Origin of the sequence: Methylococcus sp. ANG (assembly GCF_040730495.1) — a bacterium.
Taxonomy (GTDB): domain Bacteria; phylum Pseudomonadota; class Gammaproteobacteria; order Methylococcales; family Methylococcaceae; genus Methylococcus.
In genome coordinates this window covers 2,689,006-3,603,408 of the sequence record NZ_CP160399.1, presented here as the reverse complement: position 1 = coordinate 3,603,408, position 914,403 = coordinate 2,689,006, and the positions used below count along the sequence as shown (strand labels likewise).

Genomic DNA, 914,403 nt, shown 5'->3' with positions numbered 1-914,403 from the left:
CGGCTCTATCTGCGGGTCGCCGGAAAGCTCGAACGCCAGGGACTCGTCCGCGCGCCCGCCGAAGGCATGCGCGATTTCGCGGCCCGCGTCGCCCAAACCCGGCCCGACCTGGCCGAACCCTTCGGCCGGTTCACGGCGCTGTTCCTGGCCATCCGCTACGGCGGCCCAGCGCAAGCCGCCGCGCTCGAGCGCCTGAAGGCGCTGGGGCGGGAAATCCCGTCACGCCAGCGCGGCGGCCACCAGCACCGCGGCTTCGGCGATCTCGATGCCGGCGCCGAGGGTGTCGCCGGTACAACCGCCGAGGCGCCGCAGCATCATGACCCGCAGTATCCAGGCGACCGCCGCGGCCACGAGTAGCGGCCAGGGCCCGAGCGCCGCCAGCGTCGCCGCCGCCGCGAACAGCACGGCGAAGAGGGCCGGCCGCCGCGGCAGATGCTCCGCCAAAGGACTGCCCAGCCCGCCTTCGCGCACATAGGGCGTGGTGAGCAAGAGGGCCGGAACCAGGCCGCGCGCGGCCAACGGGGCGATGAGCAGCGGCAACCCGCCGGACAGCTCGGCGAGGGCGCCGAATTTCACCAGCAGCAACAGGACGACGGCGGCGACGGCGATCGGCCCGGCGCGGGGATCCTTCATGATCTCCAGGCTGCGCTCCGCGTCGCCGTGGCCGCCCACCCAGGCGTCGGCACTGTCGGCGAGCCCGTCGATGTGCAGCCCGCCGGTGACGAGTACCCAGACCAGCAATACCAAGGCCGAAGCCAGTGCGGGACCGGCACCCTGCAGCAGCAGCCGGACGGCCAGCAGGATCGCGCCGATCAACAGCCCCACCGCGGGATAGAACACGACCGACCGGCCCAGAGCGCGCGGGGTGAAGTCCACAGCGCGCGGCACCGGCAGACGGGTCAGGAACTGCACCGCCAGCCAGAAAGGCGAGAGGTTCAAGGCCGGCCTCCGTGGAACACCAGCCGCGGCGAATCCTCGCCGTCGCGGACGATGCGGCTCAGGCAGGCAGGGGGAACGTCGATCCCGAACAGGCGAGTCGTGGGGAACTCCAGCACCCGGCACAGGATGGCGCGGATGGTGCCGGCGTGGGTCACCACCAGCCAGTGGCGCTCGCCGGGCAGGCCCAGCAATTCCTCCCAGGCCGCGGCCACGCGGCGCTCGAAATCCGGGTAATGCTCGCCGTCCAGAGCGGGGTTCCAGTCCGGGCGGCGCTGGAAATCCAACAATTGCTCGCCGTGGCGATCGTACAATTCCGACCAGGGCCTGCCTTCCCATTCGCCGAAGCCCAGTTCGCTGAAGCGCTCGTCGACCCGGAGCTCCAGGCCGAGCCGTCCGGCCAGCTCGCCGGCGAATTCGACACACCGCCGGAGCGGCGATGTGGCGATGCCTGTCCAGGGCGGACGCTCCGGCAGCATCGCTCGCAACTGCAACCAGCCCCGGGCATTGAGGGGGACGTCGCATCCCCGGCCCAGGCACAGGCCGCCATCGACCTCCCCGTGCCGCAGCAGATCGATGGTGACGCGGCTCATCCGCCCGACACCCCGGCCTCGGCGAAAGTCGCCATCTCGTTGTGCAGGGCGCAGGCCGCCCGCAAGAGCGGCACGGCCACCGCCGCCCCGCTGCCTTCGCCCAGCCGCATGCCCAGATCGATCAGCGGCTCCCCGCCCAGCGCCTCCAGCACCAGGCGATGGCCCGGCTCGGCCGAGCGGTGGGCGTAGAGGAACCAGTCCGCGCAGGCCGGCTGCATGCGGACCGCCAGCAGGGCGGCGACCGTGGTGATGAAACCGTCGACCAGCACCGGAATCGAGGCCGCGGCGGCAGCGAGATAGGCGCCGATCAGCGCGGCGATCTCGAATCCCCCCAGGCGGCGGAGGATTTCCGCCGGATCGCGCAACGCTTCCCCGTGCAGCCGCAGGGCCGTTTCGATCACCTCGCATTTGTGGCGGACGCCGGCGCCGTCGAGCCCGGTGCCGGGACCGGCCAGCCGCTCCGGCCCGACGCCGAGCAGGGCGCAGGCGAGAGCCGCGGCGGAGGTGGTATTGGCGATGCCCATCTCGCCGCCGATGAAAAGCTGCGCCCCGTAACGCTTTGCGCGCGAGGCCGCTTCCGCGCCGGCCGCCAGCGCCCTGTCGCGCTGGGATTCCGACATGGCGGCCGCGCGGGTGAAATTGGCGGTGCCAGACCCGGCGCGGCCGTCGACGATGCCGGGACTTGCGAGCGGCCCGGCGACACCGGCGTCGACCACCTCCAGCACCGCGCCGATCTGCCGCGCCAAGACGCTGATGGCGGCGCCTCCCGCCACGAACACACGGCACATCTCCCGCGTGACCGACTGGGGATAGGCGGAAACGCCCTCCTCGGCGACGCCATGGTCGCCGGCGAACACGCTGATCCAGATCCGCTCCAGCGACGGACGCTCGCTCCCCTGCATGGCGGCCAGGCGTACCGCCAGGTTTTCCAGACGCCCCAGCGATCCCGGCGGCTTGGTGAGTTCGGCCTGGCGCCGCAAGGCCCGGTGGAAGGTTTCGGCGCAGGGCGGCGCGAAATCGGGGACTATCCGGCTCATGAGGTCCCCTTCAGCACCTGGGGCAGGCCGGCGGCAATCCATACCACCCGGTCGCACTGCGCGGCGAGTTCCTGATGCAGCCAGCCGGCCTCGTCGACGAAACGGCGCGCCAGCGGATTGACGGGCACGATGCCGTGGCCGACTTCGTTGCTGACGAGGCAGACCGGGCCCGGCAAACCCGGCAGCACCCGCAGCAGCGCCTGCCGTTCGCGCCGGAACACGTCCTCGCCCTCGGCCAGCAGATTGCTGAGCCAGAGCGTCAGGCAGTCCACCAGGACGAACCGGCCGGGGCCGGCGTTCTCCTCCAGGCTGGCGGCGAGCGCCAGCGGCTCCTCCACGGTCAGCCAGGATTCGGGACGCCTCGCCCGGTGGCCGCCGATACGCGCCGCCATTTCGGCATCGCCCGCCATGGCGGTCGCGAGATACACGACCTCCAGTCCCGACAGCAAGGCGCGCTGTTCGGCGTGGCGGCTCTTCCCCGAGCGCGCGCCGCCCAGTATCAATTCCTTCATGCGTTCGTCTTATTTTCCGATCCGGCGGCGATGCCCGCCGCATGGCCCATTGTAAGGGCTCAGGCGGACTGGGACCGCGGACGACGCTCAGATGGACCGGGAATTTTCGAACCAGCGCGCGAAATCCTCCGCGGTGAGCGGCTCCGACAGCCGGAAGCCCTGGTATTCGCTGCAACCGCTGCGTTTGATGCGCTCCAGTTCCTCCGCGGTTTCCACGCCTTCGGCGATGACGTCCAGTCCCAAGCTCCCGCCCAGCGCGACGATGGCCTTGACGATGAGTTCATTGGCGGCGATCCGCTCGATCCCGCTGACGAAGGAGCGGTCGATCTTGAGACGGTCGAGCGGAAACCTCCTGAGATAGCTCAGGCTCGAATAGCCGGTGCCGAAATCGTCGATGGCGAGGCGAATGCCGGAATCGCGCAGCTCCCGGAGGATGCCGACCGAGTTTTCCGCGTCCGCCATCACCGCGCTCTCGGTCAGTTCCAGTTCCAGGTGCTCCGGGCGGATGCCGGTCTTTTGCACGATCGCGCGGACCTGGTCACAGAAATCCCGGTTCCTGAACTGCAAGGCCGAGATGTTCACGGCCATCCGCAAAGGCGGCAGCCCCTGGGAAAGCCACCGGACCTGCTGCGCACAGGCCGTCTCGAGCACCCACAGGCCGAGTGGGAGAATCAGGCCGGTCTCCTCCGCCACCGGAATGAATTTCACGGGTGGCACTACCCCCAGCGTGGGATTGATCCAGCGCAGCAGCACCTCGACGCCGACGAGGCGGTTGTCCGCCGTCGCCATCTGGGGCTGGAAATAGCAGTGGAACTCTCCCTTTTCCAGCGCCGTATTCAGGCATGACTCGAGCGTGACGCGCTCGACCACGGTCGAATTCATTTCCTCCGTGAACAGCGCGAGCCGGTTACGCCCTTCGCGCTTGGCGTGGTACATGGCCGCGTCGGCCTTGCGCATCAAGCCTTCGACCGTCGTGTCGTGTTCGGGGAACAGGACGACGCCGATGCTTGCCGAAGTCGTAATCTCCTGGTTCTGGATCTGGAACGGCCGTTCGAGGCTCTGCACCAGCTTGGATGCCGCCGCCAGCGCTTCGTCCCACCCCTGCACCGGCTCCAGCAACACCGTGAATTCGTCTCCGCCGAGGCGCGCCACGGTATCCACTTTGCGCACGCAGGCAGAGAAACGGCCGGCCACCCCTTGCAGCAACTGGTCGCCCGCCGCATGCCCCAGGGTATCGTTGACCAGCTTGAAACGGTCGAGGTCGATGAACAGCAGCGCGATCCGGTATCCCCCGCGCTCACCCCGCAGACAGGCGCGCTTGAGACGGTCGTTCAACAGCAGACGGTTCGGCAGGCCGGTGAGCTGGTCGTAATGCGCCAGATAGTGCAGATGGTTCTGCTTGCGGTTGGCGACCTCCTCGAACAGGTCGTGCCCGCTGCCGATGCCCAGATAGACGCCGCCCTCGGTGACGATGAAACCGCTGACCATGTGCCGCATGCCGGCGTCGATGATGATCCGGGAGAGGTCGTCGATGCTGGAATCGGCATCCACGATGACCGGCCTGGGATCCATGAACGCGGCGATGGAGCGCTTGTGGTAGAGGTCCCGGCTGTACGGATGGAGGAACTGCTCCACCAGCGAATAGCGGTCGATCAGGCCCACCGGCCGCATGTCGTCGTCGACCACCGCCGCGGCCGCCAGCGCGGGATCGTGCAGAAAGCGGTCGAGGATGGCGAGGCAGGGAGAATCGCGATGATAGGGCGGGAAGCGCCGGGCGAGTACCCGGACCCGGGCGTCGACGGGGAACCGGCCGGCGTAGAGATCGGAGTGGCCCTGGCCCGCTCCCGCCTCGATGGCACTGGAGTCCGACATGGCTAGGACGCTCCCTGCTTCGATTCACTCGGGAAACCCAACATAGCGGCCGACCGTTACCGTAATGTGACAAGCCGGGGCACGCCCAATGCCGTTACCATGCTCTGCCGGAGCTCGCCCCTTCGCCGCCTGGCCGGAGTCGCGCTGGCCGAGCGGAGTCGAAGCCAGCTCGTTCGCTTCGACTCCGCTCAGCGAACGGCTCAACTTAACGGCATTGGAGGGACGCCTAGGCGCGCTCGGTCTGGCCGGTGTTCAGTTCGACGAACTTCCTGTACAAAGTGTCGTGGTCTTCCCGGTAATCGGGATCGGGATGGATGCATTCCACCGGACACACTTCCACGCACTGCGGCCGCTCGAAGTGGCCCACGCATTCGGTGCAGCGGCCGGGGTCGATCACATAGATGTCCTCCCCTTGCGAGATGGCCCCGTTGGGGCACTCCGGCTCGCAAACGTCGCAGTTGATGCATTCGTCGGTGATGATCAGCGCCATTTCGCTTCCATAGTCGGTGACGACGGTGCTCAGCCTTTCCGGTAGAGCGTACGGATCTCGGGTTTGCCGCATTCCGCGGCGTGCCGGTTGAGGTGTTCCGTGACCTGTATCAAGTGGGCGTTCAGGGCGATGATGTCTTCCAGCAGCATGCGCGCGGTCTCGTGATCGAACAGCGTCAGGACATCATGGTTCCGCTCCATGCTGTGGCTGAGCATCCGGCACAGATCGCCGGACAGGCGATGGCGCTTGGACGAGAGTTCGTTGAACGTCTCCAGGCTCGCGTAATAGCGGCCAAGCGCTTCATAATCCGGTTCCATCAACATCCCCTCCACGCTTCGGGTGAGGTGATTTTATGGCCGGAGGCACCGTATATGTCAACGTACACCGCACTTGCCGACGCTGGAAACCGGGTGCATAGTGCGGTTTTCGGGCATGGCGTTCGTCACGAGACGGTCACATCCGGATTGTAACGTCGTTCCGGAGCCTCGCCCGGCAAGCATCCCGTTACCGCAATCAGGAACCCCTCCTAAGGAGAAGGAATACCATGCGCTCGATCGCAAGCAATACCGGCATCGGCAGGCTGAAGCGCATCGCTTTGCTCGTCTTTCTCGCCGGCGCCTGGGCGGTCCCCGGCCACGCTGCGCCGCATCCTCTGCCCTGCTCGGATGAAATCGCCAGATACTGCAAGAACCTCGGCCTCGGCGGCGGACGCATACAGAACTGTCTCAAGGAGCATCAGGCACGGCTCTCGCCGGCATGCCGCTCCGGCCTGGAATCCGCTCTCGCCAGGCACCGGGAGATACAGGCCGCCTGCGGGGCCGACGTCGAGCGCCTGTGCGGGGACGTCCGGCCAGGCAAGGGCCGGGTGGCCGCCTGCCTGAGGGAACATCACCGCCAGGTTTCCTCCGCCTGCAAGGACACGCTGGCTGCCGCCCGCAAGGGCGGGAGCCGGACCAAACCCACCCCCTGAACTTAAGGAATCCACGCATGAACATGGCGTTTTCGACACCATCGCGCCGTGCCGGCATCAAGGGTTTTCTGCGTCGCCTGGGCATGGCATCCCTGCTCGCGCTGGGCGCCGCCCCCACCGTCCAGGCCTGGGAAGAATGGGAAGACGAAGCGGACAACCCCATCCAGGTGCAGTGCTACCGGGTGGAGCGCTGGGGCGACGGTTACAACCTCGAGCAGGTCGGGAACGTCACCGTGCACAGCAATCAGCAGGCCGCTCTCATCTGCAACAACATGGAATATGCCTGCAGGGGACGCTGCATCGCCTGCGCTCACGATTACGACTACTACGAAGACATCTGCGTGGACATGTCCGGACGGCAATTCGTCAAGCCGTGACCTCTTCCGGCGCCGACCCGAAGCCCGCCGCGGCCGCTTCCGCCGGATCGAACGGAGGCGGAACGGCTCCTCACGACGCTCCAGGGGGCTGAAGCCGTGCTGGCCGACTGCTTCGCCCGTCCGCGGTTCGTATCGGCATTCGCCATCGTCATTTTCCTGCTGATCGCGGCATTCGGCGAGTATGTCGTCAGGATCGAGGCGGAACGGCTGCGGGTCATCTCTCAAAGCCAGGTGCTCGCCGAGGCGTCGACGATAAGGGCGCGGCTGGAGGGGGAACTGTACTCAACGCTCTACCTCGCCAACGGCCTGAGCGGCTACGTATCGGCCCACAAGACCCTCGACCCGGCATCGGTCAAGGTCATCCTGAGCACCGTCTTCGGCTATGGACGGCATTTGCGCAACATCGTGCTGGCGCCGGGAAACGAGGTCCGGTTCAGCTATCCGCTCAAGGGCAACGAAAAAGTGATCGGCTTCCGTTACCAGGACAACCCCGAGCAATGGGCGGCGGTCAAGCGGGCCATGGAAACCCGCACCACCGTACTCAGTGGCCCCGTGGACCTGATCCAGGGCGGCCGCGGCCTCATCAGCCGGACCCCGGTTTATCTGCTGAACGGCGATTACTGGGGAATCGTCGCCCTGGTGATCAATTTCGACTCGCTGTTCGCCGCGATCAACAAGGACCGCCGTCCGGCCAAGATCGCCTGGGCCTTGCGCAGCAAGGACGAGGCCGGGGAGAAAGGCCGGATCATCCTCGGCGACGCCTGGCTGTTCGACCACGACCACGTGGATTTGTCGATCGCCGTCCCCGGCGGCTCCTGGGAGCTCGCCGCCACTCCCGCCGAAGGCTGGCAGACCAAGGGGAAACGCCTGGTCATTCTGCGCATCGCCACTTTGCTGCTGTCGGGCCTGATCGCCGCCCTGGTGTTTCTGGTGCTTTTCGAGCGCATCCGCATCCAGCACCTGGCATTGCACGACTCCCTCACCGACCTGCCGAACCGGCGCCTGCTGGACGACCGGCTCGAACGGACCATCGCCCAGGCCCGGCGCCACCGTGACGGCTTTTCCCTGCTCTATATCGATCTCGACGACTTCAAGCCCATCAACGCCCGTTTCGGCCACCGGGCCGGCGACCAGGTACTCGTGGAAATCGCCAGGCGGCTGCGCGGTGCGCTGCGCAGCAACGATACCGTCGCCCGTGTCGGCGGCGATGAATTCATGCTGATTCTTCCCGGTGCCCGGGGGCACCATGGCGCGATGACCGTCGCGGAAAAGCTCGCCGGCATCATCTCACAATCGATCGGCTATAAGGGCCAGCGCCTCCATGTCAGCGCATCGATAGGCGTCTCCACCTATCCCGAAAACGGCGTGACCGCGGACGCATTGATCGCCCATGCCGACGGCTCCATGTACAGATTCAAGCAAAACCGGAAATCCCCGGCCGACTCGAACGGCGTTCAACAATCCGGCATGGCCTAGTTTGAAGTTTTCTGACATCCGTCCCTGATAACTATCTAACATCCATTATCTTTTACAGGGCTGAAATCTCCCGGTCATTTTTCCGGACGACAATCCGTAGAGATACTTCCTCCCGGGATACCGTTCTCTATGGCAAGATTCGAAACTCACAGGTCCCGCCGGCTCGTGGCACCCGGCGGGAATGAATCTCAGAAAGCCCTCCGTTCGATGCTATCGCGCTGGCTGGCCGCCGGCATCGGGCTGGGAACCATCATGCTTGGCGCCCCAGGCCATGCGGATACGAGCGGCGCCTACTATGAGAGTTTCGGAGATTTCCTGCAACAAACCAAGTTCCACGGCAACCTCCGCAGCTACTATTTTTCCCGCACATATACGGGCGAAGCGACGAACCAATACGCGTACTCCTTGGGTGGCTATGCCGGTCTGCTTACCGCGCCGCTTTATCATTTTCAGGCCGGCCTGACCCTGGGAGCCGGCAACAGCCTCGGCCTCAACCCGGTCAATCCGGCCCAGGTCGATACAACCCTGCCGGGCGGCACCGTCTGGGTACTGACCGAAGCCTTCCTGCAATACAAACACAAATACTTTACCTTGCGCGGCCCGGACCAGATTCTGGACACCCCTTGGATAAACCCGTCCGATTCGCGCATAAAGCCGTCAGCATACCGCGCTGTCTATGGTGAGCTCACTCCGTTCTCCGATTACGCCCCGCTGAAGGATTTGAGTTTTGTCGGCCTGCGTGTGTTCGAATTCAACGGGCGTGCGGAAGGATCGTTCACTCCGACCAATCTTTATTTTCCAGGACACGCCGGAGGCTCACCGGTCTCGGCATTATACGGCAAGAGCACGCCGGGCGCTTTGGCATTCGGGCTGAAATACGGTAGCCCAGGGAAGCCGCTGACGGCCCATCTCTGGTATAACAAATTCATTGACTTCTCCCAGCTCTTATGGTTTGACGGCAGTTTTGTCCACAAAACCGGCACCGGCTTCGATCCACTCTTCGGTTTTCAGTTCGGGAGCCAGTGGAGCGATGGGGACAACCTGCTGGCGCAGGTGGGACAAGGCGCGGCCGGAAATAGTCAGATCTACGGTGTCCTGGCAGGCATCGATACCCCCTCTGTGCGCCTGACCGCAGCTTACAATGGCATTACCAGGCAAAACGGGGCCTTCGGCAACGGTGCACTGCTTTCGCCGTACACTACCGGCTATGCAACCGACTATCTGTACACCACGCAGATGATAGGCGGCATGATCGAAATGCAATCCCCAGGGAGCGCGTTCAAGGTGGCTGCGACCTCATATTTCATGGATAAGCAGATCAAGGCCATGGTGTCTTATGGCGGCTATTACATCACGCCCACCAGCACCTTCACCTCCAATCCCTATGAAACCGATGTCGACGTAACCTATAGCTTTTCAAAATCATCCGGCCTGGACGGATTGTCCATCCGAAATCGGTTCGGCTGGCAGAATGGCAACATCCAAAGGCAGGATTTCTTTTATAACCGCCTCCAGATCCAATACCAGTTCTAACAGAGATGGCCGCAATGTCGCCTAAAAAGAATCACGCTCTGATTGCCTGTCTCCTGAGCGCCGGCTTGGGACTCATCGGATGCGCGGAGCCCCCCCCAAAACCCGCCACCAGCGCGTACCCGGCGGCCCTACCCACCGCAGCGGCCGGGGACGATACCGCCAGAACCCTTCCCGCTCCCACTGGAAAGTCCGCGCCGAAATCGGCCCTCATCCGAGCGCGGGCCTTCGAGGGAACGGTCAAGGCCATTCACCCTGCCGACCGCCAAGTGGTATTCCTGCTCGCCGATGGAAAGCGGGTCACCGTAAAGGTCGGCCCCCGGGCGGGCAGCCTCGCGGACCTGCGTGTCGGCGATCTAGCCACATTTGAATTGGCCGAGACGGTGGAAATCGTGAGAAACGACAATCATCATCCGGAAACCGGAGAAATCGTCATGCACCCCGTTCCTGGCAGCATGCAAGAACGCGAGTATTTCAATCCCTACTACCACCGGGATGGCCTATCCGCCGCCAAGCGTCACGAACTTTACTGGAGCGGAATCATCGAGATTCCCGCTTGGGTGGTCTCCTCCGATCCCCAATCGCGCCTAATCACCCTCAAAAGCCGTGAAGGCCGGGTCTTCAGCGTACGCATGGCTCCGGAAGCCGGAAGGCTTGACGAATATGAACCTGGAGAAGCCGTCGTCGCCCGCTTCAAGGAAGTCGACGACATCACCGTGATCAGTCCACGCTGATGCCGGCCCCGTCGATCCAGGTCAGAACATGAACGCAGGTGGACCCGCCATGAAACCGCTCCATATACTCTTTTTCCTGCTCGGTTTATCCGCTTGCGCGCCGCGGGATACCTTCAGGACAGCGATACCGCCTGAAGAGCTGGAAAAAGTCGGTGAAGAAAAGCCCGCGCACCATGCTCAAAACGTCGACGGCGTCGACATATGGACCACGGGCGCGCCCGACAGGAAATACAAGGTACTGGGTATGATCCACGACGTCCGGCGGAACATCCCCTGGCGAACCCAAAGCTATCTCGGGGATATCGCACACCTCACGAAAAAAGCGGGCGGGGATGCCGCGATCGTCATCATCGCCGACAGCAGGCTGATCTACAAAATGGGGATGGGTTGCGATGCGTCGGTGGAAGCCACCGAAAAATGTGAACATGCCGAAGGCGCATCGCTCAGCGGCGCGGCTCCCGGCGAGGAAGCCACCGTTTACAGCGAGAATATCGAATCCACGTCCGTCCCCCTCGAGTACAAGGACTCGAGGATTCTGGTAATCCGATATCTGGACGCAAAATAAGCTTGGGGAAGAGCCGCCGGTTCCTGGGACATCACGAGCCGTCCAGCTTTCCCCAGATGCCGGATGGCGGCTTCCGCGCCGGGCGCGAACGGCCGAATTTCGGCTGGTACGACTTCGGCCCGCCGGCACCCTCCGCAACGACGTAACCCCGCTTCTCCAGCGCGTCCAATCGGCTGCCTGCCTCCTCCTCCGGCATTTCCAACCACTCGGCGACTTCGCGGACGGAACCCGAGCCGCGCCGCATCAGCCACTGGAGAACGCGACGCTCGGCGGGCGACAGCATGAGCAGGTCGCTGGCCCTGAAACCGGCGGATGAAGGACGCTCCGGCGCCATCTCGGATACCTCTCTGCGAAACCGGCAGCGACTCGTCAAGCGGCGTCGATCCGCTGCGCCGCCGCTTCCAGTACGGAAGTCACGGGGTGTTCCGGATTCGCCAGGGCGAAGATGCCGCCGCTGCCCAGAATGGCGACGTCGCCCGAGAGGGGCAGGACGCCGAGCACCGGCACATGATAGGTCGACTCGACCCGCTGCTTCAACGCGCCGAAATCCTGCGGGTTGATCGCCTTGTTGACCAGCATGAACATCTGCTCCACCTCGAGTTGGCGCGCCAGTTCGACCGTGATCGCCGTGCCCTGGTAGTCCTGCTGATCGGGGCGCAGAATCAGCAGCAGGATGTCGGAGATGGCGATCGACAGCAGGGTTTCCTCGTTGACGCCGGGATGGGTGTCGATCAGCAGATGGGTGAGTTCCAGCCGCTCCATCAGCTCCTGGAATCCGCTGTTGAGCAGGCCGACATCGTAGCCGTCACGCAGGATCCGGGTGATCTCGCCGGTACGCATGCTGCCCGGTATCAGGTGCAGGGAACCGCCCTCCTTCAGCCGATGTCCTTCCAGCACGCCGCTGACGTCATAGGCGGCCTCCTCGATCCGGCATTTCCCCCACAGGTAATCGTTCAAGGCGTAGCGGAACCGCTCGGGCGAGAGGTTGAACAGCACATGGATGCCAGGTGACTGGATGTCCGTGTCGACGATGCCGACCCGTTTGCCGCGGCGGGCAAGCAGGGCGGCGAGGTTCGCCGTCACGTTGGACTTGCCGGTGCCGCCGCGAAAGGAATGTACGGATATGATTTTTCCCACGACTCGAGTCCTCGAAGGTACACGCTGTTTGCGGCGGCCCGATGCCGCCGCCGTCAAATGTCAAGGTTCATGCTCGACGAAAGCCCGCACCGGCGGTTCCGCGGCGCGCTTCCGCTCGTCCCGAATGCGCCTGGCCTTGCTTTTCAAATCGGCGAAAAACTCGCTGTCGGTGATCTGCTTGATCTTGGCCTGCGTGCCGGTCTCGTCGATGTTGACCCGAAGCTGCTCCAACTGAGCCTCGAGCAGGTCGTGACGGGCCCGCACTTCCTGGACCATGCGCAGAAAAATGCGAGCCAGTTCGCCGAATTCGTTGCGCCGGCGGGCGTCGCGCTCGAGCTGGCGGATGTCGAGGTGCCGCGCGTCGAGTTCGTCTTTTTCCAGGGCCGCCGCCACCTTACCCAAGGTGAGGATGGGACGGATCATCCAGGCTCCGGTCCACAAACCCACGGCGATGGCCAGCACCAGCAGACCCAGCGACAGCCAGGCGGCCGAATGGATGCCGGTGATGAGATTTTCGATCAAGTCGCTTTCCGCGATCACCACGGCCAGTCTCCAGTCCAGGCCGAGACCGGCGAACTGCCGGTCGGTGAGGAGATGGTCGGTGTACACATAATTGTGCTGGTCGCCGCGCACGTATTTGAACGATTCGGCGTCCGGAACCTCGAGAAAGCCGAAGCGCTCGCCGATGTACCCGGCCGTGCTGCGAATGACGGAATCCGTGCTTTCGGCCGCAAGCAGCAGCCGCCCCGGCGTCGAGGCCGAGCCGCGCGAGGCGGCGATCAGGTGGCCTTCGGCGTCGAAGAGGAAAGCGATGGAGGAATTCGGCAGATGGAGGTTCTGAAGATAACGGCTGATGCCGGCCAGATAGATGTCGGACGAGACCACCGCCCTGGGCCTGCCGTCCGCCGCATAGACCGGCTCGGCCACCGTCACGACGGGCGCCGAACCTTGCAGAACCGGGCTGAAATGGATCGGCGAGATGACCAGGCCGCCCTTGGCCAGCGCATCCTGGTAGTACGCCTCGGTACGGGGATCGTAGGCGACCTCCTGCACCTCCAGCGGCGCATCGCCTTTCCCGTAATTCTCCAGCAAACGCCATTCGACGGCGCCGCCCCGCCGGATGTCGGACACCTTGACCACCTTCTTGCCGTACTCCCTGCGGTCGAACCTGAGGTTCTGCCCGGCGGGATTGGCGATGCTGAGATTCGCCCAACGCGTCATCCGGGCCTGGGTCCAGACGCAGTTCGAGAGCCTCTTCACCAGCCGTGGCTCCAGCAGATCGCCGAGCGGCAGATCCGGCTGGCTTCTGAGGCCATCCGCGTAAAACTGGGTCACATCGATGGGCAGGGACAGAAAGCGGTAGAGCTGGTCGTCGATCGTATTCCCGATCAATTCGAGGATCTCCTCGGCGGTGTCCTGCGCCTCCCTCATGTGGCTGACATAGGCGATGGCCCCCGTCAGTCCCACGGCGACGAATATCTGCAAAGCAAAAATAAAGGGGAATACGACCCTGATCGATATCATTCGCACTCTTCCTGCAGCCGCCGGCGGCTGGCGGAACATTGTGCCCGTGCCGGCCGCCGACGGCTAGGCCGGCTCGGCGTGTCCCGAATGGCCGCCGAGGATGCCATCGACGCCGGCGCGGCCGCGTTTGCGCCAGGGAATGCCCAGCAGGCTTTCGTCGTCCCGAAGCGTGGTCCGCTGTATTTCCGGGTCCCTGCGCTCGCCCGCATAAAGCGGCCGCATGCCGTTGAGGCAGGCCAGAAGCGCCGCCCCGTTGTTGACGACGACCGCGCTCACCGTGCTCAGATTGAAGAAAACCCCGCCGGCCACCACGGCGATGTTCGCGGCCGTGACCGCCACGATGTTCTGGTGCACCAGCCGCATCGCCTCGCGGGCGGTCTCGATGCCGTAGCACAGCCCCTGGAGGCCGTCGTCGAGCAGCACCACGTCCGCCGTCTCCCGGGCGAGATCGGTCGCCTGCTGGAAGGAGACCGCCACGTCGGCATGGCTCATGGCGGGCGCGTCGTTGATCCCGTCGCCCACATAGGCGATCGCCCTGTGTTTCCGGCGCAATCTGCTCAGCACTTCCACCTTGTGTTCGGGAGAAGCTTCCGCGAAAGTGCAGCCCGGCCTGATGCCGAGCTTGTACGCCACCGCGTTTGCGGACTTGCTGGTGTCCCCGGTCAGCAGGTAACACGATATGCCCATGCGCCTCAAAGTCTCGATGGTGACCGCGCTTTCCCGCCGCAGGGCGTTGCTGAAGAAAATCGCGCCCAGGACTTCACGGTCGCGGGCGACGTAGCGGATCGAGCGATTGAGGATGACGCCATCGTGCCTGCGGTGATATTCGGCGTCCACCGGAATGCCGCGCGACTCCAGGAACTGGAACGTCCCGACGACGATTTCGCGCCCGTCCACGTGGGACACGACGGCGGAGTCGGAGTAGTCCAGCGGATCACTGGCCGTCAGCGCCACGCCTCTTCCTTCGGCATACGCGACCAGCGCGGCGCTGAACGGCCGCAGGACGTAGCGGTTCGCCGATGCCGCCCAGTACAGCAGTTCGTCTTCGGAGACCGAAGACAGGGAGGTTTCCACCGAGCCGACCTCCACACCGCGCTCGGTCAGCGTTCCGGTCTTGTCGAACACCACGGCATCCACCTTCGCCAACTGCTCCAGCGCGTGGCCGCTGCGGATGAGAATCCGGTTCTGAGCGGCGTGATGGAGCGAGGCCAGCACCGGGACCGGCGCGCTGACGCCGATGCCCTGGGCGAAGTCCAATTGAAGCGGCGCGACGGCCCTGGGCAGACTGGCGGTCACCGCGAACACCAGCGCGCTGGCCCCGATCGCCGGCATCACCGCCTGGTTGCCGATCTCTTCCATGTAGTTGCTGATCCGGGTTTCCTTCCAGGGCCGCTCCTTGACCGTTTCGGCCATCTGCGCCATCCGCGTTTCCGCCCCCAGCCGGCGCATCTCCACCACCAGGCGTCCCTGGGTCAGGAGGGACGCCGCATAGACTTCGTCGAGAGCCGTGCGCGGCACCAGCTTGGCGCCGCCCAGCAGGTCGTGCTCGTCGATCAGCCCGTCGCCGCCCACCACGACGCCATCGCCCGGCACCCGGTCGCCGGGTCCGAGGAAAACGTGATCGTCCTTCCGCAAGTCCTTCGCCAGGACCAGCCGTCTTCTGCCCTTGCGCTCGATCCAGTACTGCCGGTTGGGAACCATGTCGGGCTTGCGCCGCTCGCCGGTGATGGCGGTCAGATCCCTGAGCACGCGGGCGGTCTCGGTGAGGCAGATGGCCAGGGCGGGCGCGAACATTTCGCCCGTCGCGCCGTGGACCAGAACCCATAGCGAATCCAGGAGGTCGGCGTTGGGGCGTCCGGTCTTTTTCAGGTTGGCGAGGGTGCGCTTCCACAAGGGAAAAGCGGCGCGCGCGAGGACGATGCCGACGACGGCGGGCGCGAACGGCAATTCCAAGGGCGTCGCGGCCACCGACGCGCCCAGCGCCAGAACGGGATATTTGAACCGCTCGCCGTAATCGATCCTGTGCTGTGCCGCCGCCGTCTCGCCCCAAGCGGCGGAGGCCGCTCCGCTCTGGCGCCGAGGAAGCACGCTCAGTCGCCCGCCAGCAGATCCGCCTTGTCCGTCCGCTCCCACGGCAGGGCAGTGAAAGAAGCCCCGAAATGGCCGTAGGCCGGCAGCATGCGGTAGAAGCTGCCCCGGTACTCGGAAGGCAGCCGCCGCAGATTGAAATCACGGACGATGGCGCCCAGCCGGAAATCGAAGCGCTTCTCCAGACGCTGCTTGATGACGTCCTCGCCCACGCTGCCGGTGCCGAAAGTCGATACCTGCACGCTCACCGGGCGGGCCTGGCCTATGGTGTAGCTGAGCTGGACCTCGCACTCCTCGGCCAGCCCCGCCGCGACCACGTTCTTCGCCGCGTGGCGGGCGGCATAGGCGGCCACCCGGTCGATCCGCAGCGGCCCCTTGCCGCTCAGGGCCGAACCGGAATGGCGGGCATAGCCGCCGTAGGTGTCGCTCGCGCTCTTGCGTCCGGTCATCCCGGAATGCGCCGCCGGGCCGCTGCGGTGCAGCATGCCGCGCGGGTTGACGAAGATTTCGGTGTTCTCGTCGGGCCGCACCGCCTCGCCTTCGAACGCCGGCGCGATCACCCATTTGTCGAGATCGCCGCGCAGTTCCTCCACCCCCAGCTCCGGCACGCCGTGGGTGCCCGCGATCAGGGTGATGCTGTGGATGCGCGCCGGCTTGCCCTTGTCGAATTCGACGCCGACCTGGGTCGTGCAGTCCGGGGAAAGATAGGGCACCTCGCCGCGCCGCCTGGCTCCGGTCAACTGCCGCGCCAGGCGGCGGGCCAGCACGATGGGCAGCGGCAGCAGCTCGGGCGTCTGGCTGCAGGCGAAACCGAACTGGGTCACCTGGTTCTTGACGGTGAGCTTATCCAGTTCCTTGTCGGTCATTTCCGCCTCGTCGCGCTCGGCGCGACCTTCCAGCGACTGCACGATGAAGCTGGTCACCACGGTGGACTCCGGCGCGGAGAATTCCTCCGGATGGTAGCCGATGTCCTCGATGGTGCGCCGCGCCAGCTCGGGGATGTCCACCACCGCGGTCGAAGCGAAGCGCGCCGCCAGGAAGATGACGCTCTTCGACAAGGCGCACTCGGTCACGATCCGGGCGTAAGGATCCTGCTGCAGGAACCGGTCGACCACCGCGTCGCTGATGATGTCGCACACGCAGTCCGGATGGCCCTCGGTAACTGCCTCGGACGTGAAGAGGAATGTCTTTTTCATGCACGGTTCTCGCTTTCGGGTTCCTTGGAAGGGAGCAGTTTGATGGCTTCATTGGCCACGAACGGCAACACCGAGCCGGCCGCGATCGCCGCCCAGTCCGCCGGGCTGATCGGCGTCAGCCGCAACAAGCCCCGCAGCGGCGGGAACACCGCCGCGAATGCCTGCAGCGCCACGGTCGCGGCGACGCCGGACACCAGCACCGGGTTGCCCGCCCTTTTATCCAGCACGGTCGTCCGCTCGGACCGGCAACTGACGGCGTGAAACATCTGTCCCACGGTCAGCGTCAGAAAGGCATTCGTCGAAGCCGCGGGCCCCAGGCCGTAGCGGGCCAGGCTGTAGCCGTAGACGCCGAGCGTGCCGGCCGAGACCACCAGGGACTGGCGCAGCAGCCGGAGCAAATCCTCGCGCCGGAAGATCTTTTCCTTCGGATCGCGCGGCTTCTCCTTGAGCACGTCGCTCTCCGGCGGCTCCAGGGACAGGCCGACGGCCGGCAAGATATCCGTGACGAGGTTGATCCACAAGAGCTGCATCGGATTCAGGGCTTCGCCGGCGCCGATCGCCGTCGCGACCACCATGACCTCGATCTCGGCGAGGTTGCCGCTGAGCAGGTACGCCAGGCTCTTGCGGATGTTGCGGTAGATCGTCCGGCCCTGCTGCACCGCGGTGATCATGGTGTGCAGGTTGTCGTCCTCCAGCACCACGTCGGCGACGGAGCGCGCCACGTCGCTGCCGTTGCCCAGCGCGACGCCGACGTCGGACGCCTTCAGCGCGGGGCCGTCGTTGATCCCGTCGCCGGTCATGGCGACCACCCGGCCGTTGGCCTGCAGGGCCTGGACGATGCGGAGCTTCTGCGCAGGCGCCACCCGCGCGAACACCGTGGTGTCGCGCACGATGCCCTTCAGCACGTCCGGGTCGAGCTCGTCGAGGTTGGTCGAATCGACGATTTCCAGCGGCTTCTTGTAGTTGAGATTGAGCCGCGAACCGAAGGCGAAAGCGGTGGCGCTCTGATCGCCGGTGATCATCACGGTATCGATGCCGGCGTCGTGGAACTGGGCCATCAGCTCGGCCATGCCCGGCCGCATGGTGTCCTCCATGCCCACCATGCCGAGCCAGATGAGCTTTTCGGAAATCGCCGCGGTCGAGGTCTCCCTGGAATAGCCGTAGGCCATGCCCAGCACCCGCAGCGCCTGGCCGGCCATGAGTTCATTCTGCTCCACGATGGCCGCCCGCGCGTCTTCGTCGAGCGGCACCGGCACCCCGCCTTCCATGCGCCGGTCGCACAGCGCCAACACGTGAGTGGGACTGCCCTTGACCGCGATCAGGTGCTCCTCGCCGCCGGTGTCGTGGACGGTCAGCATGTAAGGCCGCCCTTCGGCCCGGTGCACGGTCTTGACCAGCGGCAGGCTCCGGCGCAAGGCCGCGACGTCCTCGCCGGAGTGTATCGCCATCTCCACCAGCGCCATTTCCGTCGGCGAGCCGTCAAGGCCCGGCCGGCACGAATCGCCGTTGAGCTGCACCTCGCTGCACAGGCACACCACCTGCATCAGGCGCCGCAGGTCTTCGGCCTCGGCGGGCCGGACCGTCTGCCCGTTCGAGCGGAATTCGCCCGAAGGAGACAAGCCGATGTCCTGGTCTGGCGTCTTGAGGCTGACGACCCGCATGCAGTTCTCGGTCAGCGTGCCGGTCTTGTCCAGGCACAGCGTCTGCACCGAGCCCAAACTTTCCACCGAAGGCAGTTGACGGATCAGGACGTGGCGCTTCTTCATCTCGCGGATGCCGAGCGCCAGCGTGGACGTCGCCACCGTGGGCAAGCCTTCGGGAACGGCGGCCACCGCCAGCGAAATCGCCGTCTTCAGCATCTGCAGCGCCGGAGCGCCGCGCAGGACGCCCAACCCGAACACGAACACGCAGATGCCGCTGGAGGCCAGCGCGAGCTGCTTGCCCATTTCGTCGAGCTGGCGCTGCAAGGGGGTTTCCGGCGTTTTCACCTCGCCCACGAGGGACTGGATCAGGCCGATCTCGGTGTGGCGGCCTGTCGCCACCACGATCGCCTGGCCGCTCCCCCCCGTCACGATGGTGCCCATGTGCAACATGTTCTTGCGGTCGCCCAGGGGCGTGTCCTTGGTGCCGACGAAGGCATGGCGCTTGCTCACCGGCAGGCTCTCGCCCGTCAGTGCCGATTCGTCGACGGTTAGCTGGTTGCTCCCCAGCAGGCGGGCGTCCGCGGCGATGTAGGAGCCGGGCGAGAGCACCAGGATGTCGCCGGGCACCACGTCTTCCAGGGCCACCGACCGCTTGACGCCGTCGCGCATGACGAGGGCCTGGGTCGGGCCGATCTTGCCCAGGGCGTCGATCGTCTTCTGCGCCTGTGCCTCCGTCACGTAGCCGATCACGGCGTTGATCAGCACCACGCCGACGATCACCACCGCATCGGCCATGCCGCCGGTGGCGATGGATACGGCGGCGGAAAGCCCCAGCAGGGCGACGGGGGGGCTGGCGAACTGCTCCAGGAACATCGCCACCGCCGAACGCGGCTTGATCTCGGTCAGCACGTTGTGCCCGTACTGCAGCAGCCTGTCCGCGGCCACGGCGGAACTGAGGCCGTCCCGGTTCGCCGACAGACGGGAAAGCACGTCCTCGGCGTCCAGGGTATGCCAGCTCTCCTTGCTTCTTACGGTGTCCCCGACGACGGCGGCCAGCTTAGGACGAGGGGCGGCGGCGGGGCGCTTGCCCCGTCCGCGCTTCGGCTCGGCCGAGCTCCGGCCCGATACCGGCCTGGACCTGGGGACGGGAAAAGGCGCGCCATGAATCAGCGCGCATCGTTCCAGCGCTGTGAGCACCGCGGCCAGAGGGCATTGCGGATCGAAGACGACCAGGGCGTTGCCCGTGACCGGATTGGCGCTGACCATGCGCAGCGCCTGCGCCTCCGACGGCAAGGCTTCGAGCGCCCGCTGCATGTCGTCGCAGCGGTACAGGCCCACCACCTTGACGCGCAGCCGGCCGGGAGCGGGCACCCGCAGCACGCTGACCCGAGTCTCGCCGGAAGGCCGGGAGCTCATGATCGTATCGGCCGCATAGAGGTTCTTTTCCATTGTGTTCATTTCCACACCAAAGTCCTGGCGGTCATCACAAATGCTGGCCGGCGGAAGCGGGTCGTTCGATTAGCGGAAAGGGCGTGGCATACGGAGGCGTCCATCGTCCGGAAGATTAAAGGCGGTTCGTTACACTTTCGTGACTCGCCGGGAACCGCTGCCAGACGAGCGGAAACAGCATTTGCGCGGGGCGTCGAGCCGACGCACAATGCGGTCCCGCAAGGTTTCCCAGCCCGGAGCACGCCGTGACTCATCACATCATAGTACGGATATTGGCGGCCTCCACCCTGTCCGGCGCGTCCCTCATATCTGCCGCCCGTCTCTACGCGGCGCCTGATCCCACGGTTGCATCAGACGGCAAGCCGGCCATCGCAGTCAAGATCATCGCGATCAACGATTTCCACGGCAACCTGCGCCCACCCGGCGACCTCATGCTGAACGGCGCCCCCGTCAGCGCCGGCGGGGCGGCTCATCTCGCTGGCCACGTCCGCGAGCTCCGGGCCGCCAATCCGGACAACGTCCTGGTTTCCGCCGGTGACCTGATCGGCGCCAGCCCGCTCATTTCCGCCAATTTCCAGGACGAGCCCACCATCGAGGCCATGAATCTGCTCGGCCTGGACTTCAACGCGGTGGGGAACCACGAATTCGACGAAGGCCGCGACGAACTTCTGCGCATGCAGCGGGGAGGATGCCACCCCCGGCTGGAAAGAGCGGGCCGGTCGTGCCGGGAAAAGGGACTCAGCCCCATGATCCGCTCGAAAGTCGGCAGGAAATTCAAAGGCGCCGATTTCCGCTTCCTGGCCGCCAACGTCTTCGACCGGAAGAGCGGCGGGACGCTGTTCCCGGCCTATGGCGTCAAGCAGTTCCACGGCCGGAAAATCGGCTTCATCGGCCTGACCCTGAAAGACACGCCGAAGCTGGTCAAGCCGAGCGGCGTCAAAGACCTCGAATTTCGCGACGAGGCCGACACCGTCAACGCCCTGGTTCCCGTCCTGCGCTCCCAGGGAATCGAAGCCATCGTCGTGCTGATCCACGAAGGGGGACATCCCGGCGGCGGCCCCGACGGCTGCGCCGGCATCTCCGGACCGATCGCCGGCATCGTGCGCCGGCTCGACCCGGAAGTCGACCTGGTCGTCAGCGGCCACACCCATGAGACGTATGCCTGCCGCCTGCCCAACGCCGCCGGCGAACCGGTGCTCGTCACCAGCGCCCACGACTACGGCCGCCTGGTCAGCGACATCGACCTGGTGCTGGACGCGAAGACCGGCGAGGTGATTTCGACGGCGGCGCGCAACCTGGTGGTAAGCCGCGATATCCGGCCGGAGCCGCTGCTGACCCGGCTGGTCGAAGACTATGGCCGGCTTTCCCGGCCGATCGAGGAACGGATCGTCGGCCGCATCACCGCGACCTTCAGCCGGACGCCCAACGAAGCCGGCGAATCCGCCCTGGGGGACCTCATCGCCGACGCCCAGTTGGAAGCGACGCGCAGCCGCAGATACGGCGCCGCCGCCATCGCCTTCATGAACAGCGGCGGCATGCGGGCGGATTTCTCCTACGCCCCGGGAAAGAAAGGACGGGTGAGCTACCGCGAGGCGTTCGACGTCCAGCCGTTCGGCGGCACGCTGGTCACGATGACGTTGACGGGCGCGCAGATCGAGCAGCTCCTGGAGCAGCAGTTCCCGGGCTGCCCGAACGGCCAGCCGGCCAACCGGATTCTGCAGGTCTCCGCCGGTTTCGAATACGCGTGGAACGCCGGCGGAAAAGCCTGCGACAAGGTCGATCCGGCGTCCATCAGGCTCGGCGGCAAACCGATCGCCGCCGGGAAGATCTACCGGATCGTCACCAACGATTTCCTGGCCGATGGCGGCGACGGCTTCACGCTGTTCACCCAGGGCGCGAACCGCATGGCCGCCCTACCGGAGCTGTCGGCGCTGGAGCGCTATTTCGGCCGGCACTCGCCGCTGACACCGGGGACGCCCCGCCGGATCATCCGTCTTCCCTGACCGGCCGCCCGGGAATCAGTCGATGCCGTATTTCTGGATACGGTAGTTGAGCTGGTCGCGGGTGAGGCCGAGCAGCCTGGCGGTGCGGCTCCGGTTGCCGTGGGTCCGCTGCAGCGCCTGCCGGATGAAGTCGATTTCCATCTGTTCCAGCTCGAGCCCTTCGTCCGGAAGCGTGAACAGCGGCTTGGCCCGTGGCACGGAGCGGAGGGCTTCTTCCGGGAGGTCCTGCTCTTCGATCACCCGGCCGGGCATCAGGATGGCCAGGCGCTCACAGAAATTCCGCAATTCCCGGATGTTTCCCGGCCAGGGATAAGCATTCAGACGCCGCACCGCCCCCCGGCCGAACACCGCCGGCGGAATATCGTAGGCTTGCGCGAAATGGCGCATGAAGTGGTGCAGAAGCAGTTCCACGTCGCCGCCCCGCTCGCGCAAGGGGGGAATTTCGAGCGGAACCACGCTCAGCCGGTAGTAGAGGTCGCGGCGGAATTCCCCGGCGTCGATCTTGTCGGCCAGCTTCGCATTGGTCGCCGCGATGATGCGGACGTCCACCCGTTGCGGCGAACGCGCGCCGACCGGCTGGATTTCCCCGGAATCCAGGAATCTCAGGAGCTTGGCCTGAACCGGCAAAGGCAGCGAATTGATCTCGTCCAGGAACAGGGTGCCGCCGTCCGCGGTCTCGAGCCGCCCCGAGAAATCCGAAACCGCACCCGTGAAAGCCCCGCGGCGATGGCCGAACAGCTCGGATTCCGCGACCGATGCCGGAAGCGCGGCGCAGTTGAGCGTGACGAACGGCCTTTCGGCGCGCAGGCTGTGGCCCTGCAGGGCCTGGGCCAGGAGCTCCTTGCCGGTGCCGGTTTCGCCCACGATGAGGACGGTCACGTCAGTCGCGGCCACCAGCCGCGCGCTGCGGATGAGCGCCTCGAAACCGGGGGACCGGCCGATGAGCACTTCGAACATGGACGCTTTTCCTTATTTTCCGTCGACGGTCGAGCCTGTCTCGACCGCGCTCGCCGCGCACTTCGAAGCATCAGGCGTGCCATGCGGGGAAATCCGGATATCCGTCTTCGAGACCCGAAGTCTCACCCCCGCTGCAACCCCACGGAACGGAAATGCGGTTTCGCTCCAAGAGCAAAGTGAGCGATTAGCCGCATTGATTGAGGCATTTCACACACAATCGAACGGACCCACCCGCGGAACGCCGGAATTCCGCCGCCCATCCCTTGGCCTGCATATTGCGTGTATCAGGGCCGGATAATATGTTCCCGAACACTCTCGTCATGAGGAAACGATGACCTACCGCAAACTGCTGATTTCGATGACGGCCGCCGCCGGCATCGCAGGTATCGCCGGCAACGCCCTGGCCGGCGACGTCTACCCGAGCTATGGCATCCGGTACGCCGCCAAGCTGATCTTCGACAAGAAGGACACCAAGACCGGCGCAGCCGCCGCCTCCCTTCATTCGGGCCAGGCTTTCAACACCCCGAACGATGACGGCAATGCGACGATGATCCCGCAGACCAAGTCGATGGCTTATTGCGATCCGGCCGTCACCCCCGCCGGCTACGAGACCAACGGCTGCTACGGCTGGGGTATGCACGCCAACTGGTACCTGATCGACCTGAGCAAACTCAAGGGCCAGGGCCTGGGCGCCGTCTGGGTCACGGTGAGTGTCGAACGCCACGCGGGCAGCGACCCCAAGAACAATGACATCATTCCCGCCCTTACCGTCTACCGCGGCAACCAGACGCTGGGACCGCAAATGCACTGGTATCCGAGCGAACTCCAGGGCGTGCCGGAATTCTGGGGCTGGCTGCTGCAACGCGCTACTTTCGTCAAGGGCGATGTGATCAGCTACAACAGCGCCTATGCGACCCCCGCGCAGAACTTCGCCTCGGTCATGGGGAAGTTCAAGCTCAAGGGCGGTACTCAGGATTATCTGACGGTCGCGGTGGGCGGCGACGCCAAGGATCCCAACACCAAACACAGCGTCAATTACCAGTTGACCGTCGACGTAAAGCAGAAGCAGCCGGCGCAGTGAGACCACCCGTGCCGCGAATTCAGCCGTCCGCCAACCTTCCAGTCCGACCCGTTTAGGATTCACGATGAAAAGAATTTTCAACGCCCTTGCCCTGGGCCTCGTCTACGCCGCAACCCCGGCGGGAGCCGTCGAAATCGTCCCCGCCGACGGCATCACCTACGCCGCGAAATTCGTCTTCCAGAAAAAGGACACCAAGTCCGGCGCCCCGGCGCTCTCGGTCCATTCCGGCCAGACCATCGGCACCCCCGGCGACGGCGGCTCGCCCGCCAGCATCCCGACCACCAAGTCCATGGCTTGGTGCGACCCGGCGACCAATCCGCCGGCCGGCGCCGTACCCGGAACCTGCTATGGCTGGGCCATGCATTCGCAATGGTTCCTCATCGACCTGAGCGGCCTGAAGGCGCAGGGCCTGACCAAGCTCAACGTCACCATCAACGCCAAGCGCTATATCGGCAGCGACCCGGCCAAGAGCGACCTGATCCCGGCGCTCACTGTCTGGCGCGGCAACCAGAACCAGGGGCCGCACCTGCACTGGTATCCGAACCAGTTCCAGACCACACCTCCGTTCTGGGGCTGGCTGCTCAGCCCGTGGACCGACAAAACGAACCCGGGCTACATGTCGGCTAACGGTGTCGGTCCGCAGACCGTGGCCAGCGTCAACGGTGTTTTCAAACTCAAGGGCAGGAAAGAAGACTGGCTGACCGTGGCCGTGGGCGGAGACGCCCAGCACGGCGACCCCAGCCAGAAGCACGACGTCTATTTCCAGCTCGAGGTGGACGTCAAGCAGGCCTCGAGCGGCGGTGGCGGCGGCACTGTCATCGACCCCAACGGCTGCACCGTTGGCAAGACCTGCTGGCATCCGCCGATGAGCCATTGCATGAACGTGGACCTGTGCAACCTGCCGCAGTATCAAGGCCAGTGCCAGTGCTACTGAGGCCGTAAGTTTTCGGGATACATGGACGTATCCCACCTTGAGAAGCGGCCCGCCGCTTCCTCCAGACAGGCAAGAATAAGCCTGAACCGCCACCTCCCGGACCAAACCGGCCCGACCCGGGCCATTCCCGGCCGCCTGCGCGCATCGAGCCCGCCGGCGGGTCTGTCCGCTATCAATGGTACAATGCCGTGCTTTCATCCTCTCGACACCTTGCCTCGCTCGCCGCCGCCCTTGCGCTGGCGGCGGCGCTGAACACCGCCTTTTTCGACGAACCCGCGCCGGATTCCCCGATGCTCGGCCACGGGGACGTTGCCGCCCTCCGTTCCGTCCTGGACCGATGGAAAACCCGGCATGAGCGGCGGGGCGACGCGGAGACACTGAAGGTTTCCCTGGTCCATTCCCCCGCGCTCTCGGCCGGCGGGGCGCAGGCCCGCGGCGAGCTGCGCCTCGACATGCTGACGGGCGCCCTGGAGGTGAAGGCACGCGGCTTGCCGGCGGAGGGAAATTACGAGGTCTGGCTGGCGGACAACCGCGGCGGCGCCAGCCAGGCGGTGACGCCCGAGGCCGGCGATCGCCTGATCGGGCTGGGCACGCTGGCGCGGACGGCGGACGGCTGGGCGGTGCTGCGCACCACCCTCGATCGGGCGTCCCTTGCCGGCTTCGAACTCGACCAGGCCATCATCGCCCGCGGCGGGGAAGCCCCGGGACGCGGCGGCCTCCTGTTCGGCGCCCCGAATCTCATGCAGCGCGCCTATTTTTCCTCCCAGCCCTGGAGCCTGACGGCGAAGGGGGACGAGCCGCGGCCGGCCGCCGGCCCCGCCCTGCCCTTCGCCTTCCTGCTGCCGAAGGCCGCGGTCGCGCAAACTTCGGCGGCGGACGCGGCCAGCCTGGAACTGCTCATCGCCCGCGGCCGGCAAATCTTCGTCGAGGAAACCTTCGACGGCAACGGCCGCACCTGCGCGACCTGCCACCGGCCGGACAACAACCACACCATCGATCCGCGCTACATCGCCAAGCTGCCCCCCTCCGACCCGCTGTTCGTCGCCGAGTACAACCCGGATCTCAAGGAACTGGAGAAACCCGCCCTGCTGCGGCAGATGGGCCTGATCCTGGCCAACGTCGACGGTTTCGACAAACCGGGCGTCATGCGCAGCGTCCCCTATCTGCTGGGCCTTGCCACGTCCATGGAGGTCGAGGTCTGCGCCGAACACGGCGGCAAGGGCGAATTCTGCGAGGACGAGGCCTTCGCCCATGCCCTGGGCTGGTCCGGCGACGGCTCGCCGGGCACCGGTTCGCTGCGGGAATTCGCCCTGGGCGCCATCACCCAGCACATGCCGAAGACCCTGAACCGCATTCCGCAGGTCGATTTCCGCCTTCCCACGGACGAGGAACTGACCGCGCTGGAAGCCTACATGCTGTCCTTGGGACGCAGCGAGGACATCGATCTTTCCAAGCTCAGCTTCAACTCCCCCCTGGTCCAGCAGGGCAAGCTGCTGTTCGACGTCAAGGAGAACCCCGTGAGGAACGGCGAAGTGATCCTGGGAGAAACGGCCAACTGCAACGGCTGCCACCAGAACGCCGGCGCCAACAGTTCGACCACCAAGGCCAACCCGACCCGCGACACGGGGGTGGAGAACATGCGCAGTCCCCCCGCCTTCCTGCTCGACCCCGGCCTCGCCGTGGACGGCGGTTTCGGCAAGAACGAGCAGGTCAGTTGCGGCTTCAGCCAGGACCACCCCTGTTACGGCACCGGCCGCTTCAACACCCCCCCGCTGATCGAGGCCGCCGACACCGCGCCGTTCTTCCACAACAACAGCGTGAACACGCTGGAAGAAGCGATCGCCTCCTACAACGGCGACTCCTTCAACCTCTCGCCGGGCGCGAAGACCTCGTCCGGAAAGGACCGGCGGGTCAAGCTCGAATCGTCCCAGGTCACCGCCATCGCGCTGTTCCTGCGCACACTGAACGCCGTGGAGAACATCCGCAGTTCGAACAGCCTGTCCAGGAAATCCATGGCCCTGCGCGGCAAGAAAGCCAAGGAAACGCTGAAACTCGCCATGGCCGACACCGAGGATGCCATCGAAGTCCTGCAAGGCGGGGTACTGCTCCCCTACCCCGAAGCCCTGGCCCGGCTGGAAGAGGCACTGGCCCTGGAAAAGAAGGCGCTGCACACGGAAATCGGCCCGATGCGGAACCTGCGCCTGCACAAGGCGATCGCGCTCAAGCTGCAGGCCAAGGCGTTGATGGTGACGGAGCAGCCTTGAGGATTAAGCGCGGTTGGGAAACGTCGGCATACTCTTGCATTTCAAGGGGAGATTTCAGATGGCTCCGCATCAGACTATGATCTTCTGAAGCGCGATTCAGCGATGCAAGAGTAAGCTTTGAACCATGCCCGAAATTTCCCGTTTTCTTGGCATCGTGATAGGGATGTACTGGAGCGATCACGCGCCCCCTCGCTTTCATGCCAAATACAGCGGCTATGAAATTACCGTTGACATCGAAACCGGGATCGTTCGAGGCGAGTTTCCGAAACGGGCATTGCGCGCAGTATTGGATTGGCTCGACCTGCATCAGGACGAATTGCTGGCCGACTGGGAACTGGCGCAGCGCGATGAGCCGCTGAACCCCATCCAGCCCTTGGAGTAACCGATATGTTCCTGCATACGAAGGAAGTCAGAGCATTGGACAACTTCCGGTTGTACGTCGCTTTCAATAATGGAGAAGCGGGCGAAATCGACTTGCGGCATCGCCTGACCGGAACGATGTTCTCCCCCTTGAGAGACCCAAAACTTTTTGCCACGGCTCACCAGCACCCGGATTTGGAAACCGTGGCTTGGGCGAACGGTGCCGACCTGGCACCGGAGTATTTGTTGGAACTGCTTAGACAGCAGAGAGGCAAAGCTGCTTAAGCCCGGACCCGGAATGCCGAGCCGGCGAGCATGTTTCGCAGTAGATTGAAGAATGTAGGGTGGATAAGCGAAGCGCATCCACCCAACCCCATCGATTCATGAAATCCGGCGATGCTCCCTCGTCCCCATCATTCCAATTCCAGACCTGAAATGTGCGGCTCGTCACTGCCCCACGCCGGTTCATACCAGCCTTTTGCCACCGCCTTCTTGAAACTGGACCAAGGCCAATCGATCGGCCGTCGAGCCAAACCATGTTTGACGGGGTTGTAATGGACGTAATCCATGTGCCGGCGTCAATCTTCTTCGTCACGGATGACATGTTCCCAGAATCGGCGCTGCCATACCGGGCGTTTGTTGCGGAGATTGGTGACCGGGTCTAACTGCCGCGATGCGATTTTCTTGATCTCCCGCCAGCGTCCGGAATAGTCGTCATCTCCTGTCGGCAGGCGCCAGATGCAATGGAGGTGATCCGGCATGACGACGATGGCCTCGATCTCGAAGGGACGGGCAGTTTTCACCTTCGCAAATGCGGCCCGCAGGATTTGGATGGCAGACTCATCGGCGAAATACGGCGTTCTGTCGTGCGTGACCACGGTGAAGAAGAAGGTTCCTCCGGCGATTTTGGCTCTTCGGTAGTTGCTCATCGGTGTTTGTCTGGTGGATGCGCTTCGCTTATCCACCCTACCTGCTGACCGGCGAGCCTGTTCCGCAGCATCTACTCCTGAACCGTCGCCAGAGACAGCCGGTTGACCCCGGCCTTGTGGGCGGTGGCGAGCACCTTGGCGACGACGGCATAGGACACCGCCTGGTCGGCGTGGACGATGTACAGGCCTTCCGGATTCTGCTGCACCTGATCCCGGAGCTTGGCTTCCAACTGCGCCAGGTCGGCGATCTCGGTCTTGTCCAGCACGATGCGTCCCTGGGCGTCGATGCCGATCGGGGTCGATTGGTTGTCGTCCGAGGCGGCCACCGCGCCGGTCTTGGGCAGGTTGACGTTCATGCTCTGGGTCAGCAGCGGCGCCGTCACCAGGAACACGATCACCAGCACCAGCATGACGTCGACCAGCGGGGTGACGTTGATCTCGCTCATCACTTCGTCGTTGTCGCCCCCGGTTTTCATGGCCATGGCGTCTCTCCTTCACTCGCCCTGAGCGTAGCCGAAGGGGCTCAGCGCTTGGGCAAGACCGCGAAGCCAGCATGGATCTTCTCGGAAGTATGCAGCGTCAACACCACGGTCTCGTCGACAAACAGAACGGCGGTGCCGCGATACCCGGCATTTCCGGAAAAGGCCTGTAGGCTCGGATGCTTTTCCGCGGATCGACGGAGCACTTCGCAAACACACCCACCGTATTGTGACGGTTGGCGGCATGAACCTGGACGTGCAATAGATTACCCAACACATCGACCACGATGTGGCATTCTTTTCGACTGCACTCAGGGCAGGTGCACCCATTCACTTTTTTTGCCGCCATTGATCCCGCGGTCTTCGCTGTCGTATTGGGCTTTGACGCTTTGCGCGTCAATGATGCCGTAGCTGGGGCGAAGGCCTCTGCCGTTCTTTTCCGCCACTGCCGATTCAAGTCGTCCAACGCGCGCTCCCATACACTTTGGTTCCGGCGGCTGACATGGTCGCACACCGTTTTCCAAGGGGGAAATTGTGGGGCAGTTGCCGCCATTGGACACCCGTTTTTACCAAGTACAGAATGACATCTATGATCCGTTTACGCGACTGCCTGCTTCCACTACTGCGCCGAACGTTGGGCTGGAAATAGCGTTCAATCCGCCCCCCCAATTTGTGCTCGTTCAAATCACTCGGATAACTCAACGGCTTCATCTCTTTGTCCAGATGTATTGACTATACTACATCTTATTTTTCAAGACAGGTTCGAAGCCTTGGTCAGGGGCAGGCTTCCGCGGGATCGCGTATTGACTCCCAGAGATTTGACAGTTAGTAAGGACAGCTTGCAAAATGGTCAAATTGCCTCAATACTGGCGTCCCTAGCCCGGGCCACGAAAACCTCCGAGGAAGACCGCGAGATCAAAAACTTCCTACAGACGGAGATGTATCCAGCGTCGGCCGCGGCCGGGCTTGTCGAAGTGCTGCGGCCTCGCCTGGCCGCTGGGCCATCACGCTGGAACCACAAACGGGTGTAGCGGACCTCCACGGACCTCTGATTGAATAAGCGCAAGGTGCGCCATCGGGTGCCTCAGCGAAAATGGCACACTAATCGCGCCTACGTGCCCCAACAGGGCTCGATCATGGAGTTAACGGCAATAGAGTTGCTTCCGTTGAACTAAATGGATTTGCTGTGATATAAAATGATTAACAACAATCGAATGATGTCAGCCAATGATTTTTGAAAAGTTCATGGAAGAAACCAGTGAGCGTACCGTCAGAGCCCTGATCGGAATGAGTAAGGCTCAATTCGCCAAGCTTTGCCCTATCTTTGAGGAGGCCTATGCGGAGATTCAGCAAGAACGCGTTCAGCAAGGCGAAATAAAACGGGTACCCAAAGGTGGTCATGTGGGCTATCTCGATCGGATAGATAAGAAGCTGTTCTTCATTTTGCATTACCTCAAGACCTACTGTACCTTCGATGTCCTGGGCTTTCATTTTGGCTTCAGCTCGGGACACGCGCATCGCCATGTGGCGCAACTTCTGCCCGTGTTACGGCGCAGCCTGGCGAAACTTGATCTGCTGCCCGAGCGGGAGCTGACGACCCCGGGAGAGATGATGAAGCTGATTGAAAAATATGGAGATATCATCATTGACGGGGTGGAATGCAGTTGCGTCGGGCCGCAGGATGACGATCAGCAGAAAGCCCACTATAGCGGTAAAAAAAACGCCATACGGTTAAAACCCTAATCATTTCGACCCTTGCACGGCAAATTTTGTTCGTTGGAAATATCGTGGCCGGCAGTGTTCATGATTATGCGCTGATGAAGCGATGGTTCGATCCTGCCTTATCATGGTTTGACGGTGCCGATGTCTGGTTGGATTTGGGGTTCTTGGGGGCCGCTTCCGATTATGGGAATAAAGCCAGAATTCACCTGCCTCATAAGAAACCCAGAGCCTCCAAGAACAATCCTCATCCCGCGTTGGCAGATCAACAAAGGCGCGAGAACAAAAAGCAAGCGCGAACTCGCATCTCCGTCGAACACTCCATTGGAGGAATGAAGACCTTTCATTGCTTGATGCATCGCATTAGAAACCGACTCAGTATATTCATAGATAGCTTTTTCGGGCTTGGTGCTGGCCTTTGGAATCTAAAAATTTCTTTGTAATCATGCGGTTATCATCGGAAACAACTCTAATATGCTAAGCAACTGGCGCGTAGTTCCAACTCTAAATCTCACCGATGAATTCCATAGGAAGGCGCTCGCCCTCGAAGTGGACATATCGTTACCTACCACCAGAGTAATTTTAGTTTTTTGACCAAATCAAAATCCACCCAAAGCTGACCGGCTGAAAGCCGGTGGTTTGAACCGCATGACGGAAAATCAACGTACACAACTCTAATGCTGCTCCTAAAAAATGCAATACCCCAAAGATATCGCGCCGATATCGACGGGCTGCGCGCCGTCGCAGTACTATCTGTTGTCGGATTCCATATCTTTCCAGAACGCGTTACGGGCGGATTTGTCGGCGTCGACATTTTCTACGTTATATCTGGATATCTAATTTCCACCATAATATTCTCCGCTATCCAAACTGACAAATTCAGTTTTGTCGAGTTTTACAGTCGCCGCATCCGACGAATATTCCCTGCATTGCTAGTAGTATTATCTGCGTCATTTGCTATTGGTTGGCATATATTGCTAGCAGACGAATACAAGCAACTAGGGAAACACATTGCTGGTGCTGCGGCATTTATATCAAACTTCATACTATGGCGCGAAAGCGGCTATTTTGATACCTCCACAACAACGAAGCCATTACTACACTTATGGAGCCTTGGAATAGAAGAACAGTTCTACATCGCATGGCCTCTCTTACTTGTATTGACATCGAAAAAAAGGATCAATCCTCAGTTAATAATCATTTTAACCACAACGATTTCATTTTCATTCAACATCGCCATATATCAAAGCAGCCCTGTAGAAGACTTTTACTCCCCCAAAACTAGATTTTGGGAGTTGGCGAGCGGTTCTCTCCTTGCTTCCTCTGCATTCTATAAAAACCCATTTTCCGAGCGCTTCTACTGTGCGTTAGAGGGCCACCTTAACAAGGCTCTTCACTTACCCCAAAAACATACAGCACGAGGAGCATTGCGCAATTTTCAATCTATTCTCGGGGTAACGCTAATCGTCATTAGTGTATTCAATATCACCAAACAAAATGAATTCCCTGGCATCTTAGCGACAATACCTGTTATTGGTACCATATTTGTTATTTCAGCAGGGGCGGATACATGGCTAAATCGCTTTCTTTTGTCAAACCGAGTTGCGGTTTGGTTCGGCACAATAAGTTATCCCCTATATTTGTGGCATTGGCCACTACTGGCGTTTACGTACATCGTAGAGAACTCTATCCCGGGATATTTTGTCCGAATCGCGACGGCCGTGATCTCTATCGCACTAGCTTGGGCTACATACACGATAATTGAACGACCGATACGCTTCGGAACACAACCCAAGAAAAAAACAATCGTCTTGTTTTCGCTGATGAGCCTTGTTGGCTTTACAGGATGTCTAACATACTTGACAGAAGGGATACCAGATAGGTTATTTGTAGAACAGCACAATACGATTTCGGAGGCAGTAAGCGATTGGAAATGGCCGGCAGGCCTGAACAAATTTGAAAATGATGGGCTCGTTCTTTACGGGAATTCTACACAACCCCCAAAGATACTAATTGTCGGTGACTCCCATGTTATGCAATTCGGCCCCAGAGTTGTGCATCTCGGACAAAATACTAAGATGCCGCCCGTAGCGTTCATGACAGACATAGGATGCCCGCTAGTGCCTTTTGTATTTGATGACGAGAGACATCAACACTGTAGACCTTTTGTGGACAAATTTCGTGAGCTCTTGAAGAAATCGCTCGATATACGAAAGATCGTTATAGGGGGATGCTGGAATTGCTACTTCATTGATCAAACCAAGCCATCCGGACTAGTACACCACCCCCAAACTTTTAAACTTGTCAATGACCCACAAAATTTCTACTACGAAAAGAGCGGGGCTAGGTTCCTATTTAGAGGCTCCGACGGCAAGAAATTAGCGATCGCCTCGCTCAAGGAAATGCTTGCAGATCTCTCAAAAAACTATTCTGTCTATTTGCTCCTTGATAATCCCAATGGTGAATTCTTCAATCCGCGCAATATATTACGGAACAGACTAAATATTACAAGACGCATTGAGACTGATACAATCAACCTTTCTCAGGAACAACTCAACCTAAATAATGAGCTGCGGTCAATTGCTCTAGGCGCTGGCGCAAGAGTTGTTGACCAGATCCGCGATTTATGCCCCAATAATAAGTGTTTCCGGCTCGACAAATTTGGGCGCCCAATTTACAAAGATGAAAATCATCTTCGATCCAGCTTTGTAATTGAAACCAAGAGTAGGCTCGACGATGTCTTTCTGGAATAATTTATCCATAGATCAAAATGTAACTACAAATATTAACTTTTCCCACATCCAAAGGCAGATGAAATACATTATACGTTATAATAGATACACAGCATAGCCGGCAACATAATCTATTATGTAGACTGCACAAACTTTTTTTACCAAGAAAAATGATGGGGCAAATGGCCCCGAGTTATTCGTTGAGCGCATCACGAAGATAACTTGACATCATTAGAGTTGTTTCCGATGATAACCGCATAATTACAAATAAATTTTAGATTCCAAAGGCCGGCGCCAAGCCCGAAAAAGCTATCTATGAATATACTGAGTCGGTTTCTAATGCGATGCATCAAGCAATGAAAGGTCTTCATTCCTCCAATGGAGTGTTCGACGGAGATGCGAGTTCGCGCTTGCTTTTTGTTCTCGCGCCTTTGTTGATCTGCCAACGCGGGATGAGGATTGTTCTTGGAGGCTCTGGGTTTCTTATGAGGCAGGTGAATTCTGGCTTTATTCCCATAATCGGAAGCGGCCCCCAAGAACCCCAAATCCAACCAGACATCGGCACCGTCAAACCATGATAAGGCAGGATCGAACCATCGCTTCATCAGCGCATAATCATGAACACTGCCGGCCACGATACTTCCAACGAACAAAATTTGCCGTGCAAGGGTCGAAATGACTAGGGTTTTAACCGTATGGCGTTTTTTTTACCGCTATAGTGGGCTTTCTGCTGATCGTCATCCTGCGGCCCGACGCAACTGCATTCCACCCCGTCAATGATGATATCTCCATGTTTTTCAATCAGCTTCATCATCTCTCCCGGGGTCGTCAGCTCCCGCTCGGGCAGCAGATCAAGTTTCGCCAGGCTGCGCCGTAACACGGGCAGAAGTTGCGCCACATGGCAATGCGCGTGTCCCGAGCTGAAGCCAAAATGAAAGCCCAGGACATCGAAGGTACAGTAGGTCTTGAGGTAATGCAAAATGAAGAACAGCTTCTTATCTATCCGATCGAGATAGCCCACATGGCCACCTTTGGGTACCCGTTTTATTTCGCCTTGCTGAACGCGTTCTTGCGGAATCTCCGCATGGGCCTCCTCAAAGATAGGGCAAAGCTTGGCGAATTGAGCCTTACTCATTCCGATCAGGGCTCTGACGGTACGCTCACTGGTTTCTTCCATGAACTTTTCAAAAATCATTGGCTGACATCATTTTATACGACAGCAAATCCATTTAGTTCAACGGAAGCAACTCTATTAACACAACCATTAGCTACGCTTAAATTAGAATGACATTAAAAGTATTCCACGTCGATCTAGACTATCCTTTAAGTGCTCACCCTAGATACGAATTAGGAAAAAAACCGCATCCAGGGCTCTTAGCGGTATTGGAACGACAGCGTAAACACTATGAGGATGTTATACACTCCTTCAGCAAGTTTGCAGAGCCGCTGTCTAAACTAAACAGACTCCCTCAATCTGTCCAGCTTTCACCCCATGACCTAACCCAACTCTCGCTTAGATATTCCCAAGCAATTCAAGGAAGTCATGAGGCCAACGAATGGTTTATGCCAATAGCAGGGGAAGTTGCTCGGGAAATTAGCCCTTGCTGGTTAAACGGCTGGATTCCAGGATTAGACGGAATGGCTCTTTATGCTTTTATGGCGCTTCAAAAGCCTCAAACTTACATAGAAATTGGTTCGGGGGCCTCCACTAAATTTGTTCACCAAGCTGCTTCGGATTATGGGCTCTCTACCCGAATTATCTCAATCGATCCTCACCCAAGGAGTGAAATCGACAAATTATGTGACACAATAATCCGAACATCGCTCGAAGAAACCGATCTTGTGATATTTGACAATCTCAACGCTGGGGATATGCTTTTTTTTGACGGAACCCATCGATGCTTCGCTAACTCCGATGTCACCGTTTTCTTCTTAGAGGTATTGCCGCGCTTGAAGCCAGGTGTATTGGTCGGAATTCACGATATCTTTTTACCTTATGATTATCCAACGGAATGGGTAAGGAAGGGCTATTCGGAACAATATCTCCTAGCCGCATTGTTACTCGCTAACACATCCATGTTTACCATTGAATTTCCTGCATTATTTATTAGTTACGACAAGCGTTTGAGCCAGCGCATGGAGTCGCTGTGGGAGCAGATTCCTAATGTATTCGAAAAGCACGGCGGAGCGTTTTGGATACGGACCCGTAAACCATGAATAGTTTCAACCACTTCACCAACAGAAGCTATGACCGGATGGCTGAATTGTGACCTCATAGAACATCCACAACTGGGCATCTCGAAAAACCGAGGTCATGTGACAATGCCGCCCCTGAACAACCTGCCTGAGGCGCCCTGATCAGAGAGAGCCTATTCGCCGCGGAGGGACGTGAGGCCAAGCTGGACCGCTTGCCCCCCACGTCAAGATAGTTGCCGCCTCGATAGCTCTGTAACCTAAGGGGGCTGAGAGGTGAAAAATGGCACTATACGGACGAGCATTCAAAGAGCGTGCGGTGGCGCGATTGCTGCCGCCGGAGAGTTCTTCGGTGGAAACGGTATCCCGGGAGATTGGAGTGAGTGTTGATACGCTGGAGCGCTGGCGGTCCGAGGCGTGCCTTCCGTCAGCGCATTTTCCGCTCCGTATGCGAGCTGGCTCCTTCCGGGGAACCGGAATCCGCGCTTCGAGGGCCGTATCCGCTTGCCATCATCCCGAGGACGCCGCCGCCCACAGCCGATTCTGAAGCATCACGAACACGGCTACGTTTGCCGCCACGCCACGGCCGAAATCGAGGATCAGCCGGCGGGCATGGGCGACGAACTTCGCCGCCCGGTACATGATCTCCTGCAGCACGGTCCGGATGCGGCGGCGCTTGGCCGGATGACGGATCGGCGCAATCTCGCCGGTCAGGCCGATCTGTCCCAAGAGACGCAGGCAGTTGTAGGCGAAGGCCGCCAGATGCAGGATCACGTCGTTGGTGTCGAACTTGCCCGAGGGCAGCCGCTCCAGATCGAGGTCGGTCTTGAACTCGGAGTGGAACTGCTCATGCATGCCGTGGTGCTGGTAGAGTTCGATCACTTCCTCGGCGGAACAGGAGAGCGTCGTCCACCAGCCTTCCAGTTCGACCTCCGGGGCCAGCAGGTGTTGGCCCTTCTTGTCGATGGTGCGCTCGACGACCCTGACGATCAGCCGGAAGCTGCGCTTCTCCTTGTGCCAGGCGCGCTCGATGTCCAGCGACAGGAGGGCCTCGCGCTTACCGGGGCGAGTCTCGACCCAGGCCTTCGCCTCCTCGGCGCGCTTGACCCAGGCCGCCTTGTCCTGCTTGCGGGGGTTCCACTTGCAGATGAAGTCGAGGCTTCGCCCCAGCGCGGCTTGCCGGTCTCGCTCCGCGGCCTTGGCGAACAGAAGCTGTGCGCCGTCGAAACCGCTGTCCTCGCGCAGCAGCACGGGCTGATCCGGTTTGACCAGGCGTTCGATGCGCGGAAACAGCCGCTCGTAGAAGTAGTGCGTCTCGAACGCCGAGTGGCGGGACCCTGGCCTCAGTTCCAGCCCGGTGTTCCAGCCTTCGTTGCCGAGATAGGCGGCAATCGGCGTGTAACCGTCGAAGCCCTGATAGGTGCGCGACACCGCTTCCTTCTTCGTGCCACTATTGTCCATGGCGAAGGTATCGATGTCGCAGCAGACATAGCCCTTGTGCGGCGTGATCGGCGCCTCGGTTCGCTCCAGCAGCCTCAGGGAAAGCTCATCGGCCAGATCGCGGATGGCTTCCGCCTTGGCATTCAGACGCTGGCGCAGCCACACGGCTCCGGGCACCTTCGTCAGCCCCAGCGACTCCTTGAAGAAGCGATCATTCCGGAATGGCTCGATGGCTTCGAAGTCGCTCTTGCCCAGACTCAACAGCCCGACCACGCTCTTGACGATGTCCGAGGTACGCATGCCTTGCGACACCGGGATCTTCGGGTCAATGACCGCCTCCACCTGCGCCGCCTGGCAGCACTGGCCAATCAGCGCCAGGCCGGAATACGAGGTCAGGTTGAGCTTGCCGGTCTGGCGTACTTCAAATCGGGGCATGATCAGTTGGGTGAAGAACAATGACGCATCATTGTCTCAATAAATCATACGGTTGGAATTGATCGTGAACAAGCGGAACACGGATTCAGGTACTTTATTCTCGCCTTGTCTAAAGGCAAGCCTGCTGAACCCCTATGACCATGTATCCAAGGGATTCAGCTGACCTTACAGACCATGAGATTACTCTAAAACTCCACACCTATTTTTAGAAGCTTGTCCATGGAAATCCTACGCATTTATTATAGGCCCGGAACTGACGTGGTATATAATATGGAGCCCAGGTGTTACCAATGGCGTAACCTTGCGCGCTATTGGATGTAGCCAAAGCAAGGGCAGAATTAAACTCGCTTAAAGATATTTGCCTTATATCAACATCATTACTCGACGCCCCCCAAAATATTTGCGGACTTCCCCAGTCATATATAGCATCTGCGCCATAAAGAATATCGCCGTCTGCCGACGCTCCAGTGAATGAAAACTGCCCTGTTAGGCCCGGCATGTTCCCAGACAACGTACCGATCTCGTGAAAAAACATCACGCCTCGTTCTACGAGAACTGTGCTCTGCGCTGGATACGTGATTGGTGGTGGGCTTGAAGGCTTTGACATATAATTCCCCGCTGTAGCAGCACCGAAGAACCTCCATGCCCCCAACACACTGTCCCAAGTGCGACTGTTCATCGCTGGCCAGATGTTACATTCTTGATCAAAATGCCAGCATACCCCGTTATAAACTGTTCCGGACGAATTTCTATACTCGTGACATGCACCCCAAACACGATCTTGTGGCGGTCCATTTTCCGCTATGGCCCAGTAGGTCATACCGGCATCAACGCTTGCGTACGCAACTTGCCCCCCGATAACCAAGCCCCCAAAAATAAGAGCAATGTATTTTCGCATCTCGATACCTTTCAAAAATCCCAGTTTAAAAGAGCCGTACACGCACCAGTTGGCGCACTCGTTTTTGCTGAATTTAAAGCGGACGCCCATTGGCTAGCTGATATAACTTTGAATGTTCCTCCAAATTGCTGATCAATAGTGACGCTGTCGCTAGCCCATTGAGAATCAATGCGACCACTATATGTTCCATTTGTTGAGTCAGTCATTATTACGGTTGGATATGCAATAGCTAGCTTGCGCCCTGGATATCCATTCGCCTTAAATGTATTCCCGCGCTGGGCCCATACATATATTTGAGAACCAGGATCACTCGGACCCTGGTAAATGTAGGTGGCGCTAGGATTTAGATTGCATCCAGCATCAAAATCCCAGCATTCTCCATATGAATCTGTCTGACTATTTGTGTTACGCCAGATGCGGCATTTGCTATATATGGTCTGCTTATTACGTCCAGATGTGTCTACATACTTGTAATAAGTATATCCGGAGTCGGCGAAATTTGCAGGTATTGCTTTGCAATTTACAGCGAATACAACCAAGCATAAAAATAATGAAACACAATGGAATGATTTAAACATTTGCGCTCCTGTATCATAAGTTGTCGCTTTCAGACTAAACCCTCAAAATACCGTTCATGCCTTCTCTCAAGCAAGAACAACATAACTAGATAGATATTGACCATTCGAAATACAAATGGGAACCGCAAAACACTGTTACCACAGTAGCATGACCCCGCCAGATGTCAATATTTTCCATAGACGCGCCTTATTAGCCAACCCCTAAGTCGTCTCTATTTGGTTTAAGGGAACCTCTAAAAATCCGAATTCCATGCTCTCCGATTCGTTCGTACCGGAAAAATTCAGGTTTTCGCGCCCAGGACGGCAAAATTCGGGGTTGATCCGGTCCGCAACGGCCTGTTGCGGGGGTATTTCCCCCGTTTCAGGCCACAGCGGGCAGACCGATCCCGTCCGGGCTTGCCGCCCGGCGGGCCTGCCTTCTGACTTCGTTCGCCGTCAACTGCACCAGACGCTTCATGTTGTAAGCCAGGTTCAGCAGGCCCACCTTCACCCGTGCTCGCTCCAGGCCGATGGTCCGGACGATGTGTCCGTCCATGGCGGCCTGGGCGCCGAAGATGTGTTCCACCCGCGCCCGTACCTTGGATTTGTTGCGGTTCGACGCGGTTTGTTCTTCCGTCAGCGGGGCGGCGCGGGTGCCTTTTTCGTGGATTTGGCTGACCATCCCCGCTTCGGCCAGACGCTCTTCGTGTTTTTCCGAGCGGTAGGCGCTGTCGGCATACACCGGGCGCTTATGGCCTTCGGCATCGGTGGTTTCCGTATCCAGCAGGTCTTCGAAAACCTGGCTGTCGTGGACGTGGGCGGGCGTGACGCTGTAGTCCTGGATCAGCTTGGTGGCCGCGTCGGCGTTGATGTGGTTTTTGTAGCCGTAATGGGTCTCGTGGTTCTTCTTGGTCCAGCGGGCCTCCGTGTCCTTTTGCCGCCGCATGGGGGCGTTCTCGTCATCGTCCCAGCCCTCGGGAATCTCTCCCGCCTTGATCCGGGCGTTCTCTTCCCGGCTGTTGCGCTGGCGCGGCGCTTCGATGAAGGTCGCGTCGATCATCTGCCCGGTTTTGGCCACATAGCCGCGCCGCGCCAGTTGCTCGTTAAAACGGCCAAACAGCACCTCGACCAGACCCAAGGCTTTCAGCCGTTCGCGGAACAGCCACACGGTCTTGGCATCCGGCACCCGGTGTTCCATCCGCAGCCCCAGGAAACGCATGAAGCTCAGCCGATCGCGGATCTGATATTCCAGTCCGTCGTCGGAGAGGTTGTAGAGATGTTGCAGGATCAGTACCTTGAACATCAGCACCCCGTCAAAGGGTTTGGCCCCGGCGTTACTCTTGCGCTCCTTCTCGTGAACCCGGTTGAGATCGGCCCGAAAATCCTCAAAGTCGATTTCCGCCTTGAGCTTGACCAAAGGATCGCCCAAGGCGGTGAGTTGGGCGGCACGCTCGTCGAGATCAAACAGGCCGGGCTGGCGGTGGAAGTTCATGCGGCAATCTCAGTGGCAGGGCTATCCCGGTATTTTCTCAAAGGGACGGTGCAAGGGGGAATTTTTAGAGGTGCCCTTAATGGATCTGAGTCCGCGCTCATCGCCATGAGCCTCAATTGAAATCATGCACATAGCCGCTGTTCGATAATCATTCTGGTTGAACTGTATTCTTTGATATCTGATTGCTTTATATGGTAACCCGCGAACATTCGGCGGGTTCACGTGATAGTTAAAAAAAGAATTCCACTGTTTACTTGCCCTCACCCAACTCTCTCCCAAAGGTAGATGGCTCGTTGTATGAAATTATTTTCTCTATGCTTACTTAGTAAACCCGAGCCAGAAATGCTGACCGGCGAGCATGTTCCGCAGCATCTACTCCTGAACCGTCGCCAGAGACAGCCGGTTGACCCCGGCCTTGTGGGCGGTGGCGAGCACCTTGGCGACGACGGCATAGGACACCGCCTGGTCGGCGTGGACGATGTACAGGCCTTCCGGATTCTGCTGCACCTGATCCCGGAGCCTGGCTTCCAACTGCGCCAGGTCAGCGATCTCGCTCTTGTCCAGCACGATGCGTCCCTGGGCGTCGATGCCGATCGGGGTCGATTGGTTGTCGTCCGAGGCGGCCACCGCGCCGGTCTTGGGCAGGTTGACGTTCATGCTCTGGGTCAGCAGCGGCGCCGTCACCAGGAACACGATCACCAGCACCAGCATGACGTCGACCAGCGGGGTGACGTTGATCTCGCTCATCACTTCGTCGTTGTCGCCCCCGGTTTTCATGGCCATGGCGTCTCTCCTTCACTCGCCCTGAGCGTAGCCGAAGGGGCGGCCGGCGGTTTCGGCGGCGACCAGGTGCAGGAAGTCTTCGGCGAAGATTTCCAGCGCCTGCTGTCGGCGGCGCGATTGCCGCATCAGGAAGTTGTAGGCCAGCACCGCGGGCACCGCGACGGCGATGCCGATGGCGGTGGCGATCAGCGCTTCGCCGATCGGGCCGGCCACCACGTCCAGGCTGGCCTTGCCGCTTTTGCTGATGTCCTGCAGGGCATGCATGATGCCCCAGACGGTGCCGAACAGCCCCACGAAAGGCGCCGTCGAACCGATGCTCGCGAGTACGGTGAGCCCCAGATCCGACAGGCGGGACTCGCGCTCCAGTTGCCGTTTCAGTTTCCGCTCCAGGGTCGCCACCAGATCCCCGCGGTGCTTCAAACTGGGGGCGCCGTTCCCGTTGCCGCTGTCGAACACCTGGAAACCCGCGCTCGCCAGCCTGTGCAAGGGACAGATGCCGGCCTCCCCCATCCTCAGCCGCGCCTCGTCGAGCGTGGCCGCACTCCAGAATTTCTCCTCGAACAGGCGGTTGCCCACCGCGTGCCGCCAGTATTGCCCCCCTTTCAGCAGGATGACGGTCCAGGTCAGGACGGAAAACGAGATCAGCACCCAGAGGGTGATGTTGATGATGAGGGTGGAAGTATCGGTGACCATGATTCCTGCCAGTGCTGTCAACGAGTCAGAGAGAATTCGAGCGGCACCACGACCCAACTGGCCACCGCCTTGCCGCCCTTGGTGGCCGGGACGAAGCGCCAGCGGCGGACCGTTTCCATCGCGGACTCGTCGAGGATGTCGTGGCCGCTGCTGTTTTGCAGCTCGACTTCCGCAGGAAGGCCGGTGGGCATGACGTGAACCTTCATCGTCACCTTCCCCTGCCAGCGCTGCTTCCTGGCGAATGCCGGGTAGTCGGGTACGGGATTGTGCAGATAGTTCGCGCTGAAATTCGCGGGAGTCGATGCGGGTACGGACGTACCGCTCCCGCTTGCCACGCCTTCGCCGCGCGCGGCGGACGAGGTTTCGGAAGACGGCGCGGCAGACTCGCTCCGCGGCGCGGCGTCCCCCACCGTCCGCTCGGGCTGGACCGGGAGCGGCTTGGGCAGGGTCCTGGCCACGGGCTTCGGCTTGGCGACGGGCTTGGGTTTGGGCGGGGTGACCGGCTTGGGCGGCGCGGTCGGCGCCGGCGCGGGCTGGGCGGCGGGCTCCGCCGGCTTCGGCGCCGGGGCGATCATTTCCAGCGACACCTCGATGGGCTGCGACGGCCGCGCTTCCGGTTCCAGCAGCTTCAACTGCCGGTAACTCCACCAAACACCCAGATGCGCCAGGCACACGATCAGCAGAATCGCAACGCCGGGGCGATACAGGGAGTCAGCTCCGCTGCTATTCGAGTCGGTCTGGGCAAGGGGAACTGCGGCCATGGCTGCTGCGGCGAGACGCCCGCTCAGAACTCCAAGTTCAACGAGATGTATACCGACCGGCCGATGGCCGGGAGCCTGACCACGGCTTTCGCCTTATCGCTTTCGACGATGTCCACGCCGCCCAGCGGATGGTAGTAGAGTTTGTTGAGCAGGTTGTCGGCGCCCACGTCCACTCTCAGGTGCTCGCGCTGGTAGCTGGTCCGCAGGTTGAGCAGCACATAGCCCGGCGTGGTCGGTTCCGCATAGCTCTGGGCCACCGCCGTCTTGCTGTCCACCAGGTTCACCGAAATCGCGCTATCCACCACGGCCGAACCGGCGGGGATGCTGTGCTCCAGCGACACGGTCGCGTTCAGCGGCATCATGTGGTAGAGGTTGACCGAATTCGGCGCCAGAAAGCCGTTGACCGGCCAGAATTGCTGATTGTTATTGCACAAGCTCGCCAGTGAGGTCCCCACGTAGGGGCAGCCCATGGAACGCTGGCCGTCGTTGCCCACGCCGCGCACGTAGGCCGCGACCACCTTCGCCGCGAAGCTGCCGGCGGGCGATTCCGGCAGGAAGGCGTAGCGGGCCGAGAAGTCGCCGCCGTACATGTCGGCATGGCTCAGATTGACGAACTGCATGCCGTGGAAGCCGTTGGCCTGCTGCGTGATCTGTTGGCCGTAGATGTAGTCGTTCACCCGCGTGTAATAGGGCGTCAGAGTCACGCTCCAGACCTGCTGCTGTTCGTCGTGCCAGTTGGCGGTGAAAGTCGCCGTGTAGGCCGCCTCGGGATTGAGGTTCAGATTCCCCAAGTAGCCGTTGCCGTCGCCGAACCAGGTGATCATCGAGTTGGTGCCCCACCAGGCGTACCGCTCGTACAGGTTGGGGGAGCGCTGCTTACGCGAGAGGCCCAGTTCGTAGCGGCTGTTGGCATCCGGCGTGAAAGCGGCCGTGGCGGTGGCGTCGAAGTTGTGATCGACCCGCGAGCGGTTGGCGGCGTTGAAGGGCGTGGCCCAGATGGTGTAAATGGGATCGTTGTCATAGCCCTGGACCCGGCCAGTGTTCATCCACACCATGTCGTTGCGCACGCCGAGCTGGGTCAGCCATTCCTTGTTCCAGTTCGCCTCCCACTCGGCGAAAGTGCCGAGGCGGTTGCGCTGGCCGTTGTTGATGCTCAAGAAATCCTGCGGCTGAAAGACCGGCTGGCCCGGCCACCAGTCCTGCAGACCTTGCTGGAAGTATTCGCTGCCGACCCGCACGGTATGGACGTCATCCACCGGCAGATGCGCCCGCAGCCGGTAACCCAGGTCGGACCCGTCGGCCTTCATTGGCATGAAACCGCCGCGTTCCGGCAGCATATCCATCAGATGCCAGGTGGAATGGTAGTAAACCCGCGCATCCAGCTTGCCCCAGTCGAAGCTGTTCTCGTAGCTGAAGCCGCCGAGCAGGCCGGTGTTCTCGGCCATGTCCATGCGCTGGTTCGGGAAGCCTTGGTAGGGAATGTACTGGCCGGTCACGTCCGCCGAGAAGAAGCCGTTGTCGAGCCTGGTCGAAGCCCGCAGGTTCATGTTGGTGCTCAGGTACCGGGTCGGCAATACCGTCGGACCGCCGTTGCCCGCCATGTAATTGTTGCCCTTGGCCCAGGAACCGCCGTAGTCGAAAGCGAAGTCTTCGCTGGAGATGGAGCCGCTGAAGTTGTTGCCGAAGGTGTCGCTGTTGCTGCGGAACATGCCGCCCAGTTTGCCGGTATAGGCCATCTGCCCAGCCTTGGCGAAACCCGGCGCCACCGGATCGACCGAAATGGTTCCGCCGATGGAGTCGCCGCCCTGGCTGACCGGCGTGACCCCGGCCATGATCGAGGCCTTGCCGACCGAAGCCGGCGCGACGTAGGACAGCGGCGGGTTCATGTGATTGGCGCAGGCGGAGGTGATGTTCATGCCGTTGACCAGCACCTTCACCCGGTCGTCCGCCATGCCGTGGATCGCCGGCAGACTGGAGACGCCGCCGCCGGTGTACAGGCTCACCCCCGGCACGTCCTTGAACATGCTGGCGGTGTCCGTGGTCTGCGCCTTCTTTTCCTCCAGCTCCTCCTCGGGAAGATCCGTCGTTTCCGGAGAAACCTCGTCCTCTTCGCCGTAGACGGTGATCTTGTCGAGTTCCACGACGTCCTCCGCCGCCTCGGCGAAGCCGACTCGAAGAGCAGCGGAGCTGAAAGCGAAGAGGAGCGGCGCCAGCACCCACGCATCACGGCGAAGCCGGGAACGGCGAGCGCCGGCTGCCGGCAAACCTGAATCTGAATGCGTATTCATGTGTTTCCTGGACCTGATGACGAATCGGCTTCAATGCTTTACAAGTTCCGCGCCACTCACACCCCAGGGTCCCACGCGGCACCCGCGGCCGCTCGCGAGCCGCCGCCAAGCCGCCGAACCTTCCGACCTTCGGGACGGCGAGGACGGATGCAAATCAGCGGTTTGCGTTCCCACCGCCAGTTTCCACCCCTTGCCGTCCGGGCGGGCCGGAGCGGCGGGCGATGGCTCGTCTCGGCTCTGGCCCCGCAAAAGTGCGCCATATCGCGCACAAAACTGTGTGATTTAACCCACCCCGTTTTCGAAATACAGAACACCCTGTATTTGCTACGGTTTCGCCGGGGAGGGATAGGCGGGGAGAGACCGCCCGGTCCCATGGCTCGCGGATCGTACCCTGGAACCAAGCGGCCTCTCCCTCATCCGGCCCTTCGGGCGAGCTTCGCTCGACCAAAACCGCTCCCGGCGTTCTTTGTCCCAGAGATGGAGCCGGCTACGGCATGTCGGGTTGCCAGGGATCGATCAGCGCAAGCTCCGCGATTTCCTGGAAGTCCCGGAGATTGCGGGTCGCCAGGGTCAAGCCGTGACGCAAAGCGATCGCGGCGATTTGTGCATCCTCGACCGTGATCGGCCGGCCAACGCGGGTGCGATGCGCTACCAGCATCGCGTAATGCCTGGCCGCGCCCGCATCAAAAGGCAAGACGGCGCCGGCAAAGTCTTCCGCGAACATGGCATCTGCCGCCGATGCGAGGGCAGCGCGACGCTTGCCGTCGGGTAACAGGGCGATGCCCAGTTCGATTTCGGCCTGGGTGATGGCACTGGTGAACAGATCGCTCCGGGATTGCCCATCCAGCCAGCCGAGGACGATTGCATCCGGCTTCGCTTTCATCAACTCCGATACGACATTGGTGTCCACCAAGATCATGGATCGTCCACGCCCGAAAAGTCCGGCGGCTGACGGGCCGCTGTCCGATCGGGGAGGGTAAGCTCCGCTCCGCCGATGGCGGCAAAGCGCCTGTGAATGCGGGTGCCCAGGCCGGTCTCGGCCGCGGACGCCTGCACCGCTTGCCTGAGGATTTGCCGCACTTCTTCTTCCATCGAGTGGCCGTGGCTGGCGGCGCGGAGACGTAAGCCGGCCTTGATGGCTTCATCGAGATTGCGGATGGTGAGCGTGGCCATGTCGAATGCCTTGTATTCAATGCAAGCATCGAAATCGTAAGGCTCTGGGAACGGGAGTGTCAAACGGCCCGCAATGGTGTATTCGCTTGGTTCAATGCCGCTCCAAACTCAAGGTGGCTTGCCGATTCCGCGTCCGCATACCCGACCCGCCGCGTGCCATCCAGTGGTCGACCGAGAGGACCCCGCCGCCGCGCGCCATCAGGTACAGCAGCACGGTCGCCCACACGCCGTGGGTGGGATAGGCGTCGGGATAGACGAACACCTGGATGACCAGGGTCATGAACAGCAAAGCCGCGGCGGAAAAGCGGGTCGCAAGGCCCAGCAGGAGCAGTACCGGGAACAGGTATTCGGCGAACGCGGCGAGCGGGGCGGCGAATTCCGGGCTCATGAACGGCAACCGGTATTCGTCGCGGAACAGGTTGACGGCCGATTCCGACGGCCGCGGCCAGGGGGCCGCTGGTCATCGACAAGGCCGCGCCGAGCGCCGTGGCGAGGGCAATGGTGGAAATGGCGTGTTGGGTGTGAGATTTGTTCGTCATTTTGCTACTCCTAACTTTTCAGGTTTCCAAGGGAAGCGACGGGGCGTGACCCCGCGCAGGGCCGGTTTACACCGGATTCTTGCGGTGCCCGAACCGGGCGCATGGCGCGTTTGGCTTGGCACCTTCACGGATTAGTCGCGGCTTAGGTCCGGCTCCTTACAGGAGACGGTTCAATCGCCCAAGGCCGCCATGATTTCCCGGATGCGTGCCTCGACATCGATCGGCAGATAGCCCGTGACGTCCAGGGCACGGTCCTCGTACACGGCCGCTCCGGGATGATCCTTCTGCCTGCGAGCCACCACCGCATGAAGGTATGGAAATGTCCGTGCTCGCCCGAATCGGGGCGATGGGCGTGGTAGTAATACTGGCAACGGCTCTCGTCGTCGAACACGTCGTCTTTCGGATAGTGATCGAGTTCGTAGAACGTGCCCTGATCGCGCAGCACCTCGCCGACGATGTTGAGCCCGCCCTTGCGCAGCACGCGGTAGCATTCCAGGATGCGCGCGCCGGCCTCGGCCATGGTTTCGAGGCGGGCCGGGTCCAGGCCCGCCGGATCGAAGCGGGGCAAGGCATCCGGCGTGTCGACTGCGAGTGAATTCGGTGTGTTTGCCATGGTCCGGAGAGTCATCGAGATGGCCGGCGGCCAACGTGCCGCCGGCCGCTTCGGTCCGGCTTATTTCGCGGCGCAGGGGTTTTTTGCCGCACAAGGGTTCTTTTGCGTCGACCGGGTTTTCGGTGCGCAGGGACTGCACATCATGGCGCAGCCGCCGGTTCCCAGGGTCAGGGTGAGCAGACCGGCGGAGAGCAGGGATTTTTTCGGGTTCATGGTCGAATCCTCCGTGGAAGAAAAGTTTAAGGTTGATGGCGGACGCCTCACCGAAGGGTCGGAAAAGCGTTATCCGTCGATTGGTCGGTGCAAGAAGCCATTCCTTACCGCCGGTCTCTCCACGCCTCCGAGCGGATATCGAAAACGCCGGATAATCCTGCCCGGCGCTCCGGGGACCGATCCGCTTTCCCACCCATCCGCTCAGATGGAGATGGTCAGCCGCGTCAGCCATTCGGGGGCCTGGGTCAGTACCCAGGCTTCAAGCGCCTTGTCGTAGCCGGTGACGATCAGCAGCCCCAGGATCAGGAGCAACGCGCCGAGCAGGGTTTTGCCGGTCTTGCCGGTGGCCGACAGCTTGCTCTTGAAGCGCAGCATGGCCCGATGGGACAGGGTCCCCAGCGCGATCAGCGGGAGTCCGGCGCCGATGCCGAACAGCGCCATGACCGCAGCGGCATGACCCAGGCTTTCGCCCTGACTGGCCAAGGTGATGGTGGCACCCAAGGTCGGGCCGACGCAGGGGCTCCACACCACGCCCAACAGCAGGCCGAGCAGGAACTGACCGGTCAGACTGTCGCCGGAGATACGTTCGAGCAGTGGTTGCCCGGCGCCGCTCAAACCCGAGGTCGCAGCCGCTCATCGAAGTCCACCCGCAGCAGTTGAATGCGGCGGTAGGGATTCTGTTCCAGCAGGCTCTGGACGATCGGCGCCTGCGCCCGGCAGGTCGGGCACCAGTCGGCATGGATCGACACCAGGATCGGCGTACCTTCCTTTTGGAGTCGTTCGAAAGCCGTTTGCGTGCACGGCTCGGCGCCGGCCCCGAGCGGGACGGCGAGAAGCAGGGACAGTAAAAAGTTACGGATCAAAAGAGACATGGGAGGTTCCTTGTGGGGTAATGGAGTCGAACGGAAGCCGCGAATGTGGCTACAACGATTTGTTTGTCGCCGAATGCAGCCAGTCCTTACATCTGGGTCGCTGGGCCGACCGCATCCACGGACTTGCAAGTGATCGAGGCGATTGAGCGACTAAGGGTCGTCAATCCCGGCGGCTTCGTCGGGATGAGGGCCACCCGAGGGCCCCGGCCGAAAACCACTCCCGCGACCAACACTCACGGAACAGAAGCGGCACCGAGCCGGGGCAAACGAATAACACCGTCAGCCGCGCTGACGGCACGAGGAGTAGCATCATGAACACGACACTTGCACTCACCCTGTTGGCCGCCGTGCTACTGCTGTGGGTCGGACACACCTACTGCTGGCAGCGACGCGCATTGCGCGGGCTCCCGTTGCGACCAAAACCCAGGAACCATCCCTCCATCACTGTAATTCGCCCGATCAAGGCCCTCGATACCGGTCTCGAAGCGAACGTCCGCGCCGCGCTGGACCACGGCTATCCCGGTCCGGTCGAAACGCTGTTCGTGTTCGACGACGAGCGGGAGCCGGCCTGGCCGGTGGTGGAAAAAGCCCTTGCCGAGCGCGGCCATGCGGACGACACTCGAGTGCTGTTCTGCGGCCGCCCCGCCGGGAATCGTACCGGCAAGCTCAATGCGATGATCGCCGGCTTGCGCAAAGCGCGGGGCGAGTTGGTCGCATTCGTGGATTCCGATGTGCGACAGGACCGTGACGCGCTGCGTACGCTGGTGGACACTTTACTGGGGACGGCCTGCGCCGGCGCGGCCTTTGCGCCGGTGGTTGCCACGGCACCGCCGCTGACCGTCGGTGATGCCGGTTACGCTCTGATGATCAACGGCTTGTACGAGCCGGCCGCGATCGCCGCCGCGGCAGACCGGGGTGGCGAGCTCCCGTTCATCATGGGGGAATTCATGGCCTTCAAACGCGAGGCGATCGCAGCCATCGGCGGCTTGGAGACTGCCGACGGGCAGCTGGTCGACGACATGTTCCTCGGCCACCGTCTGAACGAGTACGGCTACCGCAACGTGATGTCGTCGCATCCGGTCGCGATCATCCAGCAAGGCGCGTCGCTGCATGAATTCTTACCGATCCTCGTGCGCTGGCTCGCTTTCTCCCGCTCGGGTCTGCCGGTATTGGCGTTCAAGCTGCATCACTGGCTGGTCGGGGGCGCGTTCTGGGCTGGCCTGGCGATCGCGCTGGTGGCAGCGGGCCGCAGCCTGCCGCTGGTGGCGGTTCTGTCCGGCAGCGTGCCGATCGCGGTCGGTTGGATGATCCACGACCTGCATGTGCGCCTGGGCGGCGCGCCTTTGCCGTGGTCGCTGCGGTGGGTCGGATTCGCGCTTTGGCTGACGGCGCCGTTGATTTACGCCCGGGCACTCACCCGCACCGAGATCGATTGGCGCGGACGGCGCTATCGGCTCGACCCATGTGGCCGTCTGGATTGCACCCCGGCGACACTCGTACCCCGCGGAGGTCGATGATGGCCGCCGCGCGCTGGTTACTACTGTGTTCTGCCTTGGCCACACTCGGCGTGCCGGGGGCGGCTAGGGCGAGCGCGGGCTGCGCAGGCGCCGCGCTGGCCGTGCAGATCCTCGGTTCCGGCGGTCCGGCCGCCGAGCCGGGCCGCGCGTCCTCGGGCTACCTGCTGTGGCAGGGCGGCCGCTCGCGCGTGCTGGTGGACGCGGGCGGCGGCGTGTTCGTGCGCTTCGGCGAAGCCGGCGCGCGGATCGAGGATCTCGAGCTGATCGCGATCACGCACCTCCATGTCGACCACGTGGCCGACTTGCCGGCGATTCTGAAGACCGGGTTCTTCTCCGGCCGCAACCGCCCGTTGCCACTGGCGGGTCCCGACGGCAACGAGGTGATGCCCGCCATGGACGAGTTCGTCCGTATCCTGTTCGATCCGGCGAAGGGCGCTTTCCGTTATCTGTCGGGCTTCCTGGACGGCAGTGGTGGCTTGTTCCGGCTGGATGTCCACCCCGTTCCGTCCCGCAGCGGGACGCCGCGCACCGTCTTCGAGCATGCGGCCTTTCGCGTCGACGCCGTCGGCGTTCGGCACGGGCCACTGCCGGCACTCGCCTACCGCATCATCAGCGAAGGCAAGCGGATCGTCTTCAGCGGTGATCTAAACGGCGACAACCCGGCATTCGCACGTCTGGCCCGAGGTGCCGACGTGTTGGTGATGGATCACGCGGTCCCGGACGATGCCGATCCGGTCGCGCGCCGACTGCACGCGACGCCGCGGGAGATCGGCCGGATGGCCGGCGAAGCGGGGGTCAAGATGCTGCTGCTCAGCCATCGCATGGGCCGCACGCTGGGGCGGGAGGATGAAAGTCTGACGGCGATCCGACAGCACTACCAGGGCCCGGTGCGGTTCGCCGAGGACCTGCAGTGCGCTCGGATTCCACTGGCGAGCGATGAATCGATGCGATGACTGTTCGGCCCACGTCGTTTGACCGGGCAACCACTCCAAAGAACTGGATCGGCCTTCGATTCGGCGGGGACCGGTTCATTGCTGACGATGTCCGAAATGGCCACCCGGCCGCCGGGTCTTATCGCCCGGAATATCTCAGGGTCGCACTTTGTAGCGGGCAGGGCCGAATGGCGCCGGCAAGGTGTAAGGATGTCCTTCGGCCGACGACTAAGAGTAAGTAAACCCACGATGGTGGGGGGCGTGTCCTCGGAACGGGAGCCACGCGTGCATAAACGGGATAAGCGGGCCCGCGCCGCTGGCGGCAGCCCCGCCTTGATTTCCCGAATGAGTGAATTAGCCCGTGCGAACGCCTCGCGGCGGACGCACCTTACCGAGGATTGGTCATGATCACGATAATCGGGTGCGGTAAGCGCGCTGTCAGCCGGATACAGGCAGGATTCATCGCATCGGTGAGGGTCGTACCGCGGGCATCGAGGAATACGGGTAAGGCGGGTATCGGCGCCGCTGCCGTGCTCGCCCTCCCCCCGATGTTCATGTTCGCCGCCAGCACCAGCGTCCGCGCCGATCACGGCGGACTGGGCGTCGGTCTCGGTATCGCTTCACCTATCGTCACCGACAGCGCGATCACTTTGCCCGACGGTAAGTGGGTCGTGGGAGAACGAACACAGTGGGTTCAATTCAACCGCTTCTCGAACCCGCAGATGCTTCGAATCAAGAATGCCTTCGGCGACGGTCCGCGTGCCGATGTGCACAGCTTGACCGGCATCCTGAATCCAGCACTCTTTGCCGCGTACGGCGTCACCGATACGCTGAGCGTCGGCCTGCGGCTTCCGGCCGTGGCCCGATTCAACGTGCGCGCGCCCGCGGAGGACGGGGATCACGTCGACGTGCTCGGGGATGCCACCGGTTTCGGGGACATCACTGCGTTCGGGCAGTATCGATTCTGGCATACCAAGGACAATTCGACCCATGCCTCTCTCTTGTTCGGCCTCCAGATGCCTACGGGCATGGACCATGTGAAGACCAAACAGGGCGAGCCATTCGACCCCCATTTCCAGCCGGGGACCGGCGCCTGGAGCCCGTTTGTGGGGGCGGCCTTTACCCATGGGTTCGGTCAATGGTCGGTGGATACCAGCTATCAGTATCAATTCCAAGGCACCGGGGTGGCGGGCTCCGACCAGGGCGATGACTTTTTGTACAACGTCGCTGTTTCATATGCTTTGTCGGATAGCGCTCCGAACCCCTTGTACGCCGAAACCAACAGCGCCACGTGGGTGCTGGTGGCGGAAATCAATGGTGAGTGGCGTGCGAGTCAAAATACGCACGGGGTCGTCGATCCAAACACCGGTGGTAACACTATTTATTTGTCCCCGGGGTTTCGCTATGCCGGGGGGGCAAACTGGAATGTCTCATTCTCTTTCGGTGCACCGATTGTTCGCAACGAATATGGCCACCAGAACATACCCGATTACCGAATCGTCAACCGCATATCCATCACCTTCTAACGCGGGAGAACCCGGCCCCGATCCGGTCGGGAGTCTTTCCGGCGCAAGGGCGGCGGTCCCTCTGACGTTGAGCTTTGGGATCGTTCTGACTTTGTGCGCGTTGCTGGCTGCTTGCGCGACCGGTTCGCCCATTCCGGCGACCGGCGCCAGACCCCGGCCGGAAAAGCGCGGCCTGCCCATGTCTGCAACTTTCGACCAGCGAGGCGGGCTCTGGCGAGTCTCCATTTCGGACTCACTGGTCCTGATCGACCGGTCGTCGGATTTCGGCAAGACGTTTAGTGTTCCGACGGTCGTCAATCCAGACGGACAACGCCTGAAAGCACAATCGGAGGACCGGCCGTCGATTGCCGTTGATAGGGCCGGCAGGGTGCTGGTCACCTATCCGGCGGAAGGGCGTCAGGCGATGACCACCTATCTTGCGGTATCCGGGGACGGGGGGCGCCATTTCTCCGAACCCAAGCCCGTCAGCGAGCGCTGGGAGGAGGTGAAAGACTACCAGAGCAAGCTGGTGGTTGATGGCGATAGTCGCCCTTATGTCTACTGGCATGATGAACGCGACCGCCGAGACTATCGCGAGGTCGGTCTTCCGATGTATTACGCGCTCCTCGAATCTTCGGATACGCCGAATCTTGTCAATCGCAAGGTGGTGAACGATACCTGCGAATGCTGCCGGATCGCTGCCGCCTTCGAGCCGGATGGAACGCCGGTGGTCTTGAGTCGGATGATTTATCCGGGAGGAGTACGCGACCACGGCCTGATCCGCCGCGATGCTGGCGACTGGAAGACATGGCGCGTTACGTTCGATGATTGGAAGATCGATGCCTGTCCCGAGCACGGGCCGGCGTTGTCGATCGGTGACAGGGGCACTTACCATATCGTCTGGTTCACTCAGGGCGACAAACGGCAAGGGCTGTTCTACGCCCGGTCGCCGGACCGGGGCAGGACTTTCTCCGCGCCCGTCCCTGTCGGTAGCCGGGAAGACCTGGCCGGTCACGCCGATGTGGTCGCGGTCGGCCCTCGGGTGGTGCTGATTTGGCTGGAATTCGACGGCACCCGCCATAGGTTGCGCCTCAGATCGTCTGAAGACGACGGTGGCACATGGAGCGCCGACCGCACGGTTGCCGAAACGGTCGGGCCGGCTGACTATCCTCTGCTGCTCAATCATGGCGGTTCCTTGTTTGTGTCGTGGAACACGAAAAGCGACGGCTATCGATTGCTGCATCTGCCTTGAACACGGTCGGTACGTGCCGGCGGAAATGAGCCGCCCGTATTTGAAATTTTATAATAGGCCTTGCGAGAGAATTGCTATGTGGCGTTGTGCGCTCAGGTGGTTGACTTTGGCAGCCTTCGCAGCGATAGGCGTAAACCCCGCCTTGGCCGACACGCGCCAGTTCGTGTCAGGCAGTCTCGCCGAGATCGAAAAGGCCCAAAGGGGGCGTCCGTTCTTGCTGATCGTGTGGTCATTGGACTGCACGGCGTGCCTACGGGAGCTGGACATGCTGGCTGCGGAGGCCAAGCGCCATCCCGAAATGGCCTTGATTATGGTATCGACCGACGAACTATCTCGGCAGCCGGACGTGGAACGCATGCTCGCCAGACATGGCCTCGACCCGATGCAGTCTTGGATCTTCGCGGAAGATGACGCGCAGCGTCTGCGCCATGAGATCGACCGGGCCTGGTATGGCGAAATGCCGCGCGCCTATTTCTACGACCATCGGCATCAACGCGTCTCGCGGAGTGGCGCCCTCACCGCGGAGTATATCGACGCGTGGCTCGCCCGATCGAAGCCCAAGTTCGAATAGCCTGAACCGCTTGCTTCCCGTTGCCGGTTCGTCTCCCGCCAGCGCGAGACGCTGCGGGCCATGTCCGAGGACTGTTCCTGCAAATCCGGCCGCAGTCGGCGCGTCTCGCAGGTTTGGCGGCTTACCTCAAAAGCCTGCATGATCCAGGCAGGGCGATCCCGCTATATGGTGTCGCTAACCTATTGATTCGCTGACGACGACGGACTTGTAATCCTGTGTGATTTGTGACCCCCGAGAGCAAGAGTCTTCACGCTCCCGGAGTTTGGCTTCCCGCGAAGCAAAATGGTGGTCGGCAACGTGCAGATCGCCTAAAACCAAAATTTATCTTATTGATTTGTCGCTAAACATAGCGCGATCGCCCTTCTTACCCGGTTAGAAACGTAAAAAAAGGCTATGTCTGCGTTAACCGTTGAAAATTACTGGCTGACTTGCAACTCATTGAAATATCAAGTGATTGCAAAGCCATGAAAACCCCGAGGTGCGGGTTCCAGGACTTATCAACTGTTAACGCAGACATAGCCTAAAAAAAAACCGTGAGCCGGCCAGGACGCCGACCTGCCTCAGCCCTGTGGCGCCCCGAAGCACTTCGGAATTTTGATCCTGGCCACCGCCGACACCACCTCCGCCGCCGCCGAAATCAGGGCGAACAGCAAACCGCCGAGAAACGTCCGCCAAAACGGATGCATCTCCTGGACTGGGTCAAGGAAATTCATGGTTCCTCCGGACTCTTGTTACGTGCGGCCGCCACCGCGGGAAAACCATACGAGCAATACGATGTTTAGCAACAATCGCGCCAAGAAGAAAACCACCATAAAACCAGAGACATATATGAAGACGAACTTATAGCAGCGTCGTGATTTCACGCATCCGGTGCGTGTCTTCACTCACCACTCCATTCCGGATGGGAGGTACGGACGGGCCGCTTGTCTTTGCAAAATGAGGACGGACATTGGACACTGAAATGCAACGAAACCCTGTAAAAAGGGGCGCCGAAGCGCCCCATGAGAGGGTTGTCCGTTCCGGTTCACATGCACTTGCCCTGATCGGTGTGCCAGGTTTTCGGCAACCTGCATACGATGGCGACGACGGTCTGGGTGGCGCTGCCGCCCTGGCCGTCCTCGGCTTTCACCGTGAAAAAGAGATTCCTAACGAACTGGGGCGTCCCCCGCTTTCCGGGGGTCGCTGTAAGCAAACCCGTTTTTGAGTCAACACTGTAATCCGAAGCCTTGAGATTGTACGGCGGCGCGTTTGGAGCCGTCGGCACGGCCACGCTATAAGTCAAAGGCAAGCCCTTGTCGCTGACGGCGGTCACCTGATAGGTGTAGGTCTCGCCTTCCGTCACTCCCAGGACCGGCCGCGAAGTGATGGTCACGCCGGTGTCGGTCACGCAGGTGCCCCGTAGCGCCGGACCGTGATCATGACCTCCGGCTCCCCCGCCCGGGAAATTGCCGAACTCCCAGTGCTGGCCATCCGGACAGCGGAGGTTCATGGTGATGGTCTGTGTGGCGTAACCGCCCTTGCCGTCCTTGACCGTGATGGTATAGGGGAAGGCGAAGGGAGCCTGGCGGTAGCCGCCGAATGTGTCGATCGGCCAGTCGGTGGTCACCAGGCCCTGATCGCTGATGGTCATGGAACCCGGCTTGAGCCCCAGGCTATAGGTCAAGGGATCGCCATCCGGATCGCTGGCGATGACCTGATAGCTGTAGGGCTGGCCCATGACGGCGGTGGTCACGCCCGGCGTCGAGGTGATGACCGGATCGTGGTTGGGCTTATCGGGCACGAAGTCCGAGGCCACCCCGCACTGGCTGCCGGCGGGCGAGCCGATGCAGGAGGTCTCGATGCTGTGGCAGGTGTCGCAGCCGATCGGCGTGCCGGCGGCCACTTTCACGACCTTCGACTTGAACCCGGCCTTCTTCAGCTTCTTGCCGTCGAAGCCCCGGAAGTCGAATACCCGGTCCACCGGCGTCTTGGACAGACGGGTTCCCTTGTGGTCGTTGCCGTGGCAGGCCGCGCACTGGTCTTCGCCGTCTTTGCCGGGCTTTTTGGCGTAGTTGTTGTGCCAGCCGCCATAAGTCGTGCCGTCGGCGTTGGGTTTGTCGCCTTCACTCGATTTCCACCAATAGGGATCGTCGACCGGATGCAGGTTGTGCGGACCGCCCAGAATACCGGGTATGGGATCACCGCTGTACTGGCCGCCGTCCAAGTCCATCTCGTTCTTGAAGGCATCGGCGGTATGGCAGACGTTGCATTCGAGAATGTGGCCGGCATGGCCCTGTAACTGCATCGCCGTGACGTTGTCGTTGGCCTTGGGATCGCGGTTGGGCCAGACTTCGTGGGCGCCGCCGTGGCAGACCGCGCAGGCGACGTCGCCGTGGGTGTCGCGGCTGTTGCGGTAGAGCGGGCTGGACAAGCTGAGGATGCTGCTGCGCTCACCTGGGTTCGCAGCGGTATCCACCCAGTTCCGGTAGTAGACGTCCGTAGTCGGACTGGGCTGCACGGCAAACCTTAGCGACGGCGGTGTGCGCGGGGCCGCGGAGGGGTCTGATGCTTCGAAGGCCCGTTTCATCACCCCGGCGCTGTAGAACCCGTTGGTTCCGTCCTTGCCGCGGTTGGCGTTGCCGGTATGGCAGGAGCCGCAGTCCGGCTGCTCGTACCAAGGCACGCGAATGGCGAAGCCTTCCGGTCCCGGTTTGGGCTTGTTGTAAGTCTGGCCCACCGCCAGCATGTCGCCGTGGCAGTCGTAGCAGGTCACGCCCGCCGTGGACATCCGGTCGCGGTACAGCGGTTCGCGGTGACCGGCATGGCAGCGCAGGCAGTTTTGTTCCTGCGGCAAGGAATTGCCCTGCGCGTCCACGGTCGGGAACAGGGTATTCGGATTGGGGCCCTTGCTCGGATCCCAGCGCAGCGGCCGGCCGTCGGTACCCCGCAAGATTTTGCCGGGATCGTTCGGATCGCGTTGCAACACCGCATGGAAGTGGTGCATGGTGGGCGTGTAGTCGGGATAAAAGTGATCGTCTCCATAACGATTCCCGAGAAATTTAATGACGGGCCGCGCTCTCAGTTCCGCTTCCACCATGGAGTGATGGCACAGAGTACAGGTATCCGGCCTGTCGAAATTGTGGGCGCCGTTCGACAGCCCCAAATGCCCATCCATATGTTCGATGAGATATAAAGCATCGTACCAGTCGTGGAGACTGGAAGCGTTCTTCACGGCGGCGTATTCCTGATCGAACAGGTTCTGGCTCGGCTGGCCATTACGGTCGACAGCGTCGTAGAACGTAGGTGGCGCAAATGTGTCGCTGCAGTAGGTACGCGCCGGCGGGCACGCCGGGTATTCCCAGGTGGAATGAAAGGCTTGGCTGTATTGCGACCAATCCAGCCGATCGTTCGCGGCGATCTTGCCCTTGGCATGGCATTCCCGGCAGTGGAAATCTTTGCCGGTGCTCAACACCGCGTCGGTGGCGGCCAGGGACTGGCCGGTGTTCTTGTCGACGGCTTCCGCCCTCATCAGAGGGAACGGGTTGGCCCGCCCGCCGTCATCGACGTCGGTCACGGGAATGAAGCGGGCGGTATGTCGACGCTGCTCCTCGAAATAGGCAGTGAAGTCCTGCTGGGCATTGGCGGCATAGGGTTGATCACGTCCAGGCATATAGCGGCCATGATCGTCGGCGTAAACCGCCGGCGGTGTTCCTCCCCAAAAGAAATAACCTTTGGCAAATGGCGGCTTTCCAACGATCAAACCTTCATCGGGAGCGACCGGCGTCGTTGCTCCCACAATCCAATCCAGCCAGTTGAGGCTGGCATAGGAAGGCGCCAACGGCTCGGAGGCCGGGCGCACCAGAAATTCCCACTGGTCGGTTTTCTGGATCGTCGCCTCCGCTAGCGGAGCTGGCTTGCGGATATCGCTGGCAAGCGGCCAGTTCTGGCTGGTGGCGTTGATGGAATCGGCACCCACCGGGTCGTCCGGATTGCTGGCCGCCGAGTACTTCATCTGCACGTCCTGCCCGGTCAATTGCACGGGCAGGCGGTCCTTCCGGTAAACCTGAGCGTTGAGGCTGGTGAAAGGTCCCAGGGGCGCGGCGACATACAAGCTGGGGGTATAACGGGCGTCGCCGGCGTTCTGGAAAGTCAGGTCGGGAAACGGCAACACCACCACCTCGCCCTTGTTCCCCGCCAACTGGCTGCCGAACCTGGGCGCGCTGTCCTGGGCCTGCTTCGCCAGCGCCGAGACGTCGGGCAGGTTGGCCGGCGGGTTGCCGACGTGCACCATGACGCTGTCTTCGCAGTAGCGGTTTTTCCGGTCCCAGGCGGTGAAGCGCACTTTGTAGCTGGCGTTGTCGCGCACAAACTGGACGGTGGTGGTTTCGGTGTCGGGTCGCTTGTAGGCGGTGGGGTGGGTGTTGGGCATGGGCTCGCCCATGCTTCCGCCGGCGAAGTCCCATTCGAGCTTGAGGGGCTGGGCTTCGGGGTCGTTGAGGCTGGCCGTACCGGCGAAGCTGACGTCGGTGTTGGCGCCGACGTGGATTTCCTGAGCCGGGGTGAGGATCTGGCAGGCCGGGGCTTTCCTGCAGTCGGCGGGGCTGCCTTTGACGGCCTTGACGGCTTCCGTGCCGCCGGCCTGAACCCGCACGGCGCACGGGACGGCGGCGAGGCTGCCGCGATCGAGCTTCAGGACGAAGGAGGGACCGGGGCTCGAGCCCAGCAGGCGGCCGGCGAGGTCGTGGATTTCGATGGGGCCGGCGGCGTTCTTGGCGCTGCCTTTCACCACCAGCATCCCGGTCTTGTCCGACCAGGCCGCCTTGGCGATCTTGAGCTTGGCGGCGGCGAGCCCATATTCCGGGGCCAGCGCCGCGATGAGTGCGAACATGAGGGTTGCGACAAGCTGCCGTGTCAACGATATGGCCGGCGGCGCATGGCTTGCGATCTGCATGGTTCCTCCTTCTTCTTGGTTCTTATCGCCCGGACGGCGGTGTCTTCCGGTCCCAATGAATCCAAGGCTCTTCAATGCAGCACTCGAGCCAAGAAAAAAAACCGTTACAGAACATAACGATAAATGTCGTCGAGGAAATATCGCCAGGGAAATTCGCGTGGTTTCACACGACTCCGTGGCATATCGCGCACGGCGCCAACCGGCGGAAGCGGGCAGGCGGCGGAATGCCGGCCCCGCCCTAACGCCGCATGAGCCTGAACTCCATCGTCAGCATCGCCCGTTGCTCCACGGCCCGGCCGTCCTTGAAAGCCGGCTTGAAACGCCAGTGCCGGATCGCTTCGAGCGCGGCCTCGTCGAACGTGTGCCGGGGGCTGGCATCCACGACTCGGGCGTCGCCGAGGAGGCCTGTCGCCGTCACTGTCACTTCGAGCCGGACCCAGCCTTCTATTCCCCTGCGGCGGGCCGCGGCCGGATATTTAGGCACGACCCGGAATATGACGGTCAACGGATTGTTGCCGGCCCCGCCTTCGCCTTCCGCGCCGCGGTCCAAATCTCCAGCGCCTGCCGGCTTCTTCCCGGGATTCCACTGTGCCGGAGGCGCCGTCAGCCGCGAATCGCCCCCCGGAACGGCCGGGAATTCCGCGCCGGTTCCCCGCGCGGGAATATCCAGCCGGGGAGCGGCCACGCCGGGAGTTTTCGTCTCCCGCTTCGAACCGGGAGATTCTTTGCTGCGGGACAAACGCTGCGCCGATGGCGTGGAGGACTTCGCGGAATCGGACCGCGCGTCTGACGGCCTGCTCTCGGTGGGCGGTTCGATCCCGGTCTTCCGTGTCTGCGGCGGTGGCGGCCTGGACTCGGCGGGTTTGGGAGGGAGCCGGACGAAGTCCACGGGCACCGGCTGCGGCTCGGACTCTCCGATAAAGTCTTGCCGGCGGACCAGCGCGGCGATCAACAGGAGCAAGGCCAGATTGACGACCAGCGCGCCGACGCAGCGTCCCGACAGCGCCCGAAACGCGCGGAGCGGTGCGCTGAGACCCGCTGCGTTCACGGGGTGTCGGGGGAGGAACTGGCCGCCACCGAAATATTGGTGAAGCCGGCCAACCGGAGCTGGTCCATGACCTTCACCAGCAGCCCCGTCGTCGTGCGGCTGTCGGCCAGGATGATGGCCGAGCGCGCGGGGTTGCCGAGCCCCAAACCTTCGAGGCGGGCACGCAACAGGCGGACGTCCACCGAGACGTTGTTGAGCCAGACCTGTTCGTCCGCGCTGATCGTGACGACGACTTCGACGTTGCGCGGGAGCGTCGCCGTCGCGGCCTTGGGGCGCTGCACCGCAATGGACGACTCGCGGATGAAGGAGGTCGTCACCAGGAAGAAGATCAGCAGGATGAACACCATGTCGATCAGGGGCGTGAGATTGATGGCGTCGGCGCTGTCTTCGGCGCCGCCGGTCCGCGACCTGAACAAACCGCGCCTTTTCATGGCGCCCGGCTCCCGGCCATGGCCCGCTCGCCCGCCTCCGCCCGCCGGTTCAGGTCGTAACCCGCGCCCACGCCGGAGAGCCCCATGACCAGGCCGGTCAGCGTCGTGATCAATGCCTGGGACACGCCGCGGGCGACGATGCGGGTCTCGGCGGTGCCGAACACCCGGATCAGGTCGAAAGTCTCCACGATGCCGGTGACCGTTCCCAGCAGGCCCAGCATGGGAAGGATCCCGGACAAGGTCCTGATGAGGCGGAGGTGGCGCCACAACGCGATGCGGACCTCGGCGGTCTCCACGGCCGAACGGTGTCTCCCCCGCGCCTTGGGCAAGGTATGGAGGAAATACCAGTAGCGGTCCAGGATCAGTCCCCACAGCAGCAGCGAAACACCCAGCAGCGGCCACATCACCGGACCGCCCGAGGCCATCAGCTCCTGGATGCCCTGAGCCGCGGCCAGCATGGCGTCCGCCAGAGATCGAAACCCGAGCGCCGCCATCTTGCCGTCACCGGTCGGGGGTTTGCGGCCCGCCGGCTGCCGGAACCGCTCCGTTCCCCCGGCTTGCGGTTTGCCTGCGTTCGAGGCGCCCGGACAGGGCGGCGGCAGCATGCGCCTCCAGCATCGTGCCGAGCGCCTGGCTCTTGCCCGCCAGCAGGCTGTGCAGCAACAGGACCGGTATGGCGGTCACCAGGCCTTCGACGGTGGTCACCAGCGCCTCGGAGATCCCGCCCGACATCAGTTTCGGGTCCCCCGAACCGTGCAGGGCTATGGCTTGAAATGTCTTGATCATGCCGGTCACCGTGCCGAGCAGCCCCAGCATGGGCGCGATGGCCGCGACCAGTTTCAGGAGCCCCAGGGCACGCTCCAAACGCATACGCTCGCCGGCCAAGGCTTCCTCCACCGTCAGGTAAAGCGCTTCCTCGTCATCGGTCTTCGTTTGCTCCAGCCGGGCGAGCACCCGGCCCAGGGGATTGTCGGGCCGCGCTTCGAACGATTCCAACTGCCGCCGGATGCGCTGCCCCACCAGCGACAGTTCGGCGAAACGGTAGCCGCTGAGGAACAGCGCGAACACGGCCAGAGCCAGAATGAGGTAACCGACCGCGCCACCCTGGGCGATGCGCTCCCGCAGCTCCGGTATCTGCACCAGCAGTTGCAAGGTCTGGCCGCCGGAGGGGTCGATGGCGACCGGCGCCAGCGATTTCGCGTCCGCCTGGGCGAAGCGTCGCGCCAGATCGACGAGGGCCGAAGACGGCTGGCGCGCCAGCTCCACCAGCCTGCCGACCTCGGGAGCGTAAACCAGATAGTGGCCGTCGGCGAGAAGACTGAAACCGCCGAGCCGGAGCACCTCCCGCTCCGCCATCCGCCCATCCGGGGCATAGACCGGGGCCCGGAAGGTCGAAACGCGTCCGAGGGCGTCCAACTGGGTCCGCAAGCTGGCGAACAGGTCCTCCAGTTCGTTCGCGGCGGGCAGGTGCTCGGGATCGGCCAGCCGATCGAGGAGTCTCCGCTGTCCGGGTCCGTCACCGGCCAGGCAATTCTGCTCGTAGAAGAGCTTGAGATTCGCCGCGCTTTCCCGAATCGCGAGGAACAGCGCTTCGTGTGCGGCGAGCGCGGCGGTCAACGCCGCATCGGGGGCGGCCCCGAGGGACGGCTCCGGCGAAGGCGCCGGAAAGCCGGGCCGGGCCGCCGCGACGAGCGCGACCCAAACGGCGGCGCAGGCCAGGCTCCGGAAGCTGGAAAGCCCCTTCATGGCGATCTCGGCCCCGGCAGGGGCAAGGGGAGGAGCTGCGGGGGTTCCAGCTTGCGGGCGGCGCGCAGCCCGAGCGCGATTGCGCGGTTGTATTCGGGGGAGAGCCTGCGCCATTGCTTCTCGCGGTCGCGCCAGATGCCCGACTCGCGGCCGTCCAGGGTCTGGTAATACAGCGCCAGGCGGCCGATGCTCAGGAAATCCACCAAGCGTTCGCCGTCCTCCGTCCGCAGCAGGTCACGGTATGCCTCCACGGTTTTCCCATAGTCGAGCTCCGCCCGGTAAGCCTCCAGAACGCGGCGGTATTTCTCGGCGACGTCGACATTGGGCTCGCCCAGCAGCTTTTCCAGCCGGGCGATGCGGCTTCTCCGCTCGGTCAGCGAAAACGGCGGGCCATTCTCGATTCCCTGCCTCAATGCGGCAACCGCGCCATCCAAGAGCGCGGGAACCGCCGACTCGGAGAGCAGCGGAGCTGAATCGAGACGGGCGAGCGCTTCGAGCTGCCGCCCTTTGTCGGCAACGTCCGCAGACGGCGCCGGATCCTCCGGGCGCCGGTCGGCAGCCGGCGAAACGGCCGGCAGGCCCAAGGAAGATCCGAGGGCGAGCAAGACGCCGGCGAGAAAAGGCCGGGAGAAACCGATGCCCGCGGATCGAACGGGAGAGCCCCGGCCATTGCGCCGCCGCGCGACGGCCACGCGGGTTGATTCCAGCAGGTTCATGGCCACCTCGCCCTGTTTGTATCACTCAACGTGAAAGTCGCAGCAACCTTGCTCACCCTCTCCCTCCGGGCCGGGGTGAGGGGCCGGACCGGCCAGGGCGGCTTGCATCGCGGTCCAGACCTCCCAGGTCAACCTGCCGACATGACGGTAGCGGACGATGTTGCCGCCGTCCACCGCATAGGTCTCGGGCGCCCCCATGACCTGGAACTCCGAACCGAGGGTACCGCGTTCGTCGAACAGGACCGCGGCGTAGGGATCGCCGAGGCGGTCCAGCCAGTCCAGCGCCGCTTCCCGCCGATCCACATAGTCGATGCCGTAGATCGTGACGCCGGCGTTGCGGGCGAGGTCCAGCAGCAGCGCGTGCTCATCGCGGCATGCGGCGCACCAGCTTGCCCAGAAGTTGACCAGCGCGGGTCCCTTGATTTCCTTGTCCGAGATCACCCTGGAGGGATCGCGCAGCGCGGGCAGTTCGAACGCCGGCAAGGGCTTGCCCAGCAGCGGTGAGGGGAGCGTATTGGGATCGAGGTTCATGCCCTGGAAAAACAGGAAGCCCAGAATGGAAAAGATCAGCAGCGGAAGAAGGAGAAAGAGACGGGGCATGTCCGGGCTCATTAACGTGAAAGTCGCTCAACCTTGCTCACCCTTTGGGAGAGGGCCGGAGATGAGGGGAACGATCATGGCGAGCGGTTGCTTTCATCATCCAGGGCAGCTGGTCGCCATGATCGTTAGCGTATGACACGAGTCGGCGCAATTCGTGGACTGTAGCCCACTCCGGTAGGCGCCGGGCGTCGATTCATTCCAAATAATCCACACCACCGTTACGGGCGCGCCTGGCGTCGTGATAGTACTTGTACTTCACCAGGGTCCCGAGGCCGTGACAATCGACGCAGAACACCTTGTCGGCATCCTTCGCCCGGAGGAACGCGTCGCGGTTGCTGCCTTCCAGGTTTTCCCTGTTGGCGGACAGTGCGATCGTCCCGTCCTTGCCGGGCGGCGGGATCCTGTCGGCATCCCAGACGTGCGGTTCATGGCAGGTGATGCAGGCGATGCCGCCGAAGTCCTCGGGCTCTTCCTTGGCGCCCAGCAGCGGCAGGACCTTCTGGTCGGAGCGCAGCACCAGATCCTTTCGCGGGTGGCTGAAATGATGGACCACCTTCTTCTCGCCGATCCCGCCCTTCCGGTGGCAGTTCAGGCACAGTCCATCCCGCTTGAAAGGCGTCTCGTCCATCACCGGGCCGGGCTGCGGCTCCACCTTCCTCGCCGCGAACAGGAAGCGGCGGTCGCCCTTGCCGCGGTGCAGGGTATGGCAGCTTCCGCAGACGCCGGTTTCGGACGGCAGCTTGCCCAGGGCGTTCTTCTCGTCCTTGGCGGTGATGCGCAGGTCGTGATCGGTGCCCACGACGGTCTGCTTCTGTTTGTGGCAATGGCTGCACAGCTCGCCGTCGCGGTCCGTCTCCACCAGGGCGGCGGTATGGGGTTTGCCGCCGTGCACGGAGTGGCAACTGAGGCAGCCCACTGTCCTGACTTCCTTGCCGCCGATCCGCACCGGCTCGTCCAGCTCGGCGTTGACCGGATGCACGCCCTTCTTCCTGGCGTCCTTCTCGTCCTCGGCGTGCTGGCGTTCGTGGCAGTTCTTGCACAGGCTTTCCGCGTTCGCGACCCCTTCGGGCAGAAGCGGGGTCCGCGCGCCGCCGTCGTGGACGCGGTGGCAGGTCTGACAGCCGACCTCGGTGATTTCCGGCTTGCCTTTCCACAACACGGGCCTTGCGCCGGACTCGTCCGGTTCGCGCTTGACGTTGACGGGGTGGACGCCCTTCTCGTGGGCCTCCTCCTTGCTCTTGGTGAACTGGCGCCGATGGCAGGCGGCGCACAGCTCGCCCTTGGCGGTTTCCAGGACCGTGGTCTTGCCGTCGCCGTGACCGCCGTGGACCTGGTGACAGGTCTGGCAGATCAGTTCCTCGTGATCGCCGAGCGCCGCGCCTCCGGCGGTCAGGCGCTCCGGCAGCCCTTTGCGCAATTCGGTCTCGGAAGGGTAGCCCTTCGCCTCCGGATGCGGCGGCGGCACGAAGCGTATCCCCAAGGGATGGTTGAGGCCCTTGGGGCCTTTCTTCCCTTCGGCGGACCCGGGCTGCACCGGCGCGTCGAGGCGAGCGCCCTTGACCTTGGATTCGTGGCAGCGCTCGCACAGATCGCCGCCCCGGTTCGGTATTCGCAGCCAGGCGTTGCCGTGGGCCGGATACAGCGTCTGCGCCTTTTCCGCGTCGGTATGCGGGGTATGGCAGGAGGTGCAGAGCAGCTGCTTGTCCCGGGTGACCGGAAACTTGTCGGGAAGCTTGTCCTTGCGCGGCTCGAGTCCCGCATGGCGTTTTTTCTCCTTGGGGCTTTCGTAAACCGTGGGATGCTGCGCGCCCCGATGGATGGCCAGGCGCGAATCCATGACCGCGCCGTTGTGGCAACTGTAGCACATGCGGTAGGAGGCCTCCGGCAGCGCTCCTTCCGCATCGGCGGCGCGGACCTCTGGCGGCGCATCGCCGGCCCAGGACAGATGGCACAGCAGGCAATTCTTTTGCGACAGCTCGGTGCGCACGCCGCTTTCCTCGGCTGACGCGGCACGCTCGGGATAGCTCACCCGGTAGCGCCACACCCGGCTGGCGCCGGTTTCGGCGACGTAAAGCCGGCCGTCGCGGAAATGGAGGCCGGTGGGCGAATCCAGCTTGACCGGCTGGCCGTCCGGCGTCCGCAGCAGTCCCAGGAACTCGCCCTTGCGGAACACCGAGATGGTCCCGAAATAGCCGTCGCTGACGAAAAACGCGTCCTGCTCCCGGTCGATGGCGAGGCCGTTGGGGCGGAACAGTTCGCCTTCGTCGAGGCCGAACCGGCCGATCTGGGAAAACGCGCGCCCGCTCTTGTCGAACACCTGGACGCGGGCATTGACGACGTCCACGACGTTGAAATAACCGTCGCGGTCCTGAGCGATCTGGAACGGGTATTGGAACTGCCCCGGCTCTTCCCCGCGCCCGCCGAAACAGCCCAAGTCCCGGCCGTCCGCCAGCCGGGTCCGGCACACGCGGTGGCTGCGCCGGTCGGCCCAGAAGGCGATGCCGTCCTGCACGCTGACGGCCACCGGCTCCGGCGGCAGCCTCGGCGGGGGGCTGGTTTGCGGCGACGCTTCCGGCTTCGGCGAGGGCTCCGGCAAGGACTCGCTGGGCAGGTCCAGCGTCTTTTGCAACGTGCCGTCGGGGCGGAACAGCACCAGCCGGTGATGTCCGGTATTGGCGACCGCCAGCCCTTCCTCGGAGAGAGCGAAGTCCATCGGCAGCTTCAGCAGCTCAGCGCCGCCGAGGGTTCGAAGGATTCCCCCGTCCGGCGTGAGCACCACGATCCGGTGGTGGGCGCCGTCGAGCACGTAGACCCGGCCCGCGCCATCCGCGGCCACGGACGAAGGCTGCTCGAAGCCGGCCTCGTACCTGACCGGATCGGACGCCACCACCGCCTGGAGGGCACCGGCCGCTGCCGGCCACAGCCCGATCAGGCCGGCGGCGATCGCGGCGGCACAGCGCAGCACGAGTGCTCCCGCAAGATTGTTCGCCATGATCGCTTCAGCGCAGGATGTCGATGATCTTCAGCCGTTCGTCGTCGGACTGGTAACGGTCGAAGAACTGCGGGATGACGTGCCTGCGGATGGCCGCGGCTTGGCGGGCATCCGCGCCGAGGGCCGCGAGATCCAGCATGGGAGCGTCTTCGGTATGGCACTTCGCGCAGGCCGGACCTTCCTTGCTCAATGGCGCATGCAGACGGGCCTTGAGCCGCGCCCTGGCGGAAAGATCGCCCTCCTTCCACTCGCGGCCGACCCGTTCGGCGAACGCCGTTCCGGGCAAGGCGAACGCGGGCTCGCCCCGGTAGAACGGCGCGATCTTGAAGTCGCCGTCGATCAGCACCGAATTGTCGAGGTTCCGCCCGGTCCGGAACCGGCTGCCATCGGGAGCAGCCGGCTGGCGAGCGGCATAGTCGAACCAGCGGTAATCCAGCCGCACGTCCTCGGGCCGGAAGTGGCAGGTCTCGCAGGCGACGTAACGGCTGTGCATGTTGAGGAAACTGCGGGTACGGAGCTTCTTGCCGTGCGGCTGGGGACGGTGACAGCCCTGGCAGTAGGTTTCGCCCTCGCGCAGCGGCGGCTCCACCCGTTTGTGGAACGGCGGCACGGCCATCTTTTCCCGGAGCTTCACGTCCTTGTGCTCGCGTACCTGCTCCTCCGCCTTGCCGATGGCTTCCTGCGTCGGCACGGCCGACTCGACCCGCTGGACGAACAGCGGCTCGCCGGCGAAGGACGAGCCGCCGTTCGCCCAGCACGAGAGGAACAGCACCAGACCCGCGGGTCCCAACCTCAGCTTACCCTTCAACTTCATCTCCAAGCACCGTTCAGCGAAGCCGGCTCAATACACGTCGCGCAGATAGCGCCGGGAGGCGGCCATGGCCTCGAGGTATTCCTCGGCCTGTGCCTGCGTCCTCCCGCCCTCCTGCATCACGATCGTCAGCAGCGCCTGGTGGACGTCCTGGGCCATGCGCGAGGCGTCGCCGCAGACGTAGAAACAGGCGCCCTCCTCGAGCCAGGCGTACATCTCCCCGGCGTTTTCCAGCATCCGGGTCTGCACGTAAACCTTCCACTCCTGGTCGCGCGAGAAGGCGAGATCCAGCCGGGTCAGCACGCCGCGCGCGAGCTTGTCCTCCCATTCCTCCCGGTAGAGGTAATCGGTGGCGCGGCGCTGGTCGCCGAAATACAGCCAGTTCCGGCCGCTGGCGCCGGTGGCCTCGCGTTCCTCCACGAACCCCCGGAACGGCGCGATGCCGGTGCCCGGCCCGACCATGATCAGCGGCGTCGCCGGGTCTTCGGGCAGGCGGAAATGCTTGTTCGGCTGCACGAAGATGGAAAGCCGCTCGTCCGCGCCGACACGGCCGGCGAGGTAGGTGGAGCAGACCCCTTCCCGGTCCCGGCCATGGGCGTGGTAGCGCACTGCGCCGACGGTGAGATGCACCTGGCCGGGATGGGCCTTCATGCTCGAGGCGATCGAATACAGCCGGGGCGGCATGCGCCGCAGGACGTTGACGAAAACCTGTGGCGGAACGTCCTCGAGCGGGAAATCCTCGACCAGGTCGATGAGCTGCCGGCCCCACATATAGCCCTCCAGCCGGGTGGGGTCGGCATCCGCCAGCAGCCCGGCCAGGACCCGGCTGTCGCACAGTTCCGCGTATTTCTCGACCAGCACCCGGCTCAGGCCGGTGATGTCGAGATGCCTGTAGAACGCTTCCCGCAGCGTGAGGGTCTCCTTGCCCAGGCTCACTTCGGCGTAGCCGTCGGCCCGCAAGGCGGCCAGCAGGGCTTCGACGTAAACGGGGTTGTTCTTCGGATAGACTCCCAGGGCATCCCCCGGCTCGTAGCTCAGGCCGGAATCGCCGAGGTCGATTTCGATGTGGCGGGTTTCCTTGGCGGAGCCCTCCCCGTTGAGATTGACGTTGCGCCGGACCTCCGCCGGGTAGGGATTGGTCTTGCCGTAGCCGGCCCTGGCCGCCTGATCGGCCGGCTCGGCCTCAAGAGGCTGCTCGATGCCGGTGTCGCCGATGATGGCGCGGCAGCAGCCGAGGACCGCCTCGATCCAGGCCGCCGCTGGTTCCTCGAAATCGGCATCGGCGTCCACCCGGTCGAGCACCCGGCTCGCCCCCATGCGCTGCAGGAAGGCGTCGAAATCCTTGCCGGCCTTGCAGAAATGCTTGTAGCTGCTGTCGCCGAGGGCGAATACGGCGAATTTGAGATGCTCCAGCCGCGGCGCGGTTTCGGCATAGAGATAGCCGTGCAGCTTCTCCGCCGGGATCGGCGGCTGGCCCTCGCCGTGGGTGCTGACGATGACGAACAGCAGCCTTTCGTTGACGATTTCGTGCGGATCGTAGTGCGCCATGTCGGCCAGCTTGACGCTGTAGCCCCAGGACTTGGCCCTCGCCTCGAGATCGGCGGCGACGCCTTCGCCGTTGCCGGTCTGGGAGCCGAACAGGATGGTCAGCGAGGTGACGGGGGCGTCGGGTTCGACCGCCGGCGCGGAGGCCGGAGCGGCGGAGGGCACCCGTCCGGCCAGCCGCGGCAGGATGCGCCGCCACAGGCCGGTCTTGGCGGAAGTGCTGCCGATCATCACGCGCTGGAAGTGGTCGTAACCCACGACCTCGGTGACCGGCGAATTCCGGGAATGGGACAAGGGCGAGAGGAAGCTGGACACCAGGAAGATCAGGCCGAGCGGACCCAGCACCCATGCGGCGACGTACCAGGCCGAATCGAGGCGGGAGAAGTCCAGGGCGAAGGACGAATCCTCCATGCGCAGGAAATCCAGGTCATGCAGGTCGGTGTTGAGGAATCCGAGATTGAGCGGGCTCTTCGCATAGCCGTGGCATCCCGCCTGCGAGCAGGTCTCGCCGAGCCGGTCCGGGTGGGTCGAGGCGGCCTTCGACTCGTCCCGCAGGACGCCGTGGCGGAAACCGTCGGGCGCGTGGCAGTCGATGCAGCTCGCGCCGGCTTCGTCGTCGACCGCGAGGAACCTGCCATGCAGCGTCTTCGCGTAACTGTCGGCGGCGTGGGCGAAGCGGTAGCTGGCCTTTTTCCTTTCCTTGGTTTCCGGGTCCTGGATTTCGACCTTGGCCATGGCTTCAGGATTGCCGTGGCAGTCCACGCACATGGCGTTGGCTTCCATCTTGTTGTAGTTCTTGCCGACCAGGCGGCGCAGGATGTGGCCGCTGAACTGGTTGCGCCAGGTTTCGCCCTGGTGGCAGGTGCCGCACTCGGTCTCGGTGTGGTGCAGCTCCTGCTTGAACCGCTCCAGGTTGGCGTCCTTGATGTACGGGGTGTTGGAATGGCAGCGCCGGCAGGAGGGATTCTGCTGGCCGGTCTCCTCCTCGAGGCGGTTGCCGCCGTGGAAATCCGTGGTCGCTCCCGGCGCATGGCCGGCGCCGTGGACCGATTTCTTGAACTCGTCGACCACCGGCTTGTGGGTGAAGGCCTTGTCCTTGGACGGCTCCTTCAAATGGCAGGACTCGGAGCAGTCCACATAGCCTTCCTCCGGCTTGTGCGGATAGCGCTCGATCTTGCGGTGGCAGTCCTTGCAGGGCACGCTGCCATGCAGCGATCCGTAATAGTCGCTCTTGAGGATGGTGGCGACCCGCAGCACGCCGTGGTCGTCCAGGTATTCGAGCCCCGGCAGGCCATGGCAGGAGAAACAGCCGTCGGGATCGCTGTGCCGCTCCGCGGCCAGGACGGAACCGCACGCGGCCAGCATCAGCCACGCGAGACACAGAGAACAGGCGTACCGCATCGTCTTCGAATTCAAAAATCGCTGCCGCATCGGTGCGGATTCAAGTTCCTCGAGCTCAGTGCAGCCACACCGCGGTCGCGAACAGGAACAGGGAAAAGCCCGCCACGATCACGCCATTGACCACCCGCCCCCAGTGGATGACCGGCGCGGTCGGCGCCGGCTTCGGCTGCATCCTCACCACCGCCTGCCATTGCGGCTCCGGATGGATCTGGATGCCGCGCTTGACCCGCTTGGGCGTCTTGTTCCTGGGCGCCGTGGTCCATTCGATGGCATTCCAGTCGCAGGCGTCGACGCAGTCGTGGCAGGACATGCAGGAGAACTGATCGACCACGGCGACCTTGTCGACCATCTTGATGGCGCCGCACATGCACTTCTTCGCGCAATCGGTGCAGCCGGTGCAGCGCTGCTTGTCGACCCGGATGTGGTGGGTGAAGCGGAATTTCGCGCCCAGGCGGTTGACCAGCCCGTCGATGGCGCCGATCGGGCAGAGGAACTGGCAGTAGGCGCGCCCCTTGCTGGCGAAGAAGCCGAGCAGGAACAACAGGGACAGGTTGACCAGGCCGACGGTGGAGAAGATGAAGGCCAGGCCGACGAAGCCCCCGCTCAGGGCCTCGACGAAGCGCGGCACGGTGATGAAGTTGCACAGGGTGCAGGCGCTGACCCCGAGCAGCGGCAGCAGGCCCATGTAGACCGCGAGGTAACCGTAACGGATCTGGACCTGGGGCAGCCCGCGGTATTCGATCTTCCAGCGGTCGTTCAGCATCCGGCTGACCAGCTCCGAGAACCCGCCGACCGGGCAGATGAAGGAACACCAGATGCGCCCGAAGAAGAAGGTGAAGGTGATGATGACGAAGAAGGCCACCACGCCGATCAGGGCCACCGAGACGTGCATGAACAGGTCGTCCCAGTTCATGCCGGGGAAATACAGATAGAAGCGGCGCATGCACAGCTTGCCGCACAGATCGGTGTTGCCGGCCAGCCCCGGCAGCACCGCCAGCGGCCCCAGGAACATCGCGCAGGACACGGCGATCCAGAAATAGCGGTAACGCTGGATCTTCGGCACGGATCGGAGTTTTTCGGAAAATTTCGCGGTCAGGGCATTCATGGTCTTGCTCCTCGCGGTTGGGTTGGTGTCATTCGTCGAACTGATGGCAGGCCAGGCACAGTTGTCCGTCCTTCGCCGGCAGCCTCAGCAACACTTCCTTGTCGATCCGCCGGTATCCCAGCTCGAATCGTTGTCCGCTTTGTTCGCTCAAGGCCTCCAGCCGCGCCTTCTTGTCTTCCCGCACCACCGCATCCCAGGGGTGCTCGCGGTAGCTGACGCCGGTTTCCAGATCGGCGTCGTCCACCCGGCCGGCGGCGGTGTTGAGCGCATCGATGACGCCCGGCTGGTGAGGGGCGTGGCAGGTCGGGCACATGACCTTGCCCTCCCGGCTCAGGGGCAGAATGATGCCGTAACGCTCCTTCGAGTCTTTCATGTGGAGCTTCATCCGGGCGTCGGGCTTCGAATCCTGGTGCTCCAGCGCATTGAAATGCGGCGTCTTCAGATGGCAGCCGTAGCAGAGGCGTTCCGGCGGCAGCCGCAGCCTGTAGTCCGCCGCGCGCAGCGGCCGGTCCCGCTCCCGGTGCACCTCCTCGTGGCAGTAGGTGCAGTGCTCCTCCTGGAGCTTGCCGTTCTTGTCCAGCATGATGTGGACGTTGGGGCGCTTGAACTTGTCTTCCTCGTGGCATTCGTAACAGAAGGTCTCCAGCTTGTCGTAAGGCCCGCCCCGCAGGAAATCCGGCAGGCTGCGGTCGATCCGGCGGTACGGCACCTTGTCGATGTCCTCGATGCCGTGGCAGGTCGGACAGCGCAGCTCGCGGTCCTCCCGCAGCGGCAGGCGTTTCGGCGTCTTCATCTCCTCGGGCAGCACGACGCCGATGACGTGGTGCAGGGGGGGCAGCTTCTTCGTCGTCGCGTAGCTGTCGTCGGCGCCCGCAGCCGCGATGCCGGTGCCGAGCACCCACAGCAGCATTCCCGCCAGCCACCTGCTCGATTCCGGCCACGCGCTCCGCCCTCCCCTCACAATCAATGATGTTGAAATAAGTTTTGGCCCGTCGTTCCGGCATGGACTCACGGCAGGCTGTCCTGCCTGCCGCCCTGCGGGTAAATGCAAATCCGCTCCCGGCGGATTTGTGCCGGAACCCAGTGGCCAGGGATGGCCGGCGCGAATCACATCCTTGTGGCCTGGATGCCGGCAATCCATGCCGGCATGACGGCTTAATTCAACAGTATTGCCCCTCACAACCCCCCCTTCACCGGCTCCCCGTGGGTGTGGCACTGGGTACAGTCCGAGGTGACGTCGTGCACGCCGGACAGACCGTTGCCCGCGTCATACGCGCCTTCCTCGACCGAAGGGTCCTCCATCCGGTGGCACAGCACGCAGAATTGGGCGTAGTTGCCGCCGTGGACCCGGGCCTTGTAAGGCTTGGGCAGCGTCTTCAGCAGCCGGTTGGAGCCCTTGCGGGTGTCGTCCAGGATGAGCTTGGGGTTGCGGGTTCCATGCATGACGTGGCAGTCGGTGCAGGCGACCTCGTCGGCATAGTGGAATTTCTTGCCGCGCAAGCCGGGGTACGGCCCCGTACCGCCATTGACCCAGCCGTGGCGGTCGATGAGCGTGTAGTCATCCTCGATGGCCACCAGCGGATCGTTGAGCCCGTAGCTCGGCCTGGACTTGATGCGGACGCCGGCCGGCTGATGGTCGCGGTTGTGGCAGCGCAGGCAGAAGTCGGTATCGCGGGTGTACGGCGAGAAGCCGCCGGAGGCGTCGCGGATCGCGGTCAGATCCACGTCGCGCTCGAACTGGCCGTCCATGTCCGGCTTGACGTGGCAGGTCAGGCAGTCGCCGTCGCCGAGCGCGCGGACCTTCTTGACCGAAAAGTCGTGCTTGTGGGCGCCGCCTTGCCGGGGCGAGGTGGCCAGATCGGTGGCGTTGTGGCAGATGATGCAGCGCCGCGGCGCGTTGGTCCCGTTGGTGCCGTGGCAGCCGGTGCAGGTGGCCGTGCCTTTGTAGAGCACCCAGTTGCGGATGTTGGGGGCCTTCTTGTGGATGTTCTGCAGAAAATGGCAACTGGCGCATTTGGTCCTGCCCCAGGCGGTGCCGTCGCCGCCATGCTTCGGCGTCAGCAGCAGGTTGCCGGTCACGGTCGACACCGTGTAGGCACCGGCCATCGCGGGATAGAGCACCGCAAACCCGACCATGCACAGCCATGTCGCCAGACGCTTCGGGGTCGTTTTCATCGGAATCGGGTCCTCGCGTGGCAGGTCTCGCAATAGACCTGGTTGTGGCAGCGTCCGCAGTCCAGCGTGTCGACCCGCACCGACAGGCCGTGCAGGGTGCGGTATCCCAGCGGATGGTAGCCGGTGCCCATGGTGTCCCTGCGGAAATGGCAGTTGGTGCAGAAGGCCAGGTCGAGATGGCACTCCTTGCAGGCGGCCTCGTCCCGACGCGCGGCCTCACCATGATGGTCGATATAGCCGAAGCGGTGGTCTTCCGGCCAGATCTTGGTCTTGTCGTCGTGGCACAGGTTGCAGCGCCAGGGGCCGCGCTGCTCGGTCACGTGGCAGTCGTGGCAGACCGCCTTGAGCGGTTCGTTGGAGATCGTGGTGAGCGGCTTGAGCTTGCTCTCGTCGGTCATCGCGTTGGGGGCGAAGGAATGGCACAGCATGCAACTGTCGCCCTCCTCGTCCATCACCTCCATGTGGGCGTTGTGCGGATAGCGGATGTCCGTGCGTTTCTCCCGCTTCTCCCACCACTTGGGGTCCTTGACCGCATCGGGCAGGTCACCGGCGCCGACGAGGGGAGCGAGGACCACGGCCCAGAGCAGAACCAGTATCAGCCGCGCCATCACATCCCCTTCGGTTTGAAGTTGTCGAAGTAATAGATCACCTGGACCGCCCCCAGGTACTCGTCGAGGATGCGGGTATACCAGACGTAGCTCCCCGCGACGTTGAGCACGAGATTGTTGCGCAGCATGTAGAAAGCCTCGATTTCCGCGCCCACCGCCCGGTTGAACCCGTACAGGATCTTGTCCTCGAACCGCAGCGCGGTGTTCACCCGCATCTGCAGCCGGGAATTCACGGTGTGCGTGCTGCTGAGGTAAAAGCTACTCGCAGTTTCCGGCCCCAGGGACATGTAGTCGAACTCGCCGATCAGACCGAAGTTGGGATTGAAAACGTAGTTCGCCCCGAGCTCGCCGCCGTAGCCGTCGTAACCCTGGCGGCTCGAAGCCAGGCCGCCGACGTAGTAGTTGAAATTCTTCACCGGCTCGTGCTGGATGCGGGTCCGCGCCAGGGTCTGCTCGCCCAGCGCATAGGCGCTGTAGAACTTTTCGCGGAAGGTCAGGATGGGATCGCGCGGCTGGAAGTATTCGTAGGAACCGCGGACGCGTACCGCATTGGTCAGGTCGAGCTGGCCGTTGAGGCGGATGTTCTCGAACGCCTCCCGGTCGGCCCGGTAGGTTCCCAGCACCCCCATTTCGTAATCGCTGTTCCGCCAAAGCCCCAGCCTGCCCGCGCCGGTGGTGGCGAAATACAGGCGCTGCAGAGAGCTTCCCCAGGGCTTGGAACCGCCGTAAGCCAAATAACTGCTAGCGACCGCGCCTTGCAGGCCGGTATCGCCGATCAGCGCCCCCGAATTCACGTTTCCGCTGGCGGATCCCCCATATCCCGTATACGGGGAATAGTCGAACGCGCTCTGGGACAGATCGCGCCAGAAATACTGGTAGCCGCCGCGTACGTCGATCCGGCTCAGCGACGGCCCGTCGCTCCCCCAGCCCCAGTCCGGCGTCCATTGCGCGCGCCCCTCCAGGCCGCCGACGAACTTTCCTTCCACGCTGATCACGTGGTCGTAACGGCTGGGATGGCCGGCATAGGCGTCGAAGCCCCATCCCTTGTCGTCGGAGGCATAGGCGACGGCGCCGCCGTCGACCAGGTACAGGCCCAGGTTGTCGGTGCGTTGGAAACGCCCCAGCTTGACGCGGGTGTTCAGCGAATCGAAACCCTTTTCGACGAAAGCCTGGTACAGCCCCGCCACGCCGCCTCCGTCGGGCTGATAGCCTGTGCGCGTCACGAATTCCACGGCGCCGTGCAGATCCTCCTGGCTGTTGTCATAAAACCCCTGGCCCCACAGCTCGCCGAACACGTGCGCATTCCGCAGGGTATAACGGTTGTCGACCTGGACCTTGCTGCGCACCGAACCATGCCAGTTGTCGCAGCGGCCGGGGGAGGAACCCAGGCCGCACAGCACCAGGCAAGCCATCGGCAGGGCGGCGCCTCCCCGACGCAACGCCAAGGCACGCCGGAGGCGCACCTCTTTCCCAAAACAGCAACGCCTCCGGACCATCAGGACTTGCTTCCCGCCTTGCCCGTGAACGCCAGAGATGCGACGGGGCGCTTCAGGCGCAACAGGACGTAGCCCGGCGCGCCGCCGGTGCCGGCCTTGAAGGCGGCGATCCGTTCGCGCGGCAGCATGCGCCAGTTCTTCCCATCCTCGGAATACGCGACCTTGACGCCCTTGAGCCGGGTCGCGGCGCCCGAATACGGCAGTTTGACCCAGCCGTTGCCGCTGCCGAAATTCTTCACCGTCTTGCCGCCGCTCCGGGTCAGGCTCAGGCCGTAGACGTCCGACGCGAGGGCGCCTGCGCCCAGCTTGCCGACCTTGCGGCGCTCGGCGGCGGTGGGCTCTTTGCTGCTCAGTTCCGCCCGGACGCCGTCCAGCAGCAGTTGGTTCAGCGAGGAGCCGGGGATGAAAAGCGCAGCCCCCTGAACGGAGGCATGGCCGACCTTGGCGGAAAAGGTCAGCGACAGACCGCTGCCCCACTGCGCGGTGAGCTTTGCGGCGGCGTCTTCGTCCAGCGAAGCCAGCGTCACGGCCTCGGCGGCCGGCAGTTTTCTCAGCGGACCGCCGACGGCGCGGCTGGTCGCCGCCTTGAGGATCGACATGTCCGGCGCCTTTTCGGTGGCCTTGAGCACCTCCGCAACGGTCTCGGTGATCCTGCCGTCGGACTGCAGCTTGTGGTAGCCCGATGTCAGCTCCACCACGCCTTCGTCGACGAGGCGGGAATCCGGGATTCTCGCGACCTCGATGACGCGGTTGGCGCCCATCAGGCCGTTGGCCGCGACCGCGCCGTTGATCGAGCCGTCCGCCCTGCGGGTATGGCACTCCTCGCAGGCTACCGCCTGCTCCGCCGGCCGGGTCTGGTGGGTGAAGATGTATTCGTTGCTCTCGGCATAGACGAAGCGCACGTCGGCGCTGGCGTAGCCTTTGCCCTTGAGCAGGCCGTCGTAGGCCTGCTTGAGCGCCTTGAAGTCGTTGTAGGTGGAGGGCGGATCGAACTGGCCGCCGGTGACGGTGACCGACCCGGTTTCCTGCCCGCCGACCGGATCGACGATGGCCGCCTGGCCGTCGTTCTTCTGGCGGAACACCGACTGTCTTTCGTAGCGGTACAGCACCCGCCCGCTGCTGCGGTCCTGGACGAAGAAGCGGGCGTTGGGCAGGTAGGGAATGACCCGCAGCGCCCCGTCCGCACGCGCCCGGTAGCGGTAGTGCATGGGCAGGGTCTTGCCGTTGTACACCGCCTTGTGATTGTGGCAGGCCTGGCAGGCGAGGTCGTCGAAATGCACCTGCACCACCCGGTTGTACGAGTTCGCGGCATAGCCGCGCATGAAACCCGAGGACTTCCAGCGCTCGCGGTGGGCATCGAGCAGGGTGGGCTGGCCCGACGGCAGGGCCGGCGCCTTGGCGGTGCTGTGGCAATACTCGCAGTCCGCCGGACCGGGCTGGTAATCGAGGTCGTTGCGGACGTCGGCGTCGCCGTTGCCCTTGGGGAAGTCGTGATCGGCGTCGAGGTCGATGTTGGCGTAGGCCGGCTTGTAGTACTGCTTGGCATGGCAGGCGTTGCAGTTGTCGATGATCCGGGTCTCGCCGGTGTCGTCGGTCCAGCTCTTCCCCTTGTGGACGTCGTCCTTGTAGTCGTCGACGGGCTTTCCATCCTCGCCCGGGGTCTCCGCGGCCTCCGCGCCGAAACCGTAGAACCCGCGCCGGCTGCTCTTCACCTCGGCATCGATGCGATTGATGCCGGCCCCCGCCAGATGGCACAGCATGCAGTTGTCGTTGCCGGGGAAGCGGCGCATGGGGATCTGCACCTTGCCTCTGTCGTCGAAGGCGTCCCGGTTCCAGTGCAGGACGGGTTCGCCAGAGTCGTCCAGCACCAGGTCGTAATCCGGCTTGGCGGTTCCCGGCTTGACGGTCCGCTCCACCGTCAGCAACTGAGCCCCTCCGGCCAGATCGGGCCGGACGTCGAGAAACTCGAACATCGCCGAATTCGCATAGCGGAAGAAGCCTTGGGCCACGAACTTTCCGTCCTGCAGCAAGCCCCAGTGTTCCTGGGCGCCGGCCGTGCCGTCGCCGCCGAGTCCGCTGGCGGGAAATTTTTTCAAGAGCGAAAAATCGGCATGGCAGATCATGCAGTCGGCCTCGCGCACGCCGCTCTTCTTCCAGTCCCACGGGACCACCTGGCCGTCGCCGTTGCGGTCGTAGTAATCGCCGTCCCAGGCCGGGATCGAACCGGCCGGCATCTGGTCGTAGCGCGTGCCGCCGCGGTCGGACTCCTCCCAGCCGCCGCCCAGATGGCAGGTGCTGCAGGCTTTGACATAGCCCGCCGCGCCGTAATCGCCGAATTCCGCCTCGTTGGGATTCGCTTTCCGGGCGAGCGCGGCGGCGGCATTGCCCTGCATGCAGTTGAAACCGCCGAAATAGCCGGGGCCGACCAGATGGGGCAGGCCGCGCTTGGCGCCGTAGTCGTCGCGGGTTTCGTCACGCCCCTGCTCGAAATGGTAGGCGTGGTTCATCGCGTCGTAGTCGTGGCAGCCGCCGCCGCTGCCGTTGCCGCAGCTCATCCGGACGCTGTAGGGCTTGCCGCTCTCCAGCACGTGCCGGCCGTCCTCGTCCACCAGCGGGATGGCTGGGTGCATGACGGTGCGGTCGAAGGCGTTGGCGGCCTCTCCCGCCACCGCGCTGGACGCGAATCCGATCAGCAGCGACCAGCACCACGCAGCGATCCGCCGTCCCCGCCCGCTCGGCTCCCTCATGCCCGATCTCCCCGGTATCGGCCAATTCCGACGACGGCCGCAGCGCTCCTCACCGCCCGCTCTCCTCGTAGAACGCGCCCTGTCCCTTTTTTCTGGACAACGCCCAGGCGGCCAACGAGCCGACCACCAGGATGCAACTGCCGCAACTGCTGCAGCGTCCCTGCTGGGGGACGGTGCAGCTGGACGCCACCGCCGCATGCCCCAGCCCCATTCCCGCCCCGGCGAGCCAGGGCAGGATCTTCCGCACCAGCGGATGGCCAAGCATTCCCGATGCCCGCGGCAATTCGGCCGCGTCTTCGGCGACCAGCGGACTCGAAGAGCAGCGGAGCTGACTCCGGCGAGACTTGGTATGCATGTCATGACTCCTCGTATGATCGTTACCGTGAAAACGTCGCGTAGCGACTCCTTCGATCCCGGCTTCGCCCCCCTCGCTGCGCTCTCCCCGCGGGCGGGAGAGACCGATGTGCGCAATGCGCACCGGCTCGTTCCCCGGAACCTACAGGTAAGGTGGATAAGCGTAGCGCATCCACCTCCGCGCCGACTCGAAGAGCAGCGGAGCTGCATTTGGCGGATGCGCTGCCGCTTATCCGCCCGATCCCGATAGGTTCCTGGGTAGGGAAACCGTGCAGGCCGAACCCCTCGGCCTTGGCTCAGCCCGCCTTGTCGGCGATGGTCAGATAGACGGCGGGCTGCCTGATCCGGACCACCACGTAGCCGTCCACTTCGCCGCGCGGGCGGAACACCAGCAGGTTTTTCCCCCCGACCCTTTGCCAGCTCTTGCCGTTCTTCGAAATCAACACGTTCATCTGGCCGCGCGCCTTGGCCTTGCCCCGGTAGGGCAGCCTGACCAGCGCGGTACCTTCGATGAGCCCCTGCAGCGTTTTGCCGCTGGCGTCCATGACGGCCAATGAATAGATGTCCGCGACCGGATTGCCGAACCCTTGGCTGACGATCCGCGTACGGTCCTTGGCCTTCGCCTGGCGGCTCTCCACCCGCCCCTTGAGGATTCCGCCGTAGGCCACGGTGCGGGTTCCCCGCGCCTGGATCAGGGCGAATCCGCGCAGGGAGCTGTGTCCGACCTTCGAACCGAACAGCAGCGCCTCCCCGGAAGCAAGGTCCGCCGCAAGCTTTTGTCCCGCCGCCTCGTCCAGGTCCGCGTAGGACAGCGTCTCGGCATTGCTCAGGGGCTTGAACTCGTTCTCGACGGTCCGGGCGGTCTCCGACTTGAGAATCGACATGGACGGATCGAGGCGGCTGGCGTATAGCACATCGGCCACGTTCTCGACGATGCGTCCGTCGTCCTGCACCCGGAAATATGGCATGCCGAGTTCGACGATGCCGGCGTCCACCAGCCTGCGGTCCGGCAGCTTCGCGACTTCGGCCAGGTTGGCCTCGCCCAGCAGCCCTTCCGCGGAAATCAGCGCGCTGAAGGCCCCGCTCTGCTTGCGCGCGTGACAGTCCTCGCACTGCACCGCCTGGGGCGATGGCCGCGTCGCGTGGCTCAGCGCGTATTCGTTGGATTCGATGTAGACGAAGCGGACGTCGGGCGCGGCGTATCCCTTCCTCCCCAGCAGAGCGTCGTAGGCCCGTTTCAGCGCCTTGTAGTCGGCGAAAGTCGGCGGCTCTCCGAACTCGTCCCCGTTCATGGCCACCTGTCCCACTTCCTTGCCGCTGGCGGGATCGAGGATCGCTCCGTACTTTCCGCCGTCCGAACCGCTCCGCTCCTCGATCACGGAGAAGCGCTCGTAGCGGTTCAGCACCCGCCCGCTGGTCCGGTCCTGGACGAAATAGCGGTAGGCCGGCTTGTAGGGGAAGATCTTCAGCCGCCCGCCATAGCCGACCCGGTAGCGGTAGCGCATGGGGAAGGCCTTGCCGTTGTCGGCCAGCTTGGAAATGTGGCAGGTCTGGCAGGCGACGACGTTGAGGTGCGTCTGGGTGATCCGGTTCAGCGTGTTTTCCGGATAGCCCCGCATGTCGCCGTTGGCCTTCCAGATTTCACGGTGGGCATCCAGCACGTTTTTGTGCCCGGACGGCAATGCCGGCTTCGCCGCCTTATCATGGCAATGCTCGCAGGCCGTCGCCGACGGCATGTTGTCGAGGTCGTTGCGGATGTCGTTGTCGCCGTTGCCCTTCGGAAAATTGTGGTCGGCATCCAGGTCGACGTTGGCTGAAGGCGACTTGTAGTACTGCTTGGCATGGCAGGCGTTGCAGTTTTCGATGGCCCGCGCCTGGCCGTTGTCCTCGGTCCAGACGGAGCCTTTGTGCACGTCGGTGCGGAAGTCGGTGATCGCGACGCCATCGACCCCGGTCCTCATCCTGACTTCCGACCCGAAGCCGTAGAATCCGCGCCGAGCATTGCCGGTCTTGTGGCAATACATGCAGTTGTCGCTGGCGGGAAACCGCAGCATGGGAACCTGAATCTTACCGGACTCGTCGAAAGCCTCCCGGTTCCAGTGCAGCCTGGGGTTGCCCTGGTCGTCCAGGACGAGCCGGTAATCCGGCGCCGCCGTGCCGGCGATCGGGCTGCGCGCCACTGCCAAGAGCGCGGCGCCTCCTTCCGTATCGGGCCGCACGTCGAGGAACTCCCAGATCGCCGATGCGGCATAGCGGAAAAAACCGCCCGCGATGAATTTCTCGTCGCGCAGACGGGCGAACTGCAGGGCTGCAGAGTCCGAACCGTCGGCAGCCCCTAGCCGGCTGGCGGGAAATTTCTTCAGGCGGGAGAAATCGGCATGGCAAAGCATGCAGTCGGCTTCCCGGACCCCGCTTTTCTTCCAGTCCCATGCCACCACTTCGGAAGGTCCGGAACCGCCGTACTGCCCCGTCTTGACGGCATCCTGGAACTGGCGGCTGAAATAATCGCCGTCGAAAGCCTTGACCGCCTCGGCGGACTGCTCGTCGTAGCGCACGCCGCTGCGGTCGAGTTCGCCCCAGCCGCCGCCGGCATGGCAGGAGCCGCAGTACCTGACGAGATCGGGCGCGCCGAAATCGGCGAACTCCGCCGCGCCGCCGTTGCTCTTCCTGGCCAGCCAGCCCGGCGCATTGCCGGACATGCAGTTGTAACCGCCGAAATAGCCGGGGCCGGCCAGTTGCGGCAGCCCCAGCTTCTTGCCGAAGCCGTCACGGGTTTCGTCGCGGCCCTGCTCGAAGTGGTAGCCGCGGGTGATCCTGGCGTAGTCGTGGCAGCCGCTGCCCGAGCCGTTGCCGCAACTGGTCTTGGGACTATAAGGCAAGCCGCTGTCCACGACGTGGCGTCCGCTCTCGTCCAGGAGCGGGATGGCGGGATGGAGGACGGCTCGGTCGAAACCGTTGTCGGCCGGCGCCTCTCCGCCATACGACGGAAGAATTCCGGCGAGAAGACAGACCGCCCACAGCCATGGGCGGATCTGTAGCCGGTGAATCCGCATTCGTTGTGCCTCTCTCATTCGTCCAACGCCGTGGGCGCCGTTGCCGGCTCGCGGCGGCGTCTCATCCCATCGCCCAGGGATGCCGGCGATGCCGTTTTCCGGGGGGTGCGAGGAGCTAAAGCAAAATGCGAACCATTCCAAATTATGTTTCAAAATCAGACATCGCGGCGGCCCGGAGAACACCCCACGCCGGCCATCTAAGTGATTTCACACGCCATTGCGTGAAATCCCGCACACGCCGGCGGGAGGACGGAAGCTCGGTCGGCGACGGCCGCTTGCCCGCGCCGAAACCTCACCGGAGGAAAAGAGAAGCCCCTTTGAAGAAGGCCGCGGTACTGCGTCCGCGCCCCATCGCACCCGATACAAATGATATTGATTCGTATTTCGTAAGTAAACCAAATCTCATCGGCTTTTGAAAGAAAGAAGCCGGCGCCGTTTCCGGCGCCGGCTTGCGGAGCCCCGGGCAGGCCCGACCGGACCGCCCGGAGAGTTGAACAGGAAAGCTCAGTGGTTGTGTCCGCCGCCACCTCCGCCGCCGCCTCCATGGATCGGCGAGGGCGTCGGGGGCGGATAGGCCCGCGGCTGTCCCGTGGGAACACCCGTGAAGCTCTTCTGCAGACTGTGGCAGAGATTGCAGCCGATCGGGGTATTGGCGGCCACTTTCACCACCTTGCCCTTCTCGTTCACGAACTCGCGGGCCGTCAAAGTCTTCGACAACCGCGTACCCTTGTGGTCGCTGCCGTGGCAGGCGGCGCACTGGTCTTCGCCGAACGGCCCCGGCTTCTTGGCGAAGTCGTTGTGCCAGCCGCCCTTGCGGGTGCCGCTGCCGTTGGGTGCGGAAGCCGCGGCCTCCTTCCACCAGTACGGGTCATTGACCGGGTGCATGCCGTGGGGACCTGCCAGGTAGGCCCGCGCGCTGGTGGCGTCGACCACCTTGCCTTCGCGCACGCCCTGCGCCACGCCCTTGTTGCTGGCGCCGCCGTCGGTCGCCACCAGGCCTTCCTTGAAGTCGTCCTTGACGTGGCAGACCGAGCACTCGGCGATGTTGCCGTCGTAGCCTTGCAACTGCCTGGCCGTCACGTTGTCGTTGGCGTCCGGATCGGCGTTCGGCCAGATGGCGTGCGATCCGCCGTGGCAGGCCGAACAGGCGATGGCGCCGCCCGATCCGGTGCCGTGCACGTCCTTGCTCTTGCGGAACAGCGCGACCGACACCTGCTTGTCGACATAAACCGTGTTGCCGTCGTGGTCGGTCGATTTTTCCTTGCGCGTCTCGACGATGGGCATGACCGCGAAGCGGGCGTCGTCCGGGAAAACGCTGGCCTTGGCCGGATCGTTCGCCTGCCAGGCGGTTTTCTTCACGCCGGCGCTGAAGAACCCCTGATTCGGATCCTTCCGGTTGCCGTCGCCGACGTGGCACGAGCCGCAATCCGGCTCGTCCAGCCAGGGCCTTCTGAAGTGGATGGAGTCGCCGACATAGGCGCCGGCGCCGCTCAGGTTGGCATCGTAGCGATGGCTGGGGTACGCGTTGCCGACCGCCAGCATGTCGCCGTGGCAGTTGTCGCACTTGAGACCCGACGCGTAGTGGATGTCGCGGTAGGCCTTCTCGGTATGGCCGGTGTGGCACTTCGCGCAGTTCTCCTCCTGCGCCACGCTCTCGCCGAACCGGTACAGCAGTTCGCCCCTGGCGTGCATCGGGAACTGGTCCGGCGCCCAGTCGTTCTTGCCCGTATCCCAGGCGTAGCTGGTCGCCGAACCATCCGACTTGATCGGAACCCCGTTGTTGTCGTTGTGCTGCGAATCCCAGCCGCGGCCGCCGAACATCAGCGGATGGCCGCGCCCGTCGCGGATCAGGTCACCCTTCTTGTGTTCCTGGCCGTCGGCGCTTTCGGAAGACGTGACGTCCTGGGCATAGACCTGCATCTTGCCGTGGAAGGCGTGGAAAGCCCGCGAATAGTCGGAACGGTTGGAAGGATAGGAACGGCCCGCGACGCCGGCGTCGAACTTCAACTGGCTGGTGTGATGCGAGGAACAGAAGTACATCGCCTGCCCACGTGAGCTGTTGAGCTTGTCTTCGACGTAGTCGGCGACCTGAGAAGAAATGGTGCCGGTCGGGCTGTACTTCACCATGTAGTCGTGCAGCACCAGGGTGTTGAACAGCGCCGCCTTTTCCTGCGCCACCCAGTCGTCCGGATCGCCGTACTCCGACGCATCCTTGAACTTCAGCCGGATCTGCAGCTTGCCGTCCGCGCCGATGCGCGACTCGGCCACCCGGTCGGTGCGCAAGCCGGAAGCATCCGCCGGCACCGCGCCGCTCAACAGGTAGGTCGCCGGCTTGTTCGGCGGCAGGGGGTCGTAGGCGTTAACGTTGAACACGTTATGGATCGCCGGCGGCCAGATGCCGTTGTACCCGGTGTTACCGGCCGAGAAACTCCCCGCGCCGGTGGCCGGCCCCGGACTCCCGTCGGCATTGACCAACTCGGTTTCCTGCACCGGCGTTCTCCAGACGGTATCGTCCGCGGCTATATTTCCCTTGGCGTGGCATTCGCGGCAGCGGGTTTCCGAAGCGGTGGAGAACACCGCATCGGTCTTGGCCACCACGTTGCCGCCCTTCTCCTTGGCTTCGACCCGGAATAGCGGATAGGGATTGACTCGCCCCTTGTCGTCGACGTCGCTCGCCGGGATGAACTGGGCGAGGAAGGTCTTGGACGCGTTGTCGTAGGCGGCGATCGGCTGCGGGTCGTTGGCCTGGTAGGGATTCGCCGCGCCCGGCATCTTGCGGGCGCCAACGCCTTCGTCGGCGTTGCCGCGGATGCCCTCGTCCAACTGCATCATGGGTTTGGCGGGCTTGAACGTGTTCTGCTGCTCCGCCATGGACTTGCCGCTCTTGGGCTTGCCGGAAAGGTCCGAGTTGGGCTGGTCGATCTTGTCCCACATCTCGGTCTTGCGCAACGTGGCTTCGGCGAAGTTGCGGCCGCCGATCAGGACGGTCTGGCTGCCGGTGGTCTGGGCGGGATCCCAGTTGGCACCGGATTCCCCGGTCGAAAACCGGTTCTGGCTGGTCGAGTTGATGGAGTCGCTCCCCACCGGGTCTTTCGGGTTGGAAGCCGCCGAGTAGAAGACGTCGAGCTCGCTGGGATCGACGACCGCCGGCTTCTGTTTCACCTTCCTGAACACCTGCGCGTTCAGCGTGTTGTAGGGAATGAGGGGGTTGTACGGCAGCGTGACCTGGCTGCCGCCCTGCATGCCGGTTTCCTCGAACGGCATCACGACGTAGGCGCCGTCCGCCGCGTTGAGCGCTTCGGCGGTCGCGGGCGCGGGGCGCTCGGAAACCTTGGGATAAGGATTAGCGTTCGGCGGCACCACCCGGACGACCACGTCGTCCGCACACTGGTTGCCGGTGGAGTCGGCGACGTTCAGCATCACCCGGTACTGGCCGGCGTGGTTGAACTGATGCGAGAAGTTCGAGGTCTTGGAAGGTTCCGAACCGTCGCTCACGGTCCAAAGGTAATCCAGGGTCACCTTCTTCTTCGCCTTGGCCGCGGCGGCGAACTCGACCGACTGGCCTTCGCTGATTTCCACGTCGCCCGCCGGACTCTGGATGGAACAGGCCGCCGCCTTCTTGCACGAGGCATCGGCTCCGCCGACGGGGATCAGCAGCTTGCCGCCGTCGCCCGTCTCAAGGCGCAGCCGGCAAGGCACCCCGCCGTTCTGCAGCGTGACGTTGAATTTCCGTTTGCCGTCGGTCTTGGCCGTATAAAGGCGGATGTTGCTGTCGGCATCGTAGATCGATACCCAGGAGCCCGGCGCAAGGCCCGCGGCCTTGCCCTTGACGCTCACTTTGCCCAGCCCGGCATCGACCTTGGCCGAGCCGCTGACGGAAGCGGCCTGCGCCCCTCCGCCCGCAAGCGCGAGCACCAGCGCCGCGACGCCTGTCGCAACGCCCAGCGGCCCGCCGGGTTTATGAAGATATTTCGAGTTCATTTACCTACCCTCTATGTGACGCGTGTTGTTGTTTTGGATTTTTCCAATCCCGCGAGAGCGGTTCCCCCTAAATGCGGGGTGCCATTGCGATGATCCAAGGGCGTAATGCAAGACACGTACCCGGTTGCATTTCCGCAGTTCCATTGGGCAAGGTTTCCTCCCGCCACCCCCGCGCCGAGGACACGACGCCAGAACCACTCAATTGATTTCGATTCACTTTTTCATCATCAGCGAAAGGGGGACGGCGCTTGAGGAAATCCAGGACAGTCGCCAGATCGAGAAAATCGAAAGGCCGCGCCCCGGCACCCACCCCCGGAGCGCGAGTGAAATCCCATGCTTTCTGAGGCAAATGACGCAGACCAGCCGGAAGCGAATGGACTCGGGGGAACACGTCCCCACGAAAAATTGACGGACAAAAAAGCGGGGCACTCTGTGCCCCGCCTATCGCCGCCCTCCCTGGCGCCGATTCCTTGAGACGCCGTCAGTGTCCGGGCGAGCCGATGAAGCTGGTCTCCAGGCTGTGGCAGGTGTCGCAGCCGATCGACGTACCCGCGGCCACTTTGACGACCTTGGTCTTGAACCCGGCCTTCTTCAGCTTCTTGCCGTCGTAGCCCCGGAAGTCGAACACCCGGTCCACCGGCGTCTTCGACAACCGGGTGCCCTTGTGATCGTTGCCGTGGCAGGCCGCGCACTGGTCTTCGCCTTTCATCCCCGGCAGCTTGGCGTAGTCGTTGTGCCAGCCGCCGTAGGTGGTGCCGTCGCCGTTGGCTCCGTCGCCCTGGGCGCCTTTCCACCAGTACGGGTCGTTGACGGGATGCATGTCGTGCGGTCCGCCCAGGATGCCGGTCTGCGCGTCGCCGCTGTACTGGCCGCCGTCCAGGTCTTCCTTCTTGGCGAAGGAATCCGCGGTGTGGCAGACGTTGCATTCCAGGATGGTGCCGGTATGGCCCTGGAGCTGCAGCGCGGTGACGTTGTCATTGGCGCTAGGATCGCTGTTGGGCCAGATCGAATGGGCGGCACCGTGGCAGGCCGCGCAAGGCACATTGCCGTGGCGGTCTTTGCCGAAGCGGAAGACCGGGGCATCGACCTGCTTGTCCACCATGGTGTCGGTCATCTCCATGGTGACCGGATCCATCGTCATGACATCCGTCGTGAAAGTGGCTTGGTAATTTTTCAACGGTGCGGCGGAGAATCGGCGCGAATTCGGATCGCTACGGTCCACGGCCCGAGTAGTCGCCGACAGATCCACCTCGTCGAAGGCCCGCTTCATCACGCCGGCACTGAAGAAGCCATTGGTCTTGTCTGCGCCTTTGTTAGCGTCGCCGACATGGCAGGAACCGCAGTCCGGATTGTCGAACCAGCCGAGGCGGTAATCCCTCAAGTCGGTCGAACCGAGCTTGTCCTTGTGATTGGGATAATCCATGGGGAAGGCCTCGCCCACCGCGAGCATGTCGCCGTGGCAGTCGTAGCAGGTCACGCCCGCCGTAGCCATGCGGTCGCGGTAGTGCTGCTCCCGCTGACCGGAGTGGCATTTCAGGCAGTTTTCCTCCATCGGCAACTCGTTACCCTGATCGTCGAAGATCGGGAACAGGGTCCTGGTGTTGCGGCCCTTGGTCTTCCAGTCCCAGCGTTCGTAAATTCCGTTGGGCTTGCGGACGATGTCGGTCTTGGCATCGTTCCATTGCAGCTCGCCGTGGAAGCGGTGCATGGATATCGTGTAATTGGGGTCGTAGTCCATGCTGGTCGGGTCGAAATCGCCCATGGCCCACCAGCCTTCGTCGAAGGGAACGGACCGCATGCCCGTGTTGTGACAGCCGGTGCACTGTGTAGGCCCGTTCACATTCACCTTGTCGGTCAGGAACGTGCTGCTGTACATGTCGTCCTTGTTGCCGTACAGCATGTACTTGAGGAAGAACTCGCCGTCGTAGAATTCGTGCAAGCTGGAGAAGTTCAGCGCCGCTGCGTGCTCCTGGTCATAAATGCTGTCGCTCTCCGCCTCGAAAAACTCTGGCTTATCCAGCGGCGTCTGCGGTCGATTTTGTTGCTGCATTTGGCCATCCGGCGTTGCAGCGAATGCATCCTTGGTATAAGGCGCATTGGGATTGGCCGCGATCTTGCCCTTGGCGTGGCAGCCCCGGCACTGGAAATCCCGGCCTGCGGTCATGACCGCATCGGTCGCCGCTTGCACGGCGCCATTCTGCTTGGCCTGCACCCGGAACAATGGGTAGGAATTCACCCGTCCCTTGTCATCGACACCGGAAAGCGGCAGCAAGCTGGCTTCGTGCTGATTTTCTTCCTTGCTGAATTTGCCGAAGACTTGCGGGTCATTGGATGAATAGGGATTGTTCTTTCCCGGCATCACGCTGCCGGTCAAGTCGTCCTGTTGGCCGAAACCGATGATGTACCCCATGTCCGGTGGCGGATTGATGGATTCGGGAAACGGGCTGAACGGATAATTTGAGCCGAACGCGGCCCAGAAATGCCGCTTGTATTTCGCCGATTTGTCGCTGTCCGGTAGACCGGTGTATTTCTCCCACAGCTGCGACTTTTGGACGGTCGCCGTCATCATCGGGGAAAACACCGTGATATCGGGATTGAGCGGCCAGTTCTGACTGGTGGAATTGATGGAACCGGAGCCGACCGGATCGGAAGGATTGGAAGCGGCGGAATAGACGACCTGCGCATCGTCCTGCGTCACCACCACCGGGAGCCTGTCTTTGCGGTAGACCACCGCCTTCAGGTTGTGGATGGTCGGCGACATCGAGTTGTACAGGTTCGGCATGAAGTCGGCGTCGCTGTCGCCCTGCATGGTCCAGTCGTCGAAAGGCAGCACGACCAGATCGCCCTTGCTTCCGTCCAGTTCCGCCCCCAGCTTCGGCGCCGGTTGTTCCGAAACCTTGGCCGGCAAACCCGAAGGCGGACTGCCGACGGCGATTTCCACCGCGTCCTCGCAGCGCCGTCCCTTGGCGTCGGTGGCAATGAAGCGTACCCGGTGGGTGGTGTTGTCCAGCACAAAGGAAACCGAGGCAGCCAGCGCGTCCGCCTTTTTGTGAACGGCGACCGGACTGCCGCCGCTGGTCTCCACGCCGAGGGAGCCGCCGGCAAAATCCCATTCATACTTGAGCGGCTGCGCCGCCGGGTCCTTGGCTGTAGCGGTGGCTTCGAAGGCGGTTTCGGCACCGGCCTGTATGGCCTTGCCCTGCACGGGATTCACGATGCTGCAGGTGGGAGCGCCGCTGCAGGATTTGGGTGCGCCCTTCACCGCCTTGATGACCTCAGCCTCGCCGGACTGCACCCGCACCGCGCAGGGGACGCCCGCCAGGTCCTGGCGGCTCAGCGTCACCGCGAAACTGCCGCCCTGGCCGTTGCCCAGGCGGCGGCCATTGATGTCGTAGATCTCGACGGCGCCGGTTCCGCCCTTGGCTTTGCCGGTGATCGTCAATGCGCCGGCCTTTTCCGACCAGGCCGCTTTGGCAATCTTGATCTTGGCCGCGGCCGAGACCGCTTGCGGCGCCAGCAGCACGGCCAGGGCGAGCAGCGGGACTCCGAGGAGGAGGCGCCGGGCGGGACGCGTCTCCGTAGCAGGGCGAAGGGTATTCATGGTTCCTCCAGGATTCTTGTTGTCGTGCGAGGCGCCGTGGGAAAGACAGCGCGGCCGAAACGAGAAGGGGCAACAATCGGGCCAGCAAAAAATCCCGATTAAAACAATCTGATAAGAATTTACCGCCGATACAATCCGTGTGATTGCCCACAACTAAGCGGGATATCACGCAATAGCCGGGAGCAGGACCGGCTTGCCCAATTACTAAGCGTAAAGGTGGAAATCCTTCATCTCCACGCCACCGTCGAAGCGGACGACGTCGCCTTTCCTGACTTCCACGGACGGCCCGGCGATCCACTGGGATCGGCTGTCCTGCTTCACTTCGAGGTAGGTGTACTGGGGCACGTTTATCACGTCGATCACCCTGAACTCTTGTGCCGTTTGAGCTGGCGCCTGGGATCATGCGTTTCGACCGGACAAAAAAACGGGGCGCCGAAGCGCCCCTAAGCGGCTTGCCCCCTATTGCCTGCATGCATATCCATGGTCGGCGCGCCGGATCCGCAATGGTTTGCACGATCTACCGATGGCGAACTGTCCCGCGCTGCCGCGCAGGACGAGTCCCCTGATAAAGCAGAGATCGGGCCAACACCTAACCCTCTGATAGATATAGCCTTGGTCAGCCCGGAAAAATTGCCGCTCCGGGTTTTCACGGGGGTACTAAGTCATTTGACACGCCGGATGGCAGAAACCGCGGGCATCCCGACGGCACTGGAAGTTGCTCGCCCAGCCATGCCGGATGTGGACCCGGCGGCGGAAAATCGCCATGATGGACGGCGTCGCCCAACCCGGAAGTCCTCCCATGAGCCGCCCCGCCGAACGCCTGGCCGAATACCGCGACCTGTTCGACCTACCCGAGCACGTCATCGGCGAAATCCTGAACGGCCAGCTCATCACCCAGCCCCGTCCCGCGCCGAAACACGTGCTCGCAACATCCATCCTTGGCGACGAACTGGTCGGCCCATTTCAGCGAGGGCGAGGCGGTCCCGGCGGCTGGTGGATTCTCGACGAACCGGAATTGCATCTGGGACCGCACATCCTGGTGCCCGACCTGGCCGGCTGGCGACGCGAGCGGATGCCGGCCTTGCCCGACGAGGCCTATTTCATCCTGGCGCCGGATTGGGTGTGCGAGGTGCTCTCCCCCGGCACGGCGCGCATCGACCGCGTGGTCAAGATGCCGATCTACGCCGGACAAGCCGTGCAATGGCTGTGGCTGGTCGAGCCGGATCTGCACACGCTGGAGGTCTTCCGCCTCCACGACGGCCATTGGCTGCTGGAAGGCGCCTGGCAGGAAGCCGATGAGGTGCGCGCTCTGCCTTTCGCCGAACTGGTTTTCTCCCTGGCCGATCTTTGGGCTTAGACGATGGCGATGAGGTAGACCGGGCGGCGGAAAATCGCCATGATGGACGGCATCGCCCAGCCCGGAAGTCTTTCCATGAGCCGCCCCGCCGAACGCCTGGCCGAATACCGCGACCTGTTCGACCTACCCGAGCACGTCATCGGCGAAATCCTGAACGGCCAAGTCATTACACAACCCCGCCCCGCGCCGAAACACGCCCGCGCATCGTCGATCGTCGGCGGTGAACTGATCGGACCTTATGACCAAGGCCGCGGTGGTCCCGGCGGCTGGTGGATCCTCGACAAACCCGAAATGCATCTGGGACCGCACATCCTGGTGCCCGACCTGGCCGGCTGGCGGCGCGAGCGGATGCCGGCCTTGCCCGACGAGGCCTATTTCACCCTGGCGCCGGATTGGGTGTGCGAGGTGCTCTCCCCCGGCACGGCGCGCATCGACCGCGTGGTCAAAATGCCGATCTACGCCGGACAAGCCGTGCAATGGCTGTGGCTGGTCGAGCCGGATCTGCACACGCTGGAGGTCTTCCGCCTCCACGACGGCCATTGGCTGCTGGAAGGCGCCTGGCAGGAAGCCGATGAGGTGCGCGCTCTGCCTTTCGCCGAACTGGCGTTCTCCCTGGCCGATCTTTGGGCTTAGACGATGGCGATGAGGTAGACCGGGCGGCGGAAAATCGCCATGATGGACGGCGTCGCCCAACCCGGAAGTCTTTCCATGAGCCGCCCCGCCGAACGCCTGGCCGAATACCGCGACCTGTTCGATCTGCCCGAGCACGTCATCGGTGAAATCCTGAACGGCCAGCTCGTCACCCAGCCCCGCCCCGCGCCTAGACACGCGCAGGCCACCTCCATTCTGACCGGTGAAATCGTTCCACCCTATCATCAGGGGCGTGGCGGTCCCGGCGGGTGGTGGATATTGTTCGAACCCGAAATGCATCTGGGACCGCACATCCTGGTGCCCGACCTGGCCGGCTGGCGGCGCGAGCGGATGCCGGCCTTGCCCGACGAGGCCTATTTCACCCTGGCGCCGGATTGGGTGTGCGAGGTGCTCTCCCCCGGCACGGCGCGCATCGACCGCGTGGTCAAGATGCCGATCTACGCCGGACAAGCCGTGCAATGGCTGTGGCTGGTCGAGCCGGATCTGCACACGCTGGAGGTCTTCCGCCTCCACGACGGCCATTGGCTGCTGGAAGGCGCCTGGCAGGAAGCCGACGAGGTGCGCGCTCCGCCTTTCGCCGAACTGGCGTTCTCCCTGGCCGATCTTTGGGCGTCCACGGCGGGCCAGCAGGGTGAAGGGGAACAGGGAACGGGCTGATCGAATACCGGAACGACATGGGGGCCGGCAATTTCACGCACGACTTGCGTGACATGCCACATCGCTCGAAATCCCTCGCCCGGATTTCAATCCAAACACAACCTCACCGGCTCCTCGACGACGGTCGGAGCGTGAGGACGCGCCATACTCGCCGACGCATCAACGCTCGGCACAGTCCCTGCTTGGCGGGAAGTACGTTGAACGGCCCTGTCCCCGCCTTCCTCCGACCGTCCCCATGCATCCCTTTACTTCCCCCGCAGCACTCATCTTCATCCTTTTGTTATTGGCCGGAAACACGGCGACTGCCGCGGACGCGCCTCCGGCGGCCGCCCAGCAGCGCTGCATCGCGGCACTCCAGAAAGCCGGGGCCGGCGTGGCCAGCGCGGCGGCCCGCGCCGCGCTCCATTGCGTCAAAGCCTCGGTACGGGGAAAACTCGCGGCGGACGGAATCGGCGCCTGCCTTGCCGCCCGGAATCCCGACATCGAGCACGCCCGCGACGCAACCCTCGCCGCCGCGGCACGGGAATGCGGCGAGACGCCGGCATTCGGTCCGGCGAATCCGGAGGACGTCAACGCCGCATTTTCCGAGGCATCCGAGATGACCGCCCTGTTCGGCGCCGAGCTTGCCGACGTGCTGGATTCGGGCGGCGGAGACCGCGCCACGGCGCGCTGCCAACTGACGCTCGCGCAGTCTTTCGCCACCTTCGTCAGGACCGAACTGGCCGAATATCACCTCTGCGTCCGAAAACGCCTGAAGGGGAACCAAGCGAGTACGGCGGCCGATCTGGAAGCCTGCATCGGCGTCGACTCTCCGCGCCTGCGGGACACGGAACGAAAAGCCGAGAGCCGCATTGCCCGCCGCTGTGAAGGGATCGCCGGACGCACCGCTTTTCCCGGCCTCTGCGCCAGCCTGCCCGGCGGGGAACCCGGCGCCTGTCTGGTCGCCCAGGCGCATTGCAGCGCTTGCACCGCGGTCAACCGGGCCGACCGCCTCTCCGCCGACTGCCGCAAGCGCGGCAACTATTTTGCGGCCCCCTATTGCGACAGCCGTCCGCAGCGTCATTGGTCGGTCGCGCGGCAATGGAACGAGGAAATCCTGGATGCCATCCGGCTGGACAATCCCCGTCCCGGCGTCCACGCACGCAACCTTTTCCATCTCTCGCTCGCGATGTACGACGCCTGGACGGCCTATGGCGGCGGGTCGAAGCCCTATCTCACGGCTGAACATCCGGCGTCGGCGGACATCGAGCATGACCGCAGGATTGCCATCAGCTACGCGGCCTACCGGGTCCTGTCCCGGCGCTACTCGGAAAAACTCGCCCTGGGCTCTGCGGCTTCGCAGGCCCGCTTCGGTTCCCGCATGGCCCGGCTGGGCCTGGACCCCGGCGTCACCGACACCACCGGAAACACGCCTGCTTCGGTCGGAAACCGGATCGCCGCGGCGGTGCTCGCCTTCGGCGACCGGGACGGCGCCGGCGAAGCCGCCAACTACCAGGACCCCACCTATACGCCGGTGAACAAACCCCTGGTCGTGAAGCTGCCGGGGATAGACCTCACCGATCCCTCGGACCCCGGCTACCACCTCGATCCCAATCGCTGGCAGCCGCTCGCCCTGGACAAGACCGTTTCCCAGAACGGAATTCCGTTGCCCGGCAAGGTCCAGACGTTCATCGGATCGCAATGGGGCGGAGTGATCCCCTTCGCTCTCCCGGATATCGCCACGGCGGAAGCGCTTTACGATCCCGGCCCGCCGCCGCGGCTCGGCGGCGAGGGAGACGCGGAATACAAGGCGCAGGCGCTCCGCGTGATCGAGCTGGCCAGCCAACTGGCGGCGGACGACGGGGCGACGATGGACGTCTCGCCCGCATCCCTGGGCAACAACCCGCTCGGCTCGAACGAGGGAACCGGCCATCCCGTCAATCCGGCGACCGGCCAGCCCTACCCGCCGCAGGTCGTCCCGCGCGGCGATTTCGGGCGGGTGGTCGCCGAATTCTGGGCGGACGGACCGCATTCGGAGACCCCGCCCGGCCACTGGAACACCATCGCCAACGCCGTTGCCGACTCGCCCGGCTTCCAACGCCGTATCGGCGGCGGCGGCCCGGAACTGGCCCCGCTGGAATGGGACGTGAAGACCTATTTCGCCCTCAACGGCGCGCTTCACGACGCGGCCATCGCTTGCTGGGGCAGCAAGCGGAAATACGACGGCGTGCGCCCGATCACGATGATCCGCTATATGGCCAGGAACGGTCAGTCGTCCGACCCGTCCCTGCCCTCCTACAGCCCGCGGGGACTGCCGCTCAACCCCGGCCTGGTCGAACTCGTCACCCCGGAAACCGCGGCTCCGGGCGGACGCCATGCGGAACTGGTCTCCGCCGAAGCCGGCGGCAGGATCGGCGACGTCGCGCTGCTGTCATGGCCGGGCAGCCCGGCCGATCCTCAAACCCAGGTCAGCGGGGTGCGCTGGGGCCTGGGCACCGCCTGGGTTCCTTATCAGCGCAGGACTTTCGTCACACCCGCCTTCCCCGGCTACATTTCGGGCCACAGCACCTTCAGCCGGGCGGCTGCCGAAGTGCTGGCGGCGCTCACCGGCAGCCCCTACTTTCCAGGCGGACTGATGGAGTTCACCGCACGAAAAGACGACTATCTCATCCACGAGCGCGGACCTTCCGTCGACCTGCGGCTGCAATGGGCCAGCTACTTCGACGCCGCCGACCAGGCCGGCCAGTCCAGGCTGTGGGGCGGCATCCACGTCGAGGCCGATGACTTCGCCGGACGCAGGATAGGTCAACAGGTCGGGCGCGGCGCCTTAGCCAGGGCGATGGAATATTTCGGCGGGGCGGCAGACCGGTAGGCCCGCCCCAAACGGATGACACAGGCCGCTTCCCGGATCGAAACCTGGGTACCCCGCAAACCCGCCGTGGGGAGGGACCGATAGCCCGGAGGGACTATCCTCCTTGGCTGAGTACCGCTCAGGGGGGTTGAGAATACACAACGTTGGCGGTGAGCAACGCCCGGCGGTCCGTATGGCATCTCGCCGGCCACCTCCGGGATTTGCCGAATCTCCACTTTCCGCAGGTCCGGCTGGAAAGCGGGGAGGCGGTTGAGAATCCGGCCTCCCCATGCAAGACTGTATTCCTGTCCGTTTCTTTTATTGGCGACCGCTAGAGCGATGGAAGCCCCGGAATTCTCTTTATCGCGACTTACCCACGCGCAAAAACTCGAACTCATGGAACGCCTCTGGGCGGATCTGACTCAAGAAGACCCGTCCTTCGATTCCCCCCATTGGCATGAGCCCATCCTGCGGGATCGTGAAGCGGCTTTGGCCGGGGGGACAATGGGCGTGTCCGATTGGGAAGAGGCCAAGGAAAGAATCCGCCGAAACGTCGCGTGCAAGTAAAAATCCTCGCCGCTGCCGCAAGCGATCTCGAAGAAGGGTATCGCTTCTACGAGGGGCGTTCGCCGGGTCTGGGACCGTACTTTCTCGACTCGCTCTATGCGGATATCGACTCCCTGGTTTTTTACGGGGGCATGCATCGCATCGTGTTCGGCTATCACAGGCTCATTGCCAAGCGATTTCCGTTTGCCGTCTATTATCGGCTCATCGAGGAAACCGTCCTGGTCATGGCGGTATTGGATTGTCGCCGCGATCCCAATTGGACAAGAAAGCGGCTCGCGCCGAACTGAGGCCGGGTCGTGCTACAAAAACCTGTAGTCCTAAATCCAGCAGTTGCGGGGAGTATGAAAGACCGCTAACCCTCATCCCTGGCCCTTCTCCCGCGGGGAGAAGGGAGCAGAACCCCTCTCCCACTGGGGGAGGGGTAGGGGTGAGGGTGCAACCACGGTGGACTTGGGTTTGAAATTGCTCACACTCATCCAACTGCTTGTTCTAGGATTGCCGGCTGTTCCGTCTCGCGAATCGCAACGAAGGATGGGAGAGGTCCGCAAGACAAGCGGGGCATCACTGCCCCGCTATTGACCTGGAATCGAATCGCCGGTGGATTTTAATGCCCCGGCGCCCCCTTGAAGCTGGTCTCCAGGCTATGGCAGGTGTCGCAGCCGATCGGCGTGCCGGCGGCCACCTTGACGACCTTGGCCTTGAACCCGGCCTTCTTCAGCTTCTTGCCGTCGAAGCCGCGGAAGTCGAACACCCGGTCCACCGGCGTCTTGGACAGACGGGTGCCCTTGTGGTCGCTGCCGTGGCAGGCCGCGCACTGGTCTTCGCCGTTGGCTCCGGGCAGCTTGGCGTAGTTGTTGTGCCAGCCACCGTAGTTACTGCCGTCGCTGTTGGCGACGTCACCATCGGCCTGCTTCCACCAGTACGGATCGTCGATCGGATGGGTGTTGTGCGGGCCGCCCAGGATGCCGGGTTTGGCGTCGCCGCTGTACTGGCCGCCGTCCAGGTCGTCCAGCTTGGCGAAGGAATCCGCCGTGTGGCAGACGTTGCATTCCAGGATGGGGCCGGTATGGCCCTGCAACTGGAGGGAGGTCACGTTCTCGTTGGCGCCGGGCTCCTTGATCGGCCAGATCGCATGGGTGGAGCCATGGCAGGCCGCGCAAGGGACCTTCCCGTGGGTGTCCAGGCTCTTACGGAACAAGGGCAGATCGTAGCTCTTGTCCACCCGGTTCATGTCCCAGTCGACATAATTGAACGCGATCTTCGCGCTGTTGACGGCGAACCGCGGATTCTCCGGCAACAACGGCGTGGCCGCGGGGTCGGCAGGATCGTAGGCCAGCTTGCGCACGGGTTCGTTTCCGTTGCCGGTATGGCAGGATCCGCAGTTCGGCTGGTCGAGATAGTCGACCCGATGCACAGGCGTCGGATTGCCCTGCTCGTCGAGCTTGTCGGGATCGACCAGTTCGCCCTTGGCGTTCCTCGGCTGATCCCCCTGGGCTTTCTTGGGGAAGACGTCGCCCACGGCCAGCATGTCGCCGTGGCAGTCCGCGCACTGGATGCCGGCGCTGTACATGGGGTCGTGATAGCCCTTCTGGCTGGCGCCCACGTGACACTTCAGGCAGTTCTGCTCCATCGGAACCTTGTTGCCCTGCTTGTCCACGACCGGGAACAGCGAGTTGGGGTTGGTCTTGCCCGTCCCCTGGTCGTCCCACATCAGCGGCCGGCCCTCAGCGTCGCGGATCACCTTGCCCTGCCCGTCCACCTGGATACGGCCGTGGAAGCGGTGCTCCGAGGGGCCGTATTCCAGGCCGTCCCAGTTGGTGGTGGCATAGCCGCATTCGTTCAGATAGGCGGACTGATGGCACCATTGGCAGGGTTCGGGCGCCTTGAACTGCTTGATGTAGCGCAAGCCGTTCTCCCAGGGGTGATGGTCTCCTTCGCCGGCGATGCCATCGCCGTCGGGATCCCAATCGTCCAGAAGTGCGCCGGTGCGGTCCTGCAACTCCATGAAGGGATGGATCGCATAGGTATTCCAGAAGGCTTCCTTCTCCTTTTCTTCCAGAGTCTTGGGATTGGAATTCATGTAGTCGGGAAAATACTCGACGCGGGTATTCTTCTCTCCAGCCAGCAATACCTTGTTGCCATAGCCGTCGAACATCGGATTGCCCTGGGCGTCCTTCTTCTGCGGGCGCAGATAGCGTTTCACGGTGGGATCGGCGCCGATGCCGCCATAGACGTGACATTCGCTGCAGCGTACGTCCTTGGCGGTATTGAACGCGACGTCCGCGGCCGCGGCGGTCTGTCCGGTGGACTTGCTCCTGGCTTCCACCCGCATCACCGGGAAGGGATTGACCCGGCCCTGGTCGTCCATGTCGGTCAAAGGTATTCCCAGCGCCAGGAAAGCCTGGGTATCCGCCTCCCGGGTCGGGAACGCCTGCGGTGTATTGGCTTGGTAGGGATTGTCCTTGCCCGGCATCAGGCCGCCCTTGAAATTGTCCTTGTCGGCAGGGTCGCCGGTCATCCGGGTCTCGAACTTGCCGGTGAGATAGCCTTCGTCCGGCACCGAATTGCGGGCCAGGTACCAGGTCCAATCGGCCCCCTGTCCCCACATGTCGGGAAAGGCCGCGTTCAATATCTTGGTGATGGTGGGCGGCTCCTTCCACAAGGGCGAAACCGTCGGCGTGCTCTCGTCGACCTGCCAGAACGGCTCGTAGCCCGCCGTGGTCTCCCAGCCTTCCTGAGCCTCCCACATGTCGGTCTTCCTGATCTGGGCGTCACGGAACGAGGCATCCACCGGGTAATTCCGGCTGGTGGTGTTGATGGAATCCGCCCCCACCGGATCGGCGGGATTCACCGCGGCGGAATAGAACAGCTCGAAGGCGTCGGCTTCCACGTTCAAGGGCTGGCGCGCCTTGGTATACGCGATGGCGTTCAAGTGAAAAAAACCGGGCCAGGGGTTGCCCGCATCCAGGTTCATCACGCCCTGCCCCATCGCCGCGCTGTGGGCGAAGGGAAGGACCACGACGTCGCCGGCCTTGCCCTCCAGCTCGCTGCCAAACTTGGGGGCTGCCTGCACCGAGGCCGCCGCAAGGGACGCCGCCGCCGGCGGGGCGGCCGGCGCCTGGCCGACGCTGACGGCTATCGAATCCTCGCATCGGCGCCCCAGGGCGTCGGTCGCCACGAAGCGGACCCGATAAACGCCGTGATCGCGGACGAAGGCCACGTGTTCGCCGACCGAACCGGACTGGGCCAGGGTGCCGGACGGGAAGCCCATGGCGCCGCCGCCGAAGTCCCACTCGTATTTGAACGGCAAGGCGGCCGGGGCTTTCGCCGTGGCTTTGGCTTCGAAATGGGTTTCCACGCCCATCTGAAGGACCGTGCCGTCGCCCGGGCTGACGATACTGCAGACAGGCACGCCAGCGCAGGATTTGGGCGCACCCTTCACCGGCTTGATGATCTCGGTGTCGCCGGATTGAACCCGCACCGCGCAAGGGATGCCCGCCAGGTCCTGGCGGTTCAGCGTCACCGCGAAACTGCCGCCCTGGCTGCTGCCCAGGCGGCGGCCATTGATGTCGTAGATCTCGACGGCGCCGGTTCCGCCCTTGGCTTTGCCGGTGATCGTCAGCGTGCCGGCCTTTTCCGACCAGGCCGCTTTGGCAATCTTGATCTTGGCGGCGGCCGAGACCGCTTGCGGAGCCAGCAGCACGGCCAGGGCGAGCAGCGGGCCTCCGAGGAGGAGACGCCGAGAGGGACGCGTCTCCGTAGCAGGGCGAAGGGTATTCATGGTTCCTCCAGGATTCTTGTTGTCGTGCACGGCGCCGCGGGAAAGACGCGCGGCCGAAACGAGAGGGGGCAACAATCGAGCCAGCGGAAAAACCAAGCCAAAACAATGAGGAACGCCAGTATCGGTATCGCCGATCGCGCGATTTCACGAACCGTATGAGTTATTTCGCGCACGAGATCGCCGACAAGGCGGGGCGAGGGTGGAACTCGCGGGATGCGGCATTTGACGCGGCTCTCAGGGCAGATCACACACATTGGAAACCGTCGCACCTGTCCGCTCGATCTCGATGAGGCCGTGACACCACCGGCGCAAACCAAAAAGTGTAAACCCGATTCACCTCGCGGCGCGATTTGTGCTTTATTGTTGGACGGTCCATCGACCGCATAACTCCCGGCCGCTCGGGAAAGGAACGACGCCATCCTCCGCTGTTCCATTTCTCCGGTAGCCGCTGAAGTCGCCATTGCCGTAACATATCGTGTCGATCCCAATCACCCCTCCATCCGAGGCCTTCCCCAAGCACATGAATTTCCAAGAGTTCTTCCATATGGGCGGCTATGCCGTCTACGTATGGACTTCCTACGGCCTGTGTTTGGCCGTGCTCGTCTTCAACCTGATCGCTCCGCTGCGCCGGAAAAACGAAATGCTGAAAAGCCTTCGCCGCCAGTTGAAGCAGGAGTCCCGCCCATGATGACGCCGCGCCGCAGACGCATGATGTGGGTAGCGCTGATGGTCGCCGGCGTGTGCATCGCCGCCTTCTTCGCCCTCACCGCCTTCCAGAAGAATCTCCTTTATTTCTATACGCCTTCTCAGGTGGCCTCCGGCGAAGCGCCGAAGGGCTACCCGTTCCGCATCGGCGGGCTGGTGGTCAAGGAAAGCGTCAAACGCGAACCGGACAGCCTGAGCGTGCGCTTCGAGGTCTCCGACGGCCCGAACGCCGTACCGGTGCTCTATACCGGCATCCTTCCCGACCTGTTCCGGGAAGGCCAGGGCATCATCGCCGTGGGCCAGGTCGACGATGCCGGCACTTTCCAGGCGACTGAAGTGCTGGCCAAGCACGACGAGAACTACATGCCGCCCGAAGTCGCCGATTCGCTGAAGAAGAACGGCCAACTCCCCGCCGACTACTCGGAGTACCAGAAAAAATGATCGCCGAACTCGGCCACATCGCCCTGGTCATGGCCCTCCTGATGGCCTTGCTGCAGGGCACTTTCCCGCTCCTGGGCGCATCCCAGGGCGTGGGCATCTGGATGAGCGTCGCGAAGCCCGCCGGCCGCGCGCAGTTCCTGTTTCTGCTGGCATCCTTCGGCGCCCTGACGGCCTGCTTCATCAACAACGATTTTTCCGTGGAGTACGTCGCGCGCAACTCGAACTCGGCCTTGCCGCTGTACTATCGCATCGCCGCAGTCTGGGGCTCGCATGAGGGCTCGATGCTGCTGTGGGCCACGATTCTCGGGCTTTGGACGGCGGCGGTGACGGTGTTCAGCCGCAGCCTGTCCGAAGACTTCCTGGCCCGCGTGCTCGGCGTCATGGGGTTGGTGAGCGTCGGCATCCTGCTGTTCATCCTGTTCACCTCGAACCCGTTCGAGCGGCTGGTGCCGGTGCCGCCCGACGGCAACGACCTGAATCCGCTGCTGCAGGATTTCGGCATGACGGTGCATCCGCCCATGCTGTACATGGGCTACGTGGGCCTCAGCGTGGCTTTCGCGTTCGCCATCGCCGCCCTGCTCGGCGGCTCGCTGGACTCGGCCTGGGCGCGCTGGTCGCGGCCCTGGACCCTGGTGGCCTGGCTGTTCCTGACCGGCGGCATCACCCTCGGTTCCTGGTGGGCCTATTACGAGTTGGGCTGGGGCGGCTGGTGGTTCTGGGATCCGGTGGAAAACGCCTCTTTCATGCCCTGGCTGGTCGCCACCGCGCTGATACACTCGCTGGCGGTCACCGAGAAGCGCGGCGCCTTCAAGGCCTGGACCGTGCTGCTGGCGATCTTCGCCTTTTCCCTGAGCCTCCTCGGCACCTTCCTGGTCCGGTCCGGGGTGCTGACGTCCGTGCACGCCTTCGCCTCCGACCCCACCCGCGGCCTGTTCATCCTGATCCTGCTGGCCATCGTGGTGGGCGGTTCGCTGCTGGTATACACCGTGAAGGCCCCGGGGGTCCGCGATGTGGCGCGCTATAGCCTGGTGTCCAAGGAAAACCTGCTGCTGCTCAACAACATCCTGCTGGTGACCGCCTCGGGCAGTATCCTGCTCGGCACCCTCTACCCGCTGATCCTGGATGCGCTGAAGCTCGGCAAGATTTCGGTCGGCCCGCCGTATTTCGGCACGGTGTTCGCCCCGCTGATGGCGCCGATCTTCCTGCTGGCCGGCATCGGCCCGATGTTCGCCTGGCGTGAAAGCCCCATCGGCCGAATTCTTCACCGGGTCCGCTACCTGTTCCCGGCGAGCTTCGCGGCCGGCATGGCGCTCGCCGCCTGGGCCTGGGACGAGGCCGATTTCAAGATGATGGCCGGGCTGGGCTGCGCGTTCTGGCTGGCGGCGAGCGCCTGCCTGAGCCTGTGGACCCGGATCCGGCTGCGCGACGGCTGGCTCGATGGCCTGCGCGCCCAGTCGCCCAGCGTCTACGGCATGACCGCTGCGCATCTCGGCGCCGCGGTGTTCCTGGTCGGCGCCGTGCTGTCCGACCGCCTGAGCCAGGAAAAGCTGGTGCGCATGGCGCCCGGCGACAGCGTGACGCTGTCCGGCTACACCTTCCACTTCCTCGGCACGGAGACCGTGCAGGGCCCCAACTTCTCGGCCCAGCGAGCCACGTTCCGGGTGGAGCGGGACGGCGAGAGCCTGGAACTCAGGCCCGAGAAGCGGAACTACAAGGTCCAGCGCAACATGATGACCGAAGCGGCCATCGACGCCGGCCTGTCCCGCGATCTCTACGTCGCCCTCGGCGAACCGCTGGACAAGACCGCCTGGAGCGTGCGGCTTTACGTCAAGCCGTTCATCCGCTGGATCTGGGCCGGCGGCCTGTTCATGATCGCAGGAGGCCTCCTGTCCGTCGGCGACCGGCGCTACCGGCTGCCGCTGCGCGAAGCCCGCGCCGTTCCCGAACGCGCCGCGGCCCGCGCAACCTGATACCCTTCGAACGCAACCCATGGTGACATCACGCATGCGTTTCGCCATTCCTCTCGTCATTTTCGTCCTGCTGGTCGTCCTCCTGGGCGTGGGTCTGACCCTGGACCCGCGCGAAGTGCCTTCCCCCCTCATCGGCAAGCCGGCCCCGGCGTTCTCGCTGCCCGAGGTGGCCGCGGCCGACCGCACCCTGAGCCTGGACCAACTCAAGGGCCAGGTGTTCCTGCTCAACGTCTGGGCGTCCTGGTGCGTCTCCTGCCGCCAGGAACATCCGGTGCTGGTGGACTTCGCCAAGCGCGGCATCGTCCCGATCTACGGCCTCAACTATAAGGACACCCGCGACGACGCCCTGGCCTGGCTGAAGCGCTTCGGCGATCCTTACCGGGCCAGTGCTTTCGACGAGGACGGCAAGATGGGCATCGAGTGGGGCGTCTACGGCGTGCCGGAAACCTTCCTGGTCGACAAGCACGGCGTGATCCGCTACAAGCAGACCGGTCCCGTGACTCCCGAAGACCTCGAAAACAAGATACTGCCGCTGATCCGCGAATTGCAGGGCGCCGCATGAAACGATTGATTCTCTGCCTGTGCGGCCTCCTGGCCATTCCCGCCGCGGATGCCATGGAAGTCCGCCAGTTCGACGATCCCGCCAAACAGGAGCGCTACGAAACGCTCATCAAGGACGTGCGCTGCCTGGTCTGCCAGAACCAGTCGCTGGCCGAATCGGACGCCGAACTGGCCAAGGACCTGCGCACGGAGGTCTACAACATCATCCAGAGCGGCAAGTCGAGCGAGGAAGCCGTGCAGTTCCTGACCGACCGCTACGGCGACTTCGTGCTCTACCGCCCGCCGTTCAAGAGCGTCACGCTGCTGCTCTGGCTCGGGCCGTTCCTGCTGCTGGCCGGCGGCGCCGTCTTCCTGTGGAAGCAGGCCAAGCGGCGCGCCGACCCGGTCCGGCCGGAAGAAGCGCTTTCCGCGGAAGAGCGCCGGCGCCTCCAGCAGTTGAAAGACCGATTCCAGGGGTAATCACATGACATCGTTTTGGGTGCTGGCGGCGGCCCTGCTGCTGGCCGGCTACGGCTTTTTCCTTCCCGCCCTGCTGGGGCGGAAATCCGCCCCCGGCGTCGACCGCGCGAAGCTCAACTGGCTGATCAACCGGCAGAAGCGGGAAGAACTCGCGGCCGAGACGGGCGACGACAAGGCGGCGGAACGGTTCGGCGACGAATTCGACCGCGATCTCCTGGCCGACCTCGCCGCCGCCGAGACCAAGCTCCCCCGGCAGGCGCCGGAGGCAGGGAAGACCGCTCTCATCGTCGTGCTGACGGCCTTGCCGCTGGCGATTCTGGCGCTGTACGGGGGGCTGGGCCGGATGGACCTGATCGCCCACCCGGCCACCGTGGCCGCCGCCGAGCCGGACATGGCCGCGGGGGATTTGCAGGCCAGGATCGAGCAGCTCTCCAAGCGCCTCCAGCAGCAGCCCAACGATCTGGACGGCTGGCTCCTGCTCGGCCGGTCGCTCCTGGCCGTCCAGCAGATGGACAAGGCGGTGCAGGCCTACGAGTTCGCGCTGAAGCTGGCGCCCGGCAATCCCGATGTGGAGGCGCTGTATGCCCAGGCGCTGGGCGAGACGAACCAGGGCAGCCTCGTGGGCAAGCCCACCGAAATCATTGCCGGCGTCCTCCAGCGCAATCCGGATCACATGCACAGCCTCTGGCTGGCCGGCCTCGCCGCGGTGGAACGGGAGGACAAAGCCAAGGCCCTGGAATACTGGAAGAAGCTCCGATCGCTGCTGCCCGCGGACGGCGAGCAGACCCGGCAACTGGACGGCTATATCGCCGAGCTGGAGGGCACGGCCCCGCCCCAGGCCAAGACGGCGGACACGGTTCCCGCAGCCACCGAAACAGGCAAGAGCATCCGGGTGAAAGTCAGCCTCGACGACAAACTGAAAGGACAGGCGGGCCCCAACGACGTCGTATTCGTCTTCGCCCGCGCGGCGGAAGGCCCGCCCATGCCCCTGGCCATCAGCCGCAAGAAGGTCAGCGACCTGCCGGCCGAAATCACCCTGAACGACGGCATGGCGATGGCGCCCGGTATGAAGTTGTCGTCCTTCCCGCGCATCGTCATCGGCGCCCGCGTCTCCAAGACCGGCAACGCCATGCCCTCCCCGGGCGACCTGCAGGGGCTGACCTCCGCGGTGGAGGCGCAGGATGGCGGCAGCTATTCGGTGGAAATCGGCCAGGTCGTGAACTGACGGCAACGGCAGCACAAGCGCCGCCGATAGGCTATATTGACGGCTACGGCGGAGGTCGGTTCACCCGCCCCCCGTCTTGCATGCCGTCATCGCATTTTCCGACATCGTTGCCGGGAGAGAACAACAACATGAACACGAAGCGCGGCCTAGCCGTCACCCTGGTCCTGATCGCCACCTTGGCAAGCGGGTGCGCCAGTATCCGTGCCCGCAACGACGTATTGCCCAGGAAGGGCTGGACCGTCTACCCCGGCGCCCAGCAAGGGGTGAAGGACATCGACGCGGCCATCAACGGCAAACTGCCCTATCCCGGCTGGATGCACGTGCTGCTGTTCCCCGCGTTCGTGCTGGACCTGCCCGTGGGCGCCGTCTTCGACACCCTGGCCCTGCCCTACGACCTCTACCGCATCCACCACCCGGAAGACTTCCCCGGAAGAAAGCGCAAGTGATTCCCGGAGCGGCGTGGGATACACTCCGGCCATGCCGTCCCGCCATTCCTTACTGACGTTCCTCATCCTGTCGACCGCGCTGGCGCTCGGCTCCGCCGCGTCGGCTTATGTGCGTCCCCCGGAAATCCCCAAGGGGCACTTCGATACCTCCGGCCAATTTCTGGTCGCGCATCCGAAGATGCCGGCGAACATCTTCGCGCACAGCGTCATCTACGTCGTGAGCCACAGCGAGGGAGGGGCCATGGGCCTCATCGTCAACCGCCTCGCCGGGGCGGGTCCGCTGGCGAAGCTGCTGGAAGCCTTCGGACTGTCTTCCAAAGAGCAGCGCGAAATCAAACTGTATCTGGGCGGCCCGGTGGGAGTCGGCCAGGGCTTCGTACTCCATTCGGACGATTACGCCGGCGCCAGCACGCGCGCGCTGAAGAAGGGGCTGTCCCTGTCAACCGGGCCGGATGTCCTGGAAGCCCTCGCGCGCGGCCGCGGCCCCCGGCAGGTGCGTATGCTGTTCGGCTATGCCGGCTGGTCGCCCGGCCAGCTCGACGGAGAGATCGCCCGCGGCGACTGGCTGCTCGCACCGGCCGACACTTCCCTCATCTTCTCCGAGGAGCCGGACAAGGTCTGGGAAGAGGCGCTCAAGCACGCCGGCATGCCCCTGTGACTCGGCCTCACCGGCCGGCCTGCGCCGGAGGCTTCGCCCCCGCGACACGCATCGAATCGGTGGGCGGACGTACTTCGGCGTCGAGTTCCAGGTCGATCTTCAAACGCTTCGCCGCCATTTTGGCGGCCTTGCCGTCCTTGAACGGCCCCGCCAGCACCTCGAAGCCGTCGCCGGCCTTTACCGCCCGCGCGGGGATCGGCGGTCCCTGGTGGTTGAGCACCGCGGCGACGCGGCGGGCACTCAGCTCTTCCCGCGTCGCCGCCGCCTTCACCAGCCAGCCGCTCGCATCCTCGGCGGGAAGCTCCGGCCGGCCGAACCAGGCGGCGGGCCGCCGCAGCTCGGTCGCCTGGGCCACTACGGCCGACGCCGCCGGTGAATTCGCCTGGATCGGCACGGGAATGCCCCGAGCCTCGGAAAGAACCTGCTCCACCTTGGGCCAGTCCAGCGCGATGCCTTCCTTTTTTTCCAGACGCTTCAGCCTGGCGGTCAGCTCGGCTTTCAGCCGCGCCTGGTTCAGCTCCTCGTAGGGCTCATGCGCCTCCAGGTAGACCTGGCCTCCCTTGCGGCCCACCAGATACGGCTGGTTGACGATGCGCACGGCGGCCCCCGTCTTCACTTGGGGGAACACGGCGGCGATGTCTTCGGGGTACAGCCGGATGCAGCCGTTGCTGGCGCGGAACCCGATGCTGTAAGGCTTGTTGGTACCGTGGATCAGGTACTGCGGCCGGCTGAGATACATCGCAAAATCGCCCAGCGGGTTGTCGGGGCCGGGCGACACCGCCGCCGGCAGCGGGTCGCCCTTCAACGCATGATCCTTGCGGATGTTCTCGGTGGGATACCAGGTCGGAAACTCGGTCTTGCGGACCACGGTCATGTAGCCGGTGGGCGTCGAACGTCCTTCCTTGCCGATGCCTACCGGATAGGTGGACACGGCGCCTTCCGCAGCCTTCGGCGGAAAATGGTACAGGCGCATCGTCGCCAAATTGACGACCATGCCTTTACGCGGCGCGTCCGGCAGAGTGAACTGCAAGGGCAGCACCAAGCGGCGGCCGGCCTCCGGCACCCACGGGTCGACGCCCGGATTGGCTGTGGTAAGCTCCTGAAATCCCAGGCCGTAATGGCGGGCCATGTCCGACAGCGTGTCGCCGTCGCGGGTCTCGACCGATGCAAGCTGGCCGACCACGCTTTCGTCTCCGGCCACGCTGAACTGGTGTTTCTCGACCGCGACCGGAAGCGGCGGCGGACTCGGAGGCGCCTCCCGCGGCGGAGGCGTGAAGGCACAGCCTCCGAGCAGGGCGCTGGCCGCAGCCACGAACAGCAGCCGCTGCGGCAGACGGATGGAGAAATTGCCGCACAGGCGGCGAGCCGAAACAAAGACGGGGAAAAGTAAGGCGTTCATGCCGAATGCCGCAAGCAGCATGCATGCCACTCACGACACATGCTCTCCGCCCGGCGAATCATTCGACGCGGTAATCCCACCCCTTCAGGCAGGCGCCCGCCATGGGCTCGCAGATAGTCGCCGAACTGCGGGGACCGGGTCTGGGCTTGCCGAGCCTGGGCTTTCTGTTCGGCCTGCTGCTGGCGGCGGCGCTTCGCGGCGCTGAGCACGCCGCCGCCCTCCGCGCCGATCGCAACGCCTTTGCCGGCATCGCCCACGATCGCGCCGACCACGTTCACGGCCTCTCTTGCGGCCAGGGAGACATAGCCCCGAATCCGGGGCGAGGTTCTTGACGCAGGCCAGCGTTCGGAAACAACTCAGACCTTCTGCTTGACTTTCACTGTCCGCGCGTGCCGCTCCGCTGGGTTAAATTACCCGCGGCGAGGCTGGGGCTTACCACTGAGCGGCAACCCATTTATCGACTCAGCGGTCCTTTTCTTCCGCTTGCTGGCAACCCAAAATCCAGGGTCTTCATCTCATGCCTTGAGGAAGGACCATCGCCAATCGCCAAATGAATTTTTAGGTGCTCCGGTTCAAATATCATGGTCTGAATTGTCAAGTCACCTTGATTAACCGAATGAAGCCGTTGTTGCATTTCTTTAATCCCAAGTTTTTCGCCCGGCGCGATGTTCTGGAGTTTCTCTTGCCGATCGAGAGTTCTATAAACATTGTCCTGCTTCTTTGCAGAAAGCTGTTTCGATGTAAAGTGGTTAGTACAGGTACAGAAGCCGTTAACCATAGATCGCCTGATAACGTTATCTGGCGTCAATTCCAACGTAGCACCGCCCTCCTTATCACAAAGAACCAAGAGCGTGCTTGTGGTACGTTCCATCTTCTTCAGCAATTCGATTGCTTCATCCACACTGCAGCATTCCTCGAGCAGCCTACGATAACATAAAGCAAATGGCGTCCCATTGGGATTGAATTTCCGATCCGGTGTAGGGGTGAAAACATCGTGACTAGCAAGGCACAAACCTGCGTCGTTCATGCCAGAAATACAGCCGATGAATCCTGGGAACCCTATGCATACAAATGCCTTCTTGTCCTTTTGCCGGTAGACAGTTACCAGGCTGTATGCATGGAGGTAGCCGCAGGAAAAAAAATCGAGATTTCGTCCGAACAAGGGCTTGCCGGTTGCGGTATGTTCGGCATTCACAATCAGACTGGAGCAGCCGAATAACTCGCGCAGCCCCACATTTTTGAGGTCAAACATGGTGTTCGCTGCCAACAGAGGGTCGCGGTCCATGTTGAAATTGGCAAGGGCGTCAAATTCTGCACGATGATGCTCAGGAAAGTTGAGAAGTAACAACCTTCCTTTTTGAACGAGTTTTTCGAAGACTTTTTGTCTCAGCTTGTCCCCGATGGGAAGGCGCCGCCTGAGGACATCCATCGGATAGCCCAATAGAATTTGAGCCGGTAGTAGGGCAAGAACGGCAACCTGCTCACCGATCTCCCGTGGAAGGCCCTCGACGGCGAGCACCGGGATATCATGGATATATGCTAACTCCCCCCTCTCGTACTTGCCCTCGGGGTAACGAAAGGGAATATTCGGCTGCGAAGCGCAAAGACCCAAGCGATTGGCGCTCCTGGAAAGAATCATCTCCAACCGAAAGCCTGGCATCGATGCAACTCCAGGAGCAGGGTGAAGGAACGAACCGGAAAGAGTTCCGATACACCCAGGTTCACGCACCCGTTCATACCCCCCGCTTTTTTTGCCGGGATCGCGGCCGTCTTGGCCGCATTTTCAGGGGGCGGGACGCCCGCGCTCCCAGGAAACTGAACGGTTACAAGTTCACAGCGTTGGGGGAGACGTCCCTGAACCTTGTCTATTGAACCGGAATAAGCTCCGGTTTCCGCGCTTCGCCCCCGGCAGAAGCCCGCTCACCATGGTTCCTGTGCCAGGCTCAAGGCACATTGTTGTCGATCTTTTCCTCAAAGCTCTGCTCCTTGGGGCTGGAGGCGAACGAGCCCGTCGTCCGGCAGTTCACCAGCCGCCGCGCTCCCCGCTCGCCCCAGGACTTGAACGCCTCTTTCACGTCATCCCATTCGTGGAAATCGCGGACGTCGAGCTTGCCGACCCGCTTGTCCGCGGCGGCATACAGGCGCTGGCCGGTCCGGGAATCCAGGAGCTCCAGCTCGAACGCCGCGTCTCCCGTGAACAAGGCCTGGCCCGTGGTTTCCGAGTAAAGCGCGGCGGGCGCGGTGACATAAGGCGCCAGGACGGCACCCTCTTTCAGCAGCACGTTGGCCTTGTCGGCCTCGGTCAGCGCCATGCGCACCCGCATCACATCCGGGCCCGGCTGGGTCACGACCTCGAACCGGGCCTTGTTCATGACGTCCTGCACGGTCTCGGTACCGAGCTTGCGCAGCATGTCGCGGTCCTTGGGCTCGAGCTTCTGCAGCCAGGAATCGCCCGGTTTCGCCCATAGCGTCACCGGATCGATCATCACTTTCGTGTACTTCCGACAGTCGGCGGCCGGATCGGCGTACATCAGCAGGGGCTCGTCGCCGTTGCCCTTGCGCAGGCTGGAATAGCTTCCCAGGAATCCGGAACGTTCGACCTCCCTTGCCTGCTTGGTCGCGCTGCAGCCGCAGAGAAACGACACGGCCACGGCTGCCAGCAGAGCACGGGAGCGGCCGTGACCATTGCGAAATGACGGCATCCGGCCGCGCCCCTTTTCCCTGTTCGAGATCCTCACCGCGGCTCTCCTCAAAATGAGGGGGCTTTTAGGCATTCGGACTGTTGACGACCTGGTAGACCACGTCGCTGCCGCTGTAGAACGGACGGTACCAGATCCCGCCGAACTCGTAGTACCTGACGCCGTTGACGGTATGGGTCGCCGCGCCGCCGGGGAGCGAACTCACGGTCAGGCCGGGGGGCGGCGTGACCACCGTATAGCCGCCGCCGGACGGTGTATAGAACGCCCCGCCGCAGTCGGAATAAGGCTGCTGGCCGCTGTAGACCGTGACGCAGGATGGCGGCAGGCTGGTCACGGTCGCCCCCAGCGGCGGAGGCGTCACCACATAACCCGAGCCCTGCGGCAGATAATAGGCGCCGTTCGAGTAGTAGTAGGTGTTGTTCTCGACCACGACGGGCTGCGAGTTGCGCGGCACCGAAGCGACCATTTCGCCGATCATGAGGCCCTCCATCATGCCCATCATCGCCATGCCGCTGTAATAGCCGCCCCAGGTGCCGCCGATGAACACCGGCCCGTAGTAGTTGCCGCCGCCGTAATAGTCGTAGCGGTTCCTCTGGAGCTGCTCCGCTTGTTGATAGTGGTACTGCGCCATGGCGTCCTGCTGCTTGTAGGCATTCTGCTGGACGGTGTTTATCTCCTTGTCGCGATTCTGCTGAGCCGTGTTGACCTCATTGTCCCGATCCTGTTGACGCTGGGCCGGCGTCGCCTCCTGGCGGTCTTCCGGGCGCTGGAAGCCCTGGCCTCCAGTCCCGAAATCGCGGTTCGCGCTCTGCCGCCAGTCGTGGCCGGCGCCGTCCGCGCCGTCGGACGCCCGCACACTGCCCAAGCCGCCGCCGCCGAAACTGCCGCCGCCTATCCCGGTCCCGCCGTAGCGTTGGCCCTCGTCACCGCGGTCATCCCCCGCGCGCTGGCCGAAACCGCCGCCCCCGACATGGCCGCCGAATTCCCCACCGCCGAAATGGCCGCCTCCGAATCCCCCGCCAAATCCGCCATGCGCGCCGGCAATCCGGGGCAGCCCCGCACCGGCCAGCAGCAATCCCAATACGGCGATGCCCAGACGGTTCTCAAATCCGGTATTTCGATTCATCAGTTTGTCCTCCACTCGCGTCACGGCGTTTTCTTTGCCTGCTCTTTCCTGGCAGAAGCCGCGGCTTTCAAGAACCCTATGCGCTCGGCCTTCGGCGGGAGCGCGGCACTGAACGCCGAATCCGGCAGATGGCTGGCGAAGTCCCAATCGGACAGCACCGCCATGTACTGCGGCGCGCCGGGAAGCGTCTTGTAGGTGATGACGAATTTCCGTGGCAGCGGCAGTTTGCCGTCTTCGATCCAGAGCTGCCAGTCGACGTTCTTGCCGACGAAGGCGAGATGATGGCACGGCATCCCCCCCACTTCGCTCATTCCGGCATGGAAACCGAATACCGCATGCTGCTTCAGGATGGCATAGGGGTCACTGTACAGCAGGTCCGACAATGGCGGCGTGAAACCGAGCTGGGAAATCAGATAGTCCAGCGTGGCGTCGATGCCCGCCGGCGTCTGCTCGGTGGCATAGGTGCCGTGCGCCTCGTCCAGCAGGGTGGAGGTCTTGCCGTCGTACCAGAAGCGTTTTCCGCCCGTGTCGGTGCGGTACCGGATCCGGAAACGGTCGGGGCGGCGGACCGCGATGTCGTCGGACGCCGCGAGCTGGATCTTCTGGCCGGAAGCGAGAAGATCGTCGTACAACACATCCACGTGCACCGAAAATTCCTTGGCGGACTTGAGGTAGTCCCCCATCTGCCGCAGCAACTGGTCCACCTGCGCACCGATCGCCGCTTCCGGCGCGCTTTCGGCGGCGGCCTTGGGTGCCGGCTTGTCGGCCCCGGTGGCCCAGCCGCCACCGGCGCAAATCAGCAGGCCGGCGAGCGCCAGGGCGCCGCGACGGCGTGTCCGTCGATTCTGTTTCACCACGTCCTCCGTTTGTCGAAGTGGGACAAGGCGCCGATGGCGCCGGTCCGAAAGATACCGCCGCCAATCCCGCAGACCAGCGCCGGCGTCTGCCCAGTCAGGGAATCAGTGACCTCGTCCGTCGCTGGGCGGTGCCAACGAGGGAAATGGTACCGGTGGCCAGTTAGTCGAGATTGCAATGCATATGTGCCTGCAAGACGGTCATCGATACCGATCGCAGCATAGGCACCGCACATTCGGCATCGGCCCAGGCTGGGAAAAGCGCACATCCGGAATCGATCGAGTCGGCAACCGAAGCTTCGCTCCACGCATCTTCTCCTTGAATCGAACAACCTAAGGACAAATCGGGCCAACTGCCGACAAAACCAGCCATCGCGAAAATGACGCCGCGCAGTGACACTGCGCGAATAAGCCTACAACATCGAAGTGAGAGCGCAAACCATGAGCGGGCGCTTGTTCTAGCGGGGCGCGCGTGCCGGCGGAAAGGCCGCGAACATCTTCGCTATCGCCTGCCCGGCCAGCGCCTCGTTCTCGGCCGGATCCTCGGAGAGGGTTTCATGCGCCACACCTCGCCAGATGGGACGCCCCGACCGCCCATCGAGGACGTTCACGATCAGCGTCCCTTCCCGGAAGGTGGTGACCACCGTTTGGGCGGGACCGACATTCTGGTTGAGCGCCCAACCATCGTAGTAGGTATCGTTGCGCTCCTCCTCTTCGGTCAGGACTTCAGCGTCCAGAGCGGCGTCCCCCTTGCCCTCGGCGACCCTGTGCCAGCCTTTGGAACGCAATGCGGCGTCGATCAGCTCGACGATCCTGCGGTCCACCGACGCGTTGCCGGACGCCGGCCGGCTGAGCCAAAAGTAGGTCTTGTACCGCGAAAAATCGGCGTTCCGGTCGAAACCGGTATCCACCTGGATCGCGGCGCAAGCCAAAAGCAGCGCAAGAACGAGCGAGCCAGCCACTGCCGACATCCACCTCCATTTCGTATTCGAATGCACGGTTTCTCCTCCGATGCGTTTAATCTCTGGATTGGGACAATTGCATGCCGACCAGCCGGGCCACCAGGATCGCCACGTACATCTGGCCGGCGATCGCCTCCATGTAGGCCAGCATGCCCGCCACCCGGCTCAAGGGGACGATGTCGCCGTAGCCCACGGTCGCAAGCGTGACGAAGCTGAAATACAGATAGGCGGGCGATACCGGATCCTGATGACACTGCGGCGCGCCGCACTGGTAGGAGCCCGGCGCGACGGTCTCCAGCAGGAAATGGGCGTTGGCGAAGGTGAATCCCATGAGCAGATAGACGCTGACGGCGCCGTACAGCAGGCTGGCGGAAACATGCGCCCGGCTGGAGAAGATGTCCCAGGCCAGCGCGAGTGTGACGCGGGAGAAAAACAGGAAGCTGAATATCAGCCAGACGACCGTGAGCCAGTAGGTTTCCGGCACGAACAGACGGGCCCAGCCGGCCACGAACATGACGAAGGCTGCAGTAACCGTAAGCGCGATCTGGATGGGCGTCCTGCCGGTGGCCAGGGTGCCGGAAATGAGGGTGCCGATCATGATCAGCTGCTCCACGATCCGGACCACCAGCCGTTCCGTCACGGCGCTGATGATGAGGAGCACGATCAAAGTGGCCAGCAGATAGACGTAATAGTGCGGCCCGCGGCCGAAGCCGAGAAGGTGACCCGGCGTGACACGCCGCGGAGGAGATTTGCCGCGAACAGGTTCCTTCATGAGAGAAGACTGGGCATGGTCGATCCCGGATTACGCTCCTGACACGGCGCTCTATCGGGAAGTTTACCTGCTATTTCGAGGATTTCTTGCGAGCGCGGCCACCTCCGGCGCGCTTTTTTCCCTTCCCGCTGGAAGGCTTGTCCGCTTTATCCTCTGCCGAGGGCTTCGCCGCCTTGAGCTGCGCCTCCCGCCACTCGCCGACCCGCTGCAAGGCTTCGCCGATCTCGCCCGGCGTCATTTCGTCCACGAGGGTGGCGCGCGCCTCCAGCGCATCCGTCTGACCGCCGTCTGCAGCCAGCGTGTACCAGTAGTAAGCCTTCACGTTGTCGCGGATCACGCCCTCGCCTTCGGCATACATCGAACCCAGCACTGCCGCCGCGCCGGGTTCGCCCTGGTCCGCGGCTTTGGCAAACCAGCGGGCGGCTTCGTCGGTATTCTTGTCCACGCCGAGACCGTAGTAATAGAGGATGCCCAGCTTGCTCTGCCCGATGGGGTCGCCATGCTCGGCGGCCTGGCGGTACCAGCGCTCGGCAGCCGCATAGTCCTGCTCGACCCCCAACCCCTTCATGTAGAGATTGCCGAGATTCACCTGGGCCGCGGGCTCACCTCGCTCAGCCGCCTGCTTGAATTCCCGCAGTGCGGCCGGGTAATCGCCCCGCTCGACGGCCTTCACTCCGGCGTCCCCGTCGGCGTACGCCGCACCGCAAAGAAAAACCGTGAGAAGCCATGCCACGGGACGCATTAGGGATGCGTGGCAAGGATGAGCTTGGCGTTGGAGCCTGCGTGGGAAAAACATCTTTGGATTCGGATTGCATCAAGTAAGATCGAACACGCACAGCATACCGTACGTCATTCGCACGATTCACACTCGGTCGAATGCCGATTCCAGCCGATCGTCTTCCTCCCCGAGATCCACGCCGATCAGCCGGAACTGCTCCCGTAATCCGCCCGCAGTTCCTCGACCTTCAGCTCCCCGCTCATCCGTACACCCCGTCATGGCTACCGATGTCGAGCAGGAGGATTTGATGTTCGGTAATTCGCAAGGTGAGTGTGATGCGGTAGCGGTAGCGGTAGCGGTAGCTGTAGGTGAGGCTGACAACCTGCAGGCCCTGTAGCTTACCGCCGAGGGGATGCAGGCGCAGGCTGGGTTCGAAAGGGTCCGCGCGCAGTTTTTCCAATGTTTCGATGAAGCGAGCCCGGAGGTCAGGATGTTTGGTCAGAAACTTCCTCGCGCGCCGTTCGAAGAAGGCCGTGGTGGCGAGAGTCCATGTCATGCGGCGGGTTCGCTGTCCAGGCGTTGCATGAGGGCTTCGACGTTGTCATGCCGCGTGACGCGGCCGGCCTTGGCGTCCTCCAGCGAGGCCTTGATGCGGGCTAGAGCAGCTTCTTCCTGGGCTTCGAGCAGTTCCTGGTAGCTCTCTTCCGTCAGCACCACGTATTGCGGGCGGTTGTTCTTGATGATGTGCACCGGGCCTTGGGCCAGCGCTTCGTCCACGGCGGCGATGCCGCGGCGCTTGATTTCCTGGGCGGGGATGGCGTTCATTGAGGCTCCTGTACCGAATTGGATACCCATTCAAGCACCGAACATGGCATCTATCAAGCAGCATACGTGTGGCTGCGCTGGCTTATCCACTCTAACGCCGGTAGGGTCACCCGCCAGAGTTGGTGGATGCGCTTCGCTTATCCACCCTACGATGGGACGTTGATAAAAACAGCGTTGGTAGGGTGGATAAGCGAAGCGCATCCACCCAACCCCATCGATTCATGAAATCCGGCGATGCTCCCTCATCCCCATCATTCCAATTCCAAACCCGCAATGTGTGCCGGCTCGTCACTGCCCCACGCCGGTTCATACCAGCCTTTCGCCACCGCCTTCTTGAAACTGGACCAGGGCCAATCGATCGGCCGTCGAGCCAGACCATGTTTGACGGGGTTGTAATGGACGTAATCCATGTGCCGGCGGCAATCTTCTTGGTCACGGATGGCATGTTCCCAGAATCGGCGCTGCCATACCGGGCGTTCGTTTCGGAGATTGGTGACCGGGTCTAACTGCCGCGATGCGATTTTCTTGATCTCCCGCCAGCGTCCGGAATAGTCGTCATCTCCTGTCGGCAGGCGCCAGATGCAATGGAGGTGATCCGGCATGACGACGATGGCCTCGATCTCGAAGGGACGGGCGGTTTTCACCTTCGCAAATGCGGCCCGCAGGATTTGGATGGCAGACTCATCGGCGAAATACGGCGTTCTGTCGTGCGTGACCACGGTGAAGAAGAAGGTTCCTCCGGCGATTTTGGCTCTTCGGTAGTTGCTCATCGGTGTTTGTCTGGTGGATGCGCTTCGCTTATCCACCCTTCGGCTGTCTCATGCAGCCAACGTCTCGTTCAATTCTTCAATGATCGAGTTCAACTTATCGCCGAACAGCTGATGCAGCTTGCCGAGGCCGCCATGTTGCGGGAACGGCGCGTACTCGAAGTCATCCGGCTCGATGCCCAGATTTGCGGCGATGTGGTCGCAGATCATTTCCAGCCACGCCTTGAAGTTGGCGTTGACGCGCTCGGGGAAGGGGATGAGTTCGTTGTCCTGGTGGATGGCAAATCTGACCAGCGAGACGAGGTCGGTGAGGATGCGGCGGCCAGAGGCGCCTCTGACCTTGGATTTTTCCAGCGCGGCGTAGGCGTTCCAGAGCTGGGATTCGTTCAACAGGTAGGGCGGCTTTTCGATTGTCTCCGCGAGTTCCTTCACGGCCTCATCAGCCATCTGATTCGAAGGCCCCTTTGCCAACTGAAAGTGCGATTTCGCCGAACTGCGGCGCTTAACCCGCCGCGAGCCATAGCCGCAGACGCAGCATCCACTCCGGTGTGAAACCCACGCTGCGGGAACGGATCGTGCCGTCCGGGGCGAGGACGAAGAACGCCGGCACGCCGCGGATACCGTAACCTGCGCCTACGACGCCATCCGGATCGGGTACGATCCGCCAATCCAGGCGCCGCTCCGCGACATGACGCGCGACCTCCGCAACATCCCCGGACTGGTACGCGACCGTGATGACCGCGTGGTCGCGGGCGAGGCTTCCGATCTTGTCTTCCATCGCGCCGCAGATCGGGCACCAGCTTGCCCAGAAGTAGACGAGCGCGGGCCGGCCGCGCAAGCTGTCCAGCGAAACGGGGGAACCGTCCAGGAAGCGGCCCTCGATGGCGGGAGCGGGCCCGGAAGCCATGTCACGGTTGAGAAACCCTTGCACGGCGAAGAACAGGGCGACGACCGCACCCCACCCCAGCACCCTGCGCCAGCGGACGGCCATCACGGGAACGCCGGATCGAAGCGCTGGATCAGGCCGCCGCCATGGGTCTTGAGCCACTGGCGTTCCTGCCGCCAGTCCGGCAGATGGGCCGCCACCAGTTCCCAGAAATCACCCGAGTGGTTGCGGTGGCGGATATGGCAGAGTTCATGCACCACCACGTACTCCAGGACCGAAAGCGGCGCCAGCCCCAGCAGCCAGTTGAGATTCACGTCGTTCGCCGGGCCGCAGCTTCCCCAGCGGGTGCGCATGCTCTTGATCCGCAATTGGCGCGGATAAAGCCCGTGCAGCGGCGCATGCCGCTGGATCAGTTCGGTCACACGGCCCGGCAACCGGCGCTTCATCCAGCCGAACAAAGCGTCGCGCACGTAACGGTCCCGTTCGGCACCGCAGGTCTGGGGCAGGATCAGGCGCAGCCCCCGCTCCTCCAAGGAAATCCGGACGCGGTTGCCGCCGGTTTCCTCGATGAACAGCGGCGTTTCCCGGCCCTCCAGCGGCACGCTGCCGCCTTCCGCCGGGAAACGCTCCACCCGGCCCTGCCGCAGCTTGGCCAGCCGCGCCTGCATTTCTTCCAGCTTCGCCTGGGCCCAGCCGCTATGCTGGCGGACGAAGGCCAGCACCGTGGATTCGGGCAGCCCCTCGGGCGCCACCACCTCGATGCCCTCGGGGCGTATCAGCAGCCGCAGGTACTTGGCGCGGGTGCTGCGGCGAAGGCGGTAGGGTGGCAGTGGGTGCACGATAGCGACTGCTAGCGAGAAGGATGGATGGCGAGGATATGAAGCTCCTTGTCGCCGGCGGGACGCTTCCAGGTGACCGTATCGCCGGCCTCGGCGTTCAGCAGCGCCTTGGCCAGCGGCGACACCCAGCTGATCTTGCCGTGGGCCGCGTCCGCCTCGTCTTCGCCGACGATGGAATAACGCAGTGCATTGCCGGCCTCGTCCTCCAGCTCGACCGTCGCTCCGAAATGGACCCTGTCGCAGGCTTGGGCCGCGGTATCGACCGGGATGGCGCTGACGACCCGCTCGTCGTAATAGCGCAGTTCGCGCTCGACGTGGCGGAGCTGCTGTTTCGCACCGACCGACTCGTCGCCCAACAGGCGCTGCCGTTCGGCCGAAAGCTCCGCGACCCTGGCCTGGAGCTGGGCCAGCCCCGCCGGTGTCACGTAGTTCGGATGCGGGCTGACGGGGCGCTCCGGCGCGCCGTCGTCCAGCTCGTCGCCGTCGGTTTCCTTGACGAATGCACGGCTCATGGGTTCGTTTCGGGTTGGGTGAAAAACGGCTTGCGAGAATACTCTTGCAGGCACCGGGAAACAAATGTGCCGCTACCGGGCGGACACCCCAAGCAATTCCGCCGTCAGTTCGGCCAGGCGCCGCGAACCGCCGCCTTCGCCCAGCGTGGTCCTGACCTCGGCCAGATCGTCCCGGACCCGCAAGGCGTAGGCCGGGTCGTTCAGGATGCGCAGTATCTCGCCGCCGACCGCTTCCGCATCGGCTTCGTGCTGGATGAACTCCTGCACGATCTTGCGCCCCGCCAGGATGTTGGGCAGGCCGATGAAAGGAATGGTCACCAGCAGCCTGCCGAGCCAATAGCTCAGCGGCGCCAGCTTGTAGACGATGGCCATGGGCACGCCGAGCAGGGCCACTTCCAGGGTCGCGGTGCCCGAGGTGGTGATGACGGCATCGCAGCAGCCCAAGGCGTCGTGCCGCCGTTCCTTGACCACCTCGACCGGCACCGGCGCCGCCTCCAGTTCGGCGGCCAACAGCTCGTCGGCGACCGACGGCGCCTGGATCAGCACGAAACGGGCGTCCGGCCGCTCCCCGGCGATTCGCATCGCGGCCCGCAGCATCATCGGCAGCAGGCGGCGGATTTCATTGCCTCGGCTGCCCGGCAGCAGGCCGACCAGGGGGCCGGATTCGTCCAGCCCCAGCTCCCGCCTCATCCTCCCCGCATCGGCGACCGGCGCGATCTTCCCGGCCAGGGGATGGCCGACATAGGTCACGGGGATGCCGTGCCGCTCGTAGAACGGCACTTCGAACGGGAAGATCACCGCCATGTGGTCGATCGCCCGGCCGTAGTCCTTGACCCGTCCCGGCCGCCACGCCCACACCTGCGGGCTGACGTAGAACAGCACCTCGATGCCGGCCGCCTTGGCGGCGCGGGCCAGGCGGAAATTGAATTCCTTGTAGTCGACGCAGATCAGCAGATCGGGCCGCTCGGTGCGGGCCAGCGCCTTCATGGCCTCGAGCGCACGGCTGATCTCGCCGTAGTGGCGGGCGATTTCGGCCAGCCCGATGACGCCGAGGCCGGTAGAGTCGACCCGGATGTCGATGCCGGCCTCGCGCATGGCGGAACCGCCCATGCCGATGCCGCGGACTTGCGGAATCAGGGCCCGGAGTTCGCGGAACATCGCGGCGGCATGCTGGTCGCCGGAGGCTTCCCCGGCGACCAGCATGACCAGCGGAGCACGCTCAGCCATTCACCGCCTGGCGCACCACGTCCGCGATCTTGCGGATATCCGCTTCCGCCAGCTCGGGGAAGATCGGCAGCGAAACGCAGCGCGCCGCCACCGCCTCGCAGACCGGCAGGCTGACGTCGGCGTAGTCCTGCGCGAACACGTTTTGCCGGTGCAGCGGCACGGGGTAGTAGATCGCACAGCCGATGCCGGCTTTCTGCAGCGCTTCCAGGATGGCGTCGCGGCGGTCGCTCAGCAGGGTGTACTGGTGGTAGACGTGCACGCCGATGCCGTCCTCGTAAGGCACTTCGGCGATGTCGGCCATCAGTTCCGAATACCGATGGGCGACGCGGCGGCGGTCGGCGTTGAATTCGTCGATGTATTTGAGCTTGACCCGCAGCACCACCGCCTGCAGTTCGTCCAGCCGGCTGTTGTAGCCGATCACGTCGTGGTAGTAGCGCACCTTCGAGCCGTGGTTGCGCAGCGTCTTGACCTGTTCCGCCACCTCGTCCGAGTCGGTCGTCACCAGGCCGCCGTCGCCGTAGCAGCCGAGGTTCTTGCTGGGGAAGAAACTGAAACCGGAGCTTAGCCCTAAACTTCCGGTCTGCCGCCCGCCGACGGTGGCGCCGAAGGATTGCGCGCAGTCTTCGACGATCTTGAGGCCATGACGGTCGGCGACGGCCTGGAGCCGCGGCATGTCGGCCGGTTGGCCGAACAGGTGGACCGGCATGATGGCGCGGGTCCTGGCCGTCACCGCGGCTTCGACAGCCACGGGGCAGAGATTGAAGGTCCTGGCGTCGATGTCGACGAACACCGGCTTGGCGCCGACGTAGCGGATCGCCTCCGCCGTCGCGATGAAGGTGAAGGGCGAGGTGATGACCTCGTCGCCCTCGCCGATGCCGGCGGCCAAGAGGGCCAGATGCAGGGCGTCGGTGCCCGAGGCCACCCCGATGGCATGCTTCACGCCCAGGTATTCGGCGGCCTCCTTCTCGAAGGCCTGCACGTTCGGCCCCAGCACGAAGGCGCAGGATTCCAGCGCATCCGCCAGGCCCTTGTCGATTTCCGGCTTCAGGCGGGCGTACTGGGTCTTGAGGTCAACCATGGGGATCATGCGGCAAAACTCCTGAATATCTTTAAGACTTGAGCAGATGGGTGATTTCGATGGCTGTCGCCAGAGCGCGGCGACCAGCCTGGCCGGATACCAGCGGCTCGCGGTTTTCGCGGATGCAGTCGAGGAAATGGCGGATCTCCTCCATCAGAGCGTCGCCGTTCTCGAACACCGACTCCTCGCTGAGGATTTCCGGCACGCCGGGGAACATCTCGCCCTCGCCCTTGCAGTGGCGGGCCAGCACGCGGTTCTGGAAATCGACCGAGACATAGGCGTTGGGCATGAACAGGCGCATCTTGCGCTCGACCTTCAGGCTCACCCGGCTGGCGGTGACGTTGGCGACGCAGCCGCTCGTGAACTGGAGCCGGGCGTTGGCGATGTCGATGTCGCCGGTGAGCACGGCCACGCCCTTGGCGTCGATCCGCTCGACCTCGGAGTCAACCATGTCGAGGATGATGTCGATGTCGTGGATCATCAGGTCCAGCACCACGCTGACGTCGTTGGCGCGGGGCTTGAACGGCGCCAGCCGGTGCGATTCGATGAACAGCGGCTTGTGGTGGTCGAGGTCCAACCCCAGCACGGCAGCGTTGAAGCGCTCCAGATGGCCGACCATGAGAACGCGCTGCTTTTCCTTGGCGATCCGGATCAGCTCGTCGGCCTCCTCCACCGTCACGGTGATGGGTTTTTCCACCAGCACGTGCGCGCCGGCTTCGAGAAAATCCCGGGCAACGCGATGGTGCAGGCTGGTCGGCACCACGATGCTGACCGCATCCACCTTGCCCAGGAGGGCCCGGTAGTCGGTCAGACCTTCGACGCCCAGGCGGTCGCCGATCTCCGCAGCGGTCAGGGGATCGGCATCGACCACGGCGACCAGTTCGCAGCCCGGCAGGGCGGCATATTTTTCCGCGTGGAACTTGCCGAGATAGCCCACGCCGATCACGGCGCATTTCAAAGGATTCATGGGAGCAACCTTGGGTTTTTCTGGATTATTCCGGATCGCGCGATTCCAGCTCGAAGAAAGCGAGGGTGCCGCGCTTGGAGCCCGCGCCGCACCAGGCGCGGAGATAGGCCAGTTCCGGCGTGTCGGGCAGGCCGTCGAGCGCGGCGCGGATCCGCAGGCGGCGGAAAGCGGCCGAGACGGCCTTGAGCCGGTCGCTGTCGATGCCGGCGCGGCGCATGCCGACCAGATTGAGACGATAGTGCTTGCCGGGACGGCCGCCGACCATGGTGTAGGGAATCACGTCCTTGTTGATGCCGGCCAACCCCTGCAGCATCGCGAGGGTCCCGATCCGGCAGAACTGGTGCACCATCACCCCGCCGCCGAAGAATACCCGGTCGTCCACCCGGCAGTGGCCGCCCAGCGTGGCGCCGCTGGCCAGGATGTTGTGGTCGCCCAGCACGCAATCGTGGCCGACGTGGGTGTTGTTCATGAGGTAGTTGTTCGATCCCAACCGGGTCGAGCCGCCCGCCTTGGTGGCGCGGCTGACCGTCACGCCTTCGCGCAGCACATTGCCGTCACCAAGCTCGACATAAGTTTCCGTAGCAGGATCGAAGCCCAGGTCCTGCGGCAGGCCGCCGAGCACGGCATGGGGATGGACCACGTTCGCCCGCCCCATCCGGACATAGGAATGAATCACGGCGTGCGCGCCGATCCGGCAGCCGTCACCGATCTCGACATGGTCCTCGATGGCGGCGAAAGGGCCGACGGAGACGTCGGCGCCGAGCTTGGCCGTCGGCGCGACACAGGCGGTGGGATGGATGCTGGGCATTCTCTTGCTTTCCTCTTTAACGTGAAACAACGCGAAGCGTTTCCTTGTCCCCCTCTCCCGCAAGCGGGAGAGGGCCCGGGTGAGGGGAACGATCATGGCGACCAGCCGCCCTGGATGATGAAAGCGACTGCTCGCCATGATCGTTAGCCCCGCGGATGAAAGCGGGTATGCAATTCCTTGAGCCGCTCCTGGGCGACATGGGTATAGATCTGGGTGGTCGACAGATCGCTGTGTCCGAGCAGCATCTGCACGACGCGGAGATCCGCGCCGTGGTTCAGCAGATGGGTGGCGAAGGCGTGGCGCAGGGTATGCGGTGACAACGGCTTGGAAATCCCGGCCTGCACGGCGTAGCGCTTGATGAGATGCCAGAAGGCCTGACGCGTCATCGGGCCGCCGCGGTCGGTGACGAACAGGAAATCGCTCTGCCTGCCCTTCAGGGTGGCCGGCCGCACCTTGTCGAGATAGCGCTCCAGCCAGTCCAGGGCCTCCTCGCCGACGGGCACCAGCCGGTCCTTGTCTCCCTTGCCGCTGACCCGGACCACCCCCTGGCGCAGGCTGATCTGGCCGAAGCTCAAACCAACCAGCTCGGTGACGCGCAAACCGGTGGCATAGAGCATTTCCAGCATGGCCCGGTCGCGGAAGCCCAGCGGAGCGTCGACATCCGGCGCGGCCAGCAGGGCTTCCACCTCCGATTCCGTCAGCGTGTTGGGCAGGGACCGGCCCAGCTTCGGCGCATCTATCAAGGCGCAGGGATCGCTGGCGGTTTCACCCCGCCGCAGCCGGTAGGCGCAGAAATGCCGGATGGAGGAAAGCACGCGCGCAGAGGTCCGGCTCGTGCTTTTCCGGCTGTGCCGCCAGCCCAGATAGGCCTCGACGTCTTCCCCGGTCAGCGCAGCCAGCTCCGGGCGCCGGTTCCTCGCCAGCCAGACCGCGAAGAGGCTGAGATCGCTTCCGTAGGCCTTGAGGGTGTTGTGGCTCAAACCCTCTTCCACCCAGAGCGACTCGACGAAGCGCCGGATCATCAAACGGTCGGCCTCGCGGATTTCCCCGGCATCGGGCAGAGCCTCGTTCACCGTCTCCCCATCAAAAACAAAGGGCGGAAAAACCGCCCTTCATTCTCAGTGACCGATCGAGCTGCGCAAACGACCCGCGATCCGTCAGATCTTTTCCTTGATGCGGGCCGCCTTGCCGGCACGGTCACGCAGGTAGTACAGCTTCGCGCGCCGCACGTCGCCGCGCCGCTTGACCTGGATTTCCTCGACCTGCGGACTGTAGGTCTGGAACACGCGCTCCACGCCTTCGCCGTGGGAGACCTTGCGCACAGTGAAAGCGGAATTGTAGCCACGGTTGCGCTTGGCGATGACCACGCCTTCGAAGGCCTGCAGACGCTCGCGGTTGCCTTCCTTCACCTTCACCTGCACCACGACGGTATCGCCGGGGCCGAACGCCGGAATGGTCTTGCCGCTCATCCATTCGGATTCGAGCTGTTGAATGATGTTCATGAAACTAACCTCTGTTCTTTTGAGTTTCAAATTCCCGCTTGAATTCGTCCAGGAGCGCCATCTGCTCCGGAGTCATCACCCGGCAGGCCAGCAAATCCGGCCGCTTGAGCCATGTCTTCCCCAGCGCCTGCTTCAGGCGCCAGCGCCCGATCGCGGCATGGTTGCCGCTCTGCAACACCGCGGGAACGTCCCGCCCCGCCACCCGCTCCGGCCGGGTGTAATGCGGATGATCCAGCAGCCCCTCGGTGTGAGAATCCTGCTCCGCCGATTCCGCGTCGCCCAGCACGCCCGGCAGGAGGCGCACCACCGCGTCGAATACGACCAGGGCCGGCAGCTCACCGCCGCTCAGCACGTAATCGCCGATCGACCATTCTTCATCGATCTCGGTCTCGATCAGGCGCTCGTCCACGCCTTCATAGCGCGCGGCCACCAGGATCAGACCCGGCACCGTCGCGAAACTGCGTACCGCCGCCTGATCGAGCCTGCTGCCCTGCGGGCTCATGAGTACGACCCGCGCACCCGGCGCCGCCTGTTCCTTCGCCGCATGGATGGCATCCCGCAGTGGCTCCACCTTCATCACCATGCCGGGGCCGCCGCCGTAAGGTCGGTCGTCGACGGTGCGATGGCGGTCGCTGGTGAAATCCCGCGGATTCCAGACCTCCAAGGAGACCTTGCCGGCGGCGAGCGCCCGCCCAGTGACGCCGTACCGCGCCGCGTCCCGGACCATCTCCGGGAACAGGGTCACGATGTCGAAACGCATGCAGGCACCCGACGCTTCAGAACTCGGGGTCCCAGTCGACCACCATCCGCGACTCGGCCAGATTCACGGACTTGACGAATTCGCCCAGCACGAACGGCACCAGCCGCTCGCGGTCGCCCCGCACCACGAGCACATCGTTGGCACCGGTTTCCATCACATCGACGACTTCGCCCAACTCGGCCCCTTCCAGGTTGATCACCCTCAGGCCGATCAGATCGACGCGGTAATACTCCCCCGGCGCCGGCGGAGGCAACTGGCTCCGAAGGACGGTCACCTCGAAGCCTTTCAGGGCCTCGGCCTGTTCGCGCGTATCGACGCCTTGCAGGCGCACGACCACCGCACTGCCATGTTCACGGCCTTCCAGCACGTCGACCCGGTGCTCGGCATCGCCCCGCCGCAATGTCCAAGGGCGGTAACCGACCAAATTGACGGGAGGATCGGTGAAGGAAACCGCCTTGACCCAGCCTCTCACGCCGAAGGCACCGGAAACCCGGCCCACCACGACGGCCGGGTCGCTGCCGGAGTTCCCCGGCATCAAACCTGTTGCTGCTTCTTGAATTCCTTGATCAGCGAAACCACGCGATCCGAAGCCTTGGCGCCGGTGCCGATCCAGTATTCGATGCGGCCTTCATCCAGCCGCAGCCGCTCTTCCTGGCCCCGTGCAATCGGATTGAAGAACCCCACGCGCTCGATGTAACGGCCATCCCGCTTGCTGCGGCTCTCCGCAACCACCACGTGATAAAAAGGACGCTTTTTTGCGCCGCCGCGCGCCAACCGAATGCTTACCATGCCTTTGCCTCTAGTCAAACCGTACGGAGAAAAGCGCGTATTGTATGCGATCCTGAGAAATTGTGAAGCCCTGCCCCTCTTGACCCGCTGCAAAATACAAGGGCGGGAAAGAAAAAACCCGGACACCATCCGGCACCGGGTTTATCCTGAAATGGCGGAGAGAGAGGGATTCGAACCCTCGATGCAGCTTTTGACCGCATACTCCCTTAGCAGGGGAGCGCCTTCAGCCTCTCGGCCATCTCTCCAGAAAAACGGGGGGAAGGAATCAATCGCTGTCGTGCTCAGGGCCTGCCTGCTGCTCTTTCTTGATTCTTTCGTAAATCTCTTCGCGATGAACGGACACGTCCTTGGGCGCATTGACTCCGATGCGCACTTGATTTCCCTTCACACCCAAAACAGTGACGGTCACTTCATCACCAATCATCAGGGTTTCACCCACTCTACGAGTCAAAATCAGCATAAACCCTTCCTTTGTCCATTGCCCACACCAAGTTGACAAGAGCCGTAGCGGCCGCGCTGCCAACCCCCACCGATCAGGCGCGATCAATCTACCAGATGGTGAATCTTAGCAGTTTTCGGCCAAAGGATAAAGGCTCGGCTGATTCGGTGCTCAAACCACGTCCGGCTCGCGATCGAGATTGAATGCCTCGTGCAGGGTCCGCACCGCAAGCTCGAGGTACTTTTCGTCCACGACGATGGAAATCTTGATTTCGGAGGTCGAGATCATCCGGATGTTGATGCCCTCCCGCGCCAGGGCTTCGAACATCTGGGCGGCAATCCCTGCATGCGAGCGCATCCCCACACCCACCAGCGAAACTTTCACGATCTTGTCGTCTCCCGCCACTTCGCGCGCGCCCAGGGCGGTGCAAGTCGCCTGCAGGATGTCGAGCGCCTTGCGGTAATCGTTGCGATGCACGGTGAAAGTGAAATCGGTCGTCGCATCCTCCGCGACGTTCTGGACGATCATGTCCACCTCGATGTTGGCATGGGCGACGGGCCCCAGGATCTGGTATGCCACGCCCGGTTTGTCCGGCACCCCCTTGACGGTCAGTTTCGCTTCGTCGCGATTGAAGGCGATACCGGAGATCAAAGGTTTTTCCACACTCGCTTCCTCGTAGGTAATCAATGTGCCGGGACCGGCCGCGAAACTGGACAAGACCCTGAGGGGGACGTTGTACTTGCCGGCAAATTCGACCGAACGGATCTGCAGCACCTTGGAACCCAGGCTCGCCATTTCGAGCATTTCTTCGAAAGTGATGCGGTCCAGCCGGCGCGCCTTCGGTTCGATCCTCGGATCGGTGGTGTAGACGCCGTCCACGTCAGTATAAATCAGGCATTCGTCCGCCTTGAGCGCGGCGGCCAGGGCGACCGCGGTGGTATCGGACCCGCCCCGGCCCAGGGTCGTGATGTCGCCTGCCTCGGTGATCCCCTGAAAGCCTGCCACCACGACCACCCGTCCCGCCGCGAGATCGCTGCGGATACGGTCGGTATCGATATCGAGGATGCGCGCCTTGGTATGCGCATCGTCGGTGAGTATCCGCACCTGCCCGCCGGTGTAGGAACAAGCCGGGTACCCTGCCGCCTCCAGCGCCATGCTCAGCAGCGCGATCGTGACCTGCTCGCCGGTGGACAGCAGAACATCCATTTCACGGGTGCTGGGCCTTTCGTGCATTTCATGCGCCAGCGCCACCAGCCGGTTGGTCTCGCCGCTCATTGCCGACACCACGACGATGATGTCGTCGCCCCGGCTGCGCGCCTGGATGACGTTCTTCGCCACGTTCTTGATGCGCTCCGGCGAGCCGACCGAGGTGCCGCCGTACTTGTGTACAAATAGAGCCATGATCGATGTCTGTTACGTTCGAATCCTTAAGAGGCTAGGCATCGAGCGTCCGCCGCACCCACTCCGGGACGCCGTCGAGGGCACCCTGCAATTCTGCCGGCCGGTTGCCGCCCGCCTGGGCCAGGTCGGGCCGGCCGCCGCCCTTGCCGCCGACGCGGGTCGCCACGCTGTTGACCAGATCGCCGGCACGGATGCGCCCGGTCTGGTCCTTGGTCACGCCGGCGATGAGGCTGACCTTCTCGCCTTCCACCGCAGCCAGGACGATCGCGGCGCTGCCCAGCTTGTCTTTGAGCTGGTCCACCAGTTCGCGCAGCGTCTTAGCATCCGTGTCGTCGACGCGCGCCGCCAGCACCTTGACGCCCGCGATGTCGACCGCCCGGGACACCAGGTCGGAGCCGGCCGCGCCGGCCGCCTTGGCTTTCAGCCGTTCCAGCTCCTTCTCCAGCGCCCGGTTCTTCTCGAACACCTGCTCGAGCCGTTCTTCCAGCGCATCGCGGCCGGCTTTCATGCGGTCGGCCAGCCGCTGCAGCAAGCGCTCCGTCGCTTCGACCGCTTCCACCGCGGCCGCCCCGGTGACGGCTTCGATGCGGCGCACGCCGGCGGCGACGCCGGTTTCGCTCACGATCTTGAACAGGCCGATGTCGCCCGCGCGGCGGGCATGGATGCCGCCGCACAGCTCGGTGGAAAAATCGCCGATCTTGAGCACCCGCACCTCGTCGCCGTATTTTTCACCGAACAGCGCCATCGCGCCGAGCTTCATCGCGGCGTCCTTGGCCATGACCTCGGCGGTGACTTCGGTATTGCGGCGGATTTCCCGGTTGACCAGGCGCTCGATTTCGTCGAGCTGAGCGGGGCTGACAGGCTCGAAATGCGAAAAATCGAATCGCAGCCGTTCGGGGTTGACCAGGGATCCTTTCTGCGCGACGTGCTCGCCGAGCACCCGGCGCAGCGCCGCGTGCAGGAGGTGCGTGGCCGAATGGTTCAGGGCGGTGGCCTGGCGCAGGGACTGATCCACTTCCGCCCGGCAGACCGCATCCCGGCGCAAAACCCCATCCCGCAGCTTCCCCCGATGCAGGATGAGGTCGCTGCCCTGCTTGCGGGTATCTGCCACCTCGAACACCGCCGAGTCGCTGCGGATCACGCCGCGGTCGCCCACCTGGCCGCCGGATTCGGCGTAGAACGGCGTCTTTTCCAGCACCACCACGCCGTCCTCGCCGGCCTCCAGCCGGTCCACGGCCTGGCCGTCGCGCAGCAGCGCCACGATCCGCGTGTTCTCGACGGCGCTCCGGTAGCCGGTGAACTCGCACGCCACGTCGAGATGGACCTCCTGCGAGTAGTCCACGCTGAAATGGCTCGCCGCCCGCGCCCGCTCGCGCTGGGCCTCCATGGCCCGCTCGAATCCGGCCATGTCGACCTGCAGGCCGTGTTCGCGCGCCACGTCCGCGGTCAGGTCGACCGGGAAGCCGTAGGTGTCGTAAAGCTGGAACGCGGTGCCGCCCGGTATCACCTTGCCGCCCAGGTCGCGCATGGCGACGTCGAGTATCCTCATGCCCTGTTCCAGCGTCTCGGCGAAGCGCTCCTCCTCCTTGTTGAGGACCTGTTCGACCCGCTGGCGGGCCTCGACCAGTTCGGGGTAGGCCTGGCCCATTTCCGCACAAAGCGGACCGACCAGCTTGTGGAAGAACGGCTCGCGGATGCCGAGCTTGTAACCGTGGCGGATCGCCCGGCGGATGATCCGGCGCAGGACGTAACCGCGCCCCTCGTTCGACGGCAGCACGCCGTCGGTGACCAGGAAGGCGCAGGAGCGGATGTGGTCGGCGATCACCCGCAGCGAACTTTGGGCAAGGTCGGTCGTGCCGGCCAGTTCGGCCGCCGCCTTGACCAGGTTGCGGAACAGGTCGATGTCGTAATTGTTGTGCACCCGCTGCATCACCGCGGCGAGCCGCTCCAGCCCCATGCCGGTATCCACCGAGGGCTTGGGCAAGGGCGTCAGCGTGCCGTCGGCCGCCCGGTCGTACTGCATGAACACCAGGTTCCAGATCTCGACATAGCGGTCGCCGTCTTCTTCCGGCGTTCCGGGAGGCCCGCCGGCGATGGACGGGCCATGGTCGTAGAAAATCTCGGTGCAAGGGCCGCAGGGGCCGGTGTCGCCCATGGACCAGAAATTGTCGGCAGTGGCGATCCGGGTGAAGCGACTCGGGTCGGCGCCGACCTCGTCCAGCCAGATCCGCTCCGCCTCCTTGTCCTCGGCGTACACCGTGACCCACAGCCGCTCGGGCGGCAGCATGAGCACCTCGGTCAGGAACTCCCAGGCGTAGACGATCGCATCGCGCTTGAAGTAATCGCCGAAGCTGAAATTGCCCAGCATCTCGAAGAAGGTGTGATGCCGGGCGGTGTAGCCGACGTTCTCCAGGTCGTTGTGCTTGCCGCCGGCGCGCACGCAGCGCTGCGCCGTCGCGGCGCGCACGTAGGGGCGTTGCTCACGGCCGAGGAACACGTCCTTGAACTGCACCATGCCGGCGTTGGTGAACAGCAAGGTGGGATCGTTGGCCGGCACCAGGGGGCTGGAGGCAACGACGCTGTGGCCGCGGTCTTCGAAGAATTTCAGGAATCGGGCGCGTAATTCCGCACTGGTCATGCTCGGTTTACCAAGGTCTTCAATCGATGTCCGGGTATTCGCCGGCCGCTCCCAGACGCTTGAAAAAATCCTGGATCTGGGAGGAGGTGAAACCACGTTGCGCGAGAAATCTCGCCCGCGACGCCCGCTCCTGCGGTGTCGTCATCGCAAGCTTTCCGCGATATTTTTTTGTGTAGACACGATCCATGTCGGTCATCCAGTCCGGCGAATCCGCAAGGTCCGCATCGACGCCGTGCTGGCGCAGCTCCTGCCGAATCCGGTTGACGCCGTACCCTCTCGCCTTACGGGCACGGACGAAGCTTTCGGCGAAGCGGTCGTCGCTCTGCCACCCCTGGTCCGAGCATTCGGCCAGAACGGATTCTATCGTCGGGGAGTCAAAACCGCGGGCGGCGAGCTTGCGTTTAAGTTCGAGCCGGCTGTGCTCGCGCCGCGCCAGCAGCCGCAGGCAAACCGCGCGCGCGGTTTCGAGCGTGTCTCGGGTTTCGTTCAGAACCCGCTCTCTTCCACCGCCGCGCGCCCGGCAGGCGCCGAGTGCTGAAACCCGGCCAGCGCCTTCTCGCGGACGGCCGCCTCGATGGCGGCCGCAACCTCCGGATGCTCCTTGAGATAGATCCGGACGTTGTCCTTGCCCTGGCCGATGCGGTCGCCGCCGTAGCTGTACCAGGAGCCGGACTTCTGCACGATGTCGTGACTCACGCCGAGGTCGATCAGCTCGCCCTCTCGCGAGACGCCCTCGCCGTACAGAATCTCGAAATCGGCGACGCGGAACGGCGGGGCCACCTTGTTCTTGACGACCTTGACGCGGGTTTCGTTCCCGATCACCTCGTCGCCGTTCTTGATCGCGCCCGAACGGCGGATGTCCAGCCGCACCGAGGCGTAGAACTTGAGCGCGTTGCCGCCGGTGGTGGTCTCCGGGTTGCCGAACATCACGCCGATCTTCATGCGGATCTGGTTGATGAAGATCACCAGCGTATTGGAGCGCTTGATGTTGGCGGTCAGCTTGCGCAAAGCCTGCGACATCAGCCGGGCCTGCAGGCCCATGTGGGAATCGCCCATCTCGCCTTCGAGTTCGGCCTTGGGCGTCAGCGCCGCCACCGAGTCGATCACCACCACGTCCACGCCGCCGGAACGCACCAGCATGTCGGCGATCTCCAGCGCCTGCTCGCCGGTATCCGGCTGCGACACCAGGAGCTCGTCGAGGTTCACCCCGATCTTTTCGGCGTAGACCGGGTCCAGCGCATGCTCCGCGTCCACGAACGCCGCCACGCCGCCGGTCTTCTGCGCCTGGGCGATGACCTCCAGGGTCAACGTGGTTTTGCCCGAGGATTCCGGGCCGTAAATCTCGACGATGCGGCCGCGCGGCAAACCGCCGCAGCCCAACGCGATGTCCAGCGCCAGCGAGCCGGTGGACACCACATCGATGTCCCGGACCGCCGCGACATCGCCCATGCGCATCACCGATCCCTTGCCGAACTGTTTCTCGATCTGGGAAAGAGCGGCACCCAAGGCCTTGCGTTTGTTCTCGTCCATCCGGGTTACTGCGTCGAAAGTGGAAACCAACATTATTTCATAGCGGCCATTTCGGGCATAGCCCGCAGCCGCTTTTCGGCATGTACGAGATAGCCCGGATGTTTCATAAAAATGCCCCCTGCGCCCGATAGCTTGGCCAGCTGCCTATTTTTTTAGTCCACCGAACTGACCTACGCCCCCCATGAGGCATGGGCAGCCCCTCGACCTGCCTCTTTTCGCGGGGGTGGTGGCCGGAATCCAGACACTGGACGCAATCAACCCTCCGAGTCCTGCCGGATCCTCCTCGGTTGAGGGTGACGGCGCGCTTCAGGCCATGGCCGGTGGTCGGACGAGATAGAGTATCTCGGTGACCCGGTGCAACAGCGCCTTCACCGGACAGGCGCTCGGCAAGTGCAACTTGATCCGGTCCTTGTACTGCACCACCCGCACCGCCAGCTTGAACAGCTTCAGGATGAGGGTCATGGGCTGCGCCTTGGCCAGTTCGGTGTGGCACAGGGTGTGCTCCCGCAGGCTGTGGATCAGGCTGTAGGCGGCACAGGCATAGAACAGGCGCAGGTGGTTGGCGAGGAAGGCATGGTCGGCGGTGCGATCACTGGCCAGATCGTTCTTCACCGCCTTGATGAAGTTCTCGTCCTGGCCGCGTGCGCAGTACAGATCCCGGTACAGCGCCTCCGGCGTCGGGTCGGCGAGCGAGGTCACGACGAAGCGCGGGTTGTCCCCCAGGCCCATGACCTCGGCCTTGAGCACCACCCGATAGGCCTTGGGCCAGGAACCGGCCTGGTAGGCCACCTCGTCATACAAACGGGTCGCCGCCGGCTCGGGCTGTTCGGCGCGGCGAGCGAAATCACAGCGTTGCGCATGCAAGGCGCGCGTCTTGGCAAGCAGCGGCTCGGCCTTGGGCGTCAGCACCTGGTTGCCGGCCAGGCCGAAGAGGAAATCCATCCGTGCATCGGCTTCGCACAGGGCCATCAACTCCGGGTTGGCGAAATGGCCATCCCCGCGCAGGACGAGGTGGGTATCCGGCCAGGCCTGGCGCAGGCGGCGCACGACCCGCTGGAGGATGGCGGCGTTCTCGCGCCCGGTGGGGCGTTTGCCGGGCCGCAGCACGGCGGTGATGAACTTGCCGGAGAGGCCCTCGAACAAGAACAGCGGCAGATAGCAGTGGCTGCCGTAGTGGTGATTGTAGAAGGCCAGTTCCTGCTGCCCGTGGGTGCGGTCTTCGGAGTGGTCCATGTCCAAGACGATGACCGCGGGCGGGGTGGTGTAGCTGGCGATGAAGGCATCGACGAAGGCGCGGGCCAGGCGGTAGATGTCCTTGCGGGAGACTCCGTTCTCCAAGCGCGAGAAGGTGGGGCCGGAAGCCAGGGCGTTGTCGGCATCCAACGGCGCCCGCTCGGCCGCCAGCTTGAACACGGGATCGTGGCGCAGGCTGTTGGCGTCGTTGCCGTCGGCATAGCCGCAGGCGGTCTGGAAGATGCGCTGACGCAGGAGGTCGGCCAAGCTGTGGGCGATGTAGGAAGGGTGCCGGCGATCCTGAATGGCCGAGGCCAGACGGGCGATCAATCCGGTCTGCCGATCCACGCCCTGCAGGAGGAGGGCGCCGAAGTCGCTGGACACCGCGCCGCCTTCGAAGTCGGCACGGACGGTGAAGCCGGCGACGGTGGGAAAACGGAGCTGGGTCGGGATAGAATCACTCATTGGGCGGTCTCGTTTAGGCTTCGTACGAAGCGTTATTGGCGCAACTCCAATTATATCAATTGGTTAAGCGAGATTCGCCCACTTTCTTGAAATATCCGGGATAGACCGAACCGGCACTGGAAGGGCGCGATTCGACGAGGGTGACGCACTCCACGGGCCAGATCACAGGCGCTTTCAACGGCATGGCGGACCAATCGGCCTCGGCCTTGCGCGCCAGCGTCAGATGCGCGCGGAAGGGACGCTGCTCGACCGGAAAGCCCGCCTGGCTCAGCTTCGAATTCAGGACCCGGACCAGCTCGAGCAGAAGCGGAGGCGTCACGCTCGCTCCCAGGCACAGTACCCGGTTGTGCCGCCAGCATTCCAGCCGGTCCAGCACCAGATCGAACCTCGGCGGGTCCAAACACTGGACCATCGCGGCCAGCTCCGGCAGACGTCCGGGCGGCACAGCCCCCAGGAATGCCAGGGTGAGATGGAGCTTATCGGCCTCCACCCAGCGCCCCCGGACCGTTCGGCGCAAAGACCGGAGCAGTTTGCCTAAGGTCTCGCGAACGCCGGCGTCCGGCCAGAGCGCGAAAAACAGGCGCAGCGGCGGCGGTTCAGGCGGCGCCGGCACAGACATCGATCAATCCTTCCAGGGCCGCCATCACGGCGTGCCGGCGCACCGCCTCCCGGTCGCCCTCGAACCGGAAACGCCGCGTGACGGGTGCCGCGCCTTTCAACTGCCAGGCAAGCCATACCGTGCCCACCGGCTTGTCCGGAGTACCACCCTCGGGGCCGGCGATGCCGCTGACCGCCACCGCGCAGTCGGCCCGGCTGTGGGCCAGCGCCCCGCCGGCCATGGCCGCCACGGTCTCCGCACTCACCGCGCCGTGCGTGGCGATCACCTCGGCCGGCACGCCGAGCAGCTCCTGCTTGGATTCGTTGCTGTAAGTCACGAAGCCGCGCTCGAACCAGCGCGAGCTGCCGGGGATGGACGTCACGCACTGGGCGATCCAGCCGCCGGTGCAGGATTCGGCCGTGACCAGACGGCGGCCTTCGCCTCCCAGCAACTCGCCCAGGCGCCCCGCCAGATCGTACATCTCCCGATTGCCATATGTGTCCACGGCGCTCCTCCCGCCTCGCCAAACGGTGACCGAAACATGACCATTTGCTGACGACTCAGGAACGGCCACCGAAATAGCCTACGCCGAATGGGCGCGAGCTCACACCCCCGGCCGTGCGCAGCGTCGAAAAGCGCGCCATCCGGTCGGGTCGGATGGCAGGACCGAAGACGTCTACAGAACCTCCCGCCACGACGCCGAGGCCGCATACTCGCCCTTCACTTCGCAGTAGAGACCTTCGCGCTCCGCCACGATTTCCTTCCCGCTCTTCAAGGTCCCGTGATACTGGCGGCACGGATAAGGGCCGATCGGATGGTCACCGGTCGCCTGGACCGTGCCGGAGTAGCGGGCGCCTTTCCAACTCAGGCTCTGGCCCGGCTCGAGAGCGATCAGCATCGGTGTGAACTTTTCGTGGCTGTTGCCCCCTTTCACCAGAAAGAAATGCGCCCAGGCGTCAAAGGAGTAGCCGCCCTCGCAATCCGAACAGGGTACCTTGCTGGCATCCTCAAAGGCCTTTTTCTGGACACGCGCCACGTCGAATTTCAGATCGCTGAATTTGTAGTAGTCGCACGCGCTCTCTTCCGGCCACAGCACCGCCGGCTCATAGCTGGCCGGGCGCGGGCCGAGCGGCGGCAACGGCGTCGCGCGCGTCCTGGGACAGCCGGCTTTCGGAGCGGTGTGGCTGGAGGACGCAGATGATGGCGCCGCCTGCGCCGTACCGGCCGCTGCCGTACCGCCGCTCCGCTGGGGAGAATCGTTGGCGACCGAGCGCACGACTTCGTTGGCGGCGTCCCTGATCAGGGACTCCAACGGGAAATCGGCCAGCGCGATGGATGGTCCGGCGATGCCGATGGAGAATGCGAAAAAGGCTTTCCTCATGGATATGGCTCTCATGCTGTCAAAGAGGGGATCAAAAAACAGACGACGCTTCGAGCGGACCGATAAGGGCACGAAACCGCGTAATCCGGATGGATGAAGTAAAAAAGGGCGGAACTCTAACGTTCGGCGATGAGAAGGGAATTGGAGAAATCGGTCACGCGGCACGCCCCTCACTCAACCGGCCTTGCCCCCGGAGGCGCCTGACTGCTGCAGACTGGGCGCGCATGACCATAATGAAATACTCATCAATCGGCTACTCTTGTTACATAATTACAAGATGAGATCGATTCCTTGTGCCCCGGCTCACGACGTCCGCGGGCCGTGCCCGCGCCCGTGAGCGAGCTGTATTCGTTTCCGCCATCGCCGCTGCTCGCGCCGTTCGTATCGGCGCTATGGGTCCACGACGACCTCATGAAGCCGGAGCTGGGGGCGTGCACCGTACTGCCCGACACGGCGACCTATATCTGCTTTCTGTGCGGCGATCATCCCATCCGGGCAACGCACAGGCACCGGACCTACACGACGCTGAGCGGTGTGTCGGGCTTTCAGACATACCGCTTCGACCTCGAAAGCCAGGGAGTGATGACGGGGGTGACCGTGCGCCTGACGCCGTGGGGACTGAACGCCTTCCTGGGGGATGCGGTGGGCGCCGTGGCGGAAATCCGGGCGGACTGCTGCGATCTGTTTCCGCCGGCGGCGGTCCGTGAACTGGAGGACCGCCTGTTCCGCCTGAATTCCCCCAAGGGCCGCGCGCAATGCGTGGAAAATTTCCTGCTGGCCCGGCTGCGCAACCCTTGTGTGGACGAGTTGGCGCGGGCCGCCTGCCTCGCCCTGGCGAGGACCAGCGGCGCACTGCCGATCAAGAAACTGGCGCGCGACCTCGATATGGGCGAACGCACGCTGGTGCGGCGCTTCCAGAACGCCGTCGGCACGACCCCCAAGAAATACGCACGCGTGCTGCGCCTGCGCGACGCGGTGTACCTGCACAACAAATTCTCGTCCTGGACCGAAATCGCCCATGTGGCGGGCTATTGTGACCAAAGCCACCTCATCCGGGAGTGCCAGGACATATTCGGCGCTTCGCCGGAAACGCTGTTTCCCATACCCCGCGGCGGCGATACGGGCAAATCCGCGGAGCCGGAACAGTCCGATCCGTCCAATTCCCGCCTGGTGATAGCCCGTTAAACCATTGCTCACCGGAAACGCCCCCCTTGCCGGAGAGCGGGTGGAGACTGCGGGGCAGCGGTCCGGACGCCGGCGGAACGCGCCACGCGTCCCGGCTCATCGCCTCCATGGAATCGCCCCATGCCAAAATCGACCATACGCTATTGGAATCCCCTGACCCAATCCGCCGGCGCCGGCTGGACGGCCGTGCCCGGTCTGGAAGGCATGGCCGAGCATCTGACCCTGAGCCTGGACGAGACGACCGGCGAATACACACGGCTGACCCGTTTCTTCCCCGGCGCGGACACCGGCGCACTGGGCGGCAAGAGCCACGACTATCCGGAGGAAATCTTCATCGTCTCAGGAAGGCTGTACGATCAGGCCTTCGACCTGTGGCTGGAAACCGGCCACTACGCCAGCCGCCCGCCGGGCGAAATCCATGGGCCGTTCCGCACCGACGCCGGGTGTGTGGTATTGGAGATTTCGTTTCCGCAGAGAACTGCCGGATGAGGCAACGGATGCGGGACGCCGGGGGAAAGGAGCCGGGCCGGTCGGCACCGGCCGCCCGATCCGCGGCTATGGCCGGTGCGCGGACCATGGAATGCGGCGAAGGGCTACTGCCGCCGTGACCGAAAAATGACCGCTGCCTGACGGATCGACGCCGAGACTCGACCAGCCTTCGAGTCTGCCTTGAAAAAGAAAATGGAGGATCGTGGCGGATAAGCGGCAGCGCATCCGCCAAATTCGGCTCCGCCGCTCTTCGAGTCAGCTTCGCTGCTCTTCGAGTCAGGCCCGCTGCTCTTCGAGTCAGCGCGGAGGTGGATGCGCTACGCTTATCCACCCTACTTGAGCGGAGAATTTTCCTGATTTCAACTGATTGACTTTGCTTGAATAATTTTTCAAGACAGGTCCTTAGCCGTTGGCGGCGGAAATCAGCCGCACGAAGCCGATCGCCCTTGCGGCCCGGTCTCCAGCCAGGCCAAAACGGCTTCGATCGTCCAGGCCGGATCATCCAGCGGAAGATCGTGCCCCGCGTCCGGATGCATTTTCAGCGGCAAACCCCAGTGCCGCGCGATGGCTTCTGAACATTCCGGGCCGACCAGCCGGTCGCCCCGGCTGCCGAGTAGCAGCACGGGGACGGCGGGCGCTTCCGCAGGCGGGCGGTAGCTGGCCGCGGCCCAGAGCTGCCGGAATACGTTGGCCCGGCGGATCGGATGCTCCCGGTAGGCGTCGACACGCGCCTGGACGCGGGACGGATCGTCCGCGGCAGAACGGCTGGTGAGGCGGAGTATCGCCCGCTCTCTGTCGGCGATGTCGGCTGTCAGCAGGGCGCCGACGACCTCCGGCCAGGCGCGCCAGCTCAGGCGACGGTGCAGCGGGCTCAAGCTGCTCAGGCTGGTGTTGATCAGCACGGCGCCGGCGATTTCACGGGGATGGCGCGCGATCCATTCGAGGGCGACCATCGCCCCGAGGGACAGGGCAAGGAGATAGCGCGGCATGCCGGCACTGGTTCCGAGTTCGGCGCGGGCGAACTCCATCGTCTCCCGGATGGAAAGCGGGCTGTCGAGACGCCAGTGCCGGCCGTTGCCGGGCAGGTCGACCGTACGCACGCGTGCACCCGGCACGGCGCGGGCGAACGTTTGCGGAAACCCGTCCCAGTGCGCGCTTTCCCGGACCAGGCCGCGGAGGAACACCCATTCCGCCGGACCGGGTCCCTCAGACATACCAGAAGTCCAGGCCCTGCTGCATCAGCCGGTGGCGCTCCCCGTTGTCCAGCCTGGTCCACGGGTCCGGCGAACGCACGGCACGGTAGAGCAGGTCGAACAGGAACAGGTGGCGGCGCAAGGTGCGGCGCACGCGGTGCGGCATGCGCGGATTGAACACGCCCAGGATGGAGAACAACTGGCTCCAGTTCTTCCGGATCCAGGCCCAGGAGCCCAGTTCCAGCGTGAAGGGGATGAACTGCCCGCCCGGCTGCTCTTCCCGGTAGCAGTCGTACAGGTAATCCCACAGATCCCCGTGTGCGAGGTACTGGCGGGACTGCGGCTCCATGCAATAGACATGGTTGGGATGGCTGCGGTCGAGCAAGTGCTTGAGCGCCACCGCTTCCGGCAGGTTCGGAAACGGCTCCCGCGTCTTCGCATAGGGAAACCAGAGCCGGTCGACCCGGCCATAGCCGGAGTGGACGTCCACGCTCAGGGCGATGCGCGCCGGAAAGATTTCCCGCCGCACGAAATCGCACAATGCCTGCGCTTCGGCCTGCATCGGCGCATCGGCGGCGCCTTGATACCAGGGCAGACTCGGAGACAGCCTTTGCCCCGCGAACAGATGCCAGGGCGAAAGGCCCTCCGCCTGCACCGGCGCGTTGCGCATGAGGTCCACGAACTCGCCATTGGAGCGGCGCTTCAAATACATCCCGACCGGGTTCACCAGCGGCACCATCAAGAGCCGGGTCTTCCGCAGCATCTCCCGGGTTACCTCGTCCCAGCGGGCGAGTTCCAGGATGGTGCGCAGATAGGCGATCACCACGCGGGTGCCGATGCGCTCGAGGCCGTGCACGCCGCCGAACAGCGCCAGCACCGGCGCGGCCGGGTCGGCGGGACCGAAACTTATCGCAAGCAGCGGAAAGCTGTCTTCGCCGTGCCGCAGCCGCGCCAGGGTTTCCACCCGGCCGAGTTCGGGGAACTCCTTCAGATGCTCCACCAGCAGCAGGATCTCGCGCAGCTCCGGCAAGCCGCGTAGCAGGTTGCGCGTAAGCGGCTGGGACTCGTTTTCGGCCCGGAAGAGGTGCTCGTGGGATGCGATCATGGCGCGGGCATTGTAGCCGTCCGGAGGCGGGGGTCAACCGGATGGCTGGATCGGGCTTCATGGCATGCCGGAGCGGCTGACGTTAGAATCGGCATCCCGCCACGACCCTGCTCCCCACAACCTTGCATCCTTCCCTGTTCGAGCCGGGGCGAAGCCCCCTCCTTTTGGTCATCTTCCTGCTGCTGCCGCTCACGGTTCGCGCCGGAGATGCGACGCGCGAATCCGGGCTGCCGGCAGCGATCGACAACGAACTCGCCTATCTGCTGGATTTCGTCGGCAAGAACCGGCTCGATCCCCACCGGTTCGATACCGCCCGCATCGGCCGGCTCCTCGATTTCGTCGAAAGCCCGAAGGACGAAGCCAGGCTCTACCGCGCCGGGGAACGCGACGGCGCCGCGTCGGCCTACTACGAGTCGGACCTCCAGCACAGCCTGGACCACCTGCTCCGCCTCACTTACAGCAACGACATCCCTTCGGTGTTCACCGCCCCGTCCACCGTGCGCACCGAACGCTGGACCGCGGTCGACGCACCCGGACAGAAGCTACCCGAACTCTGGACCCAGCCGGCCGCCCCGGACACGCCGGTCGTGGTCACCGGGATGGAACATCTGGTCAATTCGCCGGACAGCCACTCCGGCGCCTATTACGAATACGACCTGTACCGCACACTCATCTTGACCGGGGTGCGCGGGCGCAAGCTCCTGGTCAGCCTCTCCAGCCAGACCGGAGAGTCCAGGGTCGGGCGCAAGGGCATCATCGTGGGACCGGACGACAACTGGGACTACCTCTACACCGACCAGACCGGCCTGAACCGCATGGGGCTCGGCTGGGCCAGCACCCATATGTACGGCTCGCAATCGGTAGCGTTCTACCTCGAGACCGGCGGCGCCTCCCCGAAAACGCGCTTCGGGGTGTTCAAATGGATACGGGCGGGCTGGGCCGGTATCAACGTGGTCAATAGCCAGCACATCTTCAGTGGCCTCCGGCGCTTCGGCGAGGTGTTCAAGCGGATCGCAGAGCATCCGCGCACCGACGACACCGCGGCGCTGGCCCGGAGCTTCCGCGAAGTGTCGCGCATGCCGCAGCCGCGCCTGAAACGGATCGCGCAGGACTATCTCGCCGGATTGCGGAAGCGCTGCGAGGAAGTGGGGCTGCTCGCCGACGGCGACGTGCAGGCGTTGTTTCGCGACGGGCGCTACCTCGGCTCACTGAGCCGGGAAGACATGGAGTCCATCCTGGCCGTCGAATACGCCAAAGAGATACTCGGCAAACCGCATTACGTCGAGCTTTCGGATGAATTCGCGCAGGTGGAATAACGCACATCGCATTGTTATCGCTGCAAGAAAGCATTTTTCATCCTCCCGCAATCAGCATGTAACAGTCGGCTGCTAGTTTTCCCGGTTTCCTCCACCCAAGGTGACCACCCCATGACCAAGAAAACGCAGTTGTCGACCCTCGCCGCGGCCCTGTTCGCCGCGAGCGCCTGCCATGCCGGCGTAGACCTCATCGCGATCGGCACCGCCGATCCGGCGTCCTCCGACCGGGCCGCCAGAACCCACGCCCCGTTGGAAAACGGCGTCAGCGGCAACATCCTCGGCGGCCTCGGCTCCGGACTGGCCTGGGCCGGCGGCTCCATGTTCCTCGCGCTGCCCGATCGCGGCCCGAACGCCACGCCCTACAACCCGCTGGTGGACGACACCGCCTCGTACATCCCCCGTTTCCAGACCTTCCATTTCCAGCTCAAGCGCAACAACGGGGAATCGAGCCTCCCCTTCACCCTGAAACCCGTGCTGCTCTCGACCACCCTCTTCCACAGTGCCACGCCGCTCGTCTACGGAACCGGCGCCCTCGGCACCGACGGCACGCACACCCTGGGAAGCGGCGCGCCGGCCTTGAACGGCAGACGCAGCTTCTATTTCAGCGGCCGTTCGGACAATTTCGACGCCGCCGCCCCTTCGACCAACCCCGACAACGGCAGGCTGGACCCGGAAGGCATCCGGCTCTCCAATGACGGACGCAGCGTGTTCGTCTCCGACGAATACGGCCCGTACGTCTACCAGTTCGACCGTTTCACGGGCAAGCGGATCAAGTCGTTCACGCTGCCGGACCACTTCGCCGCCACGAACCTGAGCCCGAAGGGGAGCGACGAGATCGCCGGCAACGCGGTCGGCCGCGTCGCCAACAAGGGCATGGAAGGCCTGGCCATCACGCCGGACGGCAAGACCCTGGTGGGCGTCATGCAGACCAACCTGGCGCAGGACAAGAAGAACAGCGTCCGCATCGTCACCGTCAGCATCGCGACCGGCATGACCCACGAATACGCTTACCTGCTGACGGAAGGCTCGGGCGTCAGCGAGATCCTCGCGATCAACGATCACGAATTCCTGGTGGACGAACGCGACGGCAAGGGATTGGGCGACGACAGCGCCGCCAAGGTCAAGAAGCTGTTCAAGATCGACCTCGCCGGCGCCGCCGAAGTGAGCGGGATAAGCGGCAACCTGTCCGCCTACGCGGTCCCCAAGACCCTGTTCCTGGACTTCAAGGCGGCCCTGGTCAACGCCGGCATCAGCGCCTACGACGTCCCGTCCAAGATCGAAGGCATCGCGTTCGGCCCGGATGTCACGATCGACGGCCGGAAGCGGCACACGCTGTTCGTCGCCAACGACAACGACTTCCTGCCCAGCGTCACCGACTCCAATCACCCCAACGGCGTCGCCAATCCGAACAACTTCTACGTGTTCGCCTTCGACGATGCGGACCTGGGCACCGATGCGGAAGAAAACCCGACGGTGTTCCAGAAACAGAAAATCCTCGAAGCTTCCTTCAGGTAATCCCGCGGAAGCAGGAGACGCACCGCTGCCGGGCGGCGCGTCTCCTCGGCTTGGCTCCGGACCCGGTCGGGTCCGGCTTGCGTGATCAGCCTCGGCTCAGACCCCTTACCGCTTCGGCCACATCCCGGCTGAACCGGGCCAGCGCCCGGCTCATGGCGGCCACGGTCGCGCGGTAGTCCGTCCCGGCGGCAGGCTCCGCGTAGCGGGATTCGCGGACCAGGAGCTCGGTCTTGCCGTCGCCGCTGGACACCGACCAGCGCACATCGTGAAAACGGGATCAGACAACATTAGTTCTGGCAAAGGTACGGTCCGGTCCTTCTGCCCTTTCCCATCATGCACGGTCAGGTGATACTCAAGGTGGCGAATCACTTGATCCACTTCCTGGCGCGACAGCACGACCGGAATGTAAGGCCGGCGCTTGGCCCTCACCACCCCTTCGACCCTGCCAAAATCCTTCTCCAGCACATGTCTGAACAGAAATAGCAAGGCATTGAATGCCTGGTTCTGGCTGGAAGCCGCGAGATGCCTGTCGATCGCCAGAAAACTCAAAAATCCCTTGACATCTTCCACGGACACCAGGCGTGCGTCCTTGCTGCGGGTATAGGTCTGGAATTGCTGTATCCATATCTTATAGGCCTGTAGTGTCTTGCTGGAGTAGTGCCGCACCTTGATGGCCGAATACAATTTCTCGTAAACCCATACCCAGTTGGCTCCCGTTGATTTCGAATCACTTTCGCCCGCCGCCCCCGAGGACAGAATCGGCGGGCGTGGTGCCTCCTGAAGACGTGGCGCATCACGTGGGGTCGGGCTCTCCGCACGGGACGCTGCGCCTGCCGGGGTTGGCCGGTTCATCGGCGTGGGTGAGCGTAGCGGCACGGTCTCCTGCAGTCTCGTAACCACGGAACCACGGGGTCAGGTCTTGTCTTTTGCCATGCTGCACAATAGCCTTGCTGTATGTCCAGACCTTTACGAATCGAGTTTGCCGGTGGCCTGTACCACGTAACGTCCCGCGGCGACGGGCGCGAGGCGATTTTCCTGGCCGAGGAAGACAGGCCTTTATTTCTGGACGTGCTGTCCGAGGTGGTCCAGAACTTCAACTGGGCGGTGCATGCTTACTGTTTGATGGACAATCACTATCACCTCCTGGTCGAAACCCCGGATGGCAATCTCTCCAGAGGCATGCGGCAGTTGAACGGAGTCTACACACAGCGCTTCAATCGTCGGCACAGCCGTGTCGGGCATGTTTTTCAGGGCCGTTACAAAGCGATCATCGTGCAGAAGGACTCGTACCCCTTGGAACTGGCCCGCTATGTCGTCCTCAACCCGGTCAGGGCGGGCATGGTCCGAAGCCCGGCCGAATGGCCGTGGAGTAGTTACCGAGCCACCGCCGGCCTGTGCGACGCGCCGCTCTGGTTGACGACCGGGTGGCTTCTGTCTGCCTTTTCCGCAGAACCTAGCGAGGCAAGGGCGCGTTATGCGGCGTTCGTGTCGGACGGGAAGCATCAGCCGGGGCCTTGGGAACACCTGAAAAACCAGATTTTCCTGGGGTCTGAAACTTTCGTGACGAACCTCCTCCGCAGTATCAAGGCCGATACCGCACTCCGGGAAATTCCTGTCATCCAGCGCCGACCATTACCCCAACCACTGGCTCAGATTGCCCAGAACCATGAACGCGACGCGGCAATCTTCCTCGCCTATGCCAGCGGTGGGTACAGTTTGAAGGAAATCGGCGACCATTTCGGGCTGCACTACTCCCGGGTCAGTCGCATCCTGAAAAAACAATATGAGGCAAAAGGAAAGACCTGAACCCTTTGTCCTTGACCCCTTTGTCTCTGCGGGAAGGCCGGCTGATCCGGTCAGCTCAGCTTTTCGTACAAGCTCAGCGCAATCTCCACGAAGATCAGGATGACGATGTACCACTCGACCCGCAACGCCTGGCGGTGGTTTACCAGGTCCAGATAGGTCTCCGCGGTACGCGAGATGAGTTCGAGCTTGCGCGACAGCGCCCGGTCCCGGTCGCGCAGTTCGTATTCGGTCGCCAGTCGCTCGTAAAGCTGGTCGAGCTGGGGATCGTCCCAGACGATCTCCGGCTTTTCAGCGACCTCGACCCGCCCCACCATGCGCCCCATGATGGAGAGGGCCTTGCCGATTTCGTTGAGGATTTCCCGCTTGCCCCGCGGCGGTCCGGCGGCGCGGGTCAGGCGCTGGGCGATCTGTTCGATGCGGTCGAACTCTTCCGCCACGTTGCGCTCGTAGTAGGACAGGACGCAGCTCTTGGCCAGCACGTGGGCGACGACCTGCAGGCGGGCGACCGACGCCTCGCGCAGGACCAGGCGGCCTTCGCTGTCCAGCCGCTCCGGCAGTTCCGGGTGGATCAGGAGGTCGACCTCCTCCAGCTCCGGTTCCGGCAAAGGGTTGTGGACGGTCGGACGCAGACCCTGGAGGACCTCCGCTTCCTGCTCGGCGCTGAGACCGACCAGGACGACGACGCCGAACCGGAACGTGATCCGGTAACCTTCGCGTCCGACCACCAGAGTCAGGGGCCCCAGCGCGACCGCTCCGCCCCGTTCGATCTCGCGGTAGTCGATGCGGCTGCCGAGAAACCAGGCACGGGTACGGATCACCCGTTCGGTGCCGGCGGCCATGGCGGGAAAATCAGCGTGCCAGCGGCCGGATGCCCACCGATTCCCGGATCCGCTGCATGAAGGGGACGGCATGGGCCCGCGCCTTGGCCGCACCGGCCCGGAGTTCCTGTTCGATCCGTTCCGGCTCCTGGATCAGCGCTTCGTAACGCTCGCGGGCCGTTGCGAGGTGATCGTTCAAGTATTCGTACAGCTTGTTCTTCATCTCGCCCCAGCCGATGCCCTCGGCGTACCAGCGCCTGGCCTCCTCGACCTCGTGCTTGGTGGCAAAGGCCTGGTAGATCGAGAACAGCGTACAACCGGCGGGATCCTTGGGTTCGCCCGGAAGCTGGGAGTTGGTCTTGATTTTCATGATGAGCTTGCGCAACTGCTTTTCCGGCGCGAACAGCGGAATGGTGTTGTCGTAGCTCTTGCTCATCTTGCGGCCGTCCAGACCCTGGAGCACCGCGGTTTCCTCGCTGACCACGGCCTCCGGCAGCACGAAATGCTCGCCGAAGATGTGGTTGAAGCGCTGGCCGATGTCACGGGCCATCTCGATGTGCTGCACCTGGTCCCGGCCTACCGGCACCTTGTGGGCATTGAACATGAGGATGTCCGCCGCCATGAGCACGGGATAGTTGAAAAGTCCCATGGTGACGCCCTTGTCGGGATCGGCCTCATCGGCCTCCTGGTTGGCCTGAACCGCGGCCTTGTAGGCATGGGCACGGTTCATCAGGCCCTTGGCGGTCACACAGGTCAGCATCCAGGTCAGTTCGACGATTTCCGGAACGTCCGACTGGCGGTAGAACACGGCGTTCTGGGTATCCAGCCCCAGGGCCAGCCAGCTCGCGGCGATCTCCAGCGTCGATTGCCGCACCCGCTCCGGATCGTGGCATTTGATCAAGGCGTGATAATCGGCCAGAAAATAATAGGGCTGCACGCTCTGGTCCCGGCTCGCCTCGATCGCGGGCCGGATGGCGCCGACGTAATTGCCGAGATGGGGAGTCCCGGTGGTGGTGATGCCGGTCAGGACGACTGATTTGGTGCTCATACGGACGAAGTGGTGAAAAAGACGGCAGGAAACGGCGCGCCGGCCGGCGCGGGCGGCACTATGACACAAATCCCCCGGCGCCGCCACAATCGTCCGAGGCTCAAAACCCCCATACCGCGCACCATTCGTTTAGAATACGCCCCCGAGACAATCATGAGGGGGCGAGCCTATGCCGGATTTCATCGAGAGACGCCGCTCTCGACGCGTACCAGTCAGCTATCCGATCAAATACAGGATCGCGGGAGAGGACGAGGAACGCGCCGGTGTCTGCGTCAACATCAGCGGCTCCGGCATCCTGTTCCGGACCGATGAAATCATCGAGCCGGGCCGCGCCCTGGAAATCCGCATCGAGCCGGACAACCGGCTCGCCCCTCCCCTGACGGCCAACATCGAAGTGGTGCGCTGCACCCCGGCGCCGGAGCCCGGTTTCAACCATGTGGCCGGCGCCATCAAGGGAATCAAGAGCGAATAAACCCGCATGTACAGCGTCACCAAAGAGGTTTTTTTCTGCTACGGCCACCGCCTGATGCACCATGCCGGCAAGTGCCGCCATCTGCACGGCCACAGCGTTCGGGCGGCCATCACCGTGTCCGCCGCGGACCTGGACTCCCAGGGCATAGTTTGCGATTTCGCGGACATCTCGGCCGCCGCCCATGCCTTCATCGATACCCAGCTCGACCACAACCTGCTGCTGCACCGGGACGATCCTTTGCTGCCCTTGCTGCGGCAGGCCGGCGAGCGGGTCCTCGTGCTCGAGCAGCATCCCACGGCGGAAGCCCTGGCGGAAATGATCTACCGGGATTTGCGGCAGAAAGGATTCGCGGTGCAGAGCGTCACCCTCTGGGAAACTTCGAGCGCCTGCGCAAGCTACCGCGAGGAGGGCCAGCCGTGAGCCGGTTCCTGCCCCGCAACCGCTCCTACTGGCTGGCAAAGCTGTGCGAGGCGAATTACGAACGGCTGGTGGCGCTGGTGCCGGATCTCGATCAGATCCGGCCGGTTCTGAAGGCATCGGTGCACGGCAAACCCACCTTGCACATCCGCCTGCTCGAGCGGTCCCCCTATACCCTGACGCTGGAGCTGACGCATGCATTCGACCGCGCCATGGAAGAGCTGCGCAAGCCCGCCGTCAGGATCCGGGTCTATCTCGACGCCCGTTCCGTCGAAGTGCTCAGCGACCACTGCCGCCCCGAGGTGCGCGACGCCCTGCGGGACGAAGCGACGCCGCAGCGGGTGCTGGACTACAAATGGTCGTTGAACTATTTCCTGGCACGCTGGCTGGATTACTGCGTCGACAGCCGCTACCGGCTGTCGGCCGGCCCGGCCGACCTGTACCCTTGGATGGACAGTTCGGCGCCGGCCTAACTTCAACGCCGCAGGGCGCGCTTGAGCGCCTCCGCCTTCTCCAGGGCCGCGTCGGCGGTTTCGGCCAGCACGTTGAAATGGCCCATCTTCCTTCCCGCCCTGGCACTGGCCTTGCCGTAGAGATGCAGCAGCGCGGCGGGCTCGCTCAGAACCAGGTCCCAGGCCGGTTCGTCGTCGCGCCAGATGTCTCCCAAGAGGTTCACCATGACGACGGGGCTGAGCAGGCGCGTGTCCGCGGGAGGGAGCCCGCACAGGGTGCGGACCTGCTGCCCGAACTGGCTCACGGCGCAGGCGTCGAGGGTGTAATGGCCGCTGTTGTGGGGCCGCGGCGCGATTTCGTTGATGACTACGCCGCCGTCCCGCAGCACGAAAAACTCCACCGCCAGCACGCCGACGTAGTCCATCGCCTCCGCCAGGGCACAGGCCATCTCGCAAGCCCGTGCGGCAACGTCGGGCGCCACCCGCGCCGGCACGATGCTGATGTCGAGGATGCCCGCCTCGTGCCGGTTTTCCGCGACGGGGAAGGTTCTGACGAGATCCGCCGAAGTCCGAGCCACGATCACGGAGATTTCGGTCTGGAGGTCCAGCCTCTTCTCCAGCACGCAGGGGCGGCAGCCGAACGCTTCGAAGGCGCCGCGGACCTCCTCCGGGGTAGCGACCCGCGCCTGCCCCTTGCCGTCGTAACCGAAGCGCGCCGTCTTGAGAATCCCCGGCAGCAGCGGGCCGAGGTCGCCGGACAGGTCTTGCGCGGCTTCCACCGCCTTAAACGGCGCCACGGCCAGACCGGCGCCCGCGATATAGCGTTTTTCGGCGATCCGGTCCTGGGCGATGGCCACGCAGGCCGAGGAAGGCGAAACCCGCGTCCTGGACTCCAGGAATCGCAGGCTGTCGGCGGGAACGTTCTCGAATTCGGTGGTCACCGCCGCGCAGCCCGACGCGAGCTCCTCGAGCGCGCCCTCGTCATCGTAGCCGGCGCGGATATGGCGATCCGCCACCATTCCCGCGGGGCTCTGGACATCGGGGTCCAGCACGGTCACCCGGTAGCCCATGGAACGGGCGGCCATCGTGAACATGCGCCCCAACTGGCCGCCGCCGAGAATCCCGAGCATCGCGGGCGGCAGGATGTGCGCCATCAGCGCGCCTCCGGCAATTGCGCCGCCAACACGGATTCGGTCTGATGCCGGCGGAACTCGTCGAGACGAAGCTGCAGGGCCGGGTCGCCGTTCGCCAGCAGGGCCACCGCGAACAGCGCGGCGTTGACCGCTCCCGCCTCCCCGATGGCGAACGTCGCCACGGGCACGCCCTTGGGCATCTGCACGATCGAATACAGCGAATCCTGTCCGCCGAGATGCCTGCTGGGCACCGGCACTCCCAGCACCGGCACGGTGGTCTTGGCCGCCATCATCCCGGGCAGATGCGCCGCTCCGCCCGCGCCGGCGATGATGCACTTGATGCCGCGCGCTCGCGCGCGCTCGGCATAGTCGAACAACAGGTCCGGTGTTCGATGGGCTGACACCACTTTGGCCTCGCACGGGATGCCGAACTCCTCGAGCTTGCGGACAGCGTGCTGCATGACCTCCCAGTCGCTGGTACTCCCCATCACGATACCGACCTGAACCATTAGGGTACTCGTTGCCGTTGAAAAAAGTTCCTATGATACCCCACAGCATCGACACCTCCCAAATGCCGTCACGATCCTCGCCCAGGAACGATCCCGTCGCCGTAAATATCCGCCGAATCGGATCGCGGCCGATCTCCTTTTCTGACGCCCTTCCCGGGCAAGAATCCGGTGATGCCGGCCGGGAAGACCCGAACGATCCGGTCCGTCGTGATCTGGTAAAATTCCATGTTTTTGTTCCGAAACCCTCTGGACGGCGATCCCTTTATGCCTGAACCCCTTCACACACTCCGTTCCGGACAACGCTGGATCAGCGACACGGAGCCGGAATTGGGGCTCGGCACCGTGCTCGGCGTCGAGTACAACAGGATCACCGTCTCGTTCATCGCCAGCGGCGAACGGCGAATCTACGCCGTCGGCAATGCTCCGCTGACGCGGGTCCGGTTCGCGTCCGGCGACCGGGTGGAAAGCGTGGACGGCTGGTCGATGCGGGTCGACGAAGTCGAGGAGAAGGACGGCCTGCTGGTCTATGTCGGCAAGGACGCGGACGGAAGGCGGCGTGCGCTGGAAGAGATCGAGCTCAACCCGTTTCTCCAGTTCAACAAGCCGCAGGACCGGCTGTTCTCTGGCCAGATCGATCCCGGCGACGTGTTCCGCCTGCGCATCGAAACCGGCGAAAAGCTCGCGCGTCTCGAGCAGTCCCCGGTGCTGGGCCTCGTCGGCGCCCGCACCAGCCCGATTCCCCACCAGCTCTACATCGCCCACGAAGTCGCATCCCGGCATGCGCCGCGGGTGCTGCTGGCGGACGAAGTCGGCCTCGGCAAGACCATCGAGGCCGGCCTGATCGTCCACCACCGCCTCCTCACGGGACGGACCGAAAAAGTGCTGATCCTGGTGCCAAACATGCTGCTTCACCAGTGGCTGGTGGAGATGCTGCGGCGGTTCAACCTGCGTTTCAGCCTGATCGGCGACGACGCCTACGAGGACGCCGCCGAAGAAGGCAGCCCGTTCACCGACGTGAACCTAGCCCTGAGCAGCCTCGATTTCATCCTCAAAGACCCCGAGCGCCACCGCTACGTGCTGGACGTCGCCTGGGACATGATCGTCATCGACGAGGCCCATCATCTGGAGTGGACGCCGGAAGGGCCGAGCCCCGCCTATGCCTTCGTCGAAACGCTGGCCCGGCGCACGCCCGGCCTGCTGCTCTTGACCGCCACGCCGGAACAGCTCGGCAAGCTCGGCCACTTCGCCCGTCTGCGGCTGCTCGATCCGGACCGTTTCTTCGATTTCGAGCAGTTCCGGCAGGAGGAGCAGGAATACACGGCGCTGGCCGAGGTCATCAACAAGCTGCTCGACAGCCCCCGGCTCGATGCCGAGACCTTCGGACAACTGCAGCGTTTCTTGCGCCACGACCGCGCCGATGCGCTGGTGGGAGACCTGGACGACCCGGAGCACGCCGCGGCGGCCCGCGATGCACTGATCCAGCTCCTGCTGGACCGCCACGGCACCGGCCGCGTGCTGTTCCGCAACACCCGAAACACCGTCCACGGCTTCCCTTCCCGCCTGCTGCACGGCCGCCCCCTCCCCCCGCCGGAACATTACCGGTCGCGGACGGAGTCTATCGAAGCTCGGTTGTGGCCAGAATCGTCCGGCGCGGACCCGGAGTGGTGGCGCCACGATCCGCGCGTGCACTGGCTGCTCGACACCGTCCAGCGCCTCAAGCCGTCGCGCTCGAAGCTTCTGGTCATCTGCCATCGGCAGCAGACGGCGGTGGACCTGGAAAACGCCCTGAGAACGCTGGGCGGCGTCCGCGCCGCGGTGTTCCACGAGGACATGTCGATCATCGCCCGCGACCGCGCCGCGGCATGGTTCGCGGAGGAGGAGGAAGGCGCCCAGGTGCTCGTCTGCTCGGAGATCGGCAGCGAAGGGCGAAATTTCCAGTTCGCCCACCATCTCGTGCTGTTCGATCTGCCCCTGGACCCGAACCTGCTGGAGCAGCGGATCGGCCGCCTGGACCGTATCGGCCAGCGCCACAGCATCGACATCCATGTGCCCTATTTCGAGGACACGGCCCAGGAAATCCTGTTCCGCTGGTACCACGAAGGCCTGGACGCCTTCCATCGCCCCGCCGCGGCCGGGGCCGCGGTGTTCGCCCGGATCGGCGACGAGCTCGGGCGAGTCCTGCTGGCACTGGACGCCGCCGCGGGCGAAGCCCTGATCCGGAATACCCGGAAACTGGCCGAAACCATAGAAGCCGAACTCCACGCCGGCCGGGACCGCTTGCTGGAACTCAACTCCTGCCGGCCGGGGCCGGCCAACCGCCTGGTCGAAGCCGTCGGCGCCTGGGACCGGGACGCCGCCTTGTGGCCCTGGCTGGAAACGGTGTGCGACGCCTACGGCGTCGTCGTCGAGGAGCATTCCACCGACTGTTACATCCTCCGTCCCGGCGAACACCTGCGGGTCCCCAAGTTCCCGGAGCTGCCGGAAGACGGCGTCACCGTCACCCTCAGCCGGGACGTCGCACTGGCGCGCGAAGACATGCTGTTCCTGAGCTGGGAACACCCGCTGGTGCGGGGCGCCATGGACCTGATCCTGAACGGCGAGCACGGCAGCGCTTCGCTCGGCTTCGTATCGCACCCCGCACTCGCCCCCGGCCAGATGCTGCTGGAAACCTTCCACCGGATCGAATGCACGGCACCGCGCCGACTGCAACTCTTCCGATTCCTTCCGACGACGCTGATGCGCACGCTGCTCGACCATCGCGGCCAGGACCTCGGCCGGATCGCGGCGGCGGAATTCCACGAGCGTCCCCACGCCTTCGAGCCCGAGAAGGTCCGCGCGTTCGTGCGGAGCCAGAAACCGAATCTGGAAAAGCTACTGGCCCTGGCCGAAGCCCGGACAAGGGCTCTCCTTCCTGAAGTCGTGGCCGAGAGCAGCCGGCGCATGCTCGATGAGATGGGGGACGAACTCAAGCGGCTGGCCGCGCTCCGGAGCATCAACCCCAGCGTCCGCCAGGAGGAGCTGGACAGGCTCAAGGACGATGCCGTCGAGATGCACGAATACCTTCAGGCCGCGCAGCTGCGGCTCGATGCGGTCCGGCTCCTCATCACCGTGTAGCGCCCATGAAAAAGGGAAGCGAGGCTCCCCTTTTTCCACCCGCCGCCTGGCGTCAATCGGCGCTCACGACGATTCGCCGCGGCTGAATCGCCGCTTTCTTGGGAATCACGATCTCCAGCACGCCGTTGTTGTAGCGCGCGGATATGCCGTCGGCGTCGGCGGTATCCGGCAGCGAAAACCGGCGGTAGAAGCTGCCGTAGACCCGCTCGATGCGCTTGTAGCCGGAACGCTCCGTACGGGCTTCGGTATTCCGCTCGCCGCGCAGCGTCAGAACGCCCTGCTCCATCGACACATCGATGTTCTCCGTGCTGACGCCGGGAAGATCGGCGAGGAGGACGTAACGATCGGCTTCCTCCTTGATGTCCACGGCCGGCGTCCATTCGGCCGTCGCAGCGGAGTCCGGACCCGGACGTCCCTCGAAGGAACGCTCCAGCTCCCGCTGCAGTTGATTCAACAAACTCCACGGCTCATTGCGGCTGATTGTCATGGCGCATCTCCTGTCTGGTTTGGCCTGTCTGCGTTATGGCGCGCTGCCCCGCCGATTTCAATGGGAGATATCGGGCGCTTTGCCGGAAACGCCGTCGTGATCAGTTCTTGAAGCCGTTCTTGTGCACGATGTTGATGCCCTTGAGCAGATTGAGCGCTTCGTTCAGCGGATAATCCTGCAGGGCGAGCGCCTCGTCGAGCTTTTCCGAGTCCTTGTCCTTCGCATCGCCACCTTTCTTGGCTTTGTCGTTGCTCAGATGGCCGGTGAGATCGGCCTCCTTGATGGGGGCGAACTCCGACTTCGCCGCCATTTCCAGCTTGATCCGGGAAATCGACACGTCCGGCGTGATGCCCTCGGCCTGGATCGAACGCCCCGACGGCGTGTAGTAGCGCGCCGTGGTGAGCTTGACCGCGCCGCCGTTGCTGGTCGGGAGGATGGTCTGCACCGAGCCCTTGCCGAAGGTCTTCTCGCCCATGATGACCGCCCGCTTGTGGTCCTGCAGCGCGCCCGCGACGATCTCCGAGGCCGAGGCCGAACCGCCGTTGATCAACACCACGATGGGCGCGCCGCCGATGATGTCGTTGGGCGTGGCGGAGAAGCGCATCTTGGCGTCCTCCACCCGGCCATCGGTGTAGACGATCAGGCCGCTTTCGAGGAAGGCGTCGCTGACCGCCACGGCGGCGTTGAGCACACCGCCCGGATTGTTGCGCAGGTCGAGGACGAGGCCTTTCAGGGCGCCCTTCTTCTTCATCTCGTCGATGGCCTCGACCATGTTGTCCCCGGTCTTGGACTGGAAACTGGTGATGCGCAGATAGCCGTAGCCGTCTTCGAGTATCCGGCTCTTGACGCTCTTGATCTTGATGATGTCGCGGGTGATGGTGATCTTGAGCGGCTGCTCGACGCCTTCGCGGACCACGGTCAGCACGATCGGGCTGCCCGGTTCGCCGCGCATCATCTTGACCGCATCGTTGAGGGACATGCCTTTCACCGGCTTGTCGTCCAGGCGGATGATCAGGTCGCCCGCCTTGATGCCCGCATGGAACGCCGGCGTGTCGTCGATCGGTGCGATCACTTTGACGAAGCCGTTCTCCATCCCGACTTCGATGCCCAGCCCGCCGAACTGGCCGGTGGTACCGACCTTCAGTTCGTTGTACTGCTCCTGGTCCAGGTAGGTGGAGTGCGGATCGAGGCCCGACAGCATCCCCCGGATGGCGTCTTCCAGCAGTTTGTCGTCCGGTACCGGCTCCACGTAATCCTGCTGGATGCGACCGTAGACTTCTGAAAATGTCTTCAACCCTTCGAACGGGATATTGACCGCCCCCGCGGGGGTCTGTTTATCCTCCGCCCAACTTGCCGCCGACACCACACCGAGTAACAAACCAATCTTGAGCGCACGCATGCCCGTCACTTTCACCCTATATTCAAAGATTCCGCAATAAATACCGCCACAAACCACATCCCCGGCGCCGCTCAATCCTTGCACCACTGCGACGGATCCATGGGCTGGCCCTTCTCCCGGATGCCGAAATACAGGCCCGGCTCCGGTTGTCCGCCGCTGGAACCGACACTGGCGATGACCTCTCCGGAGTCCACCCAGTCGCCGACGTTCTTGTAAACGCTCTGATTGAATGCGTACAAGCTCATGTAGCCGTCACCGTGATCGACGATGGTAAGCAAACCGTAGCCGCGAAGCCAATCGGAAAAAACCACCCGCCCTTCCGAAACCGCCTTGACCGGCGCGCCCTCCGGCGCCCGGATCACCACGCCGTCCCAGCGCCCCGACATCCGCTGGCCGCCGAATTGCTCCGCCCGCTCCCCCGCCGCCGGCCAGCTCAATTGCCCCTTGCGCAGCGCGAAGGATCGCGGCGCGGCGAGCGAAGCGGTGAAACCCATGACGATTTCGCGCAGGGAGGATACCAGAGCTTCCAGCCGATGCTCGCTTTCCTTGAGCCGGGCCAGTTCGGCATCCTTTCCCTGGCGCTCCTGGCGAAGCCGGGCCAGCACATCGAGCCGCTCCCGCCGGGTTTCATCCAGTTCGACCTTTTCATGCTCGACGCGTTCCCGCAGCGCCTCGAGACGGCCGGCATCGGCCGCCGCCTCGTCCTGCAGCGCCCGGACCTGGGCGACGTCCTTTTGCAGTGCCTCGAGACGGGCGTAACGGTCACGGTTCAGGTAACCGTGGTACGCCATCATGCGGGCGAGCCGCCCCGGCTCATCGATGTTCAGCACGAGCTTGAGCCATTGCCGATCGCCGAGCGCGTAGGCGGACCGGGCCAGCGAGGCCAGCGCCTTGTGCTGCTTGAGCACCGCCTGCTGCAACTCGGCGAGACGGCGGTTCGACTCCGCCGCGCGCCTGGACTGAACGGCAGTCTTGTCCTCCAGCAGCCGGAGCGTGTGTACCAGATCGCCATAACGCTCCTCGACCCGCCTCAACTCGGCGGAAACGCTGCCCTGGCGGGCTTCGATCGTTTCCAGCTCCTTCTCCGCGGACTCGATCCGGTCGCGTACCGCCTTCAGCCGCTCGGCGGCGTCGCCGTCGTCGGCAGGAATCGCCTGCCAGGGCGCCGACAACATCAGGAATCCGGAGAAGACGAACGCCTTCACAGGCCGCAGCATCCCGAACGGGTCCCATTCGGCCCCGGCAGCGCCCGCCGGACCGGCGCTGGCTCGAGAGAAAAAACAAGACCTTCGCGAGGCGGCTTTCACGTCGAAAGATCACTGGCAGGCACACGGGGGCGCCGGTTCAACGTATAATTTTCCGATTGGACGACCGCCGCGGACGAAGTCTGGCCCGATAGCCTGATAGAATGCGGGATGCGTACGAAACTAGAGACATTAGTCTAACCAATTTTTGGGGTTGCGTCGTGCCTGTCCATATGCAGATGGCCGGGAAACATGCCACTCGGGTGCGAATAACATGCAAACTGACCTCATCACCGACGAATCGGAGATCCGCCTCGCCGCCCACAGCCTGAAGGCCATGGCGCATCCCTTGCGGCTCAAGATTCTATGCACCTTGAGCACGGGGCGCATCAGCGTCCAGGACCTGGTGGAACAAGTCGGGACGACGCAGAGCAATGTCTCTCAGCACCTCGCCATCCTGCGGGACAAGGGCATCCTGAATTTCCACCGGGACGCCAACAAGGTCTACTACTTCGTGGAAGACGAAAGGATGCTGCAGCTCGTCCGCATGATCAAGGAAGTATTCTGCAAACACTAAGTAACCTAGCAGAAATAACTTGAACAATAGCCTTTTAGCCGCCGAGATCGCGAGGCTTGAGCCGATAGTTCCACTCGCCATGGAACTCGTCGCGTTCAATGGCCAGTTCCGCGAGTTCCTGGTCGGAGACTTTAACTCCTGCCGGATAATCCCGGTCGTCGAGTTGTGCCTGGATGCGCAGCCCTTCGGTGGTCGTCGTGTTGCCAATCAGGTTCACGACAACCTCCCGACTGACCAAAGGACGACCACGCCAGTTCTGGGTGATGTGACAGAACATCCGGTGCTCGATTTTGTTCCACTTGCTAGTGCCGGGCGGAAAGTGACAGACCTGGATCACCATCCCCAGTTCGTCGGCCAGTTGCTGCAGCTCAACCTTCCAGAGCCGCACACGATAGCCGTTACTGCCGCCGCAGTCGGCGGTGATCAGCAGGCGACGCGCGGCCGGATAGAGTGGCTGGCCCATCTCGCGCCACCACCGGCGGATACTCTCAACCGCAAATGCCGCCGTGTCGTGGGTGATCCCAACACTGACCCAGCCCTGGTTGGCGCCCACGTCATACACGCCATAGGGCGCGACTTTACCCAGTTGCGGATCGATGAAGTCGTAGACGCGTACGCCCTCCGGACGACCTTTCGGCTGCCATTCGCGCCCGCCATTCTTGAAGTCCCCGACCAGTTCTTTCTTTTTGGTATCAACCGAGACCACCGGATCGCCCGCCGCCTGATACTGCGCCGCCGTCGCGGCAATGTGGCTGAACTGCGCATCACGATCGGCCTGCTGACCCCCTTCGTGAATCTTCCGGGTCGCTTGCAGACTGTAGTCCAACTGCGCCAGCAAATCACACACGGTGCGCTGGCTCACCTGATGACCTTGGGCCACCAATTCCTTGGCCAAACGCGGCGTACTCTTGCAGGTCCAACGCAACGGCGACTGCGGGTCCCCACGCGTCGTCGGTTCGACCAACGCATCCAGGTCGCGCAACAGCGTTGGGTCTTTGGCCGTCAGCTTCTTGCGCCCACCACCCTTGGCCCGAACACGGCCCATCCTCGCCGTGACTGGCTCGCCACCGGATGGCGCCATAGCGAGCTCGCGCAGACCGGCATAGATCGTCGTGCGCGACAAACCCACCGCGCTCGCTACGGTACTGACGCCCCCATGGCCGAGGGTAAGCGCCTCAACCGCTGCCCACAACCGCAGCGTTGCTTCGTCCAGACGGCCGGAAAGCGCCAGAAATTTTTCCTCAATCACCTTGGTGGCGTCCATGCACAAAGCGTAGGCACAGACCGCTCACTGTTCAAGTTATTTCTGCTAGGCTCCTAAGACGCCAGAACAGCCGGCGGTTTTTTCGCCGGAACAAGACCAACGAATCCCAATTCTAGAAAGTGAGGAAGAAATGACCCGGTTGCTCGAATTTCTCGGCAATCACTGGATGATGGCCAGCGCCCTGCTCGTCGTCACCGTCCTGCTGATGCAAGACCTCCTGGAATCGCTGTTCCGCAAGCACAAGGTGCTGACTCCGGCCGGCGCCGTGCAGCTCATGAATACGGAAGAGGCTCTGGTGGTCGACGTCCGCGAGCCGGCGGAGTTCGCCGAAGGCCACATCGAGGGCGCCTACCACATCCCCTTGGGAAAGCTCGAAGAGCGCGCCTCCGAAATCGCCCGGCACAAGGACACACCGGTCATCGTCACCTGCCAGCAGGGCAGCCGTTCGCCCTCTGCCTGCAAGACCCTGACCAAACAAGGCTTCAGCCGGGTCTACGAGATGCGCGGAGGCATGGCGGCCTGGGGAGACGCCCATTATCCCGTGACCAAGAAACGCAAGAAGTCCTGATACCTCATCCTTTCACCACTCGGCCATTGCCAAAACCATGAGCGAAGAAAACCAACAGCCCGAAAGACAGTTCGCCATCCAGAAGCTTTACGTCAAGGATGTTTCCTTCGAGACCCCCAACTCGCCCGGCATATTCACCCAGACCTGGGAACCGAAAGTCGAGTTCAACCTCGGCTCCAAGGTCCAGCAACTCCAGGAGGGCCTGTTCGAAGTCAGCCTCTCGGTCACGATCACCGTGAAGCTGGAAGAGAAGACCGCCTACCTGGTCGAAATCTGCCAGGCCGGCATTTTCACGATCAGCGGTTTTCCGGAACAGGAAATGGGCCCCTTGCTCGGCAGCTATTGCCCCAACATCCTGTTCCCCTATGTCCGCGAGGCGGTCTCCGACCTCGTGAACAAAGGCGGCTTCCCGCCGCTGCTGCTGGCGCCGATCAATTTCGACGCGCTGTACATGCAGCAGGTCCAGATGGCGCAGCAGCAGGCCCAGCAGGCCACGCCGCACTGAAGCCGGTAGTTGCGCGCATGACGCCCCGCATCACCGTTCTCGGCGCCGGCTCCTGGGGAACGGCGCTGGCCCTGCTCGTCGCGAGGAACGGCGTTCCCACCCTGTTGTGGAGCCACCGTCGGGAACACGCCGAAGAAATGGCGGCAGAGCGCCGCAACACGCGCTATCTGCCCCATGCCGCATTCCCCGAAACCCTGGCGGTGACGCCGGACCTGGCCGAGGCGGTCGCCAAGGCCAGCGACGCCGTGCTCGTCGCCGTCCCCAGCCATGCCTTCCGCGACACCCTCGAGCGGTGCCAGCCCCATCTGCAGGCGGGAGCCGGTCTCATGTGGGCCACCAAGGGGCTGGACCGCACCCGCGGCTGCCTGCTGCACGAAACCGCCCGCGAAATCCTCGGCCCGGAGCGGGAGCTCGCCGTGCTGTCGGGACCGACCTTTGCCGCCGAAGTGGTCGCGGAGCTGCCCAGCGCCATCACCGTCGGCGCCAGCAGTGAAGCCTTCGGCGCCAAGATCGTCTCCTGGCTGCACAACGCCTATTTCCGCGCCTATACCACCGACGACATCATCGGCGCCCAGTTGGGCGGCGCCTGCAAGAACGTGCTGGCGATCGCCGCCGGCATTTCCGACGGCTTGGGGTTCGGCGCCAACGCCCGGGCCGCCCTCATCACCCGAGGGCTGGCCGAGATGATGCGGCTGAGCCTCGCCCTGGGCGCCAGGAGCGAAACGCTCATGGGCCTGGCCGGGGTCGGCGACCTGGTGCTCACGGCCACCGACAACCAGAGCCGCAATCGCCGCTTCGGCCTGGGGGTGGGCAAAGGCAAGCCGCGCGAGGAAATCCACGCGGAGATCGGTCAGGAAATCGAAGGCATCCTGGCGGCCCGGCTGATCCACGAACTCGCCGGCAGGAAGGGCGTGGACATGCCGATCACCGCCCAGACCTACCGCGTGCTGTACGAAGGCCTGCCGCCGGAGGAAGCGGTGCGCAATCTGCTGCTGCGGGAACCCAAGCCGGAGTGGGGCTGCTAGCGGCCTGAGGCGGGCGCCGCGCCCTCGAAGCCGCATTGACGCCAGGCTTCGAAACACACCACGGCGACGGCGTTGGACAGGTTCAGGCTGCGCGAGCCCGGCCGCATCGGCAGCCGGATCCGCCGGCCGGGGTCGAACCGGGCGAGCATCGCCGCCGGCAGGCCGCGCGACTCCGGGCCGAACAGGAAGACATCGCCGGGCCGGTAAGCCACGTCGGCATGGTCTACCTCGCCCTTGGTGGTCAGCGCAAACATCCGCTCCGGCGCGACCGCCGCCACGAAGCCGTCCCAGTCCCGATGCCGGGCCACCTCGGCCCATTCCCGGTAATCCAGCCCCGCCCGGCGCAGACGCGCATCGTCCATCTCGAACCCCAGCGGCTCGATGAGGTGCAGGCGGGCGCCGGTGTTGGCGCAGAGCCGGATGACGTTGCCGGTATTCGGCGGAATCTCCGGCTCGTACAGCACGATGTGAAACATCTCCTTCGACTGTGCTCAGGACGGGGCTCGAGCGTCACTTCACCGGGAGGGCCGGTATGGGAGTCAGCTTCCAGATGTCGCGGTTGTACTCGGCGATGGTGCGGTCGGTGGAGAACTTGCCGCTGGCAGCGGTGTTCAGGATGCTCATCCGGGCCCAGCGCTCCTTGTCGCTGAACGCGGCGGCGGCGGCCTTCTGCGCCTCGACGTAGCCGGGAAAGTCGGCGGCCGTCATCCAGGGGTCGTGGGAGCTGCGGATCGATTCGACGATGGGATCGAAGATGCCGGGCTCGAAGCGGTTGAAAAACCCGCCTTCCAGGAGACCCATGACCCGCTTCAAGTCTTCATTGGCCTCGATGATGGCGCCGGGGTCGTAGCTGCCGCGGCGACGTTCGACTTCCTCGGCGGTCAAGCCGAACAGGAAGAAGTTTTCCTCACCCACCTCCTCCCGGATCTCGATGTTGGCGCCGTCCAGCGTTCCGATCGTCAGGGCACCGTTCATCATGAACTTCATGTTGCCGGTGCCCGAAGCCTCCTTGCCCGCCGTGGAAATCTGCTCCGACAGATCGGTGCCGGGACAGATCACCTCCATGGCAGTGACCCGGTAGTTCGGCAGGAATACCACGCTCAGGCGGTCGCTCATTTCGGGATCGCCGTTGATCGTTCCGGCCACGTTGTTGATGAGCTTGATGATGCGCTTCGCCATCACGTAGCCCGGCGCCGCCTTGCCGCCGAACAGGACACAGCGGGGCGTCCAGTCCTGGACATCGCCCCGCTTGATCCGGTCGAACAGGTGGATCACGTGCAGCACGTTGAGCAGTTGGCGCTTGTATTCGTGGATGCGCTTGACCTGGATGTCGAACATCAGGTCGGGATTCACCAGATTCAACCCCAGCTCGCGGTTCTTGAAGTCGAGCAGCTTCTCCTTGTTGCGCCGCTTGATCGCCATCCACCGTTCCCGGAACGCCGCATCCTCGGCGAACGGACGGAGATCGGTCAGACGGGTCAGATCGGCGGTCCACTTGTCGCCGATGGCCTCGGTGATGAGTCCGGCCAGCGCCGGATTGCAGGCGGCCAGCCAGCGCCGGGGGGTGATGCCGTTGGTCTTGTTGTTGAAGCGCTCCGGCCACAGCTCGTGGAAATCCCTGAACATGCCTTCCTTCAGCAGATCGGAATGCAGGGCCGCGACGCCGTTGACCGAGAAGCTGCCGACGATGGCGAGATAGGCCATCCGCACCTGCTGTTCGTAGCCCTCTTCGATCAACGACATCCGCGCCAGCCGGTCGACGTCGCCGGGCCAGCGCGCCGCGACCTCGCCCAGGAAGCGCGCGTTGATCTCGAAGATGATTTCCAGCAGCCGCGGCAGCATCTGCCGGAACAGCCGCACCGGCCATTTTTCCAGTGCCTCGGGCAGCAGGGTATGGTTGGTGTAGGCCATGGTGCGGCTGGTGATGGCCCAGGCATCGTTCCAGGCCAGGCCGTGCTCGTCGATGAAGAGGCGCATCAGCTCGGCCACCGCGATGGTCGGGTGGGTATCGTTGAGCTGGAAGCAGTTCTTCGCGGCGAATTCCGAGAAATCCTCGCCGTGGTCCGCCACCCACCGGCGCATGACGTCCTGCAGGCTGGCCGAGGCCAGGAAATACTGCTGGCGCAGCCGCAGTTCCTTGCCGTTCTCGCTGGCGTCGTTCGGATACAGCACCATCGAGATGTTTTCCGCCAGGTTCTTGGCCCGGACCGATTCGGCGTAGTCGCCGGCGTTGAATTCGCCCAGCTTGAACTCGTCGGTGGCGGCGGATTTCCACAGCCTCAGGGTATTGACCGTGCCGTTCCGGTACCCCGGCACCGGGAGATCGAAAGGCACGGCCAGCACGTCGTCGGTGTCGAGCCAGACCACCTGGCCGGGGCGCGAAGCATCGTTCGACAATTCGGTCCGGCCGCCGAATTTGACCCGCACCGTCAGCTCCGGGCGCTCCTGCTCCCATACGTGGCCGTTCCGCAACCAGTGGTCCGGTTCCTCGACCTGGTAGCCGTTGATCACCAGTTGCCGGAACATGCCGTATTCATAACGGATGCCGTAACCCATGACCGGGAGTTGCAGCGTGGCGCAACTGTCGATGAAGCAGGCCGCGAGCCGTCCGAGCCCGCCGTTGCCCAGGCCGGCATCGAACTCGGAATCCGCCAGTTCCTCCAGCTCCAGTCCCAGCTCGTTGAGCGCCTGATGGATGGGCTCCTCGATACCGAGGTTAAGCATCGCGTTGCTCAAGGCGCGGCCGAGCAGGAATTCCAGCGAGAGGTAATAGGTCCTGCGGCAATCCTCCCGGTCGTAGGCATATTCGGTGTTCTTCCAGCGCTCCATCAGGCGGTCGCGCACCGTCAGCGCCAGCGCCGAGTACGCATAGTGCACCGAGCGGCAATTCCGGTCCCGACCCAGGGTGCAGTTGAAATGCCGGCGGATGTCGGCGCTCAGGTTTTTTGCCTTCATTCCCAGACCGGGCATTTCGGTCAGGAGTGCGGTCGGGTTGCTGGTCTTGAACTTGCGCGTGAGCATGAGCGGTCACCTCCCGTGTGAGGATTGGATGCGGACTTTCCCGGCCGCTGAACGGGGCGGGAAAGTCCGGTGGATGGTGCCGACAGTCTGAGGGAGACCGGTTACAGCCGTTCAGACGTCGAGATTCAACTCGCTTATTTTACGCGTCAAGGTGTTCCTGCCGTAACCCAGCAGTTTGGCCGCCTCCTGACGGCGGCCCCGGGTGAACTGCAAGGCGGTGCTGATGAGGATGCCTTCGGCCGAATCGATGGCCTCCTTCGCCACGTTGCGGTCGCCGCGCCGCAGGCGGGCATCGATCCACTGGGTGAAGCTGTCCTGCCATTCGCTGGAGACGGCGACCGGCTCCGGCCGGGCCTTCAGCAGCTCCGGCGGCAGATCGTCGAGGTGCACGTCCTTGCCGGCCGCCATGACCGTGATCCAGCGGCAGGTGTTCTCCAGTTGCCGGACGTTGCCCGGCCAGTCCAGCCGGCACAGGTAGGTCTCGACTTCGGGCAGCAGGGTCTTGGTCTCGACGTTGAGTTCCTGGCTGGCCTCCTTCAGGAAATGCTTGAGCAGCAGGATGATGTCCTGGCGCCGTTCCCGCAGCGGCGGAATGTGGATGCGGATGACGTTGAGGCGGTGGAACAAATCCTCCCGGAACCGCCCCTCGGCCACCAACTGCTCCAGGTTCTGGTGCGTCGCCGCGATGATCCGCACGTCCACCTTGACCGGGGCGTGGGCGCCGACCGGGAAAAACTCGCCTTCGGCCAGCACGCGCAGCAGGCGGGTCTGCAATTCCGCCGGCATGTCGCCGATCTCGTCCAGGAACAGGGTGCCGCCGTCGGCCTGTTCGAAACGTCCGGCGCGGCGGGCCTGGGCACCGGTGAAAGCGCCGCGCTCGTGGCCGAACAACTCGGACTCCAGCAGGTCCCGCGGAATGGCGGCCATGTTGAGCGCGATGAACGGCTTGTCCGCACGCGGGCTGTGGCGGTGCAGGGCGCGGGCGACCAGCTCCTTGCCGGTCCCGGACTCGCCGTTGATCAGCACGGTGATGTTCGAACGCGCAAGCCGGGCGATGGCGCGGAACACCTCCTGCATCGCCGGCGCCTCTCCGATGATTTCCGGGGTCTTTTCCGGCAAGCCCTTGTCGGCCGCCTCCTCGGTCGCAGCCCGCTGGCTATGGGTACAGGCGCGCGCGACCAGGTCCACCGCCTCGTCCACGTCGAAGGGTTTCGGCAGGTACTCGAACGCGCCGCCGCTGAACGCGGAAACCGCGCTCTCCAGGTCGGAATGCGCGGTCATGATCACCACCGGCAGGTCGGGATACTTGGCCTGCAGTTGCTTCAGCAGCTCGATGCCGTCCAGACCCGGCATGCGGATATCGGTGAGCACCGCATCCGGCCGGTCCCGGCTCAGCGCTTCCATCATGCTGTTGGCGGTGGAGAAGGCGCGGGTCTGTATCGACGCCTTCTGCAGGGCCTTTTCCAAGACCCAGCGGATAGACCGGTCGTCATCGACCACCCAAACCTGGAACGCTCGTTTCATGGTCCTCCTCCAGAGGCAAAAATATGGAAAAAACGGTGTTTCCGGGCACGCTGCTGCACTCGATCAGGCCGCCGTGCTGGCTGATCAGGCCCTGCGCGATCGACAGCCCCAGGCCGGTGCCGTCGGCCCGGCCGGTGACCATCGGATAGAAAATATGGTTCAAGAGTTCCGGCTTGATGCCGGGGCCGTCGTCGATGATGTCGACCTTCACCGCCATGCGGTGGCGCCGCTCGCCGATCGTCACCTGCCGGTCGATGCGGGTGCGGATGACGATCCGGCCGTGCATCCCCAAGGCCTGGGCGGCATTGCGCACGATGTTGAGTATGGCCTGGATCAGTTGATCGGCGTCGCCGAAGATTTCCGGGATGCTCGGGTCGTAGTCGCGGACGATCCGGACGCCGGCGGGCACTTCCACCTGCACCAGTTGGGTCACCCGGTCCAGCACCCGGTGGATATTGAGCCAGGTTTTCTGCGGCAGCTTGTTCGGCCCGAGCATGCGGTCCAGCAGGGACTGCAGGCGGTCGGATTCCTCGATGATGATCTGGGTGTATTCGCGCAGCTCGTCCTGCAGCTCCTGCTCCAGGAGCTGCGCCGCGCCGCGCAGCCCCCCGAGCGGATTCTTGATCTCGTGCGCCAGCCCCCGTAGCAGCGACCTGGCCGCATTCTGCTGCGCCAGCAACTGCTCCTCCATGGAAATCCGGAGGTGGCGGTCCACCTGCTGAACCTGGACCAGCACCCCGGTGGCCTCGTCCTCGGTCATCGGCGTGACGTGCAGGTTCACCGTGATCACGTGGAGGGGATGGACCAGGGTGACGTTGCGCTTGGTCAGCGAGATGCCGGTCTCCATGGCATGCCGCAAGTCCGGCTCGATCGGCTGTTCGCCGCACGGCAGCACCAGGCGCGCACGCGCGCCCAGGACCTGGCGGGCGCTTACGGCGAGCAGCATTTCGCCGGGCATGTTGATGTAGGTCAGGGTCAGCTTTTTATCGAACAGCAGCACGCCGTCCCCGAGGTTGTCGAGGATGCGCCGGTAGAAGGAAAGGGTGTCCGATGCCGTCATGCCAGGACCCGCAGCAAGTAATGCGCCATGCAAAAGGATTCGCCGGAGCCGGATTTTTCGCGCATTTCCGCGCCCCGCATAGGGTTGGGCTGGGTCGCGTGCACGACATGCGCGACTTGGCGCACCGATATGGTGCACTATTCCCCGGGGCTTGTCGCGTCTCGCCGGGAATTCGTCCTGTTTCCTGATTGCGACCTGCCTGCATTGCCGCACCGGACCGGCGCGCTTACCATGCCGGCATTCCGCCGCAATCCGGAGTTTTTCCGTGGATCCCCAACCCATTTCCCTCGAAGTCTTGCTGGAGAAATACGCCAAGCACGGCGAAACCAGCGCCGAGGAAATTTTCGCGCGAGTAGCGGAAGCCCTCGCCGCTCCGGAGAAGTCACCGGACGCATGGCGGCCTCGGTTCCTGTCGGCGCTCAAGTCGGGCTTCATCCCTGCCGGCAGGATCATGTCCGCGGCCGGTACCGGTATGCAGGCGACCCTGATCAACTGCTTCGTGCAGCCGGTGGGCGATTCGGTTTCGGAAGAAGTGGACGGCAGACCGGGCATTTACACGGCCCTGGCGGAAGCCGCCGAAACCATGCGGCGCGGCGGCGGCGTGGGCTACGATTTCTCGGCCATCCGCCCCAAAGGGGCGCGCGTCCACACGACGGAATCGCGGGCTTCCGGGCCGGTGTCGTACATGCGCGTTTTCGACCGCTCCTGCGAGACGGTGGAGTCCGCCGGTGCCCGCCGCGGCGCGCAGATGGGGATGCTGCGCTGCGAGCACCCGGATATCTTCGAATTCGTCCGCGCCAAGGACCGCGCGGGCGAATTGACCAACTTCAATCTCTCGGTCGCGTTGAGCGAGCACTTCATGCAGGCCGTGGAAACCGATGGCCTCTGGGACCTGACGCACCGCGCCGAACCCTCGCCCGAACAGCAGTGCGAAGGCGCCCACCTGCGCGAGGATGGACTATGGGTTTACCGCAGCGTCCCGGCGCGCGAGCTGTGGGACCTCATCATGCGCTCGACCTACGACCACGCCGAACCCGGCGTGCTGTTCATCGACCGGATGAGCCGGGAAAACAACCTGGGCTATTGCGAACGCATCGAAGCCACCAACCCTTGCGTCACGGCCGACACCTGGGTGATGACCGCCAAAGGCGCCCGGCAGGTGCGTGACCTGATCGATCGACCTTTCGAGGCTGTCGTAGACGGTAAATGCTATCCGACCGAATCGCAGGGCTTCTTCTTCACGGGCAATAAACCGGTACTGCGCTTGAATACTGCTGAAGGGCATGCCCTCCGCCTGACCGACGACCACCCCGTGCTGCGCGTTTCAAAAATGACTCGCTACCTGCGCGAAACGGAATGGGTGAAGGCTGGGGAACTCCGCCCCCATGACAAGATCGTGCTGCACGACCATCGCGCCCTGCCCGCCTGGGATGGCGCGCATACCGAAGCGGAAGGCTACCTGATCGGATTGCTGATCGGCGACGGTACACTCAAGCAGAACAAAGCCGTGTTGAGCGTCTGGGATGCGACCGCATTGAAGGTCGCCAATGGCGGCGAGAGCGTCCCCTCCTCCGGCGTAGCCGGTGTCATGCGCGCCGCGGAACAAGCCGCACGCAGATTGCCGCACCGTGCCGACTTCAATGGCTGGCAAACGACCATAGAGGGACGCGGTGAATACCGCATGGCGACCGGCGCCCTGCGCACGCTGGCGCTGGAACTGGGGCTGACACCCGGCAACAAGCGCTTCACCCCCGCGATGGAAACCGCATCGTCCGCCTTCTATCGCGGCGTGCTGCGCGGCATGTTCGATGCCGACGGCTCGGTGCAGGGCTCGCAGCAGAAAGGTATCAGCATCCGCCTGACGCAGACCGACCTCGGCAACCTGCAAGCCATGCAACGCATGCTGCTGCGCCTCGGCATCGCCGCCACCATCTATCAGAACCGCCGACCTGGCGGGATGAAGGTGCTGCCGGACGGCAAGGGCGGCGCGAAGGAATATGCCTGCCAAGCGCTGCATGAAATCATCATCGGCAACGAGAACATCGTGCGTTATGCCGAGCTGATCGGCTTCGCAGACAGCGACAAGATGGATCGGCTGACCGCTTTGATGCAGCGATACCAACGCAAACCGAATGCGGAACGTTTCGTCGCCACCGTACAGGCGCTCGAAGACGATGGCGTGGAAGCGGTCTACGACGTCACCGTTGCTGACATGCATGCTTTCGACGCCAACGGCCTGTATGTGCACAACTGCGCCGAGCAGCCCCTGCCCGCCTACGGCTGCTGCTGCCTGGGCAGCCTGGACCTGACCCGCTTCGTCGCCCACCCTTTCACACCGGATGCCACCTTCGAGGCCGAGCGCTTCGCCGAAGTCGCCGCCATCGCCGTGCGCATGCTGGACAACGTCCTGGATGCGACCTACTGGCCGCTGGAGCGACAACGGGAAGAGGCGAAAGCCAAGCGCAGGATCGGTCTGGGCTTCACCGGCTTAGGGGATGCACTCGCCATGCTGGGGGTACGCTACGACAGCGCCGAGGCGCGCGACGTGGCGGCCGGCATCGCCCGGTCGCTGCGCGATGCGGCCTATCTCGCCTCGGCCGAGCTGGCGCTGGAGAAAGGCGCATTCCCCTGCTTCGAGGCCGAACCCTATCTCGCATCGCCCTTCATCGCCGGCCTGCCCGAGCCACTGCGCGCCCGGATCCGGGAATCAGGGATCCGCAACAGCCACCTGCTCAGCATCGCTCCGACCGGCACCATCTCGCTGGCCTTCGCCGACAATGCCAGCAACGGCATCGAGCCGCCTTACGCCTGGACCTACGTCCGCAAGAAACGCGAACCCGACGGTTCCACCCGCGAATATCCGGTCGAGGACCACGCCTACCGGCTGTATCGGGCGACGGCGGGCGACCAGCCCCTGCCGCCGGCATTCGTCACGGCGCTGGACATTTCGGCGCTCGATCACATGCGCATGCTCGCGGCGGTCCAGCCTTTTGTGGACTCGTCCATCTCCAAAACGGTCAACGTCCCCGCCGACTACCCTTACGCGGATTTCCAGCACCTCTATCTCGAAGCCTGGAAAGCCGGGCTCAAGGGCCTCGCCACGTACCGCCCCAACCCGGTCACGGGAGCGGTCCTGGAAGCGGCACCGGCAACCGGCGTATCGCGCCCCGAATTCGACGAATCCGACCCCGACCGCAGGCTCCGCCTGGACGAAGTCCCCACGCCGGCCCTGGCCTCCTTGCGCTGGCGCCGCCGGCCCCGGCCAGCGGGCGGCAATCCGGCCTGGAGCTATCTGATCGACCACCCCCTGGGATCGTTCGCCGTGTTCATCGGCCATGTCGAAGACCACGGCGGCCATCCCTTCGAGGTGTGGGTCAACGGCGCGGAACAGCCGCGTGGCCTCGGCGCCCTGGCCAAGTCACTGTCGATGGACATGCGCTCCAACGACCGCGGCTGGCTCAAGACCAAGCTGGAGAGCCTGATGAAGGCGCACGGAGACGACGGTTTCGAACTGCCCTTCCCGCCCGACGGACGGCCCGTCCGCGTCCCCAGCCTGGTGGCGGGATTCGCCCGGCTGATCTACTACCGCTGCGCGGAACTCGGCGCCTTCGACACGCTCACCGACACCCCGGTACTGGACGCCCTGATGTCGCCCAAGGAACCCAAGACCGGTCCCGACGGCACGCTGTCCTGGACCGTCGACATCCTCAACGTCGCCACCGGCGACGACTTCGTCATGGGCCTCAAGGAACTGGTCCTCCCCAACGGCCAGCGGCGGCCCTACTCCATCTGGCTGTCCGGCGAGTACCCCCGAGTACTCGACGGCCTGTGCAAGAGCCTGTCCTTCGACATGCGCGTCATCGACCCCGCCTGGATCGGCGCGAAGCTGCGCCAATTGCTCGACTTTCCGGAACCGCGCGGCGATTTCCTGGCCCGAATCCCCGGCAGCGGTCGTCAGCGGAACTATCCTTCGACCGTCGCCTACATGGCGCGGCTGGCGATACACCGCTACGCCATGCTGGGGCTCCTGGACGAAGAAGGACAGCCGCTGCAGGACATGGGGCTGATGGACTACGAAACCCCCGGCCCGGAGATCGGGCGGGCCAAAACGCCCGTCCTGAAAGGCGCCCGCTGCCCGGAATGCGGCAACGATGCGGTGATACGCCGGGACGGCTGCGATTTCTGCACGGCTTGCGGGGCATTGGGCGGATGCGGGTAACTGGGCGCTTGCAGAAAACCATTTATGCCGCCCCTTTCCTACCGCGTCGATATTCCGCAATGAATCACCTGCCAGCAAAATCGCACCCAACCATCGATACCGTAGCACGAGTGTCCACTCTGCGGCCTCTTCATTTCGCCATATTGGTGGGAATCTTTTATGCCGGATTGGCGTATCTGATTGGATCGAGCTATTTTTTCATATACGATGACACGGCCCTCATCGACGTCGCGAGCGGCAACTCCGTCGCGCATATTCTCCAGACATCGTTCACAGGCTTCTTCCGCCCGCTGACTCTCTTATTGGTAAAACTCGAGACGATAGGCTTCGGCTGGACCCGGCCTTACGGGTACATCCTTGTTTCGCTGCTGATGCACAGCCTGAACGCCATACTTCTGTACGCCATATTACGCAGGCTCGATTTCAGCATCGGCGCATTTTTCGCGGGGGCTTTTTTTCTGTTATCGCCATTTGCAACGGAAACTTTTTTCTGGTTCAGCAGCCAGTTCGACCTGCTTTCAGCGCTGCTGACGCTGTTGAGTACCTGGATGCTGCTGCTATATCGGGATTCCGGAAAAACGAGGCATGCAATATGCGCCGTCCTATCCTACACGGGCGCCTTGTTCTCGAAAGAAAATGCCATCATTTTTGTTACGGTGCTTCCTTTGCTGATTATATGGCAACGGAAAAAGGCGCCGGCGGCCAGAACGGCCTGGTTGATCTCTGCTTTTCTTGTCCCGGCCGCCGGCTATCTTGCCATTCGCTCCATGCTGGTCGGAGCGTTCCATAGCCCTTACGGAAACATGCTGTCCCTGGTGCAGAATGCAGACATTGTGTCGCATCTCGCCTCCTACGCGAGGACATTCTCAGACCTTTCCCTGAAAATGCCGGAAGCTTTCTCCTGGGTCGGTATCTCTTACACGGGGGCGTTGATTGCATTCCTTGCAACCGCTCTTTATTGTCGTCCCAAACTCACGGTCACTACGCTGCTCCTATTCTGTCTGGCCTTGTCTCCCGTCATCTGGACCGCACCCACTCATGCGGGGACTGCCGATACCCGTTTTCTATACGTCCCGGCAATCTTCCCGATAATTGCCATCTCGATCGGAGTCGAAACCAGCCTTCGACAGCCGGTCCTCAGCGACGGCTGGACTCGCATCGCAAGGAACGCCGGCATCGCCGGCACTGGTGTCCTGCTGTCCGCCGCCGCTCTCAGCACGTCGGAACAGGCGGCGATATGGCGTTTCGCCTACGAAACCGCTCACAGCGCCGTGCTCGATGTCCTGCACACCGCATGGCAAAACCCCGGCTCCACCTTGCATGTCCGAAACCTTCCGCTCCGCCTCACGGAGGGGCCTTATCTTGTCAAGCCATATAACTTGATTCATTACGCCAAAGCGCTCGACAATCCCATTTCCAACCGCATCGTCTGTGATTCCGCAATACTATCCTACCGCGACCCGGAAATGCTCACGCCAGCCGAGCGCTCCGAATTGGGTCCCAGCGGCAACGAAAACGGTGCAATCAAGGACATAGTTATCGGCAGCCCTGCCAGGGCTCGATTCCTGCCAACGAACTAAACGAGCCCCCTTGATCGAAGCGGGACGTTTCTCATGTCCTGGAACTGATATTACGGGACGGCCCACTGCCTGCGGCCGGAACGGAACCATCGGGTAATCCATGCCGGATGGGCGTCGGAAAGCACGAACGACAAGGTAATGTGCGCGTAAGACCAGAAAATGAACTGCTGATAATACAAACTCTCGGAAACGGCGCCACCCGCCACGCCAGCCGGAGAAAACAGGATAAACCCGGCGACCATCACCACGGACATGGCGGCATAGCGCCACAAAGCCCCGTCCCCCAGCCTCTTGAACTTTTCTATCGGGTATAACGACCAGAAAATGAAGTGATATAAGACTATATGATTCAGATCAAACCTGACAAAGAAGGAAGACAGAACCAGCAACAGGCCGAACACCTCAAAAATACTACTGTCGATCATGCCCTTTACGCCCAACACCGGACGCATCTGGTTCAGCCGGTAAAAAAACAGTCCGTAGAAAAAAAACAAGCCGCCGAACAAAAAGGCCGGCCCGATCCAAGCCAACTCGGAATAATGACGAAGAAGGGCAGCGTAAATGGCGGCATTGAGAAGAACGGCGGCGACACGCAAACCTCGACGTTGCTCGCCTTCCGTCACCGGAAACTTCCGGTCCAGCAGATAAACCTCATTGAATACGTGGTGAACTCCGAAATACACCAAAAGGGAAAATTGACTCGCATATAACGCCAGCCCGCCGGACAAAACCGCCAGCGCCGGAGCGAGAGAGCTGGCATCCTTTGCGACGGCAAGAATGCGGTGTCTCGAGTAATAAAGCGCGAGCCCATAATGCACGAAGGCAATGCTCCAGAAGAGAGAAGACCAGAGGACACCGGTCGTCTGACTTGCGATCAGTGCGGTAATGAAAACAGCGGTGATTCTTGTCAATGCATGGATAGGCATCAGAGTCGTTCCATTTCAGCGAAAACCGGAGCGGCGTTTTTCTCCAGAACCGCGGTGTAGCCAAGAGTGATCGGGCTGAATTTTCCCGTAAACAGCTCATCGCAAGCCCCCGTATCACTTTGGCCGGGACGCGTTTTCCATAATCCGAGGTAGATTTTTTGTGGCAGGACGATGGTCAAATACGTCAACAGTGAACCCGAAAAAGACGACGCCTTTCCGAACCGCTCCAGCAGTTTCAGCCAGAGCCTCAGCCACAGATAGGTCAGGTACATCAAGGCAAACGCCCCCTCGCCCCCCTTCTCGCCGATGGATACGGCACGCAGCCCCGAGCAAGCCGCGATATGCTTTATCGCGAATGGCGTATAACGATAGTAATCGTGCGGAATCTCGTGTAACGGATTGAAAAAAGGCGTGCTCATGAACAGGCTGCCACCAGGTTTCAAGACGCGGCTGCATTCCTTCATCGCGAGGAGGGGATCGTGGAGGTGCTCGAATACCTCCGTGCAGAGGATGCAGTCGAATTCCCCATCGCGAAAAGGAAGGCGGTGCAGGGTCCCAGCCACATCCAGGCCGGCAATACCGTGAGGAGAGCCGGGCATGTCTATGCTCACGACCGACGCGAAAAATTCCTCGTAAACGGGCAGATAGGGCCGGCTGCCCGCCCCAGCGTCCAGAAGCCTCCCGCCACCGCCCTTTTCGAAGTTTCGTTCGAGAAAACGCACCAATTCCTGGAGAATGATCTCGTCGATGAGCAAGCTGTCCGGGCGTTGCCGCTCGTCGACACGAAAGCGGCCGTTCGCCGCTTTGATCACCAGATCACCCATCTATGCTCGAACCTCCCAAACTATCGAAACGGGCGCCGGTCAGTATCTCGTTCAAATAGCCGTCAAACGCCGCCAGCATTTTACCGACACTGAATTGGTTCGCCCTGTCGAGCCCGGAACGTACCATGGCAGAACGGCGCTCATCGTCGGACAGCAGGGTGGCACAGCGGTCCGCGAGTGCATGGGCATCCCCTACCGGCACCAGGAATCCATTTTCCCCGTCGCTGATGATCTCCCCTGGCCCCGACGGGCAATCGGTCGCCACCACCGGTACCCCCAACGCCATGGCTTCGACGATCACGTTGCCGAAACCTTCGAAAAAAGAGGAAAGAACGAAAATATCAGCTTGCGCCATGTAGGGGAAGGGATTCTCCCGGAATCCCACCAGAACGACATGCTCCCTTATTCCAAACTCGGAGGCGACTCTTTCGATGTCTCGGCGGAGTTCCCCGTCTCCCACCAGAACGAGCTTGGCGGGCCGGTGCGCTAGAACGTCCTTGAATGCCGCGAGGAGCGTGGGGAAGTCCTTCTGGCTGCCGAATCGGCTGGCGGAAACGATCCAGGTGCGGTCCTTGGCCAACTCGATCGGCTGTCCGGCTTTGCGCCTGACGTCGTCGATGTCGATGCCATTGTAGATGACCTCGAGCCTGCCGGGCGCCGCACCATAGGCGTCGACCAAATCTTCGAATACGCCGCGCGAGGGCACGATCACCCGATTCGGCAGAGTCAGGCAGCAGTGAATGACCCAACGCTCCAGCAACGTCGGCCCCCTGCCGACACTGGTGAAATAGCCGGTCAAGCTTCCCAAAATGGTTCCCGCCAACGGGATGTCGGGAAAGAACAACCGTTTCGCCAGGGCGGCGAACAGCGTGCCGTTATGCATGATCGAAAGCACCAGTTGAGGCCTTTCGCGCCGCACGACCGATCGGATCGCCCAGGCGTAACGCAGGCTGTTATCCACCGACAACCGGTAGGGCTGGCCAGACCGCCAGTCGTCGAACAGGTAAAGCCGGATGTCGCATCGGCGGTAGAACTCCGCGATGGCTGACTGGGTCAGCAAGGCGCAGTCGAATCCCCGCAGCCCCGTCAGCAGGTTGAAAACGACCGTCTCGGCGCCACCGATCACATCGGCGGGCAGTATCACCAGCAGCCGAGGCTTTACCGCCGGCACGTCGGGAGTCATAAGAAATCCGTATCGCCCATCATCAGCCACCAGCGATCTTTCAGGCGTTCGACGCTGCGGGCGTCGGTCCAGACGTTCGCCGGAATACGGACGTCGGTGTCGGCTGCCACACCTCCGCCATGAACCAGATACCGGGCATAGGGGGCGGAAATCCAGGCGGTGAGGGCGGACGATGAGCGACGGGCGGCGGCAGTCCTGGCCGCATCGACGATCAGAGGGATGTTGTTCAACGGTGCCAGCATATCCAGGAGCTTGTATTCGTTATTGTCACGCCGAAGTATCGCCACACCCTGGGGACGCCCCGTCAGCCGGTCGCGCACCAGCAGAGCCTCGTAGCGATGCACCGGGTGGCGCTGGTAGCGGTATCGGATATAGGCGGGGTCCCTGAGCACGAGCGCCGCATCCTGAAGATCCGCGGCCATCTGGCTCCACAACATCGCAAGCAGACCGTCGTCGAGTTCGGAAACGTCGATCAAGGTGGCCGCATATCTGACTCGGAAACGCTGGTCCGAGGGAGTCCAGCGCACTTCCGAAATTCGTCCGACTTCGCCGTAAAGCCCCAGCCGCTCGGCGATCCGCATGGCACGGTGGTTTGGAAAACCGAAGGCCAGCTCGTGCTCGTCGTAATAGCCGAAATAGGCCTCCAGGAATGCGCTGGCAACCTCGAAAAATACACCCTTTTTCGTCATCAGCCCCCGCTCGCCCGGGGCGACCATCACATCGCATACCTGCAATCCCCGAACGGTTCGCCCGTTGACGGCAACACGGCGGGACGTTGCCCCATAATGCGCGACGATGCGTCCATTCCGGCGGGCGATGACGGCTCGGCCCCGGCCTTCGCCGTATTTCCAGTGCCATAAGTCGGGACTCATTTCGGCTGCGAAAGTCTCTTTGAAAAGCGACATACAGCCCGGCAGGTCTTCGGGCGCGAATTCACTGAGCCGCCAACGCGCCGCCGCCGTCTTCGCCAGGACGACTTGCAAAGGACCGGCGCCGTCGCCGATGGGGCCGGCATGACCGGAGAACCCCGAATGCGCGGCCAGCGCCTCCAGGTAAAAGGCCTTTTCACGGCATCGCGCAGGACTGCCGCCCTCTTCGGCATCGAGTTCGAAAATCAGCGAACCTTCCTCCCGCAACAGCGAGTGCGCGTGCGCGAGGAGCCTTAAAGGCTGCGGACGCCATCCCCGCATGTCGATCCATAGACGCGAAGCGCGATCCGCGTCTTGCGATTCCGACTGAATGGGCGAGTACCCGAAGAATTCGGTGGGAGAGAAATGGCGGACGCCAGCCCGCGGCAGCGCATTACATCTGATGCGCCGCTCCGGCGCGTGCCCGACCCGCCAAAAGGGACCGGCGGGGAGACAGGCCGGGGACGAAGACTCTTCCCTGGGTGTACACATGATCGATGGCGAGCCCGGCCGGGGGCGCACGAGGTTCGGGGTTTATCGCGCCGCGACGGGCTGCTTCGCCGGTTCGCGCCCGGCAACCGGACCGCCCTTTACCGACCACCGCCGGGGAAGGCTCACCACGCCCTGTTCCAAGCCGTCCTGCACCACCTGCAGCTCCGCCGCGTGCTCGACGCGGTCGTAAAGGTGGATGCCCTGCTCGCAAAGCAGGAAGACATTCACCCAATACGCCCCCTTCAGCAGCGAAAAATGGGGAAACACCAGCATGACCTCCCCGCTGCCGTCCGAGCGACGGTCGAGCGCCAGACCGTCATTCGAAGTGGAAGCGCTGGTGACGGCCCAGCCGTTGGATCCCGTGATGGTCAGCCCGACGCTAGGGGGTGGCAGAGCGGGATCCGACTCGAATCCGATGGCAACCTCCAAATCCGTCCGGCCGCTTCGCACCGCCAGTTTGCGATCCGTGACCCCATCCGCGGTCACTTCGACTTTCGTGAGCCGTCCTCCGCCGCTGGCCGCCGCGGGAGCGAGCGCCGGCTGGTCCGGGGCGCCACCCCCGTTTTCCGCCCCGCTCAGGAACTCGGCATAAGCGCTGACCACCCGTCCCGGATCTCCGTCCATGACGACCCGGCCATGATCCAGCCAAAGCACCCGGCTGCAGATCGCCTCCACCTGATACAGGGAATGAGAACAGAACAGGATCGTCTTACCGGCGTTCTTGTACCCGATGATCCGCTCGAACGACTTCCTGGCAAACGCGCCGTCACCGACCGAAAGCGTTTCGTCGAGAATCAGCACGTCCGGATCGGCGGCCGTTGCCACCGCGAACGCCAGACGCATGTACATCCCGGAGGAGTAGGTCTTCACCGGCTGGTCCATGAAATCCTCCAAGCCGGAGAACTCGACGATCCCATCGTACAGTTGCCCGACCCGGTCATTGGACAATCCCATCACGGACGCACCCAGGTATACGTTCTCCCGGCCGGTCATCTCCGGGTGGAATCCCGCCCCGAGCTCCAGCAGAGCCGCCACATGCCCGTTCACGCGGATGTCCCCCGCGGACGGAATCAAGGTGCCGGCGATCAGCTTGAGCAAAGTACTCTTGCCGGCACCGTTCGTGCCGACGATACCGACGACTTCACCTTGGGAGATTTCCAGGCTCAGAGGATGCAGCGCCGTCCACTCGCGATGGCGTCTGGTCTTCGTGAGGACCTCCCACAACGTCTCCCAGGGGTGGTCATAGGAGCGGTAGCTCTTGGCCACGTTGCGAAGGGAAATGGCCGTCATACCGCCTCACGTATGTGGGGCTCGCCACGATGGAACAACACCCAGGCGGGTCCGAGCGACAGGAACCAGAGCAACAGGGGCCGGATGAAGTTCCCGGCGGTCACCGGCAAACCGTGCACGGCGGACTCGATGACCGCCATGACATCCGCCAGCGGATTGACCGCCAGCAGTTCCTGAAACTCCTGCGGCAGCATTCCCGGAAGATACAGAATGGGTGTCAGATACAGCAGCATATTGAGCATGAAGGGGAACGCCTGGCGCAAATCCTTCACGAAACAACCGAGCACCGCAAGGAGATAGCAGGCGGGCATCAGCAAGACGAGCAACCCCGCCATCAGCAGAACACCTTGGATCGCGGCGCCGGGCCCTGCCAGCAACCCCATGGTGACCGCATAGATCGGCGTATAAACGAGGCAAGCCGAAAATCCCGGCAGCAACGGAAGCACCTTCAGCGGAAAAACCGTGCGCTTATAGAGGCTGCTGAATTCTGTGAGGACCGCCAGACAGCGATTCAGCGTGTCGCTGATGAACAGCCAGGGCAACATGGCGGTGAGGAAGTAGTCGATGAACACGACTTTGCCCGGAACCCTGACCTGGAGGACAAAATCCAGCAGAAACCAAAACGCCAGGATCTGCAGCGCCGGCTGGGCAAGCATCCATACCCAGCCCAGCACCGTCCCCCGGGTACGGCCGATGATGTCTCGGCGCACCAGCAGACTCAGCAGCTCGCGCTCCCGTGCAAGAACTTGAAAAGGGCCGAGCAGACCTGCCCAGGTCACGGCCCCAAAACGGGTAAACATCTGAAGCGGCTCTACAACCGACATTGCGTCTGCAGTAACGCTTATACCGAGCAATCGCGGGTCTGGAACCGGCTCAGGGGCTCGGCGATGGCGAACTCCCGCTCTTTGCAGGCTTGGAACGTTCGCCGTGGTACCACTTGCCGTCCATGAAGGTCCAATAATCGACGATGGAAGGCCCGACCAGGGCCTTGCCCTCGATGGCGGGGTGCATCACTTCCGTATCCAGCTTGATTTCAGCCTTATCCCCGGTGATCTTTACATCCGTGATGTTGTAACCGACGATTCGCAGCGTCGAAAACTGAGTCCGTGACATCTGGTCCGGCCTCAGCCGTCCCTCCAAGGTCGCGGTTTCCATCGAATACAGCGTTTGCAGGTCATTGATCTTCCTGGCATCCCAATAGACCTTGGCCCTTTCGCGCAGCGCGGCCTCACCTTCCACCCCAACCGCAGCGCTTGCCAACGTCGTAACCGCCAGCCATGCCCCGATTACCCACACAGCCCATTTACGTACCATAACCATTCCTCTCAGCAAAGATTACTGACTATCGGGAAAGTAACGCCCTATACAAACCGCCTCTCCCCCGCCCAATCTTGCCGGACCATCCTGCCCGACACCTTTCGGGTAAATACACAAATCGGCTTGGCTACCGATTTAACGTGAAACAACGCGAAGCGTTTCGTTGTCCCCCTCTCCCGCAAGCGGGAGATGGCTGCGGTGAGGGTAACGCTCATGCGACAAAACCTGTGCAACTGCAGGGAGCAAATTTGAACATGCGGAGCATGGCCCGCCGGTCACCGGCCCCACCCTCAAGCCCTGGAAACGCACTTAGCGTAAAAGAAATAATGTCGCTACCGTCCGTCATTCTGGGTGGGAACCCGGAATCCAGCGTCCAGAGCCTGCCCCGGACTCGATCCGGGGGATGGCGAGGCTTTCACGTCCTTGTGACTGGATGCCGCAGCCCATACGGCATGACGATCTGACATTCTTTTCGTTACGCTTAGTAAGTGTTTCCGAACTCGATCAGGGGAACACTCCTTTCGGGAACAGAGGCTTCAGCTCCTCTTGAACGATTTCGATCTTGGCATGCTTGGCAAGATCCTTGATATAGGCGTCGCGCAACTTGGCCTGCTCGGCGCCGCGCATACGTTGAATCACCTTGTCCCGGACATTGACATAAGGCGTGATCAGCGCCTTGCGCACATCCGTCAACATCAGAATTTCGTAACCAGCCGGCGACTCGATCACTTTGGTGCGCTCGCCAACCTTCAAATTGCGCACGGCTTCCGTCAGCCAGGGGTCACCCTCGCGAGGCAGAAAACCAATGTCCCCTTGAGGGGGTTTCGCCGCAGGATTCTCGGTCAGCTCCCCCGCCAACTTCGGAAAAGGCTCACCCGCATCCAACCGGCGCAAGGCGGCCTCGGCTCGCTGGCGTGCGGCCACCTTCTGCTCGGGGGTCGCGTTATCCGGGATGCGGAACTGGATCTGGCTGATCCGCACCATTTCCGGAATCCCGTAATCATTCTGGTGATCGAGATAATATTTGTATACCGCGTCTTCTTCCGGCATCGGCGGCAGCGGGAAATGCTCCTTGGCAAGCTTCTGGAAAGCCTCGCCCAGCTCGGCGGCCGTAGCTTCCTTCTTGGCCAAGCCCTTCTTGATGATGTCGTCCTTGAGCAACTGATTGCCGATGATCTCGCGGATCACTTCCGCCTTGCCTTCGTCCGTCATCGACTTCTGGACGTAAGCCTGGTTCCGCTGGAGGAAATTCACATAGTCCTGAACGGTCACTTCCACCCCGTTGGTCTTGAACATGACGACCCGCGGAGGCTTGGTCGGCGCGCTCTGTTCGGCGGCGGCTTTATCCGACTTTGCCGCCGGCGCCGACTTTGCGGCTGCGCCGGCGTACGATGCCGCGGTCAAGCCAAGCCCCGCCAGCAAAATGCCCAATGCAATTTTCACCATCTTTGCTCCTTCGAATCAGTTCAACACAAACCGCGCAGCGGAAAGCTCTTCAAAACGTTCCCACAAGGGTCCGTAGACGATCCACGCGCCCGGGGGGCCTTTGCCGCGTCCAACGATGCCATCCAACCAACCGTCACCGTCCAAATCCTGAAGAACGATATCCTGACTACCCTCGCTGGAACCGACGGGGACGCTGCGCATTGGCACAGGTGCTTTCCCGTCCCAGTTATTGGGAAAACGATAAATCGCAATCGCGCCGTAGCCGACACCGAACAAATAATTGAACCCGTCCTTGTCCTTGCTCCAGGCGAACCGTCTCAAGCCCATGTCCGTCGGAAACGGCAGCGCCGTCGTCTCCTGGAAATTCCCGTGGCCGTCGTTCAACAAAACGTGAATCACAAAAGGCCTCGATTGGTTTGGCACCAGCAGATCAAGCGCACCGTCGCCGTTGAGGTCCGCCGTGAGAACGTCCCATGGTGCGCCCGAACGGAATTTTGCGACGAGCTTCGGCTTGATCGCCCCGTCGGGGCCGGGATATTTGAGCATCAATACTTCCTGCGTCGTATTGCTGGCAAACAGCAACTCATCGACACCATCGCCATCGACGTCCGCCGGACGCACCCACTCCGCCCGGCGTATCGTGTGCTCCTTTTCACTGAGCGCGACCTGGAGCCGCTCCGATGCTTGCCCTTTGACTGGATCGAAGTTTTTCAGCAATACCAGGAAATCCTGCCCGAAAGGGCTCACCACCACGCTGTCTCCCCATCCTGGCCAACGGAACGATGCGGCGTGACGGGGTACCGGCACCTTCAATTCCGCAGCCTGGCGGAGACTGCCATTCGGGCCTGGCTCGAGGACAAGGACCTTATTCTGTCCTTCCGCCGCGGCCAGATAACGCGGACGGTCGGTTGACAAGCGAATGAGGTCGCCCGGATGAAATCCGACGATCGGCTGGCGCTCGCCGGCTATGAACGTACGCGCATCCTGTTGCAGAAATACCTGAGCGTAATTGTCGCCGTGGGAAACGAGTGCAACGTCAGCACGTCCATTGCCATCCATGTCATCCACCAGAATGTCGAACGGAGAGTCCGCGAACGGCAGCGATTGGTGAAACGAACTCGTATCCTCGATATTGACCGGCGCAACCTTTCTCGAGGCGCAGCCACTCAATGCGAATACGCTTAGAGCGATCCCTAAGGCCAAGATAATACGGGACATATCGCAACTACATACCCTATGTTCGTGAGTAAGAAGCGACCGGCACCGGCGCTTTATCGACCATCGATGAACCTTCGACACGACGCGGCGATCGCGAATTTTACCGGAAGGAACTCGGGAAATTGAATTCTGACCCATAGCGACGAAGGTCAAACCGAGAAATTCAATCGAACTGGAGAGCCCGGGTCACGGGCAGATGACGTTCTTCGAGGAAGAATAAAGAACGGCGTGCGGCAAGCCGCACGCCGTTTTCTTTCTCAGCCGCCGGGGACCGGCTCACACCGGCCCCGACCCCGCTAGATTACGGAGCCTGGCTGAAGAGGCCGCGATCGTGACCCAGCGCGGTCTCGAACGGAATCACACTGATGTCCGTCGGGACCCAGTCGCCGTTGGTCGGATCGGTTTCCAGCGTCACGAAGTACTGCAGCGGGACCGAGAAGGCAACGGCTGCCGACTCGGGCGCGCCGATACCGGTATCGACCGGCTCCGGCAGATACAGCTTCATGAAGCCGCCCTGCAGCAGGTTCTCGAGCGCGATGGCGCCAGTCGGATCGGTGACCGGGGTTTCCTGGTACGGCGGTACGCAGAAGATCCGGTTGAAGCCATGGTTCTTGATGAACTTCGGAACCGGCCACTTGAACGGAATCTGCGCGTTCTTACCAGCGGTGACGTCGGTCTGCGCCCATACCAGGTTCAGCTGATAGGGAAGATCGATGTTGTCAGAGCACTTCTGTTCCTTGTCGTTGTAGACGTCGACGCCGAGGCCCGTCCAAGATCCCGCGTTGCGGTCGTTCCACACCACCATCAGGGTCGGAACCTGCAGGATGTTGATGAGGTTGGCGTTGCCGATCGGCACGTTGCGGTTGCCCAGGGTCAGATCGACCACGGTCACATCGCTGCCGTTGCCATCCGACCAGTTGGTGCGGATGCCGGCGATCAGCGGAGAGGCGATGACGTTCTGGTTCACACCGGCCTCGATGACGCCGTTCTCGACGGTGGGCTTCTTGCTGCCGTTGTCCGCGCCGTCGCTCATCGGCATGACCGGGATCTTGGCGTCGATGAGGCCGATGACGCCACCGGTATCCGGATTGGCACCCGCGCGAACGCCGGCGAACATCCAGGCTTCCGCGAAGAAGCTGAAGTCGGCGTCGTCGCCGCCTGCGCCTGCTTCCGTGACCAGCACCATGTAGCCGGGGAAGCCATCGAACTCGCCCTGCTTGCCGTTCTTACGAACGAAAGCACCCCAGTCGATCACGGCCACGTCTTCCGGCGTGACATCGATCGTACCGTTCAGACGGTGGACGCTCTTCTTGTCCAGGAAGTACCAGTGAATGGTGTTCGACGGCATCAGATCCGGGTCCGCGGGCTTCTGCTTGCCCGGCTTGATGAGGGTGCCATTGGTCGGGGAAGTGTGGATCGCGGTGTAGAAGTTCGGGATCACGTCGTTACCGACCGACATCGGCACCGTGATCTTGATGACGGTGTTGATGCCCAGAATAGTCGGATTCTCATCGACCCAGCTGCTGGACCACAGAACGAACGGGACGAGGTTGGCTTCACCCGCTTCGGTTTCACGCATCGCGTTGGCCGACATGCTCGTCGCGGCCAGAGCCGTGAACATGCCCGCTGCGATAGCGGTCTTTTTGAAGTTCATACTCATTAGGGAACCTCTAAAAATCCGAATTCCATGCTCTCCGATTCGTTCGTACCGGAAAAATTCAGGTTTTCGCGCCCAGGACGGCAAAATTCGGGGTTGATCCGGTCCGCAACGGCCTGTTGCGGGGGTATTTCCCCCGTTTCAGGCCACAGCGGGCAGACCGATCCCGTCCGGGCTTGCCGCCCGGCGGGCCTGCCTTCTGACTTCGTTCGCCGTCAACTGCACCAGACGCTTCATGTTGTAAGCCAGGTTCAGCAGGCCCACCTTCACCCGTGCTCGCTCCAGGCCGATGGTCCGGACGATGTGTCCGTCCATGGCGGCCTGGGCGCCGAAGATGTGTTCCACCCGCGCCCGTACCTTGGATTTGTTGCGGTTCGACGCGGTTTGTTCTTCCGTCAGCGGGGCGGCGCGGGTGCCTTTTTCGTGGATTTGGCTGACCATCCCCGCTTCGGCCAGACGCTCTTCGTGTTTTTCCGAGCGGTAGGCGCTGTCGGCATACACCGGGCGCTTATGGCCTTCGGCATCGGTGGTTTCCGTATCCAGCAGGTCTTCGAAAACCTGGCTGTCGTGGACGTGGGCGGGCGTGACGCTGTAGTCCTGGATCAGCTTGGTGGCCGCGTCGGCGTTGATGTGGTTTTTGTAGCCGTAATGGGTCTCGTGGTTCTTCTTGGTCCAGCGGGCCTCCGTGTCCTTTTGCCGCCGCATGGGGGCGTTCTCGTCATCGTCCCAGCCCTCGGGAATCTCTCCCGCCTTGATCCGGGCGTTCTCTTCCCGGCTGTTGCGCTGGCGCGGCGCTTCGATGAAGGTCGCGTCGATCATCTGCCCGGTTTTGGCCACATAGCCGCGCCGCGCCAGTTGCTCGTTAAAACGGCCAAACAGCACCTCGACCAGACCCAAGGCTTTCAGCCGTTCGCGGAACAGCCACACGGTCTTGGCATCCGGCACCCGGTGTTCCATCCGCAGCCCCAGGAAACGCATGAAGCTCAGCCGATCGCGGATCTGATATTCCAGTCCGTCGTCGGAGAGGTTGTAGAGATGTTGCAGGATCAGTACCTTGAACATCAGCACCCCGTCAAAGGGTTTGGCCCCGGCGTTACTCTTGCGCTCCTTCTCGTGAACCCGGTTGAGATCGGCCCGAAAATCCTCAAAGTCGATTTCCGCCTTGAGCTTGACCAAAGGATCGCCCAAGGCGGTGAGTTGGGCGGCACGCTCGTCGAGATCAAACAGGCCGGGCTGGCGGTGGAAGTTCATGCGGCAATCTCAGTGGCAGGGCTATCCCGGTATTTTCTCAAAGGGACGGTGCAAGGGGGAATTTTTAGAGGTGCCCATTAGAAGATCTCCCTTTGAAGTCGACAGTTAACCCAGGAAATGGAGCACCCCAATCCTTTGCCCTAAAACTGCTTGAGACCAGGGCCAAGCCAGACGTCCAGGACGTCCTCCGGGAATTATGAACGTTTCGCCGCTTTTTGCCAAACGCGACAGGTGCTCACGCATTCCCGCAGCTCCATGCGAGAGATAAGCTAAGCCGCGCCGCGCGCGATGTCAAGCTTTTTTGTAGCTAAACTATTACTGTTTTGTTGTAAAAACGAGATAAGCGGAACGGCATTTCCGCACCTGGCCACCGCACTGCTCGCGGATCGCGAACAAACGCTCGCCGGCCCACCGGATTGTCCACACGCTTCACGTGCCGCCGAAAAGCCAGCCGGGCGCGCATCCCTCCGCACACCCGACGGGCGGTGGCCATGTCGGCGCCGCTCTGCCAGCAGCAAGGGAGCCCTGCTGGCTCAGGGAGGCCACCTTATGGATGATAGGTATGCGCGCGAATGCGCTGCGACGGGCGTGACACCTCGCCTCCTTGAAGCAGCCATCCCCAACAAGCTGAAATTCAATTGTTTTCACACTCTTAGGCATGAACCCCAATTTTAACGCGCCGCCCGAGGTGCTAGCATTTGCTTTCGTTGCGACGGGAACGCCGCCAAGCCGCAGGCCAAGACCGGAAGGCCAGCCGATCCGCGCCGAAGAAACCCAATCCTGAAATCACTCAGTTCGTTCATGCAATCCTGCGAACAAGACTTTATTCCCTATGCCGCGATTTCTTCCATCGGGCCAGGGCCGGCCATCGTTTTCGCGCCGCACCCGGACGACGAAGTGTTCGGGTGCGGGGGAGCCATCATGCGCCACGTCTCCTCCGGCGATCCGGTGCGTGTCGTCATAGTCACCGACGGCGCCTACGGCGCTCCCACGGATTCCGAAGAGTACGCTCGGACACGCCGGAAGGAGAGCGCGCAGGCTGCGGCAATCCTGGGATACGGGGTTCCTGAGTTCTGGAACCTGCCCGACCGGGGGCTGGAATACGGTGAGCGGCTGATCCAACGCATTCTCGCCACTATAGAAGAATGTGCGGTAAAACTCGTCTACACGCCTTCCTGGTGGGAAATTCATCCCGACCACCGCGTGGCGGCGCTGGCAGTCGCCGAAGCAGTGCGCCGCTGCGCCCGGCCGATCCACCTGGCGATGTACGAGGTCGGCGTGCCATTGCAACCCAATGCCCTTCTGGACATTACCGACCTGACCGTGCGCAAGGCCTCCGCCGTAGCCTGTTTCTCCAGCCAACTGGCGCAGCAAGATTACGACGAGCAGATCGCTGCGCTCAACCGTTTCCGCACCTATACGCTGCCTCGAACCGTTCAGGCGGCCGAAGGCTATCTCGTCCTGTCCGCGGAAGAACTGAGAAACGGCATCCCCGGCATGATGACTCACAAAGACCGTCTGGCCGTACGCGGTGAAACCGGCGACATGGCCACTGCTCCCTTGGTCTCGGTCATCGTACGCAGCATGGACCGAGTACGACTGAAAGAAGCCCTCGACTCGGTCGCGCTGCAGACCTACCCTCGCATCGAAGTCATCGTGGTCAATGCCAAAGGGGACGGCCATACGCCGCTAGCGCCGTGGTGCGGCCGCTTCCCGCTTCGGTTCGTTCCCTCGGATGTCCCACTGCCACGCAGCCGGGCCGCCAATATCGGGCTCGATCGCGCCGATGGCGAGTACATCGTTGTTCTCGACGACGATCACGTCTTTCAACCAGACCACATCACTTCTCTGGTCGATGCCCTCCACGGCCAGAGCGCCGTCCGCTGCGCCTATGCCGGCCCGCGGGTGGATTTTTTTTCGGCGGAACAACACCCAGGCGAAAGCGTTTTCCATGAACCGCCCCAGGTGGAAAAACCGGGGAAACCCGATATCGTCCCGGTCCACGCGGTCCTGTTTCATCGGTCGCTGCTCGACTTGCAATGCCGCTTCGACGAAAATCTGAACATGCTGGAAGATTGGGATTTCTGGCTTCAGGCGATGCGGCACACGGCTTTTATCCATGTAGACAAAATCGGTCTCTGTCATCACACCGGCAGACACCCTCGCGAAAGGGATACCGAACTCCATCGATTTCCCGACCGTCTGTCCAAATGCGAAACCGAGCTTGCGAACTACCGGTCCCTGGTCGAAGCAAAACATGCTGAGATGGAAGTACGCGACATCGAGCTCGAACGCCTGCGACGGTCGATAGACGCGCTCCTGGCCGCTCGGCTCAAGACTCAGGGACAATTGGACTCGGCAACCGCATCGGCCAACCGGTTGCGGCTTGGCCACGATGCCGTCCACGAATCGCCATCACGGGCCATTTCCGCGCCATCACGCTTCGGCGCCCACTTGGTTCGAGGCCGATACGGCGAAGCATGGGACGCATTGCGCCGAGGGATTCGGCCTGCAGGGCGGACAATATACAAGACCCTGCCCCGCCATTTAGCCGATACTTTAGTCCACACGATATATCGCCATTTCGGGCCGATTTTCGTCGGATTTGATGATTATGAGCGATGGAGACGTGAACCAAGCCCCTCCCCGGAAGAAACATCCGAGCACCACCCGAGAGAGACTGACAACTATCGACGGTGTTCCGGCCCCGGCTAATCCGACGAATGGGCGTATCGCCGTTCATGGGCATTTTTCTTACTCGGGTCTCGCTAAAGAAATGGCGAAACACCTGTCCCGGCTCCCTTCCCGTTGGACTTGATCGCGACGGCGAAATCGCACGCCGATGGCAAAGCCTGCCACGATGTGCTGGCAGAGTTGCCGCAACTTGGAACGCTTGCGATCTCCGGCGTGCCTGATCGGGACAAGGCCGTCCAATGCTGAAAAATCCCAATACGGCAGAAGACCATCTAGCGAAGACAACTCGAGTAGGGGGGAACAGCAGATCGTTCCGCGCACAAACCATTAGATCACTTGCTACCCAACCAAAGATAGGACGACGGCATCATCTCCTCGGCCGGAAGATTTCTCCTTCTTCCCAAGAACTTTGCCGCACCTATCGCTGGAAACCTCGTCCGCACCGTCATGCCGCAAATTAGCATTAAGGTACCGCAAAATATGTCCACCGCCTCTCCAGGCCGCATTCACATCGTTTCGAGCCGACCATTATTTTTTAGATATCCAAAGCCTGAACCGGAAACGTCGCCAAGCTATCGGCACGACGAATCCTGCCCGGATATAATCCACACCACTCAACAATAAAACTCCGGCGGATCAGCGGCCACCCATTAGCGCCAATGCCATCCAAGAAAGGCTGATTTTGGCATATATATTGACATCCGATCATCGAAAGCATAATGAACAATACTCCTGCTGAACCGGCTCACCTGAGCCATGAGAACCCACTGGTCTCAGTGGTGATCCGAACGAAAGACCGCCCCAAACGCCTGGCAGATGCGGTACGAAGTGTACGCGAGCAGACTCACAGACCGTTGGAGGTGATCGTCGTCAACGACGGTGGATGGACCTTACCCGAGGAAGCGCTCAAGGAGCATGCCGGCGATGTCGAACTTGTCCTGATTCAACTCGAGCAGAACCAAGGCCGTGCCAAAGCAGCCAATACGGGCCTGCAAGCAGCAACGGGGCGGTATCTATGCTTTCTCGACGACGACGATAGATTCTTGCCTGAGCATATAGAGCTTTTGGCCTCTTGCCTCGAGCACATCGAGCACCGGGTCTGCTACTCGGATGCCGAGCTGTGCTGGCAGGTTTACAACGTAGAAACAGGCGAGTTTGAGATCGTCAATCGCCAGGTATTCGGCTCCAGAGACTTCAACCTCGCCGAACTGCTCTGCGGTAACTACATTCCCCTAAACACCCTGCTTTTCGATCGACAAGTGCTGCTGGAGGTCGAGGGGTTCGATCCCCAGTTTGATATTTACGAGGACTGGGACCTCCTACTGCGCGTCGGCAGCCGCTATCCCTTCTATCACCTGCCTCGCGTGACCGCCCAATACAACCAGTGGAGCAGGGATCATCAGAATTTCTACGATCATTTTGCGCAAACCGGTCATGCCCCCCTCTTGCATATCACCGGCTACGACAAGCTCATCGAAAAGAACCGGCATCTCTTCAACGCCGACGTGGCAAGACATCTGTTGGCCGCGGTTAATCGCCTGAGGGCGGTCGAAACGGAGCTTGCTCACCGGGATGCCGCGCCACCGGAATCCCCCTTTACACAACTGAAAACACAACTGGACCAGATACTCGCAACCATCGGTCCGTCATTTGCCGAACTCGAAGGGCGTATAGCCGATCTCGACGAGAGCCACCGCGATGTCATCGTTTCGGCTGCCTCCAGACTTGATGCGGGTGTCGGCGATCTGGACAGGCTCCGGTCCGACGTCAGCCGCCTTCTCACGGACACAGAGGCTGCATGGCAGCAAATAGGCGCGCGTGAGCTCGACCTTGAAAAGGTTGGAACAGATCTGATAAAGGCTCAGAAGGTGTTTGAGGAATGCCGATCAGAGGTCGTCCACTTAACCACGCTCAACCAGATCATTTCCGAGCGTGACAGCCAAATCGTGGCCCTTCAGCAAGTAATGGCTCAGCGTGAAACGCTGCTCACAGCCCTCTACAGCTCCACTAGCTGGCGCGTTACCGCACCGCTCCGCGCCATCTCGCGCCCCTTGAGATGGCTTCTACGGAATACCCGCCGCGCACTAATGCTGAGCTGGTGGCTTGGCACAGGACAGTTCAGCCGCGCGATCGGCGCAGCATTTCCTTACTTCTGGCGCTATGTGCCACCACCGATAAAAATAATAATCCCGAGCCATGTAAGCGAAACTGTGAAACACCGGCTCAAATTGACTGACGTAAAGCCACCGCAAAGCCCTAAAGATCACGGCGACCACGGCATCGCAGCGGCACACAGTGCAGATGCCACATCGCTAGAACTTCCAGAGAAGTATTACTTTGACCTTTCCGCTGAACCCGTCGCCCATAGTCCAGTCAAGGCTATTGCATTTTACCTTCCCCAGTTCCATGCCATTCCCGAGAATGACGAATGGTGGGGCAAAGGATTTACCGAATGGACCAATACTCGGAGGGGGGAACCTCTGTTTGAAGGGCACCATCAGCCACGCGTTCCATTGCATCTTGGCTATTATAATTTGGATGATGTCGGCGTTTATGAAGAACAAGTCAAGCTCGCGAAGAAAGCAGGCGTCTACGGCTTCTGTTTTTATTTTTACTGGTTTGCAGGCAAGACATTACTTGAAAAGCCTTTACGTAACATGCTTGCCAACACGCAGATCAACCAACCGTTTTGCCTTTGCTGGGCAAACGAGAACTGGACCCGCCGCTGGGACGGGCTTGATGACGAGATACTGATCGCACAACGGCATAGCGAAAAAGATGCACTAGCTTTTCTCAATTATGTCAACGAATATTTCTGCGACGACAGATATATAAAAATCGATGGAAGACCCTTGCTCATAGTCTATAGACCAGGAATCATTCCCGAGATCACGCGTATTCAGGACCTATGGCGAAGGCGAGCAATGGAACTTGGCTGGCCCGGACTTTACCTGGTTTCCGCACAGACTTTTGGTCAAATGGACCCACGGGACTTCCATTTCGATGCCGCGGTACAGTTTCCCCCTCATTCTCCCAACCCTTTGCCCTCGATTAACGGTCAAACACCCAAGCTCCTGCAAGACTTTGAAGGATCTGTCGTTGATTATGACAATACTGCGCACCTTTTCTGTGACAGTTTGGCCACGGACTATAAGCTCTTCCCCGGCATCACACTTGGATGGGACAACACGGGCAGACGCGGCAAGCGTGCGACTGTCTTTCGAAATTTTTCCCTGACCAGTTATTCACAATGGCTGCTGACAGCCTGTAAAACCACTTCCGCAAACCCGAAATTGGCTGATAATGAAAAACTCGTCTTTATCAATGCATGGAATGAATGGGGCGAAGGCACGTATCTAGAACCCGATACCAAATATGGCTTTGGATACCTCGAGGCGACAAAAAAGGCATTAAACGCCTGCGCCGACAACAAGCCACGCATAACAGTAATTGTACCGAACTACAACCATGCTGAGTTTCTTGAACGGAGACTCACATCTATTATTCAGCAGAGCCAGAAACCAGAAGAAATCATCTTTCTTGACGACGCTTCTTCTGATAACAGCATAACAATCGCACGCGAGATCCTATCAAAGTCAAACATAAGGTATGTCATCCTTACAAATTCCAGCAATTCTGGCAATGTGTTCAAGCAATGGATAAAAGGACTAGAACATGCGACTGGGGATTTGATTTGGATAGCCGAAAGTGACGACGACGCCCCGCACGATTTCCTCGCCAATATCCTCCCTGAATTCGACCAAGAGGATGTTCTTCTGGCATACGGCGATATTAGTTATATCGATACGAAGGGCATGCCGGATCCGGGCCTCCTGCACTATTACGACGATCTGAATGACCTCAATTGGGATCACTCCCATGTTGTTCCTGCCTACCGCGCTTTTTCCGGTGCTTTCGCCATCAAGAACATCATTCCAAATGTTTCAGGCGCGGTATTCCGAAAGCCGATTCTCACAGAAACCGAAAAGAACCGCCTGACTTCATATACTTTTGCGGGCGACTGGTATTTTTATGCCATGATTGCGCGAGGAGGTTCAATTGCCTTCCGCAAGGAAGCCAAGTCGTATTTCCGCATCAATCATGGGGGGACGTCGCGGAAGGCATTCTTCTCTGACAGGCATCTTTTAGAACATGAGATGATCCTTCAAGACCTGCGCAAATTGTATGGGATAACAAAGGAAGTCACTCAAGACCATATCGAGGCGCTTCAAAAAGTATTTGAATACGAATTATCCGATAGTTCAGCGATCGATATGGCGCATGTACAAGATGTCCACGCATCAAAGAATGAAAGCTTGCGCATCTGCATAGCGAGCTACGGCTTTACTGTGGGAGGCGGGGAGATCGTACCTGTCGACATCGCAAACGCACTCCGTGCACGCGGGCATCATATTACATTTCTGGCGCTGGTAAAGAATTCTCCAGACGATCCCCCGGTGCTTCGCCACCGCTTGCGTAACGATATCCCTGTCGTCTATTGGGATGACGTCAAGCATTGTTTTCAATATTTCTTGGATCAGTACGGAATCGAAATTATCAATTCTCATAATTTCGGTGTCGAATATTGCCTTTCTCACACCGGCGTTGATATTAGACGCCCTTATATCGCTTCCCTTCATGGCGGCTATGAATCAGTAGACGAAAAACTTCTAACAAAGGATTTCATGGCATACATTGGAAAGAATGTAAACGAATGGCTGTATTTGTCCAACAAGAACACCGCACCTCTAAAAATCCGCGGACTGCGGCATGCGCGCTTTACCAAGTCATTCAACGCAATTACCTTACGTCCGCCAAACGCTGGCTTGGACCTCAATATTCGAAAAAGCCTTAATGCAAACAAGGACACGGTTCTTCTTGTCATCGCTTCGCGCGCGGTCTACGAAAAAGGGTGGCAGATGGCAATTGAGGCTACAAGACGAGTGCGACACCAAATCGAACGCGACTGCAGACTATTGCTCATCGGCGATGGGCGTGATTTCGAAGCGATCAAATCCGCCAATCTGGATAAGGATTATTTGTACTTCCTGGGGCGCCTCGATAATCCTTTCCCAGTCATAAAGGAATGTGATATTGGAGTTTTCCCAAGCACTTATCCTGGAGAATCGTTCCCTCTTTTCGTTTTGGAATGCCTTCAGAGCGGTCTTCCTGTCGTCGCAACAGATATCGGAGAAATCCCAAATATAATGAGCATAGCCAAGGAAGAGATGCCTGGATTTGTCGTCTCCAGGAACCATAACGAGGAAGCGCTTATCGATGAGATGGCGCAAGCCATAGGCGCATTAATAAAAGACGAGCGAAGAATGAATTCTGCGAGGCAGCAGGCCCGCATGGCCGGAGAGCGTTTCTGCATTGAAAGGCTCGTGGATTTTTATCTTGATATGTTTGAAAAACATATCGATCCCACCTTAAATTGATCTATCCGGCCGTTTCATTCGCACACCGAGGCTTCACGTGCTTGACGACTCTAAACCCGGCGATTGGATAATTCGAGACACGGCACCCAAATGAAGTACCCCCATTTTTTGAAAAAAATCGCTTCAAATACGCCAATCCTCGGACGAATCGTCTCTGAGCGGGATCAAATGCGGTCCGAGATTAGTGTGCTTTCTCGTGAGCATAATCGGCTCCTCGAAGAATTGTCATTGATCTCATCAGAGCGTGACCAATTCAAAAAATTGCTCGAAGCCAGTAATCATGGATATTGCCACTGTTGCAGACAGAAAACGGTGTTTAGGTTAGACGGCGACTGGCTGAGGGATCAATACGTTTGCGTTAATTGCCTTTCGCTTCCGCGTCAACGCCACATTCAATACATCCTTGACACTCACTTCGAAGGCTGGGAGCGTCAGGAGATTCATGAATCATCCCCGTCAAATGATTTCATCTCTCGATACTGCAATTCCTACTCATTCTCTCAATATTTTGACTCCGAAGAGAGGGGCGCAATTATTGAGGGAGTCCGCTGCGAAAATCTAGAGTCCCTCACATTTCCGGACAACAGCTTTGATTTATTCATAACCCAAGATGTATTCGAGCACATTTTTCACCCATCCCTTGCATTCAAGGAAATAATTAGAGTATTAAAACCCGGCGGAACTCATATATTTACCGTACCCAAAGAAAAAAATCTGCCTTTTAGCAGCCCCAGGGCGAAGCTTATTGGGTCACAAATTGAATATGTCAAGGAGCCCGTCTATCATGGAAACCCCGTAGGAGACGGAAGATCGCTTGTCACCTGGGATTATGGAGCTGATTTCGAAGCTTTAATCAGCATTTGGTCGGGGGCCATGACCACCACCTATCTCACCAGGGACAGAACTTTGGGCATTGACGGCGAATATATTGAAGTCTTTGCGACAAAAAAGCCGCAATGATGACTTATGCTTCGACGAAATCTTCGACCGAAGACCACCGAAATGTAACCGTTCAGCCCCCTGAGAGCGTGGGCGTCCCGCCCGCTGAAAAAGCGGCCAGGACGGCCCCGTTCCCAGCAAAAAAGTGTGGGGCTGAACGGATACATTCAGCCTCGTTTAGCGGGACGCAGAAGATCGGTTTCGACCGCCAAAGATGATCTAAGGACACTAACTTATGACCATGATATATGCGGAAGGCATATTGAAGCATGCAGGGAAGACATGTGCCCGACTGGAAAACAGCATGACGCTCAGGATTGAAGGCTTAATTCAGCAATATAGCTCGGCCTTTGGCTTCTTGATGCTATTGCAAGTCGCCGGTTACAGTTATTTTTATACCCTACCCATATTCAATAATCACATATTCCCTCATTCTTGGTCCATGCCATATCCAAGTTTCAAGACATGGGGTGAGGGGCGTTGGTTTGCGGATATGATAATTTTGGCTCAAGGCAGTTCCGGAGTCCAATCATTCCAGATGATCTGCGCCACGATGCTTCAGGCCGTGAACGGCATCCTTCTGGCGAAACTGGTTGGGCTGACTAGCAGGCGTGCAGTCCTGTGTGTAGCCGGCGTGCTTTGCATGTTCCCTGCTTTCCTTGATTACTATTCATTTTCGATCGACCACCTGAGCTTCGTGCTGGGTGACACGTTTGCGTTACTTGGCGCGTGGAACCTGATGCGGGCTAAGACCTACTGGGGACGGGTCATCGGCGGCGCCTTCTTTTTTCTGCTTGAAATCGCCGCTTATCAACCGAAGATCGGCGTGGTCAGTTTCCTGGCCTGCGGTGTGGTGCTGCTGCAGTTGACCCAAGATCGCCCGTTGACGCGCAGTGCGGCGCCGTTACGGGGGGCACTAGTGGATCTGTCCGCCGCTTTCCTTGCGGTCGTTGGCGCTGTGGCGCTCTATTGGGCGATAACAAAGCTGTTCATAACTACCGATTTTAGTGCTGCAAACGCAAATACCATTAAGTATTATGGCAGCAGGACACATATCAATACATTCCAAGAAGCGATGATCGAAAGTTCAGCGGCTTACAGAAAAACGTGGGCCTACTTCACCGCTGGCATGGCCGGCATTCCGGCCGATCTCAAGTTTTTGCCCGCTCTGGCACTCGGTTTCGGCGTTGCTGGAACATTGTCCGCGGCTTGGAGAAAAGGATCCATCATATTACTTCTGGCACTTTTCATAGCCGGGCTGACGCCGTTAGCCATACACGCACCCTACGTCATTAACAACCACTCTCCGTCTGAAGCCGGAAGAATTCTCGCGGCGTATGGCTACTGCTTTGCCTTCTTTGTTGCCATGGGGCTTGTGACAAGATTTACTAGGGCGGTTTGTACAATAGGCGCCACCGTCTGCCTGTATTTTTTTGTAATTCTCGCGACTCAGGAAAGCAATGCTGCCGCAATGAAGACTATGTACGACATCAATACGATCAATCGCATAGTGGCGCGTGCGGAATTGGTTGCCGGACGGGAGGACGCTAGCCAACCACTACCTGTAGTAATTGCTGGACAATATTCATCTTTTGATCGTGCCAAGTATGTCAATAACTTCACTGGCCCACTGACGCCCCATATTACATCTTACGCTTTCAAAAACTATCGCCAAGTCCAGATGTTGAATTTTTTCGTTGGCAAAGATGTTTTCCGCAGCCCCACAAAGGCGGAAGTCGCCACGGCTGTCGAATCCATGACGTCGAAAACCCCTTGGCCATCGGATGACTCCGTCTACATGGTTAATGGGATACTCGTCATATTGCTTGAGCAATACCGAACCGATCTGCCCCTTACCTGGACAGAGGATTAGCACGCTATGATCCAACCTCCCGGCCAACGGTGGGTTTACCAAGATTTCAGGTTCATGACATCCCACGAACCGGTGAAGCCCCCGCTAGCACCTTCCGGCAGAGCCGTGGGCTTACCTCAATGAATCAGCCAAGCAACCGCTATTCCTGCCAAGATACCGACGCTGATTTCGGCTTTTGTATGCCCCATTCGCTCTCGCAGCGGCTCGGTGTCTTTATCAAGTCCCGCGAGGCGGTTAATTGCCGTTGCATGTTTGCCGACTTGGCGACGCAAGCTGTTGGCATCCATGATTACGACGAAAGCAATAGTGACTGCGACCCCAAAGGCTGGATGGCTCATACCTTCTCGAAAAGCGATGAGCGCGGCTGTGCTGCTGACTATGGCACTGTGATTGCTTGGCAGGCCGCCGTAGCCGATCTGGCCGAATGCCAGACGGCGGGCGCGGCAACTGTTGATGATGAATTTCAAGGTGCCAGCGGCGAACCAAGCCAGAAAAGGGGTGATTGCGTATGCGATGTCCATAGAACTACACGATGGTCGGCCAAAGCGCCCAGATACAAGTGCCGATCCAGAGCAACACTGTCAAAGCAAGCTGCCAGTCGCTGAGTAGAGCATCCGTGGGGGACTCGCCGCCGTCCAGCACTTCGATCACATACCAGTAGCGGAACAACCCGAACAGCACGAAGGGTATGGTGACCACCATCCCGGGCTTGGCCGATATCACGAACAAACTGTAGAACACGAGTGCGCCGGTCGCCGCCATTTCGGCGTAGCGGTCCACCAGCGCCACGCTATAGCGCTCGAGCACCCTGCGTCCACCGGTGCCGCTGAAGGCGAGTTCCTGGCGGCGTTTGGCGGCGGCGAGATAGAGGGCGAGACACAGGGTGGTGACGAACATCCACGGGGAAACCGGAACGGCGAGGGCCTGGGCGCCGGCATAAACGCGCAGCACAAAACCGATGGCAATCGTGAAGATGTCTATCACCGGCTGATGTTTGAGCACAAGCGTGTACAGGAGATTCAGCACCAAGTACGCCGCGATGACCTGAACCACGCCGGGCATGACAAAATATGCCCAGATCAGCGCACCGTAGAGACCGGCGAGCAGCAGACCGGCCTGAGACGGTGAAACGATACCCGCGGCGAGGGGACGGGTCCTGGATTTGGTGGGATGCAGACGGTCACGCTCGATGTCGTGGAGGTCGTTGACCACATAGGTGGCAGAAGCCGCGAGGCTGAACAACAACGCGGCGAGCAGCGACTGGCCGATGGCAGACAAGTTGAGAAACTCGCCGGAAAATACCAGAGGGGCCAGGACGAAGGCGTTCTTGACCCATTGGCGGGGCCGCAGCAGCATGAGCAACCCGACGAGACTGGATTTACCCGTGTTGCGCGCCGTGGCAGAATTGGAGGCCGTCACAGCCCTTCCCCTTGACGGAAACCTGTAAAACCCTCCCTCACCCCAGCCCAGTCATGCCGGGCCGTCCTGCCCGGCACCCTTCGGGTCCACGCACAAATCGGCAGGAAAGCCGATTGACAGGTCCCGTCCTTGGGATCTGCCCTCCGGGCCATGCTCCGCATGTTCAAATTTGCTCCCTGCAAATTTGTGCACGCGGAGCGCCCGAAGGGTGCGGCATAGGGATGTGCCGCATAAAATCCGCTCCTGGCGGATTTGTCCCAGAGGGAGAGGGGGCAAAAAGCTTTGTGGTTTCGGTTGCATACTGCGCTTCGAGTAACTGTCATATACAGGAATAGGAAATTGGATGAAGGGTATGAAGACGGCGCTATGGTATTCATTTTTCGCGCTTATCGCCACCGCAGCCAATATCGGCAGCCAGGATGTCGCCGTCCGGCTTTATCAGGGGATTTATAGCGTGACGGCCTCCGTATTGGTAGGCACGGCGGTCGGATTGGTAGTCAAGTACGTGCTCGACAAGAAATACATCTTCCGTTTCAAGGTGAAGGGACTGGGACACGACACCCGCACCTTTGCCTTGTATACGCTGATGGGGCTGGTGACGACCGGGGTTTTCTGGGGATTCGAGTTCGGGTTCGATTACCTGTTCCAAACCAAGACGCTGCGGTACGCGGGCGGGGTCATCGGCCTCGCCCTGGGATATTTGATGAAATACCACATGGACAAACGCTTCGTGTTCCGGCAGCGGGGAATCTGAATGCGGCTGACAGGATGGGGGCGGAAACCCGCCGTCGACGCCGAAGTGTTCGCGCCGCTCTCGATTCCGGACCTTCAGTCGCGGTTTCCGCGGGCTCAATTCCGCGGCATCCCGCGCGGAAACGGCCGCAGCTACGGAGACAGCGCCCTGGCGCCGCAGGTGTTGAGCAGCCGCCGGCTGGACCGGTTCCTGGCGTTCGATCCGGCCACCGGCGTGCTGCGGTGCGAAGCCGGCGTGCTGCTGGCCGACATCCTCGACGTGTTCGTGCCGCGCGGCTGGTTCCTGCATGCGACGCCCGGCACCAAGCTGATCAGCGTCGGCGGCGCCATCGGCAGCGACGTGCACGGCAAGAGCCATCACCTCGAAGGCTGTTTCAGCCGGCATCTGGAGCGCTTTTCGCTCATGCTGGCCGACGGCCGGATCGTCGAATGCTCGAAGACGCAGCATGCGGATCTGTTCCGGGCCACCTGCGGCGGCATGGGTCTGACCGGTTTCATCCTGGAAGCCTCGCTCCGGCTCAAGCCCATAGAGAGCGCCTATCTGCGGGAAACCACCTTCACGGCCGAAAATCTCGATCACGCCTTATCCCTGTTTTCAGAGCATGCCGGCGCCCCCTACTCGGTCGCCTGGATCGACTGCCTCTCCACCGGTCCGAGACTGGGCCGCTCGCTCGTCATGACCGGCGACTTCATCGACGACGGCCGCCTGCAGGGGACCGTAAAAAAACCGCTTTCGGTTCCCGTCGATGCGCCGGGTTTCGTTTTGAACCGGTACAGCGTGGCTGCGTTCAATGCGCTTTATTACCACAGGGTAAGGGCGCCGCAACGCGAACGCGTCGTGCATTTCGATCCGTTCTTCTATCCGCTGGACGGCGTAGGCCACTGGAACCGGATTTACGGCAAGTCGGGTTTCACCCAGTACCAGTTCGTGATCCCGAAGGTGTCGGGAGCGGCAGGCATCACGGCGGTCCTGCAGCGGATCGCGGCATCCAAGAGAGGTTCGTTCCTGGCCGTGCTCAAGACCTTCGGCCCCGCCAACGACAACCCTCTGTCCTTTCCCATGGAAGGCTACACCCTGGCGCTGGATTTCAAGCTGGAGCCGGGACTGTTGCCGTTTCTCGAGGAACTGGACCGCATCGTTCTGGATCACGGCGGGCGGATCTATCTGACCAAGGACGTGCGCATGAGTGGAGAAACCTTTCGCGCCGGTTACCCGCGTTGGGAGGAATTCCAGGATTTGCGCCGAAAATATGGGGCGGATGGAGTTTTCCGCTCGTTGCAATCGGAACGTTTGGGACTTTGAGCATGCAGAAAATATTGATCGTCGGCGCCACTTCCGCCATCGCCCAAGCCACCGCCAGGCGCTTCGCCCGGCGCGGCGACCGGCTCTACCTGCTCGGCCGCGACCCCGACAGGCTGGAGGCGCTGGCGCAGGACCTCCGCATCCGCGGCGCCGAGTCGGTGGGCTGCGCGAGCTTCGAGGCGGAAGACTTCGCCAGCCATCCCGCTTTACTCGACCAGGCGTACGAGGCCCTCGGCGGCATCGACGTGGCCTTGATCGCCCACGGCACCCTGCCCGACCAGCGGGCTTGCGAGCAGAGTTTCGACGAGGCGCTGCGGGAGCTCAACGTCAACGCCATCGGCACGCTGTCGCTGCTGACCCACCTCGCCAACCGGATGGAGACCCAAGGGAGCGGAACACTGGCCGTGATCAGCTCACCGGCCGGCGATCGCGGCAGGCAGAGCAATTACGTCTACGGCGCGGCCAAGGCCATGGTCACGGTGTTCTGCCAGGGACTGCGCAACCGGCTGTTCCGCAGCGGCGTGCGGGTCCTCACCATCAAACCCGGCTTCGTCGACACGCCGATGACCGCGGCCTTCGACAAGGGCATGCTATGGGCGCAGCCGGAGCAGATCGCCGCAGGCATCGAAAAGGCCATCGGCAAAGGCAGGGATTCGGTTTACCTGCCGGGATTCTGGGCATTCATCATGCTGGCGATCAAACACATCCCGGAGGGAATCTTCAAGCGCCTGAAACTTTGATCCCGACGGCGGAACACGCCGTTGGCGCGCGGCGCTTACCCGGAAAGGCAAGCGCTGTAGGTCACGGTCCCGTTTTCCTCCACCACGGCGATATCGTCCTTGACCGACAGGCCGGTCACGCCGTCGGAGTAATAGTCTCCGCTTTCGGACGCGGTAACCTTGGGCAGCGAAACCGACCTATCGCCCAGGTCCACGACCGCCGTCGCGCGGTCCCGCTGAAACCAGACCCTGAACTTCCTGCCGCCGTCGCAGTAATAACGGACATAACGGTCGGACTGTATTTCGTACTGCCCCATGCCGACGCAGGCGGAAACCAGAACGCCGATCGCCGCACCGACTACCTGCCGCATAACATCTCTGGAATTCACGAAAACGTTTCCTTCTTTCCTTATTGTCAACTCGTGGGTCCGTGAAACCACCCGCAAGCACTCACTTCTGCTCCGAAAGTTCGTCCTGCTCGATCGTTTCCCTGAAGCGGCACAGCCCGCGATAGACCATGTAGCCGACCCAGGGCACGCTGAGGCCGGTCATGAATTCCACGTTCACAAAGTGCAGGCCGGCGGCTTTCAAGCCCTTGAACAGTTCGTTGGCCAGCGACACGCCGTAGTAGGTGATGGCGACCGCCGACAGCCCTTCCACGGTCTGCTGCAGCCGCAGTTGCAGCTTCGCGCGGCGGTTCATGGACTGCAGCAGAGACTGGTTCTGCTGGGCCAGTTTGACGTCGATGCGGGTGGTCAGCAACTGGTTGGCGTTGGCGATGCGGCGGGAAAGCTGCTCCAGCCCGTGAGCGACCGCGTTGCAGGTCTGCATGGCGGGCGACAGGCGCCGCGTCAGGTATTCGGTGAAGGTCGGAAAGCCCGGAATGCGCTCTTCGCGCAACTGCTCGAGCCGGGTATTGACGATCGCGTGGTAGGCACGGGAGGCGTCGAATCTCGAATAGCTCGCCGACAGCAGGTTCTCGACCTTCGCGGCCAGTTCGGTCAATTCGGCCTGGATCGCCTCGTCCGTCTCGCCGCCGCCCCGCGCCAGCCCCGCCGTAAGGTGCAGGAGGCCACGGTCTGCGGTGCGCAGTTGCGGGATCAGCTTGCGCGCTTCCGGAAACGCCATGAGCGCGAGCATCCGGTAGGTCTCGATCTCCAGCAGACGCTGCACGGTCCGGCCCGCCTGCCCCGGCGAAAGCGACTCGTCCACGACCAGGAAGCGGCTGTAGCCGTCCCCGTGGATGCGGAAATCGGTGTAGGCGCGGCCGGCGCCCCCGGCGATCTTCGCCGCGATCACCCGGTTCCCTTCGAAAACGCGGCTCAAGTCCTCTTCGGTCCGGAAGCGGCTTTCCTCCTGCTTGGACACCAGTTCGACGTGCGCGGCGACCAGCAAGGTGCCCGGCAATTTGTTGAGCCAGTCGTGCGGCAAAGCGTTGCACAGGGAATTCTCGAACGGTCCGACGCCGTCGATGCGCCGGCCGAACCAGTAGCGGGTGAATTCCTGGTGACGCTCGATCTGTACCCGCACCTCGCCGTTGTCGAAATAGATCCGCCCGCCCGATTCCGGCGCGGCGATCCTCCAGGCGCGGCATAGTTTCGCGACGTGCGCATGCTCGTTCGCCCGGTCTTCGGGCGTCACCAGCATGATCAGTTGCGACACCTGTTCCGGAGCGAACAGGTTCTCGTAGGCCCGCGCATGAACTTCGTCGTTCAGCTCCCTGCGGTCCGCATGGCTGTGAGTCGGTAGCATAAGCCTCGATTCTCGTTGTGATTGTTCGAATTCCGCCATCGAGCCGACTTCAGGGAGTGATCCTGACCGCCAGCCCGCGTTCCCGGATCGCGGCGCCGAACGCCTCCAGAGCCTCCGCCGGCAATCGCGCCAGCCGGGACGACTCCGGCTGCAGGGAGGGCCGCGCCAGACCGTACAGCAATACGCCGCGCAAAGCGACGCCGTCGCAAACCAGACCGGACAGGAAGGCCAGATAGGCCTCCCGTTCCGGGGCGGAAGGCGGCGCACCGTCCATCGCAAACATGCAGGTCTGGAGCCAGGTCGGGCAAAGCTTCGCGCAGGCCGCGATGCGGCGCCTCACGGTTTGGGGCTTGAGATGCACGTTGTTGATCCGGCGGATGCCCTCCTCGGTGGCGCTGTCCAGCTTGAACCAGACCTCGCCGCCCAGGGCGGCCCAGTGCTTCAGGCCCTGCTGGACGGGCAAGCGCTCGACGCCGCTGCCGTTGGTGATCAGCACGAACCCGATCCGTCCGGGCAAGCCGAATCGCTCCGCCACCTTCCCGATGGTTGCGATGACCTGCTCGAACTCCGCCACACTGGTCGGCTCGCCGTTGCCGGAAATGGCGACGTCACGAATCCGCCGTTGGTCGTCCGGTACGCCGTAACGCTCGAAAAAATCCCCCTCGAGCACATCGGCCAGAAAGCCCTCCAGCTCTTGAGCGAGCAGAACGACATCGACGGCCGGCGCGCCGCCGCGGCGCAGGTCAGGCACCTGGCAGTAGACGCAGCGCCAGTTGCAGGCATTGTTCGGGTTGAGATTGATGCCGACCGACAAGCCGCCGGAGCGCCTGGACAAGACCGGATAGACGTAGCGCAGACCGGCGCTGTCGCGGCTGTGGTCGGAAACGGAAAGTCGATGGGATGCGGACACGCTCGAAAATACCAGGCTGGTTCCGGTCAGAACCCTTGAAACAGAAAATCCAGCGCCTGGGTAATTTCCGGGCGGCAGGCGGATAGCGAAGTCACCGGCACTTTCAGGATTCGCACGGGAACGGCGGCGAGCTTGGGAATTTCCAGAATGCATTCGTCGCCCTCGACCGTCACCATCGGCATCAGATTAGCCGGAACGATGGATGCCGGAAAACGGCTGCGTCGGCGCAATGGAACCACGACGCGGGTGTCCAGCCCGCTCAACACTTCGGTTTGCACATCGAGCAAATAGGGCACGTCGGCGGCTCGAGGACCGCTGTTGCGGTAGACGTCGAAACGCGCCATTTCAGAACATCCGCCACTGTTCCAGCGGCAACCCTTCCTGCTCCACCAAGCGGTTATAGGCCGCGACAAACTCGGCTTGCTCGCTTTGCCAGCGCCGTTCCCGTTCGGCACGCACCAAGTCGCGCAAGAACTGGTCGCAGGCTTGAGAAATGTTGATCCCTAAGGCTTTCGCTTCGGCCAGAACGTCGGCGGAAAGGGTGATGTTGGTCGCCTTCTTGGCGTGGGTCTCGGTAATCGCCATGACGCGGCGTCCTCATGGTAGCATCGTATGCGCATGATAGGCCAACATCAAAACTGGCGCCATTGCCATTAAACCGCTGCTACCCGCAGCCCCGCGCGCTCCGCCGCCTCGAGCTGCCGGCCGTCAGCGGAGACGAATACATCGGCCTTCAGCGCCACGGCACTGCCGATATGAATGGCATCCATACCTCGCAATACATTGTTCTCCAAACAGGAAATTGCACTTCCCAATACAGCCGGATTCAGATCACACACGGCGACATCTTGAATGTCGAGCAGCAGCAACGACTTGATCTGCCGATATTGCTCCTCCGTGATCCGATTTTCCCGACGCAAACGGCGGAACGCCGAAACGATCTCCGGCAATGCAATCCCGGAAAGTCCGATCTCGTCTGCGCGATCGCACCAAGCGAGAACCGAGTCGGTGCCCGTCTCGCGAACATAACGTTTCGCGAAGGCCGAAGAGTCGAAAAAAACCCGCATCGCAACGCTCCCCTCACCGCCCGGCTTCACGCTCCTCCAGAATCATGCGGCTGAGGGCGATACCATCAAGCACTAGAGGCTGCACGTTGCGGCGTTTCCACGACGGAAGTTCGGCCATCACCGGCACGATGTCGGCGATAGGCTTGCCGTTACGCAAAACCCGAACCGATTCTCCCGCCTCAACGAGGTCGAAATACTGCTTGGCATGATTGCGAACCTCGGTAAACGTGGCTTGTTTCACGGCAACTTCCTCCAGATGTACAAAATGGCATAATTATAAATGTACATTCGCGGAAACCGCCAAGCACTCGCTTCTGCCGCAGTACTTGAGATGGCTGCCACAGCCGCTGCGGCAGTCGCTGGCGCCGAAACCCGGCGCGACGACGACGCCTTCGGTCACCCGGTTCACCGCGCATTCGCCGTCCTCGAACAAACGGGCGCCCACCACCTCGGCCTCTCCGGCCATCAGCAGGTAATCGATGTGCCAGCGCAACCGCTTGTCCCGGCTCAGGTGGCGATCGATGCGCGCCGCCAGGTTGCGGCGGGCGCTGCCGGTGTAGACGTAACGGCCGGCCGGAAACAGGAACTCGCCCAGCCGGCCGACCGCGATCATGCGGTCGGCCGTCAGCACGATGTCGAGCTGGTAGACCGTCGCCGCTTGCGCGTCAATGGGCCTCATCCCAGTTGTCGCCCGTGCCGATGTCGACGACCAGCGGCACGGCGAGTTCTGCGGCGCGGCTCATGTGCTTAGCGATGGCCGTGGCGGCTTCGGGCACGAAGTCCTCGGCCACTTCGAACACCAGTTCGTCGTGGACCTGCATGATCATGCGCAGCGGCGCGCGGCTGGCCTCGATCCAGGCGTCCACCGCGAGCATCGCCCGCTTGATGATGTCGGCGGCCGTCCCCTGCATGGGCGCGTTGATGGCGGTGCGCTCGGCGTACTGACGGCGCTGGGCGTTGCGGGACTGGATGTCCGGCACATGCAGCCGGCGGCCGAACAGGGTTTCCACGTAGCCCAGCTCGCGGGCCGATTCGCGGGTGCGGTCCATGTAGGCGCGCACGCCGGGATAGCGGGTGAAATACAGGTCGATGTAGCCCTGCGCCAGCTTCTGCTGGATGCCGAGCTGCTTCGCCAGTCCGAAGGCGGACATGCCGTAGATCAGCCCGAAGTTGATGGCCTTGGCGGAACGGCGCTGGTTGAGCGTGACCTCTTCCAGCGGCACGCCGAACACTTCCGATGCGGTGGCACGGTGGATGTCGGCATCCTCGGCGAAGGCGGCGAGCAGGTTCGCATCGCCCGACAGATGCGCCATGATCCGCAGCTCGATCTGCGAGTAGTCCGCCGCCAGCAGCTTGTGGCCGGGCGGCGCGATGAAGGCCTGGCGGATGCGGCGGCCTTCCTCGGTCCGCACCGGGATGTTCTGCAAATTGGGATCGGAGGACGACAGCCGCCCGGTCGCCGCCACCGCCTGGTGATAGGAGGTGTGGACCCGACCGCTGCGGGGATTCACCTGCTGCGGCAGCTTGTCGGTGTAGGTGGACTTGAGCTTGGACAGCGAGCGGTATTCCAGGATCAGCCGCGGCAGTTCGAAGGTCTCGGCCAGGTCCTGCAGCACCGATTCGTCGGTGGACGGCTGACCGGTGGGCGTCTTCTTGATGACCGGGAGCCCCAGCTTGTCGTACAGGATGGTCTGGATCTGCTTGGGCGATGCGAGATTGAAGATCTCCCCGGCCACGGTCTGGGCCTCGGTCTCGACCTCCGCCATGCGTACTTCCAGCTCGCGGCTCTGCTCCGCCAGCTTGTACACGTCCACCAGCACGCCGGCGCGCTCGATGCGGGACAGCACCGGCACCAGCGGAATCTCGATGGTTTCGTACACCGCCCGCAGCGCGGGTATGCGCTCCAGTTGCGGCCAGAGCGCCCGGTGCAGGCACAGCGTGATGTCGGCGTCCTCGGCGGCATAGCGGCAAGCGTCCTCGACCGAGACCTGGGCGAACGGGATCTGCTTGGCGCCCTTGCCGGCGACATCTTCGTAATGGAGGGTCTTGCGGTCCAGGTAGCGCGCGGCCAGCGAATCCATGTCGTGCCGGGTGGCCGTGCTGTTCAGCACGTAGGACTCGAGCATGGTGTCGTGGCGGATGCCGCGCAGCGCGACGCCATGGTTGAGCAGCACGTTGGCGTCGTACTTGAGGTGCTGGCCCAGTTTAGGTTTGGTTTCGTCCTCCAGCAGCGGACGCAGGCGCTCCAGCACCATGGCGCGGTCGAGCTGGGGCGGCGCGCCGGCATAGTCGTGCGCCAGCGGCACATAGGCCGCCTCGCCCGGCTCGACCGCGAAGGACACGCCGACGATCTCGGCACGCATGTAGTCCAGGCTGCTGGTCTCGGTGTCGAAGGCGAACAGTTCGGCGGCCTTCAGCTTGTCCAGCCAGTGATCCAACGCCGCCTGGTCCGTGACCGCCTCGTAGCGCGTCTCGGCCTTCGGCGCCGGGGCGACGGCAGGACCGGCCTTCGGATCATCCGGTTCGGCGTCCAGTTGCCGCAGCAAGGTCTTGAACTCCAGCCGGGCGTACAGATCGCGCAAGGCCGCCTTGTCCGGCGGCTGCCGCTCCAGCGACTCCGGCGCCAGCGGCAGCGGGATGTCGCAGCGGATGGTGGCCAGCTCGCGCGAGAGGGGGATCAACTCCAAGCTGGCGCGGAGGTTCTCGCCGATCTTGCCGCCGACTTCGCCGGCCCGTGCGATCAGCGCATCGAGCGAGCCGTATTCGGCCAGCCATTTCGCCGCGGTCTTGGGGCCGACCTTGGGCACGCCGGGGATGTTGTCCGAGGTGTCTCCGACCAAGGCCAGGTAATCGACGATGCGCTGGGGTGGGACGCCGAACTTGGCGATCACGCCCTCGACGTCGAGCCGGCTGTCGAACATGGTGTTCTCCAGGGTCACGCCGTCGCACACCAGTTGCGCCATGTCCTTGTCGCCGGTCGAGATCAGCACCCGGAAGCCCCGCGCTACCGCCTGTTTGGCCAGGGTGCCGATGACGTCGTCCGCCTCCACCCCCGGCTCGATCAGCATCGGCAGGCCCAGCGCCCGCACCGCCTGGTGCAGCGGCTCGATCTGGCTCCTCAGATCGTCCGGCATGGGCGGCCGGTGCGCCTTGTAATGCTCGAACAGCTCGTCGCGGAAATTCCGGCCCGGCGCGTCGAACACCACGGCGATATGGGCGCCGTCGTAGGACTGCACCAGCTTGCGCAGCATGTTGATGACGCCGTAGACGGCCCCGGTCGGCTCGCCGCGGGAGTTGGTCAAGGGCGGCAGGGCGAAAAAGGCGCGGTACAGAAAGGAGGAGCCGTCGACGAGGACGAGGAGCGGGGAGGTGTCGGACACGGGCATGCTCAAGAACGGTCGGAGGGCAAAGGATAAACGATCTGTCCATCCAGGCTAACGATCATGGCGACCAGCCACCCTGGATGATGACAAATCGGCAGGAAGGCCGATTGACAGGTCCCGTCCTTGGGACCTGCCCTCCGGGCCATGCTCCGCATGTTCAAATTTGCTCCCTGCAAATTTGTGCACGCTTTGCGCCCGAAGGGTGCGATACAGGGAGGTATCGCATGAGCGCGACTGCCCCCCGCCATGATCGTTCCCCTCACCCCGTCCCAATCATGCCGGGCTCTCCTGCCCGGCACCCTTCGGGTAAACGCAAATCTGCTCCCGGCAGATTTGTCCCAGAGGGAGAGGGTGAGCAAGGTTGCCGTGACTTTCACGTTACCTCCGAGGTAGTCGCCCGACACGCAATTTGCAACCGCCCGGTGCTACACTCCGGACGGTTCCGCCTGCCTGAAAATCTCCGGGGCACGGCCACTCCACCTCATTCTTTGCCGATCAAGGAGGACCCATGTCTGGTTTGCGCATTCTGGCACTCTTGCTGAGTCTGGGTTCCGCGGCCGCGCTGGCGGCCGACGAAGACTACGCCCTGGCGAGAAAGCGCCTGATCGAGAGCAACCTGCAGCTCTCTCCCGAGGAAGCCGCCCGCTTCTGGCCGCTCTACGAGCGCTACTGGAGCGAACTCTCGGCCCTGACCGCCCGGCGCGAATACTATTACAGCGAGTTCGGCAACAATTTCGACGACATGACCGACGAACTGGCGAAGAAAATCACGCTGGGCTACATCGCGGTGGAGGAGGACCGTTACCGCATCCTGAAATCCCTTTTCCCGAAGTTCGTCTCCGCCATATCCGCCAAGAAGGCTGCGCGCTATTACCAGATCGAAGCCAAGATCCACTCCGCGGTCAACTCGGAAATCGCGGCCCGGATTCCCTTGATCAAATAACCGGGAACCCTCCTTAGGAACGCACGCCCATGCGAGCGTCGCCACGATCCGCCGGACTCCTTGCGATGGTCCTCGCCGCGGCGGGGTGCGCCTCCGCCGGCAAGACCTCCGTGCCCGCGGCGCCGACGTCCCCGGCCACGGCACAGCCCCCGAAGACGGAATCGTCATCCGCCGCCAACGTATCTCAGCCGGCCGTGGCGAACGCCGACTTCGAGTCTTCCTACCGGGAATTCCAGGCGCTGGCCAGAAAGCGGGTGGAAACCATGCAAACACATTTGCAAACCCGGAGCCAGGAGGGAGCAAGAATGCCGCCACCACGACCGATACCGGAACCGCAGGCAGCCTACCAGCAATTTCGGGCCTACGGCACCGAACGTGCGATCGACGTGGCCGAAGCCTTTTTCAAAGGCCGCTACAACCGTTCCCGCGCCCGGCTGCCCGAAAACGTCGAAAAATGGCGCTCGCGGCCCGATATCGGCAACCCCGGACCGGATCTGGCCAACTTCCCCAACAGCGCATTCACGCTTCCGTCCGGGCGTGCCTATGTGGAATTCGTGCCGTTCACCTATTACGGGACTTCGCAATCGAGCCCGGCGCAATACAACACCGAATTCCTGCTGCGGTACGGCCTGACCGACGACATCGAGCTGCGTTTGTTCGGCAACGGCGTGGCCTGGCAGGGCGGCAGCAATTCCGGCTGGGGCTTTTCACCCATCGCCTTCGACACCAAGATCAACGTCTGGCTCGAAAAGCCGGACTATTTCCTCCCGGCTCTGGGGATCGAGGCCTACATCCAGACCCAGTGGCTGGGCAGCGCGCCCTTCGACTCGGGCACCCAGCCTTCGATCAGCTTCAATTTCGACCAGTCGCTGCCGTTCGACATCGACCTGGAATACAACCTGGGCGCGACGCGCACCCAGCAGACGCCGGGCCAGAACGAATGGGAGTTCGTGTTCCAGTGGGCCTTGCAGCGCGACCTCTTCGACAAGGACTTCGCCGCCTTCATCCACGGCTATTACAACGCCACGACCCTGCCGCGGCTCCCCAGTTCCCAGGCTCCCGTGACCAACGACCTGACCCAGGACGCGGTCGGCGCCGGCCTGATCTGGACGGTCAACAGCCGTTTCGCCATGTGGGCACAGAGCGCCGCCGGCACCACCCGGAACTCCCCCTCCCTGATCGGTTCACTGGGACTCGCCCTCGCCTTCTGACCCCTATAGCCGAGCCGTGCCGCCGTTCCGACCCGCTCTTGCCCTGCTGTCAGTCTCCTGCCTGGCAGGCTGTGCTGCGCGAGACCGGCCGGCGGTCCCAATGAATGCGGAAGCGCCGAGCCGGCCGGCCGGCGAGAGGGATCGGGCGGGCGAACCCGACATCCGCAGCCCCGGCCCGGACCTGGCCAATTTCTCCAACAGCGCCTACACCCTGCCGCAGGGACGCGCCTACATCGAGTTCGCGCCATTCACCTATTACGGCACGGCGGCGGCGACGCCGGCCCAGTACAACACCGAATACCTGCTGCGCTACGGGCTGCTCGACAAACTGGAACTCCGGGTGTTCGGCAACGGCGTGACCTGGATCGGCGGCGCCCAGCCGACCTGGGGCTTCTCCCCCATCGCGATCGACGCCAAGGTCAATCTCTGGCTGGAAAACCGGGACTATTTCCTTCCCGCCGCCGGCATCGAGGCCTACGTGCAGACCGAATGGCTGGGCAGCACGGCATTCAATTCCGGCACCCAGCCCTCGATCGCGGCGAACTTCGACCAGACCTTGCCGTTCGAAATCGAATTCGAATACAACATCGGCACCACCCGCATGCTGAAGCCTTCCGGCCAGCAACAATGGGAGCTTACCTTCGAATGGTCGCTGCAGCGCGACATCGTCCAGGACACCCTCGCCGCCTTCGTCCACGGCTATTTCAACAACATGAGCCTGCCACGGGCGCCGCATGGACACAGGGACCCGACCCAGCCCGACCACATGCCGCAGAACGCCGTCGGCTTGGGTTTACTGTGGACGCTCAACGACCGCGTCGCCATGTGGGCCCAGAACGCCGTCGGCACCACCCGCTGGACGCCCGGCCTGCTCAGCACCGTCGGCGTCGACGTCGCATTCTGAAACCCGCGCCGGGGCCGTCCGGTGAGACGAACGCATGCCTTGCCCCGACTCAGGTCGAAATGACAGAATAGCCGGTCAGACCGCATCGAAGCGGTGAACACCCCGCGCAGACCGTGAAGTCCAACGGCCTGCGCTTTCGTTGAGTCCCAAGGAAAACCATTGCCATGAACGAATTCTGGATCGCCCCCTCGATTCTCTCCGCCGATTTCGCCCGCCTGGGGGAAGAAGTGGACAACGTCCTCAAGTCGGGCGCCGACATCGTCCATTTCGACGTGATGGACAACCACTACGTCCCGAACCTGACCATCGGCCCGCTGGTGTGCGAGGCGCTGCGCAAGCACGGCGTGACCGCGCCGATCGACGTACACCTGATGGTGAAGCCGGTGGACCGCATCATTCCCGATTTCGCCAAGGCCGGGGCCAGCTATATCACCTTCCATCCGGAAGCCTCCGAGCACATCGACCGCAGCCTGCAGCTCGCCAAGGACTCCGGCTGCAAGACCGGGCTGGTGTTCAATCCGGCTACGCCGCTCAATTATCTGGATCACGTCATGGACAAGCTCGACATGATCCTGCTGATGTCGGTGAATCCCGGCTTCGGCGGCCAGTCCTTCATCCCCTACGTGCTGGACAAGGTCCGCGAGTGCCGCCGCCGCATCGACGCCAGCGGACGCAACATCCGCCTGGAGATCGACGGCGGCGTCAACGCCAAGAACATCCGCGAGATCGCCGCGGCGGGCTGCGACACCTTCGTGGCCGGTTCGGCGGTGTTCGGTGCGGGTAAGACCGAAGACCCGAACCGCTACGACTCCATCATCCGCGCCCTGCGCGACGAACTCGCCCAAGCACGCACATGATCGGATTCCGGCCCGAGCTGATCGCCTTCGACCTCGACGGCACCCTGGTCGACAGCGCGCCCGACCTGGCCTGGGCGGTGGACGCCATGTTGGAACGGCTGGGCCATGCCCCGGTCGGCCTGGAGCGGGCGCGGGGCTGGATCGGCAACGGCGTGGACATGCTGATCAAGCGAGCCATGACCGGGCGGATGTGGCCGGAATCGGAACCCGAGGAGTTCCAGGAAGGCATGCGCCTGTTCCTGGAATTCCACGAGGCCCATCTGTGCGAGCGGGGCGGCCTGTTTCCGGGGGTGCTGGAAGGCCTCGAGGGCCTGAAGGCCGAAGGCTATGCCACGGCCGTCATCACCAACAAGCTGGCCCGCTTCACCGAACCGCTGCTGGAACGGCTCGGGGTGACCGAGTATCTCGACTTCATCGGCTCGGGCGACCAGTTCGAACGCCTCAAGCCGGACCCGCTGCCGCTGCTGAAGACGGCGGAGCGGTTCGGCGCCCGCCCCGAGCGCTGCCTGATGGTCGGCGATTCCAGCAACGACGTGCGGGCCGCGCGCGCCGCCGGTTATGCGATACTGTGCGTCCCCTACGGCTACCGGGGGGAGGTCGCCACGCCCGAGGCGCTGGGCGCGGACGGCATCCTGGATTCCATCGGCGAACTTCCCGCCATTTTGAAACGACCGACATGACGGCCTTATTCGGATTCGATCAGCAGGAACGATGGCGCGGCGCGGCCTGAGCACAGACGTTCGACCGCCACGGCCATGCGCCGTGCATCGTTTTCGCATCGAACACCTCAAGTTCTCATGACCCCCGAACAATTCCAGGCTCATGCCGCGCAAGGCTACAACCGCGTCCCGCTGGCGCGGCGCGTGCTCGCCGATCTCGACACCCCCTTGAGCGCCTATCTCAAGCTCGCCGACGGGCCTTATTCCTATCTGTTCGAATCCGTCCACGGCGGCGAGCAGTGGGGCCGCTATTCCATCATCGGCCTGCCCTGCCGCACCTGCATCGAGGTGCGCGGCCACACCATCGCCGTGCTGAAGGACGGCGCCCGCGCCGAAACCCTGACGGTCGAAAAGCCGCTGGAATGGATCAAGACCTACGGCGCCCAATTCAAGGTACCGGACATCGAAGGCCTGCCGCGCTTCACCGGCGGCCTGGTCGGCTATTTCGGCTACGAGACCATGGGCTACATCGAGCCGCGCCTCGCCAAGGCCAAGCCCGATCCGATCGGCTCGCCCGACATCCTGCTGATGGTGTCGGAAGAAGTGCTGGTGTTCGACAATCTCACCGGCAAGCTGCTGGTCATCGTCCACGCCGATCCGAACGAGGCCGGCGCCTACGACCAGGCCCAGGCCCGGCTGGACGAACTGGTCCGGGAACTGCGCAGCCGCCAGGTTCCCGCCGCAACGCCGCGCGCGCCGCGCAAGGTGGACGAAACCGACTTCGTCTCGGGCTTCACCCAGGAAGGCTTCGAGAACGCGGTGCGGCGGGTCAAGGACTACATCGTCGAGGGCGACGTGATGCAGGTGGTGCTGTCGCAGCGGCTGAGCATCCCCTACGCCGCCTCGCCCCTGGACCTCTACCGCGCCCTGCGCTGCCTCAACCCCTCGCCCTACATGTACCAGCTCAACCTGGGGGATTTCCACGTGGTCGGCTCCTCGCCGGAAATCCTGGTGCGGCTGGAGGACGGCACGGTCACGGTGCGCCCCATCGCCGGCACTCGCCGCCGCGGCCGCAGCCCGGAAGAGGATCAGGCGCTGGAGCGGGAGCTCCTGGCCGATCCCAAGGAACTCGCCGAGCATCTGATGCTGATCGACCTGGGCCGCAACGACACCGGCCGCATCTCCGAGACCGGCAGCGTACGCCTCACCGACAAGATGGTCGTCGAGCGCTATTCCCACGTCATGCACATCGTCTCCAACGTGACCGGCAAGCTCCAGACCGGCAAGGACGCCTACGACGTGCTGGCGGCCACCTTCCCCGCCGGCACCGTCAGCGGCGCGCCGAAGATCCGGGCCATGGAGATCATCGCCGAGCTGGAGCCGGTCAAGCGCGGGGTCTATTCCGGCGCGGTGGGCTACATCGGCTGGTCCGGCAACATGGACACGGCGATCGCCATCCGCACCGCCGTCATCAAGGACGGGCAGCTCCACATCCAGGCCGGCGCCGGCATCGTCTACGACTCGGTGCCGCGCAGCGAATGGGAGGAAACCATGAACAAGGGCCGGGCCATTTTCCGGGCGGTCGCCATGGCCGAAGCCGGCATCGAAGGAGGCGAGAACGTATGAGCACCCGCGTCCTGATGATCGACAACTACGATTCGTTCACCTACAACCTGGTGCAGTACCTGGCCGAGCTGGGCGCGGACGTCCAGGTGGTGCGGAACGACCAGATCGCGGTGGAGGAGATCGAGCGTATCCACCCCGACAAGATCGTGATTTCGCCCGGCCCCTGCACGCCGAAGGAAGCCGGCATCTCGGTGGAGACGATCCACCGCTACGCCGGACGCTATCCCATCCTCGGGGTCTGTCTCGGCCACCAGAGCATCGGCCACGCCTTCGGCGGCAACATCATCCACGCCAAGCGCATCATGCACGGCAAGGTATCGATGGTGCGCCACCGCGACGTCGGCGTGTTCCACGGCCTGAGCAACCCGTTCCAAGCCACCCGTTACCATTCGCTGGTGATCGAGCAATCCACCCTGCCCGAGTGCCTGGAAGTCACGGCCTGGACCGAGGACGATGACGGCGGCATCGAGGAAATCATGGGCGTGCGCCACAAGACCCTGGACGTCGAAGGCGTGCAGTTCCATCCCGAATCGATCATGACCGAGCAGGGCCACGACCTGCTCCGCAACTTCCTGCACCGGTAACAGCCCATGGAAATCCCCGAAATCCTGGAAACCCTGCTGGCCGGCAAGGACTTGAGCCCCAGCGCGATGCGCGCCGCCATGCGCACGATCATGAGCGGCGGCGCCACACCGGCCCAGATCGGCGCCTTTCTGATCGCCCTGCGCTGCAAGGGCGAGACCGTCGACGAAGTGGCCGCCGCGGCCCAGGTGCTGCGGGAAATGGCGACCAAGGTGCCGGTATCCGGCCCCCATCTGCTCGACACCTGCGGCACCGGAGGCGATGCCAGCAAGACCTTCAACATTTCCACCACCGCGGCCTTCGTGGTCGCGGCGGCGGGCGGACGGGTGGCCAAGCACGGCAGCCGCTCGGTGTCCGGCCGCTCGGGCAGCGCCGACGTGCTGGAAGCCGCCGGCGTCAACCTCGAACTCACCCCGGACCAGGTCAAGACCTGCATCGAAACCTTGGGCGTCGGCTTCCTGTTCGCCCAGCGCCACCACGGCGCGATGAAGTACGCCATCGGCCCGCGCCGCGAACTCGGCGTCCGCACCCTGTTCAACCTCTTGGGCCCCCTGACCAATCCCGCCGGCGCGCCGAACCAACTGGTCGGCGTCTACACCGACCAGTGGGTGGAAGGCCTCGCCCGCGTCCTGCAGAAACTGGGCAGCTCGCACGTCCTGGTCGTGCATGCCGAGGACGGGCTGGACGAGATCAGCATTGCCGCCCCTACCCACGTCGCCGAGTTGAAGGACGGCCTGATCACGAACTATTACGTGCAGCCGGAGCAGTTCGGCTTCAAACGCGCGCCCTTGAGCGAGCTCGCCATCGACACCGTCGCGGCCAGCCTGAGAATGATGCTGGGCGTGCTGGACAACGTGCCGGGCCCCGCCCGCGACATCGTCGCGCTGAACGCCGGCGCCGCCCTCTATGCCGCCGACGTGACCGACTCCCTGGAAGCCGGCGTCCGCCGCGCCGAGACCGTCATCGCCGACGGTTCGGCCCGCGCCAAGCTCGAAGCGCTGGCCGCCCTTTCCCGCCAATTCGCCGCCGTCTCAACGCCATGAGCGACACCCCCGACATTTTGAAAAAAATCCTGGCCCGCAAGGCCGAGGAGATCGCCGACCGCACGAAAGCGCTGCCGCTGTCCGAGGTGCGCGCCAAGGCCGAACGGGCCGATCCGGTGCGCGGCTTCGTCCGTTCGCTCCGGGCCAAGATCGAAGCCGGCCAGGCCGGGGTGATCGCCGAGATCAAGAAGGCCTCGCCCAGCAAGGGCGTGATGCGGGAGGATTTCCAGCCGGCGACGATCGCCCGGAGTTATGCCGCGGGCGGAGCGGCCTGTCTGTCCGTGCTGACCGACCGGGACTTCTTCCAGGGCTGCGAGGACTACCTACGGCAGGCCCGCGCCGCCTGCGCACTGCCGGTGTTGCGCAAGGACTTCACCGTCGACCCTTACCAGGTCTACGAGGCGCGGGCGATCGGCGCGGACTGCATCCTGCTCATCGCCGCCGCGCTGGACGACGCGCAGATGCGCGATCTGGCCCGGCTTGCCACCTCGCTCGGCATGGACGTGCTGGTGGAAGTGCACGACCGGGCCGAACTGGAACGATCGCTGCCGCTGGAGCTGCCGCTGGTCGGCATCAACAACCGCAACCTGCGCAGCTTCGACGTCAGCCTCCAGACCACCCTGGACCTGCTGCCGCTGATCCCGGAAGGCCGCACGGTGGTCACCGAAAGCGGCATCCTGGCGCCGCCGGACGTCGCCCTGATGCGTAGTCACGGGGTCCATGCCTTCCTGGTCGGCGAAGCCTTCATGCGCGCCCCCGAGCCCGGCGTCGAACTGCAGCGGCTGTTCGCCGCCTAGGCGGCCCTCACCCCGAATCATTCCGGCCATCGAAGAGGACTCACCATGCACGTCACCGTTTCGGAAATCCTCGAACGCTTCCAGCCGGAAGGGCTGATCACGAACCGGCTCGGCCCCGATGCCGTCATTACCCAGGTCGCGCCGATCGAGGACTGCGCCCCCGGCGACCTGGTGTTCATCGACAAGCCCAAGTACGTCAACGACGTGCTCGAACGCAAACCGGCAGCCGTCATCGCCACGGCGGCCATCGCCGCCGAATTCGGCGAATCGCCGGCACTGGCCGTACTGGTCGCACCCAACGTCCGCCTCGCCATCGCGCTGATCAAACAGGCCTACGCCGACCGCGACGTGCGCGACACCGAATGGCCGCGCATCCATCCTTCCGCCGTGATCCACGACAGCGTGGAAGTGCCCGACGATGCCATCATCGGTCCGGGCGTGGTGATCGGCGCCGATGTCGTACTGGGCCGCGGCGTGGTGCTGATGGCCAATGTGGTGATCGAGCGCGGCGCCCGGATCGGCGCGGAAACCGTGCTACATCCCGGCGTCACCGTCTGCATCGACTGCGAAATCGGCGCCAACTGCATCCTCAAACCCGGCTGCGTCATCGGCTCGGAAGGCTTCGGCTTCGCCCAGGACGCCCAGCGCCGCAACTACCGCATTCCGCATACCGGCAGGGTCGTCATCGAAGACCGCGTGGTGATCGGCGCCAACACCACCATCGACCGCGGCACCTACGGCGCGACCCGCGTCCGCGGCGGCACCATCATCGACGCACTGGTGCACCTCGGCCACAACGTCGAGATCGGGGAAGACTGCATCCTCTGCGCCCATACCGGGCTGTCCGGCTCCACCCGTTTCGGCAAGCGCGTCGTCGCCACCGGCCAGACAGGCACCATCGACCACATCACGGTCGCCGACGACAGCGTGCTGCTGCACCGCGCCGGCCTCAACACCAGTATCAAGCAGCCGGGCATGTACGCCGGCGGCCCCGCCCAGCCCTTGCAGCAATACCTCAAGAACATGGCGGTGATGCCGCGCCTGCACGAGATCTGGAGCCGGTTGAAGAAGCTGGAAAAAGCCGTCGCCGAGCTCGGCTCAGCCAAATAAAGTTCCCCCGCCGCAAGGCGACGGGGATTCCCTACCGATCAGGGCACGAATCGGACCGGCACCAGCCAGGCTGCTTACAGCAGTACATGGCTCCCCACCTTGACCATGTCGACCGCATTGTGGCTGACGCCATTCCGATAGGGCTGGGCAGCTTCACTGCCGTCGCGGCGGAGCCGCTCCCACATTTCAAAACGCCTCATAGGCAGCTCGAAAGTGCAGGCTGCGGGGCAAATCCCAAAAACGCAAAAGCCCCCGCAGCGGGCGCTGCGAGGGCTCTGATGTGCCGATTTTTTTGGGTCTACGGCTTGGAGATCGTGATGTTGACCCAGGCGCCCTTGGCCGGCACTTCCCAGACTTCGCCGGTGGTGGTTAGCTTGCCGTCGGCGCCGATGCCCCAGTCGTCCACTTCCAGGACGTTGGCGACATACAGCATGTAATAGCCCGTCTTAGGCAGGGTGATGGACTTGCTGAACGCCCCGGCGGTGCCGTCGTTCAGGGCCATCCCTTTGAACGCCGTGGGGTGCATGATGAGCTTCTTCGATGCCTCGTACTTGTCGGCGTCATAACCGGAATCGACGTAGTACATCGTGTAGCTGTCCGTCTTCATCGGATAGAGCTCGGCATCCACGCCCGCGGGTGCGGTATGGTCGGCCTTGGCCGGCAAACCCTGTACGGTCCAGTCGGCGTGCTGCACGATCACGTGGCCGACGACGGTGTCGGAGTCGGCGGGCAGCGCGGTCTGGCCCTCATCGAGATCCTGGGTGCCGGCCCAGAACAGCGGACCGCCCTCGGGCCGCCAGAACAGGATGAAGCCCGGATGGGCGCCTCTCAGGGTGGCTTCCTGCGCATCACGCTGTACGTTGAGGGTGATCTTGTCGCCGGCGTTGCCGTTGAAGAAGGACCATTTGCCGGTATGGGTCCAGCCGCGCCAGATGTCCTGGCCGTCGCTGACCGGCGTGGTGGTGTCGTCGTTCCACTTGATGCCGGTGGTCGGATCGTAATACGAGGTCTTGCCGATCGCCAGCGAGTAGCTCTTGTTGTAGCCGGAGAAATCGCGCGGCTCCCCGTAGACGGGCGTTCCCGGCCCTGGCGGAGAGGCGATCTTGAAGTTGATGACCGGGCTGGAATAGGTGCCCGGATTCTTGAAGGTCTCGACGACTTCCGCCACGCCGGAGTCGCGCCCGTCGCAGTTGGAGTCCACGCCGTCCAGCGTCGCTTCGGCGGCGCCCGGATGGATGGTGGGCGCGAAGTCGTTGCAATCGACGTCGGCGGTGTAGCTGTCGCCGTCCCGGTCCAGCGCATCCAGGCCTGCGGAGTTCGCGCTGCCTTTCAAGGCGATCTTGGACAGCACGACGCCATTCTTGGTCTTGGCCTTGGCCTGGCCGGTGACCGGAACGTTGAAATAGCCGTGCAGGCTGCCGATCGCGATGTCGACCGGGAATTGCGGCAGGTTGATGCTGGTGGTCTGGTCCTTGTAGAGCCGCGCCAAGGCGGGTTCGCCTTTCCATTTCAGCTTGAGCATGATGGCCTTGGCGTTCCAGGTGAATTTCAGCGTGCCGCCGCCGGGCACGTTGATCACCGCCATGCCACCCTTGGCGCCGAATTTCTTCTTGGTGGCGTCCCCCAGCTTGCCGGTCGCCAGGGTCTGGCCCTGAACGGCGGCCGACCAGGTCGTTTCAGGGGTGATGTCGGCCATGCCGACGTGTTCGTTGAATTCGAAGTGCCCGTCCAGCACCAGCTGTTCGGTGCCGACTTCCTGGCCCTTCTTGAGCTTTTCGGAATAGGCTTCCGAATAGCTCAGGTGGGCAACCGCGGTGACGTCGTGAGTGCCGCTATGGGCGGCAGCCAGTTGCGGCATGGCCGCAAAGAGGCCGGCAGCCAGTAGGGAATAACGATTCGTTTTGTTCATGGTGTCTCTCTTAAAGGTGTTGCAATAGTCCTGAGGTATTAAGGCATACCGTTGGATCCCTCGATGCTTCCCTGCAGGGCCTGAATCGGCCCCAGCCCCTGGGCGGTGCGGCCTTTCCTGCCCACCGCCGGGATTTCCAGAAATTCGTCGTCGGCCAGACCGTCCCCGTCGGCATCGCTGACCGACTGATGATCGCCGGCATGGCCGTTCGGCACCTGGAGCGCCGGATGGTCGAAAGGCGCCGCTTCGTCCCGCACCCGTTCGTCGGTCAGGGACTTGAGGAAGGCGACGATGTCGTCCTTCGGACCTTGCTCGTTGCCGATGATGTCGCTCAAGGTGGGCATCTCGACCACCTTGTCGCGGCTGGCGTAGTTGCCGACCCTGATATAGAAGTCGATGACCTGATTCAGGGTGAGAACGGAGCCGTTGTGGAAATACGGCGCCGTCAGCTCCACGTTGCGCAGCGTGGGAATCTTGAACGTACCCTGGACGCCGGCCCGCAGCAGGCTGCTGCTCCCGGCCTCGGCCTTGGCCGCTTCCGCGGCGGCCGCCGCCTGGGTCGGGATCATGGCCAGCTTGGAAAGAACACAGCCCTCGCTGCCCAGCGGATCGGGCTGCAGCTGGTCATCCGGGAAGCCGTAGGGGTCGGACTTCGAGGTCTTCACGAACGGCGCAGTGAACAGGCACGGCCGGACTTTCAGCTCGTCGAAAACGCCGCCGCCGTTCCCCACCAGCTCCGCCAGATACTGCTTGGCAAACGACAGCGGCTGCGAGGGATTGCTCGCACTGTTGTTTCCGAGTCCGGGGTCGAACGAATAATGGGTGACGCCGGTGTTGACGAAACCCGCGTCCATCAGCCGCGTATTCCCCAGGGGATCGTTGGTGCGGTCCACCAGGGTGTAGCCGTTCGGGTCGACCTTGACCGCCTTGCCGTTCGCCAGCCTCACGATCTCCGGACTGGCTGCCGTCGATGCCAGCGGTCCGGTATGGCAGAGGATGCAGTGGGCGTTGATGAAATGCTGCAGACCCCGGAGCTGGGCGGCGGTCATGGCCTGCGGGGCATCGATCAGATAGTCGGAATTGGGACAGCCCGCCACCGGATGCAGTTCCTGCCCGTCGAAACAGACCTGAACCTTGCCGGAGTCCACGGGGGCCTGGTCGGAAATCAGCGTACGCATGTAGGCCTGTACCGCCACGCCGAAATACAGGGCGAAATTGGCTTCCATCTGGGTGTACGGCTCGGAGGACCCGGCCGGCGTACCGAAGATCGCCCGGTTCTTGCGGGGCGCCTTGCCCGCCCAGTATTTGCTGCGGAAAGCCTTCTTGATCAGCTCTGCGTAGGTCTGCGCCAGGCCCTGGCCTTGCGCGGAGCGGGAGCCGGCGAGCACGCCGTCTTCGGCGTGGACTGCCTGCCGTTCCAGTGCTCGGCGCTGCAGCAGTTTGCGGCCGACGTCCGGGAAAGTGCGGCCGTTGCAGGACATCTCCTGGTTGTTGGTCGGCGGCCCCACGGCCTGGGAGGCGAGCGAGGAGTTCTCCAGCCGGAACGGCTTTTTCTTCGGCTTGCCGTTCACCACGACCCAGACGCCGGCACCGGTATCGCGGAGCCCGTCGCCGTTGACGCCATTGAACACGCTGTTGGCCCGGCCGTCCCAGAACTGGCGGTGAAACAATGCCGCATTGATGACGGTCGGCGTATTGCGCGGCTCGACCTGCCGGGTGCGGATGCCGCCGACGTGATAGACGCCGTCATGCCCGGCGCGGTCGCAGTCGTCGAGGGAATTGCCGGTCTTGCTTACCCCCTTGAACTCACCGGCATAGGTACCGGAAGACGACATGACGTTGTCGGTTTCCGCCGTGAAGCCGGAATCGTTGTCGTTGGGATCGGCGAAGCGGACGAAGGGAAAATCGTCGGCGGTAAGGTCGTAGTTCGGCCCGCCGGCGCCGCCGGAAGCCGTAGGCTTGAACCCCGCAGCCAGCGTCGGATACAGGGGATTGCCGCCGGCATCGGTCAAATGCCGCTTGCCGCCCGGATTCAGCGCGTTTTTCGTCCGTACGTCCGCGCCTGCGTGGAAATGGCAGCTCGCACAGGCCATGCCGTCGCTGCCGACGTTCATGTCCCAGAACAGCGCCTTGCCGAGCACCAGCAGCGCCTTTTCGTTCTTCACGACCTTGCCGAGGCCCGGAATGGGCGGCGGCTGGACGTTCTTCAGGGAAAAGGGGAAAACCAGCGCCCCGTGCGCGGACGCGGCCGGGGGGTAGATGGCGGCAGCCAGGAGGAGGGTGAGCAGGGTTGCCGACCCGATGGCCAGAAGCCTCGAGGAAACGGAGCGCATGGGATGATGGCGGAAAAGTTTGAACATGCCTCGCTCTAAGGCAAGTTCGATACCATCATGAAAAAATGCTGATAAACAGCGCCTTACGCGGTTCCGACCAAAAGACGGAGGCGATCAACCGCGTAAAATCACACGATCAGTGCGTGATATGACACACACCATCCACTCGTATCCATTCACCCTGGATGGATGGGAATTTAGGAAATATGCCGGCTAAATCCGTCCAAAGGCGATCCAGTGCCGGTCGCTGACGACGGAAACCCGGCAGGAACCAAGCCCAGCGTCATCCAGTTGCGCCCGTACCTCGTCCGGGCGGTAGGCGGCGTGCAGGGAACTGCGGAAGTCCCGCCGCAGGACGGGCGGGGCATCGGCCGCATGGCGCTCGACCAGTTCGTCGAGGCGTGCCGGCGTATCGGGCCTCAACAGGTCCATCACGAACAGCGCCGCGCCCGGCCGCCCATGGCGTTTCGCGGTCTCCCACAGAACCGACGGCGCCGCCAGATGGTGCAGCAGAGAATTGGAGATGACGGCGTCGTAGTCCCGGCAGGGCAACTCGACGCCGGGGAGGTATCCCCGAATCAGCCGGACACGGTCTCGCAGGTGTGCGGCTTCCACCGCCCGCTGCGCCAGCGCCAGCATCGCCGCGGCTCCGTCCACGCCGTCGATCCGGCATCCGGGATGGGCCCTGGCGAACCGCACCAGCACGTCGGCCGCCCCGCAGCCGAGATCCAGGCAGATGCCGGAACCCGGCTCGCCGGGAAAGCATTCGGTGAACAGGGCGACGAAACGGTCGTGCGCTTCGGAAAAGTCCGCTTGCGCATAGGCCAATGCCTGCGCCTCGTCGTCCATCAGTTCGGGTTCCGGTCTTCGTTCCATGAGGGTTCCTGCTCGTCTGGCCGCGGCTTGGAGGATGCCTTATTCTTGCGCGCCCCAGGAAGATTCGCCATGTCGACCGAAACCTTCAAGCGCCTATTGCCGGAGACCCCGGCTTTCATTTACGACCAGACCGCCATCGACCGGACCCTGTTGCACTTCAAAGAGGCGACCGGGGAGTCTGGCCCGAAGCTGCTGTATTCGGTCAAGTCGTTTCCGTTCCTGCCGCTGTTGCGGCGAATCGCGCCACGCGTCGACGGCTTTTCGGCCAGCTCGCTGTTCGAAGCGAAGCTCTGTGCCGAGGCGCTGGATGGGCGGGGCAGCCTGCACATCACGACGCCGGGATTTCGGCCCGGCGAGATCGATGAGATCGGCAGGCTCTGCGATTTCGTCAGCTTCAACTCGCTGGAACAGTTCGACCGCTGGGCGGGACGAATGGAAGGCACGGCCAGCGTGGGACTGCGGGTGAATCCGCAGCGGTCCTTCCTGCCGGACCCCCGTTACGACCCCTGCCGCCCGCATTCGAAACTCGGGGTTCCGCTCGACCGGCTGGTCCTGGCCGGCGCCGGGCGGACGGAACGGCTGCAAGGCATCCAATTCCATACCGTCTTCGACTGCGCGGGTTTCGGACCCCTCATGGAAACCCTGGCCGAGCTGGAAAATAAGCTGGGAGAACATTTCAAACGGTTGCAGTGGATCAACCTGGGCGGGGGCTACCGGCTGGACCGGAGCATGGACCTGGAACGCCTGGCCGGCCTTTCCGCCCGGCTGCAACGCGATTACGGCTTAGAGGTCTATTTCGAGCCGGGCAAGGCGGTGACGGGGCCTGCCGGCTATCTGGTCGCCAGCGTCCTCGACGTGTTCGGCAGCGGAGGAAAAACGGTCGCCGTCCTGGACACCAGCATCAACCACCATCCGGAGGTGTTCGAATACCAGCGCAGCGCCCGCCTGGCCGAATCCTGCGAAGAGGGACCAGCGAGTGCGATCCTTGCCGGCGGCACCTGCCTGGCGGGAGACCTGTTCGGAGAATACCCGCTACCTGCCCGGCCCCATGTCGGCGACCGCCTGGTCTTCAAGAACGTCGGGGCCTACACCCTGGTCAAGGCCAACCGTTTCAACGGCCATAACCTGCCTTCGATCTACCGCTGGGACGGGGAAGCATTGCACCTCGAACAAAGCTATGGCTACGAAGACTACCGGAGGCAGTGGGCAGGGGGGCCTGCCGCTCAGTAAAAATCCACCGGATCGACGTCCAGCGACCACCGCACGCGCCGCTCGGGTGCCTCCTGCAGCCGGGCCAGGGCATCCGTCAAAACGGCGTGCAATGCCTCCCGCCGGCCGCTCTTGAGCCAGAGCTGGGCCCGGTAGCGCCCGGCCTGCTTCGGCATCGGCGCGGGCGCCGGCCCCAGCCAGTGCACCGCGCCGTTCTTTCCACCGGCCTCCTCCCGCAGGCGCGCGAGGAAATCCATCGACAGCGCGAGTTCCTTCGACTCCGCCCGCCACAAAGCCTGATAACCGAAGGGCGGCAGGCAAGCCGCCTCGCGTTCGGCGAGCTCCGCGGCGGCGAAGCCGGGATAGCCTTCGCGCAACAGGCGCTGCAGCAAAGGATGATCCGGATGGCGGGTCTGGAGCAGCACCGTGCCGGGCTTTTCGCCCCGCCCGGCGCGGCCGGCCACCTGCACGATCAGCTGGGCGGTATGCTCGGCCGCACGGAAATCGGTGCTGTAGAAACCCGCGTCCACGTCGAGGATTCCGACCAGAGTCACGCCGGGGAAATGATGCCCCTTGGCCAGCATCTGGGTGCCCAACAGGATCCGCACCTCGCCCTGCCGCACCCGCTCCAGTATCCGCTCCAGGCTGCGGCGACCGCGGGTGCTGTCGCGGTCTATCCTCGCCACGCCGACGTCCGGAAACAGCCGCTGCAAAGCCTGGTCGACCCTTTCGGTACCGACCCCCAAGGGCCGCAGATCCTCCTGTCCGCAGGCCGGACAGCGCGGCGGCAAGCCATGCTCGGCGGCGCAGTGATGGCAGCGCAGCCGGCTTTCCCTGGCGTGCAGCACCAGGTTGGCATCGCAGCGCCGGCATTGCGCGACCCAGCCGCAACCATGACAGACCAGCGCCGGGGCGAAACCTCGGCGGTTGAGGAACAGCAGAACCTGGCCGCCCTCGGCCAGACTATCGCGCATTGCCGCGATCAGGGCCTCCGACAACCCGTCCTGTAAACGGCGCGAGCGGATGTCGAGCACGCGGCAGCGCGGATCGATCGCGGCGCCGGCCCGGGCCGGCAAGACCAGCCGGGCGTAGCGCCCGCACTGGGCATTGCGGATCGACTCCAGTGAAGGTGTAGCAGATCCGGCGACCAGGGGGATGTCCGCCATGCGTGCACGCATCACGGCCACGTCCCGCGCCGAAAAGCGGAATCCCTCCTGCTGCTTGAACGAGCGGTCGTGTTCCTCGTCCAGAATGATGACTCCCGGCCGCCGCATCGGAGCGAACACCGCGGAACGGGTCCCGAGCAGCACTCCGACCTCCCCCTTCTGAAAACCCAGCCAGGCGGCGGCGCGCTCGGTTTCGTTCAAGCCGGAATGGAACACGGCCAGCGGCGCCTCGATGCGCTCGCGCAGCCGCCGCTCCAACTGCGGCGTGAGGCTGATCTCGGGTACCAGGACGAGCGCCTGCCCGCCCCGGGCGATGACCCGGTGGATCACCTCGAGATAGACCTCGGTCTTGCCGCTCCCGGTCACCCCTTCGAGCAGGAAGGCGCCATATCGGCCGAGGTTCGCCGATACCGCATCGACCGCGGCAAGCTGGGCCGGATTGAGCTGCATAGGCGGCCTGGCAGCGGCGGGAATCCGGCCCTCCGGCAAATCCACCCATTCCGCCCAGCCGCGCTCGACCAGACGCCGGGCGGCGTCCCGCACCGTCCGGGCCGAGCCTGCCGCCTCCGCCAGACGCGATGCCGGCAACGGATTCTCCCGGCCGCGCAAGGCTTCGAACAGCATCCGCTGAACCGGAGCGCGCCTGAGCATCAGCGGATCGACGGCGGCGCCGGCCGGCGTGAGGGCCAGCCCCTGCGGGCGGACGAGCTCCGCCGCCCCCCCTTCCCGCAGATGCACCGGAAACGCGGACTGGATGACCTCCCCCAGCGGATGATGGTAATAGCGCGCGGCCCATCGCAGCAGCTTCAGGTCGGTCTCGGACAGCAGCGGCTCGTCGTCCAGCACCGCCTCGGCAGGGCGCAGCCGCTCGACGTCGCAGCCGGGCGTGTCCGCAACCGCGATGAGATAGCCCACGCGGGTGCGGTTGCCGAAAGGGACGCTCAGACGGACGCCGGGGAGCAAACTTTCGAGGGGGACGCCCGCCGGCGCGAGGTAGTCGAAACAGCGGTAGGCCGGGATGGGAACGGCGACTCTGACGACTCTTTCCATGCGGCTGATCGTCATAATCCATCGTTAGGCTTGAGCCCGGGCGTGATTCGCCGACGAAACGAACTTATCCACAAATCCTGTGGATAAGTCTGTGCAACGGGGCCGGGATAAGCCCGCGAGCCCGCAATTTTTCTGGGGTGCGGTCAAACTGTCGAGGTCTTGACCAGCCGGGCATAGACATCGCAAAAACAAAGGCTTAGATAAATCCTGAATGAACTTGCCAGTGCGATCGGCAAAGCAATTTCAACTTCACCGGGCATTTCTGTACACTGTGCATAAGTCGTTGCAGAAACACCCCCATTTGGGCCTGATTTGTCAAGATTCATGAACAATTTTTGAAAGCACTTGAGCCGCAGGAGAAGCCATGCACCACCGCCACCTTCAGGTACTGCGCACGGATGCCTCGGGAATGCCGCTTGAATGGATAGGCTACCAGGAAGCCGCCAAGCTCTACTATCTGGAACAGGTCGCCTACGGCTGCGGCAGCATTCTGTTCCGGCTGCGCGGCGGCATCAACGCCAAGACGGGGCAGCGCAGCCGGATCGAGGTGAATTCGATCGTGGCGACCTTCGGCCATGCCAACAGCGGCTACAAGATCGACATGGGCTACGTGCCGCCGCTCAACAACACGGCCCTGTTCCGCCGTGACGGCCACATCTGCCTCTATTGCGGCAATCTGTTCCGCCACAGCGAGCTGTCCCGCGACCACATCCAGCCCACCAGCCGCGGCGGTTCGGACACCTGGAACAACGTGGTGACCGCCTGCAAGCGCTGCAACAACCACAAGGCTGGCAGGACGCCGGAGGAGGCGAAGATGCAGTTGCTCGCCATCCCCTTCATGCCGACTCACGCCGAATACATCTACCTGCAGGGCCGCCGGGTACTCGCCGACCAGATGGAATTCCTCAAGGCGCATTTCCCCCGCAAGAGCCCGTTGCACGAACGGGCGAGCTGAAACCGCCGGCGCCTCAAGGCGCGGCGGCGATCACGTCGCTGATGCGCGATATCTTCAGGGCGTTGGTGCCGCCGGTACGGCCGGTCAGATCGCCCTTGGTCATGATGACCAGATCGTCCATCTTCACCAGGTTGCGTTTGAGGAATTCCTCGGCGATCGCCCGGTTGAGCACGTGGTGATCCGAGATGTCCTTCTCGCTGAAAAAGATCGGATAGACTCCCCGGAACAGCGTCACCCGCCGGCAGACGGTCTCATGCGGCGTCAGGGCGAAGATGGGAATGCCGGAACTGATGCGCGACATCCACAGGGGCGTCGACCCCGATTCCGTCAGTGCGCCGATGGCCCGGACCGGCAGGTGGTTGGCGATGTACATCGCCGACATGGCGATGGCCTCGTCGATGCGGTGGAATTTCTCGTCCATCCGGTGGCTCGACTGGCGCGTCCGCGGATATTTTTCCGCCTCCTTGCAAACCCGCACCATCGCGGCCACGGTGCGGTCCGGAAACTTGCCCGCCGCGGTTTCGGCGGACAGCATCACGGCATCGGTACCGTCGATCACCGCGTTGGCCACGTCCGAGACTTCGGCCCGCGTCGGCAAGGGATTCTCGATCATCGACTCCATCATCTGGGTCGCGGTGATGACGACCTTGTTGCGGGAGCGCGCCAAGCGGATCAGCTTCTTCTGCTCATGCGGCAGGCGGGCGTCGCCGATCTCCACGCCCAGGTCACCGCGCGCCACCATGATGGCATCGGAGGCGTCGATGATGCCTTCGATCACGCCGTCCCTGATCGCCTCCGCACGCTCGATCTTGGCCACCAGCCCCATGTTGCCGCCGGCCCGTCGCAGCAGTTCACGGGCTTCCAGCATGTCTTCCTTCGAGCGCGGGAAGGAAATCGCCAGATAGTCGGCCCCGATCTCCACGGCGGTGACCAGGTCCGCCTTGTCCTTTTCGGTCAGGGCCGGGGCCGAAAGGCCGCCGCCCTGCTTGTTGATGCCTTTGTGGTTGGACAGCACGCCGCCCACGCTGACGACGCATCTGACCCGGGTTCCCTCGACCGATTTGACCTTGAGCTCAATCAGGCCGTCGTTGAGCAGCAGGGTGTCGCCCGCTTCGACGTCCGTCGGCAGCGCCTCGTAGGCGCAGCCGACCTGGGTTTCATCGCCCTGGTCGGGCGGGAACGCGGTATCCAGGTCGAAAGGCTGGCCGGCTTCCAGCACGACCTTGCGATCGTCCTTGAAGCGGGCGATGCGGATCTTGGGCCCCTGCAGGTCGGCCAGGATGGCGACGTAGCGCTCCATCCGCCGGCTGATTTCCCGCACCCGCTCGGCGCGGGCGCGGTGTTCGTCCGCCGTGCCATGGGAGAAATTCAGCCGGACCACGTCGGCGCCGGCCTTCAGGATTCTCTCGAGCATCTCCGGGGACTCGGAAGCCGGTCCCAGCGTGGCGATGATCTTGGTACGGCGAATGCTGGTTTTCATCGGGCGCTAGCGGGCAGTCATCAGGGCGACCGTGGTGTCCAGCATGCGGTTGCTGAAACCCCACTCGTTGTCGTACCAGCTCAGCACTTTCACCAGATTGCCGACCACCTTGGTCTGGGTCGAGTCGAAATTGGAGGAGGTCGTCGTATGGTTGAAATCGCTGGAGACCAGCGGCTGGTCGTTGTAGGCGAGGATGCCCTTCAGTTCGTTTTCGGAGGCGGCCTTGAGGATGGCGTTGATCTCGTCCTTGCCGGTCTCCCGGGCCGCGATGAAGGTCAGGTCCACGACCGATACGTTGGCGGTCGGAACGCGGATGGCGAAACCGGACAGTTTGCCGTTCAGCTCCGGCAGCACCAGGCCCACGGCCTGCGCCGCGCCGGTCTTGGTCGGGATCATGTTCAGGGCCGCCGCCCGCGCCCGGTACAGGTCCTTGTGATAGACGTCGGTGAGCACCTGGTCGTTGGTGTAGGAATGCACGGTGGTCATCAGGCCGGACACGATGCCGATCTTTTCCATCAGCGGCTTGACCAACGGCGCCAGGCAGTTGGTGGTGCACGAGGCGTTCGAAATGACGGTATGGACGGCCTTCAGCGTGTGGTCGTTGACCCCGTAGACGATGGTCGCGTCGCACTCGTTCTTGTCGGCCGGCGCGGAAATGATCACCTTCTTGGCGCCGGCATCGAGGTGCGGCTGGCATTTGGCCTTGGTGCGGAACACCCCGGTACATTCATGCACGACGTCGACGCCCAGCGTCCCCCAGGGCAGCTTGGAAGGATCCTTCTCGGAGAAAACCTTGATGCGGTCGCCATTGATGATGATTTCGCCCTCGCCGACCTCAACGGTCCCCCGGAACGGCCCGTGCACGGTATCGTGGCGGGTGAGGTGGGCGTTGATCTGGGCATCGCCCAGGTCGTTGATGGCGACGATCTCGACATCCTTGCGCCCGGTTTCGTAAATCGCCCGCAGGATGTTGCGGCCGATGCGTCCATATCCATTGATTGCAATCTTAATCGTCATTGCCCTGCTCCAGAATTTGCTGAAAAGTGAGGAATTGTCGTTATGCGCGAGAGCCCTCGAACCCTTGGCGGCCGGCGGAGTGGTGTGGGGAGAGCATTCGAGGCCGTCCCGGCCTGACCGGACGCCTGCGGGCTTTCGGCGAGGGAGAATCGAGCATTCTCCGGGGAATCTGCCAAAACAAAGCGCGGCCAATATAGCAAAGCGCCGGGCCGAGCGTCCAGTTCTTGCCCTCCGCGCGCCAAGGCTGATAGCTTAACCTGGAACCAGCAAGCGGCGCCGATCCAGATGCAGGAAACCTTCTATCGTTCGCGCGAACTCAGACGCGAGGCGCGCCTGCTCGGCGGAGCGACCTACAACCTCAGCCGGGTTCTGCTCGGACGCCGCCGACCCGATCCGCTGTTCGTCCCCATCCGCAGCATGCTTTACCTGGCCGTGGCCGATGATCTCGAGATCGTGTTCGTCGACGGCGCCGGTCCCCGCCACATCCAGATGGCCTGGCAAGCGTTCCGGCCCGGCCGGCGGAGCAGCCTGGACGCTCCGGTACCCTTCGAGGTGGTGTACTACACGGCCGAGTCGCTCCGGCTCCTGCCTCGCCTGCAGAGTGAATTCCAGCGCGCGCTGGCTCAACTGAAAAGCCGGGACGACCGGGGGCTGCGAAGCGCGGAAGTCGTGCCCTTGGCCACGCACCGCTGATTCCGCCGGCCCGATTCCTCAGCCGACATCCATGTCCAGACCACCGAATTCATTGCCCGCCGCTGCCCTGAAAACCGTCATTTCGCCGGACGACCTGCCCTTCGCTTCGACCGCCGAACTGGAACCGCTCGACCACATCCTGGGGCAGCAGCGGGCGCAGGAAGCCATCGACGTCGGCCTGGCCATGCGCCGCCCCGGCTACAACCTCTATGTCATGGGCGATCCGGGCACCGGCCGCCTGTCGCTGGTGAAACGGCTGCTCGAACGCCGGGCCGCCGGACAGCCCGCCCCCAGCGACTGGCTGTACCTCAACCGGTTCGACAATCCGCGTGAACCGGTCGCCGTATCCCTTCCCGCCGGCATGGGCCGCCGCTTCGCCGCCGACATCGAAACCTTCGTCGACAGTCTTCTGGCAACCTTTCCGGCGGCATTCGACAACCCGGCCTACCAGCGCCGCCGTACGGCGATCGACCGGGAATTTTCCCGGCGCTTCGACGAAGCCGTGGAGGCGGTGGGCAGGAAGGCGGAGCAGCGGGGCATCCTGCTGTTCCGCGACGGCGACGACATCTCCTTCACGCCGAGGGGGGACGGCGCACCGCTCGACGAAGCGGCTTTCGCCGCCCTCCCGGAGGCAAAGAAGGCGGAGTTCCACGTTCAGGTACGGGAACTCGAGGACGACCTGCACGAAGCCCTGCTGGAACTCCCCCAGTGGAAGCGGGAGGCCACCGAATCGCTGCGGGCGCTGAACCGGGAGACCATCGAGCAGGCGGCGGCGCCCTTGCTGTCGCGCCTGAGCGCGCCCTACGCCGGCTGCGCGGCCCTCATCGCCCATATCGCCGTCCTGGGCGAGCATCTGGACCGCACCGTGGCGGAATACCTGCTCGACGACCGCGGCCAGGATCCGCGCGAGGAGGCGAACCGCCGCAACCAACTGCTGGACCGCTACGCCCCCTGCCTCCTGGTCGGCCACGACCGTCAAGGCGGAACGCCGGTGCTGTTCGCCCCCAACCCGAGCTATCCCAACCTGTTCGGCCGGATCGAACCGCCCGGCGAACAGGATGCCTCACACGCCCATGCGCGGCTGATCTTTCCCGGCCTCCTGCACCAGGCCAACGGCGGTTGCCTGATCGTGGAAGCCGAACAACTGGTCGGCGATGCCGAGGCCTGGCCGGCGCTCAAGCGGGCGCTCAAGACCGGCCAGCTCCGCATCGAACCGCTCCCGGCCGACGCTGCCGGCGGGGCCAGGGTGCAGACCCTGCTGCCCGCCCCCATTCCGCTCGAGGTCAAGCTGGCCCTGGTGGGCACGAGGGATCTGTATTACCTGCTGGAAGCGGCCGACCCCGATTTCAAGGAGCTGTTCCGGCTCCCCGTGGATTTCGACGATCACTTCCCCCTCACCCCGGAGTCGATGCTGGACTTCGCCCGTCTGATCAAGAGCCAGGTGGCGCCGGCCGGGCACGGCGAGGTTTCCGCCTGCGGCATCGCGGCGCTGCTGGAATACGGCGCCCGCCTGGCCGAACACCAGAGCCGGGTGTCGGCACGCATGGGCGATATCTGCGAAATCCTGGCCGAAGCCGACCTGGAGCGGCGCCGGGAGGCGGCCGGCACCATCCGGGCCGAGCATGTCCGCCGCGCACTGGCGGCGCGCGAACGGCGCCTGGACCGGCTGAACCAAGAACTGCTGGACGACGTGATGGAAGGTGTCCTGCTCATCGCGACGGAGGGTGAGAAGATCGGTTGCGTCAACGGCCTGACCGTGCTGGAAGCGGGCGAGACCTGCTTCGCCACCCCGGCCCGCATCACCGCCACGGTTTCCCCCGGCGAGCGCGGTGTGGTGGACATCGAACGCGAGGTCGAACTGGGCCAGGCCATCCATTCCAAGGGCGTGCTGATCCTTTCCGGCTACCTGGCCTTCCGCTATGCCTGCGACTTCCCGCTGGCGCTCTCGGCCCACCTCGCCATCGAACAGTCCTACGGCTACATCGACGGCGACAGCGCCTCGCTCGGGGAGTTCTGCGCCTTGGTGTCGGCCCTGACGGGCGTCCCGATCCGGCAGAGTCTGGCGGTCACCGGCTCGATGAACCAGCACGGCGACGTGCAGGCCGTGGGCGGCGTCAACGAGAAGATCGAGGGCTTTTTCCGGCTATGCCGGGCGCGCGGCTTCACCGGAGGACAGGGAGTCATCATCCCGGCCGGGAACGTCCGCAATCTGATGCTGAAGACCGAGGTGGTCGATGCCGTGAGCGAAGAGAGGTTCGTGGTGTATGCGGTTCACACCGTGGACGAGGCCCTCGAACTGATGACCGGAAAGGCGGCGCGCACCGTGAACCGGCTGGCCGTTTCCCGCCTCAAGGCCTTTGCCGACTATTCGGAAAAGAAGGCCTGAGAGCGCCTCAGGCTGCCTGCCTCGCCTGGCGGATATGCGCCAGCGCGTCCGGCAGCACCACTTCCATCGACACCGGCAGATGGTCGGAACAGGCGAAGTCGACCACTTCCAACCGGTTGACCTGCAGCGATGGCGTGACCAGGATGTGGTCGAGCATCTTGTGCGGCCGCCAGCTCGGGAAGGTCTTCAGGCGGCAGACCGGGTCGCTCAGGTGCGTCGCCTCCAGCAGCAGATCGAGTTCCGGCGTATTCGGCTCGCAGTTGAGATCCCCCATCATCACCACATAGGGCAGATGGCCGATGAGATCGCTGATGAAGCGCAGTTGCTTGAGGCGCGCCCGGCGGCTCAAGGCCAGGTGCGCCACGCAGACGTACAGCGCATTACGGGGATCGGGGCCGAAACGGGCCAGCAGGGCGCCGCGCCCCGGCATGCCGGGAAGCGGGTAGTCATGAATGAAGTCGGGCCGGACCCGGCTGAGCAGGCCGTTGCTGTGCAGCGCCAGATTGCCGATCCGGCGGTTGACCTGATTGTGCCAGTAGGCGAAGCCCGCGTGTTCGGCCAAGTACTGGGTCTGGACGATGTTGTGGCTGCGCATTCCGCCGCCGTCCACCTCTTGCAGGCCGGCGATGTCGAACGGCTTGAGAAGCTGGGCGATGCGGTTCAGGTTCGGCAGGCGCTTGGTCGAAGGCCACACGTGCCGCCAGCCTCCCGTGACGTAATCACGGTAGCTGGAAGTGGAAATTCCGGTCTGGATATTGAAGCTGGCCAGACGGAGTACGACCGGCGCCGTATCCGCGTTCGCCGGCTCGGGGAACGCGTCCTCGACGCGTTCTCGGACTGCCAGAGCTCCTCCCATGGACATCCCCCTTATTTTGCCGGCTTGCCGCTTTCCTTGGCGATCAGGTAGTTGGTGATGGCGATCATGTTGGGGTAGGACTTGGCGAGCGAACCGGACACGCGGTACTTGCCGTTCACCACCAGCGTCGGCGTGCCGCTGATGCCGTAACGCGCCCCCATGCCCTCGGCCTGCCGCATCTTGGCGTCCACCGCAAACGACTTGTAGGTCTTCTGGAAGGCATCCTTGGCGACGCCGTGCTCGGCGAAGAATTTGGCCTGCTCGTCTTCGCTGGCGAGCGCCAGTTTCTTGACCTGGATGGCCTCGTAGAACTGCGGATGCAGCTTGTCCAGAACGCCCAATGCTTCAGCCGTGTAGAACATCTTGGCGTGCGCCGCCCAGCGTTCGTTGAAAACCGCCGGCTGGCGGACGAAGGCCACGTCGTCCGGCTTGGTCTTCAGCCAGGCGTTCAGATCCGGCTCGAAGTGATAGCAATGCGGGCAGCCGTACCAGAAGAATTCGAGGACTTCGACCTTGGACGGATCCGAGGTCGGCTGGGGCGGATTGATCACCTCGTAGTCCTTGCCCGCGGTGTACTCCTTGGTTTCCGCGGGAGCCGCAGACAGTAATGAGGAAAACAGCGCCAGAAACGCCAGCCCCAAACCGGTACGCAACATGTGGATGCCTGTGTTCACGAATTCTCCTCCGAGCCGGTCCGCACCGCGGCCCGAAACTCACACGATCGATAAGTCTTGAAAAGGCCCGGCGATGCCTGGCCTTGAGATCATTTCAGAACCGAAACGAAATCCGAAACCGCGCCGATGTCCTCATCGCTCAGTTTCGCCGCGATGTCGCGCATCATCTGGTTCCGGTCGTTGCGGCGCTCGCCGGCCTTGAACTCGCGCAGGGCCTTGGCGGCATAGGCCGAATACTGGCCCCGCACCGCCGGGAAACCGGCTTCCCCATTGCCCTCGCCGTGCGGGCCATGGCAAGCCGAACAGGCGGGAATGCCCTTCGCCAGGTCCCCGGCGCGGTAAAGGCGCTCGCCGGCGGTGTAATCGCCTTCTTCCTCTTCGATATGCACGGTGCCCTGGGCGAACCAGGCACCGAGGTCGGCGATGTCCTCATCGCTCAGCGGCTCGGCGATGGCCGCCATGGTGGATTCGCCCCGGCTCTGGGACCTGAACTCCTGCAACTGCTTGGTCAGATAGGCGGCATGCTGGCCGGCAAGCTTCGGAAAAATCGGGGCGTTGCTGTTGCCGTCCTCGCCGTGGCAGCCGGAGCAGGTCTCGGCCTTCTTTTTGCCCGCCGTGGGATTCCCCTCCGCATGCGCCCAGGGGCCCGCCCCCAGCGCCACCAGGCCGAGACCGAACGCCAGCGCCTTGATCGTCATTGTTTTCATCAGCGAATTATCTCAAAAAATAGCGGGCCATGATCGGCCGGCCGCACTCATGACAAAACACGCGAATCAAATAGGGATCGTCCCGAAAAGTCAACACCGGAGTGCGCGCACCGTGGGAACCGCAGTGTAGAATGTCCCGATGACAACAGCCCACTCCCTCGTGAAAATCCCACCCGTATCCATACGCTACCTGCGCAGCATCCTCGAATTGAAGGACGCCCCGCCGGATCAGGGCTGCGAAGTCGCTTTCGCCGGCCGTTCCAACGCCGGCAAGTCCAGCGCGATCAACACCCTGGCCAATATCGGCCGGCTGGCCCGGGTCAGCAAGACGCCCGGCCGGACCCAGATGATCAACTTCTTCACCATCGACGACGAGCGCCGGCTGGTCGATCTGCCGGGCTACGGCTACGCCAAGGTGCCCGGCGAAGTCCACCGCCGCTGGGAGGCGGCGCTGGAGCGGTATCTCCGCCACCGGCAGTCGCTGCGCGGCGTGTTCCTGCTGATGGACATCCGCCACCCGTTCACCGAGATGGACGAAATCATGATCGAATGGTGCGCCCACCGGGGCATCGCCCTGCATGTGGCGCTGACGAAGAGCGACAAGCTGAGCCGGGGCGCGGCGAAGAACACCTGGCTCCTGGCGAAAACCCGGCTTGCGAGCTACGGTGCGCCGGACTTCAGCGTTCAGCTTTTTTCCTCTCTCAAGAAAACCGGCACCGAAGAAGCCTGGGAAGTGCTGGGCAGGTGGCTCGACCTGCCGCGGGAGGACGAAGAAAAAGCCTCCGGAGCCTAGAGGGGGGGACGCTCCGGAGGGCGTGATTGCCCGGCTAGGGGGAGCCGGGGTTGCATAGGCTACTCACAAGGGAGACGATGAGTAGAGTGCGCGTCGAATCCAGACGACTTGTACATATGGATCATGGCGGCGCGAAAAAGTTCACTCCGTTCCGGTCACCATGACCCGCCCCATGCCTGGTGCGAGTTCGAACTCGAACGGCGCCGGGACGTAATCGAGCCGCCATTCCGGCGAAAGGTCCCGCAGCGGCGTCCTTCCCTGGATGTACTGGTAAATGTCGTCGGCCTGGAAATATTGGCGGTTCCAGGGATCCTTGTTGAACACCAGCAATGCCTCCTCCCCCTGCTTCCGCCCGGCCTTCCACATCAGCAGGATCGCCGGATTCGGGTGCGGCAGGAGCTGCGTGATGCTGTCTTCCTGGAACACCGGGCAGCGGGCCTTGACCTCGTTGACCGCCCGGATGAAGCCGGTGAGATCGCAGGCCGGCGGTTCCCAATCCTCGGGCCGGGTCTCGACCACATGCAGCGGCCGCCGGAATCCGAATTCGTATCCGACCGGCATCATCACCCCGCCGGAGAACAGCGCGGCGAACAGGTAGCGCTGCTTCAAGACGTCCACGTTGCCGTGCGCCTCCTCCATGAGCCTGGGCGTATCGTGGCTCTCGGGAAAGCCGATCGAGGGCGCGACCTCGCGGGTGAGCTGGTACTGCTCCAACAGCCAGGGACTGGAGAAATCCCACCACTTGGAGCTGTTGAAGATGGCGTCGAAACCGGCCTGGGCGGTCCGCCGGGTCTGGTCGGGGGAACACCCCAGGGTCTCGGCGACGAACACGGTTTCCGGCCATTCCCGCTTGATCTCCCGGATCAGGCGCTCCCAGACTTCCGGCGGCAACTGGTAAGCCGCGTCGCAGCGGAACCCGCTGAAGCCCAACCGACACAGGAAGCGGACGATTTCGACGCAATAGCGCACCAATGCCTCGCGCTCCGCCCCCTGGGCGAAATCGAACTGGGCGAGGTCCTCCCACACCACCCGCTGGCCGTCCTGGTCGCAGGAGGGATGGGCGATTTGTCCGTTTTCCCTGACGAACCACTCCGGGTGGGCGCCGGGCAACGGCGAGTCGTAGGCGCAGTGATTGATGACCAGGTCCACCATCACCTTCATGCCGAGCCCGTTCGCGGCCCGGACCATCGCTTTCACCTGCTCTTCCGCGGGAGGTTGAGCCTCGAGAAAAGCCGGATTGATGCCGAAATAGTCCTTGATCGAATACAGGCTGCCCGAACGGCCGGTCCGTTGGATCGGATTGACGAAGATCCAGTCGAAACCCATGGCCGCGGCCCGTTCGAGATGAGGCGTCCATTGCGGGAGGCGGCCCGCCAGCAGGGGGAACAGATTGTAGATCCTCATGGCCGGCTACTTCTCCCGGATATAGTCGTAAATGTTGAGGTAGTCCTGCCCCGGATGGTTCCAGGAATAGTCGTAGCGCATGGCATTTTTCATCAACTCGCGGAAGTGGTCCGGGTACTGGTAGTAGCAGGCGATCGCCCGCCCCAACGCCGACTCCAGCCCGCGTTCGTCATAGTCTCGGAACACGTAGCCGTTGCGCTCGTGCAATGCGCGGTGCGAGAAGTCCTTGTCGATCACGGTGTCGGCCAAGCCGCCGATTTCGCGCACCACCGGGATGGTGCCGTAGCGCATGGCGATGAGCTGGGTCAGTCCGCAGGGCTCGAAGCGGCTGGGCACCACCATGATGTCCGAGCCGGCGTAGACCAGATGCGCCAGCTCCTCGTTGTAGCCGATCTCCAGATGGCAATCCGGGTTGTCGTTGAACTGCCGCTTGAGACCCCAGAAATAGCCGTTGATCGCCCCGTCGGGGCTGGAGCCGAGCAGCACGAACTGGCCGCCCTGGCCCAGCGTGTAGAACAAGGCATGGCGGATCAGCTCGATGCCCTTCTGCGGATCGAGCCGGCCGACGAAGGACACGATGGGCTTCTCGTTGTCGGCGAGCAGCAGCCGGTCGCGCAGCGCCTTCTTGTCGGCATATTTGCCTTCGATCGTGTCCACGCCGAAATGCACGGGGATGTGCGGGTCGCTCTCCGGATTCCAGACGTCGTAGTCGATCCCGTTCACCACCCCGCCGTATTTCATGTGGTGGATGTGCAGGGTCGGCTCCAGTCCGAAGCCCTGGCCCCGGTCCTTGGCCTCCATCGCATAGCGCGGCGACACCGTGGTCACGAAATTGGCATAGACGATGCCGCCCTTCATCAGGTTGATGGCGTGCGGCTTGTGGTTGTCGCGGAGGCGGTCGTAGTGGAAATAGTATTCCGGGCGGTTGAGTCCGGAGGCGTGCAGCACCTGAGCCCCGGTGACGCCCTGGTGCTTGAAGTTATGGATGGTGAAGCAGACCCGCGGATGGCCCATCCCCATCGGCTGATAGATTTCGTACAGATACACCGGTACCAGCGCCGTCTGCCAGTCGTGGCAGTGGATGATGTCGGGATGCTTGCCGGACTTCCACAGAAACTCCATCGCCGCCCGCGAAAAGAAGGCGAAACGGAGAATGTCGTCGTGGAAACCGTACACCGCACCGCGGTTGAAAAAATTGTCCTGGGAGTGCGGTTCGATGAAGAAGCACTTGCGCCCGTGCACGAAGCCGAAATAGACGGAACAGTGGATGGCCCCGCCATACCACGGCACCCAAAGGTCGTCGAAGGTGCGCTGCAGACCCCAGATTTGGTCGTGGCGCATGCAGTCGTACTTGGGCAGGATGATCTCGACGTGGTTGCCGCGGATCTCCAGCTCCCGCCCCAGCCCGAACACCACGTCCGCCAGCCCGCCGACCTTCGCCACCGGCGCCAGTTCCGGCGTAATGTGGACCACGAACAGCGAGGGCCGGTGCTGGATGTGAGGCTGGGGCGATGGCTCCGCCTGAGTCTCGGGTTGGATTTCCGGCATCTCCGCGGCGACCGGCGGCGACCATTCGGGGGCATGGGGGGATTCGGCCAGAGCCTCCTCGGCCGCCTCCGCGTCGTTCGGGGGGAGCGGGGTTTCGGGTCCCGTCGCACCGGTGCCGGTTTCGACCCACACGTCCGCGGCCGTCCCGAACGCTTCGGCCGGTTCCGGCACAACCGCGGCCGCCGACGGGCCCGCTTCACGCACCGGGTCGACCGGAGCCGCCGGCGTTTCGGACACTGCGGGGACCGAATGGCCGGCGGCCTCGGGAGCCGGGGTCCTGGCTGTTGCCGGCGGCGGTAACGGAATGGCCGCGGCGGCACGATCCTCCGTCCCCCGGTGTTCGGGCGAAGCGCTCCCGGTGCCGAGCTCCGCCTTGCCGCCCGCCGCCGCAGTCGCGGTGCCGGCGACCCCCGGCTTCGGCTTGGCCGGCTTCTCCGGTACCGGCGGCGGAGCCTGGACCGGCTTGCCTCCTTTGGCGGATGCTTTCGTCGACCCCGACTCTGGGGCCGTTGGCGCTTTAGGCTTGCGAGCCATGTGTGTCCTCCGGATGGGCTCTCTCGAATTCATTCAGGCAGGCGTGCGCTCCAATGCCGCTGGCGCCTACCTCGACCGCTCGTCGACTGTGCATAATACGCTGCTCCCGCGCCGAACCTTCACCGGATTCCTGAAGAATCCGGGCGAATGGACAATCAACAAGGAAACACACCATGCCCCCTCGCAATCTCACAGCCATCCTGATCTGGTCCGCCGCCGTGCTGCTCGGCGCATCCGCGCTGGGAGGAATCGCACTCAACCGCGGCGAATCGGTCAGCAGCCTCTGGTTCGTGACCGCGGCGGTCTGCGTCTATGCCCTGAGTTATAGATTCTACAGCGCCTTTGTTGCAAGCCGCGTGCTGCTGCTCGACGCCGGCCGCGCCACGCCCGCGGAACGCTTCAACGACGGCCGCGACTTCGTGCCCACCAACCGCTGGGTCGTGTTCGGCCACCATTTCGCCGCGATCGCCGGCCCCGGCCCGCTGATCGGCCCGACGCTGGCGGCACAGTTCGGCTATTTGCCCGGCACCCTGTGGATATTGATCGGCGCAGTGTTCGGCGGCTGCGTGCAGGATTTCGTGGTGCTGGTGTGCTCAGTCCGCCGCGACGGTCGCTCGCTGGGCCAGATGGCCCGTGACGAACTGGGCCCCATCGGCGGCTCGGCGGCACTCGTCGGCGTCATGGCGATCATGATCATCCTGATCGCGGTCCTCGGCCTGGTCGTGGTCAACGCCATGAAGCACAGCCCCTGGGCGACTTCGACGGTGGCGGCGACGATTCCCATCGCGGTGCTGATCGGCCTGTACATGCGCGAGATCCGCCCGGGACGGGTGATCGAAGCGACGCTGATCGGCGTCAGCCTGCTGATCCTCTCGGTCGCCGGCGGCGGCTGGATCGACCATCACCCGGCCCTGCGCGCCTGGTTCGACTACGACGCCCCCACCCTGGCGCTGATGATCATCGCCTACGGCTTCGCCGCCGCGGTGTTGCCGGTGTGGCTGCTGCTGGCCCCGCGCGATTACCTGTCCACCTTCATGAAGCTGGGCACCATCGCCGCCCTCGCCGTCGCCATCCTGATCCTGCATCCCGACATCAAGATGCCGGCACTCACGACCTTCATCGACGGCACCGGACCGATCTTCGGCGGCAAGGTGTTCCCGTTCGTGTTCATCACCATCGCCTGCGGCGCGGTGTCCGGCTTCCACGCCCTGATCTCGTCCGGCACCACGCCCAAACTGCTGGCCAACGAGGCCGACGCGCGCTTCATCGGCTATGGCGCGATGATGATGGAATCCTTCGTGGCCATCATGGCCATGATCGCGGCGACCGTGCTCGACCCCGGCGTCTATTTCGCCATCAACAGCCCGGCCGGCGTGGTCGGCAAGGAAGCCGCCGACGCGGTGGCGACGATCTCGTCCTGGGGCTTCCCGGTCGATGTCGGGCAAATGGCGGCCCTGGCGCGCGAGATGGGCGAGGCGAGCCTGTTCGCCCGCACCGGCGGCGCCCCTTCATTGGCCGTGGGCATGGCCAGCCTGTTCGCCAGCGCTTTCGGCGACGGCCTGCTGTCGCTGTGGTACCACTTCGCCATCATGTTCGAGGCGCTGTTCATCCTGACCACGCTGGACGCCGGCACCCGGGTCGCCCGCTTCATGCTGCAGGATCTGCTGGGCAACTGGCATCCCGCGCTGGGCCGGACGGGCTGGTATCCCGGCGTGCTGTTCACCTCGGCGCTGGTCGTCGCCGGCTGGGGCTATTTCCTGTACATGGGCACCATCGACCCGCTGGGCGGCATCAACAGCCTGTGGCCGCTGTTCGGCATCGCCAACCAGATGCTGGCGGCCATCGCCCTCTGTGTCGTCACCACCATACTGGTCAAGACCGGCAAGGCTTCCCACGCATGGATCACCGCCCTGCCACTGTCCTGGCTGGTCGTGGTCACCAGCGGCGCGGCCTGGGACAAGCTGTTCAGCCCCGAACTTCGGGTCGGCTTCCTGGCCCACGCCCGCGACCTGAGCGACAAGCTGGCGGCAGGCCTGCTTTCGGCGGATCAAGCCGCCAAGGCCCCACAGCTGATCTTCAACGATTATCTCGATGCCGCCCTGACCGCGGCCTTCCTGGGGCTGAGCTGGATCCTGGTGGCGGACACGCTGAAGGTCTGCTACTGCGTGTTCGCCGGGCGCCCGCATCCGCCCAGCAGCGAGTCGCCCCACATTCCGAGCCGGCTGGCCGAAAACTGGGTCAGGGACTGATCGGGCGCGGCGCTTGCTGAGTGTCGAGTCCCCGGGGAAATCAATGCAAGCTTACGGTAACGATGATCCATACATGCTCGAACAAATTCCACCTCGTCCTCTCTCTGCTTCTGGCAATGGCCGCGGTTTTCGCGCCCGTTTGCGTCCCCGCCCAGGAACCGGCGGGGGAGAAGCCGCTGGCCGCCCGGGTCAAGGACTGGCACGCGCTGCTCGACCGTTACGAAAAAACCCTCGCCAAAGGCGACCTTGACGACGACCGGCTGGTCGAAATCCGTACCGAGCTGGCCTCTCTGCGTTTAGCGGCCCGCTCGGCCGCCGATCTGGCCCAGCCACTGGTGCAGTCCGCGCGGGACGAACTGGCGGCGCTCGGGCCGCCTCCGGGCGAGGGGGAACCGCCGGAAGCGGCGGGCGTCGCCGCCAAGCGCAAGGCCATCGCCGAACGCCTGACGAACATGGAAGGCAGCATGAAAGAGGCCGGTCTGGTCATCACCCGCGCCGATGGCCTGACCGAACGGCTCCAGGCCCTGCGCCGCTCGCGCTTTACGGAACGGGTACTGACCCGCGGCCCCTCGCCGCTCTCCCCGTCCGTATGGCGCAAGGGATTTCAGGAAATGGCGGAAGCGGCGGCGGCGCTGCACCAGGATTTCACGGCCTGGCTGGCCGGCGACGCCGCCGCCGCCAAACTCGACCAGATGCGCTGGCAATTGCCCATCGCCGTGCTGACGGCCGTGCTCATCGCCTGGCCGCTGCGGCTGTGGTTCATCCGGCGCTTCGGTTACGTCGAGCTTGCCGCCGAACCGACCTATGGCCAGCGGCTCCGGACCGCCCTGGTCACCGGCATCATCCGCACTCTTATCCCGTCGGCGGCCGTCCTGGCGCTCTATCTGGGATTCACCGCCGGCGATCTGGTTTCGGACCGCGTTCAGAACATCGTGGAGCCGTTGGCGGCCATGCTGGTGATGTTCTTCTTCGTCGTGGCTTTCTGCCGGGCGGCACTGGCGCCCGGGGAGCCGCTATGGCGGCTGGTCGCGCTCGGCGATCACGGCGCCAAGGTCATCGCCCGCATCGTTACCGCCATGACGGCGGTGTTCGCCATCGACGCGGTCGTCAATGCCTGGGGCAAACGGTTCGAGTGGTCCGTGGAACTCATGGCCTTGCACAACTTCGTGACCGGCCTGTCGATCGCGCTGCTGCTGCTGGTGATCCTCCGGCGGCGGATTTGGGAGTCCGAGGCCGGCACCGCGCGGTGGCCGGGACTGCGCTACGCGCTGACCCTGCTCGTCTACGCCATTCCCATCGCCGCCTTGCCGGGCTACGTGGTGCTGTCGCGGCTCCTCGCCATCCAGCTCGTGCTGTCGATCGGCCTCTACGTGCTGGTCACCGTATTGGCCAAGATCGGCGACGAGTTCGTCAACCATACGCTGAGCGAACACGCCATCGTCGGCAGGCATCTGCGCAGCAACCTGGAAGTCTCGCCCGAAGGCATCGATGCTCTGAGTTTCTGGCTCACCGGACTGGTCCGGCTGAGCATCGGCCTGGCCGGCATCCTGGCGCTGCTGGTCTTGTGGGGCGCGGGCGGCAGCGACCTCAGCGCCTGGCTGTACGAAGCGGTCTTTGGATTCAAGATCGGGAACATCACCGTGTCCCTGGCCGATCTGGCATTCGGCCTGCTCATGTTCGGCGGGATGCTGGTTCTGACCCGCTTCGTCCAGCGGACGCTGGAACACCGCATCCTGCCTCGCACCCGCATCGATCCGGGCCTGCAGCACAGCATCCGCACCGCCGTCGGCTACCTGGGATTCACCCTGGCCCTGATCACGCTGATCTCGGCAGCCGGCTTCGATGTGTCGCAGCTCGCCATCATCGCCGGCGCGCTATCGGTCGGCATCGGCATGGGACTCCAGAACGTGGTCAACAACTTCGTGTCCGGACTGATCCTGCTGGCCGAGCGGCCGATCAAGGTGGGCGACTGGATCGTGGTGGGCGAAACTCAGGGCTATGTGAAGAAGATCAGCGTGCGCGCCACCGAAGTGCTCACCTTCGACAGCGCTTCGGTATTCATCCCCAACTCCGAACTCATCGCCCACCCGGTGACGAACCGGACCTACGCCGACAAGGTGGGGCGAATCGTGATCCCGGTGAGCTTCACCTACGGCACCGACGCGCGGAAGGTCTGCGAAACCTTGATGCAGGTGGCCACGGCCCACCCCAAAGTGCTGCGCCACCCCGGTCCCTTCGTCTTCTTCAAGGAGTTCGGCCCCAGTTCGATGAACTTCGAAGTCATCGCCTTCGTCGCCGACGTCGACACCATGAAGTCGATGACCAGCGAACTCTGCATCGAGATCGATGCAGCCTGCCGCCGCGAAGGATTGTCGATGCCCTACCCGCAGCGCGACGTGCACCTGGACTTCGACCAGGAGCAGCTGGCCCGGCTGCTGGCGAGGCTGGGTACGCCGCAGCTCAGCCCGGCTGCGCCCGGAGCGCTTCCGTCAGATGGGGCCTGATGGCTTCCAGCATGCACTGATGCAGGCGCGGGCTGGCGGTCAGCACGTTGCCGCTGTCCATGTAGCCCTCGCCGCCGTCGAGATCGGTGACGATCCCGCCGGCTTCCTTGATCAGCAGAACGCCCGCCGCGATGTCCCATTTCTGCAGCCCCAGCTCCCAGAAGCCGTCGAGACGGCCGGCCGCCACATAGGCGAGATCGAGCGCCGCCGAACCGGCCCGGCGGATGCCGGCGGTGTCGCGGATCAGCGCCTTCAGCATGCCCAGATAGGCGTCGAGGTGGGTCTGGTCCTTGAAAGGGATGCCGGTGCCGAGCAAGGCGCCGGTCAGGCTGTTCAACTTGGTCACCCGGATGCGCCGGCTGTTCAGGGTGGCGCCGCCGCCCCGTTTGGCGGTGAAGAGGTCCTGCCGCATGGGGTCGTAGATCACCCCGGCTTCCGGAACGCCGCGGTGCAGCAAGGCGATGGAGACGGCGAACTGGGGGAATCCGTGCAGGAAGTTGGTGGTGCCGTCGAGCGGATCGACGACCCAGACGTATTCGTTGCCCCCCCCGCCCTGCCAGCCGCTTTCCTCGCCCAGGAACACATGGGTGGGATAGGCCTTGCGCAGAATCTGCATGATTTCCTGCTCGGCCTGGCGGTCCACCTCGCTGACGAAATCGTTCCGGCTCTTGGGCGCGATCTTCAGCGTGTCGACCCGATCGACGTAGCGGACGATCAAATCGCCGGCGGCGCGTGCCGCGCGAATGGCAATGTTCAGCATGGGATCCATAGCGACCTGCCCTAGTTCTGTCGAAAAGCCGGATAGCCTACCAAAATTCTGATACTATTTTCCGTTCTCAAAAAATCCCGAGCGCAAAAACTCGACCGTGCTCTCCGATATACGCATCGTACTGGTCGAAACCACCCATCCCGGCAACATCGGCGGCGTCGCCCGTGCCATGAAGAACATGGGCCTGAGCGACCTGGCCCTGGTCTCGCCGAAAATCTTCCCCAGTGAACAGGCCACCGCCCGCGCCTCCGGCGCCGACGACCTGCTGGCGGGCGCTCGGGTGGTCGGCTCGCTGGAGAACGCCATCGCGGACTGCCAGGTCGTCATCGGCGCCAGCGCACGCCTTAGAACCATCGCGTGGCCGGAGCTCGACCCCAGAACGGCCGCGGCGAAGATAGCCGGCCTGCCGGAGGGCACCGCCACCGCCATCGTGTTCGGGCGCGAGCATTCGGGGCTGACCAACGAGGAACTGGAGCGCTGCCACTACCTGCTGCACATCGCCGCCAACCCGGAATTCAGTTCACTCAACCTCGCCTGCGCGGTCCAGGTCGTCGCCTACGAGCTCTACCTCGCCGCCGGGCAGGGCAGCTCCGGCCGTTCCGGGGCAGCATTGGCGGACGGCGAACAGATGGCCTCATTCTTCGATCATCTGGAGCGGACGCTGTACGACATAAGGTTCCTGCACCAGCGCAGGTCATCGCCCTCGATCATGCGCAGACTCCGCCGCATCTTCAACAGCGCGCAGATCGAAGCCCAGGAAATCCACCTGCTGCGGGGCATCCTCACCGCGGCCCAGCACAGCGCCGCCGGCGCCGGAATCCGCAATGCTGAAGAAAATTAGAGAAGAGTTCAGCTGCATCTTCGCCCGGGACCCCGCGGCCCAGTCGTTTTTCGAGATACTGACCGTCTATCCCGGCGTCCACGCGGTGCTGATCCACCGCTTCAGCCACTGGCTCTGGAACCACGGCTTGCGCTGGCCCGCGCGGGCCCTGTCCTATCTCGCGCGCTGGGCGACCGGCATCGAGATCCATCCCGGCGCGACGCTGGGCCGCCGCCTGTTCATCGACCACGGCATGGGAGTCGTCATCGGAGAAACCGCGGTGATCGGGGACGATTGCACGCTCTACCACGGGGTGACCCTGGGCGGCACCAGTTGGCAGAAAGGCAAACGCCATCCGACTCTGGGCGACGGGGTGGTGATCGGCGCCGGCGCCAAGGTGCTCGGCCCCATCAGCGTGGGCGACGGCGCGCGCATCGGTTCCAATTCGGTCGTGCTGCGCACCGTGCCCGCCGGCGCCACGGTGGTCGGGATTCCGGGCCACATCATCAACCCGGACCGCAGGGCCCAGGAGGCGCAGCGCTTGGCCATCGCCAGCAAGCTCGGCTTCGACGCCTACGGCATGACGCCGGACATGCCGGACCCGGTCGCCCACGCCGTCAACCACATGCTCGACCACATCCAGGCGCTGGATCAGCAGCTCGCAAGCCTCAAGCAGGCGCTGCGGGAACGCGGGATCGACCTGGAGGAAGCCCCCCTGCCCGAGTTGGACGACTGCCAGCTCGACCCCGGCGACCCGCGTTAACCCGTAATCGTCAACAGCTCCCGCAAGGGGCGAGCTTGTGGCCCTCCGCGCTCCAGACCTGCAAGCCCTTCTCCAGATGGTAGACGCGCTCGTAGCCCAGCTCCTGCGTGAGCATCTTTCCGACCGTGGCGGTGCGGTTGCCTGAACGGCAGACCAGCACCACCGGCCGGGCGGCATCGGAGACGATCGTCTTGAACTGCCGCATCCAGGCGGTGGCGTCGTAAGCACCTTTGGAATCGAAGAACGTCAGCGGCTTGCTTCCCTCGATGACGCCGGTCTTGCGCCATTCCTCGGGCGTCCGGACGTCCACCACCGGAACGCCCTGAGCTTTCAGCGTTTCCAGTTCGTCGGGAGTGATGCCGAGGAGCTCACCGCCGAGAGTCGGCGCACTCGGTAACGATATCGCCAGCGTGACGGCTCGCAGCCATTTGTTCATGTTCGCCTCGTGGGTTCCGGGGATACTGACCGGGTTGGTTTGACCGAAGTGAATCACGAATTTCTAATTTTTCCAAGCTGTGGACAAAATGCATTTTTACGGGCCGGAATCGGCGAAAGGACCGGTTGGGAACGTATCCTCGGAGCGGCGGGAAACAATGGCCGCGATCGACTACACATTGGCACCCGCAGAACGCATCGAATTGTTTCATAACGACTTTGATTTCACTCTTCGCGGCTCTTTACCCACACGGAACCAGGAAATCAAGGTCTTGACGAGAATAAAAGCCGATGCTGATGCAGCCCGCGATATCCACAGAATCTGTGGATAACTTTGTGCGCAGTTTGTCGGCGACCGGCTGCAACGCGGGCTGTTCAACCCGTCCGGCGATTTGCGAAAATCTCGGTCATCCCCCTGTCACACTGCCTTTCCGGAACCCTTTCCATGTCCGATTCCCCATTTGATTTCGACCGCGCCGTCATCGAGGCCAGCTTCACCATCCCGGTGCTGGTGGATTTCTGGGCGCCTTGGTGCGCGCCCTGCCGCGCCCTCACGCCCGCGTTGGAAGCCGTCGCCGCGCGCTTGGCCGGCCGCTTCGAACTGGTCAAGGTGAACACCGAGGAACACCCCGAAATCGCCCAGCAATACGGCGTGCGCGGGATTCCCAACGTCAAGCTTTTCGTCGACGGCGCCGTCGCCGACGAATTCACCGGCGCCTTGCCCGAATCGGCCCTGGAAGACTGGCTGAAGGGCGCCCTGCCCAGCCCTCACCGGGGCCAGTTGAAGCTGGCCGAGGGACTGATCGGCGCCGGCCGGGCGGCAGAAGCGGAACCGGTGCTGCGCCAAGTCCTTGCTGCCGAGCCGGCCAACGGCCGAGCCGCCGTGCTGCTGGCCCACCTGCTCCTCAAGACCCAGCCGGACGAAGCCCTGGAGGCACTCAAACCCATCGGGCCGGACTCCGACCAGAGCGATGCCGCCGAGGCCCTGCGCACGCTGGCCCGGCTGTTCGGGCTGCTGGAGCACCCGGAACGGCTGGCGGAGGCGGACGCCAAATCCGCCTACCTGGACGCGATCGGAAAGATTCGGGAAGAGGATTACGAGCCGGCGCTGGATCAGCTGATCGAACTCGTGCGCAAGGCCCGCGGCTACGACGAGGACGGCGCCCGCAAAGCCTGCGTCGCCATTTTCCGGCTGCTGGGCGACGGCCATGAACTCACTCGCCGCTACCGCGGCCAGCTTTCCAACGCCCTCTATGTTTAAGCTGGGCGGGCTCATGACCACCGTAATCTTGATGAGCGCCGCGGCCACCGCAGCCCCGCTCCGGCCGCCCGTGGAAACCGGTCCGTTCCGGACGCCGGAGCTGATCGAAGTCACACCGCTGGACCCCACGATCAAGCTGGACGTGCGCTACGCCACACCCAACAACTTCGTCCACAAGCCGGTTTACGCCGAACCGCGGGTGTTCCTGCAGCGGCCGGCGGCCGAAGCCGTCGCCCGAGTCAACGCCCGGCTGAAGCCGCAGGGCTACGGCCTGATCCTGTTCGACGGCTACCGCCCCTGGTCGGTGACGCGTCTGTTCTGGGAATCGACCAGCGGCACCCAGCGGATGTTCGTGGCCGATCCCCGCGAGGGCTCGCGCCACAATCGCGGCTGCGCTGTCGACTTGAGCCTCTACGATCTGAAGACCGGTCACGAGGTAGCCATGCCATCCGATTACGACGAGATGACCGAACGCGCCTACCCCGCCTATGAAGGCGGCACGGCGGCGGCCCGCGAGCACCGCGACCGGCTGCGGGTGGCGATGGAAGCCGAAGGCTTCAGCGTTCATCCCCGGGAATGGTGGCATTACGACTATGCCTTATGGCAGGAATATGCCATCCTCGACGTACCGTTTTCCGACATCGGGCACTGAACACCCTTCAGTCGCGCCGCCCGAGCCCCGCGGGGAAAGGAATCGGGGCAACGGAGTCCAGGGATGGCCCTACACACTCACCCGGCACCTTTCCCGGTGGGAAGTGCCCGACGAGCCCACGGCTGGGCACTGACCATCACTCGAACCGACCCAGGGGGCCATCATGTTTCCGCTGCGCGACATCAACCCGGCCCTGCGCCGCCCCATCGCCGTCCTGCTGATCCTGCTGATCAACGTCGGCGCCTGGGCCATCGTACAGGGGCTCGGACAGGACCAACCCCTGGCGCAATCGCTTTGCGAGTATGCGCTCATACCCGGCGAACTGCTCAGGCTGGCGCCGGTCGGCACCATCATCCCGGTCAGCCAGAATTTCGGCTGCCAGCTCGACGGCGACGCGTCGGCCTGGACCCTCGTGACCCACATGTTCCTGCACGGCGGCTGGTTCCACATCATCGGCAACATGTGGTTCCTGTGGGTGTTCGGCGACAATGTGGAAGACGTGATGGGACCGGTGCGCTTCGTCGGCTTCTATGTGCTGTGCGGCCTGGCGGCGGCAGCGGCGCAGATCGCCTCGGACCCGACCGCCGCCGTGCCGATGGTCGGCGCTTCCGGCGCCATCGGCGGCGTCATGGGCGCTTACGCCCGCCTCTACCCCCGCACCCAGGTCATCACCCTGATATTCCTGGGCTTCTACTGGACCACCGTCGCCGTCCCGGCCTTCGCCATGCTCGGCTACTGGTTTTTCATCCAGCTCATCAGCGGCCTACCGGCCCTGGGCGGCGCCAGCGGCGGAGTGGCATTCTGGGCCCATGTCGGCGGCTTCCTCGCCGGCCTCCTTCTGGTCGGGCCGATGCACCGGCCGGATTACCTCGCCCAGCATGCGCGGTTCGCGGCACGCCGGTATTTCGATTCCGGACCGGTCTGAAATTTCCGGAGACGGAAGAGTCGTGCAGGCGCGCGACTCCCCGGCGAAGGCAGACCAGCCGCGCGCCTGCCGGGCCGGCGCGTCCTCAGATGCCCATGTTGCTCAGCGTCACCATCAGGTCGTTGAGTATGCCGGTCAGGCGCGGGTGCTCGACTTCGAAATGCGAGATCGCCTCCTTGAGTTCCGCCACCAGATGCACATGGTGCTCTTCGCTGCCGGCGCCTTGCAGCCGCTGCTCCAGCGTTCCGATCAAAGACTCCAGACGCGCCTTGGAAGCTTTATCCGCCTCCAGCGCCGCAACCTGCGCCCGCAACTGCTCCAAGGTTTCCAAGAGGTCTTTCTCGCTCATTTCCGTCTCCAGCTCCATGATGTGGTGCACGATGCCGGGCTAGTTTACGGTCGCCACGCCCCTTCTGCCAGGGGGACGAAACCGCATCCGGGCGTTAGCGCCTGTATTTACAACAGATGTAGGTCTTGGGTATTCTGACTCGCGCTCTTTGGCAGCAAACATCCGGGATTTTTTCCCTTGGCGGGCCTGTCGGCGGACTGTCATCCTATCCGCCGCCGTACCCGCCATGGCAGACGATGAAAAACTCCCGGTCAATACCCGAAAACAAACAGAGAAACGCAATGGATCACAAGAAGACGTCTATCCGGACAACCGCTCTGGCCACCCTGGTGCTCGGCGCCGTGGCCGCCCCCGCCTTCTCGGCTCCCGTCGACCAGGCCACCTACAATGGCTTCAAGATCTACAAGCAGCAGCGTTGCGAAACCTGCCACGGCGCCACCGGCGAAGGCAGCGCAGCATTCCCCAACCTGCTGAACAGCCTCAAGAACCTGAGCAAGGACCAGTTCACGGAAGTGGTTCTGAAGGGCCGCAACGCCATGCCCCCATTCGAAGCCAACAAGAAGGTGGCAGAAGGCATCGACGACCTCTACACCTACATCAAGGGCCGTTCCGACGGCACCGTGCCGGCGGGCGAACTCGAGAAAGCGCCGTAAGCTCGCTTCCGCATTACCCGCTCCGCCAAGCTGCGCCCCGCACGTCGGGGCGCCGCTCGTTCAGGCTCTCTCCAAATCCTCGTCCGTCGTCCGCCTCAACGCTTCGCCGTGGCCGAAGTCTTCGAAGACTTGGCGCGCACGGGAGAAGATTTCGCCGCGGCCGGCTTGCGTTTGGCGTGCGTGGGCGGCCCCTTCTGCTTCCCAGGGGAAGCGCGCGCAACCGCCGCTTTGGAACGATCTCCGTTCTTCTTACCTGCGGCCGCACGCCCGGCTTTCTTCGGAGCGGCGGAAGCCCGGCTCTCTCCGGAACGCGTCAACAAACGCGGTACGTATCCCTGGTCGAAACCGGCGAACCGCACGCTGGGCTCGCGGCCTTCGATCTGGGCGAATCCGTCGTCGAGAATGTCGCGCATGTGGGCATCCCGGCGGAATGACGAATTGCCGCCGAACACCACGCCTACCAGACGGACGCCGTTGCGGCGGGCCGATGCCACCAGGTTGAAGCCCGAGGCGTTGACGAAGCCGGTCTTGATGCCGTCCGCGCCGTAATAGTTCTCGAGCAGATGATTGTGATTGTGGAAGCTCCGCCCCCGGTACTGGAAGCGCGAAGTGGAGAAATACGGATAGTACTGGGGAAAACGCTTCAGCAGCGCCTTGCCGAGCCGGTACATGTCGCGGGCCGTCGTGACCTGCTCGGGATCGGGCAGCCCCGAGGCATTGCGGAAGACGGTCTGGCTCATGCCCAGCTCGCGCGCTTTTCGCGTCATCATGGCGGCGAAAGCCGGCTCCGAGCCGGCCAGCCCTTCGCCCAGCGTCGCCGCGGCGTCGTTGGCGGAGCAGGTGACCAGGGCCAGGATGCCCTCTTCCACCGTCAGCGGATCGCCCGGCCTGAGACCGATGCGGGAGGGGGACCTGGAGGCGGAATAGCTGGAAGCGTAGAAGGTGTCATGCAACGAAGCTCTGCCCTGCTCGAGCGCCTCGAACACCAGATAGAGGGTCATCATCTTGGTCAGGGAGGCGGGATGCCTGATCTCGTCGGCGTTCCGCTCGTACAGCACCCGATCCGATTCGATCTCCATGACCAGCGCCGAATAGGGGCCGGCAACGGCTTCCCCGGCGACCCAACCCATTGCAGCGGCAACGATAATCCATACAAAGCGACAAAGACGGCGCGACATCACTAAGATTTCCGATGAACTGACGAAACATTCCCTATTATTTTCATTGTCGCCCCCGCCGTGAAAAGGGCAAGAGGCAAAATGAGGCTCAACCCCGCCTCATGACCCGCTGTTTCTCCCGCTCCCAGTCGCGCTCCTTCTCGGTAGCGCGCTTGTCGTGCTGCTTTTTCCCGCGCGCCAGGCCGATTTCGAGCTTCGCGCGGCCCTGCTTCCAATACAGCGACAACGGCACCAGAGTATAGCCCTTGCGTTCCACCTGCCCGATCAGACGGCTGAGCTCCTCCGCATGCAAGAGGAGCTTGCGGCTGCGGGTGGGATCGGGCTGGACGTGGGTGGAAGCCGACGGCAGGGGCGAGAAATGCGCGCCGAACAACCATGCCTCGCCATTCTTCAATACGACGTAGCTTTCCTTGAGCTGCGCCTTGCCCGCCCGCAGACTCTTGACCTCCCAGCCTTCCAGCACCAGGCCCGCTTCGAAGCGTTCCTCGATGAAATATTCATGGGTCGCCTGGCGGTTCTGGGCGATGTTGGCGCTTCCTGCGGCGCTTTTCTTGCTGCTCATGACGGCGGGATTTCTTCGGTCCGGTTCGGTTTGTTATGCTGTGACGATTTTACCCTACTGGCGGCCATGCTCCGAACTTGTGCGAGCGTGTGTCGACAACACGGAGCCATACCCTCGAGGATACCCATGACCGATCAACGATTCGTCCACGTGCAGTGGTCGTCGCGACTGGCCTTCATTCTGGCCGCGAGCGGTTCGGCCATCGGCCTGGGCAACATCTGGAAATTTCCCTATCTCACCGGCGCAAACGGCGGCGGCGCCTTCGTGCTGGTGTACCTGCTGTGCGTCGCGGCCATCGGCATCCCGATCATGATCGCCGAAACCCTGCTCGGACGGCGCGGGCGGCAGAGCCCGATCAACGCCATGCTGAGTCTGGCCGAGGCGGCCAATGCCAGCCCGGCCTGGCGGTATGCGGGCTGGCTGGGCGTGGTGTCGGGTTTCCTGATCCTGTCCTACTACAGCGTCATCGCCGGCTGGGCCATGGCGTACATCTTCAAGATGAACAGCGCGCTGTTCACCCACATCACCCCCGAAACGGCGGCGCGCTACTTCGACGAATTCCGCACCGATCCCCAGATCCAGGTGATCTGGCACACCCTGTTCATGGCGGCCACCATGGCCATCGTGAGCCGCGGCGTGAGCGGCGGCCTGGAGAAAGGCACGCGCTACCTGATGCCGGCGCTGCTGGTCATGCTGGTCGTCCTGGTCCTCTATGCGGGGGGCACCGAAGGCTTCGGCCGGGCCATCGCTTTTCTGTTCCTGCCCGATTTTTCCCGGCTGAGCGGGGAAAGCGTGCTGACCGCCATGGGGCAAGCCTTCTTCTCGCTGGGGCTGGGCATGGGCTCGATCATGGTCTATGGCTCCTATCTGCCCGGCCATGTTTCCATCGCCCGATCCACGCTATTCATTGCGGCTGCCGATACTGCGGTCGCCCTGTTTGCAGGCCTGGCGATTTTCCCCATCGTGTTCAGCAACCATCTGGAACCCGGCATGGGACCGGGCCTGATTTTCCAGACCCTGCCGATCGCTTTCGGCGCCATGCCGGGCGGATCGTTCTTCGGCGCCCTGTTTTTCGTCCTGGTCTTTTTCGCCGCGCTGACTTCGTCGATCGCCATGATCGAACCGGCGGTCGCCTGGCTGACCGAGAACCGAGGGCTGAGCCGGGAAGCCGCCAGCGCCTGGAGTGGCTTGGCCTGCTGGGGGCTGGGCCTGGGCACCCTGTTGTCTTTCAGTTCCTGGTCGGACGTCCGATTCTTCGACAGGAACCTGTTCGAACTGCTCGACTTCCTGACCGCGGACGTCATGCTTCCCGCCGGCGGCGTCTTGGTCGCCGTATTCGCCGGCTGGGTGCTGAGCCGCCGGGACACCGCTGAGGAGCTGGAAATGGCCGACCCCCGCGGTTATGAGACCTGGAGGTTCCTGGTGCGCTACGTCGCCCCCGCCGGCATGGGCATCATCTTCCTGAAGGCGATGGAGCTGATCTGATGACCGGCGCGCCAGAACCGATCCGCGTGGAAGTGGCTTACGCCCGGCCCGACGTCCAGGTCATCGTGCCGCTCGGCGTCGCAGAGGAGACCTCCGCGGCGGCCGCCATCGAGGCATCCGGGCTGCTGGAAAAATTCCCGGAAATCGACCTGGCGGTCAACAAGATCGGCATCTTCGGCAAGGCCTGCGGGGTCGATCAGCCTTTGCGGCAAGGCGACCGGGTGGAGATCTACCGGCCTTTGATCGCCGACCCCAAGGAATCGCGCCGCCAGCGGGCGGCCAAGAAGGGCGAGGAAAAAGCCTAGCCGTTGCCGAACCAGCTCTTGATGTGTCCCCAAAGGCTCTGGTCGCGCTCGATCTTGGGGATGTCGACGTTCACGTCCTTGCTGGCGTCCAGGGAGGGCAGTTCGCCCGGCTTGAAGTCGCCCTGCAGCCCCACCAGTTCGTCCTGGTCGAACATGAGCGAAATCCGGCGCTGGACGCGCTCCTCGCCGCCCGGCTGATTGGAATAGACGTAGTCCCAGCGGTCGTCGTGGAACGGGCTCACCGTGAGCGGCGACCCCATGATGAACGTCACCTGGCGCCTGTTCATGCCCGGCTTCAGCTGGTCCACCATTTCCTGCGAGACGATGTTCCCCTGATGAATGTCCAGGTGATAAAGAAAGGGAATTCGGTCGACGTAGGTGCAGGCGGCCAACGGGAGAGTGGCGATCAGGGAGAGTATGGTACGATGTGGGTGCATGACGGGATGAAATCGCAGCCGGGTTCGAGCGGCACCATGCCGCATAATACCCGATCGAGGATTTTGAAGACATAGCGCGCTCGAACTCCATGGAAACGCAAGACATACGCAACGCCGGCCTCAAGGTCACCCTGCCCCGGATCAAGATCCTGGAAATGCTCGAGGAGCAGTCCGACCAGGAACGGCATCTGACCGCGGAAGACGTGTACAAGCGGCTGATCCAGCAGGGCGAGGAAATCGGGCTGGCGACCGTGTACCGCGTGCTGACCCAGTTCGAGGCGGCCGGCCTCGTCAAGCGCCATCATTTCGAAGGCGGCAATTCGATCTTCGAGTTCAACCGCGGCGAGCACCACGATCACATCGTCTGCGTCAAATGCGGGCGGGTCGAGGAATTCAGCGACGAGATGATCGAAAGCCGGCAAAAGGAAATCGCGAAAAACCTTGATTTTTCCCTGACCGACCACTCGCTCTGCCTCTACGGCATCTGCGCGCATTGCCGCACGGCCGCCCCCCATCCCTGACCTTTCCTCAAGGCTTCTCGGCCCCTCCATGTTCAAGCCGCTCGTCCTGTTCATCGGTCTGCGCTATACGCGCGCCAAACGGCGCACCCGCTTCATTTCCTTCATCACGCTGACGTCGGTACTGGGCATCGCGCTGGGGGTCACCGCGCTGATCACCGTGCTTTCGGTCATGAACGGCTTCGAGGCGGAGCTGCGCGAACGCATCCTCGGCATGACCTCGCACGCGTCCATTTCCGGCCCGGGCGGCGCTCTGGGCGAATGGCGGGTACTCGAGCCGGCGCTTTCGGAAGATTCCCGTATCCTGGGGTGGGCGCCCTACATCGAAGGCCAGGCCATGCTCAGTTCCGAACGGCGCGCCAGCGGCGCGATGCTGCGGGGCGTCCTGCCGGACTACGAGCCCCGGGTCTCGGACGTGGCGAACCATATGCAGCTCGGCAAGCTCGCCGACCTGGAGCCCGGCCAGTTCGGCATCATCCTGGGCGCGGAACTGGCGGCTTATCTCGGCGTATCCACCGGCGACAAGGTCACGGTCATCACGCCGCAGGTCACCGCGACGCCGGCGGGCATCCTCCCCAGGCTCAAGCGCTTCACCGTGATCGGCACGTTCCAGGTCGGCATGTTCGAATACGACCGGAACCTCGCCCTGATCCAGCTCGACGACGCGGCCCGCCTGCTGCACATGGAGGGCGAGATCAGCGGACTGCGGCTCAAACTCGACGACCTGTTCAACGCCCACCGCATCGCCCGCGACCTGGGGCCGAAGCTGCCCGGCGACTACTACGTCACCGACTGGACCCAGGCGCACACCAACTTCTTCCGCGCCATCAAGACCGAGAAGCGGGTGATGTTCATGATCCTCCTGCTGATCGTCGCCGTGGCCGCGTTCAACATCGTTTCGACCCTGGTCATGGTGGTGACGGACAAGCGCGCCGACATCGCCATCCTCCGCACCCAGGGCATGACGCCCGCCAGCGTGATGGGCATCTTCATGGTGCTCGGCACCGTGATCGGCGCGGTGGGCACCCTGATCGGCGGCGTCGGCGGCGTGCTCCTGGCCTTGAACGTCTCCGAGATCGTGAACTGGATCGAAAGCCAGCTCAGCATGAAATTCCTGTCCGCCGACGTCTATTACATCAGCGACCTGCCGTCCAAGCTGAACTGGACCGACGTGTTCCAGATCACGAGCATGGCCTTCCTGCTGTCCTTGCTGGCCACGATCTATCCGGCCTGGCAGGCTTCGCGGGTGCGCCCGGCGGAGGAGCTGCGCTATGAATGAGCCCGTCCTCGAATGCCGCGCTCTGCACAAGCGCTTCGTCCAGGGCATCCTCGACGTCGAGGTTCTACACGGGGTAGACCTGCGCATCCGGCGGGGCCAGCGCTTGGCCATCATGGGTGCTTCCGGCTCCGGCAAGAGCACTCTCCTGCATCTCCTGGGCGGGCTGGACAGTCCCACCAGCGGGAAGGTCCTGATGGACGGGATCGACCTGGCCTCGCTGAACGAACGCCGGCTGGCCGGCCTGCGCAACAGGACGCTGGGATTCGTCTACCAGTTCCATCACCTGCTGGGCGAATTCACCGTGCTGGAGAACGTCGCCATGCCGCTCCTGATCGGCGGCTCGTCCGTTACCGAAGCGAGGGGAAGCGCCGCGGCGCTATTGCAGAGGGTGGGCCTGGGGAATCGCCTGGAACACAAGCCGGGAGAGCTTTCCGGCGGCGAACGGCAGCGGGCGGCGATCGCCCGGGCGCTGGTGACGCGCCCGAAATGCGTCTTGGCGGACGAGCCTACCGGCAACCTGGACAGTAAGACCGCGGAGCAGGTCTATCAGCTCATGCTCGAACTCAACCAGGAATTCGGAGTCAGCTTCGTCATCGTGACCCACGACGCGGCACTGGCCCACAAGATGGATGAGGTCCTCCACATGGAGGACGGGCGGCTGGTCCGGCCCTGAGCGGGCTCAGAGCTTGTCGGCGTGATGGAGGTGCAACAGCTTCCAGTACGCCCGGCAGCTCAGGTTCACCAGATAATGGCTGTTGAGCGGCTTGGACCGCAGCTTGCGGAACTCCCAATGCTGCCGCACCGAGCGCCGCCATAGCCAGCGGATGGAGAAATAGCCCAGCACGGCCCCCAGGTTCATGAGCGTGAAACAGCCGACCAGGAGCGGCGCCCCGAGGTTCCATGCGGTTTCGATGCTGAAGAACGAGGAAAACTCGGTAAAGGTGAACGAATCCAGGCCCAGGATCCAGGTCCCGACCAGGTAGGCGAAATAGTACATCGGCACCCAGGTCAGGGGGTTGGTGATCCACACCAGCGCCACCGCCAGAGGCACGTTGGCGTCGAAATAGATCGAAAGGATCGCCGCGATGATCATCTGCCAGGGCAGCGGCGGGGTATACATCGCCCACAGCCCGACGGCGAATGCCCGCGATACCGAACGCCGGTTCAGATGCCAAAGATTCGGGGCGTGCAGTTTTTCCCCCAGGAACTCGAGGCTCTTGATCTCCCTGATCCGTTGCCGGTCCGGCATGTAACGCTTGAGAATCTTCTTGGGCATGAGGCGTCTTGTACTGATGAGGCTGTCGGCCGGGGCGGCTATTGTACGTGCTCCGTTTGCAAAGATGAAAGCGAGCGCCAGGGCGGGCCGCAACGGCATCCCGGCGCTGCTGGCCTTCGTGTGCGGCGGCATCGCGGTGCAGACGCTGCCGGAACTGCCGTCGCCGATGCTGCTGACCGGCCTCGCCGTCGCCGCCCCGATCCTGTTCCTCTGCCGCCGGTCTCTCGCCTGCGCGCTGCTGCTGGGCTTTGCCTGGGCCTCGGCCTTCGCCCTCCTCCGCCTGCATGACGAACTGCCCCGCAATCTCGAAGGGCGGGACATCATTGTCGAAGGCACCATCGCCAGCCTGCCGGAACCGAATGAAAGGGGCGTGCGCTTCGAATTCGACGTCGGCCGGATCGTCAGTCCGGAGGGTGGCCGAGCCCCCGGACATCTCCGCCTGACCTGGTACGACACCGACCGCACCCTCCGCGCGGGAGAGCACTGGCGCCTGACCGTCCGGCTCAAACGCCCGCACGGCATGCTCAATCCCGGCGGGATGGACTACGAACTCTGGCTGTTCTCCCGGAACATCCGTGCCCTCGGCTACGTGCGCGAATCCCCCGGCAACGCGCTGCTGAGGCCGGCGAATCCCTGGCTGCCCGGCGCTTGGCGCCAAACCCTGTCGGATCGCATCCATGCCGCCCTGGCCGACAGCCCGTTCGACGGCGTGATCCAGGCATTGGTCATGGGCGCCGAAGATGCCATCACCCCGTCCCAGTGGGAGGTGTTGAGGCGCACCGGCACCGCCCATCTGATCGCCATTTCCGGCTCCCACATCAGCCTGGTTGCCCTCCTCGCCTACGGCATCGCGGCAGGGGCCGCCGCCCTGCTGCAAGTGATGCGCTGGCCGCCTCCGGCCCTGGCCGCCTCGACGGCGGTCGCCGCGGCAGCCGGCTATTCCGCCCTCACCGGCTTCGCAATACCGACACGGCGGGCGCTGATCATGATCGCGATCGCCATGGGCGGCATCATCGCCCAGCGCCATCTCCGCCCGGTCCATACGCTGACATGGGCGCTCGCAGCCGTCGTCCTGCTCGATCCGCTCGCCGTGACCTCGCCGGGGTTCTGGCTGTCCTTCCTGGCGGTCGGGTTCATTCTCTATCTGCTGACCTGCCGGCTGCATCGCGCCGGATTCGTGCGGGGGCTGGCCTGGACCAACTGGGCCACCAGCCTCGGCCTCGCGCCGGTGCTGCTGTTCTTCTTCGGCCAGATCTCACTGATATCGCCCCTGGCGAATCTGTTCGCCGTCCCGGTGCTGGGCTTGGCGATCACGCCTCTGGCGCTGTTCGGCGCCCTGGTGCTCTTGGTCTGGCCCGCGGCAGGGATCGTCTTGATGGGATTCACGGAAACGCTTGTCGCCTGGACCTGGAAAGCGCTCGAATGGCTCTCCGCCCTCCCCTGGGCACAATGGCAGCATGCCGCCCCACCGTTACCGATGGCGCTGCTCGCGGCCTTTGGCGCAGCGGTGCTGATGATTCCGCGCGGCATTCCCGGACGCTGGCTGGGCCTGTTCCTGCTGCTGCCGGCTGCGACCTATGCCCCCGGCCCGCCGCCCGAAGGCAGCTACCGGCTCACCGTGCTGGACGTCGGCCAGGCGCTGGCCAGCGTGGTGGAAACCCATGCCCATACGCTGGTGTTCGACACCGGCGCACGCCTGAGCGACAGCTTCGACATGGGCACGGCGGTGCTGGAGCCTTATCTTCGCGCCCGCGGCATCTCGGCCATCGATACCCTCGTGGTCAGTCATGGCGACAACGACCACATCGGAGGAGCCGCCGCCCTGCTGCAGCGCTTCCCGGTCGCCGCGGCACTGAGCAGCGTGCCGGACAAACTTTCACATCCCGCCGCGAAAAGCTGCCGGGCCGGGCAAAGCTGGGAATGGGACGGAGTGCGGTTCGAGATGCTGTGGCCGCCCACCCCGGAGGGAGCCGAGGGGGAAGGCACCACGGCCGACGATGACAACGACACGTCCTGTGTGCTGAAGATCAGCGCCACTCAGGGCGGCGCCCTGCTGACCGGCGACATCGAACGCAGCGCCGAGTCCGGCCTGGTAACGCGCTATGCCGCGGCACTGGCCAGCACGGTACTGGTCGCGCCGCATCACGGCAGCAAGACCTCGTCCACCCCGGAATTCTTGAGCGAAGTGCGGCCGTCCACCGTTCTGGTTTCGGCCGGCTATCGCAACCGCTGGGGATTTCCGAGTCCTCAGGTGATGGAACGCTACCGGCGCCTCGGCATCCGGGTATTCGACACCGCCAGCGGCGGCGCATTGACCGTCCGGCCCGGTGCCGATGGTGCGGGACCCGAACTCATTCCCTACCGCCTGAGCCATCGCCGCTACTGGCACGATACCGCGCCTAGGACAGAATCCCCTGCTGGCGCAGCGCCTCGATGAGCTCGGCCACGTCCCGTCCGTCCACGGACAGCACCACCCGCCCCTCGCCCGAACCGAGCTCGCCATGCGCCAGTGGGCACAAACAGATCAGCCCTGCGTGGTTGACGAGTTGCGCCGCCCGGATCAGCTCGGCACCGAAGGCCTCATCCTCGAGCACCGTCGCCGGATGGCCGATATCGAACAGCGCCCGCTCGAGCCGATAAGCCATCTCATGACGCTGGGGTCCGGTGAGCCAGACGGTGAGGGCCTTCTGGCCGAAGCGGGCGGCGCGCTCCTCGGCGGTGACCTTGCGGAAGCCGGTTTCGCCCTGGACCGGACCTGAAATCATGCCGGCGCCGACGGTGACGTTGGTCAGCCGGTCGATGACGATGAAGGCGCCGGTATCCTTGCAGCGGGCATAGGCGTCGAATGCCAGCGGAGCGCTCAATGCCAGCTCGCACAAACCGATCTCGTTGAGATTGAGCTGGCCGGCCGGGTGCTGTTCCAAGGTGTTGACGTCGATCCGGTGGCGGATGGTGGCCACCGAGCCGGTGAGGGTCCGGGTGGCGTGCTTGAGGAGGTATTGCTTCCCCGGAATCAGCGGGGCTTCGGTCATCCACACCAGATGCGCCTCGAAGCGGCTGTCGAGGTGCGGCAGGCGGTCGGGGTGCACCAGGAGGTCGCCGCGGCTGACGTCGATCTCGTCCTCCAGGGTGAGGGTGACGGCCTGGGGCGGGAAGGCTGCCTCCAGTTCGCCGTCGTAGGTGACGATGGACTGGATCCGGCTGGTCGTCCTGGCCGGCAGCACCAGGACCGGGTCGCCCGGTTTGAACACCCCGGCGGCGACGGTGCCGCTGTAGCCGCGGAAGTCGAGGTGGGGCCGGTTGACGTACTGCACCGGGAATCGCGGGTCGTCGAAGTTCCGGTCCTGGGCGATCTCGAGGGTGTTGAGCAGCGCGATCAGGGACGGCCCGCCGTACCAGGGCATGGCCGCGCTCTTGTGCACCACGTTGTCGCCGTTCAAGGCGGAGATGGGGATGAAGCGCACGTCGTGCAGCTCGAGCTTGTCGGCGAAGGCCAGGTAGTCGGCGCGGATGCGGTCGAACACGGCTTCGCTGTGGTCCACCAGGTCCATCTTGTTGATGGCGACCAGGACGTGCTTGATCCCCAGCAGCGAGACGATGTAGCTGTGGCGCCGGGTCTGCACCTGCACCCCGTGGCGGGCGTCGATCAGGATGATGGCCAGGTCGCAGGTGGAGGCGCCGGTGGCCATGTTGCGGGTGTACTGCTCATGGCCGGGGGTGTCGGCGATGATGAACTTGCGCTGGGCCGTGGAGAAGTAGCGGTAGGCCACGTCGATGGTGATGCCCTGCTCGCGCTCGGCCTGCAGGCCGTCGACCAGGAGGGCCAGGTCGAGCTCGCCGCCGGTGGTGCCGGACTTGAGGCTGTCGCGCCGCACCGCGCTGAGCTGGTCCTCGTAGATCATCTGGGAGTCGTGCAGCAGCCGCCCGATCAGGGTGCTCTTGCCGTCGTCGACGCTGCCGCAGGTCAGGAGCCGCAAGAGCTCCTTCTGCTCGTGCTGGGCCAGGTAGGCGTGGATGTCGGTGCCGATGAGGTCGGATTGGTGTGACATGATTTTAAAAATACCCTTCCTTCTTCTTTTCTTCCATGGACCCGGCCTGGTCGTGGTCGATGAGCCGGCCCTGGCGTTCGGAGGTCTTGGTCAGCAGCATTTCCTGGATGATCTCGGGCAGGGTGGCGGCGTCGGATTCGACGGCGCCGGTGAGGGGATAGCAGCCCAGGGTGCGGAACCGCACCTTCTTCAGCATCGGCACCTCGCCCGGCTCGAGCGGCATGCGCTCGTCGTCGACCATGATGAGCATGCCGTCCCTTTCGACCACCGGCCGCTCGGCGGCGTAGTAGAGCGGGACGATGGGGATATTCTCGAGATAGATGTACTGCCAGACGTCGAGCTCGGTCCAGTTGGACAGGGGGAACACGCGGATGCTCTCGCCCTTGTTGATCTTGCCGTTGTACAAATTCCACAGTTCGGGACGCTGGCTCTTGGGGTCCCAGCGGTGGTGCTTGTCGCGGAACGAGTACACCCGTTCCTTGGCGCGGGATTTCTCCTCGTCCCGGCGGGCCCCGCCGAAGGCGGCGTCGAAGCGGTACTTGTCCAGGGCCTGCTTGAGCCCTTCGGTCTTCATGATGTCGGTGTGCTTCTTGCTGCCGTGGACGAAGGGATTGATGCCCTGGCGCACCCCGTCTTCGTTGACGTGGATGATGAGGTCCAGCCCCAGTTCCTGCGCCCGCCGGTCGCGGAAGGCGATCATGTCGCGGAACTTCCAGGTGGTGTCCACGTGCATCAAGGGAAACGGCGGCTTGCCCGGATGGAACGCCTTCATCGCCAAATGCAGCATCACCGCCGAGTCCTTCCCAATCGAATACAGCATCACCGGCCGCTCGAATTCGCTCACCACTTCGCGCAGTATGTGGATGCTCTCGGATTCCAGGTGCTTCAGGTGGGTCAATTTATGGGCGTTCATGCGGTACAGCCGAGGAAAGATGGGTTCGATAAAATCGGTAGAGAATACCATAAGCCCCCTCTTTACTCACGTTGCGTATTCCCGCCGATCAGCCAGGCCATTGACTCAACCTCGCCGAAGCGCTATATGGCCGTTTGAGGAGCCGGACTTCACTGTCGCGGCCCCGTGGCACTAACCCTGATATTTTGGTAGACCAAAGCAGAAAGCCGAGGCGACCTACAGCACGGAGGATGGCATCATGAGAAACTTCGAACAGGTCAGGGATGTTCTGGATCATGGCAAAGCGCTCCACGATCAGATACGGGACTACTACGAAACCTTGAAAAAGCAGGCGGATCACTCGGAAATCCCACTGAAAATGGCTCTCGACTACCTGAGCCGGCATGAAGACGAACAGAAGGAAATGCTGGAGCGATTCGAGGAAAACGCCCGCAGCGCAATCCTCAATACTTGGCTGCAGTTCGCCCCCAGCGACCGCGTCGAAGGGCTGCTGGCAAGCGCGGCGACCCGCCCCGGCATGAGTGTCGACGAAGTGGTGCAGATCGCCTGCGCTTTCGACGACGCCCTCGTGACACTATATAAGGAAGCAGCGGCGGAAATGGACGACCCCAAGGCCCGGAACGTCTTCAACAATCTGGCCGAAGCGAGCGAGAAGGAAAAACAGCGCATCGTCCGCGACACGCAGCAGATGCTTCACGAAATCTGAAGCCGCGGGCGGAGGGTGCCGCGCACCCTCCGCCCGAGCCGACGGCATTTCTGGTATGATTCGCTCCCAATCGGCCGCCCGGGAAACTTTCTCTGATCCGCGCGGTCTGATCTGTTAACTCGGGGGGCGACATGGCTTCGACGTGGATCGCGAAACCTGAGGTGCATGCCGAGGTGCAGATAACCTCGTAAATCAATCTGCAAACCAAATAAACGCCAACGACGACGTTTACGCACTGGCCGCTTAAGCCGGCCGGCCTCTGATCAGCAGCTCGCTTACAAGCGGCTGGTTGGGGGTAACCCAATTGTAAGCTCGCGCTGAAGCCTGTCCGGAGCCGAAGCGCTAAAACCTAACGGAATCGCCGTCCGTCTTCCCCGCCACTCGGGTAGCGTCCGGTTAAATCAATAGAGTGGATACGCATGTAGAGCCGATGGCAGAGGATTTGCGGACGCGGGTTCAATCCCCGCCGCCTCCACCAATACACCAAGGTCAACCGTTCTCGGTTGGCCTTTTTCTTTGCGCGCTCGCGCGTGTTCGCGGGGACTCCTGCGGATTCCTGCGGACTTCCTTCCTTCGGTCGTCTCGCCCATCTCAGACCTATTTCGCTCTCTCCTGGCCATTCTTCTCTCCGGCCTCGCTCCCCTTTGAGGCGCCGAAGTCCGCAAAGGCAATCGTCGGATCCAATTAATATCAACAGGTTACGTGCTGACCGTTCAAGTAGTTGGATGAAGGCATCGCCCGACCGTGAAGAAAGTCATCACCAGGCGAGTCCGTGTTCGAGCGGCAATCATCACCCTCGCAGGCCCATGAATCCTTCCGCCACCGGACCGGTTTCACGCCCACACGCCCACAAAATTTTTCGTGCGGCGTTGTCGAAATTGCCGTCGCCCGCACGTCGTAGGGATGAGCGGGTCAATCCCGACCGCTCTGACATTTCACTCTCAAGGAGCCTGACATGAACATCAACCCCTATGTCTTCTTCAACGGCCGCTGCGAAGAGGCGATCAACTTTTACCGGCGCGCCTTCGGCGCTGACGAGGTCTTTCTCATGCGCTACAAGGAAAGCCCCGAGCAGCCGCCGATGCCGCTGCCGCCCGGCTGGGAAGACAAGGTCATGCACGCCTCACTCAAGGTCGGCACGACGCTGCTCATGGGCTCGGACGGCTGCGGCGCCCCAGAATCATCCTCAGCGCCGGCCTTTCAGGGCTTCGCGCTCTCGGTCGAGATGCCGGATCAGCAGGCCGCGGAACGCGCATTCCATGCGCTGGCCGAAGGTGGCAAGGTGCAGATGCCGCTCGGCAAGACCTTCTTTGCGCCCTGCTTCGGCATGCTCACCGACCGTTTCGGCCTGGGATGGATGGTCATCGTCAACGAAAAGCCCGAATAGGAGAACGTCATGCGCTACATGATCATCGTCAAGGCAACCAAGGACTCCGAAGCGGGCGTGATGCCGAGCGAGGAACTGCTCGCCCGTATGGGCGCCTATCACGAAGAACTCGCGCGCGCGGGCGTGCTGCTCGACGGTTCGGGCCTGAAGCCCAGCCGCGAGGGCTGGCGCATCCGCTACGAGGGCGACTCGCGCCGCGTGACCGACGGCCCGTTCACCGAGACCAAGGAGCTCATCGCGGGCTATACGCTGATCCAGGTTCGCGATCGCGACGAGGCGATGGAATGGACGCGCCGCTTTCCCAACCCCGCAGGGGACGGCGGCGCGGCCGAGATCGAGGTGCGGCCGTTGTTCGAGCTGGAAGACTTCGGCCCCTCCGAGGCCGTCGCGCGCATGCACGAGATCGGCATCGGCGGCCCGAAGAAGTGAGCTCACCCGATCGCGTCATTTCAATCCCTTTGGAGAAACACCATGACGAACGCAGCAAAGAACACCGTATGCCTGTGGTTTGACCGGGACGCCGAGGACGCGGCCCGTTTTTACGCCGCGACCTTTCCGGATTCTTCCGTCGGCGCCGTGTATCGCGCGCCGGGGGATTTTCCGTCCGGCAAGCAGGGGGATGTGTTGACCGTCGCCTTCACCGTGATGGGCATTCCGTGCCTCGGACTCAACGGCGGGCCCGCCTTCAAACACAGCGAAGCGTTCTCGTTCCAGGTCGCAACCGCCGACCAGGCCGAAACGGATCGCTATTGGAACGCGATCGTCGGCAATGGCGGTCAGGAGAGTGAGTGCGGCTGGTGCAAGGACAGATGGGGCTTGTCGTGGCAGATCACGCCGCAGGCTCTCCTGGAAGCGATCGCCGACCCCGATCCCGCAGCCGCCAGACGCGCGTTCGATGCGATGATGACGATGCGAAAGATCGACATCGCCGCGATCGAGGCGGCGCGCCGTGGCTGAGATGGAGAGGGCAAGTCCGATGGAATTTCTGCTGATGATCATCGAGCGCCGCGAGGACCGCGCATCCCGCGGCGAAGCCGAGGGCCGGGCACTGTATGACGAAATGGTCCGCTTCGGCGAGGAACTCACCCGGCGCGGGCAGTTGCTCGCCAGCCGCTCGCTGCGACCGGACAAACATGGCGTGCGCGTGCAACAGGCCCAGGGCAAGTCCGTGCTCCGCGACGGCCCGTTCGCCGAGGCGAAGGAAATGGTGGGCGGCTTCTACCTCATCCAGTGCGCGAGTCGCGACGAGGCCCTTGCCATCGCCGCGCGCTGCCCCGCCGCGCGCTTCGCGAGCGTCGAGGTGCGCGAGTGCGCACCGTGTTATGTGGGCTGAAGGGCCACCCGATGACCATCACCATTACCGCCTTCGAACGCTCCCCCGATCGCGGGAAGGGGCTCGCGCGCGACATGCGCGTGCGCTGGGCGCTGGAAGAAGTGGGGCAGCCTTACGCGGTGCGCCTGCTTTCGTTCTCCGCGATGAAGGAACCCGCGCATCTTGCGCTGCATCCCTTCGGTCAGATTCCGACCTATGAGGAAGGCGATCTCGCCCTGTTCGAGACCGGCGCGATCGTGCTCCATATCGCCGAACGCCACGCGGGCCTGCTGCCGATGGATGCCAACGCCCGGGCACGCGCGATCATGTGGATGTTTGCCGCACTCAACACGGTCGAGCCACCGATCCTCGAACTCGCCACGGCTACCTTGCTGGAGAGCGGGAAGCCCTGGTCGGCGCAGCGCCTGCCGCTGGTCAAGGATCGCGTCCGCGAGCGGCTCGGCCAACTCTCGAACCGCCTCGGCGATGCCGACTGGCTCGATGGCGCCTTCAGTGCGGGCGATCTGATGATGGTGCACGCGCTGCAACGACTGAAGCCCTCGGGCCTGTTGGCTGAGTATCCGAACCTCGCCGCCTATGTCGCCCGCGGCGAGGCGCGGCCCGCCTACCAACGGGCTTTCGCCGCGCAGTTGGCGGTGTACAAGTCATCCGTCGAGGTTGACACGCGATGAGGATCCGGGCGCCATTTTGGCGAGGCAGCCGAGCCATCCGCATTTCTACCTTGGTTTTTTTTGCGTTCACGGGTGTGACGCCGCTCGCCTACCTGAGAGCCGCGCCGCGCGAGGCGAACCATCTCCCCATGGACCTGCGCCGCGCCGGCGGCAAGGTCACTTCTTCAATACCGGGACGGTCGAGCAGGCGACAATTGACACTCCGCAACCATTGAAGGAGCCATGCCATGAAAATCGAAGAGGTCTTTGCCTATCTCTGCGTATCCGATGCCGCCGCGGCAATAGACTTTTACCGGCGTGCCTTCGGTGTGGAGGAGAAGTTCCGCCTCACCGAGCCGGGCGGGCGCATCGGCCACGCCGAGCTCGCGTTCGGCGCGATGACGGTCATGTTGAGCGACGAGTTTCCGGAGTGCGGCATCCGCTCGGCCTCCACGATTGGCGCGACAGCGGTCACGATCCATCTGCATGTGGATGACGCCGACGCCATGATCGCCCAGGCCGTGCAGGCCGGCGCGACACTGGAGCGCGCGCCGCGGGACGAGTTCTACGGCGAGCGATCGGGTGTCATCCGCGACCCCTTCGGCCACCGTTGGCTCATCGGCCATCACATCGAGGACGTCGGTACGGACGAGATGCAGCGGCGGTACGACGACGCAAACAAGTCCTGAGCCGATGTCGCGTCATGAGCAACAACCAAACTGGCGGTGTGCAGGCGTTTATGCTTCCTATGCCAACGCGCAAAGGCTCTCCTTCTCCATGCTGCCATCACCGTTGACATGTCGGAAATATCCGACATATTATTCGGGCCATGCCAGTTACCGATATTTTTGGTGCCCTGTCCAATCCGGTCAGACGACGCATCCTCGAATTGTTGCGTGACAGCCCGCGCGCCGCAGGCGACATTGCCTCGGAGTTCGACCTGAACCGACCTGCCGTTTCCGAGCACCTGCAGGTGTTGAGGAATGTGGGGCTTGTCTCGGAAGAGATACGCGGCCGTCAGCGTGTCTACCACTTGAATGCGCCCCCTCTGTCCGAGATCCGTGACTGGTTGCATCCATTTGAGCGGTACTGGCAACAGCGCCTGCGCGCCCTCAACGAAGCACTCGACAAGGAGAAACAGAAATGATCGAACCCGGTCTGATCCAACTCACACAGTTCATTCCGCACCCTCCGGCCAAGGTATGGGCGGCGCTGACAGACCCTGTGCTCCATGCCCAATGGTGGGCTGCCGGGGACGTTCGGCCGGTCGTCGGCCATCACTTCACGCTGGATATGGGGCAATGGGGTCGGCAACCCTGTGAGGTTCTTGCAGTGGAACATGAGAAGCTTCTCTCTTATTCATTCGCGCCAGGAACCCTGAACACGACCATTACCTGGCGACTCCAAGCCGAAGGCGAAGGCACCCGCTTGTCGCTGGAACACAAGGGCTTCGACCTTGACTCACCCATTGGAAAAAACGCATTCCAAGGTATGGGTGGCGGGTGGCCTAAAGTGCTTACACGGATAGAGTCAGTCCTCACAGAGTCCGCGGCCGTATGATGAGGCGGCCAGACCAACATCAATCTCCAAAGGAAATAGCAACATGGCCCGTAGCCTGATTCCCATTCTGGGGATAGCCATGTTGCTATCTATCGCCGGTTGCACCTGTACTCGTCCTTTTACCGACACGGAGGGGCGCGTCGTTCCCGGCAGCATTGCGACCATGGAGATGCTGGCGATCGGCGGCATCTCGCAGAGCGTCTGGTTTCGCGGCGTGGACACGCGCAACCCGGCCGTCATCCTCCTGCACGGCGGCCCCGGCGTTAGCGAGTCGGCGTTGTTTCGCCACTACGATGCCGCGCTGGAACAACACTTCCTCATGGTCTATTGGGAGCAACGCGGTACGGGACGCTCCTATCATTCCGACATCCACCGCGACTCCATGACCCTTGCACAGTTCGAGCGCGACCTCGATGAACTGGTTGACCTCGTCCGGCGGCGTTTCGGCCACGACAAGGTCATCCTCTTGGCGCACTCCTGGGGTACCGAGCTAGGGACGATTTACGCTTACCAACACCCTGAGAAGGTCGCCGCATACGTGGGCATCGGTCAGGTCGCCAACTTCGCCGATGACGAGCGCGTCTCTTATCAATGGGCGCTGGAGCAGGCCATCGAGCGCGACAACCGCCGTGCGATCGCGCAATTGCGTGCCATGGGTCCCGGACCGAAGTCGGTCGACGACGAGTTGAACCTGGGCGAGTGGGTGGAGAAATTCGGCGGTTCCCTGCGCCAGGGCCTTTCCACCGGGAAACTGATCTGGGCCGCCTTGAGCACTGACGAGGCCGATCTCTCGGACCTGGTGAGGTTCGGGCGAGGCAACCGGTTCTCGCTGGAGAACCTGCGGACCGAGTATTCGAAGCTCGACCTCACGCATTACCGCCGCTTCCAGGTGCCGGTCGTCTTTCTTCTCGGCCGCCACGACTGGCACGTTCCGTCTATCCTCGCAGAGCAGTATTTCAATACAATCGACGCCCCATGCAAGCGGCTTATATGGTTCGAGCGGTCGGCGCACAATCCGCCTTTTGAGGAACCAGAGCGATTCGTCCACGTCATGGTTGACGAGGTTCTTCCCTTGGCAGCAGGACCGTCGAATGTTTGTACCGAATCGGTGGGCGTAACGAAGCACTCCAGCCGACCGGCTATGCCGTCGGTTGAGTTCGGTCATTAGGCCGCACACTCGCTCCACGACCGACATCAATCTCCAAAGGAAATAGCATCATGGCCAAGTACCTGATCTCCTTTCCCAGCGCTGCGATGGTCGTGCCCGAAGACGAGTGGGAGGCGGTGAGTCGCGACGCGCATGCCGTGATCGACGAGGCGAAGGCCGCAGGCGTCTACGTCTTCGGCGGCGGCATCGACGAAGGCGTGCCGCCCGTTCTTGTCGCAGCAGACGGAGCAGTCGCCGAGGGCGGCTACCCATGGGCACCCCCTCTTGACGGCGGCTTCACTGTACTCGAACTACCCTCACGCGAGGAGGCCGTCGCGTGGGCCGCGCGCATCGCGAAGGCCTGTCGTTGTGATCAAGAGCTACGCGTCTTCGGGTTCGACCCGCAGTCTTGATGTCAGGATGTTGTGGCTCGGCGCGGAACCGCCCCGCGCAACCCACGTTAACTCCCGAGGTGGGCCACCTCACGGCAAACCATGACTTGATTACCAACGAGCCGCAGCTGACCTTTCTATCTGGCGCTGCGTGTCTGCGGCGGGCTGGCGCTGACGGTTTGTGGCTTACTGTCGCTGATCGGCATGGCTCCGCCGCCTGCGCTGCGGTAGCTACCTGTCGGGGCAACCATCCATGCGATCCCACGACTCGCGCCCCATGGCCCATCCATCCCAATTCTTTTCGTCGCAGGCAACCTGCGGAAGCATCCATGACCAAGCCCATCGTCAACATCGCCGACATCGCCCTGGAGCCGCGGCCACCGGCCTTCGCGCCGACGGGCGCGGCGGCGGAACGCTATGAAGCGAAGATGGGGTTCATCGCCCCGCTCATCGGCGCCCGGAAACTCGGGTACAACATCACGGCCGTGCCGCCCGGCAAGCGCGCATTCCCGGCGCACAACCATCATGCGAACGAAGAGATGTTCTTCGTCCTGCAAGGCACTGGCGAGCTTCACGTCGGCGCGAATACCTAGCCTATCCGCGCGGGCGACGTGATCGCGTGCCCCGCGGGCGGCAAGGAAACGGCGCACCAGATCGTCAATACCGGCGCCGAGGAATTGCGGTACCTGGCCGTGAGCACGAAACTCTCGCCGGAACTCGTCGAGTATCCGGACTCCGGCAAGTTCGGCGTGCTGGCCGAGCTGCCCGCAAGCGCCGAAGGCAAGCCACAACGCTTCATGTTCATCGGGCGTGAAAGCCAGTGCCTCGGCTATTGGGACGGCGAATGACGGACGAGCGGCCTTTGGACGCTCGATGAGGCAAATGGGCGGCGACAGCGCTGCACATCGCGTCGTCGCAAGGGCTGCTGAACCATGAAGGACACCGAGCAACAAGTCAGCAGCGCCGTCGCCGCCATCTGGCGCATCGAGTCGGCGAAGGTCGTCGGCGCCGTCGCGCGCCTGACGCGCAACCTGAGCCTTGCCGAAGACTGCGCGCAGGACGCGCTCGTCGCGGCGCTCGAAACCTGGCCCGCCACGGGCATTCCCGACAACCCCGGCGCCTGGCTCACGACCGCGGCCAGGCGCCGCGCGCTCGACCGGATTCGCCACGCGCGGCTGGCCGACACCAAACACGCCGAGCTCGCGCTCGAACTCGACGCGGCGCACGCGGCGCGCGAGGCGGAACTTGCCGACGCGCGCGATGCGGCGCTCGATGACGACATCGGCGACGACGTGCTCCGGCTCATCTTCGCGGCGTGCCACCCGCTGCTCGCGCCGGAGGCGCGCGCCGCGCTCACGCTCAAGGTGGTCGGCGGCCTGTCCACCGAGGAGATCGCCCGCGCCTATCTCAAGCCCGAAGCGACTGTCGCCCAGCGCATCGTGCGCGCGAAGCGCACGCTCGCCGCGGCGCACGTGCCCTTCGAAGTGCCACGCGGTGTGGAGCTCGGCGCACGCCTCGCCTCGGTGCTGGAGGTCGTTTATCTCATCTTCAACGAGGGCTACGCCGCCACCGCCGGCGACGACTGGATGCGGCCGGCGCTCTGCGATGAGGCGCTACGGCTCGGGCAGGTGCTCGCCCGACGCATGCCCGATACCACCGAGGTTCTCGGGCTTGCGGCGCTCATGGACATCCAGGCCTCGCGCCTCGCCGCGCGCGCGGATGCCGAGGGCAATCCCGTGCTGCTCCTCGACCAGGACCGCGGCCGCTGGGATCGCGCGCTCATTCGCCGCGGGCTTGCCGCGCTCGCGCGCGCCGAGGCGCTGCCCGGCGCCTTCGGCCCTTATACCCTTCAGGCCGCGATCGCCGCCTGCCATGCGCGCGCCGCGACCGCCGCCGACACCGACTGGACGCGCATCGTGGCGCTCTATGATGCCCTCGAAGCACTCGCGCCCTCGCCGGTCGTCGCCCTCAACCGGGCGGTGGCGGTCGGCATGGCCTTCGGGCCCGCGGCAGCGCTCGAGCTGGTGAATGAGCTCGTGAACGAGCCCGCGCTCGAAAACTACCATCTGCTGCCGAGCGTGCGCGGCGATCTCCTCGCGAAGCTCGACCGCCTCGACGAGGCGCGCGCCGAATTCGAACGCGCCGCGACGCTGGCCCGCAATGCCCGCGAACGCGCGCTGCTCTATGCGCGCGCGGCGGCGTGCCGGATGGAGCAGTGAGCGTCGATTGATCGAAAAACGTGCCAGCCGCAACCTTGGCCTGCGGCGCCTCGACCAGCGTCAGCACCATGGACAGGACGATGGGGAGAAGTACCGCGTCGCCGCCGGGGCAAATAGATCAGATCCGTCTCGCCATAGTCGTAGCCGAGCTGCGAGATCAGCGTCGTGATCTGGCCGCGGTGGTGGGTCTGGTGATGGAACAGATGGGTCAGGATCAGACCGAGGGGAAGCGTCACCGACTCCTGCTTCACGAATGAGATGTACGTCACCGGCTCGGCGAGGCGCGCCGGCTGTAGCCCGGCAATGAATCCTGCAATCACGGCATCGGTGTCCGCACGTTCGCGTTGGAGCATGTCGAAGTCCGCGTACAACTCCTGATCGAGCGACCGAATCGGAAAGGGTTTGCCGGTGATGCGACCGAGCCAGAGCCGGTCCACGAGCAGGAGATGATTGAGCGTGCCGTGGATGGAGCGGAAGAAGGCGCCGAGGTCGCGTTTACGCGCTTCGTCCGGTATACCGGCGCAGACCGCGTAGAGCTTGTCGTTCATCCAGCGGTTGTGGTCGGCCATCAGGCTTAACATGGGCTTGTCGTACATCGGGAACACCTCTCTTTGGTTTGGGAACGCTTCCCCATTCCCCCTCATGACCAGAACAGCACCACGGTGGCAGCGGCAAGCAGCGCCATGACGCGATTGATTCGCCGCAGGGTGGCGGAGTTGTGTATCCAGCTTCGTATCAGACTGCCGCTGGCCGCCCACAGCGTGATGCACGGGACGGCCACGGCGATAAACAGCAGTGCGGCTGTGACGACACGTTGCGCATACTGATCACCGGCGGGCACGAAGGCGGCGATCACGGTCGTGGCCATCATCCAGACCTTGGGGTTCACGATCTGGAACACGGCCGCCTCAAAGAACCGGATCGGCCGTTGCGCGTTGGCAGTCGGCAACGCGTCCGCGTTCCAGAGCTGGCGCGCGAGCCACAGCATGTAGGCACTGCCCGCGAGTTTCAAAACCGTCTGGGCCGTGGGGACGGCAATGAACAGGGTCCCCAGTCCGGCGCCCACCAGACAGATCATCAGCCAGGTGCCCGCCAGCACACCGGCCAGATGCCATCCGGTGCGACGCAGCCCGAAAGCGAGCCCTGAAGCCAACAACAAGACATTGTTAGGCCCCGGCGTGATCGTCATCACGAAGGCGTAGGCCGCCAGCGACAACAGCATTTCCAGCGACGGTAACAACATGTATGCATCCTCAGCGATCCGGGGTGATCAGGGCCACCCGCGGTCTGCGCCAGACCATGACGGCGATGAGCGCGAGACAGGCCGCCGCCATAGCGGCCGGGAACAGCACGGTGACAGTCGTATGGCGGTCTAGCACTGCAATGACTAGGGCATTACGTATCACCAGCAACACCAGAAATCCCATCGACTCTGAGAACGGCTGCGCCCAGGTCTTGCGGAAGGTCGGCGCGAAGCCCAGCAGCTCGATCACCGTGATCAGCCAGACCGCCCAGAGCGGATCGTCTGCCCAATGCCATAGCGGCATGGCGGCCAGCGCCATGATGAAAAACAGCCGATCGGAGGTCGTGACGCTTACATCCGCACGCTTTAGATAGGCCAGCACGGCAATGAACAGTGTCACGCCAGCGGAAAAACCGATCACCCCGGCCCCGAACAGCCCCCCGCCTGCGTGCAGGGTCGCGAGAAAGGCCACGCTGGTGTTCATGCCCCAGACCACCCAGGAGAAGACATGCGGCCGCGTCTGGCCGCGAAAGGTCGACAGGATGTACGGCAGGAAGGCAATCCAGGTGAGGATGACCGCCACCGCACTCAGCCAGGATTGGTACGAACCTGTTTCCATACCCGCTTGTCGCCCGCTCAGCCCGCGTACAGCGCCTGGCCGCGCCGCACTTGACCGTTCGCATCGAATTCGAAGACCTCCGCCGCCAGGCCGCGATGCCCCCGGTACAGGATGAGCAGTCCATCGATGCCGGCCAGCACCTCGACGAGTTCGAAGCGTAAATCCGGCAGACGCGCGAGCGCGGCGCTCCAATACGCGCGCACGGCCTCCTTGCCCACGAGCCGGCCGGAGGCTTCACCAGCGAACTGGCGAATCAGCGGCGATGAGAATTCGAAGTCGTCGCTGTAGTGCGCAAGCACGGCATCGAGATCATGGCGATTCCAGGCGCTGATCCAGCTCTCGGCGAAGTGCCGAGGGTGTTGTGTGCCAAATGAAGTCATTGCGCTTTCCCCTTTCTTTCGTTGAAGACCCCCAAGGCAAGACGATCGGTCAGAACATCTTTTATCTTCCAACGCGATACGGTCAGCCCGACCTCGCTGTCGGCGGCTATCGTCCCGAAAGTACTTTCCGCTGACGATGGCTGGAATATCGCTGCGCGAAATACCGATGTCGTGCAGGGCGCGATCGTCCAATGCATTCAGTTCCGTCTCCGTCGAGACGCGCCGCCATAACCGTGCAAGTCGACGAATCAAAATACGCAGCCAACGGTGAATGAACCGAGAGCGCAACAGGCGCGCGCGTTGTTCGTAGTACTCGATATCGATGGCGCCGTTGCCGACTCGACGGATTTCCGGCCAAGTCGACTTGTCGGCTTCCGGTGCCGTGGTCGGTGGGAACGCGTGCGCTGCGGAATCGGGTATAAGTCGGCTCTCAGTACGACGTGCCATCTTTGTGTGTGAACACCCAGGCACCGCCGACGAAACGGGCACAGAGGTCGTCATCCGGATAAGTCACTTCGTCGCCATCCGTTCGATCGCCGACTTCCAGATAGACGACGTCCTCGGTGGTCTCGTTGATCAAGGAATGGGCGTTTCCGCTACCGGCCTTGAACCCCGCGCACATGCCGGGCGAGAGCCGTTGTTTGCCCTCGTCGGTATGCAGCGTCGGGCACCCCTCGAGGACATAAATGAACTCGTCCTGTTTGGTGTGCGCATGCCGCAGCGACGAGGCCGCGCCGGGCGGCAAGCGCGTCAGGTTGACGCCGAAATGGGTCAGCCCGAACAAATCACCCAGCGGGCGTTTTTCGCGCCCCTTCACCCGCGCCGCCAGCATCGGCGGATAGACCGTGGGCTTGGCACGCAGCGGCGCTTCAGCCGCATGCAGGGCGGCAAATTGGGTGTCGGTCATTGAATCGTCTCCGTTTCTGCGCTTGACAAGAGGCAGTTTAAGGAGGAACCTGCGCACATTACAGTTTCAGTAAATGTTTTTTACACCGGTACAGTTTGTACTTTAATAAAATCTGTACCGCTCCAGTGCGGTCGAACTGTACCGGAGGGAATCGATCATGAGTCTGCTGTACCGACAGGTCGCCGAAGAGATCGCACAGGGCATTGCTGCAGGCCGGTATGTTCCGGGCGAGCGTCTGCCCGGCGTGCGCAGCCATGCGCAAAACCGCAAGGTGAGCGTGGCCACGGTGGTCGCCGCCTATCAGGCGCTCGCGGATCGGGGCTACATCGAGGCAAGGCCGCGTTCCGGCTTTTACGTTCGGGCGCGCCAGCCCATTCAAGTCCTCGAGGCCGAACCCGCAGCCAAGGCGACCCCGCCGCGGCTCGTGACCGGCCAGTCCATGGCGATGGCTTTGATCAAGGCGGCGAATGATTCTGGCATCGTGCAGCTCGGTGCCGCCGTGCCCGATTCGACCTTTCTTCCCACTCAGGCAATCAGCCGTGCGTTGGCGCAGGTTGTGCGCACCCGACGCGCCGAGACCGCCGGCTACATGATGCCGCCGGGCGCACTGGAGCTACGCCGCCAGATCGCGCGGCGCATGAGCGAAACGGGCGGTGCGGTGTCCGCCGACGACATCGTCATCACCACCGGTTGCCAGGAAGCGCTGAGTCTGGCTTTGCGCGCGGTGACGGTACCGGGCGACATCGTGGCGGTTGAGTCACCCACCTTCTACGGGTTGCTACACGTCATGGAATCACTTGGGTTGGAGGCTCTGGAAATTCCCACCCATCCGCGCGACGGCTTGGCGCTCGACGCCCTGGCCTTCGCCCTGGAACGCTGGAAGGTCGCGGCCTGTGTGGTTTCCCCGAACTTCAGCAATCCGCTCGGCTCCTGTATGCCGGATGAAAAAAAGCGTGCGCTGGTGCGCCTGTTGGACAAGCACCGGATTCCGCTCATCGAAGACGATGTCTATGGCGATTTGGGATTCGCCCCGCAACGGCCGTCGACCTGCAAGGGACTGGCGCCGCATGCCGACATCTTGTATTGCAGCTCATTCTCCAAGACGCTGGCGCCCGGATTACGCATCGGATGGATCGCTGCAACCGGGGAGCGGCGTGAACGCATCGAGTACCTCAAGTATGTGACCAGCATCGCGAGCCCCACCGTACCGCAGCTCGCAGTCGCGGATCTGCTGGGAACGGGTCGTTATGAACGTTACCTGCGCGAAGTGCGCGGGCGCTACGCCAGCGCCGTGGCGCGCATGAGTGACGCCGTTATGAAGACCTTTCCGGAAGAAACCCGTATTTCTCAACCGCAAGGCGGATTCGTTCTCTGGCTGGAACTACCGGAAGGCGTGGACAGCTTTACCCTGGCACGCCGGGCGCTACGCAAAGGGGTGAGCATCGCCCCCGGCCCACTCTTTTCTGCGAGCGGCAAGTTCGGTAATTTCATTCGCCTATCCAGCGCACGTGTCTGGGACTCGCGCATGGAACGGGCACTCGTAGAACTGGCGAAGCTCATTTGACCACTTATTAAGTTGGGTCACGCCGACACCGGCATCGCCCGCTTCCGTTGCTCCTCCCACAACAACGGCGTCCCCGACGCCAGATCGAACAACGTCACCTCCAGCGGCAGGGTCTCGTCGAGGATGGCGGCGACAATGTCCGGTGCCAGGGTGGTAAGGTTCACCATCCGGCTCACATAGGCCCGATCCATCCCCTCGCGTTCGGCCACCTCCGACAGCGTGCGCGCCTCGCCGGATTGTTCGCCCCATCCCTGGGGCTCACCCCTTCCGGGGCCAGCCTTCGGCTGTCCAAAATCGCTCCCGGCGATTTTGTCCACCATCGCCAGCCAGCGGTGGCCGCGGGCGAGCGCGAACTGGATCGGCGTCGGCGTGTCATCCCACGGGCGTGGTTGCACGGCACCACCGTCCGGCAGCATCACGGCCTTGCGGCTGCCGCGGCGCTTGATCCGGATCGGCACGGTAACGGTAAGGCTGCCGTCGCTCGCGGTGATCACCTCGGCCTGGCCGGTCTTGTCGATCAAGATTTCGCTGCGGGCTCCACCCCTGGAGGCCTCGCTGATACTCCAGCGGGCGGCCAGTTGTTTTTGGTTGAGGTGAGCGACTTCCATCTTGGTCTCCTTCCGAATGAATGAGTTGGCAGGAGTCCATGAAGGCGCTGTTTCGCACGCGAGCCAAGCGATATGTTGCGCCGATCTATTCGCCGCAGTTTTTGCGGAGATTGATGCCGTTATTCTCCGCAAGAATAGGTAGTGGCGCAGTTCGGGCAGCGACAGGCGAACTGCGCCAAATTGGGCGTAAATGGGTGTCAATTTGGAATCGAGAGCCCTCATTGTTTCCCGATCGGGAAATATACGACCAATTCATGACCTGACCACACTAAACATTCCCGATCGGGAAATGTCGTTTGCACATAGCCCATTTGTGGCTGATAATTTCCCGAACGGGAAACTGAGCAAGCTATGACATCCATTCGATCACCTCAACAACTCGGCGATGCACTGCGTGCCGCTCGCAAGCAGCTCGGGCTGACTCAGCCTCAGTTGGCGCTGGCGGCAGGGGTTGGTGTGCGCTTCATTGTCGACCTTGAATCAGGCAAGCCCACCTTGCGACTGGAAAACGTGCTGCGGGTCATTGATGCCCTGGGTGGTGAGGTCCAGTTGAGTGGATTGCCATCGGTTGCTGCCGACGAACAACGTGAGGGAGGCGACCATGGCGCATGAGCTGGAAGTCTGGCTTTTCACCGATCGTGTCGGCACGTTGGCCCTGGTCGATGGACGACTAAACTTTTGCTACGCACCCGATTGGCTGTCACACAAAGACGCCGTTGCCTTGTCCGCCTCGCTGCCCTTGCAAGCGGAGCCATTCGACGATCGCAAAACGCGTCCTTTCTTTGCGGGTCTGCTGCCAGAGGGGCAGATGCGCCGCCTGATTGCGCAGCAGTTCCAGGTTTCGGGCCAGAACGACTTTGCGCTGCTGGACCATATCGGCGGCGAATGCGCCGGAGCCGTGACGTTCCTTGAACCGGGGCAGGCTTTGCCTGTGCCGACCCGCAACGATGACGTTCAATGGCTGAGCGACGACGAAGTCGTTGCCATCCTGGATGAATTGCCGCGTCGCCCCATGTTGGCAGGCAAAGACGGCTTGCGACTTTCCTTGGCTGGTGCCCAAGACAAGTTGCCAGTGGTTTTCGATGGTGCCCGCATTGGGCTGCCTCTCAACGGCACGCCGAGCTCCCACATCTTGAAACCCGCCATTCACGCTGTTGAAGACAGCGTGATCAACGAAGGGTTTTGCATGGCACTGGCTGACGCCATGCAGCTCAAGCCAGCGAAATCAAAAGTTCACCAGGTATTGGATCGCTCGTTCCTGCTGGTTGAACGCTACGACCGACTGATCGATGCCCAGGGGCACCGGCAACGCCTTCATCAAGAGGATTTCTGCCAGGCGATGGGCGTAGTGCCTGAAATGAAATACCAGAATGAAGGTGGTCCGGATCTGGCTCAGTGCTTTGACCTGGTACGCAGTGCGACACGCCCCAGTGCACCGCAGGTTCTGCGACTGCTCGACTACGTAATCTTCAATGCGCTGATCGGCAATCATGATGCGCACGCCAAGAATTTCTCTCTGCTGTACGCAGGCAAGGCCCCCGTTCTGGCACCGTTTTACGACACGCTCTCGACAGCGGTGTATCCAACAATGACACCGAAGATGGCGATGAAAATCGGCAGCAAGTACAAGTTCAGCGAAGTCCAGGCGCGGCACTGGGAGCAGTTTGCCGAAGGCGTAGGCTTTACCAAGGCTCAGGCCAAAAGGCGCATTCTGGAATTGGCAAAGTCACTACCAGCCACTGCGCGCAAGCTCCAGTCTGCCCCTGAACGAGGCTTTGCCGGGAATGCCGTAGTTGAGCGAATCACCGCACTGATTGAACAACGCTGCGCCCTGACGATTCGGCGGCTCACCGACCCTGCCGCCGAAAACGACGCACCCGACGAACCCTCTGTCTGAACCACTACGCGGACGCGGGTTCGATTCCGGATTTGGGAATTGAACTGACATCGGATCGCAGACGAGTTTGATGCCTATTCCCGGCGACCGGCATGAACAGAAAACCTGCTTGCAGGCCTACAATCCGACAGGCTTTTCACTCGGGCCATCCATGGCCCTCGCCCTGCGCGCGGCTGCGCCGTGCCAATGCGTTCCCACGCATTGGTCGATGGAGTTCGCAATGGTTCGCAGCAGTCCGCAGCGCTTCGATTGCGTACTTTCAATAGTCGTTTGATGCGGGGTATCATCCCACCACCAATATATAAAGGTCAACCGTTCTCGGTTGGCCTTTTTTTCTTGCGCACTCGCGCGTGTTCGCGGGGACTCCTGCGGATTCCTGCGGACTTCCTTCCTCCGGTCGTCTCGCCCATCTCGGACCCATTTCGCTCTCTCCTGGCCGTTCTTCTCTCCAGCCTCGCTCCCCGGCTAAGGAGCCTAGCAGAAATAACTTGAACAGTGAGCGGTCTGTGTCTACGCTTTGTGCATGGACGCCACCAAGGTGATTGAGGAAAAATTTCTGGCGCTTTCCGGCCGTCTGGACGAAGCAACGCTGCGGTTGTGGGCAGCGGTTGAGGCGCTTACCCTCGGCCATGGGGGCGTCAGTACCGTAGCGAGCGCGGTGGGTTTGTCGCGCACGACGATCTATGCCGGTCTGCGCGAGCTCGCTATGGCGCCATCCGGTGGCGAGCCAGTCACGGCGAGGATGGGCCGTGTTCGGGCCAAGGGTGGTGGGCGCAAGAAGCTGACGGCCAAAGACCCAACGCTGTTGCGCGACCTGGATGCGTTGGTCGAACCGACGACGCGTGGGGACCCGCAGTCGCCGTTGCGTTGGACCTGCAAGAGTACGCCGCGTTTGGCCAAGGAATTGGTGGCCCAAGGTCATCAGGTGAGCCAGCGCACCGTGTGTGATTTGCTGGCGCAGTTGGACTACAGTCTGCAAGCGACCCGGAAGATTCACGAAGGGGGTCAGCAGGCCGATCGTGATGCGCAGTTCAGCCACATTGCCGCGACGGCGGCGCAGTATCAGGCGGCGGGCGATCCGGTGGTCTCGGTTGATACCAAAAAGAAAGAACTGGTCGGGGACTTCAAGAATGGCGGGCGCGAATGGCAGCCGAAAGGTCGTCCGGAGGGCGTACGCGTCTACGACTTCATCGATCCGCAACTGGGTAAAGTCGCGCCCTATGGCGTGTATGACGTGGGCGCCAACCAGGGCTGGGTCAGTGTTGGGATCACCCACGACACGGCGGCATTTGCGGTTGAGAGTATCCGCCGGTGGTGGCGCGAGATGGGCCAGCCACTCTATCCGGCCGCGCGTCGCCTGCTGATCACCGCCGACTGCGGCGGCAGTAACGGCTATCGTGTGCGGCTCTGGAAGGTTGAGCTGCAGCAACTGGCCGACGAACTGGGGATGGTGATCCAGGTCTGTCACTTTCCGCCCGGCACTAGCAAGTGGAACAAAATCGAGCACCGGATGTTCTGTCACATCACCCAGAACTGGCGTGGTCGTCCTTTGGTCAGTCGGGAGGTTGTCGTGAACCTGATTGGCAACACGACGACCACCGAAGGGCTGCGCATCCAGGCACAACTCGACGACCGGGATTATCCGGCAGGAGTTAAAGTCTCCGACCAGGAACTCGCGGAACTGGCCATTGAACGCGACGAGTTCCATGGCGAGTGGAACTATCGGCTCAAGCCTCGCGATCTCGGCGGCTAAAAGGCTATTGTTCAAGTTATTTCTGCTAGGTTACTTAGGGCCGAAGTCCGCAGAGGCCGCAATCGCCACGCTGACAAATCAACGAGTTACGCGCGGACGAATCAAGCGGTTGGATCGAAGCATCGCCCGACCAAGGAAAACCACACCGTTCATGCCGACGCCGAGGCAGTTTGAAAGATGTCAGAAACAGATATAACTTCTGACAAACGGAGACCACTCCATGAGCCACCTCAGCGAAGCCATTCTGTCCGCCGCCCAGGCCCTCCCGGAGGGAGGCTTGATCTCGCCCAAGGAATTCCTGCATCTGGCGTCCAGGGCCGACTGGAGCGCGCCTTGCTCGCTCTGGCGAAGCTGCTTTAATCCAGCCCACCTGTCCGCAGCTCGAATCGGGTCTCGATCGAAGACGCAGTTCCTCTAGGGGCAATGGTGAGCCAGACGCCAAACCGACCCGCATCGCCAGTGACGAAAGATTCGCAGGCCGCCGCCTATCCCTTGGTGAGCGCCCGCAGCGCTGTATCGGCTACCACGACCCCGAGACCGGCAAGCACTACGTGTTCCTCACCAACAACACCCGCCTGGCGGGCGGAATCATCGCCGCGATCTACAAGGACCGCTGGCAGATCGAACTGTTCTTCAAATGGATCAAGCAGAAGCAGCCGATCCCGCGCCTGCTGCAACTCAATCTGTTCGAGCGCCGCGACCTGATGGCGCTGCTCAGCGACGATCCGCCCGAACCTACGGCATCGCCACTTCAAACCCGGTTGCTGTTCGCGTAATGTTTATGGGACAACAGTGATATGTTCTATACCTTACATCCCTCAAGTCGCACCATTCCTGCCAAGCCCGGCCCGCTTTGTACGGTAAATCCCTGTGCCTCCATCAGCGCCTTTATCCACTCAGGCGATAAGCGTTGCTTGTTATATGCGCTGATGCGGAAGTTCCATGCGCCGTCTCGTCTCTCGTACAGCAAGTCACTGACTGTCACCTCCGCATCTGAATATTCGAGAAAACATGTGAGGATCCGATTCTCGTCCGAACGGACCGGGATGAATCTGGACTCGTTCTGCAGCGGCACCGAGTAGTCGCGGAAACTGGTTATGAAGCGCCCACCGGCACAAAGCGTTTCCGCGATCTCGCCAATGAGCCTTTCGACGGACTTCTTGCTGTCGAGATGGGTGAGGGTATCCCCCATGCAGAGGATGAGTTCCGGGGTACACTTCATGCAGTACTGCTTGAAGTTGAGCAGATCATCTTTTACGCACTCGATTGGCAACGTGCCCGCGGCTTGCCGAAGCTCATCCAGCAACCCGGCGCAGAAATCGATGGCCAGCACATTGTAGCCGTTCTGCGCGAGCGGGATCGCATGCATACCGAACCCCGCACCCAGATTCAACCGCTATGCCTGTCGAAGCAGGAAAGGCGGCCAGCGCTGCCAACTCGTCGCTGCCGCGCTGCAACGACGCGTCGATCCCTCCGCTCGACCAGGCATAGATGGGGCCGAGATGATCCTCGTAATGGTGTTGCGAAATCGTCATGGGTATCCTCCGGGCGATGGCGACGATAATGCCTTTCCGATCATCGATTGTAGTGTCATCCCCTCGGTTCCTAAGTCTCGCAGTCGTCCACTGCGCGACGCGCCCAATTCGTTTTGGAGGTCTGCGTAGGGCATGAAATAGCTGTGCAGGCGCTCGAAGCCGGCCTCGTCCTTGAGCAGATCGAAGGCGGCGAAGTACGGCAGCTCGATACCCTCGTGATAGATCAGCGTGGTCTCCAGGCCGCCGTCGGTCAGAAACGGCTTGTCGTCCAACTGCGGAAGGTTGTGGCGGTATTTGCTCATGGCGTGACTCCTTGGGTTCAGGCTGAAGCTTGCGAGGTGACAGGCGGCGCCGCGCGCGGCCGCGACACGTCGCGCCACAGCAGCATGTCGCCGAGGCGGTACGAGGCGCCGTGGTAGAAGCCCGCGGCGGGCGCGAAGTCGCGCGGGTTGTAGAAAGTGCCGAACAGCAGGTCGAACACCGGCAGGTCCGAGTAGTTGCGCGCGTGCACATCGCGCTCGTGGTGGTGCGAGTGGCTCTCGGGGCGCTGCACGATGAACCCGAGCCAGCGCGGTGTGCGGATGTTGCTGTGCTGGAAGACGCTGAAAAAGGTGGTCACGTACAGCACCAGCGTCGCGGCCTCGGGGGTTACGCCGATCACGACGGTGAGACACAGGCTCGAAAGCGCCGTCCAGCCGAGCATGTCGAGCGGGCTGAACCAGAACGCACCGTACGTGTCGATGCGCTCGGCGCTGTGGTGCAGCTGGTGGAACGTGCGCCACAACCGGTTCGAGGTGTGCATGCCGCGATGCCAGAAATAGACGCCGGCCTCGTACACCAGCAGTCCCGCAGCCGCGCCGCCCCACTTGCCGAGGCCGGTCAAGTCAAAGAGCTGGAACCGCGCCAGGTGTTCGCCCCAGAGCAGCGGCAGGTATGAAGACAAAAAGAAAAACGCGACGAACGCGGCCAGCCCCATCAGTCGCCAGCCGTGCACGCGGGGCAGGGGCCGGGCCGGCGCCACGGCCTCCCAGAGCATGAGCGTGCCGTAGATGGCGAACACGACGAGGGACACGGGATCAAGGAGCAGTTCGACAGGGGTAGGCATGGTAGGTCTCCTGATAAAATTGACGATGCACAGCCTAGGCCCCCCAAGCCCGATCCGCTAAAGCCGAATACGCCACCAACCGGACAAACCGGCCATGACCGCCCTGCCAGCCCCCGTCACCGTCGCGATCCTCGCCGTCCTCGAGAGCAGCGGCTCGGTGGTCTACGGCATGTACGACTTGTTCCTGTCTGCCGGTCGCGACTGGGGGCTCATCGCGGAAGGCCGCCCCGGCCCGCAGCTCATGCAGCCGCTGCTGGTGGCAAGAGCGAGCGGAATCATGCAGCTCAGTAACGGGGTGCCGCTCACGCCCCATGCCACGCTCGCCGACTGCCCGCCCGCGGCTATCGTCTGCGTACCGGAGGTCAACCTGCCGCCCGGCACCCCGCTTGGCGAGCGTTTCGCGCCCGAGATCGAGTGGCTGCGCCGGCGCCACGCCGAGGGTGCGGTGCTCGCCACCGCCTGCTCGGGCGCGATGCTGCTCGCCGAGGCCGGCCTGCTCGACGGCCTCGAGGCCACCACCCACTGGGCCTGGTGCGATGTGCTGCGCGCGCGCTTTCCGCGCGTGCGGGTGCACGAACAGCGCGCCCTGGTGGTGACCGGCGAAGGCCAGCGCCTGGTGATGGCGGGCGGCGGCACGTCCTGGCTGGATCTGTCGCTCTATCTCATTGCCCGTAGCGTGGGTGTCGAGGCGGCCATGCAGGTCGCGCGCCTCAATCTCATCGACTGGCATGCGATCGGCCAACAGCCCTTCGCACGCCTGGCGCGCACGCGCCAGGTCGAAGACGCCGTCATCGGCCGCTGCCAGACCTGGATCGCCGAGCACTACGCGGAGCCCAATCCGGTGCGCCAGATGGTGCGCCTGTCGGGCCTGGCCGAGCGCACCTTCAAGCGCCGCTTCCAGCACGCGACCGGCATGTCGCCGCTCGAATATGTGCACGCCCTTCGCATCGAGGAGGCCAAGCAGATGCTGGAGGCGGGCGATGCGCCCATCGAGGCCATCGCGGGCGAGGCCGGCTACGAGGACGCGGGTTACTTCAGCCGGCTGTTCCGGCGCAGGGTGAACCTCACGCCGGCCCAGTACCGCAAGCGCTTCGGGGCGCTGCGAAGATCGCTCGCGCGCGGCGGGACTCCGTGACGATCTGCTGGCCCGGAAAGCCGGGCGCAACAGCGATCACCGCAGCGGACCTTGGCACGGCGAGGGTCCGTGTCAGGGAACAGCACGATGGTCATGGCGATGGGGATAAGCAGCGCGTCGCCGCCGCAGGCATGTAGATCATGTCCGTCTCGCCGAAGTCGTAGCCGAGCTGCGAGATCAGCGTCGTGATCTGGCCGCGGTGGTGGGTCTGGTGATGGAACAGATGGGTCAGCACGGGGCCGAGTGGTAAGGTCACCGGCTGATTCTCGGCTGCTCAAGGCCTCCGGCTGGTCTCTCGACAAGTAATCCGACCCGAAGGATGTCCGTGCGACTGTAATTCGCGATTGATGATGGCCCGCTGCTCCTCCCACAACAACGGCGTCCCCGACGCCAGATCGAACAGCGTCACCTCCGGCGGCAGGGTCTCGTCGAGGATCGCAGCCACGATATCCGGCGCCAGGGTGGTGAGGTTCACCATCCGGCTCACATAGGCCCGATCCATCCCCTCGCGCTCGGCCACCTCGGACAGCGTGCGCGCCTCGCCGGATTGTTCGCCCCATCCCTGGGGCTCACCCCTTCCGGGGCCAGCCTTCGGCTGTCCAAAATCGCTCCCGGCGAATTTGTCCACCATCGCCAGCCAACGGTGGCCAAGGGCGAGTGCGAGCTGGATCGGCGTCGGCGTGTCATCCCACGGGCGCGGCTGCATGGTCTCGCCATCCGGCAGGGTCACCGCCTTGCGGCTGCCGCGCCGCTTGATCCGGATCGGCACCGAGACGGTGAGGCTGCCGTCGCTCGCGGTGATCACCTCTGGCTGACCGGTCTTGTCGATCAAGATTTCGCTGCGGGCTCCATCCCTGGAGCCCGCCCCTGCGGGGCCAGCCTTGCGGCTGTCCAAATTGTTCGCCCCATCCCTGGGGTTCACCCCTTGGGGGCCGGCTGCGCCGTCCAAAATCGCTCCCAGCGATTTTGTCGTTCCCGACGAATTTGTCATGCCACGGCCTCCTCGAGGGATTCCGGGGCGGGTTCACGGCGCACATCCTGTGCTCCGCCCTGCGGGCAGCCTTCGGCTGTGCAAATCGGCAATCCTGCCGATTTGTCGGGGCGCAGCTCCAGGGCCGACACCTCGATGCCGTTCGGCCGGAACCGCACCTCGATGTCGTTCGGCGAGACGATCACCTTGTCGACGAGGAGCCGCACGATGCGCTGCTGCTCGGCCGGAAAGAGCTGATCCCAGATCGCATCCAGCCGGGTCATGGCCACGGTGACCTGGGCCTCGTCCAGGGAGGGGTCGAGCCGGGTGGCACGCTCGGCCACCCCGGCGACCATGGGAGGTAGCCGCAGCACCCGGCGCATCTGCGTAAGCCAAGCAGCCTCCAGCTCACCGGCCGGCAGGCGCGGCAGCCCGGAGGCACCGGCGTGCTCCTTGTTCTCCCGCGTCGGCAGGTAGTAGCGGTAGATGCGCCCGTTCTTCTTGCGCGTGGACCAGGGCGTGAGCGCCCGGCCGTCGATCCCCGCGACGATCCCCTTGAGCAGGAACGGCACCCGGGCGCGGGTGTTGTTGCCCCGCACACGCGAGTTCTGCGCGAGGATCGCCTGGGCGGCGTCCCACAGCTTGCGCTCGACGATGGTCGGGTGCTCGCCCGGATACCACTGATCGCGATGGCGGATCTCGCCCAGGTAGACCCGGTTGTTGAGCAGCTTGTAGACGAGGCTCTTGTCGATGGGCTTGCCCTCGCGCACCCGCCCGTCCTGGGTAGTCCAGGCCTTGGAGGTCACGCCGTCGAGACGCAGCTCCTTCACGAGCATGGTCGAGGACCCGAGTTCGACGAAGCGCTGGAAGATGTGGCGGACGATCTTGGCCTCGCGCTCGTTGGGCACCAGCCTCCGGTTGTCGACGTCGTAGCCGAGCGGCGGCACGCCGCCCATCCACATACCCTTGCGCTTGCTGGCGGCGATCTTGTCGCGGATGCGCTCGCGTGCGAGCAGTACTCGCACCCTCGCGCTCGAACTGCGCGAAGGAGAGCAGCACGTTGAGCATCAACCGCCCCATCGAGGTGGCCGAGTTGATCTGCTGGGTGACGGCGCTGAAGCTTACGCCGTGCCGGTCGAAGAGCTCGACCATCTTGGCGAAGTCGGTCAGCGATCGCGTCAGGCGGTCGATCTTGTAGACCACCACGATGTCGATCCTGCCGGCCTCGATGTCGGCGAGCAGCCGCTTGAGCGCCGGCCGCTCCATGTTGCCGCCGGAGAAACCGCCGTCGTCGTAGTCGTCGGCCACCGAGATCCAGCCCTCGTGACTCTGGCTCTTGATGAAGGCGTGACCCGCCTCGCGCTGTGCGTCGACGGAATTGAAGGACTGGTCGAGGCGTTCGTCGCTGGAGACGCGGCAATAGACCGCGCAGCGCTTGGGCGAGGTCAGGATGGGTGCGTTCATCGCTGGCCTCCCTTGCCCGCCTTCAGCCCGAAGAACTTGGGCCCGGACCACTGTGTACCGGTGATGTGCCGCGCCGCCGCCGACAGACTCTTGAAGCGCTGGCCCTCGAGCTCATAGAGGCCTTCGGCGGTCACGGTCACCCGGTACTCGCGCTCGTCCCACTCGCGCACCAGCACCGTTCCGGGCATCAGGTGGCATTCCGTGCCGCGCCCGGCCTGCTGGATCTTCGAGAACAGCGCGCCGCGCTCCACCAGATAGCGGCGCACGCCCGCCGGCAGTGGCCCATACGTCTGCACCTGCAGCCGGTAGGCCAGGCGCGATTCCACGTAGTGGCGGTTGGTGTGGGCGGGACGGCGCGGGAAGTGGGCGTCCCAGAGCGCCCAGAGCTCTTTCATGGGCAGGCCGGGCAGCGCCGCCAGCTGCGCGCTGATGCTGTCTTTCGTTGGGGTACCGGTCATCGTTTGGACTCCTGTGGTTGAGACCGGTCGATGAACGCGCTGTGGCGGGCAGAAGCCAAGTCCATAAACGGGCTCAGAGCGCGGGAAGCTCGGCGTCCAGCGCGGTAGCGGCAGCCTCCAGGGCCTCCTCGGGAATCTCGATCGCGTAGCGGTCCCGTTCGCGGCAGAAACCCGCCCGGTGCGCCGCCACGGCGGCCTGGGCGATGAGGCCGATGAAGGCCGGCAACTGCTCCTGCAGTTCGATCTCGGCCACGGTCGCCCGCGCCCCGAGCCACTGGTCCCGGACACGGCGGATGGACTCGGGCAGGGCCTCGCGCTCAGCCTCCAGTGCCTCGATGCGCCGGCCGACCTCCTCCAGCGTCTGCCGGGTGGCGATCAGTTCGGCCTGCTGTGTGGTCAGCTCCGCCGGAATCGGCGCCAGCTCTCCCGCGTCGATCAAGCGCTGGGCGGTGGATCGGGTCTCGTCCGTGAGCTGCCGCCGCAACTCGTCGATGCGCGCTTCGAGCTTACCGCGCAGCGCAGCGGCCTTCTGCACCTCGGCGCTGAGCGCGGCCCGGCGGGCGGCGAGCCGCTCCAATTCGGCCTTCGCCTCTTCCAACTGGTGGGGCGCAGTCACCAGCCGTTCGAGTCGGGCGTGTTCCTCGCGCAACGGATACAGCGCCTCCCGGCAGCGCGCGGCTTCGGCCTCGGCCTGGTTCTTCTCGCGATAGAGGCGCTGCTCGGCCGTGGATCAGGTGGTGGACGGGGACCGCTCCTCCAGCTCCCGATAGGCGCGGCGCTTGTGCTCGGCCTCGGTCTGCGCGGCGGTGGCGGCGCGTTCGGCCTCGGACAGCTGACGGCTCAGCACCTCGAACTCGGCGCGGAGCTGCTGGAGGTAGCCGCTGGGTCGGTGCTTGATCGACGCCATCGAGGTGCACGAACGGCGCCACAGCCGCCGCTGCACGGCGGGAAGCGAAACAGCGGGGATCTGCCGGTGAAGAGTCGCGGTCATCGGAACCTGCGTAAGCGTCTCGCCCGGCAACTGCGCGCGCAGATCGCCAAGCACGGCATCGAGCCGGTGCTCGACCGGATGTTCGGTCCCGGCTCCTGGCGCTACGACGAACGCGAGCGGCTCTGGATCGTGCCGGACACCCAAGACAGCGGGCCGGGACGTGCCTACTACTGCATCAACGCCGACGGCGACTGGTTCAAGGCGCGGCTCGACGGGGCGCACACCCAATGAGCACCGCCGCCATAGACGCGGTCTGCATTCCGCCCCATCCCTTCTTCGACTTCAACGACGCGCCCGACCACATCGAGCGCCGCCACGACAAGGACGATCTGCGCAACCGTTTGCTCGATCAGCTCGAAGCGGTCCTGAGCTACCTGTTTCCGCGCGGCAGGCGCCAGGGAACGCGCTTCGTGATCGGTAACCTGCAGGGCGATGCCGGCGACAGCCTGGTGATCGAACTCGAAGGGCCGAAGCGCGGGGTGTGGATCGACTTCGCCACCGGCGAATCCGGGGACGTGCTGGCGCTGTGGGCGGCGGATCGGGGCTTCACGCTGCCGTGGGATTTCGGTGAGCTGCTCGATGACGTCAGTGATTGGCTGCTGGTGCCGCCGCCGCTTGTTTCGCTGCCGCCCAGTGGAACCGTCATCCATGACGATCTCGGCCCCTTCACCGCAAAGTGGGACTACTTCGCGGCGGACGGTCGACTCATCGCCTGCGTCTACCGCTACGACCCGCCCACCGGCAAGGAGTACCGCCCCTGGGACGTCAGAAGCCGCACATTCCGCATGCCCGAGCCGCGCCCCTCTACAACCTCCCCGCACTCCATCCCACCGATACCGTGGTGCTGGTCGAGGGCGAGAAGTGCGCCGATGCGCTGATGTCACTGGGGATCGTCGCCACCACCGCCATGGGCGGTGCCGCCACGACCATCGACAAGACCGACTGGTCGCCGCTCACCAGCAAGACCGTCATCCTCTGGCCCGACCACGACGAAGCCGGGGCGAAGTACGCCGATAGGGTCGCACCCAAGCTGCACGCTATCGGCGCCGAGGTGCGGCGGGTCGCCATCCCGGCGGACAAGCCCCGCAAGTGGGATGCCGCCGATGCCGTGGCCGAAGGCGTCGATGTGCACGCCTTGCTGGCCGGGGCGATGCCAGTTACCGACGACCAACCCCGACGCCGATTCGACGTCACGCAATGGCGGGCCCGCGAACGCTTTACCGGCGAGCCGCAACCCCGGCGCTGGCTGGTCGAAGGTGTGTTCCCGCTGGCACAGACCGCGCTGGTAGCCGCCGCCGGCGGTGTCGGCAAATCCTTCCTGCTGCTGGCACTGGCGCGGGAAGTGGCTGCCTTCGATGGCGTCTGGGCCAACGCGCCCACTCTGTTCGGCGGCCCGCTCGCCGGCCATGGCCTTGCCGTCTATATCACGGCCGAGGACGACGGCATCGAGGTGCACAACCGCCTCAATGCTCTGGGTCCGATCCCGGACCGGCTCTACGTGCTACCGCTGCCAGACGCCGGTGGCGCCGTGCCGCCTTTCGCGCCCGATCCGGCAACCCGCGGCCCATCGACCACGCCGGCATGGCTGGCGCTGGAGCAGCAACTCTCCACCCTGGCCGGTCTGCGACTGATCATCCTCGATCCGCTGCAGCCGCTGTGCGCCCTGGATCTGAACGTGCCCGAGAACGCCCAGTTCGTCTGCTCACGGCTGGCGGCGCTGGCCGCCAGCACCGGCGCCTCGGTGATCGTGTCGCACCACTTCGCCAAGCGCGAGGCCTCTACACCCGAGCAGGCCCGCGAAGCGATCCGCGGCACCGGGGGCCTGGTCGATGGGGTGCGCTCGGTCTACGCCCTCTGGAACCCGAAGGAAGACCAGGCCAAGGCAATCTGCAAGGCGCTGGGTGAACCCTTCGATCGCGGTCGCGTCGCCATGGGCGGCGTGGTCGAGGCCAACGGCCATGCCAACCTGCGGGTGACCACCTTCCTGCGCGATAGGCGAGGACTGCTGGTGGATCGCAGCGAGGAGTTGGTTCGGTCCAATCGGACCGACGTGGACCTGCTGCCCGAGCTCAAAGCGGCCATCGCGCGGGCCGCCCTTGAGGGCAAGCCCTACACCAAGACCGGCGGCAACGGCGTCTACGAACGCCGGCACGAACTGCCCGAACCCTTCCACGGAATCGGCAAGCACCGCCTCGCCGACTGGGTGGGCACGCTGCTGGATCGGGGCGAGCTGGTCATGGCCATGGCCGCAGGCTCGAAGCTGGTCAAATGGCTCGATGTGCCCGACGGCCCGGTGGCGCGCGGTGAGGCGGTGTTCGTGACCGGGCATCTGGGGCGCTCCACACCGGAGGGCCGGGATGCCAAGTGAGCGTTCCCGGCTTCCCGCTTCCCGACCGGGAACGCAGGGTCGGGTGGGAAGGCAAAACACCAGCAACGACAAGGGCTTGAAGCTTTCCCGGCCGCAAGCCTTCCCGGACCGAGGCGGGAACGCGCAAACCCAGCAACGGCGGGACTTTCCCGGTTTCCCGGTCTTTCCTCTCTAAGAGAGAGGGTGAGCATGGGGAATGCTCACCCCCATCGCTCTTGTTCCGGCATTGACGAGCATGGCGTGCACTGCTGTAATAACTTGCTGTAATAACTGTTGTTAACAGATAGGAGACGTGCCATGCCAACCAGCGTCGCCCTGGGCCGCCACTTCGAGACCTTCATCCGCGAGCAACTGCAAAGCGGTCGTTTCAACAATGCCAGCGAAGTCGTCCGCGCCGGCCTGCGTCTGCTGGAGGAGCGCGAACAACGCCATCAGGCCGAGCTGCAGGCCCTGCGTGCCGACATCGCGGCGGGCAAGGCCAGCGGCACGCCCAAGCCTGCCGACGAGGTGTTCGCACGGCTCGAAGCCGAGTACAGCAATCAGTGAATGTCGTCTCTTGCCAAATTTTGCCAAGGCGACTAATCTTGCGGCATGAGCACGATGAATATTTCCCTGCCCGAAACGCTGAAAACCTTCGTTGACGAACAGGTCAGCCAGCGCGGCTACGGCACCAGCAGCGAGTATGTGCGCGAGCTGATCCGCAAGGATCAGGATCGCATGCGCCTGCGCGAACTGCTCCTGGCGGGAGCCTCTTCCTCACCCGGCGCGCCATCCGATGCCACCTACTTTGAAGGTCTGCGTCATCGGGTACGCCAGAGCGCAAAGCCCGGCGCCAAGGGGTGACGGTCAAGCCTGTCATTCCGCGCGAACAGGCCAACCGGGATGTAAACGATGCGGTCGCCTACTACCTGAGCGAAGGTGCTGAAACAGCCGCATTCGGGTTGATTGACGCGCTCGAGCAGGCCTACGAGCACATCAGCCGTCACCCCGCTACCGGCTCTGCACGTTACGCCCACGAACTGAACCTGCCCGGCCTGCGTGTCTGGCCTCTAACCCGCTATCCCTACCTCGTGTTCTACGTCGAGCAGCCGGATCACATCGACGTCTGGCGCGTACTGCAAGGCCAACGCGACATACCCGCGTGGATGCAGGAGCTGGACGCCAGCGTCTGAAGGCTCGCCAACGGCCTGACGGGTCCCGTCCTGGCCGGATTCGTATACGGGGGGCGCGAGCGCGCTACTCGTCTACCGTTCAGGGTGCAAACCGAGGTTTGCAGGGTTTGCGGTTTGCAGGCCCCATCCCTGGGGCCTGCCGCTTCGCGGCCAGCCTCCGGCTGTCCAAAATCGCTCCAGGCGATTTTGTGCACCTCGAAATCCGACGGTAACGATGACGGATACTATGCTTGCGTGATAGCATCTCGGCATCACAACGGGGAATCCAGGCATGCGCACAGTGATTGGCATCCGTCCGGCCAAACCCGGCCATCGGACGGTCGATGACGCCAATGGCCCCACGCCCACCGTCTGGTTCGATTCCTGGCGGCAGTTGGCCGGTCTGCTGTCGGACGAAAACCGCGCGCTGCTGCGCCTGATGCAGGAGCGGCAACCGCGCACGGTGTTGGAGCTGGCCGAATGGTCAGGCCGCGCGGCCAGCAATCTGTCGCGCACCCTGCGTCACCTGGAGCGTCACGGCCTGGTCAAGCTGCACCGCAGCCCGGACACCCGTGCCGTGCGCCCGGAGGCGCTGGCCACCGAGTTTCTGATTGTGCTGGATTGAGCTGAGAGGAGCAGAGATGACGTTCGAGGTGTATTGCAACAAAGCCAATCTGGATACACCGACATCCGCCAATTGGCGTGCGCGACATCTCTTGACCGGAAACCCCTGTTTTTGGGCGGCGCCGCGCCACCGGCGGGGAGCTTGCTCGTGATGGTCGTCCAGAACGAACGAAGGCCGCTGATTCGCTAGGCGGGTTCAGCGGCCGAGACCTCGATAGATTCAAAGCCGATAGGCAGTGAATTCAACGTCAGAGCCTATCCTAAACTGCTCGACAGTCAAGGCGGCCGGGATTTGGCTCAATCCCTGGCGTATCTGTCCGACTTGCGCCAGACCGGCGAGCCAAACAGCCGGCCGCATTCTGTAACGCACTGTCTTAACAGGCATTCCATCTTGCCTCACGCCCTCACAATGAGCCAAAGCGGCGAGTTGAGGCGCTGGTTGAAGATTACGCCGCTCACCCTCCGGACTGGCCCTCGGGTCGCCCTACAAGAACAGCAACGAGACCCTGCATGCCTACATTGAACTGGATCGGCAAGGAAGCCGTCGTCAAACACCACAAAGAAGTGCCGTTCCGGCTGGTGGAGCCGGTGCCGGAGCTTTCGCTCCCCTCGCCCGCCGGGAGAGGGGCCGGGGGTGAGGGCGACTACAGCGGCAACCTGATCGTGCAGGGCGACAACCTGCATGCGCTCAAGGCGCTGTTGCCGCGCTATGCCGGGCAGGTGAAGTGCATCTACATCGACCCGCCCTACAACACCGGCAACGAGGGCTGGATGTACAACGACAACGTCAACAGCCCCGAGATCCGCAAGTGGCTGGGCGAGGTTGTCGGCAAGGAGGGCGAGACGCTGGATCGGCACGACCGCTGGTTGTCAATGATGTACCCGCGCTTGGTGTTGCTGAAGCAGTTTCTGCGCGAGGACGGGGCGATCTTCGTGTCCATCGATGACAACGAGGTGGCGACGCTGCGCTTGTTGATGGATGAGATTTTCGGGGCGAAGAATTTCGTCGCCACTGTGCTGTGGCAGAAGGTCTATTCGCCGAAGAACTCGGCACGTCATCTATCCGAAGATCACGACTACATCGTCATCTACGCAGCCAAGGCCGATGCGTGGAAACCGAATCTCTTGCCGCGCACGGAAGAGCAGAACGCTGCGTACAAAAATCCGGACAAGGACACGCGCGGAGTCTGGAAAACAAGTGATTTGTCGGCGCGCAACTATTACTCGGCGGGAACGTACTCGATCACCTGCCCCTCTGGGCGAGTAATTGAAGCCCCACCAAAGGGAATGTATTGGCGGGTTTCAAAGGAAAAGTTCGAGGAACTGGACCGCGACAACAGAATCTGGTGGGGCAAGGATGGCAATGCCATTCCGCAGATCAAACGGTTCCTGCACGAAGTCAAGGACGGTCGGGTGCCGCAGACTATGTGGTTTTATCAAGAGGTCGGCCATACGCAGGAAGGCAAGAAAGAACTGCTCGAACTGGTCGATTTCGACACGTCTGACGACGTTTTCGTCACGCCGAAGCCCACCCGTCTCATTCAGCGCATCCTGCAGATTGCCACCGACAAGGACTCCATCGTCCTCGACAGCTTTGCCGGTTCCGGCACGACTGGCCACGCCGTGCTCAAGCAGAACGTCGAGGACGGCGGCAACCGCCGCTTCATCCTCGTGGAGATGGACGAGGGCATCGCTCAAAACGTCACCGCGGAGCGGATGCGGCGCGTCTGCACCGGCTACACCAAAGGCGCCCTCACCCCCGGCCCCTCTCCCGCCAGCGGGCGAGGGGAGAAGGTTGTCGAAGGCCTCGGTGGCGGCTTCCAGTTCTGCCGCCTCTCCAGTGAACCGCTGTTCAAGGCCGACGGCCCCATCCGCCCCGATGTGACTTTCGCGCAACTGGCGGAGTTCGTCTGGTTCATGGAGACGGGCACCGGGCTTGCGCAATCGGCGCTTTCGCCCTCACCCCCGGCCCCTCTCCCAAAGGGAGATGGGAGAAAGGCGGCGACGCCGTTTCTCGGCATGTACAAGGACCGCGCCGTCTTTCTACTCTACAACGGCGTCCTCAAGGACAAATCGGATAGGGGCGGCAACGTGCTCAACGGCCGCACGCTTGAGGTGCTTGAAAAGGCCCTGCCCGACTTCGACGGCCCGCGCGTGGTCTACGGGGCGCGCTCGCGCTTCGACAAGGCCAAGCTCGCCAAGCTGGGCATCACCTTCCACCAACTCCCCTACGAACTGGCGGTGAAGACATGGTTTTGAATGGATTGAAACAGTATCAGGAAGCCTTGCTCGACGCCTTCGCCGCCTATCTCGCCCGCTGCCGCGAGTTGAAGGACCCAGGCTTGGCCTTCGCCGAATCGACCCAGGCCCACTTCGGCCATGCCCTGCCCTACCACCCGCTGCCGGGGGCCGATGCGGTGCCCTATGTCTGCCTGCGCGTGCCGACCGGCGGCGGCAAGACGCGCCTCGCCGGGCAGGCGATCAAGCGGGTGAACGATGCGTTTCTCGCCACCGAACACGCCCTGGTGCTGTGGCTGGTGCCGTCGGACCCGATCCGCGAACAGACCCTGCGGGCGCTGAAGACGCCGGGGGAGCTGCTGCATCAGGACATGCGCGACCTCTTTGGCGCGGTGCATGTGCTGGACATCAACGAGGCGCTCTACCTGCAACCGGCGACGCTCAACACCGGTAACACCCTCATCGTCGCCACCATGCAGAGCTTCAAGCGCGACACCGCCGAGGGCTTGCGCGTCTATCGCCAGAACGGCGCCTTGATGCCGCACTTCGATGGTGTGTCGCCGGAACAGCGGGGCGAACACTCGCTGGTGGATGTGATCCGGCTGCGCCGCCCCTTCGTCATCGTGGACGAGGCGCACAACCAGGGCACGCCGCTGGCGGTCGATACCCTCACCCGCTTCAACCCGGCCTGCATTCTGGAGCTGACCGCGACGCCGGACCGCGCCAACCAGCCCTCCAACGTGCTGCGCAGCGTCTCCGCCGCCACCCTGCAGGCGGAGGACATGCTCAAGCTGCCGCTGGAGCTGGCGATTCACCCCGAGTGGCGGGTGTCGCTGACCGAGGCCATCGCCCGTTTACGCCAGTTGGAGAAAGAAGCGGAACTGGAAAAACAGCAGACCGGCGAAACCATCAAGCCGGTGGTGATGCTGATCCAGGCCGAGCGCAAGGCCGGTGACAAGGAGACCTTCACCCCGGAGCGGGTCAGGCAGCACCTGATCGAGGATTTCAACATCCCGGCGGAGACCATCGCCATCGCCACGGGGGCGGTGGACGAACTGACCGGCAAGACCCTCGACGACCCGGACTACCCGCAGTTCATCATCACCGTGGACAAGCTGCGCGAGGGGTGGGACTGCCCCTATGCCTATGTGCTGTTCTCCTTCCGCAACACCACCTCCGCCACGGCGGTGGAGCAGGTGTTGGGTAGGGTGCTGCGCATGCCCCACGTCACCCGCAAGCAGCAAGAGGCACTGAACCGCAGTTACGCCTATGTGGTGTCGTCGGAACTGGCCGCCACGGTGCAGGGGCTGCGCGACGGGCTGGTGCAGAGCGGCTTCGAGCGGCTGGAAACCAAAGACCTCATACGCGCCGCCGACGACACCGCGCCGATGGGTGATCTGTTCGCGCCGCAGGGGGATCTGGTGATCCCGCTGCCGGCGGTGAACGATGCGGTGGCCGTGCCGGATGAAACGGCGCTGTTGTCGCTGCCCAAGGCACTGCGCGACAAGGTGGAGGTTTCGCCGGAGAGCGGCACGCTGACGGTGAAGGGCGGCGCATCACCAAAACAGATTCAGCAACTGGCAGAAACGTTCAAAGAGCCAGAGACGGCGAAGGTGGTGCGTGAGCGACTCGACACCGCCCAGGCCGTTGCCACGGCCCCGCCAGCCCGTATGCCCACGCCGGCGGAACGGGGCGAGAAGGCTACGGTGCCGCTGTTGGGCTACACCCAGTACGGCTTCTTCGACGTGTTCGACGAAACGCCCCTGCTGGACGCCGATTGGGAGATTACGGATTTCGATCCGAAACTGACCGAGAGCGAGTTTGCCCACGACGTGGAGGCGATGCGCCGCGCCTCGCTCTCGATCTCGCAACTGGAGAAGATCGAGTGCGATGTGTACGACCGGCTCGACAGTCAGTTGGCGCTTTTTGGCGCAGAAGACGGCTGGACGGTGAACGACCTGATCTACTGGCTGGATCGTAATTTGTATTTCCCGTACTCGGAACGGGATCAGAAGGTGGCCTGGCTCGGCGCGGCCTTGGACCACCTGCTGCAACAGCGCGGTTTTTCCCTGGATGAGCTGGCCTATCGCAAGTTCCGCCTGCGCGGGGCCTTGCAACGCAAGATAGCAGCGGGACTGGTGCAGGCGAAACAGCGGGTGTTCGACGGGCTGTTTGCCGACGAATCGGGGTTCGCGGTGCGTGACGAACACAGCATCGTGCTGGAACAGGGACGTTACGCCTACGACTTCCAGTACACCGGGTTCATCCCCCTCAAGCGCCACTTCTTCCCGGTGATCGGCAACCTGAAGAACAGCGGCGAAGAGTTCGAGTGCGCCGAGTTCATCGCCAACCAGCTGGAAGGCGTGGCGTGGTGGGTGCGCAACGTGGAGCGCAAGCCGACCTCGTTCTGGCTGCAAACCGCCTCGGACCGTTTCTATCCCGATTTCCTCGTGCAGATGGCGAACGGCCCGCTGGTCGCCATCGAGTACAAGGGGGCCCATATCGCCGACGGCCGAGATAGCCAAGAAAAGCAGCGCATCGGCGATTTGTGGGCGCGGCGCAGTGAAGGGCGGTGTCGGTTTGTGTGGGTGGAGAACAGGCAATGGCAGCGGATCGAGGAGCATCTGAAATGACAAGCCGCAGCAAGCCCACCTGGTCCGACGTCAAGGGCAAGCTCGCCGGCTTCGACCGCCAGAGCCTGATAGGACTGGTGCAGGACCTCTACGCGGCCAGCAAGGACAACCAGGCCTTCCTGCATGCGCGCTTCGCGCTGGGCGGCGACGTGCTAAAGCCGTACAAGGCCACGATAGACCGCTGGCTCTGGCCGGATGTGTTCAAGAACCAGGACACCTCGGTGTCCAAGGCCAAGAAAGCGATCTCGGACTACAAGAAGGCCATCGGCCAGCCGGAGGGGCTGGCCGAACTCATGGTGTTCTACTGCGAGCGCGCAGCCGGCTTCAGCAACGATATCGGCTTGCAGGACGAGGGTTACTTCGACGCGCTGGTCCGGATGTTCGGGCAGGCGCTGAAGACTATCGATGCCTTGCCTGAAGATTGCAAACCCGCATTGATGGCGCGCCTGGATGCCGTGCGCCACATCAGCCGCAACTTCGGCTATGGCGTTGGCGACGACATGGACGATCTCCTCGCCGAGTATGGGCTCGATGGCCGATAGCGATGAACTCGCTGCACTGCGCGCCGAGAACGCTCGCCTGATCTCGCTGCTCGAATCGCACGGCATCGAATGGCGTGCGCGGCAGCAGCCATCACCGCTGCCCGTCGAGCCGTCGAGACTGTCCACCGACGAGAAGGTCGACCTGTTTCGACGCCTCTTTCGCGGCCGCACCGACGTGTTCCCAGTCCGATGGGAAAGCAAGACCACGGGCAAGTCGGGCTACGCGCCGGCCTGCGCCAACGACAAATTTGCACGGAGTGCGCATTCCGGCGAACGTGACCGTTGATTCCGGTGATCGTGACCGCCGGGGATCTCATGCCGCGCTGGAGGTTGGTTTTTTACTTGGACCGGTCACGTTGGGTCAAGCCGGCGGTGGTTTTGCGCATCGACTCGCCGGTCAGGGGTAGCCGGTGGGCGTTGTGCAGGAGGCGGTCGAGGATGGCATCGGCGAGGGTGGGCTCGCCGAGGTAGTCGTGCCAGTGCTCGACCGGCAGCTGGCTGGCGATGAGGGTGGAGCGCAGGCCGTGGCGGTCTTCGATCAACTCCATGAGGTCGTTGCGCTGAGAGGCGGTGAGCGGCTGGATGCCCCAGTCGTCGAGGATGAGCAGGTCGGTGCGGGCGAGCTGGTTCATGAGCCGGGAATAGGAGCCGTCGCCGCGGGCGACGGCGAGCTGTTCGAGCAGCCGAGGCAGGCGCAGGTAACGGACGGCTAGTCCCTGGCGGCAGGCCTGATTGCCGAGGGCGCAGGCGAGATAGGTCTTGCCGGTGCCGGTGGGGCCGGTGAGGCAGAGATTGTGATGGGCGCGCAGCCAAGAGCCTTCGGCGAGCGCGGCCATTGGGGGACGATGCAGGCCGCGGGGGTGGCGATAGTCGATATCCTCGATGCAGGCGGCAAGGCGCAGCTTGGCGTCCTTGAGCAAACGGCTGAGGCGGCGGTTGTCGCGGTAGAGCAGCTCCCGGTCGACGAGCAGCGCGAAGCGCTCGTCGAAGGAGAGATCGTGGGTGGCGGGCTGTTCGAGCTGTTGTTCGAAGGCCTCGCGCATGCCGGTGAGGCGCAGGGTGTGGAGCTTGTCCAGGGTTTGCTGGGTGAGCATGGTTTTGTCTCCTGTTGTAACGGGTTTCAGTTGTAGTAGTCGGGACCGCGCACGTTGCCGTGGGCCGGCAGCGCCGCGGCGGTCTCGTCATGGGCCTCATGCGGCTGGCGGTCGAGCCCCTTGTCGAGGATGGAGCTGACGGAGCGATAGGACGGTGATTGGATGGCCAAGGCCCGCGCACAGGCCGCCTCCAGCCGCGCTCGGCTGTAGCGCCGAGCGAGATTGAGCAGGCCCAGGCAGGCGCGGTAGCCGTGCTCGGGATGGGGCCGGTTGTTGAGCTGGTGTTCGACCACGTGCAGCGTCGCTACGCCGATGTCTTTGGCCCAGTTCATGAAGCGCCCCGGTGACCACTGGCGGTGCTCGCGGTGGGACTTGGGCATGTGCTCGGGGAGGGTGGAGAAGCGGCCGGCGCCCTGGCGCGGGTGCGCGGCGACGCGGTGTCCCCGGTGCAGCACCTCGATGCTGGTGGCGGTGGCGCGCAGCTCCAGCACCTGGCCGACCAGCGCATGGGGCACGCTGTAGAGGCGACCGCCGAACTCGACGTGGTAGTCGATGCCGGGCTTGACCTGTTTCCACTCGGCGTACTCGTAAGGCACCAGCGGCAGGGGTTTGAGGGCCGGCCGGTCGAGGGACTCGAACAGGTCGCGGCGGCTGTCGGGCTGGCGCTGGAAGGGGCGGCCGTTGAGTGACTCCAGCAGCTCGTGTATGGCCTGGTTGAGGGCCGCCAGGGAGTGGAAGGTGCGATGGCGCAGCCGGGCCAGAATCCACCGTTCCACGACTTGCACGGCCACCTCCACCTTGGCCTTGTCCTTCGGCTGGTAAGGGCGCGCCGGCAGGATGGCGGCGCCGTAGTGGCGGGCCAGCTCGGCGTAGGTGGCGTTGGGCTCGGGGGCGTAGCGGCAGGGCTGGCTCACCGCCGCGCGCAGGTTGTCCGGCACCCACAGCGCGGGGGTGCCGCCGAAGTAGCGCAGGGCGCGCTGATGGGAGGCGATCCAGTCCGGCAGCGCCTGGGTCCAGGTGGCCTCGGCGTAGGTGTAGCTGGAGGCGCCGAGCACGGCGACGAACACCTGCGCCTGGCGCAGCTCGCCGGTGGCGGGGTCGATCACCGGAACGGTGGGGCCGCAGTAGTCGAGAAAGAGCTTCTCGCCGGCGTGGTGAACCTGGCGCATGCTGCGCCGCTGCTGGCCCTGCCAGAGCCGGTAACGGTGGCAGAACTGGCTGTAACGGTAAGCGGCCTCGCCGTGGGTCGCCACGTACTCGGCCCACAGCAGCTGCAGGGTCACCCCCTTGCGCTTGAGCTCGTGGTGAAGGCGCGGCAGGTCCGGCTCCACGAAGCGCGCCGGGGCCGTGGGGGCGGGGAACAGCAACCGCTCCAGGGCCGCCTCGTCCATCGCCCCGGGCAGCGGCCAAGCAACGCCCTTCGCCTGGGCGAGGCTCACGTACTTGCTGACCACGCCCTTGGAGACGCCCAGCGCCCGGGCGATCTTCTCGTGGCTGAGCTTCGCCTCGTGCTTGAGGCGCAGAATCTCGGTGATGTGTCGCATGGAACTCCTCTTTGCCGGCATGTCGCCCCCTTCGAAAGTAAAAGGGCGGCTCTATGCCTGTTGGGGTTGAGAAATTCCAGCGCGGCTGAGGTGATTCCGGGAACGTGACCGCGATTTCCGGCATCGTGACCACCGATTCCGGCCGGAAGGCCAAAATCGGTCACGATCAAACGGAATCGCCGGTCACGTTCACCCGGCATGGGCGGTCACGATCAAACGGAATCGGCGGTCACGTTGGGCCGGAATACGCACGGAGAGCAATTTTGCACAGCGAAGCAGCCCGTAGGGCGAGGGCCATGGATGGCCCGAGTGAATGGCGTGCTGGCGTCTGCGAAAAGCCTCGCATCAAGTGTGCAGACTGCAGCAATCGCCTGCTGATTCCGCTGTCGGACGCGGTGATCTACAAGCATCTGGCCGGCGAGCACACGGTTGGGGTGTATCCGCTGCTGGAGGACGACGGCTGCCACTTCCTGGCCGTCGACTTCGATGAGGCGGAATGGCGGGACGACGCGCGAGCGTTCATGCAGTCCTGCGACGAGCTCGGCGTACCGGCGGCGCTGGAAGTTTCGCGCTCCGGAAAAGGTGCGCACGCATGGGTGTTCTTCGCCAACCGAGTCTCGGCCCGTGATGCGCGACGGTTGGGCACGGCCATCATCAGCCATGCCTGTACACGCACGCGGCAACTCCAACTCACCTCCTACGACAGGCTGTTCCCCAACCAGGACACGATGCCCAAGGGCGGCTTCGGCAACCTGATCGCCCTGCCGCTGCAGAAGGGCCCGAGGGAAAAGGGCTTCAGCGTGTTCGTCGACGCCGAGCTGCGCCCCTACCCGGACCAGTGGGCATTCCTGGCCTCCATCCAGCCGATGACCGCGCACGACATCGAGCCGACCATCCTGAGGGCCACGGGTGGCACCCATCCTTTGGATGTTACTTTCATCGACGACGAGGACTTGGCGACGCCCTGGAAGCGCAAGAACGTATCGACCAGGAAGCTGGCCGGGCCGATGCCAAAGTCGCTGAACGTGACGCTGGCCAATTTCATCTATTTCGAGAAGGCGCAATTGCCGCAGGCACTCGCCAATCGGCTGATCCGGCTGGCCGCTTTCCAGAACCCCGAGTTCTACAAGGCCCAGGCGATGCGGATGTCCGTGTGGGACAAGCCGCGCGTCATCGGCTGCGCCGAGAACTACCCGCAGCACATTGCCCTGCCTCGCGGGTGCCTGGATGCCGCCCTGTCATTGCTCCGCGACAACGGCATCGCCTGCGATCTGGAAGACGAGCGTTTCGCCGGTGCACCTCTGGAGGTGACCTTCGTCGGCACCCTGCGCCTCGACCAGGAGGCTGCCATCGCAGGAATGCTCCCCCACGATGCCGGCGTGCTGTGCGCGCCGACGGCATTCGGCAAAACGGTCACGGCCGCCGCGATGATTGCCCGGCGGGGAGTGAACACCTTGGTTCTGGTGCATCGCACGGAACTGCTCAAGCAGTGGCAGGAGCGCCTGCAAGCCTTTCTTGGCGCCGGCAAAGGCGTGGTAGGAACCATCGGCGGCGGCGGCAAGGCCAAGCCCACCGGCAAGATCGATATCGCGGTGATGCAGTCTTTGTCCCGCCAGGGCGAGGTGAACCCGCTGGTCGAAGACTACGGACAGGTCATCGTCGACGAGTGCCACCACGTCGGTGCGGTGTCCTTCGACGCCATCCTGAAGAGAACCAGGGCGAAATACGTGCTCGGCCTGACGGCAACGCCGATCCGCCGCGATGGCCAGCAGCCGATCATCTTCATGCAGTGCGGGCCGATCCGCCACACGGCGGCTGGGCCCGCAGGCGCTCCCCAGGATTTGGAGGTCGCGCCACGGTCACGCTTCGCGCGGATCGATCTGCCATCCGAAGCCGGGATTCAGGACGTGTTTCGTCACTTGGCCAACGATCAGGACCGTACCGACGCTATCACGGCAGAAATTCAGGGGGTTTTCGCACAAGGCCGCAAGGTTCTGGTGCTGACCGAGCGGACCGAGCACCTCGACGCCATCCACGCCGCGCTGGATGGGTATGAGCCGGCCCTCTTTGTGCTACATGGCCGAATGTCGAAAAAACAGCGAGGCGCCCTCATTGCTCAGCTGGATGCCTTGCCGGCCGAAGCGCCGCGCATCCTGCTGGCGACTGGTAAGCTGGTCGGAGAGGGTTTCGACCATCCCCCTCTCGATACACTGGTACTGGCGATGCCGGTTTCCTGGAAGGGAACGCTGCAGCAGTACGCCGGCCGCCTGCACCGGGAGCACGCATCCAAGACCGGCGTTCGGATCATTGATTTCGTCGATACCGGCCATCCAGCCTTGCTGCGGATGTGGGAAAAACGTCAGCGTGGATACCGGGCGATGGGTTACCGGGTCGCTGCGGAAGTGGTCGATTCATGAGCCGGCCTTTACGACATTCCGCGGGCTTTTGCACCGGTCCGAAATGGCTGACCGAGGAACCATTCCTGCCGTCAACCATCCGCCACCAAATACATAAAGGTCAACCGTTCTCGGTTGGCCTTTTTCTTGCGAACTCGCGCGTGTCCGCGGGGACTCCTGCGAATTCCTGCGGACTCCCTCCCCCGGCCGTCTTGGCCACCTCGGACCGCATTTCACTCACTCCGTGCCGTTTTTCTCTCCGGCCTCGCTCCCCGGCGAAGGGGCGAAGTCCGCAAGGGCTGCAGGTCCAGAAGGTGCAGGTGTTCGATTCTTTCCGCAGGAACCCGCAAGAGTTCGAAATCGTCCGCACGGCCTGATGGTAGGTTGTTGATTTTGAACAAACCGCTCGATCGGTCCGCGCTTGCGGACTGCGGACTTTCAGTACGCTGGCAATCCGGCTTGTAACGTGGTCGGGATGTCGTTGCGTTGCGAAACGTCTGGTTGTCTACATCTACCGACGGACCGGAACACTTCTCAGCCGGCACCACCCCGAGCCGCGGCGGTTTTGGTCGATGTGGCCAAACACGACTCCTCATAGGCCTCGATATCGACCTGGCGGTACAGCACCCGACCGCAGATCTTCAGGAACTTGGGCCCTATCCCCTCGCTGCGCCAGCGTTCGAGGCTGGCCTCGCTGATGTTCCAGCGGGCAGCCAGTTGCTTCTGGTCGAGGTGAACGACGTCCATCTTGGTCTCCTTGCGCATGAGCTGGCAGGAGTCCATGAAGGCCCCGTTTCGCCGACGAGCCAAGTCAATTCCAGGAGACGCAGCTACTCCGGGAGATCGTTCAGCTCATAGCTGGTGCTTCGGCCACCCGCATCCGTTTTCCGCAGCACGCCCCGCGCAAGCAGATCGGTGATGTCGCGCAGGGCCGTGTCCGGCGAGCACTTTGCAATGGCCGCCCACTTGCTGCTGGTGAGTTTGCCGTCGAAGCCGTCGAGTAGTCGATTGAGCAGCTTCACCTGCCGCTCGTTCAATGGGGTGGTCGCCCAGCGCTGCCAGAACCGCGCCTTGGTCAGCACGGCATCTAGCGTGTGCTGTGCCTGATCGACGGCGCGATGGAGCGTGTCGAGGAACCATGCGAGCCACTCGGTGACATCCAGCGACCTCTTCTGGTTCCGCTCCAGGATGTCGTAGTAGGCCTTGCGTTCGCGCTGGATCTGCGCCGACAAGCTGTAGAAGCGCTGCGGGCTGCCATCGGCGCGCGCCAGCAGTAGATCGCCAATGGCCCGGGCGATACGGCCATTGCCGTCATCAAACGGGTGCAAGGTGACGAACCACAGATGGCCGAGGCCGGCTTTGAGCAGCGACGGTTCGTTCGACGCGCCATTCAGCCAGTCGAGGAAGCGGCTGGTTTCCGCCTCCAGGCGATCGGCTGGAGGCGCCTCGAAATGCACCCGCTGACGACCGATGGGGCCGGACACCACCTGCATTGGGCCGGTAGCATCGTCGCGCCAGCCGCCCACCTTGATCTTGGCAAGGCCGGAGTAACCGGTAGGAAACAGCGCGGCATGCCAACCGAACAGACGCTCCCGCGACACCGGCGCAAGACAGTTGGCGGTGGCATCGAGCACCATCTCGACCACGCCTTCGACGTGCCGATCCACCGGGGCCAGGGCACCGATGTCGACGCCCAGCCTGCGTGCGACGGACGAGCGCACGGATTCGACGTTGAGCTGCTCACCTTCGATCTCGCTGGTCTTGACCACGTCCTCGGTGAGAGCGGCCAGGCTAGCCTGATCGCGCAGCCCCATGCCCACGTCGGCCAGCCGGCCCATCAGAAGTCCTTGGGCGCGACTGACCTCAGCCATAGGCCCAGCCAGCGCTGCCAGGTCGAAGCGCCAGTTCGGCCAGTCGTTGGACTGCCAGATGTATTTGTAATCGCCGCCATTCATGGGGAGAGTATGGGCTGCATTCTCCGGCCATGCAAGTCATTCGCCGCATTTAATGCGGTGAATGTGACCGCTATTCGCCGCACGGGCAAGGAACCTGCCGACACCGCACCAGAACGGGTGTACAGGTATCCGCCCGGTTTATCAAAGCCTTCGAGACCGGCGAGCCCCCTCCCAGGAGGCTCGAATCAACTTCGAGAGCGAAGAACAGCTCCAGAAGACCCCTAAGCGCTGGGACATCCTCAAGAAATGACCGGCGCCGCACCGATGACCCTACGCGAAGTCTCACGGCGGGCGAGCGACGTCAAAGCCGTGCACGGTGACGTCAACGCCCTCCGCAACGCCGGCTTGCTCGACAAAGCCGAAAACGGCCGGGTCGTCTTCCCTTATGATTCCATGCATGTCGACAACATCATGAAGGCGGCCAGAATCTTGACGGTGCGCTTGATTCTTCGGCGCCCTATCGATCTGACCACTTCGCCGAACAGGAAGCCATCCCGTGACGGGCAGAGTCATGATTTGGTCACGCAAGAGATCTAGGAGTCTGTCGGACTATGGATTTACTCGGGTCGGGATTCTTGGAATCGAGAATTTTTCGGGGGCATTGGCGGGGTAGTCACCAGCGTTTCGCGTCGATAACTAGACCAAGATGTGCCCCGCCTCCCCCATGGCGGCGCTATTGGTGTGTAACGCTTGGTTTTTACGTGAAGCCTGTCACGCTGCCGCCAACACGTGCATCCGCCTCAGATTGAACGCCATCGCCACCAGCTTCCATTCTCCGGCCACTGCCTCCAAGCCGCGCAGAGAGAACTGGCGGAATCCCAAGACCTGTTTGATGATGCCGAACACCGGCTCCACCGTGGATTTGCGCTTGGCGTAGCGGGCCTTCCCTGCCTTCGTTTTGAGTTTCCAGGCCATCTTCTCCACGGGATCGGTGGTTTCCGGTTCCGGGGCATCCGGAGCCAGGCGTTCCGCCAGCGGCACGTGATGGCTGTCCCGTCCCATCGCGATCAGCGGTTCGATCTGCTGTTCGCAGCAGGCGTGCACGTTGCCGGCGCTGAAGTAGCCCGTGTCGGCCAGCAGGGCTTCGGGCTTCCCCCAGGCTTCCGGCAGCTTCTCGATCTCGGCCAGCATCGGTTCGACCTGCTGCTTGTCGTTGGTCTGCTGACTGACGGTGGTGGCGACGATCAACATCGTCTCCACATCCACCGCAGCCTGGCTGTTATAGCCCTGGAGGAAACCCGCGTGGCTCGGCATGATGCGGGATTCCTCGTCGGTCAGATTGATCTGGTCGCTGGCCTTCGGCCCGGTTTCCGGCGGCTTCGGCTCCTGCCCACGTGGCTTCTTGCCCGCCTGCCGCTGGCCTTCGCGACGGGCTACCTTGGCTTCATAGTCCTGCTGCGCCCGGGCATCGCGCTCCGCGACCCGCTCCACGATCTTGGCCTTCGCCTCCGCCAGGGCCTTCAGCCGATCCTGCCGCCGCGCCAACTCCTCTGGCAGGTCGATGCCGTCCGGCTCCTCCGCCCCGTCGGCCTCCGCCGCCTTCTGCAACAAGGCCTGCACCTCCTCCCGCAACTGCGCTTCCAACTTCTCGATGTGGCCATGAGACAAGGCCTTGTGCTTGGAGGCGTTGGCCTTAATCTTGGTCCCGTCCAGGGAAATCTGCCCGAGCCTCACCAGCTTCATCGCCTGCGCCAGGCTCAAGACCTGAACGAACAGGTCCTCCAGCTCCCCCAGAAAGGTCTTGCGAAAGTGGGCCAGGGTGTCATGATCGGGATGGGTTTCCGCCGACAGAAAGCGGAAGGCCACCGAATCGTAGGTGGCCCGCTCAATCTTGCGGCTGGAGAACACCCCGGTGGCATAACCATAAACCAGCAGGGCCAGTAGTACCGACGGATGGTGCGCCGCCGACCCGCGCCCCGAGTAGCGGCTCGTCAGTCGACTTAAATCCAGCTGATCGATGACCTCGACGAGGAACCGTGCCAGGTGGTTGGCTGGCAGCCATTCGTCAACCGAGGGCGGTAGCAGATACTGCTGGTGGCGATTGACGGGGATGAAGCGGCTCATCGGGTCTCACCTTGTCGCGATCTATCCGGAATAGGCCGCTATGTTAACGGAAACAGCGGACTTCCGCCCCTCCAATCCGGTTCGAACCAGAACCGGAAAGTCCGACAGACTCCTAGCGTTGAACGAGTTGCTCAGGGATGATGAAGCGGCTTCCGCAGAAGACGGATAATTCCCTTTCAAATTGAAATCAACAGAATTTTACGATGACAGACCGAGGTAAACGAAAATGCATGGCAGATCCTTCCTGATGTGGCGTATCACCCCGACACGATTTCACGCCGCCGCCCGGTTTCCATCGCGCACTCCCTCTGCCCTGCGGAGAGGGGCGCTTCTCGTCGCCACACTTGTATCTCTCGCTGGTCTCGGCAGCGGCGCTGCTGACGTCGAAGCGGCCGATTTTTCCCTCGGCGCGCCCGGTCAATTTGCCGCCGGACCTTCCAAGCCGTCACTCTATGTGCATCAAGCCGAGCACGGTTTGCTGCGACGCCATGGGGAACGGTGGGTGCTGACGCTGCGTGGCTCCGCTCCCAGGCTCCCCGGTTTTGGCAACTCACCAGAGCCGGTCGTCGACTCTCGGGAACTGGTATCGTTCGTCTCCGGCTGGAAAGATATCTTCGGGGATGCGAAAGCGGTCGCCGCACTGGAAATCACGGACGCACCGGCCAGCCGCGATGTCATCCTGCTCGAACTGGCAGCACCCCAATTCCGCGGAAGATCCGACACGGTAAGCTACGAAGCGTACCCGGTGACGCAGACTTCCCGCACCTCGCTCGCCACCCTGGCAGCGCGTGCGGACGGCAGCGTCTCGACGCGCTTCGGGCGCGCCTCGCTGTATATCGACGCGACGGGTGGTACGGTTCCCCTCGCTATCTCCTGGACCTCGAATGGCGGGACTTTCGGTTTGTCCTTCGATAATGCCACCCTGTCCCAGGGGTCGCTGATGACCGAATTCACGGAGGGCAATTACATCTTCATCGGGACGACGGGTATCGATGGGCAAAGCTTCAATCCGACGGGCTTGTTCCAGGGCTCCATCCAAGTCAGAGTGACCCTGCCGGCTTCAGGCCCGATCACGGGGAGCGCCGATTTGCCATCGGGATTTTCAGTGCAAGCTTCCTTTTGCGGCAGTACCTCCTGGGTGACACTGCCGAACGGTCCGTTTTCCATTGCTCCGCCGTCTGGCGGTTGCTAATCGCGATGAACGCCCTAACGGGTGTCAGTGCCTCTTGTTTCGGCAAGGCCCACTGCTACCGGAATTCATGGCTCGAAAGAATGACGTCCATCCGCCCCTCGCAACGGTCTTCGAGTGTCGGAATTGCTTCACGATTGTAACCGTTCAGTCCTCTGGGAGCGCGGACGTCCCGCTGAAGGAGCGGCCAGGATGGCCGCGATCCCAGCAAAAAAAGCGGGGGGGTATGAATGCTTACTCGTCGTCTGTACCGGAGCCGAATTCGGAAATATCCCCGGATTGGATCGACGAAATTGGAAATTCCGTTGGCGATGATTCCGTAGCGTCATTCCTCGTCGTGCCAGCAGAATCCGTCTCGCGACAACAACTCCGCCGAGGCGGCAGGCCCCCAGGTGCCGGCCGCATACAGCCTGGGTCCGGCCGGGTCGGACGCCCAAGCATTCAGGATCGGCTCCACCCAGCGCCAAGCCTGCTCCAATTCGTCTTGCCGCACGAACAGTGACTGGTTGCCCCGGATAATGTCCATCAGCAGACGTTCGTACCCTTCCGCCCGCCGTGTTTTGTTCTTGAAAGCACCGGCGAAATTCAGGTCGAGATATACCGGCTGCAGCTCCATCGTGTCGCCCGGCTGCTTCGCATACAGGTAAAGACGTATGTATTCGTCGGGCTGCAGACGGATCACCAGCTTCGCCGGCGCCCCCGCGGCACCCGGCGCCAAAGGGAATATCTGGTGAGGAACATCGCGGAAATTGATCACGATTTCCGCCAGCCGCGTCGGCAGGCGTTTGCCGGTGAAAAGGTAAAACGGCACCCCTGCCCAGCGCCAATTGGCGATCTCCGCTTTGATCGCCACGAAGGTTTCGGTCTTGCTGTCTGGCGGTATGCCGGCTTCTTCGGTATACGCCACTACCGGTTTTCCGTGCAACTTGCCGGCGCGATATTGTCCACGCACGGTTTTCTTGAATACATCTTCATCCTTAAACGGTATCAAGGATTCCAGGACCTTGAGCTTTTCATCGCGGATCGCGTTGGAATCGAGGCTGACAGGGGGTTCCATGGCTATGAAGCAAAGCAGTTGCAGCAGATGGTTTTGCACCATGTCTCGCAGTGCACCCGTGCCTTCGTAAAACCCGCCGCGGCTGCCGATCCCGACCTCTTCGGCAATGGTAATCTGTACGTTGCTGATCCATTCCCGCCGCCACAACGGCTCGAACAGCGCGTTGCCAAACCGCAGCGCCATCAGGTTCTGCACCGACTCCTTGCCCAGGTAATGGTCTATCCGGTAGATCTGGTTTTCCCGATAATGCTTGCCGACCGCCTCGGTAATCGCGTTGCTGGAGGCGAGATCGTGCCCCAAAGGCTTCTCCAGCACTACCCGGCAGTCCGGCCGGCTGAGGCCCTGCCGGGCCAGATTGTCACATACGGTGGTAAAAAACGAGGGCGCCACGGACAGGAAGAACACGTTCACTTCGGCCGGGTTCCGCTCCAGAACCTCCTTCAGTACTGCATACTCGGCGGGCTCGCCGGCATCCACCCGGACATATTGCAAGCGGGAGAGGAAAGCCGACCACACTCTGTCATCCCAGTCCGCCTTCGGAATGAACTCCCGGGCTTTTTCCTCGATCTTCGCCAGATACATCTCCTGCGTCAGGTCCTGCCGACCGAGACAGTAGATACGCCCATCCGGAACCAACAGACCGTTCCTGTCGCACTGATACATTCCAGGCAGGAGCTTGCGGGTGACCAGATCGCCGGTACCGCCAAAAAACACCAGGTTGAATGACTTGGGAAGTTGGAGCTGACTCATCGCTTGATCCTCTTGTTATTGAGAGACCGATCATCAGCCGGCCTCGTTCGGGTGACATCCGATGACCTCCCCGGGAAACGGGGCTCCTTTCGACCTCAAATGCTATTCGCCCCCATCCCGTACGTCCAATCGAATCGATGCCATCGGTCTCAGCGACGGCTTGTATGAAACGAGCACAGACCGCGGCCGGATATTCCGAGACGTACCCCTCGTGGCCGACCTTTTCGCTGCAGGCCAATAGGCCGCATGCCGAACCACGGCCCCTGCGGTCGTTACCGAGACGGCACCAGCGTGGTTGCAGTTTCCACTACCGTCGGGTTCTTACGCCCCGACTGTTTTGGCATCGGTTCTGCCTGCCTCGAGGCGTCGATGGCCGCGGTGGTGTAACCTTACGTAATATTGGATCGTTGGAATAAGGAAAACTGCAGCAAGACTCTCTCCTTCCGGAAGCGGCTCAACCATGCACTCTCCGATCACTGCCTTCGCCACCGCATTCGTAATACTCCAATTCGTAAAAATCGTTGTTCCGGCGCTGCTCACATCTTTTCGGATCACTCGAAATCGCAGGCGGCACAGGGAGCCTTTTGAACCCAAAGCCACGGTCATCGTTCCCTGCAAAGGGAGTGAACCCGGCCTCGAGGACAATATTCGCGCCTTCCTGAATCAGGAATATCGGGACTACTCGTTGCTATTTGTGACCGAGAGCGGGAGCGACGCGGCATACGCCATCATAAAACGCATCATCTCACAGCACTCCCGGCCCGCTCGGATGATCGTGGCGGGACTGGCGAAGGAATGCGGTCAGAAGGCACATAATCTTTGCGCGGCGGTTCAATCCGTGGAGCAAGACGCGGAAGTTCTGGTATTTGCGGATTCAGACGCACATCCGCGATCGAGTTGGCTGGCCGAGCTATGCGCCCCGCTGTCGGATCCGGCGGTCGGGGCGACCACGGGTTTCCGCTGGTATATCCCCATCGCAAGCAACTTCTGGTCGATTCTTCTGTCCAGCTGGAACGCGCAAGGGCTCGTTATGCTGCATGAACGATCCCTGTTTGCATGGGGCGGCTCCATGGCGGTGCGAACCGAGGATTTCAGGCGGCTTGGGATCGAACGGATATGGAGGACTGCGCTGAGCGATGATCTGTCCCTGTCGAAAGCCATTCGTGGCAGCGGGCTCAAGATCACCTTCGTCCCCCAGTGTCTAGTCGCAACGTATGCCGATCTGAACATGAGGCAGGTCCTGGAATTCACGACCCGCCAGATCAGTATTACCCGGTTTTATCGGCGCGACATGTGGTGGCAGGTCGTGGCGGCCCACTCCTTGTATACCGCGGTATTTTGGGGAGGATTGGCGGTTGCCGTTTCGGAAATTCCGTCGGCAACCTTTGATGGCCGCCTGATAATCCCGTTGGCGGCGATCATGACGCTGTCGGCCTGTCACCTCTGGTCAAGGCTCGCTCTGGCGATACATTGCCTGCCCGAGGATTACAGCGCCAACCTGATCCGGACGCGCCTGGCCTTCGTGTCCACCGGACCCCTCGTAACTCTCGTCTACCTGTACAATATCGTCGTCTCCTGCATGACCAGACGTATCACTTGGCGAGGCATCGTTTACGAGATGGTATCCCCCAGCGAAATCAAGGTGATCCGGCCGTCAAACCCGGCGGAATAACCCGTCCGGTCATGATCGAAACCGGCCGTTTCAAAACGGCACGTCGTCGTCGAACCCCTCGTCGAATTGGCTGCTTCCAGCGCCGCTCCCGCCGGTGCCGGTGCCGCCGCCATATCCGCCCCCCGAACTGCGCGGCCTGGAGCCGCCGCCCGCCGGAGGGGCATCCCAGTCCGGTTCGCCCGCCCCCGTTCCGCCGCCACCCATGCCCCCGCCGGCACGGTCGAGCATCTGCATTTCATTGCCGATGATTTCGGTGGTGTAGCGGTCCTGACCGGTGTTCTTGTCCTGCCACTTCCGGGTCCGAAGGCTCCCTTCGATGTAGACCTTGCTGCCTTTCTTCAGATACTCGCCGGCGATTTCCGCCAAGCGGCGGTACATCACCACGCTGTGCCATTCGGTGCGTTCCTGGAGCTGGCCGGTTTGCTGGTCCTTCCAGGATTCGCTGGTGGCGATGCGCAGATTGGCGACCGCGCCGCCGTTCGGCATGTAACGCACTTCCGGGTCCGCGCCCAGGTTGCCGATGAGTATGACTTTGTTGACGCCTCGACTGGCCATGCTTGATTCTCCGTTGTAAACCTTGAGCGGGCGGCTAGGCGCTCGCCGTTTCGTTGAGCAATGCTTCGAGCCGGCTCCGGTCCAGCCGCTCGCGTTCGATTTTGAGATAGGCCACGCCGTCGTCGGGAACGACCACGGCGTCGGCGATGCCGGGGACGCCGCGCAGGCGCGCCGAGAGATCGGCCGCCGCGGCGGCGCTGATTTCGCCCAGATTGACCATGAGGCTGCTCAGGTGCCGCGGCTTCTGCATGCCGAAGGCGACCGCCAGCCACAGCAAGGCAATGGCGGCGCAGAACAGGAACACGGCCGGAATGCCGTAATGCCCATGAATCCAGCCCGCGCCGGCGCCGCCCACGAAGGCGCCGAGGAACTGGGTGGTGGAATAAACCCCCATGGCCGTGCCCTTGAGGTCGGCCGGAGCCGCTTTGGAAACCATCGAAGGCAGGGTGGCTTCCAGCAGGTTGAAGCCGGTGAAGAACAGGTAAAGCAGCACGCCGATGCCCAGCGTCGTCGGAACGAGGCCGGCGAGACCCGCGTCGACGGCGGCGGTCAGCAGAATGAAGGCCAGGAAAACCGGCTTCATCTGCCGCTTCTTCTCGGCCACGATCACGAAAGGCACCATGCTGAACAGCGACAGCACGAACACCGGCAGATAGATCTTCCAGTGTTCCGGCGTGTCCATGTGCAACTCGTCGCGCAGGATCAGCGGCAGGGCGACGAAGGTCGCGGTCAGAATGGCGTGCAGGGCGAAGATGCCGAAATCCAGCCGCACCAGCTCGGGATTGGCCAGCACGCTGGCAAAACGCGCGGGCTGTGCCTCGGTATCGCGGTGGAAACGGACCCGCCGCGGCGTCGGGACGGCGGTATAAAGCACGGCGATGCCGAGCAGCGCCAGACCGGCGACGGCCCAGAAGATACCCTTGACGCCGATCCAGCCGGACAGCACCGGACCCGCCACCATCGAAAAGGCGAAAGAGACGCCGATGCTGATGCCGATCAGCGCCATCGCCTTGGTGCGGTGCTCCTCCTGGGTGAGGTCGGCGGCCAGCGCCATGATCACCCCGGCGACGGCGCCCGCCCCCTGCAGCGCCCGGCCCGCGACGATGCCGTAGATCGAATCGGCCGCCGCCGCCATGACGCTGCCGGCCGCGAACATCAGGAGACCGACGACGATGAGCGGCTTGCGCCCAAAGCGGTCCGACCAGATGCCGAAGGGAATCTGGAACACGGCCTGGGTCAGGCCGTAGGCGCTGATGGCCAGGCCGATCAGGGCCGGCGTCGCGTCGGGCAGGTCTCGCGCATAGATCGAGAACACCGGCAGGATCATGAACAAGCCCAGCATGCGGAACATATAGATTGCCGCAAGCGAAATGGCAGCCCGGATTTCGGTGCGGGTCATCGGGCTGTCGATGTCGATAGTGTGGCGCAAAACTGCGTCTCCTTGAGGGGCGCTTCCAAATTCATAATGGTACCAGCTTCGCCGCGCCCGGGGTGTCCGGAAACCCGCCGGCGGAACTGGCGCCTACATCAGGACACCTTTCGCCGGATCGAGCGGGGGCGGGACTTCGGCTTCGCCGAGCTGCTGCCTGAGATCGATTTCGATCGTGCGGCAAAGAGCCGACATAGGCGTGTCGTTGACATGGTTCTCGAACGGGTCACGCAGTTCCGAACCGAGCCGCTCGATGGTGACGAACACGAAAGCCAGCAGCGTCTCCATGACGATGGCCACCACGTCGAAGCGCTGGTCGGTCTGGATCAGACTGAACGGGATCAGGCTGGCGACCAGCCAGACGAAGGCATGGGTGTGAAACCGGAAACGGTCGGGAAACGCGGTGCGTTTGATGCGTTCGCAGCCGCCCTGGACGTCGTAGAACAGATTGAGGGAATCGTCGAGCTGCAACAGGATTTGCTGCTCAGTCCAGTCGGTGCCGATGATTTCGGCGAGCCTTTCGGCCTGGCGCTGGATCAGCTGCGTCGGCGCATTGCGCGCACGTCGCAAGCGCTCGATTTCGCTCTCGCCAAGCCAGCCGCCGAAAATTCGCCAGTCTTCCTCCGCCAGCCCGCCGCCGGAGCGCAGGCCGATGCGCAACGCGTTGACGTAGGCGATCTGCCGATGGAGCAGCTCCCGCTGCAACGCCTCTGCCTGAGCTTCGTCCGCGATCCCCGCGATGCGCTTTGGCGTCAGCAAGGTCGTCACCTGGCGTCCGAACGATCGGCTCACGTTGACCAACTGCCCCCACAGGCGCCGCGCCTCCCACCAGCGCTCGTAGCACTGGTTGACCTGGAATCCGAGGAAGATCGACATGGCCGTGATCAGAACGCTCAGCGGCAGCAACGGGAGCGCCGTGTGTTCCAGGTGGGTGTACTCGTAGATGAACTCAGCCAGCAGCGCCAGCGCCAGAAAATAGAGCAAGGCGGGCCAGTCGCTGCGCAAAGCCCGCCACAGGGTGGTGCCGCTTCGGACGATCATCAAAGTCTCCCGACTCGGGAAAGGCGCCGGTAAGCGAGTTTCTCCAGACCGACCGCCCAGAAGATCACGACACCGCCCGCCAGGGTCAGCAGCCATTCGTCCAGTCCGATGGGTTCGGAATGAAACAGCCAGTGCATGACCGGCGCGTAGACGAAGCCGGTCTGCGCCAGCATCATCGCCCCGATCCCGCCCCAGATCCAAGGATTGGAAAACACCCCCAGCTTCAGCATCGAATGGCTGAGGGAGCGGCAGTTGAGCAGATAGAACGCCTGGCCGACGCAAAAGAAGTTGACCGCTGCAGTACGTGCCTTGTCGACGCTCTCCTCGTGCGTCAGCTCCCATTCGAACAAGCCGAACGAGCCCGCGCACAGCAGCAGCCCCACCCAGAGGGTGCGGAACATAAGCCGGCGGGTGAGGATAGGCTGCTCGGGGTTGCGCGGCGGCCGCCGCATGATATCCGGCTCCTTGGCCTCGAAGGCCAAGGGCAGGCCGAGCAGCACGGCGGTGGTCATGTTGATCCAGAGGATCTGCCCGGGCAGGATGGGCAGGGCGATGCCCGCGAACACCGCGATCAGGATGACCAGGCCCTGGCCGATGTTGGTGGGGAGGGTCCAGGTGATGAATTTCACCAGGTTGTCGTAGACACCCCGTCCCTCCTCCACGGCAGCCGCGATCGAAGCGAAGTTGTCGTCGGTCAGGACCATGGCGGCGGCCTCCTTGGACACCTCGGTGCCGGTGATGCCCATGGCCACGCCGATGTTGGCCTGGCGCAGCGCGGGGGCGTCGTTCACCCCGTCCCCGGTCATGGCGACGATGTGACCACGGGTCTGCAGGGCTTGGACGAGGCGCAGCTTCTGCTCGGGCGCGACGCGGGCGAACACCGCCGTCCGCTCGGCGGCCTCGGGCAGCGCCGCGTCCGGAATCGCGGCCAAGGCTCTGCCGTCGATGGCGTTCACGTTCGCACCTTCGCCGTTCAGGCCGATCTGCCCGGCGATCGCGACGGCGGTGCCGATGTGGTCGCCGGTGATCATCTTCACCCCGATGCCCGCGGCGCGGCAGGAGGCGACGGCCCGGACAGCCTCCGGTCGGGGCGGGTCGATCATGCCTTGAAGGCCGAGAAAGCTCAGGCCGGCGCTCACGTGCCCGTGCTCCACCGTGGGGTCGTCGGACGGCCGTTCGCCCCGGGCGAACGCCAGGACACGCAGACCCTGGGCCGCCATGGCGTCCACTTCACGATGGATGGCCTCTGGATCGAGCGGTTCCGGCGCCAATTCTCTGCCGAAGGCCGAATCGCAGCGACTCAGAATGCTTTCCACGGAACCCTTCAGGTACACATGGCGGGTATTTTCGGCCCTGTTGTGGTGAAGGGTGGCCATGAACTGATGCACAGACTCAAAGGGAATGGCATCCAACCGCGGGTGCGACTCAGCCATGGCACCATGATGCAGGCCCGCCTTGTGGGCGCAGACCAGCAACGCCCCTTCGGTGGGATCCCCTTCGATTCGCCAGAACTCGTCCTCCCGCACCAGCCGGGCGTCGTTGCACAGCAAGCCGGCTTTCAGGGTTTCCAGCAAGACGGGATGGGCGGCGGGATCGATCTCGCCGCCTTCGCGCAGGAATTCGCCCTCGGGAGCGTACCCGGAACCGCCCACCGCGAACCGGTCTCCGCCCGCGTAGACGGCTTTGACGGTCATCTGGTTCTGGGTCAAGGTTCCCGTCTTGTCCGAACAGATGATGGTGGTGCCGCCGAGGGTCTCCACTGCCGGCAGCTTGCGGATGATGGCGTGGCGGCCGGCCATGCGCCGCACGCCGATGGCCAGCGTGATGGTCACGGCCACCGGCAATCCTTCCGGAATCGCGGCGACCGCCAGCGCCACCGAGGCGATGAAAGTCCCGGCCAGATCTTCCCCGCGCCAATAGCCGGCCAGGAAGGTGAGCGCCGCGAGCGCGACGATGAACCACATCAGTACCCGGCTGAAATGGCCTATCTTGCGGGTCAGGGGCGTTTCCAGTTCGCCGGCTTCCCGGATCATCCGGTTGATGCGCCCGATTTCCGTGGCATCGCCGGTGGCGACGACGATTCCGACGCCGGTCCCATAGCTGACCAGGGTGGAGGAATAGGCCATGTTATTGCGGTCGGCCAGCAGGGTGTCGTCCGGCAAAGGGTCGCATCCCTTCTCGACCGGCACCGATTCACCGGTCAGGGTCGATTCATCGATCTGCAGTTCCTTGTGACGCAGCAGTCGCAGGTCCGCCGGCACCTTGTCGCCGGACTGCAGAAACACGATGTCGCCCGGCACCAGATCCTCCGCCGGCACCACCCGCCGGCCCCCCTCCCGCAGGACCGCTGCGCTCTGGCTGAGCGCCCGCGCCAGCGCATCGATGGAACGCAGCGCGTTGATCTCCTGGATGAAGCCGATCACCGCATTGATGAAAACGACGCCGAAGATGACGGCGGAATCCACCCAGCTCTTGAGGAATCCGGTCACGCCGGCGGAAACCAGGAGGATGTAGACGAGCGGGTGGTGGAATTGGGACAGGAACAGGGCGATGGCGCTTTTGCCCCGCTTGGGCGTGAGACGGTTGGGACCGTGGCGCTCACGCCGCCGTTCGGCTTCGCTTTCACTGAGCCCTCGTCCGGCGTCGACGCCGAGCAGCTCCGGAACGGAGTCGGTCGGAACGTGATGCCAAGGGCGCGGAATCGGTTCGTGCATGACGTCCCTCCGGGATGCGGCGGAAAGTCGTGATGGTACACCAAGCGCCGGACGGCCGTCCGGCAAGCCCGGCCGGCTTCGGACGCCGCTGCGCCGCTTTGCCAAAGCGCCACCAAAACCCTTATATTCGGGCGTTTAACCACGCGGCGAGCGCATGGACGTCATCAGCATCCGGGGCGCCAGAACCCACAATCTCAAGAACATCGACCTCGATCTTCCTCGCGACAAGCTGATCGTGATCACCGGGCTTTCGGGCTCGGGCAAGTCCTCGCTGGCCTTCGACACGATCTACGCGGAAGGCCAGCGGCGCTACGTCGAATCGCTGTCAGCCTACGCCCGCCAGTTCCTTTCGATGATGGAAAAGCCGGACGTCGACCACATCGAGGGGCTGTCGCCGGCGATCTCCATCGAGCAGAAATCGACCTCGCACAATCCGCGCTCCACCGTCGGCACCATCACCGAAATCTACGACTACCTGCGCCTTTTGTTCGCCCGCGCCGGGATTCCGCGCTGCCCGGAGCACGGGGTGTCGCTGGAGGCGCAGACCATCAGTCAGATGGTCGACCACATCCTGGCCCAGCCGGAAGGCTCGCGCTGGATGCTGCTGGCGCCGGTGGTGAGCGAGCGCAAGGGCGAGCACGTGCAGGTGCTCGAAGATCTGCGGGGACGCGGCTTCATCCGTGCCCGTATCGACGGCGCGGTGTACGAGCTGGACGAACCGCCCAAGCTCGACCTCCGCAAGAAGCACAGCATCGAGGTGATCGTCGACCGCTTCAAGGTGCGCTCCGACCTGGCCCTGCGCATGGCCGAATCTTTCGAGACCGCGCTCAAGCTGGCCGACGGCATCGCCATCGCCGCCTCCATGGACGACGATACCTCCGAGATCGTCTATTCGGACAAGTACGCCTGCCCGCATTGCGGCTACTCGCTGAGCGAACTCGAGCCGCGGATTTTCTCGTTCAACAACCCGCGCGGCGCCTGCCCCGAATGCGACGGCCTGGGCGTCAAGCAGTATTTCGATCCCGGCCTGATCGTTCACAATCCGGAACTGAGCCTGGCCGGCGGTGCTGTGCGCGGCTGGGACCGGCGCAATGCCTATTACTACGGCATGATCCAGTCGCTGGCCGAGCACTACGGCTTCGATCCGGAGGAGCCGTTTTCCAGTCTGCCCTTGCATGTGCGGGAGGTGATCCTACACGGCAGCGGCAGCGAGGTGATTCCGTTCAAGCTGCTGTCGCCGCGTGGCACCGCGCTGGTGCAGCGCTACACCTTCGAGGGAGTGATCCCGGTGATGGAACGGCGCTACCGCGAGACCGACTCCACGCTGGTGCGAGAGGAGCTGGCCAAGTACCTGTCGAGCAAGCCCTGCCCCGCCTGCGAAGGCACCCGCCTCAACCGCGGCGCCCGCCACGTGTTCGTGGGCGATACCAATTTGCCTGGGTTGACCCATCTGCCGGTCCGGCGCGTGCTGGAGTTCTTCGACGGGCTCGAAATGAGCGGAAGGCGCGGCGAGGTGGCGGCCAAGATCGTCAAGGAAATCCGCGCCCGGCTCCAGTTCCTCATCAACGTCGGCCTAGACTACCTCAGTCTGGATCGCAGCGCCGACACCCTCTCCGGCGGCGAGGCCCAGCGCATCCGCCTGGCCAGCCAGGTCGGCGCGGGCTTGGTCGGCGTCATGTACGTGCTGGACGAGCCCTCCATCGGCCTGCACCAGCGCGACAACCAGAGGCTGCTGGATACCCTGATCCGGCTGCGCGACATCGGCAATACCGTGATCGTGGTGGAGCACGACGAGGACGCGATCCGGCTGGCCGACCACGTGGTCGACATCGGCCCCGGCGCCGGCGTGCACGGCGGCCAGATCATCGCCCAGGGCACGCCGGAAGACGTGATGGCCACCCCCGAGTCCGTGACCGGCCAGTATCTCTCCGGCCGGCGCCGCATCGCCGTGCCGGCCCAGCGCAACCCGCCCGATCCCGAACGCCGCTTGGCGGTGCGCGGCGCCAGCGCCAACAACCTCAAATCGCTCGACGTGTCGATCCCGGTCGGATTGCTGGTCTGCGTCACCGGCGTGTCGGGTTCCGGCAAGTCCACCCTGGTCAACGACACCCTCTATCCCGCCGCCGCCCGCGAACTCAACGGCGCCTCGCTGACCCCGGCGGCCTGTACCGGGATAGAAGGGCTGGAGCATTTCGACAAGGTGGTGGACATCGACCAGAGCCCGATCGGGCGGACGCCCCGCTCCAATCCGGCTACTTACACCGGATTGTTCACGCCCATCCGCGAGCTGTTCGCGGCCACCCCGGAAGCGCGCTCGCGCGGCTACACGCCCGGCCGTTTCAGCTTCAACGTCAAGGGCGGTCGCTGCGAAGCCTGCGCGGGCGACGGCGTCATCAAGGTGGAAATGCACTTCCTGCCCGACGTGTTCGTGCATTGCGACGTCTGCAAAGGCCAGCGCTACAACCGCGAAACCCTGGAAATCCGCTTCAAGGGCAAGACCATCCACGAAGTGCTGGCGATGACGGTGGAAGAGGCCGCGGCGTTCTTCTCGGCCATCCCGGCGGTGGCGCGCAAGCTCCAGATGCTGATGGAAGTCGGCCTCTCCTACGTCACCCTCGGCCAGAACGCCGTCACCCTGTCCGGGGGCGAAGCCCAGCGCGTCAAGCTCGCCCGCGAACTGTCGCGGCGCGACACCGGCAAGACCCTGTACATCCTCGACGAGCCCACCACCGGCCTGCATTTCCACGACATCCAGCAGCTCCTCAACGTCCTCCACGAACTCCGCGACCGCGGCAACACCGTCATCGTCATCGAGCACAACCTGGACGTCATCAAGACCGCCGACTGGATCATCGACCTCGGCCCCGAAGGCGGCGAAGGCGGCGGCCGCCTGGTGGCCGAGGGCACGCCCGAGCAGGTCGCGGCGAATCCGGATTCGCATACGGGGAGGTTTTTGGCGCCGTTGTTGGAACGGGGTGGCTGATGCGGCATTCAGTCCACGGCGGTCAAGCCTATAAACAAATTAGTGATGGATTCTGTTAGCCCGGATGTTTCATAAAAATGCCCCCTGCGCCCGATAGCTTGGCCAGCTGCCTATTTTTTCAGTCCACCGAACTGACCTACGCCCCCCATGAGGCATGGGCAGCCCCTCGACCTGCCTCTTTTCGCGGGGGTGGTGGCCGGAATCCAGACACTGGACGCAATCAACCCTCCGAGTCCTGCCGGATCCTCCTCGGTTGAGGGTGACGGCGCGCTTCAGGCCATGGCCGGTGGTCGGACGAGATAGAGTATCTCGGTGACCCGGTGCAACAGCGCCTTCACCGGACAGGCGCTCGGCAAGTGCAACTTGATCCGGTCCTTGTACTGCACCACCCGCACCGCCAGCTTGAACAGCTTCAGGATGAGGGTCATGGGCTGCGCCTTGGCCAGTTCGGTGTGGCACAGGGTGTGCTCCCGCAGGCTGTGGATCAGGCTGTAGGCGGCACAGGCATAGAACAGGCGCAGGTGGTTGGCGAGGAAGGCATGGTCGGCGGTGCGATCACTGGCCAGATCGTTCTTCACCGCCTTGATGAAGTTCTCGTCCTGGCCGCGTGCGCAGTACAGATCCCGGTACAGCGCCTCCGGCGTCGGGTCGGCGAGCGAGGTCACGACGAAGCGCGGGTTGTCCCCCAGGCCCATGACCTCGGCCTTGAGCACCACCCGATAGGCCTTGGGCCAGGAACCGGCCTGGTAGGCCACCTCGTCATACAAACGGGTCGCCGCCGGCTCGGGCTGTTCGGCGCGGCGAGCGAAATCACAGCGTTGCGCATGCAAGGCGCGCGTCTTGGCAAGCAGCGGCTCGGCCTTGGGCGTCAGCACCTGGTTGCCGGCCAGGCCGAAGAGGAAATCCATCCGTGCATCGGCTTCGCACAGGGCCATCAACTCCGGGTTGGCGAAATGGCCATCCCCGCGCAGGACGAGGTGGGTATCCGGCCAGGCCTGGCGCAGGCGGCGCACGACCCGCTGGAGGATGGCGGCGTTCTCGCGCCCGGTGGGGCGTTTGCCGGGCCGCAGCACGGCGGTGATGAACTTGCCGGAGAGGCCCTCGAACAAGAACAGCGGCAGATAGCAGTGGCTGCCGTAGTGGTGATTGTAGAAGGCCAGTTCCTGCTGCCCGTGGGTGCGGTCTTCGGAGTGGTCCATGTCCAAGACGATGACCGCGGGCGGGGTGGTGTAGCTGGCGATGAAGGCATCGACGAAGGCGCGGGCCAGGCGGTAGATGTCCTTGCGGGAGACTCCGTTCTCCAAGCGCGAGAAGGTGGGGCCGGAAGCCAGGGCGTTGTCGGCATCCAACGGCGCCCGCTCGGCCGCCAGCTTGAACACGGGATCGTGGCGCAGGCTGTTGGCGTCGTTGCCGTCGGCATAGCCGCAGGCGGTCTGGAAGATGCGCTGACGCAGGAGGTCGGCCAAGCTGTGGGCGATGTAGGAAGGGTGCCGGCGATCCTGAATGGCCGAGGCCAGACGGGCGATCAATCCGGTCTGCCGATCCACGCCCTGCAGGAGGAGGGCGCCGAAGTCGCTGGACACCGCGCCGCCTTCGAAGTCGGCACGGACGGTGAAGCCGGCGACGGTGGGAAAACGGAGCTGGGTCGGGATAGAATCACTCATTGGGCGGTCTCGTTTAGGCTTCGTACGAAGCGTTATTGGCGCAACTCCAATTATATCAATTGGTTAAGCGAGATTCGCCCACTTTCTTGAAATATCCGGGTTAGTAACAAAGCGGGAACCAGATAACAGCTGGCTTGAAACTTACATACAGGAACAGTCGAAATGTTCGAAAAAATTAAGAAAAATGGCTTTCAAGTCATGACGCTGCATCACGCAGAGGCGATACTAACTCACGACATGGCCGACGCGGTTACCGAACTCGAGAAGGTCCTTTTAGCTATTCAACTCCCAGCCGAGGAGTTGGTCCGAGGCGGCGGTGGAGAGGGTGAGTTGACGCAACGCTTGCGGCGGGCATTGACTGATGATTGCGGGTGGACTAAACATAATTTTGAGATTAAAAAGATCGTTGATGGCGAAGAAAAAGAGTCCATTTCACATGAAATTGATCACGTCAAGCGCTTCCCAACCGGCACGTTTGCGCTGGAGATCGAATGGAACAACAAAGATCCGTTTTTTGATCGGGACTTGGAGAATTTTAAACGATTGCACGCCGATGGTGTTATTTCAATTGGGGCAATCATTACAAGGGGTGCCAGCCTTCAAGATTCGCTCAGAGACTTTGTGGCTGAATTTGCTCGCAAGCATGGCATTAGCGAGCCCGCTGCATTATCCGAGTATTATTCACCAACCAAGCGACAGCTTGGTATAATTGAAAAAGCTGTGCAGTCAAAGGGTTCTTTCCAAGAAGGGTGGGCCCATGCCTTCGTTTCGGACAAATTCGGGGAGGCGACAACACACTGGCGAAAGCTTGAAGACCGCGTCCGGCGCGGCGTAGGAAATCCATGCCCACTTCTGTTAATTGGGATTCCCAAAGACGTCGTAGTTGTGTGAAAAGGATAAAAAACGATGACTGCTCAAATATATAGCATTGCGGAACCGAACCCATCTGAAGATTTATTAGCGAAGATAGGGGGCCAATACTCGACGATCTTGGCAGACCCACCTTGGCAATTCCAAAATCGGACAGGAAAGATGGCGCCAGAGCACAGACGACTTCTCAGATATCCGACAATGGAATTGAAAGAAATCGTGGAACTTCCAGTTGCCAGACTTGCCGCAGCAAAATCGCATCTCTATCTCTGGGTCCCTAATGCCTTGTTGCAAGAAGGCCTCAAAGTCATGGAGGCTTGGGGTTTCACTTACAAGTCAAATCTAGTTTGGTACAAGGTAAGGAAGGATGGTGGCCCCGATGGGCGCGGCGTCGGTTTCTATTTCAGAAATGTCACCGAGCTAGTATTATTCGGAGTTCGTGGAAGCATGCGCACTCTCCCCCCTGGCCGGACACAGGTTAATCTCTTTTCCAGTCGGAAGCGGGAGCATTCGCGCAAACCAGATGAAATTTACGAGCTTATTGAGGCATGCTCTCCCGGCCCCTATCTGGAGCTGTTCGCTCGTTTTCGTCGTACGGGATGGAATCAGTGGGGCAACGAAGACGTGGAAGAAAACACTTACTACGGCGTAGCGCGCCGCAAAGGCCACGTTGACCCACAACTTCGGCTTCTTGAAACACCTCGTGGTTACAACACCAAAGAGTGACCGATCCGAATGATACAAAGGACGCGGCAAAATAAAAAATAGCTCGCGTAGGACGAATGGCTGGCATCAGGCGATAACGCCTACTTCAATAGCGGAAAACGGACATGCCAAACTATCGACGCGCGTTTGTGCCTGGTGGTACTTGGTTCTTTACGGTCAATAGAGTTGTTTCCGATGATAACCGCATGATTACAAAGAAATTTTTAGATTCCAAAGGCCAGCGCCAAGCCCGAAAAAGCTATCTATGAATAGACTGAGTCGGTTTCTAATGCGATGCATCAAGCAATGAAAGGTCTTCATTCCTCCAATGGAGTGTTCGACGGAGATGCGAGTTCGCGCTTGCTTTTTGTTCTCGCGCCTTTGTTGATCTGCCAACGCGGGATGAGGATTGTTCTTGGAGGCTCTGGGTTTCTTATGAGGCAGGTGAATTCTGGCTTTATTCCCATAATCGGAAGCGGCCCCCAAGAACCCCAAATCCAACCAGACATCGGCACCGTCAAACCATGATAAGGCAGGATCGAACCATCGCTTCATCAGCGCATAATCATGAACACTGCCGGCCACGATACTTCCAACGAACAAAATTTGCCGTGCCAGGGTCGAAATGACTAGGGTTTTAACCGTATGGCGTTTTTTTTACCGCTATAGTGGGCTTTCTGCTGATCGTCATCCTGCGGCCTGACGCAACTGCATTCCACCCCGTCAATGATGATATCTCCATGTTTTTCAATCAGCTTCATCATCTCTCCCGGGGTCGTCAGCTCCCGCTCGGGCAGCAGATCAAGTTTCGCCAGGCTGCGCCGTAACACGGGCAGAAGTTGCGCCACATGGCGATGCGCGTGTCCCGAGCTGAAGCCAAAATGAAAGCCCAGGACATCGAAGGTACAGTAGGTCTTGAGGTAATGCAAAATGAAGAACAGCTTCTTATCTATCCGATCGAGATAGCCCACATGGCCACCTTTGGGTACCCGTTTTATTTCGCCTTGCTGAACGCGTTCTTGCTGAATCTCCGCATGAGCCTCCTCAAAGATAGGGCAAAGCTTGGCGAATTGCGCCTTACTCATTCCGATCAGGGCTCTGACGGTACGCTCACTGGTTTCTTCCATGAACTTTTCAAAAATCATTGGCTGACATCATTCGATTGTTGTTAATTGTTTTATACCACAACAAATCCATTTATTTCAACGGAAGCAACTCTAATCTGCTGCAACGCTACGGCAACGATCTGCTGGTCCGCGAGATCGACTTGTTACGCGCGACGGTGAGGCGGGTGCGTTCGCATCATCCGTTTCGAATCGATGCCTGGGTGGTATTGCCGGATCACCTGCATTGCGTGTGGACCTTGCCGCCCGGCGATAGCGATTTCAGCCTACGATGGCGATTGATCAAGAGCGGATTTTCGCGTGCATTACCCAAGACCGAACGCCGGTCGGATATCCGCAAGGCCGCCGGGGAGCGTGGAATCTGGCAGCGTCATTATTGGGAGCATTTGATCCGAGATGATGCCGACTATCAACGGCATGCGGATTATGTGCACGTGAATCCGCTGAAACATGGCCATGTCATGCGTGCACAGGATTGGCCCTATTCCACCTTTCACCGGTACGTTGCGAAAGGGACTTATCCGGCGGACTGGTGCGGCGATATAGGCGTTTCGGTGGGTGGCGGCGAATGACATTCGTCCGATTACGCTGCGCTAATCGGACCTACGTGAACTATCAACGGCATGTGGATTATGTGCACGTGAATCCGCTGAAACATGGCTATGTCCTGCGTGCACAGGATTGGCCTTATTCCACCTTTCACCGATACGTTGCGAAAGGGATTTATTCGGCGGACTGGTGCGGCGATATAGGCGTTTCGGTGGGTGGCGGCGAATGACATTCGTCCGATTACGCTGCGCTAATCGGACCTACGTGAATTGGCGGCATTCTCAAGGCGGTAAGAGAGGAAATCGAAAACGGCTGATCGCAAGCAATCTGCCAAGCCTGCGTCCGCAGGCGATGCATTGGGTATGAAGCTGCTGCAATCGGTTCGCGAAATGAAGGCAGCACAGGCCGCGCGCGTTACGCAAGTCGAACCTAATGAAGTGGCGCAAGCCCGGCAAAACACCGGGCTCTCGCAGGCGCAGTTCGCCCGTGCGCTCTGCATCTCCAAGCGTACGTTGCAGGAGTGGGAGCAAGGGCGTCGTTCGCCTTCGGGAGCGGCCCAGGCTCTCATCCGGATTGCCCGCCGCCATCCGGAGGTGGTTCTCGAGGCGCTGGATTGATCCGCTGGTTCAGTTCACGTAGGTCCGATTAGCGCAGCGTAATCGGACGAATGGCTGGCGTCAGGCGATAACGCCTACTCCAATAGCGGACAACGGACATGCCAAACTATCGACGCGCGTTCGTGCCTGGCGGTACTTGGTTCTTTACGGTCAATCTGCTGCAACGCTACGGCAACGATCTATTGGTCCGCGAGATCGATTTGTTACGCGAGACGGTGAGGCGGGTGCGTTCGCGTCACCCTTTCCGAATCGATGCCTGGGTGGTATTGCCGGATCACCTGCATTGCGTGTGGACCTTGCCGCCCGGCGATAGCGATTTCAGCATGCGATGGCGATTGATCAAGAGCGGATTCTCGCGCGCATTACCCAAGACCGAACGCCGGTCGGATATCCGCAAGGCCGCCGGGGAGCGTGGAATCTGGCAGCGTCATTATTGGGAGCATTTGATCCGAGATGATGCCGACTATCAACGGCATGCGGATTATGTGCACGTGAATCCGCTGAAACATGGCTATGTCCTGCGTGCACAGGATTGGCCTTATTCCACCTTTCACCGGTACGTTGCGAAAGGTATTTATTCGGCGGACTGGTGCGGCGAATGAATTTGTCCGATTACGCTGCGCTAATCGGACCTACGTGAAGTTGGCGCATGGCGATGGGTGACGCAATCCCGGACGATAGACAAGATGTCATTTGCCGCTGCAGCGGCACGACGGCCCAGCAAATCAGGCGGCAGTTCGATAAGGGCGTTACCGATATCGACGGGATATCGAGAGCGACGGGCGCATGTTCCGGTTGCGGGGCTTGCGATACCGATATTATGGCGCTGTTGGCCGAATACCTTTTAGCCGCTTCCCCCGATCCAGGCTGATGCCTGAACCGCTCTGCCTCCCTCTTGCCGGTCGAAGCAAAGAGCAGCTACAATCCGAATACCCCGTCACCCTCTATAAATTCGAGATATGAGCTACAAAGCCAGCCTCGTCAAACTCGCGATCAAGTGGACCCCGAAATTCCTGGTTTTGTGGGTCGCAAATATTATTCTCAAAGGCATCGCGGAGCTGACTTATTTTGCCTTTGACATCGATACGCGAAAACCTGAATCCGTGTTCCCCTCGGCTTACACCTTCCCATCGGGCCTGAACGCATGAATTTCGAGCGCTCTCCCTTGGGATTTGCCCTCGCTACCGGCGATCCGGGGAACGTTCGACCGGGGTTTCGGGGCCAATCTGCTTGGCGTGCGCTTATCGTCAGCTCATTTTCCGCTCCCTGCGCGAGACTGTCCCTTCCGGGGTTCCGGAATCAGGGATTCGAGGCGTGCGGCAGGCATTTCCCGTCATCCGGACGCCGCCGCCCACAGCCGATTCTGAAGCATCACGAACACGGCTACGTTTGCCGCCACGCCACGGCCGAAATCGAGGATCAGCCGGCGGGCATGGGCGACGAACTTCGCCGCCCGGTACATGATCTCCTGCAGCACGGTCCGGATGCGGCGGCGCTTGGCCGGATGACGGATCGGCGCAATCTCGCCAGTCAGGCCGATCTGTCCCAAGAGACGCAGGCAGTTGTAGGCGAAGGCCGCCAGATGCAGGATCACGTCGTGGGTGTCGAACTTGCCCGAGGGCAGCCGTTCCAGGTCGAGGTCGGTCTTGACAAGCCCGAAGGGCGCAGGACGCCACGCAGTGGCGGTCCTGAGCGAAGCGAAGGATTCGGCGGAGCCGAACAACTCGGAGTGGAACTGCTCATGCATGCCGTGGTGCTGGTAGAGTTCGATCACTTCCTCGGCGGAACAGGAGAGCGTCGTCCACCCGCCTTCCAGTTCGACCTCCGGGGCCAGCAGGTGTTGGCCCTTCTTGTCGATGGTGCGCTCGACGACCCTGGCGACCAGGCGGAAGGAGCGCTTCTCCTTGTGCCAGGCGCGCTCGATGTCCAGCGACAGGAGGGCCTCGCGCTTACCGGGGCGAGTCTCGACCCAGGCCTTCGCCTCCTCGGCGCGCTTGACCCAGGCCGCCTTGTCCTGCTTGCGGGGGTTCCACTTGCAGATGAAGTCGAGGCTTCGCCCCAGCGCGGCTTGCCGGTCTCGCTCCGCGGCCTTGGCGAACAGGAGCTGTGCGCCGTCGAAACCGCTGTCCTCGCGCAGCAGCACGGGCTGATCCGGTTTGACCAGGCGTTCGATGCGCGGAAACAGCCGCTCGTAGAAGTAGTGCGTCTCGAACGCCGAGTGGCGGGACCCTGGCCTCAGTTCCAGCCCGGTGTTCCAGCCTTCGTTGCCGAGATAGGCGGCAATCGGCGGGTAACCGTCGAAGCCCTGATAGGTGCGCGACACCGCTTCCTTCTTCGTGCCACTATTGTCCATGGCGAAGGTATCAATGTCGCAGCAGACATAGCCCTTGTGCGGCGTGATCGGCGCCTCGGCTCGCTCCAGCAACCTCAGGGAAAGCTCATCGGCCAGATCGCGGATGGCTTCCGCCTTGGCATTCAGACGCTGGCGCAGCCACACGGCTCCGGGCACCTTCGTCAGCCCCAGCGACTCCTTGAAGAAGCGGTCCTCCCGAAACGGCTCGATGGCTTCGAAGTCGCTCTTGCCCAGACTCAACAACCCGACCACGCTCTTGACGATGTCCGAGGTGCGCATGCCTTGCGACACCGGAATCTTCGGATCAATGACCGCCTCCACCTGCGCCGCCTGGCAGCACTGGCCAATCAGCGCCAGGCCGGAATACGAGGTCAGTTGCAGCTTGCTGGATTGCTTGACTTCAAAGCGCGGCATGATCAAATGGGTGACATCGAAAATGGGCTAATTATACAATGGATTCAATATGTTATGAATTATTTAGAGGGTGGGAGCACGGATTCAGGGAAAAGCATACGTCGCAATCAACCTCACCGGCGAATCGGAAACGATCGAAGTCTGGCTTGAAGATTTTTATATCATCTCCGACGAAACATCCTTTCAATTCGTCGTCCAGCAGGCCCGGTCCAACAGGCTCTGGCTGAATAACCTGCTGGCCCATGTGACGGGAAAAACCTGGAAAATCCCGGAAATACCCCAATATTCGGCTCAGCTCAAGCTTGTCGCGGAGCTGCTGGAAGCGAAAGGCTGAATCCCACCCTCATCCCCGGCCCTTCTCCCGCTGGGAGAAGGGAGCAGCCCCCTCCCGGCGTGAGTCGGAAGGACTTGCCTCCATGGCATTACCCGAGCCGGAGGCCGTTCGCACCCCGACTCCATCACGGCTATTCGCTCGCCGGTCACGCGGCGCAGGACTCGCAAACCAGGGCCGCGGCCCGTCAATCACCTGCCACCGTCATGGATTCGATCAGAATCGATCCGGTGCGGACGTTGCCGCGGAGGTCGACGTCGTTGCCGACGGCGACGATGTGGCCGAACATGTCCCTGAGATTGCCGGCGATCGTGATTTCCTCGACCGGGAACCGGATCTCGCCGTTCTCGACCCAGTAGCCCGCCGCGCCGCGCGAGTAGTCGCCGGTGACGATATTGACGCCCTGCCCCAGCAATTCGGTGACGACCAAACCGGTGCCCATGCGCCGGATCAGGGCGTCGAAGCCCTCATTGCCCGAGTCGACGATCAGATTGTGCACGCCGCCGGCGTTGCCGGTCGTCTGCATCCCCAGCTTTCGGGCCGAGTAAGTGCTCAGCACGTAGGATTCCAATACGCCGCCGCGGACCAGGTCGCGCGCCCGCGTCGCCACGCCTTCGGCATCGTAGGGGGCGCTGCCTAAGCCCCGGGGCAGGTGCGGCAGTTCGTGGATGTGGACGAACTCGGGGAAGATGCGCTGGCCCAGGGCGTCGAGCAGGAACGAGGACTTGCGGTAGAGATTGCCGCCGCGGATCGCTGCGATCAGATGGCCGATCAAGCCGGAGGCTACGTCGGCGGCGAACAGCACGGGGCATTGGCGGGTCGACAGGCCCTGCGCCCCCAGCCTGCGCACGGTGCGCTCGGCGGCCTTGCGCCCTACCGCCTCGGCGGATTCCAGTTCGGCCGGATTGCGCGCCACGGTCCACCAGTCGTCGCGCTGCATGCCGCCGTCGCTCTCGCCGATCACGGAACACGACAGGCTGTGGCGGCTGCTGGCGTAGCCGTGCAGGAAGCCCAAGCTGTTGCCCAGTACCCGGACGCCTTCGAAGGCGTTGAGGCTGGCCCCTTCCGAATTGGTGATGGCGTCGGAATAGCCCCGCGCCGCGTTTTCGCAGGCCAGGGCCAATTCGATGCCTTGCTCCGCGTCCAGCGTCCAGGGATGGTAGAGATCGAGTTCCGGGATGTCCTGGGCCAGCAGCTCGGCGTCGGGCAGACCGGCGCAGGGGTCTTCCGCGCCGTAGCGGGCGATCCGGCAGGCCGCGCCCACGGTTTCGGTCAGGGCACGCTCGCCGAGGTCCGTGGTGCTGGCCGAGCCCTTGCGCTGGCCGTAATACACGGTGATCCCGAGGCCCTGGCTGCGGTGGTGCTCGATGGTTTCCACCTCGCCCAGCCGGACGGTGAGCGAGAGGCCCTGGTCGGCGCTGCAGCCGACTTCGGCGGCGCTGGCGCCTTGCCTGGCGGCTTCGGCCAGGCAGAACCGGGTCAGCGATTCGAGCCGTTCGAGTTGAGTTCTGTTGTCAGACACGGGTGCCTCCCACCGTCAATCCGTCGATCTTCAGGGTCGGCTGGCCGACCCCCACGGGCACGCTCTGCCCGTCCTTGCCACAGGTGCCCACGCCGGGATCGAGCTCCAGGTCGTTGCCCACCATGCTGACCCGGGTCAGCACGTCCGGCCCGTTGCCGATCAAGGTGGCGCCGCGCACCGGGCGGGTGATGCGACCGTCCTCGATCAGATAAGCCTCGCTGGCGGAGAACACGAACTTGCCCGAGGTGATGTCGACCTGGCCGCCGCCGAAATTGCGGGCGTACAGGCCCTTCGGCACGGAGGCGATGATTTCCTCCGGCGCGTGCCCGCCCGGCAGCATGTAGGTGTTGGTCATGCGCGGCATGGGCAGGCACTGGTAGGATTCGCGGCGGCCGTTGCCGGTGGGCGCCACGCCCATGAGGCGAGCGTTGAGCTTGTCCTGCATGTAGCCCTTGAGGATGCCGTTTTCGATCAGCACGGTCTGGCGGGTGGGCGTGCCTTCGTCGTCGATGCTCAAGGAGCCGCGGCGGTTCGCCAGGGTGCCGTCGTCCACCACCGTGCACAGGGGCGAGGCGACCCGCTCGCCGACCCGCCCGCTGAAGGCGGACGTACCCTTGCGGTTGAAATCGCCTTCCAGGCCGTGGCCGATCGCCTCGTGCAGCAGGATGCCGGGCCAGCCGGGACCCAACACCACGGTCATGGTCCCGGCCGGGGCATCGCCGGCCTCCAGGTTGACCAGCGCCTGGCGCACCGCTTCACGCGCATAGCCCAGCGCCCGGTCCTGTTCGAAGAAGAAACCGTAGTCGGTACGTCCGCCGCCGCCCGCGCTGCCCTGTTCGCGCCGGCCGTCGCTTTCGACGATGACGCTGACGTTGAGCCGCACCATCGGCCGCACGTCGCCGTGCATCGCGCCGTCCAGGCCGAAGACCAGCACCGAGGAATAGCCGCCGGAGAGGCTGACGAACACCTGCTCGACGCGGGGATCGGCGCGGCGGGCTTCGGCGTCCAGACTGCGCAGCAGATCGATCTTGGCCTCCGCCGACAGCGAGGCCAGCGGATCGACCGGGGCGTACAGCCGCGGCGCGGCATGGCCGCCGGGTACGGCGATACGGGCGGCCTGCCCGCCGCGGGCGATGCTGCGGGCATTGCCCGCCGCCTCCAGCAGCACCGGCAGCGCCAGCTCGTCGCTGTAGGCGAAGCCGGTCTTCTCGCCGGAGACGGCGCGCAGGCCGGCCCCCTGCTCGATGCCGTAGGAACCTTCCTTGACGATGCCGTCCTCCAGCGACCAGGACTCGTAATGGCTGGACTGGAGGTAGACGTCGGCATCGTCGATCTCGCCGCCCGCCAGCCGGGCCACGACCTTTTCGATGTCCTGCGGGATCAGCCCGCAGGGTTCAAGGATCGCCCGTTCGGCGATCGCCAGGATTTCAGTTGTCATGATGACTCAAGCCATTGCTTTAGGACGTTCAGGCGCAATGCAGGCGCCGGTGTTCGAGCACGGGGAAGGAGGCGCGCACCTGCGCCAGACGTTCGCGGTCGATTTCGGCGCAGACGATGCCGGCACCCGTGGGCAACGAAGCCAGCACCTTGCCCCAGGGATCGACCACCATGCTGTGGCCGAAGGTCTCGCGCCCGTTCAGATGGAAACCGCCCTGGTTGGACGCCACGGTGTAGCAAAGATTCTCGACCGCGCGCGCCCGCACCAGGATTTCCCAGTGCGCCGCGCCGGTGCGGGCGGTAAAGGCCGCCGGCACGGCGAGGAGGTCCAGCCCTTGCTCCGCCATGCGGCGGAACAGCTCCGGGAACCGGAGGTCGTAGCAGATGGCTATCCCCAAGGCGCCGAACGGCGAATCCAGCACCAGCGGCTCGGTGCCGGCTTCGATGGTCTGGGACTCGCGATAGGTCTCCTCGGTGCCCGGAACCACGACGTCGAACAGATGGATCTTGTCGTAGCGGCCGACCCGTCGCCCGTGGTCGTCGTAGACCAGGCACGATGCCCGCACCCGGCCGTCCCCGGCACACATCGGCATGGTCCCGCCGACCAGCCAGACCTTGTGGCGCTCGGCCGCGCCCGCGAGAAACTCCTGGATCGGCCCGCTGCCGTCGGATTCCGCCACGCCGAGCTTGTCCGTTTCCGTCATGCCCATGATCGCGAAATTTTCCGGCAGCACCACCAGCTTGGCGCCGGCGGCCGCGGCCTGCTTGACCAGCCGGCCCGCCTCCAGCAGATTCGACCCGACCTGCGGTCCGGAAGCCATCTGAACCGCCGCACAAATCATTTTCTTCATTCCTTATCTCTCTACCAGTAATTCAATCGATTCTTTGCCGTTCCGGCCTCATTCCTGCGGCGTGTCGCCCGAGGCCTTGGTGATGACCGGATTGTCCAGGCTGCCCTTGACCAGATAGCGCGTCTGGGTCAGGCGCTCCACTTGTCCATTCATCATCTTGTCGGCGACGAACACGCCGGCCCCCACCGCGGCCCCCACCGCCGGCCCGAGCGGGCCGCCCATGAGCACGCCGGCGACGGGCAGGGCGATGCTGGTGTTGGGAATCACCGTCACGACCTGATCGACCTCCCGGGTCGCCAGTTTCACGCCGCCGTTGATGACGATCTTCGCCGCCACGCCATCGATTACGAAACCCTTGGTCTCCGCCCGTCCATTCGCGATGTCCAGTTTGCCGGCGATGCCGTCGTAGGCCATGCCGGCGCCGAACAGATCGGAGAAATCCAGGCTGAGGCGCCGCCACAGGGCATCGACGTTGAACAGTCCGAGAAACCGGCCTATCCCCACGTCCACCTTCAGCAGAGCTCCCTTGCCCAGTTTCATGTCGACCGTGCCCGCGAGATTGGCGGAGGAGACCCCGAACGGCGTCTCCGCCCAGTTCAGCGCGTAGTTCACGTCCGCCGGCGTATCCCGTACGAACTCCGGGTAGCCGAGCTCCGCCGCCAGCATGCCCGAATCCTTCACGTTGAGCTTGCCGCTGATGTAGGTCCTGTCGGTGCCGCCCTGGCGCGTCCATTCGCCCCGCTGGACGACGAGCTCGTGATTGTCGGAACGCAAACTGGCCGAACGCAGCACAATGCCGCGCGCCCGGCTGTCCACCTCGGCCTGCAGCCGGCCCACGTCGAAACCGTGCCAGAGCACGTGGTGGCCGACCAGGCTCAGGGACGGGAAACTGCCCGGATGCAGCGTGTCCAGCCAGGAGTCGGTCGAAGCGACCGCCTTTTCGTCCAGCCGGGACAGTTTGACGAAATCGAGGTCGGCCTTGACGCTGGACAACCGCCCCGCGGCCATGTCAGCGTCGAATCCGCCCTTGACGTAGTCCGAATCGATCACGCCGCGGAAGCCGCCCGCACGCGAGACTGCCTGCACGGCCACCGGGCCTTTCGCCTTGCCGTCCCACAGCACCTGCCCCACCTGCACGTCCAGCGCCTTGACGTCCATCCTGATGCCCTCGCGTCCGGCGCCGCCGGCGGCGGCGAAGACGTCGGCCCAGGGCGCCAGATCCAGGCTCGGCGACCGGACCACGACGCGCAAGCCGGAACCGTCGACGCTCTTCGGCAGCCCGGTTCCGATCGCGAGCTGTACGCCTTTCAGGCGGTATTCCTCGCCGGCCAGGTCGAACCGCGCCGCGACGTCCGCGCCATAGCTCAGATCGGCGCGTATGGCGGCCCCGCCCAGACGGGTATCGAGGCGGAACATCCGCCGCTCGCCCGGGGCCTTGCCCAAAGGGACCGGCAAGACCACCTTCGTGCCGACGAGGTCCGAACTCAGGCTCAACGGCACGCCGTCGCTCTGCTCCGTGCCGGCGGGCAGCTTGACGCTCACGGTCAGAGGAACGGCCCCCGCCAGATAGCGCCAAGCGGGGTTCGGAAACCTGTCCTTGAGCGCTGCCACCGGGAACTGGCCGCTGACGTCGACGTCCAGGGTATCGCCATTGCGCCGGGCCCGGGCGGACACGGCCTGGCGCAGCCATTTTCCCTGGAGCCGGCCGGATACCAGCCCGTCCTCGGTGAATCCCAGTTCGCCTTTGGCATTCTCGACCCGCTCGGTGAGCCCGGTGAGCTCGATGCTGGTCCGGCTCAGCCGCGCGGTGCCGTCCAGCTTGAACGGCGGCGCCTTGCTTTCCATCGGGACTTTCATGGCCAGATCGAGCAGGGCATCCCCATCGACCGCCATCACGGCGTCCACTTTACCGGCCACCGGCCGAAGCGGGGTCGTCCGGAAAAACTCGAGGCACTGCGCCAAGGTAGCCGACACCCGGCCCTCGATGCCGATGACCGCGTCCTTCGCCAAGTCGGCGACCTTGGCCTTGGCGCCACGTATTTCGCCACCGGCCAAACGGGCGCCGGCCGCCTCGATCTCCATCCCCGGCCCGGAGAAACGGACCGTCCCGCCGGCATCCTCCAAGGCAGGCCACTCCGGATCGTAGCGCAGGCGCACACCGGAAAACCCGACGTCGGCTTGGAATATCCCCTCGCCCTTGCGAAACGGAAACGCCGCCAGCGGCCCCTCGAAACGGAGATGCGCCCCGTCCAACCGGCCGTGCTCCAGACTCTGGCCCAGCCAGCGGCCCAGCAGCGGAAACGCCTTGGCCGGAAAATAGCGCTTGAGGCGGGACGTTTCCGCCGCCCCCGCCTCCGCCCGCAGATCGAGCCGGAGCCCCTGGCCCGCGCCCCGGCTGACACCGAACGACGCGGAAAGGGACCAGTCGCCGGTTTCCAGGCTTGCCCGATCGGCGCGTACGGCCCAGCCTTCGCCGGTCCACTGCCACGCCAGGGCCATGCCTCCCCGCCGCACCAGGAGCGGCTCGGCCAGCATTCCGGCCAGGTCCAGCACGCCATCCTGCATGCGGATCACAGCCCCGCCCCGCTCGTCGCTGCCGCAGATGTGGCCGCCGAGGCCGGCGGCGCCCGGCAGACCGTCGCGGGCCGGGAGCGCGACCCCGCCGAAGCGCGCGCACAGACCGAAGCGCCGGCGACCTGCGTTCTCGTAGCCGAGACGGAGCGCGTCGACCGTGCCCGACGGCGCGGGTCCGCGCAATCCGAGCAGGGGCCACAGCGGCTTGAGGTCGTCCAGGGCCACGGTATCGGCGGCGGCAAACGCCGATTCGACGGCGCCGCCCGAGCCGCGGTTCAGAGCCAGGGCCAGCCGGGACAGAGGCCATTCGTGCCCCGCGGACACCAGTTTCAGCCGCTGTGCGTTCATCCGCCAGCCGTTCGGTTCGCGGCGCCAGAACACGTCGCCCGCAATGGCGGCCAGTGCGAACCCCGGCGCACTCCCGTTTTCGCCCGGCAAATGCCCGAGGCGGACGTTGCGTCCGCCGAAACGCGCCGCAAGCGACCCGATGCGGCCCGCCGTAAGCTCTGCCCAGGCCCGCACGTCCGCCAGTCCGGACTCCAGACGGAAACCCGGCGGCAGTTCGTCGTCCAGGGCGGTCAGGGCCAGATCCTTGGCATCGGCATGGATGCGGCCCGACAGCGTGCTGGATTCGAACAGGTCCCCGCGCAGATCGAAGCCCGCCCGCACGGTGCCCGCCAGCGCCGCCGGCGGGTCCAGGCTGACGCTCATCCGGTGGCGGTCGCCGCGGCTGACCAGCAGCAGATCGACGTCGCCCAGTTCCAGCCTGGCGCCGCCCCGCTGGATGTCCTGCCAGTCGATCCGGCAGTCGCTGATCCGGAAAGAACCCAGAGTCCGCAGCCACTCCGGAATCGTCTCGATCGCGTGCAGGCCGACGATGCCGAAGCTGCCGTCGGCGAGGCGGCGCAGGGAGAGCGGGGTGCCGCGCAGTTCCAGCCAGGCGACGCGCAGGTCGCGCGCCATCAGCGAGGCCATGGCCGCTATGCCGAACCGTATCTCGGCGAAACGGAGGGCTTCGGCGCCCGCGTCGTCGAGAACGGTGACCTCCCGCAACACCAGTTCCAGCGTTCCGGTCCACATCGCGGCCGAAATATGGCCGATCCGGATGTTTTCGCCGCCGAGCTGGCCTATCCGCCGTTCCAACTGCCCCTTGAATTCGTCGATCCCGGGTACCAGCCACAGCCGGAACGCCGCGGACCCGGCGGCGAGCCCGAGCAGCGCGGCGAGCGCTCCGTAACGGACGGCGCGGGCGGAAACGCGAAGAATTCTTTTCAAAAGACCGGTAGCCGCATGGAAATATCGACAGGGAACGTCGCCCGAAGGCGTCGGCGGATTCTCCCACGCCGGCCGGTTGCCCGCAAAACGCCGGCGGAACGAGGGAAATGCGGGCTAGAGGATCACGACATCGTACTGTTCCTGGTTGTACTGGGACTCGGCGCGGAACTTGATCGGGACGCCGATGAAGGATTCGAGTTCGGACAGCGTGTCGGCCTCCTCGTCCAGCAGCCGCTCCACCACCTCGTTGGACGCCAGCACCAACAGCTCCTGGACCTGGTACTGGCGCACCTCGCGGATGATCTCGCGGAAAATGTCCAGGCAGGTCGTTTCCGCGGTCTTCAGCACCCCGCGCCCCCCGCAGGCGGGGCAAGGCTCGCACAGCACGTGCTCCAGGCTCTCGCGGGTGCGTTTGCGGGTCATCTCCACCAGCCCCAGCGGCGATACCTCGCTGATGGTGTTCTTGGCCGGGTCGCGCTCGAGGTGGCGGATCAAGGCCTGCAGGACCTGTGCCTTGTGGTCCTCGTCCCACATGTCGATGAAGTCGATGATGATGATGCCGCCCAGGTTCCTCAGCCGGAGTTGGCGGGCGATGGCCTGAGCGGCTTCGAGATTCGTCTTGAAGATGGTTTCCTCGAGGTTGCGCCCGCCGACGAAGGCACCGGTGTTGACGTCGACCGTGGTCATCGCCTCGGTCTGGTCGAAGATCAGGTAGCCGCCGGACTTGAGCGTCACCCGCCGCTCCAGCGCCTTCTGGATTTCCTCCTCCACGCCGTAGAGGTCGAACAGCGGCCGCTCGCCGGCGTAATGCTCGATCATCGGAGCGATCTCGGGTACGAACTCGCGGGCGAATTTCGTGAGCCGCGCATGGGTTTCCCGCGAATCCACCCGGATCTTGTCCACCCGGGTGCGGCGCAGGTCGCGCAGCACCCGCATGCTCAAGGGGAGATCCTCGTGCAGCAGCATCTTGACCCGCGCGGTCTTGATCCGCTGGGCGATGGAGTTCCAGAGCTTGAGCAGGAACAGCATGTCCGCCCGCAGCATGGCCTCGTCCACGCCCTCCGCCGAAGTCCGGGCGATGAAGCCGCCGGTGCCGTGCTCGCGCTGGAAGGCTTCCACGCAGGCGCGGAGGCGTATCCTTTCGGCCTCGCACTCGATCCGCTGCGACACGCCCGAAGTCTTGGCAAACGGCATGTAGACTTCGTAGACCGACGGCACCGAAATCTCGGTGCTCAGGCGCGCGCCCTTGGTGCCGATGGGGTCCTTGACAACCTGGACGGCGATCTCCTGGCCGTCCTTGAAGATGGCCTCGATCTTGTCGGTGCCGGCCTTTTCGCGCTCGGCCGCGCTCAGGTCGGAGATATGCAGGAAGGCCGCCCGTTCCAGGCCGATGTCGACGAACACCGCCTGCATGCCGGGCAGCACCCGGCAGATCTTGCCCTTGTAGATGTTGCCGACCAGGCCGCGGCGGCGCGTCCGCTCGATCAGGACCTCCTGCACCACGCCGTTTTCGACGAGGGCGACGCGGGTTTCCGGCGGGGTGATGTTGATGAGTATCTCGTCGCTCATGGCGCGGCTCCGGCCAGCAGGCGCGCGGTCCCCAGTCCCAGATGCTGCAGCAGGCGGGCAGTTTCCAGCAGCGGCAGGCCCATGACGCCGGAAAAGCTGCCGCGAAGCTCGGCCACGAACAGCTCGCCGCGGCCCTGGATGGCATAGGCGCCCGCCTTGTCCGCCGGTTCGCCGCTGGCCCAGTAGGCGTCGATCTCCTCGAGGCCGATGTCGCGAAACCGCACCCGGCTGACGCTCAGCGCCTCCCAGTGGCGGTCGCCCCGGCGCAGGGAGACCGCGCTGAGCACCTCGTGGGTCCGTCCCGACAGACGGCCCAGCATCTCGCGGGCGTGCTCCGGCCCCTGCGGCTTGCCGAAGATTTGGCCGTCGAGCACCACCTCGGTGTCCGCCGCCAGCACCGCCGCGTCAGCCGGCGCCATCGTCTGGCCTTGCGCGGACTTGTCGGACGCCACCCGGCGCACGTAGTCCTCGGCGGCCTCCCCGGACCGGGGCCGCTCTTCGACCTCGACGGCGAGCACTTCGAACGGGAGGCCGAAGCGGCCCAGCAGCTCGCGGCGCCTGGGCGAGGTCGAAGCGAGGATCAGGTTGAGGTCTTTGGCCTGCATGGGGTCAGCGATGATAGGGATGGTTGTTCAGGAGGCTCCAGGCCCGGTACATCTGTTCGGCCACGATGACCCGCACCAGGGGATGCGGAAAGGTCAACCGGGACAGGCTCCAGCTTTCCGCCGCGCGCTGCCGGCAGGCGTCCGACAGGCCGTCCGGTCCGCCGACCAGGAGGGCGATGTCCCGCCCTTCGCGCAGCCAGCGCGCCAAGGCTTCGGCCAGCTCGCGCGTACTCCAAGCCTTGCCGCCGACGTCCAGCGCGACGACGTGCGCACTGCCGCCCACCGCGGCCAGCATCCGCTGGCCTTCGTCGGCGACGATGCGCTGGGTGTCGCAATTGCGGGTGCGCCGGCCCGGCGCGATCTCGCGCAGCACCAGAGCGCATTCGCGCGGCAGGCGACGGGCATATTCCTCGTACCCCTCGTTGACCCAGGACGGCATGCGCTCGCCCACGCAGACCAAGTTGAGTTGCATCGGGCGGGGTCAGGCCACCTGCAGCATGTTTTCCAGCGCCTCGCGGGCCTCGGCGGCGATGGCGGCGGGCACCTCGATCCGGTTGACCACATGACCTTCGACCAGATTCTCCAGCACCCAGAGCAGATGCTGCGGGTCGGTCCGGAACATGGTCGAGCACATGCATACCGTGGGCGAGAGGAAATGCACCGATTTGCCCTGCGGCTGGACCTCGCGGGCCAAGCGGTTGACCAGGTTGAGCTCCGTGCCCACCAGCCAGCGCGTGTTCGGCTCGGCGGCCCGGACGGTGTTGAGGATGTATTCGGTGGAGCCGATGAACTGCGCCTTCTGGCAGACCTCGAAGCTGCACTCGGGATGCACGATCACCCGGGTGTCGGGGTACTGCTCCAGGAAGCGGTCGATGTGCTCGGGGCGGAACATCTGGTGCACCGAGCAGAAACCGGCCCAGAGGATCATCCGCGCCCGCCGGATCTCGTCCGCCGTCAGGCCGCCCAGGGGCTTGCCGAAATCCCAGGTGACCATCTCCTCCAGCGGGATCCCCATGCGGTAGCCGGTATTGCGGCCCAGGTGCTGGTCGGGGAAGAACAGGATTTTCTCGCGCCGGGCGAAACTCCACTCCAGGATCTTCTGCGCATTGCTGGACGTGCAGACGATGCCGCCGTGGCGCCCGCAGAACGCCTTGAGGTCGGCCGCCGAATTGATGTAGGTGACCGGTGTCACCTCGCTTTCCGGATCGAGCACCGTCGCCAGTTCGCGCCAGCAGCGCTCCACGGCGACCAAGTTCGCCATGTCCGCCATCGAGCAGCCGGCGGCCAGGTCGGGCAGGATGGCGATCTGGTCAGGCCGCGACAGGATATCCGCCACCTCCGCCATGAAATGCACGCCGCAGAAGACGATGTATTCCGCGTCCGACTGCGAGGCCAGGCGGGACAGCTTCAGCGAATCGCCGGTGAAATCGGCATGCCGGAACACCTCGTCGCGCTGGTAATGATGGCCGAGGATCACGCAGCGCTTGCCCAGCGCCGCCCGCGCCGCCCGGATGCGGGTTTCGCACTCGGCATCGTCGAGCATCGCGTAATCGTGTATGGATAAAGCGGTTTCACTCATGGACTTCGTCAGCCGGTCTGGCGGAAGGAATAACCAAGTGGACTAGTATGTTATGACAAAGCGGGCCGGCGCGGTTCATTTCGGCTTCGCCAGCTCGACCAGGATGATCTCCGCCTCGTTTTCGCCGACGTTCTCGATGCTCATCCACTGCCCGGATTCCCAGAAAACCTGCCCCGGTTCGTAGGTGTTGGACTGGCCCCCCTCCTCGACCTGCACCCGTCCCCGCACCACATAGCGCGGCCCCGGCCCTTCATGGGTGTGCAGCGGCGTCTTGTAGCCCACGGGCAGCACCACCCGCGCCACCCGCACGTCGATGCGCGGCCCGCCCGGCTCGAAGTCTTTCTCGAGCAGCTCCTGGCGGGAGAAGGACGGCTCCGCGGCAATGGCCTGGCCGCCCAGGCCGGCGGCAGCCAGCAACAGCAGCAAGCGAATGCGTGATTTCATGCTCTCCTCTGCATCAGGAACCCAGCTCTTCGACCTGAGGCACGCGCGCGCGCCTCTGCAGCCACATCACACCGAACAGGTCGACGATCCCCACCCACAGGCGGTGCCAGGTGCCGTATTTCGAGACCCCGGAGAGGCGCGGCCGGTGATTGACCTCGACCGAGATGACCGGCGCGCCGGCCCGCTGGGTCAGCGCCGGCAAGAAGCGGTGCATGTGGTCGAAATAGGGCAGCTCCAGGAACAAAGCGCGGGAAAACACCTTGAGGCCGCAGCCGGTATCCGGCGTGTTGTCCCGCAGCAAACCGCCGCGCACGGCGTTGGCGATGCGGGAGGAAAACCGGCGCCAGCCGGTGTCCTTGCGCTTCCGCCGATACCCGGCCACCATGCCGCGGCCGGTTTCCCCGCCGAGCTGGTCCAGGGCTTCGAGCAGGCGGGGGATGTCCGCCGGGTCGTTCTGGCCGTCGCCGTCCAGGGTGGCGATCCACGCCCCCCGCGCCGCCAGAATGCCGGTGCGCAGCGCCGTGCTCTGCCCGCAGCAGCGGACATGCCGGAGCACGCGCAGCGCGGGCACCGAGGCTTTCAGCGCGCGCAGCTTCTCTAGCGTCCCGTCGGTGCTGCCGTCGTCGACGTAGACGATTTCGTAATCGCCCAGCGGAGACAGCGCCTGGGTGATTTCGCCGATGAGGGATTCGAGATTGTCTATTTCGTTATGGACGGGAACGACGACCGAAAGGCGCATGGATATACCTTGGAATAGGGACGCTTAAAAGGGCTCAGACGTAATGGACGGCGGGCTCGCCGGGGACGGTTTCGCCCAGGGGAAACGCGCTCTCGCCCTGGCCGCGCAAGGTCTCCAGGGTGCGAGCTTCGTCCTCCGCCGCCACGCAAACGATCATGCCGACGCCGCAGTTGAACGTCCTGAGCATCTCGGAAGTCTCCACCCCGCCCTGCCGCTGCAGCCAGCGGAAAATCTCCGGCATCGCCCAGGCGGCGGTGTCGATCCGGGCCGCGGTTCCGGCGGGCAGCACGCGCGGCAGGTTCTCGGTGATGCCGCCGCCGGTGATGTGGGCCAGGGCGTGGACCTCCACGCATTTCAGGAGTTCGAGCAGCGGCTTGACGTAGATCCGGGTTGGCTCGAGCAGCCAGTCGCCCAAGGCGCGGCCGGCAACCGGCGCATCCAGCCCCAGGCCGGAATGATCGACGATCTTGCGGATGAGCGAATAGCCGTTGGAATGCGGCCCCGAGGACGCCAGGCCGATCAGCCGGTCACCGGGCCTGACCCGGCTGCCGTCGATGATCGCGTCCTTCTCCACCACGCCGACACAGAAGCCGGCCAGATCGTAGTCGCCCCCGGCGTACATGCCCGGCATCTCCGCCGTTTCGCCGCCGACCAGGGCGCAGCCGGCCTGCTCGCAGCCCTGGGCGATGCCGGCGATCACGGAGGCGGCGACGTCCACGTCCAGCTTGCCGGTCGCGTAGTAATCGAGGAAGAACAGCGGCTCGGCGCCCTGCACCACGATGTCGTTGGCGCACATCGCCACCAGGTCGATGCCGACGCCGCCGTGGCGGCCCGACTCGATCGCCAGCCGGAGCTTGGTACCGACCCCATCGGTTCCCGCCACCAGCACGGGCTTGCGGTAGCGATCCACCGGCAGCTCGAACAGCGAACCGAATCCCCCCAACCCCGCCAGCACGCCGGGCCGCACCGTCTTCCGCGCCGCCGGCTTGATGCGCTCCACCAGGGCATTGCCGGCCGCGATGTCGACGCCGGCGCTCTTGTAGTCGAAAGAAGGGGGATTTTCGGTTTTCAAGGAGACTCCTGCATGAAGATCGGACCGTGTGGCCCGCCGGCCGTCACTTGAGTCAAGACGGCGCCTTGTTCGGAATAAGGATGACTGGGTAGTTTATCACCATCCCCCCGCCTCCGTTACCGTCGGCTCCAGGCTTGACGGCCACCCCCCATCCGGAGATTATCGACGTCCCGTAAGGAGTGCGACCATGCGGCCAGAACACATCCCAAACATCATCAGCACCCTCCGGATATTCCTGGTCTACCCGGTCGTCCATCTGATGTTGGCGGAGCGCTACACCGGCGCCCTGGCGCTGTTCGTGGTCGCCGGCCTATCCGATGCGATCGACGGCTTCCTCGCCAAGCACTACGGCTGGCAATCCCGGCTCGGCTCCTACCTGGACCCGCTGGCGGACAAACTGCTCCTGGTCTGCTGCTTCGTCGCCGGCGCCTGGCTCGGCCTCCTCCCCGTCTGGATGGCCGCCGCCGTACTCCTCCGCGATGCCGTTATCGTCACCGGCGCCATCGCTTACTACCTGCTAGCACACCCGTTCGACGGCCAGCCCATCCTCGCCAGCAAGCTGAACACCCTGCTGCAACTGGCGTTCATCGTCGCCATCCTCTTCAACCGCGGCGTCTCCGAACTGCCCCCGTTCCTGCTCGACGCCCTCCTCGCCGCCACCCTCGCCACCACGATCGCCAGCGGAGCGATCTACGTCTACGTCTGGGGGCGGAACTACCGGCTGGAGACGGCGCAGGGGCGAAGGTGAGGTTTTCCGGATGTGCAAGGCGGGTGCTTCGAGCGGCGCCTCGGGCCGGGAACAACCGTCGAGATTCCAGCCAGAAAGGGGAGAAACCGGGTCAGACACCATCAGCCCCCTTTCCTTGCATGGCGCAGGAGCGGATCGCGGTGGCGCCCCGACAATTCTGGATACCGTGATTCAAGCAAGCGTCGTGAGGAGTGATCATCATGCAAACCGTTAAGCAGATCGTCCACGATATCGCCGACCGCCTGCCGGAGCAGGCGACCTTCAACGATACCATGTATGCCCTCTATGTGCGCCAGAAACTGGAGCGCTCGCTCCAGGCGGCGGAAGCAGGCAAGGTGACTTCGCAGGAGGAGATGGAAAAGCGATTCCTGAATGATGCGCGTTGAATGGTCGGATTTTGCGCGCAACGATCTCGATGATCTGTTGCGCTACATCGGCCGCGACTCGGCGCTTTATGCCCGGCGCTCCGGCCAAAAGGTGGTACTTGCCACCCGGCGGCTGAGGGAGCTTCCGGAAAGCGGGCGGATGATTCCGGAGGCCGAGGACAAATCACGGCGCGAGATCATCGTGCAAGGCTAGCGCGTGATGTATCACCTTGAAACTGACCGTGTGCTCATCCTTGCCGTCATGCACGGCAGCCGTGACCTGACGGGGCAGGAGAAGAAGCCGTGGGAGAATGATTGAGACAGCCCCGCAGAGCGGGGTCTGGTGTTTCAATAAGCTTCTTCCGATTCCGCAACCTTGATCTCATCAAGACGACGCTGAATTCAAGATAGGCCGGAACGTTGCCTTTGTCGGCTTAGGCGAACAGTGCGGCGAGTATGTCGGAACGTGGGGCCTCGTCCCGGTTAATCGGCGGCATAAATTCGTCCGATTACGCTACGCTAATCGGGCGCGTGCTATTCAGTATTATCGGTACTCGACGTGTACGGTTTTCCAGAACTGACGTTGCGTAGGCATTTCTCTTCCGCCAACATAATTTACATTCAACTGGTTATTGCCATTCCAGGAAATACTGATTCGAGGTTGCCCCTTACTCGTAAAAATCCAATCCTCATAGCTTTCCGAATCAAATTTTTCACCGGATTCCCGAAGACTTATAACTCGCACAAAGGGGGTAGTTGCTCCGCAATTCCTTTCGAAGACCGTTGCGACAAATTGCCCATCCGGTGACGGGTACTCGCCCACCACCTCATTGCCGCAAAGGCTGCCACCACAACCCTCTAATGCAAGTAAAAAACTACCGAGAAGTACTTTTACACAACACAGATCACTTCTCCATGCACTCACAGAAGTTGATTCCCCGCCTAATTTGTAGTTGGTCATACCAATCATCCCCATAGGGCGGCGCCCCCCAGGGACTACCGAGATTCGTCCGAGCGGGGTCAGCCTTCTGGTTAGCCCAGCCGGCGCCACGTTGTAAAACGTCTGATGGGAACCCAAACGCATTACCGGTTGCTCCGAAATTAAAATTTCCAAAGTCCTCATACAGCGATCCTTGCTGCTTATAGTCCCATGGACCTTTATTCCTTACCTGGTCATAAAACCAGAATGGATTGAAATGGCTTCGCGCATCAAACATGTTGGAATTGATGTTAACGCCGGGTGGCGCCGGCGGTATTCGCCCGCACTTCGTCTGCGTCATCTGCGAGGTGTAGTACCCACTCGGCTCAAGCGGACCTATGAAATTGTCAGGGTATTCCCTCAACCCAAAGGGATCCACAAGGTTGGTTGGGTTATTCCGGACATAGGCATAAACATTCGCATCCCCGCCCCCAAACAAAATCGGGTCTTTCGCCGTCCATCGTCCGGTTTCCGGATCATAGTCCCTCGCGCCGAACCTCACCAGCCCGGTATCGCGGTCGTAGAGGCCGCCGGCATGGCCGAAGGGCTGGAAGCCGGGGTTGCTGTCGTAGGTGACGTTGCACCAGGCGTCGTAGTCCATGCGCTGCAGGACCGTGCCGTCGGCGGTGTTGACGATCAGCGGGGACTGCCGAGGTGGTCGGAGAGGATACGGTAGGTCTGGGCGCCTTTGACGAGATAGGCGGGGACGTTGCCTTTGTCGGCGTAGACGAACAGGGTGATGACTTTGCCTTGGCCATCGAGTTCGGCGATGAGGCGCAAGGCGTACTGGTAGAGGAAGCCTTGCACGAGCTGTCCGTTCAGTTTTTTGCCGATCCTGCGGTTGCGGCCGTCCCGCGAGGTCGTAGGCGCGACCAGCGGTGTCGGTGACGCTGCCCACGGTTTCGGTCTTTTGGTTATTGATCCGATTGAAGGGGTGGAATAGCAAACCCTGATAAAACAAAGTGGAGCGCGTTATTTCCAAAGTGGATACAGTAATGGCTGGAGCACGATTCATGCGTACGATTACGCTGCGCTAATCGTACCTACGCGGGCTACGCTGGCTAGCGGGGCAGGAGAAGAAGCCGTGGGAGAATGATTGAAAAAGCCCCGCAGAGCGGGGTCTGATGTTTCAATAATCTTCTTCTGATTCCGGAACCTTGACCTCATCAAGACGATGCTGAATTCAAGATAGGCCGGGACCTTGCCTTTATCGGCGTAGGCGAACAGGGCGACGAGTATGTCGGGAAATGGGACCTCGCCCTGTTAATCGGTGGCAAGAATTCGTCCTACGCGGGCTACAGTTTTTTCACCATAGCCACTCCCCACGGAAACAGCAAAACAATCACCCATAACGCCACAGATAAATCAAAATACTGACGCGACACGATCTCCAAGTCAAAAACATTATAAGGAAAAATAGTAAACCCGCACAATAGTGCCGCAACAATTCCAAACACTAATGACAAAAAAACAGACAATCGAGTTAACGGCCAGCCGCATATGAATAGAATAAAGCAAGCAATCAAGGCGATAGTTGCCAAGGACCTGAAGCCGAATAACCACTGCAACAGATCTACTCTTCCAGCCCCAGAAAATTCGCTCAAGGGAATCAACACCGGAAGGATTTTTTGAACCAACAGGAAGGAAAGCAAAAATGCCGCAATTGAAAGTGCGCCCTTCATTGATCACACACACATCGGCGAATTGTTGGTGATTGCCCCGACCGAAAACCCCAATCATTATGAACGACTGATTGTGTGACAGCGCTAGCGGAAATTGTTCCAGGACTTCCACCATCAAGGGGCGCAAATAGTCCGACGTGACCATCATATGCAACCACGTCACCTTCTTTTGGCAGGTAAACACCTGGCATCACATAGTATCCATCGATTGCTACATGGGGATCAGCCCACTCAGAAGCACTGGGAATCCTTCCGTTTATTCGTCCCGGAGGATTTCCTCCAGCCGTAAGCATGTCGTTTACAAAAAAATTGCATTTATTGGATGCGCGCCCACCAATTAAATTATTCAGCCTACCCTGCGCATTAGGGTTTGGAGAGTTAAACCCGTAAGAAGTATCGCCAATGTGCCAAGTTGACACTAGCCATGCACCAATACCATCTAATCCAGGAGGATCAATGAAGTTTATGGGGTCATTTGAAACATAGCGATAAACATTCGCATCCCCGCCCCCAAACAAAATCGGGTCTTTCGCCGTCCATCGTCCGGTTTCCGGATCGTAGTCCCTCGCGCCGAACCTCACCAGCCCGGTGTCCCGGTCGTAGAGGCCGCCGGCATAGCCGAAGGGCTGGAAGCCGGGGTTGCTGTCATAGGTGACGTTGCCCCAGGCGTCGTAGTCCATGCGCTGCAGGACCGTGCCGTCGGCGGTGTTGACGACCAGGCGGGGACTGCCGAGGTGGTCGGAGAGGATGCGGTAGGTCTGGCCGCCTTTGACGAGATAGGCCGGGACGTTGGCTTTGTCGGCGTAGACGAATAGGGCGGCGATCCGGCCTTGGCTGTCGAGTTCGGCGAGGGGGCGCAGGGCGTCCTGGTAGAGGAAGCCTTGCACGAGCTGGCCGTTCAGTTTTTTGCCGATCCGGCGGTTGCGGCCGTCGACGAGGTAGTCGATGGCGGTGCCGCCCGGCAGGTCGACATGGCGAAGGTTGCCGAACGCATCGTAGCTGTAACGGGTCGCCGAGCCGCCGACGGTGCTGGTCTTGAGTTCGCCGCCGGGGGTGTAGTCGTAGACCCTCGCCGCTGCCCCGGTGCCGCTGGGGTCGAAGGTTTTGAGGCGGTCCTGGGTGTCGTAGCCGGCGACCGTCGCGCCGTTGACGGTGGTGCGGTTGCCGTTGGCATCATACCCATAGCTGGCCTGGACCTGGCCGTCGACCCGGACTTCGACCAGCCGGCCGGCGAGGTCGTAACGGTAGCCGCTATGGGTGGTGACGCCCTGGATCGTTTCGGTCTTGTCGGTGATACGGCCGAGAACGTCGCGGCCGTAAGCGACGGCGAAGAGGGGGCTGCCGTTGGCCCGGGCGTCGTAGCTCTGGACTTCGCCGAAGCCGTTGTAGCCCAGGCTGTCATCGACACGGCCGAGCGTGGTGCCGGTGAGAAGGCCATTCCGGGCATCGCGGTTGAGGGTGATGTCGCCGGCGCGGGTCAGCAGGCCGTCGTCGTCGTAGCCAAAGGCGATGGCGCTGCCGTTGACGCTCAGCCGTACGACGCGGAAATCGTTGTCGTAGGCGCGGGTCAAGCTGCCGGCGATGGGACCGGTGAGCGTCTCCTGGGTGAGTAGCGCTCCGTCGTAGCCGTAGCTCAGGCCGATGCCGCCCGGTGCGCTCAGGGTTTTGAGCCGCCCGGCGACGTCGTAGGCGTAGGTGGTGTCGCCGTGCGAAGCGGTGAGGGTGACAAGGCGCCCTGCGTTGTCGTAGGCGAAATCCAGGGTTTCGCCGCCGGGCCGGACGATCCGGGTGAGCTGTCTGTCGCGGTTGTACCGGTAATGGGTGGCGGGATCGGCGGTGTCTACCATGGGCGGGGTGTAGCTTTCGGCGCGGTCGACGGCGGTGTAGTCGAACAGATGGGCGGGCTGGCCGGGCGGAATCAACCCGCTGAGATTGCCGTTGGCATCGTACGAAAATTGCACGCTGCCGCCGTCCGGGCCGGTCTGCCGGATGATGCGCCCGGCCGCATCGTAGTCGTAGCGGACGCTGCGCCCCAAGGCATCGGTGACGGCGGCCGGATAGCCCTGCGCCGGTCCGCTGGCGTGGTAGTCGTAATGCAGCGTGCGGGTATCGCCGCCCTCCTGGCCCCGGCGCACGTCCTGCAGGCGTCCACGGCTGTCGTAGGCGTACTGCACCGGTTCCAGGCCGGCGACCTGGGACGAGACCGGCCTGCCCTTGGCGTCCAGCGTGGCGACGGCGCTGCGGCCGGCCGGCGAGGTGGCCGTGACGCTGCGGGCGGCGGCGTCGAACACGCTCCGCGCGCTCTTGCCGTTGACGGTAACGGTTTCGGCGAGGGTTTTCAGGCTCAAGGGGTCGGAAAGCGCCGAGAGTGTGACGGTGCGGCTTTGGGTGACCGTCGCCGTGAGCCCGGCCGGTGTCTTGGTCACGCGTTTGGACACCACCGGCGCCTGCATGCCGAAGCGCGGATCGGGTCCTTTCAGAACGGTGGTCAGCATGCCGTCCGCACTGCTGTAGCGGTTCTCGCCCGCCGTCGTGAACCACCGTTCTTCCACGCCGCCGTCGGGATAGGTGTTGACCAAATGACGGTCGCCGTTGGCGCGGACCTCGACCTGGAAATCGGTGGTCCGGCCTTCGGCGGAGGTCATGCGGGTGGTGAAGCCCAAAGCCTGTTCGGTCCGGCCCAGCGTCCAGCCGCCACCCGCAGCGTCGGCATCGCGGACCAGCCGTCCCAGGCCGTCGTATTCGAAGGCGTTGGCCTGCCCCTTGGGATCGGTGAAGCCGAGCATCAACCCGTCGGCGCTGTAGGTCATTCGATAGGTTTCGCCGGCCGGATTGGCGACGGCGGCGAGATGACCGTTGGCGTCGACGGACAGCGCGGTGCGCTGGCCGTCCGGGGCGACGATGGCGGTGGGGAGGCCGGCGCCGTCGCGCTCGATCCGGGTCAGGTTGCCGTCGACGTCCTCGATGGCGCTGAGCCGGCCTTCGCCGTCGTAGCTGAAGCTGTGGAGCTTGGCGCCGGTGCGGGTATCGCGGGTGTACAGATGCCGGCCGTCGGCGTCGAAGGCATAGAGTTCGCTGCCGTCTTCGGAAACGATGCTGATTTCCGTGCCGGAATAATAGGGAAAGCGGGAACGGATACAGCGGATTCGGTGGTTATTGCGGTCGGCGATGTAGACGCTGCCGTCGGGAGCCACGGCCACTCCCACAGGCGTATTAGAACCTGTCTTGAAAAACAAAACGTAGTAAAGTCAATGGTCCCTGGACCTGACGAGCGAAGCCATTGAGTTATCCGAGTGATTTGAAAGAGCACGAATGGGCGCGGATAGAGCGCTACTTTCAGCCCAATGATCGGCGAGGCAGCGGGTGTAAGCATTCGCGAAAACGCATCGTCGATGCCATTCTGTACTTGGTGAAAACGGGTGCCCAGTGGCGGCAGTTGCCCAACGACTTTCCTCCGTGGAAAACGGTGTACGACCATTTCAGCCGCTGGAACAAAAACGGCGTTTGGGAACGCGCGCTGGACGACTTGAATCGGCAACGGCGAAAAAAAACGGCAGAGCGCCCTGTCCCCGCTACGGCATCATTGATTCGCAAAGCGTCAAAACCCAGTACGACAGCGAAGAGCGTGGCATCGACGGCGGCAAAAAAGTGAAAGGCCGCAAACGCCATATCGTGGTCGATGTCTTGGGCAATCTGTTGCACGTCCAGGTTCATGCCGCCAACCTTCACGATACGGTGGGGGCTTGCGAGGTGCTGCGTCGAGCCGCGGAAAAGCATCCCGGTCTACAGGCCTTTTCCGGCGACGCCGGGTATCGCGGCACCGCCGTTCGGTTTGTCGACGAGACCTTGGGGTTGACGCTGCATATTTCCGAGAAGATCAAAGATGGCTTCGCAGTCCTGCCCAAGCGCTGGGTGGTCGAGCGCACCTTCGCTTGGCTCGGGTCGTTCCGCCGACTCGCCAAGGATGTCGAAATCCTCACCGCCACTGCCGAAAACATGATTCGCATCGCCATGCTCAAGCTGACTCTTGCTAAATGTGCTTAAACTTTTACCAGACAGGTTCTTAAAGCTGGCGGCTCGGGCCGGGCCACCGTCACCGCCGAACCCGGCACTGCCGTTGCCGGCCAGGGTGCGAAGAACGCCGTTTGCATTTACATGGAACAAGCGGTGGGCGTAGACGTCGGTGATGTAAAACCCACCTCTGAAATCGCTGGTGATGTCCTCGGGACCCGAAAGCCGCGCTGACGTCGCGGCGACACCGTCCGGGACTTGGTTTCCGCCTCCCGCTATCGTCCGGATGACGCCGGCGGCATCGACGCGTCTCACCCGATAGGCCAGGGTGTCGCCAATCAGCACTTCGCCGCTCGGTTCCACCGCCACACCGAACGGATTGGACAGCCCTGCGGAAACGGCGGAACCGCCGTCTCCAGAGAACTGGCGACGGCCACCGGCGAAGCGGCTGAGGGTTCCGTCGGGAGCTAGACGCTCGATCGATTCCCTACTGTTGTTCGTGACGTAAACATTCCCGTCCGACCCCGATGCGACGTGAACTGCGTCCAGACCCCGAGCAGCGGTGCGGATCGTTCCATCGGCCTCGACGAGCTTGACGGAGCTACTATTTCGAATCGCCGCGAAAATCCGTCCATCGGACTCAACATGGATCCCATAGGGTCCGCCCAGGTTAGCTGAAGTCGCCGGGACGCCGTCTGACGTGCTGTTGCCCCCGCCCGCAACGGTCCTGATAGTTCCGTCGGGCCAGATACGGCGAATGCGTCCATTTCCCGAATCGGCGACATACAAGCTGCCGTCGGCACCGACAGACACGTCCCACGGAGTGTTCAGCCGTGCGTTCGCTGCCGGCCCGCCATCGCCGCTGAATCCAGCCGTCCCATCACCCGCCACGGTCTCGATGACTTCGTCTCCTCCGCCAACTCCGCCACTGCCGCCATGGAACACCGCACCGACCGGATCGTACGCATGATGAACTGCCAGACTCCAGCCACCCAGACCCGCCGCCTTCGGTTCGAACACCCCTAAGCGCTTGTTCCAGGTTTTCCAATGGGTGTAGACGGCATTCTGCCGGTCCATCACCGAAGTCAAGACACCAGCGCCGGGGTTGTCTGAAGTTTCCCCGAACGCTCTGGCAGTGCGGTTGGCCGCTTCGTAGTACACCGGGCTGTAGACGTACCCGACCCGGACGGTCGCCGTCTGGCTGCCTTCGACATGCCGCCCGTAAGCGTCGAGGCCGTTCCAGGTATAGCTGTGGCTTTGGTTGGGGGCGGGCGGGAAGGCCTGGGTATAACGCTGTCCCGCGACCTCGACCGCCAGTTCGATGCGCTTGAGGCTCGCCGGAACCGTGGTCCCGCTCAAGGGGATGTTGAGCGTGGTGCTGGTCTTCCGCCCCGCTGTCCGGTCGCTGCGGTAATGCAAGGTATAAGGCGTGCCGGCGATGGGCAGTTCCTCACCGAGCACCTGGGATTGGCTGCCGATCAGGCAACCGCTGCGGACGTCGCCTTCGCATGACTGAGGTTGTCGCTCATCCCCGGTGGTGGGATCGCCGCCGTTGGGTGTGATGGCATCCGGCGGGAAGCCCCAAGGCCAGTTGAAATCGTGCGGCGAAAAGTGTTTGAGGGGCACGCGCCACAGGCTCTTCCCCGCGGAATAAAGCCCGGCGAGCGACGCCCTTTCGGCATCGCTGACACCGAGCGTTGCAAGCCTGGCGGCATCGTCGGCCTGGCCATCGCCGTCGCCATCGATCTGCGCGAGGCCATCGGCAATGGCGAGGATCTCGATCACCCGGCCATTGTCGGACGGTATCCAGGCGCTCTTGTCGCGGTCGTACCAGCCGGCGGGGACGATCTCGCCCACCGGGAAATCGAGGAAGTTGTCGACATAGACCGGTACGGGCCGGTCGAAGACCACCTGTCTGGCGTTCTGCGCCAGGGCTTCATCCACCGACAATTCGACGGCGTAGGTGTAGCCGGAGGCCGGCGGCAGGGGACCGGGCATGCGTTTCGGCCCGTTGGCGCCGACGGTGTATTCGGTGGCGCGGACATTGAGCGTGGAAAGCGCCTGCCGGCTGCCATCGGGCAGGGTCATGCTGGCCTGGAGGCCGGGCGGGAACAGAACGGTGGCCTGGCGGCTGCCGTCGGCGTCGCTGCTGAGACTGCCCTGGGCGGCCTGATAGCCGGCCGCCGCTCCGCTCAGATCGATGGCGGTGACCTGGGAATCGAGCGGAACCAGGACCACGTCTTCGGCGGTGGCGAAATCCTGCCAGGGCGCGCTGACCTGCCGCTGAGCGGGCAGGAAGCCAGTCTTGGCGTATTCGACGACCAGTACGCCGCCGCCGTTGACGGCAAGGTCGAACTGGCCGTCGGCCCGGCTCAGGGTCTGGCCGAATTCGGGATGGCCCTTGACGGTCAGCGTGACCCCGCTCAAGGGCGCATCGCCCGGGTCCAGCACCTTGCCGCGGATGACGGCGGCGCGCCGGGCTTCGATGGTGCCCGCCGCAACGCCGGTCTGCACCGGATGGCTGCCGGAATAGAGGAAGCGAGTGGAATCGGCGACGGTGGTGGCGACACTCGGGTCGACCGGCGGGGCGATCCGGACCGGATCAGGCGGCAGGCCGCCGTCGCCTGCCGACACCACGATCTCGAAACTTTGAGCAACAGTGGCGCCGTGCGGGTCGGTGACGACGACGGTGACGGCATAGCGGCCTGCGCTGACGGGTGTCCAGCGGATGGCGCCGCCGGCTCCGTCGATACTCATCCCGACGGGAGCCGCAGCGAGGCTGTAGGCCAGGGGATCGCCGTCGGGATCGCTGGCGACTACGAAATATTCGTAAATCTCCCCCAGGGCGGCCACGACCACCGGGGCCGAGCTGATGGCCGGCGCCCGATTCGGCGGCGAAACGGCCTGGATCAGGACGGTGTCGGGGACACTGTCCAGGCTGCCGTCGCCGACGATGAGTTGGGCGAGGTAACCGCCGGGAAGATCGGCCCGGAAATGACAGAGAGGGGCGGCGGGATCGTCCAGCATCGCGCGGCTCCCATCGGGCACGCTCAGCAGCGACCAGCGATAGCTCAGGACGTCGAGATCGGGGTCGTGGGAGGCGCTTCCGTCGAGGCTGACGGCGCTGCCGGTGACGACGCTTTGGTCGGGACCGGCGGCGGCGACGGGGCGGCTGTTGACCGTGCTGACGCTGACGGTGTCCGGCGGGCTGTCGCCCTGGCCGTCGTTGACGATGAGCTGGGCGACGTAGGTGCCGGGAAGGTCGATGCCGAAGCCGCTGAGGGCGGCATCGACCGGATCGAGCACGGCGCCGCTGCCGCCGGGCCGGCTGAGCAGGGACCAGCGGTAGCTCAAGGCATCGCCGTCAGGATCGCTGGAAGCCGAACCGTCCAGGCTCACCCGGCTGCCGACGGCCGCGCTCTGGTCCGCGCCGGCGCGGGCCACGGGCAAGCTGTTGCGGGTGGTGATGGCGACGGTGTCCGGCTCGCTGTCGGCCTGGCCGTCATTGACGATGAGCTGGGCAGCGTAGGTCCCGGGGCGGTCGACGATGAAGCCCGATTTCATTCCCGCGACCGCCGAGAGCACCGCGTTGCTGTCCGCGGGGCGAGTCACGAGGGCCCAGCGGTAGCTCAAGGGATCGCCGTCCACGTCGCTGGAGGCGCCGCCGTCGAGGTCCACGGCCTCGCCCACCAGCGCCGTCCGGTCGGGACCGGCCTGGGCGACGGGCGGGGAGTTGGTGGTGGTGAGGCTGACAGTGTCCGGATCGCTGTCGAGCTCGCCGTCGGACACGACCAATTGCGCCGCATAGCGGCCGGGACGGTCCAGGCTGATCGATGGGGTGGCGGACAGCGGGTCCGACAGCGCCGCCTGACTTCCTTCCGGCGATGCAAGGAGGGTCCAGCGGTAACCCAGGGGATCGCCGTCGGCGTCGCTGGAACCGCGCCCGTCCAACTGCGCCAGGCTGCCGAGCGTGCCGGTCTGATCCGGGCCGGCATCCGCTACCGGCGCGCTGTTGAGCGTGCTGACGGTGATACTGTCCGCTGCACTGTCCGAATGGCCATCGTTGACGACGAGTTGGATCACATAGTTGCCGGGCCGGTCCACCAGAAAGTCGGGATCGGGCACGGCGGCATCGCTCAAGGCCGTCTGGCTGCCGGGGGGTAGCGAGACGAACGTCCATCGGTAGCTCAGGACATCGCCGTCGGCGTCGCTGGAACCGCTGCCGTTCAACTGCACCCGGCCGCCGACCTTCACGCTTTGATCGGCGCCGGCCCGAGCGACGGGCGCGTGGTTCTGACTGAAGCGCCAGCGCAGCTTTTTGAGAGAGGAATGTCCGCCGGAACGCGTTTCGAGCGTGAAGGTGTCGAGGCTCACGGCGCGTTCGCGGTCAGGGACGTCGCCGAAGTCCAGGTCGCCGTCGATGACCGTAAAGTCGTCATCGTGCCCGGCTAAAACCGCGGTCAGGTGAAATGCGTCCTCCCCGCTGCGGTTCCGGACCACGGCCCGGTAGGTCTGACGGAAACGATGTCTGTCCACCCGGACTTTCTTGCCGACTTCGGCGTAAGACTCGATCACGAATGGGGTGTCGTGGGGCGAGTGGTGCTCCTCTTCACGCCCCCAGGCCCAACCGAACAGCAAACAACTCAGCCCGAAGACCGCCAGCGCCAAACGACCGATCCGTCCGACCATACCCCTACCTCACTTTAGCCAAAGCGTTGCGGAAACCAAAGTCATGAACACACAAGCAACTAACCTTAGTGGAGTTTTATGATTTGTGAAGGGTGGGATTTCGGTGAGTGAAAATACTTTCGCGAGGGAGTAGGCTTGGCGCAGCAACCGATCGATCGGCACGTCGTGAAGCCGGCATCCACTCCGAATGCGAAGCCGCGCTGAGGCGATAATGGAGTTCACGGCCAACAAAAGCCTTCAGGACTCCCTCGACGATCGGATGTTGCGTTCGGCCTACGATGCCCACGAACGATACCCCCTGGACCGCGAAGGAGGTAGAACGTGAAGCCGTCACCCCCCGCCAATTCAAGAACCCGCCTGAGCGCCACGGTCGACCGCCAGGCCCAGCGGCTGCGCCGGGCCGAGCGCGAGCGCCGCGGGGTACTTGCGTATTCCGGCCCAACGTGACCGCCGATTCCGTTTGATCGTGACCGCCCATGCCGGGTGAACGTGACCGGCGATTCCGTTTGATCGTGACCGATTTTGGCCTTCCGGCCGGAATCGGTGGTCACGATGCCGGAAATCGCGGTCACGTTCCCGGAATCACCTCAGCCGCGCTGGAATTTCTCAACCCCAACAGGCATAGAGCCGCCCTTTTACTTTCGAAGGGGGCGACATGCCGGCAAAGAGGAGTTCCATGCGACACATCACCGAGATTCTGCGCCTCAAGCACGAGGCGAAGCTCAGCCACGAGAAGATCGCCCGGGCGCTGGGCGTCTCCAAGGGCGTGGTCAGCAAGTACGTGAGCCTCGCCCAGGCGAAGGGCGTTGCTTGGCCGCTGCCCGGGGCGATGGACGAGGCGGCCCTGGAGCGGTTGCTGTTCCCCGCCCCCACGGCCCCGGCGCGCTTCGTGGAGCCGGACCTGCCGCGCCTTCACCACGAGCTCAAGCGCAAGGGGGTGACCCTGCAGCTGCTGTGGGCCGAGTACGTGGCGACCCACGGCGAGGCCGCTTACCGTTACAGCCAGTTCTGCCACCGTTACCGGCTCTGGCAGGGCCAGCAGCGGCGCAGCATGCGCCAGGTTCACCACGCCGGCGAGAAGCTCTTTCTCGACTACTGCGGCCCCACCGTTCCGGTGATCGACCCCGCCACCGGCGAGCTGCGCCAGGCGCAGGTGTTCGTCGCCGTGCTCGGCGCCTCCAGCTACACCTACGCCGAGGCCACCTGGACCCAGGCGCTGCCGGACTGGATCGCCTCCCATCAGCGCGCCCTGCGCTACTTCGGCGGCACCCCCGCGCTGTGGGTGCCGGACAACCTGCGCGCGGCGGTGAGCCAGCCCTGCCGCTACGCCCCCGAGCCCAACGCCACCTACGCCGAGCTGGCCCGCCACTACGGCGCCGCCATCCTGCCGGCGCGCCCTTACCAGCCGAAGGACAAGGCCAAGGTGGAGGTGGCCGTGCAAGTCGTGGAACGGTGGATTCTGGCCCGGCTGCGCCATCGCACCTTCCACTCCCTGGCGGCCCTCAACCAGGCCATACACGAGCTGCTGGAGTCACTCAACGGCCGCCCCTTCCAGCGCCAGCCCGACAGCCGCCGCGACCTGTTCGAGTCCCTCGACCGGCCGGCCCTCAAACCCCTGCCGCTGGTGCCTTACGAGTACGCCGAGTGGAAACAGGTCAAGCCCGGCATCGACTACCACGTCGAGTTCGGCGGTCGCCTCTACAGCGTGCCCCATGCGCTGGTCGGCCAGGTGCTGGAGCTGCGCGCCACCGCCACCAGCATCGAGGTGCTGCACCGGGGACACCGCGTCGCCGCGCACCCGCGCCAGGGCGCCGGCCGCTTCTCCACCCTCCCCGAGCACATGCCCAAGTCCCACCGCGAGCACCGCCAGTGGTCACCGGGGCGCTTCATGAACTGGGCCAAAGACATCGGCGTAGCGACGCTGCACGTGGTCGAACACCAGCTCAACAACCGGCCCCATCCCGAGCACGGCTACCGCGCCTGCCTGGGCCTGCTCAATCTCGCTCGGCGCTACAGCCGAGCGCGGCTGGAGGCGGCCTGTGCGCGGGCCTTGGCCATCCAATCACCGTCCTATCGCTCCGTCAGCTCCATCCTCGACAAGGGGCTCGACCGCCAGCCGCATGAGGCCCATGACGAGACCGCCGCGGCGCTGCCGGCCCACGGCAACGTGCGCGGTCCCGACTACTACAACTGAAACCCGTTACAACAGGAGACAAAACCATGCTCACCCAGCAAACCCTGGACAAGCTCCACACCCTGCGCCTCACCGGCATGCGCGAGGCCTTCGAACAACAGCTCGAACAGCCCGCCACCCACGATCTCTCCTTCGACGAGCGCTTCGCGCTGCTCGTCGACCGGGAGCTGCTCTACCGCGACAACCGCCGCCTCAGCCGTTTGCTCAAGGACGCCAAGCTGCGCCTTGCCGCCTGCATCGAGGATATCGACTATCGCCACCCCCGCGGCCTGCATCGTCCCCCAATGGCCGCGCTCGCCGAAGGCTCTTGGCTGCGCGCCCATCACAATCTCTGCCTCACCGGCCCCACCGGCACCGGCAAGACCTATCTCGCCTGCGCCCTCGGCAATCAGGCCTGCCGCCAGGGACTAGCCGTCCGTTACCTGCGCCTGCCTCGGCTGCTCGAACAGCTCGCCGTCGCCCGCGGCGACGGCTCCTATTCCCGGCTCATGAACCAGCTCGCCCGCACCGACCTGCTCATCCTCGACGACTGGGGCATCCAGCCGCTCACCGCCTCTCAGCGCAACGACCTCATGGAGTTGATCGAAGACCGCCACGGCCTGCGCTCCACCCTCATCGCCAGCCAGCTGCCGGTCGAGCACTGGCACGACTACCTCGGCGAGCCCACCCTCGCCGATGCCATCCTCGACCGCCTCCTGCACAACGCCCACCGGCTACCCCTGACCGGCGAGTCGATGCGCAAAACCACCGCCGGCTTGACCCAACGTGACCGGTCCAAGTAAAAAACCAACCTCCAGCGCGGCATGAGATCCCCGGCGGTCACGATCACCGGAATCAACGGTCACGTTCGCCGGAATGCGCAGGGCGAGCTTCGCTCGACCAAAACCGCTCGCGGTGTTTTTGTCCCGGAGGGCTCGCCCCCAACGATGAGGCGAACAAATCGGCTTTTCAGCCACTGTGCGCCCATCCATTGACGGTTTTCTGGGCAGACTGAGGCCCAAACTTCGGACGCGTTGAGGATCTGCCAGTGACGACTTCGCTATGGATTACGATCGTGAGCATCGCCGCCTTGGACAGCATCAACCCCACGGCGACCACCGTTCATCTTTACTTGCTTAGGCATTGGAACAAAATAAATCTGCCATATGAATGCTACGGCAGGATCGTATAATTCCATTCGCCATGGAAGGCATGGCGCTGTATTTTGAGGCCGTCCATTTCCGCGTCGGTGACCTTGATCCCTTTGGGATATTCGCTATCGTCCAGTTCGCAATAGACCCGCAAGCCTTTGCGATTGGTCGTCGAGGCAATCAAATTCACCACGACCTCGTGACTGATGAGCGGACGACCGCGCCAATTCATCGTGATAAAGGAAAATAGGCGATGCTCAATCTGGTTCCATTTGCTGGTTCCCGGCGGGAAGTGACACACCGTGATGGCCAGTCCTAACTCGGTGGCTAATGCCTGAAGCTCCCGCTTCCATAAGCGCACACGCGAGCCATTGCTCCCACCGCCATCGGCCGTAATCAACAAGTGCCGTGCCTTCGGATAACACGGTGCGCCCATGGAGTGCCACCAGCGGCGAATACTTTCCACCGCGAATTGCGCGGTGTCGTGATCCGTCCCGACATTGACCCAGCCGATATTCAACGTCGGATCGTAAATGCCATACGGTGCCACCTTCCCCAGTTCGGGGTCTTGAAAATCATACACCCGAACGGCTTCCGGCTGCCCTTCGGGGCGCCATTCCAGGCCCTGTTGCTTGAAATTCCCGACCAGTTCCTTCTTCTTGGTGTCCACCGAGATGACCGGATCGCCCCGCCCTTGGAACTGCTTCACCTGGGTGTAGATATGCTCGAACTGGGCATTGCGATCCGGATGCGAACCGCCCTCCAAGGTTTTTCGATTACCTTGCAGGCTATAGCCCAGCGCGCGGAGCAGTTCGCCCACCATCCGATGGCTGGTTCGGTGCCCCATCTCAGTGAGGGCTTCGGCCAATTGCCGCGTGCTCTTACACGTCCAACGCAACGGGGATTCCGGATCCCCGCGCGTCACCGGATCAATCAATCGCTCCAAATCGGCCTTCAGGGTGGAGTCCTGGTCAACCGTCCGTTTCCGGCCTGCCCCCTTCCGGCGAATACGGCCCTGAGGCAAGGCATTCTGTTGTTCCAACTCTTGGCAGCCTTGACGAATCGCCTCTCGACATAAACCGGTTTCCCGTGACACGGCCGAGATTCCGCCTCGGCCAATCGCCAGCGCCTCCGCCCCGGCAACCAAGCGCCGCAGACGCTCGTCCAGGTACCGATCGAGTTTCTCAAAGCGCTTCTTGATTGCGGCATGTTCCATACCGCAACTTTAAAACAAACCCCTCAGTATTTGGAAGAGTTATTTTGTTCCAATGCCTTAGCACAGCGCAGCCCCTCGCCCGCGCGACCGCTTTTTGGTGATCGGCGATGAAATCATCGAGACGCCCATGTCCTGGCGCTGTCGCTATTTCGAGGGTTTCCCCTATCGCGCCTTGTTCAAGGAGTACTTCCGACACGGCGCGAAATAGACGGCAGCGCCGAAGCCGCAATTGCTCGATGCCCTTTACGAGTCCGACTACGAGGTGCCCAAACCCGGTGAGCCGATCCGCTATCAGATCAACGACTTCGAGCCGGTGTTCGACGCCGCCGATTTCCTGCGTTGCGGCCGGGATATCTTTTATCAGCTCAGCAACGTGACCAATCGCTTCGGGGTCGATTGGCTGAAGCGACATCTGGGGGACCGTTTCCGCTTCCATGAAATCGAAAGCCTCTGCCCCGACCCCATGCACATCGACTCGACCTTCATGTTTCTGGCGCCGGGCAAGATGCTGGTCAACCCGGAATGGATCGATGTGGAGCGGCTGCCGAAGATATTGAAGTCATGGGATATCATCATCGCCCCGGCCCCCGACCCATACGCGGAATCGGAAATGATGGCCAAGTTCTTCTCGATGTGCAGCAAATGGATCAGCCTGAACGTGTTGATGCTGGACGAGAGGCGGGTCATCGTGGAAAAGACCCAGACCTCGTTGATCAAAGTGCTTGAGGAGCACGGCCTTGAGCCCATTCCCTGCGCCTTCGCGAGCTACCTACCCTTCGGGGGGGCTTTCCATTGCGCCACCCTGGACATACGCCGGCGCGGCGAGCTGCGTTCGTATTTCTAGCCCGGACAATTCGGATGTCGGAACCCGAAAAGACGGTCCCGACGCGCTGAAGCCCCGATCCTCAGGCCAGGGGGGATAATCTGAATGCAACCAGGTCGTCCTCGACCAGCGTTTCCTTTTCGAGCAGCAGCTTGGCGCCCCGTTCGAGACTATCCCGCCTTTGCTCCAGGGTCGAAGTCGCGGCATCGAAGGCCCGGGTCACGATCTCCCGCACCGCGCAGTCGATCTCCCGTGCGGTTTCCTCGCTGAATTCCCGCCGCATTTCCGGGGCCATGGGAACACCGAGGAAGGCCGGACGTTCTGCCTCATAGGCGACGTGTCCCAGCTTCTCGTACATACCGTAGCGCATCACCATGCTGCGGGCGATGTCGGTGACCTTGGCGAGATCGTCGGCGGCGCCGGTGGACAGATGTCCGAACACGATCCGTTCCGCGGCCCGCCCGCCCAACAATACCGCCATCTTGTTTTCCAGCTCTTCCCGGGTCATGAGGAAACGGTCCTCGGTGGGCCGCTGGATGGTATAGCCCAGGGCGCCGATCCCGCGCGGGATGATGGAAATCTTGTGGACGGGATCCACGCCGGGCAGGGACAGGGCGACCAAGGCATGTCCCATCTCGTGGTAGGCGACGATCTTGCGCTCCAAGGGGTTCAACAAACGGTTCTTCTTCTCCAGGCCGGCCACGATCCGCTCCACTGCCCGGGTGAAATCATCCAGGGCCACGGCGTTCGCCGCCCGTCGCGTGGCCAGCACGGCGGCCTCATTCACCAGATTGGCGAGGTCCGCCCCGGAAAAGCCCGGCGTCAGGGCGGCGATCTTTTCCGGATCCACATCCTCGGCGAGCCGCACCTTTTTCAAGTGCACATGCAGGATCTGCACCCGGCCGGTCTTGTCGGGTCTATCCACCAAAACCTGGCGGTCGAAACGGCCCGCGCGCAACAGGGCGGGGTCGAGAATCTCGGGACGGTTGGTGGCGGCGAGCAGGATCAGGCCCGCACTGGGGTCGAATCCGTCCATCTCCGAAAGCAGTTGATTGAGGGTCTGTTCCCGCTCATCATGCCCGCCCATCCCCGGAAAAGCGCCGCGCGCCCGGCCGAGCGCGTCCAACTCGTCGATGAAAATGATGGCGGGTGCCTGTTGCCGGGCCTGCTCGAATAGATCCCGCACCCGGGCGGCGCCGACGCCGACGAACATCTCGACGAATTCCGAGCCGTTGATGGAAAAGAAGGGAACCCCCGCCTCCCCCGCGACGGCACGCGCCAAGAGGGTCTTGCCCGTGCCGGGCGGCCCCACCAGCAACACGCCCTTGGGTACATGGGCGCCCAGGCGGCCGTAGTCCTTGGGCTGTTTCAGGAACAAAACGACCTCCCGCAACTCCTCCTTGGCCTCGTCCACTCCCGCCACGTCGTTGAAGCTCACCTTCGTGTCGGTCTCCATATAGACCTTGGCTTTGCTCTTGCCGATGGAGAGGAAGCCTCCAGCTCCGCCCATGCGCTCGGCGAACCGGCGCATCACGAACATCCAGATGGAAAAAAACACCAGCGCGGGAATGATCCAGGAAAGCAGATCGCGCAGCCAGGTGCTTTCCACCACCGCGCCGTACTTCACATCGTATTGCTCCAATTCCCTTGCGAGATCGGGCTCGACCTGAACCGCGACGAACTGTTTCTGACCGGCGGGCCTGGGCTGTTTGAAAGTGCCCCGGACGGTGTTGCTGAAAATCTGAACCTCCTCGATCTCGCCGTTTTTCAGCGCCTGCTGGAACTCGCTGTAGGTGATGTGCTCCACCTCTTGCCTGGCGACCCAAAGCTCGTGCAGATACATGACCGCCATCAAGGCGAGCATGAAATACCAGAGATTGAACTGTGTTTGCTTGTTCATGAACGAATCCAGTGAATTTCGAGCCGCCTTCCGGCGGCCCTCGTGATCGTCAGGGGACAACGATAAATGATTTATCTCCTCGCCAGGCCCAAACGCGATTTGGGCCGGGTTGCTATTTTCCACCGCTTGGACGGCTGAAAATGGCGGGGCCCCATGGATTTTCTAGAGATGCCCGTGTGTCGATGCGCCGTTTCCACCCTCTCCACGAAGTTCCGTCCTCTGCAACTGCAGCCACTCCCGCCACACCGCCAGCGCCATCGCCAGGATCACCGGCCCCAGGACCAGGCCGATGAAGCCGAAGCTGGCGAGTCCCCCCAGCACTCCGAACATCACCAGCACGAATGGTATATGCGTGGCGCTGCTGATCACCAGGGGACGGATGATGTTGTCGATCCAACTGATCACCAGCGTACCCCAAAGGGCCAGGGAGATGCCTGCCCAGGTTTCGCCCTGTAATAAGAGCCAGATGCTGACGGAGCCCCACGCGAATGGCGTCCCGAACGGGATCATTGCGACGAAGGTGGTCACGATCCCGAGCACGATCGGCGCCTTCACGCCGACCACCCAGTAGCCCAGCCCGGCCAGGAAACCCTGCGCCAGTGCGGTCAGGACGATGCCGTAGAGGACGGCCTTGACCGTCGCTTCGATCGTCGCGAAATACCCTTTCAGCCGTTCCCCGAGCACTCGGGTAAAAACCTGCCGGACCTCCTTAGCCAATTGCAAGCCGTCCCGGAACAGGAAAAACAGCGTGAACAGCGTCATGATCAACACGGTGGCATTCTGCACGAGGGTGGTCATGATTCCGAGTACCGGCGATCCGAGGCGCCGCACCCACTCGGGCGCATGCTGTTTCAGCAGGCCGTGCAGGTCTTCGAACTGGTCGACCACGGCCTGGAGTTCGTTTCCGAAATAAGGGATATGCGAGACGAAATGGGGCAGCCTGGGCTTTTGTTCCAGCCAGTCCGGGAGGGAGCGGATCAGTTCCGATACCTCGCCTTGCAGCAATACGGCCAGCCAGATCAAGGGCGCCAATACCACGGACCCCAGGAGCGCCGTCGTCACCAGGGCCGAAAGGGTTTCCCGACCCTTGAACCGCCGCCGGCTCCATGCATGGAGCGGCCAGGCGACGTAGGACACGAAGACCGCCCAGCCGATCGAAACCAGGAACGGCCGCACGACCGCATAGGTCAGGCCGGCCAGAACGGCGAGCATCAAGGCGATCGTGATCAGGCGGAGGCTTCGGTTCACGCTTCGGACGGCTCACTCATGCCGGATGTCGTGGTCGGTGGATGTGTGACGGCATGGCTCAATCCCAAGAGCAGCATACATCGCCGGCGACGGCGCAGTCGGCGCCAGGTTTGCGGATGCCGCCTTCACCCGGCAAACGCCGGTTTCAGCTTCGCTGCGCTTCGGGTCGGTTCCCCAGCCCTGGGAACCGGGTCCTCTACCACCGGAAGCTGGAGGATAAATCCGAAGCTGAACAAGGAGACGGCAAGCGCGAACGGAACGGAGGCCGGGGGAATGGGCACGAATGCGAAAGTCAGTATGAACACCGCCGCCATGAAAATCAGCGTGTTCCGTTTGGTGGAACGGTGCATCGCCCGGAGGATGTACCAGTCGTGCAGGACAGTACCGAAAAGCTTCGATCGCACCAGATAGTCGTTGAATGCTGGCGACGAACGCAGGGCGAAGTAACTGCTGAGAATGACGAACGGCATCGTTGGCACCAGCGGGCTCAACGCTCCGGTAGAGTCGAGATGTGGCGCGGTGGTCTAAGGCTCGGCCTATCTGTTGCCGCCCCTTTCGTCTGGCGGTGCCTCATTAGCCTGGCCATCACCCCGTTTCCACATCCCGCTCGTCAAACCGGACGTGCGGCTTTCCCGCATCCGGCTTTCTTTCGACCCTCAGGCCTTCGCATTCAGCAGGTCAGTACGCTTTAGCGGCAGTTGGTAGAGCCTCAAGGTTTCGTAGAGATACTCGTCGGGATACTGGCGATACCCCGTTCCCTTTTTTCCGCTCCGGCGCATCAACCAGATTCGCAGTCGTCGGTCCGTGTAGCCTTGCAGGTCTCGATAGATTTTCGTGACCGGTCCTTGATTGAAGTAGTTCGCCCAGCCGCGCAGCATGGGGTTGATTTCGGCAACCCGGCTTTCGACCGTGGTGGCGTTCCACCGTGACGACGTGGCGTCGTGGATACCCTGTTTTAGCCGTTTGATCGCTTTCTTGGACGGACGGGTTCCCCAGTAAGGGCGCCCATCCTTGCCATGGAACTCGCCGAATGTGTAACCGAGAAAGTCGAAGTGCTCACCCGGTAGCTTGACCAGCCGAGTCTTCTTCTCGTTGATCGTGAGTCCCAGCCGGGACATGATCTGGCGCATGGCCTCCATGGCCGCTTCCCCCCGCCCGTTCGGGCAGAGGATCACCAGGTCATCAGCGTAATTCACCACTTCCGCCCGGAGCCTTTGGCCGAAGCCCAACTTCTGCCAGGCCAGGAGAAAACGCCGGAAGTACAGATTACTCAGCAAGGGTGAGACAATCCCCCCTTGGGGCGTGCCTCGGTTCTTGTCCTTAGCTTCTGTGGTCCGTTTCTCGCTGCCTTCGCAGCGCTCGACCACAGGCACTTTCAGCCATTGTCGAATCACCGACAGCACCGTGCCATCGGCAATCCGCCGGCTGATGCAGCGCATCAGTTCGCCATGCGGAATGGTGTTGAAATAGTCGGACAAGTCCGCATCCACCACCTCCCGCTTCCCTCGTTGGGCAATGCCGAAGTGGGTCATCCTGATCGCCATCTTGGCGTCTAAGCCTGGCCGAAATCCATACTGCCGCGGCAACAGGTCCGCTTCGAAGATCGGGCCGATCACCAGCAGCATCGCCATCTGTACCACGCGATCCCGGATCGTCGGTATGCCCAAAGGACGCTGTCCGCCCTGGGCCTTGGGTATCCATACGCGCAGCAGGGGCTGAGGTCGGTATTCGCCCGCCATCAACTCCTGCCGCAATCTTTCCAGCCATCCGTCCACACCTTGGTCTTCGATCTGTTGGAAACTGATGTCGTCGTAGCCCGGCGCACCGCGATTGGCGCGGCAACGCCGATAAGCCACCCACAGCACATCGGTCCGGCAGACCTTGTCCCACAGGCTGTAGAAGCGGAAAGCCGGTTCTGCCTTGGCTTTCGCCTGCAATGAGGTCTGTAACGTCTGAACCGTGCTACTCGAAGTTGCTAGACTCACGTCAATCCCCTGGTTCTTGTCACTTTCCCCATCTCGTTTCGAAACAGGGCGCCTTCGCTCTTCCGGCATTACCCGGCCTCAGCACTACTACGCGCCCATCCGCCATCCCCGCAGGCCGGCTCTATCCCTCACGGGATCGCCGTTGCCCGGTGCCGCCGGAAACCCGCGGGGACTTCCCTTGTTGCCCATCTGATCTCTCCCATGCGTGCTGCCACCACTACCCCGGTGGAATCTTTGGGTGCCCGTTTCGCTCTCTTCCCCAAAGACAACGGCCTTCCCCGGCATTATGGTGGGTCGGCTTCCACAACGGCATTTCGAGGCCTGCTCAGTGTTCACTCGCGTTACGGCCCGCATGGCCCGCTGGTCTCCCAAGGAGACCTTTTCTCGGAGTGCTTCAGCCCGTTCGTTACCTCCCGAACCGCCCCGAGTGCTTCCGGCCGGAGCGAAAGTTGGCCGGGTCGGATTTGCACCGACGAAACAGATGCGCCTTAGCAAGGCACACATGATGCTCAGGCCGAAAAAGGCGACGCCCAAGCCCATGTAGATCCAGCGTCGCGGCCCCGTGGCGGTCGCGGGTTGCCTGGCATAAACGACGCGTCCATCTCGACGCTGCAGGATGAAGTAAGGGCAGGGCAATAAGGCTCCTGCCGCCGCCCGGTCTTCCGCAAGCTTGCTGGCGAAGCGTTCCAGGACACCGGCGAGGGAGCGGAGCCTGGGATGGACATGGACCAATGCCAAACCGCGCTCTTGGTCGATTTCCACGGAAGTGACTTCCTCCAGCTCAAAACCGCGCAACAGAAAGTCCCGGCAGTGCGCGCTGTCTTCGCGCTCGAACAGCGGGGGGTAGTCGATCTCGATTGCTTGCTTCTTTAACGTGATCACCGGCGCTTTGGCCATGGCATACCCTCAAATAAGGTGAACGTGCCTGCGGCAACAAGGGCAAGATCAGGGACTTCGGGAACCGCCGGGTCAGTTTGCGGAACAGGCCGGTGTGTTTCAAGCCCGATCGCGTCGGCTTACCTGAAGGAAACGCTGAACAGCTCCGTCCAGGACTTGTCGGTGGTCGTCACCAGAAAACAGGGCCTCCCACTGGCTCACCAAACCGATCGCTCAGGGGTCGATCTCCATCAGCACTTCGTTGGGATTGACACGTTCCCCCTTCCGCACATGGATTCTGGTGACGGTGCCGGAGATGGGGGCCTGGATCTGCGTCTCCATCTTCATCGCCTCGGTGACCAGCACGCCGTCGCCCGCCGCTACCTTGTCTCCCGTCGCCACCAGGATTTCGACGATGTTGCCGGGCATGGTGGTGACCACGTCGCCCGGCTTGCTCGGGGCCGAACGTCCACCGGTCGCGGATTCGCGCTTGTATCCGCTGAGCACTTCCAGGTCGATTTCCTGGGGCACGCCGTCCAGGGTGATGTAGAAACGCCGGTGGCGCTGGTCGCCGATGTTGGCGCCAGTAATCTGCACGTCGTAGATTTCTCCATGCACTGATACCTTGAATTCGGTGGGCGCGATGCGTTCCCCGGACGGGGCGGCGATGGCGGTCTGGGGCGATGCGAGCGGTTCGGGGCTCAACCGGCCTTCGCGGCGCTCTTTGAGGAAGGTTCTGGCCACCTCGGGGAACATGGCGAAGGACATGACGTCGGTGTCGCGTTCAGCCAGGTCGCCGATTTCACTGCGCAGGATTTCCAGCTCCGGCTTCAGCAAGTCGGCGGGGCGGGCATCGATGACCGCTTCCTGGCCGATGGCGCGGCGTCGCAGCTCCACGTCGACCGGCGCCGGCGGCTGGCCGTAGCCGCCCTGCAGGTAGCGCTTCACCTCGTTGGTGATGGTCTTGTAGCGCTCGCCGGTGACCACGTTCAACACCGCCTGGGTGCCGACGATCTGCGAGGTGGGCGTGACCAGGGGCGGATAGCCCAGATCGCGCCGTACCCTGGGAATTTCCGCGAAGACTTCCTGAATGCGATCAAGGGCACCCTGTTCCTCCAGTTGTTTGGCCAGGTTGGACATCATACCGCCCGGCACCTGGTTGACCTGCACCCGCGTATCCACGCCGGTGAACTCGCTCTCGAACTGACGGTATTTCTTGCGCACCTGAGCGAAATAGGCCGAGACTTCCTGCAGCGCCGCCAGATCCAGGCCGGTGTCGTACTCGGTGCTGCGCAGCGCCGCCACCATGCTTTCCGTGGGCGGATGGCTGGTGCCGCCGGCGAAGGCCGACAGGGCGGTGTCGATATGCCGGCAGCCGGCCTCGATCGCCTTGAGCTGACACATCTCGGCCAGGCCGGCGGTCGCGTGGCTGTGCAGGAACAAGGGGACGTCCATGTGTTCGCGCAAGTGCCGCACCAGCTCGGCGGTGGCGTGCGGCGCCAGCAGGCCCGCCATGTCCTTGATGGCGATGCTGTCCGCGCCCATCTCGACCAACTCGTTGGCCAGCTTCACGTACAGGGCGGTGGTATGCACCGGACTGACGGTGTAGCAGATCGTGCCTTGCGCATGCTTGCCCTGCTCCTTGACGGCGGTCAGTGCCGTCCGCAGGTTGCGGACGTCGTTGAGGGCGTCGAACACGCGGAACACGTCGATGCCCTCGCGCGCCGCCAGGCGCACGAATTCGCGCACCACGTCGTCGGGGTAATGGCGGTAACCGAGCAGGTTCTGTCCACGCAGCAGCATCTGCAGGCGCGTGTTGGGCAGAGCCTCGCGCAGCTTCCGCAGCCGTTCCCACGGGTCTTCCTTGAGAAATCTCAGACAGGCGTCGAAGGTGGCGCCGCCCCAGACTTCCAGCGACCAGAAGCCGATCCGGTCCAACTGCGGGCAGACCGGCAGCATGTCTTCGGTGCGCAGGCGGGTGGCGATGAGTGACTGGTGGGCATCCCGGAGGGTGGTGTCGGTCAGGTAAACCTTGGTCATCGAGCTTTCTCCGCGTCGTCAAAGTCCCACGTGCGCGGCGATGGCGGCGGCGATGGCGAGCGTGGCCTCGTCCGGGCTGCGCTTGAGGGAGTAATGGGTCAGTTCCGGGTGGGCCGCCAGGAAGCCGGTGTCGAACCGACCGGCCTGAAAGTCCGGGTGATCGAGGATTTCCTGGTAGAAGGGGATGGTGGTGCGCACGCCGCCGATCACCATGTCGTTCAGGGCTCGCCGGCCGCGGGCGACGGCCTCGGGCCAGGTGCGTCCCCAGACGATCACCTTGGCGACCATGGAGTCGTAGTGCGGGGGAATCTGGTAACCGGTGTAGATGGCGGTGTCGGTGCGCACGCCGGGGCCGCCCGGCGCGTAATAGCGGGTCAGCCGGCCGAAGCTGGGGAGAAAATCGTTTTTCGGGTCTTCCACGTTGATGCGGAACTGGATGGCGTAGCCGCGCGGCTGCACCTCTTCCGGGGTGAAGCTGAGCGGATGGCCTTCGGCGATGCGGATCTGTTCCTTGACGATGTCGATTCCGGTGATTTCCTCGGTGATGGTGTGCTCGACCTGCACGCGCGTGTTCATCTCCATGAAGTAGAACTCACCCTCGGCGGTCAGCAGGAATTCGACCGTGCCGGCGTTCTCGTAGTTCACCGCCCTGGCCGCGCGCGCCGCCAGTTCGCCGAGCCGTTCGCGCTGTTCGGAGGTCAACTGGGGCGAGGGGGCGATCTCGATCAGCTTCTGGTTACGGCGCTGGATGGAGCAGTCGCGTTCGAACAGGTGCGCCACGTTGCCGTGGCGGTCGGCCAGGATCTGCACCTCGATGTGGCGCGGGTCGACGATGCATTTCTCCAAAAACACGGAGGCCGAGCCGAAGGCCTTGGTGGCTTCGGAAATCACCCGCTGGTAGTTCTGTCTGAGCTCCTCGTCGTCGTTGCAGCGGCGGATGCCGCGTCCGCCGCCCCCCGAAGTGGCCTTGAGCATCACCGGATAGCCGACGCGCGCGGCTTCTTCCAGGGCCTCGTCGAGGCTGCCGAGGTTGCCTTCGCTGCCCGGCGTGACCGGCACGCCGGCAGCGATCATGGTTCGGCGCGCTTCGGTCTTGTCGCCCATGGCCTGGATGACCCCTGCCGCAGGACCGATGAAGCAAACGCCGCGCAGCGCGCAGATCCTGGCCAGTTCGGGATTCTCCGAGAGGAAGCCGTAGCCCGGATGGATCGCGTCGCAACCGGTTTCCACCGCCAGATTGACGATGCGATGCGGATTCAGATAACCGGCCAGTTCCTCACTGCCGATGCAGTAGGCCTCATCGGCCTTCTTCACGTGCAGCGAGAACCGGTCGGCCTCGGAGAAAATGGCCACGGAACGGATGCCCATCTCCGCGCAGGCGCGGATGATGCGCACCGCGATTTCGCCGCGGTTGGCGATCAGAATTTTCTTGATCATTCCTCATCTCTCCGCGAATGAATCGGCCACGGGGTTCTTGCTGGCGGACGGTGGAAGCCGAAGGCGGACCGAAAGACGGCTGGAAAAGCGCTCTATGTCAGGCAGTACTTGGACATTCCGAACAGCCGGAAGGCTCTGTGGGATGTCCTTCGTGCCGATGGCTGAAACGGTCCTATGTTAACGCCAGTAGCCATTAAGGATGCTTAATTGTTTTAATGGCTATCATTTAGCCAAGTATATGACCATGCATTTGAGTCTGCGTCAGTTGAAGCTGTTCGAGGCGGTGGCGAGGCATCTGAGCTTTACCCGCGCGGCGGAGGAGATACATCTGACTCAGCCGGCGGTATCGATCCAGATCAAGCAACTGGAAAGCAACATCGGTCTTCCTTTGTTCGAACAGATCGGGAAGCGGATTTTCCTGACGGATGTGGGCCAAGAGTTGTACGACGTGTGTGGCGAGATGCTGGAGGTGTTGGCCCGCTTCGAGATGAGCGTCGCGGACCACAAGGGACTGAAGCAAGGCCGCCTGAGGCTGGCCGTCACCACTACCGCCAAATATTTCGTGCCGCGCCTGCTCGGGCCTTTCTGTCAACGTCATCCCGGCATCGAGGTGTCGCTGAAGGTTTCCAACCGCGAGCGGATGTTGGAGCGTCTGGCCGGCAATCAGGATGATTTGTACATCTTCGGTCAGCCTCCCAAGCACCTGGCGGTGCGGTCACGCCCCTTTCTGGAAAATCGCCTGGTGCCGCTGGCCAGTCCGGATCACCCGCTGGCGGGCGAATCCCGCGTTCCATTGCAACGTCTCGTCGAAGAGCCGTTTCTCATGCGCGAGCTTGGTTCAGGGACCCGCATGGCGACGGAACAATTCTTCCGGGATCGGGGTGTTTCGGTTCAAGTGCGGATGGAACTGGGCAGCAACGAAGCGATCAAGCAGGCGGTGATGGGCAGGCTGGGAGTCGCCGTGCTTTCCCAGAATGCCGTGATGCTGGAAAGCGCGATGGGACAGGTCGCCATTCTCGACGTGGAAGGTTTCCCGCTCCCGCGCCACTGGTATCTGGTCTATCCCGCCGAGAAGAAACTGTCGGTCGTGGCTCAGGCCTTCTATGACTATCTGGAACAAATCGCGCCGGCCGGAGCGGCGCGGATGGCGCCCTGATGCGGGAAAACCCGGTTCAGACCGGATTCAAGGCTTCGGCGCCAAGGAGGATGACCTGGAGTTCCTCGGTGATCTCCTCCTGGCGCAGCCGATTGTTGCCGGAACGCAAGGTTTCCAGGGTGTCTTCGATGCGGCGGGTGGCGCCGTCGAGGTGACGGATCCGGTACTGGTGCTCGCTCAACAATGAGCGGTCCAGCAGCCAGTGCAGCACGGCGAACAGATAATGTTCGACGAGGTGGCGGAAGACCGCGTCCGGCGTCTGGTACAGCAGCGGCGGAAACGGGCTTCCGGGCGGGGCGGGGGCTTTGCCGAACGGCGGCACGATCCGCGTTTCCAGCACCGTTTCCGCGTCGTCGGCATGGTGGAGAGCGGTGATCCGCAGGGGGCCCCGGCTTTCGAGGAGCTGGTTGACGGCATCGATCAGGGCGGGGAGCCGCTCGGCCGTTTCGTCCGCGGTCAGCGGACCGGGCAGTTGCCGAGAGACGGCGACATCCAGGGCGGCGAATTCGGAGCCGATCCGGCTACCCACGACGATCACCGGCTCCCCCACAGACCGCCGCTGTTCCAGGGCAGTCCGCAGGCGGGTGTTGAAGTCGCCGCAGAAGCCCCGCTCGGAGCCTGCCACCAGCCAGGCAGTCCCTGGCGGCTCGACGGGCGCCAGCGCCGGATGATGGCTCAGCAGTTCCTGGGCGATGCTCCGCAGCGCCGCCTCCAGTTGGCGCTGGCATTCCACGGAACGCGTCAGTCGGTGGCTCTCGATCACCGCCAGCGTGCGCATGGAGTCGAGGATGCCGGCGATTTCGCCCAGCGTCTTCATCCGCCGCCGGAGGACATGGCGCCGGCTCATGTCCCGTCCCCTCCCGGTGCCGGCAGGTTCTGCCTCAGCCACTTCAGCCAGTCGCCGCGTGAGGCCTCCAGCGCCGGCGAGCCGCTCCGGACGGACGTGTTCAACACGTTCAAAGCGTTCTGAATCGCGGCGGGGGGGGCGGCGTCCAGCAGCCCTTCGTTGTAGGCGGTCATCCATGCAAGTTGAAACTCCGGCGGCAGCGGCTGCAGGCGCTCCTGCCGGAGGATTTCCCGCAACAGTCTTCCCCGTTGGATCCGCGCCTCCATGCCGCTTTCCAGGCGCGCGCCGAACCGGGTGAAGATCTCCAGCTCCAGGAATTGCAGATAGTCCAGTTTCATCCGCCCGGCCTCCTCCTTGATCCGTGGATGCTGGGCCTTGCCGCCGATCCGGGAGACCGAACGGGTGACGTCGATGGCTGGCTTGAAGCCTGCAGCGAACAGATCGGGGTCCAGGTAGATCTGGCCGTCGGTGATCGAGATCAGGTTGGTGGGAATATAGGCTTCGATCTCGCCCAGCCGGGTCTCGACGATCGGCAGCGCCGTCATGCTGCCGCTGCCGTTGGCGGGATTCAGCACCGTGGCGCGTTCCAGCAGCCGGGCGTGGAGGTGGAACACGTCGCCCGGATAGGCCTCCCGCCCCGGCGGGCGCCGCAGCAGCAGCGACAGTTCGCGGTAGGTCTGGGCGTGGGTGCTCAGGTCGTCATAGACCACCAGGGTATCGTGCCCCAGCGCCATCCAGCTTTCGGCGATGGCGCAGCCGGCGAACGGGGCCAGATACTTGAGGCCCGGCAAGGCGCCGGCCTCGCCCACCACGACCGTGGTGTAAGCGAGTGCGCCGTAGGTGCGCAGCAGGTCGATGGTGCCGACCACGGCGGATCGCTTCTGGCCGATCAACACGTAGACACAGCGCACATCGCGGCCCTTCTGGTTCAGGACCGCGTCGATCGCCAGGCTGCTGCGCCCGGTTCCCTCGTCGCCGATGATGAGCTGGCGCTGGCCCTTGCCGATGGGCACCAGGGTGTCGACCAGCCGGGTGCCGGTGTAGAGCGGATGCTGCACGAAGTCGCGCGCGACGATGGGGGGCGAAGGACTGTCGAGCGGGCGTCGGCTGCGGGATTCCAATGGACGCCCACCGTCCAGCGGATTCCCGATCGGGTCGATCACCCGGCCGATCAGCGCCTCGCCGACCGGAACGTCGAGGGTCCTCCCGGCCAGCCGGGCCGAGGTGCCGGCGGTCAGGCTTTCGGTCTGGTGCAGCAGCACGGCGCCGATGCGTCTGCGGGTCAGGGCGAACACCACCGCCCAGCTCCCGTCCTCGAACATCAGCACGTCGTCCATCGCCGCCGAGGGCAGGCCGGTCACCCAGGCGATGCCGTCTCCGACCGAGGCCACCGTGCCGTATTCGCCGATGCGCAGCCGGGGCCGGTAGTCGCCGATACGGATCGTTTTCGCGAGCGCGGAAGCCGGCTCAGAAATCGGGGGCGTTAAGTTCTCTGACCCAGCGTTCATAGCGGCGATCGATGGGTTGGTCATGGCTCTTGGCAGTATAGCGGACGGCCTGCAGGCCGATGGACCGTGCTTCGCTCGGACTCATGCCGAAGGCATGACGGAAGCTTCTGCTGAAATGGGCCTCGTTGCGGTAACCCACCCCGTAAGCGATCTCGCTGACACGCCTCGGGCGGGAGGCCGGTCGGGTCAGTTCCTGGAGGGCGCGCCGCAGCCGTTGCTGCTGGATGTAGCGGGTGATTCCCCCCAGTGGCTGGAACAAGGAATACAGGTAGGAACGCGACACACGGAAGTACGCCGCCAGGGATTCCGGCGTCAGCCGGGGATCGCCCAGATGGTCCGCAATGTGGCGGCGTACCGTCTCCAGCAAGGCGGCTCCGGTTTCCGGACGGTCTTCCTCGACCCGGCCTTCGCCGAAATAGGCGCCGATCAGATGGACCAGTCCCTGTGCAACGCATTGGGCCTCGTCGGAACTCACGGTCGTCGCGACCTCCCACAGCGTGCGGATGTGCTGGCCTAACAGGCGTCCGCGGGCCGAGTCACGGGCCAGCGACTGGCCATGCAGCCGCTCGGGTGCGCCAAGATGAGGGGCCAGCAAATCACGCGGCAGCATCAGCGTCAGATTGCGGAAATCGCTGGCGCAAGAATCCAGCGGCTGGGTCAGGTCGAGCAGGAAGACATCGCCCGGCTGTACGGTACTGTGCCTCTTACCCCATTGGCCGCGGGTCGTGCCGTTTTGATAAACCTGGATGATGCAATGGTCCAGCCCGTCGCGCGCGATCAGCGGAGATTTGCGCTGAAAGTACTGCCCGACGCTGGACGTATCCACCAGCAGCATGGAGCCGAGATGACAGGTCGTCAACGTTGCGGCAAAGGGCGCAGAGCCCGCCTCGACCTCCCGTTCCACGTCGAAAATGACGGAGATACTCTCCTTCCAAATCGAATAGCGGTCCTCTGCTGGAAGATTGCCCAGATCGAAGCGGGCGATCGGGACGGTGGCCGGAGGCCTTTCTGGTTCACCCTTCACGTCATTGCCCCCTTGGTGCACGTGTTTTTTCATGGCTGGCGACGGACCGTTGGATCATGCGCATTCGAATTGGCTCCCCGTGGCCGCAATACGGAAGCGAGCCGTGAGCTTTGTGGACACAGCGGCAAGAAATCGTGGACGCAGAGAACAAACCAGCGTCTCGATTTTATCTATGATGCCAGCCTTGACGCGATCTTGGCGTTCGAACCTGTTGAATGACATTGGATTTCACGAAACGCCGAAGCGTCATCGGTAAGATCAGCGGGTCACCACCTTTAGGAAAAACAGGATTTGCAATGAAAAGGCTATCGGCGGTTTCCATGGCATCGTTGTTGCTGGTCGCGGCGGGCATTTCGAGTGTGGCGGCGGATACGCCGGTCTCGATCATCGTCATGTTCAAAAGCGATGTCGGCCAGGATGAGCCCGGCGCGATGAATACGGCCGAGCTCGATCGTCTGCAGGCCGAGACCGGTTTCGATTTCAAGTGGATGGGGAACACCCGGACCAACGCCAGGATTTTGCAGACGCCCGATACGTTGACCCAGGATGAGGCGACAGCCCTGGCGCGAAGGATCGGCGTCATGGACGGTGTGCTGTGGGCCGGCGTCGATGTCCCGCAGAGCGCAGTGTCCGCCAGGTCGGCCGCTTCGGCTGTTGCCGGCATCGAGGAATTCATCATCAAATTCAAACGCGGGGCGGGTTCGCTGCCGCTGGATGTCCAGAAACTCTCGGCGGCTGCCGGAGCAGGTCTGGTCCCCACGTCGGAAACCGTAGGCGGGGCGCAGGTGTACCGCCTCGGCCATCCAGTGGGGGCGGCGGACGCGGGCGAGATCGAGCGGCGTCTCGAAGCCTTGCCGGAAGTACGCTATGCCGATCCGGTAACACGCATGAAGGCCCAGGCCGCTGCCGAGCCAGTCACGCCCAGCGACGAATATTTCCCACAGCAATGGCATCTTCAGAGCGGTCCTGGTGCGGTTGCCGGCTCGGCCAACGTGCAGGCCGCCTGGTCACTCACCCGGGGGGCGCCCGAAGTCACGGTTGCAGTGCTGGACAGCGGCGTCCTGTTCGCTCCGACCCATCCCGACCTCGAAAGCCGGCTGGAATACCGCAATACGGAGAAGACCGTGATCGTCGGCTGGGACATGATCCGGAATCCGAGATTCGCGCGGGACGGCAATGCCCGTGACAAAAAGCCGAAGGACGAGGGCGACTGGGAAGCGGCGGGCTGGTGCGGGAAACAGGATGGAAAACCCGTGCCTTCGGAGTTCAAGGCTTCCGAATGGCATGGCAGCCATGTCGCCGGCATCATCGGCGCCGCCACCGACAACGGCGTCGGCGTGAGCGGCGTCGACTGGTTCGCCCGAATCGAACCCGTGCGGGTGCTCGGCCCCTGTGATGGCAACGCCAAAGACATCATCCAGGGGATATGGTGGGCCGCGGGCCGGAAGGGGGTGGGAGGAACCCAGCCGAATCCCAGGCCGGCCAATGTCATCAACATGAGCCTGGGGCCCGATGCGCCCGGCTCTGGGCCTTGTCCGGACGCCATGCAGGAAGCCATCGACTACGCCCTCTCGCGCAACGCCGCGGTCGTCGCATCGGCCGGCAACGAAAAGGACGACACCCGCAACTATGCCCCGGCGAATTGCCGCGGCGTGATCGCAGTCAGTGCCGTGGGGCCGTCCGGTGACCTGGCCTCGTACAGCAACTTCGGGGCGGAGGTCGCCGTCGCGGCGCCCGGCGGAGACACCGGCGCGAATGGCGAACGTCCACAGGACGGCATCCTCTCGATCGTGAATGCCAGCCAGAAGCGGCCATCCGCCGAGGGCATGTCCTATGGGGCGATGGACGGTACCAGCATGGCGGCGCCCGTCGTATCCGGCGTCGTTTCGCTGATGTTGGCAGCCGATATCGAGAAAAAGCTCAATCCGCAGCGGATCGTGACCATTCTTCGGGACACAGCGCGGCCGTTTCCGGAAGGTTCGCGTTGCGCCACCGACCTCAAGGGACAGTGCGGAGCCGGGATCGTGGATGCCTTTGCGGCGGTGAAGGCCGCGATGCCGATACCGCCGGTTTGCAGAATCGAGCCCAACGCGCAATGCAACGGCGCCGATTTGTCCGGCCGGAATCTGTCGAAAGCCAACCTGACGGGGGCGGAGCTGGAGCGGGCGAATCTGGACGGCGCCAACCTCACCGAAGCGCTGTTGGGTTCGGCACGGATGAACCAAGCCTCGCTCAAGGCGGCAAACCTGTCGGGGGCCAACCTGGATTTCGCCATCGCGACGAACGCCAATTTGGATGGTGCCATTTTGACCGGCGCTCATCTGTACAACGTATTCCTCAGCGGCGGCTCATTGGTCAACGCAAAATTGGCCCAGGCCAACCTCTGGCAGGCGAGTCTGAGCCATGCCAATCTCAGCGACGCGGACCTCAGCGGGGCGCAACTGCGCGGCGCCACTCTCGCCGGAGCGGACTTATCCAGAGTGAAGATGAGTGCCGCTACGGCATATAACGCCGACCTGAGCGACACCAGACTCAACGGAGCCAATCTCACCGGCGCGAAGCTGGGCGACGCGAAAGCCTCCAGGGCCAAGTTGAGCCAGGCCGTTCTGAACGAGGCATCCATGCACCACATCGACCTCAGTGGTGCGGACCTGACCGACGCCAGCTTGATTGACGCCAGTCTATTACAAGCCAATCTGACCGATGCGAACCTGCTGGGGGCGAATCTGGCGGGCGCCCGCCTGACCGGAGCGATTTTCTGCAGGACCCGCATGCCCGATGGTTCGGTTAACAATTCTAATTGTCCGGTTCAGTAGACAGGCGACGTTGATCGCAAAATACTAATTATTCGAAATAATGTCATAGCGCTCCCTCTCTCTGCCCGGATGGAGTCCATGGACCATGCCGACGATCTGCGGGTTTTTCGTTTGGCAACCGGAGGCCGTCATGAGTTCGTCAGATGATATGGTATGAGATATATGCTCAATAACCCGACTATCACGTTGCAGCGGTTTCTGGCTGGCATCATTAGGCTTGGTATGTGTTTGCTGCTTTCGATTGCCGCCGAGGCTCACGCCGCTTCGGTGACGGTGACAAACTATGGATGGTTTGTAGCCAGTTTTGCACTGAAAGGCTGTGGCAAAGAATTTAATGCTGGCGATATCCCGGTTGAACAATATCGCACCTTCGACCTGAACGAACTGGGCTGCTCCAAGGAGCAAACGGTGAAGTTGGAAATATATTATCACTGGTGGGGATGGAAAATCCTTGATTTTCCCCCGCTCGTGGAGCTGCGTTGGGTGGGCGACCGGGTGTGGCGGGTGGTGAATGGCAAGAACATGGCGACACAAGGGAATATTTTGATTCGTTTGGACGGGCCCGCGTGGGCCCCGGAAGCACCCGATATGGCTTCTTTCAATCCCGGAAAGGATCTGTGGAAGGCCAACTTGCCTGGTGCGGATCTGGCCGATGCCGACCTGAGTATGGGGAGCCTGGAGTCTGCCAATCTGCCCAGGGCAGATTTGCGCCGAGCTAACCTGCGCAAGGCCGATCTGTCGCGGGCGAATCTGTCCAACGCGGACTTATCCGGTGCGTTGTTATACGGCGCGGACCTGAATGGAGCCGACCTTTCCGGGGCGAAGGGCGCTAATCTCGAAACTGCCATAACGACACGGGCGACGATCTGTCCTGATAAAAAACACGGACCTTGCCGCAAAGATCGGTATTGAATACTTGCCTGTTTGGAGATCCAGCATGACTAATCGCCTTGGCTGCCGCGGCCGTGTTGACCCGAATCCTGTCCTGCCGCTCAGCGTGCTGGTGGCGCTGCTGTCGGGAGGCGTTGCGGAGGCCGCCGTGCCGTCCCTCAGGGCCGTCAGTCCGCCCGTGCGGACCAGCGGCCTGCCATCGGTCAGCGCCGACGCGAGGCGTGTGGCCTACCTCACCAACGTGGTTCGGAAGCACGGCAAACAGCAGCGTGACCAGATTTTCCTGTGGGAGGATGACGCTGCCCGTCGCAGTTTGGTCAGCCGGAACAGGGGAGGACAACAGGCTGCCGGCAACAGTCTTTTTCCCTCGATCAGCGGCGATGGCTCGGTGGTGGTGTTCACGTCCGACGCCACGGATATCGATCCGGCTTGCGCCGTTCCGGGTGTCACGAATATTTTTCGGCAGAGCGCCTTGGAACGGGAAACGCCGCCCCTCTGTCTCTCTGTCCCCACCACGGGGGCGGCCGCCGACGGCGACAGCCTCTATCCGGCGGTCAGCGGCAACGGGTTGGTCGTAAGCTGGGCGTCGTCGGCCAGTAATCTGGTGGAAGGCGACGGCAATGGTCTCCCTGACGTGTTTCTCCGCGGTGCCGATGGAGTCATCCGACTCGTCAGCGTCGCGGGCAACGGCGAGCAAGGGGATGGCGTCAGTTCCCTGTCCAGCCTGAGTGGCGACGGCAGCCGCATCGCCTTCATGTCCGAGGCCACGAACCTCGTCGGCGATGACAGCAACGGCGTCAGCGACATCTTCCTGCGTGACTTGACCAGCGGTGAGACCACGCGCATCAGCCAGTCCTCGACGGGCGAGCAGGCCAATGGTCCCAGCTATGGTCCCGCCTTCAGCGCCGGAGGCCGCTACGTGGGGTTCGTTTCCTCCGCGTCCAACCTGGTTGCGGGCGATAGCAACGGCAAACGGGACATTTTCCTGCGAGACCTCGAAACCGGTACCACCGAACGGGTCAGTATCGCTACCGATGGGGGGCAAGCCGATGGCGACAGCGATTACGCCAGCGTCACTGCCGACGGACGCTGCGTCGCCTTCCAAAGCAATGCCACCAATTTGGTGGCGGACGACGGCAATGGTAAGACGGATGTCTTTGTCCACGACCGGCAGACCCGCAAGACTCTCCGCGTGAGCATGACCGGCGGGGGTGCGGAAGCGCACGGTAGGAGTTTTTTCCCGGTCATCAGCGCCGACGGCAGTGCGGTGGTTTTCACTTCCGATGCGCCGGGACTGACTCCGAACGCCGACCGTAAAGATGATCCGGATGTCTATGTGAAGCGTTTGCCATCCGGGTGGTGCCGATAGAGGCGGGAGATGACGGGAGGGGACATCTCCCGCCTCCCCGATCCGGCGTGACGAAGCAGGTTTCACCCTTTGAGCCATCAACATTCGGAGACCGTGCCTTGCCTATGTTCCGTATCGAAAGCGAAGTCCACTCCACCGGGCGCTTTGCCATTCCGCTCTTATGCGCCTTGGGGGGCTTGGCAAATCTTGTTTGCTCTCCGGCGCACGCACTGGCGGAATGGTCCTGGTCGGATCAGATCGTCGATCTCAGCGTCGCGGGCCGGACCGCTCGCAATCCCGCGGCAGCGGTGGATGCGAGCGGCAATGTGACGGTCGTGTGGGGGCTCGACAATTCGAACGAGGATACGATCCTGCAGGGCAACCACTTCGGCGCCGGTGGCTGGAGCGGGGTCGTCGATATCGATGGCACGGGCAGCAATTGGCAGCCCATTGCCGTGGCGGAGCCGGCTGGCGCCGTGACTGCCGTCTGGGAATCGAAAACCGGCGAGCAGTGGGCGGTCCGGGCCGCCCGTTTCAGCAACGGTAGTTGGAGCGGCCCGATCAGCCTCAGCGCCTCCGGTCTGGATGCGCGGTCTCCCGCCCTGGCCGTGGACCCGAGCGGCAACGTCACGGCCGTGTGGCAGCGTGGAAGCACCATCCAAAGCGCGCGGTCCAGGGGCGGGATCTGGGAGGGAGTCGTCGACCTGGGAGATGCCGGCGCCGGGACGGCGTTTCCTCGAGTGGCCGCGGACGTCAATGGCGACCTGACCGCAGTATGGGAACGCGCGGGTGACCACGGCGTAACCATTCAGAGTGCCCGGTTCAGCGAGGGACATTGGGCTGCTCCCGTCGAAATCAGCGTCCCGGGAAAAGATGCGAGGAGGCCGAACGTGGCAACTGACTCCAACGACGATGTCACGGTGGTATGGGAGCTGGCCGGCGCTGCGGATCGGACCGTCCAGAGCGCCAGATTCAGTGCAGGCGCCTGGACCGCCCCGGTGGATTTGAGTGATGCGGGCACCCATGCTGCCAAGGCGCAAGTTGCGGTCGACGGGATCGGCGATGTTACGGCGGTTTGGGGGGCCAAGGTTGGTACCGATTTGATCATCCAGAGCGCCCGCTTCAGTAATGGACGCTGGAGTCTCGCCAGCGACATCGCTGTCGCTGGAAGGCTTGAGACTTGGGGTGAGCGGGGTCTGCCTTCGCCGAAACTGGCCGTGGATTCCAAGGGAGCCGTGACGGTGGTGTGGGAGCGTGTCGACGAGCGCGGCGTGACGGTTCAGAGTTCCAGGTTCAGCGCTGGAAGCTGGGCGGCTGCTACCGAGCTTGGGGAGGCTGGAACCGCCAACGCCTTCCCCCGGGTCGTGGCTGATGTCTCCGGCAACGTCACGGCCGTGTGGCTGAACAATGGTACCGTCCAGAGCAAACGGGGCGGTGACAGCCCCCAGCCGCGCACCCACACCCTCACCGTAGCCAAGTCGGGCGACGGGACGGTCACCAGCTCACCGGAGGGCATCGACTGCGGGATGGTCTGCAACGCCGCTTTCGAGGAGGGAAGCTACGTCATTTTGTTCGCCAAGCCGGGTCCCGGCCAAGTGATAGGCGGCTGGTCGGGCGACTGCGGGCAGTGGATAGGGCCTCCGAAGGAATCGTGCATGTTGACCATGAAGGCCAACAAGACCGTAAGCGTCTCGTTCCGCCCTGCCGGCGCTAAGACAAGGACACTGCAGTTGATCAAGAAGGGCAAGGGCACCGGAACCATCGACAGCGAACCCGCCGGAATCTCCTGCCGGGAAGATTGCCGGGCCACCTTTGCCAGTTTCGAGAAAGGTGCCCGAGTGACGTTGACGGCCGCAGCGGGCGAACGCTTCCGCTTCAAGGGTTGGAGTGGCGCCTGTAGTGGTAAGAAGACAACCTGCGTGTTGAACATGGGCCAGAACAGGCGGGTTGGCGCGAAATTCGATACCTATCCAAAGAACTGAGCCCAACGGAATTGAAATTCACTTGCTAGATATTCCGCGTCGGCAGGGTAATCCAGTTTGAAAGATAATTCCATACTATCACCAGCAAAGCTATTGAAGGAAGCTATCATGGGCCGCTATGCAGGATTTATCATTTTTGTCGCTTTCGTTGGTTTCTCGCCGATAAGCGCGTTTGGTGCCATGCCTCCAGGCCAGCCCAACGAAAGGCTGATCGTGGGCGTGGACGAGGTGCCGCGCGATTTACTTTCCGCGGAAGAGGTGGAAAAGATCAGGATACTTCAAGCCGCGGCGCCGCCCCGTGTGCTCAGCGGCATCGATCCGGCCGGGAGGGTTGCTTTGGTTTTGCGCCCGAACATTGAAGATGAATTAGGTTTTCTGGATATCGATACGGGCGGTTTTACTCCAGTAGATATCGAGGAAACGCAAGAACCGGTTCTGGACGGCTCCAAGGCATTGCGTTGGACAAACGGGACGGAGATATTGACCTGGGCGAAGGGGGATGCCGGGGATGACTCGTGGGTGTTGCTTCGAATCGACCGCTTGACCGGCAAAGTCTCGCGGAGTCCGCTGATACTGGATGCGGGCGATACGCCGGCAAGCCTTTCACCCGACGGGCGGTTTCTGCTGGTGGCGGCCATACCCGATACGAAGGTTTCGGGAAAGCGGGTAGCGGCCCCGCGTTCCTCGGCAAACCGTGCCGACCCATTCGACGTCAAGGCGCCTTTGGGTCTTTATGCGGCCGAGGGTCGAGGGGAGGGCGGTGCCCACCTGATGGTAGCCAGCGAGGGGGTCACCTACTCCATTCTTGACATTTCGACCGGGAACAAGCGTCGGCTTCTCACTTTACCGGCTGGTACGGCGTTGTACGATTTCAAGGCCGCGACTCCCTATGCCTGGTCTCAGGACAGCAGCAAGCTGGGATTCGTGCGGACTATCATACCCATCGAAAGTTCGCGAGGCGAGGAAAGTGTGCTTGGTGTGCTGACCCAGTCGGCTTTGGGACGGTTTGATCCGGCAGATAATCCTTTTCTCCAGGAAAACGCGGTAGAAATATTTGACCTGAAGGACACTAAGCATTCACGGCTCCTTGCTCGAACGGCCGGCGGGGAGGTATTCAAAAGCCTATCGTGGAGTCCGGACGGCTCCTCGTTCATGGCGCTGGCGGAGCGTCCGGTAAAGCTGCGCGGACGCAAGTATCCGGTCTACTATCCAGAAAAGGCCTATACGGTTTACAGATTCTATGATTCGGCGTTGAATCCGATCGCTACGCTGGACAAGCCGGAGCTCGGCAGCTACCAGCAACAGCCGTTTTATCTTTCGTCACAGGAGGTTCTGTTTCCGGTCATCGATGGCTTGAGTGGTCGGCTTTATCGCTATAACGTCGGCGGTGGGGCGCTCGAGAAGATTACTTCCACAGAGGGGGAGTACTGGGCGGTCCAGGCTAGCGCCGTTCGGCAGCAGTTGGTGTTCGCTCACAGCTCCTTTGTCGATCCGCCGGAGTTATACCGGATGAGTCTGGACGGGTCCGCCATGACCGCTTTGACGGCGGATAATGCCCAGGCGAAGGCGCAAAATTCCGTTCAAGTTCATACGATTTCGTTCCCTGTCAAAAGCGGCGAGCAGCGTTCGGCTTATCTCATCCAGCCTGCGGGAACAGTATTTCCCCCTCGGAATGTTCCGATGGTGCTGTGGCAGCAGGGCGGTCCCGGCGGCGAGATGATCAACAGTTGGAGCGCCGCCGCCGAGTCGCCGTTCAATTTGTTGCCCAACTTCGGCATCGCCGTCCTGGTGCTGCCTTTGCAGATGCGTCCCGGCTGGGGGGAGAAACAGTGGTTCGATCTGGCAAACGGCCGCAGTTTCGGCCGGATAGATATCGATGAGGCGGCGCAGTTCGTACGTAAGCTGGTGGCCAAAGGCTACACATCCAAACAGCGGATCGGAATTGCCGGCTGTTCTTACGGCGGCTATTTTTCGAGCCAGAGCGTGGTCCGGTATCCCCGCCTTTATGCCGCGGCCAATCCGGCTTGCAGCCTCCTCGATATTCCGACCGAGTTTGCTTCCGGCTACGCCGCCTTCATAGCTTTTCTAGAAGGAAAAACCCCGTATCAGGACTTGCGGAAGTACCGCGCGGACTCCCCCGTCTATCAAGCCCATCGGGTAGTAACCCCCACGCTGGTTTTTCACGGCAGTCAGGATTTTCTGCCCGTCGGCATCGCGGCGAACTTCTACGCGGGTATCTCGGGCCAAGGCACGCCGGCTCGAATGGTGGAATTCAACGGCGAGGGTCATGGTATTCACGAGCCCAAAAATGTGTTGTATCAGGCGCAGGAGCAAATCGCCTGGTTCCGCTATTACTTGGGACAGGATCGATAGACAGACAGTACCCTGAATCCGTGTTCCCCTCGGCTTACACCTTCCCATCGGGCCTGAACGCATGAATTTCGAGCGCTCTCCCTTGGGATTTGCCCTCGCTACCGGCGATCCGGGGAACATTCGACCGGGGTTTCGGGGCCAATCTGCTTGGCGTGCGCTTATCGTCAGCTCATTTTCCGCTCCCTGCGCGAGACTGTCCCTTCCGGGGTTCCGGAATCAGGGATTCGAGGCGTGCGGCAGGCATTTCCCGTCATCCGGACGCCGCCGCCCACAGCCGATTCTGAAGCATCACGAACACGGCTACGTTTGCCGCCACGCCACGGCCGAAATCGAGGATCAGCCGGCGGGCATGGGCGACGAACTTCGCCGCCCGGTACATGATCTCCTGCAGCACGGTCCGGATGCGGCGGCGCTTGGCCGGATGACGGATCGGCGCAATCTCGCCAGTCAGGCCGATCTGTCCCAAGAGACGCAGGCAGTTGTAGGCGAAGGCCGCCAGATGCAGGATCACGTCGTGGGTGTCGAACTTGCCCGAGGGCAGCCGTTCCAGGTCGAGGTCGGTCTTGACAAGCCCGAAGGGCGCAGGACGCCACGCAGTGGCGGTCCTGAGCGAAGCGAAGGATTCGGCGGAGCCGAACAACTCGGAGTGGAACTGCTCATGCATGCCGTGGTGCTGGTAGAGTTCGATCACTTCCTCGGCGGAACAGGAGAGCGTCGTCCACCAGCCTTCCAGTTCGACCTCCGGGGCCAGCAGGTGTTGGCCCTTCTTGTCGATGGTGCGCTCGACGACCCTGGCGACCAGGCGGAAGGAGCGCTTCTCCTTGTGCCAGGCGCGCTCGATGTCCAGCGACAGGAGGGCCTCGCGCTTACCGGGGCGAGTCTCGACCCAGGCCTTCGCCTCCTCGGCGCGCTTGACCCAGGCCGCCTTGTCCTGCTTGCGGGGGTTCCACTTGCAGATGAAGTCGAGGCTTCGCCCCAGCGCGGCTTGCCGGTCTCGCTCCGCGGCCTTGGCGAACAGGAGCTGTGCGCCGTCGAAACCGCTGTCCTCGCGCAGCAGCACGGGCTGATCCGGTTTGACCAGGCGTTCGATGCGCGGAAACAGCCGCTCGTAGAAGTAGTGCGTCTCGAACGCCGAGTGGCGGGACCCTGGCCTCAGTTCCAGCCCGGTGTTCCAGCCTTCGTTGCCGAGATAGGCGGCAATCGGCGTGTAACCGTCGAAGCCCTGATAGGTGCGCGACACCGCTTCCTTCTTCGTGCCACTATTGTCCATGGCGAAGGTATCAATGTCGCAGCAGACATAGCCCTTGTGCGGCGTGATCGGCGCCTCGGCTCGCTCCAGCAGCCTCAGGGAAAGCTCATCGGCCAGATCGCGGATGGCTTCCGCCTTGGCATTCAGACGCTGGCGCAGCCACACGGCTCCGGGCACCTTCGTCAGCCCCAGCGACTCCTTGAAGAAGCGGTCCTCCCGAAACGGCTCGATGGCTTCGAAGTCGCTCTTGCCCAGACTCAACAACCCGACCACGCTCTTGACGATGTCCGAGGTGCGCATGCCTTGCGACACCGGAATCTTCGGATCAATGACCGCCTCCACCTGCGCCGCCTGGCAGCACTGGCCAATCAGCGCCAGGCCGGAATACGAGGTCAGAACCTGTCTTGAAAAACAAAACGTAGTAAAGTCAATGGTCCCTGGACCTGACGAGCGAAGCCATTGAGTTATCCGAGTGATTTGAAAGAGCACGAATGGGCGCGGATAGAGCGCTACTTTCAGCCCAATGATCGGCGAGGCAGCGGGTGTAAGCATTCGCGAAAACGCATCGTCGATGCCATTCTGTACTTGGTGAAAACGGGTGCCCAGTGGCGGCAGTTGCCCAACGACTTTCCTCCGTGGAAAACGGTGTACGACCATTTCAGCCGCTGGAACAAAAACGGCGTTTGGGAACGCGCGCTGGACGACTTGAATCGGCAACGGCGAAAAAAAACGGCAGAGCGCCCTGTCCCCGCTACGGCATCATTAGAGTTGTTTCCGATGATAACCGCATGATTACAAAGAAATTTTTAGATTCCAAAGGCCAGCGCCAAGCCCGAAAAAGCTATCTATGAATAGACTGAGTCGGTTTCTAATGCGATGCATCAAGCAATGAAAGGTCTTCATTCCTCCAATGGAGTGTTCGACGGAGATGCGAGTTCGCGCTTGCTTTTTGTTCTCGCGCCTTTGTTGATCTGCCAACGCGGGATGAGGATTGTTCTTGGAGGCTCTGGGTTTCTTATGAGGCAGGTGAATTCTGGCTTTATTCCCATAATCGGAAGCGGCCCCCAAGAACCCCAAATCCAACCAGACATCGGCACCGTCAAACCATGATAAGGCAGGATCGAACCATCGCTTCATCAGCGCATAATCATGAACACTGCCGGCCACGATACTTCCAACGAACAAAATTTGCCGTGCCAGGGTCGAAATGACTAGGGTTTTAACCGTATGGCGTTTTTTTTACCGCTATAGTGGGCTTTCTGCTGATCGTCATCCTGCGGCCTGACGCAACTGCATTCCACCCCGTCAATGATGATATCTCCATGTTTTTCAATCAGCTTCATCATCTCTCCCGGGGTCGTCAGCTCCCGCTCGGGCAGCAGATCAAGTTTCGCCAGGCTGCGCCGTAACACGGGCAGAAGTTGCGCCACATGGCGATGCGCGTGTCCCGAGCTGAAGCCAAAATGAAAGCCCAGGACATCGAAGGTACAGTAGGTCTTGAGGTAATGCAAAATGAAGAACAGCTTCTTATCTATCCGATCGAGATAGCCCACATGGCCACCTTTGGGTACCCGTTTTATTTCGCCTTGCTGAACGCGTTCTTGCTGAATCTCCGCATGAGCCTCCTCAAAGATAGGGCAAAGCTTGGCGAATTGCGCCTTACTCATTCCGATCAGGGCTCTGACGGTACGCTCACTGGTTTCTTCCATGAACTTTTCAAAAATCATTGGCTGACATCATTCGATTGTTGTTAATTGTTTTATACCACAACAAATCCATTTATTTCAACGGAAGCAACTCTATTGATTCGCAAAGCGTCAAAACCCAGTACGACAGCGAAGAGCGTGGCATCGACGGCGGCAAAAAAGTGAAAGGCCGCAAACGCCATATCGTGGTCGATGTCTTGGGCAATCTGTTGCACGTCCAGGTTCATGCCGCCAACCTTCACGATACGGTGGGGGCTTGCGAGGTGCTGCGTCGAGCCGCGGAAAAGCATCCCGGTCTACAGGCCTTTTCCGGCGACGCCGGGTATCGCGGCACCGCCGTTCGGTTTGTCGACGAGACCTTGGGGTTGACGCTGCATATTTCCGAGAAGATCAAAGATGGCTTCGCAGTCCTGCCCAAGCGCTGGGTGGTCGAGCGCACCTTCGCTTGGCTCGGGTCGTTCCGCCGACTCGCCAAGGATGTCGAAATCCTCACCGCCACTGCCGAAAACATGATTCGCATCGCCATGCTCAAGCTGACTCTTGCTAAATGTGCTTAAACTTTTACCAGACAGGTTCTCAGTTGCAGCTTGCTGGATTGCTTGACTTCAAAGCGCGGCATGATCAAATGGGTGACATCGAAAATGGGCTAATTATACAATGGATTCAATATGTTATGAATTATTTAGAGGGTGGGAGCACGGATTCAGGAGTACGTTTAGCCGGTGCCTCGGGGTACAGCGGCGTTGTGCTGATTAATCGACGAACGGCAAGCATCTTTTCTCGAAGTGCTCTTTTGGGCCACTCATATTGCTGTTAAGGAAGCGGGCTATTGTTGTCGTCTTTCGCGCTTGCGCTAAGGCCTGAAAAGTGAAACCGAATTTTGTATTGTCTGGAGTGCAGGAATGACGAAAACGCGTTTTCACAATTCTTCTATTACTGTTCTGGCCGCGCTGGCAGCTTTGCTGCTGGGAGCAGAGCCTCCCGATGCTTGGGCAGCGGATGCGCCGGCCAAGGCCTTTGTCATGCTGAAGGCGGACGTGGGGACGCAGGCGCCCCGCCCGGTCGAACCGGTTTTGCTGGACCAGTGGCAGGCGGCTACCGGCGTCGCGCTGAAATGGACCGGCAATACCCGCACCGGGGCGCAGATCCTGCAGTTCCCCTCCGGTATCTCCAGCTCGGAGGTCCAGGCGGCGGTGCGGCGCATGGGGGCGATGGAGGGTGTGCTATGGGCGGAAAGCGAAGGCGGCCAGCCGGTGCGGTCTTCGCGGCAGCAGGCCAAAGCCGCGGAGGTCCGGCCGGCGATAAGGGAATTCATCATCAAGCTGAAGAGCGGAGACGGCGAGACCGTGGAAGCCGAGATCGCGCGACTGGCGGCCATCGCCGGCATCGGGCTGGCGCCCTCGCGGTCCACGGCCGGTGCCGGGGTGTACCGGCTGGCCCGTCCGGTCGACGAAAACGAAGCCCAGGAGATCGAACGGAAGCTGGAGGAGGCGGCTGGTGTGGTGTACGCCGATCCGGTCCGGATGAAGTACGCCAGGACCGTCGTACCCGACGATCCCAAGTTCACGAAGGAGTGGCATCTGCGCAGCGGCGACGGGGCTCAGGCCGGATCGGCGAACGTTCAGGCGGCCTGGGAGCTGACGCGCGGTTCGCCGGAGGTCACGGTGGCGGTGGTGGACTCCGGGATTCTGTTCAAGCCGACGCATCCCGATCTGAAAAGCCGGCTGGTGTTCGCGGACGAAGACCGCACCGCCATCATCGGCTGGGACCTGGTGAGCGACGCCAAACTGGCGCGAGACGGCAATGGACGCGATCCCCGGCCCAAGGACGAGGGCGACTGGCGCAGGGCCGGTTACTGCGGGGATGACTCCGAAGCGCAAGCCAGTTCCTGGCACGGCAGCCACGTGGCGGGAACGGTCGGGGCGGCGACGGACAACGGCCGGGGCATCAGCGGGGTCGACTGGTTCGCGAAGATCGTACCCGTCCGCGTGCTCGCGGCCTGCGGGGGCGACGACGCGGACATCGCGGACGGCATCCATTGGGCGGCGGGGCGGCCGGATGTGCCCGGCACCGAAGCCAATCCTCTGCCCGCGCGCGTGATCAACCTGAGCCTGGGCGGGGACGGCCCCTGTTCGGACTCCTACCAGGCGGCCGTCGACTATGCGCTGTCGCGCAATGCCGTCGTGGTGGTCTCTGCCGGCAACGAGAGCGAGGACACCGCCAACAAGGCGCCGGCGAATTGCCATGGCGTCATCACCGTGGCCTCGGTCCGCCCCGACGGCAACTTGGCCGATTACAGCAATTTCGGCCGGCAAGTCGCCCTGGCCGCGCCCGGCGGGGAAACCGCCGACAGCGATTCCAACGGCATCCTGTCGACCGTCAACGCCAGCAAGAAGCGTCCCGCCGCGGACGGGATGAAATACGGCTGGGAGCAGGGAACGAGCATGGCGGCGCCGGTGGTCTCGGGCGTGGTGTCGCTGATGCTGGCGGCGGACACCGCGGGCAGGCTGAACCCCCAGAAGGTCAAAGACATCCTCATGGCGACGGCCCGTCCGTTCCCGGAGGGCACCCGGTGCGCAACCGACCTTCAGGGCGTGTGCGGTGCGGGTATCGTCGACGCCCATGCGGCCGTCAAGGCCGTGCAAGACCTGCAGTGACGCCGGAGCGGCCGGGGCTCACCCGCCGCCGAGGGAGTTGTCCGCGCCGTCCGCAAAAAACTTCAGTTCCTCCCCGACATTGGCTGCGAGCACCCGATGGCCCGCCCGCAGCCGGATGCCGCAGATGAGGGCCGGGTCCTCGCGGAAACGCCAGGCGATGGTCCGGCCGGCGCGGGTCTCGATCATCCGCGTGAGGCCGGCGCAGGATTCGGGCTTCAGCGGGAACGCGCTGGCGATTTCGGCTTCGGCGCGCTCCTGCTCCTCCAGCGCGCGGGTCAGCGCCAGCCATTGTTCTGGGCTCATGGCGGCGAGGTCCTCGCCGAACATCCGGAGCAGGGCGGCTTCCATCTCCGGCCCGGCCAGCCGTTCGAGGAAACGGGCAGCGAATTGCCGGCTCAGGCGCAGGGCCTGACGCTCGAGGTCCGATTCCATGTCGCGGCGCTGGCGCTCGATCAGCACCCGGGTCTTTTCCCGTTCGGCGTCCAGCGCCTTTTCCAGCTCGCCCAAAGCGCGCTGGCGTTCCGCTTCGAGCTCCTGTTTGAAAGCTTCGCGCGCCTGCCGTTTTTCCGTCTCCCAATCGGCCAACCGCGATTCGTACTGCATCCGCAAGGCTTCCGCCGCCGCCTGGGTGTCGCGGGCCTCGTCCGCCGTCCGGGCGATCTGCCGGCGCCGCTCCTCGATGGCCGCGCTCACCGGCTGGTACAGGAAGCGCTTGAGCAGCCACACCAGGATCAGGAAGTTGGCGACTTCCAGAACGAAGGTGGATGGGTTCAGGTCCACGCTCAGCGGCCGAGGTATTCGATCAGCGGATTGCGGAACAGCACGATCAGCACGATCACCAGCGCATAGATGGCCAGCGATTCGATCATCGCCAGCCCGATGAACAGGGTGCGCATGATGGACTTTTCCGCCTCCGGCTGACGTGCCAGGGCTTCCAGCGCCGTGGCGATGGCGCGGCCCATGGCCACCGCCGGCACCATCACCGCCACGGCGATGCCGGCCACCGCGGCCACGGTGGAGAGGCTGACGAACCCGGTCATGTCGTTCATGGGGAGCTGTTCTCCTGTTGCGGGCCGGACTGGAGGCCGCCGGCGATGTAGACCAATGCCAGAATGCCGAAAATATACGCCTGCACCAAGCCCTCCACGACGTGGAGAAGCAGGATCGGCACCGGCACGAACAGCCCGCCGATGACCAGGAGCAGCAGCCCGATCAGCTCCATGCTCATCATGTTGCCGAACAGACGGATGGCCAGGGCCAGGGTGCGAGTGATCTCGCCGATCAGATGAAAGGGCAGCAGGACGGGGTTGGGCGTCAGGTAGTGCTTCAAATAGGCGGACAAGCCCTGCTGGCGGATGCCGAACCAGTGCACGGAGAAGAATACCAGCACCGCCAGCGCGGAGGTCACCGACAGATCGCGCGTCGGCGAGTCGAAGCCGGGGACGAGGCTGATCAGGTTGGCGGTCACGAGGAATAGCCACAGGCTCATGATGAACGGCGTCACCTCGCGGTAAGCGGTGGGGATCACGTCGCGCACCGCGTTCTCGCAAGCCGACACGATGCCTTCCAGGACCACCTGGACGCGGTCCGGCAACGCCGTCCGGTGCCGGGTCAGGATTGCCGAAACCGCCGCGAGCAAACCCGTCACCAGCACGGAAGTGAGGAAGCTGTCGCTGATCGCCACCGGTCCGACGTGGCCGAGGACTCTGGCGAAAAAATCGATTTGCTCCATCCCCGCTCAATCCTCATGCCGTTTGATCAGTTGCCAAGCGTTCCAGGCGCCGACGACCAGCCCGAGGAACAACAGGCTCAGCGTCCAACGGATCGAATAGCCCGCGCTGTGCTGATCCAGCCATCGCCCCAGATACGCCCCCGCCACCAGCGGCAGCACGAACACCAGCCCCAGCGTGCCGAGATAGGCCGTCTGCGCCAGCACCCCCCGGCGCTCGCGCTCGGCCCGGCGCAGCCGCTGGGCCTGGCGGTCGACCGTGGCGCTCAGGCGGGTTCTTGAATTGGCGGGGGGTGACGGCTTCACGTTCTACCTCCTTCGCGGTCCAGGGGGGGATCGTTGGTGGATATCGCCGCCAAGCCCGCCTGGTAAGTGCGATCTATACCTATCTCCAAGGCCCGCTTCTCGATTCGAGTGTGTTCTGAAGAAGACCTCAGAGCGGTTGATGTCAGGGTGTCCCAGCTTTATCCAGTATTTCGGTTACCCTGTCGTAGAGTGTTGGCAGGGATGCCTCAATGGCGCGCCAGACTGTCAGGTCATTGACGGATGCGTAACCGTGGATCAAGAGATTGCGAAACGCGATGATCTGCGGGACATCGGGAATACGCTCTGCCCATTTAGGGTCGATTTTGCATAATTGATTCAGTGCTTCACCGATGATTTCGAATTGTCGCTCAACGGCAGAACGCAACATCCGGTCATCGAGGTAGTCTTGAAGGCTTTTGTTGGCCGTGAACTCCATTATCGCCTCAGCGGCTTCCCGTACATCCCATAGATAAGCGCGCGAATCACGCTCCATACACGACCTCACGGCTTCGGTTTACGCTGGCCTGGATATAGGGGTTGCGTATGGCAGAAGTTTCCGCGAGGTCGACGGAGAGACCGAGGATTCGGGACAGATCGGCTCGCAGCCCGAAAAACGCTCTTAAAGAGGGACCGTCGGAAGACGGCGAGAACTCGACGAGAAAGTCCGCATCGCTGGTTGCCGGATCGAAGTCGGTTCCACGCGCGGCGGAACCGAAGACCTCCAGGCGCCGTACCCGATAGCGTCGGCAAAGCTCTCTGATGGCCTGCCGGTTTTCATGGATCAATGGATGCATGTGAAGTACCTGCGGAAATTGAAGGAACGCTCGGTTTCCTGTTCGATCGGCATGAAGACAGTCTATCAGCTCTTCAGTCCGTATCCCGCCAACATTAGCGGTTCGAGTGGGTCAATCACGATCCGTGAAACGGGGCCGGCCACGATTTGAGGTGATCACTCTTCGAGTACTCGCTTGTTCAGAACTCATCGCTAGCGCTATCGCTGGTTTGTCGGTATTCATGATAAGCCTACCAACGGCAGTACGAACACCAGCCCCGGCGTGCCGAGATAGGCCGTCTGCGCCAGTACCCCGCGGCGCTCGCGCTCGGCCCGGCGCAGCCGCTGGGCCTGGCGGTCGACCGTGGCGCTCAGGCGGGTTCTTGAATTGGCGGGGGGCGGTTTCAAAAGCAGTTTCCCGTTACCAAAGTCTCACGAAATAGCTTGGCATTGTGCTCTCTTCATAGGGTGAGTAGGTCGGGGGTGGCAAGTCTCGACGAACGTCCGGCCCAAATGGTGCGAAAGCACCTTACCAACTCAAATTCGATCTAACGGGCTGACCACCCCCTGGCCACCCCGGTTCAGCACGTGAGTGTAAATCATCGTGGTACTGACATCCTTGTGCCCCAGCATTTCCTGAACGGTACGGATGTCATATCCAGCTTGTAGCAGATGAGTCGCAAAAGAATGCCGCAAGGTATGCGGCGTCGCCGGCTTGGTCAGTCCAGTATCTCGCACCGCCTGTTTCATTGCCCGCTGGATGCCTTTTTCGTCGAGATGATGGCGGCGCATTGCGCCGGAGCGCGGATCGACCGACACCTGGCTTGCCGGAAATACATACTGCCAGCCCCACTCCTTTCCGGCATTGGGATATTTACGCTCCAGGGCGTAGGGCAGATAAACGCTGCCGAACCCGGTCCGGAGATCGTTCTCGTGCTGCCGCTTGATTGCTTGCAAATGTGATTTCATCGGGTCGATCAGGACTGCGGGCAACATCGTCACTCGGTCTTTGAATCCTTTACCGTCCCGCACAATGATTTCCTTGCGCTCAAACTCGATGTCCTTGATCCGCAGCCGCATAACCTCCATCAGCCGCATTCCCGTCCCGTACAAGAGCCGGCCGATCAGGCTGTGCACCCCTTGCAAACGATCGAGCAACACCTTGACCTCGGCATGAGTTAGAACGACCGGCAGGCGGCGAGATTCCTTTGCGACTTCTACCCCTTCGAGCCAAGGCAGCTCCTGCTGCAGCACTTCCCGATAAAGGAACAAGAGCGCCGCTCGCGCCTGGTTCTGCGTCGAGGCAGCAACCCTTCCTTCGACTGCCAAGTGGGTCAGAAAAGCCTCGACCTCCGCCGCCCCCATTTCCGCCGGGTGGCGTTTGCCGTGAAAAAAGATGTAACGCCGTGCCCAGTCCACATAGGCTTGTTCGGTACGCAGGCTGTAATGCTTTAACCGAATTTTGTTGCGGAGCTGATCGAGGAGCTTTGGCTGTTGCGGCGCGGCTGATGGTGTAATCAACTTCAATCTTGGGGTGTTCATAAATGTGATGTTGCAGTTACAGAGCATGTTGTGTAGAGTTGCTGACGAATTATACACCTATAAGGCGCAAGAAGTTGCGCCTCTTAGGGTGTCCATTTGTAGTTGGGCTTTCTCTTTCGGAGTATGTTATGAATCTGAGACGCTTTCTAGTTGCAGTACTTGCGATATTCATTTTCGCTTTGGTGTGGAATGGACTTGTTCACATGTTCCTTCTCAAAGAAGCTAATTTGGCCCTAGAGAACGTGGCGAGGCCCGCAGCAGAAAGAAATATGGTGCTAGGGCTTTTTTTAACCGCTGGCGTTGCGACACTCTTCGTTTATTCGTATGTTTCGTTTGTCCACACACCCGGACTTAAGCGGGCACTTGGTCACAGCGCATTCTTTGCGCTTCTAGCTGGATTGCTTATTAGAGTTGTTTCCGATGATAACCGCATGATTACAAAGAAATTTTTAGATTCCAAAGGCCAGCGCCAAGCCCGAAAAAGCTATCTATGAATAGACTGAGTCGGTTTCTAATGCGATGCATCAAGCAATGAAAGGTCTTCATTCCTCCAATGGAGTGTTCGACGGAGATGCGAGTTCGCGCTTGCTTTTTGTTCTCGCGCCTTTGTTGATCTGCCAACGCGGGATGAGGATTGTTCTTGGAGGCTCTGGGTTTCTTATGAGGCAGGTGAATTCTGGCTTTATTCCCATAATCGGAAGCGGCCCCCAAGAACCCCAAATCCAACCAGACATCGGCACCGTCAAACCATGATAAGGCAGGATCGAACCATCGCTTCATCAGCGCATAATCATGAACACTGCCGGCCACGATACTTCCAACGAACAAAATTTGCCGTGCCAGGGTCGAAATGACTAGGGTTTTAACCGTATGGCGTTTTTTTTACCGCTATAGTGGGCTTTCTGCTGATCGTCATCCTGCGGCCTGACGCAACTGCATTCCACCCCGTCAATGATGATATCTCCATGTTTTTCAATCAGCTTCATCATCTCTCCCGGGGTCGTCAGCTCCCGCTCGGGCAGCAGATCAAGTTTCGCCAGGCTGCGCCGTAACACGGGCAGAAGTTGCGCCACATGGCGATGCGCGTGTCCCGAGCTGAAGCCAAAATGAAAGCCCAGGACATCGAAGGTACAGTAGGTCTTGAGGTAATGCAAAATGAAGAACAGCTTCTTATCTATCCGATCGAGATAGCCCACATGGCCACCTTTGGGTACCCGTTTTATTTCGCCTTGCTGAACGCGTTCTTGCTGAATCTCCGCATGAGCCTCCTCAAAGATAGGGCAAAGCTTGGCGAATTGCGCCTTACTCATTCCGATCAGGGCTCTGACGGTACGCTCACTGGTTTCTTCCATGAACTTTTCAAAAATCATTGGCTGACATCATTCGATTGTTGTTAATTGTTTTATACCACAACAAATCCATTTATTTCAACGGAAGCAACTCTATTGATTTGAATCAATTTTTTCTGTATCCAATTCCCGGTTTATTAGCCTTTACCTGGTTTCTTTTCGGTTTCATTGAATTTTGTATTTATGGTGTTCTTGTGTTCTGGCTATATCCTGTCAATACCCAACCTGCCGCTCCAAGAGATGTGCCACAAGCGACGCACCACTTACCATAACGTCGGGCTGTAAGGTTTTGAGATCAGCTTAGCTCCGTTGTGTCACTGAAGATTTGTGGTGACTGAAGGGCGGTTGCGGTAGGTTCCTGGTTTTCGGTTGAGTGGGTTTTATGTTGCCGTTTGGTGTTTCGGGTATGGCTACGTGTAGGCTGGGTTGCAGCCTGGCAAAACAGAGTGTTTTAGCGCTGTTGGGGTCTAGTGGAATCGCCAGGCCCAACAAGTCGGTCAAAGGGACGCGCCGCCCGTTGGCGGTTTTGAAGGTTGGTTTTTTATCACGGTTCGGTGGCTTCGTTTGGCGTTTGTTGGCGGCGCGCCCCTTACCGTAACGTTGGGCGCCTTCATCCATGACCCACGGAGCGCAATGAAGAACTACGCAATCTTTCTGCGCGGTGTTACTCCTACCGGCAAAAACCGAGTGCCGATGGCTGAGCTACGCGCCGCCCTCAGCAACTCTGGATTGCTGGATGTGCAAACGTACATTCAGAGCGGCAACGTCATTGCAAAGTCAACCCTGGATCAATTGTCTCTACAATCTCTCGTTCATGAAGTCATTATCCGTGAAATCGGAGCCGACATAGCCGTAATCGCCCGGACACACAACCAACTCAAACGCGTCATGGAAGGCAATCCGTTCCCCTTGAGTGCAGTATCTCGCACGTACTTTTCGCTGCTAGCGGTGCCGCCAGCAGCGTATCTTGCCGATGGCCTGTCCCAACTTGATTTCTCACCTGATACGGTAAGAGTCGGCAACGATGCGATCTACACGTTGTACGCGACTAAACATAGCGATTCGAAGTTCAACAACAATTTCTTCGAGCGAAAGCTGAAGGTTGCAGCGACAACTCGGAACTTCAACACTATGTCTCGTTGCGTCGAGCTCAGCGCGTAGGCCATGTGCGCCGAAGACGCCCAAGCCGCGCAGCGCCGGTTAGCTCTACGATGGGCCGCACACTCGCTTCACGACCGACATCAATCTCCAATGGAAATAGCACCATGGCCAAGTACCTGATCTCCTTTCCCAGCGCTGCGATGGTCGTGCCAGATGACGCATGGGAGGCGGTAGGCCGCGACGCGCACGCCGTGATCGAGGAGGCAAAAGCTGCTGGCGTCTACGTCTTCGGCGGCGGCATCGACGAAGACGTTCCGCCGGTGCTCGTAGCGGCCGACGGCGCAGTCGCCGAGGGCGGCTATCCATGGGCGCCCCCGATTGACGGCGGCTTCACTGTGCTTGAACTTCCCTCGCGTGAAGACGCCGTCGCGTGGGCCGCGCGCATCGCGAAGGCCTGTCGCTGTAGTCAAGAACTTCGTGTCTTTCAGTTCGACCCGCAGTCCTGAGGCCAGCATAGAAATGGCGCAGAAAGTGCGGCCCAACCCATCATTCCACCGGACCTTGCGCATAAAGCCGCGCAAGGCCGGTGAATTCAAACGTTGGGCAGATAGATACCTCAAGCGGAGGGATAGGTCGTGATTTCGGGGAAATTCGATTTGGTTTTGAGCCCATTGGAAACCTACGCCACCGGTGTTGATGGCGTAAAGCTCGGCAGAATGTCAATTGACAAGACATTCTTTGGTGGCTTGTCGGCTGTCAGTAAAGGCGAAATGCTCAATGCGCTTTCTCCGGTCGAAGGCTCGGCGGGCTATGTCGCGATAGAGCAGGTAACGGGAGAATTGGAAGGGAAGAAAGGCAGTTTTGTCTTGCAGCACTACGGGCTGATGGGCGGTGATCGTGGAAGGGTCCTTACTCTCGAAGTTGTTCCGAACTCGGGCACGGGTGAACTCGAAGGGCTCACCGGAAAGATGGAGATAAGAATCGAGGGTGGCCAGCATTACTATGATTTCGAATATCACCTGTAAACTTCCGTTGCCGAACAAAGCACTCCAGCCGCCCCCCTACGCGGTTCCGCATCGGCCAAGCTTCTCGTTGGCTCGCGATGGGAATTACAAAGGCCATTAACGAAGAAGAATTGAAAGAAAAACCATGTCGTACGAAACAGGGATCAAGAGGGGCGATCGCCAGCAGAGATTAAGTGGTCTGGGGTTTATCGGCGGAGCGATTCTGATTGTCGTCGGAAGCCTTCTGCTTCCGCGCGCGCCGAATCTGGGCGACATTCAAGCCATGCAAAAAGCGTATGCCGAACAGGCTGCCCTGTTACAGGCTTGCGCCCTGCTCCTTGCTTTCGGCTTTTGGGCATTGTTGATTGGAACAGCCGGCGTGTACCACTCCATTACGACCGACGGCGCAGCCTGGGCTCGCCTTGGCTTTTATTTTCACCTGGTCGGCGCCGCTCTTTGGACAATCGGCATGTCTTTGGATATCTCCTATCCCGCTGCAATTCTCAATTGGCTCGCCGCATCCGAAAGTAACCGGGAAGTCGCCTACAGTGTTGTGACTGTACTTTCCCCTCTTGGATTCGGCCGCGGAACGTTCCCCCTCAATATCATTGTCAACTGGCTTGCTTTTACCTTTTTCAGCATTGCGGTGCTTCGCAGTTTTACTTATCCGCGTTGGATTGGATGGTATGGGCTATTCTTGGGCATAGCCGGTTTGGCACTCGGGATCATCATGACATTCACGGGTCGTGAAGCTGTCATCAATCCCTTTGTCATCTTTATGTTTCTGAACCTCGTCTGGTGGTTCGCATGGGGAATCTGGATCATTCGAAAGGCATGGTAACGAGTGATGCCAGACGGGGAACGGTATCGTCCGTCGGCTTCAGGAGAGACATGTGATGCAAGAAATGTATGTGCGCTCGGGCGACAGGGAACTGTGGACCCGGAGCGATGGCGGAGAGGATGGCTCCCCTATCCTGTTCATCGCGGGGGCGAACGCCTCGGGGCTGATGTGGCCCGATGAATTCATCGAATTGTTGACTTCAGCCGGTTTCCGGGCAATTCGATATGACCACCGCGATACGGGAAAATCGACGTTCAGAACGTTTGAGGAAGATCCATATACCGTCGAGGATCTGGCGAATGACGCAATAGCCATTTTGGACGGGTGGAAGGTGGAAAAAGCGCACGTGGTCGGCCTGTCGCTCGGCGCGACCATCGGCCAGGTGCTGGCGCTGGATTACCCGGATCGGTTGCTGAGTATGACGCTCATGTGTGGCGCGGCGCTCGACGTGGATTTTGTGGGAAACATCGGACGCGCTTTCTCCGGTGAACCTGCGCCGGATGGGCTGCCTCTGCCGAAAAGATCGGCCCTGGAGGCATTGGCCCAGCGCAGTGGAAGCATTGATACCCTGGAGGCCGCTCTTGAGAGTCGCGTGAACGAGTGGCGGATACTAGCCGGAAACAAGATTCCTTTCGATGCGGAAGAGTTTCGTGAATGGGAAAGACGCAGTATCCAGCATGCAGGATCGTTGGCACATCCAGGCAACCATGCCCTGGCGAAGCCGGTGGCGCTGACCAGAGGCGAGGAGCTGCGCCGCGTGAGCGTACCGACCCTCGTGATCCAGGGGACGGAAGATCCCTTGAACCCGCCTCCGCACGGAAGACACATAGCCGATCTCATACCTTCGGCTCGATTGGTCGAGATAGAGGGGCTGGGCCACGCTCTGCCCGGTTGTTTTCATCAGTTAATTGCGCAGGAAATCATCTGCCATGCCCAACAAAGCCATGCGACCGGCATACATGCCTCGCGCGGCTGAAGGCTGGCGTTAGGCGTCTCCACACTGAGGATCATGCGTATGCAACAGTGGATTTTTCTTTCCGTAGCAATTGTTAGCGAGGTCATTGCGACTTCTGCTCTGAAGGCATCTGAAGCGTTTTCGCGTCTATGGCCTTCGACTATCGTCATCGTTGGCTACGCGGCGGCTTTCTACTTTCTCTCACTCACACTCAAAGCAATTCCGGTCGGGGTGGCCTATGCAATCTGGTCCGGCGTTGGCATCGTTCTAATTGCGCTGATTGCTTGGATTCTCTATGGGCAAGCTCTCGATCTTCCGGCAATCATAGGCATGTCGCTCATTGTGGCTGGCGTCGTCGTTCTCAATTTGTTTTCCAAGGCTATCTCTCACTCATGATTCGCCCAACCCATCATTCCACCGGACCTGCGCAAAAAGCCGCGCAGGCCGGTGAATTCAGACGTTGGGGGTGTCCAGTGCGCCACGCCTGCCGTATATCCACAAATGTCTCTGTATTCATCATTTTCCCAAGGAGCATAGATTGAAGAGCATCGACAACTGTCAGAACATCGAAGATGTCCGCACCCATATTGATCGCATCGACCGCCAGATTGTTGCGCTACTGGCAGAGCGTGGGGCCTATGTGAAACAGGCGGCCAAGTTCAAGAAAACCACCACCGACGTCAAGGCACCCCAGCGAGTTGAACAGGTCATTTCAAAGGTCACGGCCCTTTCTGTTGAGCTTGGCGCAAACCCCACCGTTACTGAACAGGTCTACCGCGCGATGATTACCGGCTTCATCAATGCTGAGTTGGCTGAGCATGCGGCTCTTCAGGGCAATGGGTAACGCCACCCCCAACCCGGCAGTCGAGCTGACCTGCGCGAAAAGCCGCGCAGGCCGCTCACTTCTACGTTAGAGAACGAATGAACATCGAGTATTTGGCAGACCACAAGGAACTTATCCCTACGCTTGCTCGGTGGTTCTATGAAGAGTGGGCGTATTTGCACCCGGAACGAACGTATGCGGATGTGGAGCACCTTATTACTGAAAGAGCGCAAACAAATAAAATTCCGGTCGCACTGGTCGCCTTCGAGGGAAACGAGCTGCTTGGAACGGTGTGCCTCAAAGTTCACGATATGGACACACGTCTTGATTTAACGCCTTGGCTCGCTGGGCTCTATATTGCGGCTCCGAGGCGGAAACAAGGCATAGGGGCAACGCTTGTCTCGGCCATAGAGAAAAAAGCTCACGAACTTGGAGTCAAAACGCTTTATTTGTACACGCCAGAATCAGAAACGTTTTATGCAAGGCATGGATGGCACGTTAAAGAAAGGACCGAATATCATGGTTGTCCCGTTACAATCATGGAGAAACAAATCGTCCTCTAACAACGCCATCAACTCGGACAGCCAAAAGCGCCGCTCCGCTCTGCTTTTGGCTGCCGGTTATGGCGAACGTTAGGCCACGTAGAAGAATGGGAGTTTTCCATGTCCTTGGAATTATGGTTTGACTTTGCCAGTCCCTACGCCTATCTGTCAGCATTTAGAATCGAGGTGCTTGCTCAGGCACGGGGTATTTCGCTTTGTTGGAAAGCCTTTTTGCTAGGCCCTATTTTTCAGGCGCAAGGGTGGAACGATTCGCCCTTCAATCTCTATCCCGCAAAAGGGCGCTACATGTGGAGAGACATGGAACGTTTATGCGAGAAATACCGACTTCCGTTCCGCCGGCCCTCGGTGTACCCGCGCAATAGCGTGTTGCCTGGGCGGGTGGCGTGTTCGGCCGAGTCCGAACCGTGGCTTCCCGAGTTCGTAAAAACGATGTTTCGCGCCAATTTTGCCGAGGATTTGGATATTTCCGATCCAGCGATTATTCAGGAGAAACTGAACGGGCTAGGAGTCTGCGGAGCTGACTACCTTGCCTTTGCTCAAAACACGGAGAATAAGGACAAGCTCCGAAAACAAACAGAAAAAGCCGGGGAATTGGGAATCTTCGGAACCCCCATGTTTATCGTGGACGGGGAGATGTTCTGGGGCAATGACCGGCTTGAAGATGCGATGGATTGGTTTCAGACCCAAGTATGCAAACATGCCTCTTGAGGCTTTTTCACACCTTACAATGGAGAATTCTATGCGCTTGTTTCTTCCGTGCCTTGTGGCGGTTCAATTGTTATTTCTGTCACCCATTACCACTCTCGCGGGTGATGCACGCGTCGCTGTTTTGGACTTTGAGCTTAATGATCTAACGCTCAATTTGACTCCTAATCCTGTTAACCCTGAAGAAGTAGAGCGTACAGCATCGATTAAGCCGTTGTTACAAAAGGCTTTAGAAGCAAAAGGCGGCTATAAAATCGTTGACATTGACTTAGAAACTCAAGACAAGGCAGACGCGGGGTTTGGTTATCTTTTCGATCACCACGATGTCGCTGCAGAACTTGGCCAGAATTTCGACGCTGACTGGATAATTGTTGGGCGCATTCATAAGGCAAGCTTTTTGTTTGTCTACTTCAAAGCCCATTTGATAAATACGAAAACTAAACGGCTTGTTGGCGATTACACGGTCGAGGTCAAGGGCCAGCAAAAGAAGATAACACCGAAAGGTGTTGAGCGTCTCGTAGAGCAAATAGACGAAACTATACGTCTTCAAATAGCTAAAAACCCTAATACATCGCTCTAACCCGCCGCTCTCCGTTTCGCTCCAAGCGACGGGTTGCTGGGGTCGGTCAATCCGGGCGCCTTGTTACGGGCAGTTTTCCAGCCTAACATGGCGCTCAAGAGGGACGCGCCGGGGCGTTGGCCGTTTGGAGGTTTGTTGCAATTTCAGCTTCGGGGTTTCGCTTGAGCGCAGTGCCCGGCGCGCCGCTTAGCTTAGTCGTTAGGATAGGACCCGGTGAAAAGCAAAAGCGGGTCCGGGTCGGATGTTGGTGGCGACGTCGACAGGCACCAACGTTGCGGCGACCCGGAATCTTGACCCCGTGGCGTCGCGCCACAGACAAAATCAGAAGCACCGCCGCGGCTCCTTCCTCCGAACTCAACCCGCGCGCCACCATGCGCAACGCTTACGCGCTGCGCCGCACTCCGCGCTCCCAGGTCACGCAGTGTCCGCACTTGCGCGCCCGCGTCGCGCGCAATCAATGACGTCGTGGTGGAGCCGCTATGTATCCTAACCCGTCGTTCAAGCCGACCGCTTTGGGCGGCACTTGATTTTCAGAGTGATTGAACCATCATTGCCCAGTGCCGCCCAAAGCGGCGGCTTAACTCTGCGTTAGGGCTCAAGACCATGACTTACGATTTACTTAAACTCGCACACATCATTGGCGCTATCTTAATCGGCGGAGGACTGATCGGCGTGTGGTTGACTGATTTGCGGTCCCGTCAGTCATGTGAAATTGTGCGCTTTTCCGAATCCGTGCGCAACATTGCAGTGTTTTACGACGGCGTTGTGGTTCCGGGCGCGATTATTCTCCTCGTCTCTGGCACTTGGTTGATTGCTGAGTTCTTCGGTGGCTGGAATTTTGTTTCCACGCCATGGCTTGCGGGCATGGTCTTCCTGTTTGTTTTCGAATTTATCGAGGGTAATACCGTTACGCGCCTCTACTTCATGCGTCTGCGCCGTTTGACCCAAGAGGCTTTGCAGGTCGGCGCATTTACGCCCGAGTTGGCGAAAGCGCGCGCCGAGAATGTGCCAACTTTTACTCACTTCCTCGATTTGCCGATGTTGTTTTTGATCGTCACATTGGGTGCGCTTAAGCCCAACAATTGGGAGTTGTTTATTTTTGGCGCCTTGGTCGCCCTGGCTCTTGCCACCGCCCTAACAATTTTCATTCCCCGTCTTTATCCATGGGCGACAAACCAATGAGCCACTATGCCGTCCTAACCACGCGCTCCAGCCGACTCCGCTAACGCTACGCGGCTGAGCTTTGCGTTGGGCATCGCAGTCAGAACGAAAGGAGTAACAGCAATGGATACGAGCAACTTGCTTTGGGTGCTTGGGCATAGGATTCGGCCACTCGATACCGATGTGTCCTACGGCATGATCGAGGTCACATCACCACCACACGTACCGGGTCCGCCGCCGCATTTCCACAAGAGCGAGAACGAGTTCTTTCTCATCGTTAAGGGCACCCTGGACGTCATGATCAACGGCGAATGGCAGCGTTGTGGGGCCGGCAGTTTCTTGGATTTGCAACCCAACACCACGCATACCTTCGTCAACAACACGGAAGAGGATGTGGTCTGGATCACAGGCTGGCGGCCGAAAGGATTTGAACGATTCTTCAGAGATTTCGGCATTCCGGCGGCCGAGCAAGACGCGGAGCACAAGTCGGTGGCAGATCAGGTCGTTCAGAAGGTCGTCCAGAACGTTGAAAATTACGGCATGTATCTGGCCAAGTGAGAGCGCCAATGCCCAACTGCCGGTTGCAGCGGACGGCGTCCCGCCGCCGCTGAACCGGAACGTTAGGTGCAAACTGAGGAGAGTAATGCCAGAAGTTCAGTCGCACGGGATACGAATCAGCTACGACGACCACGGCCAGGGAGAGCCGGCACTCCTCTTCCTGCCCGGCTGGTGTGGTAGTCGCAGGGTCTTTGACGAACTCGCCGAGCGCTGCGCCCAACGGAGGCGCACACTTACCATCGACTGGCGCGGGCATGGAAGCTCGGCGAGACCCACTGGCGATTTCGGCGCCAGTGACTTGGCTGACGATGCGCTTGCCGTCATCGATACGAGCCAAGCGGAGTTGGTGGTGCCGGTCGCGCTGTCCCACGCGGGCTGGGTCGCCGTCGAGTTGCGCCGCAGGCTGGGTGCGCGTATCCCGAAGCTCGTCCTGCTCGACTGGATCGTTCTCGAAGCGCCGCCACCATTTCTTGGGGCGCTGCAATCGCTTCAGGATTCTGCACAGTGGCAGCAAACGCGTGAACAACTCTTCTCCATGTGGCTTCAGGGACCGGATATTACTGGCTTGACCCACTATGTACGCGAGGATATGGGTTCATACCCCTTTGATATGTGGGCTCGCGCAGGCCGCGAGATCAGCCAGGCATATGCGAAGGCCGAGAGCCCCCTCCAGGCACTGGCCAGCCAAGAGCCTCCCGTGCCCGCGTTACATCTGTACGCCCAGCCAGAAGACCCGGGATACCTGGCCGCACAGAGGTCATTCGGTGCTTCGCATCCCTGGTTCCAAGTCTCGAAGCTAGAAGCGCGTAGCCACTTTCCAATGTATGAAGTACCCGACGAGATGGCAATGGCTATCGAGAGGTTTGTAGCTTGATTCATGCTTGCAGCGCCTAACAATCGCTTCCAGCCGACGGTCCTGCCTCCGCTTGCGCTGCGGCAAGCCCGCGGCTGAAGCGGGGCGTTGGACAACGCGAAAGACTGCGGATCAAAGTGACCTTCGAGGGCGATAACGTATGAAAGCAATTGTGTATGAAAGATATGGGCCGCCCGAGGTTCTTCAATTGAAGGAGGTCGAAAAGCCCACGCCCAAGAACAATGAAGTCCTGATAAAAACACATGCGACAACGGTAACATCCGGGGACTGGAGGGTGCGAAGTCTCAATGTGCCTGCCGGCTTCGGGCTCATCATGCGTTTGGTATTTGGAGTCTCAAGGCCAAGGCAACCCGTACTAGGAACTGAGCTGGCCGGGGTAGTTGAATCGGTCGGCAAAGACGTAAGCAAATTCAAGGTCGGTGACCTCGTTTTTGCGTTCAGCGATGCCTCCATGGGTTGTCATGCGGAGTACAAATGCATGCCTGAAGACGGGGCGGTGGCATTAAAACCGCCCAATCTGACCTACGATGAAGCCGCAGCACTGTCTTTTGGCGGAACAACGGCGTTGGATTTCCTCAGAAGAGGAAAACTTAAGAGCGGGGAAAGAGTGCTCGTCAATGGTGCTTCCGGGGCGGTAGGCACAGCTGCGGTGCAGCTTGCCAAACACTTCGGGGCAATTGTCACCGGGGTGTGCAGTACCGCGAACGTGGAACTGGTGATATCGCTGGGTGCCAGTCATGTTATCGACTACACCCAGGAAAACTTCACGCAGAATGGCGAAACCTATGATGTCATTGTCGATACCGTAGGCACGGCTCCGTTTTCCTGTAGCAAGGCTTCGTTGAGGGAAGGAGGACGCCTTCTTATGGTTTTAGCCGGGCTGCCAGACATGCTTCAAGCTCCATGGGTGTCGATGACGAGTAGCAAGAAAGTCATCGCTGGGCCAGCCGCCGTGCGCGTTGAAGATTTGCGTTTTCTCGCGGGTCTGGCTGAGGCGGGAGAATTCAAACCGGTCATCGATCGGCGCTATCCGTTCGAGCAGATCGCCGAGGCTCACCGCTACGTCGACACCGGACGCAAGAAGGGAAATGTCGTCATAACTCTGGAGCATGACGATTGAACCCAGGAGCACCGATCACGTATGCGACCATCTGAGAGGGCATTGTCCAACATGGCGTTCGAGAGGGACGCGCCAAAAGCGGCGCGCCCCTCAACTTTACGTTGGGCAGCAAAGGAAGAATGAATCGTGGAGAAATCAATGCAAGGTGCTGAAAGAACCATGCTGTCCAAGGGCAAGAAGGCACTCTTTGGTATTCTTGCGCCGCTCACCTTTCTTGTTGTTGCCTTTTGGGTGGTTTTGAGCACTGCCACCGGGGAAGGCCCCTCAATCGGTGGTCGAGGTATGGTGCTTGCGCTCGTTCTTTTTCCAATCGCGTTTGTCGTCACCGGTCTGCTGAATACAGGGGTTTTATTATTGTCATTGCGCAGTCGTTTCAGTGCGTTCTTTCTCGGCCTCGTAGTACCTGTGATCGTGCTCGTTCTTGCTTACGCCTACTTATGGCGCATTGGCCCCTTCCAACACTAGGCATGTTGTTGTCAAAACCGCCCAACCCGGCAGTCAAGCGGGACTGCGCAAAAGCGCGCAGCCCCTTACTTATTACGTTAGGCATCCCAGGAGAAGATAATGGCGTTTTCATCGCATGAAGAATATTTCGAGAGTATCGCGCCCGAAGTAAGGCCTCTGCTGGTATCCATCCAGACAAGGGTCGAAAAGTTGCTACCCGATGCCTCGCGCTGCATCAGTTACAACATGCCCGCGTTCAGAGCCAAGCGAGTATTCTTCTATTTCGCAGCGTTCAAGAAGCACATCGGAATCTACCCGCCAGTTACCGAGGACGCCGCGCTCGTTAAGGAGCTTGTGCCGTACCGAGGCGAAAAAGGCAATCTGTCCTTCCCACTGAATCAACCGTTACCTATTGATCTCATCGGGCGAGTGGCAGTCGCATTGAATCGGGAGTATGAGAACAAATGAATTCGTCTATCGCCAAGTGGTTGCCTAACATGGCGTTCGAGAGGGACGCCGCAAAAGCGCGGCGCCCCTCAACTTTACGTTATGCGACAACAGGCTGAGGTTGCTGAGCCATGAATGAACAGATGAAACACTATGAATCCAAACTCGCCTTCGAGACCGACTCATGGGATCTAAAAGTAGCCCTGGAATCGGGCGAGAATATTTTTGTTATTGATGCTCGCTCATCGGAGGCGTATCAGAAAGAACATATCCCGGGCGCCATCAACATTCCTCATCGAAGAATGAACGAAGAAACAACGAAACATCTCGACAAAACAGCTTTGGTGGTTACCTACTGCGATGGTATCGGGTGCAATGCCTCAACCAAGGGTGCCCTAAACATGTCGAGGCTAGGTTTCCGCGTCAAGGAACTCATCGGTGGTCTGGATTGGTGGAAAAGGGACGGACACAAAACAGAATGTGCGGGTGGTGCCAAATCGGCCGCCTGTGGCTGCGAGTAAGCAATGTCGCATAACAACGCCATCAACTCGGACGTGCAAAAGCGCCGCTTCGCTCTGCTTTTGCACGCCGGTTATGGCGAACGTTAGCCCTCAACCACGTACTTGGAGGTACACATGTCTCTAAAGGGAAGCTGCCTTTGTGGAACTGTCAAATATGAAGTCACAGGTTCACTAGACTTCGCAGGTAATTGTCACTGCTCAATTTGCAGGAAATCTCATGGCGCTGCATTCGCAACATGGGGCATCATCAAACCAGATCAATTTCGGTGGGTGTCTGGTGAGGACTTTGTCCAGCACTATGAGTCCTCACCTGGAAGGACAAGGTACTTCTGCCGTAAGTGCGGATCGCCACTAGCCAGTGCACATGCAGGGTCGGTCGGGGAAGTGGTCATGGGGACCATTGACGGTGATCCGGGCACCCGTCCGCGCGAACACATTTTTGTCGGGTCCAAGGCGCCTTGGTACGACATAACTGATTCGCTCCCGCAACACGACACGTGGCCGCCTGGATTTATGCCATGAGGCCTAACATTGCGGTCAACAGGGACGCCCCAAAAGCTGCGCTTTCGGGGCGCCCGTTACCTTAAACGTTCGGCGTCTACGGCGGGAGACCAAGCCCCCAAGGCTAGGCACGGACTGACCGGACAGCAGACTCCACACCAAGCCAGGACGATTCCCTCCAGGCGAGACCATCCAGGGGGCCGTGGCGGGGAGGTCAGGCAGGGGAGCCCCCGGCCGTCGGACAGGGCCGGGCCACGCTAGCGTTAGGATTTAAAGGAGGACTATCTTTGGACATAAAGGAAGCACTCAAATCGCTCATATCATTCGTGGAAACAAACCAAGAATTAATCGGTCCTATAAGTCTCTCACGGTATAAGAGCCCCATTGATGCGTGTAACTTTCATCTCGAATACAAGGCTTTGTCGCAGGAGCTTGGAAATCAAGACGGTAGAGTTGAGGGAATATATCTCTATTATTCAAAAGATGACGATGTTATCCTATATGTTGGGATCTCAAATGATATCTATACAAGGTTTTTAAGGCATATTGGACGAGGATTCTCTTTTGGAGAAAAATGTAGTTTTCCCAATTTTGATCTTATCGAGATGTATCAGGGTTGGTGCAGTGATGAAGCAAAGCAAATCCTCAGATCTGGAGCCTTCTTTGTTGAAGCCATACGAGTTCATCCATTTGAAGCGGCAAGGCTTTTGGAGTCGTTTATCATCTACAGAGGATTTTTTAAAGGCAGCAAGCCCGAATTAAACGTAACATTCTAACCATCCAAATTCACGGGTATCACTTCCGCCGGACAGCATGGCTGAGAGATCCACCATACAAGGTTGTGGACCAGGGGCTTTCGATCCCGCTGAGATGGTGGGAGCCCCTCGCCGAACAAGGGCATGCAGGCGACGGCAAACAGCGTCCGCTCCTACGTCGCTCCCGCTGTCTGCCGCGCCTGATGCCTGGCGTTAGGCAAAGAAAAAATGAAAACGTGGAAGCTGTATTTCACTCTTCCAAGCTGGAGCAATCGTGGTTTTTGAGGGCGGAATGCGATTCTATAGACTCGCACTTATTATGGGCATGGCGAGCTTGATAATGGCGTGCGCTACTGTTTGGTATCATCCAACGAAATCTACACAAGAACCTGAATCCGTGCTCCCACCCTCTAAATAATTCATAACATATTGAATCCATTGTATAATTAGCCCATTTTCGATGTCACCCATTTGATCATGCCGCGCTTTGAAGTCAAGCAATCCAGCAAGCTGCAACTGACCTCGTATTCCGGCCTGGCGCTGATTGGCCAGTGCTGCCAGGCGGCGCAGGTGGAGGCGGTCATTGATCCGAAGATTCCGGTGTCGCAAGGCATGCGCACCTCGGACATCGTCAAGAGCGTGGTCGGGTTGTTGAGTCTGGGCAAGAGCGACTTCGAAGCCATCGAGCCGTTTCGGGAGGACCGCTTCTTCAAGGAGTCGCTGGGGCTGACGAAGGTGCCCGGAGCCGTGTGGCTGCGCCAGCGTCTGAATGCCAAGGCGGAAGCCATCCGCGATCTGGCCGATGAGCTTTCCCTGAGGCTGCTGGAGCGAACCGAGGCGCCGATCACGCCGCACAAGGGCTATGTCTGCTGCGACATCGATACCTTCGCCATGGACAATAGTGGCACGAAGAAGGAAGCGGTGTCGCGCACCTATCAGGGCTTCGACGGTTACACGCCGATTGCCGCCTATCTCGGCAACGAAGGCTGGAACACCGGGCTGGAACTGAGGCCAGGGTCCCGCCACTCGGCGTTCGAGACGCACTACTTCTACGAGCGGCTGTTTCCGCGCATCGAACGCCTGGTCAAACCGGATCAGCCCGTGCTGCTGCGCGAGGACAGCGGTTTCGACGGCGCACAGCTCCTGTTCGCCAAGGCCGCGGAGCGAGACCGGCAAGCCGCGCTGGGGCGAAGCCTCGACTTCATCTGCAAGTGGAACCCCCGCAAGCAGGACAAGGCGGCCTGGGTGGCGCGCGCCGAGGACGCGGGCGCCTTTGCCGAGACTCGCCCCGGTAAGCGCGAGGCCCTCCTGTCGCTGGACATCGAGCGCGCCTGGCACAAGGAGAAGCGCTCCTTCCGCCTGGTCGCCAGGGTCGTCGAGCGCACCATCGACAAGAAGGGCCAACACCTGCTGGCCCCGGAGGTCGAACTGGAAGGCTGGTGGACGACGCTCTCCTGTTCCGCCGAGGAAGTGATCGAACTCTACCAGCACCACGGCATGCATGAGCAGTTCCACTCCGAGTTGTTCGGCTCCGCCGAATCCTTCGCTTCGCTCAGGACCGCCACTGCGTGGCGTCCTGCGCCCTTCGGGCTTGTCAAGACCGACCTCGACCTGGAACGGCTGCCCTCGGGCAAGTTCGACACCCACGACGTGATCCTGCATCTGGCGGCCTTCGCCTACAACTGCCTGCGTCTCTTGGGACAGATCGGCCTGACTGGCGAGATTGCGCCGATCCGTCATCCGGCCAAGCGCCGCCGCATCCGGACCGTGCTGCAGGAGATCAGGTACCGGGCGGCGAAGTTCGTCGCCCATGCCCGCCGGCTGATCCTCGATTTCGGCCGTGGCGTGGCGGCAAACGTAGCCGTGTTCGTGATGCTTCAGAATCGGCTGTGGGCGGCGGCGTCCGGATGACGGGAAATGCCTGCCGCACGCCTCGAATCCCTGATTCCGGAACCCCGGAAGGGACAGTCTCGCGCAGGGAGCGGAAAATGAGCTGACGATAAGCGCACGCCAAGCAGATTGGCCCCGAAACCCCGGTCGAATGTTCCCCGGATCGCCGGTAGCGAGGGCAAATCCCAAGGGAGAGCGCTCGAAATTCATGCGTTCAGGCCCGATGGGAAGGTGTAAGCCGAGGGGAACACGGATTCAGGATCACGCGATAGCGTTGCACGATGATCTCGCGCCGTGATTTGTCCTCGGCCTCCGGAATCATCCGCCCGCTTTCCGGAAGCTCCCTCAGCCGCCGGGTGGCAAGTACCACCTTTTGGCCGGAGCGCCGGGCATAAAGCGCCGAGTCGCGGCCGATGTAGCGCAACAGATCATCGAGATCGTTGCGCGCAAAATCCGACCATTCAACGCGCATCACTCAGGAATCGCTTTTCCATCTCCTCTTGCGAGGTCACCTTGCCTGCTTCCGCCGCCTGGAGCGAGCGCTCCAGTTTCTGGCGCACATAGAGGGCATACATGGCATCGTTGAAGGTCGCCTGCTCCGGCAGGCGGTCGGCGATATCGTGGACGATCTGCTTAACGGTTTGCATGATGATCACTCCTCACGACGCTTGCTTGAATCCGGGTATCCAGCATTTCCATCCCAAACTTGTGCCTGGCCCGTGGTAATTGACTGATCTGCTCGGTTTGCTTCTCCAGCGTTGACACCGGCCCGCGCTTATTCTTAGCCTCCTTCGGCGCATCTTCGCGCAGTTCCCCGACCATACCTCAGCGCCTTGGTCAGGAAGGTCAGGGCGCCACCGCACCAGTGCACGTGAAGAAGACCAGCACCGCCAGCGCGGAGGTCACCGACAGATCGCGCGTCGGCGAGTCGAAGCCGGGGACGAGGCTGATCAGGTTGGCGGTTGCCAGGAACAGCCACAGGCTCATGATGAACGGCGTCACCTCGCGGTAAGCGGTCGGGATCACGTCGCGCACCGCGTTCTCGCAAGCCGACACGATGCCTTCCAGGACCACCTGGACGCGGTCCGGCAACGCCGTCCTGTGCCGGGTCAGGATTGCCGAAACCGCCGCGAGCAAGCCCGTCACCAGCAAGGAAGTGAGGAAACTGTCGCTGATCGCCACCGGCCCGACGTGGCCGAGGACTCTGGCGAAAAAGTCGATTTGCTCCATCCCTGCTCAATCCTCATGCCGTTTGATCAGCTGCCAGGCGTTCCAGGCCCCAACGACCAGCCCGAGGAACAACAGGCTCAGCGTCCAGCGGATCGAATAGCCCGCGCTGTGCTGATCCAGCCATCGCCCTAGATACGCCCCCGCCACCAGCGGCAGCACGAACACCAGCCCCAGCGTGCCGAGATAGGCCGTCTGCGCCAGTACTGCGCATTCCGGCGAACGTGACCGTTGATTCCGGTGATCGTGACCGCCGGGGATCTCATGCCGCGCTGGAGGTTGGTTTTTTACTTGGACCGGTCACGTTGGGTCAAGCCGGCGGTGGTTTTGCGCATCGACTCGCCGGTCAGGGGTAGCCGGTGGGCGTTGTGCAGGAGGCGGTCGAGGATGGCATCGGCGAGGGTGGGCTCGCCGAGGTAGTCGTGCCAGTGCTCGACCGGCAGCTGGCTGGCGATGAGGGTGGAGCGCAGGCCGTGGCGGTCTTCGATCAACTCCATGAGGTCGTTGCGCTGAGAGGCGGTGAGCGGCTGGATGCCCCAGTCGTCGAGGATGAGCAGGTCGGTGCGGGCGAGCTGGTTCATGAGCCGGGAATAGGAGCCGTCGCCGCGGGCGACGGCGAGCTGTTCGAGCAGCCGAGGCAGGCGCAGGTAACGGACGGCTAGTCCCTGGCGGCAGGCCTGATTGCCGAGGGCGCAGGCGAGATAGGTCTTGCCGGTGCCGGTGGGGCCGGTGAGGCAGAGATTGTGATGGGCGCGCAGCCAAGAGCCTTCGGCGAGCGCGGCCATTGGGGGACGATGCAGGCCGCGGGGGTGGCGATAGTCGATATCCTCGATGCAGGCGGCAAGGCGCAGCTTGGCGTCCTTGAGCAAACGGCTGAGGCGGCGGTTGTCGCGGTAGAGCAGCTCCCGGTCGACGAGCAGCGCGAAGCGCTCGTCGAAGGAGAGATCGTGGGTGGCGGGCTGTTCGAGCTGTTGTTCGAAGGCCTCGCGCATGCCGGTGAGGCGCAGGGTGTGGAGCTTGTCCAGGGTTTGCTGGGTGAGCATGGTTTTGTCTCCTGTTGTAACGGGTTTCAGTTGTAGTAGTCGGGACCGCGCACGTTGCCGTGGGCCGGCAGCGCCGCGGCGGTCTCGTCATGGGCCTCATGCGGCTGGCGGTCGAGCCCCTTGTCGAGGATGGAGCTGACGGAGCGATAGGACGGTGATTGGATGGCCAAGGCCCGCGCACAGGCCGCCTCCAGCCGCGCTCGGCTGTAGCGCCGAGCGAGATTGAGCAGGCCCAGGCAGGCGCGGTAGCCGTGCTCGGGATGGGGCCGGTTGTTGAGCTGGTGTTCGACCACGTGCAGCGTCGCTACGCCGATGTCTTTGGCCCAGTTCATGAAGCGCCCCGGTGACCACTGGCGGTGCTCGCGGTGGGACTTGGGCATGTGCTCGGGGAGGGTGGAGAAGCGGCCGGCGCCCTGGCGCGGGTGCGCGGCGACGCGGTGTCCCCGGTGCAGCACCTCGATGCTGGTGGCGGTGGCGCGCAGCTCCAGCACCTGGCCGACCAGCGCATGGGGCACGCTGTAGAGGCGACCGCCGAACTCGACGTGGTAGTCGATGCCGGGCTTGACCTGTTTCCACTCGGCGTACTCGTAAGGCACCAGCGGCAGGGGTTTGAGGGCCGGCCGGTCGAGGGACTCGAACAGGTCGCGGCGGCTGTCGGGCTGGCGCTGGAAGGGGCGGCCGTTGAGTGACTCCAGCAGCTCGTGTATGGCCTGGTTGAGGGCCGCCAGGGAGTGGAAGGTGCGATGGCGCAGCCGGGCCAGAATCCACCGTTCCACGACTTGCACGGCCACCTCCACCTTGGCCTTGTCCTTCGGCTGGTAAGGGCGCGCCGGCAGGATGGCGGCGCCGTAGTGGCGGGCCAGCTCGGCGTAGGTGGCGTTGGGCTCGGGGGCGTAGCGGCAGGGCTGGCTCACCGCCGCGCGCAGGTTGTCCGGCACCCACAGCGCGGGGGTGCCGCCGAAGTAGCGCAGGGCGCGCTGATGGGAGGCGATCCAGTCCGGCAGCGCCTGGGTCCAGGTGGCCTCGGCGTAGGTGTAGCTGGAGGCGCCGAGCACGGCGACGAACACCTGCGCCTGGCGCAGCTCGCCGGTGGCGGGGTCGATCACCGGAACGGTGGGGCCGCAGTAGTCGAGAAAGAGCTTCTCGCCGGCGTGGTGAACCTGGCGCATGCTGCGCCGCTGCTGGCCCTGCCAGAGCCGGTAACGGTGGCAGAACTGGCTGTAACGGTAAGCGGCCTCGCCGTGGGTCGCCACGTACTCGGCCCACAGCAGCTGCAGGGTCACCCCCTTGCGCTTGAGCTCGTGGTGAAGGCGCGGCAGGTCCGGCTCCACGAAGCGCGCCGGGGCCGTGGGGGCGGGGAACAGCAACCGCTCCAGGGCCGCCTCGTCCATCGCCCCGGGCAGCGGCCAAGCAACGCCCTTCGCCTGGGCGAGGCTCACGTACTTGCTGACCACGCCCTTGGAGACGCCCAGCGCCCGGGCGATCTTCTCGTGGCTGAGCTTCGCCTCGTGCTTGAGGCGCAGAATCTCGGTGATGTGTCGCATGGAACTCCTCTTTGCCGGCATGTCGCCCCCTTCGAAAGTAAAAGGGCGGCTCTATGCCTGTTGGGGTTGAGAAATTCCAGCGCGGCTGAGGTGATTCCGGGAACGTGACCGCGATTTCCGGCATCGTGACCACCGATTCCGGCCGGAAGGCCAAAATCGGTCACGATCAAACGGAATCGCCGGTCACGTTCACCCGGCATGGGCGGTCACGATCAAACGGAATCGGCGGTCACGTTGGGCCGGAATACGCAGCATCGACATCGAGAATGATCGACTCCATCTCGGCCCATGTCGGAAAGAACGAATGCACCCGATTGAATTCCATCGTGTAGGCGGCGACCTTTTTGCGGCTCGGATCGGAGAAATAACGGCTGAACGCCCAGTCGTCGCTCGCCCCGGAGGTCGGATATGGCGCGCCCCAGCTCGGAAGAAAAAATGACTGGGCGACCGCATAGGTTTCACCGCGGACCCCCGTAATGGCGGCACTCACGGCGTTACCGACGTCCGCAAACTTGGCGAGGTCGCAGGCCCCTATGAATTCACCATAGGCATCTCCCGACAGCCCTCTCTGCCCGTTCCAGGCCGGATTGGTGAAGTTCTTCTCCGTAGCCGTCACCTGGTTCGCATAGTCGCCCCATGAATGCAGAATGTCGCCCCCATACGAGTGGATATCCATGAACCAGCCAATATGGGGAAACTGATCGAACAACCAGCGGACGTTTTTCGTCTCGGCCTCGGAGAAAGGCGCCGTCCCGTGAAAAATATCGCTGGCCGGATCCGCCGACGCCAATGTCCCGCCAGCCTGAGCGCCTGGGGCGAATGCGGTATTGAAGTCCCATAGAAAATCGTAGTTCCGATTGGGGTCGACGCCGATCCTGCTCGCCTGGCCACCGCTGCTGGCGGGGTTTCGGTTCTTCCGCCACATGGCATAGGAATTCTGGCTATAGTGTCGACCGGCGGGATTGACATCCGGAAAGACAATCACGTCAAGCCGCTCGACGATCGATTTGATCTCACCGGCGGAATAAGATGTCCCCCCGTAGACGAGCCCTGTGCCCAGGGTATAGGCCTCGAGTAAATCCGCAGCGAAATCGATGCAGATGTCGGGGCCACCCCACTCGCGCGCATGCGCACCACTGATGACAAGCACGCCCGTTTTCGGACACGAGGTCCCGGTACCGACGACGAGCGCATGACTTTGACGGCCCTCGGCGGTGAAATAGGGTAACGTGAGAAGTTTGGAGATGTTCGGATAGGCCGAGGCGAGGCCCATCAGCGCAGACTCGATCTCGACAACGTTCAAGAAGCTCATAGAGCCGCCCCTCCTTTGGCTTCACTGGGGGCTTTTTCGCCTAGTCCGCGAGGAGTGATCCGGCCGCCCTTGAACCGGTCGCCTTTCCCCACTTCCGCCTGGCGTTCGCGGCCCAATGCCGAGACATTCTCGCCAACCGCTATCGAATAACCTGCTGCTTGGAGCTCACGAATACGCTCCTCCGTGGCATAGAAGAGCTCATTACCTTTGCCCACAGTCGCGTGTTCGACGGCTGGTCATTTCCCTGGCCGCTGTTGGTGCTTTACGGGGTTTGCGTGGTGATCATCGTCTCCTATCCCCTGCGGCTGTCGTGGGCGGCGGAGGCGAGCCGCGCCCATGGACTGGAATATCTCGAGACCGCCCTCGCCAGAGCCAGGGCCTCGCCACCGGAAAACAACACCACCCTCGTTGCGGAACTCCAAGCGATCATCGAGGATGCGAAACGGTTGGATAAAGGAGCCTTCGCGCCATTCACCCGCCAGGATTGGGTTCAGACCTTGCTGGCTCTGGCAGGGAGCGCGTCCGCCTATACGCTGCTGGATTATTTCCAGTTCGGCTGATCCATTTATTGTTCGATCCGGTAAACCCCGTATTACAATCAGGTCTTGACAGACAGCATCGCGTGCGGGGTACGCCGGCCCCGATTTTTGACTGGAGGGGATCGCTATGAGCCAGTTTCTGAATCCCGATAGCGTGTACTTTAATCCGCTGCCAATCCAGAAGGCAGCCTAAACCGCAGAAGCCCACTTAAGCTCGGGAAAATTCTGTCCAAAAAACCGGGGCCACCGCTGTGAGTGCCCGCTTGAGTTCCTCGAGCTCCGCAAGCGGTTGCTGCGATTGCGGAGTGCCGGCACCCCCCGCGACGGCGCCACGGGGGGGCATGCCACATAAGCTAGGTTCCTTCATTTACCCTGTTCCCAGGATACGCTCGTAGATGTCTTTATCGGCCCGATAACACCCGCAAGAAGCGGCTTCCAGGCCGACCCGGTCGAGCACCGTAATATTCCCGCGGCGGTAGCGGATGAGCTTTTTCTGCTGTAGCGAATTCGCTGCCTTGGTGATGCCGACGCGGCGTACACCCAACATATAGGCCAGGAATACGTGGGTGACATGGAAGTGGTCCAAGTGCGCCCGGTCCTGAGTCATCAACAGCCAGCGGGCGAGGCGCGCCTCCACCACATGGAAGCGGTTACAGGCGGCTGTCTGCGCGAGTTGGTTCATCCGCACATAGAGGTAGCGGTTCAGCCCCCGTCGCAGTGCCAGGCTCTGTTCGAGTTCACGGCGAAACGGCGCGGCGTTCATGCGGAGCGCGGGACCCGCCCCTTGGACCAAGGCCTGAAATTGCGAAACATCGACCCCCAGCAGGAGGGGGATCCCCAACATGCCCTCGTTACCGACCATCCCCACTTCCAAGTTTGCGCTGCCACCGATGGGCGCCACCAGGGAAACGAAGCTTCCGGTCGGGAAGTAAACGTGCGGAATGAGTTCTCCGGCGTGGTAAAGCACCTCGGCAAAAATGAGCTCGATGGGTTCGCAATGTGCGAGCAACTGTTCGCGATCCGGGCGAGGCAGGGCAGCCAGCAGACGATTGGTAGCGGGAGCGGCTTGGGTGGACGGCACGGGTGTTCTCCTGCGACGTTTCCGGAAACCCAACAGGCGACACCAGGATCGATGGCGATGTAATCCCGATGTCGGAGGTGGCTAGGGAGCATGGCTCCACGCATCAGAAAAGCAAATTACCGCGGAAGCTTTCCGTCGTCTGCACGTTAGCGCACGTATATCCGTCACGGTAGCGTAGCGCTCGAATGCGCGATATCAATGGGCCACGCCGGGGGGGGAGCAGGCGATCGAATTCCGTTTTGACCACTCGGTAGCACTCGCAGACCCGCGCTTCCAATGCCGGCCGGTCCAGCACCGCGATGTGGCCGCGGCGGTAATCAATCAATCCGGCTCGCTGCAATTTCCCTGCGGCCTCGCTGACGCCCTCGCGCCGCACGCCCAGCATGTTGGCGATCAATTCCTGAGTCATGGTCAACTCGTTTCCGGGTAGCCGGTCCAGGCTTAGCAGCAGCCAGCGACAGAGTTGCTGGTCCACGGAATGATGCCGATTGCAGACCGCGGTTTGGGCCATCTGCGTAATCAGCGCCTGGGTATAACGCAGCAACAAATGGTGTAGCACCCCGTAGCGATTGAATTCCTGCATCAGTAGCCCCCCCCGCAGCCGATAGGCGTCGCCCGCGCTCTGCACGATGGCCCGATTCGGCATGGTGCCGCCACCCATGAAGAGGGCGACACCGACGATGCCCTCGTTACCGACCACGGCGATTTCGGACGACGCGCCATTCTCCATGAGATAAAGCATCGATACGATGCAGGTCGTGGGGAAATAGGCGTGAAGCAACTCGTCCCCCGACTCGTAAAGGACTTCGCCGAGCGGCATCGGGACCAGTTCCAGATGGGGGAAAAGGCGCTCGTATTCGGCGGCGGGCAGAGTGTCGAGAAGATGGTTCTGGCGAGGGCTATGAGCATCCTTCGGCATAAAAGAACTCCAAATCGAACAGTTCGAGAATGTGGTCAACTGGGAGATCCCTGGGAAAATAATACAAATCTCTGTGTGTGCCCTGAATCCGTGTTCCCCTCGGCTTACACCTTCCCATCGGGCCTGAACGCATGAATTTCGAGCGCTCTCCCTTGGGATTTGCCCTCGCTACCGGCGATCCGGGGAACATTCGACCGGGGTTTCGGGGCCAATCTGCTTGGCGTGCGCTTATCGTCAGCTCATTTTCCGCTCCCTGCGCGAGACTGTCCCTTCCGGGGTTCCGGAATCAGGGATTCGAGGCGTGCGGCAGGCATTTCCCGTCATCCGGACGCCGCCGCCCACAGCCGATTCTGAAGCATCACGAACACGGCTACGTTTGCCGCCACGCCACGGCCGAAATCGAGGATCAGCCGGCGGGCATGGGCGACGAACTTCGCCGCCCGGTACCTGATCTCCTGCAGCACGGTCCGGATGCGGCGGCGCTTGGCCGGATGACGGATCGGCGCAATCTCGCCAGTCAGGCCGATCTGTCCCAAGAGACGCAGGCAGTTGTAGGCGAAGGCCGCCAGATGCAGGATCACGTCGTGGGTGTCGAACTTGCCCGAGGGCAGCCGTTCCAGGTCGAGGTCGGTCTTGACAAGCCCGAAGGGCGCAGGACGCCACGCAGTGGCGGTCCTGAGCGAAGCGAAGGATTCGGCGGAGCCGAACAACTCGGAGTGGAACTGCTCATGCATGCCGTGGTGCTGGTAGAGTTCGATCACTTCCTCGGCGGAACAGGAGAGCGTCGTCCACCAGCCTTCCAGTTCGACCTCCGGGGCCAGCAGGTGTTGGCCCTTCTTGTCGATGGTGCGCTCGACGACCCTGGCGACCAGGCGGAAGGAGCGCTTCTCCTTGTGCCAGGCGCGCTCGATGTCCAGCGACAGGAGGGCCTCGCGCTTACCGGGGCGAGTCTCGGCAAAGGCGCCCGCGTCCTCGGCGCGCGCCACCCAGGCCGCCTTGTCCTGCTTGCGGGGGTTCCACTTGCAGATGAAGTCGAGGCTTCGCCCCAGCGCGGCTTGCCGGTCTCGCTCCGCGGCCTTGGCGAACAGGAGCTGTGCGCCGTCGAAACCGCTGTCCTCGCGCAGCAGCACGGGCTGATCCGGTTTGACCAGGCGTTCGATGCGCGGAAACAGCCGCTCGTAGAAGTCGTGCGTCTCGAACGCCGAGTGGCGGGACCCTGGCCTCAGTTCCAGCCCGGTGTTCCAGCCTTCGTTGCCGAGATAGGCGGCAATCGGCGGGTAACCGTCGAAGCCCTGATAGGTGCGCGACACCGCTTCCTTCTTCGTGCCACTATTGTCCATGGCGAAGGTATCGATGTCGCAGCAGACATAGCCCTTGTGCGGCGTGATCGGCGCCTCGGTTCGCTCCAGCAGCCTCAGGGAAAGCTCATCGGCCAGATCGCGGAGGCTTCCGCCTTGGCATTCAGACGCTGGCGCAGCCACACGGCTCCGGGCACCTTCGTCAGCCCCAGCGACTCCTTGAAGAAGCGGTCCTCCCGAAACGGCTCGATGGCTTCGAAGTCGCTCTTGCCCAGACTCAACAACCCGACCACGCTCTTGACGATGTCCGAGGTGCGCATGCCTTGCGACCCCGGAATCTTCGGATCAATGACCGCCTCCACCTGCGCCGCCTGGCAGCACTGGCCAATCAGCGCCAGGCCGGAATACGAGGTCAGTTGCAGCTTGCTGGATTGCTTGACTTCAAAGCGCGGCATGATCAAATGGGTGACATCGAAAATGGGCTAATTATACAATGGATTCAATATGTTATGAATTATTTAGAGGGTGGGAGCACGGATTCAGGGAGTTCGCCATGACGGGTATTGAGCTTCCCTTTAGTTTTAATTTTTTTGAACCGGAGATAAAGTTATGAGCCTGTTTAATGATATCGGTAACGCCCTCAGTCGGCTGGGAAATGCCATCGGCAATGCAATCACCACCGCAGTGAATGTGGTTGTCGATACAATCGAAAGAATCGTGGCTGCTTTGGTTGATCTATTCGATCGTCTCTTTCGGCAACCCGCGATTACTGGGTAAGTATCGGGTGCGATAAGGTTCCATATGTAGCAATGACCTGGTAAGCGTTCATTCGCCGCAATGCCCTCGTTGTGATCTCGTCTGTAGCGACTGTCGGCGACTTCATCTGCAGCAGGGACATGGGCTTGAACTTTAGGGCCGCTCACATTCCTGCTGCTTGTGAGTAGGAAGCTGTCTGAAAAGTCAGGAGTGTCTAAGAAACGCCGTATTGGGCGGGTGGCAATATTCAGTTGACCGATGCGGCACGAGCATATTGCATTGGTTAAACTGCTGGCCGAACTTGCCGTGAAAAATTACCTGCGCCAATCCAGGCCGTGACGTCCGCCCATGCTCGCCACCCTCTACTGCCGCTACAGCTCCGACCGCCAGCGCGAAGCCTCCATCGAGGACCAAGCGCGCAACTGCCGGCGCCGCGCGGAAACGGAAGGCTGGACCCTGGTAGCCAGCTACGAAGACCGGGCCATTTCCGGGGCAACCTCGGAGCGGCCCGGCTACCGGGCGCTGTTGACCGACGCCGAAGCCGGCCGCTTCCGCGTTCTGCTGGTCGATGACCTCTCCCGCCTCAGCCGCGACCAGGTCGAAGCCGAGCGGACCATACGCCGGCTCGAACCCTGGGGCATCGTCATCGTCGGCGTCTCCGACGGCTACGACTCCCGATCCAAATCCCGCAAAGTGCACCGGGACGTCCGCAACCTGCTCAACGAGGTCTACCTGGACGACCTCCGCGAGAAGACCCATCGCGGACTCGAAGGCCAAGCCCGCCGAGGCAACAACGCGGGCGGCCGATGCTACGGCTATCGCCACATCCCGATCGAAGACCCCACCCGCCTGGACGCGCTGGGCCGGCCGGCGGTGGTCGCCGTGCGGCGGGAGATCGACCCCGACCAAGCCAGGTGGGTGCGGTGGATCTTCGAGCGCTATGCGAATGGGAAATCCCCCGGCTGGATCGCCGCCGAACTCAACCGCCAGGGCGTTCCATCGCCGCGGGGCAGCACCTGGGCCAGCTCCGCCATTTACGGCAGCCCCGGCAAAACCACCGGCATCCTCCGGAATCCGCTCTACGTCGGCCGCTACCTCTGGAACAAATCGGCGTGGATCAAAGACCCGGATCGAGGCAAGCGCGTGCGTCGAGACCGCCCCCGGGATGAATGGATCGAAACCGAACTCCCCGAGCTCCGGATCGTGCCGCAAGGCCTGTGGGACCGTGTCGAAGCCCGTTTGACGCTGCAAACCGTCCGCAGCACAGCCGTGCGCCAAGCGCTACACGACAGCGCCAGGACCGGCGCGCCCTTGCGCCACCTGTTTTCCGGGCTGCTCAAGTGCTCAGTCTGTGGCGCACCGTTCGTGACCGTCGGCAACAATCGTTACGGCTGCTCGGCCCACAAATACCGCGGGCCGGCGGTGTGTGGCAACGCCATTTCGGTCAAACGCACCCTCGTCGAAAGCCGGCTGCTCGAAGGCATCAAACACGACCTCGGCTCCCCCGATGCCTTGGACCTGTTCACCCGCGAAACCCGGCGCCTCTTGAACGAAGCCGCGGCCCAGACGGCGCCCAGCGCAGACCGGCTGCGGCGGGAAGTGGCGGACGTGGAAACGAAGATTGGCATCCTGGTTGCGGCGATCGCGGCGGGAACGTTCTCCCCTGCCCTGCAATCAGCCATTGAGGCGGCCGAAGCAAGAAAGCTCAGTCTGAGCCAAGAACTCGATAGCCTGGAAACCCTGCAGCCAAACCGGCTGCCGGAATTCCTCCCGCGCGCCGCGGACATCTACACGGAAATGGTCGAGAAGCTGGAAACGGCGCTGGCCGAAGACACGGATCAAGCGCGCGAATGCCTCCGAGGCCTGGTAGGGGATGAAATCCTGGTGCGGCCGGCGGAGAAGGGAGACTATCTTGAGGCTGAGATAAGAGCCGGATACCTGCAACAGGCGTCCGGCCTTACTTCTAGGTCTGGTAGCGGGGGCAGGATTTGAACCTACGACCTTCGGGTTATGAGCCCGACGAGCTACCGGACTGCTCCACCCCGCGATTGAGAAAAGGAATTGTAACAGCAATTTTCAGACTTGCAAGCCCTGTTTGTCGATCCTCGCCCCCTAACGCCTAGGTCTTGCCTTCCGGTCCAAAGCCCATGCGAGCCGCATCGGCCAGCGTGTGGCGTTCGAGCGCGGCCAGGAAATCTTTCCGCGCTTCGTACAGGATGGCCTTGAGGAAACAGCCCCGGTCGATCCGGCAATGGCTGGCCTTCGGATCGAAACATTCCACCAGGTTCATGTTCGGCTCGGTCAGGCGAACCACCTCGGCGATGGTGACGGTATCAGCCGGACGCGCAAGCCTCAGTCCGCCGCCCTTGCCGCGCATCGTCACGAGCAGGCCGGCGTTGGCCAGGGTGTTCACCACCTTCACCAGGTGATTCCGCGAAATCCGATAGTACTCGGCGATTTCCGGGATCGTCGCCATGCCGGGCTCCGGCAGGCGCACCAGATAGATCAGGACCCGCAGCGAGAAATCCGTGAACTGGGTCAGTTGCATGGCTGATACCTGTTTTGGCTGCTGACGATAGAATAACACGCTCTCGGAGAAGGACTTGACACGAGCTTGTATCGACTCTAAATTTGTATTTGCAATGCATCTTATAACAGTACTCGACTCCGGTGCATCGCATTCGCATAAATCGACTAGGAGAAGATCATGACCGAAAAGAAACTCGCCGACTGGTGGACCGAATCCCATGCCTCGCTCTACGCAAAACTGGGGGGAGAAGCCGCGGTGAATGCCGCCGTGGACATTTTCTACCGCAAGGTCCTGGCGGACCCGCGCATCAACCGCTTTTTCGAAGGGGTCGACATGGAGAAGCAGGCCGCCAAGCAGAAAGCCTTCCTGACCATGGCTTTCGGTGGGCCGCACAATTACACCGGCATGGACATGCGGCGCGGCCACGCGCACCTGGTTCAGCAGGGCCTGAACGACTCCCACTTCGACGCCGTCATGGAACACCTGGGCGCCACCATGAAAGAGCTGAACGTGCCCGACGAATTGATCGCGCAGGCGGCGGCGATCGCCGAGAGCACGCGCAACGACGTGCTCGGCCGCTAACCGGGGAATCGACAGGAGCGCTGCCATGACGAACATCAAATACGGCAGAGACACCTACCCCCTCGGCAAGGACCAGTCCGTCCTGGACTGTCTCGTCGAGCGCGGCGCGCCTGTCCCTTTTTCCTGCCGGAGCGGGGTCTGCCAGACCTGCCTGATGCGAGCCGTACGCGGCGTCCCGCCGGAGGTCTCGCAGCGGGGACTGAAAGATTCGTTGAAGGTCCAGAACTATTTCCTCGCCTGTGTCTGCCACCCCACGGAGGACCTCGAAGCGGCACTCCCGCACGAAGTCCTGAGTTCGGTACCGGCGACCGTCACAGCGCTGGAACCGCTCAACGGCGAAATCATGCACGTGGCGCTTGAATGCCACGCCCCCTTGGAATACCGCGCCGGACAGTTCATCAATTTGTTCCGCGACCCCACGCTCGGACGCAGCTATTCCCTGGCCAGCGTGCCGCAGCAGGACGCGCATTTGCATCTGCACGTGCGGCGGCTGCCGCAAGGAAAAGTCAGCGGCTGGATACACGAAGAACTGCGCACCGGCCAGACCGTGGAAATTCGGGGTCCGAGCGGCGACTGTTTCTACGTTCCCGGCCGGCCGGCGCAGGAAATCGTGCTGATAGGCACCGGCTCCGGGTTGGCCCCGCTGTACGGCATCCTGCGCGACGCCCTGGATCGAGGACACAGCGGGCCGATCCGCTTGTTCCACGGCAGCCGGAACCGCGCGGGCCTTTATCTGACCGGCGAGCTGCGGGATCTGGCGAGGGAACATTCGAATTTCGACTACGTGCCCTGCGTCTCCGGTGAGGAACCGGCGCCGGGCCTGGCGGGAGGACGCGCCCACGAGATAGCTTTCCGGGAGGTCGCGGATTTCAAGGACAAGCGGCTGTTCCTCTGCGGCCATCCGGAGATGGTGAGCGCCGCGAAAAAGCGCGCCTTCCTGGCGGGCGCCGCGATGAAGGATATCTACGCCGATCCCTTCAACGTGAACGCCGCGCCCTAGGAGTCTGTCGGACTATGGATTTACTCGGGTCGGGATTCTTGGAATCGAGAATTTTTCGGGGGCATTGGCGGGGTAGTCACCAGCGTTTCGCGTCGATAACTAGACCAAGATGTGCCCCGCCTCCCCCATGGCGGCGCTATTGGTGTGTAACGCTTGGTTTTTACGTGAAGCCTGTCACGCTGCCGCCAACACGTGCATCCGCCTCAGATTGAACGCCATCGCCACCAGCTTCCATTCTCCGGCCACTGCCTCCAAGCCGCGCAGAGAGAACTGGCGGAATCCCAAGACCTGTTTGATGATGCCGAACACCGGCTCCACCGTGGATTTGCGCTTGGCGTAGCGGGCCTTCCCTGCCTTCGTTTTGAGTTTCCAGGCCATCTTCTCCACGGGATCGGTGGTTTCCGGTTCCGGGGCATCCGGAGCCAGGCGTTCCGCCAGCGGCACGTGATGGCTGTCCCGTCCCATCGCGATCAGCGGTTCGATCTGCTGTTCGCAGCAGGCGTGCACGTTGCCGGCGCTGAAGTAGCCCGTGTCGGCCAGCAGGGCTTCGGGCTTCCCCAGGCTTCCGGCAGCTTCTCGATCTCGGCCAGCATCGGTTCGACCTGCTGCTTGTCGTTGGTCTGCTGACTGACGGTGGTGGCGACGATCAACATCGTCTCCACATCCACCGCAGCCTGGCTGTTATAGCCCTGGAGGAAACCCGCGTGGCTCGGCATGATGCGGGATTCCTCGTCGGTCAGATTGATCTGGTCGCTGGCCTTCGGCCCGGTTTCCGGCGGCTTCGGCTCCTGCCCACGTGGCTTCTTGCCCGCCTGCCGCTGGCCTTCGCGACGGGCTACCTTGGCTTCATAGTCCTGCTGCGCCCGGGCATCGCGCTCCGCGACCCGCTCCACGATCTTGGCCTTCGCCTCCGCCAGGGCCTTCAGCCGATCCTGCCGCCGCGCCAACTCCTCTGGCAGGTCGATGCCGTCCGGCTCCTCCGCCCCGTCGGCCTCCGCCGCCTTCTGCAACAAGGCCTGCACCTCCTCCCGCAACTGCGCTTCCAACTTCTCGATGTGGCCATGAGACAAGGCCTTGTGCTTGGAGGCGTTGGCCTTAATCTTGGTCCCGTCCAGGGAAATCTGCCCGAGCCTCACCAGCTTCATCGCCTGCGCCAGGCTCAAGACCTGAACGAACAGGTCCTCCAGCTCCCCCAGAAAGGTCTTGCGAAAGTGGGCCAGGGTGTCATGATCGGGATGGGTTTCCGCCGACAGAAAGCGGAAGGCCACCGAATCGTAGGTGGCCCGCTCAATCTTGCGGCTGGAGAACACCCCGGTGGCATAACCATAAACCAGCAGGGCCAGTAGTACCGACGGATGGTGCGCCGCCGACCCGCGCCCCGAGTAGCGGCTCGTCAGTCGACTTAAATCCAGCTGATCGATGACCTCGACGAGGAACCGTGCCAGGTGGTTGGCTGGCAGCCATTCGTCAACCGAGGGCGGTAGCAGATACTGCTGGTGGCGATTGACGGGGATGAAGCGGCTCATCGGGTCTCACCTTGTCGCGATCTATCCGGAATAGGCCGCTATGTTAACGGAAACAGCGGACTTCCGCCCCTCCAATCCGGTTCGAACCAGAACCGGAAAGTCCGACAGACTCCTAGTCCTGCGCGGTTCCCGCTCCAGCAGCGCTTCGTAGATCGGCAGATCGTGCAGGCGGTCGGCGACCACCAGCGCCGCGAAGCAGGCCGCCAGCAGCGGCAGGATGAGCGCATAGTTGCCGGTCATTTCGATCATCAGCACCACGCCGGTGAGCGGCGCCCTCACCACACCGGTAAAAAACGCCGCCATCCCTGCCACCGCGAAAACCTCGGGCTCCACGGGCAGCAACGGTGCCATCTGCTGGATCAACATTCCGGAACCGAGCCCGAGCAGGGCGCCCAGCAGCAGTATCGGCGAGAAGATGCCGCCGGCCGCGCCGGTGGCGTAACTGCCGATGGTCAGAACGAAGCGGGCGGCGAAGTAGAGCGCCATCAGGTTCAGCGCCGGGCTGACTTCGCCGTCCAGCATCCCGCCGACCAAGCCCTGGCCCCCGCCCAACAGTTCCGGCGCCAGCCAGCCGACCAGCCCGATCGAGCCGCCCCAGCCCAGCCAGAGCGCTTTGCGCGGCCCGGGCCGGCTCGGGCGCAGCCGCTGTACCGCCAGCAAGGCGCGATTGAAAGCGACGCCGAGCAAACCGCACGCCATGCCCAGCCCGACGAATGCCGGCAGCAGCGAGAGTGGGGGGAGAACGGAAATCTCGACCCGGAACGCCGGCAGCTCGCCCAAGACCAGACGGCAGACCGTGTCCGCAATGAGGCAAGCGATCGCCGCGGCGAAAAACTCCAGAGAAGAACATTGTCCGCGCAGTTCCTCGACCACGAATATCAGTCCCGAAAGCGGCGCGTTGAAGGCGGCCGCCAGGCCGGCCCCGGCCCCAGCCGCGATCAGGGCGCGGCGTTGGTCGGGGGAGGAGGAAAACGTCGTCGCCACGCCTTCCGCGACCGCCCCGCCCATCTGCACGGTCGGCCCTTCCCGCCCCAGAGCGAGCCCGCCGCCGATGCCGATCAGGCCGCTCAGGAACTTGACGGCCAACACCCTGGCCCAACGGAACCCGTGCAAGCCCATCAGCACTGCCTTCACCTGCGGAACACCGCTGCCGGACGCTTCCGGTGCGAACCGCTCGACCAGCCAGGCCGCCAGGAATACGCACAGGGCCGAGGCCGCCGCGGCGACGGCCAGTCCCGGTGCGCCGCAGACGTGCGCGAAGTCCTGCAGCCGGGCGCGCCATGCTTCGCCGGCATCCATCCCGAGATGGAAGCCGACCGCGGCGCACCCGGCCAGCAGGCCCACCAGCAAGGCGCGCGGAAACAGGCGCCGCCGTTCCCGGTTCAGGCGGATGAACCGCTCCTCTTCAGTCGTCCGGGAAGACATAGTGAAGATCGAACTGAATGTTGTGCGTCCAGACATCGGCGGTACCCGGCGTGCCTGCCATGTATTGGCCCAGATAGCCGAAATCCACGCCGAGACGCCCTGTCAGGCGATAGGTCACGCCGGACAGGATCCGGTTCTGGCAGAATCCGGCCGGCCCGAATACGCTGTAGTTCGGACACACCATGAGCTCGTCCCCGACGTAAACGTCCACCCCATCCGCCACGAAACGCAAGGGATGGCTCCAAGTCACCGCCTCGCGGAAGCGGATACCGACTTCACCTCCCTGCTGCGCGATCCTCTCCTCGAGCCTGGTCCTGCTGACCAGCTTCCCCCCACCCGCTTCATGGGTGAACACCGCCTCCAGATACGGGCGATTTTCCTGATAAGCCGGCTGGCCCAACGGATGCAGCCAAGTGTGAGCGTAACCGATGCCGAGTAGGAAGTGGGGGTAGACCTGATAGCCCAACCCCACCCAAAGCAAATCTTCGTACATGCGCCAGGCATTCGGCGGATCGTCGTCGCGTAGACGGACCTGATCCCGCACATACCACTTGAATTTGCGCCAGTCCGGAGCCACGCTACCCAGGCTGCCCAGCAAGCTGAGCGAGGTCCAGGCGCCGGCCATGCCCTCGATTCCGTCGGCGCCGACGGGTTGGCACGATGCCATCAGCAGCGATGCTCCAAGCGGAAAGCCGACTCTCGAACGCCTCAAAACCTGCCTCTCTAAGAACCTGTCTTGAAAAACAAAACGTAGTAAAGTCAATAGAGTTGTTTCCGATGATAACCGCATGATTACAAAGAAATTTTTAGATTCCAAAGGCCAGCGCCAAGCCCGAAAAAGCTATCTATGAATAGACTGAGTCGGTTTCTAATGCGATGCATCAAGCAATGAAAGGTCTTCATTCCTCCAATGGAGTGTTCGACGGAGATGCGAGTTCGCGCTTGCTTTTTGTTCTCGCGCCTTTGTTGATCTGCCAACGCGGGATGAGGATTGTTCTTGGAGGCTCTGGGTTTCTTATGAGGCAGGTGAATTCTGGCTTTATTCCCATAATCGGAAGCGGCCCCCAAGAACCCCAAATCCAACCAGACATCGGCACCGTCAAACCATGATAAGGCAGGATCGAACCATCGCTTCATCAGCGCATAATCATGAACACTGCCGGCCACGATACTTCCAACGAACAAAATTTGCCGTGCCAGGGTCGAAATGACTAGGGTTTTAACCGTATGGCGTTTTTTTTACCGCTATAGTGGGCTTTCTGCTGATCGTCATCCTGCGGCCTGACGCAACTGCATTCCACCCCGTCAATGATGATATCTCCATGTTTTTCAATCAGCTTCATCATCTCTCCCGGGGTCGTCAGCTCCCGCTCGGGCAGCAGATCAAGTTTCGCCAGGCTGCGCCGTAACACGGGCAGAAGTTGCGCCACATGGCGATGCGCGTGTCCCGAGCTGAAGCCAAAATGAAAGCCCAGGACATCGAAGGTACAGTAGGTCTTGAGGTAATGCAAAATGAAGAACAGCTTCTTATCTATCCGATCGAGATAGCCCACATGGCCACCTTTGGGTACCCGTTTTATTTCGCCTTGCTGAACGCGTTCTTGCTGAATCTCCGCATGAGCCTCCTCAAAGATAGGGCAAAGCTTGGCGAATTGCGCCTTACTCATTCCGATCAGGGCTCTGACGGTACGCTCACTGGTTTCTTCCATGAACTTTTCAAAAATCATTGGCTGACATCATTCGATTGTTGTTAATTGTTTTATACCACAACAAATCCATTTATTTCAACGGAAGCAACTCTAATGGTCCCTGGACCTGACGAGCGAAGCCATTGAGTTATCCGAGTGATTTGAAAGAGCACGAATGGGCGCGGATAGAGCGCTACTTTCAGCCCAATGATCGGCGAGGCAGCGGGTGTAAGCATTCGCGAAAACGCATCGTCGATGCCATTCTGTACTTGGTGAAAACGGGTGCCCAGTGGCGGCAGTTGCCCAACGACTTTCCTCCGTGGAAAACGGTGTACGACCATTTCAGCCGCTGGAACAAAAACGGCGTTTGGGAACGCGCGCTGGACGACTTGAATCGGCAACGGCGAAAAAAAACGGCAGAGCGCCCTGTCCCCGCTACGGCATCATTGATTCGCAAAGCGTCAAAACCCAGTACGACAGCGAAGAGCGTGGCATCGACGGCGGCAAAAAAGTGAAAGGCCGCAAACGCCATATCGTGGTCGATGTCTTGGGCAATCTGTTGCACGTCCAGGTTCATGCCGCCAACCTTCACGATACGGTGGGGGCTTGCGAGGTGCTGCGTCGAGCCGCGGAAAAGCATCCCGGTCTACAGGCCTTTTCCGGCGACGCCGGGTATCGCGGCACCGCCGTTCGGTTTGTCGACGAGACCTTGGGGTTGACGCTGCATATTTCCGAGAAGATCAAAGATGGCTTCGCAGTCCTGCCCAAGCGCTGGGTGGTCGAGCGCACCTTCGCTTGGCTCGGGTCGTTCCGCCGACTCGCCAAGGATGTCGAAATCCTCACCGCCACTGCCGAAAACATGATTCGCATCGCCATGCTCAAGCTGACTCTTGCTAAATGTGCTTAAACTTTTACCAGACAGGTTCTAAGTTCGAACCGCTGAATCCAATGCATTCATGTTCACCCAGCGTGTTTGAATCGGGGTGGCCAATGGGCTCTACTTCGGAGTTCGCTCCGCCGTCGACACCTTCGGAAAAACGCTCAAGAAGGATAACCCACATGACCCTCTCCCAATCCAGGCCCTGGCCCCTCGCCTGCCTCATCGGCGCCCTGTTGAACTGTTGCGGCTGCAGTTCCGGGGCACAACAGGCCAAGCCCGAATCCGCGGCGGACGATGCGCTGAGCCGCATCGAGCACATCGTCGTCATCTACGCCGAAAACCGCAGCTTCGACAATCTCTACGGCCTCTTCCCCGGCGCCAACGGCATCGCCAACGCCAGCGAGGAAGCCAAGCGGCAGATCGATCATGACGGCTCGGTCCTGCCCCATCTGCCGCCGGTATGGCTGAGCGGCGACGCCAGACCCGACCCGGCTTTCCCGGTCCGGCTGCCGAACGGGCCGTTCCGGCTGGATGCGCCGCCGGTCGGCATGGCGCTGTCGCAGAAGACGCGGGACCTGGTCCATGCCTTCTACCAGAATCAGGAGCAGATCAACGGCGGCAGGATGAACCGCTTCGCCGCCGTCTCCGACGCCGGGGGTCTCGCCATGGGCTATTACGACGGATCGAAACTCCCCATGTGGGAGATCGCCAAGGAATTCACCCTGGCCGACAATTTCTTCATGGGCGCCTTCGGCGGCTCGTTCCTCAACCATTTCTGGCTGGTCTGCGCGTGCACCCCTGTGTTTCCGGATGCGCCGGCGGAGCGGGTCGCCAAGCTCGACGCTTCCGGCCGCCTGCTCCGCGCGCCCGACTCCCCGCCCAGCGCGCTGCGGGGACCGGCCAGGTACACCGCCTCGCGCATCACGCCGGACGGCTACGCGGTGCTCAACGAACAGCCACCCTACCAGCCCAGCGGCATCCCGCCCGCCGCCGGTGGCGACCGCCGCCTGGCCGATCCGTCCAAACACCCCTTGCCGCCACAGTCTTTCAAAACCATCGGCGACACCCTGAACGCAAAGGGCGTGACCTGGGCCTGGTATGCAGGCGCGTGGAACGCCGCCGTCGAAGAAGGCATGCGGCACACGCAGCCGCGCAAGGTGATTTACGGCAAGGGAGAGGGCTCACCCAATTTCCAGGCCCACCACCAGCCTTTCAACTATTTCGCGCGTTATGCGCCGGGCACGCCGGAGCGGGCCGAGCACTTGAAGGACGGCGCGGATTTCCTGGCCGCGATCGAAGCCGGCACCCTGCCCCAGGTCAGCTTCTACAAACCGCAGGGCAAGCTGAACGAACACGCGGGCTACGCCGACGTCCTCTCCGGGGACGCCCATATCGCCGAACTGGTCCGGAATATACGGGCAAGCCCGCTCTGGTCTTCGACGGCAGTGATAGTGACCTACGACGAAAACGGCGGTTTCTGGGACCACGTCACCCCGCCCAAGGGAGACCGGTGGGGCCCTGGCGTCCGCATCCCGGCGATCGTCGTGTCCCCCTTCGCCAAGCGCGGACACGTCGATCACACGCTGTACGACACGACCTCGATCATCAAATTCATCACCGGCCGCTTCGGCCTGGAACCGCTGCCAGGGGTGCGTCAGAACGCCGGGGATTTGAGCAATGCCTTCGATTTCGGCTCCTGAAGCCATGAGACGCGTGGAGATCCGCTCTTGATCTTGAATCCCGTTCAGCCGCGCTGAGGGTTGCGATAACCCCACCACCCCTGCCCGTGACGTCCCCCCACGCCTTTGGTTAAAATACCGGCATTGTCCGTGCCGCCCAGCCCATACCGATGGGCGTCCCCCGAGCCCTCCCGGACATCTCCTCACTCGCACAGATTCGAGCTTTCATGACGAAATACATCTTCATCACCGGCGGAGTCGTGTCGTCGCTGGGTAAAGGCATCGCCGCATCCTCCCTCGCCGCGATCCTCGAGGCGCGGGGGCTGAAAGTCACGTTGACGAAGCTCGATCCCTACATCAACGTCGATCCGGGCACCATGAGCCCGTTCCAGCACGGCGAGGTGTTCGTGACCGAGGACGGCGCCGAGACCGACCTCGACCTGGGCCATTACGAACGCTTCGTCCGCACCACCATGGGCAAGGCGAACAGCTTCACCACCGGCCAGATCTACGAGAACGTGATCCGTAAGGAACGCCGCGGCGAATACCTCGGCGCCACCGTGCAGGTCATTCCCCACATCACCGACGAGATCAAGCGCGGCATCCGCCTCAGCGCGGAAGGGTATGACGTGGCCCTGATCGAGATCGGCGGCACCGTGGGCGACATCGAATCCCTCCCCTTCCTGGAGGCGATCCGCCAGATGCGCGTCGACCTGGGCGAAGAGCGTTCGCTGTTCATCCACCTGACCCTGGTGCCCTACATTTCCAGCGCCGGCGAGTTGAAGACCAAGCCGACCCAGCATTCGGTCAAGGAACTGCGCACCATCGGCATCCAGCCGGACATCCTGATCTGCCGCTCCGACCGTCCCATCCCGAAGAGCGAATGCCGCAAGATCGCGCTGTTCACCAACGTGCAGGAAGACGCGGTCATCGCCTCGGTCGACGCCGACACCATCTACCGGATTCCGAGTCTCCTGCACGAGCAGCAGCTCGACGAGATCGTCGTCCGCAAGCTGCGGCTCGATGCCGGCCCCGCCGACCTGAGCGAATGGCATCACGTGGTGGACGCGCTCAAGAATCCGGAGCGCTCGGTCACCATCGCCATGGTGGGCAAGTACGTCAACCATTCCGACGCCTACAAGTCCTTGAGCGAAGCCCTGGTCCATGCCGGCATCCATACCCGCACCCGGGTCGACATCCGCTTCATCGAGTCCGAGGAAATCGAGGACCACGGGACGGACGCGCTGGAAGGGGTCGATGCCATCCTGGTACCGGGCGGCTTCGGCGAGCGCGGCATCGAAGGCAAGATCGCCACGGTGAAATACGCCCGTGAGAACCGTATCCCCTACCTCGGCATCTGCTTAGGCATGCAGGTGGCCGTGATCGAATTCGCCCGCAACGTGGCCAAGCTGGAAGGCGCGCACAGCACCGAGTTCCTGCCCTCCTCGCCGCATCCGGTCATCGCCCTCATCACCGAGTGGAAGACCGAGACCGGCGGCATCGAATACCGCAGCGGCAATTCGGACCTGGGTGGCACCATGCGTCTGGGCGGACAGAAATGCCGGCTGATTCCCGACACCCTGGCCCACGACACCTACGGCAAGGACGTGATCACCGAGCGGCACCGCCACCGCTACGAATTCAACAACCATTACCTCAAGACCCTGGAAGCGGCGGGCCTCAAGGTCTCCGGCAAATCGCTGGACGGGCGCCTGGTGGAGATGGTGGAGATTCCCGGCCATCCCTGGTTCCTGGCCTGCCAGTTCCATCCCGAATTCACTTCCACGCCGCGTAGCGGCCACCCGCTGTTCAGCGGTTTCGTCCGCGCGGCCTGCGCCCATAGCGAGGACACGGCACACCCGAAGAGCGGCGGAGCCGACCCGAAGAGCGGCGGAGCCGAATCATGAGCAACATCGAAGGATCGGCCCCGCCGTTCGAACTCTGCGGCTTCCCCGTCGGCCTGGAGCACCCGCTGTTCCTGATCGCCGGCACCTGCGTCATCGAAAGCGAGCAACTGGCGCTGGACACCGCCGGAACACTGAAAGAGCTTACCGGCGCCCTGGGTATCCCGTTCATCTACAAGTCCTCCTTCGACAAGGCCAACCGCTCCTCCCATACGAGCTACCGCGGTCCCGGCATGGAAGAGGGTTTGCGCATCCTGGCCGAGGTCAAGCGCCAGATCGGGGTGCCCGTGCTGACCGACGTCCACGAGGACACGCCGTTGCAGGAAGTCGCTTCGGTGGTGGACGTGCTGCAGACCCCAGCCTTCCTGTGCCGCCAGACCAATTTCATCCAGAACGTCGCCAACGCCGGCAAACCGGTCAACATCAAGAAGGGCCAGTTCCTGGCGCCCTGGGACATGAAGCACGTCTCCGCCAAGGCCCTGGCCACCGGCAATCGCCACATCATGGTGTGCGAACGCGGGGTGTCCTTCGGTTACAACAATCTGGTGTCGGACATGCGCTCGCTGGCCATCATGCGCGAGACCGGCTGCCCGGTGGTCTACGACGCCACCCACTCGGTGCAGCTGCCGGGCGGACAGGGCACGGCCTCCGGCGGCCAGCGCGAATTCGTGCCGGCGCTGGCGCGCGCGGCGGTGGCGGTGGGTATCTCGGGCCTGTTCATGGAAACCCATCCCGACCCCGACCGCGCCCTGAGCGACGGCCCCAATTCCTGGCCGCTGGACCGCATGAAGGCATTGCTGGAGCTGCTGGCTAGCCTCGACCGCGCCGTCAAGGCAAGCCCCCTGCTGTAATGCAGGCCGCATAACATCGGCGCCCGGGACGCGCGTCGTCGGCCCGAACAACCCAACGCATACCCATTGGTGATCCCATGAGCAAGATCGTCGACATCCTGGCCCGGGAGATTCTGGATTCCCGCGGCAACCCGACCATCCAGGCGGAAGTGATCCTGGATTCCGGCGCCGAAGGCAGCGCCATGGTGCCCTCCGGCGCCTCGACCGGCGCCCGCGAAGCCATCGAGCTGCGCGACGGCGACAAGTCACGCTATGGCGGCAAAGGCGTGCTCAAGGCCGTGGAGAACGTCCGTGGCCCGATCAAGGCCGCTCTGGCCGGCTTCGACGCAGCCGACCAGGCGGCGATCGACCGGCGCATGATCGAGCTGGACGGCAGCGACAACAAGGGCGTGCTCGGCGCCAACGCCATTCTGGCGGTGTCGCTGGCGGCCGCCCGCGCCGCCGCGGCCGATGCGAAAAAGCCGCTGTACGCCTACCTCAACCGCAGCGGCGAATTCCTGCTGCCGGTGCCGATGATGAACATCATCAACGGCGGCGCCCATGCCGACAACAGCATCGACATGCAGGAGTTCATGATCCTGCCGGTGGGCGCGCCGAGCTTCCGCGAGGCCCTGCGCTACGGCGCAGAGGTGTTCCACGCCCTGAAGAAAGTGCTGTCGGAGCGGGGACTCGCCACGGGCGTGGGCGACGAGGGAGGCTTCGCGCCGAACCTGCCGTCCAACGAGGCCGCCATCGGCATCATCCTGGAAGCCGTGGAAAAGGCCGGCTACCGGCCCGGCGAGGACATCTGCCTGGGGCTGGACGTCGCCAGCTCGGAATTCTATGCGGACGGCCTCTACACCCTGGCTTCTGAAGGCAAGCAGTTCACCTCGGAAGAGTTCTCGGACTATCTGGCCGCCTGGGTCGATAAGTATCCCATCGTCAGCATCGAGGATGGCATGGCCGAGAACGACTGGCACGGCTGGGGCGTCCATACCGACAAGCTGGGCCGGCGTATCCAACTGGTCGGCGACGACCTGTTCGTGACCAACCCGGCCATCCTTAGCCAAGGCATCGAGGCCAGGATCGCCAATTCGATCCTGATCAAGGTCAACCAGATCGGCACTTTGACCGAAACCCTGGAAGCCATCCGCATCGCCGGGGAAGCCGGCTACACCTCGGTCGTGTCCCACCGCTCGGGCGAAACCGAGGACGCCACCATCGCCGACATCGCCGTCGCCACCTGCGCCGGCCAGATCAAGACCGGCTCGCTCAGCCGCTCCGACCGCATCGCCAAATACAACCGGCTGCTCAAAATCGAGGAAGAGCTGGGCGAGGCGGCGCGCTACGGCGGCCGCGGCGTCGTCAAGAACCTTGCCTGAGCCGCGGCTGACTGCCCGGAACCGGGGTGAACAAACTGACCGCGTTCCTGCTGGTGCTGATCGCCCTGCTCCAGTACCGGCTGTGGTTCGGCGACGGCAACCTGCGGGAAATGCGCCGGCTGCAGGAACGCATCGTGGAACTCACCGAGGAGGGCGAGAAGCGGCGGCAGCGCAATGCGGCCCTGGAGGCCGAGATAGTGGACCTCAAGGAAGGCACCGATGCCATCGAGGAACATGCGCGCCGGGAACTGGGCATGATCAAGGAGGGCGAAACCCTCGTGCAGATCGTCGACGCGGCGCATCCCACGCCCAGCCCCGAACCGACGCCGCCGCCCCGCAAACGGCGAAAACCCGTAACCCCGGCTCCGGCCGCTACCGAAGCCCCGGAACATGAACGCTGACCCGAAGAGCGGCGAAGCCGACCCGAAGAGCGGCGAAGCCGAAACACGCTTCTGGATCGTGGTCCCCGCCGCCGGCGTGGGCAAACGGATGGGGACCGATATTCCCAAGCAATACCTGGAAGTGGCGGGTAAGCCGGTGCTGCAGCACACGCTCGAACGCCTGCTCTCGGTCCGCCGCGTCGCCGCGGTCATGGTCGCGCTGGGCGCGGACGACGAGTTCTGGCCGGAGCTGCCGTGCTCGCGCGAGCCGCGGGTGCTGACCACCGTAGGGGGCAGGGAACGCGCGGACTCCGTGCTGAACGCCCTGGCCGCCCTGGCCGGCCGCGCCGCGGACGGCGACTGGGTGCTGGTCCACGACGCCGCCCGGCTCTGCATCACCCGCGAGGACGTCGAGCGCCTGATGGAAGTTCTGGAAGACCACCCCGTGGGCGGCATCCTGGCGCTGCCGGTTACCGACACCCTCAAGGAAGTCGAACACGGCGCGATCCAGGGCTCCCCGGACCGCAGCCGCATCTGGCGCGCCCTTACGCCGCAGATGTTCCGCTACCGGGCGCTCAGGGAAGCGCTGGAATCGGCGGCCAAACACGGGCTGACGGTGACGGACGAGGCCAGCGCGCTGGAATTGCTCGGGCAATCCCCCAGGGTGGTCGAAGGACGGCCCGATAACATCAAGATCACCCGGCCGGAGGACCTCCCCCTGGCCGCCTTTTATCTGGAGCGACAATGTTTCGAATAGGCCAAGGTTACGACGCCCACCGCTTCAAGGAGGGCGACCACCTCGTGCTGTGCGGCGTGAAGATTCCGTTCGACCGGGGATTCGCCGCCCATTCCGACGGCGACGTGGCGCTGCACGCGCTGTGCGACGCCCTGCTGGGCGCGGCCGCCCTCGGCGACATCGGCCGCCATTTCCCGGACACCGACGCCCGCTACAAGGGCATCGACAGCCGCGTGCTGCTGCGCGAGGTGCGGCAGAAAATCGCCGGAGAGGGCTACGCCATCGGCAACGTCGACGTGACCGTCGTGGCCCAGGCGCCGCGGCTGGCCGCCCACATTCAGGCGATGCGCGAAAACGTCGCCCAGGACCTGGAAATCCCCGTCGGCTGCGTCAACGTCAAGGCGACGACCACCGAAGGCATGGGTTTCGAAGGCCGCGGCGAAGGCATTTCGGCGCACGCGGTCGCCTTGCTCGCCGGCCGATGAGCGAAACCATTTCCCGCTTCGGACTCGACGAGCTGCCGCGGGCGCACGGCGAAACGACCTGCCGTGGCCGCATCCGGTTATCCCCGGAGGACTTCCGGGTCGACGAGATCCTCGGCTTCGAACCCAGCGGCCAGGGCGAGCATGCCTTCCTGCACATCCGCAAGACCGGGGAGAACACCGACCACGTGGCGCAACGGATCGCCAGGCTGGCGGGAGTCAAGCCGATGGACGTGGGCTATGCCGGCCTCAAGGACCGCCACGCCGTCACCACCCAGTGGTTCAGCGTGGGGCTGCCCGGCAAGCCCGACCCCGACTGGAGCGCTCTGAAGAACGACGGCATCGCCGTCCTGCGCCACACCCGGCACGACCGCAAGCTCAAGCGCGGCGCCCTGGAAGGCAACCGCTTCCGCATCGTCGTGCGGGAACTCGAAGGCGCGTGCGGCGGCCTGGAAGCCCGCTGCGCCGCGATCCGCGCGGCCGGCGTGCCGAACTATTTCGGCCCGCAGCGCTTCGGCCACGGCGGCCGCAATCTGCAGGAGGCGTCGAGGCTGTTCGCCGATCCGCGCCGCCGCATCGACCGCAACAAGCGCTCGCTGTACCTGTCGGCGGCGCGCTCCTATCTGTTCAACCGCATTCTCGCCCATCGGGTCGGGAACGGTAGCTGGAACCGGGTGGTGGAGGGCGACGCCTTCATGTTCACCGGCTCCAACAGCTTCTTCAAGGCCGATGAGCTGGATGAAGACATCCGGCGGCGCATCGAAGCGCTGGCGATCCATCCCAGCGGAACGCTGTGGGGAACGGGCGATCCGGCGATTTCCGGCGCGGCCCTCGAAATGGAGCGGGCGGCCCTGGCACAATGCGCGGAATTCCGTGAAGGACTGGAACGCTGCGGGCTCGAACTCGCCCGGCGGGCCCTGCGGCTGCCGGTGCCGGACCTCGAATTCGCGCGGGTCGACGATTCGGCTTGCGAACTGGCGTTCTCCCTCCCCGCCGGCGCCTATGCCACCACGGTGTTGCGGGAGCTCGTCGAATTCGACCCGCAAGGCCTGCCGGACGCCTGATTTTTCGAAAACATCCTATCGGAGGACTCCAGCCATGTCCGTGACCATCTACCACAACCCGCGCTGCAGCAAGTCGCGGGAAACCCTGAAACTGCTGCAGGACCGCGGCATCGAACCCGCCATCGTCGAATATCTGAAAACCCCGCCCGACGCGGCGAAGCTGCGCGAGCTGGTGGGTCTTTTGGGAATCCCGCCGCGCCAGTTGCTGCGCAAGGGCGAAGCCCCGTACAAGGAGCTGGAACTGGCGAATCCGGAACTTGGCGACGATGCACTGATCGAAGCCATGGCCCGCTATCCGGTGCTGATCGAGCGCCCGATCGTCGTGGCCAACGGCAAGGCGGCGCTGGGCCGGCCGCCGGAGAACGTGCTGGCCATCCTCGACTGACCACTTTTTCCCAATTCCCCGACCTACATGACCGACTCGAAGCGCAGCAGCGCCGAAATCCTGATCCTCTATTACAGCCGCCACGGCTCCACCGCCGACATGGCGCGCATGATCGCCCGCGGCGTGGAAGAAGTGCCGGGCGCCGTCGCCAAGCTGCGCACCGTGCCGGAGGTCTCGTCCGTCGCCGAAGCGACGGCGCCGGCCGTTCCTTCCGACGGGCCTCCGTATGCCACGCTGGACGACCTCAAGCATTGCGATGGCCTGGCCCTGGGCAGCCCGACCCATTTCGGCAACATGGCCGCGCCGCTCAAGCATTTCCTGGACAACACCAGCGCCCTGTGGTTTTCCGGCGCGCTGTCGGGCAAACCGGCCGGGGTGTTCACCTCGACCGCTTCCATGCACGGCGGCCAGGAAGCGACCCTGCTGACCATGCTGCCGCCGCTCCTCCACCACGGCATGATCCTGGTCGGCATTCCCAGCAGCGAAGCCGCCCTGCACAAGACCCGCAGCGGCGGCACGCCCTACGGCCCCAGCCGCCACACCGGCGACGCCTCGCCGCTGAGCGACGACGAACGGGCCCTGTGCCGCGCCTTCGGCGCCCGCCTGGCACGGGTCGCCAAGGCGCTGAAAGACGCGGGCGAATAAGTCCCAAGGACATACGCGGCCGCCCGCATGGCCCAGCAGATTCCGTTGCATTTCGCCGTCGATCCGCTGCAGACCTTCGAAGCGTACTGCGCGGGGCCGAACGCCGAAGCGGCGGCAGCCGCGCGGCGCTGCGCCCGAGGCGAGGGCGATGCGCTGCTCTATCTCTGGGGCGAGACCGGCCTGGGCAAGACCCATCTCGTCAATGCCGCCTGCCGCGAGGCGTTCCACAGCGGACGCAGCGCCGCCTGCCTGCCGCTGGCGCTGGTCGGCGAGTACGGCCCGGCCGTGCTGGACGGGATGGAAAACCAGAACCTGGTCTGCCTGGACGACATCGAAAGGATCGCCGGGCGCGACGACTGGGAGCGGCAGTTGTTCGGCCTGTTCAACGCCTCGCGCGACGCCGGGAACACCCTCCTGGTCACCGCCGCATCGCCGCCCGCGGATCTGCCCGTCGCCCTGCCCGACCTCAAGACCCGCCTGGCCTGGGGGCTCGTTCTCCGGCTCCATCCGCTGGCGGACGAACACAAGCTGGCGGCGCTGGAACAGCGGGCCGGCATGCTGGGGCTCGAACTGAGCCCCCAGGTCGGCCGGTTCCTGCTCTCGCACTGCCGCCGCGACATGGCCTCGCTGCAAGCGCTGCTGGAAGAGCTGGACCACGCCACCCTGGCCGCCAAGCGCAGGCTCACCATCCCTTTCATCAAGAGCCACCTGGAACACATCGCATGAACCTACTCGTGATCGGCACCGGCGCCATCGGCAGCTTCTACGGCGCCCTGCTCGCCAAGACCGGCCACAGCGTGTCGGTGGTCGCCCGTTCCGACTACGAGGCCGTGAAGGCCAAGGGCATCCGCATCCGCAGCGAGACATTGGGGGACTACACCTTCCGGCCGGCCGCGGTCGTCCGCTCCGCCGCCGAGCTCGAAGCCAAGCCCGATTGCGCGCTGCTGTGCATCAAGGTGGTGGAAGGCGCCGATCGGGTCGGGCTGCTGCGCGATGCCGTCGGCCCCGGCACGAGCATCGTCCTGATTTCCAACGGCATCGACATCGAACCGGAAATCGCCGCCGCGTATCCCGACAACGAAGTCATCAGCGGCCTGGCCTTCATCGGCGTCACCCGTACCGCGCCCGGCGAAATCTGGCACCAGGCCTACGGGCGGCTGATGCTGGGCAACTACCCCGGCGGCGCCTCGGAACGGGTCAAGGCCTTGGCCGCATCGTTCGAACTGGCCGGCATCGACGGCATCGCCACCGAAAACATCACCACCGCGCGCTGGCAGAAATGCGTCTGGAACGCCGCCTTCAACCCGCTGTCGGTGCTCTCCGGCGGCCTCGACACCCAGGACATCCTGTCGACCCAGGAGGGTTTCGTCCGGGCGATCATGCAGGAAATCCGCGCAGTAGCCGCGGCCAACGGCCATCCCCTGCCGGAGGACATCGTCGAGAAGAACGTCGCCAGCACCTACAAAATGCCGCCGTACAAAACCAGCATGCTGGTCGACTTCGAAGCCGGCCAGCCGATGGAGACGGAAGCCATCCTCGGCAACGCGGTGCGCGCCGGACGGCGCAGGGGCATCGCGATTCCGCACCTGGAATCGGTCTATGCCTTGATGAAGCTCAGGGAACTACGAACCGTGAAAAGTCGTTAAGTGTAGTCGAGATGTGGCGCGGTGGTCTAAGGTTCGGCCTATCTGTTTCCGCCTCTTTCGTCCGGCGGTGCCTCACCGAACCACGCAAACCACGTAGCGAACTATGGGGTCACGAACTATGAAACTATGGGGTCATGAAACTATGGGGTCAGGTCTTGTCTTTAAACTATGGGGTCAGGTCTTGTCTTTTGCCATGCTGCACAATAGCCTTGCTGTATGTCCAGACCTTTACGAATCGAGTTTGCCGGTGGCCTGTACCACGTAACGTCCCGCGGCGACGGGCGCGAGGCGATTTTCCTGGCCGAGGAAGACAGGCCTTTATTTCTGGGGGTGCTGTCCGAGGTGGTCCAGAACTTCAACTGGGCGGTGCATGCTTACTGTTTGATGGACAATCACTATCACCTCCTGGTCGAAACCCCGGATGGCAATCTCTCCAGAGGCATGCGGCAGTTGAACGGAGTCTACACACAGCGCTTCAATCGTCGGCACGGCCGTGTCGGGCATGTTTTTCAGGGCCGTTACAAAGCGATCATCGTGCAGAAGGACTCGTACCTCGCCTACGCCAGCGGTGGGTACAGTTTGAAGGAAATCGGCGACCATTTCGGGCTGCACTACTCCCGGGTCAGTCGCATCCTGAAAAAACAATATGAGGCAAAAGGAAAGACCTGACCCCATTGTCCTTCGCGTGGGCTCGACTCCGGAGCCGGCCGGGGCCGGCTCGCGTGATCAGACTCGGCTCAGGCCCCTTACCGCTTCGGCCACGTCCCGGCTGAACCGGGCCAGCGTCCGGCTCATGGCGGCCACGGTCGCGCGGTAGTCCGTCCCCACCGCGGGCTCGGCGTAGCGGGATTCGCGGACCAGCAGCTCGGTCTTGCCGTCGCCGCCGGACACCGACCAGCGCACGTTCAGCACACTCTCGCCGCCGGCGCCTTCGAAGCGGATCACCTTCACCACGAGCTGATAGTCCACCTGGGCGGAACGCTTCCATGGATAGACCACCACTTTCCGGCTCGGAAGGTAGGCGGCGAGGTTTTCCGCGAGCACCTGGGTCACGCTGTCCTTGAGCGATTCCGCCCATTTGTCGAACTCGGCGAGCTGGAGCTCGTTCTGGCCGGTGCGCGTCACGATCTGCGGGCGGTCCAGATACTCCGGCAATTCGACCGGCCCGACGCCCAGGGCGATCTCCCGCTCCACAGCCGGACGGACCGGCTCCTGCGCGGCGGACAGCACGTAGAAGCGGGTGTCGGGGCTGGTGCCGCAGCCGCCGAGGAGGAGCGCGGCCACGCTTGCCGCCAGAAAAGTGGATCGCATCACGGGTTCCCTCATGGCTTGCCTCCCGATCCGCCCTTGCCGTGCAGCAGGGCTTCCGGATGGCGTTCGAGATAGTCGGTCAGGGCGCGGATGGAACGGGCGGAGGCGGCAAGCTCCTCCAGCGCGTTGCTGATGTCCACCGCCATCGCCGATCCCGGTTCGAGCTGTTCCAGCACCTTGGCCGTGGAACTCAGGCTCTTTTCCGCGGCCGCGGTCAAGGTCACCATTTCCCGGTCCGCGGTCTGGGCCAGATGGCGCAGGTCCTTCAGGGTGGCGTTCACGGAACCGACGGCCTCCTTGAGCTCCGGCGAATTCATGAGGCGATTGCTGCCCCGCACGGTGCCGAGCAGTTCCTGGCCGATCTTGTCCAGAGGCAGCTTTTTCAAGTTCGCCACGATCTCCGTGACGTTCCGTTGCAGCTCGTCCGCCACCGAGGGCAGGGTCGGCAACTCGGGGTGCTGGCCGCTGTAATCCAGACTTTTCGGCGGGCTCTCCGGGTAGAAATCGAGGTCGACGTAAAGCTGTCCGGTCAAGAGGTTTCCTGTCTTGAGCCGGGCACGAAGGCCGCGCTCCACCAGTTTTTCCATGAAGGGACGGCGGCCGGCCTCTATCGCCGCCTTGAATTCTTCCTTTGCGCGTTTGATGACATCCTCCGCGCCGTAGGGGATCAGCCGTTCCGGGTCGATTTCGATGACCACGGGAATCCGGATCTTGTGCGCGCCGAAATCGAGCGCGAGCTTCAGCTCGGTCACCGTGCCGACCCGGATGCCCTTGAGTTCGACCGGCGCCCCCGCGTTCAGCCCTCGGACGGAGTCGTCGAAGAACAGCAGGTAGGGCTGGCGCAGCGTGTAGGCCCCTTCCGCGATGCTGGCGAAATCCTTGTGCAGCCTGAATCGGGTATTGGGCTCGCTGGACTGCACCTTGGGATCGTTGAGCGTCGGCGTTTCGAAGGTGATGCCGCCCTGGAGCAGGGACATGATCGAACCGACTTTGAGGTTGACGCCCTGGGCGCTCATGGAGAGATCGATCCCGCTGACCTGCCAGAAGCGGGTGCTGTTGTGAACGAGTCGGTGATAGGGCGCGTCGATGAAGATTTCGACCTGGACGCTCCGGTTGTCCTCGGCCAGGCCGACGTTCACCACCTGCCCGACCTCGATGTCGCGGAAATAGACCGGCGTGCCGTATTTCAGGGGACCCGCATTGTCCGCGGCCAGGAAAAACGAACGGCCGGGGGTGTCCGCCTTGATCCGGGGCGGATGTTCGAGTCCGACGAACCTGCGGACCACCTTGCCGCCGCCGAACTCTACGGCGATGTAGTTCCCCGCCATCAGCGTGTCCAGGCCGGAGACGCCGCCCAGGCCGAGTTCCGGCTTCACCACCCAAAAGGCGGTGTTTTCGCCGAGATGGGTGGCGACGTGCTTTTCCATCTTGGCGGTGACGATGACTCCCGTCAGGTCCTCGTTCAGCACTATCGACTCGACCGTGCCGATTTCCACGTCCTTGAACTTGATCTTGCTTTTTCCCGCCTCGAGCCCCGGCGCCTCCTTGAACAGCAGGGTGATGGTCGGCCCCTCCTCGCTCAGCGTCTTGTAGGCCAGCCAGATGCCGATGCCCAGCGCCACCAGGGGAATCAGCCAGACCAGCGGCAGACCGCGGGAGGACTTGACCTCCGCCTCCCAGGCGTCGTACTCCGGGGCGTCGCCGGCGCCTTCCTTTGGGGATTCGTTCATCGCTGCATCCTGTAAGCCCCCTCGGGGCGGGAGTGGGACGAAACCTCGCCGTCTTTCGGCGCCATGCGATCCCAGATCAGGCGGGGATCGAAACTCATCGCCGCGAACATCGTCACCACGACCACGCCGCCGAACGCCACGGCGCCGGGGCCGGCCTCGATGGTCGCCAGGGCGCCGAGTTCGACCACCGCGACCAGGATGGTGATCACGAAAATGTCGATCATCGACCAGCGCCCGACCGATTCGGTGAGCCGGTAAAGCACGGTGCGCTCCCACGGCCGCCAGCGCGAACCGAACTGGACCGACAGCAGCAGGAAGGTCAACACCAAGAGCTTGAGCACCGGCACGGTGATGCTGGCGAAGAACACCAGGAGGGCCAGCGGCCACATGCCGCCCACGATCAGCTCCTTGACGCCGCTGAGGATGGTGTCGGGCTCGCCCCGGCCGGACATCGTCACGGTCATGATCGGCAGTAGATTGGCGGGAATGTAAAGGATGTAAGCCGTCAGCGTCAGCGCCCAGGTCCGCGCCAGGCTGTCGGGCTTGCGCCGGTGCAGGACCGCGCCGCAGCGCGGGCAGCGGGGACGGACCGATCCGGGCTCCGGCCGGCCGAGCAGATGGCAGCAGTGGCAGAGCAGATAGCCGGCCTCGGCGGCGGTCGTCGCGTGCTTAGTCACCGGTGGCCTCTCGGGGTGAGCGCAGCCGTTCCCAGACCTCGTGGTCGTCCAGCATGGCATCGCCCGCCGCCATGGACACCATCAGGCCGGCGAAGGAATAGAGTGCGATGCCCGGCGTGAGAGCGGCCAGATCGGCCAGTTTGACCACGGCCACCAGGATGCCCAGCATGAAAACCTCCGTCATCGCCCAGGGCGACAATTGCTCCGTCCAGCGGAACACCAGCTCCGCCTTCGGCGCCCGCAGTCCGAGCAACCGCAGCGGCAGCAGCACGTAGAAAAGGCAAAGCATCTTGGCCAGCGGCGCCAGAAAAGTGACGACGAACACCAGCGCGGAGATTTCCCAGTAGCCCTGCGAATACAGTTCCTCGATTCCGGTGAGCAACGACCCCTCCTGTACCCGTCCCGCGATGTTCATCCGCAGCAAGGGATAAGCGTTGGCCAGCATGAACAGGACCAGGCTGGTGAGCGCCAGCGCAAGCGACTGATCCATCCCGCTGCGCTTGCGCTGGAACAGGACCGCGCCGCAACGGGGGCAGCGCGCTTTCTGTCCCGGCTGCAACCGGGGTTTGCGGAACAGCAGGTCGCAGTCGTGGCAGGCGACGAGCGTGTGCTCGGCGACCGCGTACTCACCCGTGCCGGATCTTGCCGTCATGTCCGCCGCAGCCGGTCCGATCAGGCGCCGCGCCCGATGGCGCGGTGGCCGATGTCCCTGCGCCAATACGCGTCCGGCCAGTGAATCCTCCCCACCAGCCGGTAGGCGGCGGCCTGCGCCTCCGCGACGCTCTTCCCCAGCGCCGTGACGCAAAGCACTCGGCCGCCGGCCGTCAACACCTTGCCGCCATCCAGGCGGGTTCCCGCATGGAAGACCTTGGCGCCGGGCGCTATCGCCAGCCCCAGCCCTTCTATCACATCGTCTTTACGGTAATCGAACGGATAGCCGCCGGCGGCCATGACCACCCCCAGCGCGACGCGAGGGTCCCATTCCGCCCTCACCACGTCGAGCCTTCCCTCCTCCGCGGCGCAGCAAAGGTCCACCAGGTCGCTGCGCAGCCGCATCATGATGGGCTGGGTTTCCGGGTCGCCGAAACGGCAGTTGAACTCCAGCACCTTGCAGCCGCCATCCGGAGCGATCATCAATCCCGCATAGAGGAACCCGGTGTAGGGAATCCCATCCGCCTTCATACCGGCGAGCGTCGGCAGGATGATCTCGTCCATGACTCGGCGGTGGATCTCCGGCGTCACCACCGGCGCCGGGGTATAGGCCCCCATGCCGCCGGTGTTTGGCCCCCGATCGCCGTCGTCGCGGGCCTTGTGATCCTGCGAGGTGGCCATCGGGAGGGCATGCTCGCCGTCCGCCATGACGATGAAGCTGGCTTCTTCCCCTTGGAGGAACTCCTCCACCACCACCCGGTGCCCGGCGCTGCCGAAGGCGTTTCCGGCCAGCATGTCGCGCACTGCGGCGATCGCCTCGTCCTCGCTCTGCGCCACGATCACGCCCTTGCCGGCCGCCAGGCCGTCGGCCTTGACCACGATGGGCGCGCCTTTCCGGCGGATGTAGTCCTCGGCTTCGGCGGCATCGGTGAACACCTGGTATTCCGCCGTCGGAATACCATGGCGGGCAAGGAAATCCTTGCAGAAGGCCTTGGAGCCTTCGAGCTGGGCCGCCTCCCGGGTCGGCCCGAAACAGGCCAGTCCCGCGGCGCGGAAGGCGTCGACGATGCCGGCGACCAGCGGCGCCTCGGGGCCGACGATGGTGAGCGCCACGCCCTCCCCTTTCGCGAACGCCAACAGGCCCGCCACATCGTCCACCGCGATGGCCACGTTCTCCATGCCGGGCTCGGCGGCGGTACCGGCATTGCCGGGCGCCACGAACACTTTGCACACGCGGGGTGACTGCGCGGCTTTCCAGGCCAGCGCGTGTTCGCGCCCGCCGCCGCCGACGATGAGGACTTTCATGAGATGCGAGACTCCGGATCGATTTTGGAAACTGCTTGCTCACCCCGCGGAAGGGAATGGGCTTACACCCGCGATATATCGGACATCGCACTTCCACTTCGAATGGGGTGGCCGCAATTATACGCCCTGGGCCGGCCCGGACATGGCATACTGTCTGGCATCGATGATTCACGCCACGCGGACGATGATCCGACATCCACACCCCGTGCGCCGGCAGGTTGGTGAAAAAGCATGAAGTACTGCAGCCAGTGCGCCGCGCCGCTGCGCCTGGGAATTCCGGCGGGGGACGACCGGCCCCGCCACATCTGCGACGCCTGCGGCACCATCCATTACCGCAATCCCAAGGTGATCGCCGGCTGCATCCCGGTGTGGAACGGCCAGGTCCTGCTGTGCCGGCGCGCCATCGAGCCGCGCCACGGATTCTGGACCCTGCCCGCCGGCTTCATGGAACTGGAGGAGACGCTGGAGCAGGCGGCCGAGCGCGAATCCTACGAGGAAGCCACCGCCCGGGTGCGGATCGATTCGCTTTACACCCTGTTCAGCCTGCCGCATCTGTCGCAGGTCTATGCCTTCTTCCGGGCCGAACTGCTCAGCCCGGACGTGGCCGCCGGCCTGGAAAGCCTGGAGACGCGGCTGTTCGAGGAAAACGAAATCCCTTGGGATCAACTGGCTTTCGAAACCGTCCACCGATCGCTTACCCTGTTCTTCGAAGACCGGCGCAGCGGCGCCTTCGGCCTGCACGTAGAAACCCTGGGGCCAGACCACCGCCGAATCCGAAATTAGACCCCTTTGTACGACCTGCACGCCCATTCGACCGCCTCCGACGGCACACTCTCCCCTGCCGATCTGGTGCGCACCGCCGCCGCCAGCGGCATCCGCACCCTCGCGCTGACCGACCACGACTCCGTGGCGGGCCTGCCGGAAGCCGCCGGGGCAGCAGCGGATCAGGGGCTGCGCCTGATTCCCGGCGTCGAACTGTCGGTCACCTGGGAGTCCCGGACCATCCACATCGTGGGCCTAAACATCGCCCCGGATCATCCCGGCCTGGACGAAGGCATGCGCCGGCTCCAGGCCGTGCGCTTCGAACGCGCGAAAGAGATGGGCCATCGGCTGGAAAAGAAAGGCATTCCCGGCACACTGGAAATCGCGGCGGGGCTGGCCGGCGCCGGCATGGTCACCCGCACCCATTTCGCCCGCGCCCTGGTGCAACTGGGCCATGCCGCCAGCGTCCGGGACGTCTTCGACAAATTCCTGGCCCAGGGCAAGCCGGGCCATGTCCCCACCGTCTGGGCGGAAATGGCCGCCGCCGTCGGTTGGATCGTGGAGGCGGGCGGCGTGCCGGTGCTGGCGCATCCGCAACGCTACAAGATGACGGGAAGCTGGATCGGCCGCCTCGCCGGCGACTTCAAAGCCGCCGGCGGACAGGCGGTCGAGGTGATTTCCGGCAACGCCACCCTGTCCGATATCCAGACCAACGCCGGCATCGCCCGCCGCTACGGACTGCTGGCCTCGGTCGGCTCCGACTACCATGGCCCCGAGCAGGTCTGGCTGAAGCTCGGGAAGATTCCGCCGCTGCCGGCCGGCCTCACGCCGGTCTGGACCCGCTGGGAGAACGACCGATGACGTCCGTCCACCGTTGCGCCTGGGCGCTCCGCAGCCCGGAGGAAACGCTCTATCACGACACGGAGTGGGGCGTCCCCCTCCACGACGACGTCAAGCTGTTCGAATACCTGGTACTGGACGGGGCGCAGGCCGGATTGAGCTGGACCACCATCCTCAAGAAGCGGGAGGGCTATCGGGCCGCTTTCGATGGCTTCGATCCCGAACGGGTCGCCCGCTACGACGAGGCCAAGATCGCCGCCCTGCTGGCCGATCCGGGCATCGTGCGCAACCGGCTGAAAATCGAATCCGCCGTGCGCAATGCGAAGGCCTATCTGCGCATCCAGGAGGAATTCGGCAGCTTCGACGCCTACCTGTGGCGCTTCGTCGACGGCACGCCGGTGCGGAACGCCTGGCGGGAGTTGCGCGAAGTCCCGGCGAGCACCCCGCTATCGGATGCGCTCAGCCGGGACCTCAAGCAGCGCGGCTGCAACTTCGTGGGCTCCACCATCTGCTACGCCTACCTGCAGGCGGCGGGGCTGGTGAACGACCACCTGGTCGATTGCTTCCGCTGGGGCGAAGTGAGCGGAAGCTAGCCTCAGGGCAGCGTCCGCACACCGCTGGGCGAACCCAGCAGCACCACGTCCGCCGGCCGCAGGGCGAACACGCCGTTGCAGACCACGCCGGGAATATCGTTGATCCGGTGTTCCAGTTCGACCGGATCGGTGATGCTGAGGTTGTGCACGTCGAGGATCACGTTGCCGTTGTCGGTGACGCAGTTTTCCCGCCACACCGGCGTGCCCCCCAGTTCCACCAGACGGCGGGCGACCAGGCTGCGCGCCATCGGAATCACCTCGACCGGCAGCGGAAACTTGCCCAGCACGTCGACATACTTGGTCTCGTCGACGATGCAGACGAACTTGCGGCTGGCCTCCGCCACGATCTTCTCGCGGGTCAGGGCCGCGCCGCCGCCCTTGATCATCTGCTTGGCGGCATTGACTTCATCGGCGCCGTCCACGTAGACGTCCAGGGTGCCGGCGGCATTGAGGTCGAGCACCGGGATGCCGATCTTCTTCAGGCGCTCGGAGCTGGCCTGGGAGCTGGACACCGCGCCCTCGATCCCGCCTTTGAGATCGGCCAGCAAATCAATAAAATGGTTCACGGTCGAGCCGGTCCCCACCCCCAGGATGGTGACGTCCTTGACATAATCCAATGCCGCTTCGGCGACTTTCCGTTTGAGTTCGTCTTGAGTCATTGCCTTATCTGCCATCGTGTGTGATCAAACCGGTGGCGGATGATACTGGGAAAACCGCCCCGCTGCCATGATGGCCCCCTGCCCCGAACCATGCTGCAAAAATACATAGAGAAGATACTGCGCGCCCGTGTCTACGACGTGGCCCAGGAAACCCCGCTGGACTCGGCGCCCGGCCTGTCGCGGCGGCTGGACAACACGGTGCTGATCAAGCGCGAGGACCTGCAGCCAGTGTTCTCGTTCAAGCTACGCGGCGCCTACAACAAGATCGCCTCGCTCAGCCCCGAGGCGCGCGCGGCGGGCGTCATCGCCGCTTCCGCCGGCAACCACGCCCAGGGCGTGGCGCTGGCGGCGCAGCGGTTGGGCATCCGCGCCGTGATCGTGATGCCCTGCACCACCCCGCAGATCAAGGTCGACGCCGTGCGCAACCGCGGCGGCGAAACCATCCTCCACGGCGACGCCTACGACGAGGCCTACGAACACGCGCTGGAACTGGCCCGCGAACAAGGCCTGACCTTCGTCCACCCCTACGACGACCCGGAAGTCATCGCCGGGCAAGGCACCATCGGCATGGAGATCCTGCGCCAGCGCCAGGACGCCATCCACGCCATTTTCGTGCCGGTGGGCGGCGGCGGATTGATCGCCGGCATCGCCGCCTACGTCAAGTTCGTGCGCCCGGACATCCGCGTCATCGGCGTGGAACCGGAAGACGCCGACTGCCTGAACCGGGCGCTGAAAGCCAAGCGGCGGGTGATCCTGAAACAGGTCGGCCTATTCGCCGACGGCGTCGCGGTGAAACAGATCGGCAAGGAAACCTTCCATATCGCCCACCAGTGGGTGGACGAGGTCGTGACCGTCGACACCGACGAAATCTGCGCCGCCATCAAGGACATCTTCGACGACACCCGCTCCATCGCCGAGCCGGCGGGCGCGCTGGGCATCGCAGGGCTCAAGAAATACGTAGCCGAAACCGGCATCAAAAACGAATGCCTGGTGGCGATCGAAAGCGGGGCCAACATCAACTTCGACCGGCTGCGCCACGTCGCCGAGCGCGCCGAGATCGGCGAGAAACGTGAACTGCTGCTGGCGGTGACGATCCCCGAGCGGCCCGGCAGCTTCCTCGAATTCTGCCGGGTGCTGGGCCGCCGCAACATCACCGAATTCAACTACCGCTTCTTCGACGAAAAGGCCGCCCAGGTCTTCGTCGGCCTCCCCGTGGCGAGCGGCTCGGTCGACCGCGAAGGCCTAGTCCGCGAATTCGAGCGCCAAGGCTTCGGCGTGCTCGACCTGACCGGCAACGAACTCGCCATCGAACACATCCGCTACATGGTCGGCGGCCACGCGCCGAAACTGCTGGACGAACAGGTCTACAGCTTCGAATTCCCGGAACGCCCCGGCGCCCTGCTGCGCTTCCTGTCCATCATGGGCGGACGCTGGAACATCAGCCTGTTCCATTACCGCAACCACGGCGCCGCCTTCGGCCGGGTACTGATGGGCATCCAGGTGCCGAAACCCGAACGCAAGGCCTTCCGGGAATTCCTCGAAGCCATCGGCTACGCCTTCAAGGAGGAAACCCACAACCCGGCCTACCGGCTGTTCGCGGGGGGCAGCGAGCGGGGGTGATTATCCTTGCGTCAAAATATCGTCCGATTACGCTACGCTAATCGGACCTACACAGGCTGAGAGAGGTTTTCATCATGACGACGATTCAAATCGAGCTGCCGGACGCGACCGTCAAAGCGGCCCAGGCCGAGGGGCTTTTGACTTCGCAAACTCTGACGCGGCTACTGTCCGAAGAACTGTGCCGGCACCAAGCGGCGGCCCGGCTGTTGAAGATCGCCGATCGGTTGGCCGAGGCAGACGTCGCGCCGATGTCGATGGACGAGATCGACGCCGAGGTGAAGGCGGCACGCGCGGAGCGCCAGCGGCGTGCGGCTGGTCATTGATACCAATGTGATGATTTCTGGGCTGCTGTGGCACGGCGCTCCGCACAAGTTGATCGAACAAGCCCACAGCGGCACCGTCAGCGTGATAAGCAGTTCGGCTTTGCGTTAGCTCACGTAGGTCCGATTAGCGCAGCGTAATCGGACGAATGTCATTCGCCGCCACCCACCGTGACACCTACATCGCCACACCAGTCCGCTGGATAAATCCTTTTCACGCGGTCTTACAAAGTCTACCCAGCCAGGCGGAATCAGCGCTTGAGATCGCGATAGAAATTCTCGTGAGGGCCCACCGCTTCGAGGTAGACCAGACTCAGGCCGTCGTCGCGCGTGTAGCCAAGCAGGTAGAGCTGCCCTTGGCTGCGGAATTTATAGACCCACAACCGGGCCAAGTCGCCTTTCTTCTTCTCGCCGGCATTCGGATCATTGGCGATCACCTCGACGGCCGCGTCGGTATCGGCCGCTACGGAATCGGGCAATTTCTTGTAAACGCGGGCGAAACGGCGGGTCTGCAACACCTGCCATTTCATTGACGGTTGCGGGGAACGAAAGGTGTGGCTTGCTCATGCGGCTCTTTCAGCGCCATCAGGCTCTCCGCGATGAAAGAGGCGGGCAAATCCGGGTTGTCCAGCGCGGCGCGCCCGACCTTGGCCCAGAACTCGATCTGCCCCTGGACGGTACGGAACTCGGCCTTGGCTGCCGCGCGGGCTTCTTCGACCAGGCTTTCATCGATACGGACGGAGACACTCATATGCAATCCTCATGCAGTTTCCCACAATTGTAGGCAGGCCCGCCAAGCCGGGCAAGCCCGCGTAGGGTGCGCTGAAGCATGAAGCGCACCATTCACTAAGCCGCCCCCGTGTCAAGGCTTCGAGGCGGGAGCGGTTCGCTTTGACTCCCAGAGAATTGCTGCGCATTCTGAATATCCCATATAATGGTATCCGCACTAAAATCCTGATCATGCGGCCACGCAATCCCATGATGCGCCGCGCGAACCATACGAAAATATGATTCATTCAATAGCTCTTTGAATGCGCCGCCACTCAAATAAGGTTTAACGTCGAAAATACCTGAAATCCCGCTGCTCGTCTGAACCTCGATCCGATAGTCATCCAAGGGGATCGCTTTAACGATCTTGTCCATAGTTCCTCCTAGCGCAATGGCTCTATCTTAAATAATGACTCACCGGCAATCGCCAACTTCCAGTCCGCCAATAACTCATCTCTGTGTATTTCGATCCATGCCTGCACTAACTTCATCTTTGCTGGCGGCAAACTGCCGCCAAGAACAGCGCCATCCTCGATGGCAATCGTAGCCTCGTGGTCGCCATACTCCGCATGGATATGTGGTGCGCCATGCTTCTTGTTGTCGTAAAAATACATCAGGATGAGTATCCCGTAAAACATCGAAATTGTCGGCATCAGGAAACCTCCCCCTCCCTTACATACCCAATATCTTATTCGAAGACATCGGTGTCAGAGTTCACGTAGGACGAATGTCATTCGCCGCCACCCACCGTGACACCTACATCGCCACACCAGTCCGCCGGGTAAATCCTTTTCACGCGGTCTTGCAAAATCTACCCGGCCAGGCGAAATCAACGCTTGAGATCGCGATAGAAATTCTCGTGAGGGCCCACCGCTTCGAGGTAGACCAGACTCAGGCCGTCGTCGCGTGTGTAGCCAAGCAGGCAGAGCTGCCCTTGGCTTCGGAATTTATAGACCCACAACCGGGCCAGGTCGCCTTTCTTCTTCTCGCCGGCGTCCGGATCATTGGCGATCACCTCGACGGCCGCGTCGGTATCGGCCGCTACGGAATCGGGCAGTTTCTTGTAAACGCGGGCGAAACGGCGGGTCTGCAACACCTGCCATTTCATTGACGGCTGCGGGGAACGAAAGGCGTGGCTTGCTCATGCGGCTCTTTCAGCGCCATCAGGCTCTCCGCGATGAAAGAGGCGGGCAAATCCGGGTTGTCCAGCGCGGCGCGCCCGACCTTGGCCCAGAACTCGATCTGCCCCTGGACGGTACGGAACTCGGCCTTGGCTGCCGCGCGGGCTTCTTCGACCAGGCTTTCATCGATACGGACGGAGACACTCATTACGCAATCCTCATGCAATTGCCCACAATTGTAGGCAGGGCCGCCAAGCCGGGCAAGGCGAGTGGAGCCCGCCGCCTGCCCTGTAGAGATCACTCCAGGGACAGAATGAAGCTCCACTGATCCGGGCTGACCGGCATCACCGACAGCCGGTTGGCCTTACGCACCAGGGCCAGCCCTTCCAGTTCCGGCCGGTCCCTCAATTCGCTCAGGGCGATGGTGCGGCGGAGCTTGCGCACGAAACGGACGTCCACCATGAACCAGCGCGGAGCCTCCGGTTTGCTGGCCGGATCGTAGTGCTTGTTGTCGGGGTCGAAGGCCGTGAAATCCGGATAGGCTTCCCGCGCGATTTCGGCGATGCCGACCACGCCCGGCACGTCGCAGTTCGAGTGGTAGAACAGCACGCCGTCCCCTTGTTTCATTTCGTCCCGCATCATGTTGCGGGCCTGGTAGTTGCGGACCCCGTCCCAGGGTTCGGTCTGGCCCGGACGTGCCGCCAGATCGTCGATCCCGAACTCGCCGGGCTCGGTTTTCATCAACCAGTAACGCATATCAACTCCTTATCCCGCCCTGTAATATTTACGAGGGATTGTTCAGTCAGTCCGGGGAAGTCTGCCGTCGTCCCACCGGTAAAGCCGACTACCCATCCCAGCTCTGCACCCCGGGCAAGAACCAGCGGTGAAAAACCGGCCGAACGTACCGCGGTCACGTTTACCGGAGTCGAGTAGAGCATGGCAGCTGCTTCACGGCAGGTCGATTGTACCGTTACCGCTATCCTGCGCTCCCTGCGGCGCCACCATCCATGCATGCCTCAAGGGCAGCTCGGCTTTCAGATCTTCGTCAGCCGTTCGTACTGCTCGAACAACTGCTCCAGCAATTCCTTCCGCGTCCGCTGCCGCAGGAAGTCGCGTCGTCGCTATGCGCGAAAGCTGAAGGCGGCGTAAGGATGTAAACCGAGCCACCGGCCATGCCGTCTGCGATCATCGGTCGCCGCCGGACGGCAACGAACGTATGATCGTAGCCAGGGGATTCAATTGCGTTCAAGTAATGAGGTAGAAATGAACACCGTGACCATAGAGTTGCCCATCGACGGCCTGCCCTCGCCCGCCGAGCTGCCAAACAACTTTTCCGACGAGGCCCGCTATCTGCTGGCGTTGAAGCTCTTCGAGCAGGGACGGATTTCGTCCGGCAAGGCCGGACGGCTTGCCGGCATGGGGCGCGTCGAATTCCTTCTGGCCGCCGGCCGTGACGGCGTGCCGGTCGTCGAGCTGACCGAGGAAGAGATGGCCGAGGAGTTCGCCTCGTGATGCTCGACCGCGCGGTCGTCAATTCTGGGCCCTTGGTCGCGCTATCGCTGGTGGGACGGCTCGATCTGCTTGCCGCGTTGTTCAAGGAAATCTGGATACCCGAAGCAGTATATCGCGAGGTGGCCATTGCCGGCCTTGGGCGCCCCGGCGCGGTGGCTCTGACCGACGCGACCTGGACCGACCGTGTGTACCCTGCTCCCGAACCCGACCCGCTACTGGTCGCCGAACTCGATCTTGGTGAAGCCGCGGTCATCAGCTTGGCGCGTGCGTGCGCTCCATGCATGGCGATCATCGACGAAAAACGCGGACGGCGCATCGCCCGTCAGGTCTATGGCTTGCCAGTGAAAGGCACCGCCGGCTTGCTGGTTGAAGCCAAGCGGCGCGGTCAACTGAACGATCTGCGTGCGACCCTGCTGGATTTGAAGCATGCCAGCTACTACCTCTCGGATGCCGTCATCGAGGGGGCTTGCAAAGCAGCCGAGTCGGACTGCGATAGCCCCACAAATTAGACTCTGTCGGTTCCGGGCGACCCCTCGTTTGCCGCTCTCGATCACCGGGCTCAGGGAGCGTAGGGCGAGGCGACTATCTCTCATGGCCCGCAAGGGCGTAAAGTCTGATCCCGTAAACGGCGCATTGAAAGAACATGACTGGCCGACGGGAGTAGCGCGGTGGACATCGTTAGCAACGATCTTGTCGTCGCCAAGGGATTGGAAATTTTCCGGCTGATGAGCTCCGAGCCGCCGGCGGTATTCGACCGGAGATTCTGGGAAGGGAAGCTCATGCAGGCGGCAATGGAACATCCGGAACTCAAACTCCCGCTGTTCCATTTCATCGACGTGCTGCCCAGCCTCGCGACGAGCGGGCAGGTGGTGGGGCATCTCAAGGAATATTTCCTGGCCGGGGACACAAGGCTCACGGGGTTCCCGAAGTTCCTGCTTTCCAGTGCCGGCGCCGTCCTCCCTGCGGGACTGGCCGCCGGCCTCCTGCGGTGGAACGTCCGCCGTCTGGCCGCCGGTTTCATCATCGGCGAAACCCCGGAGGCGGCGCTGGGGAAGCTGAAAGCCCTATGGCGCCGGGGCGGCGGCTTCACCGTCGACCTGCTCGGTGAAGCCGCGATTTCCGAAAACGAGGCCGACAGGTACCGGGACCGGTACCTCAGGACGATCGACGTCCTGGCGGAGGAACTGCCGGGCTGGCCGGCCCACGACGCCGCGCGGGAACGGTTTTTCCCGCGCCTCAATCTGTCGATCAAGCTCAGTTCGCTCTATTCCCGCATCGGTCCGTCGAATTACGAGGACAGCCTGCTGCAGGTCAAGACGAGGCTGCGCCCGATCTGCCGCAAGCTGATGCGGGCCGGCGGCCAGGTGTTCATCGACATGGAAACCGTGAGCCTCAAGGAACTCACTTTCGAGGCGTTCACCAGCCTGCTGGAGGAACCGGAGTTCCAGGAATGGGAGCACGCGGGAATCGCGCTTCAGGCTTATTTGAAGAGCGCGGAGGACGATGTCCGGCGGCTCATCCAGTGGGCAAGACAGCGGGGACGCCGCATACATGTCCGCCTGGTCAAAGGGGCCTACTGGGAATACGAGAGAGCCATCGCCGCCCAGAAAGGCTGGCCGCTGCCGGTGTTCGAGAGGAAATCGGAGACCGACGCCTGCTATGAACGGTGCGTAGAGCTCCTGCTGACCCATCACGCGGACGTCACCCTGGCGGCGGCCACCCATAACGTGCGCTCGATCGCCTGGACCCTGGCGGCGGCCGAAACGTTGGGCGTGCCGCGGGAGCGCTTCGAGTTCCAGGCGCTCTACGGCATGGCCGGTCCGGTCCGACAGGCACTCCAGGTTCTGGGCTTTCCCGTCCGCGAATACGTGCCGATCGGCGAACTGTTGCCGGGCATGGCCTACCTGGTGCGCCGTCTGCTGGAAAACACTTCGAACGAAAGCTTCCTGCGCAAGACGTTCGCCGCCGGTTTGGCACCGGAGGTTCTGCTGGCGGATCCTCGGGCCGAGGCCGGCGCGCTCGAGGCCCCGCCCCCGGAAACCAACGCCTTCGCCAACGAACCGCCGTTGGACTTTTCCAAGCGGGAAAATCGGGAGACGTTCGCGGTAGCGATCCGGGCGGTGCGAGACCAAATGGGCCGGCATGTCTCCATCGTGTACGGCGGCAAGGAATACCAGACAGCCGAGCGCTTGATCTCGCTGAATCCGGCGGCTCCGAGCGAGGTGGTCTGCACGGCTTCCGCCATCGACCGCAACATGGCCGACCGGGCGCTAGCGGCGGCGCGGACGGCCCAGGCGGACTGGGGAAAACGCCCTCCCGCGGAGCGCGCCGAACTCCTTTTCCGGGCGGCGGCCATCGCCAGGCGAAGACGTTTCGAGCTGGCGGCCTGGGAACTGCTGGAGGTCGGCAAGAACCGGGTGGAGGCCGATGCGGACGTCTGCGAGGCGATCGATTTTCTCGAGTATTACGGCCGCGAAATGCTGCGCCTGGGCGCACCGCAGAAGCTGGGCAGGGTTCCCGGCGAGGAGAACCGCTACTGGTACGAGCCCCGCGGCGTCGGGTTGGTCGTCGCTCCGTGGAATTTCCCCATCGCCATTTCCGTGGGAATGGTCTCCGCCGCCCTCGTCACCGGCAACGCCGTGCTCTACAAGCCGTCCAGCCTGTCGCCGATGTCGGGGCGGCTGGTGTACGAGATGTTCGCCGCGGCGGGAATACCCGAAGGTGTCCTCAACTTCGTTCCCGGCTCGGGTTCCGCCGTGGGCGATTACCTGGTGGAACACCCTTCGACCGATTTCATTCTCTTTACCGGCTCGCTCCAGGTGGGCCTGGGGATTCTGGAAAAAGCCGGCAGGACCGGCCCCAGCCAGGCAGGGCCGAAAAAGGTGGTGATCGAGACCGGCGGCAAGAACGCCATCATCGTCGATGCGGACGCAGACCTCGACCAGGCGGTGCCCGGCGTCATCCAGTCCGCCTTCGGTTTCCAGGGGCAGAAATGCTCGGCCTGCTCGCGGGTAATCGTGTTGCGGGAGACCTACGACCGCTTCTGCGAACGCTTGGCCGAAGCGGTGAGGGACCTGCCCGCCGGCAGTCCCGAGGACCCGAAGAACTTCGTCGGCCCCGTGGTGGATGCTGGGGCACAGGAAAGAATCCTCGAATACCTCGAACTCGGGAAGCGGGAAGGCCGCGTGCTGGCCCAGGCGCCCGTCCCCGCCGATGGATACTACGTGCCTCCCACCGTCTTCGCCGACCTGCCGGCGGATTCCAGAATCCTTCGCGAGGAAATCTTCGGGCCCGTGCTCGCCGTGATCCGGGCCGGGAACATCGGCGAAGCCATCGCGACAGCCAATGCCTCGGCCTATGCCCTGACCGGAGGCCTGTACTCGCGCAGCCCCGGCAACATCGGGAAAACGGCCCGGGCTTTCCAGGCCGGCAACCTCTACGTCAACCGCCCTATCACCGGAGCCCTGGTCGGCCGGCAGCCCTTCGGCGGGTTCAAGATGTCGGGGGTGGGCTCGAAGGCCGGCGGCCCCGATTATCTGCAACAGTTCATGGTGCCGAGAACGCTGACCGAAAACACCTTGCGCCGCGGCTTCACGCCGGAGGATGTCGCCTAGCCCCGGCGAGGTAGCGGGACATCAGAACGCGATGCTCCGGTCGCGTTCCAGCACGGTCGCGATGTAGTCGGGCATGCCCTTGATCGTCGCCCCGCCGATCAAATCGGCTTCGCCTATCTGGCGTGCCACCGCGCAGGCGCCGCAGACCCAGATCGGGATTCCCGCCGCTTGAACGGCGGCCAACAAGTCCTTGAGAGGCATCAGGTTGACGCCGACGACGTGATCGGCGGTTCCTCTGCGGGCCAGCGTGACGGCCTCGTTCCACAGCCAAAGGACCACGTCGTGGCCTTGTTCATGGGCCGCCTTGGCGGCGATGAACGGAAGGGTCGCCATCGTCGGATCGTCGGTTCCCCGGCTGCCGGAAATGATCAAAGTCTTCATAGCTCCTCCTGCACCTTAAGATAACGTGAGTTCAAATTCTGCCGAACGCATCGGGCACGCCCGCTGCCTTCAGTCCTTGCCCTCGCCAAAGACATCCTGAGCCCAACTCAGCGCGGCGCTGACGGTCGGAAATCCGAGCGTACTGGTCAGCAAGATGATGGCATGGTTGATTTCCTCGCGCGAGGCGCCCGCTACCAACGCTCTCCTCACGTGACTGTGAACCGAGCCCTCCGAATGTATCGCGACGGCCGCCGCAAGTTGGACGAGATGTGCCGTCTTGTCGTCGATGGGACCTTGCTCCTTCAAGGCCGCTCCCAGCCGCTCCACGGCCGCAATGAAACCCGGGTATTCCTTTTGCAGCAGCACATAATTTTTCGGAAGCCTGTCTTTGTTCATAATGGTCTCCCAGTATTGGCTTGCGGACTTTGTTCGGGACGCTTCGGCGCTCGATCCTTCCCCGGCCGGCACGCCGGTGCCAATACTACGCTCCACTGAAGGAGCCCCCAACCCCGCGGCTGCGAGGACACGACACCATGGGCAAACGCACCGCACTCCACGAAGAACACCTGGCGCTGGGAGCCCGGATGACGGAGTTCTCGGGCTGGGAATTGCCGCTCCATTACGGCTCGCAGATCGCCGAACACCACGCCGTGCGCCGGGCCGCCGGCATGTTCGACGTCTCCCATCTGGGTGTGGTCGACGTCGATGGACTTCAGGCCGCCCCGTTCCTGCGCCGAATCCTCGCCAACGACGTCGCCAGGCTCGCCGAGCCGGGACGGATGCTCTACGCCTGCATGCTCAACCAGGACGGCGGCATCATCGACGACCTCGTCGCGGGCTTCGTCGACGATCGGCGCTTCCGCCTCATCCTCAATGCCGGAAGACGGGAAAAAGACCTGAGCTGGCTCCGTCGCCAGGCCACCGCCTTTTCGGCGAACGTCACTCCCCGTGACGATTTGGCCACGATAGCCCTCCAAGGCCCGGACTCCCCCCGCATCGCCGACGCCGTGATCGCCACCGGAAGCTCCGGACTGAAACCCTTCACCGCCACGCAGCGAGGCGACCGCTTCGTCGCCCGTACCGGTTATACCGGCGAGGACGGCTTCGAAATCATCCTGCCCCACGCCGAAGCACGCTCGCTGTGGCGCCAGCTCCTGACGGCCGGCGTCCAGCCCTGCGGACTCGGCGCCCGCGACACCCTCCGGCTGGAAGCCGGCATGCGCCTCTACGGGCAGGACATGGACGAGACCGTCACGCCCCTCGCCTGCGGCCTCGGCTGGACGGTCGCCTGGGAACCCGCCGAGCGCGATTTCATCGGCCGCGCCGCCCTGGAACGGGAGCGGATCGGGGGTTCGCCTTCGAAATTCGTCGGCTTGATCCTGGAGGAAGCGGGAATCCTTCGCAGCGGGCAGAAAGTGATTTTCGAGAATGTCGGCGAGGGCGTCGTGACCAGCGGCGGCTTCTCCCCCACCCTGCGGCGCTCGATCGGCCTGGCCCGGGTACCCGCGGCGACCGGGCGCGAGTGCCGGGTGGAAATCCGCGGCAGCCTCAAGCGCGCAAAGGTGGTGAAACCGCGCTTCGTCCACCGCGGCAAATCGCTGATCGATATCTGATAGCATCGCCGCGAGGGGTGCCGGTCGAAAGAGCCCCAAAGACCGGTCATCACGCGGGTACGAAACGCCTGCCGAAACAGCGAGGAGACTTCGCCATGCCATTCATCCCCCATACCGAAGCGGAAGTCCGCGACATGCTCGCGGCCATCGGCGCCGGATCGGTCGACGAGCTGTTCGACGAAATCCCGCCGGACCTGCGCTGCGGCGAGCTGAAGGACCTGCCCGAAGCGCTGTCGGAAATGGAGGTCTGCCGGCTGATGGAGGCGCGCGCGGCCGAGAACCGCAGCACCCTCTGCTTCGCGGGCGCCGGTGCCTACGAGCACTATATTCCGGCGGCGGTGTGGGAGATCGCCCTGCGGGGCGAGTTTTACAGCGCCTACACGCCTTACCAGGCCGAAGCGAGCCAGGGCAGCCTGCAGGTCTTCTACGAATACCAGTCCATGATGGCCGGCCTGATGGCCATGGACGTCTCCAATGCCTCGCTCTACGACGGTGCCTCCGCCCTGGGCGAGGCGATCCTGATGGCACTGCGCACGAATCCGGAATCCCGTTCACGCAAGATACTGCTGCCGCGAAGCCTCAACCCGGTCTACAAGCGGGTCGCCCACACCTTGACCCGCAACCAGCAGGTCGAACTGGTCGATCTGGACTACGACCGGAGCCTGGGACGGATCGCCGAAAACGTGCTGGCGGCCTTCGAGGGGGACGAGTTCGCCGCCGTGGTGATTCCGCAGCCCAACTACTTCGGCGTGCTCGAAGAGGTGGACATCCTCGCCGACTGGGCCCATCGCCACGGCGCCCGCAGCGTCGCCGTGGTCAACCCGACCGCCATGGCCCTGCTGAAACCGCCGGGGGAATGGGGCGAGCACGGCGCCGACCTTGCCTGCGGCGAAGGCCAGCCCCTGGGGATTCCGCTTTCCGCCGGGGGCCCTTACTTCGGGTTCCTCTGCAGCCGCCAGGCCTTCGTCCACCAGCTCCCCGGACGCCTGGTCGGGCGCACCGTCGACGTGGACGGCCGCGAGGGCTTCACCCTCGCGCTGCAACCCCGCGAGCAGCACATCCGCCGCGGCAAGGCGACCTCCAACATCTGCACCAACCAGGGATTGATGGTGACGGCGGCAACCCTCTATATGGCATTGATGGGCCCCACGGGGCTGCGCAACGTCGCCGCCGCCTGCCACGCCAACACCTCGGCGCTGCTCGAGCGGCTGACCCGCATCGACGGCGTCGAGCCGGTTTTCCCGGCCCCGTTCTTCCACGAAGCCGCGATCCGTCTGCCTCGGCCAGCGGACCGTGTGCTGGCCAGCCTGGCCGGGCGAGGGATACTCGGCGGCCATGTTCTTTCGGCCGATTATCCCGAACTCGGCGACGCCCTCCTGATTTGCGCCACCGAAACCCGTAGTCCGGAGGATATGGACCGCTATGCAGCCGCGCTGGCGGAGGTACTCAAATGCTGATTTTCGACCGCTCCCGCGAAGGCCGCGCCTGCGCCAGCCTGTTTCCGCCAATCCCCGCCGAAGTCCCCCGCCTGCCCGGCCACCTGCTGCGCCAGACGCCGCCGCCGTTGCCGGAAGTGACCGAGCTCGACGTCGTGAGGCACTACACCCGTTTGTCGCAAAAGAATTTCTCCATCGACACCCACTTCTACCCCTTGGGTTCCTGCACCATGAAATACAACCCCAAGGCGGCGAACCTGCTGGCGCGGCAGCCGGGCTTCGCCTCGGTCCATCCCCTCGGGGTCGAGCGCTTCGGCCAGGGTACCCTGAGCTGCCTTTACGAGTTGCAGGAATATCTGAAAACGCTCACCGGCATGGCGGCCATCAGCCTGAGTCCCGCCGCCGGCGCCCAGGGCGAATTCTGCGGCGTCGCCATGATCCGCGCCTACCATGACGCCCGCAACGACCACGAGCGCAACGAAATCCTGGTCCCCGATGCGGCCCACGGCACCAATCCCGCCTCGGCCGCCATGTGCGGCTACCTGGTCCGGGAAATCCCCACCAACCCGGACGGCGACGTCGATCTGGATGCGCTGAAGCGGGCGCTGGGACCGAAGACCGCCGGCATCATGCTCACCAACCCCTCGACCCTGGGCGTGTTCGAACGCCGCATCCCCGAGATCGCCGCGCTGGTCCACGAGGCGGGCGGCCTGCTCTATTACGACGGCGCCAACCTCAACGCCATCCTCGGCAAGGCCCTCCCCGGCGACATGGGTTTCGACGTCATCCACCTGAACCTGCACAAGACCTTCTCGACCCCGCACGGCGGCGGCGGCCCCGGTGCCGGGCCGGTCGGCGTCAACGCCAGGCTGCAGCCCTTCCTGCCGCTGCCCATGGTGGCGAGAAACGGGAACGGCTACCGCTGGCTCGCCGAAGGCGACTGCCCCCAAAGCATCGGCCGCCTCTCCGCCTTCGCCGGCAACGTCGGCGTGCTGCTGCGGGCTTATGTCTACATCCGCCTGCTTGGGTATCCAGGCCTGCGGCGAGTGGCCGAATACGCCACCCTCAACGCCAACTATTTGCAGAAGAAACTGGCGGAGGCCGGATTCGACACCGCTTTTCCGGCCCGCCGCGCCGCCCACGAATTCATCCTCAGCGTGCAGCGGCAGAAGAAGGCGCATCAGGTCACCGCCCTGGATTTCGCCAAGCGGCTGCTCGACTACGGCTTCCATGCGCCGACCGTCTATTTTCCGCTGCTGATTCCCGAGTGCCTGATGATCGAACCCACGGAAACCGAGAACAAGGAGACCCTGGACGCATTCGTCGACGCCATGGCCGCGATTTTGAAGGAAGCCGCGGAGGAGCCGGACAAGCTCAAACAGGCGCCCCGCCACACCCCCATCCGCCGGCTGGATGAAGTGCGCGCCGCCCGCCATCCGGATCTGGCCTGGAAACCGGCATCGCCGGATGCGCTTCAGCGCTGACTTCGAAACGCACCAGCAAAAAGCCCTTCCGCCTCACGGCCGGAAGGGCTCTTCAGCCAGAACGGGCGGAGCGCGATCAGCGATACATGAACTGATCGATGTCGCTGGAAGACGGGTAGAAGTACCAGGTTTCCGGCGACGTGCAGCCGTCCGGCAACGGGTTGCTGGCCGTATCGCGCACCACGGTCACAGACGGGGAGGCGCCGTTGGCATCGCCCAAGGTAGAGACGGGAAAGCTCGGGGTCCCCTCCAGCAGCCAAGCCTCGACCTTCTTCTTGCTGCAGTACTGGACTGTAGGCATGTAATACACCGCCTGGTTGACACAGGCGTCGGCGGGGAAGAGCTTCGTCTGCCAGCCGGCCTTGGCACGGAACGGGAAGCCGGCGTACTGGGTGCCGGGAAGGTTGCCTTTCTTCCATACCATCGCCCGCACACCTTCCCCGCTCGGATGAATGGGGCCGTTACGGGTTTCGACCTTGCCGAACCCGGCGGTCATCGAGGGAAGCGCGGTACCCCAGTCCCACATCATGGCGTTCTCGATGACCTGGACGGGCTGACCCGAAACCGGCTTGGCGATGCGGTTCAGGGTGTGCCCCTGCGGCGGCATCACGACGACCTCGACGACCGGGAAGTGCTTTTCGCCTTCGCTGCAGTCGTGAGGAATGATCGCCGTCGGATAGACGGTCTTGCCTTCGATGTACTTCACCGACGAACCGTCCGGGAAAGCCTGGAAACCGGCGTGGCCGTGGGCCTGGCCGGCGCTCAGTGCGATTCCCGCGCTCAGCAGGGACAATGACAGAAATTTGTTCGTATTGGACATTGTTATCTCTCTCAACTATGCGTTCTCAAAAGGGCGAAGCCCACTGAATGAGACACTAAGCGTGCCACAGCCCACCATATTGCAACCACATGATAAAACGACACATCCCTATTACCGGCCATCACGGAGTGCGGCATTTCGCTCACTTTGTGAGTCATTACACTCACTCCTCAGTGTGAATTCACTCACCATGCCAAGGCTTTTCACCTAGCCCGCGAGCCGCGGTGTCACTTGCGATTCCCATGGCCCGGCACTATCTTGGCGATTCGCCGGTTCCGCGTCGCAACCGTTCGACCGTCCCCACTCTGTTAATATCCCCGCGAACGGAAATATCGCCCGCCCATGGGCATCCTCGCCTCCCACAACGAAACCGTGTGAAACGCCCCAGCCGAGCAGCTATCGTCCGCGCCGTCTTGGCCGCTCTCGTCGTGCTGCCTGTGGCGGCACTCTGGTCCGCCCTGGACCCGAAACCGCTGGTGAACGCTCCGACCCCAACCTCCCATGCCTATGACGGACAGGAATTGCTGAATGTCCGCAAGCGTGAAGGAGAAGCAAGAACGGTCGAGTTGACGGCCAGCGACATCGAAACCGCAATCAACGATCTGATGGCCCGAAAGAAACTCGAGGGCGCCGTCCGCACCGAGATGGAAGGGAACTGCTTGACGGCGGCCGCCACCCTACGGCTCCCCTACGTGGCGGACCGGTTTCTGAACGTCCGGCTGACCGTCGAAGACGGCGATCCCTTGCCCGCCGTGACCAGCCTGCGGGTAGGGTCGCTCCCCCTGCCGTCCAAAGCGGTGAATGCCTTCGTGATTCGCCAACTGGAAAGGAAGGGGCTGCTGCGGAACGTGCCGGGCGATCAAGGCCTCATCCTGTCCGCGCATATCCGTGGCGGGAAGCTGGAACTGACTTTCGCCGGCGAATCCCGGACGACCGGGCGCCTTGGCGCGCTGATCGTCGAAACCGCCGGCCCCGAACGGATCCGAGCCTATCATGACCGGCTCGCCGGTGCGTTGAGCGAATCCAATACCCGTCATTTCGTGCGCCTGGGAATACTGATGCGGGCGCTGTTCACTCTGGCGGAACAGCGGTCCGCGGCAGCCGATCCGGCGGCGGAAAACCGGGCGGTCATTCTGCTGCTCGCGGCCTACGTGAACGGCTACGATCTGATGAGCGGCCCGGAGGGGGATGCTCCGCCGTTGCCGGTACGATCCGTGCTGCTGCAGGGGCGGCAGGACCTCGGGAGGCATTTCATGACCTCCGCCGCCTTGGCCCTGGCGGGCCAGCGCACCCTGACCGACGCCATCGGCCTGATCAAGGAATTGAACGACACGCACAGCGGCAGCGGGTTCAGCTTTACCGATCTGGCCGCCAACCGCGCCGGCACGGTGTTCGGCAAGCGCGCGGCCCAGCCGCGTTACGCCCGCCGCATCCAGGGCGTTCTGGCCGCCGGCACCGACGATGCGGTTTTCATGCCGAATGTCGGGGATTTGCCGGAACGCCTTCGCGGCGCCGAATTTTTCGAGCGGTTCCGGGACGTCTACAGCCCGGAGTTCGAACGGCTGAAACAGCTCATCGACGAGCGTATCGACCGGCTTTCACTTTACACCGACCCTTGACTCCCTGGGGCGTCCGTCACAAAAAAGCCAGCCCCGGGGGGCTGGCTCCGTACGCCGAAAACCGGACGGACCTTATCAGTTGTAGTCGAAGGTCTTGTTCGGCAAGCCGGGCAGTTGCGGCATCTGCTGCTTGGGGAATTCGCCGGTCAGGGCGTTCAGGAAGGCGACCACGTCGGCGATCTGCTGATCGCTCAAGTCCTTGTTGAGCTGCAGCTTGGCCATCACCCGCACCGCCTCGTCCAGCGTCTTGACCTTGCCGTTGTGGAAATACGGGGCGGTCAGAGCGACGTTGCGCAGGGTCGGCACCTTGAACAAATGTTCGTCCTCGGTCTTCTTCGTGACCTCGGCGCGGCCCTTGTCCTGGGTGAAGCCGTATTTGGCCTCGAACATGCCGTTCTCGAAGGTCGGGAATTTCATGAAGAACGGCGTTCCCTCCGGCAGGGTGGGACCGTTGAAGGCCGGCCCGCTGTGGCAGTTCGAGCAGCCCGTCTCGGCGAAGGTGTTCATGCCCCGCACCTGCTGCTCGGTCAGGGCGGTCTTGTCCCCGGTGACGTATTTGTCGTAGGCGCTGTTCGGCGTGATCAGGGTGCGCTCGTAGGCGGCGATGGCCTTGGCTGCGTTGTCCGCCGTCACCGCGTCCCCGCCGCCGAAGGCGGCGGCGAAAGCTTCCGGATAGCCCGGAATGGCCTTGAGCCGGACCACGACGTCGTCCCAGCTCTTCATGCCCATCTCGATGGGATTGGTCACGGGTCCTTTGGCCTGCGCTTCCAGACTGGGCGCGCGGCCGTCCCAGAACTGCACGGAGTTGAAGGCGGAATTCCAGACCGTCGGCGCGCTGCGTCCGCCGACCTGGCCGTGGACGCCGACCGATCCGCCGCGGTTGTCTTCGCCGCCGAGCATCACGTTATGGCAGGAGTTGCACGAGACCGTGCCGGTCGAGGACAGGCGCGGGTCCAGGTAAAGCATCTTGCCCAGTTCCACCTTGGCCGGGGTGCTCGGATTGGCCGCGGGCTCGGGGGCCTTGCCGGGCAGCGCCTGCCAGTCGGCAACCGCCGCCGACGCTCCGGCCAGGGCCAGGGTGCAGGTCAGCAAACGTAGAGTGAACATGGTGACTTCCTCCTCGGTGTGGTGTTGTTTTCAAACGGCGGCATCGCCGGGTCCAGCGCGTTCTTATAGGGAATTACGCGGAGGTTTGCAACCGCCCCACAGCCGAGTCAGTGCCGGGTCGGCGCCTGTCCCGCCCGCACGACCAGATCCTTGGGTATCGCGACCAGATCGAACGAGTCCAGATAGCGCGCCACCAGATCTTCGCTGACGTTGATCTCGACATGCGGCGGCGGCGCAGGCTCGCTCAGCCGCTGCATTCTCTTCTCCAGCCGCTGCGCGGACACGTTCAGGCTCACCACGACGCCCAGGCCGAAGCCGACCGCCAGAAACAGCAGATACATCGTGATTTCGATAGTCATCAGAATTCTCCTCGCCCGGAATCGCGGGCGCCTCATAGGTTTGACATGGTGCCCGAGCGGAGAATTTCAACGTCTTGCAACATTTCCTGCCGTAGACCGCGAGCGCCGTTCGGCGGATACTGCGGTTCAGGCATAATCGCCCCAAACATCCAAAGAATACGGAGAGGCGACATGCGAATCTTTCGAACCAAGGAGGTTTCCACGGACGACTGCACCGGCAGCGGCCTCAAGCGCTGCCTGGGGGCGCTCGACCTGACCCTGCTCGGGATCGGCGCCATCATCGGAACCGGCATCTTCGTGCTGACCGGCATCGCCGCCGCGACCCAAGCCGGCCCCGCCGTGGTTCTGTCTTTCGTCTTCGCCGGAACCGCATGCGCCTTCGCCGCCCTGGCGTACGCCGAGCTGGCGGCCTGCGTGGGCGGCTGCGGCAGCGCGTACGGCTACAGCTATGCGGCTTTCGGCGAACTGATCGCCTGGATCATCGGCTGGGATCTGATCCTGGAGTATGCGATCTCGGTGGCCGCGGTCGCCAACGGCTGGTCGGGCTATTTCGCCAACGCGCTGGCCGCAGTCGGTCTGGAATTGCCGGACTATCTGACCAAGGCGCCGGAAAAAGGGGGGATCATCAACTTGCCGGCCTCCGCGATCATCTTCCTGCTGATGGCCCTGCTCATCGTCGGCGTGAAGGAGAGCGCCCGCCTCAACACCGTCATGGTTTCGATCAAGGTACTGGCCATCGCCGTGTTCGTCGCCGTCGCCAGCGCCCACGTCGATCCCGCCCATTGGGACCCGTTCATGCCTTTCGGCTGGTTCGGCCACGATGTCGACGGCAAGCCGATCGGCGTGATGGCCGGGGCTTCGATCGTGTTCTTTGCCTACGTGGGATTCGATGCCGTGTCCACCGCCGCGGAGGAAGCGCGCAATCCGATGCGCGACGTGCCGATCGGCATCATCGGCTCGCTGGTGTTCTGCACCCTGATCTACATCCTGGTGGCGGGACTCCTCACCGCCATCGTGCCCTATACCGAGCTCAACGTTTCCTCGCCGGTCGCCCATGCGCTGCAATTGCTCGGCATCCGCTGGGCTTCCGGGCTGGTCGCCACGGGAGTGATCGCAGGACTGACCACGGTCATGCTGGTGCTCTACTACGCGCTGACGCGAATCATCTTCGCCATGTCCCGCGACGGGCTGATGTCTCCGTGGTTTTCCACGGTCAACCGCCGCACCCAGACGCCGGTGCGGGTCATCGTCCTGTGCGGGGTCTTCATTTCGGTGGTCGCCGGCTTCGTCCCCTTGGGCGAACTGGCCGAACTCGTCAACATCGGCACCCTGTTCGCCTTCGTCCTGGTCTGCCTTGGGGTCATCATGCTCCGCATCACCCGGCCGGATCTGGATCGGCCGTTCAAGACGCCGGTCGTGCCCTGGTTTCCGATCCTGGGCGCTTTGTCCTGCGGTGCCCTGATGGCCTTTCTGCCGACCCTGACCTGGCTGCGTTTCGTGATCTGGCTGGCGGTGGGCATCACGATCTATTTCGCCTATTCCTACCGCCATAGCAAGCTGGCGGAACAGGCGGCGGATTAACCCCGGAAACCGTCCTTCCTGCGCCGGATTTCAGCGAACACCTCGACATCCGGCGCTTGCACGAGCCCCAGCCCCTGCCTGATCTCCGGACTTTCCGGCCGCAGGAAGGGGTTGGTCGCCAGCTCCTCGTCCAGGCTCGAGGGCACCGTGGCCAGCCCGTCACGCCGCAACGTCTCGACCCGGCTCATGCGTTCCCGCAAAGCCGCATTGCCGGGCTCCATCGTGGCGGCGAAGCGGGCATTGGCGAGCGTGTATTCATGGGCGCAATAGACCCGAGCCTCCGGCGGCAGCGCGCGCAGCCGCTCCAGGGAGCGCCACATCTGCTCTGCGCTACCCTCCAACAGTCGGCCGCAGCCCAACGCGAACAGAGTGTCCCCGCAGAACAGGGCGGCATCGTCCTCGAACCAGAAGGCGACATGGCCGGAGGTATGCCCCGGGACCTCCAGCATCCGGGCCGATGCGGAACCGAGCCGGAATTCCTCGCCGTCTTTCAACGCGACATCGATTCCCGGGATGCGATGGCGATCTCCCGCCGCACCGACGATGGCGCAGCCGGTCGCCGCCTTGAGCTCGAGGTTGCCGCCGACATGGTCGCCGTGGTGATGGGTGTTGAGTACGTGGCTGAGCCGCCAGCCCCTGGCATCGAGCGCCTCCAGCACCGGCCCGGCAACGGCCGGATCCACCGCCGCGGTGGCGCCGCTGTCGGGCTCGTGGAGAAGATAGACATAGTTGTCTTCGAGCACGGGAATTTGAACGATTTCGAGCATCAGGGCTTGCCCTTCAGGTATCTGGCGATGTCTTCCTTGGAAAACCCGATCTTCCTGGCGATGCGGTCGGCATGGCTGACCCGCGACACGCCCTCGATCAATCGATAGGTCGGCTGTTCATTGCGGAATTCCACCTGCCGCGCCAGCCCGACCTTCTTCCCTTGGTAGACGTCCACCAGTTCGTGGTTGTGGGTGATGAGAACCGTGGTATTGCCCTTCTCCCGGAACCCGTCGAGGATTGCGACGGAGATGTCCATCTTTTCCTCGTTGGTCGTCCCTTCCGACAGCTCGTCCATGATGACCAGGCTGCGCGGCGTCGAGGCCAGGAAGATGTCCTTGGTCCGTTTGAGTTCGGTGCCGAAGCGGCCTTCGCCGTCCGCCAGATGGCTGATCTCGGGCACCTGGTAGAACACCCGGTCGGCGACGGTCAGCTCCGCCCGCTCCGCCGGCACGTAGCAGCCGGCCTGGGCGAGGATCTGGGCCTGCGCCAGGGTCTTGCAGAACGCGGTCTTGCCGCCGCTGTTGGGACCGGTGATGAAAGTCAGCCGGTGCTCCGTCAGATCGATGTCATTGGGCACATAGAGCGGATTGCTCTTGGCCAGCACCGGATTGCGCACCCCGCGCAGAGACATCCGGTGCCGCTCCCCGTCCAGGATGCTCGGCAGCGTCATGAAATGCCCGAAGGCCTCGCGGAACCGGATGAAGCTCATCAGTTCGTCGAGCTGGCCCAGCGTATCCAGCGTGGCCTGCACCTCCTCGGAGCGGCGGAAAACCTCGCGCAGAGGATAGATGATGCCGTCGCGGTCCATGCCGCCGACGATGGGCACATAGACGAAGCCGATCGGCAGCAGGAACAGCCAGAACACCGGCGCGATCGACGCCGCAATGTCCAGCGCAAACGGCAAAAACTCCATCGCGGCCAGAAACAGCAGCACCGTGACCGTCAGGCCGACCGGCTTGAACAGCGACGGACGGAACCGGATGCCCGGCGTGAGCCAGCCTTTCTCGGCACGGGTGCAGACCCGCTTCTCGGTCCGGTACACCGGCCCCTTCATCAGGGCGTAGGCCCGTGACCGGGCGAAATCGCGGACTTCCCGCACCAGCGCCTTGAGATAGGCGCTGTCCGGTTCGGGCAAACGGTTGGCGCGCTCGACCAGGTCGAGCATGAAGCGCGTGCCTTTGATATAGGTCGCGTAGCCGTAGCCGTCGATTTCCAGGGGATGCGCAGGTGAACTGATCAGCCCCAGGAACTGGGCGTAGAGCAGATTGTAGAACTCCCCTTCCAGCTTGGCGGCTTCGGCCAACAGGACTTCGAGTCCCGCCCGCAGCTCTCCGTTCTCCTCCAGTTCCCGCACCGCATCCTGCTTGGCGCGGATCAGCCCGGCATCGACCGGCGGCTGCGCGAGGGAGCGGTACAGGACAGCTCGCCCGATGGCCGTGGTGGCATGGTCGGCGGCCTCGAACAGCTTGTCGACCTCGATGACCCGGAAAGCCTGCTCGTCCAGCGCCGCCTCGCCGGTCCGCCCCGGCGCGACCGAAGGGATCTTGGGCGGTTCCTTGCTGTCGGACCTTAAAATCGTCGGGTAGCCCCGGACATTGATGGATTCCATTACACCGCCCTCGCTCGACTGACAAAGCGCGATTTTGAACCGGTTGGGCAAAGGAAGGCAAAAGCCGCAGGCTCAGCCATCCTCTCCGCCGTCCTTTTGTCAGATGCAGCTTACCGCCAAGCTCGGCTCAGCATCTGTTCTATGGCCCCGATGATTTGGTCTCCGACATCCGATAACGATCCTACCCGCCCTCCCAATTGGGCGACCGGCACCGACACGATCTCCAGCGGGTGAAGAACGACATCGACGCCTTCGACGGTGAAGGCCGGATTGAACCCCATATCGGGAACCGCACCGAGCCGGTCCCGACGCACCAGCGGCACCACGACCCGGCGCCGATAATCGTCGAAGAGCGACGACTGGACGATCACCACGAACGGGATGGCATCCCTGTGCGGGCCGGTATTTCGGTGGACATCGAACTGAGCCATCAGAGCGTCGAATACTCGTCGGCAAAAGAACCGTGTTTTTCCTCGAAGTCATTCCACAAGGCCACGGTCGCTTCGACGCGTCGAGATTGCTCGCGCCGGCGTTGCAACTCGCGTTCGACGAATTCGGCAAGCAGGGATTCGACGACCCCGGACAGGTTCCCGGTCAACTGACGGGCCTGGGCCACCAGCTCCTCGTTGAGACTGAGATTGACCGGGCGCTTGCGAACATGGGACGGAACGATGGTTTTCATAGAGCACCTCTGAATGCGCATTCTATGCGCAAAGTCGATGTTGCGCATCCAACCCGAAGCGCGGACCAGTCACGCCCGTCGATCCGAACTTGAGGCAACCCCCGCCTCCGCATACCATTAGCCGCCCGAATTCCCGCACCGGGCGCCGGAAAATCCGGCGAACCCTCGAAGAGCCCCTATGCAAAAAGCCTTGTTCAATCTCGTTCGGCGCGGCCTGGAAAAGCAGGTCCCGGCCACCGGCCTCGGCCTGTTCCGGATGGCGTTCGGTCTGGTCGCGTTCCAGGAAATCTGCTTCCTGTATTACTTCCGCCAACTGATCTTCGATCCGGTGCCCTACCTGGACGTCGCTTCGCCCTCGGTCCATCTGTTCCTGGTGCTGTGGGGCATCGCCGCGCTGTGCCTGGCGCTGGGGCTCTACACCCGGCTCGCCGCCATCGCCAACTACCTGTTCTGGCTGGCGTTCACGGTATTCACACCGATGTGGAAGGATTTCGATGGCGGCTTCGACCAGCTCATGCTGGGGTCGAGCCTGTTCTTGATCTTCCTCCCCTCGGAACGCGCCTGGTCGCTGGACCGGCTGCGCCTGGCCTGGCGCCATTCGACGGTGGATCGGCGCTACGCCCTGCCGCAGACGGTGCCGGTGCTGTGTTATTTCCTGCCGCTGGCGGTATCCCTCGGCTTCATCTATTTCGATTCGGTGATCCACAAGCTGTTCGCCGAATTCTGGCGCAACGGCCTGGGGCCCTGGCTGCCCTCCTCGCTGCCTTATTACATGTCGCCGCTGGACATGAGCTGGCTGCTGGAGATCGAACCGCTGCAGCGGGCGATCGGCTACACGATCATCGCGTTCCAGTTCGCCTTCCTGTTCCTGCTGTATTTCCGCCGCTTCCGCGTGCCGCTGATGCTGGCCGGCATGTCGCTGCACGCGGGTATCATCGTGTCGCTGAACATCTACCCGTTCGGTTTCGGCATGCTGGTGCATTATTTCCTGATGGTGCCGTTCCGTTGGTGGCGGACCCTCGGGCGAACCCTGCGCCCGGCGGAACCGGTGCTGCAGGTGTTCTACGACGAACGCTGCCCGCTGTGCCTGAAGACCGTCCTCGCCGTCGAGCATTTCGACGTGTTCCGCGCCGTGGAATTCCGCGGACTGCAGACCCATGCCGCGACGGCACCGGCCCTCGAGGACGTTCCCGAACAGGACTTGCTGGGCGACCTCTACGCCGTCGACCGCAAAGGACGTCGTTACTCGGGGGTGGCGACCTACGCCCACATCCTGGTCGCCATGCGCTATCCGGCACTCATCGGACTGGCGATGCTGCTGCCGGGCCTGAACGCCATCGCCGACCGGGTCTACCGGCGTATCGCCGACAGCCGCGTCCGGCTGGGCTGCGACGCGTCCTGCGCACCGGCGCCGAGCCGGACGGAGCCCGACCTGGCCCAGCGCATCGCCCTGTGGGTCGGCGGCAACCTGCGCCAGCGGGCCAACCGCATCAGCCGGATGCTGGTCGTCGTGCTGATCCTGCAGCTCAACTGCACCCTGCACTACGCCATCCTCTACCGCTTAGGCGTGGACACCAAGGCCAACGAAGCCGGACAGGTGTTGACGATGCTCAGCAATGCGCTGATTTCGGCCTCGCACACGTTCTTGGGCATCACCCCGCATCCGCTCTACCTGCACGACCATTTCCAGGGTTACGAGCACATACTGGGGATCACCTATCTCGACGCCGACGGCAAGGAACACTGGCTGCCATTCGTCGACGAGGAGGGCCGCATCGTTTCGCCGAACTGGGGACGGGTGCATTCCATGTGGGCCAACGTCGCGGTGACCAGGCACATGGATCGGCGCCGGCTCGACAAATTCGTGCGCAAGGTGACCGCCTTCTGGGGCACCCGGCTCGGACTGGACCTGAACCGGACCACGTTCGTCCTGAAGCTCAAGGCCGTGAAGGCGCCGATGGACTGGGAGCCGGGCCTGCGCCGGTACAACCTCGGCCAGCCCTGGGAAAACGTCGGCCGGGCGGTGTGGCGTAATGGCGACATGCGGCTGGAACTGGACCGGGATCTCGAGGCACTGAGCGCCGACTGAGCGCTCAGAACCTGTCTTGAAAAATCTATTCAAGCAAAGTCAATCAGTTGAAATCAGGAAAATTCTCCGCTCAGGTAGGGTGGATAAGCGTAGCGCATCCACCTCCGCGCCGACTCGAAGAGCAGCGAAGCTGACTCGAAGAGCAGCGAAGCTGAATTTGGCGGATGCGCTGCCGCTTATCCGCCCTACGATCCTCCATCTTCTTTTTCAAGACAGACGCTCAGTCCGCCGGGGCCTCATCCGCCTCCCCGGCCTGAGGCAGCAGCCATCCCGCCTCCTGCGCCGGGATGGCCTCGACGTCCTTGAGCTTGCGGGTCAGCACGCGGGTGCGGGTCTCCGCCTTGTCGATCGAGCTCGTCGCTTCCTCCAGCTTCTTGCGGGTATAGGCCAGGGCGTCACCGAACTTGGTGAACTCGGTCTTGACCGCCCCCAGGATGGTCCACACCTCCGAGGAGCGCTTCTCGATCGCCAGGGTACGGAACCCCATCTGCAGGCTGTTCAGCATGGCGGCCAGGGTGGTCGGGCCGGCCAGGGTCACCCGGTAGTCGCGCTGCAGGATCTCGGCCAGGCCCGGCCGGCGCAGGGCCTCGGCGTACAGCCCCTCGATCGGCAGGTAGAGGATGGCGAAGTCGGTGGTATGCGGCGGCTCGACGTACTTGTCGCGGATGGTGCGGGCTTCGTTCCTCAGGCGCTGCTCCAGCGCCTTGCCGTTCGCCTCGATGCCTGCATGGTCCGCGCTGTCCTGGGAATCCAGCAGCTTCTGGTAATCCTCGATGGGGAACTTGGCATCTATAGGCAGCCACACCGGCGCATCGGTCGAGTCGCGGCCGGGTAGCCGGATCGCGAACTCGACCCGTTCCGCGCCATTGGGACGGGTCGCCACGTTCTTGCCGTATTGCTCCGGAGTCAATATCTGCTCCAGCAGGGCGTCGAGCTGCACCTCGCCCCAGGTGCCGCGGGTCTTGACGTTGGTCAACACGCGCTTCAGGTCGCCCACGCCGGAAGCGAGGTTCTGCATCTCCCCCAGCCCCTTGTGCACCTGTTCCAGGCGCTCGCTGACCAGCTTGAACGACTCGCCGAGCCGCTGCTCCAGGGTGTTGTGGAGCTTCTCGTCGACGGTCTGGCGCATCTGCTCCAGCTTCTGGCCATTGTCGTTCTGCAGCGCCTGCAGCCTTTCCTCGATGGTGAGACGCAGGCGTTCGATACTCTTTTCGTTCGTCCCGGCGAGGGCATCGAGCTGGTTTTTCAGCAGCAATCCGACGCTGTCGAGCTGTTCCTTCTGCACTTCGCCGAAACGCTTCAGCCCCACACCCATTTCCTCCCGTCCCTCGCGGGCATCGGCCTGGACCCGCACGAGCTTTTCGTCCACCAGGAGCCGCATCCGTTCGGCCTGATCCTGCTGCGCCATCTGGAACCGGCCGATCGCCCCGCCGATTTCCTCGCGGTTGTCGCGGGCAGCCCGGCCGATCTCGGCGCGGAGCTGGTTCAGCTCTTCGCGCAGGAGGCGCTCCATGCGTTCGCGCTCCGATGCGATCGACGCCAGCCGCCGCCCTTGGCGCAAACAAAGAAACAGGCACAGCCACAACGGCAGAACGATCCCTGCGAGAACTGCAACAGCAACATACGAAGCAAATCCTTCAGTCAAATCAATTACCTTTTATCAATATGGAAATAGTCTAATCTTTCCAGGGCCGGCACATTGGGCTCGGGGACATCCTGTCGGCGCATCGACAACAAAAAGCGGGTACCGCCCGTTTCTCGCGGCGGCGCCCGAACGGACAAAGAAGGGGACCGCACAATGTATACGACAAACCACCGTTTCAAACAGGGGATGGCGAGCGTCCTCGCCGTCTCCATTGCCGCTCTTGCCGGCATGGTCCAGGCCAAGGACCTGACCATCACCTCGGCGTCCTGGAATGCGAAGACCAAGAGCCTGAGCCTTGCGGGGACCAGCGAAGACCGGGCCACGGTCACCCTGTCCAATGCCAGGACCAATGCGAAACTCACCTCGGCAACGGCCAACAAGAATGGCGCCTGGAGCAAGACGCTCTCGAAACCGGCGGCGGTGCCGTGCCGCGTTCGCGCGACTTCCAAGGACTCGGCGACCGAACGCGATGTGGCAAATGCTCCCGCAAACTGCTCCGGCAGCACCCCCAACCAGCCGCCGATCGCCAACGCGGGCCCCGACCAGTCCGTCACCCTCGCCCAGGGCCAGAGCAGCGTCGCCGTCACCCTCAACGGCGGCGGCTCGTCCGATCCGGATGGCAGCATCGCGGCCTACCAATGGACCGGCAACCCCGATCCCACCGACACGGTCAGCCCCAGCGTCACCCTGACCGCCGGTACGTATGTCTTCACGCTCACCGTCACCGACGACAAAGGCGCGGCCGGCGCCGCCGACACGGTACGGGTCACCGTCGCCGCGCCGCCCGCCTCCTCCGGCGGTTCGATCAATTCCACCAGCGTCGGCTCGCTGGCAAAGGTCACCACCCCGGTGCCCGAACAATCCAAGGTCACCAGCAACAGCTACAGTGTGCTGGCCGTCAACGACCTGGGCATGCACTGCGTCGATCTCGACACCCGCATCGTCAACATCCTGCCACCCTTCCAGGTGATGCTCGGACAGGTCATCCAAAAAGGCGCGAAACCGGTCATCAATCCGCAGGGGGTCGAGCTGTATTATTCGGCGGTATCGAATCCCAAAGACCCCATCCTGTCCCGGAACGACCTGTTCGACGGCATCGGCGCCGACGGCACGATCTTCAAGACCAACTTCTGGGGCAGCCTCGCCAATGGCGCCTACGATGCCTTCTATCCGCCGCTGGACCAGCCGCCGCTGAACCTTCCGGCCGGCACGAAACTGGGCGATCTGGTGCCCGCCGACAAGGGGCTGCCCGTGCCGAACGCGGAAACGCTCTATATCGGCGGTGACGGCAAGGTCAACAGCGGCGACGAGCAGCTCACCGTCGCCCAGCACGGCATGCCGGGATTTTCCGGTCCGTACGCGGCCAACGTTCCGCAGCGCGTCGAAGAGCATTACACCCACAAGCCGATGTTCGTGAACTTCCCCTTCGGCTATGTGGCGAACGGCGTCAACTGGTTCGAGGCGGCCGGTATCCCGATGGCGCCGTTCGACGACTTCGGCCGGCAGAACCCGTTCCCGCTGGTGAGGGTGCAAGCGAAGAGCGGCGATACGGTGCTTGCCACGGTGGATACGGTGCTCCCGGTATCGAGCGAAGCGAGCTGCACCAACTGCCACTCCGATCCCGCCGACGTGACGGGCAGCCGGTCGAGCTGGCCGACCGAGGCATTGCGGGGAGCCGGCCTGGAAGTCGCCACCAGCGTCCAGGACCCGGACACCAACAACCCCCGCAAGGTCAGCGTGGAGTACGCCGCCGACATCAACATCCTGCGTCTGCATGACCTCCGCCAGGGCGCGAACTACGCCGATCCCACCGGAACGAAAGCGCCCTGTGACATCCTGGCCGCCAAACCCAACGGCGACGCCAACTGCCTGACCTACAAGGCGGTGGTACAGCACAAGCCGGTGGTATGTCAGAGCTGCCACTACACCCCGGCCCTGGACCTGGCCCAGGTCGGCCCGCAAGCCGGCGCCGTCGGCAGCCCCGCCAACGGCCGCAACCAGGTGGCGCACCAGAGCAACTCGCGGGTGATGCACAACCACCACGGCTCTTTCACCAACCTGTTCACGGCCATTCCGGCGCCGGACCAGGACCCGGCGACCGGCGCCATCCGGAATCAGGCCGAACGCCTGACGGCACTGGAGCAGAACTGCTACCAGTGCCATCCAGGCAAGGAAACCAAGTGCCTGCGCGGCGCCATGTTCAACGGCGGCATGCTGTGCAGCGACTGCCACGGCGACATGAAACAGGTCGGCGCCGACTTCTCCACCGGCGTCTCCCCAAGCAATCCCGGCGCCTTCGTGCTGAACCAGGGCAACTTCTACGACCCGGCCAGCAGCCAGCCCAGGGTACCCTGGGCCAACGAACCCGGCTGCGGCTCCTGCCATACCGGCGATGCCAACGGCAACCTCGCGGGTTCGGCCAACGTGATCGCCAACAAGGTCGACAGCAAGGGCAACAAGGACGGCATCCGCCTGCGCCAGGCCTTCCGCACGGGCGATGCCAAGGCGACGCCCATCGTGCCCACCAACAAGCGTTTCGCCGAGCCGGCCGTTCCCGCCCAGTTCAACGGCTTCGACAACCCCGGCGCGGGCAACCCCAAGCTGTACCGGGTCAGCACCGGCCACGGCGGAGTGATGTGCGAAGGCTGCCACGGCGCGACCCACGCCGAGTGGCCGAACGCCACGGCGAACGCCAACGACAACCTGGCTGCCGTGCAGTTGCAGGGCCACACCGGCACGATCACCGAGTGCACGACATGCCACACCGCCGGCAGCCTGTCGAGCAGCACCCAGGGCGGCCCCCATGGCATGCATCTGGTCAACGACAAACGCTTCTACGGCGATGCCCACGGGGACTTGGCGGAAAACCAGAACGGCCAGGCCGGCGGCGGCACCTGCGGCGCCTGCCACGGCAGCGACCACCTCGGGACCGTGCTTTCGCGCGCGGCGGCCGACCGGAGCTTCTCGGTGGAAGGAAAAACCGTCAGCGTCAACGCGGGTCAGCCGGTGGCCTGCAATCTCTGCCACAGCCTGAGCAAGAGCTTCGAACGGTAGCACACCGGGACTGGCAACGCTCGCGGCCGGCCCAGAAGCCGGCCGCGAGCGGTAAGGCCTCGCACAGTCTCTGCCGGGCGTTTCCGACTCGAGGCCGGAAACGCCTTGCTTTTTTCAGGCGACGAAAAAGCCTGTCTCATCCCCCGCCAGCAGGGCGGCGATCCGCTCCGGCGGCAGCGACTCCCCGAGCAGGCAGCCTTGTCCCCGGCGGCACCCGCGTTCCAGAAGAAAAGCCACGTGCTCCGGAGTTTCCACGCCGGCGGCGACGACGTCCATCCGCAGGCTCTTGCCCATGGCGATCATCGCAGTGATGACGGCTGCATCGTCCGAATCGGGATCGAGGTCGCGGACGGATGACATATCGATCTTGAGTTCGTCGACCGGAGACCGCCGGAGACGCCGCAAGGAGGCATCGCCCGTGCCGAAGTCCCCTACCGAAAAGCGGACTCCCCAGTTGCTGAGGTCCCGCAGCACGGCCAGGGTGTGCGCGGTATTCGCCATCAGCATGCGCTCGGTGATCTCGAATTGCAGATTCTCCGCCTCCAGGCCGCAGGTCCCCAGGACGCTCATGATTCTGTCCTTGAGCTGCGGATCGTCGAGTTCGCGCGGCGACAACCTGAATGAGAGGCACAAATCGTGAAACCCTTGGGCCCGCCACACCGTCGCGTGAGCACAGGCGGTGCGAAAAACCCAGGCACCGATCTGCACGATGAGCCCGGTCTCCTCCGCCAGGGGGATGAAATCGTCCGGCGGCACGGTTCCGAGCTCGGCATTGTGCCAACACGGCGATACCTCCAGCGCTGCAATCCCGCCGCTTCGCAGATCCACGCGGGGCGCATAGCTCAGGCTGAATTCTCCCTTGGGCAGAGCGCATCGGAGGTTTCTCTCGATTTCCTGCCGCCGGTAAGCCTGGACGTTCAATTCCGGTGAAAAGAACTGGTAATTGTTCTTGCCCCGCGACTTGGCGTGATACATGGCGGTATCGGCATTGCGCAGCAACTGCTCCATCGTGTCTCCGTCGGTCGGCGAGACCGCGACGCCGATGCTGACGCTGACGACGACCTGCTGCTCTCCGAACACGAAAGGCTGCGCCAGGCCGTCGAGGATTTTTTGCGCCACCAGGGCGCCGTTGAGCGTTTCCTTCGCACCGTTCAAGAGGATGGTGAATTCGTCGCCGCCGATCCGCGCCACGATATCACTGTCGCGAACCGCGGCCCTGATCCTTTCCGCCGCCGCTCTCAGCAGCTTGTCACCGACGAGATGACCGAGGTTGTCGTTAATGGGCTTGAAGTTGTCGATGTCCAGAAACAGGAGCACGACCGGATTGCCGTCCCGCTCATGAGCGGCGATCGCCCGCAACAGGCGTTCGCAAAACAACTGGCGATTGGGCAGCCCGGTCACACTGTCATAATGCGCTTTGATGTCGAGCTGCTCGATTGCCTTCTCGGCTTCGCTCCGGATCTCCGCATTGAGTCTTCTGGCATCCTCCAGCAGCCGCCGTTCACGCTGCAGCAACACTTCGACGATGCTGTGGGGAGTCAGCACACCGACGAACGAACCGTCGCGCTCGAGCACCGCCAGGGGCATTCCAAGGGTCTGGCCGCGATCGCCGACGGCGTGGATCAACTGGTCGAGCGGCACATCGGACGCCACCGGGGGAGGCACCCGAGGATCGATCAGGTCGGCGAAAATCCGCTGGGGAAACCGGGCGATCTGGTGCTCGGTCACGAGCCCCAGAAACAGGCCGCCACCGCCCTGCTCCTCCGTGTGGAAAACCGCATAAATCGCCGGACTCCGGCGGTCTCTCGGCGGGCGGGCGTCGGCCTCGACACGAACGACGATCCTGCTGTCGCACAAAGCATCGCGGGCGCGGACAAGAGTCACAGGGTTTCATCCTCGATCAGAATTTCAGCGTTGAGATCCAGTTGCATGATCTCCTCCGATCCCATCAGGGGCTTGATCCGCTGGAGCACGAACTGGACCAGATAATCCTGGGGAACGCGGCGCAGAAACGCACGCCGGACCAGAATGTCGCCGATCACATCGTCATCCAGCTCGATGTGTTCGAACGGCGACACGACCAGAAGCTCCAGAGCCTTCCGGAAGGCCGCGCAACCGATCGGCGCCTCGCGGCCGAGCACGACGCCGTCGGAAATCGGGGGTATGTTGAACTCCTTGACCCGAACCCGAAGCAAGTGTTTGAAATTACGATCAAAGCTCATCGATTCATCTCCCCAGGAACGAATCTGACGAATTGAAGTTCTCCCAGGCGGTGGCATATAAACGCAGAGAACACCACGGCGACGGAGGGCCTTGCCGAAGGCCGTGATCCGCGGCCCCCTCTATGCGGTACGGCCTTCAACACGTTATTGTATTGACATTTCTCTCCAGGGACACTCTCGATGAACGACGACGCCATGCATGGCCTCGGCATAGCCGGTTTCCGCTACCCCGACCTCCACGAGCCCGAAAAGCTTCGGCTTCTGCACGAGGCGTTCGAAGACTGGGCACGGCAGCGGGACCCCGATCTGATCGCAGCATTCCAGGACTACCGTGCGTCGAACGGTACCGACATGGCGCCCGAGGCCATCTCGGAACTCCTGGTAAAGATGGCTCCACATGTGGGAGAGTTCGTCGCCCGCCTCTTCGGCGTGGAGGCGGAGCGCGAACGGCAGATGGCCGAAATTCGGGACAGCTTCGCTACGATCTTCGGCTTCCGTAGGGAAATCGTGGCGAAATTGCCCAGCCGCTTCAAGAACGTGACCACTGCGGACTGGGATGTCGCCGGGCTGACGGCGAAGATCGACGTTCTCGTCGACGCCTTTGCTCCGGAATACGCGGCCTCGGACCGCGAGGCGGCGGTGTCCAGGCTCGGCCTGGCGCTGCGGGATCTCCATGCGCACTACGAGGCGGAAGCGAGACAGCCGGGCAGCGGCCCGCTCACCGAGCCTGAAGTCCGCATCGCCAAACTTCGCGCCCAGATCGGCGCCCATCCGCGCGGCGCCGCCTGGAAGGATGTGGCCGCCATGGGCGATGCCGATTTCGCCGCCGGCCTGCTCGGGGAATTCGAACGCTGGTGCTTCGCCGCCAGCCGCGACGATCGGCTCAAACCCCACGTCAAGGACTGGGTGAGCTTCAAGGTTCCGGCCAGGACCGACTTCGAGCACCTGGTCCACCACGTCGTGGAAAACCGCAACGGATACGGCGTCTGGGCCGCCGAACCCGGCCACCACCGCCGCCGCGACGGCTTCGGCCTGACCGATCCGCGCTTCCCGGAGCGCAGGGTCCTGTACGAGGTCGATCACTGCATCTACTGCCACGACCGGGACACCGACTCCTGCTCCAAGGGCATGCGCAACAAGAAGGACGGCGGCTTCAAGAGCAACCCGCTGGGCGTCCACATCACCGGCTGTCCGCTGGAGGAGAAGATTTCCGAGATGCACTGGCTCAAGCGCCAGGGCGACAACATCGCGGCCCTCGCGCTGGTCACGGTGGACAACCCGCTCTGCCCCGGCACCGGCCACCGCATCTGCAACGACTGCATGAAGGGCTGCATCTACCAGAAGACCGAGCCGGTCAACATTCCGCAGATCGAGACCAACGTCCTCACCGACGTGCTGTTCATGCCCTACGGCTTCGAGATCTACAGCCTGCTGACGCGCTGGAATCCGCTCAACGTCAAGCGCCCATACGCCCTGCCCTACAACGGTAGGAACGTGCTGGTGGCCGGCATGGGACCGGCCGGCTACACCCTCTCGCACTATCTGGCGAACGAGGGCTTCGGCGTGGTGGGCATCGACGGACTCAAGATCGAGCCGCTGCCGGTGGAGCTGGTCGGCGACGAACACCGCCCGCCGGAGCCGATCCGCGACTTCGGCGCGCTCTACGAAAGGCTGGACCGGCGCATCATGCTCGGCTTCGGCGGCGTCGCGGAATACGGCATCACGGTGCGCTGGGACAAGAACTTCCTCAAGGTCATCTACCTGAACCTGCTGAGGCGCCGGAATTTCCGCTGCTACGGCGGCGTGCGCTTCGGCGGGGCGATCACGATCAACGAGGCCTGGGATCTGGGCTTCGACCACATCGCCATCGCTTCGGGCGCCGGCAAGCCCACCCTGATCGATCTGAAGCACAACCTGATCCGCGGCATCCGCAAGGCTTCCGATTTCCTGATGGCCTTGCAACTCACCGGCGCGGCCAAGGAATCCTCGCTGGCGAACCTGCAGGTCCGGCTGCCGGCCGGCGTCATCGGCGGCGGACTCACCGCCATCGACACCGCCACCGAGCTGCTGGCCTATTATCCGGTCCAGGTCGAGAAGATCCTGCACCGCTACGAGAAGCTCTGCGCCGCCTACGGAGAAGACGCGGTGCGCGCCCGCTACGACGCCGAAGAGATCGGGATACTCGACGAATTCCTGGCGCACGGCCGGGCGATCCAGGCCGAGCGGCGGCGCGCCGAGGCCGCGGGCGAGACGCCGGATTTCCTGCCGCTGCTGAATCGGTGGGGCGGCGCCACTTTGTTCTACCGCAAGGGCATCAAGGATTCGCCCGCTTACCGGCAGAACCACGAGGAAATCAAGGAAGCCATGGACGAAGGCATCGTGCTGGCGGAAGGCTTGAGCCCGCTGGTTGCGCTGGAAGACGACCACGGCCACCTCAAGGCGGTGCGCTTCGAAAAGCTGGAGGAACGGGAAGGCCGCTGGAAGCCCGTCGGAGAAATCGAGGTCCCGCTGCGGAGCCTCTTCATCGCCGCCGGCACCTCGCCCAACACCATCTACGAATCCGAGCATCCGGAAACCTTCGAGATGGACCACAAGTTCTACAAGCGCCACGAGCCCGCATGGGTGGGTGAGACGCCCGGTCTGGTACCGGTACAGGACGAGGCCTGGCCCAAGATCGGCAAGCCGGCACCATTCACGTCCTATCACCGCGGCGGCAAGTTCATCACCTTCTACGGCGACAACCATCCGGTCTATGCCGGCAACGTGGTGAAAGCCATGGCCAGCGCCAAGGACGGCTACCCCTACATCGTCCGTCTGTTCGAACAGGAGCTGAAGCGGCTCGACCCCGCGGAACAGCCCCACCGCGACCGAAACCTGCAGGCATTCCAGGCGGTCATCGACGATGCCCTGACCGCCCGTATCGTGGCGGTGAACCGGCTGACGCCGACCATCATCGAAGTGGTCGTCCGCGCCCCCGCCTCGGCCAAGCACTTCCAGCCCGGCCAGTTCTACCGGGTACAGAACTACGAGGCGCTGGCCCCGGTGGTGGAAGGCACGGTGCTCGCCACCGAGGGCATCGCCCTCACCGGCGCCTGGGTGGACAAGGACAACGGCCTGATCTCGCTGATCGCGCTGGAAATGGGCAGCTCCTCACGACTGTGCGCACAATGGAAACCCGGCGATCCGCTGGTGGTGATGGGTGTCACCGGCGCGCCGACGGAGATCCCCTCCGGCCAGACCGTCGCCCTGGTTGGCGGCGGACTGGGCAATGCGGTGCTGTTCTCGATCGGCAAGGCGTTGCGAAGCGCCGGCAACCAGGTGATCTATTTCGCCGGCTACCGCAACAGCGAGGACGTCTTCAAGATCGACGAAATCGAAGCCGCGTCGGATCTGCTGGTCTGGACCGTGGACAAGCGCGAGGGCAACACCCCCATCCCGGTGACCCGCCCGGACGACAAGTCCTTCGTGGGCAACATCGTCGAAGCCATGCTGGCCTATGCCAAGGGCGAGCTCGGCCCCACCCCCATCCATCTCGACGACGTCGACCACATGATCGTGATCGGCTCGGACCGGATGATGGAAGCGGTCAAGCATGCCCGCCACGGCCTGCTGGCGCCCTACCTCAAGCCTCACCATGCCGCCATCGGCTCCATCAATTCGCCGATGCAGTGCATGATGAAAGGCGTATGCGCGCAATGCCTGTGCAAACACGTCGACCCGGAAACGGGACGCGAGTATTTCGTGTATTCCTGCTACAACCAGGACCAGGAACTGGACCGCGTGGATTTCCCGAATCTCCAGGCGAGGCTGCGGCAGAATTCGGTGCAGGAGAAGTTGTCGGCGCTCTGGCTGGAGTGGCTCATGAACCGGTAGGTCATGGAAAGCCTCGCGGCGACGACCGCGAGGCTTTCAAGTCCGGCTGGAATCCAGCGCCAATCTCAGCAATCCCGCCGCGCTGATGGCATCGGTGATTTCCCCGGACATGACCATGCTGACCGCATCGGCCAGCGGGAGCTTCCAGATACGCAGGTCTTCGGTTTCCTCGAATTCCGGCTCGCCTTCCTCCAGGTCTTCCGCGACGAACACGAAGCCTTCCTCGTCGGTGACGGAATTCGAGGTGTGGAGCCGCATGAGGAGCCGCCAGGAGGCGGCGGAGAGGCCGGTTTCCTCCTTCAGCTCGCGCCGGGCCGATTCGAGGATGGATTCGCCTGCGGGCGAACCGCCCATCGGAATCTCCCAGAACCAGGCATCGGGTACATAGCGATACTGGCCGACCAGCCAGGTATTGCCCCGCCCGTCGAGGGGGATGATGCCGATCGCCTGGTTTTTGAAGTGGATGCGACCGTACAGGCTGATGCCGCCGCCGGGATTGACGACTTGGTCCTCGTCGAGGTGAATCCAGGGGTTGTCGTAGATTTCCCGCCGGCTCAGCAGACGCCAGGGATTCGATTCCGGCACGGGATCAAGTCCGGTGGAACGCCGGGCTGAATTCGTGCACCGCCTCGATCATCGCGCCGACGTGGTCGGGCTTGATGTCCGGCGTAACCCCGTGACCGAGGTTGAACACATGGCCGCTGCCGGTGCCGTAACGCTCCAGGATCTTCCGGACCTCCCCGCGGATGACTTCGGGTTTGGCGTAGAGCGCCACCGGATCGAGGTTGCCCTGCAAAGCCACCCGATCGCCGACCCGCCGCCTCGCCGAACCGATGTCCGTGGTCCAGTCCAGGCCGAGCGCGTCGTAACCGGCATCCGCCATCGCCTCCAGCCATTGCCCGCCGCCCTTGGTGAAGAAGATCGCGGGGATGCGGCCCCGCTCCGTCAGCCGAAGCTGCTGGCGCACGCGCTCGGCGTAGCGCAGCGAAAACTCCAGATAGTGCTCCGTATCCAGATTGCCGCCCCAGGTGTCGAACACCATCACCGCGTCGACCCCGGCGGCGATCTGGGCGTTCAAGTACAGGGCGACCGCATCGGCGAGCTTTTCCAGCAGTTCGTGCATCAGCGCCGGCTCCTCGTACATGAGGCATTTGACCTTGCGGAACTCCCGGCTGCTGCCGCCCTCCACCATGTAGGTCGCCAGGGTCCAGGGACTGCCCGAGAAGCCGATCAACGGCGCCCTGTCGCCCAGGCGCCGCTTGATCAGCCGCACCGCCGCCGGCACGTAGGCCAGCTCCGCTTCCGGATCGGGCACGCCCAGCCGGTGGATGTCGGCGGCCCCTTGGATCGGATTGCGGAACCTCGGCCCCTCGCCCTCGACGAATTCCAGCCCCAGCCCCATGGCGTCGGGAACGGTCAGGATGTCTGAGAACAGGATGGCCGCATCCAGCCGGTAGCGCTCCAGCGGCTGCAAGGTCACCTCGCAGGCCAAGTCGGGCGTGGTGCACAGGTTCATGAAGCTGCCGGCCTGTTCCCGGACCTTGCGGTATTCCGGCAGGTAGCGGCCCGCCTGGCGCATCATCCAGACGGGAGTCCTGTCGACCGGCTGGCGCAGCAGGGCGCGGATGAAACAATGACTCATGGCATGTCCTTTGTCGGTTCGATGGCCTCAACGGCCGTAGCTTTCCAGAGTGGCCCGCAGCGGGCCGGCGTCGACCGCCACCGGGAGGGTCGCCTCGCCCAGGGACTTGAGCAGAATCAGGCGCAGGCCGCCGTCGACGTTTTTCTTGTCGACCGCCATGTGTTCGAGGAAGGCATCCGCATCCAGCTCGCGCGGCGGGACGACCGGCAAGCGCGCCCGCTCCAGCAGGCGGATCACCCGCGCCACTTCATCGTCGCCGATCCAGCCCAGGCGGCGAGACAAATCGGCCGCCTGGCACATGCCGATGGCCACCGCCTCGCCATGCAGATAGACACCGTAACCCATACCGGTTTCGATGGCGTGGCCGAAGGTATGGCCCAGGTTCAGCGTCGCCCGCACCCCGGTTTCGGTCTCATCCTCCGCCACGACTTGCGCTTTGTTGAGGCAGGAACGCTCGATCGCGTAGGCCAGCGCCTCCGGATCGCGCCGCAGCAGGCTGTCCACGTTCGCGTCGAGCCAGGCCAGGAATTCCGGGTCGCGGATCAAACCGTACTTGATCACTTCCGCCAGACCCGCGCTGAGCTCCCGGTCGGCCAGGGTATTCAGGGTATCGGTATCGGCCAGGACGCAGCGCGGCTGGTAGAAGGCGCCGATCATGTTCTTGCCGCGCGGATGGTTGACCGCGGTCTTGCCGCCCACCGAGGAATCGACCTGGGACAGCAGGGTGGTCGGAACCTGGATGAAGGGCACGCCGCGCTGATAGCAGGCCGCGGCGAAGCCGGCCAGATCGCCGATCACCCCGCCGCCCAGCGCCACGATGCCGGCGTTGCGCCCGAAGCGCCGGTCCAGCAGCGCATCGAATACGGCCATCGCCGAGTCCATGGTCTTGTAGGCCTCGCCGTCCGGCAGCACGATAGACGCCGTTTCTTTCCCCGCGAGGGACGCGAGCATACGGTCGAGGTACAGCGGCGCCACCACTTCGTTGGTCACCACCATGACCTGCCTGCCCGGCAGGTGCGCCTGTATCAGGTCCGGACGGCCCAGCAGGCCGCGCCCGATGTGAATGGGGTAGCTGCGCTCCCCCAGCTCGACGTGTAAGGTCTTCATTCCGTCCGCAGTCTGGTCCTGGATTTCTCGTAAGCGTTGATGATGCGGCGGACGGCGCTGCGGCTCGAATGCTGGCCGGTATCGACGACGTAGTCGGCAAGCTCGCGGTAGATGGGGTCCCGCACCCGCAGCAGCTCTTCCAGCCTTTGCCTGGGATTCTCCGTCTGCAGCAAGGGCCGGCTGACGTCCTTGTGTGTCCGCTCGAGCTGCTTCTGGACCGAGCATTGCAAATAGATCACCAGGCCCCGCGCCGCCAGATGTTCCTGATTTTCCGGCACCAGCACCGAGCCGCCGCCGGTGGCCAGCACGATCCCCTCCTTGCCCGTCAGATCGGCGATGACTTCCGACTCGCGGCGCCGGAATCCAGCCTCGCCCTCGTATTCGAAAATCATCGGCACCGTGACCCCGGTCCGGCGTTCGATTTCCTTGTCGCTGTCCCAGAACTCCAGCCCCAGGGCCCTCGCAAGCAGGCGGCCCACGGTGGTCTTGCCCGCTCCCATCGGGCCTATCAGGAAGATGTTCCGACGGTTTCGCATCGTTTCCCGCCCCAAATCAAGCGGGAAATGATAACACGCGGCGGCACGGCATCCCCGGCGGCCTCAAGGATTCATGGTCGTCTGCTTGACGATCTTCGGCGTAATGAAGATGAGGAGTTCCTTCTTCTTGTCCTCGACAGAATTGCGCCGGAACATGAAGCCGATACCGGGGAGATCGCCGAAAAACGGAACCTTGTCGGTGTTGTTCCGCCGCGTGCCCTCGTACACGCCGCCCAGCACCACCGTTTCGCCGTTGGCCACCTGCGCCACGGTATCGATTTCGCGTTTCTCGATGGCGAAATTGCCGCTGGGCGTGAGCTCGCCCTTGTCATCCTTCTTGATCATGAGGTCCATCAGGATGTGGTCGTCCGGCGTGATGTGCGGCGTCACGTCGAGTTCCAGCACGGCCGGCTTGAAGGACACGTTCTGCACGGGCGTGCCTCCGCCGGTGCCCTGCTGGGTGATCTGATAGGGCAGTTCCACGCCCTGCATGATCTTGGCCTTGGACTGGTCGGCCGTGAGCACCCGCGGATTGGCGACGATCTCGCCGCGGCCTTCCTTCTGGGCCGCCGAGAGTTCGAGATCCAGCAGGTAATCGCCCATGGAAACCACGTACTGCGCCGTACCGTAGGGCGAGAGTGTGGTGAGCCTCGCCAGGTCGACCCCCAGATCCGTCATGCTGCCGGTGGGCGGCAGCACGCTGGAAGTCCAGTCTTTGGGCCGGAAATCCAGCTTGGCGCCCAGCTCGCGCAGGAAGTCCACGTTGGCGATCACCACCCGCGACTCGATCATCACCTGCCGCACCGGCTTGTCGAGCTGACGCACCAGCTCGCGGATGCGTTCGAGGTTCCTGGGCGTGTCCTGGACGATGAGCTGGTTGGTGCGCGGATCGGTGGTCACGTTGCCGCGGCTCGACAGGATCGACTGGGTGACGTCGTAGGCCTCGGTGGAAGTCACACCCGGCCCGCCGGTCAGCGCCTCCGGCCGCGTGATCGACTTTTCCGCCTTTTCGGTCGTGCCCATGATGACCTTCTTGATGTCGTCGGCCTTGGTGTAGTTGATCTGGATGATCTCGGTGCGCAGCGGCTCCAGGTCCTCGACGACTTTCATGGCCTCCAGCTCGTCGCGCTCGAGCCGGTTGATCTCGTCCATCGGAGCGACGCGGATGATGTTGCTGTTCGCCTCCTGCCGCTTGCCCAGTCCTTTGGCCTTGAGCACCAGGTCCAGCGCCTCGTCCCAGGGAACCTCGTTGAGCCTCAAGGTGACGTTGCCCTGCACGGAGTCCGAAGCCACGATGTTCAGATTGGTGAAATCCGCCAGGATTTGCAGGACGTTCCGCACAGGTATGTCCTGAAAGTTCAAGGAAAGACGATCGCCGGTAAACACCTGCCGCCGCTTCTTGACTTCCTCCTTCTCCGCACGGCTCAAGGGGCGCAGCTCCACGGTGAGCAGTTTTCCGGACTGGTAGGACGAGTAATCGTATTCGTCCGAAACCGGAGTGATCAGCAGCCTCGTGCCCCGGCCGACCGGCATCGCCTCGATCCATTTCACCGGCGTGGCGAAGTCGAGCACTTCCAGCCTGCGCGCCAGCCGGCCCGGCAGGCTGGTGCCGGGGAGGTCGGCGACGACGCTGCGCCCTTCTTCGCGGAGACTCACGACGGAGTTCGGATCGCTCAGCGTGACCAGCAATCTTCCCTCGCCCTTCTCGCCGCGCCGGAAGTCGACGTTCTCGACCTGCGGCCCCCCGACCACCGGTCGTTCGGTCACCACGACCGGCGCCGGCGCAAAGCCGTCGGCCCCGCTCCCGGCCTTCCCGCTCTGCAGGGTCACATACAGGTGGCGCCCCGCGACACGGGTGGTGTAGGGAACCGCGGCGGCCAGATTCAGGATCACCCGCGTCCTGCCGCCGGCCGCAATCGCCTGGACCGTTTCGACGCCGGCCTGGTGCACCGGGATCGGCTTCTTGTCCAGGCCGCTGCGGACACCGGCCAGATCCAGCGCGATCCGGGCGGGATGTTCCGTGGTGAAGGACCGAGGTTCCGGCACCGGGCCGTCGAAACTCAGGCGAAGTTGAAAGTTCTCGCCGGGCAGCGCCGTGAAATCGACGGACTGCAAAGCCGGCCCCGCCGCCACTGCCGCCCCGCCCCAGCACAAGGCGAGGAGGCCCATGATCCAGCACGGCGGAATTCGCCCCCCCGCCAAATATCGAATGACAAACCTTCTCACGCGGCCCTCTTCACTTTTTTTCACCACCCGCCTCGGTCAACGTCATCGTGGCGGCGCGCTCCAGCCATCCGCCCTGGGCATCCGGAACGATTTCGACCAGCTCCACCCCGTTTTCGCTGATGCGCGTGATCCTGCCGAAATTCCTGCCCATGTGATTGCCGGTCCGGACCCGGTGTATCGTGCCATCGGCGGCGCGGACCAGCGCCCACAAATTCCCGGACATCCTGACCGTCCCAACCATTCTCAAGGTGTCCAGCTCGTAGCTCTCGAGCTGCTCCTTCCGGCGGGACAGGTCCGGACGAATTCCGTTGTCCGCGGCCGCAGCCTCGGCTTCGTCGGGCTTTTCGATGGGTTTGAACGGGTCACGCAGCTCGGCCGGGTCGAACAGGAACGGCGACACCGTCTTGATTTCCGGCAACGGCTCGACGTTGACTTTCTGGCGCGCCTTGACATCGGCCACATAGCGCCTGAGGTCGGCCAATTCGTCCTCGGCGCAGCCGGACAAGAAACCCAGCACCGCCAGCGCCGCCGCGTACTTCATCGGCACCGCCGAACCCGCCATCAGCGCCGCCTGCGCTCAGCCGCCGAGGAGGCCGGTACGGCGCCGTCGTCGAGATAGCGATAGGTCTTCACCAGCGCCGTCATGACCAGCTCGGCGTCCCCGGGCTTGGGGCCGCCGCCATCGGCGGAGCGCGAGGCGATCTTCACGTTATGGACGGTGACGATGCGGGGAAGCGAGGCCAGGCCGCTCACGAAGGTTCCGAACTCCATGTAGGTCCCGACGACCCGGATCTCGATCGGGAGTTCGGCATAGAAATCCTTGGAAACCTCCCCGCCGGGCTTGAACAGCTCGAACTCGAGGCCGCTCGCCAGCCCGGTCTGGGAAACGTCCACCAGCAGATCGGGCACCTGGGTGCGGTCGGGAAGCTGCCGAAGGAGGTCGCCGAAGGTCTTCTCGATGTCCGCAAGCTGCAGTTTGTATTCTTCGAGGTTGACCGCCTTCTTCTGCTTGATCTCGAAGGTCTCCTTGAGTTCCTGCTCCCTGTGCTGCTGAGCATCCAGTTCGGCCAACTGGGCGCTGGTGTCGAGGTAATACCAGACGCCGGCGAGCACGGCGCTCAGCATGGCGATGACGGCGAGCTTGACCGGCGTCGGCCAGGACCCGGCATACTCGAGGTCCCAGTTGATCTTCGCGAGATTCACGGCGCCTTCTTGTCCGCCGGGAGGGAGTCTTCGCCGGTCCGGGCCTTGGGGCCCTGTTTCATCCGCAGGGTGAAACGGCTGCCCCCGTCCCTTTCCTTGCCCTTCACCTGTCCGTCCTGCTTGTTTTCGATGACCTCCAGGACCGGCTCGTACAGCCACTCCGATCCTTCCAGATTGCGCATGTAGGCGGAAACCCGGGCATTGGACTGCGCCATGCCGTTGACCGTGAGGGCACGGTCCTCCTGGGTCAGATCCCGCAACCGGACCCCTTCCGGCACCGTCCGCGCGATTTCGTCGAACAGATGCACTTCTTCCGGCCGGCTCAACTGCAATTGCTGGATGATTTCCATCTTGGCCACGAGCCGGCTTTTCTTGGTTTCCAAGTCCCGGATTTCGGCGATCTGGCGCTCCAGCGCCCCGATTTCGCCTTCGAGATACTGGTTCCGCCGGATCTGGCTGTCGATGGCGGCGCCGATCTGGGTCCGCACCAGCAGCATCACCGCCGCGGTCAGGGCAAGACCGAGCCCGGTCCAGATGGCGAACTCTTTCTGCCGTTCGCGCCGAAGAGCGGCGCGCCAGGGCAGGAGGTTGATGCGCGCCATCAGTCGAAACTCCGCAGCGCCAGGCCGCAGGCCAGCATCAGGGCCGAGGAATCGTAATTCAGGCGCTCCTGCCGGACCCTCCCCGAAAAACTCATGTTACGGAAGGGATTCGCAACGACGGTGGGAACCTGCAACGCCGCCTCTACGTAACGGTCGATTTCCGGAATCATGGCGCAGCCGCCGGCCAGCACCACCGCGTCGAAGCCGCGCTGAGCGGTGGACGACAGATAGAACTGGAACGAACGGCTGATCTGCTGAACCAAAGCGTGTTTGAACGGTTCCAGCACTTCCTCGGCATAGTTGCCGGGAAGGCTCCCTTCCTTCTTCGCCAGCCCCGCTTCCTCGTGGGTCAGGCCGTAGCGGCGCTGAATCTCGTCGGTCAACTGCATGCCGCCGAAGCCCTGTTCCCGGGTGTAGATGATGGAACCGCCGTGGATGACGTTGAGCGTGGTGGCCATGGCGCCCACATCGGCCACGGCTACCGCCCGGTCGCGGAGGGGCGGCGGAAGCTGGTCCCTGACCATCTCGAAGGCGCGTTCGATGGCGTAGGACTCCACGTCGACGATCTCGACGCCGAGGCCCGCGTTTTCCAGCACCGAAACCCGGTCTTCCACGTTTTCCCGGCGCGTAGCCACCAGAAGCACGTCCACCAGATCGGGATTCTTCGAGCTCTTTCCCAGCACCTCGAAATCCAGGCTGACCTCCTCCCTCGCATGGGGGATGTACTGGTCCGCCTCCAATTCGATTTGCGCCTCGAGTTCGTCGCCCCCCAGGCTGGCGGGCATGGTGATGCGCTTGGTGATGACCACCGAGCCGGGCACCGCGACCACCGCGTGCCGGAGCGGAGTCCCCGACTGTTTGACCACGGCCCGTACCGCCGCCGACACGTTGTCCGGCTCGGCGATCGTGTTGTCGACCACCGTGTTCCGGGGCAACGGCACGACGCCGTAACTTTCCACCTGGTAGCCGCCGTTCTTTCGGCTCAGCTCGAGCAGCTTGACCGCCGCCGCGCTGATGTCGATCCCCAGCAGGAGCGGTTTCTTTCTTCCGAAGCCCCACATGTCTGACAGTCACCGGAAAATTGAATGGGGCTCGGACAGCCGCGGTATGCTACTGGAAAATAAAATTATTGATAATCAAGGATACCCCAAAATCGGACCTGCTGGAGGATGGCGCACGGTGATCGTGCCGAAGAAGCCCGGCGGGATGGTTCGCTCCCTTCGGACAACTGGGGTATGATGCAAACCTTAATATAAAACCGTTCTTCATACAAAATCCTCTCCGGTGAACGCCCCTCGCGCGCCGACGGGCCTCGCCGCCATCGCCGAAACCAACACCGTGGCACTTTTATCCCGAAAGCCCAGAAGGCCCCGCTACTGGCTGGTGACGTTCGAAGTCCTGCTGGTCGCCGCCCTGGTCATCGGCCTGGGACTGTTCGGCCTCTACCGCCACCTCGAGCCGCAACTGCCGGACATCGCGATATTGAAGGAGGTGCGCTATCAGATCCCGATGTCGGTCTACAGCCGCGACGGCAAGCTGATAGCGCAGTTCGGCGAGAAGAAGCGCAGCCCCGTCGCCATCGGCGACGTACCCCGGGACCTGGCCCACGCGTTCATCGCCGCCGAAGACGACCGCTTCTACGACCACGTCGGCGTGGACTATCAGGGCATCCTGCGCGCCGTGCTCACCTTCGCCCGGACCGGCGAAAAACGTCAGGGCGGCAGCACGATCACCATGCAGGTCGCGCGCAACTTCTTCCTGAGCAGCGAGAAGACCTTTCTCCGCAAGGTCAAGGAAATCATGCTGGCGGTCCGGATCGATTCGGAACTGCCCAAAGACCAGATTCTCGAGCTCTATCTGAACAAGATCTATTTCGGTCAGCACGCCTACGGCATCGAGGCGGCGGCCCAGGTGTACTACGGCAAACACGTGGGGGAACTGACCCTCGGCGAGATGGCGATGATCGCAGGGCTCCCCAAGGCGCCGTCCGCCTTCAACCCCGTCGCCAATCCCGAGCGGGCGCAGATCCGGCGCAACTACGTGCTGCGCCGCATGCGCAAGCTGCGCTTCATCACCGACGAGGCCTACCAGAAAGCCCTGAACGAGCCGATCACCGCCCGCATCCACACCCGCGCCATCGAGCTGGATGCCCCCTACGTCGCCGAGATGGTGCGCGCCGAGATGTATCAACAATATGGCGAGGATGCCTACGAGAGCGGCTACGCGGTATACACCACCATCGACAGCCATGCCCAGCAGGCGGCGGAATCGGCCCTGCGGTCGGGCCTTCGGAACTACGACGAAAGGCACGGCTACCGCAAGGCCAAGGTCCACATCGATCTCAAGCAGATCAAAGCCAAGTCCGCATGGAACCAGGTGCTGGAAGACCAAGGGCCCGCAGGCGACACCGTGCCGGCGCTGGTGCTCACCGCCACCGACACGGCCGCGGGCCTCTACACGGCGAATCACGGCGAACCCGAACTGCCCTACGACGCCGTCCGCTGGGCCAAACCATTCATCAGCGTGGGCGCCCATGGGGCGCCGCCCAGATCGGTCAAGGAAGTGCTCAAGCCCGGCGACGTCATCCGGATCCGCAAGAACGCCGAAGGCCGCTGGGTGCTGACCCAGATTCCCAAGGTCCAGGGCGCGCTGGTCGAGCTGGACGCCGACAGCGGCGCCATCATCGCCGTCGCCGGCGGCTTCGACTATCGTCTCAGCAAGTTCAACCGCGCCACCCAGGGCCAGCGCCAGCCCGGCTCAGGCTTCAAGCCGGTGGTGTATTCCGCCGCCCTGGATTCGGGCTTCACCCCGGCGAGCGTGGTCAACGACTCCCCCGTCTCTTTCCCCGACCCCGCCTCGCCCGGCGGGATATGGCGGCCGCACAACTACTCGATGAAATATGCCGGCCCCACTCCTTTGCGGGAAGCCCTGGCCAAATCGCGCAATATGGTGTCCATCCGACTGCTGCGCGCGGTCGGCCTGCCCAAAGTGATCGAGCTGGCCGAGAAGTTCGGCTTCACGCCGGACGAACTGCCCCGCTCGTTCACGCTCGCGCTGGGTTCCGGCACCGCCTCCCCGCTGCGGATGGCCCAGGTCTATGCGGTTTTCGCCAACGGCGGCTACCGGGTCGACCCGTTCCTCATCAGCCGCATCGAAACCCAGAACGGCCGGCTGCTGTACCAGGCCACGCCCACCATCGCCTGCATGGACTGCGCCGACGGCCAGTCCGCGGCGAACCGGGCGAAACGGGTGATCTCGGAAGAAGTCCATTACATGATGCACTCCATGCTGCAGGACGTGGTTCGCCGGGGCACGGCCACCAAGGCTCTGGAACTCGGCCGGTCCGACCTGGCGGGCAAGACGGGCACCACCAACCAGTACCGCGACGCCTGGTTCAACGGCTACGCGCCAGGCATCGTGGCGGTGGCCTGGGTGGGATTCGATTCGTACAAGACCCTCGGCGACAAGGAAACCGGCGGACAGACCGCGCTGCCCATCTGGCTGGAGTTCATGAAGGAGATGCTGCGCGACGTTCCCGAGCGCAAATTTTCCCAGCCGGCCGGGATCATGACCGCAAGAGTGGACCCGGCGACCGGAAACAGACTGCCCGCCGGCATCCCCGGCGGGATCGTGGAAATGGTGCCAAGGCCGACACCGCAACCCAATTTCGACGCCACGATCGAGGAGCCCGAAGCGGCGCCGCCGGAGTCCCGGGCCGATGCTTCAGGCGGGACGGCGCCGGAATCGGCCCCACCGGAAGATGAAGAAGTGGATGAAACGCCGCCCCCTCCTCAGCCCGCGGAAACGCCGAAGCCGATGGAATCCTTGTTTTGAGGACCGGAACGGAACGTGAAAACCAAGCAAAAGACACGCTCTCATCTGGCATGGGCGGCTGCCCGGCTGATGGCCGAGCAGGGCATCGACAACCCCCAGCAGGCGCTGAACAAGGCAGCCGCACGGCTCGGCCAGGCCGATAGACGCCGGCTGCCGGAACCGGAGGAAGTCGACGCCGCCCTGATCGAGTACAACCGGCTGTTCCGGCCCGCCACTCAGAACGCCGAACTGGACAGGCAGCGCCTCCTGGCCCTGGAAGCCATGGAGTTTCTCGCGGAATTCGATCCGCGCCTGACGGGCGCCGCGCTGGACGGGACCGCCGGCCGGCACAGTTCGATCACGCTGCACGTGTTTGCGGACGCGCCGGAAGAAGTCATGCGCAAACTGCTCGACGCCCACCTGCCGTTCCGGGAAACCTCGTGCCGATGCCGGCTCCGGGGCGAGAACATGACGCTCCCCGCCCTGTCGTTCTACGTGGATGAAACGCCGATGGAGCTGTGCATCTTCCCGGCCACGGCGGCCGGGCGGGCGGTCTCCGCGGGAAACAGGGAGGCCGCGGCGTCGATACGCGAGCTGCGCGCCATGCTCGGGAAACCGGCCGGCACGAAAAACTAAGGGGACGGGCTGAACCGCCCCCCCGAGAAACGGCGGGCGAGCCGCCCTCGCCCCCCGCTTTATCAGCCGCGGCCGTATTTGCGGCGGAATTTGTCGACGCGGCCGGCGGTATCGACGATCTTCTGCTTGCCCGTATAGAATGGATGGCAGGCCGAGCAGACTTCGACGTGGAAGTCCTTGCCGATCGTGGATTTGGTTTCAAAGGTGTTTCCGCAACTGCAGCTTACGGTCACCGTCGCGTATTCGGGATGAATGTCAGGCTTCATGGTACGAGGCTACTCCAAGGGGCTCGATCGGACGAAATCTGGCATGGTACTGTAATCGGACCACCGCAGCAAGCCGCAATCCCCGGACGCCCGCCCGACACTCCCATATCCCGTCGAACATCCCGACTCCATCCATGAGAATCATCACGCTGAATGCGAACGGCATCCGCTCGGCCGCGCGCAAGGGCTTCTTCGACTGGCTGCCGAAGCAGAACGCCGACATCGTCTGCCTGCAGGAAATCAAGGCCCAGACCGCCCAGCTCAACGACGAGCTGTTCTGGCCGGAAGACTACGCCTGTTATTACCTGGAGGCCGAGAAGAAAGGTTACAGCGGGGTGGCCCTTTACGCCCGCAAGGAGCCCGACGAGGTGATCCAGGGCCTCGGCTGGGACGACATGGACGCGGAGGGGCGTTACCTGGAGGCCCGCTTCGGCAACCTGAGCGTGGTGTCCCTCTACATTCCGTCGGGCTCGTCCAGCGAGGAGCGCCAGGCCGTCAAGTTCAGCTTCCTCGACCGCTTCCTACCCTTTCTGGACGAATGCGCCCGCTCCGGCCGGCAGTACATTTTCTGCGGCGACTGGAACATCGCCCACAAGCCCATCGACCTGAAGAACTGGCGTTCGAACCAGAAGAACTCCGGTTTCCTGCCGGAGGAGCGTGCCTGGCTGGACCGGGTGTTCGAGGAAACGGGCTGGGTCGACGCCTTCCGCGCCGTCAATCCGGAGCCGGACCAGTACACCTGGTGGTCCAACCGCGGCCAGGCCTGGGCCAAGAACGTGGGGTGGCGCATCGACTACCACGTCGTCAGCCCCGCCCTGCGCGACCTGATCCGCTCCGTAGCGATCTACAAGGACGAGCGCTTCTCCGATCACGCACCGCTCACGATCGACTATGACCTCGCCTTCTGAACCGATCGCGCGCAGCATCCTGAGCGGCCGCATGCTGGCCGCTTTCGCCATGGGCTTCTACGGCGGCGCGCCGCTGCTCCTCACGGGCTCGGTGCTGCTGGCCTGGATGAAGGACCGCGGCGTCGACCTGACCACCATCGGCCTGTTCGCCCTGGTCGGACTGCCCTACACGCTGAAATTCCTGTGGGCACCCGTGTTCGACCGCTTCCACTGGCCCCGGCTGGGGCGGCGGCGCGGCTGGCTGCTGCTGATGCAGGTCCTGCTGGCGGCGTCTATCGCCGGGCTCGCCGTACACGGCCCCGGCGCTTCCGCCCCCGTGCTCGCGGCGCTGGCGCTGGCCGTCGCCTTCTTCTCCGCCTCCCAGGACACCCTCATCGACGCCTACCGGCGCGAAAGCCTGCACGACCGCGAACAGGGCCTGGGCGCCTCGCTCTACGTCAACGGCTACCGTCTGGGGATGCTGCTGGCCTCGGGCGGCGGCCTGATCCTGGCCGACTGGATCGGTTTTTCCGACATGTACGGCCTGATGGCGGCCGTGATGGGCACGGGCATTCTCGTCACTCTGCTGCTGCCGGAGGCCGCCGCGAGCGAGGCGCATCCGAACAGCCTGAGGGACGCGGTGGTGCTGCCTTTCGCCGAGTTCTTCCGGCGCAGCGAGGCCACGTGGATCCTGCTATTCATCCTGCTGTACAAGCTGGGCGACACCGTGGCCGGGCAGATGACCACGCCGTTCTATCTGGAGATGGGCTTCAGCAAGACCGAGATCGGCGCGGTCGTCAAGCTGTTCGGCTTCTGGGCCACGGTGCTCGGCGGCTTGGCCGGCGGCGCGCTGATCCTGCGCTACGGCATCTACCGCACGCTGTGGCAGTTCGGCCTGCTGCAGCTCCTTTCCACCGCCGCCTTCGCCGTTCTGGTGCACACCGGCCCGCAGTTGCCGGCGCTGACCGCGGTGATCAGCTTCGAGAACCTGTCCGCGGGCATGGGCACGGCAGCCTTCGTCGCCTTCATGGCCAACCAGACCGACCGCCGCTTCACCGCCACCCAATACGCGCTGCTGTCCAGCTTGATGGGCGTGCCGCGCGTGATCGCCGCCGCCCCCTCCGGCTGGCTGGCCACCACCGTCGGCTGGCAGAATTTCTTCATCCTCTGCGCCCTGTTCGCCATCCCTGGACTGCTGGTGCTGCCCCGGTTCCGGAGCTGGCTGGCCGACTGAAAACGCCTACCCCGGCCGTATCCGGAACCGCTCCAAACCGGCCATGCCGCCCCATTGCGGCAACCGGGCCTCGGGCCCCTCGATGACAGCCAAAGGCGGGTCGCGGTCCGCCAACGCGTTGATCCGCGCCCACAGGGAGATGTCGGTCCAGAACTGAGGCGGCGTATCCTGGGCTGCCGCGGCGGCGAAAATCGCCCACGGCTCATTGTTGCCGGCACGGATCGCCTCGAGGGCCAGCCGTTCCAGCCGCCCCAGCCCCGTCTCGTCCGGCTGTTCCGCGAGCCAGCGCCGCACTGCCGCCGGCACCCACGGCAGCGGCGCATCGGCTTCCCTCCCCAACGCCTCGAACGCTTGCCGGTCCTGCAGAGCAAAGGCGCGATCGACCCGCTCGGCGAAGTCGAACTGGTCCGGCGTCACGGGCCGGCGCCGGGGATAGACCGAAGCCATCTGCTCCGGAGAAAGCTGGCCGAGCCCGTGATAGGGCTCGATGCCGGGAAACGCATCGACGCAGATCAACTCCACCGCACCCACACTGGCGATCCGTAGACAGGTCAGCACATGGCAGAGCATGGACTGATCGAACAAACAGGCATCGAACCAGAGCACCAGGCGTAGGGACGACAGGGTCTTGAGCCTCGCATATTGTGTCTCCAGCGTCTGCCGGATGGATTCACGGCTCAAGCCTCCACCGGTCGCGGCTTCGAGATAGGCCGCCCTGGCAATCAGAGTCTCTTCGTCCGGCCACCCTGGCTGGCGCGGGCCGTCGTAGAGAATGTCGTGCCAGACGAAGACTTCGCCAGGGATGCCGCTCTTGGCGATCAGGTCCCCGGCGCTGTCGCCGCTGGTGATGTGAATGGTGGAATTCATGACGTATGCGGACGACTAGGACTTGTCGCGCCTTCCGGTCAGGAACACGGCCGCCAGGCCGGTGATCGCCAGGCTGGCAATCGTGCCACCGGCCCAAGGTTGGCCGTTGATGGCGGCATAGACCCCGCCGACGATGCCGGCCAAACCTATCAACAGGGCGAAAATCTGGCCGAGAAGCCGCTCGACGAAAACGAAGGTATTGACACGTCTGGTTTCCGTGCGGCGATGCTCCGCTTCGGCTTGGGTCTGATGGAAAACCCAATCGACCAGATCCGGCCGAAATTGATGGAGCCGCTCGATTTGAGCGACGGGAATGATGGGAGAGTCGGTGTCGTGCTGCTGAAGGGTGAGTTCCTTTCCGCTGCGCTCACGCACGTTCGCGGTCGTATGCCTTCCCATGCTTTTTCTTCTTCACGTTTTCGCGCAAACCGCGGGCGATGCGTTGCACATCCGCACGCAAGTTGTCGCTATCCTTGCCGAAATCCCCGCGGCTCGGCCGCACGTAATCGCTCTCCGGCCACATGACCAGCACCTGCCGCGCGCCATCGAGAAGATTTTTCAGATGCTTACCCATGGCTCGAAGTCTATCAGCCAATCAGGTTTGGGCAAAGCCGGCAAAAAGCGGCCCAGCTCTCAGCGCCCATTCCCCACCGGGGCCGCGAAGGCGTCCGAGACCAGGGTCTGATTGTCGCCGCCGGTGAGGCTGGCGAGAAACTCGACCAGGGCGTCCACTTCCTGCGCCGACAGCCCCAGCGGCCGGATCAACGGGTCGAGGTTTTCGTTGGGCTCGCCGCCCCGGTTGTAGAACTCGACGACCTCCCTCAGGCTCGAAAATGCGCCGTTGTGCATGTACGGCGGGGTGAGGGCGACGTTGCGCAGGGTGGGCGTACGGTATTTCCAGCGGTCGGCCGGGTTCTGGGTGATTTCGTAGCGCCCGAGATCGCCGGGAACGGGCTCGGCGACCTGGGCGAAGGTTTTCGCGTCCACCTCGAAGAATACGCCCGGCGCCACCTGGATGCGCCGGCCGGCGGGCTCCTTGCTCATGCTGGCGCGGTAGCCGACGCCGGTGTCGTGCAGGGCGTCATCGGTGAACAGGGCATAGCGGTCTCCCACCGTGTGGCAGGCCGCGCAGCCGGCCTTGCCGGTGAACAGTTCGAATCCCTTGCGTGCAACTTCCGACAGCGCCCCGCTTTCGTGTCCGTAGCGCCAGCGGTCGAACGGCGAGTCGCCCGATACCAGGGCGCGCTCGTAGCCGGCCAAGGCCTGGCCGACGGTTTCCATGCCCGGACCGCGCCCGAAGGCCTGTTCGAACAGACCGCGGTAATCCGGCAGCGACTTGAGCCTGTCCACCACGAAGCCGACCGAGGGGTTGCCCATCTCGTTGGCCGCCAGCAAAGGCCCCCAGACCTGGTTTTCCAGCGAGGATTCGCGGCCGTCGTGGAACAGTTTCGTCAGATAGGCGACGTTGTAGAGCGTCGGTGCATTGCGCCGGACCGTGCGCCCCTCGATGCCGATGGCCGTGGCCTGCTCCTGGCTGGTGAACCCCTGCTCGGGGATATGGCACATGGCGCAGGAGAAGGTCTGGTTGAGCGAGAGGCGGCGGTCGTAGAACAGCTTGCGCCCCAGGGCGATCCGGGCGGGGGTCAGCGGGTTGTCGGCCGGCACGGGCAGTTTCGGCAGGCCGAGCGCCGGCCGTTGCGCCCGCCGGAACAGATCGGCCGGCCGGCCACGGCGCGCGTCCAAAGCCAAGGCGTGGGTCTCATAGTCCGGGGTGGCATAGCCGGTCTTGTCATCGCCGGCGCGAAGCGGCGGGGATGCCGCCTGTCTGCCGCCGGCCACCGGCGCCGCGGTTTCCCGCAGCAGGGTCTTCACGTCGGCCAGCACCAAGTCCGGATGTAGCACCGAGACCGTATAGACGTTGCGAATCCGTTTTTGCCCATCGATCAGGAACACCCTGAGCAAATGGGAATATTTGCCGGTGAAGCGCCCTTCCGCGTCGTGTTCCTTCTGCACCGACTGGCCGTAGGCTTCCAGAATCGGCTGGAGTTCGGCTTCGGAACGGGTGGTGAGGAAACGCCAGTCCGCCCCGCCGTCGCGGAAACCCTCGCCGTAGCCGCGCATGGCCTCGGGCGTGTCGTGCGCCGGATCGAAGCTCAGGGTGAGGAGTCGGAGCCGGCCGGCCAGCTCCGGCTCCGATTTCAACGCACGCTTGAGCTTCTGGAACACCGCCGTCGCCAACGGACAGCCGTTGACGTCGTCGCAGGTGGCATAGATGAAGCCGAGCAGGACGATGCGGCCGTCGTACGAGGCATGGAGCCGGACCGGCCGCCCGTCGGAATCCAGCACCGAACCGTCCGCCGCCGCACCCAAAACCGGCAGGCTGTAGCTGCCCGGTTCCGGCACGGGGAACGGCAGGTTGCGGTAGCCCGGCGCCAGTGCGTCGGCGAGAACCGGCGCCGCCGACAGCAGCGCCGGCACCCAACAGGCCAGGAGCCGGCACGAAAGGGGGATGAGGTTCACGCCGGCACCTTCCGGTGGCGAAGACTCATTCCGCCCTGGCCTGCACCACACCGTTTCCGTCGCCCGCCGGCCCCGCATAAAGCGCCCGCGCCCCGAACCGCATCTGGTGCGGACGCCCCAGCTTCTCGGCATAGAAGTCGATGGCGAACTGTTCCTTCAACTCCTTGCCGTCCCAGTGGTAGAGCTTCAGGAATTGCTCGTTGTCCTTGCCCTTCTTGTCCCAGTTGGCGAGGAGCGAGGAGGTGTAGTACAGCCGCTTGCCGTCCCAGCTCGAGGACACCATGTTGACCTGGGCGCCGATGGTCTTTTCGTAGACCTGCCTGGGATGGTGCGGGTCGCTGATGTCGAACAAACGGGTCTTACCGTCCATGAAGGTGTTCACCCACAGCCGGGTGTCGTCGTTGGAGATGGAGATGTCGACCGGCAGCGGCACCTTGGACGGCTCGCCGATGTCGGCCACGGCCTTGGCCTGCCACTCGCCCTTGCCGTCTTCGTAGATCAGCCAGATCTGCGAGGTGAGCGCCGTGCTGGTGAAGCAGTAGTTGTGGGCATCACCCCAGGCGCAGCGGATTTCCAGCGGCGCGCCGGGCACGTCGAAGACCTTCTTCGGCTGCCTGGTGTGCAGGTCCCAGGTCACCACGGTGTTGCCGAAATGCTTCATGGCCTCGGGGTCCGCCAGCATCTTGCCGAAGTCCATCATGTAGTTGTTCCAGCCGGTGAAAGACGAGGTCACCAGCAGGTTCCTGCGGGGCAGAGCGCGGACGTCGTAATCGTAGCCGTCGGCATACTTGCCGGTCTTGACCGCGCCACGCAGGTCGCCGTCGGTCGGGATCCAGTGGGTGGCGACGTATTCGCCGGCATTGGTATATTCCACCAGCGCCGTGCGGCCGCCGTGATCCTTGTCGTTGGACAGCCCCGTGATGAGCATGCGTCCCGGCAGGGCGTAGAGGGTGTGCGGCCCGACCACGCCGCCGCTCTTTTCCACGAAGTCGGTGAGGGTCTTCGAGAGGGCGGGCTTGGCGGGATCGCTGTGCACGTCGAACACGAAGATCTTGCTGGTGTCGAGCCCGCCGGCCCAGAGATACCGGCGGTCGTCGGTGAAGTCCGAATGATGGGCCTCGTTGCGTCCGCCCACCGAAAGCGTGTTCACCACCTTGCCGTACTGGGGCGATTTCGGGTTGGCGTCGACGGTGACCAGCTTGTCCTGCTCGTCGCCCACACCTTCCGCTCCCAAGGTCCAGACGTAGACGTAATCCTCCTGGCCGGTGATTTTCTTCATGTACGGCGAAGCGCAGGTTTCATCGGCCCTCACGCCGGCCGGCGCCGCGAGCGCCAGAACCAAGCCCGAAACCAGGCCCCGCAAAGCGACACGCTCGGATGTTGCTGAAAAGATGGATGTCTTCATGGCATAACCTCATTCTTGTGTGTTATATGACCGGTCGTCTCGAAACTGCTCAAAAATTTTTCAGGCTCGGAAATATCCCTCCAACAGGTTGCGGCAACATTCTTCCAGCGGACGGGTCGACTGTTCGATCTTCATCCGCAACAAGGCCCCCTGCCAGGCGTCCACGAGGAAATCGGCCAGGTCTTCGGCGGTCTTGTCGCACCGGAACAGGCCGTCGTCCTGGGCACGGGCGATGCCTTGCGCCAGCTTGTCCCGATAACGGTGCAGCGCCTCCCGCAGCGCCTCACGGCAGGCATCGCTGGTGTCCCCGATCTCCCCCATCAGGTTGCCCAGCAGGCAGCCGCCCTTGAATTGACGGCGGCCGGCCTCTTCGATCAGCTCGCGGAAATACGCCTGCAGGGCTTGGGCGCCGTTCAGCGCGGAATTCCGGAGATGGCCGTCGAGCTGCAGGATGAACGGCTCGATGTAATGCCGGATCACCTCGGCGCCGAATTCCTCCTTGCTGGCGAAGTAGTTGTAGAACGAACCCTTCGGCACGCCCACGCTGTGCAGGATGTCCTGCAGTCCGGTGCCGTGATAGCCTTGTTCCATGAGCAAAGCCACGCCTTCGTTCAGCAGCCTTTCCCGGGTGAGTTGTTTGGTCGCGGTTTTCGCCATGCCAGAATGATACGACCGGTCGTCTAATTCCGGCAAGGACATCGATTCGACCGGAGCCGGGATTGGGTGATCTTTGCCGCCCCAACACCTCGCATGAGCCCGACGAAATGAACAAAGCTCTCAGGACCGCCCTCGAACTCAGTCTATTCCTGGCCATTGCATTGAGCACCCCCGCCCGCGCGGAGGACTTCGACCAGCTCAAAGCCACGACGCCCAGCCAGCGGGCCGCGGCCCAGACGGGTTACATGAAGAGCCATCTGGCCTTGACGGATGCCCAGATGCCCAAGATCGCCGCCATCAATCAAAAATACGCCGAACAGATGGAACCCGTGATCAAGAGCGCCGACGGAGGCCTCGGCAAGATGCTCGAGGCCAAGGCGATCCAGGAAAACAAGGATGCCGAGCTGCAGCGGATCCTGACGCCCGATCAGTTCGAGCGCTTCGCTTCATCCAAGGACGAGATGCGCGAGGCGGTGAAGCGGGTTCTGCTGAAAGACTGAACAACGCTTCGGCAAGGCTTCGCCACCGGTGCCGATTCCACGACACCCGTCATCCGGCCCATCCGGCTCTCATCGTCGCCGCTTGCGCATCAAGGCTTCCGCTCAGTCTCGATGCGCTTGAGCAGGGAAAACAGGTCGCTGCGGGTGGACAGGACGATGGTGGCGTCGCGGTCGATGATCCTGCGGTAGGTTTCCATGCTCTTGAGGAAGCGGTAGAACTCGGCGGCCTCGGGGCGCTGGGTGTAGGCTTTGGCATAGATTTCGGTGGCCTTGGCATCGGCTTCGCCGACGATCTCCTGGACCCGTTTGTAGGCGGTGGACGCGATCTCGTTGATGTCCCGCTCCTTGTTGCCGGCGATGCGGGCCGCCTCGCCTTCACCTTCGGAACGGAAACGCTGGGCGATCTGCAGGCGCTCGCTGATCATGCGCTGATGGATGCGTTCCAGCACCTCCGGGTTATAGTTGAGGCGCTTGAAGCGCACGTCGAGCAGCTCGATGCCGAATTCCGCCAGCTTGGGGGCCGCACTCTCGAACACGTCTTTCTCGATCTGCTGCCGCCCAACCCGGATCGGGCGCAGCCCCACCTCCGGCAACTGAGCGGCCAGGCCTTCGTCCCGCAAAGGCTGGCGCTCCTTGTCGCTGCGCACGACTTCGATCAGCTCGTGCCGCGCGATGGCGGTGCGGGTCTCGCTGCCGAGAATGTCTTCCAGCCGCGACTGGGCGCTGCGCTCGTCCCGCAGCCGCAGGTAGTAGCGCATGGCGTCGGTGATGCGCCAGCGGGCGAAGGTGTCGACCTGGATGTACGTCTTGTCCTTGGTGGACATTTCGACCATGGGGCCGTCCCAGGCCAGGTAGCGCTTGTCGAAACGGTTGACCTGCTGGACGAAAGGCAGCTTGAAGTGCAGTCCGGGGTCGGTGATCGGCTCGCCCACCGGACGGCCGAACTGGGTGACGATGACCTGCTGGGTCTGGTCGACGGTGTAAGCGGACAGATACAGCGCCAGCAGCACCAGCGCGGCCACGAGGGAAACCAGGTGTCTTGCGGCGATCATCGCTTTTCCTCCTGCATGGCGGCCGGCAGGGGCAGCATCGGCAATATCTGCTGCACCGTCTCGTCGACCACGATCGACTGCTTGGCCTGTGGCAGCACGTCGCCCATGGTTTCGAGGTAGAGCCGGGTGCGCGTCACCTCCGGCGCCTTGACGTACTGCTCCAGCACGGCGCTGAAGGCCGCGACGTCGCCTTCCGCCTCGTTGATCCGCTTGAAGCGGTATCCTTCCGCCGCCCGGATCTGCTGGTCGGCCTCGCCGCGGGCGCGGGGCACCGCCTTGTTGTATTCGCCGTTGGCGAGGTTGATGACGTTTTCGCGGTCCTGCTGGGCCCGGTTGACTTCGTTGAATGAGGACTGGACCGGCTCGGGCGGATTGACGTTCTTGAGCTGCACCTGGCTGATGGAGACGCCCAGGTGATAAAGCTCGGCCAGCGTGCGCATTCGCTGCAGCGAGGTCTCTTCGATCTCCTGCCGCCCGATGGTGATGATTTCGTCCACCGTCCGGTCGCCGACCACGGTGCGCATGACGGACTCGGAAATGTCGCGCAGGGTGAGGCCGGGATCGCGCACCGCGAACAGATAGTCTTGCGGCTCGGTGATACGGTATTGCACGATCCACTCGACCAATGCCGAATTCAGGTCGCCGGTGACCATGGAACGTTCCTTGCCGGGTTCACGACCCACCTGGTCCGGATTGGTCGCGCCCGTCGTGGCGAACCCGAACTCCAGCTTGAGCTGGCGCTGGGTCGGCACGGCGATGACGCTGTCGATGCCGTAGGGCAGCTTGAAATGGAGGCCCGGCGGCACCTTGCGGATGTACTTGCCGAACCGGAGCACGACGCCTTCGGATTCGGCGGGAATCGTGTAATAGGCGGTCCACAGCGCCATGACCGCCAACACGATCAGGACGATGCGGGCAGGCGAAGCCGGCAGCGATCCGGGCAGTGGCTTGGAGATGCGTCCCCAGGGAGAGTTCGAATTTTCCATACCGGCTCCTCGTCGACGAACTGAGAAAAAAGCGGGTCTCGATCAGTTTAGCTGGAGCTCGACGGTGCCGCTCACGTTCACCTCGACCTTCTGCGTGCCGGCTTCGATCGGTACCGGCGCGGCCGCCTCCACGGCCATGGCGCGCATGCCCAGCGCCATCGGCCGGACCGGCGGACCGCCGGTATCGACCCGCAGGGCGACGATCCGGTAGCGGCTGCGGCCCAGTTCGCGGGTCACCAATTCGGCACGCTGGCGGAACGCCCCCAGCGCTTCTTTGATCAAGCCGTCTTCGGCTTCTTTACGTTTCTGCGGCGAGGTTTCGTAACCGACGGATTCGAGATGAAGCTGCTGCTGAAGCTCCCCCAGCAGGCCGCCGAGCTTGCCGGCATCGAGGCTTTCCAGCCGGATCGACTGCTTCACCCGCCAGCCGCTGATGCGCTCCTTCTGGTAGACCGGCGAAGTCTGGTAACCGAGGGTCTGTACCTTGATCTCCGGCACCTGCTTGATCCGGTCGACCGCCTTGGCAATGGTCTTGTTGACCTCGACGGCCAGGGCCGCGGCCTTGGGGCCCTCCATCTCGCTGGAAAGCATGGCGACGAGGATGTCGTTCTGGACCTCGCCCTGAGCTTCGGACGATAGATCGATTCGGTCGTAAGTCAATGGCGCTCGCTCGTCCGCCTGCACGGCGGACAGGGCCGACGACGCCAGCAGAAAACCCAAAACCCGGATTCGCGCATTCAAGGCAAGTTCCCCCTCTTGGCAGGTTGCGATCACGGTGCCCCGGCTGTATAGGGCACGGGCAGTATGCTGCAAGTCACCGCGGATTGCACCGCTTGCCTCCCCGGGACCGTTTAAGGGATCATCGAACCCCATTCCTCTCCCACTTCCGGAAGTGACGATATGAAGCAACGCCTGCGTGGCATGACACGCGCCCTGCTGCCGGCCGCACTCGGGCTGATCCTGGCCGCCTGCGAAAACAAGGTGACCCGCGAGAACTACGACAAGCTCGCCATCGGCATGGAATATTCCAAGGTCGTCGAGCTGCTCGGCCAACCGGAGAACTGCCAGTCCGTGGTTTCGGTCAAGAGCTGCGTCTGGGGCAAGGACCCCAAGACCATCAGCGTGCAGTTCATGGGCGAGAAGATATTGTTCTATTCGAACACCGGCCTCTGAATGGCTAGCTCCAAAGACCCCTGGCCGGGAATCGCCCGGCCGTATCTGCTGGCATGCGCGATCTTCGGGCTGTGGCCGGCTGGCGCTGAAGCGGGCGGGCTGGCGGATCAGCTCGCCGCACTGGCGCAGGAGAACGGATTCTCGATCGAAGGGCTCGACCGCTTGAGCGCCGAACCGGGCCGCACCGCCGAAGGCGGTATCAAAGACCGCCTGAAGGCGCTATTGCAGGGTTACAACTACATTCTGGCGGAAAGCCGGCCGGGGCGGATCGAGCGGCTGGTCATCACCGGCACCGCCCGCGGCGGAGGGAAACCGCCGCCGAGCTCGACCATCCCCACCCTCCGCATCGGCGCTCATCACCAGGTGGAGGCCATTCTGGTCGGCCCGAACGGAGTTCCACGGACCGTATCCGTCCTGGTCGACACCGGCGCATCGACGGTGGTGCTGCCGACCTCGATGATCAACACCCTGGGATTCGATGCCGAAAGGCTTTCCGCCGGCATCAGCCAGACCGCGAGCGGCCAGGTCCGCACCCAGACCGGCGTGCTTCCCTCCGTCACCGTCGGCCCCGCCTCCGCCGAAAACGTCCCGGTCAGCTTCATCGCCGACAAACGACTGAACGGCGCGATGCTGCTGGGCATGAGCTATCTGAACCGGTTCCGCGTCACCATCGACGACGAACACGACGAGATCGTGCTCCTGGCGAAATAGCCCGCCTCACTGGCCGGAGCGCGCCATCGCCACCAGGGCCGCCCTCACTTCCGCCTGCGTGGAAACAGGAGCGGGAAAGGCGAAACGCACCACCCTGGAACCCACCCGGAGCTGGAATCCCTCCCCGTCGATCCCGACCAGGGCCGGCTCGCAGCCGGCCTCGAGGGCCACACCGCCCGCCTCGCAATACCGGCGCATCGCCTGGCGGTGGTCGGCGTTCATGTGCTCCAGCATCGCCCGCTCCTCCTCCGCCCGGAAGGGGTTGGGCCGCAGCACCCGTTCCGGCGACAGCCAATGGATACGCCCGAAGCCGCCGATGTAGCGCAGACGCACCGGCGCCAGCCGGTAGAAGGCGAAGGAATGGGTGTTGTGGAAACGGCGGGCGTCGGGGAAAAAGGAGAAATAACGCTCGGCGGCATCCACGTCGTCCTCGGGCACGGGCTGCGCGTCCGCGAGCAGAGTCAGCCGCCCGTTGGTCTGCACGTCCCCGACGCTGCGGTCGAGCACGATCAGCGAGACCTTGGGGTTCGCCTGGACATTCCGGGTGTGCTGGGCGATGTTGGCGATGTAGATGACGGGTACGCCGCCCCGATCCAGGCAGTACGGCATCACCGAGCCGAAGGGATATCCCGGCATGTCCGCCGAATGCGTGGAAAGCACGCCGTCATACGCCTGATTCAGCAGCGCGCGCGCTTCGATTCCGATTTCGTCCAATTCCGCCATGATCCAAGTCCTTCCTCAATCTCAACCGCTAGCCCCCTCTTTCCCTCTGGGCGAGGGCCGGGGATGAGGGAAGCGGCGGCCGGTCATAAAACGGCTTGCGCCAATACCCTCACCCTAACCCTACCCAGGAACCTATCGGAATCGTAGGGCGGATAAGCGAAGCGCATCCGCCAAACTCAGCTCCGCTGCTCTCCGAGTCGGCTCCGCCGCTCTCCGAGTCAGGGATCGTAGACCGTAGGGCGGATAAGCGACAGCGCATCCGCCAAATTCGGCTCCGCCGCTCTTCGAGTCAGCTCCGCTGCTCTCCGAGTCAGGGATCGTAGGGCGGATAAGCGACAGCGCATCCGCCAAATTCAGCTCCGCTGCTCTCCGAGTCGGCTCCGCCGCTCTTCGAGTCTGCGCGGAGGTGGATGCGCTTCGCTTATCCACCCTACAGGTTCCAGGGAACAATCCGGTGCGCATTGCGCACGTCGATCCCTCCCAGAGGGAGAGGGAACCGCGGACGGTACTTACGGCAACATGCCCCGTATCACCCGCTCATATTCGGGGAAATAACGCCCGATCACGGAAAGATCGAACCGCCGCAGGATGGCGGTGTTCGGCTCCCGTTCGAGCAGAAAATCGAAGGAGCGGCGCACCAGCGTCTCCACCGGCACCGCGGCCCCCGCGATCCTGGCCGCGTAGGACGGATCGACCGTCACGGCGTGCGAAGTCGTGGCCACACCTTCCACCACCACTTCGAAGGTCGAATCGTCGCATCGAGTCACAGTCACTTCAGCCATGCCAGCTCCGCAATCGGCCAGTTTCCCCGGATGGCCCCAAAGATAACACCTCAACCCGCCTTCCCAAAGCGCCGCCGGCCACCAACTTTCGTCACCTTCCCGGCATGACGGAGAGATTTTCCTTCACTTCGGTTAAAGTTGACGCACATTAGAGATTTTTTTACCTTTGTTTGATATAAGCAAGGCGCATCCTCCGCTCTCGCTGCGGTAAAAAATTCCCCCGAGCGGCCGGAGCCCATACGTGAACCAACAACGACAATGTAAGGAGTTAAGTCATGAACATCCTCGTTTCGAAACACGCGTTCCTCCGCCGCACCGCCGGCTTTGCGAGCCTGGCCGCCGCGATCGTTTTCGTGGCCGGCGCGGGAACCGCGGAAGCGGCGACGGCAACGGCAAACGTCGGCGTAAGCGCGGTTGTCGTGGCGGGCTGCAAGATAGAGACCCTTGCCCCCGTTGCGTTCGGCAATTACGACCCCACCGAGACGGCAGCCGTTCAGGTCAGCAATGGCCAGATCCGGGTGAAATGCACAAGATCAGCAACAGCATATCCGATCACGCTGAGCGCGGGCACCGGTTCGGGTGCAACATGCACCGGCACCCCGGTACGGAAGATGACTCTCGGAGCGAATTCGCTGGCCTACAACCTTTATCAGGGCGGCTACACCACCGTGTGGGGCTGCGACACTTCGAACGACTACGAATACACGGCGACTACCAGTGGATGGACATCTATAGACATCTACGGTGAGATTCCCGCCGAGCAGGACGTCCCGGCCGGCACCTACAACGATACCGTCGTGGCGACCGTAACCTTCTAGGCCGCCGCAAGGATGCCTTGCATCGTCTATGATTTCATTGCCATTGGCGGCCGGGCGGCTCTTGCCGGTCCTGGCCGCGCTTCTTTTCCCATCGCCCCAGCTTGTTGCGGCCCAGTTGGGGGTGTCCCCCACCCGCATCGAGCTGACCGCCGCCAAGCCCACGGCGGCCGTGACGCTGAAGAATGAAAGCGGAGACAGGCTCGTCATCCAGAACTCCATCGTCGCCTGGACCCGCGAGGGCAAAGAGGACCGCTATACCCCGACCAAGGATCTGATCGTCACCCCGCCCATCGCCACGGTGGCGCCGGGCGGGTCCCAGGTGCTCCGCGTGGGACTGCGCCGCCCCGTGGACCCCCACCGCGGACTGGCCTACCGGCTGTTCGTCCAGGAAGTTCCGCCGCCGCCCAAGGCCGGATTCGCCGGGGTACAAATCGCCCTGCGGCTGAGCCTGCCGGTACTGGTCCAGCCGGCGGCCCCCGCCCCGCCGCGGATCGTGTGGAGCGGGGCCAAGCGCCCCGACGGCGGGCTGGAAATCACCGCGCGGAACGAGGGCTCGGCCCTGCTTGCCGTCGACGAACTGACCATCCGCGGCACCGCCGGCAGACCCCAGGGACGAGGTCCGGTTTCGGTATTTCCCGGAGGCCGGCAAAGCTGGGTTTTCCCCGCCGAGGTCCTGGAGGCCGAATCCGAAACCGCCCATGTCCGGGCATCCACCAACGCCGGCGTCATCGAGAGCGACGTGGATGTGGAGATGCCTTGAATGTTCCAGCCCGGCTCTCGTCGCCGTCCTGCTGCTCCTGATGCCCGTCACGGGCCGTTCGCGGGAGCAAGCTAGCCCCCCCCCCTGCCCCGGCCGAACCCGTATCATCCCAGCCCGCGGAGCCGCAGACTCAGGCATCCGGCACGGCCGAACCTCGCGCGGACCGGGAGGAACGTCTGCTGGCGGTCGAGCTGAACGGCGAAAAGGTATCGGAAGGGGCGCTGGTGTTGCGCGGGCGGGATGGAGCGCTGTACGTGCCGGGACATGAGGCGGAAAGCTGGCGGCTGCGGCTGCCCCGCGCCAAGACCGTCCCGCACGACGGCCAGGACTACCTGCTGCTGGCGAACCCGGGCATCGTCGAGGCCCGCATCGACGATGCCCGGCAGACGCTGGTATTGAAGGTCGAACCGTCCCTGCTGGCCGGCACGGTGGTCGAGGCCGGCGGCCGCCTGGCTCGACCTAAGCCTGAGCGGAGCGGTTTCGCGGGTTTCCTGAACTACGATTTCAACATCATGCATTCACCCCAGGGCGATCTCCAGGGAGGCGCGGCGGAGCTCGGGATATCGAACCGTTACGGCCTGGGCACCTCCGCCTTCCTCGCCCGGCACACCAGTGGCCAGGCCGGCTCGGAACTCCAGCTCACCCGCCTGTACACCACATGGCTCATGGACGACCCGGCGAACATGGCCAGTCTGCAGTTGGGCGACAACATCGTGCGCCCCTGGCAGCGCGGCCACCAGGCCCGCTTCGCCGGCATCCAGTACGCCACCAATTTCGGCCTTCAGCCCCGCTTCTACCGTTATCCGCAGCCGGCCGTCATGGGCAGTCTGGCCGAAGCATCGAGCCTCGACATCTTCCTGAACGCCACCCTGGTGGACCGGCAGAACCTGCCCGCCGGCCCGTTTCAAATACGCGACCTGCCCGCCACCAACGGCAGCGGCGAAATCCGCGTCGTGGCGCGCGATCTGCTCGGGCGCGAACAGGTGATCACGCAGCCCTTCTACGTCGGCAGGTCCATGCTGAGGGAAGGGCTGGCCGATTTTTCCTACGAAGCCGGTTTCCTGCGCCGCTATTACGGCACGGACAGCATGAGCTACGGCGCGCCGTTCGGCAGCGCCACCTACCGGCGCGGCTTGAACTCCTGGCTGACCGGCGAACTGCACGGACAGGTGGTCCGCGATCAGGCCGCCGTGGCGGCCGGAGGCTCGTTCCTGATCGGCACCTACGGCGTGGTCGATGCGGCGCTGGGCGTCAGCGGCGGCCAGGGCTGGGGAGGGCTCGGCGGCCTGGGCTTCACACACCAGGGCGAGACCTTCAGCTACGGCGCCAGCTCCTATTTCACCAACCAGAACTTCACCCAGCTCGGCATCGAGCAGGGCCAGTTCGCTCCCAAGCAACTGAGCGATGCGTTCTGCGGCCTCACCGTCACCAGCGGATCGAGCGTTTCCCTCCGATACGGCTCGGCCAACTACTTCGACCGGCCCCATGTCGACACCTATGTCGCGAACTACACCCAGAACCTCTGGGGAGGCCTGACCCTGAGCGTTGCGGCGAGCTATACCAAATCGGACTTCGAGGGCGCCCAGGTCGCGGCCATTCTCACCCTGCCCTTGGGAGAGCGGACGTACGCCACGGCCAACGCCCGGGCAACCCGCTTGCAAGGCTCGCCCACGCAGTTGGAGTTCGATGCCCAGTTGATCCATACTCCCGGCTGGGGACCGGGGTGGGGTTACCGGCTGGACGCCAGCACCAACAACCGCCAGGCCGCGCAACTCACCGCGCAGACCGATTTCGGACTGTTCAGCGCCGAGGTCGCACACTTCCAGGGAGATTTCGCCGAACGCGCCTTCGGCTCCGGCGGCATCGGCCTCATCGAAGGACATCCGTTCCTGTCGCGGCGAATCCAGGACAGCTTTGCCATCGCGAAGGTGGGCAGCTACAAGGACGTCAGGGTCTATGCGGACAATCAGTTGATCGGCCGGACCGACGAAGAAGGGTACGTGGTGCTGCCGCGCCTGCGGGCCTACGACGTCAACGACGTGCGGGTCGATGATGAAGACCTGCCGATGGATGCGCAGATCGGGACCCTCTCCTTGCCGGTCACGCCTTATTTCCGCAGCGGCGTGGTGGTGGACTTCCCGATCCGGCGCTCGCGCGGGGCGACGCTGACGATTCTGCTGGAAGACGGCAAACCGATCCCCGCCGGGGCGACGGTCACCGTGGAGGGAATCGCGGATGAATTTCCCGTCGGCATGGATGGCGAGGTCTATCTGACGGGTCTGTCCGCGCGGAACGAGCTGAAGGTCGACTGGAACGGAGAGCGATGCACGATCGAGGCCGATTATCCGGAATCCGAAGATATGCTGCCGGATCTGGGAAAATTCGTTTGCGCGGGAGTCCGCCGATGAAGCGCGATGTCTGGAAAGGCCGCCAATGGAGGGCGGCAGCCATGCTTTTCTCCCTGCTGGCGTGTCCCGGAATGTCTGGCGCGGAACCGTACCAGTGCGACATCGGCAACATCGGCGTCCCGCACTCGGTCTACGATCCCACGGACTCCAACCCGAACAGCAGCGGCGTGGGCACCGTCGGGATCACTTGCCAGCTCAAGAACGAAAAGCAGACGCAGCGGGTCCAATACACGGTGGCGCTGAGCCGTGGCTTCGGCGGCAGCTACAACCCCCGGCAGATGCGGGGCGGCAAAGGATCGCTCGGCTACAACCTGTATCTGGACGCGGCCAGGGTGACGGTCTGGGGCGATGGAAGCGGCGGCACCCTGCCTCTGCGGGGCACTATGCTGTTGAGCCCTACCAGTCCCGCGCAACAGGTGATCCACAACATTTACGGTCTCATCCCGGCGCTCCAGGACGTTTACGCCGGCACCTATACCGACACGATCACCATAACGCTGACGTATTGAAACTTCGCGGACGCGAGCCGAACGCTTTCTACTGCGGCGTTTTCGCCGTTGTAGTAGGATATGCGGTTTTTCAACGGATTACCGCCATGCGCGAACTCAATCCTCTCTACAATCAGATCAAAGACCTGAAGAGCCGCCAGGATGCTCTTAGGGGGTATCTTTGACTTCGACACCAAACAGGAACGCCTGACCGAGGTCCTGCGCGAACTGGAAGACCCGAAGATCTGGGACAACCCGGAGCGCGCCCAGGCGCTCGGCAAGGAGCGGACTCAACTGGAAGGCGTGGTCAACCGGCTGAACGAGATTGCGGCCGGCGTCGGCGATGCGGAGGAACTGCTCCAGCTCGCGGTCGAGGAAGACGACGAGGAGAGCGTCGAATCGGTCGCCTCCGACTTGGCGCACTATGAAAGCGTCATCGCCGAAATGGAGTTCCGCCGCATGTTCTCCGGCGAAATGGACCCGAACAGCGCGTTCCTGGACATCCAGGCCGGTTCCGGCGGCACCGAGGCCCAGGACTGGGCCCAGATGCTGGAACGCATGTATCTGCGCTGGGGCGAGCGGAAAGGCTTCAAGACCGAACTGGTGGAAGAGTCGCCGGGCGAAGTCGCCGGCATCAAGAGCGCGACCATCCGCTTCGAAGGCGAATACGCCTACGGCTGGTTGCGCACCGAAACTGGCGTCCACCGGCTGGTGCGGAAATCGCCGTTCGACTCGGGCAACCGCCGGCATACTTCTTTTTCCTCCGTCTTCGTCTCGCCCGAGATCGACGACAACATCGACATCGACATCAATCCGGCCGATCTGCGCACCGACGTCTACCGCGCCAGCGGCGCCGGCGGGCAGCACGTCAACCGGACCGAATCGGCGGTGCGCATCACCCATGTCCCGACCGGCATCGTGGTGCAGTGTCAGAACCAGCGCTCCCAGCACGCCAACCGCGACTGGTGCATGAAGCAGTTGCGCGCCAAGCTCTACGAGCTGGAGATGCAGAAGCGCAACACCGAGAAGCAGAAACTGGAAGACTCCAAGTCCGACATCGGCTGGGGCAGCCAGATCCGCTCCTACGTGCTGGACCAGTCGCGCATCAAGGACCTGCGCACCAACGTGGAAACCGGCAACCCCCAGGCGGTGCTCGACGGCGACCTGGACCTGTTCATCGAAGCCAGCCTGAAGAGCGGCCTGTAAAGACATGAGCGAACTGCAAGACGAAAACAAACTGATCGCGCTGCGCCGCGAAAAGCTCGCCGAGCTGCGGCAAGCCGGCATCGCCTTCCCCAACGATTTCCGCCGCGACGGCGTGGCCGCCGAACTGCACGCACGCTACGGGGAGGAAACGGCGGAGGCGCTGGAGGAAATCGCCGCTTCGGTCAAGCTGGCCGGGCGGCTGATGGGCAAGCGCATCATGGGCAAGGCCAGCTTCGCCCATATCCAGGACATGTCCGGCCGCATCCAGATATTCCTGCAGCGGGACGCCCTGGCCGAAGGCGTCTACGACGATTTCAAGGGCTGGGACATCGGCGACGTGATCGGCGTGGAAGGCACGGTGTTCCGCACCAAGACCGGCGAACTGTCGGTGAAGGCCGCCGACATCCGCCTCCTCACCAAGTCGCTGCGCCCGCTGCCCGAGAAGTTCCACGGCCTGACCGATGCCGAGACCTGCTACCGCCAGCGCTACGTGGACCTCATCATGAACGAGGACTCGCGCCGGGTGTTCCAGTTGCGCAGCGCCATCGTGCGCTACATCCGCGAATTCCTGAGCGAGCGCGGCTTCATCGAGGCGGAGACGCCGATGATGCAGGTGATCCCCGGCGGCGCCCGCGCCAAGCCCTTCGTCACCCATCACAACGCCTTGGGGCTGGACCTGTACCTGCGCATCGCCCCGGAGCTCTACCTCAAGCGGCTGGTGGTGGGCGGCTTCGAGAAGGTGTTCGAGATCAACCGCAGCTTCCGCAACGAGGGGCTATCCACCCGGCACAACCCCGAATTCACGATGATCGAGTTCTATCAGGCCTATGCCGATTACCGGGACCTGATGAACCTGACCGAAGCGCTGATGCGGGGGATTGCGCTGAGCCTGCTGGGCGGCGCCGTCGTCACCCATCAGGGCAAGGATTACGACCTGGGACAGCCGTTCCGGCGCATGACGGTGCTGGAATCGATCCTCCACTACAACCCGGACATCCGGGCGGAAGAGCTGGCCGAGCGCGAAAGCGCCGCCAGGATCGCGGCCCGGTTGGGCATCCCGGTCGCCGCGGGCGACGGGCTCGGCAAGATCCAGACCGAGATCTTCGAGCAGACCGTGGAAGACCGGCTGGACGAGCCGACCTTCATCACCGCCTACCCGGCCGAGGTGTCTCCCTTGGCGCGGCGCAACGACGAGAATCCGTTCATCACCGACCGCTTCGAGTTCTTCGTGGGCGGACGCGAGCTGGCCAACGGCTTTTCCGAGCTCAACGATCCGGAAGACCAGGCCGAGCGGTTCCGGAAGCAGGTGGAGGACAAGGCCGCCGGCGACGAGGAGGCCATGCACTACGATGCCGACTACATCCGCGCCCTGGAATACGGCCTGCCGCCCACCGCCGGCGAAGGCATCGGCATCGACCGCCTGGTGATGTTCTTCACCGACTCGCCCTCCATCCGCGACGTCATCCTGTTCCCCCACATGCGGCCGGAATGAACCGCCCGGATTTCCCGAAGACCGGTTGAGTCGGGCCGCGGGCACCCACTCACGTCGTCGGCGATGATCCTAGAACCTGTCTTGAAAAATCCATTCAAGCAAAGTCAATCCGTTGAAATCAGGAAAATTCTCCGCTCAGGGCGGATGCCGAAGGCGATCCGCCAACCAATCCCCTAAGCCACACGATTTGTGGGCCCGGCTGGCATGCGTGCTGTTTCGGGATGGCGGAACCCGAAAGAGCCGGTTCCGCCCTACGTCGTCCCTGTAGGGTCGATAAGCGTAGCGCATCCACCTCCGCGCCGACTCGAAGAGCAGCGAAGCTGACTCGAAGAGCAGCGGAGCTGAATTTGGCGGATGCGCTGCCGCTTATCCGCCCTACGATCCTCCATCTCCTTTTTCAAGATAGACTCTTATAATCCAGCGCGGCTGGTCGCCATGATCGTTAACGCGCCCTGTCTGCTCAGAAAATCACTCCGGGACATACGCCGCTTGGAAAGGGCGCCTGAATATCACTATAATTCTTCTTTGATATCAGCCTATAGCAATGCGATTCATCTGATCGCAACAATAGATAAGCCAAATAACTGACTAATCTAACATCATTCTCTCCCTCCCAAAATACGTAGCCGCCCGTATTTAGCCTGTTTCAATGACGTCGTAGCCTTTGCCCCGAAAGTTGCCGAAGCCTACGACCAACGAACCAAGGTCTCGTGGAACTCGGCGGCGGAGATGGGACCGAAACCGGCTCGTTCAATACCCAAGGAACGAACGCCAATTACCGCGACAATAAGGTAGGGGGATTTCCATGATCAAATCGACCGCAAGTTCAATACTTTTTACATTCCTGATGATTCCGGCGTCGGGCGCGTTGGCCTCTGAACCCGCACCATTGGTGTTGTCCGATTCCGCGTTGGACAACATTACTGCCGGATCGTCGGCAGCAGGCGCCACAGCCGATGCCAGCGCGACTTCCATGATTTCAGGGCTCGCGATTACGACGACCCACACTGCCGCCCAACCCGGCGCGGCGAATGCAAGTGCCTTCGGATTCGGCGGTGCGCCCGGCGGCACGGCGGACGCCAATGCCGACGCTAATACCGCTGTCTCAGGCCCTTCCATTACCCACGGCTTCGATGTCAACGTCAGCGTCCCTGGCTACGACGTCGCCTACGCGGCCAGTGTTACGGTAGCAACGCCCTGAGCGTGCTCTCGTTTCACGAGGACACGGTGTTGTGAGGAAAAACGAAAGAATGCCTGAATGGTGAGGGATTACCTTTGGGCTCTTCCGACAGCCTCGAAAGCTGTCGGCGATTCTCTCAAAGGAGTGAAATCATCCACGCGACAATGGGAGATATGTTCATGAATAAACGTACTATCGGGTTTCTGATGGGTTCGTTGCTTCTTACGGGACCCGCGTTTGCGGCGAACGAAGAGGCCAATGAGCCGATCGCGCTGAACGAGAACCAGATGGATTCCGTGACGGCCGGGTATGTTACCGCCGATGCAACCGCGAATGCTGTTGCTTGGTCCTATGGATTTTCTTACGCGACCGCCACAGCATCGACGTTTGCCTATGGCGGCTACTACGCCTCAGCGGGCTCCGCTTCTTACTCGTACGCCGATTGACCTTAATAAGGAGACTTAATCATGAAAACTGTAAATTCCATCTTGGCCGGCTTCGCTGGCACCCTTCTGCTCGCGCTGGGAACCACCGTCAATGCCGAAGAGCAGCTCATTCTGAGCGATGCCGACATGGATGGCGTCACCGCGGGCTATAACTGGTCCTCGGCCGGTGCGGGCGCCAGCTTCGTAGGCATTTACGGAGGTGTCTCGACCTACTCATCCACCTACGCTGATCCGTACTACACGGGCGGCTATGCGAGCGCCTCGGCGGCTGGAATCTGGGGTACCTCGTCGGCAGGCGCTGGGTCGACGTCGGTATCGTACTAAATAGAGGCAGGGATAGACCGCTCTCTTTCCTTGACTTCCCGCGACACTAACGAAGTTACCCGGGAGAGAGCGGTTATCGCCCCACGGCGCGTGTCCCGTGAAGACCTTCACGGGACACGCTTTATGGATGGCGGAGGCGCCAGCCTTACACATGTCAAGCCACGGGCGCAAGCGAAAGTGGCATGCCTGCTCTGCAAATGCGGCTGTAAATGGTAATCCGGCTTTGTACCCAACCTTGGTTTTCACTCCTTACAGGAGAACTTCCCATGAATGCCATCTTTTTGCGCGGCGTAATTATTTTTGCAAGTACGGCCCTGTCTAGCGGCAGCGTTCTTGCCGAGGGGATCACCTTGACCGATGCGGACATGGACTCGATCACCGCGGGCTCTCCAGGGAGCGGCGGTCCGCAGAATGTATTAGGCCCAATGCATTGGCCGCTTTTCCCCGAGTTTTTGAAGCAATACTACCTTAACCTCCACGGCAAACTCGATAACGTGGCAATTGCTGTCGACAGCAAGGGATTATCAACCGCAACGGCCATTGCCGTTGCCCATGGCGCTTGGACCGCTGTCAGCGCAAATGCTGACGCATCCAACGGCATGGCCGTATCCTCCAGCACCAGTGTCAGCGCAAGTTATTAAGTATTGCCCCCTGGTCAAATAGGCAGCGGCGCCGAGGGAGTTTGCTACCCATACTAACGATTAAGAAAGCAATGTCACACAACATTCTCTCATAACCGTTCAGTCCCCTGGCCGCGTTCCCGGAAAAAAAACGGGGTATGAACGGTTGCCCTTCCCTCTCCTTCCGGGAGAGGGGAGGGCAAGGGCGATCCAACAATGACATTGCTTTCTTAACGACGAGTAAAATCCATGGCGAGCAGGAGGGGAGAGATGGATGTGCGCAATGCGCACCGGCTTGGTCCCCGGAACCTACCGGTAGGGTGGATAAGCGTAGCGCATCCACCTCCGCGCCGACTCGAAGAGCAGCGGAGCTGACTCGAAGAGCAGCGGAGCTGACTCTGCCGGATGCGCGGCTTATCCGTCTACGATCTCCACGGGAGCTTCCTCAGACTAGAACGTTTCGCTCTCATCGCCGCCCCCCACGCGACGACGGAGGTCGCCGAGCGAGGCTTACGACATGGTATACAATAATGAATAATGCATTACGCTCCGCACCTTTCTCCCTTGCCGTCTTCGCGTTTGCCTTATTGCCAGCAACACCAACGATGGGCGATCAGGCAAGAACCGTCCATTCCCTTTTGGAAATGCGCCAAGCCAACGTCGTCGTGCAGCAATGGGACATAAGTTGCGGCGCCGCCGCGCTCACAACCTTATTGAATTATCAGCATGGTGAATCCTTGACAGAAAAACAGGTCGCCACCGGGCTGATGCGCCGAGCGGAATACATTAAGAACCCAGACATTGTCCGCATAAGAGAGGGGTTCTCTCTGTTGGATCTCAAACGATTTGTGGACACGCTCAAATATACCGGAGTTGGTTTGGGTCAATTGACACTAAAGAACCTCCTCAATGAGGCGCCCATTATTGTTCCAGTCAGCATGATCGGCTATAATCATTTTGTGATTTTTAGAGGGATCCTGGGAAATCGCGTGCTGCTGGCGGATCCGGCCTGGGGCAATCGCACTATGCTCGTGGATAAATTCGAATCCAGTTGGATCGACTATCCCAAACTTGGGCACGTAGGTTTCGTTGTACGGCGCAAGGATGGGACAAAACCACCAAATCGTTTGGCACCCAAGGCGAACGAATTTCTCGTTTTAGGCTGAGGTCGCGTCCCGTACGGCGCAGGACCTTTGGCGATGGGGTCCGCCCGCGCTATCAAGCATGCAAAAGCCAGTCCATAACTGACTCGGGAACGCCCGCTCCGCGGAACCCCGTTCAGCAAGGCACTGATTTTTTAGACGACAGTTCCCAGGGAGTGACGGCAGGATTTTCGGGGTGTGCCAATGTTTCTTGCGTCACATTGCAAAAAAAGTGGCAAACAAGTCCATCCACTACTAAGATGTATTAACCGTCACGGATCTTCTATTTGCCATGAATGCTGCAACGAATTTGATTCAACGGTTCCATGTCGGGACGACGATGCCTCTGCCGCTTCGGTCGTCACCAACCACTCGCGGTTCGTGCCCAGGTTGGAAATTGCGACGATTGTTGCTGGTGATCAGCGCCGGCGTTTTGTTTGAGGGTGTCTTAGCGCATGACGCGGCGGCGGCTGGGCGGCAGGACGAGCTGCTGAAGCAGCTTCAGGAGAAGTTGGACCAACGCGACGCTATTATTCTTGATCTCCAAAAACGCGTCGCACTTCTTGAGCGACGGGGCAACGCGGAATCGGAGGCGCCTCCCCAGGCCAAGGCGGAAACTCCGGTTGCCACAAAATCACCACCAGCCAGCTCCACTGAAGCCAGACCCGAGACTCCGGTAACGAAAACGGCGATGGCAAATCGCAACGGCACCTCGACTGCTTTGGAAGTGGACGAAGAGGCTGCCCAGCGGGCCTTGGAACGGCAATTAAACCTCACGGGCGCGCTACTTGTTCCTTACAAGGTTCTTCAAATCCAACCCTATTTCACTTATACCCGTGTGGAGCGCGATTTTCCAACATTTATTACCCAGGATAGATTTCTTATTGGGGTAGGAAATCAGCGCTTCACTCAGAATCAATATCTTAGTGGAGTTTTTGGGCGACTTGGCCTCCCCTTTGATTCGCAGTTGGAATTGAACCTGCCCTATCAAGTCGTAGACCAATCCGTCGTGACCCCGGCGGTTCCGTCCGCCAACGAAACCGACCATACCGCCTCATCCTTTGGAGACATGAGTGTCGGTCTGGCCAAGACTTTATACCACGAACGAGGCTGGCTGCCGGACTTTGTGGGCCGAGTGACCTGGACTGCCCCGACGGGCAAGTGGACTAGCGGAAACGTGCTTCTTGGAAATGGCTTCAATAGGGTTAACGGTTCTCTTACATTTCTCAAACGCCAGGATCCTCTCGCCTTTTCCGGAACATTCTTCTACCAGGCCTCCTTTGAGGCGAATGGCATTGATCCGGGGGATCAATATGGAGTTACGCTGGGGACCTTCCTGGCCGCCAGCCCAGAAACGTCCCTGGGCCTGCAGATACAGCAAATATTCTTCACAGGATATGAGATTGGTGGGAATTCCGTGCTAGGGAATACCACCGCCGCGCTAGGAAAGAATCAAGCCAACAGCTCGATTATCCTTAGCGCAAACACCCGCGTCAGCAGGACCGGCTTTTTTAGCTTATCCGGCGCGATCGGCTTAACAAGCGGCGCCCCGAATTATTTTGTTAACGCGTCGCTTCCAATTAATTTCGACTTGCCATTCTAGAGTCTTTAGGTATAGAGGAACACAGGAAGCGGGAAACGTGTCAACTCATTCAAACATGGCCGGGGTATCCGTTCAGACCCCCACTTTTTTGCTGGGAACGCAGCCATCCTGGCCGCTTTTTCAGCGGGCGGCACGCCCGCCCATTCAACCCACCCAAAAACGGTGATGCCAAGCTGTTTTTTTAATAAACTGGGAGAGCGGGGTATTTATGATGACCAAGAAATCTCTAATAATGGCGTTAATGACGATGGCGAGCGCTCATGCCGTTTCGGCCCAGCCCGTTAGCTTGAAAATAAAAGGAATTTCTTACTGCGCCCCCTACAAACAGGAGGCTTTTGAGGCCGAAAGCACGTTCGAAGTCAAGGATGACGTGGGAATCCTGACCTACGGAGGGGTTGAATTTGTCGCGCCTGCCGGAGGCTATCCAATTACGCAGTCAACAAACCAGTTCATCATCGGTGGCCCACTTGCTATACGTGCGGATGACGGCACGTTGAACTATAGCGGACAAAATATCACCTTCGTTGGGAGTCTCAAACATCGACCCGATGGCTCCTTCAAGAAAGGCCAGGGGATCGTAATCATCGACCAGACTAACGTGAACGGTTGCTTCGCAAGGGGAACATTCAAACTCGTTCCGCAATGAGTACGTTGTAACCGTTCATACCCCCGCTTTTTTGATGTGAAACAACGCGAAGCGTTTCCTTGCCCCCCTCTCCCGCAAGCGGGAGAGGGCTGGGGTTAGGTGACTGAACGATCACCTACGGCTGATTCACGCGGGTATCAATCTTCGACCGCCCCCGGAGGGGGGGATCTCTTTTGGATTTACGGATTACCGGTAAGGTCGCTCTCGACCGTGGATTGCCCACACCGCAGTGTGGCTTTTGAGCCGACCTCCAGGTCGAATGTGTCCACGCCTCCAATGTCTCCGTTATTTCTGTAATGCGCTTTAACCTTGGCTTCCACAACAGCCGAGAGCATGGCCTGGGCGGTCGCCCTGGCTAACGCTTGCGCGCGCGATTTCCCAATATTGATCCCAAGCAGTTGGAAGCTCGAGTCACTTATAGCCTTCGATATCGCGTCGACGCTTACGCTGGCAAACGACGACGCCTTGAAGTCAACCAGCCCCACGAACTCGGTGATGTTCTGGCCGGTGACTTGAGCGGCCATATTTTCCTCCGTCAGAACGCCTGCAGAAGCGTCGGCGGTCGAGACGCTGTTTGCGCCCCCAAAATTTTTAGCGAGAAAAAGAGGAGGCAACTCTCCGATCCCCGACATGTTTTGGTAAAGTTCCTCCGGTACCGATAAGGGAGGAAACCGGCTCCAAACCCCACTATCGGCGGTGGATTCTGTTTCTGATCTTGCGAAAACAAGCTGACTTTGAGTCAACTCTGTCCAGAAACCAACGCCATTGACAGAACTGCTTACATCATCGCGTTCGACTACGAACTTCGCTTGCCCCCTGAAATAGAACTTGACTCCATTTTCTGCGTTAGCGAGGGCCGAAGCCATAGCCTTGGCTGATGAAAAACCATAAGTCCGCGCAAAAGTTTTGGTGTTCGTCGATGCCCATGCCCCTGCCAAGCACTCTTCGGCATCAAAGGTCGCGTATATATCTTTCGTAATCGTTTCTTGAGCGGAAAAAGCGTCCGAACTTATGAGTGCCGCAAATAGAGCAAACGCCAAAGATGCTGTCTTTTTCATTTAATATGATCCCACAGTTATAAAAAAGATTTACAGTCGCAAGTACCACCATCCGGTGGGCCATCTTTCGCTTTGACATCAGGCAAATAATATTATAGCACTGTACTTTGATGTTTCACGGATTCGAGGCAGTCCGGTGGAGACGACATCGGGCCGTTCGGAGTCATATTTCTGCCCCGTAGCGAAATTCGGCAGCCGCCGGTACAGTAGGTATAGACTATTCCTCGGCAGGGGTGAGTAGTTTTCCGTCCTTGTCCAGCAGCGGGACGTGATATTTCCTGAGCAGCGCTTCGATGTCCGCGGCCTTCTTGTCGATGAGCGCCTCCAACTGCTCTTTCCGCGCCTTGTCGGGAATCCGCACCCCCATCGACATGGCGTAGTCGAACCGCACCCCTTCCTCGGACGGCATGGGAATCAGTGCGAAGGTTCCCGGCTTGTTGTGGTAGACCAGATAGCCCGCCATCGGCCCCCACACGATGGCCATGTCTATGTTGCCGGCGAGCAGTTCCTTCTCCACCGTCTGGGTGGTGTTGACCGTCGCGTCTCCGGTCATCGACTGGTAGGGAACCCCCTGTTCCACCAGCTCATGCTTCAGCATCCAGGTCGTGGCCGGCGAGCCGTCGAACATGGCGATCCGGAGTTTCGACTTGCGCTCCGGCGGCAGGGCGTCCAGTGCCGCGGCGGAATGGACGTCGTCCCAGCCCTTCTTCTTCACGTAGACCAGGGCATAGGTCGATCGGTAGTAGGGCTTGGTGGTGGCGGCCTGGTCGTAGCCCGTCGGCAAGCCCATCACCACGTCACACTTGTATTCCTCGGAATCGGGCTCCTTGGCCTTCAAGGTGTTGCGGATAAAACCCATGCGCTGTGGAAACCAAGTGTAGACGAGTTTCTTGCCCAGTTCCTTGGCGAACAGCTCGGCGATCTTGTTCTCGAACCCGCCGCCCTTCTGATCGGAATACGGCGGGTTGTTGGGATCGGCGCAAACCTTGAAGGCGTCGCTGGCCGCCGGGGCGGCCGCAGCGGTGAGCAGCCAGGCAACCCCGGCCGAAATCAGACCTGTTTTTTTCATCATGTTCTCGTGATCCGAAACAAGCGTGGGCGACCATCCGGCCGCCAACGCAATTGTGTCACCGTTTGCGTCCTGCACAAACAAAAATGCCCCGGATCGGGCAACCGATCCGGGGCATTCATTCGCCGGTCTACGCCGGCTCTCAGCTCATGGAACCAGACCGGTTCTTACGGCAGAGTGAACACGGTGAACACGCCGCCCAGCTTGGTGTGGCTGCTCAGGCCCTTGTAGGCGCCCACCGCGCCCAGGCCTTCGGTGTCGCCTTCCAGGCCGGCCGCCATGCCCACACCGGCCCAGCCGCCGATGCCGGACAGCACGCCGAGGTACTGCTTGCCGTTGTAGGTCCAGGTGCTGACGTTGCCGATGATGCCCGACGGCGTCTTGAACCGGTACAGTTCTTCGCCGGTCTTGGCGTCACGTACCTTCAGATAGCCTTCCAGGGTGCCGTAGATCACGATGTCGCCAGCGGTCGAAACCATGCCGCTCCACAGCGAGAACGGCTCGTCGATCTGCCAGACGATGGTACCGGTCGTCGGATCCCAGGCGGTGAAGGAACCCATGTGGTTGCTCGACTCCTTCTCGCCGGTCTTCACGTTGGCCTTGGCCGGGAAGATGTTCAGCGTAGCGCCGACATACGGCTGGCCCGCGGTGTATTCGACCTCGAACGGCTCATAGTTCATGCAGGTATGGTTACCCGGAATGTAGATGAGCTTGGTCCGCGGCGAATAGGTCACCGGCGGCTCGTTCTTGGCGCCCATTGCGGAGGGGCAGATGCCTTTGGTGTCGACATCCACGCCGCCATGCTGGGTGGAATACTTCGGATTGACCTGCGGACGGCCGGTCTTCATGTCGACGTGAGTCGCCCAGTTGACGGCCTTGTCGAACTTCTCGGCCACCAGCAGCTCGCCGGTGACGCGGTCCAGGGTGTAGCCGAAGCCGTTACGGTCGAAGTGGGTCAGCAGCTTGGAGTGCTTGGAACCGTCCTTCGCGGTCATTTCCTGGTCGACCAGCATCATTTCGTTGATGCCGTCATAGTCCCATTCGTCGTGCGGGGTCATCTGGTAGACCCACTTGGCTTCGCCGGTATCGGCGTCGCGGGCCCAGATGGTCATCGACCACTTGTTGTCGCCGGGGCGCTGCACCGGGTTCCAGGTGCTCGGGTTGCCCGAACCGTAGTAGACCAGGTTCAGGTCCGGATCGTAGCTGTACCAGCCCCAGGTGGTGCCGCCGCCGATCTTCCACTGGTCGCCCTGCCAGGTCTTCAGCGAGGAATCCTTGCCGACCGGAGCCATCTTGCCGTCGGTCCAGGTCATGGTGTGCTCGGGATCCAGGCCGACTTCGTCGTCCGGGCCCATGCTGTACTTCTTCCACGCCAAGGTGCCGTCCTTGATGTTGTAAGCAGCCAGGAAGCCGCGCACGCCGAATTCACCGCCGGAGATGCCCGTCAGGACCTTGTCCTTGACGACCAGGGGGGCGTTGGTGGCGGTCATGCCGGTCTTCGGATCGCCGTTCTTGACTTTCCAGACGATCTTGCCGGTCTTGGCGTCGAGGGCCACCAGGGTGGCGTCGCCTTGGGCCAGGAAGACCTTGCCGTCGCCGTACGCCAGACCGCGGTTGACGACGTCGCAGCACATCACGGAGATGACCTGAGACTGATCGGTGCCCTTGTCGGGGGCGTAGACGTATTCCCAGATCACGGACTGGGTCGCCTGATCCAAGGCATAGACCTTGTGGGGATACCCGGTGTGAATGTAGATCACGTCGTTGACGACGAGCGGACCGCCTTCATGGCCGCGCAGCATACCGGTGGAGAACGTCCAGACCGGCTGCAGGTGCTTGGCGTTCTTGAAGTTGATCTGGTCCAGCGTGCTGTAACGCGTGCCCGCGTAGTCGCCACCCCAAGTCGCAAAGTTCTTCGGATCCTTGGTGAGTGCTTCCACTTCGGCGTTCGCGAAAGAGACCCCGGGTACTGCCAGCAACGATGCTATGGAACTTGCGATGAGCCAGCTTTTCACGGGTTTTTTCATCTTGTTTCCTCCTGGTATCTGCGTCCGCAGAATACGTCTTGTTAGTGAAAAAATTTCCGAAAACTCTAGGGAGGACGGCGGCCGGTATCGCCGGAATTTTTCCCGGTAAAAGGCATGAAAATGCCCCGTCCAGCCCGTCTGGACGCGTAAGGTGAAGGATTTCGCCATAAAAGTCAACCTGAAGACAGGGCCGGGAAATGCGCCCGGAAGCCGCGTCTTTCGTGGGTTCGACCCCCAACCAGGCCGGGCGGAGCGCGTCAATTCGCCACGCCCGGCCGAAAGCGGGACGGTTGAACATCGCGGCGCCGAAGGGGACAATGCCCTAACGTTATTCTCAGGTATTTTTCCCCCTTCCGAGGACACCCCAGTGCCCCCCCGTTTCGCCCGAACCGCCGGAGCGGCCCTCTGCGGCCTCTGGTGGGGCTTGGCCGCCGCCCGGCCGGACCTCGATCTGCGTGAAGTCGCGCAAGGCATTTTCGTCCATCAGGGCCGGCACGAGCTGCCCGACACGCACAACCGGGGGGAAATCGCCAACATCGGCTTCATCGCTGGCGAACGCTGCGTCGCCGTGATCGACAGCGGCGGAAGCCCCGAACAGGGCCGGGCGCTGAAAGCCGCGATCGCCGCCCGCACCCCGCTGCCCGTGTGTTACGTGATCAACACCCACGTCCACCCCGACCATATTTACGGCAACCGCGCCTTCAAGGCGCCCGGCGTATCGTTCATCGGCCATCACAAGCTCGCTCAGGCGATGGCGACGCGGGCGCCGTACTACATCGAAAAGGCTGCACGGGACCTGGGCTACACGCTGACCGCCGAGGACTTCGTGCCGCCGGACCGGCCGGTGCGGGAAAGGATGGAACTCGACCTCGGCAACCGAACGCTCAGTCTCACCGCCCATGGCCCCGCGCATACCGACAACGACCTGAGCGTCTATGATGCCAAGACCGGGACGTTATGGGCGGCCGACCTCCTGTTCATGGGGCACCTGCCGGTGGTGGACGGCAGCCTGACCGGCTGGCTGAAGGAGATCGACCACCTCAAAGCCGTGCCGGCCAGACTGGCCGTCCCCGGCCACGGCCCGGCCATCAGCGACTGGCCCCAGGCCATCGCCGCCGAGGAGCGCTATCTCAACGGTCTCGCAACCGAGGTCCGCGCCGCGATCAAACAGCACAGGACGATGGAACAGGCCATGGAAAGCGTGGGGACTTCGATGCGGGGCGAGTGGCGACTGTTCGACGAATTCAACAAGAGGAACGTCTCCACGGCGTTCGCCGCGCTGGAATGGGAAGACGACTAACAGTATTCTCTAATAATAAAACCCACCCGGAGGTCATCACATGCAAGCTGGAATCGCCCCGCGTATTTGGCTCCTATTGGCAGGAATCGTTCTCTCCGCCCTGGCACAGGCGGCGGACCCGCAAGACGAAGGCGCATGGACAAGCGCGCTGCGGACTCAATATTTCGGCGACGAGCCGATCGAAGAAGGCAACGGCGTCATCGAGCTGACGGCGCCCTACCGCGCCGAGGACCCCGCCCTGGTTCCGCTCCAGATCACGAGCAAGATCCCGCAGACGCCGGAGAAATACATCAGACGCATCACCCTGATCATCGACAACAATCCGGTGCCCTTCGCGGCGTCCTTCGACCTCACCCCGGCCAGCGGCAAAGCCGATCTGGCAATGCGGGTCCGCGTCAACTCCTATACCTACGTCCGCGCCATCGCCGAGACCAGCGACGGCAAGCTTTATATGAGCAAGGCCTTCGTCAAGGCCAGCGGCGGCTGTTCCGCCCCCCTGGGCGCCGACCTCGATGCCGCCATGGCGCGGCTGGGGAAGATGAAGTTCCGCATGGACGGCGACAAGGCCGCGCTGGGACAGGCCAACGCCGTCCAGCTCCTGGTCAGCCATCCGAACATCACCGGACTGCAGATGGACCAGATTTCGCGCCTGATCAAACCCGCGCATTACGTCGAGGAAGTCAAGGTGAGCTTCGACGGGACTCAGGTCCTGACCGCCAAGACGGACATCGCCATCAGCGCCGACCCCAATTTCCGCTTCTATTTCGTGCCGGACAAGGCGGGGGAACTCAAAGCGGAAATCCGCGACAACCTGGGGAAAACCTTTACCGCCAGCCAGACGGTCGCCGACTGATCAGGCACGGGCCGCGGCAGCCGCCGCGGCCCCTTCCACCAGCACCACCAGGCTGCGGTCGGGGAGGAACAGACGCCGCTGGTCCGGCAGCGGACTCCCCCCTTCGAATTCGCAGGTGTCGCCAGGCGATTCCACGGCGGTATCCACCGCCTTGCTCCAGACTCCCCCGCGGAGCGTATCCGGCAGCCGGAAGCAGAGCCCCTCCGCCGTCGGATTGAACAGCAGGCAGAGCGGCTGCTCCTGCTCCCCCACCGCCCGAATGCAGCAGCCCAAGGCGGAATCGGTCTGCCAGTCCGGCTGGCCGCCGGCCGGATTGAACCAGTGGATGTCTTCAGGCCGGTAGAACCGCTCCCGCGAAAGCACCGGATGACGGGTTCGAAACGCGATCATCTTGCGGACGAACTCGAAGAACGGCCGGTTCTCCTCCAACAAGCGCCAGTCGAACCAGGAAATCTCGTTGTCCTGGCAATAGGCATTGTTGTTCCCGAACTGCGTCCGGCAGAACTCGTCGCCGCCCAGGATCATGGGGACCCCCCTGGACAGCAGCAGCGAGGCCATGAAGTTCTTCATCTGGCGCCGCCGGATGGCGTTGATTTCATGATCGCCGGTCGGCCCTTCGCAGCCGTAATTGGCGCTGAAATTGTGATCCGAGCCGTCCCGGTTGTCCTCCCCGTTCGCGGTGTTGTGCTTGCACGCGTAGCTGACCAGGTCGTTGAGCGTGAAGCCGTCGTGGCAGGTCACGAAGTTGATGCTGTTCACCGGCGCCTTGCCGGAATGCTCGTAAATGTCCGCGCTGCCGCACAGGCGGCTGGCGAAGGCCCCCGCCATGCCCGAATCGCCGCGCCAGTAGCGGCGCACGTCGTCCCGGTACACCCCGTTCCATTCACACCAGCGTTCGCCCGGGAAACGCCCCACCAGATAGGCGCCGCCGGCATCCCAGGCCTCGGCGATGAGCTTGACGTCGCGCAGGATGGGATCCTCGGCGATCAGTTCCAGCAGCGGCGGATTGGGCACCAGATGCCCGCTGCGGTCGCGCCCGAGGATCGAGGCCAGATCGAACCGGAAGCCGTCCACGTGCATCTCGACCACCCAGTACCGCAGGCAGTCCAAAATGTAGTTGCGCACCACCGGGTGATTGCAGTTGACGGTGTTGCCGCAACCCGAATAGTTGCGGTAGCGTCGGCGGTCTTCTTCCAGCAGGTAATAGATGCTGTTGTCCAGGCCGCGGAAGTTCAGGATGGGACCGGTCTCATCCCCTTCCGCCGTATGGTTGAACACGACGTCCAGGAGAACCTCGATGTCGGCCTCGTGGAGGGCCTTGACCATGTGCTTGAACTCTTCCACCTGGCAGCCGGGGTAGGCGCCGGTTCCATAGCCCGCATGCGGCGCCTGGAAGGCGATGGTGTTGTAGCCCCAGTAGTTCCGGAGCCTCTCGCCGGTGACGGGGTTGTAGCGGGTCACTTCATAGGGGTTGAAAGCCTGCAGCGGCATCAGCTCGAGCGCGGTGATCCCGAGCTGCTTGAAATAGGGGATCTTGTCGATGACGCCGAGATAGGTGCCGGGATTCCCGACCGCCGACGAGGGATGAATGCTCAGCCCCCGCACATGGGCCTCATAGATGACCAGCTCCGACCAGTGGTGCTTGAGCGGGCGGTCGTTGCCCCAGTCGAAATGGTCCGCCGTGATCAAAGCCTTTGCGGCCACGCCCTCCGGCCCGCCGACCGCGGCCCCTGAAAACTCCCAATGCTCCGGCGTCACCAGGGCGGTGGCATAGGGGTCGAGCAGCACCGCCTGGGGGTCGAAACGATGGCCCAGATGCGGCTCATGCGGTCCGTCGACCTGAAAGGCGTAAGCCAGGCCGCGGTGTGCGCCGTGCACCGCCACGTGCCAGATATCGCCGGTGCGGTGGTGATTGGGATCGAGATCGATGACCTGGTGAGGCTGGGCATGGCTCGGATCGGCGAACAGCAGCAGGCGGACCCGCGAGCCATGCCGGCTGAACAGGGAGAAATTGGCATCCGTTCCCTGGAAATGAACCCCCAGGGGCAAGGGCGATCCCGTTGAATAATCGAATTTTGCAGGCACCGTCATCGCAGCCGGACCTCGACCCGGACCGATCTTGAAAGACAAAGAAACGCGGCGAGCCGGAAGTGTATCATTAACTTTCCGCATGCCGGTTCCAGCCGCCGGGCAATCTTCCCAGAACGGCGATCGGGAATTTTTTCCGCCGGCGCCGGTCTTACCCACTGCCACAGCCACCAAAAGAGTGGGCATGATGGCGTCAAACCAACACCGACTCAGGAGAAATCAGATGGCTACAACAACCGTGGGCGGCATCGCCGCCGCCGACCGGCCGCTACTGGACAAGAAGTGGCTGGTTTTCGCGATTGCTATCTATACCGTGTTCTACATGTGGGTGCGCTGGTACGAAGGCGTCTACGGCTGGTCCGCCGGCCTGGATTCGTTCGCGCCGGAGTTCGAAACCTACTGGATGAACTTCCTGTACACCGAGATCGTCCTGGAAATCGTGACGGCTTCGATCCTGTGGGGTTACCTCTGGAAGACCCGCGACCGCAACCTGGCCGCGCTGACCCCGCGTGAAGAGCTGCGCCGCAACTTCACCCACCTGACCTGGCTGGTGGCCTACGCCTGGGCCATCTACTGGGGCGCTTCCTACTTCACCGAGCAGGACGGCACCTGGCATCAGACGATCGTGCGCGACACCGACTTCACCCCGTCGCACATCATCGAGTTCTATCTGAGCTACCCGATCTACATCATCACCGGCTTTGCGGCGTTCATCTATGCCAAGACGCGTCTGCCGTTCTTCGCGAAGGGCATTTCGCTGCCGTACCTGGTGCTGGTGGTGGGTCCGTTCATGATTCTGCCGAACGTGGGTCTGAACGAATGGGGCCACACCTTCTGGTTCATGGAAGAGCTGTTCGTGGCGCCGCTGCACTACGGCTTCGTGATCTTCGGCTGGCTGGCGCTGGCCGTCATGGGCACGCTGACCCAGACCTTCTACAGCTTCTCGCACCTGTTCGAACGCGAACTGTGCCCGGACATCCGCTGATGCCGGCGTGAGTCCCTCCGGGCAACCGCCTCGTGAGGGATTCTGGGAAACTGAAAGACCAAGGAGCCGCTGTCCGGGCCTCGAGGCTCGGACAGCGGCTCTTTTTGATTTCCGGACTCGCCACCGCCGGCCGTGAGCGACGCCGAACGCTCGGCCAGCCATCATCATTTACATGACTATCGCCTCATTGTTACGATCGCATTTCAATGCCCCGCGGCGCTTATCGGCCAGCCGCTCCGCGAACGCGCGACGACGCAGGCCGATTCCGCTCAAAAATCGCACCGGGATGAAAAAACAAGAAAAAAAACAAGCCGCCCTGCGATGGGGGAAAGCCGTGATCGGGGGGCGCTGGGGCCTGGTGGCCTGGGGCCTCTCCGGCGCCAGCGCCATGGCGGTGGCCGTGTGGGGACTGCAAACCGTGGCCATCCCGCTCATCATGCTGAAGACCGCCTCCTGGGGAATCTGGGGTATCGGGGTCTTCAAGGAATCCCGGGACAATCTCAGGCTGGGACGCAAGGGCAAATCCGACCCGCCGCGGCGCTGACCCGCGCCGTTGTCCCTTCAAGCTGGCGGCGGCCTCGCCCGATCCGCTAGACTAGCCACCCCACTCAGGTCCTCGGCATCATGCAGCAAGCACGGGACATCTTCTCGTACCGAAAATTCTGGGCCGCCCGCTTCGGCATAGCCCCGCAACTGCCGTTGACACGCGCCGAGATGGAGCGGCTCGGCTGGGACTCCTGCGACGTGGTCCTGGTCACGGGAGACGCCTACGTCGACCACCCCAGCTTCGGCATGGCGTTGATCGGCCGCCTCCTGGAAGCCCAGGGCTTCCGGGTCGGCATCCTGGCCCAGCCGGACTGGCACTCGGCCGAGCCGTTCAAGGAATTCGGACGTCCCAACCTGTTCTTCGGCGTGACCGGCGGCAACATGGATTCCATGGTGAACCGCTACACCTCGGACCGCCGCATCCGCTCCAACGACGCCTACACCCCCGACGGCGCGGCCGACCGCCGCCCGGACCGCTGCGTGCTGGTCTATGCCCAGCGCTGCCGCGAAGCCTACAAAGACGTGCCGATCGTGCTGGGCGGCATCGAAGCCAGCCTGCGCCGTGTGGCCCATTACGACTACTGGTCGGACAAGGTCCGGCGTTCGGTGCTGGTCGACGCCAAGGCCGACCTCCTGGTCTACGGCAACGGCGAACGCCAGGTGGTCGAGATCGCCCACCGGCTCGCCACCGGCGAATCGGTCGCCGAACTCACGGACATTCGGGGCACGGTCTTCGTCCGCCGTACCCCCGCCGTCGACTGGCGCGAAATCGACTCCACCCATATCGACCGGCCAGGCGCGATCACGGCCGCTCCCAACCCCTATCAGGAAACACCTGCCGGCTGCGACTCCCCGGCGAAGGAGCCCGCCGCGGTACTTCACTTTACCCGCCCCGCCCGCGGCCATGGCAAAACGGTGATCCGCTTGCCGGATTTCGATGCGGTGCGCGACGATCCGGTGCTGTACGCCCATGCCTCGCGGGTGCTGCACCAGGAAACCAACCCGCACAATGCCCGCGCCCTGGTCCAGCGCCACGGGAGCGGCGACGTCTGGCTGAATCCGCCGGCGCTGCCGCTGACCACCAGGGAAATGGACCGGGTCTACGGCCTGCCCTACAGCCGCCTGCCCCATCGGCACTACGCCGACGCCCGCATCCCGGCCTTCGAGATGATCCAGCATTCGGTGACCATCATGCGCGGCTGCTTCGGCGGCTGCACCTTCTGCTCCATCACCGAGCACGAAGGGCGGATCATCCAGAGCCGCTCGGAAGATTCCATCATCCGCGAGGTCGAGGCCATCCGCGACACCTCCCCGGCCTTCACCGGCGTGATCTCCGATCTGGGCGGGCCGACGGCCAACATGTACCGGCTGGCCTGCAAGAGCCGCGAGATCGAGGCGAGCTGCCGCCGCCCCTCCTGCGTCTATCCCGGCATCTGCAAGAACCTCGGCACCGACCACGGCCCGCTGATCCGCCTGTACCGTCGCGCCCGCCAGCTCCCCGGCATCAAGAAGATCCTGATCGGCTCGGGGCTCCGCTATGACCTGGCCGTCAAATCGCCGGAATACGTCAAGGAACTGGTGACCCATCACGTCGGCGGCTATCTCAAGATCGCGCCCGAGCATACCGAGCCGGGGCCGCTTTCCAAGATGATGAAGCCGGGGATAGGCACCTACGACCGCTTCAAGGCGATGTTCGACCAATACTCGCGCGAGGCGGGGAAAGAGCAGTATCTCATCCCCTATTTCATCGCCGCCCATCCCGGCACCACCGACGAGGACATGCTGAACCTGGCGCTGTGGCTCAAGAAGAACGGCTTCCGGGCCGACCAGGTGCAGGCCTTCCTGCCCTCGCCCATGGCGGTGGCCACGGCCATGTACCACAGCCGCAAGAACCCGCTGCACCGGATCACGCGCACCAGCGAAACCGTCGAAACGCCCCGGAAACTCACTCAACGCCGGCTGCACAAGGCCTTTCTGCGCTACCACGATCCGGAGAACTGGCCGCTCCTGCGGGAGGCCCTGAAGCAGATGGGCCGCGCCGACCTGATCGGCAACAGCAAGCACCATCTGATCCCGGCCTGGCAACCGCAGGGGATGGGCACGGCCAAAGCCGGAGCGAGCCCGAAAGCCACTTCATTCCGAACCCAGCACACCGGATTGCCGCCGCAAGGCAGAAAGCCGGCGCTCCGCAAATTGCGAAAAGGACGCAGCTGAGCCCCCAAGCCTGAATTTCAAGCCAAAAAAAAGAAGAGGTCATCCGTCATGTGGGATTTCAATCTGCTTTCGGCCACCCGCACCCTCGAGAAGAGCATGGCCTTCGTGCTCCATCGCTGGCTCATCTACCTCGGCGTGGGCCTGGCCTACATCTTCGGCGCGGTCATCGGCGCGGGCACGACCATCGGCGTCGGCTCGCTCAGTTCCAACCCGACCGCATTCGCCGCCGCCGGCGCCTGGATCGGCATGGGCGTCGTCGGCTGGATCCTGTACAAGTTCCGCAACGGCTTCCTGACCGGCGTTCAGGCCCGCAACGCCGCGCTGCTCGGCGCGGAAACGCTGAAGCAGCCCGTTCCGAAGGGCAAGGGGCAGATCGACTTCGCCCGCGGCCGGGTCGCCGAACGCTTTCCCGCCCCACGAGAGCTAAACTCCGTCCTCGCCGCAATGCGCACCGTGCTGTTCGCCTTGCCCGGCTGGCGGGAAACGCCACCGCAAACCCAGCCGCAACGCTGGCTGCTCCAGGCGAAGGGCCTGCTTGCAACCACCGAGACGCTGACCCTGCTCGGCTATCACTTCGCCCATCCGGCAAACGGCCTTCGCCAGTCGGCAAGGGAAGGCCTGCTCATCCTGGCCGCGCATTTCCCGAAGATCCTGCGCAACCGGCTGTACCTGTTCGGCTTCGGCTGGCTGGGGTGTTTCGCGACCTTCCCGGTCCTGCTGGCGGCGGTCCAGGGCATTCTCGCGAACCTTCCGCTCGATCCCGGCATCTGGCCCTATGTGTTCGCCTTCCTGTTGGCCTGGACCATCAAGGCCGCTTTTCTGGATGCGATCGCCCTGGCCGCCATGCTCGACTTCTTCCTGAAGCTTCCCGCGCCCGAGAACGGCGCCGAACTCGCCGAGGCCTTGGCGCGGGACTTCCCCGCATTCGCCGGGATCTGCGCCCAGGCGGAAACCTGAACGGCCGCCGGCTCCGCGCATCGTTGGAATGAGGTTCGGCTTCCTCCCGCGGGGGCCTCACATCCGAAAGCCGCGGACACCCGCCGGTTTACATGGACAAAGAAAAGGTTATACTAATCAGTTTTTTACTTGCCGGGAGTATTCCATGCGTATCGAACAAGAAGCGCTGACTTTCGATGACGTCCTGCTGGTTCCTGCGTATTCGAACGTGCTCCCCCGCGACGTCTCCCTGACCACCCGGCTCACCCGGGCCATTCCGCTGAACATCCCGCTGCTGTCGGCCGCCATGGACACGGTGACCGAAGCCAGGCTCGCCATCACCATTGCCCAGGAAGGCGGCATCGGCATCATCCACAAGAACATGACGGCGGAACGCCAGGCGGCGGAAGTCAGGAGCGTCAAAAAATACGAAAGCGGCGTGATCAAGGAACCGATCACCGTGCCGCCGACCGCGACCATCCGCGAGGTCATGGAGCTGACCCGTGCCCGCAACATCTCCGGCGTTCCCGTGGTGGACGGCGACGAACTGGTCGGCATCGTCACCGCCCGGGACTTGCGTTTCGAAACCCGCTACGACGAACCCGTCACCAAGGCGATGACGCCGAAGGAACGCCTGATCACGGTGCAGGAAGGCGCCAGCAAGGAGGAGGCCATCCGACTGCTGCACCAGCACCGCATCGAGAAGATCCTGGTGGTCAACGAAGCCTTCCAGCTCCGCGGCATGATCACGGTGAAAGACATCCAGAAGTCGAAGGACTACCCGCAGGCCTGCAAGGACGAGTTCGAACGCCTGCGGGTGGGCGCAGCCGTCGGCACAGGCGCCGGCACCGAAGAGCGGGTCGAGGCACTGGTCGAAGCCGGCGTCGACGTGATCGTGGTCGACACCGCCCACGGCCACTCCCAGGGCGTGCTGGACCGGGTGCGCTGGGTCAAGAGCCGCTTCCCGCAGGTCCAGGTGATCGGCGGCAACATCGCCACCGGCACCGCCGCACGGGCGCTGGCGGAAGCCGGGGCCGACGCGGTCAAGGTCGGCATCGGCCCCGGCTCCATCTGCACCACCCGCATCATCGCCGGCGTCGGCGTACCTCAGATCACCGCAGTCTCCAATGTCGCCCAGGCCCTGGCCGGCACAGGCATTCCCGTCATCGCCGACGGCGGCATCCGCTATTCGGGCGACGTCGCCAAGGCCATCGCCGCCGGCGCCCATTGCGTGATGATCGGCGGGCTGTTCGCCGGCACCGAAGAGTCGCCCGGCGAAGTCGAGCTGTATCAGGGCCGCTCCTACAAGGCCTACCGCGGCATGGGTTCGATGGGTGCCATGGCCCAGCAGCAGGGCTCCAGCGACCGCTATTTCCAGGACAGCACCGAGGCCGAAAAACTGGTACCCGAAGGCATCGAAGGCCGGGTCCCGCACAAGGGCAGTCTCATCGCCATCCTCCACCAACTCGTGGGCGGCGTTCGCGCCTCCATGGGCTACACCGGCTGCCGTACCATCGAGGAAATGCGCGAGCACGCCAACTTCGTCCGGGTGACCACGGCCGGCATGCGCGAAAGCCATGTGCACGACGTGACCATCACCAAGGAAGCGCCGAACTACCGCCTCGACTGATCCCGGACCCCGCGAGCCCCGATGACCGACATCCACGCCCAAAAAATCCTGATCCTGGATTTCGGCTCCCAATACACCCAGCTCATCGCGCGGCGGGTGCGGGAACTCGGGGTCTACAGCGAAATTCATCCCTACGACTGCGGCGACGGTTTCATAGCCGAATTCGCCCCGCAAGGCATCATCCTGTCCGGCGGCCCCGAAAGCGTCACGGGCACGGACACGCCCCGCGCCCCGGCCTCGGTGTTCACGCGCGGCGTACCGGTGCTCGGCATCTGCTACGGCATGCAAACCATGGCGGCCCAGCTCGGCGGCAAGGTGGAAGCCGTCGAACACCGCGAATTCGGCTACGCCCAGGTCCGCGCCCGCGGCCACTCGCAGCTCCTGAACGAGATCGAGGACCACACCACCCCCGAAGGCTACGGGCTGCTCGACGTGTGGATGAGCCACGGCGACCAGGTCGTCGGCCTGCCGCCCGGCTTCAAGCTGATCGCCAGCACCGAGAGCGCGCCCATCGCCGGCATGGCGGACGAGGAACGCCGGTTCTACGCACTGCAGTTCCATCCGGAAGTGACCCACACCCGCCAGGGCAAACGCATCCTGGAACGTTTCGTGCGCAAGCTGTGCCGGTGCGAGGCCCGCTGGACCACGGGCAACATCATCGAAGACGCCATCGCCAAGGTGCGGACCAAGGTCGGCGCCGAACGCGTGGTGCTCGGCCTGTCCGGCGGCGTGGACTCGTCCGTGGTCGCCGCCCTGCTGCAGCATGCCATCGGTGAACAACTGACCTGCGTGTTCGTCGACACCGGACTGCTGCGCCTCAACGAAGGCGACCAGGTCATGGCCACTTTCGCCGAGCACATGGGCGTGCGGGTGATCCGGATCAATGCCGAAGACCGCTTCCTGAATGCCTTGCAAGGCGTTGCCGACCCCGAGGACAAACGCAAGATCATCGGCCGCCTGTTCGTGGAAATCTTCGACGAAGAGGCCGCGAAGATCGAAGACGCCCGCTGGCTGGCGCAGGGCACGATCTACCCCGACGTGATCGAATCCGCCGGCTCCAAGACCGGCAAGGCGCACGTCATCAAGTCCCACCACAATGTGGGCGGCCTGCCGGAAACCATGAACCTGCGGCTGGTCGAGCCGCTGCGCGAGCTGTTCAAGGACGAGGTCCGCCAGATCGGCCTCGAACTCGGCCTGCCGTACGAGATGGTCTACCGCCATCCCTTCCCCGGGCCAGGCCTCGGCGTGCGCATCCTCGGCGAGGTGAGGAAAGCATACGCCGACCTCCTGCGCCGCGCCGACGCCATCTTCATCGAAGAACTCTACCGCCACGACCTGTACGACAAGGTCAGCCAAGCCTTCGCCGTCTTCCTGCCGGTGAAATCGGTCGGCGTCATGGGCGACGGCCGCCGCTACGACTACGTGGTCGCGCTGCGCGCGGTGGAAACCGTCGACTTCATGACCGCCCGCTGGGCCCACCTGCCCTACGACTTCCTCGACCTCGTCTCGCGCCGCATCATCAACGAAATCCCCGGTATCTCCCGGGTCACCTACGACATCTCGGGGAAACCGCCGGCGACGATCGAGTGGGAGTGAGCAGGTCCTTCGGGGACTATCGCGACTCATCGAAAATCCATTGTAACATACTGTTTTAAATAAATATGTCGCGGCGACCACAGCTAATGCCGGACAACATGGTCGTGCCGGTGTTGAGTGCGATGGCCTGAAGCAGCGACGAGGTTGTCACTTGACAACCCAGCGAATCATTCCCATACTGGACACTGTTGATGGGCCGTCCCTCTCATCCGAAGAAAGAGGTCGAGGAAGCACTCAGGTACGCCGAAGAGCGGGGCTGGCGTGTGGAAATCGGCGGTAGTCACGCCTGGGGGCGGATTTATTGTCCGTACAACGACGCGGAGTGTCGCTGCGGCGAGTTTTGCATCACCAGCGTGTGAAGCACGCCGAAGAACCCTGGCAACCACGCGCATGCCTTGCGACGCGTCGTGGACCACTGCACCACGCACCGCAAGCAGCGGAAAGCTGCCGACGATGTCGAGGAGTAGCACGATGGAATACACATTCACCCTGAAATACCAGCTCGCCGACGATGACCGTGACCCGGATGCGCTTGTCGAGCGCCTGGGCGAGGCCGGCTGCGACGATGCCCTGGTCGGCATCGGCCAGCCGGGGCGGCTCGCGCTGGAGTTCACCCGCGAGGCGGACAGCGCGGACGCGGCTGTGCGCAGCGCGCTGGCCGACGCGCGGAGCGCTGTACCGTCGGCCAGGCTGATCGAGGTTGCCCCGGATCTGGTCGGCCTGACCGACGTGGCAGAGATGATCGGCGTGTCGCGGCAAAACATGCGCAAGCTGATGCTGGCCCATCCGGGCAGCTTCCCGGCGCCGGTGCATGAGGGTAGCGCGTCGATCTGGCACCTGGCGGATGTGCTGACCTGGCTACAGGCCAAGGGCAGCTATTCGATGGCCAGGGACGTTCTGGAGGTGGCGTGCGTGGCCTTGCAGGTCAACGTGGCAAAGGAGCGGCGGCGCCTATCGCGCTCGGCTTCCGAGGAGCTGGAAGCTCTCGTTGGATGAGACTGTCGCCAGCCTCATCCCTGAGCGGAGCCCGCCCGAACAGGGCGGGTTTTTCGTAGATGGACATCCGGCTTGGCGGCGCTGGCGCATGGAGCTCGCTTACGTTCCTCGATCCAGGCCTCTACCTCGGCCAGATACCATACCACGCAGCGCGGCGTCAGATTGAAGCGCCGCGGCAGTGCCTCGTAGGCTTCTGCCCCTGGCAATCGGAAAGACTGGCCAAGGACGGTGTGGAGAACATTGGGTCCGTGCGATTGGCTTTCCACACCTATCGGCGCATGTCACGGATGAACAGATTGATCGCCGTGCCCAGATACGTTTGATTCATGGCTTAAGTACCAGCAAGCCGTCAGCGGAGCGTGAGACCCAAGCACGGTCGCTGCCGGTCGGTAGTTGCGCAGCATCCAGCTTGGCGGCCCAAGGGAGGCCGAGTTCGCGCCCATGCTGCAGGCAGAGGCGCACCGTCTTGACACTGGTGCAGCGCTGCAGCAGATCGCGCAGTACGTCCGCACGCAGGCTGTAGGCGCCCTCGATGAGTTCACGCGCCTCCTGCAGGGATTGACGCACGCCCACTTCGCTGAGCATTTCCAGCAACGCCCGCTCTGGCACCGAGACCAGCGGCGCGCCGTCGCGCTTCTCGAACGGCCCGGCATGAAGCAGCTCGGCCGGCGGCTCGTCAAACAGGCGCTTGCGGTGGTACTCGGCCGGAAAGCGCTCGGTGAACCAGTCCGGCAGGCGAGCAGCCGTCCAGCCATAGAGCTGCACAACGGATTGCTGCGACAGGTACTGCCGCACACCGTACCAATCGAGCGCGGACTTACCGCCCACATGCAGGCCTTCGACGGATCGTTGGAGGAGGACTAAGCAAGCATGGAGATTCAGCGTATCGTTGGGGCGGCAATAGACCCCGCGCGCCAAGCGAAGCAGCCAACCGGCGCGGGCGTAGTGAACAGCCAGGTCTGCGGAGACGCCCAATGCCGCCAGATCCCCTGATGTCAGTGGCGTCCCGGACACCCAGCGGCGGTAGAGGGTGTTTAGCTTGTTTCGATCTGTCGTAGCCATGCTACGATATGTACCACCAAACAAAATTTTTGCCAAGTTTTGTTTGGTTGATTCAGTCGTAGCTGTGCTACGATAACGGCGCACAATCCAAACTCTCCCAGAGCCTGGATCGCGCTGATAGTTGACGATAGATGATGAGTTGGGGTAGCCGCGCGCAAATCGACTCCATCTCGCGCCTCAGCAAAAGCGCTCTATTTTTGACGGTAAAAGTGACGGTAAGGCGCAATGAATCAGAATATAAACCTCCGCAAGTGCGATGGTTTGCGCTCACTGGGAATCATCGAATGAGAGTGATGAGGGAACGGGAGACGGCCCAGCTACCGCACCACGGAAAATCGGAGCGACTTCGCATGGGGAACGCTCTGTCGAAAGAGAAGCATTCATGAACGACAAATCGACCAAGCCGCGAGGCAGCAGGACGACCAAGCCGCCCAAGGATCCGAGGCTGTCCCGGACGCAGGCGCCGCCGGAGCTTTCCGCCGTTGAATGGCAACGCGCATTGCGCCGCCAGTTCGGCCGCGAACAGGCGTTCGGGATGGAGAATATCGGCACGGAACCGTTTTTTTCCGAGTTCCGCGTCTCCAACCCACAGTCGAAGAGCAGCTACCGGGTGGCGATACGCGGCGGACGGCCGGGCGACAATCATTGCGCCTGTCCCGATTACGCCACCAACGAACTGGGCACCTGCAAGCACATCGAATTCGTTCTCGCGCAACTGGAAAAGAAGCGCGGCGCCAAGGCGGCTTTCGCGCGCGGCTACCATCCCCCCTTCTCCGAACTGTACCTGCGCAACGACGGCGGACGCACGGTCCATTTTCGTGCCGGAACGGATTGTCCGCCGGCCATAGCGAAGGCGGCCGCGCGGCTGTTCGACCCCGCCCAAGCTTGGGTTCTGCCGCCGGAAATGTTCGGCGAACTGGAGCGTTTCGTCACCGCCGTGGGCGAGAGCGGCCACGAGTTGCGCGCCTACGACGATGCCCTCGATTTCATCGCCGGCCGGCGCGACGCCGAACGGCGCGCGGCGGCACTGGACGACATCTTCCGTCACGGCATTGACGACCCATCGCTGAAGAAGCTGCTCAAGGTGCCGCTGTATCCGTACCAGGCGGAAGGCGCGCTGTTCGCCGTCCGTGCGGGCAGGGCGCTGATCGGCGACGAGATGGGCCTGGGCAAGACCATCCAGGCCATCGCTGCGGCCGAAATCCTGGCCCGGCATTTTGGCGTATCGAAAGTGCTGGTGATCTGTCCGACCTCGCTCAAGTACCAGTGGCAAAGCGAGATCGCGCGCTTTTCCGGGCGCGAATCGCGCGTCATGGGGGGAACGCGGGCGCAGCGCCAGAAAGACTATGGACAGGACGATTTCTGCAAAATCACCAACTATGAAAAGCTCCAGCCCGACCTCGATCTGATCACCGCCTGGGCGCCGGAACTGGTGATCGTCGACGAGGCGCAGCGGGTGAAGAACTGGAACACGATCGCCGCCCGCGCCCTGAAACGCATCGACAGTCCCTACGCCGTAGTGCTCACCGGCACGCCGCTGGAAAACAAGCTGGAGGAACTCGTCTCCATCGTCCAGTTCGTCGACCAGCATCGCCTGGGACCCACCTGGAAGCTGCTGCACGAGCACCAGGTGAAGGACGAGGGAGGGCGTGTCACCGGCTACACCGGCCTGGAAAAAGTCGGCCAGACGCTGGCGCCGATCATGATCCGCCGCCGCAAGTCCGAAGTCCTGATGCAGTTGCCCGAACGCACCGATCAGAACCTGCTGGTGCCGATGACGGAAACGCAGATGGCATACCACCAGGAAAACGCCGACATCGTGGCACAGATCGTCCACCGCTGGCGCAAGACGAAATTCCTTTCCGACAAGGACCAGCGGCGCCTCACCTGCGCCCTGCAGAACATGCGCATGTCCTGCAACAGCACCTACCTGCTGGATCGGGAGAGCGACCACGGCGTCAAGGCGGACGAACTGGCGGCGCTGTTCGGCGACCTGTTCGAGCAGCCCGACGCCAAGGCCGTGGTATTCAGCCAATGGACACGCACCCACGACATCGTGATCCGCCGGCTCGAAGCCCGCGGCATCGGCTATGTCAGCTTTCACGGCGGAGTACCCTCGGAAAAGCGTCCGGCGCTGGTGGAGCGCTTCCGGGACGATCCCGGCTGCAGAGTGTTTCTGTCCACCGATGCCGGCGCCACCGGTCTCAACCTGCAACACGCCTCGATCCTGGTGAACATGGATCTGCCGTGGAACCCGGCGCTGCTCGAACAGCGCATTGCGCGGATTCACCGCATGGGCCAGCGGCGGCCGGTGCAGATCGTCAATTTCGTCGCCAAAGGCACGATCGAAGAGGGCATGCTCTCGGTGCTGGCCTTCAAACGGTCCCTCTCGGCGGGCATACTCGACGGCGGCGCGGGGGAGATCTCGCTGGGCGGTTCACGTCTCAACCGTTTCATGAAGGAGGTCGAGAGCGTCACCGGCCAGATGGGGGAAAGCGAGGCCATGACGCCGGGCGAAGAGATGATCAACGCCGCGGCGCCGGCGACTGCGCAGGTTCCGGAAGACAGGATGGCAAACGTTGATGCTGCCGATACGGCGCAAGCACCGCCGCCTGGCGGCGCCGATCCCTGGCAAGCCTTGGCCCAGGTTGGTACCCAGTTGGTTTCCGCACTGGCGGCGGCCAGCGATCCCGACGCTCCGCCGCATCCATGGATCGAGCGGGATCCGGCAACCGGCGTGTGCAACCTCAAGGTACCGCTGCCGCCGCCAGAAACGGCGAGACGACTCGCCGATGCGTTTTCGATTCTGGCGGGCGCGTTGCCAGAGAGGGCATGAACACCTCCCCCTGCCACCGCGAACTCTTCCGCCACGTCAGCGCCGACAAGGCCGCATTTTACCGCGCCATCATGGAGGTTTTCGCCGCAGCCAAGCGCCAGTTCCGCCCCTATCTGCGGCCCGACGAGGTGTTGCGCGAAGCGGCCTGGCCGAACGATCCGCCCGCCCTGGAGGAAGTGCGGGCGGCGCTCGCGCAGTTGGTGGAGTGGGGCAACCTCGAGTCCCAGCCGGATACGGCCCGGGTCGCCAGCATCGACGACTTCTATCTGGCCCGCTTCCTCTACCGGCTCTCCCACGGCGGCGAGGCAGTGGAATCGGCGCTGGCGGCCTTCGCCCAGGCCCTCGGGCGCCGCGGCGAGTTGCAGAGCGTCGCCCTGGAGGACATCCACGCCCGCCTCGAAGCCTTGATCGCGCTGGCCGCCGACAGCGCGCCGGACGACGCCAAGGTGCACGAAGTGCTGCGCGACCTGGTGCGCGTGTTCGAGGATCTGGCCGAGAACGCCCAGGCTTTCATGGCCGGCATCGTCCGCAGCGTGGAAATCCAGCAGGCCGAGGCGCAAGCCGTGGTCGGCTTCAAGAAACGGCTGATCGACTATCTGGAGCGCTTCATCGGCGACCTGGTGAGCCGTTCCGGCGCCATCGCTCAGCGCATCAAGGCGCTCGATTCCCGCATCGACGCCTTGCTGTGGCAGGCGGCGAACCGCGAGGCGCGCGACATCGCCCCCGGCGACGTTCTTGAGCAGGCCGGCGCACTGCAGGCCCGCGTCGATGCCTGGCGTGAACGCTGGCGCGGTCTGCGCCTGTGGTTCGTCTCGGACGGACACGGTCCGGCCCAGGCGGAGGCCTTGCGCGCCAAGGCCCGGGCGGCGATTCCCCAGTTGCTCGCCGCCATCGCCGCCGTCAATGAGCGCCGCAGCGGACGCAGCGACCGTTCGGCGGACTTCCGGGTACTCGCCCGCTGGTTCGCGGATTGCGGCGACGATGGCCAGGCCCACCGCCTGGCGCGGGCCGCCTTCGCCCTCAACCCGGCGCGTCATCTGTCGCTGCTGGCCGCCACAGAGGTGCCGGCGACGACCCCCTGGGCCGATGCGCCGGCCGTGGCGATCCATCCGCGCCTGCGCGAATACGGCACGGCGGCGGTACGCGGCACCGCGCCCAAGGTTACGAACCGCGATGCCGGGCGGGCGGCGCTGGCACGCCTGGCGGCGGCCGAGCACCGCCAGGTGGAAGCGGCCCGTGCCCGGCTGGCGACGGGCACGGTCTGCCGCCTGTCGGAGCTCGGCCGGCTCGACCCGCACGAATTCGATCTGTTCCTCGCCGTGCTCGGCGAGGCGCTGGCGAGCCAGTCATCGCCGGATGAAACGGTGGCGCGCACCACATCCGACGGCCTTCTTCACATCCGCCTCGAGCCATTGGGCGAAGCGTCCCATGCCGTGATCGAAACGGATCTGGGCGTCTTTTCCGGGCGCGACCACCGGATCACCATCACCCCCGAAGGAAACGCCGGGCCTTCCCACGTTTCCTCGCCCTCTTCGGGGGACGGATTACGCCAGGTATCGAACGCATAATGCGCAAGCGGCGTTTGGAAAGCCACGCCATCGGCGACCGCCAGGCGCAGCACCGTCAGGAGGAATACCGGGACGCCGTGCGTGCACTGCTCATGCGCCCGCTGATGACCAGCGATCATCCCAATTTCTCCGCCGTGCGCCGCCATGCGGACCGCCTGCGCACCTGGTTCGCGCGCGAAACCGGCTGGCCGCTCGCCATCGAACGCGACTGCGCGCGCCTCTACAAGCGGCCGGCCGATTTGTCCGACGCCACGCGGGGACTGCCCGGCTTCGACCGCCGCCGTTACGTGCTGCTCTGTCTGGCCGCCGCCGTGCTGGAACGCGCCGAACCCCAGATCACCTTGCGCGTGCTCGGCGACCGGCTGCTCATCCTGGCGGGCGAGCCGGCGCTCGCCGAACGGGGATTCGCTTTCGGGCTGGAGAATGCCCACGAGCGCCGGGAACTCGTCGCCGTCTGCCGCGCCCTGCTCGACTGGGGCGTGATCGCGCGGGTAGCCGGTGACGAGGACGCCTATGTCCTGGGCCACGAGGGCCGCGGCGGCGACGCGCTCTACGACATCCACCGGCGCGTGCTCGCCGGGCTGCTCGCCGCGGTGCGTGGGCCATCCACCTGGGCGCCGGAAGACGCGCCGTGCGACCTCGACCAGCGCCTCGCCGCCCTCGTCGCCGAACATCAGCCGGAAAGCGACGAAGGCCGGCGCACGGCATTGCGACACCAGTTCTCGCGTAGCCTGCTCGACGACCCGGTGATCTATTTCGACGAGCTCGACGCCGAGAACCGCGCCTATTTCCTGAATCAGCGCGGCCTGCTGGCGACGCGCTTGTCCGAGGACAGCGGCCTCGTCGCCGAGCAGCGTGCCGAGGGCGTCGCGCTGGTGGATGAAACGGGTGACCTGACGGACGTCGCGCTGCCGGCCGAGGGTACCGAGTCCCACGTCACCCTGCTGGTGGCCAGGTTCCTCGCCAACCGCCGGCGCGAGAGCGGCGATGCGGTGACGGAAGCCGAAATTGTCGGCTTCATCCGTACAGCAGCGGCCCGTTATGGACAGTACTGGCGCAAATCGGCACGCGAGCCCGGCGGAGAACGGGAACTCACCGAGGCCGCCCTGAGCCGGCTGGCGATGTTGCGCCTGATCGGCCGGGAAGAGGACGCGGTGCATCCCCTGCCCGCCCTCGCCCGCATCGGCCTGGGCGAGGCGACCGTCAAGACGCAGGGCGGCGAGGAATCGATACAACTGGGCATGTTTCCATGAACGCGATCGCCCTCCCGCAACCGGCGCTTGCCCGCTGGCAGCCCCTGCGCCTGGGTCTCGTGGATCTCTACCTCTACGACAGCGAAGAATTCTGGTTCCGCAACGGCCGCCTGCTGTTGCGCGGCAACAATGGCACCGGCAAGTCGAAGGTCCTGTCGCTGACACTGCCGTTCCTCTTCGACGCCCAGATCAAGCCATCGCGCATCGAGCCCGACGGCGATCCCGGCAAGAAGATGGCCTGGAACCTGCTCATGGGCAAGCACGAGCGACGCACCGGCTACGTCTGGGCGGAGTTCGGCCGCCGCGGCGAAGACGGCCGCGCCCACTTCGTCACCCTCGGCTGCGGCCTGTCGGCGGTGGCGGCCCGGCAGCAGATCGATGCCTGGTACTTCGTTGCCGACGACACACGCGTCGGAGAAAGTCTGTGGCTCACCAGTCCGCAGGGCGTCGTGCTGAGCCGGGAACGCCTGCAGGACTCCCTCGGCGCCCGCGGCCAGGTGTTCCCCAGTGCGGAAGCCTATCGCCGGGCAGTGGACGAACGGCTGTTCCGGCTGGGCGCCGCCCGCTATCTGGCGCTCATGGACACCCTGATCCAGTTGCGGCAACCGCAGCTTTCCAAGCGCCCCGACGAGGCGAACCTGTCGGAAGCCCTCACCGAAGCGCTGCCGCCGCTGCCCGCCGAGCTGCTCGGCGACGTCGCCGATGCCTTGAACCAACTGGAGGAATACCGCCAAGAACTCGAAAGCTTCGATGCGCTCGCCAAGGCCGTCGGGCAGTTCAACCAGCGCTATCGCGTCTATGCCCGCATCAACGCCCGGCGCGAGGCGGGCAAGCTGCGCGCAGCCCAGACCGAGTTCGACAAGGCCAGCCAGGCGTTGAACGACGCCAAGGAAAAGCTGGCGGCGGCACAGGCGGAAGAGAGCCGACAGACATCCCGCCACGACGAGTTGGCGAGCAAGCTGACGCGTACCCGCGCCGCCTACGATGCCCTGCGCGAAGACCCGGCATTGCAAGACGCACGACGCCTGGACGAGGCCAAGCGCCAGGCCGAAGACCGGCGCCGCGACGCCGAACTGGCGGCAAACGCGCTGCAAGAGGCGGAGGCCAAAGTCGGGAGGGAAACCCGCGCGCTGGAGCAACGCGCCGCGCGTGCCATTGCCTCGCGGGACGCCCTCGCCGAAGCTCATGCGCGCGTTGCGGCGGCTGCCGAAGCCTGCGGCCTTGCCGCCGACCTCGCGCAGGAAGCGGCCGACCTGAACGACGCGGAAGTCCTGTCGTGCCTGGAGAATGCCGCCTGGCAAGCGGCACAGCGGCAATTGCGCGGCCTGACGGCGCGGCGCCGCACGCATCTGGGCGTCGTGCGGAGGCTCTTGCGCAATGTGGAAGATGCCCACGGCAAGCTCACCGGAGCGCAGCAGCGATGCGACGAGCGTACCGAAGCCTTCGGCACCGCGGCCGAACGGCGCCGGGCGGCCGACGAAGCCGTCGAGCTTCAGGGCGCTCTGCTCGTCGATGCCTGGCAGAGCCACTTCGATCGGCTTGAGCAATTGCGGCCGGCCGACCCCGACACCGCGCTGGCCGCACTGGCCGAATGGGTTGTCGCGCTCCAGGGCGACAACCCGGCACGCACCGCTTTGTCTTCCGCCCAGAATCTGGCCAGCGAACGTTTCGCCGGGCGCGCGGCGGCCTTGGCCCAGCGCGAAAGGGAACTTGCCGGCGAGCGCGACGACTTGTCCGCCGAAAAGCAGCGTCTTGAACAAGGCGAGGATGCTTCACCGCCGGCGCCCTATTTCCGCGACGGCGCCGCGCGGCTCGAGCTGCCGGGCGCACCCTTGTGGCAGTTGCTGGAATTCCGCGAGCCCTTGTCCGCGCCGCAACGAGCCGGTCTGGAGGCAGCCCTCGAAGCGAGCGGCCTGCTCGATGCCTGGGTGACGCCCGATGGCAGCCTGCTGGCCGCCGACGGCACATCTCCCTGGCATGACACACAAATCGTCGCGCGCCCCCGCCAGACAGCCTCGGCCGCGGACTGGCTGCTGCCGGCCGAGCATTCGGCGGTCGCGGCGCCGGTGATCGCCGCCTTGCTGGAAAGTATCGCCTGTGGCACGGCCGATGTCGCCGAAGCCGAAGCCTGGATCGCACCTGACGGGCGCTTCCGCCTCGGCCCCTTGGCCGGGGCGTGGAACAAGCCGTCCGCCGAGTACATCGGCTACGCGGCGCGCGCTGCCGCGCGGGCCCGGCGGCTGGAAGAGATCGCCCGGCGCCTGTCGGAGATCGACGCGTCCCTGAGCATCGTCGCCGATGAAAAGGACAAGCTCGGCCGCCAGCGCGAACGCGCCGCTCTCGAATGGAACACGGCGCCAAGCGATGAAGAGCTGCGCGCCGCCCACGTCGCCGCGGTGGCCGCGGCCAAGGCATTTGCCGAGGCCGAAGAGGCGCTGCGCCAGGCGCAAGCCCGCCTCGCGGAGGCCGAACAGCATTGGCGCGCCGCGCGCGAGCGCCTCGTCGCGGATGCGGCGGACCTGCATCTGGCCGTGGAGCCAGCGGCGCTCGATGCGATCGAGGCGGCCGTGAACGACTTCGGCGACCAGTTGCAGCAGTTCTTCCTCGCGGCCCAGGATGTGCGCCATGCGTTGCCCGAATGGCTGACACAGCAACGGCGCGTCACCGAAGCCCAGGGGGAGGAAGATCAGCGGCGGGAGCAGTCCGCGGAAAGGCATGCGCAGGCCGAGGACGCTCAGGCGCGCTGGCAGGCGCTCTACGACGCCGTGGGACTGAAGGTGGAAGAAATCCAGCGGCGGATCGCGGACCTGCGGCATGCGCTGGCGCAGGGAGAGAAGGAGGAGAAGGCCGCCGAGAAGGCCCTGCGCGAAGCCGGAGAAACCCGCGCCAAGGCCCAGCAGAAGGAGGAAGACTGTGTTCTCGTCCTGGAGGAACGCCGCGTCCAGCGCCAGGCCACGATCACAGTGCTGCAAGCCTTCATCGCCAGCGGGCTGATGTCCATAGCCGTACCGGACCTCGAGTGCCCCGATCCGGCGGCGCCCTGGACCATCGATCCGGCACTCACCCTGGCGCGCCGCGCCGAACAGGCGCTTGCCGGCGTGAAGGCCGACGACGAGGACTGGAACCGCATCCAGAACCAGATTTCGGAGGATTTCGGCGAGCTGCTGAGAAGCCTCGGCGCGCTCGGCCATCAGGCGCATGCGGCCACCAGCGACCACGGTCTGATCGTCAGCGTGGTCTATCGCAACCGCCCGGAGCGACCCGACCGCCTCGAGGCCATCCTGGCCGAGGAAATCGCCCAGCGCCGCGAGCTCCTCACCGCCAACGAGCGCGAGCTCCTGGAGAACCACTTACAGGCCGAGGTCGCGAGCGCCATCCAGCGCATGCTGCAGGAGGCCGATCGCCACGTCGATGGCATCAACGCCGAACTCGAAAGGCGCCCGACCTCGACGGGCGTACGCTTCCGCCTGGTCTGGGAAGCGCTGCCCGAGGGCAGTGACGGCGCACCGGTCGGGCTCGATGCGGCTCGCAGGAAGCTCCTCAACACCAGCGCCGACGCCTGGTCGGCGGAAGACCGCCGCGTCGTCGGCGACATGCTGCAAAGCCGGATCGCCGCCGAACGGGCGCGCGCCGACTCGGGTGGCGGCAGCCTGCTCGAACAACTGGGCCGCGCCCTCGACTATCGCCGCTGGCACCGCTTCCGCGTCGAACGCTGGCAAGGCGGCAAGTGGGGCCGCCTGTCGGGGCCGGCCTCCAGCGGCGAACGCGCCCTGGGACTGACCGTGCCGCTGTTCGCGGCCGTCTCCAGCCACTACAGCCAGGGCGGCCATGACGGTTACGCCGGGGCGCCGCGTCTGGTGCTGTTGGACGAGGCCTTCGCCGGCATCGACCGCGAGGCACGCGCCCATTGCATGGCGCTGATCCGCGAATTCGATCTCGACTTCGTCATGACCAGCGAAAGCGAGTGGGGCTGCTACGCCGAGCTGCCCGGGGTGTCCATCTGTCACCTCCTGCGCCGGGAAGGCATCGATGCCGTGCATGTCTCGCGCTGGACCTGGGACGGGCGTACGCGCCGGGAGGAACCCGATCCGGGGCGGCGTTTCCCCTCCGGAGATCTTCGAGTCCCGGCGGAGCCGTGAGCATGGCCGATCCGCGCCTCATGCGCCTTCTGGGCGGGGACGCGCTGGCCGGCCTGCGCCGCCGCTTGCGCCAACGTTACGAACGCTCCATGCCGGAAACGTTCCGCCTCAGCGGCCTCACCGAGGCCGAGCGCAATGCGTTGGCGGGCCTGCTTGGGCGCAAGCCAAGGCAGGCCGATTCGATGACGCTGGACGTCGCCGGGCTTGACGGGGCCCTCCAACGTGCCGGGCTCGCCGAGTCCTTGCGCGACGCCCTGGAGCGGCTCGACGGTCCCATCGTCGACCGCGCCGCGGAGCGGGCGGCACTGCAAACGCAATGGACGGCCTTGCGCGGGCGGTGCGACGACGCCCGCCTCTCTGCCTTGCTCGAGCTTCCGCGCGGCATGGCCCTGGTGAAACGGCTGGCGCGCCATCCGGCCGCCGCCGGGCAGCTCCTCGATGCGGCGCAAGCCGTCGTGCGTGCGCTTCCCGCCGCCGGCATGCCGCGCTCCAGACTGGCGGCGGAAGTGCTCGGCGACGCCCATGGGTTGGATCCGGGCCGGCCGGTCGCCAGCATCGTCCTGGCGGCATTGCGGCGGAACGCGGATGCGCCCGAAGACGTAGCGGGAGCAGAGGACAACGTCCGCGACCTCTGGGCGCAGGCGGGTGTCATGGTCAACGAACTGTCGCGGCCGGCGCTGTTTCTCAATCTGCCGGCGGGTGACGCCTCGTTTCGCATCCCGGCGCCGGGCGAGCCGGGTTATGTCTCCTTGCGCACGCTGCTGCGCCAGCCGCCGGCCTGGCAGGTGGCCGGCCGCGATATCCACGTCTGCGAGAATCCCAATCTGGTCGCCATCGTCGCCGACGCGCTCGGCGCCGATGCCGCGCCTCTCGTCTGTACCGACGGCATGCCGGCTGCCGCCCAGCGCACGCTGCTCCTCCAACTCGCGGCGGCGGGCGCGTGCCTGCATTACCACGGCGATTTCGACTGGCCCGGACTTGCCATCGGCAACTGGGTCATGCGGGCTTGCGGTGCGCGCCCCTGGCGTTTCGGTGTGGCGGACTACCTGGCCGCGCTCCGGGATGTTCCCGTCCGTGGACGCGCCTTGGGGCCGGAAAGTGTCGACGCCGATTGGGACGACGGCCTTGGTCCCGCCATGCGGGAGCATGGCCGGGCAGTCGACGAGGAGGCCGTTGCGGCGATGCTGGTGCGGGACCTCGAGTGGACCAGCCAATAAGCAGGGCCCATTTCCTGGTACAGCCTATGCCGTCTTATGCAATGGCTGCCATCCGGATTTCCAGCCGCCGGAAACGGTTGAGTGGGAATGAGCGAGCCACGCACTGACGAAACTTGGATGCGTCACGCCTTGGCGCTGGCCCGCACCGCCGAAGCGGCGGGCGAAGTCCCCATCGGAGCGGTGCTGGTCAGGGACGGCGAAATCCTGGGCGAAGGCTATAACCAACCCATTTCCACCCATGACCCCACCGCCCATGCCGAAATCGTCGCCTTGCGCGCGGCCGGCGCGCGCCTGGGCAATTATCGGCTGGTGGATACCACACTGTACGTCACGCTCGAACCCTGCGCCATGTGCATGGGCGCGATCCTGCATGCCCGTGTCGGCAGGCTGGTATTCGGCGCCGCCGATCCCAAGCGCGGTGCGGCGGTGAGCGCGCTCAGGCTGATCGACGCGGAGTTCATGAATCACCGGGTCGAACTGACGGAAGGCGTATTGGCCGAGGAATGCGGCCAGCTCCTGCGGGACTTCTTCAGGAACCGCCGTTAGCCCTGCTCCGGTGGTCCGGGCCGCTTCTTCTCGCTGAGACGCACCAGCAGGTCGTAGTAGTGCCGCACGCGGTTGACGTAATGGACCGTCAGCTTCCCCCGAGCCGAGGGATGGCGGAGACGGCCGCCTGAGCGCCTGGCGCCGACCAGCGGCAAGGTCTTCTTGACCTCCACCCATTTGTTGGGGTCGCGCCCCATGTTCTTCGCCAGCCGGCGTGCGGTCTCGACACTGCCCGGCCCCAAGTTGTAAGCGGAGAGCGCAAACCAGGTACGGTCGGGTTCGGCGATCTCTTCCGGCAAGCGCGACCACACCTTCTTGAGATAGCGCGCGCCGCCATGGATGCTCTGCCCCGCGTTGTTGCGGTCCACCCCCAGTTCGCGGGCGGTCGCGCCGGTCAGCATCATCATGCCGCGCACGCCTTCGGCCGACACCGCGTTGCCGTCCCATTGTGATTCCTGGAAAGCCACCGCGGCCAGCAGCCGCCAGTCCAGGCCGTGGCGCGCCCCTGCCTCCACGAACGTCCTGCGGTATTTGCCCAACTGCCGGCTGTAGGATTTGCGCAGGCTGCGATCCAGGGCGGCATCCGCGCCCTCTTGATGGCCGAAGTGACGGTCGGCCAACTGGTCGAAGCCTTTGCGCTCCCGCGGATCGCGCAGGAAGTGCTCAGCCGCCCTCGCCAGATATTCGCCCTCCGGCTCGGCGAACATCAACGCCAGAGCGCGCGGGCCGCGAACGCCGGCGCTTTCGGGGATGGCCCACTTCAAGGCGCGCGCACTGCGGTGGGAGTATTCCGCAAGGGCTATCCGCGGATTGAACTTCTGCGCACTCTTCTGAGCCATCCCTCTAAGGCCGCCAGCGAGCGCACCGACCCAGCCTCCAACCGGCGCCGCCTCGGCGAGCGGCGGAGACTCCCCGTCCGCCCTGCTCGTCCAGCCGACCTGAATGGCGTCGCCGGAAGCGGAATGGGAAGGAATCGCTGCAAAATCAGCCTCGCCCTGGGCCAGCCGCTCCGGTATGCCGCGGGCATGGGCCGGAATGAACCGGAGCCTTACGCCAAGGTACTCGGCGAATTTACGAAGGAGGTCGCGTTCGAAACCGGCCACCCCCGACGCCGGACGGGACGAGGCAAAACGCTTGTTGCGGACCAGCACCCGTAATTCCCCGGATGCCCTGATCCTGTCGAAGTGTGGCAGCTTACGCTGCTCCGGAACCGGATTGCCGCAGCCGTACAGCTGGAACACCAGAAGCGCCGCGACACCCGCGCCGAGACAGCGCTGGCGGGTACGGCGATTGAACTTGCGAAACAAAAGCCCGACTTGTCCGACTTTCAGAACGCCGTCCGCCATGAACCTTGAATTCATGTCACGCACCATTCGTATGTCTGTAACGAATCGGTTATAATATCATCGCTTGTGCAGGAGAGGTACCGAAGCGGTCATAACGGCGCCGACTCGAAATCGGATGGTCGGGGAAACCCGGCACGAGGGTTCGAATCCCTCCCTCTCCGCCATTTATCAGTGTCACCTCGTCTCATGACGTCTCAGAACCCGCGAGCTACAAGGCTTAGCGGGTTTTTTGTTGTCTCGTCCCATATCACCGGATGACATCGAATGCCATCAATCTTGATGGCACAGGCGACGGTATCGGGCTTCTCCGTCCGGTCGATACCATCAAACCGGAGAACTGGCGATGCTACAAGACGTTGAGGTACGCAAGGCCAAGCCGAGGGAGACGCCCTGGACGGTTTATGGGCGTCGCCAATCCGTCGCTGAGGCCTCATTGCCCGGCACCGCCGGAAAGTCCGAGCCGGAAGCGAAGTTCTTCGTGACGACATGACGGCGGTGGAATCGGATGGGCTCTCTCGGAGCTTGCGCGATTTCACGCACCAACCGCGGCAAAACACTCGGCCTTCCCGGTGAAAATCCGGAGCTCTCACCGCACAGTCGGCTGAACCATCGAGACCTTTACAAAGTGGCACTCATCTTGCGATGCGCCAGGCTGAATTCTCATCAGGAGTCATCTGTGCGCCGCTTTTCACATTCTGCCATTTGCTGTCTCTGGATAGCTTCGATTCTGATCATGTCGACTGCCCAAGCCGCGAAAAAAGACACCACGCCGGACGCGTTCAGCTTCATCGATCAAACCGGCGTACCCCTGAATACGCCGATAACCTCCAACGCCATCACCGTAACCGGCATCAATGCCGCGGCCGCCATCAGTGTCAGCGGCGGTCTTTACTCCCGAAACGGCGGCGGTTTCACCAGCGCCAGCGGAACCGTCCATAACGGCGATACCGTCCGGGTTCGGCAGACCTCCGCCTCCTCGTACGACACCAGCACCCATACCCAATTGACGATCGGCGGAGTGAAAGACACGTTCACCGTCACGACCCGGTCCTACGTAGCCGACACCACGCCGGATCCCTTCGAATTCGCGGCCCAGAGCAACGTGGCCTTGAATGCCGTCGTCACCTCGAACGCCGTCACGATTTCCGGCATCGATGCTCCGGCACCGATCAGCATCAACGGCGGAACCTATGCCATTAACGGCGGCGCATACACCAGCGCCGCGGGCAGCATCGGCAACGGCGACAGCGTGCAGGTACGGCAAACCGCCTCGGCCCAATACGCCACCACGACCACGGCTACCCTGACTATCGGCGGCGTACAGGGCGTCTTCAGCGTCACTACGCTGGCCGACGGCAATGCTTTCGTGCTGCCGCCGTCATCCGGCGGCAATCCCAATTTCGTCTCCGAGCATTTTTCCGGTTCCGGCAACTGCACCCTGTGCCACAACGGCATCAGCGACGGGCAGGGAAAGGATGTGTCCATCGAAACCGACTGGTCCTCGACCATGATGGCCAATTCGGCGCGCGACCCTTTCTGGCGGGCGAAAGTGCGCAGCGAGCTGAATCGGAATCCGCAGCTCGCGGATGTCATCAACGACAAATGCACCCGCTGCCATGCGCCGATGGCCAATTTCGAGGCCGGGACGACCGGCGAGGCGATGCAGATCCTGGACGGGGGTTTTCTGAGCGCCGAACATAACCGCCATGACGAAGCGCTGAACGGCGTGGGCTGCACCCTCTGCCATCAAATCCAGAACTCGCCCAGGCTGGGCACGCTGGACGGGTTTAGCGGTAAGTACGACATTGGCGGGGACAAGCTCATCTACGGCCCGTTCGACAATCTGTTCCCCAATCCGATGATCATGAACACCGGTTACACGCCGACCTACGGCCCGCATGTCAAGGAATCCAAGCTGTGCGGCTCCTGCCACAATCTGAAAAAGCCCTATGTGGACGCCTCCGGCAAGGTGCTCAGCACCACGCCGGAGAGCGAGTTCCCGGAGCAGATGCCTTATAGCGAATGGGAGCACAGCAGCTATGCCGGAGCCACTCCGAAAAGCTGTCAGCAGTGCCATATGAGCCGCGCCGACGGTGCGCCGATTTCCAATCGCCCGATGTGGTTGGGGCGGCGCAACGGGTTCGCCGTGCATGACCTCGTCGGCGCCAACAGGCTGATGCTGGACGTCCTCAACCGCAATAAGACCCAACTCGGCGTGCTGTCGAACAATTTCCCGGAAACCATCGCCAAGACCGAGGCCATGCTGCAAGGCGCGGCGACGATCGGGCCGGTGAGCCAATCGCTGACCGAGGACGACATCCTGGATTTCACCCTCAGAGTCGCCAGTCAAACCGGCCACAAGCTGCCCAGCGCCTATCCCTCCCGTCGGGTGATCTTGCACGTGACGGTGAAGGACTCTCAGGGCAAGGTGGTGTTCGAGTCCGGCAAGGTGAATGCGGACGGCAGCGTGGACGGCGTGGACGCGGACAGCGATCCCTATGCCTTCGAACCGCACCACGAACTGATCACCTCGCCCGAGCAGGTGCAGGTCTACGAGGCCATCATGGGGGATGACCAGGGGCAGGTCACTTACACCTTGCTGCGCGGCATGACCTATCTCAAAGACAACCGCATCCTGCCGCCGGGCTTCGACAAGGCCACCGCCTCCCGCGATATTCGCGTGGTCGGCCAGGCGTCGGCCGACGCCGACTTCGTCGGCGGCAGCGACGATGTCCGTTATCGGATCGCGGGGCTGAGCGGCTCGCACTACCAGGTCACGGCGGAACTCATCCATCAGCCCCTGGCTTACGGCTTCGCGCGTGATCTGTTCAGCGATTCCGATCCGGAAATCCGGGATTTCCAGAAAATGTTCCGGGAATCCGACGCCAAATCCACCGTGATGACCGCGAGCACGTTCAGCGTCTCACGTTGAGCCGCAGCAGGAATGGCGGGCACAGGGACGCGCCGTGTTTGAAACCGGACTGCGCCAAGGACCGGCGCAGTCCGATATCTCCCGCGAAAGCAATGAACATAGAGGCTGAAGCTTACATGAAAGATCAGTTGATCCAACCTGTTTTCCATCGTCTGATCCTGGCATCGCTCCCCCTGTTCGTCATGGCAGGCGCCGATGCCGCAACGGTGACATCGGGCGACGATCCGGCCGCTTCACTCAAGGGTGCGGCCCGTTACCGGCACATGAACAGCAATGGCATGCAAAAGGAAATCTACCTGGGCGTCCCGCCGCTGGATACCGCGGCGAACCGGAACACCGGGGATGTGAGCTGGGGAACGGGCAAACATGTCGTGCTCACTTACGATGCGTCGGCCAACAACCTGACCACGGTCGTCGGCACCGGAACTTCGGCGGTCACGGTGACCAGGAACGTCGGCAGCCTCGGTGCGCTGAATTACCTGCTGCTCAACGTCCAGCAGAACGGTATGATGGGCGGAGGAATGGGCAGCGGCATGATGAACGGCTCCATCAGTTTCAACAATGCGAAGCTCAATGGGGTATCGCTCCCCGTCGGCGCCTTCCCCGGCGCCGCGTCCGGCGCCAAGTGGAGCATTACCGGCGAGGACCTGACCCGGGGCTTCAGCCTGGAAGGCGACATCGTTCTGACCGGCATGCAACCCGGCATGGACATGAATCACGTAGAAATCAGCGTCGGCTACACCGATCAGACCGGACCGCAAATCACCGGCATCGGTGTGCAACCCAATCCCGCCATCCTGAATGGGGTGGCGACGCTCAGGGCCACAGTCGATGACTCGCTGAGCGGTAACAACAGGATCCAGAGCGCCGAATATAGCCTCAACGGTGGCGCATGGATGGCCATGGGCGCGCAAGACGGCGTCTTCGACTCGGTCTGGGAGGGCGTAGATGCGGAATTGTCCGCCTCCAAACTGGGCGTCAACGAGATTTGCGTACGCGGTACGGATGCCAAAGGCAATGTCACGGCGCCACCAAGGTGCACGACTTTCCTGGTGACCTATCAGTTCGAAGGCTTCTACGAACCCATCAACGGCGGCACGGTCAATGCGGCAAAAGCCGGGCAGACGCTCCCCGGCAAATGGCGGTTGAGCGACGCCAACGGCGTTCCCGTCGAGGAAATATCCAGCTTTGCAGGGTTCTATTCCTACGCTGTGGATTGCGAAACGTTCTCCGGCAGCACGAGCGACGCCGTCGAAGAATACGCGGCTGGCAATAGCGGTTTGCAATACGGCGGCGACGGTTACTGGCAATACAACTGGAAGACCCCGAAGAGCTACGCCGGAACCTGCCGGGCGATGTATGTGGCGTTCGATAGCGGCGCAGCGTCGCCGATCGTGACCTTCAAGTTCAAATAGATCCAAATGCTACGGTTCATCTCGCCGATGAACCGCCTATCCAAGTCCCCTGACGAAATGCGCCGCCTCCAGCTCATGATCTCTCGCTGCGTAACCGTTCGGTCCCCTGGGAACGCGGGCGTCCCGCCCGCTGAAAAAGCGGCCAGGATGGCCGCGTTCCCGGCAAAAAAGTGGGGAGTCTGAACGGATACCCCGCGACTGGCGGCGCGTTCGTGTCCTTATGCCGCAAACACGACATCGAGTCGCCAAAGGGTGCAAAGGCATCGCATAATTTTCGCCGAGTTTCATCGACTTATAGCCACGACGGACTTGGCACTACTTCTGCATGGTCAGGGTTTTAGTCACTGGATCCTGTATGCAAACACAACTCGACTGGTCGGCCTACGACAGCTACGGCGCGGGCGATGCCTATGCGGCCGTGCCTTCCGAAGGCGGCGCCTACGGCAAGGCGGCGGCGGTGTGCATCGGCAACCGGCAATGCCAGCGCACCGAAAAGGGCGTGATGTGCCCGAGCTTCCGGGTCACACATGACGCGGCGCACTCCACCCACCACCGGGCCGCGACGCTGAAGGCGGCGCTGAACGGCGAATACGGACCGAAACCCTTCGTCGGACCGGAGCTGGAAGCGGCCATGGACCTGTGCGTGGGCTGCAAGGGCTGCAAGCGGGAATGCCCCAATGGGGTGGACATGGCGCTGCTGCGGATCGAGGCTTTGGCGCAGCGCTGGAAACAGCGCGGCGGCGCGCCGCTGCGGGAACGCCTGCTGGCACACATGCCGCACTGGGCGGGAAAACTGGCACGGCTTAACTGGCTGGTGAGGCTGCGCGAACGGGTGCCGCTGCTGGCCAAGCTGGGCGAGCGTTGGCTCGGCATCGGCGCCCAACGCTCGCTGCCCCTGAGCGCACCGGCCGAGTTCCTCGCCGCGGCCCCGACCGAACCCGCCGGCAACCCCGACGGGCGCGAGGTCGTCCTGCTGGTCGACACCTTCTCCAACCATTTCGAGCCGGAAACCGCGCAGGCGGCGCTCGACGTGCTGACCGCCGCCGGCTACCGGGTCCATCTCGCCCGACCACCCGCCGGGGAACGCCCGCTGTGCTGCGGCCGCACCTTCCTTTCCCACGGCCTGGTCGAGCAGGCGCGGACGGAGGCCAAACGCATGGTGGAAGCGTTGCTGCCTTATGCCGAGCGCGGCCTGCCCGTCATCGGCCTGGAGCCGTCCTGCCTCTTGATGCTGCGCGACGAATACTACTCGCTGGGGCTGGGCGATGCCGTGGGCATCGTCGCCAAGTCCGCCCTACTGCTGGAGGAGTTCCTGGCCCGCGAACACGACGCCAAGCGGCTCGAGCTTCCGCTCCGTCCCCTGCCGCAGGCGCAGGCTCTGGTGCATGGACACTGCCACCAGAAAGCCTTCGGCGCGATGAAATCGATGCGCAAGGTGCTGGGGCTGGTGCCGGAGCTGAAGGTGGAATTCATCGAATCGAGCTGTTGCGGCATGGCCGGCGCCTTCGGACTGGAGGCCGAGCATTACGAGGTTTCCATGCAGATGGCCGAACTCGCCTTGCTGCCGCGGATACGCGAAGCGGACGAGGGCACCTTGCTGATCGCCAACGGCACCAGTTGCCGCCACCAGATCCGCGACGGCGCGCGGCGGGAGGGCGTGCACTTGGCCAGGGTATTGAAGGCGGCGTTGGCGAACGGAGAAGCGGAAGCCAACTGACCGATTTCACGTAGATCCGATTAGCGCAGCGTAATCGGACGAATGTCATTCGCCGCCACCCAGGCATCGATTCGGAAAGGGGGACGCGAACGCACCCGTCTCACCGTCTCGCGTAACAAACTGAGAACCTGTCTGGTAAAAGTTTAAGCACATTTAGCAAGAGTCAGCTTGAGCATGGCGATGCGAATCATGTTTTCGGCAGTGGCGGTGAGGATTTCGACATCCTTGGCGAGTCGGCGGAACGACCCGAGCCAAGCGAAGGTGCGCTCGACCACCCAGCGCTTGGGCAGGACTGCGAAGCCATCTTTGATCTTCTCGGAAATATGCAGCGTCAACCCCAAGGTCTCGTCGACAAACCGAACGGCGGTGCCGCGATACCCGGCGTCGCCGGAAAAGGCCTGTAGACCGGGATGCTTTTCCGCGGCTCGACGCAGCACCTCGCAAGCCCCCACCGTATCGTGAAGGTTGGCGGCATGAACCTGGACGTGCAACAGATTGCCCAAGACATCGACCACGATATGGCGTTTGCGGCCTTTCACTTTTTTGCCGCCGTCGATGCCACGCTCTTCGCTGTCGTACTGGGTTTTGACGCTTTGCGAATCAATGATGCCGTAGCGGGGACAGGGCGCTCTGCCGTTTTTTTTCGCCGTTGCCGATTCAAGTCGTCCAGCGCGCGTTCCCAAACGCCGTTTTTGTTCCAGCGGCTGAAATGGTCGTACACCGTTTTCCACGGAGGAAAGTCGTTGGGCAACTGCCGCCACTGGGCACCCGTTTTCACCAAGTACAGAATGGCATCGACGATGCGTTTTCGCGAATGCTTACACCCGCTGCCTCGCCGATCATTGGGCTGAAAGTAGCGCTCTATCCGCGCCCATTCGTGCTCTTTCAAATCACTCGGATAACTCAATGGCTTCGCTCGTCAGGTCCAGGGACCATTGACTTTACTACGTTTTGTTTTTCAAGACAGGTTCTGATCTCCAGACCCGCGGAGCGTTGCCGTATCGTTGCAGCGGATTTACCGTAAGGAACCCAATACCGCCGGGCACGAACGCGCGCCGATAGGTGGGCATGTCCTTTTCCGGTTCTTGAAGCAAGCATTATCGCTTGATGCCGGGATAGCCATTCGTCCGATTACGCTACGCTAATCGGACCTACGCGGGCTACGCGCGCTGGGAGCTGCCCGCTTTGATTCAAGGGGATTGTATTCCGCGGACCGCGCCGGGTGAACGTGCGGGGCGTGAAAATCGCCGGCCTGCAGGGGGAATCGAGGGCCGTCAGCCCTTACTCGTTCATATCGGGGAACAGGATCGCCTCGTCCGGCACTCCGTTGCCGTTCTGCTGCAGGCCGACGCCGCCGACCAAGGCATAGCCGGCATCGCCCTCGTAGAGCACGACGGCGTTTTTGGGCATTTCTTGCAGGGCTTGGATCAATTGCTCTACGGTCATCGCGGCACCCGAAGGCTCACATATCGTCCGAAATGACTTCCATCGCGATCAACTGTTCGCGCAAGGCCATGTGCGCAGGGAAGCCTTCCCGGCCCTGGTAGAACGGATCGCCGTAGAGGGCGTTCATCGCGGACTGGTCCGACAGGTAGACCCGGCAGCCCTCCAGCCCATCCGCCAAGGCGGCGACACAGGCCTCGAACTCGGAGACCGGCTCGGAGTCGTAGACGCCCTCTCCCAGGAGATCGTCGGCTCGGTACAGCTCGGTGTCCCAGCCGTGCTTTTCGGCCAGCTCGAGTATCGGGCCGTGGCTGGCCCCGGCTTCGGGCGACTCCGGCGTGAGGCCGGCGGCTTCCAGCAACCGGCGCGGGCTGGTCACGGCGAAGATCACGCGGCCGTCCTGTTCCTTGGCGGCGCGGACCTTGCGGGAAAAATCCTCCCGGTCGAACGCGAACCAGGCGTTCGCCTTGCCGGGCGAAGGAACTTCGACGACATAAATCATGATTGCTCCCGCCGCTGGCGACAGTGGAATGTGCCCAAGGCTCAATGCCTGGCTTGCAGGGCCGGAGCTTCCGCCTCGATCCTGGCTTCCGCCCGAACCGCGATCTTGATGTCGACGGCGCGGCTCAGCCAGCCCAGGGTCACCGCGCGGAAGGCGGCTTCTTCGGCCTCGTCCCAGATCAGGCACAGCAGCGCCTCTTCGCGGTTGAGCAGCTCGTCTTTCTCCAGTTTGTCCACGGCAACCTGGCAGGCCAGGGGGTCCGCCTCGTTGCGGGCGAATACTTCGCGCGCCGCCGCGATGCCGTCGGCGATCTCGTCTTCCGACGCGAGGGCGGCGTGCTCGCCTTCGATGCTGATGATGAACGACATGAGTCTCTCCGATTAAATCTACAAAAATGCAGTGGAATATCCGCGTGTATTAGCCTAGGAAAGTAGTCTTCCCTCACCCCTTCCCCTCTCCCAGAGGGAGAGGGGTTCAACTCCCTTCTCCCTCTGGGAGAAGGGACGGGGATGAGGGCTCAAGCTATAAGGGCACACCGAAAAACCATTCCTCGCTGCCGCCCCAGGCGAGATGCAGTTGGTAGGCGGCGCGCCAACGCGCCGCCTCAGCTTCGTCGGCCGGGCGGTGGCTCAGTTCCGCCTCCGGCGCGTCGGCGGTGAAATAGGCGCGGCCGTTGCGCAGGAAGCGGGCGAGATCCTTGCGGTCGTTGGGCCGGACCACGGCCTTGGGAATATCGTTGACCAGGATCGTCGTCACCTGCATGGCGGCCTCCGCTAGCCGACGGTAATGATCAGGGGCTCCAGCCCCGCGACGGTGGCTTCGATCACATCGCCCTGGACCACGGGACCTGCCAGGCCCGGCGTGCCGGTGTAGATGAGATCGCCGGGGAACAGCTCCATCCGGGTGGAAAGATAATGCACCGTCTCCGGCACCTTCCACAGCATGTCGGCCACGTTGCCGCTCTGGCGGATCTCGCCGTTGACCTTGAGCTCGATCTTGCCGCTGGCGATGTTGCCGGCGTAGAACTCCGGCGTGATCGCCGAGCACGGGGAGGAATGATCGAAGGCCTTGGCTTTCTCCCAGGGCAGGCCCTGTGCGATGGCGGCGTCGAGTGCGTCGCGCAAGGTCATGTCGAGGCCCACGGCATAGCCGAACACGTAGTCGTAATCGACCTTGTCCGCAGGAATGTTGCGGCCGCCTTTGTGCAGCGCCACCACCATTTCCACCTCGGGAAACAGTGCGCCGGTGCCGGGCGGATACGGTAGCACGGAATTGTTCTGCAGGATGGCGCCGGGCGGCTTCAGGAAGAAGCTCGGCTCGGCGGGTTTGACCGCTTCCTGGCCGGCTTCCGGATAATTGCGGGCGAGGCAAAAAATGCGGCGCACCGGAAACGGGTTGCTCGACATGGCGTCGAGGGTCACGATCGGGGCGGGTGGGAAGGCATAGTTCATGGTCGATTCAGTCCTGTTCCATTACACCAGCCGGTCCGGCCAGCGGTATCCGGCATCCACTTCGAATTCCAGGTAATAGATCCTGAAATGCTCTTCCATCTTTTCGGCTTCGGGAAGGCTGGTTTCCCGTTCCGGGTATTGCGCCAGCAAGGCGCTGCGATGCGCGGTCCAGGCTTTCAACAGCGCCTGCCGGGCCGCCTCCGCCGTTGCACCGGCCCCCCGAAACATGAAGTGATGGGTGTTCATTTCCGCGACGACGAAGCGTTCGCCCATCTCAGTCCCCGTCCGCCGTCCCCAGGTCCATGCCGCGGAAGATCGAGCAGCGCTTGAACACCTCCAGGCTGGGCGCGACCTGCTTGTGCGAGCAATACTTGGCCACCAGCTTGGCCAGTCCTTTGATGTCGCGCCCGGTGGCGGCGGGGAAGACGTCCGCCAGCTGGCCGATCAGCGCCTCGTCCACCGCCAGCGCGAACTGGTCTGTCATCACCCGCCAGATCTTGCAGCGGTCGTCGCGGTCGGGCGGATAGAACTTGATCAGGGCGATGCAGCGGGAGACGATGGCCTCGTCGATGTCGTCCACCCGGTTGGTGGTCAGGAACAGCAGGCCGTTGAAGTATTCCAGCACCCGCAGGAACACGCCGACCACGGCGTTCATGGTGATGTCGTCGTCGCGGCGCTTGATGTAGACGTCGGCCTCGTCGATCAGCATCACGGCGCCCCAGCGCTGGGCGCGGGTCAACACGTCCTTCAGCGCGCTTTCCATCGCCGCCACGCTGAGGCCGAGCTGGCCGGAATGCACCCGATACAGCGGGCGCCGGATGATCTCGGAATAGACCTCGGCGGTCAGGGTCTTGCCGACGCCCGGCGGACCGGCACAGAGCACGGTGGTACCGCCGGACTTGCCGGCGACGATGTCGTCCATCAGCACGTCCATCTCGGCGGTGAGGATGTCGATCAGGTCGGTCTGCTCCTCCGGCAGCACCAGCTTGCGCTTCAATTCCGGCTGGTAGTCGTAGGGGGCGACGTCGTCGACGTGGACCCACAGATAATGGTGCAGCTCCAGATGGAACATCAGGATGTAGGGATGCACCGGGAGCTGGGTGAACAGCCCTTCCGGCATCGCCTCCTGCAGCTCCTGGACTTCGTCCTCGGCGTCGTAGCGGTTGCTCTTGGCGGCCTTCCGCAGGTACGGCCCCAGAATGTCGCCGGTGGCGTCCAGGGTCAGCGCACGCTGGGTGAGGATGCCTTCGTCGTTCACCAGCCGGGCGCTGCCGCCGCCGGAGGACAGCACCACCACGTCCTTGCGCGACCAGTCGGTGTCGCGGTGGGTGGCGGCCGGGTCCTCGGCGTAGAAGCCGATGCCTCGCCCTGCGAACTGGGCGCCGTAACGGGCGCGCCAGTCGAAATAGCGGGCGACGGTCCGGTCGTAGGCCTCGATCAGCTCGGGCGTCTCCTTGAGGAATCCCTTGGCCGCGAAGATCTCGCCCACGGTCCGGCCGGCGACGTCGCTGGCGGTGATCCGCAGCGCGACGGTGGCGAGATTGCCCTTGGCGTTGGCCTTCAGCTCGATGATGATCTTGCCGATCTCGTCGTTCGATTCCGGAATGTAATCGAGCCGGGTGATGACGTAGGGCAAGGGCCGGTTGGTGACGTTGGCCGTGAACACCCAGCCGCGGACGGCATCGGTCGCGAGATAGCGGGCGATGGCGGGCACCGCCTGCTCCAGTTCGTTCGCCTCGAAACGCACGCCGTCGTCGTTGAGCGCCTTCTGCAGCACGGCGATCTGCACCGCCCGCTGCTTGAGGTCCGGACCGGCTTCCTCGTACAGGTTGCGCAGGAAGTTGACCTCGGCGTTCTCCAACTGGACGAAGGCGATCTCGGCCCTGTTCCCGAACCGCAGTTGCTCCTGCAACGCCGCCAGACGCGGGAACTCGGTGACCATGGCCTCGACATAAGGTTTTTCGATCTGAAGCTTCACGGCACTGCCCTCGCCCGTTCGGGGTTCAATGGGTCATTTCAAGCGCGGACGCTCGGATGGTTTGTAATTGCTGAAATGCCCTTCCTTGGCGGCCTGGGCGCGCGCCTTCTGGATCATCCCCGGCGTCTTCATGTGGGGCGCGATCTGCGCCAGCTGCTTCTCCATGTTGCCGCTGCCGCAATGCGGGCAGACCGGCGTGTCGCTGGCCTTGATGAGCAATTCGGAAGTCTGGCCACAGTCGCGGCAGTGGAAATCGTATAACGGCATGGCTCTGGCTCCTGGTTGGGCTCAAGCGGAATCGGCTTGGCGGCTCCATTCCGCCGGCGTATAGACTTTCATGCTGATGGCGTGCAAGGCGCCCGTCGACAGCGGCTCGCTGACGGTGGCCAGGACCCGCTGCTGGCGCTTCACGGGGCTGAGGCCCTCGAACGCCTCGCCGATGACCACCACGGAAAAATTGCAGCCCTCGCCTTCCACCCGGACTTCGCAGCCGGGGATACCCGATTCGATGAGGGCGCGGACTTCGGCGATTTCCATGGGCTTTAACCTTCCGCCTGGCCGGCCACGGCGGCATCGAGCATGGTCTTCAGCTCGCCGCTCGCCGAGAGTTCGCTGACGATGTCGCTGCCGCCGACCAGCTCGCCGCCGACGAAGAGCTGAGGGAAAGTCGGCCATTGCGAAACGCTCGGCAGCTTCTCGCGGATCGAGGGGGCCGCCAGGATGTTCACGTAGGCGAACGGCACGCCGGCCGCCTGCAGGCAGGACACGGCCTTGGCCGAAAAGCCGCACTGCGGCATCTCCGGCACGCCCTTCATGTAAAGAATGACCGGATGCTTGGCGATCTGGTCGCGGATGGTGTCTTCGATGGTGCTCATGGCGGTGCCTCTCGAATTGGAAGAAACTGCGCCCTCGCCTCCCCGCTCCTTCAGGGACAATGCCGTTCAGTTAAGCCGTCTTTCCGGCAGGGATTGCCGGACCAATCCGCCGGGAGCGGATTGGCGCGGACCCGCAGGGTGTCGGGCAGGACAGTCCGGCATGAATCCAGGGCACACGGATGGGTCAGCCGTGACCGTCCTTGGTTCCTGGACCCCGGCATTCCCTGCCGGGGTGACGAGACAATCCTTAATTCAACGATATTGCCCCAAGGGCGAAGGGCGAGAGCGAAACGCACGATTTACAAGCCGGAAGCGAAGCCCAGCAGCTCGACGGTGATGTCCTCGTCGCCGGTGACTTTCGCCTGGCACGCCAGGCGCGACTTGGAGCCGACGCCGACGATCGTGTCCAGCTTGGCGTTCTCTTCGGCGCCGATCCTGGACACGCTCTTGCGGCCGGCCTGGAGGAAGATGTGGCAGGAGCCGCACTGGGCGTTGCCGCCGCACTTGTGCATGATGGCCTCGCCGGCTTCCATGATGAGTTCGAGCAGGGATGCGCCCTCCCGGGTCTCGATGGTTTTTCCGGAAGGCTGGATGGTCAGGATAGACATGTAACGTCCTCTTATAGTGTGTGTCTTGGGTGGTGTAAAAAATCCAAAGGTCGATCAGGCGGCGCTCCCTTCCGCAAAGGCCCGGATCACGGAAGCGCCGACGCTGTCGCTCCGGTCCAGCTCGCCCAGCTTGGCCAACAGGCGCTCGCAGTCCTCCCTGTCGCCCCTGCGCAGCCGGATGAAGGCCAGCGCCTTGAGCGAGAACAGGTAGAAATGCTGGGGCGCGTCGTAGCGCTGCCAATCGACGGTGGCGGGCGTCAATGCCTCGACGTCGTTCGGAAAGCCGCCCTGCCGCGCCGCCGCTTCCAGCGCCATGCGCACGACCCGCTCGGCGTCGGCCAGGCGTCCCTTGTAGAAATAGAACTTGTACATCGAGAAATAGACCGACAAGGCCTCGGGCGCCTCGGCCTGCGCCTGCCGCAAGTAGGCTTCGGCCCGTTCGGTGTCGGCGTATGCGCTCATCGCCTGCTCCAGAAGGCCTCCCACCCGGGCGGGCACCTCGCCGGCATAGAACGAACGCATGGGATCGGCGCCTCTATCCATCGTCGCGCCCCGTCAGCTCCAGAGCGCGGCCGGAGCGAGCAGCCTTTCGACCGGCAGGTCGTTCTTCAGATGCTCGTCGATGATCTCGGCCACGTCGGCCGGGCTCACCTTGGAATACATCACGCCCTCCGGATAGACCAGGACGGTCGGCCCGAGATCGCAGGTGCCCAGGCAGCCGGTACTGGTCAGCGCGAACTGGCCGTAGAGCTGGCCGGCCTCGAACTGCTGCATGAAGGTCTGGAACACCGCGGTGGAGCCGAGCTGGCCGCAGGAACCGCGCGGATGGCCGGGCGGACGGGTCTGGGCGCAGACGAAGACGTGTTTACTGGGCTTTGGCATGAAAAGTCATCTCCTTTGTTGAACAGTCGTTGGCTCCCTAGCCAGGAACCTGCGGCACTCGGCCGCACACTTTCCCTTCTCCCTTTGGGAGAAGGTGGCCCGAAGGGCCGGATGAGGGACTGCAGGTCCGCCCTGTTGCGCACAGCTCGACCAGCCCCTCACCCCCACAGCCCCTCTCCCAGAGGGAGAGGGGAGAAAACCATATCTCAGGCCCGCTGGCCGCGGGTGGACAGGCTCGCCTTCATGCTGTCCAGCGATATGCTCTTGCCCTCCTGATCCTGGAACACCTTGAACACCTTTTCCTGGGCCGCCGTGGACTTCACGAAGTCGTCGTGGGCCTGTTTCAGCAGCGACTTGCAGGTCGCCATGGCGGTGGCCTCGTCCATGTCGTCCGGAATCGGGCTGCGGTTCAGATACTGGTTGAAGCGCTTCAGGATGTGCAGCCGGTTGACGTGCACCACCGAGGGTTCGTACTCGACGCCGAAGAAGTCGAGGAATTCCTCGGCCGCGGAAAAACTTTGTATGCGCTGCAACACCGGATTCATGATGAGACCCCTTCGGAAAATTAGTTTTGGAATTGTCCTCAGCCGAACAGGCCCGGACGCGGCTGGGACGACACCGAGGTTTCGGCGTAGAACAGCTTCAGCTCGGTCTCGCTGGGCGGCCGCTTGGTCTGGCTGGCATGGATGCGGATGCGCTTGAGCACCCGGCCGGCGTCCACCTCGCTGAGGTCGATCCCGAGCTGGCGGAAGCTCCGCTTCACCGCGTGGGTGCCGGAATGCTTGCCCAGCACCAGGCGGTGCTCGCGACCGAGGTCCTTCGGGTCCACACCCTGGTAGTTGAGGACGTTCTTGAGCAGGCCGTCGACATGGATGCCGGCTTCATGGGTGAACACCGCCTCGCCGACGATGCTCTTGTTCGCGGCCACCGGCCGGCCGGAAGCCGCCGCCACCAGCCCGGAAATCTCCGGGAAATGATCGACGGCGATGCCGGTGTCGATGCCGTAAAGCTGGTGCAGGGCCATCACGGTTTCCTCGATGGCCGCATTCCCGGCCCGCTCGCCCAGGCCGTTGACCGTGGTGTTCACATGGCTCGCCCCGGCCTGCACCGCCATCAGGGTGTTGGCCGTGGCCAGCCCGAAGTCGTTGTGAGCGTGCATCTCGATTTCCAGATCGGTGCCTCCGGCCAGCCGGCGGATCCGCTCGAAGGTGGACATCGGCTCCAGCAGCCCCAGGGTATCGGCGAAGCGGATGCGCCGGGCGCCGGCTTGCTGCGCCGCCTGGGCGACCCGCAGCATGAAGTCGGGATCGGCGCGCGATGCATCCTCGCAGCCGACACAGACTTCCATGCCGGTGTCCAACCCCAGCTTCACGAAACGCTCGATACTGGCCAGCACCCATTCGCGGGTCCGGTTCACCTTGTGGCGGAGATGGATGTCCGACACCGGGATCGACAGGTTCACCCGATCGGCCCCGCAGCCGGCGGCCGCCGCCAGATCGCGTTCGCACATCCGGCCCCAGACCATCAGCCGGGTCGGCAGCCCCAGGCCCGCGATCGCCCGGATCACCTCCTGCTCCTCGGCGCCCATGACCGGTATGCCCACTTCCATTTCCGGCACGCCGGCCCGAGCCAGGGCATGGGCGATGGAAAGCTTTTCCTCGGCGGTGAAAGCGACCCCGGCGGTCTGCTCGCCGTCCCTGAGGGTGGTGTCGTTGATGGTGACCGTGTGCATAACCATGGCTGACCTCACTTGAGTTCTTTTGCCAGATTACGGCTGTAGCGTGGCAGTTCGATGACCAGGTCGGCCTTGCTCACCACCGCCTGGCAGGCCAGGCGGGAATGCGGCTCGAGACCCCAGGCCCGGTCCAGCATGTCGTCCTCGGCGTCATCCGACGGATTCAGCGATTCGTAACCTTCCCGCACGATGACATGGCAGGTGGAGCAGGCGCAGGCCATTTCGCAGGCATGCTCGATCTCGATCCCGCCGTGGAGCAGCGCATCGCAGATGCTCTGGCCGTAGCTCGCCTTGATGACGGCACCTTCCGGGCACAGCTCGGCATGGGGCAACACCTTGATCTGCGGCATGCTCAGACTCCCAGGCTGTCCAGCTTCTGGCCGGTCAATGCGGCCTTGATACTGTAGTCCATCCGCCGCCCGGCGAACTCGGTGCTGGCCTCGTTCAGCGCATCGGCGGCGTTCTTGATCGCCTGCCAGTCCGTCCCCTCCATCGCAACCTTCAGCACCTGTAGACCGCCGACCAGGACTTCGAGCTCCGATTCGCTGAGCAGGCCGCCGTCCTCGGCCAATGCCGCCTCGGTGGCTTCGATCAGGCGGGAGGCTTCGACCTTTTGCTCCTGCAGCCGCCGCGCTTCCAGGTCGTCGCGAGCGTGCAGATAGGAATCCTCGATCATCCGCGCCACTTCGGCGTCGCTAAGCCCGTAGGACGGCTTGACCTCGATCCTGGCCTCGACCCCGCTGGTCTGCTCGGCTGCGGTCACGTTGAGGAGGCCGTCGGCATCGACCTGGTAGGTCACCCGGATGCGCGCCGCGCCGGCCGCCATCGGCGGGATGCCGCGCAGCTCGAAGCGCGCCAGCGAGCGGCATTCGCTCACCAATTCGCGCTCGCCCTGCACCACGTGGATGCTCATGGCGGTCTGGCCGTCTTTCCAGGTGGTGAATTCCTGGGCCCGCGCCACCGGAATCGTGGTGTTGCGCGGAACGATCTTTTCGCAGAGGCCGCCTAAGGTTTCGATGCCCAGCGACAACGGAATCACGTCGAGCAGCAGCCAGTCGCCGCCGGCGCGGTTGCCGGCCAGCATGTTGGCCTGCATGGCGGCGCCCAGCGCCACCACCTTGTCCGGATCGAGGTCGGTGAGCGGCGTTTGCCGGAAGAATTCGGCCACCGCCTCCCGGATGCAGGGCATGCGGGTCGCGCCGCCGACCAGGACCACGCCCTTGATCTCGTCGATGGCGAGCCCCGCGTCGCGCAGGGCCTTGCGTACCGGGGCGAGCGTTTTCTTCACCAAGCCGGCGGTCAGCTCCGCAAAGGTATCGCGGCTCAGAGTCAGCGCAATCCGGGAACCGTCCGACAGCTCCGTGTCGACGGCCGCCTCGGTCTGTTCTGAAAGCCGCTCCTTGGCGACGCGGGAGGCGGCCATGAGGAGACGCGCGTCGCTGCTGGAGAGGCCGCTCAGCCCGCTCTGCGCGAGCAGCCAGTCGTAGACCGCCCGGTCGAAGTCGTCGCCCCCCAGGGCCGGATCGCCGTTGGTGGCCAGCACCTCGAACACGCCGCGGGTGAGCTTCAGCACCGAGATGTCGAAGGTGCCTCCCCCTAAGTCGTAGACGGCGTACACACCCTCGGCGGCGTTGTCGAGCCCGTAGGCCACGGCCGCAGCGGTCGGCTCGTTCAGCAGCCGGAAGACTTCCAGGCCGGCGAGCTTCGCTGCGTCCTTGGTCGCCTGGCGCTGGGCCTCGTCGAAATAGGCCGGCACCGTGATGACCGCACCCGCCAGCTCACCGCCCAGTTCAGCGACCGCCCGGTCGCGCAGGACCTTGAGAATCTCTGCCGATACCTGGACCGGGCTGATGCGGCCGGCGCGGGTGTCGAACTGCACCATGCCCTCGCCTTCGACGAAATGGTAGGGCGCGCCGTGGTGCTCGGCGATGTCGTTCAGGCCCCGCCCCATGTAGCGCTTGACCGAAACGAAGGTGTTCTCGGGGTCTTCGCTCTGCCGGGCCTTGGCCTCGTAGCCGACCTCGACCGCACCGCCGTCGAGGTAACGTACCACCGAAGGCAGCAGGGTCCGGCCCTGGGCGTCGCCGAACACCACCGTCCGCTCGTCCCGGACGGTGGCCACCAGCGAATTGGTCGTGCCCAGGTCGATGCCTACCGCGAGCCGCTGTTGCGGCTTGACGCTGGCGCCGGGTTCGGAAATCTGTAGCAGCATCAGTCCTCCAGCAGGGCGTGCGCCTGATCGAGATCACGTTTGAGTTTTTCCAGGAAGGCGAGCTGGCGCACCAGCACCGCGGCATCCGGATGCGATTGCTGGACATCGAGCAGGGCGCCGAGCGATTCGATCAGATGATCCATTTCCTTCTTCAGCCGAAAGCCGAGCCGGTCCAGCGCGGCTTCGCTGCGGCCGGCGATGGCGTCCTGCATTTCCTCCCGCCATTCGATCTGCTCCAGCAGGAATTCCGCCGGCATCGCCGTGTTGTCCTCCTCCCGGGTATCCACACCGTGGATCCGGAGCAGGTAGCGCGCCCGGTCCAGTGGACGCTTCAAGGTCTGGTAGGCCTCGTTGGCGAAGGTCGCCCATTGCAGGGACAGGCGCTTTTCCACGTCGCTCAGATGGGCGGCCTTGTCCGGATGGACCCGGGCCTGCAGCTCCAGGTAGTGGCTGTCCAGCATGCTCAGGTCCAGCCGGAACATTTCGGGCAACTGGAAAAACTCGAAATAGTTACGGGGCGCCATTTCGCTCATGGCCATCGCTCCTAGACGTTGAAACTCTCGCCGCAGCCGCATTCGTTCTTGACGTTGGGATTGTTGAACTTGAAGCCTTCGTTCAAGCCTTCCCGCACGAAATCCAGCTCGGTGCCTTCCAGATAGACCAGGCTTTTCGGATCGACCAGCACGGTGACACCGAAGCTTTCGAACGACTGGTCTTCCGGCGCCGGCTCATCCACGAACTCCAGGGTATACGCGAGGCCCGAACAGCCCGAAGTCTTGACGGCGAGCCGCAGCCCGACGCCCGCACCACGCGCGCTCAAATGCTTCTGCACCTGTGCCGCCGCTTTTTCTGTCAGGGTTACTGCCATCCTGCCCTCCATTCAAAAACAGTCTCAGTGAGACGAGCAGCTCGAACCGCCGCCTTCGACGGAGAAGGAGCTGCCGCAACTGCAGGACGAGGTGGCATTCGGGTTCTTGATGACGAAACGCGAACCCTCCAGCCCCTCCTGGTAATCGATCTCGGCGCCCTGCAGATACTGCAGGCTGGTGGGGTCGACCAGCAGGGTCACGCCATCCTTCTCCACCGCCGTATCGTCCTCGTTCACGGCTTCCTCGAACGAGAAGCCGTACTGGAAGCCCGAGCAGCCGCCGCCGGAGACATAGACCCGGAGCTTTAGCGCCGGATTGCCTTCCTCGGCGATCAACTCGTTGACCTTGGCCGCCGCATTGCCGGTGAAAATCAATGCGGGGCCGGCCGGCGTTAGATCGACAATGCTGGTCATGGCTGTCATAACGGTTTCCTCGCCTTTAGGCCGCCGATTTGCAGATTTCGTAGCCTTCGCCGGCCACGCCCGATTTCGATTTGTAGTCCAAGACTGCGGCCTTGATGGCATCCTCGGCCAGTACCGAGCAATGGATCTTCACCGGCGGCAACGCCAGCGCCTCGGCGATCTCGGAATTCTTGATGGCCAGGGCTTCGTCCACGGTCTTGCCCTTGACCCATTCGGTCACCAGCGAGCTGGAGGCGATCGCCGAACCGCAGCCGTAAGTCTTGAACTTCGCGTCTTCGATCACGCCTTCGTCGTTGATCTTGATCTGTAGCTTCATCACGTCGCCGCAGGCCGGAGCGCCGACGACGCCGGTGCCTACGCCGTCTTCGTCCTTGTCGAAGGAACCGACGTTGCGGGGATTTTCGTAGTGGTCGATGACTTTATCGCTGTACGCCATGGTTGTTCTCCTGTTGGGTGGTGGGGGGCTGCGAGCGCCTTAGTGCGCGGCGGCCCATTGAACGGTGCTGAGATCGATCCCGTCCTTGTACATCTCCCACAGGGGCGACAACTCGCGCAAACGAGCGACCTTGTCCTTGAGCAGGGAGATAGCGAAATCCACGTCCTCCGCCGTGGTGTAGCGGCCCAGGGTGAAGCGGATCGAGCTATGAGCCAGCTCGTCGCTGCGCCCCAGGGCGCGCAACACATAGGAAGGCTCGAGGCTGGCCGAGGTGCAGGCCGAGCCGCTGGACACCGCCAGATCCTTGATGGCCATCATCAAAGACTCGCCCTCCACGTAATTGAAGCTGATGTTCAGGTTGTGCGGCACCCGCTGGACCAGGTCGCCGTTGACGAACACCTCTTCCATGTCCTCGAGGCCGGCCAGCAGCTTGTCGCGCAGCCCGCGGATGCGTTCGTTCTCCGCCGCCATCTCCTCGCGGGCGATGCGGAACGCCTCGCCCATGCCGACGATCTGGTGCGCGGCCAGGGTGCCGGAGCGCAGGCCCCGCTCGTGGCCGCCGCCGTGCATCTGCGCCTTGAGCCGGATGCGCGGCTTGCGCCGCACGTACAACGCGCCGATGCCCTTGGGGCCGTAGGTCTTGTGGGCGGAGAAGGACATGAGATCGACCGGCAGCTTCTCCAGGTCGATCTCGACCTTGCCGGTGGACTGGGCGGCATCGACGTGGAAGATCACGCCGTGCTCCCGGCAGATCTGCCCGATCGCCGCGATGTCCTGGATCACTCCAATCTCGTTGTTGACGTGCATGACCGAAGCCAGCACGGTGTCGGGCCGGATCGCCGCCTTGAAGGCGTCGAGGTCGATGAGGCCGTTGGCCATCGGCTCGAGATAGGTGACCTCGAAGCCGGCGGATTCCAGCTCGCGCATGGTATCCAGCACCGCCTTGTGCTCGGTCTTCACCGTGATCAAATGGCGGCCCTTGGTCTGGTAGAACTCGGCCGCGCCCTTGATGGCGAGGTTGTCCGACTCGGTCGCGCCGGAGGTCCAGACGATTTCCCGCGGATCGGCCTTGACCAGCTTCGCCACTTCCTCCCGCGCGTTTTCCACCGCCTGCTCGGCGGTCCAGCCGAAGGCGTGGGAACGGCTGGCCGGGTTGCCGAAGTTTTCCGTCAGGAACGGAATCATCTTCTCGGCAACACGTGGGTCGACCGGCGTCGTCGCCGAGTAATCGAGATAGACCGGTAGCTTCATTGCATGTTCTCCGAGTTCGCCATGAGGATGGGCGGTTTGCCTTGCTCTCTATCTTGCAAACCTCGGGCCACTCTCGAGAATCACGCTAACAATTTGATTTCATTTGCCTTAATCCGCTAGAAGACGAAAACCGGTTTGTCTCGTTGCCGACAAGGGGCGGCCGGCCCGGCGCCCTTCCAAAGCGCCCGGCACGCAAAGAGGACTTGTATGGTACGGATTACGAAGGTTTGAGCAGGAAGGATGGGTGATGCCGGTGTTTTTGTCGGATTTGCTACAACTCGACACGATGCACCGAAACGGTGAAAGCGATGCGACGATGTTATCGCCCTGGAAACGAGAAAGGCCGGGTCGCCCCGGCCCTTCCGCCCGCCTTCGCGCCTAGGCCGAAGCGCACTGCTTCTCTTCGGTCCGGTAAACCCGGTAGGGCTCGGTTTCGCCCCGGATCACCTTCGCGTCGACCACGACCTTGACGACGTCTTCGGCGGAGGGCAACTCGTACATGGTGTCGAGCAGGGCATGCTCGACGATGGTCCGCAGGCCCCGCGCACCGGTCTTGCGCTCCATGGCGCGCCGGGCGATGGCTCCCAGGGCCTCCGGCAGGATTTCCAGCTCGCAGCCCTCCATTTCGAACAGCCGGGCGTACTGTTTGACGAGGGCGTTTTTCGGCTCGGTCAGGATGCTGACCAGCGCCGCCTCGTCCAGCTCCTCGAGCGTCGCCACGACCGGCAGGCGGCCGATGAACTCCGGTATCAGGCCATAACGGATCAGATCTTCGGCTTCGACCCCCGCCAGGACCTCCCCGAGGTCGGTGTTCTCTTCCTTGCTTTTCACTTCGGCCGAGAAGCCGATGCCGCTCTTTTCCGAACGGGAGCGTATGGTCTTGTCGAGCCCGGCGAAAGCGCCGCCGCAGATGAACAGGATGTTGGCGGTGTTGACCTGCAGGAACTCCTGCTGCGGGTGCTTGCGGCCGCCTTGTGGCGGCACCGAGGCGACGGTGCCCTCCATCAGCTTGAGCAGGGCTTGCTGCACGCCTTCCCCGGACACGTCGCGGGTGATGGACGGACTGTCGGATTTGCGCGAAATCTTGTCGATCTCGTCGATGTAGACGATCCCGTGCTCGGCCTTTTCCACGTCGTAATCGCAGGCCAGCAGGAGCTTCTGGATGATGTTCTCGACGTCTTCGCCGACGTACCCGGCTTCGGTGAGAGTGGTGGCGTCGGCGATGGTGAAAGGGACGTCCAGCACCCGCGCCAGGGTCTCCGCCAGGAGGGTCTTGCCCGAACCGGTCGGACCGATCAGGAGGACGTTGCTCTTGGCCAGCTCGACGTCGTTCTTGAAGGTCCTGGCCTTGAGGCGCTTGTAATGGTTGTACACGGCGACCGAGAGGATGCGCTTGGCCTTGTCCTGGCCGATGACGTATTCGTCCAGAATCGCCTTCATTTCCTTCGGCTTGGGCAGGCCCTCCGCGGCACCGGCCTCGCCGCCCTGCAACTCTTCGCGGATGATGTCGTTGCACAGCTCGACGCATTCGTCGCAGACGAACACGGCGGGGCCTGCGATGAGTTTCCTGACTTCGTGCTGGCTCTTGCCGCAGAACGAGCAATACAGCAGCTTGCCGGACTCTTTGTTTTTCCTGTCTTCGCTCATGGCGCTTACTCCCCTGGTTAGGAACGGTGTTTGGCTGTCACTCTCCCTTTAGACTGGCAAGTTGTGCGCCAAACTGCGAGCCGGCCGCTCAGGCCGCGCGGGCCGCGCGATTCACGAGCACTTTGTCGATCAGGCCGTATTCCACTGCGTCGTTTCCTCCCATGAAATTGTCGCGATCCGTATCGACCTGGATCTTCTCGATGGGCTGGCCGGTATGCTGCGCCAGGATCTTGTTGAGGCGTTCGCGTACCGCCAGGATCTCGCGGGCATGGATGTCGATGTCGCTGGCCTGGCCCTGGAAGCCGCCCAGCGGCTGGTGGATCATGATCCGCGAATGCGGCAGCGAATAGCGCTTGCCCGCCGCGCCCCCGGCCAGCAGCAGGGCGCCCATGCTGGCGGCCTGGCCGACGCAGAGGGTGCTGACGTCGGGCTTGATGAACTGCATGGTGTCGTAGATCGCCAAGCCCGCCGTCACCAGCCCGCCGGGCGAATTGATGTAGAGATGGATGTCCTTGTCGGGATTCTCGGACTCCAGAAACAGCAATTGGGCCATGACCAGATTGGCCATGTAGTCCTCGACCGGCCCCACCAGAAAAATCACGCGTTCCTTGAGCAGGCGGGAGTAGATGTCGAAGGCCCGCTCGCCGCGCGCCGACTGCTCCACCACCACCGGAACCAGTCCGCCGGCGGCCCGTGTTGCGTTGTCCATGCCGTGCCTGTCCTTCATGAAGTTCATCGAATTCGTCCTCGCTCCTGTATGGCGGTTCAGTGCAGCCGGCGCGGGATCGCGAGGCTGAACGCTGCGATGGGCGCCTCGAACGGCATACCGTCGTCGGCGATCAGCTGGTAGCTGCCGTGCATGCTGCCGACCGGGGTGGCGATGGTCGCCGCGCTGGTGTATTCGAAGGCCTCGCCGGGACGGAGGTAGGGATGTTCCCCGACCACGCCTTCGCCGACCACTTCCACCGTCTTGCCGTTCGCGTCGGTGATGATCCAGCGCCGGCCCAGGAGCTTGGCCGGAACGGTGCCGGTATTCTCCATCGTCACGGTGTAGGCGAAGGTGTATTGGTCGGCGTCGGGCTGGGAGTGCTCCCGCAGATAGATGGCCTTTACGTCGACCTTGAGTTCATAGGGCTTACGTCTCATGGCATTGTCCTTGTGTTCACGATTCGCAAAAGTTTCAGCAGCCCGCGTCGGAAGCCGGCAGTTCATCGTCCTGGTCGGCGAAGACCAGCGCAGGACCCTCGGCACTCCCAAGGCGGATCTCGCCCAGCGCCTTCTGTTCGATCACGACCACGGCCAGCACGGCGAAGCCGTGCTCACGCCCGTCCTTCGCCGCCGACACCACGAGGCCGACGCTTTCGTCGAAACCGGGGCGGCACAGCCTGGTGCCGGGAGCAGGAACCTCGGGACAGTCCGCATAGGCCAGAAAGGCCTTGCGTTTGAGCTGGCCCCGGTAATGCAGGCGGGCAATCACCTCCTGCCCGGGGTAGCAGCCCTTCTTGTAGCTCAGGCCGCCGAGCGCTTCGAGGTCCAGCATCTGGGGGATGAACTCGCCGGCGGTATCGGTGGCGACGTGCGGGATGCCGGCCAGTATGTCCAGCAATGCCCATGCCCCCGCTCCCGCCGGCCTGGCCGCCGCTGCGAGCTTTTCCCAAAGGGCGATCATGGCCTGGGAGCTTCCGACCGCCAGCCAGCGTGGCCGCGGCTCGCTGCCCAGGGCAATCAGGGTACAGTCGCCGACCAGCGCGATCCCGCCCCGTTGCTCCGGCAAGGCCGAGCCCAGCGTTTCCGCGATCCCGGCACCGGACAGGCCGATCCGGGCCAGCGTGCCGCTGGCATCGGTGATAGTCGCCTTGGTGCGCAACAGGAACATCTTCAGCCGCGCGATCACGCCGGGCAGCAGTTCCTCCGGCAGCAGCAGGTAATAGGCGCCGTCCCGCAGGAACAGCCAGAACGTGGCCTGGATCCGGCCCTTGCCGTCGCACCAACTGGTGAACTGGCCCAAGGTCTCCGACACTAGGCGCACGTCGCCGGTCAGCATGCTGCCCAGGAATTTGCCGGCCTCCTCGCCCTTGACCTCGATCAGCCCGAAATGGGACAGATCGGCGATGATGTCCCCGCCCAGCGCGACTTCCGCGCCGTCGCCCGCGGCCGGACCGGAACGGTCCAGAAACTCCAACCATTCGGCGGGAGCGTTCGTGGCGGCGCGCCCGGCCATCTGTACTTTCAACGCTTCACCGGCTGCCATGCGTCATCCTCCTCCGGTCCGAAACAGTTCGCGTATTCGTCGCACTCCGCGCAGGTCGGCGAACGGCAGACATAGGCGCCTTCGCGTTCGCAGAGCTGCTTGTAAAAGAATTTTTTCCAGCGCATGCCGCCGGTATTGCGGGCGAACAGCGCGGGGAAATGGCACGCCAGAAGCTCTGACAGCGCCTTCCGGTCGGCCAGCCCCATGTCCTGCCAAAGGTGGTCGTCGCCCATGCAGCAGGCGGCGATGGCGTGCGCGAGCCAGCGGGATTCCACGGCATCGCTGCGGCAGTAATCGAGTAGGAGCCCCAAGAGGGAGTCGAACTCGTCGGCCGGCGCACGCCGCGCGGCGTCCGTGACGGCGGGCGCCGGCTTGATGTAGGCGCCACGCGCGCCGGGAAAATAGCGGTCGAGCAGCGCGCAGAATTCGGCATGGTCGAGTCCGAAGCCCTCGCGGCCCGCCAGCCGCGAGGAACTGCGCGCCAGTTCGATGGCCGACGCGAACGCGAGAATCAGCGGCTCCCGCGGATCCTGCGCGTAAGCCAGCAAGGGGTCATAGCTGAAAACGTCGTTTCTGGCCAGCATGGTCTGCCCTCCCCGGCACAAAGGAAAAACACGCCCGGCAAACCTTGGATCAAGCCGCCAGGGGCACGTGAGTGTAGCACTGCTTGGGGCAGATCTTGGCGCAGGACTCGCAGCCTATGCAGTTGTCGACGTTGGCGATCGACATCACCTTCTTGTCGTACTCGTCGTCGTCATCGTCCTCGTCGGCACTGATGGCCACCGCTTCGCCGTCTTCGTTGATGCCGACCATCTCCAGCACCTCGCGTCCGCAGACCTTGTAGCAGCGCCCGCAGCCGATGCACTTGTCCTGGTTGATCTCGCCGACGAACTTCGGCACCCAGACTTTCCCGCTGGGGAGGGTAACGGAAAATTCACTCATGATTTGACTCCTAACTGGCCGTGCTCTTGCGGAACTCGTCGAGCTGGCGGTATGCCTCATAGGTCTTTTCGGCGACTTCCATGATCTTCGGCCAGCCGGTGGGCAGGTCCTCGGCCAGATCGTGCAAGTCCATCTTCAGCGCCGTCGCCTGGGCGTTGAGCTTTTTCAGCTTCGCCTTCAGTTCTTCTGCTTCATCGCTCATCGGACACCTCGACTCAGCTGTAGTTCGCCACATCGGGATAGCGGGTGATCATCTCCACCCCGGCGTTCACCAGCTTCTCGCCTTCCTCGGCCAGCTTCTCCATGGAAGGGAAGCCGAAGCGGTGCACGTCCCGCAACTGCTTGTTGACCACGATCAGTCGGCCGGCGATCAGAACCATGCGGCCGAAACCCTCGTGGGACATCTTCATCATCGGCGTGACCATGACCTTGGTGGCGCGCTCGATCGACAGGCCCACGGCGTTGTAGAACAGCTCCAGCCGCCACAGGGTCTCCGGATCGGGATCGCCGATGATGGGGATTTCGGCGCGCTTGGCCTTGTCGAGGATGTACGGGTCGAGCAGTTGCTCGTCGCTCTTGCCCTCCCAGGTCCCGTAGGAATCCTGGGCACGCCACTGCTTGACCAGCTCCTTGATGAACGCCGACTCCATCGGCGAGGCGGGGGTTTCCGCCATGACTTTGGCTGCTTCAACCATGTTGCACCTCTTCGTCGTCTTCAAAATCGAATGAACGTTCCTGACCCTTGTTTTCCTTCGCCAGCACCTTGCGCAGCCAGGGCGGCGGGTTACCCCTCAGGACGTCGCGCAGCTTGTCCAGCAGCTCGGCGATCGGTTCCGGCTGGGGCACCTTGATGGGATGGATGCCCTGGGCCACGACCCGCGCCGCTCCGGAACCGCCGATGGCGGCCACGTAGAGAATGGCGCAGTCCTTGATGGCCTCCAGCTTGGGCGCCAGCTTGTCCTCGTTGCCGTCCTCCTGCAGATCGCCCTCGAACTGGATCGCCTCGATGAACTCGCCACCCTCGGTCGAGAGTTCGTAGATGGCGATGTTCTTGGCCCAGCCGAAATGGGCGTCGACGCGCTTGAGATCCTGGGTAGCGAATGCGACTTTCATGCTTCCTCCGCGATTAAACGATTCGTCCGATACATCTTGGGGCTTAATGAGCCGCAAGCGCCTTCTCGCCAACATGTCCCGTTTCCTCCGGAAGAGACCAGGTTTCAGGGGTGGGCTCGTGGCCGCTGGCGATGAACATGTTGCCGATCTCGAAGATGAGATCACGGGTGCCCCGGTAGCCGACGATGGTCTGGTGCGCCGCGCCCAGCCGGTCGAACATCGGGATGCCGATGCGGTAGAAGGGGATCGCCAGCCGTTCCGCCGCCTGCCGGCCGTGGGAATGCGTGACCAGGAGATCGCAGCCGGCGGCGCGCTTTTCCAGGTCTTCCAGGTCACCGAGCAGCACCTGGTCGGTCGCGATGCGTTCCAGCAGCGGCGATTGGGTGGTGGTCACCGCGGCCGCGACCTCGGCGCCCATTTCGCGGAACCAGCCGCTCAGCGTCCACAACAGGTCCGGTTCGGCGCCGATGGCGATGCGCTTGCCACCGAAATGGAAATGCCCGTCCAGCATGGCGTCGACCAGTTGACTGCGCTGGCGCTTGATCTTGTTCGGCACCGGCCGGCCGCTCAAACCCGCCAGCAGGGTGATGAATTCGTCGTTGGCCTCCAGCCCCGTGAGCCGGTCGAACAGGGTGTACGGGACGCCGGTCTTCTTCTCCATCGCCTCGGCGGCAGGCCGCATCTGCTCGCCCACCGCGATGGTGTGGCGCGAGTGCCCCATGCCGGCGATCTCTTCCAGCGAGATGCCGCCGATGGTGGTCGGGGTGAAATCGTCGGGCACGTGGCCGTCCAGCGAACCCGAAAGATCGGGCAGGATCACCGGCTCCAGGCCAAAGGCTTCGATCAGGTCGCGCAGTTCGTCCAGATCGCCCGGCGTCACGTGGGCGCCCGGCAGCAGGTTGACCTTGGCCGGATCGCGCGCGGCATCGGCCGGCACCGGCTCGACCAGTTGCTCGACCATCCGGGTCACGGTCTTGGCCCAGCCGTCCTGGAACGCGTCCTTGAAATCCGGCGTGGAGACGTACACCAGTTTGATGTGATCCAGCTCGGGGTGCTTTTCCCGGATCAGTTTGAGGTAGCCGTCGACGTCGTCGCCCTTGGTCTCGGTCACGCCGGTGGAGGAGATGCCGATGATCGCAGGCTTCTGCCGGTTGGCGATGGTGATGATCGCCTGCTCCACGTTCTCCAGCCCGCCCAGCACGGTGGCGACCTCGCTCATGGCGGTGGTCTGCAGCGGGATGGCTTCCTTGAAATGGCGCACGAACAGCACCAGGCCGAACGAGGTGCAGCCCTGCGAGCCGTGGAACAGCGGCATGCAGTTCTTCAGCCCCATGAAGGCCAGCGCGCTGCCGATCGGCTGGCTCATCTTCAGCGGATTGACGGTGCAGGACTTCTGCGAATGGGTGACCTTGGCCATGGCCGCCTCACGCCGCCTGTTTCGCCGGTTCGTTTATCGAGCCCGGCCGCCACTCTTCGATGCTGTCGAGGATGCCGGCGATGGTGCCCGTGCAGCCGGTGCAGCCGCTACCGGCATGGGTCCGCTCGGTGACCGCCTCGACGCTGTCCAGCCCGTGTTCGAGGATGGCGTCCTCGATGGAGCCGCGATCCACCGCCTTGCACTTGCAGATGCGGGCCGAGCGGCGCTGCGCCTTGGCCAACTCCGGATCGGCGGCCAGGGCGGCGGCCTCGGCGGCGATGGCCGCATCGGCCCGCTCCTCCCAGGTGGTTTCCTCCCAGGGCGCGCGCTTCCTCACCTGCTCCCAGACCGGATTGGACAGGGCCTTGTCGATTTCCTTGACCAGTTCGACCATGCCCACATAACCCATGTAGGCATGATGGCGTTCCTGGTTGATGTCCAGCCAGGGCATCTTGGCCTTGAGCGCCACGAATTGGGAGCGCCCGCCGGACAGCATGATGTCGGCCTTGGCCTCCTTCAGCATCTTGTACATCTCGCGCGGGCTCATGTCGTCGATCATGTGCGCGTCCTCGCCCATGAGTTCCTTGATGCGCTCCTTGTCTTCCTTGGTCGATTTCTTGACGCTGGTGCCGACCAGTTCGAGCCCCGCCTCCTGCAGCGCGGCGACCACCGACCAGGATTTCACGCCGCCGGTGATGAGCAGCACCTTCTTGCCCGCCAGGCGCTGCTTGTAGGGTTCGATGCCGGCCCAGGCGCGCGCTTCTTCGCGGGCGATCAAGGCCTCGGTGCGCTCCATCAGCTCGGCCGGCGCGCCGCGCTCGATCAGGAGCTGGGAGATCTCCCGCAGCGCGTCGCTGGTGTCCTCGATGCCGTAGAACGAGCCCTCGAAGAAGGGAATGCCGTAGCGCTCCTCCATCTTGCGGGCGATGTTGATCATGGACTTGGAGCAGACCATCATCGCCGCCTTGGCGCGATGCGAACAGGCCACGTCGTGGTATTTGGCGTCGCCCGAGATGCAGCACAGGATGCGGATGCCCAGCTCGTCCAGCAGCGGCTTGACCTGCCACAGCTCGCCGGACAGGTTGTATTCGCCGATGATGTTGATGTCGTAGGGCGTGGTGTATTCCGGCTCCTCGGTGCCGATGACGTGGTCGAGGATGGCCTCGCCGGCCAGCTTGTTGCCGAGGTTCTTGGGACCGACGAAGCCGGGCGAATTGACCGGGATCACCGGCTTGCCGAATTTCTTGGAAGCCGCCTTGCAGACCGCGTCGATGTCGTCGCCGATCATCGCCGGCACGCAGGTCTGGTAGACGAAGACCGCGGGCGGATCGTATTTTTCGATGATTTCCTTCACCGACTTGTACAGCCGCTTCTCGCCGCCGAACACCACGTCGGTTTCGTTGATGTCGGTGGTGAATCCGGTGCGCCACAGATTGGAACCGGACGATTTGGAGCCGCGGTTGTCCCAGGAGTTGCCCTCGCAGGCGATGGGGCCGTGCACCAGATGGGCCACGTCGGTGATCGGCTGCAGCGCGATCTTGGCGCCGTCGAAGGCGCAACCGCCGGCCGCCCCGCCGGGCTGGAGTTGCTTGGTGCAGCCCTTCTTGCGCTCCTTCTCGGACTTGCCCTGGTTCTTGCCGCAACCGGGCTCGTTGAAAACGTCCTGAATCTTGCTCGATAAGCTGCTCATACCCCACCTCCACGACTACGCATATCTCGTTCATGCAGAGGACGTGCCACAAGCGCATCAGATTGATCTATAACTTTTTCCCCTCCTCGAACGCGAATCATCCTGTAACCTTGTGAACAAACTGCACGGTCAATGTAAGGAAGCGCACAACGCAGGAACTCAAGCACGCCAGGTACGTCAAATTGACGTACAATAGCCCTGGTTCATTAGAGGAGCACCCCATGACCACCGAATCCGCCCGCATCAGCCTCCGCACCAGCCTCGAGGCGAAAGCCCTGATCGAGCGCGCCGCCGCGATGATGGGCACCACCGTGTCCGGCTTCATGCTGCAGAACGCCTACGAGGCCGCGCGCCGGATCGTGGCAGACAACGATACGCTGCTGCTTTCCCAGCAGGCGTTCGAGGCTTTCGTCACCGCTTGCGAAAATCCCGAGGAACCGAACGAGGCACTGCGCGCCCTGATGGCACGGCGCTGAATGGGCTTGCGCATCGAATTGCTCGATCGGCATCATCGCCGCGACGGTTTCGACTGCGGCCATGCCGCGCTCAACGATTTCCTCCGCCTGCAAGCGGGCCAACTGCAACGTCGAGGGTTCGGGAAGACCTATGTCGCGCTGGCCGAAAACAGCTTCGATGTCATCGGATTTGTCACGGTAAGCGTGGGACAAGTGGCCGCGCAGGCCCTGCCTGCCGGCCTGAAGCTACCCCGTCATCCCGCCCCCATCCTGCGGATCGGACGTCTCGCCGTCGATCGAAGGGAACAGGGCAAAGGGTATGGCCAGGACTTGCTGGCCTTTGCCTTGCATCTGGCATTGGAGTTTTCGACTCAAGTCGGCTTGTATGCCGTAGTGGTGGACGCCAAAGGCGAGGAGACGGCGGGGTTTTATCGGCGGCTGGGTTTCGTCCCGACGCTGGACGAAGCCTTGTGCCTGTTTCTGCCTTTGTCTTCGCTGGCGAAAACGAAAACGCCGCGGGGCCTCGCCTCCGGCGCGGGCAGTGAGGAAAAATCGGCGAAGTGATAATCCCCCACCGGCACGGAACGCCGGCGGCTTGACCCGCCGGCGGTGTTACCGGATGAATCCGGCTCCGCCCCTCAGACGACGCCGGGCTCGCCGCTGAATCTGACCAGGATGTCCTCGTCGCGGACGATGTACTGGCAGGCCAGGCGATAGCGCGGCGGCTTGTCGTTGACGACCGCTTCTTCGATCTCCGCCTTGGAGAGCTTTCCCGCCGCCAGCAGGGTCGCACGTTCCTTCTCGGTGAGATCCTGCGCCATGAAGGGCTTGTCCGACAGCGACACCACTTCCATCACGCAGGAACCGCAGTTGCCGTCCTCGCACTCGAAGGGCAGCGGAATCTTGTTTTTCTGAGCCACCTTCAGGAGGGTGTGGGTGTCGCCGGCCACCGCGTAGACGGTGACGTCCTTCGGCAAGAGCGGGGAGGAAAAAGTCACGTTAGCCATGTTGTTGTCCTTGATCGACCAGTTTGAAAGGAAACCGAGCCGCCTGGGTGAATCCGGCGCTCGCCGAGCAGTGTATCGGAAATAACCACACTTTTCGTGACGTATTTGCATACTGCTGCGCGGCCATTGCGCTGTCCTGCCGGGCACCGGCCAGGACAGGGCGATGGCTTGCGAACCGACCTTTTCCGGCCTGCCGCGCTGATGAAGGGGGCACCAGCGCGGACAGGAGGAAAAGACCTACGTGCCGCGAATCAGCGAATGATGTCGAAGCTGTAGTCGGTTTTGGCGGGAATGTTGGTGTTGGCGTCGATCGCGTCGAACATGCGATCGAGGATCCAGACCAGTACATTCAGTCCGCCCTGATAGCCCCACACCGGGTAGCGGTGCTTGTGGTGACGATCGAAGATCGGGAAGCCGATGCGGATCAGCGGCGTGCCGGTGTCGCGTTCCAGGTATTTGCCGTAGGTGTTGCCGATCAGGAAGTCGACCGGGTCGGTGAACAGGAGCGAGCGCATGTGCCACAGGTCGCGGCCCGGGTAGACCTTGCAGTTCTTGCCGAACGGCGAGGAATCGAACAGCGCCTGCATCTTCTTTTCCCAAGCCTTGCCGCCATTGGTGGCGAGGACGTGGGTCGGTTCCGCACCCAGCTCCAGCAGGAACTCCGCCAGGCCGTAGCACAGGTCGGGATCGCCGTAGATGGCGAACTTCTGACCGTGGATGTGGGCGGTGGAGTCGGCGATGGCGTCGACCAGGCGGCCGCGCTCCTTCTCCAGCTCGGCCGGGATCGGCTTGCCGGTCAGGCGCGAGATTTCCATCAGGAACTTGTCGGTGCCCTTCACGCCGATCGGGTGATTCAGAGCGACGACTTCCTGGCCATGCTCGGCGATGAACGGCAGGGTTTTCTCCGTGCAGAATTCCTGCATCGAGATGGTGGCCTTGGCGTGCAGGGCGTTGGCCGCCTGCTCCAGGGTCGTGCCGCCGTCGTACATGCGGAACTCGCCGTCGGTCGGGGTATCCCACACATCGCTGTTGTCGCCGATGATGGTGTAATCGATGCCGAACAAGCCGAAGATGCGCTTGATCTCGCGCAGGTTGCCCACGGTGTAGCCGTCGAAGCCGCCGAGGAAGTTGATCGACTCGTTGGGCTGGCGCACCAGCGGCTCGACGGTGCCGGCCTTGCCGTCCCAGAAGTGCTGCAGGATGCCCTTCATGACGTTGTCGTAGCCGGTGATGTGGCTGCCGACGAAGGCCGGGGTATGGGCGAACGGAACATCGAACTCGGCCGGAATGCTGCCCTTCTCCTTCGAGGTCTTGATGAAGGCGTTCAAGTCGTCGCCGATCACTTCCGCCATGCAGGTGGTGGAAACCGCGATCATCTTCGGCTTGTACATGTTGTAGGTGTTGGCCAGACCGTCGATCATGTTGTTCAGGCCGCCGAACACCGCCGCGTCTTCCGTCATGGACGAAGACACACAGGAGGTCGGCTCCTTGAAGTGGCGGCTGAAGTGCGAGCGGTAGTAAGCCACACAACCCTGCGAGCCATGAACGAAGGGAATGGTGCCTTCGAAACCGACGGCCGCGAAGACGGCGCCCAGCGGCTGGCAGGCCTTGGCGGGGTTGACGACCAGCGCTTCACGGGCGAAGTTCTTTTCCTTGTATTCCTCGGTCTTGACCCATTCCCGCACCTCCTCGACCTGTGCGTCGGGAGGCATGAATTCAAACTCTTTTCTCTTGTTCTCGAACAGGTTCGTATATTCCGGCTCGCGGAACAGGTTGAAATGATCGAGAACCTTCTCTGCATTCTGACTCATGGCTTAACTCCTAAAAACGTCGGTTGGTAGGGTGCGCCCGGCGGGCGCACCTTTGGAGCCTTGAACACGGTGCGCCAGGCGCACCCTACTGACCTTCTCTCCGGCTGCGGCTTAGGCAGCGCTCTTCCACGGGGCCTTGGTCAAACCCCAGACCGGGTTATTGATGGCCATGTCCATGTCCCTGGCGAAAATGGCGAAGCCGTCATAACCGTGGTAAGGGCCGGAATAGTCCCAGGAATGCATCTGCCGGAACGGTACGCCCATCTTCTGGAACACGTACTTTTCCTTGATGCCGGAACCGACCAGGTCAGGCTGCACGGATTCGACGAACTTCTCGAACTCGTAGCCGGTCACGTCGTCGTAGATCAGCGTGCCGTCCTTGACGTAGTGCGTGGTGCGCTGATAGTCGTCGTTGTGGCCGAACTCGTAGCCGGTGCCGACGATTTCCATGCCCAGATCTTCATAGGCGCCGATCACGTGACGGGGACGCAGGCCGCCCACGTACAGCATGACCTTCTTGCCTTCCAGACGCGGACGGTACTTGTCGATCACCGCCTGCATGAGGGGCTGGTACTTGGCGATGACGGCTTCGGCCTTTTCCTTGATGCTGTCGTCGAAGAAGCTGGCGATCTTCCGCAGCGATTCGGCGATCTTGGTGGGACCGAAGAAGTTGTACTCCACCCAAGGCACACCGTACTTCTCTTCCAGGTGGCGCGAGATGTAGTTCATCGAACGGTAGCAGTGCAGCACGTTCAGCTTGGCCTTCGGGGTATTTTCCAGCTCGGCCAGCGAGCCGTCGCCGGACCACTGGGCGATCACGCGCAGCCCCATTTCTTCCAGTAGGATGCGGGAAGACCAGGCGTCGCCGCCGATGTTGTAGTCGCCGATGATGGCGACGTCATAGGGCGTAGTCTGGAACTCGGGGTGCTTGTCGCCCGCCTTGTCGAACACCCAGTCGCGGACCGCGTCGTTGGCGATGTGATGGCCCAGCGACTGCGAGACGCCGCGGAAACCTTCGCAACGGACGGGAACGATGGTCTTGCCTTCGTATTCCTTCGATTTCTTCTTGGACACGGCTTCGATGTCGTCGCCGATGAGGCCGATCGGGCATTCGGACTGGACGGTGATGCCGTGGTTCAGCGGGAACAGCTCTTCGATTTCGTCGATGATCTTCTCCAGCTTCTTGTCGCCGCCGAAGACGATGTCCTTCTCCTGGAAGTCGGAGGTGAACTGCATGGTGACGAAGGTGTCGATGCCGGTGGTGCCGATGTAGTAGTTGCGGCGCGACGCCCAGGAATACTGGCCGCAGCCGACGGGACCGTGGCTGATGTGGATCATGTCCTTGATGGGCCCCCAGACCACACCCTTGGAACCCGCGTAGGCGCAGCCGCGGATGGTCATGACGCCGGGGATCGACTTGATGTTGGATTTGACCCCGCAGTCGGGCTTGCCTTCTTCGAAGGTGCCAAGGTGCTTGGCACGGCGCTTGGCCGTCTTGTCGGGATAAACCTCAAGCACCTCTTTGATGAGGTCCTTGTTTCTCTGTTTGACTTGCTCAACTGTGAGGCTCATTTTTAAGCTCCTGATTGAGTTGGTGAAAAACGACCGGATGGCCAAGGCGCGGTGTGCGGACCCAGCCCGCACACCGCTTGTGCCGCCAGTCTCCTTACGCTGCCAGCTCGGCTGCGGTCTTGCCGACCTGCGACTCGTCGACCTGAGCCATCACGCCGTGCTCCATCAACAGGTCTTCCAGTTCGTCCATGGTGATCGGGGTCGGGATGATGCCCTGGCCCGAGTTGTTATGGACCTTCTCGGCCAGGTTGCGGTAGTGCTGGGCCTGCTGGGAATCCGGGGCATACTCGATCACGGTCATGCGGCGGAGCTCCGCGTGCTGCACGATGTTGTCGCGCGGCACGAAGTAGATCAGCTTGGTGCCGAGCTTCTTGGCCAGCGACTCGGCCAGCTCCAGCTCCTTGTCGGTCTTGCGCTCGTTGCAGACCAGCCCGCCCAGACGCACACCGCCGGAGTTGGCGTACTTCAGAATGCCCTTGGAGATGTTGTTGGCCGCGTACATGGCCATCATTTCGCCGGACATGACGATGTAGATTTCCTGTGCCTTGTTCTCACGGATGGGCATGGCGAAACCGCCGCAGACCACGTCGCCGAGCACGTCGTAGGAGACGTAGTCGATGCCGTCATAAGCGCCTTCCTCTTCCAGGAAGTTGATCGAGGTGATCACACCCCGGCCGGCGCAGCCGACGCCCGGTTCCGGACCGCCGGATTCCACGCAACGGATGTCGCGGAAGCCGACCTTCATGACGTCTTCCAGCTCCAGGTCCTCGACGCTGCCGGCATCGGCGGCCAGGGACAGGATGGTGTCCTGGGCCTTTGCGTGCAGGATCAGACGGGTGGAGTCGGCCTTCGGGTCGCAGCCGACGATGAGGATCTTCTGGCCCATCTCGGCCAGAGCAGCCAGGGTGTTCTGGGAGGTGGTGGACTTGCCGATACCGCCTTTGCCGTAGAACGCGATTTGTCTCAGACTTGACATGGTGTTTCTCCGAATTTATCAGGATGATCGATGCTTCATGGCCAGCAGCATTCCGCCGATGTTGGAACTTCCGACCCGCCGCAGAGGATGGCGCTTTCTTTTTCTTATTCTTGCCGCCGCCACTTTCACGGCAGTGAACACTGCACGCTTATCTCCGATGCAACCGGTGTGCCACACCTTTGCATGTCCGCCTAACAGCTTGAAATACCTGTAGACGCGCCCCATAAACGAGCGCCTCGAGGGCTTCGTGGCCATGTTCACAACGCTACAAAACCTCACTGTTTGTAGGGAACGGCACAAGTGGTCAGCGCCTTTCCAAGCTCCCGCCGCAAAGCTCAAGCCTTTGAAAAAACCGGCCACCGGGAAACCGGGAAAAGAACGGCACATCGATTGCTAGATTCTGGATGAAGGTCTCCATACTCCATCGGGGCGTCGACGGCTCCGGTGGAGTTCCTAGGGACCTCGAGAGGCGCAGCCGACTCAACCGGACCGGAAACCTAAATAGGAGAAGCCCATGCAAATAGGCGTCGATACTGAAAGAGCGGTGGACGACAGGCGGGTCTTCGTCGTCGACGACGACGAGATCACCAGCGCCGCCTTGCAGTTCATGCTGCACGACGAAATCGAGACCCATGAGCTGAGCAGCCTCGAAGCCGCCTATGCCAAGGCGGTGGACTGGAAGCCTGCGGTATTGCTGCTGGGACTGGGCGTGGTCAGGAGCCGCGGCATCGGCGTACTGGAAGAAATCCGCGCGCGGCTGGAGGACATCAAGATCATCGTGGTGGCCGATGCCGCCACCGATCCCTTGGCGCAGGAATGCCTCAAGCAGGGTGCGAACTCCCTGCTTGCGAAACCCCTCACCATCGAAAAGGCTCGCCAGAAGGTGGACATGCAACTGGGCCGCAAGGTCAAGCTTGCCATCCCGGTCGTCGTCACCTGAGCGCGATTGCTCGGAACCCGAACTTTCCGCACGGTTCTGGGCAGTTCGGCCCGTTACGCGCCCTGTTTCAACGCAAAACCGTCGATTTCATCGTAAACCACCATTAAGGAGCGTCATGACCACCATTAGCGAAACTGCCCTCGCGTCCCTGGAAAACGAAAACCGGCTGTTGAGCCCGGTCTTCAAAGGCGCCACCGCCCAGCCGGGTGTCTTCGGCTTCCGCGGGATGATCGCCCTGAAGTTCGCCCAGCAGTTGAGCGACGAGGCTCGCCCGCCTGAAATCAAGTTCGATCAGGTGATGACCGTGGCGAAAGCCGGCGAATCCACCCTTCCCTTCCTGGCCGGAGTGGCGCTGTCGCTGGAACATATGGATCTGCTGATGGACGTCCTGGGCGACAAGCTGTCTCCCACCGGCAAGTATTTCTTCTTCGCCGGCAACCTGGACATTTCCAAGCGCTACCAGATCACCCACCGCGGCGCCACGTTCTGGGTGCTGCCGTTGGACGAGGCGACCGTCTACAACGAACTACTGGAGCTGTTCCGCATCGAAAAGAACGACCTGAGAAAGCTCGACACCGCCGGCAAGCTGGTTGCCGTCGCGGATGCCGCGGCCAGCTTCGACGAAAAGTTCGACGTGATCAGCTTCGAAGAGGGCCTGAAGATCATGGGCCCGATCCGGATTCCGGAAAACCGTCCGGTCTGAACCTTCAAATGGAACGCCGCCGGGGGCGGCGTTCCCCTGCCCGGTAAGAATCAGCCATGTTCACCAAAGCCTGTGACGAAAGCGAACTGAAGGAGGGCAAGTACGAGGTGGTGGCGGTCAACCGCACCCTGATGCTGGTGGTATGGCCGACCGGCGCCCGGCCTCGCGCCTTCCAGGGAATGTGCCCCCATGCCCGCGAACCGCTGGCGGATGCCCGTTTCGACGGCAAAACCCTGACCTGCGCGCACCACGATTGGGAGTTCGACAGCAACGGCGCCTGCATCAAGGGCAAGCACTGCACCCTGGCCGAATATCCGCTGAAGATCGAAAACGGCGAAGTCCTGATCGATACCGACGGGGTTTCCGCCAATTATTTGAGAGACGAAAGCTAGCCGACTTTCGCGCATCGATTACACCCACCCCAAGGAGCAAACCATGACCTACCAAGTGATCAAATCGGCCCTGAAATTGTGTACGGGCACGCGCAAGAGCAGCGGCGAACCCTGCAACGGCACGCTGTACACCTGCAAGGCTTGCGGCGCCACCGGCTGCAAGCAGTCGCGCGACGATCTCTGTTCGGACCAGGCTTTCAACGTGCTGGAACACTGCCTAAAATGCGGCGCGATCGGCCAGGCCGAGGCCGTCGCCGCCGGCGATTACCGTCCGCACCAGGCCTGGGCGAGCTGAAACCGCCGTGGCTCTCGTCCACTTCTATGAAAAACCCGGCTGCGCCAACAACGCGCGCCAGAAGCGGATGCTCCGGGAGGCCGGGCACGAGCTGATCGTGCATGACCTCCTGGCGACGCCTTGGCGCACCGGGGAATTGCGGCTGTTTTTCGGCGAGCGCCCGGTGGCCGAGTGGTTCAACCGGGCGGCGCCGCGCGTCAAGTCGGGGGAGATCGTCCCGGAAACCCTGGGCGGGGAGGAAGCGCTCGCCTTGATGATGGAAGACCGCCTGCTGATCCGGCGGCCGCTCATGCAGGTCGGAGAGCGACGCGAGGTCGGATTCGACGCCGACAGGGTGCATGCCTGGATCGGGCTGAATCCCAGCCGAGAAACTCCCCAAACCGACCTGGAAAGCTGCCGCCGGCCTCACCCTTGCCCGCCCACTGAGGATTCCGCCGGCGGATGAAAGACACCGATCTGCAGCGCATACTCGCCTATCACGAACGCACCAAACACCGGCTGGAACGCTACGCCGCGGGGCCTGAAACGCTGGACTGGAGCGCTCAGCCCGATCCGTTCCGGACTTTCGAAGGCGCCGACCGCATCCTGCTACCGTTGCTGGCGGACGGCCTCGATACCTCCTTCCCGGAGCTGCACCGGCCCGGCGCCGTCCCGCCCCGCGCCTTGACCCGGGATTCGGTCGGCCTCCTGCTCGAACTTTCCCTGGCCTTGTCGGCCTGGAAGGAATACGGCCCGGACCGCTGGTCTCTGCGCTGCAATCCGTCCAGCGGCAACCTCCATCCCACCGAAGGGTATGTGGTGTGCCGGAACGTCGAGGGGTTGGGCGACGGTATCTATCATTACCTCAGCCGCGACCAAGCGCTCGAACGCCGGGCACTGGCTGCGGCCGACACCGCAGGCGGTCCGTCCCGCCTGCTGATCGGCCTCAGCTCCATCCACTGGCGGGAAGCCTGGAAATACGGCGAGCGGGCCTTCCGTTACTGCCAGCTCGACACCGGCCACGCCGTCGGCGCCCTGCGCTATGCCGCTGCCGCCCTGGGCTGGGGCCTGCGTAGGGTGGACACGGCGGACGCCAGCGCCATCGCCCGGCTGCTGGGACTCGACCGCGCGGCCGATTTTTCCGGCGCCGAAGGAGAAGAAGCGGAACTCCTGCTCGAGGTGGTCATCGGGCCGGTCGCGCCGCCGGCCCTGCCGGTGTTCGGCGACCTGGCCTGGGCCGGCAAGGCGAACGTCCTCGACCCCCACCCGATGTACCGCTGGCCCGTCATCGACGAGGTGGCCGACGCCAGCCGCTGGCCCGGCGAAGAGACCCCGCCCCCGCCCGAGGCGGATTACCCGCCCCGCGCCGATCCGCCGGCCGTCGCCGCCGCCGCGGTGATCCGCCAGCGCCGCAGCGCCCAGCGCTTCGACCGGCGGTTCGAACTGGAGAGGGCTGATTTCTACGCCCTCCTTGACGCGCTGCTGGCCCGGCCCTGCGCGCCCTGGGACGTCTGGAACCACGCACCCGCGCTGCACCCCGTCCTGTTCGTCCATCGAGTGACGGGACTGGCGCCGGGACTGTACGCCTTGCCGCGCAGCCTGGGCGCCGAAACGAAGCTGCGCGCGGCCTTGCGGCGGGATTTCGCCTGGACGAAACCCGCAGGCTGTCCCGGACACCTGCCGTTGTTCCTGTTGGCGGAAGGCGGCTGCGGCCCGATTGCGCGCACCGTCGACTGCCATCAGGCCATCGCCGCCGACAGCGCTTTCGCCTTGGGAATGCTGGCGGAATTCGAAGACACCCTGAGCGCCGCCCCCTGGCGCTACCGCCAGCTTCACTGGGAGGCGGGACTCCTGGGCCAGACGCTCTATCTGGAAGCCGAAGCCCGTGGTCTGCGCGGCACCGGCATCGGCTGCTATTTCGACGACGCCTTCCACGAACTGTTGGGGCTGTCCGGGAAGGCGTTCCAGTCGCTGTACCACTTCACCGTGGGCAAGCCGCTGAGCGATCCGCGGATCACGACCGAGGCGCCCTACGCCCGAACCCCGGCCTGAATGCCCCGGCGCGGCTTCGGCGGCTCATCCCGTACGGATCGGCTCGGCCGCTACCTGCCGCCGAAATTGAAGATCGGCTCGGGGCGCAGGGTTTTGCTGAATATCGACACACCGTCGAGGTCCTTGAAGTCCACCGTGAGGCTCTGGTCCGCCCGGTTGATGTTGACCTCCCCGAAGAACTGCAGGCCGGCGTAGGGGGACAGGTTGACCTGTCCCGCTGGCGGAGCCTTGTAGAACACCACCTGGGGACCGAAGGTGCCATCGGTGCTGTTGGGGCCGAAGGTGCCGGCGTTTAGAGGGCCGGCGACGAACTCCCAGAACGGAGCGAAGTCCTTGCTGGCGGCACGTGCCGGGTCGTAATAGTGTGCCGCGGCGTAATGCACGTCGGCGGTCAGCCACACGATGTTCTTGATGCGCTGCTTCTTGACGAAACCGAGCAGACGGGCGATTTCCAGCTCGCGCCCGGCGGCGGGGCCGTCGTTGCCGTTGGCGATCGCCTCCCATCGGGGCCGGCCCTGGGCGTCGGTGCCGTCTCCGATGTTCAGTCCGATCGGCATGTCGGCCGCGATGACCTTCCATGTCGCCTTCGAATGCTTCAGGCCCTGTTCCAGCCATTGCACCTGGGCGTCTCCCAGGAATGCCGTCTCGGTCCCTTCCTGGTTCTGCAGGTTATAGGTATTGGGGCCCCGGTAGTTGCGCATGTCGAGGACGAAGACATCGAGCAGCGGACCGTAGGAAATCTGCCGGTACACCCGGTCGGACTCCTCCACCGAATACGGACGCATCGGCGCATACTCGTGGAATGCCTCCGAAGCCCGGGCCACCAGGAGCGGAACATCTTTGACCGTATATCGGGGATCGGCGCTCAGATCCTTGGCATCGGACCAGTTGTTGACGACCTCATGGTCGTCCCATTGCCAGACCTGCGGCACCTCGGCATTGAACCGGCGGACGTTGTCGTCGAGCAGATTGTATTTGTAGCGTCCGCGGAATTCGTCCAGCGTCTCGGCGACCTTGGCGACTTCCGGAGTGACGATGTTGGTCCAGACCTGGCCGTTCTCGGCGGTCACCGCCGGCTTGATGATGCCGTCGGAATAGACGTTGTCCCCACTGTGGATGAAGAACTGCGGCTTCACTTGGCGCATGGCCTCATAGATCTTCATGCCGCCGAAAGCGGGGTTGATGCCCCAGCCCTGACCGGCGGTGTCGCCGCCCCATACGAAACGGATGTCGTCACGCTTGCCGATCGTGTGGAAATGCCCCGTCACGGGCTCGCTCCGGCTGCGTGCGTTGGTCAGGTCCTCGAACCAGACCTTGACGTAGACGTCCTTGCCCGCAGGCAACCCGACCAGATCCTGGCGGGCGGTGTAGTCGGTACCTTCCATGGCGTAGGGGCCGCGAACGGTTTTCGAACCGGCGAAATCGGCGCTGAAGGCGTATTCCACCATCATGCGCGCGGGGCGGTCCGCCCGGCTCCAGATCACCGCCCTGCCGGGGGCCATATCCCCGATCTGAATCCCCTGTTCCACCTGCGGAACCGAGTTCTCGGCATTGACGGAAGCGCAGGCGGCCAGGGCCAGAACCAGGCCGGAAACGAGCGCTTGAACGGAATTTTTTCGGTACCCGGGTCGGAAGGCGGTAGGCGGGTGAGACGCTGGGGCGGTGGTCATGGCACTCCTCGCGGTGATCAGTCGGAGTGAGGAACCATAAGGTTGATTTGAGTCAGGGCGATGGCGGCCCAATGAAGGTTCAGTGACGGGCCGCCCGAGGGAACCCGCGAAAATTCTGCTCACTTGTCATAGTCGCTTAACAAAGATGCCTTAACTTTCCGCGCCAACGAAACACATATGCAGATGTCTAGATGAGTTTGATTGCCCTCAATCGCGATGGTGGCCAAGCGATTTACAGCCAGATCGCCGTCTTGCTGGAGAAGGAGGTCGCACATTTTTACAATCCGGGCGACCTGTTGCCGTCGGAAAAGGAGCTGGCCGAGCGCTTCGCCGTCAACCGGCACACCGTTCGTCGTGCGCTGGACGAGCTGATCGCCGCGGGGCTGGTGGAGCGGCGCCACGGCAAAGGCACCTTCGTGCTGGATCGCCCGATCGACTACACCGTCGGCAAGGGCACCCGTTTCACCGAAACCCTGGAAGCCCTGGGCAAGGCGGCGGAGAGCCGCGTGCTGCGCAAACTGATCGTACCGGCCCGCGATGGGGTGGCGGAACGGTTGCAAGTACCCGTGGAGACACCTGTGGTCTGGGTCGAGACCCTGCGTCGGGTGGACGAACGGCCCGTATGCGTGATTTCACACTTTCTGCCGCAGGCGAAATTTAACGAGGTATTCAGCGAATACGGCAGCGGTTCGCTGCATGAATTTATCCGCCGGCATTGCGGGATAAAACTGATTCGAAAGGAAAGCCTGGTAAGTGCGTTGCTCCCGCAAGGCGACGACGCAAGCTTGCTGGGTATGCCGCTGAATCAGCCCGTGCTGCGGGTAAAAAGCGTGAACGTGGACGACCGGGATGGCACCCCGGCCGAGTACGCGCTCACCCGGTTCCGCGCGGACCGGATCCAACTGCGCATATTCCCTTGACGAAGCGACACCTACGATATCGACCTTACAGGAGCGTGACCAATGTATGTAAAAAGACTGCTGACCGCAACCCTGGCGGCTTGTTTGTTCACTGTCCAGGCGGCTCACGCGGCCGGACGGGAGCTTGTGATGGGCCTGATCCCCGCCGAAAACAACGAGGAGATGGTGCAAAAGTTCGAGCCCATGCGGGCTTATCTGGAACGGAAGTTGGGCCATAAGGTAAAGGTGTTCACCGCCACCGACTACACCGGTGTCATCGAGGCCATGAAGAAAAAGCGCGTGGACATCGCCTGGTTCGGCCCCTTGTCCTACATCCTGGCGGAGCGGGAAGCGGGCGCCGAAGCCTTCGCCGTGGGCGTGCGCGACAACGGCAAATCCACCTATAAAAGCATCTTAGTGGTGCCCGGCAATTCGCCGGCCAAGACCCTGGCCGATCTGAAAGGCAAGAGCGTGGCCTTCGTCGATCCGGCCTCCACCTCGGGCGGACTGATGCCCACTTACATGGTCAAGCAGGAAACCGGCCGGATGCCGCAGGACTTCTTCGGCAAGTTCACCTATGCCGGTTCCCACGACGCCGCGGAGCTCGCGGTCAAGAACAAGACGGTGGACGCCGCCGCCGACAACGATATCACCTACGAGAAGATGCTGGGCAAGGGCCTGATCACCCAGGAAAGCAACCGCATCCTACTGGAGTCCCCCGAGTTGCCCGGTTCGCCCATGGTCTATCGCAAGGACCTGGACGCCAGGCTGAAAAAGTCCATCAAGGACGCCATCGTCAGCGCCCACGACGAAATCCAGGTAACCGGCTACGGCAATTTGTCGCGCTACGAAGAGGCTTTACCCTCGGATTATCAAAAGATCCGCGAAATGGTGACGGAACTGGGATTGAAGCGAGAACAAATGCTCAAGTGAGCCACTTGCGTTCTTAGCCTCGATCCAACTCGTTCCGCGCACCCGGCAAGGGTGCGCCCACATCCGATTTATGGGGAAAATCACCATGAAAGGGACAGTTTTGTCCAAAAAATTCGCGAGCCGCCCGTTGGCACTCGCGGTCGCCGCGAGTCTTTACCTGGGAAGCGGCACGGCGGTTGCCGACACCACGGAGGACCTGCTGAACATGCTCAAAGCCAAGGGCGTCCTGACCAAGGACGAGTACGACGTGTTGACCAAGCGCGTGCAGACGGAAAAGAAACAGCAAAGGGAAGAAGCCAAAAAGGCCGCCGTCGAGGAAAGCCAGAAGGCCGCCAAGGCCGCTATGGCGGAGGGAGGCAAAAAGCCGGATCCGACGGACGTCAAAGTAAGTTTCAAGAACGGCTTTGTTATCCAAACCGCCGATGGCAAGAATTCACTTGCGATTAAGGGACGCATCCAGGCAGATAACCGCGACTACCTCGACGGCGATGGAAAGAACACGGATGTCTTCGAGCTTCGTCGCGCCTATCTGTATGCCATGGGGAAGGTCTTCGACAAGTATGAATTCATGATGTTAGGCAATTTCTCCGGAACGCCGCAAGCGGTTTTCTGGTACATGAACGCCCACTGGTGGGACGAAGCGCAGCTCGAGTTCGGGCAATTCCGTTTTCCGTTCGGCCAGAACGAATGGACCAGCTCGCGCAACATCGACTTCATGGAGCGCGCTCTGCCCATGCAGTTCGTGACTGGCATTGACCGCGGCGTCATGCTGCATGGGCTTCCATTATCCGGAATGTACTATGGGTTAGCGGGCGTCAACGGGGGTCTCCGTACCAACGCCGGCTTGAACGGCAGCGGCCTGAGTGAAAACAACGACACGGACGGCAAGGGTTTTATCGGCCACCTTTCATTCAATGCCGCGGAACCTTTGGGTCACAAGGATAATATCTACTATCTTGGCGCCTCCTACAGTATCGGTACGGAGGCAACAGATACGTCACCCCCCACTAACAGTCCGAATTATCAGCTACAGTCTCAGACAGAAGGACGTGGACTGGTTTTTTTCCGCACGGAAAACTTCAACGAAAACGAGGTTGATTTATGGCGCGCGGGCGTCAGTAATACCCTGTCCTTCGGACCGATCAAATTTGCGGGGGAATATGTCCACAATACCTATTCAGGAAAATCCAAAGCTGGACTGCATTTCAACCGCGACATCGACGCCTATTATGTCTCGACCAACTGGCTCATCACTGGCGAGAAATATGGCCATTTCTTCGGCAAGAACGGTGCCTTCGGCATCATTGAACCGAAACAGAACTTCGACATGGCCGGTGGTTGGGGTGCTTGGGAGTTAGGTCTTCGTTACAGCCATCTCGATGCCACCGATTTCAATGCGTCAAACCCGGTTGGCACCGGTGTGCTCAGGTCGGGATTCGCTAACAGCGCAGATGCCTGGACTGTCGGTTTGAAATGGATCGTGAATCCGAACACCCGGTTCCTGCTCAACTACATTCGCACGGCGTTCAATCAGCCGGTGAAAGTAAACGCTACCACGACTACGGATGTCGAGAATGCTTTGAACTTCCGCACGCAACTCGATTTCTGAGTCTGGCGCGATACCGTTGCGCCATTTTCAAGAAAAACCTTTCACCCCAGATGGAGGCTGACATGCCCTTGATCGAATTGCACATGTTGAACAGTGGAAAAAAGCACGCGGCCGGTGCGCGTGTGTTTTCGGCACCGGAAATGACCGGCGGCGCGGCGGAGCGTCATTCCGCCGGATTGATCGTCCTGTGCGGAGCGGGCAAGCGCTACGGCAACGGCTGCCACGGGCTCAGACCTACCAGTTTGAGTATCGCCAAGGGGAGCTTCGTGGCGGTGATCGGCCCCAGCGGCGCGGGCAAGTCCACGATGCTGCGCCTGATCAACGGCTTGGAAGCGGCCAGCTGCGGGCAAATCCGCATCGATGACGAAACGCTCGGCCCGCGCAATCTGCGCCGGATACGCTCGCGGGTCGCCATGGTGTTCCAGCACTTCAATCTGGTGAACCGCCTGTCGGCCATGACCAACGTGCTCACCGGGCGGCTCGCTTATCGCTCCTGGCTGGGCAGCGTGCTTTACCTGTTCCGCGAGGAAGACATGGCCATCGCCCACGAATCCCTGGCCCGGGTCGGACTCATCGACAAGGCCTGGGAACGGGCGGACCAACTCTCCGGCGGCCAGCAGCAGCGGGTGGGCATCGCCCGCGCCCTGGCTCAGCGGCCGGAGGTGATCCTCGCCGACGAGCCGGTGGCGAGCCTGGACCCGGTCGCCAGCGAAGAGGTGCTGAGCCTGCTCCACCAAATCTGCAAGCAGGACGGTATCACCGTCGTCGTCAACCTACACCAGATCGAGCTGGCTTGCCGCTATGCCGACCGCATCCTCGGTCTCAATGGGGGCGAACTGGTGTTCGATGGCCCCGCCGAGGCATTGAATGAACAGGCTCTGAAATCCATTTATCACCGTGACGGAGTCGTTGCCGATGCAAACCCCGAACTGGCGCTGGCCCACGCCTAGCGGCTGGCCGCCCTTCGCGCCCGTCGCTCTGATCTTTGGGGTGCTCGCCCTCATGATCCTGACCGCGCCCCTGGTCGAGGTGGACATCCCTCGGCTATTGGGCTCCGCGGGACGCATGCTGTCGTTCTCCGCGCAATTGCTGGTCGAGCCGGACTGGACCTATCTGCCTCAGTTGTTCGGGAAGATGCTGGAGACCCTGGAGATGACCGTGCTGGCCACCTTCATCGCCGCCGTGATCAGCTTGCCGCTGAGCATCCTGGCGGCGCGCAACGCCAGTCCGCATCCTTGGGTGTATTTCGCCAGCCGCGACCTTTTGGGCCTGATGCGCGCTCTGCCCGAACTGGTGTGGGCCTTGGTATTCGTCTCGGCCGCGGGGCTGGGTCCTTTGCCAGGCGTGATGGCGCTGGCCTTCGTCACCGTCGGCTTCATGGCCAAGTTCTTCGCCGAGGCCATCGAAGTGGTGGACCGCAAAGCCATCGAAGGCGTGACGGCGCATGGGGCCGGCTGGTTCCAGGTGCGCACCTTCGCCATGCTACCGCAGGCCTTGCCGGACTTCATCGGCTCCCTGATGTACATCCTCGACCACAACCTGCGCGCGGCGGCCATTCTCGGGCTGGTAGGGGCCGGCGGTATCGGCTACGACCTCGTGATGGCCATGCGCCTGTTCCAGTACGACCGGCTGCTGCCCATCGCCGTCGCCATCTACGTCGTCGTGACGGCGCTCGATCGGCTCTCCGACGGTCTGCGCGCGCGAGTGATCCACGGAAAGCTGTCATGAATGCGAATACCCTGCCTCCGTTGCCGCCCAAGCCGCGCAATCTGTTCCCGGTGTGGCTGGCCCTGCTCATGGCGCTCATGTACGTCATCGTCTGGGACCTGGAAATTTCTTTCGAGACCCTGCTCTACGGTCTGGAAGACATGGAGGAGTACTTCCGCCGCTACGGCGCGCCCGATTTCTCCAACTTGTCTAGATATATAGAACTCATGGGGCAGACCCTGGCCACGGCACTGTGGGGCACGGTATTCGCCCTGCTCGTGGCCTTTTTCCTGGCACCGCTGGCGGCGCGCAACCTGGCACCGCATCCGGGGGTCTATCGGCTGGCGCGGGAACTTCTCAATTTCATGCGGGCCATGCCCGACCTGCTGCTGGCTTTGATCTTCGTCTCCGCCCTGGGGCTGGGCCCCATGCCCGGCGCCCTGGCCCTGGGCGTGCACACCGCCGGTTTTCTGGGAAAGTTCTTCGCCGAGAGCCTGGAGCGTGTGGACAAGGGCACCTACGAAGGCGTGGCCGCCACCGGAGCCAATTTTCCGCAACTCGTCATGTACGCCGGCTGGCCGTCCATTCTGCGCGAAGCGGCGGGCTACACCCTGTACATCATGGACCGCAACGTGCGCATGGCCTCGGTGCTGGGGCTGGTGGGCGCGGGCGGCATCGGCCTGGCCCTGCACGACACCCTGCGCCTGTTCGACTACGGCCAGTCGGCGGCGCTGATCCTCGTCATCCTGGTCACCATCGTGGTGATCGACCATCTATCCGCCTGGATAAGAGAGAAACTGCAATGACCGATATCGAACGAAGGCACTGGCTGCGCGCCTTGACCGCCCTTCCGCCGGAAACCCTGGCGGCCGTGGCCGGCGAGCTGGATGCGGGCTGGGCCATGACCTACAAGACGCGCCCGCAAGCCGGCTTGGGGATGCTCCAGCTCCGCGATGGGGCGCTGCACGAGGCCTATTACCTGGGCGAATTCCCCTTGGCCCACTGCTGGCTGACCCTGAGCGGACCGGACGGCGAGTCCTATCAAGGCGCGGCTCAGGTGATGGCGGACGATCCGGATCTTGCGCGTGCCTTGGCCGTGCTGGATGCCGTGCTCGCCCACAGGTTGCCAGGCTGGGAGCGCGTTTCGGAACTCGTCGAAACCGGCCAGGCCGCGCGCGCGGAGGAAGACCGGATACGGGCGCGGATACTCGCGGCCACCCGCGTCGATTTCACCCTGCTGTCCGCGACGGAGGCAGGCGATGACGATTGAAGCCCATTTTTTGCCCGCTACCCAGCAGGCGCTGTTCCGCTGCCTGTTGGACGCCATGACGCGGCCCGGGACGGTGCACGAAGCCGCCGACCTGATCGAAAGAGGCGAGTTGTATCGCGCCGTGCTGGCGGTGTTGGTGGACGGAGCAGTGACCTTGGGCGATGCATCGGGATCGCTGCCCCAGTCCGATTGGCCGTTCTTGGAGGCGCGTGAAGTCACGCCGGAGCAGGCCGACTTCGTGCTGTGCGACGGGGCGCGCGGACCCGACTTCGAGCCGCGCGTGGGCGACCTGCCCAACCCCGAGCGTGGGGCGACCCTGGTATTGCGCGTCGCTCGCGTCGGCGAAGGGCCGTTGCGGCTGCAACTCTCCGGGCCGGGGGTCGAACACCGGCGCGAACTGGCCGTCAGCGGCCTGGTTCCGGCCTGGATCGAGGCACGTCGAGGCTGGAACGCGGCTTTTCCGCTGGGCGTGGACTGGATACTCGCCGACAGCGAGCGGCTGGTGGCCTTGCCCCGCACCACGCGCGTCGTTCACATGAAGGAGGAGATTGCCTGATGGGTTACGTTGCGATCAAGGGTGGCGGGCGCGCCATCAGCGGCGCGGCCGGAGTTCTGGAGTTCCTGCGTACCCGTCAGGGCGAGTCGGGACAGCCGCTCGATGTGCACACCATCCATCACCAACTGAGCCTGCTGGAAAGCCGGGTGCTATCAGAGGGCGGACTGTATCACCCCGAACTGGCAGCCCTGGCCATCAAGCAGAGCCTGGGCGATACCCTGGAAGCGAGTTTCGCCCTCAGGGCCTATCGCTCCACGCGACCGCGATTGGTTGAAACACCACTTCTGGACACCCGCGACATGCGCCTGATCCGGCGCATCTCCGCGTCCTTCAAGGACATCCCGGGTGGGCAGATGCTGGGGCCGACCACTGACTATGCCTTGCGCCTGCTGCGTTTCGAGTTGATCGAGGAAGACCGGTCCGCCTTTCAGGCGTTCGCCCGGAGCTGGTTAAAAGAGGCGCCGCCAGCCGACTTGCCGGACAGCTTCCCCAAGGTGCTCGACAGCTTGCGCCAGGAAGGTCTGCTGCCACCCGCCCTTCCCCCCCGTCCCCTCTCCCAGGGGGGGAGGGGGGAACAGCCCTTCGACATCACCCGCGAGCCCCTGATCTTTCCGGTGCCGCGCTCGGCCGCGCTCGCCACCATGGCGCGTGCGGAAACCGGTTCGCTGCTGGCGATCGCCTATTCCAACATGCGCGGTTACGGCGATGTCCATCCGACCGTCGGGGAACTGCGGGTCGGCTACGTGCCCATCCTGCTGGCGCATCCGGTCACCGGCGAGCTCGTGGAAGCCGGTGAGGCGCTGATCACCGAATGCGAGGTGATCGCCATGTACGAAGCCGGCGACGACGGCGCCAAACCCGCCTTCAGCGTCGGCTACGGAGCCTGTTTCGGTCACAACGAGGTCAAGGCCGTCAGCATGGCCATCCTCGACCGCGCCCTGCAGAAAGGCATGAAGCATGGGCCGAGCAACCCGTCGGAAGACCCGGAATTCGTGCTGCTGCACGTGGACGGCATCGACTCCATGGGTTTCGCTTCCCATTACAAGATGCCCCATTACGTCACCTTCCAGTCGGACATGGACCGGCTGCGGACGACGCAGAAAAAGCTCGGCGAACGGGAGACCTCATGAACCACGACAACCGTTATCCCTTCGGCTTTCTCGACGAATACGCCAAGCGCGAGGTGCGCAGGGCCATGCTCAAGGCGGTGGCCATCCCGGGCTACCAGGTGCCTTACTCCTCGCGGGAAATGCCCATGGGCCGGGGCTTCGGCACCGGCGGCCTGCAGATCACCCTGTCCCTGATCGGCCCGGACGAAACCCTGAAGGTGATCGATCAGGGTGCCGACGATTCGGTGAACGCGGTCAATCTGCGCCATTTCATCGAAATGACCTGTCCCGGCATCGACACCACGACCAAGACCGAGGAAGCCAGCCTGATCCAGTCGCGCCACCGCATTCCCGAGAAACCCTTGCGCGAGGACCAGATCCTGGTGCTGCAAGTGCCCTATCCCGACCCGCTGGTGGTGGTGGAGCCTTCCGAGGACAAGCGCAAGATCATGCACGGCGAGGCCGATTATTCGCGTCTGTGGGTCAAGCTCTACGAGGACGTGGTGAAGTTCAAGGAAATCACCATCTCCCACCGCTACCCCACGCGCATCGCCGGCCATTACGTCATCGACCCCTCGCCCATTCCGCGTTACGACGTGCCCAGGCTCCATCAGTCCAGGGCACTGATCCTGTTCGGCGCGGGGCGGGAAAAGAAGATCTACGCCGTGCCTCCCTACACCTCCGCGGAACCTTTGACCTTCGAGGATGTGCCTTTCCGCGTGGAGGATTTCCGCGACGAACACGGCCTACGCCGTGCCTGCGCGCGTTGCGGCTCGACCGAGAGTTTCCTCGACGAGTTTTTGAATGAGGGCGGCGAGAAAGTCTATCAATGCTCGGACAGCGACTTCTGCGAGGAGTGTCTGGCGCTCGCGGTCCCACGGGAGGAAACCGACCATGCATAAGCTTTTGGAAGTCAAGAACCTGAGCAAGCGCTACGGCCCTGGTTGTCCGCTGTGCCTCGAGAGCACCGGCCCCGAGTTCGAAACCAATCTCTGCCCGCACTGCGGTAGCGTGGTGGCGGTGCACGACGTCTCCTTCGACCTGTACAAGGGCGAGATCCTCGGCGTCATGGGCGAGTCCGGCTCGGGCAAATCCACGGTGGTGAAGCTGCTGTACTTCGACCAGGAACCGGACTCGGGCTCGGCCGTGTTTTTCGACCAGGACAAGCAATACCCCCTGTTCGGCCTCAATGCCGCGCAGCAACGCTGGCTGCGCAACCACCGCTTCGGCATGGTCTACCAGAACCCACACCTGGGTCTGAACTTCAACGTCTCGGCCGGCGGCAACATCGCGGAGCGGCTGTTGATGAGCGATCTGTTGAACTACCGCTTGATTCGCGAGCGCGCGCGGAAACTGTTGACCCGCACCGAGGTATTGGCCGAGCGCATGGACGAGTTGCCGAAGAATTTCTCCGGCGGCATGCAGCAGCGGGTGCAGATCGCCAAGGCGCTCGCCACCGACCCGCCGCTGTTGCTCCTGGACGAGGTGACCACGGGGCTGGACCTCTCGGTGCAGGCGCGCATTCTCGATCTGATCCTGGAAATCCAGCATGAACTGGACACGGCGATGGTCGTGGTGACCCACGACCTGGGCGTGATCCGCCTTCTGGCCGGCCGCACCCTGGTCATGAAATACGGGCGGGTCATCGAGGCCGGACTCACCGACCAGATCCTGGAAGACCCCCAGCACGCCTACACCCAGCGTCTGGTGGCCTCGGCCCTGTGACCAAGGAGTGATGTGACATGCAAGACCTCATCTTGAACGTGGACGGACTGAGCAAACAATTCCTTCTGCACGAGCAACAAAAGCGGATTCCCTCGGCGAGCCACGTCAGTCTCGAGGTACGGGCCGGTCGACTGACCGCCCTGATCGGTCCCACCGGAGCGGGCAAATCCTCGGTGCTCAAGTGCATCTACCGCACCTACCTGCCGAGCTGCGGGCGGATTCTCTATTGCACCGCAGCGGGGCACGTTCTGGACCTGGCGCAAGCCTCCGAGCATCAAATCCTGGAACTGCGCCGCCGCGAGATCGGCTTCGTCACCCAGTTCCTCCACTATCTGCCGCGCCAGCCAACGCTGGACGTGGTGGCTCAGCCCTTGTACGAGCGCGGCGTGGGCCGCGAGGAGGGCCATAGCCGCGCCCGCGAACTGCTGTCCGCCCTGAAGGTGCCGGAGCGCCTGTGGAACATTTCTCCGGCCACCTTTTCCGGCGGCGAAAAGCAGCGGGTGAACCTGGCGCGCGGCGTCATCGCCAGACCGCGCCTGTTGCTGCTGGACGAACCCACCGCCAGCCTGGACCCCGAGACCACCGGCGTCGTGGTGGCGCTGCTGCAATCCCTCAAGGCGGAAGGCGTGGCGATGCTGGCCATTTTCCATCACCCGGAACTGGTGGCGCGGCTGGCGGATGCGGTGGCCGAACTGAACCCGCCTAGGCCCATTGAAGAGGTGATCGAGGAACACCCATGAGCAAGCTTTATTTGACCGGCGCGCGCCTGGTGCTCGCCGATACCGTGATCGAAGGAGGCGCCCTGTTGATCGAAGACGGCCGGATCGCCGCCGTCGAGCCGGACGGTGTATCCGGCGCATCCGAGTGCCGTCTGGACGGCCATACCCTGATGCCCGGCATGGTCGACCTGCATTGCGACGCCCTGGAAAAGGAAGTGGAACCGCGTCCCAACGTGCATTTCCCGCTGGACTACGCCGTCGCCCAGGCCGACAAGCGCAACGCCGCCGCCGGCATCACCACGGTCTTTCACGCCCTGTCCTTCGCCCACGACGAACTGGGCGTGCGCAACAACCGGATGGCCGCCGACATCGCCCGCCACGTGCATCGTTATGCGCCGCACGGGCTGGTCGACAATCGCGTGCACTGCCGCTACGAAGTGACCGACGTCGGCGGCCTACCGGTGCTGTTGCAGTTGCTGGACGAAGACGCCATGCACCTGGCCTCGGTGATGGACCACACGCCGGGTCAGGGCCAGTTCAAAAATCTTGCCGCCTACCGCGACTACATCAGCCGCACTTACGGCAAGACCGGCGCGGAAGCCGAAGCCATGGCGCGGCAGAAGCTGGCGGCGGCCGAGGGCGCGCTGGAGCGGGTGAAGACCCTGATCGCCGCGGCCACGGGCCGCGGCGTGCGCGTCGCCAGCCACGACGACGACAGCCCGGAACGGGTTCATCAGATGGCGAATCTGGGCGTCACCTTATCGGAGTTCCCCGTGAACCTGGAAACGGCGCGGGCCGCCCGCGAGCGTGGCTCCCATACGATCTTCGGCGCGCCCAACGTGCTGCGCGGGGGAAGCCAGTCCGGCTCCATGCGCGCCCTCGACGCGGTGCTGGCGAACGTGGCCGATTGCCTGTGCGCCGATTATGCGCCGGGTGCGCTGTTGCCGTCGGTCATGGCCTTGCCGGATCTTGCCGGCATCGGCCTGCCCGAGGCGGTACTTCTGGTGACGGCGAACCCGGCACGGGCGGCGGGTCTTTCCGATCGGGGCGAGATCGCCGTGGGTCTCACTGCCGATCTCATCGCGTTTCGTCCCGTGCTCGGCTTTCCCCGGGTCACCCATGTCTGGCGGGAAGGTCGGCAGGTCTATCGGGTGGGGTTCTGACATGGCGTGCGGACGGCTTTTCTACGTGATCGGCGCCTCGGGCAGCGGCAAGGACAGTCTGCTCCGTTATGCCCGCGCTTCGCTCCGCGGGCACGGACGGGTCATGTTCGCCCACCGTTACATCACCCGGCCGCCTGAACTGGCGGGTGAAAACCATGTTTCTCTGAGCCACGAAGAGTTCGCCGCGCGGTTGGCCGCGGGGTTGTTCGCCATGCATTGGGACAGCCATGGCTACCGCTACGGCATCGGCTGCGAAATCGACACATGGCTGGCCAAGGGCTACAACGTGACGGTCAACGGTTCGCGGGAATATCTCGATCAAGCCTTCGAACGTTATCCCGAGATGCTCGCGATCCTGATCGATACCCCGCCGACGCTGCTGGAGGCCAGGCTCAAGGCGCGGGGACGGGAGAGTGCCAAGGAAATCGCCGAAAGGCTCGAACGCGCCAAGGCCTTCGCTTCGCTCAGTCACCCGCGCCTGCTGCGGGTCGACAACAGTGGGACAATCGAGGAGGCGGGCGAACGCCTGGTGGCACTGTTGACGGGTGCCTGCGCCGAAGCACCATGCGCCTGACCTTGCTCGGTACCGGCGACGCCGCAGGCGTGCCCGTTTACGGCTGCGGCTGTCTGGTCTGCGCCCGGGCGCGCGTCGATGTCACCTGGCGGCGCAAGCCCTCCTGCGCCCTGCTGGAAGCGGGCGACACGCGCATTCTGATCGACGCCGGACTCCATGACCTGACCGATCGCTTCCCGCCCGGCTCGCTCGACGCCATCCTCATCACCCATTTTCATCCCGATCATGTGCAGGGTTTGTTTCCTTGGCGCTGGGGCAAGTCCGATCCTATCCCCGTTTACTGTCCGCCGGATACGCTGGGGTGCGCCGATCTTTACAAAAACCACGGCCTTTTTGATTTTCGCCCTTTGTCCAAATTCCAGTCGCTCCCCTTGGGCGCGCCGACCGTCACCCCTCTGCCCTTGATCCATTCCAAACCGACCTTCGGCTATTGGATCGACTATGAAGGCCTTAGGCTGGCCTATCTCGCCGACACGGTGGACCTGCCGCCGAAAACCGAGGGCTTCCTCCACGATACCCCTGTGGACCTCCTGGTGCTGGACTGCACCCACCCACCGCAGCACTCGCCGCCGCGCAATCACAACGACCTCGATCTGGCGCTTGCCATCACCACACGAATCAAACCCCACCACACCGTGCTCACCCACGTCGGCCACGAATTGGACGCCTGGCTGCTCGATCATCCGAATGCGTTGCCGTTCTGCGTGAAAGTCGGGCGGGACGGGCTATCGTTGGCGTTGTAGAAATGTAACGGTGTGCGCACACCTTAGGCGTTGTCCGGAATTAACTTGAACAAAATGGGGCAACGGTGTAGTTCCATTCGCCGTGAAATGAATCCGGAGTTAAATTGACCTTGCCGAGTTCTTCGTCGGTAACCTTGAGGCCGGTCGGGTAGCTAGCGGTGTCCAATTCGGCGCGGATGCGTAAGCCTTTGCGATTGGTTGTACTGCCGATTAGATTGACGATGACTTCATGACTGATCAGTGGCTTGCCACGCCAATTCAGACTGATGTAAGAGAACATGCGATGCTCGATCTTGTTCCATTTACTCGTTCCGGGCGGAAGGTGGCAGACGTGAAGCGTTAATCCAATCTCATCGGCCAAGCGCTGCAAAGCGACCTTCCAGAGACGCACACGATAGCCATTGCTGCCACCTCCATCCGCTGTGATCAGTAATTGGCTGGCGGTGGGATAGGCGAGCCCGCCCATTTTGAGCCACCAGCGGCGAATGCTCTCCACGGCGAATTCGGCGGTGTCATGATCGGTGCCGATACTCACCCATCCGGCATTCAGCGTGGGATCGTACACCCCGTACGGGTTGACCTTGCCCAGTTCACGATCAATGAAATCATGGGTCCGCACCACTTCCGGTTGTCCTTGGGGCTGCCATTCCCGACCACCATTCTTGAAGTCGCCCACCAACTCCTTCTTCTTGGTATCAACAGAGATGACCGGTTGACCGCGCAGCTGATACGCCATGACCTGCTGGTTGATGTACTCAAACTGCGCATCGCGATCCGCGTGATCCCGGCCTTCGCGCATCTTGCGATTGGCTTGCAGGCTGTACCCCAATTCACCGAGCAATTCCGACACCTTTTGTCGCCCGATCGGGTGCCCTTGACGGGTCAGTACGTCCGCGAGTTGCCGGGTACTCTTGAGCGTCCATCGCAACGGGGACATCGGGTCTCCCCGTGTCACCGGATCGACCAGCCGTTCCAAGCTTTCCAATACCTGCGGATCCTTCGCCGCCAATCGTTTGCGGCCTCCACCCGGCGCTCGCGTTCGCTCCTGCCGGAAAAACCCCGGTCCCGAGCGCTGTGCCAACTCTTCCAATCCCTGATAAATCGTCGTGCGCGACAGCCCTGTCGCCCGGGCGACCGTCGCCACACCCCCTCGTCCCAGCTGACCGGCTTCCACCGCAGCCCACAAGCGACGACCTCGCTCATCGAGAATCTCACCCAGCACCCCATACTTCTGCTGAATCGCCTGTTCCGCTTTCGCATCCATGCCTTCCATCTAGCCCGGATATTTCAAGAAAGTGGGCGAATCTCGCTTAACCAATTGATATAATTGGAGTTGCGCCAATAACGCTTCGTACGAAGCCTAAACGAGACCGCCCAATGAGTGATTCTATCCCGACCCAGCTCCGTTTTCCCACCGTCGCCGGCTTCACCGTCCGTGCCGACTTCGAAGGCGGCGCGGTGTCCAGCGACTTCGGCGCCCTCCTCCTGCAGGGCGTGGATCGGCAGACCGGATTGATCGCCCGTCTGGCCTCGGCCATTCAGGATCGCCGGCACCCTTCCTACATCGCCCACAGCTTGGCCGACCTCCTGCGTCAGCGCATCTTCCAGACCGCCTGCGGCTATGCCGACGGCAACGACGCCAACAGCCTGCGCCACGATCCCGTGTTCAAGCTGGCGGCCGAGCGGGCGCCGTTGGATGCCGACAACGCCCTGGCTTCCGGCCCCACCTTCTCGCGCTTGGAGAACGGAGTCTCCCGCAAGGACATCTACCGCCTGGCCCGCGCCTTCGTCGATGCCTTCATCGCCAGCTACACCACCCCGCCCGCGGTCATCGTCTTGGACATGGACCACTCCGAAGACCGCACCCACGGGCAGCAGGAACTGGCCTTCTACAATCACCACTACGGCAGCCACTGCTATCTGCCGCTGTTCTTGTTCGAGGGCCTCTCCGGCAAGTTCATCACCGCCGTGCTGCGGCCCGGCAAACGCCCCACCGGGCGCGAGAACGCCGCCATCCTCCAGCGGGTCGTGCGCCGCCTGCGCCAGGCCTGGCCGGATACCCACCTCGTCCTGCGCGGGGATGGCCATTTCGCCAACCCGGAGTTGATGGCCCTGTGCGAAGCCGATGCACGGATGGATTTCCTCTTCGGCCTGGCCGGCAACCAGGTGCTGACGCCCAAGGCCGAGCCGCTGCTTGCCAAGACGCGCGCCTTGCATGCGCAACGCTGTGATTTCGCTCGCCGCGCCGAACAGCCCGAGCCGGCGGCGACCCGTTTGTATGACGAGGTGGCCTACCAGGCCGGTTCCTGGCCCAAGGCCTATCGGGTGGTGCTCAAGGCCGAGGTCATGGGCCTGGGGGACAACCCGCGCTTCGTCGTGACCTCGCTCGCCGACCCGACGCCGGAGGCGCTGTACCGGGATCTGTACTGCGCACGCGGCCAGGACGAGAACTTCATCAAGGCGGTGAAGAACGATCTGGCCAGTGATCGCACCGCCGACCATGCCTTCCTCGCCAACCACCTGCGCCTGTTCTATGCCTGTGCCGCCTACAGCCTGATCCACAGCCTGCGGGAGCACACCCTGTGCCACACCGAACTGGCCAAGGCGCAGCCCATGACCCTCATCCTGAAGCTGTTCAAGCTGGCGGTGCGGGTGGTGCAGTACAAGGACCGGATCAAGTTGCACTTGCCGAGCGCCTGTCCGGTGAAGGCGCTGTTGCACCGGGTCACCGAGATACTCTATCTCGTCCGACCACCGGCCATGGCCTGAAGCGCGCCGTCACCCTCAACCGAGGAGGATCCGGCAGGACTCGGAGGGTTGATTGCGTCCAGTGTCTGGATTCCGGCCACCACCCCCGCGAAAAGAGGCAGGTCGAGGGGCTGCCCATGCCTCATGGGGGGCGTAGGTCAGTTCGGTGGACTGAAAAAATAGGCAGCTGGCCAAGCTATCGGGCGCAGGGGGCATTTTTATGAAACATCCGGGCTAGCATGAATCGGCGTAATGTTCAACTTATTTGCGGACGACGCCTTAGCCTTGATAGAGTGACACCAGTGCCGGTCGGCCGAGCGCTGTAAAACGCAACTTGTTAGTCGGCATTGAAAATTCCCAGGGATCCCGGGAAATCAGAAGACATCATTTTTTGGACGGTGAGAGCATCAGCTCGATCGCCCGCAGTCTCAAGAAGTCGCGGCCGATGGTTCGCAAGACGTTGCCGGAGGACAGGAGACCCGAGGAAAGCCGTCGGCCCAGACCCGGGGCAACACCCCCTCGGCTCTCGAACAGCCCCGGACGAATCAAGCCGTCCGGGGCCTTGCCCGTCAATGGGCCTGAACGCCGCTGTGGACGTTGACGCCAGTCTTCGGCTGTACCCAGGCGAATTCCGCATCCGGCTTGGAAGCCGAAATCGCCTGTTCCTTCATCAGCCTGTCCGCCAGCATTGCCAGGCAGTCTTCCAGGCTCTGGTTCGGATCGTTGTCCGGATCCTCGAAGCGGTCCAGGGAGATTTCCGGCCCCTCCTCGTCGTCTTCCAGCATGTAGATCAGGAACAGCTCTTCCTTGTCCGTACGCCCGTGAATCGTGGCCCTGAATCTTTCCCCGCGATACCAAAATTCGCCAACCATGTTTTTTCTCCTCGCTCCTCAGCGTGTACCCGTTGCGCCGGACACCCGGACCGGATGCCCTCGGCATAATTCTACTATAAATAGTATGGTTATTAGCCAGCCATCCCGCTATCATATGGATTTGCTGGAAAATTTTTGCGGGGGCGAAGAAGCGAATGGCGGGTCAAGACAGCGGCGATTTCGGACCCTTGTCCTTCTTCAAGGCTCTGCACCGGGCCTTTGCCGAAACGCTGAGGCAACGGCAGGGCACCGAAGGCCTCGTCGACGGCGTGCTGCTCCAGTCCTGGGACAGCTTCGACCGCAACGTCGACATCCAGGCGGAAGGGAAGCCCCCGCTGGCCTGCCACAAGGGCTGCGCGACCTGCTGCACGCTCCGGGTCACCGCCACGGCGCCGGAAGTGCTGATAATCGGCCGCTACGTCCGCTGGAGCGACGGCAGATTCAAATCCATCGGCATCGACCTCCCCGCCCGCATCGCCGACGCCGATGCCCAGACGCGCGGACTGGACGAGGCGCAGCGGGTCACGCTGCGGCTCCGCTGCCCCTACATCGAGAACGGCGTCTGCCTGATCTACCAGGTCCGCCCCCTGGCCTGCCGGGGGCACGCCTCCTACGATGTGCGCGCCTGTGTCGAAGCCGCCGCCGGCCGCGCCGGCGAGATCCCTTGTTCGGAACCCCACAGGGTGGTGCGCAGCCTGGTCCAGAACGCCATGCAGTCCTCGCTGCGCGACGCCGGGCTGGCATTCGGCCTTTATGAACTCAATCACGCCGTCTGCATCGCCCTTCGGAATGAAAACTGCTGCGCCGAATGGCTGTCCGGGGCGGATGTTTTCGCGCCGGCAGCCATCACCGACGTGGGTGCCGACGAAATGGCCCGCATGTTCGACGCAATCCAGGCAAGCTGAAAGCGCCATTGCCGCGCCAGGCGCGGTCAGACTCCGCCTCAGGCCGCCTGCCGCTCGGCTCCGCCGCCCAGCAGTTGCCGCACGAAGTCCTCAAGAGGCATGTCGATCCGCCGGATGTTCTGCTCCTCGAGGAAGCGGGCTTCGTTGCGGGTCGGCTCGTCCGGCAGGACGGCCCAGTGCAGGTCCGACGAGCGCTTCATGACCTGTCGGGCATAGGTCCGCTCCAACTGCGTGCGGAAGCGGCAGCCCAGGAACAGGAAGTGGCGTCCGCTGCGTATCTGTTTCACGGGTTCCGGAATCGGCGTCTGAATGTCGATTTCCGTCAGCACTTCGACGTAGTCCGAGTCGGACAGGATGAAGTTGGCGGCCGGCGCGATGCTGCCCAGCGGCTTGTAGAGCAGCAGTTTCCAGTTCGCTGCCTCGGACTCCTCCGCCGGGCTTCCGTCGGCATGGAAATAATGTACCCAGTCGCCGAAGTGCTCGGCGCGGCTCACCCCCTGCACCTGCCCGAAATCCGACCGCCCGGCCAGCGCCGCCGCCATGCTGGCGTCATACCAGGCGTCGACGATCAACGGCAACGGCAGCCCCGCCAGATACCGGTGCAGCCCGGTGGGCTCTGGCGCCGCGGCGAAAGCCTCCTTGAGCAGGCCGACCAGGGTCTTGCGATGCTTGAAGTTTTCGATGTACTGGCCCGCCGCGGTGAGATTCTTGCGGATCTTGTGGGGCACGGTCACCTTGGCGGTGATCAGCTCCACCAGGGTTTCCGGAGCGCTGGGTACGGCGCTGCCGCCGTCCAGGCCCAGCACGCCGGGACCGAGGTAGGGAATGACCTGGCCGCCGGCCAGTCCCGCCTGAATCTCCGTGGGTATCGTTGCCGTCATGAGAATTACCCCGCTGATGAAATGGCGGCCTTGAGCGCGTCCACTTGCGGACGCGGCAGGCGGAACATGCCGCGCCCGCCGGCCAAGGCCTGGTAGCTGTTGGAAGTGTTGTTGCTCAGATAGTTGAACCAGGTCTGCGCTTCGACGCCCTGCGGGCGCTCGCCGATTTCCATCACCGTGCCGTTGGGCGCGAAGCGGACATGGATCAAGGATTCGATTTTTTCTGTGGTCGTCATGGTGGTTATCCTCTGTTCTTAGGTTTCAGTTCGATGGTGATCTCACGGGAGCCCAGGACCGCCTGGCAGGACAGCCTGGATAGGGTTTCCGTACCTCTTATGTTTTCGAGCTTTTCCCGCTCGTCGGGGCGGATCTTGGACAAGCCGCGTCCGCCGCTTCGCACCAGCACGTGACATTCCCCGCAACGGGCATGTCCGCCGCATTTGTGGACGATCGCATCGCCCGTCAGCAGCACCGCGTCGAGCAGGCGGCTGCCGCTGCTGATTCGCACCGTCTTGCCGGAGGGCAGGACGGTCACGCAGACCTTCGCGTTTCGCCGGATTCCGGTACGCAGATAACCGGACATCGCTTCTAAGCTCACAGATAGATCGCGGCCCCGGCGCCCACGTTGATGGACGAATCCTTGGCGGTCTGCACGATGAAGCCGATCTGGTCTTCGGTGAGGTGACAATGGAACGGCAGGGCGATGGCCCGGTCCGCCAGCTTTTCCGTCACGAAGAACTGGCCCTTGCGATAACCCATGTCGACGTAATGGCGCTGGGTATGCAGGGGCGAACAGAAAGCCACCGATTCCACTTCCGCCGTCGCCAGGTCCTGGATGACCACGTCACGGCTGGAACGGGTGAAGCGCGTCCCCAGATGCACCAGGTAAACCATCCAGTGCAGTTCGTCGACCTCCGGCGCCTGATAGGCCGGCTTGATGCCTTCGAAGGACTGCATGAAGGCGTCGTAATAGGCTTCGACGTCCTTGCGCCGCTCGAGTATCCCGTCCAGCCGCTCCAGTTGGGACAGTCCGAGGGCCGCGTTGATGTCGCTCATTTCCGCCCGGTACGGCGGCAGGTCGCCCAGCACCACCGACTTGCGCTCGTCCAGGCGGCGGTTGCGGTAGCCCCGCAGGCGGACCGCCAGATCGCGGTCGTCGGTCACGACCATGCCGCCCTCGCCGGTGGTCAGGGCGCTGGGCTGGGTGAAGTCGAAAATCGAACAGTCGCCGAAGCTGCCGACCAGCTTGCCCTGATAACGCGAGCCGATGGCCTCGCTGGAATCCTCGATCAGAATCAGGCCGCGCTCGTCGGCCAGCGCCCGGAGCTGCGCCCACAGCGCCGGATGGCCATTGACGTTGCAGGCGACGATGGCCTTGGTCTGCGGCGTGACCGCCGCGGCGGCCTTGTCGGGCACGATGGTGCAGGTCCAGTAGTCGATGTCCACGAACACCGGCTTCGCTCCGGCCAGCGCGATGGCGTGGGCGGTTTCGCGGAAGCCGAAGGGCGAGGCGATGACCTCGTCCCCCGGCCCGATGCCGTAGGCTCGAAGCGCCAGCAGCAGTCCCATCGTGGCGCTGCTCACCGCCACAGCGTATTGCCGCCCGAGATATTCGGCGAAGGCAGCCTCGAAGTCCTCGACCACCGGCCCGCCGGACAGGCCGGGCGATTTCAGCACTTCCTCGACCGCCTCCAGCTCCGAGAGACTCATGTCCGGATCGGAAAACAGGATGCTCGGCTGCCCGCTCATTTCGCCGCTCCCTTGGGTTTCTCGGCCAGGATCAGGCCGGTAGCCCGGCTTAGGTCGCTAGTCACGTGGGCACAATGATCGGCGGCATCGAGCAAATACAGGTTGAACCGGGCCGTCTCGAGTACCGGGGTTTCGGTATCGATATCGCCGACGTCGCAACGGGTGATGGACAGACCGGGAAAAGCCTGGCGCAAGGCGGAGACATGCTCCACCGCCGTGGCCTCGCTAACGAGCTGGCCGCGAATCTGCTCGAGCGCTTCCGTCGTGAGCGCCATGGTCAGTCGTCGCCTCCGGCGAGCTTCTTGGCGTCGACCGTGATCGGCAGCGTCGTGCCCTCGGCCATTTCCGGAAGTACGAGCTGCCAGCCGTTGGCCAGAGTCACCGTGCCCCCCCACATTTCCGGTTTCTCCTGGGAGACGATCGGCTCCTCCAGGTCTTTCTTGGGGACATAGGCGGACAGTTCGCCAGCGGCGTTTCTACGGATCATTACCTTCATGAAGACTCCAGGTCACTGGTTGAAAAAATCGATCGATCGGTCGTTTCAAAATTGGGCAGGGTTCACGCCGCCTCGGCCAGCATGCTCCGCACGATGTCCGGCAGCAAGGCGCACACGGCGTCCACCTCGGCCGCGGTGGTGTAACGGCTCAGCGAGAAGCGGATGGTGGCCAGCGCTCCCTCCGCGCCCAGCCCCATCGCGGTCAACACGTGGGAAGGTTCCGTGCCGCCCGCGCTGCAGGCCGCTCCGGCGGAGGCGTAGACCCCCGCGCGGTCCAGCTTGTCCAGCACCAGCTCGGCCTCGACATTCCCGAGGTTGAGGCTGGACGTCCCGGGCACCCGTGGCGCGCCGGCGCCGTTGACGGAAGCCCCAGGCAACGCGGCCAGCAGCCGGCTTTCCAGGCGGTCCCGCAACTGGGCGACGCCGTCGCCGCCGGTCGCCAAATACTCCCCCGCCAGTTCCGCGGCCACGCCCAGCCCCACGATGCCCGGCACGTTCTCGGTGCTGCCGCGGCGCCCGCGTTCCTGGTGGCCGAACAGCAGCGGCGGCAGCTTGCGCCCCTTGCGCACGAACAGCGCGCCGATGCCCTTGGGACCGTGCAGCTTGTGTCCGGACAGGGACAGGAAATCCAGCGGCACGCAGCTCAGGTCGATGGGCAGCTTGCCCACGGCCTGGACCGCGTCGCAATGGAACAGCACGCCCCGGCTCGCCGCCAGCGCCGCCGCCTCTTCGACGGGGAACAGCACGCCGGTTTCGTTGTTGGCCCACATTAGGCTGAGCAAGCCGGTGTCGGGCGTGAGCGCGGCCTCCAGCGAGGCGGGGTCGAGCCGCCCTTGGCCGTCGACCGGGAGGCGAACCACCTCGAGCCCCCGCGCTTCGAGATGCCTCAGCAGCAGCAAGGTAGCGGGATGCTCCGCCACGCTGGTCACCACCCGGCGCTTGTCCGGCACCAAGGCGAGGGCGCCGAGGATGGCCTGATGGATGGATTCGGTGCCGCCGCTGGTGAACACGATCTCCGCCGGGGAGGCGCCCAGCAGCGCGGCAAGCTTGCCCCGCGCGGCGATGGCCTCCATCTTGGCGGCCTCGCCCAAGCGATGCTTGCTGGACGGATTGCCGTAATGCGTCTCGAGGCAGACCGCCATCGCCTCCACGCATTCCGGGGCAGGCTGCGTCGTGGCGTTGTTGTCCAGGTAAATCGAGGTCTCGCTCATTGCCAAAACCGCCTGTTCGGGTCTTCGTTCAGCAGCGCCAGGATCTGCCGTAGCGACTGATATTCGCCGTGCATGATCCAATGTCCGATCTCATGATCCTTGTGGTACAGCCACCAGCAGCCCCGGTTCGGCTTGAACTCCAGCCGGGCGATGTCGATGACGCCGCCCTCGGGATCGATGTTGCGCGAACAGCAGGAACTCTGGATCAGGTAGCCGTCGTCGGTCGGATGCACCTCGGGGGTGACGTAGCGGTAGCGCTTGCGGTCCTTGATGGAACGCTCGATGCGCTTGCGATCCAGCTCGTTGGGTTGAGGATTCGCCGCACCGATGCCGTCCACGACGCCGCCTCCGTACCCGATGACCCGGCCCACCGCCGTCATCCGCTAGAGCAGGCCCGCCACCTGGACGGATTTCCGCTCCGAGCTCAGCTCCTCCTCGAAGCAGCCGATGACGTAGCCACCGGGAAATTCGACCAGATACACCGGGATGTTGGCTTCCTCGTGGTGGCCGATCTGGACGATCTCGCCTTCCGTACCGGCCGCGACCAGCAGGGCCTCGGGCGCATGATCGGGGTAGCTGCCGTCGTTGAAGATGTCGACTTCGGTGGAAACCTTCTGTCCCCATTGATAGATCGGAGCGCGTTGGTCGATCATGCGGCTTCCTCCTTGGGTTCGGCCGTCTGCTTCGGCGGCGGCGGGTTGTCGACCGACTCCAGCTCCCGGCCTTTCATGCCGACCGCATAGCCCCGGTCGGGGAAGTCCACGGCGTAGATGTAGAACTGCTGGAGAAAGGTGTTGATGCTCTTGACGTAGCCGACCTCACCCTTCTTGACCAGCACTTCGCCGATTTCCGCACCGGTGAAGGTGCCGTCGTTGCGCACCACCTTCTTGGACTTGACCTTTTCGCCGAAGTTGAATTTCGGCGGGTCGTTCAATTCCATGCTATCGCTGTCGCGACTGATATCACCCATGGCTATCCCCTTGATTCATCTCTAGCAGGCTTCCGGCAAAACGCCGCCGGCCTGCGGTTCGTTAAGCCGCTGCGCCACCAGCTCCCGCACCGCCTGGTCGGGGTCGGCACGCATGGGCTCCAGGTCGGCAGGCTCCAGCCGGCTGGCGACCTCGTAACGCAAGCGCCAGTCGGGATCCTTGACGAGCTGCCTCAACTGCTTGTTATCCATGCGCCTGACCGCCGCCAGCCGGACCGGCATTTCCGTATCCGCCGCCAGCGTCGGCAGCCATTCCGGCGCGATCCGCTGCGCCACCACTTTGCGAACCTCCGGGTCGCGGTCGTGGATCATCTTCACCAGCAGGCCGGGCGGCAGGCGCCGTGCCACGATCTGCCGCACGAAATAATCCTCGTCGCCGATCATCGCAGCCAGATCGCCCGGCTCCGCCCGCTCGGCCACCCTGACCCGGACGTCCCGGTGCGGATCGCGCCGGAGGATTTCGAACTGCTTGGAGCGCACCGGCAGACGCTGGGCCACGCTCTGCCGCACGGTCTCGTCCGGGTCGCCGACCAGCCGCGGCAGATAGAACAGCTCCACGTGCTTGGCCGCCACCGCCCGGGTCTCGAAATACGGATGCTCCAGGTAGGATTTGGCCAGATCCGGATTCCACTTGAAGAACCGGTCGATGCGGCGGGCGTAGCGATCGTGCACGCAGGCGTGGCCGAGATGGCAGCGGCCTTCGGTCAGACCCTCCCGCTGCTCGCATCGGCTGCAATCCAGCAGAATGCCCTGCCAGTCTCGCGCCTCTTCGATGTCATTCGTCGTCGTCCCCATTGGCCTGCCTCTCCAGGACGCCCATCAACACCTTACCGCCGAGCTTGTCCGCCGGGTCCAGCTCCAGCAATTTCTCAACCGCGGCCCGGCCTTCTTCCAGGTTGCCCAGGCGCATCTGCAGATAGGCATAGCCCTTGAGCGTGAACAGGAAGAACCGCGGCACGATGGCCTCGAAGCTGGTGAAATTCGCATCCGCCGGCTTGGCTTCCCGCCAATCGGGGGACATGCCGTTGTCGAGCGCCGCCTTCACCAGGCACTCTTTGGCGATTTCCAGAGCGTCGGCCAGCCGGTTCTTGTAGAAGTAGAACCGGTACTTGCCGATGTAGACCGCCGCATGCCCCGGCGCAAGCTCCCAGGCCGCCTGCAGATGCCCCAGCGCCACCTCGTCCCGGTGATAGTTCTGCCCGGCCAGACGCAGATGCCGCTCCGCTTCGGCGGGCAAGCCCTCGCCCAGGCATTCCGCCACCGGATCGCCGTCGAGCGCGCCTAAGACCGGCTCCTCCGTGGCTTTGAGCGCCGCGCTGTCAGCAGCCGTGCCCATGTCCGGCTCAGGCGCTCTTGATGGGGATGCTGGAAATCCCCACGGAAACCTCGGCCGGAACGGCGCCCGGCGCGTTGGTGCCGCAGCTTCCGCAACCCGTCGCTTTCGGATCGATGAACACCAGACCGCTCTGCAAAGGAGTGTCCTTGAAATCCATGGTCACGCCCTGCAGCAGCAAGCGGCTCTCCGCGGGCAGGAACAGCTTCAGCCCCTGTACGGTGACGACGGCATCACCCGGCAAGGGCGCGGCTTCGACGCTGAATTCGGAAGCCAGGCCGGAACAGCCGCCCGGGCTGACCAGCAACCTGAAGCCGGCGTCGGGTCCGGCGCCGCCGAAACGCACCATGCGCTGAATGAACTTTTCCGCACTCGGAGTGATGGTTAGATCCATTGATGTTCCCCTTAAGCCGCTTCGTATCGCGGGTAGTTTTCGTCAAGGATGCAGGTGAGGTCGATGGGACACACCGCCACGCACTGCGGTTCGTCGTAATGGCCGATGCACTCGGTGCATTTGGCCGGGTCGATCACGAACAGCCCATTGCTCGCTTCCGAAATGGCCTGGTTCGGACATTCCGGCTCGCAGGCGCAACAGCCCGTGCAGTTTTCTTCGACTATGGTGTAAGCCATGTTTCAAACTCCTGGGTGGGATACCCTCGTTCCCAGCCTTTCCCTTCTGGGCATTGCCGTAGAGTTAAATGTGCCTCGTCACCCCGGCAGGGAATGCCGGGGTCCAGGAACCAAGGATGGTTACGGCCTAACACATCCCTGTGCCCTGGATTCATGCCGGGCTGTCCTGCCCGGCACCCTGCGGGCCGTTGCCAATCCGCTCCTGGCGGATTGGTCCGGCGATCCCTGCCGGAATGACGGCTTAACTGAATCTATTTCCCCACATCAAGCCGCAATCAAAGCGCCCTGGCGGATTTCCGCATCGCCCTTGGCGACGTGCTCAATCTCGCCGGCCGCAACCTTGTCGATGTACTCCTTGAAGTAAGCGATCGCCGACTGCTCGATGAACTGACCGGCGTACTGGTCCACCGGATCGATGCCCGCCGTCTTCAGATCGTTCTTCGGACAGCCGCCGATCTTGGCCACGAATACCGCATGGCAGTCGTTGATGGCCCGGATCACCGTGCCCAGCGCGTCCTCCTCGCCATAGCCGCCCTGGCAGTACAGGTCCACCCGGCGGTGGCCGACGAACTTGGCGCCCGAGGTCGACAGCTCGTAGATCTGGAACTCGCTGGCATGGCCAAAGTGCTCGTTGACCTTGCCGCCGCCCTTGGTCGCCACCGCGATCAGCATCTTGATGTCGGAATGCGCGCCGGCCAGGGTCTGCAGTTCTTCCTGCTTGGCCGCCACCACCGCCTGACGCTCGCTCTCCACGGCGGCCTGGTAGGCCTTGCGAGCGTCGAGGTCGTAATTGACCTCCATCTCCATGATCTTGTCGGTGGTGAACTCCGCGCTGCGGTCCTCGCCCAGCAGACCCACCGCATCGGCGCGGCACTGGCGGCAATGGCGCATCATGTTCATCTCGCCTTCGCAGCTGTCCTGCAGCGCCTTCAGTTCCTGCGCCGTCGGGCCGCGCTGGCCGGTCAGTCCGAACACGGTGCCGTGCTCCGGCGCCGAGATCAGCGGCATGATGTTGTGCAGGAAGGCCCCGCGCGACTTCACCGCCTTGTTGACCTCGACCAGATGCTGGTCGTTGATGCCCGGAATCATCACCGAATTGATCTTCGACAGGATGCCGCGCTCGGTCAGCATCTCCAGGCCCTGCAACTGGCGTTCGGTCAGGATCTTGGCCGCATCCACGCCGGTGTAGCGTTTCTTGTTGTAGTAGATCCAGGGATAGATCTTGGCGCCCACCTCCGGATCGATCATGTTGATGGTGATGGTGACGTGATCGATGTTGTACTGAGACAGCCGATCGACGTGATCGGGCAGGGCCAGGCCGTTGGTGGACACGCACAGCTTGATGTCCGGCGCGGTCTTGGCGATCAGCTCGAAGGTCTTGAAGGTCTTTTCCGGATTGGCCAGCGGATCGCCGGGACCGGCGATGCCGAGCACCGTCATCTGCGGAATGGTGGAAGCCACCGCCAGCACCTTCTTCGCCGCCTGTTCCGGAGTCAGCTTTTCGCTCACCACGCCCGGCCGGCTCTCGTTGGCACAGTCGTACTTGCGGTTGCAGTAGTTGCACTGGATGTTGCAGGCCGGAGCCACCGCCACATGCATGCGCGCGTAGTGATGGTGCGCCTCTTCGCTGTAGCAGGGATGGTTCTTCACCTTCTCCCAGATTTCCGGCGGCAGATCATTCTCGCCCGCGCCGGAACCGCAGCTCGCCTTGCCGGAGCCGCCGGAAGTGCCGCAGCCCTTGTGCTCCGCGACCTTCTGCATGATCTCGTCGACATTCGCCGCGGCGTTGACGCCCGCGGACTCCGCCCCCGTATGGTTCTGCACTGTTTGCATTGCTAGACTCCTAAATTCGTTTGCCCGTCGCTGCTTCGTCCCGACACGCCCCTTGAATTCGTTCGCTACCCACCGGTTTGAAGCATCCGGTGCGGAACATTGGTAGACACTCACGACTAGACCGAAGCAATCGGCGTACCACACCAGGATATCTAGCAAAAACAAGCCCTTGATTTAATTACCACACGAATCGAACGTGTTTAGGGGAGCACAAATCCGCCGGATTTGGTCGAGCTTGTCCGGAACGCGACAAACAAAAGTGCCTCACCGATCCTGGGTAGCCCGTGCCTACGAAGTCCCCCTGCAAGCGGGGTAATGCGTGGAAAGAAATGGCCTTGCCTCGCCATCCATAGACCCGCGATTGTCGATGCCGTCGACACATCGCCGGTTTATGTCGACAAAATAGAAAACCCTCGACACATTGGATTGATGTGTCGAGGCCATCGACATAGACTGCGGATGTGTCGAAAAAAATCGATAAACGTCATCGTGAGCCATTGGCAGCCCGACGGGCCTTATCACGATTTGCCGCCGCAGGCGGATATCGAAACCAAGGCCATCCTCAAACGCTGCATCACCGCGCGTGCTGTTCAAGGAATATCGGGCACTCGACCAGCATCCGCCGAACACCCGCACGGCGGAAGAAGTCTGCACCCAGGTCAAGGGAGTGAAAATGACCGTGCGCCGCACGCCCGGTACGGCGTTGGCCAACGATGCGACGGGCGAAGTGGTCCATACGCCGATTGACACCCTCGGGAGACACCATGAACAACCGCATTGAAATCCGCTACTGCACCCAATGCCGCTGGCTGCTGCGCGCGGCCTGGATGGCGCAGGAGCTGTTGACGACCTTCGACCAGGAGATCGGCGAACTGACCTTGAAACCCGGCACGGGCGGCATCTTCGAGGTATGGGCCGACGGCAAACTGGTCTGGTCGCGCAAGGAGCGGGGACGTTTTCCGGAAATCACCGAACTGAAACAGCTCGTGCGGGACGAGATTGCCCCGGAAAGAAGCCTGGGCCATGCCGACAGGAAAGGGGGGCCGGCACATCATTCGGCGGCATAACCGGCGCCGGCCGAACCTTAGGCCGGAGGGAGCGGCCCGGCCTTACCGCTACGACGCCTGAAGCAGCCGCCGCGCCTCCTTGCGCATGGCGCTGCGCTGGAACAGGAGCTTCCAGCGCTCACCGCCGCACTGCCGCCACAGGACCACGGCGCGGATGCCGGCCAGGAGCAGCGCGCGGATGCGGTTGGCGTTGGCGCTGTCGGTGAGATAGGACGGTTGGCCGTTCACCATGACGCGGGGCCGCAGTTGGCTCACGGTGCGCTGATAGAGATCGGCCAGATTGGCGTAGACGGTGTCGTTCAGTTCGCCGAAATACTCGGCCTGCTCCTTGACCTGCTCGACGCCGGTGCGCAGGGTTTCGAGCATGCGGGGGTCGCTGACGAGTTTGCGCTCCAGCAGAATCAGGGTGGCGCCGTAGCGCGCCAGTTCCGCATAGGGGGACTCGAAGCCCGCGAGCTGGCGGTCCAGGAGCTGCAGGCCGGTCTTGATCTTGTCCACCCCGCCGTAGACGGAAGGCACGTCGTCGGCATTGATCGCGAACACGCTGCGGACCACTGCTTCCATGTCGCCGGCATCCGCGGCGCCGCGCTGGGCGATCTGTCTGACGAGGTGGGTGGCCTGAGCCAGGCCGGCCAGAGCGATCACCTGGTTGTCGAGTGTCTTGATCATGACTCGGTTTCCTGATTTTCGTCCTCGAGGCGCGTCTTGCGCCGGTTGTATTTCACAGCATTGCCCCGCGCCAGATGCACCGGATACTTCTCCGCGTTGCGCTGCATCTTATCCTGGATGGCGGTTTCCAGGTCGATCCCCAGTTTGTCGGCCAGACGGATCAGGTAGATCGCCACGTCCGCCACCTCTTCGGCCACCGCCTGCCTGAGGTCGTCATCGCCCTCCGCGGCCAGGGACTGTTCCGGCGTCAGCCACTGGAAATGCTCCATGAGCTCCGCGCTCTCCACGGCCAGCGCCATGGCTAGATTCTTCGGCGTATGGAATTGATCCCAATGCCGCTCAGCGGCGAATTCACGCAACCGTTGCTGTATCTCGGGCAGGTTCACGACCGGCTTTCCCCTTCTTCAGTGCCTTTGCTTGATTCTGCTCAACTCGTCAAAATAACCCCGGCCGCCCCGTCCATGACCGCCTCCGTCATGGCATCATGTGGGCTGAATTTTGTGAATAAAGGCACGGGAGCTTACCGACTATGGACCGACTGATTGCCGACCTGCAGAAAACCATCCAGGCGCTCGAAACCATCAGCACCACCAAGCCGGCACTCGCGGAGCAGAGCGACGAGCTGCTGGACCAGCTTTTCCAGCAGAAGATCGACCTGGTGGCCGCCTCGCTCAATGCCGAAGCCCCCTCCTACCAGCAGGCATTACAAGCGATTTCGTCGGCGGCCGGCAAGGTGGAAAAGCTGGCCAAGAACCCGGCGGATGCCGCGGACACCTTCAAGTCCGTGGAAAACGCCATCGCCAAGCTGGCGCGTCTGCTCGATCAGGTCGTACACACGCCGTGACCGGGCGGCACCCAGCGTGTCCGCCGATCCAGGCCGACGCGTACGCGCGGCTGGAGCGGCGGATCGGCCGCTGCCATCTGAACCAGCGGCTGGGCATCGAGCACGATTTCGAAGCCCGCATCTTCGGACAGGGCCGCACCTTCTTCCATATCGAGAACTGGAACCGCCTGCACACCCTGCTGCGGCGCATGCTCAAGCTGAGCCTCCTGTACCGGCCCGGCCAGCGCGCCGCCCGCCGCATCGAGATCCGCCGCAACGAATTCAGGCTGCCGCACCTGCCGGAAGCCTTCGACGGCTACACCCTGCTGCACATCAGCGACCTGCACCTGGACATGGCCGTCGACCTTCCGGACGCCCTGATCCGCGCCATCGGCCAGGCCGGGCATTACGACGCCTGCGTACTGACCGGCGATTTCCGCGCCCGCACCTTCGGGCCCTACCGGGGCGCCATCACCGGGCTGGCGCAGGTGCGCCCTCACCTCGACAAGCCGGTGTTCGCCATCCTGGGGAATCACGACACCATCCGCATGGCGCCGGAGATCGAAGACCTTGGGGTCGGCATGCTCCTCAATGAAGCGCGTGAGATCAGCCGGGACGGCGCCTCCATCTTCCTCGCCGGCGTCGACGACCCGCATTACTACCGGGCGGACAACATCGAAAAAGCCGCCGACCCGATCCCGGAAGGCGCCGTCTCCATCCTGCTGTCCCACTCGCCCGAACTGTACCGCCATGCCGCCTACGCCGATTTCGACATCATGCTGAGCGGGCACACCCATGGCGGCCAGATCTGCCTGCCCGGCGGCATTCCGCTGACGCTGAACGCCCGCTGTCCGCGCGCGTTCGGCCGCGGCTACTGGCGCTATCACCGCATGCAGGGCTACACCTCGGCCGGCTCCGGCGTCTCCATCCTGGACGTCCGCCTGAACTGTCCCCCGGAAATCACCCTGCACCGGCTGTCGCGCCTGCCGCCTCAATAAGGGCGGTTGCGGATGCGGAGGCGGTAAAGGACGGCGGACAAGGCGAGTTCGAGGACGATGAACACGATGACGAACCAGGCGATGTAGCTCCATTCCAGGCCGAAGCGCTCCCGCACCGCCAGCAGCGGCAACAGCGACTCCGGCACCTGGTCCAGACCCAGCGCCATGCCGCTGGAGCCGATCCCGAGCCGCCGCTTGAGGAAACTGGATAAGAGGTCTCCGGCCAGCGATGCCGCGCCGACCAGCGCACCGACCTCCCAGGCCAACCCCAGCAGCGGCGCAGTGGCCGCCGCCGCACCTATGCCGCAGACCAGCCCCCGCCAGGTCTTGCTCGGCCCGAACCACGGCCGCCCATCCGGGAAGCGGCGGCCGCCGTCCACCGGCCAGCCGAAGCGGTCTCCCAACAGCTTCCGCAGCAGGATGGGGGTGCCATTCGCCATCATCAGTAGGATGAGCAGTCGCGCGGTCATTCCCGTGATTTCGGCGCCCATATCGTTGCATCCGTAAATTCGCTACGATGCCGATCATAATCCGAACCGCCTTGGGCGTATCCCTCCTATGACCGACTCAGATTCCGCCCGCTGGGAGCATTTCGAACACATGGCCGACATCGGCGTGCGCGGCTTCGGCGCCACGCCGGACGAGGCCTTCTCCCAGGCGGCACTGGCGCTGTCGGCGGTGATCTGCGACCCGGCCTCGATCCGGACAACGGAAAAAGTCGAAGTGGAATGCGAGGCCGCCGACCTGGAACTCGCCCTGGCGGACTGGCTCAATGCGCTGGTCTACGAAATGTCGGTGCGGGGGATGGTGTTCGGGCGGTTCCGGGTCGACATCGCCCATGACCGGCTGAAGGGCATCGCCTGGGGCGAGCCCCTGGACCCGCTGCGCCATCGGCCGGCGGTGGAGATCAAGGGCGCGACCTATACCGAGCTCAAGGTGGAGCGCGAAGCGGGCGGCCTGTGGCGCGCCCAGTGCGTGGTGGACGTTTGACGGGGAGGATTGCCATGAACATCGACCGTCTCGAACAGATCGACGCCTACACGTGGCGCCTGAATCCGGAAACCGGCATGCACGTGCCCGCCATCCTGTACGGCGACGAGGCCCTGGTCCGCGCCATGGACGACAAGGTGCTGGAACAGGCCGCCAACGTCGCCAGGCTGCCCGGCATCGTCCAGGCCAGCTACGCCATGCCCGACGCCCACTGGGGCTACGGCTTTCCCATCGGCGGCGTGGCTGCTTTCGATGCAGGCGCGGGCGGCGTGGTTTCGGCCGGCGGCGTCGGTTTCGACGTCTCCTGCGGTGTGCGAACCCTGCTCACCGGCCTCAAACGCCCCGCCGTCGAACCGGTGAAAACCTTACTGGCCGACGCCCTCTACGCCGACATCCCGGTCGGGCTCGGCAGTCACGGCAAGATCCGGCTGGACACCCAGGGCCTCGATGCCATGCTGAAAGGCGGCGCTCGATGGGCGGTCGAACAGGGCTGGGGCGAGGCGCGTGACCTGGCCCGCATCGAGGAACACGGGCGCATGGAGGGCGCCCGGCCGGAAAACGTCTCGGCCCGCGCCAAGGAACGCCAGCGCGCGGAGATGGGCACCCTCGGCTCCGGCAACCACTACCTGGAAGTCCAGGAAGTGGCCGAGATTTTCGACGCGGGGGCTGCTCTGGCCTTCGGCATCGCGGCGGGCGATCTGGTCGTCAGCATCCATTGCGGCTCGCGCGGCCTGGGCCACCAGATCGGGACCGAATATCTGCGCCTGATGCAGGGCGCGGCGAAGCAATATGGCATCGTCCTCCCCGACCGCGAGCTGGCCTGCGCCCCGATCGAGTCCGAAGTCGGGCAGGAGTATCTCGGCGCCATGCGCGCCGCCATCAACTGCGCCCTCGCCAACCGCCAGATCCTCACCCACCTCACCCGGCAGGTGTTCGCCCGCGTGCTGCCCGCGGCCCGGCTGGAGCTGCTGTACGACGTCTCCCACAACACCTGCAAATTCGAGGAGCACCTCGTGGACGGCGAGCGCCGCCGGCTCTATGTCCACCGAAAAGGCGCGACCCGCGCCTTCGGCCCCGGCCGTCCGGACCTGCCGGCGGCATTCGCCGAAACCGGCCAGCCCGTGCTCATCGGTGGCTCCATGGGCACGGCGTCCTACATCCTGGCCGGCACGTCGCGGAGCGAGGCGCTCTCCTTCGCCTCCGCCTGCCATGGTGCCGGCCGCAGCATGAGCCGCCACCAGGCCACCCGGACTTGGCAGGGCCGGCAAGTGATCGACCAGCTCGCCGAACGCGGCATCCTCATCCGCAGCCCTTCGTACCGGGGCGTCGCCGAGGAAGCCCCTGGCGCCTACAAGGACGTCCACGCCGTGGTGCAGGCTTCCGACCGGGCCGGGCTGGCGCGGCTGGTCGCCCGGCTGGAACCGATCGTCTGCATCAAAGGGTGACGCGGCCGTGGACTTGAAGCGTCATCAAGCCCACGTTCAAAGGATTCGCTCGGGAAAAAAAGACCCCGGCAGCGGCGTTCGCCACCAGGGTTTTGAGAGGGGCATTCCTTTCCCAGACACACACCACAGAGAAACGACGTCCCGGCAAGGAGACTGGAGCCGGAACTCGCCGACCTCGGGACTGCCAGCGATGGCCTCACCCGGAAATCTTCCAGGCTGGTCCCGACGTCGAGGACAGACTAACGCAAATGAGAATGTTTCTCAACTTATTTTTTTCACCCTCCAATGTTTAACCACAAGAAACATAGCTTAGACTTTTTATATATTGTTCACTCCGGAAGAACGGTATAGACTCCAAACCAGTTGTCATCAGGCTGGTTCCGTGTAGAGAGGTCCGTTGTATGAATACCGTTCAGGCGATTCCGTTGTTCTCACAAGCGTTTCAGGACATTTCGAGCTATATCGCCAGCATCCGCGCGCCGTATACGCTCCAGGACATCCAAGGCTTCAACACGGCGTACAAGCGGGCGTACCCCTCCCTCAGCCGGGAAGAAAAACGCAGGATCGAGGCGTTCGTGGATACGATGATCGAGCGCGTAGCCCAAAAGGAACTTGCGAGCAAGATTTTCGGCGTCGTCTAAGACCCGCCTCCTACGCTCAATCCGGCGCCGAGTTCCGAGCCGGGTCTTACTCCGTACTGGTATACTGCTTCGCCGTCCCGATGACCGAAGGGGTATCGGCCCATGCGGATCTCCCTCTCAACCGCTCTCACGGCTCCGCATGGCTCGCCCCTGCGCCGGAGCGAACCGCTGGCGTACCGTCTCGCACGCTTCCAACGTTTCCTGGCGCCGATGTCTTTCCCCAGGCGTTCGTATTGCGGAACAGCCAGCGCAACAACGTCTTGGTGCCGCGGTGCCGTTCTTGCAGCGCCTGACCGAGACTGCCGAGTCCGCGTCACGAAAACCCTGCCGGACTGCCCCCCCCCTGGAATGCATACAGAAAAACGCCACACCGACAAAGAATAAGATCAAATGAGGAGACACTTATGATGATTTTCCACGCGCTTCCATCAGGCTCTATCCGGAAAGGATTGGCGAGCACTTTATTGCTGCTGCTGAGCGCGGCCGCTCTTCTGACCGGCTGCGGCGAACAGTCGAATAGCGGCACTGCCCTCAACGAGCCAGTGCAAAAATACGAAAAAGATGCGACGCTCGCCGGAACGGTAACCGGCCAGAACGGCGCCATCACCAATGGCAAAATCCTGGCCACTGACGAAAAAGGCAACGTCATTTCCATCAGTACCCTGGAAAATACCAGCCGGTATTCCATCGTGATCCCGGCCGGTACCCTTTTGCCCATCCTGCTGCAGGTCCATCCCGACGCCGGGTCCGAAAATGGAAAACCGCTCACTCTGGCCATTGCCGATGCATCGATGACCAACTACAACATCAACCCGCTGACTACGGCGATAGCCGAAAAAGCCAAATCCCTGGGCGGCTATACACGGAAAAACCTGATGGCCGCAGCCGTACTCAGCACCTCCGTGCCGGACGAGGACAAGACCTCTTCAGGCTTCCGCGGAGATCCGACCAAAAATTACGGCGGCTGGCATTGACGCGACTGGCGTCCAACGCCGCCCCATTGTAATGCCCCTGGGCATGCCGGAATGGAAGCCGCAAACTCCTTGGCAAACCCGGAATTTGCGGCCGTCATCTTGCCGGCAAGGGGAGGCCGCAATCCTTCCTATGTGTCCGTGGCCGTCCGGCTTAGAAAGTCTCGAAACCATTTGGGATTGACCAGAATGATGTAGATAAGGAACGATTCGCTGACCGGCACGAATATGACAAGATAATGGATAAGCAGCAACACAACACATAACAGCAGACGCAATATCAACGCTGGATACGACATAGGCGGACACCGTTTTTTACCGGATCACCGATGCTTGATCCGGCCTCTTTCCATTCCATGTTAATGGCAATATGCGGCGCCAGGCCAGGACTTCTTTGAAGCAGCCCGGCTATTGACGACCGCCCCCGGTTTTCCTGCACGGACTCTCGAGGCAATAACCTTGCCGCGATGAAGTGGTCTGCCGCATCGGAACAGATGAGCACGGCTCACTACGACGTCACGGCCTTTCGGACACGGCCTATCCGACGAGTCGCTGGTGTCTACGAGGGATGAATCGTCGAAGGCAGCCTGCCGGTCGGGGCTTGATCTTCAGAAGAGAGGTACGTCCCTGCACCTCAAAAAGACAGGACTTTAAGATTGTTACTGCTGCTGCTTCGCCTTGGCAATCTGCTCGTCGATTTCCTTGGAGGTTTCCGTATAAGCCTTTTCCGGAATCGCTTCCTTATGGGTATTCTTGAAAACGAATACAAGAGCTATAACAAAAACTATCAAGCCGCCAATATAGAACCAAAAGTTATCTTTTTCTTGTTCCATTTCGACCTCCTCAAGTTGATTTCTTAGAATGGTACGGCACGCAGGACCTGCGAACCGCAGCCATCCTAACCATGCAATCGTGACATCATCATTACCATATCAATAAGGATCCGTGACGAACCGATGCTGCAGCCAGGACGCATCCGCGAGATCAGACTTCAGCCACTCTCACGGATTTCAAATGGATTATTGAGGATACCAGGCATTTCCCGACAGACGGTTTTCGGAATGCTCCTGTCCCTGACTCGCCGCGGCTAACCGTAATTTCGCTTACTCGGCTATTAAGCCCAGTGGTGACTTCCTCGACATCTCGTTCAGACCCGCGGTGTCTCGAGGGAACGTCGAACAAATTTGGCGAAATGCCGTTCCGTAATGACTCTCCACTGGTGCGCATAGGCCAGGGAGTTGCCGGTACAAACCTTCCGACCAACCGGCTCCGCGGACCGAAGTTGATGGCGAACAATCACCCGAGGAAGCTGAAACATTACAATTCTGGGAGGAGCGGTGGCGCCCCGGATACGATTCGAACGTACGACCTTCCCCTCAGGAGGGGGATCGGCCACTTTTTTTATCTATTTCAATATCAACCACTTAAAGCACCACGCCCCGTGCGAACGTGACTAAGCGTGACACCATACTGCGTCTTTTGACTACATAGCGTCACGTTTTAGTCACGTTGATTTGGTTCTCTGAAAGGTGCGTTTCATCCTTCAGCGTACCGGCTCTATGTCGGCTCGGGTGAAAATACGCTTGACGTAACGCGGAATCTGCCTCTAAAGTCACCCCATGATCATCAGCTTCCGAGACAAGCGCACCCGAGAGTTTGCCGAAGGTAAGCGGATCAAAGCCTTTGAAAGCATCGAACGCAAAGCCGGTATGAAGCTCGACCAGCTCGACGCGGCGACCTCCTTACGGGACCTCGAACTGCCAGGCAATCAGCTCGAAGCCCTCAAAGGCGACCGCCAAGGTCAGTACAGCATCCGCATCAACAAACAATGGCGGATATGCTTCGAATGGCCGCTCGACGCACTCGGTCCGGTCAACGTAGAAATCATCGATTACCACTGAGGAATACCATGGCACGCATCGCCATCCACCCTGGCGAACACCTCGCCGAACAACTTGAAGCGCTGGACATGAGCGCCGCCGAACTCGCCCGGCAAATCCAGGTGCCCACCAACCGGATAACCTCAATCCTCAACGGCCAGCGCGCCATCACCGGAGACACCGCCCTGCGCCTCGGCCACTTCTTTGGCACCAGCGCCGAATTCTGGCTAAACCTGCAAAAGCTTTACGAACTGCGCCGGGCCGAACAGAAAGCCGGCGATGCGATCGGCGCCTTACCTACCTTAGCCAAGGCATCGAACGACAATGCCGGGCAATCTCAATGGCGGCAAAACCCCGGATCGCATTGAATCCCTAGCAAGCCATGAGCACCTATCGAACGATCGGCGAAGTTGAAGAACAGTACCTCCGCGACCATCCCGAAGAAATCGACGACTACATCACCGTCCTATTCGACGAATACGCCGAAAGCGGCGACACGGCCGCCTTGATGGCCTCCCTGCGCATCGTCAGCCGAATTAAAGGCTAAGCCGTATTGCCGAAACCTCCGGCCTCAGCCGTAAAGGTGCGCAGAAAGCCCTCTCCGAAAATGGCAATCCGCAATTCGGCAGCGTGAACGCCATTCTCCCCGCCGTGGGCTACCGCCTTACGCCGCAAAAGTTGTCCAAGATACCACACGCGCGTTGATCGGTGCGCTACGCAGGCTAAGCGCACGCTATGCGGGCTCGGAACATCCCATGCTTTGGTTGTCACCCAAACCGACCGCCTAACCAGTCGAGCGATGGTTGACATACCGCGATTGAGGTTCTATTTTCAAGCTGGGCACAATGTATTTTAAGTACCGATTCGACCGGTAGCCTTCCTGCTTGAATCCATTGCGCCTCAGCGCATGAAATCACGGCACATCCAATTCGCATCATGCAGCATCGCGATTCATCATAGATATTACTTGTCGGAGGATAGATATGGAAGAATCGAGCAACGTTATTGATCCGAATCAGGCAATTGAAATACTAGGCATTCAACTCGTCGGTCTATCGGCCGACAATGGCAAACGCATACTAATAACAATAATATTCGTCGCTGCTGTCGTAGCACTCCATTACGGCCTAATGGCGTTTTCTGACTGGATTCAGCGCCGATGCAACAACGAGCGAATAATATTTTGGCTCCGTCAGACCATACGGATGATTACCACGGGGCTAATCCTGATTTGCGTAGTATCCGTGTGGTTCGACAATCCAACCAGCCTGGCTACCGTCTTTGGTCTACTGACAGCCGGACTTGCGTTTGCGATGCAACGCGTAATAACCGCGCTTGTGGGCTACTTTATCATCTTGCGGGGCAAGACCTTCAAGGTGGGCGATCGGATCAGCATCGGCGGTGTGCGAGGTGAAGTCATTGCCCTCCACTTTTTTCATACGACTCTCATGGAAATGGGACAACCGCCTTCAGGGCCGGGTGGAGAAGGAGAGTGGGTCAGGAGCAGGCAATATACCGGGCGAATTGTAACAGTAAGCAATGATAAAATATTCGATGATCCAGTTTATAACTTCTCGGGGGATTTCCCATATTTATGGGAAGAAATCAACCTCCCAATAACATACAACGCCGACCGCACCCGTGCGGAAAACATCCTATTGAGTGCAGCGCGACGTCATGCCATATCATCCACTGAAATCGATGACGACATCCTCAAAGAAATGCAGCATCGCTACAATATACTTAAGGCTGACGACATTGCGCCCAAGGTCTATTTTCGCCTAACCGATAATTGGCTTGAACTTACCGTCCGGTTTGTTACTAAAGATCACGGTATTCGTGAGCTCAAAGACACCATGAGCCGTGAAATTCTTGAAGCTTTGGATCAGGCGGGTATCGGTATCGCATCCGCAACGTTCGAAATCGTCGGGCTGCCACCATTGCAGGTCCGTTATGACGGCAATCCTCGGTGACCTCAATGGACCTCAGCCCATTTACTCGGCCTGTTCGCCTTTGCCGGCCTCTTGGAACGCTGGGAGCCTCGCCCTAGCAGCCTGTCGGACTTAAGGATCTCGCAGCGGCCAAATGCCATGTGCGAGCACGAGTTGCACTATCGTGGTGCGCATTTTGGGCTCTGATCGCGCGAATGGGCTCAAGACGAGCGAATTTCGCCCTATTTCAGGCCCACTGGGCGGATCGCGGGCGCTATACGACCATACGTTTCAAGTTCCACGCGAGGCAAACCAGCGTCCATTCGTTGCGGACATTCTCCAATCCGCGCAGCAAAAACTGGCGGAAGCCCATCACCGACTTGATGATCCCGAACACCGGTTCGACGGTCTGTTTGCGCAACCCATAGGCCGCGCGGCCGGCCTGGGTTTTGAGGGCGTGTTTCATCTGCTCGACGGCGCTGGCTGGCTCCGGCAACGGGGCCAGCTCCTCAAACCGCTCGCACCAGCGCGGATGGTGCGCATCACGCCCGACGGCGATCAGCGGCTCGATCCGGCGGCATTACAGACCTGGACATTCTTCTCGCTGAAGAAGCCGGTATCAGCCACCCTTTGGTCCGGGTGGTTCATCCCCTCGGGAAGTGACCGCAGCTTGCCCAACATCGGTTCGACTTGGTCCTTGTCGTTGGCCGCCTGGGTCACATGCGGTGCCATATAACCAGCATGGACTCGGTATCGACCGTCGCCAGGGCGTTGTAGCACTGCTCGAAGCCCCCTCCGGCCACCTTCATGATGCGGGACTCTTCGTCGGTCAGATTGAGCTGATCGTCCGCCCGCGGACCGGCCTGGGGTGGCTTCGGCGGCTTGCCTCCGGGCTTCTTGCCGGTGGCCTTTTCCTTGGCTATGTCTGCGTTAACAGTTGATACGTCCTGGAACCCGTACCTCGGGGTTTTCATGGCTTTGCAATCAATTGATATTTCAATGAGTTGCAAGTCAGCCAGTAATTTTCAACGTTTAACGCAGACATAGCCTTTTTCCTTGGCTTGCCGCTTGGCCAGCTTGGCTTCATATTTGGTCTGCTCCCGTTCGAAGCGCTCCTTGGCTTGCGCTTCGATCTTGGCCTTGGCGGCCGCAATGGCGGCCAGGCGGTCTTCGCGGCGCTTGATCTCATCCGGCAGGCTCACCCCGTCGGGGACGGTGCTTTGGTCTGCCGCCTCCGCCAGTTCCAGCATCTCTTGGACTTCAGCCCTGAGCTGGGCTTCCAGCTTCTCGGCATGCCCATAGGACAGCGCGCTGTGCGGCGAGGCGTTGGCGTGGACTTTGGTGCCGTCCAGGCTGACCGTGCCAAAGCGCGAGATCTGGTTTTCGCGGGCGACTTGCAGTACCTGCACAAAAATGGCCGCGAACTGCTCGCCGAAGCGGCGGCGGAAGCTGGCCAGGGTGTCGTGGTCCGGGTGTTGATCGCAGGCGATGAAGCGGAAGGCCAGGGAATCGTAGGTGGCCCGCTTGATCTTGCGGCTCGAATGCGTACCCGTCGCGTAGCCGGAGATCAGCAGCGACAGCAGCATCGCCGGATGATAGGCATCGCTGCCGCGGCCTGCATAGGCGCGTTCCAGCGCCGACAGGTCCAGACCTTCGACGACATCTACCACGTAACGCGCCAGGTGCGATTCCGGCAGCCAGTCCTGCACCGACGGCAGCAGCGGGTAGTCGGTCTCGCGGTCTATCGGTCGAAAACGGCTCATGCGATCAGGCTCCAAAGGCGATGCGCAATTCTACCCGGCACTGCGGGGAAAGTCCGACAGGCTGCTAGGCAAGCTCTACTGAGTCGAGCCAATTATCGGGCGCAAAATTGCCCAGCTAGCCCCTGGGTGTTTTGCTCCGAGGATGGAACGCGCATTCAGAGTGTGAAACGTTCATTCGGTACCGCATGTCGACAAGCCGGGATAGCTAAGAACCTGTCTGGTAAAAGTTTAAGCACATTTAGCAAGAGTCAGCTTGAGCATGGCGATGCGAATCATGTTTTCGGCAGTGGCGGTGAGGATTTCGACATCCTTGGCGAGTCGGCGGAACGACCCGAGCCAAGCGAAGGTGCGCTCGACCACCCAGCGCTTGGGCAGGACTGCGAAGCCATCTTTGATCTTCTCGGAAATATGCAGCGTCAACCCCAAGGTCTCGTCGACAAACCGAACGGCGGTGCCGCGATACCCGGCGTCGCCGGAAAAGGCCTGTAGACCGGGATGCTTTTCCGCGGCTCGACGCAGCACCTCGCAAGCCCCCACCGTATCGTGAAGGTTGGCGGCATGAACCTGGACGTGCAACAGATTGCCCAAGACATCGACCACGATATGGCGTTTGCGGCCTTTCACTTTTTTGCCGCCGTCGATGCCACGCTCTTCGCTGTCGTACTGGGTTTTGACGCTTTGCGAATCAATGATGCCGTAGCGGGGACAGGGCGCTCTGCCGTTTTTTTTCGCCGTTGCCGATTCAAGTCGTCCAGCGCGCGTTCCCAAACGCCGTTTTTGTTCCAGCGGCTGAAATGGTCGTACACCGTTTTCCACGGAGGAAAGTCGTTGGGCAACTGCCGCCACTGGGCACCCGTTTTCACCAAGTACAGAATGGCATCGACGATGCGTTTTCGCGAATGCTTACACCCGCTGCCTCGCCGATCATTGGGCTGAAAGTAGCGCTCTATCCGCGCCCATTCGTGCTCTTTCAAATCACTCGGATAACTCAATGGCTTCGCTCGTCAGGTCCAGGGACCATTGACTTTACTACGTTTTGTTTTTCAAGACAGGTTCTAACTTTCGAATCCACGATTGTCGCCATACCGTAGCTTCGTGGCTTGTCATGGACGGGGTCCCACTTGTCGAGGTTCGTGACGTGTTACGGCATAGCACTGTCAAGATGACGGAACGCTACGCTCATTTGCACCCGGAGAACGTTCGCGCCGTCGTTGGGGAGCTAGAGGTGTGTCACGTTTTAGTCACGTCAAAGAGCGAAGACATTGCGACGAATCGCCCGAAAATGCCGCAAGCTCTTGATTACGGAATGAAAGGTGGCGCCCCGGATACGATTCGAACGTACGACCTTCCCCTTAGGAGGGGGACGAAACGCAAAAGCAACAACTATCAGCAACACAACAAAGTAATAATAACAACGTCTTGTGATGATTGAATGATTGTTGCTTGTTGTGGATAACTGCCGTTATTTTCCGGCAAGTGCCCCACCAGTGCCCCATGGGGCAGCGCTGTAGACCGCGCAGGTCAAGGGTTCAGGCTTTGAGCTGGAACGAACGTTGAACGAACGTTGAACGAACGTTGAACGAACGTTGAACGAACGCGCACAACCGTATGCGAACGCATGCGAGCGCGCGGCCTGTCATGGGCACATCAGATTTCACACTCCCCCAAAGTGAGAACAAAAGCCACAAAACCTCCCCGGTGCTGGTGTAACGGTCATGGGCACATCAGATTTCACACTCCCCCAAAGTGAGAACAAAAGCCACAAAACCTCCCCGGTGCTGGTGTAACGGTCAGATGCAGTCTATGAGCTCGGCAAGGCGTTGGCCGATGCTATCAAGCTCCAGGTCGATTACGCTTTTTGGTTCGGTCATGGTGTGCTGTCTGGTCAGGTGATTGATGCGGTGCGCGGGTCCTTCCCCGCGCCATACTCCGGACGGGTGGGCAAACTCGCCCGGTTTGCCTAGTCGCTAGTTGCTACTAGATTTCCTACCTATGCCACGCCAAACCCGCGTGGTTGCTGGGTTTCGGCTGTCATGCAGAGGAAATTCGGCGGTTCCCATTTCCTAGGGGTGCGAAATAGTTTTCGCAACCCCCGAAGGTGAGAACAAAAGCCACAAAACCCCTTCATTCTGCCCGGTCCGGGGATAGCATGGGGTTTACCTGGTAGGTCCGGCTTGGGCGTCCGCCCATCGGGCCGGGTGGTGTGGGTGTGGGTTTGATGTGTCCCCGCTCGATTAGGACCTCGACTGCGGGCTCAAGCTCGCTTGCCCGCCTGAACCGGGACTTGTGCGCCGCGTGGCAGTCGCGGAATGTGAACGACCTGAAGCCTTGCCGCTGAATCCATCTGAGCACATGCCGCGCACCATCGAGCGCTGGGTCCGCGCCCATCAGGTCGAAGACAGCAAGCGCGTGGGCGCTCAGGGCGTCCGCTATGCGGATGGCGGCGTCCATGTCTTCGATGCCGATTTCGAGCTTCTCGGGGCCACGAAATACGTTACGCGCCACGTGGAGCAGTCCGGCAATCCGGGCCACGGCACCGGGCAGCTTGCCCGCCCAGTCGGTGCAGTGCTCGAAGGTTCCGCCGGGCCCCATACCAGCCTCGGTCTTGAGCCAGAATGCGGACCATGCCGCGTACGCCTCGGGGTTTAGGTTGAGTGTGTGCGGGCAGGGCGTGCCGTTTTCATCGGTTGCCGGCTGCGCGTTCAGGATTGCCTCGATGCGCCCGGCGTAGCCAGCGGCTAGGTACCCCGGCACCGGTTTAGTGTCACCGGTGCGTTGGCCTAGGTTCGACGGCGGCAAAGCGTACAGGAAGCGGGCCAGTAGGCCGCGTCCGCGAAAGCTCGGCTTTTCGGTCAAGCCGCGTAGAACTTCTGGCTGCGGAGATATGCCGATTGTCAGCGTCGCGTTTTGCATGAACACCGGCGGGCGGCTTCCACGGTCAACCCGCACGGCGGTCCCGGCGTGGCCCTGAAGGTAAACATCCAGGTTCGGGACGCCCCCTGAGTAGCGTCCTGCCATCATTTCAAAAAGCCCCGCCTCGTCGGACAGAATTGCCATCCGTTCGCGGTTGTCGGCCATAATGGTGCCCAGGTTTTCGGGCGTTATGTCGTCTGCCCAAACGCGCGGCGGTTTGGGTATCTCTGGCAAGCTGGCTTCAAGCTCGGCAATTTCCGCCTTCGCCTGGTCGAACTCCGGCCCCTTCGCTTTCGCCGCGACCTTGCGCAGCGCTTCAATCCGCGCCGTTTGCGTCTTGTGGTCGCTCTCGGATCTCTTGATTTCGGGTTCCATTTCCGCGCGCTGCTTGCGCTCCCAGTCGGTCAGCGGCGCGGAAATGATTGATTTGACGGCGGTTTTCCGGCTCCCCGGCGGAAGTGCGGGGCATGTCCACAAGCACAGTGGTTCCCGGTATCCCGGCTTGATTTCAACCTCGAACCGCCCTTGGGCGGCGGTAGCCAAAGCGGCCAGTGTGAACAGGGCGGGCAGCTCTACCGGGGTTTCCGTGCTTGCTGCCACGGCGTGGACAAAGTCGTCCAGCCCTTCCGAGAACGCACCGCGCGGCCAGTCTGGTAGCACGGCGGCTTCCAGGGATATCGGCTCCGGCCAGATGCAATCACCAAAGCTTTCGCCTTGCGTCCATCCTGCGGGCACCGGCTCGGCGTTGGTTTTGATGGCGGCGCGAAGCTCGGACATCAGCCGTTCCCGGTCGTCTTCGGGCACCGGGCGGAAGCCGTCCCATTTCGGGCAGCGGGATTGTATCCAGTCCGCCACGTCACCCGCCGGCGGCAAGTCTGGAAGCCGGACGATGAGCACTTCGGGCGGCGCGGGCAGCTTGGCCAGCTCCCGGCATACGTCCTTGGCGTAGCCTTCGCCGGGGCCGTCACAGTCCGGCAGCAGGTAGATTTTGACGATGCCGGAAAGCGGTGCCCAGTCGGCTTTTGATGCGGACTTGCTGCCTCCCTGCGAAGTGATGGCGGGCAACCCCAGAGATTGCAAGGCGGCAGCGCATTTTTCACCCTCGACGACCAGCGCGGCGCGGCGGTCGGAGCCGGAAAGAACGTCCAGCCCGAATAGCGGCCTCGGATCCGGGCTGGCACCGGCCGCCCATCCGCCGGTTTCGGTCTGTTTGAAAAATGGAATTACGGTTTTACCGTTCTGGTCCTCATATCTTGCCACGACGCCGAGCGTTGAGCCGTCCGGGGAGGAGTATTGCCAGGCCCATTTCAGGGGTTTGCTGTTGAAAGTTTGGGGTATGCCGGTCATGCGATACCCCACTCGTTGGATAGTTTCCGGACGGCATCCGGGAAGCTAAGGCTGTAATGCTGTTGGGTGAATGCGATAACGTCAGCGCCTTTTGAGCCACATGCGAAACAGCAGAAGGCCCCGGTTGCGAGGTTCACCCGGAAACTTCCTGGCCTGGTGTCGGTATGGAATGGGCACAAACCCCCGTCAACCCACGCGGATTCTCGGCGTGGGGTTGGCATGCCGGGGAGTTCATGAGGGTAAAACAGGCGAGGAGATACCCCGGCCTTGATGGTTTGCGCGTCGTGGCGGCGGGTCATTTTACAGACCCCCGTTTGTTAAGCCAATGCACCACGGCGCGGCGGTCGTTTGGGGTTAGGTGGTAGACGCCGCGCCGGATTTCATGCCCGTCTCGGTCAGTGTCCGGAACGCGCTCGCAAGGCAGCTCAAGGCCCTTTCGTCTAAGCTGCGCTATCAGGTCAGGCCCGTTACTGCATCCCGCACTCCTGTCCAGTATCTCGCGCGGTATGGGGCTTTTCAACAATGCGGCCAAGGCCCGCAGATGGCGAGGATTTTCAGTACCCCGAAACTTTCCCTCGGCACTCATTTTTTACCACCGTTCTGGCGGTCGATGACGGCAAAAAACTCGGCTTCGTCGAGCAATATCTTTCGCCCCACACGCTTGATGGCTGGGGCAAAGCCGTTGTGACGGGCGTTGAATATAATTGCGCGGAGCGCGGATTGAGAGAAAGCGGGATTGCGCTCGCTAAATTGACGAACGGTGAAAAGTAGTTTCTGCGACATTTTAATACCTGCATGTAGTTGATAAATGCCGCCGGTATCGCCCAGCGGTTGCAGGTATTTTTGATATATAAAATGGGTATTACTAAGGCACCCAACCCATTACCCAATTACCCAGTCTTAATCTTTTTTCTAATCGTCTCGACAGAATCAGGGAGATTCAGAGATTTCTTCACAAGCTCGGCAAGCTTGCGTTTGCTGGCTTCGCGTATGCGGCCAGCCTGAATGCGTTCCGCCTCGCTGCGCCATCGCTCCCATTCTTGCTCCCTAGCGCCCTTCACTTCAGCCGCGTTTCGTTTGGCGAACTCCGAACGCTGCGCACGGATTTGACGACCTAGCGCGGCGTCAGAGTCAGTCGCCGCATTCAGCTGAACGGGCTCGAAGCCTTCCACCCATTCGTAGAACTCGCCCACCTTCTTAAGCGCTTCAACCTCATAGGCCGGGATACGGATGTCGTCCATGCCAATCGTGCAGGTGGCAGGCCCCCAGCACAGATACACTATCCCCTCATCGTCGGTCCCGTTGTAGTCGATACCTCCCTCCACGGTCGCACGCTCTCCGCTCATCAAGGTCAGTAAGTCCCAATGGTTGAGATAAACGAGCGCGGAGCCTCCCGGCATCAGTTCGCCGCTTTCGATGATTCGGCTTTGGTCCTTACGGTCCTCCTTGTAATACCGGACCACGGTCCCGGATCCTGAAAGCCACCGAAACACGAAGCAAAGCTCAATCTGTCCGGTCTCGGCCAGGTGCAGCAGCCTGGATGTGTCAACGCCAAGTTCGGCGGCGGCGTCACTTAGCGCGTAATACGGGGCGGGTATTTTCAGCATCGGTTCAGCATTCCTCAGTCAGCAAGCCCGGTCAGTCGGCGGCCACCGTCCCGAAGCCGGTTTTGTGGGTTTTGTTCCGGGATTGGGCTATCTCCAAACCCGCACGCCGCCACCTCAAGGTGGGTTTTGTGGGTTTTGTTCCGGGATTGGGCTATCCGAAAATCTTCTTGTTCATCCGCTCCACCACGCTTGAAACATGGGCGTCGCTCAAGTGGCTATACCGCTTCACCATTGCAAGCGTCTTGTGTCCCAGCACTTCCGCAATCTCGGCCAGCGTCGCACCGTTCATGGCGAGGTAGGACGCGGCGCTATGCCTTAGGTCGTGAAACCGGAAATCCTCGATACCTGCCCGCTTCAGTGCGTTTTCCCATGGGGTGCGAAGGTCTACGGGTTCACTCGAATCAACCCGTGAGGGGAATACCAAGTCGCTGCCCAGCCTCCGCACCTTGGAAAGCGATTTCACGCAATCCAGCGCCGGACCTACCAGCGGGACAACTCGGCGCTCCCCGTTCTTGGTGGCATGAAGCACGATGCGCCTACCGTCCACGTCCACAACCCCCCACGCTCGATACTTCGGCGGATTGCGCGGCTCTCGCCAGTACAAGCCCATGACTTCGCCTTTGCGCATGCCCGTAGACAAGGCCAGCATGACGGCGGGGTATAGCTCCGTGGTCCTCGATGACCGGCATTCACTCAGTAACCGCAGGCGTTCATCATCGCTCAGGAACCGAACGCGGCCACCGGGCAGGGGTGGCTTCCTTACCCGGCTCATGGGGTTCGTTTCAATCCATCCCCATTCTTTACTCGCTGCGCTCAAGACCGCGCTCAGTGAAAGCAGGTAGCTTGCCACCGTGGCGGGCGAGCGAAGCTTTCCCCTGTGCGTCATCTCGCTAGCCATCTTGTCCCTGGCGGCAGCGATGGCCGATGGTGTCACGTCCGCCAGCAACGAGTGCCCCAGCTCATTCCGCCAGTAGGCAAGGTTGGTGGTCTTCTTTGCGCGTTCCTTGGGTTTGTGGCTGGGCAGCACGTCGCGGGTGTATCGGTCGATGGCGTCACCCAGGGTGTGCCGCTTGGCCTCAGCGGTCTTGAAGTGACGGCCTTCCCGAATGGCGCTCTCGGTGGCGGCAATCCATTTCTTTGCGTCGGTCAGCCGTTCAAAGGTCGCAGTCTGTACCGGGTATCCCTTGAGCCGGACCTTCACCCGATACGATGTCGTGCCGTCGCCGTTCTCTCGCTTTTCGATGCTTGCCATGTCGCCACCCCTTTGTATGACGGCAATAAGGTAGAACTAACGGCAAAAAATGGCAACATCCCATAGGCAATGGGTTAGCGTTATATCTCAACATCATGTAACTAAATGGATTTTTGTTATTGCCATGGCGTCATGGGGCACTCATGGGGCACTCGCGCGCCAAAAAACGCCCAAACTCGCCCGCTCCTCGCTCCCGTGACGGGCGCAAGAGTGTTGCCGTTTGTTTTGATTTAGTGTCCCACCAGTGTCCCATGAGAGCCATGGACCGGCTGGAAGTGGCGCCCCGGATACGATTCGAACGTATGACCTTCCCCTTAGGAGGGGGACGCTCTATCCTACTGAGCTACCGGGGCGTTGAGATGGCGGGAGGCCTCCGCCTCATCGAAGGCCTCGGACGCATTTTAGCCTTTATAAACATGGTTTTCCAATCGAGACCCAAGGAGGCAGGGATGCTCGCCGCGCTCTGCCGACCATCTGTTCACAAGCAATCGACACTGTGCCCAGCCGTTGGAGGATTTGCATGCACAAACGCGCTCGTCTCGTCTTGATCTGTTCCTTGGTACTGGCGGGCTGTTCCGCCAACCCCCTTCTTCCCGAAGCCCGCGCCGTCAGAATCGTCACCAGCGAGCCGGCGGGTTGCGAATATCTGGGCGAGGTCACCGGAAATCAGGGCAGCTTCTTCACCGGCGACTTTACCAGCAACGCCAACCTGGAAACCGGCGCGCGCAACGAGATGAAAAACGAGGCGGCAAGGCTGGGAGCGAATACGGTGCAGATCCTAACCAGCCGGGCGGGGGAAACCGGCAGCATGAGCATATCCAATGGCTCCGGCAGCGGCCATGTGGCCGAGACGAACGTGACCTACTCGGGGATCGCCTACAAATGTCCGGGCCGGTGATCCGGCCGGTTCAGCGGCCCAGCACCTGTTGAATCCGGGGCAGGACGCCGGAAACGGTCGCCGCGAAGGTGGCCGCATCCGCCCCCCGCCCTATCCCGAACCGGGGGATGGTGAACCGGTCGGCCGGGTCCTTCCACACGCCGGGACGGGTGAGCACGGCGCCTTCGAAACCCAGCCTCCGGCAGAGCGGGATGTGCTCCGGCGCCCATCCGCCGTTGGGGAAGCAGAAATATCCGCCATAGCCCGGCAAGGTGTTGAGGATCTCCAGCGACTGCAGCAGAGTCCGCTCCGCCTCGGCCTGGTTCAAGCGTGTGAGAATCTCGTGGCGGTGGGTGTGGGAGCCGAAGCGGACCAGGCCGCTCGCCGCCATCTCGGCGATTTCCTCCCGGCTCAAGGGCCGGTAGGCTTCGACCGCTTCCGCCGAAATCGTGCCGGCGTCGGGATGTCCTCGCAGCAGGGTGTCCACGGCATCGTCGATGCCGTGGGGGTGCGTGCCGGCCTTGAAGTCTTCCTTGATGCGCTTGAGCTCGGCGGGCGCCACGCGTCCGCCCAACGCAATCTGCAGCCGGTCGAACCAGAACAGTCGCCGGGTGCCGACCGCGCCGGTGACGAGAAAAACGGTGGCGGGAAACCCGAACTCCCGCAGGATGGGGAAGGCGACGCGGAAGTTGTTGGCATAACCGTCGTCGAAGGTCAGGGCGACCCTGGGCCGGCCATCATCTTCCCCCTCCCAGGCCCGTTCCAAGGGAACGGCGCGGTAATGCCGGCCAAGGTGTTGCATCTGGCTTCTGAATTCGGAGGCCCGGACCTGCAGCCAGTCGCCCTCCGCCAGGCCGAAATCGTCCTCCATGACGCCGTGGTACATCAGCACGGTGACGCCTTTGCGGTTGATCCGCCGCGCGATGGCATTCGCGCCGGCCAGGGCCAGACCCTGGGCTAGGACGCTCTTGAGCATGGCTTTCCTCCCTCTATGATGATTTCAGGCCCGGTCGCCTTCGGCGCGCTTGAGTTCCAAGGCCGCCCGGTACAGGTCCTCCCGGCGGGCACCGGTGATCCTGGCCGCAAGCCCAGCAGCGCTCTTGACCGAGCATTCTTCCAGCAGCAGTTTCAAGACCCTCAGGGACTCCTGCGACGGCCCGGTCTCGGCGGGCTCAGGGCTGGCGCCCTCGATCACCACCACGAATTCGCCCTTGCTGTTTTCCGGCGCCCGGTCCATGAGCGCCGGCATTTCCGCGGCGGCGCCGCACAGGAAACTCTCGTGCAGTTTGGTCAGCTCGCGCGCCACCACGACCCGGCGGTCCTCGGGAAAAACCGCGGCGACGTCGGCGATGCAATCGCGGATACGGTGGCTGGCTTCGTAGAACACCAGGGTGCGCTCGTCGGCGACCAGCGATTCGAACGAGCGCCGCCTGGCGGCTCCGGTGCGCGGCGCAAAGCCCTCGAAAGCGAAGCGCGCCGCGGACAGCCCCGAGGCGGAAAGGGCGGCAACGAGGGCGCAGGGGCCGGGCACCGGTGTTACGATGAGTCCGGCCGCACGGGCGCGGCTCACCAGCGGATAACCCGGATCGTTGATCAGCGGCGTGCCGGCGTCGCTGATCAGCGCGATGCGCTGCCCGGCGTTGAGCCGGTCCATGAGGCGATCGGATGCCTGCTGCTCATTGTGCTCATGCAGGGCGAACAGCGGGCGGTGGATGCCGTAGCGATCCAGCAAAGGCCGGCTGTGGCGGGTATCCTCGGCGGCGATCAGATCGACCGACTTGAGGATTTCCACGGCCCGAAAGCTGATATCGCCCAGATTGCCGATCGGCGTGGCAACTAGGTATAGTACTCCGTTCATCCGCTCAGACGCCTGCATTTTCTAAATGGAATCAAAGGGTTCGACATGCGCATAGTCACTCGAGTCGCCGCCCTGGCGATAACCGCCGCCCTGACCGGCTGCGCCAGCCTGAAGCCCGCGGCGAACGATCCGGCCGCCAGACTGTCGGCGGAAGCGCAAACCCGGCTGCGGGCGGGCGATTTCTCCGGTGCCGGCCAGCTTTACGAGAAGGCGGGCGGCATTTCGAACGTGCCGGACTACTTCCGTCTGCGCGCCGCCGACGCCTTCCTGCGCGCGGGCGATTCGACGGCCTCGCGGCGGCTGCTGGGATCGGTCGACCCACGGCGGTTGGACGAGGACGACCGCATTCTTTACGGGCTGCTCAGCGCCCGCATCGACCTCAACGCCGGGCGCGCCCGGGAGGCGATGACCAAGCTGGACAGGCTGGATTACTCGCAGATGACCCTGGCCCAGAAAGGGCATTATCACACGCTGCGCGCCTCGGCCTACAACCAGATGGGGAACATGGTGGAAAGCGCCCGGGAGCGCATCGCCGCCGGGCCTCTGCTGAGTTCGCCGGCTGCGGTGCAGAAGAACAACGAGGCGATCTTCGACGCCCTCAGCCGGGTTCCCGATCCGGTACTGGAACAGCAGTCCGAGGCCGCGACCGGGGTGTTCGAAGGCTGGGTGGCGCTGGCCAGGCTGGTCCGCCAAACCACGCCGGCTCAACGCGGCAAGGCCATCGCGGACTGGAACGCGCGCTACCCCACCCATCCGGCCCGCGGCGCTTTCGCCGACTCCCTGGCACGGCGCAGCGATCTGGCGGCGGCCGAACCGGTGGGCACGGCCGCGCCGGCCGCGGAAGCCAAACCCGCCGTCCAGATCACTCCGCTGGCCGAGCCTGGCGGCAGCCGCTCCGCCCCGGTCGTCGCGGTGCTGCTTCCGCTCTCCGGCACCTACGCCGCGCCGGCCGAAGCGATCCGGACCGGCATCGACGCGGCCCACGACGCGGACATCGCCCAGAACAAGCCGGCGCTGCGCTTTTACGACACCCAGGCCGGGGACGTGGCGGGCCTGTACCGGAAGGCGCTGGAAGAAGGCGCAACCCAGGTCATCGGCCCGTTGCTGAAGGAAGACGTCGCCGCCCTCGCCAACAGCGGCGAGTTGCCGACGCCGGTACTGGCACTGAACGAGAATCCCGGCGTCAGCGCCGCCCAGTTGTTCCAGTTCGGCCTCACGCCCGAGCAGGAGGTCGAGCAAGTGGCGGCGAGCGCCCGCCTGGACAATCACCGCACGGCCCTGCTGATCGCGCCGTCGTCGGCTTACGGCCAGCGGGTGGCGAACCACTTCAGCGATTACTGGCGCCGGGCCGGCGGACGCATTGCGGCGGCGAAGACCTATGCGGCCGGCAGCAACGATTATTCGACGATCCTGGAAGACGTCGCCCTGCTGGTGGGACAAGGCGGTCAAACCACGCCGGTGCCTTACGAAAACGTGGCGGACTTCATTTTCCTGGCGGCCGACGAGCACGACGGGCGCGTCATCAAGCCCTATCTCGAATCACTGGGCGTGAACCTGCCGGTTTACGCGATGTCTTCGCTCTATTCGGGAGAGCCCGACCCAGGGCTGGGCCGGGAACTGAACGGCGTGGTGTTCTGCGACATCCCCTGGCTGCTGGATGAGACCGCCGGCGACGCCTTGTCCGAGCGCGCGCTGGAAGCCAAGGTCACGCAGACCCCGCAGGACTATCGCAAGCTGATCGCCATGGGAATCGACGCTTACCGTCTCGCCGGCCGGCTCGACGATCTGCGCTCCGGCGGGCGCTTCGAGGGCGCGACCGGTATACTCACCGCGGGCGAGGGCAACCGCATCCGCCGGCAGTTGAGCTGCGCGCAGTTCGAGGGCAACACGCCGCGCCTGATCGGGCCGGCGCCGTCGCGGTAATGGGCGGAACCGCCCTGCTGACCGGCCCCCAGGCCGAAAACTGGGCGGCGGAATACCTCACGGCGCGCGGCCTGCGCCTGATCGAGCGGAACTACCGCTGCCGCTTGGGCGAAATCGATCTGGTCATGGCCGAAGGCGCCGCCGTGGTCTTCGTCGAGGTGCGCTACCGCAGCAGCAATCGGTACGGCGGCGCGCTGGAAAGCGTCGACCGCCACAAATGCCGGCGGCTCCTGGCCGCGGCGCAGCACTACATGATCGAACGCCGCGTGAAAGGCGCCGTCCGGCTGGACGTGGTCGCGGTTTCGCCGGGCGCCGCCGGTCCGGAAGCGGAATGGATCAGGAACGCAATCGAGGCGCAATGAACCCACACGAACGTATCGAGCGCCATTTCAGCGCGCACGTCGAAGCCACGCAGGAAGCTTTGACCATGCTCGGCGATCTGATCGAGATCGCCGCGGCACGGCTGGCCAACTGCCTGCTGTCCGACGGCAAGATCCTGTGCTGCGGCAACGGCGGCTCGGCCGCCCAAGCCCAGCATTTCTCCTCGGAGATGCTCAACCGCTTCGAGCGCGAGCGGCCGGGCCTGCCCGCCGTGGCGCTGACCACGGACACCTCCACCCTCACCTCCATTGCCAACGACTACCACTTCGACGAGGTGTTCGCCAAACAGGTGCGGGCGCTGGGCCATGCCGGCGATGTCCTGGTCATCTACAGCACCAGCGGCATCTCGCCCAGCGTGCTGGCGGCCGCCGTGGCGGCCCATGACCGCGACATGAGCATCATCGCCCTGAACGGCCGCGACGGCGGCACCCTGGCTCCGCTGCTGCGCGAGACCGACGTGGAAATCCGCGTCACCGCGCCCAGCACCGCCCGCATCCAGGAAGTCCACCTGCTGATCACCCATTGCCTGTGCGATCTGGTGGACCACCAATTGTTCGGCGAATAGCGGAAGGGAGCTAGACGATGACCGTGCCCGAAGGATTCCTCCGCGAACTGGAGAAGCTGTTCCCGGCCGGCAGCCGCCATACCGATCCGGCCCAGTGCTGGGCCTACGGCTATGACAACAGCAAGCGCCAAGCGCTGCCCGATGCCGTGGTGTTTCCCCGCTCGCACCAGGATGTCGTGGCCCTGGTCAGATTATGCAACCGGCACCGCGTCCCGCTCACCGCCCGCGGCCGCGGCACCGGCACCACTGGCGCCACCGTGCCCATCGCCGGCGGCGTGGTCGCCTCGCTGGAACGCATGACCCGGATCATCGAGATCTCGCCGGACAACCGCTTCGCCGTCGTCGAGCCCGGCGTCACCAATCAGGCGCTGCAGGACGCTGTGAAACCGCACGGCTTCTTCTGGCCGCCCGATCCGACTTCCGCCGAATTCTGCAGCATCGGCGGCAACCTCGCCTACAACTCCGCCGGCCCCCGCGCCGTGAAATACGGCACGCCGCGGGAGAACACCCTGGGGCTCCGGGCCGTGACCGGTGCCGGCGAGGAACTGCGCTGCGGGGTCTACACCACCAAGGGCGTGGTGGGCTACGACCTGACCCGGCTGATCATCGGTTCCGAGGGCACCCTGGCGATCATCACCGAGGCCACCCTCAAGCTCACCCCGCTGCCTTCCGCCAAGCGCACCCTGCGGGCGATCTACGTGGACGTGGCGTCCGCCGCCCGCGCCATCGCCCGGATCATGGCCCAGCCGGTGATTCCCTGCGCGCTCGAATTCATCGACGGCAACGCCATCGCCCTGGTGCGGCGCTATGCCGCCGTGGACCTGCCAGAAGACGCCGCCGCCCTGCTGATGATCGAAGTGGACGGATCGCCCGAAAGCCTGGATGCCGCCGTCGAATCCCTGCGCACAGCGGCCTCCCTGGACGGGCTGGTGGAGTTCCGCGCAGCCCGCACCGCCGCCGAAGTCGATGCGCTGTGGAGCATCCGCAAGGCGCTGTCGCCCTCGCTGCGCAAGGTCGCGCCGAAGAAACTCAACGAGGACGTGGTGGTGCCGGTGACCGAACTGCCGGCCCTGATCGCCGGCCTCGACGACCTGTCGAAGAAGCACGCCATTCCCATCGTCAACTTCGGCCATGCCGGCAACGGCAACATCCACGTCAATCTGCTGTTCGACCCGGACCGGGCCGACGAGAACGAGCGCGCCCATGCCTGCCTGCACGAGATGTTCGCGCTGGTGCTCGAACTGCGCGGCACCCTGTCGGGCGAGCACGGCGTCGGCATCGAAAAGCGGGACTACGTCGGCAAGGAACTGGACCGGACCTCGCTGGCGCTGATGCATGCCATCAAACGCCAGTTCGATCCGAACGGCATCCTCAATCCCGGCAAATCCTTCCCGGCGGAAGATCCGCCGCCGGCATGATGGCGAAGCTGCCCGGCAAGCTCACCGCCTTGTGGCGCACCATCCGGATGGCCACCGGGGACGACGCCTACGAGCGCTACCTGGAGCACTGGCGCGAACATCACGCGGGCGGAGGCCAGCCGCTGAGCCGCAAGGCGTTCTGCCGGGCCGAGCAGCAGCGCCGCTGGAGCGGCGTGCGGCGCTGCTGCTGAACCGGCTCAGAGCTTGTTCTTGATACGCTCGTAAGCGTTCTTGATCTCCTCGCCGAGCACCTGAACGCCGGCCCAGACGTCTTCCGACGCCTCCTTGGCCTCGTCCGCCGCCCCGGCCACCCTGGCCTTCAACTCCTCGAGCTGTTCCTCGGCCTTTTCCCACTCGTCGCGGATGTTCATGCGCGCCAGATCCAGTTGCACGACGATCTCGTCGCGCTGCTGCAGCAGTCCGTCGCGGAACTTTTCCATCTCGTCTTTCAGGTTCATCGTGCGTTCTCCTAATCCAGTCAGCCCTCCGGCATCGCCTCGAACGGCACCGGGTCAGCGACAACATAACAGCTTATCGCCGAGAGCCGCCAGTCTCCCCCACCGGCGGCCCGCATCGGTCGTGAAAGGGTAATGGTGCATTTCGTATCCTACGGGCGCCGGCCGGTTGCGCAGGCACAGGGTCCGCATATCTAATGGGAGCGGTTTTCATCTTCATTCAGGACATACGATGATCCATCAACACACCACGCTCGAACGTCTGCCCGAGGCCTACAAGGTCCTTTTTACCGGCTTTCTGCTGGTCATCGGCATCGGCCTGCTGATGGCGGGGGAACAGATCATGCTGACCCACGGCAAGGCGGACGGCAAACCGGGCCTTTCCATCAACGACATCATCTACAGCTATTACGGCAACCGCACGGGTTCGAAGCTGGAAACCATGCTCAAGGGGCAGATGAAGCCCATGGCCCCGGACGAGGTACGGTTCGAGTTGATCGAATGGGCGGAAGACGGCGCACCGATGACCGAATGGTCGTCCAAGATCAAGCCGCGGCTGGACCAGTACTGCGTGAGCTGCCACAACGCGGATTCGGGCCTGCCGGACTTCACCAAGCCGGAGAATGTCCAGAAGCTCGCCGAAATCGACCAAGGCGCTTCCATTACTTCGCTGACCCGCGTCTCGCACATCCATTTGTTCGGCATCGCCTTCATCTTCATGTTCGTCGGCTGGATCTTCGGCCTGGCGGAATTCCCGCGGAAATGGAAGTTGATCCTCATCGCCACGCCCTTCGCCTTCCTCATCGTCGACGTCCTGTCATGGTGGCTGACCAAGTTCTTCTCCATCTTCGCCTGGCTGACCATGGTCGGCGGCATTGGCTACAGCTTGGCCTCGACGGCGATGATTCTCACCTCCCTGGCGCAGATGTGGCTGCCCCGAGCCCGGTGGCTGAAGTACTGGACGTCGGAACAGCCGGCATCCGGCGACCAGCCCTGAGCGATACTTTGCACCGCCTGCTGAACCGGGCCGCCTGACGCGACAGGCGGCCCAAAACGCCATGGGCAATCTCACTTGAGGTGACGTGTCGCGTCCGGAAGCTGACCAAGTCAAACCGCCTTGGCACACGAGCAGGCGCTGTGGCACGATACGGCGGCTTTCGGCACATCTACGGGCAACGTCCGTCCCTGCGAGACGGACATTGCGCTTGCCGTTTCAGGCGATACCAAGGACACGACACGGACTCCGGCCCTTTTTAGCTGCAAGAATCACTCATGAACACGAACTCCCGCCGCTTTCGGCAGATGGCGGCCGATGCCGGTCATCGCCCCGCTCCCAAGCCGCACATCGGCCATGATCGCGCCGACGCCGCGATTGACCTACGCCCCATGAATCGCTCGACCGAAAGACCCGAGGCTGAATCCAATCCTCCCGACCGCAGGACGGGTTGAGTCACGCCACGGATTTATGGACATGACGTCAGTGCGGGGTTTGTGAGGCTCAGCCGGAAGACATCCCTTTTGAAAACTGTGCCCAACTAACAGAAAAACAAACCGTTTTCAGCAGGCTTCCCGCATGAACCAGATCGTCCTCATTGCCCTGCGCAGACCTTATACCTTTGTCGTTCTTTCGATCCTGATCGTATTGTTCGGGATCCTGTCGGTGCTCAAAACGGCGACCGACGTCTTTCCGCCCATCAAGATACCCGTCGTCTCCGTGGTTTGGGCCTATGCCGGGCTGCTGCCTCAGGATGTGTCGGGGCGCATCACGTATTATTACGAACGTGCCTTGACCTCGACGGTGGAAGGGATTGCGCGCATCGAAAGCAATTCCTACTACGGCATCAGCATCATCAATATCTATCTTCAGCCCGACACCAATCTCGCCGGCGCCGAGGCCGAGATCACCGCGATTTCACAGACGGTGGTCAAACAGTTGCCGCCGGACATTTCGCCGCCACTGATCATGCGCCTGGAAGCGTCCTCGGTGCCGGTGGCCATGCTGCAGGTGACTTCCGATACGCTGTCGCCGTCGGAACTCTACAATCTCGCCTACGCGCGCATCCGGACGCTGCTGGTGACGATACCGGGGGCGATCCTGCCGCAGCCCTACGGGGGCAAGCCCCAGCAGTTGCTGGTCTCGCTCGACAAGCAGAAACTGCTCGCCCACAACATCACCGCCACCGACGTGCACAATGCCTTCGGCGATCAGAGCATCGTGCTGCCCGCGGGCGACATGAAGATCAAGCAGACCGACTGGATGGTGCAGACCAATGCCACGCCGATGCAGGTCGAGGATTTCAACAACATCCCGATCAAGCGGGTCGACGCGACCAACTCCACCATCTATCTGCGCGACGTCGCCGATGTGCAGATCGCCGGCCCGCCGCAAATCAACTCCGTGCTGGTGGAGGGCAAGCAGGCGGTCATGATCGTGGTGATGAAGAGCGGCAATGCGTCGACCCTGGACGTGGTCGCCGGGATCAAAAAGATGATTCCGCGCATCGAGCAAATCGTCCCCGAGGGTGTGCAAATCAAACTTCTGAACGATGCCTCGATCTTCGTGAAGGATTCGATCAAGGACGTCCTGCATGAAATGGGAACCGCCGCCCTGCTCACTGGTCTGGTCGTGCTGCTGTTTCTCGGTTCGTGGCGGCCGACGGTCATCATCGCCACCTCCATCCCGCTCGCCATCCTGACCTCCCTCATCTGTCTGCACCTGCTGGGTGAGTCGATCAACATCATGACCCTGGGCGGTCTGGCGCTGGCGGTCGGCATCCTGGTCGACGACGCAACCGTGATGATCGAGAACATCGACACGCATCTGGAAATGGGCAAGCCGCTCGAAACCGCCATCGTCGACGCCGCCAATCAGATCGTCGTCCCGACGCTGGTGGCCACCCTTTGCATCGTCACCGTCTGGTTCCCCCTCTTCGAGCTGAGCGGCGTGTCCGGCTATCTGTTCGCGCCGATGGCCGAGGCGGTGATCTTCGCCATGCTCGCCTCCTTCATCCTGTCGCGCACGCTGGTGCCGACCATGGCGAAATACGTACTGGTGGATCACAACGCGCCGCATGGACAGCCTGAACTGGCGTTGGCCGGCGGGGGCAGCGTCCACGGCGCGGTGCCGGATTCCCTTCATCACGCGGAGAAACCGCCGGGTTTCCTGGGGCGCTTCCAGAAGGGCTTCGAGCGCGGTTTCGATCGTTTCCGCGAAAACTACAAGGCGCTGCTCGAACAGGCGATCGCCCATCGCGGCGCCTTCATCGGGATCTTTCTGGCGTTCGCGGTCGGCTCCCTCGTCCTTTATTACTTCAACGGACGCGACTTCTTCCCCGAAATCAAGTCGGGAACCATCCAGATGCACATGCGGGCACCGCTCGGCACGCGCATCGAAGTTGCCGGACGCATCGCCACGTTGGTCTCGAACGACATCGCGAAGCTGCTGCCCGGCCAGGTCGAGGGCGTCGTCAGCAACTGCGGCCTGCCGGTCGGTCCGCATAACCTGGCCTTCATTCCGACCCCGACCATCGGCTCCCAGGATTGCGATCTGACCATCAGCCTGAAAAATGAGGCGTCTCCGGTTTGGGACTACCGGCGCATACTCCGCAAGGGTTTGAAGGAACGCTATCCGGGAACCGAATTCACTTTCCAACCGGCCGATCTGACCGCGAAAATCCTCAACTTCGGTTCGCCCTCGCCGATCGATGTCCGCGTCAACGGCACCGAGATGGAGGCCAACTACGAGTACGCGCGCAAGTTGGCGAGCGAGTTGCGCAAGGTCAGCGGCGCCAGCGACGTGACGATACAGCAGACCATGCGCACGCCGACCCTGAACGTCAACGGCAATCGCAGCCTCGGACTCGGCATCGATCTGACACTGAAAGACATCACCGACAACCTGCTGATGTCGACGTCCGGCAGCCAGCAGGTCGATCAGGTCTTTTGGCTCGATCACAAGACCGGCCTGTCCTACCAGGTCAATGTCTATCTGCCGCAGCCGCAGCTCGCGAGTATCAATGATCTCTTGACCATTCCGGTCGACAAGGGCGACATGGACCCGACGGGAAAGGACATGCAACTGCTCGGCAATGTCGCCTCGCTTTCCGTGACCGGCACGCCGGGGGTGGTCACGCACATGGATATCATGCCGGTGTTCGATATCTATGTGTCCGCCGAGGGACGCGATCTCGGCGGCGTGCTGACGGATGTCGAGAAGGCCGTCAAAAGCATGGAGAAAGCGCTGCCCCGCGGCACGGCGGTCGACATCAAGGGCCAGGCCGAAACCATGGCCAGCGCTTATTTCGAACTGCTGGCCGGTCTCATCGCCGCGATCGTGCTGGTCTATCTGCTGCTCGTCATCAACTTCCAGTCCTGGCTCGATCCCTTCATCATCATCACCGCCTTGCCCGGCGCGCTGGCGGGCATCGCCTGGTCACTGTTCATCACGCACACCAATATCTCGGTGCCGGCGCTGACGGGCGCCATCATGTCGATGGGCACGGCGACCGCCAATTCGATCCTGGTCGTCTCCTACGCCCGTGAACGGCTCGAAGTGCATGGCGATGCGCTGAAGGCAGCCGTCGAGGCGGGCTACGCACGCATCCGGCCGGTGCTGATGACCGCTTCGGCCATGATCATCGGCATGCTGCCGATGTCGCTGAGTAATTCCCAGAATGCGCCGCTGGGCCGCGCCGTCATGGGCGGACTGATGCTCGCCACCTTTGCGACGCTGCTTTTCGTGCCCTGCGTTTACGCCATGATTTACAGCAAGCGAGCCGCCAGCCGGAAGGAGAAAAGCTGATGCACAAGATTCTGCGCCATCCGCGCGTAGCCATAGCGATCCTGCTTTGCGTCGTTTATGCCGGCTATCAGTTCTATGAGCGCAAACGCGACGCCGACGCCCTGCGCGAGGAAACGCTCAGGGAGGCCGTGCCGACCGTGGCCGTCACTCATGCCCGGCCGATTGCGCCGACCGCGACCGTTGCGCTTCCCGGCAATATCGACGCCTGGTATCAGGCGCCGATCTACGCCCAGATCCCGGGCTATGTGAAGATGTGGTACAAGGATTACGGCGCGCGTGTGAAGCAGGGCGAGGTGCTCGCGGAAATCAGCCAGCCGACGCTCGATGCCGAATTTTCGCAGGCCAAGGCGGATCTGGATTCGCAGCGCGCCAAATACAATCTCGCCCTGGTATCTCTGAAGCGCTGGCTGGCGCTGCGCGAATCGCATGCGGTTTCGGAGCAGTCGATTTCGGTGCAGGAAGCCAATGAGCGATCCGAAGCGGCGCTGGTCAAGGCGGCGGAGAACAACGTCAATAATTTTCTGGCGAAGATGCGCTTCAAAACCATCGTCGCCCCCTATGACGGCGTGGTGACCCAACGTAACATCAACGTCGGCGACTACATCAACAAGGACGGCTATATCAGCAGCACCAACGGCAATACGGTCAGCAATCTGTTTTCCGTGGCCGACATGCATAAGATGCGCCTCTTTATTTCCGTGCCGAGCACCTTTGCGGAAATCCTAAGACCCGGCCTCACCGCGGACGTCACCGTGCCGCAATTTACCAACCGCCATTTCACCGCCAATTTCCTGACCGCCGCCAATGGCATCGATCCGAATACCCGCACCATCATCACCGAATTCACGATCGACAATGAAGACGGCGCATTATGGCCAGGCTCGTACGCCACGGTCAGCCTCACGGTGCCGAACGATACCCATGTCCTCAGCATCCCCGCCAGCGCCCTGGTATTCCAGGAAGCCAACACGCAAGTCGCCGTGGTGACGGATGACGATCACATTCACTTCAAGCCGATCCAGGTGAGCAAAATTCTCGACGGGACGGTCGAGTTGACGGAAGGCGTTTCCCCCGACGAGCGCATCGTGAACAACCCCAGCGCCGCCTTGCTCGAAGGCGACAAGGTGCGCGTCGTCACGCCTGCGCCGGGTTATGATCTTTCCAGCCAGGAAGCGCCTCCCGCCGCCGAGGAAGCCGCGTCAGCGACCCCCACGCCGGCCGAATGATGGACAAGCGCTTGCGGACGAATCCGGAGATGTCAGGCATTTTCCGCGCGCGCATGCGGCGTAGCGGTTTGTTGCTGCTGGTGCTCAATTTATCGGCGTGTGTCGACGGCCCGGCCGTGGATCTGGCGCCCGCTTACGAGCCCGCCCAGTTCGTCGTCCCCGACTCATGGCATGGATCGAGCCCCTTCGTCGAAGCGAAGCCGTCGGATGGCGAGCTGCGCCCGGACTGGTGGAAGCTTTACAACGATCCGGTCCTGAACCGGCTCGAAGAACAGGCCATGGCGGCCAATCCCGATCTTCAGGCCGCCGCCGAGCGTTTCGTCCAGGCGCGGGACGTGATGATGAAGGTGCGCTCGCGCCTGATCCCGCAGCTCGGTCTGGAGTTCGGCGCCTCGAACAACGAGCAATCCGTCAATGCCCTGTTTCGCGCGCCCAACGCGCCGATCGAGCAGTCGGACTACTACAGCGGGGGACTCGCATCCTGGGAGCCAGACTTCTGGTCGGCGATCCGCAACCGGGTGCGCGCCGAGATTTACCAGGCGGAACAGCGCGCCGCCGAATACGGGCTCGCGCGCCTCAGCCTGCAGGCGGAAATCGCGGCGAATTATTTCACGCTGCGCGGCTACGACGCACAGGATTCGGTCTATACCCAATCCATCGCCTATTACAAAAAGTCGCTGGATATCGTCAATGCCCAGTTCCATGGCGCCATCGTGCCGCAACTCGACGTCGCCCGCGCCGAATACCTGCTGCACAGTACCGAGGCGAAAGAGCTCGATATTCAGGGCAAACGTCAGGTGACCGAACACGCGATCGCCATTCTCGTCAACAAGGCGCCGGCCGCTTTCCGTATCGCGCCGGTGGACGAGCTGCCATCGCCGAATTTCACGGTTCCGCAGAATATTCCTGCCTCCCTGCTCGAACGCCGGCCCGACATCGCCCAGATGGAGCGCCAGATGGCGCAGGCGAACCGCGCTATCGGCATCGCCCGTGCCGCTTTTTTCCCGAACGTGGTATTCAAGGCCAGCGGCGGATATGAAAACAGCAGCATGAATCTGATCGCGCTGGCCAACAGTTACTGGTCCTACGGCGCTTCCGTTTCCATGCCGCTGTTTCAGGGCGGTCTGCGCCGCGCCCAATTGCAGCAGTCCTGGTCGGCCTATCGCGAAACCGAGGACAAGTACCGTGCGACCGTGCTCAACGCCTTTCGCGAAGTCGAGAACGGTTTGAGCCTGACCAATCGGCTGACCTTAGCGGCCGATCGGCAGGACCAAGCCGTCAAGGCCGCGCTGCAGACGCAGAATCTGACCATGGAGCTTTATCTGGGCGGCCTGATCACCAGCCTCGATCTCATTTACGCACAGATCAACACACTGACGGCGCGCATCGACGCCGTGGTGCTCAAGACCGAACGGCTGAAAAATTCGGTTGCGCTCATACGCGCGCTCGGCGGCGGCTGGAACCGCAAGCAATTGCCCGCCGACGATCAGATTCAACCCTTCGGCGTTTTCGAAGAATATGGCAATGCCGGAAAACCTGTGCCCGCGGGTGGAATCGATGTTCCAGCGGACAACAACAGGCTGAATAACGATCTGACCAAGCCGTTTGTTCCGCAATAAGCAGCAGGGATTTCAGTTTGCTCCTCTCCCTACCGTTTTTGGTTAAAATCCCGCACCCTCGTGGTGCAAGCCCTGACGGTATTCCGCGAAAACAAGATGAAGGCGGATACCCGTGTGTCCGCGGCTTCGCCCCGTAAGAAATCAATACGCATTACGAAAGAAACAGGTTAGGAGGGGAAAACATGAACATGACCGCCAAGGCCACCGTTGCCACGGCTTGGCGCTACCCGGTGAAGTCCATGATGGGCGAGGAACTCAACGCGGCGGTTCTTACCGAACGCGGACTGGTGGGAGATCGCGCTTTCGCGCTGGTCGACGAGGAGACCGGCAAGGTGGTGAGCGCCAAGAATCCCCAGAAATGGCCGGATTTTTTCGCCTTCCACGCGGCCTATGTCGCACCGCCGGAAGATGCGAATTTGCCGGCGGTATGGATCAGCCTGCCGGACGGGCGGGTCGTGCGCAGCGACGATGCGTCTGCAAACGTTGAAATCTCCAAGACCTTGTCGCGCAAAGTGGCGCTGAAGCAGCTCGCGCCCGAGAGCGCTCAACTGGAGCAGTACTGGCCCGAGCACGCGGGACAGGACGACGAAGTGACCGCCGAAGCGGTGGCCGGGGACGCGCCGGCCGGCAGTTTCTTCGACTATGCCACCGTGCATCTGTTGACGACCTCCACCCTGGACGAACTCCGTGCCGCCTATCCCCAGGGGCGTTTCGAGGTACGGCGGTTCCGGCCGAACATCGTGATCGACACGGCGGGGGCCAAGGGTTTCGTCGAGAATGACTGGGTCGGCAAGACGCTGCAGATCGGCGACAGCGTCAGGCTGCAGATCACCGATCCTTGCCCGCGCTGCGTCATGACCACCCTGGCGCAGGGCGATCTGCCCAGGGACCCCGGTATTTTCAAGCATGGCATCGCGCGCAACAGCGTGCACGTGCCTTTCGCGGGCCGGGCACTCCCCAGCGTGGGCGTCTATGCCAAGGTCCTGGCCGGCGGAACGATACGCCGGGGCGATTCGATCCGCGTCCTGTAAGCCACGGTCTCCACCGGGGGAAAGCGAACGCCTCCCCGGTGCTTCGACAACGCCCAGCCCGGAAGGGCCGGACCCGCCTCACTCGTCGTAAACCCGCTTGACCAGTTCCCGGAACCAGCGCGGCCGCGCGATCACGATGTAGATGCCCACGACGCTGGTGATGGGCATCGGCCCCACGCCCAGCAGGGTGAGCAGGAGCAACACGAGGATGCAATTCCAGCGGGAAGCGTTCATGATTCAAGCCTCGGCTTGCCTGTTGAGCGATGCGATCCATGATCGTCCAATATCGGCACCTGGAAAAGCGCCCCAACCTCTTTCCTTCCGCGCGTTGAAACATGCCCTCTTCGAAAAGCTCCGCAGAAGAATCCAACCGGCCGCCACTCACGCCACCAGAATTCGCAGTGGAAAGCGGCACGGCCACCGTGCGCGGCAACTGGAACCTGCGCGGCCTGATAGCGGGCGCCCCGGACTTGCGCGAGCGGCTGCACAGCGCCGCGCGGCAGCCCGACCTGGAATGGGACCTGCGCGGAGTGAACCTGCTCGACAGCGCCGGGGCTTTCGTTCTGTGGCAGGCATGGGGAGAGCGGCCCCCCGAACGGGTATTGCTGCGTCCCGAGCAGGAATCCGCATTCCGGCGCTGGCAGGCGGGCGGGATTCCCTCGATGCGGGACGGCCAGCGGCCGCCGGTGCCGATGCGCCGGCGAATCATGGCCGCGCTGGCCGGCCTCGGCGGCCACCTGCTGGCGGTCCTCGCCCTGCTCGGCCAGTTGATCCTGGACTTGGCTCACCTCGCCCGCCATCCCGGAGACATCCCCTGGCGGGAGATCTCCGCCACCATCCATGAAACCGGCGGCCGCGCCCTCGGCATCACGGCACTGGTGGGCTTCCTGATCGGCGTGGTGGTCAGCTACCTGTCCTCGCTGCAGCTTAGGACCTTCGGCGCGCAGGTCTACATCGTCAACATCCTCGGCATGAGCATCATCCGCGAACTCGGCCCGCTGCTGGCGGCCATCCTGGTGGCGGGCCGCTCCGGTTCCTCGATGACCGCGCGGATCGGCGTGATGCGCGTGACCCAGGAGCTGGATGCCCTCGCCGCCATGGGAATTTCCCAGTCGCTGCGGCTGATCCTGCCGAAGGTCGTCGCCCTGGTGGTGGCCTTGCCGCTGCTGGTGGTCTGGACCGACGTGGTCGCCCTGGCGGGCGGCGCGGTCTCGGCCCACCTGGAGCTGGAAATCGGCTACCACCAGTTCTTCCAGAAACTGCCCGCGGCGGTCCCGGTCGCCAACTTCGCCATCGGCCTGGGCAAGGCCGCCGTGTTCGGGCTGTTCGTCGCACTGATCGCCTGCCATTACGGGCTGCGCATCGAACCCAATACCGAAAGCCTTGGCAACGAGACGACCAATTCGGTGGTGGTTTCCATTACTTTGGTGATCCTGATCGACGCCGTTTTCGCCATCCTGTTCCGGGGCGTGGGCATACGATGACGGACACCGAAGTCATACGCATGGAGCATGTGTGGACCCGTTTCGGCGAGAATCTCGTGCACCGCGACGTCAACCTCAGCCTGGCGCGCGGACAAATCCTGGGGGTGGTCGGCGCCTCCGGCTGCGGCAAGACCGTCTTGATGCGCGAAATGATCGGCCTGCAGACGCCGACCCAAGGGCAGGTCTGGCTGCTCGGCGAGCCGCTGGCGGAAGCCGACGCCCGCCGCAAGCAGCAGCTCCGCAACCGCTGCGGCGTGCTGTTCCAGGGCGGCGCCCTGTTCAGCGCGCTGAGCGTGTTCGACAACATCGCCTTTCCCCTGCGCGAACTCAAGGCCTTGGACGAGGGGCTGATCGCCCAACTGGTCTGCATGAAGCTCGCCATGGTCGGCCTGGGGGCGGCCGATGCCCTGCTGATGCCGGCGGAACTGTCCGGCGGCATGGTCAAGCGCGCCGCCCTGGCCCGCGCCCTGATCATGGAGCCCGAAGTGGTTTTCCTCGACGAGCCCACCTCCGGCCTCGATCCGGTGCTGGGCGAGGAGTTCGTCAGCCTGCTGGGGCAGTTGCACCAGGAGCTGGGCTTCACCGTCGTCATGGTGACCCACGACCTGGATACCCTCAGCGACCTGTGCACCTGCGTGGCCGTGCTCGCCGGGCAGCAACTGGTATCCTACGGCACGCTGGCCGATGCGATCGCCTGTACGCATCCTTTCGCCCGCGACTTCTTCCACGGCAAACGCGCCCAGAGAATCCTGGGAAGGTCCGACTGAAATGGTCAAGGAAACCTACGCCCTGCTGACCGGCCTGTTCGTGGTCATCCTCGGCGGCGCAGTGATCGGCATTGCCCTGTTCCTCGGCGACTACGGCGCCGAACGCGACGTCTACATCGTCTCCACTCAGGGGGCCGTGTCCGGCCTCAACCCGGAGTCGCTGGTCATCTTCCGCGGTGTCCGGGCCGGCAAGGTGACCTCGATCAGCTTCGCGCCCGACGATCCCCGCACCATCCTGGTCCGGATCGAAGTCGACAAGGGCCTTCCCATCACCCGTGGCACCTACGCCACCCTGCGGGTCCAGCCGCTCACCGGGCTGGCCCAGATCGACCTCAGCGACGAGGGCAACGACCCGGAACCCCTGCGCACCCACCCCAAGAACCCGGCGAACATCCCGCTGCACCCCTCGTTGCTGGACAAGCTGACCGGATCGGGGTCCGACATCCTCACCCAGGTCGCGCAGCTCACCAGCCGGCTGAACGCCTTTCTCGACGACGGCAACCGCCAGCGCATCGCGCATACCCTGGAAAGCCTGGACACGGCGGCGGAAGAGCTGGTGCGCCTGGAACGGCGCGTGGAGGAGGCGCTGGGACGCATCCCCGCCCTGGATGACAGGCTGCGGCAGGCGCTGGCGGACCATTCCGCCATGGCCCGCGACGTCCGCGAGACCTCCCGCCAGATCAGGGCGCTGAGCGAAAGCGCACAAAAGGTCGTGGATATCGGAGCGACCGCGGGCGATACCCTGGTCCGCAGCCGGCTGCCGGAACTGAACGCGCTGATCGACGACGCGGCCCGCACGGCGGCCAGTCTGCGCAGGCTGTCGAAAACGCTGGAACAAGACCCGCAGGCCCTGCTGCTGGGGCCGAAGCCGGGTATTCCCGGTCCTGGCGAACCGGGATTCGAGGAGCCGAAATGATGCGACGGATTCCCTGGATACTGATACTGTCCCTGGCCGCGCCCGCCTGCAGTGTGCTGCCAGAGCGCCCGCCCCAGCCCGCGCTGCACGATTTCGGCGCCGCCCCCACCGCCGCGCCGGCGCCCTGGTCTGCGGTCCAAGTCGAAGCCCCGGACTGGCTGCAGACCGACCGCCTGCAGTACCGCCTGCTCTACGCCAATCCCACCGAACTGCGCGCCTATGCCCTTGACCGCTGGATCGCTCCCCCGCCCGCCCTGCTGGCACAACGCCTGAAAGCTGAACGCAACGGCAGCGGCTACCGTTTGCGCGTCGAGCTCCAGGTCTTCGAGCAGGTGTTCGACCGCCCCGGCAGCTCTCGTGTCACGATCCGCTTCCGCGCCGAAACGCCGACCGCCACCAGGACGTTCCAACTCGACCAACCCACGGCCAGCCCTGATGCCGCCGGGGCTGTACAAGCCTTCGCGCAGACGATCGGCCGCGCCGTCGCCCAGATCCGGGCATGGCAACCGTCAAACTGATGCAGAGCGTACAGCCCTTCTCTCCCTCGGGGAACATTTGCCGCCACTTCCTGTCTGACTAGATACGTCCCCGTCCTCCCCCGTTCGGCGCGAAGCGTCCGGTACGCCGCAGCAAAAGTACCTCCCATCCACCTCGCCTTGCCGGCGCATCTTCGTCCGGAAGCGCAACCGATCCGCACAGGTCCAGTTCCCCATGTCACATGGTTTAACGCATCTTTCCTTTTGGCCGCTGTTGTTCGCGACCTTGACTTTGACACATGTCACCATCGTCAGCGTAACCATCTTCCTGCACCGTCACCAAGCCCACCGGGCACTGTCCCTGCATCCCGTAGCCAGCCATTTCTTTCGTTTCTGGCTCTGGCTGACCACGGCGACCGTGACCAAGGAATGGGTTTCCATCCATCGCAAGCATCACGCGCGCTGCGAGACCCCGGCAGACCCGCATAGCCCCCAAGTCCTCGGCATATTTACTGTCCTGCTGCGGGGTTGGATGCTGTATCGCAAGGAAGCGAGGAACGCCGCGACCCTGGCCCAGTTCGGCAACGGCACGCCGGACGACTGGCTGGAACGCAAGCTGTACAGCCGCTTTCCCGACTTGGGAATAGCGCTGATGCTGGCCTTGAACCTGCTCCTGTTCGGCGTCGCGGGCTTGGCGGTGTGGGCGGTGCAGATGCTGTGGATTCCGTTCTGGGCGGCCGGCGTCGTCAACGGTCTCGGCCATTACTTGGGCTACCGCAATTTCGAAACCCCCGATGCGTCCACCAATCTGTGGCCCATCGGCATCATCATTGGCGGCGAGGAGCTGCACAACAACCACCATGCCTACCCGTCCTCGGCAAGGTTTTCGAACCAGCGATGGGAAATCGATCTCGGCTGGATGTATATCCGGCTGATGGCCCTCTTGAAACTGGCCAAGATCAGAAATACGCCCCCCAAGACCACCATCCATGCGAAAGAGTCGTCCGTCGACATGGACACCGTCAAAGCCGTGCTGCGCAACCGCGCGCACATCCTGAGCCTGTACGGTCGCCGCGTCATCGCGCCGGTCATGCGGTTGGAGCAGGCGAAATCGCCGAGAGCCGATCGTCGACTACTCCGGCGGATGCGTCCGTTGCTGCTGCGCGAATACATCAAGGTGGACCCCGCCGCCTGGCAAAATTTCAGTCGGATGCTGGACAACAGCCAAGCCTTGGCGACGATCTACCAGTTCAAGCAACAGCTCAAGGCGGTATGGACCGACTCGCTCGCGAGCCACGAGGAGCGCCTGGAACGCTTGCGCGTCTGGTGCCTCCAAGCGAAACAAAGCGACCTCCCCTGGTTGCAACACTTCGCCGACACCTTGAGCGGTTACCGGCTGCAGCCCGCCCATTAACCACCATCCGCAAGAAAAAGCCGGGGGCGGCCGCCAACCCGCCCCCTTCACCGCCGTCTGAAAATCGCCTCCCGCAGCACGTCGAACTCGTTGAAAGCGAAGCGCAGGCTGAGCACGAGGTTGAGCACGGCGGCCAGGCTCATGCTGGCGAAGATGCAGAGCATGATGGCGATCTGGTATTTCACCGCCACCCACGGCTCGCTGCCGCCCAGAATCTGGCCGGTCATCATGCCGGGCAGCGAAACCAGGCCCAGGGTCGCCATGCTGGCCAGGGTGGGACTGACCGATGCCTCGAGCGCCTCGCGGAAATACGGGCGGACCGCTTCGCGGCGGGTCGCGCCCAGCAGCAGGTAGGTGAGATATTCGTTCTCGTATTTCCGAATCGACGAATAGAACCGCTCCAGACCGATCACGTTGCCTTGCAGGCAGTTGCCGAGGATCATGCCGGCCAGCGGCACCAGGTAACGCGCGTCGTAGAGCGGTTCCGGCCGGATCACCAGGAGCAGCAGATAGGCCACCGAGAACAGCGTTCCGGCCGCGATGGCCGCCAGGGTCGAAAGGAAAAAATGCCTGACACGGAGTCCTGCTCGGCGAAGGATGGTGAAATCGGCCACGACCAGCATGACCACGATCCACAAGACGTTGAGCGCGGGCGCATTGATCGCGAACAGGTATTTGAGATAGAGGCCGACCAGCGCCAGTTGCACGCTCATCCGGACGATGCCCAGCCACAGGTCGCGCGAGAGGCGCAACCCCGCGGCCCGCAGCAGCAGCCAGGGCAATACGGCGATGCCATAGAGCAGCATCATTCTCGCCTGGGATATATCGACCGTGTCCATCATGCCCCTCCAGCCAAATGACCGTCTTCCAGTTCGAACACGGTGTCGCAACGGGCGATCCAGTCCGGATCGTGCGCCACCGACAGCACGGTGAGGGCCGGATCGGCGAAGAAGTCCAGCACCGCCCGCTTGCTTTCCGGGTCCAGCGCGGAAGTCACCTCGTCCAGCAGATAGAGCCGCTTGCCGAGGAGCTGGGCGCGGGCCACGGCGATGCGCTGCTTCTCGCCGCCGGAAACCCGGCTGCAGTCCTGCTCCAGGATGGAAGGGGCGAGGCCAAGCCGGACCAGGGTCTCGGCCAGCTTGCCGGCGGTGGGCGCCTCGCCGCGATGGGCTTTGAACCCGAACGGCAGCAGCAGCGCCTCCCGCACCGTGTCGGCGCCCAACACGGGCTCCTGGCCGATGTAGGCGGCGCAGGCGCGAATCGCGCCGACCGCCTGCCGGTCGAGGGGCCTGCCGGCGAAATGGACATGGCCCTCCGCCACCGGATACACTCCCAGCAGGGTCTTGAGCACCGTGCTCTTGCCCGAGCCCGATTTGCCCCGGAACACCGCCTTCTCGCCTTCGCGGATTTCGAAGCTCAGTTCGCGGAGAATCGTCCTCTCTCCCGCAGCCACCGACACGCGGTCGAACCGGACCAGCACGGTCATCGGCTCACCATTCCCGGCCGTTGTTCAGAAACCATCGATACTCCCGTTTTTCGGCTTCGCCGGGCGGGTATGCCGCGGACCACTCGAAGACCGTCGCAGCAGGCGGCGATCGTGCCGGGATTATAGCGTTCGGACGCGCGGGCGCCGATGCGCTTCGCCGGAACGTCTCGCGGCAAGGGGGGAACGGCTGGTATCCTCTGTCGCCACCGTCCCCTGGAGACCCGTCCATGAAACAATCGGCACAGCGCATTCTGCATTACTTTCTGATCGGCGTGCTGGGCGTCCTGCCCATCGTCATCGTCCTGCAGGTCGTGATCTACGTGGAAAACCTGCTGAGAGACTTCGTGGTGAGTTTTTTCAGCAGCTACCGGAACCTGTTCATCCCGAGCGTGATGTTCACCGCGGCCGTGCTGTTTCTCACCTATTTCGGCTACCTGCTACAGCACGGCAAGGCCCATCTGCTCTATTTCGTGGAAAACCTGGTCATCCGCATCCCGCTCCTGGGCACCCTTTACCGGGTGACGCAGAAACTGGTGAACATCTTCCGCGGCGATGGGTCGACCAAGCTGCGGGAGGTCGTCTACATCGAATACCCGAAGGAGGGTCTCTGGGTTCCGGCCTTCGTGACCAACCGGGTCGGAGACCAGTACGTGATCTACGTACCGACCTCGCCCAATCCCACTTCCGGCTTCACCGTGATCCTCAACGAATCGAGGATCAGGCGCTCCCACATGACGATCGAGGAAGCCTCGAGCTTCGTGATCAGCCTGGGGGTGGACATGCCCAAGCCGGGCGAGGCGACCGAACTCCGGTAGGCCGGCCTCTTTTTCCTCTCCTCCACGATTGACATTGTCCCCCAAACCCCGTAGAAAGCATTTCCCATGTTTCTAGTAAGGTTTAACCGTCATCGACAACAATAAGACCGGCGAGTGAGCCGCACCAGGGCTGGCGCGTCGGATCCAAAGGCTGACTAGCTTCGAGGAGGAAGCATGGCTACGACCGCACGCCCGGAAACGTTCTACGACGTGATGCGCCGCCAAGGGGTGACCCGGCGCAGTTTTCTCAAGTTCTGCGGCTTGACCGCATCCGCCCTGGCATTGGGGCCGGAATTCATCGGCACGATTGCCCACGCCATGGAGACCAAGCCGCGCACCCCGGTGCTGTGGCTGCACGGTCTGGAATGCACCTGCTGTTCCGAGTCCTTCATCCGCTCCGCCCACCCGCTGGCCAAGGACGTGGTGCTGTCCATGCTCTCGCTGGACTACGACGACACCCTCATGGCGGCCGCCGGCTTCCAGGCCGAAGCCATGCTGGAAGACACCATGCAGAAGTACAAGGGCCGTTACATCCTGGCCGTGGAGGGCAACCCTCCGCTGAACGAGGACGGCATGTTCTGCATCGTCGGCGGCAAGCCGTTCGTCGAGCGGCTGCGCTATGCCGCCAAGGACGCCGCCGCCGTCATCGCCTGGGGCTCCTGCGCCTCCAACGGTTGCGTGCAGGCGGCCCGCCCCAATCCGACCCAGGCCACGCCGATCCACAAGGTCATCACCGACAAGCCCATCATCAAAGTGCCCGGCTGTCCGCCCATCGCCGAGGTCATGACGGGCGTGGTGACCTACATGCTGGCCTTCGACAAGATCCCGGAACTCGATGCCCAAGGCCGGCCCAAGATGTTTTACGGCCAGCGCATCCACGACAAATGCTACCGCCGCTCCCACTTCGACGCCGGCCAGTTCGTCAAGCAATGGGACGACGAGGCCGCGCGCAAGGGCTACTGTTTGTACAAGGTCGGCTGCAAGGGCCCGACCACCTACAACGCCTGCTCGACGGTGCGCTGGAACAACGGCGTCTCCTTCCCGATCCAGTCCGGCCACGGCTGCATCGGCTGCTCCGAGGAGAATTTCTGGGACAAGGGCTCGTTCTACGACCGCGTCACCGGCCTCAACGTGTTCGGCGTCGAAGCCAATGCCGACAAGGTCGGGCTGGTCGCCGCCGGCGCCGTGAGCGCAGGCATCGCGGCGCACGCGGCCGTCTCGATCGCCAAGAAGAAAGACCTGGAAAAAGAAACTCAAGAATAAGGAACGGGGAACACCATGACCGTCACTCAAACACCCAACGGTTTCACCCTCAACGACAGCGGCAAGCGGATCGTGGTCGATCCGGTCACCCGCATCGAGGGCCACATGCGCTGCGAAGTGAACGTGGACGACCACAACGTCATCAGCAACGCGGTCTCCAGCGGCACCATGTGGCGCGGGCTGGAGGTCATCCTGAAGGGCCGCGACCCGCGCGACGCCTGGGCCTTCACCGAACGGATCTGCGGCGTCTGCACCGGCACCCACGCCCTGACCTCGGTGCGGACGGTGGAGGACGCGCTGGGGATCAGCATCCCGGAGAACGCCAACTCCATCCGCAACATCATGCAGCTCACCCTGCAGGCCCATGACCATCTGGTGCATTTCTACCATCTGCACGCGCTGGACTGGGTGGACGTGATCAGCGCGCTCAAGGCCGATCCTAAAGCCACCTCCGAACTGGCGCAGAGCATTTCACCCTGGGCCAAGTCTTCGCCGGGCTATTTCCACGACATCGCCAGCCGGCTGAAGAAGTTCGTCGAGAGCGGCCAGCTCGGCCCGTTCGGCAACGGCTACTGGGGCAATCCGGCCTACCGTTTGCCGCCGGAAGCCAACCTGATGGCTGTGGCGCACTATCTCGAGGCACTGGATTTCCAGAAGGAAATCGTCAAGATCCACACCGTCTACGGCGGTAAGAACCCGCATCCGAACTGGCTGGTCGGCGGCGTGCCCTGCGCCATCAACGTCGACGGCGTGGGCGCGGTGGGCGCGGTCAACATGGAACGCCTCAACCTGGTGTCCTCCATCATCGACCAGACCATCGAGTTCATCGAGCAGGTCTACCTGCCCGACCTCCAGGCGATCGCCAGCTTCTACAAGGACTGGCTGTACGGCGGCGGGCTCTCGGCCACCAACGTGCTGTCCTACGGCGACATTCCGGAAAAGGCCAACGACCGCTCGGTGAACAACCTGCTGCTGCCGCACGGCGCCATCATCAACGGCAACCTGAAGGAAGTCCACGAGGTCGATCTGAAGGACCCGGAGCAGATCCAGGAGTTCGTCACCCATTCCTGGTACAAGTACGACGACGAGGACCGCGGCCTGCATCCGTTCGACGGCGTCACCCAGCCGAATTTCGCGCTGGGACGCAACACCAAGGGCACCCGCACCAACATCGAGAATCTGGACGAGAGCGCCAAGTATTCCTGGATCAAGGCGCCGCGCTGGCGCGGCCACGCCATGGAGGTCGGCCCGCTGGCCCGCTACATCGTCGGCTATGCCAAGGGCATCCCGGAAATCAAGGAGCCGGTGGACAAGCTGCTCACCGATCTCGGCCTGCCGCTGACCGCGCTGTTCTCCACGCTGGGCCGCACCGCCGCCCGCGGCCTGGAAGCCCAGTACTGCGCGCATCTGATGCGGCATTTCCAGGACAAACTGGTGAGCAACATCAAGGCGGGCGATCTGGCGACCGCCAACACGGCAAAATGGGAACCGGACACCTGGCCCAAGGAAGCCATGGGCGCGGGTACGACGGAGGCACCGCGCGGCGCGCTGGGGCACTGGATCAAGATCAAGGACGGCAAGATCGACAACTACCAGTGCATCGTGCCCACCACCTGGAACGGCTCGCCGCGCGACCCCAAGGGCAACATCGGCGCGTTCGAGGCCTCCTTGATGAACACCAAGGTGGAAAACCCTGACCAGCCGCTGGAAATCCTGCGCACCCTGCACAGCTTCGATCCCTGCCTGGCCTGCTCGACCCATGTCATGGACAAGGACGGGCGGGAAGTCACGCGGGTCAAGGTGCGCTGAGCGTTCAAAAAATAAGGAGAAGACCATGCATCCTGTTCGTTGGTTCGGAACGGCAAGTCTGTTGGCGCTGAGCCCCGTCGCGCTCGCGCATACCGGCGCGCATCCCGTCGAGGGCTTCGTATCCGGCTTCACCCATCCCTTCTTGGGCGCCGACCACCTCCTGGCCATGATCGCCGTGGGGCTGTGGGCGGTGGCCGTCGCGCCGCGGCGGGTGTGGCTGCTGCCCCTGGCGTTCATGGCGGTCATGGGGCTGGGCGGATGGCTGGGCGCCGCCGGCATTCCGCTGGCTTACACCGAAACCGGCATCGCCGCCTCGGTGGTCCTGTTGGGACTGCTGGTGACCGGCAAGGTCCGTGTATCCCAATTCACCGCCGTCGGCCTCGTCGGCCTGTTCGCGCTGTTCCATGGGCATGCGCACGGCACCGAGATCGGCACAGGCGTCGAGCCTTGGGCTTATGCCGCCGGCTTCCTCGCCGCTACCGGCCTGCTTCACCTGGCCGGCGTGATGCTGGGACGGCGGCTGCTGGCGAAACCGCTCTGGTACCGGGGCTGCGGCGCGGCGATGGGCGCCATGGGCCTGGCGCTGCTGACGCAAGCGTTGTGAGGGCCGCGGCCATGGCGAGCGTCGAAAGCTTTAGCGAACCGGTCTACGTCTACGAGAAGCCGGTGCGGTTGTGGCACTGGGTCAACGCCCTCGCCATCGTCGCGTTGGCGGTCACGGGCTTCCTGATCGCCTGGCCGCCCGTGGTGACCTCGGGCGAAGCCAGCGAACACTATCTTCTGGGCTACATCCGCTTCAGCCACTTCTCCGCCGGCTATGTGCTGGCGGTGGGTCTGATCGGCCGCGCCTACTGGGCGCTGGTGGGCAACCGGTATGCCCGCGAACTGTTCGCTCCGCGCGTCCACGACGCCCGCTGGTGGCAGGGGTTGGTGGACGAGGTCCGCTGGTACCTGTTCCTGGTCGAGGAGCCCCGCAAGCACGCGGGCCACAACCCGCTGGCCGGGTTGGCCATGTTCCTGTTCTACGTGCTCGGGAGCCTCTTCATGATCGCGACCGGCTTCGCCCTGTACGGCGAGGGACTCGGAGCCGGAAGCTGGGCGGCCAATGCCTTCGGCTGGGTCATATCCCTACTGGGAGGCAGCCAGCAGGTCCACAGCCTGCATCATCTGGGCATGTGGTACCTGGTGGTCTTCACCCTCATCCACGTCTACGTAGCGGTGCGGGAACACCACCTGTCGCGTCAGTCCGTCACCACCACCATGGTCGACGGCTGGCGGGTGTGGAAGGACGACCGTCCCTGAGCGTATGCCTCCTCGCGTCCTGATCTTAGGGATAGGCAATCTGCTGTGGGCGGACGAGGGCTTCGGCGTTCGCGTCGCCCAGGCGCTGCAGCGGGACTACGTCTTCCCTGAGAACGTCACCGTGATGGATGGCGGCACCCAGGGGCTGGCGCTGATCCCTTACGTCCAGGAAAGCGACGTGCTCATCATCGCCGACGCGGTGGATTTCGGCCTGGCTCCGGCCTCGCTGGTCGAAGCCCGGGACGAGGACGTGCCCGCCTACCTGCATTCGGGCAAGACCAGCCTGCACCAGGTCAGCTTCCAAGAGGTGCTGGCCTTGTGCAAGCTGATGGGGCAAGGCCCGGAGCAGCTCTACCTGGTGGGCGTGCAGCCGGTCGACATGGAGGACTACGGCGGCAGCCTGACGCCGGCGGTCAAGGCGCAGATCGAACCCGCGATCGACAAGATACTCGCCGCCTGCTCAGAACTCGGCCTGCCCGCCCTGCCCCGGCAGGAAAGCGAAAACACGATGGACGCCCTGGACATGGCGCAGTACGAGCGCCACCGGCCCTCGGCGGAAGAAGCCTGCCGCATCGGCGACGCCCGCGTTCTGCCGGGCGCTCCGAGCTAGCCGGTGACCCGCCCCGTCCGGGGCTCCGACACCTCGAAGACTCTCCCATGCAAGACGATCCCGCTTTCATAGCGACCGGAAACGCGCCGCTCATCCGCCCGCACGACGACCCCGAATGCGCCTATCCGCCCATGCCGGAAGCCATGGCGACCTTCACGCCGCCGCCCTTGCATGCGCTGAGCCCGGACGAAACCGCCGGCGGGTGTGCCGTGCTGCGGACGGTGATCGAACGGCTCGGCAGCGCTCCGGGCATCGTCGATCTCGCCTCTTGTGACCCGGCGGGCAGGCGCTTCGTCGACGAAGTGCTTGGCGAAGGCGAGGTGCTGATCCGCATCGCCGCACCGCGAGACCGGCTGACGATCCGGGAATCGGTTTTCGCCGGGGTCTGGCGCGTCCAGCATCACGTCGACGGTGAGCTGCGACGGGACGATCTGGAAACCGGGCCGGTGCCGGAGGCGGTGTACGAGTGGGCGGAACGCCTGACCGCCGATGGACCGCCACGGCGTCCTCGGGTCTTTCCGGAAGGCCTCATGAACGCGCCCGCGCTGCTGACCGAGATCTTCGACCATTCGGCGGACTGCCCGGCCGATCGCCCCCATGTCATCAACCTGTCGCTGCTGCCGCTGACGCCGGAGGACTCGAATTTCCTGATCGACACCTTGGGACTGGCCGGCCTCTCCATCCTGGCGCGGGGCTACGGCGATTGCCGTGTGAGCCTGACCCGCCTGCCGAACGTGTGGTGGGTGCAGTATTTCAACTCCCCCGGCCAACTGATCCTCAATACCCTGGAGATCACCCGCCTGCCAGCCGTCGTCCAGGCCGCGCCGGAAGACCTCGAGGACTCCCGAGAGCGGATCGCGGAGGCCTTGGCGCAGTTGAAATGAGACCACCTCGGCGGTTTGCATCCGTCGAAACCTTGACCGGCGTCAAAGAACGGCCCATGGAGTCTCTATATATTGTCAACGCTGGCTTAATACAGCGTCATTAAAACAATACGAGGAGTAACCATGAACGACGTCAAAGAAGAGAAAGATTATTTCTGGTTTTACATCGCGGGCCTGGTCATCGCGGTCGTCGTAACGCTCGCTATGGTTAAGAGCAGCGAACATGGCAAGTACGTCACTGCTGCCAAAGCCATCGAGGAAGACGCCGCCAACTCCGCTTACAAGAAAGCTCCTTGATTTCAGTCTTCCGACGCGCAGTCTCCGCGTCGGAACGCGCGCCTCGCGTGGAGCACCTTGCGACAAGCACAAGCCGCAAACGACAGGGATGTCACCTACCGTTCGGCCAAGCCGGCATTCTCCTTGGCCCTAACGAGGCTATTGCGCCCGGGCGGGTTTCTGGTATCCCCCGTGCAGCGAAGGCACGGCATATCGCTGTAACGTCTCGTCCAGCCTCAACGCAGTAAGCTCCCCGCCCCACAGACAGCCCGTATCCAGGCAGTAACAGTCCTTGCCGGCGAAATAGCCGAGCGTGGACCAGTGCCCGAACACGATCGTGGCGCCCGGCGGCGTCCTGTCCGGGACGTCGAACCACGGAACCAGGGATGCGGGTTGCCGCCCCGGCTCCCCCTTTTGCTTGAAATCCAGCCGTCCGGTCCGATCGCAATAGCGCATGCGGGTAAAGGCGTTGGTGATGAAACGGAGCCGGTCCCATCCGGCCAGATCATCGGACCAGAGGTCGGGCTTGTCGCCGTACATCTGCCGGCAGAACCCGGCGATGTCCCCGCCCGCGAGGACCGCCTCGACTTCGCCGGCCCTGGCCAAAGCCGTTTCCGCATTCCAGCAAGGGGGAATACCGGCATGGACCAGGCAATAGCCGCCCTCCAGGTGCACCAGCGGACGCGTGCGCAGCCAGTCCAGCAACTCGTCCCGATCGTCGGCCTCCAGCACGTCGCCGAAAGTGTCCTTGTGCTTGACCCGGGAGACCCCACAGGCCACCGCCAAGAGGTGCAGGTCATGGTTGCCGAGCACCGTGGCCGCCGCGGATCCCAGCGAGCGGATGAACCGCAGGGTTTCCAGCGACTGGGGCCCGCGATTGACCAGGTCGCCCGTAAACAGCAGGCGGTCCGCCGCCGGATCGAAGCGGATCAGTTCCAGGAGGCGCCGCAGCTCCGCGTAGCAGCCCTGCACGTCGCCGATGGCATAGACGGCCATGTCAGCCGGAACCTCGCCGACCGATCAAAGCGACACTCGCCTTACCGCTATGCAACGGCATCAGATGAACTCTCCACGCATGAGACCGGGAAACGCCCGGTAACCAGGGCCGGTTATTTTAGTACGTCCGCGGTCCGTTGGCGCCATGGGTGTGGCGCCTTTATCCCCCGGTCAAAGATACGGCGATATAATCGGGTCCTTCTCGATACGAATCGCCGGATGCACGCGTCCACCCACAGGCGATTCCGTCCCCACCAATCCGATGAACAAACCGAGGCCTCGATAAGTGCGTATTCACATCCTGGGTATCTGCGGCACCTTCATGGGCGGGCTCGCCATCATGGCCCGCCAGCTCGGCCACACCGTCACGGGATCGGACCAGAACGTCTACCCGCCGATGAGCACCCTGCTGGAGCAGCAGGGCATCGACCTATGCAACGGCTACAGCCCCGACAACCTCCATCCCGTTCCCGACCTCGTCATCATCGGCAATGCGCTCTCCCGCGGTAACCCGGAGGTCGAGGCGGTGCTGAACATGGGGCTGGCCTACACCTCCGGTGCGCAGTGGCTTTACAACTACGTCCTCAAGGGACGCTGGGTGCTGGCGGTCGCGGGCACCCACGGCAAGACCACGACCTCGAGCATGCTGGCCTGGATACTCGAACACGACGGCCACAAGCCGGGCTTCCTGATCGGCGGCGTGCCGCTCAATTTCGGCGTTTCCGCCCGCCTCGGCGAAGGCCGGTTCGTCGTGGTGGAGGCGGACGAATACGACACCGCATTCTTCGACAAGCGCTCCAAGTTCGTCCATTACCGCCCGCGCACCACGATCCTGAACAACCTGGAATACGACCACGCCGACATCTTCCCCGACCTCACCGCGATCCAGCGACAGTTTCACCACCTCGTGCGCAGCGTGCCCGGCAACGGTCTGCTGGTGGTTCCGGAGCGGGACGAAAACCTGGCCGACGTGCTCAGGATGGGGTGCTGGACGCCGGTCGAAAAAACCGCCCTGGGGCCGGACACCGCCGCCGACTGGCAGGCACACCCGTTGGCCGAAGACGGCGGCCGGTTCGACGTGGTGTTCCGGGACAAGCGGCTGGGCACGATCCATTGGCAGCTCTCCGGCCGCCACAACATGCTCAATGCCCTGTCCGCCATCGCCGCGGCCCACCACGCCGGGATCGAACCGGTGGCGGCCATCTCGGCCCTGAGCCGGTTCCAGAGCGTCAAACGCCGCCTCGAGGTGCGCGCCGAGATCCGCGGCATCACCCTTTACGACGATTTCGCCCATCATCCCACGGCGATCTTCACCACGCTCGAAGGATTGCGCGCGCGGGTCGATGGCGCGCGCGTCATCGCGGTCGTCGAACCGCGTTCCAACACCATGCGCATGGGCGTGCACGCCGACACGCTCGCGGCATCCCTCGCGCCCGCCGACCTCGCCATCCTTTACCAGGCGCGCGACCTGGGATGGGATGTCGCGAAAATCGCTTCCGCCTCCGACCGGATCGTCACTTGCGACAGCATCGGCGCCATCGTGGAACGCTTGCGGCAGGAATGCCGGGCGGGCGATCACGTGGTGTTCATGAGCAACGGAAGTTTCGGCGGCATCCACGAGAAGACCGAGGCCGCGCTGCGGGAAAATTGAGTTTCGGCGCTCTTGCCCCATGCCTCCGCTACGCCTAAAGTCGGGGCGACATCGGCGAGGAGCGCTCCAATGGTTCGACACATCGCATTCTGGGTCCTTCTGGCCTGCGCCGCACCCGCCTGGCCCGGCCCGCTGAACCCGCAAACCATCCCGGACGCCCTCAAACCCTGGATACCCTGGACGCTTTACGGCCACGAGGCCGATGCCTGTCCCCATTTCCTCGAGCAGCCCGGCGGGCGCCGCTGCGCCTGGCCCGGAGAACTCGATCTGGAACTCCACGATAGCGGCGGCAGTTTCCGCAGCCGCTGGCGAAGCTTCGCCGACATCTGGGTGCCCCTCCCCGGCGATCTTCGGTCCTGGCCGCTGGCGGTCGAGCTGGACGGCAAACCGGCGGCCGTCTCGGCCCGCAACGCGGTTCCCGGTGTCCGGCTACCGCCCGGCGCTCACACCGTCGCCGGGCGCTTCGCCTGGACCGCCCTGCCGGACACCCTGCGCCTTCCCGGCGAAACCGGCCTGGTCCGGCTCAGCATCGGCGGTCGCGCGATAGCGTTTCCGTCCGTCGACGAACAGGGTCGACTGTGGCTGCGCAAGCCCCCTGAAGGCTTCGCGCCCGAAACCTCGCCGCTCGAGCTCGAGGTGTTTCGTCTGCTGAAGGACGCGGTTCCGATGGAAGTCGTGACCCGGCTCGAATTCGACGTCGCGGGGGAGGCGCGCGAGGTGCTGCTGGAAGGCTCCATACTGCCCGATTTCGTGCCGCTCTCCCTGGACAGCCCGCTCCCCGCGCGCCTCGAACCGGACGGCCGCCTCCGCTTGCAACTGCGCCCCGGCCACTGGAGCGTCAGCGTCACCGGCCGCGCCAAACGAGACTTGCAGGAACTCGCCCTCCCCGTTTTCTCTGCCCCGTGGCCGGGGGAAGAACTGTGGTCGTTCGCCGCCGACCGCTCGATTCGCGTGGTCGAAGTTTCCGGCGTCCCCCTGGTCGATCCGCGGCTGACGCGGCTCCCCGAGGAATACCGGACGCTGCCGACCTACGCCATGGCCCCCGGCACCGCGTTGCGGTTCGATCAGGTCCGGCGGGGCGACCCGGAGCCGGAACCCGATGCGCTGCATATCCGCCGGACACTCTGGCTGGACTTCTCGGGGAAGGGCCTCACCATCCTGGACGACATTTCCGGCCGGATCACCCGCAACTGGCGCCTGGACGCCGCACCCGCCATGCAGCCGGGACGGGTGACGGTGGACGGCCAGCCCCAGACCATCACCCGCCTCGATGATGGTCCCGGCGGAGTGGAGCTCCGAAGAGGCGAATTGAGGCTGCAAGCGGAAAGCCGCTGGGAAGCCGGCATGTCCTCCCTGCCCGCAACGGGCTGGAACGCCGACTTCCTGAGCGCTGCCGCCGAGCTCCATTTACCGCCGGGCTGGCGCCTCTTCGCCGCGCCGGGCGCCGACCATGTGCCGGATTCCTGGGTCGGCCGCTGGTCCTTGCTCGATCTGTTCCTGGTCCTCATCACCGCCCTCGCGGCCGCGCGGCTCTGGGGATGGCCTGCCGGAACCATCACGCTTCTCACGCTCGCCCTCAGTTGGCACGAGCCGGATGCGCCGCAAAGCGTTTGGCTCTGGCTGCTCGGCGTCACCGCGCTGGGCCGGGTGATTCCTCCGGGCGGCTTCGCCTCGGCGCTACGCGTCGTCCGGATCACCGTCCTGGCCGCCTTGGCGATCGCAAGCTTGCCGTTCGCGGTGCAGCAGCTTCGCCTGAGCCTTTACCCCCAGCTCGAACCGCATGCCCTGTCCTTCGACTACGGCGACCGGGCGGCCGAGCCGGAGGCCAGCGCACCGGCGGCCCGGGCGATGACGCCGCAGCGGAAATCGGGCTCGCTTGCGGAAGCCGGCGCCCCGCCGCCCGCCGACTTGAGCCGAACCACCGATCCCGACGCCCTCACCCAGACCGGCCCAGGCCTGCCGCGATGGGAATGGAACCGGATCACGCTGAACTGGCACGGGCCGGTGCTGGGCGAGCAAAAGCTCCGGCTGCTGCTGATCCCGCCCTGGGCCAACCGCGGCCTGAACGTCCTGAGGGTGGCGCTGCTTGCCGTGACCGTTCTGCTGCTCCTGGGTTGGCGGCCGAAATCCGGCGTTTCCGGGCTGCTCCTGCTGCCGCTGGCCCTGCTCGCCGCGCCGGACAGCCGCGCCGCCGAATTCCCGCCGCCGGCACTGCTCGACGAACTCAGGGCTCGCCTCCTCGCGGCACCGGAATGCGGCACCGAATGCGCCCAGCTCCAGCGGATGGAACTTCGGCTCCGCCCCGGCGAACTGGCGATGACGCTCGAGGCGCATGCCGAGGACCGCGTCGCCATTCCGCTGCCGGCAAGGGCCGCGCAATGGATGCCGTCCAGCATCCGGGTCGACGGCGCCGCCGCCACCGGCCCCTATGCCGACACGGACGGCACCCTCTGGCTGATGCTGGACCCCGGCGTCCATCGCGTCGAGCTCTCGGGACCCTTGCCGCACATTCCCAGCATCGACCTCCCGCTGCCCTTGCGTCCGTACCGGGTAGACGTCGACGGCGCGGGATGGGAGATCATCGGAGTCGACCCGGACGGCAGACCCGAACCCCAGATCCAGCTCGTCCGCAAAGGCGGTGGAGCGTCCCCGGAGCCACGCCTCGACAACGCCCCCTTGCCCGTGTTCCTGACGGTCGAACGCACCCTGCGGCTGGGGCTGGCCTGGCGCGTCGTTACTCGTGTGACCAGACTGTCGCCCGCCGACGCCCCGGTGGCGCTGACCATTCCGCTGCTGCCCGGCGAGGCGGTCATCTCGCCGGGAATCCCGGCCGAAAAAGGGAGCGTGCGGATTCATCTGCCGCCAAACGTCCTAGACGTGAGCTGGGAATCGACCCTCGACCGAACCGGCAGCCTGGAACTGCGCGCGCCGCATACCGGCGACTGGACCGAAATCTGGCGTCTCGACGCCAGCCCGGTCTGGCACATCGAAACGAGCGGCATCGCCGCCATCCATCACCAGGACGCGAGCGGCAACTGGCTGCCCGAATGGCGCCCCTGGCCGGGCGAGACGGTCACCCTGCAGATCAGCCGCCCACCGCCCGTCCCCGGCAACGCGCTGACCATCGAAAGCAGCGCGCTTCAGACCCGGCCGGGCAGCCGTGCAACGGACGCCGAACTGGCGCTGAGCATCCGCAGCGCGAAAGGCGGCCAACACGGTGTCACCCTGCCGGAAGGCGCCGAGCTGCGGTCGGTCGAGATCGACGGCGCCGCCCAGCCCATCCGCCAGAACGGGCGCGCCGTCACCCTCCCCCTGCACCCAGGCGAACAGACCATCCGGCTGGCGTGGCGCACAACGGCCGGAATCGGGCTCAGCACGGCGGCGCCGGAGGTCGACCTGGGCAGCGCCAGTACGAACAGCCGGACCGGCATCGAACTCGGCCAAGACCGCTGGGTCCTCCTGCTCGGCGGCCCGCCATGGGGACCATCCGTGCTGTTCTGGGGAACACTGGGGGTGATCGTGAGCACCGCAGTCGCATTAGGGACGCGGCTGAGCCGGTTGCCGCTCAAGATCCGCCACTGGCTGCTGTTGCTGATCGGTCTGAGCCAGGTCCCCCTTGTGGCGAGCCTCGTCGTCGCCGGCTGGATCGTGGCGCTGGACTGGCGCCGAGGCAGGCAAATGCCGCTCAAGCCGGGGCTCTTCAACCTTGTCCAGACGGGCCTTGCCATTCTCACCGTCCTGGCGCTGAGCGTCCTGATTTCAGCCGTGCACCAGGGGCTGCTCGGCCTGCCGGACATGGGAATCACCGGCTACGACTCCGACGGGTATCGGCTCAACTGGTATACGGACCGGAGCGGCCCTGTGCTGCCCCGGCCCTGGGTCGTCTCGGTTCCGCTGCTCGCCTACCGGCTGCTCATGCTGGCCTGGGCCCTGTGGCTGGCCTACGCGCTGCTGGACTGGCTGCGCTGGGGTTGGGGATGCTTTTCCGCCGGGGGACTCTGGCGGCAGAGCCCCAAAAGGGAACCCGCCGCCAAACCGCCACGGACCGCCGATGCCGCGGGCTCGAATGACCCTTGGCAGAGTTGAACGATGCTATTGAACGGGCTTTACACCCTCGAAAATAAACTCGCGTAGAGCCGCGACCATCCTCTGGCAGGATTCCGAACCCAGGCCGTCCGGAGGCGCGAGTGTTCCGGCCTTGTCCAGCAGATGGTGAAGTTCGGCCTCCCCGTGAACGACGCTGATGCCGGAACGAGTCGTCAGCCATTTCGCGGTGAATTCCTGATGATCGTTCCGGTGCTCCCCCAGATCGGCGCGCCGCGGCATGACGATCAGAGGCTTGCCGTGCTCGGCCGCGCTGATGACGGTTCCCATCCCGGCATGCGCGACAACCACCCTCGCCCGCTTCAGGAGCTCGAGATACTCTTCCGCCTCCAGCACCTCGGCCCATCGCATCGATGCCGGCCGCCAGGCGGTACGGCCGATCTGCCCGAAGACTTCCGTCTGAGGATTCCTGGCGGCCCAAGCGTCGACGGAGCGGGACAGCCGGTCGAACGGCACCTGGGAACCCACCGTCAGAAAAATCAAAGGACAGCTCCGATGTAATGCGGCCCTTCGGGGCGCGCGAGGTGTTCCCATTGGGTCAGCCACAAATCCGCATAGCGGCGCACGAGGCGGCCGGACAACGACATTCTGCCCACGTTGGCGATGCTGTCGACCCAGATGGTACGCGCACCCAGCAGCCTGCCGAAACGCAAAGCGAAATACCCTGGCGCGGCGCCGGTCGAGATCACGACGTCGGGCCGCTCGCGGAGAATGATCCAGAACAATTCGCAGATCAGCAGCGCCACCCGCAACCAATCCTTCTTGTTGGCATCCGTTACCAGATAAAACCGCGCGCCAGGCGGGATGCTTTTCCGATAATCCGAAAAATGGGTCGCTACGAATGCCATGTCGCCGCCGAGGAGGGCATCCCGTAGCCGCATCAGCTGCATCCAGTGCCCGCCGCCGGAAGCAACCGCGAGGATGCGCGGCCGCTTGCTTCCGTTATCCATCGATTGGCTCTTGCTCCTTCAATAGAGTTGTTTCCGATGATAACCGCATGATTACAAAGAAATTTTTAGATTCCAAAGGCCAGCGCCAAGCCCGAAAAAGCTATCTATGAATAGACTGAGTCGGTTTCTAATGCGATGCATCAAGCAATGAAAGGTCTTCATTCCTCCAATGGAGTGTTCGACGGAGATGCGAGTTCGCGCTTGCTTTTTGTTCTCGCGCCTTTGTTGATCTGCCAACGCGGGATGAGGATTGTTCTTGGAGGCTCTGGGTTTCTTATGAGGCAGGTGAATTCTGGCTTTATTCCCATAATCGGAAGCGGCCCCCAAGAACCCCAAATCCAACCAGACATCGGCACCGTCAAACCATGATAAGGCAGGATCGAACCATCGCTTCATCAGCGCATAATCATGAACACTGCCGGCCACGATACTTCCAACGAACAAAATTTGCCGTGCCAGGGTCGAAATGACTAGGGTTTTAACCGTATGGCGTTTTTTTTACCGCTATAGTGGGCTTTCTGCTGATCGTCATCCTGCGGCCTGACGCAACTGCATTCCACCCCGTCAATGATGATATCTCCATGTTTTTCAATCAGCTTCATCATCTCTCCCGGGGTCGTCAGCTCCCGCTCGGGCAGCAGATCAAGTTTCGCCAGGCTGCGCCGTAACACGGGCAGAAGTTGCGCCACATGGCGATGCGCGTGTCCCGAGCTGAAGCCAAAATGAAAGCCCAGGACATCGAAGGTACAGTAGGTCTTGAGGTAATGCAAAATGAAGAACAGCTTCTTATCTATCCGATCGAGATAGCCCACATGGCCACCTTTGGGTACCCGTTTTATTTCGCCTTGCTGAACGCGTTCTTGCTGAATCTCCGCATGAGCCTCCTCAAAGATAGGGCAAAGCTTGGCGAATTGCGCCTTACTCATTCCGATCAGGGCTCTGACGGTACGCTCACTGGTTTCTTCCATGAACTTTTCAAAAATCATTGGCTGACATCATTCGATTGTTGTTAATTGTTTTATACCACAACAAATCCATTTATTTCAACGGAAGCAACTCTAATGATCCATGAAAAGAAAAGATCAGTCCGGCACTATCATCCGCGCCCGCTTCCAATACCCGAAATAATCGAACTGCAGTGGCGTGGTATCGTTCCAAAGATACATACCCATCGACCAAAGGTGCGGAGACGTAGCGTTCGGAACCAGTGTCTGTCGGACCACATTGGCGACCAGCGTGCCATTCACCCAAGCCTTGAAATATCCCTGCCCTCCGCTTGCTGCCGTCCGCTCATCGAGGAATGCATCGATCACGACGTTGATGTCCTGCTGTGGCAGCAATCCTCCAATGCTGCCAACGTCGTCATTTTTTCCCTGAGCAAAATTTCTGGCGTAGAAACTCAGAGATAGCCGCTGGCCGTTGGCCGGATCGGTATCGAGCTCCATTATCAGTGAGGGCGGCGAAGAATCCGGTTTGACCTGCCAGATGGTCGCCGGATGGACGTCATTGGGCATAAAGGTCCAGGATTTCGTCAGGTCCGCGCCGCCGAATCTGACGCTCAGATCCCAGACGAAGCGTCGGCGGGAAGGAATGTAGACGCTGTTGAGCTGGGTTCTCAGCGTGCCCTCCACCACTCCGTCGCCAGCCTTGTAGCCGACAGCCGTGTAGCCGTTGGTCTTGAATACCCGTCCGGGAATACCGGCATCGGTGACGTTCCAGCCATTGATGACCTTGGCTTTGCCCGCCGCGGCATCCCAGTAGTTGATCGTATCGAAATCGGCGATGCCGATGTTCGGATTGACGAAAGGGACCGAGCCGCCAAAGTCGAAAGTGCGTGGCTTGCCGCTCAAGTCGATGCGCTGGGTCTGGCTGCCGACGATGATGTCGTACGGATCGGAAGCCACAAAAACCGAACCGGTGATGGTAGCGTCAGGCGCCGGTGTAGGCGTCGGAGTCGGCGAAGAAACCGGGGTCGGCGTGGGAGTCGGTGTTGGCGTCGCCGTGGGTTGGGGAGTCGGCGTCGCCTTCCTGTATCTCGACGATTTGACTTTCGCCGCCGTGGCGGCTTGCAGCGACGACGCCAGCACGATGAACGCGAGGACACCGGCGATGCGCCGGAAAACGCGGCGCTGCGGCGAGGAGATGCTCCCCGAAAACAAAGAATCCGTATTCCTGCCCATGATATCCCCCTTACCTAGGTCCTAACGACTTTCGCCCGGAACTGACCCTCGGCTACCCGATCAGCGGACAAGTCGCCGTATTTTCATGTTGGAATGCATTGACCGGCCAAAATTCCGGCCTTCGCTAGCCGCTTGCCGCCCGACCGGCGCCAATGGCACCCCGGTAAACGGCATCGAGCTGGCGCACCACGCCTTGTATTGCATAATAGTTCACCACGCGGCGAAATGCACTTTCGCGCAGGCGCCGGCGCAGCCCGGCATCCTCCAGGGCGACGACCAGCGCCTCGGCCAGCGCATCCACGTCGCCCTGCGGTACCAGCAGACCGCATTCTCCGTCGGCGAGGAGCTCGGGAATGCCTCCGACCGGAGTGGCCACGACCGGAACGCCGGCCGCCATCGCTTCCAAAACGCAAACGGGCAGCCCTTCGAAGTAGGAGGGAAGGGCCAGCACCCGGGCCGCCGACAATTCGGCGTCCTTCTCGGCCTCCTTGATCCAGCCCGGCAGCCTTACGGCATCGGAGACTCCCAGGGCCACCGCAAGCCGCCTGACGGCCTCCATTTCGCCGTCGCCGGCAAGCGTGAACACGGCGTCCGGGACACGTTTCAGCACGAGGGGAATGGCCCGGACCAGATCGAAGACGCCTTTCTTCTCGCGCAAACGCCCCAGGAACAGCACCTCCGGCCGCCCCGAGTCGCGTTCCTCCGGCAGGGCATCGGGAACGGGCACCGGATTGCCTATGACCCGAACGCTCGCCCGCGGCTCGATGGCCAGCAGCACCTTGGACCAGGCTTCGGTAAGGGCGATCACGCAGGCGGCACGTCGCAGGGTCCTCCGTACCCACCATTTCGCCGCGGGGCCGCACTCGCTGCCGTAGAACACGCCGAATTCGCCGCTGTGGACATGGAAGACATAGGGGATGCCGAACAGGTCCGCCAACGCGCAAAGCACGGACTTCCGCCAGAAACTGCCGCGCGAAGCGCTATGGGCATGCACGATGGCCAGACGGCGCGCCAAGAGCCGGCCCAGCAACCGTATCCCGGCCGCCGCCATGACACGAAGCTGGGTTAGAAGGCCGGGCCCCTCATACGAGCACAGACGCTCGATTTTCCAGCGGGAGACGAAATCCGGTTGAAGACAGGCCTCGATCACCGCCGCAATGCCGCCATTCGTCCCCGGCCCGATCATCAGAACTTTGCGCATGGCTCGTCTTTCCTCAATAAACCCCTCATGCGGCAGGCGTACGCGACAACAGCCTGGCACCGCGCGGGCTCCATTCCGATACGAGCGCCGCTTCGTCGGCGCTCAAAGGCTTCGCCACAAGCGTTCCCACCGCGCCGAGGAGCAGGCAGACCGCAATGCTCGTCGGCGTATCGAAGCGGACCAGCGGCCCTGACCAGACCAGTGCGCCGGCCCATACGCCGTACCAGGCTGCCAGATGAAGCAATCCGCCCCAAGCCAATCCGAAGCGGTATCCCCGCCGCCGTAAGCCCAGAATGATGCCGAAATTGAAAAACGCTTCCGACCCGATGACGAGCACTATCAGTTCAGTCAGGCTCCCGCCCGAAGTCAAAAGGAAAACCGCCATGACCGGCACCGCGAGCAGCCAGAAGCCCCACCGGACGTACAGGTCGGTGGCCAGCACCACGTTGCAGGACAACTCGACCACCCGGCGCAACGGAGCGAAGCCCGCCGCGACCAGCATCAGCGCGACGATCGGCCCCGCCTCCCGAAAACGCTCGCCGCCCAGGAGCGTGGCGCCCATCCCGCCGAAGGCGATGAAATAGACGACGACCGGCATCAGCAGGATCATGGAAGATTTGAACCAGATCCCGACCCGCAGCATGAAGCCGCCGAAGTCCCGGCGCCGGCTGAAGAAGGCGACCAAGGTGGGCTGAATGACGCTGCGCAGGAGATCGGTCGGCAGATAGCGGCGCACCTGATCGGAAAAATTGGTGCTGAAACCGAAAACCGCGGCGGCGTCAGGCCCCAGGATGCGGACGACGATGAGGGTCAGCATCTGCGAGCCGTAGGCGAAGGCGAGGAGGTAACTGATGTAGGTATTGACCGCCAGCTTGAGCAGCTGCTTCCGGCCCGGCGGCGTCCAATCCCCCGAAGACGCCACCCGGTAACGCAGTGACCACATCTCGCGCAGCAGGAGCGAGGCGCCCAATCCCGTACTCCCGCAGGATGCCATCAGTTCGTAACGCACGGCATCCAAGGCGGTGATCTCACTCCCTGCAAACCAGTCGGATGCCAGCAGAGCGGCCAGCGTTCCCGAGCGAACCACCTGAGCCGCCTGGGCGGCACCCTGGCGCATCAAGGTGCCGAGCATCTGCTCGCGATAGAAGCGTCCGAATCCCTCCACGGCCAGGACGGCGCCGGCGAGGGACAATACCGGCGCCGCCGCCTCCATCCGCAGCAAGGCCGCGACTTGTTCGGCATGGAAGAACAAAACGGCGCCGGCGCAGGCATAGAAGGCCATTTGCATCCCGGCGAGCCGGCAGATGATGCCTAGGATCGTCCTTCCCGCGGCATGCAGACGGTACTCGGGGAGTATCCTGGCCGCCACCCAATCCAGTCCCGGCGTCGAGAGCGCAAGCCCCGTTTCCATGGCCGCCAGCGCGGCCATGTAGGTCCCGTAGGCCTCCAGCGGCAGGACCCGGGCCGCCAGCGCGAAGGCCGAAAACGTCAGCAGTGCGGAAACGGCCCGCCCCGACAGGTAAGCGAGCGCGCTGCCCCGGAGCGCGGCGGCACCGTAAGGATTGCCGGAATCGCTCATCGCGCCTCGCCGCCGACCAACTGCCGGTATTTCTCGGCGAGGTTCCGCGCGATGACCTCGTAGCTTCTGAGACCCGGTATCGCCCGCCGCCCCGCCTCGCCCATGCGGCGCGCGGCCTCGGGGTCCCGCAGCAATTGCAATATGCCGGCGGCGAAACCGGCCGGGGTCAGCGGCACGCAAAGGCCCCCGCCGGTTTCGCCTATAAGGTAGGCCTGATCGGGAAGATCGTTGGCGACCACCGGAACGCCCCAGGCCATGTACTCGATGACCTTGGTGGGCGAAGCCACTTCCAGGGACGGCGTGCGCGCGCAAGGCGACAGTCCGATCTCGGCGTTCCGCAAATAGCGGCGCGCCTCTTCCCCCGGCAGCCAGCCCGTGAACAGGACGTGGTCCTGTAACCCGAGCTCGCTCACCAGGGCGTCGAACCAGAGCCTCTCGCGCGGGTCCTCCGCATCCCCTACAAAAACCAGCAAGGCCTTCGGAAATTCCTCGCTCACGGGAGCCATGGCCTCGATCATGACTTCCGAACGGCGCGCCCGTTCCAGCGCCCCCAAATAGATGATGACGCGCCGACCCGCCAGGCGCGAATCGTCCGCTGGCGGAATGTCCTCGAGCCGCTCGGGAATCGTCGCCCCCATCGGCACCGGCGTCATGCGCGCGGCAGGAAGGCCGTGGCTCTCCAGCAGCATCCGCATGGCATCGCTCTGCACGAAAATATGGTCCGCCGCCGGCAGGACGCGGCGATACAACAGCCAGGCGGAAAAACGCCCGCGCAGCCGGAACAGCAGGCGCCGGCCGGTTCCGACCAGCCCGGACGGATCGGGCGAGCCCCGTTCCGCCCAGTACTCGGGGAAGGGGAAGGACATCCAGTAATAGAACGGCTTTCCCCGCAGCCGGGCCGCCCAAAGGCCGATCAGCGCCCCGACAATCCGGTCGCGGACTTGAACCGCGGAATAATCGGCACGCGCCAGCCGGAATAGGTCCAGTACAAGCATCAGCCGCGCCCGGATCCGCCCCCATCTGCCGCGGGCGGTCCGCGTAAACGCCCCGCCCGCCTCCCAGGCGCACTCGCCGATGTCGCCCTCCCGCACGGCGACGATGTCCGAGTACACACCGAACCCGGGCAGGTAACGGCCGAACAGCGTCGCCACGTCGACCCGGAAGGTGGGAAACGGCTCACGCGTGAGATAGAGCAGTCTGATGTTCATGGCGGTGCGATGAATTCTCCGGAGACGGTTTCGGCACGTCCGCTCGAACCAGCCAGGCGAGATAACCCAAAGTGAATGCGAACAGCAGTTCGTGGCTCGGACTGTTCATGAGGCTGTTCGAATACCATAGCGACAATACGTTGGCGGCGAGGCAGACCCTCAACGCGACCAGCCGGCCGCGTTCGGCGCCGTCCTCACAGCGGGAAAGCAGCCTTCCCGAGGCGCGCCAGGCGGTCGCGAGCACGCCCAGAAACATGGCGGCACCGACGGCGCCCGAGTCCCAAAGGAGGGTGGATGCCGTGTTCAGGTTGATGGCCATGCCCGGATATTTCCGGTTGAGATGTCCTTCGACCAGCGTACCGGCCCCCGCATAGGACGCACCCATTCCATGGCCGAACAGGGTTTCCACCGGGTTATGCAGTCCATGTTCCTGGAGCCAGAAAGTCAAGACGGTGGTGCGGTTGAGGCTGGCCTTGTTGCCATAGTAGCCCGCCGAACCGAAATTGTAGTCGATGGTGTTCTGCACCATCTGTTCCGGGGACTTCCCCTGGATGGTAAACACCGAGAAATACAGCCAGGCCAGCACGGCCGTCAAAAGCGCCCCGGTGGTCAAGGCCACCGAGGCAACCAGCGGATTGCGGCGGATTTCCCGCGAAAACACCAGGAGGAACATCATGGGAAGCAGCACCAGGGCGATCTTGGTTTCCCCCAGGAACAGCGGCACCCCCAGTTCGACCACGAATACCGATGCCCACAAGGCCGGCAACGCCCGTTCGCGCCATGCGGTCAATACATAGGCAAGGCAAACGACCAGGAAAATGACCATGGTTCCGTTCTCACCCCCGCCTTCGAAATTCGGCTCGAAAGTCCCTGAAACGATGTCGATGGGAACGATGCCTCCCCCCATCCCCACGCGCAGCGGCACCAGGACGATTCTTTCGTAAAGCGCAACCGGCAATTGCAGGCCCGCGGCGAACAGAAGAAACCCGCCCCAAGCGCGGAAATGGCGCCGCCACACCGCCGTCACCGGAGCCGCCGCCAGCACCACGGCGAGTCCCAGCATCTGGTAGGAGCGCTTGACGCCCGCCAGGATTTCCAGCGCAGATCCCTTGCCCAGCAGCGATGCGCCTGCCGATAACGCAACCAAGGCCAGGAACAGCGCGAGGAAGCCTGGCAGCCGGACCCGCTCCCGCCAGCGCCCCAGAAAGAGCGGGAACAGCCCGGCCGCCAGCAGGAAAAAACCCAGCATGGACAATGCCCAGGAAATCTTGGTCATGCGGGGAAACATCAAGAGCACCGCGCCATTGACGACCAGGATGCCGGCCAGCAACAGCCAAACCGCGAAGTCGATCCGGGACAGCAGAAAAATGCTCAGGAAACCGCCCACGAAAACGGCGAGAACGATGGGCTGGCTGATCGAGGCAAGCAAGCCCGCCAGAACGGCAACGGCCGTCACGAGGCCGATTTCCCACGGCCGGTACGCCGGCACGGCCTCCCCCGCACCGTGTGGTACGCCGGAAGCGCCGAACCGCAACCGCATGCCGCCGCCCGGTGTCATGAGGCCAGGACCGCGCCCAGCACCTCGACGCCCGCGCCGGAAAGCTGGTCCTTGACCGCCGCAGCGTCGCCGAGGCGGGTCGAATCGCGGCGGACCACGATGACACAGCCCGCGGCCCGCGTCGCCACGATTCGGGCATCGGCGCTCTGCAGCGCCGGAGGAGTGTTCAGCAGTACGATGTCGTACCGCTCGGCGGCCTCGTCCAAGAGCCGGATGAAAGACACCCGACTCAGCAATTCCTGGGGATTGGGCGGCGGCGCACCGGCCGGCAGCACGCTCAGATCCCCGAGGGCCGGAATGCTGCTGATCGCCTTCTCCGGACTGTGGCGCCCGGCAAGGACGCCCGACAAGCCGGGGTCGCCGCGCAGCTTGAAAAGGCGGTGCAGCTCCGGCTCCCGCAGGTTTGCATCGATCAACAGGATCCGCTCTCCCAACTGGGAAAACACCACGGCGAGATTCGCGGCCAACCGGCCGCAACCTTCGCCCGGCAGCCCCGAGGTCAAGGCGAGCAGCCGCCTGCGCCCCCCGAACCAGCGCAGCATCAGGGTGCTGCGCAGATCCCGCAGCGCTTCGCCTTCCGGCCCCGGCGGGCAAAAGGCCGCGATCAGATCCGTATCGACGCTGGTGTCCGAGTCGGGCAGGCAAGGATGCGCGAACTGGCGCGCCAGCGCATGGCGCAGATCGTCCTCGCCGATCAGCCCCAGACTCAGCGCCGCTTCGCCGAACCTCAGCCCATCCTCCCTCTGCTTTTCCGCGATGGCCTCGATATCCTTTTCCGACAGCTTCCCGGCATGCAGCAGGAGCTGTCCCAACTGGACGTCGCTGCGCGGCAGATCCGAGCCATCGGATGAAGGGAGATTTTTCATGGCTTTCATTCCGGCCTTTCTCGTTAGTCCTTGAATGCGGACAGCACGGCAAACTGGAAAGGGCGAGGCCGCGCTGTCCCTTCCGGAGGCAATTCGGCCAGGAGGGGCAGGCCCAGCTCGTCGATGACGTCCTCCGCGGAACGGATGCGCCTGTCCTTGAACTCGAACAGCAGGACGAAGGCCAGCCCCAGTCCTCCCCCCAGGATGACGGACAGCACCAGGTTCAGCAGCAGCTTCGGCTTGCTGGGCTTGAGCGGCGGCACCGCCGGCGACAGCACGGCGATGTTGGTCCCCTCCAGCCGGCTCTCCAACCGCAGCTGGCTCGCCCGCTGCAAGGCGGCATCGTAGACGCGCTGGGCGCTCTCCACCTCCCGCTTCAACACGCTCAGCTTGTCCTGCTCGGCGCCCAGATCGAGTATGCGCTTCCTCTGCTCGGCCACGGCGTGTTCCAGATCCGCCACGCGCTGATGGGCGAGTTCGGCGCCTCGCTCGATGGCGCCGGTGGCATTCGCCACCTCCGCCGCAAGCTTTTTCCGCAGGCTCGAGACCTCGGCCGCCACGGCTTGCCGTTGCGGATGGTTCCAGTCGTAGCGCGAACCGACTTCGGCGAGCCGGGCCTCGGCGCGTGCCAGCTCGGCCTTCAGCACCTGCAGCGCGGGGTTCTGCAGCAAATCCGGAAGTTCGTCCACTCCCCCACGGGCCGCCGCTTCCCTCATCTGCCGGGCCCGCGCCCCGCTGTCGTACATCTGGCCCTTCGCCGCCGCCAGTTGCGCGGACAGATCGGACAAGTGAGCGGTTTCGACGTCCAGCTTGTCGCCCGCTGCGAGCACGCCGTGCTCGATCTGATAGCTCGAAAGCTCGGCCTGCGCCTTTTCCAGCGCCCCCCGCAGCGCATGCGCCTGCTCGTCGAACCAGGCCGCCTGGCGCTTCACCGGCTCCAGTTTGAGTTCGACGTTGGCACGGATGCTGGTCTGGGCGAAGGCATTCGCCACATCCGTGGCGAACAGGGGATCGGACGCGGCGAAAGAGATCGTGATGACGTCGCTTTCCCGCGACGGCGACACGTCCAGGTCTTCCAACAGCTTGTCCGCCGCCCAGTCCCGGAATACCGCGCGCGCGCCCGTCTTCCTGGCGACTTTCTCGAAACGGTCGCGGTAAGCGGGAGCCTCCGAGAGCTTCAGCGTGTCCGCGACGCGTGCCGCCACGGCGTGGCTGCCGATGATGTCCACCTGGGTCGCGAGGTAACCGGCCATGAGATCGGACGGAAACGCCGAGCCGGTCAGCGGATCGCCGCCCTTGTAATCGATCACGACGGTGGTCGACGCCGTATAGGTCTTGGGCATCGCGACGCTGGCCGCCAGCGTGGTCAGCACGGTCACGGCCGACGTCCAAGCGAACACCCGCCAGCGCGCGAGGAGGATCAGGATGAGCCGGTGGGCACCCATGGATCAGAACCACCGCTCGCGCAGGTACAGCACGTCATCCGGCTGCAGGGAATAAGAACCGTCGACCGATGTTTCCTGCTCCATTCCCGCCGTGTCGCGCCGCTTGACGATCGGCGCGGGCCAGGTATCGGTCCCCCGGGGCGTCAATCCCCCGGCCGCGGAAATCGCCTGGCTGACCGTCATGCCCCGCTGGAGCCGGTAGGCGCCGGGCCGCTGAACTTCCCCGTAGACATAAAACTGCGGCGCCTTCGGAACGAAGAGGGTGTCACCGGCCGCCACCTCGGGATTCTGACCAGGACTTCCCTCGAACAAGGCCTCGAGATCGACGACGAGCTTCTCGCCGTTGGCACGCAGCAGTGTCGCCGTATCGCCCGCATCGGCCGTCGTCACCCCGCCGGCGGCGGCCAGCATGTCCATCACCCGGCTCTGCTTCTCGATCGGGTACTTGCCGGGATTCTTGACCTGTCCCATCACCGCGACCTCCCTCGCCTTGAACTGGGAGACCACCACGGTGACATGCGGATCGCTGATGTATCCGCCCTGGCGCAGCTTGCCGGCAATGCGCCCTTCCGCTTCGGCTGCCGTCAAATCGCCGATGGCGATCGGACCGGTGAGCGGAAACGTGATGTTCCCCGACTGGCTGATCCGGGTTTCGATGGCCAGCTCCGGATAGTTGAACACGCTGATCCTCACCACGTCTCCCGGCCCGAGCCGGTAGTCGCCCGCCTCGTGCAAAGGCGCATCGCCGGCCACGGCCCCCCAACCGGCCATCAGCCCCATGACCAAAGCGATGCCGCACAACGCCACCTTCACGGTGGAACTAATCTTCCCGGGCATCGCGATTCTCCTGTCTGTCAGATTGCACGTCCCGCAAATCCATCGGACCCGGCCCGTCAATAGGCATTCTTCTGCTTCAAGACCACGCCCACGGTCTTCAGCAAAATCCACATGTCCAGCCACAGCGACCAGTTGCGCAGGTACTCCAGATCGTACCTGATGCGTGCCGCCATTTTCTCGATCGTCTCGGTCTCGCCCCGCAGGCCGTTGACCTGCGCCCAGCCGGTGATGCCCGGCTTCACCTTGTGGCGCACCATGTAACCCTTGATCAGCCCCCGGTAAAGCTCGTTGTGCGCGACCGCATGGGGACGCGGTCCCACCAGGCTCATGGTGCCCTGCAACACGTTCAGTAACTGGGGCAATTCGTCCAAGGAAGTCCGTCTCAAAATCGCGCCGAGAGGCGTCACCCGGGCATCCCCCTGCTTCGCCTGGGTCACCGTGCCACCATCCTCGCAGACCGCCATGCTGCGGAACTTGTAGACGAAGATCGCCTCCCCGTCCTCGCCGTAGCGCCGCTGCTTGAACAGCGCCGGTCCCGGCGACGACAACCGCACCGCCAGAGCGATCAGCAGCATCACCGGTGCCAGCAGCACCAGCGCCGCAGTGGCGCCCGCGATGTCCATCACACGCTTGCTCAAACCCCGTATCCCGATGAAAGGCGATTCGCAGACCGCCATCACCGGAACGCCGGCCAGCGTATCCCAGCGGGCCTGGAGCAGGTCCGTCATGAACAGATCCGGAACGAAATACACGGAGACGGTCGAATCCTTCAGGTTATCCAGCAGCTCGAGAATCCGCGGCTGGCGGGCGATGGGCAAGGTGATGTAGACCGCATGCACCTCATGTTTCCGGAGAAACTCCGGCAGGTCCGCGGTACGCCCGAGAACCGGCAGATCGCCGGGATCCGCGGTGCGGTCCGCCGGCCTGTCCTCGAAAAAGCCGAGCACGTCCGTGCGCAGGAAGGTATGGCTCCGGATCGCCTCCGCCAGTTTCACCCCCATCTCGGTCACGCCAACGATCACCGCCTTGCGATGGCCGCAATACTGGCGGAAATAGATCCTGACCAACGGCCCGACGGCAAGTTGGCCGAACAGCAAGACGAAAGGCGTGGCGCCCGCCCATGCCAAAAAGCCGGGCTCGTCCAGGAAATCTTCGATACCGGCGATATAAGTCAGCAACGCGACCACCGCCAGCGTAAAAACCCAACGTGCCAGGGTATCGAACGCCGTCTCGAAAAAAGAGCGTGCGGTCAGCCTGTCGTTCAACCGCGTCACCTTGAAGGTATGGGAGACGATGATGAACACCAGAAACAACATCAGGATGTTCGCACCCTCCAGCGGATACCCTTCGAATCTCAGGCTTGCCAGGAATACCCCGGAAGCGACTACCGGCGCGAACAGCGTCTTGAGCAGAAAAACCAGAGGACTTTCAAAAACCGAAGGAGCGCTGACATGCGTCATACCCATACCTCTATCCTTGACAAGTAAATAACCGCAATACCGGACAGCCCATCATCAATGATGGCATTGAAGCCACCGATGAGTCTACCTGGGCGCTAGCGCCTGAAAAAACCGGAACCTGGCCATCACACCGCGCCACACCAAGCAGACCCTGCCAAGAAAATCGAATCTCGGATTCAACCACGTTTCAATCACAAAAAATACCCAGGGATCGCTCAGCCAAAATCTCAAGGCCTTGAGATCGGCCTTCGTAATCGTCCATGGCATCATCATCTTGGCCAAAAAAGTGTGCGGCAGACTTACGGTGAAGCCATCCGTTACCACATCGTCCGACAGGGAACATTCCGGCAGGCCCAGCGCAACAAAATTTGCTCCAGCCAGCATCGCATAATCAACGTTATACCAGAACCTGGGATTACACTCGATCAGATACAGCATCCCGGAACCGGGAGCCAATCTCGCATCAAAGCAAATGACGCCGTCGACCTGCAAATACCTCGCAACCGTCTGCGCCAAGTCCATAAGCCGCCCATGACGGCAGAACCGGTATTCGCCATTCTTGCGTTGATATGCCACCCACTGTCTGCATGCACCTTTTTCACAGAACAGACTGACGCAAATATCCTCGCCGTCGATATACTCTTGCAACAACACCGGAGAATAATCGATAGCCTGCGTGACGCTACTATCAGGCCATCGGTCGACTTTGGATACCCCCACACCACCATGGTTGTCAACAGGTTTGGCTATCAGCGGGAGCCCCATGTTTTCAACCGCCCCCCCGATGCCCCCGACATTTTTTGCCAGCATGCTCTTGGGATGCGGCAAGTTCAGTTCACGACAAAGGTCGGCAAATTTTCCCTTGTCGTTGAGACGACCGAAAGCAACAGCGGATGGCAACGGAAAACATCTGACATGGACATGATCTTTGATCCTGGCCAATATCCCCGTCGTTGTACCGTCGCCCGGAATGACCTGATCGATCACCCTTTCGCTGGTAATTCTGTTTATTTCATCCAGAATGACTGGGATACTTTCGTCAACGAAATCGACCGGACATAAAATAAATTCCCTGCAATAACGGGACAATGCCAACAGTTTCGCACGCCTGCCGCCCAGCACGATAACCTTAGCCCCCGCATGGGCCGCGCATCGGAGAACACGATAAGGGAGGGGAGTGTCCGTAGCCAGCAACAATACAACCGGAGACCGCCACCCTGAAGAAACACCCTCGCTGTTCAATGACATCATGACATCCATCCATAATCCTTTGCACATCAAAAACGCAGTACCACCCCAATCCCCAGACCATCATATTCGTAATTAAAAAACACCCGGTTCACCTTCCTTTTCTCATACCGGTACATCAGAAAAGCGTCAATATACTCGACCGGCCTGTAGGTGATACCAGCCTGCGCCGCAAAAAAATCGTCGACGCGGCGCGATACCGGAGTTTCGGAAGAATTGGCCCCGCCATCCCCGACGTAATCCCGGCTCTCCCATAAAAATTCGCCTGAAAACTCTACTTTTCGGCTCGCTTCCCATTTTGACGACAACTTGACTCCGTTGCCGACGAAATAGCTCGACGCGACATCCTGGTAGGCCTCTAGATTTTGCCAGCCGGAAATCTTTATGCTGGTTTTTTCCGTCGGCAGCCACTCCGCACCCATGCGCCAGATGCAGCCCGAGTAGTCGAACCACGGCGCCTGAGCGAAGGTCTGAGCGAGATACCCGACATAGCCGTCGAAACGGGTCTTGGCGGAAAACACATAACCGCCGACAAACTTCACAGAATCGACGTCGTATTCGTCGAAGCTGAATTTCGCCGGATTTCTCTCGGGATAAAACCCGTTGCCGTGGCGATATTCGACTCCCGCCGAGTTCCCGGCGGCGTTCTGATATATGACTTCCGCCGTCCCGCTCAGTTCCTGGACGTCGTTCTGCCTCCGGTTGCGCACGCTGTGGCTGATTTCGTCCCACCGCACCCCGGCTCCTGCCCGCCAATCGGGTGAAAACTGATATTTCACCTTTCCGAAATAAGCCATGTTGGTCAGCATGTCCTTGCGCGGGACGACGTAGTTTCCGAATGCGTTCAGGTATTGCTGATATTCGGCGCCGACCTGGCTCGACCAAGCCCTGGAAACGTCCCAGCTCCAGGACGCTTCGTTGATCGTGGATACATTCTGCAGTGCGGTGTTCCGGACAAAAACGTTGTCATCGACGCCAAGATTCATGTTCACTCGATGAGGCCCGGAATACCAGTTCACCTTGGCGCCCGCCGAAATACGGTTGATGAAATCCGACTTGCTTCCGCCTTTGGACACGTTGTCGATCAAGGCGTTCGCCTCGGCGGCGGTGAGACTCGAAGGAAGGCGGAACACATTGGTGTCGTAGCTGAAAGTATTGGATACGAACGGTTGAAACCAATCGGTCTTGTCCGCCAATGCCCAGGCCGACCCGGTCGCGCAAGCGAGCAAGCATCGCAGGAGCAGCCGGAAGGCGCTAGCCGGGCCAGGAACCATTTACGGAAATATCCATTTTGAAGAAAACCGTCCACTCGGGCGGAACGCACGGGCACAGCCCGGCGATCTCACGGCCCGGGTCTCTCGATGCAGAAATGGGGCACGCGCACCGATGCGTGGGAGAAACCTCGCCCACGGTGCGGTATGTTAATTGAGTTGGGGTGGCGGAGCCATGGCCATCGACGGCTGCGCTTGCGCCAAAGCCCTCGATGCAGGGAGACTAGCCTTTTTGCTAGCGCCGGGACCAAACCCGCCGAAGACCATGGCCAAGAGCACATTGCCGCAGCGCCCACGCACCGTGGCCGAAGCGGTGGACAGACTCCTCGAAGAGTTCGACGAGCGGCAGAAGGCCGAAGTGGCCTTGACCTTCAAGACCGCACTTTACCTTCTGCACTTCAGCCTCGGCAGCCACATACGCAAGACCTTCGGTCTGTGGGCGCCGGACAGCCCGTTGCGGCGCGATTGCGGGCACGCGTCGGGACGCGACGACCTGCCGCCGGACGAAGCGTCCGACGTCATCGTCGAAGCGCTGTGGGACCGGCTGCAGCATTACCGGGACTTCAATACCAGGCTTTGAGAAGCGTTGCGGCGCTCAGGCCGGCGGCCGGAATTGATACAGCCAGGTTTCGGTCAGGGCGTCGCCGTTGCCCTGGATGTAGAGACGCAGCTCCACTGGAGCGGCTCCGTCGGGGATCAGGTCGAAAATCGCGCGCCAGCGCCGCGTATGGGGGATCGGCTCGATGAAAGCGCCCTGAATCGCCCCGCTGGAAGCCGTGACGACGGGCGATGCCGTGACGGTGTCGCCCCACAGCGGTTCCAGCGCCGCGCCGGCGAATTCCACTGCGAATTTGTAGACGCCCCGAGGTCTGGGCTTGCCGGGCTGGCCACCGCGGCCGATGCGGGTCGCGACGCAGCGGGCGACGGCGGCCGGATAAGGCTCGTCGGCCAGCCAGTGCAAGCGATACCGCAAACGGTAGGACGCACCGGCCTTGGGCGCCTCGGCTGGACGCCAGTAAACGCCGACGTTGTCGTGGATCTCGTCGTCCGTGGGCAGCTCGATCAGTTGCACCGCGCCCCCACCCCAGCCGTCCAGCGGCTCGACCCACAGACTGGGCCGGCGTTCGTAGTTCACGCCGTCGAGGTAGTTCTCGAACACCCGGTCGCGCTGGAGCAGGCCGAACCCCTTCGGATCGTGGTCGACGAAGCTCGACGTCACTGCGTACGGCTGGTTGATCAGCGGCCGCCAGATGCGCTCCCCGGCTCCGGTCCAGATGGCAAGGCCGTCCGAATCGTGGACCTCGGGCCGCCAGTCCTCCAGCTTCCGCTTCTCCGATTCGCTGAACCAGTACATCGAAGTCAACGGCGCGAGGCCGAGCCGCTTGACGCCCCGGCGCATGAACACTGCCGCCTCGATCTCCTGCACTACGCCCTCTTTCCGCCAGGTGAGGAAGCGGTAGGCGCCGGCGACGCTGGGGCCATCCAGCAGCGCGCAGATGACGACCGGATCGGTTTCGCCAGCGGCGCCCTCGACGTAGAACTCGGTGAAATCGGGGAATTCTTCCGGGGTCGGCTCGGCCGCGTCGACGACGACCCCGCGCGCCGAAAGGCCGTACTGGTTCAGCGCACCGATGGCGCGGAAATAGGAGGCGCCCAGATAGGCGATCCAGTCCTGCGTGCGCCAATCGGAGCGGGTGCGGGCCTCCTGCAGGCGAAAGCCGGCGAATCCCGACTTTTCCGGCATTTGCCGGGCCGGGCTGTCACCCGGCATGTCGAAGTAGTCGGCGCTGTAGTAAATCTGGCGCGATTTTCCGTCCTCGACGGCGTGGATCTTGACCGGTTTCTGGAAAAACTGGCCGAGGTGGAAAAACGTGACCGGGTAAACCGACGGCCCCTCGGCGAACAAGGCGTCCTCGGTCCGGAAGCGGATCCGGCCCCAGGCTTCGTAATCCAGTTTGCGAACGACCTCGGATACCGCCGGCGGCGGGGAGTAAGGGCGCGACGCAAGCGCCTCCGCCCGCTTCACCAGCATCTCGTAGCTGAAAGGAAGGGAAGCACCGAACTTCAGCCCTTTCGGCTCCGCCCGGCTCCGCGGCGCGCCGGCCAAGAGCGGAGCGCCCAGCCCGAGCATTGCGCCCAGGCGCATGAAATCGCGTCGATTCATCTTTCCGATCATGCGTAACTCGTCCCTAGGGAAGGAAATAGAAGGCGATGGCGAGGATGACGTAAACCGCCAGCAGGTTGACCCCTTCCATCCAGTTCGACTCGCCGTCCATCGCGATCAGAACCACCGCGGCGACGGCGATCGCGACCGCAACCACCTCGAAAGTGGAAAATACCAAGTCCATCGGCTGGCCCATCACATAGCCGGCGAACACCAGGAGCGGGGCGACGAACAGGGCGATCTGGATGCTGGAGCCGATGGCGATGTTCATGGCCAGATCCATGTGGTTCCTGGCGGCCATCATGACCGCCGTGCTGTGCTCGGCCGCGTTGCCGACGATGGCGACGAGGATCACGCCGATGAAGACGTTGGTCATGCCCAGGTCGTGCGCCGCATGCTCCACCGCGCCCACCAGCAGCTCGCTCATCCAGGCGACGAGTGCGGTGGCGCCCAGCAGAATCAGCAACGATTTGCGCCGGCTCCAGGTTCCCACGCCGAGCGCCTCGTCGGTTTCGTCCGAGGACTCGCCGACGTACAGATGACGGTGGGTGCGCAGGGTGAACACCAGACTGAGGACGTAGGTGACGAACAGCACCATGGCGATTTCCAGGCTCAGTTCCTGTTCGTGAGGCTCCGGCTGCCCTTGGACGACCATGTGGAAAATCGCGGGCACCACCAGCCCGATCGCGCTGAGCGCGGCCAGGGTGACGCCAAGGCCGGCGGCGGTACGGTTGAAGTACTGGGTTTCGTGCTTCAGCCCGCCGACCACTACGCTGGCGCCCAGCACCAGTAGGATGTTACCGATGATCGAGCCGGTGATCGAGGCCTTGACCACGTCGATCAGGCCTGCCCGCAGCGCGACGAAGCCGATGATCAGTTCCGCCGCATTGCCGAACGAAGCGTTGAGCAGTCCGCCGAGGCCCGCGCCGAGATGTTCGGCGAGATATTCGGTGGCCTTCCCCATCTGGCCCGCCAGCGGGACGATCGCAAGCGCGGACGCCGCGAAAATCCAGACCGGGTCCGCATGGACCCACGCCAGCGCAATGCTGGCCGGCACGAAAACCAGCAGTAACGACATGAGATCGATTTCGAATTTCCCGACTCGCATACCTTCCAGCTTCAACCCTCTTGAACAACCCGCTCGTCTCGGACCCGGCGCTCCATGCCAAATGATCCCACAAAACGGCGGGCTTGCCGCAAGACCACCTCTGGCGGTAAGGAGCGGGAGAGCTGCGGCCGCGGGCGGCGAAAGTCAACGGGAACGCTGGTAGGTCCCGATCAGCTCGGCCTGGCCGAGCACGTGCCCGGCCATGGCATGCTCGAGTTTCGCCTTGTCCGGCCGGTGCAGATCGGGCAAGACGGTATCCAAGGCGTAGAGCTTGTGGACGTAGCGGTGGCGGCCGATCGGAGGGCAGGGGCCGCCATAGCCCGTGCGCTTCCAGTCGTTCACGCCCTGCAGCGTGCCGGCGGGCAGCGACTGGACCGCTTCGGGCAAGCCCGGCGCATCCGGGGGCAGGTTGTACAGCACCCAGTGGACCCACGTCATTCTGGGCGCTTTGGGGTCCGGCGCATCGGGGTCGTCGACGATGAGCGCTAGACTTCGGGTGCCTGGCGGCAGTCCCGACCAGCCGAGAGGTGGCGAAACGTCGCCGCCGTCACAGGTGTGCTTTCGCGGTATCTCGCCGTTCGGCGGGAAAGCCTCCGAAGTGATGATCAACGCCATGGCCGTTTCTCCCCCCGCCGCTTCGGCGGCCGCACTTCCGGTCCAGACCAGCGGAAGATGGATGAGCAGCGCGAGCATCCCGCCGCGGAAAACACAATGTTTCATCTTCGCTCCTCCGCTTGGAACGATTTCCAGAGCCGATCTTCCCACTACAAGGACGGCGGATTCAAGGCGGTTTGCATCTCTGTTACTCCACCCGCGAGATGCCCGGCGCCCGTCCGCTCTGCTGCTGCGACCAGTAGCCCCAGTCCGCCCCGCGCCAGCGGGCGGGGATCAGGTCCCAATACAGCAGCGCGCAACGGAACACGGAATGGCCGGTTTTGCGCCAAAGCCCGCTGTCCAGACGGCGATGGTCGCGTGCAAAGACCGGCAGCGCCGGCTCGAACCGGGTCCGGTAGCCGGCCCGCTTGATCCGCCAGACCAGCTCCGAGTCTTCGTTGCACACCAGCTCCGGATCGAATCCGCCCACCGCGGCCAGCGCATCCTTACGGACCAGCATGTTGGACCCGGTGGCGGCGGGAATTCCCAGCCAGTGTGAACATTGCTGGCCGTAGCCGAACCAGCGGTAATAAGCCACGAAACGGTCGCGCGACAGCTTGGGCCCATAGACCACGGCCGCGTCGGCCAAGCCCCCCAGGGAGTCGAAATAACCGTCCGGAAACACGACGTCGGCATCGGTGAACAGCAGCCAGTCGGTTTGGGCCAGCTCCGCCCCCAGTTGCCGCGCCTGGGTGATCGTGCTCCTGCGCCGGAGCACCTGCGTCCGGGCGGGACGCAGCCGCTGGATGATGTCCGGCGTTTCGTCCTCGCTGGCGTCGACTACGATCAGATGCACCGCATCGGGCAACGACGCCAGGAACGCCCCGATATTGCCGGCCTCGTTGCGGGTGGGAAGAACGACGGTGATGGATTCCAGATTCATGGCTCGCCCTCTTGGTATAGTTAATTTCCAAAATCACGATAAAGACCCGAACCCCATTGGATAACATGCCGATGTTACGAAACGGCTGACTTCGGCGGCGGGCTTTGTCTGCCCAATCCCCTGGCCTATAATTCGCCCTCAGCTTAACGTAAAACAACGCGAAGCGTCTCTTTGTCCCCCTCTCCCGCAAGCGGGAGAGGGCTGGGGTGAGGGGAGCGATCATGGCGACCAGCCGCTTTCATCATCCAGGGCGGCTGCTCGCCATGATCGTTAAACCATGCCGTTCAACCGTAGGAAGCATCATAAAGTGAGCAAATCTTTCATCTTCACTTCGGAGTCCGTCTCCGAAGGTCACCCGGACAAGATCGCAGACCAGGTTTCCGACGCGGTTCTGGATGCGATCCTGGCGCAGGATCCCAAGGCACGCGTGGCCGTGGAAACCCTGGTCAAGACCGGCATGGTCGTACTCGCCGGCGAAGTCACCACCTCCGCCTGGGTGGACACCGAGGAACTGGTGCGCAAGGTCGTGCACGACATCGGCTACGACAACCCCGAAATCGGCTTCGACTGGCAGAGCTGCGCCGTGCTGACGGCGATCGGCAAGCAGTCGCCCGACATCGCCATGGGTGTGGACGAATTCGACAGCCACGAGCAGGGTGCAGGCGACCAGGGCCTGATGTTCGGCTACGCCACCAACGAGACCGACGTGCTGATGCCGGCCCCGATCACCTACGCCCACCGGCTGGTGCAGCGTCAGGCCGAGGTCCGCAAACACAAGGTGCTGCCCTGGCTGCGGCCGGATGCCAAAAGCCAAGTCACCTTCCGCTACGAGGACGGCAAGCCGGTGGCGGTCGATGCCGTGGTGCTGTCGACCCAGCATGCGCCGGACGTGGAGCAAAAGGACATCCGCGAGGCGGTCATGGAAGAGATCATCTACCATGTCCTGCCGAGGGAGTGGCTGCACAAGGACACCAAGTATTTCATCAACCCGACCGGCAGCTTCGTCATCGGCGGCCCGGTCGGCGACTGCGGCCTGACCGGGCGCAAGATCATCGTCGACACGTACGGCGGCATGGCGCGCCACGGCGGCGGCGCCTTCAGCGGCAAGGACCCGTCCAAGGTCGACCGTTCGGCCGCCTACATGGGCCGCTACGTCGCCAAGAACGTCGTGGCCGCCGGCCTGGCCGACCGCTGTGAGATCCAGGTGTCTTACGCCATCGGCGTGGCCGAACCGACCTCGATCAGCATCGAGACCTTCGGCACCGGCAAGATTGCCGAGGAAACCCTGGTCAAGCTGGTGCGCGAACACTTCGACCTGCGTCCGAAGGGCCTGATCACCATGCTGGACCTGCTGCGGCCGATCTACCGTCCGACCGCTGCCTACGGGCACTTCGGACGCACCGAAGGCAGCTTCACCTGGGAGCGGACGGACAAGGCCGAACTGCTGCGTGAAGCGGCGGGCCTGCCGATCGCCTGATTCAACACCCAGGTTTAAGCCGCCGGTTTTCGGCGGCATTGTCTGCGCCGAGGAGCGCTGCGACGGCCCATCGAAGGGCCGCCAGGCTCGGCGGGGGCAATCGGTTTTCCAACGGCGCTCTGTTTATCTCCACCGGCCGCGGCGGCCGACGGGTAATCAGAGCCTCAGCTCCGGTGGAGAACTGACGAAGAGGAATCCATGAACGCTGTAGCAAACGCCGCATTCGACGACTACAAGGTCGCCGATCTCTCCCTGGCCGGCTGGGGCCGCAAGGAAATCGCCATCGCCGAGACCGAAATGCCGGGACTCATGGCGATCCGCGAGGAATACCGGACCGCCCAGCCGCTCAAGGGCGCCCGCATCGCCGGCTCCCTCCACATGACCATCCAGACCGCGGTGCTGATCGAAACCCTGGCCGCCCTGGGCGCCGAGGTCCGCTGGGCCTCGTGCAACATCTTCTCCACCCAGGATCATGCCGCCGCGGCCATCGCCGCCGAAGGCATCCCTGTGTTCGCCTACAAGGGCGAATCCCTGGAAGAATATTGGGAATACACTCACCGCATCCTGGAATGGCCGGGCGATGCCGGTCCCAACATGATCCTGGACGACGGCGGCGACGCCACGCTGCTAGTGACCCTCGGCGCCCGCGCCGAGAAGGACGCCTCCCTCATCGCCAACCCGACCTGTGAAGAAGAGGAGGTGCTGTTCGCCGCCATCAAAAAGTCGCTGGCGGCAAGGCCGGGCTGGTATTCGAAGATCCAGGCCGGCATCCAGGGCGTCACCGAGGAAACCACCACCGGCGTGCACCGCCTGTACCAGATGCAGGCGGAAGGGCGGCTGCCGTTCCCGGCGATCAACGTCAACGACTCGGTGACCAAGTCCAAGTTCGACAACCTGTACGGCTGCCGTGAATCGCTGGTGGACGGCATCAAGCGCGCCACCGACGTGATGATCGCCGGCAAGATCGCCGTGGTGCTGGGCTACGGCGACGTGGGCAAGGGCTGCGCCCAGTCCCTGCGTGGCCTCGGCGCCACCGTGTGGATCACCGAGATCGATCCGATCTGCGCCCTGCAGGCGGCGATGGAGGGCTACCGGGTCGTGACCATGGACGAGGCCTGCGACAAGGCCGACATCTTCGTCACCGCCACCGGCAACGTGGGCGTCATTACCCACGACCACATGGTGAAGATGAAGGACCAGGCCATCGTCTGCAACATCGGCCACTTCGACTCGGAAATCGAGGTCGCCGCCCTGAAGCGGTATACCTGGGAGAACATCAAGCCGCAGGTCGATCACATCATCTTCCCCTCAGGCCGCCGCATCATCCTGCTGGCCGAGGGTCGGCTGGTGAACCTGGGCTGCGCCACGGGACACCCCTCCTTCGTGATGTCCAACTCCTTCACCAACCAGACCCTGGCGCAGATCGAGCTGTTCTGCCACGGCGGGAAGTACGAGAACGAGGTGTACGTGTTGCCCAAGCACCTGGACGAGAAGGTGGCGCGGCTGCACCTGAAGAAGATCGGGGCGGCGCTGACGGTGCTGAGTCCGGAACAGGCGGCGTACATCGGCGTGCCGGTGGAAGGGCCATACAAGCCGGGCCACTATCGCTACTGATAGCTCAAAAGGCTATTTCGTACGCATCGAAACCCGGAATTCCCGGGTTTCGATCGGAAATTCCGAGCACCTCGATCCGAAATCCTGCCCCCTGCACGATTTCGTTTTCCTCCACATGAAAGCCGCAGCAACCTTGCTCACCCTCTCCGCTTGGGAGAGGGCCGGGGTGAGGGGGAGTGCAATGAAGACTCAACAGAAATATCCGCGGGAATTCAGCTTCGAGTTCTTTCCGCCGAAAACCGAAGAGGCGGCGGTGAACCTGCGCCGCACATTGAACAAGCTCGCGCCGCTCAAGCCGCGCTTCTGCTCGGTGACCTTCGGCGCCGGCGGCTCGACGCGCGAGAAGACCTTCGAAACGGCGCTGGAGATTCAGCAGACCACAGGCATCGAGTGCGCTCCGCACCTGTCCTGCATCGCCTCCACCCGCCAGAGCATCCGTGAGATCCTCGAAGCCTACCGTTCGCATGGCATCCGCCACATCGTGGCGCTGCGGGGAGACATGCCCTCCGGCATGCTGTCGGCGGGCGAATTCCGCTACGCCAACGAATTGGTGGAATTCATCCGTGCCGAAACGGGGAACCATTTCCACATCGAGGTGGCCTGCTACCCGGAAGTCCATCCCCAGGCGGCCAGCGCCGAGAGCGACCTGAAGAATTTCAAGCGCAAGGTGGATGCCGGCGCCGACAGCGCCATCACCCAGTATTTCTACAATCCCGAAGCCTATTTCCGGTTCGTCGACGACTGCGAACGGCTCGGTGTCGACATCCCGGTCGTGCCGGGCATCATGCCGATCACCAATTATTCGCAACTGGCGCGGTTTTCCGACATGTGCGGCGCCGACATCCCGCGCTGGATCCGCAAACGGCTGGAGGCCTTCGGCGACGACCGCAGGGCGATCCGGGCCTTCGGTCTGGAGGTGGTGACGGAGCTGTGCCGGCGGCTGCTGGAGCAAGGGGCTCCCGGCTTGCATTTCTACACGCTGAACCGGGCGGAAGCCTGCCTCGATGTCTGGAAAGCGCTGGAGCTGGGATCGGCCTGAGGGGAGGGGCGGATACGGCCGGCCGGCGCTCCCGGATCAAGTCCGGGACAGGCTCCGTCCGCCTTTTGAAAATCAAGCAGCGTCGGCGAGGGCGTTGCGCAGCTTCTTCATCGCGCTGCTCTCGAGCTGGCGGATGCGCTCGGCAGAGACGTTGTAGCGCGCCGCCAGATCGTGCAGCGTCAGCTTGTCTTCGCTGAGCCAGCGGCTGGCCACGATGTCGCGGCTGCGGTCGTCGAGCTGGCCGATGGCTTGCTGCAGTCTCTCCTGCTGGCGGTTTTCCCATTCGCTGTGCTCGATGAGCAGCGCCGGGTCCGCCCCCTCCTGCTGGAGATAATGGATGGGTGCGTGGCCCTCGCGGTCGTCGCCGTCATCCTCCCCGTGCGCCTCGAGCGCCATGTCCGGATTGTTCAGCCGGTTTTCCATCTTGTAGACGTCCTCGACGTCCACGCCCAGCTCCTCCGCAACCGCTGCGGCCTCCTCGGGGGTGAGCCAGCCCAGCCGGTTCTTCATCTTGCGCAGGTTGAAGAACAACTTGCGCTGGGCCTTGGTGGTGGCGATCTTTACGATGCGCCAGTTCTGGATGATGAATTCGTGGATCTCGGCGCGGATCCAGTGCACCGCGAACGAAACCAGCCGCACGCCGACGTCCGGATCGTAGCGCTTGACCGCCTTCATCAGACCGATGTTGCCCTCCTGGATCAGGTCGGCCAGCGGCAGGCCGTAGCCGAGATAACCCCGCGCGATGTAGGCCACGAAACGCAGGTTCGCCAGCACCAGGCGCCGGGCGGCCTCCAGGTCCTGCTCGTCGCGGAAACGGATGGCCAGTTCCCGCTCCTCGTCGGCATCCAGCCGCGGCAGGCGGTTCACCGCGGCGAAATAATCGTCGATGGAGCCGAGGGGCAAATTGGTCGGGAGAGTCAATTCGTGAGTCATGGAATGCCCTGTTGTGATGGGGATGGGTTTTAGCACTCGTCCCATTTGAGTGCCAAAACTAGCGCAAGTTCCTTGCTTCGGCAAGCCCTCGCGCCTGCCGCTCACTCGGGACGCATGTCCCGCAGGTGCTGGATGAGCACGGCGAAGGCGCCGGCTATCCCTAAGAAACAGGCGATACCGATCAGCGCCATCGTCTCCTGAAAACCGAGAAAGGCCAGGGAAAAGTCGCTGCCGTAGAGCACGTTGAGCTGGCGGATCGGCGCCCTGACGATCAGCAGCATGACGCCGACGACGATCCACGCGCCGATGCTGCCGAGGAAGCCGTACCAGAAACCGGTATAGAGAAAAGGCCGCCGGATGAACCGGTCGGTCGCGCCCAGCAGCTTCTGCACGATGATTTCCTCGCGGCGGCCGTACAGCTCCAGGCGGATGGTGTTGCCGATGATGAACACCACCGCGGCCGCCAGCAATGCCCCGAGGACGCCGAAACTGCGTTCGGCGACCTGGAGCATGGCATGGAGACGGTGCATCCACTGGATGTCGCTCTGCACCATATCGACTTCGGGCAGGGCTTTGAGTTCGGCGACGAGGCGTTCCACCTGCCCGGGCTGGGCCAGCGAATCCTTGGGACGTATGCCGATCACCACCGGCAGCGGGTTGAAATTCAAGGCCGACAAGGCTTCGCCGAAACCGCTGTAGGTCTTCAATTGCTCGATTCCGGCTTCCTTGGTGACGAGCCGCGTCTCGGCGATCTGGGCGTGGCTTTTCAGCCGGTCAGCCAGCTTGCGTCCGGCATCGTTGGACAGATCGGGCTTGAGGTAAAGCGAAATCTCGTTGGTCGCCTCCAGGTCTCCGCCGACCAGGCGGAGGTTCTTCACCAGCACGTGAAAACTGGTGGGCAGCGCCAGCGTGGCGGCGATGACCAGGAGGGTGAGCGCCATGGCGAAAGGCGTGCGCCGCATCCGCCACAGCGCCTCCTTCGCGGTCTGCACGTGCGAAACCAGGTAGCTCTGCAGCCGGTCGACCAGGGTCGGACCGCTGCGTCTCCGGGGCGCGGGCGGCGCGACCCGCCGCTGAGCACGACGGCGCTGCCGTCTCATGCCCCCACCTCCGACAGGCTTCCGCGCTGCAGGCGCAAGACCCGCCCCCCAGCCCGCGAGATCAGCTGTTCGTCGTGGCTGGCGATGAGCAGGGTCACGCCGAGATCGTTGAAATCGCGGAAGATGTCCATGACCTCCCGCGCGGCCTCCGGATCGAGGTTGCCGGTGGGCTCGTCGGCGAGGATGAAGTCCGGCTTGTGGACGATCGCCCGAGCGATGCCGACGCGCTGCTGCTCGCCCCCGGACAGGGTCTGCGGCAGCCGCTTCTCCTTGGACAAGAGCCCCACCTTGCCGAGTGCCGCACGCACCCGCCGGCTGACCTCGCCCGGGTTGAATCCGGCGATGACCAGCGGCAAAGCGACATTCTCGAACACGGAGCGGTCGTACAGCAGCTTGTAGTCCTGAAAGATCAGGCCGAGCTTGCGCCGGATATAGGGAATCTCCCGGTTGGAGGCATGGGTGATGTTCCGGCCGTCCAGCACGATCTGGCCGCGCGTGGCCCGCTCGATCACGGCGACCAGCTTGAGCAGAGTGCTCTTGCCGGCCCCCGAATGGCCGGTGAGGAACACCCGCTCGCCGCGACCGATGTGGAAGCTGACGTCGTGCAGGGCTTCGCCGAGCTCGGGATAGCGCTTGTAGACCTCTTTGAATTCCAGCACGGCCTCAATGCAAGCGGGCGGTCCCGCTCGTCTCTTCCTCGGCGAACAGGGCGTCGATGAACTGGGTGGCATCGAAGTCGCGCAGATCGTCGATGCCTTCCCCGATGCCGATGAAGCGTATGGGGATTCCGAACTGCTGCGCCAGCGCGAAGATCACCCCGCCTTTGGCGGTGCCGTCCAGCTTGGTCAATGCCAGCCCTGTCAGGCCGACCGCCTCGTTGAACAGCTTGGCCTGGGACATGGCGTTCTGGCCGGTGCCCGCGTCCAGCACCAGCAGCACCTCGTGCGGCGCGGTCTCGTCGAGACGGCCGATGATGCGCTTGATCTTGCTCAGCTCTTCCATCAGGTTCGACTTGGTGTGCAGCCGGCCCGCGGTATCGGCGATCAGCACGTCGACCCCGCGCGCCTTGGCGGCCTCCACGGCGTCGTAGATCACCGAAGCCGAATCGGCCCCGCTGTGCTGGGCGATCACCGCGATCTTGTTGCGTTCGCCCCAGGTCTGGAGCTGCTCGACGGCGGCGGCGCGGAAGGTGTCCCCGGCGGCCAGCATGACGCTGTGGCCCTCGTTCTGCAGCCGTTTGGCGAGCTTGCCGATGGTCGTGGTCTTGCCCACGCCGTTGACCCCCACCACCAGAATGACGAAGGGCCGGACCTCCGGCGGGATGACCAGCGGCACGCTGCAGGGGCGGACGATGTCGAGCAGGCGGCCGCGCAGACGGTTGCGCAGGGATTCGCCGTCGGCCAGTTCCTGCTTCTCCAGGCCCGAGCCCAGATCCGCGACGATTTCCCGCGTCACGTTGACGCCGACGTCGGCCATCAGCAATTGCTCTTCGATCTCGTCCAGCAACTCGCGGTCGATGCGGCCCCGGCCCAGGGCGGCAAGCAAGCCGGTCAGGCCGCTGCGGGTCTTGCCGAGCTGGCCGCGCAGGCGCTCGAACAAGGTCTCCGGCGCCGGCAGCGGAGGTACCGCCTCGACCGGCGGGCGCACCGGCACCACTTCGGGCACGGCGGCCGCCGCCGGCAGGCGCCGGCGCAGGTAGACGTTGATATGCGCCACGTTGAGCAGCAGCAGCGCCGCCACGGCCTGGTGCGCGACGGCGACCGCCACCGGCAGCCGCATCAGGACGCTCAGTACGCCGAGGCCGACCTGCAGCAGCAACAGGAAGCTCAGCAGCACCGCCGGCTTGCTGATCGGGGTCGCATTGCGGTTGGAACTGGCCCCCATGGCCAAGAGGCTCAGAACCAGGAACACCGCCACGGCGCCGAGCCGGTGCGCGAAATGGATGGCCGCCCGCGCCTCGACCGGCAGCACCCCTCCCGCGTAGTCGGCGGCAATGTTCGGCCAAAGCGTGAAGCCGTGCCGCCAGTCCACCTCCGGCCAGGGCTGGCCCAGGCAGGTCGGAAAGTCCGGGCAGGCGAGGCCGGCACGCTGGGCCTCGGTCCAGCCGCCCAAGGCGATTTCGGCCAGCAGCAGTACCAAGCCGACCCGCGCCAGAAGGCGCAAGCCCGGTGCTCCCCGCACGGCCGCGTCGTCCACCCCCGGCTTGACGCCCAGATACAGCCAGTAAGCGCAGCCAAGGGTCAGAAATCCGCTGAACAGGTGTGCGGCGGAAACCAGAGGCATCGGCGTGGCGTAGTGCCCCCACAAACCCAGCGCTGCCTGTACCCCCACCAATACCAGCAGTACCGCCAACAGCGACGCCGCCCTGCCGCGGTGGGCCGGCAGCCACCAAACCATGGCGATCAGGACCAACACCAGCACGCCGAAAGCGCCGCCCAGATAAAGGTGGACCCAGCCCAGCCACAGCCATTTCAGCGCCTTGCCGCCGACCGCGGCCATCATCGCGGCGGACTGCTCGTCGACGACGGGCGCACCGTAGCAGCCGGGCCAGGCCGGGCAGCCGAGGCCGGCGTCGGCGATGCGGAGGAAAGCGCCGATCAGCAGCGCGCCCAATAGGAGGATCAGACCGAGAAAAGTGAGCTTTCTGAACATGGCATGTTGTTGTGAGTTATGGGCCATCCGGCGTCAGCCGATCTGGGAGGCGCGTAGCAGGTGCTTGAGGTCCTTCAGCACGCCGTACGGATCGAAATCCGCATCGTAATACATCATCAGGTTGCCGAGCGGATCGAGCAGGAGAATCTGGCCCGGCTGCAGCGGGCCGCCGGCCGCCTTTTCCAGCTTTTCCCGTAAGGCGGGCGCGAGTCCGGCCACGGCCAGGAATTCGTCCTGCCGCAGCCAGTCGGCCAGCGGCCCCGCGGCCTCCGGATCGGCCAGCAGAAGGAGACGGCGCACCCTGGGAATTTCCTTGTTCAGCATCAGCCGCATCTGCCGGGTCTTGTACAGGTTCTGCCGGCAAACCTCGGCGCACGGGCCGTCGGCGACGCTCAGGACGATCCAGCGGCCCTTGAGCTGCTCCATCGATTCGGAGGAAGTGACCGGCGCCGCGAGCAATTCGCCGTAACCCAACGGTACGGCGGGAGTGACCAGGTGTCCGACGTTGCCCAGATCGCCCATCACCAGTTGCGGATGGCGGGCGAAATACCAGGCCGCGGCGAACGGCACGATGCAAATCAGGGCGATGATGATGATGGTACGCTGGTTGCGCCGCTGGGTCGGAGTGAGTGCCATGGCTGTGTGATAGTTCAAGAAATCAGGGAGAAACGTCTGGATCCTGCGCCGCACCCGCCCTGAATCCATGGCGGAGAAACAGTCCCAGTGCGATCGCGGCGAAGGAAAACCACTGGATGGCGTAGCCCGTGCTCTTGTCCGGGTCGACGTTGGCCGGCTTCCAATCGCGCGCGTAGCCTTCGGCCTCCCCTTGGTCCAGCAGCACCTGGTAAGGCAGCAGACGGTACCCGAGGCGCCGCTCCAACGCATCCCGCTCCAGGACCTGCACCGTCGCCGGCCAGCCGGCGGCGGGGACTTCCGCGCCTTCCAGCTTCAAGCCCACGGCGGGAAAGCGCTCCACCACGCCGGTCAGCTCGACCGCGGGCGCCCGGAGCGGCAGCTCGGGCAGCCGCCGGCGGTCGGGACCTGCGGGAATCCAGCCGCGATTGACCAGCACCGCCAGGTCCGAACCCGCGAGCCTGAGCGGAGTGAGCACGTGATAGCCGGCCTTGCCGCCGTGGATCTGGTTGTCCAGCAGGAACTGACGCCCGGCATCGTATTCCCCCTTCACCGCCACCCGCCGATAGCGTGGCGGCTCGGCCTCGGCGACGGACGGGTCGAGCCGCAGCGGCGGCTCGGCCGACTGGCTGGCAAACTGCGCCTGCAGCGCCCGCTTCTCGGCGGCCCGGTTGAGCTGCCAGCCCCCAAGGGAGCAGAACAGAGGCAATGCCAGCGCGATTCCGATGACCGCAACCCCCGCGGGTTTGAAGCTATAATGCCTCATTTCGCAACCGTGGCCGGTGCGCCGCGTCCGCCGCCCAGGAATCCGAACATGCTGCCTAAAATCCTCATCGTGCTGGTACTGGTCGTGATCGTCGCCAGCCTGGGCTCCGCCTTGTTCTATCTGGTCAAGGACGGCGACCGCCGTTCGCCCAGGACCGTGCGCGCCCTGACGCTGCGCATCGGCCTGTCGATCGCGCTGTTCCTGGCGCTGCTGCTGGGGTACGCGCTGGGCCTCCTGCGTCCCCACGGGCTGCGCCCGGACGGACCGGCCGCGTCGCCTCGAGCCACAGCCCCCGCCCAGGCAGATCCGCGCTGAACCGGCTTGTGGCGTCTCAAAGGCGGCATATGATACCCGCTAGGCGCTCCTTTTCCCACGCAAGCGCCGGCTCGAACGCCGACACCGTCCCTTAAAGAGATCAACATGATGCTTCCGATTCTGCGCCGTTGCGGCGGATTGGTACTCGGCGCCGCATTGGCCGCCTGCCAGTCCGGCGACAGCGAAACCCTGCTGTCCGGCGAAGTGCAGGGCACCACCTATCACATCAAAATGGTGCTGGACGGCCTGCAAGTGGATCAGGCCGATTTGAGGAAAGCCGTGGATGCCGTGTACAACGACATCGACCTCAAGCTTTCGAACTACCGGGAAGACTCCGAAATCTCCAGGCTCAACCGCGAAGCCACGACCGACTGGCTGACCGTCTCGCCCGAGATCGCCGAACTGGTCGACATCGCCCGCCGGGTACACGGCAAGACCGAAGGCTGTTACGACCTGACGGTCAAACCCCTGTTCGACCTGTGGGGCTTCTCGCGCCATCAGAACCGCGTGCCGACCGACACCGAAATCGCCGCTGTGCTGCCGCACATCGGCATGGACAAGCTGGAAGTGGACGTTCCCGGCCACCGCCTGCGCAAGAAAGATCCGACCCTGCGCATCGACCTGTCCTCCATCGCCCAGGGCTACACCGTCGGCCGCGTGGCCGGCCTGCTGGAAGCGAAGGGCATCCAGAACTACCTGGTCGAAGTCGGCGGCGAAATGCAGGTCAAGGGCCGCAAGGCCAACGGCAAACCCTGGCGCGTCGCCGTGGAAAAGCCGATGCCCTATACCCGCGAAATCGAACGGATACTGGATGTCCACCAGACGGATGGCACCGCCATCATGACCTCGGGCACTTACCGGAATTTCTTCGAGGAGGGCGGCAAGACCTACTCGCACATCCTCGACCCGAAGACCGGACGCCCGGTCGACCATCATTTGCTGTCAACCACGGTGCTGCATCCCGACCCCACCTGGGCCGATGCATGGTCCACCGCATTGCTTTGCCTGGGAGAGCAAAAGGGCTATGCCGTCGCCGCAGAGGAAGGACTCAAGGCGCTGCTGATCTACGGCGAAAGCGGCGAGTTGAAAGAGCGGTTTACTCCGGCACTCGGCGCGGAAATGCCGATACCGCCGGCCTCGCCTCTGCCCGCCCAATGAAAAGGCTCGCCCTTTGCCCGAGGTCGGAACCCTTCGGCAGGCCACACGTTCACATCAGCCAGTCTTCCAACCTGAGGCCCGGCACCCGGCTGAATTCCCCCGTGTTGTGAGTGACGAGGATGAGGTCATTCGCCAGTACGATGGCGGCGATCAACAGGTCGTTGGCACCGATGATCCGGCCCTCTTTCTGCAGCAAGGCCCTGATTCCCGCATAGCATTCGGCAGCTCGACGATCGAAGGGATAGCTGGCGAGATGCCTGAACTCCTCGATCCGGCTGCGGGCCCGCCCGTAATCAGCCGAAAGCTCGGCACCCAGCAACAACTCGGCCCAGACGACTTCGCAGATGCACATCTGGCCGAGAGGACGCGCAGCGACCCTTTGCCTCAAGATGGCATGACGGCCGCGTTCGAGAGCGATGCAAACGTTTGTGTCCAGAAGATAACGTTGCGTCATAAGACTTCCACCTCATCGAGAGGCGGTTGCGCCGGCCTGTCGGGAAACTCGGGGCATGCCCCCCACACCCGCTCAAGCCAGTTTTCGGTATCGCTCGGCAGCGGCGCGTTACCGGACACACCATAGCGAAACTCAAGAAACTCGACGAAATCGAGCACCTCGCGAGCGGCATGCTCCGGCAGATTCAACGTATGCCGATAAATCGTCTCAGCCAAGGTCATGGCGTTTCCTCTTCATGCGATGAGCAAAAAACACACGGGAACTCCCGCCCGGGAACCGACGCTAATCGCTGATCGGCCCCCGCAGCCTCTTGATCTCGCCGTGCCTGGACTTTTCGTCCAGACGCTTCTTCTTCGCCGCCAGCGGCGGCCGGGTCGCCTTGCGGGGCTTGCGCTGCGCCAGCGCTTGCAGGATCAGTTCGCGCAGCCGGGCGAGCGCGTCCTCCCGGTTCTTCTCCTGGGTGCGGAAGCGCTGGGCCTTGATGACGATGATCCCTTCCGCGGAAATCCGCCGGTCGCGATAATCCAGCAGCCGCGTCTTGCAGGTTTCCGGCAGTGACGACGCGGCGATGTCGAAGCGCAGGTGCGCCGCGGTGGCCAGCTTGTTGACGTTCTGTCCGCCGGCCCCCCCAGATCGGACGAACCCGATTTCGATCTCCTCCAGCGGGATCGAAACCTGCGCGTTGACGGTCAGCCGCTCCACCGGACCCTGGCCTATTCCAGGCCCTGCGACTGCAGATATTCGTCGTAGGTGCCGCTGTAGTTGACCACGCCCTGCGGCGTCAGCTCGATGATACGGGTCGCCAGGGAGGAGACGAACTCGCGGTCGTGGCTGACGAAGATCAGGGTGCCGGGATAGTGTTCCAGCGCGGTGTTGAGCGACTCGATGGATTCCATGTCCAGATGGTTGGTCGGCTCGTCCAGCACCATGACGTTGGGCTGGCGCAGTATCAGCTTGCCGAACAGCATGCGGCCCTGCTCGCCGCCCGACAACACCTTGACCGATTTCTTGATTTCGTCCGCCGAGAACAGCAGCCGTCCGAGTGTGCCGCGCACCGTCTGCTCGTCGTCGCCTTCCCGCTTCCACCGCGACATCCAGTCGAACAGATTCATGTCCTCGGCGAAATCGGCGGCGTGGTCCTGGGCGAAATAGCCGAGGTTGACGTTCTCCGACCATTTCACCGCCCCTTCCATCGGCGCCAGCTCGCCCACCAGTGTGCGCAGCAGAGTGGTCTTGCCGATGCCGTTCGGGCCGATCACCGCCACCCGTTCGCCCACCTCGACCATCAGATCCAGCCCGCTGAGCAGCGGATCGCCGCCGTAACCCTGGCTCAGCGCCTTCGCTTCCAGCGCCAGCCGGTACAGCTTCTTGTCCTGGTTGAAGCGGATGAAGGGGTTGACCCGGCTCGACGGTTTGACGTCCTCCAGCTTGATCTTCTCGATCTGCTTGGCGCGCGAGGTGGCCTGCTTGGCCTTGGACGCGTTGGCCGAGAAGCGACTGACGAAGGCCTGCAGTTCGGCGATCTGGGCCTTTTTCTTGGCGTTGTCGGCCAGGAGCCGCTCCCGCACTTGGGTGGAAGCGATCATGTAATCGTCGTAATTGCCGGGGTAAACGCGCAGTTCACCGTAGTCCATGTCCGCCACGTGGGTGCAGACGCTGTTCAGAAAATGGCGGTCATGCGAAATGATGATCATGGTGCTGTTGCGCTCGTTCAGCACGTTTTCCAGCCAGCGGATGGTATTGATGTCCAGGTTGTTGGTCGGCTCGTCCAGCAGCAGAACGTCCGGATTGGAAAACAACGCCTGGGCCAGCAGCACGCGCAGCTTCCAACCCGGCGCCACGGCGCTCATCGGGCCGTTGTGCTGATCCACCGGAATGCCCACGCCCAACAGCAGTTCGCCGGCACGGGCTTCCGCCGTATAGCCGTCATATTCGGCAAAGGCGGCTTCCAGCTCCGCCGCCCGCATGTAGTCGTCCTCGCTCGCGTCCGGACTGGCGTAGATCGCGTCGCGCTCGGACATCGCCGCCCACATCTCGGTGTGCCCCATCATCACCACATCCAGCACCCGCTGGTCCTCGTAGGCGAACTGATCCTGGCGCAGCTTGCCCAGCCGCACGTTGGGTTCCACCGAAACATTGCCGGCGGTCGGCTCCAGATCGCCGCCGAGGATTTTCATGAAGGTCGACTTGCCGCAGCCGTTGGCCCCGATCAGGCCGTAGCGGTTGCCCTCGCCGAACTTGACGGAGACGTTTTCGAACAGCGGCTTGACGCCGAACTGCATGGTGACATTGGCTGTAGAGATCAAAATGCTTACCAGGGAGAGTAGATGGTGAATAGGATTCAGCCGGAGGGCCTGGGCCGCCCGGCAAGGGAAGGGTAAAGCGCGGATGTTGCGAATTATGCCTGTGTCCGGCCGACAACGGGGGAATTTCTAGGATGCGCCGCTCAACGCGCGGCCACCCTTCACTCCGGTGCCGAGCCAGCCGCCAGCCAGCGGGCGCAATCAGGGCCCAGCCGTTCCAGCGCAAGGGATTCGTATTCCGCCACTTCCTCCGTGGTTAGACAGTCCCGCCAGCGTCCGTTCACTCCCTTGTGGAGGAAAGTCTCCGCTCCCGCATCCCAGAAGGCGCCCGCCAAGGGCACGCTCTTCGCGGAATTTTTCTTCATCCAGTCGAAGGTGCAGTACTCGACCATGGCATCCCACCGCGCCTCGTCGATCGGGATGTCCAGAAACGCGGCGATCCGGCGCATCTGGCCCGGCATGTCGCGCTTCAGATCGGCGAAATGGAGGAACATGAGATTCGGCAGATGCCGGACCTGCCACCAGCTCGAGACGTTCTCCCAGAACGGCCAGAACGGATGGCCATCCCGATCCAGCCAGTCGCGCCAATACTGACGGATGTCCGCCGGCGGCTGCTCGATCGGGGGGCCGACGCGGTCCGGCGTGTCGTTCAACGCCTCGTACCATAGCCGGTTTGCATTCGCGTGGTGGTTGTACATGCTCCAGACCACGTCGCGCCCGTCTCGCCCGATATAGAGATACTTGGCTCGCGGCGAGAAGACCAGGGCATCCACCGGCAGATGCGTCTTCAGAAACCGCCGGTGGGTCTGCGCCTCCACCACGGGGAGCTTGACCTCCTTCGGCGGCACCCGCAGATCGAGCCAGGGCGACACCTCCGCCACCGCCAGTTCCGGATCGCCCCCGAACACGAGCTGGCCGACGATCTGCTGCACCCAGGTCGTCCCCGACTTGCCGTAAGTGGCGATGACGATGTCGTCGTCGCGGAACCTGAAGTCGTTCCAGATCGTCGAGTCGAAATGATGGTTGTGCAGCTCGCGCCGCTTGCGCGGCCACCGGATCGTCTGGTCGTTCATGATAAGGGTAGCTGAGGAATCGGCTTTGTCCCCACAGCTTCATCTGCGGCTTGACCACAAATCGGGGGAGTTCGGCTCAATTTTACAGGGCCTTAGGAAGTTTGAGGGAAATGGCGATTCATGTCACGTTCGGTACGGCAGAGTCGCCGGTTAGAAATTTGAAAAGCGTTTTCAACTACTAACGAGTACATAGCCTTTTCTGAGCGGAAAAGTCATTGCCGAAGCGAGTTTTTCCAACGGCGCCAGCAAGAACCGGTCGCTCTGCCCGAACGGCACGCCCAACCAGACCGGGCCGGGCGCCGCCGATCCCACGACTTCGGCCTGCATCGAGGCTTCGGGAAATATCTGCATCCACGGCACCCATGTGGCAGGAATCGCCGCCGGTCGGGATACCGCCGGCACCGGCCAAGCGACCAATGGCATCGCCAAGGAAGGCAGCATCGTTGCCGTTCAGGTGTTCACCCGCATCGATGACGACACCCTCTGCAATAACCGCTCCCCATGCGTACTTGCATATACCTCGGACGTCCTCGCGGGCCTCAACTGGGTCTTCAGCAATCTCGCCGGGTTATCCGACAAGACCAAGATCGCCTCGGTGAACCTCAGCCTCGGCGGCGGCAAATACACAGACTACTGCGACGGCCACCCCTTGAAGCCGATCGTGGACAACCTGCGCTCGGCGGGAGTAGCCACGGTCATCGCCGCAGGCAACGACGGCTATGTCGATGCGGTGGCGAGTCCCGGCTGCATTTCCACGGCGGCGACGGTGGGATCCTCTGCCAAGCAGGACGGCATTTCCTGGTTCTCCAACATGGCGTCGATGGTCGACCTGCTGGGCTCCGGCATCGTGTCGTCCGTTCCGGACAGCGCGTACCAATCCCTGAACGGCACTTCCATGGCTACGCCCCACGTCGCCGGCGCCTTCGCGGCCATCCGCTCCCGCCTGCCGAACGCGACCGTGGCTCAGATCGAGGCCGCCCTCAAGAGCACAGGCCTTGCGATCGCCGATAAACGGGCCTCCGCCCCCCAAACGCCCAAACCACGCATCCAGGTCGATCAAGCGCTCGCCACCCAGGGAGTCGTACGCCGATCGCTGACCGTGAACCGGACCGACTCTGGCTTCATCACCAGCGAACCCGCCGGTATCGACTGCGGCAACACCTGCGCCGCGGAGTTTCCAGACAAAACCCCCGTCGTACTCACAGCCATCGGCGGCACCACTGTCGCTTTCACCGGCTGATCGGGCGATTGCCAGGGAATGGGACCGTGTTCCATCTCCAGGGACGCCGCCAAGAACCCCTCCGCGAATTTCGTAGTGCGCACCCCCTTGACCGTCGTGCTTCAAGGCAGCGGACGAGTCGTCGCCGATAACGGCAGCCTCGACTGCCAAGAAACCTACACGGCTACGGTACCAAAAGGCGCCAAGGTCCTCCTGACCGCGATGCCGGCGGAAGGCTACAAGTTCAAAGGCTGATCGGGGAGCGGCTGCAGCGGGAGGAAGCCGTGCCGGGTGAAGGTGCAAAAGGCCAAGTCGGTCAAAGCGAAATTCCAGCCGGTGCGGTAACGCGGGACTGGCATGCCACGCGGCGATTCGAAGGCAAGGGAATTGCCGCTCAGGCAGTCCCGGATTCGGTCTGCGCAAGAACGCATCGGCATCGAAAGCTTCGTCCGCCACCGTATTCTTCCCCCGGAAAGCCGAAAAGGCTGGAGACCGCCCTTGACACATACAGAGGTCGTTCTAGTCTTGCTAAGACTGTAATATCTAAATCTAAACAATGTGGCGCATTTTCTTTCTTTCGTTATCGACGCTGGATCCTTACCGGAGGGGATTTTTCATGAAATGGGGATTGCTTGCGGTCACGACCTTAATCTGGACGGTTTCGGCGGATGCCTCGCCCATCGACTGCCAGAAGGGGCAGTGCGATCTTTTGAAAAACGGCGCTTATCCGGCGGTCGTGATCGGAAAGGTCGACCATATCGGGACCGATAAGGAACTCGGTTCAGTTTACCAGTGGGCAACGCGCCACAGTTATTGGCGCAACTTGCCCAAGGGCAAATCCTCTTATCTGGCGTCGGCAAACCTGATCGCCGTCATTCCTCCGCCCTCCAACGCCCTCGCCTCTCCCAGCGCCTTGCTCATGGGGCGTGACGAATTCAACACCGTCAAGATCGAGCCCGGCGATCTGGTGCGTTATGCGCCCCACCGCAAGGCCCATGAAGCCCCTCAGGGTGACGCCACGGCCCTGGCGATCTACTGGGGCGCGACGGGATGCATCGCCGTGTTGTGCAAGGCCCAGGACAAGGGCTGTTTCGGCCGGTACCAGGAAGGGACCTTTTCGAGGGATACCGGCGAACAAATCGATGCCGTCAAAGGTACCCCGATACCAGGAGGTACGACCATCGATACGACGACCTGGCTGCCCCTGAAAAATGCCGGAGCGCCCCGATCGCCGTAGCCTCCGGCATTTTCATAGCGGCGGCCGCCAGTGTGCGGCCCCCGAATTTCTCGATTTTGCAAGAACCTGACCGATCTCATCCCCGGCAAAGGAGGGAGAAAAATGCGTGGGTTTACGAAGACGTTTGTTGCGGTTTGGATTCTGTCGGCATCTTCGATGATTGCCCCGACAGGCGCAGTCGCTGCGGATAGCCTTGTCAATATTCCAGCGATCGCGGACGCGGCCGGGTATTTCCAGGAACCCTTGGTGGCTGCCCGTCCGCCGTCGGCCGCGGAAGCAAAGGCGCTGGCATCCCTTACTTCGGCTTACCGGGCTTCCCACGAAAGCCGACGCCCCGCACTGCTGGCGGATTATCTGCGTCGTTATCCCCGCTCGCCCTGAGGGCCCTCGCTTCGAGTCGAGCAAGGGTTGGCCTATGCCCAGCAGGGCCGCATCACTCAAGCCATCGGCGCATGGGAGGCGGTCTGGCGGGATCGGGCGGACCGCGCCAATGCGGCATTCCGGCCGGTCATCGACCGGGCCCTCGCCGAACTGCTCAACATCCACAGCCGGCTGGGTCACGCAGAGCAAGTCGCGAAGCTGCTCGACGAATCCGGGGACAGGCCGGTCCCGGCGTTCATGACCGAGACGCTCACCCAGGCCCGCGAGGCGCTATGGCAGATGCGGAACCGGCCCGCCGAGGCCTTCCGCTGCGGTCCCGCCGCCCTGGCTGCCGTCGTATCGAAAACCCAAACCGCCGACGCATCCCAGGCCCTGAGTCTACTTTTCACCCCCGCGGGCCCCAAAGGGACCTCCCTCGACGCCCTGGACCAGCTGGCCCGGCAGGCCGGGCTGCCGCACCGGGCCGCCTTCCGCACCTCGGCGGGCGACATCCCGACGCCGGCTGTCGCCCACCTCAAGCAGGGCCATTACGCGGCCCTCATTGCGCGCGAAGGCCGGCGCTATCGAATCCAGGACCCCGTATTCGGCGGTGAGCACTGGGTTGAATCGGAGGTCTTGAATGAGGAAACCAGCGGCTACTTCCTCGTTCCCGAACCGGGCGCCCGAACGGGATGGCGACAGGTCGGCGCCGGCGAGGCGGGCGGCGTTCTCGGTGCAGGCTATACCAGCAACACCGACCGCAACGCGACCTCGCCGGATGACAGCAAGGATTGCGATCCGGGGTGCAGTGGCGGCGGCGGTTCGAAGGGAATGCCGCACTATAGCGTTCACTCCCTGCTGGTGAGCCTGCATATCGAAGACATGCCCCTGGGTTACCAACCCCCGAAGGGCGGGGCCGTCGAGATCCAGTTCAGCTACAACCAGCGGGAAGCCTCCCAGCCCGCCGTCTTCAACGCCTTCAATCTCGGCCCGAAATGGACGCTGAACTGGCTGTCCTACATCCAGGACAACCCCGCCAGTCCGGGGAGCCAGGTCACCCGTGCGGTGGCCGGGGGCGGATTGCGTACGTATTCCGGCTACGACGCGGCCACCGGCGCGTTCGCACCGGAAACCCGCGACGGCTCGCAACTGGTCCGGGTTTCCGCGAGCGTTTACGAGCGCAGGCTGTCCGACGGATCGAAAGAGATCTACGGCCAGCCCGACGGCAGCGCCGTCTATCCGCGCAAAGTCTTCCTGACCCAGCGGGTGGACCGGGCCGGCAACGCCGTGAGCCTGCAATACGATGCCCAGCTGCGGCTGACGGCCATCGTCGACGCCCTGGGGCAGCGCACCACGTTTCAATACCTCAACGCCAACCCCCTGCTCGTCACCGGCGTGACCGACCCGTTCGGACGCAGCGCCGTCATCGAATACGACGCCGCCGGCCGGCTCTCGGCCCTGACCGATCCCATGGGGCTGCGCTCCAGCTTCACCTACGATGCCGCGTATTTCATCACCGCCATGAACACGCCCTATGGCGAGACCCGGTTCAGCTACGGCGAGAGCGGTTCGCGCCGCTGGCTGGAGATCACCGACCCGCTGGGCGAACGGGAACGCGTCGAATACATGCAGGGCGCGCCTGGCATTCCCTACAGCGACAGCCCCGTGCCGGCCGGCATCGCCACCTTCAACGCCTACATCAACGGCCGCAACAGCTATTACTGGGACAAGCATGCCATGCGCGTCGCGGCGGGGGATTACACCCAGGCGCGCATCAAGCACTTCCTGCACGCGCTCGACACGTCGGTGACCTCGCCGATCCTGGAAAGCGTCAAATACCCTCTGGAGAACCGCATCTGGTACAACTATCCCGGCCAAAGCTGGGCGGGTGGGGAGGCCGCGACCTGGCACCTGCCTTCGGCGATCGCGCGGGTGCTGCCGGATGGGACCACGCAGATCACCCGCAAGGCCTACAACGCCGTCGGCAATCCCGTCCAGGTCATCGATCCCGCCGGGCGCGAAACCGACTACGAATACGCCGACAACGGCATCGACCTCCTGCGGGTCAAGCAGAAGACCGCCGCCGGCTTCGACGTGCTGGCGCAATATACCTACAACGCCCAGCATCTGCCGGTGACCTACACCGATGCGGCCGGTCAGCTCACCACCCTGGCCTACAACGCCGCCGGCCAGCTCACCACCGTCACCAATCCCAAGCAGGAGGTGACCCGCTACGTCTACGACGTCAGCGGTTACCTGACGCAGATCGTCAACCCCCTGGGCAAGGCGCAGATGACCTACACCTACGACGCCGCCGGGCGGATCGCCAGCACCACCGACTCGGAAGGGCTCAAGATCGGTTACGCCTACGACGCCCTCGACCGCCTCACCACCCTCACCTACCCCGACGGCACCACCCGCACCACCGCCTGGGACAAGCTCGACCCCGTGGCACAGAAGGACCGCGAAGGGCGGGTGACCCAGTACAGCTACGACGCGCTGCGCCGCCAGACCGGGGCCACCGATCCGCTCGGGCGCCTCACCCGCTACGGCTACGACGAGGACGGCCGCCTGAAAACCCTCACCGACCCGCTCGGCCAGTTGACCGCCTGGGAGCGCGACATCGAGGGGCGGGTCACCGCCAAAGTGCTGGCCGACGGCAGCCGCACCCAAATCACCTACGACAACGCCAGCCGCATCGACGGCGTCACCGACGCCCTGGGCCAGACCCGCCGCTTCCAGTACGGCATGGACGACCTGCTGACCGGGCTGAGCTACGAAAACGCCCTCAACGCGACGCCGCCGGTGAGCTTCAGCTACGACCCCTACTATCCCCGCCGTACCGCCATGCTCGACGGCACCGGCCTCACCACCTACGCCTACCATCCGGCCGGCCAGCCGGGCGCGGGCAAGCTGAGCGACGAAATCGGCCAAAGCGGTCCCGTGGCCAGCGTCCACACGGGCTACGACGTCCTGGGCCGGCCCCTCAACCGCAGCGTCGACAGCGCGACCGAAACCTACGCCTACGACGCCCTGGGCCGCCTCACCAGCCATGCCAGTCCCCTGGGCACCTTCAACTACGGGTATCTGGGCCAGACCGGCCAGCCCACCCGGCAAAGCCTCGCCGGCCAGAGCTTCACTGTCGACTACCAGTACGAAACCAACCTCAACGACCGCCAGCTCAAAGGCATTCTCAACCGGGGCTACCTCAGCCTGTGGGCCGGGCGCAGTTTCTTCTACCAGCACTCCCCCGAACACCGGGTCACCGCGGCCTCCATCATCCCCCTGCTGGTGGGGGACCGCTACGACTACGACGCCGCCGACCGGCTCACCGGCAGCAGCCGCGGCCTCATCCTCGGCGGCTGGAGCAACACCGGCAGCGCCACCGACTGGAGCCACCTGCAGACCGGCAGCGCTCTGGAAGCCTTCCAGTACGACACCGCCGACAACCTAACCGGCAAGAGCGGGCTCACCGGCAGCTGGACGGCGACGGTCGACAACGTCAACGCCATCACCAGCGCCAACGGCCAGCTGTGGGCGCGGGATGCCAACGGCAACGTGCTCGACGACGGCGCCCGGACCTACGCCTGGGACGCCGAGAACCGGCTGATCGGCATCACCGACAAGGCCAGCGGCGGCACCAGCCAGCTGAGCTACGACGGCCTGTCGCGGCGGGTCGGCGTCATCGACAGGAGCGGCCCCAGCGCCACTCCGATGGAGACCCGCTACCTCTGGTGCGGACAGGTGCTGTGCCAAGCCCGCGACGGCCAGGACCGGATCATCCGCCGCTACTACCCGCAGGGCGAGCTGCAGGGCAACACCCAGCTGTACTACGCCAGGGACCAGCTGGGCTCGGTCGCCGACGCGGTCGACGGCACCGGCTTCCCCCTGGGCTCCAGCGACTACAGCGCCTACGGCCAGACCGTGAAGCAAACCGGCACGCAAACGGACAAAGGCTATGCCGGCATGTTCCGGCATGCCCAGAGCGGGCTGTACCTGACCCTGTACCGGGCGTACGATCCGAGAACCGGCCGCTGGCTGTCGCGCGATCCGATCGGCGAGGCGGGTGGGGTGAATTTGTATGCGTATGGGGGGAATAATCCCGTGAATCGGATTGATCTGCTGGGTTTGAAACCAGGCGACCCATTCCCGACTATGGATGCAGCGGCTATTGATGCGTTAAATTGGGTATACAGTCAATATCCCCACGATCCTAAAGAATGGGCTGGCACCATGTATCGGGGCGACGATGGTCTATACTACGCAACGGTTCCAAATCGGTCTGCTTTCGACACAGAATCAATCCCCAGCTATCCTCCAGGTGGTCAGTCGAATGCCATTAGCTATTATCATACCCATGGACAATGTACCAAGGCGAATATCGAGGATGATTTTTCGAGAGGGGAGCGTTCAGATGTCTGGCAGTCAGATTTTCGTCAATTACCTAGCTATCTTGGCACACCAGGTGGCTTTGTTAAGCGATATGACCCCGATCCAAACTACTCGGGCAACGGGTCGGTAACGACTTTGCAGACGGGCCAGTGCTGTCCTGGCGAGAGTCATAAATAGGATAAGATGATGACCTTCTGGAATAGAGTGCGCTCACGTGAAGCTAGAGCCCATGTTGCCGCTGTTCTATTTTTGCTACTACCCGCAAAGCTTTTGGCAGACGAAAATAATGGCAAGACAAAGATGGAGTGCTATAAGAAAGCACTGGAATGCAATTTTGTTCTCGTTAAAGGAAATTACTTCAGGGCGATTCACGCCGTATATGAACAGGACTTTAAGAACAAACTCATGAGTCGCTCCAGAGGGAGTAGTGAGCAGGCCGAATATCTGTCTGATATTGATAATTATGATTTCTATGTAGAACTTAAGGACGGCTATTATGAGATTGCTGTTGGCGGCACAATGAGGCCAGGAGCGCCTGATGTTTTTGGGGCTCACCACTATAAGATTGACGCAAAAACTTATGAGATAATTAACAAATGGCAATCAAAATGAGCACCCGTCGGTCGGAGTGCCGCAGCGTAATCGGACGCATGAAAGCTGACGCTGATACGACACCGCCGACAACCTGACCGGTAAGAGCGGACTCACCGGCAGTTGGACCGCGACGGTCGACAACGTCAACGCCATCAGCAGCGCCAATGGCCAGCTGTGGGCGCGGGATGCCAACGGCAATGTGCTCGACGACGGCGCCCGCACCTACGCCTGGGACGCCGAAAACCGGCTGATCGGCATCGCCGACAAGGCCAGCGGCGCCACGAGCCAGTTGAGCTACGACGGCCTCTCGCGCCGGGTCGGCGTCATCGACAAGAGCGGCCCCGGCGCCACCCCGGTGGAAACCCGCTACCTCTGGTGCGGACAGGTGCTGTGCCAGGCCCGCGACGGCCAGGACCGGATCACCCGCCGCTACTACCCGCAGGGCGAGCTGCAGGGCAACACCCAGCTGTACTACGCCAGGGACCAGCTGGGCTCGGTCGCCGACGCGGTCGACGGCACCGGCTTCCCCCTGGGCTCCAGCGACTACAGCGCCTACGGCCAGACCGTGAAGCAAACCGGTACGCAAACCGACAAAGGCTACGCCGGCATGTTCCGGCACGCCCAGAGCGGGCTGTACCTGACCCTGTACCGGGCGTACGATCCGAGAACCGGCCGCTGGCTTTCGCGCGATCCGATCGGGGAAGCGGGTGGGGTCAATTTGTATGCGTATGTTCGAGATAATCCGATAAACCGAATCGATCTGCTGGGGCTCACGCAGCGCGATATTGATATTGCCAGACAAATAGCTATTGATACTCAGAAAGATCTCAAATTCCCCGATAGCTACGTGATTATAGATCTTGGCTACATAGATGGCGGAAAAAGGGAAGTTAGTGGAAATACTCTTCCCGGAGTTGGCACCCAGTTGGACGATAAATATCTAAAGCCGCTTACGGATTCTGAAGCAGCTGAACTTCTGGATACTATTATCCATGAAGCCGTGCATTTTTCGCTTGGACTATATGACCCGCGTCAACCAGATGACAACGGAAAAGGATATGCATATGACGAGGCAGCCCGGAGAACAACAAAAAGCCTTATAGCCAGATTCAACAGAGAGCGAAAGCTCAAAGGGCATATATGTCCAAAATAACGCGAGCGCTATTTTTTTTCTGGTCAGGCATGTTGCTTTTTCAGGAGTATGCATTTGCAAAACGCACCGATGAAAGTGTCCAAAACATCAGCATCCCTATCATAATAGAAGTCGCCGCCACCGTTTCCGGAGCTTTAGATAGCAAGCATGGCGTTTATTTGTTCAAAATTCATTGTGCTTTGGGAGCCTGCAGCCTAGAGCGTATCTCATTGAATGAGTGCATGCCGAACAAAGAAGGTAAACTATATTTTGTGCCAAAAACATATATCTGGACATCTCAAGCTGGTTTTTTGAAGGCTGAGCTTTCTAAAAACGTACTAGAGTTGACGGTCTTTCAAGCTACACATCACCAATTACCCGCAAGGGTCGTAGTAGTCTTTGATGTAAGCGACCCTCCCTTTACAAAACTGAAGTCATTTGAAGCTGGCGGGTTTATTGACTTCATGAAATGGCCTGATACAGATATGCGTATTCAATACACCGCCTTACCGCATGACCAGTTAAGGCAGCTTGATTGTCCGATTTTTTTGCCAGGGATTAATTAGCCCGGATGTTTCATAAAAATGCCCCCTGCGCCCGATAGCTTGGCCAGCTGCCTATTTTTTCAGTCCACCGAACTGACCTACGCCCCCCATGAGGCATGGGCAGCCCCTCGACCTGCCTCTTTTCGCGGGGGTGGTGGCCGGAATCCAGACACTGGACGCAATCAACCCTCCGAGTCCTGCCGGATCCTCCTCGGTTGAGGGTGACGGCGCGCTTCAGGCCATGGCCGGTGGTCGGACGAGATAGAGTATCTCGGTGACCCGGTGCAACAGCGCCTTCACCGGACAGGCGCTCGGCAAGTGCAACTTGATCCGGTCCTTGTACTGCACCACCCGCACCGCCAGCTTGAACAGCTTCAGGATGAGGGTCATGGGCTGCGCCTTGGCCAGTTCGGTGTGGCACAGGGTGTGCTCCCGCAGGCTGTGGATCAGGCTGTAGGCGGCACAGGCATAGAACAGGCGCAGGTGGTTGGCGAGGAAGGCATGGTCGGCGGTGCGATCACTGGCCAGATCGTTCTTCACCGCCTTGATGAAGTTCTCGTCCTGGCCGCGTGCGCAGTACAGATCCCGGTACAGCGCCTCCGGCGTCGGGTCGGCGAGCGAGGTCACGACGAAGCGCGGGTTGTCCCCCAGGCCCATGACCTCGGCCTTGAGCACCACCCGATAGGCCTTGGGCCAGGAACCGGCCTGGTAGGCCACCTCGTCATACAAACGGGTCGCCGCCGGCTCGGGCTGTTCGGCGCGGCGAGCGAAATCACAGCGTTGCGCATGCAAGGCGCGCGTCTTGGCAAGCAGCGGCTCGGCCTTGGGCGTCAGCACCTGGTTGCCGGCCAGGCCGAAGAGGAAATCCATCCGTGCATCGGCTTCGCACAGGGCCATCAACTCCGGGTTGGCGAAATGGCCATCCCCGCGCAGGACGAGGTGGGTATCCGGCCAGGCCTGGCGCAGGCGGCGCACGACCCGCTGGAGGATGGCGGCGTTCTCGCGCCCGGTGGGGCGTTTGCCGGGCCGCAGCACGGCGGTGATGAACTTGCCGGAGAGGCCCTCGAACAAGAACAGCGGCAGATAGCAGTGGCTGCCGTAGTGGTGATTGTAGAAGGCCAGTTCCTGCTGCCCGTGGGTGCGGTCTTCGGAGTGGTCCATGTCCAAGACGATGACCGCGGGCGGGGTGGTGTAGCTGGCGATGAAGGCATCGACGAAGGCGCGGGCCAGGCGGTAGATGTCCTTGCGGGAGACTCCGTTCTCCAAGCGCGAGAAGGTGGGGCCGGAAGCCAGGGCGTTGTCGGCATCCAACGGCGCCCGCTCGGCCGCCAGCTTGAACACGGGATCGTGGCGCAGGCTGTTGGCGTCGTTGCCGTCGGCATAGCCGCAGGCGGTCTGGAAGATGCGCTGACGCAGGAGGTCGGCCAAGCTGTGGGCGATGTAGGAAGGGTGCCGGCGATCCTGAATGGCCGAGGCCAGACGGGCGATCAATCCGGTCTGCCGATCCACGCCCTGCAGGAGGAGGGCGCCGAAGTCGCTGGACACCGCGCCGCCTTCGAAGTCGGCACGGACGGTGAAGCCGGCGACGGTGGGAAAACGGAGCTGGGTCGGGATAGAATCACTCATTGGGCGGTCTCGTTTAGGCTTCGTACGAAGCGTTATTGGCGCAACTCCAATTATATCAATTGGTTAAGCGAGATTCGCCCACTTTCTTGAAATATCCGGGTTAGCTACACCTGGGACGCCGAAAACCGGCTGATCGGCATCACCGACAAGGCCAGCGGCGCCACCAGCCAGCTGAGCTACGACGGCCTGTCGCGCCGGGTCGGCGTCATCGACAGGAGCGGCCCCGGCGGCGCCCCGGTGGAAACCCGCTACCTCTGGTGCGGTCAGGTGCTGTGCCAGGCCCGCGACGGCCAGGACCGGATCATCCGCCGCTACTACCCGCAGGGCGAGTTGCAGGGCAACACCAAGCTGTACTACGCCAGGGACCAGCTGGGCTCGGTCGCCGACGCGGTCGACGGCACCGGCTTCCCGCTGGGCTCCAGCGACTACAGCGCCTACGGCCAGACCGTGAAGCAAACCGGCACGCCAACGGACAGGGGCTATGCCGGCATGTTCCGACACGCCCAGAGCGGGCTGTACCTGACTTTATACCGGGCGTACGATCCGAGAACCGGACGCTGGCTGTCGCGCGACCCGATCGGCGAGGCCGGTGGGGTGAATTTGTATGCGTATGTGGGGAATAATCCTGTTACCCTAGCCGATCCTGATGGTTTACTTGCCGTTCCTGTTCCCGCCCCCACCCATTGCGGGCGTAACCCCAGGAATAGGCGGCTATGACTGGAACGCACCATTTTGGCCTAAGTGGATACGGGATCTTTTCGATCCCCATAAAAATGAGAATGCTGATGGCGGTGATTCTTGCCCTGTACCTGATACGATCCGGGACCGAATTACTAAAGGAAATACAGACATAAGAATAAAGCCTGGGAATGCGGATACAGCCAACGGGGACTTCGACTCGCTGAATCCGAGAGGTGTGTCTGACAAAGGAAACGGAGTCGGGTTGGAACCCTTCCGGATGGAAGCACTGTAATTGTAAGACCGTCCCTCGACGGTAGACCTACAATCGAAATCCAGTCAGGCGGCAGAACCAGGATCAAAATTCGATATGACCAATAGATACAAGACATATTATCCACTATCCAAAACAGTGGGGCCTTTGAGGCTTACTTATGATGATGGAGAATTGCGAATCGATGGACTGGATCGTGACAGAGCCCAAGTTGTTGAAATTCGTTTTCGCGACGTCTTGCTTACTCGCATATTGGATGAGGGAATTCGCCTGAGATTACTGCAAGAACTTGGAACGGAGCGCGCTCTTATTCTGGTAGACGAGCAGAGCGAGTTGCTTCCTTGGTTAATTGAAGAAAGCCTTCGCACTCGGGATGTAGGAAAAGCCAAGCACTTTCTCGTATTCGCAGGCGAAGAAATCGTTGATGTTGTATCTCTATCCGAACCAGAGCTTTTGAATTCGCAAAGGTAGTGCTAACCCAACCGGCCTTACGGCCAAGCTGGGCTTTCTCTTTACCATCGAAAATATGCAATCGTGCCTGATGGGAAAGGTGGATACATATGATGGAAAAAGATGGAGTTGTTAAGCCATGACCGACTCACTCAATCCAGAAATCCGCATTACTCAAGATGGTGATGAAATACCATTGGAAGAGGTTTCGAAAAATGAGGAGAATTTCCTCAGCGCGAAGGTAGATTCAGACAATGGAGATATTCTGCTGGATTTCTCTTCGCGCATAGCCATGTACGATTTTGCAAGGTCATTATTACATGAAGCAATTTACGGCATCAGTGGACAGAAGGAGTTTTATCCGCTCGGTTTTGAAGGAAAGGTTCTGGTAGTTGATGGAGTACGCCTTTCGCTAGAAAGTTCTCGCATATTTATTAGAGTTGTTTCCGATGATAACCGCATGATTACAAAGAAATTTTTAGATTCCAAAGGCCAGCGCCAAGCCCGAAAAAGCTATCTATGAATAGACTGAGTCGGTTTCTAATGCGATGCATCAAGCAATGAAAGGTCTTCATTCCTCCAATGGAGTGTTCGACGGAGATGCGAGTTCGCGCTTGCTTTTTGTTCTCGCGCCTTTGTTGATCTGCCAACGCGGGATGAGGATTGTTCTTGGAGGCTCTGGGTTTCTTATGAGGCAGGTGAATTCTGGCTTTATTCCCATAATCGGAAGCGGCCCCCAAGAACCCCAAATCCAACCAGACATCGGCACCGTCAAACCATGATAAGGCAGGATCGAACCATCGCTTCATCAGCGCATAATCATGAACACTGCCGGCCACGATACTTCCAACGAACAAAATTTGCCGTGCCAGGGTCGAAATGACTAGGGTTTTAACCGTATGGCGTTTTTTTTACCGCTATAGTGGGCTTTCTGCTGATCGTCATCCTGCGGCCTGACGCAACTGCATTCCACCCCGTCAATGATGATATCTCCATGTTTTTCAATCAGCTTCATCATCTCTCCCGGGGTCGTCAGCTCCCGCTCGGGCAGCAGATCAAGTTTCGCCAGGCTGCGCCGTAACACGGGCAGAAGTTGCGCCACATGGCGATGCGCGTGTCCCGAGCTGAAGCCAAAATGAAAGCCCAGGACATCGAAGGTACAGTAGGTCTTGAGGTAATGCAAAATGAAGAACAGCTTCTTATCTATCCGATCGAGATAGCCCACATGGCCACCTTTGGGTACCCGTTTTATTTCGCCTTGCTGAACGCGTTCTTGCTGAATCTCCGCATGAGCCTCCTCAAAGATAGGGCAAAGCTTGGCGAATTGCGCCTTACTCATTCCGATCAGGGCTCTGACGGTACGCTCACTGGTTTCTTCCATGAACTTTTCAAAAATCATTGGCTGACATCATTCGATTGTTGTTAATTGTTTTATACCACAACAAATCCATTTATTTCAACGGAAGCAACTCTATTAGCTATCCAGATAAAGATCTACCAATAGCGAAATAGCCGAAAACCGGCTGACCGGCATCACCGACAAGGCCAGCGGCGCCCCGAGGGAAACCTGCCGCGAACTTGCAACGTCTAGCATTACTCAATAAAGGAGTCCATGGGCTTTCGCCGGGAAACACCTCCGACGTTTTCTCGTTGGTTATCGTCATACACCCAGGCCATGAACAATTGATACCCCAGCGCCAGCATGACGGACCCCAGAAACAGGCCGATGATGCCGCCGGTCGCCATGCCGCCGAGCGCACCCAACAGAATCACCGGCATCGGGGCGTCCACGCCCCGCCCCAGCATGAAGGGCTTGAGTATGTTATCGACAGAGCCGGCAACGATCGTATAGATGGCGAACATGATCGCCACCATCGTGGAGTCGTTGGTCATGAAGACATAAATGACCGTCGGCAGCGATATCAAAAGGGCTGGAACTTGCATGATACCCAGCAGTAAAACCAATAATGCCAGAATCCCCGCGGCTGGAACGCCGACCAGGATAAAGCCGGCACCCAGCAACAGCGCCTGAATACAGGCGATACCGATCACGCCTTGCGCCACGGCGCGAATGGTCGTCGTCGAAAGCCTGACCAGGGCATCCCCTTGCTCGGGCCCCGCCATCCGGTTGGCGATGGCTCTTGCCGCCACATAACCGGACGAGGCGTAGGCCATCCAGACGCCCGCAAGCACCAGGGAAACCAGAAACTTCAATACCGCGGAACCGGCGCTGGCCGCGTAACCCAATATCTCTTTGGTGACGGAGCGAATCTTGGGCTCGAATTTCGCGGCCACACTACCGACATCATCGTATGCGGACGACCAGAGCGCGTACAGCTTATCTCCCAGCAAAGGCCATTCCGCAACAAAAGCGCGGGGAGCCGGCACTTTGAGGCTGCCGTCCCGGACCTGCCGTACCAGGTCGGTCGCCGAATCGGCGAAGGATACGGCAAGAAGCGCGGTGGGAATCAGCACGCACAAGAGTATCGCAAGTACCAGGACGGTCGCGGCACGGCCTTGCTTGTCCCCCATCCTTCGGGCCAACGAGACATGCATGGGATGAAACGCCACCGCCAGTATGACGGACCACAGCATCAAGCCGATAAATGGCTTGAATATCTGATAGCAATAAATGACGAGAAAACCTATCAGCCCAACCCTGATGAACAGATCTATCAGCTTGTGCGAAATCATTTTTTCCAGCATCCCGTCGGACGCCACGGTTTCACTTGTGTTCATTTGCGAGGCTCCTTTAAGGTTTCGGTTCGAGGCCGCGTCTTTGCAGCCGTCCGTCCTGGCGGTTCGGCCATGCGGCCGGAGCTCCCGACGGCCACGGGCGGACGGCCCATCCCCGGTCGGCTCAAGTCCCATTTTCTCAAGTTCACTGAAGGTAAAACCATGGACATCATGATCAGGCCCGCCGAGAGGCGTGACGTCGAAGCGATGGTGGAACTGCTCGGCACCCTGTTCTCCATCGAGGCGGATTTCGCTTTCGATCCGGACCGCCAGCGCCGGGGGCTCGCGCTATTGATCGGGAGCGGCGCGGACCGGGTGCTGGTGGCGGAATTCGAGGGACGGGTGATCGGCATGTGTTCGGTGCAGACGCTGATTTCCACGGCGGAAGGCGGCCGGGTGGGGCTGGTCGAAGACGTGGTGGTGGCGCAGGAAGTCCGCGGGAAAGGCATCGGGCAGCGGCTGCTGGACGAAATCGAGCGCTGGGCGGCAGAAACCGGCCTCACCCGCCTGCAGCTCCTGGCGGACCGGGCGAACGAACCGGCGTTGGCCTTCTACGACCGGCTGGGCTGGCAGCGGACGGCGCTGGTCGGATTGCGGAAGATGCTGCGTGATGAAGATTGATGCGGGAACCACCGGACCGTCCCAATTTTGGGCAACACCGAATGCCGACAGCCACACAGTGACACGCTCATCCCCGGTGTGCATAGTACTGCCTTACGGCACCCCGCCGAAGCCTTTCAGCGGGATATCCTCAACTCAAAATGTGTTGCACTTCAAATTTGAAACCGGCCTCTTATATTTCTCTTGATCAGCTTCCCGACAGCACTCAGGCCGTAGCGCGCAAGCTATGCGGTGGGCGGGTGTTCGCCAGCCGCCTCGGAGCCTTGGGGCTCTCTGTAGGCTCGCATCTTCAGGTATTACAGAATCTTGGGCGTGGCCCCATCCTGATCTGTGTGCACAATACGCGTATTGCGCTCGGACGCAGTGAGGCGATGAAGATCCTGGTCGAAGAAATCAGTATATGAATCGTGCTCAGAAAAAGCACGAATCCATCCTGACCGGTCTTGCCGGTCAGCCCAATGTTGGCAAGTCCACGGTATTCAACTTGCTTACTGGCCTGAGCCAGCACGTGGGCAACTGGCCGGGGAAAACGGTCGAGCGCCGCGAGGGCACGCTGAGGCACAACGGGGCCTTGCTCCACCTCATCGATCTGCCCGGTATCTATAGCCTCACCGCAAACTCTTTGGAGGAGCGCATTGCTCGCGACTTCATCCTCCACGAGCACCCGGATGTGATCATCCTGATCGCGAATGCCTCGGCCTTGGAACGCAGCCTCTATTTACTGGCCGAATTGCTTCTACTGCCGACGCCCGTCGTGCTGGGGCTCAACATGACGGATATCGCCGAGGCGGAGGGAATCGAGATCGAGCCCCATGTTCTTGAAGCGGCCTTAGGCCTTCCGGTAATTCCTCTGGTGGCGAGCCGAGCGCAGGGGGTCGCCACGCTGTTGACCGCGGCGGTGAAGTTGGCGCGCGAGCCCGAAACTTTCAACCCGGCCCGCCCGGAGATCGCGCCTCCGCACCGAGAGGCACTTACACAGGTCTATGGTTGGCTCGATGCACAAGTGCCATCCCCTTATGAAGCAAGTTGGGTTGCGCTCAAACTCCTGGAAGGCGACAGCGAGCTGACCGATCTCGTGACGACTTGGCTACCCGAGGCCTCCTGGCGAGAGATCAAACGACTCTTGATGGCGCATGAAGATGCCGTACTGGATATCGCGTCCGGGCGCTACGAATGGATTGGGCGCATGGTGCGAGCGGCGGTAAAACAGCCGCGCCTGGGACAGGTAAGCATGACCGACCGCCTTGATCGATACGCCATACACCCTGTCTGGGGCATGCTGATTCTTGCGACCGTGCTCGCGCTGGTCTTGGGCCTCACTTTCCAAGTTGGAAGCCCGCTGCAGATGTGGCTGGAGCAGACCTTCATCGAACCATCGCGCGCACGGCTCGCAGTCGCCCTTTCCACAGTGCCGTGGTGGCTTGCCGGCTTGCTAAATGACGGACTGATGGGAGGTGCGGGGACCGTCATCACGTTTCTGCCGATTCTCACCGTTTTCTTCGCTGCACTGGCCGTTCTCGAAGATACCGGTTACCTCGTGCGCGCCGCGTATCTCATGGACCGCTTCATGCACCGCATAGGCTTGCACGGTAAAAGCTTCCTCCCCCTCTTTCTCGGGTTCGGCTGCAATGTACCGGCGGTGATGGGCGCGCGGGTGATCGAGTCACAGAGCGGACGGCTGCTCACCATCCTGCTCGCGCCTTTGGTGCCATGCAGCGCCCGCCTTCAGGTGCTCGCATTTCTCACCCCAGTATTCTTCGGCCAACAGGCCGTCTTCGTCGCATCGGCCCTAATCGCGGTCAACATACTAGTGTTGGGGTTACTTGGATTATTGCTCAATTGGACCGTATTTCGCGGCCAACACATGGTTTTCATCATGGAGCTGCCCCTTTATCACAGGCCCAACTTTCGCGCCATCGGCTTGTTCGTGTGGGAGAACCTTTGGTCCTTCCTGCGTAGGGCGGCCACGGTGATCCTCCTGGTTTCCGTGGTAGTCTGGGGACTCAGTCACTTCCCCGGCCCCAGTATGGACCACAGCATCCTGGCCCAATTCGGGCGCGGACTTGCCCCCGTGGGCGAGCTGATGGGGATGGATTGGCGTATGATCGTGGCCCTATTGACCAGCTTCATCGCCAAGGAAAACGCGGTCGCCACCTTGGCGGTCTTATACACGCCCACTACCGAACCGGCGGCGCTGGCGACAACGCTCGCGGCATCCATTTCTCCCCCGGCAGGCTTGGCCTTCCTGACCGTCACCATGCTCTTCATCCCATGCGTGGCCACCGTCGCGGTCATGCTCCAGGAGACGCGAAGTTGGCTCTGGACACTCTTCGGCGTCGCTCTACTAATGTTGATCGCGACGGCCGCGGGCTTGTTGGTTTACCAAGGCGCGGTCTGGGCCGGCTTGGGAACTCGAGGTGCTTAAGAAACTGCTGTGCCTTGCAACGGAGCAGAGCGGCACCATCAACACCTACGAATTATCGCAACGGCTCAATTTGAGTCGCGAACAGGTATCCGCGATGCTGGAAGACCTGGCACGAAGGGGATACCTGAAATCCATAGTGCAGGGCTGCCCGATTTCCTGCGCCAGATGTCCGTGGCAACGTGCCTGCGACCACAAACGCCCGCCCCGGCTATGGCAGTTACCAAAGCCGTGATTCCAGAATCGCGCGAGCGGGGCCATACCGGTCTCGCCGCGCTTGGTACAATATCAAGTTTCATTGCCATGATGATTCTCGGCGTGGCGCTCGGCTGAACTGGATCGAAGTCAGCATGAATTCTCGTCGTGGCAGACAGTTTCCGCTCAGCGAAATGCTCGCTGCGGTGTTCCTATTTACCCCATTCGACACTGCGTCGCATGGATACGCCGGCAAGCGCATTTTTCCAACCACTCTCGCGATCGATGACCCGTTCGTGATGGATGAGTTCTCAGTGCTGGCAGATCACTTCAAGGAGCCTGGCACTGACGAAACCTACGCGACTCAGGCGACAACGATATCTTTTGAATATACCGCACGCCTGACCAGACGCCTGGGGCTTCTCCTAGGCGGTGCATTCGGACATCTGGAACCGGAAAGCACCGATTCAGTAAACGCTTTGGGAAATCTGGAAGTAGGGGCCAAGTATCAGTGCCTCACCGATGCCGCCCATGAGGCGATCGCCTCCGTCGGCCTGCAAACGGCGTTGGGCAGTACAGGGATCAGCGCTCAAGGGAATTCTTTCACGACACTTTTTCCAGCCGTCTATTTTGGCAAAGGGATGGGCGACTTGCCGGCCTCGGCGAAACACCTTCGACCTCTTGCCGTAACTGGCATTTTTGGCGCCGAGTTTCCAGTCGATAGCCGCACCGCCACGAGGCATACTTGGGACAACGTCGAGTTAACGGAAAAGACCCATGGGGACCCCACGATTCTGCGTTGGGGGTTTTCCGTGCAGTACAGTCTGCAATACTTGCACGCCTTCGTGAGCGATACGGGGCTGGAAGCGCCTTACAATCAGATGATCCCGGAGGTGGAGTTCGCGATGCAGAGCTGTCTCAATGCCGGTTGCCAAGGTGAAATGACTGGAACCGTCAATCCGGGTCTGATCTGGTTTGGCAGGTACGTCCAGCTGGGAATCGCGGCTCAGATCCCGATCAATGCGCGTACTGGTAACAGCGTCGGTGTCTTGGCACTATTCCATCTTTTCATGGATGATATTTTTGCCGACTTCTTTCCGAACCGGCCCTGGCCGGTCTCCTTCTCCAGTGATCAGTTGGACGGATATTAGATAAGTATGAGTAACAACCTGACGTCGCTTGTCTTCGGCCCGGTTCCCTCGCGAAGGCTCGGGCGGAGCCTTGGTATCAACCATATTCCGCCGAAATCTTGCAGCTATTCCTGCCGTTATTGCCAAGTCGGACGGACAGCCCATACGGAAATCGAGCCCCGCGCTTTCTTTCGGCCTGAAGAGATTCGGCTGACCGTTGAAACCCGAGTCGAAGAGATTCGGCGAATTGGACAGACCGTCGATTACCTGACTTTTGTGCCGGATGGAGAGCCCACGCTGGATAAGCACCTCGGCGAAGCGATCGACCTGTTGCGTCCTCTGGGCGTCCCGATTGCCGTGATCTCCAACGGATCTTTGCTTTGGCGGGAAGATGTTCGAAAACGGCTCGGCAAAGCCGATTGGGTGTCTCTAAAAGTCGATGCGGTCAATGAAAAGCTGTGGCGAAGCATCAACCGGCCCGATGATGCGCTGAGGCTTCCAGTTATACTCGACGGCATGCTCCGCTTTGCCGAACATTACGACGGCGAATTGGTCACCGAGACAATGCTCGTGGCCGACGTCAACGACCATCCCGAGGCGGTCACGGCCGTGGCCAAGTTTGTAGCTCGATTGAAACCAAACAAAGTTTTCTTAGCCATCCCCATCCGGCCTCCGTCTGAGAAGGACGTGGGCGCGCCATCCGAGAAAAAGATTGTCCAGGCTTATTCCCTATTCACAGCCGAGTTTGCGAAGGTGGAATGCCTAACCGGCTACGAAGATGACGCTTTTGCCGATACCGGCGACGCAGAAAACGATCTTCTGAGCATTACGGCCGTACATCCCATGCGCGAAGAATCCGTTCGGCAATTCCTGGCGAATGCCGGATTAGACGAGAGCTTTGTGACAAGCCTGATAGATCAAGGCAAACTGAAACAAGTCGAATTTGCCGGCAAACGTTTTTTTGTTCGCCAAGTGGGCAGGGACGCTTGAATGGACCGGCGACCCATCCTAGGGTGCCGTCGCTGTTCGGGCGTGCTGATCGAGGGGAGAGTCGACTGGCCGTTCATCCAATTCATACTTGGACGTTTTCCTGCTCTTGCCGTTCCAGATGTTGTTCGCCCGCTGGGCCGGCGGTTCGTGCCTGCCATCACCGGGATGCTCCTCCAGTATCGCATCCGCTGCTGTCTCCGCCAACACCTTAGTCAGCCGCTTCAGCTCACTCTTTGGGGCTCCGGACAACTGGGCGGGCTAGTGAGTGGCCATGGTCCGTTTACCCAGAATTCTATATAGGCCGGGCATTGGAGTACTCTCCAACGTCACTTCGCGCACTTCCTCGATCACCCGTTTGCAGCCAGGCTTGATAGGTCTGCATTCCGCCGGAAAGTACCTTTACCCGTAGACCGTATTGCTGCAATAACCGATAGGCATAATAAGCGCGTTGGCCTACACCACACATCAGCCAGATTTCCCGATCTTGAGGTAGATCCTGTAGGCGATCACGCAAGGTATCGAGAGGAAAGTTCTGCGCATTCGGGAAATGGCCGCCCGTATATTCTGCCTCGCTGCGTACGTCGACCAGCAAGGCCTTGGTGTTTTCCAGCTCACCCCAATCTGCCAGAGGCAGATCGCCCCTTAGGTGGTTGCCGGCCACCATACCGACGAGATTGACGGGGTCCTTAGCTGCGCCAAACTGGGGCGCATAGCAAAGTTCCAGTTCTTCCAGATCGAACACCCTGGCTCCCTGCATCATGGCAGTGGCAATGACGTCGATGCGTCGCGCCACACCAGCTTCACCCACAGCTTGCGCGCCTAGTATCCTGCCGTCCGTTTTGGCGAACAGCAGCTTAATGTGAATCGGCTTGGCGCCCGGAAAATAGCTCGCATGGTGGCCGGGATGCAGGTAGACCTTTTCGTAGCCTTGGCCGGCTCGTCGCAGCAGTGTTTCGCTCGGGCCGGTACAGGCAACGGTGAGTCCGAACACTTCGCACACGGCGGTGCCGAGCACGCCCTCGAAAGCCAACGGATAGATCGGATCCGCACTGCAGTTGAGTTGATGAATAATGGCGGTGGCGGCCACCCGCCCCTGCCGGTTGGCAGGCCCTGCAAGCGGCACGAGCTGCCATTCGCGGGTAATGAGATTTTTCACTTCGACCACGTCTCCCACTGCCCAGATGGAAGGATCGTCGGTGCGCATGGATTCATCGACGCGAATACCGCCAAGGGCGCCCAACTCCAAACCGGCGGCCCGCGCGAGGGCGGTATCCGGACGCACACCGATCGCTACGATGACCAGGTCGGTGTTCAGCATCGTCCCCCGCGAGGTGTACGCCCCCAGAGTGTTATCCGGTAGCCGCTCGAAGCCCGCCGCACCTTCCCCCAAGCATAGATGGACACCGTTGGCTCGCAGCCTGTCGGCGGCGTAGCCGGCCATTTCCGGGTCGAGTGGAGGCAACACCTGATCGGCCAACTCCAGCAGGGTGACGTCCAGTCCCAGCCGAACCAGATTTTCGGCCATTTCCAGGCCGATAAAACCGCCTCCGAGGATCAATGCACGCCGGGCTTGGGCTGCGGCCGCTTTTATCTTTCGGCTATCCGGTATGGTACGGAGCATGAAGATGCCTGGCAGATCAATGCCTGGCAGATCTGGGCGGACTGGTTGTGCGCCAGTGGCCAAGACTAGAGCATCGTAAGGCTCTCGTCGCCTAATCCCAGTTTTCAAATCGAGCACCTCGACAGATTTGCTTTGGCGATCGATCCGAGTAACTTCGGTTTCGGTATGCACGTCGATGTTGAAACGATGTTTGAAAGTATCCGGATTTGCCACCAGCAAATTCGCTTCCGACTCAATCACATCGCCTACGAAATAGGTGCGTATTCCGGCCCAACGTGACCGCCGATTCCGTTTGATCGTGACCGCCCATGCCGGGTGAACGTGACCGGCGATTCCGTTTGATCGTGACCGATTTTGGCCTTCCGGCCGGAATCGGTGGTCACGATGCCGGAAATCGCGGTCACGTTCCCGGAATCACCTCAGCCGCGCTGGAATTTCTCAACCCCAACAGGCATAGAGCCGCCCTTTTACTTTCGAAGGGGGCGACATGCCGGCAAAGAGGAGTTCCATGCGACACATCACCGAGATTCTGCGCCTCAAGCACGAGGCGAAGCTCAGCCACGAGAAGATCGCCCGGGCGCTGGGCGTCTCCAAGGGCGTGGTCAGCAAGTACGTGAGCCTCGCCCAGGCGAAGGGCGTTGCTTGGCCGCTGCCCGGGGCGATGGACGAGGCGGCCCTGGAGCGGTTGCTGTTCCCCGCCCCCACGGCCCCGGCGCGCTTCGTGGAGCCGGACCTGCCGCGCCTTCACCACGAGCTCAAGCGCAAGGGGGTGACCCTGCAGCTGCTGTGGGCCGAGTACGTGGCGACCCACGGCGAGGCCGCTTACCGTTACAGCCAGTTCTGCCACCGTTACCGGCTCTGGCAGGGCCAGCAGCGGCGCAGCATGCGCCAGGTTCACCACGCCGGCGAGAAGCTCTTTCTCGACTACTGCGGCCCCACCGTTCCGGTGATCGACCCCGCCACCGGCGAGCTGCGCCAGGCGCAGGTGTTCGTCGCCGTGCTCGGCGCCTCCAGCTACACCTACGCCGAGGCCACCTGGACCCAGGCGCTGCCGGACTGGATCGCCTCCCATCAGCGCGCCCTGCGCTACTTCGGCGGCACCCCCGCGCTGTGGGTGCCGGACAACCTGCGCGCGGCGGTGAGCCAGCCCTGCCGCTACGCCCCCGAGCCCAACGCCACCTACGCCGAGCTGGCCCGCCACTACGGCGCCGCCATCCTGCCGGCGCGCCCTTACCAGCCGAAGGACAAGGCCAAGGTGGAGGTGGCCGTGCAAGTCGTGGAACGGTGGATTCTGGCCCGGCTGCGCCATCGCACCTTCCACTCCCTGGCGGCCCTCAACCAGGCCATACACGAGCTGCTGGAGTCACTCAACGGCCGCCCCTTCCAGCGCCAGCCCGACAGCCGCCGCGACCTGTTCGAGTCCCTCGACCGGCCGGCCCTCAAACCCCTGCCGCTGGTGCCTTACGAGTACGCCGAGTGGAAACAGGTCAAGCCCGGCATCGACTACCACGTCGAGTTCGGCGGTCGCCTCTACAGCGTGCCCCATGCGCTGGTCGGCCAGGTGCTGGAGCTGCGCGCCACCGCCACCAGCATCGAGGTGCTGCACCGGGGACACCGCGTCGCCGCGCACCCGCGCCAGGGCGCCGGCCGCTTCTCCACCCTCCCCGAGCACATGCCCAAGTCCCACCGCGAGCACCGCCAGTGGTCACCGGGGCGCTTCATGAACTGGGCCAAAGACATCGGCGTAGCGACGCTGCACGTGGTCGAACACCAGCTCAACAACCGGCCCCATCCCGAGCACGGCTACCGCGCCTGCCTGGGCCTGCTCAATCTCGCTCGGCGCTACAGCCGAGCGCGGCTGGAGGCGGCCTGTGCGCGGGCCTTGGCCATCCAATCACCGTCCTATCGCTCCGTCAGCTCCATCCTCGACAAGGGGCTCGACCGCCAGCCGCATGAGGCCCATGACGAGACCGCCGCGGCGCTGCCGGCCCACGGCAACGTGCGCGGTCCCGACTACTACAACTGAAACCCGTTACAACAGGAGACAAAACCATGCTCACCCAGCAAACCCTGGACAAGCTCCACACCCTGCGCCTCACCGGCATGCGCGAGGCCTTCGAACAACAGCTCGAACAGCCCGCCACCCACGATCTCTCCTTCGACGAGCGCTTCGCGCTGCTCGTCGACCGGGAGCTGCTCTACCGCGACAACCGCCGCCTCAGCCGTTTGCTCAAGGACGCCAAGCTGCGCCTTGCCGCCTGCATCGAGGATATCGACTATCGCCACCCCCGCGGCCTGCATCGTCCCCCAATGGCCGCGCTCGCCGAAGGCTCTTGGCTGCGCGCCCATCACAATCTCTGCCTCACCGGCCCCACCGGCACCGGCAAGACCTATCTCGCCTGCGCCCTCGGCAATCAGGCCTGCCGCCAGGGACTAGCCGTCCGTTACCTGCGCCTGCCTCGGCTGCTCGAACAGCTCGCCGTCGCCCGCGGCGACGGCTCCTATTCCCGGCTCATGAACCAGCTCGCCCGCACCGACCTGCTCATCCTCGACGACTGGGGCATCCAGCCGCTCACCGCCTCTCAGCGCAACGACCTCATGGAGTTGATCGAAGACCGCCACGGCCTGCGCTCCACCCTCATCGCCAGCCAGCTGCCGGTCGAGCACTGGCACGACTACCTCGGCGAGCCCACCCTCGCCGATGCCATCCTCGACCGCCTCCTGCACAACGCCCACCGGCTACCCCTGACCGGCGAGTCGATGCGCAAAACCACCGCCGGCTTGACCCAACGTGACCGGTCCAAGTAAAAAACCAACCTCCAGCGCGGCATGAGATCCCCGGCGGTCACGATCACCGGAATCAACGGTCACGTTCGCCGGAATGCGCAATAGGGTAGACCGCAATTGGCAAAGGAGACATACGGTCCCTTCTCGAAGACGACGATCTCGCACCTTTCGCAGAGTCTGCGCGCACGGGCCGCGCAAGTAGCTCCGCCGGCGACGCCGCCAACGATGAGGATACGTTTCTTGGCTGGATTCATGGCCTCAGTTCTCCGTAGAGGAAAGGGGACGAGCTCGACGCCTTGAGTATCCGCGTCTTGGAAAAGGCGGTGCCTGCATATTAGGAATGCGTAAGTGCTTTTTTTACACAACCGGGTTAGGGATGGGGGGCGGTCATGGCCGGCTCGGAGGGATGCAGTTCCGCTGAGTCGCGCTGCTCCCAGCGAGAAAGGAGGGACGCTAAATCATAGCCCGATTGGATCAGTTTAAGGCCGCGATCGGCCATCATCAGTCCCATGATGATCACTAGGATGCCGGATACACGAACTAGCAGATGGATAGTGTTTCGCGACAAGATGCTCGCAAACAACCCGAAGCCGAGCAAAGGAAGCAGGGTGCCCAAACCGAAGAAGAACAGGATAGTAGCGCCTTCCCGCGGGCTGCCGGTGCCGGCGGCCATGATGTACATGGCTTGCAGAGGGCCGCAGCCGAGCAATAGGCCGGTCAACAAGCCGATGACCAGGGGATTGTGCTGCTCACGAACTTCTTTCGCCACGCCACGGACCATAAAACGCGGGAGGCGCAAGGTAAAATATCGTAAAAAGGCAAAGACATTGAGCATCTTCAGACCGTAGATCACCAAAAAAAGGCTCGCTGCGAGAGCGGCTATGCCGCGCATGTAAGCTGTGATGGTAACCAGCGAGCCCAGTAGGCCGAAACCGGCTCCGATCAGGACATAGGATGCGGTCTTGCCGAAGGCATACAACAGATGCGCAGCGGCCAACCTGGCAACAGTGCGCGGGGCGACTGCCGTTGAATAACTCACGACGAAGCCGCCGCACATACCGATGCAGTGAAAACCGGTAAGAAAACCGATCGTGAACAACATCGCGTAACCGACTTGGGCACTCATCTGCTTCATCAGGCCCGGCATCAGGCTCTTGCCCCAGAACGCCACGCCGCCTACGACCAGCAGCAGAAGGAAGAAGATCAATCCATTCAGCGCATAGTGCTTCAAGGACCGTTTGGCAATTTTGGCAACGCGATAGCCCTTTTCCTCGATGGCCCGGCGTATGCGTGGTTCGCTGATGAACGCGTCATCGAATTCGACTTCGGCCCTTGCAGTGGGATAGCTGGCCTTGGCCCACTGTATACCCGGCAGGCGACGTAAGGCCTCCTCGATGATTTGCTCGCAACCCGTGCAATGCATGTCCTCGATGCGGAGTTGGATCCGTCTGTTTGCCATGCTGCTTACCTACCTGGGTATCCAATGGACCTGCCCCTTCGGGGACCTGGCGTTCATGGCGCCAATTTTTGCACCACCACAAACGCGCCATGCAGGTCGCCTTCTCGGTAACCAGTGGCTAAGTCCTGGGGATACAACTCGCTGAGCTTGGATTTGACCGCCGGTCCGATCGCGTCGCCACGGCACCCCAGGCAGACCCCCTCGATCGGTATCGCTTTCATGAAACGGAACTCGTTGCCAACGACTTTGGCATAGCTCAAGTTCGCGGGGTTTTCACCGGCAATCTTGCGGTTCTCGAAATCGTTTAACACTTGGCTTTGCCATTCGGTCGGCGCATTGTTGATGTTGCGATATTTCAGACTGACGCGGCTGACCTGCATTCCACTCTGGGCGGAAACCTGGCTGGCGATGGCCGGCGCCTCAAGCTGGCACACACTCAGCGCGTCGACCTGTCTGCCGGCTCGCAGCGCCGCCTCCAGTGCGGCTTTCAGGGCGCTGCCGAGAGTCCGGACCGCAGCTTTGGCTTTCTCCACCAAAGCGGCCTCATCAACCGGGGAAGGTGCTCGGACAGATTCAATACGATGTGCCTGTTCGGCTTTAGGGATTATGGCGCCTGCCTGATCCTGCTTCCCGCCAGCAATGCAAGCCAACGCCACGACTGCCAAACCGATCATCAAGAACCGTTGTTGCATCCCGATTCACTCCTTCATTATGCCTAAAGCTTGCCCAAAGCCCGGTTGCGTCGATGGGCAAGCTGCGCTTTACCCGAGGCACTGTACCTCCCAGCCAGACACGCTCGACGTGCGGGATCAGGCAATCGTCGCGCCAGGCGTGCTCACAGCGCTGTGCGGGACTACGCCGCTGTGCCGCGTGGCGCCAATAGCCTGACGGGGCGATTCATTTATCCGGATGAATAAAGGAAATTTGAGGTGTCTCCATTCTGGCGCATTAGAGACTTCTAATCTAGATGCCGCCGTGAAAAATACAAGCTGTTGGTGCGCTGCAAGCGAACATTAAAAGCTCCAAAAGCCCAGTTAGGGGCCCAAGTGCTGGGAACTGAGACTCCCGAGACTCGGAATCGCCATGATGATCCTGGCCATCCAGCTCATTTCCGTTGAGAATGAAATCGCGATGCTCCGCGCCGGCGGCCTAACGTCCTGCCTGTTGCAAGCTTCGCTGGATTGCTGATCCGGTGCAGCCTGATGCTGTTGGGCTATCTAGTTCGCCTGATGTAGCGAACCGGCTTTCTTCCCTCCCATTGTCGATAGCGTCATGGACGTTCCCTACCGGCCTGGTTAGATTATCGTCTAATGGGAAATGGCGGCGGCCAAAACAACAAGGTGTCATATGGTAATTTACATGAGCTTTGAAGGTTTTTTCCGATGGTTGGACAGCGAACTGCCGAAGATCAGTCCTTTCAGGGATCCCCTCCTCTTACGACTCGTTCTCGCCGTCATTCCTGTCGTTTTCTTCGCCATCGACGCCCTATACGACATGCCCTTCTTCTATGGGCTGGCCCTGCCGTTCTATTGGCTGTGTTTAGCCCTCTATGCTCTCGGGCTGCTGCGATCCGTGGCGATTCTGCATCAAGTCTCTGCGGAGCTTCTGATCGTCTTGGTGATGATCGTGACGCTGATCGATGGGAAACCCTTAAGCGGCGCGCTGGTGGCCTGGTTCATCGGACTCGGTCTCTATGTGTCCTTTACGATCATCCGAAAGAACCGGGAAAAGATTGAAGGCCTCATCAAGCAAACCAAGACAACCGCCCTCCTTATGGTAGGGAGCGAGATTCGGGAGGTTCCAACTCATACGGTGCAAAAAGACGATGTGCTGATCGTACCCAAGGGTAGCGTTGTTCCGGTGGACGGCATCATCATCGAAGGTCGATCGTCCTTCGACGAATCGTCGATATCCGGCGAACCGTTCCCGATTCATCGAATACCAGGTGACGATATCCTATCGGGCACCTTTAACCTGTCTGCACCCATCCAGATTAAGGCCACAAAAAGCGGCGACGACTCTTTCATTAGCGTGATTACCGCAGAAATCGAGAAAACACTGCAGTACAAATCCACGCTTCAAAAAAGAGCCGACGCAATCGTCCAATATCTCCTTCTGGGCGTCAGCGGTTATTCGTTCTTGTTGCTCTTCGTCAGCGGCAGTTTGGACCTCATGGCTACGGCACTTTCCGTTCTTTGCCCCTGCGCCTGGGCCCTTGCGACACCAACGGCATTCGCTTCTGGTATTGGCCGCTCTGCCCGGCTCAATATCCTGGTGCGGGGCGGGGAGCCGCTGGAAACGATGCATGAGGTCAAGACTGTCATTCTCGATAAGACCGGCACGGTCACGCTGGCAGTGCCCGAGGTCCATCAGATCGTCGCGATGAAGACCACCGAAGCAGAGCTTCTGGAAATCGCCGCGTCCCTCGAGTCGCGATTTACCAGTCCGGTCGCGCGTTCCATTGTCAATTATTGCAAAGACCTTGGGATCACTCGGCTTAGGCCGGTGCGGGACGCCGAAGACTTACCCGGCAGAGGCGTTAGGGGCCGCCTCGATCATTGCGAAATACTGATCGGAAGTCCGGAAACTTTGGAAATGCAGGGAATCCAGCTGCCTGAGATCAAGTATGTCGGTCGGACCATCGGCCTGGCGAAGGACGGAGAGCTCATGGGGATGGTCATCATTCGTGACGTCGTCCAAACTGCCATGGAAAATCTCGCAGCAAGTATCCGTTCTTTTGGAGTCGAACGTGTCGTTCTTGCCACCGGCGACCATGAGGAATCGGAAGCCAAGCGCGTCGCCGCGCTGATCGGAGCGGACGGCTACCATTTCAATTGCAGGCCGGAAGATAAAGCGGCATTGGTTCGGCAATGGCAGTCGTTCGGAAAAGTAGCGATGATCGGCGACGGCGTGAATGACGCGCCTGCGCTGGCCGCCGCCGATGTAGGGATCGCCATCGGGGGCCACAAGAACATCGGCCTGTCTATTGCTTCGTCCGATATGGTTATTCTTGGTGAGGATGCCAACGATCTGATCCAGATTCTCCAGATAAGCCGGAAAATGCGCCAGATTATCAAGCAGAATTACACGTGGGCGATCTCCTTCAACGGGGTAGGATTGACACTGGCAACCTTTGGATTATTAAACCCTGTGCTCGCTGCGTTTCTGCACCATATCAGTTCGGTATTAGTAGTCGCCAATGCAGCTCGACTGTATTTGGGACGCTGGGAGATCGTTCCTCGACAATACATCGAGCCTATCGTGCTGACCCTGCGCGGCAGCCGCCTTTGGCGCACCGTAACGAAGATCTCCTCAAACGCGCAGCAACCCGCCGTCAGTCTAGGCGGCGAAAACACCGACTAAAAGGTATTTCGGTCTTCTAGAGCACATTTTCCCAGTGAACCAGAGAACCTTGCTTCGACATCCGCCATCTGGCAGTATCGGAGTCCCGGTTTGAAATCAGGCGAGCGGATGTCGGACATGACGGACAGCCAGAGAACCGTTCTTGAAGTACGAGATCTGTCGGTGTCTTACGGGGAAGACAGGATCATTCGCGATCTTTCCTTCTCGGTCGTACAAGGCTCCGTTTTCGTCATCCTCGGGCCCAATGGGGCTGGCAAGACGACATTGCTCCGGGCGCTTCTCAAGCTCGTCCCCTATGAAGGCGAGATCACTTGGCATACCCGTAAGCTCAGTTATCTCCCACCCCAAGAGTTCGTGCAACGGCGAGACATTCCGCCGCTCGATCTGGAAGAATTCTTCCGTTTCAAGACGCGCGACGTCGCTGCCATGAAGCGGATGTTCACTGAGGTTGGACTGGACGATGCGCTGCTTGCTCGTCCGTTTGGAACGCTTTCCACCGGTCAGTTCCAGCGGATGCTGATCGCCTGGGCGCTGGTGGACGATCCCGAGGTGCTGTTGCTGGACGAACCCACTTCTGGCATCGATATCGGCGGAGAGGAAACGATTTATACGCTGCTGCAACGCTTCCGCCAGACTAAGCCTTTGACCATTCTACTGGTCACCCACGACCTGCATGTCGTTTGGGAACACGCACAGACGGTTCTCTGCCTGAATCGGCACAAGTTGTGCTTAGGTGCCCCTCAGGAGGTGCTGACACCGCAACAGTTGCGGACACTTTACGGCACTGGCGTCAAATACTACGAGCACCAGCACCCATGAACGGCAATCTTTTCCTGGCATTCCTTCTGAGCGGCGCAATTGGGGCCCTGGCCGGATATCTTGGCTCGCTGATGCTCAGCAAACGCATGGCGCTGGTGGGTGGCGCGCTGGGTCACCTGACCTTGCCGGGCATCGCGCTCGCCCTGCTCTATGATTTCGACGTCTCCCTCGGCGCGCTGTTATTCTTGGGACTCGGGGTCTGGTTGATCTGGTATTTGGAAAAGAAGACCCACTTGCATCTCGAGAGGCCCTTACTGCGGTCGTATTTTCGACTTCCCTCGCGGTTGCGTTCCTCTTTCTTCCTCAAGAGAAAGCGGAAATCGCATTGCTCGGCGATGTTTCCCAGATCAAGGTTTCGACGGTGTTGGTCACGCTGGTATTGGCATCCGGTCTTTACCTGACGATTCGCCGCATCTATCCGAATCTGGTGCTCGTCGGCATTTCACCGGATCTCGCAGGAGCACAAGGCGTGGATGCACGCTGGCACAACACGATCTACCTCATCTGTGTCGCTTTGACCGTCGCGCTCGGCGTACGCATCGTGGGAGGATTGATGACCGCTGCGTTGCTTGCGATCCCGGCCTGCACGGCAAGAAACCTCAGCTCGAATTTGGCGCAATACGCCTTCCTCAGTATGGCGGCCGGCGGGCTCTCCGCGATGCTGGGCGTTGTTGCCTACGCCGTCACCGGCCTTTTTCCCGGCCCACTGATCATCATCGCCAGCGGGCTTCTGTTTCTGGTCTCGATTTTCCTGAAGCAACACGCCGTAACCCCCCGTTCTTAGATCGGACTCGGATCGGGATGGTAATCACGGCGAAATGGCGACCGCTTATGGAGCCGCGACAGCTATCGAAAGAGCGTCCTCATGACGAAAGCCCTATTCACAAAGTCAGTCTTATTGGCCGGTTTGCTGGTCGAGGCGATACACCGCTGGTTCGATGCTCAGCTAAGCGAACACGCCCGTCACGCCATTCCCGGCCATCCTCACTCGCGCATGCATGCATGGCAATTAACGCCTGGTCCGTCATGGGGAAATCCGGCCGGGCGTGTTCTTGCGCCACCGCGACTGCCCGCAACGGATGGCACGTGACCGGTGCCGGGTAATCAGACGAGAAAGACATCAAAGACAACGATAGCGTGGGTCGGGGTCAGTAATGAAAATCGAATATCAACCGATTGGGACTATCCATTCTACCTTCACGGAGCCCACAGGCATGCCGATTCAACCCGCCGGGGCACTGGGAATTCAGGGAACCGTGGAGATCTTTCCCGAGTATCGCGCGGGCCTTCAAGACCTCGACGGTTTCTCTCATATCATTCTCCTTTACCATTTCCACAGGAGCCACGGCTTTGATTTGCGCGTGATTCCCTTCATGGATACCGAACCTAGAGGGCTTTTCGCGACCCGTGCGCCGAACCGCCCCAATGCCTTAGGCTTGTCGGTGGTGAAGCTGCTGGACATCCAAGGTTGCACCTTGCCTATCGCCAACGTTGACATCCTTGACGGCACGCCGCTGCTGGACATTAAGTAACCTAGCAGAAATAACTTGAACAATAGCCTTTTAGCCGCCGAGATCGCGAGGCTTGAGCCGATAGTTCCACTCGCCATGGAACTCGTCGCGTTCAATGGCCAGTTCCGCGAGTTCCTGGTCGGAGACTTTAACTCCTGCCGGATAATCCCGGTCGTCGAGTTGTGCCTGGATGCGCAGCCCTTCGGTGGTCGTCGTGTTGCCAATCAGGTTCACGACAACCTCCCGACTGACCAAAGGACGACCACGCCAGTTCTGGGTGATGTGACAGAACATCCGGTGCTCGATTTTGTTCCACTTGCTAGTGCCGGGCGGAAAGTGACAGACCTGGATCACCATCCCCAGTTCGTCGGCCAGTTGCTGCAGCTCAACCTTCCAGAGCCGCACACGATAGCCGTTACTGCCGCCGCAGTCGGCGGTGATCAGCAGGCGACGCGCGGCCGGATAGAGTGGCTGGCCCATCTCGCGCCACCACCGGCGGATACTCTCAACCGCAAATGCCGCCGTGTCGTGGGTGATCCCAACACTGACCCAGCCCTGGTTGGCGCCCACGTCATACACGCCATAGGGCGCGACTTTACCCAGTTGCGGATCGATGAAGTCGTAGACGCGTACGCCCTCCGGCCGACCTTTCGGCTGCCATTCGCGCCCGCCATTCTTGAAGTCCCCGACCAGTTCTTTCTTTTTGGTATCAACCGAGACCACCGGATCGCCCGCCGCCTGATACTGCGCCGCCGTCGCGGCAATGTGGCTGAACTGCGCATCACGATCGGCCTGCTGACCCCCTTCGTGAATCTTCCGGGTCGCTTGCAGACTGTAGTCCAACTGCGCCAGCAAATCACACACGGTGCGCTGGCTCACCTGATGACCTTGGGCCACCAATTCCTTGGCCAAACGCGGCGTACTCTTGCAGGTCCAACGCAACGGCGACTGCGGGTCCCCACGCGTCGTCGGTTCGACCAACGCATCCAGGTCGCGCAACAGCGTTGGGTCTTTGGCCGTCAGCTTCTTGCGCCCACCACCCTTGGCCCGAACACGGCCCATCCTCGCCGTGACTGGCTCGCCACCGGATGGCGCCATAGCGAGCTCGCGCAGACCGGCATAGATCGTCGTGCGCGACAAACCCACCGCGCTCGCTACGGTACTGACGCCCCCATGGCCGAGGGTAAGCGCCTCAACCGCTGCCCACAACCGCAGCGTTGCTTCGTCCAGACGGCCGGAAAGCGCCAGAAATTTTTCCTCAATCACCTTGGTGGCGTCCATGCACAAAGCGTAGGCACAGACCGCTCACTGTTCAAGTTATTTCTGCTAGGCTCCTAAGCCATATGTACCGGATTTCGACGGTCCCGCGCCGGTCCGTACGGGCTGGTTCGAAGAACCCATAAAAACCATTACCCAAAGAAAATCCGACGGGCGCTTCACCGCACCGCCGTCACACAGCGGCGTTGTGATCTCGCCAGACCAGAAGACCGGAAATGACCACGGCACAGGCGACAAGCAGGAAAGCAGCCATCAAATCATTCAAAAGCTCGGGCGCGAACATCAGCAAAACGCCCAGACCCAACATCATCAACCCCGAAACGAGCTTGAGCAAACGTCCCTCCCGTTCGCCGAGCTTCTTCGTTCCCATCGTTCGGATGAACAAGGCAACGATTACGAGCAGGGGCACCACATAAATGAGGTTGTATAACAACAGATACACGTAATATTCCGGACCGTTCAAGTGGCTCAGAGTCAGAATGCGCGTATAGACCATCGGAAAACCGGCCGTGCACAAGAGTTCATAACTATTGGCGGCGATTGCCAGAACCGCGGTGCTCACCATCATGGCTGGCCATTGCCCGGCTTCCACCACATGTCGCATTTTCTCGAAGAGCCGAGGTTTGAGGCTGGCAGGAATCGAGAGACTGAAGCCACGACCGAAATAAAAATAATCCTTGATGTTGACCGCCCCTATTGCCACGGCAATCAAACCGGCTAGAAAAGTGACCACAGCCAGCTCCCCGATGAGCAGAAACAGGTTCAACCAAGCCGCCATAAAAACAAAGTACATGACGCCGGAAAAGAATACGAACAGTCCGCCGATCACCGCCATACGCTTCGGGTCCTGGCTGCGGACCAACAGGCTCATCAGAAATAGGAGCACGAAGAACGCGCACGGGTTGAAGGCGTCCAAGCCGGCGATCAGCAGGGTCAAGACCGGGAGCGAATGTTTTCCGGGCTCGATTTCGCCGAGGATGGGCAAGCTCAGCGTCGGCGAAGGCGTCGTGGGGGACACTTGGCCGCCAGCATTCTGACGGCAGGCCAAAAGCTCCGCCTCTAGCCGACGGCCGGTGCTTTCCGGACTGCCGAAACCAGTCCACATCGTCCTGCAGAACAGGAAAGCCGGTACGGAGATGGCTTGCTGTCCTAAACGCTTCGCCATCTCACCGAAGAGTTTGACGTTGTCCTCGCTTGCCGTAAGCTCGTAGCGGTGGATTCGAAGCCAAGCGTGTTTTTTTTCCAGTTGCGCGATGAACGGCAAAGCCTCCTGGCAATGCGGACAATAACGGGTCCAGAAGAAATGGAGGTGGACCACGGTTTGTCCCTTCGGGTCGGTCTCGTACCAAAGCGGATCCGGTATTTTCACCTCGGCGCCAGCCGAAGACACAGATCCCCACGCCAATAGTACGCAAAGCAAAAGAACGACCGCCCTCCGCATCACGTCACCGCTCAGGTTCGCCTGGCGAGGCAGCGTTCAAAGGCGGGAAGATGATGGTCCCGGGACGCGGATTGGAGATTTTCCAGCACGCGGCGCACATCGGGCTCAGCCGTCGTTGCGATGAGCCGCTCGTACATGCCCATGTTTTCCTTCTCCGCCTCGAGCCCCCGCCGGCAGGCCTCCTCCAGAGTGTCCGGCGCTTGCACTTTCTCTGGCCAATGATCGTCGGGAATGGCGCAACCATGGCTCCGGAATAGCGCGACGAGCGCGGCGACGTGCCGCTCCTCGGCTTCAAGGATATTGGAGAAAGGGCGGACCGCGCCGAACTTCTCGATCATCTTTTGGTACGTCGCGCGGGCCTTGTATTCGTCTTCCAGAGCCTCGTTCAGCCGATCTTGCAGGGTCGTTTCCATAGGAATACCTCGTTGCGATCCGATTTAAGGGAAAACATGCGGGTCGATGCCTTCACATTCGGCCTCCGGGTGGTGTTTCTTGATGACCTCCTCGATCTCCGTGACACGGTCCCACGGCGTATCGACCATCATGAGAATCTCGCCGTTTTCGATGGCGTCCTGGAATTTCTGGATGCGTCGGCTGCTAAAGGCGGCTCCCGCCATGCTCGACATCAAGCCGCCCACACCGGCTCCCGCCAGGGTGATGGCCAAGACGGCGCCGCCGCCCAGCACCAAGCCGGTCGGCAAGGCGAGAGCGATCAATCCGCCGACCAGCCCCACCGCTCCACCCAGGGCGATACCCTGTTCAAGCGCGGGCAAAAAGTCGGTCTTTTGCAGGAACGATGCTTCGGGCAGGTCTTGGAGCGATACATTCTGTTTGGCGATTATATGGATGTGTTTTTCCTCGATACGGGAGAGCAGCAGTTCGTCCACGATCTGCTTGGTGATCTCGATATTCGGGGTCAGGAAATAGATGCGTTTCATGATGCATTCTCCATTTGGGAGTCAACTGATAAGCTAACTGGGCACAATGCCGCTTCGGCGAGATTGCGCCGATTTTGCAAAGTTTACTCTAGCATATGCTTATAGAGCCGAATCAAAAGAGCCGCGTCGTCATCGGCCAAGGCCAGCGTAGTACCTCGCAAGCTGCTGGATTTCCTCACAACTGAGAGTTGGCCTGAGTGTCGAGGGGGCAGTCGTTCGCGCATGTTTCCGATAATTCCCGCCGATGTGATGACAGAGCGTTGACTGACGACCAGGGCTGCATTTGCTTTGGTTTATTGGTATTTCCCCAGGATTCCGGACCGGGTTGCCTGTGTATCTGAAGCGGCTTTGGCAAAAACGGACAATTCCGGGACTTCCTGCCTTTCGTCGAACACCTGGGCCTGCTGAGCGTCATCGAGAACACGTAACGGGCAGGTTCGGCACCGCCAGGGACATGAACGTGTCATCAGTTGCGTTTCCCCCGGCATCCGTGGAAACTCCCGCGCTTCTCGAACGACTGGGAAAGTATGGACACCGCAGATTCGGTTTTCGGAGGACTCGTCTTCGTGTCCGCCGCTCTCTGGAGCATCATCCTGGCGCTGCCGTGGCTCCCCTGGCTCAACCGTGAAGTGCTGCGAACCGTGTCCGGCGGGCATTTCTACGATCTGGACGATGTGACGGTGGTGATCCCGGCGCGGGACGAAGCCGAGGTGATTGGGCAAACCCTGGCCGCGCTCAAGGATCAGGGCAGCGGTCTGCGCGTGGTGCTGGTCGACGACGGCTCGACGGACGGCACCGGCGAGGTGGCCGGGCACGTGGAAGGGCTGGCCCTTACCGTCCTGCGGAATGAGTCGCTGCCGCCGGGCTGGAGCGGGAAGCTGTGGGCGCTGGAACAGGGGGTGGCGCGGGTCGGCACCGAATACACGGTACTGCTGGATGCCGACATCCTGCTGCAGCCGGGCGTACTGGGCGCACTGCGGGAAAAGATGCGCAGCGAGGGCATCCAGTTCGCGTCCCTGATGGCCTCGCTGCGGATGGAGAACTTCTGGGAAAGGCTGCTGATGCCGGCCTTCGTCTATTTCTTCAAGATGCTGTACCCGTTCGCCCTGGCCAATTCGCCGGACCGCCGCTTCGCCGCGGCGGCGGGTGGCTGCATCATGCTGGAAACCCGGCTGCTGGAACGGATCGGCGGGTTTGCCGCGATCCACGGCGCGCTCATCGACGACTGCACCCTGGCGAAAAAGGTGAAGGCGACGGGCGCGAGGACCTGGATCGGACTGTCGCGCGAGGTGGTGAGCCTGCGCCGCTACGACACCTTGGCCGACGTGTGGGACATGGTCGCCCGCACCGCCTTCACCCAGTTGCGCTATTCGGCCTGGCTGCTGGCGCTGTGCACGCTGCTCATGCTGATCCTGTTCTGGCTGCCGCCGGCGGGCCTGTTCGCATCCGGATACGGGGTAACGCTCGCCGCCGGATGGGCGGTGCTGCTGATGGCGGGCACTTATGTACCCACCCTGCGCTTCTATGGCAGAAGCGCGGCCTGGGGGTTGCTGATGCCCGTCATCGCGGGAGCTTATCTGGCCATGACCTGGAGTTCGGCGCTGCGCTACTGGCGCGGCGAGCGGAGCCGCTGGAAAGGACGCGTCTACTCGAGCGAAGACGAAACCGGCTGAGGCGGCAAGCGGCTGCTCAGCCACAGCGCATAGCCCAGGTAACCGACCACGGCCAGGTTGATGCCCAGGGTCGAGAGCTTGAGCCAGGACACGCCTTCGGCCAGTTCGTAGAGCTCGAAAGGAATGTAGATGCCGCCGCTGGCCACGCCGAACCATTCGGCCCAGCGCCGCTCGCGCCACAAGCCATAGGCCTCGATGAAGCGCAGCGCGGCATAGCCGAACGCCAGGGCGGCCAGCCCCCAGAGCCGCTGGTCCGACAGGTTCTCCAGCAGATCGAGAAAAATCCGGGGATAGCGGCTGGCCAGGTTGAGGTGGGTATGCCGCACCAGTTCGTCGACGACGGGCTCCAACCCGTGATGCAGCAGCTCGACCACCCCGAAGCCGGCCAGGAGCACGACGATGCCTTTGGCGGCTTCCATTGCGGCGACGACGCGGACACCGTGCATGCCCTGCGTCATGAAGCCTCCGCCGCATCGGTCGCCGCCACGGCCTCCCCCTGTTCGAGTTCCCAGCGGCGGAAATCTTCGAGGTCGGACTTCACCTGCCTGAAGGTCCAGGCCAGCAGGGCGGCATCGTCGGCGAAACCGAGGCTCAGGATGAAATCCGGGATCAGGTCCACCGGCATCACGAAATAGACCACGGCGGCGACGATCAGGCTGAGGCTCTGCCAAGGCAGGGAATACCGCCGCTGGCCACAGGCTTTCAACAGCCGCAGGGAGGCCAGGAGAGAATCGCGCACCTCGCTCAGCGGCCCCTTTTTTGCCTCGGCCTTCCGGGATGCCCTGTCCAAAAGCGACGAGAGTTTTCCGGGATCGCTTGCGTATTCGTTCGCCTTGGATCGCGCCTTGGCGAACGCCGCACTGTCGTGGACGGTCTTTTCGGTGAGTATCATCGGTTCGCCCTCTTGCGCGGCGGTCCCGGCTTGACAAGGCCTGAGCCCAGGAGCATCGTTCCCCGCCACTTAGGTTTTTCCAGATTCTACCCCCGATGAACGACCAGAACACCGGCCTGCGCGTGGAATGGGATCCCGCTATGATCCGCAAATACGACCGCAGCGGTCCGCGCTACACGTCCTATCCCACCGCCGACCGCTTCGTGCCGAGCTTCAACGCCGCGCGCTACGAGGAATGGCTGCACCGGCGCGCTGCCCAGCAGAATCCTTCGCCGCTGTCGCTGTATTTCCACATCCCCTTCTGCCAGACGGTCTGCTTCTACTGTGCCTGCAACAAGATCGTGACCGCCAACCGCGAGCACGCCGGCAAGTACATCGACTACCTGGAAAAGGAAATCGAACTGCAGGCAAGGCATCTGGGGCGGCATCGGGAAGTCCGCCAACTGCACTGGGGCGGCGGCACGCCGACCTTCCTGAACCACGAACAGATGCGCCGGCTGATGCAGGCCACGCGCGAGCACTTCGAGCTGGCCGAGGGCGAATATTCGATCGAGATCGACCCGCGTAAGGTGGACGAGGCCACCATCGCCCTGCTGCGCGAAATCGGCTTCAACCGGATGAGCTTAGGGGTGCAGGACTTCGACCCCGAGGTGCAGAAGTCCGTCAACCGCATCCAGAGCGAGGCGGAAACATTGCGCGTCCTCGATGCCGCCCGCGCCGAAGGTTTCTGCTCGGTCAGCATCGACCTGATCTACGGCCTGCCCAAGCAGTCGGTGAGCGGCTTCCGCCACACCCTCGACCGCATCCTGGCCGCCGATCCGGACCGGATTTCGCTCTACAACTACGCCCACCTGCCGCATCTGTTCAAGCCGCAGCGCCAGATCCGCGACGAAGACCTGCCCAGCGCCGACACCAAGCTGGAAATCCTGCAAAACGCGATCGCCCACCTGACCGGCGCCGGCTATATCTATATAGGCATGGACCATTTCGCCAAGGCGGACAACGAGCTGAACCTGGCCCAGCGCGAAGGCCGGTTGCAGCGCAACTTTCAGGGCTACTCGACCCACGCCGACTGCGACATGGTCGCCATGGGCGTCACCGCCATCGGCAAGGTCGGTCCCAGCTACAGCCAGAACTTCCGCACGCTGGAGGACTACTATGCCCGGCTCGACCAGGGCATCCTGCCCATCATGCGGGGATTGGAATGCGATGACGACGACCTGCTGCGGCGCGCCATCATCCAGGCCCTGATGTGCCAGTTCGAGCTGGACTTCGTCCGGCTCGGCCGGCAGCATGGGGTGGACTTCGCCCACTACTTCGCCACCGAACTCGGCGAGCTCGAACCGATGGCGGCGGACGGGCTGCTGGAACTGGCGCCGGACCGGCTTACTGTCACACCCAAGGGACGCCTCCTGATCCGCAACATCGCCATGGCGTTCGACCGCTACCTGCGCCAGGACCAGGAGCGGCGGGCTTATTCCAAGGTCATCTGACGCTCGATTCCGTCACACTTCGGGGTGGTATCATCAGGCCGGACCGTCTCCCTCACCCAAAGGGACAATACCGTAAGGTTAAGAAAGACTTGTCGTTCCGGCAGGGAGTGCCAGAACCCAGAAGCCAGGGATGGCGAAAGCACTTCACGTCCATGTGACCTGGGTACCGGCAGTCCATGCCGGTATGACGGCTTAACCTAGCGGCATTGCCCAAAGGAGGAGCACGGCATTCGCTGCGCGACTTTCACGTAAATGCCCGAAGGTGTGAACGATGTACGACCATCTCGAGACCGCCGACCATCCGGAGAACCTGAAGCGCGTGGTCATCGACCCGGTGACCCGCGTCGAAGGCCACGGCAAGGTCACCCTCCTATTGGACGACGACAACCACGTCCGCCAGGCCCGGCTCCACATCGTCGAATTCCGCGGCTTCGAACGCTTCATCCAGGGCCGCCCCTACTGGGAGCTGCCGGTGCTGGTCCAGCGGCTGTGCGGCATCTGCCCGGTGAGCCACCACCTCGCCGCGGCGAAAGCCATCGACCAAGTCGTCGGCGTGGACCGGCTCACGCCTGCCGCGGAAAAGCTGCGCCGGCTGATGCACTTCGGCCAGTTCCTGCAGTCGCACGCCCTGCATTTCTTCCACCTGGCGACGCCCGACCTCCTGTTCGGCTTCGACAGCCCGGCCGGTCGCCGCAACATCTTCGAGGTGCTGAAAGAGTATCCGGACGTGGGGCTGGAAGGCGTCCGCATGCGCAAATACGGCCAGGAGGTGATCCGGCTGATCTCCGGCAAGCGCATCCACGGCAGCGCCGCCATCCCCGGCGGGATGAACAAGGCCTTGACGGGGGAGGAAAGGGATTTCCTGCTCCAGGACATCGACACGGTCCTCGGCTGGTGCCGCAATGCGCTCGCGCTGATCCGCAAGGTCTACCTCGCCAACCGTGAGTATCACGAACGCTTCGGCCTGATCCGTTCCAATTTCATGGGGCTGATCCGCGACGACGGCGCTTTCGAAATCTACCACGGCGGCCTGCGGGCCAAGGACGCCTCCGGCCGGACGATCTTCGACAAGCTCGACTACCGGGGCTACACCGGCATGCTGCGCGAGGAAGTGCGGCCCTGGTCCTACATGAAATTCCCGTACATCGAAGCGCTGGGCAAGGAAGACGGCTGGTACCGGGTCGGACCGCTGGCCCGCATCAACAACTGTGACTTCATCCCCACCCCCTTGGCCGAAGAGGCTCGGCAGGATTTCCTGGCCCAAGGCGCCGGCGGACCGGTGCACGGCTCGCTGGCCTTCCACTGGGCGAGGATGATCGAAACGCTGCACTGCGCCGAGAGCATCCGCGAACTGCTGCACGACCCGGAGCTGCTGGGCACCGACCTCGTCGTCCACGGCGAGCGCCGGCCGGAAGGCGTCGGCGTGATCGAGGCGCCGCGCGGCACCCTGTTCCACCATTACCAGGTCGACGAAAACGACCTGGTCACCCGCGCCAACCTGATCGTCTCCACCACCCACAACAACCAGGCGATGAACGAGTCGATCCGCCAGGTGGCCGCCGAATACCTCGACGGCCGGACGATCACGGAAGGGCTGCTGAACCACATCGAAGTCGCGATCCGCGCCTACGACCCCTGCCTGTCCTGCGCCACCCACGCGCTGGGCAAGATGCCGCTGGTCATCGAGCTGATGGACGCCGGCGGCGGGATGCTGGACCGTCTGCAAAAGCGGGCGGACGGCACGGTATCGCGCTGAGGTGGCGGGGCTGCTGATTTTCGGCTACGGCAACCCGAGCCGGGGTGACGACGCGCTCGGGCCGCGGTTCCTCGAAGCGCTGCAAGAACGCTTAATCGGCTCGCCAGGGGCGGACATCGAATTCCTGCAGGATTTCCAGCTCCAGATCGAGCACGCGCTCGACCTCGCCGGACGGGACCGGGTGCTGTTCGTGGACGCCCATGTCGGCTGCCCGCCGCCGTTCCGGTTCGAGCGGATCACGCCCCAGCGTGACGACAGCTACACCACCCACGCCGTCAGCCCGCAAGCACTGCTGGAAGTCTACCGGCGCCTCAACAGTGAAGAACCGCCGCCCGCATATCTCCTGAGCATCCGCGGGGAGCGGTTCGGCCTGGGGGAGAGCCTGAGCCGGGCGGCGGAATCGAACCTGGACTCCGCGCTGCGTTTCGCCGAAGCGCTGGTCGGCGAAACGCCAGGCACCGGCTGGGATTCCCTTTCCCGTTGAGCGGGGTCAGAAATACGGCTTTTCCTTGGCCTGATTGTAACGCTCGATGCTGCTGGTGATTTCCAGCCGTGCCTCGTCGATGTCGCCCCAGCCGTTGATCTTCACCCACTTGCCCGGCTCGAGATCCTTGTAATGCTCGAAGAAATGGGCGATCTGAGCCAGTTGCGGCTCGGGAATGTCGCGGTAGGACTTGACCTTGGAATACAGCGAAGAAAGCTTGTCGACCGGCACGGCCAGCACCTTGGCGTCACCGCCGGCCTCGTCCTCCATCTTCAGCACGCCGATCGGCCGGCAACGCACCACCGAACCGCTGAGCAGACGGCAGGGCGCGATCACCAGGACGTCGACCGGATCGCCGTCCTCCGACAAGGAGTGGGGGACGTAGCCGTAATTGCACGGATACTGCATCGCCGTGCCCATGAAACGGTCCACGAACAGCGCCCCGGTTTCCTTGTCGACCTCGTACTTGACCGGATCGCTGAACGCCGGGATCTCGATGACGACGTGGATGTCCTCGGGCACCTGCCTGCCGGAACTGACTTTCATCAAAGCCATGACTTCTCTCCAGAAATGAGCAAATAACTCATTATATCAGTCAGGAAAAGCGATGATGGCGGCAAAAACCATGGGTGGGTCGCTCGATGCCGTCAGCCAAACGTGGCTCAACAGGGGCAGCGCAGTGTCGCATGCTCACGACGGCATGCATGATCCCAAGGCTACCTCTGCGGCGATCGAGACTTGCAGCAAATAGGAGTAATCGTCCCCAGAGGTTCGCAACTTGATGATTTTCCTTGATACGGCTCGTATGGGCACGTATGACGGTCTCCTGAAATGAGGATTCGGACGCTGTTTCCATGACAGCGGCATGACCAATGCTTGCACAACAGGTGGAACATAAATCCCCGTCGCAGGCTCAAACCTTCGAGCCCAATCCGGGTCAGCGACTTGCCCGCGATGGTGGACCCATGCTCGGCACCGACAACACCGACACTTCAAAAGGGGACTTCCCATGAAAAGCCTTAATAACAAAAACCTTCTATTGCTCGCCCTGCTCCAAACTCCCGGCTGGACCCATGCCTATTCCGTGGATAACGGGAACGTCTACGACGGCAACGGCCAAGCCGTGCAGTTGCGCGGACTCAACTGGTTCGGCTTCGAAACCGCGGACCACATTGCTCACGGCCTGTGGGCGCGCAACTGGAAGGACATGATCGCCCAGATGAAATCCCTGGGGTTCAACGCCGTGCGGCTGCCGGTCTGCCCGGCTACGCTCGAAGGCGTCGCCGTCAACAACTTCAATTCGACGCTGAATCCCGATCTCTCCGGCAAGAATTCGCTGCAAGTCCTGGATGCCGTCATCGCCGAATTCGATCACCAAGGGTTTTACATCCTGCTCGACCATCACCGGCTCGACTGCAACGACGGTATATCGGAACTTTGGTACAGCCCGGCCTACACCGAGCAGCAGTGGATCGGCGACTTGAGCTTCATGGCGAACCGCTACAAGTCCCTTCCCCATTTCCTGGGCATCGACCTGAAGAACGAACCGCACGGCGCCGCCACCTGGGGCACCGGCAACGTCGCCACCGACTGGAACAGCGCGGCGGAGAAAGCCGCCGCGGCGGTGCTCGCCGCCGCGCCGGACGTGCTGGTATTCGTGGAGGGCGTCCAGGAAAACCCTTCCTGCAGCGGCAGGATCGACCATTGGTGGGGCGGCAATCTGGAACCCCTGGCCTGCCATCCCCTGACCATCCCGGCGAACCGCTTGGTGCTGTCGCCCCATGTCTACGGGCCGGACGTCTACGCCCAGCCGTATTTCGCCACTTCCGACTTCCCGGCCAATATGCCGGCCATCTGGAACGCCCATTTTGGCCAGTTCAAAGACGAGGGCTACACCATCGCCATCGGGGAGACCGGCGGCAAATACGGCCACGGCGGCGATGCCAAAGACAAGGTGTTCCAGAACGCCCTGGTCGATTACCTCGTCGGCAAAGACATCAGGCATTTGTTCTACTGGGCTTGGAATCCCAACAGCGGGGACACCGGCGGAATCCTCCAGGACGATTGGACCCATGTCTGGCAGGACAAGGTCGACCTGCTGAGCCGCTTGTGGGGTGCTGCGACGCCCTCGCCGACGCCATCGCCGACTCCCACACCTGCGCCGGCTCCCGCCTGTGCGGACGGAATCGACAACGACGGCGACGGAGCCACCGACTATCCCGCCGATCCCGGCTGCTCCTCTGCCGCCGACACCGACGAATCCAACCCGGTCACTACGCCTGCGGAGCAGAGTCTCCCGGCTAAGCTGACGGTCAGCTCCGACTGGGGCACGGGCTATTGCACCGACGTCGCGGTGACCAACGGCACTTCCACCACGGTGAAATGGAGGACCTCTTTCGCCGTACAGGGAACGATCAACAACCTGTGGAACGCGGCTTACACTCAGACAGGAAGCCAAGTCGACGCCTCCGGCCTCGCCTGGAACGAAACGCTCCAGGCCGGCGCCACCGCCACTTTTGGATTCTGTGCCGACCGGCCCGCCCCCACGGCGGCATGTGCCGACGGTGTCGATAATGATGGCGATGGCCTCAGCGATTATCCGGCCGATCCGGGTTGCACCTCCGCCGCCGACACCGATGAAACCAATCCGGCCGCAGGCGGCCTGAAGACGACGCTGACCGTTCAATCGGATTGGGGCGCGGGCTATTGCGCTCAGGTCGACGTCCGCAACTCCGGTTCGGCACCGATCGTCTGGCAAGTCAGCCTCGCCATCGAAGGCACCATCGACAATCTCTGGAATGCCGTCTACACCCAGTCCGGAAACCTGCTAACCGCGAGCGGCGTCGACTGGAACAAGACGGTACCCGCCAACGGTACGGTTCAGTTCGGATTCTGCGCCGTGCGTTGAAGCCGGAAGGAGGGGGCCTCGCCCGGTCTGTTCCCGAGGGGACTTGGAGTCCCCTCGGGTTTCGCAATACGCTGGTGCTCTTGGAAAAACGCTAAGCGCCGAACAGGACGATGCGGGCCATCGCGTAATACCCTTTGAGCCTGGCGAACACGCCGGGCACCGGATGCAAGGGATGAACGCCGGGCATCGCCTGGCCTTTCGCCAGCCTGGCGATCTTGCGCCTCACCGGCGCGTCGAGCTGGCCGTTGGCCGCCAGTTCCATGAACAACGCCTTGACGTTGCCCAGGTCGAAGAAATCGCGCTGCCAGCTCCATTGGTAGTCGCCGCCGTAGCGGAACCACGAGCCGCCGAGCCCGGCGACCTCGTAATGGCTGCCGTCCGGCCGCCGGGCCGGGGACACCTGGCGCCAGAAGCCGATGACCTCGCCCTGTGCCTCGTCGATCAGTACGTGGTCGTACGGGTAGCGCCATTGCTCGAAACCCTCCATGTGGAAGCCGAGCGCCCAGTCCATGATCTGCTGCCGTCCGCGGGCCAGGAACTCCTGGTCCGGCCCCATGTTCCAGCCGTATTCGGCGTCCTCGGTGTACATCGCGCCGAGCGATCGGATCCAGTCGCCGGCCCGCTCCGCGTCACGATTGGCGGCCAGCCAACGCGAAACCATTTCTTCCAGCTCGGCTCGGGGGTAGGCGGGCATGCAAAGTCCTCTTCTGTCGTCGTGGTTTGTCGAAGAGACCCGCCTAGGGCGGGCCCGGTCGCGTGGAGCGAATAGTTTACGCAGTTCAGGGCGCGTCAGCTTCGGGCGTTCGCGGCCTGCTGGTCGGCATGGTAAGACGACCGCACCAGGGGGGCGCTGGCGACGCTGGCGAAACCGAGCTCCCGCGCATAAGCAGCGAGTTCGTCGAATTCGGACGGGGGAACGTAGCGCAGTACGGGCAGGTGATCCCGGCTGGGCTGGAGATACTGTCCCAGGGTCAGCATTTCGCAGCCGTGGCTGCGGAGATCGCGCAGCACCTCGCGAACCTCGTCCAGGGTCTCGCCCAGGCCGAGCATCAGCCCCGACTTGGTCGGCACACCCGGCACCCGCTCGCGGAACCGGGCCAGGAGCGCCAGCGACTGGATGTAATCGGCGCCGGGCCGCGCCTGGCGGTACAGGCGGGGGACGGTTTCGATGTTGTGGTTGAACACGTCGGGCGGGTCGGCGGCGAGCAGGTCGAGGGCAACCTCCATCCGTCCGCGGAAATCCGGGGTCAGAATCTCGATGGCAAGCGCGGGACAGCCCGAGCGCAAGGCCCGGATGCAGGCGGCGAAATGCCCCGCGCCGCCGTCGCGCAGATCGTCCCGGTCGACCGAGGTGATCACGACGTAGCGCAGCCCCAGCAGGGCGATGGTTTCCGCGAGATGTTCGGGCTCGGCCGGGTCGGGCGGCGCCGGGCGGCCGTGGGCGACGTCGCAGAACGGGCAGCGGCGGGTGCAGATGTCGCCGAGGATCATGAAGGTGGCGGTGCCGTGGCCGAAACATTCCGCCAGATTGGGGCAGGCCGCTTCTTCGCAGACGCTGTGCAGACCGCGCTCGCGCAACAACCGCTTCACGCGCTGGACGTCCTCGCCCGCTCCCGCCCGGATCCGGATCCAGCCGGGCTTGCGCAAAGGCGCCGCCGAAGGCTCGACCTTGATGGGGATGCGCGAGAGCTTTTCCGCCCCCCGCTGATGGGAAGCCGGCGTCTGGCGCGAAGGCGCCTGATTGTCGTCGAAGGTTTTCACGCCGTCCCTTCGGCTCCGCTCAGGGCAAGGATTTCCTCGTCGCCGAGCTCGACCATCAATTCGCGCACCAGCGCCGCCGCCGGCTCGAACACCTGCGCATCGACCCCGAGATCGGCCAGCCGTGTGACCGCCAAGCCGGCATGGCCGCAGGGATTGATCCGGCCGAAGGCCTCCAGTTCGGGACGGACGTTCAGCGCGACCCCGTGATAACAGCAGCCGCGCCGGACCCGCAGGCCGAGCGAGGCGATCTTGGCTCCGTCCACATACACCCCCGGCGCATCGCTGCGCGCCTGGGCCTTGAGGCCATACTGGCGCAACAGGGCGATGACGGCTTGTTCCAGCGCGCCGACCATCCGCCGCACGCCGAGCTTGCGCCGTTGCAGGTCCACCAGCGTGTAAAGCACGAGCTGGCCGGGGCCGTGGTAGGTCACCTGGCCGCCGCGGTCGGTCCGGAGCACCGGCACGTCCCTCGCATCGAGGATGTGGGCGGGATCGCCGTTCATGCCGAGTGTGTAGACGGGCGGGTGCTCCACCAGCCACAGTTCGTCGCCGGTGTCATCGGCGCGCTGCCCGGTGAACGCCTGCATGGCACGCCAGACCGGTTCGTAATCGGCGCGCCCCAGCATGCGGATACGGAAGGCCATCCGGGTTCAATTCAGCAGAAACAGGGTGGCCAGCCCCAGGAAGATGAAGAAGCCCATGCCGTCGGTGATCGCCGTGAGCAGCACGCTGGTGCCGATGGCGGGGTCCAGATCCAGCCGGGCCCGGATCAGCGGGATGAACAGCCCCGTCACGGCGGCCACCAGCAAATTCAGCGTCATGGCCGCCGCCATCACGGAAGCCAGTTCCGGATCGCGGTACAGCGCGTAGGTCAGGACGCCGATGACGCCGCCCCAGACGATCCCGTTGATCAGACCGATGGCGATCTCCTTGAGCACCAGGCGCCGCACGTTGGACGAATCGACCAGCCCCAGCGCCAGCGAGCGGACGATGAGGGTGCTGGTCTGGGTGCCGGTATTGCCGCCGATGCCGGCGACGATGGGCATGAGCGAGGCCAGCGCGACCACCCGGCTGATGGTGTCGTCGAACAGGCCGATGACGCGGGTGCTGGCGAAGGCCGTCAGCAGGTTGATGCCCAGCCACACCCAGCGGTTCCTGACGCTCTTCCAAATGCCTGCGAACAGGTCTTCCTCCTGGAGCAGGCCGGCCTGCGCCAGCGCTTCCTCGTCGGACTCCTGGCGGATGTAGTCGACGATGGCGTCGATGCTGACGCGGCCCACAAGGCGCTGCTGGTCGTCCACCACGGGCACCGAAAGCAGGCCGTAGCGCTCGAAGGCACGGGCGGCGACGGAGGCGTCGTCATCCAGATGGAACATGACGACCTCCCTGGACATGACGTCCCCCACCCGCGCGTCCGGACTCCGCAGCAGGAGGCGCTTGAGCGAGAGCACGCCCCGCAGCACCCCTTGCTTGTCTACCACGAACAGCTTGTCGGTGTTCTCGGGCAGATCGCCGCGCTGGCGCAGGTAGCGCACTACGACCCCCAGCGTCGTGTCCTCCCGGATCGCCACCATGCCGAAATCCATGATCGCGGCGACGGTATCCTCCTCGTAGGACAAGACCGATTCGAGTTGGGCGCGGGTCTGGTCGTTGAGCGACTTCAGCAGCTCCTGCATGACCTCCTCGGGGAGGTCGGGCGCCAGGTCCGCGATCTCGTCGGTGTCGAGCTGCTCGGTGGCATGGAGCAGTTCGTCCCGGTCCATGTCGGAAATCAGCGATTCGCGCACCGCATCCGAGACATGCAGCAGGATTTCGCCGTCCATCTCGGGGTCCACCAGTGCCCAAATGGCCAGACGCTGCGCCTGCGGCAGCGACTCCAGCACGTAGGCGATGTCGGCGGCATGGAGCGAATCGAGCTTTTGCTTGAGCGCGACCTGATGCTGCTTGTGCATCAGGCTCTCGATCAGCTCGTGCCGGGACATCGGCTGATGCTGAAGTATCGTCTCCTCCAGTTTCTGTTTTCCCAGCAGCTCCAGCACTTCGCGCACGAGCCGGCGCAGTCTTTCGTCGCTGGTTTCGATGATGGAATCGGACATGGCTGGAAATGGACGTCGGTGATCACGGCGCCGACGGACCTGCCGGCGGGTGGGAAGAGCGTCCGGGCTTATAACATACCCGGACGGAACTATCGTTAAAGAACCATGAGCACGCCGGGCAGCGTGCCGATGCGCTGATAGATCGCTTCGATCTGGGCCTGGCTCGAGGCGACGATCGTCACCGTCACCGCCACGAACCGCCCGCCGCCGCTGGCCCGGACGCCTACGCTGAGTTCTTCCAGCTCCGGCGCGGCCAGACGCACCGCGGCTTCGACCAAAGCGGCGAAATCGCCTTCCGCCGAACCGAAAACCTTGATCGGAAACTCGCACGGGAACTCGAGCAGGGTGTCCAGACTCATGCCGTGACGCCGATCTTGAGCCCGCGCTTGAAATCCTGGTACAGCACGCTGACCCGCTCCCAGACGCGCCCAGGGGTTCCCCGGCCGACCGGCCGGCCGTCCAGCTCGATCACCGGCAGCACTTCCCGCGTCGAACTCGTGATCCAGATTTCGTCGGCCCCGCGGAACTCCTCCAGCCCGATCCGCCGTTCCCGCGCCCGCAGACCGTCGGCCTGAGCCAGTTCCAGCACCAGGTCGCGGGTGATGCCTGGAAGCAGCTCGGGCCCCTTGGGCGGGGTGACGATCACGCCGTCGATCACCGCGAACACGTTGCTGGCCGTTCCTTCCGTGACATGGCCGTCGCGGACCAGCACGGCCTCGGCGCAGCCCTTGTCGACCGCCTCCTGCCGCAGCAGCACGTTGGGCAACAGCGTGATGGCCTTGATGTTGCACCAGCGCCAGCGGATGTCGTCCAGCGTGATCGCGCGCGCGCCGGCCGCCGGGACCTGAGCGATCGGCGACGACATGGCGAAGACGGTCGGCCATACTCCAACCGGAATCGAATGGTCGCGCCCGGGACCCGCGCCGCGCGTCACCTGCAGATAAACCGACTGATCGTTCACCCCGTCGATCAGGCGGCCGACGATTTCCGCCCACTCGGCCCGGCTCAGGGGCGAAGTCATGCGGATGCCCCGCAGGCTGTCATCCAGCCGCCGGAGATGCTCTCCCAGCCGCAGCGGCCGCCCGCCGTAGACCGGGATGACCTCGTAGACCCCGTCGCCGAACAGGAATCCCCGGTCCAGGACGGACACGCGGGCCTGATCCAGCGGCAGAAACTCGCCGTTGAGATAAACCAAAGGACCGTTCATGCGGGAAGCTGCGGATCTAACCCTGCCGCTTCAGCCAGAGCAGGACATGGTCCAGCGCCCGGCGGAAGATGCCGCCTTCCGGCACCTCCTGCAAAGCCACCAGATCCCGCTGGACGACCGTCTCGTTGTTGAAGGTGACCTGGATGCTGCCCAGCTTGCCGCCTTTCCTGACCGGCGCCATGGCATTGGCATCCACTTCCATCGCCGTCTTCAGATTCTGGAACTGTCCGCGCGGAAAGGTCGCATACAGATCCTCGTCGAGGCCGACCGGTACTTCGGTCTGCTCGCCTTTCCAGATGCGGGCCTTGGCAAGCTCTTCGCCGCCCTTGTGAACCGGTTTGGTTTCAAAGAAACGGAAACCGTAGTTGAGCAGAGCCTGATTGGCGTTGGCGCGATCGGTATCGCTCTTGGCGGCCAGGACCACCGAAATCAGCCGGTCGCCGTCGCGCTGGGCGGAAGTGATCAGGCAATAGCCGGCCCCTTGGGTGTGGCCGGTCTTGACGCCGTCCACCGTGGGATCGCGCCACAGCAGCCGGTTGCGGTTCACCTGCTTGATGTCGTTGAAGACGAATTCCTTGATGGCGTGCCACGGGTAGTACTGCGGAAACTCCTTGATCATCGCCCGGGTCAGCGTCGCGAGGTCGCGCGCGGTGGTGTAATGGTCCGGGTCGGGCAGTCCCATGCTGTTCTTGTAATGGGTGTTGGTCATCCCCAGGCGTTCCGCATTCTGGTTCATCATCTGGGCGAACACGGCCTCGTCGCCGGCGACATGCTCGGCCAGGGCGACGCTGGCGTCGTTGCCGGACTGGACGATCATGCCCTTGAGCAGGTTTTCCACCGAGATCTGGGCACCGACCTGGGCGAACATCCGGGACCCTTCCGTCCGCCAGGCCTTTTCGCTGACGGTCACCATGTCCTCCAGCTTGACGTGCCCATTGACAAGCTCACGGAACAGGATGTAGGCCGTCATGACCTTGGTCAGGCTGGCGGGCTCCAGGCGCTCGTCGGCGTTGCGCTCGGCCAGCACCCGGCCACTGTAGAAATCCTGCAGCAGATAGGCCTTGGCGGGCAGATCGGGCGGCGCGGGAATCAGCGGCGGCTCCGCCCGGAGCGGAAGGCACCATCCGGCCAGGAGGACAAGGAAAAGGAAAACATGCCATCGGGCGTGAATCAGGAGGGCTTTCACGTTCATCCGCCGTAGGGTTGGGTTGATTGCAGTTCCGCTAGTTTAACACGCCCCCCGCCGCGGGCTACCCGCGATCAGCCGCCCTTCCGGGTGGCGATGGCGCGGCCCAACTGGTAGACCGCCATCGAGTAGAGCGCACTGTGGTTGTAGCGGGAAATGACGAAGAAGTTTTCCAGGCCCAGCCAGTATTCGGGGCCGGCCTCGAGCTCGAACCGCAACAGCTTGACGGGGGAGGCGTCCGGCAGGGGAAGCTCGGGCTCGATACCGAGGCGGCGCAATTCCGCCAGGGTGCTGGCGGGCTTGAGATCCTTGCCGAGATAGGGGGCGTAGTCGCCCTCGCGTGCCGTGGCCCGGACCGCGACTTCCTCCCCGGTGCGCCAGCCGAAACGGGCGAAATAATTGCCGATGCTGCCGATGGCGTCGGCCGGATTCGACCAGATGTCGCGCCGGCCGTCGCCGTCGAGGTCGGTGGCGTAGTTGCGGAAACTGCTGGGCATGAACTGTGGCCAGCCCATCGCGCCGGCATACGAACCCTTGAGCGCGGCGGCATCCAAGCCTTCCTCGCGGCACAGGAGCAGAAACTGTTCGAGCTCGGAGCGGAAAAAGTCGGCCCGCCGCGGATAGGCGAAGGCCAGGGTGGCCAGCGCATCGATCACCCGGAAGCCGCCGGTGTTACGCCCGTAGAGGGTTTCGACCCCGACTATCGCCACGATCGTCTCGGCGGGCACGCCGTAGCGCCGCTGCACCTGGCTCAGGGTCTCGGCGTGCTGGCGCCAGAACTCCACTCCGCCCAGGATCCGGGCCTCGGTGACGAAAAGCTTGCGGTACTGGTACCAGGGCTTGGCCTCGGCGGGACGGGCCATCGCCGCCAGAATGCCTTCCTGTATCTCGACGCCGGCGAACAGCCGCTCCAGCATGGCGGGATCGAACCGGTGGCGCACCTTCATGTCATGGATGAAAGCGACGACCTCGGGCCGCTGGGCGATACCTTCCGCCCCGGCCCCGCCGGCCAGCATGGAGGAAAGGAACAGGGCGTACCGAAGTCTCATGGGCTCAGAGGTTGTGACAAAACCGTCACGAGCGGCCCGAGTGCAAGGCGCCCGGAGCGCAGGAACCGGAGTGTACACGGAGTACATGAGGATTCCGAGCACCGCGCAACGCCGCAATCGGGACGCGCAGTAGGTTTTTTCACAACCTCTCAGCCCGGCAGCAGCTTACGGTGAGTCTGGATGGACATCAGGATACCGAAGCCGGCGAGGAGGGTCACCATGGACGTCCCTCCGTAGCTCACCAGCGGCAGCGGCACGCCGACCACCGGGAGGATGCCGACGACCATGCCGGTGTTGACGAAAACATACACGAAAAACGTCAGGGTCAGGGCGCCGCTCAGCAACCGGGTGTAGGCGTCCTGCGCCTGGATCGAAATGTGGAGGCAGCGCCCGATGATGAACAGGTAAATCGCCAGCAGCCCCAGGCAGCCGATGAGACCGAACTCTTCCGCCACCACGGCGAAGATGAAATCGGTCGACTTCTCCGGCAGAAACTCCAGCTGCGCCTGGGAGCCCTGCAGCCAGCCCTTGCCGTAGAACCCGCCGGAGCCGATGGCGATCTTGGATTGGATGATGTGATAGCCGCGGCCGAGGGCATCCGCCTCGGGATTCAGGAACATCAACACCCGGTCCCGCTGATAATCGTGCAGGAAATGCCAGACCACCGGCAGCAGCCCCGCCCCGGCGCCGCCGAGCACCAGCAGGTAGAGCCAGCGGATTCCGGCGAGGAATACCACGACCGCTCCGGCCGTGCCGACCAGTATCGCGGTCCCCAGATCGGGCTGTTTGGCGATCAGCCCCACGGGTATCCCGATGAACACGCCGGCCACGGCGATATGCCGGAATGCAGGAGGAACCGGGCATTCGGACAAATACCAGGCAACCGTCATCGGCACCGCCAGCTTGAGGATTTCGGACGGCTGGAACCTGACCACGCCGAGGTCGAGCCAGCGCTGGGCGCCCTTGCCGATTTCCCCCATGACCAGCACCGCGGCGAGCAGCAGCACGCCCACCCCGTACAGCATCGGGCTGTAGAAACGGAAATGGCGCGGATGGATCTGGGCGATCGCGAGCATGACCGACATGGCCAGCAGCAGGCGGATTCCCTGCCGCAACAGCACGTCGAAGCTCTGGGCCGAAGCGGAGTACAGAATCACGAGGGCCACGCCGGACAGGGTGATCAGGCCGGCGAACAGGGGGATGTCGACGTGGATCCGCTTCATGATGCGTTCGAAGCGGGTCTCTCCGCCATTGAAACCGGGCAAGCCGGAATCGTATCTCATGGCGCACTCCCGTTCAGATAGCGTTCCATCACCGCCCTGGCGACCGGCGCGGCGACGGAGCCGCCGTGCCCGCCGTGCTCGGCGATCACGGCCACGGCGATGCGGGGCCGCTCGGCCGGCGCGAAGGCGATGAACAAGGCATGGTCTCGCATCTCCTTCTTGACCTCCGATTCCCGGTATTTCTGCCCCTGGCCGACGGAAAACACCTGCGCCGTCCCGGTCTTGCCGGCGACATGGTAGGAAAGGCCGCCGGCGATGCTCTTCGCGGTACCGCGGGCGCTATGCACGACATCGATCATCGCCTGGATCACGGTGTCCCAGTGCTCCGGCGCGATGGCCAGATGTTCCCTACCGGCCTCGGGCAGCGCAGCGCCATCCCCTCCCTGGACCGCATCCAGGAGCCGCGGAACCACCACGCGGCCCCGGTTGGCCAGGACGGCGGTGGCCCGCGCCAATTGCACCGGCGTCACCCCCACGTAGCCCTGGCCGATGCCGGTGATGACCGTCTCTCCCGGAAACCAGGGGTATTTGCTGCGCTTCTTCTTCCACTCCTTGGAGGGATAGATCCCCGGCAGCTCGCCCGGAATGTCGATCCCGGTGCGCTTGCCGAAGCCGAACCGCCCCATGAACTCGCTCAGCTTGTCTATCCCCAGGCTCAGCGCCAGCTTGTAGAAGTACACGTCGCAGGACTGGGTGATCGCCGATTTCAAATCGACCGCGCCGTGGCCGCCCTTGCGCCAGTCACGGTACTGATGGGACGAGTTGGGCAACTGGAAATAGCCGGGGCAGGACACCCTGCGGTCGGCGGGGATGTCCCCGACTTCGAGCCCCGCCAGCCCTTCGAACGGCTTCACCGTCGACCCCGGCGGATAGACCCCACGCAGGGCCCGATTGTACAGAGGACGGTCCGGCGAGGCTTGCAGCCGGTCGTAGTCCGCTTTCGGAATGCCGTAGACGAAGGGGTTGGGATCGAAGCTCGGCTTGCTGACGAAGGCCAGCACCCGGCCGGTCGCGGGCTCGATGGCCACCACTGCGCCGTTGTATCCGCCCAGGGCGTCGATCGCCGCGCGCTGCAGGGTGATGTCCAGCGAAAGGCGCAGATCGGCCCCCGGCACGGGCGGCACCGTGTTGAGAACGCCGATCGAGCGCCCCTGCACGTTGGTTTCCAATTCCTGGTGGCCGGTCCTGCCGTGGAGCAGCGTCTCATAGGCCTTTTCGATCCCGCTCTTGCCGATGTGGTAGGTGCCGCTGTAGAGCGAAGGATCGAGCGTCTTCAGGTCGGCCTCGCTGATGCGGCTGACATAGCCCACGGCGTGGGCGGTGAGTTCGCCGTAAGGGTAGGTGCGGATCATGCGCACGGCGATCTGGACACCGGGGAAAAACGGCTGCTTGACCGCGAAGCGCGCGATCTGCTCTTCGTCCAGCCGCATCTTGAGCGGGATGCTCTCGAAGCTCTTGTGCTGGCCCTTGAGCTTGCGGAAACGGCGGACGTCCTCGTCGCTCAGCCCGAGCAGGGTCTGGAGTTCCGCAAGGGTGGCATCCAGGTCGTCGATGCGCTCCGGGACCAGTTCCAGACTGTACGAAGGCACGTTGTCGGCCAGCACCTCGCCGTTGCGGTCGTAGACGATGCCCCGCGTGGGCGGCAGCGGCGCGATCTTGACGCGGTTGTCCTGCGACAGGGTCGCATAATGCTCATGGCCGACGACCTGCAAATAAACCAGACGCGCCACCAGCGCCGCCACCGCCAGCAGGAGCAGGACCACGCTGAAGGCGATGCGGGCCTGGAACACCCGGACGTCGTTCTGGAGTCTTCGGGCTGCACGGATGTTCATGGCTTCGGGCTCGCCGGCGGAAGCATCGAGCTAGGCCGCGCCGGAACGGCGCCGCAGCGCGTCGAGCACGGCACAGACGAAGGGCCAGACCAGGCCGCCGGAAAGCGCCGCGAACCAGTAGCCTTCCGGCGTGCTGGCCGAGCCCCGGATATGTCGGGTCCACAGGATGAGCAGGAGCCCCAGCCCGAGCAGCAGCACGACGGCCAAAACCTGCTGCACCATCGAATAGAGCTGAAAACGCCGGTGAAATCGCACGCCGACATAGATGACCAGACTGTACGCCAGCGCCTGCTGGCCCAGCAGCCGGCCCGTCAGCGCATCCGCCAGGAGGCCGGTCAGCCAGGCCGTTCCGACGCCGACGCGGTCGGGAGCCGCCACGGCCCAGTAGACCAGCAGCAGCAGAATCCAGTCCGGATTCCACGGCGCCCACTCCTGGGGCAAGGGGATGATCCGCATCGCCATCGCGGCAGCCAGGCTCGCGAAAATCAGGACGCGGGGGGAAGTCCGCCTAGCGGGCCGCATGCTGAGCCGCCACGCCGGCCGCCGCGGGGGATGGACCCTCCCTCGCCTTGTCCTGACTCTGGACGTCGCTGCGGGTCCAGACCAGCAAAACCTCGCGGATGCGGTCCAGCGGGGCTACCGGCTCCGCGGAGACCTTGGCCAGCGAGCTGCCGGTGCTGGAAATGTCCACCACCGTCGCCACCGGATAGCCGGCCGGAAACACGCCGCCCATGCCGGACGTCACCAGCCGGTCGCCCTCCCGGATGTCGGCGCTGCCGCTCAGGTAGGGCAGGATCAGCCGGTCGATCCGGCCGGTACCGACCGCGATCGTCCGTAGCCCGTTGCGCTCGACCTGGACGGGGATGGCGTGATTCGGATCGGTGATCAGCATCACTTCGGCGCTGACGGGCGAGACGCGCAGCACCTGCCCCACCACGCCGCGGGAATCGAACACCGGCTGGCCGACATGGACGCCGATGTTCGACCCCTTGTTGGCCAGCACCAGGTGCTCGTAGGGCACCAGGTTCACGGACAGCAGCTCGGCGATCAGGAAATGCTCGCCGATCTTGATCGACGCCCCCAGCAGCGCCCGCAGGCGGATGTTTTCCTGCTCCAGCGCGGAGAATTTCGCCAGCCTGGCTTCCAGGCGGATGCGTTCCTCCTTGAGCCTCTGGTTTTCTTCCAGAATTTCGGCGTAGCCGGACACGTTTTCCCGGACCCACCCGGCGAAGCGCACGGGCGCGCTGACGAACTGCTGCAAGGGATAGACCGCGGCGCCCAGCCCGCTGTGGAGTGCGCCGATCGCTCCGCGGCGGTCGGCCGCGAGCAGGACCAGGGAGGCAATGGCGAAAACCAGCAGCCGGAAGTTCTGGGCCGGCTTCTTGGTGAATGCGAGTTTGATGGCGCGCCCCTCTCGTCGCAACGCTGATGGGGAACGAAACTATTCGAGGAAGAAGGGGGTACCGCCTTTCTGGTCCAGCAGCTCCAGCACCTTGCCGCCGCCTCGCGCGACGCAGGTCAGCGGGTCCTCGGCCACCACCACCGGGAGCCCGGTCTCCTCGGCGATGAGCCGGTCGATGTCCTTCAACAAGGCGCCGCCCCCGGTCAGCACGATGCCCCGCTCCGCCACGTCGGCGCCCAGCTCCGGCGGGGTCTGCTCGAGCGCCTGCTTGACCGCCTCCACCACGCCCGCGAGCGGCTCCTGCAAGGCTTCGAGGATCTCGTTGCTGTTCAGCGTGAAGCTGCGCGGGATGCCTTCCGCCAGGTTCCGCCCCATCACCGCGATTTCCTTGACCTCGCTGCCGGGATACGCCGAACCGATCTCGTGCTTGATGCGCTCGGCGGTGGCCTCGCCGATCAGGGTCCCGAAGTTGCGCCGGACGTAGTTCATGATCGCCTCGTCCAGCCGGTCGCCGCCGATGCGGACCGAAGCCGCGTACACCACGCCGTTGAGCGAGATGATGGCGACTTCCGAGGTGCCGCCGCCGATGTCGATCACCATCGAGCCGCGGGCCTCGCTCACCGGCAGGCCCGCGCCGACCGCGGCGGCGATCGGCTCCTCGATCAGGTAGACCTCGCGCGCCCCGGCACCCTCGGCGGAATCCTTGATCGCCTTGCGCTCCACCTGAGTCGAGCCGCAGGGCACGCAGATCAAGACCCTGGGGCTCGGCCGCAGCAGGCGGTTCGGGTGAACCTTGTGGATGAAATACTGGAGCATCTTTTCCGTCAGGGTGAAGTCGGCGATGACGCCGTCCTTCATCGGACGGATGGCGGTGATGTTGCCCGGCGTGCGTCCGAGCATGGACTTGGCCGCGGATCCCACGGCGGCGATGGACTTGGCCCCCCGGTTCTTGTCCTCCCGGATGGCCACCACCGAGGGCTCGTTCAGGACGATGCCCTGGCCCCTGATGTAAATCAAGGTGTTGGCCGTGCCCAGATCAATCGAGAGATCGTTTGAGAAATAACCGCGCAGACGCTTAAACATCGGGAACCGGCCTGGCAAAAAAGCATACTCTAGCAACGGGCTGGGGGGGCCAGCAAGACATGCGGTATCATATGGCCGCACCGTCCATCAACAGGATACGTTCATGTCGCTCAGCGCCGCAGAAGTCAACAAAATCGCATGGCTGGCACGCCTCGCCATCGACGACGACAAGGTCGATGCCTATGCCCGCGACCTGTCGCAGATTCTCGGCTTCGTCGAACAGCTAGGCAGCGTCGACACCAGCCGGGTCGCGCCGATGGCGCACCCCTTGGACGAGGCCCAGCGCCTGCGCCCCGACACCGTCACCGAGGCCGACCAGCGCGCCTTGTTCCAGGCACACGCGCCCTTGGTCGAGGCCGGACTCTATCTGGTACCCAAGGTCATCGAATAAACCGGTTCCGCCGTCTCCCCTTTCAAAATTCGCACATTTCGGAGCCCCACCGCATGCATCGCAAGACCATCGCCGAACTGGCCGCCGGTCTCGAACGGAAAGAATTCAGCAGCGTCGAGCTGACGCAAGCCCACTTCGCACGCATCGAGCGGCTCGACCCCGCGCTCAACAGCTTCATCACGGCCACCCCGGAAATCGCCCTGGCCCAGGCCGGAGCCGCCGATGAACGCATCGCGAAAGGCGAGGCCGGCCCCCTGACGGGCATCCCCATCGCCCAAAAGGACATCTTCTGCACGAAAGGCGTGCGCACCAGCTGCGGCTCCCGGATGCTGGACAATTTCATCTCGCCCTACGACGCCTGCGTGGTCGAGCGCTTCAACGCCGCCGGCGCGGTCATGCTCGGCAAGCTGAACATGGACGAATTCGCCATGGGATCGTCCAACGAAACCAGCTACTACGGTCCGGTGAAGAATCCCTGGAACACCGGCACGGTGCCCGGCGGCTCCTCCGGCGGCTCGGCCGCGGCGGTCGCGGCACGGCTCACGCCCGGCGCGACCGGCACCGACACCGGCGGCTCGATCCGCCAGCCCGCGGCCTTCTGCGGCATCACCGGCATCAAGCCGACCTACGGCCGGATCTCCCGCTGGGGCATGATCGCCTTCGCGTCCAGCCTGGACCAGGCCGGCCCGATGGCCCGCACCGCCGAGGATTGCGCCATCATGCTCCAGGCCATGGCCGGTTTCGACGAGCGCGATTCGACCTGCGTCGACCGCCCGGTGCCGGACTACCGCGCCGCCTTGGGCAACGGCCTGGAAGGACTGCGCATCGGCTTGCCCAAGGAGTTTTTCGGCGAAGGCCTCGACCCCGCCATCGCCGGCCTGATCCAGGATGCCGTGGAGGAGTACAGAAAGCTGGGCGCCACCGTCAAGGAAGTGTCGCTGCCCAACATGCATCTGTCGGCCCCGGCCTACTACGTGGTCGCACCGGCCGAATGCTCGTCCAACCTGGCGCGTTTCGACGGCGTGCGCTTCGGCCACCGCTGCGAAAATCCCGCCGATCTGGCCGATCTGTACACCCGCTCGCGGGGCGAAGGCTTCGGCGCCGAGGTCAAGCGCCGCATCCTGATCGGCACCTACGCGCTATCGGCCGGCTACTACGACGCCTACTACCTCAAGGCCCAGAAGATCCGCCGCCTCATCAGCGAGGACTTCCGCCGCGCCTTCGAGGAGGTGGACGTCATCATGGGCCCGACCGCGCCCTCGGTCGCCTTCGAGTTCGGCGCCAAGAGCGCCGACCCGATCGCCATGTACCTGTCGGACATCTACACCATCGCGGTGAACCTGGCCGGTCTGCCCGGCATGTCGATCCCGGTGGGCTTCTCCAACGGCCTGCCCGTCGGCATGCAGATCATCGGCGGCTATTTCAGCGAAGACCGGCTGCTGAACGTCGCCCACCGCTACCAGCAGGCCACCGACTGGCACGCGCGCGCGCCGGCCGGCATCGCCGATTAACCCAAAAGCTCAGGTGTAACCGAACATGGAATGGGAAACCGTCATCGGGCTGGAGATTCACGCCCAGCTCGCCACCCGCTCGAAGATTTTCTCCGGCGCCCCCACCGCCTACGGCGCCGAACCCAACACCCAGGCCTGCGCCGTCGATCTCGGCCTGCCCGGCGTGCTGCCGGTGCTCAACCGCGAAGCGGTGCGCATGGCGGTCAAGTTCGGCCTGGCCATCAGCGCCGAGATCGCGCCGGTGTCGGTGTTCGCCCGCAAGAATTATTTCTATCCCGACCTGCCCAAGGGCTACCAGATCAGCCAGTACGACCTGCCCGTGGTCGCCCGCGGCCGCCTCGCCATCAACGTCGACGGCAAGAAACTCAGCATCGGCATCACCCGCGCCCACTTGGAGGAAGACGCCGGCAAATCGCTGCACGAGGATTTCCACGGCTACACCGGCATCGACCTGAACCGCGCCGGCACGCCTCTCTTGGAAATCGTGTCCGAACCGGACCTGCGCTCGGCCAAGGAAGCCGTGGCCTACATGAAGAAGCTGCACGCCCTCGTGCGCTATCTGGAAATCTGCGACGGCAACATGCAGGAAGGTTCGTTCCGCTGCGACGCCAACGTGTCGATCCGCCCCAAGGGCCAGGAAAAGTTCGGCACCCGCGCGGAAATCAAGAACCTCAACTCGTTCCGCTTCGTGGAAAAGGCGATCAACTACGAGATCGAACGCCAGATCGAGATCCTGGAGTCGGGCGGCGAGGTGAGCCAGGAAACCCGGCTGTACGACTCGATCAAGGACGAGACCCGCTCCATGCGCAGCAAGGAGGAGGCCAACGACTACCGCTACTTCCCCGACCCGGACCTCTTGCCGCTGGAAATCGGCAGCGGCTTCATCGAGGAGGTCAAGGCCACGCTGCCGGAGCTGCCGGACGCCAAGCGCGACCGATTCAAGGCGCAATACGGCCTGAGCGACTACGATGCCGAGGTGCTGACCGCCAGCCGGGAAATGGCCGATTTCTACGAAACCGTGGTCCGCGAAGCCGCGTCCGATCCCAAGCTGTGCGCCAACTGGGTGATGGTGGAACTGTCCAGCCTGATCAACAAGGACGGCCTGGAGATCACCGAATCGAAGATCGACGCGACCGGGCTGGCCGGCCTGATCCGCCGCATCGCCGACGATACGATTTCCGGCAAGATCGCCAAGCAGGTGCTGGAAGCGATGTGGCACGAAGGCGGCAGCGCCGACGACATCATCGAGAAACAGGGCCTCGAGCAGATCACCGACACCGGCGCGATCGAGGCGATCATCGACCAGATCATCGCCGCCAACCCCGAGCAGTTGGCCCAATACCGTGCCGGCAAGGACAAGCTGTTCGGCTTCTTCGTCGGCCAGGCCATGAAGGCCACCCAGGGCAAGGCCAACCCGGCCCAGCTCAACGAGCTGCTCAAAAAGAAACTGCAGTAAGCCGAAATTTCCGTGGGGGAGCATCGAGCCTCCCCACAGGCCCGCGCCAGACCTTCCGCCGGAGCAGCGGGCGGGCTACCCTAGGTGAACCATCCACTCCCTGCCACAGCGGATGAGACGCCGAGGACCCTCACCATGAAACGCAAGCCCCCCGTGACGCGGAAAACCCACCCGCCGGCGCACTGGCATCTGCTGGAGCCGTGGCAGACCACCGCCTGGCTCAGGGTCGATCCGCAGACGGGGTTGTCGCAACGGGAAGCCGAGCAGCGACTCGCCGAGCTGGGTCCGAACCTCATCGCCGAACAGCGGCTGCGCAGCCCGCTGGCCATGCTGCTGAGCCAGTTCGCCGATTTCATGATCGTGGTCCTGATCCTGGCCGGCGTCGTCTCCGGCCTGGTCGGCGAGATCGCCGACACCGTGACCATCATGGTGATCGTCGTCCTCAATGCGGCCATCGGCTTCGTCCAGGAATACCGGGCCGAGCGCGCCATCGCGGCATTGAAGAGCATCGCGGCGCCCACCGCGCGGGTCGTGCGGGACGGGCAGCATCACGAACTGCCGGCCCACGAGCTGGTTCCCGGCGACCTGGTGCTGCTGGAAGCCGGCAACATCGTACCCGCCGACATCCGCCTGCTGGACACCGCGCAATTCCGGGTGGAAGAGGCCGCCCTCACCGGCGAGTCGCAGCCGGTCGGCAAGTCCACCGAAGCGATACGGAATCCGGACGCCGCGCTCGGCGACCGCCGCAACATGGCCTACAAGGGCACGATCGTCACCTATGGCCGGGGCCTGGGCAGCGTGATCGCCACCGGCATGGAAACGGAACTCGGCAAGATCGCCCAGCTCCTGCGCGAGGAGAAGGAAAGCCGCACGCCGTTGCAGAACCGTCTGGCCCAGCTCGGCAAGCGGCTGGCGCTGCTGGTGCTGGCGATCTGCGCCATCATCTTCGTGGTCGGCCTGCTGCGCGGCGAACAGCCGATACTGATGTTCCTCACCGCCGTCAGCCTCGCGGTCGCCGCCATTCCGGAAGCCCTGCCGGCCGTCGCTACCGTCTCCCTCGCTTTGGGCGCGCGCAAGATGATCCGGCAGCACGTGCTGATCCGCCGGCTCCCGGCGGTCGAGACCCTGGGTTCGGTCACCTATATCTGCTCGGACAAGACCGGCACACTCACGCAGAACCGCATGCAGGCAGAAGCGTTCTATGCCGACGGCCGCACGGGCCCCGAACTGCCGGAGACAATGCTGCGGGCCATGGCGCTGAACAACGACGTCCGGCTCGACAAGGAGGGGCGCCTCATGGGCGATCCCACCGAGACCGCGCTGTACGAAGCCGCCTCCGCCGCCGGCTATCCTGGCGAACAGATTGCCGCCTCGTGTCCGCGCACCGCGGAAATTCCTTTCGATTCCGAGCGCAAGCTGATGACGACGGTCCATCGCGAAGGGGAGGGGCTGGTCTCCTATACCAAGGGCGCGCCGGAAATGCTGTTGCCGCGATGCCTGACGGCATGGAGCGGCGAAGGTCCCCGCCCCATCGAGATCGAAGATTTGCACGAGATCGCCGAACGCATGGCCGCGGACGGGCTGCGGGTCCTGGCCCTGGCTTTCCGGGAGTGGCCGGAACCGCCGGCGGATCTGCACCCCGAAACCGTCGAAACCGGGCTGTGCTTCCTCGGTTTCGTCGGGCTCATGGACCCGCCGCGGCCCGAAGCCGCGGAAGCGGTGGCCCTGTGCAAGACGGCGGGGATCAAGCCGGTCATGATCACCGGCGACCATCCGGCGACCGCACGCACCATCGCCCGCCGGCTGGGCATCGCCGACGAGGACGACTCGGTCCTGACCGGCGAGGAACTGGCCCGCCTGAGCCTGGCGGAATTCGAGAAGCAGGTGGAGGAAATCCGGGTCTACGCCCGTGTCGCCCCGGAACAGAAGATCAAGATCGTCCGCGCCCTGCAGGACAAGGGCGAGTTCGTGGCGATGACCGGGGACGGCGTGAACGACGCGCCCGCCCTCAAATGCGCCAACATCGGGGTCGCCATGGGCAAGATCGGCACCGACGTGGCCCGGGAAGCCTCGCACATGATCCTCCTGGACGACAACTTCGCCTCCATCGTCGCCGCCGTCCGGGAGGGGCGCCGCATCTTCGACAACATCCGCAAGTTCATCAAATACACGATGACGAGCAATTCGGCGGAGATATGGACGCTGTTCCTCGCGCCGTTCCTCATGCTCCCCATTCCCCTGCTCCCCATCCACATCCTGTGGATCAATCTGGTCACCGACGGCCTGCCGGGCCTGGCCCTCGCGGCCGAGCCCCAGGAACGCGGCATCATGCAGCGCCCCCCGCGTCCGCCGCAGGAAAGCATCTTCGCGCATGGCATGTGGCAGCACATTCTCTGGATCGGGCTGCTGATGGGGGGCGTCTCCCTGCTGTCCCAGGCCTGGGCCTACCATACCGGTTCGGCTCGCTGGCAAAGCATGGTGTTCACCGTGCTGACCCTGTCGCAGATGGGGCATGTCCTTGCCATCCGGTCGGAGGGGGAGTCGTTCTTCGCACAGGCTTTCTTCTCGAACAAGCCCTTGCTCGGCGCCGTGCTGCTCACGTTCCTGCTGCAGATGGCGGTGCTCTACATCCCGCCGCTGCAGCCCATCTTCAGGACGGAGGCGCTGGAACCGCACGAACTGGCGGTCTGTCTCGTCCTGTCCACCGTGGTGTTCTGGGCGGTTGAACTGGAGAAATGGATGCGTCGGCGAGGCTGGATCTACCGGGAAGACCGCCAAACCGCCGGCTGACCGCTCATTCGGACGCCAGCAGGAGCTCGACTTCGCTCAACGCCGACGCCGGTCCGATCCGGAAGCCCCGCATTTCCAGCACCCCCTTGGTATTCAAGGAGACGATGAGATGCAGCGCTTCCGGGTAGGCGGCGAATTCCAGGTCGACCGACGAGGGGACGGCCGCGGCCGTGGGATGCGAATGGAAAATCGCGAACAGCTCCTCCCCCCGCTCCCGCATCGCGCGCATGGCGTCGATCTGCCCCTTCGGATCGAGCAGGAAGCGGCATTCGGGGCGGTCGGCGACGTTGGGCACCGGATAACAGCGCATCCCCCCCCCCTCGGCGGCGCCGATGAGGCCGCAGACCTCGAGCCCCGGCGAAACCTGGGCCAAATGAAGGATCTGGTTGACCAGATGCCTGGGGATCGCGCATTGCTGCTTGGTCATTCGATGATGTCTCCTGGGGAAGGGGTTCAGGACGGTTTGCCCGGCGGAACCGTCCGGATATGCGCTTCGATGATACCGAAGCCGTCGGGGCGGTCGCAGGCCGCCTGTGTCACACGTACCCGCCGGGCCTCACCTTTGTAAGCCAGGCTGCATCCGCCCGACGTCGCCGACACGGCCACGTCGTAAATTCCGGCCCCCAGCCCGAGGAACGGCAGTTCCACCAGAACGCGCCCTCGTCCTTCGGCCAGGCATAGCCGGCGCTCCCCCGGCGCCAGGGTGGCGGCCGCGAGCAGGCCCGCCGTGTTCCAGAACTCGAGCCGCAGCTCGACGGCCTCGAAATTCCGCTCGGCCCGGTATTCCAGCTCGAATACGAGCGGCTGGCCGGGGACGGCATGCAGCGGCTCGGCCGCCGGGCCGGGGAAATCCAGCCCGGCCGAGGAATCCGGAGGCTTGGCCGGCAGGGCGCCGAGCGACCTCAGATCGCGATTGAAGTAGCCCACGGCCTCGTAATATTTCCCGAACACCGCTTCCGGCCGGCCCTCGGCCACGGTCTGGCCGTCGAACAGCAGCAGGCAGCGGTCGGCCACCTGGAGCACGTTCATCTCGGAATGGGAAACGAACACCAGTGCGCTGCCCTCGCGCTTCAGGGCATTGAGCCGCTCCAGGCAGCGCAGTTGGAATGCGACGTCGCCGACCGCCAGCACTTCGTCGATGAGCAGGACGTCGATCGGCATGCAGGTGGCGATGGCGAACTCCAGCCGGGCGTACATGCCATCGGAGTAATGCTTGACCGGCCGCTCCAGCGCCGCCTCCAGTTCCGCGAAGGCGACGATTTCGTCCAGCCTGGCGTCGGTGTCGCGCTTGGACATCCCCAGCTCCGCGCACTTGAGGTAGACGTTTTCGCGCCCGGTGTACATCGGCTGGAGCCCGCTGCCCAGGCGGATCAGCGACTTCACCGCCCCGTGCAGCTCGACCCGCCCGGCGTCCGGACGATATTCGCGGCCAAGCATCCGCAGCAGCGTGCTTTTGCCGGCACCGTTCGGGCCGATCAGAGCCAGGCATTCGCCCGCCCCAACAAAGAGGGACACGTCCCGCACCGCCCAGAATTCACCCGCGCGCAAGGCCGCCGCCGGCCGGCGTCCGATCAGACGCCGCCCCAGATCCTGTGCGGAATGCCGCAACGAATCTCCCAGGGATCGGGAAAACTTCTTGCTGACCCGGTCGGCCAGGATGCGGGGGAAACTCACGGTCGGAACGGAGGATGTCGGTTAGAATGCGCGGCTGCGCCGCTTTTCAACTTAAACCAGCCCCGGCCCCAGGTAAAGCCTTGACATCGCCATCCTCGATCCTGCTCTACTGCCGCCGCGGCTTCGAAAAGGAATGCGCGGCCGAAATCCAGGCCCAAACCCTGGCGGCGGGGATTTCCGGCTATGTCAGGGCGAAGGAGAACTCGGCCCACGCCGTCTTCGTGGCGCACGAACCGGACGTACTGGCGACGCGGGCCGCCAGCCTGTGCTTCGACGCGCTGGTCTTCGCCCGCCAGCGGATTTTCGCCATCGGCCCCTTGTCCGACCTCCCGGTCGACGACCGGATCACCCCGCTCGTCGAGGCGGCGACCGGCCTGCAGCGGCGCTATTCGACGCTCTGGCTGGAAACGGCGGACACCAACGAGGCCAAGGAACTGGCCGTTTTCACCCGCAAGTTCGAGCGTCCGTTCGCAGCGGCCGCGGCCGGCCTGCTGGGCGGCGGGCCGCAGGCCCCGCGCCTGCACGTATTCTTTCTGACTTCGACCGCCGCCTACGTCGGCTACACCCTGCCGGGCGATTCGGCCCCGTGGCCCTGCGGCATTCCCCGCCTCAAGTTCCCCCGTTCCGCCCCCAGTCGCTCCACCCTCAAGCTCGAAGAAGCCTTCCTGGTGTTCGTCGACCGTCCCGAAACCATGCTCAGGCCGGGCATGAGCGCCGTCGACCTGGGCGCCGCGCCCGGCGGCTGGACCTGGCAACTGGTGCGGCGCCACATCCGCACCACCGCCGTCGACAACGGCAACCTGGATCCAGCGCTGCTGGACTCCGGCCTGGTGACCCATCTGCGGGCCGACGGCTTCCGTTACCGCCCTTCCAAGCCGGTCGACTGGCTGGTCTGCGACATGGTGGAACAGCCCTCACGCATCGCCAGGCTAGTGGCCGACTGGGCGGCCGACGGCGGCTTCCGCTATGCCGTATTCAATCTAAAATTGCCGATGAACAAGCGCTACGAAGAAGTCAGGCGCTGCCGCGAGCTGATCGAGGAACGGCTGGCCGGGAAAGGGGTGGCCCATCGCCTGAGATTCCGCCAGCTCTACCACGACCGGGAAGAAGTCACCGGATTTCTCGATCTGGTGTCATAGCTTTGCCCCCTCTCCCAGAGAGCAACGCTGTTGAGTCGAGAAGAACTCGTCGTTCCGGCATGGGTTGCCGGAACCCGGAAGCCAAGGAAGGCGACAGCCGCACACGTCCATGTGACCTGGATGCCGGCACGAAATCCGCCGGGAGCGGATTTGAACATGCGGAGCCTGGCCTGGAGGGCAGGCCCCAAGGACGGGACCTGTAAATCGGCTTTCCCGCCGATTTGTGCATTCACCCGACGGGTGCCGGGCAGTCGCGTAGGGCGGAACCGTCTCTTCGGGTTCCGCCAAACGGGGTCTCCTGGCGTCGGAACCCGATGAAGCCGGTTCCGACCTACCTGACGGCTGAACATTCTTGCTAATCGGGTTATCTGACAAGAATTCAAACTTTTCGCACAGCCACAGAGAACCGCCGATGCGTTGCACCGCTGCCTTTACGTTGATCGAACTCATGGTCGGAATCGCGGTGGCGGCCATACTCATCACCGTGGGCATTCCCGGCTTCCGCGACCTGATCCTGGACAACCGCATGGCGGCCCAGATCAATTCGCTGGTGGCCGACTTGAGTTACGCCCGCAGCGAGGCCGTGAAGCGCAATACCTCCGTCACCGTATGCAAGCGGAACGCCGGCGGTACTGCCTGCGACGATTCGAGAAGCTGGACGGACGGATGGATCGTGTGGGCCGAGTCGACCAATACCGTCTTGCGCATCCGCGAAGCGCTGCCCGCTGGAACATCGATCCCTTTTCCCCAAAACAGGAATCGGATCGTATTCAACGGGCACGGTTTCAGCCCGGGATCGACGGCGACTTTCGTATTCTGCGACAGCAGGGGATACATGAAAGCACGCGGCTTGGTCCTGTCCAATGTCGGACGGGTTCGAACGGCGCGCGACGACGATGGCGACGGCATTTACGAATTCTCCCCTGGCAATGAGTTCGACGAGCAGACTTGTCCCTGACACCAGGCAACGACAGCGGCCCGCCGCGATGCGCCATTCGTAAGGATGAGACATGACACTACGAAATGCCCGTAAGGGAGGGATTCTGGGTGCCGCCCCCCTGTCGCCCGCATTCACCCTCATCGAAGTGCTCATCAGCGTGTTCGTCTTCGCGGTGGCGCTGCTGGGGCTCGCCGCCTTGCAGATCACCGCCCGCAAGACCGCGTTCGAATCCGCCCAGCGCAGCCTGGCCGCGGCCGTCGCCCAGGACGTGCTGGAGCGGATGCGGCTGAATACCGAAGCCCTGACCAGCTACACCGCGACCATCGACGCGAACACCACGTTCAGCGACTCGCTCGACTGCACGGGGCCGGCCAACCTCGCGGCCTGCGACCGCCGGGACGCCTGGCTCAGCCTGTTCGGCAAGACCGAAACTACGTCAGGGGACAGCGAGACTCCGGTGGGCGGGCTGGCCAACCCCACGCTGTGCGTCACCAGCAGCAACGCCGGCGGCTCCGGCCGGTACACCGTCACCATCGTCTGGCGCGGCCGCGACTCATCCTTGCCCGAAGCCGGTTCGGAAAACGCATCCGACACCTGCGGCAACGGCCAATACGGGACCCACAACGAATACCGCCGGATTTTCCGGCTCAGCACCTATATCTGCCGGGAAGGCATCAGCGGAGGATGCGTCTGAAATGAAGATTCCGACACAGGGCGGCCAGCCGGGATTTTCCACGGTGGAACTGCTGATATCGATGGTGCTGGGCCTTTTGGTGGTCGGCGCCATCGGTGGGCTGTTCGTGCAGCACAAGACGAACTATCGGCAAAACGAACAATTCGCGCTGATGCAGGAAAACGGGCGCTTCGCCCTCAATCTGCTGGCCAGCGACCTGGCGCTGGCGGGCTTCTGGGGAGGCGCCGATTGCAGCGACATGACCAACTGCCCTCCCACTATCGGCGTCCAGAACGACTGCGGAACCAACTGGACGACCACGACGACACCCTCGGCTCCGGCTATGCAATACCTCATGGCCTCGTCAGCGGACTCGGCTCCGGCCGATTGGCCCTGCTTCAACTCCACCGACTACCTCAAGCCTGGAACGAATCTGCTTGCCATCAAGCATGCAGCAGGCAAGCCGCTCTATTGCCGAACCGGATCGGAGGACTTCACCGGCCTGATCTATCTGCAAACCAGCGGCTCCACCGGCAGCCTCATCCCCGGGTCCGAGTTGCCCGCCTGTCCGGTCGCTTCCAACGCTACGGCCTTCTGGCGGTACATTGTCCATGTCTATTACATCAGCCGAGGCTACACGGCGACGCAATGCGCCAACAAACCCGCCGATCCGCGTTGCGTTCCGCGACTGGTACGGAAGACCTTGGGGCGGCGAAACGGAAACCCCATCATTTTCGAGCTGGACGACGGCGGGGAACTCGCCGAAGGCATCGAATACTTCCACATCGAATTCGGGATCGACGACGGCGACGGCAGCATGACAAACGATTCCTGCGACATGGACGGCATCCCCGACAGGTACCTCTCTTTCAAGGAGGATTTCGACGCCATCACGCCCGACGAACTCGACTGCGCCATCAGCGCCAGAATCCACGTCCTGGTCCGTAGCGCGGAATCCGATCCAAGCTACACTGATAACAAGACTTATACATTCGGCACCGGCGACGGCGCCGTGACCCGCACCTTCAACGACCACTTCCGGCGCAAAGTGTTCACGACCACGGTGCAGTTGCGCAACCAGCAAGATCGCTGAGCCTTTCGTCTCAAGGGAGAGACTCCGATGGCCCGGAAAAGAAGCACACAGCACGGCGCCGCCCTGGTCGTCGGCATGCTGTTCACCGTCGTGCTGACGGTGCTGGGCATCGCGGCCATCCACTCCAGCGGCACCAGCGTCCGCATGGCGCGCAACGCCGAGGCCCGCATCAACGGCCTGCAGCAGGCTCAGGCGGCGTCCGACTACGTCGCGGCGGAGGCGCTCGATCTCAACCTGGACCGGATGGGGAGCAAGGTGCGCTGCACCGCGAACTACCCCTACGGCGGCTGCAACGGCCTGTCGCTGCCCGCCCTTCCCTCGCCGCTGCTGACACCGCCGGTTCACGTCGGGGTCCGCGGCAGCGTCGCGTTCGGCTCGTCCAAGCGCGAGGAGAGCAACAAGGTCTTCGAACGCATCATCGACAGCGACTACGACGGCAAGACCGCCGAATCCTCCTCCGACGCCACCCGCGTCGGCGTCGTGTCCGCCGTCCGCGGCACCATCGTCTCCAGCGGCTCGGTGCGTTACGACAGCGAAACTCCCGACCCGACGCCGACACCCTCCGCAACGCCCGCGCCCACCCCATAGCACCGCCTGTCGAATTCGGAGAAGAACAATGAAAATCCAACCCGCAATCTTGGCGCTCTCGATCGCCGCTCCCTTCTGCGCCGGCCGGGCGGACGATACCGACATCTATTTCGCCGGCGGCGGCTCGGTGGGCGGGAGGCCGCTGGTGATGTTCAGCGTGGATTACCGGCCGAACCTGGGCGCGCTCGTATGCCAAGGCAGCGACGGCCGATATGGCGAAAGCAGCGCCCAAAGCGGCGACGATGACAGAGATGACGACCACGAACACGGCGACGACTGCCGCTCGCTGAAAAGGACCGTCTCGCCCAGCTCGGGAACGACCTACCTCCCATCGAGCGGCGACGTCACTCATTTCGACCTGATCCGCGCCGCACTGCGCAAGGCCATGGACGACCTCAGCACCGAACTCGCCGGCGTCCGAGTGGGGCTCATGATCAACCACGCCGATTCCACCGGTGGCCAGTGCGGCGCCGGCCCCAGCGGCCAGTGCAGCAACGGCGCCTACGTGCTGAGAGGCTTCAGCACCGACAAGGCGGGTTTCCACGACGCCCTGGCCCGGATTCCCGTGCCCCAGGGCAGCCTGGCCCACGAGTTCCAGGGGAAGGAACTCTATTTCGAGCTGTTCCGCTACCTGACGGGCCAAGGCATCTTCAATGGCCACAAGGGCTGGCAGGACTACGGCGACAACAACAAGGACGACAACCTGGATATCGACAATCCGGGCACCGAGTTCGACGACAGCCTTCTGCAATGGGACGGCACGATCGAGAACGGCGCCAATTACGTGAGCCCCCTGGTGGACAACTGCTCCAAGGTGTTCATGATCAACTTCATGTTCCAGGTTTCCAACAAGGAGAACGACTCCGACAGCGCGATCAGGCAGAGCAAAGCCTCGGGCGGCATGAATGGCCTCAATCCAGGCAACAGCAACAGCGCCTTCGCCAACGTCATCCGCTGGATGCGGGACGCCGACCTGGCGGACGGCACCTACGGCAGCGCCGGCAACCTGGAAGACGTGCAGAACGTCACCTCGTATTTCTTCGTCGCTCCCACGCACATCAACACCACGACCAACGGCTACGCGACCGCCGGCGGAACCAACGCCGCGCTGCCGCTGAGCACCGATCCCACCCTGCTGATCGCGTCGCTCAAACAGGTCTTCAAGGAAGTGCTGAGCGTCAGCGCCACCTTCGTCTCGGCCGCCTCGCCGGTCAACGTGTTCAACCGCACGGAGTCGCTGAACCACGTGTTTTTCTCCATCTTCCAGCCCGAACAGGCCCCCCGCTGGAACGGCAACCTGAAACGGCTCAAGCTGGCGTCCGATCCCACGACGCACCGGCTCCAGGTCCTGGACGCATCCAGCCCGCCGATCGAAGTGATCTCCAGCGTCGACGGCAGGATCAAGCACGAAGCGCTCACCTATTGGACCGGCGCCTCCGGCTTCGATGTGCAGACCTATGCCGACACGGCCAAGGGCGAGGTGGTGGGGAAGGACGGCCGCAGCGTGGGCCGCGGCGGCGGCGGCCAGCGGATTCCCGGATTCCTGACGAACTCGCCCGGCGACAGCAACTCCACCAGCGGCGCCCGGAAGCTCTACACCGAACCCGACGGCCTGAGCAACGGCAGCGCGACGGCCTTGCTCCCACTGAACGCCGACTCGATCACCGCGGCCGCGGTATGGAGCACGCTCCGCCTGAACGGGGCGAAAAGCGGCGACACCTGGAGCGGTGCCGCGACCTTCAGCGCCGCCACCAGCGACGATCAGGCCACGGCCGTGAAGCTCCTCAAGTTCGCCCGCGGACAAGACGCCAACGACGAAGACGGCGACGGCAACGACACCGAGGCTCACCCCTGGGCGTCCCCGGCCAACCAGCCCAAGCGCATATGGCTGATGGCCGATCCGCTGCATTCGGCCGCCGTGCCGCTCAACTACGGCGCGCGCCCCGGCTATTCGCGGGACGTTCAGGACGTCCGGGTCCTGGTTTCCGGTAACGACGGCTTCCTGCACATGTTCCGCAATTCGGCAGCTTCCTGCCCCAACCCCAACCCCAGCCCCAGCGCATCCTGCACCGAATCGCCCAGCGGCGTGGAGGACTGGGCCTTCATCCCCCGCCGGCTGCTCGGCAATCTGAAGCCGCTGTCGGACAACGGCGCGGCGACCTCCCATGTTTACGGGCTCGACGGCACCGTGGCGGTCTACGTCAACGACATGGACCGCGACGGCACCGTGAACGGCTCCGACCAGGTCATCGCCTTCATCGGCATGCGCCGGGGCGGCAAGGGCTATTACGCCCTCGACATCACCGATCCCGACACCCCCAAGATGCTCTGGACGATCGAGAAGAACGACGCCAGTGGAAACTTCAACGAACTCGGCTACACCTTCTCGGATCCCACCATCGCCCAGCTCGACTGGGGCCAGGGGCGCAAACCCGTGCTCATCTTCGGCGGCGGCTACAGCACCAACAAGGACGAATCCAGCACGGCGAACGCCCGGAATGCGGCGACCGGCACCGACGATAGCCAGGGCAACGCGATCTACATCGTCGACGCGAAGACCGGGGAGCTGGTGTGGAAGGCGGTCAAAGGATCGGGCGCCGCGTCGGCGACGACGTTCCAGCATTCCGGACTGGCCGACAGCATCCCCTCCAAGGTCACCGCGGTCGATACCGACGACAACGGTTCGGTGGACCGCTTGTACGTCGGGGACACCGGCGGGGTGCTCTGGCGCGCCGACCTGGCCTACGTGAAACAGGACGGCACCGCGTCCTACAACGAGCCCGCGCACTGGACCGTCACCCCCGTGCTTTCGGTCGGCCGCCATGCCGGACAGCCGGACCGGCGCTTCTTCCACCGCCCGGACTTCGTGCCGGCGACCGCCGGCTCAACCCGCTTCGATGCCGTGCTGATCGGCTCCGGCGACCGCGAGCACCCCCTCGACACCAACGTCCAGAACCAGTTTTATATGTTCAAGGACACCCATGTCGCCAGCGGATCACCGCCGACGGGGTCGGCCAAGACCGTGACGGACCTCGACAACCTGACGAGTTCGACGACCGTCCGTACCGACAAGTCCGGCTGGTACATCGACATCGGCAGTTCGGCCAGCGGCGAAAAAGTGCTTTCCAGCCCGCTCACTTACAACGGTTCGGTCTATTTCGGCACCTATGCGCCGCAGGGCGGGAGCGTTTCCGGACAGTGCGGGCCCAACGAAGGCGAATCGCTGACCTACGTCGTCCGTCTCGCCGACGCGTCCGGCGTCTTCAACTTCAACACGGCGACGGCGGCCAAGGAGCGTTTCACTGCCACCGGCAGGGGATTGCCCAGCGACCCCGTTACCGTCGCCGTCAACGGTAAGCTCTACGTCACGGCCGGCAACCTGCCGGCGAATCCCGACCTGTCCCTACCGGTCGGCAATTCCGGCATCAACCGGCTCTACTGGTACGAAAAGGAGTGAACGGATATGGCTGAACCGAACGGAAAGGTAAGCGTTTCTCCCGCCCTCCGGGCGGCGGAACGGCGGGGATTCTCGCTGATCGAACTGATGATCACGGTGGCCATCATCGGCATCCTCGCCGCCGTCGCCTACCCGTCCTATCAGGAGCACATCGTCCGGACCCGCCGCGCAGACGGCAAAGCCGCGCTGCTGCGGGCCGCCGCACGCGAGGAGCAGTATTTCATGGACAACAAGACGTATACGAGCGATACCACTAGGCTCGGATTCCAAGACGCATCTACAATGGATGCATGCCGACGGGTTAGCGGCGTAACCTCCGGCGCGGCGTCAGATGAGTGCCACTATGTGATCTCCGTAACGAACGCCGACAGCAACACCTTCGCTCTACAAGCCACACCTAAAGGACAGCAGGCGAACGATACAGTCTGCGGCAATCTGACCCTGAACTCCCTGGGCGTGAAAGGGAAGTCCGGCTCGGGCTCCCTAGCCGACTGCTGGAACTGGTGAAAGCGGGAAGGGCGGTCAGCCCGCCGCCGCGGAGGCGGCAGGCCTCAGTCCCTGATCCGGGCCAGCGAATCGATCACCGCTTTGGCCTCCGCCGGACGCAGACCGGTCGCCTCCCTCAGCCGCTTGACCGCTCCGCCCGGATTCCCGTCCCGGATGAGCCTGCGGATTTCCGCCGCGGTGCCGGAGGGCAGCCGGACCATTTTGCCGTTCACGACCACGTCGATGGGCTGCGCATCGGAGGGAACGCGGGCCCCACCCGTGGTTTGCCCCGGAGCGGCCCGCCCCACTCCGCCGATACGGGCCGCCAGCCAGCCGAGAAAGAAGCCGAGGCCTATCCCCAGCAGCAGGAAGGCATATTCCTTGGGGAATCCGGACAGGTTCGCGGCGGCTTCGTTCATGGGCTTCTCATGCTGCTAAAGTTCGATGGGATTCTTGGGTTCAGCCGTTCACGCTGGCCTTGAGCGCCTGGAACTTCTTGATCATTTCCTTCTCCATCTGCTTGCGTCCGATGGAATGCTTCAAGGCCTCGCCCATGCCGCTGACCTGATCGGTCGACGAGCGCGCCGAGTACAAGACCAGGGCGCCGTCCTGGTAAGGCACGGTGCCGGCGAAAATCTGGCTGACATTGTAGGAATGGCCGACGTAGAAGGCGCGCTGCAACAGCACGGCGCCGTCGTTCCGCGCGTAAATCAACCGGTGGACCAGGATGGGGGTAGGCCGGCCCTGCACCGTCCGGTTGGCCCAGCCGAACGAATCGTCCACACCCGCCGGCATCTCCGCCGGATAGCGCAGCAGGGCCTTTTGCAGCTCGGGGAACTGATCGCCGAGAAGTTTGCTGGCCCGGGCGGCGTCGGTCAGCTCGGCGGCCGGATCGGCTTTTTCGCCGTCGCCCCGGTCGTAAGCGGCGATGCCGGCCAGCCCTTTGCTCCGGTAAGCCTGCATACGGGCGGCGAGCACCGTGCGGTATTGCTTGGAAACGGCTTCGGCGACCGCCTTGTCGTCATCCGTATTCAAGCCCGCCTTCAGCGCGGCGAAGCCGGCGATTTCCTCGGTCGACAAATTGAAGTCCGGGCCCGGCCGGACGTTCAGCAGGTCGCGTGCTTCGTCCGCCTGGGCCGGCGTATAGGCGAATTTGGCGAAAGCCTCGGCGCCGGCGCCGGGAGGCACGACTCCTCGAGCCGTCACATCGGGGTCGCGGGCGATTAATTCACGGCGCTCGATGACCTCGACGATCCGGGCGGGCGCCGTCTTGAGATACATGGCGATGCCGGTCGCCAGCGACTTGCTGCCCGTTTCGGATACCGAATAGGAGACGATTTCTCCGTTCTGCAGCCGCGCCACGTCAGCCGGCGCAATGCCCACCCGGCCGATCAGGTCCTCGGCAGTCACACCGGCACGGACCGGGGATGTGGCCAGCAGCAGAAGGCTCGCAAGTGATGCGTTCCGCAACGCGATCGAGACGGAGGATGGACGGACGAGGTTCATCGCTTTCACTCCCGGCACGAAAATTGTATCCTGCCCGGAACTCGCATCCCCGGGCCACGCGCTCCAGCTTACAGGGGTTTTTTCGCGCGGAAAATGCAGTAGCGCACCATGCCTTCGTTGAACACCTTCCACTGCGCCAGAGCCACCTTGTAATTGGCGGTCTGGGCCTTCTTGCGCAGCCCCAGCCAGTGCATGGCCCATTGCATGGGGGCGGTCCAGAGCGCCGTGAGATACATTCGGCGGGACGAAGGCAGGGTTTCCCTGGTGGCTTCGGTGATGTGGACCTCGCGGAAACCGCATTCCTCCATGCCGGACTGGAACTCCTCCACGGTGGACAGGTTGGGCACCGCCCAGCCGTTCAGGCAGTCCATCACCGCCCGCCATTCGGCTTCGTCGAACTCGCGCTTGGTGGCGTAGCCGTCGCAGGCGATCAGGGTGCCGCCCGGCTTGAGCACCCGATAGGCCTCGCGGAAGAAATCGCGCTTGTCGGTGGCGTAGCAACTGCTCTCGACGGCCCAGACCACGTCGAAGGATGCGTCCGGGAACGGCGTTTTGCAGAAATCCGCCGCCCGGAATTCGGTCTTGTCTGAGACGCCATGACGACGAGCATTGCGCGTGGCGTGCTCGACCTGCCGCTCGCTGACGGTGATGCCGGTGGCTTGGGCGCCGATGTGCTTGGCCAGCCAGATGGAGCTGCCGCCGATGCCGCAGCCGGCGTCCAGGACATGGTCGCCCGCCTCGATTCCGGCGATCGCGGCCATGATCCGGTTCTTGTTGAGGAGGGCCTGGCTGTGGGTCTTGATCCCCTCCTCCCAGTAGCCGTAGTGCAGCGCCAGGTTTTCATTGTCGAACCAGGCGGTGCGGTAGTCCCAGTAGCAGTCGTCGTAATGCTTGGCGGTGTCGATGCGGATTTCGTCTTCGGAAAACCCGGCGCCCTTGCGCAGGGAATCGTTGCGGTAATCTTTGTTGGGTTCGAGGTAATACATGGGGGATTCCGCGGGTGTTCGCTTAGCGCCTGGTGCGCGCAAAAGACGGAAGTTTACCCCGGATGGGAGCGTAGCGCTCCCGCCGTAGCCCGCCTCAGGGCGGGAAGACACCGAAAGGATTCAGCAGGGCGATGCCGCAGCCTTCGAAATCCCGGGTGTTTCGGGTCACCAGAGTGAGTGCGTGAATCTGGGCGGTAGCGGCGATGAGCATGTCGGCCTGCTCCCTCGAGATGCCGCGCCCGGCGAACTCGCCCCGCAATTCACCAGCACGCCGGGCGACCGTCTCGGTAACCGGCAAGACCGTCTGCCTCCGGAAATATTGTTCCATCCACATCCGCAGCCTCTCGCTGGGCCGGCGGGCGAGCCCGTAACAGATTTCCTCGACCGTGATGACGGAGAGGCTAAGCCGTTCGACGCGCGCGGCCCAAGCCAGCACGCACGGATCGGGCCTCGGGCGGCAAAGCTCACTGATGATGTCGGTGTCAACGAGGTAACTCACCCGTTTCCTCTTCCAGCATCTGGACTAAGGCATTCGCCCGTGTGGAGCGGACTGGCAGCGGAAGCCCCTCGTACCCCTCCTCCCCCAGCATCCGCCGAAACTCCTCGAACTGCTCGGCGAGCGTACGCTGCCGGACGCTCGACTGGCGCCATTGCTCGAACGCCGCGTACTCGTCCGCGCTGACCAGGGCCGCGACCGGCTGGTTGCGGTTATAGATCAACTGCGGCTCCTTGGCGGCTTGTTTCACGACTTCGGACAGATGCTGTTTGGCTTGAGCGATGTTCCAGGCCATAGCCGACCCTCATGTCTATGCTTAAAGCCTATTATGATCACAATTAATGTACCTGGTACAGCCACGCGGGGTAACCAGTACAATATCGCGCTTTTCCCCAGCTTTGCTCCCCGATCCGAACCGCATGAAAACTCCCCAAATCGGCTTCGTCAGCCTTGGCTGTCCCAAGGCGCTCGTGGACAGCGAGCGCATCCTCACCCAGTTGCGCGCCGAGGGCTACGGCGTCGTGCCGACCTACCGGGACGCCGAGCTGGTGGTGGTGAACACCTGCGGCTTCATCGACGCGGCGGTCGAGGAGTCGCTGGAGGCGATCGGCGAGGCGCTGGCGGAGAACGGCAAGGTGATCGTCACCGGCTGTCTCGGCGAGCGTCCGGAGGAAATCCAGGCGCGCCATCCTTCGGTCTTGAAGGTGACCGGCGCCCATGCTTATGAGGAAGTCATGAGCGCGGTGCACCAGCACCTTCCGCCGCCGCACGATCCCTTCATGGACCTGGTGCCGCCGCAGGGCGTCCGGCTGACCCCGCGCCATTACGCCTACCTCAAGATCTCGGAAGGATGCAACCACCGCTGCAGCTTCTGCATCATCCCCTCGCTGCGCGGCGATCTGGTCAGCCGCCCGATCGGCGAGGTGATGACCGAGGCCGAGCGCCTGGTGGCGGCGGGCGTGAAGGAAATCCTGGTGGTGTCGCAGGACACCAGCGCCTACGGGTTGGACCTGGGCTACCGCACCGGCTTCTGGGGCGGTCGGCCGCTGCGCTCACGCTTCCAGGAACTGGCGCGGGCGCTGGGCGATCTGGGCGTGTGGGTGCGGCTGCACTACGTCTATCCCTACCCCCATGTCGACGAGGTGATCCCGCTGATGGCGGAAGGACGGATCCTGCCCTACCTCGACATCCCGTTCCAGCACGCCAGTGCGCGGGTCCTGAAAGCGATGAAACGGCCGGCGGCGGCGGAAAACACCCTCGCCGCGATCCGCCGCTGGCGCGAAACCTGTCCGGAGCTCACGCTACGCAGCACCTTCATCGTCGGCTTTCCCGGCGAGACCGAGGACGAATTCCGCGAGCTGCTCGATTTCCTGGAGGAAGCCCGGCTCGATCGGGTCGGCTGTTTCGAATATTCGCCGGTGAAGGGCGCGGCGGCCAACGCCTTGCCCGATCCGGTGCCGGAGGAGGTCAAGGTCGAGCGCCACGCCCGCTTCATGGAAGCGCAGGAGCGCATCAGCGCGGCCCGGCTACAGGCGAGGGTCGGGCGGACCGAGACGGTGCTGGTGGACGAGGTGGTGGAGGAAGGCGCGGTCGCCCGCAGCCGGGCGGATGCCCCCGACATCGACGGCCAGGTGTTCATCGACGGCGCGACCCACCTCGAGGTCGGCGAGTTTGTGGAAGTGACCTTCGAAGAAGCGGACGAGCACGATTTGTGGGCCCGCTTGGAGGACTGAAACCTTGATCGCGACCCCGCTCCCCGGCGGGGCCGCGAGCCTTGCGAAATCAGTGGTGGTGACCGCCGGGACCGTGGACGTGGCCGTGTTCGAGCTCTTCGGAGGATGCATCGCGGATGTCGGCGACTTCGACGTCGAAATGCAGGGTCATGCCGGCCATGGGATGGTTGCCGTCCAGCACCACCTCGTCTTCCAGCACTTCCAGCACGGTCACGATCTGCATGCCTTCGTTGGATTCGGCATGGAACTGCATGCCGGGCAGGATTTCGTCGACGCCCTCGAAGGCATCCCGCGGCACCGCCTGGACCAGGTTCTCGTCGTGCAGGCCATAGGCCTCCTCGGGGGGGATGGTGACCTTGAAGCTGTCGCCGACGATCCGGCCGGTCAGCGCCTCTTCGAGACCGGAAATGATGTTGCCCAAGCCATGGATGTAGGCCAGCGGCTCGTCCGCGCTGGAGCTGTCGAGGACGTCTCCCTCGTCGTTGGTTAGGGTATAGTGGATGAGAACAACCTTGTGGGGGGAGATTTGCATGGGAGTACCTGCTGAGATTGGAACCGTCATCATAGTCTTTTTCCCCGGTTGCAGACAGGTTTTCGATGTCGCAGCAGACGATCATAGCAACCAACCGTCTTGGATCATTAAAGCGACTGCTCGCCATGATCGTTTCCCTCACCCCGCCCCTCTCCCAAAGGGTGAGCAAGGTTGCAGCGACTTTCACTTCAACGGCGGCCGGTTCCCCCTGTCCTCTGCCGCCTGACCGGGATCCGGCCCTTTTCGAGAAAACACCCGGTCCTTCCCGATGCCGTATTTCCGCATGGCGCCCCGTCGGACGAGCGTGGCCGTCCTGCTCTGTTGTCTCCTTTCCGCGGTTGTGCGCACCGGTGACGAAGCCGAGGCGGCTGCCGGAAACCCGGCCCAGGGAGCCGGGGTGGTGCTCGAACCGGCGCGGCAGCGGCTCGCCGGCATCGAAACCCGCGTCCTGGAGGCCATCGAATATCGGCCCGAGACGCGGTCGCTGGGCCGGATCGTGGACATCCAGCCGCTGCTCGACCTGCGCTCGCGCTACCGCGCCGCCCAGGCCGAGGCCAAGATCACCGACGCCGCCCTGCGGCTCGCCCGCAAGAACCGCGACCGGCTCGCCAGCCTGCACAGCGAGGCGATCGTCGCCACCCGCGAACTGATCCATGCGGAATCCCAGCTCGCCGCCGACGAAGCGCGGGCCGTGACGGCGCGCCAGCATGTCCGGGAATTGCAGGAGGAAGGCCTGCAGGTTTGGGGCGCCGAACTGTTCAAGGCCGCCGTGGCCGGGGACTCCCGTTTGTTCGACGACCTGCTGCAGCGGCGCCGGGTGCTGGTCCTGGTCACCCTGCACCACGATCAGGCTCTGCCCGCGGACGCTTCCCGCATCATGGTGACGCGGGCGGGCGACCGGCAGGCGGCGCAGCCCGCCGAGCTGGTCTCGGCGGCGCCGAGCACCGACGACATCGTGCAGGGGGAAACCTGGTTCTTCCACACCGACGCCCGCAAGCTGCGCACCGGCATGCGCATCGAGGCCTGGATTCCGGTATCGGGCGAAAAGCTGAGCGGCGTCGTCATTCCCCGCTCGGCGCGGATCTGGCACGAGGGCCGGACTTGGGTCTACCTGCGGGCCGGGGAAGACCGTTTCATCCGGCGGCCGGTGGACGCCCATCGCGACTACGGTGATGCCTGGTTCGTCGAAGCGGGCATCGAGCCGGGCGAGTCGCTGGTGGTCCAGGGAGCCCAGTTGCTGCTCTCGGAGGAACAGCGCCACGCGATCCCCGAAGAGGACGATTGATGCTGGGACCGCTGGTCCGCTTCGCCGTCCGCCGCAGCGGCGTCGTGGTCGCGCTCGCCGTGCTGCTGGCGGCCTATGGCCTGTACCGTGCGGCGACGGCGAACCTGGACATCTTCCCCGAATTCTCCGCCAAGCGGGTGGTGGTGCAGACCGAGGCCCAGGGCCTCACCACCCGCCAGGTCGAGACCCTCTTGACCCTGCCCATCGAGCGCAAGCTGGCCGGCATCGTCGGGCTCGAAGCCCTGCGCTCGGAGTCGATCCAGGGCCTGTCGGTGGTGACGGCGGTGTTCGGCGAGGAGACCGACATCTACCGCGACCGGCAGCTGGTGAGCGAGCGCCTGGCGCTGCTGGCCGGGCAGCTTCCGGAGGGTTCCGGCACGCCGGTGCTGGTGCCGCTGTCCTCCTCGTCGGCGACGGTGCTGACGCTCGGCCTGACCTCCGAAACCGTCAGCCCGATGGAGCTGCGGACGCTGGCGGACTGGGTAGTGACACCGCGCGTCCTCGCCGTGCCCGGCGTCGCCGACGTCAACGTCTTCGGCGGAGCGGTGCAGCAGTTGCAGGTGGAAGTCGACCCCGCGCGGCTCAAGCGCTTCGGTCTCGACCTCAACGCCGTGAGCCTGGCGGTGCGCCAGTCGTTCCGGACCCAGGGCGCCGGCGTCGTGGAGAACGAGAACCAGCGGCTGGCCCTGCAGGTCACCGGCCTGCCGCTCGGCCCGGAAAGCCTCGGCAACGTCATCCTCAACCGCTCGCCCGGCGCCGTGCTCAAGCTGCGGGACGTCGGGACGATCGCTTTCGGCCCCAGGCCGCCGATCGGCGCGGCCGCGGTCAATGGCGCCGCCGGGATCGTCATGATGGTGATCGGGCAATACGGCGCCAACACCCTCGAAGTGTCGCGCGGCGTGGAACGCGGCCTGGCGGAACTCGCCCCGCTGCTCGCCGAAAAAGGCGTGACGCTGCATCCCAGGCTGTTCCGCCCCGCCGACTATATCGAGCGGGCGCTGGACAGCCTCGCCGGCCACCTGCTGGCGGGCGGGCTGCTGGTGATGGCGGTGCTCTACGCCTTCCTGTACAACCTTCGCACCGCCCTGATCTCCGCGGTCGCGATCCCGCTTTCGCTGCTGGGCGCCTTCGTGGTGCTCCAGGCCTTCGGCGTCAGCCTGAACCTCATGGTGTTGGGGGGACTGGCCATCGCCCTGGGCGAAGTCGTCGACGACGCCATCATCGACACCGAGAACATCTTCCGGCGGCTGCGGGAAAACCGCGCCGCCGCATCTCCCCGCCCGGCGCTCGAAGTCGTTTACGGGGCCTCCATGGAAGTCCGCGGTTCGGTGGTCTACGCCAGTTTCATCGTGGCCCTGGTGTTCGTGCCGCTGCTGGGACTGGGCGGGGTCGCCGGCCGTCTGTTCGCGCCGCTCGGCTACGCCTACATCGTCGCCATCCTGATCTCGCTCGCGACAGCGCTGACGGTCACGCCCGCGCTTTGCATCGCGCTGCTGGCGGGTTCGCAGGACACGACGCAGACGCCGCCGCTGATCCGTTGGCTGCAGCCCCTTTATGGGCGATGGCTACGGCGGACCGCGAAGCGGCCGGGAAGGCTCGCGGCCGGTGGGCTTGCGGTCTGCATCCTGGCGGTTGCCCTGGCGCCCGGATTGGGCGGGGACTTCCTGCCGCGCCTGCGCGAGGGGCATTACATCGTGCACACGGCCAGCCTCCCCGGCACCTCGCTGCAGGAGTCGCTGCGCATCGGCGGCCTGATCGTGCGCGACATCCTGCAGATCCCCGGCGTCGAATCGGCCTCGCAATGGGCGGGGCGGGCCGAGCGCGGCGCCGATACCTACGGCAGCCATTACAGCGAATACGAAGTGCGCCTCCGCCCAATGTCCGGCAGCGAACAGCAGGCCGTGCTGGAGCGGCTGCGCGGACTGCTGGAACGCTTTCCCGGGATACGCGCCGAGGTGAACACCTTCCTGACCGAGCGGGTCAACGAGACCATCTCGGGCTACACCTCACCGGTCGCGGTCAATCTGTACGGCGACGATCTGGACCTGCTGGACCGGAAAGCGCGCGAACTCGCCGCCGAAATCGGGAAGATGGCGGGAGCCGCGGACGTGCAGTTGCGCTCGCCGGCCGGTTCGCCGCTGGCGGAAATCCGGCTGCGCCCCGATCAGCTCCAGATCTGGGGGCTGCGTCCGGGAGACGTCATGGATGCCGTCGACACCGCTTTCGCCGGCCGGACCGTCGGCCGCTTCGCGCTCGGCCAACGCATCTTCGACGCCGTCGTCATCCTCCGGCCGGACCTGCGGCAATCCCTCGACAGCCTGCGCGAACTGCCGCTCAAAGGCCAGGACGGCATTCTCGTGCCCCTCGGCGAGGTGGCCGAAGTCTCGGAAACCGGGGAGCGCTATAACATCCTGCACCGTGGCGGCCGCCGCATCCAGACCGTGACCGCCGGCGTCGAGGGGCGCGATTTGGCCTCGTTCCTGGAAGAATTGCGGACCCGGCTGGCCGCGGTACTGGGACGCCCGGCCGAGATCTATGCCGAGATCGCCGGCGCCGCGGTGGAACAGGGCATCGCCCGGCGCGAACTGATCGCCCGCGCCTGCCTGGCCGGCGGCGGTGTGCTGGTGTTGGCCTATCTCGCGATAGGCAGCTTCCGGCACACCATCATCGCCCTGGCCAACCTGCCGTTCTCACTGGCCGGCGGCGTGCTGGCGGCCGCATTTTCCGGAGCCAGCCTTTCGGTGGGCGCACTCGTCGGTTTCGTGACGCTGTTCGGCATCACCATCCGCAACTCCATCATGCTGCTTTCGCATTACCGCCATCTGGTGGAGCGGGAAGGGCAGGACTGGAACCTCGACACCGCGGTGCGGGGCGCCCAGGAACGCCTGCCCTCGATTCTGATGACGGCGCTGGTGACCGCTCTGGCGATGCTGCCCATCGCCATCGGCAGCGACAATCCGGGGCGGGAGATCATGGGGCCGATGGCAGCCATCATCATCGGCGGCCTCCTCTCTTCCACCTGCCTCAATCTTGCGCTGCTGCCGGCGATGCTGCTGCGCTGGGGGCGGTTTTTTCGAAAACCAGTAGAATGTCGCCCGTGAGACCGAACCGTCCTCCTCTGCCTCAAAAATCGACCGCTCGATGATCAAAAAAATCCTGGCGGCGCTGATCGTCCTGGCCGCCGTCTTCGCTTTTTCGTGGCACATGGGAGTGCGCCAGCGCCTGGCGAACGAGGCGAAGCTCGCCCAGGCGCGGACGCCGATACCGGCGCCGGCCGCCAGTCCGGCGCCCACCCCCATACCGCTCGCCGCGCCGGAGGAGCAAGCGGCGCCCGAGCCCTCGGCCGAACCCCAGCCGCCGGTAGATCTGCTGAAAAAACCCGCGAAAATTCACACGAGCGGACAGAAAAAGGTTTGTAAGAAGGTATTCGGTCTCGAGACTTGCGCCGATACCGAATGGAACGTCGAGGTGGTGACCGACGGCCAGCCGTCCTTCACCCGCAACGGGGACCTCTTCCATGTCTCCATCCCCGTCCGGTTCACCGGCGAAGCGGCGGCCTCCAGCGAGGACTTCGAGAGCCTGAAGGTCGACAGCCGGAAATTCACCGGAGCGGTCGATGCCTGGGCCGAGGTGGGCATCGATCCCGCCGACGGCTGCACGATCAACGCGGTGTCCACCGGCATCGAATGGCGGGAAGAGCCGGAAATCGAGCTCGTGGGCGGCCTGCGGGTGAAGGTGGGCGATCTCGTGAAAAGCCATTTCGAGAAAGCCCTGCAGGAGGCGGTCGACTCGCTGAAACTCCAGGCGACCTGCGAAATGGTGAGGCAACAGATCGAACGGCTGCGCCAGGCGGGCGGAAACTGACGCCTGCTCAGAACTTGAGCGGCGCTTCCCCTTCCCGCTCCCACAGCACGTCGCAGCCGTGCTTCAGCGAATCCTTGAACAGGCCGATCAACGGGAAGGCCCGTACGCGCAGGGACAGCTTTACTTTCTTTTCCTTTTCCTCTTCCTCGTCTTCGGTCGACGCGGAAACCGGAGCCGCTTCGGCCGCCAGGGCCTGTTCGAGCTTCTCGAGCGCCGCCGGAATATCCCTGACCAGCAAGGCGCCCGGCACCGTGCCGGAGTTCCCCATCATCCTGAGCAATTGGAGTGCGACGTCGCCGAACATCGTCACCCGTCCGACTTTGCTTTCGAAGGTCACGAGCATGAAGAGGCCCGCCTTCAGCCGGTCAGCCCTTCGGCCTTCATCGCGGCCTGAACCGCCGGCCGCGCCTGGTTCCGCTCAAGGTAGGCGAGGATGCGCGGCCAGTTCGAGAGATCGATTTTGAGGTATTCGCACCAGCCCAGCACGGTGAAGAGATAAGCGTCGGCGACGCCGTAGCGGTCCCCCATCAGCCAGGGACCACCCGCCGCCAATTGGTCTTCCACGTAGTCCAGCCTCCGCGACAGCAGGGCGAGTGCGATCTTCTTGCTGGCCTCGGGAGATTCCGGATTCCAGAACGGCCCGAAGGTCTTGTGGATCTCGGTGGAGATGAAGGCCAGCCATTCCAAGAGCCGGTAGCGCTCGAACGTCCCCGCCGGCGGCATCAGCCCGGCCTCGGGCTTCAGGTCCGCGAGGTATTGCAGGATGACCTGGTCCTCGGTCAGCACCTGGCCGTCGTCCAACTGCAATGCCGGTACGTAGCCCTTGGGGTTGACCTGGAGGAAGTCGGCGCCGCCTCCGGTTTTCTTGGTGCCGAGATCGACATTCTCCAGCTCGAAATCCAGGCCCGCTTCGCGCAGCACGATGTGGGGCGCCAGGGAACAGGCGCCGGGGAAATAGTAGAGTTTCATGGGTGCATCCTCTTTACGGTGGTGATTATTGAAGGGGCTGCCGTCAGACGCGCCCGGCCATGCTGACGGGCATGCGCTTCGCGCCCCAGTCGCCCGGCTCGGCCTCGAACACGCCGGCACAGGGCGTGCCGCACCGGCTGCAGCGGCCTTCCGGCGTGAGGTTCCATTCCGACAGCTCGTACCAGTCCCGGCCGATCAGCATCTGTCCGCAATGGTGGCAATAGGTGCTGTCACCCTCCTTGTGGTGGATGTTGCCGACGTAGGCATAGCGCACGCCGTTCTTCATGGCGATTCGCCGCGCCTCGAGCAGGGTGGCGGGCGGGGTGGCGCTCTTGTTCAGCATCTTCCAGTCGGGATGGAAGGCGGAGAAATGCAGCGGCACATCCGGCCCCAGCTTCTCCACCACCCATTGCGTCAAGGCTTCCAGCTCCTGTTCGGAATCGTTTTCGTCCGGGATCAGCAGGGTGGTGATCTCCAGCCAGACGTCCGTTTCATGCCGGATGTACTCCAGCGTCTCCAGCACCGGCTGCAGATGGCCGCCGCAGATCTTGTGGTAGAAGTCTTCGGTGAAAGCCTTCAGATCGATGTTGGCGGCATCCATGTAGCGGTAGAACTCGGCGCGCGGCTCGGCGCACTGGTAGCCGGCGGAGACGGCGACCGATTTGACGCCGAGCTCGCGGCAGGCGCGCGCGGTGTCGATCGTGTATTCGTGGAAGATGACCGGGTCGTTGTAGGTGTAGGCGACGCTGCGGCAGCCGAGCGTCTTGGCGGTCTTGGCGATCGCCTCCGGGCTGGCGCGGTCCAGCAGCGAATCCATTTCGCGCGATTTGCTGATGTCCCAGTTCTGGCAGAACTTGCAGGCCAGGTTGCAGCCGGCGGTACCGAAGGAGAACACCGGCGTCCCCGGCAGGAAATGGTTCAGCGGCTTCTTCTCGATGGGGTCGACGCAGAACCCGCTCGAGCGTCCGTAGGACAGCAGCACCACCTTGCCGCCGACGTTGCCCCGCACGAAGCACAGGCCGCGCTGTCCCTCGTGCAGCTTGCAGAAGCGGGGACAGACATCACACTGGACGCGGCCGTCTTCCAGAACGTGCCAGAAACGGGTGGGAAAGGCTTCCGCGGCATCGATGTTGGTGTCCATGGCGCACCTCCGGAACGACGGGAAGTTGACAGATGAGGCTACAGTATGAATTCTGTATCCGCCAGGCAAGTGTTTCTTCTTCGCAAAGCAGGAGGGCGCCATGCGATCCGTTCGAGCCCCCGCCGTCGCCGGCCTGTTCTATCCCGCGGACCGTCGCCAGCTCCACACCATGCTGCAGGGCTTCATCGGCGAAGCGAAAACCGCCGGCACACCGCCCAAGGCCCTGATCGCTCCCCATGCCGGCTACGTCTATTCCGGCCCCATCGCCGCCAGCGCCTATGCCCTGCTGAAGCCTTTGCGGCGCCGCATCCGCCGCGTCGTGCTGCTGGGACCGTCGCACCGCGTCGCCTTCCGGGGACTCGCGTTGAGCAGCGCGCAAAGCTTTTCGACGCCCTTGGGCGAAATCCCGCTCGACCTCGAAGCCCAGGCGGCCCTGGCCGCGCTGCCTTTCGTACACGTCCTGGACCAGGCCCATGTGCTGGAGCACAGCCTCGAAGTCCACCTGCCTTTCCTGCAGGAGGTGCTCGAAGATTTCAGGCTGGTGCCGATCGTGGTCGGCGATGCGGTTCCGGCCCAGGTCGCCGAGGCGATCGACCTGTTGTGGGGCGGGGACGAAACCCTCATCGTCGTCAGCTCGGACCTGAGCCATTATCACGACTACGCCACGGCCAGGCGGATGGACCGGGCGACCTCCGACGCCATCGAATCGCTGCACCCGGAAGACATCGGCTTCGACGACGCCTGCGGAAGACTGCCGGTGGCCGGCCTCCTCATCGCCGCGCGCCGCCGCGGTTTCACCGCTAAGACCGTCGATCTGCGCAATTCCGGCGACACCGCCGGTTCCAAGGACAGCGTCGTAGGATACGGAGCCTATGTCATCGAATCAGGACACTTGCCCGCTTGAACCCGCGCACCGGCGATACCTGCTCGACCTTGCCCTCGCCTCGATCCGGCATGGCCTGACGATCGGCAAGCCCCTCCCGGTCGACCCGGCGAACCTGCCCCCACCGCTCTCGGAGCCGCGCGCGACTTTCGTCACCCTGAAGAAAGGCGGCGAACTGCGCGGCTGCATCGGCTGCCTGGAAGCGGTGAAGCCGCTGGCCATCGACGTGGCCGACAACGCCTTTTCCGCCGCTTTCCGCGACCCGCGCTTTCCGCCCGTCACGGCGGAGGAAATGGACTCTCTGGACATCCACATCGCCCTACTAACACCGCCGGAGCCCATGAGTTTCGTTTCCGAGCGCGACCTGATCGGACAACTGAGGCCCGGCATCGACGGCCTGATTCTTCAGGAAGGCCCCCTGCGCGGCACCTTCCTGCCTTCCGTGTGGGAAGCCTTGCCGCGGCCGGGGGAGTTCTTCCGCCAGCTCAAGCTCAAGGCGGGGCTGCCCGAGGATTACTGGTCCGATACCTTGAAGATTTTCCGGTACGGCACCGAAACGATCGAATGACATGGATTCGGGAACGCAATCCAGGGCTGGTGTGGATCGACTGGTCGATCAAGCAGACGTTTCGGGCCGAAAACTCAGTCAAGCACGGCGGGAAGAAAAGCAGCCCGGAGTCACCCTAACGATCATGGCGACCAGCCGCCCTGTATGCGGGCTCTGACTCCTGACCCGCTTCGCCCCGAAGGCCAAGTCTCTCCGCTTAAGCCGCTTTGCTTTCCGAACATCCCGTCCCCAACCACGTTATGCGCCCGAACGTCGCTTTCTCAGTCACCTCAGCGCGTCCGGCTGCTGATGACAAGGCGGACAGAGTTTGTCTATCATGAATTCAAGTTGTATAGAAGCGAAATACTTCGCGATCGTTTGAGGTTCGTCCGTCGTGTAACGAAAGTGCAACAAGCAGGCGCCTGACCTGCGAGGGAGGCTTGGTCGTGTCTTGTCCGATTCCGCATCGGGATTCAAGGGCACCAGCGATTGGTGGCGTTCGCCCGATCGCTGATGTGCGGCGATCTTGGGCGCCCAGCGCGACGTCCCTCGCGGCTCGACTCGGGCCCCTCGAATTCAGCCGTGGGAGAGGCGCCAAGTGAAGGCCGCCGACCCACAGCGTTCACCTGGCACTAGCGACCAGGCATCGCCGCTCAGCGCTGACGCGCACACGCCAACGATTCAATTACCCAAGGGCGGTGGTGCCATCCGCGGCATCGGCGAGAAGTTCGCCGCCAACCCGGTTACCGGCACTGGCTCGATGTCGGTGCCCATCGCCACCAGCCCAGGCCGTTCAGGCTTCGGCCCTCAACTCTCCCTGACTTACGACTCCGGCGCCGGCAACGGCCCGTTCGGCTTCGGCTGGAGTCTTTCGCTGCCGTCGATCACGCGCAAGACAGACAAAGGCCTGCCGCAGTATCTCGACGCGGTCGATTCCGACGTCTTTATCCTCTCCGGCGCGGAAGACTTGGTGCCGGTCTATCGCCAAGACCCCGACGGAACTTGGATCGCTGGCCATCCAGGTTTCCAGCGAGACGCGGACGGGTTCTGGGTGCGCGACCCTGCCGGTCAGCTGATCATTTACGAAGACAACATTGACGGTTACCGCGTGCGGCGCTACCGGCCACGCATCGAAGGGCTCATCGCCCGCATCGAGCGCTGGACGAAGATTGCCACCGGCGAGACCCACTGGCGGTCAATCACACGAGACAACGTCACGACTGTGTACGGGAAAGACAACAACTCCCGCATCTTCGACCCCGCCGACCCGTCCCCGGCCAATCCGACGCGCATCTTCAGCTGGCTGATCTGCGAGAGCTATGACGACAAGGGCAACGCCATCGTCTACGAGTATGCGAAAGAAAACGCGGACAAGGTCGATCTGAGCCAGGCCAACGAGCGCAATCGAGTGCGTACCGCCAACCGCTACCTAAAGCGCATCAAGTACGGCAATCGCGTCTCGCGTCTCGTCCAGCCGGATCTGAACACCGCCGCGTGGATGTTCGAAGTGATCTTCGACTACGACGAGGCCCATTACGAGGAGGTCGATCTCGACCCTGCCCGACCGGAGGCGGAGCAGCATCGGTTCGTCAGGGTCTCCCCGCTGGCAGAGGGCTCCTGGGCCGTCCGCCCTGACCCGTTTTCCTCCCACCGCGTCGGCTTTGAGGTGCGCACCTATCGCCGCTGCCGTCGTGTCCTGATGTTCCATCACATCCCTGACTTGCCCACGGGCGAGAAGGGGTACGAGGGTCTGGTGCGGTCCACCGAGTTCGACTATGCCGACCTCGATTACACGCAGCCCGTCACGATCGAGGACGAGCTCGCCCATCAGGGCAGCACCCGGTTCGCCTCGTTCATTCGACGCATCACGCAGTCGGGCTATGTTCGCGACGACACGCAGCCCATGGTGATCGGGAACGGCGTCTCCTATGCCACCTACCTCAAGAAGTCGCTGCCGCCGCTCGAGTTCGAGTACAGCAAGGCGGCCATTCAGGATCAGGTTCAGGAAGTCGACGCTGCGAGTCTCGAGAACCTGCCTGCCGGCCTCGACGGGTCCACGTACCAATGGGTGGACCTGCATGGCGAGGGTATCACCGGGATCCTCACGGAGCAGGCCGGCGCCTGGTTCTACAAGCGCAACATCAGTCCAATCAGCGAGCGGCCGGTCGAGTTCGCCCCGTTGCAACGCGTTGCCATCAAGCCAAACCTAAGCGTGGCCGGTGGGCAGGCACAGTTCATGGACCTCGCCGGCGATGGCCAGCCCGATCTAGTAGTGCTGGATGACCCCACGCCGGGCCTCTACGAACATGACGGCAAGGAAGGCTGGCAGCCCTTCCGCCCTTTCACCGCGCGCCTGAACCGCGATACTCGCGATCCCAACCTGAAGTTCATCGACCTCGACGGTGACGGCCATGCCGACGTCCTGATCACCGAGCAGGACGTCTTCACCTGGCATCCTTCTCTCGCTGAGGAAGGCTTCGGCCCTGCCCAGCGGGTTCGCCAGGTGCTTGACGAAGAGAGCGGACCGCGTCTCGTCTTCGCCGACGGCACGCAGTCCATCTACCTCGCCGACATGTGCGGCGACGGGCTCACCGACCTCGTGCGCATCCGCAACGGCGAGGTCTGTTACTGGCCGAACCTGGGCTACGGCCGCTTTGGCGCCAAGGTCACCATGGACAACGCGCCCTGGTTCGACAATCCAGACCAGTTCGACCAGAGGCGCGTCCGCCTGGCTGACATCGACGGCTCGGGCACCAACGACGTCATTTACCTGCGCGGCGACGGCGCGCGGATCTACTTCAATCAATCGGGAAACCGGCTGACCGAGGCGCGGCGTCTGGATCACTTCCCGCACATCGACAACGTCTCCTCGGTGATGACGGCCGATCTTCTTGGCAATGGCACGGCCTGCCTGGTCTGGTCGTCCCCGCTGCCTGCCGACGCGCGCCGGCCTTTGCGTTACATCGACCTGATGGGCGGGATCAAGCCGCACCTGCTGGTCAGGTCGGTCAACAACCTCGGCGCCGAGACGGAGGTGCACTACGCACCCTCGACCTACTTCTATCTTAAGGACAAGCGCGACGATCGGCCGTGGGTAACGCGATTGCCCTTCCCGGTGCACGTCGTCGAGCGGGTCACCACGCACGATCGCATCAGCGGCAACCGGTTCGTCACCCGCTACGCCTACCACCACGGCTACTTCGACGGCACCGAGCGCGAGTTCCGCGGCTTCGGGATGGTCGAGCAGTGGGATACCGAGGAGTTTGCCGTGCTGGCCGGCGGGCAAGCGCTTGCCGCCACGAACATCGACGCATCCTCCCACGTGCCGCCGGTCCTCACCCGGACCTGGTTCCACACCGGCGCGTACCTGGGGCGCGACCACGTCTCCGACTTCTTCGCCGGCCTGCTCGACGCAAGCGACGTCGGCGAGTACTACCGCGAGCCGGGTTTGAGCGATGTTCAGGCGCGTGCACTCCTGCTCAATGACACCGTCCTGCCCGAGGGCCTGACGGCCGAGGAGGAGCGCGAGGCGTGCCGCGCCCTCAAGGGGTCCATGCTGCGCCAGGAGGTCTACGCCCAGGACGGCACGGCCGAAGCGGAGCATCCTTATACCGTCACCGAGCAGAACTTCACCGTTCGTGTGCTGCAACCGCGGGGCAGCAACCGCCACGGCGTGTTCTTCACCCATGCCCGGGAGTCGATCAGCTACCACTACGAGCGCAATCCCGCCGACCCGCGCATCGGTCACGCGCTGACGCTGGAGGTGGACGAGTACGGCAATGTCCTCAAGTCCGCCGCCATCGGCTACGGGAGACGGCAGCCGGACCCGAACTTGGCTCCTGCGGACCAGGCCAAGCAGGCGCAGATTCTGATCACTTGGACCGAGAACCGCGTCACTAACGCAGTCGATACAGCCGACGATCACCGCACGCCGCTGCCGTGCGAGTCGCGCACCTACGAGCTGACGGGTTTGACGCTTCCGCCGGGGCGCAGCCGTTTCACTTTTGATGAAGTTCTGGAGGCTGGGGCGACGGCGATCGCTCGCACATACGAGTACAAAGTGAACCCAGCGTTCGCGGTCGTGGAGAAGCGCCTGATCGAGCACGTGCGCACCTACTACCGCCGCAACAACCTCAGCGGATCGTTGCCGCTTGGCGAACTGCAATCGCTCGCGTTGCCCTTCGAGAGCTACAAGCTCGCCTTCACGCCGGGCCTGGTCGCGGAGGTCTACGGCGGACGCGCCACCGTCGCGATGCTTGCGAACGAAGGCCGCTACGTCCACACCGAAGGCGACGCCAACTGGTGGATCCCCTCCGGGCAGATCTTCTACTCCCCCGATCCGGCACACACGGCGGCGCAGGAAGTCTTGTACGCCCGCCAGCACTTTTTCCTGCCGCACCGCTACCGCGACCCGTTCCACACCAACGCGGTTAGCACAGAGAGCTTCGTCACCTACGACACGCACGACCTCCTGGTCGAGGAGACGCGCGACGCGCTGGACAACCGAGTCACCGTCGGCGAACGCAATGCTGACCCGACGCAGCCGCTCGTACGCCGTGCGCAAGACTACCGCGTGCTACAGCCGGCGCTGGTCATGGACCCCAACCGCAACCGCTCGGCGGTGGCATTCGATGCCCTCGGCATGGTCGTCGGCACCGCGGTCATGGGGAAGCCCGCACCCGCCGCCGTCGAAGGCGATTCGCTGAACGGATTCGCCGCCGACCTCACTCAGGCCGAGATCGACCAATTCCTGGCCAATCCCAAGGGGCCGATGGCGGCCATGCTGCTCGCCGACGCCGCAACGCGTGTCGTCTATGACCTGGCCGCCTACTGGCGCGAGCCCGATCCGGCCATGAAGCCGCCCGCGGTCGCCGCGACGCTCGCCCGCGAGACCCATGTGAGCGACCTCCCGGCGGGTCAGCAGACCAAGATTCAGGTGAGCCTCTCCTATTCCGATGGCTTCGGCCGCGAGATCCAGAAGAAGATCCAGACCGAGCCGGGACCGGCGCCCCAGCGCGATGCCAATGGCAAGATCATCGTCGGCGCGGACGGCCAACCCGTGATGACGGCGAACGACGTCAGCCCGCGCTGGGTTGGCAGCGGCTGGACGGTCTTCAACAACAAAGGCAAGCCCGTTCGCCAGTACGAGCCGTTCTTCACCGACACACACCGCTTCGAGTTCGATGTCAAGATCGGCGTCAGCCCGGTGCTCTTCTACGACCCGGTCGAACGGGTGGTCGCCACCCTGCATCCCAACCACACTTGGGAGAAGGTGGTCTTCGACCCGTGGCGGCAGGAGACCTGGGACGTCAACGACACGATCCTGATCGCCGACCCGAAGACCGATGCAGATGTGGGCGACTTCTTCAGCCGCCTCTCCAACGCCGACTACCTGCCCACGTGGCACGCGCTGCGGACCGATGCGGCCCACGCCACAGCGTTCGCGGCACGCTATCCCGATATAACCGATCGCACCAACGAGACGCGGGCCGCCGAGAAAACGCGCGTCCATGCCGCGACGCCCACGGTCGCGCACGCCGACTCGCTCGGTCGCACCTTCCTCACGGTCGCCCACAACAAGGCCAAGTACAGCGACACGCCCGCGGCCGATCCGCCCGTCGAGGAGTTCCACGCGACGCGGATCGTCCTCGACATCGAGGGCAACCAGCGCGAGGTCATCGACGCCAAGGACCGCGTTGTCATGCGCTACGACTACGACATGCTCGGTAACCGCGTCCATCAGGCCAGCATGGAGGCGGGCGAGCGCTGGATGCTCAACGACGTGGCCGGCAAGCCGCTCTACGCCTGGGACAGCCGTGACCACCGCTTCCGCACCGCCTATGACCGGCTACGGCGGCCGACGGATTCGTTCCTGAGCGAAGGTGGGGGTGTGGAGATGGTCGTCGGGCGCAGCATCTACGGCGAGGGCCGCCCCAACCCGGAGGACAACAACCTGCGTGGCAAGGTGGTTGAACTCAACGACCAGGCAGGCATCGTCACGAGCGACCGCTATGACTTCAAAGGCAATCTGTTGGAAAGCCGCCGCCGTCTGGCGCAGGAGTACAAGACCACGTTGGATTGGTTCGGCGCCGTGCCGCTGGAGCCCGAGACCTACACCAGCCGCACCCGCTACGACGCCCTAAACCGCCCGATCCAGTTGATCGCCCCGCACAGCGATCAGCCGGGCGCGATGGTCAACGTCATTCAGCCGGGTTACAACGACGCCAACCTGCTGGAGCAGGTGGATGCATGGCTCAACCAGGGTGCCGAGCCTGGCAATCTCCTCGATCCCGCCACCGCGAACTTGCACGCGGTGACGGACATCGACTATGACGCCAAGGGCCAGCGCCTGCTGATCGACTACGGCAACGGCGCCAGAACCACTCACACCTACGACCCGCTGACGTTCCGCCTGACTCATCTGCTCACGCGCCGCAACGCAGCCGGTTTTCCTGGCGACTGCCCGCAGCCGCCCCCGGCCGGCTGGCCCGGCTGCCAGGTACAGAACCTGCACTACGCCTACGATCCCGCGGGCAACATCACCCACATACGCGACGACGCGCAACAAACCGTCTACTTCAAGAACACGCGCGTAGAGCCGAGCGCCGAATACAGCTACGACGCCATCTACCGATTGATCGAGGCCACAGGCCGCGAGCATTTGGGGCAAGTCGGTGGGGCGCCGATCCCGCACTCGTACAACGATGCCTCGCGCGTGGGCCTTCTCCATCCCGGCGACGGCAACGCCATGGGACGTTACCTGGAGCGTTACGTCTACGACGCCGTCGGCAACTTCCTCTCAATGCAGCATCGAGGCAGCGATCCCGTTCACCCCGGCTGGACGCGGACGTACGCCTATAACGAGACCAGCCTGCTCGAACCCGGCAAGCGGAGCAACCGGCTGACAAGCACCACAATCGGGGCAACGACCGAGACCTACAGCACAGTCGGCGACGGCTACGACGCCCATGGCAGCATGCTGCGCATGCCGCAGCTTCAGGTCATGCAGTGGGACTTCAAGGACCAACTGCAGATGACCCAACGTCAGGCCGTGAATGCCGCGGACGCGGACGGCGTCGCCCGAGACGGCGAGCGCACCTGGTACGTGTACGACTCGACCGGACAGCGCGTGCGCAAGGTGACCGAGTCGCCCAACAACGGTGGCCTGAAGGACGAGCGCATTTACCTGGGCGGCTTCGAGATCTATCGCAAGAACGGGGCGAACCCACTCGTCCGCGAGACGCTGCACATTATGGATGATAAGCAGCGCATCGCCTTGGTAGAGACACGTACGCAAGGCAACGACCCCGCGCCGCAACAACTCATCCGCTACCAGTATGGCAACCACCTCGGTTCGGCCAGCCTCGAGTTGGACGATCAGGCGCAGATCGTTGCATACGAGGAGTACACCCCTTACGGCAGCACGTCGTACCAGGCGGTTCGCAGTCAGACCGAGACGCCGAAGCGGTACCGTTATACGGGCAAGGAGCGGGACGAGGAGAGCAGCTTTTACTACCACGGAGCCCGCTACTACGCTTCATGGTTGGGGCGATGGACAAGTTGCGATCCTGCGAGCATAGGGGGCGAGGAAGGGGCGCGAGTAGACCAGCCATACGTCTATGTCCAAAACAGACCGCTCATTGCGAGCGATCCGGATGGGCGAGTGATCTGGTTCATAGTCATCGCAGCGGTTGTCATCACCACCGCCACTGCGGTCAGTCCAGCGAATGCTCCTACCAGCCCAACCTCCCCCACATACGACCGTGTCTCCGACGCCGAGTTCGCTGCGCACACAGCCGTGACCGCAGCGAGCATGGCCGTTGGCGGCGGAACCTACACGGCTCTGACCACCCGGGCGACGGTGAGACCCGTGCTCGCAAGAGGAGCGGCGGGGCTCGTTGCAGGTGGAACAGGGGCGCCCGCAAGTCTAGCCGTCTCCGACATCGCGCGAGGTCAGGCAAGCTCGCCGGCGGAATATGGGGATCGGTTTTTGACGGGTGCTGCCTTCGGCGCCGGTGTGAGCATGGCATTGCCACCGGTGGCTCGAGCTTTGCGTGGCAGGACGACTCCACGCGGTCGCGGCGGGAGCGGCCGATCGCGGCCCGCTGAACGATCTCGGCCCGCCGCGCGATCACGGTCGGAAACCAGGCCGCCGGATCCTCGGGAAATTGCGGAAGCCCGTGTGCAGGCCCGGCTCGCTGGGGAGGAGGCATCCCGGTCGGGCTCGGGAGGCGTGCGGATCAATAGATTCGGTGACGCAGACTCACTTCACGCGCGCATTGAGGTCGGGGACTCGCAGGTGACCTATCGCGTCACTGGGATCAGCGCCTACGATGAAGCCGCAGGCCGAATGGCCGCGCCGGGCCAGTCCGCGGCCAGGGCTGCGCATCGCGAGATGCTCCGCCAAGCCGCCAGGATTGCCCAAGCTCGTGGCCAGCCCGAGTTCACCATGATTGGCGAGCAGGCCAACCCAAACTTCCAGGCGCACGCCGCGCGGTTGGCAAGAACCGTAGGGGACCCCAGTTCGATACGCGTTAGCGGATCCGGGGCGGGCCATCCGAACGTCCGAGTACGGCTGCGAGTCGATGCCGTCCTAGATGGAAGCTCCCAGTGAGAGCGGTTTCAGCGCCTCACGCCTGCATGTGTCTCTACGGCAGGGGACAGCGCACGAATATGCACTTGGCTCGACGCGTTTCATCACTTGACCGGACGCTACACGCTTGATTTGCGGGTGGCAGGTTACGGTACGTCTTGCGCCCCCAGAGAAATAGGGGACGGACCACGAATATGAACAATGGCAAACAACAGGGAGGGGCATGACCACTGAGCGACAGCGATGGCAACCACTGAACACAACCTCTTCTACTACCCTTACGCGTCTTTCACCGACGCGCAGCTTCCGCTCCTGAAGGTGGCGGTGCTGTGGTTCGACAAGCTGGTTATCCTCGATCCGGTCGGCGTGAGCTGGGATACCATCGGCGCAGAATGGCTGCTCGACTGGCGCGATGGCAAGAAGGGCGTGCAGGAAAACGGACTGCACTACTTGCTGAAGGTATGAACAAGCAAACAAAGAGATAGAGCCGACGGAGGACGACCATGAACACGCAAAGAACCAATCAATCTCAGGAGCCTCGCACTTTCGTGGTGACCGGTCATGTCCGGTTTGCCGACGGCACTCCGGCCCCTCGGACCGAAGTTGTGGCATTCGATCGAGACCTTCGCCGCGAGCAGCGGTTGGGTGAGGAGAAAGAGAAACACTTCACCGACCGTACTGGAGCCTACCGCATTGAATACACAGACAGGCAGTTCCTCAACCAGGAACGAGGGACCGCAGATCTGGTCGTCAAAGCGTTCGATGCCGACGGATCGGTGCTCGCCAGCTCGACTGTCCTCTTCAACGCCCCGGCAAAGGCGGAGATCGACCTGGCGATCCCCTTGGAGCGGAAGGCGCCACCGCCCCTGTTCGAGAGAATCGGAGCGGCCGTCGCGCCGCTGCTCGGCAAGGTCAGGATCGAAGATCTGGAAGAGGATCAAGATCACCAAGACCTTACGTTCCTCGCCGGGGAGTGCAAGTTCGACAAGCGGGATCTCGCGCGCTTCGCACTCGCCCATCGCCTCGCAGACCATGGGATCGAACCGGAGTTCTGGTTCGTTTTGCTGGGCGGCTCGTTCTTCGAGTATGTCGAGACGCAGCCCCTGAAGGCACAGTTGGAAACCGTCACGAGTGCGTTGCCGTGCCTCGATGCCAGAGCGGTACGGAAGGCGCTCGTGCGCGGCTTCAACCGGCGCGAGATTGCCGAACGTTTCCGCGAACGCACGGACGATTGGGTCGAGTCATTCCTCGAGTTGGTCAGTCGCCTGGTCCTGGGTGATGAAAAGGCGCCGACGTTCGTCAGGATGGCACTCCAGCACGCCGGTATCGACAGTGCGGACAAACAAGCCAAGTTCGCGCGCCTGTTCCAGCAGCATCGGGCGGTGACGCCGGAGCTGCTGGAGGCCTTGGAGAAGGACCGCGCCTTCAAGAAGGCCGAGATCGCGGACCTGCGCACCTCGTACCAATTGGCTGACTTGACGCGGGGAGATTTCTCCGTGGTCAGGATGCTCAAGGAAGAGTTCAACATCCGCCGGCCGGAGGACATCCGCACGCTCGCCAAGCGCAGCACGCATGAATGGGTGGATCTCGTGCAGCGCAAGCACAAGGCCCGGGAAGTAACCCTGCCGCTCGGCCTCAAGGACCCGACCGGCACGGTAGAGGTTCCGGAAGCCGAGCTCTACGCGAAGATGCTGGAGCGCCAGTTTCGGGAGGCCTTCCCCACCGCATCTTTCGCCGGCGGGCTGGAGCGGGCGCTGGCCGCGGGCGGTGCGGTGGGCGTGAAGCACGCGAGAGACCTAGCGCGAATGATCGACCGGCACGTGGAGTTCGACCTGCTGCGCACGTCGGTGGACGAGTTCCTTGAGAAGCGTGGTGGTGAGCTTGGTGCGCTTGCGAAGGACCCCTCATTCCGTGTCGAACTCAAGGCAGTCCAGCGCGTATTCAAGCTGGCTCCCACCTTCGAGGCGACCGATGCACTGCTGGCGGACGGCTTGCACTCCGCGCAGATGGTGTACCGCCTGGGCGAAAGCGAGTTCGTACGACGCTACGGCAAACAGGCGGGGTTCACGCCGGAATCCGCGCGAGCGGCCTGGAACCGCGCTGCCGACACGCACGCCGCAGTGCTCACCATCGTCGGCGATCTTGCGTCGTTCGACTCCGGAGTCCTGCCGGGCGTCCTCAAGAGCAGCCACCCCGATCTCACGAAGTTCCCGAACTGGAACAACCTGTTTCAGGCCGGCGACATCTGCCACTGCGAGCACTGCAGGTCGGCCCTGAGCCCGGCGGCCTACTTCACTGACCTGCTCATGTACCTGCGCGACCGCTCCAGCCTGAGGGCCAAGGCCGGCGGCGGATTCCATTCGGTTCGCGACATCCTGTTCGACCGTCGCCCCGATCTCGGCTATCTCGAACTCAATTGCGAGAATGCGCTGACCACGTTGCCGTACGTGGACGTGGTGTGTGAGGTGCTCGAAGCGGCCGTGGACGCCGCCGGAGCCAATGACGTGGAGCTGACGGGGCTCGCCGCTATCCCGGCCGGGGCCGCAGCGGCTAAAGCGGCCGTCAAGGCGGTGCTGGATGGCCACAACGTCGCATATGGCGGCGACTTCACGTTGTCTCAGGTCGACCCGTCTAACCCCGACCGCTGGGTGGTACACGGTACCGATGCGGCGTACCTGCTCAAGAAGAAGGTGACACCCGACTTCTTCGCCCAGCTCCTGCCGAATACCAAGGCGACCAGCGCGGAACTCCGGGCCTATCCCGCTTACGTGAACGGCGATGCCTACAAGAAGCTCCGGGCGGCGAAGTATCCGCTTGCCGTGCCGCTCGATCTCTTCCCGGAAGGGGACGCGCGGCGCCAGGAACAGCGCAGTCGAGCCTTTTCGCTGCCTTTTGATCTCTTCGCCGAGGAGGTTCGCGCCGGCTTTCAGAAGAGCAATCTGCAGCGCTGGGACTTGATGCGCACGCTCAGGGGTCCCGCCGCCCCCAACAACCCCACCGACGGCGAAATCGCCGCGGAGTACTTCGGCATCAGCTGCGACCCAGCCGCCGCATTCGACGAGAAGCGTCTGATTCTGGTGGCGGACACCACGACTGCGGGTCAGCAGGAGGTCTGGGGCGAGACGGGCAATGCGGGCTGGCTCAATCTCGCGCCGGATGACGACCATTCGATAGCGAACGTCAAGACGTTCCTCCGCAAGACCGGCTTGGAGTACGAAGAGTTGCTGGCGCTGCTCGATCTGCCGTTCATCAACCCGACGGGCGACATCACCATCCAACACCTTGACGCCTCGTGCGACACGAATAAGAAGGTCATCCAGGGGCTGAACACGGCGAAGCTCGACCGCATGCACCGGTTTCTGCGATTGTGGCAGAAGCTCAGCGGCTGGAAGCTATGGGAGCTCGATCTCGCAATTCGCTGCCCCGGCGTCGGCAGCGGCACGCTCGATGAGCCGTTTCTGATCAACCTCTATTACTTGGCCCGGCTGAGGACGCGGCTCGGCGCGAAGGCGACCGTCGAGCAATTGTGCGGACTCTTCGACGACCTGAACGCCGATACGCATTTCACCAAGGCGCACGAGAAGCGCGCAGACGGGCTCTACCAGAGCCTGTTCCTCAACAAGAAGCTCATCCAGCCGCTCGATCCGGCGTTCGCGGTGGCGGCGGTCGATGTCGCGGGGCCGACGGCGGAGAAGATCTCCGGGCATCGGCCGGTCATTCTCGCAGCGCTCGGGATCCGCGAAGCCGATCTCGAATTGTTTGCCGCCCTGACTCGCGCTTCGGACGGAGCGGCGTACATCACCGATGACCTGACGCTCAACAATCTGTCCTTCCTCTGGCGGCACGCGTGGTTGGCGAAGCTGCTCAAGTTCAAGGCCGAGGAATGGAAGGTCGTGCTGAAGCTGCTTCAGCAGGACATCGTGCGGCCGGTCGGGCCGGGCGTCTCCGTTCCCAGCTTCGTAGATCCGAAGACAGCCCTGGAGTTCGTGGAGAGGACCGATCACCTGCGGAACACCGGTATCACGCCCGACCAACTCAACTGGCTCCTCGCCGCCGACCGTTCGGCGAAGGCGGCTGTCAAGGAGTCGGACGCGGCGCGCTTCCTCGGGACGCTGCGCAAGGACCTTCAGGCCATCCGCGCCGAGTTCGACCCGGCGCAGTACGAGTTCCTGGAGCCGGCATCAGACGTCGAGCGCCTGGAGGGCCTCTTGACCGGCTTGTTGCAGCAGTTGCACAGAACCGAGGCTGAGGCGCGGTTCTTCCTCGAGACGCTGCGCGACGAAGTCGTCCAGGAGATGACTGTCGTGGGTTTACCCGCCTCCTTCAGCTTCCCCGCAGCGATCACGGGTGCGCCGAACCATATCCGGATCGAGTACCAGCCGGTGCTGCGGTTTGCCGGGACGATGACGGCCGCGCAGCGCACCGTGCTGCTCAACGACGCCTCGCTCGCGGCTGTGACTGCACTCACGTCGTACCAGCAGGGGATTCAGAAGCTGTTTGATACCCCAGGGTCCGCCGCGGCCATACCCGACCTGCCCACGGGATTCACGTTCCCGGCGACGATCACGGGTGCGCCCAACAACATACCGATTCGCTACGAGCCGGTGGTGCGGTTCACGGGCCTGATGACCGCGGCGCAGCGGACGACGCTCCTAACGGACGCTACGCTCGCCGCTGTCACGGGCATCGCCGCCTATCAACAGGCGATTGACCAGTTCTTCCAGGCGCCGCGCCTCGCCCTCAAGTTCTTGGACCCGGTGTTTACGGCGCCGCTGGCCACACTTCCCGCGGCGGTTGATTTCGCGGGCCTCAGCGACACGGCCCTGGCGCAGCGGATCTCGTATGACGCCGAACAACGCCTCCTGCGGCTGGTCGGTATCCTCTCGCCTGCCGACAAGGCCGCGCTGGACGCGCTCTCCGCCGACGCGAGCTACCGCAACGCGGTCAACAGCTTGTTCACACAGCCCACAATCGGCGTGTTTCCTGCAGAGCAGCTGTGGCTGCAGGATGCCGATCTCGCTTTTCCGCTGCACGCCCCTAACCCGGCCGCCGACAACTTGGCACGCAATCTCGACAAGGCCGTCCGGAAGGGGCTCGCCTATCTTGCGAAGACGCGGGCCGAGGGCCTGGTCATTCAGCAGGCAGCGGCGCAATTCGGCATTACGGAAGCGCTCACGCGGCGGCTGCTTACCGAGTACACCGTGCTCCCGGCGACGCTGCTCGCGCACCTCACCGGGGTCTTCGCGGACACGGTTGGCGTGGTTGACTACGCCACGCTGAAGACGACATTCGACGGCTGGTTCTGGGCCACGCGCGTCGCGGCCCTGTGGTCGAAGTGGAAGATCACGTTGGTGGAGAGGGAGCGCCTCCGGAGCCTGACCGCGAACGCCCAGCTCGTGGATTTCGGCGCACTGCCACTCGACTCCGCTGCCGCCATGGCGAGCGTGGATCGCGTGCTGCGCACCAGTCGCTTGCTACGCCTGCGTGCGAGCCTGCCGGAACCGGAGACGACACTCCTCGAAGTGCTGGTCAGGCTGGACTCGGGAGCCTATGCCACTCAGGCCGACTTCGCCGCGGACGTCGAACGGCTCAACGATCAGTGGACGCGGACCAGCGTGCAGGCACTGGTCGACGCCCTCGATCTTGCCTATCCCAACCGTTATCTCCTGGCCGAGAACTGGGAGCGCGTGCGGCGGGCATTCTACTTCGTCGAGAGCCTCGGAACCGATGTCGCGACGGTCAAGACCTTCGCGTCCGCGGCAATGGGCGAGGTCCATACGAAGGCGCTCAAGTCCATTCTGCGCGCGAGGTTCGGCGCAGAGACCTGGCTCACGTTGAGCGCGGAGATTCAGGATATCCTTCGCGAGCGCAAGCGCGACGCGCTCGCGGCGTACCTGCTGACTCACCCCAAACCGGTCGACGCCCCCACGGGCAAATGGGAGAACACGAACGACCTCTACGCCTACTACTTGCTCGACGTCGAGATGGGCTCGTGTCAGCTCACCAGTCGACTGGTGCAAGCGTCCGGTTCAGTTCAGTTGTTCGTGCAGCGCTGCTTCATGGGGATCGAGCCGGAAGTCAGAGTGGAAGCCGACGGCCCCAACGGCGACAGCGCATGGCGCTGGTGGAAGTGGATGCGCAAGTACCGGGTGTGGGAGGCGAACTGGAAGGTCTGGATGTGGCCGGAGAACTGGATCCTTCCAGAGCTCAAACGCGATCGGTCGCCGTTCTTCAAGGACCTGGAGAAGGAGCTTCTCCAGAACGAGATCAACCAGTACACCGTCGAGGCGGCCTTCGCCAACTACCTCGAGAAGCTCGATGGCGTGGCGCAACTCGAAATCGCCGGCTTCTACCAAGAGGACGACGGCGACGACACGATTCTCCATGTATTCGGACGAACGACAGGGGTCGAGCCGCATCTCTACTACTACCGCCGCTACGACTATCGCCAGTGGACGCCTTGGGAGAAGGTGGACCTCGACATCCAGGGCGACTATCTGATTCCGGCGGTGGTGAACAAGCGGCTGTTCCTGTTCTGGCCAGTGTTCACCGAGGTGCCCGATGAGGCTGGAAACGACCAGGCTCAGTATCCGAATAGCGGCACATCAATGTCAGCTATGAAAGCCAAGAAGAAACTCCGGCTTCAGATGGCGGTCAGCGACTACCGCCAAGGGAAGTGGTCCCCGAAGAGAATCTCAAAGGATTTTGATGAAAGTGGTTCTTACGATGTGGAGATCGTCAAGAACAACTACTATTTTTTCCCTGTTGATCGCAGCGAGATCGATGGGCGCTTCTACATAAGGTACAACGGCTGCAGTTCAGATAGGGCCAAGCAACCTCTAGCCTGTCTTGGGAACCGGAAGCTGGGTGGAGCTTTCGCGGTAGCGGGCTGCACAGGTGTACCCGAGCTGATTAACGCCCACGACAACTTCATTCCCGCGATCCGGCCTGAGCCGGCTTCCACCGGCGATACTGCTAGTTTCCTGAAATGGCTGGAGCAAAGCGATCGTTCCGATAGGCCTGAGAACGACCTGTCGCTTGATAATGCGCTGGCCACATACGCCGATGGACATCAAAGCACTCCAGTGCTGATGCAGACACCGTGGTTGTTCCGGGTTTCACCCCCATGGCATCTGTCGTATCTCGATAGGCTAATAGCGGACGGCATAGAAGCGCTCCCGAAACTTGGCTACGAGTTCCCTGTGCCTATCGGCACGTGGCTGCCTTTCTTCTACGCGGACAAGAAGCGCACGTTTTTCGTGCTGCCGAGTTTGTGGGCCGGCGTGCGAGACGGGCGGCCGGAGGTGGGCGGAAGCCTCCGGAGCTATTACCCCGAGATCAAGCGCGAGTTTCACAAATGGGATGAATACTTCGAGGGACTGTTCCGCGCTTGGGCGGACGCGCTCGACCTAAACGCCTTGACTGCCGCGCAGCGACAGCAGGTGGAGCAGTTCCTGGCCGACCAGGTCCCAGGTGAAACGCCCCCCCCGTTTACCGATGCGGAGGTCCGGGACCGGATCGTCCGGTTCTTCATGCGCTTCGTGCACTACTACCTGGGCGCGTTCTCTTGGTGGCTGTTCCAATTCCGCCAGTTCCACTTCCTGAACTTCTACCACCCGTTCGTGTGCGACTTCGCCAAGCTCGTCCACAACCCGGTCCAGGGCATTCCCGGACTGATGCGCCGGGAAACGCAGCTCAAGAACACTGGATTCAGCTTTGCGCGCAGCTATCAGCCGACGTTGTGGGTGGTCCAGCCGGGGATTGAGACCTACTATCCCGGGGAGGTCGTGGACTTCTCCCCGGCCGGCGCCTATGCCGGCTACAACTGGGAGCTCTTCTTCCATGCGCCGCTGCTGATCGCCAACGCGTTGAGCAAGAACCAGCGTTTCGAGGAAGCGCGCGACTGGTATCATTTCATCTTCAATCCGATCGGCGTGGAGAGCTCCTTTACTGGCGGCTCTGCGATCAGTAAGTACTGGATCACCAAGCCATTCTACGAGACAACGGATCCCGCCTACGTCCAACAGCGCATCGAGAACATCATGAGCATGCTGGCCGGCGACACCAGCGTACCCGGCTATTCGGACGATGCCCTAAAGGCGCTCTTTGGTCAGGTCGAGGACTGGCGGACGAACCCATTCGAGCCGCACCGCATCGCCAACTACCGCACCGTCGCCTACCAGAAGACGGTGGTGATGAACTACCTGGACAACCTGATCGCCTGGGGGGACTACCTCTTCCGTCAGGACAGCATGGAGAGCATCAACGAGGCGACACAGTTGTACATCCTTGCCGCGGAGATCCTAGGGCCGCGGCCGAAGAGGGTCCCACCGCAGGCCGAACCACCGGTGGAGACCTTCAACGAGCTTGAGCACCAACTCGATGCCGTTCCCAACGCACTGGTCGAGATCGAGAATCTTGTGCCAGCGCCATCCGGCGGAGGGGGCGCTGCTCCCGAGGCGCCGCCACTGCCTATGCTCTACTTCTGCATCCCCCATAACGAGAAGATGCTGGGCTACTGGGATACGGTCGCCGATCGGCTCTACAAGATCCGCCACTGCATGAATATCGAGGGGGTCGTCCGCCAGCTCGCACTGTTCGAGCCGCCCATCGATCCGGGCGCACTTGTCAAGGCGGTCGCGGCAGGCATCGACATCGGCTCGGCGCTGGCCGACCTCAATGCACCGCTGCCGCTCTACCGGTTCAGTGTCCTCCTGCAAAAGGCGAACGAGGTATGCAACGATGTGAAGGCGCTCGGCGCCGCGCTGTTGTCCGCACTTGAGAAGAAGGACGCCGAGGCGTTGAGCCTGCTGCGCCAGGGCCAGGAGATCCGCGTCCTTGAAGGCGTCAAGGCCGTGCGCGAGCAGCAGATCGCAGAGGCCAAGGAAAATCTGGGTGCGCTGAAGAAGAACAAAGAGATGGTCACGATTCGGCGAGACTTCTATCGTGATATCGAGAAGATAATTGCCGGGGAACAACTCAGTCTTAATGAACAGGGAGTTGCACAGCGGCATCAAACGGCGGCTCAAAACATTAATATCGCAGCGTCTATTCTGGGCTATCTTCCGAACGTCATGATCGGAGCCGCCGGATTTGGCGGCTCTCCTACTGTCAATGTTCAGTGGGGGACCGGAAACATTATCAGTGCCTTGCAAGCCGCTTCGGGCAGTGAGCAGTTGATGTCAAGCTTGGCAAGCTACCGTGCGACCAGAGCTTCGACTCTTGCTGGATATGACCGAAGATTTAGCGATTGGAAGCTTCAAGAAAGTCTATCGAACAAGGAATTGGAGCAGCTGGACAAGTCCATCGCGGCGGCTGAAGTACGCATCGCCATCGCCGAGAAGGAGCTTGAGAACCATGTCGTTCAGATCGACAACGCCAAGGCGGTGGACGCGTTTCTGCGATCGAAGTACACAAACGAGGAGCTCTACCAGTGGCAGATCGGTCAGACTTCCTCGGTGTTTTTCCAGAGCTACAAGCTGGCCTACGACCTGGCTAAACGGGCGGAACGCTGCTTCCGGTTCGAACTTGGGCTCAACGACAGCAGCTTCATCACCTTTGGCTACTGGGACAGCCTCAAGAAAGGTCTGCTCTCGGGCGAGAAGTTGCAGTACGACTTACGGCGGTTGGAGTCTGCGTACTTGGAGCAGAATCGCCGCGAGTTCGAGCTGACCAAGCATATCTCGCTCGCTCTGCTCGACCCGTTGGCCCTGGTGAAGCTGCGGGAGACGGGTCGCTGCTTCTTCCGCCTGCCGGAGGAGTTGTTCGATCTTGACTACCCTGGTCACTACTTCCGCCGAATCAAGTCAGTGAGCCTGACGCTGCCCTGTGTGGCGGGACCATACACGACGATCTCGTGCACGCTCCGGCTTCTCAAGAACAGTATTCGCACCACCCCGGCGAGTGGCGACAACGGCTATCCCCGGAACACGGACGATGCCGGTTTGCCGGCAGACGACACGCGCTTCGTAGAGACCAATATCCCGGTCAGGGCCATCGCCGCGAGCAGCGCGCAGAACGACAGCGGCGTTTTCGAGTTGAGCTTCCGGGACGAGCGCTATCTGCCGTTCGAAGGAGCCGGCGCGATCAGCGAGTGGGCGCTCGAGCTTTTCACCGACCTGCCGGCGAACAACCCCGATCCGGCCAATCCGGACTTTGGCGCACCGCTCCGGCAACTCGACTACGGCACGATCGCAGACGCGGTGGTCCACATCAAGTACACGGCGCGAGAGGACGCCGGCGCCTTCAAGAATGGCGCGATCGCCCACCTTCGCGATTATTTCAGTGAGGACGGCACGACCCGCTCCTGGCTGGTGCTCGACCTTCGGCGCGATTTTGGGACGGCGTGGTCCCGGTTTCTCAATCCAGTGAACCCAGCCAATGGGAACGTGTTCGAACTCGAGGTGTCGACGGCGCTTTTCCAGCAGCGGGACGCGACGAAGACACTGAAGATCAACACCATCGTCTTGCTTGCCCGCTGCACGGATCCCGGGAACTACGACGTGACTCTGACGCCGCCACTTGCGGCGCCACCCCCGGCCGGTTCGAATACCATGGTACTCGCCAAGAGCAATACGTACGGAGGCCTACACTTCGGCCAGAAGGACGTGGCTGCCGCTGGCGTCGAAATCGTGCCAACCGACCAGCCAGTGGTATGGAGGGTCAAGGTCACGCGCCCGGGCGGCGGCAACCTGATAGAAGATCCGGTCAAGAAGGCGATGGAGGTCGAGGATCTCATTTTGGTACTGGGATACGAGTGGCAGTGATTGTCTCCAACCGTCTTGAGCAAAGCTGTTGGTGTGCTTTGCGTGCCGGTAGAAGTTGGTGAGCCCATCGCAGCGGGATGTTCCAGTGGGCTGCCTGAAAATCGCAAGCAGTTCAGGGGAACGAACTTGGGGCCGCTGAAGGCATGCAGCGGGCGGCGCTACGCGCCGCCGCGGCTGATGCTGAGCGGTATTGACCGCGATCAGTTGGGATTGCTACGAGAAGAGCGCCGCTTCAGCCTCCCGCCTTGCAATAAGTCCTGGTAAAGCTTTCGCTCCACCATACACCCACCGCCGCAGCTCGTACGCAGCGGCGCCCCAATCCCGCTGGTTGACCCGCCGACGCAACGTAGATGTCCGCAAACGCCCCGCGCCAAGGTTGAATGTGAAGTCGACGATGGCCGCAAGCCGCCCCTCTGGCTCGGTGGTCAGCACCGGGCAGTAGCGCAGCGTGGCGGCCAACGCCGCACCCGATGGAAGCCCCCGAAGCGCTTGGCCAGGTCGACCGCGGCCGATGGGACTTTGATCACGTCCGCACCCGATCAAATACGCGTCCGAGGAACCAGAAGTTCAGCACGCCGGCCCATAGCGCCTGGTCTGCCTCGGTCCAGGTGGAGTGAATAGCCGGAATCCACTCCACACCCGCATCGACCGCACCGACGAAGGCGGCGGTCTTGGCCGCGCAATACAGCGCCATGAACCAGTAGGTGATCACCGGCCGTACGCTGGTGGAGAGGGCGTCGGCCCACCGCACACCGGACCGCTGGTCCTGGGCGGCGACGGCTTCCCGCAGTGCCTCGACCGCACCGCTGTTCCAGGCGGCCTCACCGGCGGCGCCGATCTCGGCCATGCGCTGGGCGCCGCGCGGCTTCTCGAACTCCAGCGCCTTGTCCTGCATCGCGAGCTCGTGGCCGCGCTCGCCCTTGCGGTCGAGCCATTTGAGAATCTCGGGCGCCAGACGGAAGGCCCCGCTGAAGAGGCCACCGAGCAGGGTCTCGATCATTGGCCACCTCCGAACACCTTGAGCTTGATGGCGGCGCCCGCGACCAGGGCCAGGAGGAAGCCAGTGGTGACGAGCCGGACCACGGCCTGCCAGGCGGCGCCCTCGCCGTCGAGGCCGACGTCGGCCAGGGCGCGCCTCGCGCCGCGCTCGGCGGCGCGTGCGAGCAGTTCCTCGAATTCATCGCGCGGCATGACGACCATGCCGTCTTGCAGGTTGGGTGGGCTCATTGGCGGTCTCTCCGATGATGATGACAAATCGGGAGGAAGGCCGATTGCAGGTCCCGTCCTTGGGACCTGCCCTCCGGGCCATGCTCCGCGTGGCCAAATTTGCTCCCTGCAAATTGGTGCACGCTTTGCGCCCGAAGGGTGCGATACAGGGAGGTATCGCATGAGCGCGACTGCTCGCCATGATCGTTCCCCTCACCCCAGCCCTCTCCCGCTTGCGGGAGAGGGGGACAAAGAAACGCTTCGCGTTGTTTCACATTAAAGCACCGGCCACCGGCCTGGGAGCCAAGCTGGGGAGCAGTTTGGCGAGGTGGTGCAGCAGCCACGCGCACAGCTCGAAGTCCGTGTCCAAAATGCCGGCCTCGATGCTCTGCTCTGTTTCCAGGGCGGCCAGGCCGTCCGAATACGCCTGCCGGAGCGCTGTGATCGGCTCGCCGTGGCGGCGGGTCTGGGCGTGGAATTCGGCGATCCCGGCCATGTCCAGCGAGGCAACCGCTCCCGCCGCCAGCGCGAGCAAGCGTTCCAGCCGGGCGCGCAGAGGACCGGCCACTGCCTCGACCGGTCCGGGCAGGGCGCCGAGATGGATGGAGAACTCGGCGGAAGCTTCGGCGATATGCCGCACGATGGCGAGCGCCGTCCGGAACCGGTGCAGACGGGACGTCTCCGCCGGACCGAGGCCGTCGCGCAAGGCCAGCTTTAGGCAGAAGGTCTCGATGGCGGCGGCGAGTTGGAGGAATTCCGGCTCCAGCAGCTCGGGATCCGTGTCGGCGGGCGGCTTTCCTCCGGCCGATCTGCGCGGTGCCACCCCCACCGAACCGAGCAGCCTCCCCAGCTCCTTGGCGAGAAGATCGAGCGCGGTGGGAGGATCCGCGAGCGCATGGCTGGACAGGAAAACCGGTTCGCCCAGCGTTCTTTCCGGCGCCGGCGGCCAGAACCGGTCGAACAGGCGGGCGTAGGCGGACAGGAACGGCGAAAGCGCCAGCGCGGGCAGCAGATTCGAGAGCAGGAACGCCACGGCGAGTTGGCCGGAAGAAGAAGCCGTCAGCTCCGCCGACAAGGCGCCCACCAGCGGCACGCCGAAGCGCTCGCCGACGAACAGCGCCATCATCAGCAGTCCGCTGGCGAGGCAGAACAGGTCCTCGGTGCGGACCAGGCGGATGGCGTCGCCCTTCATGCCGAGAGCCAGCATGGCCCGCAGCGGAATCGCTCCCAAATTGGTGCCGTAAATCATCGGCAGCGCGGCGCCCGCCGGCATCGCACCCGCCCCGCACAAGGTGATCACCAGCATCGTTGCTCCCGCGTTGGACTGCAGCAGCGCCGCGGCACCGAAGCCACAGGCGAAGGCGAACCAGGGCGAAGCCAGCGCGGCCTCCAGACCTTGCCGGAACCAGGGTTCGTTCTTCAGCGGGGCGGCCCCGGCTCCCATGTTTTCCAGCGCGAACAGCAACAGGCCGACGCCGAGCAAGACCCCTGCGACCGTGCTCCAGGGCTTGGCGCGCACGGAACCCAGGGCGATGCCGGTCCCGCCCACGAAATAGGCCACCAGCGGATGGATATCGACAGTAGCGAGAAAAGCCAGGGCGGTGAGGCCGACGTTGGACCAGACCACGACGAGGCGGGCCGCCGACGGCCTGATCATCCCGCTGCCGAGCATGCTGGCCAGAATGAAGGTGACCGCTGTGGCGCTCTGGGTCAGCGCACCGCTCATGACACCGAGCATCGAAGCCAGCGGTGGGGTATGGGTGGCCGCCCTGACCGCGTGGCGGAAACCGCCGCCGCCCAGTTCGCGAAGATTCTGGCTGATCAGCCTAAGCCCCAGGAAAAACAGGCCTAGCCCGAGAACGAGGGTATCCAGAGAAGCCATGAGACGAATTCCTGCACGATCCTAAGACACCGGCTGAAACCGGTGACGACAAGGCAGACGGGAGAGGCGGACGACGCGCGACATGCAAAGCCATACCGGATACGCATTCGCCCCAGCGCTGGCACCCGTAACCGTCCGCGGGTATCGCCGTTAGGACGCCATGCCGCCCTTATCGAAATCGGCGCTGGTCACGACGCTTTCCCCGAAACCGCGACGCTCCGACCGGTCACGGTGAATACAGCGGATTACGGCAAGGGGATGTGGACGAGCGGTACGCTCGACGGACGCGGGGATTCTCCTGCCTGATCGGGCCGGAAACGGCCCGGCCATCCTCCCCTGACGGCCATTACCGCACAACATCCAAGGTTTCATAAATCCGGGGCTGGACCTTGTCAAGATAAAGGCAACATATTGTGTCCAGGTTACAACCGCATGTCCGGCTGCGGAGCAGCCGTGACGACGGCTGTTGGGCGGGTCACCCGCGCGACCGGGTCGCGGTCTCACGCGCCCTTTCCGTCAATACTCGAACTCGTAAATCACCCCGACGCTGTTGGCGCTGGATTGGGAGCCGGACGCCGAACCCGAGCCGACCGCGCCTTCCACCTTGAACCCCCGGCCGATGTCGATCCGCACCGTGGATTGCGGAGTGCCGGCGGCGCTCTGGCGGGCGCCGACGTAAACGCCGGGGGCGATGTTGCGCCCGGCTTCCAGGGCCGCCTTGCCGCCCTTGCCGGACACCACGGCGAGGCGGTCGAGACCCAACCCCTTGCGCACGCGATCCAGCGGGTCGCTGCCGGAAGGGGCAGCCCCCGTCAGCGAGGCCAGGGCCATCGCGATCTGGGCCATTTCCACCGGCCCCATGGAAGCGGCACCGGAACCGAACAGCAAATGGGCGAGCACCTGATCTTGCGGCAGCGAAGGTGAACTGGAGAAGCTGATCTTGGGCGTCTTGGCGGTGCCCGCCACGTTCAGGGTGGCGGTAACGTTGCCGCTGGTGCTCGATGCGCTGAAATCCAGGGCCGGATTGGTCAAGGTGCCGCCGTCGAACGTCACTCGGCCTTTGGAAAAGGTGATCGTCCGCCCCGCCACCGCGAGCTGCCCCCGCTTCATCCGGAAACTGCCATCGGGGTCCGGCGCCGCCAGGTTGCCTCGGACGCGGACCGAACCCTCCAGTTCGGTATCGAGTCCCCGGCCGCGCACGAAAATTCCGCCGGGTGCCTCGACGCCGAGATCGAGCTCGACGTTGGGCCCCGCGGCAGGAGACGGCAAGGGCGTAGCGCCGGGCCTACGGACGTCCAGCACGGCAACGTGCGGGGGCAAATGTTCGGGGACCCGGATTTCGGCGCGGTGGAGCCGGACGGTACCGGCCAGCTTCATCGCCTCCGCGGCGAGTCCGCGCAGGCTCACGTCCGCGTCCAAGTCGACGGTCAACTGGTCGCTGGCCAGGGGACTGGCGCGCCGCGCCGTCAGTTTAAGATCGACCGGTAGCCCCGGCGCTTTGAAGCCTAGACTGCCGCCAAGCTGGATTTTACCGGCGCCGGCGCGGCCTTCGCCGCGAACGATCCGGATCGTTCCGTCGTCGATTTCTACCCGGGCGACGATATCGGAAATCCGCGCCCCCGCGCCGAAATCCTGCACCTCGCCGCCGTCGAGCTTGAGGGTGCCCGTTATCTTCGGGTCCGGCAGGACGTCCGTGGCGGTAGCGTCGAGCGCGAGCTTGCCGCGGGCGCGACGGCCTCCGGCACCGAGCAAAGGGTCTAGGATGCTCAAATCCAAAGCGCCCGACGCATGCAAATCCAAGGGGCCGCCGGGGCTCAGCGCGGTATCGCCGCGAAGCTGCAAAGCGGCGCCTCGGCCGCCGTCGAGCCGGACGTCGACTGCCGCCGCACCGCCGCCGAGCCGGGCATGGGCGGCAATGTCGACCGCCGGCATGGCGGCCCCCGCCCGCAGCCCCTTGAGCGCCAAGTCGATGTCGCCGTCGGGGCGCGCAGGCGGGCCTTGGAGCTTGGCGTCCGCCCGCAGGCTGCCCGCCAGCGCCAGGTCCGGTACCGCGACGGACACCAAGTTCGCCGGCAGGTCGCGGATCGCCAGTTGCAGATCCAGGTTCGGCGCGGCGCGCCCCGAAGCCTCGATCACGCCCTGGCGCAGGCCGAGCTTGAGCCGGTCCAGCGTAACGCCTTCGCCGAAACCGACCTGCAGCGGCGCCATTAGCTTGAGGGTTTCTTTTTTCCAATCCACTTCTAAGGCGGACAGCGCCAGCCGTCTCTCCGGCACGTCCAGTTCACCCGCAGTGGACAGATGCAGCGGCGCGCCCTCCAGGTCCGGCAGCTCGGCGGCGAATTGGAGCTTCAGCGCGTCGGCGCGACCGGCCAGATCGAGCTTGGCCGAACCGGCGACTCGCCCGACGACGATGCCGTTCAGCGAGAGCCGCACATCCAGTAAGCGGCGAACAAACGGGTCCGCGACTTCCGCGTTGAGAACGACGTGGCCCACGGACGCGGCCCCGCCCAGACGCATCCCCGACGCTTCGGCTTTCAATGCCGCATGGTCGTGCCCGCTTCGGTACCCGGTTTCCAGCCGCGCCGTCAGCGAACCCGCCAGGGTTCGTCCCGCCAGCCGCGCGAGGTCGTCGAGCCGGGCGATGCTGAGGTCCGCCGCCCCGGCCGGCCAGCGCTCGCCTTTCGGCAGGGCAAACCGGCCTGCCAGACGGAGGCTTTTCCAGCCGGTTTGCCGGATCGTGAGTGCGAGTCCGCCGTTTCCCGCCGAAGCGAGCACCGCGCCGATGCGGAGCGGCGCGCCGTCGATCCGGCTCTCGGCGGACATCTCGCCGGACGGCGTCGCGGGCAGGCCCTTGAAATGAGCCTCGGCCCGGAAAGGCGTGCGCGCCACGCCATTCGCGGCGGCCTCGCCGGCCAGTTTCGCTTCCAAGCTCAGATCCCCGGTGGAGCCCGCTGCATGTCCCCGCAGCTCGGCGTTGCCGCGCAAAGCGGGTGCCAGCACCGCGAGATCGGACAGGCCGAGGGTCCAATTGAAATCCAGCGTGTCGCCGGCCAGCTTGCCATCGGCCGACACCTTCAATGCCTTGCCGTGCAATTCCAGCTGCCGGAGTTCGGTGCGGTCCGCGCCCACGAGAACGGAAGCGCTCACCTTTCCGTCGGCGCCCACGAGTTCGGGCAGAGGCGACATGCCGCCGGTCAGCGCAAGCTTGCCCGTCAGGTCGAACCGGGTTTGTGGACCCGATCCCCCGAAATCCAGTTTCAGCTCGGCCGAACCGCGGACGTCGACGCCAGCCGAACCCGCCAGCGGCGCGAAGTCGGGCAGCCTCAAATTGACGGCGCCGCGCAGTCCCGCGTCCGCCGTTTCGACCGAGCCGTCCGCGGCCAGCAGTGGATGTGCCAGCCGGAAACCGATCGGCCGGAAAGCCGCGTCGAGCCGGGCATCGACCCGCAGCGTCAGCGGAGTACCGCGCAGCAAGTCGCCGGACAGGCCGGCAACCCGCAGGCCCCGGACCGTCGCGTCCAGCCCCAGCCTGCCGGTATCGCCCGCCAGGGTCGCTTCCACGCCGTCGACCGCGGCGCCGGGGGCTTCCAGACGCTCGACCTTGAGCGCGGCGGTGGCGCTGGGACGGCTGAACGGCCCGCTCAGTTCAGCCTCCAGCGCCAGCTTTTGCCAGGACAGATTCGGGGCGGGATGCATGGCCGGCGCCGCCACGCGGAGTTTCAGATCCGCCGCGTTGCCGGCCAGATCGAGCGCGCCCGAGGCCTCGGCACGGAGCGGGCCGGCGTTCAGGGTCATCCGGGTGGCGACCGACGTGCGCGGGCCTTCCAGGCTGGCCTCGGCACCGAGCGGCCCCAAGTCCGGAAGCCCGGCCAGCACGGCGATCAAACCGTGGCCGGGTTCCCGCAACTGCATGTGGGCGCCGAGGCCGTCCCCGCCGATCCGGCCTGCCACGGCGTAATCGCCTTCGGCGTCGAGGCGCCGCACACCCAGGCTGAATTCACCCTGTTCCAGACTGGCCAAGTGCGCCGAGCCCTCCAGCGCCAACCGCGCTGCCACCCCGGCGACGGTCTCAGCCAAATCGAGGCTGCCGATACGAACCGTTCGCAGATCGACAGCGACGGGCAGCGTCACCGGCCCGGCATCCGCGGTTTCGGGCTTGGATTCGGACGCTGGAAGCCGGTCGACCGCGACTCGGCGGGCCTCCAAACGCTCGACCCGCAGCGCACCGCGCAGCAGCGCCGATGGCGACCATGCCAGCTCCAAACCCTCGATGCGCAGCCACGGCCCCTTGGCATCGCCGACATCCAGCCGCGCCAGACCGAAGGCGTCCGGAATACGCCCGTGCAGCCCTTGGATCGCCACGGCGCCGCCGGTCAGGCGCGGGACGAGCCGCTCCAGATTCTCGCGCCCGCGCTGCGTATTGGCGAACTGCACCAATAGCAATACGGCGCATAACAACACCAGTGCGAAGCCGCCGGCGATCCACGCTGTTCTTTTCAGCCAAACGCGCATCAAAAGGCCTGTCCGATGCCTACGTACATTTCGAACGAGCCGCTGCCGGGATGCCGGCTCAAAGGAAGCGCCACATCGACACGGATCGGCCCGATCGAAGTGTAATAGCGCCCGCCGATCCCCGCGCCCACGGACCAGTCTCCGGTAAACGGCCCGCCGTCCGGGCTGACCTGGCCGACGTCGACGAAGGCGACGGCAGCGTAATCGTCCAGAATGCGCTGCCGAAATTCAAAGGTTCCGGCGGAGACCGCGGTGCCACCGACGGGACGGTCGTTGGGAAAGCGCGGCCCGATCGACTGGTACTTGTAGCCCCTGACAGTCGCGCTGCCGCCGGCATAGAAGCGCTTGTCGGGGGGCAGGGCCATCACGCCCACGCCCACGGCGCCGCCGACCAGGCCGCGCAGTGCCAACACGCTGCGGCCCGAGCCGGTGAAATCCAGGTAAGTCGAACCGGCCAGTTGCAACAGGACGAAAGGGCTGGTCCCCGAACTTTCGGCAAGCTGGGCGGACGTCCCGCTCGCCGAGCCGCTGAACGGCTGAATCGGGGTGACGACCGCGCTGGCCCGGATACCTTCCACGGGATCCAGCGGGCTCTTCGTGCTGTCGTAATTCAAGGTCAAGGGAAGGCCGAGCAGGGTGTAGTCGCGCGCCAAGCCGTTCTGAACGATGTTCTCCTGCTCGCCGCTCAAGCCGACCGCGCCGCTCCAGCTCGCGGAAAATTTGCGCTTCAACAGGACGGCGGCCAGGACGGCTTTCTGGTCGTAAGCGTTCAAACTCGCTTTCACCGCGCCGAGGTCGGCCTGCAGCGACTGGTCGCGCTGGAAAAAATCCGGCTTCACGAACGAAGCCCCCGCGTTGTAGCCGATACCGGTGGTGCTGTTGCCGCCGAGCTGGGCCACGCCGCCGATCAAGTTCAGCGTTTCCGCCTCACCGAACAGATTGCGATGCTGCCAGGATACGGAAAGACTGCCGCCGACGTCGGTCGACCAGGCGCCGTTGAAACCGACGGCGTGCAGCGGACGCTCCGCCATCTCGAAATCCAGCGGCAGGCGTCCGTCCTCGTCGGGGCGCTCTCCCGTCCGCGCCCTGACCGAGGAAAACACGCCGGTGTTGATGAAGTCCTGTCTGGCCTTTTCGATGGCTTCCGGATCGAAACGGTCTCCCGAATGCACCAGCAGGCGGCGACGCAAAAAGTCTTCGTCCGTCCGCTCCATGCCCTTGAAGCCTATCCACCCGAGATCGAGGCGGGGGCCGGCATCCACCTTGATTTCGACCGCCAGGGTTTTCGCCGTCGTATCCAGCGTGGCGATGGGCTTGTCGACCCGCGCCAGTGCATAGCCTCGCCCTCTGAGCGCCTCCAACAAGTGCTCCTGCGCCGCCAGCACGTCCGACGCCAACGCCGCGGCTCCGGGTTTCATGCCGAGCTGGACCGGCACATCGGCCGGGACGGTGCCTTGTATGTCGATCTTGCCCAAGTGATACACAGCCCCGCGGACCACCGAGACGGTCACCGGAACAACCACGCCGGAGGGCGCCCGTTCCAATTGATCGAGCAGATACGGATCGTCCAGTTGGCGGCCGCCGACCGTGACCACGGCCATACCGTCGTAATAGCCGAAGCTGTCGAGCACGGTCTCCAGCCGGGCGGCATCGTCCCGCGCCCGCGCCACCAGGGCGAATGGCCCCACGGGCGCGGTTTCACGGAGTGCCACCAGCTGGGAGGAGTCGTTCAAAGCCCTGTCCAGCGCCTCGTCGCCGGTGCTCACGAACATCACGCCGTAGGCGAGCGGATCCGCGGCGTGTACGGACGGTTCCGTCAATAGCAGAGCAGCCAAGGCGAACGAGGCCAGGGGGCTGCGAAAGAGGAGGGGTCGTATCCGGGCGAGGCGCATCGGATAAAGTGTAACCCGCCGGCAAAGTGGCGACACACAAGTCATGGATGGATTCCGGCGGCCTCGTCAAGCAGTTTTAACAATGCTCCAGTACCGTGATTTCCAATGAGCCGCGGTTGCCGGCCAAGGGACTCCAATCTTCAACTCCATTTGCGGATACCCCGATTCATGCGCACAGAGACTTCGGAAGATGCCGGCTCCATAGAGGCGGACGCATTTCTGAACCGTGAATTAAGCTGGCTCGATTTCAACGACCGGGTCCTGCAGGAGGCGCTGGACGCACGCACGCCTCTGCTGGAGCGCTTGAAATTCGCGGCGATCTTCAGCTCCAACCTGGACGAATTTTTCATGGTCCGGGTATCGGGGCTGATCGAGCGGGAACGGGCCGGCGCCGCCGGCTCCGCGCCGGACGGCATGTCGCCCTCGCAGCAGCTCGACGCGATCCGTGCCCATCTGGCCAGACAAACCGCCCTGCAGCACCGGCTGTTCGACGGCGAACTGCGGGAACTCATGAGGCAGCACGGCATCCTTCTGCTCGACTACGCCGCGCTGGACGAGCCGCAGCGCGGCGCGCTCGAGGCGCATTTTTCCGAGCAGGTGTTTCCGGTGCTCACGCCCTTGAGCGTCGATGCGGGCCATCCGTTCCCGCAGATGTCGAACCTCAGCCTGAACCTGGCCGTCGTCGTCGAGGATCCGATAAGCGGCCTGCGGAAATTCGCCCGCATCAAGGTGCCGGACACCCTCCCAAGGTTCGTCGCATTGCCGCAAGGCCCAGACCAGGCGGTCTGGACCGGGGTCCCGCTGGAACAGCTCATCGCCGGCAACCTGGCGCGGCTGTTCCCCGGCATGATCGTCCGCGGCCACCACATGTTCCGCATCACCCGGGACGCGGATTTCACCGTCCGCGAGGACGAAGCCGAGGACCTGATGCTCGCCATCGAGGAGGAAGTCGGCAAGCGTCATCTGGACGGCTTCGTCTGCCGCCTGGAAATCGAGCGTTCGATGCCGGCCGAGCTGCGCGAGTCGCTGATGGAGGAGCTGGAGGTGTCCGGCCGGGACGTCTATGAATTCGACGGGCTGCTGAACCTCAGGGATCTGTTCTATTTCCTGTCACTCCCGCTGCCGGAACTGAAAGACGTGCCCTGGACGCCCGTGGTGCCGGCCCGCTTCCACGCCGCGCCCGATGAATCCGGAGAGCCCCGCGCCACGGTGTTCGACGAGATCAAGAGGGGGGACGTCCTGGTCCACCATCCCTACCATTCCTTCGCCGCCACGGTGCAGGAGTTCATCACTCAAGCCGCGCACGATCCCCAGGTGCTCGCGATCAAGCTGACCCTGTACCGGACTTCGGGCGATTCGCCCATCGTCCGCGCGCTGGTCGACGCCGCGGCGGCCCGCAAGCAGGTCGTCGCGCTGGTCGAGCTGAAGGCGCGGTTCGACGAAGAGAACAACATCGCCTGGGCCAACCGCCTGGAAGACGCGGGGGCGCACGTGGTCTACGGCGTCATGGGGTTGAAGACCCATACCAAGATCGCCCTGGTGGTCCGCAAGGAGGGCGACACCCTGCGCCGCTACGTGCACGTCGGCACCGGCAACTACAACCCGAAGACGGCGAACCTTTACACCGACCTCGGCCTGTTAAGTTGCCGCGACGATCTGGTGGCCGACGTCGGCGACCTCTTCAATTACCTGACCGGCTATTCCCGCCAGGACGCCTACCGCAGGCTGCTGGTCGCGCCGCTCACCCTGCGCCGCCGGATGTACGAACTCATCGCGCGGGAGATGGAGCATGCCCGCAGCGGCGCCGGCGGCCACATCGTCGCCAAGATGAACTCGCTGGTCGACCCGGACATGATCCGGCATCTGTATGAAGCTTCCCGCGCCGGCGTACGGATCGAACTGGTCGTCCGCGGCATCTGCTGCCTACGCCCCGGCGTCGCCGGACTCAGCGAAAACATCCGGGTGGTGAGCGTCGTCGGACGCTATCTGGAGCATTCGCGCATCTTCCGTTTCCGGAACGGCGGCGCCGACGAGTTCTACATCGGCAGCGCGGACTGGATGACGCGGAACCTCGACCAGCGGGTCGAAGCGGTCACGCCGGTGGAGGACTCCGCGGCCGTCAGTCACCTGGAACAGGTCCTGGCTTTCCTGCTGAACGACAACCGCCACGCCTGGGACCTGCAGCCCGACGGACGCTATCTGCAGCGGCGGCCGGCGGAAGGCGAACCCAAACGGGCGGCGCAAGCGCTGCTGATGGAAGGCGCCCGGCTGGGCGAGTTTTAGTGTAAGGTCTCCGACAAAGCTTTAGTAAGGCATTGGAACAAAATAACTCTTCCAAATACTGAGGGGTTTGTTTTAAAGTTGCGGTATGGAACATGCCGCAATCAAGAAGCGCTTTGAGAAACTCGATCGGTACCTGGACGAGCGTCTGCGGCGCTTGGTTGCCGGGGCGGAGGCGCTGGCGATTGGCCGAGGCGGAATCTCGGCCGTGTCACGGGAAACCGGTTTATGTCGAGAGGCGATTCGTCAAGGCTGCCAAGAGTTGGAACAACAGAATGCCTTGCCTCAGGGCCGTATTCGCCGGAAGGGGGCAGGCCGGAAACGGACGGTTGACCAGGACTCCACCCTGAAGGCCGATTTGGAGCGATTGATTGATCCGGTGACGCGCGGGGATCCGGAATCCCCGTTGCGTTGGACGTGTAAGAGCACGCGGCAATTGGCCGAAGCCCTCACTGAGATGGGGCACCGAACCAGCCATCGGATGGTGGGCGAACTGCTCCGCGCGCTGGGCTATAGCCTGCAAGGTAATCGAAAAACCTTGGAGGGCGGTTCGCATCCGGATCGCAATGCCCAGTTCGAGCATATCTACACCCAGGTGAAGCAGTTCCAAGGGCGGGGCGATCCGGTCATCTCGGTGGACACCAAGAAGAAGGAACTGGTCGGGAATTTCAAGCAACAGGGCCTGGAATGGCGCCCCGAAGGGCAGCCGGAAGCCGTTCGGGTGTATGATTTTCAAGACCCCGAACTGGGGAAGGTGGCACCGTATGGCATTTACGATCCGACGTTGAATATCGGCTGGGTCAATGTCGGGACGGATCACGACACCGCGCAATTCGCGGTGGAAAGTATTCGCCGCTGGTGGCACTCCATGGGCGCACCGTGTTATCCGAAGGCACGGCACTTGTTGATTACGGCCGATGGCGGTGGGAGCAATGGCTCGCGTGTGCGCTTATGGAAGCGGGAGCTTCAGGCATTAGCCACCGAGTTAGGACTGGCCATCACGGTGTGTCACTTCCCGCCGGGAACCAGCAAATGGAACCAGATTGAGCATCGCCTATTTTCCTTTATCACGATGAATTGGCGCGGTCGTCCGCTCATCAGTCACGAGGTCGTGGTGAATTTGATTGCCTCGACGACCAATCGCAAAGGCTTGCGGGTCTATTGCGAACTGGACGATAGCGAATATCCCAAAGGGATCAAGGTCACCGACGCGGAAATGGACGGCCTCAAAATACAGCGCCATGCCTTCCATGGCGAATGGAATTATACGATCCTGCCGTAGCATTCATATGGCAGATTTATTTTGTTCCAATGCCTAAAGGGAATCCCGTATGCCGCGCCCGAGTGCCAAGCCTTTTGCCGGGAATAGCCCGAAGGGGAGCCGCAGGGATGCGGCTTTCGCGATCGAGGGGAAGGAAGCCCCTTCAAATCGCCACCGCTCATAAGGCAAAGAAATGTTAGAGATGTACAACTAGGCCCGATCCTTGACAGGAACGGGCGTTTGGCCCTTTATCGGTAGAGTTGCCAACACCCTCCCCGACCCGGAGTTCCCTATGGCGAGCAAGAAATCCGAGCTGAAAAAGACCGCACCGGCACCGGACGCGCAGGAGCACACCCGCACCGGCATGAGCCCGGAGATTCTCAAGGCCGCCTTCGTCGACAACCTCAACTTCGCGGTGGGGCGCCCGGCCGAAATGGCCGTGCCGGAGGACTGGTACCAAGCCATCGCGTATTCGGTGCGCGACCGCGTGATGCAGCGCTGGGTCCGCCAGTTCGAAAAGCGGAACGCCCCCGACGTGCGCCAGGTCGCCTACCTGTCGGCGGAATTCCTGCCCGGCCCGCATCTGGGCAACAGCCTGCTCAATCTCGGCATCACCGACAATACCCGCGAGGCGCTGATCGGACAGGACCTCGACCAGTACATCGGGCTGGAGGAGGAGCCGGGCCTCGGGAACGGCGGCTTGGGACGACTCGCGGCCTGCTACCTGGATTCTTTGGCGACGCTGAGATATCCGGCGACCGGCTACGGCATCCGCTATGAATTCGGCATCTTCGACCAGTCCATCAAGAACGGCTGGCAGGTGGAGGTCACCGACAAGTGGCTGCTCCACGGCAACATCTGGGAAATCAAGCGGCCGAATTTCGCCCAGGTCGTCAAGATCGGAGGACATACCGAGACCTATACCGACGAGCACGGCGCCTTCCGGGTGCGCTGGATGCCGGACCGCGTCGTGGTCGGCGTGCCCTACGACACACCCATCGTCGGCTACCGTTCCGACTCCTGCGTCCTGCTCCGGCTGTGGAGCGCGGAGGCGGCCCAGTCGTTCGACTTCGCCGACTTCAACCGGGGCGACTATTACGGCGCGGTGGAGGAGAAGGTCTTTTCCGAGAACATCTCCAAGGTCCTTTATCCCAACGACGAGCAGCTCGAAGGCAAGCGCCTGCGGCTGGAGCAGCAATACTTCTTCGTCGCCTGCTCGATCAAGGACATGATCCGCCTGTGTCTGCGGCGCGGCTCGACCCTGGAGCGCTTCCACGAGATGTACTGCATCCAGCTCAACGACACCCATCCCGCCATCGCCGTGGCGGAGCTGATGCGGCAACTGGTGGACAAATACGCCCTGTCCTGGGAGCAGGCCTGGGACATCACCCGCAAGACCTTCTCCTACACCAACCACACCCTGCTGCCGGAAGCCCTGGAGAAATGGCCGCTGCCGCTGTTCGGCTCGGTGCTGCCCCGCCACCTGGAAATCGTCTACGAGATCAACCGCCGCTTCCTCGACGAGGTCCGCACCCAGTTTCCGGGCGATGACGGCAAGATCGCGCGGCTGTCGATCATCGACGAAAGCGGCGAGAAATACGTGCGCATGGCCAACCTGGCGATGGTCGGGAGCCACACCGTGAACGGCGTCGCCGAGCTGCATTCCGAGTTGGTGAAGACCCAGCTCTTCCCGGATTTCCACGACCTCGACCCCAAGCGTTTCCAGAACGTGACCAACGGCGTCACGCCGCGGCGCTTCCTGGGACTGAGCAATCCGGGGCTGACCCGGCTGATCGACGGCCGCATCGGCGACACCTGGCTGTCGGACCTGGACCGGCTCAGGGAGCTGGAAACGTTCGCCAACGATGCCGGCTTCCAGCAGGACTGGGCGCGGGTCAAGCTGGAAAACAAGACCCGGCTGGCCAAGATCATCCGCGACCGCACCGGTGTCGTCGTGGACCCGGCCTCGCTGTTCGACATCCAGGTCAAGCGCATCCACGAATACAAGCGCCAGCACCTCAACGTGCTGCACATCATCACGCTGTACCAGCGCCTCAAGCACGACCCCAGGCTGCAGATCACGCCGCGGACCTTCCTGTTCGGGGGCAAGGCCGCGCCCGGCTATTTCATGGCCAAGCTGATCATCAAGCTGATCAACGCCGTCGCCGAGACCGTGAACCAGGACCCGGCGGTGCGCGATCTCATCAAGATCGTGTTCCTGCCGGATTACAACGTCAAGCACGCGCAGAACATCTATCCGGCCGCCGACCTGTCGGAGCAGATATCGACCGCGGGCAAGGAAGCCTCGGGCACCGGCAACATGAAGCTGTCGCTGAACGGCGCGCTGACCATCGGCACGCTGGACGGCGCCAACGTCGAAATCAGGGAAGAGGTGGGGGCGGAGAATTTCTTCCTGTTCGGCCTGACCTGCGAACAGGCGGCCAGGCTCAGGGCGGACGGCTACAATCCCGGCGACTACTGCCACGGCGATCCGGAACTACGCGGCGTCATCGAACTGATCGACAGCGGGCTGTTCTCACACGGCGACACGGAACTGTTCCGGCCGCTCACCGCGCACCTCCTGAACCGCGACGACTACCTGCTGATGGCGGACTACCGGCCCTACGTCAACTGCCAGCAGGAAGTGGATCACGCCTACCGCGATACCCAGCACTGGACACGCATGTCCATCCTCAACGTCGCCCGCATGGGCAAGTTCTCCTCGGACCGGGCGGTGCGGGAATACGCGGAGAACATCTGGAAACTGAAGCCGTTCGCGCCCGATGCGTGAACGAAGAGGACGGGAAAAACGCTCAGCCGGAAACGGCGAACTTGCGCACCAGCGCCGCTCTCACGTGCCCCGGCACGAAGGCCGAAACATCGCCGCCGAATTTGGCGATCTCCCGGATGACCGAGGACGAGAGAAAAGCGTAGCTCTCACCGGGGGTGAGGAAGATCGTTTCGATCTCCGGTCCCAGTGAACGGTTCATGCCCGCCATCTGGAATTCGAACTCGAAATCGGATACCGCGCGCAGGCCGCGCAGGATGACGGTGGCACCGTGGGTTCGGGCGCAGTCGACCAGCAGCGAATTGAAGCCGACGACCTCGACGTTGACCAGATCGGCGACGGCTTCCCGGGCCAGCTCCAGGCGCTCGGCGAAATCGAACAGCGGGGTCTTGGCCTTGCTCTCGGCCACCGCCAGGATGACGCGGTCGAAGATGCGGCTGGCGCGGCATACCAGGTCCACGTGCCCCAGGGTGATGGGATCGAAAGTGCCGGGGTAGATCGCGGTGACGTTCAAACTCGAGGCTCCTTGAGACGCTGATACAGACGGTAGGCGACGTCGCCGCTGACTTTCTCCCGCAGCAGCATCCAGTTTGCCGGAATCCCTTCGGGCTGAGGACCGGCCTCCGTCTCCACGTAAATCCTGGCGCCGGGCTTCAGCCAACCGCCATCCTCCAGTCTCCGGCAGCACGGGCCGACCTGGCCGGTGCGGAAAGGCGGGTCGAGGAACACCAGGTCGAACGCTTCCGGCCGGCCGGCGAGGAACTTCATGGCTTCGGCGCACACCACGGTGATCTGCCCGGCATCCAGCATCGCACAGGATTGTTTCAGTACCGCGCAGACCTTGGGATTGCGTTCGACCTGGACGACGCGGGCCGCGCCCCGCGAGGCGGCCTCGAAACCCAGCGCTCCGCTGCCGGCGAAAAGGTCGAGGCAGACCGCGCCGGCTACGTGGTTCTGCAGCCAGTTGAAGACGGTTTCCCGCACCCGGTCGGGGGTCGGACGCAGACCGGGCTCCGGCGCGAACCGGATCCGGCGGCTGCGCCAGAGCCCCCCGATGATGCGCAGCTCATTGCGCACTATTGGCGGCGGAATTCGCGCCCACCAGCACCGTCTGCAGCCGGTCCGGATGAATGCGCGCCTGCCAGACCCGGCGGACGTCGTCCTTGGTCACAGCCTCGATTTTCAGGATGTAGGTCGCCAGGTAGTCGAGCGGCAGGCCGTAGAACGCCATGGTGGCGATCTGCTCGACCAGTTTCCGGTTGCTGTCGAGCCGCAGCACGAAGCCGCCGACGATGTTCTTCTTCGACGCCTCCAGCTCCTTGTCGGTCGGCCCCTTGGCGATGAAATCCCTGAGCGTCTGCAGCAGCACGTTCAAAGCCTCGTCAGCCTTCTCGTTGCGGGTCTGCAGCCCCATCAGGAACGGCCCCTCGACCCGGAACGGATAGAAGTGGCTGTGCGCGCTGTAGGACAGCCCGCGCTTCTCCCGCACCTCCTCGCTGATCCGCGACACCAGGCCGCTGCCGCCGAGGATGTGGTTGCCTACGTACAGCGGGAAATAGTCCGGATCGTTGATGCGCATGCCGGCCTGGCCGGAATACACGTGGGTCTGCTCCGAAGGGAAGGCGCGGTTGACGGTCTGCGCCGGCTTGTCCATCGGCACCGGCGGCAGGGCGGCGGGTGCCTCCCCCGGCGCGAGGCCCGATACCAGGTCTTCCGCGATCTTTTCCGCCTGAGCCCGCTCGATGTCCCCCACCAGCGCCACCACCGCGTTCCTGGCCACGTAGAACTTGCGGTAGAAGGCTTCCAGGTCGTCCCGGGTCAGCTTCTCCACGGTCGCGATATGGCCGTCCTTGGGATGGGCGTAAGGATGATCGCCGTACATCGCCTCGAAAAAGGCGATGCCGGCCAGGTCGGCGGGTGATTCCTCGCGCTGTTTCAGCGCCAGCAACACGCGGTTCTTTTCCCGCTCGAAGTCCTCCGCGGCGAAACGGGGTTTCGCCAGGATGACCTTGGCGGTTTCCAGCGCCGGTTCCAGCAGGTTCGGCTGGGTCAGGCTGCGCAGCGAGAGCGAGGCATTGTCGCGGGATATCCCGGTGCCCAGCACCGCGCCGACGCCGTCCAGGCGCTGGGCGATGGCGTCGGCGTTCCAGTCGCCGGCCCCGGTTTCCAGCACCGCGGAGGTCAGCGCGGCCAGGCCGAACTGCCCGCCGTCGCGGGCGCTGCCGGCGTCGAACAGCACGCGGACGTCCAGCAGCGGCAGGCCCTGGGTCTGGGCGAAATACACCCTGGCGCCGTTGGCCGTATTCCAGGTCTGGATTTCCGGCAGGGCGAAAACGGTCCGCAACGGCAGCAGGACGAAAAGGACGATGGCGAGGATGCGCTTAACGATCGTTTCCCCCACCCCGCCCCTCTCCCAAAAGGAGAGGGTGAACAAGGTCGCTGCGGTTTTCACATTAACGGACATGGCCGCCTCCCATGCTGTCAGCACCTTCCTGGATCTTCGCCCCTTCCGGGATCGGCTGCGGATCGAGGTGGGCGATGGTGAGCCCGTCGTCGATCAGGTATTTCCGGGCCACCTCACGCACCTGCTCCGCGGTCACGGCATTGATCTTGTCCACGTATTCCTCCACTTTGCGCCAGCCCAAGCCCACCGTTTCGGCCATGCCGAGCTGCATCGCCTGATAGAACACCGAATCGCGCTGGTAGACGTTGCTCGCCAGCACCTGGGCCTTGACCCGGGCCAGCTCGTCCTCGGCGACCGGCTCCTCGCGCAGCCGCCGGACTTCGTCCAGCAGCGCCGCCTCCAGCTCCGCCATGGTCTTTCCCTGCGCCGGAGTCCCTTCGAGAGTGAACAGCGACGACAGCCGGGCATAAAGGTCGTAGCCGGCGCCCGCATCCGTGGCGATCTGTTGTCCCCGGACCAGGCGGCTGGCCAAACGCGCGCTGTTGCCGCCGTCGAGAATGCCGGCCGCGACCTCGAGGGCATAGGCTTCCCATTCCGCGCCGGCGGTCTTGAGCGAGGGCACCTTGTAGCCCATTTCCAGATGCGGCAGCTTTGCCGGCACCTTGACCACCATCCGACGCAAGCCGAGCTGCTGCACCTCGCCCTGCGGCTTCAGCACCGGCAGCTTGCCCGGCTTGAGCGGGCCGAAGTACTTCCTGGCCTGCTCGAACACGGCCTTGGGATCGACGTCGCCGACCACCACCAGCGTGGCGTTGTTGGGCGCGTACCAGCGCTGGTACCAAGTGCTCAGATCGTCCAGGGTGAGGCCGGCCACGTCCTCGGGCCAGCCGATCACCGGGTTGCGATAGGGGCTGTTGGTGAAGGCCACCGCCTGGAAATGCTCATCCATCCGCGCATGGGGCTGATCCTCGGTGCGCAGGCGGCGCTCCTCGATCACCACCTGCTGCTCCTTGACGAATTCGTCCTGCAGCAGCTTGAGATTGCGCATCCGGTCCGCCTCCAGCTCGAGGCTCACCGGCAGCCGGCTCCGCTCCAGGGTCTGGAAATAAGCGGTGTAGTCCTGGCCGGTGAAGGCGTTTTCACTCCCCCCGTTTGCTGAGATAATGCGGGAAAACTCGCCCGGCGGATGCTTTTTCGTGCCCTTGAACATCATGTGTTCGAGCATGTGCGACACGCCGGTGATGCCGCCGTATTCGTAGCTCGAACCGACCTTGTACCAGACCTGCGACACGGCGACCGGCGCGCGGTGGTCCTCCTGAACCAGTACCTTGAGGCCGTTGGCCAGGGTGAATTCGTGCACCTGGGGCGGTGCCGCCGACGCGGCCAGAGGCAGCGCCATGAGCAATAATCCGAATCTCGGCATCGACATTGAATTGAACTCCGTTGATGAAGCGGCCGGCTTGGCCGTCGTGAAGCCGGGGGCATTTTAACCCAACAGATTCTTGAGCGATGACGACGAATTCCAGCGCCAAACCGGCTGGCGGCATCTCCTGGCGCACCTATCTGGCCCTTTGCAAGCTGAAAGTGGTCGGTCACATCGTGTTCACCGCCGTCATCGGCATGTTCCTCGCCGTGCCGGGCGTGCCGCCGCTGGACACCGCCTTCTGGGCCTCGCTCGGCATCGGCTTCGCGGCGGCCTCGGCGGCGGCGCTCAACCATTTCCTCGACCGCCACGCCGACGCCGAGATGGCCCGAACCCAGAATCGGCCGCTGCCCTCCGGCGACATCCGGCCCGCCCAGGTCGTCGGCTTCGCGCTGCTGCTGGGCATCCTCGCCATGGCGATCCTGATCGCCTTCGTGAACCTCCTGACCGCCTTCCTGACCTTCCTGTCCCTGATCGGCTACGCGGTCATCTATACCGTCTACTTGAAGCGCGCGACTCCGCAGAACATCGTGATCGGCGGCGCCGCCGGGGCCGCGCCGCCGGTGCTCGGCTGGTGCGCCATCACCGGTTCGGTGCACCCCTACGCCCTCCTGCTGTTCCTGCTGATCTTCGTCTGGACCCCGCCGCATTTCTGGGCCTACGCCATCGCCAAGCGCGACGACTACGCCAAGGTCGACATCCCGATGCTGCCGGTCACCCACGGCATCGCCTTCACCCAGCTCCATATCCTGCTGTACACCATCCTACTGTTCCTGGCCGGCCTCATGCCCTATGTCACCGGCATGAGCGGGGAAATCTATCTGGCCGCCGCGGTGGTCTTCGGCGGCATCTTCGTCTATTACGCCATCCGCCTGAAGCGCAAGGCCGAGCCCCGCCTCGCCATGCAGACCTTCGCCTATTCGCTGGTTTACCTCGTGGGAATCTTCACCGCGCTGCTGGTGGATCATTACGTGGTGCTGTGAACGGCTGACCCGCGCCAGTCCACTCGAGCCAAGAACTCTTCGCTTCACCGCTGGCAGGCGTCGGCGGTTCCCGACGCATCACGGCGACCGAGCGTTTTTCGCGCTCCCACGATTGTTGCCCATTCCCCCCCGATCCGGATTACCATTGCCGGATTCTCCCCGGCCGAGAAACGATGTACACCCAATTCTTCCGGCTCAACGATGCGCCGTTTTCGATCGCGCCGAACCCCCGGTTCCTTTACCCCAGCGCCAAACACCGCGAGGCCCTGGCCCACCTGCTTTACGGCATCAAGGAAGAGGGCGGGGGGTTCGTCGCGCTCACCGGCGAAGTCGGCACCGGCAAGACCACGCTGTGCCGCTGCCTGATCGAGCAGTTGCCGGAAAACGTCGATGTCGCCCTGATCCTGAATCCGCGCCTGGACGCCCTGGAGCTGCTGGCCGCGGTCTGCGACGAACTGCACATCACCTATCCGCGGACAGGCGCCAGTCTCAAGGTTCTGGTCGACGCACTGAACGAGCACCTGCTCGCCGCCCATGCCCAGGGACGGCGGACGGTGCTGGTCATCGACGAGGCGCAGAATCTCAGTTTCGATGTGCTGGAGCAGGTTCGCCTGCTGACCAACCTCGAAACCAGCCAGCACAAGCTGCTGCAGATCATCCTGATCGGCCAGCCGGAGCTGACCCGGCTGCTGGAACAGGAGCGGCTGCGGCAGCTCGCCCAGCGCATCACCGCGCGCTACCATCTGGCGCCCCTGACCCGCGCCGAAACCGTCGACTACGTCAGGCACCGGCTCACGGTCAGCGGCTGCCCCGCCCCGTTGTTCACACCGGCGGCGCTGGGGGCGGTTCACCGGCTGTCCGGGGGGATTCCGCGGCTGATCAACGTCATCTGCGACCGGGCGCTGCTGGGCGCCTACGCCCAAGGCAGATTCCAGGCGGACCGCGCCACGGTGCGGCGCGCTGCCCGGGAAGTCCTGCCCTCCGTCCTGCTTCCCCGGTTCTGGCGGCGGCTGGCCCTGGGGGTTGCGGTCGCGGCCTTGATCGGTACGGGCGCCTTGCTCATCGGCCGCACGCCGGGCGGCAATGCCGCATCGTCCGAGCGGGAAGCGGCGTCGCCCATGCCCGCCGTCTCGCCGCAAGCGGCTCCGGAAAAAGCCGATGCCAAAGAGGCCCTCGTGCCGGCTTTATCATCCGACCGCGCGCGCTTCGAAGACCTGCTGAAATCGAAGGGAACGGACGAGGCCGCAGCGTTCGGCCGGCTGTTCGCGCTCTGGAAAGCCGAAGGAGACGCCGGCAAGCCGTGCGAAACCGCCGAACGCCAGGGCTTGCGCTGTCTCAGCGAGGATTCCGGCTGGCCGGTCTTGCGCCTGCTGAACCACCCGGCGGTCCTGGAATTCGTCCTTCCCGACGGGGAAAAGCGCTACGGGACCCTGACCGGCATCGCCGGCGGTCTGGCGACGGTGGAATTTGGCGGCGAGCCGGCGGCCCTGCCGCTGGCGGACAACCTGCCTTTCTGGAAAGGCGGATTCACGCTGCTGTGGCGTCCGCCGGTGGCAGACGTCACCGTGCTCAGGCCGGGCCAGTCGTCGCCCGCGGTGAAATGGCTGCGCCAGCGCTTTCCCGCGAAAAAGAAGCCCGCCGATCCGCACCGCTTCGACGAGACCCTGAAAGCCCAGGTCGCGGCCTTCCAGAAACAGCACGGCCTGATTGTCGATGGTGCCGTCGGACCGCATACTTTCATCCGCCTGCTCAACGAAACGAAGCGCGCCGACAGTCCCCGCCTGGAATGACCCTTTCGCCCAGTTAGATCGATGTCCTATATCCTCGATGCGCTCCGCAAATCGGAGCGGGAACGAAAACTCAGCCAACCCGCCTCACTGGACAGCATGATCTTCTCGCCGGAACCGGCGCGGAGACGCCCCTGGCTGCCGTGGGTTCTGGGCGTGGTAGCCGTGGCCAACGTGGCGGCGTTGGGCTATTTTCTGGGGCTGACCTCGGGCACCCCCACGCAGCCCCAGGCCACGACAGACCAGTCGCCGCCGGCTCTGGCCCAGGAAAATCCTCCAATACCGGCGCCGGTGGCCGCCGCCCAGCAGTCACCCCCTCCCGCGGCGACGGTGCCGCCCTTCGCGCGGCGATTCGGCGGCGCCGACGCGCCTCCCGGAGGGCCCCATCAGCGCATGGCCGCGCCGCCGGCGGCCAAGCCGGCAGTTCCACCGCCCGCAGCGGTCCAGTCCGCCGGACGCAAGGGACCGGAAACCGAGGCCGAAGAAGCGGCGGAAGAGGGTGCCGAGGAAGAAACGATGGCGGGGGAAACCGACGATACGGCCGAAGCGGAGGGAGAGCCGGAAACCGACGAACCGGCGCGGAAAACGCCGCCGCCCGCTACGCCCGCACCGCGGCGGAATGCGGTTCCGTTGCTCAGCGAAATGCCGCCGTCATTCCAGAGCCGGGTTCCTCAGCTCAAGATCAACCTGTTCGCCTACGGTTCGCGCCCCGACGAACGCTTCGTCGTCATCAACATGAACCGGCATTCGGCGGGCGACACGGTCGCCGAAGGGGTGCGCCTGGAAAGCGTGGACGAGGACAGCCTGACCCTGGTCTTCGAGGGTCAGCGCTTCCGCCTGGAACGTCCCTGATGCCGGCCGCGACGCACCTCCAACGCGCCGCGGCCGGAACAACTCAGGCGACGAATGCGGCCACCAGCATCATGGCCGCCAGCCAACCCAGAGCCAGGCTGAAACCGGCGATCAGCCCTTCGAACACCGTGGAAAAAAGACGTGTGCCAAACATGAGAGGACCCTCCGAATCGGTCAGTGGTTTGCGGGGCTTCCAGAACCAGTCCCCCGCCCGGATGGTAGAAAAGGTTCGCGAGGGCTGTCCAGATGCCGTCAGCCCCCCCAACCGAAAGCGCACTTTTCATCCAAACGTCACCGAGTCTTAGCAAATCTGTCAATTCCGCTCCGTATCTTCTGCCGAACGTCCTTACCAAGTTCGCTGGGAGATACACCTTGGGAACACCGGAATCACGCACAGGCCGGCCGGGCCGGCTACAGGCATTCGTCGCGAGAGACGAAGCAACGATCGTCGCCGCACAGAAACTGCGCTACCGCGTCTTCGCCGAGGAAATGGGCGCGCGCCTCCACACCCCGGTCGACGGTCTCGACATCGACGAATTCGACGCCTACTGCGACCACCTCGTGGTCGTGGACAACCGCGAGAACCGCGTCATCGGCAGCACCCGCCTGCTGAGCGACAGCCAGGCCAAACGGCTGGGCCGCTTCTATTCGGAAGGCGAGTTCAGCCTGTCCGGCATCCTCGCCCTGGAGGGCCGATTCCTCGAGATCGGCCGCACCTGCGTGGACCCGAACTACCGCGGCGGCGCCGTCATCGCCTGCCTGTGGGGAGCATTGTCGGAATACGTCACGCAAGGCGGCTTCGACCACCTGATGGGCTGCGCCAGCATCCCGCCGGGCCCGAGCGGTTTCGCGGTGGACGCGGTCTACCGCAACATCGGGGAAGAACGGCTGGGTCCCGCGGAGCTGGGTGTCCAGCCCCGCCAGCCGGTTCCCGCATGGAAGCGCTGCCAGCGCGACGAGAGCGGCGTTCCGCCCCTGCTGCAGGCTTATTTGCGGCTGGGCGCCTGGGTTTTCGGCGAACCCTGCTGGGACGAGGATTTCGACGTCATGGACGTCTTCGTCCTGCTGAAAATGGAGCGCCTGCAAGGGCGCTATGAACGCCACTTCGTCGGAGGCGACCGGAATGCCGCGCTTCAGACAGGCCTATAGGGCCATCCTGGTGGCGGCAGCCTGCCTGGGCGGCATGGCGGCTGTGGTGCTGCTCTTCCCTCCGCTGCGCGTCTTGGGCGAAAACCGCGCCCAATCCCTGAGGGACAGGGTGCAGATGGCTTGGTTCCGCAGCTTCCTGCTCATCCTCGGCGTGCACGTCGAACGCCGGGGCCGATGGAACCCGAACGCGCCGCTGTGGGTAGCCAACCACATTTCCTGGCTGGACATCGTCGTCATCGGCGCCCAGGCTCCGCTGACCTTCATATCCAAGCAGGACGTCGCCGGCTGGCCCGTGTTCGGTTTTCTCGCCAGCCGCACCGGCACCCTGTTCCTCCGGCGGGGCGACCGTGACGACACCCAACGGCTCGGCGAGCGGATGACCTGGCTGCTGCGTCAAAGACGCACCCTTTTGCTGTTCCCGGAAGGCACCAGTTCCAACGGAGAGACCGTACTGCGGTTCCATCCCCGCCTGTTCCAGCCGGCGAAGCGCGCTGGCGTCGCGGTCCAGCCGGTCGCGCTGGCCTACCGGGGCGAGGCGGGCAAGATCGCGCCTTTCGTCGGCGAGGCGTCGTTTCTTCCGCATCTGCTGCAGATGCTGCGGGTTCCGCGGACCTTGGCCGAACTGAGTTTCGGCGCCGCCATCGACAGCGAGCATCTCAACCGCGACGAACTGGCCCATGCGGCCCGCCAGACCGTCGTCGGCTGCCTGGGGAAAGCCGAGGCGCGGCGGCAGGTCGCCTGAATCCGCGCCTCGGCCGGCCCTCAGGCCCCCGCCGTCTCGAAGAGGGCTTGCATCCATTACGTTTTGGCCCGAAAATGCCAGCCATCTACGCAATCACAGCCCGCTGCAGGCACGCCTTTAGTCCAGGGAGCGGGCCGGTGATCACCTACGAGGAGCCGCCCAAGTGAGCAGTGATAAAATCCTTCACGTTACCGACGCTGAATTCGAAGACAAGGTCCTCAAGGCATCCGGACCGGTGCTGGTGGACTACTGGGCCGAGTGGTGCGGCCCGTGCAAGATGATCGCGCCCATCCTCGACGAAATCGCAAACGAATACGATGGCCGCCTGACCGTGGCCAAGCTCAACATCGACGATAACCCGGCGACGCCACAGCGTTACGGCGTGCGGGGCATTCCGACCTTGATGGTGTTCAAGGACGGCGAAGTGATCGCCACCAAGGTGGGCGCATTGACCAAATCCCAGCTCGCGGCGTTCCTCGAAGGCAATCTGTAATCTCCCGGGCATTCGCCGTCATTCCCCGGAGCGAATGCCCTTTTCGTCCGAAGCATCGAGCACCCCGTTTTTCCCCTGAGCCGGCAGCTTTCTGCCGGATTGACCCTGACCCCAAGTCCAGCGGCCTTCCTGGCCAATTCTCCCGGACTTTTTTCATATCCCGATAATTCCTTAATGGAAACGCATGAACCTCACTGACCTCAAGCGCAAGCCCGTATCCGAACTGATCGAAATCGCCGAATCCCTGGACATCGAAGGCGTCGCCCGAACCCGCAAGCAGGACCTGATCTTTTCCATCCTGAAGAAGCTCGCAAAAAGCGGCGAAGACATCTACGGCGACGGGGTGCTGGAAATTTTGCAGGACGGCTTCGGATTCCTGCGCTCGCCGGACAGCTCGTTCCTCGCCGGGCCCGACGACATCTACGTCTCGCCGAGCCAGATCCGGCGCTTCAGCCTGCGCACCGGCGACACCATTTCCGGCAAGATACGGCCGCCCAAGGACAGCGAGCGCTATTTCGCCATGCTCAAGGTCGAGCAGATCAATTACGAGCCGCCGGAAAACGCCAAGCACAAGATCCTTTTCTCGAACCTGACGCCGCTGTTCCCGGTCCAGCGTTTCGTGCTGGAACTGGGCAACGGCACCACGGAGGACCTGACCGCCCGGGTCATCGACCTGGTCGCCCCCATCGGCAAGGGCCAGCGCGGACTGATCGTGTCGCCACCGAAAGCCGGCAAGACGATGATGCTGCAGAACGTCGCCCATTCCATCGCGGAAAAGAACCCCGAGTGCTATCTGATCGTGCTGCTCATCGACGAGCGGCCGGAGGAAGTCACCGAGATGCAGCGCAGCGTCAAGGGCGAGGTCGTGTCCAGCACCTTCGACGAGCCGCCGGCGCGGCATGTCCAGGTCGCCGAAATGGTCATCGAAAAGGCCAAGCGTCTGGTCGAGCACAAGCGGGACGTGGTCATCCTGCTCGATTCCATCACTCGTCTGGCTCGCGCTTACAACACCGTGGTGCCGTCCTCGGGCAAGGTGCTGACCGGCGGCGTCGACGCCAATGCCCTGGAACGCCCCAAGCGCTTCTTCGGCGCGGCGCGCAACATCGAGGAAGGCGGCAGCCTGACCATCATCGCCACCGCCCTGATCGACACCGGCTCGCGCATGGACGAAGTGATCTACGAAGAATTCAAGGGCACCGGCAACATGGAGCTGCACCTCGAACGCAAGATCGCGGAGAGGCGCATCTACCCCGCCATCAACATCAACCGTTCAGGCACCCGCCGCGAAGAATACCTGGTCGATCCGGACGAACTGCAGAAAAGCTGGATTCTGCGCAAGATCCTGCAGCCCATGGACGAAATGGCGGCCAACGAATTCCTCCTGGGCAAGCTCAAGGACTCCAAGACCAACCGCGAGTTCTTCGACATGATGAAACGCTAAAGGGCATTCGCCTTCAGCGTTCCCGGATCAGAACCGCGCCGTAGCCGGCATCCCGTACCACCGGGGTGGCGACGAGACCCCGGACGCGTTCCGGCGCCAGGAGTGCCGCGGCATCGATGCGATCCGACGCCCTCGCCTCCCGGAAATAGCCCAGGAAACCGAAGCGGTTGGCCGCTTCGAGCAGGTCGATCCTGCCCACCCAAAGCGGGACGCCGCTTTCCGCCAGGACGTACCGGCTTGGCCACAGGCGCAGCACCGCCCAGCGCCCGTCGTTTTCGGGATGCAACATCCGCAGGGCGTCTTCGCTGTCCTCGTTGAAACGCGCCAGCACCGGCCATTCCTCCGGTTTCGCCCGCGGATTGAACCACTGGAGCGCCGACATCCAGGACAATGGCACCGCCATGCGCCAGCCCAGCTTTTCGAGGTTCTCCCGGGCGGCGTCCAGGGTGGTCGCCCATTGGAGCGGAAGCGGTTGGTGCGGTCGCCCCAATGGCTGCAGCCGGTAAGCCGGCAGCCGTTTCCAGCCGTCCGCGAGCCACTCGGCGGTCGTCATCCGCCGAACGAGCGGGTCGTGGACAAATTCCGCCGGACCGTGCCGCACGGCTTCGGCGGCCAGCACCAGCGTCAGACAAGCCGTCACCAGCGATGCGGCGCCCAGCGACGCCGCCTTCGCTTCGCAATGCCTGCGGCAGGCGATTCCTAGCGGAATCAGCCACGCCAGACCGACCGCCAGGGCGAACAGGACCGCGGGTATTTCACTGCGGTCCAGGTAAATCCGGGCGAACCCCAAGGCCACGACCAGCGCCGCCGCCACGGCATACACCACCCGTCCCCCGATCTTCCGGAACGCTGGCGCCACAAGAACCGCGACAAAGCCGGATGCCACACATCCGCGCAACACATGGGTGTCGAACGGGGGGGCGGCGAAGGCATGATCTCCCATCCAGCCCATCGACAGCGCAAAGATCGCCGCGATCAGCCAGTGGGCAAGGGCGACGAACGAACGATGGGAACTCAGCCAGAGCGCCAGGACGCCGAACTCGATCAGCAGGGCGTCGCGGCTCCCCAGCGACTCCAGCACCGTGAAACCGTAATCCGCCTCCGGCGTGCGCCAGGCGGCGAACGAGACGGGCAGCGGGGGAACCGCGAACAGCCGTCCCACGGCGAAAACCGCCGCGAGGATGAGGCCGCCGACCAGCGCCAAACCGCCGTAATCCCGCCGCTCGGAATCGAGCAGCGGCAGCGTGATGCGGCCGAACAGACGGTGTTCCCCGGCAAAGCGGAACATCAGCAGGATCAGGTCGCGGGCTCTGGGCTGGAGGAAGGCATAGACCCGGGCCGTCAGCCAGACCGCCAGCCACAGCAGGGCGATGAGGCCGAGCCCGAGGCCGACCAGCCGCGCCGTCGTTCCCGAGGCCAGTTCCAGCGATGCGCCGAATAGGATGCCGGGGGCCAGGAACACCGGAACCCACAAGGCCACCGCCACGGCGCTGTAACCGACGAATCGGCCGGACGGCATGCCGGCCATGCCGGCCACCAGCGGCACGATGCCGCGGACGGCGCCGAAGAACCGGCCGAACAGGACGCTATGGCCGCCATAGCGGCGGAAGAAGCCGATGCCGCGCTCCAGCACGGCCGGGAACCGGCTGAACGGCCAGGTCGTCCGGATCCGCTGACGGTGGCTCCGCCCCAGCCAGAAGCTGATGCCGTCGCCCAGCAGGGCCCCGCTCAGCGCCCAGGCGTAAGTGGAGACGAAATCCATCGAGCCGCCGCCCACCAGCGTGCCGAAGGTGAAGATCAGGACCGTGCCGGGCAGCAGCAGGCCGACGACCGCGAGCGATTCGGCCAGGACGATGGCGAACACGGCCAGCCCCGCAAGATGCGGATGCTGACCGACCCAGAGATGAACGGCTTCCAGGCTCAAAGCCCGGCGAATACCCGCTCGGCCGCGCTGAGGGTGCGGTCCAGGATATCGTAGTCGTGGGCCGCGGACACGAAGCCCGCCTCGAACGCGGAAGGCGCGAGGTAGACGCCCTCTTCGAGCATGCCGTGGAAAAATCGGCGGAAACGCTCCTGATCGCAGGCCATGACCTGATCGAACCGGCTCACCCCCTGCTGATCGGTGAAGAACAGGCCGAACATGCCGCCGACCCAGTTGACGCTCAGGGGAATCCCCGCCTGCTCGGCCCGGACCCGCAAGCCTTCGGCCAGGTGGCGGGTCTTTTCCGCCAGATCGTCGAAAAACTTCGGCTGCGAGATCAGCTCCAGCGTCTTCAATCCGGCCGCCATGGCCACGGGGTTGCCCGACAGCGTCCCGGCCTGGTACACCGGCCCCACCGGCGCGAGCCGCTCCATGATGTCGAGCCGCCCGCCGAAAGCCCCGACCGGCATGCCGCCGCCGATGACCTTGCCCAGGGTGGTCAGGTCCGGGCAGATGCCGTAATGCGCCTGGGCGCCGCCCAGGGCCACCCGGAACCCGGTCATCACCTCGTCGAAAATCAGCACTGCGCCACTGGCGTCGCAGACGTCGCGCAGGGTCTCCAGGAAGCCGGACACCGGCGGCACGCAGTTCATGTTGCCGGCCACGGGTTCGACGATGATGCAGGCGATCTCGCCGCCGTGGCGCGCGAAGGCTTCCCGCACCGCGGCTGCGTCGTTATAGGGCAGCGTCAGGGTGTGCTCCGCCAGGCTGGCCGGCACGCCGGGAGAGCTGGGCACGCCCAGGGTGAGTGCGCCGGAACCGGCCTTGACCAGAAGCGAATCGGAATGACCGTGGTAGCAGCCCTCGAATTTCACGATCTTGTCGCGCCCGGTGTAACCCCGCGCCAGGCGGATGGCGCTCATGGTCGCCTCGGTGCCGGAACTGACCATCCGCACCCGGTCCAGGGACGGCACCAGCGCGCAAACCGTCTTGGCCATGGCCGTCTCGGCCACGGTGGGCGCCCCAAAACTCAGGCCCCGGTCGACCGCGACATGCACCGCCTTCAGCACCTCCGGATGGGCATGGCCGAGCACCATGGGCCCCCAGGAGCCGACGTAGTCGATGTAGGCCTTGCCGTCCACGCCATAGAGATAAGGGCCTTCGGCGCGTTCGACGAATACCGGTGTCCCCCCCACGCCGCGGAAGGCGCGGACCGGGGAGTTCACACCGCCGGGAATGAAGCGGTTGGCATCGGCGAAAAGAGTGGTCGAATCGAGCATGAACGGGATTCTCCGAAAATCGTTGAACTCAGGCTTTAGGGAGGGTGACGCCGGTCTGGCCCTGGTATTTGCCGCTGCGGTCGCGGTAGGAGGTTTCGCAGACGTCGTCGGCGCCGAGGAACAACACCTGGGCGACGCCTTCATTGGCGTAGATCTTGGCCGGCAAGGGGGTGGTGTTGGAAAACTCCAGCGTCACGTGCCCCTCCCATTCCGGCTCCAGAGGTGTGACGTTGACGATGATGCCGCAGCGGGCATAGGTCGACTTGCCCAGGCAGATGGTCAACACGTCGCGGGGAATGCGGAAGTATTCCACCGTCCGCGCCAGCGCGAACGAATTGGGCGGAATGATGCACACATCCGACACCAGGTCGACGAAGCTGTTCTCGTCGAAGTTCTTGGGATCGACGATGGCCGAGTTGATATTGGTGAATATCTTGAATTCGTTGGAGCAGCGGACGTCGTAGCCGTAGCTCGAGGTGCCGTAGGAGATGACGCCGGCGGAATCGCCGAGCCTGACCTGGTGCGGCTCGAACGGCTCGATCATGCCGTGCTCCATCGCCATCTTCCGTATCCAGCGGTCTGATTTGATGCCCATGTCGATGCGGTCAGGTGTTCACGATGCTGATGGTGGGGAAACGGCCGCTGTAGTCCTTGGCCTTCAGCGCCAGCCGCGCCGCGATCTTGCGGGCGATGCTCCGGTACATCCGGGCGGGCTCGCCGTCCGGGGAGGCGACCACCGTCGGCCGGCCACCGTCGGCGTTCTCGCGGATGCCGCGGTCCAGCGGCAACTGGCCGAGCAGTTCGATGCCGTATTTCTGCGCCATCTTCTCGCCGCCGCCCTCGCCGAAGATCGGTTCGGCGTGTCCGCACCGGCTGCACACATGAACGCTCATGTTCTCGATGATGCCGAGCACGGGGATGCCGACCTTCTCGAACATCTTGAGGCCCTTCTGCGCGTCCAACAGGGCGATGTCCTGGGGGGTGGTGACGATGACCGCGCCGGAGACCGGGATCTGCTGCGCCAGCGAAAGCTGGATGTCGCCGGTGCCGGGCGGCAGATCGACGACCAGGTAATCGAGGTCGTCCCACAAGGTGTCGTTCAACAATTGCTGCAAGGCGCCGACGACCATGGGACCGCGCCAGATCATCGGCGTGTCTTCGTCGATCAGGTAGCCGATGGACATGGATTGGAGGCCGTGCGCGACGATCGGGTGGATCTTCCTGCCCTCCGTTTCGGGCCGTCCGGACACGCCCAGCATCAGCGGCTGGCTGGGGCCGTGGATGTCGGCGTCGAGAATGCCCACCCGGGCGCCTTCCGCCGCGAGGGCCAGCGCCAGATTGACCGCCGTGGTCGACTTGCCCACCCCGCCCTTGCCCGAGGCGACGGCGACGATGTTCCTCACACCCGGCATCGGCTTCAGACCCTTCTGCACGGCATGGGAGACGACTTCCGAGACGATGTCGATATCGACTTCGACCGCCCCGGTCGCTGTGCGAATCGCCGCCTTCGCGGCCTGAGCCAGTTCGTCGCGACAGGAATCGGCGGGATAGCCCAGCACGATGCGCAGGCTCACGCGGCTGCCGTCCACGTTTATCTTTTTCACCGACTTCGCGGCGAGCCAGTCGACGCCGAGGTTGGGATCGACGAAGGTTTTCAGGGCGGCTTCGACATCCGCCGTGGTAACGCTCATTCTCAAGGGCTCCTGACTTGGAATTTCCTGCACGGGTCCGGCCTAGTTTACCCGCAAACGGACCCGCCGGGCTGCGAAACACCGGTCGGCGACACAGCGTTCCTTAGGAGCCTAGCAGAAATAACTTGAACAGTGAGCGGTCTGTGCCTACGCTTTGTGCATGGACGCCACCAAGGTGATTGAGGAAAAATTTCTGGCGCTTTCCGGCCGTCTGGACGAAGCAACGCTGCGGTTGTGGGCAGCGGTTGAGGCGCTTACCCTCGGCCATGGGGGCGTCAGTACCGTAGCGAGCGCGGTGGGTTTGTCGCGCACGACGATCTATGCCGGTCTGCGCGAGCTCGCTATGGCGCCATCCGGTGGCGAGCCAGTCACGGCGAGGATGGGCCGTGTTCGGGCCAAGGGTGGTGGGCGCAAGAAGCTGACGGCCAAAGACCCAACGCTGTTGCGCGACCTGGATGCGTTGGTCGAACCGACGACGCGTGGGGACCCGCAGTCGCCGTTGCGTTGGACCTGCAAGAGTACGCCGCGTTTGGCCAAGGAATTGGTGGCCCAAGGTCATCAGGTGAGCCAGCGCACCGTGTGTGATTTGCTGGCGCAGTTGGACTACAGTCTGCAAGCGACCCGGAAGATTCACGAAGGGGGTCAGCAGGCCGATCGTGATGCGCAGTTCAGCCACATTGCCGCGACGGCGGCGCAGTATCAGGCGGCGGGCGATCCGGTGGTCTCGGTTGATACCAAAAAGAAAGAACTGGTCGGGGACTTCAAGAATGGCGGGCGCGAATGGCAGCCGAAAGGTCGGCCGGAGGGCGTACGCGTCTACGACTTCATCGATCCGCAACTGGGTAAAGTCGCGCCCTATGGCGTGTATGACGTGGGCGCCAACCAGGGCTGGGTCAGTGTTGGGATCACCCACGACACGGCGGCATTTGCGGTTGAGAGTATCCGCCGGTGGTGGCGCGAGATGGGCCAGCCACTCTATCCGGCCGCGCGTCGCCTGCTGATCACCGCCGACTGCGGCGGCAGTAACGGCTATCGTGTGCGGCTCTGGAAGGTTGAGCTGCAGCAACTGGCCGACGAACTGGGGATGGTGATCCAGGTCTGTCACTTTCCGCCCGGCACTAGCAAGTGGAACAAAATCGAGCACCGGATGTTCTGTCACATCACCCAGAACTGGCGTGGTCGTCCTTTGGTCAGTCGGGAGGTTGTCGTGAACCTGATTGGCAACACGACGACCACCGAAGGGCTGCGCATCCAGGCACAACTCGACGACCGGGATTATCCGGCAGGAGTTAAAGTCTCCGACCAGGAACTCGCGGAACTGGCCATTGAACGCGACGAGTTCCATGGCGAGTGGAACTATCGGCTCAAGCCTCGCGATCTCGGCGGCTAAAAGGCTATTGTTCAAGTTATTTCTGCTAGGTTACTTAGCGCGCGCCTTTACCTGCCCGGCGATTTCACATAAGTTGTGGCAGTCGCCGTTTGACCGACCCGAGGAAGAGGACACCGACTCATGAGCAACTTGCCGGCCGGGCTGAAATACGCCAAGACCCATGAATGGGCCCGCCAGGAACCCGACGGAACCGTCAAGGTGGGAATTTCCGACCATGCCCAGGAGGCGCTGGGGGACCTGGTCTACCTGGAACTGCCGGCCGTCGGCCGCCGGGTCGGCGCCGGCGAGGCCTGCGCGGTGGTCGAATCGGTGAAGGCGGCAGCGGACGTCAACAGCCCCTTGAGCGGAGAGATCGTGGCCCGCAACGAGGCGCTGGCCGACGCGCCGGAACTCGTCAACCAGTCACCCTACGAGGCCTGGCTCTTCGCGGTGAAGCCCGACGACATCTCCGAACTGGACCGGCTGCTCGATGCCGAAGGCTACCGCGCCGTAGCCGAAGGTTGACAAGAGAGCGGGAAAAACCCGGCCCGCTCCCTCATTCGAATGGAGCGAATGGAGCTTATTGCGACAGTATGCTTTTCACCGCATCGTACTTGGGCGCGAAACCCTGATCGCGGTATTCCAGCAACCCCCAAGCTCCCCATTTCGAATAGGGCTCCACGCTGTTCCACAGGTTGTAGAGACCGCCGCCCGCGGCGCTCCAGGCGTTCAAGTGCTGGGTGTAGGCCGAGCCCATCCGGCTGTCGCGGTTGGCGGCGAGGAACAGATCGGTGACGGCGTCGTTGTCGACCACCGCTCCGACGCCCGCCAGATGCTGCCCGCCTTCGTAGGCGATCAGCTCCAGGCCGTATTCCGCTGCGACGGCCTTGTTCTGCAACATCTGCCGCCTTGCGTCCTCCAGCGCGCCTCCCACCGGACCGTTGGCGAAGGAGCCACCCTGCAGGAGTTCGGCGAACAGGCTGGCCAGCCCGCCGTCGGCCTGACCGGTCCACGCGTTTACCGCCGTCAGATTTTCCGGCAGTCCGATGTAGTATCCGAAGTAGGGCGCGATGGCCAGCGCGCGGATGTTGTGCTGCGCGCACGAGGTTCCGCCGTTTTCCGCCGCCCATAGCGGACAATCCAGCGACTGCGTGGCGGTCCAGGTGTTGGCCGCCTGGGCGCCCATGACGCACACCACCCGGCCGAACGATGCGCCCCAGACCTCCTTCCAGATGTCGCAGATCTGCGCGGTCCGCATGCCGTACCATTGCAGGCGTTTGCCGAAGGTCGTGTCGCTGGCCCAGCGCGTAAGAGCCTGGTTTTCCATCCAGCCACCGGCGGAAAACGCGCCGTTCCAGGCTTCGTTGCTGTACTCCACGTAGACCTTGCGGCTTGCGGCGAGCGTGTTCTTCACCAGGGTGGCGAAACCGCGCACATAGCCGTCGTCCGCATGGGTCGGAATGTTCACCCAGATATCGGCGTTCAACTGATTGCCGAGCGCGACCGCCATCTCCACCGGACCGCCGTCGCCCTGGTCAGACACCCAGGTGACGTCGTCGGGGAGGGTCCGGTCGGCCCACAGTTCGACCTGCGAGTTGTTGGTGTTCTGGAACGCCATGAAGCGGATGGCCCGGAAGTTCGCCAGCTTGCGCAGGAACCGGGGGTCGAACGGTTGAGCGGAGTGAACCTGCTCGAACGACTGGCACGAACCGCCGCCTGCGCAGCCGCTCTGCGCCGCCGAAGGATCGCAATACGCCGCGGGATCGTTGCTGCACACCCCGCCGGCCTGCAGCACCCGTATGTTCCGGACGTAATTGCCGGTCTTGTCGGGATCGGTGGCCTTGATGGAGAACTGGAACCAGCTCTGGACCCCGTCGGTCGAGACGTCGATGACGTCGCGCCCCGGTGAGGACAGCGAGGAATTCCTGCTTGCGCCGCGGCCGTACGCCAAGGTGCCTTCGCCGTCATAAAGTACGATGAATCGTCCCGCCGGCGTGGCGGAATTCAAGCCGGTCGGAACCAGGGTCGCGACCGACGTGTAGTTGGTGCCGGTATTCGCACCCTGGGCGGGGTCGGGCAGCGAGCGCGGGTAGCCGTTCGAATCCAGCACCAGCTTGGCCTGCTCCCTCGTGTTCCAGGCGCTGCCGCCCGGCTCGACGAAAGTGCTGCAGTACGGATCCTGGTACGAGTCGCACTGGGTCAGCCAGGGCTCCGACAGCTTGAACAGATTCACGAACGGCACCTCGGTCCCATAGTAGGACAACCCGGTGACGTTGATGCCGATCGGGTTTGCCGCCGGAGTCGGAGTCGGAGCCGGAGTCGGAGTCGGAGTCGGAGTCGGAGTCGGAGTCGGAGTCGGAGTCGGAGTCGGAGTCGGAGTCGGAGTCGGAGTCGGAGTCGGAGTCGGAGTCGATGAGCATTGTGCCCCATTGAGCGTCATGCCCGCAGGAATCCCGTTGACTCCGGAATAGGTGGCATCGAATCCGAACTCGATGATCCCTCCGCTCGCCACCTTGCGGTTGGAATCCAGGTGGCGCACGGTGACCGTGGCTCGCTTTTGCGACCATCGGCCGTTCCACAGCCGGGTGACCCTTTGTCCGTCGGGCATGTTCCAGGCTACGGTCCATCCGCTCAGCGCATCGCCCGTGTTGGTCACCTTCACGCCGGCGGTAAAGGTGCTAGCCGCCTGACTGGCAATGGTGTACTCGAAGCTGCACGTGTCGGCCGCCCAGACCGGGGCGGAGGAAACAGCCCAAACGCCTTGGCTCAGAGCCAAAAGCCAAAGTGGATTCTTGACGTGACCGCTTCGCTTCGTATCCATGACTCACTCCCCTGCGTAGGCCGATTGCACGGCGCTCCCTGACGATGAAACTCATATCGCTTCTCTGATGAAAAGCATAGCGCTTTTTTGCGTTCGGTTTGACGGCCGAGCCACAACACGGTTGTAACCTCTACGTGGGATAGTGGCTGATTGCGACTTTGGCTATCGACAACCGTTTTCGAAGGAAGCTGCATGGCTGGACAAAATCTCAGGGGCTTTGCCCGCCTTTATGCCGCGTTCATCAATTCTCTCGCCGGCTTCCGCGCCACCTGGCACCACGAAGAGGCTTTTCGCCAGGAGTGCTGGCTGGCCCTGGCCGGCGTGCCGCTCGGCCTGTGGCTGGGCCAGACGGGGATCGAGCGGGCATTGCTGGTGGGCGTGCTGATCAACATCCTGATCGTCGAACTGCTCAACACCGCCGTCGAGGTGACGATCGACCGTATCGGCATCGAGCGGCACAACCTGTCCGGCCGGGCCAAGGACATCGGTTCCGCGGCGGTGCTGAGTTCGCTGATCCTGGCCGGCGCCGTGTGGCTCCTCGTCTTGATTCGTTGAAACACTCTCGGCACACTAGGTTATTTAACTTACGACGACAGCAGGACGATACCGGCATGAGCGCTCTCATCTGCGGCTCCATGGCCTATGACACCATCATGGTGTTTCAGGACCGTTTCAAACACCACATCCTGCCCGATCAGGTCCATATCCTGAACGTCTCCTTCCTAGTGCCGGAGCTGCGCCGCGAATACGGCGGCTGTGCCGGCAACATCGCCTACAACCTCAAACTGCTGGGCCACGACCCGCTGCCGATGGCCACCGTCGGCAAGGATTTCGGACCGTATGCGCAATGGATGGGGTACTGCGGCATCCGGCGCGACTACATCCATACGGTCGAGGACAGCTACACCGCGCAGGCGTACATCACCACGGACATGGACGACAACCAGATCACCGCCTTTCATCCGGGAGCGATGTCCTTCTCCCATCTGAACGACGTGCCGGCCGACGCCGGCATTCGCCTCGGCATCGTGGCGCCCGACGGCAAGGACGGCATGCTCCAGCATGCGCGCCAATTCGCCGATGCCCGCATCCCCTTCATCTTCGATCCGGGCCAGGGCATGCCCATGTTCGACGGCGACGAGCTGCTCAAGTTCGTCGAACTGGCGAACTGGGTGACGCTGAACGACTACGAGGCGCGCCTGATGCAGGAGCGCACCGGTCTGAATCCGGCCCAGCTCGCCGAACGGGTCGATGCCGTGATCGTCACGCGGGGTGCCGGCGGATCGGTCATCCACGCCGCCGGTGCCTGCCATGAAATCCCCGCCGCGCGCCCCGGCGCCGTGCTCGATCCCACCGGCTGCGGCGATGCCTACCGGGCCGGGCTGATCTACGGCCTGCTCGAAGACCTGGACTGGGTGACCACGGGCCGCATCGCCTCGCTCATGGGCGCGATCAAGGTGGAAACCGCCGGCACCCAGAATCACAGCTTCTCGCTCGAGGCCTTCCGGGAACGCTTCCGCGAAAATTTCGACTACACCTTCTGACCGTGCAGCAAACCCGCCGCCTCATCGAGATCATGGCCCGCTTGCGGGACCCGGACACGGGCTGCCCGTGGGACCGCCGGCAGGACTTCGCCAGCCTGATCCCGTACACACTGGAAGAGGCCTACGAAGTCGCCGATGCCATCGAGAGAGGGGATTTCGCCGATCTGCGCGACGAGTTGGGCGATCTGCTGTTGCAGGTCGCGTTCCATTCGCGGATGGCGGAGGAGCAGGGGCTGTTCGATTTCGAAGCCGTCGCCGCTGCGATCGCCGACAAACTGGAGCGCCGCCATCCGCACGTCTTCGCCGGCATCGACTTCGACAGCGACGCGGAACGGCTGCGCTACTGGGAGACGTCCAAGCTCGAAGAAAAGTCGGAGAAAACCGGCCGGACCCCCGGCAGCGTTCTCGAAGGCGTCGCCGCCGCGCTGCCGGCCTTGATGGAAGCCCAGAAACTGCAGAAGCGCGCGGCCCGCCACGGCTTCGACTGGGATGCGCCCGAAGCGGTATTCGGCAAGGTCCGCGAAGAGTTGGACGAGCTGGAAGAAGCCGTGGCCTCCGGCGATACGGCGCATGTGCGGGAGGAAATGGGCGATCTGTTGTTCGTGCTGGTCAACCTCGCCCGCCATCTGGACGTGGACGCCGAAACCGCGCTGCGCGAAGGCAACCGCAAGTTCCGCCGGCGTTTCCAATTCATCGAGGAATGCGTGAACCGGACCGGCAAGCGGCTGGCCGACTGCACCCTGGCCGAACTCGATGCCTTCTGGGACGAGGCCAAGCGGGCCGGGCTCTGATTCATGGGCTTGGCGCTCTGCCACGAGCACCGCTGGGACTTGAGCCCCAAGGAAGCGGCCAACCTGCAGGCCCAGCTCCGCCCGCTGGTGCTGGCCGAAGACGCGCTTCCTGCCGAAATCCGCGCCGTGGCCGGCGTGGACGTGGGCTTCGAGGACCAGGGCAGAATCACCCGGGCCGCGGTCGCCGTGCTCGATTTTCCCGGCCTCCGCCTGATAGACCAAGCCATCGTTCGCCAGCCGACCCGTTTCCCCTACGTCCCCGGCCTGCTTTCATTCCGCGAACTTCCCGCCCTGCTCGTCGCTTTGGAGCGGTTGTCCATTCTCCCGGAACTCGTCCTGGTGGACGGCCACGGCTACGCGCACCCGCGGCGTTTCGGCATCGCCTGCCATCTCGGAGTGCTCACGGGAATTCCGACCATCGGCGTCGCCAAGACACGCCTCGTCGGAACACATGGAGAATTGGGGGAGGAGCGGGGAAATTGGGTGCCGCTGACCGACAAGGACGAAACCATCGGCGCGGTGGTGCGGACCCGCCGGGGCGTCCAGCCGGTGTACGTCTCGGTCGGTCATCGGCTGAGCCTGCCGGCCGCGGTGGACTGGGTGCTGCGCTGCGCCCCCAGGTATCGCCTGCCGGAAACCACCCGGCAGGCGCACCGTCTCGCTTCCGGCTGAAGCCGGGAGCTATTTCTTCAGCTCGCTGTCGCGGTAGTGGGGGTCGACCCAGCAGCGGGGCAGCTCCTCGCCGGAAGGGAACACCAGCTCCGACTTGTCGAACTTCTCCGGATCCTGCATTTCCTCCCCGTAATGCAAACGGCCTGGCACCATCTTGTGGATGGGATTGAACAAATCGCCGAGGCCGAGAATCTCGACCAGATGTCCGTTCTGTTTTTTCTTGAGAAACATGGGTCTTCTCCATCTATGGCTGAAACGGCAATCCGAAGGCGATTCGCATGTCGACGATCGATCCATCGGTCCCGCGCAAAGACTACTCCCACCGCGAAAACATTTTCAACATCGCGGTGCGCTTCGACATCACCCCCGCGGCCTCAGCAGCATCGCATTGATCGCGAGGGTGACGCGCTGGGGCGCCATCCGCCCGCCAAACGCGAGAAGTTTCGCGAACGGCCCGGGAACACAGACCATCCGCCCCCGCTGCATCGCGCGATAGCCCGCCTTCGCCACCACCTCGGGCCGGCTGGTCAGGAAGGAGCGGTATAGCGGAGTCCTGGCGAAATCCCCCGCTTCCCGGAATCGGGTATCGACCGGACCGGGACACAAGGCGGTGACGCTGACCCCCGAACCTCGCAGCTCGGCGCCGAGCCCTCTGGAAAAGGAAAGCACGAACGCCTTGGAGGCATAATACGCCGCCGCGCCGGGGCCGCCCGGCTGCAGGGCGGCGAGCGAGGCTACGTTCAGAATCCTGCCGGACCGGCGCATCAGCATGCCAGGCAGGAACAGCTTGGTGAGATGAACCACCGCGGACGTATTCAGCCGCATCATCGCCAGTTCGTCCTCCAACCGCGTGTCCCGGAAACCGCCCTGCACTCCGACTCCCGCGTTATTGACCAGATAGTCGACGACAATCCCCGCCGCGGCCACTGCGTCATGGACTGAGGCAGGCGCTCCCGGCTCGGACAGATCCGCCGCGATGGTCATCACGTCGATGCCGTGGCGGCTCCTGAGTTGCCCGGCGAGGGCGTCCAGACGGTCCCGGCTGCGCGCCACGAGAATCAGGCCGATGCCGTCGGCGGCAAACAGCCGGGCGAATTCCGCGCCGATACCGGAAGAGGCCCCGGTGACCAAAGCCGTTTTTTTGCCGTCGGTCGTCGCGTTCATGGCGGTGTCTCCATTACGGTCTCACACCGCCCCTGTCAACATTCCGGGGAGGGCATAACACCAGGTAAATTTCGTAAAACCCGTGCGCGGCCGGCACTACGGCCTGCCGCAAACCGATGCATGAGCGTTCCGCGGAGGCGGCGGGGTCTATTCGTCGATCGCCACGATCCGGGGAATGTGCCGACCGCCCTCGAAGCCCGTCGAGAGAAAAGTCTCGACGATCTTCTTGGCCATGTCCAGACTCACGATGCGCTGGCCCATGGCGATGCAGTTGGCGTCGTTGTGCCAGCGGGTGAGATAGGCGGTTTCCTCGTTGAAGCAGTAGCCGCAGCGGCAGCCTTTGACCCGGTTGGCGACGATGGCCTCCCCGTTGCCGCTGCCGCCGAGGACGATGCCGCGCTCGACTTCGCCGCGGGCCACGGCCACGGCGCAGGGGCGTATCCAGGTGGGATAATCGGTGCGTTCGTCGCTGAAGCAGCCGTAGTCGACGACTTCATGACCGAGCGAAGTGAGCCAGGCGCGGAGCTGCTCCTTGTAATCGAAGCCGGCGTGGTCGGATGCGATGCCTATTTTCATGGGAATTCCTTACGTAGGGTTGCGGGTAGTCGGCCTGGTCACAGATGCGCCAGCACGGCCTCGGCATTCGAGACTTCGAACTTGCCGGAGGCTTCGACGCCGAGGTATTTGACCACGCCGTCGTCGACGATCATGGCGAAGCGGTGGCAGCGGACGCCCATGCCGTTGGGCGTGAGGTCGCGGTCCAAGCCGAGCTTTTTCGCATAATCGGCGCTGCCGTCGGCCATCATGCGCACCTTGCCGCCGGCCTTTTGCTCGCGGCCCCAGGCGGCCATCACGAAGGCGTCGTTCACGGCCATGCACCAGATTTCGTCCATGCCCTTGGCCCTGAGCTGGTCGTAATTCGCGACGAAACCGGGCAGGTGCTTGACCGAACAGGTGGGGGTGAACGCACCGGGCACGCCGAAGATCACGAGCTTCTTGCCTTTGGCCTGTTCGCCGACATCGAGCGCCTTGGGATTCATCGGACAGGCGGTGGCCGGATCGAACTCGATGCATTCGGTGAGGCTGCCCGCGGGCAGGCGGTCTCCTACTTGGATGGTCATGGAATATCCTCCGGATACTTTGTTATAGGATTGGCGAAACGGAGAATGGCCCAAGCGATTGCGGAAGTCAAAAGGGAAAGTATCTTAACCATATGATTTTCATGGTCTTGGTTCACGCACCCGCAGTACCGCGGCTGTGTTAGAGTCACGGCCTCAAAGTTTTTTCAAACAAGAACATATACAGGGGGGAAGCCATGGGAAATCCATCGAAACTGCGCTGGGGCATACTCGGCGCGGCGCGCGTCAACGAACGCCTGATGCCCGCCATCGTCGAAGCATCGAATTCCGAACTGGTAGGCATCGCCAGCCGGCGTCCCGGCGCCGCCGCGGAAACCTTGGCCAAATATGCCCCGCACGAGCAAGGAGTGCGCACCTACGACCAGCCCGACGCCCTGCTGGCCGATGGCCAGGTCCAGGCGGTCTATCTCCCCATGGCCAATCACGAGCACGCCGAATGGGCGGTGCGGGCGCTGCAAGCCGGCAAGCACGTACTATGCGAGAAGCCCATGGCGCTTACGGCGGCGGACATCGAGGCGATCGAGGCGGCCGCCCGCGAACGCGGCCTCACGGTGATGGAGGGCTTCATGTACCGCTTCCATCCCCAGCATACACGGGTGCAGGAGATCGTCCGCTCCGGTTTGATCGGCGAGGTCCGCTATGCCCGCGCCAGCTATTCGTTCATGATGCGCCCGGCCCGGCGCTACCGCCTGGCGCAGGACGTCCGGCACGGGGGCGGCGCGATGTGGGACATCGGGCCCTATGCGGTGCATTCCCTGCGTTGGTGCTTCGAACAGGCCCCGGTCGCGGTGACGGCGATGGCGAAATACGTCGAGAGCGGCGCGGACATCGCCACCAGCGGATTGATCGATTTCGGCGACGGCCGGCGCGGCCATTTCGACATCAGCTTCGAATGCGCCCGGCGCTCGGAATACGAGATCACCGGCACCCTGGGCGGTGTGAAATGCCACACCGCCTGGCAAAATCCGGGCGACGTGCCGGTCATCTCGTGGTGGACCGAGGACGGCCGCCAGTGCGTCGAACAGTTGCCGGCGGCCAACCATTTCCGGCTGGAGATCGAGCATTTCGCCGACTGCGTCCTGAACGGCAAGCCGCCACTGCTGTCGCTGGACGATGCCAAGATGAATTGCCGGACCCTCGTGGCCGCGCTGGAATCCGCCGCCACCGGCCAAACCGTGAAATTGAACGACTGAATCTTTTATCGGCCCTCAAGGGAACCCCATGAAAAAATTCATCAACACGGTCGAGGACTTTCTGGATGAAAGCCTGCGCGGCTTCGCCAAGGCCCACGCCGACATCGTCGATTTCAGCCCCGAGCCCCGTTTCGTGTCCCGCAAGGCGGCGGCCAAGCCGGGCAAGCTGGCGCTGGTCTCGGGAGGAGGATCGGGGCACGAACCCTTGCACACGGGCTTCGTCGGCCTCGGCATGCTGGACGCCGCCTGTCCCGGCCAGGTGTTCACCTCGCCGATCCCGGACCAGATGCTGGCGGCGGCCCAGGCGGTGGACCACGGCGGCGGCGTCCTGTTCATCGTCAAGAACTACGCCGGGGACGTGATGAACTTCGAAATCGCCGCCGAGATGCTCGACGTTCCCCACGACTCGCTGCTCGTGCACGACGACGTCTCCCTCCCCGAAAACCGGGGAATGGGCCGGCGCGGCATCGCCGGCACCACGGTGGTGGAAAAGATCGTCGGCGCGGCGGCGGAAGCGGGCTACGAGCTGGCCGCCTGCAAGGCGCTGGGGGAACGCGTGGTCCACGCCACCGCCTCCATGGGCGTCGCCCTGACCAGTTGCACCGTGCCGGCCCTGGGCAAGCCGATGTTCGACCTCGGCGAGCGGGAAATGGAAATGGGGGTCGGCATCCACGGCGAGCGCGGGCGGGAGCGCATGGCGCTGGGCAGCGCCGGCGAGATCGTGGACTACATCGCCGCCGTCATCGACGAAGAGCTGCAGCCGCAAGCCGGCCAGCCGGTGCTGCTGCATGTCAACGGCTTCGGCGGCACGCCGCTGATCGAACTGCACCTGATCTACGAGCTGGCGCACCGGCACTGGAGCGGACGCGGCCTCGAAATCGCCCGTTCCCTCGTGGGCAATTTCACCACCTCGCTGGACATGGCCGGCTGCTCCCTCACCCTGACCCTGCTGGACGAGGAAATGCTGCGGCTGTGGGACGCGCCGGTGCACACGGCCGCATTGCGCTGGGGGTGCTGAGGCGGCCGGGGGAATCAAGACGCGCATCTCGCACAGATACCGTAGGGCGGATGCCGATAGGCGATCCGCCAACTGGCGGAACCCGAAAAAGACGGTTCCGCCCTACCGCGATTTTCCGGTCAGAACCTCGGCGATGGCCGAAATCATCAATTGGCTGCTGCGGGCGCCGGCATCGACGTGGCCGATGGCGCGCTCGCCCAGGAAAGAGGCGCGGCCCTTGGTGGCGATCATGTCGCGGGTGGATTCCATGCCCGCCTCGGCCGCGCGGATCACCTCGTCCGCCAGTTGCGCCAGAGGAACGGCATGCTCCGCCGCCGCCGATTTCAGCACGTCCGCCACCGGGATCAGCACGTCCAGCATGGTCTTCTCGCCCCGATCCGCCTTGCCCCGCGCCTTCATTGCCTCCACTCCCTGAGCGAAGGCCTCGGCCAGATTCGCCAGATTCATATCCCGATCCTTCAGCGCCCTGCCCATGGCGATGAACAACGTGCCGTACAGCGAGCCCGACGCCCCGCCCACCGACGACATCAGGGTCATCCCGATTTTCTGCAGAGCAGCCGGCCAGTCCAGCGCCGCCAGACTTTCCGCCTGCTTCGACAAAGCCTCCAGCCCACGCTGCAGGTTGACGACATGGTCGCCGTCCCCGATGGCCTGATCGAGCGCGCTCACCTCCTCGGCATGGGCTTGGATGGCGGAAAACGCGGCCTGGAGGAGATTGGGGATGAACTCGGGAGTTGCAGGCATCGGCTTTCCTATGGAATCCGTGAAATCTCGCTTCAGGGCTGAACACCCAGGGCTTCGGCAATGACCGCTCGAACATCCGGTCTTTGGGATGAAACCACGGTGCCGTCGATCGGGTGCTTGTGATACGGAAAATTTGGCAGACTGGGAAAATGCGGCGTGCTGTCATAACGGAAGCGCAGACGATTTCGTTCGTCCTGACAGTGATAGCGATAATCGAGATGGACGAAGGCACCATCGGCTACCACGACAGCTTCATGAATTTCCAGCAAATGTCCGTTCGCAATGCGGAGACGAATCCGCAGATTGATCCGCTCCGGCGTTAGGATTTCTTCGACATAGCGCTCCACATGGACGTGCGCCGCTTGAACGATGACCGTTTCGATGCCCTCCAGATAGGTTTTCAGAGCATCATGCAGCATGCTTCAGTTTGTCTTCCAAATCCTGGCGCAGAACGAGGTAATGCCTATAGTCGTTCGCCCATTCGACATGATCGATGTCGTCCGATAAACGGCCTTGGCTGTAAAGATGGAAAAACTCCTCGGAAGCCATGTTTTCCTGCATTTCGTGGAGGCTTAGACGTTTGGTAACCTCGATCAAGGCGTCCAAGGGCGATGAGTGTTGAATCGTTTGCTTTCGCATACTGCCCTCGTTAACTTTCTGCGAGTATCAACAATTGTTCCCATGTCGGTAAATTTGTTCGTTGAGCCGCCGCGGTCCTGGTCAGCCTCGATCAAGTTGCCGTCAGCGATCAGCGCGACGTTTTATCCTGAGTCGTATTGTTTACACGATGTAAGTGTACACCGGAAGTATCCCCTGCCTTTTCAGGCCGATAGACCGATGCGTGGTGGGATTTGAGGACTGGAGCGATCACGGGCGGGATATGGACGGCCCTTCCTCTGGGGCCGTCCCTGGAGAAGCTTTAGGGCTTGAGCGCGGCCGCTTCTTTCGCCAGGCGGGTGATTTCCGCCCAGTAGCCGCTGGCGATGAGGTCTTTGGGGGTCAGCCAGGAGCCGCCGACGCAGACCACGTTGGGGAGCTTGAAGAAGTCCGGGGCGTTCTGGGCGTTGATGCCGCCGGTCGGGCAGAATCGGACCTGCGGGAACGGACCGCGGAAGGATTCCAGCATCTTGATGCCGCCGGCGGCCACCGCCGGGAAGAATTTCATCACGGTCAGCCCGCCTTCGAGCACCTGCATCACCTCGGTGGTCGTGGCGACGCCGGGGAAGAACGGCAGCCTGCTTTCGACGATGGCCTTGAGCAGGGTCGGGGTGGTGCCCGGCGAAACCCCGAACTGGGCACCCGCGGCGATCGAGGCTTCGAGCTGGGCCGGGGTGGCGATGGTGCCGACGCCGACGATGGCGTCCGGGACTTCCTGGCGGATGGCCTTCACGGCATCGAGGCCGGCGGCGGTGCGCAGGGTGATTTCCAGCACGCGGATGCCGCCTTCGACCAGGGCGCGGGCCAGCGGCACGGCATCTTCGGGGCGGTCCACCACCATCACGGGCATGACGCTAGTGGCGTCGATGATCTGATCCAGATTCATGGTTTTTTCCTAAAGGTTAGGAAGGCGGCGCTCAACGGCCGCCTTCGTCGAAATTGAAGGTGAAGGCGCCGCGTTCCGGCGTGTCGGCCAGATGGCGGAAGCCGCTGAACAGCTCCCGTCCGGTACCGAACTGGTTGCCGGACAGGTCGTCCGTCACCGGCTCGCGCAGCGACCAGCGCTCGGCCGGCACTTCGGCCTGCAGCTTGCCCTGCACGGCGTCGAGCAGGATGGTGTCGCCGGTGCGCAGCAGGGTCAGTGGGCCGCCCATGGCGGCTTCCGGGGAGATGTGGATCGCCGCCGGCACTTTGCCGGAGGCACCGGACATGCGGCCGTCGGTGATCAGGGCGACCTTGAAGCCGCGGTCCTGCAGGGAGGCCAGGGCCGGGGTGAGCTGGTGCAGCTCGGGCATGCCGTTGGCGCGGGGGCCCTGGAACCGCAGCACGGCGACGAAGTCGCGCTCCAGCTCGCCGCGCTTGAAGGCATCGATCAGCTCGTCCTGGCTCTCGAACACGATGGCCGGCGCCCGCACCACCCGGTTTTCCGGCGCCACGGCCGAGACCTTGATGACGCCGCGGCCGATGTTTCCGGTGACCAGGCGCAAACCGCCGTCCGGGCTGAACGGCTCGTTCGCGGGGGCGAGCACCGCCGGGTCGTGGCTCTTCTCGGGTGCGTCGCGCCAGGCCAGCGTGCCGTTCTCCAGCCAAGGCTCCTCCGCCCAGCGGCGCAGGCCGGGGCCGAGGATGGTCTGCACATCCTCATGCAGCAGACCGGCGTCGAGCAGTTCCCGGACCAGGAAGCCCATGCCGCCGGCGGCGTGGAAGTGGTTCACGTCGGCCTTGCCGTTGGGGTAGACGCGGGCCAGCAGCGGCACGACGGCGGAGAGGTCGTTGAAATCGTCCCAGTTGATCTCGATCCCCGCGGCGCGGGCGATCGCCACCAGGTGGATGGTGTGGTTGGTCGAACCGCCGGTCGCCAGCAGGCCGACGATGGCGTTGACGATGACCCGTTCGTCGACGATATGGCAGAGGGCGGGCGCTGTGGCGTCCTGGGCCAGCTCCGCTGCCACCCGGGTCGCCGCGCGGGTCAGGGCGTCGCGCAGCGGCGTGCCGGGATTGACGAAGGACGAACCCGGCAGTTGCAGGCCCATGATCTCCAGCAGCATCTGGTTGCTGTTGGCGGTGCCGTAGAAGGTGCAGGTGCCGGCGCTGTGATAGGACGCCATCTCGGATTCGAGCAGCGCGTCGCGGCCGACCTTGCCTTCGGCGAACTGCTGCCGCACCTTGGCCTTCTCCGAGTTCGAGATGCCGGACACCATCGGGCCCGCCGGCACGAACACGCCGGGCAGATGACCGAAGCGCAGCGCGGCGATGAGCAGGCCCGGCACGATCTTGTCGCAGACGCCGAGGTAGAGGCTGGCGTCGAACACATGGTGCGACAGCGCCACCGCGGTGGACAGCGCGATCACGTCGCGCGAAAACAGCGACAGCTCCATCCCGGTCTGGCCCTGGGTCACGCCGTCGCACATCGCCGGCACGCCGCCGGCAACCTGGGCGGTGACCCCGGCCCGGCGGGCTTCCGCCTTGATGATCTCCGGATAGTGCTCGTAGGGCTGATGCGCCGAGAGCATGTCGTTGTAAGCGGTGACGATGCCGATGTTCGGCGCCGTCGCGGCCTTCAGCACCAGCTTGTCGTTGGCCGGGGTCGCCGCGTAGGCGTGGGCCACGTTGGTGCAGGCGATGTGGGAACGTTCGACGCCCTTCTGGCGTGCCTGGTGCATGAGTTCGAGGTAGGCCGCCCGGCGGTCGTGGCTGCGGGCGCGGATGCGGTCGGTCACGTCGACCAGTGTCTGGTGCAGGAACATGGGTTCGTCGATGCTCTTCTTCTGTGGGGCGCCGGGAAAGCACCCATCGCCGGAGATAAAACCTTCGCATTTAAGCCAAGGCGGAAACGAGTGTCAAGAAATGGCAACACACTGTCTTCTTCCATGGAATTTTCCGTTCGGGTGGTCCGTGGGAACCGTTCAGCCGGTGCCGGATTCAGCGTCGAGCCTGTCCGCCAAGGCACGGAACTTGTGCGGCTGGTCCGTAGTCGCTGACGCCGCAACATGGGAGAATCGACCGGATTTGGTATACAAAATCCAACATCGGCAAATGGCAAAGGCGAGACGATGACCGATCCAGAAGGCGAAATCCTGACGCTCCACGAAGTCGCGACATACCTCAAAGCCGGGAAACGGACGGTCTACCGCCTCGCTCAGAAAGTAGAGATCCCGGCTTTCAAGCTGGGGGGCTCGTGGCGCTTTCGCCGCTCCAAACTGGATCGCCGGATCGCCGAAAGCATCAGCAAGAAGAAGCCGGAGGCAGAGTGAGCGCGGACCAAGCCAGCCGCCGAATCACGCTAGGGGAAGAACAAAGGGAGGGTCGCCATTGACAACACGTCAGCTTCTGACGCCGCACCAGAGCCAATACTTTGCTTGGCTGCTGACCAGGCGTGCAGCAGGCGACTCCGTGGAGTCGTTGGCTTCGACCTTGGTCGATTCGCAAGTCGATCTGAATCCCCATCAAGTCGAAGCCGCGCTCTTCGCTTGCCGCAACCCCCTCTCGCGCGGCGTGATCCTCGCCGACGAGGTGGGTCTGGGCAAGACCATCGAAGCCGGTTTGGTCATCTCCCAACGCTGGGCCGAACGGCGGCGGAAGGTGCTCATCATCGTTCCGGCGAACCTGCGCAAGCAATGGCACCAGGAGCTGCAGGACAAGTTCGGCCTGCAAGGGCTGATCCTCGAAGCCAAAAACTACAACTCGATCCGCAAGCAGGAGCAGCGGAACCCGTTCCTGTTCGCCTCCGGCCCGATCATCTGTTCCTATCAGTTCGCGAAGGCCAAGGCTGACGATGTCAAGGGCATCGACTGGGACTTGGTTGTTCTCGACGAAGCGCATCGCCTGCGCAACGTCTACAAAACCAGCAACGTCATTGCCAAGACCCTCAAGGAGGCGCTGTCGCGCGTTCACTCCAAGGCGCTCCTGACCGCGACGCCGTTGCAGAACTCCTTGCTCGAACTCTATGGGCTGGTCAGCTTCATCGATGACCGCGTGTTCGGAGACCTTGATAGCTTCCGCTCGCAATTCACTGGCCGAGAGCAATCCTTCAGCGGCCTGCGTGACCGGCTGGCCCCCATCTGCAAGCGCACCCTGCGCAAACAGGTTCAGCCCTACGTGTCGTACACAGCGCGCAAGGCCATCGTCGAGGAGTTCACGCCGTCGAGCGAAGAGCAGGAACTTTCCAGGCTCGTCGCCGATTACCTGCGCCGCCCCAACCTCAAGGCCCTGCCCGAGGGGCAGCGCCAACTGATTTCGCTCGTGCTGTGGAAGCTGCTCGCTTCCAGCACGCACGCGATCGCGGGTGCGTTGGAGACGATGGCCAAGCGCCTCCAGGGCGTGCTCGACGAAACCACCGAAGTTCCCGATCTGGCCGACGAACTCGACGAGGACTACGAGTCGCTCGACGAAACCGCCGATGAGTGGAGCGACCAAGACTCAGACGTCGCAGCACCGAGCCGCATGGAACGCGATGCCATCGCGCAGGAGATCGAGGAGCTTCGCCACTTCAAAGCGCTGGCAACCAACATCCGGGACAACGCCAAGGGCAAGGCGTTGCTCACCGCGCTGGACCGCGCCTTCGCTGAGTTGGAGCGGTTGGACGCGGCCAGAAAGGCCATCATCTTCACCGAGTCCAAGCGTACGCAGGAATACCTCCTCAACTTGCTGGCCGACACGCCATACGGCGACAGCATCGTGCTCTTCAACGGCACCAATAGCGACCAGCGTGCACAGGCCATCTACAAGGATTGGCTGAAGCGGCACGAAGGCACCGACCGCATCACCGGCTCCAAGACCGCCGACACGCGCGCAGCGCTGGTCGAGCACTTCAAGGAGCGTGGCAAGGTCATGATTGCCACCGAGGCCGGAGCCGAAGGCATCAACCTCCAGTTCTGCTCGCTTGTCATCAACTACGACCTGCCGTGGAACCCGCAGCGCATCGAGCAGCGCATCGGGCGCTGCCACCGCTACGGTCAGAAGCACGACGTGGTGGTGGTCAACTTCGTCGACCGCAGCAATGAGGCCGATGCACGGGTGTACGAGCTGCTGTCGCAGAAGTTCCAGCTCTTCGAGGGCGTGTTTGGGGCTAGGAGTCTGTCGGACTTTCCGGTTCTGGTTCGAACCGGATTGGAGGGGCGGAAGTCCGCTGTTTCCGTTAACATAGCGGCCTATTCCGGATAGATCGCGACAAGGTGAGACCCGATGAGCCGCTTCATCCCCGTCAATCGCCACCAGCAGTATCTGCTACCGCCCTCGGTTGACGAATGGCTGCCAGCCAACCACCTGGCACGGTTCCTCGTCGAGGTCATCGATCAGCTGGATTTAAGTCGACTGACGAGCCGCTACTCGGGGCGCGGGTCGGCGGCGCACCATCCGTCGGTACTACTGGCCCTGCTGGTTTATGGTTATGCCACCGGGGTGTTCTCCAGCCGCAAGATTGAGCGGGCCACCTACGATTCGGTGGCCTTCCGCTTTCTGTCGGCGGAAACCCATCCCGATCATGACACCCTGGCCCACTTTCGCAAGACCTTTCTGGGGGAGCTGGAGGACCTGTTCGTTCAGGTCTTGAGCCTGGCGCAGGCGATGAAGCTGGTGAGGCTCGGGCAGATTTCCCTGGACGGGACCAAGATTAAGGCCAACGCCTCCAAGCACAAGGCCTTGTCTCATGGCCACATCGAGAAGTTGGAAGCGCAGTTGCGGGAGGAGGTGCAGGCCTTGTTGCAGAAGGCGGCGGAGGCCGACGGGGCGGAGGAGCCGGACGGCATCGACCTGCCAGAGGAGTTGGCGCGGCGGCAGGATCGGCTGAAGGCCCTGGCGGAGGCGAAGGCCAAGATCGTGGAGCGGGTCGCGGAGCGCGATGCCCGGGCGCAGCAGGACTATGAAGCCAAGGTAGCCCGTCGCGAAGGCCAGCGGCAGGCGGGCAAGAAGCCACGTGGGCAGGAGCCGAAGCCGCCGGAAACCGGGCCGAAGGCCAGCGACCAGATCAATCTGACCGACGAGGAATCCCGCATCATGCCGAGCCACGCGGGTTTCCTCCAGGGCTATAACAGCCAGGCTGCGGTGGATGTGGAGACGATGTTGATCGTCGCCACCACCGTCAGTCAGCAGACCAACGACAAGCAGCAGGTCGAACCGATGCTGGCCGAGATCGAGAAGCTGCCGGAAGCCTGGGGAAGCCCGAAGCCCTGCTGGCCGACACGGGCTACTTCAGCGCCGGCAACGTGCACGCCTGCTGCGAACAGCAGATCGAACCGCTGATCGCGATGGGACGGGACAGCCATCACGTGCCGCTGGCGGAACGCCTGGCTCCGGATGCCCCGGAACCGGAAACCACCGATCCCGTGGAGAAGATGGCCTGGAAACTCAAAACGAAGGCAGGGAAGGCCCGCTACGCCAAGCGCAAATCCACGGTGGAGCCGGTGTTCGGCATCATCAAACAGGTCTTGGGATTCCGCCAGTTCTCTCTGCGCGGCTTGGAGGCAGTGGCCGGAGAATGGAAGCTGGTGGCGATGGCGTTCAATCTGAGGCGGATGCACGTGTTGGCGGCAGCGTGACAGGCTTCACGTAAAAACCAAGCGTTACACACCAATAGCGCCGCCATGGGGGAGGCGGGGCACATCTTGGTCTAGTTATCGACGCGAAACGCTGGTGACTACCCCGCCAATGCCCCCGAAAAATTCTCGATTCCAAGAATCCCGACCCGAGTAAATCCATAGTCCGACAGACTCCTAGCGACGAAGTGCTGGGCGCCATCGGCTCCGGTGTCGATTTCGAGCGGCGTATCGCCGAGATCTACCAGAACTGCCGAGAGCCCGAGGAAATCAAGTCCAGCTTCGAGCAACTCCAGCTCGACCTCTCCGGCGAGATCAACGAGGCGATGGTCAAGACGCGCCAGGTATTGCTGGAGCACTTCGACGAGGAAGTGCAGGACAAGTTGCGCATGCGTGCCGAGGACAGTCAAAGGATGCGCAGCCGCTTCGAGCGGATGCTGATGGACCTGACCCGGGCGGAACTAGGCGACTGCGCCACGTTCGACGACTACGGGTTCACCTTGCACCATCTCCCCCCTCCCGCAAGCGGGAGAGGAGCCGGGGGTGAGGGCGACATTCCGCTGGGGCGTTATGAGCTGCCGCGCCGCTCTGGCGACGCGCATCTGTACCGGGTCAACCATCCGCTGGCGCTGTGGGTAACCCAGCAGGCCAAGAGCCGCGCGCTCGACGGGGTCAAACTGGTGTTCGACTACGACGCCTACGGCACCAAGATCAGCACGCTGGAGCCATATCGCGGCAAGGCCGGATGGCTCACCCTGAAACTGATCTCCGTCGAGGCGTTGGGAAATCAGGAGCAGCACCTGCTGGTCGCGGCCAGCACGACCGATGGCTTGCTGCTACCGGAAGACGACCCGGAAAAGCTGCTGCGCCTGCCCGCGCTGTTTCTCCCCTCTCCCTTTGGGGAGAGCGAAGCGAGGGGGGCGAAGCCGGCAGGGAGTGAGGGCGACTTGTGCACGGGACTGATCGCCGACGTAGAAGCCCGCAAGAACGTTCTCCTGCGCGAGATCGATCAGCGCAACCTCGGCTACTTCGAGCAGGAAGTCCAGAAGCTCGACGCCTGGGCGGATGACCTGAAGCTGGGTCTGGAGCAGGAGATCAAGGAGATCGACCGCGAGATCAAGGAAGTGCGCCGCACCGCTGCAACCTCGCCGACGCTGGAAGAAAAACTGTCATGGCAGAAGAAGCAGCGCGAACTGGAAGGCAAGCGCAGCAAGCTGCGCCGCGAGCTGTTTGCCCGGCAGGACGAAGTCGAAGCGCAGCGCAATGACCTCATCAGTCAGTTGGAAGTGCAGCTCCAGCAACAGGTCGAAGAGCGCACGCTGTTTACCGTCGAATGGGAGTTGAAATGATGTCCGATAAGGCCGAGAAAATGCTCCCCAACATCTTGAAGGTGCGTGATGACCATCAGCCAGTGCGCTTTGAAAAAGCGGCCGAAGACGGCAGGTTCAAGATTTGCGACGGTTTCGACGCCTCGTGGGCTGGTGAAGAATTTGGTCCCAAGGAACTGCGCGGCCAGATCGAGCCTTGGCTCACCGCACTGTTCCAGTCCGAGCACCTTTCGCTACTGGCCGGCTCCGGGCTGACCCATGCGGTGCATTACCTAGCCCGGATGTTTCATAAAAATGCCCCCTGCGCCCGATAGCTTGGCCAGCTGCCTATTTTTTCAGTCCACCGAACTGACCTACGCCCCCCATGAGGCATGGGCAGCCCCTCGACCTGCCTCTTTTCGCGGGGGTGGTGGCCGGAATCCAGACACTGGACGCAATCAACCCTCCGAGTCCTGCCGGATCCTCCTCGGTTGAGGGTGACGGCGCGCTTCAGGCCATGGCCGGTGGTCGGACGAGATAGAGTATCTCGGTGACCCGGTGCAACAGCGCCTTCACCGGACAGGCGCTCGGCAAGTGCAACTTGATCCGGTCCTTGTACTGCACCACCCGCACCGCCAGCTTGAACAGCTTCAGGATGAGGGTCATGGGCTGCGCCTTGGCCAGTTCGGTGTGGCACAGGGTGTGCTCCCGCAGGCTGTGGATCAGGCTGTAGGCGGCACAGGCATAGAACAGGCGCAGGTGGTTGGCGAGGAAGGCATGGTCGGCGGTGCGATCACTGGCCAGATCGTTCTTCACCGCCTTGATGAAGTTCTCGTCCTGGCCGCGTGCGCAGTACAGATCCCGGTACAGCGCCTCCGGCGTCGGGTCGGCGAGCGAGGTCACGACGAAGCGCGGGTTGTCCCCCAGGCCCATGACCTCGGCCTTGAGCACCACCCGATAGGCCTTGGGCCAGGAACCGGCCTGGTAGGCCACCTCGTCATACAAACGGGTCGCCGCCGGCTCGGGCTGTTCGGCGCGGCGAGCGAAATCACAGCGTTGCGCATGCAAGGCGCGCGTCTTGGCAAGCAGCGGCTCGGCCTTGGGCGTCAGCACCTGGTTGCCGGCCAGGCCGAAGAGGAAATCCATCCGTGCATCGGCTTCGCACAGGGCCATCAACTCCGGGTTGGCGAAATGGCCATCCCCGCGCAGGACGAGGTGGGTATCCGGCCAGGCCTGGCGCAGGCGGCGCACGACCCGCTGGAGGATGGCGGCGTTCTCGCGCCCGGTGGGGCGTTTGCCGGGCCGCAGCACGGCGGTGATGAACTTGCCGGAGAGGCCCTCGAACAAGAACAGCGGCAGATAGCAGTGGCTGCCGTAGTGGTGATTGTAGAAGGCCAGTTCCTGCTGCCCGTGGGTGCGGTCTTCGGAGTGGTCCATGTCCAAGACGATGACCGCGGGCGGGGTGGTGTAGCTGGCGATGAAGGCATCGACGAAGGCGCGGGCCAGGCGGTAGATGTCCTTGCGGGAGACTCCGTTCTCCAAGCGCGAGAAGGTGGGGCCGGAAGCCAGGGCGTTGTCGGCATCCAACGGCGCCCGCTCGGCCGCCAGCTTGAACACGGGATCGTGGCGCAGGCTGTTGGCGTCGTTGCCGTCGGCATAGCCGCAGGCGGTCTGGAAGATGCGCTGACGCAGGAGGTCGGCCAAGCTGTGGGCGATGTAGGAAGGGTGCCGGCGATCCTGAATGGCCGAGGCCAGACGGGCGATCAATCCGGTCTGCCGATCCACGCCCTGCAGGAGGAGGGCGCCGAAGTCGCTGGACACCGCGCCGCCTTCGAAGTCGGCACGGACGGTGAAGCCGGCGACGGTGGGAAAACGGAGCTGGGTCGGGATAGAATCACTCATTGGGCGGTCTCGTTTAGGCTTCGTACGAAGCGTTATTGGCGCAACTCCAATTATATCAATTGGTTAAGCGAGATTCGCCCACTTTCTTGAAATATCCGGGTTAGTGATGGAAGAGGCGCATACATTCATCAAGCGCTACAAGGACGACGCCGAAAACCAGAACTCGGCCACCATCTGCTGCCAGGTGTTTGAAAAGATCGCCCGCGAGGGGCGAAAGTTCGGGCTTGGGCTGGTGCTGTCCTCGCAGCGCCCAAGCGAACTGTCGCCCACCGTGCTCTCCCAGTGCAATAGCTATCTGTTGCACCGTATCAGCAACGACCGTGACCAGGAACTGGTGCACAAGCTCGTACCCGACAACCTGCGCGGCCTGCTGCGCGACCTGCCGTCGCTTCCCTCCCGCCACGCCATTCTGCTCGGCTGGGCATCGGAGCTGCCGGTCTTGGTACAGATGAACGCGCTACCTGCGCATCATCGACCGAAGTCGGACGATCCGGATTTCTGGATGGTTTGGTCAGGCCAAGACCTTGACGGCAACACGGTCGAGCGCAATGTGGATTGGAAGGTCATCGCGAATGACTGGCAGCAAATGCAGCCCTCTGAAGATGGTCAAGACGAAGATTCGGAACTTTAAGAATGACTGGTAAACAAAAACTAGAACTCACCTGGATCGGGAAGGAGAAGCGGCCCAAGCTGGAGCCACGCATCCTGCTCGAAGAGCCCGAAAAGTCATATCACGCCAAGCATCGCGTGACGGATGGCGACATCTTCGACAACCGTCTGATCTTCGGCGACAACCTTTTGGCTCTAAAGGCGCTGGAGAACGAGTTCTCGGGAAAGGTTAAGTGCGTTTTCATCGATCCACCATACAACACCGGGAGCGCCTTCGCGCAATACGACGACGGACTTGAGCATTCGATATGGCTCGGCCTGATGCGAGACCGGCTGGAACTCATCAGGCGCCTTCTTTCTGACGAAGGATCTCTCTGGATAACCATCGATGACAACGAAGCCTTCTACTTGAAGGTGTTGTGCGACGAAGTGTTCGGGCGCTCCAACTTTGTTTCGAGCATCGTGTGGGCAAAGCGAGTTTCGCCCGCCAATGATGCAAGGTATTTCAGCTCTGACCATGACTTTGTTCTGGTCTACGCAAAGAACAAGCCGCTGTGGAAGCCAAATCGGCTTCCGCGCACTGAAGGTCAAAACTCCTACTATAAGAACCCAGACAACGACTCCCGGGGTCCGTGGAATTCAGTCACATACACGGGCAACAAGACTAGGGAGGAGCGCCCGAATCTTTACTACCCAATCGTCAACCCCAATACGGGTGAACAGGTGTTCCCGCCTGAAACTCTTACGTGGCGATATGGGAAGGACACCCACGCAGAGAACGAGAAGAAGAATCTCTTGTACTGGGGGAAAGATGGGAAGTCGAAGGTGCCACGGCTCAAGATGTTTCTTGAGAATGCGGAGCCGGTTGTCCCTCGAACCATTTGGCCTGCAAGCGAAGCGGGCAGCACGCAGTCCGCAATGACCGAGCAGAAAGTGCTCTTTGCTACTCCATTTGCTACGCCTAAACCTGAGGCTTTGCTCCAGCGGATTCTTCACATCGCCAGCAAGGAGGGTGACATAGTTCTTGATTCGTTCGCGGGATCGGGAACTACCGGCGTAGTGGCCCACAAGATGGGTCGCCGCTGGATCATGGTCGAGTTGGGGGAGCACTGCCAAACTCACATCATCCCGCGCATAAAGAAGGTGATCGACGGCGAAGACAAGGGTGGAATTTCCGAGGCCGTCGGCTGGAAAGGCGGCGGCGGCTTCCGCTACTACAAGCTCGCGCCTTCGCTGATCGTCAACGACCGCTGGGGCAATCCGGTCATCAACCCCGACTACAACGCGGCGATGCTTGCCGAGGCGCTGGCCAAGCTGGAAGGTTTCATCTACGCGCCTTCGGAAACCCGCTGGTGGCAACACGGCCATTCCAGCGAGCGCGACTTTCTGTTCGTCACCACACAAAACCTCTCGGCAGAACAGTTGCGGGCGCTGGCCGACGAGGTGGGCACGGCGCGCAGCCTGTTAGTGTGCTGTTCGGCCTTCCGGGGGGTGACGGCGGCGCAGGCCGCCGAGCGCTGGCCGAATCTGACCCTGAAGAAAATTCCGAAGATGGTGCTGGCCCGCTGCGAGTGGGGCCACGACGACTACAGCCTGAACGTCGCCAACCTGCCGCTGGCGCAGCCTGGGCAGGCCGAGCCCGCAGCCATGGGCGAGAACCTGAAGAAGACCAGGGCCAGGACAGCGGCGCTCGCTCACGCCGGACAGGGCGGCCTGTTCGAGGAGGAGGCATGAACATCGAACACCTGCTGGAGCGCATTCGCTTGGGCGAAGACTCCACCCTGGAACTGAAAAGAGTGGTGCTGCGTCCGGGCGGCAAAATCTCCGACCCGCACCCCGACGGGCTGTCGGATGAACTGGCGGCGATGGGCAACGCCGCCGGCGGCCTGTTGATCCTGGGGGTCGACGACAAGAGCCAGGAAGTGGTGGGCGTTCCGCCCGAGCAACTCGACCGGCTGGAGGCGTGGCTGACGTCCATCTGCACGGACCGCATCAAACCGCCGCTCGACGTGGTGACGCGCCATCTGGCACTGCCCGATCGAGCTGGCCAGCCGCGCCCGGTCATCGTGGTGGAGGTGCCCAAGAGCCTGTGGGTACATCAAAGTGCCAACGGCTACTTCCGTCGCGTGGGACACGCCAAGCGGGAACTGCCGCCGGATGCGCTGGCGCGCCTGTTCCAGCAACGCAGCCAGGCGCGCTTGATCCGCTTCGAGGAGCAGGAGGTTCCCGATTGTACCTTCGACGATCTCGACGCCTTGCTGCTGCGGCGCTTCGTCAAACCAGAAGAAGGCGACGCCGCCGCCCAACTCGAACGCTTGCACCTCTTGCATCTGCGGGATGGGCGGTTTGTGCCTACTGTGGCTGGCGTGCTGCTCGGCACGCTGAATCCGGCACGCTGGCTGCGCAATGCCGAAATCATTGCCGTTGCGCACTCGGGCACGCAGAACAATCCCGACGATCAGATCGATGGGCTAGAAATTACCGGCCCGCTGGATCGGCAGATTTTCGACGCTCTGCATTTCGTCCGTCGCAACATGGTGACGGCGGCACGTAAGCGCCTCGGCCGCATCGACTACCCCCAATACCATCTGGATGCGGTCTTCGAGGCGATTGTCAACGCCGTGGCGCACCGAGACTACTCGCTGCACGGCCAGCGGATTCGGCTGTTCATGTTTTCCGATCGCCTGGAAATTCATTCTCCCGGCGCCTTGCCGAACACCTTGTCCCTGGCATCCATGACGCGCCTGTCCGTGCCTCGCAACGAGATCCTGGCCAGTTTATTCGCACGTTACTACCCGGTCGACGATCCGGCGCTGGGCAAACGCTTCCTGATGGACCGCCGTGGCTTCGGTGTTGAAATGATCCTGCGGGAAAGCGAGAAATTTTCCGGAAAGAAACCCTTGTATGAGGTCATCGACGATCTGGAGCTGTGCCTGACCATCTACGCCCAGGCCATGCCGGAGGACGCTGCATGAATGCCCGTGTACTGAACGCCATCAGCGGCCGCCTCTCGCTGCGGCCGCCGCAAGCTGAATCCCTCGCCAGGTTGGGGCGTATGCTGCAAGCCGCTCCCGAACTGCTGGACCATGAGGACACCATCGAAGGGCGCAATCTGTCGGCAATTCTTGCAACGCTCAAGGCTGAACTCCCTACCTTGGAGGACTTCGAGCGCGAATTTCCATCGCTGTGCTTCGCGCTTGCCACGGGCGTGGGCAAGACGCGCCTGATGGGAGCCTTCATCGCGTACCTGCATCTGGCGCACGGCATCAACAATTTCTTCGTGCTCGCGCCCAACCTGACGATATACAACAAGCTCATCACGGACTTCACGCGCAACACGCCGAAGTACGTGTTCAAAGGCATTGCCGAGTTCGCGCAGCAGCCGCCGCTGATCATCACCGGCGACAACTACGACCAGACCGGTGCAGCAGTAGACGATCAATCGATGGGCTTCGCCCACGACGTGCGCATCAACATCTTCAACATCTCCAAGATCAACTCCGAGGTACGCGGCGGCAAGGAGCCGCGCATCAAGCGGATGAAGGAAGTGCTGGGCGACAGCTACTTCAACCATCTGGCCAATCTGCCGGACCTGGTGCTGCTGATGGACGAGTCGCACCGCTACCGGGCCAGCGCCGGGGTGCGCTCTATCAACGAGCTCCAGCCGCTATTCGGTCTGGAAGTGACGGCGACTCCGTTCGTCGAGTCCAGCCGCGGGCCGGTGCCGTTCAAGAACGTGGTGATGGACTACCCGCTGGCGCGGGCGATGGAGGATGGCTTCGTCAAGGAGCCTGCCGTGGTCACCCAGCGCAACTTCGACGCCAAGGCGCACACGCCCGAGGAGATCGAGAAGACCAAGCTGGAAGACGGCGTGCGCCTGCACGAGACCACCAAGGTCGAGCTGCTCACCTACGCCCGCGAGAACGGCGTCAAGCCGGTCAAGCCCTTCATGCTCGTCATCGCGCGCGATACCACGCACGCGGGGCAACTCTTGGCGCTTCTGGAGTCGGAAGCCTTCTACGAGGGGCGCTACCAAGGCAAGGTGATTCAGGTCGATTCCAGCCGTACCGGCGCGGAAGAAGAAGAGATGATCACGCGCCTACTGGCCGTGGAGAGCGTGGACGAGCCGACCGAGATCGTGATTCACGTCAACATGCTCAAGGAGGGCTGGGACGTGACCAACCTCTACACCATCGTGCCGCTGCGCGCCGCCAACGCCCGCACGCTGATCGAGCAGTCCATCGGGCGCGGCCTGCGTCTGCCCTACGGCAAGCGCACGGGCGTCGCGTCCGTGGATCGCTTGAACATCGTCGCGCACGACAAGTTCCAGGAGATTATCGACGAGGCCAACCGCGGCGACTCGCCGATTCGCCTGAAGCAAGTCATCCTCGATGCGCCTAGCGCCGACGACAAGAAGGTCAGCGTGCAGGTCGAGTCCGGGGCGGCGGCGCGTCTAGGTTTGACGGAAGCACCGGTCGTGATCACAGGGGCTTCAGTCACTGACAGTGGAGCGGAAGTCCCCGCGCCCAAACCGGTGTTCACCACGGAAGCGGAGAAGCAGGCCGCGCGCGTGGTCATGGACGTCATCGGCAAGTACGAGGTCAAGCGCGATCTGGTGCCCACCAGCAGCGCGCTGCTGAAACCAGAAGTGCAGAAGGAAATCCTCGCGGAGGTGGCAGAGCGGTTGAAGCCGCTGCAAGGCGAATTGCTGGCGGACGTGGATGAATCAGTCCCCGCACTTGACTTGTCCGCCGTGGTGGCGAAGACCACCGAGATCGTGGTGCAGCAGACCATCGACATCCCGCGCATCGCGGTGGTGCCGACTGGCGAGATCACGACGGGCTTCCACGCCTTCAAGTTGGATGTGAGACAGCTCCATCTCCAGCCGGGCCAGCGCGAGATCGTCGGGCAGATGCTGCGGACCAACGAACAGTTCACCCTGGCCGCCGAGGTCGGGCTGAAGGAACAGCGCCCGGAGGACTACATCGTTCACGCTCTGGTGGACTTCGACGACATCGACTACTTCACCCACGCCGATCTCCTCTACGACCTCGCAGGCCAGATGGTGCAGCACCTGCGCGGTTATCTGTCCGAGGACGAGGCCATCAGCGTCCTCGATCGTGACCGCCGCCTGATTGCACGCGAAATCCACGCGCAGATGATGGCCCACTTCTGGGAAGAGGCGACCGAGTACGAGGTGCAGGTCAGTCGCGGCTTCACCGAACTCAAGCCGTGCAACTACACCGCCACGGCAGGCCAGACGGCCCACCACTTCCGGGAGACCGTGCTTGATCCCAGTCGCATCAAGCAGATGCTCTTCGGTGGCTTCGCGCGTTGCCTGTACCCGCTGCAGAAGTTCGACTCGGATACCGAACGGCGCTTCGCCATCATCCTGGAGCGCGACGCGACGAAGTGGTTCAAGCCCGCGAAGGGACAGTTCCAGATCTACTACAAGCTCGGCACCGAGCAGCCGGAGTACATCCCCGACTTCGTGGCCGAGACGGACACGATCCTCGTCATGGTGGAGACCAAGGCGCGCGCCGACATCAACACCCAGGAGGTTCAGGCCAAGGCCGCTGCCGCCATGCGCTGGTGCAAGCACGCTTCCGATCACACGGCGAGCGTCGGCACCAAACCCTGGAAGTACCTGTTGGTGCCGCACGACGAGATCAATGAATCGAAACGGTTGTCCGACTTTCTCCGATTCGAGACCACGGGGTAAGTGTCCGTCCGCCGTCCCGGCTTGGTCGCTTTCAAGCTCAATGCACGTTGAAAAAACGCTCTCCGCCTGGTTTTCGGCGTGTTGGGCAAAGCCATTGCTCGACAGCCCGTATCGCGGCGACTAACATTTGTGAATTTTTGGCCGGGCTTTTTCGTTGTAGGCCCGGCGCGTCACGCGCGCCCTGCCGGCCAAGCACCGGCGGGGCCATAACAAGAGGATGTCAGCGGTGAGTCAGCTCCCATTTCCCGAATCGTTCAACGTGGTTTTCTTCGGTGGCGCCGGCGACCTGGTCACGCGCAAGCTGCTGCCGGCGATGTACCAGTGCCACAAGAACGGCCTGCTCGTCGAAGCCGGCCGTATCGTCTGCGTCGACCTGCAGGACCTGAGCGAGGACGCTTTCCTCGCGCTGGCGGACGAAAAGGCCCGCCAGTTCATTCCGGCCGCCGATTGGGACGAGGCGGTGTGGGCGGCATTCCGCCAGCGTCTGGCTTATCTGCGCATCGACGCCACCCAGCCCGAGCAGTACGCGCCGCTGAAAGAACGGCTGAAGAAGTCGCCGGCCGCGGTGACCGTGTTCTACCTGTCCACCGCGCCGTTCCTGTTCGCGACGATCTGCGCCCATCTGACCCGGCAGGGCCTCAACGGCCCCAACAGCCGGGTCGTGCTGGAAAAGCCGCTGGGGCACGATCTGGCCTCCGCCAATGCGATCACCGCCGACGTGGATCGCTACTTCCACGAGAATCAGGTCTACCGGATCGACCATTACCTGGGCAAGGAGTCGGTGCAGAACCTGATGGCCCTGCGCTTCGGCAACGCGCTGTTCGAGCCGCTGTGGCGAAGGATGTGGATCCGCGACGTCCAGATCACCATCGCCGAGGACGTCGGCATCGGCACACGCGCGGGCTTCTACGACAAGGCCGGGGCGCTGCGCGACATGGTGCAGAACCATCTGCTGCAGCTGCTCTGCTTCGTGGCGATGGAGCCGCCGGCTAGCCTGGATTCCAACGCCATCCGCAACGAAAAGCTCAAGGTGCTGGAGTCGCTGGTGCCGTTCACCGACGAGGGCGTGCACGAAAAAACCGTGCGCGGCCAGTACCGCGCCGGCATTTCCGGCGGCAAAGCGGTGCCGGGCTACCTGGAAGAGGAGGGCATTCCGCCGGGCAGCCACACCGAGACCTTCGTCGCCATCAAGGCGGAGATCGCCAACTGGCGCTGGGCGGGCGTACCGTTCTACCTCTTCACCGGCAAGCGCCTGCCAGAGCGGCTGGCGGAGATCGTCATCCATTTCCACGACGTCCCGCATCCGATCTTCCCGCTGCCGAAGAGCGGCGCCTGCGCGCCGGCCAAGCTGGTGATCCGCCTGCAGCCGGACGAGTTCATCCGCCTCTATCTGTACGCCAAGCAGCCGGGCGATTCGATGGAGCTGCAGCCGGTGTCGCTGGACCTGAACTTCGCCGAGCAGTTCAAGGTGCGCCGCGCCGAAGGCGGCTACGAGCGCCTGCTGCTCGATGCCATCCGCGGCAACCAGGCGCTGTTCGTGCGGCAAGACGAACAGGAGCAGGCATGGCGCTGGGTCGAGCCGATTCTCAACGCCTGGGCCAACGATCCGAAAGGACCGCTGCCCTACGCCGCGGGCACCTGGGGACCGGCCGCTTCCCTGGACCTGCTGAAACGCGATGGTATTTGCTGGCACGAGGGAAACTGAAATGACCGAGATTCGATGGTTCGATGACAACGCAAGCCTGGCCCCGGCGCTGGCCGCGGCGGTCGCCGAGGATCTGCGCGCCGCCTTGGCGACGGCTCCAGCGGCCACCCTGGCCGTCTCGGGCGGCCGCTCGCCGGTGCCGGTTTTCGAAGCCTTGCGCGAGGCCGATCTGGACTGGGCACGGGTCGTCGTCACGCTGGTCGACGAACGCTGGGTGCCGGAAACCGATCCCGCCAGCAACGCCGCTCTGGTGAAGACCCATTTGCTGCAGGGCAAGGCGGCGGCGGCGCGCTTCCTTCCACTGTATACGGGGGATGCTTCCGCGGCGGCAGGCGAGGCGAACCTGGCCGAAGCCTTCGCCGACCTGCCGCGGCCGTTCGCGGCGCTGATCCTGGGCATGGGCGACGACGGCCACACCGCCTCGCTGTTCCCCGCCAGCCCCAACCTGGAAGCCGGTCTGGCGCTGGGCGGCACGGCGGAGAATACCCCGCCCTGTCTGGCCCAGGTGGGCGCGGTCGCGCCGGCCGAGCGCATCAGCCTCACCCTGCCCTGGATACTCGACGCCCGTCACGTCTACCTGCAATTCGGCGGATCAGGCAAGGTGGAAGTGTTCAACGCCGCCCAAGCCGGCCCCAACCGGCGATATCCCGTGAGCTTCGTGCTGGCCCAGACGAAGACCCCGGTCACCGTGTTCGCAGCGCGGAACTAACGATCATTGCGACCAGCCGCTGCGCTGGATGATGAAAGCGGCTGCGCGCAATGATCGTTCCCCTCACCCCGACCCTCTCCCAAAGGGAGAGGGTGAGCAAGGTTTCTGCGGCTTTCACTTTAAACGGCCGGTGAGCCTTTCAGGGTTCGAGAAAAGACCTCAGCCCCGGTACTGCCGCAGCGGCGGTTTCTAGCCCCTCGTTCAGAACGCCGAGCCACGAGGGATCGACGGATTTCCACAGCATGCGGGCACCCAGCAGAAACAGCACGGAGGCGAACAGCCGCTTGAGCCCCTGCATCGGCAGGCGGTGGGCCAGCGCCGCGCCGTACGGCGCGGTCAGCACGCTGGCGGCGCCGATGCCGAGGAAGGCGGGCCAGTAGACGTAGCCCAGGCTATGGGCGGGCAGTGACGGATGGCTCCAGCCCAGGACGACGTAGCTCAGGGTGCCGACGACCGCGATAGGAAAACCGCAGGCCGAGGAGATGGCGACGGCATGGCGGATGTTCTGGCGACAGCGGAGCAGGAAGGGCACGGTGATGCTGCCGCCGCCGATGCCGAACAGCGCGGACAGGAGGCCGATCATGAGCCCTCCGCCGGTCAGCACGCCGAGCGATACGGGCTTTTCGCCCGCCGTTTCTTCCCGCCTGCCCCGGTACACCTGCACCGCGACCAGCATCAGGAACACCGCGAACAACTGCTTGAACCGCTGGGTGGGCAGATGGTCGGCGACGATCGAGCCGGCCACCGTACCCAAGGCGATCCCCGGCACCAGCCGCCACACCAGCGGCCAAACCACCGCGCCGCGGCGGTGGTGGGCGCGGACCGAAGAGACCGAAGTCACCACGATGGTGGCCAGCGAGGTGGCGACCGCCATGATCATGAGGATGCTTTCCGGCACGCCCTGGCCGGGGAACAGCCAGACCAGGAACGGCACGATGATGGCGCCGCCGCCGATGCCGAACAGGCCGGAAGCGACGCCCGCAATGGCGCCGAAGGCGAGATAGAACGCAAGCGTGGTATACATATCGGTCATGCAGCCGTCCCCGCAGGCGCCGGAACGAACCTTGAATCCTTACGAGTCGAGCCGATGAAAGCCTTTCTGGTCGGTGGCGCCGTCCGCGACCGCCTGCTCGGTCTGCCGGTCCGCGAGCGCGACTGGGTCGTGGTGGGCGAATCGCCGGAAGCCATGATCGCGCGCGGCTTCCGCCCCGTAGGCCGCGACTTCCCGGTGTTCCTGCACCCGGAAACCCACGAGGAGTACGCCCTCGCCCGCACCGAACGCAAGACCGCGCCCGGCTACCGGGGCTTCGTCGTGCATGCCGAACCCGACGTCACCCTGGAGCAGGACCTGGAACGGCGCGACCTCACCATCAACGCCATGGCGGAAACACCGGACGGGCAGCTCGTCGATCCCTTCGGCGGCCGGCGCGACCTGGAAGCTCGGCTGCTGCGGCACGTATCGCCCGCCTTCGCCGAAGATCCGGTGCGCATCCTGCGCGTTGCCCGCTTCACGGCCCGGCTGACGCCGCTCGGTTTCCGCGTGGCGCCGGAAACCCTGGTGGAAATGCGGCGCATGGTCGAGGCCGGCGAGGTCGACGCCCTGGTTCCGGAACGGGTCTGGGCCGAGCTCGCCAAGGCTCTGGCCGAACCGGCGCCCTCGTCCTTCTTCCGGACCCTGCGCGACTGCGGGGCGCTGGAACGGCTGTTCCCGGAAATCGAGCGGCTGTTCGGAGTGCCCCAGCCGGCGCAGCATCATCCGGAGATCGACACCGGCGTACACACCCTGATGGTGCTGGACCAGGCCGCGCGCCTCACCGCCGACCCTTCCGTCCGCTTCGCCGCCCTGACCCATGACCTCGGCAAGGCGCTCACGCCGCCGGAACTCTGGCCCAGCCATCGCGGCCACGAGCGCCTCGGCCTCGACGCCCTGAACGCGCTGTGCGACCGCCTCCGCGCCCCCAACGCCTACCGCCGGCTGGCGGAGAAGGTGATGCGCTACCACGGCCTCTGCCACCGCGCGGCGGAACTGCGCACTTCGACCCTGGTGGATCTGCTGGACCGGCTGGGCGCGCTCAAGCGTCACGACGACACCCTGGAACTCTTCCTGCTCGCCTGCGAGGCGGACGCCAGGGGCCGGACCGGCTTCGAGGAGCGGCCCTATCCCCAGGCCGACTGGCTGCGGCAGGCGCGGCGCGCCGCCGTCGAAGTCGACAACCGACCGCTGCTGGAGCAGCAGTTGAAAGGCCCGGCGTTCGGCCAGGCCCTGCGGTGTGTGCGCATCGCCGCCGTACGGCGGCTGCGGGCCGCTCGGTCCACCGCGACGCCCGACGACCGCCTCCCTCACCCCATCCCTCTCCCACAGGGAGAGGGGGAGTAAGTTCGCTACGCGACTTCGTATTATTCGCCGGTCAGCCGCCGCTCCGCCTCCCGGTATTTCTCCGCGGTGCGGGCCAGGATGTCCGCAGGCAGATGCGGCGCCGGAGGCTTCTTGTCCCAGTCCAGCGTCTCCAGGTAATCGCGCACGAACTGCTTGTCGAAGCTCGGCGGGCTGATCCCGGGGCGGTAGCTGTCGGCCGGCCAGAACCGCGAAGAATCCGGAGTCAAGGCCTCGTCGATCCAGTGCAGCACGCCGGCCTCGTCCACCCCGAACTCGAACTTGGTGTCGGCGATGATGATGCCGCGTTCCAGCGCATAGGCCGCCGCTTCCCGGTACAGCCCCAAGGCCACCTCGCGCATCTGTTCGGCCAGTTCCCGCCCGACCAGGCCGATCACCTGGTCGAAGCCGATGTTTTCGTCGTGCGAGCCCATTTCGGCCTTGGTGGACGGCGTGAACAGCGCTTCCGGCAGCCGCTCGGCCTGCCGGAGCCCCGGCGGCAGCGCGATGCCGCAGACGGCGCCGCTGCGCTGGTAGTCCTTCCAGCCCGAACCGATGAGATAACCCCGCACCACGGCTTCCACCGGCAACGGCTTGAGGCGCTTGACCACCATGGCCCGGCCCTCGACCTGCTCGCGCTCGGTGGCATCGGGCAGCACCGCCTCCAGCGGCGTCCCGGAAATGTGGTTGGGCACCCGGTCCTTCAAGCGGTCGAACCAGAATCGCGAGACATGGGTCAGCACTCGGCCCTTGCCGGGAATGGGGTCGGGTAAAATGACGTCGAACGCCGACAGCCGGTCAGTCGCGACGATCAGCATCAGATCGTCGCCGGCCTCGTAGATATCGCGCACTTTTCCCCGCGCTTTGAGTCGCAGTGAAGACAGACTGGATTCGAACAATGTCTCAGGGGCGGTCATCGGGCTGACTCTTCCAGACTTTAAGGACAAACATCAATCATGTAAGGTGCGAGGATTTATGGCAAGTATCAAGGAACGGTTTCGCAGGTGAGCTGGCTCGGCAAACTCTTGGGGGGCACTTTCGGCTTTCTGCTCGGGGGCCCGCTGGGCGCCTTGCTGGGCGCCGCCATCGGCCACAAACTGGACGGCGACAAGGACAAGTATGCCCAGATCGAGTCGGACCTGTCGCCCGGCGCCCAGCACCGCATCCAGATGGCCTTCTTCACAGCCACGTTCTCCGTAATGGGCCACATCGCCAGGGCGGACGGCCGTGTATCCGAGGCCGAAATCACCGTGGCGCGGACGGTGATGAACCGCATGGACCTGTCCGAAGGCATGCGCCGCACCGCCATCGAACTCTTCACCCGTGGCAAGCAGCCGGATTTCCCGCTACGGGAAGCGGTCGAGCAATTCCGCAAGGAGTGCCACCGCCGCTACGCCCTGATCCGCATTTTCCTGGAAATCCAGCTCGAAGCCGCCTTCGCCGACGGCCCCGTCAACCTGGCCGAGGAGCGCGTCCTGATCGGCATTTGCGACCAGCTCCGCATTTCGCGCTTCGAATATCACGCGATGAAGGGACGCCTGGATGCGGCGATACGCTTCGCCCGCGCCTATCAGAATTCCTCCTACGGCGGCAACCGGAACGTGCCGTCGCGCCGCCGCGAGGATACGCTGGAGGACGCCTACGCCATGCTCGGCATCAAGGCATCGGCCGGCGCCGACGAGATCAAGCGCGCCTACCGCAAGCTCATCAGCCGGCATCATCCGGACAAGCTGGTCGCAAAGGGGATGCCCGAGGAGATGGTGCGCATCGCCAACGAGAAGACCCAGCAGATCCGCAAGGCTTACGAGGTCATCGTGGCGGCGAGAAACCTCTGAGCCTCAAATCGGCAGGAAACTTCCGCCGCTCGCCACCGCCACGGTGATCAGTCCGAGCACCAGATTGATGCCGACCAGACGGCGGATCACGCCCAGGCTTTCCGCCCCCATCGCCCAGTCCTCCGCGGCCACCGCGGCTTTCAGCGCCTTGTACGGCCTGGCGTAGATCACCCCGAAAATCACGGTCATGGTGAGGGCGATGAGCAGCATCAGATGCACCGGCCACCCCACCTGCCCGAAGCCGCCATAGGCATGGATCAACCCGAAGCCGGTGAGGAACAGCAGCACGATGGCGCCCTTGACCCAGGGAAAGAAGCGCGCGAACACCGCGTTCCACAGCCGCAGCCGCTCCGGCGCCTGCAGCAAGCCGGCGGCGACGGGGCGCAAAACCTGATGGGCGAAGAACATGCCGCCGACCCAGAGGACGGCGGAAAGAACGTGCAAGGAGAGAGCTATTGATGTCATTGGATTTCTAGGAGTCTGTCGGACTTTCCGGTTCTGGTTCGAACCGGATTGGAGGGGCGGAAGTCCGCTGTTTCCGTTAACATAGCGGCCTATTCCGGATAGATCGCGACAAGGTGAGACCCGATGAGCCGCTTCATCCCCGTCAATCGCCACCAGCAGTATCTGCTACCGCCCTCGGTTGACGAATGGCTGCCAGCCAACCACCTGGCACGGTTCCTCGTCGAGGTCATCGATCAGCTGGATTTAAGTCGACTGACGAGCCGCTACTCGGGGCGCGGGTCGGCGGCGCACCATCCGTCGGTACTACTGGCCCTGCTGGTTTATGGTTATGCCACCGGGGTGTTCTCCAGCCGCAAGATTGAGCGGGCCACCTACGATTCGGTGGCCTTCCGCTTTCTGTCGGCGGAAACCCATCCCGATCATGACACCCTGGCCCACTTTCGCAAGACCTTTCTGGGGGAGCTGGAGGACCTGTTCGTTCAGGTCTTGAGCCTGGCGCAGGCGATGAAGCTGGTGAGGCTCGGGCAGATTTCCCTGGACGGGACCAAGATTAAGGCCAACGCCTCCAAGCACAAGGCCTTGTCTCATGGCCACATCGAGAAGTTGGAAGCGCAGTTGCGGGAGGAGGTGCAGGCCTTGTTGCAGAAGGCGGCGGAGGCCGACGGGGCGGAGGAGCCGGACGGCATCGACCTGCCAGAGGAGTTGGCGCGGCGGCAGGATCGGCTGAAGGCCCTGGCGGAGGCGAAGGCCAAGATCGTGGAGCGGGTCGCGGAGCGCGATGCCCGGGCGCAGCAGGACTATGAAGCCAAGGTAGCCCGTCGCGAAGGCCAGCGGCAGGCGGGCAAGAAGCCACGTGGGCAGGAGCCGAAGCCGCCGGAAACCGGGCCGAAGGCCAGCGACCAGATCAATCTGACCGACGAGGAATCCCGCATCATGCCGAGCCACGCGGGTTTCCTCCAGGGCTATAACAGCCAGGCTGCGGTGGATGTGGAGACGATGTTGATCGTCGCCACCACCGTCAGTCAGCAGACCAACGACAAGCAGCAGGTCGAACCGATGCTGGCCGAGATCGAGAAGCTGCCGGAAGCCTGGGGGAAGCCCGAAGCCCTGCTGGCCGACACGGGCTACTTCAGCGCCGGCAACGTGCACGCCTGCTGCGAACAGCAGATCGAACCGCTGATCGCGATGGGACGGGACAGCCATCACGTGCCGCTGGCGGAACGCCTGGCTCCGGATGCCCCGGAACCGGAAACCACCGATCCCGTGGAGAAGATGGCCTGGAAACTCAAAACGAAGGCAGGGAAGGCCCGCTACGCCAAGCGCAAATCCACGGTGGAGCCGGTGTTCGGCATCATCAAACAGGTCTTGGGATTCCGCCAGTTCTCTCTGCGCGGCTTGGAGGCAGTGGCCGGAGAATGGAAGCTGGTGGCGATGGCGTTCAATCTGAGGCGGATGCACGTGTTGGCGGCAGCGTGACAGGCTTCACGTAAAAACCAAGCGTTACACACCAATAGCGCCGCCATGGGGGAGGCGGGGCACATCTTGGTCTAGTTATCGACGCGAAACGCTGGTGACTACCCCGCCAATGCCCCCGAAAAATTCTCGATTCCAAGAATCCCGACCCGAGTAAATCCATAGTCCGACAGACTCCTAGGAAATTTAAGGTAAGGCGTTGCCACGAAATAAGTCCTGGAAAATTAACCAGACACGGCTCGTCTTTCCGGCAGGGATTGCCGGAATCCAGTTGCCATGGAAGGAGCAAGCCATAAAACATCCCTGTAACCTGGATGCCGGCATGACGCTGCAAATTGCAGGACTTATTTTGTTACACCTACTAAGCTCACACACTGATTTCCTGCCCCCTCTGTCCTTACTTCCAGGTTTGGGCACTTTGACGCAAGGTACCCCAGTGGCTGGTCCAGCACGAAGGGATAAAGCACAGCCAGCGACGATAGTGTCGGAACGGACACCGCTTTGCCCACATAACGCAGCGCCGCTTCGACCAGCCAGGTCACAGCCTGTTCGTTGCTGACCACGATCGGCTTCATGCGCACGAGGCGCTTGCCTTTGCGACGTCCATCCCTGGACGTCGCCCCTTCGGGGGCAGTCTGCCGGCTGTCCAAATTTGCTCCGGACAAATTTGTCTCGACCCGCTCGATTGCGCCCCAGCTCGCTTGCGACTGCAGCACCATGTTGGTCATGCGGTACGTGCCTTCGCGTTCGCCATAGGCCTCGCTCATTCGGCGATGGACTTCCGCCGAAGCACAATCACCCTGCAGCGCCGTGAGGCGCCCCACCAGCTCCGCCACCTTGCCGAAGAACGGATAGGTGGCAATGGCCATGCCCCAGGTCAGGGCGGCGATAGGGACGCTCGGGTCGGCCTTGAAGATCGTGACGCCACGCTCGGCGAAGTCGGCGAGTTCGGGGCGTGGCTCCAGCCAGAGACGATTCAACACGGTCCGGGTCTTCTTGCGGGCAGCGACACCGAGCCCCGCCGCGTCGAGCGCAGCATTCAGGTCTTCGAGCGTAGCCAAGTCGGCACGCACTCTGAGCGCGGCGGCCGCCCATTCGAGCGGGATGAAGCGATCAAAGCCGATTTGCGGCACCCGTCCCTGGGCGCCGCCGCTACGCGGCCCGCCATTCGGCGGTCCAAATCCGCTCCCGACGGATTTGTGCGGTGCTGCCGGTGTCATTCGATTCAATTGCGGCCTCCATCCCTGGAGGCCGCCCCTTCGGGGCCAGCCTGACGGCTGTCCAAATCTGCTCCAGGCAGATTTGTCACGTAACTCACTTTGACGAAGGGCACGATCAACTCCTCCACGGAGATGCCGCCGTGAACCACGACTTGGGTCTCCTTCGGCACAAACGCTCCGCGCCCTCCTGCGAATAGCGGCATGAAGTTCGCCGGTAGTCCAGCGACATCCAGACGGAAGGACTCCGGATTGGCGGCCGCCGTCTCCGCGATCACAGCCTCGCTGCGATAGGTCCTGACGCGCTCTCCGCGCAGTTCCGACGCGACTCCCTGGTTCGGGCGGCCAATGCCCACCGCTTCAACGTTGCCGTGGTCTGCGGTCAGGTAGACGTGGAATCCGTTGTCCAGCAGCATCGAGAACAGACGATCCACGAAGCCAGACTCGCACCAGCTTGCGATCTGGGCAGCAATGCCCCGCTTTCCGAGCACCGCCCCATGGATGATCTCGTCAACGGTATCCACGACGAGACCGGCCACCTTCATAGCCGGATTGGTCAGTGCTGCTTCAAGCGCGGGGAGGTCATCGGTGCGCTTGATTGACTTGCGGTACAGCACCTCGTTCGCGCGAAGACCATGGTCCTGCCAGAACCGCGTCCACTGCGCCGGTTCCTGAGAGGTTGATTCGATGCTGTCGGCGAATTCGCGCGGGCGCAGGGCGGAGAACAGCGCCTGCCGGGAGACCGATGTCAGGGTTGGCAGCCACGCAAAACAGGCGTTCTCGTCGAACATCAGCCGCTGCGACCGATTGATCACGCTCTCCCGGATCTGAATCCACTGATCTACGGCCAGCCCGTCGAATACCACCAGCGCGATCTTCTCCTCGCCGTTGCCTCGGCGCATCGCCAGATACCGTGGCACGTGGTGAACCATGATCGGTCCTTTGGCCGCCGGCAAAGACGGCAGGTCCGCGTAATGCTTGCCTACCCATTCACGCAACCGATCGTCAGCGGAGATGACCAGGTCTCGCATTACGTCCTTGATGCTTTCCGCTTGGGCTGTATCCAATCCATGGAAGCGCGAGATGACTTCGCCAAGCCGACGCGAGAAATGGGTCCAGTCGCGGTGTGGTGACTCGATGTTCGGCACTTCCGCCTTCAGGCTCTTGATGCCTTCGAGCACCAGGTTCCGCATCGATGCCGGGTCCTGCACCACGCCCGCCTTGGCCCATTCCGGCAGGGTGGCCGGCACGCCCTGGACCACCAGCGGGTGCAACGTGCCGTCCAGGAACATCGAGTCGACGATCACGCGGACGTCATGGTGGTCGAAAGGCAGGTCGAGTTTTGCGACGTAATCGGGCGGCGTGGGTTCACCAGTACGGGTTCCAGTGACTCCCAGCTTGGTGAGATAGCGAAACCAGGCTTCCTGCACGACACGGAGGGTGATGCTCTTGTTTGCAAACAACTCGGCGATGGGTATGCCTTTGACCAATTCGCCGGGAGCGAATTGGGACGCCGGAACGGCGGCCCCGTCAGGGGCGGCCGCCATGGATGGTGTCCGCAGCGCGTTATGCTCGCCGACCACTTGCCCCATGTGCTGCGCAAGCACGGGCGGAAGGGCCGCCTCGCGGTAGTGCAGACGAAGGAGCTCACGCCAGAAGTCCTCCAGGCGCGTGATGAGGTGCGGACTGATCCGGAAGATATGCGTCAGCACGAACTCCTTGGTCGCGGCTTCGCCCAGCGACTGATGGGCGTGCCTTGCTTGCGCCTCGAATAGGGATGGCAGCATCTCGCTACCCAGCTGCCTCACCACGGCATAGCTCAGCTTGGGGAACAACTCGGCAAGACTCAGGCTCAGCTTCCGCGCCTGACGCACGTAGTCCCAAGGCAAGTCGCTGACGCTGCGGCACCCATCCATGGGTGCCGCCCCTGCGGGGCCAGCCTGTCGGCTGTCCAAATTCGCTCCAGGCGGATTTGTCGTGCCGGGCAGATGGAGGATCAAGGCTCGGGAGGGGCCCGGTTCGCCCCGATCCCACGCCGCCCGATAGCGCTCCTCATACTCCGCCCGGAAAGCGACGCTGTCCTCGAAAGGCAGTACCTCAAAGCCACGCTCGCGCAGTCCCGACAACACCTGCTCATCCAGCAGCACATCGTCCGGGTCGGCGACGATCCAGAGCCGGGCCAGATCGACGGGAAACTCCTTCAGGATGCGGTCAACCCAGGCGGTGCTGCGTCCATCCATGGACGCAGCCCCTTCGGGGCCAGCCTGTCGGCTGTCCAAATTCGTTCCTGACGAATTTGTCATGCTTGCGCACCTCCCGGGTGGCCAATGCGAAGCATCAGCACCGCGTTGAGATCCGGCGTGCAGGCTTCCGCATCGGCCAGCGCTGCCATGCGCGCCTCGTGCTCAGCTTCGAGCCGCTTGCGCCGGTGCTCCCTGACGGCGGGAAGGCCGATGCGGCCTATCGCCTGGTACCGCGCCTCGAAGGCGTAGCGCGCCCGTTCGCGCTCCTCGGCGAGCCAGGTGCGGTGCTCCTCCAGCAGCTCCGCAAAGAGCCGCTCCCCCTGCGCCTTGGCCGCAGCCAGCGATGCCTCGAAGCAGGCCAAGGCGTTCTCCACCTCGACCTTCGGGGCGAGCGTCACGTTCTCGGTCAGCAGCAAATCCCAGATCCGCTTGGCGGTCGGCATGAAGGTGCGGCCATCGTCGGTGACAAACACGGGAAGGAACCGCCGCCGGGAGAAGCCCTCGGAGAGGTTGGACGCGCTGATGCTGATCTCCCACAGCGACCACACGCCATGCACCGTATCGGGCAGGCCGGTCACCGCCGCAATCGGCAGCGGCTGGCCCGCCACGCAGCGCGGGAGTTCGCTGATGACCGCGCGGGCGCGCGGATCTTCCAGCGTGATCCACTCCATCTCGGGGTTCTGTTCGGCGGTGCGTGCGTCGAAGCAGACGCGTGGAGATTCACTCGCGACATCCCTGCCGCTCGCCCCAAGGGGCGCCTTCGGCGTGCAAATCGGCAATCCTGCCGATTTGTCGCTCCCTCCCCAATCCGGCCAACGAATTCGCCAACAATTCCCTTCTCTTACGGCCATGCCACCTCGCGCAGGCAGGCCAGCGGTGATCGCACGCTCCAACCAATACTGCGCCGGATGATCCCTCCACTTACGCGCATCGTCTGCTTCCAGCGCGTGGTCTTCCGTCAGCAGATCGGTGTCTTTGCGGCTTGCCGCCACCTTCTCCCGTACCTTGTTGATCACCGCATCGCACTCCGTGTCGATCGAGGACGGGTCTTGCAGCCCGTGGACGAACAGTTCGTCAAAGATCGGCTCCACCTCCACCGAGTCCATCACATCGGCCGCCTTGTCGACGCCGAACTCCTGGGCAATGACGGCGAGCTTCTCCTCCAGCACCTCGCGCACCCGGTGCTCAACCGTGTCTTCCAACACGAAGTTGATGGCCCGCACGACATGGGACTGGCCGATGCGGTCCACGCGGCCGATACGCTGCTCCAGCCGCATCGGGTTCCACGGCATGTCGAAGTTGACGATGACATGGCAGAACTGCAGGTTCAGGCCCTCGCCGCCGGCGTCGGTGGAGACCATTATTTGAGCACCGCGTGACAAATTCGCCGGGAGCGAATTTGGACAGCCGTCAGGCTGGTCCCGAAGGGACGGACTCCAGGGATGGAGTCCGCAAAAGGCCTGCTGCGCACGGGTGCGCGCGTCCAGGTCCATGCCACCGTTGAGCAGCGCCACCGAAAAGCCCCGGCTCTCCAGGAACTCCGCCAGCATGGCCTGGGTGGGAACGAATTCGGTGAAGACCAGCACCTTGAGCTGCGGAGCGTTCTCCTCCTGCTGGAGTTTGTAGATCAACTCCAACAGCGCTTCTGCCTTGGCGTCCGTTCCCTGTCTCTCGGTTTCGCGAGCCAGCTCCAGCAGCATCTCGACTTCCGACTTCTCCCGCTCCCAGCCGCTGGCCTGCACGGCAATGTCCAGCTGGGACTGGCCGTCGAGCTCTGCCCACTCATCCGGGTCAACCGCCTCGACAAAATCGCCAGGAGCGATTTTGGACAGCCGCCAGGCTGGCCCCGAAGGGGTCGGGTCCAGGGATGGACCCGACAACAGGTTCGCCTGTGCCTGCGGCGCATCCAGCAGGGCCTGGCGCTTCTCCAGCGTGGCGCGGATGGCTGCTGTACTGGACGTCGCTAGGCGCTGCATCAGGATCATCAGGAAGCCGATGTGCCGCTGTTTGGCGGCCATTGCCTGGTTGTAACCGTGCCGCACGTAGTCCGTGACAGCCACGTAGAGCCGCTGCTGGGCGGCATGTCGGTCCTGCCACGCCACGGTTTGGAGCCGCGTCGACCGGGGCTTGAACAGCGGTTGGCCTTCCGCGTCGATGGCGGCGCGCTTCTCGGTGCGGATCACGAATGGGCGCACCCGGTCACGGTTGATGCTGCCTTCGTCCGGAAACGCCTCTCGGTCCAGCAACTGCATCAGCCGCATGAACTGGTCGGTCTTGCCCTGGTGCGGCGTCGCGGACAGCAAGAGCAGATAAGGCGCGGCCTCGGCCAAGGCGGCGCCCAGCTTGTACCGGGCAACCTGCTCGGTGCTGCCGCCGAGGCGGTGTGCCTCGTCGATGATCACCAGATCCCAGCCCGCCGAAATTAGATCCTCGAAGCGCTCGCGGTTGTAGGTGGCGAGTTGCTCCAGGCTCCAGCCGCGCCGGCCCTCGATGGGTTTCACCGAATCCAGCGAGCAGATCACCTGGTCGTGCATCCGCCAGAGGTTCTCGTCGTTTTCCCTCACCCCCGGCCCCTCTCCCGGAGGGAGAGGGGAGGAAAAGGAACGGAAGGCAGCGAGTTCAGAAGGCTCGACGAAGCGGAAAGGCTCGCCGAAGTGCAGCCGCATTTCGGCCTGCCACTGGCGCACCAGACCTTTCGGTGCCACCACCAGCACGCGCCGCACCATGCCGCGTAGCTTGAGTTCGCGCAGCACCAACCCTGCCTCGATGGTCTTGCCCAGTCCCACCTCGTCCGCCAGCAGGTAGCGGATGCGGTCCCGGCTCATGGCCCGGTTCAGCGCGTAGAGCTGGTGCGGCAGCGGCACCACGCTGGACTGGATCGGCGCCAGCAGCAGGTTGTCTTCCAGTGCGTCGAGCAGCTTGGCCGCTGCTGCCGTGTGCAGGACCTGCTCCACGGTAGAGCGCACGGCAGTCAGATCGCCGAGATCCTGCGCGCGGGCGCGCACCACGGCATCCTTGGCCGGCAGCCAGACGCGGTAGGCGACCTCGCCCCACACGTCCTGGCGGTCGATCACCCGGCAGGGTGACGCCTGCCGGGCATGCCAGCACCAGGCTCCGACACTCCACGAATTCATGCGCTGACCCGACTGACAGGATAGTGAGGAAGCGCCTTGTTCCATGCGTCGATATTCATGACAGCACAACCAGCCACGAACGACCTTTTCCACGGCTTGTCGTCCGGGCCGGTTGTTGGAATCTGCCGTTTCAGTGCGTCGGTCCGGGCCAACAAATCGGCATCGGACAAAGTGCTCGCGCCGATCAGCACCAAGTAGTAAATGGGCTTCATCGCTTGACCTGATGCCCATTCGTACAGGAAAGAGTCCCGGTACTTCGTTTTCAGATCGGCATCCAGCGCTCCACTAAGGAACTTTTGCAGGAACTTCTTCTGATCTTTGGGCTGCGCCGCAGGATGTTCCGGGTCCTTTAACTCGATGAACAGAACCCGGTCATCCAGTTCCACGATGAAATCCACCGCTTTCATGCAGTGGCTCAGGCCGTGGCTTGCCTCGTCGTCGAACTTTCGCCCCGTGCTGCCTGCGGGCAGCGTAATCTGCAAATCATTCTCGGCAAGAACGGTCATTCGACCAGCCCTCCGAGGCTACGCTTCAGTTCCCGGTCGTAGAGATCGCTGAACGTTCCGGCAATTGCATTGGGGTCGATACCGATGTAGCTGTCGCTGGCGTTGGCCACAACCGCCTTCTGCTCGTCGCGGTACAGCGAGATGTAACGGATGGCGTCCCCCTTTTTCTGGCGTAGATCAAACTCCTTGAGCACCACGTAGTTGTGTGTCGTTAGAAAAACCTGAACACCGAGCCGTTGAAGTTCCAGGATGATCTCGACGATTTCGCCCATCAATGCGGGGTTAAGGTTGGCCTCAGGCTCATCCCAGAACAGTACGGAGCCGGACAGCAGCGTGCCGTTCTGGATCAATAGCCACACCAGCGCGAGCTTGCGCATACCCTCGGCGAGTAAGGTGAACTCCAATTCGCCTTGGCTGTTCTTTAGGAAAAAGTGCTCGCCCTTGGCTACCACCTTGCCTTCGATGGCCTTTTGTAGGGTCGTCAAAAGCTTCTGACGGTTCGCAGCGATGGGGCCTTTGAGTGTGGGCAGAAAAGCCTTCTTGATGATGTCCACATAGACTTCTTCGAATGCAATTTCCCGCTTCGATGCTGTGGCCAAAAAGCCGGGGGCGTGAGCGAGCATCTCCTTGACCGGAATATAGGCGGATTCGAGCCCGGCCCCCTGCCACTTGGCTTCGCCCGTGACACGCACATCCTTGACGTCCGCCTTCTGGTTATCGATAACCGCTTTCAGCTTTGCACCATCGTCCCGCGTGACCATGATCTCCGCGGCCGGCAAACCCTGTTGCCGTCGAATCAAGCGTGTCATGCGCGCCTGATACGGATTGAAAACGCCGAGGAGTTTGCGGGCAAAACCCTTTTCCCGGTCCTCGCCCGTCGTGATCGCCGTCGCTGCATAGAGCACCTTCAGCAGATGAGTTTTGCCTGTGCCATTCGCGCCGATAATGACATTGACGCCCGGCGAGAGTGTCTGATCGAGCTTGGCGAAGGCTGTGAAATTTTCCAGCCTGACGTGGTTGATCTTGCTCATAATCCGCTCTCCGTTCTTGTCAATGCCTGGTCATACCAGAGCAGCAGCTTCTCGTCTTCCTGCAGTGCCTCGTCGGGGATCTTCTGGGCCACTTTGATGATGGTCTGGTAGTCCTTCCTGCCCCAGGCCGCCTTGAAGCCAGCGCGAAGCACCTCCAGCCTGAACTCCTTGAGTCGCCGTCCCGTGGCGTCCAGGTAGGTATCGAACTCCTTGAGCAGCACCTTTTCGCGTCTCTTCTCCAGATCCTGCGCCTTGTTCGGATCGGGCACGTACCAGCGATCCTTGGCCTTAGCGATCAGGCGCGGATCGTTTTTCTCCAGCCCACGCAGGTCCTTGTGATTGGTGGAGAGATAGCTGTGGATCTGACTGGGCACATCGCCGGTGCCGTCGTACTGAAGGAAGTTGGTCTCGAGCAACGCCGCCAGTTCAGGCCTCTTTTCATGCTTCTTCCAGCCTGCCCCAAGCTGAGTGATGAATTCTGGGTGCAGATCTTGGTAGGTCGATGGCCGCTTCTTCAGGAAATCCGTCAGCCAGTCGATCGCGCTCCGCTCGTCGGAGACAAACAACTCCATCTGAGGTGCCTGCGCGACTTGCGCGCGCTTCTTGTCGTACTCGGTCGCCTGCTCGGGTAAGAACACCATGCCGTCGCGCTCCGGAAAGCGTTGGCGTAAGCCTTCCTGGAACTCCTGGCTTGAGAGTGGCACGGGGGCGTTATGACGCACAAACCAGGCAACCATGCGATCAAATATGATGCGTGGGTCGCGTTCGGCAACGAACTCAAGGGCTCCATCCCGCGCTTTGACGGTTGGCAGGTATTTCAAGTGCGTTCGGACAAAGTCCCACGCAGACTCCTCGCTGCCTCCCGTCTTTTCAAACCTCTCTTCGAGTCCGCCGTTGGGCTTATAGGCCGAGATAACTAGGTCCTGCTTTACGGCCGTTGTGGTCGTGACTGCCCTATAGCCTTTGTGTGACTTTTCTAGCGCTGCGACATTAGCTACTACAAATCCCGCTTCCTGCAAGGCTGTTTGAATTGCGTTCCAAACAGACGCCTGAGTGTTTGAGAATTCAACAGTCATCCAGCGGCCTGGCTTCAGAATCCGAAATGCCTCCTCAAAGCACTTCGACATCAAACGACGATAATCATCGAGTGCCTTGCCTTGGGCTCTGTTCTCGACAGCCTCTGCGGTGGCATTTGTTCTAACCTTGAGCCAAGCCTCCCATAAGGAGTTCAGCTCCGAGTACATTATGTTTGCACCGAACGGCGGATCTACGAAGATATAGTCCACTGAATCACTCGGTACCTGCATATTCTCCGCGCTACCCGTGGAGACGCACGAGACACCTCCATGGGCTGTGAATGGAACTGAGCTAACTCGGAGAGAGAAACGCTCAATGCAGTTAGTCTCAATCGCCAAAGAGCTGACATACAGTGTTCCTTGCAGCGTCTGGCCGATTACGCCGCCTCCACTCTTAAAATAATTAGACGCGAGTAGCCGATTCAACCGGGTGGCCCAAACATGGCTCGATGTAAACCACAGGCCCAACCCAGGATTGACTTCTCGTTCTCGGGCAGAAAAAATCCGCTCTCTGAATCGCGACAGAGCGATCAGGTTCCTTCGCGTGTAGAAATGATGAACATGCGTAATGCCGATGGGATCATTTCGCCGGGTTTCACCTCCGTCAATCATGCGATCGGAGGGAAACCAATTTGCAACAGGTTCCGCAGCCACCCTTTCAATTAATTCCAGGTCTTCTTGGTCCGGTCTCTTTTCAAATCGAGACCTCCCCACGCTGTAGTTAATGAGAACAGGGACTTGCTTTGCCTGGCGAACGGTCAGTCCCGTTGCATCATCGACGAAAGTTCTCCAGGCGCGCTCCAAACTCTTCTTCGTAAGCACAGCCGCGCAGTGTGGGCAGGAAAATTCATCACGGACTTTCCCGGCATCCTTATCTGCGGCGACGTCCCAGAAAATTAGTTCGCCGGCACATTCAGGACAACTAAATACGTCAGACCAGAGCGTGAAGTTGATGCGTCCCTTTGTCTTTCCATCTGAGTGCCGCGTTTCGTACATCCAGCCACACTCATCAGTGACCTCCCGGAGTATCCGCTTCGCTTCGAGTTCAAACCTTTCAACGTCAATATCAGTGTTGTAATTCGACGCAATGAAGGACGCGGCCGGAGATAGCTCATTCAGCAGGGCCGTTCGCGCACCAAGCTTGGAAAACGGCCTCCATACCGGCTGGCCGTCAATGACTTGTTGCTCAAGAATCGTTCCATCAGATGCGACTCGATAGCCCAGTGACTCTACTACTTTGCGATCTCCACAAAGCTGTGCTGCCACTCCAGTCATCCCGGTACCGCAGAAGCCATCGAACACCATGTCACCCGGCTGTGTGTAATGCAGGACGTACCGCATGATCGCTTTATGTGGCACCTTGGTGTGGTAGCTATGGGCGTTGTAGATCGGATCGTTCTTCCCCTCGCTTACGTCGGCCAAGAATGGTTCTTTTTCGTGCCGAGCCAATGAATCGTATTCTTTGCCGTAATGATTGATAAAAGCCGCGGCAAATGGATTCGGGCAGGCGGTGTAGTAGGGAGGATCAGAAAGCGCGAGGATGTCCTCGTCTGATCCGACAGGAAAGCCTTCAATCTTCCGAAACTCGGGGTCCTTGAGCGTCTCGGCCAGCAGCTTCAAGTAATGTTCGCGACGCGCGTTGTCGCTTGGAAATGTTTGCCCGAGGCATTCGACTGGCCCAGATTTCGCTTTTTCGCTTCTAAAGAGATCATTCATCAATTCGGTTCCTCAGATTCTTCTTTTCTGCGCGTCACACGCGGCTTTGTTACTCGATCACAAACCGCAGCTTGCCGGCATCCTTGCCCTTGCAGCGCTCATTCATGAACGACTCGAAGCGCTTGCGCAGATCCTCGGGCGTAGCGGGCGATCCGCCGGTGAGCAGCGCCTTTTTGATGTCGTCTCCGGTGACCACGATCTTTTCGAGGCCTGACAGCGCTTCCTGAACTGCCGCGACGAATTCGGGCGTGACCGGATCGGGCAAGCCCTTCGAGGCAAGGAAGCCCTTTATCAGGTCGCGCTGCGCGGCCTTCAGCAGCTCGAAGTTGGCCTGAATGATCGGGTCGTCCAGGTTGTTGAGCAGCGTCTGTTGCCAACCTTGGACCAAGCGGTCGAGCTCGTCGTCCAGTGTCTTGAGGACGTTGGCCGCCGGCAGTAGGTCGCCCTGCTCGTTGGCGGGGCGGAAGCTGCAGTGCGGGCAAACGGGGCTGGCTGCCAGCTCGGACTCGACCAGGGACGCGCAGCTCTTGAGCTTGTCCAGCTTGTCTTCGAAGGTGGTGAGCTGGCCGGTGGGCATGAGGGAGATGCCAGCCAGGGCGCGCAGCGTGGTGATGCGCGGGTCCTTGCGCAGGGCGGACTTGGTCTTGTCTTCCGCCACGCCGAGCCGGGCCTTGCTGTGTTGCGCCACGTAGGCGGTGATGTAGTCCTTCTTCAGCGTGGCCAGGCGCTGGCGATACTCGGCGGCATGCTGCGCACTGCGGTCCTCGGCGAGTCTATCGAGGATGTCTTTGCGGGCAGCCTGCGCCTGCAGCACCCAGGCATGGTCGGTGGCGAGCACCATCTCGGCCTGCGACAGATACGCCGCCGTGGTACCCAGCTCGGCCACCAGATCGCGCAGCTTCTCCACGGAGGACAGCACGTCGAGATTCTTCTTCTGGGTATCAATGTCGTCCTGGGTGATGCGCAAGTTCTTGAGCTTGCCGACGGTGTTGAAGGGCGACAGCCCCTCCAGGAAACCTTTCAACGCTTCCAGCCGCGTGCGCCAGTCGCGCAGCTCTTCCTCGCGCAGCAGGGACTGGCCCCAGAAGCTGAGGCGGTTCTGCAGGTCGGTGCCGACTGTGAGCACACGCTGCACCTGCTTGGCCACGGCATCCAGCAGTTCCTTGACTGGCTCCTCCTTGCCTTGCGTCGCCATCTGGGCAAGTCCAGACGGCAGGCCCAGCAGCTCGAACAGCGAGCGCAGCACGGCGACATTGATCTCCTTCGGCGCCTCGACGTGCTTGAACTGCTTGAGATCGTCCAACGCCCGTTCGACCAGCAGAGCCATCTTGCCTGAGTCGATTTTGTCGCCGGTAATGGCCAGCACGATGTCGCCCGAGTAGACCAGGCTGCCCAACACCGCCACGAGCAGGTCGGGTTCCAGGCGGAAACGCACCGGCGCGAAGTACTCGACATCGGTGGCGCCGCTGATGAGCTCGCTGCGGTTGAGCACCTGCCCGTGGCCTTTGGCCTTGAGCCGGTTGAGCACTTCCTGGGCGTACTTGGATCGCGTGGGCTCGATGCGGTCGCCGTCTAGCATCTCCAGCGCATCCAGAATGGCGATGGCGTCCTTGGTGCGCGTGCCGCCCGCCAGCGCCTTGAGTGCATTGGTGATGAGCTGCTTGCGGTTGGATTCGGTGACCAGCACCGAAAAGGTCGGATACTCCGGCGCCAGATCCGCGAAGTGGGTACCGAGGGCCAGACCTGATGTCACATTGACGATGTCGCGGAAGTTGGCGCGCTCATCCGGCCCAAGCCGCAGCTTGTCGCGCATCGACACGCCCTTGGCCCATTCCTGCAGGGTCTTGGTCTTGCCCTGGTAGGTGACCTCGAAGGCAGTCATCTGTTTGTCCTGCAGCCACTTGCTCATGTCGCGCAGGGCGTCCTTGGCCTTGTCCAGGTAGACGGCCTTGGCCGCGCCGCTGGCGGTCGAGGCCAGCTCCTGGGCGGCGGCGTAGAACGCCAGGTGGCGTTTGATGGCGTCGTCCAGCCCCTTTAGTCGGAAGAACACCTCGTCCGTCTTGTTGTCGTCGCGAAAGCGCGGCGGCTCGAACGGCTGGATAAAGTAGATGTAGAAATCACGCTCCGGCTGAGCGGTGGGGCGATCGTTGGGCGCACCAAGGAAGAGGTAGCCATTGCGCTCCACGCGGCGGTCCTGCCATTCCACCTGGTGCTGCCAGATCTTGTACCCAGTGACATAGGCATGCTCATCGGTGCATTCCATGAGCTGCATGAGCGCGCTGTAGTAGGCGCGATCCAGCGCATCGTCGGACAGCGCTTCGGCGCGCTTCTCGATCTGGGCGTCGTAGTCGACGTCCTTCTTGAGATCGAGGTAGTACTGCTCGGTGTCCGGCGCCTTGGAGATGAACTGGCCGTTGACCGTCTTGACGATCTCACGCAGGGTCGTCTGCACTGCGGTCAGCAGGTCGTCGGAGGGCTCGCCGCCCATGTCCTCGATGCCAGGCTGGTATAGGCAAAGCGTGTCGCGCAGTTCCTCGGCCGTTGGGCCCACCGGCACGTAGATGTCACCACCGGTGGTCAGGCGGTGTACGGAAAGCCCCTTGATTACCCGCATGGCCATCGCCTTGTAGGGCGGCCGGGTGAAGGCCTTTTGCACGCGCTCGCCAAGCACCTCGGCCACCTTCAGCACCGGGCCGATGTTTGGGTCCGAGCGGAGCACCGAATTGGAGGTAACCGTCTCCCAGAACTTGTCGAAGCCGATCAGGCCAGGTCGATCAGTTGGTACATCGTCGTCCAGGAGAGCCTGGATCTGGTCGCGCAAGGTGACCAGAGCGCCGCGCTTTTCGGTGAAGATCAGTCGCTCGAAGGTGCCGATGTAGTCCGGGTGGACGGGGAACAGGCGGACGTACTCATCCATCCGCTCGTTCATGCTGCTGTAGAACTTGGCGAAGGGCGTGAGGTAGGTGCGGATCTTGTGCTGCTGGTCGGCCGACTTCTTGAGCAGACGCTCCGCCACGACAAAGCTCACGTCCTGGCGGGCCAGCAAGACCTGGGTGAAGCGCTCGTTCACGCGGCGCAGGCTGTCGGCGACGTGCTGGAAGCGGCTGCTATCGAAGATGGCCTCCTGCACGCCGGCCACGAAGCGGAAACGCAGATGCTTGGTGACCTCGCCGATTTCGCGCAGGAAGGACAGATCCAGCACCAGATCATGGTCCTTGCGGGAGCGCAGGTATTCGAGAAACTCGTCGACGACGAGGAGGACGCCGTGGTTGGGGTGAACCTCGTCGAACGCGGCCATCATCTCCTCGAAGGCGGCCTTGTTGTTGACCACCTTGTCGGCCGGCGGGAAGGAGTAGCTGACGCCCTGGTTCTCCAGGAAGATCTCGAGCTCCTGCGTGATGATGTCGCGCAGGGACATCTGGCTGGAGATCTCGATACGGTGCACCTTGAACTTGCCGGCGATCGAACCGGCAGCCTCGGCGACCTTGGGATGGCGGATCATGGGGACGTAGGCGGCGTCCTCGGCGATCAGCGACAGCACGGACATCAAGTGCGACTTACCGGTGCCGTAGTTGCCGACCACGAGCACACCCTTGTGGTCGACCGATTCGTCGAACGAGAGCTGCGGGATCATCTGCTTGGTGATCCGCTCGGCCATGTCGTCGGAAATGACGTAGGTGGCGACGAGCTTCTTTGCCTCGCCGGGCCGGTTGGCGTCGAGCAGCTGAATGACCGACTCGATCGGCTCGAACTGAATGAGATCCCCGTAGCGCATGCGTTTCTCCCCTTTACCCAATCGTTTGCTCGCCCCTTCCCTGGGGCTCGCGCTTCGCGCCGGGCTCCACCCGTCCAAGTTCGCTCCCGGCGAACTTGTCAATTTCGAACGGGACCAGACCATCGAGGCCGTAGTCCTGATATTCCGGATGCCCCATTTCCGCATAGATCAGGCGGCCATCACGTAGCTCTCCTGGCCACACCGCCACGACACGCCGGGCATGGGCGTGGCGCTTGAGCAGATCCAGCGGATCGAGCTTGAGCGACTGATCGAACAGCAGCTCGATGTTGTCGAGCAGAAGCAGATCGCCGCTCGCGTGCTCATCGGCCAGCTCCCGCATGGCCACAAAGGCCTGGAGCGCCCGCTGCCGCTGCGGCAGCGCCGCGAGGCGCTTTCCCAGCGCGGCTCCGACATTCATTACCTTCGCACCGCGCCGATTGGCCAGCGCGGCCAGGAGTGCGGTCTTGCCACCGCCAGCACGTCCAATAAGCAGAATCAGCTTGCTTTGTAGTGCACCAATTTCATCAATGAGGGTATCAAGCCGCGACAGCATTGCCTGGTTTCCAACGACTCGCAGAATCTTTCGATTTTCACCCAGAGCCACTAGGCGGCCAAATCGCCCCACAGGGTCTGGATCGCCGTCAGCGCGGCCAGGGCGGCGGTTTCGGTGCGCAGCACGCGCGGGCCGAGCCGGACGGGGGTGAACGCCGCGCCCGCCGCCACATCGCGCTCGGCGTCGCTGAAGCCGCCTTCCGGTCCCGACAGCAGGGTCACCGTCCCTCTGGGCGGTTCCAGCTCCCGCAGGCCACCGGCGGCATGGGGGTCGAGAAAGATCTTGAGGCCCATGGCCGCCGGTAGCCAGGACTCCAGGGAGCGCGGCTCCAGCACCTCCGGCACCCGGTTGCGCCCGCTCTGCTCGCAGGCTGCCCAGACCACCCGGCGCCAGTGCTCCAGCCGCTGCGCCTTGCGTTCGCCATCGAGCTGGACCACACAGCGTTCGGTGAACAGCGGGGTGATCGCGCCGACGCCCAGTTCCACCGCCTTCTGGATGGCCAAGTCCATGCGCTCGCCCCGCGAGATGCCCAGTCCCAGGCGGACATCGAGCCGGGATTCCCGGTCGACCGGCCGGTACTCGCCGACCGTCAGGCTCACCTCTTCCCGGTGGCAGGCGCCGATCCGTGCGGCGAACTCGCCGCCTTCGCCGTTGAACACCGTGAGTTCGAAGCCTCGCTTGAGCCGCAGGACCGTGCGGAGGTAATGGGCGCGCTCCTCATCCAGCACGACATCGGCACCCGATGCCAGCGGCACCGGGAGATACAGACGGGAAATGCGCATGGCCCTCAGTCCTCCGTCGCCAGCAGCAATCCTTCCCAGGCCACCTCCGCCATGTGGCGAATCTGATCGGGGGTGATGACGTAAGGCGGCATGAAGTAGATCACATTGCCCAAGGGGCGCAGCAGCACGCCCCGCTCCAGCCCATGGCGGTAGACCCGCAGCCCACGCCGCTCCTGCCAGGGATAGGGTTCGCGGGTCGCCTTGTCCTTCACCGTCTCGATCGCCAGGATCATGCCGCGCTGGCGGACTTCGGCGACATGGGGATGCTCCTGGAAACGCTCCGTGGCATCCGCCATGCATCGCGCCAGTTCGCGGTTTTGCCCCAGCACGTCGGCCTGATCGAACAGATCCAGCGTCGCCAAAGCCGCCCGGCAGGCCAGCGGGTTGCCGGTGTAGCTGTGGGAATGCAGGAAGGCCTTCAGGGTGCCGTAGTCGTCGTAGAAGGCCGCGTAGATTTCCGGCCGGCTCATGACCGTCGCCAGCGGCAGATAGCCTCCGGTCAGGCCCTTGGACAGGCACAGGAAGTCCGGGCTGATCCCGGCCTGTTCGCAGGCGAACAAGCTGCCGGTGCGGCCGAAGCCGACCGCGATCTCGTCGGCGATGAGGTGGATTTCGAACCGGTCGCAGGCCTCGCGCAGCAAACGGAGGTAGAGCGGGTCGTACATGCGCATGCCGCCGGCGCACTGCACCAGTGGTTCGACGATCACGGCGCAGATTTCATCGGCGCCCCGCTCCAGAATCGCCAGCATGTCGCGGAACCGCCGCTCGGCGTAGCCGGCTTCGGTTTCGCCCGGCTCACGTCCGTAGGCGTCGGGGCTGGGCGCAACCAAGGCTTCCATCAGCAGGGGCCGGTAGGTCTCCTTGTACAGCGGGACGTCGCCCACCGCCAGGGCGCCCAGCGTCTCGCCGTGATAGCTGTTTTCCAGGGTGACGAAACGGGTCTTGCCGTGGCGGCCCAGGTTGCGCCAATAATGGAAGCTCATCTTCAGCGCCACCTCGACCGCCGCCGAGCCGTTGTCGGCGTAGAAGCAGCGCTCCAGCCCCGGCGGGGTGATTGCCGCCAGCCGCTCCGCCAGCCGGATGCCCGGCTCGTGACTGAAGCCGGCGAAGATGACCTGCTCCAGCCGCCCGAGCTGATCGGCCAGGGCTGCGTTGATCGCCGGGTTACAGTGGCCGAACAGGTTGACCCACCAGGAACTGATCGCGTCCAGATAACGCCTGCCGTCGAAATCCTCCAGCCACACACCCTCGCCACGGCGGATCGGGATCAGCGGCAGCGACTCGTGGTCCTTCATCTGGCTGCACGGATGCCAGAGCACCGCGAGATCGCGATCCATCCATTCGCGGTTGGCGGATGTCATGCTCCGGCTACTTGACCTTCATGCCGGGCTGGGCACCCTGATCCGGCGACAGGATGAAGATGTCGGCGCCGCCCGGCCCCGCCGCCAGCACCATGCCTTCGGACATGCCGAATTTCATCTTGCGCGGCGCCAGGTTGGCGACCATCACGGTCAGCCGCCCGACCAGGTTTTCGGGCGCGTAGGCCGACTTGATGCCGGCGAACACCGTGCGGGTCTCGCCGCCCAGGTCCAGCGTCAGCTTCAGCAGCTTGTCCGCCCCCTCCACGTGCTCGGCATTGGTGATGCGGGCGACGCGGAGATCGACCTCGGCGAAGTCGTCGATGGAAATGGTTTCGGCAATCGGCTGGACCTCGTGCTGCTGATGCTCGGCATGGCGCACCTGGGAATGCGGCTCCGGCGTCACCGCCGCGGCTTGCAGGCTTTGGCGGTTGGCTTCGATCAGGGCATCGATCTGTTTGGCGTCGATGCGGGTCATGAGGTGCTTGAAGGCACGAATATTTGTCGGGCGTTCCGACAAATCGCTCCAACGAAACGGGCGGCCCAAACCGAACAGCCCTTTCGCAACCTGCCCGGTCAGGTCTGGAAGAATCGGTGCCAACAGCACCGACAACACATAAAACGAATCCAAAGCGTGGGAGCAGATTTCCTGCAGCTCCGCCAAACGACTCGAATCCTTGGCGACCTCCCAGGGTTTCCGGTCATTGATGGTCACGTTTATCTCGTCGGCCAGCCGCATTATTTCACGGATGGCTTTGGAGTAATCCCTGTTCTCATAGTAAGTGGCGATTGAAATACCTTCGTTCACCGCACCATCGGTCAAGACTTCTTCGAAACGCTTATCCGGATGCCGCAGTTGACCATCGAAATATTTCGTGACGAAGCCCGCACACCGGCTGGCGATGTTGATGTACTTCCCCACCAGATCGCTGTTCACCCGGGCGACGAAATCTTCCAGGCTGAGGTCGATGTCCTCCATGCTGCCGTTCAGCTTGCAAGCATAGTAATAGCGCAGCCATTCCGGGTCGAGGCCCTGGTCGAGATAGCTCTGGGCGGTGATGAATGTGCCCCGCGACTTGGACATTTTCTCGCCGTTCACCGTCAGGAAGCCGTGGGCGAATATCTTGGTCGGGACCCGGAAATCGGAATATTCCAGCATCGCCGGCCAGAACAGCGCATGGAAATAGAGGATGTCCTTGCCGATGAAGTGGTACAGCTCGGTTTCGGTATGCTTGTTCCAGTATTCAGAGAAATCGAGGCGCAGGCGGTCGCAAAGATTCTGAAAACTGCCCATGTAGCCGATGGGCGCGTCCAGCCAGACGTAGAAATACTTTCCCGGCGCGTCCGGAATCTCGAAGCCGAAATACGGCGCATCGCGGGAAATGTCCCAATCCGAGAGACCGGCCTCGAACCATTCGTTGAGCTTGTTGGCGGCCTCGGCCTGCAAGTGGCCGGAACGGGTCCAGAACTTCAGGAATTCGGTACAGGCGCCCAGCTTGAAGAAGTAATGCACCGACTCCTTGCGCACCGGCGTGGCACCCGAAACGGCGGAATACGGGTTGATGAGGTCGGTGGGGGAATAAGTGGTACCGCAGACCTCGCAGGAATCGCCGTACTGGTCCTTGGCGTGGCACTTGGGGCATTCGCCCTTGATGAAACGGTCGGGCAGGAACATCTCCTTGACCGGGTCGAAATACTGCTCGATCGCCCGCGATTCGATCAGGCCGCGGGCCTTGAGCCTGCCGTAGATCTCGGCCGCATGGGCGCGGGTTTCCTCCGAATGGGTCGAATAGTAGTTGTCGAACTCGATGTGGAAACCGGTGAAATCGCGCAGATGCTCGCCGTGGACGCGGGCGATCAGTTCCTCCGGCGTGATCCCCTCCCGCTCGGCCCGCAGCATGATGGGGGTGCCGTGGGTGTCGTCGGCGCAGACGTAGCGGCAATCGTGGCCCCGCATCTTCTGGAACCGGACCCAGATGTCGGTCTGGATGTATTCCACCAGATGGCCCAGATGGATCGGGCCGTTGGCATAGGGCAGGGCGCTGGTGACGAGGATTTTTCGCTGGCTGGTCATGGAAACGAAAGGCTGGCAAACGGATCGAATGGGCCATTATCCCATAATCGACCGCGGCGGCTCCGGCCAGCGCTTAAGCCGCCCGCCTCACTCCACCGTCACCGACTTGGCCAGATTGCGCGGCTGGTCGACGTCCGTGCCCTTGATCAGGGCGACGTGGTAAGCGAGGAGCTGCAGCGGCACGCTGTAGACGATGGGCGCGACGACTTCGTCGGTCTCCGCCACCCTGAGGATCCTGACGCCGGGCACATTTTCGATCGGCGCTTCGGCATCGGCGAACACGTAGAGTTCGCCGCCGCGTGCCTGGACCTCCTGCAGGTTCGACTTGAGCTTTTCCAGCAGCTCGTTGTTGGGCGCCACGGCGACCACCGGCATCTCGTTGTCGATGAGCGCCAGCGGCCCGTGCTTGAGTTCACCCGCCGGATAGGCTTCGGCGTGGATGTAGGAGATTTCCTTGAGCTTGAGCGCCCCTTCCATGGCGACCGGATACTGGGCGCCGCGGCCGAGATAGAGGGCGTGGTGCTTCTCGCCGAACAGCTCGGCCCAGGCCGCGATTTCGTCTTCGAGTTGCAGGACGTGCCGGATCTGCGCGGGCAGGGTCTCCAGCTCGCGGACGATCTTCGCCTCCTGTTCGGCGGCCAAGGCATGGCGCCGGCCCAGCGCCAGCACCAGGAGCAGCAGGGCGGTAAGCTGGGTGGTGAAAGCCTTGGTCGAGGCCACCCCGATCTCCGGGCCGGCCCGCGTCATCAGGCAGGAATCCGATTCGCGCACGATCGAGCTTTCCGGCACGTTGCAAATGGCCAGGGTGTGCGCATAGCCGAGTTCCTTCGCGGCCTTCAGTGCCGCCAGGGTGTCGGCGGTCTCGCCGGACTGGGAAACGGTGACGAACAGGGTGCCGGGCTGCACGACCTGCCTGCGGTAGCGGAACTCGCTGGCGACTTCCACGCTGCAGGGCAGGCCGGCCAGCGCCTCGAACCAGTAGCGCGCCACCTTGCCGGCGTGGTAGCTGGTACCGCAGGCGACGATCTGCACCGCCCGGACGTGCTCGAACGCGGTCTCGGCCCGTTCGCCGAATGCTGAAGGCGATACCTTGCCCCGCAGGATGCGGCCGCTCAGGGTCTTTTCGACTGCGACCGGCTGCTCGTGGATCTCCTTCTGCATGTAATGGCGGTATTCGCCGCGTTCCACCGAATCCGGCGCCAGCCGGGTCTCGTGGACCGGGCGCTCCACCCTCGCGCCATCCTTGCCATAGACCCGGACCGACTCGGTGGTCAGTTCGGCGAGATCGCCTTCTTCCAGGAAGACGAAGCGCTGCGTTTCGCCGATCAGGGCGAAGACGTCGGAAGCGATGAAGTTTTCGCTTTCGCCCAGACCCACCACCAGCGGACTGCCCTTGCGGGCGGCTATCAGCCGGCCGGGATCGCAGGTGCTGACGACGCCGATGGCATACGCGCCTTCCAGGACGCCGACGGCGGCGCGCACCGCCTCCCGCAGGGGGAATCCCTGTTCCAGGAAATCATGGATTTGGTTGACGACGACTTCGGTGTCGGTCTCCGACAGGAACTCGTAGCCCTTCTGCTGGAGCTGCCGCCGCAGCGCCTCGTGGTTCTCGATGATGCCGTTGTGGACCACCGCAACCCGCTCGCGGCAGACATGCGGATGGGCGTTGCGTTCGGACGGCGCGCCGTGGGTGGCCCAGCGGGTATGAGCGATACCGGTTTCGCCTTCGACCAGGGCGGATTCCAGGGCGGACTCCAGCTCCCGCAGCTTGCCCGGACGGCGCACCCGCTCCAGCGAACCGTCCCCGGCGATCACGGCGATGCCGGCGGAATCGTAACCGCGGTATTCCAGCCGCCGCAGGCCTTCCAGCAGAACCGGGGTGACATTGCGGTGTGCCACCGCGCCGACTATTCCACACATGGCTATTTCCTCGCTTTTTCCGGACGTTTCCAGCCTTCCACGCTGAGCTGCTTGGCGCGGCTCAAAGTCAGGCAATCTTCTGGGGTGTCCCTGGTGATGGTGGAACCGGCGCCGATGGTGGCGTTGCGCCCCACCCGCACCGGTGCGACGAGCTGGGTGTCGGAGCCGATGAACGCGCCGTCCTCGATGACGGTCCGGTGCTTGTTGACGCCGTCGTAGTTGCAGGTGATCGTGCCGGCCCCGACGTTGACCCCGCTGCCGATGCTGGCATCACCGATGTAGCTCAGATGGTTGACCTTGGAGCCGGCGGCGATGTCCGATTTCTTCACTTCCACGAAGTTGCCGATGTGGACCGCTTCGGCGAGCACGGATTCCGGCCGCAGCCTGGCAAAGGGACCGACCCTGGAACCCGCGCCGACCACGGCGCCTTCGATCACGCTGTTGGCGAGGATTTCCACGCCCGGTCCTATCACGGCGTCCTTCAGATAAACGTTGGGGCCGATGCGCACTTCATCGCCCAGCGCGATCCTCCCTTCGAGAACCACGTTGACGTCGATCTCCACGTCGCGGCCCAGTCCGACGATTTCGCCTCTCAGGTCGAAACGCGCCGGATCGCGCAGGGTCACGCCCCGTTCCATGAGCGCACGCGCCTGGCGGCCTTGGTAGATTCGCTCCAGCTCGGCCAATTGCCGGCGGTCGTTCACGCCGAGGACCTCGTCCGGACTGGCGGGATGCGTGGCGTCGACGAAATAGCCTTCCGCCACCGCCATGCCGATGATGTCGGTGAGGTAGTACTCGCCCTGGGCGTTGTCGTTGCGCAAGGCCTTCAGCCAACGCTTCAGCGGAGCCCCTTCGACGGCCAGGATGCCGGTGTTGACCTCGCGGACGGCACGCTCTTCGGCCGTGGCGTCCTTCTCCTCGACGATGCGAAGCACCTTGCCGGCACCGTCGCGAATGATGCGGCCGTAACCGGTCGGGTTGTCGAGCTCGACCGTGAGTAGCCCTAAGCTCGACTCGCCGGCATGGTGCAGCAGAGTCTCGACCGTTTCCCTTTTCAGAAGCGGGACGTCACCGTAAAGGATGAGAACTTTCGAATCGTCGCCGATCCGGTCCGCAGCCTGCATCACGGCATGGCCGGTCCCCTTGCGCTCCTTCTGCTCGATCCATGTCGCCGGCAAATGGCCCAAGGTGGACAGCGCCTGCTCGCCGCCATGACCATAGACGATCACCGTCTCGCCGACTTCGAGCGCCGCGGCGAGCCGGTATACATGCTCGAGCAGACAAAGGCCGCCGATCCGGTGCAGAACCTTCGGCAAACCGGAACGCATGCGCGTCCCCTGGCCCGCCGCCAGAATGAGAGCGATGACTTCCACTCAAGTCTCCTTCACGAAGATCAACGAAAAAGCGGGTATTTTCGCCAACAAAAAAACCCGGTAAAGGTGAAGCATAGCATCACCTTTACCGGGCCTTTGACCACGGGATCGAGCGATTACGCCCGACCCTTCCGGTAATTCTCCAGCGTCCGCAACTGCGCCACCGCCTCCGCCAGCTGCGCCTGGGCCTTGGCGTATTCCAGGCGGCCGGAACGGTCCGACAGCGCCTCCTCGGCGGCCCGCTTGGCTTCCTGCGCCGCGGCTTCGTCGATGTCTTTCGCGCGCACCGCGGTTTCCGAAAGGATCGTCACCAAGTACGGCTGAACCTCCAGCATTCCGCCGGACACGTAAAACGACAACGGCTCCTGGCCCTCGGTCTTGACCCGGACCTCGCCGGGCTTCAGCGGGGACAGGAACGGCGCATGCCGGGCGGCGATGCCGACCTCGCCTTCCTGGCCCGGCGCCACGACCAGCTCGGCTTGCCCCGAGAAGATCTCGCCTTCCGCGCTCACGATGTCCACATGCATCGTCATGGCCATCTTCATTACCTCCTATGGCTGCCGATCAAGCGGCCAGGCGTTTGGCTTTCTCCAGCGCCTCGTCGATCGACCCGACCATGTAGAACGCCTGCTCCGGCACGTCGTCGTAGTCGCCCTCGACGATTCCCTTGAAGCCCGAGATCGTGTCCTTGAGCGGAACGTACTTGCCCGGCGAACCCGTGAACACTTCGGCCACGAAGAACGGCTGCGACAGGAAACGCTGGATCTTGCGGGCGCGCGACACGATCAGCTTGTCGTTTTCCGAGAGCTCGTCCATGCCGAGGATCGCGATGATGTCACGCAGTTCCTTGTAGCGCTGCAGGGTGCTCTGCACCCGGCGGGTGGTCTCGTAATGCTCGTGGCCGATCACCAGCGGATCGAGCTGGCGGCTGGTGGAATCCAGCGGGTCGACCGCCGGGTAGATGCCCAGCTCGGCGATCTGGCGCGACAGCACCACGGTGGCGTCGAGATGCGCGAAGGTCGTTGCCGGCGACGGGTCGGTCAAGTCGTCGGCCGGAACGTACACGGCCTGGATGGACGTGATGGAACCGGTCTTGGTCGAAGTGATGCGCTCCTGCAGGATACCCATCTCCTCGGCGAGGTTGGGCTGGTAGCCCACGGCGGACGGCATGCGCCCGAGCAGAGCCGACACTTCCGTGCCCGCCAGGGTGTAGCGGTAGATGTTGTCGATGAACAGCAGCACGTCTCGGCCTTCGTCGCGGAATTTCTCGGCGATGGTCAGGCCGGTCAGGGCCACGCGCAGACGGTTGCCCGGCGGTTCGTTCATCTGGCCGTAAACCAGCGACACCTTGTCGAGAACGTTCGACTCCTTCATTTCATGGTAGAAGTCGTTGCCCTCGCGGGTACGTTCGCCCACGCCCGCGAACACCGAGTAACCACTGTGCTCGATGGCGATGTTGCGGATCAGCTCCATCATGTTCACGGTCTTGCCCACGCCGGCACCGCCGAACAGCCCGACCTTGCCGCCCTTGGCGAACGGACAGATCAGGTCGATCACCTTGATGCCCGTTTCCAGCAGCTCGTTGGCGGCCGCCTGGTCCTGATAGGAAGGCGCCTTGCGGTGGATGCCCCAGCGTTCCTTCTCGCCGATCGGTCCCTTCTCGTCGATGGGATCGCCGAGCACGTTCATGATGCGGCCCAAGGTTTCCGTGCCCACCGGCACCGAGATCGGCGCACCGGTGTTGG

861 protein-coding genes, 4 tRNA genes, 1 other RNA gene, 21 pseudogenes and 1 riboswitch (2 of these 888 cut by a window edge) are annotated in these 914,403 nt (G+C 63.2%); of the genes and pseudogenes, 403 read left to right on the top strand and 484 right to left on the bottom strand.

Annotated elements, in window-relative coordinates:
- Nucleotides 1–357: the 3' portion of a transglutaminase TgpA family protein gene (locus ABZN20_RS17560; protein ID WP_367026103.1), read on the top strand. It extends 1,758 nt beyond the left edge of the window; the window shows 357 of its 2,115 coding nt (coding positions 1,759–2,115); its start codon lies off the left edge, out of view; the stop codon is at nt 355–357.
- On the opposite strand, the pseudogene ABZN20_RS17555 reads toward ABZN20_RS17560, so the two are convergent.
- The 7 genes and pseudogenes from ABZN20_RS17555 to ABZN20_RS17525 all read right to left on the bottom strand — a co-directional run.
- A pseudogene (locus ABZN20_RS17555) lies at nt 286–876 on the bottom strand (adenosylcobinamide-GDP ribazoletransferase); the annotation flags it as partial. The gene ABZN20_RS17560 and the pseudogene ABZN20_RS17555 sit on opposite strands and share 72 nt — an antisense overlap.
- Nucleotides 877–935: 59 nt before the next feature.
- Nucleotides 936–1,529, bottom strand: coding sequence for an alpha-ribazole phosphatase family protein (gene cobC, locus ABZN20_RS17550; RefSeq protein WP_367026102.1), 594 nt, complete (start codon nt 1,527–1,529; stop codon nt 936–938).
- Entirely contained in the window at nt 1,526–2,566 is a 1,041-nt protein-coding gene (gene cobT / locus ABZN20_RS17545) for a nicotinate-nucleotide--dimethylbenzimidazole phosphoribosyltransferase (RefSeq protein WP_218805716.1), read from the bottom strand. The genes cobC and cobT overlap by 4 nt, the downstream gene beginning before the upstream one ends.
- A complete protein-coding gene (gene cobU / locus ABZN20_RS17540) occupies nt 2,563–3,078 on the bottom strand; it encodes a bifunctional adenosylcobinamide kinase/adenosylcobinamide-phosphate guanylyltransferase (RefSeq protein WP_218805715.1) in 516 nt (171 codons plus the stop codon). The genes cobT and cobU overlap by 4 nt, the downstream gene beginning before the upstream one ends.
- Nucleotides 3,079–3,165: 87 nt before the next feature.
- Nucleotides 3,166–4,950 carry a putative bifunctional diguanylate cyclase/phosphodiesterase gene (locus ABZN20_RS17535; protein ID WP_255556272.1) on the bottom strand — a complete coding sequence of 595 codons (1,785 nt, stop codon included), beginning with the start codon at nt 4,948–4,950 and terminating at the stop codon, nt 3,166–3,168.
- A 226-nt stretch (nt 4,951–5,176) separates the two neighbouring features.
- Entirely contained in the window at nt 5,177–5,440 is a 264-nt protein-coding gene (locus ABZN20_RS17530) for a YfhL family 4Fe-4S dicluster ferredoxin (RefSeq protein WP_218805714.1), read from the bottom strand.
- A gap of 29 nt (nt 5,441–5,469) precedes the next feature.
- On the bottom strand, nt 5,470–5,757 hold the full coding sequence (locus tag ABZN20_RS17525) for a hypothetical protein (protein ID WP_218805713.1): 288 nt from the start codon (nt 5,755–5,757) through the stop codon (nt 5,470–5,472).
- Nucleotides 5,758–5,984: 227 nt separating this feature from the next.
- Between ABZN20_RS17525 and ABZN20_RS17520 the strand changes: the two genes are divergently transcribed.
- The 6 genes from ABZN20_RS17520 to ABZN20_RS17495 all read left to right on the top strand — a co-directional run bounded on the left by ABZN20_RS17520 (nt 5,985) and on the right by ABZN20_RS17495 (nt 11,092).
- Nucleotides 5,985–6,410, top strand: coding sequence for a cysteine rich repeat-containing protein (locus ABZN20_RS17520; protein WP_218805712.1), 426 nt, complete (start codon nt 5,985–5,987; stop codon nt 6,408–6,410).
- 17 nt (nt 6,411–6,427) lie between these two features.
- Nucleotides 6,428–6,787, top strand: coding sequence for a hypothetical protein (locus ABZN20_RS17515; protein WP_218805711.1), 360 nt, complete (start codon nt 6,428–6,430; stop codon nt 6,785–6,787).
- 96 nt (nt 6,788–6,883) lie between these two features.
- Nucleotides 6,884–8,263 (top strand): diguanylate cyclase, encoded by a 1,380-nt coding sequence (locus ABZN20_RS17510; RefSeq protein ID WP_367026101.1) that lies wholly within the window; start codon nt 6,884–6,886, stop codon nt 8,261–8,263.
- Between the two features lie 207 nt (nt 8,264–8,470).
- Nucleotides 8,471–9,796, top strand: coding sequence for a hypothetical protein (locus tag ABZN20_RS17505; protein WP_367026100.1), 1,326 nt, complete (start codon nt 8,471–8,473; stop codon nt 9,794–9,796).
- A gap of 266 nt (nt 9,797–10,062) precedes the next feature.
- Complete coding sequence (locus tag ABZN20_RS17500; RefSeq protein ID WP_218805708.1) at nt 10,063–10,527, top strand: hypothetical protein; 465 nt, start codon at nt 10,063–10,065, stop codon at nt 10,525–10,527.
- A 49-nt stretch (nt 10,528–10,576) separates the two neighbouring features.
- Nucleotides 10,577–11,092 (top strand): hypothetical protein, encoded by a 516-nt coding sequence (locus ABZN20_RS17495; protein ID WP_367026099.1) that lies wholly within the window; start codon nt 10,577–10,579, stop codon nt 11,090–11,092.
- A 31-nt stretch (nt 11,093–11,123) separates the two neighbouring features.
- Here ABZN20_RS17495 and ABZN20_RS17490 read toward each other — a convergent pair whose 3' ends face one another.
- The 6 genes from ABZN20_RS17490 to ABZN20_RS17465 form a co-directional block, all read right to left on the bottom strand.
- Nucleotides 11,124–11,426 (bottom strand): helix-turn-helix domain-containing protein, encoded by a 303-nt coding sequence (locus tag ABZN20_RS17490; protein ID WP_367026098.1) that lies wholly within the window; start codon nt 11,424–11,426, stop codon nt 11,124–11,126.
- A gap of 35 nt (nt 11,427–11,461) precedes the next feature.
- A complete protein-coding gene (locus tag ABZN20_RS17485; RefSeq protein ID WP_218805705.1) occupies nt 11,462–12,229 on the bottom strand; it encodes a MinD/ParA family ATP-binding protein in 768 nt (255 codons plus the stop codon).
- Nucleotides 12,230–12,289: 60 nt separating this feature from the next.
- Nucleotides 12,290–13,753 carry a HAMP domain-containing protein gene (locus ABZN20_RS17480; RefSeq protein ID WP_367026097.1) on the bottom strand — a complete coding sequence of 488 codons (1,464 nt, stop codon included), beginning with the start codon at nt 13,751–13,753 and terminating at the stop codon, nt 12,290–12,292.
- A gap of 63 nt (nt 13,754–13,816) precedes the next feature.
- On the bottom strand, nt 13,817–15,841 hold the full coding sequence (locus ABZN20_RS17475; RefSeq protein WP_367026096.1) for a heavy metal translocating P-type ATPase: 2,025 nt from the start codon (nt 15,839–15,841) through the stop codon (nt 13,817–13,819).
- 2 nt (nt 15,842–15,843) lie between these two features.
- Nucleotides 15,844–17,037: a methionine adenosyltransferase gene (metK, locus tag ABZN20_RS17470; RefSeq protein ID WP_367026095.1), complete on the bottom strand. Its 1,194-nt coding sequence runs from the start codon at nt 17,035–17,037 to the stop codon at nt 15,844–15,846.
- Complete coding sequence (locus ABZN20_RS17465) at nt 17,034–20,138, bottom strand: cation-translocating P-type ATPase (RefSeq protein WP_367026094.1); 3,105 nt, start codon at nt 20,136–20,138, stop codon at nt 17,034–17,036. Before ABZN20_RS17465 ends, metK (ABZN20_RS17470) begins: the two co-directional genes overlap by 4 nt.
- Before the next feature lie 236 nt (nt 20,139–20,374).
- Between ABZN20_RS17465 and ABZN20_RS17460 the strand changes: the two genes are divergently transcribed.
- Complete coding sequence (locus ABZN20_RS17460; RefSeq protein WP_367026093.1) at nt 20,375–22,132, top strand: bifunctional metallophosphatase/5'-nucleotidase; 1,758 nt, start codon at nt 20,375–20,377, stop codon at nt 22,130–22,132.
- Between the two features lie 15 nt (nt 22,133–22,147).
- Here ABZN20_RS17460 and ABZN20_RS17455 read toward each other — a convergent pair whose 3' ends face one another.
- Nucleotides 22,148–23,089 (bottom strand): sigma-54 interaction domain-containing protein, encoded by a 942-nt coding sequence (locus tag ABZN20_RS17455; RefSeq protein ID WP_218805701.1) that lies wholly within the window; start codon nt 23,087–23,089, stop codon nt 22,148–22,150.
- A 331-nt stretch (nt 23,090–23,420) separates the two neighbouring features.
- Here ABZN20_RS17455 and ABZN20_RS17450 point away from each other — a divergent pair, with 331 nt between their 5' ends.
- From ABZN20_RS17450 to ABZN20_RS17430, 5 genes are all read left to right on the top strand, one after another.
- Nucleotides 23,421–24,170 carry a hypothetical protein gene (locus ABZN20_RS17450; protein WP_367026092.1) on the top strand — a complete coding sequence of 250 codons (750 nt, stop codon included), beginning with the start codon at nt 23,421–23,423 and terminating at the stop codon, nt 24,168–24,170.
- Nucleotides 24,171–24,234: 64 nt separating this feature from the next.
- The gene (locus ABZN20_RS17445; protein WP_218805699.1) at nt 24,235–25,104 is read left to right on the top strand and encodes a hypothetical protein; all 870 of its coding nucleotides are present in this window, start codon (nt 24,235–24,237) and stop codon (nt 25,102–25,104) included.
- A gap of 188 nt (nt 25,105–25,292) precedes the next feature.
- A complete protein-coding gene (locus ABZN20_RS17440) occupies nt 25,293–27,368 on the top strand; it encodes a hypothetical protein (protein WP_218805698.1) in 2,076 nt (691 codons plus the stop codon).
- A 124-nt stretch (nt 27,369–27,492) separates the two neighbouring features.
- Nucleotides 27,493–27,750: a DUF4160 domain-containing protein gene (locus ABZN20_RS17435; RefSeq protein ID WP_218805697.1), complete on the top strand. Its 258-nt coding sequence runs from the start codon at nt 27,493–27,495 to the stop codon at nt 27,748–27,750.
- Between the two features lie 5 nt (nt 27,751–27,755).
- Nucleotides 27,756–28,013: a DUF2442 domain-containing protein gene (locus ABZN20_RS17430; protein WP_218805696.1), complete on the top strand. Its 258-nt coding sequence runs from the start codon at nt 27,756–27,758 to the stop codon at nt 28,011–28,013.
- A gap of 128 nt (nt 28,014–28,141) precedes the next feature.
- Here the strand turns inward: ABZN20_RS17430 and ABZN20_RS17425 are convergent.
- The 4 genes and pseudogenes from ABZN20_RS17425 to ABZN20_RS17410 all read right to left on the bottom strand — a co-directional run bounded on the left by ABZN20_RS17425 (nt 28,142) and on the right by ABZN20_RS17410 (nt 29,847).
- Nucleotides 28,142–28,657 (bottom strand): annotated as a pseudogene (locus ABZN20_RS17425) (REP-associated tyrosine transposase).
- A gap of 71 nt (nt 28,658–28,728) precedes the next feature.
- Nucleotides 28,729–29,139: an ExbD/TolR family protein gene (locus ABZN20_RS17420; RefSeq protein ID WP_367026090.1), complete on the bottom strand. Its 411-nt coding sequence runs from the start codon at nt 29,137–29,139 to the stop codon at nt 28,729–28,731.
- A gap of 308 nt (nt 29,140–29,447) precedes the next feature.
- Nucleotides 29,448–29,615 carry a hypothetical protein gene (locus ABZN20_RS17415; protein WP_218809170.1) on the bottom strand — a complete coding sequence of 56 codons (168 nt, stop codon included), beginning with the start codon at nt 29,613–29,615 and terminating at the stop codon, nt 29,448–29,450.
- Nucleotides 29,590–29,847, bottom strand: coding sequence for a transposase (locus ABZN20_RS17410; protein WP_218805695.1), 258 nt, complete (start codon nt 29,845–29,847; stop codon nt 29,590–29,592). Before ABZN20_RS17410 ends, ABZN20_RS17415 begins: the two co-directional genes overlap by 26 nt.
- 516 nt (nt 29,848–30,363) lie before the next feature.
- Between ABZN20_RS17410 and ABZN20_RS17405 the strand changes: the two genes are divergently transcribed.
- From ABZN20_RS17405 to ABZN20_RS17395, 3 genes are all read left to right on the top strand, one after another.
- Nucleotides 30,364–30,879, top strand: a complete 516-nt coding sequence (locus tag ABZN20_RS17405; RefSeq protein ID WP_367026089.1) for a helix-turn-helix domain-containing protein — start codon at nt 30,364–30,366, stop codon at nt 30,877–30,879.
- Between the two features lie 26 nt (nt 30,880–30,905).
- Entirely contained in the window at nt 30,906–31,298 is a 393-nt protein-coding gene (locus tag ABZN20_RS17400) for a transposase family protein (RefSeq protein ID WP_367026088.1), read from the top strand.
- A gap of 234 nt (nt 31,299–31,532) precedes the next feature.
- Nucleotides 31,533–33,608 carry an acyltransferase family protein gene (locus ABZN20_RS17395; protein WP_218805694.1) on the top strand — a complete coding sequence of 692 codons (2,076 nt, stop codon included), beginning with the start codon at nt 31,533–31,535 and terminating at the stop codon, nt 33,606–33,608.
- A 188-nt stretch (nt 33,609–33,796) separates the two neighbouring features.
- Here the strand turns inward: ABZN20_RS17395 and ABZN20_RS17390 are convergent, their stop codons facing one another.
- Together ABZN20_RS17390 and ABZN20_RS17385 are read right to left on the bottom strand one after the other, a co-directional pair.
- Nucleotides 33,797–34,240: a transposase family protein gene (locus ABZN20_RS17390; RefSeq protein ID WP_367026087.1), complete on the bottom strand. Its 444-nt coding sequence runs from the start codon at nt 34,238–34,240 to the stop codon at nt 33,797–33,799.
- A 26-nt stretch (nt 34,241–34,266) separates the two neighbouring features.
- Entirely contained in the window at nt 34,267–34,782 is a 516-nt protein-coding gene (locus tag ABZN20_RS17385) for a helix-turn-helix domain-containing protein (RefSeq protein WP_367026086.1), read from the bottom strand.
- Nucleotides 34,783–34,871: 89 nt separating this feature from the next.
- On the opposite strand from ABZN20_RS17385, the gene ABZN20_RS17380 reads away from it, so the two are divergent.
- Both ABZN20_RS17380 and ABZN20_RS17375 read left to right on the top strand, forming a co-directional pair.
- Nucleotides 34,872–35,804 carry a class I SAM-dependent methyltransferase gene (locus ABZN20_RS17380; protein WP_218805692.1) on the top strand — a complete coding sequence of 311 codons (933 nt, stop codon included), beginning with the start codon at nt 34,872–34,874 and terminating at the stop codon, nt 35,802–35,804.
- A 259-nt stretch (nt 35,805–36,063) separates the two neighbouring features.
- Nucleotides 36,064–36,198: pseudogene (locus ABZN20_RS17375) on the top strand (transposase); the annotation flags it as partial.
- A gap of 92 nt (nt 36,199–36,290) precedes the next feature.
- On the opposite strand, the gene ABZN20_RS17370 reads toward ABZN20_RS17375, so the two are convergent.
- The 14 genes from ABZN20_RS17370 to ABZN20_RS17305 all read right to left on the bottom strand — a co-directional run bounded on the left by ABZN20_RS17370 (nt 36,291) and on the right by ABZN20_RS17305 (nt 48,537).
- Nucleotides 36,291–37,655 (bottom strand): IS1380 family transposase, encoded by a 1,365-nt coding sequence (locus ABZN20_RS17370; protein ID WP_367026085.1) that lies wholly within the window; start codon nt 37,653–37,655, stop codon nt 36,291–36,293.
- 909 nt (nt 37,656–38,564) lie between these two features.
- A complete protein-coding gene (locus tag ABZN20_RS17365) occupies nt 38,565–39,131 on the bottom strand; it encodes a hypothetical protein (protein ID WP_367026084.1) in 567 nt (188 codons plus the stop codon).
- 361 nt (nt 39,132–39,492) lie between these two features.
- A complete protein-coding gene (locus tag ABZN20_RS17360) occupies nt 39,493–40,602 on the bottom strand; it encodes an IS5 family transposase (protein WP_367025449.1) in 1,110 nt (369 codons plus the stop codon).
- A gap of 372 nt (nt 40,603–40,974) precedes the next feature.
- Nucleotides 40,975–41,385, bottom strand: coding sequence for an ExbD/TolR family protein (locus tag ABZN20_RS17355; protein ID WP_218805688.1), 411 nt, complete (start codon nt 41,383–41,385; stop codon nt 40,975–40,977).
- 12 nt (nt 41,386–41,397) lie between these two features.
- Nucleotides 41,398–42,078 carry a MotA/TolQ/ExbB proton channel family protein gene (locus ABZN20_RS17350; protein ID WP_218805687.1) on the bottom strand — a complete coding sequence of 227 codons (681 nt, stop codon included), beginning with the start codon at nt 42,076–42,078 and terminating at the stop codon, nt 41,398–41,400.
- 17 nt (nt 42,079–42,095) lie between these two features.
- The gene (locus tag ABZN20_RS17345) at nt 42,096–42,839 is read right to left on the bottom strand and encodes an energy transducer TonB (protein ID WP_367026083.1); all 744 of its coding nucleotides are present in this window, start codon (nt 42,837–42,839) and stop codon (nt 42,096–42,098) included.
- Nucleotides 42,840–42,862: 23 nt separating this feature from the next.
- Nucleotides 42,863–45,127, bottom strand: coding sequence for a TonB-dependent receptor (locus ABZN20_RS17340; RefSeq protein ID WP_367026082.1), 2,265 nt, complete (start codon nt 45,125–45,127; stop codon nt 42,863–42,865).
- A 487-nt stretch (nt 45,128–45,614) separates the two neighbouring features.
- Nucleotides 45,615–46,046 carry a type II toxin-antitoxin system VapC family toxin gene (locus tag ABZN20_RS17335; protein WP_367026081.1) on the bottom strand — a complete coding sequence of 144 codons (432 nt, stop codon included), beginning with the start codon at nt 46,044–46,046 and terminating at the stop codon, nt 45,615–45,617.
- The gene (locus ABZN20_RS17330; protein ID WP_367026080.1) at nt 46,043–46,300 is read right to left on the bottom strand and encodes a FitA-like ribbon-helix-helix domain-containing protein; all 258 of its coding nucleotides are present in this window, start codon (nt 46,298–46,300) and stop codon (nt 46,043–46,045) included. Before ABZN20_RS17330 ends, ABZN20_RS17335 begins: the two co-directional genes overlap by 4 nt.
- Nucleotides 46,301–46,391: 91 nt before the next feature.
- Nucleotides 46,392–46,688 carry a DoxX family protein gene (locus ABZN20_RS17325; protein ID WP_367026079.1) on the bottom strand — a complete coding sequence of 99 codons (297 nt, stop codon included), beginning with the start codon at nt 46,686–46,688 and terminating at the stop codon, nt 46,392–46,394.
- A gap of 293 nt (nt 46,689–46,981) precedes the next feature.
- Complete coding sequence (locus ABZN20_RS17320) at nt 46,982–47,452, bottom strand: DUF6969 family protein (protein ID WP_367026078.1); 471 nt, start codon at nt 47,450–47,452, stop codon at nt 46,982–46,984.
- A 60-nt stretch (nt 47,453–47,512) separates the two neighbouring features.
- On the bottom strand, nt 47,513–47,665 hold the full coding sequence (locus ABZN20_RS17315) for a hypothetical protein (RefSeq protein ID WP_367026077.1): 153 nt from the start codon (nt 47,663–47,665) through the stop codon (nt 47,513–47,515).
- Nucleotides 47,666–47,866: 201 nt separating this feature from the next.
- Nucleotides 47,867–48,280 (bottom strand): cytochrome c biogenesis CcdA family protein, encoded by a 414-nt coding sequence (locus ABZN20_RS17310; protein ID WP_367026076.1) that lies wholly within the window; start codon nt 48,278–48,280, stop codon nt 47,867–47,869.
- Nucleotides 48,277–48,537, bottom strand: a complete 261-nt coding sequence (locus ABZN20_RS17305) for a thioredoxin family protein (protein ID WP_367026075.1) — start codon at nt 48,535–48,537, stop codon at nt 48,277–48,279. The genes ABZN20_RS17310 and ABZN20_RS17305 overlap by 4 nt, the downstream gene beginning before the upstream one ends.
- A 311-nt stretch (nt 48,538–48,848) precedes the next feature.
- Between ABZN20_RS17305 and ABZN20_RS17300 the strand changes: the two genes are divergently transcribed.
- The 5 genes from ABZN20_RS17300 (at nt 48,849) to ABZN20_RS17280 (ending at nt 54,314) form a co-directional block, all read left to right on the top strand.
- Complete coding sequence (locus ABZN20_RS17300; RefSeq protein ID WP_367026074.1) at nt 48,849–50,054, top strand: glycosyltransferase; 1,206 nt, start codon at nt 48,849–48,851, stop codon at nt 50,052–50,054.
- Nucleotides 50,051–51,007, top strand: a complete 957-nt coding sequence (locus ABZN20_RS17295; RefSeq protein ID WP_367026073.1) for an MBL fold metallo-hydrolase — start codon at nt 50,051–50,053, stop codon at nt 51,005–51,007. Before ABZN20_RS17300 ends, ABZN20_RS17295 begins: the two co-directional genes overlap by 4 nt.
- 383 nt (nt 51,008–51,390) lie before the next feature.
- Nucleotides 51,391–52,512, top strand: a complete 1,122-nt coding sequence (locus ABZN20_RS17290; RefSeq protein WP_218805669.1) for a transporter — start codon at nt 51,391–51,393, stop codon at nt 52,510–52,512.
- Nucleotides 52,513–52,690: 178 nt separating this feature from the next.
- A complete protein-coding gene (locus tag ABZN20_RS17285) occupies nt 52,691–53,743 on the top strand; it encodes a sialidase family protein (protein WP_367026072.1) in 1,053 nt (350 codons plus the stop codon).
- A 142-nt stretch (nt 53,744–53,885) separates the two neighbouring features.
- Nucleotides 53,886–54,314 carry a TlpA family protein disulfide reductase gene (locus tag ABZN20_RS17280; RefSeq protein ID WP_367026071.1) on the top strand — a complete coding sequence of 143 codons (429 nt, stop codon included), beginning with the start codon at nt 53,886–53,888 and terminating at the stop codon, nt 54,312–54,314.
- A gap of 560 nt (nt 54,315–54,874) precedes the next feature.
- Here ABZN20_RS17280 and ABZN20_RS17275 read toward each other — a convergent pair.
- From ABZN20_RS17275 to ABZN20_RS17170, 22 genes are all read right to left on the bottom strand, one after another.
- A complete protein-coding gene (locus tag ABZN20_RS17275) occupies nt 54,875–55,027 on the bottom strand; it encodes a hypothetical protein (RefSeq protein ID WP_367026070.1) in 153 nt (50 codons plus the stop codon).
- Nucleotides 55,028–55,338: 311 nt separating this feature from the next.
- Entirely contained in the window at nt 55,339–59,244 is a 3,906-nt protein-coding gene (locus ABZN20_RS17270; protein WP_367026069.1) for an Ig domain-containing protein, read from the bottom strand.
- 238 nt (nt 59,245–59,482) lie between these two features.
- Nucleotides 59,483–60,292: an energy transducer TonB gene (locus ABZN20_RS17265; RefSeq protein ID WP_218805664.1), complete on the bottom strand. Its 810-nt coding sequence runs from the start codon at nt 60,290–60,292 to the stop codon at nt 59,483–59,485.
- A complete protein-coding gene (locus ABZN20_RS17260; protein ID WP_218805663.1) occupies nt 60,289–60,723 on the bottom strand; it encodes an ExbD/TolR family protein in 435 nt (144 codons plus the stop codon). The genes ABZN20_RS17265 and ABZN20_RS17260 overlap by 4 nt, the downstream gene beginning before the upstream one ends.
- Entirely contained in the window at nt 60,720–61,217 is a 498-nt protein-coding gene (locus ABZN20_RS17255; protein ID WP_218805662.1) for a MotA/TolQ/ExbB proton channel family protein, read from the bottom strand. Before ABZN20_RS17255 ends, ABZN20_RS17260 begins: the two co-directional genes overlap by 4 nt.
- Nucleotides 61,218–61,224: 7 nt before the next feature.
- On the bottom strand, nt 61,225–62,469 hold the full coding sequence (locus ABZN20_RS17250) for a MotA/TolQ/ExbB proton channel family protein (protein ID WP_218805661.1): 1,245 nt from the start codon (nt 62,467–62,469) through the stop codon (nt 61,225–61,227).
- Complete coding sequence (locus tag ABZN20_RS17245; protein WP_218805660.1) at nt 62,466–63,185, bottom strand: DUF3450 domain-containing protein; 720 nt, start codon at nt 63,183–63,185, stop codon at nt 62,466–62,468. The genes ABZN20_RS17250 and ABZN20_RS17245 overlap by 4 nt, the downstream gene beginning before the upstream one ends.
- 21 nt (nt 63,186–63,206) lie before the next feature.
- Nucleotides 63,207–63,785, bottom strand: coding sequence for a DsbE family thiol:disulfide interchange protein (locus ABZN20_RS17240; RefSeq protein ID WP_218805659.1), 579 nt, complete (start codon nt 63,783–63,785; stop codon nt 63,207–63,209).
- 193 nt (nt 63,786–63,978) lie between these two features.
- Nucleotides 63,979–66,777 carry a cytochrome c3 family protein gene (locus ABZN20_RS17235; protein ID WP_367026068.1) on the bottom strand — a complete coding sequence of 933 codons (2,799 nt, stop codon included), beginning with the start codon at nt 66,775–66,777 and terminating at the stop codon, nt 63,979–63,981.
- 7 nt (nt 66,778–66,784) lie between these two features.
- Nucleotides 66,785–67,591, bottom strand: coding sequence for a hypothetical protein (locus ABZN20_RS17230; RefSeq protein ID WP_367026067.1), 807 nt, complete (start codon nt 67,589–67,591; stop codon nt 66,785–66,787).
- Between the two features lie 27 nt (nt 67,592–67,618).
- Complete coding sequence (locus ABZN20_RS17225; RefSeq protein ID WP_367026066.1) at nt 67,619–70,498, bottom strand: assimilatory sulfite reductase (NADPH) flavoprotein subunit; 2,880 nt, start codon at nt 70,496–70,498, stop codon at nt 67,619–67,621.
- Between the two features lie 91 nt (nt 70,499–70,589).
- The gene (locus ABZN20_RS17220) at nt 70,590–71,639 is read right to left on the bottom strand and encodes a 4Fe-4S binding protein (protein ID WP_367026065.1); all 1,050 of its coding nucleotides are present in this window, start codon (nt 71,637–71,639) and stop codon (nt 70,590–70,592) included.
- Nucleotides 71,640–71,667: 28 nt separating this feature from the next.
- A complete protein-coding gene (locus tag ABZN20_RS17215) occupies nt 71,668–72,549 on the bottom strand; it encodes a hypothetical protein (protein ID WP_218805653.1) in 882 nt (293 codons plus the stop codon).
- 266 nt (nt 72,550–72,815) lie between these two features.
- On the bottom strand, nt 72,816–73,814 hold the full coding sequence (locus ABZN20_RS17210) for a hypothetical protein (RefSeq protein ID WP_367026064.1): 999 nt from the start codon (nt 73,812–73,814) through the stop codon (nt 72,816–72,818).
- Complete coding sequence (locus ABZN20_RS17205; RefSeq protein ID WP_255556263.1) at nt 73,811–74,422, bottom strand: hypothetical protein; 612 nt, start codon at nt 74,420–74,422, stop codon at nt 73,811–73,813. The genes ABZN20_RS17210 and ABZN20_RS17205 overlap by 4 nt, the downstream gene beginning before the upstream one ends.
- Nucleotides 74,422–75,867 (bottom strand): hypothetical protein, encoded by a 1,446-nt coding sequence (locus ABZN20_RS17200; RefSeq protein ID WP_367026063.1) that lies wholly within the window; start codon nt 75,865–75,867, stop codon nt 74,422–74,424. Before ABZN20_RS17200 ends, ABZN20_RS17205 begins: the two co-directional genes overlap by 1 nt.
- 50 nt (nt 75,868–75,917) lie before the next feature.
- Nucleotides 75,918–78,665 (bottom strand): cytochrome C, encoded by a 2,748-nt coding sequence (locus ABZN20_RS17195; protein ID WP_367026062.1) that lies wholly within the window; start codon nt 78,663–78,665, stop codon nt 75,918–75,920.
- Between the two features lie 49 nt (nt 78,666–78,714).
- Nucleotides 78,715–79,020 carry a hypothetical protein gene (locus ABZN20_RS17190; RefSeq protein WP_255556261.1) on the bottom strand — a complete coding sequence of 102 codons (306 nt, stop codon included), beginning with the start codon at nt 79,018–79,020 and terminating at the stop codon, nt 78,715–78,717.
- A gap of 295 nt (nt 79,021–79,315) precedes the next feature.
- Nucleotides 79,316–82,090, bottom strand: a complete 2,775-nt coding sequence (locus ABZN20_RS17185; protein ID WP_367026061.1) for a cytochrome C — start codon at nt 82,088–82,090, stop codon at nt 79,316–79,318.
- A 486-nt stretch (nt 82,091–82,576) separates the two neighbouring features.
- Nucleotides 82,577–86,053, bottom strand: a complete 3,477-nt coding sequence (locus tag ABZN20_RS17180) for a PKD domain-containing protein (protein WP_367026060.1) — start codon at nt 86,051–86,053, stop codon at nt 82,577–82,579.
- Between the two features lie 481 nt (nt 86,054–86,534).
- Nucleotides 86,535–89,654 (bottom strand): multiheme c-type cytochrome, encoded by a 3,120-nt coding sequence (locus tag ABZN20_RS17175; protein WP_367026059.1) that lies wholly within the window; start codon nt 89,652–89,654, stop codon nt 86,535–86,537.
- Between the two features lie 204 nt (nt 89,655–89,858).
- Nucleotides 89,859–90,017 carry a hypothetical protein gene (locus ABZN20_RS17170; RefSeq protein WP_255556260.1) on the bottom strand — a complete coding sequence of 53 codons (159 nt, stop codon included), beginning with the start codon at nt 90,015–90,017 and terminating at the stop codon, nt 89,859–89,861.
- 436 nt (nt 90,018–90,453) lie between these two features.
- Between ABZN20_RS17170 and ABZN20_RS17165 the strand changes: the two genes are divergently transcribed.
- From ABZN20_RS17165 to ABZN20_RS17140, 6 genes are all read left to right on the top strand, one after another.
- The gene (locus ABZN20_RS17165; protein WP_367026058.1) at nt 90,454–91,011 is read left to right on the top strand and encodes a Uma2 family endonuclease; all 558 of its coding nucleotides are present in this window, start codon (nt 90,454–90,456) and stop codon (nt 91,009–91,011) included.
- A 75-nt stretch (nt 91,012–91,086) separates the two neighbouring features.
- Nucleotides 91,087–91,644 (top strand): Uma2 family endonuclease, encoded by a 558-nt coding sequence (locus ABZN20_RS17160; RefSeq protein ID WP_367027581.1) that lies wholly within the window; start codon nt 91,087–91,089, stop codon nt 91,642–91,644.
- 75 nt (nt 91,645–91,719) lie between these two features.
- The gene (locus ABZN20_RS17155) at nt 91,720–92,319 is read left to right on the top strand and encodes a Uma2 family endonuclease (protein ID WP_367026057.1); all 600 of its coding nucleotides are present in this window, start codon (nt 91,720–91,722) and stop codon (nt 92,317–92,319) included.
- Between the two features lie 235 nt (nt 92,320–92,554).
- Nucleotides 92,555–95,170 (top strand): vanadium-dependent haloperoxidase, encoded by a 2,616-nt coding sequence (locus tag ABZN20_RS17150; protein ID WP_367026056.1) that lies wholly within the window; start codon nt 92,555–92,557, stop codon nt 95,168–95,170.
- 318 nt (nt 95,171–95,488) lie between these two features.
- Nucleotides 95,489–95,716: an addiction module protein gene (locus tag ABZN20_RS17145; RefSeq protein ID WP_218805640.1), complete on the top strand. Its 228-nt coding sequence runs from the start codon at nt 95,489–95,491 to the stop codon at nt 95,714–95,716.
- On the top strand, nt 95,707–96,003 hold the full coding sequence (locus ABZN20_RS17140; RefSeq protein ID WP_218805639.1) for a type II toxin-antitoxin system RelE/ParE family toxin: 297 nt from the start codon (nt 95,707–95,709) through the stop codon (nt 96,001–96,003). Before ABZN20_RS17145 ends, ABZN20_RS17140 begins: the two co-directional genes overlap by 10 nt.
- Nucleotides 96,004–96,320: 317 nt before the next feature.
- Here the strand turns inward: ABZN20_RS17140 and ABZN20_RS17135 are convergent, their stop codons facing one another.
- Nucleotides 96,321–99,497, bottom strand: coding sequence for a cytochrome C (locus ABZN20_RS17135; RefSeq protein ID WP_367026055.1), 3,177 nt, complete (start codon nt 99,495–99,497; stop codon nt 96,321–96,323).
- Between the two features lie 520 nt (nt 99,498–100,017).
- Here ABZN20_RS17135 and ccmD point away from each other — a divergent pair.
- From ccmD to ABZN20_RS17095, 8 genes are all read left to right on the top strand, one after another.
- Complete coding sequence (gene ccmD / locus ABZN20_RS17130; protein WP_367026054.1) at nt 100,018–100,185, top strand: heme exporter protein CcmD; 168 nt, start codon at nt 100,018–100,020, stop codon at nt 100,183–100,185.
- Entirely contained in the window at nt 100,182–100,643 is a 462-nt protein-coding gene (gene ccmE / locus ABZN20_RS17125) for a cytochrome c maturation protein CcmE (RefSeq protein WP_367026053.1), read from the top strand. The genes ccmD and ccmE overlap by 4 nt, the downstream gene beginning before the upstream one ends.
- Nucleotides 100,640–102,613, top strand: coding sequence for a heme lyase CcmF/NrfE family subunit (locus ABZN20_RS17120; RefSeq protein WP_367026052.1), 1,974 nt, complete (start codon nt 100,640–100,642; stop codon nt 102,611–102,613). Before ccmE ends, ABZN20_RS17120 begins: the two co-directional genes overlap by 4 nt.
- A gap of 19 nt (nt 102,614–102,632) precedes the next feature.
- A complete protein-coding gene (locus ABZN20_RS17115) occupies nt 102,633–103,175 on the top strand; it encodes a DsbE family thiol:disulfide interchange protein (RefSeq protein ID WP_255556259.1) in 543 nt (180 codons plus the stop codon).
- A complete protein-coding gene (locus ABZN20_RS17110) occupies nt 103,172–103,633 on the top strand; it encodes a cytochrome c-type biogenesis protein (protein WP_218805634.1) in 462 nt (153 codons plus the stop codon). The genes ABZN20_RS17115 and ABZN20_RS17110 overlap by 4 nt, the downstream gene beginning before the upstream one ends.
- Nucleotides 103,634–103,637: 4 nt before the next feature.
- The gene (gene ccmI, locus ABZN20_RS17105; protein WP_367026051.1) at nt 103,638–104,858 is read left to right on the top strand and encodes a c-type cytochrome biogenesis protein CcmI; all 1,221 of its coding nucleotides are present in this window, start codon (nt 103,638–103,640) and stop codon (nt 104,856–104,858) included.
- A gap of 128 nt (nt 104,859–104,986) precedes the next feature.
- Entirely contained in the window at nt 104,987–105,304 is a 318-nt protein-coding gene (locus ABZN20_RS17100) for a YceK/YidQ family lipoprotein (protein ID WP_218805632.1), read from the top strand.
- A gap of 31 nt (nt 105,305–105,335) precedes the next feature.
- Nucleotides 105,336–105,962, top strand: coding sequence for a YqgE/AlgH family protein (locus ABZN20_RS17095; protein WP_255556258.1), 627 nt, complete (start codon nt 105,336–105,338; stop codon nt 105,960–105,962).
- A 7-nt stretch (nt 105,963–105,969) separates the two neighbouring features.
- On the opposite strand, the gene ABZN20_RS17090 is transcribed toward ABZN20_RS17095, so the two are convergent.
- On the bottom strand, nt 105,970–107,361 hold the full coding sequence (locus ABZN20_RS17090; protein ID WP_367026050.1) for a L,D-transpeptidase family protein: 1,392 nt from the start codon (nt 107,359–107,361) through the stop codon (nt 105,970–105,972).
- Nucleotides 107,362–107,462: 101 nt separating this feature from the next.
- Here ABZN20_RS17090 and ABZN20_RS17085 point away from each other — a divergent pair, with 101 nt between their 5' ends.
- Nucleotides 107,463–107,693, top strand: a complete 231-nt coding sequence (locus ABZN20_RS17085; RefSeq protein WP_218805631.1) for a hypothetical protein — start codon at nt 107,463–107,465, stop codon at nt 107,691–107,693.
- Between the two features lie 122 nt (nt 107,694–107,815).
- Here ABZN20_RS17085 and ABZN20_RS17080 read toward each other — a convergent pair whose 3' ends face one another.
- The 34 genes and pseudogenes from ABZN20_RS17080 to ABZN20_RS16920 form a co-directional block, all read right to left on the bottom strand.
- Nucleotides 107,816–109,021 carry a C45 family peptidase gene (locus ABZN20_RS17080; protein ID WP_367026049.1) on the bottom strand — a complete coding sequence of 402 codons (1,206 nt, stop codon included), beginning with the start codon at nt 109,019–109,021 and terminating at the stop codon, nt 107,816–107,818.
- A 283-nt stretch (nt 109,022–109,304) separates the two neighbouring features.
- Nucleotides 109,305–110,063 carry a DUF3313 domain-containing protein gene (locus ABZN20_RS17075; RefSeq protein ID WP_367026048.1) on the bottom strand — a complete coding sequence of 253 codons (759 nt, stop codon included), beginning with the start codon at nt 110,061–110,063 and terminating at the stop codon, nt 109,305–109,307.
- A gap of 64 nt (nt 110,064–110,127) precedes the next feature.
- Nucleotides 110,128–111,186 carry a DUF6515 family protein gene (locus tag ABZN20_RS17070; protein ID WP_218805629.1) on the bottom strand — a complete coding sequence of 353 codons (1,059 nt, stop codon included), beginning with the start codon at nt 111,184–111,186 and terminating at the stop codon, nt 110,128–110,130.
- Nucleotides 111,187–111,206: 20 nt separating this feature from the next.
- On the bottom strand, nt 111,207–112,040 hold the full coding sequence (locus tag ABZN20_RS17065; RefSeq protein WP_367026047.1) for a DUF2092 domain-containing protein: 834 nt from the start codon (nt 112,038–112,040) through the stop codon (nt 111,207–111,209).
- Between the two features lie 458 nt (nt 112,041–112,498).
- On the bottom strand, nt 112,499–113,011 hold the full coding sequence (locus tag ABZN20_RS17060; RefSeq protein WP_255556716.1) for a DUF4136 domain-containing protein: 513 nt from the start codon (nt 113,009–113,011) through the stop codon (nt 112,499–112,501).
- Between the two features lie 46 nt (nt 113,012–113,057).
- A complete protein-coding gene (locus ABZN20_RS17055; protein ID WP_367026046.1) occupies nt 113,058–113,774 on the bottom strand; it encodes an ion channel in 717 nt (238 codons plus the stop codon).
- Nucleotides 113,775–113,844: 70 nt separating this feature from the next.
- Nucleotides 113,845–114,507, bottom strand: a complete 663-nt coding sequence (locus tag ABZN20_RS17050) for a tetratricopeptide repeat protein (RefSeq protein WP_367026045.1) — start codon at nt 114,505–114,507, stop codon at nt 113,845–113,847.
- A 244-nt stretch (nt 114,508–114,751) separates the two neighbouring features.
- Nucleotides 114,752–115,048 carry a type II toxin-antitoxin system YafQ family toxin gene (locus ABZN20_RS17045; protein ID WP_367026044.1) on the bottom strand — a complete coding sequence of 99 codons (297 nt, stop codon included), beginning with the start codon at nt 115,046–115,048 and terminating at the stop codon, nt 114,752–114,754.
- Complete coding sequence (locus ABZN20_RS17040) at nt 115,045–115,317, bottom strand: hypothetical protein (RefSeq protein WP_367026043.1); 273 nt, start codon at nt 115,315–115,317, stop codon at nt 115,045–115,047. The genes ABZN20_RS17045 and ABZN20_RS17040 overlap by 4 nt, the downstream gene beginning before the upstream one ends.
- A gap of 251 nt (nt 115,318–115,568) precedes the next feature.
- Nucleotides 115,569–116,087: an REP-associated tyrosine transposase gene (locus ABZN20_RS17035; protein WP_423246452.1), complete on the bottom strand. Its 519-nt coding sequence runs from the start codon at nt 116,085–116,087 to the stop codon at nt 115,569–115,571.
- 48 nt (nt 116,088–116,135) lie between these two features.
- On the bottom strand, nt 116,136–116,531 hold the full coding sequence (locus ABZN20_RS17030; RefSeq protein ID WP_367026041.1) for a type I restriction-modification enzyme R subunit C-terminal domain-containing protein: 396 nt from the start codon (nt 116,529–116,531) through the stop codon (nt 116,136–116,138).
- Nucleotides 116,532–116,586: 55 nt separating this feature from the next.
- Nucleotides 116,587–117,075, bottom strand: coding sequence for a protein disulfide oxidoreductase (locus tag ABZN20_RS17025; protein ID WP_367026040.1), 489 nt, complete (start codon nt 117,073–117,075; stop codon nt 116,587–116,589).
- Complete coding sequence (locus ABZN20_RS17020) at nt 117,075–117,809, bottom strand: M48 family metallopeptidase (protein WP_367026039.1); 735 nt, start codon at nt 117,807–117,809, stop codon at nt 117,075–117,077. The genes ABZN20_RS17025 and ABZN20_RS17020 overlap by 1 nt, the downstream gene beginning before the upstream one ends.
- 11 nt (nt 117,810–117,820) lie before the next feature.
- A complete protein-coding gene (locus ABZN20_RS17015; RefSeq protein ID WP_367026037.1) occupies nt 117,821–118,321 on the bottom strand; it encodes a GreA/GreB family elongation factor in 501 nt (166 codons plus the stop codon).
- A gap of 72 nt (nt 118,322–118,393) precedes the next feature.
- Entirely contained in the window at nt 118,394–119,548 is a 1,155-nt protein-coding gene (gene lpxB / locus ABZN20_RS17010) for a lipid-A-disaccharide synthase (RefSeq protein ID WP_367026036.1), read from the bottom strand.
- Complete coding sequence (locus ABZN20_RS17005; protein ID WP_367026035.1) at nt 119,541–120,635, bottom strand: DegT/DnrJ/EryC1/StrS family aminotransferase; 1,095 nt, start codon at nt 120,633–120,635, stop codon at nt 119,541–119,543. Before ABZN20_RS17005 ends, lpxB begins: the two co-directional genes overlap by 8 nt.
- Nucleotides 120,636–120,657: 22 nt before the next feature.
- Nucleotides 120,658–121,593: a Gfo/Idh/MocA family oxidoreductase gene (locus ABZN20_RS17000; protein WP_367026034.1), complete on the bottom strand. Its 936-nt coding sequence runs from the start codon at nt 121,591–121,593 to the stop codon at nt 120,658–120,660.
- Nucleotides 121,594–121,618: 25 nt separating this feature from the next.
- Nucleotides 121,619–122,401 (bottom strand): acyl-ACP--UDP-N-acetylglucosamine O-acyltransferase, encoded by a 783-nt coding sequence (gene lpxA / locus ABZN20_RS16995; protein WP_218805615.1) that lies wholly within the window; start codon nt 122,399–122,401, stop codon nt 121,619–121,621.
- A gap of 143 nt (nt 122,402–122,544) precedes the next feature.
- Nucleotides 122,545–123,444, bottom strand: a complete 900-nt coding sequence (gene xerD / locus ABZN20_RS16990) for a site-specific tyrosine recombinase XerD (protein ID WP_370630418.1) — start codon at nt 123,442–123,444, stop codon at nt 122,545–122,547.
- A gap of 114 nt (nt 123,445–123,558) precedes the next feature.
- Nucleotides 123,559–123,903, bottom strand: a complete 345-nt coding sequence (gene rplS, locus ABZN20_RS16985; RefSeq protein WP_218805613.1) for a 50S ribosomal protein L19 — start codon at nt 123,901–123,903, stop codon at nt 123,559–123,561.
- 4 nt (nt 123,904–123,907) lie between these two features.
- Complete coding sequence (gene trmD, locus ABZN20_RS16980) at nt 123,908–124,663, bottom strand: tRNA (guanosine(37)-N1)-methyltransferase TrmD (RefSeq protein ID WP_367026033.1); 756 nt, start codon at nt 124,661–124,663, stop codon at nt 123,908–123,910.
- Between the two features lie 16 nt (nt 124,664–124,679).
- Complete coding sequence (gene rimM, locus ABZN20_RS16975; protein ID WP_367026032.1) at nt 124,680–125,198, bottom strand: ribosome maturation factor RimM; 519 nt, start codon at nt 125,196–125,198, stop codon at nt 124,680–124,682.
- Nucleotides 125,198–125,452 (bottom strand): 30S ribosomal protein S16, encoded by a 255-nt coding sequence (gene rpsP / locus ABZN20_RS16970; RefSeq protein ID WP_218805610.1) that lies wholly within the window; start codon nt 125,450–125,452, stop codon nt 125,198–125,200. The genes rimM and rpsP overlap by 1 nt, the downstream gene beginning before the upstream one ends.
- Before the next feature lie 152 nt (nt 125,453–125,604).
- A tRNA-Ser gene (locus ABZN20_RS16965) sits at nt 125,605–125,697 on the bottom strand.
- A 20-nt stretch (nt 125,698–125,717) separates the two neighbouring features.
- A complete protein-coding gene (csrA, locus tag ABZN20_RS16960; protein WP_218805609.1) occupies nt 125,718–125,912 on the bottom strand; it encodes a carbon storage regulator CsrA in 195 nt (64 codons plus the stop codon).
- Between the two features lie 150 nt (nt 125,913–126,062).
- On the bottom strand, nt 126,063–127,292 hold the full coding sequence (locus tag ABZN20_RS16955) for an aspartate kinase (protein WP_367026031.1): 1,230 nt from the start codon (nt 127,290–127,292) through the stop codon (nt 126,063–126,065).
- 34 nt (nt 127,293–127,326) lie between these two features.
- Entirely contained in the window at nt 127,327–129,930 is a 2,604-nt protein-coding gene (alaS, locus tag ABZN20_RS16950) for an alanine--tRNA ligase (protein WP_367026030.1), read from the bottom strand.
- Between the two features lie 19 nt (nt 129,931–129,949).
- Nucleotides 129,950–130,126: a hypothetical protein gene (locus ABZN20_RS20110; protein WP_423246413.1), complete on the bottom strand. Its 177-nt coding sequence runs from the start codon at nt 130,124–130,126 to the stop codon at nt 129,950–129,952.
- A 24-nt stretch (nt 130,127–130,150) separates the two neighbouring features.
- A pseudogene (locus ABZN20_RS20105) lies at nt 130,151–130,420 on the bottom strand (regulatory protein RecX); the annotation flags it as partial.
- On the bottom strand, nt 130,417–131,460 hold the full coding sequence (recA, locus tag ABZN20_RS16940) for a recombinase RecA (RefSeq protein WP_218805606.1): 1,044 nt from the start codon (nt 131,458–131,460) through the stop codon (nt 130,417–130,419). The gene recA and the pseudogene ABZN20_RS20105, both read right to left, overlap by 4 nt.
- Nucleotides 131,461–131,766: 306 nt before the next feature.
- Nucleotides 131,767–133,158, bottom strand: coding sequence for an IS1380 family transposase (locus tag ABZN20_RS16935; RefSeq protein WP_367025178.1), 1,392 nt, complete (start codon nt 133,156–133,158; stop codon nt 131,767–131,769).
- Between the two features lie 55 nt (nt 133,159–133,213).
- Nucleotides 133,214–133,777, bottom strand: a complete 564-nt coding sequence (gene thpR, locus ABZN20_RS16930) for an RNA 2',3'-cyclic phosphodiesterase (RefSeq protein ID WP_367026029.1) — start codon at nt 133,775–133,777, stop codon at nt 133,214–133,216.
- Nucleotides 133,755–134,237 (bottom strand): CinA family protein, encoded by a 483-nt coding sequence (locus tag ABZN20_RS16925; RefSeq protein ID WP_218809041.1) that lies wholly within the window; start codon nt 134,235–134,237, stop codon nt 133,755–133,757. The genes thpR and ABZN20_RS16925 overlap by 23 nt, the downstream gene beginning before the upstream one ends.
- 195 nt (nt 134,238–134,432) lie before the next feature.
- Nucleotides 134,433–135,137 carry a hypothetical protein gene (locus ABZN20_RS16920; RefSeq protein WP_367026028.1) on the bottom strand — a complete coding sequence of 235 codons (705 nt, stop codon included), beginning with the start codon at nt 135,135–135,137 and terminating at the stop codon, nt 134,433–134,435.
- Nucleotides 135,138–135,458: 321 nt separating this feature from the next.
- On the opposite strand from ABZN20_RS16920, the gene ABZN20_RS16915 reads away from it, so the two are divergent.
- The gene (locus ABZN20_RS16915) at nt 135,459–136,322 is read left to right on the top strand and encodes a helix-turn-helix domain-containing protein (RefSeq protein WP_367026027.1); all 864 of its coding nucleotides are present in this window, start codon (nt 135,459–135,461) and stop codon (nt 136,320–136,322) included.
- 120 nt (nt 136,323–136,442) lie between these two features.
- The gene (locus tag ABZN20_RS16910) at nt 136,443–136,811 is read left to right on the top strand and encodes a cupin domain-containing protein (protein ID WP_218808909.1); all 369 of its coding nucleotides are present in this window, start codon (nt 136,443–136,445) and stop codon (nt 136,809–136,811) included.
- A 422-nt stretch (nt 136,812–137,233) separates the two neighbouring features.
- On the opposite strand, the gene ABZN20_RS16905 is transcribed toward ABZN20_RS16910, so the two are convergent.
- Together ABZN20_RS16905 and ABZN20_RS16900 are read right to left on the bottom strand one after the other, a co-directional pair.
- Nucleotides 137,234–138,025, bottom strand: a complete 792-nt coding sequence (locus tag ABZN20_RS16905; protein WP_367026026.1) for an alpha/beta fold hydrolase — start codon at nt 138,023–138,025, stop codon at nt 137,234–137,236.
- Nucleotides 138,018–139,109: a M14 family zinc carboxypeptidase gene (locus tag ABZN20_RS16900; RefSeq protein ID WP_218808907.1), complete on the bottom strand. Its 1,092-nt coding sequence runs from the start codon at nt 139,107–139,109 to the stop codon at nt 138,018–138,020. The genes ABZN20_RS16905 and ABZN20_RS16900 overlap by 8 nt, the downstream gene beginning before the upstream one ends.
- A 164-nt stretch (nt 139,110–139,273) precedes the next feature.
- Between ABZN20_RS16900 and ABZN20_RS16895 the strand changes: the two genes are divergently transcribed.
- Both ABZN20_RS16895 and ABZN20_RS16890 read left to right on the top strand, forming a co-directional pair.
- Nucleotides 139,274–140,425, top strand: coding sequence for a hypothetical protein (locus ABZN20_RS16895; protein ID WP_367026025.1), 1,152 nt, complete (start codon nt 139,274–139,276; stop codon nt 140,423–140,425).
- A 111-nt stretch (nt 140,426–140,536) separates the two neighbouring features.
- Nucleotides 140,537–141,940: an esterase-like activity of phytase family protein gene (locus tag ABZN20_RS16890; RefSeq protein ID WP_367026024.1), complete on the top strand. Its 1,404-nt coding sequence runs from the start codon at nt 140,537–140,539 to the stop codon at nt 141,938–141,940.
- Nucleotides 141,941–142,025: 85 nt separating this feature from the next.
- Here the strand turns inward: ABZN20_RS16890 and ABZN20_RS16885 are convergent, their stop codons facing one another.
- Together ABZN20_RS16885 and ABZN20_RS16880 are read right to left on the bottom strand one after the other, a co-directional pair.
- Nucleotides 142,026–142,190, bottom strand: coding sequence for an ABC-type transport auxiliary lipoprotein family protein (locus tag ABZN20_RS16885; protein ID WP_367026023.1), 165 nt, complete (start codon nt 142,188–142,190; stop codon nt 142,026–142,028).
- Nucleotides 142,191–142,399: 209 nt separating this feature from the next.
- Nucleotides 142,400–142,792: pseudogene (locus ABZN20_RS16880) on the bottom strand (site-specific integrase); the annotation flags it as partial.
- 102 nt (nt 142,793–142,894) lie between these two features.
- Here ABZN20_RS16880 and ABZN20_RS16875 point away from each other — a divergent pair.
- Entirely contained in the window at nt 142,895–143,746 is an 852-nt protein-coding gene (locus ABZN20_RS16875) for an REP-associated tyrosine transposase (RefSeq protein ID WP_367026022.1), read from the top strand.
- Nucleotides 143,747–143,796: 50 nt separating this feature from the next.
- Here ABZN20_RS16875 and ABZN20_RS16870 read toward each other — a convergent pair whose 3' ends face one another.
- Nucleotides 143,797–144,585, bottom strand: a complete 789-nt coding sequence (locus ABZN20_RS16870) for an RMD1 family protein (protein ID WP_218808905.1) — start codon at nt 144,583–144,585, stop codon at nt 143,797–143,799.
- Nucleotides 144,586–144,595: 10 nt separating this feature from the next.
- Nucleotides 144,596–145,612: a tryptophan--tRNA ligase gene (locus ABZN20_RS16865; RefSeq protein ID WP_218808904.1), complete on the bottom strand. Its 1,017-nt coding sequence runs from the start codon at nt 145,610–145,612 to the stop codon at nt 144,596–144,598.
- Nucleotides 145,613–145,781: 169 nt separating this feature from the next.
- On the opposite strand from ABZN20_RS16865, the gene ABZN20_RS16860 reads away from it, so the two are divergent.
- Genes ABZN20_RS16860 through ABZN20_RS16850 form a run of 3 tightly spaced genes read left to right on the top strand, consistent with a single transcriptional unit; the run spans nt 145,782 to nt 146,974 of the window.
- The gene (locus ABZN20_RS16860) at nt 145,782–146,084 is read left to right on the top strand and encodes a PilZ domain-containing protein (RefSeq protein ID WP_367026021.1); all 303 of its coding nucleotides are present in this window, start codon (nt 145,782–145,784) and stop codon (nt 146,082–146,084) included.
- A 6-nt stretch (nt 146,085–146,090) separates the two neighbouring features.
- Complete coding sequence (locus ABZN20_RS16855; RefSeq protein WP_367026020.1) at nt 146,091–146,504, top strand: 6-pyruvoyl trahydropterin synthase family protein; 414 nt, start codon at nt 146,091–146,093, stop codon at nt 146,502–146,504.
- Nucleotides 146,501–146,974 (top strand): DUF1249 domain-containing protein, encoded by a 474-nt coding sequence (locus ABZN20_RS16850; RefSeq protein ID WP_367026019.1) that lies wholly within the window; start codon nt 146,501–146,503, stop codon nt 146,972–146,974. The genes ABZN20_RS16855 and ABZN20_RS16850 overlap by 4 nt, the downstream gene beginning before the upstream one ends.
- A gap of 2 nt (nt 146,975–146,976) precedes the next feature.
- Here the strand turns inward: ABZN20_RS16850 and ABZN20_RS16845 are convergent, their stop codons facing one another.
- Nucleotides 146,977–148,107, bottom strand: coding sequence for a 5-(carboxyamino)imidazole ribonucleotide synthase (locus tag ABZN20_RS16845; protein WP_218808900.1), 1,131 nt, complete (start codon nt 148,105–148,107; stop codon nt 146,977–146,979).
- Entirely contained in the window at nt 148,107–148,595 is a 489-nt protein-coding gene (gene purE / locus ABZN20_RS16840) for a 5-(carboxyamino)imidazole ribonucleotide mutase (RefSeq protein ID WP_367026018.1), read from the bottom strand. Before purE ends, ABZN20_RS16845 begins: the two co-directional genes overlap by 1 nt.
- A gap of 264 nt (nt 148,596–148,859) precedes the next feature.
- On the opposite strand from purE, the gene rapA reads away from it, so the two are divergent.
- A complete protein-coding gene (rapA, locus tag ABZN20_RS16835; protein WP_367026017.1) occupies nt 148,860–151,709 on the top strand; it encodes an RNA polymerase-associated protein RapA in 2,850 nt (949 codons plus the stop codon).
- Nucleotides 151,710–151,761: 52 nt separating this feature from the next.
- On the opposite strand, the gene ABZN20_RS16830 is transcribed toward rapA, so the two are convergent.
- The 3 genes from ABZN20_RS16830 to ABZN20_RS16820 all read right to left on the bottom strand — a co-directional run bounded on the left by ABZN20_RS16830 (nt 151,762) and on the right by ABZN20_RS16820 (nt 154,812).
- Complete coding sequence (locus ABZN20_RS16830) at nt 151,762–152,196, bottom strand: Hsp20/alpha crystallin family protein (protein WP_218808897.1); 435 nt, start codon at nt 152,194–152,196, stop codon at nt 151,762–151,764.
- Between the two features lie 100 nt (nt 152,197–152,296).
- Entirely contained in the window at nt 152,297–153,595 is a 1,299-nt protein-coding gene (locus ABZN20_RS16825) for a S41 family peptidase (protein WP_367026016.1), read from the bottom strand.
- 71 nt (nt 153,596–153,666) lie between these two features.
- The gene (locus ABZN20_RS16820) at nt 153,667–154,812 is read right to left on the bottom strand and encodes a murein hydrolase activator EnvC family protein (RefSeq protein ID WP_218808896.1); all 1,146 of its coding nucleotides are present in this window, start codon (nt 154,810–154,812) and stop codon (nt 153,667–153,669) included.
- A gap of 301 nt (nt 154,813–155,113) precedes the next feature.
- On the opposite strand from ABZN20_RS16820, the gene ABZN20_RS16815 reads away from it, so the two are divergent.
- Nucleotides 155,114–155,416, top strand: a complete 303-nt coding sequence (locus ABZN20_RS16815; RefSeq protein WP_218808895.1) for an ArsR/SmtB family transcription factor — start codon at nt 155,114–155,116, stop codon at nt 155,414–155,416.
- Nucleotides 155,417–155,450: 34 nt separating this feature from the next.
- Here ABZN20_RS16815 and ABZN20_RS16810 read toward each other — a convergent pair whose 3' ends face one another.
- Nucleotides 155,451–156,680 (bottom strand): ISAzo13 family transposase, encoded by a 1,230-nt coding sequence (locus ABZN20_RS16810; RefSeq protein ID WP_367025221.1) that lies wholly within the window; start codon nt 156,678–156,680, stop codon nt 155,451–155,453.
- A 130-nt stretch (nt 156,681–156,810) separates the two neighbouring features.
- Here ABZN20_RS16810 and ABZN20_RS16805 point away from each other — a divergent pair, with 130 nt between their 5' ends.
- From ABZN20_RS16805 to ABZN20_RS16795, 3 genes are read left to right on the top strand one after another with little or no spacing between them, the layout of a single operon-like run.
- Complete coding sequence (locus ABZN20_RS16805) at nt 156,811–157,248, top strand: rhodanese-like domain-containing protein (protein WP_218808894.1); 438 nt, start codon at nt 156,811–156,813, stop codon at nt 157,246–157,248.
- A 37-nt stretch (nt 157,249–157,285) separates the two neighbouring features.
- Nucleotides 157,286–157,753: a protein-export chaperone SecB gene (gene secB, locus ABZN20_RS16800; RefSeq protein WP_218808893.1), complete on the top strand. Its 468-nt coding sequence runs from the start codon at nt 157,286–157,288 to the stop codon at nt 157,751–157,753.
- A gap of 17 nt (nt 157,754–157,770) precedes the next feature.
- The gene (locus tag ABZN20_RS16795) at nt 157,771–158,778 is read left to right on the top strand and encodes an NAD(P)H-dependent glycerol-3-phosphate dehydrogenase (RefSeq protein WP_218808892.1); all 1,008 of its coding nucleotides are present in this window, start codon (nt 157,771–157,773) and stop codon (nt 158,776–158,778) included.
- Here the strand turns inward: ABZN20_RS16795 and trmL are convergent.
- From trmL to glnL, 4 genes are all read right to left on the bottom strand, one after another.
- A complete protein-coding gene (trmL, locus tag ABZN20_RS16790) occupies nt 158,775–159,254 on the bottom strand; it encodes a tRNA (uridine(34)/cytosine(34)/5-carboxymethylaminomethyluridine(34)-2'-O)-methyltransferase TrmL (RefSeq protein WP_218808891.1) in 480 nt (159 codons plus the stop codon). The two genes, ABZN20_RS16795 and trmL, sit on opposite strands and share 4 nt — an antisense overlap.
- Nucleotides 159,255–159,288: 34 nt before the next feature.
- Nucleotides 159,289–161,799 carry a glycogen/starch/alpha-glucan phosphorylase gene (locus tag ABZN20_RS16785; protein ID WP_367026014.1) on the bottom strand — a complete coding sequence of 837 codons (2,511 nt, stop codon included), beginning with the start codon at nt 161,797–161,799 and terminating at the stop codon, nt 159,289–159,291.
- A 111-nt stretch (nt 161,800–161,910) separates the two neighbouring features.
- Nucleotides 161,911–163,323 (bottom strand): nitrogen regulation protein NR(I), encoded by a 1,413-nt coding sequence (gene ntrC / locus ABZN20_RS16780; RefSeq protein WP_367026013.1) that lies wholly within the window; start codon nt 163,321–163,323, stop codon nt 161,911–161,913.
- On the bottom strand, nt 163,289–164,383 hold the full coding sequence (gene glnL / locus ABZN20_RS16775) for a nitrogen regulation protein NR(II) (protein WP_367026012.1): 1,095 nt from the start codon (nt 164,381–164,383) through the stop codon (nt 163,289–163,291). The genes ntrC and glnL overlap by 35 nt, the downstream gene beginning before the upstream one ends.
- A 265-nt stretch (nt 164,384–164,648) precedes the next feature.
- On the opposite strand from glnL, the gene ABZN20_RS16770 reads away from it, so the two are divergent.
- Nucleotides 164,649–168,602 (top strand): LAGLIDADG family homing endonuclease, encoded by a 3,954-nt coding sequence (locus ABZN20_RS16770; protein ID WP_367026011.1) that lies wholly within the window; start codon nt 164,649–164,651, stop codon nt 168,600–168,602.
- A 59-nt stretch (nt 168,603–168,661) separates the two neighbouring features.
- A complete protein-coding gene (locus ABZN20_RS16765; RefSeq protein ID WP_367026010.1) occupies nt 168,662–170,182 on the top strand; it encodes a glycosyltransferase family 39 protein in 1,521 nt (506 codons plus the stop codon).
- A 50-nt stretch (nt 170,183–170,232) separates the two neighbouring features.
- Here the strand turns inward: ABZN20_RS16765 and ABZN20_RS16760 are convergent, their stop codons facing one another.
- The 12 genes and pseudogenes from ABZN20_RS16760 to ABZN20_RS16710 all read right to left on the bottom strand — a co-directional run bounded on the left by ABZN20_RS16760 (nt 170,233) and on the right by ABZN20_RS16710 (nt 182,694).
- Nucleotides 170,233–171,108, bottom strand: a complete 876-nt coding sequence (locus tag ABZN20_RS16760; RefSeq protein WP_218808885.1) for a hypothetical protein — start codon at nt 171,106–171,108, stop codon at nt 170,233–170,235.
- On the bottom strand, nt 171,108–171,932 hold the full coding sequence (locus ABZN20_RS16755; protein ID WP_218808884.1) for a class I SAM-dependent methyltransferase: 825 nt from the start codon (nt 171,930–171,932) through the stop codon (nt 171,108–171,110). Before ABZN20_RS16755 ends, ABZN20_RS16760 begins: the two co-directional genes overlap by 1 nt.
- Nucleotides 171,925–173,115, bottom strand: coding sequence for a glycosyltransferase (locus ABZN20_RS16750; RefSeq protein ID WP_367026009.1), 1,191 nt, complete (start codon nt 173,113–173,115; stop codon nt 171,925–171,927). Before ABZN20_RS16750 ends, ABZN20_RS16755 begins: the two co-directional genes overlap by 8 nt.
- Nucleotides 173,112–174,251: a GNAT family N-acetyltransferase gene (locus ABZN20_RS16745; protein WP_367026008.1), complete on the bottom strand. Its 1,140-nt coding sequence runs from the start codon at nt 174,249–174,251 to the stop codon at nt 173,112–173,114. Before ABZN20_RS16745 ends, ABZN20_RS16750 begins: the two co-directional genes overlap by 4 nt.
- Before the next feature lie 306 nt (nt 174,252–174,557).
- Nucleotides 174,558–175,139 carry a Wzt carbohydrate-binding domain-containing protein gene (locus ABZN20_RS20100; RefSeq protein WP_423246451.1) on the bottom strand — a complete coding sequence of 194 codons (582 nt, stop codon included), beginning with the start codon at nt 175,137–175,139 and terminating at the stop codon, nt 174,558–174,560.
- A 165-nt stretch (nt 175,140–175,304) separates the two neighbouring features.
- A pseudogene (locus ABZN20_RS20095) lies at nt 175,305–175,805 on the bottom strand (ABC transporter ATP-binding protein); the annotation flags it as partial.
- Entirely contained in the window at nt 175,802–176,659 is an 858-nt protein-coding gene (locus ABZN20_RS16735) for an ABC transporter permease (RefSeq protein ID WP_367026006.1), read from the bottom strand. The gene ABZN20_RS16735 and the pseudogene ABZN20_RS20095, both read right to left, overlap by 4 nt.
- A 19-nt stretch (nt 176,660–176,678) precedes the next feature.
- Nucleotides 176,679–177,119: a hypothetical protein gene (locus tag ABZN20_RS16730; protein ID WP_218808880.1), complete on the bottom strand. Its 441-nt coding sequence runs from the start codon at nt 177,117–177,119 to the stop codon at nt 176,679–176,681.
- 507 nt (nt 177,120–177,626) lie between these two features.
- Nucleotides 177,627–178,334 (bottom strand): peptidylprolyl isomerase, encoded by a 708-nt coding sequence (locus ABZN20_RS16725; RefSeq protein ID WP_367026005.1) that lies wholly within the window; start codon nt 178,332–178,334, stop codon nt 177,627–177,629.
- A gap of 249 nt (nt 178,335–178,583) precedes the next feature.
- The gene (locus ABZN20_RS16720) at nt 178,584–179,786 is read right to left on the bottom strand and encodes an FG-GAP repeat domain-containing protein (RefSeq protein WP_367026004.1); all 1,203 of its coding nucleotides are present in this window, start codon (nt 179,784–179,786) and stop codon (nt 178,584–178,586) included.
- Nucleotides 179,787–180,087: 301 nt separating this feature from the next.
- Nucleotides 180,088–181,440 (bottom strand): hypothetical protein, encoded by a 1,353-nt coding sequence (locus ABZN20_RS16715; RefSeq protein ID WP_367026003.1) that lies wholly within the window; start codon nt 181,438–181,440, stop codon nt 180,088–180,090.
- A gap of 144 nt (nt 181,441–181,584) precedes the next feature.
- Entirely contained in the window at nt 181,585–182,694 is a 1,110-nt protein-coding gene (locus tag ABZN20_RS16710; RefSeq protein ID WP_367025449.1) for an IS5 family transposase, read from the bottom strand.
- Nucleotides 182,695–183,495: 801 nt separating this feature from the next.
- Here ABZN20_RS16710 and ABZN20_RS16705 point away from each other — a divergent pair.
- The 4 genes from ABZN20_RS16705 to ABZN20_RS16690 all read left to right on the top strand — a co-directional run bounded on the left by ABZN20_RS16705 (nt 183,496) and on the right by ABZN20_RS16690 (nt 193,638).
- Entirely contained in the window at nt 183,496–185,409 is a 1,914-nt protein-coding gene (locus tag ABZN20_RS16705) for a PIG-L family deacetylase (RefSeq protein WP_367026002.1), read from the top strand.
- Between the two features lie 698 nt (nt 185,410–186,107).
- Nucleotides 186,108–190,826, top strand: a complete 4,719-nt coding sequence (locus tag ABZN20_RS16700) for a glycoside hydrolase family 99-like domain-containing protein (protein WP_367026001.1) — start codon at nt 186,108–186,110, stop codon at nt 190,824–190,826.
- A 90-nt stretch (nt 190,827–190,916) separates the two neighbouring features.
- Nucleotides 190,917–191,786 (top strand): class I SAM-dependent methyltransferase, encoded by an 870-nt coding sequence (locus ABZN20_RS16695; protein ID WP_367026000.1) that lies wholly within the window; start codon nt 190,917–190,919, stop codon nt 191,784–191,786.
- Between the two features lie 214 nt (nt 191,787–192,000).
- Nucleotides 192,001–193,638 carry a glucosyltransferase domain-containing protein gene (locus ABZN20_RS16690; protein WP_367025999.1) on the top strand — a complete coding sequence of 546 codons (1,638 nt, stop codon included), beginning with the start codon at nt 192,001–192,003 and terminating at the stop codon, nt 193,636–193,638.
- Between the two features lie 116 nt (nt 193,639–193,754).
- Here ABZN20_RS16690 and ABZN20_RS16685 read toward each other — a convergent pair whose 3' ends face one another.
- Nucleotides 193,755–194,159, bottom strand: a complete 405-nt coding sequence (locus ABZN20_RS16685) for a divergent PAP2 family protein (protein ID WP_367025998.1) — start codon at nt 194,157–194,159, stop codon at nt 193,755–193,757.
- Between the two features lie 4 nt (nt 194,160–194,163).
- Entirely contained in the window at nt 194,164–194,994 is an 831-nt protein-coding gene (locus ABZN20_RS16680) for a decaprenyl-phosphate phosphoribosyltransferase (RefSeq protein WP_367025997.1), read from the bottom strand.
- 415 nt (nt 194,995–195,409) lie between these two features.
- Here ABZN20_RS16680 and ABZN20_RS16675 point away from each other — a divergent pair, with 415 nt between their 5' ends.
- The 3 genes from ABZN20_RS16675 to ABZN20_RS16665 are packed head-to-tail and all read left to right on the top strand — an operon-like array spanning nt 195,410 to nt 197,853.
- On the top strand, nt 195,410–195,811 hold the full coding sequence (locus tag ABZN20_RS16675) for a GtrA family protein (RefSeq protein ID WP_367025996.1): 402 nt from the start codon (nt 195,410–195,412) through the stop codon (nt 195,809–195,811).
- Nucleotides 195,812–197,113 carry an FAD-binding oxidoreductase gene (locus ABZN20_RS16670; RefSeq protein ID WP_367025995.1) on the top strand — a complete coding sequence of 434 codons (1,302 nt, stop codon included), beginning with the start codon at nt 195,812–195,814 and terminating at the stop codon, nt 197,111–197,113.
- Nucleotides 197,114–197,115: 2 nt separating this feature from the next.
- Nucleotides 197,116–197,853: an SDR family oxidoreductase gene (locus ABZN20_RS16665; RefSeq protein WP_367025994.1), complete on the top strand. Its 738-nt coding sequence runs from the start codon at nt 197,116–197,118 to the stop codon at nt 197,851–197,853.
- Between the two features lie 35 nt (nt 197,854–197,888).
- Here ABZN20_RS16665 and ABZN20_RS16660 read toward each other — a convergent pair whose 3' ends face one another.
- The 9 genes from ABZN20_RS16660 to polA form a co-directional block, all read right to left on the bottom strand.
- Complete coding sequence (locus ABZN20_RS16660) at nt 197,889–198,221, bottom strand: MliC family protein (protein ID WP_367025993.1); 333 nt, start codon at nt 198,219–198,221, stop codon at nt 197,889–197,891.
- Between the two features lie 61 nt (nt 198,222–198,282).
- Entirely contained in the window at nt 198,283–199,584 is a 1,302-nt protein-coding gene (locus ABZN20_RS16655; RefSeq protein ID WP_367025992.1) for a DUF3422 family protein, read from the bottom strand.
- A gap of 49 nt (nt 199,585–199,633) precedes the next feature.
- Nucleotides 199,634–200,494, bottom strand: coding sequence for a radical SAM protein (locus tag ABZN20_RS16650; RefSeq protein ID WP_367025991.1), 861 nt, complete (start codon nt 200,492–200,494; stop codon nt 199,634–199,636).
- 26 nt (nt 200,495–200,520) lie between these two features.
- The gene (locus ABZN20_RS16645; RefSeq protein WP_367025990.1) at nt 200,521–200,838 is read right to left on the bottom strand and encodes a CcdB family protein; all 318 of its coding nucleotides are present in this window, start codon (nt 200,836–200,838) and stop codon (nt 200,521–200,523) included.
- Nucleotide 200,839: 1 nt separating this feature from the next.
- The gene (locus ABZN20_RS16640; protein ID WP_367025989.1) at nt 200,840–201,079 is read right to left on the bottom strand and encodes a type II toxin-antitoxin system CcdA family antitoxin; all 240 of its coding nucleotides are present in this window, start codon (nt 201,077–201,079) and stop codon (nt 200,840–200,842) included.
- A gap of 68 nt (nt 201,080–201,147) precedes the next feature.
- Nucleotides 201,148–201,591, bottom strand: coding sequence for a type II toxin-antitoxin system VapC family toxin (locus ABZN20_RS16635; RefSeq protein ID WP_367025988.1), 444 nt, complete (start codon nt 201,589–201,591; stop codon nt 201,148–201,150).
- Nucleotides 201,575–201,802 carry a type II toxin-antitoxin system Phd/YefM family antitoxin gene (locus ABZN20_RS16630; protein ID WP_367025987.1) on the bottom strand — a complete coding sequence of 76 codons (228 nt, stop codon included), beginning with the start codon at nt 201,800–201,802 and terminating at the stop codon, nt 201,575–201,577. Before ABZN20_RS16630 ends, ABZN20_RS16635 begins: the two co-directional genes overlap by 17 nt.
- 33 nt (nt 201,803–201,835) lie before the next feature.
- Complete coding sequence (locus ABZN20_RS16625) at nt 201,836–202,240, bottom strand: GIY-YIG nuclease family protein (protein ID WP_367025986.1); 405 nt, start codon at nt 202,238–202,240, stop codon at nt 201,836–201,838.
- Nucleotides 202,227–204,947 (bottom strand): DNA polymerase I, encoded by a 2,721-nt coding sequence (gene polA / locus ABZN20_RS16620; RefSeq protein WP_367027580.1) that lies wholly within the window; start codon nt 204,945–204,947, stop codon nt 202,227–202,229. The genes ABZN20_RS16625 and polA overlap by 14 nt, the downstream gene beginning before the upstream one ends.
- Nucleotides 204,948–205,452: 505 nt before the next feature.
- Between polA and ABZN20_RS16615 the strand changes: the two genes are divergently transcribed.
- The 10 genes from ABZN20_RS16615 to lpxD all read left to right on the top strand — a co-directional run bounded on the left by ABZN20_RS16615 (nt 205,453) and on the right by lpxD (nt 214,676).
- Nucleotides 205,453–205,887, top strand: coding sequence for a hypothetical protein (locus ABZN20_RS16615; RefSeq protein WP_255556686.1), 435 nt, complete (start codon nt 205,453–205,455; stop codon nt 205,885–205,887).
- A gap of 305 nt (nt 205,888–206,192) precedes the next feature.
- The gene (locus ABZN20_RS16610) at nt 206,193–207,098 is read left to right on the top strand and encodes a transporter (protein ID WP_367025985.1); all 906 of its coding nucleotides are present in this window, start codon (nt 206,193–206,195) and stop codon (nt 207,096–207,098) included.
- Between the two features lie 100 nt (nt 207,099–207,198).
- The gene (locus ABZN20_RS16605) at nt 207,199–208,002 is read left to right on the top strand and encodes a transporter (RefSeq protein WP_367025984.1); all 804 of its coding nucleotides are present in this window, start codon (nt 207,199–207,201) and stop codon (nt 208,000–208,002) included.
- Between the two features lie 164 nt (nt 208,003–208,166).
- On the top strand, nt 208,167–208,859 hold the full coding sequence (rpe, locus tag ABZN20_RS16600; protein ID WP_218808862.1) for a ribulose-phosphate 3-epimerase: 693 nt from the start codon (nt 208,167–208,169) through the stop codon (nt 208,857–208,859).
- A complete protein-coding gene (locus tag ABZN20_RS16595; RefSeq protein WP_218808861.1) occupies nt 208,856–209,539 on the top strand; it encodes a phosphoglycolate phosphatase in 684 nt (227 codons plus the stop codon). The genes rpe and ABZN20_RS16595 overlap by 4 nt, the downstream gene beginning before the upstream one ends.
- A 117-nt stretch (nt 209,540–209,656) precedes the next feature.
- Entirely contained in the window at nt 209,657–211,144 is a 1,488-nt protein-coding gene (gene trpE, locus ABZN20_RS16590) for an anthranilate synthase component I (protein ID WP_367025983.1), read from the top strand.
- Nucleotides 211,141–211,728 (top strand): anthranilate synthase component II, encoded by a 588-nt coding sequence (locus tag ABZN20_RS16585; protein ID WP_367025982.1) that lies wholly within the window; start codon nt 211,141–211,143, stop codon nt 211,726–211,728. Before trpE ends, ABZN20_RS16585 begins: the two co-directional genes overlap by 4 nt.
- 6 nt (nt 211,729–211,734) lie before the next feature.
- Nucleotides 211,735–212,769 carry an anthranilate phosphoribosyltransferase gene (gene trpD / locus ABZN20_RS16580; protein ID WP_367025981.1) on the top strand — a complete coding sequence of 345 codons (1,035 nt, stop codon included), beginning with the start codon at nt 211,735–211,737 and terminating at the stop codon, nt 212,767–212,769.
- The gene (trpC, locus tag ABZN20_RS16575; RefSeq protein ID WP_367025980.1) at nt 212,766–213,566 is read left to right on the top strand and encodes an indole-3-glycerol phosphate synthase TrpC; all 801 of its coding nucleotides are present in this window, start codon (nt 212,766–212,768) and stop codon (nt 213,564–213,566) included. The genes trpD and trpC overlap by 4 nt, the downstream gene beginning before the upstream one ends.
- A 45-nt stretch (nt 213,567–213,611) precedes the next feature.
- The gene (lpxD, locus tag ABZN20_RS16570; protein ID WP_367025979.1) at nt 213,612–214,676 is read left to right on the top strand and encodes a UDP-3-O-(3-hydroxymyristoyl)glucosamine N-acyltransferase; all 1,065 of its coding nucleotides are present in this window, start codon (nt 213,612–213,614) and stop codon (nt 214,674–214,676) included.
- Nucleotides 214,677–214,750: 74 nt separating this feature from the next.
- Here lpxD and ABZN20_RS16565 read toward each other — a convergent pair whose 3' ends face one another.
- The 4 genes from ABZN20_RS16565 to ABZN20_RS16550 form a co-directional block, all read right to left on the bottom strand.
- Nucleotides 214,751–214,876, bottom strand: a complete 126-nt coding sequence (locus ABZN20_RS16565; protein WP_367025978.1) for a hypothetical protein — start codon at nt 214,874–214,876, stop codon at nt 214,751–214,753.
- Between the two features lie 98 nt (nt 214,877–214,974).
- Nucleotides 214,975–216,585: a copper-binding surface/secreted protein MopE gene (gene mopE, locus ABZN20_RS16560; protein ID WP_367025977.1), complete on the bottom strand. Its 1,611-nt coding sequence runs from the start codon at nt 216,583–216,585 to the stop codon at nt 214,975–214,977.
- 38 nt (nt 216,586–216,623) lie between these two features.
- A complete protein-coding gene (locus ABZN20_RS16555; protein WP_367025976.1) occupies nt 216,624–218,945 on the bottom strand; it encodes a cytochrome-c peroxidase in 2,322 nt (773 codons plus the stop codon).
- A 186-nt stretch (nt 218,946–219,131) separates the two neighbouring features.
- The gene (locus ABZN20_RS16550; RefSeq protein WP_367025975.1) at nt 219,132–219,794 is read right to left on the bottom strand and encodes a class I SAM-dependent methyltransferase; all 663 of its coding nucleotides are present in this window, start codon (nt 219,792–219,794) and stop codon (nt 219,132–219,134) included.
- A 69-nt stretch (nt 219,795–219,863) separates the two neighbouring features.
- On the opposite strand from ABZN20_RS16550, the gene ABZN20_RS16545 reads away from it, so the two are divergent.
- Nucleotides 219,864–221,024 (top strand): carboxynorspermidine decarboxylase, encoded by a 1,161-nt coding sequence (locus tag ABZN20_RS16545; RefSeq protein ID WP_367025974.1) that lies wholly within the window; start codon nt 219,864–219,866, stop codon nt 221,022–221,024.
- Here the strand turns inward: ABZN20_RS16545 and ABZN20_RS16540 are convergent.
- Nucleotides 221,018–223,219: a primosomal protein N' gene (locus ABZN20_RS16540; RefSeq protein WP_367025973.1), complete on the bottom strand. Its 2,202-nt coding sequence runs from the start codon at nt 223,217–223,219 to the stop codon at nt 221,018–221,020. The genes ABZN20_RS16545 and ABZN20_RS16540 overlap by 7 nt on opposite strands.
- A 364-nt stretch (nt 223,220–223,583) precedes the next feature.
- Between ABZN20_RS16540 and ABZN20_RS16535 the strand changes: the two genes are divergently transcribed.
- Nucleotides 223,584–224,174, top strand: a complete 591-nt coding sequence (locus ABZN20_RS16535) for an HNH endonuclease (protein ID WP_218808841.1) — start codon at nt 223,584–223,586, stop codon at nt 224,172–224,174.
- 13 nt (nt 224,175–224,187) lie between these two features.
- Here the strand turns inward: ABZN20_RS16535 and pyk are convergent, their stop codons facing one another.
- Nucleotides 224,188–225,654: a pyruvate kinase gene (gene pyk, locus ABZN20_RS16530; RefSeq protein ID WP_218808840.1), complete on the bottom strand. Its 1,467-nt coding sequence runs from the start codon at nt 225,652–225,654 to the stop codon at nt 224,188–224,190.
- Nucleotides 225,655–225,660: 6 nt separating this feature from the next.
- Complete coding sequence (gap, locus tag ABZN20_RS16525; protein ID WP_218808839.1) at nt 225,661–226,671, bottom strand: type I glyceraldehyde-3-phosphate dehydrogenase; 1,011 nt, start codon at nt 226,669–226,671, stop codon at nt 225,661–225,663.
- A gap of 285 nt (nt 226,672–226,956) precedes the next feature.
- Between gap and ABZN20_RS16520 the strand changes: the two genes are divergently transcribed.
- Nucleotides 226,957–227,364: a hypothetical protein gene (locus ABZN20_RS16520; RefSeq protein WP_218808838.1), complete on the top strand. Its 408-nt coding sequence runs from the start codon at nt 226,957–226,959 to the stop codon at nt 227,362–227,364.
- Between the two features lie 31 nt (nt 227,365–227,395).
- Complete coding sequence (locus ABZN20_RS16515) at nt 227,396–229,750, top strand: Lon protease family protein (protein WP_367025972.1); 2,355 nt, start codon at nt 227,396–227,398, stop codon at nt 229,748–229,750.
- A 7-nt stretch (nt 229,751–229,757) separates the two neighbouring features.
- Here ABZN20_RS16515 and ABZN20_RS16510 read toward each other — a convergent pair whose 3' ends face one another.
- The 3 genes from ABZN20_RS16510 to ABZN20_RS16500 all read right to left on the bottom strand — a co-directional run bounded on the left by ABZN20_RS16510 (nt 229,758) and on the right by ABZN20_RS16500 (nt 231,987).
- Nucleotides 229,758–230,606 (bottom strand): endonuclease/exonuclease/phosphatase family protein, encoded by an 849-nt coding sequence (locus ABZN20_RS16510; RefSeq protein WP_367025971.1) that lies wholly within the window; start codon nt 230,604–230,606, stop codon nt 229,758–229,760.
- 11 nt (nt 230,607–230,617) lie between these two features.
- Entirely contained in the window at nt 230,618–231,262 is a 645-nt protein-coding gene (locus tag ABZN20_RS16505; protein WP_218809030.1) for a thiol:disulfide interchange protein DsbA/DsbL, read from the bottom strand.
- A 107-nt stretch (nt 231,263–231,369) separates the two neighbouring features.
- Nucleotides 231,370–231,987, bottom strand: a complete 618-nt coding sequence (locus tag ABZN20_RS16500; RefSeq protein WP_367025969.1) for a c-type cytochrome — start codon at nt 231,985–231,987, stop codon at nt 231,370–231,372.
- Between the two features lie 160 nt (nt 231,988–232,147).
- Here ABZN20_RS16500 and yihA point away from each other — a divergent pair, with 160 nt between their 5' ends.
- Nucleotides 232,148–232,780 carry a ribosome biogenesis GTP-binding protein YihA/YsxC gene (gene yihA / locus ABZN20_RS16495; RefSeq protein WP_218808835.1) on the top strand — a complete coding sequence of 211 codons (633 nt, stop codon included), beginning with the start codon at nt 232,148–232,150 and terminating at the stop codon, nt 232,778–232,780.
- A gap of 141 nt (nt 232,781–232,921) precedes the next feature.
- On the opposite strand, the gene ABZN20_RS16490 is transcribed toward yihA, so the two are convergent.
- Both ABZN20_RS16490 and glgA read right to left on the bottom strand, forming a co-directional pair.
- Nucleotides 232,922–234,184 carry an alpha-amylase family glycosyl hydrolase gene (locus tag ABZN20_RS16490; RefSeq protein ID WP_218808834.1) on the bottom strand — a complete coding sequence of 421 codons (1,263 nt, stop codon included), beginning with the start codon at nt 234,182–234,184 and terminating at the stop codon, nt 232,922–232,924.
- A 6-nt stretch (nt 234,185–234,190) separates the two neighbouring features.
- A complete protein-coding gene (gene glgA / locus ABZN20_RS16485; RefSeq protein WP_367025968.1) occupies nt 234,191–236,266 on the bottom strand; it encodes a glycogen synthase GlgA in 2,076 nt (691 codons plus the stop codon).
- A 173-nt stretch (nt 236,267–236,439) separates the two neighbouring features.
- Here glgA and ABZN20_RS16480 point away from each other — a divergent pair, with 173 nt between their 5' ends.
- Together ABZN20_RS16480 and ABZN20_RS16475 are read left to right on the top strand one after the other, a co-directional pair.
- Nucleotides 236,440–238,515, top strand: a complete 2,076-nt coding sequence (locus tag ABZN20_RS16480) for a carbon starvation CstA family protein (protein ID WP_367025967.1) — start codon at nt 236,440–236,442, stop codon at nt 238,513–238,515.
- 116 nt (nt 238,516–238,631) lie between these two features.
- Nucleotides 238,632–241,019: a DUF3772 domain-containing protein gene (locus ABZN20_RS16475; protein ID WP_367025966.1), complete on the top strand. Its 2,388-nt coding sequence runs from the start codon at nt 238,632–238,634 to the stop codon at nt 241,017–241,019.
- Here ABZN20_RS16475 and ABZN20_RS16470 read toward each other — a convergent pair.
- Complete coding sequence (locus tag ABZN20_RS16470; RefSeq protein ID WP_367025965.1) at nt 240,976–241,788, bottom strand: inositol monophosphatase family protein; 813 nt, start codon at nt 241,786–241,788, stop codon at nt 240,976–240,978. The two genes, ABZN20_RS16475 and ABZN20_RS16470, sit on opposite strands and share 44 nt — an antisense overlap.
- A gap of 97 nt (nt 241,789–241,885) precedes the next feature.
- Between ABZN20_RS16470 and ABZN20_RS16465 the strand changes: the two genes are divergently transcribed.
- Entirely contained in the window at nt 241,886–242,629 is a 744-nt protein-coding gene (locus tag ABZN20_RS16465) for an RNA methyltransferase (RefSeq protein ID WP_367025964.1), read from the top strand.
- Complete coding sequence (cysE, locus tag ABZN20_RS16460; RefSeq protein WP_218808829.1) at nt 242,613–243,371, top strand: serine O-acetyltransferase; 759 nt, start codon at nt 242,613–242,615, stop codon at nt 243,369–243,371. The genes ABZN20_RS16465 and cysE overlap by 17 nt, the downstream gene beginning before the upstream one ends.
- 10 nt (nt 243,372–243,381) lie before the next feature.
- Here cysE and ABZN20_RS16455 read toward each other — a convergent pair whose 3' ends face one another.
- Nucleotides 243,382–243,807, bottom strand: a complete 426-nt coding sequence (locus ABZN20_RS16455) for a rhodanese-like domain-containing protein (protein ID WP_367025963.1) — start codon at nt 243,805–243,807, stop codon at nt 243,382–243,384.
- A gap of 444 nt (nt 243,808–244,251) precedes the next feature.
- On the opposite strand from ABZN20_RS16455, the gene ABZN20_RS16450 reads away from it, so the two are divergent.
- From ABZN20_RS16450 to ABZN20_RS16440, 3 genes are all read left to right on the top strand, one after another.
- Nucleotides 244,252–245,067 carry a tetratricopeptide repeat protein gene (locus ABZN20_RS16450; RefSeq protein WP_367025962.1) on the top strand — a complete coding sequence of 272 codons (816 nt, stop codon included), beginning with the start codon at nt 244,252–244,254 and terminating at the stop codon, nt 245,065–245,067.
- 13 nt (nt 245,068–245,080) lie between these two features.
- Nucleotides 245,081–245,719 carry a M15 family metallopeptidase gene (locus ABZN20_RS16445; protein WP_218808825.1) on the top strand — a complete coding sequence of 213 codons (639 nt, stop codon included), beginning with the start codon at nt 245,081–245,083 and terminating at the stop codon, nt 245,717–245,719.
- A 163-nt stretch (nt 245,720–245,882) separates the two neighbouring features.
- A complete protein-coding gene (locus ABZN20_RS16440; protein WP_367025961.1) occupies nt 245,883–246,644 on the top strand; it encodes a rhomboid family intramembrane serine protease in 762 nt (253 codons plus the stop codon).
- A gap of 85 nt (nt 246,645–246,729) precedes the next feature.
- Here the strand turns inward: ABZN20_RS16440 and ABZN20_RS16435 are convergent, their stop codons facing one another.
- Nucleotides 246,730–246,993: a DUF4404 family protein gene (locus tag ABZN20_RS16435; RefSeq protein WP_255556681.1), complete on the bottom strand. Its 264-nt coding sequence runs from the start codon at nt 246,991–246,993 to the stop codon at nt 246,730–246,732.
- A gap of 281 nt (nt 246,994–247,274) precedes the next feature.
- Between ABZN20_RS16435 and ABZN20_RS16430 the strand changes: the two genes are divergently transcribed.
- Nucleotides 247,275–247,646 (top strand): c-type cytochrome, encoded by a 372-nt coding sequence (locus ABZN20_RS16430; RefSeq protein WP_218808822.1) that lies wholly within the window; start codon nt 247,275–247,277, stop codon nt 247,644–247,646.
- A gap of 95 nt (nt 247,647–247,741) precedes the next feature.
- Here the strand turns inward: ABZN20_RS16430 and ABZN20_RS16425 are convergent, their stop codons facing one another.
- Together ABZN20_RS16425 and smpB are read right to left on the bottom strand one after the other, a co-directional pair.
- Nucleotides 247,742–248,776 carry a D-alanyl-D-alanine carboxypeptidase family protein gene (locus tag ABZN20_RS16425; RefSeq protein ID WP_367025960.1) on the bottom strand — a complete coding sequence of 345 codons (1,035 nt, stop codon included), beginning with the start codon at nt 248,774–248,776 and terminating at the stop codon, nt 247,742–247,744.
- Between the two features lie 136 nt (nt 248,777–248,912).
- Nucleotides 248,913–249,386, bottom strand: coding sequence for an SsrA-binding protein SmpB (gene smpB, locus ABZN20_RS16420; RefSeq protein ID WP_218808820.1), 474 nt, complete (start codon nt 249,384–249,386; stop codon nt 248,913–248,915).
- Nucleotides 249,387–249,512: 126 nt separating this feature from the next.
- Between smpB and ABZN20_RS16415 the strand changes: the two genes are divergently transcribed.
- Nucleotides 249,513–250,871 (top strand): sodium-dependent transporter, encoded by a 1,359-nt coding sequence (locus ABZN20_RS16415; RefSeq protein ID WP_218808819.1) that lies wholly within the window; start codon nt 249,513–249,515, stop codon nt 250,869–250,871.
- A complete protein-coding gene (locus ABZN20_RS16410; protein ID WP_367025959.1) occupies nt 250,871–251,176 on the top strand; it encodes an RnfH family protein in 306 nt (101 codons plus the stop codon). Before ABZN20_RS16415 ends, ABZN20_RS16410 begins: the two co-directional genes overlap by 1 nt.
- Here ABZN20_RS16410 and ABZN20_RS16405 read toward each other — a convergent pair.
- Entirely contained in the window at nt 251,173–251,613 is a 441-nt protein-coding gene (locus ABZN20_RS16405) for an outer membrane protein assembly factor BamE (RefSeq protein WP_255556680.1), read from the bottom strand. The genes ABZN20_RS16410 and ABZN20_RS16405 overlap by 4 nt on opposite strands.
- Nucleotides 251,614–251,702: 89 nt before the next feature.
- Here ABZN20_RS16405 and fur point away from each other — a divergent pair, with 89 nt between their 5' ends.
- The 3 genes from fur to lolD are packed head-to-tail and all read left to right on the top strand — an operon-like array spanning nt 251,703 to nt 254,083.
- Nucleotides 251,703–252,134, top strand: a complete 432-nt coding sequence (gene fur / locus ABZN20_RS16400; protein ID WP_218808816.1) for a ferric iron uptake transcriptional regulator — start codon at nt 251,703–251,705, stop codon at nt 252,132–252,134.
- 28 nt (nt 252,135–252,162) lie between these two features.
- On the top strand, nt 252,163–253,410 hold the full coding sequence (locus ABZN20_RS16395) for a lipoprotein-releasing ABC transporter permease subunit (RefSeq protein WP_367025958.1): 1,248 nt from the start codon (nt 252,163–252,165) through the stop codon (nt 253,408–253,410).
- Nucleotides 253,403–254,083 (top strand): lipoprotein-releasing ABC transporter ATP-binding protein LolD, encoded by a 681-nt coding sequence (lolD, locus tag ABZN20_RS16390; protein WP_218808814.1) that lies wholly within the window; start codon nt 253,403–253,405, stop codon nt 254,081–254,083. Before ABZN20_RS16395 ends, lolD begins: the two co-directional genes overlap by 8 nt.
- 6 nt (nt 254,084–254,089) lie before the next feature.
- Here the strand turns inward: lolD and ABZN20_RS16385 are convergent, their stop codons facing one another.
- Nucleotides 254,090–254,686: a DUF2062 domain-containing protein gene (locus tag ABZN20_RS16385; RefSeq protein ID WP_218808813.1), complete on the bottom strand. Its 597-nt coding sequence runs from the start codon at nt 254,684–254,686 to the stop codon at nt 254,090–254,092.
- 64 nt (nt 254,687–254,750) lie between these two features.
- Between ABZN20_RS16385 and ABZN20_RS16380 the strand changes: the two genes are divergently transcribed.
- Nucleotides 254,751–257,123 (top strand): DNA internalization-related competence protein ComEC/Rec2, encoded by a 2,373-nt coding sequence (locus ABZN20_RS16380; protein WP_367025957.1) that lies wholly within the window; start codon nt 254,751–254,753, stop codon nt 257,121–257,123.
- On the opposite strand, the gene cysN is transcribed toward ABZN20_RS16380, so the two are convergent.
- Together cysN and cysD are read right to left on the bottom strand one after the other, a co-directional pair.
- A complete protein-coding gene (gene cysN, locus ABZN20_RS16375) occupies nt 257,086–258,735 on the bottom strand; it encodes a sulfate adenylyltransferase subunit CysN (protein WP_367025956.1) in 1,650 nt (549 codons plus the stop codon). The two genes, ABZN20_RS16380 and cysN, sit on opposite strands and share 38 nt — an antisense overlap.
- A gap of 4 nt (nt 258,736–258,739) precedes the next feature.
- On the bottom strand, nt 258,740–259,648 hold the full coding sequence (gene cysD, locus ABZN20_RS16370; protein WP_367025955.1) for a sulfate adenylyltransferase subunit CysD: 909 nt from the start codon (nt 259,646–259,648) through the stop codon (nt 258,740–258,742).
- Between the two features lie 238 nt (nt 259,649–259,886).
- Between cysD and ABZN20_RS16365 the strand changes: the two genes are divergently transcribed.
- The 15 genes from ABZN20_RS16365 (at nt 259,887) to ABZN20_RS16295 (ending at nt 269,042) form a co-directional block, all read left to right on the top strand.
- Entirely contained in the window at nt 259,887–260,354 is a 468-nt protein-coding gene (locus ABZN20_RS16365) for a hypothetical protein (protein WP_367025954.1), read from the top strand.
- 122 nt (nt 260,355–260,476) lie between these two features.
- Nucleotides 260,477–260,832: a transfer-messenger RNA gene (gene ssrA / locus ABZN20_RS16360) on the top strand.
- A 477-nt stretch (nt 260,833–261,309) separates the two neighbouring features.
- Nucleotides 261,310–261,741: a VOC family protein gene (locus tag ABZN20_RS16355; RefSeq protein WP_367025953.1), complete on the top strand. Its 432-nt coding sequence runs from the start codon at nt 261,310–261,312 to the stop codon at nt 261,739–261,741.
- A gap of 9 nt (nt 261,742–261,750) precedes the next feature.
- Nucleotides 261,751–262,170 (top strand): YciI family protein, encoded by a 420-nt coding sequence (locus tag ABZN20_RS16350; protein ID WP_367025952.1) that lies wholly within the window; start codon nt 261,751–261,753, stop codon nt 262,168–262,170.
- A 42-nt stretch (nt 262,171–262,212) separates the two neighbouring features.
- The gene (locus ABZN20_RS16345) at nt 262,213–262,698 is read left to right on the top strand and encodes a VOC family protein (RefSeq protein WP_367025951.1); all 486 of its coding nucleotides are present in this window, start codon (nt 262,213–262,215) and stop codon (nt 262,696–262,698) included.
- A 1-nt stretch (nt 262,699) separates the two neighbouring features.
- Complete coding sequence (locus ABZN20_RS16340; RefSeq protein WP_367027579.1) at nt 262,700–263,074, top strand: YciI family protein; 375 nt, start codon at nt 262,700–262,702, stop codon at nt 263,072–263,074.
- 11 nt (nt 263,075–263,085) lie between these two features.
- Entirely contained in the window at nt 263,086–263,745 is a 660-nt protein-coding gene (locus ABZN20_RS16335) for a glutathione S-transferase family protein (protein ID WP_218808805.1), read from the top strand.
- A gap of 227 nt (nt 263,746–263,972) precedes the next feature.
- The gene (locus tag ABZN20_RS16330; RefSeq protein ID WP_367025950.1) at nt 263,973–264,413 is read left to right on the top strand and encodes a VOC family protein; all 441 of its coding nucleotides are present in this window, start codon (nt 263,973–263,975) and stop codon (nt 264,411–264,413) included.
- A gap of 140 nt (nt 264,414–264,553) precedes the next feature.
- On the top strand, nt 264,554–264,871 hold the full coding sequence (locus tag ABZN20_RS16325) for an ArsR/SmtB family transcription factor (protein ID WP_218808803.1): 318 nt from the start codon (nt 264,554–264,556) through the stop codon (nt 264,869–264,871).
- Nucleotides 264,868–265,284: an SRPBCC family protein gene (locus ABZN20_RS16320; protein WP_218808802.1), complete on the top strand. Its 417-nt coding sequence runs from the start codon at nt 264,868–264,870 to the stop codon at nt 265,282–265,284. The genes ABZN20_RS16325 and ABZN20_RS16320 overlap by 4 nt, the downstream gene beginning before the upstream one ends.
- Before the next feature lie 43 nt (nt 265,285–265,327).
- Nucleotides 265,328–266,452, top strand: a complete 1,125-nt coding sequence (locus ABZN20_RS16315; protein WP_218808801.1) for an alpha/beta fold hydrolase — start codon at nt 265,328–265,330, stop codon at nt 266,450–266,452.
- A gap of 50 nt (nt 266,453–266,502) precedes the next feature.
- Nucleotides 266,503–266,844, top strand: coding sequence for a YciI family protein (locus ABZN20_RS16310; protein ID WP_218808800.1), 342 nt, complete (start codon nt 266,503–266,505; stop codon nt 266,842–266,844).
- Nucleotides 266,845–267,152: 308 nt separating this feature from the next.
- The gene (locus ABZN20_RS16305) at nt 267,153–267,416 is read left to right on the top strand and encodes a cupin domain-containing protein (protein ID WP_367025949.1); all 264 of its coding nucleotides are present in this window, start codon (nt 267,153–267,155) and stop codon (nt 267,414–267,416) included.
- An 18-nt stretch (nt 267,417–267,434) separates the two neighbouring features.
- Nucleotides 267,435–267,671, top strand: coding sequence for a hypothetical protein (locus ABZN20_RS16300; RefSeq protein ID WP_367025948.1), 237 nt, complete (start codon nt 267,435–267,437; stop codon nt 267,669–267,671).
- 84 nt (nt 267,672–267,755) lie between these two features.
- Nucleotides 267,756–269,042, top strand: coding sequence for an RNA polymerase sigma factor (locus ABZN20_RS16295; RefSeq protein ID WP_367025947.1), 1,287 nt, complete (start codon nt 267,756–267,758; stop codon nt 269,040–269,042).
- Here the strand turns inward: ABZN20_RS16295 and ABZN20_RS16290 are convergent.
- The 5 genes from ABZN20_RS16290 to ABZN20_RS16270 are packed head-to-tail and all read right to left on the bottom strand — an operon-like array spanning nt 269,006 to nt 272,191.
- A complete protein-coding gene (locus ABZN20_RS16290) occupies nt 269,006–269,638 on the bottom strand; it encodes a DinB family protein (protein WP_367025946.1) in 633 nt (210 codons plus the stop codon). The genes ABZN20_RS16295 and ABZN20_RS16290 overlap by 37 nt on opposite strands.
- Nucleotides 269,639–269,682: 44 nt before the next feature.
- Nucleotides 269,683–270,285 (bottom strand): LysE family translocator, encoded by a 603-nt coding sequence (locus ABZN20_RS16285; RefSeq protein ID WP_367025945.1) that lies wholly within the window; start codon nt 270,283–270,285, stop codon nt 269,683–269,685.
- A gap of 10 nt (nt 270,286–270,295) precedes the next feature.
- Complete coding sequence (locus ABZN20_RS16280; RefSeq protein ID WP_367025944.1) at nt 270,296–270,904, bottom strand: hypothetical protein; 609 nt, start codon at nt 270,902–270,904, stop codon at nt 270,296–270,298.
- 17 nt (nt 270,905–270,921) lie between these two features.
- Nucleotides 270,922–271,731 carry a nuclear transport factor 2 family protein gene (locus ABZN20_RS16275; RefSeq protein ID WP_367025943.1) on the bottom strand — a complete coding sequence of 270 codons (810 nt, stop codon included), beginning with the start codon at nt 271,729–271,731 and terminating at the stop codon, nt 270,922–270,924.
- On the bottom strand, nt 271,715–272,191 hold the full coding sequence (locus tag ABZN20_RS16270) for a cupin domain-containing protein (RefSeq protein WP_367025942.1): 477 nt from the start codon (nt 272,189–272,191) through the stop codon (nt 271,715–271,717). Before ABZN20_RS16270 ends, ABZN20_RS16275 begins: the two co-directional genes overlap by 17 nt.
- A 157-nt stretch (nt 272,192–272,348) precedes the next feature.
- Here ABZN20_RS16270 and ABZN20_RS16265 point away from each other — a divergent pair, with 157 nt between their 5' ends.
- A complete protein-coding gene (locus ABZN20_RS16265; RefSeq protein ID WP_367025941.1) occupies nt 272,349–273,755 on the top strand; it encodes a PLP-dependent aminotransferase family protein in 1,407 nt (468 codons plus the stop codon).
- A 17-nt stretch (nt 273,756–273,772) separates the two neighbouring features.
- On the opposite strand, the gene ABZN20_RS16260 is transcribed toward ABZN20_RS16265, so the two are convergent.
- Complete coding sequence (locus tag ABZN20_RS16260; protein WP_367025940.1) at nt 273,773–274,363, bottom strand: LacI family transcriptional regulator; 591 nt, start codon at nt 274,361–274,363, stop codon at nt 273,773–273,775.
- Between the two features lie 351 nt (nt 274,364–274,714).
- Between ABZN20_RS16260 and ABZN20_RS16255 the strand changes: the two genes are divergently transcribed.
- The 4 genes from ABZN20_RS16255 to ABZN20_RS20090 all read left to right on the top strand — a co-directional run bounded on the left by ABZN20_RS16255 (nt 274,715) and on the right by ABZN20_RS20090 (nt 278,789).
- Nucleotides 274,715–274,975, top strand: a complete 261-nt coding sequence (locus tag ABZN20_RS16255; protein ID WP_218808793.1) for a helix-turn-helix transcriptional regulator — start codon at nt 274,715–274,717, stop codon at nt 274,973–274,975.
- Nucleotides 274,965–276,260, top strand: coding sequence for a type II toxin-antitoxin system HipA family toxin (locus ABZN20_RS16250; protein WP_367025939.1), 1,296 nt, complete (start codon nt 274,965–274,967; stop codon nt 276,258–276,260). The genes ABZN20_RS16255 and ABZN20_RS16250 overlap by 11 nt, the downstream gene beginning before the upstream one ends.
- A 523-nt stretch (nt 276,261–276,783) precedes the next feature.
- The gene (locus ABZN20_RS16245) at nt 276,784–278,013 is read left to right on the top strand and encodes an ISAzo13 family transposase (RefSeq protein WP_367025221.1); all 1,230 of its coding nucleotides are present in this window, start codon (nt 276,784–276,786) and stop codon (nt 278,011–278,013) included.
- A gap of 302 nt (nt 278,014–278,315) precedes the next feature.
- A complete protein-coding gene (locus ABZN20_RS20090; RefSeq protein WP_423246450.1) occupies nt 278,316–278,789 on the top strand; it encodes a transposase in 474 nt (157 codons plus the stop codon).
- Nucleotides 278,790–278,815: 26 nt separating this feature from the next.
- On the opposite strand, the gene ABZN20_RS16235 is transcribed toward ABZN20_RS20090, so the two are convergent.
- From ABZN20_RS16235 to ABZN20_RS16225, 3 genes are all read right to left on the bottom strand, one after another.
- Nucleotides 278,816–279,406: a class I SAM-dependent methyltransferase gene (locus ABZN20_RS16235; protein WP_367025938.1), complete on the bottom strand. Its 591-nt coding sequence runs from the start codon at nt 279,404–279,406 to the stop codon at nt 278,816–278,818.
- Nucleotides 279,407–279,544: 138 nt separating this feature from the next.
- Nucleotides 279,545–279,850: a hypothetical protein gene (locus tag ABZN20_RS16230; RefSeq protein ID WP_367025937.1), complete on the bottom strand. Its 306-nt coding sequence runs from the start codon at nt 279,848–279,850 to the stop codon at nt 279,545–279,547.
- A gap of 17 nt (nt 279,851–279,867) precedes the next feature.
- A complete protein-coding gene (locus ABZN20_RS16225; RefSeq protein ID WP_367025936.1) occupies nt 279,868–280,653 on the bottom strand; it encodes a sterol desaturase family protein in 786 nt (261 codons plus the stop codon).
- Between the two features lie 94 nt (nt 280,654–280,747).
- On the opposite strand from ABZN20_RS16225, the gene ABZN20_RS16220 reads away from it, so the two are divergent.
- On the top strand, nt 280,748–281,788 hold the full coding sequence (locus ABZN20_RS16220; protein WP_367025935.1) for a GlxA family transcriptional regulator: 1,041 nt from the start codon (nt 280,748–280,750) through the stop codon (nt 281,786–281,788).
- A gap of 91 nt (nt 281,789–281,879) precedes the next feature.
- Here the strand turns inward: ABZN20_RS16220 and ABZN20_RS16215 are convergent, their stop codons facing one another.
- The 7 genes and pseudogenes from ABZN20_RS16215 to ABZN20_RS16185 all read right to left on the bottom strand — a co-directional run bounded on the left by ABZN20_RS16215 (nt 281,880) and on the right by ABZN20_RS16185 (nt 285,671).
- Nucleotides 281,880–282,044, bottom strand: coding sequence for a DinB family protein (locus tag ABZN20_RS16215; protein ID WP_367025934.1), 165 nt, complete (start codon nt 282,042–282,044; stop codon nt 281,880–281,882).
- A gap of 18 nt (nt 282,045–282,062) precedes the next feature.
- Nucleotides 282,063–282,779 (bottom strand): hypothetical protein, encoded by a 717-nt coding sequence (locus tag ABZN20_RS16210; RefSeq protein ID WP_367025933.1) that lies wholly within the window; start codon nt 282,777–282,779, stop codon nt 282,063–282,065.
- Nucleotides 282,776–283,783 carry a recombinase family protein gene (locus ABZN20_RS16205; protein WP_367025932.1) on the bottom strand — a complete coding sequence of 336 codons (1,008 nt, stop codon included), beginning with the start codon at nt 283,781–283,783 and terminating at the stop codon, nt 282,776–282,778. Before ABZN20_RS16205 ends, ABZN20_RS16210 begins: the two co-directional genes overlap by 4 nt.
- Nucleotides 283,784–283,808: 25 nt before the next feature.
- Nucleotides 283,809–284,222 (bottom strand): annotated as a pseudogene (locus ABZN20_RS16200) (recombinase family protein); the annotation flags it as partial.
- A complete protein-coding gene (locus ABZN20_RS16195; RefSeq protein WP_367025931.1) occupies nt 284,219–284,680 on the bottom strand; it encodes a DUF2924 domain-containing protein in 462 nt (153 codons plus the stop codon). The pseudogene ABZN20_RS16200 and the gene ABZN20_RS16195, both read right to left, overlap by 4 nt.
- A gap of 73 nt (nt 284,681–284,753) precedes the next feature.
- Nucleotides 284,754–285,329: a hypothetical protein gene (locus ABZN20_RS16190; RefSeq protein WP_367025930.1), complete on the bottom strand. Its 576-nt coding sequence runs from the start codon at nt 285,327–285,329 to the stop codon at nt 284,754–284,756.
- Nucleotides 285,330–285,410: 81 nt separating this feature from the next.
- Nucleotides 285,411–285,671, bottom strand: a complete 261-nt coding sequence (locus ABZN20_RS16185; protein ID WP_367025929.1) for a hypothetical protein — start codon at nt 285,669–285,671, stop codon at nt 285,411–285,413.
- Here ABZN20_RS16185 and ABZN20_RS16180 point away from each other — a divergent pair.
- The 11 genes from ABZN20_RS16180 to ABZN20_RS16130 all read left to right on the top strand — a co-directional run bounded on the left by ABZN20_RS16180 (nt 285,654) and on the right by ABZN20_RS16130 (nt 295,513).
- A complete protein-coding gene (locus ABZN20_RS16180; RefSeq protein WP_367025928.1) occupies nt 285,654–285,902 on the top strand; it encodes a hypothetical protein in 249 nt (82 codons plus the stop codon). The two genes, ABZN20_RS16185 and ABZN20_RS16180, sit on opposite strands and share 18 nt — an antisense overlap.
- Complete coding sequence (locus ABZN20_RS16175; protein ID WP_367025927.1) at nt 285,899–286,549, top strand: hypothetical protein; 651 nt, start codon at nt 285,899–285,901, stop codon at nt 286,547–286,549. Before ABZN20_RS16180 ends, ABZN20_RS16175 begins: the two co-directional genes overlap by 4 nt.
- The gene (locus ABZN20_RS16170) at nt 286,549–288,039 is read left to right on the top strand and encodes an AAA family ATPase (protein WP_367027578.1); all 1,491 of its coding nucleotides are present in this window, start codon (nt 286,549–286,551) and stop codon (nt 288,037–288,039) included. The genes ABZN20_RS16175 and ABZN20_RS16170 overlap by 1 nt, the downstream gene beginning before the upstream one ends.
- Before the next feature lie 297 nt (nt 288,040–288,336).
- Nucleotides 288,337–288,585 carry a type II toxin-antitoxin system ParD family antitoxin gene (locus ABZN20_RS16165; protein ID WP_218808776.1) on the top strand — a complete coding sequence of 83 codons (249 nt, stop codon included), beginning with the start codon at nt 288,337–288,339 and terminating at the stop codon, nt 288,583–288,585.
- 54 nt (nt 288,586–288,639) lie between these two features.
- Nucleotides 288,640–288,882, top strand: a complete 243-nt coding sequence (locus ABZN20_RS16160; protein ID WP_367025926.1) for a ribbon-helix-helix domain-containing protein — start codon at nt 288,640–288,642, stop codon at nt 288,880–288,882.
- Nucleotides 288,879–289,211 carry a type II toxin-antitoxin system RelE/ParE family toxin gene (locus ABZN20_RS16155; protein ID WP_367025925.1) on the top strand — a complete coding sequence of 111 codons (333 nt, stop codon included), beginning with the start codon at nt 288,879–288,881 and terminating at the stop codon, nt 289,209–289,211. The genes ABZN20_RS16160 and ABZN20_RS16155 overlap by 4 nt, the downstream gene beginning before the upstream one ends.
- Before the next feature lie 271 nt (nt 289,212–289,482).
- Nucleotides 289,483–289,815, top strand: coding sequence for a helix-turn-helix domain-containing protein (locus ABZN20_RS16150; RefSeq protein WP_218808773.1), 333 nt, complete (start codon nt 289,483–289,485; stop codon nt 289,813–289,815).
- 518 nt (nt 289,816–290,333) lie between these two features.
- Nucleotides 290,334–292,073, top strand: a complete 1,740-nt coding sequence (locus tag ABZN20_RS16145; protein WP_367025924.1) for a site-specific DNA-methyltransferase — start codon at nt 290,334–290,336, stop codon at nt 292,071–292,073.
- Nucleotides 292,064–294,685: a DEAD/DEAH box helicase gene (locus ABZN20_RS16140; protein ID WP_367025923.1), complete on the top strand. Its 2,622-nt coding sequence runs from the start codon at nt 292,064–292,066 to the stop codon at nt 294,683–294,685. The genes ABZN20_RS16145 and ABZN20_RS16140 overlap by 10 nt, the downstream gene beginning before the upstream one ends.
- On the top strand, nt 294,682–295,227 hold the full coding sequence (locus tag ABZN20_RS16135) for a hypothetical protein (RefSeq protein ID WP_367025922.1): 546 nt from the start codon (nt 294,682–294,684) through the stop codon (nt 295,225–295,227). The genes ABZN20_RS16140 and ABZN20_RS16135 overlap by 4 nt, the downstream gene beginning before the upstream one ends.
- Complete coding sequence (locus ABZN20_RS16130) at nt 295,217–295,513, top strand: TOTE conflict system archaeo-eukaryotic primase domain-containing protein (RefSeq protein WP_367025921.1); 297 nt, start codon at nt 295,217–295,219, stop codon at nt 295,511–295,513. The genes ABZN20_RS16135 and ABZN20_RS16130 overlap by 11 nt, the downstream gene beginning before the upstream one ends.
- A 52-nt stretch (nt 295,514–295,565) precedes the next feature.
- Here the strand turns inward: ABZN20_RS16130 and istB (ABZN20_RS16125) are convergent, their stop codons facing one another.
- Entirely contained in the window at nt 295,566–296,321 is a 756-nt protein-coding gene (istB, locus tag ABZN20_RS16125; RefSeq protein WP_367025276.1) for an IS21-like element helper ATPase IstB, read from the bottom strand.
- A gap of 26 nt (nt 296,322–296,347) precedes the next feature.
- Nucleotides 296,348–297,886, bottom strand: a complete 1,539-nt coding sequence (gene istA, locus ABZN20_RS16120) for an IS21 family transposase (protein WP_367025277.1) — start codon at nt 297,884–297,886, stop codon at nt 296,348–296,350.
- A 275-nt stretch (nt 297,887–298,161) separates the two neighbouring features.
- Here istA (ABZN20_RS16120) and ABZN20_RS16115 point away from each other — a divergent pair, with 275 nt between their 5' ends.
- Nucleotides 298,162–300,282: a TOTE conflict system archaeo-eukaryotic primase domain-containing protein gene (locus ABZN20_RS16115; RefSeq protein WP_367025920.1), complete on the top strand. Its 2,121-nt coding sequence runs from the start codon at nt 298,162–298,164 to the stop codon at nt 300,280–300,282.
- Between the two features lie 513 nt (nt 300,283–300,795).
- On the opposite strand, the gene ABZN20_RS16110 is transcribed toward ABZN20_RS16115, so the two are convergent.
- Together ABZN20_RS16110 and ABZN20_RS16105 are read right to left on the bottom strand one after the other, a co-directional pair.
- Nucleotides 300,796–301,044, bottom strand: coding sequence for a helix-turn-helix transcriptional regulator (locus ABZN20_RS16110; RefSeq protein ID WP_367025919.1), 249 nt, complete (start codon nt 301,042–301,044; stop codon nt 300,796–300,798).
- A gap of 47 nt (nt 301,045–301,091) precedes the next feature.
- The gene (locus ABZN20_RS16105) at nt 301,092–302,216 is read right to left on the bottom strand and encodes a Fic family protein (protein WP_367025918.1); all 1,125 of its coding nucleotides are present in this window, start codon (nt 302,214–302,216) and stop codon (nt 301,092–301,094) included.
- A gap of 246 nt (nt 302,217–302,462) precedes the next feature.
- On the opposite strand from ABZN20_RS16105, the gene ABZN20_RS16100 reads away from it, so the two are divergent.
- Entirely contained in the window at nt 302,463–302,753 is a 291-nt protein-coding gene (locus ABZN20_RS16100; protein WP_367025917.1) for a hypothetical protein, read from the top strand.
- Nucleotides 302,754–302,927: 174 nt separating this feature from the next.
- On the opposite strand, the gene ABZN20_RS16095 is transcribed toward ABZN20_RS16100, so the two are convergent.
- Nucleotides 302,928–304,280, bottom strand: a complete 1,353-nt coding sequence (locus tag ABZN20_RS16095; RefSeq protein ID WP_218806980.1) for an IS1182 family transposase — start codon at nt 304,278–304,280, stop codon at nt 302,928–302,930.
- Between the two features lie 226 nt (nt 304,281–304,506).
- Between ABZN20_RS16095 and ABZN20_RS16090 the strand changes: the two genes are divergently transcribed.
- Nucleotides 304,507–305,472: a hypothetical protein gene (locus tag ABZN20_RS16090; protein ID WP_367025916.1), complete on the top strand. Its 966-nt coding sequence runs from the start codon at nt 304,507–304,509 to the stop codon at nt 305,470–305,472.
- Nucleotides 305,473–305,794: 322 nt separating this feature from the next.
- On the opposite strand, the gene zwf (ABZN20_RS16085) is transcribed toward ABZN20_RS16090, so the two are convergent.
- Entirely contained in the window at nt 305,795–307,276 is a 1,482-nt protein-coding gene (zwf, locus tag ABZN20_RS16085; RefSeq protein WP_367025915.1) for a glucose-6-phosphate dehydrogenase, read from the bottom strand.
- A 460-nt stretch (nt 307,277–307,736) separates the two neighbouring features.
- On the opposite strand from zwf (ABZN20_RS16085), the gene ABZN20_RS16080 reads away from it, so the two are divergent.
- Entirely contained in the window at nt 307,737–308,948 is a 1,212-nt protein-coding gene (locus tag ABZN20_RS16080) for a glycosyltransferase family 2 protein (protein ID WP_367025914.1), read from the top strand.
- Nucleotides 308,949–308,978: 30 nt separating this feature from the next.
- Here ABZN20_RS16080 and ssb read toward each other — a convergent pair whose 3' ends face one another.
- The 4 genes from ssb to ABZN20_RS16060 form a co-directional block, all read right to left on the bottom strand.
- Nucleotides 308,979–309,503, bottom strand: coding sequence for a single-stranded DNA-binding protein (gene ssb, locus ABZN20_RS16075; RefSeq protein WP_218808763.1), 525 nt, complete (start codon nt 309,501–309,503; stop codon nt 308,979–308,981).
- Nucleotides 309,504–309,537: 34 nt separating this feature from the next.
- Nucleotides 309,538–310,932, bottom strand: coding sequence for an MFS transporter (locus tag ABZN20_RS16070; protein WP_367025913.1), 1,395 nt, complete (start codon nt 310,930–310,932; stop codon nt 309,538–309,540).
- A gap of 93 nt (nt 310,933–311,025) precedes the next feature.
- Nucleotides 311,026–311,973 carry a bestrophin family protein gene (locus ABZN20_RS16065; RefSeq protein WP_367025912.1) on the bottom strand — a complete coding sequence of 316 codons (948 nt, stop codon included), beginning with the start codon at nt 311,971–311,973 and terminating at the stop codon, nt 311,026–311,028.
- Complete coding sequence (locus ABZN20_RS16060) at nt 311,973–314,687, bottom strand: cation-transporting P-type ATPase (protein WP_367025911.1); 2,715 nt, start codon at nt 314,685–314,687, stop codon at nt 311,973–311,975. The genes ABZN20_RS16065 and ABZN20_RS16060 overlap by 1 nt, the downstream gene beginning before the upstream one ends.
- Nucleotides 314,688–314,841: 154 nt before the next feature.
- On the opposite strand from ABZN20_RS16060, the gene uvrA reads away from it, so the two are divergent.
- Nucleotides 314,842–317,670: an excinuclease ABC subunit UvrA gene (gene uvrA, locus ABZN20_RS16055; RefSeq protein ID WP_367025910.1), complete on the top strand. Its 2,829-nt coding sequence runs from the start codon at nt 314,842–314,844 to the stop codon at nt 317,668–317,670.
- Between the two features lie 272 nt (nt 317,671–317,942).
- Here uvrA and ABZN20_RS16050 read toward each other — a convergent pair whose 3' ends face one another.
- Nucleotides 317,943–319,334, bottom strand: coding sequence for an IS1380 family transposase (locus tag ABZN20_RS16050; RefSeq protein WP_367025178.1), 1,392 nt, complete (start codon nt 319,332–319,334; stop codon nt 317,943–317,945).
- Nucleotides 319,335–319,496: 162 nt separating this feature from the next.
- Between ABZN20_RS16050 and ABZN20_RS16045 the strand changes: the two genes are divergently transcribed.
- Together ABZN20_RS16045 and ABZN20_RS16040 are read left to right on the top strand one after the other, a co-directional pair.
- Entirely contained in the window at nt 319,497–320,225 is a 729-nt protein-coding gene (locus ABZN20_RS16045; protein WP_218808759.1) for a BglII/BstYI family type II restriction endonuclease, read from the top strand.
- Nucleotides 320,226–320,240: 15 nt separating this feature from the next.
- Nucleotides 320,241–320,930 (top strand): MT-A70 family methyltransferase, encoded by a 690-nt coding sequence (locus ABZN20_RS16040; RefSeq protein WP_218808758.1) that lies wholly within the window; start codon nt 320,241–320,243, stop codon nt 320,928–320,930.
- A 189-nt stretch (nt 320,931–321,119) separates the two neighbouring features.
- Here the strand turns inward: ABZN20_RS16040 and ABZN20_RS16035 are convergent, their stop codons facing one another.
- Entirely contained in the window at nt 321,120–321,512 is a 393-nt protein-coding gene (locus tag ABZN20_RS16035; protein WP_367025614.1) for a transposase family protein, read from the bottom strand.
- A 26-nt stretch (nt 321,513–321,538) separates the two neighbouring features.
- A complete protein-coding gene (locus ABZN20_RS16030; RefSeq protein WP_367025613.1) occupies nt 321,539–322,054 on the bottom strand; it encodes a helix-turn-helix domain-containing protein in 516 nt (171 codons plus the stop codon).
- Between the two features lie 26 nt (nt 322,055–322,080).
- Here ABZN20_RS16030 and ABZN20_RS16025 point away from each other — a divergent pair, with 26 nt between their 5' ends.
- The 6 genes from ABZN20_RS16025 to ABZN20_RS16000 all read left to right on the top strand — a co-directional run bounded on the left by ABZN20_RS16025 (nt 322,081) and on the right by ABZN20_RS16000 (nt 324,347).
- Entirely contained in the window at nt 322,081–322,605 is a 525-nt protein-coding gene (locus ABZN20_RS16025; RefSeq protein ID WP_423246449.1) for an REP-associated tyrosine transposase, read from the top strand.
- A gap of 68 nt (nt 322,606–322,673) precedes the next feature.
- Nucleotides 322,674–322,811: a hypothetical protein gene (locus ABZN20_RS16020; protein ID WP_367025908.1), complete on the top strand. Its 138-nt coding sequence runs from the start codon at nt 322,674–322,676 to the stop codon at nt 322,809–322,811.
- A gap of 133 nt (nt 322,812–322,944) precedes the next feature.
- Complete coding sequence (locus ABZN20_RS16015; RefSeq protein WP_367025907.1) at nt 322,945–323,199, top strand: helix-turn-helix domain-containing protein; 255 nt, start codon at nt 322,945–322,947, stop codon at nt 323,197–323,199.
- 98 nt (nt 323,200–323,297) lie between these two features.
- On the top strand, nt 323,298–323,801 hold the full coding sequence (locus ABZN20_RS16010) for an REP-associated tyrosine transposase (protein WP_367025906.1): 504 nt from the start codon (nt 323,298–323,300) through the stop codon (nt 323,799–323,801).
- A gap of 47 nt (nt 323,802–323,848) precedes the next feature.
- Nucleotides 323,849–324,070: a (2Fe-2S)-binding protein gene (locus tag ABZN20_RS16005; protein ID WP_367025905.1), complete on the top strand. Its 222-nt coding sequence runs from the start codon at nt 323,849–323,851 to the stop codon at nt 324,068–324,070.
- Between the two features lie 88 nt (nt 324,071–324,158).
- Nucleotides 324,159–324,347, top strand: coding sequence for a hypothetical protein (locus tag ABZN20_RS16000; protein ID WP_367025904.1), 189 nt, complete (start codon nt 324,159–324,161; stop codon nt 324,345–324,347).
- Nucleotides 324,348–324,532: 185 nt separating this feature from the next.
- Here the strand turns inward: ABZN20_RS16000 and ABZN20_RS15995 are convergent, their stop codons facing one another.
- Nucleotides 324,533–325,966 carry an IS1380 family transposase gene (locus ABZN20_RS15995; protein ID WP_367025903.1) on the bottom strand — a complete coding sequence of 478 codons (1,434 nt, stop codon included), beginning with the start codon at nt 325,964–325,966 and terminating at the stop codon, nt 324,533–324,535.
- 70 nt (nt 325,967–326,036) lie between these two features.
- On the opposite strand from ABZN20_RS15995, the gene ABZN20_RS15990 reads away from it, so the two are divergent.
- The gene (locus ABZN20_RS15990) at nt 326,037–326,300 is read left to right on the top strand and encodes a hypothetical protein (RefSeq protein ID WP_367025902.1); all 264 of its coding nucleotides are present in this window, start codon (nt 326,037–326,039) and stop codon (nt 326,298–326,300) included.
- Nucleotides 326,301–326,484: 184 nt separating this feature from the next.
- On the opposite strand, the gene pmbA is transcribed toward ABZN20_RS15990, so the two are convergent.
- The 11 genes from pmbA to purM form a co-directional block, all read right to left on the bottom strand.
- Nucleotides 326,485–327,819 carry a metalloprotease PmbA gene (gene pmbA / locus ABZN20_RS15985; RefSeq protein ID WP_367025901.1) on the bottom strand — a complete coding sequence of 445 codons (1,335 nt, stop codon included), beginning with the start codon at nt 327,817–327,819 and terminating at the stop codon, nt 326,485–326,487.
- Nucleotides 327,812–329,257 carry a metalloprotease TldD gene (tldD, locus tag ABZN20_RS15980; RefSeq protein WP_367025900.1) on the bottom strand — a complete coding sequence of 482 codons (1,446 nt, stop codon included), beginning with the start codon at nt 329,255–329,257 and terminating at the stop codon, nt 327,812–327,814. Before tldD ends, pmbA begins: the two co-directional genes overlap by 8 nt.
- A 28-nt stretch (nt 329,258–329,285) precedes the next feature.
- On the bottom strand, nt 329,286–330,107 hold the full coding sequence (locus ABZN20_RS15975; RefSeq protein WP_367025899.1) for a carbon-nitrogen hydrolase family protein: 822 nt from the start codon (nt 330,105–330,107) through the stop codon (nt 329,286–329,288).
- Between the two features lie 48 nt (nt 330,108–330,155).
- Nucleotides 330,156–333,956, bottom strand: a complete 3,801-nt coding sequence (locus ABZN20_RS15970) for a YhdP family protein (RefSeq protein WP_367025898.1) — start codon at nt 333,954–333,956, stop codon at nt 330,156–330,158.
- A 114-nt stretch (nt 333,957–334,070) separates the two neighbouring features.
- The gene (gene rng, locus ABZN20_RS15965) at nt 334,071–335,525 is read right to left on the bottom strand and encodes a ribonuclease G (protein ID WP_367025897.1); all 1,455 of its coding nucleotides are present in this window, start codon (nt 335,523–335,525) and stop codon (nt 334,071–334,073) included.
- Nucleotides 335,522–336,130 carry a Maf family protein gene (locus ABZN20_RS15960; RefSeq protein WP_367025896.1) on the bottom strand — a complete coding sequence of 203 codons (609 nt, stop codon included), beginning with the start codon at nt 336,128–336,130 and terminating at the stop codon, nt 335,522–335,524. The genes rng and ABZN20_RS15960 overlap by 4 nt, the downstream gene beginning before the upstream one ends.
- Nucleotides 336,131–336,134: 4 nt before the next feature.
- The gene (gene rlmH / locus ABZN20_RS15955) at nt 336,135–336,602 is read right to left on the bottom strand and encodes a 23S rRNA (pseudouridine(1915)-N(3))-methyltransferase RlmH (protein ID WP_367025895.1); all 468 of its coding nucleotides are present in this window, start codon (nt 336,600–336,602) and stop codon (nt 336,135–336,137) included.
- 9 nt (nt 336,603–336,611) lie between these two features.
- Complete coding sequence (nadA, locus tag ABZN20_RS15950; RefSeq protein WP_367025894.1) at nt 336,612–337,709, bottom strand: quinolinate synthase NadA; 1,098 nt, start codon at nt 337,707–337,709, stop codon at nt 336,612–336,614.
- 75 nt (nt 337,710–337,784) lie between these two features.
- Nucleotides 337,785–338,153 (bottom strand): cupin domain-containing protein, encoded by a 369-nt coding sequence (locus tag ABZN20_RS15945; RefSeq protein WP_367025893.1) that lies wholly within the window; start codon nt 338,151–338,153, stop codon nt 337,785–337,787.
- A gap of 13 nt (nt 338,154–338,166) precedes the next feature.
- Nucleotides 338,167–338,892: a glycosyltransferase family 2 protein gene (locus ABZN20_RS15940; protein ID WP_367025892.1), complete on the bottom strand. Its 726-nt coding sequence runs from the start codon at nt 338,890–338,892 to the stop codon at nt 338,167–338,169.
- A gap of 34 nt (nt 338,893–338,926) precedes the next feature.
- Entirely contained in the window at nt 338,927–339,964 is a 1,038-nt protein-coding gene (purM, locus tag ABZN20_RS15935) for a phosphoribosylformylglycinamidine cyclo-ligase (RefSeq protein ID WP_367025891.1), read from the bottom strand.
- A 187-nt stretch (nt 339,965–340,151) separates the two neighbouring features.
- On the opposite strand from purM, the gene ABZN20_RS15930 reads away from it, so the two are divergent.
- From ABZN20_RS15930 to ABZN20_RS15920, 3 genes are all read left to right on the top strand, one after another.
- Entirely contained in the window at nt 340,152–340,712 is a 561-nt protein-coding gene (locus tag ABZN20_RS15930) for a CDP-alcohol phosphatidyltransferase family protein (RefSeq protein WP_367025890.1), read from the top strand.
- Nucleotides 340,713–340,912: 200 nt separating this feature from the next.
- Entirely contained in the window at nt 340,913–341,098 is a 186-nt protein-coding gene (locus ABZN20_RS15925) for a hypothetical protein (protein ID WP_367025889.1), read from the top strand.
- Nucleotides 341,085–341,291 carry a type II toxin-antitoxin system RelE/ParE family toxin gene (locus ABZN20_RS15920; protein ID WP_367025888.1) on the top strand — a complete coding sequence of 69 codons (207 nt, stop codon included), beginning with the start codon at nt 341,085–341,087 and terminating at the stop codon, nt 341,289–341,291. The genes ABZN20_RS15925 and ABZN20_RS15920 overlap by 14 nt, the downstream gene beginning before the upstream one ends.
- A 691-nt stretch (nt 341,292–341,982) precedes the next feature.
- Here the strand turns inward: ABZN20_RS15920 and ABZN20_RS15915 are convergent.
- From ABZN20_RS15915 to ABZN20_RS15900, 4 genes are all read right to left on the bottom strand, one after another.
- Nucleotides 341,983–342,657 (bottom strand): RHS repeat-associated core domain-containing protein, encoded by a 675-nt coding sequence (locus ABZN20_RS15915; protein WP_367025887.1) that lies wholly within the window; start codon nt 342,655–342,657, stop codon nt 341,983–341,985.
- A gap of 35 nt (nt 342,658–342,692) precedes the next feature.
- Complete coding sequence (locus ABZN20_RS15910; RefSeq protein ID WP_367025886.1) at nt 342,693–342,863, bottom strand: hypothetical protein; 171 nt, start codon at nt 342,861–342,863, stop codon at nt 342,693–342,695.
- A 488-nt stretch (nt 342,864–343,351) separates the two neighbouring features.
- Nucleotides 343,352–343,738, bottom strand: a complete 387-nt coding sequence (locus ABZN20_RS15905; protein ID WP_367025885.1) for a hypothetical protein — start codon at nt 343,736–343,738, stop codon at nt 343,352–343,354.
- On the bottom strand, nt 343,735–346,944 hold the full coding sequence (locus ABZN20_RS15900) for an RHS repeat-associated core domain-containing protein (protein WP_423246412.1): 3,210 nt from the start codon (nt 346,942–346,944) through the stop codon (nt 343,735–343,737). The genes ABZN20_RS15905 and ABZN20_RS15900 overlap by 4 nt, the downstream gene beginning before the upstream one ends.
- Nucleotides 346,945–347,018: 74 nt before the next feature.
- On the opposite strand from ABZN20_RS15900, the pseudogene ABZN20_RS15895 reads away from it, so the two are divergent.
- Both ABZN20_RS15895 and ABZN20_RS15890 read left to right on the top strand, forming a co-directional pair.
- Nucleotides 347,019–347,195: pseudogene (locus tag ABZN20_RS15895) on the top strand (transposase); the annotation flags it as partial.
- Nucleotides 347,165–347,782, top strand: a complete 618-nt coding sequence (locus ABZN20_RS15890) for an IS5 family transposase (RefSeq protein ID WP_367025883.1) — start codon at nt 347,165–347,167, stop codon at nt 347,780–347,782. The pseudogene ABZN20_RS15895 and the gene ABZN20_RS15890, both read left to right, overlap by 31 nt.
- Nucleotides 347,783–348,514: 732 nt before the next feature.
- Here the strand turns inward: ABZN20_RS15890 and ABZN20_RS15885 are convergent.
- Nucleotides 348,515–352,438: pseudogene (locus ABZN20_RS15885) on the bottom strand (PKD domain-containing protein); the annotation flags it as partial.
- Between the two features lie 321 nt (nt 352,439–352,759).
- Between ABZN20_RS15885 and ABZN20_RS15880 the strand changes: the two are divergent.
- From ABZN20_RS15880 to istB (ABZN20_RS15870), 3 genes are all read left to right on the top strand, one after another.
- On the top strand, nt 352,760–352,885 hold the full coding sequence (locus ABZN20_RS15880; protein ID WP_367025882.1) for a hypothetical protein: 126 nt from the start codon (nt 352,760–352,762) through the stop codon (nt 352,883–352,885).
- 208 nt (nt 352,886–353,093) lie between these two features.
- Nucleotides 353,094–354,632, top strand: coding sequence for an IS21 family transposase (istA, locus tag ABZN20_RS15875; protein ID WP_367025277.1), 1,539 nt, complete (start codon nt 353,094–353,096; stop codon nt 354,630–354,632).
- A 26-nt stretch (nt 354,633–354,658) separates the two neighbouring features.
- Entirely contained in the window at nt 354,659–355,414 is a 756-nt protein-coding gene (istB, locus tag ABZN20_RS15870) for an IS21-like element helper ATPase IstB (RefSeq protein WP_367025276.1), read from the top strand.
- 370 nt (nt 355,415–355,784) lie between these two features.
- On the opposite strand, the gene ABZN20_RS15865 is transcribed toward istB (ABZN20_RS15870), so the two are convergent.
- Nucleotides 355,785–356,978 (bottom strand): ISAzo13 family transposase, encoded by a 1,194-nt coding sequence (locus ABZN20_RS15865; RefSeq protein WP_367025483.1) that lies wholly within the window; start codon nt 356,976–356,978, stop codon nt 355,785–355,787.
- Nucleotides 356,979–357,207: 229 nt separating this feature from the next.
- Between ABZN20_RS15865 and ABZN20_RS15860 the strand changes: the two genes are divergently transcribed.
- The gene (locus tag ABZN20_RS15860) at nt 357,208–357,822 is read left to right on the top strand and encodes a hypothetical protein (RefSeq protein ID WP_367025881.1); all 615 of its coding nucleotides are present in this window, start codon (nt 357,208–357,210) and stop codon (nt 357,820–357,822) included.
- Between the two features lie 61 nt (nt 357,823–357,883).
- Here ABZN20_RS15860 and ftsH read toward each other — a convergent pair whose 3' ends face one another.
- From ftsH to ABZN20_RS15825, 7 genes are all read right to left on the bottom strand, one after another.
- Nucleotides 357,884–359,701 (bottom strand): ATP-dependent zinc metalloprotease FtsH, encoded by a 1,818-nt coding sequence (gene ftsH / locus ABZN20_RS15855; RefSeq protein ID WP_367025880.1) that lies wholly within the window; start codon nt 359,699–359,701, stop codon nt 357,884–357,886.
- A 162-nt stretch (nt 359,702–359,863) separates the two neighbouring features.
- The gene (locus ABZN20_RS15850; RefSeq protein ID WP_218808681.1) at nt 359,864–360,949 is read right to left on the bottom strand and encodes an AI-2E family transporter; all 1,086 of its coding nucleotides are present in this window, start codon (nt 360,947–360,949) and stop codon (nt 359,864–359,866) included.
- Nucleotides 360,950–361,074: 125 nt separating this feature from the next.
- Nucleotides 361,075–361,440 (bottom strand): YbaN family protein, encoded by a 366-nt coding sequence (locus ABZN20_RS15845; protein WP_367025879.1) that lies wholly within the window; start codon nt 361,438–361,440, stop codon nt 361,075–361,077.
- A gap of 165 nt (nt 361,441–361,605) precedes the next feature.
- Complete coding sequence (ltrA, locus tag ABZN20_RS15840; RefSeq protein WP_367025431.1) at nt 361,606–362,934, bottom strand: group II intron reverse transcriptase/maturase; 1,329 nt, start codon at nt 362,932–362,934, stop codon at nt 361,606–361,608.
- 87 nt (nt 362,935–363,021) lie between these two features.
- A complete protein-coding gene (locus ABZN20_RS15835; RefSeq protein WP_367025878.1) occupies nt 363,022–363,831 on the bottom strand; it encodes a hypothetical protein in 810 nt (269 codons plus the stop codon).
- Between the two features lie 213 nt (nt 363,832–364,044).
- Nucleotides 364,045–365,850 carry a sodium-extruding oxaloacetate decarboxylase subunit alpha gene (oadA, locus tag ABZN20_RS15830; protein ID WP_367025877.1) on the bottom strand — a complete coding sequence of 602 codons (1,806 nt, stop codon included), beginning with the start codon at nt 365,848–365,850 and terminating at the stop codon, nt 364,045–364,047.
- Nucleotides 365,851–365,868: 18 nt separating this feature from the next.
- Entirely contained in the window at nt 365,869–367,287 is a 1,419-nt protein-coding gene (locus ABZN20_RS15825; RefSeq protein ID WP_218808692.1) for an acetyl-CoA carboxylase biotin carboxylase subunit, read from the bottom strand.
- 244 nt (nt 367,288–367,531) lie between these two features.
- Here ABZN20_RS15825 and ABZN20_RS15820 point away from each other — a divergent pair, with 244 nt between their 5' ends.
- Nucleotides 367,532–368,443: a LysR family transcriptional regulator gene (locus ABZN20_RS15820; protein WP_367025876.1), complete on the top strand. Its 912-nt coding sequence runs from the start codon at nt 367,532–367,534 to the stop codon at nt 368,441–368,443.
- A 16-nt stretch (nt 368,444–368,459) separates the two neighbouring features.
- Here ABZN20_RS15820 and ABZN20_RS15815 read toward each other — a convergent pair whose 3' ends face one another.
- From ABZN20_RS15815 to ABZN20_RS15805, 3 genes are read right to left on the bottom strand one after another with little or no spacing between them, the layout of a single operon-like run.
- Nucleotides 368,460–369,290, bottom strand: coding sequence for a F0F1 ATP synthase subunit gamma (locus ABZN20_RS15815; protein ID WP_367025875.1), 831 nt, complete (start codon nt 369,288–369,290; stop codon nt 368,460–368,462).
- Nucleotides 369,287–370,798, bottom strand: a complete 1,512-nt coding sequence (locus tag ABZN20_RS15810) for a F0F1 ATP synthase subunit alpha (RefSeq protein WP_367025874.1) — start codon at nt 370,796–370,798, stop codon at nt 369,287–369,289. The genes ABZN20_RS15815 and ABZN20_RS15810 overlap by 4 nt, the downstream gene beginning before the upstream one ends.
- Nucleotides 370,758–371,822 carry a helix-turn-helix domain-containing protein gene (locus ABZN20_RS15805; RefSeq protein ID WP_218808702.1) on the bottom strand — a complete coding sequence of 355 codons (1,065 nt, stop codon included), beginning with the start codon at nt 371,820–371,822 and terminating at the stop codon, nt 370,758–370,760. Before ABZN20_RS15805 ends, ABZN20_RS15810 begins: the two co-directional genes overlap by 41 nt.
- A gap of 320 nt (nt 371,823–372,142) precedes the next feature.
- On the opposite strand from ABZN20_RS15805, the gene ABZN20_RS15800 reads away from it, so the two are divergent.
- The 5 genes from ABZN20_RS15800 to ABZN20_RS15780 all read left to right on the top strand — a co-directional run bounded on the left by ABZN20_RS15800 (nt 372,143) and on the right by ABZN20_RS15780 (nt 381,232).
- A complete protein-coding gene (locus tag ABZN20_RS15800; RefSeq protein ID WP_367025873.1) occupies nt 372,143–374,638 on the top strand; it encodes a S8 family serine peptidase in 2,496 nt (831 codons plus the stop codon).
- A gap of 162 nt (nt 374,639–374,800) precedes the next feature.
- Nucleotides 374,801–375,550, top strand: a complete 750-nt coding sequence (locus tag ABZN20_RS15795; protein WP_367025872.1) for a pentapeptide repeat-containing protein — start codon at nt 374,801–374,803, stop codon at nt 375,548–375,550.
- Between the two features lie 25 nt (nt 375,551–375,575).
- Complete coding sequence (locus ABZN20_RS15790) at nt 375,576–376,898, top strand: hypothetical protein (protein WP_367025871.1); 1,323 nt, start codon at nt 375,576–375,578, stop codon at nt 376,896–376,898.
- A gap of 104 nt (nt 376,899–377,002) precedes the next feature.
- Nucleotides 377,003–378,859, top strand: coding sequence for an InlB B-repeat-containing protein (locus ABZN20_RS15785; protein WP_367025870.1), 1,857 nt, complete (start codon nt 377,003–377,005; stop codon nt 378,857–378,859).
- A gap of 108 nt (nt 378,860–378,967) precedes the next feature.
- Nucleotides 378,968–381,232 carry a S9 family peptidase gene (locus ABZN20_RS15780; RefSeq protein ID WP_367025869.1) on the top strand — a complete coding sequence of 755 codons (2,265 nt, stop codon included), beginning with the start codon at nt 378,968–378,970 and terminating at the stop codon, nt 381,230–381,232.
- Between the two features lie 250 nt (nt 381,233–381,482).
- Here the strand turns inward: ABZN20_RS15780 and ABZN20_RS15775 are convergent, their stop codons facing one another.
- The gene (locus tag ABZN20_RS15775) at nt 381,483–382,913 is read right to left on the bottom strand and encodes an IS1380 family transposase (RefSeq protein ID WP_367027576.1); all 1,431 of its coding nucleotides are present in this window, start codon (nt 382,911–382,913) and stop codon (nt 381,483–381,485) included.
- A gap of 27 nt (nt 382,914–382,940) precedes the next feature.
- Here ABZN20_RS15775 and ABZN20_RS15770 point away from each other — a divergent pair, with 27 nt between their 5' ends.
- Nucleotides 382,941–383,273 carry a transposase gene (locus ABZN20_RS15770; RefSeq protein WP_423246411.1) on the top strand — a complete coding sequence of 111 codons (333 nt, stop codon included), beginning with the start codon at nt 382,941–382,943 and terminating at the stop codon, nt 383,271–383,273.
- Here ABZN20_RS15770 and ABZN20_RS15765 read toward each other — a convergent pair whose 3' ends face one another.
- Both ABZN20_RS15765 and ABZN20_RS15760 read right to left on the bottom strand, forming a co-directional pair.
- Complete coding sequence (locus tag ABZN20_RS15765) at nt 383,274–383,666, bottom strand: transposase family protein (protein WP_367025614.1); 393 nt, start codon at nt 383,664–383,666, stop codon at nt 383,274–383,276. It lies immediately after the preceding gene.
- Nucleotides 383,667–383,692: 26 nt separating this feature from the next.
- Nucleotides 383,693–384,208 (bottom strand): helix-turn-helix domain-containing protein, encoded by a 516-nt coding sequence (locus ABZN20_RS15760; protein ID WP_367025613.1) that lies wholly within the window; start codon nt 384,206–384,208, stop codon nt 383,693–383,695.
- On the opposite strand from ABZN20_RS15760, the gene ABZN20_RS15755 reads away from it, so the two are divergent.
- Entirely contained in the window at nt 384,208–384,744 is a 537-nt protein-coding gene (locus tag ABZN20_RS15755; protein WP_367025868.1) for an IS5 family transposase, read from the top strand. The genes ABZN20_RS15760 and ABZN20_RS15755 overlap by 1 nt on opposite strands.
- Nucleotides 384,745–385,089: 345 nt before the next feature.
- A complete protein-coding gene (locus ABZN20_RS15750; RefSeq protein WP_367025867.1) occupies nt 385,090–386,844 on the top strand; it encodes a S8 family peptidase in 1,755 nt (584 codons plus the stop codon).
- An 18-nt stretch (nt 386,845–386,862) separates the two neighbouring features.
- Here the strand turns inward: ABZN20_RS15750 and ABZN20_RS15745 are convergent, their stop codons facing one another.
- The 10 genes from ABZN20_RS15745 to ABZN20_RS15700 form a co-directional block, all read right to left on the bottom strand.
- Nucleotides 386,863–387,624, bottom strand: coding sequence for a F0F1 ATP synthase subunit delta (locus ABZN20_RS15745; protein ID WP_367025866.1), 762 nt, complete (start codon nt 387,622–387,624; stop codon nt 386,863–386,865).
- A 2-nt stretch (nt 387,625–387,626) separates the two neighbouring features.
- Nucleotides 387,627–387,893, bottom strand: a complete 267-nt coding sequence (atpE, locus tag ABZN20_RS15740) for an ATP synthase F0 subunit C (RefSeq protein ID WP_266021349.1) — start codon at nt 387,891–387,893, stop codon at nt 387,627–387,629.
- Entirely contained in the window at nt 387,890–388,576 is a 687-nt protein-coding gene (locus ABZN20_RS15735) for a F0F1 ATP synthase subunit A (RefSeq protein ID WP_218808716.1), read from the bottom strand. Before ABZN20_RS15735 ends, atpE begins: the two co-directional genes overlap by 4 nt.
- A gap of 6 nt (nt 388,577–388,582) precedes the next feature.
- Complete coding sequence (locus ABZN20_RS15730) at nt 388,583–388,879, bottom strand: AtpZ/AtpI family protein (RefSeq protein WP_218808717.1); 297 nt, start codon at nt 388,877–388,879, stop codon at nt 388,583–388,585.
- 142 nt (nt 388,880–389,021) lie between these two features.
- Complete coding sequence (locus ABZN20_RS15725; RefSeq protein ID WP_367025865.1) at nt 389,022–389,372, bottom strand: DUF86 domain-containing protein; 351 nt, start codon at nt 389,370–389,372, stop codon at nt 389,022–389,024.
- On the bottom strand, nt 389,362–389,673 hold the full coding sequence (locus tag ABZN20_RS15720) for a nucleotidyltransferase family protein (RefSeq protein WP_218808720.1): 312 nt from the start codon (nt 389,671–389,673) through the stop codon (nt 389,362–389,364). The genes ABZN20_RS15725 and ABZN20_RS15720 overlap by 11 nt, the downstream gene beginning before the upstream one ends.
- A 218-nt stretch (nt 389,674–389,891) precedes the next feature.
- Nucleotides 389,892–390,059 carry a hypothetical protein gene (locus tag ABZN20_RS15715; RefSeq protein WP_255556667.1) on the bottom strand — a complete coding sequence of 56 codons (168 nt, stop codon included), beginning with the start codon at nt 390,057–390,059 and terminating at the stop codon, nt 389,892–389,894.
- A gap of 129 nt (nt 390,060–390,188) precedes the next feature.
- Nucleotides 390,189–391,169: an integron integrase gene (locus ABZN20_RS15710; protein ID WP_370630417.1), complete on the bottom strand. Its 981-nt coding sequence runs from the start codon at nt 391,167–391,169 to the stop codon at nt 390,189–390,191.
- Nucleotides 391,170–391,628: 459 nt separating this feature from the next.
- Nucleotides 391,629–392,021, bottom strand: a complete 393-nt coding sequence (locus ABZN20_RS15705) for a transposase family protein (protein ID WP_367025614.1) — start codon at nt 392,019–392,021, stop codon at nt 391,629–391,631.
- Between the two features lie 26 nt (nt 392,022–392,047).
- On the bottom strand, nt 392,048–392,563 hold the full coding sequence (locus ABZN20_RS15700) for a helix-turn-helix domain-containing protein (RefSeq protein WP_367025613.1): 516 nt from the start codon (nt 392,561–392,563) through the stop codon (nt 392,048–392,050).
- A gap of 612 nt (nt 392,564–393,175) precedes the next feature.
- Here ABZN20_RS15700 and ABZN20_RS15695 point away from each other — a divergent pair.
- The 20 genes from ABZN20_RS15695 to ABZN20_RS15600 all read left to right on the top strand — a co-directional run bounded on the left by ABZN20_RS15695 (nt 393,176) and on the right by ABZN20_RS15600 (nt 407,406).
- Complete coding sequence (locus ABZN20_RS15695; protein WP_367025864.1) at nt 393,176–393,703, top strand: DUF1697 domain-containing protein; 528 nt, start codon at nt 393,176–393,178, stop codon at nt 393,701–393,703.
- A gap of 104 nt (nt 393,704–393,807) precedes the next feature.
- Complete coding sequence (locus ABZN20_RS15690; protein WP_367025863.1) at nt 393,808–394,149, top strand: YciI family protein; 342 nt, start codon at nt 393,808–393,810, stop codon at nt 394,147–394,149.
- Between the two features lie 129 nt (nt 394,150–394,278).
- Nucleotides 394,279–394,668, top strand: coding sequence for a DUF3224 domain-containing protein (locus ABZN20_RS15685; RefSeq protein WP_367025862.1), 390 nt, complete (start codon nt 394,279–394,281; stop codon nt 394,666–394,668).
- A 124-nt stretch (nt 394,669–394,792) separates the two neighbouring features.
- Entirely contained in the window at nt 394,793–395,488 is a 696-nt protein-coding gene (locus ABZN20_RS15680; protein ID WP_367025861.1) for a hypothetical protein, read from the top strand.
- Nucleotides 395,489–395,543: 55 nt separating this feature from the next.
- A complete protein-coding gene (locus ABZN20_RS15675) occupies nt 395,544–396,464 on the top strand; it encodes an alpha/beta fold hydrolase (RefSeq protein WP_367025860.1) in 921 nt (306 codons plus the stop codon).
- 39 nt (nt 396,465–396,503) lie between these two features.
- Nucleotides 396,504–396,839 carry an SMR family transporter gene (locus ABZN20_RS15670; protein WP_367025859.1) on the top strand — a complete coding sequence of 112 codons (336 nt, stop codon included), beginning with the start codon at nt 396,504–396,506 and terminating at the stop codon, nt 396,837–396,839.
- Nucleotides 396,840–396,981: 142 nt separating this feature from the next.
- Entirely contained in the window at nt 396,982–397,287 is a 306-nt protein-coding gene (locus ABZN20_RS15665; protein ID WP_367025858.1) for a chorismate mutase, read from the top strand.
- A 77-nt stretch (nt 397,288–397,364) separates the two neighbouring features.
- Nucleotides 397,365–397,829, top strand: coding sequence for a GNAT family N-acetyltransferase (locus ABZN20_RS15660; RefSeq protein ID WP_367025857.1), 465 nt, complete (start codon nt 397,365–397,367; stop codon nt 397,827–397,829).
- A 99-nt stretch (nt 397,830–397,928) separates the two neighbouring features.
- Nucleotides 397,929–398,537 carry a 2-hydroxychromene-2-carboxylate isomerase gene (locus tag ABZN20_RS15655; RefSeq protein WP_367025856.1) on the top strand — a complete coding sequence of 203 codons (609 nt, stop codon included), beginning with the start codon at nt 397,929–397,931 and terminating at the stop codon, nt 398,535–398,537.
- Nucleotides 398,476–399,114 carry a DUF2380 domain-containing protein gene (locus ABZN20_RS15650; protein ID WP_367025855.1) on the top strand — a complete coding sequence of 213 codons (639 nt, stop codon included), beginning with the start codon at nt 398,476–398,478 and terminating at the stop codon, nt 399,112–399,114. Before ABZN20_RS15655 ends, ABZN20_RS15650 begins: the two co-directional genes overlap by 62 nt.
- 603 nt (nt 399,115–399,717) lie before the next feature.
- Complete coding sequence (locus ABZN20_RS15645; protein WP_367025854.1) at nt 399,718–400,296, top strand: DUF2269 family protein; 579 nt, start codon at nt 399,718–399,720, stop codon at nt 400,294–400,296.
- A 102-nt stretch (nt 400,297–400,398) separates the two neighbouring features.
- Nucleotides 400,399–400,833: a cupin domain-containing protein gene (locus ABZN20_RS15640; protein WP_367025853.1), complete on the top strand. Its 435-nt coding sequence runs from the start codon at nt 400,399–400,401 to the stop codon at nt 400,831–400,833.
- An 85-nt stretch (nt 400,834–400,918) separates the two neighbouring features.
- Entirely contained in the window at nt 400,919–401,707 is a 789-nt protein-coding gene (locus ABZN20_RS15635; RefSeq protein ID WP_367025852.1) for an alpha/beta fold hydrolase, read from the top strand.
- Between the two features lie 139 nt (nt 401,708–401,846).
- A complete protein-coding gene (locus ABZN20_RS15630; RefSeq protein WP_367025851.1) occupies nt 401,847–402,827 on the top strand; it encodes an NAD(P)-dependent alcohol dehydrogenase in 981 nt (326 codons plus the stop codon).
- 138 nt (nt 402,828–402,965) lie between these two features.
- The gene (locus tag ABZN20_RS15625; RefSeq protein WP_367025850.1) at nt 402,966–403,292 is read left to right on the top strand and encodes a hypothetical protein; all 327 of its coding nucleotides are present in this window, start codon (nt 402,966–402,968) and stop codon (nt 403,290–403,292) included.
- Nucleotides 403,293–403,391: 99 nt separating this feature from the next.
- Nucleotides 403,392–403,739, top strand: a complete 348-nt coding sequence (locus ABZN20_RS15620; RefSeq protein WP_367025849.1) for an iron chaperone — start codon at nt 403,392–403,394, stop codon at nt 403,737–403,739.
- A 110-nt stretch (nt 403,740–403,849) separates the two neighbouring features.
- Entirely contained in the window at nt 403,850–404,239 is a 390-nt protein-coding gene (locus ABZN20_RS15615; protein ID WP_367025848.1) for a rhodanese-like domain-containing protein, read from the top strand.
- A 114-nt stretch (nt 404,240–404,353) separates the two neighbouring features.
- Complete coding sequence (locus ABZN20_RS15610; RefSeq protein WP_367025847.1) at nt 404,354–404,761, top strand: GFA family protein; 408 nt, start codon at nt 404,354–404,356, stop codon at nt 404,759–404,761.
- A 266-nt stretch (nt 404,762–405,027) separates the two neighbouring features.
- On the top strand, nt 405,028–405,516 hold the full coding sequence (locus ABZN20_RS15605) for a GIY-YIG nuclease family protein (protein WP_367025846.1): 489 nt from the start codon (nt 405,028–405,030) through the stop codon (nt 405,514–405,516).
- A gap of 456 nt (nt 405,517–405,972) precedes the next feature.
- Nucleotides 405,973–407,406: an IS1380 family transposase gene (locus ABZN20_RS15600; protein WP_367025845.1), complete on the top strand. Its 1,434-nt coding sequence runs from the start codon at nt 405,973–405,975 to the stop codon at nt 407,404–407,406.
- A 193-nt stretch (nt 407,407–407,599) separates the two neighbouring features.
- Here the strand turns inward: ABZN20_RS15600 and ABZN20_RS15595 are convergent, their stop codons facing one another.
- The 7 genes and pseudogenes from ABZN20_RS15595 to ABZN20_RS15565 form a co-directional block, all read right to left on the bottom strand.
- On the bottom strand, nt 407,600–407,857 hold the full coding sequence (locus ABZN20_RS15595; protein ID WP_367027575.1) for a type II toxin-antitoxin system RelE/ParE family toxin: 258 nt from the start codon (nt 407,855–407,857) through the stop codon (nt 407,600–407,602).
- On the bottom strand, nt 407,847–408,032 hold the full coding sequence (locus ABZN20_RS15590) for a hypothetical protein (RefSeq protein WP_367025844.1): 186 nt from the start codon (nt 408,030–408,032) through the stop codon (nt 407,847–407,849). The genes ABZN20_RS15595 and ABZN20_RS15590 overlap by 11 nt, the downstream gene beginning before the upstream one ends.
- A 209-nt stretch (nt 408,033–408,241) precedes the next feature.
- Nucleotides 408,242–408,615: pseudogene (locus ABZN20_RS15585) on the bottom strand (F0F1 ATP synthase subunit A); the annotation flags it as partial.
- Between the two features lie 6 nt (nt 408,616–408,621).
- On the bottom strand, nt 408,622–408,816 hold the full coding sequence (locus ABZN20_RS15580; protein ID WP_423246448.1) for an AtpZ/AtpI family protein: 195 nt from the start codon (nt 408,814–408,816) through the stop codon (nt 408,622–408,624).
- A gap of 83 nt (nt 408,817–408,899) precedes the next feature.
- Nucleotides 408,900–409,655 (bottom strand): IS21-like element helper ATPase IstB, encoded by a 756-nt coding sequence (gene istB, locus ABZN20_RS15575; RefSeq protein ID WP_367025276.1) that lies wholly within the window; start codon nt 409,653–409,655, stop codon nt 408,900–408,902.
- A 26-nt stretch (nt 409,656–409,681) separates the two neighbouring features.
- On the bottom strand, nt 409,682–411,220 hold the full coding sequence (istA, locus tag ABZN20_RS15570) for an IS21 family transposase (RefSeq protein ID WP_367025277.1): 1,539 nt from the start codon (nt 411,218–411,220) through the stop codon (nt 409,682–409,684).
- Nucleotides 411,221–411,428: 208 nt separating this feature from the next.
- Nucleotides 411,429–412,511 (bottom strand): M14 family metallopeptidase, encoded by a 1,083-nt coding sequence (locus ABZN20_RS15565; protein ID WP_367025842.1) that lies wholly within the window; start codon nt 412,509–412,511, stop codon nt 411,429–411,431.
- Nucleotides 412,512–412,732: 221 nt separating this feature from the next.
- Between ABZN20_RS15565 and ABZN20_RS15560 the strand changes: the two genes are divergently transcribed.
- A complete protein-coding gene (locus ABZN20_RS15560; protein WP_367025841.1) occupies nt 412,733–413,071 on the top strand; it encodes a hypothetical protein in 339 nt (112 codons plus the stop codon).
- 346 nt (nt 413,072–413,417) lie between these two features.
- Here the strand turns inward: ABZN20_RS15560 and ABZN20_RS15555 are convergent, their stop codons facing one another.
- The 3 genes and pseudogenes from ABZN20_RS15555 to ABZN20_RS15545 form a co-directional block, all read right to left on the bottom strand.
- A complete protein-coding gene (locus tag ABZN20_RS15555; RefSeq protein ID WP_367025840.1) occupies nt 413,418–414,131 on the bottom strand; it encodes a Crp/Fnr family transcriptional regulator in 714 nt (237 codons plus the stop codon).
- Nucleotides 414,132–414,234: 103 nt separating this feature from the next.
- Nucleotides 414,235–415,050 carry a Crp/Fnr family transcriptional regulator gene (locus ABZN20_RS15550; protein ID WP_367025839.1) on the bottom strand — a complete coding sequence of 272 codons (816 nt, stop codon included), beginning with the start codon at nt 415,048–415,050 and terminating at the stop codon, nt 414,235–414,237.
- Between the two features lie 320 nt (nt 415,051–415,370).
- Nucleotides 415,371–416,803: pseudogene (locus ABZN20_RS15545) on the bottom strand (IS1380 family transposase).
- Between the two features lie 154 nt (nt 416,804–416,957).
- On the opposite strand from ABZN20_RS15545, the gene ABZN20_RS15540 reads away from it, so the two are divergent.
- Together ABZN20_RS15540 and ABZN20_RS15535 are read left to right on the top strand one after the other, a co-directional pair.
- Nucleotides 416,958–417,125, top strand: coding sequence for a hypothetical protein (locus ABZN20_RS15540; protein ID WP_218807874.1), 168 nt, complete (start codon nt 416,958–416,960; stop codon nt 417,123–417,125).
- Between the two features lie 327 nt (nt 417,126–417,452).
- Nucleotides 417,453–419,096 carry a recombinase family protein gene (locus ABZN20_RS15535; RefSeq protein WP_367025838.1) on the top strand — a complete coding sequence of 548 codons (1,644 nt, stop codon included), beginning with the start codon at nt 417,453–417,455 and terminating at the stop codon, nt 419,094–419,096.
- Here the strand turns inward: ABZN20_RS15535 and ABZN20_RS15530 are convergent.
- Both ABZN20_RS15530 and ABZN20_RS15525 read right to left on the bottom strand, forming a co-directional pair.
- A tRNA-Met gene (locus ABZN20_RS15530) sits at nt 419,075–419,151 on the bottom strand. The genes ABZN20_RS15535 and ABZN20_RS15530 overlap by 22 nt on opposite strands.
- Before the next feature lie 72 nt (nt 419,152–419,223).
- Nucleotides 419,224–419,652: an Rrf2 family transcriptional regulator gene (locus tag ABZN20_RS15525; protein WP_218807876.1), complete on the bottom strand. Its 429-nt coding sequence runs from the start codon at nt 419,650–419,652 to the stop codon at nt 419,224–419,226.
- A 159-nt stretch (nt 419,653–419,811) separates the two neighbouring features.
- Here ABZN20_RS15525 and ABZN20_RS15520 point away from each other — a divergent pair, with 159 nt between their 5' ends.
- Entirely contained in the window at nt 419,812–420,216 is a 405-nt protein-coding gene (locus ABZN20_RS15520) for a group I truncated hemoglobin (protein ID WP_218807877.1), read from the top strand.
- A 25-nt stretch (nt 420,217–420,241) separates the two neighbouring features.
- On the top strand, nt 420,242–421,216 hold the full coding sequence (locus tag ABZN20_RS15515) for an FAD-binding oxidoreductase (protein WP_218807878.1): 975 nt from the start codon (nt 420,242–420,244) through the stop codon (nt 421,214–421,216).
- Between the two features lie 174 nt (nt 421,217–421,390).
- Here ABZN20_RS15515 and ABZN20_RS15510 read toward each other — a convergent pair.
- From ABZN20_RS15510 to ABZN20_RS15485, 6 genes and pseudogenes are all read right to left on the bottom strand, one after another.
- A pseudogene (locus ABZN20_RS15510) lies at nt 421,391–421,786 on the bottom strand (transposase); the annotation flags it as partial.
- On the bottom strand, nt 421,687–422,742 hold the full coding sequence (locus ABZN20_RS15505) for a transposase (protein WP_367025156.1): 1,056 nt from the start codon (nt 422,740–422,742) through the stop codon (nt 421,687–421,689). The gene ABZN20_RS15505 and the pseudogene ABZN20_RS15510, both read right to left, overlap by 100 nt.
- 21 nt (nt 422,743–422,763) lie before the next feature.
- The gene (gene clcA, locus ABZN20_RS15500) at nt 422,764–424,167 is read right to left on the bottom strand and encodes a H(+)/Cl(-) exchange transporter ClcA (RefSeq protein ID WP_367025837.1); all 1,404 of its coding nucleotides are present in this window, start codon (nt 424,165–424,167) and stop codon (nt 422,764–422,766) included.
- The gene (locus ABZN20_RS15495) at nt 424,148–424,834 is read right to left on the bottom strand and encodes a DUF2490 domain-containing protein (protein WP_218807880.1); all 687 of its coding nucleotides are present in this window, start codon (nt 424,832–424,834) and stop codon (nt 424,148–424,150) included. Before ABZN20_RS15495 ends, clcA begins: the two co-directional genes overlap by 20 nt.
- A 125-nt stretch (nt 424,835–424,959) precedes the next feature.
- The gene (locus tag ABZN20_RS15490) at nt 424,960–425,352 is read right to left on the bottom strand and encodes a transposase family protein (RefSeq protein WP_367025614.1); all 393 of its coding nucleotides are present in this window, start codon (nt 425,350–425,352) and stop codon (nt 424,960–424,962) included.
- A gap of 26 nt (nt 425,353–425,378) precedes the next feature.
- The gene (locus ABZN20_RS15485; protein WP_367025613.1) at nt 425,379–425,894 is read right to left on the bottom strand and encodes a helix-turn-helix domain-containing protein; all 516 of its coding nucleotides are present in this window, start codon (nt 425,892–425,894) and stop codon (nt 425,379–425,381) included.
- Nucleotides 425,895–425,998: 104 nt separating this feature from the next.
- Between ABZN20_RS15485 and ABZN20_RS15480 the strand changes: the two are divergent.
- The 15 genes and pseudogenes from ABZN20_RS15480 to ABZN20_RS15410 form a co-directional block, all read left to right on the top strand.
- Nucleotides 425,999–426,175: pseudogene (locus tag ABZN20_RS15480) on the top strand (transposase); the annotation flags it as partial.
- Entirely contained in the window at nt 426,175–426,762 is a 588-nt protein-coding gene (locus ABZN20_RS15475) for an IS5 family transposase (protein WP_367025145.1), read from the top strand. The pseudogene ABZN20_RS15480 and the gene ABZN20_RS15475, both read left to right, overlap by 1 nt.
- Before the next feature lie 152 nt (nt 426,763–426,914).
- Nucleotides 426,915–428,435 carry an acid phosphatase gene (gene acpA, locus ABZN20_RS15470; protein ID WP_367025836.1) on the top strand — a complete coding sequence of 507 codons (1,521 nt, stop codon included), beginning with the start codon at nt 426,915–426,917 and terminating at the stop codon, nt 428,433–428,435.
- A gap of 206 nt (nt 428,436–428,641) precedes the next feature.
- Nucleotides 428,642–430,321, top strand: coding sequence for a CTP synthase (locus ABZN20_RS15465; protein ID WP_367025835.1), 1,680 nt, complete (start codon nt 428,642–428,644; stop codon nt 430,319–430,321).
- On the top strand, nt 430,318–431,169 hold the full coding sequence (gene kdsA / locus ABZN20_RS15460) for a 3-deoxy-8-phosphooctulonate synthase (protein ID WP_218807883.1): 852 nt from the start codon (nt 430,318–430,320) through the stop codon (nt 431,167–431,169). The genes ABZN20_RS15465 and kdsA overlap by 4 nt, the downstream gene beginning before the upstream one ends.
- 77 nt (nt 431,170–431,246) lie before the next feature.
- Nucleotides 431,247–432,530 (top strand): phosphopyruvate hydratase, encoded by a 1,284-nt coding sequence (gene eno / locus ABZN20_RS15455; RefSeq protein ID WP_367025834.1) that lies wholly within the window; start codon nt 431,247–431,249, stop codon nt 432,528–432,530.
- A gap of 26 nt (nt 432,531–432,556) precedes the next feature.
- On the top strand, nt 432,557–432,931 hold the full coding sequence (ftsB, locus tag ABZN20_RS15450; protein ID WP_218807885.1) for a cell division protein FtsB: 375 nt from the start codon (nt 432,557–432,559) through the stop codon (nt 432,929–432,931).
- Complete coding sequence (gene ispD, locus ABZN20_RS15445) at nt 432,921–433,667, top strand: 2-C-methyl-D-erythritol 4-phosphate cytidylyltransferase (RefSeq protein WP_367025833.1); 747 nt, start codon at nt 432,921–432,923, stop codon at nt 433,665–433,667. Before ftsB ends, ispD begins: the two co-directional genes overlap by 11 nt.
- Nucleotides 433,655–434,131, top strand: coding sequence for a 2-C-methyl-D-erythritol 2,4-cyclodiphosphate synthase (ispF, locus tag ABZN20_RS15440; RefSeq protein WP_367025832.1), 477 nt, complete (start codon nt 433,655–433,657; stop codon nt 434,129–434,131). The genes ispD and ispF overlap by 13 nt, the downstream gene beginning before the upstream one ends.
- A complete protein-coding gene (gene truD, locus ABZN20_RS15435) occupies nt 434,128–435,192 on the top strand; it encodes a tRNA pseudouridine(13) synthase TruD (RefSeq protein WP_367025831.1) in 1,065 nt (354 codons plus the stop codon). Before ispF ends, truD begins: the two co-directional genes overlap by 4 nt.
- 34 nt (nt 435,193–435,226) lie before the next feature.
- Nucleotides 435,227–435,577, top strand: a complete 351-nt coding sequence (gene arsC / locus ABZN20_RS15430) for an arsenate reductase (glutaredoxin) (protein ID WP_218807889.1) — start codon at nt 435,227–435,229, stop codon at nt 435,575–435,577.
- A gap of 27 nt (nt 435,578–435,604) precedes the next feature.
- Entirely contained in the window at nt 435,605–436,222 is a 618-nt protein-coding gene (gene wrbA, locus ABZN20_RS15425) for an NAD(P)H:quinone oxidoreductase (RefSeq protein WP_218807890.1), read from the top strand.
- A gap of 27 nt (nt 436,223–436,249) precedes the next feature.
- Nucleotides 436,250–436,948: a DnaA regulatory inactivator Hda gene (gene hda, locus ABZN20_RS15420; RefSeq protein WP_367025830.1), complete on the top strand. Its 699-nt coding sequence runs from the start codon at nt 436,250–436,252 to the stop codon at nt 436,946–436,948.
- A complete protein-coding gene (locus ABZN20_RS15415) occupies nt 436,945–437,868 on the top strand; it encodes a ketopantoate reductase family protein (protein ID WP_367025829.1) in 924 nt (307 codons plus the stop codon). Before hda ends, ABZN20_RS15415 begins: the two co-directional genes overlap by 4 nt.
- Before the next feature lie 216 nt (nt 437,869–438,084).
- A complete protein-coding gene (locus ABZN20_RS15410) occupies nt 438,085–438,537 on the top strand; it encodes a transposase (protein ID WP_367025828.1) in 453 nt (150 codons plus the stop codon).
- Nucleotides 438,538–438,594: 57 nt separating this feature from the next.
- Here ABZN20_RS15410 and ABZN20_RS15405 read toward each other — a convergent pair whose 3' ends face one another.
- Genes ABZN20_RS15405 through purD form a run of 5 tightly spaced genes read right to left on the bottom strand, consistent with a single transcriptional unit; the run spans nt 438,595 to nt 443,542 of the window.
- Nucleotides 438,595–439,179 (bottom strand): PqiC family protein, encoded by a 585-nt coding sequence (locus tag ABZN20_RS15405; RefSeq protein ID WP_367025827.1) that lies wholly within the window; start codon nt 439,177–439,179, stop codon nt 438,595–438,597.
- Between the two features lie 11 nt (nt 439,180–439,190).
- Nucleotides 439,191–440,909 (bottom strand): intermembrane transport protein PqiB, encoded by a 1,719-nt coding sequence (locus ABZN20_RS15400; RefSeq protein WP_367025826.1) that lies wholly within the window; start codon nt 440,907–440,909, stop codon nt 439,191–439,193.
- Nucleotides 440,906–441,586, bottom strand: a complete 681-nt coding sequence (locus tag ABZN20_RS15395; protein ID WP_218807896.1) for a paraquat-inducible protein A — start codon at nt 441,584–441,586, stop codon at nt 440,906–440,908. Before ABZN20_RS15395 ends, ABZN20_RS15400 begins: the two co-directional genes overlap by 4 nt.
- Complete coding sequence (locus tag ABZN20_RS15390; protein ID WP_218807897.1) at nt 441,579–442,238, bottom strand: paraquat-inducible protein A; 660 nt, start codon at nt 442,236–442,238, stop codon at nt 441,579–441,581. Before ABZN20_RS15390 ends, ABZN20_RS15395 begins: the two co-directional genes overlap by 8 nt.
- Nucleotides 442,239–442,258: 20 nt before the next feature.
- Nucleotides 442,259–443,542, bottom strand: a complete 1,284-nt coding sequence (gene purD / locus ABZN20_RS15385; protein ID WP_367025825.1) for a phosphoribosylamine--glycine ligase — start codon at nt 443,540–443,542, stop codon at nt 442,259–442,261.
- A 231-nt stretch (nt 443,543–443,773) separates the two neighbouring features.
- Between purD and ABZN20_RS15380 the strand changes: the two genes are divergently transcribed.
- Genes ABZN20_RS15380 through ABZN20_RS15370 form a run of 3 tightly spaced genes read left to right on the top strand, consistent with a single transcriptional unit; the run spans nt 443,774 to nt 445,737 of the window.
- Complete coding sequence (locus ABZN20_RS15380; RefSeq protein ID WP_367025824.1) at nt 443,774–444,325, top strand: NUDIX hydrolase; 552 nt, start codon at nt 443,774–443,776, stop codon at nt 444,323–444,325.
- A gap of 6 nt (nt 444,326–444,331) precedes the next feature.
- Nucleotides 444,332–445,165 carry a PHP domain-containing protein gene (locus tag ABZN20_RS15375; RefSeq protein ID WP_367025823.1) on the top strand — a complete coding sequence of 278 codons (834 nt, stop codon included), beginning with the start codon at nt 444,332–444,334 and terminating at the stop codon, nt 445,163–445,165.
- Nucleotides 445,162–445,737: a DNA-3-methyladenine glycosylase I gene (locus tag ABZN20_RS15370; protein WP_367025822.1), complete on the top strand. Its 576-nt coding sequence runs from the start codon at nt 445,162–445,164 to the stop codon at nt 445,735–445,737. The genes ABZN20_RS15375 and ABZN20_RS15370 overlap by 4 nt, the downstream gene beginning before the upstream one ends.
- Nucleotides 445,738–445,739: 2 nt before the next feature.
- Here ABZN20_RS15370 and rpiA read toward each other — a convergent pair whose 3' ends face one another.
- Nucleotides 445,740–446,396 (bottom strand): ribose-5-phosphate isomerase RpiA, encoded by a 657-nt coding sequence (gene rpiA / locus ABZN20_RS15365; RefSeq protein ID WP_367025821.1) that lies wholly within the window; start codon nt 446,394–446,396, stop codon nt 445,740–445,742.
- 90 nt (nt 446,397–446,486) lie between these two features.
- Between rpiA and ilvA the strand changes: the two genes are divergently transcribed.
- The gene (gene ilvA / locus ABZN20_RS15360; protein ID WP_367025820.1) at nt 446,487–448,016 is read left to right on the top strand and encodes a threonine ammonia-lyase, biosynthetic; all 1,530 of its coding nucleotides are present in this window, start codon (nt 446,487–446,489) and stop codon (nt 448,014–448,016) included.
- Nucleotides 448,017–448,090: 74 nt separating this feature from the next.
- Nucleotides 448,091–448,339: a hypothetical protein gene (locus tag ABZN20_RS15355; RefSeq protein WP_367025819.1), complete on the top strand. Its 249-nt coding sequence runs from the start codon at nt 448,091–448,093 to the stop codon at nt 448,337–448,339.
- 248 nt (nt 448,340–448,587) lie between these two features.
- Here ABZN20_RS15355 and ABZN20_RS15350 read toward each other — a convergent pair whose 3' ends face one another.
- From ABZN20_RS15350 to ABZN20_RS15320, 7 genes are all read right to left on the bottom strand, one after another.
- Nucleotides 448,588–448,854: a type II toxin-antitoxin system RelE/ParE family toxin gene (locus ABZN20_RS15350; protein ID WP_367025818.1), complete on the bottom strand. Its 267-nt coding sequence runs from the start codon at nt 448,852–448,854 to the stop codon at nt 448,588–448,590.
- 8 nt (nt 448,855–448,862) lie between these two features.
- Nucleotides 448,863–449,087: a TA system antitoxin ParD family protein gene (locus ABZN20_RS15345; protein WP_367025817.1), complete on the bottom strand. Its 225-nt coding sequence runs from the start codon at nt 449,085–449,087 to the stop codon at nt 448,863–448,865.
- A 95-nt stretch (nt 449,088–449,182) separates the two neighbouring features.
- Nucleotides 449,183–449,479 carry a DUF2442 domain-containing protein gene (locus ABZN20_RS15340; RefSeq protein WP_367025816.1) on the bottom strand — a complete coding sequence of 99 codons (297 nt, stop codon included), beginning with the start codon at nt 449,477–449,479 and terminating at the stop codon, nt 449,183–449,185.
- Nucleotides 449,480–449,487: 8 nt separating this feature from the next.
- Complete coding sequence (gene dhiT / locus ABZN20_RS15335; protein WP_367025815.1) at nt 449,488–449,757, bottom strand: type II toxin-antitoxin system toxin DhiT; 270 nt, start codon at nt 449,755–449,757, stop codon at nt 449,488–449,490.
- A 176-nt stretch (nt 449,758–449,933) separates the two neighbouring features.
- Nucleotides 449,934–450,200: a type II toxin-antitoxin system RelE/ParE family toxin gene (locus tag ABZN20_RS15330; RefSeq protein ID WP_367025814.1), complete on the bottom strand. Its 267-nt coding sequence runs from the start codon at nt 450,198–450,200 to the stop codon at nt 449,934–449,936.
- Between the two features lie 8 nt (nt 450,201–450,208).
- A complete protein-coding gene (locus ABZN20_RS15325) occupies nt 450,209–450,433 on the bottom strand; it encodes a TA system antitoxin ParD family protein (protein ID WP_367025813.1) in 225 nt (74 codons plus the stop codon).
- A gap of 89 nt (nt 450,434–450,522) precedes the next feature.
- Complete coding sequence (locus tag ABZN20_RS15320) at nt 450,523–450,981, bottom strand: EVE domain-containing protein (RefSeq protein WP_367025812.1); 459 nt, start codon at nt 450,979–450,981, stop codon at nt 450,523–450,525.
- 507 nt (nt 450,982–451,488) lie between these two features.
- Between ABZN20_RS15320 and ABZN20_RS15315 the strand changes: the two genes are divergently transcribed.
- From ABZN20_RS15315 to ABZN20_RS15305, 3 genes are all read left to right on the top strand, one after another.
- Nucleotides 451,489–451,737, top strand: a complete 249-nt coding sequence (locus ABZN20_RS15315; protein ID WP_218807911.1) for a UPF0175 family protein — start codon at nt 451,489–451,491, stop codon at nt 451,735–451,737.
- Nucleotides 451,737–452,246: a DUF3368 domain-containing protein gene (locus tag ABZN20_RS15310; RefSeq protein ID WP_367027574.1), complete on the top strand. Its 510-nt coding sequence runs from the start codon at nt 451,737–451,739 to the stop codon at nt 452,244–452,246. The genes ABZN20_RS15315 and ABZN20_RS15310 overlap by 1 nt, the downstream gene beginning before the upstream one ends.
- 159 nt (nt 452,247–452,405) lie before the next feature.
- A complete protein-coding gene (locus tag ABZN20_RS15305; protein ID WP_367025811.1) occupies nt 452,406–455,351 on the top strand; it encodes a proline dehydrogenase family protein in 2,946 nt (981 codons plus the stop codon).
- A 21-nt stretch (nt 455,352–455,372) separates the two neighbouring features.
- Here ABZN20_RS15305 and ABZN20_RS15300 read toward each other — a convergent pair whose 3' ends face one another.
- Together ABZN20_RS15300 and ABZN20_RS15295 are read right to left on the bottom strand one after the other, a co-directional pair.
- On the bottom strand, nt 455,373–455,732 hold the full coding sequence (locus ABZN20_RS15300) for a DsrE family protein (RefSeq protein WP_367025810.1): 360 nt from the start codon (nt 455,730–455,732) through the stop codon (nt 455,373–455,375).
- 69 nt (nt 455,733–455,801) lie between these two features.
- Nucleotides 455,802–456,128, bottom strand: coding sequence for a carboxymuconolactone decarboxylase family protein (locus tag ABZN20_RS15295; RefSeq protein WP_367025809.1), 327 nt, complete (start codon nt 456,126–456,128; stop codon nt 455,802–455,804).
- A 137-nt stretch (nt 456,129–456,265) separates the two neighbouring features.
- Between ABZN20_RS15295 and gcvT the strand changes: the two genes are divergently transcribed.
- The 3 genes from gcvT (at nt 456,266) to gcvPB (ending at nt 460,265) form a co-directional block, all read left to right on the top strand.
- Entirely contained in the window at nt 456,266–457,345 is a 1,080-nt protein-coding gene (gene gcvT / locus ABZN20_RS15290; RefSeq protein WP_367025808.1) for a glycine cleavage system aminomethyltransferase GcvT, read from the top strand.
- A 95-nt stretch (nt 457,346–457,440) separates the two neighbouring features.
- A complete protein-coding gene (gene gcvPA / locus ABZN20_RS15285; RefSeq protein WP_367025807.1) occupies nt 457,441–458,802 on the top strand; it encodes an aminomethyl-transferring glycine dehydrogenase subunit GcvPA in 1,362 nt (453 codons plus the stop codon).
- On the top strand, nt 458,796–460,265 hold the full coding sequence (gene gcvPB / locus ABZN20_RS15280) for an aminomethyl-transferring glycine dehydrogenase subunit GcvPB (protein ID WP_367025806.1): 1,470 nt from the start codon (nt 458,796–458,798) through the stop codon (nt 460,263–460,265). Before gcvPA ends, gcvPB begins: the two co-directional genes overlap by 7 nt.
- 76 nt (nt 460,266–460,341) lie before the next feature.
- Here gcvPB and ABZN20_RS15275 read toward each other — a convergent pair whose 3' ends face one another.
- Entirely contained in the window at nt 460,342–461,085 is a 744-nt protein-coding gene (locus ABZN20_RS15275) for a hypothetical protein (protein ID WP_367025805.1), read from the bottom strand.
- A gap of 374 nt (nt 461,086–461,459) precedes the next feature.
- Between ABZN20_RS15275 and ABZN20_RS15270 the strand changes: the two genes are divergently transcribed.
- Nucleotides 461,460–462,704 carry a hypothetical protein gene (locus ABZN20_RS15270; RefSeq protein ID WP_255556596.1) on the top strand — a complete coding sequence of 415 codons (1,245 nt, stop codon included), beginning with the start codon at nt 461,460–461,462 and terminating at the stop codon, nt 462,702–462,704.
- Nucleotides 462,705–462,779: 75 nt separating this feature from the next.
- Here ABZN20_RS15270 and ABZN20_RS15265 read toward each other — a convergent pair whose 3' ends face one another.
- Complete coding sequence (locus ABZN20_RS15265) at nt 462,780–463,811, bottom strand: cytochrome-c peroxidase (RefSeq protein WP_367025804.1); 1,032 nt, start codon at nt 463,809–463,811, stop codon at nt 462,780–462,782.
- Nucleotides 463,812–463,918: 107 nt separating this feature from the next.
- Nucleotides 463,919–464,170: a hypothetical protein gene (locus ABZN20_RS15260; RefSeq protein ID WP_367025803.1), complete on the bottom strand. Its 252-nt coding sequence runs from the start codon at nt 464,168–464,170 to the stop codon at nt 463,919–463,921.
- Nucleotides 464,171–464,341: 171 nt separating this feature from the next.
- Here ABZN20_RS15260 and ABZN20_RS15255 point away from each other — a divergent pair, with 171 nt between their 5' ends.
- Nucleotides 464,342–465,751 (top strand): amino acid permease, encoded by a 1,410-nt coding sequence (locus ABZN20_RS15255; RefSeq protein WP_367025802.1) that lies wholly within the window; start codon nt 464,342–464,344, stop codon nt 465,749–465,751.
- On the opposite strand, the gene gloB is transcribed toward ABZN20_RS15255, so the two are convergent.
- The 4 genes from gloB to ABZN20_RS15235 all read right to left on the bottom strand — a co-directional run bounded on the left by gloB (nt 465,748) and on the right by ABZN20_RS15235 (nt 468,810).
- On the bottom strand, nt 465,748–466,518 hold the full coding sequence (gene gloB / locus ABZN20_RS15250) for a hydroxyacylglutathione hydrolase (RefSeq protein ID WP_367025801.1): 771 nt from the start codon (nt 466,516–466,518) through the stop codon (nt 465,748–465,750). The genes ABZN20_RS15255 and gloB overlap by 4 nt on opposite strands.
- Nucleotides 466,518–468,128, bottom strand: coding sequence for a MutS-related protein (locus tag ABZN20_RS15245; protein WP_367025800.1), 1,611 nt, complete (start codon nt 468,126–468,128; stop codon nt 466,518–466,520). The genes gloB and ABZN20_RS15245 overlap by 1 nt, the downstream gene beginning before the upstream one ends.
- 110 nt (nt 468,129–468,238) lie before the next feature.
- On the bottom strand, nt 468,239–468,559 hold the full coding sequence (locus ABZN20_RS15240; RefSeq protein ID WP_367025799.1) for a CcdB family protein: 321 nt from the start codon (nt 468,557–468,559) through the stop codon (nt 468,239–468,241).
- Nucleotides 468,559–468,810, bottom strand: coding sequence for a type II toxin-antitoxin system CcdA family antitoxin (locus tag ABZN20_RS15235; protein WP_367025798.1), 252 nt, complete (start codon nt 468,808–468,810; stop codon nt 468,559–468,561). Before ABZN20_RS15235 ends, ABZN20_RS15240 begins: the two co-directional genes overlap by 1 nt.
- A 178-nt stretch (nt 468,811–468,988) precedes the next feature.
- On the opposite strand from ABZN20_RS15235, the gene ABZN20_RS15230 reads away from it, so the two are divergent.
- A complete protein-coding gene (locus ABZN20_RS15230) occupies nt 468,989–470,899 on the top strand; it encodes a DCC1-like thiol-disulfide oxidoreductase family protein (RefSeq protein WP_218807927.1) in 1,911 nt (636 codons plus the stop codon).
- A gap of 220 nt (nt 470,900–471,119) precedes the next feature.
- Here the strand turns inward: ABZN20_RS15230 and ABZN20_RS15225 are convergent, their stop codons facing one another.
- A complete protein-coding gene (locus tag ABZN20_RS15225) occupies nt 471,120–472,412 on the bottom strand; it encodes a DNA recombination protein RmuC (RefSeq protein WP_367025797.1) in 1,293 nt (430 codons plus the stop codon).
- 285 nt (nt 472,413–472,697) lie between these two features.
- Between ABZN20_RS15225 and ABZN20_RS15220 the strand changes: the two genes are divergently transcribed.
- Nucleotides 472,698–475,598 (top strand): PKD domain-containing protein, encoded by a 2,901-nt coding sequence (locus ABZN20_RS15220; RefSeq protein ID WP_367025796.1) that lies wholly within the window; start codon nt 472,698–472,700, stop codon nt 475,596–475,598.
- Nucleotides 475,599–475,712: 114 nt separating this feature from the next.
- Here the strand turns inward: ABZN20_RS15220 and ABZN20_RS15215 are convergent, their stop codons facing one another.
- Both ABZN20_RS15215 and ABZN20_RS15210 read right to left on the bottom strand, forming a co-directional pair.
- On the bottom strand, nt 475,713–477,482 hold the full coding sequence (locus tag ABZN20_RS15215; protein ID WP_367025795.1) for a putative bifunctional diguanylate cyclase/phosphodiesterase: 1,770 nt from the start codon (nt 477,480–477,482) through the stop codon (nt 475,713–475,715).
- Nucleotides 477,479–477,820, bottom strand: coding sequence for a hypothetical protein (locus ABZN20_RS15210; protein ID WP_367025794.1), 342 nt, complete (start codon nt 477,818–477,820; stop codon nt 477,479–477,481). Before ABZN20_RS15210 ends, ABZN20_RS15215 begins: the two co-directional genes overlap by 4 nt.
- Before the next feature lie 180 nt (nt 477,821–478,000).
- On the opposite strand from ABZN20_RS15210, the gene ABZN20_RS15205 reads away from it, so the two are divergent.
- Complete coding sequence (locus ABZN20_RS15205) at nt 478,001–481,693, top strand: pyridine nucleotide-disulfide oxidoreductase (protein WP_367025793.1); 3,693 nt, start codon at nt 478,001–478,003, stop codon at nt 481,691–481,693.
- Nucleotides 481,694–481,729: 36 nt separating this feature from the next.
- Here ABZN20_RS15205 and ABZN20_RS15200 read toward each other — a convergent pair whose 3' ends face one another.
- The 9 genes from ABZN20_RS15200 to ABZN20_RS15160 all read right to left on the bottom strand — a co-directional run bounded on the left by ABZN20_RS15200 (nt 481,730) and on the right by ABZN20_RS15160 (nt 490,070).
- A complete protein-coding gene (locus tag ABZN20_RS15200) occupies nt 481,730–482,278 on the bottom strand; it encodes an NUDIX domain-containing protein (RefSeq protein ID WP_218807933.1) in 549 nt (182 codons plus the stop codon).
- 4 nt (nt 482,279–482,282) lie between these two features.
- Nucleotides 482,283–483,335 (bottom strand): uroporphyrinogen decarboxylase, encoded by a 1,053-nt coding sequence (gene hemE / locus ABZN20_RS15195; protein ID WP_218807934.1) that lies wholly within the window; start codon nt 483,333–483,335, stop codon nt 482,283–482,285.
- 27 nt (nt 483,336–483,362) lie between these two features.
- Nucleotides 483,363–484,442, bottom strand: coding sequence for a 3-dehydroquinate synthase (aroB, locus tag ABZN20_RS15190; RefSeq protein ID WP_367025792.1), 1,080 nt, complete (start codon nt 484,440–484,442; stop codon nt 483,363–483,365).
- The gene (aroK, locus tag ABZN20_RS15185; protein WP_367025791.1) at nt 484,439–484,978 is read right to left on the bottom strand and encodes a shikimate kinase AroK; all 540 of its coding nucleotides are present in this window, start codon (nt 484,976–484,978) and stop codon (nt 484,439–484,441) included. The genes aroB and aroK overlap by 4 nt, the downstream gene beginning before the upstream one ends.
- Before the next feature lie 63 nt (nt 484,979–485,041).
- Nucleotides 485,042–487,147, bottom strand: a complete 2,106-nt coding sequence (gene pilQ, locus ABZN20_RS15180; protein ID WP_255556597.1) for a type IV pilus secretin PilQ — start codon at nt 487,145–487,147, stop codon at nt 485,042–485,044.
- Nucleotides 487,148–487,214: 67 nt separating this feature from the next.
- A complete protein-coding gene (locus ABZN20_RS15175; RefSeq protein ID WP_255556598.1) occupies nt 487,215–487,766 on the bottom strand; it encodes a pilus assembly protein PilP in 552 nt (183 codons plus the stop codon).
- The gene (locus tag ABZN20_RS15170; RefSeq protein ID WP_218807939.1) at nt 487,766–488,407 is read right to left on the bottom strand and encodes a type 4a pilus biogenesis protein PilO; all 642 of its coding nucleotides are present in this window, start codon (nt 488,405–488,407) and stop codon (nt 487,766–487,768) included. The genes ABZN20_RS15175 and ABZN20_RS15170 overlap by 1 nt, the downstream gene beginning before the upstream one ends.
- Entirely contained in the window at nt 488,404–489,009 is a 606-nt protein-coding gene (locus ABZN20_RS15165; RefSeq protein WP_218807940.1) for a PilN domain-containing protein, read from the bottom strand. Before ABZN20_RS15165 ends, ABZN20_RS15170 begins: the two co-directional genes overlap by 4 nt.
- Nucleotides 489,009–490,070, bottom strand: a complete 1,062-nt coding sequence (locus tag ABZN20_RS15160) for a pilus assembly protein PilM (RefSeq protein WP_218807941.1) — start codon at nt 490,068–490,070, stop codon at nt 489,009–489,011. The genes ABZN20_RS15165 and ABZN20_RS15160 overlap by 1 nt, the downstream gene beginning before the upstream one ends.
- Between ABZN20_RS15160 and ABZN20_RS15155 the strand changes: the two genes are divergently transcribed.
- The 3 genes from ABZN20_RS15155 to ABZN20_RS15145 are packed head-to-tail and all read left to right on the top strand — an operon-like array spanning nt 490,069 to nt 493,458.
- Nucleotides 490,069–490,248, top strand: coding sequence for a hypothetical protein (locus ABZN20_RS15155; RefSeq protein ID WP_367025790.1), 180 nt, complete (start codon nt 490,069–490,071; stop codon nt 490,246–490,248). The two genes, ABZN20_RS15160 and ABZN20_RS15155, sit on opposite strands and share 2 nt — an antisense overlap.
- Nucleotides 490,249–490,293: 45 nt before the next feature.
- A complete protein-coding gene (locus ABZN20_RS15150) occupies nt 490,294–492,843 on the top strand; it encodes a penicillin-binding protein 1A (RefSeq protein WP_367025789.1) in 2,550 nt (849 codons plus the stop codon).
- Nucleotides 492,844–492,858: 15 nt separating this feature from the next.
- Nucleotides 492,859–493,458 carry a hypothetical protein gene (locus ABZN20_RS15145; protein WP_255556599.1) on the top strand — a complete coding sequence of 200 codons (600 nt, stop codon included), beginning with the start codon at nt 492,859–492,861 and terminating at the stop codon, nt 493,456–493,458.
- Between the two features lie 62 nt (nt 493,459–493,520).
- Here ABZN20_RS15145 and rpmE read toward each other — a convergent pair whose 3' ends face one another.
- Nucleotides 493,521–493,724, bottom strand: coding sequence for a 50S ribosomal protein L31 (gene rpmE / locus ABZN20_RS15140; RefSeq protein WP_218807944.1), 204 nt, complete (start codon nt 493,722–493,724; stop codon nt 493,521–493,523).
- A 134-nt stretch (nt 493,725–493,858) separates the two neighbouring features.
- Between rpmE and ABZN20_RS15135 the strand changes: the two genes are divergently transcribed.
- Entirely contained in the window at nt 493,859–494,632 is a 774-nt protein-coding gene (locus tag ABZN20_RS15135) for an exodeoxyribonuclease III (protein ID WP_367025788.1), read from the top strand.
- Nucleotides 494,616–495,845, top strand: coding sequence for an AmpG family muropeptide MFS transporter (locus ABZN20_RS15130; RefSeq protein ID WP_367025787.1), 1,230 nt, complete (start codon nt 494,616–494,618; stop codon nt 495,843–495,845). The genes ABZN20_RS15135 and ABZN20_RS15130 overlap by 17 nt, the downstream gene beginning before the upstream one ends.
- A 6-nt stretch (nt 495,846–495,851) precedes the next feature.
- On the opposite strand, the gene ABZN20_RS15125 is transcribed toward ABZN20_RS15130, so the two are convergent.
- The 6 genes from ABZN20_RS15125 to ABZN20_RS15100 are packed head-to-tail and all read right to left on the bottom strand — an operon-like array spanning nt 495,852 to nt 501,294.
- The gene (locus ABZN20_RS15125; protein ID WP_367025786.1) at nt 495,852–496,712 is read right to left on the bottom strand and encodes a hypothetical protein; all 861 of its coding nucleotides are present in this window, start codon (nt 496,710–496,712) and stop codon (nt 495,852–495,854) included.
- A 15-nt stretch (nt 496,713–496,727) separates the two neighbouring features.
- On the bottom strand, nt 496,728–497,111 hold the full coding sequence (locus ABZN20_RS15120; RefSeq protein ID WP_367025785.1) for a hypothetical protein: 384 nt from the start codon (nt 497,109–497,111) through the stop codon (nt 496,728–496,730).
- Nucleotides 497,080–497,286 (bottom strand): hypothetical protein, encoded by a 207-nt coding sequence (locus tag ABZN20_RS15115; RefSeq protein ID WP_218807949.1) that lies wholly within the window; start codon nt 497,284–497,286, stop codon nt 497,080–497,082. The genes ABZN20_RS15120 and ABZN20_RS15115 overlap by 32 nt, the downstream gene beginning before the upstream one ends.
- A gap of 59 nt (nt 497,287–497,345) precedes the next feature.
- Nucleotides 497,346–499,232, bottom strand: coding sequence for a cytochrome c peroxidase (locus tag ABZN20_RS15110; RefSeq protein ID WP_367025784.1), 1,887 nt, complete (start codon nt 499,230–499,232; stop codon nt 497,346–497,348).
- 25 nt (nt 499,233–499,257) lie between these two features.
- The gene (locus ABZN20_RS15105) at nt 499,258–500,637 is read right to left on the bottom strand and encodes a selenium-binding protein SBP56-related protein (protein WP_367025783.1); all 1,380 of its coding nucleotides are present in this window, start codon (nt 500,635–500,637) and stop codon (nt 499,258–499,260) included.
- Between the two features lie 60 nt (nt 500,638–500,697).
- Complete coding sequence (locus tag ABZN20_RS15100) at nt 500,698–501,294, bottom strand: TetR/AcrR family transcriptional regulator (RefSeq protein WP_169601725.1); 597 nt, start codon at nt 501,292–501,294, stop codon at nt 500,698–500,700.
- Nucleotides 501,295–501,401: 107 nt separating this feature from the next.
- On the opposite strand from ABZN20_RS15100, the gene ABZN20_RS15095 reads away from it, so the two are divergent.
- Nucleotides 501,402–501,794, top strand: coding sequence for a hypothetical protein (locus ABZN20_RS15095; RefSeq protein ID WP_367025782.1), 393 nt, complete (start codon nt 501,402–501,404; stop codon nt 501,792–501,794).
- An 89-nt stretch (nt 501,795–501,883) separates the two neighbouring features.
- Here ABZN20_RS15095 and hflC read toward each other — a convergent pair whose 3' ends face one another.
- Genes hflC through ABZN20_RS15080 form a run of 3 tightly spaced genes read right to left on the bottom strand, consistent with a single transcriptional unit; the run spans nt 501,884 to nt 504,573 of the window.
- Nucleotides 501,884–502,846, bottom strand: a complete 963-nt coding sequence (gene hflC / locus ABZN20_RS15090) for a protease modulator HflC (RefSeq protein ID WP_367025781.1) — start codon at nt 502,844–502,846, stop codon at nt 501,884–501,886.
- A complete protein-coding gene (gene hflK / locus ABZN20_RS15085; protein WP_367025780.1) occupies nt 502,843–503,832 on the bottom strand; it encodes an FtsH protease activity modulator HflK in 990 nt (329 codons plus the stop codon). Before hflK ends, hflC begins: the two co-directional genes overlap by 4 nt.
- Before the next feature lie 42 nt (nt 503,833–503,874).
- Complete coding sequence (locus ABZN20_RS15080) at nt 503,875–504,573, bottom strand: SIMPL domain-containing protein (RefSeq protein ID WP_169601733.1); 699 nt, start codon at nt 504,571–504,573, stop codon at nt 503,875–503,877.
- Nucleotides 504,574–504,732: 159 nt separating this feature from the next.
- On the opposite strand from ABZN20_RS15080, the gene ABZN20_RS15075 reads away from it, so the two are divergent.
- On the top strand, nt 504,733–505,005 hold the full coding sequence (locus ABZN20_RS15075; RefSeq protein WP_169601735.1) for a DUF3862 domain-containing protein: 273 nt from the start codon (nt 504,733–504,735) through the stop codon (nt 505,003–505,005).
- Nucleotides 505,006–505,716, top strand: a complete 711-nt coding sequence (locus ABZN20_RS15070; RefSeq protein WP_367025779.1) for a retropepsin-like aspartic protease family protein — start codon at nt 505,006–505,008, stop codon at nt 505,714–505,716.
- Nucleotides 505,717–505,722: 6 nt separating this feature from the next.
- On the opposite strand, the gene ABZN20_RS15065 is transcribed toward ABZN20_RS15070, so the two are convergent.
- Nucleotides 505,723–506,439 carry a HugZ family protein gene (locus tag ABZN20_RS15065; RefSeq protein WP_367025778.1) on the bottom strand — a complete coding sequence of 239 codons (717 nt, stop codon included), beginning with the start codon at nt 506,437–506,439 and terminating at the stop codon, nt 505,723–505,725.
- Between the two features lie 509 nt (nt 506,440–506,948).
- Nucleotides 506,949–507,221, bottom strand: coding sequence for a hypothetical protein (locus ABZN20_RS15060; RefSeq protein ID WP_169601741.1), 273 nt, complete (start codon nt 507,219–507,221; stop codon nt 506,949–506,951).
- Between the two features lie 275 nt (nt 507,222–507,496).
- On the opposite strand from ABZN20_RS15060, the gene ABZN20_RS15055 reads away from it, so the two are divergent.
- The 13 genes from ABZN20_RS15055 (at nt 507,497) to ABZN20_RS14995 (ending at nt 520,354) form a co-directional block, all read left to right on the top strand.
- A complete protein-coding gene (locus tag ABZN20_RS15055) occupies nt 507,497–508,039 on the top strand; it encodes a Csu type fimbrial protein (RefSeq protein WP_367025777.1) in 543 nt (180 codons plus the stop codon).
- 28 nt (nt 508,040–508,067) lie between these two features.
- Entirely contained in the window at nt 508,068–508,799 is a 732-nt protein-coding gene (locus ABZN20_RS15050; RefSeq protein WP_169601745.1) for a fimbrial biogenesis chaperone, read from the top strand.
- Nucleotides 508,800–509,053: 254 nt separating this feature from the next.
- Nucleotides 509,054–511,207 (top strand): fimbria/pilus outer membrane usher protein, encoded by a 2,154-nt coding sequence (locus ABZN20_RS15045; protein WP_367025776.1) that lies wholly within the window; start codon nt 509,054–509,056, stop codon nt 511,205–511,207.
- The gene (locus ABZN20_RS15040; RefSeq protein ID WP_228719974.1) at nt 511,204–511,716 is read left to right on the top strand and encodes a Csu type fimbrial protein; all 513 of its coding nucleotides are present in this window, start codon (nt 511,204–511,206) and stop codon (nt 511,714–511,716) included. The genes ABZN20_RS15045 and ABZN20_RS15040 overlap by 4 nt, the downstream gene beginning before the upstream one ends.
- 86 nt (nt 511,717–511,802) lie before the next feature.
- Nucleotides 511,803–512,901 (top strand): peptide chain release factor 2 gene (gene prfB, locus ABZN20_RS15035; RefSeq protein ID WP_367025775.1). Its coding sequence is split into 2 segments (ribosomal slippage): nt 511,803–511,877 and nt 511,879–512,901, totalling 1,098 coding nucleotides; the frame shifts between segments, so codons are not numbered across the junction.
- Between the two features lie 4 nt (nt 512,902–512,905).
- Nucleotides 512,906–514,393 carry a lysine--tRNA ligase gene (gene lysS / locus ABZN20_RS15030; RefSeq protein WP_367025774.1) on the top strand — a complete coding sequence of 496 codons (1,488 nt, stop codon included), beginning with the start codon at nt 512,906–512,908 and terminating at the stop codon, nt 514,391–514,393.
- Nucleotides 514,394–515,198: 805 nt separating this feature from the next.
- Nucleotides 515,199–515,594, top strand: a complete 396-nt coding sequence (locus ABZN20_RS15025) for a hypothetical protein (RefSeq protein WP_367025773.1) — start codon at nt 515,199–515,201, stop codon at nt 515,592–515,594.
- A 158-nt stretch (nt 515,595–515,752) separates the two neighbouring features.
- Nucleotides 515,753–516,019, top strand: coding sequence for a hypothetical protein (locus ABZN20_RS15020; RefSeq protein WP_367025772.1), 267 nt, complete (start codon nt 515,753–515,755; stop codon nt 516,017–516,019).
- A 21-nt stretch (nt 516,020–516,040) separates the two neighbouring features.
- Entirely contained in the window at nt 516,041–516,343 is a 303-nt protein-coding gene (locus ABZN20_RS15015; RefSeq protein WP_367025771.1) for a hypothetical protein, read from the top strand.
- A 266-nt stretch (nt 516,344–516,609) separates the two neighbouring features.
- On the top strand, nt 516,610–516,984 hold the full coding sequence (locus ABZN20_RS15010) for a hypothetical protein (RefSeq protein WP_367025770.1): 375 nt from the start codon (nt 516,610–516,612) through the stop codon (nt 516,982–516,984).
- Nucleotides 516,985–517,493: 509 nt separating this feature from the next.
- Nucleotides 517,494–518,129: a C39 family peptidase gene (locus ABZN20_RS15005; protein ID WP_367025769.1), complete on the top strand. Its 636-nt coding sequence runs from the start codon at nt 517,494–517,496 to the stop codon at nt 518,127–518,129.
- Nucleotides 518,130–518,511: 382 nt separating this feature from the next.
- On the top strand, nt 518,512–519,708 hold the full coding sequence (locus tag ABZN20_RS15000) for a type IV pilus assembly protein FimV (RefSeq protein WP_367025768.1): 1,197 nt from the start codon (nt 518,512–518,514) through the stop codon (nt 519,706–519,708).
- Nucleotides 519,709–519,916: 208 nt separating this feature from the next.
- Nucleotides 519,917–520,354, top strand: a complete 438-nt coding sequence (locus ABZN20_RS14995; protein WP_367025767.1) for a hypothetical protein — start codon at nt 519,917–519,919, stop codon at nt 520,352–520,354.
- Between the two features lie 179 nt (nt 520,355–520,533).
- Here ABZN20_RS14995 and ABZN20_RS14990 read toward each other — a convergent pair whose 3' ends face one another.
- From ABZN20_RS14990 to ABZN20_RS14980, 3 genes are all read right to left on the bottom strand, one after another.
- On the bottom strand, nt 520,534–521,412 hold the full coding sequence (locus ABZN20_RS14990; RefSeq protein WP_218807980.1) for a hypothetical protein: 879 nt from the start codon (nt 521,410–521,412) through the stop codon (nt 520,534–520,536).
- Nucleotides 521,413–521,629: 217 nt separating this feature from the next.
- Nucleotides 521,630–522,484, bottom strand: coding sequence for a substrate-binding domain-containing protein (locus ABZN20_RS14985; protein WP_367025766.1), 855 nt, complete (start codon nt 522,482–522,484; stop codon nt 521,630–521,632).
- A 164-nt stretch (nt 522,485–522,648) separates the two neighbouring features.
- Entirely contained in the window at nt 522,649–524,508 is a 1,860-nt protein-coding gene (locus ABZN20_RS14980) for a methanol/ethanol family PQQ-dependent dehydrogenase (protein WP_218807983.1), read from the bottom strand.
- Between the two features lie 367 nt (nt 524,509–524,875).
- Between ABZN20_RS14980 and ABZN20_RS14975 the strand changes: the two genes are divergently transcribed.
- Complete coding sequence (locus tag ABZN20_RS14975; RefSeq protein ID WP_367025765.1) at nt 524,876–525,808, top strand: quinoprotein relay system zinc metallohydrolase 2; 933 nt, start codon at nt 524,876–524,878, stop codon at nt 525,806–525,808.
- Nucleotides 525,809–525,848: 40 nt separating this feature from the next.
- On the top strand, nt 525,849–526,661 hold the full coding sequence (locus ABZN20_RS14970; RefSeq protein WP_218807985.1) for a quinoprotein dehydrogenase-associated SoxYZ-like carrier: 813 nt from the start codon (nt 525,849–525,851) through the stop codon (nt 526,659–526,661).
- Here the strand turns inward: ABZN20_RS14970 and glgX are convergent, their stop codons facing one another.
- Nucleotides 526,662–528,752, bottom strand: a complete 2,091-nt coding sequence (gene glgX / locus ABZN20_RS14965) for a glycogen debranching protein GlgX (protein ID WP_367025764.1) — start codon at nt 528,750–528,752, stop codon at nt 526,662–526,664.
- A gap of 220 nt (nt 528,753–528,972) precedes the next feature.
- Here glgX and amoC point away from each other — a divergent pair, with 220 nt between their 5' ends.
- From amoC to ABZN20_RS14925, 8 genes are all read left to right on the top strand, one after another.
- Nucleotides 528,973–529,734, top strand: coding sequence for a bacterial ammonia monooxygenase, subunit AmoC (gene amoC / locus ABZN20_RS14960; RefSeq protein ID WP_367025763.1), 762 nt, complete (start codon nt 528,973–528,975; stop codon nt 529,732–529,734).
- A gap of 286 nt (nt 529,735–530,020) precedes the next feature.
- A complete protein-coding gene (locus ABZN20_RS14955; RefSeq protein WP_367025762.1) occupies nt 530,021–530,278 on the top strand; it encodes a hypothetical protein in 258 nt (85 codons plus the stop codon).
- 80 nt (nt 530,279–530,358) lie between these two features.
- The gene (locus ABZN20_RS14950) at nt 530,359–532,494 is read left to right on the top strand and encodes a YgiQ family radical SAM protein (protein ID WP_367025761.1); all 2,136 of its coding nucleotides are present in this window, start codon (nt 530,359–530,361) and stop codon (nt 532,492–532,494) included.
- A gap of 48 nt (nt 532,495–532,542) precedes the next feature.
- On the top strand, nt 532,543–533,451 hold the full coding sequence (locus tag ABZN20_RS14945; RefSeq protein ID WP_367025760.1) for a hypothetical protein: 909 nt from the start codon (nt 532,543–532,545) through the stop codon (nt 533,449–533,451).
- A gap of 145 nt (nt 533,452–533,596) precedes the next feature.
- Nucleotides 533,597–535,060 (top strand): IMP dehydrogenase, encoded by a 1,464-nt coding sequence (guaB, locus tag ABZN20_RS14940; RefSeq protein ID WP_218807994.1) that lies wholly within the window; start codon nt 533,597–533,599, stop codon nt 535,058–535,060.
- Between the two features lie 21 nt (nt 535,061–535,081).
- On the top strand, nt 535,082–536,656 hold the full coding sequence (gene guaA, locus ABZN20_RS14935; RefSeq protein WP_367025759.1) for a glutamine-hydrolyzing GMP synthase: 1,575 nt from the start codon (nt 535,082–535,084) through the stop codon (nt 536,654–536,656).
- A gap of 191 nt (nt 536,657–536,847) precedes the next feature.
- On the top strand, nt 536,848–537,015 hold the full coding sequence (locus tag ABZN20_RS14930) for a hypothetical protein (RefSeq protein ID WP_367025758.1): 168 nt from the start codon (nt 536,848–536,850) through the stop codon (nt 537,013–537,015).
- A gap of 112 nt (nt 537,016–537,127) precedes the next feature.
- Nucleotides 537,128–537,652: a helix-turn-helix transcriptional regulator gene (locus tag ABZN20_RS14925; protein ID WP_367025757.1), complete on the top strand. Its 525-nt coding sequence runs from the start codon at nt 537,128–537,130 to the stop codon at nt 537,650–537,652.
- 324 nt (nt 537,653–537,976) lie between these two features.
- Here the strand turns inward: ABZN20_RS14925 and ABZN20_RS14915 are convergent, their stop codons facing one another.
- Nucleotides 537,977–538,750, bottom strand: a complete 774-nt coding sequence (locus tag ABZN20_RS14915) for a type IV toxin-antitoxin system AbiEi family antitoxin domain-containing protein (RefSeq protein ID WP_367025755.1) — start codon at nt 538,748–538,750, stop codon at nt 537,977–537,979.
- Nucleotides 538,751–539,096: 346 nt separating this feature from the next.
- On the opposite strand from ABZN20_RS14915, the gene ABZN20_RS14910 reads away from it, so the two are divergent.
- The 6 genes from ABZN20_RS14910 to tadA all read left to right on the top strand — a co-directional run bounded on the left by ABZN20_RS14910 (nt 539,097) and on the right by tadA (nt 550,273).
- Nucleotides 539,097–541,550, top strand: a complete 2,454-nt coding sequence (locus ABZN20_RS14910; protein ID WP_367025754.1) for a DEAD/DEAH box helicase — start codon at nt 539,097–539,099, stop codon at nt 541,548–541,550.
- Entirely contained in the window at nt 541,547–543,118 is a 1,572-nt protein-coding gene (locus ABZN20_RS14905) for a TIGR02677 family protein (RefSeq protein ID WP_367025753.1), read from the top strand. Before ABZN20_RS14910 ends, ABZN20_RS14905 begins: the two co-directional genes overlap by 4 nt.
- The gene (locus ABZN20_RS14900; RefSeq protein ID WP_367025752.1) at nt 543,118–544,371 is read left to right on the top strand and encodes a TIGR02678 family protein; all 1,254 of its coding nucleotides are present in this window, start codon (nt 543,118–543,120) and stop codon (nt 544,369–544,371) included. The genes ABZN20_RS14905 and ABZN20_RS14900 overlap by 1 nt, the downstream gene beginning before the upstream one ends.
- A complete protein-coding gene (locus ABZN20_RS14895) occupies nt 544,368–548,510 on the top strand; it encodes a TIGR02680 family protein (RefSeq protein WP_367025751.1) in 4,143 nt (1,380 codons plus the stop codon). Before ABZN20_RS14900 ends, ABZN20_RS14895 begins: the two co-directional genes overlap by 4 nt.
- Before the next feature lie 2 nt (nt 548,511–548,512).
- Nucleotides 548,513–549,727 carry a TIGR02679 family protein gene (locus ABZN20_RS14890; protein ID WP_367025750.1) on the top strand — a complete coding sequence of 405 codons (1,215 nt, stop codon included), beginning with the start codon at nt 548,513–548,515 and terminating at the stop codon, nt 549,725–549,727.
- 87 nt (nt 549,728–549,814) lie between these two features.
- Nucleotides 549,815–550,273: a tRNA adenosine(34) deaminase TadA gene (tadA, locus tag ABZN20_RS14885; RefSeq protein ID WP_255556604.1), complete on the top strand. Its 459-nt coding sequence runs from the start codon at nt 549,815–549,817 to the stop codon at nt 550,271–550,273.
- Here tadA and ABZN20_RS14880 read toward each other — a convergent pair.
- Complete coding sequence (locus ABZN20_RS14880; RefSeq protein ID WP_367025748.1) at nt 550,270–551,634, bottom strand: transglycosylase SLT domain-containing protein; 1,365 nt, start codon at nt 551,632–551,634, stop codon at nt 550,270–550,272. The genes tadA and ABZN20_RS14880 overlap by 4 nt on opposite strands.
- 56 nt (nt 551,635–551,690) lie before the next feature.
- Here ABZN20_RS14880 and ABZN20_RS14875 point away from each other — a divergent pair.
- From ABZN20_RS14875 to ABZN20_RS14855, 5 genes are all read left to right on the top strand, one after another.
- Nucleotides 551,691–551,783 (top strand) — tRNA-Ser (locus ABZN20_RS14875).
- Nucleotides 551,784–551,962: 179 nt separating this feature from the next.
- Nucleotides 551,963–552,109, top strand: coding sequence for a hypothetical protein (locus ABZN20_RS14870; RefSeq protein WP_367025747.1), 147 nt, complete (start codon nt 551,963–551,965; stop codon nt 552,107–552,109).
- Nucleotides 552,110–552,352: 243 nt separating this feature from the next.
- The gene (locus ABZN20_RS14865; protein WP_367025746.1) at nt 552,353–554,551 is read left to right on the top strand and encodes a hypothetical protein; all 2,199 of its coding nucleotides are present in this window, start codon (nt 552,353–552,355) and stop codon (nt 554,549–554,551) included.
- Between the two features lie 116 nt (nt 554,552–554,667).
- Nucleotides 554,668–555,966 carry a PxKF domain-containing protein gene (locus ABZN20_RS14860; protein WP_367025745.1) on the top strand — a complete coding sequence of 433 codons (1,299 nt, stop codon included), beginning with the start codon at nt 554,668–554,670 and terminating at the stop codon, nt 555,964–555,966.
- A 355-nt stretch (nt 555,967–556,321) separates the two neighbouring features.
- Nucleotides 556,322–557,683 carry a (Fe-S)-binding protein gene (locus ABZN20_RS14855; protein WP_367025744.1) on the top strand — a complete coding sequence of 454 codons (1,362 nt, stop codon included), beginning with the start codon at nt 556,322–556,324 and terminating at the stop codon, nt 557,681–557,683.
- Between the two features lie 143 nt (nt 557,684–557,826).
- On the opposite strand, the gene ABZN20_RS14850 is transcribed toward ABZN20_RS14855, so the two are convergent.
- The 35 genes and pseudogenes from ABZN20_RS14850 to nifE all read right to left on the bottom strand — a co-directional run bounded on the left by ABZN20_RS14850 (nt 557,827) and on the right by nifE (nt 581,407).
- Nucleotides 557,827–558,414, bottom strand: a complete 588-nt coding sequence (locus tag ABZN20_RS14850) for an IS5 family transposase (protein WP_367025145.1) — start codon at nt 558,412–558,414, stop codon at nt 557,827–557,829.
- A pseudogene (locus tag ABZN20_RS14845) lies at nt 558,414–558,572 on the bottom strand (transposase); the annotation flags it as partial. The pseudogene ABZN20_RS14845 and the gene ABZN20_RS14850, both read right to left, overlap by 1 nt.
- Nucleotides 558,573–558,964: 392 nt before the next feature.
- Nucleotides 558,965–559,129, bottom strand: a complete 165-nt coding sequence (locus ABZN20_RS14840; protein WP_218808026.1) for a hypothetical protein — start codon at nt 559,127–559,129, stop codon at nt 558,965–558,967.
- Between the two features lie 16 nt (nt 559,130–559,145).
- Nucleotides 559,146–559,628, bottom strand: a complete 483-nt coding sequence (locus ABZN20_RS14835) for a hypothetical protein (protein WP_367025743.1) — start codon at nt 559,626–559,628, stop codon at nt 559,146–559,148.
- A 41-nt stretch (nt 559,629–559,669) separates the two neighbouring features.
- Complete coding sequence (locus tag ABZN20_RS14830; RefSeq protein WP_367025742.1) at nt 559,670–559,996, bottom strand: hypothetical protein; 327 nt, start codon at nt 559,994–559,996, stop codon at nt 559,670–559,672.
- Nucleotides 559,997–560,150: 154 nt separating this feature from the next.
- Nucleotides 560,151–560,390: a hypothetical protein gene (locus tag ABZN20_RS14825; protein WP_367025741.1), complete on the bottom strand. Its 240-nt coding sequence runs from the start codon at nt 560,388–560,390 to the stop codon at nt 560,151–560,153.
- Nucleotides 560,391–560,401: 11 nt separating this feature from the next.
- Nucleotides 560,402–561,079 carry a fumarylacetoacetate hydrolase family protein gene (locus ABZN20_RS14820; RefSeq protein ID WP_218808033.1) on the bottom strand — a complete coding sequence of 226 codons (678 nt, stop codon included), beginning with the start codon at nt 561,077–561,079 and terminating at the stop codon, nt 560,402–560,404.
- Between the two features lie 21 nt (nt 561,080–561,100).
- Nucleotides 561,101–561,352 carry a hypothetical protein gene (locus tag ABZN20_RS14815; protein ID WP_218808034.1) on the bottom strand — a complete coding sequence of 84 codons (252 nt, stop codon included), beginning with the start codon at nt 561,350–561,352 and terminating at the stop codon, nt 561,101–561,103.
- 1 nt (nt 561,353) lies between these two features.
- Nucleotides 561,354–563,057: an AAA family ATPase gene (locus tag ABZN20_RS14810; protein ID WP_218808036.1), complete on the bottom strand. Its 1,704-nt coding sequence runs from the start codon at nt 563,055–563,057 to the stop codon at nt 561,354–561,356.
- A 33-nt stretch (nt 563,058–563,090) separates the two neighbouring features.
- Nucleotides 563,091–563,324, bottom strand: coding sequence for an FmdB family zinc ribbon protein (locus ABZN20_RS14805; RefSeq protein WP_218808037.1), 234 nt, complete (start codon nt 563,322–563,324; stop codon nt 563,091–563,093).
- Between the two features lie 21 nt (nt 563,325–563,345).
- Complete coding sequence (locus tag ABZN20_RS14800) at nt 563,346–563,594, bottom strand: BolA family protein (RefSeq protein WP_218808039.1); 249 nt, start codon at nt 563,592–563,594, stop codon at nt 563,346–563,348.
- 5 nt (nt 563,595–563,599) lie between these two features.
- Nucleotides 563,600–563,932, bottom strand: coding sequence for a Grx4 family monothiol glutaredoxin (gene grxD, locus ABZN20_RS14795; protein WP_218808041.1), 333 nt, complete (start codon nt 563,930–563,932; stop codon nt 563,600–563,602).
- A gap of 299 nt (nt 563,933–564,231) precedes the next feature.
- Nucleotides 564,232–564,540, bottom strand: coding sequence for a 2Fe-2S iron-sulfur cluster-binding protein (locus ABZN20_RS14790; protein WP_218808042.1), 309 nt, complete (start codon nt 564,538–564,540; stop codon nt 564,232–564,234).
- 54 nt (nt 564,541–564,594) lie between these two features.
- Complete coding sequence (locus ABZN20_RS14785) at nt 564,595–565,083, bottom strand: hypothetical protein (protein WP_218808043.1); 489 nt, start codon at nt 565,081–565,083, stop codon at nt 564,595–564,597.
- A gap of 12 nt (nt 565,084–565,095) precedes the next feature.
- On the bottom strand, nt 565,096–565,422 hold the full coding sequence (locus tag ABZN20_RS14780) for a (2Fe-2S) ferredoxin domain-containing protein (protein ID WP_218808044.1): 327 nt from the start codon (nt 565,420–565,422) through the stop codon (nt 565,096–565,098).
- A gap of 206 nt (nt 565,423–565,628) precedes the next feature.
- The gene (nifW, locus tag ABZN20_RS14775) at nt 565,629–565,967 is read right to left on the bottom strand and encodes a nitrogenase-stabilizing/protective protein NifW (protein ID WP_218808045.1); all 339 of its coding nucleotides are present in this window, start codon (nt 565,965–565,967) and stop codon (nt 565,629–565,631) included.
- Nucleotides 565,968–566,005: 38 nt separating this feature from the next.
- Nucleotides 566,006–567,160 (bottom strand): homocitrate synthase, encoded by a 1,155-nt coding sequence (gene nifV / locus ABZN20_RS14770; RefSeq protein WP_218808046.1) that lies wholly within the window; start codon nt 567,158–567,160, stop codon nt 566,006–566,008.
- Between the two features lie 8 nt (nt 567,161–567,168).
- Complete coding sequence (gene fdx, locus ABZN20_RS14765) at nt 567,169–567,507, bottom strand: ISC system 2Fe-2S type ferredoxin (RefSeq protein WP_218808047.1); 339 nt, start codon at nt 567,505–567,507, stop codon at nt 567,169–567,171.
- A gap of 2 nt (nt 567,508–567,509) precedes the next feature.
- Entirely contained in the window at nt 567,510–569,369 is a 1,860-nt protein-coding gene (gene hscA / locus ABZN20_RS14760; RefSeq protein ID WP_367025740.1) for a Fe-S protein assembly chaperone HscA, read from the bottom strand.
- Nucleotides 569,369–569,902, bottom strand: coding sequence for a Fe-S protein assembly co-chaperone HscB (gene hscB, locus ABZN20_RS14755; RefSeq protein ID WP_367025739.1), 534 nt, complete (start codon nt 569,900–569,902; stop codon nt 569,369–569,371). Before hscB ends, hscA begins: the two co-directional genes overlap by 1 nt.
- Nucleotides 569,903–569,913: 11 nt before the next feature.
- The gene (iscA, locus tag ABZN20_RS14750; RefSeq protein ID WP_218808050.1) at nt 569,914–570,237 is read right to left on the bottom strand and encodes an iron-sulfur cluster assembly protein IscA; all 324 of its coding nucleotides are present in this window, start codon (nt 570,235–570,237) and stop codon (nt 569,914–569,916) included.
- Nucleotides 570,238–570,261: 24 nt separating this feature from the next.
- The gene (erpA, locus tag ABZN20_RS14745; RefSeq protein WP_367025738.1) at nt 570,262–570,651 is read right to left on the bottom strand and encodes an iron-sulfur cluster insertion protein ErpA; all 390 of its coding nucleotides are present in this window, start codon (nt 570,649–570,651) and stop codon (nt 570,262–570,264) included.
- A 25-nt stretch (nt 570,652–570,676) separates the two neighbouring features.
- A complete protein-coding gene (gene iscU, locus ABZN20_RS14740) occupies nt 570,677–571,096 on the bottom strand; it encodes a Fe-S cluster assembly scaffold IscU (protein WP_367025737.1) in 420 nt (139 codons plus the stop codon).
- 39 nt (nt 571,097–571,135) lie between these two features.
- Nucleotides 571,136–572,347, bottom strand: a complete 1,212-nt coding sequence (locus tag ABZN20_RS14735; protein ID WP_367025736.1) for an IscS subfamily cysteine desulfurase — start codon at nt 572,345–572,347, stop codon at nt 571,136–571,138.
- Nucleotides 572,348–572,725: 378 nt separating this feature from the next.
- On the bottom strand, nt 572,726–573,994 hold the full coding sequence (clpX, locus tag ABZN20_RS14730) for an ATP-dependent Clp protease ATP-binding subunit ClpX (protein ID WP_367025735.1): 1,269 nt from the start codon (nt 573,992–573,994) through the stop codon (nt 572,726–572,728).
- An 88-nt stretch (nt 573,995–574,082) separates the two neighbouring features.
- Nucleotides 574,083–574,703: an ATP-dependent Clp endopeptidase proteolytic subunit ClpP gene (clpP, locus tag ABZN20_RS14725; protein WP_423246447.1), complete on the bottom strand. Its 621-nt coding sequence runs from the start codon at nt 574,701–574,703 to the stop codon at nt 574,083–574,085.
- 56 nt (nt 574,704–574,759) lie between these two features.
- Nucleotides 574,760–575,140 carry a Co2+/Mg2+ efflux protein ApaG gene (gene apaG / locus ABZN20_RS14720; RefSeq protein WP_367025734.1) on the bottom strand — a complete coding sequence of 127 codons (381 nt, stop codon included), beginning with the start codon at nt 575,138–575,140 and terminating at the stop codon, nt 574,760–574,762.
- A 34-nt stretch (nt 575,141–575,174) separates the two neighbouring features.
- On the bottom strand, nt 575,175–576,245 hold the full coding sequence (locus ABZN20_RS14715; protein ID WP_367025733.1) for a YgfZ/GcvT domain-containing protein: 1,071 nt from the start codon (nt 576,243–576,245) through the stop codon (nt 575,175–575,177).
- Nucleotides 576,224–576,829: a nitrogen fixation protein NifQ gene (locus ABZN20_RS14710; RefSeq protein WP_367025732.1), complete on the bottom strand. Its 606-nt coding sequence runs from the start codon at nt 576,827–576,829 to the stop codon at nt 576,224–576,226. The genes ABZN20_RS14715 and ABZN20_RS14710 overlap by 22 nt, the downstream gene beginning before the upstream one ends.
- 49 nt (nt 576,830–576,878) lie before the next feature.
- Nucleotides 576,879–577,187 (bottom strand): ferredoxin III, nif-specific, encoded by a 309-nt coding sequence (gene fdxB / locus ABZN20_RS14705; protein ID WP_218808057.1) that lies wholly within the window; start codon nt 577,185–577,187, stop codon nt 576,879–576,881.
- A 10-nt stretch (nt 577,188–577,197) separates the two neighbouring features.
- Complete coding sequence (locus ABZN20_RS14700; RefSeq protein ID WP_169602473.1) at nt 577,198–577,389, bottom strand: CCE_0567 family metalloprotein; 192 nt, start codon at nt 577,387–577,389, stop codon at nt 577,198–577,200.
- 13 nt (nt 577,390–577,402) lie between these two features.
- Nucleotides 577,403–577,882: a NifX-associated nitrogen fixation protein gene (locus tag ABZN20_RS14695; RefSeq protein WP_218808058.1), complete on the bottom strand. Its 480-nt coding sequence runs from the start codon at nt 577,880–577,882 to the stop codon at nt 577,403–577,405.
- The gene (gene nifX / locus ABZN20_RS14690) at nt 577,875–578,300 is read right to left on the bottom strand and encodes a nitrogen fixation protein NifX (RefSeq protein ID WP_218808059.1); all 426 of its coding nucleotides are present in this window, start codon (nt 578,298–578,300) and stop codon (nt 577,875–577,877) included. The genes ABZN20_RS14695 and nifX overlap by 8 nt, the downstream gene beginning before the upstream one ends.
- Nucleotides 578,301–578,343: 43 nt before the next feature.
- Nucleotides 578,344–579,717, bottom strand: a complete 1,374-nt coding sequence (gene nifN / locus ABZN20_RS14685; RefSeq protein WP_367025731.1) for a nitrogenase iron-molybdenum cofactor biosynthesis protein NifN — start codon at nt 579,715–579,717, stop codon at nt 578,344–578,346.
- A gap of 7 nt (nt 579,718–579,724) precedes the next feature.
- The gene (gene nifE / locus ABZN20_RS14680) at nt 579,725–581,407 is read right to left on the bottom strand and encodes a nitrogenase iron-molybdenum cofactor biosynthesis protein NifE (RefSeq protein ID WP_367025730.1); all 1,683 of its coding nucleotides are present in this window, start codon (nt 581,405–581,407) and stop codon (nt 579,725–579,727) included.
- Between the two features lie 221 nt (nt 581,408–581,628).
- On the opposite strand from nifE, the gene ABZN20_RS14675 reads away from it, so the two are divergent.
- Both ABZN20_RS14675 and ABZN20_RS14670 read left to right on the top strand, forming a co-directional pair.
- On the top strand, nt 581,629–581,883 hold the full coding sequence (locus ABZN20_RS14675) for a DUF1778 domain-containing protein (RefSeq protein ID WP_218808062.1): 255 nt from the start codon (nt 581,629–581,631) through the stop codon (nt 581,881–581,883).
- Nucleotides 581,884–582,426 carry a GNAT family N-acetyltransferase gene (locus ABZN20_RS14670; protein WP_367025729.1) on the top strand — a complete coding sequence of 181 codons (543 nt, stop codon included), beginning with the start codon at nt 581,884–581,886 and terminating at the stop codon, nt 582,424–582,426.
- 74 nt (nt 582,427–582,500) lie between these two features.
- On the opposite strand, the gene ABZN20_RS14665 is transcribed toward ABZN20_RS14670, so the two are convergent.
- From ABZN20_RS14665 to nifH, 4 genes are all read right to left on the bottom strand, one after another.
- Complete coding sequence (locus tag ABZN20_RS14665) at nt 582,501–582,869, bottom strand: 2Fe-2S iron-sulfur cluster-binding protein (protein ID WP_218808064.1); 369 nt, start codon at nt 582,867–582,869, stop codon at nt 582,501–582,503.
- 251 nt (nt 582,870–583,120) lie between these two features.
- Entirely contained in the window at nt 583,121–584,680 is a 1,560-nt protein-coding gene (nifK, locus tag ABZN20_RS14660) for a nitrogenase molybdenum-iron protein subunit beta (protein WP_367025727.1), read from the bottom strand.
- 111 nt (nt 584,681–584,791) lie between these two features.
- On the bottom strand, nt 584,792–586,252 hold the full coding sequence (gene nifD, locus ABZN20_RS14655) for a nitrogenase molybdenum-iron protein alpha chain (RefSeq protein ID WP_218808066.1): 1,461 nt from the start codon (nt 586,250–586,252) through the stop codon (nt 584,792–584,794).
- A gap of 94 nt (nt 586,253–586,346) precedes the next feature.
- Nucleotides 586,347–587,228 (bottom strand): nitrogenase iron protein, encoded by an 882-nt coding sequence (nifH, locus tag ABZN20_RS14650; protein ID WP_218808067.1) that lies wholly within the window; start codon nt 587,226–587,228, stop codon nt 586,347–586,349.
- A 514-nt stretch (nt 587,229–587,742) separates the two neighbouring features.
- On the opposite strand from nifH, the gene ABZN20_RS14645 reads away from it, so the two are divergent.
- The 6 genes from ABZN20_RS14645 to ABZN20_RS14620 all read left to right on the top strand — a co-directional run bounded on the left by ABZN20_RS14645 (nt 587,743) and on the right by ABZN20_RS14620 (nt 591,589).
- A complete protein-coding gene (locus ABZN20_RS14645; RefSeq protein WP_218808068.1) occupies nt 587,743–588,168 on the top strand; it encodes a response regulator in 426 nt (141 codons plus the stop codon).
- A 115-nt stretch (nt 588,169–588,283) separates the two neighbouring features.
- Nucleotides 588,284–588,871, top strand: a complete 588-nt coding sequence (locus tag ABZN20_RS14640; RefSeq protein WP_367025726.1) for a hypothetical protein — start codon at nt 588,284–588,286, stop codon at nt 588,869–588,871.
- A 56-nt stretch (nt 588,872–588,927) separates the two neighbouring features.
- Nucleotides 588,928–589,263: a Rieske 2Fe-2S domain-containing protein gene (locus ABZN20_RS14635; RefSeq protein WP_218808070.1), complete on the top strand. Its 336-nt coding sequence runs from the start codon at nt 588,928–588,930 to the stop codon at nt 589,261–589,263.
- A gap of 43 nt (nt 589,264–589,306) precedes the next feature.
- On the top strand, nt 589,307–589,558 hold the full coding sequence (locus ABZN20_RS14630; RefSeq protein WP_367025725.1) for a hypothetical protein: 252 nt from the start codon (nt 589,307–589,309) through the stop codon (nt 589,556–589,558).
- A 7-nt stretch (nt 589,559–589,565) separates the two neighbouring features.
- Entirely contained in the window at nt 589,566–590,003 is a 438-nt protein-coding gene (locus tag ABZN20_RS14625; protein WP_218808072.1) for an ArsC/Spx/MgsR family protein, read from the top strand.
- Nucleotides 590,000–591,589 (top strand): SagB/ThcOx family dehydrogenase, encoded by a 1,590-nt coding sequence (locus ABZN20_RS14620; protein WP_367025724.1) that lies wholly within the window; start codon nt 590,000–590,002, stop codon nt 591,587–591,589. Before ABZN20_RS14625 ends, ABZN20_RS14620 begins: the two co-directional genes overlap by 4 nt.
- Nucleotides 591,590–591,639: 50 nt before the next feature.
- On the opposite strand, the gene ABZN20_RS14615 is transcribed toward ABZN20_RS14620, so the two are convergent.
- A complete protein-coding gene (locus ABZN20_RS14615) occupies nt 591,640–593,259 on the bottom strand; it encodes an alkaline phosphatase D family protein (protein WP_367025723.1) in 1,620 nt (539 codons plus the stop codon).
- Nucleotides 593,260–593,450: 191 nt separating this feature from the next.
- Here ABZN20_RS14615 and phnF point away from each other — a divergent pair, with 191 nt between their 5' ends.
- The 15 genes from phnF to phnP all read left to right on the top strand — a co-directional run bounded on the left by phnF (nt 593,451) and on the right by phnP (nt 606,266).
- Complete coding sequence (phnF, locus tag ABZN20_RS14610) at nt 593,451–594,179, top strand: phosphonate metabolism transcriptional regulator PhnF (RefSeq protein WP_367025722.1); 729 nt, start codon at nt 593,451–593,453, stop codon at nt 594,177–594,179.
- A 42-nt stretch (nt 594,180–594,221) separates the two neighbouring features.
- Complete coding sequence (gene phnD, locus ABZN20_RS14605) at nt 594,222–595,091, top strand: phosphonate ABC transporter substrate-binding protein (protein ID WP_367025721.1); 870 nt, start codon at nt 594,222–594,224, stop codon at nt 595,089–595,091.
- An 85-nt stretch (nt 595,092–595,176) separates the two neighbouring features.
- Nucleotides 595,177–596,700 carry an OprO/OprP family phosphate-selective porin gene (locus ABZN20_RS14600; RefSeq protein WP_367025720.1) on the top strand — a complete coding sequence of 508 codons (1,524 nt, stop codon included), beginning with the start codon at nt 595,177–595,179 and terminating at the stop codon, nt 596,698–596,700.
- A 62-nt stretch (nt 596,701–596,762) separates the two neighbouring features.
- Complete coding sequence (phnC, locus tag ABZN20_RS14595; RefSeq protein WP_367025719.1) at nt 596,763–597,650, top strand: phosphonate ABC transporter ATP-binding protein; 888 nt, start codon at nt 596,763–596,765, stop codon at nt 597,648–597,650.
- Nucleotides 597,616–598,428, top strand: a complete 813-nt coding sequence (gene phnE / locus ABZN20_RS14590; protein ID WP_367025718.1) for a phosphonate ABC transporter, permease protein PhnE — start codon at nt 597,616–597,618, stop codon at nt 598,426–598,428. The genes phnC and phnE (ABZN20_RS14590) overlap by 35 nt, the downstream gene beginning before the upstream one ends.
- Complete coding sequence (gene phnE, locus ABZN20_RS14585) at nt 598,425–599,213, top strand: phosphonate ABC transporter, permease protein PhnE (protein WP_367025717.1); 789 nt, start codon at nt 598,425–598,427, stop codon at nt 599,211–599,213. Before phnE (ABZN20_RS14590) ends, phnE (ABZN20_RS14585) begins: the two co-directional genes overlap by 4 nt.
- The gene (phnG, locus tag ABZN20_RS14580) at nt 599,210–599,677 is read left to right on the top strand and encodes a phosphonate C-P lyase system protein PhnG (RefSeq protein ID WP_218808081.1); all 468 of its coding nucleotides are present in this window, start codon (nt 599,210–599,212) and stop codon (nt 599,675–599,677) included. Before phnE (ABZN20_RS14585) ends, phnG begins: the two co-directional genes overlap by 4 nt.
- Complete coding sequence (gene phnH / locus ABZN20_RS14575) at nt 599,667–600,233, top strand: phosphonate C-P lyase system protein PhnH (protein WP_367025716.1); 567 nt, start codon at nt 599,667–599,669, stop codon at nt 600,231–600,233. Before phnG ends, phnH begins: the two co-directional genes overlap by 11 nt.
- Nucleotides 600,233–601,363, top strand: coding sequence for a carbon-phosphorus lyase complex subunit PhnI (locus ABZN20_RS14570; protein WP_367025715.1), 1,131 nt, complete (start codon nt 600,233–600,235; stop codon nt 601,361–601,363). Before phnH ends, ABZN20_RS14570 begins: the two co-directional genes overlap by 1 nt.
- Nucleotides 601,360–602,244, top strand: coding sequence for an alpha-D-ribose 1-methylphosphonate 5-phosphate C-P-lyase PhnJ (locus ABZN20_RS14565; RefSeq protein WP_367025714.1), 885 nt, complete (start codon nt 601,360–601,362; stop codon nt 602,242–602,244). The genes ABZN20_RS14570 and ABZN20_RS14565 overlap by 4 nt, the downstream gene beginning before the upstream one ends.
- Nucleotides 602,237–603,067 carry an ATP-binding cassette domain-containing protein gene (locus ABZN20_RS14560; protein ID WP_367025713.1) on the top strand — a complete coding sequence of 277 codons (831 nt, stop codon included), beginning with the start codon at nt 602,237–602,239 and terminating at the stop codon, nt 603,065–603,067. Before ABZN20_RS14565 ends, ABZN20_RS14560 begins: the two co-directional genes overlap by 8 nt.
- 17 nt (nt 603,068–603,084) lie before the next feature.
- Complete coding sequence (gene phnL, locus ABZN20_RS14555) at nt 603,085–603,807, top strand: phosphonate C-P lyase system protein PhnL (RefSeq protein WP_367025712.1); 723 nt, start codon at nt 603,085–603,087, stop codon at nt 603,805–603,807.
- Complete coding sequence (locus ABZN20_RS14550; RefSeq protein WP_367025711.1) at nt 603,804–604,949, top strand: alpha-D-ribose 1-methylphosphonate 5-triphosphate diphosphatase; 1,146 nt, start codon at nt 603,804–603,806, stop codon at nt 604,947–604,949. The genes phnL and ABZN20_RS14550 overlap by 4 nt, the downstream gene beginning before the upstream one ends.
- A gap of 1 nt (nt 604,950) precedes the next feature.
- Nucleotides 604,951–605,523 carry a phosphonate metabolism protein/1,5-bisphosphokinase (PRPP-forming) PhnN gene (gene phnN / locus ABZN20_RS14545; protein ID WP_367025710.1) on the top strand — a complete coding sequence of 191 codons (573 nt, stop codon included), beginning with the start codon at nt 604,951–604,953 and terminating at the stop codon, nt 605,521–605,523.
- Nucleotides 605,514–606,266: a phosphonate metabolism protein PhnP gene (phnP, locus tag ABZN20_RS14540; protein ID WP_367025709.1), complete on the top strand. Its 753-nt coding sequence runs from the start codon at nt 605,514–605,516 to the stop codon at nt 606,264–606,266. The genes phnN and phnP overlap by 10 nt, the downstream gene beginning before the upstream one ends.
- Before the next feature lie 40 nt (nt 606,267–606,306).
- Here phnP and ABZN20_RS14535 read toward each other — a convergent pair whose 3' ends face one another.
- Entirely contained in the window at nt 606,307–607,530 is a 1,224-nt protein-coding gene (locus tag ABZN20_RS14535; RefSeq protein WP_367027572.1) for an ISAzo13 family transposase, read from the bottom strand.
- Between the two features lie 113 nt (nt 607,531–607,643).
- Between ABZN20_RS14535 and ABZN20_RS14530 the strand changes: the two genes are divergently transcribed.
- Entirely contained in the window at nt 607,644–609,035 is a 1,392-nt protein-coding gene (locus tag ABZN20_RS14530) for an IS1380 family transposase (RefSeq protein WP_367025178.1), read from the top strand.
- Nucleotides 609,036–609,583: 548 nt separating this feature from the next.
- On the opposite strand, the gene ABZN20_RS14525 is transcribed toward ABZN20_RS14530, so the two are convergent.
- Nucleotides 609,584–609,886, bottom strand: coding sequence for a hypothetical protein (locus ABZN20_RS14525; protein WP_367025708.1), 303 nt, complete (start codon nt 609,884–609,886; stop codon nt 609,584–609,586).
- A 155-nt stretch (nt 609,887–610,041) separates the two neighbouring features.
- On the opposite strand from ABZN20_RS14525, the gene ABZN20_RS14520 reads away from it, so the two are divergent.
- Nucleotides 610,042–610,791 carry a hypothetical protein gene (locus ABZN20_RS14520; protein WP_367025707.1) on the top strand — a complete coding sequence of 250 codons (750 nt, stop codon included), beginning with the start codon at nt 610,042–610,044 and terminating at the stop codon, nt 610,789–610,791.
- A 38-nt stretch (nt 610,792–610,829) separates the two neighbouring features.
- Here ABZN20_RS14520 and ABZN20_RS14515 read toward each other — a convergent pair whose 3' ends face one another.
- The 15 genes from ABZN20_RS14515 to nifB form a co-directional block, all read right to left on the bottom strand.
- Entirely contained in the window at nt 610,830–611,672 is an 843-nt protein-coding gene (locus ABZN20_RS14515; protein ID WP_367025706.1) for an SIR2 family NAD-dependent protein deacylase, read from the bottom strand.
- Between the two features lie 5 nt (nt 611,673–611,677).
- Nucleotides 611,678–611,908: a hypothetical protein gene (locus ABZN20_RS14510; RefSeq protein ID WP_218808093.1), complete on the bottom strand. Its 231-nt coding sequence runs from the start codon at nt 611,906–611,908 to the stop codon at nt 611,678–611,680.
- A 5-nt stretch (nt 611,909–611,913) separates the two neighbouring features.
- Nucleotides 611,914–612,207 carry a 2Fe-2S iron-sulfur cluster-binding protein gene (locus ABZN20_RS14505; RefSeq protein ID WP_367025705.1) on the bottom strand — a complete coding sequence of 98 codons (294 nt, stop codon included), beginning with the start codon at nt 612,205–612,207 and terminating at the stop codon, nt 611,914–611,916.
- Nucleotides 612,208–612,266: 59 nt separating this feature from the next.
- On the bottom strand, nt 612,267–613,421 hold the full coding sequence (locus tag ABZN20_RS14500) for a DegT/DnrJ/EryC1/StrS family aminotransferase (RefSeq protein ID WP_367025704.1): 1,155 nt from the start codon (nt 613,419–613,421) through the stop codon (nt 612,267–612,269).
- On the bottom strand, nt 613,418–613,696 hold the full coding sequence (locus ABZN20_RS14495; RefSeq protein ID WP_367025703.1) for a hypothetical protein: 279 nt from the start codon (nt 613,694–613,696) through the stop codon (nt 613,418–613,420). The genes ABZN20_RS14500 and ABZN20_RS14495 overlap by 4 nt, the downstream gene beginning before the upstream one ends.
- 2 nt (nt 613,697–613,698) lie before the next feature.
- Nucleotides 613,699–613,917: a putative nitrogen fixation protein NifT gene (gene nifT, locus ABZN20_RS14490; protein WP_367025702.1), complete on the bottom strand. Its 219-nt coding sequence runs from the start codon at nt 613,915–613,917 to the stop codon at nt 613,699–613,701.
- Nucleotides 613,918–613,979: 62 nt separating this feature from the next.
- Nucleotides 613,980–615,128 (bottom strand): cysteine desulfurase family protein, encoded by a 1,149-nt coding sequence (locus tag ABZN20_RS14485; RefSeq protein WP_367025701.1) that lies wholly within the window; start codon nt 615,126–615,128, stop codon nt 613,980–613,982.
- Nucleotides 615,125–615,466: a DUF3024 domain-containing protein gene (locus ABZN20_RS14480; protein WP_367025700.1), complete on the bottom strand. Its 342-nt coding sequence runs from the start codon at nt 615,464–615,466 to the stop codon at nt 615,125–615,127. Before ABZN20_RS14480 ends, ABZN20_RS14485 begins: the two co-directional genes overlap by 4 nt.
- A gap of 45 nt (nt 615,467–615,511) precedes the next feature.
- A complete protein-coding gene (locus tag ABZN20_RS14475; RefSeq protein WP_367025699.1) occupies nt 615,512–615,781 on the bottom strand; it encodes a nitrogen fixation protein NifZ in 270 nt (89 codons plus the stop codon).
- On the bottom strand, nt 615,778–616,098 hold the full coding sequence (locus ABZN20_RS14470) for a nitrogen fixation protein NifZ (RefSeq protein ID WP_367025698.1): 321 nt from the start codon (nt 616,096–616,098) through the stop codon (nt 615,778–615,780). Before ABZN20_RS14470 ends, ABZN20_RS14475 begins: the two co-directional genes overlap by 4 nt.
- A 21-nt stretch (nt 616,099–616,119) precedes the next feature.
- Complete coding sequence (locus tag ABZN20_RS14465; RefSeq protein WP_367025697.1) at nt 616,120–616,911, bottom strand: 4Fe4S-binding leucine-rich repeat protein; 792 nt, start codon at nt 616,909–616,911, stop codon at nt 616,120–616,122.
- A complete protein-coding gene (locus ABZN20_RS14460; protein ID WP_367025696.1) occupies nt 616,892–617,452 on the bottom strand; it encodes a hypothetical protein in 561 nt (186 codons plus the stop codon). The genes ABZN20_RS14465 and ABZN20_RS14460 overlap by 20 nt, the downstream gene beginning before the upstream one ends.
- A 7-nt stretch (nt 617,453–617,459) precedes the next feature.
- Entirely contained in the window at nt 617,460–617,843 is a 384-nt protein-coding gene (locus ABZN20_RS14455; RefSeq protein WP_218808104.1) for a HesB/IscA family protein, read from the bottom strand.
- 11 nt (nt 617,844–617,854) lie between these two features.
- A complete protein-coding gene (locus ABZN20_RS14450) occupies nt 617,855–618,079 on the bottom strand; it encodes a 4Fe-4S binding protein (protein WP_367025695.1) in 225 nt (74 codons plus the stop codon).
- 264 nt (nt 618,080–618,343) lie between these two features.
- Nucleotides 618,344–619,912 carry a nitrogenase cofactor biosynthesis protein NifB gene (gene nifB, locus ABZN20_RS14445; RefSeq protein WP_218808106.1) on the bottom strand — a complete coding sequence of 523 codons (1,569 nt, stop codon included), beginning with the start codon at nt 619,910–619,912 and terminating at the stop codon, nt 618,344–618,346.
- A gap of 583 nt (nt 619,913–620,495) precedes the next feature.
- On the opposite strand from nifB, the gene ABZN20_RS14440 reads away from it, so the two are divergent.
- Complete coding sequence (locus tag ABZN20_RS14440) at nt 620,496–620,693, top strand: hypothetical protein (protein WP_367025694.1); 198 nt, start codon at nt 620,496–620,498, stop codon at nt 620,691–620,693.
- Nucleotides 620,677–620,979, top strand: coding sequence for a SelT/SelW/SelH family protein (locus ABZN20_RS14435; RefSeq protein WP_218808108.1), 303 nt, complete (start codon nt 620,677–620,679; stop codon nt 620,977–620,979). Before ABZN20_RS14440 ends, ABZN20_RS14435 begins: the two co-directional genes overlap by 17 nt.
- A 48-nt stretch (nt 620,980–621,027) precedes the next feature.
- On the opposite strand, the gene hflD is transcribed toward ABZN20_RS14435, so the two are convergent.
- A complete protein-coding gene (gene hflD / locus ABZN20_RS14430; RefSeq protein ID WP_367025693.1) occupies nt 621,028–621,648 on the bottom strand; it encodes a high frequency lysogenization protein HflD in 621 nt (206 codons plus the stop codon).
- Nucleotides 621,645–622,034 (bottom strand): nucleotide pyrophosphohydrolase, encoded by a 390-nt coding sequence (locus tag ABZN20_RS14425; RefSeq protein ID WP_367025692.1) that lies wholly within the window; start codon nt 622,032–622,034, stop codon nt 621,645–621,647. The genes hflD and ABZN20_RS14425 overlap by 4 nt, the downstream gene beginning before the upstream one ends.
- Before the next feature lie 143 nt (nt 622,035–622,177).
- Between ABZN20_RS14425 and ABZN20_RS14420 the strand changes: the two genes are divergently transcribed.
- Nucleotides 622,178–622,492: a hypothetical protein gene (locus ABZN20_RS14420; protein WP_218808111.1), complete on the top strand. Its 315-nt coding sequence runs from the start codon at nt 622,178–622,180 to the stop codon at nt 622,490–622,492.
- Complete coding sequence (locus ABZN20_RS14415; RefSeq protein ID WP_367025691.1) at nt 622,489–623,469, top strand: metallophosphoesterase; 981 nt, start codon at nt 622,489–622,491, stop codon at nt 623,467–623,469. Before ABZN20_RS14420 ends, ABZN20_RS14415 begins: the two co-directional genes overlap by 4 nt.
- Here the strand turns inward: ABZN20_RS14415 and ABZN20_RS14410 are convergent.
- Nucleotides 623,463–623,960, bottom strand: coding sequence for a CDP-archaeol synthase (locus ABZN20_RS14410; protein WP_367025690.1), 498 nt, complete (start codon nt 623,958–623,960; stop codon nt 623,463–623,465). The genes ABZN20_RS14415 and ABZN20_RS14410 overlap by 7 nt on opposite strands.
- 67 nt (nt 623,961–624,027) lie before the next feature.
- On the opposite strand from ABZN20_RS14410, the gene ABZN20_RS14405 reads away from it, so the two are divergent.
- The 4 genes from ABZN20_RS14405 (at nt 624,028) to ABZN20_RS14390 (ending at nt 627,519) form a co-directional block, all read left to right on the top strand.
- The gene (locus ABZN20_RS14405) at nt 624,028–624,459 is read left to right on the top strand and encodes an archease (protein WP_367025689.1); all 432 of its coding nucleotides are present in this window, start codon (nt 624,028–624,030) and stop codon (nt 624,457–624,459) included.
- Between the two features lie 14 nt (nt 624,460–624,473).
- On the top strand, nt 624,474–625,904 hold the full coding sequence (locus ABZN20_RS14400) for an RtcB family protein (RefSeq protein ID WP_367025688.1): 1,431 nt from the start codon (nt 624,474–624,476) through the stop codon (nt 625,902–625,904).
- Between the two features lie 401 nt (nt 625,905–626,305).
- Nucleotides 626,306–626,545 carry a hypothetical protein gene (locus ABZN20_RS14395; RefSeq protein ID WP_218808115.1) on the top strand — a complete coding sequence of 80 codons (240 nt, stop codon included), beginning with the start codon at nt 626,306–626,308 and terminating at the stop codon, nt 626,543–626,545.
- Nucleotides 626,546–626,949: 404 nt separating this feature from the next.
- Nucleotides 626,950–627,519, top strand: coding sequence for a hypothetical protein (locus ABZN20_RS14390; RefSeq protein ID WP_367025687.1), 570 nt, complete (start codon nt 626,950–626,952; stop codon nt 627,517–627,519).
- Between the two features lie 656 nt (nt 627,520–628,175).
- Here ABZN20_RS14390 and ABZN20_RS14385 read toward each other — a convergent pair.
- A complete protein-coding gene (locus ABZN20_RS14385; protein WP_218808117.1) occupies nt 628,176–628,349 on the bottom strand; it encodes a hypothetical protein in 174 nt (57 codons plus the stop codon).
- Nucleotides 628,350–629,135: 786 nt separating this feature from the next.
- Here ABZN20_RS14385 and ABZN20_RS14380 point away from each other — a divergent pair.
- The 5 genes from ABZN20_RS14380 (at nt 629,136) to ABZN20_RS14360 (ending at nt 631,369) form a co-directional block, all read left to right on the top strand.
- Nucleotides 629,136–629,417: a type II toxin-antitoxin system RelE/ParE family toxin gene (locus tag ABZN20_RS14380; protein ID WP_367025686.1), complete on the top strand. Its 282-nt coding sequence runs from the start codon at nt 629,136–629,138 to the stop codon at nt 629,415–629,417.
- A gap of 8 nt (nt 629,418–629,425) precedes the next feature.
- On the top strand, nt 629,426–629,764 hold the full coding sequence (locus ABZN20_RS14375; RefSeq protein WP_367025685.1) for a HigA family addiction module antitoxin: 339 nt from the start codon (nt 629,426–629,428) through the stop codon (nt 629,762–629,764).
- A gap of 14 nt (nt 629,765–629,778) precedes the next feature.
- A complete protein-coding gene (locus ABZN20_RS14370) occupies nt 629,779–629,943 on the top strand; it encodes a hypothetical protein (RefSeq protein ID WP_367025684.1) in 165 nt (54 codons plus the stop codon).
- Between the two features lie 5 nt (nt 629,944–629,948).
- Nucleotides 629,949–630,101: a DNA-binding protein gene (locus ABZN20_RS14365; RefSeq protein WP_367027571.1), complete on the top strand. Its 153-nt coding sequence runs from the start codon at nt 629,949–629,951 to the stop codon at nt 630,099–630,101.
- Between the two features lie 278 nt (nt 630,102–630,379).
- A complete protein-coding gene (locus ABZN20_RS14360) occupies nt 630,380–631,369 on the top strand; it encodes a mechanosensitive ion channel family protein (RefSeq protein WP_367025683.1) in 990 nt (329 codons plus the stop codon).
- A 232-nt stretch (nt 631,370–631,601) separates the two neighbouring features.
- On the opposite strand, the pseudogene ABZN20_RS20085 reads toward ABZN20_RS14360, so the two are convergent.
- The 4 genes and pseudogenes from ABZN20_RS20085 to ABZN20_RS14330 all read right to left on the bottom strand — a co-directional run.
- Nucleotides 631,602–632,247, bottom strand: a pseudogene (locus ABZN20_RS20085) (transposase); the annotation flags it as partial.
- A 141-nt stretch (nt 632,248–632,388) separates the two neighbouring features.
- Nucleotides 632,389–633,090 (bottom strand): annotated as a pseudogene (locus ABZN20_RS14340) (transposase); the annotation flags it as partial.
- Between the two features lie 228 nt (nt 633,091–633,318).
- Nucleotides 633,319–633,906 carry an IS5 family transposase gene (locus ABZN20_RS14335; protein WP_367025145.1) on the bottom strand — a complete coding sequence of 196 codons (588 nt, stop codon included), beginning with the start codon at nt 633,904–633,906 and terminating at the stop codon, nt 633,319–633,321.
- A pseudogene (locus ABZN20_RS14330) lies at nt 633,906–634,064 on the bottom strand (transposase); the annotation flags it as partial. The gene ABZN20_RS14335 and the pseudogene ABZN20_RS14330, both read right to left, overlap by 1 nt.
- Before the next feature lie 62 nt (nt 634,065–634,126).
- Between ABZN20_RS14330 and ABZN20_RS14325 the strand changes: the two are divergent.
- On the top strand, nt 634,127–634,522 hold the full coding sequence (locus tag ABZN20_RS14325) for a tyrosine-type recombinase/integrase (protein ID WP_423246410.1): 396 nt from the start codon (nt 634,127–634,129) through the stop codon (nt 634,520–634,522).
- A gap of 692 nt (nt 634,523–635,214) precedes the next feature.
- Here ABZN20_RS14325 and ABZN20_RS14320 read toward each other — a convergent pair.
- From ABZN20_RS14320 to ABZN20_RS14295, 6 genes are all read right to left on the bottom strand, one after another.
- Nucleotides 635,215–637,350, bottom strand: coding sequence for a YfjI family protein (locus ABZN20_RS14320; RefSeq protein ID WP_367025679.1), 2,136 nt, complete (start codon nt 637,348–637,350; stop codon nt 635,215–635,217).
- The gene (locus ABZN20_RS14315; RefSeq protein ID WP_367027570.1) at nt 637,347–637,571 is read right to left on the bottom strand and encodes a CHC2 zinc finger domain-containing protein; all 225 of its coding nucleotides are present in this window, start codon (nt 637,569–637,571) and stop codon (nt 637,347–637,349) included. Before ABZN20_RS14315 ends, ABZN20_RS14320 begins: the two co-directional genes overlap by 4 nt.
- 361 nt (nt 637,572–637,932) lie before the next feature.
- Nucleotides 637,933–638,133, bottom strand: coding sequence for a hypothetical protein (locus ABZN20_RS14310; protein ID WP_367025678.1), 201 nt, complete (start codon nt 638,131–638,133; stop codon nt 637,933–637,935).
- 107 nt (nt 638,134–638,240) lie between these two features.
- Nucleotides 638,241–638,957, bottom strand: a complete 717-nt coding sequence (locus ABZN20_RS14305) for a hypothetical protein (protein WP_367025677.1) — start codon at nt 638,955–638,957, stop codon at nt 638,241–638,243.
- A gap of 151 nt (nt 638,958–639,108) precedes the next feature.
- On the bottom strand, nt 639,109–640,209 hold the full coding sequence (locus ABZN20_RS14300; protein WP_367025676.1) for a tyrosine-type recombinase/integrase: 1,101 nt from the start codon (nt 640,207–640,209) through the stop codon (nt 639,109–639,111).
- A 276-nt stretch (nt 640,210–640,485) separates the two neighbouring features.
- A tRNA-Arg gene (locus tag ABZN20_RS14295) sits at nt 640,486–640,562 on the bottom strand.
- Nucleotides 640,563–640,729: 167 nt separating this feature from the next.
- Between ABZN20_RS14295 and ABZN20_RS14290 the strand changes: the two genes are divergently transcribed.
- A complete protein-coding gene (locus tag ABZN20_RS14290; protein ID WP_367025675.1) occupies nt 640,730–641,107 on the top strand; it encodes a DUF4156 domain-containing protein in 378 nt (125 codons plus the stop codon).
- Nucleotides 641,108–641,117: 10 nt separating this feature from the next.
- Here the strand turns inward: ABZN20_RS14290 and ABZN20_RS14285 are convergent, their stop codons facing one another.
- Both ABZN20_RS14285 and rsmI read right to left on the bottom strand, forming a co-directional pair.
- The gene (locus tag ABZN20_RS14285) at nt 641,118–642,062 is read right to left on the bottom strand and encodes a polysaccharide deacetylase family protein (RefSeq protein WP_367025674.1); all 945 of its coding nucleotides are present in this window, start codon (nt 642,060–642,062) and stop codon (nt 641,118–641,120) included.
- 24 nt (nt 642,063–642,086) lie between these two features.
- On the bottom strand, nt 642,087–642,962 hold the full coding sequence (rsmI, locus tag ABZN20_RS14280; RefSeq protein ID WP_367025673.1) for a 16S rRNA (cytidine(1402)-2'-O)-methyltransferase: 876 nt from the start codon (nt 642,960–642,962) through the stop codon (nt 642,087–642,089).
- A 27-nt stretch (nt 642,963–642,989) separates the two neighbouring features.
- Here rsmI and ABZN20_RS14275 point away from each other — a divergent pair, with 27 nt between their 5' ends.
- Genes ABZN20_RS14275 through ABZN20_RS14255 form a run of 5 tightly spaced genes read left to right on the top strand, consistent with a single transcriptional unit; the run spans nt 642,990 to nt 647,422 of the window.
- On the top strand, nt 642,990–644,867 hold the full coding sequence (locus tag ABZN20_RS14275; RefSeq protein WP_367025672.1) for a penicillin-binding protein activator: 1,878 nt from the start codon (nt 642,990–642,992) through the stop codon (nt 644,865–644,867).
- Nucleotides 644,867–645,229, top strand: coding sequence for a YraN family protein (locus ABZN20_RS14270; RefSeq protein WP_218808122.1), 363 nt, complete (start codon nt 644,867–644,869; stop codon nt 645,227–645,229). The genes ABZN20_RS14275 and ABZN20_RS14270 overlap by 1 nt, the downstream gene beginning before the upstream one ends.
- Nucleotides 645,226–645,813 (top strand): phosphoheptose isomerase, encoded by a 588-nt coding sequence (locus ABZN20_RS14265; RefSeq protein WP_218808123.1) that lies wholly within the window; start codon nt 645,226–645,228, stop codon nt 645,811–645,813. Before ABZN20_RS14270 ends, ABZN20_RS14265 begins: the two co-directional genes overlap by 4 nt.
- A gap of 17 nt (nt 645,814–645,830) precedes the next feature.
- On the top strand, nt 645,831–647,231 hold the full coding sequence (locus ABZN20_RS14260) for an FAD-binding oxidoreductase (protein WP_367025671.1): 1,401 nt from the start codon (nt 645,831–645,833) through the stop codon (nt 647,229–647,231).
- Nucleotides 647,228–647,422 (top strand): YbdD/YjiX family protein, encoded by a 195-nt coding sequence (locus tag ABZN20_RS14255; protein ID WP_367025670.1) that lies wholly within the window; start codon nt 647,228–647,230, stop codon nt 647,420–647,422. Before ABZN20_RS14260 ends, ABZN20_RS14255 begins: the two co-directional genes overlap by 4 nt.
- A gap of 6 nt (nt 647,423–647,428) precedes the next feature.
- Here the strand turns inward: ABZN20_RS14255 and ABZN20_RS14250 are convergent, their stop codons facing one another.
- Nucleotides 647,429–647,689, bottom strand: a complete 261-nt coding sequence (locus tag ABZN20_RS14250) for a hypothetical protein (protein ID WP_218808126.1) — start codon at nt 647,687–647,689, stop codon at nt 647,429–647,431.
- 229 nt (nt 647,690–647,918) lie between these two features.
- Here ABZN20_RS14250 and ABZN20_RS14245 point away from each other — a divergent pair, with 229 nt between their 5' ends.
- From ABZN20_RS14245 to ABZN20_RS14225, 5 genes are all read left to right on the top strand, one after another.
- Complete coding sequence (locus tag ABZN20_RS14245; RefSeq protein WP_367025669.1) at nt 647,919–648,683, top strand: elongation factor-1 alpha; 765 nt, start codon at nt 647,919–647,921, stop codon at nt 648,681–648,683.
- A 576-nt stretch (nt 648,684–649,259) separates the two neighbouring features.
- Nucleotides 649,260–652,487 (top strand): efflux RND transporter permease subunit, encoded by a 3,228-nt coding sequence (locus ABZN20_RS14240; RefSeq protein ID WP_367025668.1) that lies wholly within the window; start codon nt 649,260–649,262, stop codon nt 652,485–652,487.
- Entirely contained in the window at nt 652,487–653,713 is a 1,227-nt protein-coding gene (locus ABZN20_RS14235) for an efflux RND transporter periplasmic adaptor subunit (protein ID WP_367025667.1), read from the top strand. Before ABZN20_RS14240 ends, ABZN20_RS14235 begins: the two co-directional genes overlap by 1 nt.
- Nucleotides 653,710–655,332: an efflux transporter outer membrane subunit gene (locus tag ABZN20_RS14230; protein WP_367025666.1), complete on the top strand. Its 1,623-nt coding sequence runs from the start codon at nt 653,710–653,712 to the stop codon at nt 655,330–655,332. The genes ABZN20_RS14235 and ABZN20_RS14230 overlap by 4 nt, the downstream gene beginning before the upstream one ends.
- A 182-nt stretch (nt 655,333–655,514) precedes the next feature.
- Nucleotides 655,515–656,363, top strand: coding sequence for an MOSC domain-containing protein (locus ABZN20_RS14225; protein ID WP_367025664.1), 849 nt, complete (start codon nt 655,515–655,517; stop codon nt 656,361–656,363).
- 78 nt (nt 656,364–656,441) lie between these two features.
- On the opposite strand, the gene ABZN20_RS14220 is transcribed toward ABZN20_RS14225, so the two are convergent.
- Nucleotides 656,442–656,597 carry a hypothetical protein gene (locus ABZN20_RS14220; protein WP_218808132.1) on the bottom strand — a complete coding sequence of 52 codons (156 nt, stop codon included), beginning with the start codon at nt 656,595–656,597 and terminating at the stop codon, nt 656,442–656,444.
- 167 nt (nt 656,598–656,764) lie between these two features.
- Between ABZN20_RS14220 and ABZN20_RS14215 the strand changes: the two genes are divergently transcribed.
- The 5 genes from ABZN20_RS14215 (at nt 656,765) to ABZN20_RS14195 (ending at nt 661,420) form a co-directional block, all read left to right on the top strand.
- Nucleotides 656,765–657,847, top strand: coding sequence for an MlaE family ABC transporter permease (locus ABZN20_RS14215; RefSeq protein WP_367025663.1), 1,083 nt, complete (start codon nt 656,765–656,767; stop codon nt 657,845–657,847).
- On the top strand, nt 657,844–658,614 hold the full coding sequence (locus ABZN20_RS14210; RefSeq protein WP_367025662.1) for an ABC transporter ATP-binding protein: 771 nt from the start codon (nt 657,844–657,846) through the stop codon (nt 658,612–658,614). Before ABZN20_RS14215 ends, ABZN20_RS14210 begins: the two co-directional genes overlap by 4 nt.
- Nucleotide 658,615: 1 nt before the next feature.
- Complete coding sequence (locus ABZN20_RS14205; protein ID WP_367025661.1) at nt 658,616–659,530, top strand: MlaD family protein; 915 nt, start codon at nt 658,616–658,618, stop codon at nt 659,528–659,530.
- On the top strand, nt 659,527–660,048 hold the full coding sequence (locus ABZN20_RS14200) for an ABC-type transport auxiliary lipoprotein family protein (protein ID WP_367025660.1): 522 nt from the start codon (nt 659,527–659,529) through the stop codon (nt 660,046–660,048). The genes ABZN20_RS14205 and ABZN20_RS14200 overlap by 4 nt, the downstream gene beginning before the upstream one ends.
- 193 nt (nt 660,049–660,241) lie before the next feature.
- A complete protein-coding gene (locus ABZN20_RS14195) occupies nt 660,242–661,420 on the top strand; it encodes a DesA family fatty acid desaturase (RefSeq protein ID WP_423246409.1) in 1,179 nt (392 codons plus the stop codon).
- A 47-nt stretch (nt 661,421–661,467) separates the two neighbouring features.
- Here ABZN20_RS14195 and ABZN20_RS14190 read toward each other — a convergent pair whose 3' ends face one another.
- Nucleotides 661,468–662,259 (bottom strand): ABC transporter permease, encoded by a 792-nt coding sequence (locus ABZN20_RS14190; protein ID WP_218808978.1) that lies wholly within the window; start codon nt 662,257–662,259, stop codon nt 661,468–661,470.
- Entirely contained in the window at nt 662,259–662,906 is a 648-nt protein-coding gene (locus ABZN20_RS14185) for an ABC transporter ATP-binding protein (RefSeq protein ID WP_218808136.1), read from the bottom strand. The genes ABZN20_RS14190 and ABZN20_RS14185 overlap by 1 nt, the downstream gene beginning before the upstream one ends.
- A gap of 227 nt (nt 662,907–663,133) precedes the next feature.
- On the opposite strand from ABZN20_RS14185, the gene ABZN20_RS14180 reads away from it, so the two are divergent.
- From ABZN20_RS14180 to ABZN20_RS14145, 8 genes are all read left to right on the top strand, one after another.
- Complete coding sequence (locus ABZN20_RS14180; RefSeq protein WP_218808137.1) at nt 663,134–663,721, top strand: DUF502 domain-containing protein; 588 nt, start codon at nt 663,134–663,136, stop codon at nt 663,719–663,721.
- A gap of 174 nt (nt 663,722–663,895) precedes the next feature.
- On the top strand, nt 663,896–664,984 hold the full coding sequence (locus tag ABZN20_RS14175; protein ID WP_367025658.1) for a hydrogenase small subunit: 1,089 nt from the start codon (nt 663,896–663,898) through the stop codon (nt 664,982–664,984).
- Between the two features lie 15 nt (nt 664,985–664,999).
- Nucleotides 665,000–666,793, top strand: coding sequence for a nickel-dependent hydrogenase large subunit (locus ABZN20_RS14170; protein WP_367025657.1), 1,794 nt, complete (start codon nt 665,000–665,002; stop codon nt 666,791–666,793).
- A 25-nt stretch (nt 666,794–666,818) separates the two neighbouring features.
- Nucleotides 666,819–667,397 (top strand): HupE/UreJ family protein, encoded by a 579-nt coding sequence (locus ABZN20_RS14165; RefSeq protein ID WP_367025656.1) that lies wholly within the window; start codon nt 666,819–666,821, stop codon nt 667,395–667,397.
- A gap of 11 nt (nt 667,398–667,408) precedes the next feature.
- Nucleotides 667,409–668,095 carry a Ni/Fe-hydrogenase, b-type cytochrome subunit gene (gene cybH, locus ABZN20_RS14160; RefSeq protein ID WP_367025655.1) on the top strand — a complete coding sequence of 229 codons (687 nt, stop codon included), beginning with the start codon at nt 667,409–667,411 and terminating at the stop codon, nt 668,093–668,095.
- A 4-nt stretch (nt 668,096–668,099) separates the two neighbouring features.
- Nucleotides 668,100–668,705 carry a HyaD/HybD family hydrogenase maturation endopeptidase gene (locus ABZN20_RS14155; protein ID WP_367025654.1) on the top strand — a complete coding sequence of 202 codons (606 nt, stop codon included), beginning with the start codon at nt 668,100–668,102 and terminating at the stop codon, nt 668,703–668,705.
- Nucleotides 668,706–668,752: 47 nt separating this feature from the next.
- The gene (locus ABZN20_RS14150; protein WP_367025653.1) at nt 668,753–669,589 is read left to right on the top strand and encodes a hydrogenase expression/formation protein; all 837 of its coding nucleotides are present in this window, start codon (nt 668,753–668,755) and stop codon (nt 669,587–669,589) included.
- Between the two features lie 123 nt (nt 669,590–669,712).
- Entirely contained in the window at nt 669,713–669,886 is a 174-nt protein-coding gene (locus tag ABZN20_RS14145; RefSeq protein ID WP_218808144.1) for a hypothetical protein, read from the top strand.
- A gap of 138 nt (nt 669,887–670,024) precedes the next feature.
- On the opposite strand, the gene ABZN20_RS14140 is transcribed toward ABZN20_RS14145, so the two are convergent.
- Complete coding sequence (locus tag ABZN20_RS14140) at nt 670,025–670,861, bottom strand: symmetrical bis(5'-nucleosyl)-tetraphosphatase (protein ID WP_218808145.1); 837 nt, start codon at nt 670,859–670,861, stop codon at nt 670,025–670,027.
- A gap of 286 nt (nt 670,862–671,147) precedes the next feature.
- Between ABZN20_RS14140 and mpl the strand changes: the two genes are divergently transcribed.
- Nucleotides 671,148–672,512 (top strand): UDP-N-acetylmuramate:L-alanyl-gamma-D-glutamyl-meso-diaminopimelate ligase, encoded by a 1,365-nt coding sequence (mpl, locus tag ABZN20_RS14135; RefSeq protein WP_367025652.1) that lies wholly within the window; start codon nt 671,148–671,150, stop codon nt 672,510–672,512.
- 69 nt (nt 672,513–672,581) lie between these two features.
- Nucleotides 672,582–676,598 (top strand): hypothetical protein, encoded by a 4,017-nt coding sequence (locus ABZN20_RS14130; protein ID WP_367025651.1) that lies wholly within the window; start codon nt 672,582–672,584, stop codon nt 676,596–676,598.
- 6 nt (nt 676,599–676,604) lie between these two features.
- Here ABZN20_RS14130 and ABZN20_RS14125 read toward each other — a convergent pair whose 3' ends face one another.
- From ABZN20_RS14125 to ABZN20_RS14055, 15 genes are all read right to left on the bottom strand, one after another.
- Nucleotides 676,605–677,099: a glycosyltransferase gene (locus ABZN20_RS14125; RefSeq protein ID WP_367025650.1), complete on the bottom strand. Its 495-nt coding sequence runs from the start codon at nt 677,097–677,099 to the stop codon at nt 676,605–676,607.
- A complete protein-coding gene (locus ABZN20_RS14120) occupies nt 677,096–677,566 on the bottom strand; it encodes a UDP-N-acetylglucosamine--LPS N-acetylglucosamine transferase (RefSeq protein ID WP_367025649.1) in 471 nt (156 codons plus the stop codon). Before ABZN20_RS14120 ends, ABZN20_RS14125 begins: the two co-directional genes overlap by 4 nt.
- Nucleotides 677,567–677,617: 51 nt before the next feature.
- Entirely contained in the window at nt 677,618–678,010 is a 393-nt protein-coding gene (locus ABZN20_RS14115) for a transposase family protein (protein ID WP_367025614.1), read from the bottom strand.
- 26 nt (nt 678,011–678,036) lie between these two features.
- Nucleotides 678,037–678,552 carry a helix-turn-helix domain-containing protein gene (locus ABZN20_RS14110; protein WP_367025613.1) on the bottom strand — a complete coding sequence of 172 codons (516 nt, stop codon included), beginning with the start codon at nt 678,550–678,552 and terminating at the stop codon, nt 678,037–678,039.
- Between the two features lie 96 nt (nt 678,553–678,648).
- Nucleotides 678,649–679,746, bottom strand: a complete 1,098-nt coding sequence (locus ABZN20_RS14105; RefSeq protein ID WP_367025648.1) for a hypothetical protein — start codon at nt 679,744–679,746, stop codon at nt 678,649–678,651.
- 124 nt (nt 679,747–679,870) lie between these two features.
- Nucleotides 679,871–680,947 carry a glycosyltransferase family 4 protein gene (locus ABZN20_RS14100; protein ID WP_367025647.1) on the bottom strand — a complete coding sequence of 359 codons (1,077 nt, stop codon included), beginning with the start codon at nt 680,945–680,947 and terminating at the stop codon, nt 679,871–679,873.
- A gap of 25 nt (nt 680,948–680,972) precedes the next feature.
- Entirely contained in the window at nt 680,973–682,526 is a 1,554-nt protein-coding gene (locus ABZN20_RS14095) for a lipopolysaccharide biosynthesis protein (protein ID WP_367025646.1), read from the bottom strand.
- A complete protein-coding gene (locus ABZN20_RS14090) occupies nt 682,523–683,734 on the bottom strand; it encodes a glycosyltransferase family 4 protein (protein ID WP_367025645.1) in 1,212 nt (403 codons plus the stop codon). The genes ABZN20_RS14095 and ABZN20_RS14090 overlap by 4 nt, the downstream gene beginning before the upstream one ends.
- Entirely contained in the window at nt 683,703–685,292 is a 1,590-nt protein-coding gene (locus ABZN20_RS14085; RefSeq protein ID WP_367025644.1) for a hypothetical protein, read from the bottom strand. The genes ABZN20_RS14090 and ABZN20_RS14085 overlap by 32 nt, the downstream gene beginning before the upstream one ends.
- Entirely contained in the window at nt 685,289–686,158 is an 870-nt protein-coding gene (gene epsG, locus ABZN20_RS14080; protein WP_218808155.1) for a chain length determinant protein tyrosine kinase EpsG, read from the bottom strand. Before epsG ends, ABZN20_RS14085 begins: the two co-directional genes overlap by 4 nt.
- A gap of 23 nt (nt 686,159–686,181) precedes the next feature.
- The gene (gene epsF / locus ABZN20_RS14075) at nt 686,182–687,603 is read right to left on the bottom strand and encodes a chain length determinant protein EpsF (protein WP_367025643.1); all 1,422 of its coding nucleotides are present in this window, start codon (nt 687,601–687,603) and stop codon (nt 686,182–686,184) included.
- 3 nt (nt 687,604–687,606) lie between these two features.
- A complete protein-coding gene (epsE, locus tag ABZN20_RS14070; RefSeq protein ID WP_367025642.1) occupies nt 687,607–688,440 on the bottom strand; it encodes a polysaccharide export protein EpsE in 834 nt (277 codons plus the stop codon).
- A 56-nt stretch (nt 688,441–688,496) separates the two neighbouring features.
- Nucleotides 688,497–689,906 (bottom strand): undecaprenyl-phosphate glucose phosphotransferase, encoded by a 1,410-nt coding sequence (locus ABZN20_RS14065; protein ID WP_367025641.1) that lies wholly within the window; start codon nt 689,904–689,906, stop codon nt 688,497–688,499.
- Nucleotides 689,907–689,984: 78 nt separating this feature from the next.
- On the bottom strand, nt 689,985–691,151 hold the full coding sequence (locus tag ABZN20_RS14060) for an ATP-grasp domain-containing protein (protein WP_367025640.1): 1,167 nt from the start codon (nt 691,149–691,151) through the stop codon (nt 689,985–689,987).
- Between the two features lie 26 nt (nt 691,152–691,177).
- Nucleotides 691,178–692,344, bottom strand: coding sequence for an outer membrane beta-barrel protein (locus tag ABZN20_RS14055; RefSeq protein WP_367025639.1), 1,167 nt, complete (start codon nt 692,342–692,344; stop codon nt 691,178–691,180).
- A 340-nt stretch (nt 692,345–692,684) separates the two neighbouring features.
- Between ABZN20_RS14055 and ABZN20_RS14050 the strand changes: the two genes are divergently transcribed.
- On the top strand, nt 692,685–692,999 hold the full coding sequence (locus ABZN20_RS14050; RefSeq protein WP_367025638.1) for a DUF6794 domain-containing protein: 315 nt from the start codon (nt 692,685–692,687) through the stop codon (nt 692,997–692,999).
- A 15-nt stretch (nt 693,000–693,014) separates the two neighbouring features.
- Here ABZN20_RS14050 and ABZN20_RS14045 read toward each other — a convergent pair whose 3' ends face one another.
- The 4 genes from ABZN20_RS14045 to ABZN20_RS14030 all read right to left on the bottom strand — a co-directional run bounded on the left by ABZN20_RS14045 (nt 693,015) and on the right by ABZN20_RS14030 (nt 697,228).
- On the bottom strand, nt 693,015–694,583 hold the full coding sequence (locus ABZN20_RS14045; protein ID WP_367025637.1) for a glucan biosynthesis protein: 1,569 nt from the start codon (nt 694,581–694,583) through the stop codon (nt 693,015–693,017).
- A gap of 25 nt (nt 694,584–694,608) precedes the next feature.
- Nucleotides 694,609–695,661, bottom strand: a complete 1,053-nt coding sequence (gene cax, locus ABZN20_RS14040; RefSeq protein ID WP_367025636.1) for a calcium/proton exchanger — start codon at nt 695,659–695,661, stop codon at nt 694,609–694,611.
- A gap of 174 nt (nt 695,662–695,835) precedes the next feature.
- Nucleotides 695,836–696,411 carry a YbhB/YbcL family Raf kinase inhibitor-like protein gene (locus tag ABZN20_RS14035; RefSeq protein ID WP_423246408.1) on the bottom strand — a complete coding sequence of 192 codons (576 nt, stop codon included), beginning with the start codon at nt 696,409–696,411 and terminating at the stop codon, nt 695,836–695,838.
- Nucleotides 696,412–696,493: 82 nt separating this feature from the next.
- A complete protein-coding gene (locus ABZN20_RS14030) occupies nt 696,494–697,228 on the bottom strand; it encodes a glycosyltransferase (RefSeq protein WP_367025635.1) in 735 nt (244 codons plus the stop codon).
- A gap of 307 nt (nt 697,229–697,535) precedes the next feature.
- On the opposite strand from ABZN20_RS14030, the gene metK (ABZN20_RS14025) reads away from it, so the two are divergent.
- The 3 genes from metK (ABZN20_RS14025) to metF all read left to right on the top strand — a co-directional run bounded on the left by metK (ABZN20_RS14025) (nt 697,536) and on the right by metF (nt 701,358).
- The gene (metK, locus tag ABZN20_RS14025) at nt 697,536–698,705 is read left to right on the top strand and encodes a methionine adenosyltransferase (RefSeq protein WP_305080260.1); all 1,170 of its coding nucleotides are present in this window, start codon (nt 697,536–697,538) and stop codon (nt 698,703–698,705) included.
- A 43-nt stretch (nt 698,706–698,748) separates the two neighbouring features.
- A riboswitch (S-adenosyl-L-homocysteine riboswitch) is annotated at nt 698,749–698,832 on the top strand.
- 71 nt (nt 698,833–698,903) lie between these two features.
- The gene (gene ahcY / locus ABZN20_RS14020) at nt 698,904–700,319 is read left to right on the top strand and encodes an adenosylhomocysteinase (protein WP_367025634.1); all 1,416 of its coding nucleotides are present in this window, start codon (nt 698,904–698,906) and stop codon (nt 700,317–700,319) included.
- A gap of 181 nt (nt 700,320–700,500) precedes the next feature.
- Nucleotides 700,501–701,358, top strand: a complete 858-nt coding sequence (gene metF, locus ABZN20_RS14015; RefSeq protein ID WP_218808166.1) for a methylenetetrahydrofolate reductase [NAD(P)H] — start codon at nt 700,501–700,503, stop codon at nt 701,356–701,358.
- A 72-nt stretch (nt 701,359–701,430) separates the two neighbouring features.
- Here metF and rpoH read toward each other — a convergent pair whose 3' ends face one another.
- The 6 genes from rpoH to ABZN20_RS13985 all read right to left on the bottom strand — a co-directional run bounded on the left by rpoH (nt 701,431) and on the right by ABZN20_RS13985 (nt 707,442).
- The gene (gene rpoH / locus ABZN20_RS14010; RefSeq protein WP_367025633.1) at nt 701,431–702,291 is read right to left on the bottom strand and encodes an RNA polymerase sigma factor RpoH; all 861 of its coding nucleotides are present in this window, start codon (nt 702,289–702,291) and stop codon (nt 701,431–701,433) included.
- Nucleotides 702,292–702,392: 101 nt separating this feature from the next.
- The gene (gene ftsX / locus ABZN20_RS14005) at nt 702,393–703,391 is read right to left on the bottom strand and encodes a permease-like cell division protein FtsX (protein ID WP_255556616.1); all 999 of its coding nucleotides are present in this window, start codon (nt 703,389–703,391) and stop codon (nt 702,393–702,395) included.
- A complete protein-coding gene (ftsE, locus tag ABZN20_RS14000; protein WP_367025632.1) occupies nt 703,388–704,050 on the bottom strand; it encodes a cell division ATP-binding protein FtsE in 663 nt (220 codons plus the stop codon). The genes ftsX and ftsE overlap by 4 nt, the downstream gene beginning before the upstream one ends.
- Nucleotides 704,051–704,054: 4 nt before the next feature.
- Nucleotides 704,055–706,043, bottom strand: a complete 1,989-nt coding sequence (gene ftsY / locus ABZN20_RS13995) for a signal recognition particle-docking protein FtsY (RefSeq protein ID WP_367025631.1) — start codon at nt 706,041–706,043, stop codon at nt 704,055–704,057.
- Nucleotides 706,044–706,076: 33 nt separating this feature from the next.
- A complete protein-coding gene (locus tag ABZN20_RS13990) occupies nt 706,077–706,679 on the bottom strand; it encodes an SCO family protein (protein WP_218808170.1) in 603 nt (200 codons plus the stop codon).
- 22 nt (nt 706,680–706,701) lie between these two features.
- The gene (locus ABZN20_RS13985; protein WP_367025630.1) at nt 706,702–707,442 is read right to left on the bottom strand and encodes an SURF1 family protein; all 741 of its coding nucleotides are present in this window, start codon (nt 707,440–707,442) and stop codon (nt 706,702–706,704) included.
- 48 nt (nt 707,443–707,490) lie between these two features.
- Here ABZN20_RS13985 and ABZN20_RS13980 point away from each other — a divergent pair, with 48 nt between their 5' ends.
- Entirely contained in the window at nt 707,491–707,757 is a 267-nt protein-coding gene (locus ABZN20_RS13980) for a twin transmembrane helix small protein (RefSeq protein ID WP_218808172.1), read from the top strand.
- Nucleotides 707,758–707,862: 105 nt separating this feature from the next.
- Nucleotides 707,863–708,915, top strand: a complete 1,053-nt coding sequence (locus ABZN20_RS13975; protein WP_367025629.1) for an FAD:protein FMN transferase — start codon at nt 707,863–707,865, stop codon at nt 708,913–708,915.
- Between the two features lie 49 nt (nt 708,916–708,964).
- Here the strand turns inward: ABZN20_RS13975 and ABZN20_RS13970 are convergent, their stop codons facing one another.
- From ABZN20_RS13970 to ABZN20_RS13945, 6 genes are all read right to left on the bottom strand, one after another.
- Nucleotides 708,965–709,369: a type II toxin-antitoxin system VapC family toxin gene (locus ABZN20_RS13970; RefSeq protein WP_218808174.1), complete on the bottom strand. Its 405-nt coding sequence runs from the start codon at nt 709,367–709,369 to the stop codon at nt 708,965–708,967.
- Complete coding sequence (locus ABZN20_RS13965; RefSeq protein ID WP_367025628.1) at nt 709,366–709,590, bottom strand: DUF2281 domain-containing protein; 225 nt, start codon at nt 709,588–709,590, stop codon at nt 709,366–709,368. The genes ABZN20_RS13970 and ABZN20_RS13965 overlap by 4 nt, the downstream gene beginning before the upstream one ends.
- A 61-nt stretch (nt 709,591–709,651) precedes the next feature.
- A complete protein-coding gene (arfB, locus tag ABZN20_RS13960; protein ID WP_367025627.1) occupies nt 709,652–710,071 on the bottom strand; it encodes an alternative ribosome rescue aminoacyl-tRNA hydrolase ArfB in 420 nt (139 codons plus the stop codon).
- Nucleotides 710,072–710,082: 11 nt separating this feature from the next.
- On the bottom strand, nt 710,083–711,675 hold the full coding sequence (locus ABZN20_RS13955) for an ABC-F family ATPase (protein ID WP_423246407.1): 1,593 nt from the start codon (nt 711,673–711,675) through the stop codon (nt 710,083–710,085).
- Nucleotides 711,676–711,833: 158 nt separating this feature from the next.
- On the bottom strand, nt 711,834–712,745 hold the full coding sequence (locus ABZN20_RS13950; protein WP_367025625.1) for a sulfotransferase domain-containing protein: 912 nt from the start codon (nt 712,743–712,745) through the stop codon (nt 711,834–711,836).
- Between the two features lie 171 nt (nt 712,746–712,916).
- Nucleotides 712,917–713,072 (bottom strand): hypothetical protein, encoded by a 156-nt coding sequence (locus tag ABZN20_RS13945; protein ID WP_367025624.1) that lies wholly within the window; start codon nt 713,070–713,072, stop codon nt 712,917–712,919.
- Between ABZN20_RS13945 and ABZN20_RS13940 the strand changes: the two genes are divergently transcribed.
- The 7 genes from ABZN20_RS13940 (at nt 713,071) to ABZN20_RS13910 (ending at nt 722,245) form a co-directional block, all read left to right on the top strand.
- Nucleotides 713,071–713,985, top strand: a complete 915-nt coding sequence (locus ABZN20_RS13940) for a S8 family serine peptidase (protein ID WP_423246446.1) — start codon at nt 713,071–713,073, stop codon at nt 713,983–713,985. The two genes, ABZN20_RS13945 and ABZN20_RS13940, sit on opposite strands and share 2 nt — an antisense overlap.
- A gap of 18 nt (nt 713,986–714,003) precedes the next feature.
- Nucleotides 714,004–714,219 carry an InlB B-repeat-containing protein gene (locus tag ABZN20_RS13935; protein WP_367025622.1) on the top strand — a complete coding sequence of 72 codons (216 nt, stop codon included), beginning with the start codon at nt 714,004–714,006 and terminating at the stop codon, nt 714,217–714,219.
- A gap of 361 nt (nt 714,220–714,580) precedes the next feature.
- Nucleotides 714,581–715,201 (top strand): hypothetical protein, encoded by a 621-nt coding sequence (locus ABZN20_RS13930; RefSeq protein ID WP_367025621.1) that lies wholly within the window; start codon nt 714,581–714,583, stop codon nt 715,199–715,201.
- A 408-nt stretch (nt 715,202–715,609) separates the two neighbouring features.
- Nucleotides 715,610–720,130, top strand: coding sequence for an RHS repeat-associated core domain-containing protein (locus ABZN20_RS13925; protein WP_367025620.1), 4,521 nt, complete (start codon nt 715,610–715,612; stop codon nt 720,128–720,130).
- A gap of 6 nt (nt 720,131–720,136) precedes the next feature.
- Nucleotides 720,137–720,565, top strand: a complete 429-nt coding sequence (locus ABZN20_RS13920) for a hypothetical protein (protein ID WP_367025619.1) — start codon at nt 720,137–720,139, stop codon at nt 720,563–720,565.
- Between the two features lie 181 nt (nt 720,566–720,746).
- Nucleotides 720,747–721,700 (top strand): RHS repeat-associated core domain-containing protein, encoded by a 954-nt coding sequence (locus ABZN20_RS13915; protein WP_367025618.1) that lies wholly within the window; start codon nt 720,747–720,749, stop codon nt 721,698–721,700.
- Nucleotides 721,688–722,245 (top strand): hypothetical protein, encoded by a 558-nt coding sequence (locus ABZN20_RS13910; RefSeq protein WP_367025617.1) that lies wholly within the window; start codon nt 721,688–721,690, stop codon nt 722,243–722,245. Before ABZN20_RS13915 ends, ABZN20_RS13910 begins: the two co-directional genes overlap by 13 nt.
- Before the next feature lie 213 nt (nt 722,246–722,458).
- Here ABZN20_RS13910 and ABZN20_RS13905 read toward each other — a convergent pair whose 3' ends face one another.
- Nucleotides 722,459–723,850 (bottom strand): IS1380 family transposase, encoded by a 1,392-nt coding sequence (locus ABZN20_RS13905; protein WP_367025178.1) that lies wholly within the window; start codon nt 723,848–723,850, stop codon nt 722,459–722,461.
- Between the two features lie 237 nt (nt 723,851–724,087).
- Between ABZN20_RS13905 and ABZN20_RS13895 the strand changes: the two genes are divergently transcribed.
- From ABZN20_RS13895 to ABZN20_RS13885, 3 genes are all read left to right on the top strand, one after another.
- Nucleotides 724,088–724,567, top strand: coding sequence for an RHS repeat-associated core domain-containing protein (locus tag ABZN20_RS13895; RefSeq protein ID WP_367025616.1), 480 nt, complete (start codon nt 724,088–724,090; stop codon nt 724,565–724,567).
- 331 nt (nt 724,568–724,898) lie between these two features.
- A complete protein-coding gene (locus tag ABZN20_RS13890) occupies nt 724,899–725,273 on the top strand; it encodes a hypothetical protein (protein WP_218808186.1) in 375 nt (124 codons plus the stop codon).
- Between the two features lie 118 nt (nt 725,274–725,391).
- Complete coding sequence (locus ABZN20_RS13885) at nt 725,392–725,775, top strand: hypothetical protein (RefSeq protein ID WP_367025615.1); 384 nt, start codon at nt 725,392–725,394, stop codon at nt 725,773–725,775.
- Here the strand turns inward: ABZN20_RS13885 and ABZN20_RS13880 are convergent.
- The 3 genes from ABZN20_RS13880 to ABZN20_RS13870 form a co-directional block, all read right to left on the bottom strand.
- Nucleotides 725,717–726,109, bottom strand: a complete 393-nt coding sequence (locus ABZN20_RS13880; protein ID WP_367025614.1) for a transposase family protein — start codon at nt 726,107–726,109, stop codon at nt 725,717–725,719. The genes ABZN20_RS13885 and ABZN20_RS13880 overlap by 59 nt on opposite strands.
- Nucleotides 726,110–726,135: 26 nt before the next feature.
- Nucleotides 726,136–726,651, bottom strand: a complete 516-nt coding sequence (locus ABZN20_RS13875; RefSeq protein WP_367025613.1) for a helix-turn-helix domain-containing protein — start codon at nt 726,649–726,651, stop codon at nt 726,136–726,138.
- A 194-nt stretch (nt 726,652–726,845) separates the two neighbouring features.
- Nucleotides 726,846–727,991 (bottom strand): AI-2E family transporter, encoded by a 1,146-nt coding sequence (locus ABZN20_RS13870; protein WP_255556621.1) that lies wholly within the window; start codon nt 727,989–727,991, stop codon nt 726,846–726,848.
- A 159-nt stretch (nt 727,992–728,150) separates the two neighbouring features.
- Between ABZN20_RS13870 and ABZN20_RS13865 the strand changes: the two genes are divergently transcribed.
- The 6 genes from ABZN20_RS13865 (at nt 728,151) to ABZN20_RS13840 (ending at nt 733,346) form a co-directional block, all read left to right on the top strand.
- On the top strand, nt 728,151–728,609 hold the full coding sequence (locus ABZN20_RS13865) for a GNAT family N-acetyltransferase (protein ID WP_367025612.1): 459 nt from the start codon (nt 728,151–728,153) through the stop codon (nt 728,607–728,609).
- A 140-nt stretch (nt 728,610–728,749) separates the two neighbouring features.
- Nucleotides 728,750–729,013: a FeoA family protein gene (locus ABZN20_RS13860; protein ID WP_367025611.1), complete on the top strand. Its 264-nt coding sequence runs from the start codon at nt 728,750–728,752 to the stop codon at nt 729,011–729,013.
- Complete coding sequence (feoB, locus tag ABZN20_RS13855) at nt 729,010–731,034, top strand: ferrous iron transport protein B (RefSeq protein WP_367025610.1); 2,025 nt, start codon at nt 729,010–729,012, stop codon at nt 731,032–731,034. Before ABZN20_RS13860 ends, feoB begins: the two co-directional genes overlap by 4 nt.
- Nucleotides 731,027–731,266: a FeoC-like transcriptional regulator gene (locus ABZN20_RS13850; protein WP_367025609.1), complete on the top strand. Its 240-nt coding sequence runs from the start codon at nt 731,027–731,029 to the stop codon at nt 731,264–731,266. Before feoB ends, ABZN20_RS13850 begins: the two co-directional genes overlap by 8 nt.
- A gap of 115 nt (nt 731,267–731,381) precedes the next feature.
- Nucleotides 731,382–732,377, top strand: a complete 996-nt coding sequence (locus ABZN20_RS13845; RefSeq protein WP_367025608.1) for a hypothetical protein — start codon at nt 731,382–731,384, stop codon at nt 732,375–732,377.
- Between the two features lie 6 nt (nt 732,378–732,383).
- A complete protein-coding gene (locus tag ABZN20_RS13840) occupies nt 732,384–733,346 on the top strand; it encodes a radical SAM protein (protein ID WP_367025607.1) in 963 nt (320 codons plus the stop codon).
- A gap of 292 nt (nt 733,347–733,638) precedes the next feature.
- On the opposite strand, the gene ABZN20_RS13835 is transcribed toward ABZN20_RS13840, so the two are convergent.
- A complete protein-coding gene (locus tag ABZN20_RS13835; RefSeq protein WP_367025606.1) occupies nt 733,639–735,207 on the bottom strand; it encodes an FAD-dependent oxidoreductase in 1,569 nt (522 codons plus the stop codon).
- A 247-nt stretch (nt 735,208–735,454) separates the two neighbouring features.
- On the opposite strand from ABZN20_RS13835, the gene istA (ABZN20_RS13830) reads away from it, so the two are divergent.
- Nucleotides 735,455–736,993, top strand: coding sequence for an IS21 family transposase (gene istA / locus ABZN20_RS13830; RefSeq protein WP_367025277.1), 1,539 nt, complete (start codon nt 735,455–735,457; stop codon nt 736,991–736,993).
- A gap of 26 nt (nt 736,994–737,019) precedes the next feature.
- On the top strand, nt 737,020–737,775 hold the full coding sequence (gene istB, locus ABZN20_RS13825; RefSeq protein WP_367025276.1) for an IS21-like element helper ATPase IstB: 756 nt from the start codon (nt 737,020–737,022) through the stop codon (nt 737,773–737,775).
- An 80-nt stretch (nt 737,776–737,855) separates the two neighbouring features.
- Here istB (ABZN20_RS13825) and ABZN20_RS20080 read toward each other — a convergent pair.
- The 3 genes and pseudogenes from ABZN20_RS20080 to ABZN20_RS13815 form a co-directional block, all read right to left on the bottom strand.
- Nucleotides 737,856–738,008, bottom strand: a pseudogene (locus ABZN20_RS20080) (NAD(P)-binding protein); the annotation flags it as partial.
- 116 nt (nt 738,009–738,124) lie between these two features.
- Nucleotides 738,125–739,213, bottom strand: coding sequence for a sulfite exporter TauE/SafE family protein (locus ABZN20_RS13820; protein ID WP_367025605.1), 1,089 nt, complete (start codon nt 739,211–739,213; stop codon nt 738,125–738,127).
- A gap of 53 nt (nt 739,214–739,266) precedes the next feature.
- Nucleotides 739,267–739,905, bottom strand: a complete 639-nt coding sequence (locus ABZN20_RS13815; RefSeq protein WP_367025604.1) for a Tll0287-like domain-containing protein — start codon at nt 739,903–739,905, stop codon at nt 739,267–739,269.
- A 667-nt stretch (nt 739,906–740,572) separates the two neighbouring features.
- Here ABZN20_RS13815 and ABZN20_RS13810 point away from each other — a divergent pair.
- The 5 genes and pseudogenes from ABZN20_RS13810 (at nt 740,573) to tsaA (ending at nt 744,927) form a co-directional block, all read left to right on the top strand.
- Nucleotides 740,573–742,576, top strand: a complete 2,004-nt coding sequence (locus ABZN20_RS13810) for a heavy metal translocating P-type ATPase (RefSeq protein WP_218808198.1) — start codon at nt 740,573–740,575, stop codon at nt 742,574–742,576.
- 90 nt (nt 742,577–742,666) lie between these two features.
- Nucleotides 742,667–743,395, top strand: coding sequence for a metal ABC transporter ATP-binding protein (locus ABZN20_RS13805; protein ID WP_255556624.1), 729 nt, complete (start codon nt 742,667–742,669; stop codon nt 743,393–743,395).
- Nucleotides 743,392–743,574, top strand: a pseudogene (locus ABZN20_RS13800) (metal ABC transporter permease); the annotation flags it as partial. The gene ABZN20_RS13805 and the pseudogene ABZN20_RS13800, both read left to right, overlap by 4 nt.
- 2 nt (nt 743,575–743,576) lie before the next feature.
- Nucleotides 743,577–744,179: a metal ABC transporter permease gene (locus ABZN20_RS13795; protein ID WP_367027568.1), complete on the top strand. Its 603-nt coding sequence runs from the start codon at nt 743,577–743,579 to the stop codon at nt 744,177–744,179.
- A 370-nt stretch (nt 744,180–744,549) separates the two neighbouring features.
- The gene (gene tsaA, locus ABZN20_RS13790; protein WP_367025603.1) at nt 744,550–744,927 is read left to right on the top strand and encodes a tRNA (N6-threonylcarbamoyladenosine(37)-N6)-methyltransferase TrmO; all 378 of its coding nucleotides are present in this window, start codon (nt 744,550–744,552) and stop codon (nt 744,925–744,927) included.
- Between the two features lie 30 nt (nt 744,928–744,957).
- Here the strand turns inward: tsaA and ABZN20_RS13785 are convergent, their stop codons facing one another.
- The 4 genes from ABZN20_RS13785 to ABZN20_RS13770 form a co-directional block, all read right to left on the bottom strand.
- Nucleotides 744,958–746,187 (bottom strand): ISAzo13 family transposase, encoded by a 1,230-nt coding sequence (locus ABZN20_RS13785; protein WP_367025221.1) that lies wholly within the window; start codon nt 746,185–746,187, stop codon nt 744,958–744,960.
- Nucleotides 746,188–746,356: 169 nt separating this feature from the next.
- Nucleotides 746,357–747,553: a TlpA family protein disulfide reductase gene (locus tag ABZN20_RS13780; protein ID WP_367025602.1), complete on the bottom strand. Its 1,197-nt coding sequence runs from the start codon at nt 747,551–747,553 to the stop codon at nt 746,357–746,359.
- 83 nt (nt 747,554–747,636) lie between these two features.
- On the bottom strand, nt 747,637–748,038 hold the full coding sequence (locus tag ABZN20_RS13775; RefSeq protein ID WP_367025601.1) for a ferritin-like domain-containing protein: 402 nt from the start codon (nt 748,036–748,038) through the stop codon (nt 747,637–747,639).
- A gap of 24 nt (nt 748,039–748,062) precedes the next feature.
- Entirely contained in the window at nt 748,063–748,563 is a 501-nt protein-coding gene (locus ABZN20_RS13770; RefSeq protein WP_218808202.1) for a DUF1269 domain-containing protein, read from the bottom strand.
- Between the two features lie 527 nt (nt 748,564–749,090).
- Here ABZN20_RS13770 and ABZN20_RS13765 point away from each other — a divergent pair.
- A complete protein-coding gene (locus tag ABZN20_RS13765) occupies nt 749,091–750,236 on the top strand; it encodes a glycosyltransferase (protein WP_367025600.1) in 1,146 nt (381 codons plus the stop codon).
- Here ABZN20_RS13765 and ABZN20_RS13760 read toward each other — a convergent pair.
- Nucleotides 750,209–750,694 carry a DUF2127 domain-containing protein gene (locus ABZN20_RS13760; RefSeq protein WP_218808208.1) on the bottom strand — a complete coding sequence of 162 codons (486 nt, stop codon included), beginning with the start codon at nt 750,692–750,694 and terminating at the stop codon, nt 750,209–750,211. The two genes, ABZN20_RS13765 and ABZN20_RS13760, sit on opposite strands and share 28 nt — an antisense overlap.
- Nucleotides 750,691–751,128: a YkvA family protein gene (locus tag ABZN20_RS13755; protein ID WP_218808209.1), complete on the bottom strand. Its 438-nt coding sequence runs from the start codon at nt 751,126–751,128 to the stop codon at nt 750,691–750,693. The genes ABZN20_RS13760 and ABZN20_RS13755 overlap by 4 nt, the downstream gene beginning before the upstream one ends.
- A gap of 95 nt (nt 751,129–751,223) precedes the next feature.
- Here ABZN20_RS13755 and hemN point away from each other — a divergent pair, with 95 nt between their 5' ends.
- The 3 genes from hemN (at nt 751,224) to ABZN20_RS13740 (ending at nt 754,861) form a co-directional block, all read left to right on the top strand.
- Complete coding sequence (hemN, locus tag ABZN20_RS13750) at nt 751,224–752,621, top strand: oxygen-independent coproporphyrinogen III oxidase (RefSeq protein WP_218808210.1); 1,398 nt, start codon at nt 751,224–751,226, stop codon at nt 752,619–752,621.
- 271 nt (nt 752,622–752,892) lie between these two features.
- Nucleotides 752,893–754,377 (top strand): Ni/Fe hydrogenase subunit alpha, encoded by a 1,485-nt coding sequence (locus tag ABZN20_RS13745; RefSeq protein WP_218808211.1) that lies wholly within the window; start codon nt 752,893–752,895, stop codon nt 754,375–754,377.
- Nucleotide 754,378: 1 nt separating this feature from the next.
- A complete protein-coding gene (locus tag ABZN20_RS13740; protein ID WP_367025599.1) occupies nt 754,379–754,861 on the top strand; it encodes a hydrogenase maturation protease in 483 nt (160 codons plus the stop codon).
- Nucleotides 754,862–754,867: 6 nt separating this feature from the next.
- On the opposite strand, the gene ppa is transcribed toward ABZN20_RS13740, so the two are convergent.
- On the bottom strand, nt 754,868–755,416 hold the full coding sequence (gene ppa / locus ABZN20_RS13735; RefSeq protein ID WP_218808213.1) for an inorganic diphosphatase: 549 nt from the start codon (nt 755,414–755,416) through the stop codon (nt 754,868–754,870).
- Nucleotides 755,417–755,870: 454 nt separating this feature from the next.
- Between ppa and ABZN20_RS13730 the strand changes: the two genes are divergently transcribed.
- Nucleotides 755,871–757,769, top strand: coding sequence for a cellulase family glycosylhydrolase (locus ABZN20_RS13730; RefSeq protein WP_367025598.1), 1,899 nt, complete (start codon nt 755,871–755,873; stop codon nt 757,767–757,769).
- Nucleotides 757,770–757,860: 91 nt separating this feature from the next.
- Here ABZN20_RS13730 and ABZN20_RS13725 read toward each other — a convergent pair whose 3' ends face one another.
- The 13 genes from ABZN20_RS13725 to ABZN20_RS13665 form a co-directional block, all read right to left on the bottom strand.
- On the bottom strand, nt 757,861–758,463 hold the full coding sequence (locus tag ABZN20_RS13725; RefSeq protein ID WP_218808215.1) for a nuclear transport factor 2 family protein: 603 nt from the start codon (nt 758,461–758,463) through the stop codon (nt 757,861–757,863).
- A gap of 95 nt (nt 758,464–758,558) precedes the next feature.
- Nucleotides 758,559–759,530: a lipoyl synthase gene (lipA, locus tag ABZN20_RS13720; RefSeq protein ID WP_367025597.1), complete on the bottom strand. Its 972-nt coding sequence runs from the start codon at nt 759,528–759,530 to the stop codon at nt 758,559–758,561.
- Nucleotides 759,527–760,174 (bottom strand): lipoyl(octanoyl) transferase LipB, encoded by a 648-nt coding sequence (gene lipB / locus ABZN20_RS13715; protein WP_218808217.1) that lies wholly within the window; start codon nt 760,172–760,174, stop codon nt 759,527–759,529. The genes lipA and lipB overlap by 4 nt, the downstream gene beginning before the upstream one ends.
- Before the next feature lie 6 nt (nt 760,175–760,180).
- Complete coding sequence (gene mgtE, locus ABZN20_RS13710; protein ID WP_367025596.1) at nt 760,181–761,626, bottom strand: magnesium transporter; 1,446 nt, start codon at nt 761,624–761,626, stop codon at nt 760,181–760,183.
- Nucleotides 761,627–761,721: 95 nt separating this feature from the next.
- Nucleotides 761,722–761,985, bottom strand: a complete 264-nt coding sequence (locus ABZN20_RS13705) for a YbeD family protein (protein ID WP_218808219.1) — start codon at nt 761,983–761,985, stop codon at nt 761,722–761,724.
- Entirely contained in the window at nt 761,982–762,833 is an 852-nt protein-coding gene (locus ABZN20_RS13700; protein ID WP_218808220.1) for a D-amino acid aminotransferase, read from the bottom strand. Before ABZN20_RS13700 ends, ABZN20_RS13705 begins: the two co-directional genes overlap by 4 nt.
- 16 nt (nt 762,834–762,849) lie before the next feature.
- Nucleotides 762,850–764,025, bottom strand: coding sequence for a D-alanyl-D-alanine carboxypeptidase family protein (locus tag ABZN20_RS13695; protein ID WP_218808221.1), 1,176 nt, complete (start codon nt 764,023–764,025; stop codon nt 762,850–762,852).
- Between the two features lie 68 nt (nt 764,026–764,093).
- Entirely contained in the window at nt 764,094–765,068 is a 975-nt protein-coding gene (gene mltB / locus ABZN20_RS13690) for a lytic murein transglycosylase B (RefSeq protein ID WP_367025595.1), read from the bottom strand.
- Nucleotides 765,069–765,217: 149 nt separating this feature from the next.
- Complete coding sequence (rodA, locus tag ABZN20_RS13685; RefSeq protein ID WP_218808223.1) at nt 765,218–766,351, bottom strand: rod shape-determining protein RodA; 1,134 nt, start codon at nt 766,349–766,351, stop codon at nt 765,218–765,220.
- Entirely contained in the window at nt 766,348–768,183 is a 1,836-nt protein-coding gene (mrdA, locus tag ABZN20_RS13680; protein ID WP_218808224.1) for a penicillin-binding protein 2, read from the bottom strand. The genes rodA and mrdA overlap by 4 nt, the downstream gene beginning before the upstream one ends.
- Before the next feature lie 30 nt (nt 768,184–768,213).
- Entirely contained in the window at nt 768,214–768,705 is a 492-nt protein-coding gene (gene mreD / locus ABZN20_RS13675) for a rod shape-determining protein MreD (RefSeq protein WP_218808225.1), read from the bottom strand.
- Nucleotides 768,692–769,606: a rod shape-determining protein MreC gene (mreC, locus tag ABZN20_RS13670; protein WP_367025594.1), complete on the bottom strand. Its 915-nt coding sequence runs from the start codon at nt 769,604–769,606 to the stop codon at nt 768,692–768,694. The genes mreD and mreC overlap by 14 nt, the downstream gene beginning before the upstream one ends.
- 18 nt (nt 769,607–769,624) lie before the next feature.
- Nucleotides 769,625–770,668 (bottom strand): rod shape-determining protein, encoded by a 1,044-nt coding sequence (locus tag ABZN20_RS13665; RefSeq protein WP_218808227.1) that lies wholly within the window; start codon nt 770,666–770,668, stop codon nt 769,625–769,627.
- A gap of 103 nt (nt 770,669–770,771) precedes the next feature.
- Here ABZN20_RS13665 and gatC point away from each other — a divergent pair, with 103 nt between their 5' ends.
- From gatC to ABZN20_RS13645, 4 genes are all read left to right on the top strand, one after another.
- Nucleotides 770,772–771,059 carry an Asp-tRNA(Asn)/Glu-tRNA(Gln) amidotransferase subunit GatC gene (gatC, locus tag ABZN20_RS13660; protein WP_218808228.1) on the top strand — a complete coding sequence of 96 codons (288 nt, stop codon included), beginning with the start codon at nt 770,772–770,774 and terminating at the stop codon, nt 771,057–771,059.
- Between the two features lie 53 nt (nt 771,060–771,112).
- On the top strand, nt 771,113–772,570 hold the full coding sequence (gene gatA / locus ABZN20_RS13655; protein WP_367025593.1) for an Asp-tRNA(Asn)/Glu-tRNA(Gln) amidotransferase subunit GatA: 1,458 nt from the start codon (nt 771,113–771,115) through the stop codon (nt 772,568–772,570).
- 25 nt (nt 772,571–772,595) lie between these two features.
- Nucleotides 772,596–774,026, top strand: a complete 1,431-nt coding sequence (gene gatB / locus ABZN20_RS13650; RefSeq protein WP_367025592.1) for an Asp-tRNA(Asn)/Glu-tRNA(Gln) amidotransferase subunit GatB — start codon at nt 772,596–772,598, stop codon at nt 774,024–774,026.
- A gap of 135 nt (nt 774,027–774,161) precedes the next feature.
- Nucleotides 774,162–776,816: a cation-translocating P-type ATPase gene (locus tag ABZN20_RS13645; RefSeq protein ID WP_367025591.1), complete on the top strand. Its 2,655-nt coding sequence runs from the start codon at nt 774,162–774,164 to the stop codon at nt 776,814–776,816.
- A gap of 4 nt (nt 776,817–776,820) precedes the next feature.
- Here ABZN20_RS13645 and ABZN20_RS13640 read toward each other — a convergent pair whose 3' ends face one another.
- Both ABZN20_RS13640 and ABZN20_RS13635 read right to left on the bottom strand, forming a co-directional pair.
- Nucleotides 776,821–777,243 carry a M67 family metallopeptidase gene (locus ABZN20_RS13640; RefSeq protein ID WP_367025590.1) on the bottom strand — a complete coding sequence of 141 codons (423 nt, stop codon included), beginning with the start codon at nt 777,241–777,243 and terminating at the stop codon, nt 776,821–776,823.
- 26 nt (nt 777,244–777,269) lie between these two features.
- A complete protein-coding gene (locus tag ABZN20_RS13635; RefSeq protein WP_367025589.1) occupies nt 777,270–778,490 on the bottom strand; it encodes an ABC transporter ATP-binding protein in 1,221 nt (406 codons plus the stop codon).
- Between the two features lie 80 nt (nt 778,491–778,570).
- Between ABZN20_RS13635 and rlmM the strand changes: the two genes are divergently transcribed.
- From rlmM to ABZN20_RS13600, 7 genes are all read left to right on the top strand, one after another.
- Nucleotides 778,571–779,629, top strand: coding sequence for a 23S rRNA (cytidine(2498)-2'-O)-methyltransferase RlmM (rlmM, locus tag ABZN20_RS13630; RefSeq protein ID WP_218808234.1), 1,059 nt, complete (start codon nt 778,571–778,573; stop codon nt 779,627–779,629).
- A gap of 412 nt (nt 779,630–780,041) precedes the next feature.
- Complete coding sequence (locus tag ABZN20_RS13625; protein ID WP_367025588.1) at nt 780,042–780,587, top strand: GspH/FimT family pseudopilin; 546 nt, start codon at nt 780,042–780,044, stop codon at nt 780,585–780,587.
- A gap of 52 nt (nt 780,588–780,639) precedes the next feature.
- The gene (gene pilV / locus ABZN20_RS13620) at nt 780,640–781,263 is read left to right on the top strand and encodes a type IV pilus modification protein PilV (protein WP_367025587.1); all 624 of its coding nucleotides are present in this window, start codon (nt 780,640–780,642) and stop codon (nt 781,261–781,263) included.
- A 1-nt stretch (nt 781,264) separates the two neighbouring features.
- Nucleotides 781,265–782,335, top strand: a complete 1,071-nt coding sequence (locus ABZN20_RS13615) for a PilW family protein (protein ID WP_218808237.1) — start codon at nt 781,265–781,267, stop codon at nt 782,333–782,335.
- 27 nt (nt 782,336–782,362) lie between these two features.
- Nucleotides 782,363–782,923: a pilus assembly PilX family protein gene (locus tag ABZN20_RS13610; protein WP_367025586.1), complete on the top strand. Its 561-nt coding sequence runs from the start codon at nt 782,363–782,365 to the stop codon at nt 782,921–782,923.
- A 28-nt stretch (nt 782,924–782,951) separates the two neighbouring features.
- Nucleotides 782,952–786,380 carry a pilus assembly protein gene (locus ABZN20_RS13605; protein ID WP_367025585.1) on the top strand — a complete coding sequence of 1,143 codons (3,429 nt, stop codon included), beginning with the start codon at nt 782,952–782,954 and terminating at the stop codon, nt 786,378–786,380.
- A gap of 6 nt (nt 786,381–786,386) precedes the next feature.
- The gene (locus ABZN20_RS13600; protein WP_367025584.1) at nt 786,387–786,887 is read left to right on the top strand and encodes a type IV pilin protein; all 501 of its coding nucleotides are present in this window, start codon (nt 786,387–786,389) and stop codon (nt 786,885–786,887) included.
- A 44-nt stretch (nt 786,888–786,931) separates the two neighbouring features.
- On the opposite strand, the gene ABZN20_RS13595 is transcribed toward ABZN20_RS13600, so the two are convergent.
- The 5 genes from ABZN20_RS13595 to ABZN20_RS13575 form a co-directional block, all read right to left on the bottom strand.
- The gene (locus ABZN20_RS13595; protein ID WP_367025583.1) at nt 786,932–787,285 is read right to left on the bottom strand and encodes a hypothetical protein; all 354 of its coding nucleotides are present in this window, start codon (nt 787,283–787,285) and stop codon (nt 786,932–786,934) included.
- A gap of 40 nt (nt 787,286–787,325) precedes the next feature.
- The gene (locus ABZN20_RS13590; RefSeq protein WP_367025582.1) at nt 787,326–788,390 is read right to left on the bottom strand and encodes a hypothetical protein; all 1,065 of its coding nucleotides are present in this window, start codon (nt 788,388–788,390) and stop codon (nt 787,326–787,328) included.
- A 50-nt stretch (nt 788,391–788,440) separates the two neighbouring features.
- On the bottom strand, nt 788,441–789,358 hold the full coding sequence (locus tag ABZN20_RS13585) for a methyltransferase domain-containing protein (RefSeq protein WP_367025581.1): 918 nt from the start codon (nt 789,356–789,358) through the stop codon (nt 788,441–788,443).
- Between the two features lie 94 nt (nt 789,359–789,452).
- Entirely contained in the window at nt 789,453–789,857 is a 405-nt protein-coding gene (locus ABZN20_RS13580) for a type II toxin-antitoxin system VapC family toxin (RefSeq protein ID WP_367025580.1), read from the bottom strand.
- A complete protein-coding gene (locus ABZN20_RS13575; protein WP_218808245.1) occupies nt 789,841–790,149 on the bottom strand; it encodes a type II toxin-antitoxin system Phd/YefM family antitoxin in 309 nt (102 codons plus the stop codon). Before ABZN20_RS13575 ends, ABZN20_RS13580 begins: the two co-directional genes overlap by 17 nt.
- A 124-nt stretch (nt 790,150–790,273) precedes the next feature.
- On the opposite strand from ABZN20_RS13575, the gene rimO reads away from it, so the two are divergent.
- Nucleotides 790,274–791,587 (top strand): 30S ribosomal protein S12 methylthiotransferase RimO, encoded by a 1,314-nt coding sequence (gene rimO, locus ABZN20_RS13570; RefSeq protein ID WP_367025579.1) that lies wholly within the window; start codon nt 790,274–790,276, stop codon nt 791,585–791,587.
- A 49-nt stretch (nt 791,588–791,636) separates the two neighbouring features.
- On the opposite strand, the gene ABZN20_RS13565 is transcribed toward rimO, so the two are convergent.
- Entirely contained in the window at nt 791,637–792,119 is a 483-nt protein-coding gene (locus ABZN20_RS13565) for an FKBP-type peptidyl-prolyl cis-trans isomerase (protein WP_367025578.1), read from the bottom strand.
- A gap of 283 nt (nt 792,120–792,402) precedes the next feature.
- On the opposite strand from ABZN20_RS13565, the gene ABZN20_RS13560 reads away from it, so the two are divergent.
- The 3 genes from ABZN20_RS13560 to ABZN20_RS13550 are packed head-to-tail and all read left to right on the top strand — an operon-like array spanning nt 792,403 to nt 797,268.
- Nucleotides 792,403–793,404, top strand: a complete 1,002-nt coding sequence (locus ABZN20_RS13560) for a hypothetical protein (protein WP_367025577.1) — start codon at nt 792,403–792,405, stop codon at nt 793,402–793,404.
- The gene (locus ABZN20_RS13555; protein ID WP_367025576.1) at nt 793,404–796,505 is read left to right on the top strand and encodes an efflux RND transporter permease subunit; all 3,102 of its coding nucleotides are present in this window, start codon (nt 793,404–793,406) and stop codon (nt 796,503–796,505) included. The genes ABZN20_RS13560 and ABZN20_RS13555 overlap by 1 nt, the downstream gene beginning before the upstream one ends.
- A gap of 40 nt (nt 796,506–796,545) precedes the next feature.
- A complete protein-coding gene (locus ABZN20_RS13550; RefSeq protein WP_218808250.1) occupies nt 796,546–797,268 on the top strand; it encodes a DUF4403 family protein in 723 nt (240 codons plus the stop codon).
- A 7-nt stretch (nt 797,269–797,275) separates the two neighbouring features.
- Here ABZN20_RS13550 and ABZN20_RS13545 read toward each other — a convergent pair whose 3' ends face one another.
- The 3 genes from ABZN20_RS13545 to amrS are packed head-to-tail and all read right to left on the bottom strand — an operon-like array spanning nt 797,276 to nt 799,378.
- Nucleotides 797,276–797,611 (bottom strand): DUF1840 domain-containing protein, encoded by a 336-nt coding sequence (locus ABZN20_RS13545; protein WP_367025575.1) that lies wholly within the window; start codon nt 797,609–797,611, stop codon nt 797,276–797,278.
- A gap of 14 nt (nt 797,612–797,625) precedes the next feature.
- On the bottom strand, nt 797,626–798,237 hold the full coding sequence (gstA, locus tag ABZN20_RS13540; protein ID WP_218808252.1) for a glutathione transferase GstA: 612 nt from the start codon (nt 798,235–798,237) through the stop codon (nt 797,626–797,628).
- A gap of 43 nt (nt 798,238–798,280) precedes the next feature.
- Nucleotides 798,281–799,378: an AmmeMemoRadiSam system radical SAM enzyme gene (gene amrS, locus ABZN20_RS13535; protein ID WP_218808253.1), complete on the bottom strand. Its 1,098-nt coding sequence runs from the start codon at nt 799,376–799,378 to the stop codon at nt 798,281–798,283.
- A gap of 100 nt (nt 799,379–799,478) precedes the next feature.
- Here amrS and amrB point away from each other — a divergent pair, with 100 nt between their 5' ends.
- The 5 genes from amrB (at nt 799,479) to ABZN20_RS13510 (ending at nt 820,167) form a co-directional block, all read left to right on the top strand.
- Nucleotides 799,479–800,282 carry an AmmeMemoRadiSam system protein B gene (gene amrB / locus ABZN20_RS13530; RefSeq protein ID WP_218808254.1) on the top strand — a complete coding sequence of 268 codons (804 nt, stop codon included), beginning with the start codon at nt 799,479–799,481 and terminating at the stop codon, nt 800,280–800,282.
- Nucleotides 800,251–800,829 (top strand): AmmeMemoRadiSam system protein A, encoded by a 579-nt coding sequence (gene amrA / locus ABZN20_RS13525; RefSeq protein WP_367025574.1) that lies wholly within the window; start codon nt 800,251–800,253, stop codon nt 800,827–800,829. Before amrB ends, amrA begins: the two co-directional genes overlap by 32 nt.
- A 577-nt stretch (nt 800,830–801,406) precedes the next feature.
- On the top strand, nt 801,407–809,422 hold the full coding sequence (locus tag ABZN20_RS13520) for a SpvB/TcaC N-terminal domain-containing protein (RefSeq protein ID WP_367025573.1): 8,016 nt from the start codon (nt 801,407–801,409) through the stop codon (nt 809,420–809,422).
- A gap of 222 nt (nt 809,423–809,644) precedes the next feature.
- A complete protein-coding gene (locus tag ABZN20_RS13515; protein ID WP_367025572.1) occupies nt 809,645–809,866 on the top strand; it encodes a hypothetical protein in 222 nt (73 codons plus the stop codon).
- 38 nt (nt 809,867–809,904) lie between these two features.
- Nucleotides 809,905–820,167, top strand: a complete 10,263-nt coding sequence (locus ABZN20_RS13510; protein ID WP_367025571.1) for a neuraminidase-like domain-containing protein — start codon at nt 809,905–809,907, stop codon at nt 820,165–820,167.
- A 213-nt stretch (nt 820,168–820,380) separates the two neighbouring features.
- Here ABZN20_RS13510 and ABZN20_RS13505 read toward each other — a convergent pair whose 3' ends face one another.
- The 6 genes from ABZN20_RS13505 to ABZN20_RS13480 form a co-directional block, all read right to left on the bottom strand.
- Nucleotides 820,381–820,599, bottom strand: a complete 219-nt coding sequence (locus ABZN20_RS13505; protein WP_367027567.1) for a lysozyme — start codon at nt 820,597–820,599, stop codon at nt 820,381–820,383.
- A gap of 91 nt (nt 820,600–820,690) precedes the next feature.
- Complete coding sequence (locus ABZN20_RS13500) at nt 820,691–821,167, bottom strand: hypothetical protein (protein WP_367025570.1); 477 nt, start codon at nt 821,165–821,167, stop codon at nt 820,691–820,693.
- Nucleotides 821,164–821,394, bottom strand: a complete 231-nt coding sequence (locus ABZN20_RS13495) for a DUF6127 family protein (RefSeq protein ID WP_367025569.1) — start codon at nt 821,392–821,394, stop codon at nt 821,164–821,166. The genes ABZN20_RS13500 and ABZN20_RS13495 overlap by 4 nt, the downstream gene beginning before the upstream one ends.
- Nucleotides 821,395–821,644: 250 nt before the next feature.
- Nucleotides 821,645–823,255, bottom strand: coding sequence for a Na/Pi symporter (locus ABZN20_RS13490; RefSeq protein WP_367025568.1), 1,611 nt, complete (start codon nt 823,253–823,255; stop codon nt 821,645–821,647).
- Between the two features lie 516 nt (nt 823,256–823,771).
- The gene (locus ABZN20_RS13485) at nt 823,772–827,767 is read right to left on the bottom strand and encodes a translocation/assembly module TamB domain-containing protein (protein ID WP_367025567.1); all 3,996 of its coding nucleotides are present in this window, start codon (nt 827,765–827,767) and stop codon (nt 823,772–823,774) included.
- Nucleotides 827,767–829,602, bottom strand: coding sequence for an autotransporter assembly complex protein TamA (locus tag ABZN20_RS13480; protein ID WP_367025566.1), 1,836 nt, complete (start codon nt 829,600–829,602; stop codon nt 827,767–827,769). The genes ABZN20_RS13485 and ABZN20_RS13480 overlap by 1 nt, the downstream gene beginning before the upstream one ends.
- Before the next feature lie 225 nt (nt 829,603–829,827).
- Between ABZN20_RS13480 and ppk1 the strand changes: the two genes are divergently transcribed.
- From ppk1 to ABZN20_RS13465, 3 genes are all read left to right on the top strand, one after another.
- Entirely contained in the window at nt 829,828–831,942 is a 2,115-nt protein-coding gene (ppk1, locus tag ABZN20_RS13475) for a polyphosphate kinase 1 (RefSeq protein ID WP_367025565.1), read from the top strand.
- An 85-nt stretch (nt 831,943–832,027) separates the two neighbouring features.
- On the top strand, nt 832,028–833,221 hold the full coding sequence (locus ABZN20_RS13470) for an ISAzo13 family transposase (protein WP_367025483.1): 1,194 nt from the start codon (nt 832,028–832,030) through the stop codon (nt 833,219–833,221).
- 271 nt (nt 833,222–833,492) lie between these two features.
- Complete coding sequence (locus ABZN20_RS13465) at nt 833,493–835,991, top strand: glycogen/starch/alpha-glucan phosphorylase (protein ID WP_367025564.1); 2,499 nt, start codon at nt 833,493–833,495, stop codon at nt 835,989–835,991.
- Between the two features lie 22 nt (nt 835,992–836,013).
- Here the strand turns inward: ABZN20_RS13465 and coaD are convergent, their stop codons facing one another.
- From coaD to ABZN20_RS13445, 4 genes are read right to left on the bottom strand one after another with little or no spacing between them, the layout of a single operon-like run.
- On the bottom strand, nt 836,014–836,502 hold the full coding sequence (gene coaD, locus ABZN20_RS13460) for a pantetheine-phosphate adenylyltransferase (protein ID WP_367025563.1): 489 nt from the start codon (nt 836,500–836,502) through the stop codon (nt 836,014–836,016).
- Nucleotides 836,499–837,065 carry a 16S rRNA (guanine(966)-N(2))-methyltransferase RsmD gene (gene rsmD, locus ABZN20_RS13455; RefSeq protein ID WP_367025562.1) on the bottom strand — a complete coding sequence of 189 codons (567 nt, stop codon included), beginning with the start codon at nt 837,063–837,065 and terminating at the stop codon, nt 836,499–836,501. The genes coaD and rsmD overlap by 4 nt, the downstream gene beginning before the upstream one ends.
- A complete protein-coding gene (locus ABZN20_RS13450) occupies nt 837,055–838,452 on the bottom strand; it encodes a M16 family metallopeptidase (protein ID WP_367025561.1) in 1,398 nt (465 codons plus the stop codon). The genes rsmD and ABZN20_RS13450 overlap by 11 nt, the downstream gene beginning before the upstream one ends.
- The gene (locus ABZN20_RS13445) at nt 838,442–839,821 is read right to left on the bottom strand and encodes a M16 family metallopeptidase (protein ID WP_367025560.1); all 1,380 of its coding nucleotides are present in this window, start codon (nt 839,819–839,821) and stop codon (nt 838,442–838,444) included. Before ABZN20_RS13445 ends, ABZN20_RS13450 begins: the two co-directional genes overlap by 11 nt.
- A gap of 80 nt (nt 839,822–839,901) precedes the next feature.
- Between ABZN20_RS13445 and cyoE the strand changes: the two genes are divergently transcribed.
- From cyoE to rho, 7 genes are all read left to right on the top strand, one after another.
- Nucleotides 839,902–840,798, top strand: a complete 897-nt coding sequence (cyoE, locus tag ABZN20_RS13440) for a heme o synthase (protein ID WP_218808272.1) — start codon at nt 839,902–839,904, stop codon at nt 840,796–840,798.
- Between the two features lie 173 nt (nt 840,799–840,971).
- The gene (locus tag ABZN20_RS13435) at nt 840,972–842,588 is read left to right on the top strand and encodes an ExeA family protein (protein WP_367025559.1); all 1,617 of its coding nucleotides are present in this window, start codon (nt 840,972–840,974) and stop codon (nt 842,586–842,588) included.
- 21 nt (nt 842,589–842,609) lie between these two features.
- On the top strand, nt 842,610–843,437 hold the full coding sequence (locus ABZN20_RS13430) for a general secretion pathway protein GspB (protein ID WP_218808274.1): 828 nt from the start codon (nt 842,610–842,612) through the stop codon (nt 843,435–843,437).
- A 372-nt stretch (nt 843,438–843,809) separates the two neighbouring features.
- Nucleotides 843,810–844,586, top strand: coding sequence for a GNAT family N-acetyltransferase (locus ABZN20_RS13425; protein ID WP_218808275.1), 777 nt, complete (start codon nt 843,810–843,812; stop codon nt 844,584–844,586).
- Nucleotides 844,561–845,328, top strand: coding sequence for a lysophospholipid acyltransferase family protein (locus ABZN20_RS13420; RefSeq protein ID WP_218808276.1), 768 nt, complete (start codon nt 844,561–844,563; stop codon nt 845,326–845,328). Before ABZN20_RS13425 ends, ABZN20_RS13420 begins: the two co-directional genes overlap by 26 nt.
- Before the next feature lie 163 nt (nt 845,329–845,491).
- A complete protein-coding gene (gene trxA, locus ABZN20_RS13415) occupies nt 845,492–845,821 on the top strand; it encodes a thioredoxin TrxA (RefSeq protein ID WP_218808277.1) in 330 nt (109 codons plus the stop codon).
- A 184-nt stretch (nt 845,822–846,005) separates the two neighbouring features.
- A complete protein-coding gene (gene rho, locus ABZN20_RS13410) occupies nt 846,006–847,262 on the top strand; it encodes a transcription termination factor Rho (RefSeq protein WP_010959428.1) in 1,257 nt (418 codons plus the stop codon).
- 13 nt (nt 847,263–847,275) lie between these two features.
- On the opposite strand, the gene ABZN20_RS13405 is transcribed toward rho, so the two are convergent.
- Genes ABZN20_RS13405 through apbC form a run of 4 tightly spaced genes read right to left on the bottom strand, consistent with a single transcriptional unit; the run spans nt 847,276 to nt 852,154 of the window.
- The gene (locus ABZN20_RS13405) at nt 847,276–849,186 is read right to left on the bottom strand and encodes a VTT domain-containing protein (protein WP_367025558.1); all 1,911 of its coding nucleotides are present in this window, start codon (nt 849,184–849,186) and stop codon (nt 847,276–847,278) included.
- Nucleotides 849,183–850,463, bottom strand: a complete 1,281-nt coding sequence (hemL, locus tag ABZN20_RS13400) for a glutamate-1-semialdehyde 2,1-aminomutase (RefSeq protein ID WP_218808279.1) — start codon at nt 850,461–850,463, stop codon at nt 849,183–849,185. The genes ABZN20_RS13405 and hemL overlap by 4 nt, the downstream gene beginning before the upstream one ends.
- Nucleotides 850,464–850,491: 28 nt before the next feature.
- Complete coding sequence (dcd, locus tag ABZN20_RS13395; protein ID WP_218808280.1) at nt 850,492–851,058, bottom strand: dCTP deaminase; 567 nt, start codon at nt 851,056–851,058, stop codon at nt 850,492–850,494.
- A gap of 10 nt (nt 851,059–851,068) precedes the next feature.
- Nucleotides 851,069–852,154 carry an iron-sulfur cluster carrier protein ApbC gene (gene apbC / locus ABZN20_RS13390; protein ID WP_218808281.1) on the bottom strand — a complete coding sequence of 362 codons (1,086 nt, stop codon included), beginning with the start codon at nt 852,152–852,154 and terminating at the stop codon, nt 851,069–851,071.
- A 160-nt stretch (nt 852,155–852,314) separates the two neighbouring features.
- Here apbC and ABZN20_RS13385 point away from each other — a divergent pair, with 160 nt between their 5' ends.
- Together ABZN20_RS13385 and gcvH are read left to right on the top strand one after the other, a co-directional pair.
- Complete coding sequence (locus tag ABZN20_RS13385; protein WP_367025221.1) at nt 852,315–853,544, top strand: ISAzo13 family transposase; 1,230 nt, start codon at nt 852,315–852,317, stop codon at nt 853,542–853,544.
- Nucleotides 853,545–853,664: 120 nt separating this feature from the next.
- Nucleotides 853,665–854,048, top strand: a complete 384-nt coding sequence (gcvH, locus tag ABZN20_RS13380; RefSeq protein ID WP_218808282.1) for a glycine cleavage system protein GcvH — start codon at nt 853,665–853,667, stop codon at nt 854,046–854,048.
- Nucleotides 854,049–854,103: 55 nt separating this feature from the next.
- Here gcvH and ABZN20_RS13375 read toward each other — a convergent pair whose 3' ends face one another.
- Nucleotides 854,104–855,756 (bottom strand): cellulose-binding protein, encoded by a 1,653-nt coding sequence (locus tag ABZN20_RS13375; protein WP_367027600.1) that lies wholly within the window; start codon nt 855,754–855,756, stop codon nt 854,104–854,106.
- A gap of 195 nt (nt 855,757–855,951) precedes the next feature.
- Nucleotides 855,952–856,344: pseudogene (locus ABZN20_RS13370) on the bottom strand (cellulose binding domain-containing protein); the annotation flags it as partial.
- 192 nt (nt 856,345–856,536) lie between these two features.
- Between ABZN20_RS13370 and ABZN20_RS13365 the strand changes: the two are divergent.
- Genes ABZN20_RS13365 through nfi form a run of 4 tightly spaced genes read left to right on the top strand, consistent with a single transcriptional unit; the run spans nt 856,537 to nt 859,351 of the window.
- Entirely contained in the window at nt 856,537–856,899 is a 363-nt protein-coding gene (locus ABZN20_RS13365; RefSeq protein ID WP_218808284.1) for a diacylglycerol kinase, read from the top strand.
- A gap of 56 nt (nt 856,900–856,955) precedes the next feature.
- Entirely contained in the window at nt 856,956–857,888 is a 933-nt protein-coding gene (locus ABZN20_RS13360) for a carbohydrate kinase family protein (RefSeq protein WP_218808285.1), read from the top strand.
- 2 nt (nt 857,889–857,890) lie between these two features.
- The gene (gene mazG, locus ABZN20_RS13355; protein WP_218808286.1) at nt 857,891–858,679 is read left to right on the top strand and encodes a nucleoside triphosphate pyrophosphohydrolase; all 789 of its coding nucleotides are present in this window, start codon (nt 857,891–857,893) and stop codon (nt 858,677–858,679) included.
- 3 nt (nt 858,680–858,682) lie between these two features.
- Nucleotides 858,683–859,351, top strand: a complete 669-nt coding sequence (gene nfi / locus ABZN20_RS13350) for a deoxyribonuclease V (protein ID WP_218808287.1) — start codon at nt 858,683–858,685, stop codon at nt 859,349–859,351.
- Between the two features lie 9 nt (nt 859,352–859,360).
- On the opposite strand, the gene ABZN20_RS13345 is transcribed toward nfi, so the two are convergent.
- The 4 genes from ABZN20_RS13345 to ABZN20_RS13330 form a co-directional block, all read right to left on the bottom strand.
- Complete coding sequence (locus ABZN20_RS13345; RefSeq protein WP_218808288.1) at nt 859,361–859,582, bottom strand: acetyltransferase; 222 nt, start codon at nt 859,580–859,582, stop codon at nt 859,361–859,363.
- Between the two features lie 129 nt (nt 859,583–859,711).
- Nucleotides 859,712–860,515 carry an SDR family NAD(P)-dependent oxidoreductase gene (locus tag ABZN20_RS13340; protein ID WP_218808289.1) on the bottom strand — a complete coding sequence of 268 codons (804 nt, stop codon included), beginning with the start codon at nt 860,513–860,515 and terminating at the stop codon, nt 859,712–859,714.
- A 147-nt stretch (nt 860,516–860,662) separates the two neighbouring features.
- Nucleotides 860,663–861,091, bottom strand: a complete 429-nt coding sequence (rpiB, locus tag ABZN20_RS13335; RefSeq protein ID WP_218808290.1) for a ribose 5-phosphate isomerase B — start codon at nt 861,089–861,091, stop codon at nt 860,663–860,665.
- Nucleotides 861,092–861,129: 38 nt separating this feature from the next.
- A complete protein-coding gene (locus tag ABZN20_RS13330; protein WP_367025557.1) occupies nt 861,130–861,636 on the bottom strand; it encodes a peroxiredoxin in 507 nt (168 codons plus the stop codon).
- 194 nt (nt 861,637–861,830) lie between these two features.
- On the opposite strand from ABZN20_RS13330, the gene ABZN20_RS13325 reads away from it, so the two are divergent.
- Together ABZN20_RS13325 and dhaK are read left to right on the top strand one after the other, a co-directional pair.
- Nucleotides 861,831–862,847: a Gfo/Idh/MocA family protein gene (locus tag ABZN20_RS13325; protein ID WP_367025556.1), complete on the top strand. Its 1,017-nt coding sequence runs from the start codon at nt 861,831–861,833 to the stop codon at nt 862,845–862,847.
- A gap of 28 nt (nt 862,848–862,875) precedes the next feature.
- Entirely contained in the window at nt 862,876–863,865 is a 990-nt protein-coding gene (gene dhaK, locus ABZN20_RS13320; RefSeq protein ID WP_367025555.1) for a dihydroxyacetone kinase subunit DhaK, read from the top strand.
- 102 nt (nt 863,866–863,967) lie between these two features.
- Here the strand turns inward: dhaK and dhaL are convergent, their stop codons facing one another.
- From dhaL to edd, 5 genes are all read right to left on the bottom strand, one after another.
- Nucleotides 863,968–864,609 carry a dihydroxyacetone kinase subunit DhaL gene (dhaL, locus tag ABZN20_RS13315; RefSeq protein ID WP_218808294.1) on the bottom strand — a complete coding sequence of 214 codons (642 nt, stop codon included), beginning with the start codon at nt 864,607–864,609 and terminating at the stop codon, nt 863,968–863,970.
- Nucleotides 864,610–864,641: 32 nt separating this feature from the next.
- On the bottom strand, nt 864,642–865,028 hold the full coding sequence (gene tumE / locus ABZN20_RS13310; RefSeq protein ID WP_367025554.1) for a toxin TumE: 387 nt from the start codon (nt 865,026–865,028) through the stop codon (nt 864,642–864,644).
- The gene (gene tumA / locus ABZN20_RS13305) at nt 865,018–865,248 is read right to left on the bottom strand and encodes an antitoxin TumA (protein WP_367025553.1); all 231 of its coding nucleotides are present in this window, start codon (nt 865,246–865,248) and stop codon (nt 865,018–865,020) included. Before tumA ends, tumE begins: the two co-directional genes overlap by 11 nt.
- Nucleotides 865,249–865,528: 280 nt before the next feature.
- Nucleotides 865,529–866,152 carry a bifunctional 4-hydroxy-2-oxoglutarate aldolase/2-dehydro-3-deoxy-phosphogluconate aldolase gene (locus ABZN20_RS13300; protein WP_367025552.1) on the bottom strand — a complete coding sequence of 208 codons (624 nt, stop codon included), beginning with the start codon at nt 866,150–866,152 and terminating at the stop codon, nt 865,529–865,531.
- 31 nt (nt 866,153–866,183) lie between these two features.
- On the bottom strand, nt 866,184–868,007 hold the full coding sequence (gene edd, locus ABZN20_RS13295; protein ID WP_367027566.1) for a phosphogluconate dehydratase: 1,824 nt from the start codon (nt 868,005–868,007) through the stop codon (nt 866,184–866,186).
- 312 nt (nt 868,008–868,319) lie between these two features.
- On the opposite strand from edd, the gene ABZN20_RS13290 reads away from it, so the two are divergent.
- From ABZN20_RS13290 to ABZN20_RS13265, 6 genes and pseudogenes are all read left to right on the top strand, one after another.
- Complete coding sequence (locus ABZN20_RS13290) at nt 868,320–868,520, top strand: helix-turn-helix domain-containing protein (RefSeq protein WP_367027565.1); 201 nt, start codon at nt 868,320–868,322, stop codon at nt 868,518–868,520.
- 58 nt (nt 868,521–868,578) lie between these two features.
- Nucleotides 868,579–870,429 (top strand): SNF2-related protein, encoded by a 1,851-nt coding sequence (locus tag ABZN20_RS13285; protein WP_367025551.1) that lies wholly within the window; start codon nt 868,579–868,581, stop codon nt 870,427–870,429.
- 21 nt (nt 870,430–870,450) lie between these two features.
- On the top strand, nt 870,451–871,506 hold the full coding sequence (locus ABZN20_RS13280) for a transposase (protein ID WP_367025156.1): 1,056 nt from the start codon (nt 870,451–870,453) through the stop codon (nt 871,504–871,506).
- Nucleotides 871,407–871,802: pseudogene (locus ABZN20_RS13275) on the top strand (transposase); the annotation flags it as partial. The gene ABZN20_RS13280 and the pseudogene ABZN20_RS13275, both read left to right, overlap by 100 nt.
- Before the next feature lie 185 nt (nt 871,803–871,987).
- A complete protein-coding gene (locus tag ABZN20_RS13270) occupies nt 871,988–873,148 on the top strand; it encodes a DEAD/DEAH box helicase (RefSeq protein WP_367025550.1) in 1,161 nt (386 codons plus the stop codon).
- The gene (locus ABZN20_RS13265) at nt 873,145–873,441 is read left to right on the top strand and encodes a hypothetical protein (RefSeq protein WP_367025549.1); all 297 of its coding nucleotides are present in this window, start codon (nt 873,145–873,147) and stop codon (nt 873,439–873,441) included. Before ABZN20_RS13270 ends, ABZN20_RS13265 begins: the two co-directional genes overlap by 4 nt.
- 175 nt (nt 873,442–873,616) lie before the next feature.
- On the opposite strand, the gene ABZN20_RS13260 is transcribed toward ABZN20_RS13265, so the two are convergent.
- Nucleotides 873,617–875,008 (bottom strand): IS1380 family transposase, encoded by a 1,392-nt coding sequence (locus tag ABZN20_RS13260; protein ID WP_367025178.1) that lies wholly within the window; start codon nt 875,006–875,008, stop codon nt 873,617–873,619.
- Nucleotides 875,009–875,114: 106 nt separating this feature from the next.
- On the opposite strand from ABZN20_RS13260, the gene ABZN20_RS13255 reads away from it, so the two are divergent.
- The 6 genes from ABZN20_RS13255 (at nt 875,115) to pgl (ending at nt 883,753) form a co-directional block, all read left to right on the top strand.
- On the top strand, nt 875,115–875,639 hold the full coding sequence (locus tag ABZN20_RS13255) for an ATP-binding protein (protein WP_367025548.1): 525 nt from the start codon (nt 875,115–875,117) through the stop codon (nt 875,637–875,639).
- Between the two features lie 2 nt (nt 875,640–875,641).
- The gene (locus ABZN20_RS13250; RefSeq protein ID WP_367025547.1) at nt 875,642–877,351 is read left to right on the top strand and encodes a site-specific DNA-methyltransferase; all 1,710 of its coding nucleotides are present in this window, start codon (nt 875,642–875,644) and stop codon (nt 877,349–877,351) included.
- Nucleotides 877,348–878,592: an ATP-binding protein gene (locus tag ABZN20_RS13245; RefSeq protein WP_367025546.1), complete on the top strand. Its 1,245-nt coding sequence runs from the start codon at nt 877,348–877,350 to the stop codon at nt 878,590–878,592. Before ABZN20_RS13250 ends, ABZN20_RS13245 begins: the two co-directional genes overlap by 4 nt.
- Nucleotides 878,589–881,339, top strand: coding sequence for a DEAD/DEAH box helicase (locus ABZN20_RS13240; RefSeq protein ID WP_367025545.1), 2,751 nt, complete (start codon nt 878,589–878,591; stop codon nt 881,337–881,339). Before ABZN20_RS13245 ends, ABZN20_RS13240 begins: the two co-directional genes overlap by 4 nt.
- 217 nt (nt 881,340–881,556) lie before the next feature.
- On the top strand, nt 881,557–883,044 hold the full coding sequence (zwf, locus tag ABZN20_RS13235; protein WP_367025544.1) for a glucose-6-phosphate dehydrogenase: 1,488 nt from the start codon (nt 881,557–881,559) through the stop codon (nt 883,042–883,044).
- Nucleotide 883,045: 1 nt separating this feature from the next.
- Nucleotides 883,046–883,753 carry a 6-phosphogluconolactonase gene (pgl, locus tag ABZN20_RS13230; RefSeq protein ID WP_218808302.1) on the top strand — a complete coding sequence of 236 codons (708 nt, stop codon included), beginning with the start codon at nt 883,046–883,048 and terminating at the stop codon, nt 883,751–883,753.
- A 139-nt stretch (nt 883,754–883,892) separates the two neighbouring features.
- On the opposite strand, the gene ABZN20_RS13225 is transcribed toward pgl, so the two are convergent.
- Nucleotides 883,893–884,786, bottom strand: a complete 894-nt coding sequence (locus ABZN20_RS13225; protein ID WP_367025543.1) for a sulfite exporter TauE/SafE family protein — start codon at nt 884,784–884,786, stop codon at nt 883,893–883,895.
- A gap of 54 nt (nt 884,787–884,840) precedes the next feature.
- On the opposite strand from ABZN20_RS13225, the gene ABZN20_RS13220 reads away from it, so the two are divergent.
- Nucleotides 884,841–886,130, top strand: a complete 1,290-nt coding sequence (locus ABZN20_RS13220) for a multifunctional CCA addition/repair protein (protein WP_367025542.1) — start codon at nt 884,841–884,843, stop codon at nt 886,128–886,130.
- Nucleotides 886,131–886,150: 20 nt separating this feature from the next.
- Here the strand turns inward: ABZN20_RS13220 and ABZN20_RS13215 are convergent, their stop codons facing one another.
- Nucleotides 886,151–887,044, bottom strand: a complete 894-nt coding sequence (locus tag ABZN20_RS13215) for a phosphoribosylaminoimidazolesuccinocarboxamide synthase (protein WP_367025541.1) — start codon at nt 887,042–887,044, stop codon at nt 886,151–886,153.
- A gap of 87 nt (nt 887,045–887,131) precedes the next feature.
- Here ABZN20_RS13215 and djlA point away from each other — a divergent pair, with 87 nt between their 5' ends.
- Complete coding sequence (gene djlA, locus ABZN20_RS13210; protein ID WP_218808305.1) at nt 887,132–887,962, top strand: co-chaperone DjlA; 831 nt, start codon at nt 887,132–887,134, stop codon at nt 887,960–887,962.
- Between the two features lie 3 nt (nt 887,963–887,965).
- Here djlA and ABZN20_RS13205 read toward each other — a convergent pair whose 3' ends face one another.
- Nucleotides 887,966–888,427, bottom strand: coding sequence for a CopD family protein (locus tag ABZN20_RS13205; RefSeq protein ID WP_218808306.1), 462 nt, complete (start codon nt 888,425–888,427; stop codon nt 887,966–887,968).
- A 123-nt stretch (nt 888,428–888,550) separates the two neighbouring features.
- Here ABZN20_RS13205 and ABZN20_RS13200 point away from each other — a divergent pair, with 123 nt between their 5' ends.
- Nucleotides 888,551–889,903, top strand: coding sequence for an IS1182 family transposase (locus ABZN20_RS13200; protein WP_218806980.1), 1,353 nt, complete (start codon nt 888,551–888,553; stop codon nt 889,901–889,903).
- Nucleotides 889,904–890,244: 341 nt separating this feature from the next.
- Here the strand turns inward: ABZN20_RS13200 and ABZN20_RS13195 are convergent, their stop codons facing one another.
- The 15 genes from ABZN20_RS13195 to atpD all read right to left on the bottom strand — a co-directional run.
- Nucleotides 890,245–891,120 (bottom strand): hypothetical protein, encoded by an 876-nt coding sequence (locus ABZN20_RS13195; protein ID WP_367027564.1) that lies wholly within the window; start codon nt 891,118–891,120, stop codon nt 890,245–890,247.
- 5 nt (nt 891,121–891,125) lie between these two features.
- On the bottom strand, nt 891,126–893,357 hold the full coding sequence (gene pglZ / locus ABZN20_RS13190) for a BREX-3 system phosphatase PglZ (protein WP_367025540.1): 2,232 nt from the start codon (nt 893,355–893,357) through the stop codon (nt 891,126–891,128).
- A 59-nt stretch (nt 893,358–893,416) separates the two neighbouring features.
- The gene (locus ABZN20_RS13185; protein ID WP_367025539.1) at nt 893,417–896,494 is read right to left on the bottom strand and encodes a DEAD/DEAH box helicase; all 3,078 of its coding nucleotides are present in this window, start codon (nt 896,492–896,494) and stop codon (nt 893,417–893,419) included.
- On the bottom strand, nt 896,491–897,000 hold the full coding sequence (locus tag ABZN20_RS13180) for a hypothetical protein (protein WP_218808308.1): 510 nt from the start codon (nt 896,998–897,000) through the stop codon (nt 896,491–896,493). The genes ABZN20_RS13185 and ABZN20_RS13180 overlap by 4 nt, the downstream gene beginning before the upstream one ends.
- Complete coding sequence (locus ABZN20_RS13175; protein ID WP_218808309.1) at nt 896,997–898,031, bottom strand: AAA family ATPase; 1,035 nt, start codon at nt 898,029–898,031, stop codon at nt 896,997–896,999. The genes ABZN20_RS13180 and ABZN20_RS13175 overlap by 4 nt, the downstream gene beginning before the upstream one ends.
- Entirely contained in the window at nt 898,028–900,823 is a 2,796-nt protein-coding gene (locus ABZN20_RS13170) for a DNA methyltransferase (RefSeq protein WP_367025538.1), read from the bottom strand. Before ABZN20_RS13170 ends, ABZN20_RS13175 begins: the two co-directional genes overlap by 4 nt.
- 49 nt (nt 900,824–900,872) lie before the next feature.
- A complete protein-coding gene (locus tag ABZN20_RS13165; RefSeq protein ID WP_367025537.1) occupies nt 900,873–904,598 on the bottom strand; it encodes a DUF6079 family protein in 3,726 nt (1,241 codons plus the stop codon).
- A gap of 13 nt (nt 904,599–904,611) precedes the next feature.
- Nucleotides 904,612–905,151, bottom strand: a complete 540-nt coding sequence (gene brxF / locus ABZN20_RS13160) for a BREX-3 system P-loop-containing protein BrxF (RefSeq protein WP_218808315.1) — start codon at nt 905,149–905,151, stop codon at nt 904,612–904,614.
- 50 nt (nt 905,152–905,201) lie between these two features.
- Nucleotides 905,202–905,933: a 16S rRNA (uracil(1498)-N(3))-methyltransferase gene (locus tag ABZN20_RS13155; protein WP_367025536.1), complete on the bottom strand. Its 732-nt coding sequence runs from the start codon at nt 905,931–905,933 to the stop codon at nt 905,202–905,204.
- 5 nt (nt 905,934–905,938) lie between these two features.
- Nucleotides 905,939–907,294 carry an adenosylmethionine--8-amino-7-oxononanoate transaminase gene (locus tag ABZN20_RS13150; RefSeq protein ID WP_367025535.1) on the bottom strand — a complete coding sequence of 452 codons (1,356 nt, stop codon included), beginning with the start codon at nt 907,292–907,294 and terminating at the stop codon, nt 905,939–905,941.
- Between the two features lie 7 nt (nt 907,295–907,301).
- On the bottom strand, nt 907,302–909,365 hold the full coding sequence (gene metG / locus ABZN20_RS13145) for a methionine--tRNA ligase (RefSeq protein WP_367025534.1): 2,064 nt from the start codon (nt 909,363–909,365) through the stop codon (nt 907,302–907,304).
- An 87-nt stretch (nt 909,366–909,452) separates the two neighbouring features.
- Nucleotides 909,453–911,285, bottom strand: coding sequence for a glutamine--fructose-6-phosphate transaminase (isomerizing) (glmS, locus tag ABZN20_RS13140; protein WP_367025533.1), 1,833 nt, complete (start codon nt 911,283–911,285; stop codon nt 909,453–909,455).
- Between the two features lie 2 nt (nt 911,286–911,287).
- Entirely contained in the window at nt 911,288–912,658 is a 1,371-nt protein-coding gene (glmU, locus tag ABZN20_RS13135) for a bifunctional UDP-N-acetylglucosamine diphosphorylase/glucosamine-1-phosphate N-acetyltransferase GlmU (RefSeq protein WP_218808320.1), read from the bottom strand.
- 116 nt (nt 912,659–912,774) lie between these two features.
- On the bottom strand, nt 912,775–913,197 hold the full coding sequence (locus ABZN20_RS13130) for a F0F1 ATP synthase subunit epsilon (protein WP_218808321.1): 423 nt from the start codon (nt 913,195–913,197) through the stop codon (nt 912,775–912,777).
- Nucleotides 913,198–913,222: 25 nt separating this feature from the next.
- Nucleotides 913,223–914,403: the 3' portion of a F0F1 ATP synthase subunit beta gene (atpD, locus tag ABZN20_RS13125; RefSeq protein WP_218808322.1), read on the bottom strand. Its footprint extends 202 nt past the window's final position; only the last 1,181 of its 1,383 coding nucleotides appear in the window; its start codon lies beyond the right edge, outside the window — the gene reads right to left on this strand; its stop codon occupies nt 913,223–913,225.

Coding starts and splice junctions, on each gene's coding strand:
- cobC (WP_367026102.1), bottom strand. CDS start 1,529: ATGAGCCGCGTCACCATCGATCTGCTGCGGCACGGGGAGGTCGATGGC.
- cobT (WP_218805716.1), bottom strand. CDS start 2,566: ATGAGCCGGATAGTCCCCGATTTCGCGCCGCCCTGCGCCGAAACCTTC.
- cobU (WP_218805715.1), bottom strand. CDS start 3,078: ATGAAGGAATTGATACTGGGCGGCGCGCGCTCGGGGAAGAGCCGCCAC.
- ABZN20_RS17535 (WP_255556272.1), bottom strand. CDS start 4,950: ATGTCGGACTCCAGTGCCATCGAGGCGGGAGCGGGCCAGGGCCACTCC.
- ABZN20_RS17530 (WP_218805714.1), bottom strand. CDS start 5,440: ATGGCGCTGATCATCACCGACGAATGCATCAACTGCGACGTTTGCGAG.
- ABZN20_RS17525 (WP_218805713.1), bottom strand. CDS start 5,757: ATGGAACCGGATTATGAAGCGCTTGGCCGCTATTACGCGAGCCTGGAG.
- ABZN20_RS17520 (WP_218805712.1), top strand. CDS start 5,985: ATGCGCTCGATCGCAAGCAATACCGGCATCGGCAGGCTGAAGCGCATC.
- ABZN20_RS17515 (WP_218805711.1), top strand. CDS start 6,428: ATGAACATGGCGTTTTCGACACCATCGCGCCGTGCCGGCATCAAGGGT.
- ABZN20_RS17505 (WP_367026100.1), top strand. CDS start 8,471: ATGCTATCGCGCTGGCTGGCCGCCGGCATCGGGCTGGGAACCATCATG.
- ABZN20_RS17495 (WP_367026099.1), top strand. CDS start 10,577: ATGAAACCGCTCCATATACTCTTTTTCCTGCTCGGTTTATCCGCTTGC.
- ABZN20_RS17490 (WP_367026098.1), bottom strand. CDS start 11,426: ATGGCGCCGGAGCGTCCTTCATCCGCCGGTTTCAGGGCCAGCGACCTG.
- ABZN20_RS17480 (WP_367026097.1), bottom strand. CDS start 13,753: ATGATATCGATCAGGGTCGTATTCCCCTTTATTTTTGCTTTGCAGATA.
- metK (WP_367026095.1), bottom strand. CDS start 17,037: ATGAAAAAGACATTCCTCTTCACGTCCGAGGCAGTTACCGAGGGCCAT.
- ABZN20_RS17465 (WP_367026094.1), bottom strand. CDS start 20,138: ATGAACACAATGGAAAAGAACCTCTATGCGGCCGATACGATCATGAGC.
- ABZN20_RS17455 (WP_218805701.1), bottom strand. CDS start 23,089: ATGTTCGAAGTGCTCATCGGCCGGTCCCCCGGTTTCGAGGCGCTCATC.
- ABZN20_RS17450 (WP_367026092.1), top strand. CDS start 23,421: ATGACCTACCGCAAACTGCTGATTTCGATGACGGCCGCCGCCGGCATC.
- ABZN20_RS17445 (WP_218805699.1), top strand. CDS start 24,235: ATGAAAAGAATTTTCAACGCCCTTGCCCTGGGCCTCGTCTACGCCGCA.
- ABZN20_RS17435 (WP_218805697.1), top strand. CDS start 27,493: ATGCCCGAAATTTCCCGTTTTCTTGGCATCGTGATAGGGATGTACTGG.
- ABZN20_RS17430 (WP_218805696.1), top strand. CDS start 27,756: ATGTTCCTGCATACGAAGGAAGTCAGAGCATTGGACAACTTCCGGTTG.
- ABZN20_RS17420 (WP_367026090.1), bottom strand. CDS start 29,139: ATGGCCATGAAAACCGGGGGCGACAACGACGAAGTGATGAGCGAGATC.
- ABZN20_RS17415 (WP_218809170.1), bottom strand. CDS start 29,615: ATGGGAGCGCGCGTTGGACGACTTGAATCGGCAGTGGCGGAAAAGAAC.
- ABZN20_RS17410 (WP_218805695.1), bottom strand. CDS start 29,847: ATGAAGCCGTTGAGTTATCCGAGTGATTTGAACGAGCACAAATTGGGG.
- ABZN20_RS17405 (WP_367026089.1), top strand. CDS start 30,364: ATGATTTTTGAAAAGTTCATGGAAGAAACCAGTGAGCGTACCGTCAGA.
- ABZN20_RS17395 (WP_218805694.1), top strand. CDS start 31,533: ATGCTGCTCCTAAAAAATGCAATACCCCAAAGATATCGCGCCGATATC.
- ABZN20_RS17385 (WP_367026086.1), bottom strand. CDS start 34,782: ATGATTTTTGAAAAGTTCATGGAAGAAACCAGTGAGCGTACCGTCAGA.
- ABZN20_RS17380 (WP_218805692.1), top strand. CDS start 34,872: ATGACATTAAAAGTATTCCACGTCGATCTAGACTATCCTTTAAGTGCT.
- ABZN20_RS17370 (WP_367026085.1), bottom strand. CDS start 37,655: ATGCCCCGATTTGAAGTACGCCAGACCGGCAAGCTCAACCTGACCTCG.
- ABZN20_RS17365 (WP_367026084.1), bottom strand. CDS start 39,131: ATGTTTAAATCATTCCATTGTGTTTCATTATTTTTATGCTTGGTTGTA.
- ABZN20_RS17360 (WP_367025449.1), bottom strand. CDS start 40,602: ATGAACTTCCACCGCCAGCCCGGCCTGTTTGATCTCGACGAGCGTGCC.
- ABZN20_RS17355 (WP_218805688.1), bottom strand. CDS start 41,385: ATGGCCATGAAAACCGGGGGCGACAACGACGAAGTGATGAGCGAGATC.
- ABZN20_RS17350 (WP_218805687.1), bottom strand. CDS start 42,078: ATGGTCACCGATACTTCCACCCTCATCATCAACATCACCCTCTGGGTG.
- ABZN20_RS17345 (WP_367026083.1), bottom strand. CDS start 42,839: ATGGCCGCAGTTCCCCTTGCCCAGACCGACTCGAATAGCAGCGGAGCT.
- ABZN20_RS17340 (WP_367026082.1), bottom strand. CDS start 45,127: ATGAATACGCATTCAGATTCAGGTTTGCCGGCAGCCGGCGCTCGCCGT.
- ABZN20_RS17335 (WP_367026081.1), bottom strand. CDS start 46,046: ATGATCTTGGTGGACACCAATGTCGTATCGGAGTTGATGAAAGCGAAG.
- ABZN20_RS17330 (WP_367026080.1), bottom strand. CDS start 46,300: ATGGCCACGCTCACCATCCGCAATCTCGATGAAGCCATCAAGGCCGGC.
- ABZN20_RS17325 (WP_367026079.1), bottom strand. CDS start 46,688: ATGAGCCCGGAATTCGCCGCCCCGCTCGCCGCGTTCGCCGAATACCTG.
- ABZN20_RS17320 (WP_367026078.1), bottom strand. CDS start 47,452: ATGGCAAACACACCGAATTCACTCGCAGTCGACACGCCGGATGCCTTG.
- ABZN20_RS17315 (WP_367026077.1), bottom strand. CDS start 47,665: ATGAACCCGAAAAAATCCCTGCTCTCCGCCGGTCTGCTCACCCTGACC.
- ABZN20_RS17305 (WP_367026075.1), bottom strand. CDS start 48,537: ATGTCTCTTTTGATCCGTAACTTTTTACTGTCCCTGCTTCTCGCCGTC.
- ABZN20_RS17300 (WP_367026074.1), top strand. CDS start 48,849: ATGAACACGACACTTGCACTCACCCTGTTGGCCGCCGTGCTACTGCTG.
- ABZN20_RS17295 (WP_367026073.1), top strand. CDS start 50,051: ATGATGGCCGCCGCGCGCTGGTTACTACTGTGTTCTGCCTTGGCCACA.
- ABZN20_RS17290 (WP_218805669.1), top strand. CDS start 51,391: ATGATCACGATAATCGGGTGCGGTAAGCGCGCTGTCAGCCGGATACAG.
- ABZN20_RS17285 (WP_367026072.1), top strand. CDS start 52,691: ATGTCTGCAACTTTCGACCAGCGAGGCGGGCTCTGGCGAGTCTCCATT.
- ABZN20_RS17275 (WP_367026070.1), bottom strand. CDS start 55,027: ATGAATTTCCTTGACCCAGTCCAGGAGATGCATCCGTTTTGGCGGACG.
- ABZN20_RS17270 (WP_367026069.1), bottom strand. CDS start 59,244: ATGCAGATCGCAAGCCATGCGCCGCCGGCCATATCGTTGACACGGCAG.
- ABZN20_RS17260 (WP_218805663.1), bottom strand. CDS start 60,723: ATGAAAAGGCGCGGTTTGTTCAGGTCGCGGACCGGCGGCGCCGAAGAC.
- ABZN20_RS17255 (WP_218805662.1), bottom strand. CDS start 61,217: ATGGCGGCGCTCGGGTTTCGATCTCTGGCGGACGCCATGCTGGCCGCG.
- ABZN20_RS17250 (WP_218805661.1), bottom strand. CDS start 62,469: ATGAAGGGGCTTTCCAGCTTCCGGAGCCTGGCCTGCGCCGCCGTTTGG.
- ABZN20_RS17245 (WP_218805660.1), bottom strand. CDS start 63,185: ATGAACCTGCTGGAATCAACCCGCGTGGCCGTCGCGCGGCGGCGCAAT.
- ABZN20_RS17240 (WP_218805659.1), bottom strand. CDS start 63,785: ATGCCCCGTCTCTTTCTCCTTCTTCCGCTGCTGATCTTTTCCATTCTG.
- ABZN20_RS17235 (WP_367026068.1), bottom strand. CDS start 66,777: ATGGCGAACAATCTTGCGGGAGCACTCGTGCTGCGCTGTGCCGCCGCG.
- ABZN20_RS17230 (WP_367026067.1), bottom strand. CDS start 67,591: ATGAAGTTGAAGGGTAAGCTGAGGTTGGGACCCGCGGGTCTGGTGCTG.
- ABZN20_RS17225 (WP_367026066.1), bottom strand. CDS start 70,498: ATGCTGGCCGCGTGCGGTTCCGTCCTGGCCGCGGAGCGGCACAGCGAT.
- ABZN20_RS17220 (WP_367026065.1), bottom strand. CDS start 71,639: ATGAATGCCCTGACCGCGAAATTTTCCGAAAAACTCCGATCCGTGCCG.
- ABZN20_RS17215 (WP_218805653.1), bottom strand. CDS start 72,549: ATGCTGCTGTGGGTGCTCGGCACCGGCATCGCGGCTGCGGGCGCCGAC.
- ABZN20_RS17210 (WP_367026064.1), bottom strand. CDS start 73,814: ATGAAAACGACCCCGAAGCGTCTGGCGACATGGCTGTGCATGGTCGGG.
- ABZN20_RS17205 (WP_255556263.1), bottom strand. CDS start 74,422: ATGGCGCGGCTGATACTGGTTCTGCTCTGGGCCGTGGTCCTCGCTCCC.
- ABZN20_RS17195 (WP_367026062.1), bottom strand. CDS start 78,665: ATGAGGGAGCCGAGCGGGCGGGGACGGCGGATCGCTGCGTGGTGCTGG.
- ABZN20_RS17190 (WP_255556261.1), bottom strand. CDS start 79,020: ATGCATACCAAGTCTCGCCGGAGTCAGCTCCGCTGCTCTTCGAGTCCG.
- ABZN20_RS17185 (WP_367026061.1), bottom strand. CDS start 82,090: ATGAGAGAGGCACAACGAATGCGGATTCACCGGCTACAGATCCGCCCA.
- ABZN20_RS17180 (WP_367026060.1), bottom strand. CDS start 86,053: ATGAACTCGAAATATCTTCATAAACCCGGCGGGCCGCTGGGCGTTGCG.
- ABZN20_RS17175 (WP_367026059.1), bottom strand. CDS start 89,654: ATGAATACCCTTCGCCCTGCTACGGAGACGCGTCCCGCCCGGCGCCTC.
- ABZN20_RS17165 (WP_367026058.1), top strand. CDS start 90,454: ATGAGCCGCCCCGCCGAACGCCTGGCCGAATACCGCGACCTGTTCGAC.
- ABZN20_RS17160 (WP_367027581.1), top strand. CDS start 91,087: ATGAGCCGCCCCGCCGAACGCCTGGCCGAATACCGCGACCTGTTCGAC.
- ABZN20_RS17155 (WP_367026057.1), top strand. CDS start 91,720: ATGAGCCGCCCCGCCGAACGCCTGGCCGAATACCGCGACCTGTTCGAT.
- ABZN20_RS17150 (WP_367026056.1), top strand. CDS start 92,555: ATGCATCCCTTTACTTCCCCCGCAGCACTCATCTTCATCCTTTTGTTA.
- ABZN20_RS17145 (WP_218805640.1), top strand. CDS start 95,489: ATGGAAGCCCCGGAATTCTCTTTATCGCGACTTACCCACGCGCAAAAA.
- ABZN20_RS17135 (WP_367026055.1), bottom strand. CDS start 99,497: ATGAATACCCTTCGCCCTGCTACGGAGACGCGTCCCTCTCGGCGTCTC.
- ccmD (WP_367026054.1), top strand. CDS start 100,018: ATGAATTTCCAAGAGTTCTTCCATATGGGCGGCTATGCCGTCTACGTA.
- ccmE (WP_367026053.1), top strand. CDS start 100,182: ATGATGACGCCGCGCCGCAGACGCATGATGTGGGTAGCGCTGATGGTC.
- ABZN20_RS17120 (WP_367026052.1), top strand. CDS start 100,640: ATGATCGCCGAACTCGGCCACATCGCCCTGGTCATGGCCCTCCTGATG.
- ABZN20_RS17115 (WP_255556259.1), top strand. CDS start 102,633: ATGGTGACATCACGCATGCGTTTCGCCATTCCTCTCGTCATTTTCGTC.
- ABZN20_RS17110 (WP_218805634.1), top strand. CDS start 103,172: ATGAAACGATTGATTCTCTGCCTGTGCGGCCTCCTGGCCATTCCCGCC.
- ccmI (WP_367026051.1), top strand. CDS start 103,638: ATGACATCGTTTTGGGTGCTGGCGGCGGCCCTGCTGCTGGCCGGCTAC.
- ABZN20_RS17100 (WP_218805632.1), top strand. CDS start 104,987: ATGAACACGAAGCGCGGCCTAGCCGTCACCCTGGTCCTGATCGCCACC.
- ABZN20_RS17095 (WP_255556258.1), top strand. CDS start 105,336: ATGCCGTCCCGCCATTCCTTACTGACGTTCCTCATCCTGTCGACCGCG.
- ABZN20_RS17090 (WP_367026050.1), bottom strand. CDS start 107,361: ATGAACGCCTTACTTTTCCCCGTCTTTGTTTCGGCTCGCCGCCTGTGC.
- ABZN20_RS17085 (WP_218805631.1), top strand. CDS start 107,463: ATGGGCTCGCAGATAGTCGCCGAACTGCGGGGACCGGGTCTGGGCTTG.
- ABZN20_RS17080 (WP_367026049.1), bottom strand. CDS start 109,021: ATGCCAGGCTTTCGGTTGGAGATGATTCTTTCCAGGAGCGCCAATCGC.
- ABZN20_RS17075 (WP_367026048.1), bottom strand. CDS start 110,063: ATGCCGTCATTTCGCAATGGTCACGGCCGCTCCCGTGCTCTGCTGGCA.
- ABZN20_RS17070 (WP_218805629.1), bottom strand. CDS start 111,186: ATGAATCGAAATACCGGATTTGAGAACCGTCTGGGCATCGCCGTATTG.
- ABZN20_RS17060 (WP_255556716.1), bottom strand. CDS start 113,011: ATGTCGGCAGTGGCTGGCTCGCTCGTTCTTGCGCTGCTTTTGGCTTGC.
- ABZN20_RS17055 (WP_367026046.1), bottom strand. CDS start 113,774: ATGAAGGAACCTGTTCGCGGCAAATCTCCTCCGCGGCGTGTCACGCCG.
- ABZN20_RS17045 (WP_367026044.1), bottom strand. CDS start 115,048: ATGACATGGACTCTCGCCACCACGGCCTTCTTCGAACGGCGCGCGAGG.
- ABZN20_RS17040 (WP_367026043.1), bottom strand. CDS start 115,317: ATGAACGCCATCCCCGCCCAGGAAATCAAGCGCCGCGGCATCGCCGCC.
- ABZN20_RS17035 (WP_423246452.1), bottom strand. CDS start 116,087: ATGAGCAACTACCGAAGAGCCAAAATCGCCGGAGGAACCTTCTTCTTC.
- ABZN20_RS17030 (WP_367026041.1), bottom strand. CDS start 116,531: ATGGCTGATGAGGCCGTGAAGGAACTCGCGGAGACAATCGAAAAGCCG.
- ABZN20_RS17025 (WP_367026040.1), bottom strand. CDS start 117,075: ATGGCCGTCCGCTGGCGCAGGGTGCTGGGGTGGGGTGCGGTCGTCGCC.
- ABZN20_RS17015 (WP_367026037.1), bottom strand. CDS start 118,321: ATGAGCCGTGCATTCGTCAAGGAAACCGACGGCGACGAGCTGGACGAC.
- lpxB (WP_367026036.1), bottom strand. CDS start 119,548: ATGGCTGAGCGTGCTCCGCTGGTCATGCTGGTCGCCGGGGAAGCCTCC.
- ABZN20_RS17005 (WP_367026035.1), bottom strand. CDS start 120,635: ATGATCCCCATGGTTGACCTCAAGACCCAGTACGCCCGCCTGAAGCCG.
- ABZN20_RS17000 (WP_367026034.1), bottom strand. CDS start 121,593: ATGAATCCTTTGAAATGCGCCGTGATCGGCGTGGGCTATCTCGGCAAG.
- lpxA (WP_218805615.1), bottom strand. CDS start 122,401: ATGCCCAGCATCCATCCCACCGCCTGTGTCGCGCCGACGGCCAAGCTC.
- rplS (WP_218805613.1), bottom strand. CDS start 123,903: ATGAACATCATTCAACAGCTCGAATCCGAATGGATGAGCGGCAAGACC.
- trmD (WP_367026033.1), bottom strand. CDS start 124,663: ATGCGTTTCGACATCGTGACCCTGTTCCCGGAGATGGTCCGGGACGCG.
- rimM (WP_367026032.1), bottom strand. CDS start 125,198: ATGCCGGGGAACTCCGGCAGCGACCCGGCCGTCGTGGTGGGCCGGGTT.
- rpsP (WP_218805610.1), bottom strand. CDS start 125,452: ATGGTAAGCATTCGGTTGGCGCGCGGCGGCGCAAAAAAGCGTCCTTTT.
- csrA (WP_218805609.1), bottom strand. CDS start 125,912: ATGCTGATTTTGACTCGTAGAGTGGGTGAAACCCTGATGATTGGTGAT.
- ABZN20_RS16955 (WP_367026031.1), bottom strand. CDS start 127,292: ATGGCTCTATTTGTACACAAGTACGGCGGCACCTCGGTCGGCTCGCCG.
- alaS (WP_367026030.1), bottom strand. CDS start 129,930: ATGACCAGTGCGGAATTACGCGCCCGATTCCTGAAATTCTTCGAAGAC.
- ABZN20_RS20110 (WP_423246413.1), bottom strand. CDS start 130,126: ATGACCGACATGGATCGTGTCTACACAAAAAAATATCGCGGAAAGCTT.
- recA (WP_218805606.1), bottom strand. CDS start 131,460: ATGGACGAGAACAAACGCAAGGCCTTGGGTGCCGCTCTTTCCCAGATC.
- ABZN20_RS16935 (WP_367025178.1), bottom strand. CDS start 133,158: ATGAGTGATTCTATCCCGACCCAGCTCCGTTTTCCCACCGTCGCCGGC.
- thpR (WP_367026029.1), bottom strand. CDS start 133,777: ATGTCTGTGCCGGCGCCGCCTGAACCGCCGCCGCTGCGCCTGTTTTTC.
- ABZN20_RS16925 (WP_218809041.1), bottom strand. CDS start 134,237: ATGTACGATCTGGCGGGGCGCCTGGGCGAGTTGCTGGGAGGCGAAGGC.
- ABZN20_RS16920 (WP_367026028.1), bottom strand. CDS start 135,137: ATGAGGAAAGCCTTTTTCGCATTCTCCATCGGCATCGCCGGACCATCC.
- ABZN20_RS16910 (WP_218808909.1), top strand. CDS start 136,443: ATGCCAAAATCGACCATACGCTATTGGAATCCCCTGACCCAATCCGCC.
- ABZN20_RS16905 (WP_367026026.1), bottom strand. CDS start 138,025: ATGTCTGAGGGACCCGGTCCGGCGGAATGGGTGTTCCTCCGCGGCCTG.
- ABZN20_RS16900 (WP_218808907.1), bottom strand. CDS start 139,109: ATGATCGCATCCCACGAGCACCTCTTCCGGGCCGAAAACGAGTCCCAG.
- ABZN20_RS16890 (WP_367026024.1), top strand. CDS start 140,537: ATGACCAAGAAAACGCAGTTGTCGACCCTCGCCGCGGCCCTGTTCGCC.
- ABZN20_RS16875 (WP_367026022.1), top strand. CDS start 142,895: ATGTCCAGACCTTTACGAATCGAGTTTGCCGGTGGCCTGTACCACGTA.
- ABZN20_RS16870 (WP_218808905.1), bottom strand. CDS start 144,585: ATGGCCGCCGGCACCGAACGGGTGATCCGTACCCGTGCCTGGTTTCTC.
- ABZN20_RS16865 (WP_218808904.1), bottom strand. CDS start 145,612: ATGAGCACCAAATCAGTCGTCCTGACCGGCATCACCACCACCGGGACT.
- ABZN20_RS16860 (WP_367026021.1), top strand. CDS start 145,782: ATGCCGGATTTCATCGAGAGACGCCGCTCTCGACGCGTACCAGTCAGC.
- ABZN20_RS16855 (WP_367026020.1), top strand. CDS start 146,091: ATGTACAGCGTCACCAAAGAGGTTTTTTTCTGCTACGGCCACCGCCTG.
- ABZN20_RS16845 (WP_218808900.1), bottom strand. CDS start 148,107: ATGGCGCACATCCTGCCGCCCGCGATGCTCGGGATTCTCGGCGGCGGC.
- purE (WP_367026018.1), bottom strand. CDS start 148,595: ATGGTTCAGGTCGGTATCGTGATGGGGAGTACCAGCGACTGGGAGGTC.
- rapA (WP_367026017.1), top strand. CDS start 148,860: ATGCCTGAACCCCTTCACACACTCCGTTCCGGACAACGCTGGATCAGC.
- ABZN20_RS16830 (WP_218808897.1), bottom strand. CDS start 152,196: ATGACAATCAGCCGCAATGAGCCGTGGAGTTTGTTGAATCAACTGCAG.
- ABZN20_RS16825 (WP_367026016.1), bottom strand. CDS start 153,595: ATGCGTGCGCTCAAGATTGGTTTGTTACTCGGTGTGGTGTCGGCGGCA.
- ABZN20_RS16820 (WP_218808896.1), bottom strand. CDS start 154,812: ATGCTGCGGCCTGTGAAGGCGTTCGTCTTCTCCGGATTCCTGATGTTG.
- ABZN20_RS16815 (WP_218808895.1), top strand. CDS start 155,114: ATGCAAACTGACCTCATCACCGACGAATCGGAGATCCGCCTCGCCGCC.
- ABZN20_RS16810 (WP_367025221.1), bottom strand. CDS start 156,680: ATGGACGCCACCAAGGTGATTGAGGAAAAATTTCTGGCGCTTTCCGGC.
- ABZN20_RS16805 (WP_218808894.1), top strand. CDS start 156,811: ATGACCCGGTTGCTCGAATTTCTCGGCAATCACTGGATGATGGCCAGC.
- secB (WP_218808893.1), top strand. CDS start 157,286: ATGAGCGAAGAAAACCAACAGCCCGAAAGACAGTTCGCCATCCAGAAG.
- ABZN20_RS16795 (WP_218808892.1), top strand. CDS start 157,771: ATGACGCCCCGCATCACCGTTCTCGGCGCCGGCTCCTGGGGAACGGCG.
- trmL (WP_218808891.1), bottom strand. CDS start 159,254: ATGTTTCACATCGTGCTGTACGAGCCGGAGATTCCGCCGAATACCGGC.
- ABZN20_RS16785 (WP_367026014.1), bottom strand. CDS start 161,799: ATGCTCACGCGCAAGTTCAAGACCAGCAACCCGACCGCACTCCTGACC.
- ntrC (WP_367026013.1), bottom strand. CDS start 163,323: ATGAAACGAGCGTTCCAGGTTTGGGTGGTCGATGACGACCGGTCTATC.
- glnL (WP_367026012.1), bottom strand. CDS start 164,383: ATGACGGCATCGGACACCCTTTCCTTCTACCGGCGCATCCTCGACAAC.
- ABZN20_RS16765 (WP_367026010.1), top strand. CDS start 168,662: ATGAATCACCTGCCAGCAAAATCGCACCCAACCATCGATACCGTAGCA.
- ABZN20_RS16760 (WP_218808885.1), bottom strand. CDS start 171,108: ATGCCTATCCATGCATTGACAAGAATCACCGCTGTTTTCATTACCGCA.
- ABZN20_RS16755 (WP_218808884.1), bottom strand. CDS start 171,932: ATGGGTGATCTGGTGATCAAAGCGGCGAACGGCCGCTTTCGTGTCGAC.
- ABZN20_RS16750 (WP_367026009.1), bottom strand. CDS start 173,115: ATGACTCCCGACGTGCCGGCGGTAAAGCCTCGGCTGCTGGTGATACTG.
- ABZN20_RS20100 (WP_423246451.1), bottom strand. CDS start 175,139: ATGGACGGAGATCCGGGACGGGTGGTCAGCGCTTATGCCGAGTTCCTG.
- ABZN20_RS16730 (WP_218808880.1), bottom strand. CDS start 177,119: ATGGTACGTAAATGGGCTGTGTGGGTAATCGGGGCATGGCTGGCGGTT.
- ABZN20_RS16725 (WP_367026005.1), bottom strand. CDS start 178,334: ATGACGGACGAAGGCAAGGCGGAAGTGATCCGCGAGATCATCGGCAAT.
- ABZN20_RS16720 (WP_367026004.1), bottom strand. CDS start 179,786: ATGTCCCGTATTATCTTGGCCTTAGGGATCGCTCTAAGCGTATTCGCA.
- ABZN20_RS16715 (WP_367026003.1), bottom strand. CDS start 181,440: ATGAACTTCAAAAAGACCGCTATCGCAGCGGGCATGTTCACGGCTCTG.
- ABZN20_RS16710 (WP_367025449.1), bottom strand. CDS start 182,694: ATGAACTTCCACCGCCAGCCCGGCCTGTTTGATCTCGACGAGCGTGCC.
- ABZN20_RS16705 (WP_367026002.1), top strand. CDS start 183,496: ATGCAATCCTGCGAACAAGACTTTATTCCCTATGCCGCGATTTCTTCC.
- ABZN20_RS16700 (WP_367026001.1), top strand. CDS start 186,108: ATGAACAATACTCCTGCTGAACCGGCTCACCTGAGCCATGAGAACCCA.
- ABZN20_RS16695 (WP_367026000.1), top strand. CDS start 190,917: ATGAAGTACCCCCATTTTTTGAAAAAAATCGCTTCAAATACGCCAATC.
- ABZN20_RS16690 (WP_367025999.1), top strand. CDS start 192,001: ATGACCATGATATATGCGGAAGGCATATTGAAGCATGCAGGGAAGACA.
- ABZN20_RS16685 (WP_367025998.1), bottom strand. CDS start 194,159: ATGGACATCGCATACGCAATCACCCCTTTTCTGGCTTGGTTCGCCGCT.
- ABZN20_RS16680 (WP_367025997.1), bottom strand. CDS start 194,994: ATGCTGCTGCGGCCCCGCCAATGGGTCAAGAACGCCTTCGTCCTGGCC.
- ABZN20_RS16675 (WP_367025996.1), top strand. CDS start 195,410: ATGAAGACGGCGCTATGGTATTCATTTTTCGCGCTTATCGCCACCGCA.
- ABZN20_RS16670 (WP_367025995.1), top strand. CDS start 195,812: ATGCGGCTGACAGGATGGGGGCGGAAACCCGCCGTCGACGCCGAAGTG.
- ABZN20_RS16665 (WP_367025994.1), top strand. CDS start 197,116: ATGCAGAAAATATTGATCGTCGGCGCCACTTCCGCCATCGCCCAAGCC.
- ABZN20_RS16655 (WP_367025992.1), bottom strand. CDS start 199,584: ATGCTACCGACTCACAGCCATGCGGACCGCAGGGAGCTGAACGACGAA.
- ABZN20_RS16645 (WP_367025990.1), bottom strand. CDS start 200,838: ATGGCGCGTTTCGACGTCTACCGCAACAGCGGTCCTCGAGCCGCCGAC.
- ABZN20_RS16640 (WP_367025989.1), bottom strand. CDS start 201,079: ATGGCGATTACCGAGACCCACGCCAAGAAGGCGACCAACATCACCCTT.
- ABZN20_RS16625 (WP_367025986.1), bottom strand. CDS start 202,240: ATGAGGCCCATTGACGCGCAAGCGGCGACGGTCTACCAGCTCGACATC.
- polA (WP_367027580.1), bottom strand. CDS start 204,947: ATGCCCGTGTCCGACACCTCCCCGCTCCTCGTCCTCGTCGACGGCTCC.
- ABZN20_RS16615 (WP_255556686.1), top strand. CDS start 205,453: ATGTCTGGTTTGCGCATTCTGGCACTCTTGCTGAGTCTGGGTTCCGCG.
- ABZN20_RS16610 (WP_367025985.1), top strand. CDS start 206,193: ATGCCGCCACCACGACCGATACCGGAACCGCAGGCAGCCTACCAGCAA.
- ABZN20_RS16605 (WP_367025984.1), top strand. CDS start 207,199: ATGAATGCGGAAGCGCCGAGCCGGCCGGCCGGCGAGAGGGATCGGGCG.
- rpe (WP_218808862.1), top strand. CDS start 208,167: ATGAACGAATTCTGGATCGCCCCCTCGATTCTCTCCGCCGATTTCGCC.
- ABZN20_RS16595 (WP_218808861.1), top strand. CDS start 208,856: ATGATCGGATTCCGGCCCGAGCTGATCGCCTTCGACCTCGACGGCACC.
- trpE (WP_367025983.1), top strand. CDS start 209,657: ATGACCCCCGAACAATTCCAGGCTCATGCCGCGCAAGGCTACAACCGC.
- ABZN20_RS16585 (WP_367025982.1), top strand. CDS start 211,141: ATGAGCACCCGCGTCCTGATGATCGACAACTACGATTCGTTCACCTAC.
- trpD (WP_367025981.1), top strand. CDS start 211,735: ATGGAAATCCCCGAAATCCTGGAAACCCTGCTGGCCGGCAAGGACTTG.
- trpC (WP_367025980.1), top strand. CDS start 212,766: ATGAGCGACACCCCCGACATTTTGAAAAAAATCCTGGCCCGCAAGGCC.
- lpxD (WP_367025979.1), top strand. CDS start 213,612: ATGCACGTCACCGTTTCGGAAATCCTCGAACGCTTCCAGCCGGAAGGG.
- ABZN20_RS16565 (WP_367025978.1), bottom strand. CDS start 214,876: ATGAGGCGTTTTGAAATGTGGGAGCGGCTCCGCCGCGACGGCAGTGAA.
- mopE (WP_367025977.1), bottom strand. CDS start 216,585: ATGAACAAAACGAATCGTTATTCCCTACTGGCTGCCGGCCTCTTTGCG.
- ABZN20_RS16555 (WP_367025976.1), bottom strand. CDS start 218,945: ATGTTCAAACTTTTCCGCCATCATCCCATGCGCTCCGTTTCCTCGAGG.
- ABZN20_RS16550 (WP_367025975.1), bottom strand. CDS start 219,794: ATGGAACGAAGACCGGAACCCGAACTGATGGACGACGAGGCGCAGGCA.
- ABZN20_RS16545 (WP_367025974.1), top strand. CDS start 219,864: ATGTCGACCGAAACCTTCAAGCGCCTATTGCCGGAGACCCCGGCTTTC.
- ABZN20_RS16540 (WP_367025973.1), bottom strand. CDS start 223,219: ATGGAAAGAGTCGTCAGAGTCGCCGTTCCCATCCCGGCCTACCGCTGT.
- ABZN20_RS16535 (WP_218808841.1), top strand. CDS start 223,584: ATGCACCACCGCCACCTTCAGGTACTGCGCACGGATGCCTCGGGAATG.
- pyk (WP_218808840.1), bottom strand. CDS start 225,654: ATGAAAACCAGCATTCGCCGTACCAAGATCATCGCCACGCTGGGACCG.
- gap (WP_218808839.1), bottom strand. CDS start 226,671: ATGACGATTAAGATTGCAATCAATGGATATGGACGCATCGGCCGCAAC.
- ABZN20_RS16520 (WP_218808838.1), top strand. CDS start 226,957: ATGCAGGAAACCTTCTATCGTTCGCGCGAACTCAGACGCGAGGCGCGC.
- ABZN20_RS16515 (WP_367025972.1), top strand. CDS start 227,396: ATGTCCAGACCACCGAATTCATTGCCCGCCGCTGCCCTGAAAACCGTC.
- ABZN20_RS16510 (WP_367025971.1), bottom strand. CDS start 230,606: ATGGGAGGAGCTCTGGCAGTCCGAGAACGCGTCGAGGACGCGTTCCCC.
- ABZN20_RS16505 (WP_218809030.1), bottom strand. CDS start 231,262: ATGTTGCGTACCGGTTTGGGGCTGGCGTTTCTGGCGCTGTTTTCCTCA.
- ABZN20_RS16500 (WP_367025969.1), bottom strand. CDS start 231,987: ATGAAAACAATGACGATCAAGGCGCTGGCGTTCGGTCTCGGCCTGGTG.
- ABZN20_RS16490 (WP_218808834.1), bottom strand. CDS start 234,184: ATGAGGATCTACAATCTGTTCCCCCTGCTGGCGGGCCGCCTCCCGCAA.
- glgA (WP_367025968.1), bottom strand. CDS start 236,266: ATGGCTCGCAAGCCTAAAGCGCCAACGGCCCCAGAGTCGGGGTCGACG.
- ABZN20_RS16480 (WP_367025967.1), top strand. CDS start 236,440: ATGCCCCCTCGCAATCTCACAGCCATCCTGATCTGGTCCGCCGCCGTG.
- ABZN20_RS16475 (WP_367025966.1), top strand. CDS start 238,632: ATGGCCGCGGTTTTCGCGCCCGTTTGCGTCCCCGCCCAGGAACCGGCG.
- ABZN20_RS16470 (WP_367025965.1), bottom strand. CDS start 241,788: ATGGATCCCATGCTGAACATTGCCATTCGCGCGGCACGCGCCGCCGGC.
- cysE (WP_218808829.1), top strand. CDS start 242,613: ATGCTGAAGAAAATTAGAGAAGAGTTCAGCTGCATCTTCGCCCGGGAC.
- ABZN20_RS16455 (WP_367025963.1), bottom strand. CDS start 243,807: ATGAACAAATGGCTGCGAGCCGTCACGCTGGCGATATCGTTACCGAGT.
- ABZN20_RS16450 (WP_367025962.1), top strand. CDS start 244,252: ATGTCCGATTCCCCATTTGATTTCGACCGCGCCGTCATCGAGGCCAGC.
- ABZN20_RS16445 (WP_218808825.1), top strand. CDS start 245,081: ATGACCACCGTAATCTTGATGAGCGCCGCGGCCACCGCAGCCCCGCTC.
- ABZN20_RS16440 (WP_367025961.1), top strand. CDS start 245,883: ATGTTTCCGCTGCGCGACATCAACCCGGCCCTGCGCCGCCCCATCGCC.
- ABZN20_RS16435 (WP_255556681.1), bottom strand. CDS start 246,993: ATGAGCGAGAAAGACCTCTTGGAAACCTTGGAGCAGTTGCGGGCGCAG.
- ABZN20_RS16430 (WP_218808822.1), top strand. CDS start 247,275: ATGGATCACAAGAAGACGTCTATCCGGACAACCGCTCTGGCCACCCTG.
- ABZN20_RS16425 (WP_367025960.1), bottom strand. CDS start 248,776: ATGGGTTGGGTCGCCGGGGAAGCCGTTGCCGGCCCCTATTCGGCGCTG.
- smpB (WP_218808820.1), bottom strand. CDS start 249,386: ATGAGCAGCAAGAAAAGCGCCGCAGGAAGCGCCAACATCGCCCAGAAC.
- ABZN20_RS16415 (WP_218808819.1), top strand. CDS start 249,513: ATGACCGATCAACGATTCGTCCACGTGCAGTGGTCGTCGCGACTGGCC.
- ABZN20_RS16410 (WP_367025959.1), top strand. CDS start 250,871: ATGACCGGCGCGCCAGAACCGATCCGCGTGGAAGTGGCTTACGCCCGG.
- ABZN20_RS16405 (WP_255556680.1), bottom strand. CDS start 251,613: ATGCACCCACATCGTACCATACTCTCCCTGATCGCCACTCTCCCGTTG.
- fur (WP_218808816.1), top strand. CDS start 251,703: ATGGAAACGCAAGACATACGCAACGCCGGCCTCAAGGTCACCCTGCCC.
- ABZN20_RS16395 (WP_367025958.1), top strand. CDS start 252,163: ATGTTCAAGCCGCTCGTCCTGTTCATCGGTCTGCGCTATACGCGCGCC.
- lolD (WP_218808814.1), top strand. CDS start 253,403: ATGAATGAGCCCGTCCTCGAATGCCGCGCTCTGCACAAGCGCTTCGTC.
- ABZN20_RS16385 (WP_218808813.1), bottom strand. CDS start 254,686: ATGCCCAAGAAGATTCTCAAGCGTTACATGCCGGACCGGCAACGGATC.
- ABZN20_RS16380 (WP_367025957.1), top strand. CDS start 254,751: ATGAAAGCGAGCGCCAGGGCGGGCCGCAACGGCATCCCGGCGCTGCTG.
- cysN (WP_367025956.1), bottom strand. CDS start 258,735: ATGTCACACCAATCCGACCTCATCGGCACCGACATCCACGCCTACCTG.
- cysD (WP_367025955.1), bottom strand. CDS start 259,648: ATGAACGCCCATAAATTGACCCACCTGAAGCACCTGGAATCCGAGAGC.
- ABZN20_RS16365 (WP_367025954.1), top strand. CDS start 259,887: ATGAGAAACTTCGAACAGGTCAGGGATGTTCTGGATCATGGCAAAGCG.
- ABZN20_RS16355 (WP_367025953.1), top strand. CDS start 261,310: ATGAACATCAACCCCTATGTCTTCTTCAACGGCCGCTGCGAAGAGGCG.
- ABZN20_RS16350 (WP_367025952.1), top strand. CDS start 261,751: ATGCGCTACATGATCATCGTCAAGGCAACCAAGGACTCCGAAGCGGGC.
- ABZN20_RS16345 (WP_367025951.1), top strand. CDS start 262,213: ATGACGAACGCAGCAAAGAACACCGTATGCCTGTGGTTTGACCGGGAC.
- ABZN20_RS16340 (WP_367027579.1), top strand. CDS start 262,700: ATGGAGAGGGCAAGTCCGATGGAATTTCTGCTGATGATCATCGAGCGC.
- ABZN20_RS16335 (WP_218808805.1), top strand. CDS start 263,086: ATGACCATCACCATTACCGCCTTCGAACGCTCCCCCGATCGCGGGAAG.
- ABZN20_RS16330 (WP_367025950.1), top strand. CDS start 263,973: ATGAAAATCGAAGAGGTCTTTGCCTATCTCTGCGTATCCGATGCCGCC.
- ABZN20_RS16325 (WP_218808803.1), top strand. CDS start 264,554: ATGCCAGTTACCGATATTTTTGGTGCCCTGTCCAATCCGGTCAGACGA.
- ABZN20_RS16320 (WP_218808802.1), top strand. CDS start 264,868: ATGATCGAACCCGGTCTGATCCAACTCACACAGTTCATTCCGCACCCT.
- ABZN20_RS16315 (WP_218808801.1), top strand. CDS start 265,328: ATGGCCCGTAGCCTGATTCCCATTCTGGGGATAGCCATGTTGCTATCT.
- ABZN20_RS16310 (WP_218808800.1), top strand. CDS start 266,503: ATGGCCAAGTACCTGATCTCCTTTCCCAGCGCTGCGATGGTCGTGCCC.
- ABZN20_RS16305 (WP_367025949.1), top strand. CDS start 267,153: ATGACCAAGCCCATCGTCAACATCGCCGACATCGCCCTGGAGCCGCGG.
- ABZN20_RS16295 (WP_367025947.1), top strand. CDS start 267,756: ATGAAGGACACCGAGCAACAAGTCAGCAGCGCCGTCGCCGCCATCTGG.
- ABZN20_RS16290 (WP_367025946.1), bottom strand. CDS start 269,638: ATGTACGACAAGCCCATGTTAAGCCTGATGGCCGACCACAACCGCTGG.
- ABZN20_RS16285 (WP_367025945.1), bottom strand. CDS start 270,285: ATGTTGTTACCGTCGCTGGAAATGCTGTTGTCGCTGGCGGCCTACGCC.
- ABZN20_RS16280 (WP_367025944.1), bottom strand. CDS start 270,904: ATGGAAACAGGTTCGTACCAATCCTGGCTGAGTGCGGTGGCGGTCATC.
- ABZN20_RS16275 (WP_367025943.1), bottom strand. CDS start 271,731: ATGGCACGTCGTACTGAGAGCCGACTTATACCCGATTCCGCAGCGCAC.
- ABZN20_RS16270 (WP_367025942.1), bottom strand. CDS start 272,191: ATGACCGACACCCAATTTGCCGCCCTGCATGCGGCTGAAGCGCCGCTG.
- ABZN20_RS16265 (WP_367025941.1), top strand. CDS start 272,349: ATGAGTCTGCTGTACCGACAGGTCGCCGAAGAGATCGCACAGGGCATT.
- ABZN20_RS16260 (WP_367025940.1), bottom strand. CDS start 274,363: ATGGAAGTCGCTCACCTCAACCAAAAACAACTGGCCGCCCGCTGGAGT.
- ABZN20_RS16255 (WP_218808793.1), top strand. CDS start 274,715: ATGACATCCATTCGATCACCTCAACAACTCGGCGATGCACTGCGTGCC.
- ABZN20_RS16250 (WP_367025939.1), top strand. CDS start 274,965: ATGGCGCATGAGCTGGAAGTCTGGCTTTTCACCGATCGTGTCGGCACG.
- ABZN20_RS16245 (WP_367025221.1), top strand. CDS start 276,784: ATGGACGCCACCAAGGTGATTGAGGAAAAATTTCTGGCGCTTTCCGGC.
- ABZN20_RS16230 (WP_367025937.1), bottom strand. CDS start 279,850: ATGAGCAAATACCGCCACAACCTTCCGCAGTTGGACGACAAGCCGTTT.
- ABZN20_RS16225 (WP_367025936.1), bottom strand. CDS start 280,653: ATGCCTACCCCTGTCGAACTGCTCCTTGATCCCGTGTCCCTCGTCGTG.
- ABZN20_RS16220 (WP_367025935.1), top strand. CDS start 280,748: ATGACCGCCCTGCCAGCCCCCGTCACCGTCGCGATCCTCGCCGTCCTC.
- ABZN20_RS16210 (WP_367025933.1), bottom strand. CDS start 282,779: ATGACAAATTCGTCGGGAACGACAAAATCGCTGGGAGCGATTTTGGAC.
- ABZN20_RS16195 (WP_367025931.1), bottom strand. CDS start 284,680: ATGACCGGTACCCCAACGAAAGACAGCATCAGCGCGCAGCTGGCGGCG.
- ABZN20_RS16185 (WP_367025929.1), bottom strand. CDS start 285,671: ATGACCGCGACTCTTCACCGGCAGATCCCCGCTGTTTCGCTTCCCGCC.
- ABZN20_RS16175 (WP_367025927.1), top strand. CDS start 285,899: ATGAGCACCGCCGCCATAGACGCGGTCTGCATTCCGCCCCATCCCTTC.
- ABZN20_RS16170 (WP_367027578.1), top strand. CDS start 286,549: ATGTCACTGGGGATCGTCGCCACCACCGCCATGGGCGGTGCCGCCACG.
- ABZN20_RS16165 (WP_218808776.1), top strand. CDS start 288,337: ATGCCAACCAGCGTCGCCCTGGGCCGCCACTTCGAGACCTTCATCCGC.
- ABZN20_RS16160 (WP_367025926.1), top strand. CDS start 288,640: ATGAATATTTCCCTGCCCGAAACGCTGAAAACCTTCGTTGACGAACAG.
- ABZN20_RS16150 (WP_218808773.1), top strand. CDS start 289,483: ATGCGCACAGTGATTGGCATCCGTCCGGCCAAACCCGGCCATCGGACG.
- ABZN20_RS16140 (WP_367025923.1), top strand. CDS start 292,064: ATGGTTTTGAATGGATTGAAACAGTATCAGGAAGCCTTGCTCGACGCC.
- ABZN20_RS16135 (WP_367025922.1), top strand. CDS start 294,682: ATGACAAGCCGCAGCAAGCCCACCTGGTCCGACGTCAAGGGCAAGCTC.
- ABZN20_RS16130 (WP_367025921.1), top strand. CDS start 295,217: ATGGCCGATAGCGATGAACTCGCTGCACTGCGCGCCGAGAACGCTCGC.
- istB (WP_367025276.1), bottom strand. CDS start 296,321: ATGCTCACCCAGCAAACCCTGGACAAGCTCCACACCCTGCGCCTCACC.
- istA (WP_367025277.1), bottom strand. CDS start 297,886: ATGCCGGCAAAGAGGAGTTCCATGCGACACATCACCGAGATTCTGCGC.
- ABZN20_RS16115 (WP_367025920.1), top strand. CDS start 298,162: ATGGATGGCCCGAGTGAATGGCGTGCTGGCGTCTGCGAAAAGCCTCGC.
- ABZN20_RS16110 (WP_367025919.1), bottom strand. CDS start 301,044: ATGGACTCCTGCCAGCTCATGCGCAAGGAGACCAAGATGGACGTCGTT.
- ABZN20_RS16105 (WP_367025918.1), bottom strand. CDS start 302,216: ATGAATGGCGGCGATTACAAATACATCTGGCAGTCCAACGACTGGCCG.
- ABZN20_RS16100 (WP_367025917.1), top strand. CDS start 302,463: ATGACCGGCGCCGCACCGATGACCCTACGCGAAGTCTCACGGCGGGCG.
- ABZN20_RS16095 (WP_218806980.1), bottom strand. CDS start 304,280: ATGAGCCGCTTCATCCCCGTCAATCGCCACCAGCAGTATCTGCTACCG.
- ABZN20_RS16090 (WP_367025916.1), top strand. CDS start 304,507: ATGCATGGCAGATCCTTCCTGATGTGGCGTATCACCCCGACACGATTT.
- zwf (WP_367025915.1), bottom strand. CDS start 307,276: ATGAGTCAGCTCCAACTTCCCAAGTCATTCAACCTGGTGTTTTTTGGC.
- ABZN20_RS16080 (WP_367025914.1), top strand. CDS start 307,737: ATGCACTCTCCGATCACTGCCTTCGCCACCGCATTCGTAATACTCCAA.
- ssb (WP_218808763.1), bottom strand. CDS start 309,503: ATGGCCAGTCGAGGCGTCAACAAAGTCATACTCATCGGCAACCTGGGC.
- ABZN20_RS16065 (WP_367025912.1), bottom strand. CDS start 311,973: ATGATCGTCCGAAGCGGCACCACCCTGTGGCGGGCTTTGCGCAGCGAC.
- ABZN20_RS16060 (WP_367025911.1), bottom strand. CDS start 314,687: ATGCACGAACCGATTCCGCGCCCTTGGCATCACGTTCCGACCGACTCC.
- uvrA (WP_367025910.1), top strand. CDS start 314,842: ATGGACGTCATCAGCATCCGGGGCGCCAGAACCCACAATCTCAAGAAC.
- ABZN20_RS16050 (WP_367025178.1), bottom strand. CDS start 319,334: ATGAGTGATTCTATCCCGACCCAGCTCCGTTTTCCCACCGTCGCCGGC.
- ABZN20_RS16045 (WP_218808759.1), top strand. CDS start 319,497: ATGTTCGAAAAAATTAAGAAAAATGGCTTTCAAGTCATGACGCTGCAT.
- ABZN20_RS16040 (WP_218808758.1), top strand. CDS start 320,241: ATGACTGCTCAAATATATAGCATTGCGGAACCGAACCCATCTGAAGAT.
- ABZN20_RS16030 (WP_367025613.1), bottom strand. CDS start 322,054: ATGATTTTTGAAAAGTTCATGGAAGAAACCAGTGAGCGTACCGTCAGA.
- ABZN20_RS16015 (WP_367025907.1), top strand. CDS start 322,945: ATGAAGCTGCTGCAATCGGTTCGCGAAATGAAGGCAGCACAGGCCGCG.
- ABZN20_RS16010 (WP_367025906.1), top strand. CDS start 323,298: ATGCCAAACTATCGACGCGCGTTCGTGCCTGGCGGTACTTGGTTCTTT.
- ABZN20_RS16005 (WP_367025905.1), top strand. CDS start 323,849: ATGGCGATGGGTGACGCAATCCCGGACGATAGACAAGATGTCATTTGC.
- ABZN20_RS16000 (WP_367025904.1), top strand. CDS start 324,159: ATGAGCTACAAAGCCAGCCTCGTCAAACTCGCGATCAAGTGGACCCCG.
- ABZN20_RS15995 (WP_367025903.1), bottom strand. CDS start 325,966: ATGCCGCGCTTTGAAGTCAAGCAATCCAGCAAGCTGCAACTGACCTCG.
- tldD (WP_367025900.1), bottom strand. CDS start 329,257: ATGACAACTGAAATCCTGGCGATCGCCGAACGGGCGATCCTTGAACCC.
- ABZN20_RS15975 (WP_367025899.1), bottom strand. CDS start 330,107: ATGAAGAAAATGATTTGTGCGGCGGTTCAGATGGCTTCCGGACCGCAG.
- rng (WP_367025897.1), bottom strand. CDS start 335,525: ATGAGCGACGAGATACTCATCAACATCACCCCGCCGGAAACCCGCGTC.
- ABZN20_RS15960 (WP_367025896.1), bottom strand. CDS start 336,130: ATGCAGGCCAAAGACCTCAACCTGATCCTCGCTTCGACCTCGCCCAGG.
- rlmH (WP_367025895.1), bottom strand. CDS start 336,602: ATGCAACTCAACTTGGTCTGCGTGGGCGAGCGCATGCCGTCCTGGGTC.
- nadA (WP_367025894.1), bottom strand. CDS start 337,709: ATGAGTGAAACCGCTTTATCCATACACGATTACGCGATGCTCGACGAT.
- ABZN20_RS15945 (WP_367025893.1), bottom strand. CDS start 338,153: ATGAAATCACGCATTCGCTTGCTGCTGTTGCTGGCTGCCGCCGGCCTG.
- ABZN20_RS15940 (WP_367025892.1), bottom strand. CDS start 338,892: ATGCGCCTTTCGGTCGTCGTTCCCGTCCATAACGAAATAGACAATCTC.
- ABZN20_RS15930 (WP_367025890.1), top strand. CDS start 340,152: ATGCGGCCAGAACACATCCCAAACATCATCAGCACCCTCCGGATATTC.
- ABZN20_RS15925 (WP_367025889.1), top strand. CDS start 340,913: ATGCAAACCGTTAAGCAGATCGTCCACGATATCGCCGACCGCCTGCCG.
- ABZN20_RS15920 (WP_367025888.1), top strand. CDS start 341,085: ATGATGCGCGTTGAATGGTCGGATTTTGCGCGCAACGATCTCGATGAT.
- ABZN20_RS15915 (WP_367025887.1), bottom strand. CDS start 342,657: ATGGACTACGACGCCTGGTGCAACGTCACCTACGACAGCAACCCCGGC.
- ABZN20_RS15905 (WP_367025885.1), bottom strand. CDS start 343,738: ATGAAGGGCGCACTTTCAATTGCGGCATTTTTGCTTTCCTTCCTGTTG.
- istA (WP_367025277.1), top strand. CDS start 353,094: ATGCCGGCAAAGAGGAGTTCCATGCGACACATCACCGAGATTCTGCGC.
- istB (WP_367025276.1), top strand. CDS start 354,659: ATGCTCACCCAGCAAACCCTGGACAAGCTCCACACCCTGCGCCTCACC.
- ABZN20_RS15865 (WP_367025483.1), bottom strand. CDS start 356,978: ATGGAACATGCCGCAATCAAGAAGCGCTTTGAGAAACTCGATCGGTAC.
- ftsH (WP_367025880.1), bottom strand. CDS start 359,701: ATGAACAAGCAAACACAGTTCAATCTCTGGTATTTCATGCTCGCCTTG.
- ABZN20_RS15835 (WP_367025878.1), bottom strand. CDS start 363,831: ATGGCCAAAGCGCCGGTGATCACGTTAAAGAAGCAAGCAATCGAGATC.
- oadA (WP_367025877.1), bottom strand. CDS start 365,850: ATGACCAAGGTTTACCTGACCGACACCACCCTCCGGGATGCCCACCAG.
- ABZN20_RS15825 (WP_218808692.1), bottom strand. CDS start 367,287: ATGATCAAGAAAATTCTGATCGCCAACCGCGGCGAAATCGCGGTGCGC.
- ABZN20_RS15820 (WP_367025876.1), top strand. CDS start 367,532: ATGCATTTGAGTCTGCGTCAGTTGAAGCTGTTCGAGGCGGTGGCGAGG.
- ABZN20_RS15815 (WP_367025875.1), bottom strand. CDS start 369,290: ATGAGCCGGCGCCATGTCCTCCGGCGGCGGATGAAGACGCTGGGCGAA.
- ABZN20_RS15810 (WP_367025874.1), bottom strand. CDS start 370,798: ATGAACGCTGGGTCAGAGAACTTAACGCCCCCGATTTCTGAGCCGGCT.
- ABZN20_RS15800 (WP_367025873.1), top strand. CDS start 372,143: ATGGCATCGTTGTTGCTGGTCGCGGCGGGCATTTCGAGTGTGGCGGCG.
- ABZN20_RS15795 (WP_367025872.1), top strand. CDS start 374,801: ATGCTCAATAACCCGACTATCACGTTGCAGCGGTTTCTGGCTGGCATC.
- ABZN20_RS15790 (WP_367025871.1), top strand. CDS start 375,576: ATGACTAATCGCCTTGGCTGCCGCGGCCGTGTTGACCCGAATCCTGTC.
- ABZN20_RS15785 (WP_367025870.1), top strand. CDS start 377,003: ATGTTCCGTATCGAAAGCGAAGTCCACTCCACCGGGCGCTTTGCCATT.
- ABZN20_RS15780 (WP_367025869.1), top strand. CDS start 378,968: ATGGGCCGCTATGCAGGATTTATCATTTTTGTCGCTTTCGTTGGTTTC.
- ABZN20_RS15760 (WP_367025613.1), bottom strand. CDS start 384,208: ATGATTTTTGAAAAGTTCATGGAAGAAACCAGTGAGCGTACCGTCAGA.
- ABZN20_RS15750 (WP_367025867.1), top strand. CDS start 385,090: ATGACGAAAACGCGTTTTCACAATTCTTCTATTACTGTTCTGGCCGCG.
- atpE (WP_266021349.1), bottom strand. CDS start 387,893: ATGAACGACATGACCGGGTTCGTCAGCCTCTCCACCGTGGCCGCGGTG.
- ABZN20_RS15735 (WP_218808716.1), bottom strand. CDS start 388,576: ATGGAGCAAATCGATTTTTTCGCCAGAGTCCTCGGCCACGTCGGACCG.
- ABZN20_RS15725 (WP_367025865.1), bottom strand. CDS start 389,372: ATGGAGCGTGATTCGCGCGCTTATCTATGGGATGTACGGGAAGCCGCT.
- ABZN20_RS15720 (WP_218808720.1), bottom strand. CDS start 389,673: ATGCATCCATTGATCCATGAAAACCGGCAGGCCATCAGAGAGCTTTGC.
- ABZN20_RS15700 (WP_367025613.1), bottom strand. CDS start 392,563: ATGATTTTTGAAAAGTTCATGGAAGAAACCAGTGAGCGTACCGTCAGA.
- ABZN20_RS15695 (WP_367025864.1), top strand. CDS start 393,176: ATGAAGAACTACGCAATCTTTCTGCGCGGTGTTACTCCTACCGGCAAA.
- ABZN20_RS15690 (WP_367025863.1), top strand. CDS start 393,808: ATGGCCAAGTACCTGATCTCCTTTCCCAGCGCTGCGATGGTCGTGCCA.
- ABZN20_RS15680 (WP_367025861.1), top strand. CDS start 394,793: ATGTCGTACGAAACAGGGATCAAGAGGGGCGATCGCCAGCAGAGATTA.
- ABZN20_RS15675 (WP_367025860.1), top strand. CDS start 395,544: ATGCAAGAAATGTATGTGCGCTCGGGCGACAGGGAACTGTGGACCCGG.
- ABZN20_RS15670 (WP_367025859.1), top strand. CDS start 396,504: ATGCAACAGTGGATTTTTCTTTCCGTAGCAATTGTTAGCGAGGTCATT.
- ABZN20_RS15660 (WP_367025857.1), top strand. CDS start 397,365: ATGAACATCGAGTATTTGGCAGACCACAAGGAACTTATCCCTACGCTT.
- ABZN20_RS15655 (WP_367025856.1), top strand. CDS start 397,929: ATGTCCTTGGAATTATGGTTTGACTTTGCCAGTCCCTACGCCTATCTG.
- ABZN20_RS15650 (WP_367025855.1), top strand. CDS start 398,476: ATGACCGGCTTGAAGATGCGATGGATTGGTTTCAGACCCAAGTATGCA.
- ABZN20_RS15645 (WP_367025854.1), top strand. CDS start 399,718: ATGACTTACGATTTACTTAAACTCGCACACATCATTGGCGCTATCTTA.
- ABZN20_RS15640 (WP_367025853.1), top strand. CDS start 400,399: ATGGATACGAGCAACTTGCTTTGGGTGCTTGGGCATAGGATTCGGCCA.
- ABZN20_RS15635 (WP_367025852.1), top strand. CDS start 400,919: ATGCCAGAAGTTCAGTCGCACGGGATACGAATCAGCTACGACGACCAC.
- ABZN20_RS15630 (WP_367025851.1), top strand. CDS start 401,847: ATGAAAGCAATTGTGTATGAAAGATATGGGCCGCCCGAGGTTCTTCAA.
- ABZN20_RS15625 (WP_367025850.1), top strand. CDS start 402,966: ATGCAAGGTGCTGAAAGAACCATGCTGTCCAAGGGCAAGAAGGCACTC.
- ABZN20_RS15620 (WP_367025849.1), top strand. CDS start 403,392: ATGGCGTTTTCATCGCATGAAGAATATTTCGAGAGTATCGCGCCCGAA.
- ABZN20_RS15615 (WP_367025848.1), top strand. CDS start 403,850: ATGAATGAACAGATGAAACACTATGAATCCAAACTCGCCTTCGAGACC.
- ABZN20_RS15610 (WP_367025847.1), top strand. CDS start 404,354: ATGTCTCTAAAGGGAAGCTGCCTTTGTGGAACTGTCAAATATGAAGTC.
- ABZN20_RS15600 (WP_367025845.1), top strand. CDS start 405,973: ATGCCGCGCTTTGAAGTCAAGCAATCCAGCAAGCTGCAACTGACCTCG.
- ABZN20_RS15595 (WP_367027575.1), bottom strand. CDS start 407,857: ATGCGCGTTGAATGGTCGGATTTTGCGCGCAACGATCTCGATGATCTG.
- ABZN20_RS15590 (WP_367025844.1), bottom strand. CDS start 408,032: ATGCAAACCGTTAAGCAGATCGTCCACGATATCGCCGACCGCCTGCCG.
- istB (WP_367025276.1), bottom strand. CDS start 409,655: ATGCTCACCCAGCAAACCCTGGACAAGCTCCACACCCTGCGCCTCACC.
- istA (WP_367025277.1), bottom strand. CDS start 411,220: ATGCCGGCAAAGAGGAGTTCCATGCGACACATCACCGAGATTCTGCGC.
- ABZN20_RS15565 (WP_367025842.1), bottom strand. CDS start 412,511: ATGAGCTTCTTGAACGTTGTCGAGATCGAGTCTGCGCTGATGGGCCTC.
- ABZN20_RS15550 (WP_367025839.1), bottom strand. CDS start 415,050: ATGCCGAAGGATGCTCATAGCCCTCGCCAGAACCATCTTCTCGACACT.
- ABZN20_RS15540 (WP_218807874.1), top strand. CDS start 416,958: ATGAGCCTGTTTAATGATATCGGTAACGCCCTCAGTCGGCTGGGAAAT.
- ABZN20_RS15535 (WP_367025838.1), top strand. CDS start 417,453: ATGCTCGCCACCCTCTACTGCCGCTACAGCTCCGACCGCCAGCGCGAA.
- ABZN20_RS15525 (WP_218807876.1), bottom strand. CDS start 419,652: ATGCAACTGACCCAGTTCACGGATTTCTCGCTGCGGGTCCTGATCTAT.
- ABZN20_RS15520 (WP_218807877.1), top strand. CDS start 419,812: ATGACCGAAAAGAAACTCGCCGACTGGTGGACCGAATCCCATGCCTCG.
- ABZN20_RS15515 (WP_218807878.1), top strand. CDS start 420,242: ATGACGAACATCAAATACGGCAGAGACACCTACCCCCTCGGCAAGGAC.
- ABZN20_RS15505 (WP_367025156.1), bottom strand. CDS start 422,742: ATGAGCCGCTTCATCCCCGTCAATCGCCACCAGCAGTATCTGCTACCG.
- clcA (WP_367025837.1), bottom strand. CDS start 424,167: ATGTCTTCCCGGACGACTGAAGAGGAGCGGTTCATCCGCCTGAACCGG.
- ABZN20_RS15495 (WP_218807880.1), bottom strand. CDS start 424,834: ATGGCATCGTGCCAACCCGTCGGCGCCGACGGAATCGAGGGCATGGCC.
- ABZN20_RS15485 (WP_367025613.1), bottom strand. CDS start 425,894: ATGATTTTTGAAAAGTTCATGGAAGAAACCAGTGAGCGTACCGTCAGA.
- acpA (WP_367025836.1), top strand. CDS start 426,915: ATGACCCTCTCCCAATCCAGGCCCTGGCCCCTCGCCTGCCTCATCGGC.
- ABZN20_RS15465 (WP_367025835.1), top strand. CDS start 428,642: ATGACGAAATACATCTTCATCACCGGCGGAGTCGTGTCGTCGCTGGGT.
- kdsA (WP_218807883.1), top strand. CDS start 430,318: ATGAGCAACATCGAAGGATCGGCCCCGCCGTTCGAACTCTGCGGCTTC.
- eno (WP_367025834.1), top strand. CDS start 431,247: ATGAGCAAGATCGTCGACATCCTGGCCCGGGAGATTCTGGATTCCCGC.
- ispD (WP_367025833.1), top strand. CDS start 432,921: ATGAACGCTGACCCGAAGAGCGGCGAAGCCGACCCGAAGAGCGGCGAA.
- ispF (WP_367025832.1), top strand. CDS start 433,655: ATGTTTCGAATAGGCCAAGGTTACGACGCCCACCGCTTCAAGGAGGGC.
- truD (WP_367025831.1), top strand. CDS start 434,128: ATGAGCGAAACCATTTCCCGCTTCGGACTCGACGAGCTGCCGCGGGCG.
- arsC (WP_218807889.1), top strand. CDS start 435,227: ATGTCCGTGACCATCTACCACAACCCGCGCTGCAGCAAGTCGCGGGAA.
- wrbA (WP_218807890.1), top strand. CDS start 435,605: ATGACCGACTCGAAGCGCAGCAGCGCCGAAATCCTGATCCTCTATTAC.
- hda (WP_367025830.1), top strand. CDS start 436,250: ATGGCCCAGCAGATTCCGTTGCATTTCGCCGTCGATCCGCTGCAGACC.
- ABZN20_RS15415 (WP_367025829.1), top strand. CDS start 436,945: ATGAACCTACTCGTGATCGGCACCGGCGCCATCGGCAGCTTCTACGGC.
- ABZN20_RS15410 (WP_367025828.1), top strand. CDS start 438,085: ATGTCCAGACCTTTACGAATCGAGTTTGCCGGTGGCCTGTACCACGTA.
- ABZN20_RS15405 (WP_367025827.1), bottom strand. CDS start 439,179: ATGCGATCCACTTTTCTGGCGGCAAGCGTGGCCGCGCTCCTCCTCGGC.
- ABZN20_RS15400 (WP_367025826.1), bottom strand. CDS start 440,909: ATGAACGAATCCCCAAAGGAAGGCGCCGGCGACGCCCCGGAGTACGAC.
- ABZN20_RS15390 (WP_218807897.1), bottom strand. CDS start 442,238: ATGACGGCAAGATCCGGCACGGGTGAGTACGCGGTCGCCGAGCACACG.
- purD (WP_367025825.1), bottom strand. CDS start 443,542: ATGAAAGTCCTCATCGTCGGCGGCGGCGGGCGCGAACACGCGCTGGCC.
- ABZN20_RS15380 (WP_367025824.1), top strand. CDS start 443,774: ATGAAGTACTGCAGCCAGTGCGCCGCGCCGCTGCGCCTGGGAATTCCG.
- ABZN20_RS15370 (WP_367025822.1), top strand. CDS start 445,162: ATGACGTCCGTCCACCGTTGCGCCTGGGCGCTCCGCAGCCCGGAGGAA.
- rpiA (WP_367025821.1), bottom strand. CDS start 446,396: ATGACTCAAGACGAACTCAAACGGAAAGTCGCCGAAGCGGCATTGGAT.
- ilvA (WP_367025820.1), top strand. CDS start 446,487: ATGCTGCAAAAATACATAGAGAAGATACTGCGCGCCCGTGTCTACGAC.
- ABZN20_RS15355 (WP_367025819.1), top strand. CDS start 448,091: ATGACGACGATTCAAATCGAGCTGCCGGACGCGACCGTCAAAGCGGCC.
- ABZN20_RS15345 (WP_367025817.1), bottom strand. CDS start 449,087: ATGAGTGTCTCCGTCCGTATCGATGAAAGCCTGGTCGAAGAAGCCCGC.
- ABZN20_RS15340 (WP_367025816.1), bottom strand. CDS start 449,479: ATGGACAAGATCGTTAAAGCGATCCCCTTGGATGACTATCGGATCGAG.
- dhiT (WP_367025815.1), bottom strand. CDS start 449,757: ATGCCGACAATTTCGATGTTTTACGGGATACTCATCCTGATGTATTTT.
- ABZN20_RS15325 (WP_367025813.1), bottom strand. CDS start 450,433: ATGAGTGTCTCCGTCCGTATCGATGAAAGCCTGGTCGAAGAAGCCCGC.
- ABZN20_RS15320 (WP_367025812.1), bottom strand. CDS start 450,981: ATGCGTTACTGGTTGATGAAAACCGAGCCCGGCGAGTTCGGGATCGAC.
- ABZN20_RS15315 (WP_218807911.1), top strand. CDS start 451,489: ATGAACACCGTGACCATAGAGTTGCCCATCGACGGCCTGCCCTCGCCC.
- ABZN20_RS15310 (WP_367027574.1), top strand. CDS start 451,737: ATGCTCGACCGCGCGGTCGTCAATTCTGGGCCCTTGGTCGCGCTATCG.
- ABZN20_RS15300 (WP_367025810.1), bottom strand. CDS start 455,732: ATGAAGACTTTGATCATTTCCGGCAGCCGGGGAACCGACGATCCGACG.
- ABZN20_RS15295 (WP_367025809.1), bottom strand. CDS start 456,128: ATGAACAAAGACAGGCTTCCGAAAAATTATGTGCTGCTGCAAAAGGAA.
- gcvT (WP_367025808.1), top strand. CDS start 456,266: ATGGGCAAACGCACCGCACTCCACGAAGAACACCTGGCGCTGGGAGCC.
- gcvPA (WP_367025807.1), top strand. CDS start 457,441: ATGCCATTCATCCCCCATACCGAAGCGGAAGTCCGCGACATGCTCGCG.
- gcvPB (WP_367025806.1), top strand. CDS start 458,796: ATGCTGATTTTCGACCGCTCCCGCGAAGGCCGCGCCTGCGCCAGCCTG.
- ABZN20_RS15275 (WP_367025805.1), bottom strand. CDS start 461,085: ATGTCCAATACGAACAAATTTCTGTCATTGTCCCTGCTGAGCGCGGGA.
- ABZN20_RS15265 (WP_367025804.1), bottom strand. CDS start 463,811: ATGTTCACTCTACGTTTGCTGACCTGCACCCTGGCCCTGGCCGGAGCG.
- ABZN20_RS15260 (WP_367025803.1), bottom strand. CDS start 464,170: ATGACTATCGAAATCACGATGTATCTGCTGTTTCTGGCGGTCGGCTTC.
- ABZN20_RS15255 (WP_367025802.1), top strand. CDS start 464,342: ATGCGAATCTTTCGAACCAAGGAGGTTTCCACGGACGACTGCACCGGC.
- gloB (WP_367025801.1), bottom strand. CDS start 466,518: ATGCTCGAAATCGTTCAAATTCCCGTGCTCGAAGACAACTATGTCTAT.
- ABZN20_RS15245 (WP_367025800.1), bottom strand. CDS start 468,128: ATGGAATCCATCAATGTCCGGGGCTACCCGACGATTTTAAGGTCCGAC.
- ABZN20_RS15240 (WP_367025799.1), bottom strand. CDS start 468,559: ATGGCTCAGTTCGATGTCCACCGAAATACCGGCCCGCACAGGGATGCC.
- ABZN20_RS15235 (WP_367025798.1), bottom strand. CDS start 468,810: ATGAAAACCATCGTTCCGTCCCATGTTCGCAAGCGCCCGGTCAATCTC.
- ABZN20_RS15230 (WP_218807927.1), top strand. CDS start 468,989: ATGCAAAAAGCCTTGTTCAATCTCGTTCGGCGCGGCCTGGAAAAGCAG.
- ABZN20_RS15225 (WP_367025797.1), bottom strand. CDS start 472,412: ATGGAGCGCCTCCTGCGCGAAGAGCTGAACCAGCTCCGCGCCGAGATC.
- ABZN20_RS15220 (WP_367025796.1), top strand. CDS start 472,698: ATGTATACGACAAACCACCGTTTCAAACAGGGGATGGCGAGCGTCCTC.
- ABZN20_RS15210 (WP_367025794.1), bottom strand. CDS start 477,820: ATGAGCTTTGATCGTAATTTCAAACACTTGCTTCGGGTTCGGGTCAAG.
- ABZN20_RS15205 (WP_367025793.1), top strand. CDS start 478,001: ATGAACGACGACGCCATGCATGGCCTCGGCATAGCCGGTTTCCGCTAC.
- hemE (WP_218807934.1), bottom strand. CDS start 483,335: ATGAGTCATTGTTTCATCCGCGCCCTGCTGCGCCAGCCGGTCGACAGG.
- aroB (WP_367025792.1), bottom strand. CDS start 484,442: ATGAAGACCTTACACGTCGAGCTGGGGGAGCGCAGCTACCCCATTCAC.
- aroK (WP_367025791.1), bottom strand. CDS start 484,978: ATGCGAAACCGTCGGAACATCTTCCTGATAGGCCCGATGGGAGCGGGC.
- pilQ (WP_255556597.1), bottom strand. CDS start 487,147: ATGGGCCTCCTCGCCTTGTGCTGGGGCGGGGCGGCAGTGGCGGCGGGG.
- ABZN20_RS15175 (WP_255556598.1), bottom strand. CDS start 487,766: ATGGCGGGTTCGGCGGTGCCGATGAAGTACGCGGCGGCGCTGGCGGTG.
- ABZN20_RS15165 (WP_218807940.1), bottom strand. CDS start 489,009: ATGGCGCGCATCAACCTCCTGCCCTGGCGCGCCGCTCTTCGGCGCGAA.
- ABZN20_RS15155 (WP_367025790.1), top strand. CDS start 490,069: ATGTCTGACAGTCACCGGAAAATTGAATGGGGCTCGGACAGCCGCGGT.
- ABZN20_RS15160 (WP_218807941.1), bottom strand. CDS start 490,070: ATGTGGGGCTTCGGAAGAAAGAAACCGCTCCTGCTGGGGATCGACATC.
- rpmE (WP_218807944.1), bottom strand. CDS start 493,724: ATGAAGCCTGACATTCATCCCGAATACGCGACGGTGACCGTAAGCTGC.
- ABZN20_RS15135 (WP_367025788.1), top strand. CDS start 493,859: ATGAGAATCATCACGCTGAATGCGAACGGCATCCGCTCGGCCGCGCGC.
- ABZN20_RS15130 (WP_367025787.1), top strand. CDS start 494,616: ATGACCTCGCCTTCTGAACCGATCGCGCGCAGCATCCTGAGCGGCCGC.
- ABZN20_RS15125 (WP_367025786.1), bottom strand. CDS start 496,712: ATGAATTCCACCATTCACATCACCAGCGGCGACAGCGCCGGGGACCTG.
- ABZN20_RS15120 (WP_367025785.1), bottom strand. CDS start 497,111: ATGGGAAGGCATACGACCGCGAACGTGCGTGAGCGCAGCGGAAAGGAA.
- ABZN20_RS15115 (WP_218807949.1), bottom strand. CDS start 497,286: ATGGGTAAGCATCTGAAAAATCTTCTCGATGGCGCGCGGCAGGTGCTG.
- ABZN20_RS15105 (WP_367025783.1), bottom strand. CDS start 500,637: ATGAAGACATCCATCTTTTCAGCAACATCCGAGCGTGTCGCTTTGCGG.
- ABZN20_RS15100 (WP_169601725.1), bottom strand. CDS start 501,294: ATGGCGAAAACCGCGACCAAACAACTCACCCGGGAAAGGCTGCTGAAC.
- ABZN20_RS15095 (WP_367025782.1), top strand. CDS start 501,402: ATGAACAAAGCTCTCAGGACCGCCCTCGAACTCAGTCTATTCCTGGCC.
- hflC (WP_367025781.1), bottom strand. CDS start 502,846: ATGATCGCCGCAAGACACCTGGTTTCCCTCGTGGCCGCGCTGGTGCTG.
- hflK (WP_367025780.1), bottom strand. CDS start 503,832: ATGGAAAATTCGAACTCTCCCTGGGGACGCATCTCCAAGCCACTGCCC.
- ABZN20_RS15075 (WP_169601735.1), top strand. CDS start 504,733: ATGAAGCAACGCCTGCGTGGCATGACACGCGCCCTGCTGCCGGCCGCA.
- ABZN20_RS15070 (WP_367025779.1), top strand. CDS start 505,006: ATGGCTAGCTCCAAAGACCCCTGGCCGGGAATCGCCCGGCCGTATCTG.
- ABZN20_RS15065 (WP_367025778.1), bottom strand. CDS start 506,439: ATGGCGGAATTGGACGAAATCGGAATCGAAGCGCGCGCGCTGCTGAAT.
- ABZN20_RS15060 (WP_169601741.1), bottom strand. CDS start 507,221: ATGGCTGAAGTGACTGTGACTCGATGCGACGATTCGACCTTCGAAGTG.
- ABZN20_RS15055 (WP_367025777.1), top strand. CDS start 507,497: ATGAACATCCTCGTTTCGAAACACGCGTTCCTCCGCCGCACCGCCGGC.
- ABZN20_RS15050 (WP_169601745.1), top strand. CDS start 508,068: ATGATTTCATTGCCATTGGCGGCCGGGCGGCTCTTGCCGGTCCTGGCC.
- ABZN20_RS15040 (WP_228719974.1), top strand. CDS start 511,204: ATGAAGCGCGATGTCTGGAAAGGCCGCCAATGGAGGGCGGCAGCCATG.
- lysS (WP_367025774.1), top strand. CDS start 512,906: ATGAGCGAACTGCAAGACGAAAACAAACTGATCGCGCTGCGCCGCGAA.
- ABZN20_RS15025 (WP_367025773.1), top strand. CDS start 515,199: ATGATCAAATCGACCGCAAGTTCAATACTTTTTACATTCCTGATGATT.
- ABZN20_RS15020 (WP_367025772.1), top strand. CDS start 515,753: ATGAATAAACGTACTATCGGGTTTCTGATGGGTTCGTTGCTTCTTACG.
- ABZN20_RS15015 (WP_367025771.1), top strand. CDS start 516,041: ATGAAAACTGTAAATTCCATCTTGGCCGGCTTCGCTGGCACCCTTCTG.
- ABZN20_RS15010 (WP_367025770.1), top strand. CDS start 516,610: ATGAATGCCATCTTTTTGCGCGGCGTAATTATTTTTGCAAGTACGGCC.
- ABZN20_RS15005 (WP_367025769.1), top strand. CDS start 517,494: ATGAATAATGCATTACGCTCCGCACCTTTCTCCCTTGCCGTCTTCGCG.
- ABZN20_RS14995 (WP_367025767.1), top strand. CDS start 519,917: ATGATGACCAAGAAATCTCTAATAATGGCGTTAATGACGATGGCGAGC.
- ABZN20_RS14990 (WP_218807980.1), bottom strand. CDS start 521,412: ATGAAAAAGACAGCATCTTTGGCGTTTGCTCTATTTGCGGCACTCATA.
- ABZN20_RS14985 (WP_367025766.1), bottom strand. CDS start 522,484: ATGATGAAAAAAACAGGTCTGATTTCGGCCGGGGTTGCCTGGCTGCTC.
- ABZN20_RS14980 (WP_218807983.1), bottom strand. CDS start 524,508: ATGAAAAAACCCGTGAAAAGCTGGCTCATCGCAAGTTCCATAGCATCG.
- ABZN20_RS14970 (WP_218807985.1), top strand. CDS start 525,849: ATGCAAGCTGGAATCGCCCCGCGTATTTGGCTCCTATTGGCAGGAATC.
- glgX (WP_367025764.1), bottom strand. CDS start 528,752: ATGACGGTGCCTGCAAAATTCGATTATTCAACGGGATCGCCCTTGCCC.
- amoC (WP_367025763.1), top strand. CDS start 528,973: ATGGCTACAACAACCGTGGGCGGCATCGCCGCCGCCGACCGGCCGCTA.
- ABZN20_RS14955 (WP_367025762.1), top strand. CDS start 530,021: ATGAAAAAACAAGAAAAAAAACAAGCCGCCCTGCGATGGGGGAAAGCC.
- ABZN20_RS14950 (WP_367025761.1), top strand. CDS start 530,359: ATGCAGCAAGCACGGGACATCTTCTCGTACCGAAAATTCTGGGCCGCC.
- ABZN20_RS14945 (WP_367025760.1), top strand. CDS start 532,543: ATGTGGGATTTCAATCTGCTTTCGGCCACCCGCACCCTCGAGAAGAGC.
- guaB (WP_218807994.1), top strand. CDS start 533,597: ATGCGTATCGAACAAGAAGCGCTGACTTTCGATGACGTCCTGCTGGTT.
- guaA (WP_367025759.1), top strand. CDS start 535,082: ATGACCGACATCCACGCCCAAAAAATCCTGATCCTGGATTTCGGCTCC.
- ABZN20_RS14930 (WP_367025758.1), top strand. CDS start 536,848: ATGGGCCGTCCCTCTCATCCGAAGAAAGAGGTCGAGGAAGCACTCAGG.
- ABZN20_RS14925 (WP_367025757.1), top strand. CDS start 537,128: ATGGAATACACATTCACCCTGAAATACCAGCTCGCCGACGATGACCGT.
- ABZN20_RS14910 (WP_367025754.1), top strand. CDS start 539,097: ATGAACGACAAATCGACCAAGCCGCGAGGCAGCAGGACGACCAAGCCG.
- ABZN20_RS14905 (WP_367025753.1), top strand. CDS start 541,547: ATGAACACCTCCCCCTGCCACCGCGAACTCTTCCGCCACGTCAGCGCC.
- ABZN20_RS14900 (WP_367025752.1), top strand. CDS start 543,118: ATGCGCAAGCGGCGTTTGGAAAGCCACGCCATCGGCGACCGCCAGGCG.
- ABZN20_RS14895 (WP_367025751.1), top strand. CDS start 544,368: ATGAACGCGATCGCCCTCCCGCAACCGGCGCTTGCCCGCTGGCAGCCC.
- ABZN20_RS14890 (WP_367025750.1), top strand. CDS start 548,513: ATGGCCGATCCGCGCCTCATGCGCCTTCTGGGCGGGGACGCGCTGGCC.
- tadA (WP_255556604.1), top strand. CDS start 549,815: ATGAGCGAGCCACGCACTGACGAAACTTGGATGCGTCACGCCTTGGCG.
- ABZN20_RS14880 (WP_367025748.1), bottom strand. CDS start 551,634: ATGAATTCAAGGTTCATGGCGGACGGCGTTCTGAAAGTCGGACAAGTC.
- ABZN20_RS14870 (WP_367025747.1), top strand. CDS start 551,963: ATGCTACAAGACGTTGAGGTACGCAAGGCCAAGCCGAGGGAGACGCCC.
- ABZN20_RS14865 (WP_367025746.1), top strand. CDS start 552,353: ATGTCGACTGCCCAAGCCGCGAAAAAAGACACCACGCCGGACGCGTTC.
- ABZN20_RS14860 (WP_367025745.1), top strand. CDS start 554,668: ATGAAAGATCAGTTGATCCAACCTGTTTTCCATCGTCTGATCCTGGCA.
- ABZN20_RS14855 (WP_367025744.1), top strand. CDS start 556,322: ATGCAAACACAACTCGACTGGTCGGCCTACGACAGCTACGGCGCGGGC.
- ABZN20_RS14840 (WP_218808026.1), bottom strand. CDS start 559,129: ATGACCGTAGAGCAATTGATCCAAGCCCTGCAAGAAATGCCCAAAAAC.
- ABZN20_RS14835 (WP_367025743.1), bottom strand. CDS start 559,628: ATGATTTATGTCGTCGAAGTTCCTTCGCCCGGCAAGGCGAACGCCTGG.
- ABZN20_RS14830 (WP_367025742.1), bottom strand. CDS start 559,996: ATGTCGTTCATCATCAGCATCGAAGGCGAGCACGCCGCCCTCGCGTCG.
- ABZN20_RS14825 (WP_367025741.1), bottom strand. CDS start 560,390: ATGCAGGTGACGACGATCCTGGTCAACGATATTCCCAAGGCCGTGGTC.
- ABZN20_RS14820 (WP_218808033.1), bottom strand. CDS start 561,079: ATGAACTATGCCTTCCCACCCGCCCCGATCGTGACCCTCGACGCCATG.
- ABZN20_RS14815 (WP_218808034.1), bottom strand. CDS start 561,352: ATGGGCGAACGCTTCGTCGTCGCGGAAATGAACACCCATCACTTCATG.
- ABZN20_RS14805 (WP_218808037.1), bottom strand. CDS start 563,324: ATGCCGTTATACGATTTCCACTGCCGCGACTGTGGCCAGACTTCCGAA.
- ABZN20_RS14800 (WP_218808039.1), bottom strand. CDS start 563,594: ATGGAAATCGCCGAAGTCCGCGCCCTCATCGAATCGGGTATCCCCGGC.
- grxD (WP_218808041.1), bottom strand. CDS start 563,932: ATGAGCACCATCGAAGACACCATCCGCGACCAGATCGCCAAGCATCCG.
- ABZN20_RS14790 (WP_218808042.1), bottom strand. CDS start 564,540: ATGTCTATCCTGACCATCCAGCCTTCCGGAAAAACCATCGAGACCCGG.
- ABZN20_RS14785 (WP_218808043.1), bottom strand. CDS start 565,083: ATGGATAGAGGCGCCGATCCCATGCGTTCGTTCTATGCCGGCGAGGTG.
- ABZN20_RS14780 (WP_218808044.1), bottom strand. CDS start 565,422: ATGCCAAAGCCCAGTAAACACGTCTTCGTCTGCGCCCAGACCCGTCCG.
- nifW (WP_218808045.1), bottom strand. CDS start 565,967: ATGAATCCGGTGTTGCAGCGCATACAAAGTTTTTCCGCGGCCGAGGAA.
- nifV (WP_218808046.1), bottom strand. CDS start 567,160: ATGGTTATGCACACGGTCACCATCAACGACACCACCCTCAGGGACGGC.
- fdx (WP_218808047.1), bottom strand. CDS start 567,507: ATGCCGCAGATCAAGGTGTTGCCCCATGCCGAGCTGTGCCCGGAAGGT.
- hscA (WP_367025740.1), bottom strand. CDS start 569,369: ATGCTGCTACAGATTTCCGAACCCGGCGCCAGCGTCAAGCCGCAACAG.
- hscB (WP_367025739.1), bottom strand. CDS start 569,902: ATGAGCGAAATGGCGCCCCGTAACTATTTCGAGTTTTTCCAGTTGCCC.
- iscA (WP_218808050.1), bottom strand. CDS start 570,237: ATGGCAGTAACCCTGACAGAAAAAGCGGCGGCACAGGTGCAGAAGCAT.
- erpA (WP_367025738.1), bottom strand. CDS start 570,651: ATGACCAGCATTGTCGATCTAACGCCGGCCGGCCCCGCATTGATTTTC.
- iscU (WP_367025737.1), bottom strand. CDS start 571,096: ATGGCGTACAGCGATAAAGTCATCGACCACTACGAAAATCCCCGCAAC.
- ABZN20_RS14735 (WP_367025736.1), bottom strand. CDS start 572,347: ATGAAGCTACCGGTCTATCTCGATTACTCGGCGACGACGCCGGTCGAC.
- clpX (WP_367025735.1), bottom strand. CDS start 573,994: ATGAGCGAAGACAGGAAAAACAAAGAGTCCGGCAAGCTGCTGTATTGC.
- clpP (WP_423246447.1), bottom strand. CDS start 574,703: ATGGACAACGCAACACGGGCCGCCGGCGGACTGGTTCCGGTGGTGGTG.
- apaG (WP_367025734.1), bottom strand. CDS start 575,140: ATGAGACGTAAGCCCTATGAACTCAAGGTCGACGTAAAGGCCATCTAT.
- ABZN20_RS14715 (WP_367025733.1), bottom strand. CDS start 576,245: ATGGCAGCCGGTGAAGCGTTGAAAGTACAGATGGCCGGGCGCGCCGCC.
- ABZN20_RS14710 (WP_367025732.1), bottom strand. CDS start 576,829: ATGCTGGCCAGAAACGACGTTTTCAGCTATGACCCCTTGCTGGCTTAC.
- fdxB (WP_218808057.1), bottom strand. CDS start 577,187: ATGAGTGAATTTTCCGTTACCCTCCCCAGCGGGAAAGTCTGGGTGCCG.
- ABZN20_RS14700 (WP_169602473.1), bottom strand. CDS start 577,389: ATGAGCGATGAAGCAGAAGAACTGAAGGCGAAGCTGAAAAAGCTCAAC.
- ABZN20_RS14695 (WP_218808058.1), bottom strand. CDS start 577,882: ATGGTTGAAGCAGCCAAAGTCATGGCGGAAACCCCCGCCTCGCCGATG.
- nifX (WP_218808059.1), bottom strand. CDS start 578,300: ATGAAAGTCGCATTCGCTACCCAGGATCTCAAGCGCGTCGACGCCCAT.
- nifN (WP_367025731.1), bottom strand. CDS start 579,717: ATGGCCAAGGTCACCCATTCGCAGAAGTCCTGCACCGTCAATCCGCTG.
- nifE (WP_367025730.1), bottom strand. CDS start 581,407: ATGAGCAGCTTATCGAGCAAGATTCAGGACGTTTTCAACGAGCCCGGT.
- ABZN20_RS14675 (WP_218808062.1), top strand. CDS start 581,629: ATGACCACCGAATCCGCCCGCATCAGCCTCCGCACCAGCCTCGAGGCG.
- ABZN20_RS14670 (WP_367025729.1), top strand. CDS start 581,884: ATGGGCTTGCGCATCGAATTGCTCGATCGGCATCATCGCCGCGACGGT.
- ABZN20_RS14665 (WP_218808064.1), bottom strand. CDS start 582,869: ATGGCTAACGTGACTTTTTCCTCCCCGCTCTTGCCGAAGGACGTCACC.
- nifK (WP_367025727.1), bottom strand. CDS start 584,680: ATGAGTCAGAATGCAGAGAAGGTTCTCGATCATTTCAACCTGTTCCGC.
- nifD (WP_218808066.1), bottom strand. CDS start 586,252: ATGAGCCTCACAGTTGAGCAAGTCAAACAGAGAAACAAGGACCTCATC.
- nifH (WP_218808067.1), bottom strand. CDS start 587,228: ATGTCAAGTCTGAGACAAATCGCGTTCTACGGCAAAGGCGGTATCGGC.
- ABZN20_RS14645 (WP_218808068.1), top strand. CDS start 587,743: ATGCAAATAGGCGTCGATACTGAAAGAGCGGTGGACGACAGGCGGGTC.
- ABZN20_RS14640 (WP_367025726.1), top strand. CDS start 588,284: ATGACCACCATTAGCGAAACTGCCCTCGCGTCCCTGGAAAACGAAAAC.
- ABZN20_RS14635 (WP_218808070.1), top strand. CDS start 588,928: ATGTTCACCAAAGCCTGTGACGAAAGCGAACTGAAGGAGGGCAAGTAC.
- ABZN20_RS14630 (WP_367025725.1), top strand. CDS start 589,307: ATGACCTACCAAGTGATCAAATCGGCCCTGAAATTGTGTACGGGCACG.
- ABZN20_RS14620 (WP_367025724.1), top strand. CDS start 590,000: ATGAAAGACACCGATCTGCAGCGCATACTCGCCTATCACGAACGCACC.
- ABZN20_RS14615 (WP_367025723.1), bottom strand. CDS start 593,259: ATGACCACCGCCCCAGCGTCTCACCCGCCTACCGCCTTCCGACCCGGG.
- phnF (WP_367025722.1), top strand. CDS start 593,451: ATGAGTTTGATTGCCCTCAATCGCGATGGTGGCCAAGCGATTTACAGC.
- phnD (WP_367025721.1), top strand. CDS start 594,222: ATGTATGTAAAAAGACTGCTGACCGCAACCCTGGCGGCTTGTTTGTTC.
- ABZN20_RS14600 (WP_367025720.1), top strand. CDS start 595,177: ATGAAAGGGACAGTTTTGTCCAAAAAATTCGCGAGCCGCCCGTTGGCA.
- phnC (WP_367025719.1), top strand. CDS start 596,763: ATGCCCTTGATCGAATTGCACATGTTGAACAGTGGAAAAAAGCACGCG.
- phnE (WP_367025718.1), top strand. CDS start 597,616: ATGCAAACCCCGAACTGGCGCTGGCCCACGCCTAGCGGCTGGCCGCCC.
- phnE (WP_367025717.1), top strand. CDS start 598,425: ATGAATGCGAATACCCTGCCTCCGTTGCCGCCCAAGCCGCGCAATCTG.
- phnG (WP_218808081.1), top strand. CDS start 599,210: ATGACCGATATCGAACGAAGGCACTGGCTGCGCGCCTTGACCGCCCTT.
- phnH (WP_367025716.1), top strand. CDS start 599,667: ATGACGATTGAAGCCCATTTTTTGCCCGCTACCCAGCAGGCGCTGTTC.
- ABZN20_RS14570 (WP_367025715.1), top strand. CDS start 600,233: ATGGGTTACGTTGCGATCAAGGGTGGCGGGCGCGCCATCAGCGGCGCG.
- ABZN20_RS14565 (WP_367025714.1), top strand. CDS start 601,360: ATGAACCACGACAACCGTTATCCCTTCGGCTTTCTCGACGAATACGCC.
- ABZN20_RS14560 (WP_367025713.1), top strand. CDS start 602,237: ATGCATAAGCTTTTGGAAGTCAAGAACCTGAGCAAGCGCTACGGCCCT.
- phnL (WP_367025712.1), top strand. CDS start 603,085: ATGCAAGACCTCATCTTGAACGTGGACGGACTGAGCAAACAATTCCTT.
- ABZN20_RS14550 (WP_367025711.1), top strand. CDS start 603,804: ATGAGCAAGCTTTATTTGACCGGCGCGCGCCTGGTGCTCGCCGATACC.
- phnN (WP_367025710.1), top strand. CDS start 604,951: ATGGCGTGCGGACGGCTTTTCTACGTGATCGGCGCCTCGGGCAGCGGC.
- phnP (WP_367025709.1), top strand. CDS start 605,514: ATGCGCCTGACCTTGCTCGGTACCGGCGACGCCGCAGGCGTGCCCGTT.
- ABZN20_RS14535 (WP_367027572.1), bottom strand. CDS start 607,530: ATGGATGCGAAAGCGGAACAGGCGATTCAGCAGAAGTATGGGGTGCTG.
- ABZN20_RS14530 (WP_367025178.1), top strand. CDS start 607,644: ATGAGTGATTCTATCCCGACCCAGCTCCGTTTTCCCACCGTCGCCGGC.
- ABZN20_RS14525 (WP_367025708.1), bottom strand. CDS start 609,886: ATGGTTGGCGAATTTTGGTATCGCGGGGAAAGATTCAGGGCCACGATT.
- ABZN20_RS14520 (WP_367025707.1), top strand. CDS start 610,042: ATGGCGGGTCAAGACAGCGGCGATTTCGGACCCTTGTCCTTCTTCAAG.
- ABZN20_RS14515 (WP_367025706.1), bottom strand. CDS start 611,672: ATGACGGCAACGATACCCACGGAGATTCAGGCGGGACTGGCCGGCGGC.
- ABZN20_RS14510 (WP_218808093.1), bottom strand. CDS start 611,908: ATGACGACCACAGAAAAAATCGAATCCTTGATCCATGTCCGCTTCGCG.
- ABZN20_RS14500 (WP_367025704.1), bottom strand. CDS start 613,421: ATGAGCGGGCAGCCGAGCATCCTGTTTTCCGATCCGGACATGAGTCTC.
- ABZN20_RS14495 (WP_367025703.1), bottom strand. CDS start 613,696: ATGGCGCTCACGACGGAAGCGCTCGAGCAGATTCGCGGCCAGCTCGTT.
- nifT (WP_367025702.1), bottom strand. CDS start 613,917: ATGAAGGTAATGATCCGTAGAAACGCCGCTGGCGAACTGTCCGCCTAT.
- ABZN20_RS14485 (WP_367025701.1), bottom strand. CDS start 615,128: ATGAGCGAGACCTCGATTTACCTGGACAACAACGCCACGACGCAGCCT.
- ABZN20_RS14475 (WP_367025699.1), bottom strand. CDS start 615,781: ATGATCGACCAACGCGCTCCGATCTATCAATGGGGACAGAAGGTTTCC.
- ABZN20_RS14470 (WP_367025698.1), bottom strand. CDS start 616,098: ATGGGTGATATCAGTCGCGACAGCGATAGCATGGAATTGAACGACCCG.
- ABZN20_RS14465 (WP_367025697.1), bottom strand. CDS start 616,911: ATGGGGACGACGACGAATGACATCGAAGAGGCGCGAGACTGGCAGGGC.
- ABZN20_RS14460 (WP_367025696.1), bottom strand. CDS start 617,452: ATGGGCACGGCTGCTGACAGCGCGGCGCTCAAAGCCACGGAGGAGCCG.
- ABZN20_RS14455 (WP_218808104.1), bottom strand. CDS start 617,843: ATGGATCTAACCATCACTCCGAGTGCGGAAAAGTTCATTCAGCGCATG.
- ABZN20_RS14450 (WP_367025695.1), bottom strand. CDS start 618,079: ATGGCTTACACCATAGTCGAAGAAAACTGCACGGGCTGTTGCGCCTGC.
- nifB (WP_218808106.1), bottom strand. CDS start 619,912: ATGCAAACAGTGCAGAACCATACGGGGGCGGAGTCCGCGGGCGTCAAC.
- ABZN20_RS14435 (WP_218808108.1), top strand. CDS start 620,677: ATGAACAACCGCATTGAAATCCGCTACTGCACCCAATGCCGCTGGCTG.
- hflD (WP_367025693.1), bottom strand. CDS start 621,648: ATGATCAAGACACTCGACAACCAGGTGATCGCTCTGGCCGGCCTGGCT.
- ABZN20_RS14420 (WP_218808111.1), top strand. CDS start 622,178: ATGGACCGACTGATTGCCGACCTGCAGAAAACCATCCAGGCGCTCGAA.
- ABZN20_RS14410 (WP_367025690.1), bottom strand. CDS start 623,960: ATGGGCGCCGAAATCACGGGAATGACCGCGCGACTGCTCATCCTACTG.
- ABZN20_RS14405 (WP_367025689.1), top strand. CDS start 624,028: ATGACCGACTCAGATTCCGCCCGCTGGGAGCATTTCGAACACATGGCC.
- ABZN20_RS14400 (WP_367025688.1), top strand. CDS start 624,474: ATGAACATCGACCGTCTCGAACAGATCGACGCCTACACGTGGCGCCTG.
- ABZN20_RS14395 (WP_218808115.1), top strand. CDS start 626,306: ATGAATACCGTTCAGGCGATTCCGTTGTTCTCACAAGCGTTTCAGGAC.
- ABZN20_RS14390 (WP_367025687.1), top strand. CDS start 626,950: ATGATGATTTTCCACGCGCTTCCATCAGGCTCTATCCGGAAAGGATTG.
- ABZN20_RS14385 (WP_218808117.1), bottom strand. CDS start 628,349: ATGGAACAAGAAAAAGATAACTTTTGGTTCTATATTGGCGGCTTGATA.
- ABZN20_RS14380 (WP_367025686.1), top strand. CDS start 629,136: ATGATCATCAGCTTCCGAGACAAGCGCACCCGAGAGTTTGCCGAAGGT.
- ABZN20_RS14375 (WP_367025685.1), top strand. CDS start 629,426: ATGGCACGCATCGCCATCCACCCTGGCGAACACCTCGCCGAACAACTT.
- ABZN20_RS14370 (WP_367025684.1), top strand. CDS start 629,779: ATGAGCACCTATCGAACGATCGGCGAAGTTGAAGAACAGTACCTCCGC.
- ABZN20_RS14360 (WP_367025683.1), top strand. CDS start 630,380: ATGGAAGAATCGAGCAACGTTATTGATCCGAATCAGGCAATTGAAATA.
- ABZN20_RS14320 (WP_367025679.1), bottom strand. CDS start 637,350: ATGACCGGCATACCCCAAACTTTCAACAGCAAACCCCTGAAATGGGCC.
- ABZN20_RS14315 (WP_367027570.1), bottom strand. CDS start 637,571: ATGCCAACCCCACGCCGAGAATCCGCGTGGGTTGACGGGGGTTTGTGC.
- ABZN20_RS14310 (WP_367025678.1), bottom strand. CDS start 638,133: ATGTCGCAGAAACTACTTTTCACCGTTCGTCAATTTAGCGAGCGCAAT.
- ABZN20_RS14305 (WP_367025677.1), bottom strand. CDS start 638,957: ATGCTGAAAATACCCGCCCCGTATTACGCGCTAAGTGACGCCGCCGCC.
- ABZN20_RS14300 (WP_367025676.1), bottom strand. CDS start 640,209: ATGGCAAGCATCGAAAAGCGAGAGAACGGCGACGGCACGACATCGTAT.
- ABZN20_RS14290 (WP_367025675.1), top strand. CDS start 640,730: ATGCACAAACGCGCTCGTCTCGTCTTGATCTGTTCCTTGGTACTGGCG.
- ABZN20_RS14285 (WP_367025674.1), bottom strand. CDS start 642,062: ATGCTCAAGAGCGTCCTAGCCCAGGGTCTGGCCCTGGCCGGCGCGAAT.
- rsmI (WP_367025673.1), bottom strand. CDS start 642,962: ATGCAGGCGTCTGAGCGGATGAACGGAGTACTATACCTAGTTGCCACG.
- ABZN20_RS14275 (WP_367025672.1), top strand. CDS start 642,990: ATGCGCATAGTCACTCGAGTCGCCGCCCTGGCGATAACCGCCGCCCTG.
- ABZN20_RS14270 (WP_218808122.1), top strand. CDS start 644,867: ATGGGCGGAACCGCCCTGCTGACCGGCCCCCAGGCCGAAAACTGGGCG.
- ABZN20_RS14265 (WP_218808123.1), top strand. CDS start 645,226: ATGAACCCACACGAACGTATCGAGCGCCATTTCAGCGCGCACGTCGAA.
- ABZN20_RS14260 (WP_367025671.1), top strand. CDS start 645,831: ATGACCGTGCCCGAAGGATTCCTCCGCGAACTGGAGAAGCTGTTCCCG.
- ABZN20_RS14255 (WP_367025670.1), top strand. CDS start 647,228: ATGATGGCGAAGCTGCCCGGCAAGCTCACCGCCTTGTGGCGCACCATC.
- ABZN20_RS14250 (WP_218808126.1), bottom strand. CDS start 647,689: ATGAACCTGAAAGACGAGATGGAAAAGTTCCGCGACGGACTGCTGCAG.
- ABZN20_RS14245 (WP_367025669.1), top strand. CDS start 647,919: ATGATCCATCAACACACCACGCTCGAACGTCTGCCCGAGGCCTACAAG.
- ABZN20_RS14240 (WP_367025668.1), top strand. CDS start 649,260: ATGAACCAGATCGTCCTCATTGCCCTGCGCAGACCTTATACCTTTGTC.
- ABZN20_RS14235 (WP_367025667.1), top strand. CDS start 652,487: ATGCACAAGATTCTGCGCCATCCGCGCGTAGCCATAGCGATCCTGCTT.
- ABZN20_RS14230 (WP_367025666.1), top strand. CDS start 653,710: ATGATGGACAAGCGCTTGCGGACGAATCCGGAGATGTCAGGCATTTTC.
- ABZN20_RS14225 (WP_367025664.1), top strand. CDS start 655,515: ATGAACATGACCGCCAAGGCCACCGTTGCCACGGCTTGGCGCTACCCG.
- ABZN20_RS14220 (WP_218808132.1), bottom strand. CDS start 656,597: ATGAACGCTTCCCGCTGGAATTGCATCCTCGTGTTGCTCCTGCTCACC.
- ABZN20_RS14210 (WP_367025662.1), top strand. CDS start 657,844: ATGACGGACACCGAAGTCATACGCATGGAGCATGTGTGGACCCGTTTC.
- ABZN20_RS14205 (WP_367025661.1), top strand. CDS start 658,616: ATGGTCAAGGAAACCTACGCCCTGCTGACCGGCCTGTTCGTGGTCATC.
- ABZN20_RS14200 (WP_367025660.1), top strand. CDS start 659,527: ATGATGCGACGGATTCCCTGGATACTGATACTGTCCCTGGCCGCGCCC.
- ABZN20_RS14195 (WP_423246409.1), top strand. CDS start 660,242: ATGTCACATGGTTTAACGCATCTTTCCTTTTGGCCGCTGTTGTTCGCG.
- ABZN20_RS14190 (WP_218808978.1), bottom strand. CDS start 662,259: ATGGACACGGTCGATATATCCCAGGCGAGAATGATGCTGCTCTATGGC.
- ABZN20_RS14185 (WP_218808136.1), bottom strand. CDS start 662,906: ATGACCGTGCTGGTCCGGTTCGACCGCGTGTCGGTGGCTGCGGGAGAG.
- ABZN20_RS14180 (WP_218808137.1), top strand. CDS start 663,134: ATGAAACAATCGGCACAGCGCATTCTGCATTACTTTCTGATCGGCGTG.
- ABZN20_RS14175 (WP_367025658.1), top strand. CDS start 663,896: ATGGCTACGACCGCACGCCCGGAAACGTTCTACGACGTGATGCGCCGC.
- ABZN20_RS14170 (WP_367025657.1), top strand. CDS start 665,000: ATGACCGTCACTCAAACACCCAACGGTTTCACCCTCAACGACAGCGGC.
- ABZN20_RS14165 (WP_367025656.1), top strand. CDS start 666,819: ATGCATCCTGTTCGTTGGTTCGGAACGGCAAGTCTGTTGGCGCTGAGC.
- cybH (WP_367025655.1), top strand. CDS start 667,409: ATGGCGAGCGTCGAAAGCTTTAGCGAACCGGTCTACGTCTACGAGAAG.
- ABZN20_RS14155 (WP_367025654.1), top strand. CDS start 668,100: ATGCCTCCTCGCGTCCTGATCTTAGGGATAGGCAATCTGCTGTGGGCG.
- ABZN20_RS14150 (WP_367025653.1), top strand. CDS start 668,753: ATGCAAGACGATCCCGCTTTCATAGCGACCGGAAACGCGCCGCTCATC.
- ABZN20_RS14145 (WP_218808144.1), top strand. CDS start 669,713: ATGAACGACGTCAAAGAAGAGAAAGATTATTTCTGGTTTTACATCGCG.
- ABZN20_RS14140 (WP_218808145.1), bottom strand. CDS start 670,861: ATGGCCGTCTATGCCATCGGCGACGTGCAGGGCTGCTACGCGGAGCTG.
- ABZN20_RS14130 (WP_367025651.1), top strand. CDS start 672,582: ATGGTTCGACACATCGCATTCTGGGTCCTTCTGGCCTGCGCCGCACCC.
- ABZN20_RS14120 (WP_367025649.1), bottom strand. CDS start 677,566: ATGGATAACGGAAGCAAGCGGCCGCGCATCCTCGCGGTTGCTTCCGGC.
- ABZN20_RS14110 (WP_367025613.1), bottom strand. CDS start 678,552: ATGATTTTTGAAAAGTTCATGGAAGAAACCAGTGAGCGTACCGTCAGA.
- ABZN20_RS14105 (WP_367025648.1), bottom strand. CDS start 679,746: ATGGGCAGGAATACGGATTCTTTGTTTTCGGGGAGCATCTCCTCGCCG.
- ABZN20_RS14100 (WP_367025647.1), bottom strand. CDS start 680,947: ATGCGCAAAGTTCTGATGATCGGGCCGGGGACGAATGGCGGCATTGCG.
- ABZN20_RS14095 (WP_367025646.1), bottom strand. CDS start 682,526: ATGAGCGATTCCGGCAATCCTTACGGTGCCGCCGCGCTCCGGGGCAGC.
- ABZN20_RS14090 (WP_367025645.1), bottom strand. CDS start 683,734: ATGAACATCAGACTGCTCTATCTCACGCGTGAGCCGTTTCCCACCTTC.
- ABZN20_RS14085 (WP_367025644.1), bottom strand. CDS start 685,292: ATGACACCGGGCGGCGGCATGCGGTTGCGGTTCGGCGCTTCCGGCGTA.
- epsG (WP_218808155.1), bottom strand. CDS start 686,158: ATGAAAAATCTCCCTTCATCCGATGGCTCGGATCTGCCGCGCAGCGAC.
- epsF (WP_367025643.1), bottom strand. CDS start 687,603: ATGGGTGCCCACCGGCTCATCCTGATCCTCCTCGCGCGCTGGCGGGTG.
- epsE (WP_367025642.1), bottom strand. CDS start 688,440: ATGCCCGGGAAGATTAGTTCCACCGTGAAGGTGGCGTTGTGCGGCATC.
- ABZN20_RS14065 (WP_367025641.1), bottom strand. CDS start 689,906: ATGGGTATGACGCATGTCAGCGCTCCTTCGGTTTTTGAAAGTCCTCTG.
- ABZN20_RS14060 (WP_367025640.1), bottom strand. CDS start 691,151: ATGATGTCATTGAACAGCGAGGGTGTTTCTTCAGGGTGGCGGTCTCCG.
- ABZN20_RS14050 (WP_367025638.1), top strand. CDS start 692,685: ATGGCCAAGAGCACATTGCCGCAGCGCCCACGCACCGTGGCCGAAGCG.
- ABZN20_RS14045 (WP_367025637.1), bottom strand. CDS start 694,583: ATGAATCGACGCGATTTCATGCGCCTGGGCGCAATGCTCGGGCTGGGC.
- cax (WP_367025636.1), bottom strand. CDS start 695,661: ATGTCGTTACTGCTGGTTTTCGTGCCGGCCAGCATTGCGCTGGCGTGG.
- ABZN20_RS14035 (WP_423246408.1), bottom strand. CDS start 696,411: ATGAAACATTGTGTTTTCCGCGGCGGGATGCTCGCGCTGCTCATCCAT.
- ABZN20_RS14030 (WP_367025635.1), bottom strand. CDS start 697,228: ATGAATCTGGAATCCATCACCGTCGTTCTTCCCACCCGCAACGAGGCC.
- ahcY (WP_367025634.1), top strand. CDS start 698,904: ATGAACGCTGTAGCAAACGCCGCATTCGACGACTACAAGGTCGCCGAT.
- metF (WP_218808166.1), top strand. CDS start 700,501: ATGAAGACTCAACAGAAATATCCGCGGGAATTCAGCTTCGAGTTCTTT.
- rpoH (WP_367025633.1), bottom strand. CDS start 702,291: ATGACTCACGAATTGACTCTCCCGACCAATTTGCCCCTCGGCTCCATC.
- ftsX (WP_255556616.1), bottom strand. CDS start 703,391: ATGAGACGGCAGCGCCGTCGTGCTCAGCGGCGGGTCGCGCCGCCCGCG.
- ftsY (WP_367025631.1), bottom strand. CDS start 706,043: ATGTTCAGAAAGCTCACTTTTCTCGGTCTGATCCTCCTATTGGGCGCG.
- ABZN20_RS13990 (WP_218808170.1), bottom strand. CDS start 706,679: ATGGCACTCACTCCGACCCAGCGGCGCAACCAGCGTACCATCATCATC.
- ABZN20_RS13985 (WP_367025630.1), bottom strand. CDS start 707,442: ATGAGGCATTATAGCTTCAAACCCGCGGGGGTTGCGGTCATCGGAATC.
- ABZN20_RS13980 (WP_218808172.1), top strand. CDS start 707,491: ATGCTGCCTAAAATCCTCATCGTGCTGGTACTGGTCGTGATCGTCGCC.
- ABZN20_RS13975 (WP_367025629.1), top strand. CDS start 707,863: ATGATGCTTCCGATTCTGCGCCGTTGCGGCGGATTGGTACTCGGCGCC.
- ABZN20_RS13970 (WP_218808174.1), bottom strand. CDS start 709,369: ATGACGCAACGTTATCTTCTGGACACAAACGTTTGCATCGCTCTCGAA.
- ABZN20_RS13965 (WP_367025628.1), bottom strand. CDS start 709,590: ATGACCTTGGCTGAGACGATTTATCGGCATACGTTGAATCTGCCGGAG.
- ABZN20_RS13950 (WP_367025625.1), bottom strand. CDS start 712,745: ATGAACGACCAGACGATCCGGTGGCCGCGCAAGCGGCGCGAGCTGCAC.
- ABZN20_RS13945 (WP_367025624.1), bottom strand. CDS start 713,072: ATGCAGGCCGAAGTCGTGGGATCGGCGGCGCCCGGCCCGGTCTGGTTG.
- ABZN20_RS13935 (WP_367025622.1), top strand. CDS start 714,004: ATGGGACCGTGTTCCATCTCCAGGGACGCCGCCAAGAACCCCTCCGCG.
- ABZN20_RS13930 (WP_367025621.1), top strand. CDS start 714,581: ATGAAATGGGGATTGCTTGCGGTCACGACCTTAATCTGGACGGTTTCG.
- ABZN20_RS13920 (WP_367025619.1), top strand. CDS start 720,137: ATGATGACCTTCTGGAATAGAGTGCGCTCACGTGAAGCTAGAGCCCAT.
- ABZN20_RS13910 (WP_367025617.1), top strand. CDS start 721,688: ATGTCCAAAATAACGCGAGCGCTATTTTTTTTCTGGTCAGGCATGTTG.
- ABZN20_RS13905 (WP_367025178.1), bottom strand. CDS start 723,850: ATGAGTGATTCTATCCCGACCCAGCTCCGTTTTCCCACCGTCGCCGGC.
- ABZN20_RS13890 (WP_218808186.1), top strand. CDS start 724,899: ATGACCAATAGATACAAGACATATTATCCACTATCCAAAACAGTGGGG.
- ABZN20_RS13885 (WP_367025615.1), top strand. CDS start 725,392: ATGACCGACTCACTCAATCCAGAAATCCGCATTACTCAAGATGGTGAT.
- ABZN20_RS13875 (WP_367025613.1), bottom strand. CDS start 726,651: ATGATTTTTGAAAAGTTCATGGAAGAAACCAGTGAGCGTACCGTCAGA.
- ABZN20_RS13870 (WP_255556621.1), bottom strand. CDS start 727,991: ATGAACACAAGTGAAACCGTGGCGTCCGACGGGATGCTGGAAAAAATG.
- ABZN20_RS13865 (WP_367025612.1), top strand. CDS start 728,151: ATGGACATCATGATCAGGCCCGCCGAGAGGCGTGACGTCGAAGCGATG.
- ABZN20_RS13860 (WP_367025611.1), top strand. CDS start 728,750: ATGTGTTGCACTTCAAATTTGAAACCGGCCTCTTATATTTCTCTTGAT.
- feoB (WP_367025610.1), top strand. CDS start 729,010: ATGAATCGTGCTCAGAAAAAGCACGAATCCATCCTGACCGGTCTTGCC.
- ABZN20_RS13845 (WP_367025608.1), top strand. CDS start 731,382: ATGAATTCTCGTCGTGGCAGACAGTTTCCGCTCAGCGAAATGCTCGCT.
- ABZN20_RS13840 (WP_367025607.1), top strand. CDS start 732,384: ATGAGTAACAACCTGACGTCGCTTGTCTTCGGCCCGGTTCCCTCGCGA.
- istA (WP_367025277.1), top strand. CDS start 735,455: ATGCCGGCAAAGAGGAGTTCCATGCGACACATCACCGAGATTCTGCGC.
- istB (WP_367025276.1), top strand. CDS start 737,020: ATGCTCACCCAGCAAACCCTGGACAAGCTCCACACCCTGCGCCTCACC.
- ABZN20_RS13820 (WP_367025605.1), bottom strand. CDS start 739,213: ATGGCAAACAGACGGATCCAACTCCGCATCGAGGACATGCATTGCACG.
- ABZN20_RS13815 (WP_367025604.1), bottom strand. CDS start 739,905: ATGCAACAACGGTTCTTGATGATCGGTTTGGCAGTCGTGGCGTTGGCT.
- ABZN20_RS13810 (WP_218808198.1), top strand. CDS start 740,573: ATGAGCTTTGAAGGTTTTTTCCGATGGTTGGACAGCGAACTGCCGAAG.
- tsaA (WP_367025603.1), top strand. CDS start 744,550: ATGAAAATCGAATATCAACCGATTGGGACTATCCATTCTACCTTCACG.
- ABZN20_RS13785 (WP_367025221.1), bottom strand. CDS start 746,187: ATGGACGCCACCAAGGTGATTGAGGAAAAATTTCTGGCGCTTTCCGGC.
- ABZN20_RS13775 (WP_367025601.1), bottom strand. CDS start 748,038: ATGGAAACGACCCTGCAAGATCGGCTGAACGAGGCTCTGGAAGACGAA.
- ABZN20_RS13770 (WP_218808202.1), bottom strand. CDS start 748,563: ATGAAACGCATCTATTTCCTGACCCCGAATATCGAGATCACCAAGCAG.
- ABZN20_RS13765 (WP_367025600.1), top strand. CDS start 749,091: ATGGACACCGCAGATTCGGTTTTCGGAGGACTCGTCTTCGTGTCCGCC.
- ABZN20_RS13760 (WP_218808208.1), bottom strand. CDS start 750,694: ATGACGCAGGGCATGCACGGTGTCCGCGTCGTCGCCGCAATGGAAGCC.
- ABZN20_RS13755 (WP_218808209.1), bottom strand. CDS start 751,128: ATGATACTCACCGAAAAGACCGTCCACGACAGTGCGGCGTTCGCCAAG.
- hemN (WP_218808210.1), top strand. CDS start 751,224: ATGAACGACCAGAACACCGGCCTGCGCGTGGAATGGGATCCCGCTATG.
- ABZN20_RS13745 (WP_218808211.1), top strand. CDS start 752,893: ATGTACGACCATCTCGAGACCGCCGACCATCCGGAGAACCTGAAGCGC.
- ppa (WP_218808213.1), bottom strand. CDS start 755,416: ATGGCTTTGATGAAAGTCAGTTCCGGCAGGCAGGTGCCCGAGGACATC.
- ABZN20_RS13730 (WP_367025598.1), top strand. CDS start 755,871: ATGAAAAGCCTTAATAACAAAAACCTTCTATTGCTCGCCCTGCTCCAA.
- ABZN20_RS13725 (WP_218808215.1), bottom strand. CDS start 758,463: ATGCCCGCCTACCCCCGAGCCGAGCTGGAAGAAATGGTTTCGCGTTGG.
- lipB (WP_218808217.1), bottom strand. CDS start 760,174: ATGGCCTTCCGTATCCGCATGCTGGGGCGCGCCGATTACGAACCGGTC.
- mgtE (WP_367025596.1), bottom strand. CDS start 761,626: ATGTCCGATTCCATCATCGAAACCAGCGACGAAAGACTGCGCCGGCTC.
- ABZN20_RS13705 (WP_218808219.1), bottom strand. CDS start 761,985: ATGAGTCTGGACACCCTGCTCGAGTTCCCGTGCGAGTTTCCGATCAAG.
- ABZN20_RS13700 (WP_218808220.1), bottom strand. CDS start 762,833: ATGAACGGTCCTTTGGTTTATCTCAACGGCGAGTTTCTGCCGCTGGAT.
- ABZN20_RS13695 (WP_218808221.1), bottom strand. CDS start 764,025: ATGAACGTGAAAGCCCTCCTGATTCACGCCCGATGGCATGTTTTCCTT.
- mltB (WP_367025595.1), bottom strand. CDS start 765,068: ATGAGACTTCGGTACGCCCTGTTCCTTTCCTCCATGCTGGCCGGCGGG.
- rodA (WP_218808223.1), bottom strand. CDS start 766,351: ATGAGATACGATTCCGGCTTGCCCGGTTTCAATGGCGGAGAGACCCGC.
- mrdA (WP_218808224.1), bottom strand. CDS start 768,183: ATGAACATCCGTGCAGCCCGAAGACTCCAGAACGACGTCCGGGTGTTC.
- mreD (WP_218808225.1), bottom strand. CDS start 768,705: ATGCGGCCCGCTAGGCGGACTTCCCCCCGCGTCCTGATTTTCGCGAGC.
- ABZN20_RS13665 (WP_218808227.1), bottom strand. CDS start 770,668: ATGTTTAAGCGTCTGCGCGGTTATTTCTCAAACGATCTCTCGATTGAT.
- gatC (WP_218808228.1), top strand. CDS start 770,772: ATGTCGCTCAGCGCCGCAGAAGTCAACAAAATCGCATGGCTGGCACGC.
- gatA (WP_367025593.1), top strand. CDS start 771,113: ATGCATCGCAAGACCATCGCCGAACTGGCCGCCGGTCTCGAACGGAAA.
- gatB (WP_367025592.1), top strand. CDS start 772,596: ATGGAATGGGAAACCGTCATCGGGCTGGAGATTCACGCCCAGCTCGCC.
- ABZN20_RS13645 (WP_367025591.1), top strand. CDS start 774,162: ATGAAACGCAAGCCCCCCGTGACGCGGAAAACCCACCCGCCGGCGCAC.
- ABZN20_RS13640 (WP_367025590.1), bottom strand. CDS start 777,243: ATGACCAAGCAGCAATGCGCGATCCCCAGGCATCTGGTCAACCAGATC.
- ABZN20_RS13625 (WP_367025588.1), top strand. CDS start 780,042: ATGCGTTGCACCGCTGCCTTTACGTTGATCGAACTCATGGTCGGAATC.
- pilV (WP_367025587.1), top strand. CDS start 780,640: ATGACACTACGAAATGCCCGTAAGGGAGGGATTCTGGGTGCCGCCCCC.
- ABZN20_RS13615 (WP_218808237.1), top strand. CDS start 781,265: ATGAAGATTCCGACACAGGGCGGCCAGCCGGGATTTTCCACGGTGGAA.
- ABZN20_RS13610 (WP_367025586.1), top strand. CDS start 782,363: ATGGCCCGGAAAAGAAGCACACAGCACGGCGCCGCCCTGGTCGTCGGC.
- ABZN20_RS13605 (WP_367025585.1), top strand. CDS start 782,952: ATGAAAATCCAACCCGCAATCTTGGCGCTCTCGATCGCCGCTCCCTTC.
- ABZN20_RS13600 (WP_367025584.1), top strand. CDS start 786,387: ATGGCTGAACCGAACGGAAAGGTAAGCGTTTCTCCCGCCCTCCGGGCG.
- ABZN20_RS13595 (WP_367025583.1), bottom strand. CDS start 787,285: ATGAACGAAGCCGCCGCGAACCTGTCCGGATTCCCCAAGGAATATGCC.
- ABZN20_RS13585 (WP_367025581.1), bottom strand. CDS start 789,358: ATGTATTACCTCGAACCCAACAAAGATTACCGCAACGATTCCCTGCGC.
- ABZN20_RS13575 (WP_218808245.1), bottom strand. CDS start 790,149: ATGGCCTGGAACATCGCTCAAGCCAAACAGCATCTGTCCGAAGTCGTG.
- rimO (WP_367025579.1), top strand. CDS start 790,274: ATGAAAACTCCCCAAATCGGCTTCGTCAGCCTTGGCTGTCCCAAGGCG.
- ABZN20_RS13565 (WP_367025578.1), bottom strand. CDS start 792,119: ATGCAAATCTCCCCCCACAAGGTTGTTCTCATCCACTATACCCTAACC.
- ABZN20_RS13560 (WP_367025577.1), top strand. CDS start 792,403: ATGGCGCCCCGTCGGACGAGCGTGGCCGTCCTGCTCTGTTGTCTCCTT.
- ABZN20_RS13555 (WP_367025576.1), top strand. CDS start 793,404: ATGCTGGGACCGCTGGTCCGCTTCGCCGTCCGCCGCAGCGGCGTCGTG.
- ABZN20_RS13550 (WP_218808250.1), top strand. CDS start 796,546: ATGATCAAAAAAATCCTGGCGGCGCTGATCGTCCTGGCCGCCGTCTTC.
- ABZN20_RS13545 (WP_367025575.1), bottom strand. CDS start 797,611: ATGCTCGTGACCTTCGAAAGCAAAGTCGGACGGGTGACGATGTTCGGC.
- gstA (WP_218808252.1), bottom strand. CDS start 798,237: ATGAAACTCTACTATTTCCCCGGCGCCTGTTCCCTGGCGCCCCACATC.
- amrS (WP_218808253.1), bottom strand. CDS start 799,378: ATGGACACCAACATCGATGCCGCGGAAGCCTTTCCCACCCGTTTCTGG.
- amrB (WP_218808254.1), top strand. CDS start 799,479: ATGCGATCCGTTCGAGCCCCCGCCGTCGCCGGCCTGTTCTATCCCGCG.
- amrA (WP_367025574.1), top strand. CDS start 800,251: ATGTCATCGAATCAGGACACTTGCCCGCTTGAACCCGCGCACCGGCGA.
- ABZN20_RS13515 (WP_367025572.1), top strand. CDS start 809,645: ATGGCAACCACTGAACACAACCTCTTCTACTACCCTTACGCGTCTTTC.
- ABZN20_RS13510 (WP_367025571.1), top strand. CDS start 809,905: ATGAACACGCAAAGAACCAATCAATCTCAGGAGCCTCGCACTTTCGTG.
- ABZN20_RS13500 (WP_367025570.1), bottom strand. CDS start 821,167: ATGATCGAGACCCTGCTCGGTGGCCTCTTCAGCGGGGCCTTCCGTCTG.
- ABZN20_RS13495 (WP_367025569.1), bottom strand. CDS start 821,394: ATGAGCCCACCCAACCTGCAAGACGGCATGGTCGTCATGCCGCGCGAT.
- ABZN20_RS13490 (WP_367025568.1), bottom strand. CDS start 823,255: ATGGCTTCTCTGGATACCCTCGTTCTCGGGCTAGGCCTGTTTTTCCTG.
- ABZN20_RS13485 (WP_367025567.1), bottom strand. CDS start 827,767: ATGCGCGTTTGGCTGAAAAGAACAGCGTGGATCGCCGGCGGCTTCGCA.
- ppk1 (WP_367025565.1), top strand. CDS start 829,828: ATGCGCACAGAGACTTCGGAAGATGCCGGCTCCATAGAGGCGGACGCA.
- ABZN20_RS13470 (WP_367025483.1), top strand. CDS start 832,028: ATGGAACATGCCGCAATCAAGAAGCGCTTTGAGAAACTCGATCGGTAC.
- ABZN20_RS13465 (WP_367025564.1), top strand. CDS start 833,493: ATGGCGAGCAAGAAATCCGAGCTGAAAAAGACCGCACCGGCACCGGAC.
- ABZN20_RS13450 (WP_367025561.1), bottom strand. CDS start 838,452: ATGTCCGTTAATGTGAAAACCGCAGCGACCTTGTTCACCCTCTCCTTT.
- ABZN20_RS13445 (WP_367025560.1), bottom strand. CDS start 839,821: ATGTCGATGCCGAGATTCGGATTATTGCTCATGGCGCTGCCTCTGGCC.
- cyoE (WP_218808272.1), top strand. CDS start 839,902: ATGACGACGAATTCCAGCGCCAAACCGGCTGGCGGCATCTCCTGGCGC.
- ABZN20_RS13435 (WP_367025559.1), top strand. CDS start 840,972: ATGTACACCCAATTCTTCCGGCTCAACGATGCGCCGTTTTCGATCGCG.
- ABZN20_RS13430 (WP_218808274.1), top strand. CDS start 842,610: ATGTCCTATATCCTCGATGCGCTCCGCAAATCGGAGCGGGAACGAAAA.
- ABZN20_RS13420 (WP_218808276.1), top strand. CDS start 844,561: ATGCCGCGCTTCAGACAGGCCTATAGGGCCATCCTGGTGGCGGCAGCC.
- rho (WP_010959428.1), top strand. CDS start 846,006: ATGAACCTCACTGACCTCAAGCGCAAGCCCGTATCCGAACTGATCGAA.
- hemL (WP_218808279.1), bottom strand. CDS start 850,463: ATGCTCGATTCGACCACTCTTTTCGCCGATGCCAACCGCTTCATTCCC.
- dcd (WP_218808280.1), bottom strand. CDS start 851,058: ATGGGCATCAAATCAGACCGCTGGATACGGAAGATGGCGATGGAGCAC.
- apbC (WP_218808281.1), bottom strand. CDS start 852,154: ATGAGCGTTACCACGGCGGATGTCGAAGCCGCCCTGAAAACCTTCGTC.
- ABZN20_RS13385 (WP_367025221.1), top strand. CDS start 852,315: ATGGACGCCACCAAGGTGATTGAGGAAAAATTTCTGGCGCTTTCCGGC.
- gcvH (WP_218808282.1), top strand. CDS start 853,665: ATGAGCAACTTGCCGGCCGGGCTGAAATACGCCAAGACCCATGAATGG.
- ABZN20_RS13365 (WP_218808284.1), top strand. CDS start 856,537: ATGGCTGGACAAAATCTCAGGGGCTTTGCCCGCCTTTATGCCGCGTTC.
- ABZN20_RS13360 (WP_218808285.1), top strand. CDS start 856,956: ATGAGCGCTCTCATCTGCGGCTCCATGGCCTATGACACCATCATGGTG.
- nfi (WP_218808287.1), top strand. CDS start 858,683: ATGGGCTTGGCGCTCTGCCACGAGCACCGCTGGGACTTGAGCCCCAAG.
- ABZN20_RS13345 (WP_218808288.1), bottom strand. CDS start 859,582: ATGTTTCTCAAGAAAAAACAGAACGGACATCTGGTCGAGATTCTCGGC.
- ABZN20_RS13340 (WP_218808289.1), bottom strand. CDS start 860,515: ATGAACGCGACGACCGACGGCAAAAAAACGGCTTTGGTCACCGGGGCC.
- rpiB (WP_218808290.1), bottom strand. CDS start 861,091: ATGAAAATAGGCATCGCATCCGACCACGCCGGCTTCGATTACAAGGAG.
- ABZN20_RS13330 (WP_367025557.1), bottom strand. CDS start 861,636: ATGACCATCCAAGTAGGAGACCGCCTGCCCGCGGGCAGCCTCACCGAA.
- ABZN20_RS13325 (WP_367025556.1), top strand. CDS start 861,831: ATGGGAAATCCATCGAAACTGCGCTGGGGCATACTCGGCGCGGCGCGC.
- dhaK (WP_367025555.1), top strand. CDS start 862,876: ATGAAAAAATTCATCAACACGGTCGAGGACTTTCTGGATGAAAGCCTG.
- dhaL (WP_218808294.1), bottom strand. CDS start 864,609: ATGCCTGCAACTCCCGAGTTCATCCCCAATCTCCTCCAGGCCGCGTTT.
- tumE (WP_367025554.1), bottom strand. CDS start 865,028: ATGCTGCATGATGCTCTGAAAACCTATCTGGAGGGCATCGAAACGGTC.
- tumA (WP_367025553.1), bottom strand. CDS start 865,248: ATGCGAAAGCAAACGATTCAACACTCATCGCCCTTGGACGCCTTGATC.
- ABZN20_RS13300 (WP_367025552.1), bottom strand. CDS start 866,152: ATGAATCTGGATCAGATCATCGACGCCACTAGCGTCATGCCCGTGATG.
- ABZN20_RS13290 (WP_367027565.1), top strand. CDS start 868,320: ATGACCGATCCAGAAGGCGAAATCCTGACGCTCCACGAAGTCGCGACA.
- ABZN20_RS13280 (WP_367025156.1), top strand. CDS start 870,451: ATGAGCCGCTTCATCCCCGTCAATCGCCACCAGCAGTATCTGCTACCG.
- ABZN20_RS13265 (WP_367025549.1), top strand. CDS start 873,145: ATGATGTCCGATAAGGCCGAGAAAATGCTCCCCAACATCTTGAAGGTG.
- ABZN20_RS13260 (WP_367025178.1), bottom strand. CDS start 875,008: ATGAGTGATTCTATCCCGACCCAGCTCCGTTTTCCCACCGTCGCCGGC.
- ABZN20_RS13255 (WP_367025548.1), top strand. CDS start 875,115: ATGGAAGAGGCGCATACATTCATCAAGCGCTACAAGGACGACGCCGAA.
- ABZN20_RS13250 (WP_367025547.1), top strand. CDS start 875,642: ATGACTGGTAAACAAAAACTAGAACTCACCTGGATCGGGAAGGAGAAG.
- ABZN20_RS13245 (WP_367025546.1), top strand. CDS start 877,348: ATGAACATCGAACACCTGCTGGAGCGCATTCGCTTGGGCGAAGACTCC.
- ABZN20_RS13240 (WP_367025545.1), top strand. CDS start 878,589: ATGAATGCCCGTGTACTGAACGCCATCAGCGGCCGCCTCTCGCTGCGG.
- zwf (WP_367025544.1), top strand. CDS start 881,557: ATGTCAGCGGTGAGTCAGCTCCCATTTCCCGAATCGTTCAACGTGGTT.
- pgl (WP_218808302.1), top strand. CDS start 883,046: ATGACCGAGATTCGATGGTTCGATGACAACGCAAGCCTGGCCCCGGCG.
- ABZN20_RS13225 (WP_367025543.1), bottom strand. CDS start 884,786: ATGACCGATATGTATACCACGCTTGCGTTCTATCTCGCCTTCGGCGCC.
- ABZN20_RS13220 (WP_367025542.1), top strand. CDS start 884,841: ATGAAAGCCTTTCTGGTCGGTGGCGCCGTCCGCGACCGCCTGCTCGGT.
- ABZN20_RS13215 (WP_367025541.1), bottom strand. CDS start 887,044: ATGACCGCCCCTGAGACATTGTTCGAATCCAGTCTGTCTTCACTGCGA.
- ABZN20_RS13205 (WP_218808306.1), bottom strand. CDS start 888,427: ATGACATCAATAGCTCTCTCCTTGCACGTTCTTTCCGCCGTCCTCTGG.
- ABZN20_RS13200 (WP_218806980.1), top strand. CDS start 888,551: ATGAGCCGCTTCATCCCCGTCAATCGCCACCAGCAGTATCTGCTACCG.
- ABZN20_RS13195 (WP_367027564.1), bottom strand. CDS start 891,120: ATGACACCGGCAGCACCGCACAAATCCGTCGGGAGCGGATTTGGACCG.
- pglZ (WP_367025540.1), bottom strand. CDS start 893,357: ATGGATGGACGCAGCACCGCCTGGGTTGACCGCATCCTGAAGGAGTTT.
- ABZN20_RS13185 (WP_367025539.1), bottom strand. CDS start 896,494: ATGAATTCGTGGAGTGTCGGAGCCTGGTGCTGGCATGCCCGGCAGGCG.
- ABZN20_RS13180 (WP_218808308.1), bottom strand. CDS start 897,000: ATGACCGTTCTTGCCGAGAATGATTTGCAGATTACGCTGCCCGCAGGC.
- ABZN20_RS13175 (WP_218808309.1), bottom strand. CDS start 898,031: ATGAGCAAGATCAACCACGTCAGGCTGGAAAATTTCACAGCCTTCGCC.
- ABZN20_RS13170 (WP_367025538.1), bottom strand. CDS start 900,823: ATGAATGATCTCTTTAGAAGCGAAAAAGCGAAATCTGGGCCAGTCGAA.
- ABZN20_RS13165 (WP_367025537.1), bottom strand. CDS start 904,598: ATGCGCTACGGGGATCTCATTCAGTTCGAGCCGATCGAGTCGGTCATT.
- brxF (WP_218808315.1), bottom strand. CDS start 905,151: ATGCTGTCGCGGCTTGATACCCTCATTGATGAAATTGGTGCACTACAA.
- ABZN20_RS13155 (WP_367025536.1), bottom strand. CDS start 905,933: ATGCGCATTTCCCGTCTGTATCTCCCGGTGCCGCTGGCATCGGGTGCC.
- ABZN20_RS13150 (WP_367025535.1), bottom strand. CDS start 907,294: ATGACATCCGCCAACCGCGAATGGATGGATCGCGATCTCGCGGTGCTC.
- metG (WP_367025534.1), bottom strand. CDS start 909,365: ATGACCAGCCAGCGAAAAATCCTCGTCACCAGCGCCCTGCCCTATGCC.
- glmS (WP_367025533.1), bottom strand. CDS start 911,285: ATGTGTGGAATAGTCGGCGCGGTGGCACACCGCAATGTCACCCCGGTT.
- ABZN20_RS13130 (WP_218808321.1), bottom strand. CDS start 913,197: ATGGCCATGACGATGCATGTGGACATCGTGAGCGCGGAAGGCGAGATC.